General features: G+C 63.0%; 854 protein-coding genes, 9 tRNA genes, 1 other RNA gene, 7 pseudogenes and 4 riboswitches (2 of these 875 running past the window's edge). Of the genes and pseudogenes, 505 read left to right on the forward strand and 366 right to left on the reverse strand.

What is annotated here, in order from left to right; genetic code table 11:
• On the forward strand, window positions 1–345 hold the 3' end of the coding sequence (locus IM737_RS14555) for an ROK family transcriptional regulator (RefSeq protein WP_236894856.1). The gene continues 927 nt to the left of window position 1, outside the view; the window shows 345 of its 1272 coding nt (coding positions 928–1272); the start codon falls outside the window, past its left edge; it ends in the stop codon at window positions 343–345.
• Here the strand turns inward: IM737_RS14555 and IM737_RS14560 are convergent.
• From IM737_RS14560 to IM737_RS14575, 4 genes are all read right to left on the reverse strand, one after another.
• Complete coding sequence (locus tag IM737_RS14560) at window positions 342–1370, reverse strand: ABC transporter ATP-binding protein (protein ID WP_236894858.1); 1029 nt, start codon at window positions 1368–1370, stop codon at window positions 342–344. The genes IM737_RS14555 and IM737_RS14560 overlap by 4 nt on opposite strands.
• 31 nt (window positions 1371–1401) lie before the next feature.
• Window positions 1402–2214, reverse strand: a complete 813-nt coding sequence (locus IM737_RS14565; protein ID WP_236894860.1) for an ABC transporter permease — start codon at window positions 2212–2214, stop codon at window positions 1402–1404.
• The gene (locus IM737_RS14570) at window positions 2211–3047 is read right to left on the reverse strand and encodes an ABC transporter permease (RefSeq protein WP_236894862.1); all 837 of its coding nucleotides are present in this window, start codon (window positions 3045–3047) and stop codon (window positions 2211–2213) included. Before IM737_RS14570 ends, IM737_RS14565 begins: the two co-directional genes overlap by 4 nt.
• 82 nt (window positions 3048–3129) lie before the next feature.
• Window positions 3130–4281, reverse strand: a complete 1152-nt coding sequence (locus tag IM737_RS14575; RefSeq protein ID WP_236894864.1) for an extracellular solute-binding protein — start codon at window positions 4279–4281, stop codon at window positions 3130–3132.
• Window positions 4282–4578: 297 nt separating this feature from the next.
• On the opposite strand from IM737_RS14575, the gene IM737_RS14580 reads away from it, so the two are divergent.
• The gene (locus IM737_RS14580) at window positions 4579–7674 is read left to right on the forward strand and encodes an alpha-mannosidase (protein WP_236894866.1); all 3096 of its coding nucleotides are present in this window, start codon (window positions 4579–4581) and stop codon (window positions 7672–7674) included.
• Window positions 7675–7927: 253 nt separating this feature from the next.
• Here the strand turns inward: IM737_RS14580 and IM737_RS14585 are convergent, their stop codons facing one another.
• The 3 genes from IM737_RS14585 to IM737_RS14595 all read right to left on the reverse strand — a co-directional run bounded on the left by IM737_RS14585 (window position 7928) and on the right by IM737_RS14595 (window position 9531).
• Window positions 7928–8149 (reverse strand): hypothetical protein, encoded by a 222-nt coding sequence (locus IM737_RS14585; protein WP_236894868.1) that lies wholly within the window; start codon window positions 8147–8149, stop codon window positions 7928–7930.
• 71 nt (window positions 8150–8220) lie between these two features.
• Window positions 8221–8436, reverse strand: a complete 216-nt coding sequence (locus tag IM737_RS14590; protein ID WP_236894876.1) for a cold-shock protein — start codon at window positions 8434–8436, stop codon at window positions 8221–8223.
• Between the two features lie 183 nt (window positions 8437–8619).
• Complete coding sequence (locus IM737_RS14595; protein ID WP_236894878.1) at window positions 8620–9531, reverse strand: LysR substrate-binding domain-containing protein; 912 nt, start codon at window positions 9529–9531, stop codon at window positions 8620–8622.
• 118 nt (window positions 9532–9649) lie between these two features.
• On the opposite strand from IM737_RS14595, the gene IM737_RS20965 reads away from it, so the two are divergent.
• The 3 genes from IM737_RS20965 to cml all read left to right on the forward strand — a co-directional run bounded on the left by IM737_RS20965 (window position 9650) and on the right by cml (window position 11777).
• The gene (locus IM737_RS20965; protein WP_272906532.1) at window positions 9650–9781 is read left to right on the forward strand and encodes a hypothetical protein; all 132 of its coding nucleotides are present in this window, start codon (window positions 9650–9652) and stop codon (window positions 9779–9781) included.
• Window positions 9782–9860: 79 nt separating this feature from the next.
• Window positions 9861–10391 carry a hypothetical protein gene (locus IM737_RS14600; RefSeq protein ID WP_236894880.1) on the forward strand — a complete coding sequence of 177 codons (531 nt, stop codon included), beginning with the start codon at window positions 9861–9863 and terminating at the stop codon, window positions 10389–10391.
• 204 nt (window positions 10392–10595) lie between these two features.
• Window positions 10596–11777: a CmlA/FloR family chloramphenicol efflux MFS transporter gene (gene cml, locus IM737_RS14605; RefSeq protein ID WP_236894882.1), complete on the forward strand. Its 1182-nt coding sequence runs from the start codon at window positions 10596–10598 to the stop codon at window positions 11775–11777.
• A 34-nt stretch (window positions 11778–11811) separates the two neighbouring features.
• Here cml and IM737_RS14610 read toward each other — a convergent pair whose 3' ends face one another.
• Window positions 11812–12702 (reverse strand): extensin-like domain-containing protein, encoded by an 891-nt coding sequence (locus IM737_RS14610; protein WP_236894884.1) that lies wholly within the window; start codon window positions 12700–12702, stop codon window positions 11812–11814.
• 57 nt (window positions 12703–12759) lie between these two features.
• Between IM737_RS14610 and lepA the strand changes: the two genes are divergently transcribed.
• On the forward strand, window positions 12760–14616 hold the full coding sequence (gene lepA / locus IM737_RS14615; protein ID WP_442874134.1) for a translation elongation factor 4: 1857 nt from the start codon (window positions 12760–12762) through the stop codon (window positions 14614–14616).
• 36 nt (window positions 14617–14652) lie between these two features.
• On the opposite strand, the gene IM737_RS14620 is transcribed toward lepA, so the two are convergent.
• Window positions 14653–18174 (reverse strand): NACHT domain-containing protein, encoded by a 3522-nt coding sequence (locus IM737_RS14620; protein ID WP_236894894.1) that lies wholly within the window; start codon window positions 18172–18174, stop codon window positions 14653–14655.
• Between the two features lie 133 nt (window positions 18175–18307).
• On the opposite strand from IM737_RS14620, the gene IM737_RS14625 reads away from it, so the two are divergent.
• The 11 genes from IM737_RS14625 to IM737_RS14680 all read left to right on the forward strand — a co-directional run bounded on the left by IM737_RS14625 (window position 18308) and on the right by IM737_RS14680 (window position 25486).
• Window positions 18308–18925 carry a hypothetical protein gene (locus IM737_RS14625; RefSeq protein ID WP_236894896.1) on the forward strand — a complete coding sequence of 206 codons (618 nt, stop codon included), beginning with the start codon at window positions 18308–18310 and terminating at the stop codon, window positions 18923–18925.
• 581 nt (window positions 18926–19506) lie between these two features.
• The gene (locus IM737_RS14630) at window positions 19507–20157 is read left to right on the forward strand and encodes a hypothetical protein (RefSeq protein ID WP_236894898.1); all 651 of its coding nucleotides are present in this window, start codon (window positions 19507–19509) and stop codon (window positions 20155–20157) included.
• A gap of 33 nt (window positions 20158–20190) precedes the next feature.
• Window positions 20191–20655, forward strand: a complete 465-nt coding sequence (locus tag IM737_RS14635; protein ID WP_236894900.1) for a glutathione peroxidase — start codon at window positions 20191–20193, stop codon at window positions 20653–20655.
• Window positions 20656–20708: 53 nt separating this feature from the next.
• Window positions 20709–21170, forward strand: coding sequence for a Crp/Fnr family transcriptional regulator (locus IM737_RS14640; RefSeq protein WP_236894902.1), 462 nt, complete (start codon window positions 20709–20711; stop codon window positions 21168–21170).
• Complete coding sequence (locus tag IM737_RS14645) at window positions 21170–21475, forward strand: SelT/SelW/SelH family protein (RefSeq protein WP_442874207.1); 306 nt, start codon at window positions 21170–21172, stop codon at window positions 21473–21475. Before IM737_RS14640 ends, IM737_RS14645 begins: the two co-directional genes overlap by 1 nt.
• A 92-nt stretch (window positions 21476–21567) precedes the next feature.
• On the forward strand, window positions 21568–21936 hold the full coding sequence (locus IM737_RS21070) for a YegP family protein (RefSeq protein WP_442874135.1): 369 nt from the start codon (window positions 21568–21570) through the stop codon (window positions 21934–21936).
• A 71-nt stretch (window positions 21937–22007) separates the two neighbouring features.
• Window positions 22008–22808 carry a transporter substrate-binding domain-containing protein gene (locus IM737_RS14660; RefSeq protein WP_236894906.1) on the forward strand — a complete coding sequence of 267 codons (801 nt, stop codon included), beginning with the start codon at window positions 22008–22010 and terminating at the stop codon, window positions 22806–22808.
• A gap of 224 nt (window positions 22809–23032) precedes the next feature.
• Window positions 23033–23833, forward strand: a complete 801-nt coding sequence (locus tag IM737_RS14665; RefSeq protein ID WP_236894909.1) for an amino acid ABC transporter permease — start codon at window positions 23033–23035, stop codon at window positions 23831–23833.
• A 58-nt stretch (window positions 23834–23891) separates the two neighbouring features.
• The gene (locus IM737_RS14670) at window positions 23892–24389 is read left to right on the forward strand and encodes a CreA family protein (RefSeq protein WP_236894918.1); all 498 of its coding nucleotides are present in this window, start codon (window positions 23892–23894) and stop codon (window positions 24387–24389) included.
• A gap of 96 nt (window positions 24390–24485) precedes the next feature.
• Complete coding sequence (locus tag IM737_RS14675) at window positions 24486–24692, forward strand: hypothetical protein (protein WP_236894919.1); 207 nt, start codon at window positions 24486–24488, stop codon at window positions 24690–24692.
• A 158-nt stretch (window positions 24693–24850) separates the two neighbouring features.
• The gene (locus tag IM737_RS14680) at window positions 24851–25486 is read left to right on the forward strand and encodes a peroxiredoxin (protein WP_236894921.1); all 636 of its coding nucleotides are present in this window, start codon (window positions 24851–24853) and stop codon (window positions 25484–25486) included.
• 71 nt (window positions 25487–25557) lie between these two features.
• Here the strand turns inward: IM737_RS14680 and IM737_RS14685 are convergent, their stop codons facing one another.
• Entirely contained in the window at window positions 25558–26151 is a 594-nt protein-coding gene (locus IM737_RS14685; RefSeq protein ID WP_236894924.1) for a hypothetical protein, read from the reverse strand.
• A gap of 73 nt (window positions 26152–26224) precedes the next feature.
• Between IM737_RS14685 and IM737_RS14690 the strand changes: the two genes are divergently transcribed.
• Window positions 26225–26833, forward strand: coding sequence for a hypothetical protein (locus IM737_RS14690; RefSeq protein ID WP_236894925.1), 609 nt, complete (start codon window positions 26225–26227; stop codon window positions 26831–26833).
• Here the strand turns inward: IM737_RS14690 and IM737_RS14695 are convergent.
• The 8 genes from IM737_RS14695 to IM737_RS14730 form a co-directional block, all read right to left on the reverse strand.
• Window positions 26830–27303: a GNAT family N-acetyltransferase gene (locus IM737_RS14695; protein ID WP_236894927.1), complete on the reverse strand. Its 474-nt coding sequence runs from the start codon at window positions 27301–27303 to the stop codon at window positions 26830–26832. The two genes, IM737_RS14690 and IM737_RS14695, sit on opposite strands and share 4 nt — an antisense overlap.
• 9 nt (window positions 27304–27312) lie before the next feature.
• Complete coding sequence (locus tag IM737_RS14700) at window positions 27313–28323, reverse strand: ABC transporter ATP-binding protein (RefSeq protein ID WP_236894929.1); 1011 nt, start codon at window positions 28321–28323, stop codon at window positions 27313–27315.
• Window positions 28305–29276, reverse strand: coding sequence for an ABC transporter ATP-binding protein (locus tag IM737_RS14705; RefSeq protein WP_236894931.1), 972 nt, complete (start codon window positions 29274–29276; stop codon window positions 28305–28307). Before IM737_RS14705 ends, IM737_RS14700 begins: the two co-directional genes overlap by 19 nt.
• Window positions 29266–30300, reverse strand: coding sequence for an ABC transporter permease (locus tag IM737_RS14710; RefSeq protein WP_442874136.1), 1035 nt, complete (start codon window positions 30298–30300; stop codon window positions 29266–29268). The genes IM737_RS14705 and IM737_RS14710 overlap by 11 nt, the downstream gene beginning before the upstream one ends.
• Window positions 30301–30311: 11 nt before the next feature.
• On the reverse strand, window positions 30312–31283 hold the full coding sequence (locus IM737_RS14715) for an ABC transporter permease (protein ID WP_236894933.1): 972 nt from the start codon (window positions 31281–31283) through the stop codon (window positions 30312–30314).
• A gap of 158 nt (window positions 31284–31441) precedes the next feature.
• Entirely contained in the window at window positions 31442–33124 is a 1683-nt protein-coding gene (locus tag IM737_RS14720; protein ID WP_236894935.1) for an ABC transporter substrate-binding protein, read from the reverse strand.
• A 128-nt stretch (window positions 33125–33252) separates the two neighbouring features.
• Entirely contained in the window at window positions 33253–34302 is a 1050-nt protein-coding gene (locus tag IM737_RS14725; protein WP_236894936.1) for a LacI family DNA-binding transcriptional regulator, read from the reverse strand.
• A gap of 234 nt (window positions 34303–34536) precedes the next feature.
• The gene (locus tag IM737_RS14730) at window positions 34537–35961 is read right to left on the reverse strand and encodes an MFS transporter (RefSeq protein WP_236894938.1); all 1425 of its coding nucleotides are present in this window, start codon (window positions 35959–35961) and stop codon (window positions 34537–34539) included.
• A 150-nt stretch (window positions 35962–36111) separates the two neighbouring features.
• On the opposite strand from IM737_RS14730, the gene IM737_RS14735 reads away from it, so the two are divergent.
• Both IM737_RS14735 and IM737_RS14740 read left to right on the forward strand, forming a co-directional pair.
• Window positions 36112–36528 (forward strand): hypothetical protein, encoded by a 417-nt coding sequence (locus tag IM737_RS14735; protein ID WP_236894940.1) that lies wholly within the window; start codon window positions 36112–36114, stop codon window positions 36526–36528.
• Between the two features lie 72 nt (window positions 36529–36600).
• Window positions 36601–38391 carry a hypothetical protein gene (locus tag IM737_RS14740; RefSeq protein ID WP_236894942.1) on the forward strand — a complete coding sequence of 597 codons (1791 nt, stop codon included), beginning with the start codon at window positions 36601–36603 and terminating at the stop codon, window positions 38389–38391.
• A gap of 13 nt (window positions 38392–38404) precedes the next feature.
• Here IM737_RS14740 and IM737_RS14745 read toward each other — a convergent pair whose 3' ends face one another.
• The 3 genes from IM737_RS14745 to IM737_RS14755 are packed head-to-tail and all read right to left on the reverse strand — an operon-like array spanning window position 38405 to window position 39874.
• Entirely contained in the window at window positions 38405–38806 is a 402-nt protein-coding gene (locus tag IM737_RS14745) for an MmcQ/YjbR family DNA-binding protein (RefSeq protein ID WP_236894944.1), read from the reverse strand.
• A 32-nt stretch (window positions 38807–38838) separates the two neighbouring features.
• On the reverse strand, window positions 38839–39495 hold the full coding sequence (gene msrA / locus IM737_RS14750; protein WP_236894946.1) for a peptide-methionine (S)-S-oxide reductase MsrA: 657 nt from the start codon (window positions 39493–39495) through the stop codon (window positions 38839–38841).
• Window positions 39496–39550: 55 nt separating this feature from the next.
• Window positions 39551–39874 carry a hypothetical protein gene (locus IM737_RS14755; RefSeq protein ID WP_236894949.1) on the reverse strand — a complete coding sequence of 108 codons (324 nt, stop codon included), beginning with the start codon at window positions 39872–39874 and terminating at the stop codon, window positions 39551–39553.
• A gap of 237 nt (window positions 39875–40111) precedes the next feature.
• Between IM737_RS14755 and IM737_RS14760 the strand changes: the two genes are divergently transcribed.
• Window positions 40112–40201: transfer RNA gene (locus IM737_RS14760), tRNA-Ser, on the forward strand.
• Between the two features lie 166 nt (window positions 40202–40367).
• Here IM737_RS14760 and IM737_RS14765 read toward each other — a convergent pair.
• From IM737_RS14765 to IM737_RS14800, 8 genes are all read right to left on the reverse strand, one after another.
• Entirely contained in the window at window positions 40368–40550 is a 183-nt protein-coding gene (locus tag IM737_RS14765) for a hypothetical protein (protein WP_236894963.1), read from the reverse strand.
• Between the two features lie 8 nt (window positions 40551–40558).
• On the reverse strand, window positions 40559–41374 hold the full coding sequence (locus IM737_RS14770) for an ABC transporter ATP-binding protein (RefSeq protein WP_236894967.1): 816 nt from the start codon (window positions 41372–41374) through the stop codon (window positions 40559–40561).
• 2 nt (window positions 41375–41376) lie between these two features.
• Complete coding sequence (locus IM737_RS14775) at window positions 41377–42228, reverse strand: ABC transporter permease subunit (protein WP_236894971.1); 852 nt, start codon at window positions 42226–42228, stop codon at window positions 41377–41379.
• A gap of 57 nt (window positions 42229–42285) precedes the next feature.
• Complete coding sequence (locus IM737_RS14780) at window positions 42286–43251, reverse strand: aliphatic sulfonate ABC transporter substrate-binding protein (protein ID WP_236894985.1); 966 nt, start codon at window positions 43249–43251, stop codon at window positions 42286–42288.
• A 20-nt stretch (window positions 43252–43271) separates the two neighbouring features.
• Window positions 43272–43838 (reverse strand): FMN reductase, encoded by a 567-nt coding sequence (gene msuE / locus IM737_RS14785; protein ID WP_236894988.1) that lies wholly within the window; start codon window positions 43836–43838, stop codon window positions 43272–43274.
• Window positions 43838–45202 (reverse strand): LLM class flavin-dependent oxidoreductase, encoded by a 1365-nt coding sequence (locus tag IM737_RS14790; RefSeq protein ID WP_236894991.1) that lies wholly within the window; start codon window positions 45200–45202, stop codon window positions 43838–43840. The genes msuE and IM737_RS14790 overlap by 1 nt, the downstream gene beginning before the upstream one ends.
• Window positions 45203–45470: 268 nt before the next feature.
• Window positions 45471–46514, reverse strand: coding sequence for a Gfo/Idh/MocA family protein (locus IM737_RS14795; protein ID WP_236894994.1), 1044 nt, complete (start codon window positions 46512–46514; stop codon window positions 45471–45473).
• 52 nt (window positions 46515–46566) lie between these two features.
• On the reverse strand, window positions 46567–47598 hold the full coding sequence (locus IM737_RS14800) for a LacI family transcriptional regulator (protein ID WP_236894997.1): 1032 nt from the start codon (window positions 47596–47598) through the stop codon (window positions 46567–46569).
• Window positions 47599–47881: 283 nt separating this feature from the next.
• Between IM737_RS14800 and IM737_RS14805 the strand changes: the two genes are divergently transcribed.
• From IM737_RS14805 to IM737_RS14830, 6 genes are all read left to right on the forward strand, one after another.
• Entirely contained in the window at window positions 47882–49198 is a 1317-nt protein-coding gene (locus IM737_RS14805) for an extracellular solute-binding protein (protein WP_236895000.1), read from the forward strand.
• A gap of 200 nt (window positions 49199–49398) precedes the next feature.
• Window positions 49399–50289: a carbohydrate ABC transporter permease gene (locus IM737_RS14810; RefSeq protein WP_236895003.1), complete on the forward strand. Its 891-nt coding sequence runs from the start codon at window positions 49399–49401 to the stop codon at window positions 50287–50289.
• Window positions 50289–51104 (forward strand): carbohydrate ABC transporter permease, encoded by an 816-nt coding sequence (locus IM737_RS14815; protein ID WP_236895005.1) that lies wholly within the window; start codon window positions 50289–50291, stop codon window positions 51102–51104. Before IM737_RS14810 ends, IM737_RS14815 begins: the two co-directional genes overlap by 1 nt.
• The gene (locus IM737_RS14820) at window positions 51101–54298 is read left to right on the forward strand and encodes an alpha-mannosidase (RefSeq protein ID WP_236895007.1); all 3198 of its coding nucleotides are present in this window, start codon (window positions 51101–51103) and stop codon (window positions 54296–54298) included. Before IM737_RS14815 ends, IM737_RS14820 begins: the two co-directional genes overlap by 4 nt.
• 10 nt (window positions 54299–54308) lie before the next feature.
• Complete coding sequence (locus tag IM737_RS14825) at window positions 54309–55364, forward strand: ABC transporter ATP-binding protein (protein WP_272906533.1); 1056 nt, start codon at window positions 54309–54311, stop codon at window positions 55362–55364.
• A gap of 291 nt (window positions 55365–55655) precedes the next feature.
• Complete coding sequence (locus tag IM737_RS14830; protein WP_236895009.1) at window positions 55656–56870, forward strand: ROK family transcriptional regulator; 1215 nt, start codon at window positions 55656–55658, stop codon at window positions 56868–56870.
• On the opposite strand, the gene IM737_RS14835 is transcribed toward IM737_RS14830, so the two are convergent.
• Complete coding sequence (locus IM737_RS14835; protein WP_442874208.1) at window positions 56841–57158, reverse strand: HU family DNA-binding protein; 318 nt, start codon at window positions 57156–57158, stop codon at window positions 56841–56843. The two genes, IM737_RS14830 and IM737_RS14835, sit on opposite strands and share 30 nt — an antisense overlap.
• A gap of 240 nt (window positions 57159–57398) precedes the next feature.
• On the opposite strand from IM737_RS14835, the gene rirA reads away from it, so the two are divergent.
• From rirA to IM737_RS14850, 3 genes are all read left to right on the forward strand, one after another.
• Window positions 57399–57860 (forward strand): iron-responsive transcriptional regulator RirA, encoded by a 462-nt coding sequence (rirA, locus tag IM737_RS14840; protein WP_236895013.1) that lies wholly within the window; start codon window positions 57399–57401, stop codon window positions 57858–57860.
• 616 nt (window positions 57861–58476) lie between these two features.
• Complete coding sequence (locus tag IM737_RS14845; RefSeq protein WP_236895015.1) at window positions 58477–59058, forward strand: uridine kinase family protein; 582 nt, start codon at window positions 58477–58479, stop codon at window positions 59056–59058.
• A gap of 42 nt (window positions 59059–59100) precedes the next feature.
• On the forward strand, window positions 59101–60912 hold the full coding sequence (locus IM737_RS14850) for an ABC-F family ATP-binding cassette domain-containing protein (RefSeq protein ID WP_236895018.1): 1812 nt from the start codon (window positions 59101–59103) through the stop codon (window positions 60910–60912).
• A gap of 156 nt (window positions 60913–61068) precedes the next feature.
• Here the strand turns inward: IM737_RS14850 and IM737_RS14855 are convergent, their stop codons facing one another.
• Window positions 61069–62115 carry a LacI family transcriptional regulator gene (locus tag IM737_RS14855; RefSeq protein WP_236895021.1) on the reverse strand — a complete coding sequence of 349 codons (1047 nt, stop codon included), beginning with the start codon at window positions 62113–62115 and terminating at the stop codon, window positions 61069–61071.
• Between the two features lie 515 nt (window positions 62116–62630).
• On the opposite strand from IM737_RS14855, the gene IM737_RS14860 reads away from it, so the two are divergent.
• The gene (locus IM737_RS14860) at window positions 62631–62852 is read left to right on the forward strand and encodes a hypothetical protein (protein ID WP_236895023.1); all 222 of its coding nucleotides are present in this window, start codon (window positions 62631–62633) and stop codon (window positions 62850–62852) included.
• A 12-nt stretch (window positions 62853–62864) separates the two neighbouring features.
• Here the strand turns inward: IM737_RS14860 and IM737_RS14865 are convergent, their stop codons facing one another.
• The 6 genes from IM737_RS14865 to IM737_RS14890 form a co-directional block, all read right to left on the reverse strand.
• A complete protein-coding gene (locus tag IM737_RS14865; protein WP_236895026.1) occupies window positions 62865–63050 on the reverse strand; it encodes a hypothetical protein in 186 nt (61 codons plus the stop codon).
• A gap of 29 nt (window positions 63051–63079) precedes the next feature.
• Window positions 63080–63280 (reverse strand): hypothetical protein, encoded by a 201-nt coding sequence (locus tag IM737_RS14870; RefSeq protein ID WP_236895029.1) that lies wholly within the window; start codon window positions 63278–63280, stop codon window positions 63080–63082.
• Window positions 63267–63416, reverse strand: coding sequence for a hypothetical protein (locus IM737_RS14875; RefSeq protein ID WP_236895031.1), 150 nt, complete (start codon window positions 63414–63416; stop codon window positions 63267–63269). The genes IM737_RS14870 and IM737_RS14875 overlap by 14 nt, the downstream gene beginning before the upstream one ends.
• 63 nt (window positions 63417–63479) lie before the next feature.
• Window positions 63480–64046, reverse strand: coding sequence for a phosphonate metabolism protein/1,5-bisphosphokinase (PRPP-forming) PhnN (gene phnN, locus IM737_RS14880; protein ID WP_236895032.1), 567 nt, complete (start codon window positions 64044–64046; stop codon window positions 63480–63482).
• A 3-nt stretch (window positions 64047–64049) separates the two neighbouring features.
• Window positions 64050–65180, reverse strand: coding sequence for an alpha-D-ribose 1-methylphosphonate 5-triphosphate diphosphatase (locus IM737_RS14885; RefSeq protein ID WP_236895034.1), 1131 nt, complete (start codon window positions 65178–65180; stop codon window positions 64050–64052).
• Window positions 65177–65869, reverse strand: a complete 693-nt coding sequence (locus tag IM737_RS14890) for a DUF1045 domain-containing protein (protein ID WP_236895037.1) — start codon at window positions 65867–65869, stop codon at window positions 65177–65179. The genes IM737_RS14885 and IM737_RS14890 overlap by 4 nt, the downstream gene beginning before the upstream one ends.
• A gap of 112 nt (window positions 65870–65981) precedes the next feature.
• Here IM737_RS14890 and IM737_RS14895 point away from each other — a divergent pair, with 112 nt between their 5' ends.
• Both IM737_RS14895 and IM737_RS14900 read left to right on the forward strand, forming a co-directional pair.
• Entirely contained in the window at window positions 65982–67235 is a 1254-nt protein-coding gene (locus IM737_RS14895; RefSeq protein ID WP_236895040.1) for a glycerate kinase type-2 family protein, read from the forward strand.
• 254 nt (window positions 67236–67489) lie between these two features.
• On the forward strand, window positions 67490–68428 hold the full coding sequence (locus tag IM737_RS14900; protein WP_236895043.1) for a Gfo/Idh/MocA family protein: 939 nt from the start codon (window positions 67490–67492) through the stop codon (window positions 68426–68428).
• Window positions 68429–68572: 144 nt separating this feature from the next.
• Here IM737_RS14900 and IM737_RS14905 read toward each other — a convergent pair whose 3' ends face one another.
• The 3 genes from IM737_RS14905 to IM737_RS14915 are packed head-to-tail and all read right to left on the reverse strand — an operon-like array spanning window position 68573 to window position 70422.
• On the reverse strand, window positions 68573–69511 hold the full coding sequence (locus IM737_RS14905) for an aldo/keto reductase (protein ID WP_236895047.1): 939 nt from the start codon (window positions 69509–69511) through the stop codon (window positions 68573–68575).
• 27 nt (window positions 69512–69538) lie between these two features.
• Complete coding sequence (locus tag IM737_RS14910; protein WP_236895050.1) at window positions 69539–70057, reverse strand: hypothetical protein; 519 nt, start codon at window positions 70055–70057, stop codon at window positions 69539–69541.
• Window positions 70030–70422 (reverse strand): VOC family protein, encoded by a 393-nt coding sequence (locus tag IM737_RS14915; protein ID WP_236899936.1) that lies wholly within the window; start codon window positions 70420–70422, stop codon window positions 70030–70032. Before IM737_RS14915 ends, IM737_RS14910 begins: the two co-directional genes overlap by 28 nt.
• A gap of 225 nt (window positions 70423–70647) precedes the next feature.
• Between IM737_RS14915 and IM737_RS14920 the strand changes: the two genes are divergently transcribed.
• From IM737_RS14920 to IM737_RS14940, 5 genes are all read left to right on the forward strand, one after another.
• A complete protein-coding gene (locus IM737_RS14920; RefSeq protein WP_236895052.1) occupies window positions 70648–72243 on the forward strand; it encodes an ABC transporter substrate-binding protein in 1596 nt (531 codons plus the stop codon).
• Window positions 72244–72427: 184 nt separating this feature from the next.
• On the forward strand, window positions 72428–73435 hold the full coding sequence (locus IM737_RS14925; protein ID WP_236895054.1) for an ABC transporter permease subunit: 1008 nt from the start codon (window positions 72428–72430) through the stop codon (window positions 73433–73435).
• A gap of 1 nt (window position 73436) precedes the next feature.
• A complete protein-coding gene (locus IM737_RS14930; RefSeq protein ID WP_236895058.1) occupies window positions 73437–74336 on the forward strand; it encodes an ABC transporter permease subunit in 900 nt (299 codons plus the stop codon).
• A gap of 4 nt (window positions 74337–74340) precedes the next feature.
• Window positions 74341–75183, forward strand: coding sequence for an ABC transporter ATP-binding protein (locus IM737_RS14935; RefSeq protein ID WP_236895061.1), 843 nt, complete (start codon window positions 74341–74343; stop codon window positions 75181–75183).
• A gap of 2 nt (window positions 75184–75185) precedes the next feature.
• Window positions 75186–76016 (forward strand): ABC transporter ATP-binding protein, encoded by an 831-nt coding sequence (locus tag IM737_RS14940; RefSeq protein WP_236895075.1) that lies wholly within the window; start codon window positions 75186–75188, stop codon window positions 76014–76016.
• Window positions 76017–76157: 141 nt separating this feature from the next.
• Here the strand turns inward: IM737_RS14940 and IM737_RS14945 are convergent, their stop codons facing one another.
• The 4 genes from IM737_RS14945 to IM737_RS14960 all read right to left on the reverse strand — a co-directional run bounded on the left by IM737_RS14945 (window position 76158) and on the right by IM737_RS14960 (window position 81994).
• Entirely contained in the window at window positions 76158–77189 is a 1032-nt protein-coding gene (locus IM737_RS14945) for a Gfo/Idh/MocA family protein (RefSeq protein WP_236895079.1), read from the reverse strand.
• A gap of 53 nt (window positions 77190–77242) precedes the next feature.
• Window positions 77243–79885 (reverse strand): bifunctional diguanylate cyclase/phosphodiesterase, encoded by a 2643-nt coding sequence (locus IM737_RS14950; RefSeq protein ID WP_236899937.1) that lies wholly within the window; start codon window positions 79883–79885, stop codon window positions 77243–77245.
• 137 nt (window positions 79886–80022) lie between these two features.
• Window positions 80023–80577 carry a gamma carbonic anhydrase family protein gene (locus IM737_RS14955; protein WP_236895082.1) on the reverse strand — a complete coding sequence of 185 codons (555 nt, stop codon included), beginning with the start codon at window positions 80575–80577 and terminating at the stop codon, window positions 80023–80025.
• 10 nt (window positions 80578–80587) lie between these two features.
• Complete coding sequence (locus IM737_RS14960; protein WP_236895085.1) at window positions 80588–81994, reverse strand: protein adenylyltransferase SelO; 1407 nt, start codon at window positions 81992–81994, stop codon at window positions 80588–80590.
• 77 nt (window positions 81995–82071) lie between these two features.
• Here IM737_RS14960 and IM737_RS14965 point away from each other — a divergent pair, with 77 nt between their 5' ends.
• On the forward strand, window positions 82072–82758 hold the full coding sequence (locus IM737_RS14965; protein ID WP_236895088.1) for an HAD family hydrolase: 687 nt from the start codon (window positions 82072–82074) through the stop codon (window positions 82756–82758).
• A 372-nt stretch (window positions 82759–83130) separates the two neighbouring features.
• Entirely contained in the window at window positions 83131–84036 is a 906-nt protein-coding gene (locus IM737_RS14970) for a cell wall hydrolase (protein ID WP_236895093.1), read from the forward strand.
• 563 nt (window positions 84037–84599) lie between these two features.
• On the opposite strand, the gene pckA is transcribed toward IM737_RS14970, so the two are convergent.
• Window positions 84600–86192, reverse strand: a complete 1593-nt coding sequence (gene pckA / locus IM737_RS14975; RefSeq protein WP_442874138.1) for a phosphoenolpyruvate carboxykinase (ATP) — start codon at window positions 86190–86192, stop codon at window positions 84600–84602.
• A 391-nt stretch (window positions 86193–86583) separates the two neighbouring features.
• Here pckA and IM737_RS14980 point away from each other — a divergent pair, with 391 nt between their 5' ends.
• From IM737_RS14980 to IM737_RS15030, 11 genes and pseudogenes are all read left to right on the forward strand, one after another.
• On the forward strand, window positions 86584–87300 hold the full coding sequence (locus IM737_RS14980; protein WP_092179285.1) for a response regulator transcription factor: 717 nt from the start codon (window positions 86584–86586) through the stop codon (window positions 87298–87300).
• 9 nt (window positions 87301–87309) lie between these two features.
• Window positions 87310–89127, forward strand: coding sequence for a sensor histidine kinase (locus IM737_RS14985; RefSeq protein WP_236895096.1), 1818 nt, complete (start codon window positions 87310–87312; stop codon window positions 89125–89127).
• Window positions 89128–89136: 9 nt separating this feature from the next.
• Window positions 89137–89595, forward strand: a complete 459-nt coding sequence (locus tag IM737_RS14990; RefSeq protein ID WP_236895100.1) for an HPr kinase/phosphorylase — start codon at window positions 89137–89139, stop codon at window positions 89593–89595.
• A gap of 178 nt (window positions 89596–89773) precedes the next feature.
• Entirely contained in the window at window positions 89774–90175 is a 402-nt protein-coding gene (locus IM737_RS14995; protein ID WP_236895104.1) for a PTS sugar transporter subunit IIA, read from the forward strand.
• Between the two features lie 57 nt (window positions 90176–90232).
• Window positions 90233–90541 carry an HPr family phosphocarrier protein gene (locus tag IM737_RS15000; protein WP_236895107.1) on the forward strand — a complete coding sequence of 103 codons (309 nt, stop codon included), beginning with the start codon at window positions 90233–90235 and terminating at the stop codon, window positions 90539–90541.
• A 17-nt stretch (window positions 90542–90558) separates the two neighbouring features.
• Window positions 90559–91070, forward strand: a pseudogene (locus IM737_RS15005) (GrpB family protein).
• 101 nt (window positions 91071–91171) lie between these two features.
• On the forward strand, window positions 91172–91675 hold the full coding sequence (locus tag IM737_RS15010) for a DUF2937 family protein (RefSeq protein ID WP_236895110.1): 504 nt from the start codon (window positions 91172–91174) through the stop codon (window positions 91673–91675).
• A gap of 93 nt (window positions 91676–91768) precedes the next feature.
• Entirely contained in the window at window positions 91769–93172 is a 1404-nt protein-coding gene (gene ahcY / locus IM737_RS15015) for an adenosylhomocysteinase (RefSeq protein ID WP_236895113.1), read from the forward strand.
• A 502-nt stretch (window positions 93173–93674) separates the two neighbouring features.
• Complete coding sequence (locus IM737_RS15020; protein WP_236895116.1) at window positions 93675–96071, forward strand: sensor histidine kinase; 2397 nt, start codon at window positions 93675–93677, stop codon at window positions 96069–96071.
• A gap of 146 nt (window positions 96072–96217) precedes the next feature.
• The gene (tsaE, locus tag IM737_RS15025) at window positions 96218–96637 is read left to right on the forward strand and encodes a tRNA (adenosine(37)-N6)-threonylcarbamoyltransferase complex ATPase subunit type 1 TsaE (RefSeq protein ID WP_236895125.1); all 420 of its coding nucleotides are present in this window, start codon (window positions 96218–96220) and stop codon (window positions 96635–96637) included.
• Between the two features lie 645 nt (window positions 96638–97282).
• The gene (locus tag IM737_RS15030; protein WP_236895127.1) at window positions 97283–97585 is read left to right on the forward strand and encodes a GIY-YIG nuclease family protein; all 303 of its coding nucleotides are present in this window, start codon (window positions 97283–97285) and stop codon (window positions 97583–97585) included.
• 1146 nt (window positions 97586–98731) lie between these two features.
• On the opposite strand, the gene IM737_RS15035 is transcribed toward IM737_RS15030, so the two are convergent.
• Both IM737_RS15035 and IM737_RS15040 read right to left on the reverse strand, forming a co-directional pair.
• On the reverse strand, window positions 98732–100246 hold the full coding sequence (locus IM737_RS15035; RefSeq protein ID WP_236895130.1) for a caspase family protein: 1515 nt from the start codon (window positions 100244–100246) through the stop codon (window positions 98732–98734).
• 72 nt (window positions 100247–100318) lie between these two features.
• Window positions 100319–101113 carry an aminoglycoside phosphotransferase family protein gene (locus IM737_RS15040; protein ID WP_236895133.1) on the reverse strand — a complete coding sequence of 265 codons (795 nt, stop codon included), beginning with the start codon at window positions 101111–101113 and terminating at the stop codon, window positions 100319–100321.
• Between the two features lie 136 nt (window positions 101114–101249).
• Here IM737_RS15040 and IM737_RS15045 point away from each other — a divergent pair, with 136 nt between their 5' ends.
• Window positions 101250–101537, forward strand: coding sequence for a GIY-YIG nuclease family protein (locus IM737_RS15045; protein ID WP_236895135.1), 288 nt, complete (start codon window positions 101250–101252; stop codon window positions 101535–101537).
• A gap of 118 nt (window positions 101538–101655) precedes the next feature.
• Here IM737_RS15045 and polA read toward each other — a convergent pair whose 3' ends face one another.
• Window positions 101656–104571, reverse strand: coding sequence for a DNA polymerase I (polA, locus tag IM737_RS15050; RefSeq protein ID WP_236895138.1), 2916 nt, complete (start codon window positions 104569–104571; stop codon window positions 101656–101658).
• Window positions 104572–104721: 150 nt separating this feature from the next.
• Between polA and IM737_RS15055 the strand changes: the two genes are divergently transcribed.
• Complete coding sequence (locus IM737_RS15055; RefSeq protein WP_236895140.1) at window positions 104722–106254, forward strand: ATPase domain-containing protein; 1533 nt, start codon at window positions 104722–104724, stop codon at window positions 106252–106254.
• Window positions 106251–108614: a hybrid sensor histidine kinase/response regulator gene (locus IM737_RS15060; protein WP_236895142.1), complete on the forward strand. Its 2364-nt coding sequence runs from the start codon at window positions 106251–106253 to the stop codon at window positions 108612–108614. Before IM737_RS15055 ends, IM737_RS15060 begins: the two co-directional genes overlap by 4 nt.
• A gap of 203 nt (window positions 108615–108817) precedes the next feature.
• Here IM737_RS15060 and IM737_RS15065 read toward each other — a convergent pair whose 3' ends face one another.
• Window positions 108818–109381: a transglycosylase SLT domain-containing protein gene (locus IM737_RS15065; RefSeq protein ID WP_442874139.1), complete on the reverse strand. Its 564-nt coding sequence runs from the start codon at window positions 109379–109381 to the stop codon at window positions 108818–108820.
• 173 nt (window positions 109382–109554) lie between these two features.
• Here IM737_RS15065 and IM737_RS15070 point away from each other — a divergent pair, with 173 nt between their 5' ends.
• The gene (locus IM737_RS15070) at window positions 109555–111453 is read left to right on the forward strand and encodes a CASTOR/POLLUX-related putative ion channel (protein WP_236895145.1); all 1899 of its coding nucleotides are present in this window, start codon (window positions 109555–109557) and stop codon (window positions 111451–111453) included.
• On the opposite strand, the gene treY is transcribed toward IM737_RS15070, so the two are convergent.
• The 6 genes from treY to IM737_RS15100 form a co-directional block, all read right to left on the reverse strand.
• Window positions 111450–113870, reverse strand: coding sequence for a malto-oligosyltrehalose synthase (gene treY, locus IM737_RS15075; RefSeq protein WP_236895148.1), 2421 nt, complete (start codon window positions 113868–113870; stop codon window positions 111450–111452). The genes IM737_RS15070 and treY overlap by 4 nt on opposite strands.
• On the reverse strand, window positions 113867–115717 hold the full coding sequence (locus IM737_RS15080; RefSeq protein WP_236895150.1) for an alpha-amylase family glycosyl hydrolase: 1851 nt from the start codon (window positions 115715–115717) through the stop codon (window positions 113867–113869). The genes treY and IM737_RS15080 overlap by 4 nt, the downstream gene beginning before the upstream one ends.
• A 133-nt stretch (window positions 115718–115850) precedes the next feature.
• Window positions 115851–116153, reverse strand: coding sequence for a hypothetical protein (locus IM737_RS15085; protein ID WP_236895154.1), 303 nt, complete (start codon window positions 116151–116153; stop codon window positions 115851–115853).
• 116 nt (window positions 116154–116269) lie between these two features.
• Window positions 116270–116485, reverse strand: a complete 216-nt coding sequence (locus tag IM737_RS15090; protein ID WP_236895163.1) for a cold-shock protein — start codon at window positions 116483–116485, stop codon at window positions 116270–116272.
• 221 nt (window positions 116486–116706) lie between these two features.
• On the reverse strand, window positions 116707–117708 hold the full coding sequence (locus tag IM737_RS15095; RefSeq protein WP_236895167.1) for a Gfo/Idh/MocA family protein: 1002 nt from the start codon (window positions 117706–117708) through the stop codon (window positions 116707–116709).
• A gap of 91 nt (window positions 117709–117799) precedes the next feature.
• A complete protein-coding gene (locus tag IM737_RS15100; RefSeq protein ID WP_236895170.1) occupies window positions 117800–118879 on the reverse strand; it encodes an ABC transporter ATP-binding protein in 1080 nt (359 codons plus the stop codon).
• A 383-nt stretch (window positions 118880–119262) separates the two neighbouring features.
• Between IM737_RS15100 and IM737_RS15105 the strand changes: the two genes are divergently transcribed.
• The 3 genes from IM737_RS15105 to IM737_RS15115 all read left to right on the forward strand — a co-directional run bounded on the left by IM737_RS15105 (window position 119263) and on the right by IM737_RS15115 (window position 122371).
• Entirely contained in the window at window positions 119263–120516 is a 1254-nt protein-coding gene (locus IM737_RS15105; protein WP_236895173.1) for an ABC transporter substrate-binding protein, read from the forward strand.
• A 74-nt stretch (window positions 120517–120590) separates the two neighbouring features.
• Window positions 120591–121517 (forward strand): carbohydrate ABC transporter permease, encoded by a 927-nt coding sequence (locus tag IM737_RS15110; RefSeq protein ID WP_236895175.1) that lies wholly within the window; start codon window positions 120591–120593, stop codon window positions 121515–121517.
• On the forward strand, window positions 121517–122371 hold the full coding sequence (locus tag IM737_RS15115) for a carbohydrate ABC transporter permease (RefSeq protein WP_236895177.1): 855 nt from the start codon (window positions 121517–121519) through the stop codon (window positions 122369–122371). The genes IM737_RS15110 and IM737_RS15115 overlap by 1 nt, the downstream gene beginning before the upstream one ends.
• A gap of 139 nt (window positions 122372–122510) precedes the next feature.
• On the opposite strand, the gene IM737_RS15120 is transcribed toward IM737_RS15115, so the two are convergent.
• Complete coding sequence (locus IM737_RS15120) at window positions 122511–123557, reverse strand: cation diffusion facilitator family transporter (protein ID WP_236895179.1); 1047 nt, start codon at window positions 123555–123557, stop codon at window positions 122511–122513.
• Window positions 123558–123637: 80 nt separating this feature from the next.
• On the reverse strand, window positions 123638–123955 hold the full coding sequence (locus tag IM737_RS15125; protein WP_236895181.1) for an ArsR/SmtB family transcription factor: 318 nt from the start codon (window positions 123953–123955) through the stop codon (window positions 123638–123640).
• A gap of 116 nt (window positions 123956–124071) precedes the next feature.
• On the opposite strand from IM737_RS15125, the gene IM737_RS15130 reads away from it, so the two are divergent.
• Window positions 124072–125061, forward strand: a complete 990-nt coding sequence (locus IM737_RS15130; protein WP_236895183.1) for an MDR family oxidoreductase — start codon at window positions 124072–124074, stop codon at window positions 125059–125061.
• Here the strand turns inward: IM737_RS15130 and IM737_RS15135 are convergent.
• Entirely contained in the window at window positions 125058–126935 is a 1878-nt protein-coding gene (locus tag IM737_RS15135; RefSeq protein WP_236895186.1) for an ABC transporter ATP-binding protein, read from the reverse strand. The genes IM737_RS15130 and IM737_RS15135 overlap by 4 nt on opposite strands.
• Window positions 126936–127238: 303 nt before the next feature.
• Window positions 127239–128228 carry a potassium channel beta subunit family protein gene (locus IM737_RS15140; protein ID WP_236895188.1) on the reverse strand — a complete coding sequence of 330 codons (990 nt, stop codon included), beginning with the start codon at window positions 128226–128228 and terminating at the stop codon, window positions 127239–127241.
• 173 nt (window positions 128229–128401) lie between these two features.
• On the opposite strand from IM737_RS15140, the gene IM737_RS15145 reads away from it, so the two are divergent.
• Window positions 128402–128776 (forward strand): VOC family protein, encoded by a 375-nt coding sequence (locus IM737_RS15145; protein ID WP_236895190.1) that lies wholly within the window; start codon window positions 128402–128404, stop codon window positions 128774–128776.
• Between the two features lie 129 nt (window positions 128777–128905).
• On the opposite strand, the gene IM737_RS15150 is transcribed toward IM737_RS15145, so the two are convergent.
• From IM737_RS15150 to ilvA, 3 genes are all read right to left on the reverse strand, one after another.
• Window positions 128906–129610: a pyrimidine 5'-nucleotidase gene (locus IM737_RS15150; RefSeq protein ID WP_236895191.1), complete on the reverse strand. Its 705-nt coding sequence runs from the start codon at window positions 129608–129610 to the stop codon at window positions 128906–128908.
• An 80-nt stretch (window positions 129611–129690) separates the two neighbouring features.
• Window positions 129691–130941 carry a hypothetical protein gene (locus IM737_RS15155; RefSeq protein ID WP_236895193.1) on the reverse strand — a complete coding sequence of 417 codons (1251 nt, stop codon included), beginning with the start codon at window positions 130939–130941 and terminating at the stop codon, window positions 129691–129693.
• A gap of 187 nt (window positions 130942–131128) precedes the next feature.
• Complete coding sequence (gene ilvA, locus IM737_RS15160) at window positions 131129–132652, reverse strand: threonine ammonia-lyase, biosynthetic (RefSeq protein WP_236895195.1); 1524 nt, start codon at window positions 132650–132652, stop codon at window positions 131129–131131.
• A 140-nt stretch (window positions 132653–132792) separates the two neighbouring features.
• Here ilvA and IM737_RS15165 point away from each other — a divergent pair, with 140 nt between their 5' ends.
• The 3 genes from IM737_RS15165 (at window position 132793) to IM737_RS15175 (ending at window position 135432) form a co-directional block, all read left to right on the forward strand.
• Complete coding sequence (locus tag IM737_RS15165) at window positions 132793–133218, forward strand: nitroreductase family deazaflavin-dependent oxidoreductase (RefSeq protein WP_236895197.1); 426 nt, start codon at window positions 132793–132795, stop codon at window positions 133216–133218.
• Between the two features lie 103 nt (window positions 133219–133321).
• Window positions 133322–133924, forward strand: a complete 603-nt coding sequence (locus IM737_RS15170) for a TetR/AcrR family transcriptional regulator (RefSeq protein ID WP_236895199.1) — start codon at window positions 133322–133324, stop codon at window positions 133922–133924.
• 14 nt (window positions 133925–133938) lie between these two features.
• Complete coding sequence (locus IM737_RS15175; RefSeq protein WP_236895201.1) at window positions 133939–135432, forward strand: DHA2 family efflux MFS transporter permease subunit; 1494 nt, start codon at window positions 133939–133941, stop codon at window positions 135430–135432.
• A gap of 56 nt (window positions 135433–135488) precedes the next feature.
• On the opposite strand, the gene argB is transcribed toward IM737_RS15175, so the two are convergent.
• Window positions 135489–136388, reverse strand: coding sequence for an acetylglutamate kinase (gene argB, locus IM737_RS15180; protein WP_236895203.1), 900 nt, complete (start codon window positions 136386–136388; stop codon window positions 135489–135491).
• 194 nt (window positions 136389–136582) lie between these two features.
• Between argB and IM737_RS15185 the strand changes: the two genes are divergently transcribed.
• The 4 genes from IM737_RS15185 to msrB all read left to right on the forward strand — a co-directional run bounded on the left by IM737_RS15185 (window position 136583) and on the right by msrB (window position 139398).
• Window positions 136583–137137, forward strand: coding sequence for a sigma-70 family RNA polymerase sigma factor (locus IM737_RS15185; RefSeq protein ID WP_236895205.1), 555 nt, complete (start codon window positions 136583–136585; stop codon window positions 137135–137137).
• Window positions 137134–137862, forward strand: a complete 729-nt coding sequence (locus IM737_RS15190; protein WP_236895207.1) for an anti-sigma factor — start codon at window positions 137134–137136, stop codon at window positions 137860–137862. The genes IM737_RS15185 and IM737_RS15190 overlap by 4 nt, the downstream gene beginning before the upstream one ends.
• A gap of 260 nt (window positions 137863–138122) precedes the next feature.
• A complete protein-coding gene (locus tag IM737_RS15195) occupies window positions 138123–138689 on the forward strand; it encodes a fasciclin domain-containing protein (protein ID WP_442874140.1) in 567 nt (188 codons plus the stop codon).
• Between the two features lie 217 nt (window positions 138690–138906).
• Window positions 138907–139398, forward strand: a complete 492-nt coding sequence (gene msrB / locus IM737_RS15200) for a peptide-methionine (R)-S-oxide reductase MsrB (protein WP_236899940.1) — start codon at window positions 138907–138909, stop codon at window positions 139396–139398.
• Here msrB and IM737_RS15205 read toward each other — a convergent pair.
• On the reverse strand, window positions 139385–140173 hold the full coding sequence (locus tag IM737_RS15205) for a carbon-nitrogen hydrolase family protein (RefSeq protein ID WP_236895209.1): 789 nt from the start codon (window positions 140171–140173) through the stop codon (window positions 139385–139387). The genes msrB and IM737_RS15205 overlap by 14 nt on opposite strands.
• A 77-nt stretch (window positions 140174–140250) precedes the next feature.
• Here IM737_RS15205 and IM737_RS15210 point away from each other — a divergent pair, with 77 nt between their 5' ends.
• Together IM737_RS15210 and IM737_RS15215 are read left to right on the forward strand one after the other, a co-directional pair.
• Entirely contained in the window at window positions 140251–140958 is a 708-nt protein-coding gene (locus IM737_RS15210; protein WP_236895218.1) for a glutamine amidotransferase-related protein, read from the forward strand.
• Window position 140959: 1 nt separating this feature from the next.
• Window positions 140960–141355: a DUF1801 domain-containing protein gene (locus IM737_RS15215; RefSeq protein WP_236895219.1), complete on the forward strand. Its 396-nt coding sequence runs from the start codon at window positions 140960–140962 to the stop codon at window positions 141353–141355.
• Window positions 141356–141360: 5 nt separating this feature from the next.
• Here the strand turns inward: IM737_RS15215 and yihA are convergent, their stop codons facing one another.
• From yihA to rpmH, 4 genes are all read right to left on the reverse strand, one after another.
• Window positions 141361–142005: a ribosome biogenesis GTP-binding protein YihA/YsxC gene (gene yihA, locus IM737_RS15220; RefSeq protein WP_236895221.1), complete on the reverse strand. Its 645-nt coding sequence runs from the start codon at window positions 142003–142005 to the stop codon at window positions 141361–141363.
• 75 nt (window positions 142006–142080) lie between these two features.
• The gene (gene yidC, locus IM737_RS15225) at window positions 142081–143919 is read right to left on the reverse strand and encodes a membrane protein insertase YidC (protein ID WP_236895223.1); all 1839 of its coding nucleotides are present in this window, start codon (window positions 143917–143919) and stop codon (window positions 142081–142083) included.
• Entirely contained in the window at window positions 143919–144314 is a 396-nt protein-coding gene (gene rnpA / locus IM737_RS15230; protein WP_236895225.1) for a ribonuclease P protein component, read from the reverse strand. Before rnpA ends, yidC begins: the two co-directional genes overlap by 1 nt.
• A 23-nt stretch (window positions 144315–144337) precedes the next feature.
• Window positions 144338–144472 carry a 50S ribosomal protein L34 gene (rpmH, locus tag IM737_RS15235; protein WP_046136922.1) on the reverse strand — a complete coding sequence of 45 codons (135 nt, stop codon included), beginning with the start codon at window positions 144470–144472 and terminating at the stop codon, window positions 144338–144340.
• A gap of 218 nt (window positions 144473–144690) precedes the next feature.
• On the opposite strand from rpmH, the gene IM737_RS15240 reads away from it, so the two are divergent.
• The 3 genes from IM737_RS15240 to IM737_RS15250 all read left to right on the forward strand — a co-directional run bounded on the left by IM737_RS15240 (window position 144691) and on the right by IM737_RS15250 (window position 147803).
• Window positions 144691–146121, forward strand: a complete 1431-nt coding sequence (locus tag IM737_RS15240; RefSeq protein ID WP_236895227.1) for an FAD-dependent oxidoreductase — start codon at window positions 144691–144693, stop codon at window positions 146119–146121.
• 52 nt (window positions 146122–146173) lie between these two features.
• Window positions 146174–147604, forward strand: a complete 1431-nt coding sequence (locus IM737_RS15245; protein WP_236895229.1) for a sensor histidine kinase — start codon at window positions 146174–146176, stop codon at window positions 147602–147604.
• 122 nt (window positions 147605–147726) lie between these two features.
• Window positions 147727–147803 (forward strand) — tRNA-Arg (locus IM737_RS15250).
• Window positions 147804–147906: 103 nt separating this feature from the next.
• On the opposite strand, the gene IM737_RS15255 is transcribed toward IM737_RS15250, so the two are convergent.
• The gene (locus tag IM737_RS15255; protein WP_236895230.1) at window positions 147907–148803 is read right to left on the reverse strand and encodes a LysR family transcriptional regulator; all 897 of its coding nucleotides are present in this window, start codon (window positions 148801–148803) and stop codon (window positions 147907–147909) included.
• 111 nt (window positions 148804–148914) lie between these two features.
• Between IM737_RS15255 and IM737_RS15260 the strand changes: the two genes are divergently transcribed.
• The 3 genes from IM737_RS15260 to IM737_RS15270 all read left to right on the forward strand — a co-directional run bounded on the left by IM737_RS15260 (window position 148915) and on the right by IM737_RS15270 (window position 152076).
• On the forward strand, window positions 148915–149799 hold the full coding sequence (locus IM737_RS15260) for an aldo/keto reductase (RefSeq protein ID WP_236895232.1): 885 nt from the start codon (window positions 148915–148917) through the stop codon (window positions 149797–149799).
• Window positions 149800–149810: 11 nt separating this feature from the next.
• Entirely contained in the window at window positions 149811–150791 is a 981-nt protein-coding gene (locus IM737_RS15265; protein WP_236895234.1) for an aldo/keto reductase, read from the forward strand.
• Window positions 150792–150855: 64 nt separating this feature from the next.
• A complete protein-coding gene (locus IM737_RS15270) occupies window positions 150856–152076 on the forward strand; it encodes a multidrug effflux MFS transporter (RefSeq protein ID WP_236895236.1) in 1221 nt (406 codons plus the stop codon).
• On the opposite strand, the gene IM737_RS15275 is transcribed toward IM737_RS15270, so the two are convergent.
• On the reverse strand, window positions 152062–152487 hold the full coding sequence (locus tag IM737_RS15275; RefSeq protein WP_236895238.1) for a GlcG/HbpS family heme-binding protein: 426 nt from the start codon (window positions 152485–152487) through the stop codon (window positions 152062–152064). The genes IM737_RS15270 and IM737_RS15275 overlap by 15 nt on opposite strands.
• Before the next feature lie 178 nt (window positions 152488–152665).
• Window positions 152666–153370 (reverse strand): GntR family transcriptional regulator, encoded by a 705-nt coding sequence (locus IM737_RS15280; protein ID WP_236895240.1) that lies wholly within the window; start codon window positions 153368–153370, stop codon window positions 152666–152668.
• A gap of 76 nt (window positions 153371–153446) precedes the next feature.
• Here IM737_RS15280 and IM737_RS15285 point away from each other — a divergent pair, with 76 nt between their 5' ends.
• The 8 genes from IM737_RS15285 to IM737_RS15320 all read left to right on the forward strand — a co-directional run bounded on the left by IM737_RS15285 (window position 153447) and on the right by IM737_RS15320 (window position 163805).
• Complete coding sequence (locus IM737_RS15285) at window positions 153447–154469, forward strand: Ldh family oxidoreductase (RefSeq protein ID WP_236895242.1); 1023 nt, start codon at window positions 153447–153449, stop codon at window positions 154467–154469.
• A complete protein-coding gene (locus IM737_RS15290) occupies window positions 154466–155713 on the forward strand; it encodes an iron-containing alcohol dehydrogenase (protein WP_236895245.1) in 1248 nt (415 codons plus the stop codon). The genes IM737_RS15285 and IM737_RS15290 overlap by 4 nt, the downstream gene beginning before the upstream one ends.
• On the forward strand, window positions 155710–157185 hold the full coding sequence (locus tag IM737_RS15295) for an NAD-dependent succinate-semialdehyde dehydrogenase (RefSeq protein ID WP_236895247.1): 1476 nt from the start codon (window positions 155710–155712) through the stop codon (window positions 157183–157185). The genes IM737_RS15290 and IM737_RS15295 overlap by 4 nt, the downstream gene beginning before the upstream one ends.
• 29 nt (window positions 157186–157214) lie before the next feature.
• Window positions 157215–158327: a mandelate racemase/muconate lactonizing enzyme family protein gene (locus IM737_RS15300; protein WP_236895249.1), complete on the forward strand. Its 1113-nt coding sequence runs from the start codon at window positions 157215–157217 to the stop codon at window positions 158325–158327.
• A 25-nt stretch (window positions 158328–158352) separates the two neighbouring features.
• Complete coding sequence (locus IM737_RS15305) at window positions 158353–159960, forward strand: ABC transporter substrate-binding protein (RefSeq protein WP_236895250.1); 1608 nt, start codon at window positions 158353–158355, stop codon at window positions 159958–159960.
• 167 nt (window positions 159961–160127) lie between these two features.
• Window positions 160128–161063: an ABC transporter permease gene (locus tag IM737_RS15310; RefSeq protein WP_236895252.1), complete on the forward strand. Its 936-nt coding sequence runs from the start codon at window positions 160128–160130 to the stop codon at window positions 161061–161063.
• Window positions 161063–161947, forward strand: coding sequence for an ABC transporter permease (locus IM737_RS15315; RefSeq protein WP_236895253.1), 885 nt, complete (start codon window positions 161063–161065; stop codon window positions 161945–161947). The genes IM737_RS15310 and IM737_RS15315 overlap by 1 nt, the downstream gene beginning before the upstream one ends.
• A 19-nt stretch (window positions 161948–161966) precedes the next feature.
• On the forward strand, window positions 161967–163805 hold the full coding sequence (locus IM737_RS15320; RefSeq protein WP_236895255.1) for an ABC transporter ATP-binding protein: 1839 nt from the start codon (window positions 161967–161969) through the stop codon (window positions 163803–163805).
• 45 nt (window positions 163806–163850) lie between these two features.
• Here IM737_RS15320 and IM737_RS15325 read toward each other — a convergent pair whose 3' ends face one another.
• Window positions 163851–166052 carry a heavy metal translocating P-type ATPase gene (locus tag IM737_RS15325; protein ID WP_442874141.1) on the reverse strand — a complete coding sequence of 734 codons (2202 nt, stop codon included), beginning with the start codon at window positions 166050–166052 and terminating at the stop codon, window positions 163851–163853.
• A gap of 54 nt (window positions 166053–166106) precedes the next feature.
• On the opposite strand from IM737_RS15325, the gene IM737_RS15330 reads away from it, so the two are divergent.
• The 4 genes from IM737_RS15330 (at window position 166107) to IM737_RS15345 (ending at window position 172155) form a co-directional block, all read left to right on the forward strand.
• On the forward strand, window positions 166107–166523 hold the full coding sequence (locus IM737_RS15330; protein WP_236895257.1) for a MerR family transcriptional regulator: 417 nt from the start codon (window positions 166107–166109) through the stop codon (window positions 166521–166523).
• A gap of 298 nt (window positions 166524–166821) precedes the next feature.
• Window positions 166822–169905, forward strand: coding sequence for an alpha-mannosidase (locus IM737_RS15335; RefSeq protein ID WP_236895259.1), 3084 nt, complete (start codon window positions 166822–166824; stop codon window positions 169903–169905).
• 72 nt (window positions 169906–169977) lie between these two features.
• On the forward strand, window positions 169978–171087 hold the full coding sequence (locus IM737_RS15340; RefSeq protein WP_236895261.1) for a CehA/McbA family metallohydrolase: 1110 nt from the start codon (window positions 169978–169980) through the stop codon (window positions 171085–171087).
• Between the two features lie 18 nt (window positions 171088–171105).
• Window positions 171106–172155, forward strand: coding sequence for a LacI family DNA-binding transcriptional regulator (locus IM737_RS15345; protein ID WP_236895263.1), 1050 nt, complete (start codon window positions 171106–171108; stop codon window positions 172153–172155).
• Here the strand turns inward: IM737_RS15345 and IM737_RS15350 are convergent, their stop codons facing one another.
• Window positions 172156–173247, reverse strand: coding sequence for an ROK family protein (locus IM737_RS15350; RefSeq protein ID WP_236895265.1), 1092 nt, complete (start codon window positions 173245–173247; stop codon window positions 172156–172158).
• Window positions 173248–173646: 399 nt separating this feature from the next.
• Here IM737_RS15350 and IM737_RS15355 point away from each other — a divergent pair, with 399 nt between their 5' ends.
• The 6 genes from IM737_RS15355 to IM737_RS15380 all read left to right on the forward strand — a co-directional run bounded on the left by IM737_RS15355 (window position 173647) and on the right by IM737_RS15380 (window position 182450).
• Window positions 173647–175554, forward strand: a complete 1908-nt coding sequence (locus IM737_RS15355; RefSeq protein WP_236895267.1) for an ABC transporter substrate-binding protein — start codon at window positions 173647–173649, stop codon at window positions 175552–175554.
• A gap of 103 nt (window positions 175555–175657) precedes the next feature.
• Complete coding sequence (locus IM737_RS15360) at window positions 175658–176644, forward strand: ABC transporter permease (protein ID WP_236895269.1); 987 nt, start codon at window positions 175658–175660, stop codon at window positions 176642–176644.
• Between the two features lie 10 nt (window positions 176645–176654).
• Window positions 176655–177788, forward strand: coding sequence for an ABC transporter permease (locus tag IM737_RS15365; RefSeq protein WP_236895271.1), 1134 nt, complete (start codon window positions 176655–176657; stop codon window positions 177786–177788).
• Between the two features lie 3 nt (window positions 177789–177791).
• On the forward strand, window positions 177792–178832 hold the full coding sequence (locus IM737_RS15370) for an ABC transporter ATP-binding protein (RefSeq protein ID WP_236895273.1): 1041 nt from the start codon (window positions 177792–177794) through the stop codon (window positions 178830–178832).
• Window positions 178825–179877, forward strand: coding sequence for an ABC transporter ATP-binding protein (locus IM737_RS15375; RefSeq protein ID WP_236895275.1), 1053 nt, complete (start codon window positions 178825–178827; stop codon window positions 179875–179877). The genes IM737_RS15370 and IM737_RS15375 overlap by 8 nt, the downstream gene beginning before the upstream one ends.
• Window positions 179878–179987: 110 nt before the next feature.
• Window positions 179988–182450, forward strand: a complete 2463-nt coding sequence (locus IM737_RS15380) for a hypothetical protein (RefSeq protein WP_236895277.1) — start codon at window positions 179988–179990, stop codon at window positions 182448–182450.
• Here IM737_RS15380 and IM737_RS15385 read toward each other — a convergent pair whose 3' ends face one another.
• Window positions 182451–183059, reverse strand: a complete 609-nt coding sequence (locus IM737_RS15385) for an NADPH-dependent F420 reductase (protein ID WP_236895279.1) — start codon at window positions 183057–183059, stop codon at window positions 182451–182453.
• A 184-nt stretch (window positions 183060–183243) separates the two neighbouring features.
• On the opposite strand from IM737_RS15385, the gene IM737_RS15390 reads away from it, so the two are divergent.
• The 7 genes from IM737_RS15390 (at window position 183244) to IM737_RS15420 (ending at window position 192763) form a co-directional block, all read left to right on the forward strand.
• Window positions 183244–186105: a PAS domain-containing protein gene (locus IM737_RS15390; protein WP_236895281.1), complete on the forward strand. Its 2862-nt coding sequence runs from the start codon at window positions 183244–183246 to the stop codon at window positions 186103–186105.
• 51 nt (window positions 186106–186156) lie between these two features.
• A complete protein-coding gene (locus IM737_RS15395) occupies window positions 186157–187065 on the forward strand; it encodes a LysR substrate-binding domain-containing protein (RefSeq protein ID WP_236895283.1) in 909 nt (302 codons plus the stop codon).
• 164 nt (window positions 187066–187229) lie between these two features.
• The gene (locus tag IM737_RS15400) at window positions 187230–188387 is read left to right on the forward strand and encodes an ABC transporter substrate-binding protein (RefSeq protein ID WP_236895285.1); all 1158 of its coding nucleotides are present in this window, start codon (window positions 187230–187232) and stop codon (window positions 188385–188387) included.
• A 186-nt stretch (window positions 188388–188573) separates the two neighbouring features.
• A complete protein-coding gene (locus tag IM737_RS15405) occupies window positions 188574–189569 on the forward strand; it encodes an ABC transporter ATP-binding protein (RefSeq protein WP_236895287.1) in 996 nt (331 codons plus the stop codon).
• Window positions 189566–190516 (forward strand): ABC transporter permease, encoded by a 951-nt coding sequence (locus IM737_RS15410; RefSeq protein ID WP_236895289.1) that lies wholly within the window; start codon window positions 189566–189568, stop codon window positions 190514–190516. Before IM737_RS15405 ends, IM737_RS15410 begins: the two co-directional genes overlap by 4 nt.
• On the forward strand, window positions 190506–191318 hold the full coding sequence (locus IM737_RS15415) for an ABC transporter permease (RefSeq protein ID WP_236895291.1): 813 nt from the start codon (window positions 190506–190508) through the stop codon (window positions 191316–191318). The genes IM737_RS15410 and IM737_RS15415 overlap by 11 nt, the downstream gene beginning before the upstream one ends.
• Window positions 191319–191332: 14 nt before the next feature.
• On the forward strand, window positions 191333–192763 hold the full coding sequence (locus IM737_RS15420) for a gamma-aminobutyraldehyde dehydrogenase (RefSeq protein ID WP_236895293.1): 1431 nt from the start codon (window positions 191333–191335) through the stop codon (window positions 192761–192763).
• Between the two features lie 146 nt (window positions 192764–192909).
• Here IM737_RS15420 and IM737_RS15425 read toward each other — a convergent pair whose 3' ends face one another.
• From IM737_RS15425 to IM737_RS15435, 3 genes are all read right to left on the reverse strand, one after another.
• The gene (locus tag IM737_RS15425; protein ID WP_236895294.1) at window positions 192910–194343 is read right to left on the reverse strand and encodes a M81 family metallopeptidase; all 1434 of its coding nucleotides are present in this window, start codon (window positions 194341–194343) and stop codon (window positions 192910–192912) included.
• Window positions 194343–195530, reverse strand: a complete 1188-nt coding sequence (locus IM737_RS15430; protein ID WP_236895296.1) for an MFS transporter — start codon at window positions 195528–195530, stop codon at window positions 194343–194345. The genes IM737_RS15425 and IM737_RS15430 overlap by 1 nt, the downstream gene beginning before the upstream one ends.
• A gap of 151 nt (window positions 195531–195681) precedes the next feature.
• Window positions 195682–196161, reverse strand: a complete 480-nt coding sequence (locus tag IM737_RS15435; protein WP_236895298.1) for a hypothetical protein — start codon at window positions 196159–196161, stop codon at window positions 195682–195684.
• A 405-nt stretch (window positions 196162–196566) separates the two neighbouring features.
• On the opposite strand from IM737_RS15435, the gene IM737_RS15440 reads away from it, so the two are divergent.
• From IM737_RS15440 to IM737_RS15470, 7 genes are all read left to right on the forward strand, one after another.
• Window positions 196567–197721 (forward strand): Gfo/Idh/MocA family protein, encoded by a 1155-nt coding sequence (locus IM737_RS15440; protein ID WP_236895300.1) that lies wholly within the window; start codon window positions 196567–196569, stop codon window positions 197719–197721.
• 11 nt (window positions 197722–197732) lie between these two features.
• The gene (locus tag IM737_RS15445; RefSeq protein WP_236895302.1) at window positions 197733–198620 is read left to right on the forward strand and encodes a carbohydrate ABC transporter permease; all 888 of its coding nucleotides are present in this window, start codon (window positions 197733–197735) and stop codon (window positions 198618–198620) included.
• A gap of 92 nt (window positions 198621–198712) precedes the next feature.
• Window positions 198713–199555 (forward strand): carbohydrate ABC transporter permease, encoded by an 843-nt coding sequence (locus IM737_RS15450; protein WP_236899942.1) that lies wholly within the window; start codon window positions 198713–198715, stop codon window positions 199553–199555.
• Between the two features lie 97 nt (window positions 199556–199652).
• Window positions 199653–200864: an ABC transporter substrate-binding protein gene (locus tag IM737_RS15455; protein ID WP_442874209.1), complete on the forward strand. Its 1212-nt coding sequence runs from the start codon at window positions 199653–199655 to the stop codon at window positions 200862–200864.
• Between the two features lie 100 nt (window positions 200865–200964).
• Window positions 200965–202041: an ABC transporter ATP-binding protein gene (locus IM737_RS15460; protein ID WP_236895306.1), complete on the forward strand. Its 1077-nt coding sequence runs from the start codon at window positions 200965–200967 to the stop codon at window positions 202039–202041.
• 26 nt (window positions 202042–202067) lie between these two features.
• Complete coding sequence (locus IM737_RS15465; RefSeq protein WP_236895309.1) at window positions 202068–202934, forward strand: MurR/RpiR family transcriptional regulator; 867 nt, start codon at window positions 202068–202070, stop codon at window positions 202932–202934.
• A gap of 164 nt (window positions 202935–203098) precedes the next feature.
• Window positions 203099–205111, forward strand: coding sequence for a beta-N-acetylhexosaminidase (locus IM737_RS15470; RefSeq protein ID WP_236895310.1), 2013 nt, complete (start codon window positions 203099–203101; stop codon window positions 205109–205111).
• A gap of 53 nt (window positions 205112–205164) precedes the next feature.
• Here the strand turns inward: IM737_RS15470 and IM737_RS15475 are convergent, their stop codons facing one another.
• Complete coding sequence (locus IM737_RS15475) at window positions 205165–206622, reverse strand: M81 family metallopeptidase (protein ID WP_236895313.1); 1458 nt, start codon at window positions 206620–206622, stop codon at window positions 205165–205167.
• A gap of 196 nt (window positions 206623–206818) precedes the next feature.
• On the opposite strand from IM737_RS15475, the gene IM737_RS15480 reads away from it, so the two are divergent.
• From IM737_RS15480 to IM737_RS15490, 3 genes are read left to right on the forward strand one after another with little or no spacing between them, the layout of a single operon-like run.
• Window positions 206819–207202, forward strand: a complete 384-nt coding sequence (locus tag IM737_RS15480) for a RidA family protein (RefSeq protein ID WP_236895315.1) — start codon at window positions 206819–206821, stop codon at window positions 207200–207202.
• A 1-nt stretch (window position 207203) separates the two neighbouring features.
• Window positions 207204–207977 carry an SDR family NAD(P)-dependent oxidoreductase gene (locus IM737_RS15485; RefSeq protein WP_236895323.1) on the forward strand — a complete coding sequence of 258 codons (774 nt, stop codon included), beginning with the start codon at window positions 207204–207206 and terminating at the stop codon, window positions 207975–207977.
• The gene (locus tag IM737_RS15490) at window positions 207974–209035 is read left to right on the forward strand and encodes a D-TA family PLP-dependent enzyme (protein WP_236895325.1); all 1062 of its coding nucleotides are present in this window, start codon (window positions 207974–207976) and stop codon (window positions 209033–209035) included. Before IM737_RS15485 ends, IM737_RS15490 begins: the two co-directional genes overlap by 4 nt.
• A gap of 5 nt (window positions 209036–209040) precedes the next feature.
• On the opposite strand, the gene IM737_RS15495 is transcribed toward IM737_RS15490, so the two are convergent.
• Complete coding sequence (locus IM737_RS15495; RefSeq protein ID WP_236895327.1) at window positions 209041–209688, reverse strand: DUF2306 domain-containing protein; 648 nt, start codon at window positions 209686–209688, stop codon at window positions 209041–209043.
• A 104-nt stretch (window positions 209689–209792) separates the two neighbouring features.
• Between IM737_RS15495 and IM737_RS15500 the strand changes: the two genes are divergently transcribed.
• The 7 genes from IM737_RS15500 to IM737_RS15530 all read left to right on the forward strand — a co-directional run bounded on the left by IM737_RS15500 (window position 209793) and on the right by IM737_RS15530 (window position 217671).
• Entirely contained in the window at window positions 209793–210341 is a 549-nt protein-coding gene (locus IM737_RS15500) for a DNA-3-methyladenine glycosylase (protein WP_236895329.1), read from the forward strand.
• Window positions 210342–210601: 260 nt separating this feature from the next.
• Window positions 210602–210931: a hypothetical protein gene (locus tag IM737_RS15505; protein WP_236895331.1), complete on the forward strand. Its 330-nt coding sequence runs from the start codon at window positions 210602–210604 to the stop codon at window positions 210929–210931.
• Between the two features lie 120 nt (window positions 210932–211051).
• Window positions 211052–212860, forward strand: a complete 1809-nt coding sequence (gene recQ, locus IM737_RS15510) for a DNA helicase RecQ (protein ID WP_236895333.1) — start codon at window positions 211052–211054, stop codon at window positions 212858–212860.
• A 122-nt stretch (window positions 212861–212982) separates the two neighbouring features.
• Window positions 212983–214383, forward strand: a complete 1401-nt coding sequence (locus IM737_RS15515) for a GumC family protein (RefSeq protein ID WP_236895334.1) — start codon at window positions 212983–212985, stop codon at window positions 214381–214383.
• Entirely contained in the window at window positions 214380–215381 is a 1002-nt protein-coding gene (locus IM737_RS15520; RefSeq protein WP_236895336.1) for a cellulase family glycosylhydrolase, read from the forward strand. The genes IM737_RS15515 and IM737_RS15520 overlap by 4 nt, the downstream gene beginning before the upstream one ends.
• A complete protein-coding gene (locus tag IM737_RS15525) occupies window positions 215378–216661 on the forward strand; it encodes an O-antigen ligase family protein (protein WP_236895338.1) in 1284 nt (427 codons plus the stop codon). The genes IM737_RS15520 and IM737_RS15525 overlap by 4 nt, the downstream gene beginning before the upstream one ends.
• Window positions 216658–217671, forward strand: a complete 1014-nt coding sequence (locus IM737_RS15530) for a glycosyltransferase family 4 protein (protein WP_236895340.1) — start codon at window positions 216658–216660, stop codon at window positions 217669–217671. Before IM737_RS15525 ends, IM737_RS15530 begins: the two co-directional genes overlap by 4 nt.
• Here the strand turns inward: IM737_RS15530 and IM737_RS15535 are convergent.
• A complete protein-coding gene (locus IM737_RS15535; RefSeq protein ID WP_236895342.1) occupies window positions 217641–219041 on the reverse strand; it encodes a lipopolysaccharide biosynthesis protein in 1401 nt (466 codons plus the stop codon). The two genes, IM737_RS15530 and IM737_RS15535, sit on opposite strands and share 31 nt — an antisense overlap.
• A gap of 133 nt (window positions 219042–219174) precedes the next feature.
• Between IM737_RS15535 and IM737_RS15540 the strand changes: the two genes are divergently transcribed.
• The 14 genes from IM737_RS15540 (at window position 219175) to IM737_RS15605 (ending at window position 233892) form a co-directional block, all read left to right on the forward strand.
• Window positions 219175–220317, forward strand: a complete 1143-nt coding sequence (locus tag IM737_RS15540) for a glycosyltransferase (RefSeq protein WP_236895344.1) — start codon at window positions 219175–219177, stop codon at window positions 220315–220317.
• The gene (locus tag IM737_RS15545) at window positions 220314–221090 is read left to right on the forward strand and encodes a polysaccharide deacetylase family protein (RefSeq protein WP_236895346.1); all 777 of its coding nucleotides are present in this window, start codon (window positions 220314–220316) and stop codon (window positions 221088–221090) included. Before IM737_RS15540 ends, IM737_RS15545 begins: the two co-directional genes overlap by 4 nt.
• Window positions 221090–222190 (forward strand): GNAT family N-acetyltransferase, encoded by a 1101-nt coding sequence (locus IM737_RS15550; protein WP_236895347.1) that lies wholly within the window; start codon window positions 221090–221092, stop codon window positions 222188–222190. Before IM737_RS15545 ends, IM737_RS15550 begins: the two co-directional genes overlap by 1 nt.
• Window positions 222191–222222: 32 nt before the next feature.
• Window positions 222223–223209, forward strand: coding sequence for a heparan-alpha-glucosaminide N-acetyltransferase (locus IM737_RS15555; protein ID WP_236895349.1), 987 nt, complete (start codon window positions 222223–222225; stop codon window positions 223207–223209).
• A gap of 190 nt (window positions 223210–223399) precedes the next feature.
• Window positions 223400–225250: an ABC transporter ATP-binding protein gene (locus IM737_RS15560; RefSeq protein ID WP_236899943.1), complete on the forward strand. Its 1851-nt coding sequence runs from the start codon at window positions 223400–223402 to the stop codon at window positions 225248–225250.
• Window positions 225247–227145 carry an ABC transporter ATP-binding protein gene (locus IM737_RS15565; RefSeq protein ID WP_236895351.1) on the forward strand — a complete coding sequence of 633 codons (1899 nt, stop codon included), beginning with the start codon at window positions 225247–225249 and terminating at the stop codon, window positions 227143–227145. The genes IM737_RS15560 and IM737_RS15565 overlap by 4 nt, the downstream gene beginning before the upstream one ends.
• 207 nt (window positions 227146–227352) lie before the next feature.
• Entirely contained in the window at window positions 227353–228651 is a 1299-nt protein-coding gene (locus tag IM737_RS15570; RefSeq protein WP_236895353.1) for a hypothetical protein, read from the forward strand.
• Between the two features lie 52 nt (window positions 228652–228703).
• Window positions 228704–230005, forward strand: coding sequence for a hypothetical protein (locus tag IM737_RS15575; RefSeq protein ID WP_236895355.1), 1302 nt, complete (start codon window positions 228704–228706; stop codon window positions 230003–230005).
• A gap of 102 nt (window positions 230006–230107) precedes the next feature.
• Window positions 230108–230845, forward strand: coding sequence for a TSUP family transporter (locus IM737_RS15580; RefSeq protein ID WP_236895357.1), 738 nt, complete (start codon window positions 230108–230110; stop codon window positions 230843–230845).
• Window positions 230846–230878: 33 nt separating this feature from the next.
• Window positions 230879–231790: a LysR family transcriptional regulator gene (locus IM737_RS15585; RefSeq protein ID WP_236895359.1), complete on the forward strand. Its 912-nt coding sequence runs from the start codon at window positions 230879–230881 to the stop codon at window positions 231788–231790.
• A 59-nt stretch (window positions 231791–231849) separates the two neighbouring features.
• Window positions 231850–232233 (forward strand): hypothetical protein, encoded by a 384-nt coding sequence (locus tag IM737_RS15590; RefSeq protein ID WP_236895361.1) that lies wholly within the window; start codon window positions 231850–231852, stop codon window positions 232231–232233.
• Window positions 232234–232282: 49 nt separating this feature from the next.
• A complete protein-coding gene (locus tag IM737_RS15595; protein WP_236895363.1) occupies window positions 232283–232768 on the forward strand; it encodes a copper chaperone PCu(A)C in 486 nt (161 codons plus the stop codon).
• Window positions 232768–233358 carry an SCO family protein gene (locus IM737_RS15600; protein WP_272906534.1) on the forward strand — a complete coding sequence of 197 codons (591 nt, stop codon included), beginning with the start codon at window positions 232768–232770 and terminating at the stop codon, window positions 233356–233358. The genes IM737_RS15595 and IM737_RS15600 overlap by 1 nt, the downstream gene beginning before the upstream one ends.
• Before the next feature lie 135 nt (window positions 233359–233493).
• Window positions 233494–233892: a VOC family protein gene (locus IM737_RS15605; protein WP_236895365.1), complete on the forward strand. Its 399-nt coding sequence runs from the start codon at window positions 233494–233496 to the stop codon at window positions 233890–233892.
• A gap of 145 nt (window positions 233893–234037) precedes the next feature.
• Here IM737_RS15605 and IM737_RS15610 read toward each other — a convergent pair whose 3' ends face one another.
• Genes IM737_RS15610 through IM737_RS15620 form a run of 3 tightly spaced genes read right to left on the reverse strand, consistent with a single transcriptional unit; the run spans window position 234038 to window position 237778 of the window.
• Window positions 234038–235594 (reverse strand): hypothetical protein, encoded by a 1557-nt coding sequence (locus IM737_RS15610; RefSeq protein ID WP_236895367.1) that lies wholly within the window; start codon window positions 235592–235594, stop codon window positions 234038–234040.
• Between the two features lie 4 nt (window positions 235595–235598).
• The gene (locus IM737_RS15615; protein ID WP_236895375.1) at window positions 235599–236537 is read right to left on the reverse strand and encodes a DUF6384 family protein; all 939 of its coding nucleotides are present in this window, start codon (window positions 236535–236537) and stop codon (window positions 235599–235601) included.
• 14 nt (window positions 236538–236551) lie between these two features.
• Window positions 236552–237778: a cell surface protein gene (locus tag IM737_RS15620; protein ID WP_236895377.1), complete on the reverse strand. Its 1227-nt coding sequence runs from the start codon at window positions 237776–237778 to the stop codon at window positions 236552–236554.
• A 235-nt stretch (window positions 237779–238013) separates the two neighbouring features.
• Here IM737_RS15620 and IM737_RS15625 point away from each other — a divergent pair, with 235 nt between their 5' ends.
• The 10 genes from IM737_RS15625 (at window position 238014) to IM737_RS15665 (ending at window position 248491) form a co-directional block, all read left to right on the forward strand.
• The gene (locus IM737_RS15625; protein WP_236895379.1) at window positions 238014–238478 is read left to right on the forward strand and encodes a CoxG family protein; all 465 of its coding nucleotides are present in this window, start codon (window positions 238014–238016) and stop codon (window positions 238476–238478) included.
• 249 nt (window positions 238479–238727) lie between these two features.
• Entirely contained in the window at window positions 238728–238850 is a 123-nt protein-coding gene (locus IM737_RS20975) for a hypothetical protein (protein WP_272906535.1), read from the forward strand.
• Window positions 238851–239042: 192 nt separating this feature from the next.
• Window positions 239043–240047: a BMP family lipoprotein gene (locus IM737_RS15630; protein ID WP_236895380.1), complete on the forward strand. Its 1005-nt coding sequence runs from the start codon at window positions 239043–239045 to the stop codon at window positions 240045–240047.
• A 6-nt stretch (window positions 240048–240053) separates the two neighbouring features.
• Window positions 240054–241679 carry an ABC transporter ATP-binding protein gene (locus IM737_RS15635; protein WP_236895382.1) on the forward strand — a complete coding sequence of 542 codons (1626 nt, stop codon included), beginning with the start codon at window positions 240054–240056 and terminating at the stop codon, window positions 241677–241679.
• Entirely contained in the window at window positions 241676–242806 is a 1131-nt protein-coding gene (locus tag IM737_RS15640; protein WP_236895384.1) for an ABC transporter permease, read from the forward strand. Before IM737_RS15635 ends, IM737_RS15640 begins: the two co-directional genes overlap by 4 nt.
• 1 nt (window position 242807) lies before the next feature.
• Window positions 242808–243773, forward strand: a complete 966-nt coding sequence (locus tag IM737_RS15645) for an ABC transporter permease (protein ID WP_236895386.1) — start codon at window positions 242808–242810, stop codon at window positions 243771–243773.
• A gap of 27 nt (window positions 243774–243800) precedes the next feature.
• Entirely contained in the window at window positions 243801–244211 is a 411-nt protein-coding gene (locus IM737_RS15650; RefSeq protein ID WP_236895388.1) for a cytidine deaminase, read from the forward strand.
• Window positions 244208–245002: a purine-nucleoside phosphorylase gene (locus IM737_RS15655; RefSeq protein ID WP_236895390.1), complete on the forward strand. Its 795-nt coding sequence runs from the start codon at window positions 244208–244210 to the stop codon at window positions 245000–245002. Before IM737_RS15650 ends, IM737_RS15655 begins: the two co-directional genes overlap by 4 nt.
• A complete protein-coding gene (gene deoC, locus IM737_RS15660) occupies window positions 244999–245988 on the forward strand; it encodes a deoxyribose-phosphate aldolase (protein ID WP_236895393.1) in 990 nt (329 codons plus the stop codon). The genes IM737_RS15655 and deoC overlap by 4 nt, the downstream gene beginning before the upstream one ends.
• A 136-nt stretch (window positions 245989–246124) precedes the next feature.
• Window positions 246125–248491 (forward strand): aldehyde dehydrogenase family protein, encoded by a 2367-nt coding sequence (locus IM737_RS15665; protein ID WP_236895395.1) that lies wholly within the window; start codon window positions 246125–246127, stop codon window positions 248489–248491.
• Between the two features lie 42 nt (window positions 248492–248533).
• On the opposite strand, the gene IM737_RS15670 is transcribed toward IM737_RS15665, so the two are convergent.
• Window positions 248534–250129: a tannase/feruloyl esterase family alpha/beta hydrolase gene (locus IM737_RS15670; protein ID WP_236895398.1), complete on the reverse strand. Its 1596-nt coding sequence runs from the start codon at window positions 250127–250129 to the stop codon at window positions 248534–248536.
• A gap of 221 nt (window positions 250130–250350) precedes the next feature.
• Between IM737_RS15670 and deoA the strand changes: the two genes are divergently transcribed.
• From deoA to upp, 3 genes are all read left to right on the forward strand, one after another.
• Window positions 250351–251670 carry a thymidine phosphorylase gene (gene deoA / locus IM737_RS15675; protein ID WP_236895400.1) on the forward strand — a complete coding sequence of 440 codons (1320 nt, stop codon included), beginning with the start codon at window positions 250351–250353 and terminating at the stop codon, window positions 251668–251670.
• Window positions 251671–251793: 123 nt separating this feature from the next.
• Entirely contained in the window at window positions 251794–253011 is a 1218-nt protein-coding gene (locus IM737_RS15680; RefSeq protein WP_236895403.1) for a phosphopentomutase, read from the forward strand.
• Window positions 253012–253027: 16 nt separating this feature from the next.
• A complete protein-coding gene (gene upp, locus IM737_RS15685) occupies window positions 253028–253657 on the forward strand; it encodes a uracil phosphoribosyltransferase (RefSeq protein WP_236895405.1) in 630 nt (209 codons plus the stop codon).
• Between the two features lie 104 nt (window positions 253658–253761).
• On the opposite strand, the gene IM737_RS15690 is transcribed toward upp, so the two are convergent.
• The 4 genes from IM737_RS15690 to IM737_RS15705 form a co-directional block, all read right to left on the reverse strand.
• Window positions 253762–254382, reverse strand: a complete 621-nt coding sequence (locus IM737_RS15690; RefSeq protein WP_236895407.1) for an HAD family hydrolase — start codon at window positions 254380–254382, stop codon at window positions 253762–253764.
• A gap of 74 nt (window positions 254383–254456) precedes the next feature.
• Window positions 254457–255038 carry a TadE/TadG family type IV pilus assembly protein gene (locus IM737_RS15695; RefSeq protein WP_236895409.1) on the reverse strand — a complete coding sequence of 194 codons (582 nt, stop codon included), beginning with the start codon at window positions 255036–255038 and terminating at the stop codon, window positions 254457–254459.
• Window positions 255038–255613 (reverse strand): TadE/TadG family type IV pilus assembly protein, encoded by a 576-nt coding sequence (locus IM737_RS15700; RefSeq protein WP_236895411.1) that lies wholly within the window; start codon window positions 255611–255613, stop codon window positions 255038–255040. The genes IM737_RS15695 and IM737_RS15700 overlap by 1 nt, the downstream gene beginning before the upstream one ends.
• Before the next feature lie 122 nt (window positions 255614–255735).
• Complete coding sequence (locus IM737_RS15705) at window positions 255736–256191, reverse strand: pilus assembly protein N-terminal domain-containing protein (RefSeq protein ID WP_236895413.1); 456 nt, start codon at window positions 256189–256191, stop codon at window positions 255736–255738.
• A 391-nt stretch (window positions 256192–256582) separates the two neighbouring features.
• Here IM737_RS15705 and IM737_RS15710 point away from each other — a divergent pair, with 391 nt between their 5' ends.
• From IM737_RS15710 to IM737_RS15745, 8 genes are all read left to right on the forward strand, one after another.
• Window positions 256583–256768 carry a Flp family type IVb pilin gene (locus IM737_RS15710; RefSeq protein ID WP_236895415.1) on the forward strand — a complete coding sequence of 62 codons (186 nt, stop codon included), beginning with the start codon at window positions 256583–256585 and terminating at the stop codon, window positions 256766–256768.
• Window positions 256769–256890: 122 nt separating this feature from the next.
• Window positions 256891–257400 carry an A24 family peptidase gene (locus IM737_RS15715; RefSeq protein WP_236895417.1) on the forward strand — a complete coding sequence of 170 codons (510 nt, stop codon included), beginning with the start codon at window positions 256891–256893 and terminating at the stop codon, window positions 257398–257400.
• Between the two features lie 204 nt (window positions 257401–257604).
• Window positions 257605–258534, forward strand: a complete 930-nt coding sequence (cpaB, locus tag IM737_RS15720) for a Flp pilus assembly protein CpaB (protein WP_236895419.1) — start codon at window positions 257605–257607, stop codon at window positions 258532–258534.
• A 14-nt stretch (window positions 258535–258548) separates the two neighbouring features.
• Entirely contained in the window at window positions 258549–259958 is a 1410-nt protein-coding gene (locus tag IM737_RS15725; RefSeq protein ID WP_236895421.1) for a type II and III secretion system protein family protein, read from the forward strand.
• A gap of 39 nt (window positions 259959–259997) precedes the next feature.
• The gene (locus IM737_RS15730; RefSeq protein ID WP_236895423.1) at window positions 259998–261269 is read left to right on the forward strand and encodes an AAA family ATPase; all 1272 of its coding nucleotides are present in this window, start codon (window positions 259998–260000) and stop codon (window positions 261267–261269) included.
• 33 nt (window positions 261270–261302) lie between these two features.
• Window positions 261303–262787: a CpaF family protein gene (locus IM737_RS15735; RefSeq protein WP_236895425.1), complete on the forward strand. Its 1485-nt coding sequence runs from the start codon at window positions 261303–261305 to the stop codon at window positions 262785–262787.
• Entirely contained in the window at window positions 262787–263761 is a 975-nt protein-coding gene (locus IM737_RS15740) for a type II secretion system F family protein (RefSeq protein WP_236895427.1), read from the forward strand. The genes IM737_RS15735 and IM737_RS15740 overlap by 1 nt, the downstream gene beginning before the upstream one ends.
• 13 nt (window positions 263762–263774) lie before the next feature.
• On the forward strand, window positions 263775–264776 hold the full coding sequence (locus IM737_RS15745) for a type II secretion system F family protein (protein ID WP_236895429.1): 1002 nt from the start codon (window positions 263775–263777) through the stop codon (window positions 264774–264776).
• 18 nt (window positions 264777–264794) lie between these two features.
• On the opposite strand, the gene IM737_RS15750 is transcribed toward IM737_RS15745, so the two are convergent.
• The 3 genes from IM737_RS15750 to IM737_RS15760 all read right to left on the reverse strand — a co-directional run bounded on the left by IM737_RS15750 (window position 264795) and on the right by IM737_RS15760 (window position 267447).
• Window positions 264795–265409 carry a DUF2306 domain-containing protein gene (locus tag IM737_RS15750; RefSeq protein WP_236895431.1) on the reverse strand — a complete coding sequence of 205 codons (615 nt, stop codon included), beginning with the start codon at window positions 265407–265409 and terminating at the stop codon, window positions 264795–264797.
• Between the two features lie 527 nt (window positions 265410–265936).
• The gene (locus tag IM737_RS15755) at window positions 265937–266707 is read right to left on the reverse strand and encodes a tetratricopeptide repeat protein (protein ID WP_236895433.1); all 771 of its coding nucleotides are present in this window, start codon (window positions 266705–266707) and stop codon (window positions 265937–265939) included.
• Between the two features lie 449 nt (window positions 266708–267156).
• Window positions 267157–267447, reverse strand: coding sequence for a hypothetical protein (locus IM737_RS15760; RefSeq protein WP_236899987.1), 291 nt, complete (start codon window positions 267445–267447; stop codon window positions 267157–267159).
• On the opposite strand from IM737_RS15760, the pseudogene IM737_RS15765 reads away from it, so the two are divergent.
• Window positions 267379–268094: pseudogene (locus tag IM737_RS15765) on the forward strand (AAA family ATPase). The gene IM737_RS15760 and the pseudogene IM737_RS15765 overlap by 69 nt on opposite strands.
• Window positions 268095–268559: 465 nt before the next feature.
• On the opposite strand, the gene IM737_RS15770 reads toward IM737_RS15765, so the two are convergent.
• The 3 genes from IM737_RS15770 to IM737_RS15780 all read right to left on the reverse strand — a co-directional run bounded on the left by IM737_RS15770 (window position 268560) and on the right by IM737_RS15780 (window position 271676).
• Window positions 268560–270062: a tripartite tricarboxylate transporter permease gene (locus IM737_RS15770; RefSeq protein WP_236895435.1), complete on the reverse strand. Its 1503-nt coding sequence runs from the start codon at window positions 270060–270062 to the stop codon at window positions 268560–268562.
• A 13-nt stretch (window positions 270063–270075) separates the two neighbouring features.
• The gene (locus IM737_RS15775; protein WP_236895437.1) at window positions 270076–270507 is read right to left on the reverse strand and encodes a tripartite tricarboxylate transporter TctB family protein; all 432 of its coding nucleotides are present in this window, start codon (window positions 270505–270507) and stop codon (window positions 270076–270078) included.
• A gap of 62 nt (window positions 270508–270569) precedes the next feature.
• The gene (locus IM737_RS15780; protein ID WP_236895439.1) at window positions 270570–271676 is read right to left on the reverse strand and encodes a substrate-binding domain-containing protein; all 1107 of its coding nucleotides are present in this window, start codon (window positions 271674–271676) and stop codon (window positions 270570–270572) included.
• Window positions 271677–271835: 159 nt separating this feature from the next.
• On the opposite strand from IM737_RS15780, the gene IM737_RS15785 reads away from it, so the two are divergent.
• The 12 genes from IM737_RS15785 (at window position 271836) to IM737_RS15840 (ending at window position 284880) form a co-directional block, all read left to right on the forward strand.
• Window positions 271836–272801, forward strand: coding sequence for a Bug family tripartite tricarboxylate transporter substrate binding protein (locus tag IM737_RS15785; protein WP_236895441.1), 966 nt, complete (start codon window positions 271836–271838; stop codon window positions 272799–272801).
• A gap of 63 nt (window positions 272802–272864) precedes the next feature.
• The gene (locus IM737_RS15790) at window positions 272865–274184 is read left to right on the forward strand and encodes a lyase family protein (RefSeq protein WP_236895443.1); all 1320 of its coding nucleotides are present in this window, start codon (window positions 272865–272867) and stop codon (window positions 274182–274184) included.
• A gap of 131 nt (window positions 274185–274315) precedes the next feature.
• Complete coding sequence (locus tag IM737_RS15795) at window positions 274316–275464, forward strand: transporter substrate-binding domain-containing protein (protein ID WP_236895445.1); 1149 nt, start codon at window positions 274316–274318, stop codon at window positions 275462–275464.
• On the forward strand, window positions 275461–276087 hold the full coding sequence (locus IM737_RS15800) for an ANTAR domain-containing response regulator (RefSeq protein WP_236895447.1): 627 nt from the start codon (window positions 275461–275463) through the stop codon (window positions 276085–276087). The genes IM737_RS15795 and IM737_RS15800 overlap by 4 nt, the downstream gene beginning before the upstream one ends.
• Window positions 276088–276273: 186 nt before the next feature.
• Window positions 276274–277146, forward strand: a complete 873-nt coding sequence (locus IM737_RS15805) for a nitrilase family protein (RefSeq protein WP_236895449.1) — start codon at window positions 276274–276276, stop codon at window positions 277144–277146.
• A gap of 25 nt (window positions 277147–277171) precedes the next feature.
• Complete coding sequence (locus IM737_RS15810; protein WP_236895451.1) at window positions 277172–278323, forward strand: substrate-binding protein; 1152 nt, start codon at window positions 277172–277174, stop codon at window positions 278321–278323.
• A 57-nt stretch (window positions 278324–278380) separates the two neighbouring features.
• A complete protein-coding gene (locus IM737_RS15815; protein ID WP_236895453.1) occupies window positions 278381–279214 on the forward strand; it encodes a branched-chain amino acid ABC transporter permease in 834 nt (277 codons plus the stop codon).
• The gene (locus tag IM737_RS15820; protein WP_236895455.1) at window positions 279207–280952 is read left to right on the forward strand and encodes a branched-chain amino acid ABC transporter ATP-binding protein/permease; all 1746 of its coding nucleotides are present in this window, start codon (window positions 279207–279209) and stop codon (window positions 280950–280952) included. Before IM737_RS15815 ends, IM737_RS15820 begins: the two co-directional genes overlap by 8 nt.
• Window positions 280945–281664 carry an ABC transporter ATP-binding protein gene (locus tag IM737_RS15825; protein ID WP_236895457.1) on the forward strand — a complete coding sequence of 240 codons (720 nt, stop codon included), beginning with the start codon at window positions 280945–280947 and terminating at the stop codon, window positions 281662–281664. The genes IM737_RS15820 and IM737_RS15825 overlap by 8 nt, the downstream gene beginning before the upstream one ends.
• 98 nt (window positions 281665–281762) lie before the next feature.
• Window positions 281763–282845, forward strand: coding sequence for an amidase family protein (locus tag IM737_RS15830; protein ID WP_236895460.1), 1083 nt, complete (start codon window positions 281763–281765; stop codon window positions 282843–282845).
• Window positions 282842–283654 (forward strand): cache domain-containing protein, encoded by an 813-nt coding sequence (locus IM737_RS15835; RefSeq protein ID WP_236895462.1) that lies wholly within the window; start codon window positions 282842–282844, stop codon window positions 283652–283654. The genes IM737_RS15830 and IM737_RS15835 overlap by 4 nt, the downstream gene beginning before the upstream one ends.
• A gap of 20 nt (window positions 283655–283674) precedes the next feature.
• The gene (locus tag IM737_RS15840; protein ID WP_236895466.1) at window positions 283675–284880 is read left to right on the forward strand and encodes a methyl-accepting chemotaxis protein; all 1206 of its coding nucleotides are present in this window, start codon (window positions 283675–283677) and stop codon (window positions 284878–284880) included.
• Between the two features lie 781 nt (window positions 284881–285661).
• On the opposite strand, the gene IM737_RS15845 is transcribed toward IM737_RS15840, so the two are convergent.
• From IM737_RS15845 to IM737_RS15880, 8 genes and pseudogenes are all read right to left on the reverse strand, one after another.
• Complete coding sequence (locus tag IM737_RS15845; RefSeq protein ID WP_236895469.1) at window positions 285662–286270, reverse strand: HutD/Ves family protein; 609 nt, start codon at window positions 286268–286270, stop codon at window positions 285662–285664.
• 42 nt (window positions 286271–286312) lie between these two features.
• A pseudogene (locus IM737_RS15850) lies at window positions 286313–286696 on the reverse strand (urocanate hydratase); the annotation flags it as partial.
• Between the two features lie 29 nt (window positions 286697–286725).
• The gene (locus IM737_RS15855) at window positions 286726–287229 is read right to left on the reverse strand and encodes a hypothetical protein (RefSeq protein ID WP_236895471.1); all 504 of its coding nucleotides are present in this window, start codon (window positions 287227–287229) and stop codon (window positions 286726–286728) included.
• Window positions 287226–287843, reverse strand: coding sequence for a hypothetical protein (locus tag IM737_RS15860; RefSeq protein ID WP_236895473.1), 618 nt, complete (start codon window positions 287841–287843; stop codon window positions 287226–287228). The genes IM737_RS15855 and IM737_RS15860 overlap by 4 nt, the downstream gene beginning before the upstream one ends.
• Entirely contained in the window at window positions 287840–288454 is a 615-nt protein-coding gene (locus IM737_RS15865; RefSeq protein WP_236895475.1) for a hypothetical protein, read from the reverse strand. Before IM737_RS15865 ends, IM737_RS15860 begins: the two co-directional genes overlap by 4 nt.
• Window positions 288451–289209, reverse strand: coding sequence for an ABC transporter ATP-binding protein (locus tag IM737_RS15870; RefSeq protein ID WP_236895477.1), 759 nt, complete (start codon window positions 289207–289209; stop codon window positions 288451–288453). Before IM737_RS15870 ends, IM737_RS15865 begins: the two co-directional genes overlap by 4 nt.
• The gene (locus tag IM737_RS15875; RefSeq protein WP_236895479.1) at window positions 289206–290270 is read right to left on the reverse strand and encodes a FecCD family ABC transporter permease; all 1065 of its coding nucleotides are present in this window, start codon (window positions 290268–290270) and stop codon (window positions 289206–289208) included. Before IM737_RS15875 ends, IM737_RS15870 begins: the two co-directional genes overlap by 4 nt.
• A gap of 2 nt (window positions 290271–290272) precedes the next feature.
• The gene (locus IM737_RS15880; protein WP_236895481.1) at window positions 290273–291373 is read right to left on the reverse strand and encodes an ABC transporter substrate-binding protein; all 1101 of its coding nucleotides are present in this window, start codon (window positions 291371–291373) and stop codon (window positions 290273–290275) included.
• 807 nt (window positions 291374–292180) lie between these two features.
• On the opposite strand from IM737_RS15880, the gene IM737_RS15885 reads away from it, so the two are divergent.
• Window positions 292181–293530, forward strand: coding sequence for a leucyl aminopeptidase family protein (locus IM737_RS15885; RefSeq protein ID WP_236895483.1), 1350 nt, complete (start codon window positions 292181–292183; stop codon window positions 293528–293530).
• Between the two features lie 55 nt (window positions 293531–293585).
• On the forward strand, window positions 293586–294515 hold the full coding sequence (locus tag IM737_RS15890) for a bifunctional helix-turn-helix transcriptional regulator/GNAT family N-acetyltransferase (RefSeq protein ID WP_236895485.1): 930 nt from the start codon (window positions 293586–293588) through the stop codon (window positions 294513–294515).
• On the opposite strand, the gene IM737_RS15895 is transcribed toward IM737_RS15890, so the two are convergent.
• Both IM737_RS15895 and IM737_RS15900 read right to left on the reverse strand, forming a co-directional pair.
• The gene (locus IM737_RS15895) at window positions 294512–295450 is read right to left on the reverse strand and encodes a 2-hydroxyacid dehydrogenase (RefSeq protein WP_236895487.1); all 939 of its coding nucleotides are present in this window, start codon (window positions 295448–295450) and stop codon (window positions 294512–294514) included. The genes IM737_RS15890 and IM737_RS15895 overlap by 4 nt on opposite strands.
• A gap of 71 nt (window positions 295451–295521) precedes the next feature.
• A complete protein-coding gene (locus IM737_RS15900; RefSeq protein WP_236895488.1) occupies window positions 295522–296304 on the reverse strand; it encodes a c-type cytochrome in 783 nt (260 codons plus the stop codon).
• A gap of 397 nt (window positions 296305–296701) precedes the next feature.
• Between IM737_RS15900 and IM737_RS15905 the strand changes: the two genes are divergently transcribed.
• Window positions 296702–297529 (forward strand): prephenate dehydratase, encoded by an 828-nt coding sequence (locus tag IM737_RS15905; protein ID WP_236895490.1) that lies wholly within the window; start codon window positions 296702–296704, stop codon window positions 297527–297529.
• 29 nt (window positions 297530–297558) lie between these two features.
• Here the strand turns inward: IM737_RS15905 and IM737_RS15910 are convergent, their stop codons facing one another.
• Together IM737_RS15910 and IM737_RS15915 are read right to left on the reverse strand one after the other, a co-directional pair.
• Window positions 297559–297996, reverse strand: coding sequence for a VOC family protein (locus tag IM737_RS15910; RefSeq protein WP_236895492.1), 438 nt, complete (start codon window positions 297994–297996; stop codon window positions 297559–297561).
• A 64-nt stretch (window positions 297997–298060) separates the two neighbouring features.
• Window positions 298061–298297: a hypothetical protein gene (locus IM737_RS15915; RefSeq protein WP_236895494.1), complete on the reverse strand. Its 237-nt coding sequence runs from the start codon at window positions 298295–298297 to the stop codon at window positions 298061–298063.
• Between the two features lie 151 nt (window positions 298298–298448).
• On the opposite strand from IM737_RS15915, the gene dapD reads away from it, so the two are divergent.
• The 6 genes from dapD to IM737_RS15945 all read left to right on the forward strand — a co-directional run bounded on the left by dapD (window position 298449) and on the right by IM737_RS15945 (window position 302733).
• The gene (gene dapD, locus IM737_RS15920) at window positions 298449–299291 is read left to right on the forward strand and encodes a 2,3,4,5-tetrahydropyridine-2,6-dicarboxylate N-succinyltransferase (RefSeq protein WP_236895496.1); all 843 of its coding nucleotides are present in this window, start codon (window positions 298449–298451) and stop codon (window positions 299289–299291) included.
• Between the two features lie 123 nt (window positions 299292–299414).
• Complete coding sequence (locus tag IM737_RS15925) at window positions 299415–299786, forward strand: DUF805 domain-containing protein (RefSeq protein ID WP_236895498.1); 372 nt, start codon at window positions 299415–299417, stop codon at window positions 299784–299786.
• A 176-nt stretch (window positions 299787–299962) separates the two neighbouring features.
• Window positions 299963–300412: a DUF805 domain-containing protein gene (locus IM737_RS15930; RefSeq protein ID WP_236895500.1), complete on the forward strand. Its 450-nt coding sequence runs from the start codon at window positions 299963–299965 to the stop codon at window positions 300410–300412.
• Window positions 300413–300435: 23 nt separating this feature from the next.
• Window positions 300436–301599 (forward strand): succinyl-diaminopimelate desuccinylase, encoded by a 1164-nt coding sequence (dapE, locus tag IM737_RS15935; protein ID WP_236895502.1) that lies wholly within the window; start codon window positions 300436–300438, stop codon window positions 301597–301599.
• Window positions 301596–302132, forward strand: a complete 537-nt coding sequence (locus IM737_RS15940) for a hypothetical protein (RefSeq protein WP_236895504.1) — start codon at window positions 301596–301598, stop codon at window positions 302130–302132. Before dapE ends, IM737_RS15940 begins: the two co-directional genes overlap by 4 nt.
• Window positions 302133–302151: 19 nt before the next feature.
• Complete coding sequence (locus IM737_RS15945; protein ID WP_236895506.1) at window positions 302152–302733, forward strand: hypothetical protein; 582 nt, start codon at window positions 302152–302154, stop codon at window positions 302731–302733.
• On the opposite strand, the gene truA is transcribed toward IM737_RS15945, so the two are convergent.
• From truA to def, 3 genes are all read right to left on the reverse strand, one after another.
• Window positions 302730–303467 carry a tRNA pseudouridine(38-40) synthase TruA gene (gene truA / locus IM737_RS15950; RefSeq protein WP_236895508.1) on the reverse strand — a complete coding sequence of 246 codons (738 nt, stop codon included), beginning with the start codon at window positions 303465–303467 and terminating at the stop codon, window positions 302730–302732. The genes IM737_RS15945 and truA overlap by 4 nt on opposite strands.
• Window positions 303468–304388 (reverse strand): methionyl-tRNA formyltransferase, encoded by a 921-nt coding sequence (gene fmt / locus IM737_RS15955; RefSeq protein ID WP_236895510.1) that lies wholly within the window; start codon window positions 304386–304388, stop codon window positions 303468–303470.
• Window positions 304389–304569: 181 nt separating this feature from the next.
• Window positions 304570–305085 (reverse strand): peptide deformylase, encoded by a 516-nt coding sequence (gene def / locus IM737_RS15960; RefSeq protein ID WP_236895512.1) that lies wholly within the window; start codon window positions 305083–305085, stop codon window positions 304570–304572.
• A 125-nt stretch (window positions 305086–305210) separates the two neighbouring features.
• Between def and IM737_RS15965 the strand changes: the two genes are divergently transcribed.
• The 3 genes from IM737_RS15965 (at window position 305211) to IM737_RS15975 (ending at window position 308157) form a co-directional block, all read left to right on the forward strand.
• Window positions 305211–306629 (forward strand): DNA recombination protein RmuC, encoded by a 1419-nt coding sequence (locus tag IM737_RS15965; RefSeq protein WP_236895514.1) that lies wholly within the window; start codon window positions 305211–305213, stop codon window positions 306627–306629.
• A 65-nt stretch (window positions 306630–306694) separates the two neighbouring features.
• Window positions 306695–307183 carry a hypothetical protein gene (locus tag IM737_RS15970; protein WP_236895516.1) on the forward strand — a complete coding sequence of 163 codons (489 nt, stop codon included), beginning with the start codon at window positions 306695–306697 and terminating at the stop codon, window positions 307181–307183.
• 83 nt (window positions 307184–307266) lie between these two features.
• A complete protein-coding gene (locus IM737_RS15975; protein WP_236895518.1) occupies window positions 307267–308157 on the forward strand; it encodes a dienelactone hydrolase family protein in 891 nt (296 codons plus the stop codon).
• Here IM737_RS15975 and recR read toward each other — a convergent pair.
• The 4 genes from recR to ffs all read right to left on the reverse strand — a co-directional run bounded on the left by recR (window position 308154) and on the right by ffs (window position 311143).
• Window positions 308154–308750, reverse strand: coding sequence for a recombination mediator RecR (gene recR / locus IM737_RS15980; protein ID WP_236895520.1), 597 nt, complete (start codon window positions 308748–308750; stop codon window positions 308154–308156). The two genes, IM737_RS15975 and recR, sit on opposite strands and share 4 nt — an antisense overlap.
• A 134-nt stretch (window positions 308751–308884) precedes the next feature.
• Complete coding sequence (locus tag IM737_RS15985; RefSeq protein ID WP_236895522.1) at window positions 308885–309208, reverse strand: YbaB/EbfC family nucleoid-associated protein; 324 nt, start codon at window positions 309206–309208, stop codon at window positions 308885–308887.
• A complete protein-coding gene (locus IM737_RS15990) occupies window positions 309205–310983 on the reverse strand; it encodes a DNA polymerase III subunit gamma/tau (RefSeq protein WP_236895524.1) in 1779 nt (592 codons plus the stop codon). The genes IM737_RS15985 and IM737_RS15990 overlap by 4 nt, the downstream gene beginning before the upstream one ends.
• Window positions 310984–311047: 64 nt before the next feature.
• Window positions 311048–311143, reverse strand: an RNA gene (gene ffs / locus IM737_RS15995) — signal recognition particle sRNA small type.
• Window positions 311144–311271: 128 nt separating this feature from the next.
• Between ffs and IM737_RS16000 the strand changes: the two genes are divergently transcribed.
• The gene (locus IM737_RS16000) at window positions 311272–311448 is read left to right on the forward strand and encodes a hypothetical protein (RefSeq protein ID WP_236895526.1); all 177 of its coding nucleotides are present in this window, start codon (window positions 311272–311274) and stop codon (window positions 311446–311448) included.
• Here the strand turns inward: IM737_RS16000 and IM737_RS16005 are convergent.
• Window positions 311445–312302, reverse strand: coding sequence for a DUF817 domain-containing protein (locus tag IM737_RS16005; RefSeq protein ID WP_236895528.1), 858 nt, complete (start codon window positions 312300–312302; stop codon window positions 311445–311447). The two genes, IM737_RS16000 and IM737_RS16005, sit on opposite strands and share 4 nt — an antisense overlap.
• A 78-nt stretch (window positions 312303–312380) precedes the next feature.
• On the opposite strand from IM737_RS16005, the gene IM737_RS16010 reads away from it, so the two are divergent.
• From IM737_RS16010 to IM737_RS16020, 3 genes are all read left to right on the forward strand, one after another.
• A complete protein-coding gene (locus IM737_RS16010; RefSeq protein WP_442874210.1) occupies window positions 312381–313262 on the forward strand; it encodes an LOG family protein in 882 nt (293 codons plus the stop codon).
• 590 nt (window positions 313263–313852) lie between these two features.
• Window positions 313853–315268, forward strand: coding sequence for a Si-specific NAD(P)(+) transhydrogenase (gene sthA, locus IM737_RS16015; protein ID WP_236895532.1), 1416 nt, complete (start codon window positions 313853–313855; stop codon window positions 315266–315268).
• Between the two features lie 62 nt (window positions 315269–315330).
• Window positions 315331–316710: an FAD-containing oxidoreductase gene (locus IM737_RS16020; RefSeq protein ID WP_236895534.1), complete on the forward strand. Its 1380-nt coding sequence runs from the start codon at window positions 315331–315333 to the stop codon at window positions 316708–316710.
• Here the strand turns inward: IM737_RS16020 and IM737_RS16025 are convergent.
• The 4 genes from IM737_RS16025 to IM737_RS16040 all read right to left on the reverse strand — a co-directional run bounded on the left by IM737_RS16025 (window position 316707) and on the right by IM737_RS16040 (window position 321057).
• On the reverse strand, window positions 316707–318431 hold the full coding sequence (locus IM737_RS16025; RefSeq protein WP_236895545.1) for a diguanylate cyclase domain-containing protein: 1725 nt from the start codon (window positions 318429–318431) through the stop codon (window positions 316707–316709). The genes IM737_RS16020 and IM737_RS16025 overlap by 4 nt on opposite strands.
• 45 nt (window positions 318432–318476) lie before the next feature.
• Window positions 318477–319310: a sugar phosphate isomerase/epimerase family protein gene (locus IM737_RS16030; RefSeq protein ID WP_236895547.1), complete on the reverse strand. Its 834-nt coding sequence runs from the start codon at window positions 319308–319310 to the stop codon at window positions 318477–318479.
• A 153-nt stretch (window positions 319311–319463) separates the two neighbouring features.
• Window positions 319464–320288: an amidohydrolase family protein gene (locus IM737_RS16035; RefSeq protein ID WP_236895549.1), complete on the reverse strand. Its 825-nt coding sequence runs from the start codon at window positions 320286–320288 to the stop codon at window positions 319464–319466.
• 4 nt (window positions 320289–320292) lie between these two features.
• A complete protein-coding gene (locus tag IM737_RS16040) occupies window positions 320293–321057 on the reverse strand; it encodes an IclR family transcriptional regulator (RefSeq protein ID WP_236895551.1) in 765 nt (254 codons plus the stop codon).
• Window positions 321058–321230: 173 nt separating this feature from the next.
• On the opposite strand from IM737_RS16040, the gene IM737_RS16045 reads away from it, so the two are divergent.
• From IM737_RS16045 to IM737_RS16065, 5 genes are all read left to right on the forward strand, one after another.
• On the forward strand, window positions 321231–322757 hold the full coding sequence (locus IM737_RS16045) for a sugar ABC transporter ATP-binding protein (protein ID WP_236899945.1): 1527 nt from the start codon (window positions 321231–321233) through the stop codon (window positions 322755–322757).
• Entirely contained in the window at window positions 322754–323749 is a 996-nt protein-coding gene (locus IM737_RS16050; protein WP_236895553.1) for an ABC transporter permease, read from the forward strand. The genes IM737_RS16045 and IM737_RS16050 overlap by 4 nt, the downstream gene beginning before the upstream one ends.
• 115 nt (window positions 323750–323864) lie before the next feature.
• Window positions 323865–324812: an ABC transporter substrate-binding protein gene (locus tag IM737_RS16055; RefSeq protein ID WP_236895555.1), complete on the forward strand. Its 948-nt coding sequence runs from the start codon at window positions 323865–323867 to the stop codon at window positions 324810–324812.
• Window positions 324813–324866: 54 nt separating this feature from the next.
• Complete coding sequence (locus tag IM737_RS16060; protein WP_236895557.1) at window positions 324867–325598, forward strand: SDR family oxidoreductase; 732 nt, start codon at window positions 324867–324869, stop codon at window positions 325596–325598.
• Between the two features lie 145 nt (window positions 325599–325743).
• Window positions 325744–327018, forward strand: a complete 1275-nt coding sequence (locus IM737_RS16065; protein WP_236895559.1) for an L-fuconate dehydratase — start codon at window positions 325744–325746, stop codon at window positions 327016–327018.
• A 194-nt stretch (window positions 327019–327212) separates the two neighbouring features.
• On the opposite strand, the gene IM737_RS16070 is transcribed toward IM737_RS16065, so the two are convergent.
• From IM737_RS16070 to IM737_RS16080, 3 genes are all read right to left on the reverse strand, one after another.
• Complete coding sequence (locus tag IM737_RS16070; protein WP_236895561.1) at window positions 327213–327806, reverse strand: YdcF family protein; 594 nt, start codon at window positions 327804–327806, stop codon at window positions 327213–327215.
• A gap of 9 nt (window positions 327807–327815) precedes the next feature.
• Window positions 327816–328265, reverse strand: coding sequence for a hypothetical protein (locus IM737_RS16075; RefSeq protein WP_236895563.1), 450 nt, complete (start codon window positions 328263–328265; stop codon window positions 327816–327818).
• Between the two features lie 291 nt (window positions 328266–328556).
• A complete protein-coding gene (locus tag IM737_RS16080; protein ID WP_236895565.1) occupies window positions 328557–329789 on the reverse strand; it encodes an aminopeptidase in 1233 nt (410 codons plus the stop codon).
• Between the two features lie 159 nt (window positions 329790–329948).
• Here IM737_RS16080 and IM737_RS16085 point away from each other — a divergent pair, with 159 nt between their 5' ends.
• On the forward strand, window positions 329949–330086 hold the full coding sequence (locus IM737_RS16085; protein ID WP_236895567.1) for a hypothetical protein: 138 nt from the start codon (window positions 329949–329951) through the stop codon (window positions 330084–330086).
• 534 nt (window positions 330087–330620) lie between these two features.
• The gene (locus IM737_RS16090; protein WP_236895574.1) at window positions 330621–332429 is read left to right on the forward strand and encodes an ABC transporter ATP-binding protein; all 1809 of its coding nucleotides are present in this window, start codon (window positions 330621–330623) and stop codon (window positions 332427–332429) included.
• 54 nt (window positions 332430–332483) lie between these two features.
• Here IM737_RS16090 and IM737_RS16095 read toward each other — a convergent pair whose 3' ends face one another.
• The 4 genes from IM737_RS16095 to IM737_RS16110 form a co-directional block, all read right to left on the reverse strand.
• Window positions 332484–333686, reverse strand: coding sequence for a mandelate racemase/muconate lactonizing enzyme family protein (locus IM737_RS16095; RefSeq protein WP_236895576.1), 1203 nt, complete (start codon window positions 333684–333686; stop codon window positions 332484–332486).
• 10 nt (window positions 333687–333696) lie between these two features.
• Window positions 333697–334023, reverse strand: a complete 327-nt coding sequence (locus IM737_RS16100; RefSeq protein ID WP_236895579.1) for an NIPSNAP family protein — start codon at window positions 334021–334023, stop codon at window positions 333697–333699.
• A 119-nt stretch (window positions 334024–334142) separates the two neighbouring features.
• Entirely contained in the window at window positions 334143–335507 is a 1365-nt protein-coding gene (locus IM737_RS16105; RefSeq protein WP_236895582.1) for a mandelate racemase/muconate lactonizing enzyme family protein, read from the reverse strand.
• Window positions 335508–335657: 150 nt separating this feature from the next.
• Window positions 335658–336362, reverse strand: a complete 705-nt coding sequence (locus IM737_RS16110) for a GntR family transcriptional regulator (protein WP_236895583.1) — start codon at window positions 336360–336362, stop codon at window positions 335658–335660.
• 279 nt (window positions 336363–336641) lie between these two features.
• Here IM737_RS16110 and IM737_RS16115 point away from each other — a divergent pair, with 279 nt between their 5' ends.
• The 7 genes from IM737_RS16115 to IM737_RS16145 all read left to right on the forward strand — a co-directional run bounded on the left by IM737_RS16115 (window position 336642) and on the right by IM737_RS16145 (window position 343554).
• Window positions 336642–338141, forward strand: coding sequence for an extracellular solute-binding protein (locus IM737_RS16115; RefSeq protein WP_442874142.1), 1500 nt, complete (start codon window positions 336642–336644; stop codon window positions 338139–338141).
• A 244-nt stretch (window positions 338142–338385) separates the two neighbouring features.
• The gene (locus IM737_RS16120; protein ID WP_442874211.1) at window positions 338386–339273 is read left to right on the forward strand and encodes a carbohydrate ABC transporter permease; all 888 of its coding nucleotides are present in this window, start codon (window positions 338386–338388) and stop codon (window positions 339271–339273) included.
• Window positions 339270–340157: a carbohydrate ABC transporter permease gene (locus tag IM737_RS16125; protein WP_236895587.1), complete on the forward strand. Its 888-nt coding sequence runs from the start codon at window positions 339270–339272 to the stop codon at window positions 340155–340157. Before IM737_RS16120 ends, IM737_RS16125 begins: the two co-directional genes overlap by 4 nt.
• Before the next feature lie 12 nt (window positions 340158–340169).
• On the forward strand, window positions 340170–341255 hold the full coding sequence (locus IM737_RS16130) for an ABC transporter ATP-binding protein (RefSeq protein ID WP_236895589.1): 1086 nt from the start codon (window positions 340170–340172) through the stop codon (window positions 341253–341255).
• Between the two features lies 1 nt (window position 341256).
• Window positions 341257–342411, forward strand: a complete 1155-nt coding sequence (locus IM737_RS16135; protein WP_236895591.1) for a mandelate racemase/muconate lactonizing enzyme family protein — start codon at window positions 341257–341259, stop codon at window positions 342409–342411.
• A 10-nt stretch (window positions 342412–342421) separates the two neighbouring features.
• Window positions 342422–343168, forward strand: coding sequence for a ribonuclease activity regulator RraA (locus tag IM737_RS16140; RefSeq protein WP_236895593.1), 747 nt, complete (start codon window positions 342422–342424; stop codon window positions 343166–343168).
• A gap of 59 nt (window positions 343169–343227) precedes the next feature.
• A complete protein-coding gene (locus tag IM737_RS16145) occupies window positions 343228–343554 on the forward strand; it encodes a YARHG domain-containing protein (protein ID WP_236895596.1) in 327 nt (108 codons plus the stop codon).
• A 63-nt stretch (window positions 343555–343617) separates the two neighbouring features.
• Here the strand turns inward: IM737_RS16145 and otnI are convergent, their stop codons facing one another.
• The gene (gene otnI / locus IM737_RS16150; RefSeq protein WP_236895600.1) at window positions 343618–344400 is read right to left on the reverse strand and encodes a 2-oxo-tetronate isomerase; all 783 of its coding nucleotides are present in this window, start codon (window positions 344398–344400) and stop codon (window positions 343618–343620) included.
• 98 nt (window positions 344401–344498) lie between these two features.
• Entirely contained in the window at window positions 344499–345278 is a 780-nt protein-coding gene (locus IM737_RS16155; RefSeq protein ID WP_236895603.1) for an SDR family oxidoreductase, read from the reverse strand.
• Between the two features lie 184 nt (window positions 345279–345462).
• Here IM737_RS16155 and IM737_RS16160 point away from each other — a divergent pair, with 184 nt between their 5' ends.
• Genes IM737_RS16160 through IM737_RS16170 form a run of 3 tightly spaced genes read left to right on the forward strand, consistent with a single transcriptional unit; the run spans window position 345463 to window position 347987 of the window.
• Window positions 345463–346386 carry a VOC family protein gene (locus IM737_RS16160; protein ID WP_236895605.1) on the forward strand — a complete coding sequence of 308 codons (924 nt, stop codon included), beginning with the start codon at window positions 345463–345465 and terminating at the stop codon, window positions 346384–346386.
• A 45-nt stretch (window positions 346387–346431) separates the two neighbouring features.
• On the forward strand, window positions 346432–347433 hold the full coding sequence (locus tag IM737_RS16165) for a zinc-binding alcohol dehydrogenase family protein (RefSeq protein ID WP_236895607.1): 1002 nt from the start codon (window positions 346432–346434) through the stop codon (window positions 347431–347433).
• Between the two features lie 8 nt (window positions 347434–347441).
• Complete coding sequence (locus IM737_RS16170) at window positions 347442–347987, forward strand: DUF924 family protein (RefSeq protein ID WP_236895609.1); 546 nt, start codon at window positions 347442–347444, stop codon at window positions 347985–347987.
• A 14-nt stretch (window positions 347988–348001) separates the two neighbouring features.
• Here the strand turns inward: IM737_RS16170 and IM737_RS16175 are convergent, their stop codons facing one another.
• Window positions 348002–348952: a sugar kinase gene (locus tag IM737_RS16175; protein WP_442874212.1), complete on the reverse strand. Its 951-nt coding sequence runs from the start codon at window positions 348950–348952 to the stop codon at window positions 348002–348004.
• A gap of 162 nt (window positions 348953–349114) precedes the next feature.
• Here IM737_RS16175 and IM737_RS16180 point away from each other — a divergent pair, with 162 nt between their 5' ends.
• Window positions 349115–350584, forward strand: coding sequence for a mannitol dehydrogenase family protein (locus IM737_RS16180; protein ID WP_236895612.1), 1470 nt, complete (start codon window positions 349115–349117; stop codon window positions 350582–350584).
• 185 nt (window positions 350585–350769) lie between these two features.
• On the opposite strand, the gene IM737_RS16185 is transcribed toward IM737_RS16180, so the two are convergent.
• The 5 genes from IM737_RS16185 to IM737_RS16205 form a co-directional block, all read right to left on the reverse strand.
• Complete coding sequence (locus tag IM737_RS16185) at window positions 350770–351924, reverse strand: iron-containing alcohol dehydrogenase (RefSeq protein ID WP_236895616.1); 1155 nt, start codon at window positions 351922–351924, stop codon at window positions 350770–350772.
• 149 nt (window positions 351925–352073) lie between these two features.
• The gene (locus tag IM737_RS16190; protein ID WP_236895619.1) at window positions 352074–353456 is read right to left on the reverse strand and encodes an aldehyde dehydrogenase family protein; all 1383 of its coding nucleotides are present in this window, start codon (window positions 353454–353456) and stop codon (window positions 352074–352076) included.
• A gap of 137 nt (window positions 353457–353593) precedes the next feature.
• Window positions 353594–354955 (reverse strand): glutamine synthetase family protein, encoded by a 1362-nt coding sequence (locus IM737_RS16195; protein ID WP_236895622.1) that lies wholly within the window; start codon window positions 354953–354955, stop codon window positions 353594–353596.
• Window positions 354956–355016: 61 nt separating this feature from the next.
• Window positions 355017–356507 (reverse strand): amino acid permease, encoded by a 1491-nt coding sequence (locus tag IM737_RS16200; RefSeq protein WP_236895632.1) that lies wholly within the window; start codon window positions 356505–356507, stop codon window positions 355017–355019.
• A 33-nt stretch (window positions 356508–356540) separates the two neighbouring features.
• Window positions 356541–357311, reverse strand: a complete 771-nt coding sequence (locus IM737_RS16205) for an N-formylglutamate amidohydrolase (RefSeq protein ID WP_236895641.1) — start codon at window positions 357309–357311, stop codon at window positions 356541–356543.
• A gap of 91 nt (window positions 357312–357402) precedes the next feature.
• Here IM737_RS16205 and IM737_RS16210 point away from each other — a divergent pair, with 91 nt between their 5' ends.
• Complete coding sequence (locus IM737_RS16210; RefSeq protein ID WP_236895644.1) at window positions 357403–358239, forward strand: MurR/RpiR family transcriptional regulator; 837 nt, start codon at window positions 357403–357405, stop codon at window positions 358237–358239.
• A gap of 21 nt (window positions 358240–358260) precedes the next feature.
• On the opposite strand, the gene ppk2 is transcribed toward IM737_RS16210, so the two are convergent.
• A complete protein-coding gene (gene ppk2 / locus IM737_RS16215; RefSeq protein WP_236895646.1) occupies window positions 358261–359118 on the reverse strand; it encodes a polyphosphate kinase 2 in 858 nt (285 codons plus the stop codon).
• Window positions 359119–359205: 87 nt separating this feature from the next.
• Here ppk2 and IM737_RS16220 point away from each other — a divergent pair, with 87 nt between their 5' ends.
• Window positions 359206–360489, forward strand: coding sequence for an ATP-binding protein (locus IM737_RS16220; RefSeq protein ID WP_236895649.1), 1284 nt, complete (start codon window positions 359206–359208; stop codon window positions 360487–360489).
• Window positions 360490–361092: 603 nt separating this feature from the next.
• On the opposite strand, the gene IM737_RS16225 is transcribed toward IM737_RS16220, so the two are convergent.
• Entirely contained in the window at window positions 361093–361662 is a 570-nt protein-coding gene (locus IM737_RS16225; RefSeq protein ID WP_236899948.1) for a GcrA family cell cycle regulator, read from the reverse strand.
• Between the two features lie 369 nt (window positions 361663–362031).
• On the opposite strand from IM737_RS16225, the gene IM737_RS16230 reads away from it, so the two are divergent.
• From IM737_RS16230 to IM737_RS16265, 8 genes are all read left to right on the forward strand, one after another.
• Window positions 362032–363231: an aspartate aminotransferase family protein gene (locus IM737_RS16230; protein ID WP_236895653.1), complete on the forward strand. Its 1200-nt coding sequence runs from the start codon at window positions 362032–362034 to the stop codon at window positions 363229–363231.
• A gap of 121 nt (window positions 363232–363352) precedes the next feature.
• Window positions 363353–364285 carry an ornithine carbamoyltransferase gene (argF, locus tag IM737_RS16235; protein ID WP_236895656.1) on the forward strand — a complete coding sequence of 311 codons (933 nt, stop codon included), beginning with the start codon at window positions 363353–363355 and terminating at the stop codon, window positions 364283–364285.
• Between the two features lie 110 nt (window positions 364286–364395).
• Window positions 364396–365427: an Hsp33 family molecular chaperone gene (locus tag IM737_RS16240; RefSeq protein ID WP_442874143.1), complete on the forward strand. Its 1032-nt coding sequence runs from the start codon at window positions 364396–364398 to the stop codon at window positions 365425–365427.
• 545 nt (window positions 365428–365972) lie between these two features.
• Window positions 365973–367826: a glycosyltransferase family 2 protein gene (locus IM737_RS16245; RefSeq protein WP_236895665.1), complete on the forward strand. Its 1854-nt coding sequence runs from the start codon at window positions 365973–365975 to the stop codon at window positions 367824–367826.
• A 187-nt stretch (window positions 367827–368013) separates the two neighbouring features.
• A complete protein-coding gene (locus IM737_RS16250; protein WP_236895668.1) occupies window positions 368014–368901 on the forward strand; it encodes a siderophore-interacting protein in 888 nt (295 codons plus the stop codon).
• The gene (locus tag IM737_RS16255; RefSeq protein WP_236895671.1) at window positions 368902–369966 is read left to right on the forward strand and encodes an iron chelate uptake ABC transporter family permease subunit; all 1065 of its coding nucleotides are present in this window, start codon (window positions 368902–368904) and stop codon (window positions 369964–369966) included.
• The gene (locus IM737_RS16260) at window positions 369963–371033 is read left to right on the forward strand and encodes a FecCD family ABC transporter permease (RefSeq protein ID WP_236895674.1); all 1071 of its coding nucleotides are present in this window, start codon (window positions 369963–369965) and stop codon (window positions 371031–371033) included. Before IM737_RS16255 ends, IM737_RS16260 begins: the two co-directional genes overlap by 4 nt.
• A gap of 8 nt (window positions 371034–371041) precedes the next feature.
• Window positions 371042–371872, forward strand: a complete 831-nt coding sequence (locus IM737_RS16265; protein ID WP_236895677.1) for an ABC transporter ATP-binding protein — start codon at window positions 371042–371044, stop codon at window positions 371870–371872.
• Between the two features lie 16 nt (window positions 371873–371888).
• On the opposite strand, the gene IM737_RS16270 is transcribed toward IM737_RS16265, so the two are convergent.
• Both IM737_RS16270 and IM737_RS16275 read right to left on the reverse strand, forming a co-directional pair.
• On the reverse strand, window positions 371889–373781 hold the full coding sequence (locus tag IM737_RS16270; RefSeq protein ID WP_236895681.1) for a diguanylate cyclase: 1893 nt from the start codon (window positions 373779–373781) through the stop codon (window positions 371889–371891).
• Between the two features lie 314 nt (window positions 373782–374095).
• The gene (locus IM737_RS16275; RefSeq protein WP_236895685.1) at window positions 374096–375145 is read right to left on the reverse strand and encodes a LacI family DNA-binding transcriptional regulator; all 1050 of its coding nucleotides are present in this window, start codon (window positions 375143–375145) and stop codon (window positions 374096–374098) included.
• Window positions 375146–375333: 188 nt separating this feature from the next.
• On the opposite strand from IM737_RS16275, the gene IM737_RS16280 reads away from it, so the two are divergent.
• From IM737_RS16280 to IM737_RS16300, 5 genes are all read left to right on the forward strand, one after another.
• Entirely contained in the window at window positions 375334–376587 is a 1254-nt protein-coding gene (locus IM737_RS16280; RefSeq protein ID WP_236895688.1) for an ABC transporter substrate-binding protein, read from the forward strand.
• Between the two features lie 77 nt (window positions 376588–376664).
• Window positions 376665–377579 (forward strand): carbohydrate ABC transporter permease, encoded by a 915-nt coding sequence (locus IM737_RS16285; RefSeq protein WP_236895690.1) that lies wholly within the window; start codon window positions 376665–376667, stop codon window positions 377577–377579.
• Between the two features lie 3 nt (window positions 377580–377582).
• A complete protein-coding gene (locus IM737_RS16290; RefSeq protein WP_236895692.1) occupies window positions 377583–378428 on the forward strand; it encodes a carbohydrate ABC transporter permease in 846 nt (281 codons plus the stop codon).
• 4 nt (window positions 378429–378432) lie between these two features.
• A complete protein-coding gene (locus IM737_RS16295; RefSeq protein WP_236895694.1) occupies window positions 378433–379431 on the forward strand; it encodes an ABC transporter ATP-binding protein in 999 nt (332 codons plus the stop codon).
• On the forward strand, window positions 379409–381898 hold the full coding sequence (locus IM737_RS16300; RefSeq protein ID WP_236895696.1) for a glycoside hydrolase family 3 N-terminal domain-containing protein: 2490 nt from the start codon (window positions 379409–379411) through the stop codon (window positions 381896–381898). The genes IM737_RS16295 and IM737_RS16300 overlap by 23 nt, the downstream gene beginning before the upstream one ends.
• A 106-nt stretch (window positions 381899–382004) precedes the next feature.
• Here IM737_RS16300 and IM737_RS16305 read toward each other — a convergent pair whose 3' ends face one another.
• The gene (locus tag IM737_RS16305; protein ID WP_236895698.1) at window positions 382005–382925 is read right to left on the reverse strand and encodes a LysR family transcriptional regulator; all 921 of its coding nucleotides are present in this window, start codon (window positions 382923–382925) and stop codon (window positions 382005–382007) included.
• A 130-nt stretch (window positions 382926–383055) separates the two neighbouring features.
• Between IM737_RS16305 and IM737_RS16310 the strand changes: the two genes are divergently transcribed.
• From IM737_RS16310 to IM737_RS16345, 8 genes are read left to right on the forward strand one after another with little or no spacing between them, the layout of a single operon-like run.
• On the forward strand, window positions 383056–384129 hold the full coding sequence (locus IM737_RS16310; RefSeq protein ID WP_236895700.1) for a maleylacetate reductase: 1074 nt from the start codon (window positions 383056–383058) through the stop codon (window positions 384127–384129).
• A gap of 40 nt (window positions 384130–384169) precedes the next feature.
• Window positions 384170–385444: an ABC transporter substrate-binding protein gene (locus IM737_RS16315; protein WP_236895702.1), complete on the forward strand. Its 1275-nt coding sequence runs from the start codon at window positions 384170–384172 to the stop codon at window positions 385442–385444.
• A gap of 50 nt (window positions 385445–385494) precedes the next feature.
• Window positions 385495–386214, forward strand: a complete 720-nt coding sequence (locus IM737_RS16320; RefSeq protein ID WP_236895703.1) for an ABC transporter ATP-binding protein — start codon at window positions 385495–385497, stop codon at window positions 386212–386214.
• Window positions 386214–386921, forward strand: coding sequence for an ABC transporter ATP-binding protein (locus IM737_RS16325; RefSeq protein ID WP_236895705.1), 708 nt, complete (start codon window positions 386214–386216; stop codon window positions 386919–386921). The genes IM737_RS16320 and IM737_RS16325 overlap by 1 nt, the downstream gene beginning before the upstream one ends.
• Window positions 386918–387781: a branched-chain amino acid ABC transporter permease gene (locus IM737_RS16330; RefSeq protein WP_236895706.1), complete on the forward strand. Its 864-nt coding sequence runs from the start codon at window positions 386918–386920 to the stop codon at window positions 387779–387781. Before IM737_RS16325 ends, IM737_RS16330 begins: the two co-directional genes overlap by 4 nt.
• 8 nt (window positions 387782–387789) lie before the next feature.
• Window positions 387790–388881 (forward strand): branched-chain amino acid ABC transporter permease, encoded by a 1092-nt coding sequence (locus tag IM737_RS16335; RefSeq protein WP_236895708.1) that lies wholly within the window; start codon window positions 387790–387792, stop codon window positions 388879–388881.
• On the forward strand, window positions 388881–390647 hold the full coding sequence (locus IM737_RS16340) for an FAD-dependent oxidoreductase (RefSeq protein WP_236895710.1): 1767 nt from the start codon (window positions 388881–388883) through the stop codon (window positions 390645–390647). Before IM737_RS16335 ends, IM737_RS16340 begins: the two co-directional genes overlap by 1 nt.
• Window positions 390648–390666: 19 nt before the next feature.
• Complete coding sequence (locus IM737_RS16345; protein WP_236899949.1) at window positions 390667–391506, forward strand: dioxygenase family protein; 840 nt, start codon at window positions 390667–390669, stop codon at window positions 391504–391506.
• An 85-nt stretch (window positions 391507–391591) separates the two neighbouring features.
• On the opposite strand, the gene IM737_RS16350 is transcribed toward IM737_RS16345, so the two are convergent.
• From IM737_RS16350 to IM737_RS16365, 4 genes are all read right to left on the reverse strand, one after another.
• Window positions 391592–392224: a hypothetical protein gene (locus tag IM737_RS16350; protein ID WP_236895712.1), complete on the reverse strand. Its 633-nt coding sequence runs from the start codon at window positions 392222–392224 to the stop codon at window positions 391592–391594.
• Between the two features lie 29 nt (window positions 392225–392253).
• Window positions 392254–393234, reverse strand: coding sequence for a zinc-binding alcohol dehydrogenase family protein (locus IM737_RS16355; RefSeq protein WP_236895720.1), 981 nt, complete (start codon window positions 393232–393234; stop codon window positions 392254–392256).
• Between the two features lie 114 nt (window positions 393235–393348).
• Window positions 393349–394221 carry a glycine betaine ABC transporter substrate-binding protein OsmF gene (gene osmF / locus IM737_RS16360; RefSeq protein WP_442874213.1) on the reverse strand — a complete coding sequence of 291 codons (873 nt, stop codon included), beginning with the start codon at window positions 394219–394221 and terminating at the stop codon, window positions 393349–393351.
• Between the two features lie 57 nt (window positions 394222–394278).
• Entirely contained in the window at window positions 394279–394692 is a 414-nt protein-coding gene (locus tag IM737_RS16365; RefSeq protein ID WP_336886243.1) for a hypothetical protein, read from the reverse strand.
• 110 nt (window positions 394693–394802) lie between these two features.
• Here IM737_RS16365 and IM737_RS16370 point away from each other — a divergent pair, with 110 nt between their 5' ends.
• The gene (locus IM737_RS16370) at window positions 394803–395690 is read left to right on the forward strand and encodes a LysR family transcriptional regulator (RefSeq protein ID WP_236895725.1); all 888 of its coding nucleotides are present in this window, start codon (window positions 394803–394805) and stop codon (window positions 395688–395690) included.
• A gap of 31 nt (window positions 395691–395721) precedes the next feature.
• On the opposite strand, the gene IM737_RS16375 is transcribed toward IM737_RS16370, so the two are convergent.
• From IM737_RS16375 to IM737_RS16385, 3 genes are all read right to left on the reverse strand, one after another.
• Complete coding sequence (locus tag IM737_RS16375; RefSeq protein ID WP_236895727.1) at window positions 395722–397068, reverse strand: sensor histidine kinase; 1347 nt, start codon at window positions 397066–397068, stop codon at window positions 395722–395724.
• The gene (locus IM737_RS16380) at window positions 397065–397733 is read right to left on the reverse strand and encodes a response regulator transcription factor (protein WP_236895729.1); all 669 of its coding nucleotides are present in this window, start codon (window positions 397731–397733) and stop codon (window positions 397065–397067) included. Before IM737_RS16380 ends, IM737_RS16375 begins: the two co-directional genes overlap by 4 nt.
• Before the next feature lie 202 nt (window positions 397734–397935).
• Window positions 397936–398763, reverse strand: a complete 828-nt coding sequence (locus IM737_RS16385; protein WP_236895731.1) for a MipA/OmpV family protein — start codon at window positions 398761–398763, stop codon at window positions 397936–397938.
• A gap of 706 nt (window positions 398764–399469) precedes the next feature.
• On the opposite strand from IM737_RS16385, the gene IM737_RS16390 reads away from it, so the two are divergent.
• Both IM737_RS16390 and IM737_RS16395 read left to right on the forward strand, forming a co-directional pair.
• The gene (locus IM737_RS16390; protein WP_236895733.1) at window positions 399470–400648 is read left to right on the forward strand and encodes an efflux RND transporter periplasmic adaptor subunit; all 1179 of its coding nucleotides are present in this window, start codon (window positions 399470–399472) and stop codon (window positions 400646–400648) included.
• A gap of 3 nt (window positions 400649–400651) precedes the next feature.
• Entirely contained in the window at window positions 400652–403774 is a 3123-nt protein-coding gene (locus IM737_RS16395) for an efflux RND transporter permease subunit (protein ID WP_236895736.1), read from the forward strand.
• 257 nt (window positions 403775–404031) lie between these two features.
• On the opposite strand, the gene IM737_RS16400 is transcribed toward IM737_RS16395, so the two are convergent.
• The 8 genes from IM737_RS16400 to pcaH all read right to left on the reverse strand — a co-directional run bounded on the left by IM737_RS16400 (window position 404032) and on the right by pcaH (window position 412010).
• Window positions 404032–405453: an aldehyde dehydrogenase gene (locus IM737_RS16400; protein WP_236895738.1), complete on the reverse strand. Its 1422-nt coding sequence runs from the start codon at window positions 405451–405453 to the stop codon at window positions 404032–404034.
• Between the two features lie 29 nt (window positions 405454–405482).
• Entirely contained in the window at window positions 405483–406946 is a 1464-nt protein-coding gene (locus IM737_RS16405) for a carotenoid oxygenase family protein (protein WP_236895741.1), read from the reverse strand.
• A 66-nt stretch (window positions 406947–407012) separates the two neighbouring features.
• The gene (locus IM737_RS16410) at window positions 407013–408182 is read right to left on the reverse strand and encodes a mandelate racemase/muconate lactonizing enzyme family protein (protein WP_236895743.1); all 1170 of its coding nucleotides are present in this window, start codon (window positions 408180–408182) and stop codon (window positions 407013–407015) included.
• 228 nt (window positions 408183–408410) lie between these two features.
• Entirely contained in the window at window positions 408411–408947 is a 537-nt protein-coding gene (locus IM737_RS16415; protein WP_236895745.1) for a MarR family winged helix-turn-helix transcriptional regulator, read from the reverse strand.
• A 211-nt stretch (window positions 408948–409158) separates the two neighbouring features.
• The gene (locus IM737_RS16420; protein WP_236895747.1) at window positions 409159–409743 is read right to left on the reverse strand and encodes a YceI family protein; all 585 of its coding nucleotides are present in this window, start codon (window positions 409741–409743) and stop codon (window positions 409159–409161) included.
• A gap of 38 nt (window positions 409744–409781) precedes the next feature.
• On the reverse strand, window positions 409782–410630 hold the full coding sequence (locus IM737_RS16425; protein ID WP_236895748.1) for a hypothetical protein: 849 nt from the start codon (window positions 410628–410630) through the stop codon (window positions 409782–409784).
• A 46-nt stretch (window positions 410631–410676) separates the two neighbouring features.
• Entirely contained in the window at window positions 410677–411264 is a 588-nt protein-coding gene (gene pcaG, locus IM737_RS16430) for a protocatechuate 3,4-dioxygenase subunit alpha (protein ID WP_236895750.1), read from the reverse strand.
• The gene (gene pcaH / locus IM737_RS16435; RefSeq protein WP_236895752.1) at window positions 411264–412010 is read right to left on the reverse strand and encodes a protocatechuate 3,4-dioxygenase subunit beta; all 747 of its coding nucleotides are present in this window, start codon (window positions 412008–412010) and stop codon (window positions 411264–411266) included. Before pcaH ends, pcaG begins: the two co-directional genes overlap by 1 nt.
• 212 nt (window positions 412011–412222) lie before the next feature.
• Between pcaH and IM737_RS16440 the strand changes: the two genes are divergently transcribed.
• The 13 genes from IM737_RS16440 to IM737_RS16500 all read left to right on the forward strand — a co-directional run bounded on the left by IM737_RS16440 (window position 412223) and on the right by IM737_RS16500 (window position 422166).
• Window positions 412223–412693, forward strand: a complete 471-nt coding sequence (locus tag IM737_RS16440) for a DUF3237 family protein (protein WP_236895754.1) — start codon at window positions 412223–412225, stop codon at window positions 412691–412693.
• Window positions 412694–412779: 86 nt separating this feature from the next.
• A complete protein-coding gene (locus IM737_RS16445; RefSeq protein WP_236895756.1) occupies window positions 412780–413259 on the forward strand; it encodes a VOC family protein in 480 nt (159 codons plus the stop codon).
• 10 nt (window positions 413260–413269) lie between these two features.
• On the forward strand, window positions 413270–414109 hold the full coding sequence (locus IM737_RS16450) for an ABC transporter permease (RefSeq protein ID WP_236895758.1): 840 nt from the start codon (window positions 413270–413272) through the stop codon (window positions 414107–414109).
• On the forward strand, window positions 414106–414879 hold the full coding sequence (locus tag IM737_RS16455; RefSeq protein ID WP_236895759.1) for an ABC transporter permease: 774 nt from the start codon (window positions 414106–414108) through the stop codon (window positions 414877–414879). Before IM737_RS16450 ends, IM737_RS16455 begins: the two co-directional genes overlap by 4 nt.
• The gene (locus tag IM737_RS16460; RefSeq protein WP_236895761.1) at window positions 414879–415676 is read left to right on the forward strand and encodes an ABC transporter ATP-binding protein; all 798 of its coding nucleotides are present in this window, start codon (window positions 414879–414881) and stop codon (window positions 415674–415676) included. The genes IM737_RS16455 and IM737_RS16460 overlap by 1 nt, the downstream gene beginning before the upstream one ends.
• Before the next feature lie 121 nt (window positions 415677–415797).
• Window positions 415798–416769, forward strand: a complete 972-nt coding sequence (locus IM737_RS16465) for an ABC transporter substrate-binding protein (protein WP_236895763.1) — start codon at window positions 415798–415800, stop codon at window positions 416767–416769.
• A 109-nt stretch (window positions 416770–416878) separates the two neighbouring features.
• Window positions 416879–417610: a YciI family protein gene (locus IM737_RS16470; protein WP_236895765.1), complete on the forward strand. Its 732-nt coding sequence runs from the start codon at window positions 416879–416881 to the stop codon at window positions 417608–417610.
• Window positions 417611–417923: 313 nt separating this feature from the next.
• Complete coding sequence (locus IM737_RS16475) at window positions 417924–418823, forward strand: LysR family transcriptional regulator (protein ID WP_236895766.1); 900 nt, start codon at window positions 417924–417926, stop codon at window positions 418821–418823.
• Between the two features lie 105 nt (window positions 418824–418928).
• Window positions 418929–419516, forward strand: a complete 588-nt coding sequence (locus IM737_RS16480; protein ID WP_236895768.1) for an NADPH-dependent F420 reductase — start codon at window positions 418929–418931, stop codon at window positions 419514–419516.
• Window positions 419517–419571: 55 nt separating this feature from the next.
• On the forward strand, window positions 419572–420408 hold the full coding sequence (locus IM737_RS16485; protein ID WP_236895770.1) for a VOC family protein: 837 nt from the start codon (window positions 419572–419574) through the stop codon (window positions 420406–420408).
• Window positions 420398–421375 carry a glutathione S-transferase family protein gene (locus IM737_RS16490; RefSeq protein WP_236895772.1) on the forward strand — a complete coding sequence of 326 codons (978 nt, stop codon included), beginning with the start codon at window positions 420398–420400 and terminating at the stop codon, window positions 421373–421375. Before IM737_RS16485 ends, IM737_RS16490 begins: the two co-directional genes overlap by 11 nt.
• Window positions 421376–421425: 50 nt before the next feature.
• Window positions 421426–421968, forward strand: coding sequence for an alpha/beta hydrolase (locus tag IM737_RS16495; RefSeq protein ID WP_236895774.1), 543 nt, complete (start codon window positions 421426–421428; stop codon window positions 421966–421968).
• A 24-nt stretch (window positions 421969–421992) separates the two neighbouring features.
• Complete coding sequence (locus tag IM737_RS16500) at window positions 421993–422166, forward strand: hypothetical protein (protein WP_236895777.1); 174 nt, start codon at window positions 421993–421995, stop codon at window positions 422164–422166.
• Between the two features lie 173 nt (window positions 422167–422339).
• Here the strand turns inward: IM737_RS16500 and IM737_RS16505 are convergent, their stop codons facing one another.
• Genes IM737_RS16505 through IM737_RS16520 form a run of 4 tightly spaced genes read right to left on the reverse strand, consistent with a single transcriptional unit; the run spans window position 422340 to window position 425436 of the window.
• Window positions 422340–422924 (reverse strand): AAA family ATPase, encoded by a 585-nt coding sequence (locus IM737_RS16505; protein WP_236895779.1) that lies wholly within the window; start codon window positions 422922–422924, stop codon window positions 422340–422342.
• Window positions 422924–423676, reverse strand: coding sequence for a glutamine amidotransferase (locus tag IM737_RS16510; protein WP_236895781.1), 753 nt, complete (start codon window positions 423674–423676; stop codon window positions 422924–422926). Before IM737_RS16510 ends, IM737_RS16505 begins: the two co-directional genes overlap by 1 nt.
• Window positions 423673–424689, reverse strand: a complete 1017-nt coding sequence (locus tag IM737_RS16515) for a LacI family DNA-binding transcriptional regulator (RefSeq protein ID WP_236895783.1) — start codon at window positions 424687–424689, stop codon at window positions 423673–423675. Before IM737_RS16515 ends, IM737_RS16510 begins: the two co-directional genes overlap by 4 nt.
• A gap of 9 nt (window positions 424690–424698) precedes the next feature.
• A complete protein-coding gene (locus IM737_RS16520; RefSeq protein WP_236895785.1) occupies window positions 424699–425436 on the reverse strand; it encodes a creatininase family protein in 738 nt (245 codons plus the stop codon).
• Window positions 425437–425571: 135 nt separating this feature from the next.
• Between IM737_RS16520 and IM737_RS16525 the strand changes: the two genes are divergently transcribed.
• The 8 genes and pseudogenes from IM737_RS16525 to IM737_RS16560 all read left to right on the forward strand — a co-directional run.
• Window positions 425572–426915 carry an amidohydrolase family protein gene (locus IM737_RS16525; RefSeq protein ID WP_236895787.1) on the forward strand — a complete coding sequence of 448 codons (1344 nt, stop codon included), beginning with the start codon at window positions 425572–425574 and terminating at the stop codon, window positions 426913–426915.
• Window positions 426916–427022: 107 nt separating this feature from the next.
• Window positions 427023–428072, forward strand: coding sequence for a BMP family lipoprotein (locus IM737_RS16530; protein WP_236895788.1), 1050 nt, complete (start codon window positions 427023–427025; stop codon window positions 428070–428072).
• A gap of 58 nt (window positions 428073–428130) precedes the next feature.
• Entirely contained in the window at window positions 428131–429675 is a 1545-nt protein-coding gene (locus tag IM737_RS16535; RefSeq protein ID WP_236895790.1) for an ABC transporter ATP-binding protein, read from the forward strand.
• Window positions 429672–430796, forward strand: coding sequence for an ABC transporter permease (locus tag IM737_RS16540; RefSeq protein ID WP_236895791.1), 1125 nt, complete (start codon window positions 429672–429674; stop codon window positions 430794–430796). The genes IM737_RS16535 and IM737_RS16540 overlap by 4 nt, the downstream gene beginning before the upstream one ends.
• Window positions 430793–431731 (forward strand): ABC transporter permease, encoded by a 939-nt coding sequence (locus IM737_RS16545; protein ID WP_236895793.1) that lies wholly within the window; start codon window positions 430793–430795, stop codon window positions 431729–431731. The genes IM737_RS16540 and IM737_RS16545 overlap by 4 nt, the downstream gene beginning before the upstream one ends.
• Window positions 431732–431733: 2 nt before the next feature.
• Complete coding sequence (locus tag IM737_RS16550) at window positions 431734–433596, forward strand: adenine deaminase (protein ID WP_236895794.1); 1863 nt, start codon at window positions 431734–431736, stop codon at window positions 433594–433596.
• The gene (gene guaD / locus IM737_RS16555; protein ID WP_236895796.1) at window positions 433596–434951 is read left to right on the forward strand and encodes a guanine deaminase; all 1356 of its coding nucleotides are present in this window, start codon (window positions 433596–433598) and stop codon (window positions 434949–434951) included. Before IM737_RS16550 ends, guaD begins: the two co-directional genes overlap by 1 nt.
• A 162-nt stretch (window positions 434952–435113) precedes the next feature.
• A pseudogene (locus IM737_RS16560) lies at window positions 435114–435209 on the forward strand (IS481 family transposase); the annotation flags it as partial.
• Between the two features lie 291 nt (window positions 435210–435500).
• On the opposite strand, the pseudogene IM737_RS16565 reads toward IM737_RS16560, so the two are convergent.
• Together IM737_RS16565 and IM737_RS16570 are read right to left on the reverse strand one after the other, a co-directional pair.
• Window positions 435501–435689: pseudogene (locus tag IM737_RS16565) on the reverse strand (Arm DNA-binding domain-containing protein); the annotation flags it as partial.
• 175 nt (window positions 435690–435864) lie between these two features.
• A tRNA-Gly gene (locus tag IM737_RS16570) sits at window positions 435865–435938 on the reverse strand.
• A 249-nt stretch (window positions 435939–436187) separates the two neighbouring features.
• Here IM737_RS16570 and IM737_RS16575 point away from each other — a divergent pair.
• Window positions 436188–436264, forward strand: a tRNA-Arg gene (locus tag IM737_RS16575).
• 435 nt (window positions 436265–436699) lie between these two features.
• Here the strand turns inward: IM737_RS16575 and IM737_RS16580 are convergent.
• Genes IM737_RS16580 through IM737_RS16595 form a run of 4 tightly spaced genes read right to left on the reverse strand, consistent with a single transcriptional unit; the run spans window position 436700 to window position 440645 of the window.
• On the reverse strand, window positions 436700–436993 hold the full coding sequence (locus IM737_RS16580) for a hypothetical protein (protein WP_236895799.1): 294 nt from the start codon (window positions 436991–436993) through the stop codon (window positions 436700–436702).
• Between the two features lies 1 nt (window position 436994).
• Window positions 436995–437990, reverse strand: coding sequence for an FAD:protein FMN transferase (locus IM737_RS16585; RefSeq protein WP_236895801.1), 996 nt, complete (start codon window positions 437988–437990; stop codon window positions 436995–436997).
• Entirely contained in the window at window positions 437974–440166 is a 2193-nt protein-coding gene (locus IM737_RS16590) for a PepSY domain-containing protein (protein WP_236895803.1), read from the reverse strand. Before IM737_RS16590 ends, IM737_RS16585 begins: the two co-directional genes overlap by 17 nt.
• 11 nt (window positions 440167–440177) lie before the next feature.
• Window positions 440178–440645, reverse strand: coding sequence for a DUF2271 domain-containing protein (locus IM737_RS16595; RefSeq protein ID WP_236895805.1), 468 nt, complete (start codon window positions 440643–440645; stop codon window positions 440178–440180).
• Window positions 440646–440777: 132 nt separating this feature from the next.
• Between IM737_RS16595 and IM737_RS16600 the strand changes: the two genes are divergently transcribed.
• Genes IM737_RS16600 through IM737_RS16610 form a run of 3 tightly spaced genes read left to right on the forward strand, consistent with a single transcriptional unit; the run spans window position 440778 to window position 443577 of the window.
• A complete protein-coding gene (locus tag IM737_RS16600) occupies window positions 440778–441434 on the forward strand; it encodes a response regulator transcription factor (protein ID WP_236895807.1) in 657 nt (218 codons plus the stop codon).
• Complete coding sequence (locus IM737_RS16605) at window positions 441431–442873, forward strand: sensor histidine kinase (protein WP_236895809.1); 1443 nt, start codon at window positions 441431–441433, stop codon at window positions 442871–442873. Before IM737_RS16600 ends, IM737_RS16605 begins: the two co-directional genes overlap by 4 nt.
• On the forward strand, window positions 442870–443577 hold the full coding sequence (locus IM737_RS16610; RefSeq protein ID WP_236895811.1) for a VIT1/CCC1 transporter family protein: 708 nt from the start codon (window positions 442870–442872) through the stop codon (window positions 443575–443577). Before IM737_RS16605 ends, IM737_RS16610 begins: the two co-directional genes overlap by 4 nt.
• A 199-nt stretch (window positions 443578–443776) precedes the next feature.
• Here IM737_RS16610 and IM737_RS16615 read toward each other — a convergent pair.
• Window positions 443777–444274, reverse strand: a pseudogene (locus IM737_RS16615) (tyrosine-type recombinase/integrase); the annotation flags it as partial.
• A gap of 1106 nt (window positions 444275–445380) precedes the next feature.
• On the opposite strand from IM737_RS16615, the gene IM737_RS16620 reads away from it, so the two are divergent.
• Window positions 445381–446160 (forward strand): GNAT family N-acetyltransferase, encoded by a 780-nt coding sequence (locus IM737_RS16620; protein WP_236895813.1) that lies wholly within the window; start codon window positions 445381–445383, stop codon window positions 446158–446160.
• 396 nt (window positions 446161–446556) lie between these two features.
• On the opposite strand, the gene IM737_RS16625 is transcribed toward IM737_RS16620, so the two are convergent.
• The gene (locus IM737_RS16625) at window positions 446557–447534 is read right to left on the reverse strand and encodes an alpha/beta fold hydrolase (RefSeq protein WP_236895815.1); all 978 of its coding nucleotides are present in this window, start codon (window positions 447532–447534) and stop codon (window positions 446557–446559) included.
• Window positions 447535–447836: 302 nt separating this feature from the next.
• Between IM737_RS16625 and IM737_RS16630 the strand changes: the two genes are divergently transcribed.
• Together IM737_RS16630 and IM737_RS16635 are read left to right on the forward strand one after the other, a co-directional pair.
• Window positions 447837–448226: a hypothetical protein gene (locus IM737_RS16630; protein ID WP_236895816.1), complete on the forward strand. Its 390-nt coding sequence runs from the start codon at window positions 447837–447839 to the stop codon at window positions 448224–448226.
• The gene (locus IM737_RS16635) at window positions 448216–449142 is read left to right on the forward strand and encodes a hypothetical protein (RefSeq protein ID WP_236895818.1); all 927 of its coding nucleotides are present in this window, start codon (window positions 448216–448218) and stop codon (window positions 449140–449142) included. The genes IM737_RS16630 and IM737_RS16635 overlap by 11 nt, the downstream gene beginning before the upstream one ends.
• Window positions 449143–449566: 424 nt before the next feature.
• On the opposite strand, the gene IM737_RS16645 is transcribed toward IM737_RS16635, so the two are convergent.
• The 3 genes from IM737_RS16645 to IM737_RS16655 form a co-directional block, all read right to left on the reverse strand.
• Window positions 449567–450433 (reverse strand): type II CAAX endopeptidase family protein, encoded by an 867-nt coding sequence (locus IM737_RS16645; RefSeq protein ID WP_236895820.1) that lies wholly within the window; start codon window positions 450431–450433, stop codon window positions 449567–449569.
• Window positions 450434–450649: 216 nt separating this feature from the next.
• On the reverse strand, window positions 450650–451294 hold the full coding sequence (locus tag IM737_RS16650) for a DUF4389 domain-containing protein (RefSeq protein ID WP_236895822.1): 645 nt from the start codon (window positions 451292–451294) through the stop codon (window positions 450650–450652).
• A 110-nt stretch (window positions 451295–451404) separates the two neighbouring features.
• Entirely contained in the window at window positions 451405–452223 is an 819-nt protein-coding gene (locus IM737_RS16655) for a universal stress protein (protein WP_236895825.1), read from the reverse strand.
• 185 nt (window positions 452224–452408) lie between these two features.
• On the opposite strand from IM737_RS16655, the gene IM737_RS16660 reads away from it, so the two are divergent.
• The 5 genes from IM737_RS16660 to IM737_RS16675 all read left to right on the forward strand — a co-directional run bounded on the left by IM737_RS16660 (window position 452409) and on the right by IM737_RS16675 (window position 454659).
• Window positions 452409–452573 (forward strand): hypothetical protein, encoded by a 165-nt coding sequence (locus IM737_RS16660; RefSeq protein WP_236895827.1) that lies wholly within the window; start codon window positions 452409–452411, stop codon window positions 452571–452573.
• 29 nt (window positions 452574–452602) lie between these two features.
• Window positions 452603–453358, forward strand: coding sequence for an SDR family NAD(P)-dependent oxidoreductase (locus IM737_RS16665; RefSeq protein WP_236895829.1), 756 nt, complete (start codon window positions 452603–452605; stop codon window positions 453356–453358).
• A gap of 13 nt (window positions 453359–453371) precedes the next feature.
• Window positions 453372–453749: a hypothetical protein gene (locus IM737_RS16670; RefSeq protein ID WP_236895831.1), complete on the forward strand. Its 378-nt coding sequence runs from the start codon at window positions 453372–453374 to the stop codon at window positions 453747–453749.
• A gap of 307 nt (window positions 453750–454056) precedes the next feature.
• Window positions 454057–454191, forward strand: a complete 135-nt coding sequence (locus tag IM737_RS20980) for a hypothetical protein (protein WP_272906536.1) — start codon at window positions 454057–454059, stop codon at window positions 454189–454191.
• A 54-nt stretch (window positions 454192–454245) separates the two neighbouring features.
• The gene (locus IM737_RS16675) at window positions 454246–454659 is read left to right on the forward strand and encodes an OsmC family protein (protein WP_236899951.1); all 414 of its coding nucleotides are present in this window, start codon (window positions 454246–454248) and stop codon (window positions 454657–454659) included.
• 30 nt (window positions 454660–454689) lie between these two features.
• Here the strand turns inward: IM737_RS16675 and IM737_RS16680 are convergent, their stop codons facing one another.
• From IM737_RS16680 to IM737_RS16690, 3 genes are all read right to left on the reverse strand, one after another.
• Window positions 454690–456195: an acetyl-CoA hydrolase/transferase family protein gene (locus IM737_RS16680; RefSeq protein ID WP_236895833.1), complete on the reverse strand. Its 1506-nt coding sequence runs from the start codon at window positions 456193–456195 to the stop codon at window positions 454690–454692.
• A 164-nt stretch (window positions 456196–456359) separates the two neighbouring features.
• Window positions 456360–456617 (reverse strand): hypothetical protein, encoded by a 258-nt coding sequence (locus IM737_RS16685; protein WP_236895841.1) that lies wholly within the window; start codon window positions 456615–456617, stop codon window positions 456360–456362.
• 65 nt (window positions 456618–456682) lie between these two features.
• A complete protein-coding gene (locus IM737_RS16690) occupies window positions 456683–456904 on the reverse strand; it encodes an ArsR/SmtB family transcription factor (protein ID WP_236895843.1) in 222 nt (73 codons plus the stop codon).
• Window positions 456905–457127: 223 nt separating this feature from the next.
• On the opposite strand from IM737_RS16690, the gene IM737_RS16695 reads away from it, so the two are divergent.
• From IM737_RS16695 to IM737_RS16755, 13 genes are all read left to right on the forward strand, one after another.
• On the forward strand, window positions 457128–458423 hold the full coding sequence (locus IM737_RS16695; protein ID WP_236895845.1) for an NAD(P)/FAD-dependent oxidoreductase: 1296 nt from the start codon (window positions 457128–457130) through the stop codon (window positions 458421–458423).
• On the forward strand, window positions 458420–458839 hold the full coding sequence (gene trxC / locus IM737_RS16700) for a thioredoxin TrxC (RefSeq protein WP_236895847.1): 420 nt from the start codon (window positions 458420–458422) through the stop codon (window positions 458837–458839). The genes IM737_RS16695 and trxC overlap by 4 nt, the downstream gene beginning before the upstream one ends.
• A gap of 991 nt (window positions 458840–459830) precedes the next feature.
• On the forward strand, window positions 459831–460877 hold the full coding sequence (locus tag IM737_RS16705; RefSeq protein ID WP_236895849.1) for an HD domain-containing phosphohydrolase: 1047 nt from the start codon (window positions 459831–459833) through the stop codon (window positions 460875–460877).
• Window positions 460878–461379: 502 nt separating this feature from the next.
• Window positions 461380–461727: an STAS domain-containing protein gene (locus IM737_RS16710; protein ID WP_236895851.1), complete on the forward strand. Its 348-nt coding sequence runs from the start codon at window positions 461380–461382 to the stop codon at window positions 461725–461727.
• Window positions 461724–462092, forward strand: a complete 369-nt coding sequence (locus tag IM737_RS16715) for a response regulator (protein WP_236895853.1) — start codon at window positions 461724–461726, stop codon at window positions 462090–462092. The genes IM737_RS16710 and IM737_RS16715 overlap by 4 nt, the downstream gene beginning before the upstream one ends.
• A complete protein-coding gene (locus tag IM737_RS16720) occupies window positions 462089–464179 on the forward strand; it encodes a chemotaxis protein CheA (protein WP_236895855.1) in 2091 nt (696 codons plus the stop codon). Before IM737_RS16715 ends, IM737_RS16720 begins: the two co-directional genes overlap by 4 nt.
• Complete coding sequence (locus IM737_RS16725; protein WP_236895857.1) at window positions 464176–464676, forward strand: chemotaxis protein CheW; 501 nt, start codon at window positions 464176–464178, stop codon at window positions 464674–464676. Before IM737_RS16720 ends, IM737_RS16725 begins: the two co-directional genes overlap by 4 nt.
• Window positions 464673–466778 carry a HAMP domain-containing methyl-accepting chemotaxis protein gene (locus IM737_RS16730; RefSeq protein WP_236895859.1) on the forward strand — a complete coding sequence of 702 codons (2106 nt, stop codon included), beginning with the start codon at window positions 464673–464675 and terminating at the stop codon, window positions 466776–466778. The genes IM737_RS16725 and IM737_RS16730 overlap by 4 nt, the downstream gene beginning before the upstream one ends.
• 11 nt (window positions 466779–466789) lie before the next feature.
• Complete coding sequence (locus IM737_RS16735; protein WP_236895861.1) at window positions 466790–467251, forward strand: chemotaxis protein CheW; 462 nt, start codon at window positions 466790–466792, stop codon at window positions 467249–467251.
• Between the two features lie 53 nt (window positions 467252–467304).
• A complete protein-coding gene (locus IM737_RS16740) occupies window positions 467305–468186 on the forward strand; it encodes a CheR family methyltransferase (protein WP_236895863.1) in 882 nt (293 codons plus the stop codon).
• 10 nt (window positions 468187–468196) lie between these two features.
• The gene (locus tag IM737_RS16745) at window positions 468197–469321 is read left to right on the forward strand and encodes a protein-glutamate methylesterase/protein-glutamine glutaminase (RefSeq protein WP_236895865.1); all 1125 of its coding nucleotides are present in this window, start codon (window positions 468197–468199) and stop codon (window positions 469319–469321) included.
• Between the two features lie 2 nt (window positions 469322–469323).
• Window positions 469324–471057, forward strand: coding sequence for a hypothetical protein (locus tag IM737_RS16750; RefSeq protein WP_236895867.1), 1734 nt, complete (start codon window positions 469324–469326; stop codon window positions 471055–471057).
• Between the two features lie 97 nt (window positions 471058–471154).
• Window positions 471155–471625 (forward strand): hypothetical protein, encoded by a 471-nt coding sequence (locus tag IM737_RS16755; protein ID WP_236895869.1) that lies wholly within the window; start codon window positions 471155–471157, stop codon window positions 471623–471625.
• On the opposite strand, the gene IM737_RS16760 is transcribed toward IM737_RS16755, so the two are convergent.
• The gene (locus IM737_RS16760; protein ID WP_236895871.1) at window positions 471626–472738 is read right to left on the reverse strand and encodes a 2'-deoxycytidine 5'-triphosphate deaminase; all 1113 of its coding nucleotides are present in this window, start codon (window positions 472736–472738) and stop codon (window positions 471626–471628) included.
• A gap of 72 nt (window positions 472739–472810) precedes the next feature.
• Window positions 472811–472886, forward strand: a riboswitch (SAM riboswitch).
• A gap of 40 nt (window positions 472887–472926) precedes the next feature.
• Here IM737_RS16760 and metZ point away from each other — a divergent pair.
• The 3 genes from metZ to IM737_RS16775 all read left to right on the forward strand — a co-directional run bounded on the left by metZ (window position 472927) and on the right by IM737_RS16775 (window position 475505).
• The gene (gene metZ, locus IM737_RS16765) at window positions 472927–474135 is read left to right on the forward strand and encodes an O-succinylhomoserine sulfhydrylase (protein WP_236895873.1); all 1209 of its coding nucleotides are present in this window, start codon (window positions 472927–472929) and stop codon (window positions 474133–474135) included.
• Window positions 474136–474291: 156 nt separating this feature from the next.
• The gene (locus IM737_RS16770) at window positions 474292–475098 is read left to right on the forward strand and encodes a transporter substrate-binding domain-containing protein (RefSeq protein WP_236895874.1); all 807 of its coding nucleotides are present in this window, start codon (window positions 474292–474294) and stop codon (window positions 475096–475098) included.
• Window positions 475098–475505, forward strand: coding sequence for a hypothetical protein (locus IM737_RS16775; RefSeq protein WP_236895876.1), 408 nt, complete (start codon window positions 475098–475100; stop codon window positions 475503–475505). The genes IM737_RS16770 and IM737_RS16775 overlap by 1 nt, the downstream gene beginning before the upstream one ends.
• A 1-nt stretch (window position 475506) precedes the next feature.
• Here the strand turns inward: IM737_RS16775 and IM737_RS16780 are convergent, their stop codons facing one another.
• Window positions 475507–476166: a DUF2161 domain-containing phosphodiesterase gene (locus tag IM737_RS16780; RefSeq protein ID WP_236895878.1), complete on the reverse strand. Its 660-nt coding sequence runs from the start codon at window positions 476164–476166 to the stop codon at window positions 475507–475509.
• Window positions 476167–476234: 68 nt separating this feature from the next.
• Window positions 476235–476648, reverse strand: a complete 414-nt coding sequence (locus IM737_RS16785) for a tellurite resistance TerB family protein (RefSeq protein ID WP_236895880.1) — start codon at window positions 476646–476648, stop codon at window positions 476235–476237.
• A 160-nt stretch (window positions 476649–476808) separates the two neighbouring features.
• Here IM737_RS16785 and IM737_RS16790 point away from each other — a divergent pair, with 160 nt between their 5' ends.
• Window positions 476809–478446, forward strand: coding sequence for a lysine--tRNA ligase (locus tag IM737_RS16790; protein ID WP_236895882.1), 1638 nt, complete (start codon window positions 476809–476811; stop codon window positions 478444–478446).
• A gap of 7 nt (window positions 478447–478453) precedes the next feature.
• Here IM737_RS16790 and aac(6') read toward each other — a convergent pair whose 3' ends face one another.
• The gene (gene aac(6'), locus IM737_RS16795; protein ID WP_236895890.1) at window positions 478454–478909 is read right to left on the reverse strand and encodes an aminoglycoside 6'-N-acetyltransferase; all 456 of its coding nucleotides are present in this window, start codon (window positions 478907–478909) and stop codon (window positions 478454–478456) included.
• Window positions 478906–479544: a S24 family peptidase gene (locus IM737_RS16800; protein WP_236895893.1), complete on the reverse strand. Its 639-nt coding sequence runs from the start codon at window positions 479542–479544 to the stop codon at window positions 478906–478908. The genes aac(6') and IM737_RS16800 overlap by 4 nt, the downstream gene beginning before the upstream one ends.
• Before the next feature lie 240 nt (window positions 479545–479784).
• Between IM737_RS16800 and IM737_RS16805 the strand changes: the two genes are divergently transcribed.
• The 5 genes from IM737_RS16805 (at window position 479785) to IM737_RS16825 (ending at window position 484723) form a co-directional block, all read left to right on the forward strand.
• Window positions 479785–481707 carry a BTAD domain-containing putative transcriptional regulator gene (locus IM737_RS16805; protein WP_236895894.1) on the forward strand — a complete coding sequence of 641 codons (1923 nt, stop codon included), beginning with the start codon at window positions 479785–479787 and terminating at the stop codon, window positions 481705–481707.
• 307 nt (window positions 481708–482014) lie between these two features.
• Window positions 482015–483190 (forward strand): YcaO-like family protein, encoded by a 1176-nt coding sequence (locus IM737_RS16810; RefSeq protein WP_236899952.1) that lies wholly within the window; start codon window positions 482015–482017, stop codon window positions 483188–483190.
• On the forward strand, window positions 483166–483879 hold the full coding sequence (locus IM737_RS16815; RefSeq protein WP_236895896.1) for a TfuA-like protein: 714 nt from the start codon (window positions 483166–483168) through the stop codon (window positions 483877–483879). Before IM737_RS16810 ends, IM737_RS16815 begins: the two co-directional genes overlap by 25 nt.
• A gap of 78 nt (window positions 483880–483957) precedes the next feature.
• The gene (locus IM737_RS16820; protein WP_236895898.1) at window positions 483958–484236 is read left to right on the forward strand and encodes a LuxR C-terminal-related transcriptional regulator; all 279 of its coding nucleotides are present in this window, start codon (window positions 483958–483960) and stop codon (window positions 484234–484236) included.
• Between the two features lie 121 nt (window positions 484237–484357).
• On the forward strand, window positions 484358–484723 hold the full coding sequence (locus IM737_RS16825; protein ID WP_236895900.1) for a response regulator: 366 nt from the start codon (window positions 484358–484360) through the stop codon (window positions 484721–484723).
• Window positions 484724–484757: 34 nt separating this feature from the next.
• Here IM737_RS16825 and IM737_RS16830 read toward each other — a convergent pair whose 3' ends face one another.
• Window positions 484758–485684, reverse strand: coding sequence for a LysR family transcriptional regulator (locus IM737_RS16830; protein WP_236895901.1), 927 nt, complete (start codon window positions 485682–485684; stop codon window positions 484758–484760).
• A gap of 133 nt (window positions 485685–485817) precedes the next feature.
• On the opposite strand from IM737_RS16830, the gene IM737_RS16835 reads away from it, so the two are divergent.
• Both IM737_RS16835 and IM737_RS16840 read left to right on the forward strand, forming a co-directional pair.
• On the forward strand, window positions 485818–486531 hold the full coding sequence (locus IM737_RS16835; RefSeq protein WP_236895903.1) for a hydrolase: 714 nt from the start codon (window positions 485818–485820) through the stop codon (window positions 486529–486531).
• 71 nt (window positions 486532–486602) lie between these two features.
• Window positions 486603–486914 carry a c-type cytochrome gene (locus IM737_RS16840; RefSeq protein ID WP_236895905.1) on the forward strand — a complete coding sequence of 104 codons (312 nt, stop codon included), beginning with the start codon at window positions 486603–486605 and terminating at the stop codon, window positions 486912–486914.
• Between the two features lie 111 nt (window positions 486915–487025).
• On the opposite strand, the gene IM737_RS16845 is transcribed toward IM737_RS16840, so the two are convergent.
• Window positions 487026–487817 carry a creatininase family protein gene (locus IM737_RS16845; protein WP_236895907.1) on the reverse strand — a complete coding sequence of 264 codons (792 nt, stop codon included), beginning with the start codon at window positions 487815–487817 and terminating at the stop codon, window positions 487026–487028.
• Between the two features lie 9 nt (window positions 487818–487826).
• Window positions 487827–488216, reverse strand: coding sequence for a RidA family protein (locus IM737_RS16850; RefSeq protein WP_236895914.1), 390 nt, complete (start codon window positions 488214–488216; stop codon window positions 487827–487829).
• Window positions 488217–488427: 211 nt separating this feature from the next.
• On the opposite strand from IM737_RS16850, the gene IM737_RS16855 reads away from it, so the two are divergent.
• The 8 genes from IM737_RS16855 to IM737_RS16890 all read left to right on the forward strand — a co-directional run bounded on the left by IM737_RS16855 (window position 488428) and on the right by IM737_RS16890 (window position 496129).
• The gene (locus IM737_RS16855) at window positions 488428–489426 is read left to right on the forward strand and encodes an ABC transporter substrate-binding protein (protein ID WP_236895917.1); all 999 of its coding nucleotides are present in this window, start codon (window positions 488428–488430) and stop codon (window positions 489424–489426) included.
• 138 nt (window positions 489427–489564) lie between these two features.
• Entirely contained in the window at window positions 489565–490329 is a 765-nt protein-coding gene (locus IM737_RS16860; RefSeq protein WP_236899953.1) for an ABC transporter ATP-binding protein, read from the forward strand.
• Window positions 490326–491189, forward strand: coding sequence for an ABC transporter permease (locus IM737_RS16865; protein WP_236895919.1), 864 nt, complete (start codon window positions 490326–490328; stop codon window positions 491187–491189). The genes IM737_RS16860 and IM737_RS16865 overlap by 4 nt, the downstream gene beginning before the upstream one ends.
• 1 nt (window position 491190) lies before the next feature.
• Window positions 491191–492507 (forward strand): cytosine deaminase, encoded by a 1317-nt coding sequence (locus IM737_RS16870; RefSeq protein ID WP_236895920.1) that lies wholly within the window; start codon window positions 491191–491193, stop codon window positions 492505–492507.
• Window positions 492504–493904 carry an FAD-binding oxidoreductase gene (locus IM737_RS16875; protein ID WP_236895922.1) on the forward strand — a complete coding sequence of 467 codons (1401 nt, stop codon included), beginning with the start codon at window positions 492504–492506 and terminating at the stop codon, window positions 493902–493904. Before IM737_RS16870 ends, IM737_RS16875 begins: the two co-directional genes overlap by 4 nt.
• The gene (locus IM737_RS16880; RefSeq protein WP_236895924.1) at window positions 493904–494500 is read left to right on the forward strand and encodes an NAD(P)H-dependent oxidoreductase; all 597 of its coding nucleotides are present in this window, start codon (window positions 493904–493906) and stop codon (window positions 494498–494500) included. Before IM737_RS16875 ends, IM737_RS16880 begins: the two co-directional genes overlap by 1 nt.
• A 166-nt stretch (window positions 494501–494666) precedes the next feature.
• A complete protein-coding gene (locus IM737_RS16885; RefSeq protein ID WP_236895926.1) occupies window positions 494667–495023 on the forward strand; it encodes a DUF952 domain-containing protein in 357 nt (118 codons plus the stop codon).
• Entirely contained in the window at window positions 495020–496129 is a 1110-nt protein-coding gene (locus IM737_RS16890; protein WP_236895929.1) for a quinone-dependent dihydroorotate dehydrogenase, read from the forward strand. The genes IM737_RS16885 and IM737_RS16890 overlap by 4 nt, the downstream gene beginning before the upstream one ends.
• A 144-nt stretch (window positions 496130–496273) precedes the next feature.
• Here IM737_RS16890 and IM737_RS16895 read toward each other — a convergent pair whose 3' ends face one another.
• Window positions 496274–496945, reverse strand: coding sequence for a response regulator (locus tag IM737_RS16895; RefSeq protein ID WP_236895931.1), 672 nt, complete (start codon window positions 496943–496945; stop codon window positions 496274–496276).
• A 206-nt stretch (window positions 496946–497151) separates the two neighbouring features.
• On the opposite strand from IM737_RS16895, the gene IM737_RS16900 reads away from it, so the two are divergent.
• The 3 genes from IM737_RS16900 to IM737_RS16910 all read left to right on the forward strand — a co-directional run bounded on the left by IM737_RS16900 (window position 497152) and on the right by IM737_RS16910 (window position 502571).
• Window positions 497152–500733 (forward strand): peptidoglycan-binding protein, encoded by a 3582-nt coding sequence (locus tag IM737_RS16900; RefSeq protein WP_236895934.1) that lies wholly within the window; start codon window positions 497152–497154, stop codon window positions 500731–500733.
• Between the two features lie 150 nt (window positions 500734–500883).
• Window positions 500884–501813, forward strand: coding sequence for a sulfite exporter TauE/SafE family protein (locus tag IM737_RS16905; protein WP_236895936.1), 930 nt, complete (start codon window positions 500884–500886; stop codon window positions 501811–501813).
• Window positions 501810–502571, forward strand: coding sequence for a TIGR02186 family protein (locus tag IM737_RS16910; RefSeq protein WP_236895938.1), 762 nt, complete (start codon window positions 501810–501812; stop codon window positions 502569–502571). The genes IM737_RS16905 and IM737_RS16910 overlap by 4 nt, the downstream gene beginning before the upstream one ends.
• On the opposite strand, the gene pdeM is transcribed toward IM737_RS16910, so the two are convergent.
• The gene (gene pdeM / locus IM737_RS16915; RefSeq protein WP_236895940.1) at window positions 502568–503230 is read right to left on the reverse strand and encodes a ligase-associated DNA damage response endonuclease PdeM; all 663 of its coding nucleotides are present in this window, start codon (window positions 503228–503230) and stop codon (window positions 502568–502570) included. The genes IM737_RS16910 and pdeM overlap by 4 nt on opposite strands.
• 41 nt (window positions 503231–503271) lie before the next feature.
• A complete protein-coding gene (locus IM737_RS16920; RefSeq protein ID WP_236895941.1) occupies window positions 503272–505758 on the reverse strand; it encodes a ligase-associated DNA damage response DEXH box helicase in 2487 nt (828 codons plus the stop codon).
• A 224-nt stretch (window positions 505759–505982) separates the two neighbouring features.
• Between IM737_RS16920 and IM737_RS16925 the strand changes: the two genes are divergently transcribed.
• From IM737_RS16925 to IM737_RS16935, 3 genes are read left to right on the forward strand one after another with little or no spacing between them, the layout of a single operon-like run.
• Complete coding sequence (locus IM737_RS16925; RefSeq protein WP_236895943.1) at window positions 505983–506270, forward strand: DUF6460 domain-containing protein; 288 nt, start codon at window positions 505983–505985, stop codon at window positions 506268–506270.
• The gene (locus tag IM737_RS16930) at window positions 506270–506941 is read left to right on the forward strand and encodes a nucleoside/nucleotide kinase family protein (RefSeq protein ID WP_236895947.1); all 672 of its coding nucleotides are present in this window, start codon (window positions 506270–506272) and stop codon (window positions 506939–506941) included. Before IM737_RS16925 ends, IM737_RS16930 begins: the two co-directional genes overlap by 1 nt.
• Window positions 506942–506944: 3 nt before the next feature.
• Window positions 506945–507148, forward strand: coding sequence for a hypothetical protein (locus IM737_RS16935; protein WP_236895950.1), 204 nt, complete (start codon window positions 506945–506947; stop codon window positions 507146–507148).
• Here the strand turns inward: IM737_RS16935 and IM737_RS16940 are convergent.
• The 3 genes from IM737_RS16940 to IM737_RS16950 form a co-directional block, all read right to left on the reverse strand.
• Entirely contained in the window at window positions 507145–508368 is a 1224-nt protein-coding gene (locus IM737_RS16940; RefSeq protein WP_236895952.1) for an RNA polymerase sigma factor, read from the reverse strand. The two genes, IM737_RS16935 and IM737_RS16940, sit on opposite strands and share 4 nt — an antisense overlap.
• Window positions 508368–508730 carry a YciI family protein gene (locus tag IM737_RS16945; RefSeq protein ID WP_236895953.1) on the reverse strand — a complete coding sequence of 121 codons (363 nt, stop codon included), beginning with the start codon at window positions 508728–508730 and terminating at the stop codon, window positions 508368–508370. Before IM737_RS16945 ends, IM737_RS16940 begins: the two co-directional genes overlap by 1 nt.
• Window positions 508731–508814: 84 nt before the next feature.
• On the reverse strand, window positions 508815–510434 hold the full coding sequence (locus tag IM737_RS16950; RefSeq protein WP_236895956.1) for an ATP-binding response regulator: 1620 nt from the start codon (window positions 510432–510434) through the stop codon (window positions 508815–508817).
• 172 nt (window positions 510435–510606) lie between these two features.
• Here IM737_RS16950 and mscL point away from each other — a divergent pair, with 172 nt between their 5' ends.
• From mscL to IM737_RS16970, 4 genes are all read left to right on the forward strand, one after another.
• Window positions 510607–510990 carry a large-conductance mechanosensitive channel protein MscL gene (gene mscL, locus IM737_RS16955; RefSeq protein ID WP_236895959.1) on the forward strand — a complete coding sequence of 128 codons (384 nt, stop codon included), beginning with the start codon at window positions 510607–510609 and terminating at the stop codon, window positions 510988–510990.
• Window positions 510991–511265: 275 nt separating this feature from the next.
• Complete coding sequence (locus tag IM737_RS16960; protein ID WP_236895960.1) at window positions 511266–511901, forward strand: response regulator transcription factor; 636 nt, start codon at window positions 511266–511268, stop codon at window positions 511899–511901.
• Window positions 511902–511962: 61 nt separating this feature from the next.
• The gene (locus tag IM737_RS16965; RefSeq protein WP_236895962.1) at window positions 511963–512733 is read left to right on the forward strand and encodes a hypothetical protein; all 771 of its coding nucleotides are present in this window, start codon (window positions 511963–511965) and stop codon (window positions 512731–512733) included.
• Window positions 512734–512777: 44 nt separating this feature from the next.
• Window positions 512778–513509: a phosphotransferase gene (locus tag IM737_RS16970; protein WP_236895964.1), complete on the forward strand. Its 732-nt coding sequence runs from the start codon at window positions 512778–512780 to the stop codon at window positions 513507–513509.
• 3 nt (window positions 513510–513512) lie between these two features.
• Here the strand turns inward: IM737_RS16970 and IM737_RS16975 are convergent, their stop codons facing one another.
• Both IM737_RS16975 and hemA read right to left on the reverse strand, forming a co-directional pair.
• On the reverse strand, window positions 513513–513968 hold the full coding sequence (locus tag IM737_RS16975) for a GNAT family N-acetyltransferase (RefSeq protein WP_236895965.1): 456 nt from the start codon (window positions 513966–513968) through the stop codon (window positions 513513–513515).
• Window positions 513969–514008: 40 nt separating this feature from the next.
• Entirely contained in the window at window positions 514009–515289 is a 1281-nt protein-coding gene (gene hemA / locus IM737_RS16980) for a 5-aminolevulinate synthase (protein WP_236895968.1), read from the reverse strand.
• A 331-nt stretch (window positions 515290–515620) separates the two neighbouring features.
• On the opposite strand from hemA, the gene IM737_RS16985 reads away from it, so the two are divergent.
• From IM737_RS16985 to IM737_RS16995, 3 genes are all read left to right on the forward strand, one after another.
• Window positions 515621–516943: a hypothetical protein gene (locus tag IM737_RS16985; RefSeq protein ID WP_236895970.1), complete on the forward strand. Its 1323-nt coding sequence runs from the start codon at window positions 515621–515623 to the stop codon at window positions 516941–516943.
• 162 nt (window positions 516944–517105) lie between these two features.
• The gene (locus IM737_RS16990) at window positions 517106–517876 is read left to right on the forward strand and encodes an SDR family NAD(P)-dependent oxidoreductase (RefSeq protein ID WP_236895971.1); all 771 of its coding nucleotides are present in this window, start codon (window positions 517106–517108) and stop codon (window positions 517874–517876) included.
• Window positions 517877–517976: 100 nt separating this feature from the next.
• Complete coding sequence (locus IM737_RS16995) at window positions 517977–518645, forward strand: OmpA family protein (RefSeq protein WP_442874214.1); 669 nt, start codon at window positions 517977–517979, stop codon at window positions 518643–518645.
• A gap of 55 nt (window positions 518646–518700) precedes the next feature.
• Here IM737_RS16995 and IM737_RS17000 read toward each other — a convergent pair whose 3' ends face one another.
• Window positions 518701–519027, reverse strand: a complete 327-nt coding sequence (locus IM737_RS17000) for a hypothetical protein (protein WP_236895976.1) — start codon at window positions 519025–519027, stop codon at window positions 518701–518703.
• Window positions 519027–519284 (reverse strand): hypothetical protein, encoded by a 258-nt coding sequence (locus tag IM737_RS17005; protein ID WP_236895978.1) that lies wholly within the window; start codon window positions 519282–519284, stop codon window positions 519027–519029. Before IM737_RS17005 ends, IM737_RS17000 begins: the two co-directional genes overlap by 1 nt.
• Window positions 519285–519441: 157 nt before the next feature.
• On the opposite strand from IM737_RS17005, the gene IM737_RS17010 reads away from it, so the two are divergent.
• Entirely contained in the window at window positions 519442–519834 is a 393-nt protein-coding gene (locus IM737_RS17010; RefSeq protein WP_236895981.1) for a PRC-barrel domain-containing protein, read from the forward strand.
• A gap of 93 nt (window positions 519835–519927) precedes the next feature.
• Here the strand turns inward: IM737_RS17010 and IM737_RS17015 are convergent, their stop codons facing one another.
• From IM737_RS17015 to IM737_RS17050, 8 genes are all read right to left on the reverse strand, one after another.
• Window positions 519928–521835 (reverse strand): glycoside hydrolase family 127 protein, encoded by a 1908-nt coding sequence (locus tag IM737_RS17015; RefSeq protein ID WP_236895983.1) that lies wholly within the window; start codon window positions 521833–521835, stop codon window positions 519928–519930.
• 24 nt (window positions 521836–521859) lie between these two features.
• Window positions 521860–522903, reverse strand: a complete 1044-nt coding sequence (locus tag IM737_RS17020; protein ID WP_236895985.1) for a LacI family DNA-binding transcriptional regulator — start codon at window positions 522901–522903, stop codon at window positions 521860–521862.
• 211 nt (window positions 522904–523114) lie between these two features.
• The gene (locus tag IM737_RS17025) at window positions 523115–523888 is read right to left on the reverse strand and encodes an exodeoxyribonuclease III (RefSeq protein WP_236895988.1); all 774 of its coding nucleotides are present in this window, start codon (window positions 523886–523888) and stop codon (window positions 523115–523117) included.
• Entirely contained in the window at window positions 523885–524529 is a 645-nt protein-coding gene (locus tag IM737_RS17030; protein ID WP_236895990.1) for an alpha/beta hydrolase family protein, read from the reverse strand. The genes IM737_RS17025 and IM737_RS17030 overlap by 4 nt, the downstream gene beginning before the upstream one ends.
• Before the next feature lie 147 nt (window positions 524530–524676).
• Window positions 524677–525750: a tetratricopeptide repeat protein gene (locus tag IM737_RS17035; RefSeq protein WP_236895992.1), complete on the reverse strand. Its 1074-nt coding sequence runs from the start codon at window positions 525748–525750 to the stop codon at window positions 524677–524679.
• A gap of 6 nt (window positions 525751–525756) precedes the next feature.
• Window positions 525757–526662, reverse strand: a complete 906-nt coding sequence (ku, locus tag IM737_RS17040) for a non-homologous end joining protein Ku (RefSeq protein ID WP_236895994.1) — start codon at window positions 526660–526662, stop codon at window positions 525757–525759.
• A gap of 40 nt (window positions 526663–526702) precedes the next feature.
• Window positions 526703–529132 carry a DNA ligase D gene (ligD, locus tag IM737_RS17045; protein WP_236895997.1) on the reverse strand — a complete coding sequence of 810 codons (2430 nt, stop codon included), beginning with the start codon at window positions 529130–529132 and terminating at the stop codon, window positions 526703–526705.
• A 1-nt stretch (window position 529133) separates the two neighbouring features.
• Window positions 529134–530897, reverse strand: a complete 1764-nt coding sequence (locus IM737_RS17050) for an adenylate/guanylate cyclase domain-containing protein (protein ID WP_236895999.1) — start codon at window positions 530895–530897, stop codon at window positions 529134–529136.
• Between the two features lie 144 nt (window positions 530898–531041).
• Between IM737_RS17050 and glpK (IM737_RS17055) the strand changes: the two genes are divergently transcribed.
• Window positions 531042–532541, forward strand: a complete 1500-nt coding sequence (gene glpK / locus IM737_RS17055) for a glycerol kinase GlpK (protein ID WP_236899954.1) — start codon at window positions 531042–531044, stop codon at window positions 532539–532541.
• A gap of 2 nt (window positions 532542–532543) precedes the next feature.
• Here glpK (IM737_RS17055) and IM737_RS17060 read toward each other — a convergent pair whose 3' ends face one another.
• The 13 genes from IM737_RS17060 to IM737_RS17120 form a co-directional block, all read right to left on the reverse strand.
• Window positions 532544–533056 carry a hypothetical protein gene (locus tag IM737_RS17060; protein WP_236896001.1) on the reverse strand — a complete coding sequence of 171 codons (513 nt, stop codon included), beginning with the start codon at window positions 533054–533056 and terminating at the stop codon, window positions 532544–532546.
• Window positions 533053–533520 (reverse strand): hypothetical protein, encoded by a 468-nt coding sequence (locus tag IM737_RS17065; protein WP_236896004.1) that lies wholly within the window; start codon window positions 533518–533520, stop codon window positions 533053–533055. The genes IM737_RS17060 and IM737_RS17065 overlap by 4 nt, the downstream gene beginning before the upstream one ends.
• Before the next feature lie 78 nt (window positions 533521–533598).
• Window positions 533599–535209, reverse strand: a complete 1611-nt coding sequence (locus IM737_RS17070; protein WP_236896008.1) for a sulfatase-like hydrolase/transferase — start codon at window positions 535207–535209, stop codon at window positions 533599–533601.
• A 2-nt stretch (window positions 535210–535211) separates the two neighbouring features.
• Window positions 535212–536609 carry a class I SAM-dependent methyltransferase gene (locus tag IM737_RS17075; RefSeq protein ID WP_236896011.1) on the reverse strand — a complete coding sequence of 466 codons (1398 nt, stop codon included), beginning with the start codon at window positions 536607–536609 and terminating at the stop codon, window positions 535212–535214.
• Window positions 536606–536818, reverse strand: a complete 213-nt coding sequence (locus tag IM737_RS17080) for a hypothetical protein (protein ID WP_236896013.1) — start codon at window positions 536816–536818, stop codon at window positions 536606–536608. Before IM737_RS17080 ends, IM737_RS17075 begins: the two co-directional genes overlap by 4 nt.
• 200 nt (window positions 536819–537018) lie before the next feature.
• Window positions 537019–538335: a HupE/UreJ family protein gene (locus tag IM737_RS17085; RefSeq protein ID WP_236896015.1), complete on the reverse strand. Its 1317-nt coding sequence runs from the start codon at window positions 538333–538335 to the stop codon at window positions 537019–537021.
• Window positions 538336–538344: 9 nt separating this feature from the next.
• Window positions 538345–539754: a DUF3500 domain-containing protein gene (locus IM737_RS17090; RefSeq protein WP_236896018.1), complete on the reverse strand. Its 1410-nt coding sequence runs from the start codon at window positions 539752–539754 to the stop codon at window positions 538345–538347.
• Window positions 539755–540082: 328 nt separating this feature from the next.
• On the reverse strand, window positions 540083–542254 hold the full coding sequence (locus IM737_RS17095) for a hypothetical protein (protein WP_236896020.1): 2172 nt from the start codon (window positions 542252–542254) through the stop codon (window positions 540083–540085).
• Between the two features lie 77 nt (window positions 542255–542331).
• On the reverse strand, window positions 542332–542865 hold the full coding sequence (rnhA, locus tag IM737_RS17100) for a ribonuclease HI (protein ID WP_236896022.1): 534 nt from the start codon (window positions 542863–542865) through the stop codon (window positions 542332–542334).
• Window positions 542866–542999: 134 nt separating this feature from the next.
• Complete coding sequence (locus IM737_RS17105; RefSeq protein ID WP_236896025.1) at window positions 543000–544064, reverse strand: AAA family ATPase; 1065 nt, start codon at window positions 544062–544064, stop codon at window positions 543000–543002.
• Between the two features lies 1 nt (window position 544065).
• On the reverse strand, window positions 544066–544569 hold the full coding sequence (locus tag IM737_RS17110) for a hypothetical protein (protein ID WP_236896027.1): 504 nt from the start codon (window positions 544567–544569) through the stop codon (window positions 544066–544068).
• Window positions 544570–545455: 886 nt separating this feature from the next.
• Entirely contained in the window at window positions 545456–545983 is a 528-nt protein-coding gene (locus tag IM737_RS17115; protein WP_236896029.1) for a hypothetical protein, read from the reverse strand.
• 62 nt (window positions 545984–546045) lie between these two features.
• Window positions 546046–546723 (reverse strand): recombinase family protein, encoded by a 678-nt coding sequence (locus IM737_RS17120; RefSeq protein WP_236896032.1) that lies wholly within the window; start codon window positions 546721–546723, stop codon window positions 546046–546048.
• 501 nt (window positions 546724–547224) lie between these two features.
• On the opposite strand from IM737_RS17120, the gene IM737_RS17125 reads away from it, so the two are divergent.
• Window positions 547225–551187, forward strand: coding sequence for an NACHT domain-containing protein (locus IM737_RS17125; protein WP_236896035.1), 3963 nt, complete (start codon window positions 547225–547227; stop codon window positions 551185–551187).
• Window positions 551188–551637: 450 nt separating this feature from the next.
• Here IM737_RS17125 and IM737_RS17130 read toward each other — a convergent pair whose 3' ends face one another.
• Both IM737_RS17130 and IM737_RS21075 read right to left on the reverse strand, forming a co-directional pair.
• Window positions 551638–552879 carry a PAN domain-containing protein gene (locus IM737_RS17130; RefSeq protein WP_236896038.1) on the reverse strand — a complete coding sequence of 414 codons (1242 nt, stop codon included), beginning with the start codon at window positions 552877–552879 and terminating at the stop codon, window positions 551638–551640.
• 90 nt (window positions 552880–552969) lie between these two features.
• The gene (locus IM737_RS21075) at window positions 552970–553611 is read right to left on the reverse strand and encodes an SH3 domain-containing protein (protein ID WP_442874144.1); all 642 of its coding nucleotides are present in this window, start codon (window positions 553609–553611) and stop codon (window positions 552970–552972) included.
• Between the two features lie 583 nt (window positions 553612–554194).
• On the opposite strand from IM737_RS21075, the gene IM737_RS17135 reads away from it, so the two are divergent.
• Window positions 554195–554968, forward strand: a complete 774-nt coding sequence (locus tag IM737_RS17135; RefSeq protein WP_236896040.1) for an SOS response-associated peptidase — start codon at window positions 554195–554197, stop codon at window positions 554966–554968.
• Here IM737_RS17135 and IM737_RS17140 read toward each other — a convergent pair.
• Window positions 554937–555542: a hypothetical protein gene (locus IM737_RS17140; RefSeq protein WP_236896042.1), complete on the reverse strand. Its 606-nt coding sequence runs from the start codon at window positions 555540–555542 to the stop codon at window positions 554937–554939. The two genes, IM737_RS17135 and IM737_RS17140, sit on opposite strands and share 32 nt — an antisense overlap.
• A gap of 9 nt (window positions 555543–555551) precedes the next feature.
• The gene (locus tag IM737_RS17145) at window positions 555552–555746 is read right to left on the reverse strand and encodes a hypothetical protein (RefSeq protein WP_236896043.1); all 195 of its coding nucleotides are present in this window, start codon (window positions 555744–555746) and stop codon (window positions 555552–555554) included.
• Window positions 555747–555958: 212 nt separating this feature from the next.
• Here IM737_RS17145 and IM737_RS17150 point away from each other — a divergent pair, with 212 nt between their 5' ends.
• Window positions 555959–558409, forward strand: coding sequence for a hypothetical protein (locus tag IM737_RS17150; RefSeq protein ID WP_236896046.1), 2451 nt, complete (start codon window positions 555959–555961; stop codon window positions 558407–558409).
• Window positions 558410–558493: 84 nt separating this feature from the next.
• Here IM737_RS17150 and IM737_RS17155 read toward each other — a convergent pair whose 3' ends face one another.
• Entirely contained in the window at window positions 558494–560188 is a 1695-nt protein-coding gene (locus IM737_RS17155) for a DUF6538 domain-containing protein (protein WP_236896048.1), read from the reverse strand.
• Window positions 560189–560268: 80 nt separating this feature from the next.
• Window positions 560269–560343 (reverse strand) — tRNA-Thr (locus tag IM737_RS17160).
• 498 nt (window positions 560344–560841) lie between these two features.
• Here IM737_RS17160 and murA point away from each other — a divergent pair.
• From murA to IM737_RS17205, 8 genes are all read left to right on the forward strand, one after another.
• Window positions 560842–562134, forward strand: coding sequence for a UDP-N-acetylglucosamine 1-carboxyvinyltransferase (gene murA, locus IM737_RS17165; protein ID WP_236896051.1), 1293 nt, complete (start codon window positions 560842–560844; stop codon window positions 562132–562134).
• Between the two features lie 638 nt (window positions 562135–562772).
• A complete protein-coding gene (locus IM737_RS17170; RefSeq protein ID WP_236896053.1) occupies window positions 562773–563207 on the forward strand; it encodes a DUF2948 family protein in 435 nt (144 codons plus the stop codon).
• 9 nt (window positions 563208–563216) lie between these two features.
• Window positions 563217–564509: a histidinol dehydrogenase gene (hisD, locus tag IM737_RS17175; protein ID WP_236896056.1), complete on the forward strand. Its 1293-nt coding sequence runs from the start codon at window positions 563217–563219 to the stop codon at window positions 564507–564509.
• On the forward strand, window positions 564506–565477 hold the full coding sequence (locus IM737_RS21025) for a UPF0262 family protein (RefSeq protein WP_336886209.1): 972 nt from the start codon (window positions 564506–564508) through the stop codon (window positions 565475–565477). Before hisD ends, IM737_RS21025 begins: the two co-directional genes overlap by 4 nt.
• 75 nt (window positions 565478–565552) lie before the next feature.
• Window positions 565553–565771, forward strand: coding sequence for a translation initiation factor IF-1 (infA, locus tag IM737_RS17190; protein WP_046138947.1), 219 nt, complete (start codon window positions 565553–565555; stop codon window positions 565769–565771).
• A 14-nt stretch (window positions 565772–565785) separates the two neighbouring features.
• The gene (locus IM737_RS17195; RefSeq protein WP_236896058.1) at window positions 565786–566418 is read left to right on the forward strand and encodes a Maf family nucleotide pyrophosphatase; all 633 of its coding nucleotides are present in this window, start codon (window positions 565786–565788) and stop codon (window positions 566416–566418) included.
• Window positions 566418–566615 carry a DNA gyrase inhibitor YacG gene (gene yacG / locus IM737_RS17200; RefSeq protein ID WP_236896060.1) on the forward strand — a complete coding sequence of 66 codons (198 nt, stop codon included), beginning with the start codon at window positions 566418–566420 and terminating at the stop codon, window positions 566613–566615. Before IM737_RS17195 ends, yacG begins: the two co-directional genes overlap by 1 nt.
• Window positions 566616–566841: 226 nt before the next feature.
• Window positions 566842–566917, forward strand: a tRNA-Phe gene (locus tag IM737_RS17205).
• Window positions 566918–566964: 47 nt separating this feature from the next.
• Here IM737_RS17205 and IM737_RS17210 read toward each other — a convergent pair.
• The 3 genes from IM737_RS17210 to IM737_RS17220 are packed head-to-tail and all read right to left on the reverse strand — an operon-like array spanning window position 566965 to window position 571778.
• Window positions 566965–570111, reverse strand: coding sequence for an efflux RND transporter permease subunit (locus IM737_RS17210; RefSeq protein ID WP_236896063.1), 3147 nt, complete (start codon window positions 570109–570111; stop codon window positions 566965–566967).
• A 3-nt stretch (window positions 570112–570114) separates the two neighbouring features.
• Window positions 570115–571314, reverse strand: coding sequence for an efflux RND transporter periplasmic adaptor subunit (locus IM737_RS17215; protein WP_236896065.1), 1200 nt, complete (start codon window positions 571312–571314; stop codon window positions 570115–570117).
• Window positions 571311–571778: a GbsR/MarR family transcriptional regulator gene (locus tag IM737_RS17220; protein ID WP_236896067.1), complete on the reverse strand. Its 468-nt coding sequence runs from the start codon at window positions 571776–571778 to the stop codon at window positions 571311–571313. Before IM737_RS17220 ends, IM737_RS17215 begins: the two co-directional genes overlap by 4 nt.
• A 162-nt stretch (window positions 571779–571940) precedes the next feature.
• Here IM737_RS17220 and IM737_RS17225 point away from each other — a divergent pair, with 162 nt between their 5' ends.
• The 5 genes from IM737_RS17225 (at window position 571941) to IM737_RS17245 (ending at window position 577833) form a co-directional block, all read left to right on the forward strand.
• Window positions 571941–572687, forward strand: a complete 747-nt coding sequence (locus IM737_RS17225; RefSeq protein ID WP_236896070.1) for an SDR family NAD(P)-dependent oxidoreductase — start codon at window positions 571941–571943, stop codon at window positions 572685–572687.
• A gap of 139 nt (window positions 572688–572826) precedes the next feature.
• On the forward strand, window positions 572827–574677 hold the full coding sequence (locus IM737_RS17230) for a putative bifunctional diguanylate cyclase/phosphodiesterase (protein WP_236896073.1): 1851 nt from the start codon (window positions 572827–572829) through the stop codon (window positions 574675–574677).
• A gap of 165 nt (window positions 574678–574842) precedes the next feature.
• Entirely contained in the window at window positions 574843–575787 is a 945-nt protein-coding gene (locus IM737_RS17235) for a Bug family tripartite tricarboxylate transporter substrate binding protein (protein ID WP_236896074.1), read from the forward strand.
• Window positions 575784–576269, forward strand: coding sequence for a tripartite tricarboxylate transporter TctB family protein (locus IM737_RS17240; protein ID WP_236896076.1), 486 nt, complete (start codon window positions 575784–575786; stop codon window positions 576267–576269). Before IM737_RS17235 ends, IM737_RS17240 begins: the two co-directional genes overlap by 4 nt.
• Before the next feature lie 16 nt (window positions 576270–576285).
• The gene (locus IM737_RS17245) at window positions 576286–577833 is read left to right on the forward strand and encodes a tripartite tricarboxylate transporter permease (RefSeq protein WP_236896089.1); all 1548 of its coding nucleotides are present in this window, start codon (window positions 576286–576288) and stop codon (window positions 577831–577833) included.
• A 307-nt stretch (window positions 577834–578140) separates the two neighbouring features.
• On the opposite strand, the gene IM737_RS17250 is transcribed toward IM737_RS17245, so the two are convergent.
• From IM737_RS17250 to IM737_RS17265, 4 genes are all read right to left on the reverse strand, one after another.
• Window positions 578141–578311 carry a hypothetical protein gene (locus tag IM737_RS17250; RefSeq protein WP_236896091.1) on the reverse strand — a complete coding sequence of 57 codons (171 nt, stop codon included), beginning with the start codon at window positions 578309–578311 and terminating at the stop codon, window positions 578141–578143.
• 236 nt (window positions 578312–578547) lie between these two features.
• Window positions 578548–581013 (reverse strand): sensor histidine kinase, encoded by a 2466-nt coding sequence (locus IM737_RS17255; RefSeq protein ID WP_236896094.1) that lies wholly within the window; start codon window positions 581011–581013, stop codon window positions 578548–578550.
• Window positions 581003–581677 carry a response regulator transcription factor gene (locus IM737_RS17260; protein WP_236896095.1) on the reverse strand — a complete coding sequence of 225 codons (675 nt, stop codon included), beginning with the start codon at window positions 581675–581677 and terminating at the stop codon, window positions 581003–581005. The genes IM737_RS17255 and IM737_RS17260 overlap by 11 nt, the downstream gene beginning before the upstream one ends.
• 50 nt (window positions 581678–581727) lie before the next feature.
• Window positions 581728–581892: a hypothetical protein gene (locus tag IM737_RS17265; protein ID WP_236896097.1), complete on the reverse strand. Its 165-nt coding sequence runs from the start codon at window positions 581890–581892 to the stop codon at window positions 581728–581730.
• 215 nt (window positions 581893–582107) lie between these two features.
• Between IM737_RS17265 and uxaC the strand changes: the two genes are divergently transcribed.
• A complete protein-coding gene (gene uxaC, locus IM737_RS17270) occupies window positions 582108–583514 on the forward strand; it encodes a glucuronate isomerase (protein WP_236896099.1) in 1407 nt (468 codons plus the stop codon).
• 176 nt (window positions 583515–583690) lie between these two features.
• On the opposite strand, the gene IM737_RS17275 is transcribed toward uxaC, so the two are convergent.
• Window positions 583691–583867 (reverse strand): hypothetical protein, encoded by a 177-nt coding sequence (locus tag IM737_RS17275; RefSeq protein ID WP_236896101.1) that lies wholly within the window; start codon window positions 583865–583867, stop codon window positions 583691–583693.
• Between the two features lie 220 nt (window positions 583868–584087).
• Between IM737_RS17275 and IM737_RS17280 the strand changes: the two genes are divergently transcribed.
• Window positions 584088–584933, forward strand: coding sequence for an aminoglycoside phosphotransferase family protein (locus IM737_RS17280; RefSeq protein ID WP_236896104.1), 846 nt, complete (start codon window positions 584088–584090; stop codon window positions 584931–584933).
• A 13-nt stretch (window positions 584934–584946) separates the two neighbouring features.
• Window positions 584947–585447: a CAP domain-containing protein gene (locus IM737_RS17285; RefSeq protein ID WP_236896106.1), complete on the forward strand. Its 501-nt coding sequence runs from the start codon at window positions 584947–584949 to the stop codon at window positions 585445–585447.
• A gap of 145 nt (window positions 585448–585592) precedes the next feature.
• Here IM737_RS17285 and glpK (IM737_RS17290) read toward each other — a convergent pair whose 3' ends face one another.
• Entirely contained in the window at window positions 585593–587080 is a 1488-nt protein-coding gene (glpK, locus tag IM737_RS17290) for a glycerol kinase GlpK (RefSeq protein ID WP_236896108.1), read from the reverse strand.
• A gap of 30 nt (window positions 587081–587110) precedes the next feature.
• Window positions 587111–588610, reverse strand: a complete 1500-nt coding sequence (gene glpD / locus IM737_RS17295; protein ID WP_236896112.1) for a glycerol-3-phosphate dehydrogenase — start codon at window positions 588608–588610, stop codon at window positions 587111–587113.
• Window positions 588611–588784: 174 nt separating this feature from the next.
• Here glpD and IM737_RS17300 point away from each other — a divergent pair, with 174 nt between their 5' ends.
• Window positions 588785–589720: an AEC family transporter gene (locus IM737_RS17300; RefSeq protein ID WP_236896114.1), complete on the forward strand. Its 936-nt coding sequence runs from the start codon at window positions 588785–588787 to the stop codon at window positions 589718–589720.
• Here the strand turns inward: IM737_RS17300 and IM737_RS17305 are convergent.
• The 3 genes from IM737_RS17305 to IM737_RS17315 form a co-directional block, all read right to left on the reverse strand.
• The gene (locus tag IM737_RS17305; protein WP_236896116.1) at window positions 589717–591345 is read right to left on the reverse strand and encodes a tetratricopeptide repeat protein; all 1629 of its coding nucleotides are present in this window, start codon (window positions 591343–591345) and stop codon (window positions 589717–589719) included. The genes IM737_RS17300 and IM737_RS17305 overlap by 4 nt on opposite strands.
• 116 nt (window positions 591346–591461) lie before the next feature.
• Complete coding sequence (locus IM737_RS17310; RefSeq protein WP_236896118.1) at window positions 591462–591932, reverse strand: SRPBCC family protein; 471 nt, start codon at window positions 591930–591932, stop codon at window positions 591462–591464.
• On the reverse strand, window positions 591929–592267 hold the full coding sequence (locus IM737_RS17315) for an ArsR/SmtB family transcription factor (RefSeq protein ID WP_236896120.1): 339 nt from the start codon (window positions 592265–592267) through the stop codon (window positions 591929–591931). The genes IM737_RS17310 and IM737_RS17315 overlap by 4 nt, the downstream gene beginning before the upstream one ends.
• A gap of 55 nt (window positions 592268–592322) precedes the next feature.
• On the opposite strand from IM737_RS17315, the gene blaOXA reads away from it, so the two are divergent.
• Window positions 592323–593132, forward strand: a complete 810-nt coding sequence (gene blaOXA, locus IM737_RS17320) for a class D beta-lactamase (RefSeq protein WP_236896122.1) — start codon at window positions 592323–592325, stop codon at window positions 593130–593132.
• Window positions 593133–593154: 22 nt separating this feature from the next.
• On the opposite strand, the gene IM737_RS17325 is transcribed toward blaOXA, so the two are convergent.
• Together IM737_RS17325 and IM737_RS17330 are read right to left on the reverse strand one after the other, a co-directional pair.
• Complete coding sequence (locus IM737_RS17325) at window positions 593155–594123, reverse strand: alpha-E domain-containing protein (protein WP_236896124.1); 969 nt, start codon at window positions 594121–594123, stop codon at window positions 593155–593157.
• Window positions 594120–595541 (reverse strand): circularly permuted type 2 ATP-grasp protein, encoded by a 1422-nt coding sequence (locus IM737_RS17330; RefSeq protein ID WP_236896126.1) that lies wholly within the window; start codon window positions 595539–595541, stop codon window positions 594120–594122. The genes IM737_RS17325 and IM737_RS17330 overlap by 4 nt, the downstream gene beginning before the upstream one ends.
• A 152-nt stretch (window positions 595542–595693) precedes the next feature.
• Between IM737_RS17330 and IM737_RS17335 the strand changes: the two genes are divergently transcribed.
• Both IM737_RS17335 and IM737_RS17340 read left to right on the forward strand, forming a co-directional pair.
• Window positions 595694–596623, forward strand: coding sequence for a 2-hydroxyacid dehydrogenase (locus IM737_RS17335; RefSeq protein ID WP_236896128.1), 930 nt, complete (start codon window positions 595694–595696; stop codon window positions 596621–596623).
• Complete coding sequence (locus IM737_RS17340; protein ID WP_236896130.1) at window positions 596623–596934, forward strand: putative quinol monooxygenase; 312 nt, start codon at window positions 596623–596625, stop codon at window positions 596932–596934. The genes IM737_RS17335 and IM737_RS17340 overlap by 1 nt, the downstream gene beginning before the upstream one ends.
• Here the strand turns inward: IM737_RS17340 and IM737_RS17345 are convergent, their stop codons facing one another.
• Entirely contained in the window at window positions 596935–597273 is a 339-nt protein-coding gene (locus IM737_RS17345) for a cupin domain-containing protein (protein ID WP_236896132.1), read from the reverse strand. It lies immediately after the preceding gene.
• A gap of 141 nt (window positions 597274–597414) precedes the next feature.
• Here IM737_RS17345 and IM737_RS17350 point away from each other — a divergent pair, with 141 nt between their 5' ends.
• Entirely contained in the window at window positions 597415–599070 is a 1656-nt protein-coding gene (locus IM737_RS17350; RefSeq protein WP_236896134.1) for an alpha-glucosidase, read from the forward strand.
• 36 nt (window positions 599071–599106) lie between these two features.
• On the opposite strand, the gene IM737_RS17355 is transcribed toward IM737_RS17350, so the two are convergent.
• From IM737_RS17355 to IM737_RS17365, 3 genes are all read right to left on the reverse strand, one after another.
• A complete protein-coding gene (locus IM737_RS17355) occupies window positions 599107–599406 on the reverse strand; it encodes a hypothetical protein (protein ID WP_236896136.1) in 300 nt (99 codons plus the stop codon).
• A gap of 19 nt (window positions 599407–599425) precedes the next feature.
• Complete coding sequence (locus tag IM737_RS17360) at window positions 599426–600499, reverse strand: AbrB family transcriptional regulator (protein WP_236896137.1); 1074 nt, start codon at window positions 600497–600499, stop codon at window positions 599426–599428.
• 85 nt (window positions 600500–600584) lie between these two features.
• Entirely contained in the window at window positions 600585–601754 is a 1170-nt protein-coding gene (locus tag IM737_RS17365; RefSeq protein WP_236896139.1) for a M20 aminoacylase family protein, read from the reverse strand.
• Between the two features lie 367 nt (window positions 601755–602121).
• Between IM737_RS17365 and IM737_RS17370 the strand changes: the two genes are divergently transcribed.
• The 9 genes from IM737_RS17370 to IM737_RS17410 all read left to right on the forward strand — a co-directional run bounded on the left by IM737_RS17370 (window position 602122) and on the right by IM737_RS17410 (window position 611978).
• On the forward strand, window positions 602122–602880 hold the full coding sequence (locus tag IM737_RS17370) for an electron transfer flavoprotein subunit beta/FixA family protein (protein ID WP_236896140.1): 759 nt from the start codon (window positions 602122–602124) through the stop codon (window positions 602878–602880).
• Window positions 602880–603803: an electron transfer flavoprotein subunit alpha/FixB family protein gene (locus IM737_RS17375; protein WP_236896141.1), complete on the forward strand. Its 924-nt coding sequence runs from the start codon at window positions 602880–602882 to the stop codon at window positions 603801–603803. The genes IM737_RS17370 and IM737_RS17375 overlap by 1 nt, the downstream gene beginning before the upstream one ends.
• Window positions 603804–603875: 72 nt before the next feature.
• Window positions 603876–605060, forward strand: coding sequence for an amino acid aminotransferase (locus tag IM737_RS17380; RefSeq protein WP_236896143.1), 1185 nt, complete (start codon window positions 603876–603878; stop codon window positions 605058–605060).
• An 84-nt stretch (window positions 605061–605144) separates the two neighbouring features.
• On the forward strand, window positions 605145–605798 hold the full coding sequence (gene fsa / locus IM737_RS17385; RefSeq protein WP_236896145.1) for a fructose-6-phosphate aldolase: 654 nt from the start codon (window positions 605145–605147) through the stop codon (window positions 605796–605798).
• Between the two features lie 75 nt (window positions 605799–605873).
• Entirely contained in the window at window positions 605874–606953 is a 1080-nt protein-coding gene (locus IM737_RS17390) for an Mrp/NBP35 family ATP-binding protein (RefSeq protein WP_236896146.1), read from the forward strand.
• A gap of 239 nt (window positions 606954–607192) precedes the next feature.
• Window positions 607193–608503, forward strand: coding sequence for a GH1 family beta-glucosidase (locus IM737_RS17395; protein WP_236896148.1), 1311 nt, complete (start codon window positions 607193–607195; stop codon window positions 608501–608503).
• A gap of 66 nt (window positions 608504–608569) precedes the next feature.
• The gene (locus IM737_RS17400; protein WP_236896150.1) at window positions 608570–609238 is read left to right on the forward strand and encodes a UPF0149 family protein; all 669 of its coding nucleotides are present in this window, start codon (window positions 608570–608572) and stop codon (window positions 609236–609238) included.
• 24 nt (window positions 609239–609262) lie between these two features.
• The gene (bglA, locus tag IM737_RS17405; RefSeq protein ID WP_236896152.1) at window positions 609263–610936 is read left to right on the forward strand and encodes a beta-galactosidase BglA; all 1674 of its coding nucleotides are present in this window, start codon (window positions 609263–609265) and stop codon (window positions 610934–610936) included.
• Between the two features lie 73 nt (window positions 610937–611009).
• Entirely contained in the window at window positions 611010–611978 is a 969-nt protein-coding gene (locus tag IM737_RS17410) for a Bug family tripartite tricarboxylate transporter substrate binding protein (protein WP_236896154.1), read from the forward strand.
• 88 nt (window positions 611979–612066) lie between these two features.
• On the opposite strand, the gene IM737_RS17415 is transcribed toward IM737_RS17410, so the two are convergent.
• The 7 genes from IM737_RS17415 to IM737_RS17445 form a co-directional block, all read right to left on the reverse strand.
• The gene (locus tag IM737_RS17415) at window positions 612067–613653 is read right to left on the reverse strand and encodes a dipeptide ABC transporter ATP-binding protein (protein ID WP_236896156.1); all 1587 of its coding nucleotides are present in this window, start codon (window positions 613651–613653) and stop codon (window positions 612067–612069) included.
• The gene (locus IM737_RS17420) at window positions 613640–614479 is read right to left on the reverse strand and encodes an ABC transporter permease (RefSeq protein WP_236896158.1); all 840 of its coding nucleotides are present in this window, start codon (window positions 614477–614479) and stop codon (window positions 613640–613642) included. Before IM737_RS17420 ends, IM737_RS17415 begins: the two co-directional genes overlap by 14 nt.
• Window positions 614476–615429, reverse strand: a complete 954-nt coding sequence (locus IM737_RS17425; protein WP_236896160.1) for an ABC transporter permease — start codon at window positions 615427–615429, stop codon at window positions 614476–614478. Before IM737_RS17425 ends, IM737_RS17420 begins: the two co-directional genes overlap by 4 nt.
• 225 nt (window positions 615430–615654) lie before the next feature.
• Complete coding sequence (locus IM737_RS17430) at window positions 615655–617136, reverse strand: ABC transporter substrate-binding protein (RefSeq protein WP_236896162.1); 1482 nt, start codon at window positions 617134–617136, stop codon at window positions 615655–615657.
• 86 nt (window positions 617137–617222) lie between these two features.
• Window positions 617223–618878 (reverse strand): ABC transporter permease, encoded by a 1656-nt coding sequence (locus IM737_RS17435; RefSeq protein ID WP_236896164.1) that lies wholly within the window; start codon window positions 618876–618878, stop codon window positions 617223–617225.
• A gap of 9 nt (window positions 618879–618887) precedes the next feature.
• The gene (locus IM737_RS17440) at window positions 618888–619934 is read right to left on the reverse strand and encodes an extracellular solute-binding protein (RefSeq protein ID WP_236896166.1); all 1047 of its coding nucleotides are present in this window, start codon (window positions 619932–619934) and stop codon (window positions 618888–618890) included.
• Window positions 619935–620156: 222 nt separating this feature from the next.
• Window positions 620157–622970 (reverse strand): sensor histidine kinase, encoded by a 2814-nt coding sequence (locus IM737_RS17445; RefSeq protein WP_236896168.1) that lies wholly within the window; start codon window positions 622968–622970, stop codon window positions 620157–620159.
• A 319-nt stretch (window positions 622971–623289) separates the two neighbouring features.
• On the opposite strand from IM737_RS17445, the gene IM737_RS17450 reads away from it, so the two are divergent.
• A tRNA-His gene (locus tag IM737_RS17450) sits at window positions 623290–623366 on the forward strand.
• A 19-nt stretch (window positions 623367–623385) separates the two neighbouring features.
• Here the strand turns inward: IM737_RS17450 and IM737_RS17455 are convergent.
• The 3 genes from IM737_RS17455 to IM737_RS17465 all read right to left on the reverse strand — a co-directional run bounded on the left by IM737_RS17455 (window position 623386) and on the right by IM737_RS17465 (window position 626662).
• A complete protein-coding gene (locus IM737_RS17455; RefSeq protein ID WP_236896170.1) occupies window positions 623386–625419 on the reverse strand; it encodes a TadE/TadG family type IV pilus assembly protein in 2034 nt (677 codons plus the stop codon).
• Window positions 625420–625485: 66 nt separating this feature from the next.
• Window positions 625486–626037 carry a L,D-transpeptidase gene (locus IM737_RS17460; RefSeq protein WP_442874215.1) on the reverse strand — a complete coding sequence of 184 codons (552 nt, stop codon included), beginning with the start codon at window positions 626035–626037 and terminating at the stop codon, window positions 625486–625488.
• 199 nt (window positions 626038–626236) lie between these two features.
• On the reverse strand, window positions 626237–626662 hold the full coding sequence (locus tag IM737_RS17465) for a response regulator (RefSeq protein ID WP_236896174.1): 426 nt from the start codon (window positions 626660–626662) through the stop codon (window positions 626237–626239).
• A gap of 148 nt (window positions 626663–626810) precedes the next feature.
• Between IM737_RS17465 and IM737_RS17470 the strand changes: the two genes are divergently transcribed.
• From IM737_RS17470 to IM737_RS17510, 9 genes are all read left to right on the forward strand, one after another.
• Window positions 626811–627437, forward strand: a complete 627-nt coding sequence (locus IM737_RS17470; protein ID WP_236896176.1) for a DNA-3-methyladenine glycosylase I — start codon at window positions 626811–626813, stop codon at window positions 627435–627437.
• Window positions 627438–627780: 343 nt separating this feature from the next.
• Complete coding sequence (locus tag IM737_RS17475; RefSeq protein ID WP_236896178.1) at window positions 627781–628041, forward strand: hypothetical protein; 261 nt, start codon at window positions 627781–627783, stop codon at window positions 628039–628041.
• A 106-nt stretch (window positions 628042–628147) separates the two neighbouring features.
• Window positions 628148–628408: a hypothetical protein gene (locus IM737_RS17480; RefSeq protein WP_236896180.1), complete on the forward strand. Its 261-nt coding sequence runs from the start codon at window positions 628148–628150 to the stop codon at window positions 628406–628408.
• 493 nt (window positions 628409–628901) lie between these two features.
• A complete protein-coding gene (hisS, locus tag IM737_RS17485) occupies window positions 628902–630371 on the forward strand; it encodes a histidine--tRNA ligase (protein WP_236896182.1) in 1470 nt (489 codons plus the stop codon).
• 400 nt (window positions 630372–630771) lie between these two features.
• Window positions 630772–631836, forward strand: a complete 1065-nt coding sequence (locus IM737_RS17490) for an ATP phosphoribosyltransferase regulatory subunit (protein ID WP_236896184.1) — start codon at window positions 630772–630774, stop codon at window positions 631834–631836.
• A complete protein-coding gene (gene hisG, locus IM737_RS17495) occupies window positions 631833–632528 on the forward strand; it encodes an ATP phosphoribosyltransferase (protein ID WP_236896186.1) in 696 nt (231 codons plus the stop codon). The genes IM737_RS17490 and hisG overlap by 4 nt, the downstream gene beginning before the upstream one ends.
• A gap of 2 nt (window positions 632529–632530) precedes the next feature.
• A complete protein-coding gene (locus IM737_RS17500; RefSeq protein WP_236896188.1) occupies window positions 632531–632722 on the forward strand; it encodes a hypothetical protein in 192 nt (63 codons plus the stop codon).
• Between the two features lie 63 nt (window positions 632723–632785).
• Window positions 632786–633982 carry a glycosyltransferase family 2 protein gene (locus IM737_RS17505; protein WP_236896190.1) on the forward strand — a complete coding sequence of 399 codons (1197 nt, stop codon included), beginning with the start codon at window positions 632786–632788 and terminating at the stop codon, window positions 633980–633982.
• A gap of 1 nt (window position 633983) precedes the next feature.
• A complete protein-coding gene (locus IM737_RS17510; RefSeq protein ID WP_236896192.1) occupies window positions 633984–634733 on the forward strand; it encodes a TSUP family transporter in 750 nt (249 codons plus the stop codon).
• Between the two features lie 31 nt (window positions 634734–634764).
• Here the strand turns inward: IM737_RS17510 and IM737_RS17515 are convergent, their stop codons facing one another.
• The 5 genes from IM737_RS17515 to IM737_RS17535 form a co-directional block, all read right to left on the reverse strand.
• Window positions 634765–635490 carry an EF-hand domain-containing protein gene (locus tag IM737_RS17515; protein WP_236896194.1) on the reverse strand — a complete coding sequence of 242 codons (726 nt, stop codon included), beginning with the start codon at window positions 635488–635490 and terminating at the stop codon, window positions 634765–634767.
• Window positions 635491–635630: 140 nt separating this feature from the next.
• A complete protein-coding gene (locus tag IM737_RS17520; RefSeq protein ID WP_236896196.1) occupies window positions 635631–636500 on the reverse strand; it encodes an SEL1-like repeat protein in 870 nt (289 codons plus the stop codon).
• A 78-nt stretch (window positions 636501–636578) separates the two neighbouring features.
• Complete coding sequence (locus IM737_RS17525) at window positions 636579–636815, reverse strand: BrnA antitoxin family protein (protein WP_236896198.1); 237 nt, start codon at window positions 636813–636815, stop codon at window positions 636579–636581.
• A gap of 138 nt (window positions 636816–636953) precedes the next feature.
• Window positions 636954–638597 (reverse strand): chaperonin GroEL, encoded by a 1644-nt coding sequence (groL, locus tag IM737_RS17530; RefSeq protein ID WP_236896201.1) that lies wholly within the window; start codon window positions 638595–638597, stop codon window positions 636954–636956.
• Window positions 638598–638651: 54 nt separating this feature from the next.
• Entirely contained in the window at window positions 638652–638942 is a 291-nt protein-coding gene (locus IM737_RS17535) for a co-chaperone GroES (protein ID WP_236896203.1), read from the reverse strand.
• 182 nt (window positions 638943–639124) lie between these two features.
• On the opposite strand from IM737_RS17535, the gene IM737_RS17540 reads away from it, so the two are divergent.
• From IM737_RS17540 to IM737_RS17550, 3 genes are all read left to right on the forward strand, one after another.
• Window positions 639125–639487, forward strand: a complete 363-nt coding sequence (locus IM737_RS17540; protein WP_236896205.1) for a DUF427 domain-containing protein — start codon at window positions 639125–639127, stop codon at window positions 639485–639487.
• Between the two features lie 539 nt (window positions 639488–640026).
• A complete protein-coding gene (locus IM737_RS17545) occupies window positions 640027–640218 on the forward strand; it encodes a hypothetical protein (protein WP_236896207.1) in 192 nt (63 codons plus the stop codon).
• 59 nt (window positions 640219–640277) lie between these two features.
• Window positions 640278–641243, forward strand: a complete 966-nt coding sequence (locus IM737_RS17550) for a DMT family transporter (RefSeq protein ID WP_442874145.1) — start codon at window positions 640278–640280, stop codon at window positions 641241–641243.
• Between the two features lie 131 nt (window positions 641244–641374).
• Here the strand turns inward: IM737_RS17550 and IM737_RS17555 are convergent, their stop codons facing one another.
• Complete coding sequence (locus IM737_RS17555; protein WP_236896209.1) at window positions 641375–642802, reverse strand: sigma-54-dependent transcriptional regulator; 1428 nt, start codon at window positions 642800–642802, stop codon at window positions 641375–641377.
• A 173-nt stretch (window positions 642803–642975) separates the two neighbouring features.
• Between IM737_RS17555 and IM737_RS17560 the strand changes: the two genes are divergently transcribed.
• The 4 genes from IM737_RS17560 (at window position 642976) to IM737_RS17575 (ending at window position 647487) form a co-directional block, all read left to right on the forward strand.
• A complete protein-coding gene (locus IM737_RS17560; RefSeq protein ID WP_236896211.1) occupies window positions 642976–644184 on the forward strand; it encodes an ROK family transcriptional regulator in 1209 nt (402 codons plus the stop codon).
• 107 nt (window positions 644185–644291) lie between these two features.
• Window positions 644292–645533 (forward strand): EAL domain-containing protein, encoded by a 1242-nt coding sequence (locus tag IM737_RS17565; protein ID WP_236896213.1) that lies wholly within the window; start codon window positions 644292–644294, stop codon window positions 645531–645533.
• Between the two features lie 108 nt (window positions 645534–645641).
• Complete coding sequence (locus IM737_RS17570) at window positions 645642–646508, forward strand: TIGR01459 family HAD-type hydrolase (RefSeq protein WP_236896216.1); 867 nt, start codon at window positions 645642–645644, stop codon at window positions 646506–646508.
• Window positions 646509–646512: 4 nt separating this feature from the next.
• Window positions 646513–647487, forward strand: coding sequence for a bifunctional riboflavin kinase/FAD synthetase (locus IM737_RS17575; RefSeq protein WP_236896218.1), 975 nt, complete (start codon window positions 646513–646515; stop codon window positions 647485–647487).
• Here IM737_RS17575 and IM737_RS17580 read toward each other — a convergent pair.
• Window positions 647484–648581 carry a helix-turn-helix transcriptional regulator gene (locus IM737_RS17580; protein WP_236896220.1) on the reverse strand — a complete coding sequence of 366 codons (1098 nt, stop codon included), beginning with the start codon at window positions 648579–648581 and terminating at the stop codon, window positions 647484–647486. The genes IM737_RS17575 and IM737_RS17580 overlap by 4 nt on opposite strands.
• A gap of 167 nt (window positions 648582–648748) precedes the next feature.
• On the opposite strand from IM737_RS17580, the gene IM737_RS17585 reads away from it, so the two are divergent.
• The 7 genes from IM737_RS17585 (at window position 648749) to rsmD (ending at window position 657425) form a co-directional block, all read left to right on the forward strand.
• Window positions 648749–649081 carry a hypothetical protein gene (locus IM737_RS17585; RefSeq protein ID WP_236896221.1) on the forward strand — a complete coding sequence of 111 codons (333 nt, stop codon included), beginning with the start codon at window positions 648749–648751 and terminating at the stop codon, window positions 649079–649081.
• 6 nt (window positions 649082–649087) lie between these two features.
• On the forward strand, window positions 649088–650272 hold the full coding sequence (locus tag IM737_RS17590; RefSeq protein WP_236896223.1) for a hypothetical protein: 1185 nt from the start codon (window positions 649088–649090) through the stop codon (window positions 650270–650272).
• An 82-nt stretch (window positions 650273–650354) separates the two neighbouring features.
• Entirely contained in the window at window positions 650355–653309 is a 2955-nt protein-coding gene (gene ileS / locus IM737_RS17595) for an isoleucine--tRNA ligase (protein ID WP_236896225.1), read from the forward strand.
• A gap of 150 nt (window positions 653310–653459) precedes the next feature.
• Window positions 653460–654023: a signal peptidase II gene (lspA, locus tag IM737_RS17600; protein WP_236896227.1), complete on the forward strand. Its 564-nt coding sequence runs from the start codon at window positions 653460–653462 to the stop codon at window positions 654021–654023.
• Between the two features lie 148 nt (window positions 654024–654171).
• Complete coding sequence (locus IM737_RS17605) at window positions 654172–654825, forward strand: hypothetical protein (protein ID WP_236896229.1); 654 nt, start codon at window positions 654172–654174, stop codon at window positions 654823–654825.
• A gap of 104 nt (window positions 654826–654929) precedes the next feature.
• Window positions 654930–656858: a pseudouridine synthase gene (locus IM737_RS17610; RefSeq protein WP_236896231.1), complete on the forward strand. Its 1929-nt coding sequence runs from the start codon at window positions 654930–654932 to the stop codon at window positions 656856–656858.
• Between the two features lie 3 nt (window positions 656859–656861).
• Window positions 656862–657425 (forward strand): 16S rRNA (guanine(966)-N(2))-methyltransferase RsmD, encoded by a 564-nt coding sequence (gene rsmD, locus IM737_RS17615; protein WP_236896233.1) that lies wholly within the window; start codon window positions 656862–656864, stop codon window positions 657423–657425.
• A 126-nt stretch (window positions 657426–657551) separates the two neighbouring features.
• On the opposite strand, the gene IM737_RS17620 is transcribed toward rsmD, so the two are convergent.
• From IM737_RS17620 to IM737_RS17640, 5 genes are read right to left on the reverse strand one after another with little or no spacing between them, the layout of a single operon-like run.
• Window positions 657552–657986, reverse strand: a complete 435-nt coding sequence (locus IM737_RS17620; protein ID WP_236896235.1) for a Fur family transcriptional regulator — start codon at window positions 657984–657986, stop codon at window positions 657552–657554.
• A gap of 23 nt (window positions 657987–658009) precedes the next feature.
• On the reverse strand, window positions 658010–658927 hold the full coding sequence (locus tag IM737_RS17625) for a metal ABC transporter substrate-binding protein (protein ID WP_236896237.1): 918 nt from the start codon (window positions 658925–658927) through the stop codon (window positions 658010–658012).
• Between the two features lie 44 nt (window positions 658928–658971).
• On the reverse strand, window positions 658972–659826 hold the full coding sequence (gene aztB, locus IM737_RS17630) for a zinc ABC transporter permease AztB (protein WP_236899957.1): 855 nt from the start codon (window positions 659824–659826) through the stop codon (window positions 658972–658974).
• A gap of 14 nt (window positions 659827–659840) precedes the next feature.
• Window positions 659841–660623, reverse strand: coding sequence for a zinc ABC transporter ATP-binding protein AztA (aztA, locus tag IM737_RS17635; RefSeq protein ID WP_236896240.1), 783 nt, complete (start codon window positions 660621–660623; stop codon window positions 659841–659843).
• On the reverse strand, window positions 660620–660766 hold the full coding sequence (locus IM737_RS17640; protein ID WP_236896242.1) for a hypothetical protein: 147 nt from the start codon (window positions 660764–660766) through the stop codon (window positions 660620–660622). The genes aztA and IM737_RS17640 overlap by 4 nt, the downstream gene beginning before the upstream one ends.
• A 163-nt stretch (window positions 660767–660929) precedes the next feature.
• Here IM737_RS17640 and aztD point away from each other — a divergent pair, with 163 nt between their 5' ends.
• Window positions 660930–662117 carry a zinc metallochaperone AztD gene (gene aztD, locus IM737_RS17645; RefSeq protein WP_236896244.1) on the forward strand — a complete coding sequence of 396 codons (1188 nt, stop codon included), beginning with the start codon at window positions 660930–660932 and terminating at the stop codon, window positions 662115–662117.
• Between the two features lie 41 nt (window positions 662118–662158).
• On the opposite strand, the gene IM737_RS17650 is transcribed toward aztD, so the two are convergent.
• Together IM737_RS17650 and IM737_RS17655 are read right to left on the reverse strand one after the other, a co-directional pair.
• Window positions 662159–662455, reverse strand: coding sequence for a DMT family protein (locus IM737_RS17650; protein ID WP_236899958.1), 297 nt, complete (start codon window positions 662453–662455; stop codon window positions 662159–662161).
• Window positions 662456–662606: 151 nt separating this feature from the next.
• Window positions 662607–662861: a DUF2164 domain-containing protein gene (locus tag IM737_RS17655; RefSeq protein ID WP_236896246.1), complete on the reverse strand. Its 255-nt coding sequence runs from the start codon at window positions 662859–662861 to the stop codon at window positions 662607–662609.
• A 92-nt stretch (window positions 662862–662953) separates the two neighbouring features.
• Here IM737_RS17655 and IM737_RS17660 point away from each other — a divergent pair, with 92 nt between their 5' ends.
• The 8 genes from IM737_RS17660 to cobO all read left to right on the forward strand — a co-directional run bounded on the left by IM737_RS17660 (window position 662954) and on the right by cobO (window position 671386).
• Window positions 662954–663592, forward strand: a complete 639-nt coding sequence (locus tag IM737_RS17660) for a hypothetical protein (RefSeq protein ID WP_236896248.1) — start codon at window positions 662954–662956, stop codon at window positions 663590–663592.
• 37 nt (window positions 663593–663629) lie between these two features.
• A riboswitch (cobalamin riboswitch) is annotated at window positions 663630–663842 on the forward strand.
• Window positions 663843–663937: 95 nt separating this feature from the next.
• Window positions 663938–664123, forward strand: a complete 186-nt coding sequence (locus IM737_RS17665) for a CbtB domain-containing protein (protein ID WP_236896250.1) — start codon at window positions 663938–663940, stop codon at window positions 664121–664123.
• Between the two features lie 24 nt (window positions 664124–664147).
• Window positions 664148–664888, forward strand: a complete 741-nt coding sequence (locus IM737_RS17670) for a CbtA family protein (RefSeq protein ID WP_236896253.1) — start codon at window positions 664148–664150, stop codon at window positions 664886–664888.
• On the forward strand, window positions 664885–665943 hold the full coding sequence (gene cobW / locus IM737_RS17675; protein ID WP_236896256.1) for a cobalamin biosynthesis protein CobW: 1059 nt from the start codon (window positions 664885–664887) through the stop codon (window positions 665941–665943). Before IM737_RS17670 ends, cobW begins: the two co-directional genes overlap by 4 nt.
• A gap of 1 nt (window position 665944) precedes the next feature.
• Window positions 665945–666391, forward strand: a complete 447-nt coding sequence (locus tag IM737_RS17680) for a hypothetical protein (RefSeq protein WP_236896258.1) — start codon at window positions 665945–665947, stop codon at window positions 666389–666391.
• Complete coding sequence (locus tag IM737_RS17685) at window positions 666391–670185, forward strand: cobaltochelatase subunit CobN (RefSeq protein WP_236896260.1); 3795 nt, start codon at window positions 666391–666393, stop codon at window positions 670183–670185. The genes IM737_RS17680 and IM737_RS17685 overlap by 1 nt, the downstream gene beginning before the upstream one ends.
• Window positions 670182–670748 carry a hypothetical protein gene (locus IM737_RS17690; RefSeq protein WP_236896262.1) on the forward strand — a complete coding sequence of 189 codons (567 nt, stop codon included), beginning with the start codon at window positions 670182–670184 and terminating at the stop codon, window positions 670746–670748. Before IM737_RS17685 ends, IM737_RS17690 begins: the two co-directional genes overlap by 4 nt.
• The gene (gene cobO / locus IM737_RS17695; protein WP_236896264.1) at window positions 670745–671386 is read left to right on the forward strand and encodes a cob(I)yrinic acid a,c-diamide adenosyltransferase; all 642 of its coding nucleotides are present in this window, start codon (window positions 670745–670747) and stop codon (window positions 671384–671386) included. Before IM737_RS17690 ends, cobO begins: the two co-directional genes overlap by 4 nt.
• Here the strand turns inward: cobO and IM737_RS17700 are convergent.
• Together IM737_RS17700 and IM737_RS17705 are read right to left on the reverse strand one after the other, a co-directional pair.
• Window positions 671383–671859, reverse strand: coding sequence for a hypothetical protein (locus IM737_RS17700; RefSeq protein ID WP_236896266.1), 477 nt, complete (start codon window positions 671857–671859; stop codon window positions 671383–671385). The genes cobO and IM737_RS17700 overlap by 4 nt on opposite strands.
• Window positions 671860–672031: 172 nt before the next feature.
• A complete protein-coding gene (locus IM737_RS17705; protein WP_236899959.1) occupies window positions 672032–672874 on the reverse strand; it encodes a cation diffusion facilitator family transporter in 843 nt (280 codons plus the stop codon).
• Window positions 672875–673209: 335 nt separating this feature from the next.
• On the opposite strand from IM737_RS17705, the gene IM737_RS17710 reads away from it, so the two are divergent.
• Entirely contained in the window at window positions 673210–673629 is a 420-nt protein-coding gene (locus IM737_RS17710) for a cobalamin biosynthesis protein (protein WP_236896268.1), read from the forward strand.
• On the opposite strand, the gene IM737_RS17715 is transcribed toward IM737_RS17710, so the two are convergent.
• On the reverse strand, window positions 673563–674291 hold the full coding sequence (locus IM737_RS17715) for a cobalt-precorrin-6A reductase (protein WP_236896270.1): 729 nt from the start codon (window positions 674289–674291) through the stop codon (window positions 673563–673565). The genes IM737_RS17710 and IM737_RS17715 overlap by 67 nt on opposite strands.
• Window positions 674292–674358: 67 nt before the next feature.
• Between IM737_RS17715 and cobA the strand changes: the two genes are divergently transcribed.
• Genes cobA through cbiB form a run of 4 tightly spaced genes read left to right on the forward strand, consistent with a single transcriptional unit; the run spans window position 674359 to window position 678910 of the window.
• On the forward strand, window positions 674359–675195 hold the full coding sequence (gene cobA / locus IM737_RS17720; protein WP_442874146.1) for a uroporphyrinogen-III C-methyltransferase: 837 nt from the start codon (window positions 674359–674361) through the stop codon (window positions 675193–675195).
• The gene (locus IM737_RS17725) at window positions 675182–676477 is read left to right on the forward strand and encodes a cobyrinate a,c-diamide synthase (RefSeq protein ID WP_236896272.1); all 1296 of its coding nucleotides are present in this window, start codon (window positions 675182–675184) and stop codon (window positions 676475–676477) included. The genes cobA and IM737_RS17725 overlap by 14 nt, the downstream gene beginning before the upstream one ends.
• 7 nt (window positions 676478–676484) lie before the next feature.
• Entirely contained in the window at window positions 676485–677948 is a 1464-nt protein-coding gene (locus tag IM737_RS17730) for a cobyric acid synthase (protein ID WP_236896274.1), read from the forward strand.
• On the forward strand, window positions 677948–678910 hold the full coding sequence (cbiB, locus tag IM737_RS17735) for an adenosylcobinamide-phosphate synthase CbiB (RefSeq protein WP_236896276.1): 963 nt from the start codon (window positions 677948–677950) through the stop codon (window positions 678908–678910). Before IM737_RS17730 ends, cbiB begins: the two co-directional genes overlap by 1 nt.
• A gap of 146 nt (window positions 678911–679056) precedes the next feature.
• On the opposite strand, the gene cobU is transcribed toward cbiB, so the two are convergent.
• Complete coding sequence (gene cobU / locus IM737_RS17740; protein WP_236896279.1) at window positions 679057–679611, reverse strand: bifunctional adenosylcobinamide kinase/adenosylcobinamide-phosphate guanylyltransferase; 555 nt, start codon at window positions 679609–679611, stop codon at window positions 679057–679059.
• 213 nt (window positions 679612–679824) lie between these two features.
• Here cobU and IM737_RS17745 point away from each other — a divergent pair, with 213 nt between their 5' ends.
• The 4 genes from IM737_RS17745 to edd all read left to right on the forward strand — a co-directional run bounded on the left by IM737_RS17745 (window position 679825) and on the right by edd (window position 684975).
• The gene (locus IM737_RS17745) at window positions 679825–680760 is read left to right on the forward strand and encodes a BadF/BadG/BcrA/BcrD ATPase family protein (RefSeq protein WP_236896280.1); all 936 of its coding nucleotides are present in this window, start codon (window positions 679825–679827) and stop codon (window positions 680758–680760) included.
• Between the two features lie 160 nt (window positions 680761–680920).
• Window positions 680921–682402 carry a glucose-6-phosphate dehydrogenase gene (gene zwf / locus IM737_RS17750; RefSeq protein WP_236896282.1) on the forward strand — a complete coding sequence of 494 codons (1482 nt, stop codon included), beginning with the start codon at window positions 680921–680923 and terminating at the stop codon, window positions 682400–682402.
• Window positions 682402–683097: a 6-phosphogluconolactonase gene (gene pgl / locus IM737_RS17755; protein WP_236896284.1), complete on the forward strand. Its 696-nt coding sequence runs from the start codon at window positions 682402–682404 to the stop codon at window positions 683095–683097. The genes zwf and pgl overlap by 1 nt, the downstream gene beginning before the upstream one ends.
• Window positions 683098–683160: 63 nt before the next feature.
• Window positions 683161–684975, forward strand: a complete 1815-nt coding sequence (edd, locus tag IM737_RS17760; RefSeq protein ID WP_236896286.1) for a phosphogluconate dehydratase — start codon at window positions 683161–683163, stop codon at window positions 684973–684975.
• 3 nt (window positions 684976–684978) lie between these two features.
• Here edd and IM737_RS17765 read toward each other — a convergent pair whose 3' ends face one another.
• The 3 genes from IM737_RS17765 to mutL all read right to left on the reverse strand — a co-directional run bounded on the left by IM737_RS17765 (window position 684979) and on the right by mutL (window position 687517).
• The gene (locus IM737_RS17765; RefSeq protein ID WP_236896287.1) at window positions 684979–685284 is read right to left on the reverse strand and encodes a HigA family addiction module antitoxin; all 306 of its coding nucleotides are present in this window, start codon (window positions 685282–685284) and stop codon (window positions 684979–684981) included.
• A complete protein-coding gene (locus IM737_RS17770; RefSeq protein WP_236896288.1) occupies window positions 685284–685619 on the reverse strand; it encodes a hypothetical protein in 336 nt (111 codons plus the stop codon). Before IM737_RS17770 ends, IM737_RS17765 begins: the two co-directional genes overlap by 1 nt.
• Before the next feature lie 68 nt (window positions 685620–685687).
• Window positions 685688–687517: a DNA mismatch repair endonuclease MutL gene (gene mutL, locus IM737_RS17775; RefSeq protein WP_236896289.1), complete on the reverse strand. Its 1830-nt coding sequence runs from the start codon at window positions 687515–687517 to the stop codon at window positions 685688–685690.
• 132 nt (window positions 687518–687649) lie between these two features.
• Between mutL and fabV the strand changes: the two genes are divergently transcribed.
• Both fabV and IM737_RS17785 read left to right on the forward strand, forming a co-directional pair.
• Window positions 687650–688825: an enoyl-ACP reductase FabV gene (gene fabV / locus IM737_RS17780; protein WP_236896291.1), complete on the forward strand. Its 1176-nt coding sequence runs from the start codon at window positions 687650–687652 to the stop codon at window positions 688823–688825.
• Window positions 688826–688829: 4 nt separating this feature from the next.
• Window positions 688830–689276: a nucleoside deaminase gene (locus tag IM737_RS17785; protein WP_236896294.1), complete on the forward strand. Its 447-nt coding sequence runs from the start codon at window positions 688830–688832 to the stop codon at window positions 689274–689276.
• Here IM737_RS17785 and IM737_RS17790 read toward each other — a convergent pair.
• The 4 genes from IM737_RS17790 to IM737_RS17805 all read right to left on the reverse strand — a co-directional run bounded on the left by IM737_RS17790 (window position 689273) and on the right by IM737_RS17805 (window position 693951).
• Window positions 689273–690361, reverse strand: a complete 1089-nt coding sequence (locus IM737_RS17790) for a patatin-like phospholipase family protein (protein WP_236896296.1) — start codon at window positions 690359–690361, stop codon at window positions 689273–689275. The two genes, IM737_RS17785 and IM737_RS17790, sit on opposite strands and share 4 nt — an antisense overlap.
• Window positions 690294–691568, reverse strand: a complete 1275-nt coding sequence (purD, locus tag IM737_RS17795) for a phosphoribosylamine--glycine ligase (protein WP_236896298.1) — start codon at window positions 691566–691568, stop codon at window positions 690294–690296. Before purD ends, IM737_RS17790 begins: the two co-directional genes overlap by 68 nt.
• Before the next feature lie 198 nt (window positions 691569–691766).
• Window positions 691767–693137 (reverse strand): glutamate--cysteine ligase, encoded by a 1371-nt coding sequence (locus IM737_RS17800; RefSeq protein WP_236896300.1) that lies wholly within the window; start codon window positions 693135–693137, stop codon window positions 691767–691769.
• 73 nt (window positions 693138–693210) lie between these two features.
• A complete protein-coding gene (locus IM737_RS17805; RefSeq protein ID WP_236896302.1) occupies window positions 693211–693951 on the reverse strand; it encodes a 16S rRNA (uracil(1498)-N(3))-methyltransferase in 741 nt (246 codons plus the stop codon).
• Between the two features lie 148 nt (window positions 693952–694099).
• Here IM737_RS17805 and ubiA point away from each other — a divergent pair, with 148 nt between their 5' ends.
• Window positions 694100–695032 (forward strand): 4-hydroxybenzoate octaprenyltransferase, encoded by a 933-nt coding sequence (ubiA, locus tag IM737_RS17810; RefSeq protein WP_236896304.1) that lies wholly within the window; start codon window positions 694100–694102, stop codon window positions 695030–695032.
• Between the two features lies 1 nt (window position 695033).
• Here ubiA and IM737_RS17815 read toward each other — a convergent pair whose 3' ends face one another.
• Both IM737_RS17815 and IM737_RS17820 read right to left on the reverse strand, forming a co-directional pair.
• Window positions 695034–695240 carry a hypothetical protein gene (locus IM737_RS17815; RefSeq protein ID WP_236896306.1) on the reverse strand — a complete coding sequence of 69 codons (207 nt, stop codon included), beginning with the start codon at window positions 695238–695240 and terminating at the stop codon, window positions 695034–695036.
• A 167-nt stretch (window positions 695241–695407) separates the two neighbouring features.
• Entirely contained in the window at window positions 695408–695920 is a 513-nt protein-coding gene (locus IM737_RS17820) for a DUF6101 family protein (protein ID WP_236896308.1), read from the reverse strand.
• Window positions 695921–696334: 414 nt separating this feature from the next.
• Here IM737_RS17820 and IM737_RS17825 point away from each other — a divergent pair, with 414 nt between their 5' ends.
• Both IM737_RS17825 and IM737_RS17830 read left to right on the forward strand, forming a co-directional pair.
• Window positions 696335–697189, forward strand: a complete 855-nt coding sequence (locus IM737_RS17825; RefSeq protein ID WP_236896310.1) for a 3'(2'),5'-bisphosphate nucleotidase CysQ — start codon at window positions 696335–696337, stop codon at window positions 697187–697189.
• Window positions 697190–697192: 3 nt separating this feature from the next.
• Window positions 697193–697438 carry a DUF4170 domain-containing protein gene (locus IM737_RS17830; protein ID WP_236896312.1) on the forward strand — a complete coding sequence of 82 codons (246 nt, stop codon included), beginning with the start codon at window positions 697193–697195 and terminating at the stop codon, window positions 697436–697438.
• A gap of 132 nt (window positions 697439–697570) precedes the next feature.
• Here the strand turns inward: IM737_RS17830 and IM737_RS17835 are convergent, their stop codons facing one another.
• The 4 genes from IM737_RS17835 to IM737_RS17850 are packed head-to-tail and all read right to left on the reverse strand — an operon-like array spanning window position 697571 to window position 701540.
• Window positions 697571–698716 carry a hypothetical protein gene (locus tag IM737_RS17835; protein WP_236896314.1) on the reverse strand — a complete coding sequence of 382 codons (1146 nt, stop codon included), beginning with the start codon at window positions 698714–698716 and terminating at the stop codon, window positions 697571–697573.
• Window positions 698717–698718: 2 nt separating this feature from the next.
• Window positions 698719–698940, reverse strand: a complete 222-nt coding sequence (locus IM737_RS17840; protein WP_236896316.1) for a DUF2093 domain-containing protein — start codon at window positions 698938–698940, stop codon at window positions 698719–698721.
• A gap of 49 nt (window positions 698941–698989) precedes the next feature.
• The gene (xseA, locus tag IM737_RS17845) at window positions 698990–700603 is read right to left on the reverse strand and encodes an exodeoxyribonuclease VII large subunit (protein WP_236896318.1); all 1614 of its coding nucleotides are present in this window, start codon (window positions 700601–700603) and stop codon (window positions 698990–698992) included.
• Between the two features lie 46 nt (window positions 700604–700649).
• Window positions 700650–701540 carry a LysR family transcriptional regulator gene (locus IM737_RS17850; protein WP_236896320.1) on the reverse strand — a complete coding sequence of 297 codons (891 nt, stop codon included), beginning with the start codon at window positions 701538–701540 and terminating at the stop codon, window positions 700650–700652.
• Window positions 701541–701695: 155 nt separating this feature from the next.
• On the opposite strand from IM737_RS17850, the gene IM737_RS17855 reads away from it, so the two are divergent.
• Window positions 701696–701956 (forward strand): hypothetical protein, encoded by a 261-nt coding sequence (locus tag IM737_RS17855; RefSeq protein ID WP_236896322.1) that lies wholly within the window; start codon window positions 701696–701698, stop codon window positions 701954–701956.
• A gap of 326 nt (window positions 701957–702282) precedes the next feature.
• Here IM737_RS17855 and IM737_RS17860 read toward each other — a convergent pair whose 3' ends face one another.
• Complete coding sequence (locus IM737_RS17860; RefSeq protein WP_236896324.1) at window positions 702283–702528, reverse strand: PilZ domain-containing protein; 246 nt, start codon at window positions 702526–702528, stop codon at window positions 702283–702285.
• A gap of 15 nt (window positions 702529–702543) precedes the next feature.
• A complete protein-coding gene (locus tag IM737_RS17865; protein ID WP_236899961.1) occupies window positions 702544–703011 on the reverse strand; it encodes an invasion associated locus B family protein in 468 nt (155 codons plus the stop codon).
• A 397-nt stretch (window positions 703012–703408) separates the two neighbouring features.
• Between IM737_RS17865 and coxB the strand changes: the two genes are divergently transcribed.
• The 15 genes from coxB (at window position 703409) to IM737_RS17940 (ending at window position 718207) form a co-directional block, all read left to right on the forward strand.
• Window positions 703409–704311 carry a cytochrome c oxidase subunit II gene (gene coxB / locus IM737_RS17870; RefSeq protein ID WP_236896326.1) on the forward strand — a complete coding sequence of 301 codons (903 nt, stop codon included), beginning with the start codon at window positions 703409–703411 and terminating at the stop codon, window positions 704309–704311.
• 25 nt (window positions 704312–704336) lie between these two features.
• A complete protein-coding gene (ctaD, locus tag IM737_RS17875; RefSeq protein WP_236896328.1) occupies window positions 704337–706031 on the forward strand; it encodes a cytochrome c oxidase subunit I in 1695 nt (564 codons plus the stop codon).
• Window positions 706032–706120: 89 nt separating this feature from the next.
• Window positions 706121–707020 (forward strand): heme o synthase, encoded by a 900-nt coding sequence (locus IM737_RS17880; protein ID WP_236896330.1) that lies wholly within the window; start codon window positions 706121–706123, stop codon window positions 707018–707020.
• Entirely contained in the window at window positions 707017–707199 is a 183-nt protein-coding gene (locus IM737_RS17885) for a hypothetical protein (RefSeq protein WP_236896332.1), read from the forward strand. Before IM737_RS17880 ends, IM737_RS17885 begins: the two co-directional genes overlap by 4 nt.
• Window positions 707199–707765 carry a cytochrome c oxidase assembly protein gene (locus tag IM737_RS17890; RefSeq protein ID WP_236896334.1) on the forward strand — a complete coding sequence of 189 codons (567 nt, stop codon included), beginning with the start codon at window positions 707199–707201 and terminating at the stop codon, window positions 707763–707765. Before IM737_RS17885 ends, IM737_RS17890 begins: the two co-directional genes overlap by 1 nt.
• Before the next feature lie 2 nt (window positions 707766–707767).
• A complete protein-coding gene (locus IM737_RS17895) occupies window positions 707768–708607 on the forward strand; it encodes a cytochrome c oxidase subunit 3 (RefSeq protein WP_236896337.1) in 840 nt (279 codons plus the stop codon).
• A 66-nt stretch (window positions 708608–708673) separates the two neighbouring features.
• On the forward strand, window positions 708674–709027 hold the full coding sequence (locus IM737_RS17900; RefSeq protein ID WP_236896339.1) for a DUF983 domain-containing protein: 354 nt from the start codon (window positions 708674–708676) through the stop codon (window positions 709025–709027).
• Window positions 709024–709776 (forward strand): SURF1 family protein, encoded by a 753-nt coding sequence (locus IM737_RS17905; RefSeq protein WP_236896342.1) that lies wholly within the window; start codon window positions 709024–709026, stop codon window positions 709774–709776. Before IM737_RS17900 ends, IM737_RS17905 begins: the two co-directional genes overlap by 4 nt.
• Window positions 709777–710004: 228 nt before the next feature.
• Window positions 710005–711399: a threonine synthase gene (gene thrC, locus IM737_RS17910; RefSeq protein ID WP_236896344.1), complete on the forward strand. Its 1395-nt coding sequence runs from the start codon at window positions 710005–710007 to the stop codon at window positions 711397–711399.
• Window positions 711400–711453: 54 nt separating this feature from the next.
• A complete protein-coding gene (locus IM737_RS17915; protein ID WP_236896346.1) occupies window positions 711454–712716 on the forward strand; it encodes a M16 family metallopeptidase in 1263 nt (420 codons plus the stop codon).
• 1 nt (window position 712717) lies between these two features.
• Window positions 712718–713341: a GNAT family N-acetyltransferase gene (locus IM737_RS17920; RefSeq protein ID WP_236896348.1), complete on the forward strand. Its 624-nt coding sequence runs from the start codon at window positions 712718–712720 to the stop codon at window positions 713339–713341.
• A gap of 42 nt (window positions 713342–713383) precedes the next feature.
• Window positions 713384–714052, forward strand: a complete 669-nt coding sequence (locus IM737_RS17925) for a GntR family transcriptional regulator (protein ID WP_236896350.1) — start codon at window positions 713384–713386, stop codon at window positions 714050–714052.
• Window positions 714053–714145: 93 nt separating this feature from the next.
• Window positions 714146–714733, forward strand: coding sequence for a biotin transporter BioY (locus IM737_RS17930; protein WP_236896352.1), 588 nt, complete (start codon window positions 714146–714148; stop codon window positions 714731–714733).
• Window positions 714730–715155, forward strand: a complete 426-nt coding sequence (locus tag IM737_RS17935) for a DUF1284 domain-containing protein (protein ID WP_236896354.1) — start codon at window positions 714730–714732, stop codon at window positions 715153–715155. The genes IM737_RS17930 and IM737_RS17935 overlap by 4 nt, the downstream gene beginning before the upstream one ends.
• A 172-nt stretch (window positions 715156–715327) precedes the next feature.
• The gene (locus IM737_RS17940) at window positions 715328–718207 is read left to right on the forward strand and encodes an EAL domain-containing protein (RefSeq protein ID WP_236896357.1); all 2880 of its coding nucleotides are present in this window, start codon (window positions 715328–715330) and stop codon (window positions 718205–718207) included.
• Between the two features lie 132 nt (window positions 718208–718339).
• Here IM737_RS17940 and IM737_RS17945 read toward each other — a convergent pair whose 3' ends face one another.
• A complete protein-coding gene (locus IM737_RS17945) occupies window positions 718340–718915 on the reverse strand; it encodes a YqgE/AlgH family protein (protein WP_236896359.1) in 576 nt (191 codons plus the stop codon).
• Window positions 718916–719043: 128 nt separating this feature from the next.
• On the opposite strand from IM737_RS17945, the gene IM737_RS17950 reads away from it, so the two are divergent.
• From IM737_RS17950 to IM737_RS17960, 3 genes are all read left to right on the forward strand, one after another.
• Window positions 719044–719859, forward strand: a complete 816-nt coding sequence (locus tag IM737_RS17950; protein ID WP_236896361.1) for a protein-disulfide reductase DsbD domain-containing protein — start codon at window positions 719044–719046, stop codon at window positions 719857–719859.
• Between the two features lie 149 nt (window positions 719860–720008).
• Complete coding sequence (locus IM737_RS17955; RefSeq protein WP_236896363.1) at window positions 720009–720473, forward strand: peroxiredoxin family protein; 465 nt, start codon at window positions 720009–720011, stop codon at window positions 720471–720473.
• A 22-nt stretch (window positions 720474–720495) separates the two neighbouring features.
• Entirely contained in the window at window positions 720496–721086 is a 591-nt protein-coding gene (locus IM737_RS17960) for a hypothetical protein (RefSeq protein ID WP_236896365.1), read from the forward strand.
• A 52-nt stretch (window positions 721087–721138) separates the two neighbouring features.
• On the opposite strand, the gene gcvPB is transcribed toward IM737_RS17960, so the two are convergent.
• From gcvPB to IM737_RS18030, 14 genes are all read right to left on the reverse strand, one after another.
• Window positions 721139–722686, reverse strand: a complete 1548-nt coding sequence (gcvPB, locus tag IM737_RS17965; RefSeq protein WP_236896367.1) for an aminomethyl-transferring glycine dehydrogenase subunit GcvPB — start codon at window positions 722684–722686, stop codon at window positions 721139–721141.
• Window positions 722683–724026 carry an aminomethyl-transferring glycine dehydrogenase subunit GcvPA gene (gene gcvPA / locus IM737_RS17970; protein ID WP_236896369.1) on the reverse strand — a complete coding sequence of 448 codons (1344 nt, stop codon included), beginning with the start codon at window positions 724024–724026 and terminating at the stop codon, window positions 722683–722685. The genes gcvPB and gcvPA overlap by 4 nt, the downstream gene beginning before the upstream one ends.
• A gap of 9 nt (window positions 724027–724035) precedes the next feature.
• Window positions 724036–724401, reverse strand: coding sequence for a glycine cleavage system protein GcvH (gene gcvH, locus IM737_RS17975; RefSeq protein ID WP_236896370.1), 366 nt, complete (start codon window positions 724399–724401; stop codon window positions 724036–724038).
• 19 nt (window positions 724402–724420) lie between these two features.
• Complete coding sequence (gene gcvT / locus IM737_RS17980; protein ID WP_236896372.1) at window positions 724421–725581, reverse strand: glycine cleavage system aminomethyltransferase GcvT; 1161 nt, start codon at window positions 725579–725581, stop codon at window positions 724421–724423.
• Window positions 725582–725729: 148 nt separating this feature from the next.
• Window positions 725730–725817, reverse strand: a riboswitch (glycine riboswitch).
• Window positions 725818–725967: 150 nt separating this feature from the next.
• Window positions 725968–726453, reverse strand: a complete 486-nt coding sequence (locus tag IM737_RS17985) for a F0F1 ATP synthase subunit B family protein (RefSeq protein ID WP_236896374.1) — start codon at window positions 726451–726453, stop codon at window positions 725968–725970.
• Window positions 726454–726459: 6 nt separating this feature from the next.
• Window positions 726460–727089, reverse strand: a complete 630-nt coding sequence (locus IM737_RS17990; RefSeq protein ID WP_442874216.1) for a F0F1 ATP synthase subunit B — start codon at window positions 727087–727089, stop codon at window positions 726460–726462.
• Between the two features lie 95 nt (window positions 727090–727184).
• A complete protein-coding gene (locus IM737_RS17995; protein WP_236896378.1) occupies window positions 727185–727412 on the reverse strand; it encodes a F0F1 ATP synthase subunit C in 228 nt (75 codons plus the stop codon).
• Between the two features lie 62 nt (window positions 727413–727474).
• Window positions 727475–728251 carry a F0F1 ATP synthase subunit A gene (locus IM737_RS18000; protein WP_442874147.1) on the reverse strand — a complete coding sequence of 259 codons (777 nt, stop codon included), beginning with the start codon at window positions 728249–728251 and terminating at the stop codon, window positions 727475–727477.
• A gap of 21 nt (window positions 728252–728272) precedes the next feature.
• On the reverse strand, window positions 728273–728665 hold the full coding sequence (locus IM737_RS18005) for an AtpZ/AtpI family protein (RefSeq protein WP_236896380.1): 393 nt from the start codon (window positions 728663–728665) through the stop codon (window positions 728273–728275).
• Window positions 728666–729167: 502 nt separating this feature from the next.
• Entirely contained in the window at window positions 729168–729860 is a 693-nt protein-coding gene (locus IM737_RS18010) for an RES family NAD+ phosphorylase (RefSeq protein WP_236896382.1), read from the reverse strand.
• Window positions 729861–730289 (reverse strand): antitoxin Xre-like helix-turn-helix domain-containing protein, encoded by a 429-nt coding sequence (locus IM737_RS18015; RefSeq protein WP_236896383.1) that lies wholly within the window; start codon window positions 730287–730289, stop codon window positions 729861–729863.
• Between the two features lie 69 nt (window positions 730290–730358).
• Window positions 730359–733814 carry a chromosome segregation protein SMC gene (smc, locus tag IM737_RS18020; protein WP_236896385.1) on the reverse strand — a complete coding sequence of 1152 codons (3456 nt, stop codon included), beginning with the start codon at window positions 733812–733814 and terminating at the stop codon, window positions 730359–730361.
• A 36-nt stretch (window positions 733815–733850) separates the two neighbouring features.
• The gene (locus IM737_RS18025) at window positions 733851–734648 is read right to left on the reverse strand and encodes a thioredoxin domain-containing protein (protein WP_236896387.1); all 798 of its coding nucleotides are present in this window, start codon (window positions 734646–734648) and stop codon (window positions 733851–733853) included.
• Window positions 734649–734862: 214 nt separating this feature from the next.
• Entirely contained in the window at window positions 734863–735480 is a 618-nt protein-coding gene (locus IM737_RS18030; protein WP_236896389.1) for a DUF721 domain-containing protein, read from the reverse strand.
• Window positions 735481–735520: 40 nt separating this feature from the next.
• Here IM737_RS18030 and IM737_RS18035 point away from each other — a divergent pair, with 40 nt between their 5' ends.
• Both IM737_RS18035 and IM737_RS18040 read left to right on the forward strand, forming a co-directional pair.
• The gene (locus tag IM737_RS18035) at window positions 735521–736573 is read left to right on the forward strand and encodes an A/G-specific adenine glycosylase (protein WP_236896391.1); all 1053 of its coding nucleotides are present in this window, start codon (window positions 735521–735523) and stop codon (window positions 736571–736573) included.
• 194 nt (window positions 736574–736767) lie between these two features.
• Window positions 736768–738588, forward strand: a complete 1821-nt coding sequence (locus IM737_RS18040) for a methyl-accepting chemotaxis protein (RefSeq protein WP_236896393.1) — start codon at window positions 736768–736770, stop codon at window positions 738586–738588.
• Window positions 738589–738704: 116 nt separating this feature from the next.
• Here the strand turns inward: IM737_RS18040 and IM737_RS18045 are convergent, their stop codons facing one another.
• Entirely contained in the window at window positions 738705–739859 is a 1155-nt protein-coding gene (locus tag IM737_RS18045) for a GGDEF domain-containing protein (protein WP_236896395.1), read from the reverse strand.
• A gap of 203 nt (window positions 739860–740062) precedes the next feature.
• Between IM737_RS18045 and IM737_RS18050 the strand changes: the two genes are divergently transcribed.
• On the forward strand, window positions 740063–741040 hold the full coding sequence (locus tag IM737_RS18050) for an aldo/keto reductase (RefSeq protein ID WP_236896397.1): 978 nt from the start codon (window positions 740063–740065) through the stop codon (window positions 741038–741040).
• Window positions 741041–741046: 6 nt separating this feature from the next.
• A complete protein-coding gene (locus tag IM737_RS18055; protein ID WP_236896399.1) occupies window positions 741047–741880 on the forward strand; it encodes a DUF6602 domain-containing protein in 834 nt (277 codons plus the stop codon).
• A 75-nt stretch (window positions 741881–741955) separates the two neighbouring features.
• On the opposite strand, the gene IM737_RS18060 is transcribed toward IM737_RS18055, so the two are convergent.
• The 3 genes from IM737_RS18060 to IM737_RS18070 all read right to left on the reverse strand — a co-directional run bounded on the left by IM737_RS18060 (window position 741956) and on the right by IM737_RS18070 (window position 744391).
• Window positions 741956–743089: a site-specific DNA-methyltransferase gene (locus tag IM737_RS18060; RefSeq protein ID WP_236896401.1), complete on the reverse strand. Its 1134-nt coding sequence runs from the start codon at window positions 743087–743089 to the stop codon at window positions 741956–741958.
• A gap of 246 nt (window positions 743090–743335) precedes the next feature.
• Entirely contained in the window at window positions 743336–743992 is a 657-nt protein-coding gene (locus IM737_RS18065) for a ribonuclease HII (RefSeq protein WP_236896403.1), read from the reverse strand.
• 45 nt (window positions 743993–744037) lie between these two features.
• Entirely contained in the window at window positions 744038–744391 is a 354-nt protein-coding gene (locus tag IM737_RS18070) for a DUF4180 domain-containing protein (RefSeq protein WP_236896405.1), read from the reverse strand.
• Window positions 744392–744490: 99 nt separating this feature from the next.
• Here IM737_RS18070 and IM737_RS18075 point away from each other — a divergent pair, with 99 nt between their 5' ends.
• Window positions 744491–745078: a hypothetical protein gene (locus IM737_RS18075; protein ID WP_236896407.1), complete on the forward strand. Its 588-nt coding sequence runs from the start codon at window positions 744491–744493 to the stop codon at window positions 745076–745078.
• Window positions 745079–745090: 12 nt separating this feature from the next.
• Here the strand turns inward: IM737_RS18075 and IM737_RS18080 are convergent, their stop codons facing one another.
• A complete protein-coding gene (locus tag IM737_RS18080; RefSeq protein WP_236896409.1) occupies window positions 745091–745963 on the reverse strand; it encodes a phosphotransferase family protein in 873 nt (290 codons plus the stop codon).
• A gap of 93 nt (window positions 745964–746056) precedes the next feature.
• On the opposite strand from IM737_RS18080, the gene IM737_RS18085 reads away from it, so the two are divergent.
• Window positions 746057–746743: an HAD family hydrolase gene (locus tag IM737_RS18085; RefSeq protein WP_236896411.1), complete on the forward strand. Its 687-nt coding sequence runs from the start codon at window positions 746057–746059 to the stop codon at window positions 746741–746743.
• On the opposite strand, the gene IM737_RS18090 is transcribed toward IM737_RS18085, so the two are convergent.
• Together IM737_RS18090 and IM737_RS18095 are read right to left on the reverse strand one after the other, a co-directional pair.
• A complete protein-coding gene (locus IM737_RS18090) occupies window positions 746740–746922 on the reverse strand; it encodes a hypothetical protein (protein WP_236896413.1) in 183 nt (60 codons plus the stop codon). The genes IM737_RS18085 and IM737_RS18090 overlap by 4 nt on opposite strands.
• A gap of 44 nt (window positions 746923–746966) precedes the next feature.
• Window positions 746967–748115: a PA0069 family radical SAM protein gene (locus IM737_RS18095; RefSeq protein ID WP_236896415.1), complete on the reverse strand. Its 1149-nt coding sequence runs from the start codon at window positions 748113–748115 to the stop codon at window positions 746967–746969.
• 441 nt (window positions 748116–748556) lie between these two features.
• Here IM737_RS18095 and IM737_RS18100 point away from each other — a divergent pair, with 441 nt between their 5' ends.
• Entirely contained in the window at window positions 748557–750044 is a 1488-nt protein-coding gene (locus IM737_RS18100) for an MDR family MFS transporter (RefSeq protein WP_236896416.1), read from the forward strand.
• Between the two features lie 53 nt (window positions 750045–750097).
• On the opposite strand, the gene IM737_RS18105 is transcribed toward IM737_RS18100, so the two are convergent.
• From IM737_RS18105 to IM737_RS18125, 5 genes are all read right to left on the reverse strand, one after another.
• Window positions 750098–751090: an NAD(P)-dependent alcohol dehydrogenase gene (locus IM737_RS18105; RefSeq protein WP_236896418.1), complete on the reverse strand. Its 993-nt coding sequence runs from the start codon at window positions 751088–751090 to the stop codon at window positions 750098–750100.
• A gap of 85 nt (window positions 751091–751175) precedes the next feature.
• Window positions 751176–751400, reverse strand: a complete 225-nt coding sequence (locus tag IM737_RS18110; protein WP_442874148.1) for a helix-turn-helix transcriptional regulator — start codon at window positions 751398–751400, stop codon at window positions 751176–751178.
• Between the two features lies 1 nt (window position 751401).
• Window positions 751402–751866, reverse strand: coding sequence for a hypothetical protein (locus IM737_RS18115; protein ID WP_236896420.1), 465 nt, complete (start codon window positions 751864–751866; stop codon window positions 751402–751404).
• 225 nt (window positions 751867–752091) lie between these two features.
• A complete protein-coding gene (gene moaB / locus IM737_RS18120) occupies window positions 752092–752628 on the reverse strand; it encodes a molybdenum cofactor biosynthesis protein B (protein WP_236896422.1) in 537 nt (178 codons plus the stop codon).
• Entirely contained in the window at window positions 752606–753931 is a 1326-nt protein-coding gene (locus tag IM737_RS18125) for an MFS transporter (protein WP_236896424.1), read from the reverse strand. The genes moaB and IM737_RS18125 overlap by 23 nt, the downstream gene beginning before the upstream one ends.
• Window positions 753932–754127: 196 nt before the next feature.
• On the opposite strand from IM737_RS18125, the gene IM737_RS18130 reads away from it, so the two are divergent.
• Complete coding sequence (locus IM737_RS18130; RefSeq protein ID WP_236896426.1) at window positions 754128–754376, forward strand: hypothetical protein; 249 nt, start codon at window positions 754128–754130, stop codon at window positions 754374–754376.
• A gap of 7 nt (window positions 754377–754383) precedes the next feature.
• On the opposite strand, the gene IM737_RS18135 is transcribed toward IM737_RS18130, so the two are convergent.
• On the reverse strand, window positions 754384–755187 hold the full coding sequence (locus IM737_RS18135; RefSeq protein ID WP_236896428.1) for a uracil-DNA glycosylase: 804 nt from the start codon (window positions 755185–755187) through the stop codon (window positions 754384–754386).
• Window positions 755188–755362: 175 nt separating this feature from the next.
• Between IM737_RS18135 and IM737_RS18140 the strand changes: the two genes are divergently transcribed.
• Both IM737_RS18140 and IM737_RS18145 read left to right on the forward strand, forming a co-directional pair.
• Window positions 755363–757105: a tetratricopeptide repeat protein gene (locus IM737_RS18140; RefSeq protein WP_236896430.1), complete on the forward strand. Its 1743-nt coding sequence runs from the start codon at window positions 755363–755365 to the stop codon at window positions 757103–757105.
• Between the two features lie 6 nt (window positions 757106–757111).
• The gene (locus IM737_RS18145; protein ID WP_236896432.1) at window positions 757112–757990 is read left to right on the forward strand and encodes a 4-(cytidine 5'-diphospho)-2-C-methyl-D-erythritol kinase; all 879 of its coding nucleotides are present in this window, start codon (window positions 757112–757114) and stop codon (window positions 757988–757990) included.
• On the opposite strand, the gene IM737_RS18150 is transcribed toward IM737_RS18145, so the two are convergent.
• Entirely contained in the window at window positions 757984–758997 is a 1014-nt protein-coding gene (locus tag IM737_RS18150) for a polyprenyl synthetase family protein (protein WP_336886211.1), read from the reverse strand. The two genes, IM737_RS18145 and IM737_RS18150, sit on opposite strands and share 7 nt — an antisense overlap.
• A gap of 173 nt (window positions 758998–759170) precedes the next feature.
• Between IM737_RS18150 and IM737_RS18155 the strand changes: the two genes are divergently transcribed.
• Genes IM737_RS18155 through IM737_RS18165 form a run of 3 tightly spaced genes read left to right on the forward strand, consistent with a single transcriptional unit; the run spans window position 759171 to window position 761010 of the window.
• Complete coding sequence (locus IM737_RS18155; protein ID WP_236896434.1) at window positions 759171–759878, forward strand: tRNA1(Val) (adenine(37)-N6)-methyltransferase; 708 nt, start codon at window positions 759171–759173, stop codon at window positions 759876–759878.
• A 52-nt stretch (window positions 759879–759930) separates the two neighbouring features.
• Window positions 759931–760776 (forward strand): S49 family peptidase, encoded by an 846-nt coding sequence (locus IM737_RS18160; protein WP_236896436.1) that lies wholly within the window; start codon window positions 759931–759933, stop codon window positions 760774–760776.
• 3 nt (window positions 760777–760779) lie between these two features.
• Window positions 760780–761010: a hypothetical protein gene (locus IM737_RS18165; protein WP_236896438.1), complete on the forward strand. Its 231-nt coding sequence runs from the start codon at window positions 760780–760782 to the stop codon at window positions 761008–761010.
• Here IM737_RS18165 and IM737_RS18170 read toward each other — a convergent pair.
• A complete protein-coding gene (locus tag IM737_RS18170; RefSeq protein ID WP_236896440.1) occupies window positions 761007–762056 on the reverse strand; it encodes an acyltransferase family protein in 1050 nt (349 codons plus the stop codon). The two genes, IM737_RS18165 and IM737_RS18170, sit on opposite strands and share 4 nt — an antisense overlap.
• Before the next feature lie 97 nt (window positions 762057–762153).
• Entirely contained in the window at window positions 762154–763059 is a 906-nt protein-coding gene (locus tag IM737_RS18175) for a phosphotransferase family protein (protein ID WP_236896442.1), read from the reverse strand.
• Window positions 763060–763131: 72 nt separating this feature from the next.
• On the opposite strand from IM737_RS18175, the gene IM737_RS18180 reads away from it, so the two are divergent.
• The 5 genes from IM737_RS18180 to glyS all read left to right on the forward strand — a co-directional run bounded on the left by IM737_RS18180 (window position 763132) and on the right by glyS (window position 769131).
• Window positions 763132–764055, forward strand: coding sequence for a glycine--tRNA ligase subunit alpha (locus IM737_RS18180; RefSeq protein ID WP_236896443.1), 924 nt, complete (start codon window positions 763132–763134; stop codon window positions 764053–764055).
• A 116-nt stretch (window positions 764056–764171) separates the two neighbouring features.
• A complete protein-coding gene (locus tag IM737_RS18185) occupies window positions 764172–764396 on the forward strand; it encodes a hypothetical protein (protein WP_236896445.1) in 225 nt (74 codons plus the stop codon).
• Between the two features lie 135 nt (window positions 764397–764531).
• On the forward strand, window positions 764532–765092 hold the full coding sequence (locus IM737_RS18190; RefSeq protein WP_236896456.1) for a LemA family protein: 561 nt from the start codon (window positions 764532–764534) through the stop codon (window positions 765090–765092).
• A 5-nt stretch (window positions 765093–765097) separates the two neighbouring features.
• The gene (locus IM737_RS18195; RefSeq protein WP_236896458.1) at window positions 765098–767041 is read left to right on the forward strand and encodes a DUF2207 domain-containing protein; all 1944 of its coding nucleotides are present in this window, start codon (window positions 765098–765100) and stop codon (window positions 767039–767041) included.
• 65 nt (window positions 767042–767106) lie between these two features.
• Window positions 767107–769131, forward strand: coding sequence for a glycine--tRNA ligase subunit beta (gene glyS / locus IM737_RS18200; RefSeq protein WP_236896460.1), 2025 nt, complete (start codon window positions 767107–767109; stop codon window positions 769129–769131).
• A gap of 199 nt (window positions 769132–769330) precedes the next feature.
• On the opposite strand, the gene IM737_RS18205 is transcribed toward glyS, so the two are convergent.
• Complete coding sequence (locus IM737_RS18205; protein WP_236896462.1) at window positions 769331–769669, reverse strand: hypothetical protein; 339 nt, start codon at window positions 769667–769669, stop codon at window positions 769331–769333.
• A gap of 64 nt (window positions 769670–769733) precedes the next feature.
• Between IM737_RS18205 and IM737_RS18210 the strand changes: the two genes are divergently transcribed.
• Window positions 769734–770714, forward strand: coding sequence for a DUF808 domain-containing protein (locus IM737_RS18210; protein WP_236896464.1), 981 nt, complete (start codon window positions 769734–769736; stop codon window positions 770712–770714).
• 164 nt (window positions 770715–770878) lie between these two features.
• Here IM737_RS18210 and IM737_RS18215 read toward each other — a convergent pair whose 3' ends face one another.
• The gene (locus IM737_RS18215; protein ID WP_236896466.1) at window positions 770879–772210 is read right to left on the reverse strand and encodes a dihydroorotase; all 1332 of its coding nucleotides are present in this window, start codon (window positions 772208–772210) and stop codon (window positions 770879–770881) included.
• A gap of 69 nt (window positions 772211–772279) precedes the next feature.
• Here IM737_RS18215 and ygfZ point away from each other — a divergent pair, with 69 nt between their 5' ends.
• The 3 genes from ygfZ to IM737_RS18230 all read left to right on the forward strand — a co-directional run bounded on the left by ygfZ (window position 772280) and on the right by IM737_RS18230 (window position 774410).
• Complete coding sequence (gene ygfZ, locus IM737_RS18220) at window positions 772280–773101, forward strand: CAF17-like 4Fe-4S cluster assembly/insertion protein YgfZ (protein ID WP_236899965.1); 822 nt, start codon at window positions 772280–772282, stop codon at window positions 773099–773101.
• Between the two features lie 60 nt (window positions 773102–773161).
• The gene (locus tag IM737_RS18225; RefSeq protein WP_236896468.1) at window positions 773162–773764 is read left to right on the forward strand and encodes an HD family hydrolase; all 603 of its coding nucleotides are present in this window, start codon (window positions 773162–773164) and stop codon (window positions 773762–773764) included.
• Window positions 773765–773888: 124 nt separating this feature from the next.
• Window positions 773889–774410, forward strand: coding sequence for a hypothetical protein (locus IM737_RS18230; RefSeq protein ID WP_236896470.1), 522 nt, complete (start codon window positions 773889–773891; stop codon window positions 774408–774410).
• Here IM737_RS18230 and IM737_RS18235 read toward each other — a convergent pair.
• From IM737_RS18235 to IM737_RS18245, 3 genes are all read right to left on the reverse strand, one after another.
• Window positions 774407–775453 carry a cell wall hydrolase gene (locus IM737_RS18235; RefSeq protein ID WP_236896471.1) on the reverse strand — a complete coding sequence of 349 codons (1047 nt, stop codon included), beginning with the start codon at window positions 775451–775453 and terminating at the stop codon, window positions 774407–774409. The genes IM737_RS18230 and IM737_RS18235 overlap by 4 nt on opposite strands.
• A gap of 184 nt (window positions 775454–775637) precedes the next feature.
• Window positions 775638–776201 (reverse strand): hypothetical protein, encoded by a 564-nt coding sequence (locus tag IM737_RS18240; protein WP_236896473.1) that lies wholly within the window; start codon window positions 776199–776201, stop codon window positions 775638–775640.
• 66 nt (window positions 776202–776267) lie between these two features.
• Window positions 776268–778532: a putative PEP-binding protein gene (locus tag IM737_RS18245; protein ID WP_236896475.1), complete on the reverse strand. Its 2265-nt coding sequence runs from the start codon at window positions 778530–778532 to the stop codon at window positions 776268–776270.
• A 116-nt stretch (window positions 778533–778648) separates the two neighbouring features.
• On the opposite strand from IM737_RS18245, the gene ispH reads away from it, so the two are divergent.
• Window positions 778649–779620 (forward strand): 4-hydroxy-3-methylbut-2-enyl diphosphate reductase, encoded by a 972-nt coding sequence (gene ispH / locus IM737_RS18250; RefSeq protein ID WP_236899966.1) that lies wholly within the window; start codon window positions 778649–778651, stop codon window positions 779618–779620.
• 70 nt (window positions 779621–779690) lie between these two features.
• Complete coding sequence (gene rnhA, locus IM737_RS18255; RefSeq protein WP_236896477.1) at window positions 779691–780164, forward strand: ribonuclease HI; 474 nt, start codon at window positions 779691–779693, stop codon at window positions 780162–780164.
• Window positions 780165–780229: 65 nt separating this feature from the next.
• On the opposite strand, the gene IM737_RS18260 is transcribed toward rnhA (IM737_RS18255), so the two are convergent.
• The 4 genes from IM737_RS18260 to IM737_RS18275 form a co-directional block, all read right to left on the reverse strand.
• Window positions 780230–780781 (reverse strand): hypothetical protein, encoded by a 552-nt coding sequence (locus IM737_RS18260; protein WP_236896479.1) that lies wholly within the window; start codon window positions 780779–780781, stop codon window positions 780230–780232.
• Window positions 780782–780833: 52 nt separating this feature from the next.
• A complete protein-coding gene (locus IM737_RS18265) occupies window positions 780834–781094 on the reverse strand; it encodes a hypothetical protein (RefSeq protein ID WP_236896481.1) in 261 nt (86 codons plus the stop codon).
• 135 nt (window positions 781095–781229) lie between these two features.
• Window positions 781230–781610 (reverse strand): TIGR02301 family protein, encoded by a 381-nt coding sequence (locus tag IM737_RS18270; protein ID WP_236896483.1) that lies wholly within the window; start codon window positions 781608–781610, stop codon window positions 781230–781232.
• A gap of 1 nt (window position 781611) precedes the next feature.
• Window positions 781612–782013, reverse strand: a complete 402-nt coding sequence (locus IM737_RS18275) for an NUDIX hydrolase (protein WP_236896485.1) — start codon at window positions 782011–782013, stop codon at window positions 781612–781614.
• A 67-nt stretch (window positions 782014–782080) separates the two neighbouring features.
• Between IM737_RS18275 and IM737_RS18280 the strand changes: the two genes are divergently transcribed.
• Window positions 782081–782806, forward strand: coding sequence for an SOS response-associated peptidase (locus IM737_RS18280; RefSeq protein ID WP_236896487.1), 726 nt, complete (start codon window positions 782081–782083; stop codon window positions 782804–782806).
• Between the two features lie 142 nt (window positions 782807–782948).
• Here the strand turns inward: IM737_RS18280 and IM737_RS18285 are convergent, their stop codons facing one another.
• Entirely contained in the window at window positions 782949–783509 is a 561-nt protein-coding gene (locus IM737_RS18285) for a hemerythrin domain-containing protein (protein WP_236896489.1), read from the reverse strand.
• Window positions 783510–783581: 72 nt separating this feature from the next.
• Window positions 783582–784997, reverse strand: coding sequence for an FAD-binding oxidoreductase (locus IM737_RS18290; RefSeq protein WP_236896490.1), 1416 nt, complete (start codon window positions 784995–784997; stop codon window positions 783582–783584).
• A 201-nt stretch (window positions 784998–785198) separates the two neighbouring features.
• On the opposite strand from IM737_RS18290, the gene IM737_RS18295 reads away from it, so the two are divergent.
• Both IM737_RS18295 and aroC read left to right on the forward strand, forming a co-directional pair.
• On the forward strand, window positions 785199–785816 hold the full coding sequence (locus IM737_RS18295; protein WP_236896492.1) for a histidine phosphatase family protein: 618 nt from the start codon (window positions 785199–785201) through the stop codon (window positions 785814–785816).
• A gap of 52 nt (window positions 785817–785868) precedes the next feature.
• Entirely contained in the window at window positions 785869–786984 is a 1116-nt protein-coding gene (aroC, locus tag IM737_RS18300; protein WP_236896494.1) for a chorismate synthase, read from the forward strand.
• Between the two features lie 14 nt (window positions 786985–786998).
• On the opposite strand, the gene IM737_RS18305 is transcribed toward aroC, so the two are convergent.
• From IM737_RS18305 to IM737_RS18325, 5 genes are all read right to left on the reverse strand, one after another.
• Window positions 786999–787298, reverse strand: coding sequence for an alkylphosphonate utilization protein (locus tag IM737_RS18305; RefSeq protein ID WP_236896496.1), 300 nt, complete (start codon window positions 787296–787298; stop codon window positions 786999–787001).
• An 85-nt stretch (window positions 787299–787383) separates the two neighbouring features.
• A complete protein-coding gene (locus IM737_RS18310) occupies window positions 787384–788124 on the reverse strand; it encodes a TlyA family RNA methyltransferase (RefSeq protein WP_236896498.1) in 741 nt (246 codons plus the stop codon).
• Window positions 788121–788726 carry an SCO family protein gene (locus IM737_RS18315; RefSeq protein ID WP_236896500.1) on the reverse strand — a complete coding sequence of 202 codons (606 nt, stop codon included), beginning with the start codon at window positions 788724–788726 and terminating at the stop codon, window positions 788121–788123. Before IM737_RS18315 ends, IM737_RS18310 begins: the two co-directional genes overlap by 4 nt.
• Window positions 788727–788869: 143 nt before the next feature.
• Window positions 788870–789112 (reverse strand): exodeoxyribonuclease VII small subunit, encoded by a 243-nt coding sequence (locus IM737_RS18320; protein ID WP_236896502.1) that lies wholly within the window; start codon window positions 789110–789112, stop codon window positions 788870–788872.
• Between the two features lie 10 nt (window positions 789113–789122).
• Window positions 789123–790070 (reverse strand): histone deacetylase family protein, encoded by a 948-nt coding sequence (locus tag IM737_RS18325; protein ID WP_236896504.1) that lies wholly within the window; start codon window positions 790068–790070, stop codon window positions 789123–789125.
• A gap of 72 nt (window positions 790071–790142) precedes the next feature.
• Between IM737_RS18325 and IM737_RS18330 the strand changes: the two genes are divergently transcribed.
• On the forward strand, window positions 790143–791084 hold the full coding sequence (locus IM737_RS18330; RefSeq protein WP_236896505.1) for an L-threonylcarbamoyladenylate synthase: 942 nt from the start codon (window positions 790143–790145) through the stop codon (window positions 791082–791084).
• On the opposite strand, the gene IM737_RS18335 is transcribed toward IM737_RS18330, so the two are convergent.
• Window positions 791081–792031, reverse strand: coding sequence for a DnaJ C-terminal domain-containing protein (locus IM737_RS18335; protein WP_236896507.1), 951 nt, complete (start codon window positions 792029–792031; stop codon window positions 791081–791083). The genes IM737_RS18330 and IM737_RS18335 overlap by 4 nt on opposite strands.
• Before the next feature lie 107 nt (window positions 792032–792138).
• Between IM737_RS18335 and pdxH the strand changes: the two genes are divergently transcribed.
• The 4 genes from pdxH to IM737_RS18355 all read left to right on the forward strand — a co-directional run bounded on the left by pdxH (window position 792139) and on the right by IM737_RS18355 (window position 796178).
• Complete coding sequence (gene pdxH / locus IM737_RS18340; RefSeq protein ID WP_236896509.1) at window positions 792139–792768, forward strand: pyridoxamine 5'-phosphate oxidase; 630 nt, start codon at window positions 792139–792141, stop codon at window positions 792766–792768.
• Between the two features lie 73 nt (window positions 792769–792841).
• Window positions 792842–794056: a DUF898 domain-containing protein gene (locus IM737_RS18345; protein ID WP_236896511.1), complete on the forward strand. Its 1215-nt coding sequence runs from the start codon at window positions 792842–792844 to the stop codon at window positions 794054–794056.
• Window positions 794056–795243, forward strand: coding sequence for a M48 family metallopeptidase (locus IM737_RS18350; protein ID WP_236896514.1), 1188 nt, complete (start codon window positions 794056–794058; stop codon window positions 795241–795243). Before IM737_RS18345 ends, IM737_RS18350 begins: the two co-directional genes overlap by 1 nt.
• An 89-nt stretch (window positions 795244–795332) precedes the next feature.
• Window positions 795333–796178, forward strand: a complete 846-nt coding sequence (locus tag IM737_RS18355; RefSeq protein ID WP_236896516.1) for a DUF1499 domain-containing protein — start codon at window positions 795333–795335, stop codon at window positions 796176–796178.
• Between the two features lie 2 nt (window positions 796179–796180).
• Here IM737_RS18355 and IM737_RS18360 read toward each other — a convergent pair whose 3' ends face one another.
• Complete coding sequence (locus IM737_RS18360; RefSeq protein WP_236896518.1) at window positions 796181–797083, reverse strand: MBL fold metallo-hydrolase; 903 nt, start codon at window positions 797081–797083, stop codon at window positions 796181–796183.
• A 97-nt stretch (window positions 797084–797180) separates the two neighbouring features.
• On the opposite strand from IM737_RS18360, the gene IM737_RS18365 reads away from it, so the two are divergent.
• Together IM737_RS18365 and IM737_RS18370 are read left to right on the forward strand one after the other, a co-directional pair.
• The gene (locus IM737_RS18365; RefSeq protein ID WP_236896520.1) at window positions 797181–797795 is read left to right on the forward strand and encodes a biotin transporter BioY; all 615 of its coding nucleotides are present in this window, start codon (window positions 797181–797183) and stop codon (window positions 797793–797795) included.
• Window positions 797796–797859: 64 nt separating this feature from the next.
• Entirely contained in the window at window positions 797860–798555 is a 696-nt protein-coding gene (locus IM737_RS18370) for a spermidine synthase (RefSeq protein ID WP_236896522.1), read from the forward strand.
• Here the strand turns inward: IM737_RS18370 and IM737_RS18375 are convergent.
• Together IM737_RS18375 and IM737_RS18380 are read right to left on the reverse strand one after the other, a co-directional pair.
• The gene (locus IM737_RS18375; protein WP_236896525.1) at window positions 798552–798923 is read right to left on the reverse strand and encodes a cupin domain-containing protein; all 372 of its coding nucleotides are present in this window, start codon (window positions 798921–798923) and stop codon (window positions 798552–798554) included. The two genes, IM737_RS18370 and IM737_RS18375, sit on opposite strands and share 4 nt — an antisense overlap.
• Before the next feature lie 107 nt (window positions 798924–799030).
• A tRNA-Pro gene (locus IM737_RS18380) sits at window positions 799031–799107 on the reverse strand.
• A gap of 181 nt (window positions 799108–799288) precedes the next feature.
• On the opposite strand from IM737_RS18380, the gene IM737_RS18385 reads away from it, so the two are divergent.
• Window positions 799289–799363 (forward strand) — tRNA-Gln (locus IM737_RS18385).
• An 85-nt stretch (window positions 799364–799448) separates the two neighbouring features.
• On the opposite strand, the gene IM737_RS18390 is transcribed toward IM737_RS18385, so the two are convergent.
• Window positions 799449–801341 (reverse strand): bifunctional sugar phosphate isomerase/epimerase/4-hydroxyphenylpyruvate dioxygenase family protein, encoded by a 1893-nt coding sequence (locus tag IM737_RS18390; protein ID WP_236896527.1) that lies wholly within the window; start codon window positions 801339–801341, stop codon window positions 799449–799451.
• A gap of 79 nt (window positions 801342–801420) precedes the next feature.
• Window positions 801421–802107 (reverse strand): TetR/AcrR family transcriptional regulator, encoded by a 687-nt coding sequence (locus IM737_RS18395; protein WP_236896529.1) that lies wholly within the window; start codon window positions 802105–802107, stop codon window positions 801421–801423.
• A gap of 158 nt (window positions 802108–802265) precedes the next feature.
• Here IM737_RS18395 and IM737_RS18400 point away from each other — a divergent pair, with 158 nt between their 5' ends.
• The 5 genes from IM737_RS18400 (at window position 802266) to IM737_RS18420 (ending at window position 806628) form a co-directional block, all read left to right on the forward strand.
• Window positions 802266–803171: a shikimate dehydrogenase gene (locus tag IM737_RS18400; RefSeq protein ID WP_336886212.1), complete on the forward strand. Its 906-nt coding sequence runs from the start codon at window positions 802266–802268 to the stop codon at window positions 803169–803171.
• 149 nt (window positions 803172–803320) lie between these two features.
• The gene (dctP, locus tag IM737_RS18405) at window positions 803321–804301 is read left to right on the forward strand and encodes a TRAP transporter substrate-binding protein DctP (RefSeq protein WP_236896531.1); all 981 of its coding nucleotides are present in this window, start codon (window positions 803321–803323) and stop codon (window positions 804299–804301) included.
• A gap of 73 nt (window positions 804302–804374) precedes the next feature.
• Window positions 804375–804893: a TRAP transporter small permease gene (locus IM737_RS18410; RefSeq protein WP_236896533.1), complete on the forward strand. Its 519-nt coding sequence runs from the start codon at window positions 804375–804377 to the stop codon at window positions 804891–804893.
• A complete protein-coding gene (locus tag IM737_RS18415; protein WP_236896535.1) occupies window positions 804890–806197 on the forward strand; it encodes a TRAP transporter large permease in 1308 nt (435 codons plus the stop codon). Before IM737_RS18410 ends, IM737_RS18415 begins: the two co-directional genes overlap by 4 nt.
• Window positions 806194–806628 carry a type II 3-dehydroquinate dehydratase gene (locus IM737_RS18420; RefSeq protein ID WP_236896536.1) on the forward strand — a complete coding sequence of 145 codons (435 nt, stop codon included), beginning with the start codon at window positions 806194–806196 and terminating at the stop codon, window positions 806626–806628. Before IM737_RS18415 ends, IM737_RS18420 begins: the two co-directional genes overlap by 4 nt.
• Window positions 806629–806706: 78 nt before the next feature.
• Here the strand turns inward: IM737_RS18420 and IM737_RS18425 are convergent, their stop codons facing one another.
• The 8 genes from IM737_RS18425 to IM737_RS18460 all read right to left on the reverse strand — a co-directional run bounded on the left by IM737_RS18425 (window position 806707) and on the right by IM737_RS18460 (window position 819345).
• The gene (locus tag IM737_RS18425) at window positions 806707–809496 is read right to left on the reverse strand and encodes a bifunctional aconitate hydratase 2/2-methylisocitrate dehydratase (protein WP_236896538.1); all 2790 of its coding nucleotides are present in this window, start codon (window positions 809494–809496) and stop codon (window positions 806707–806709) included.
• Between the two features lie 369 nt (window positions 809497–809865).
• A complete protein-coding gene (gene atzF / locus IM737_RS18430; RefSeq protein ID WP_236896540.1) occupies window positions 809866–811674 on the reverse strand; it encodes an allophanate hydrolase in 1809 nt (602 codons plus the stop codon).
• Complete coding sequence (gene uca / locus IM737_RS18435; RefSeq protein ID WP_236896543.1) at window positions 811674–815213, reverse strand: urea carboxylase; 3540 nt, start codon at window positions 815211–815213, stop codon at window positions 811674–811676. Before uca ends, atzF begins: the two co-directional genes overlap by 1 nt.
• 4 nt (window positions 815214–815217) lie before the next feature.
• Complete coding sequence (locus IM737_RS18440; RefSeq protein WP_236896545.1) at window positions 815218–815808, reverse strand: urea amidolyase associated protein UAAP2; 591 nt, start codon at window positions 815806–815808, stop codon at window positions 815218–815220.
• A 12-nt stretch (window positions 815809–815820) separates the two neighbouring features.
• Window positions 815821–816621, reverse strand: coding sequence for an urea amidolyase associated protein UAAP1 (locus tag IM737_RS18445; protein WP_236896547.1), 801 nt, complete (start codon window positions 816619–816621; stop codon window positions 815821–815823).
• Entirely contained in the window at window positions 816618–817442 is an 825-nt protein-coding gene (locus IM737_RS18450; RefSeq protein ID WP_236896549.1) for an ABC transporter ATP-binding protein, read from the reverse strand. Before IM737_RS18450 ends, IM737_RS18445 begins: the two co-directional genes overlap by 4 nt.
• A complete protein-coding gene (locus IM737_RS18455; RefSeq protein WP_236896551.1) occupies window positions 817442–818257 on the reverse strand; it encodes an ABC transporter permease in 816 nt (271 codons plus the stop codon). Before IM737_RS18455 ends, IM737_RS18450 begins: the two co-directional genes overlap by 1 nt.
• A 50-nt stretch (window positions 818258–818307) precedes the next feature.
• Entirely contained in the window at window positions 818308–819345 is a 1038-nt protein-coding gene (locus IM737_RS18460; RefSeq protein WP_442874217.1) for a putative urea ABC transporter substrate-binding protein, read from the reverse strand.
• 109 nt (window positions 819346–819454) lie between these two features.
• Window positions 819455–819562, reverse strand: a riboswitch (guanidine-I (ykkC/yxkD leader).
• Between the two features lie 505 nt (window positions 819563–820067).
• On the opposite strand from IM737_RS18460, the gene IM737_RS18465 reads away from it, so the two are divergent.
• The 10 genes from IM737_RS18465 (at window position 820068) to IM737_RS18510 (ending at window position 829140) form a co-directional block, all read left to right on the forward strand.
• Window positions 820068–821171: a BMP family ABC transporter substrate-binding protein gene (locus tag IM737_RS18465; protein WP_236896555.1), complete on the forward strand. Its 1104-nt coding sequence runs from the start codon at window positions 820068–820070 to the stop codon at window positions 821169–821171.
• 145 nt (window positions 821172–821316) lie between these two features.
• Window positions 821317–822426, forward strand: coding sequence for an ABC transporter permease (locus tag IM737_RS18470; protein ID WP_236896557.1), 1110 nt, complete (start codon window positions 821317–821319; stop codon window positions 822424–822426).
• On the forward strand, window positions 822426–823343 hold the full coding sequence (locus tag IM737_RS18475; protein WP_236896559.1) for an ABC transporter permease: 918 nt from the start codon (window positions 822426–822428) through the stop codon (window positions 823341–823343). Before IM737_RS18470 ends, IM737_RS18475 begins: the two co-directional genes overlap by 1 nt.
• A gap of 10 nt (window positions 823344–823353) precedes the next feature.
• Window positions 823354–824370 (forward strand): formamidase, encoded by a 1017-nt coding sequence (locus IM737_RS18480; RefSeq protein WP_236896561.1) that lies wholly within the window; start codon window positions 823354–823356, stop codon window positions 824368–824370.
• Window positions 824367–825092 carry a biuret amidohydrolase gene (gene biuH / locus IM737_RS18485; RefSeq protein WP_442874149.1) on the forward strand — a complete coding sequence of 242 codons (726 nt, stop codon included), beginning with the start codon at window positions 824367–824369 and terminating at the stop codon, window positions 825090–825092. The genes IM737_RS18480 and biuH overlap by 4 nt, the downstream gene beginning before the upstream one ends.
• Window positions 825089–826627: an ABC transporter ATP-binding protein gene (locus tag IM737_RS18490; RefSeq protein WP_236896563.1), complete on the forward strand. Its 1539-nt coding sequence runs from the start codon at window positions 825089–825091 to the stop codon at window positions 826625–826627. The genes biuH and IM737_RS18490 overlap by 4 nt, the downstream gene beginning before the upstream one ends.
• Window positions 826627–827307 carry a cysteine hydrolase family protein gene (locus IM737_RS18495; RefSeq protein WP_236896564.1) on the forward strand — a complete coding sequence of 227 codons (681 nt, stop codon included), beginning with the start codon at window positions 826627–826629 and terminating at the stop codon, window positions 827305–827307. The genes IM737_RS18490 and IM737_RS18495 overlap by 1 nt, the downstream gene beginning before the upstream one ends.
• Window positions 827300–828070: a 5-formyltetrahydrofolate cyclo-ligase gene (locus IM737_RS18500; RefSeq protein ID WP_236896566.1), complete on the forward strand. Its 771-nt coding sequence runs from the start codon at window positions 827300–827302 to the stop codon at window positions 828068–828070. Before IM737_RS18495 ends, IM737_RS18500 begins: the two co-directional genes overlap by 8 nt.
• A complete protein-coding gene (gene hpxZ / locus IM737_RS18505; protein ID WP_236896569.1) occupies window positions 828067–828444 on the forward strand; it encodes an oxalurate catabolism protein HpxZ in 378 nt (125 codons plus the stop codon). The genes IM737_RS18500 and hpxZ overlap by 4 nt, the downstream gene beginning before the upstream one ends.
• 21 nt (window positions 828445–828465) lie before the next feature.
• Window positions 828466–829140, forward strand: coding sequence for a GntR family transcriptional regulator (locus tag IM737_RS18510; protein WP_236896571.1), 675 nt, complete (start codon window positions 828466–828468; stop codon window positions 829138–829140).
• Between the two features lie 18 nt (window positions 829141–829158).
• On the opposite strand, the gene IM737_RS18515 is transcribed toward IM737_RS18510, so the two are convergent.
• The 3 genes from IM737_RS18515 to IM737_RS18525 all read right to left on the reverse strand — a co-directional run bounded on the left by IM737_RS18515 (window position 829159) and on the right by IM737_RS18525 (window position 836811).
• Entirely contained in the window at window positions 829159–833598 is a 4440-nt protein-coding gene (locus IM737_RS18515; RefSeq protein WP_236896573.1) for a putative Ig domain-containing protein, read from the reverse strand.
• A 142-nt stretch (window positions 833599–833740) separates the two neighbouring features.
• Complete coding sequence (locus tag IM737_RS18520; RefSeq protein ID WP_236896575.1) at window positions 833741–835054, reverse strand: HlyD family type I secretion periplasmic adaptor subunit; 1314 nt, start codon at window positions 835052–835054, stop codon at window positions 833741–833743.
• Entirely contained in the window at window positions 835054–836811 is a 1758-nt protein-coding gene (locus IM737_RS18525; RefSeq protein ID WP_236896577.1) for a type I secretion system permease/ATPase, read from the reverse strand. The genes IM737_RS18520 and IM737_RS18525 overlap by 1 nt, the downstream gene beginning before the upstream one ends.
• 175 nt (window positions 836812–836986) lie before the next feature.
• Here IM737_RS18525 and IM737_RS18530 point away from each other — a divergent pair, with 175 nt between their 5' ends.
• The 3 genes from IM737_RS18530 to IM737_RS18540 all read left to right on the forward strand — a co-directional run bounded on the left by IM737_RS18530 (window position 836987) and on the right by IM737_RS18540 (window position 842774).
• The gene (locus tag IM737_RS18530; protein WP_236896578.1) at window positions 836987–838354 is read left to right on the forward strand and encodes a TolC family protein; all 1368 of its coding nucleotides are present in this window, start codon (window positions 836987–836989) and stop codon (window positions 838352–838354) included.
• A gap of 185 nt (window positions 838355–838539) precedes the next feature.
• On the forward strand, window positions 838540–839658 hold the full coding sequence (locus IM737_RS18535; protein ID WP_236896579.1) for an efflux RND transporter periplasmic adaptor subunit: 1119 nt from the start codon (window positions 838540–838542) through the stop codon (window positions 839656–839658).
• Window positions 839659–839660: 2 nt separating this feature from the next.
• On the forward strand, window positions 839661–842774 hold the full coding sequence (locus IM737_RS18540) for an efflux RND transporter permease subunit (protein WP_236896580.1): 3114 nt from the start codon (window positions 839661–839663) through the stop codon (window positions 842772–842774).
• Between the two features lie 50 nt (window positions 842775–842824).
• Here the strand turns inward: IM737_RS18540 and IM737_RS18545 are convergent, their stop codons facing one another.
• The 4 genes from IM737_RS18545 to IM737_RS18560 are packed head-to-tail and all read right to left on the reverse strand — an operon-like array spanning window position 842825 to window position 847100.
• Complete coding sequence (locus tag IM737_RS18545) at window positions 842825–843610, reverse strand: SDR family oxidoreductase (RefSeq protein WP_236896582.1); 786 nt, start codon at window positions 843608–843610, stop codon at window positions 842825–842827.
• Entirely contained in the window at window positions 843607–844539 is a 933-nt protein-coding gene (locus IM737_RS18550; protein WP_236896584.1) for a dihydrodipicolinate synthase family protein, read from the reverse strand. The genes IM737_RS18545 and IM737_RS18550 overlap by 4 nt, the downstream gene beginning before the upstream one ends.
• A 15-nt stretch (window positions 844540–844554) precedes the next feature.
• Complete coding sequence (locus IM737_RS18555; RefSeq protein WP_236896586.1) at window positions 844555–845409, reverse strand: amidohydrolase family protein; 855 nt, start codon at window positions 845407–845409, stop codon at window positions 844555–844557.
• Window positions 845406–847100, reverse strand: coding sequence for an IlvD/Edd family dehydratase (locus IM737_RS18560; protein ID WP_236896588.1), 1695 nt, complete (start codon window positions 847098–847100; stop codon window positions 845406–845408). The genes IM737_RS18555 and IM737_RS18560 overlap by 4 nt, the downstream gene beginning before the upstream one ends.
• Before the next feature lie 197 nt (window positions 847101–847297).
• Between IM737_RS18560 and IM737_RS18565 the strand changes: the two genes are divergently transcribed.
• Both IM737_RS18565 and IM737_RS18570 read left to right on the forward strand, forming a co-directional pair.
• Complete coding sequence (locus IM737_RS18565; protein ID WP_236896590.1) at window positions 847298–848311, forward strand: Gfo/Idh/MocA family protein; 1014 nt, start codon at window positions 847298–847300, stop codon at window positions 848309–848311.
• A 24-nt stretch (window positions 848312–848335) separates the two neighbouring features.
• Window positions 848336–848995: a GntR family transcriptional regulator gene (locus IM737_RS18570; RefSeq protein ID WP_442874218.1), complete on the forward strand. Its 660-nt coding sequence runs from the start codon at window positions 848336–848338 to the stop codon at window positions 848993–848995.
• A 70-nt stretch (window positions 848996–849065) separates the two neighbouring features.
• Here IM737_RS18570 and IM737_RS18575 read toward each other — a convergent pair whose 3' ends face one another.
• Window positions 849066–850139: a LacI family DNA-binding transcriptional regulator gene (locus IM737_RS18575; RefSeq protein ID WP_236896594.1), complete on the reverse strand. Its 1074-nt coding sequence runs from the start codon at window positions 850137–850139 to the stop codon at window positions 849066–849068.
• Window positions 850140–850355: 216 nt separating this feature from the next.
• On the opposite strand from IM737_RS18575, the gene IM737_RS18580 reads away from it, so the two are divergent.
• The 8 genes from IM737_RS18580 to IM737_RS18615 all read left to right on the forward strand — a co-directional run bounded on the left by IM737_RS18580 (window position 850356) and on the right by IM737_RS18615 (window position 857852).
• Entirely contained in the window at window positions 850356–851579 is a 1224-nt protein-coding gene (locus tag IM737_RS18580; protein WP_236896596.1) for an ABC transporter substrate-binding protein, read from the forward strand.
• A 93-nt stretch (window positions 851580–851672) separates the two neighbouring features.
• Window positions 851673–852569 (forward strand): carbohydrate ABC transporter permease, encoded by an 897-nt coding sequence (locus IM737_RS18585; protein ID WP_236896598.1) that lies wholly within the window; start codon window positions 851673–851675, stop codon window positions 852567–852569.
• The gene (locus tag IM737_RS18590) at window positions 852569–853456 is read left to right on the forward strand and encodes a carbohydrate ABC transporter permease (RefSeq protein WP_236896599.1); all 888 of its coding nucleotides are present in this window, start codon (window positions 852569–852571) and stop codon (window positions 853454–853456) included. Before IM737_RS18585 ends, IM737_RS18590 begins: the two co-directional genes overlap by 1 nt.
• A gap of 3 nt (window positions 853457–853459) precedes the next feature.
• Entirely contained in the window at window positions 853460–854572 is a 1113-nt protein-coding gene (locus IM737_RS18595; RefSeq protein ID WP_236896600.1) for an ABC transporter ATP-binding protein, read from the forward strand.
• 37 nt (window positions 854573–854609) lie between these two features.
• Entirely contained in the window at window positions 854610–855467 is an 858-nt protein-coding gene (locus IM737_RS18600) for a 3-keto-disaccharide hydrolase (RefSeq protein ID WP_236896601.1), read from the forward strand.
• Window position 855468: 1 nt separating this feature from the next.
• A complete protein-coding gene (locus tag IM737_RS18605; protein ID WP_236896602.1) occupies window positions 855469–856470 on the forward strand; it encodes a Gfo/Idh/MocA family protein in 1002 nt (333 codons plus the stop codon).
• 8 nt (window positions 856471–856478) lie between these two features.
• Window positions 856479–857375, forward strand: coding sequence for a biopolymer transporter Tol (locus tag IM737_RS18610; protein WP_236896603.1), 897 nt, complete (start codon window positions 856479–856481; stop codon window positions 857373–857375).
• Window positions 857376–857384: 9 nt separating this feature from the next.
• Window positions 857385–857852, forward strand: a complete 468-nt coding sequence (locus IM737_RS18615) for a heme-degrading domain-containing protein (protein ID WP_236896604.1) — start codon at window positions 857385–857387, stop codon at window positions 857850–857852.
• 375 nt (window positions 857853–858227) lie between these two features.
• Here the strand turns inward: IM737_RS18615 and IM737_RS18620 are convergent, their stop codons facing one another.
• Window positions 858228–859832, reverse strand: coding sequence for a GH39 family glycosyl hydrolase (locus tag IM737_RS18620; RefSeq protein ID WP_236896606.1), 1605 nt, complete (start codon window positions 859830–859832; stop codon window positions 858228–858230).
• A 392-nt stretch (window positions 859833–860224) separates the two neighbouring features.
• Between IM737_RS18620 and IM737_RS18625 the strand changes: the two genes are divergently transcribed.
• The 5 genes from IM737_RS18625 to IM737_RS18645 all read left to right on the forward strand — a co-directional run bounded on the left by IM737_RS18625 (window position 860225) and on the right by IM737_RS18645 (window position 865931).
• Window positions 860225–862123: an ABC transporter substrate-binding protein gene (locus IM737_RS18625; RefSeq protein ID WP_236896607.1), complete on the forward strand. Its 1899-nt coding sequence runs from the start codon at window positions 860225–860227 to the stop codon at window positions 862121–862123.
• 71 nt (window positions 862124–862194) lie between these two features.
• On the forward strand, window positions 862195–863199 hold the full coding sequence (locus IM737_RS18630) for an ABC transporter permease (protein ID WP_236896610.1): 1005 nt from the start codon (window positions 862195–862197) through the stop codon (window positions 863197–863199).
• 4 nt (window positions 863200–863203) lie between these two features.
• Window positions 863204–864061, forward strand: a complete 858-nt coding sequence (locus IM737_RS18635; RefSeq protein WP_236896612.1) for an ABC transporter permease — start codon at window positions 863204–863206, stop codon at window positions 864059–864061.
• Window positions 864062–864075: 14 nt separating this feature from the next.
• Entirely contained in the window at window positions 864076–865092 is a 1017-nt protein-coding gene (locus IM737_RS18640) for an ABC transporter ATP-binding protein (RefSeq protein ID WP_236896614.1), read from the forward strand.
• Window positions 865089–865931: an ABC transporter ATP-binding protein gene (locus IM737_RS18645; RefSeq protein WP_236896616.1), complete on the forward strand. Its 843-nt coding sequence runs from the start codon at window positions 865089–865091 to the stop codon at window positions 865929–865931. The genes IM737_RS18640 and IM737_RS18645 overlap by 4 nt, the downstream gene beginning before the upstream one ends.
• Here IM737_RS18645 and IM737_RS18650 read toward each other — a convergent pair.
• Window positions 865928–867340: a helix-turn-helix domain-containing protein gene (locus tag IM737_RS18650; protein WP_236896618.1), complete on the reverse strand. Its 1413-nt coding sequence runs from the start codon at window positions 867338–867340 to the stop codon at window positions 865928–865930. The two genes, IM737_RS18645 and IM737_RS18650, sit on opposite strands and share 4 nt — an antisense overlap.
• Before the next feature lie 118 nt (window positions 867341–867458).
• On the opposite strand from IM737_RS18650, the gene IM737_RS18655 reads away from it, so the two are divergent.
• From IM737_RS18655 to IM737_RS18690, 9 genes and pseudogenes are all read left to right on the forward strand, one after another.
• The gene (locus IM737_RS18655) at window positions 867459–868991 is read left to right on the forward strand and encodes an acyl-CoA carboxylase subunit beta (protein ID WP_236896620.1); all 1533 of its coding nucleotides are present in this window, start codon (window positions 867459–867461) and stop codon (window positions 868989–868991) included.
• Between the two features lie 10 nt (window positions 868992–869001).
• Window positions 869002–870370, forward strand: a pseudogene (locus IM737_RS18660) (acetyl-CoA carboxylase biotin carboxylase subunit); the annotation flags it as partial.
• A gap of 53 nt (window positions 870371–870423) precedes the next feature.
• On the forward strand, window positions 870424–870981 hold the full coding sequence (locus IM737_RS21080; protein ID WP_442874219.1) for a biotin/lipoyl-containing protein: 558 nt from the start codon (window positions 870424–870426) through the stop codon (window positions 870979–870981).
• Window positions 870981–871331, forward strand: coding sequence for a hypothetical protein (locus IM737_RS18665; RefSeq protein WP_236896624.1), 351 nt, complete (start codon window positions 870981–870983; stop codon window positions 871329–871331). The genes IM737_RS21080 and IM737_RS18665 overlap by 1 nt, the downstream gene beginning before the upstream one ends.
• On the forward strand, window positions 871328–873442 hold the full coding sequence (gene scpA, locus IM737_RS18670; protein ID WP_236896626.1) for a methylmalonyl-CoA mutase: 2115 nt from the start codon (window positions 871328–871330) through the stop codon (window positions 873440–873442). Before IM737_RS18665 ends, scpA begins: the two co-directional genes overlap by 4 nt.
• Window positions 873439–873849, forward strand: coding sequence for a methylmalonyl-CoA epimerase (mce, locus tag IM737_RS18675; RefSeq protein ID WP_236896628.1), 411 nt, complete (start codon window positions 873439–873441; stop codon window positions 873847–873849). Before scpA ends, mce begins: the two co-directional genes overlap by 4 nt.
• A 172-nt stretch (window positions 873850–874021) precedes the next feature.
• On the forward strand, window positions 874022–875305 hold the full coding sequence (locus IM737_RS18680; protein WP_236896630.1) for a hypothetical protein: 1284 nt from the start codon (window positions 874022–874024) through the stop codon (window positions 875303–875305).
• A 69-nt stretch (window positions 875306–875374) separates the two neighbouring features.
• Window positions 875375–875680 (forward strand): hypothetical protein, encoded by a 306-nt coding sequence (locus tag IM737_RS18685; RefSeq protein ID WP_236896632.1) that lies wholly within the window; start codon window positions 875375–875377, stop codon window positions 875678–875680.
• 30 nt (window positions 875681–875710) lie between these two features.
• Window positions 875711–877435, forward strand: a complete 1725-nt coding sequence (locus IM737_RS18690) for an ABC transporter ATP-binding protein (protein WP_236896635.1) — start codon at window positions 875711–875713, stop codon at window positions 877433–877435.
• Window positions 877436–877591: 156 nt separating this feature from the next.
• On the opposite strand, the gene IM737_RS18695 is transcribed toward IM737_RS18690, so the two are convergent.
• The 5 genes from IM737_RS18695 to IM737_RS18715 form a co-directional block, all read right to left on the reverse strand.
• The gene (locus tag IM737_RS18695; protein WP_236896637.1) at window positions 877592–878503 is read right to left on the reverse strand and encodes a TIM barrel protein; all 912 of its coding nucleotides are present in this window, start codon (window positions 878501–878503) and stop codon (window positions 877592–877594) included.
• A 14-nt stretch (window positions 878504–878517) separates the two neighbouring features.
• Window positions 878518–879630: an ABC transporter ATP-binding protein gene (locus IM737_RS18700; protein WP_236896639.1), complete on the reverse strand. Its 1113-nt coding sequence runs from the start codon at window positions 879628–879630 to the stop codon at window positions 878518–878520.
• An 8-nt stretch (window positions 879631–879638) separates the two neighbouring features.
• Window positions 879639–880556 carry an ABC transporter permease subunit gene (locus IM737_RS18705; RefSeq protein ID WP_236896641.1) on the reverse strand — a complete coding sequence of 306 codons (918 nt, stop codon included), beginning with the start codon at window positions 880554–880556 and terminating at the stop codon, window positions 879639–879641.
• 9 nt (window positions 880557–880565) lie between these two features.
• Window positions 880566–881450 (reverse strand): ABC transporter permease subunit, encoded by an 885-nt coding sequence (locus IM737_RS18710; RefSeq protein ID WP_236896643.1) that lies wholly within the window; start codon window positions 881448–881450, stop codon window positions 880566–880568.
• Between the two features lie 73 nt (window positions 881451–881523).
• Window positions 881524–882861: an extracellular solute-binding protein gene (locus IM737_RS18715; protein WP_236896645.1), complete on the reverse strand. Its 1338-nt coding sequence runs from the start codon at window positions 882859–882861 to the stop codon at window positions 881524–881526.
• A 202-nt stretch (window positions 882862–883063) separates the two neighbouring features.
• Here IM737_RS18715 and IM737_RS18720 point away from each other — a divergent pair, with 202 nt between their 5' ends.
• Together IM737_RS18720 and phnN (IM737_RS18725) are read left to right on the forward strand one after the other, a co-directional pair.
• Entirely contained in the window at window positions 883064–884212 is a 1149-nt protein-coding gene (locus tag IM737_RS18720; RefSeq protein WP_236896646.1) for an alpha-D-ribose 1-methylphosphonate 5-triphosphate diphosphatase, read from the forward strand.
• Window positions 884209–884772 (forward strand): phosphonate metabolism protein/1,5-bisphosphokinase (PRPP-forming) PhnN, encoded by a 564-nt coding sequence (gene phnN / locus IM737_RS18725; protein ID WP_236896648.1) that lies wholly within the window; start codon window positions 884209–884211, stop codon window positions 884770–884772. Before IM737_RS18720 ends, phnN (IM737_RS18725) begins: the two co-directional genes overlap by 4 nt.
• Window positions 884773–884774: 2 nt before the next feature.
• Here phnN (IM737_RS18725) and phnF read toward each other — a convergent pair whose 3' ends face one another.
• Window positions 884775–885500: a phosphonate metabolism transcriptional regulator PhnF gene (gene phnF / locus IM737_RS18730; RefSeq protein WP_236896650.1), complete on the reverse strand. Its 726-nt coding sequence runs from the start codon at window positions 885498–885500 to the stop codon at window positions 884775–884777.
• Window positions 885501–885576: 76 nt separating this feature from the next.
• On the opposite strand from phnF, the gene phnG reads away from it, so the two are divergent.
• From phnG to phnE (IM737_RS18785), 11 genes are all read left to right on the forward strand, one after another.
• Window positions 885577–886032 (forward strand): phosphonate C-P lyase system protein PhnG, encoded by a 456-nt coding sequence (gene phnG, locus IM737_RS18735; protein WP_236896652.1) that lies wholly within the window; start codon window positions 885577–885579, stop codon window positions 886030–886032.
• 1 nt (window position 886033) lies between these two features.
• Window positions 886034–886633, forward strand: coding sequence for a phosphonate C-P lyase system protein PhnH (gene phnH, locus IM737_RS18740; protein ID WP_236896654.1), 600 nt, complete (start codon window positions 886034–886036; stop codon window positions 886631–886633).
• Window position 886634: 1 nt separating this feature from the next.
• A complete protein-coding gene (locus IM737_RS18745; RefSeq protein ID WP_236896656.1) occupies window positions 886635–887726 on the forward strand; it encodes a carbon-phosphorus lyase complex subunit PhnI in 1092 nt (363 codons plus the stop codon).
• Entirely contained in the window at window positions 887723–888598 is an 876-nt protein-coding gene (locus tag IM737_RS18750) for an alpha-D-ribose 1-methylphosphonate 5-phosphate C-P-lyase PhnJ (protein ID WP_236896658.1), read from the forward strand. Before IM737_RS18745 ends, IM737_RS18750 begins: the two co-directional genes overlap by 4 nt.
• Window positions 888595–889371: a phosphonate C-P lyase system protein PhnK gene (gene phnK, locus IM737_RS18755; protein ID WP_236896660.1), complete on the forward strand. Its 777-nt coding sequence runs from the start codon at window positions 888595–888597 to the stop codon at window positions 889369–889371. The genes IM737_RS18750 and phnK overlap by 4 nt, the downstream gene beginning before the upstream one ends.
• Window positions 889372–889577: 206 nt before the next feature.
• Window positions 889578–890279 carry a phosphonate C-P lyase system protein PhnL gene (gene phnL, locus IM737_RS18760; protein ID WP_236896662.1) on the forward strand — a complete coding sequence of 234 codons (702 nt, stop codon included), beginning with the start codon at window positions 889578–889580 and terminating at the stop codon, window positions 890277–890279.
• On the forward strand, window positions 890276–890887 hold the full coding sequence (locus tag IM737_RS18765) for a DapH/DapD/GlmU-related protein (protein ID WP_236896665.1): 612 nt from the start codon (window positions 890276–890278) through the stop codon (window positions 890885–890887). Before phnL ends, IM737_RS18765 begins: the two co-directional genes overlap by 4 nt.
• A gap of 259 nt (window positions 890888–891146) precedes the next feature.
• Window positions 891147–891965, forward strand: coding sequence for a phosphonate ABC transporter ATP-binding protein (phnC, locus tag IM737_RS18770; protein ID WP_236896667.1), 819 nt, complete (start codon window positions 891147–891149; stop codon window positions 891963–891965).
• Between the two features lie 61 nt (window positions 891966–892026).
• Window positions 892027–892935, forward strand: coding sequence for a phosphonate ABC transporter substrate-binding protein (gene phnD / locus IM737_RS18775; RefSeq protein WP_236896668.1), 909 nt, complete (start codon window positions 892027–892029; stop codon window positions 892933–892935).
• A 307-nt stretch (window positions 892936–893242) separates the two neighbouring features.
• The gene (phnE, locus tag IM737_RS18780; RefSeq protein ID WP_442874220.1) at window positions 893243–894076 is read left to right on the forward strand and encodes a phosphonate ABC transporter, permease protein PhnE; all 834 of its coding nucleotides are present in this window, start codon (window positions 893243–893245) and stop codon (window positions 894074–894076) included.
• The gene (gene phnE, locus IM737_RS18785; protein ID WP_236896670.1) at window positions 894076–895413 is read left to right on the forward strand and encodes a phosphonate ABC transporter, permease protein PhnE; all 1338 of its coding nucleotides are present in this window, start codon (window positions 894076–894078) and stop codon (window positions 895411–895413) included. The genes phnE (IM737_RS18780) and phnE (IM737_RS18785) overlap by 1 nt, the downstream gene beginning before the upstream one ends.
• A gap of 362 nt (window positions 895414–895775) precedes the next feature.
• On the opposite strand, the gene dinB is transcribed toward phnE (IM737_RS18785), so the two are convergent.
• Window positions 895776–897020 carry a DNA polymerase IV gene (gene dinB, locus IM737_RS18790; protein ID WP_236896671.1) on the reverse strand — a complete coding sequence of 415 codons (1245 nt, stop codon included), beginning with the start codon at window positions 897018–897020 and terminating at the stop codon, window positions 895776–895778.
• Window positions 897021–897175: 155 nt separating this feature from the next.
• Between dinB and IM737_RS18795 the strand changes: the two genes are divergently transcribed.
• On the forward strand, window positions 897176–899614 hold the full coding sequence (locus IM737_RS18795; protein ID WP_236896672.1) for an EAL domain-containing protein: 2439 nt from the start codon (window positions 897176–897178) through the stop codon (window positions 899612–899614).
• Here the strand turns inward: IM737_RS18795 and IM737_RS18800 are convergent, their stop codons facing one another.
• Complete coding sequence (locus IM737_RS18800) at window positions 899615–900388, reverse strand: SDR family NAD(P)-dependent oxidoreductase (protein WP_236896673.1); 774 nt, start codon at window positions 900386–900388, stop codon at window positions 899615–899617. It lies immediately after the preceding gene.
• A gap of 227 nt (window positions 900389–900615) precedes the next feature.
• Here IM737_RS18800 and IM737_RS18805 point away from each other — a divergent pair, with 227 nt between their 5' ends.
• The 5 genes from IM737_RS18805 to IM737_RS18825 all read left to right on the forward strand — a co-directional run bounded on the left by IM737_RS18805 (window position 900616) and on the right by IM737_RS18825 (window position 905933).
• Complete coding sequence (locus tag IM737_RS18805) at window positions 900616–902220, forward strand: glucan biosynthesis protein (RefSeq protein ID WP_236896674.1); 1605 nt, start codon at window positions 900616–900618, stop codon at window positions 902218–902220.
• Window positions 902217–902357: a hypothetical protein gene (locus tag IM737_RS18810; protein ID WP_236896675.1), complete on the forward strand. Its 141-nt coding sequence runs from the start codon at window positions 902217–902219 to the stop codon at window positions 902355–902357. Before IM737_RS18805 ends, IM737_RS18810 begins: the two co-directional genes overlap by 4 nt.
• A 21-nt stretch (window positions 902358–902378) precedes the next feature.
• A complete protein-coding gene (gene mdoH / locus IM737_RS18815; protein WP_236896676.1) occupies window positions 902379–904151 on the forward strand; it encodes a glucans biosynthesis glucosyltransferase MdoH in 1773 nt (590 codons plus the stop codon).
• Window positions 904138–905364, forward strand: coding sequence for an OpgC family protein (locus IM737_RS18820; RefSeq protein ID WP_236896677.1), 1227 nt, complete (start codon window positions 904138–904140; stop codon window positions 905362–905364). The genes mdoH and IM737_RS18820 overlap by 14 nt, the downstream gene beginning before the upstream one ends.
• 74 nt (window positions 905365–905438) lie before the next feature.
• Window positions 905439–905933 carry a hypothetical protein gene (locus tag IM737_RS18825; protein WP_236896678.1) on the forward strand — a complete coding sequence of 165 codons (495 nt, stop codon included), beginning with the start codon at window positions 905439–905441 and terminating at the stop codon, window positions 905931–905933.
• Here the strand turns inward: IM737_RS18825 and cobM are convergent.
• From cobM to cobF, 7 genes are all read right to left on the reverse strand, one after another.
• Complete coding sequence (cobM, locus tag IM737_RS18830; protein ID WP_236896679.1) at window positions 905930–906688, reverse strand: precorrin-4 C(11)-methyltransferase; 759 nt, start codon at window positions 906686–906688, stop codon at window positions 905930–905932. The two genes, IM737_RS18825 and cobM, sit on opposite strands and share 4 nt — an antisense overlap.
• Window positions 906685–907893: a precorrin-6y C5,15-methyltransferase (decarboxylating) subunit CbiE gene (cbiE, locus tag IM737_RS18835; RefSeq protein ID WP_236896680.1), complete on the reverse strand. Its 1209-nt coding sequence runs from the start codon at window positions 907891–907893 to the stop codon at window positions 906685–906687. The genes cobM and cbiE overlap by 4 nt, the downstream gene beginning before the upstream one ends.
• On the reverse strand, window positions 907890–908651 hold the full coding sequence (locus tag IM737_RS18840; protein WP_236896681.1) for a precorrin-3B C(17)-methyltransferase: 762 nt from the start codon (window positions 908649–908651) through the stop codon (window positions 907890–907892). Before IM737_RS18840 ends, cbiE begins: the two co-directional genes overlap by 4 nt.
• Entirely contained in the window at window positions 908648–909370 is a 723-nt protein-coding gene (locus IM737_RS18845; protein ID WP_236896682.1) for a precorrin-2 C(20)-methyltransferase, read from the reverse strand. The genes IM737_RS18840 and IM737_RS18845 overlap by 4 nt, the downstream gene beginning before the upstream one ends.
• A complete protein-coding gene (locus IM737_RS18850; RefSeq protein ID WP_236896684.1) occupies window positions 909367–909999 on the reverse strand; it encodes a precorrin-8X methylmutase in 633 nt (210 codons plus the stop codon). Before IM737_RS18850 ends, IM737_RS18845 begins: the two co-directional genes overlap by 4 nt.
• 8 nt (window positions 910000–910007) lie before the next feature.
• Window positions 910008–911159, reverse strand: coding sequence for a precorrin-3B synthase (gene cobG / locus IM737_RS18855; RefSeq protein ID WP_236896686.1), 1152 nt, complete (start codon window positions 911157–911159; stop codon window positions 910008–910010).
• A gap of 234 nt (window positions 911160–911393) precedes the next feature.
• Window positions 911394–912122: a precorrin-6A synthase (deacetylating) gene (cobF, locus tag IM737_RS18860; RefSeq protein WP_236896687.1), complete on the reverse strand. Its 729-nt coding sequence runs from the start codon at window positions 912120–912122 to the stop codon at window positions 911394–911396.
• 92 nt (window positions 912123–912214) lie between these two features.
• Between cobF and IM737_RS18865 the strand changes: the two genes are divergently transcribed.
• Both IM737_RS18865 and IM737_RS18870 read left to right on the forward strand, forming a co-directional pair.
• A complete protein-coding gene (locus IM737_RS18865; RefSeq protein WP_236896689.1) occupies window positions 912215–912556 on the forward strand; it encodes an ArsR/SmtB family transcription factor in 342 nt (113 codons plus the stop codon).
• 11 nt (window positions 912557–912567) lie between these two features.
• On the forward strand, window positions 912568–913071 hold the full coding sequence (locus IM737_RS18870) for an SRPBCC domain-containing protein (protein WP_236896691.1): 504 nt from the start codon (window positions 912568–912570) through the stop codon (window positions 913069–913071).
• On the opposite strand, the gene IM737_RS18875 is transcribed toward IM737_RS18870, so the two are convergent.
• Window positions 913072–913422 carry an ArsR/SmtB family transcription factor gene (locus IM737_RS18875; protein ID WP_236896693.1) on the reverse strand — a complete coding sequence of 117 codons (351 nt, stop codon included), beginning with the start codon at window positions 913420–913422 and terminating at the stop codon, window positions 913072–913074.
• Between the two features lie 102 nt (window positions 913423–913524).
• On the opposite strand from IM737_RS18875, the gene copM reads away from it, so the two are divergent.
• The gene (gene copM / locus IM737_RS18880; protein WP_236896695.1) at window positions 913525–913875 is read left to right on the forward strand and encodes a CopM family metallochaperone; all 351 of its coding nucleotides are present in this window, start codon (window positions 913525–913527) and stop codon (window positions 913873–913875) included.
• Here the strand turns inward: copM and IM737_RS18885 are convergent.
• Window positions 913872–914897: a LacI family DNA-binding transcriptional regulator gene (locus IM737_RS18885; RefSeq protein WP_236896697.1), complete on the reverse strand. Its 1026-nt coding sequence runs from the start codon at window positions 914895–914897 to the stop codon at window positions 913872–913874. The two genes, copM and IM737_RS18885, sit on opposite strands and share 4 nt — an antisense overlap.
• A gap of 197 nt (window positions 914898–915094) precedes the next feature.
• Between IM737_RS18885 and IM737_RS18890 the strand changes: the two genes are divergently transcribed.
• Entirely contained in the window at window positions 915095–916636 is a 1542-nt protein-coding gene (locus IM737_RS18890) for a sugar ABC transporter ATP-binding protein (RefSeq protein ID WP_236896699.1), read from the forward strand.
• A protein-coding gene (locus tag IM737_RS18895; RefSeq protein WP_236896701.1) for an ABC transporter permease crosses the window boundary here: on the forward strand, window positions 916617–916968 show its beginning. The gene runs 653 nt beyond the window's last position; the window shows 352 of its 1005 coding nt (coding positions 1–352); it begins with the start codon at window positions 916617–916619; its stop codon lies beyond the right edge, outside the window. The genes IM737_RS18890 and IM737_RS18895 overlap by 20 nt, the downstream gene beginning before the upstream one ends.

Consider the following 916968-nt stretch of genomic DNA (forward strand, 5'->3'; position numbering starts at 1 on the left):
ATGGAATGGGTGGCGAGGGCGGCCAGCGCTTTGCGCGACGTGGTCGCCATCATCGAAGTGATGTTCGACCCCGAATTCATCGTCGCGGGTGGCTCGCTGCCGCGCCAATTGGTGGAATCGCTGGTCGAGCGCGCCTATCCCTTGCGCGCCACCCCGGCGGCGCGGCGCGATCGCCTTCGACCGCGCCTGGCGGCGGCTGAACTGGTAGAGGATGCTGCTGCCAGCGGCGGCGCCATGCTGCCCATCTTCGTCAATACCAGCCCCAATTTCCGCCATCTCTACGTGCGGCAGATCCCGCGCGACGAGCGCCCCTTCGATCTGGTGGCAAGCGACGCCGGTGGCTAGGATCGGTAGAGCACGTCCTCTCCGCGGAACAGGGCATGCCGGCGTATCTGCAGAGTCAAGCTGTCGCCCTCGCGCACCGGATGGGTCTTGTCGAGCAGCACGCGCACCTTGGTGCCGTCGGCGCCACTGGCCTCGGCGATGAGATAGGCGCCGGCATTGACCAGGCGATCGACGCTGAAGCGCGGCCCCTCGCTCGCCAGGGCAAAATCCTCGGGCCGTACCGCCAGCAGCGCCGCCCCGTCTTCAACCGGAGCGGCGACATCAAAGCCCCCGCCCAGGGCCCGGCCGCCGGCGATATTGGCCTCGATCAGGTTCATCGAACCGATGAAACCGGCGACGAACTTGGTCGCCGGATTGGCATAGATCTCGTCGGGATGTCCCACCTGCTCTATCCGCCCGGTTGACATCACCACGATACGATCAGCCAGCGCCAGGGCCTCGTCCTGGCCATGAGTTACGAACACGGTGGTGATCCTCAGTTTGCGTTGGATCTGCCGCACTTCTTCACGGAGCCGCTCGCGCAGATGCTGGTCGAGGCTGGCAAACGGCTCGTCCATCAGCAGGATCTTGGGCTCGATCACAAGGCAGCGGGCGATGGCGACACGCTGTTGCTGCCCGCCCGAAAGCTGGCGCGGCATGCGCCTTTCATAGCCCGCCAGGCCGACAAGTTCGAGCGTCGCCATGACCTTGTCGCGGATTTCCGTCTTCGGCCGTCCCCGCAGCTTCAACCCGAAGGCAACGTTCTCGAAGACATTCATGTGGCTCCACAGCGCATGACTCTGAAACACCATCGCGGTCGGCCGCTTCTCCGGGGGCACGTCAGCGACGTCAACGCCATCGATCATGATCTGGCCGCTGGAGGGCTCCTCAAAGCCCCCGATCATGCGCAGCAGCGTCGTCTTGCCTGATCCGGACGGGCCAAGCAGGCAGACCAGTTCACCATCGGGAATTTCCAGCGATAGTGGATCGACGGCCGACGTGGTGCCGAAGCGCTTGGAGATGTCGTGCAGAAAAAGGCCGGCCATAGGGTGTCCCGTGGTGAAGTTGAATGCGCGCTCAGCCGCCCATGCCGCGCGCAAAGGTTTCCGATCCCAGTACGCGCCGGGCGAGCAGCAGCGCGATGAGCGAAGGCACCCAAAGCATCACCGTCAGCACTGCGCCATACTGGACGACCAGCGCACTGCGGATCATCTGCACCATCAGCAGCGGTGTGGTCTGCACCCGTGGCGCACCCATCAACCAGGCCCCTTCGGTCTCGTAGAAGGTCCACACAAAGGTCATCAGGATTGCAGCGGCAATGGTGGGAAAGGCCTGTGGCAGCGTGATATACCAGAACACCTGCAGCGGGTTGGCGCCCATGTCGCGCGCCGCCTCTTCCATGTTTCGGCTCACCGACTTGAACGCCGCAGTCGGCAACCAGACCATGATCAGGATGGTCGTGACGAGCTGGATGGCCACGATGCCGGTCCAGGTGCCCACCAGATTGAGACTGAGGAACAGTACGGCGATGGTCACCACCAGCGCGAAGCGTGGGAAGGCATTGCCCATCAGGATGGACATGAACAGGGTCTGCTTGAACGGAAAGTCGAGCCGCGCGAAAGCATAGGCTGCCGGCAGGCAGATCGCTGCCGAGATTGCGGTGACGATGGACGTGAGCTGCAGCGAGGTCCAGAGCGCCGCCCAGACGTCGGGCCGCGCCAGCACCTGCCCCCAGTATTTGAAGCCCCAGCGCGTCGGCAGCAGGGAGGGGTAGAACCACTGCTCGGCAAAGGCCCAGAGCAGCACGGTCAGGATTGGCATGACCACGAAGAAGAACAGGAAGATGGCCAACAGCCAGCCGGTCAGGTCGAAACGGCGCAGCCATCTCATGATACCGCTCCTTCGTCGCGCTGCCGCCGGGCCATTGCCCGCACATAGACGTAGCCGGCCACCGAGCAGATGAGAAAGGTGACGGTGGCCTGGGTCGATGACGCGACCGGGTCGCGCACCGAAATGAAGGTCCGCAGCATATAGGGCCCCATCAGTTCCGGCGTTGCCGGGCCCAGCAGCAGCGGCTGCAGCACCGACGAGAACAGGTAGAAAAAGTCGAGCGCGCAGACCACCAGGATCGAGTTGGCCATCTGTGGCAGGATGATGCTCCAGAAGATGCGCAGCTTGCCCGCGCCCAGGTCCCGCGCTGCTTCGATCGAGGGTGTCGAGATACCGCCGGCCCCGGCCGCCAGCACCAGCAGCGTGAACGGCATGGCGTCCCAGACCAGCCCGATTACCGGTCCCCAGGGGGTCAGATAGGGCGTGCGATACCAGATGAAGCCGACCTGGTTGAGCATCGACTGCAGCAAGCCGTTCGGACCCATATACTGGATCAGCGCATAGCAGATGACGATGCCAGGCACGAACATCGGAAAGAGGGCAGTGAACTGGATGAACGTCGCCAGCGGTCCACGCGCGAAGCGCAGATAGAGAGCGATGGGCACGTTGACCAGCATCAGCAGGAACAGCGTGACGAAGGTCGTCCAGAACGTCTGTGCCAGGTTGGACAGGGTATAGGGGTCGCTGAAGAACGTCCCATAGTTCGCCAGCGACCATTGCGTGATGCCGTCTGCACCGGGCACCTGAAGCGTCCCGATGATGCTGCGCAGCGCCGGGATGAACAGCACGCCCACGATCAGCAGGATCGGAGAAGCGACCAGGAGAAGGCCCAATGGCAGCTTCCTCCTGGTGCTGGCGACGGGGTGCGGCAACGCTTGCTCACTCACGACGTCGGCCCTCCGCTGACGACTGCGTTCAACCCGCGCTAAGGCCGACGCCGACATTGCGATACCAGCCGTCAAACAGCGGCGGTTCCCAGGTGCCGCCGGGGAAGCTCGGAATCGAGGTCGGGGCAACATCCTTGAACTTGGCCTGCAGCTCGGGGTCCATGGCCTCCCAATTGATGCCGGGGAAGCCGCCCAATTCGCTGACCACCTTGTTCTGCACTTCAGGCGAGATGACATAGTCGGCCAGCTTGAGCGCCAAGTCCTTGTTGGCCGCGCTATTGGGCACCACCACGCCGGAGAAGCCGCCGACAAAGGCGAGGTCCTTGAGCTGGGCAACGGCGGCTGAAGGCGGCACCACTTCCTTGCGCATGGCCTCGAGCGCCATGTCCGACCAGGCGATCGTCATGTCGACGGCACCGCTGGCGAGCAGCTGGATCGAGGGCGTATTGCCCCCGGTATACTGCCCCTCGCCATAAAGGCTGGGCGCGATATCGTTGAGATAGGCCCACAGTTTGGCGAACATCGGCTCGGCATATTCGGGCGTGAAATTGTCATTGGTGAACAGCGACAGGTCCTTGCCCATCACCTCCTGCAGGGCGCGCTCGATGAAGCAGGCGCCCGAGTCACCCACATCGGGGCGGGCATAGGCAAAGCGGCCGGGATTGGCCTTGATCCAGGCGGTCAGCTCCTCGAACGTCGAGGGCGGCGTCGCGATCTTCTCGGAATTGTAGAACATCACGACCTGCGAGCCGCGATAGGGCAAAGCCCATTTGCTCTCCATCACCACGGGGTTCACAATGCCAAAATTGCTGAGGCCCGCAGTGGAGAAATCCACCCAGAGCCCGGCATCGATGGCGCCGGCAGGGTAGTAGGGCCCCATGGCCTCCATGAAGTCCACCTGGGGATCGGTAGCGGTCTGCAGGGCCGCCATCGCGCGATCGGCGATGGCATTCATCTGTGCGCCGCCGCCGCCCGAAACCAGGTTCAGGGTAACCCCCGGATTGGCTGCCTCAAATCCGGGCTTGACGTTCATGGTCCAGAAATCGACGACGTTGACGTCGCTGTTGAAGAATACGTCCAGCACGCCGGGGGCCGCAAAGGCGCGGCCGCCCATCAGACCCGTGGACAGGGCGACGGCGCCCGCGGCGGTGGACGTCATCAGGAATTCGCGGCGCTTCATCAGTATACCCTCCAAGTGGTTGCGTTCCCTGCCAAGGCGTGCGGATCGGCCCTACTCCTTCGGGCGCTCCATCTGGGCTAACCGGCCCATTTAAATACCTAACATGAACTTGATTGTGGAAGTCAAGCGTCCCTTGTTGCCCTGCTTTCGCCGCTAGATTGCCAAATCCCTTGCCCATGCTTGCCTTTGGTGATGCGGCTTTTTATCCTCACTGAAGATTAAATATCACCATTGTGCGAGCCGAGCGCTTCGTTTTAGGTGATGACGCCGTTCGACCGTGATTTTTGACGAGGGATGATGCGACTTTACCGTGATCGCCAGCGCAGCCTTGACCAGTTGCAGAGCCACCTTGAGGTCTGGGCCGGTGAACTGGCTGCCTGGGAAGTGCTACGGCGCCACCCAATCGCCCAATGGTCTGTTGCGGCCCCCGATGCGCCCGCCCGCCCGATCGGTCCGGGCGCGCCCTGGGACAACCGGTTTGGCATCCACTGCTTCCGCACGACGGCGCTCGTCGATCCGGCTCAGGCGGTGGGCGAGGTTGAGTTGCGGCTCGATTTCGGCGGCGAGGCCCTGGTGCGCCTCATCCGTGCCGATGGCAGCGAGATCACCAGCTTTGGCGCCAATCCGCGCCACCCGCGCTTTGCGCCGGTGCCAAGCGAGCCCTTCCACATCGAGGCCGAGGTCGCGGCCCGTTCGCTGTTCGGCATTCCACAGCGCGACCCGGTCTTTGTCCGGGCCGAACTGTTCGCCTTTCATCCCGAGGTCCGCGCCCTGCGGCGGCGCGTCGAGATCGTCCGCGACACGATCCTGACCGTCGAGGATCAGGAACTGGCGCGCGCGCTCTACGAAGGGGTCGAGCTTGCCCTTTCCGGCCTGCGACTACCCACCGCCACCGACGAAGTCGGCCCGCGGCTGGCCGGCCAGAAATGGGCGGTGGACATCTGGGAGCGCAGTTTCGAGCCCACCGACACGCCCGCACCCATCGGCGAGCCGGCATTGGCCTCGGTGCGCGGCGCCATCATCCAGCTCGATGCGGCCCTCACCCAATTGCGGGCGGCCTATCCCAAGATGGGCAAGGTGCTGGCCACCGGCCATGCCCATATCGATTATGCCTGGCTCTGGCCCCAGCCCGAGACGGTCCGCAAGATCGTTCGCACCTTTTCGAACGTCAACGCGCTGATGGCCGCGCATCCCGATTTCACGTTCCTGCAATCCTCGTCCTTGTTCTATCGCCATATCGAGGACGAAAACCCGGCGCTGCTCGAAGCCGTGCGTGGCTGGGTCGCCGAGGGCCGCTGGGAGCCGATCGGCGGCATGCTGATCGAATGCGACACCAACATGCCCTCTGCCGAAGCCTTCCTGCGCCAATTCCTGTTTGGCCAGCGCGATTTCGAACGCTATTTCGGCGCCATCAGCCGCACCGCCTGGTTGCCCGATACCTTCGGCTTTACCGGCGCCATGCCGCAGATCATGCGCCATGCCGGCATCGAGGCGCTGGTCACCATCAAGGTAAGCTGGAACGAGACCAACAAGCTCCCCGAGAACCTCTTCCGCTGGCGCGGCAATGATGGTTCGGAGGTGATGACCCATACGTTCGATGCCTATGACGCCGATGGCTACAACATGTGGATGACGCCCGGCGCCCTGGCCGAAGTCTGGGGCAAGCACAAGGGCAAGGACCTGACCGATACCGTGATCGCCACCTATGGCTGGGGTGATGGCGGTGGCGGCCCGGACCCCGACCAGATCGAGAGCATGGCGCTCATCAACCTGATGCCCGCCATCCCCACCGTCAGTCACGGCAATATCCAGGCCCATCTCGACAGGATCGCCGTCGATCTCGCCGGGGCCGCGCTCCCCACCTGGAGCGGCGAGATGTATCTCGAATATCACCGGGCGACCCTCACCACCCAGGGTCGTACCAAGCAGCTCAACCGCCGCGCCGAATTTGGCCTCGTGGCCGCTGAGGCCCTTGGTGTGATCGCTGCGCTCGAGGGCGCCGATACCGACCTGCCCGATCTCGCCGACGACTGGGTGCTGATGCTGCGCAATCAGTTCCACGATATCCTCCCGGGCTCGTCCATCCGCGAAGTCTATGAACAGACCGAGCCCGAACTGCGCGGCATCGTTGAGCGCACCGAAGCCATCGCTCGGGCCAAGCTCGCCGCGCTTGCCGCAGCCCGGCGCGGTTCGGGGCGCCTGCAGGGTCTGGCCGTCGCCAATCTCTCGGGCAGCGCCAAGACAAGTTGGCAGGTCGTCTCCGCACAACCCCTTCCGGCCAGCCTGGCGCCCCAGGCCATTGCCGGGGGCTATGCCGTCACCTCGAACCGCCCCCTCACGCCGCTTTCCATTGGCTTTGTCGCCCAGGCCAACGCTGGCGGCGTTACCGCCAGCCCCGATGGTCTCGAAAACGACCTGGTTCGCGTCCGGCTTGACGCTCATGGCCGTGTCGTCAGCCTGTTCGACAAGCGTTGCGGGCGCGACTTGGTGGATGGCGCCGCCAACCGCCTGATGGTCTATCGCAACGACCTGCCGCGCAATTTCGACGCCTGGGATATCGAACCCGGTTTCGCGCTGGGCGGCGAGGAACTGCTGGCGCTCGACAGCATGACGGTCACCGCCTCAGGGCCGCATCTGGCCGAAATCACGATCTTGCGCACACTGGGCTCCAGCCGGATCGAGCAGCGCCTGAGACTATGGGCCAATAGCCCGCGACTGGAATTCGTCACCAGCATCGACTGGCATGACCGGCGCACCTATCTGCGCGCTGAATTCCCGGTCACGGTGCTTGCCGGGGAGGCCCACTTCGACCAGGCCATCGGCACAACCGCACGCGCCACGCATGATAACACCACCTGGCAACAGGCACAGTTCGAGTCCTGCGGCCACCGCTTCGCCTCGCTCGCGGAGACCGATTGGGGCGCAGCTTTGCTCTCGTCGGACAAATATGGCTTCTCGGCCAAGGGGAACGTCCTCACCATCAGCCTCATCCGCGGCCCCATGTTTCCGGACATGCTGGCCGACGAGGGGCATCACGACTTCACCTACGCACTGCTCCCTCATGACGGCAGGCATTGGAGCCAGGCCGTGCAGGCCGAGGCCGATCTCGTCTGTGATCCGCTCCGCATCGTCCATGCCGAGGCCGACGAGGCCTACGACATCGCGCCCGTCGGCTGGCAGGGCCAGCAGATGCGCTTTCACGCCCTCAAACCGTCCGAAGATGGCCCCGATTATGTGTTGAGGCTCTCCGAATCCGCCGGCCGGCGCGGTCATTTCGGTCTCGCCATGCCGACTGACCGAACGGCGACCGTCGTCGACGGGCTCGAGCGGGAGGTCCGGGACGTACATGTGGACCGGCTGCGACCTTACCAACTGATCAGCGTAAAATTCTGAAGCAGATAGGCCTTTGGCCGTGCCGATCGGAAGGTCCAGGGTGGAGGTGGTCTGGCGACGCGCTCTGGGCCAATGCTAAGGCGGAAGCCGTAATGTTGATTGGGCCTAGCCCTCGCATTCGGGCGGCCCGATCGTGTTTGATGGACGGTATCGGAGATCTCGTCCTGTGCCCGTCGAAGCTCGAGGTCGAGCAAGGGGCGGCCTGTCTCCCACGAGCTTGTGGTTCGACAAGCTCGCCCTGCATTCGATTGATTTAGGCTGAGAAGAGTGCGGGAGCTTCGTCCCGGGGCGCCGTGAGGTCGCCTTCGCTGACGATGCGCTGATGGGTCTCGGTCGTTGCCTGTATCCGATACTGCAGCGCGTGGCCTTCGAACGGCAGCAGCGCCACGACGTTGCACGTGCCTGCCTTCCGGCTGCTCGCGCCGCGGTTGGGCAGCAGCTCAAGCGATTGGCCGACCTTGTACTTGTGTTTCATCATGGCCTCCTTGGCAAAAAAGGCCGTTGCTTGGGCAACGGCCTTTTCGATTTCAGCGGTTACGCTGCTGATTACTTGATCAGCGACAGGTTGACCGCAGATTCCTTGCCGTCACGACCGGCTTCGAGCTCGTAGCTCACCTTGTCGTTTTCATAGAGGCCCTGGATGCCGGCACGCTCGACAGCCGAGATATGGACGAATGCGTCCTTGCCGCCAGATTCCGGCGTGATGAAGCCGAAGCCCTTGGTGGCGTTGAAGAACTTTACGGTACCGTTGATGGTGGCCATTGTTGAATTTCCTTGGCTCGTACATAGCGAGCGAGCAGTTCCCGGCCGGCGACATGCAGGCTGGGTCTAGACGTTCGCAAATTGATCAGTGAGCCGAGGACCGGAAATGACCGGCAATAGGCAGCCGACTTGGGCTGTAAACGTATTTTTGATTGTGGCAGGCAATCGAGTTGAAAGCAAGTCTTACGCCCGGCTCTGATAGACATAGCCCCGCACACTGGCCGGGACCTCCTGCTTGAGCCAGGCGCGAAAGGCCCGCAGCTTGGTGCTTTCGCGCCGCCCCTTGGCCACCGCCAGCCAATAGCCGAGTGGGCCCTCCACCGCATGCTCGAACGGCCGCACCAGCCGTCCGTCGCTGACGGCATCGGCACTCATCATGTCGGCGGCCATCAGTACGCCCTGTTCTGATATCGCTGCATCGAAAGCCAGTGAGGCATCCGAATAGATCGGCCCCGTCAGGTCGATATCAGGACCGAGCCCCACTTCCTTGCGCCACGCCTCCCAGCTCAGCATCGTCGTTGCATCCTGGATCACAGGCACGTCCTTGAGATCGGCAGGATGCTTGAGCCGATTGGCGACATCAGGAGCACAGACCGGCTGGTAGCGCGTGCCGCCGATCAGTTCTGCCGTCACCCCCGGCCACTTGCCGTGCCCGTAGCGGATGCCGCAGTCGATATCGGGGCGCCCCAGATCCAACATGGTCGCCGTCACACTGAGCCTGATCTCGATGTCGCGATGCAGGCTGGTGAACTTGTTGATCCGCCAGATCAGCCAGCGCGAGGCAAATACGCTCCCCACCGTCAGGTTGAGGATGGCTTCGTCGCTGCCCTTCAGGCTCGCCAGGCCATCCTGCAGCGCCGTAAAGCCCGATGTCAGCTGCGGCAGCGCCGCCTTGAGCGCCGGCAGGGGCCGTAAGCCATTGGGCGTGCGCTCGAACAGCTCCATGCCCAGCCGCTCCTCGGCCCGCCGCAAATGCTGGCTCACCGCGCCGATAGTCACGCCCAGTTCATCTGCCGCAGGGGCTAATGCGCCGCGACGAGCCACGATTTCGATAGCGCGCAACGCGTTGAGCGGAATGGGAAAGGGGTTTGTCATATAGATTTTCTATATTTAACCGGCGACCTTGTCCATTGTTCACCCTGCGGCAGAGGCGCATAAAAGACCACGAGAAATGCACAACCACCACTACGAAGACCATATAGGAGGTCACAAAATGTCTAGGCTATCCACCATCGTGCGCCGCCTTGTCTCGTCCATCCTGACCACGCCGCGCGCTTCCACCGATCCTGACACCATGGCTCTGCGCGATTGGGCCGACCTGCCGGCGCATCACCCCCTGTCCTGAGGGCGAATTCGGGGCGGCGCCGCGCTCAGGCCACATTCGGGCCGTTGAAGGGGGCAACCTCGTTTCACGGAGTTTCCGGATGATCCGCCCCATTGCCGCGCTTGCCTTCATCGCCCTCGGTCTCGGTGCCGCCACCGCGCAGGACGCTCTCCCCGCCCAGCCGGCAACGCCCGAGGTCGTGGTCGATCCGACCGCCACCATCGACAACACCCCCAAGCAGGCCAATCTGCTGACCGGCCTCTACGCCACCAAGGCGGTGATCGAGATTTGTGCCGTCCCCGTCGAAGCCAACATCCTCGCCGGCATCGCCGCCGACCAGGCCCGCCTGGAGGCCAGTCTCGCCATGGACCCCGCCACGGCCGAAAAGGCGTATAGCCAGGTCAAGGCCGACGTTGAAAAAACCACCCCCGACTGCGCCGAAGGCAGCCCCGACCGCATCAGCGTCGACGCCGTGACAGCGATCTATTCAGCCCAGGCCGCCGCCAGCCCCAACGGCGGCGCCACCCCCGCCGCCCCGGCACCCACGGCAACTCCCGCAACCCCGGCCACGCCCGCCGATCCGGCAGCGCCTGCCGCTGTTCCCGCCGAACCGGCAACGTCGGCGCAATAGCAGCTAAATTGCGCTAAGCCACAGGTTTTGCTAGAACCCGGCCGCACCAGACGTTTGGGACGCACTAGACATGGATACCGCCAAGTCAGACCGCTAGGCCGCAACAACCTCCCTTTGTTGTTGCGGCGTTCTGTCGACCCAAATCCCAGCCCAGGCTGATGCGCAGACGCCGCCCGATGATCTCATTTGAGCGGATGCACTCTCATGCCTAAACCAAACCCTGTCTGGGCCTATTCCATTCCGGCAGCTTTGCTGCTGATGGCCCCTTTCGATATTCTCGCCTCGCTGGCCATGGATATCTACCTGCCAATCGTCCCGTCCATGCCGGCCATGTTGGGCACCAGTCCCGACCTCGTGCAGCTGACGCTTACCGTCTATATGATCACGCTCGGCGTCGGCCAGATCGTCTTCGGCCCGCTATCCGACCGCATTGGCCGTCGGTCCGTGCTGCTGGGTGGAGCTGCACTCTATGCAGCAGCGTCGTTCGCGCTGGCGATGATTTCGGCTCCATTTCCCTTCCTGCTCTGCCGCTTTCTGCAGGCGGCAGGCGCGGCAGCGGTTCTCGTTTCGACCTTCGCCACGGTCCGCGACGTCTATGCCGATCGTCCGGAAGGCTCGGTAATCTACAGCTTGCTCGGCGCCATGCTATCCTTTGTTCCCGCCTTGGGGCCGATCGCCGGTGCGCTCATTGCCGACAACCTCGGCTGGCGCACGATCTTCGTTGTGCTCGGCGGACTCGCAGTTGTCGCTGGATTCAACGCTGGCTGGCGCTGGCCCGAAACACGACCAGAGGGCACTGAACGGCGCCTCTCCTGGACGCCGATGCTTCGCAGCCCAGCGTTCTGGACCTATACACTCGGATTTAGCGCCGCGATGGGGACGTTCTTTGTCTTCTTCTCCACCGCGCCGCGTATCCTGATCGATGGCGCGGGCTTCTCCGAACTGGGGTTCAGTCTGGCCTTTTCCACCGCAGCGCTGGCCATGATCATCACCACCCGCTTCGCCAGGAGCTTCGTTGCCCGCTGGGGCATTCCCGGCAGCCTCCGGCGTGGCATGCTGACCCTGCTGGTCGGCGCAGTGCTGGCCGCGCTCGGCGATCGCTTCGATGTGCCGCCCTTCGTCGGTTTCATTATGCCGATGTGGGTTATGGCCATAGGCATCGTGTTTGCCAGTGCCGTCACCGCCAATGGCGCGCTGGCCGCCTTCGCTGATCGGGCAGGGACGGCGGTGGCCTTGTACTTCTGCGTGCAGAGCCTGTTCGTCGGCATTGTCGGCACCGCTATGGTCGTCCTGCTGCCCGGCGACACTGCCTGGCCGCTGGTGGCCTATGCCGCCGGCATGGCGATTGTCGTGTTGTTGGCGCTTTCCCTGCTTGATCGGCGTTGACCCTTAAGGTTGGGGCGGCATTGCCGCCCCGACATCACTCACATATCCGCGCCGTACAGCTCTGCCCGTGGCACCCCAGGTCCAGATGCAGGTGGTCCTCATGCTCGGCATTGGCTTCCGGCCCCAGCACCGTCATGAAATCCCCGCAGGCGGCGTCATGCGCCAGCCGCAGCAGGCGACCCTCGGGCGCCGCCGCCGGCAGCCAGTTCGCCTCGACGGCAATGCTCCGCCCGTCCGCCAGCGTGAAGCCGGTGACGTCAATCGCATTGGCAAAGCCATGCTCGGATGTGCGCCCGGCCTCGCCGCCAACCACGGGCCGGCACATATAGCTTGTGCCCGTATCGATCGACGCCAATTCGCTCTCCAGCATTGCCCCGGCATAGCCGTCCACCGTTTCGGCCCAGCCCGGCATGGCGCTCGCTATCTGGCAATTGGTGGTCACCGGGCTCGATAGCGGCACCATCCGCCCGCGCACCAGCACTGCCGTCACCACCAGCGGCGATTGCTCCCCGCACATCCCCTCGCTGAGCGGTGGCGCCATCTCCGCCTCCACCAGCCCCTGCATCACCGCCGGACACGCCACCTGATACACCCGCTCCGGCTCCGGCTCAGGCTCGGGCACAGCCACCGGCTCGGCCTCGACCTCAGCCTCAGGCTGAACCTCAACCTCCGGCTCAGGTTCCGCCTCAACAGCCGGAGCCTCCGGCGCCTGCACCACAGGCACATCCGGCAGGCTCGGCGGGCGTGGCCTTGGCACTGGCGGTGGATCGGCGACAGGCGCCACCGGCGGGGCTGGTCGCGTCGGCGCCTGTGCGGGCGGCGCGGTCAGTTCATCCACAAAATCCTGGATCGGCCCCAGAATATCCTGCGCCATAGCAGGCGTGGCGAGGAGCAGCGGCAGGGCGATGGTCAGTCGGGTGAGCATGTTCATCTCCCCCTAACGCACGAGCCATGCAAAAGGCACCGCATTCGCGCCGTTAACATGCCGGAAACCATCTTTGCGCCCCGTCCCCGTTCTGCTATCAGCGCCCTCATGACAACGCCGCTTTCCCACATCCGCAATTTTTCCATCGTCGCCCATATCGACCATGGCAAATCCACCCTGGCCGATCGCCTGATCCAGACCACGGGGGGCCTGGATTCCCGCGAGATGAAGGAGCAGGTGCTGGACTCGATGGATATCGAGCGCGAGCGCGGCATCACCATCAAGGCCCAGACCGTCCGGCTGACCTACAAGGCGCTCAACGGCGAGACCTATATCCTCAATCTCATCGACACGCCCGGCCACGTCGACTTCGCCTACGAAGTCTCCCGCTCCATGGCTGCCGTCGAAGGCTCCCTGCTGGTCGTCGATGCCTCCCAGGGTGTCGAGGCGCAGACGCTGGCCAATGTCTATCACGCCCTCGATGCCGGCCACGAAATCGTCCCCGTGCTCAACAAGGTCGATCTGCCCGCCGCCGACATTCCGCGCGTCAAGCAGCAGATCGAGGACGTCATCGGCATCGACGCCAGCGAAGCCCTCGAAATCTCGGCGAAATCAGGCTTCGGCATCGACACCGTGCTCGAAGCCATCGTCCACCGTCTGCCCGCCCCCAAGGGCGATATCGATGCCCCGCTCAAGGCGCTGCTGGTCGATAGCTGGTACGATACCTATCTGGGCGTCGTGGTGCTGGTGCGCATTGTCGATGGCGTGATGAAGAAGGGCCAGCGCATCCGCATGATGGCCTCGGGCGCCGTCTATGAGCTCGATCGGGTCGCGGTCAACACGCCCAAGCTGGTCGAGGTCAAGGAGCTGACCCCGGGCGAACTGGGCGTCTTCACCGCCTCGATCAAGGAAGTCGCCGAAACCAATGTCGGCGATACCATCACCGATGATCGCAAGCCCACCGCCCAGGCTTTGCCCGATTTCCGCCCGGCCCAGCCGGTGGTATTCTGCGGCCTCTTCCCCGTCGATGCGTCCGACTTCGACGAGCTGCGCGCCGCCATGGGCAAGCTGCGCCTCAACGATGCCAGCTTCAGCTTCGAGATGGAAACGTCAGCCGCCCTCGGCTTCGGCTTCCGCTGCGGCTTCCTGGGCCTCTTGCATCTCGAAATCATCCAGGAGCGCCTCTCCCGCGAGTTCGATCTCGATCTGATCGCGACGGCGCCATCGGTGGTCTACGAAGTCGTCATGCGCGACGGCACGACCATCATGCTGCACAATCCGGCCGATCTGCCCGATGTGATGCAGATCGAGGAAATCCGCGAGCCCTGGATCAAGGCGACCATCCTCACCCCCGACGAATATCTCGGCGCCATCCTCAAGCTCTGCCAGGATCGCCGCGGCATCCAGCGCAACCTGAGCTATGTCGGCAACCGCGCCATGGTGGAATACGATCTGCCGCTCAATGAAGTGGTGTTCGATTTCTACGATCGCCTGAAGAGCATTTCCAAGGGCTATGCCAGCTTCGACTATACCCTGGCCGATCACCGCACCGGCGACCTGGTCAAGCTGACAATCCTGGTCAATGCCGAACCCGTCGACGCCCTCTCCATGCTGGTGCATCGCACTGTCGCCGAAAGCCGCGGCCGCATCATGTGCGAAAAGCTCAAGGAGCTGATCCCGCCGCATCTGTTCGTCATCCCGATCCAGGCCGCCATCGGCGGCAAGATCATCGCCCGCGAAACCGTCCGCGCCATGCGCAAGGACGTGACCGCCAAGTGCTATGGCGGCGACGCGACGCGCAAGCGCAAGCTGCTCGACAAGCAGAAAAAGGGCAAAGCCAAGATGCGCCAGTATGGCAGCGTGAACATCCCGCAGGAGGCGTTCATCAAGGCGCTGAAGATGGGGGATGACTGAGCGATACGCCACGAACCATCGCTTCGGATATTCCGGTTAAAGTTGGGCGACTACAAGTATTCCGGCCTCTATCCTTACAGTCAGACCTCTGCGGGGCGAGACCTCATCTAGCCAAAACAGGATATCTCCCCGAAGAGAGCTATCTATACTGTTGTTGAATAGCGCTACAGCTTTCTCAAGGAAGGCACTGCCTTCAATTTGATCAAGAGTCGCTATCACACTGTGAGTTGGAAGGCCGTTTGACTTGTGCATGACCGACCATAATCGGTCTGTATTTCTGTATAATGGATTCTTCTCTATTAACCAGAGTACACTAGCAAACCAAGAATTCCATTCTTCTGTTTCGATAGCGGAAGTTTCTTGCAGGTATTCGTCGAAAAGACGAACGGCAGACTTTATGAACTTACTTGAGTTCATATCTGCTGCCATCGCAACTAGAGGTCGTAGCTTGTCTGGTGGAAGATTTGCGTTGTCCAAGATACTTTGAATCCAGCTGACAACCGATACGCACAGGGGATCGTCCGCATTTGTGGTAACAAATGGGCCGCTCAGCAAAAAATCTCTTTGGGGGTGCACCGCAACGTGTCCAGCTCGCCGAGCGAGATCTTCAACTATCTCTATCTGTTGCTGTATCGGTAAATCTCTCTCTCTAACTATTTCTACCCACAAAATCAAAAGACTATTAGAGACGGTTCCCGCCAGCCGCCAAATAATGCTGTCAACTAGCGATTTTCCGTCAACGACATTAAGTAGACCAGAGATGGCATCCGCCTTGTCCGCTTGCTTCGCCCCCATTAGAATTCCGCAGAACAGCAGCTTTCGTTCGGCAGATACGTCAGGGTCATTCGATGCGTTGGCAATCACCTCCAGCAGACGAATACCGGCAGTTGAGCCGGGGCGCGCCGTGGCAAGGAAGCACGACAATAGGCGTTCACTTTCGGAGTGTTCCCGGCATGCGGCGGCAAATTCTTCTTGCCACCAGGATGCGGCAAGCAAATCATTTGAGAAGTCGGTGCCAAAGCCGAATCTTGAGGCGCTCATCGCCTCTAGGATGATTTTGCGGCCGTTCTTCTCTTCCTGCTTTGACAAACAGATTACCGCCGCCGCGCGGACCGGCAGGGGATACCTTTCGTCACCTAATATCTCGTCCCAAGGCAAACTAGGCATGTCTTCTAGAGATCGAAGGAGCTTGGCTAGCACGCTTGCTTCTAGGGAGTTGTCCGACTCTGACAAGGCGCGGCTCAACAGCAAATCGGCCGCAGGCGAGCCAGCGTTGCGTATAGCCTCACTCCATCCTTCGTGCCACAATTCCCTTATGTCGGGTCCGCTAAGCAGCACGCTCAAACACTTGACCGTCAACTCCCCATCTGCAGCAATCCGCAATACTTCGGGTCGCTCTTCTAAGAACCCTCTAGGTTGGCACATCGCCTCTCGTATGGCGTCATTTGGCGGGCGAGCGAACCCGTCCGCAATGACTCGACCAATGGCTTGCCGCACCGAGTACGTTCCAGCGCCCCATGAGGCAGCGAGCTTGCACGCCACCTTTTCGCGCAGCTCAAAGTTCACTTGAGCGCCGTTCGCTATAACTCGACCAACTATCCTGAGTGTTGTTCGAAAATAATCATCCGGCTCATCGAGTTGCCTCTCCACCAAATCTTCAACAGAATCAATTCGTTCAAGGGCAAACTGTAGCGCCTGAGCCCAGGGCCGCCTTGCGGCCTTCCTAAACCATTCACCCGCACCATCAAGACTCTGCGATGCGAGCGCGCAACCTGCCAAATACTCAGCCACAGTGGCAATGTCGAAGTGAATGCGCGATCCTCTCCTCTTAACGAGGCCGCATCGCAGTAATTCGTCGATGCCGATATCTCCCTCGGCCCCCACAGCGCCAGCCGCGTTGCTTCGCACGACATTTTCGTCGATCGACAGCTCCGAGCGCCGAAGGGCCAGCATTGCCATCGACTCGGCCGCTCGCCTTAGAATGGTCACTGAAAGGCCGGGTGGCTTGGTCCTCTTGTGCCTTTGTGGCGCCAGTAGATTTCCAAGATATCGCTCGATTAGCTCCGACCGGCTCCTTGGAAGTACGCCAGACTTTGGGAGCGTACCAACCAGCATCGCGAGAAACAAAGGTATCCGACAGATACTCCGGAGATCGGGATTCTTGAAAATAGATGATTGAAGTTTGTCGCTGTTTTCAATGTTTCTCTTTTGCAGGTAATTCCGGAGACCTTCCTTGACTTTTTCGTCCGAGAAACGGAGAACAGAAAGACGCGTAAAGCCATGCGGTATCGCAATCAAAGAACTATTTCTAGCCGCCAATATTATGGGCAGCGACGCATGCCGGCCGGAAACTCGCGAAACTAAATCCATGACTCGGATACGGGCAACATCATCAACCTCATCCAACCCATCCAGAAACAGAACTGCCCGCTCGGAATTTATCACCGCCGCCCAGTCGATTGTGACTCCATACTGTTTGTTCACAGCGCCTAGACCGTATTCTTCTAGGGTTGGCCATGATTGCAATTCGTCGGCCGTAGTGAAAATAGGAACGTAAGGTGTTTCTGCGATTATCCGAGTGCACAGCGCGCGAAGAATGGTCGTTTTTCCAAAACCTGCGCCCGCTTCCAATATTATCCGTCCATTATTCAGCGCTGGAAAGCGGCTAATATCTGCCGCCTCGGAGCCTGCCGATATGTCGTAGTGCCGGAACCGGTGGTCTTCTTGTTCGAAATCACTCTCGTCCGACTTGAAGTTACTGACCTCAGGCCAAACAAAAAGATCAACTTCCGGCCCTTGCAGGTCTGCCCCCGGAACGGATAGCTCACGCACCTGCGTGGCAAGCGCGCCTAAGTAATGTTCCAGACCGTCGCTAGTTGAACCATAGATTCGTACGTCATATTTGCTTCGCAACACCTCAAGAAGTTGGAAGGCGGTAAATGTTGCGCGCCCTCGTGCGGCGAGGGCGCTCTCGTCACGTAGTAACGAAAGGAGTTGTAACTTTCCGACGGACGATTCGGGCACCCAGTCGCGAACTCCAATAGTTTCGATGTTGCGAGTAGTTTCGAACTCAATCGCGACGCTGTTTAGCGTCGGCCAGCATTCGGCGAGGTTGCAACCCAAGGCGTCCGAAACCTTGCCGATTATTGCAAGCTGGACCTGAGAGAGCGCCTCGACCCACTCCACCCCGTCATTCTTACCACGCGATCTAGCACAGGCCTCCCTAAGGGCATCCAACTCCGCGCTGTAGGTACCGACGATAATGCTACAACGAGCCGTTCGACTTGCTGCTCGTTGCTTCAGAACGGACTGCCACAATGATCTCCACACTTCGCCGGATGTGGCCAAGGCTTCCTTTGCTTGAATGTGGAGCCGAGTTCCGTCGGCGTACTCCACTACGATATCATCCACCGGGTCGGGAGCTTCGACACGAATAGAAGCAATCTTTGCTTCGCCCGGAATTGTCCTCAGGTCTAGCATGCGGCCCAGATACAATGCCGCCAGACTATTCTGATACCTAATTCCGGATTGAGTAGTTGGCCCACCTGCTTCCGGCATGAAACGCATTCTCCTTTGCCGGGCAGATCATCCTAATTGACTGCGACACTCAAGTCAGGATGTTAAGTAATCCCCGCCCCTCCACCCCGCCTTACCCTCTCCTCTCCGGCATCGTGCCAAGAGAGGAGTTTTCATGTCCCCACACACCACCCAGCCGTCCTTCGGGCCCGGCCCTCAGGACCAGCTTGCGCCGCAAGCTGCGCCCGATCCCAGCCCGGGCCACACCACGCTTGCCCTGGCCGAACGCCACGAGGCGCTCTGGCTGAGCCTGAGTGCCCTGCATAAAGACATCGTCGCCCTCGGCGCCAAAAAGCCCGGCGCCCCCGTTTCCGAGCCGGTGCGCATCGCGGCCGAAGGCCTGCTCAGCGATTGCGCCGCCTTCACCCGCAAGCGCAACGAGCGCCTGCCGGTCGCTGCCGCCGACCTCGGCGGGCTCGCCGTGCAACTGGGCCAGGCCCTGGCCGGGCTCGAGACCTGGGAGAGCCACCACACCAGCTGGGACGCGCGCTTCGACTGCCGCATTTGGTCGCTCCATCGCGGCTACCGGCCGATCCTGCGCCTCAACCCGCCCGCCGCAGCGCTCAAATTCCAGCCGAGCAATATGGACGAGCTGCGCAACAAGCTCGCCATCCGCATCAGCCAGAGAAATCGCGGCATCTATCGCGAGGGTTTCGCCGCCGGCCTCGCCGCCGCGCGGGCGGGTGGGGCCGAGGACGGCGGAGCGCCAATACTTGGTCTCCACCGATCCTGACCCTACCCCCGATGTCATTCCGGCGAAGGCCGGAATCCATGTCCGTGGTTTTCCGCCTACATCCAGCATACGGGTAGCTCGCCGCATGGATCCCGGCCTGCGCCGGGATGACATCGGGTTTGGGGGCCCACCCCCTCCCTTGATCCCTCCCCACAAGGGGGAGGGTGTCGACTGGGGGCTCAGTTATCCATCTTATCCCCACCCCCAAAACCTCGCGCATAATGGGCCCATCACCCCGTCGGGCGGCCTGCAGGCGAACAGTGGCGGGGTGAGCTGGGTGTGGTCTTCGTCTGACCCACAGGTTCGCGTTCCGGCCGTGGGTTGCTATGACTCCTCGCCGCTGGAAACGTTCCAAAAACCGGCGCCCCGAGGCGGATTTCGTCTCACTACAACATATCCAAGAGGCGAAACCCGCCTCGGGGCCCGCTCTCTCGCTGCCCTCTTGGGCATGCGACATGACAACCGCGTCCCAGGCGGCGCCTCCGCACGCCTTTACCTTTCGTTAAGCCATGCCCTTCCCGCCCCCGCCAATCTGCATTACGCATAGCGGCACACGATCCAAGCGGGATCAGGGGAACTCAATGCGTCGCGTCATCTCGTTTTTCGGCCTTGCCTGTGCGCTGGCCTTCGCCATTTTCGCTGCCGCCCAGCCGGCCATGGCCCAGTCGCCCATCGACAGCTACTGCGCGCAGATTTCCGACAATGACAAATTCGCTTCCGACGGCTACGCGCTATCAGATGCCGGCTCCATCCTCCGCCAGGACCGCGCCAATTTCCACCGCTTCGGCACCCCCGATGCCGAAGACTATGGCGACAGCACCTTCGACAGCAGCAGCGCCCGCGAAAAGATCCCGGCCATGCTCGATGCCGGCGAAATCGAGCCGGGCCTCGCCCGCGACATAGTGCGCGGCTACCCTTATGTCTGCGTCGACGTCTATCCGCGCTTCCTCACCGTCTACTACGGCCAGCCGAGCGAGCCCGAATATGACGATATCGGCTATCCCTTCATCGGCGACTGGGACTGCGAAGTGACCTATATGAGCTTCTCGTCCACCACCTACAACAATGGCAGCGAAGACATCCCGATCCTCGAAATCCAGGAAGGCAGCGACGGCTCCTATACGCTGCTGTTCGAAGGCGACTACTGGATCACCCTGTCACCCAATGGCCCCAATGGAATGGCCTGGTTTTCCGGCGAAAGCGGCGACAGTTTCAATTGCACTAGGCTTTAGCTTTTTATCCCCCTTATTGCGGACCATGCCATAATGACCACCTTGCGTGATTTCACCCTGCCCCGCCTGTCCGGGGAGAGCCAGTCGCTCGCCGATTACGAGGGTCAGCTGGTGCTGGTGGTCAATACCGCCAGCAAATGCGGCCTCACCCCGCAATATGAGGGGCTGGAGACGCTCTATAAGCAATATGGCGACGAGGGCTTCGTCATCCTGGGCTTCCCGTGCAACCAGTTTGCCGGACAGGAGCCGGGCGGCGCCGACGAGATCGCCGAGTTCTGCCAGATCAACTACGGCGTGACCTTCCCGCTCTTCGGCAAGCTCGACGTCAACGGCCCCGGCGAAAGCCCGCTCTACACCTGGCTGAAGGCGAAATTCCCGGGCGATGTCGAATGGAATTTCGGCAAGTTCCTCATCGCCCGCGACGGCAATGTCGTCCAGCGCTTCGCCCCCGATACGGTCCCCGAAGCGCTCGTACCAGCCATCCAAAAGCACCTCTAGCGCGCCCCGGTCATTGCGCGATATAGAAGGCCGTCACGGGCGGGAGACGCGCAATGGCCGACATTCTGGAATACTGCAAGGGGCTCAAGCAGGTCACCTTCAAGGCCGGAGCCGTCATGCTCCCCGAAGGCGAGCGGCTGGGCAAGCTCCTGGTGCTGATCGACGGCCAGGCCGAAGTGGTCCGCGAGCGCACCCAGGTCACCCACATCGACGAGCCCGGCTCCATCTTCGGCGAAATGGCCGTGCTGCTCGACATGCCCCATTCGGCCACGGTCAAGGCTTTGTCGGCCGTCACCGCCTACGAAATCCCCGATGCGCTGACCTTCCTCGATACCCGCCCGGAATTCTCGCTGCATATCGCCACCATGCTGGCGCGGCGGCTCTACTACACCACCTCCTACCTCGTCGACCTGCAGCAGCAGGCTGCCGGCAAGCGGCAGGATCTCGACCTGGTCGACCAGATCCTGGCCACGCTGGTCGATCCCTCCGACGTCAAGAAGCGCAAGAAGGCCTGATCGTGGATCAGGCCAAGCCGGCGCTGACCATCACCTATTGTACCCAGTGCAACTGGCTGCTGCGCTCAGCCTGGATGGCCCAGGAAGTGCTCTCCACCTTCAGCCTCGAAATGGGCGAAGTTGTCCTCCGTCCCGGTACCGGTGGTATCTTCGAGATCAGCCTCGATGGCGAGCTGATCTGGGAGCGCAAGCGCGACGGCGGCTTCCCTGATGTCAAGCAGCTCAAGCAGATGGTGCGCGATCGCATCGATCCGGATCGCGACCTGGGCCATATCGACGGCCACAAGGCCGCTGCCATCGACTAAACCATTGGGGCTTCCCTTCTTCAATCGTGCCGTTAATCTGGCTGGCGCAAGCGGCTGCGTCGCGGTCGCGCCTTGAGGAGGGCTTCTGCGTCATGCCGCATCGTTTCAAGATCACGGCTGCCAAGAATGGCGAGTTCATCGCCAAGTTCGTCTACAATGCCGAAACCATGGTCTGGTCAGAAAACTACAAGTCCAAGGCCAGCGCCACCAACTGCATCGAGTCCATCAAGAAGAACGCGCCCGGCGCCGCGGTGGTCGACCTGACCAAGGGCGAAGAGGGCAAGGGCTACCGCTTCGAGATTGCGGCCAGCAAGGATGGCCAGACCTTCGTGCGCTTCGTCGCCGCCAATGGCGAGCCCATGGTGCGGTCCGAGACCTACAAGTCCAAATCCAGCGCCAAGAACTGCATCAAGTCGATCAAGGAACGCTCGGGCAAGGCCGAGACGGTCGACGAGGCATAATGCCCATTCACAAGCGTTGACCGCTTGGTCTAGTCTCCCGGCCAAACACCTGACCGGGAGCTCACGACCTCATGCCATCGATCACCAAACTGCTCGCCGCCGCCACGGCCATCGCTACGCTCGGCCTCAGTGCTGCCCAGGCGCAGGATCTGCCCGATCTGGCCGGCCGCGAGATCATCGCTGTCACCGAAAATGCCTATGTGCCGCTGAACTTCGCCGATCCGGCGACCGGCGAGGGCATTGGGCTCGAATATGACCTGTTCAACGAGATCGCCAAGCGCCTCAACGCGTCAGTCAAGTGGGAGCTGTCGAGCTGGGACGTGATGATCCAGGCGGTGCGCGATGGCCAGTTCGAGGTCGGCATGGATGGCATCACCATCAATGACGAGCGCAAGGAACAGATCGATTTCTCCGACAGCTACCTCACCAGCCAGCAACTGATGCTGGTGCGCGCCGACGAAACCCGGTTCACCGACGCAGCGACGTTTGCTGCCGACGCCAACAACCTGGTGGGCGCCCAGGCTGGCACCACCAATTTCTACGTGGCCGTCTACAACGTGCTCGACGGCGACGAAGCCAATCCGCGCATCAAGCTGTTCGACACCTTCGGTGCTTCGGTCTCGGCCCTGCAGGCCGGCGACGTCGATACCGTGCTGATGGATCAGACCTCAGCCAATGGTTACATCGGCGCCAATCCGGGCGCTTTCAAAGTCATCGGCGAGCCGCTCGGCACCGAGGATTTCGGCTTCATCTTCGCCAAGGGCTCCGACCTCGTCGGCCCAGTCAACGCCGCCCTGGCCCAGATCAAGGCCGACGGCACCATGGATGCGATCCAGAAGAAGTGGTTCTACGAGTATAACGCTGCGCAGTAGGCCTCATATCTGGCCTTATCCACCGGGCCCACGCTCCCCCTTGAGGGGAGGGAGAGCGAGATAGGACTTAGCGTTTGCTAAGTCCGTACATCGAGCCGGGAGGGGGTATCTCTCCACGAGTCCGGTGTGCGTGGCTCACCCCCACCTTGATCCCTCCCCTCAAGGGGGAGGGTGTCGACTGAAGCGCTGGCGACCCAGCTTCGGCCGATGCACCTTGGAACTCCATGACCTACACCCCCCGTCCGCCCTCCATCCTGTCTCGCGTCCCGTGGTGGCTGCTCGCTGTCGCATTGCTGTTCGTGCTCGGCTTCTGGGGTATCGCCACCGACGCCGGCTATTCCCAGATATTCCGGGCGGTCTCTGGCGGTCTGGTCACCACGCTCTGGGTTACGGCCGTCGCCTTTGCCGCCGCCACCGTGATCGGTCTGCTGGTGGCGCTGGCCCGTACCTCAGGCAACCGCATCCTGTGCGAGATCGCCACGTTTTATGTCGAGATCATCCGCGGCATTCCAGTGCTGGTCTTTCTGTTCTACGTCGCCTTTGTCGCCGCGCCGGCCATGGTCGTCGCCATCAACTGGGCGCTGCAGCCCATCGGCGCCAGCATCACGATCCGGCAGTTCGATTTCGCCTGGCGGGCCATCGTGGCGCTCACGGTCTGCTACTCTGCCTTTATCGCCGAGATCTTCCGGGCGGGAATAGAATCCGTGCAGCGCGGCCAGCTCGAAGCGGCTCGTTCGCTCGGTCTCTCCAGGTGGAAATGCTTCCGTCTCGTCACCTTCCCGCAGGCGCTGCGCACCATCCTGCCGCCGCTGGCCAACGATTTCGTCTCGATGATCAAGGATTCCGCGCTGGTCTCGGCCCTGGGCGTCCAGGATATCACCCAGCTCGGCAAGGTCTATTCCTCGGGCACCTTTCTGTTCTTCGAGACCTACAACGTCGTGGCCCTGCTCTATCTCACGCTGACCATTTCCCTGTCGCTGCTGGTGCGCCTGCTAGAGCGCTACCTGCACGAAAATCAGCGCTGACCCTTGTGCGAGGGCAGGGGGCGGGCCATTTGTTGTCCGCAACCTGAAGGAACCGCCGATGAACCGCTTCGCTGCCCTTGCCGTGACTGCCGTTGTAGCCACCACGCTTGCCGCCTGCGGCGATAGCCGGGAAGTGGGCAATGTCGGCGTTGACTGGACCGGCAACGACATTTCTATCGATGCAGTGGCCGACCCAGAAGTCGATGGGGTCGTCTGCCATCTGGCCTATTTCAACCGCTCGTTTATCGATCGGCTGAGCCAGGGCAATTGGTTCGAGGACCCGTCCTATTCGGCGCTAGACTGCTCGGTCACCGGCCCTATCACCATCGGCGATATCCAGACTCGGGCCGGCGGCGAGGAGATATTCAAAGAAGGCCGTTCGTTGATCTGGAAGTCGCTGCGCGTCACCCGCGTCTATGACCAGGCCAACAATTCGCTGATCTACCTGGCCCATGCCCGCGAGATCCAGCAGGGTTCGGGCAAGATGAGCCTCTCGGTCATTCCGCTCAATGGCGAGCAGGTCACCTGGAGCAATGGCGCACCCGCCGCCCAGTAGGCCGGTAACAAACTTTAACAAAATGCCAATTCGTTCCGCTACGGAATGAAGAGGCCTGCGCCGCAGTCTTCCTCAGGGGCTTGAGGGAGACTGGACATGGTTGGACAGTTGATGGCGCTGGCTGCCGACAATGCCGTTGAGCTGCTGTTTGCCTTTGCCGCCTTCCTGATCGTTTATCTCATTGCACGCCTGCTCAACGCGACGCCACTGGTGTCTGTGTGCTTTGGCGTCCTGCCGCCGCTGGTGGCGTATCTCGGCCAGCATCCCCAGGGCCCCACGAGCCTGCTGGCACTGCTCAGATAGCGGCGTTCTCATGCGGGGCCGGACCGTGGAACGCCATGGCGTCGCAACCCGTCACAACATAAAAGGATTTCGCCGCACGCCGCTTCAATGCGCGTGCCCGATGACGATATTCTCATCTTAGCGAATACGGGCCGTTGCGGCCCACGAGGAACAAGACAATGTCCATTCTGATTGGCGATACCGCTCCCGATTTTACCCTCGATTCGACCGAAGGTCCGATCCACTTCCACGACTACATCGATGGCTCGTGGGCGGTTCTGTTCAGCCACCCCAAGAACTTCACCCCCATCTGCACAACCGAGCTGGGCTACACAGCCAAGCTGAAGCCCGAATTCGAGAAGCGCGGCGTCAAGGTGCTGGGTCTTTCGGTCGACAAGCTCGAGGATCACGGCGCCTGGGCCAAGGACATCGAGGAAACCCAGGGCGCGGCCCTCAATTTCCCGCTGCTCGCCGATACCAACCGTGAAGTGGCCAAGCTCTACGACATGATCCATCCCAATGCCGACAACACGCTGACCGTGCGTTCGGTTTTCGTCATCGGCCCGGACAAGAAGGTCAAGCTCAAGATCGAATATCCGGCCTCCACCGGCCGCAACTTCGACGAGGTCATCCGCGTCATCGACAGCCTGCAGCTGACGGCCAAGTATTCGGTCGCGACCCCGGTGAACTGGAAGAATGGCGAAGACGTCATCATCGCCTCGTCCGTCTCAGCCGAAGCCGCCAAGGAAAAGTTTCCCGGCGGCTGGAAGGAACCCAAGCCCTACCTGCGCATTGTTCCTCAGCCCCGCGGGTAGCACCTCCAGCCCGCATCCGTTTTCTCCCTGACAGACTTGGGCGGTGGTTGTTCCACCGCCCTTTTTCGTGCCTACTGCAGGGGCAGGGGATAGCTCAGGGTGATAGCCTGTAGCTCGGCCGCAACGGTAACCAGCAGCGGCTCGCTCGACGGCACCGCCTTTTCGCCACTGATCGCCTGCACATCGACGCCTTCATTGGCATATTCGGTTGGATAGAACGTGACCGAAACCAGGCACCCGCCAGGCAGCTGAGCCAGCCGTCCGCTGGTGAAGTCGGCATAGCCGCCATAGTCCCACCAGAAGCCGGCCAGCGTGAACGGCGCGCCATTGAGCGCCTCGACCTCCGCCACGCTCATGCCTTCTGCGAGTCCGGCGACGCTGGCGGCGTCGGGCAGCTCGACATAGCTGAGGTCGCTGTCCGCGCCCTCGTCCCACCAGACGAAGGTCATCATCTTGTGCACATCGTCAGGGAAGACCACGCTGGCGTTGATCGTCGAGCCTTCCGGCCCGTCTGTTGGACCGGTCACGACATTGTCCGCGCCATAGATCTCGGCCAGCCGCGCCGCTGAACTGTCGGCCGCGAAGGCGCCCTTGCATTTGAACTCCTCGGCAGCGACCGAAGATGTCGCCAGCACGGCGGCCAGAGCCAGAAAACGGAGAGACATGCTAGCGTTCCTTCTAGTGCGCCCGGCGACGGCAGATTAGGCTGCGCCCGGATGATCCGCGCCGAGTAGCACCATGCGTCTGAACATTGCCGCCCTTCTCCTGTTCATCGCCAGTCAAGCGCACGCGCAGGATACTCTCGATTTCGCCTGCGATGGCACCTTCGCAGCTGACGCCAGCGAAAGCCGGCTGGCCGAAACCTTCGGCGCCGACACTGTCAGCTTCGGCGAGATCTGGGGCGACGAGGGCACCATTCCGTCCGCCACCACGCTCTTCGCCGCCGATCCCGCCAAGCGCCTGAGCATTATCTGGCAGGATGACACCGACCGCTCCCAACCCCGCCTGATCCTCATCCCCGAGGGGTCAGCGTGGACGGTCGATGGCCTGCAAGTCGGGATGAGTGTGGACGACGTCGCGGCCATCAACGGCGCCACGTTCAACCTGGGCGGCTTTAACGACATGGATCGCGGCCGGGTCATGGACTGGGGCGATGGCAAGCTCGTCCTGTCCACGGCCACCTGCACTGTCGACGTGCAGTTCGGTTTTCCGCATCTGGGCGTGCCGCTCGATCTCTCCGATCCGCTGGAATCCGAAGGCCTCTACCCCTCGGACCACCCGACCTATCGCGCTCTCGGCGCCCGGGTCGTTGGCATCACCGTGATCTATCCCAGTGCGCCGGGCTAGTCGCCGCGCAGCATGCCGGCGTAGACGCCCGGCTCGGAGCCTGGAATCTCCAGCGTATCGAGCCGCTTGCTATAGAACGCCACCGGTCCCGGATCGCCGATGACAGCATAACCGTAACCGGCCTCGCGCATGCCCTTGAGCGTGGCGATCAGCAGTGCCTCGCCGATCCCCTGTCCACGCTCGCCTTCGTCCACACCGGTCGGCCCGAAAAATCCCTTGGCCGTCGTATCGTGACACGCAAAGCCCAACAACCTGCCGTCCCTAACCGCGATCCACACCGTGACCGGCGCCTGGGCCAGCCCCTTGGAGACTTCGCTCACCCAGTGGCGATTGAAATGCTTGTCGACCCAGTCAAGCACCACATGCCCTTCCGGCGCCATGGCACGGCGCAGCACGATGCCAGCCGCAGCCACTCGGGCCTCGGCTTCAAACACGGGCAGGTCGTAAAGTCTGACCAGCAGGTCGGTCACAGCGATCTCCTAGATGTGGTGGCAGCGCACGCTATGCGTCGGCCCGACCGCCACCGGCGCCGGCATGACCTCCTTGCACACCGCAGTCACCCGCGGACAGCGCGACACGAATGGGCAACCCCGGCTCTGTGCCGTCCAGAGCGGAATATCCACTGCGCGCCGCGTCTGCGTTGTCGCGATCTTGCGCGCCGGATTGGGCACGGCCTCGATCAGCAGCTGCGTGTAGGGATGGGTCGGCCGCTCGGTGATCTCCTCGCTCGGCCCCTGTTCCACCAGATGCCCGGCATAGAGCACCGCCGTATCCTCAGCGAAATAGCGCGCTGTGGCGATGTCATGGGTGATGTAGAGCGCCGCCAGTTGCCGCTGCACTTTCATGTCTTCGAGCAGGTTCAGAATGCCCAGCCGCACCGACACATCGAGCATGGATGTCGGCTCGTCCGCCAGCAGCACCACTGGCTGCACTGAAAGCGCTCGGGCAATCGCCACGCGCTGCCGCTGCCCGCCCGATAGCTCGTGTGGCCGGCGCTTGAGATAGTCGGCGGCTGGGCGAAGACCGACCCGGTCCAGCAGCGCCAGCATCTCTTCCCGCACCGCCTTGCCTGATAGCTCCGGGCGGTGCAGCCGCAGCGGCCGCTCCATGTGATAGCCGATGGTTTGCGTCGGGTTCAGCGAGCCGAACGGGTCCTGGAACACCATCTGCACATCGGCCCGATACTGCGCCAGCCGCTTTCCGGAAAACTTGGTGACGTCCTCGCCCTCGAAGGTGATGGTCCCACGTGTCGGCTGATACACCCGCGCCAGCATGCGGGCACAGGTGGATTTGCCCGACCCGGATTCCCCCACCAGCGCCAGCGCCCGGCCGCTGACCAGTTTCAGCGAAACCCCGGACAGCGCCCGCAACACGGTCCGGTTGAAAAAGGTGCCGCCCAGCACGAAGTCCTTGTCGACGGAATCCATCTCGACAACGGTCTGACCGCTCGTGGCGCCTGCGCCCGCGCGCTCTAGTTCAACAAGTGACATGCCGCCTCGCTCTCATGCTCGGGGTAAAACCGCAGCTCCGGCGCCGTCTCGGCGCACACCGCCATGGCATGTGGGCAGCGCGGCGAGAACCGACAGCCTTGCGGCAAGGCCCGCAGGTCCGGCGGCGATCCGGCAATGCCTTCGAGCCGTTGCCGTGGCCCGGTCAGGGGCGGGAAGCTGTTGCCCAGAGCCCTGGTATAGGGATGCTGCGGGTTGGTCAGGATCGACGTTGCTGGCGCCACCTCCACCAGCTCGCCCGAATACATCACCCCGATGCGGTCGCAGAATTCGATCATCAGCCCCAGGTCGTGGGTAATGAACAGCACCGAAAACCCCAGCCGCGATTTCAGCTCGACGATCTGCTCGATGATGTCGCGCTGCACCACCACGTCGAGCGCCGTTGTTGGCTCGTCCATGATGATCAGCCGCGGATTGAGAGCCAGCGCGATGGCGATGCAGATGCGCTGCCGCATGCCACCCGAAAACTGGTGCGGGAAATCGTCGAGCCGCTGTGGCGGGATGCCGACCAGCTCGAACATCTCCACCGCCCGCGCCCGCGCACCCTTCTCGCCCAGCTCCGGATTGTGCGTCTCGATCACATCCATGATCTGCTCTGAGACCGGGATCACTGGATTGAGCGCATTCATGGCGCTCTGAAACACGAAGCTGACCTCGTTCCAGCGGTAGGCCTTGAGCCGCGCCTTGGTGAAGCTCAACACCTCCTCGCCCTTGAAACGGACGGAGCCACCCGACACCAGGCCCGGCAACCGCGTCAGCCGCGCCAGCGCAAACGCCACGGTGGACTTGCCACAGCCGCTTTCCCCGGCCAGGCCAAAGGCCTCGCCCTCGCGGATATCGAAGTCGATACCGTTGACGGCGCGGGCGATAGAATTGTCACCCACATAATCGACGGTGAGATTGCGCACCTCCATCAGCACTCGATCAGAAGACATCGGCGCTCCTCCCGCGACGGCTGAGGAAGCGCTTGATCTTGCCGATCTTGCGCGACGCCCTGAGCTGCGGATTGGTGATTTCGTCAACCGCGAAGTTGATCATCACCAAAGCGGCGCCGGTCAGCATGATGGCCAGGCATGGTGGCCACACCTCCCACCAGGCATTGCTCTGCAAGGCCGAATTCTTCTGCGCCCAGAACAGCATGGTGCCCCAGGTCACCGAATTGGGGTCACCCAGCCCGATGAATTCCAGCGCCGCCTCCGCCAGGATCGCTGCGATCGTGCCCAGTACCAGCCCGCCCATGACGAAGCTCAGCATGTTGGGAAAGATCTCGACCAGGATGATGCGCCACTTTTTCTCGCCCATCAGCTCCGCGGCGAGCACGAATTCCCGCGCCCGCAGCGCCATGGTCTGGGTTCTGATTGTCCGCGCCGCCCAGCCCCAGCCGGTCAGGGCCAGCACCAGCCCGATCACCAGCGGCCCCGCCGTTTCTACCATCGTCGCGATCACAATGATCAGGGGTAACCCCGGTAACACCAGCACCACGTTGACGAAGAAGGTGATGATATCGTCGACCCGTCCGCCAAAATATCCCGCCGAAATGCCGAGCGCCAGGCCGATCATCGCCGCGGCCAGCCCCGCGCCGATGCCGACACTCAAGCTGACGCGGCCGCCATAGACCAGCTGCGTGAACACGTCCTTGCCCATGCGGGTTGTGCCCAAAACGTGCTCATAGCCGGGCTGCACATGCGGCTTGCCGGCGCGGCGGTTGGGGTTGTAGTCGGTGAGAAGGGGCGCGAACGCCGCGGTGAGGATCAGCACCAAGAGGATGATGACGCCGGTCATGCCCTTGCCATTGGTGACGAATGAGGCGAGCCCCGGTGGGAGCCGGCTGGTCCAGCCAGGCTTCGAGCGCAGTCCGAGCTCCGCCATCAGCGCATCCTGGCTTGGCGCCGGATTGTCGGTCGCCGTGGGGACGGGGTGGGATGCGCCCAGCGGCATGGATTCGGTGAGATCGGCCATGGGTGCTCTCCTCAGCTTCGCAGGCGTGGATCGAGGATGACGTTGGCAATATCGGACAGCAGGTTCGCCACCAGCACCGAGGCGGTGAGCAGCAGCAACTGCCCCTGGATAAACGAATAATCGCGCGAGCCGATGGCGGTGAAGGTGAACTTGCCCAGCCCCGGGTAATTGAACACCTGCTCGGTCACCAGCGCCCCGCCGAGGAGGAACCCGATCGACAGTGCCAGTGCGGTGATCTGCGGCAGGATGGCGTTGCGGGCCACATAGCGATAGCGCACGCGCCGGTCGCTCAATCCCTTGGCCTTGGCGAGGATGACGAAATCCTCGTTCAACAGGTTGATCATCACATTGCGCATCCCCAGATGCCAGCCGCCGAAGCTGACAAGGAAGATCGACAGCACCGGCAGGGTCGCGTGATAGAGTACGTTGCCGATGAATTCGAAGCTGAAGGACGGCACGATCGACGTGCTATGCGCCCGCCCCAGCGGGAACCACTGCAGTTGCAGCGAGAACGCATAGAACAGCAGCAGCGCCACGATGGCCGGCGTGAAGGCGTTGAGCATCACGTTGATGGGCGTGAAGAAGCTGTCGAAAAATCCCCCGCGATGCCAGGCGGCATGGATGCCCATCAGGCTGCCGATGGTGAAGGCGAAAAAGATCGCCAGCCCCACCAGCACCAGCGTCCAGGTTGCGCCATAGAACAGCAGCGACGCCGTCGGCTCGGGAAACTGCACCGTCGAAATGCCGAAATCGAGCCGCAGCACGCTGCCGAAATAGGTGATGTATTGCTCCCACAGCGAACCCGTCAGCCCATAGGACTTGCGGATCGCATCGACCTGCGCCTCATTCAGGCGCCCCTGGAACGAGGCGATGATGCGCGCCGAAGGATCGCCGGGCATCAGCCGCGGAATGAAGAAATTGAAGGTGACCGCCAGGAAGAAGGCACCGATGTAAAAGGCCAGTCGCCTCAGCAGGAAGATCATCTCAACTCGGTCCTCAACGAACGTCGTTTGGGTGCTCGTTAACAGCATTCTCAGTCGACACCCTCCCCCTCTGTGGGGAGGGTCAGGGAGGTGGGTGGCACTGATACCGGGGCTCTCGCCACCCCCTCCCAACCTCCCCCTCGAAGGGGAGGCGCCGACTACGGAGCGGCCACCGGCACCAGGCTCAGTGCGTGCAGTACGCGTTCGCGGGTGCCGTCATGCAGTTGCGGGCGATAGCGCGGGTCTTCCTCCGTCACCCAGCCGGTAAAGTGCTCGGTCGAGTATTCGTACCAGGTCGGATTGGCGAACAGAGAAATCACCGGCACGTTCTCGGCCACCAGCTTGTGCACCACCGCGATATCGGCGAGCTGCGCGTCGCGATCCGACGTGCTCTTGAACGCCGTCAGCGCTTCCTCGATTTCGGGGATCGGCATCTGGTGCATGGCCTGGAAGTCGATCTGGCCGGGCACCATCAGGCGCGGATTGAACATCGGGTGATACTGGCTGAACGGCGTCGCACCGCCATTGGTCCACATCACATAGACGTCGAAATTGCCCTGCGGCACGCCGTCGAACCAGGCGCCTTCATCCATGGTCTTGAGGCTGGCATTGATGCCGACATCCTGCAGGTTTTCCGCCACCGTCTGACCGGTATTGACCCAATCGGTCCAGCCCGAAGGCATGGAAATGCCGAAGGCGATGGGTGAGCCATCGAGATTATCGCGCCAGCCGTCGCCATCGGCATCGACGAACCCGGCCGCATCAAGCATCTCGATTGCTTTGTCCGGATCATACGCCATTAGCCAGGCATAGGGCTCAAGCGCCGCCTCGTCGTACCAGGTGTTGAACATCTCGCCGGTGCCGATCGGGAAGCGGGTATGCGTCGTCAGGCCGAAGGTCGAGATATCCACCAGCGTATCGCGGTCGATGGCGACCGACATAGCCTTGCGGAATTCGAGATTGTCGAACGGCGCCTTGGTCGTGTTGAGCTGCAGGTTCACGTCCGAGCCGGCGGGCAGCCAGTAATTGTTGAACTCGCTCTGCGGCAGGAAGGTGACGTCAGGGTCGGTCAACCCGTCGCCGAGCCAGTCGACATCGCCGGCCGACAAAGCTGCCACGGTCTGCTCGTTGCCGTTCATCTGCGGGAAGCTCAGGCAGTCGATCTTGTTGTCGGCATTGTAGTGGCTGAGCTCGTTGCGGCAGACCTCGTAGCCCGAACGCGAGAAGTTGCGCACTTCGGTCCAGGGACCCGTTGCCACCGGCTTGGTATTGGCGAAGTTCTTGGGGTCGTCGATGCTGCTCCAGATATGCTCGGGCAGCGGATAGATGCCACCCAGGCCATAGCGCGCCAGCGAGTCGGCCTCGTGCAGGTTGAACTTGACGGTCAGGTCGTCGATCTTCTCGACACTGACCACGTTGCCGGTGCCGGTCTCTTCGCTATAGACGTCGATGCCCATCGGATAGTCCGGATGCGCCTTGGCATAGTCAAAGCTGAACACCACATCGTCGGCGTTGAACGCCTCGCCGTCGCTCCATTTGGTGTCGGGGCGCAGCTTCCAGGTGACGCTCAGATTGTCCGCGGCCACCTCGTAGGACATGGCCAGCCCGGGCACGTCCTGGTCGGGATGCCACAGGTTCTCGATCCACAGCGGCTCATAGGTGAAATCGCGCGTCCGCTGTTGCGGGCCGGTGGGGTTGTTCGGGTTGAAATTCTCCACCATCGCATCGGTATGGTAGGGGATCAGGCGCAGGATCACTTCATCCTGGCCGAAGGCCGGCACGATCGCGCTTGTGGTCAGCATGACCCCCGTTAGCGCCGTCAACAAACAGATTTTCTGCAAGACATTATCCTCCTGAAAACATCGCTCACGTCACATTGTGAGATCGATCCCATATTGTCCCTGTCCCGGCGCCGGGTGGCCCATTGCCGATGCTCCTGTCCCGTGGCGCTATCGATCTGCTGCCGGATCTAGCCTGCCACGGCCGTCACGTTCCCCTCGCGCTCCTTTCGTCTTTGCTGCGCCGGTCCCACGCTGTCGCGCACGACAAGGCTGGTGCCGATCACCGTTTCCAGCATGGCCGATCCCGGCTCCGCCAGCAGCTTGAGCAGCAGGTTCGCCGCCGCCTCGCCGATCTCGTCGACCGGTTGCCGGATGGTGGTCAGCGGCGGCCACAGATGCTGCGCATGAAATGTGTCGTCGAAGCCGATCACCGACACATCGCCGGGCACCGCCCTGCCGGCATGGCGCAGGGCCAACAGCACGCCCGCCGCCATATCATCGTCGCCGGCAAAGATCGCGGTGAAGTCGTGGCCCTCTTCGATCAGGGCCAACGTCGCCGCATAGCCGAATTCCTGGCTGAACTCGCCGCTGACGATCCTGATGTCGCCCATGCCGAGCCCGCGCGCCGATAGCGCCGCCGCGATCCCCTTGAGGCGCGCTGCGGTATCGCCGAAATCGGCCTGGCCTGACAGGTGGACAATTCTGCGGTGCCCCTGGTCAAGCAGGAAATCCATCGCCGCGCGGGCCCCGCCGAAATTGTCGAGCTGCACCGAACCGCGCGCCACCTCGCAACCCTGCCGCCCGATCATCACCACCGGAATGCGCGCCGCCCGGATGATCTCCACCACATCCTGGCGCAGCGGCCGTTCGAGATAGAGCACGATCCCGTCACACGACCGGTCGACCAGTTCGATGATGGCGCGCGCTTCCTCATCCTGGTCGGCATAGCCCGACGATACCATCAGCGCCTTGCCGGCCCGACGCATGCTGCGTTGCAGGCCATAGACCATGTTGGCAAAATAGGGCGTGCCCACATCGACCACCACGGCGCCAATCATGTTGGAGCGGTTGGACCGCAGGGCCTGCGCCAGCGTATTGGGACGATAACCCAGCTCGGCAATAGCCTGCTGGATGGCGCGGCGTTTTTCTTCCGAGACATAGCCGTTGTCGGCCACGACCCGGGACACGGTGGAGCGGGAAACCCCCGCTCGTTTCGACACATCATCGATGGTCGCCATGCCGCCAATTCTCCCCGTCCGATCCTGCTATGGGACCGATCCCACATCGTGAAATCGAACGCGGGGACGAGTCAAGCAGACCACTGGGCGGTGGGCCAAATTTACTGCGGCGTGGAAATGTCGACGCGAAGGCGTACCTAAGCCATTAGCCAGGCACGCCTTTTACCCGCAGATTGGCAGTGCAAAATGTCCCGACGCGCGACAAGTGGTCCTAAAGTGGTATTAGTTTGTGGGTTAGCCCGCCGCGAAGCTCGAATTGGCGTCCTGCGGCCGCACCAGTTGCACCATGCGCCATGCCGATGCAAAAGCCAGCGCCGCCATGGCCGCGCCGAGCACATAGACCGGCACGATGGCAAACTTGATGTCAGCGCTCGAAACCGCTGTCGCCAAACCTGCCGAATTGGCCGCCACGCCCGCCAAAGCCGCCCCGATGGCATTGCCCGCCGATTGCGTCGTCGGCATCAGCGCCGAGGTCCGGTCGCGCTCGGCATCGCTCGCGGCCTCCATCATCGTGAGGTTGAGATAACCGTTGCAGGTGCCGAAGCCGCTCCCGATGATCAACTGCCCAGCCACCACGATGGCCACCTGGTCCAGTTGTAGCCCGATCAGCACCAGCATCAGGCCCGTTCCGATCATTGCCGGTCCGAGCCGGATCAGCGTCTTGCGCGTCTCCTTGCTGCGCACATTGGCCACCGCAATAGCCGACGCGCTCCACGCCACCGCCAACACTGCCGCGATCGCGCCCGCAGCCGTCGGGCCCATGCCCCACATCTGTTGCACCACCAGCACCAGATAGACCGCCGACCCGGCGCCGGCCACATTGATCAGCAGCACCATCCAAATCCCCGTCCCGACCACCGATACCGGCCGGAACGCATCTGAAGGCATCAGCCGGTCGCGGCTTCGCCCATCGAGCCAGACCGTGCCAACCAGCAATAGGCCAGCCGCCACCAACAGCCCCTTCGCCGATAGCGGCGCCGCCAGGCCCGCCAGCGCCACCAGCATGATGGCGACCCCGATCATCAGCAGCCGCAGTCCCGGAAAACGCACGTCCTGCCTGTCGCCGGGCGAGTGCGCCGGCACCTTGACCACAACCATGGCGGCAAAGATCAGCGCTATCGGCACGCTGACCAGAAACGCCGCGCGCCAGGATACCAGTTCCGTGAGAAGGCCAGCGGCTGCCGGTCCGCCAAACGCCGCAACGGCCCAGATCATCGCATTGAGCCCGAATACTTTGGGCACCAGTCGCGACGGAAACAGCTCCGGGATCAGTGCAAAACAGATCGCCGAAACCACGCCTTCGCCGAGCCCCTGCACAGCCCGCCCCACCAGCACCTGCTCCATCGAGCTCGCGCTGGCCGCGATCAGCGTACCGGCAATGAACACGCCTGCTGACAGCACCAGCGCCGTCCGTGCGCCCAGCCGCTGCTTCAGCAGGGCCGCGCCCGATCCGCCCACGATGGCAAACACCAGGAACAGCGTCAGCGCCCACGAAATCAGTGCCACACCGCCCATTTCCCGCACCGCCGTCGGCAGCGAGATCGTCGACAGAAACGCATTGAACGCCAGCAGCGCCACGCCCAGGCACACGATCAACGTCACGGTGGCATAGCGCGGCGTGAAAATCTCGGCCCAGCGGCCTTCCACAGTATCGGACATCGGACGACTCGCAATCAAATAAAACAAGAATATGCTTGGTATATTGTGCCCAATGTTTAGGCAACGAGATTCGCTCCTACCGCCGAAGTTTCAGGTCCGGTTCATCCACCTTGCGCCATTGCAGCCCCACAGACGGTTTGGGAGTACATCATGGCCGACGGCATTTCCGTGAGAAACAATTTCGGCCGTCGGCAACGTATGGGTCTCGTCACTCGCTTCGCCCTCTCCGGCTTTGGCTTGGCCTGCCTGGCGATAGGTCTGGTCGTGCTGATGAGCCTGTCCATGGCTGGATTCCCCGATGGCTATATCTCGCCCTATGATCGCTTGACCTCTCCCGCCGTCCAGGTCCTGTCGTGGCTCGCCGTCCTCTCGGCTTGCTATTTTCTCGTGCTGGCCTTTCGCGGCGCCCGCTTGCCCCTGGGCGCGGCATTGCTGCGAATGTTTGTGGCCGTGATCCTGATCTGGGCCCCGCTGGCGCTCATCGATAGTTGCCCGCGCTGGGATATGTGCGGCCAGGCATTCCAGGCCGTCACCGGCTCGTTCATCGACGACGGCCAGGGCGGTTAGTGGAGCCCACCTCCACCCCATCTTAACCCGCCTTGGTCCATCCTGCCGGCGCTCTTGCCGCAGGACCGTTCCGTGACCTCTCCCAGCCCAACCAGCAGCCGCGGACCCGATCTGCGCATCGTGGCAGCCGTTTTTGCCGTCGCCGCCATCATCCTGGTGGTTAGGGCTGTAGTGGGCCGTGCCGGCCTGCCCTTCTTTGCCGATACCGACGATGCCATGCGCATGGTCATGGTGCGCGAGTTCATCCAGGGTCAGGGCTGGTACGATCTCACCGCCCATCGCCTCAACACGCCCTTTGGCGCCGAGATTCACTGGTCGCGGCTGATCGATCTGCCGCTGGCTTTGCTGGTCATGGCCTTCACCCCGTTCCTGGGCGCCGACCTGGCTCTGGTTGCGGCCGGTTATGTCTGGCCGATGCTCCTGCTGCTGGTCCTGCTCTGGCTCAGCGCCCGGTTGGCCCTGCGCCTCGTCGGTCCGGAAGGCGTGCTGCCGGCGCTGATCCTGCCAGTGCTCAGCCCGGCTATCACGGCCGAATTTACACCCGGCCGCGTCGATCACCATGGTGTGGTGATCCTGCTCACGCTCGCTGTCGCCTGGGCCGGCGTCGAATCCATCCGCCGCCCGCGCTTCGCCGTTCTGGGCGGCCTCTTCGCCGCCACAGCTCTCGCCATCGCCACCGAATCCCTGCCCACTATTGGGGCGGCTATCCTCGTGGCCGGGCTCATCTGGGTATTCGATTCGACCCGGGCCGCCACCATGCGCCATTTCGGCCTCGCCTTTGCGCTGGGCAGCATGGCGCATCTGGCCATCTTCCGCCTGCCGTCGCGCTGGTTCGAACCCGCTTGCGACGTGCTCTCGCCGGTCTATGTCGGCGTGGCTCTTGCCGTCGCGGCAGCCTTCACCATCGCCAGTTTCATCCCCGCCCGTGCTGCCTGGCAGCGGCTACTGATCCTGGGCCTACTCGGCGCCGCCGGCATGGCTTTGGTTGCCGTCCTCTACCCGCAATGCCTCAAAGGGCCCTATGGCGAGCTCGATCCATGGCTGCAGGCCAACTGGATCGCCGGCATCATCGAGGCCAAGCCCTGGACATCGACCATATCGGAGCTGCCCGCCTATGCTGTCGCAGTGGGCGTGCCCGCTTTGCTCGGCACGCTGGTGGTGCTCTACCGGCTGTGGAAGGTCGAGACGGACCGTCCCGAATGGGCAGCCCTGCTGGTCTTCCTGGTCTTTGCCGCCGTCATCATGCTGGCCCAGGTGCGCGGCGCCCGCCTCGCCATCATGCCGGCCATGCCGGCCGCCGCCTGGCTGATCGTCGCGGCGCGCCAGCGCTACCTGGCCTCGCCGCGTCTCGCGGGTATTGCCGGCCTGATCCTCAGCTGGCTCGCCTTTTCCGGTATTGTCCTCGCTCTGGTGGTCGCCGCCACGGTCAATCTGTTCCCCGGTCGCGCCCAGCAGGTCGCCGAGGCCCGCGCCGACAAGGAGCCTTGCCTCGTCCCCTCTGCCTTTGCCGATCTTGCGGCCCTGCCCCCCGAGCGCATCATGTCGCCCATCGATCTGGGCGCCCATATCATGCTCTATACGCCGCACGAGGTCGTGGCGGCGCCCTATCATCGCAACCAGCAGGGCGTGCGAGATGCCTTCCGCTTCTTCAACGATCCGATTGCCGACGCCCGCGCCATTCTCACGGCCCGCGGCATCGGCCTCGTCGTCCTCTGCCCCGCCATGGCCGAACTCCGCGGCCTCCCCAGCCGCGCCGAAGACAGCTTGGCCAACCTCTACGCCAAGGGCGAAGTCCCGGCCTGGCTGCAGGATGTGAGCCTCCCCGACAGCCCGCTCAAGGTCTTCGCGGTGTTGCCGGACTAGGTGGCGCTACCGCCTATAGCCCCAGCTCTGCCCGCACCTTCCAGCTCAACTTGCCGGCCACCAGCCGATGCGCCTCGCGCAGATAGGCCTCGACCTCATCTTCGCTGAGCGGACTGGCCACCGAGATCGCCACCCAGCCCGCCCGGGCAAAATACGGTGCCGGCCGAATACCCGGCAGCTCGGTCAGCAGCTCGTACGCAATGTCGGAAACCTTGAGCCACACCTCGCCCGGATCGCGATCGAGCAACGCAAAGATCTTGCCGCCCACCTTGGCGACCGAATCGTCCCGCCATTGCCGGACCAGCGTCGCCTTCGGCAGCGCCAGCACGAAGCTTTCGAAGCCCGTTCGGGTCATCACAGCGGGATAGTCGACCATGTGTATCCGGGTGGTAACAAAAGAGTCGATCCGAGGCATCGGATCGACTCCTGTGTGACAGCCTCTATGCCCTATTCGGCGGCGACGCCGACCCCGATCGGGCAGCTCACGCCGGTCCCCTGCAACCCGCAATAACCGCGCGGATTCTTGGCCAGGTACTGCTGGTGATAAGTCTCGGCATAGTAGAACGCGGGCGCCGGGGATATCTCGGTCGTGATCGGACCGAGGCCACGGGCATTGAGCGCCGCCTGGTAGGCTGCGCGGCTCTTGTCCACCACCGCCGCCTGTTCGGGCGTGGTGGTATAGATGGCCGAGCGATACTGGGTGCCCACATCATTGCCCTGCCGCATGCCCTCGGTCGGATTGTGCTCCTCCCAGAAGGTCTTGAGCAGCATGTCGAGGCTGATCGTGCCGGGGTCATAGACCACCTTGACCGCCTCGGTATGACCGGTACGGCCCGAGCAGGTTTCCTCATAGGTCGGGTTGGGCGTCGAGCCACCCTGGTAGCCCACTGCGGTGACGATCACGCCCGGCAGTTGCCAGAACAGACGCTCGGCGCCCCAGAAGCAGCCCAGGCCGAAATAGATGGTCTCGGCGCCGGCGGGGTAGGGACCCTTGAGGGACTGCCCATTGACGAAATGCTCAGCCGCGACAGGCATTTCCATCGCGCGGCCCGGCAGGGCTTCGCTGGCAGAGGGAATGGTCGTCGGCTTGGATTTGAAGAACATGGTCTTTCCTTCCTTTCACCAGACTATACGTCGCGACGGCGCCAAAGGTTACCGCCTAGATCTGGTCCTGCCGCAGGAACCGCTCACGATGCGGCTTCCGTCCCAGCAGCGCCAGCACAATCCCCAGCACGCCGAATATGGCAAAGGCCGGGTATTGCAGCACCGTCGCCAGCGCTGCATCCAGCAGGTCGGCAAAAAACCGGCTGTCGAAAAAGCCTTTGACGGCCTCAAGGCTTGGCGGATGGATTTGCGTCCACAAATCCGCCAGGCTCGTAAACACCAGCGCGTTGGCACCCAGCGAGCGGGTGCCGTCGATTACAAGCAAAACCAGCGCCAGGCCAATCAGCCAGGTGCCGAGAACTCTCAAAACAAGCCGCATCCACAATCCCGGTGCCGACGGGGAAGGGTTGGCCTACCGTTCCACCCCGTGCATATCCGGTCTTTTGCCATGTCGGCGGGGCCTCTAACAAGGTGGCAAGCCCTCTATCGCAAAACAATCGTCATCGCGGTGTCGTGATCCCTTGCGCCGGGGGCGACGATAAGTATATTGCGCCTCGCTCGCGCCGGCTTCCAAGCTGGCCCCTCCGGCGGTTCCAGCCCGGGGATAAGGCGATGCGGAGAGATGGCCGAGTGGTCGAAGGCGCACGCCTGGAAAGTGTGTAGGCGGGGAACCGTCTCAAGGGTTCGAATCCCTTTCTCTCCGCCATTTCATCCTTGGCTTTAGCGCTCCGACATCCTTGCCTGTTTGCGGGGGCAAGCCGATGCGCCGGATGGCCTGGGCCCCCGGGGAACGCGGCTTTCATCGACGGTCCGGCAACGAGGCCTCAGCTTCATCGAGAGCCTGATTGTGTCCGGAGGTGCCATCCAAGCAGTCAGTTTCGAACTTTGCGCTCAGGCGGCTCAGGCTGCTTGCCGGCGAGGTAGAGCGCATCCTGCTCGGCCGGTACCGCTATGGGGACGACTGGCGCGCCAAAGAACGAGCGCTTGAATGGCGCCTCTTTGCTGGCGACCGGGCGGGTGTTGGCAGGCGACAGGATTCCGAACAGCGTGAACATCGCGGCTCCTATTTGAAGATGCCCTTGAGCAGGCGGCCTTCGATCTCGGCGAGATCGGCGGTGCCTCGCTGGCGGGGGCGGGGCTGGTCAATAGCGATGTCGAGGGCGATCCGACCCTCGTCGAGCACGATGACCCTATCGGCCAGCGCCACGGCCTCACCGACATCGTGGGTTACGAACAGGGCGGTGAAGCCTTGCTCCTGCCAGACCCGCTCGACCAAAGACTGCATGGTGATGCGCGTCAGCGCATCGAGTGCGCCCAGGGGTTCGTCCATGGCGAGGAATGCCGGCTGGCTCACCAGCGCCCGGGCGAGGGCCGCGCGCTGGCGCTGGCCGCCGGATAGGCGCGATGGCCATTCGCCGGCCTTTTCGCCCAGTTGCACTTCGGCCAGTGCTGCCTCGGCCAGCCTCCTTGCCTCGCGCTTGTTCACGCCCTCGCCGAGCCCGACGACGACATTGTCGATGACGCTGGCCCAGGGCAACAATCGCGGTTCCTGAAAGACGATGCGCGAGCTCGGCTCGCTCTCGCTGCCATCCAGGCCAGTGAAGCTGATGCGTCCCGACGTTGGCGTATCGAGCCCGACCAGCAGCCGCAGCAGCGTGCTCTTGCCGCAGCCGCTCTTGCCGACAATTGCCAGGAACTGGCCTGCGGGAACCTCGAGGTCGAGATCGTGCAACACCTTTGTCTCGCCAAAGCTCTTGGAAAGCCCCTCGATGCGGATGCCGACGCCGCGCTCGCAGTCGCGCTGGCGCGGCGTCCGCGCCTCGTATTCGGGTTCGATATCCTTGCCCCAGGCATTCTTGGTGCGGGTACTGGTGTTCATGGTCAGCTCCTTGACGGCTTCTGGTAGGCGGGGTTCCACGACAGGGTCAGCCGCTCGAGCGTGAGCGCGATGACGTCGGCCAGCTTGCCGAGCAGGGCGTAGATAACGAGAGCCAGGATCACCACGTCGGTCATCATGAACTCGCGGGCCGAATTGGCCATGTGTCCGATGCCCGACGATGCGGCCATGGTTTCGGCCACGATCAGCGTTAGCCACATGATGCCCAGCGAGAAGCGCAGGCCGACAAAGATCGACGGCAGCGCGCCGGGGAAGATGACCTTGCGGAACAGCGTCCAGCCATTCATCCCATAGACGCGGCCCATCTCGATGAGCTGCGGATCAACATTACGCACGCCATGCAGGGTGTTGAGATAGATCGGGAAGAACACACCCAGCGCCGTGAGGAAGAGCTTGGCCTCCTCGCCAATGCCGAACCACAGGATGACCAAGGGGATCAGCGCCAGGTTCGGAATGGTGCGCAGCATCTGCAGTGTCGTATCGGTCAGCGCGTGGCTGAGGCGCGACACCCCATTGGCGAGACCAAGCAGGAAGCCGATGGAGCCGCCGACCAGCAGACCGGAAATAGCGCGGACGGCGCTGGCCTGGATGTTGACCGCCAGTTCACCGCTGGTGAGCTTGTCCCAGAAGGCCCAGACGACCTGGATCGGCGCTGGCATCAGCCGGTTGGTGATCCAGCCAAAGGACGATGCGGCCTGCCACAGCAGAACGATGCCGACCGGGAGAAGGAAAGGCAGCAGGCTGGTCGGTGAAATTGCGAAGGAACGACGCGGCGCGCGGACGCGCGAGCCGGTGGGCACGGAGATGGGCTTACCGAGTTCAGCAGCGAGAGTCATGTCGACCTTCCGGTGAAAGCAGGGAAAGCGGGCCGGCGTTGTGCCGGCCCGTCAGGGTCAGAGCGCGGGCGGATACCAGACGATGTCGCTGATCTTCAGTTCGCGCGGAATGATCTTGAGGCCGAAGAATTCATCGGCCAGCGCCTGCTGGTAGGCGATGATCTCGTCATTGAGCGGGGTGATGGCGCCGAGATTGGCGCCCTTGCGACCCAGTGTGATGCGGGTGATCTCGACCGGCACCCCGGTCACTGCCGAAACGGCCGCTGCGGTCGTGTCGAGATCAGCCTGCGCGGCCTCGCCGACCTTGCGCAACTCATTGATAACCTCGGCGACGACTGTCGGGTTGTCCCTGGCAAAGGCGCCGTTGGCCTGGAGGAACCCCCAGGAGTCGACTATACCCTCGGTCGTCGCCAGCACGCGGGTATCGGGCTGTTGCGCCGCGATGGCATAATAGGGGTCCCAGATGACCCAGGCATCGATCTGATTGTTGGCAAAGGCCGGTGCGGCATCGGGCGGCCCGAGATCGAGTGGAGTGATGTCGTCGAGCGTCAGACCGGCGCTGCGCAGCGCCTTCACGATGAAGTTGTGGGCGCTGGAACCACGCTTGAACGCGACCTTCTTGCCCTTGAGATCGGCCAGCGTCTGGATAGGTGAGTCTTGCTTAACCAGGATGGCCGAGCCGTCAAGGCTTCCTTGCGTTGCCGCCACATAGACCAGGTCGCCACCGGCGGCCTGGGCAAACAGCGGCGGCACGTCGCCGGTGGAGCCGAAGTCCAGCGCATTGGCGCCCAGTGCCTCAAGCAGCGGCGGGCCAGAGGTGAACTCGGCCCAGGTGACGGTGATGCCGCGTGGCGCCAGGCGCGCTTCGATGGCGCCGCTATTCTTGGCCAGCGCAAACACGCCGCCTTTCTGCCAGCCGATGCGGAATTCGGTGGCTTTGTCCTGCGCCCGGCCGGCGGTCGGCAGCGCCAGTACGGCAGCGGCGCCGGCGAAAAGCTGGAAAGTCTGTCTGCGGGTAAACATGGAAGGCTCCGTTGAAAGGATCAGGCGCTCTGCGCCAGGAGTTCGGCATTGCGGGCGGCTGCCAGCCGCCAGGCGAGTTCATCCACGACCCGCTCGATGCGGGCCTTGAGGTTGGTGCTGGCGGGGAGGTAGTCGGCGAAATCGGGCTCGGTGGCGTAGATGCCCGTCGAGAGGATGTCGGCCGAGAAGAAGGCAAAGAGCGGTCGCAAACCGTGGTCGACCACCAGCGCATGGCGCTCGCTGCCGCCGGTGGCGGTCAGCACCACCGGCTTGTCCTTGAGCGCCTTGGGATCGATCAGGTCGAACAGGTGCTTGAACAGGCCCGTATAGGTTCCCTTGTAGACCGGCGACCCGACCACGAGAGCATCGGCATTGGTGATGGTGTCGATCAGCTCAACCAGATCGGGCGGCGCGTGGCGTGGGTCGAGCGTCGCGCCCAGCGAGGGATGGATGTCCACCAGGTCATAGACCGTGGTGCGGGCGCCGGTGCGATCAGCCGTGGTCGCGACGATGGTCTCGACAAGGCTGCGCGTCCGGGAGGGAACGGAGGAACTGCCGGCGAAGCCGACGATATGAAGCTGGCTCATCAGGCGCTCCGCTGCTGCTGGTTGGCGCGGGCGACGAAGCGGTTGATCGGGCGCTCCAGGCCCAGGTTCTCGCGCAGTGTCGTGCCCTCGTATTCGGTGCGGTAGAGGCCGCGTTTCTGCAGGATCGGCACCACCTGCTCGACAAAGTCGGTGAGACCAGTGGGCAGGATGGGCGGCATGATGTTGAAGCCGTCGGCCGCGCCGTTTTCAAACCAGTCCTGCAGCGCGTCGGCGACCTGCTCAGGCGTGCCGACATAGGTTCGGTGACCACGGGCCGTGGCCAGTGACAGGTAGAGCTGGCGCAGGGTGAGCCCTGTGCGGGCAAGGTCCGACACCAGTTTGAGACGGCTCTTGTTGAGCTCGGTATCGGTGGGCAGGGGCGGGGCGATGTCGTCGAGCGAGTAGCCCGAGAGATCGACGCCGACATAGTATTGCTTGAGAATGCCCCAGGCGATCGAAGGATGGACCAGCGACTGGATGAAGTCGTAATTCTCCTTGGCCTCCGCCTCGGTGCCACCCAGCACAGGGAACAGGCCCGGCATGATCAGCAGTTGTTCGGGGCGGCGACCATGCTTGGCGAGTCGCCCCTTGATGTCGGAATAGAATTCCTGCCCATCAGCCAGCGTCTGGTTGGCGGTGAAGATCACCTCGGCGGTACGGGCAGCCAGGCTACGCCCGGCTTCGGAAGCCCCTGCCTGTACCACCACCGGACGGCCCTGCGGCGAGCGGGCAACATTGAGCGGACCGGCGACATCGAAGAACTGGCCGTGGTGATCGACCTTGTGCACCTTGTTCGGATCAAGGAAGACACCGCTTTCCTTGTCGACGATCAGCGCGTCGTCCTCGTAGCTGTCCCAGAGGTCGAGCACGAGATCGACGACCTCCTCGGCGCGCTCGTAGCGGTTGGCATGGGCGGGGTGCCCGGCGATGGAGAAGTTCTTGGAGACGTCAGCGCCTGTGGTCACCACGTTCCATGCAGCCCGGCCCTTGCTGATGTGATCGAGCGAGGCAAATTTGCGGGCCAGCAGATAGGGGTCCTCGTATGTGGTCGAGGCGGTGGCTACGAAGCCGATATTGCTCGTCACCTGCGACAGGGCCGACCATAGTGTCACCGGCTCGAAATGGGCCGAATGGCTGACGCGGCTACGGATTTCCGGATCGCGGTCTCCGTCCCAGCCAGCCGGGCTGTCGGCCACGAAGACCAGGTCGAACAGGCCCTTCTCGGCCGTCTGCGCCAGGTCGCGATAGTGGTCGATGCTGTGGCCCGCATGGGCGTCGGCATCAGGGTGTCGCCAGGCGGCGATGTGGTGTCCCGTCGCCATGATGAAGGCGCCAAGGCGAATTCTGCGTGTTGTGTCACTCATCTCGACCTCACGATGTTCACTGCACCCTATTCGTGCAGCGGCATCATTTGGCACTATCTCTACCAAACTAGTCGAGTATCAGTTTTTGCGTTGTTTCCGGAGTTTCCAGTTTGGCTTTTCGCCGGAATCCCAATGCTGGGGAGACGGTTCCACAACGAGGAAGCGGGTCGTCAATGGCACGAGGAGGCACCCCCAGCTGGCTTGGCCAAAGTCGCCGCCGGTGCCGGAACCGAGATTCTCGACACCTGCGCACCTGTTATCCGGGGCCTTAAACCAGCGCGTCGCGTCCGCTGGCATTGGAGGCCATGGCGGCGTCGAGCACCTTCTGGATCTGGGCCGCGCGGCGGAAGGATGGCTCCTGCGTCTTGCCGGCCCGCACGGCGGCAACGAAGCGCTGATAGTTGGTTTCGACCGGATCGAACGGTACATCGTGCCACTTGGCCGCATGCACATCCTCGCCCGTGCAGGCGCGTAGCGTCGATGTGCCGGTGTCGTAGATCATCTCCACCGAGCCGGTCTCGCCATAGACCCGCAGGCGCAGCTGATCCATCTGCCCGGCCGCTGTGCGCGTTGCCTGGATGGTGCCGATGGCGCCGCTGGTGAAGTCGACATTCATCGTAAAACTGTCATTGGCGTCGAGCGTATATTCGCCGATACGGTTATCAGGCGCCTTGTCGAAGGTGCGCAGGCGCCCAAACACCTTTGCCACGTCGAGGCCCGAGCCATAGGAGGCAAAGTCGACGATGTGGATGCCGATGTCACCCAAGGCGCCATTGGAGCCGTGACCGGTCGACAGCCGCCACAGGAACTTGGTCTCGGTGTGCCAGTCGCCCCAATGGTTGCCGACCAGCCAGCTCTGCAGATGCGACGCCTCGACATGCCGCACCTTGCCGATGGCGCCTGATAGCACCAGTTCGCGGCCTTTCTGGACCGCCGGCGAGTTGCGATAGGTCAGGTTGACCATGCCCACCTTGCCCGAGGCCTCGATCGCCTCGGTCATTTCCATTGCCTTTATGGCATTGGTGGCCAGGGGCTTCTCGCAAAACACATGCTTGCCGGCGGCAATGGCCTGCATCGTGGTGGGGTGATGGATGCGGTCGGGCGTGACATTGGCCACCGCGTCGAATTCGCCCCAGGCCAGTGCGTCTTCGAGCGAGGCGAACTGCCGTTCGATGCCATGCGTGGCGCAGAATTCCGCCAGCCGCGCCGGATCGACATCGACGCCACCGACTAGGCTCACGCCATCGATCTTGGAAAAATTGTCGGCATGGGCATTGGCCATGCCGCCGGTGCCCAGAATGAGCAGGCGCATCGTGAAACCTCCCTAAAAGCGGCCCGCTCTTGCGGTTGCCGCCGTCAAATTGTCAGCTCCGCCAGTGCGGCACGGGCTCGGCCAGAGTCTGCAAATCTTCCGTCGGTGCCCCGTCGATGCGCTTGAGCAAAAGCCGGGTCAGCTCGCCGCCTGCCGCGAACACGTCCTCGCGGATGCTGTCGAGATCAGGAAACAGTGTCGGCAGGATGCCCGAGGTCTGCTTGTAGATCAGCTGCACATCCTGCCCGAGCTTGAGCCCGCCCTCGAGCAACCCGCCTACCAGGGCGATCGTGCGCATCTCGCTATCGCTGATGATTCCGTCCGGTCTCGGATCTTCGCTGGCGAGGTCGAGGCCCAGTTTGCGCAATTCGGCGGGGCTGCGGGCCTGTGAGCCATCCAGGATACGGGCCTCTATCCCCGCCCGGGCCGTCGCCTTGTGAAAGGCGGTGGTGATGTTGTGGTAGTTGGTGGTGCTGTCGTCGCCGATCATCAACATCACCCGCTTACAGCCCTTGCTGGCCAGCCGCTCGACAGCGGTCGAGGCAAACACCTCGGAGTGGAAGTCGTGATAGGGGTGCGGCGTATAGAACTCGGTGCGGCCATGGCTGACGAAGGGAAAATCCGCATCGATCATCATCTGCACGCGCCGGTCGCGCGGTCCGGTATGGGTGATGATGACGCCGTCGGCCGTCCGGTTGTCGAGCACGTAGCGAATGGTCTCGGCCGAGTTCTGCCGCTCGAATTCGGGGATGACCGTCAGGTGATAGCGCGTGCCCTTGATGGCGTGGCCAATGCCCTGGATCATCTGGCGGGCAAAATCCGGCGAGTCCTCCGATCCGTCCAGCACCAGCGCAATGACATTGGTCTTTCCGGTGCGCAAACGCACGCCGGCACGATCTGGGACATAACCGAGCGACTGGGCGGCCTCGGCCACCTTGTCGCGCGTTTCCTGCTTGAGCGTGGTGCCGCCGCGCAGCGATAGCGACACCGTCGACAGGCTCAATCCCGTGACCTCGGCTATGGTGCGCAGCGTGACGCGCGGATTGGCTTTGCCGCGACCGCTCGATGTCAATTTCTGGCTCATGCGTCTCGTATTCCCCACCCCGTTTTACACCGGTCGGCGCAGAAACCAAACCACACAAATTTTGCAACGATGCAGCGATTCAAGGTCGCCATCTGAAACGATTGCACAATTATAACTGACTGAAAAAGAAAGAGAAAATATACATATAGTCACTATTCCTGTCCAATTTCGATTCACAATTGCAACGTTGCATCGAATGTGTTTACCTCTCGACGCGCTTGGATGAGGGTTCTGGCGCAGGGCTGCCCACGAGAGGCGGCAGGAGCTTTACGAGGAGGAGTTGATGCTCAAGAAGGGTTTTCTGACCACGGTGGCGGCAATGTCGCTCATGGTCGCCGCTGCGCTTCCCGCGCAGGCCGAAGTCTCGATCATGTATCCGGAATGGATCGCATCGCTGGTCGAGCCGGGTATCGAGGCCTACAAGGCCGAGACCGGCGACACCGTGAACGCCATCAAGCTGCCGGGCCAGGGCTATGACCAGCGCATCGCGCTCGATCTCAGCGCCGGCACCGCCGCCGATGTGAACGTCATCGACAGCTTCATGGTCTCCGAACTGGCCGCTGCCGGCTATCTCGCCTCGCTCAACGACATGGCGGCCGCCTGGGACCAGTACCAGTATTATCTGCCGGGCCTGCTCGAAGTGGCGTCCTATCAGGGCAGTGTCTATGCCCTGCCGACCGATACCGACGTGCGGATGCTCTGGTACGATAAGTCCAATTTCGAAAAGGCCGGCATCGCTATGCCGTGGGAGCCCAAGAGCTGGGCCGACATTCTCGATGCCGCGCAGAAGCTCAAGGATGCGGGCGTCCAGTATCCGTTCCAGATTCCGGCCGGCACCAAGCAGGGCGAAGCCACCACGATGCAGGGCGTCTACATGGCCCTTCTCGGTGCTGATGTCCCCGAGGGCGATCGCAACCGCCTGCTCAACCGCGAAACCAACCAGTGGATCGGCGACAGCCCCGGCCTGCGCCGTGTCTTCGACCTGTACCACCAGGTCTTCGTCGAGCGTGAGCTGAACCCGGCCGACCTCAACTACGCCACCGATATCGGTGCTGCCGTCCGTGCTGCCCTCGCCGATGACAAGCTGGGCATCCTGGCTTCCGGCTCCTGGGAAGATGCCTGCCTGTGGGATTGCAACGCCCCTCCATCACGCGAAGAGCGCGATGCCCTGGTCGGCTGGACCCCATGGCCTGGTTCGGGTGAACCCGGCACCAAGGCAACCACCAATATTTCGGGTGGCTGGGCCATCGGCATCAACTCCAAGGCCGCCGATGCCGACGCTTCGTTCAAGCTGGTGACCTCGATCTTCGACGAAGGCAACTTCAAGGCCTGGACGCTGGCTAACCACCGCATGGCGGTCCGCACCGATATTTCGGAATCCCCGGACTATACCGCTGACCCGTTCCTGGCCGAGGCCACCGCGCTCGCCGCCGATACCACCGGCCGCGACACGATTCCCGGCTACCAGACGGTCTCGGCTCTGATCCAGCAGGCCACGTCCGACCTGCTCGATGGCGCCAGCGTCGACGAAGTCATCCAGACCTACCACGAGGCCCTGGTCGACGAGTTCGGCGAAGAGAACGTCATCACCTACGAATAAACCGAACACCTCCCGACGCGGCGGCACCCAATGTCCTCTGGGTGTCGCCGTGACGCTTCTGGCAGGGGACTGTCCACAACCACGATGTCACCCCGGCGAAGGCCGGGGTCCATCCTGAGATCGAAGATCCGGCGCCATCTCAAGATGGATTCCGGCCTTCGCCGGAATGACACCGCGCAAGTTATGGGCCTGTGTGAACTATGAAGAACCAAGCCAACCCCTGGCTCACCAGCAATCTTTGGATCCTCGGCCTGGGCATGTTGCCGGCGGCCCTGCTCATCGGCGCGCTGCTCTATTTCACCGCCTGGGCCTTCGCCTTCAGCTTCACCGATCTGGCTCTTGTGGGGCGGAAATCCGTCGAGTGGAGCTGGGTGGGCCTGCAGAATTTCGAACGCCTGTTCACGCGCCGCGGCTTCCTCGAGTCGCTCTGGACCACCGTCATCTTCGTCTTCTTCTCGGCTATCGTCGGCCAGTCGGTACTGGGCTTCCTGCTCGCGGCTTTGCTGCGCGGCAGCCAGTCGACCATTCGCAGCGTCGTCGAAGTCTGCATCATGCTGGGCTGGCTGCTGCCCGATATCGTGGCCGCATTCCTGTGGTCGGCGACGACCAGCCAGACCGGTCTCATCAACCAGCTCTTCGTCATTCCGTTTGGCCTCGAGCCGATCAATTTCATCAACCAATACGCGCTGCCTATCGTCACCATCGCCAATATCTGGAAGGGCACCGCCTGGTCTTACCTGCTGTTCTCGGCGGCTCTGGATTCGGTGTCGCGCGAGGTCGTCGAGGCCGCCAAGGTCGATGGCGCAACGCCGTTCCAGCGCATCTGGATGGTGCAGCTGCCGATCATCCGGCCGCATATCGCCACCAACATGCTGTTCATCACCATCTGGACCTTCACCTATTTCCCGCTGATCTTCGCCATGACCGGCGGCGGTCCGGGCACGGCCACCCAGACGCTGGCGGTGTTCCTCTACAATCAGAGTTTTTCGCGCGGCAATCTTGGCTTCGGCAGTGCCATTTCGGTGGCCATGCTGGTCATCGTGGGTCTGTTGTCCCTGGTCTATCTGCGTATGCTGCGGGAGCCCAAGTAATGGAATCGAGCGAAACAACCTCCCGCATCACCGCCATTGCGCTGGCCTTCATGGCTGTCATCTGGGTCAGCCCATTCTCTTGGCTGTTCCTCAACGCCTTCAACCCACTATCGACCGGGCAGCTCGAAATCCCCAAATCGGTCGGGCTCGACAATTTCGCCATGGCCATGAGCGGCAATGCCGGCAAGCAGTTCCTCAATTCCATGCTGATTGCCGCCGGCACCGCCACGCTCAGCGTTGTCGTCGGCATCTCCGCCGCCTATCCGTTGTCGCGCCTGCGTATCCCGGGCCGCAATGCCTTCCTCTGGACGCTGGTGCTGCTGCGCATGCTGCCATCGGCCGGCGTGCTGGTGCCGCTCTACTTTGCCGCCCAACGCGGCGGACTGCTCAACCAGTTCGGTGTCATCGTCGCGCTGACCATCCTCAACCTGCCGTTCACGCTACTGCTGCTGAAGAACTTCTTCGACACGGTGCCGATTGAGCTTGAAGAGGCGGCCTATGTCGAGGGCGCGACGCTGCTGCAGATCGTCACCAAGATCGTGCTGCCCATGTCGAAGGCCGGCATTGCGGTGGTCTGGTTCTATAGCTTCACCGGGGCCTGGAACGAGTTCCTGCTGCCCCTGATCTTTGCCCGCGTGCAGGATGCCTTCCCCATGTCGGTGGGCCTTTACGCGGCATTCGGCCAGCAGGGCGCCATCAACTACGGCTTCCTCACGGCCTTCTCGATTATCTACGCAGCGCCGGCGGTCGGCGTCTATTTCTTGTTGCGGCGAAACATGAACACAGGGTTCGCCGGTGTCGGAGTTAAAGGATGACCTATTCCAACCCCATGTCGACCAAGCTCGGTTTGCTGGACGACGATCTCAAGATGGAAGGCAAGCTCATCCGGCTTTGCAAGGATCTCGAAAAGAAGATCCTGACGCCGATTTCGGACGTCCCCTGGCAGTGGCACGTACAGCGCGCCGACGTGACCGCAGAGGCAGCGCTGAAGTCCGACTGGCGCAAATGGGAAGAGTTCGGCCCCCATTCCGTCTGGGCCAAGAAGCAGGGCCATACCTGGTTCGCCGCCGAAGTCACCGTGCCCGAGGCCGCCAAGGGCAAGACCTTCGTGCTCAAGTTCACCAGCCAGTGGCAGGACCGCCCCGGCTCGACCGATCCGCAATGTCTCGCCTATATCGACGGCAAGATCGCCCAGGCGCTTGACGGCAACCACACCGAACTGGTGATCGAGCGCAACGCCAAGCCGGGCAGCAAGCACACCCTGCTGGTCAACGCCTTCACCTTCTTCGATCGTCCGTTGGTCGGCTTCAAGGTCGAGTTCTACACGCGCAGCGAGCGCACCGAAAAGCTCTATTGGGACCTGCAGACGCCGCTCGACGTGGCTGTCCGCCTCTACCAGAACGACCCGCGCCGCCAGGCCATCCTCAACATCATCGACCGCGCCCTGCGTGCCCTCGATCGCCGCGATGGCTTCACGCCCGAATTCGAAGCCTCGCTTGGGGCTGCCGAAAAAATCGCCGGCGAAATCTACAAGCTGGTCGATACCGAGACGCAGCCGCAGATTACCGCCGTCGGCTCGACCCATCTCGACGTCGGCTGGCTGTGGCGCGTCATGCATACCCGCGACAAGACCGGCCGGTCTTTCGCCACGGTGCTCAACCTGATGGAAGAGTATCCCGAATTCATCTTCATGTATAACCAGTCGGTCCTCTTCGACTTCCTCAAGAAGGACTATCCCGAGCTGTGGGAACGCATGCTCAAGAAGGTGAAGTCCGGTCATTTCGAGATCGAAGGCGCGATGTGGGTGGAGCCCGACGTCAACATCGTCTCGGGTGAATCGCTGGTCCGCCAGATCATGCGCGGTCGCCGCTTCCATATCGAGGAGTTTGGCGTCGACCCCAAGACTGTCTGGCTGCCCGATACCTTCGGCTATTCCGCCAACCTGCCGCAGGTGATGGACAAGTCGGGGCTCAAATACTTCGTCACCAGTAAGCTCAGCTGGAACGATACCGATCGCCACCCCTATGACAGCTTCCACTGGAAGGGCATCGACGGCACCGTCACCAAGGCCCAGCTGATCACTGCGCAGAAATACGACAGCGAAGAGATCTTCACGACCTACAATGGCGACCTCTCGGTCTCCGAAACCATGGGCGCCTGGAAGCGCTACGAACCCAAGGCCGTCCACAACGAAGTGGTCATGTCCTATGGCTATGGCGATGGCGGCGGCGGCCCGACCCGCGGCATGATCGAGCGCGGCATCCGCCTTGAACGCGGCATTCCTGGCGCGCCTCGCGTCAAGCTTGAAGGCATCGTGCCCTTCCTCGAACGCCTCGGCGCCAAGATGGACGCCCCGGGCAACAAGTTCCCCACCTGGAACGGCGAGCTTTACCTGCAATACCACCGCGGCACCCTGACCTCGGTCGCCAAGAACAAGGCAAACAACCGCCGCGCCGAACGCATGCTGCGCGAGCTGGAATTCCTCGGCGCCATGGCCCTTGTCCAGGCAGGCGCCGCCTATCCTGCCGATACCCTGGCTGAGTTCTGGGAACTGGTGCTGATCAACCAGTTCCACGACATCCTGCCCGGCACCTCTATCCCCGAAGTCTATGTCGATAGCGACAACGAATACGGCCAGATATTCTCGACCCTCGGCTCGCAGAACGGACCGTGGCACGCTGCTGCCCAGGCCTTCGCCAAGCCGGGTGCCGACCAGCTGCGCCTATTCAACTTCACAGGCCAGACACGTTCGGGCCTGGTGTCGCTGGGCAGCGATGCAGCGGTGGCGGGCACATCGCTGGCGGTTGCCGGAACGGCGCATCCGGTACAGAAGCTGACCCGCGCCGATGGCACAGCCGAGTTCGCCGCTCCGGTCAGCGAGATCGTCCCGCTCGGCTGGACCGGCGCGCAACTCGTCGCAGGCGGCGCTGCCAATTCGACCTCGGCGGTTTCGGTGTCCGAAACCCATCTCGAAAACGAACTGCTTAAGGTCACCTTCGACAAGTCTGGTGAGATTACCTCGGTCTTCGACAAGACCCGCAACCGCGAGACGCTTGCCGCCGGCGCCAAGGCCAACCGCCTCATCGCCTATGAAGACAAGCCGATGGAGTGGGACGCCTGGGACATCGACCGCTACTTCGAAGAGCAGTTCTGGCCGCTGGCCGACAGCAAATCGAAGATTTCGGTGGTCGAAACCGGCCCGCATCGCGCCGCCATCCGCGTCGAGCGGCACTACCAGAAGTCGAAGATCGTCCAGGTCATCTCCCTCGCCGCTGGCGCACGCCAGATCGAGTTCGATACCTTCATCGACTGGCAGGAGCGGGCGCAGGTCATCAAAGCCCAGTTCCCGTTCGATCTCAACACCTCCGAAATCCGCTCGGAAATTCAGTTCGGCCACGTCAAGCGCCCGACCCATCGCAACACCACCTGGGACCGCGCCCGCTTCGAGGCGTCGATGCATCGCTGGGTTGATCTCAGCGAGGCCGATTTCGGCGTCGCTTTGCTCAACGACAGCAAATACGCCTATGACTGCCACGAGCAATCTGTCCGCCTGACTCTGGTCCGCGGCTCGACCTTCCCTCATCCGGAAGCCGACCTGGGCGAGCACCGCATCCGCTACGCGCTCTTCGTTCACGACGGCGTCGCCGACCTTGCCGACGTGCATCGCGCCGCTGAGCGCTTCAACAATCCCGTTGCGGTGATTGGCTCGCAGAAGACCTCCAGCATGCTGGCAGAAACCGGCAGCTTCAGCTTCGCCAGTGTCGACCAGTCCAACGTCACGCTGGAGACGGTCAAGAAGGCCGAAAAGAGCGATGCCGTGGTGTTGCGCATCTTCGAGCACGCCAATATCCGCGCCGACGCGACGGTGACCTTCGGTCTTCCAGTCAAATCGGTCCGGGTGGTCAACCTGATGGAGGAGGGCGCTGGCAAGCCCTTGGCAATCAAGGACAATGGCGTGACCTTGTCGCTGCGCCCGTTCGAGATCACCACACTTCTGATCGAGACCTGAGGAGGTTCTTATGGCCGATGTTTCGCTGCGCGGGATCCGGAAATCCTATGGCTCGATGGAGGTCGTCCATGGGGTCGACCTCGACATCAAATCCGGCGAGTTCGTTGTTTTCGTTGGACCTTCCGGCTGCGGCAAGTCCACATTGCTCCGCATGATCGCCGGCCTGGAGCCGATTTCGGGCGGCGAAATCTCCATCGGGGGGAGGGTCGTCAACGACGTTCCTTCCCCGCAGCGCGGCATCGCCATGGTGTTCCAGTCATATGCGCTTTATCCGCATATGACGGTTTACGACAACATGGCCTTCGGTCTGAAGCTCGCCAAGACGCCGAAAGCTGAGGTGGATCAGCGGGTTAGGGAAGCGGCGCGGATACTGCAGATCGAAGCCTACCTCGATCGCATGCCCAAAGCCTTGTCCGGTGGCCAGCGCCAGCGCGTCGCCATCGGCCGGGCCATCGTGCGGCAGCCAAAGGTGTTCCTGTTCGACGAACCGCTGTCCAATCTCGACGCCTCTTTGCGCGCCCAGACTCGTATCGAGATCGCCAAGCTGCACGATACGCTAGACGCGACAATGATTTACGTGACCCACGACCAGGTCGAAGCCATGACCCTGGCCGACCGCATCGTGGTGCTCAATGCCGGCGTGATCGAGCAGGTCGGCAGCCCGCTCGAGCTCTACCGCAACCCGGTCAACACCTTCGTTGCCGGCTTCATCGCCAGCCAGCGCATGAACTTCCTCACAGTGTCACCCCAGGTCACCGGCTTGGCCCTACCGGGTAAGGGGCTGTTAACATTGAGCCATCCACAATTGGCCAATGCGCGGTCAATCGGCGTTCGCCCCGAACACCTGCTTCTTGCCGATGCCGGTTCCGCCGATCTCTCCGGTTCGCTGTCGGTCATCGAACAGTTCGGCGAATATGCCCTGGCCTATGTCGAACTGCCCGATGGTGAGCTGGTCACCCTCAAACTCGACGGTGCCCCCGAACTTACCTTGCACCAGACGGTCCATATCGCTGTGCCACCCGATGTCGTGCATCTGTTCGACCAGGCGGGCAGGGCCCTGCGTTAGGCACGCGCATGGGACTTTAGGCTAACAGGACCGTGAGGCGGAATTGCGAGTCGCGGTCGGTCTCGCAAAGTCTCCCAATAGACAGACGAAGCGCTTTTACTGATCCGTAGTGATGGGGCTTGGCGCGGCGGGCTCTCTTTGCCATGATTGTCTGACAAAATACTGTCGAATCAAAGCCCCAGCGTGTTGCCACGCCGCCGGGGTGTATCTTTCCCTAGCGCCCGATGGATCAAACCTTGCGAATTCTCGCTGGGAACGATCCCTCCGGTGGCGTGATCGCAGGAAATCGTCATGTCGTCGACCATCGAGCCGCTCCGCGATATCTTCGACGCCGGAGGTCGCGGGCTACAGCATCAGGGCCTCCGTCGAGCCAACGAGCGCGCAGTGCTGACAGTGATCGGCTTCAATCCCGGCGTGTCCAATGCCGATATTTCCCGGCTGTCCGGGCTGGCGCCGCAGACGGTCTCGGCCATTTTGACCGATATCGACCGGGCAGGGCTGATCACCCGTGGCGAGGTCCTGCGCGGCCGGCGCGGCCAGCCGGCGACGCCGATCTTCCTCAACCCTGAGGGTGCCTTTTCGATTGGCGTCGAAATCGGCTGGCGGCATGTCGATGTGCTGCTGCTGAATCTGCATGCCGAGGTGATGGATCGGCGCCGGAAAGCTTATGACTTCCCCGATGCGGCGACCATTGCCGCCGACGTCGTAACCATGACGGCCAGCATCGTCGCGGCCTTATCACCGGAGAGGCGAAGCCGCCTTGTCGATATGGGCGTAGCGCTGCCCACCAACATTGCCGAGAATATCAATCTCGTCGCCGGCACGCAGGATCAGCAGGCACTCTGGCATAAACTCGATCTGGTCGCCGAACTGAGCGGGGCTACCGGACTCGAGGTTAGCCTGTTCAATGACGGCAATGCAGCCTGTTGGGCCGAACTCATTGCCTTTCCGAGACCCCGGCCGTGCAGCTTCATCTACTTCCTCATTTCCCGCTATATCGCAGCCGGAATTGTAGGTGAGGGTATGCTGTGGGAAGGTCCAACCGGCAATTCAGCCAATCTAGGCTCGATGCTGGTCGGCGACAGCAGCGGCCGTCAGCGTCCGGCCCATTTTACCGCCTCGATTGCGGCGCTGATTCAGCGACTGCATGCGGCGGGGATACAAGCCAATGCCTGCGCCATCGAAGATTGGGACTGGTCCAGTTTCGGCCCGGTGCTTGACCAATGGCTGGCCGACAGCGCCGAGGCCCTGGCGCTGGTGGTGTTCAACACCGCGACGGTGATCGAAAGCGGCCTGGTCGTGGTCGACGGCATTATGCCGCGCGATATTGTGGAGCGCCTAGTGAAGCAGCTCGAGGCTGCCTTGCGGCAGCTGCCGATCACCCCCTATCAGCCTCCGCAGGTGATGGTCGGGCATGTCGGCCCATCGGCGCCGTCAATCGGCGCAGCAGAGCTGACGCTCTATCGACGCTTCTTCTCACGCACCCAGGCGGATATCGCTGGTTAATTCGGCCGGGCGCGGCTTGGCAGCATAGCGGCCAAGCGCGTCGCGTAACTGCGCGCTGGGCGTGAACACCACCGTCCGCCGGGGCGAAATGCGATGCTCGGTGCCGGTGCGCGGATTGCGCCCCAGCCGCTCAGCGCGCTCGCGCACTTGCAATGAGCCAAAGGCCGTCAGCTTGACGTTTTCGCCCGCCATTAGCGCGTCGCTCATCAGCGCGAACATGGCCTCTCCGACAGCCGCAGCATCGGCCTTGCTCAAGCCGGTACGCCGTGCTGCCGCCTCGCTAAGCATGGCCCTGGTAACAGTATTATTCACGATTCCGTGTCCCCCGACTGTTAAGTTCATAGGAGGAATTTAAAACGTTGTCCAGAGTGTCAAATTCGGGAAAAAAATATGAACACGACGATCATGTTTAGTTGACTAATTTTAGAATGGTTATAAGCTACGGCTCGGTTTATGAAGAGATCAGAGTCGAAACGGGGAGCCGGGGCTGGGTGAAGATCAGTCCGGCCGGCCCATGAAAGGTCCAAAGTGCGCCTGACGCGTCAATCCAACTATGCGATCCGTACCCTGGTCTATTGCGCCGTCAACGAGCCCGGCCTGAGCCGCGTGGCCGATATTGCCAAGGCCTACAATATTTCCGAACTCTTCCTGTTCAAGCTGATCAAGCCGCTGGTCGAAAATGGCCTTCTGGCCACCGTGCGCGGCCGTCACGGCGGCATCAAGCTGGGCAAGAGTGCCGATGACATCACCCTGCTCGATACCATCCGGCTGACTGAGGAGAATTTTGCCCTGGCCGAGTGCTTTGAAGACGGCGCAGACTGCCCGCTGATCGGCGAATGCGACCTGAACAGCGCGCTGCGCGAGGCGCTGGGTGCCTTTTTCGAGGTGCTGGCCAGCTACACCATCGCCGATCTCGCCAGCAAGAAGCGCTCGATCCGCGATCGCCTGGGCCTGTCAACGCTGGAAGCGGTGATGGTGCCGGCGCACTAGTCTGACACTGTACTGCCGGTCGTCTCCCTCCCTCTTGTGGGGAGGGCTATCGCATGTGACGTCTGTAACTATCTCGCCATTGCACCGGACGGCACCTCCCCCTTGATGGCGGAGGATGGGAGTGGGTGAGAGAGCCCCGATATCGGGACCGCTCCCCTCCCTTGATCCCTCCCCACAGAGGGGGGAGGGTGTCGACTGCACCATCGCTGACCACCGAGCGCTAAGTCCTGATTGAGGGCCCTGCATAGGTGTAGAAATCCCTTCTTCGCATTATTATGAGTTTGACACTCATAATAACTTGTGGTTTTCTCACGTCATCATCAGGCGGGGATGTTCGAGGGGATCGACGTCGCCACCGGTGCTGAGACGACGGGGCTTGCTGCTACCGTCTCCCCGGACAGGTCAGGGTCCTCAACGCCCTGACCTGTCTTTTTTTTTCGCAAAGCTCCACAATATATTGCGTCATGCCACGCCCTCGTGGTTCGAGGCTCGCGAAGAGCTCGCACCTCACCATGAGGGCTACTCTTGATCCGGTGTCCCAGTAGCCCTCATGGTGAGGCGGGAGCGTAGCGACCCTCGAACCACGAGGGCGTGGCATGAGGGCGAGGCCTTAGACATGATGGATTTCGACGCCACATTGTCATTGCTGCGGGACCGCCCCCGCGCGCTGGTTGCTATCGATGGCCTGCCGGTTTCAGGCAAATCCACGCTGGCGGAGCGGCTGGAAACCGAGCTGGGCGCGGTGACCGTCTATCTCGACGATTTCGTTCGACCCGAACGAGAGTGGCGCGGGGTGGCGCAGCCCGCCTTTCCTTTCCCTTATTTCCGCTATGACGAATTCCTCAACACAGTGACGACGCTGGCGCGCGGCGAGACGGCGGGCTATCGGCGCTATGACTGGGCGGCGGGGAGGGTGGCCGACGACTGGCGCGAGGTGCGGCCCGAAGGGCTTGTGGTGATCGAAGGCGTATCGTCCCTCCATCCCGATCTGGTGCCACTTTACGACCTGCGCATCTGGGTCGAAAGCGATGCCGCCACGACGCTTGAAGCCTCGCTGGCGCGTGGCGTCGGCGACTGGGAGCGCGACTGGCGCGAGCTGTTCATGCCCAGCGTAGCGCTCTATCTGCAGACCGATCCACGCAGGCGGGCTGACCTTATTGTGGCTGGACGCAACGCAGCGGCGGTTGAGCAGGGCTGACCTGCCTTTTCTTTGTCGCCCGCCTATGCTCTATCCGCCCGCATGGCTCCAGCTCCCCTTCTTTCACTGCAGAATATCAGTCTCACCTTCGGCGGCACGCGGCTGCTCGAAAGCGCCGAGCTCATCGTTTCACCTGGCCAGCGCATCGCGCTGGTCGGCCGCAATGGCTCGGGCAAGTCGACCTTGCTCAAGATCGCTTCGGGCGATGTGACCCATGACGGCGGCGTCCGCTTCGTCGAACCCAGCGCGACTTTGCGCTACCTGCCGCAGGAGCCGGACCTCAGCGCCTATGCGACGACGCTCGAATATGTCGAGGCCGGCCTCGGGCCAGGCGACGACGAGTATCGCGCGCAATATCTGCTGAGTTCGCTGGGGCTGACCGGGGCGGAAGACCCGACCAAGCTGTCGGGTGGCGAAGGCCGTCGTGCCGCTCTGGCGCGGGTGCTGGCGCCTAAGCCAGATATCCTGCTGCTCGACGAACCCACCAACCATCTTGATCTGCCCGTCATTGAATGGCTGCAGGCGGAACTCGATAGCCTGCGCTCGGCCATGGTGCTGATCAGCCACGACAGGCGCTTCCTCAGCGATCTGACGCGCTCGACCGTCTGGCTCGACCGCGGCCTGACAAGGCGGCTCGACAAGGGCTTTGGCGCCTTCGAGGCCTGGCGCGACACCGTGCTGGAAGAAGAAGAACGCGACCGCCACAAGCTCGACCGCCAGATCGTGCGCGAGGAGCATTGGCTGCGCTATGGCGTGACAGCGCGGCGCAAGCGCAATGTGGGTCGGCTGGAGCGGCTGGGCAACCTGCGGCAGGATCGGCGCGAGCAGCGCAAGGTCACCGGATCGGTCAACATGCAGGTGGCCGAGGGCCGCACCTCTGGCGCGCTGGTGGTCGAAGCCGAGAACATCTCCAAATCCTATGGCGATCGGACCATTGTCGGCGACTTCTCGACCCGCGTGCTGCGCGGCGACCGCATCGGCATTGTAGGGCCGAACGGCGCCGGCAAGACGACACTGATCAAGATGCTGACCGGCTTGCTCAAGCCCGATAGCGGAACGATCAAGCTCGGCTCGGCGCTGGAACTGGCCATGCTCGACCAGGGCCGCGCCAAGCTCGATCCCGAGACGCGGCTGCGCGACGCGCTGACCGGTGGCGGCTCCGATACGCTGCAAATCAACGGGCAGCCCAAGCATGTCGTGGGCTATATGAAGGACTTCCTGTTCGGCCCCGAACAGGCCAATACGCCGATTGGCAAGCTCAGCGGCGGCGAGCGGGCCCGCGTGGCCCTGGCACGGGCGCTGTCGCTGCCGTCGAACTTCCTGGTGCTGGACGAACCGACCAACGATCTCGATCTCGAAACGCTCGATCTGCTCGAAGAGATGGTGAGCGACTATGCCGGAACGGTCATCGTCGTCAGCCACGATCGTGACTTCCTCGATCGCGTCGCCACCTCGGTGATCATCGCCGAGGGCGATGGCGGCTGGACCGAATATGCCGGCGGCTATTCCGACATGGTGATCCAGCGCGGCGAGGGCGTGCAGGCGCGCGCCTCAGTCAAGGCGCATCGCGCCGGCAAGACCGCGATGGTGCAGACGGCGGCGCCATTCGTCGCCAAGCGCAAGATGAGCTTCAAGGAAAAGCACGCGCTCGAGACGCTGCCCAAGGACATCGACAAGCTGGAGGCCGAGATCAAGGCGATCAACGCCGCGCTGACCGATGCCAATTTCTACGCCAAGGATCCGGCGGGGTTCGCGGCCAAATCCAAGGCGCTGATTGCGGCCGAGGCCAAGAAGGCGGCGGCGGAAGAGCAATGGATGGAACTGGAATTGCTGCGGGAAGAGCTGGAGGGGTAGGGAGCGGCGAAGGCGAGTCCTGTCGGGTACCCCCACCTAACCTCCCCTGGACAGGGGGAGGACTGCGCGGTGGACTTGGCGAGATAGCACCACAACCTGGATCTGTCCCTCCCCCTCTTTCAGGGGAGGTTAGGTGGGGGTATTTCTTGCTTAGCCTCAGTCCTTCCACTTGAATTCTGGCTGCGTCAGGAGCTGCAGGCCTTCCGTTTCGCCGCTGATGCGCCGCAGCAGCAGGGCGCCCAGGTTGCGCCCGGCGTCGACGAAGTCTTCGTTGACGGTTTCGGCGCCGGTCTGGAACTGGGCGAACATTTGCGAGGCCTGCTTGCTGACCACGTGGACCTGGCCGCCCACGGTCTTGCCGGCATCGGTCAGGGCGCCGATCACCGCCAGCGCCGAAACCTCCGAGGCACAGACCCAGCCATCGGGCCCATCGGGGCGCTTGGAGCGCTTGAGCACATAGTTGCGGATCGCGTCGGTCTGGCTGTGCAGCGTCACGTCGGTGGCGAATTCATGGGCGATGCCGGCCTCGTTGGCAGCGCGTGCCATGCCGGCCTTGAGGTGGTCGGTATAGGTCAGCGCGCTTTCCGGCAGCACGATCGAGACCTTCTTGCAGCCCTTCTGCACCAGCCGCTTCACCGCCCCATAGGAATAGGCCTCGTTGTCGAAGTCGACCGATGGGTGTGCCTCCGGCCAGCGGCTGCGGCCGTGGCTGATGAAGGGGAAGTCGTTGTCGATCAGGAAGCGGATGCGCTCGTCGAAGGCCTCGGCCTTGGAGAAGATGACGCCATCGGCCATGCGGTTGCGCACGATATGGCGGATCGGATCCATCGGCGACACACCCCGGAACAGCGGCGTGATGACCAGGTGATAGGCGGTGTTGCGCATCGCCTCGGTGAGCCCGGCGACGATGGATGTACCGAAACCATAGATCTGCTCGTCCGGTTCGAGCACCAGCGAGATGACATTGGTGCGACCGGTCTTGAGGCGGAGCGCGGCGCGATCGGGCAGGTAGCCGATCTCGGCGGCGATCTTCTGCACCCGGTCGCGCGTTTCCTGCGCCAGCTCGGGCGCATTGTTGAGGGCACGCGATATTGTGGTGACCGCAAAGCCGGTCATCTGCGCGATAGTCTTGAGCGTCGGCTTGCCGGATGGCTTGACGCCACGCTTGCCCTTGGTCGCGGCGGGCAGGTCGTCTTCGGACACGGTGGTATTCCCCTCGGCCCGCCGTTTGCGTGGCGGTGACGCTTGTCGTGAACGCGACATCACCAGATTGTACAGTCCAGTTCAAGCGTTCGGAACAATGAGGGGTGTATGTCAAATCATGACTACATCTATCACATTTCGTGCTGAGACGAAAGTCGAGCAGTCTTTTTCCAGAAATCTTCATTCTCTGGTTGTGGCAGCACTGGCAATCAGCCCCGAACGCGCCTATCTTGCGCTCATGCATCGCCAAGTGCCGATGCAGCTACGTCGTCAACCCGCAGGAAAGGAATGAAGATGACATCATCGAATACCTTCACCATCCATGCCGGTTCCACGCTCGTACGCACCCACCTGCAAGGCGTAAAACGCTGGCAAGGGACCTGTCGCTCGAAACGAATGTGATCCGCGTCACACCTTCGTCTCACAATTCCGATAGACCCCCAGCGTTGCCGGCCAGGATGGTGCACCAGCCCATCTGATGTGGCCGTAGCAATGCGCAAGTGGAGCATCCACCCATGCAGGAAAACAGTCTCGACCGGGCCAAGGCCCACAAGCCAATCGTCATAGAAGTCGGCGGAGAACCGCTGGGCGTCGTGGTGCCGCACGAAGCCGGCTATCGGTTTCTCGCCGTGAAGCTGCCAGCCTTCGCCATCGACGGGCAGCAGTTCGCGACGGTCGAGAAGGCGCATTTCGCCGTGTCCCAGGCTGTGCGCAAGGGCCGGGCCGACGCGGCCTGAGCCCGAGCGCGCCTATGCCAGATTGGCCGCATTCTGGACCCAGGTCACCAGGCCGTTCATAAGGGGCGGATTCTGCCACAGCACGAATCCGCCAATCACCAGTGCTGCCAGAAACAGCATGCCGATGACCTTCTTGAGCACCGAGAAAACCAGCCAGACCAAGACGATGGCGCCGACGCCAAGTCCGATGAGCGTCAATGTGTCGTCAGGAATTTGCCTGTCCTCGTTCAGTCGTCATTGGTAGCGTTGAGTTCGTCCGGGTGCTTGCCCTCATGGGCGGGCACTGGCGGCTCAAGGGCTGTGTCGATCGCGTCGGCCAAGGCGTCGATGTCGACGTCAGTCGGGCTGCTCTGAGCCTGTCGAGCGAGTTCGGCGGTGATTGCCGCAGCAATCGTGTCGCGACGTCCGCCGCCATCAGCCATTGCCATCGATCGACACTCCGTTGCCATCGACCCGGACTTCGATGCCGGGTTGCGCCTGTTGCTGCTGATAGCTGTAGATGCCGAAGCCAACGATGGCGATCAGCAGGACGGCGATGACGGCGTAAAGACCGTTGCGGCTCATGAGAATTCCTGACGCTTGTTCCGTCAGCACAACGCGCCGGAGGCCGACTGGTTCAACCATGCGTCATTCTTGCGCGGCGATGCTGCGTAGGGCCATGACAAAGGCGGTCACACCGATGGCCAGCATGCCCGAATTGTCGATCACGATCGGATCGACGCCCGATGGCACCGGCGCGCTTTCACGGGCCAGCCGCGCCGTAATCTGGTCGCCGCTCTCGCGCCCCCGTTTGGTCAGCCGTTCGGCCCGGCAGGAGATTTCGGCGGTGATCAGCACGACGGCGCAGGCCGGATATTTTGCGATCGCCTGAGCCACGACATGGCGCGACACGTTGGCGACCACAACCTTGCCCAGGGTCAGGTCAGTATCGACGCTGAGCGGCAGGGCGTAGCGCAGGTTGTGGGCATCCCAACAGAGAGCGAAACGCCCGGCCGCCTCCATGTCGTGGAATGTTTCGGCATCCATGCTGTCATGGTCCTCAACCTCCACCTCGGCCTTGCGGGTGACGACGCGACGCACAAAGACGAAGCGTTTGTCGTTGTCGAGCGCATGTCGCGCGCCCGAGATCAGCGTGTCCTTGCCGACCCCCGAGGGGCCAACGACCAGGACAAGTGAACCGAGCGGTCGCGTCATGTATCAGCTTACCCTTATGCCCTGTCGCCAGACGCCACGAACCACGGGCAGCCCGTCGATCAGCCTAATCCGCACCAGATCGGCGCGCTTGCCAATGGCGATTTCGCCGCGATCGTCCAGCCCGGCCGATCGTGCCGGGTTCCGCGTGACCGTCGCCAGCGCCGCAGGCAGACCCATGCCCTCCACCCGCTGCGGCAGCACGAAGGCGGCCTGCAGCAAGGCAAACGGCACATAGTCCGAACTCAGAATGTCCAATAAACCCGCCCGCACCAGATCGGTCGCCGAGATATTGCCTGAATGCGACTTGCCGCGCACCACATTTGGCGCGCCCATCAGGATTGCAAGCCCTGCATCATGCGCGGCGGCCGCGGCTTCGAGCGTGGTGGGAAATTCGGCGATGGCAACGCCGTCGCGGGCCGCTTCCTCGATATGGGCGATGGTGGCGTCGTCGTGGCTGGCGAGCGACAGCCCGAGCTCGCGGGCGCGGGCCACGATGTGGGCGCGGTGTGGCGCCGAGTAGCGGGCGTGATCGGCGAGGCGCGCCTCGATGTAGCGATCGAGTTCCTCCGGCGTCCGTCGCACGCCGTAAAAGCGCTTGTAGTCGTCCAGTGAGCGGAACTGCCTCTGGCCGGGCGTGTGGTCCATCATCGAGGCGAGGCGCACCTCGGCATGAGTAGCGTGGGCTTCGAACTGTTCCACCACGTCGTGGCTGGGCAATTCGCAGCGCAGATGGATCAGGTGGTCGGACCGCAGCCAGCCATCGGCCCGAGCGCGGGCGATCGCGCTGGTGAGGGCGGCGACATGCTTGCCCATTTCGGGCATTTCGCTGTCGGAACCGACGCGAACCGCGTCGAACACCGTGGTCACGCCGGAGCCAGCGATCTGCACATCATGGGCGTGCAGCGACGCCATCGCGTCCCAGAACACACCCGGTCGCGGCCGGTAATGCGTTTCCAGATGATCGGTATGCAGCTCGACCAGGCCGGGAATCAGGTAGTCGCCATCAAGGTCGTCGCCCGACTGCGCCGAGCCGGCGGCAAAGGCGCTGATCACCCCGTCGCGGGTCGACAGGCTGCCCTCGATGACCTCGTCGCCGAGGACGATGCGGGCATTGCGGAAGACGACGTCGCTCATGCCGCGCTGCCCAGCTTGAAATCGCCAACGCGGACGAACGGTTTGCCGGCCTCGGGTTCGCGGAACAGCGCGAGCCGATCGAGCAGGATTGGCTCGTCGAGCACCGGGGTAAACCAGGTCGTCGCTGCCTGCGCGATATCGGCGGCATCGGCTTCGCTCAGCCGGTCGCTCAACGTCATGTGGAAGCGGAATTCCTCGAACACATAGGGATAGCCGTAAGCGTCGAGCAGCTCGATCTGGCGTTCGGAAAGGCCACGGCTGGCCCGTGCAGCGCGGTCCTTGACCGACATGGAGGCGCGGAAGTCGTCAAAGGCTTCCACCACATGGGCGGCAAAATCCTGCAGCGCCTCGTTGTCGGCCACCAGCAGCGCCAGGAAGCCATCGAGCGAGGCCAGGCGCGGCTTGCCCAGGTCGACCGGCTGGTGCCGGCGGGCAAAGTCGGTGAGCGCGGCGCGCAGGTCGGCCTCCCTGGCACCATCGGCCAGGGCCATCGGCGCCTTCAGGGTCGCGTGGAAGCCGTAGCGATTGGCCGACTGGGTCAGGTTGAGCAGCCGGGCACGGTCAATGCCGGCGACCGGGCCATCGAAAAGATCGCCATCGGCAGCGTCGCGGCCGAGCCAGGTCGCCGCCCGCTCCCACAGATTGCTGGTTGCGGATGGGGCGTAGTAGATCGCGAATCGTTCTGTCATCGGAACTCCTTACCCTGCCGCTAGCCAGACTCTGTGTCGGGCGTTTGACAGTAGCTATGCTGAGCAAGCTGGCTATCCTTGCCCGCATCGAATCGCAAGCCGAGAGGCATGAATGGACCGCGTTCTGCTCGAGCAGTTGTTCCGAACGGCCGTTGCGCAGGCGCAACCGTCGCTGGGGGTTCGTCTCAACCTGCCCGCGCGACCGGTGGGAAAGACAATCGTCATCGGCGCCGGCAAGGCCTCGGCGCAGATGGCCAAGGCGTTCGAAGACGCTTGGGACGGCCCGCTAAGTGGGCTGGTGGTGACGCGCTATGGTTATGCCGAGGCGTGTAGCCGCATCGAAATCGTCGAGGCGGCCCATCCGGTGCCCGATGAGGCCGGCTTCCTCGCGGCGCGCCGGATCATGGAGACCGTCTCGGGGCTGGGGCCCAATGACCTGGTGGTCGCGCTGATCTCGGGCGGCGGTTCGTCGCTGCTGCCAGCGCCGGCACCGGGCCTGACGCTGGACGACGAACAGGCCATCAACCGCTCGCTGCTGGCCTCCGGCGCGCCGATTTCGGTGATGAACCTCATCCGCAACCAGTTCTCCATCATCAAGGGCGGGCGTCTGGCCGCGCGCTGCGCCCCGGCCCGCGTGGCGACGCTGGTCGTGTCGGATGTGCCGGGCGACGATTCGGCCGTGGTGGCCTCGGGACCAACCATCCCGCTGGCCGGAAGCCGCGAGCTGGCGCGCAAGTATGCCACGCTCTACCGCATCGGCCTGCCGCCGCATGCGCAGGCCTTGTTGGCCGGCGACGACAACCTGGCACCGGCACCGGGCGACCCGGCTTTCGCACGGAACACCGTGCGGACCATCGCCTCGGCCGCGCTGTCGCTGGAAGCGGCAGCCCAGCAGGCACGGGGTCAGGGCGTGACGGCGGCAATCCTGTCCGATTCCATCGAAGGCGAGGCGCGCGACGTGGCGCAGGTGCATGCCGCCATGGCCCGCGAGATCGCCCTGCGCAACCGGCCCTTTGCCAAGCCTGCTCTGCTGCTGTCGGGCGGCGAGACCACAGTGACAATACGGGGCAAGGGCCGGGGCGGACGCAATGGCGAGTTCCTCCTGGCACTGGCCATTGCCATTGACGGTGTGGAGGGCATCACCGCAGTGGCGGCCGATACCGATGGCATCGATGGCTCGGAAGACAATGCCGGCGCCTTTGCCGACGGCACCACGGCAACACGGCTGCGCAAGGCGGGGATCGATCCCTTGGCGGCTCTGGCGAACAATGACGCCTATTCGGCTTTCGAGGCGATCGGGGACTTGCTGGTGACGGGTCCGACCGGGACGAACGTCAATGATTTCCGGGCGATTTTGGTGAGGTAGCGGGCCATTGGGGGCGTGGCACCCCCACCCTCATTCCCTCCCCACAAGGGGGAGGGAAGCCCGCGCGGTGGTCGTTGACGGAATGTGCCCGCCGATGGTCCAGTCGTCTCCCTCCCCCCTGGTGGGGAGGGATCAAGGGTGGGGGTGGCCGCGCGCATCCCTGCTTGTGTGGTCTAAAATAATCATACAAATCCCCTTGGCAGACAGGGGGTGGCTCTGTTCTATACGCCCGACTTTTTGGGAGAGAATGGGCCATGGCCAAGCGCAAGATCGCCATTATCGGCGTGGGCAAGATCGCGGTGGATCAGCATCTGCCGGTTATCGACGCGTCCAGCGATTTCGAGCTGGCAGCGACGGTGTCGACGCGCGGTGTCGGGCACAATGGCAAGCCGGTGTTCAAGACGCCGGGCGCGCTTTATGCCGCCATGCCTGACGTCTCGCTGGTCTCGATCTGCACCCCGCCAGGCATCCGCCATCAATATGTCCGCGAGGCGCTCGACGCCGGCAAGGATGTGATGCTGGAAAAGCCACCCACCACCACGATATCAGAATTGGACGACCTAGTGGCGCACGGCAAGAAGACAGGGCGGGTACTCTACCAGACCTGGCACAGTCAGTTTAATCCGGCCGTCGATCGCACCAAGGACATCCTGGCAGCGGAAGGCGTCGCTTCGGCGCGCATCGATTGGCGCGAAAGCGTGCGCAAGTGGCATCCGGGCCAGGACTGGGTGTGGGAAGTCGGCGGCTTCGGCGTCTGCGATCCCGGCATCAATGCCCTGTCGATCTTCACCAAGGTCATGCCATTCCCCGTCTTCGTTGAGGCGAGCAAGCTGACTTTCCCGGCCAACCGACAGACGCCGGTGGATGTCGAAATCACCTTCAAGTCGGGCGAGGCGCACAAGCCGAAACTATCGGCAGGCTTCAATTGGCTCGAAGAGTCCGGCGAAATCTGGACCATCCGCTTCGAGACCGGCAAGGGCAATGTGATCCTGCTCGAAGGCGGCGGTCGCAGTCTGACGGTCAATGGCGAGCTGGTGATCAAGCACGGCGATGGCGAATATGCCGCGATGTATGAGCGGTTTGCGCGTTTGCTGGATCGGCACGAGAGCGACGTCGATGCCGCGCCGCTGCGGTTGATGAGCGACGTGTTCCTGATGGGTGCGCGGGTGAATGGGCCGGATTTTGAGTGGTAGGCGGTGAAGGCGAGTTTTAGCGGATACCCCCACCTCGCCTCCCCCTGATAGGGGGAGGAATCCGCCCTGGGGCTTAGGCAACATCAAGCCCTATACTCGATCAGTCCCTCCCCCTTTTCAGGGGAGGCTAGGTGGGGGTGTTTCTTACTTCCCCGCGTCCGTCAGCACCTGCAAGTCATCGTCCGACAGCTTGAGCCGCACACCCCGGGCCAGGCTTTTCACCTGATCCACCGATGTCGCCGAGGCGATTGGTGCCGTGACGCCGGGTTGCGCCACCAGCCAGGCCAGCGACACTTCGGCCGGTGTTGCATCATTGGCCGCAGCGACCGTGTCGAGCGCCGCCAGAATGCGCTCGCCCTTGGCGTCGAGATATTTCTCGACTCCGCCGCCGCGCGGCGACTTGCCGAAATCTGCCTTGGAGCGGTACTTGCCGGTCAGGAAGCCTGCCGCGAGGCTGAAATAGACGATGGTGCCGATCTCATCCTCGATCGCCACGTCGCGCAAAGCATCGAATTCGGCGCGATCATAGAGGTTGTAGCGCGGCTGCAGCACCTCGTAGCGCGGCAGCGACTTGATCACCGCCGTCTCGTTGGCCTCCTTGACCATCTGCGCAGTGTAGTTCGACGCACCGATGACGCGCACCTTGCCCGAGCGCACCAGCGGATCGTAGGCGCCCAGGGTTTCCTCGTGGCTGGTTTCGGCATCGGGCCAGTGGCTGAAATAGAGGTCGATATAGTCGGTCTGGAGGCGCTCGAGCGAGGCCTCGATGCCGGCGCGGATGGCATCCGCGCTGAGGCCGCCCGGCGTCTTGGCCGAGTTGACCTTGGTGATGATATGCAGCGACTGGCGATTGCCACGCGCCTTCATCCACTTGCCGATGATGGTTTCGCTCATGCCAGGCGGGTTGCCCGGCACCCAGTTGGGATAGCCCTCGGCCGTGTCGATAGCGGTGAAGCCGGCTTCGACATAGGCGTCGAGAATCTCGAAGCCTTTGGTCTCGTCGACCGTCCAGCCAAAGACGTTGCCGCCAAGCACCAGGGGTTCGATGACAAGTTCACTGCGTCCGAGCGGGCGGCGGTCCATTGGGCTTCTCCATTGATGTTGCAGTGCCTAAACGCCGGGCGCGGCTTTCGGTTCGACCGGGTCGGGTATGCGCGGCGCGCAAAAGGCCAGCGCCCGGTTGATCGCATAGAGCGAACCATCGAGTGGAATGTGGTTGGCCGGCATGGCCGAGCCATCCGCAGGCTCCAGATAGGCCACTGCGCCGTTGAGCAGATTGGTCGTCACCCAGGAATAGTCGCCGACCAGCTTGGCACCATAAGGCTTGCTCGCCTCGGCACTGAACATGCGGGTTTCCTTGTCGACCGTGATGGCCCAGTCGCCGACATTGCCCTGCGGGCGGCTGGTATAGATGTGGACGCCGATGTTGAAATCATCTTCGCAGCGGACGGCGAGGCAGGTGAAGCTGTCGCGCGTCGACTCGAGGGCGCAGCCCAGCGTGGCCCGGTCGCCCTCGCCTGGTAATGGCGAATAGTTCCAGCCGGTCTCCTGCGCCGCGGCGGGCGCCGCGAGTGCGAGCAGTGCGGCAATGAGCCGGGCTGTCAGCCCTTGGGTTCGATCAGATCCCATTTGTTTCCATAGAGGTCTTCGAACACGGCGACCGAGCCATAGGCCTCGTGGCGTGGTTCTTCGAGGAACTTGACCCCGCGTCCGACCAGGGCAGCGTGATCCTTGGCAAAGCTGGTGGTGTTGAGGAAGAACATCACCCGCCCACCACCCTGGTTGCCCATTGCGGCGCGCTGTGCCTCGCCATCGACTTTGGCCAGCAGCATCTGAGCGCCCGAGCGGCCCGGCGGGGCGACGACGACCCAGCGCTTGCCGCCGCCCATGTCATTGTCAGCGATGAGGTCGAACCCCACCGTGTCGCAGTAAAAGGCGATGGCGTCGTCATAATCGGCGACGAGCAGGGTAATGGTGGCAATGGATAAACTCATGCCACGCATGGATCACCTCTCCAGCGGTCCGGTCAAGCCAAGGATTGGCCCGCCGAACGGATCATTTCAAAACCGTCCAATCCTGTGGAACGCTGTTCTGCCTGTCATCAGATTGACCAAATGGTCAAACTCTCCCATTGCCATCCCTTGGATTCTACGCTTTGGTGGCGCCCAAGCCCCGGTTGGCAAGCCGGGAGCGTAAAAACTATTCGGGAGACAACAATCATGAAATTGATGAAAACGCTGCTCGCAGCGACCGCCATGCTGGCGCTCGCGGCTGGCGCGGCCCAGGCCAAGCAGCTGATTTATTGCTCGGAAGCTTCGCCCGCCCACTTCGATCCCGGTCCGCTGACCGGCGGCAACGACTTCGATGCGTCGTCGCACACGATCTATAACCGCCTCGTCGAGTTTGCTCCGGGCACCACCGAAGTCATTCCCGCGCTGGCCGAAAGCTGGGAAATCTCGGAAGACGGCAAGGAATACACCTTCAAGCTCCGCCCCGGCGTCAAGTTCCACACTCAGCCCTACTTCACCCCCACTCGCGACCTGACGGCAGATGACATCATCTTCTCGTTCGAGCGCCAGTGGAAGGAAGACAATGCCTGGCATGCCTATCTCGAAGGCATGACCTGGGACTACTTCCAGGGCATGGACATGCCCAAATACCTCGCTTCGATCGAAAAGGTCGACGACCTGACCGTCAAGTTCGTGCTCACCGAACCGAACGCGCCGATGCTGGCGAACCTGGCGATGGACTTTGCCTCGATCGTCTCCAAGGAATATGCCGACCAGCTCGAAGCTTCGGGCGACATGGCGGCCTTCTCGACCCAGCCGGTCGGCACGGGCCCGTTCCAGTTCACCGACTACCAGCTCGACACCGTCATCCGCTACACCGCGTTCGCCGACTACTGGGAAGGCAAGCAGCCGATCGACGACCTGATCTTCGCCATCACCACCGATGCCTCGGTGCGCGCCCAGCGCCTGATCGCCGGCGAATGCGATATCATGCCCTACCCGGCGCCGGCTGACATCGAGACCCTCAAGGCCGATGCCAACCTCAGCGTCATGGAGCAGGAAGGCCTGAATATCGGCTACATCTCCTACAACACGACGGAGCCGCCGTTCGACAATCCGGACGTGCGCAAGGCCCTGACCATGGCGATCGACAAGGCCGCCATCATCGAAGCTGTGTATCAGGGTGCTGGCCAGGACGCCAAGAACCTGATCCCGCCGACGATGTGGTCCTATGACGATGCGACGGCCGCCGACGTCTACGATCCGGAAGCCGCCAAGGCCGCTCTCGAAGCTGCTGGCGTGACGGGCCTGACCACCGACCTGTGGGCCATTCCCGTATCGCGCCCCTACAATCCGAACGGCCAGCGCGTTGCCGAACTCATCCAGGCCGACTGGGCCGCGATTGGCGTCACCGCCAACATCGTGACCTACGAATGGACCGAATATCGCGAGCGCGGCAAGCAGCCCGACCGCAAGGGCCCATTCATGATCGGCTGGACCGGCGACAATGGTGATCCGGACAACTTCTTCGCCACGCTGTTCTCGTGCTCGGCGATCGGTGTCTCGAACTACTCGGCCTGGTGCAACGAAGACTTCGAAGCGGCCATCCAGGCTGCCAAGACGACCGCCGACCAGGCAGAACGCGCTGCGCTCTACACCACGGCTCAGGAAATCTTCAAGGCCGAAGAGCCTGCGATCACCCTGGCTCATAGCCGCGTGTTCATGCCGATGAAGAAGACCGTGCTCAACTACGCCATGAGCCCACTCGGCAATCACAGCTTCAAGGGCGTGGACGTCGCCGAGTAAGGCGCCGGCATAGCCAGCAAACAGGAGCCTCGGTCCGGCAATACCGGAACGGGGCTCCGACATTTAGAAGAGCAGGGCCAGGAGATGCCGGTCAACGGCACCCCAAGCGAGCCCCGCCGCCTCAGGAAACGTCAGCGATCCGGCTCGGTTTCCAGCCCGGAACGCCAAGGGTAAAGACCCGCACATGCTCAACTACGTTCTGCGCAGAATTGCGCTTATCGTGCCAACGATCATCGGCATTTCCATCTGCGCCTTCGCCTTCGTGCGCGTGCTGCCGGGCGACCCGATCCTCGCCATGGCCGGCCAGCACGGCGTGACGCCCGAGCGCTACGAAATCCTGCGGGAACAGTTTGGCTATAACCTGCCTATCTGGCAGCAGTATTTCAATTATCTGGGCAGCGTGCTGCAGGGCGATTTCGGCATTTCGCTCGCCACCAAGCGCCCTGTCATCACCGAATTTCTGACGCTGTTCCCCGCCACGATCGAGCTCAGCCTCACCGCGATGTTCCTGGCCGTGCTCATCGGCATTCCCGCCGGCATCTTCGCCGCGGTCAAGCGCGGCTCCTGGTTCGACCAGGCCACGATGGGCGTGGCGCTGACCGGCTATTCGATGCCGATCTTCTGGTGGGGCCTGCTGCTGATCATCTTCTTTTCCGGCTATCTCGGCTGGACCCCGGTTTCGGGCCGCATCGCGCTGTCCTTCTTCCTCAAGCCGATCACCGGCTTCATGCTGATCGACACGCTGCTCTATGGCAACTGGCCGGCCTTCGTCTCCGCTTTGCGCCATCTCATCCTGCCGGCAATCGTTCTGGGCACCATCCCGCTCGCGGTGATCGCCCGGCAAACCCGTTCGGCCATGCTCGAAGTGCTGGGCGAGGACTATGTGCGCACAGCCCGTGCCAAGGGCCTTTCGCCCCGCCGCGTGGTCAACGTGCATGCCCTGCGCAATGCGCTGATCCCCGTCATCACCACGATTGGCCTGCAGGTCGGCCTGCTGTTGGGCGGCGCCATTCTCACCGAGACCATCTTCACCTGGCCGGGCATCGGCAAGTGGATGATCGATTCCATCTTCAAGCGCGATTACGTGGTGGTGCAGTCCGGCCTGTTGATCATCGCCCTCATCGTCATGGCGGTGAACCTGGCCGTCGATCTGCTCTACGCCTTCATCAATCCGCGCATTCGGGTACAATAATATGGCTCCCACCACAGAACCCGTTGCCGCAGCCAAGCCCGCCTCGGGCCTGCGCGAATTCTGGTACTATTTCTCGGTCAACCGCGGCGCGGTGATCGGGCTCACCGTCTTCGCGCTGCTGGTGCTGACGGCGATCTTTGCGCCGTTCATCGCGCCCTATTCGCCAGACATCCAGTATCGCGACGCCTTGCTCAAGCCGCCCATCTGGGACGCTGGCAGCGATCCGCGCTTCCTCCTGGGCACCGATCCAGTTGGCCGCGACATGCTGAGCCGCCTCATTCATGGCGCGCGCTATTCCCTGTTCATCGGCTTCTTCGTGGTGATTGGCGCCCTGTTCGTCGGCGTCATCCTGGGCGTGCTGGCGGGCTATTTCCGTGGCTGGGTCGACGTCGTGATCATGCGCGTCATGGACATCATCCTGGCCTTTCCGTCTCTGCTGCTGGCCTTGGTGCTGGTGGCGATCCTCGGGCCGGGCCTGTTCAATGCCATGATTGCCATCGCCATCGTGCTGCAGCCCCATTTCGCCCGGCTGGTGCGTGCTGCTGTCATGGCCGAGAAGAACCGGGAATATGTGACGGCAGCCAGGCTCTCCGGCGCCAGCCATATCCGGCTTATGCTCATCACCATCCTGCCCAATTGCCTGGGCCCCATCATCGTGCAGGCGACGCTGAGCTTCTCCAATGCCATCCTCGATGCGGCGGCGCTCGGTTTCCTGGGCATGGGCGCGCAGCCGCCGACCCCCGAATGGGGCACCATGCTGGCCACGGCGCGCGAGTTCATCCTCAAGGCGCCATGGGTGGTGACCTTTCCCGGTCTTGCCATTCTCATAACGGTGCTTGCCATCAACCTCATCGGCGACGGCCTGCGCGACGCCCTCGATCCCAAGCTCAAGAGGAGCTGAGACGATGCCCCTGCTTGATATCAAGAACCTGACCGTTTCATTCGACACCTCCATCGGCCTGTTCAAGGCCGTCGATGGCATCGACGTGTCCGTCGACAGCCGCGAAGTGCTGGCCATTGTCGGCGAAAGTGGCTCGGGCAAGTCCGTGGCCATGCTGGCAGTGATGGGGCTGTTGCCCGCCACGGCCACCGTGACCGCCGACAAGATGGAGTTCGAGGGCATCGACCTGCTCAAGATGAGCCCGCATGAGAAGCGGCAGATCATCGGCAAGGACATTGCCATGATCTTCCAGGAGCCGGTCGCCAGCCTCAATCCCTGTTTCACCGTCGGTTTCCAGCTCGAAGAAGTGCTGGGCAAGCATCTGGGTCTGCATGGCCGCGCGGCACGCGACCGGGCTGTGGAACTGCTCAATCTGGTCGGGATCAAGGATGGCGCCGAACGGCTCGGCGCCTTCCCGCATCAGATGAGTGGCGGGCAATGTCAGCGCGTGATGATCGCCATGGCGATCTCGTGCAATCCAAAGCTCCTGATTGCCGACGAGCCGACGACCGCGCTCGACGTGACCATCCAGCGGCAGATCCTCGATCTCCTGGTTCGTCTTCAGGCCGAACACGGCATGGGTCTGATCATGATCACCCATGACATGGGTGTCGTCGCCGAGACCGCCGATCGTGTGATCGTGCAGTACAAGGGGCACAAGATGGAGGAGGCCGACGTGCTGTCCCTCTTCGAAAGCCCCAAATCCAACTACACGCGGGCGCTGCTATCGGCTCTGCCGGAAAACGCGGTGGGCGATCGCCTGCCGACAGTGTCCGACTTCGTGTTCGAACCGGCGCCGGGAGTTTGACCATGGCCACTCCCGTCCTCGAAGTGCGCAACCTGACGCGCGACTACGTATCGTCAGGCGGTTTCCTGCGGCCCGCCAAGATGGTGCATGCCGTCAAGAGCGTGAACTTCACGCTTGAGAAGGGTAAGACCCTTGCCGTGGTTGGCGAAAGCGGATGCGGCAAGTCGACCCTGGCGCGCATGATCACGCTGATCGACCCGCAGACCTCGGGCGAAATCCTGATCGATGGCATCTCGGCCAGCGCCGCACACGTGACGCGCGAACTGCGCCAGAAGGTCCAGATCGTGTTCCAGAACCCCTATGGCTCGCTCAATCCGCGCCAGAAGATCGGCGACGTGCTGGCCGAGCCGCTGCTGCTCAATACATCCATGCCGGCCGCCGAGCGGCGCGACAAGGCCATGGCCATGCTGACCAAGGTCGGCTTGGGCCCCGAGCACTTCAATCGCTACCCGCACATGTTCTCGGGTGGCCAGCGCCAGCGCATCGCCATTGCGCGAGCCTTGATGCTCAATCCGAGTTTCCTCGTCCTCGACGAACCGGTCTCGGCGCTGGATCTCTCGGTGCAGGCGCAGATTCTCAACCTGCTCAAGGATCTGCAGGACGAGTTCGGGCTGACCTATGTGTTCATCAGCCACGACCTTTCGGTGGTGCGCTACATCGCCGATGAGGTGATGGTGATGTATTTCGGCGACGTGGTTGAGCACGGCACGCGCGAGGAGGTGTTCGGCAATCCGCAACACGCCTATACGCGGACATTGTTTGCCGCGACGCCCAAGTCGGATGTGGCGAGCATCAAGGCGCGGTTGGCGAAGAAGGCAGCGTTGGCGGGGTAATTCCGCCACGCCCTCGTGGTTCGAGGCTCGCGAAGGGATCGCACCTCACCATGAGGGCTACTGTTAGCTCGATGTACCAACAGCCCTCATGGTGAGGTGCGCTTCTTCAGCGCCTCGAACCACGAGGGCGTGGCACAATGGCTAGCCCACCACCACCCGCCGTCCCTCATTGGCCGACCGCATCATCGCATCGATCAGCCGATGCACCCGCAAAGCCGTATACCCGGTCGACACCGGCGCGCGCCCCTCACACACCGCATCTGCGAAATCGGCGATCTGTGCTGCGTGCCAGTCGAACGGAAACGCCATCGGATCGGCGCCGCCGCCGCCCTGGCTGGCTTCGCCTTCGGTGATGGTCTGGCCGTCCATGGTGCGGATGGTCAGGTTGCCTGCGGTCAGCGTCGCGCTGGCCCTGGCGAAGTTGAGCGTCAGGCTTTCCGGGCCACCAGGGAAGCTGGCAGTGGTCGCCATCACCGCGCCCACCGCGCCATTGGCGAATTCGAGACCAGCGCTGACGAAGTCCTCGGTCTCCATCTGGTGCAGCCGCGTGGTCTTGGCCATGGCGGTCACGGCGCTGACCTCGCCGCACAGGCTCAGCATCAGGTCGAGCGAGTGGATGGCCTGGGTGATGAGCACACCGCCACCATCCTGCTCGACGGTGCCGCGGCCGGGCTGGTCGTAATAGCCCGCCTGCGGGCGCCACCAGGGGACGACCAGGTGCACCGCTTCGAGTGGGCCGAAGCGTTCTTCGGCGACCATCTGCGCCAGGATTTTCGACGCACGGCGGAAGCGGTGCTGGAAGATGATGCCGAGCGTGACACCTGCAGTGTCGCACGTGGCGACGATGCGCTCGGCGGCGGCGAGGGTGCGCTCGACCGGCTTTTCCATCAGCACGTGCTTACCTGCCTTTGCGGCTGCCGCGACGATAGCCTCGCGGGCGTTGGGCGTGGTGAGCACAAGGACCGCTTCGACCCGCGGATCGGCGAGCAGGGCCTCGTAGCTCTCGGCGGTGGGAAAGCCGTAGGTGGCGCAGAACTGGTCGAGCTCGCTACGGTTGCGCCGATAGACGCCGACCACCTCGATGCTCTCCTTGAGTGATTGCAATGCCAGCGCATGCGGCTTGGCACCCATGCCGGCGCCGATCACGGCCAGCCCGAAAGGTTTGGTGGTCATGGTGATTCTCCCGCTATTGCGCGGTCCTCTTACCACTGATGCGGGTTTTGCGACTACGACGCCTGGCGCCAGGCCTGCTGGCCGAGGAACACTTCGAGATCGGCTTCGCTCAGCGGCCTTGCGAAGGCGTAGCCCTGCAGGATGTCGCAACCCAGGTCGCGCAGGATGGCGGCGTGTTCCATGGTCTCGACGCCTTCGGCAACCACCTCGATGCCCATCGACTTGCCGATATCGATGATCGAGGTCAGCAGCTGGCGCTGCGCCATGTCGACCAGGATCGGGTTGACCAGTTGCCGGTCGATCTTGAGGCGGGTCGGGCGCAGCTTCTGCAGGGAGACGATGGATGCGTAGCCAGTGCCGAAATCGTCGATCTCGACATCGATTCCCAGCTCCTTGAGCTGGTCGATGTTCCAGGCAACGACGCCGTCGCTCTCGTCGAGATAGATGGACTCCACCAGCTCGAACGAAATCCGTCCGGGGGCGATATCGAGCTGGCGCAGCCTGTTGATCAGGTCTTCGTCATGCAGGCGCTTGAGTGACACGTTGACCGACACACGCGGCACGTTGAGGCCCTTGGCATCCCAGCGCGCCAGCGCGGCCAGTGACTGATCGAGGATCAGCCGGTCGATCGTGGCCACCACGTTGAGCTCTTCGGCGATGGGCATGAAGCTGTCGGGCGCCTTGATGCCCTCTGTCGGATGGCGCCAGCGGGCGAGCGCTTCGACCCCGACGACGTCGAGCGTATGGGCATCGAACTGGGGTTGGTAGTAGGCCACGAACTCGTTGCGCTCGAGCCCGTTGAGGATTTCGTCCGCAATGCGCTTGGTGTTGACCACCTCGGCCTGCAGCGCCTCAGAGAAGAACTCGAAGCGATTGCGGCCGCGTGCCTTGGCCCGGTAGAGCGCGATATCGGCGTTGATCAGCAGGCGCTTGACGTCGATGGCGGGGCCGCGCTCGGCGGCAATGCCGATGCTCACGCCGAAGCGGCACTGGTGGCCCTCATAGGTCACCGGCAGGTGCATTTGCTTGACGATACGCTCGGCCAGCGTGCCCAGATAGATGTCGCCATCGCTGGCCGTGGTCAGCACCACGAATTCATCTCCGCCAACGCGTGCGACGAAATCGTCATGGCGGCAATTGGCGCGCAGTACCGCGCTGGCATGAATCAGCATGGCGTCGCCGGCCGCGTGCCCCAGCGTGTCGTTGATCTGCTTGAAGCGGTCGAGGTCGATATGGAGCAGGGCAATAGTGCCCGTTTCGCCATAGCCGGTGGCGGCATGGCGCTTCAGCATCTCGTCGAGATAGCGTCGGTTGGGCAGGCCGGTCAGGCTGTCATGCAGGGCATTGTGCTCGATGCGAACCTTGGCGGCTTCCAGTTCGTGGTTGCGTGCCTCGGTCAGGGCCCTGGCGCGCTCCAGTTCCTCGCTGCGGGCAATGTCCGCCGTGACGTCCCAATTTACCCCCAGTATCTTGGGGTTGCTGTCGGCGTCGACATAGACCGCGCCGATGGTTCGAATATGCAGGATCGTGCCGTCTGGGTGAAGCGTTCGAAAAGTTGATTGATACCGACCAGTACGCATGCCTTCGGCGAAATCCGCCTCGGCCTGGGCGAAATCGTCAGGGTGCAGCGCGCCGCGCCAATGGGTATAGGTTCGCACACCGCCATCGGCCGGCAGGCCGTAGAGCTCGTTCATGCGATCGTCCCAGACCAGCTCCTGGGTGACGACGTCCATTTCCCACACGCCCACCTGTGAGGTCGCCAGCGCCAGGCCCAGACGGCGCGAGACACGCGCCAGATCCGCTTCGCGGGCCTTGAGCTTGCGGAAATGCAGCTGTCGCTCGCCCACCATGCGCCCGGTGATGACGATGGGCACCAGGATCAAAAGGCCAGCCAGGAACATGACGATGCGCAGCGGCAACGCATTGCCGGAACCCCATCCCGTCTTGGGCACGGCGGCAATTTCCCAGGATCCCGAAGGCAGGATCACCTCGGCCGTGACCGGGTTGTCGCCGCTGAGGTCGCGGCCGAAAAACCGCGTGCCGTTGCCGCCGGTGGCGTCCTTGCCCGTGATTGAAATGTCGATATCCAGGTTCGGGTCGATAAGCCCGCTATCGGCGTAGAGCCTGCCCACATCGACGACGGCGGAGACAACACCCCAGAACTGCTTGGAGCCATCGGTGCTGTCTGTATATACCGGGAACCGGCCAACGAAGCCGCGCCCGCCCTGCACCAGATCGACCGGCCCGGCCAGCACCAGCTTGCCGGTATCCCGAGCCCGCAAGACAGCCGCGCGTTGCGCGTCGTTGGTGCGATAGTCGAGGCCAATGGCGCGCTGGTTGCCCTCGAGCGGATAGGTCATGGCAATGACCAGGTCCGGTGCTGCAGCGACTGAACGCAGCTGGCTCTGTTCTTCGAACAGGTTCGACACCAGTGCCGCGAACCGCTCCTGGCCCATGTCGGGCTCGGTGGAAATGGCCGAAACCAGGCCGCGCACCAGCTGGATATTGCCGTTGATATTGCCTTCGAGCTTGGCCCGGATCAGCGAAACCTCGGCCAGCACGCCCGCCCGCGTCCGTTCCTCGTCGAGGATGGCGCTCTGGCGATCGAGGAAGATGCTGCCAGCGACCAGCACAGCAAGCGCCACCAGGGCCGGAACCAGGATTGGTTTCAGCCAGTTCAGGCGATGATCGTGCATGTCTTTGCTGTCGGACGTCACGGCGGCACCCTTTGGCCCTGGGGGCCGTGGGGCGACAATGCGCGGAAGGGTTTAGCTTTGGCTTACGCCGCTGCCGCAAAGCGGCGGTCTGGTTAGCGAAGGGCTAATGCCAGCCATCAAGCCGGTTCGAAATCGCCGGGGCGGGCGGTGACGTCGACGAGGCCGGCAGCAAAGCGACGGGCATTGCGCACATAGCCGTCGGCGGAACGGCGCAGGCCGGCAATGGCGGCTTCGTCCAGTTCGCGGATTACCTTGCCCGGCGCGCCGACCACCAGCGAGCCATCGGGGATCACCTTGCCCTCGGTGATCAGGGCTCCGGCGCCGATCAGGCAGTCATTGCCGATCCTGGCGCCGTTGAGCACGGTGGCGCCCATGCCAACAAGCGTATTGTTGCCAATCGTGCAGCCATGCAGCATTGCCTTGTGCCCGATGGTGCATCCTTCCCCGATGCTGAGCGGAAAGCCCATATCGGTGTGCAGCACGGTGTTTTCCTGCACATTGGTGCGGGCGCCGATGGTGATCGGCTCGTTGTCGCCACGCGCCACCACGCCGAACCAGATGCCGACCTCGCTTTGCACGATGATCCTGCCGACCAGCACAGCTGTCGGCGCGATCCAGGCGACATCGGCGTCTATTTCGGGCGCGACGCCATCAAGGGCATAGAGGGTCATGCTGTCCTCCTCAGGGCGTGACACCATAGGCTTGCCGCATCTGGGCGATTTCGGCCAGTGTACTTTGGAACAGGGTCCAATCGTCGCTTTCGGCGATCGGGGCCCAGATGGCCTCCATCTCGTCGATCAGCATAGTGCGAGGGGTGCTGCGGGCGAAGTATGGATGGGTCAGGTTGACGTCTGCGGCCGGTTGGTAGGCCTCCAGTGCATCGGCGATTGGGCGGAAGGCGTCCGTCGCGTAGTGGGCGGCTGAGGGGCTGCGGGCCGCCCGCTCGGCGCTGAGATGGCCGCCGCGCCAATCGAAGAGGAACTGCTCGTAGGGCGTCTTGCTGGCGGATAGGAAGCCGAACAGCGCCGTGACGAAGGCGCCATCGCTCTCGGTGTCGCGTGGCACGAGGCCCAGGCGGCGCAGGATTTGCCGGGGCAGTTCGGCGCGGAATTCGGGCCAGACGGTGTTGAGCGCCGGCTCCAGCATTTCGATGCTGGACAGCGGCAACAGGCATTCGGCCAACCTTGTCAGGTTCCAGGCCAAGGTGTCGGGCTGGCGGCCGAAGCTGTAGAGGCCGGTTTCGTCGAAATAGGCGGCGGTGAAATCGGGATCGTAGATCGGGACAAAGCGCCAGGGTCCGTAGTCAAAGCTCTCGCCAGTGATGTTGATATTGTCGGTATTGAGCACGCCATGCACGAAACCGGCGGCGATCCACTGGGCGCCGAGCCGGGCGACATTTCTTGTCACGGCTTCCAGGAAAGCCGCCGGACGATCGGCGGCGTCGGACAGCTCGGGATAGTAGTTGGCAATGGCGTAGTCGAGCAGCGTGCGGAGGCCCTCGACATCTTCCAGATAGGCGAGCCGCTGGAAGGTGCCGATGCGGATATGGCTGTGGCTGAGCCGCGTCAGCACCGACGAACGGGTGGGCGAGGGCTCGTCGCCGCGATAGAGCGCTTCGCCGGTCTCGACTAGTGAGAAGCTCTTAGAGGTATAGACGCCGAGCGCCTCCAGCATCTCGGTGGCCAGCACCTCGCGAACGCCGCCCTTGAGCGTCAGCCGTCCATCGCCGCCACGCGACCACGGCGTCTTGCCCGATCCCTTGGTGCCGAAATCGAGCAGGCGACCATCATTGTCGACGCCCTGTGCAAACAGGAAGCCGCGGCCATCGCCCAGATCGGGATTGTAGCTGCGGAACTGGTGGCCGTGATAGCGCAGGGCCAGCGGCTGCGGCAGCGAACCGGGGAGCGGCTCGAAGCGACCGAAATGGGCGAGCCATTGTTTGTCGGTGAGGTCGGCCAGTCCCATGCGTGTGGCCCAGCGCTGGTCGCGATGGCGCAGGGTGGTCTGGGGGAAATCGGCCGGCGCGACGCGATCGAAGAAGGTGTCGCCGAGCGTCTCGTGCTGCCGTGAAGCTTTGAAATCAGACATGGAAACCCAACGCTATCACAACCCAGCCTTTCGCTGCGACGCCTAGCGCCGTGGAACAAATCGCCCTATATCGGCTGATGATGAAACCCCAAAGCGACATCCTGCGGCTAGCTCCATTCCAGGCCGTGATCTTCGATATGGACGGCACGCTGCTCGATACCGAAAGCGTCTTCAAGACCATCGTGTTCGAAGTGTGTACCGAGCTTGGTTTCGAGATGACCGATCTCATCCATGCCTCCATGGTGGGCGGCAGCCACGAAAACACCAATCGACTGCTCATCGAATCCTACGGCGTCGCCTTTCCCTATACCCTGTTCGACGAGCGCTGCCGTGTCATCATGCGCGAGCGCAGCCATGGCGGCGTACCGGTCAAGCCCGGTGCCCGCGAACTGGTGTCCGAGCTGCTGCAGCGCAAGATTCCGACGGCAGTGGCGACCTCCTCGCGCAATCCGCATGCGCATCACCATCTGTCGGCGGCAGGTTTGCTCGACATGTTCGAGACCATTGTCACCCGCGACGATGTGGTCAATCCCAAGCCGCATCCCGAGCCCTATCTGACGGCAGCGCGCCGGCTGGGCGTCGATCCGCTCAAGTGCCTGGCCTTGGAGGACAGCCATTCCGGCGTCCGCGCCGCCCATGCTGCCGGCATGCAAACGGTGATGGTGCCCGACCTCGTGCATCCTAGCGAAGAGATCCGCGCCCTGGGCATCGCCATAATGGAAAGCCTCGACCACGTGCGCCTGGCCGCGTTCGACAAGAACTAGGCGCAGCCTTCTAGCCTGCCCCCAGCATGTTTTTTTGGGCTGCATTGCTCGCTTCCGTCTCCGTCGCGCAACATCTCCACAACAAAGCGCTGATTTGCCGCTGGTAATGTTTAAAGCTTTACCGGTTGCGGAAAGCTGGCCTTCACTGCGTCCCAAGTGCTTCCATTATATGGCTTTTCAACTCTTCTCCCCTCCATTAACCGTACTTTAAGAAGCTAACGGCTATGGTTAACCAGCCGTAAATTTCGACTTCCCACCCAGACAAAGCTTGGCTAGTGTGCCGGCCGGGAAGTGACTGAAGGGTCCGCAACGACGGAACCACAGAAGGCCCGCCGGAAAAGACCGGACGGGCTCAGGGGTAAGGACGGGGCATTGACGCAATCCTGGCAGGCTATTGCTGTGCGTGCGGTATCGCATGCTCTCGCTCTGTGCGCCGTTGCGCTTGTGCTGTTCGTTACGCTTGTCCCTGCCCATGCCCAGACCATCCGCGTTGCCGACGTAACGCCGCTGCCGGTTCCGGCCGAACTCGTGGCGCTGCGCGCCCGCCCGGCAATCGGGCCGACCCAGATGCCCGTCGCCGCTGGCCAGCAGCCGCTCACCCCACAATTGCTCGCCAACTATGTCGACCGCCAGAAGGCGCTTCGCGCCGTCAATGTGCTGGATGAGACGCAGCCGGGTGAACTCAATACCGATGTGCTGCTCGGCTACATTGCCCGCGGTTCGCTGGGCGGCAACAGCGCCATCTCGGCCATTGCCAGCTTCACTAGCCCGGTTGCCGCTGCCAAGCCCGAGCCGGCACTCAATCCGGACGCACTGGCCGCCTATATCGAGAACGGCTACCAGCCGGTCGAAATGCGGCTGCAGCATGCCAATGCCGAGCGTGATTGCCTGGCCCAGGCCATCTATCACGAGGCCCGTGGCGAAAGCGAAGTGGGCCAGCTGGCCGTGGCCAATGTCATCGTCAACCGCGCTCGTTCGGGCAAGTTCCCCTCGACCCTGTGCGGCGTGATCTACCAGAACGCAGAAAAGGGCTATCATCGCTGCCAGTTCACCTTTGCCTGTGACGGCCGCAGCGATGTTCCAGGCGAACGCCGCGCCTGGGTGCGGTCCGCTGCGCTGGCGCAGGATGTTTATGCCGAATTTGCGCTGGGCGAAGATGTCGGCGCCATCCCGGGCTCGGCCCTCTACTACCACACGACCAATGTGCGTCCGAACTGGGCCAACACCTACAACGCCGTCTCCCACATCGGCTCGCATATCTTCTACTCGCCGAACTGAGGCGCTCCCCGACATCGTGACATGCTGAGCCGCCGCGCCGGATGATTCCGCGCGGTTGTGTTTGTGTCGCATGCCCAAGAGGGCAGCGAGGGCGGACCCCGAGACGGCTTTCGCCCCTGAGTTTTAGTTTAGTGAGACGAAGTCCGCCTCGGGGTGCCGGTTTTTGGAACGTTTCCGGCGGCGGGAGGTCATAGCCTCTCACGGCCGAAACGCGAACCTGTGGGAGAAGGCAAAATCCCCACCCGGCTCACCCCACCACTGTTCGCCTGCAGGCCGCCGTGTGGGGTGATGGGGAGGAGTGTACGGGAGGAATTGGGGGTGGGGATAAGAGGGATAAGCTGAAGGGCCCGGTGCGCGCTGTCCCACCACTTCCTACCTCCCGATCAGAGGGGGAGGTTTCTCTCCACTCATGAGACAGGATCGGATCACAAACAGAAGGCGGCGCCTCCTCCCCCATGATGGGGAGGATGGGAGGGTCGGGCAGCGCGCACCGCACGCGAGGTCCGCCCCAGCAGTAAGTGGCGCCCCGCAGGGCGCCACTTACTGTCTCGGGAGGAAACGACTTACTCCGCCGCCTGTGCCAGCCTCGGCCCCGGCGACGCATTCGCTGCGTCGCCAAATTTTTCGAAATTGGCGCGGAACAGGCCGGCTAGATGCATGGCCTGCCGGTCATAGGCTTCCGCATCGGCCCAGGTGCTGCGCGGGGTAAGCAGGCTGGCATAGATGCCTTCGACCGCGATCGGAACCTCGAAGCCAAAGAGCTCGTCCGTCCGCATCTCGGCCCGGTCCAGCTCGCCATTGAGCGCAGCTGTCAGCAGGCGCCGGGTCGAGGCAATGTCGATGCGCTTGCCGACGCCATAGCCGCCGCCGGTCCAGCCGGTATTGAGCAGCCAGGTCGAGGCCCCGGCGCTGCGCAGTTTCTCCGCCAGCATCTCGCCATAGACGGTCGGGTGCAGCGGCATGAAGGGCGCGCCGAAGCAGGCCGAGAAAGTCGCCTGCGGCTCGGTAACGCCGCGCTCCGTACCGGCCACCTTGGCGGTATAGCCGGAGAGGAAGTGGTAGACCGCCTGTTCGGGCGTCAGCCTGGCGATCGGCGGGAGAACGCCAAAGGCGTCGGCGGTGAGGAACACCACGGTCTTGGGCGTGCCGCCGACACTGCCCTTGGCCACGGCAGGTAACACATGGATCGGATAGGCGGCTCGGGTGTTTTCGGTGAGCGAGACATCGCTGAACACAGGGACGCGCGCGCTGTCGAGCACGACGTTCTCCAGCACCGTGCCAAACCGCTTGGTGGCGGCGAAGATCTCGGGCTCCGCCTTCGGATTGAGATTGATGGTCTTGGCGTAGCAGCCGCCTTCGAGGTTGAAGACGCCAGTCTCGCTCCAGCCGTGTTCGTCATCGCCAATCAACGGGCGATCGGGATCGTTGCTGAGCGTGGTCTTGCCGGTGCCCGAGAGGCCGAAGAACAAGGCCGCTTCGCCATCCTTGCCGAGGTTGGCCGAACAATGCATCGGCAGCACCCCCTGGCGCGGCGCGTGAAAGTTGAACAGCGAGAACACCGATTTCTTGATCTCGCCAGCATAGGATGTGCCGGCGATGACGACGATGTTACGGCTCATGTCGAGCGCGATGACGGTCTCGGTACGGCTGCCGTGGCGGGCCGGATCGGCTTTGAAATGCGGCGCATGGACGATGGTGACCGCTGTCGGCGCACTGCCGGCCTCGACCATTTCGCCGGGACGGATCAAGAGATTGCGGATGAACAGCGCGTGCCAGGCGCTGGGCGTCATGACCGTCACGGCATACTGGTGGCGCGGATCGGCACCAGCCAGCAGATCCTGCCGGAACATCGATAGACCGCCCATCGAGGCCACCGCATCGTCGAGCAGCAGGTCGAAATGGCTGGGGCTCATCGCGCCGCTATTATCCCACCAGACGCTGTTCTCGGTCAGACCGTCGCGGACGATGAACTTGTCCTTGGGCGAGCGGCCGGTAAAGGCGCCGGTGCGGACCGAAACCGCGCCATCAACCGTCAGTTCGCATTCCTCGCCCTGCAGCGAGCGCGCAACCAGGACGGGCGCAATGTCGTTGCTGGACACCGAACCGGCGCGGGCGGCGATCATGCTGCGGAGAGTCTCGTGATCGAAATGGCTCATATCGGGCTCCATCGCCGTGTGGCGTCGCGGTATGGGCCTGAAAATACGGGAGGAAGTCGTCGTACAACCATCCCGAAATCGGTCGTAAGACGGAAGTTGCATCAGGCCCTAAGGTCGCAGCCAATTGGCCCTGCTGGTTGTACTGCCCTTGGCCGCGCCTTATTTACCGCGTAATTATGGCTTGCAAGCATGCCCACGGCCTCGGCTGTGGCGATATTCGCGTGATGGCGGTCTGCAAACGCCAGCTTTCTGCGCTTCCGCTGCTCACGTACAAAACGTACGCTGCGCTGCGGTTCTCGAAAGCCGTCGTTTTCGACTCGCCCTGACGCGAAACTCACCACAGCCAAATGTCGCCGCGTGTTTGAAAGCGTCCGAACAAGAAAGGCAGCTCATGCCCAAGATCGCCCTCGTCGATGACGACCGCAATATCCTGACGTCCGTCTCGCTGACGCTGGAGGCCGAGGGATATCAGGTCGCCACCTATACCGATGGTGCCTCCGGGCTCGAAGGCCTGACGACCGACAAGCCTGACCTGGCTATCCTCGACATCAAGATGCCGCGCATGGACGGCATGGAACTGCTGCGCCGCCTGCGGCAGAAATCCGATGTGCCGGTGATCTTCCTGACGTCCAAGGACGAAGAGATCGACGAACTGTTCGGCCTCAAGATGGGAGCCGATGATTTCATCACCAAGCCGTTCAGCCAGCGCCTGCTGGTCGAGCGGGTCAAGGCGATCCTGCGCCGCTCGGCGCCGCGCGATCCCTCCGCTCCTGCCGGCGCTCCAGGCGAACCCGGCACCGGCAAGGCGCTGATCGAGCGCGGCTCGCTGGTGATGGACGAAGAGCGCCACACCTGCACCTGGAAGGGCCAGCGTGTCACCCTGACCGTCACCGAATTCCTGATCCTGCAGGCACTCGCTTTGCGGCCCGGCGTGGTCAAGTCGCGCAATGCCTTGATGGATGCGGCGTATGACGACCAAGTCTATGTCGACGATCGCACCATCGACAGCCACATCAAGCGGCTGCGCAAGAAGTTCAAGGCGACCGACGACGACTTCGAGATGATCGAGACGCTGTATGGCGTCGGCTATCGCTTCAAGGAGCAATAAGCACAACAAGTGGCCATTCTCGATCCGGAGCTAGAATCCAAGCCCGATGCGACGTCCGAATGGCGCGCACCGGATAAACCTGTGCCGGACGATGCCCAACCGGGTCGGACACGGCGGCGCAATCCATGGCGGCTGCTGATCGCGCCGTTCGGCAAGCTCGCCAGTGCCATCAGCCGCTTTCTCGACTTCACCATTTTTTCGAGCCTGACCCGCCGCATCATCGTGCTCAACATGGCGGGCCTGCTGGTGTTGGTGGTGGGGATACTCTACCTCAACCAGTGGCGCGCCGGCCTGATCGATGCCCGCGTGCAATCGCTGCGCGTGCAGGGCGAAATCATCGCCGCCGCGGTGGCCGCCTCGGCCACGGTCGATAGCGACGTGATCTCTGTGAACCCGGACCGCCTGCTCGAATTGCAGGGCGATGGTACGGTGTCCTCGCTGTCCTATTTCGATCCGTCGCTGGAATTCCCCATCAATCCGGAACGCGTGGCGCCGCTGCTGCGCAACCTGATCACGCCCACGCGTACTCGCGCCCGCATCTACGACCAGGGCGGGCTGATGATCCTTGATAGCGACAACATCTATGCCCGCGGCGAGGTGATGCGGCAGATCATCGCCACCAAGTCGGACGACGACTTCTTCCTCTGGGACTGGTGGAACGCGCTGCTGAGCTGGGTGCCGGGCGACAATTTCCCCAAGTACCAGGAATATGGCGTCGACGAAGGCAGCCGCTATCCCGAAGTGGCGTCGGCCCTGCAAGGCGCGCCGGCCGATTTCGTCCGTGTCGATGCGCAGAACCAGTTGGTCGTGTCGGTGGCGGTGCCGGTGCAGCGCGTGCGCGCCGTGGTGGGCGCCATCCTGCTGTCGACGGCGCCGGGCGATATCGATTCCATCGTGGCGCAGGAGCGCTGGGGCATTCTGCGCATCGCCATGATCGCGGCGGTGGTGCAGATCGCCCTGTCGCTGGCCCTGGCCGGCACCATTGCCGGACCAATGCGGCGGCTGTCGGCGGCGGCCGAACGGGTGCAGACAGCCGGCAATGCCCGCGCCGAAATCCCCGATTTCAGCGATCGGCCCGATGAGATCGGCCATTTGAGCGGCGCCTTCCGCCGCATGACCGATGGGCTCTATAACCGCATCGAGGCCATCGAGCGCTTTGCCGCCGACGTAGCGCATGAGCTCAAGAACCCGCTGACCTCGCTGCGCTCGGCCGTCGAAACCCTGCCACTGGCCAAGCGGCAAGAGGACAAGGACCGGCTCAACGCCATCATCCAGCACGACGTGAAGCGGCTCGATCGGCTGATTACCGACATTTCCAGTGCCAGCCGCCTCGACGCCGAACTGGCGCGTGAAAATTCGGAACGCGTTGACGTCGAGAAGCTCGCCGAGGCGATGGTGTCGATCCAGAAGGACATGGCGCTGGGACGGGGTGTCACCGTCGAACTGGTCAAGCGATCAGGCAAGGGCGCAGCCATCGTCAATGGCCATGAGAATCGCCTCGCGCAGGTCTTCGCCAACCTGATCGATAATGCCGTCAGCTTCTCGCCGGAAGGCGGCGTGGTGAAGGTGGCGGTGTCGACCGACGTGGACGACATCACCGTTGTCGTGACCGACGAAGGGCGCGGCATTGCGGGCGATTTCGGCAAGATCTTCCAGCGATTCTATACCGATCGCCCGGACACCGAGCAGTTTGGCGATCATTCCGGACTGGGCCTGTCGATCAGCAAGCAGATCGTCGATGCGCACAAGGGCACCATCCGGGCCCACAACCGCGAGGATCGTTCCGGAGCGGTATTTACGATTGTGTTGCCCCGTGCCCGCAAATAGATTGGCGGCATGAGCAAGCCAAAAAACGTGCATGGCACGGGTCTGTTATTGGGTTCGACCGGTGTGTTGTTGCGCGGCCCGTCCGGCGCCGGCAAGTCGGTGCTGGCGCTGTCGCTGCTCGATCGCTGGGAAAATCGCGGCCTTCCGGCCTTCCTGGTTTCCGATGACCGCGTCGACCTGGCCGTGACCGGGCGGCAGCTCAGCATGCAGGCGCCGGCCAAGCTGGCGGGCCTCATCGAATTGCGCGGCCGCGGCATAATCAGCCGGCCGCACAAGGACCTGGTGACCCTCGATCTGGTGATCGACCTTGTCCCTGATATGGTACGCATGCTCGAGGAAGAAGAGTTCACCACTGAACTGGCCGGCATGTCGGTGGCACGCGCGCCGGTGCCCTATGGCAGTGTCATCAGCCTGGGGCATCAGATCCTGCTGGTGGTCGAGGCTATTTCCGCCCTCCCCAAGCCGTGACAAAAAACCACTTGAATCGTGTCCATTTGGGGACAAGACTGTCCCATGCTCGTCCTTTTTGGCCGGGTTCAGCTTTGCGCAACGTTCCCGATGGATACTGCGCAGGCAGGGGGCATGAAAATCTGGAATGCCGTCGGCGCCCCGTCGCGGGCGCATCTCGGCAGGCTGGGGACGTTGCATGATTGGTCTGGTTCTGGTGACGCATGGCGCGCTTGCCAATGAGTTCAAGTCGGCGCTCGAACATGTTGTCGGCCCACAGGATCATTGCGAGACGATCGCCATCGGTCCCGATGACAACATGGAAAGCCGCCGCAACGACATTCTCGCCGCCATCGACAAGGCCGACGATGGCAGTGGCGTGATTATCCTCACCGATATGTTCGGCGGCACGCCGTCCAATCTCGCCATTTCGGTGATGCAGAACCGCGCCGTGGAAGTGATCGCCGGCGTCAACTTGCCCATGCTGGTCAAGTTGGGCCGCGTGCGCGGCGACATGAACATCCGCGATGCGGTGAACCTGGCCCAGGAGGCCGGGCGGAAATACATCACGGTGGCCAACTCGATCCTGGGTGCTGGTTAGCATGGCCCCGAAAGGTGCAACGCGGTTTTCGGACACGGCCATGCGGGGACGTCTGTGATGGACGGGGCAGGGGCCGGTCGGGCCGTTGCTCAACAACTGACCATCGTCAACCGCAAGGGCCTGCACGCCCGCGCCTCGGCCCGTTTCGTGCGCACCGCCGAATGCTTTGACGCCACCGTTAACGTCATCAAGGATGGCACGTCCGTCGCCGGCAACTCCATCATGGGCCTGATGATGCTTGGGGCCGGGCCGGGTTCGACGATTTTGGTGCAAGCGAGCGGCAAACAGGCGCGCGAGGCGCTGGAGGCCATCGTCGAGCTGGTGAATAACGGGTTTGACGAGGACGTCGAGGGGACGGCGGGGTGAAGGATGCCATCGTGCTTGTGGCATTCGACTCGGCTTGGGCCGAGACCTATGCGCAGGCTCGCGATGAACTGCTGAGCCTGCTGCCGGTGCCCCCGCTGCTTATCGAGCATTTCGGCTCGACGTCGGTGCCGGGCCTGTGGCAAAGCCGGTCATCGACATCCTTGTGCTGGTTGCTGAGATGGCGCCAATCCACGCTGCCCTCCCGGAACTTGAGCGGGCTGGCTACGAATTCCGCCCCGACGTCTCAAGCCCCGCGCGGCTGTTCATGCGCCGTCATGGCGACGACGGCGAGCGCACGCATCACCTTCATGTCCACACGGACCGGTACGACGTGCAGCGGCACCTGCTGTTTCGCGATCAGTTGCGCGCCGATTCCGGCATCCGGAAAGACTACGCCGCTCTCAAGCATGAATTGGCGCTCCGCCATGCCGGTGATCGCGAGGCCTATACAAAGGGCAAGGATGCGTTCATCGACGCCGTTGTGCAGGCGGCGGGCGGGCCTCAACGGCAGCCATTCTGGAACACCTGATTTTTGGGTGTCGCTGCCGGCAGCGCGTCACACGCACAATCCCGATTGCGGAACGTCCCGCCATCTCCCACATTGATCTCACAGGCGGAGAGACTCAAACCATGCGGCGTATGATTGCCGGTATCGGCGGGTTGGGACTGGCGGTGGTGCTCAGCCAGTTCCCCGAATATGCCCAGCAATATACCCAGCGCCTTGGTGGGGCGGTGGACGAGTTGCGTACAGTTACGCAGCGATTTGATCGTGAGGCAGAGGCGGCCGGCCTAACGCGTCAACAGGCTCTGGAGAGCTTTCGTACGGCAACCGATACTTTCGCCGCTGGCCAGGAGCTACGCGAAGCGGAGAATTTCCGCAGGTTGGAAGAATTGAACGCCGCCCTGACCCGCATCCAGGATGCCGGGCCCGTCGAGCGTCTCCAGTCGTTGCCGGACTATGTCGATACCGATATCGGCCAGCGGACCCTGGAGAACTACGTGTGGGCCGTGCCCTTCAGCGTCGAAGGCATCCTCTATGCTGGTGGTGGTTTCATCCTGGGCTACCTGATCCTGTCGGGTCTTTGGCGGTTTGCCGCCATGCCATTCAGGAAGCGCTATCCGGCCTATCGTTAGGGGATATAAACCTTTCTTTATATCCCAGTTGATTGCGGACGCGCCCTTGCGTATAGCAGAGGCACGCAACTGTTTTCGCTCCGGAGCCCCCAGATGAGCACCAAATCGACCGACTATGCGGTCAAGGACATTTCCCTCGCCGATTTCGGCCGCAAGGAAATCGAGATCGCCCAGATCGAAATGCCCGGCCTGATGGCCATCCGCGAGGAATATGCCGCGGCCCAGCCGCTCAAGGGCGCCCGCATCGCCGGCTCGCTGCACATGACCATCCAGACCGCCGTGCTGATCGAGACGCTGGTCGCGCTCGGTGCCGAAGTGCGCTGGGTCAGCTGCAATATCTTCTCGACCCAGGATCACGCCGCTGCCGCCATCGCCGCTGCCGGCATCCCGGTTTTCGCCCACAAGGGCGAGACGCTGGAAGAATACTGGGACTTCACTGACCGCATGATGGACTGGGGCAATGGCCTCACCCCCAACATGATCCTCGACGATGGCGGCGACGCGACTATGTACATCCTCAACGGCGCCAAGGCCGAAAAGGATGTTGCTGCCCTGGGTACGCCAGGCAACGAGGAAGAGGAAATCTTCCACGCGACCATCAAGCGCCGCCTGGCCAAGACGCCCGGTTTCTTCTCCGCCATCCGTGCCGCCATTCGCGGCGTGTCGGAAGAGACCACCACGGGCGTCATGCGCCTCTATCAGCTGCACGCCAAGGGCGAACTGCCGTTCCCGGCCATCAACGTCAATGACTCGGTGACCAAGTCCAAGTTCGACAACAAATACGGCACCCGTGAATCGCTGGTTGACGCGATCCGTCGCGGCACCGACGTGATGATGGCCGGCAAGGTTGCCGTGGTCTGCGGCTATGGCGACGTCGGCAAGGGCTCGGCCGAGTCCCTGCGCGGCGCCGGCGCCCGCGTGCTGGTGACCGAAGTCGACCCGATCTGCGCCCTGCAGGCCGCCATGGAAGGCTTCGAAGTCGTGACGCTGGAAGACGCCGCGCCACGCGCCGACATCGTCGTCACCGCCACCGGCAACAAGGATGTGCTGACGCTCGACGACATGCGCAACCTCAAGGATATGGCCATCGTCTGCAATATCGGCCACTTCGACAACGAGATCCAGGTCGCGGCGCTCCGCAACTTCAAGTGGACCAACGTCAAGCCGCAGGTCGACCTGGTCGAAAAGCCCGACGGCAAGCGCCTGATCCTGCTCTCCGAAGGGCGCTTGGTGAACCTGGGCAATGCCACCGGCCATCCGAGCTTTGTGATGTCGGCCTCGTTCTCCAACCAGACGCTGGCCCAGATCGAACTGTGGACCAATGGCGAAAAGCTCGAAAAGAAGGTGCACGTGCTGCCCAAGCATCTCGACGAAAAGGTCGCCGAACTGCACCTGGCCAAGTTGGGCGCCAAGCTGACCAAGCTCACCAAGGATCAGGCCGACTATATCGGCGTCACCCAGAACGGGCCGTTCAAGTCGGGCGAATACCGGTACTAGGCCTGGATTGAATTGACCTCCGGCGCCCGCTGCCTCTTGCTGCGGGCGCTGCTGTTTGTGGCGGGTGAAGGGGGTGCGCACGGCGCACAGCATTTAGGCTTCGTGCCATTCGGGCGTAGCCCTCACGGCCTTCTCAGCTGAAATCGCTCCGCGGGAGCGATTTCGCCGCCAAAGGCGGCCGCTTTGAAGTTGCTGCTTCGTTCCCGGTCAATCCCCGATATCGCGCCTTTGCCCATAATGCACAGCCATTAAGACTCTTTTAGGCGATTCCCCACGCCGGTATGGTCATGGTGATTCGGTTGCTGGGGGACACGCAACCGGTCGGAGGCGGCAAGATCCTGTGGGGTCGCGTAGGCCGGCTCCTCAAGTGCAGGCGTAACCGACGCTTTGGGGCGTCGGGCTGGCAACGACATCAATTTGACCTAGAGGGCCGCGCATGGCGCCGGATCGGTTCCGGAAGCATTGGGGATTCGCACTTGCTGGTGCAGCCCCTCTTACCCTGATGACGGCGGTCCCCGCCCTCGCCCAGGGCATCCAGACGACCAGCTTCGCCGGTGCGGCTCCTCTCGCCATCGCTGTTGGCGCGGGCTGCTTCGCGCTTCTCGCCATGGCCGTGGTCCGTACCATGCTGTCCGACGGCAAGGCCGCCCGGCGCAGGGCCTCCGAACAGATCGCCGGGCTGCGTGCCCTGGTCGATGAATACGAGGCGCTGCTTTCCGGGACGCGCGAAGTGACCGTGTTGTGGACCGAGAACGGCAATGGCGCGCCCAAGCTGCTCGGGCAGGCCGCCTCGGTGCTGCCGATCGGGCGACAGCCTGAAAGCGTGCTCAATTTTCAAAGCTGGCTGAAAGACGGCGACGCCGACCGGCTCGCCCGTCTGCTCGAAGATCTGCGCGTACATGGCCATGCCTTCGGCATCAGCCTCAATGCGCTCGACGGCCGGGTGATCCGGGCCAATGGCTGGGTGCTCGGTGGCGGCGCCGCGATGCGCCTGCGCCCCGCTTTCCTGCAGCCGAGTGCCGAACCCAACCTGGTGGCGGCTGCCGCCGATGGCGACATGACCAGCGTCCGCGCCGTGCTCGCCACGCTGACCAAGCCTGCCTTTGCCCGCGATGCCGAGAACCGGCTGATCTATGCCAACGGGCCCTACCTGCAATTGGCCCGCTCGATCGGCAAGACGGGCAGCGAAACCGCGCCCCCCGAACTGCTCGAGCCGGCCCAGCTCAAGCAGCATATGGCCGCCTGCGCCGCGGGGGATAAGCCGGCGACGCTGTCGGTCGCCTGGCGCGCCGCCGGGGCCTTCGAATTGGTGGAATTCCCCGTCGCGGGTGGCCGCGCCGGCCTTTTGCGTCCGGTGGAAGACCAGGCCGCGAGGCCCGTCGAGCCGGGCATCGCCCATATCAGCGGCATCATCGATACGCTGGCGACGCCCATCGCCATCTTCAATGCCAAGCGCGAGCTGGTGCAGTTCAACCAGGCCTATGCCAATCTCTGGCACCTCGACACCAAGTTCCTCACCCTGGGCCTCGACGAGCGCGCCATTCTCGACAAGCTGCGCACCGAGGGCATGTTGCCCAATCAGGTCGATTACCAGACCTGGCGCAGCGAGCATCTCAAGTCCTATGCCCGCAAGGATCCGCATGAGAACGACCCCTGGCACCTGCCCGATGGCCGCACCATCAAGGTGATCTCGGCGCCGGCCGGATCGAGCGGCGGGGTGATCTATGTCTTCGAGGACATCACCGAGCGGCTCAAGCTCGAGAGCACCAACAAGGCCTTCTCCAATGTGCAGCGCGAAACCATCAACGCGCTCTCCGAGGCCGTGGCCGTGTTTGGCACCAATGGCCGGCTGACCCTATCCAATCCGCGCCTCTCGGCGCTGTGGAAGCTGCCGATGAACGAGCTGGGGCAAAACCCCCATATCGACCAGATCGCCGAGGCCTCCGGCCGCGCCATTCCCGAGGACGGCGCCAGCATCTGGCGCGATCTGAAACGCGGCATCATCGATCTCAACCCCACCCGCTCCGACCAGACCGGCCGCATCAACCGCTCCGACAATCGCCTGCTCGATTATGCCATCACCCGTTTGCCCGATGGGCAGACCATGATGACCTTCCTCGATGTCACCGAGAGCGCCGGCTATTCCAAGGTGCTCAAGGAGCGCAACGACGCGCTGGTGGCGGCCGATGTGCTCAAGGACGCCTTCGTCGAAAACGTCTCCTACGAACTGCGCTCACCGCTGACCAACATCATCGGCTTTGCCGACCTGCTGGCCAATGAGGGCGGCGCGCTCAATGACCGGCAGGCCGCCTATATCGACTATATCCGCGCCTCCTCCGTCACGCTGGGCGTGCTGATCGACAACATCCTCGACCTGGCCTCGGTCGATGCCGGCATTGCCGAATTACGGCCCGAACTGCTCGACGTGCAGAACCTGGTCGACAAGGCCCGCGCCGGCCTTTCGGCCACCTTCCCCGAAATCTCGGGCGAGAAGCCGATCAATCTGGTGGTCGATATCGATGACCACCTGCCGCCCTTCATCGCCGATGGCACGCGCATCGTGCAGGTGCTGTATAACCTGCTGTCCAACGCCGCCCGCTTCTCGCCGCCCGGCGGGGAAATCCGGCTCTCGATCATGCACCGCGCCGATCGCATGCTGTTCGTCATCGAGGACGAGGGCCCCGGCCTCACCGACGAAATGAAATCGGCCATCCTGACCCGACTCGACAATCCCGGCGGCAGCGGCCGCCAGCGCGGGGCCGGCCTGGGGCTGGCCATCGTCAAGACCTTCGTCAACCTCCATGGTGGCACCATCTCGGCCGAAAAGCGCGAACCGCGCGGCAGCAAGATCATCGTCAACCTGCCGCGCGACAGCGCCATGGCCGGTGTGGCGGAGTAAGGTTTCCTTAGGTCTTCGCTGTCCACCACGTCATTCCCGCGAAGGCGGGAATCCACTCCTGCAAATGCCGTGGCGACGAATGGATTCTCGCTTCCGCGGGAATGACGCTGTGGTAGTTGGTGGGGCGACCAGATGGACGAACACTCTTGCAAACCCTCCTCCCCGACGATGCCGCCACCGCAGCCCTCGGCGCCAGTCTAGCCGCAGAACTGGCCCCCGGGGATATCGTGCTGCTCGAGGGCGATCTGGGGGCCGGGAAGACGGCTTTGGCCCGGGCGATCATCCGCAGCCTGGCCGGTGATCCCGCCTTGGAAGTGCCCTCGCCGACCTTTGCGCTGGTGCAGCCCTATGACACGCCTGTTGGACCGGTGCTGCATGCCGATCTCTACCGGCTGGGCGATCCGCGCGAGGTGGATGAGCTGGGGCTGCTCGACAATCCCGACGCCATCGTACTGGTCGAATGGGCGGCGCGCTCGCCCGAACTGGTGGCGGCGGCGACGCTGGTGGTTGAACTGGCCATCCCGCCCGGCGGCGAAGGACGGACGGTTACGCTGACGCGGCGCTGACCGGACGTGCCAAGGCGCCGCCTGGATTGCGGTTGTCACATTGGATGCATGCCCAAGCGGGCAGCGAGCGGACCCCGAGACGGCTTTCGCCTCTAGGTATTTTTAGTAGTGAGACGGAAGCCATCTCGGGGTGCCGGTTTTTGGAACGGCATGGGGGGTCGCGCACACGCTTCCGCCCGGGCCCGAACCTGTGGGAGAGGCAAAGCCCCCACCCGGCTCACCCCACCACTGTTCGCCTGCAGGCCGCCGAGTGGGGTGATGGGGGGATTATGCTGGAGGTTTGGGAGGCGAGGATAAGGGGGATAAGTCGGGGTTTTGAGCGCGTGGCCCCACCCCCACCTTCCTCCCCCATCAAGGGGGAGGTGTCCGCTCCACTCGTTTGGCGCGATCCAGTCCAACCCACAGGACGGCACCTCCCCCTTGATGGGGGAGGTTGGGAGGGGGTGTCGAGAGCCACGATGCCGGGGCCAGGTGGCTAAGCACGACCGCACCCATCCACGATGTCATTCCGGCGAAGGCCGGAATCCATGCGGTGACCGCCCCTCACGCTGGATGTCGCGGCGCGCCACGAACATGGATTCCGGCCTGCGCCGGAATGACCCGTTGGGGGTTGAGGGCGCGGTGCCACCATGCTTTCCTTGACCCATGGGGAAGGTCTTCATCGTCTACATCATGGCGAGCATGAAGGGCGGCACGGTCTATACCGGTGTCACCGGCAACCCGGCCGGCCGTATTTGGCAGCACAAGAACCACGTCGATCCCAAAAGCTTCACCGCCCGCCACAAGGTCACGCGGCTGGTCTGGTACGAGGTGCATGACCGCCCGTTGTCCGCCATCCAGCGCGAGAAGCGCATCAAGGAGTGGCACCGCGACTGGAAAGTCCGCCTGATCGAGGAGAAGAACCCGACCTGGCGGGATTTGTCGCATGAGATTGAGGACTGGTTCTAGACGCTGTCCCCACCCGCGATGTCATTCCGGCGCAGGCCGGAATCCATGCGGTGGGCTATCCATGCGCTGGATGTGGCGGCGCGCCACGGACCTGGATTCCGGCCTGCGCCGGAATGACCCGGTGGGGGTTGAGGGCGCAGTGCCACACGCGAGACGCGCATTGTGGACTGGCGGCGGGACTGGATCGAGGGAAAGAACCCGACCTGGCGGGATGTGTCGCACGAGCGGGGCTTTAGCCGCGTCCGTTCCGCCCACGATGTCACACCACCCACGATGTCATTCCGGCGCAGGCCGGAATCCATGCGGTGGGCTATCCATGCGCTGGATGTGGCGGCGCGCCACGGACCTGGATTCCGGCCTGCGCCGGAATGACCCGGTGGGGGTTGAGGGCGCAGTGCCAGGCGCGAGAAGAGCATTGGGGACTGGCGGTGGGACTGGGTCGAGGAAGAACCCGGCCTTGTGGGATGTGTGGCACGAGCGGGGCTCTAGCCGCGTCCGTTCCGGCCACCATGTCACACCCCCCGCGATGTCATTCCGGCGCAGGCCGGAATCCATGCGGTGGGCTATCCATGCGCTGGATGTGGCGGCGCGCCACGGACCTGGATTCCGGCCTGCGCCGGAATGACCCGGTGGGGGTTGAGGGCGCAGTGCCACACGCGAGACGCGCATTGTGGACTGGCGGCGGGACTGGATCGAGGGAAAGAACCCGACCTGGCGGGATGTGTCGCACGAGCGGGGCTTTAGCCGCGTCCGTTCCGCCCACGATGTCACACCACCCACGATGTCATTCCGGCGCAGGCCGGAATCCATGCGGTGGGCTATCCATGCGCTGGATGTGGCGGCGCGCCACGGACCTGGATTCCGGCCTGCGCCGGAATGACCCGGTGGGGGTGAGGGCGCAGTGCCAAGCGCGAGAAGCGCATTGTGGACCTGGCGGTGGGACTGGGTCGAGGGAAGAACCCGACCTGGCGGGATTTGTCGCATGAGGTGGGGCTTTAGCCGGGTCCGTTCCGGCCACCATGCCACACCACCCACGATGTCATTCCGGCGCAGGCCGGAATCCATGCGGTGGGTTGTCCATACGCTGGATGCCGCGGCGCGCCACGGACATGGATTCCGGCCTTCGCCGTGGGCATCCGCGCGACCTCATTTGCGAGGTCGCTGTGAGTGTTCACTTTTGGCGGCCTTGTCTGGGACTAAGGCTGCCTCTTCGTCGACATTGGGAAAGCGCTCGAGGAGCCCGCCTTCCACAAACGTAAGAAACTCGGACCACACGCTATCCAAGTGAAGCAAAACTGACTTTGCATCAGTCATCTCAAACTCCGCTGTCTGCCAGACAACCTTTCCCAGCCTCTGCACTTTTCCCCAGTCGACAATCTTGAAATGCGAGAAGCCGTAAAAGACTCTTATGGAAGTTAACGAGATCACCGGAACAACTAACAACTCTTCTGGCGCCAAATTTTTTACCGCCGGCGTAAGTCTGACCCGAACGTAAGTGAACGGCATGTCAGTAGTGTGCTCAAAATCACTTACAACTGTACGATATTTAGTTGTAAACTCGTAATCTTCGTCAGTCTTTTCCTTAAAAGGGTCGGTATAGTTTGTTAACAATCCGAAAGAACTTCGCTTTAGGACTCTTTCAGTGTAGCTTTCCTGCTTGGTTACTGCCTTTGCAAATAGGGCCTTGTCCGCGTTGTTCCGATTTATCCAGTCTCCAATTAGGTCCGCACTCGGGGGCTGCCGCTCTTCGGCAATCGCTTCGGCGGTGAATAGGCCCTCGACCTCTCCCGTCAACTTCAGCTCCGCAAGAGCCGAATGTACTGACTCCACAATAGCCATGGCTTCGGTCCTTTCCAGATACCGACTGGCGTCGAAACGGATTCTCTCAGCGAGACTCAGTTTGCTTTCGGCTTTAGGGGTGTCAAAAGGGGAGTTGGCTAGGTAAGGCTCCAGTCGCCGAATGATTTCGTCAGTAACTGGCATAAAGACTTCAGTGAGTTTGGCCTGTATGACGAATGCAGGTGTTTGCAGGCCAGATGACGAGAAATCGTCTGAAATGTAGTCAACTATATCTTTGTAACGAATTCCATTTGATTTTCGGCGAATTATTGAACTTAAGAAGCTATTTGTGAAATAGCTCATTCTATCGTCAGCAAACGACGATTCCGTCGACTGAGAAGAATACATGAAATAGACACTTTTGTATTCTTCGCTAGATTTCGACACATATTCCTTAAACTCGGCGCCTTCCTTAACGTAGGAAAATCCCGATTGGCATGCATCTACGACCTTAACGCACAAGTTTGGAGACAGACTTTTTAGGATCTGATCCAGCTCGTAGTTCTCAATAGAGGTCTGTCTGATCTGACGTTCAGCGTAGTCCGCTAGTAGATGAAAAAACTGACCGTCTTTTACTCGGCCATGACCGCTAAAGTAAAAGAAAAGAGTGCCGACGTCTTCTGTTTCGTAACGTTTTGCAAAATCTATCAATGCGTCTTTCGCCGCCGAAGATCCAAGATTTCCGTCAATTAATGTAACGTCGTCAAATTGATCTGACGCAAGGAGAAGTTCTTGGATTGCCTTAGCATCACGCTGGCAAGCGGGCAGCTTGCCAGCGTTCGTGTAGTCCGACGCGTATAGTACTATCGCGAGATCTCTCACTCTTCGCTCCCCCAAATTTGTGCCAAAGCATTCGAGACTTTTGTTTACCGGACAATGGCGCGGCGTCGCTCTCTAAACAAGCACCGCCTCCAACGCCCCCCTGTTACGTCCCATCCACGCCGCGCTCTTCGCCCGCCATGCCATCGCCCACAGCGCATCGACCGGGCCGGTGCTGTCGGGCGTGAGACCGGCCTGCGTCGCTTCGTTCGCTGCGTCGGCTATGGCCAGTTCGATCATGGTGGGCACCAGCCGGGCGCGGTCGGCGGCTGCGAGGCCGTAGCCGTCGACGATGTAGCGGAGTTTTTTGGCGCGGATGGGCAGGGGTGGCAGGCCGATGCGCAGTTGCAGGTCGTCGTCGAAGAGATGGGCGTTGAGCCAGCACAGTTGGGCCAGTTCGACCAGCGGATCGACCGGGCCGGCCTGTTCCCAATCGATGAAGCCGACGGGCTGGTGGTCGTGGGCGATGATGTTCCAGTCGCCCAGGTCGCCATGGCCGATGATGCGCGGTCCGACGCCGAGTTCGCGGCCGAACCAGGGGCGCCAGACGGCGTCATCCGGTGGCACGAAGCTGGCGCTGGCGCGGTGGAAGTCGGCGAGCATCTTGCCAAGATTGAACATCGCCTCGTCGGGCCAGGGGCCGGGATGGAGCGAGACGCCGTGGATGAAGCTGACTGTTTCGCGACCCTGGTCGTCGAAGCCGGTGCCGATGACGCGCGGGGCGCCGCTGAAGCCTTCGGCTTCGAGATGGCGGAGCAGGGCGTGGACGGAGGCGGCCCAGGGGCCGGTCTGGCGGTGGACGGTGTCGCCGATGCGGCTGACCGCCGTGCGGCCGCCGCCGGTGAGGGGGATTTCTTCGGTGGTGGTCATACCGGAGTTGAGCAAGTGTAGAGCCCTCGGGTCAAGCCCGAGGGTGACGTGCGGTGGGTGGGGTACCATCTCGCCAACACCACAGATCGTCACCCTCGGGCTTGACCCGAGGGCACTGTACTTTCGATGATGGGGCATGGGTGGATATATCTATATCCTTGCGGATATGCGGCGTGGGCGCACCTATGTTGGCGTCACGAGCAACCTTGTCGCCCGCGTCTACCAGCACCGGGAGGGGCTGGTGGAGGGCTATACCAAGACGAACAACATCAAGCGGCTGGTGTATTTCGAGGATTACGTCCGGATCGAGGATGCGATCCAGCGCGAGACGTCGCTCAAGCGGTGGTACAGGCAGTGGAAGGAAGCGCTGATCGAGGAGGGTAATCCGGAATGGCGCGATCTTTGGGATGAGATCGTGAAGTAGCCATCTCCACAGCGCGTCACCCGAGGAGACTGTACTTGCCCGCTGGGCGGCAAGTGCAGTGCCCTCGGGTCAAGCCCGAGGGTGACGCGCGGTGGGTGGGGCGAGTTGGGGGTACCCCTTAGTGCGCCTCATCCCAGTTCTTGGCCGCATGCGCATCCACCTGGATCGGCACCGTCAGCCGCACCGCTGGCTCTGCCGCGCCTTCCATGACGCGCTTGATGGCGGGCATGGCGATGTCCTCCGTGCCTTCCGGAACTTCGAAGATCAGTTCGTCATGCACCTGCAGCAGCATGTCGGCCTCGATGCCGGCGGCCTTGAGTTCGGGTTCCATGCGGATCATGGCGCGGCGGATGATGTCGGCGGCGGAGCCCTGGATGGGGGCGTTGATCGAGGCGCGTTCGACGAAGCTGCGTTCGGCGGCGTGGGAGGAATTGGCGTTGGGGAAATTGATCTTGCGGCCGAAGATGGTCATCACATAGCCATCGACTTTCACCCGGCGGCGCTGCTCGTCCATATAGTCTTTGATGCCGGGGAAGCGCTCGAAATAGGTCTTGATGTAGTCGCCGGCGACGCCGCGCTCGATGCCGAGCTGGTTGGCGAGGCCGAAGGCGGAAATGCCGTAGATGATGCCGAAATTGATCGCCTTGGCGCGGCGGCGCACGTCCGACGGCATGCCTTCGACCGGGACGTTGAACATTTCCGACGCCGTCATGGCGTGAATGTCGAGGCCTTCCTCGAAGGCGTCCTTGAGCGACTGGATATCGGCGATATGGGCGAGGACGCGCAGCTCGATCTGGCTGTAATCGGCCGAGATCAGCATCTTGCCGGGGGCGGCGACGAAGGCGGTGCGGATTTTGCGGCCATCTGATGTGCGGACCGGGATGTTCTGCAGGTTCGGATCGTTGGAGCTGAGGCGACCGGTGAGCACGGAGTGCTGCGAATACGTCGTGTGGACGCGGCCGGTGCGGGCGTTCATGTATTCGGGCAGGGCATTGGTATAGGTGCCCATCAGCTTGGTGAGCTGGCGCCAGTCGACAATGGTGCGGGCGAGCGGAATGCCCTTGAGGGCGAGGTCTTCGAGCACATCGGCGCCGGTGGACCAGGCGCCGGTCTTGGTCTTGGTGCCGCCTTCGAGGCCCATGCGATCGAACAGGATTTCGCCGAGCTGCTTGGGTGAGCCGAGGTTGAAATTGGAGCCGGCCAGCTCATAGGCCTCGGCCTCGAGCGCGGCGGCGCGCTGGGCGAAATCGCCCGAGAGCCGGGCGAGGATTTGCCGGTCGACGGAAATGCCACGGCCTTCCATGCGGGCGAGCACGGGGGCCAGGGGCCGCTCGATGGTTTCGTAGAGCGTGGTCATGCCCTCGGCGGCGAGGCGGGGTTTCAGGATGCGCCACAGGCGCAGGGTCATGTCGCTGTCTTCGGCGGCATAGCGGGCGGCCTTGTCGATCTCGACCTGGGCGAAGGTGATCTGGCCCTTGCCCGAACCGATCAGGTCCTTGATCGACTGGCCGGGCACGCCGAGCCAGTGGTCGGCCAGCTCGCTCATGGTGTTGAACTGCGGGCCGTCGAGCGAATAGCTGAGGAGCAGGGTGTCGTCATAGCTGTTCACCGCCACATCGTAGCGGGCGAGCAGGCCCAGGTCGTATTTGGCGTTGTGGAAGATCTTGAGGATGGATTTGTCGGCGAAAAGCGGACGGAGCATCGCCAGCGCCTCGCGGCTATCCATCTGGCCCTCGGCCTTGCCGCCGCCAAAGATGTCGTTCTCGCCGGTGGAGTGGCCGAGCGGCAGATAGGCGCCGTTGCCGGGCTGGGTGGCGAAGCTGAGGCCGACGAGGTCGGCGGTCTGGTTGTCGAGGCCGGTCGACTCGGCATCGGTGGCGACGAGGCCCTCGCGATAGGCCATGTCGATCCAGCGCTGCAGGTGGGCGGCGTCTCGGATGATTTCGTAGTTTTCCGGCGTCCACGGAATGGCCTTGGTGGCCTCATGCATGGCGGCGGCATGCAGCACCACGGGCGAGCCGGCGCGACCCTCGGCCTCCTGCCTGGCGGCACGGGCCTCGGCGCGGGCTTCGTTGTTGAATCCGACAGGGGCGACGGGCGCCACGGCCAGTTCCGGATCGGGCTCCCAGGCATCGGGATCGGCGCCGAGCAGGCCGGCCAGGCGCTTGGTGATGGTGGCGAACTCCATCGCCTTGAGGAAGGGAAAGAGCTTGCCCGGCTCGACCGGCTGGCGCGCCAGGGCATCCAGATCGAGCGCGACCGGCACGTCCTGCGCGAGGGTGACGAGGCGCTTGCTGAGGCGGGCGCTGTCGGCATTGGCGATCAGCTTTTCGCGGCGGGCATTCTGCTTGATCTCGCCGGCATGCTCGAGCAGGTTTTCCACCGACCCATACTGGTTGATCAGCTCGGCGGCCGTCTTGACGCCGATGCCGGGCACGCCGGGCACGTTGTCGACGCTGTCGCCGCAGAGCGCCTGCACGTCGATGACCTTGTCGGGGGTGACGCCGAATTTGTTGAACACCTCATCGACGCCGATCCAGCGGAGGGGAGGTTGTCCGGGACGGGGGATGGTGTCGAGCAGGCGGATCGAGCCATCGGCCTCGACCATCTGCATCAGGTCCTTGTCGGACGAGACGATGGTCGCCTTGCCGCCGGCCTTGCGGGCCATGGCGGCATAGGTGGCGATGATATCGTCGGCCTCCCAGCCCTCCATCTCGATGGATTCGATATTGTAGGCGCGGGTGGCGGCGCGGGTCAGCGGGAACTGCGGCACGAGCTCAGGCGGGGCCGGGGGCCGCTGCGCCTTGTATTCGGCGAAGAAATCGTCGCGGAAGGTCTTGCCCTTGGCGTCGAAGATGACGGCCATGTGGGTCGGCTCGTCCTCGCCCTTCAAGTCTTCCATCAGCTTCCACAGCATGTTGCAGAAACCCTGCACGCAGCCGACGGGTAGGCCATCAGACTTGCGATTGAGCGGCGGCAGGGCATGGAAGGCGCGGAAAATATAACCCGAGCCGTCGACGAGCAGCAGATGCATGAGGCGATTCCATTCAGGAGCGAGGCGCAACTTTAGGGGAGTTTTGCCGCGGCAAAAAGGCCTTGGGCAGCGGGAACCGGGGCACAACTCGACGCGTTGGCAAGGATTGGGGCGGAAAGGCCCAGTCAAAGAGAATCGGTAGAGAGCGTCATGTCCGACATCGCTGACAACAAAAAAGCCAGGCTCGGCGTCGCCGGCCTCGACAATATTCTTGTGGGCGGATTGGCCCGCGGGCACCTCTATCTGCTGGAGGGCAGCCCCGGTACCGGCAAGACGACCATTGCGCTGCAGTTTTTGCTCGAAGGCCATGCGCGCGGTGAAAAAGGGCTCTACGTCACCCTTTCGGAAACCGAGGCCGAACTCCGCCTCACGGCCAATTCCCACGATTGGGAGATCGACGACAAGTTCGAAATCTTCGAACTGGCGCCACCCGAAAGCCTGCTCGACAGCGAGCAACAGCAATCGCTGCTGTATTCGTCCGATCTGGAGCTGGGCGAGGCGACCAAGGCGATGTTCGAGGCGGTGGAACGCGTCAAGCCCGACCGTATCGTGCTCGACAGCCTCTCGGAAATCCGCCTGTTGGCGCAGAGCTCGCTTCGGTATCGCCGCCAGATACTGCTGCTGAAGCACTATTTTGCCCGCAATGGCGCGACGGTGCTGATGCTGGACGATCTGACCAGTGACGCCAACGACAAGACCGTGCATTCGGTCGCGCATGGCGTGATGCGGCTGGAGGAACTTGCGCCGACCTACGGCGCCGAGCGTCGGCGGCTGCGCGTCCTGAAATATCGCGGCCAAGCCTATCGTGGCGGCTATCACGATTTCACCATTCGACGCGGCGGCGTGGATGTATTCCCGCGGCTGGTTGCAAGCGAGCACCGCACCCGGTTTGATCGGTCGGCGTTGACCAGCAATATCCCAGAACTCGACGCCCTGTTGGGTGGCGGCCTCGAACGGGGGTCGAGCGCGCTCGTGCTGGGGCCTGCGGGCGCCGGAAAGTCGCTGCTGACATTGCATTTCGCACGGGCTGCGGTCGAGCGTGGGGAAAAGGCGGCTCTGTTCATTTTTGACGAGGAGCTGGGCCTGCTGTTCACGCGTGCCAAGGCCATGGGCATTGACTTGCAGGCCCTGCAGGACGGTGGAAACCTGCTCATCGAGCAGGTGGATGCTGCGGAATTGTCACCGGGTGAGTTCGCGCATCGCGTGCGTAGCCGGGTGGACAAGGCCCAGGTCAAAACCGTCGTTATCGACAGTCTGAACGGTTACCAGGCATCCATGCCCGAGGAACAGGCCCTGCTGTTGCACATGCACGAGCTGCTGCAATATCTCAATCGCCAGGGCGCGACGACATTCGTCACCGTGGCCCAGCATGGCCTGGTTGGGGACATGAAGTCGCCGGTCGATATTACCTACCTCGCCGACAGCGTCATCCTGCTACGCTATTTCGAGGCCATGGGCCGCGTGCGTCGCGCCATTTCGGTGATCAAGAAGCGCTCTGGCCAGCACGAGGACACGATCCGCGAATATCGCATTGGGCGCACCGGCATTTCCATCGGCGAGCCGTTGGAGGATTTCCAAGGTGTGCTGCGCGGGGTGCCCACCTATACTGGCACCCACAACCCACTGCTGGGATCAGAGGGCGATGGCCGTTTTGGTCCCGCCAACGGGGATAGCCGCGTGTGATCAATTCAGAACGAGCGCTTATCCTTGCGCCGCGTGGGCGCGACGGCGCAGTCGCAGAAACGTTGTTGGCCGATGCCGGGCGACAGGCCGAAGCGCGCAATACGATCGCCGAACTGGTTGCGGCAATGATCGAGGGCGCAGGGCTTGCCATCATAACCAGCGAAGCGCTGCAATATGCTGACGTGTCGGCGCTCAAGAACTGGACCGATGAACAGGCGCCATGGTCGGACTTTCCCTTCGTGATCCTCAGCCAGCGTGCCGGCGGTGCCGAGCAGACGGCATTGATGGCGCAATTGCAGGTGGCGCTCGGCAATGTGATCGTGCTGGAACGCCCATTTCACCCCTCGGCCTTGCTGAACGTCGTCGACAACGCGCTCCGCGGTCGGCGCCGGCAGTATCAGTCGCGACGCTATCTCGACGATGTGCGGGAGGGTGAACAGCGGCTGCAAACGGCTTTGTTGGCGGGTCGCATGGGCTCGTGGGAGCTTAGAATTGATGAACTGCTTCTGACCGGTTCGGACCAGTTCAGAGCCTGCTTCGGACGGCGACCGGACGAGCCGTTGCTGTTTGCCGATCTGATCGAGGCCGTCGTTCTCTCGGACCAGACCCGCGTGCAGCGCGCCTTCGACGACGCCACCCGCACCGGTGCTGACCTGGTGCTGGAATATCGGGTTCACTGGCCCGATGGCAGCGAGCATTGGGTCGATACAAGGGCGCGGGTGCTGCTGGATCGCTATGGCCAGCCGCACACCGTGGTGGGCGTGGCATCCGACATTTCAGCGCGCAAGGCAGCCGAAGCCGAGCGCGAGAAGCTGCTGGCCGCTGTTGCCGCCGAGCGTGAGCGGACGCAACAGGCGCTTCGCGGCGAGCGTGCTTTGTCCGGGCTGCTGCTGACCAGCGTGCCAGCCGGCATCGTGGCCTATGACACTGAGCTGCGGGTGACGATCTGGAACCCGGTGATGGAGCGCATCTTCGGCCTGCCGGCGCCGGCCGTGCTGGGGCGTCCGCTGGCCCGGGTCATTGGGGACGGTCAGACCGAAGCGATCGACCATCGCCTGCGCGATGCGCTGGTCGGCATTTCCGGCCCGATCGAAGAAATCGAAATGACGACGCTGACCAGCGGCAATGTCGTCCTCGAAAGCCAGCATGCGCCACTGCGCGGCGGCGATGGCGAAATCGTCGGTGGCGCCGCCTTCTTCCGCGAAATGACCGAGCGCCGCCGGGCCGAGGAGCAGTTGCGCCAGGCCCAGAAAATGGAAACCATCGGTCAGCTGACCGGCGGCGTGGCGCATGACTTCAACAACCTCCTGGCGGCCATCCAGGGCAATCTCGAACTGCTGCGCAAGCGCCTGCCCGACGATCCGCAAATCCAGCGTTTCATCGATGGCGCGCTGCAGGGCGCCCAGCGCGGCGCATCGCTAACCTCGCGCCTGCTCGCCTTTGCCCGCCGCCAGGATCTGAAGCCCGAACCGACCGATCTGGGCGGACTGCTCGAAGGCATGCGTGGCCTGATGGAGCGATCGATCGGCCCCCTGGTCGCCATCGAACTCGATATCGCGCCGGACCTGCCGCCGGCCAAGATCGACGCCAACCAGCTCGAACTGGCCATTCTCAACCTGGCGGTCAATGCGCGCGACGCCATGCCCGAAGGTGGCAGGCTGGCGCTGAGGCTGGTCGAGGAAGATGGCCAGAAGAGCGGGCTGGGGCTTAAGGGGCGATTCCTCAAGCTTTCGGTCAGCGATACCGGCATCGGCATGGACGAAACGACGCTGGCCAGCGCAATTGAGCCATTTTTCTCGACTAAGGAGCTGGGCAAGGGAACCGGTCTGGGCCTGTCTATGGTCCATGGCTTGGCCGTACAGCTCGGCGGGGCGCTGCAGCTCAAAAGCAAATTGGGAGAGGGCACGACAGCCGAACTTTGGCTGCCGGTGTCGGCAACACCCGTGATGGAGGTTCTGAAAATGGAACCCGAAGTAATTGTGACCCCGCAGGCCTCGGTGATCCTCGTCGTTGACGACGATGCGCTGATCAACATGAACACTGTCGACATGGTGCAGGACCTTGGCCACACCGTGCTCGAAGCCTATTCGGGCAAGGAAGCGCTGGCCATTCTGGACAGCGGCAAGCGGATCGACGCGCTGATCACCGACTATGCCATGCCGGGGATGACCGGCGTGGAGCTGGCCAACCGCGCCCGCGAACGCTTTCCGGACCTGCCGATATTGCTGGCGACGGGTTACGCGGATTTGCCCAGTGGCACGACGACGGACCTGCCACGCCTGGCCAAGCCTTATCAGCAGGCCGATTTGGCGACGCAGATTTCAAGGCTATTGGCTGGGCGCGTGGCGCCGGTTGCTTAGGGGCAAGATATCCGGGCTTCCGATACCCCCTTCCGAGCGACGCTAGGCGCTGCCGCGCCAAGCTTTGCTTGCCCTCCCTCAAGGGGGAAGGTGGACCCAGTGGGGTTTGCTGAGGTGGTGCCGTCGAGTGGAGACCACCCTCCCCCTTGAGGGGAGGGCTAGGGAGGGGTTGCTTCCGCATATTCGAACGATTGGTGATGCGCTCAGCGCAGCCCAGACTCTTCCAGCAAGCCAGCCCGCTTGGCGTCGTAGTAATAGCCGCGGGCATAGAACCGCACGGCCTGGTCGTAATTGCCACCGGCGACCACATAGGCGCCAGCCAGATAACGGACCGCATAGCGCAGGTTGGTTTCGGCATCGAGCAGGCCCGATGGCGAACCGCGATAGCCCATGCCGGACGCAGTGGCGTGGCTGATCTGCATCAGGCCGTAATACGGCCCGTTGCGCGCGGCCGGATTGTAGTTGCTCTCGCGCACGATGACGCGGCGCACCAGAGCCTCGGGCACGCTGTAATGCTGCGAATAATGCGAGATCAGGCCATCGAGTGAGCCGCCGGCATAGGCCATCGCCGCTGCTTGGGGCACCGCCGTCGCGTCGGGCACGTGCCCAGCCGGCGTCGCGGGTGCGGCAAAACTCGCCAGCGCCGCGCTGGCCGGACCGGCAGCCGGCTTGAACGAACTCATCGAGCAGCCTGCGACGACCAGCGCCAGCATCACTGCCGTGCCGGCCATGCCTGCGCCCTTGCCCAATGTGGTTCCGATGGTCATGCCGCTACCTTAACCTGATTTGTCATTTGGCGCGATAGAGCCAAATCGGGGCAGCTTGATGGCAAATTGACGGCATCCTCTGTGGGCGATGGCAAATCTGGTTTGCCTTGGCCGCGCTCTCCGTTAAAGGTTTTTTAACAACAAGGCCCAGGGGACGGGCCGGGGGACCATTGATGAGCCAGCGCATTTCTTGGGGCGCGCGCCTGCGCTATGAGTTCGACAAGTCGATGTCGGTCGGACCGATCGCCCTGATCGGCTGGCTGGCGGTGCTGTCACTCGTGGTCATCATCCTGGCCGGCGCGATCATTGCGCTTTTGCGCATCACGCCCGAAGGCGGCGAGGCGCTGGGCTTTGTCGAGGCCATGTGGGCCTCGCTGATGCGAACGCTCGATGCCGGCACGATGGGGGGCGATACCGGTTGGGTGTTCCGCATCGTCATGCTGGCCGTGACCATCGGCGGTATCTTCATCGTCTCGACGCTGATCGGCGTGCTGTCCTCAGGCATCGAGGGCAAGCTCGATGAATTGCGCAAGGGCCGCAGCCAGGTGCTGGAGGAAGATCACACCATCATCCTCAACTGGAGCCCGTCCATCTTCGACATCGTCGCCGAACTGGTGGTGGCCAACAAGAGCCGCAAGCGGCCGCGCATCGTCATCATGGCTGATCGCGACAAGGTCGAGATGGAAGACGAGATCGCGGCCAAGGTCGCCGATCTGGGCAATACCCGCGTCATCTGCCGCAGCGGCGACCCCACCGACCTCTATGACCTGACGCTCGTGTCGCCGCAGCAGTCCCGCTCCATAATCGTGCTGTCGCCCGGCGATGAAGATGCCGCCGAGGCCGATAGCCAGGTGGTCAAGACCGTTCTGGCTCTGGTGCATGACCCCAAGCGCCGCGAGGCGCCCTATCGCATCGCCGCCGAAATCCGCGACGCCAAGAACGCCGAAGTCGCCCGCGTCGTCGGGGGCAAGGAGGCGCAGCTGGTGCTGGCCGACGACCTCATCGCCCGTATCGTGGTGCATTCGAGCCGTCAGTCCGGGCTCTCGGCGGTCTATTCCGAGCTGCTCGATTTCGACGGCTGCGAGATCTACACCATCGAGCAGCCGGGCCTGACCGGCAACACCTTCGGCGATGCGCTGATGGCCTATGAAAGCTCGACGCTGATTGGCCTCGTCACGCCTGAAGGCCACGTGGCGCTTAATCCGCCACTCGAGACCATCATCGGCGAAGGCGCCCGGGCGGTGTTGATCGCCGAGGACGATGCGGCGATCAAGATCGTCACCGATGGCATCAGCGTCGATCCCGACGCCATCCGCGCGGCCCGTCCGCGTCCACCCGCTGCCGAGCGCGTGTTGGTGCTGGGCTGGAACCGTCGCGCGGCCATCATTGCCTATGAGCTGAGCCGCTACGTGGCGCCCGGCTCGCTGCTGACCATCGCGGCCGACACGCCTGATCTCGATGACGTGGTGAGCAATCTCTCCATTGCCAGTTCCAACCTTACCGTCGAATACGGCCATATCGACACCACCGATCGCACGGCGCTCGAGGGGCTCGATATTCCGGCCTATGACCACGTGCTGGTGCTGGGCTATTCCGACACGCTGGGCCCGCAGCCCACCGATACGCGGACGCTGGTGACGCTGCTGCATCTGCGCAAGATCGCAGACGCGGCGGGCATCCACATCAACGTGGTGTCCGAAATGGTCGACGTCCGCAATCGCGAGCTGGCCGAAGTGACGCGGGCCGACGATTTCGTGGTCAGCAACAAGCTGGTCAGCTTGATGCTGGCCCAGGCCTCGGAGAACGAGAACCTGGCGGCGATCTTCGACGACCTCCTCGACGAGGAAGGCTCGGAAATCTATATGCGGCCGATCGACGACTATGTGGCGCTCGACGTTCCGGTCAATTTCTACACCGTCACCGAAGCCGCCCGCAGTCGCGGCGAAGTCGCCATGGGCTACCACCGGCCCCGGCCGGGTGCCGCTGCCAATGGCATCTTGGTCAACCCGTCCAAAGGGACAGCGGTGCAGTATCAGGCGGGCGACCGGCTGATCGTGCTGGCGCGGGACTAGTCCGCCAGGACCCAGACCGGGCCGGTGGCTGAACCGTAAACGGCAGGCAAGGTGGTGATCGAGGGGAGGCCGCTCTCGTGCCCCGGCGACAGATCGGCCAGGACCACGAGCTCGTTGCCCTCGTGTCGGCGGCGGATGGCCAGCACCTGCGGGCCCATATCGATGGGCTCATAACTGCCCTCGGCGAAGAGGCGCGGCAGCCGGCGGCGCAGCTGCAACAGGCTTTGCGTCAGCACCAGCTTGTCGTCGCGACCCGATTGCGGAGCGGCCAGCCGCTGTGCCAGCGAGGCGAAATCGAGCGGGCGGCGATTGTCGGGATCGACGAAGCTCTGCTCCCAGTCCTCCGCGCCCCGGTAGATATCGGGCACGCCGGGAATGGTGAGCTTCAACGCGGCCTGGATCAGCGCCTTGCGGCGGCCGATGTCGCGCAAGGGCGTGCTCCAGGCGTGGAAACTGGCAAGGAACATGTCATCGCTCAGCGCCCTGTCGACGAAGTCGCTAACACGCTGCTCATAGGCGACGTCGTTGACGCCCCAGTCACTGCGCTGGCGCGCCTCACGCAGGGACTTTTGCATGGCGCCCTTGAGGCGGTCGGCCAGGTCCGAAACCTCGCCCGACATCGGCCAGCCACCCAGCAGCAGCTGGAAGAACAGGTAGAGGTCGTTGGGGTGGATGGGGTCGTGGTCGTCGATCGACAGGCGATCGCGCCATTCCCCGATGGCGGCTGTCCAGATTGCAGGCGCATCGGCGATGGCCCCGATAATGGCGCGGATGTCCTCGCCGCGCTTGGTGTCATGCGTCGAGGTGGCGATCATTGAGGCGGGATGAGTAGCCTGCCGGCGGCGATTGCTGTCGTGGAAGGCCTCGACGGACAGCGCGAACCGATCGGCATGGGCGCCGACTTCATTGAGGGCGACCAGCCTGTTGTCGCGATAGAGCGCGGTGTCTTCGAGGCCCTTGGCCATGACGGGGCCGGTATATTGCTGGAAACGGCCCAGCGTGTCGGCAGTCATATGCGGGTCATAGGCCGAGCCCAGGGAGCCACACAGCAGGGCCTCGACGAAATCGAAGACCATGGGCTGGACTTGCGGCTCGCGGCGGCGCGCGCGACCAGTGGCGCGGCGAAGTTCGCGCTGGTCGCGCGGCGTGACGCCCTGATTGTCGGCATAGGTCCGATAGACCGAAAGCTCGGCAATCGTCGCGCGCAAGGCGCGGCGCAGGCCGGCTTCGGTCAGGTCGGCGGTTGCCGTCACCGATTGGGCAATGGCCGCAAACCGCCGAGACAGGGCGACCAGCTCGGCCGTCAGCTCATTGTCCATGATGCGCAGCTTGCAGCAATGGACCTCCGCGTCGAAGGCGACCGTCTCGCCGATGAAATCGGTATAGGCGGCGGTCACCTCCGGCTCGCTGGTGGCCTGCATCAGCACGCGGGTGAGTTGGGTGCCGACTTCGTAGCCGGTGGTGCCATCAACGGGCCAACTGGCATCGAGCGCCTCGTGCGGCGCCAGGATTTTTTCGACGACGAGATAGATCGGTCGGGGCGACTTGGCCTGCAGGGTTTCGAGATAGCCCTTGGGATCGAGCAGGCCATCGACGTGATCGATGCGCAGTCCATCGACCAAGCCCTCCGCGATCAGCGAGAAGATCAGCGCATGCGCGTGCTCGAACACGTCAGGGCGATCGAGGCGAATGCCGGCCAGGTCGCTGTTGATGAAGAAGCGGCGATAGTTGATTTCATCTGCCGCAACCGAGAAATGGGCCAACCGCCAGTGCTGGTTAGCGATGAGGCTGTCGAGGGCGGCCCAACTGCCGGCATGACCGGCTTGCCCGGTATGGGCGGCGATGGCGGCCTCCGGGCTACCATGGCGCGCCAGCAAGGCGGCGGCATCCTCGGGCCGAAGCGGCAACTTCTCCTTGTCATAGGCCCAGACGGCAAAGCCATCGCCGTCGTCCCTGAGCTGCAAATGCCCCGCGGCGAGGCAGTTGGCGTAGCTGTCGCCAAGGAACGGCACCAGCAGCTTGCCATCCATGCCCGCATGCGGCGGGTGCCAGTCGATATCGAACCACGAGGCATAGCGGCTGGCTTCGCCATGGCGGAGCACGTCGAGCCAGAGCGCGTTGTCCGCGCCGCCGACACCCATATGGTTGGGCACGAAGTCGAGAATGACGCCCATGCTGCGCTGCCGTAGCGCCTGCGCAAGTGCGCGAAAATCGTCGAGCGAGCCGAGCTCGGGGTTGATCTGGGTGTGATCGACCGTGTCATAGCCATGCGTGCTGCCCGGTCGTGCCGTGAGAATGGGCGACAGGTAGGCGTGGCTGACGCCCAGGTGGTCGAGATAGGGCACCAAGGCGGTTGCGTCAGCGAAGGTGAAATCCTTGTTGAGCTGGAGCCGATAGGTGGCGCTAGGCGGTGTCATGGGCGGGGCTCGCTGCGGAACAGCAGCGCGCAATCGCCGGGGAGGATCCAGAATTGCTCCATATCGGCCGGGCGGCGGCCCGCGCCGTCATAGTCGGGATGCTCGCTCGACCAGGCCATGGTCCAGCGATGACCATCGCAGGGTGCCAGCAAGGGCTCGGCCAGTACCCCGATATGCAGATCGCGCCCCAGATTGACCAGAAGGAGCCGGTGGCCATCAGGATCGGGCGTGATGTAGCGGATCAGCAGCGCCGCATCGCCGATAACGGCACCATCGATCCGGCGCTCGCTGCCCTGCGAAAACGTGGGCTCGCCGTGCCGGAGCGCCAGCAGATCACGATGCAGGGCGACAATCCCGCTGTGACGCTTCCCCTCGGACCAGTCGAGCTTGCTGGTCCGGAACGTGGCGGGGTCTGCCGGATCGGCCAGCCTTGCCTGCATGGCCTTGTCGCCGACGCTGGGGAAGTGGCCGACCGATTGGCCGCGGCCCTCTGCGACCGATAGGGCCTCTTCGCCCTCGAGTCCAAGGAAGTAGAGGAAGGGGTTGGTCGCCCCGAACTCCTGGCCCTGGAACAGACACGGTGTCTGGGGGCCAAGCAGCAGTAGCGCGGTGATCGCCCTGAGACGCGCCGGGCTGGCCAGAGTCGAGAGCCGAAAGCCGCGGGCTGAATTGGCCACCTGGTCGTGATTCTCGAGGAAATGCACGAAGTGCTCCGGCGGCGTCGCCAGATTGTAGGTGCCATAGGCCTTGTCGCGCATGTCGGAGCGCTGGCCTTGATAGAGAAAGCCGTATTTGAGCGCCGAAACCAGTTCCTGCGGGGTACCGAGATAGTCGCGATAATAGTAGTCGTTGTGGCCGGTGACGGCCACGCGCACGGCATGCTGGAAGTCGTCGCTATACATGGCATCGACCCCATGGCCGCCCGCTTGCGGCGGCGCAATCATTCGCCATTCCTGCGGCTGGTTCTCGACCACCATATAGATCTGTCGTGACCCGCCGGCTTGCCGCACAGCTTTGGTGATCGTGGTGAGAATATGCTCGTCACTGGCGTCGAACATGGCCTGGACGGCATCGGTCCGCAGGCCATCAAGGTGAAAGTCCTCGATCCAATAGACCGCATTGCCCACGATGAACTCGCGGACGGCTGGCGATCCCTCGCCGTCATAGTTGAAGCTGGCGCCCCATTCGTTTTCGTAGCGGGTGGTGAAATAGTGCTCGCTATAGGCGTGGTAGCAATCGCCGATCCCGACATGGTTGTAGACCACGTCGAGGATGACGCCGATGCCAAGCGCATGGGCGCGGTCGACGAAGGTGCGCATATCGTTGGGCGAGCCATAGGGTGCGAAGGGCGCGTAGGGCAGGGTGGTGTCGTAGCCCCAGCCGAAGCGACCCTTGAACGTGCCGACCGGCATGACCTGCAGCACGGTTACGCCAAGATCGCGCAAGCCCTCCAGCATGCTGGCTGCCGCCAGCCACGTGCCGTCCTGGGTAAACGTGCCGATATGGAGTTCGTAGAGCACCTGATCACGGCGATCGACCCCAGCCCACTCACCGTCGGTCCAGGCAAAGTCGGCGCCCACCACCATGGAGGGGCCATCATTACCATCGGGCTGGCAGCGCGAGGCGAGGTCAGGGAGTCGTGGGCCGTTATCAAGTTGAAACCAGTAGCGGGCACCGGGGCCGATCGCCGGGACATGCGTGGCGAAATAGCCATCGCCCATCGGGTCAAGGGCAAAGCTGCCGATGCCCTCAATGTCGACGGAAGCAGACCTATGTCCAAGCGCCCAAAGCGAAAATTGAGTGCCATCGCCTGTTGGCGTGGCACCGATTGTGTCTGGACGGAGCATATGAGGCCGATCGGTTGGGGCGCTGGCAAAACGGAACCCGTGGCCTTTGGTTCCGATCGGCTGATGGCTTCGCCATAAAAGACCCTGAAGGCGGCCCCATAGTCATGCCGAGGTCAAGATCGACCTGCTGCGCTCAGCCGTGGCTGGCGACCTGCCGGGCGGCCGGCTGGACGCGCATCGGGCGATGCCGCTGCGTCTTCTTGCGCGCAAAGGGGTAGTCCGGGCTGCGATAGAGCCAGTTCATCTCGTCAGAGGTGTAGCGCTTGTTGCCCAGTGTCAGGCTGGCGCCCTTGAGGCTGACGGGAGCGGCTTCTTCGAGGGCAAAGCGCAGGGCCTGTGCGGCCGTGCGGAAGGTGCGGGGGCCCTGGGCCGCCGCAGTCTGCCAGTCGCTGCCGAGATAAAGCTCGGCGGGCGCCTGGAAATCAAAATGTGTCATTGGTGTCTCATCGGTCCTGCCTTTTGGCTTGGACCATTCTTTTCTGTGTCGGGCCTCGACCGCATGGCGCGGGAGGCGGAAGCCGGGGTGGCTCGGTGAGCGACCCCGGCCAAATACTAGAGCAGGGTCAGGTTGGTCGCCGAGATCTTGCCGTCACGGCCGGTCTCGAGTTCGTAAGTGACCTTGTCGCCTTCATACAGGCCCTGCAGGCCCGAACGCTCGACGGCAGAGATATGGACAAATGCGTCCTTGTCGCCGCCGGCATCTGGAGCGATGAAGCCGAAGCCCTTGGTTGCGTTGAAAAATTTCACGGTGCCATTGATCGAGGCCATGATGGTCGTCCTTATTTTGGAAACGCCGGCCGCGAAAAGCGGCAAGGCGTCGCTCCCAACCAGCACCATGCTGGTCGGGTAAAACACGCTCGCAAAAATCAGGAAGAGGCCAAAATCCGGCGAACCGGTCTTATGACAGCTGTCTTGAGCTGAAACGTATGAAGGCTATATAGGCGCCAATCGTGAAGATAACAAGGCGGCACGAAATTGCGCAGGCCGATTCAGCTTTGCGCGATGGCAACAGGCTCGCCGTCGCGCACGGATGACGCCTTGATGGCGTCCCACAGGCGGGCAAAGCGCAGGCCATTGGCGACGGTGGATGGATTGGCCATGCGGCCGTCGCGCACGGCCTGGAAGGTGTGCATGGGGGTATCGCGGACTTCGCCCTCTTCGCGCGGCTCGGCGACGCCATCGATCATGACTTCGCGCCACTTGCCCCAGGCATCGATGCGCACGATGGCTTTGGAATAAAAGAAGGTGATGGCCGAGGCGCAGCCCGGCGGGCCCTCGCCAGCGGCATTGAAGGTGACCAGCGCACCATTGCTGAGACGGGCGGCGACGGCGGTGACGAGATCGACCTTGAGACCGCGATTGTTGGCAAAGGCCGAGAGGCGCTCGAATTCGGCGTCGGCCAGCACACAGACCGTGTTCATCATGTGGGCGCCGGTATCGAACATGAAGCCGCCGCCGGAAATCTCGGGCTGTTGCTTCCACTGGCCGGCATAATTCTTGGCCCAGCCTTCCCAGATGGAGGCGTTGACGCTGACCAGGTCACCGAAATCGCCACGGCGGGCGCGATCCCTGGTGTCGTGCACAAGCGGGGACAGTCCGCCCTGGAAGGCGATGACGACAGTGCGACCGGTGCGCTTCTCGGCCTCGACCAGCGCCAGGGCCTCGGCGACCGTGGTCACCATCGGCTTTTCCAGCAGCAGGTCATAACCCGCCTCGATCACCGCCAGAGCATTGGCGCCGTGGAAGACATGCGGGGTGGAGACATAGACCGCGTCCATCTGGCCGGCCATGGCCTTGAGCATGGTATCGGCATCGGGATATTCGGCCGGGCGGGATGCGCCGGCAGCCTCGCAGGTATCGCCGAAGCGCTGGCGCGAGATGACGCTGACCTCGGCAGTGGCAACGATCCGGACATCGTCCATCGCGGCCCAGCCCCTGGCATAGTCGGCCGCCTTCAGCCCAGCCCCGATGACGCCCAAACGCAAAACCATGCCGCTATCCTCCGCTTTGCGGTCAGGTGTATCTGGGCTTCGGGGACGTCGCCAATGTGTAAATCATTGAAAACAACAGGTTCTGGCGTGCTTATAGCCTCAGGCCGGCCGCGTCGAAGGCGAGGCAAGCCGCCGGGTCGACGCCGATGCTGACCTCAGCGCCTGCCGGGATCGACGAGTGACCCTTCTGCTGGATGGTGATCTTGGCGCCATTGCTGCCGGTGGCATAGACATAGGAGACGCCGCCCAACTGCTCGACCACCTGTGCGGTCGCCGTCAGCGCGGTGCCGCCCGCATCGACGAAATGCTCGGGGCGAATGCCAAGGGTGACGCTTTCGCCAGCCTGGGCCGTGGTGCCGCGCGTGCGCACTGCAATTGCGCTGCCGGCGAAGTCGGTGGTCTGCACCATAGCCGTGTTGCCATCCACCGACACGACCTTTGCCGCCAGGAAGTTCATCCGCGGCGAGCCGATAAAGCCGGCGACGAAGAGATTGTCCGGATTGTCGTAGAGATCAATCGGACTGCCCTGCTGCTCGATGCGACCGGCGCGCAGCACCACGATCTTGTCGGCCAGGGTCATTGCCTCCACCTGGTCATGCGTCACATAGATCATGGTGGCGCCGAGCTCCTGGTGCAGCTTGGCGATCTCGATGCGCATCTGTACGCGCAGTTCGGCATCGAGATTGGAGAGTGGCTCGTCGAACAGGAAGGCTTTGGGCTGGCGCACGATGGCACGGCCGATGGCGACGCGCTGGCGCTGACCGCCCGAAAGCTGGCGCGGCTTGCGATCGAGCAGGGCATCCAGCTCGAGAATGCGTGCGGCCTCGGCAACCCGCACCGCGACCTGGTCGCGCGGCATGCCGCCCATCCTGAGGCCAAAGCCGAGATTCTGTTCCACGGTCATATGCGGATAGAGCGCGTAGCTCTGGAACACCATGGCGACGCCGCGCTCGGACGGATCGAAATCGGTGACATCCTCGCCACCGATCAAGACCTGCCCGGCCGTCGGTTCTTCAAGGCCCGATATGGTGCGCAACAGGGTGGATTTGCCGCAACCCGAGGGGCCCACGAACACCACAAAGGCGCCATCGGCAATGTCGAGGTCGATGCTGTGCAGCACCGGCACGACGCCAAAACTCTTGTTGATCCCGCGCAGCTTGAGCTCGGCCATTTATGCGTATCCTCCATTTATCACCTGCCGCTGCGGTCTTCGCCGCTTTGGACAGGCGCCAATCCTACTTTCGGACGGATCAGTCTTACCTATTTAATGAGTTATCAGAAATAAAACGCAAGGCGATTTTTGCTTTGTCTGACATCTCGGTCGTTACGGAATGACGTTAAAGCGCTGACATAGAGGAATTAAAAGTCGGTACAGCATGGGTCAGCTACTCTGACCAATCTGTGAGGCACGTACCTATTGTATATCTTTTACGGAATGCGTAAAAAGTAGGGAACAGGGGTCGTTGAGGAAGTGCGATCGCCTGCCGTAGCCCGGGAAGGCCACCCAACAGAGGTGCGTCACCAGGCTGCCCCGAGGACATGAGGAGGAAGCCCATGAAGAGATTTGCGCTTGCCGCAATGCTGAGCGTCGCCGCCATTCTGCCGGCCGCTGCCCAAGAGACCGTTGACTGGATGCATATTTCCTCGATCCCCGAGGAAGTGGCGTTGATGGAGGCTGCCGTCGCCGAATACGAGGCGGCCAATCCCGACGTCAAGATCAACATGCAGTTCCTGGAAAACGAGGCGTTCAAGGCCAAGTTGACTACCCTGCTGCAATCGGACGCCGCACCCGACATCTTCTATTCCTGGGGCGGTGGCGTGCTGACCGAACAGGCCGCAGCCGGCGTGCTGCGCCCGGTGGAAGACCTGGTCGACCCGGCGGTTGCCGAAGCCATCGGCTCGGGCGGCATGTCTGCCTTCACCCGTGACGGCCATGTCTATGGCCTGGCGCAGCAGGTGAGCGAAGTCGTGCTCTGGTACAACAAGGCCCTGTTCGAACAGGCCGGTGTCGATCCGGCAAGCCTGGAAACCTGGGATGGGTTCCTGGCGGCCGTGCAGACCTTCAAGGATGCCGGCATCACCCCGCTGGCTGTCGGCGCCAAGGACAAATGGCCGGCCCACTTCTGGTGGTCCAAGCTGGTCGTCCGCCTGGCCGGACAGGACGCGTTCGACGCTGCCCGCATGGGCGAGAATGGTGGCTTTGCCGCCGAGCCTTTCGTCAAGGCCGGCGAAATGTTCCTGCAGCTGGCCGAACTCGAGCCCTTCCAGGAAGGCTTCCTTGCAGCGTCCTATGGCGATGCTTCGGGCTATTTCGGCGACGGCAAGGCCGCAATGCACCTGATGGGCGACTGGGACTACGGCGCCATGAAGGATAACTCGGCCAACAAGCTCGGCATTCCCGATGACCAGCTCGGCTTCTTGCCCTTCCCCACCATTGAAGGCGGCGCCGGCGATCCGACCGACACGCTGGGCGGCATCAATGGCTGGCTGTTCCACAAGAACGCCCCCGACGCAGCCGTGGACTTCGTCGAGTGGTACACCTCGGCTGAAGTTGCCTCCCGCTTCGGCAATGCTGGCTTCTTCATCCCGATCGCCAAGGGCGCTGCCGATGGCATGACCAACCCGTTCAAGGTGCAGATCGCCCAGTCGATCAACGCTGCCCATTGGCACTCGATCTTCTTCGACCAGGAACTTGGTCCGCAGATCGGTGGCGTGGTGAACGACATCTCTGCTGAACTCGCGGGCAATGCGCTTTCGGCCGAGGAAGCTGCGGAGCTTGTCGAAGAGGCTGCCGCCGACCTTCGGTAAACGCCTGCTCGCGCACCCGGCGGACGCCCTCCCATGCGTCCGCCGGGACCTTCAGACGTTGAGGGACCTAGTCCATGACCACGATTGCCCCGTCCGTCGCCGTTCCGATGCCGCGTCGCGCCCGCCGCTATATGGATCGCAAGAGCCTGGTGCCGCTCCTGCTGTTCATCCCGCCCGCGCTGATTCTGTTCGTTGTGCTGGTCGTGCTGCCGATGATCGATGCGGCCAGCTTTTCGGTCTTCGACTGGACGGGCTATGGCCCCATGACCGACTTTGTCGGTCTCAAGAATTACGAGGATGTGCTGAGGCACCGCCACTTTGGTACGGCCGTCCGCAACAGCCTGCTTGTCATCGCCATATCGCTGCTGGTGCAGCTGCCGCTGGCCATGTGGGTCAGCCTGGCGCTGGTCGAGAAGCGGGTCAGCGTCAATATTATCCGTACGCTGTTTTTCCTGCCCTATATGCTGGCCGAGATCGCCGCCGGGCTGATCTGGAAATTCGTCTACGACGGCAATTACGGCATCCTGCCGACCATCGGCGATGCCCTGGGCACCGACATGCCCTTCGTGCTGGGCGACAAGTTCTGGGTGATGCCGGCCATCATGCTGGTGATCGTTTGGAAATATTTTGGCTTCCACATGATGATCTATATCGCGGGCCTGCAGTCGATCCCGACCGAGGTGATCGAGGCGGCGCGGCTCGATGGCGTCAAGAAGTGGCAGATCGTGCGGCATATCAAGCTGCCGATGATCTGGGGCTCGATCGTCATCTCGGTGTTCTTCTCCATCATCGGCGCGCTGCAGCTGTTTGATCTAGTGATCCCGCTCTCCAATGGCGGCCCGAACAATTCGAGCCACACCATCGTCAGCTTCCTCTACCAGTTCGGCATCCTGCGCATGAAGCTGGGCTTTGGCGGCGCGGTCAGCGTCATGCTGTTCATCGCCTGCGTGGTCATCACCGTGGTCTATCGCCGCTTGCTGTTTTCGAGGGAGGTCGACTGATGGCTGATGTGACAGTGGACCGCAAACGCCGCAGGCGCCCCGAAATCTCGGCTTTCCAATGGCTGACCCTGGCTCTGGTCGCCGCCTTCATCATCGTGCCGTTCTATACGACGGTGCTGGGCGGCTTTAAGTCCATCGGCGAGCTGCGGACCAATCCTTTCGGCCTGCCGGCCAGTTGGGACCCGGCCAACTTCACCGGCATCATCTTCGAAACAGGCCTGTTCCGCTCGCTGTGGAACTCGCTGTTCATCGCGCTGTCGACCGTGGTTCTGTCGGTGCTGATCGCCTCGATGGCGGCCTTTGCGCTGGCGCATATCCGCTTTTTCGGCAGCAAGTTTATCATGAGCTTCTTCATGCTCGGGCTGCTGTTCCCGGCTTCGACAGCCATCCTGCCGCTCTTTATCAAGCTGCGTGATCTGGGCCTGCTCGATACCCATCTGGGCATCATCATCGCTCAGGTGGCCTTCAGCCTGGCCTTCTCGATCGTGCTGTTTCACAGCTTCTTCAAACGCCTGCCAACCGAGCTGATCGACGCTGCCCGCATGGACAATTGCGGCTACCTCAAGATCTACTGGTACATCACGCTGCCGCTAAGCCTGCCCATCATCGCCACGGTCGGCGTCTTTGCCTTCGTCGGCAGCTGGAACAGCTTCCTGTTGCCGCTGATCGTGCTCAATACCGATACCAACTACACCTGGCCGCTCGGCATCATGCAGTTCCAGGGTCAGTACGGCTCGGACTGGCCCAAGATCCTGGCCTATCTGACGCTGACCATCCTGCCCGCGGTTGGATTTTTCCTGCTGGCACAGAGATATATTATTTCGGGGCTAACCGGTGGGGCGGTGAAGGGGTAGTTCGTGCCACGCCCCCGTGGTTCGAGGGTCGCAAGAGCTCCCACCTCACCATGAGGGCAGTTGATACACCGCGTTCAAAGTAGCCCTGATGGTGAGGTGCGCTAATTTAGCGCCTCGAACCACGAGGGCGTGCCAGGATTCACGCCACCGCTTCAGGCGCCAGCGCGCAGGCGGGGACGCCATCGCCCCAGACGATCTCGACGGTGGCATGGGTGATGCCATAGTCGGCTGCCAACGCTGCCTTGACAGCCCGAGTCACCGCCGCCGCATCGGCCCCCGTATCCAGCACAATCTCCAGCGTCGCCACCGGCTTGCCCGATGTAATCGACCAGACATGCACATGCCGCACGGCGGCGAGCCCCGGCACCTTGGCGACGAGCGCCTTGCTCAAATCCTCGATCACCACATTACCGGGCGTGCCCTCCATCAGGATATGCAGCGAATTGCGCAGCAGGGCCCAGCCGCTGCGCAGGATGAGGAGGCTCACCACGACGCTGAGGATGGGATCGATCGGCATCCAGCCGGTGAGCCAGATCACCACGGCAGCGCTGATCGCCGCGACCGAGCCGAGCAGATCGCCCAGCACATGCACCATGGCGCCACGAATGTTCACATGCCCCTTGTCGCCGCGCGACAGCACGATGAACACGACGATATTGACGAACAGCCCGAGAACCGCGACCACAAACATCGGGCCGGCCAGGACCTCATGCGGGGTCATGAAGCGCTGGATGGCCTCGTAGATGATCCAGCCGGTGAGCGCGAATAACAGCAGCGCATTGACGAGACCGGCCACCACTTCGAGCCGCATATAGCCAAAGGTCCGCTGACCATCAGATGCGCGGCGCCCGAAGCGGAAGGCGGCCCAGGCCAGCAGCAGGGCCGCTGCATCGGTGAACATATGGCCGGCATCGGCGATCAGCGCCAGCGAGCCCGAGAGGAAGCCGGCCACGATCTCGGCGACCATGAAGCCTGCAGTCAGCAGGAAGCCGATAAAGACGACACGCTCGTTGCTGGCACTGACGGTCGGCGCGTGGCTGTGTCCTGCGTGATCGTGACCGGAGTGATCGTGAGCATCATGGCTGTGGTCATCGTGGTGGGCATGATCAAGCCCGGCATGGTTATGCCCGCTGTGATCATGACCGGCATGATCATGCGCGTGGTTTGCCTTGCCGCCATCGGCCATAACAGCTCTCCTCAAAAATCTACCATATGAATACATGTTCATATGTGCAGATCAAGGGCGGATATACGACGCCCCTGCGGTCAGGTGTCGCTGTCGTCGTCGCCCTGGTCTTCCATGGCGTGCTCGATCATGTCGACCAGCATATGGGCGATATGCTCGTCGGCCGTCTCGTAGAACACCTGGCGATTGCGCCGTGTTCCCCGCACCAGCCGGGCCGCGCGCAGCAGCCGCAGGTGGTGGCTGACCAGCGATGGCGAGGCATTGACCGCCTTGGCAATATCGCCGACGGCGATCGGGGCGGCGAGACAGGCCAGCAGCACGCGCAGGCGTGTCGGATCGCCCAACAGGCGGTAGGTCTCGGCGATGACTGTGATCTGGGCGTCGCTGGGTGCGCTCACGGCGGGCTACTCTTGGGCTTGCTGCTGCAAGAGGTAAGACGCTTCGACGTGTTACGCCAGAGGGTGGCCCGGACCGAAACATCGTGCCAAGCTGGTAGCAGGATGGAGGAATCGACATGACTTTCCGCGCGCTGGTCACCGATCGGGATGCCGAGGGCAGGGTGAGCTCATCGGTCCAGACACTGAACGAGGCCCAGCTGCCTGAGGGCAATGTCACCGTCGATGTCGACTGGGCCGGCCTCAACTACAAGGACGGGCTTTGCCTCACTGGCGGCGGCGGCCTGGTGCGGACCTATCCGCATGTGGCCGGCATCGACTTTGCCGGGACGGTGCGCGAGAGCGGCGACGACCGCTACAAGGCCGGCGACAAGGTGCTGCTGACCGGGTGGCGTGTCGGCGAGACCCACTGGGGCGGCTATGCCGAGCGGACGCGGGTCAATGCCGACTGGCTGGTGCCACTGCCGCGCGGGCTGACCACGCGCGATGTGATGACGATAGGCACCGCCGGCCTGACCGCGATGTTGGCCATCGATCGGCTGGAAGCGGGTGGCCTGACGCCGGAGGCCGGTGAAGTGCTCATCACCGGCGCGGCGGGCGGCGTCGGCTCGATCGCGACGAGCCTGCTGGCGCGGTTGGGCTATCACGTGGCGGCTTTGTCCGGTCGACCACAGCATGCCGAGGCACTCAGGACGTTGGGGGCATCGGTGATTATCGATCGCAACGAGTTTCTGGGGCAGCCAGATAAGCCGCTTGAATCGGCGCGGTTCGCGGCGGCCATCGACAATGTGGGCGGCAAGGTGCTGGGCAAGCTGCTCAAGCAGATCAAGTATGGCGGCCAGGTCGCCAGCGTCGGCAATGCCGGCGGCATCGACCTTTCGACCAACGTGCTGCCGTTCATCCTGCGGGGGGTAACGCTCATGGGGATCGACAGCGTCATGCAGCCCTATGCCGCCCGGGTGAAGGCCTGGCGCCGTATCGCCCTGACCCTGGACCTCGCCGCCTATGCGGGGCTGGTGCGGCAGGTCGGGCTGGAGGGGTTGCCCTATGCGGCCACACAGATTTTGGCGGGCGAGGTGATTGGAAGGGTGCTGGTGCGGCCGCGCTAGCGATACCCAGCGGCCTGCAGCTCAAACAGCTCGGCATAGCGTCCGCGCAGGGCGACCAGCTCCTCGTGTGAGCCCGATTCCAGGATCGCGCCATTCTCCAGAACAAGGATACGGTCGGCCATGCGGACCGTCGAGAAGCGGTGCGAGATGATTACGGCAGTCTTGCCGACCGCCAGGCTCTTGAAGCGGGAGAACACCTCGGCCTCGGCCTTGGCGTCGAGCGCGGCGGTTGGTTCGTCGAGGATGATCAGGTCGGCGTCGCGCATATAGGCGCGGGCGATGGCGACCTTCTGCCATTCGCCGCCGCTGAGGTCGCGGCCCTTCTTGAACAGGCGACCCAGTTGCTGGTCATAACCCTCTGGGAGCTTGGCGATGACGGCGTCGGCCAGGCTCCGTTCGGCGGCATCGGCAATGACCGCCATGTCATGCTGCTGTTCGATGCGGCCGACGCCGATATTCTCGCGGGCCGAGAGGCTGTAGCGGATAAAGTCCTGGAAGATCACCCCGATATGGGCGTGGATATCGGCGACGGCAAAATCCTTGAGGTCGATGCCGTCGACGGTGATGCGACCTTCATTGGGATCGTAAAGCCGGGTCAGCAGCTTGACGATGGTCGTCTTGCCGGCGCCGTTCTCGCCCACCAGCGCCAGCGTTTCGCCGGCCCGAAGGGTGAAGCTCAGGTGGCGGATCGCCCAGCCTTCGGTGTCCGGATATCGGAAACCGACATTGTCGAAGACGATGCCATCGTTGATTGGTTGCGGGAATGGCTTCGGACTGGCCGGCGACAGAATGGTCGGTTCGATTTCGAAGAAGCTGAACAGGTCGTCCAGATACATCGACTGCCCGGCGATCTGGGTGAAGCCGAGCAGGATTTTCTGGAACAACCCGTTGAGCCTCAGGAACGAGCCGGACAGGAAGGCGAGATCGCCGATGGTGAAGTCGCCGGTAATGGTGCGCCAGACGATGAAGCCGTAGGCGCCATAGTAGGTCAGCGTCGAGATGGCCGAGAACAGGGCGCCCCAGGCGGCGCGCTGGGTCGAGAGCGTGCGGTTCTCGAGAAAGATGGTGTGGGCGAGCTGTTTGAAGCGCTCGATGAGGAAAGCGCCGAGGCCGAAGAGTTTGATCTCCTTGGCCGTCTCGGCGCTGGCCCCGACATGGCGGATATATTCGAGCTCGCGCCGCTCCGGCGTGCGCCAGCGGCTCATGAAATAGGCCAGCGTATTGAAGCGCGTCTCGCCCCAGATGGCCGGCACGAAACTCAGCGGCAGCAGCAGGATCAGCCACGGCGCATAGACGAAGAGACCGGCGCCGAGCGTAATGACGGTGATGATGTCCTGCGCCTGGCCGAACATCTGGCTCAGCAGCGCATTGCGCCCGGCCGCCTGGCGGCGGGCGCGTTCGAGGCGGTCCTGATATTCGGCCGATTCGAAATGCATCAGGTCGAGCTTGGCGGCATGGGCCATCAGCTCGACGCTGACCTGGTTGGAATGGAGTTCGGAGAGGACGGAATCCACCAGACCCGTCGCCCTGGCCAGGATGTCATTGGCCAGCACCAGGGTCAGTTCGAGCGCCAGCAGCGCCAGCATGGGATTGAGCGTGCCGCTGCTCCACCAATCCATGAAAGCCGGGCCTGGCGGCGTGATGCTGCTGAGGCGGACCACCTCGTCGACGATGAGTTTGGCGGCATAGAGCACGGCCACCGGTTGCAGCGAGGCGATGAGGCGCAGGGCAATGCTCGCCGCGGTCAATGGCCGGCTGGTGCGCCAGATCTGCGCCACGAGCCGGCCGAGATGGCCCAGGTTTTCGAGGCGTTCTTTGAAGGTGGGGGCTTTGTCGGGCGTGGGCGGCGGACGGCGCCCCGGGAGGTCGGTCATGGGGCGATGATAGCGGGGGCGGGTGAAGGGGGGAATACGTTTGAAAATTAAGGAGTCGTAATGATTTTGCCGGACCATCAGTCGACGCCCTCCCCCCTTGTGGGGAGGGATCAAGGGTGGGGTTCACACGCATGGAGCTTGCGGAACCATACCCCCTTCCTGCTCGATAACGGACTTAGCGAAGGGCTAAGTCCTATCTCGCTTCCCTCCCCACAAGGGGGAGGGTTGACGACTGATGGTTTCGCCATCCTGACAGTGGCCTCGGGTTAGGCCCGACGGCCGGTGGGTGGGGCGGGATGGCGATCAATACCGCTCGAACGCCTTGGGCTTGTTGCCCATGATGGCCTCGATCTTTTCGACCACGTCCGGCGTCAGCTTGGACTTGGACTTGAGTGAGGCCAGGTTGTCCTCGAGTTGCGACTTCTTGGACGCGCCCAGGATGACTGTCGAGACATGCGGGTTGGAAAGGCACCAGAGCAGGGCCAGGTGATGCACCGGCAGGCCGATTTCCTTGGCGAGCTTGGCCAGCTGCGCGATCTTGTCGAGCTTGGCCTTGCCCTCTTCGCTGGTCCATTCCTTCTTGAGCCATTCGTAGCCCGGCAGGTTCATGCGGCTGTCTGATGGAATGCCGTCATTGTATTTGCCGGTGAGGGCGCCCGAGGCCAGCGGCGACCAGATGGTGGTGCCCAGGCCCATCAGGTCATAGAGCGGCAGGTAGTCGTGCTCGACCTTTTCGCGGACGAAGAGGTTGTATTGCGGCTGCTCCATCTGCGGGCCGATGAGGTTGTGGGCCTTGGCCACGGCCCAGGCTTCGGTGAGCTGCTGGGCGGTCCATTCGGAGGTGCCCCAGTACAGCACCTTGCCCTGGGTGATGAGGTTGTGCATCGCCCAGACGGTTTCCTCGATCGGGGTATCGATGTCGGGGCGGTGGCAGAAATAGAGGTCGAGATAATCGACGCGTAGGCGCTTGAGCGCGGCATGGGCCGCTTCGGTGACATGCTTGCGGGAAAGGCCCTTCTGCGTCGGCTTGCTGCCGCCCCAGAACACCTTGGACGACACGGCATAGCTGTCTCGGCTCCAGCCCAGTTCCTGCAGGGCTGCGCCCATCAGCGCTTCGGATTCGCCGGCCTCATAGCCTTCGGCATTGTCGAAGAAATTGACGCCTTCGTCATAGGCCAGGCTCATCAGCGCCATGGCTTCTTTCTGGTCGACCTGTTTGGAAAAAGTGACCCAGCTTCCAAGCGACAGTTCGCTGACCTTGAGGCCAGATTTGCCCAAGCGACGATATTCCATGTGACTGTTCCTGCTGTTTGCGGCTCCGAGGCCGCTTCACTCCATCGGCATTCGGCGATGGATGTTTGCGTTCATACGACCTGTGGGATTGTCTGTAAAGTCGTCTCCCGCACGTCATTGAACCATCACGCCGACAAGGCGTTCCATGATCACGGCTGAAAGGATTATCGACAATGCTCAAGGACAAGGACTCTGCCGCCATCGTCGCGGTGTCGGATATCGCGCGGGCCAAGGGCTTTTATGCCGATACACTGGGCCTAGACCTGGTGCACGGCGATGACAACATGCTGATCTTCAAAACCGGCGCGACGCAGCTGGTGGTCTATGTTTCGGACTATGCCGGGACCAACCAGGCCAATGCGGTTGTATGGGGCTTGGGTGACGAGATCGAGGCGATCGCCGCAGTCTTGAGAGAGAAGGGCGTCAGGTTCGAGCACTATCCGCACATGGGCATGGACTATACCGGCGGCGTCCATTCCAGCGGCGACTTCAGGGCCGTATGGCTGAAGGATCCGGATGGGAATATCCTGCATCTGAACAATATGTAGCTGCCACGCCCTCGTGGTTCGAGGCTCGCGAAGAACTCGCACCTCACCATGAGGGCTACTGGTACCGCGCTAACAACAGCCCTCATGTGAGGTGCACTTCTTCAGCGCCTCGACCACGAGGACGTGGCACTACGGCCGCTCGCGCAGGAACCGGGCGAGATCATCCGTCACATGGTGGACATGCGGGCCGGCGGCGCGGCCCAGTTCCCAGGCCTCCACTTGCTCATGGGCATAGTCTTCGGCGGCGACCACCTGCACGGTTGTCATGCCCACTTCATGCGGCACGACGAGATTCTTTTCGAGGTCGTCGAACATGGCGGCACGGCTGGGGTCAATGCCGTGCAGGGCAAAGAAACCGTCATAGGCCGCCTTGTGCGGCTTGGGCACGTAGGTCATGGCGCGGATATCGTGGACATGCTCGAACAGGTCGTCGCCACCAAGCTGGCGCAGCACGGATCGGGCATGGCCGACATCGCCATTGGTCAGGATGAACTTGCGGCCGGGCAGGGCGCGGATGGTGTCAACCAGGTCAGGGTGGGCGATAACCGGCGAGTAGTCGATGGCATGGACGCTGGTGAGGAAATGATCGGGATCGATCTCATGGCGCGTCATCAGGCCGTTCAGCGTCGTGCCATAGTCGCGGTAGTAGGTTTTCTGCAGGCTACGGGCGGAATCGAAATCGAGCTGGGTCACGTCCATCACATAGTTGGTGATGCGCGTATCGATCTGGGCGAAGAGGTTGCAGGTGCGTGGATAGAGGGTGTTGTCGAGGTCAAACACCCAATCGGTCACGTGGCTGAGGCTTCTAGTGGCAGGCGGCGCAAGGTCGTTCATGCCGCCAATATAGGCCAAAATGCTGAAGGATTCACGTAACGGGTTTGGGAACGGCGCCTGTAGCGCCGTTCCCAAAGATATCACTCAGCAGCAGCCGTATTGGCTTCCACGGCAAAGCCGAGGGCCGAGATCAGCCCAGCCGGGTTGGCAGCGGCGGCCATCAGCACCAGCACCGAGGTCGGCGACGGCGGGGCAACCTTGACTTCAAGGCTCTTCGGATCGTCGAGGAATTCGGAAACCGGCGGCACGATGACGTCGTTGAGTTCCGGAATGCCGGTCTCGGCGATCACGCCAGGCAGCATGGCCTTGAGGCCTTCGACGAACGTGGCGCGATCGGCGCCCGAGGACGATGCGAAGAAGTCGAGCAGCTTGGGCGCCAGGCCGGCATCGTCATAGCGCACCGAAGCGCCAATGACCGACACGCCCTGCATGATGGCCATGCCCTGCATCATCTGGGCCTGCGACTGCTCTTCGGTCATCTCGCCGCCACCGCTCATGGAGGCCTGCATGGCGTAGATCTGGTCGAGCACGGCCGGGGTGAAGCCCGAAATGTCGGCAGTGATGTTAAGGGCGCCGACATCGGCAAAGTCGAACAGCATTTCGCCGACTGTCATGCGACCGTCAGCCATCGACCAGGTGAAGTCGCCGGTGATGTCGCCGGAGATGGAGGTGAGGCCCAGGGCTTCGATGATGGCGCCGGCGGAAGGGTCTTCCTCGCTGACGGTCGACAGGTCGGCGGTGATGCCGCTGATCGCCAAGGTCGAAGCCACGTCGGTCAGCTCGGTCGCGCCGTGCTGCGGATTGAAGGTGGAGCCGGCTTCGATAGAGTCGATCGAGATGACCTCTTCGCCATCGCGCGTCACCGACAGGGGGCCGGTCGAGAAAGTTTCATAAAGCTGCATCAGGCCGATCGCCGGCACCGGACTGCCAGCTGGCAGGTAGAAGCCGTCAACGCGGATGTCGGACAGGGTGACATGGCCGGTCGGCTCTTCGGCGAAGTCGGTGTCGATATCGGGAATGGTCAGGGATTCAGCCATGTAGCTGCCATCGGCATTCTCGGTCACGCCCGAGAAGGTCAGCTCGGTGTCGAAGGTCATGGTCTCCATCGGCGCCTCAGGCGTCGAGACGATGGTCACGCTGCCGCCGTCGATAGTGATGGTGTCGCCGTCGAGCGTTGCTTCGCCCAGCGTGACGTCGTAGCCGATGGTCTTGTAGACTTCGATGATGCGGTCGGCGAATGCCTGCGCTTCGAGCGCATTGGCCTGGCCCATCATGACGGCGGTCGCGACGCCGCCAAGCAGCATCGTGGTGGCAATTTTGGTGATCGTCATCGTCTTCTCCGGCTTTGTTTGTCTTGCTTTGGCGGGGCAGGCGGAATGAACAGTAGAGTGGAGCCCATCTCCCCCGCAGATGGCCCCTTGTCCCTTGAATTGCAATAGAATCTGGCCAGAACGCGGCCCTGATTTCTATTCGCGGTTTATTGCGACATAACGATGTACCGCAGATGAACGGCGCCGTTCAGCCGCGTTCATGGTCGAGGAACTGGCGGTAGGCCGGATTGTCGGTCTCGTCCCAATAAGGAAAGCCGACAGCATCGATATGGGCGATGAAGTCGGCGCGCGTCGATGGCGGGACCTGTACACCGACCAGCACGCGGCCATAGTCGGCGCCGTGATTGCGATAATGAAACAGCGAGATGTTCCATTCGTCGTTGAGGCCCTCGAGGAATTTCAGCAGGGCGCCGGGTCGCTCCGGAAACTGGAAGCGATAGACCGTCTCGTCGGCCAGGTCGTTGACCCGCCCGCCGACCATGTAGCGGACATGGAGCTTCGCCACCTCGTTGTCGGTCATGTCGATGACCCTGAGGCCGTGATTCTGCAGCAGGCTGATGATCTCGTGCTTTTCCGCGTCGCCGCGACTGAGTTTGACGCCGACGAAAATCTTGGCCGTGGCGCCATGGGCGAAGCGATAGTTGAACTCGGTGATCGAGCGTTGGCCGAGCAGCCGGATGAAGGCGCGATAGCTGCCCGGTTGTTCCGGGATTTCCACCGCCAGCAGCGCCTCGGCGCGCTCGCCGATTTCTGCGCGTTCAGCCACATAGCGCAGCCGGTCAAAATTGACATTGGCGCCGGAGTTTATGGCAATGAGGGCGCCACGCGGGGCCTCGCCAAGCTCAACTTGGCGGCGCAGACCGGCCAACGCCAGGGCGCCCGCCGGTTCGGCAATGGCGCGCATGTCATCGAAGATGTCCTTGATGGCAGCGCAGATCTCGTCGGCGGTGACGGTGACAATATCGTCGAGCAATTCGCGGCAGATGCGGAACGTCTCCGTGCCGACCTGGCGTACGGCCACGCCATCTGCAAATAGCCCCACCTGGTCGAGCGCCACCGGATGGCCCGCCGCGATCGCCGCCTTCATGCTGGCGGCTTCCTCTGGCTCGACGCCGATGACCCTGATCTCGGGCCGCAGGAACTTGACGAAGGCGGCGATACCGGCGGCGAGGCCACCACCACCTACGGGGATGTAGATGGCGCCGATTTCGCCCGGATGCTGGCGCAGCAGCTCCATGCCGATGGTGCCCTGGCCGGCAATGACATCAGGATCGTCGAAGGGGTGGACCACGACATAGCCGTGTTTTTCGGCCAGTTCGGCCGCATGCGCGCGGGCGGCGTCGAAGCCATCGCCGAACAGCACCACCTCGCCGCCCAGCCGGCGTACGGCGCCGATCTTGATGACAGGTGTGGTCGTCGGCATGACGATGACGGCGTGCATGCCCAGCCGGGTGGCGGACAGCGCCACACCCTGGGCATGATTGCCCGCCGAAGCGCAGATGACGCCGCGGGCACGTTCCTCTGCGGTCAGCTGGGCGATGCGATTATGCGCGCCGCGAATCTTGAACGAGAAGACCGGCTGCATATCCTCGCGCTTGAGCAGCACCTCGGCACCGAGGCGTGCCGAGAGCAAGTTCATCTTTTCGAGCGGGGTTTCCTCGGCCACTTCATAGACCGACGAGGTGAGGATGCGGCGGACATAATCCTGCATGGCGGCACTCCAGTGTTGGTCCGGGAGGGACGCCGCGGCGGCAGATTTGTCAACTGGCCGGGGGTCGACTGGTTGATTGACCCGCAACCATCGGCGTGGAATGATCGTTGATTAACGATATAGCAGTGCGAGGCAGCAGCATGAGCGATTTCAACGAAAAGGTCATCGCCGACTTCAAAACGAGTGGCGGCAAGCCGGGCGGCTACTTCAAGGACGCGCCCGTGCTGTTGCTCTATACAAAGGGTGCCAAATCCGGCGCCGAGCGCCTGTCACCCCTGATGTATCTGCAACAGGACGAAGACGGTCCGATCTACATCTTCGCATCCTATGGCGGGGCGCCAAACAATCCGGCCTGGTTCCATAACCTGGTGGCCCATCCTGACATCGAGATCGAGGTCGGCGACGGCACGACCATCGAACGGGTTCGGGTGCATGCGCGGGTAGTCGAGGGCGACGAGCGCGATACGATCTATGCCGAACAGGCCCGCCGCTTCCCGCAGTTCGCCGGCTACGAGGAGAAGACCACGCGAGAGATCATTCCAGTGGTGGAATTGACGCGGCACTAAGTCGGTGTGATCTGCGCCCAGAATGCATAGCTGCAATGTCTCAATCAAATGATTGATTGATGCGCAGATCAGGCGTATAGGCTCCTCGCAAACGAGGCGGCCCATGACCTTGGATCAATCCAACCCCAAGCGCGAAAGCGGTGATGACCGGCGGCTGGCCATTGCGGCGGCGGCGCGGGCGATCATCGTCGAGAAGGGGCTCGAAGGGCTTAGAACGCGCGATATCGCGCAGCGCGTCGGCATCAACATTGCGACGCTGCATTATCATGTGCCGTCCAAGGAAGCGCTGGTGGCGCTCGTCGCCGAATCCATCCGCCGTGATTTTCACGCCCAGGCGATGCAGCACCCGCGTGAGGGCAAGTCGGCGCTGGAACGGCTTCATCTCGAATTCGACGACTTCCGCGAGACCGTGCGGGATATGCCCGAGCTCATCATCGTACTGACAGAACTTGGCGAGCGGGCGCGTAGAGATAGCGCCATCGCAGCGATCGTCACGCCGCTGCACCAGTTCTGGCGCAACCAGTTCACCGACATCTATCGCTTCGGCATAGCCGATGGCTCGTTCCGGCCGGACCTCGATCCCGAGGCGGCCGCCCTGATCACCACTGGCGCCCTGTCCGACTGCTGGCGCCAGTCCAATCTCACGCGCAGTGACCGGCTCGAACAGATCCTGCTCGAACTCGACCGCGCTTTCCGCAAATTCTGATCCTGAGGCAATCCATGTCCGACACCCCCTCCCCCGGAGCGACAGCCGCGCCCGACCCGCGCCGCTGGTTGGCGCTGTTCATCCTGCTGATCGCCAATTTCATGAACCTGATTGACGTCACCATCGTCAATGTCGCTTTGCCGTCGATGCGCGATGGGCTGGGCGCTACCGACAGCCAGATCGAATGGGTCATTGCCGCCTATATTCTGGCTTTCGCGCTGGGCCTGCTGCCCTTTGGCCGCCTTGGCGATATCGTCGGGCGCACCACCCTGTTCCTCTGGGGCGTCGCCGGCTTCACCCTGGCCTCGGCGCTGTGCGGTCTTGCACCCAATATCGAATTCCTGATCGTCGCCCGCGTCATCCAGGGCCTGGCCGGCGCCATGATGACGCCGCAGGTGCTGGCCATCGCGACCGTCACCTTCCCACCACATGAACGCGGCCAGGCCTTCTCGCTGTTCGGCCTCTCGGCAGGCCTCGCCGCAGTCTGCGGGCCCATCTTGGGCGGCATCCTGATATCGGCGGACCTGTTCGGCATGTCCTGGCAGCCGATCTTCTTGGTCAATATCCCGATTGGCATTGCCGCCGTGATCGCTGGCTGGTTCCTCATCCCGCGCCTGCCCGGCCATTCCGGCCTCAGCAACGACTATGTCGGCATCGGCCTGTTCGGCCTCGGCATTCTTGCCATTGTGTTCCCCATCATCGAGGGCCGCGCCTATGGCTGGCCGCTCTGGACCTACGGCATGATCGCCGCCGGCATCGTGCTGCTGGTGCTTTTCGTGATCTGGACCAGCATCCGTGCGGCCTACAACAAGCCGCAGCTGCTCAATATGGATCTCATCGCCAACCGTCAGTTCATGTTCGGCGCGTTCGTCGTGACCGTCTTTGCCTCGGGCATCCCCGGCATGTTCATGGTGATCTCGCTGCTGCTGCAAGGCGGCTTCGGTTTCACGCCGCTGGAATCGGGCCTGACCAACACGCCATTCTCTGTGGGCGTGCTGATCGCCTCGGCCATTGCCGGGCGGTTTGGCTCCAGCTACCTGCGCGGTCGCCTGGCGCTGGCCGGTGGGCTGCTGTCCTTCGGCATCGGCTGGCTGCATTTCTACATTGCCGGCGTCACCGACAGCATCGACCACTGGCAGTTCCTGCCGCCGCTGCTGATCGCGGGCATTGGGCTGGGCCTGGGCTTCTCGTCGCTGTTCCAGCTCGTGCTGGCCAATGTGCCGCCGCGCGATGCCGGCGCCGGTTCGGGCGCGCTGCAGGCCTTCCAGCAGGTGGGTGGTGCGCTGGGCATCGCCATCATCGGGGAAATCTTCTTCAGCAATCTCGGCAACAGCTTTGCAAGCGGCGGGACTCCGCAGGCTGCCTTCTCCGGAGCGTCTGCCCTGGCGCTGTGGTACATGGTGGCGAGCTTTGCGCTGGTCCTGATCCTGGCGCCGTTCTTCAAGAAGCCGCCGACCCAGCCGCAACGTGGCGGGCCACCAGCACAACCGGTGCTGGTTGAGGTCTAGAAGCAAAGAGGGCCGCCCCAATGGGCGGTCCTTTTCATTTGGAAGGCAGTTCGGACCTACCGCACGATCAGCGTGCCAGCACCGAACTCGGTGAACAGTTCGACCAGTACCACATGCGGTGACTTGCCGTTGAGGATGACCACGCCTTCGACGCCGTTTTCCAGCGCTTCAAGGCAGGTCTCGACCTTGGGGATCATACCGCCGGAAATCGTGCCGTCGGCGATCAGTTCCTTGGCTTCGCGGACCGAAAGCTCGGGGATCAGCTTGCCGTTCTTGTCGAGCACGCCGGGCACGTCGGTCAGGAACAGCAGGCGCTTGGCGCCGAGCGAGCCGGCAATGGCGCCGGCAAAGGTATCGGCGTTGATATTGTAAGTATTGCCATCGCGACCCGGCGCGACCGGGGCGATCACCGGGATCATCTCGGAGCGGGCCAAAAGATCGAGCAGAGTGCGGTCGACTTCGACCGGTTCGCCGACAAAGCCCAGATCGAGCACCTTCTCGATATTGGAGGTCGGGTCCTTGACCATCTTCACGGCCTTCTTGGCGAAGACCATGTTGCCGTCCTTGCCGCACAGGCCGATGGCCCATTCGCCCTCGGCATTGATCAGCGCTACGATTTCCTTGTTGATCGAGCCGGCCAGGACCATCTCGACCACTTCCATGGTCCGCGCGTCGGTGACGCGCAGCCCGCCTTCGAACTTGGATTCGATTCCCAGCTTGGCCAGCATGGACGCGATCTGCGGCCCGCCTCCATGCACCACGATCGGATTGACCTTGCTCTGCTTGAGCAGGGCGATATCACGGGCAAAGGCCTGGCCGAGCTTGAGGTCGCCCATGGCGTGGCCGCCGTATTTCACCACGACGGTCTTGCCCTCATAGCGCTGCATATAGGGCAGGGCCTGGGCGAGAATGCCGGCATCGTGGCTGAACCGGTCGGTATTATCTTGATCTGACATGGACAAGCCCAATCCCAAGGCAAAGCGGCGCAAAAAAGACCGTCACGGGTCTAGAGCATGAATGTGCAAAGGAAAAGACTGATGTGATCGAATTGGCCATTGATCCGACTGGCGATTTGCTGCGTTCTACGCATGCCGGACATCGCCCGGGCAAGGGCGAGGGATAGGCACGGGTTGGGAGGCAGGCTAGAACGATGTCCACGATGCAGACTCCGTCACAGGACATTGCCGACCTCATCGCGCGTTGCGCGCTTCGGGACCGTGCGGCATTTCGTTCATTATACGAGCGGACCAGCGCGAAACTCTTCGGGGTGGTTCTGCGTATCTTAAAAGACCGCTCGGAAGCCGAAGAGGCCATCCAGGAAGTCTATGTGAAGGTCTGGCAACGCGCCGACCGCTATGTAGCCGGCAGTACCAGCCCGATAAGCTGGCTCGTCGCCGTCGCGCGAAACCATTCGCTCGACATCCTGAGGGCTCGCCGGCCGCAGGCGGACGATATCGATGTGGCGCTCGAAGTGCCTGACAGCGGCCCCAGCCCGGAACGGGCGGCCGAAGACAGCGACGAACGTGGCCGCATCGAGCACTGCCTGGGCACGCTCGAACCCGATCGTGCCGACGCCGTGCGCGGTGCCTACCTCGATGGCTATAGCTACGAGGAACTGGCCAGCCGCTACGCCGTGCCTTTGAATACGATGCGAACCTGGCTGCGACGCAGCCTGTTGAAATTGAAAGATTGTCTGACGGCATGAGCACGAGCGATGACAGCGGCGAGGATTTTGGCGGGCGCAATGCGCTGGTTGCCGAATATGTGCTTGGCCTGTTGTCGAGCGCCGAGCATGATCGTGTCGGCCGCCTTATCGAAGACAGCCAGACGCTGCGCGCCGAGCGTGACTTCTGGGTCTCTCGCTTCGCCGCTCTCAATGCCGAATTTGAGGAAACCCCTGTTCCCCCTCATCTCTATGCCTCCATCGAGGCACGGGCCTTTGGCGACGTGGTCAAGGCCGGTCGGCCTGCGGCTTCGTTCTGGGAGTCGCTCATGGTCTGGCGCGGCATCGCTGCCGGTGCGCTGGCTGTCGCTGCGGTGGCTGTCGGCTTCAACCTGATGACGCCGCGCTTCGACGCCGACCAGATGGCCGTGCAACTGGTTGCCGCGCTGCAGTCGCAGGAAGGCAGTGGCGTGGAATTCGTGGCATTCTACGACACGGCCCAGAGCCAGGTGCGCATCGTCTCGCTCGCCGGCACCGCCGTGCCGCAGAAGGACTATGAACTCTGGTATATCAATGCCGACCAGCCGGCCGTGTCGATGGGCGTTGTACCGGTCGATCAACGGCTTGAGATTCCGCTCGATGCAGAGACTCAGGCCAAGATCGGGCCCGGCACGGTGCTGGCGGTGACGCTGGAGCAGGCGGGTGGCTCGCCCACCGGTGTTGCACAGGGACCAATCGTCGCCTTGGGTAAGGCTATGGCTATCTGACGGCGAAGAGGCAATAACGCGTTGCCGCAAAATTTAGTTTCAGCTGTTCCAAGAAAAATTTCATAGCTACAAAGTATTTGTCATCGATCTGAAAAGATCGGTGGCAAATTCTTTGAAATATGATGCTTTTTTGGATTGCGGGGCGTGCGCCGAATTATTTTTAGATTTTTCGCACTATCCTGAAACTTCGCTGAACAAGGTCCCGTTCCTTCGCATGTCCCCGCCGATAAGGGGAACGAAACACAGGAAGGAACAATCAAATGAATTTCCGCGCTCTTACCCTTGCCGCCATGCTCTCGGTCTCCGCTCTCTCGGGCGCCGCCGTTTACGCTCAGGAAAACCCTGAAGTTGGCGGCGCTGCCATGTTCGCCGACAAGAACATCATCGAAAACGCCGTGAACTCGGCTGACCACACCACGTTGGTTGCCGCCGTTCAGGCTGCTGGCCTGGTCGAAACCCTGTCGGGCCCTGGTCCGTTCACCGTTCTGGCTCCTGTCAATGCTGCCTTCGACGCCCTGCCGGCTGGCACTGTCGAAACCCTGCTGAAGCCAGAGAACAAGGAAATGCTGTCGACGATCCTGGCTTGCCACGTGATCCCGGCCAAGGCCCTGTCGACCGACATCGTCGGTATGGTTGAAGCTGATGGCGGCGAGCATGTTGTCGACACCGTCGGCGGCTGCAAGCTGACCCTCAAGGCCGCTGATGGCAAGGTCACCGTGACCGACGAAAACGGCACCGTTGCCAACGTGACCATCGCCGACGTGATCCAGTCGAACGGCGTCATCCACGTGATCGACGCTGTCCTGACGCCCAAGTCGGCAATGTAACAAAGCTGGCCGTTCGGCCAGCGATGTAACCAAACGACGTGCCATGCGAATGGCACTTCGAGAGGACCCACATCCGAGCTCCGTGGGTCCTCACCAACACTTGACGCCTTTGGCCTTGCCTAAGCCAGGTCAAAGGTCGTCAAATCAGCCCCGCGTCACGTGCTGCGTCCCTCCCGCAGCCCGGGCGTGGGGTCTCTGCTGAAAGGGAAGACAAATGATCCTCGATCGTCGCAATGTCCTCTTGGGCGGTACCGCCCTGACTGCCCTGGCAGCGTTCGCCTATTTCCGGCCGATGGGCATCGCCCGCGCCGCAGAAGGTGATTTCCCTTACAAGCTGACCGACGAAGAGTGGAAGGCCAAGCTCTCGCCGGAGGCCTATGACGTGCTGCGCCACGAAGGCACCGAGCGGCCGTTCACCTCGCCGCTCAATGACGAGCATGGCAACGGCACCTTTGCCTGCGCGGGTTGTGATCAGAGGCTGTTTGCCTCTGAGACCAAGTTCGACAGCGGCACCGGCTGGCCAAGCTTTTATACCTTCATCGATGGCGCCATCGGCACCAGCGTGGACAGCGCTTTCGGCATGACCCGTACCGAAGTTCATTGCAGCAATTGCGGTGGTCACCAAGGCCATGTGTTCGAAGACGGCCCGGCACCGACCGGCCTGCGCTACTGCATCAACGGCGTATCGCTGCAGTTCATTCCGGCCTGATCGCATCACGATAGATGCGGCCCTCGCGCGCCACCCGGCGCCAGGGCCGCGCCTTGTTGAGCGCGATATCGAGCGTGGGATCGGCGCGATCGAGATCGGCCACGGCGATGTCGATACCCGCACCGCAACGCGCCAGCCATTGTCCATCCGGGCCGATGATACCGGAGGCGGGCGTATCGGCATTGGCGCAGGTGGCGGCAGCGATCCACAGGCAGGTGGTCGCCGCATGGCCGCGCAGGATGATGTCGCCCACCGGGCCCATGCCATAAATGGCGTGCAGGACGCAGTCGACGCCAAGCGCTTCATAGCCCGCGAATAATTCGGGAAACTGCATTTCGATGCAGAGCGTGAGGCCGAAGGAAAAACCGTGCTGGGCAAATGTCCGCGGTTCGAAACCCGGCGAGTACCAGTCCGAAACCTCTGAATAGGACAGCAACCGTTTGTCGTAGCGGATAGCGGTCGGCAACACATGCAGGCTGTTATGCGGTCGCCTGTTCTTCAGTGGTGTGGCCGACCCAACCACCGCGATTATCCCCAACCCGGCCGCGTAGCTCCGGATCAGCGCCTGCTCGGTCGCGAGCCTATCCCAGTCGATCTGGGCCCAGTCCTGCACCTGCGCCTTGGCATATCCCGATAGCGCGCCTTCTGGAAACAGCGCGACATCTGCGCCCTGGGCAGCCGCGCGGTCGAGCATGGCGCGGATATGTGCGCCGTTGCTGGCAATGTCCCGTTCAATCCGGCTCTGCACGACGGCTATGCGGGTAGTTTCGGCCATGCGAGCCTCAAGGCGATTGATTCTGTTGCGCGCATTGTCGATATCTCGTCCCGATAAAGTCCAGCCTGGGCAGTCCCATGAAACTCACCATCATCCAGACCGGCGACGTGCCCGTTGCGCTGCGCAGCCAGTTCGGGCCCTATCGGAAAATGTTCGAGACCATGTTCGACGGCACCGGGCAGGGCTTCTCCTACGACATGGTGGCCGTATCGGACGGCGAGCCCTTTCCCGATCCTGGTCAGCTCGAGGGTATCGTCATTACCGGCTCGGCGGCCGGCGTTTATGACGACCTGCCCTGGATGAACCCGCTGCGCGCCTTCATCCGCGATGCCTATGGCAAGCGTACGCCCATGCTGGGTGTCTGCTTTGGCCACCAGATCATGGGCGATGCGCTGGGTGGCGATGTGCGCAAGTCTGAGAAGGGCTGGGGCCTGGGCCGCCACACCTATGGCGTGAAGGGCCGGCCCGATTTCATGCGCAAAGCCCCGATCGAGCTGGCCGTCGCCTGTTCGCACCAGGATCAGGTCATCGTGCCGCCTGCCGAGGCCGACGTGATCCTGTCATCCGAATTCACGCCCAATGCGGGACTGGCCTATCGCAATGGCGCGGCGCTAAGCTTTCAGCCGCACCCAGAATTTGCCGACGACTATACGATTGCACTGGCCGAGTTAAGGCGTGGAAAAGCACCCGACGAAGTCGTGGACACTGCGCTGGCCTCGATTGCCAAGCCGTCGCATAGTGGCGACGTTGCTGGATATATCGGGCAGTTCTTCAGGGGGCGCTGACATGGCGGTGGCGGAAAAGCTCAGTGCGGTCGACGAATACCTCGACACGCTTCAGCACGCGCGCAAGTCTGATATCGAACGGTTGCGCCGCGTGATCCTCGACGCCGTTCCCGGTCTCGTCGAGCGCATCAAGTGGAACGCCCCGAGCTTCGGCCTGGGCGATGATGATCGCATCACCATGCGCATCCATCCCGGCGATCGGCTGCAGCTGATCCTGCATCGGGGCGCCAAGGCTGCGGCCGATGATTTCTTCCGCTTCGAGGATCCCGACAAGCTGCTGAGCTGGGCCGCACCCGATCGTGGGGTGGTGACGTTCAGGGATGCCGACGATCTCGACGCCAAGGCTGCGCCATTGTGTGATGTGCTGCGGCGCTGGGTGGCCTGTACGACGCGGTAAGGGGCTCAGCTCTCCAGCAGCATTGCGATTTCGGTGCGCAGCTCGCGCAGGCCTTCGCCCTTGAGCGATGAGGTCAGGATCACGTGCGGATGCGCAGCCGGACGCTTTGCGATCGCAGCCTTGGTGGCCGCGATGACCTTGGTCAGGTCTTCGGCCGACGGCTTGTCGGACTTGGTCAGGACGACCTGGTAGCTCACGGCGGACTTGTCGAGCTCGTTCATGACGGTGAGGTCATTGTCCTTGGGGCCGTGGCGGCCATCGACCAGCACATAGACGCGGCGCAGGGTGGCGCGGCCGGTGAGATACTGATGGATCAGCTTGGTCCACTGCCGCACCTTGTCCTCGGGCGCCTTGGCATAGCCATAGCCAGGCATATCGACGATGCGGAGTGGCTCGCTCTGGCTCTCGAAGATGTTGAGCTCCTGCGTCCGGCCAGGCGTGTTCGAGGTTCGGGCGAGGGCCGAAGTGCCGCAAAGCGCGTTGATCAGGCTCGATTTACCCACATTGGAACGACCGGCAAAGGAAATCTCAACGCGGTCCATCGGCGGCAGGTCCGCGATGCGCACGCAGCCTTTGACGAACAGGAACGGCCGCGCAAACATCAGGCGGCCGCGCTCGATCATGTCGGGGGCGTAATCGATCTCGCTCATGGTAGTGCTCGCTTCAAAAGATAAGCCCGCCGGTTGGTTCCGGCGGGCAGTAGCATTTCTCGCCGATGAAAGCGATTACGACTTGGTCGGCTCGGCCGCCTTGGGCTTGCGCTTGAAGCTGTCCATGATGTTGCCGAACAGGTTCACCTCGGCGCCATGGCGCTTCATGATGAAATACTGCTGGGTGACCGACAGCGTGTTGTTCCAGGCCCAGTAGATCACCAGACCCGCCGGGAAGGTGCCCAGCATGAAGGTAAAGATGATGGGCATCCAGTTGAAGATCATCGCCTGGGTCGGATCCGGCGGCGGCGGGTTGAGCTTCATCTGCACCCACATGGTGATGCCCATGATGACAGGCCACACGCCAAGGTGGAGGAAGCTGCCGATGACCGGCAGGGCGGTCGGCGTCCACGGGATCAGGCCGAACAGCGTGAAGATATTGGTCGGATCGGGCGCTGCCAGATCCTGGATCCAGCCGAAGAACGGCGCATGGCGCATATCGAGGCTGATGAAGATAACGGTATAGAGCGCAAAGAAGACCGGGATCTGGATCAGGATCGGCCAGCATCCGGAGAGCGGGTTGATCTTCTCTTTCTTGTAGAGCTCCATCATCGCCTGCTGCTGGGCAGGCCGATCGTCCTTGAGACGCTCCTGGATCGACTTCATTTCCGGCTGCACGCGGCGCATCGCAGCCATCGAGGCATAGGAACGGTTGGCCAGCGGGAAGAAGATCGCCTTGACGATGACGGTCACGGCCAAGACTGCGAGGCCGAAATTTCCGATGATGCCGTTGAGGAATGTCAGCAGGTAGTACATCGGCTTGGTGATGAAGCTCAGCCAGCCCCAATCAATCAGCAGCTCGATACGATCGAAGCCATACTGGTTCTGGTAGGCCGTGATGACGGCTTCTTCCTTGGCGCCGGCAAACAGATAGCTCTCGCGCTCGGCGGTGGCGCCGGCGGCGACAACGAGCGGCGCCGTTTCGACATAGGAGGTCTGGTAGTCGTCATAGCCTGCCGTATTGGCCCAGCTGAAGCGCGCATTGAGCGCGGTGCCGGCGGGCGGCATGACGGCCGTGGCCCAGTATTTGTCCGAGAAGCCGAGCCAGCCCGAAGTGTTCTCGTAGGTGGCCTGGCCTTCCTTCTGCAGGTCGGCATACTTCTTGGAGACGAGGTTATTCGACCCCAGCACGCCATGCGGGCCTTCATGCTGGATGAAGAAATTGGCGACATGGGGCGTGTTGTAGCGGATGACGCGCGCATAGGGATAAAGCGCGACATCGCCGCCGGTCTGGTTCTCGATCGTCTGCTTGATCGTGAACAGATAATGCTCGTCGACCGAAATGGTGCGGCGGAAAGTAAGGCCCGCGCCATTGTCCCAGACCAGGGTCACCGGCGTGGTCGCTGTCAGTGCGGCATTGCCGCCTTCTACTGCCCAGACCGTCTGCGCGGTCGGCACGGCGATCTGGTTGCCCGATACCGGTACCCAGCCTTCTTCGGCGAAGTAGGAGTTGGCGACGCCGGCCGGCGTCAGCAGCGTGATGATCGGCGATTCCGGATCGACCGTCTCGCGATACTGCTTGAGACGCAGATCGTCGATGCGGGCACCGGTCAGGTTGATCGAGCCCTCGAGGTCCTCGGTATTGATGGAGACGCGGCTCGTCGCGGCAATTGCTTCATCGCGTGTGGCAAAGGTCTGGCCAGTGGCGGCAGCTGGCGTCGCGGCAGCCTCGCCAGCGGTGGCGGGCGTCGTCGGTGTCGCCAGCGCCGCATCGGCGGCCGCCTGCTGCTCGGCAGCGATCTGGGCCTGCTGCTGGGCCCGTTCCATCTGCGGTCCCGCCACGAAGAACTGCCAGCCGAACAGCACGATCATGCTGAGCACGATGGCCAGGATGATGTTGCGATTGTTTTCCATTATCTCGTTTTCCGTGGGCCGCGGCCGGAAGCATTGCGCTGATCGGCTGATCGGGTTGCGTGCACCTTGGTGATCAACGCGCCTAGATCGGCAACCAGCTTGGTAAAGGGTTCTGTCAGCGCTTCGCGCCGTCCGACCAGCACATAGTCATGAGCGGGGACAAAGTCACGCGAACATGCTGTCACAGCCGCGCGAAGGCGACGCTTTATGCGGTTGCGCTCGGGGGAATTGCCCGTCTTCTTGGTGACGGTAAAGCCAATGCCCGCTTCCGGCGCATCAGCTGCGGCGATAGCCTGCAGCCCAAACGCAGAACGCCCGGCGCGATTGCCCCGGGCGGCCCGTTGAAACTGGCTCCGCTTGGTCAGCCGGCGCAGCGCGCCAGGCTTGCTCTCCATGGCCGTCATACGGCCAGGCGGCCTTAGGCCGTGAGCTTCTTGCGGCCGTCGCGGCGGCGCTTGTTGATGATCGCACGACCGTCCTTGGTGGCCATACGGGCACGGAAACCGTGACGGCGGGCACGCACGAGCTGGGACGGCTGGTAAGTACGCTTCATGACATCAAACCGCGCCGGGCACGGTTCCTCTTATTTGGCTCTGCATCAGCAGGAATTTCAGACACACATCAAGCGCCAGGCGCCCACGGTGCGGGTTGGTGGGGTCTATAGGGAAAACTCGTGGCCAAGTCAACGCGCCAGACCAGATGTATGACTGTTGTTTTCGCGCGCATATCGCCCCATAAGTCCTGACAGTTGCATTTCGTGCCGTGGCGGTAATGGCGGACATACTCAAACCCGATCTGTGCGTCATCGGCGGCGGCGAACTCGGCATCGGCCTTGCCATCAAGGCGCGCCAGCGTGGTCTGGACGTGGTGCTGGTGGAACGCCGAAGCGGCGAGGCCGGCGATCCCCGGCAGGGCAGCCTGCATCGTGCCGCCTTCATGGCCAGCGCCGAACGCGCTCAGGCAATCCGCACCGCTGGAACCGTTGGCCTCGACACCGTCGAGCCCAAGCCCAATTTCCGCGCAATTGCCGAACACGCGGCTGCCACGGCCGACGCGGCCACGCCGCGCGATTCTGCCGAGCGTTTAGCGGCGCTTGGCGTCAACATCTTGGCTGGCGCCGCCAGCTTCAGCGATCGGCGTACGCTCAAGGTGGGCGATGCGGTGATCCGCGCCGGCCAGTTCGTGCTAGCCACCGGCGCCGCCCCAATCGTGCCCCCGCTGCCCGGGCTCGATCAAGTGCCCTATTTCACGGTTGATACGATCCTCTCCAACGTCCGCAAGCTCAGCCACTTGGTGGTGATCGGTGGCGATGCGACGGCGCTCGAACTGGCCCAGGCCTACCGCCGTCTGGGATCCGGTGTCACCGTGGTGCCGCAGGGGCAATTGCTTGCCGGGTTCGATCCCGAGCCCGCCGCCATGCTGCTGCGGGCGCTGCGCGAGGAAGGCATCGACATCCGCGATGGGGCGGAAGTCACGGCCATCCTGCCGCGCAGCCAGGGTACGGGTGTCACCATCCGCACCGCTGATGGCGTCGAGGATGGGCTCGATGTCTCCCATATCCTAGTCGCACTCGGCCGCATGCCTGATCTCGACCCGGCTTTGCTCGACAAGGCTAAGCTCAAGCGTGTTCGTGTGCAGGCCGATCAGCTGCTGGTCGGGCCCAATTGCCAAACCTCCAATGGCCGCATCTGCGCCATAGGCGGTGCCGCAGGCGAAAGCCGTCCCCACCGCGCGGTGCGCCAGGCCGACATGCTGCTCGACCGCCTGACCATCAGTCCCGGCGCGCGCCTCGATCCGCTACGGGTGCCGCTGCAGGTGGCAACTGGGCCCGCTCTGGCGCAGATCGGCCTGGCCGAAACCGGCACGCCCCTGCGCCAGGGACAGATCGTGCTCCGCGCCGGCTTTGTCGAGAACGACGCTGCCCGCGCGCAGGGCGTGGCAACCGGCACCGCCAAGCTGATCGTCGCCCGCAATGGCACGATCCTGGGGTGCAGCGTGGTTGGGGCAGGGGCTGGCGAAGTGATCGCGCTCGTCGCCATGGCGATGGATCGTGGGCTGACGGCCGATGCACTGGCCGCACTGCCGCTGCCCGAGCCGAGCCTTTGCGCCATACTCGTCGACCTGGGGCGGCAGTTCCAGGCGCAGCGTCCGCCCTCCGCCTGGGCGAAGCGCCGCGCAGCCTTGCGCAAACTCCTGCCCTGATGCGACGGTCCGGGGCTTACGAACGGCCCGACTTTCCCTATAATGGCTTGAAATGACAGCCGAACGCAGCGTCTTGCCCAGCCGGTTCTCCGGCCTATCGATCAAGCTCATCGCCACCATCATCGCGGTGATCCTTCTGGTCGAGATCGTGATTTACCTGCCTTCGCTCGCCAATTTTCGCGCCAACTGGCTCGATGACCGCCTGCGGGTTGGTGTTGTCGCGGCGCGGGTACTTGATGCCGTGCCCGACGTCATGGCCTTGCCGCGCAACCTCACCGACCGCCTGCTGACCTCGGCCGGGGCCAATGCTATCGTCTATCGCCGCGAGGGGCAGAGCCAGTTGATTGAGCTGGCCAATCCGGTCACGCCTGACGTCGTCGTCACCGCCGACATGCGCCAGCGCGATTTGCCGACCTTGATCATGGGGGCGATGGATACGCTTTTCGCCGGACCTGGCCGCACCCTGCGTATCGTCGGCGAAGGCGATCTCGATGAGACGCTGGTCGAGCTCTTGATGCCCGAGCGACCGCTGCGGCAAGATATGCTGGACTATTCCCGCCAAGTGGTTGCCGTGTCGCTGGCCATTGCGGCGGTGACGGCCGTGGCGCTGTACTGGCTGGCCAGCTACCTGTTCATCCATCCAGTGCGGCGGATCACCCAGAACATGCTGGCCTTCCGCCAGGCGCCGGAAAACGGCAGCCTCATCATTGTCCCATCGGCTAGGCGCGACGAAATCGGCATTGCCGAGCGTGAGCTGGCCGCCATGGAGCAGGATATATTCTCTATGCTGCGGCAGCGCCGGCACCTTGCCGATCTGGGCCTGGCCGTGGCCAAGATCAACCACGACCTGCGCAACACGCTGACCTCTGCGCAACTGCTCTCCGACCAGGTGGCGACGCTCGACGATCCCAAGGTGCAGCGCCTGGCGCCCCGCCTCGTGACCACCCTGGACCGGGCCATCGGCTTTGCCCAATCGGTGCTCGACTATGGCCGCGAAACCGGCGTGCCGCCGGTATTGGTGCCAGCCGATATCAGGCCACTGGTCGAAGACGCCGCCTTCGATGCGCGCCTGGTGGGGCATCCCGTCATCGCCTTCAGCAACGGCGTGCCAGAAACCCTGGTGCTGGCGGTCGATGCCGGCCAGGTCGGCCGGCTGCTGCTCAACCTGCTCAAGAACGCCCGCGAGGCCCTTGAGGCCGCTGGTTCAGCTATTGCCGCGCCAGAGGTGACGGTAACGGTCACCCGAGCTGACGACGGCGTGACGTTTTCGGTAGCCGACAACGGGCTGGGCTTGCCGCCCCGGGCGCGGGAAAACCTCTTCGTCGCCTTCGAAGGCTCGGCCCGATCTGGCGGCACCGGCCTTGGCCTGGCCATCGCGCGCGAGATCGCCGAGGCGCATGGCGGCCGCCTGAGCTTTGTCGATCAGCCCATCGGCACGCGCTTTGATCTCTTCCTTCCGGCCACCCTGCGTGCATCGGCCTGAACCGACGAAAAACTGTCACCTGCGCGCTTGCCAAGCCCTGACCACCCATGTATGGGTTGCGCCGCTTCAGGCCGATGTGGCTCCGCCCACCGCCTGACAGTCGCCGTTCCAAACGGCCGTGCGCGCCCTTAGCTCAGCTGGATAGAGCACCAGACTACGAATCTGGGGGTCAGGAGTTCGAATCTCTTAGGGCGCGCCATTCCTGTATAAGACTACGAACACAGTTCAGTGAGAAGTTACCTGCCGCGCTCGGTTGAGTGGCGGGTATCCGCCTTCTGGAACGTCAGAGCGGCCCGCATGACTTATGACGGGCGGTAGCGCAATGCTTCGATCAGTCTTGAGAAGGCTGGCGAGGTCTGGCGCCGGCTGGGATAGTACAGGTGGTAGCCGTCGAAGGTGGGCATCCAGTCCTCCAGTACATGGATAAGCTGGCCCGCTTTGACATAAGGCGTGACGATGTCTTCCGGTACACAGGCGAGACCGGATCCAACCAGAGCCGCCGATAGAATGTGATTGCTGCTGCTGAACGAGAGTTGACCGTCTACCCGCACATTGAGGCGCCGACCGCCATGCTCGAACTCCCAGGCGTAATTGCCTCCGTAGGTGGGCAAACGCAGGTTTATGCAGACGTGTTCGGTCAGGTCTTGCGGGCTTGATGGCTGTTTCCGTCCCTCAAGGTAGCCGGGAGCGCCCACGATCGCCATGCGCCAATCCGGCCCGATCCGCACCGCGACCATGTCCTTTGCGAGCTGCTCGCCCAAGCGCACACCGGCGTCATATCGTTGGGCGACAATGTCGACGAAGCCGTTGTCGGCAATGATTTCAAGCCGGATGTCGGGGTAATCCTTGGCGAAATACTGCAGCCTTGGCCAGAGCACGGCATTGACGGCGTGCTCGCCGGCCGTCAGGCGGATGGTGCCGGCAGGCTTGTCCCTGAATTCGCTGACCCGCTCGAGCGCCGCGTCAACTTCCTGGAACCGCGGCTCCACCGTCGCGAGCAGGCGCTCCCCAGCATCGGTCGGCGACACGCTTCTGGTGCTCCGCGTGAGCAAGCGGACACCAAGGCGTCGTTCCAACCGGCTGAGGGCGTGGCTGAGGGCCGACTGGGACACACCAAGGCGCCCAGCCGCACGGGTAAAGCTGCGCTCCTGCGCAATGGTGATGAAGGCGATGAGATCGGCAACATTGTCGCGGTTCATTTCCGACACCTATCATGAATCTCATTCATAGCCCCAAGCAGAATGACCCAGCTAATCAGATGAGCTGAACGGGCTTACCTTATGCCTATGATCGACCAAAGAGGTTCGCGCATGACATCGGTACCAAATCTAGAGCTCAACAATGGCGTGCTGATTCCAGCCTTAGGCCTGGGCGTCTTCCAGACGCCACCGGCCGAGGCGACCGTAGCCGTCGCGGAGGCCCTGCGCGTCGGCTACCGGCACATCGATACCGCGGCCGCCTATGGCAACGAGCGCGAAGTGGGCGAAGGTATCCGGAGCTCGGGCGTGTCCCGCGACCAGGTTTTCATCGAAACCAAGATCTGGATCAACGACTACGGCTTTGACGAAACGCTGCACAGTTTTGAGAAGAGCACAAAGAAACTTGGCGTCGAGCAGCTCGATCTGCTGATCCTGCATCAGGCGCTGCCTTCGGCTTTTGACAAGACCCTCGGCGCCTATCGCGCCCTCGAACAGCTGCTGGCAGACGGTAAGGTGCGCGCCATTGGCGTCAGCAATTTCATGCCGGAGCATATCGAGCGCCTGCTGGCGGAAACAGAGGTCGTGCCCGCGGTCAATCAGATAGAGGTGCATCCCTATTTTCAGCAGGGCGCGTTGCAAAGGCTGCATCAGCAGCACGGCATCCTGACGCAGGCCTGGTCGCCGATCGGCGGGATCACCTTCTATCGCGGCAATGGCAAAAGCTCACTAGAAGACCCGGCGATCCAGGCCATCGCCCAGGCGCACGGCAAGTCCGCCGCGCAGGTCATGCTGCGCTGGGGACTCCAGCACGGTCGCTCGGTGATCCCAAAATCCGTCAAACCCGCCCGCATCGCCGAGAATTTCGATGTCTTCGACTTCGAACTGACCCCCGATGAAGTGGCAGCCATCGACGGACTGGAAACTGGTGTGCGCGGCGGACCGGAGCCCGATTTCATCACCCTCGACAATTTCAGTCGCCCAATTCCGGAAGCGTGAGGAGCGCCGACATGAAGAAGAGACAACTCGGCAGCACTGGGCTCGAAGTTTCCGCCATCGGCCTGGGCTGCATGGGCATCAGCCAGTCCTATGGCACCCCGCTGGAGACCCCGGTGGGGGTCAAACTCATCCGCGACGCTTTCGAGCGCGGCATCACCTTCTTCGACACCGCCGAAGTCTACGGCCCTTACAAGAACGAAGAAGTGGTCGGCGAAGCGCTCGAGCCCATCCGCAACCAGGTGGTGATCGCGACCAAATTCGGCTTTGACATCGATGGCGGCGGCGTCCCCGACAGCCGGCCTGAACGCATCCGCAAGGCCGTTGAAGGCTCGCTCAGGCGGCTGCGCACCGATCATATCGACCTGCTCTACCAGCACCGCGTCGACCGCAACACGCCCATGGAAGACGTCGCTGGCACCGTCAAGGAGCTGATTGCCGAGGGCAAGGTGAAGCATTTCGGCCTTTCCGAGGCCGGTGTCGCGAACATAAGGCGGGCGCACGCCGTGCAGCCGGTCACCGCGTTGCAGAGCGAGTACTCGCTAATGTGGCGCGAACCGGAGGACCAAATCCTGCCGGTACTCGAAGAGCTCGGCATTGGCTTTGTCCCGTTCAGCCCGCTCGGCAAGGGATTCTTGACCGGCACGATCGACACCAGCACGACGTTTTCGGAAAAGGACTTCCGCAATTCCGTGCCGCGGTTCGATGCGGAAAACCGCGCCGCCAACCAGGCGATCGTCGATACCCTCTCGCGCATCGCGGCGGACAAGCAGGTAACACCGGCGCAACTGGCTCTCGCCTGGGTTCTGGCGCAAAAGCCCTGGATCGCGCCCATACCTGGCACCACCAAGCTGCATAGGCTTGAGGAGAATATCGGTGCGGTCGAGGTTGAGCTTACTGACAGCGAGCTGTCCGAAATCGAGCACGCCGTGAGCGGAATCGAGATCATGGGTGACCGTTATTCCGCTCTCAACCAGGCACGAATCGACCGCTAGTGCTAGCTTTCACCCCGCACCCGCCGCCAAAGGGCCGTTGCAAGTCCAGTAGCCAGCCACTTCGATGACAATGACCGCAAACAATTCTGAGGCCTATCGAGGTGTCTGGCTGACCGTGCTGCTGAGCGCGCTGCTGGGCTTCGCCTCAATCTCCACCGATCTCTACCTGCCCGCCATGCCCAGCATGGGCGCAAGCCTTGGCGCGACGCAGGGCCAGCTCGAACTCACGGTGTCGGGCTATCTGCTCGGATTTGCCTTCGGGCAACTGTTCTGGGGCCCTGTCAGCGACAGGTTCGGACGCAAGCTGCCGCTCATGCTCGGCATTGCCATCTTTATTGCCGGCGCAGCCGGCTGCGCCCTGTCGGTGGACGCCGTCCAGTTGATCACCTGCCGCATCGTTCAGGCGCTTGGCGCCAGTGCCGGCGTGGTGCTGGGCCGGGCCATGGTGCGCGATCTGTTCCACAGGGACGAGGCGGCCCGAATGCTCTCAACACTGATGCTCATCATGAGCGTCGCGCCGATGTTGGGACCTTCGGTCGGTGCGCAGATCCTTGCCCTCTCGTCCTGGCACTACATTTTCTGGACCTTGGTCGCGATCGGAACGGTAACCTTGCTGGGTGTGGGGCGGACCGCTGAATCTCTCCCGAGTCCCGCTCGTTCCGGGGGAACGCTGGCCGAGGCCTTTGCGGCATACGGCCAGCACCTCCGGAACGCCAAGCTTATGGCTTATGCCGCCATCATGGCCTGCTTCGGCGCTGGCGTGTTCGCCTATGTCGCCGGCTCGTCCTTTGTCTTCATTGAGTATTACGGCCTGCCGCCCGCCAGCTATGGCTTGATATTTGCCTCGGGTATTGTCGGGATCATGTTGTCCAACACACTGAACCTGCGTTTCGTCGGTCGATTTGGTAGTGACCGCATGATGCTCATCGGGACGTCAGTCGCGGCTTTGGCGGCCCTCATTCTTCTTGTGGTGGTCGCCACGGGGTGGGGCGGATGGATCGGGCTGGCTGCGGCGCTGTTCGCGTATATCGGTATGAACGGACTGATCGGCGCCAACACCATTGCCGGCGGACTGTCCAGCGTCGATACGGGCACAGGTTCAGCGTCGGCCCTTCTTGGCTTCGCACAGTATGGCGGCGGGATGGTCGGCTCTGCGCTCGTGAGCACACTTGCGAACGGCACGCCCTGGCCCATGGCACTCATCATCTGTGTCAGCACATTGTGCGCGGGAACAATCACATGGGTGATGAATGGGCGACACTTTGCTCGGCTAGACAACCACTGAGAGGAACTGATCGATCCCCGCCTGGGCAACCTCGCGATCTTGTACAGGGGTGCCCGAGCTGACGCCAATGCCGCCAACCACCACCCCGTCAACTTCGACCGGCAGTCCGCCGCCGACCACCATGAGGCGTCCGCCGATCGCGCTGTTGATGCCATAGGCCGGACTGCCGGGTTGGCTTGCGATGCCATAGTCGTGCGTCGCGCGTCTTGCCCCAGCGGCCGTGAAGGCCTTGTCGATAGCGATGGTTATGCTTGTCGTCTTGCCGCCATCCATGCGTTCGAAGGCGATGAGATTGCCGCTCTCATCAGTGATGGCAATGCACATGGGCACGCCAATGGCGTCCGCCTTGCTACGTGCCCCCGCAAGCAGAATGCCTGCATCGGCGAGGTCCAGGCGTTTAAGCGTCAGCATTTGCGGTTTCCTCTTTGGATTTACCTGGCGGCGGCGGTGATGAAGGGTCGGCTCCGTAGGGCCATTGGGTTGCTCGGCGGCGTCAAACGCCAAGTCCAGCGTCGCTTCGCCGCGATACTCCGGTTGTATCGCGGCGCCATCGGGCGATAGTCGTGGTCTGGCCGGTTTCGATCGTCGCTTAGCGCTCAAATGCGCTGGCGAAGCGCCCCCGCGAGCGCTCGATGTGGTGGCGCATGGCTGCTTCTGCTGCACGCGAGTCGCGGGCAGCCAGCGCCTCGATAATCTGCTGGTGCTCCTGAATGGCGTCGGTGGTGACGCGGGCGTGATAAAAGAGCCTGAACAGGTGTACATGGGTGTGCAGGTTCGCCAGGGTCTCCTGCACAAGTTCATTGCCACTCGCATGGGCGATGAGGTCGTGAAAATCGCTGTCCAGTTGGGCAAAGCGGCCATAGGCCTCAACCTGCGGGCCCGCATCACCAGCCTGCATTTCAGCTGCCAGTTTGATGAGGGCGGTCAGCGCCTCTTCGGTCATGTTCAATGCGGCCCGACCGGCGGCGAACGGTTCGAGCAACAGTCGCAATTCATAGAGCTGATGGAGCCGAGCGTTGTCCATCTGGTTGGCGGCGCTGTAGCCGATGAGGTGAGCCTTGACCACCAGGCCCTGGGCCTCCAACCGCGACAATGCTTCGCGAATGGGGGTTTGCGAGACACCAAGTTCGCGCACCAGGCGATCGACCGAAATTCGGCCGCCGGGCGCAATCTGGCGCGACATCAACTGCTCATAGAGAGCGCTGTATACTTCATCGCCCAGCCGCGTGGGACGCTTGAGCTGGGTCGGTGCCACAGCTCGCTTATCGCTGATCACCAAAATCGTTGCTTCCATATCGGCTATTGACGCGCCCCACCGATAGCACCATAGTCCGCCCCGTTCAATCATATATCCGATCGGATTTGATATCTTGCCTGTTCTCGCCGCTCACCAGATTCGCCAGACTGCCGAGCGCGCCTTGGTCAATGCCGGCGTGCCTGTGCCCAGCGCAGCGGTCCAGGTCGACCTCTGGCTCGACGCCGAACTGCGCGGCGTGCCTTCGCACGGCTTGCTGCGACTCGAGCGCATTGTGCAGCGCATTGAGGCCGGATTGGCTGACCCGCACGCGACGGGCATTCATACCTGGCAGGGCACCGGCTATCTGACTGTCGATGGGCAGCAGGGGCTGGGCCCGATTGTTGCCAATTCCGCCCTGGCCCAGGTCCAGGACCGAGCTCGCCATTCGGGGATCGCCGTGGCTGCCATAACCAATTCGCAGCATATTGGGATGCTGGCCTGGTATGCCGAGCGGGTAGCCCGTGATGGTCAGGCCTCGATCGTGCTGTCGACCAGCGAGGCGCTGGTCCATCCCTGGGGCGGCCGCAAGGCGCTGGTCGGCACCAATCCCATAGCCATCGGCATACCCACCGGCGAGGCCGATCCATTCGTGATGGATACCGCCACCGGTGTCGTCTCGATGGGTGAAATCCATGATCGCGCCAATCGTGGACAGCCCATTCCCCTGGGGTGGGCGCTGGATGCAGACGGCAATGCCACGACCGATGCCGAGGCGGCCAAACGCGGTGCCATTGCGCCATTCGGTGAGGCCAAGGGCTATGCTCTGGGCCTGGCCTTCGAGCTGCTCGTGGCAAGCCTTTCGGGTGCAGCCCTGGGCACCGATGTCCATGGCACGCTCGATACCACGCGCGTCTGCAACAAGGGCGATGTGTTCATTGTCATCGACGGGCCGCGCGTAGCGGGGCTGTCAGCCTATCTCGACATCATCCGCTCCGCCGAGCCGGCCGCCGGGTTCGACGCGGTGCTGGTTCCGGGCGAGCGCGGCCGTGCCAATCGCGCCGCGCGGATGAGGGACGGTGTTGCCATCGCCGATACCGTCTGGGTGCGGCTTCAGCAGCTGGCCGATACTCCTCTCCAGCAGCAGGGCAGGTCATGACCGCTATTTTTGCCGCATCGCGCCTGCCGCGCAATCTGGTGTTCGGTGCCGGCCAGCGGGCCGCATTGGCCGGCTATGTGGCGCCACTGGGCAAGCGTGCGCTGTTGGTGACCGACGAACGAATGGCCGACAACGCCGAGTTCAGGGCCATGGTCGATCAACTGGGCCAGGCCGGCATCGCCGTGGATGTCTATGCGGGCACTCTTGCCGAACTGCCAGACTCCTGCATCCTCGAATGCCTTGATCACGGCATGCGCTTTGGCGCCGATGTTATCGTCGGCATTGGCGGAGGCAGCTGCCTGGACGCGGCCAAAGTGATCGCACTCTTGCTCAGCCATGGCGGAACGCCGTCCGACTATTATGGCGAGTTCAAGGTTCCAGGCCCAATTCTGCCGCTGGTGGCCGTGCCCACAACGGCCGGCACGGGATCGGAAGTCACACCCGTGGCCGTGATTTCCGATCCGGACCGGGCCGTCAAAGTCGGGATCGCCAGCCCTTACCTCATTCCGCATACCGCCATCTGTGATCCGGAACTGACCTATTCCTGTCCATCCGGACTGACCGCAGTGTCCGGTGCGGATGCGCTGACCCATGCGATCGAGGCCTTCACCACCTTGCGCCGGGCCGTCGATGCGAAAACCATCCATGAGCATGTCTTTGTCGGCAAGAACGCGCTTTCCGACCAGTTCGCGTTGCAGGCAATTCGGCTGATCTCGCGAAGCCTCAAGGCCGCCTACGACAATGGCGCAGACTATGCTGCCCGCGAGAGGCTGATGATGGGTGCGACCCTTGCCGGCCTGGCCTTCGGCACTGCCGGCACCGCAGCCGCCCATGCGGTGCAATATCCCGTCGGTGCGCTGACCCACACCCCGCATGGAGCGGGCGTCGCGGTGATGATGCCCTATGTCATGGAATTCAACCGCAACCATGCCGAGGCCGAGATGGCCGAGATCGCTGATGCCATGGGCGTGCCAAGTGCGGGCCTCGACCAGGCAGGCAAGGCCGGCGCAGCCATCGACGCTGTGGCCAGTCTGTTTGCGGCGGTAGGCATCCCCAGGACCTTGCGGGACCTCGGCCTGGGTGAAGACAATCTTGCCTGGACGGCGGAAGCGGCCCTGGGCGCCGTACGGCTCATCAAGAACAATCCGCGTCCGCTGGGGACTGCCACCATGGCGCAGCTCGTCAATGCCGCCTTTGTCGGCGATCGCGCCGCGTTGCGCGACACAGTCAGGGAACTATCATGAACAAGCACACATCCATTGCCGGGCTCAGCTTCGACCCGGCGAAGCTGCCATCGGATCTGTGGATCGATGGGCAATGGCGTCAAGGGTCTGCGAAAGGACGGATCGACGTGCTCGATCCTTCAACCGGCAAGACCATCATTTCGGTCGCCGATGCCAGCATCGAAGATGCCATGGACGCGGTTACAGCCGCCCACAAGGCTGGCCCCGGATGGGCAGCCACGGCACCGCGCCAGCGTGGCGAAATCCTGCGCCGCTGCTTCGAGCTGATGATCGCACGCCGCGATATGCTGGCCGAACTGATCAGCCTCGAAAATGGCAAATCGCTCAGCGACGCCAAAGGCGAAGTGACCTATGCCGCCGAGTTCTTCCGCTGGTTCTCCGAAGAGGCGGTTCGCCTCAATGGCGAGATCTATACGGCTCCCAGCGGGGCTAACAAGATCGTGGTGGAGCATCAGCCCATCGGCGTATCGGTGCTGATAACACCGTGGAATTTTCCGGCCGCCATGGCCACCCGCAAGATTGCCCCGGCACTGGCGGCCGGCTGCACGGTGGTGCTGAAGCCCGCTGCGGAAACGCCGCTCACGGCCTATGCACTGGCCGACATCTACCGTGAAGCTGGTGTTCCTGACGGCGTCGTCAACGTGCTTACCACATCGCGTTCAGGCGCCACGGTCAGCGCCATGCTGCATGACAGTCGCGTGCGCAAACTCTCCTTTACCGGCTCGACCGAGGTCGGGCGCAAGCTTCTGCACGAAGCCGCCGACACGGTCATTTCCTGCTCGATGGAGCTGGGGGGCAACGCGCCCTTTATCGTCTTCGATGACGCCGACCTGGAGGCGGCGCTCGATGGCGCCATGATTGCCAAGATGCGCAATGGCGGCGAAGCCTGTACAGCAGCCAATCGCTTCTACGTCCAGAACGGCATCCTCGAAGCCTTTTCTACCGGACTGGCCCGTCGTATGGCCGCGCTCCGGGTTGGTCCCGGCTATGATGTGCAGACCCAGTGCGGACCCCTGATCAACCAGGATGCGGTGGACCGTATCGGCGGACTGGTCGACGACGCGGTGGGGCAGGGCGCGACCGTGCTGACGGGCGGCAAGGCTTCTGGCGGCGACGGGTTCTATTTTCCCCCGACCGTCATCAGCAACGTGCCGGCCACGGCCACGATCAGCCGCGAGGAAATCTTTGGCCCTGTCGCTGCAATCACCAGCTTTGCCAGTGAGGACGACGCGGTGGCGGCTGCCAACGACACCGAATATGGGCTCATCGCCTATGTCTATACCCGCGACATCGGCCGCGGCATGCGCGTCTCCGAACGCCTCGAGAGCGGCATGATCGGTCTCAATCGCGGCCTGGTATCGGATCCGGCTGCCCCGTTCGGTGGTGTCAAACAGAGCGGGCTGGGCCGTGAGGGCGCCCATCACGGGATCATGGAATTCTGCGAGACGAAATACATCGCCGTGAGCTGGTAGCGCGCATCGCGGTACGGAGGAGACGTGTAGTGAAGATTGCCAAGGTCGAGACATTTCAGCTGACTTTTGACGAGGCCAAGCCGACCAACCGGTCCGCCTTCGTGCGGATCGAAACCGAGGATGGTCAGTTCGGCATGGGTGAGGCCTCCCCGATGCAGGGGGGCCGCGCCTCCCTCGTCATAGTGGCCGCCGACATGGCGCCATTCCTCATCGGCAAGGACATTTTCGACCACGCGGTGTTGCTGGATACGCTCTATCACAAATGCATCAAGCTTGGGCCGGAAGGGGCGACGACTGCCGCCCTCGCCGCACTCGACATTGCGCTCTGGGACCTCAAGGGCAAACTGCTTGGCCAGCCGATCCACAAGCTCCTGGGCGGCGCGTGGCGCACCAGCCTCACCTGCTACTCCTCCGTCGGCGGCAATGCCTGGCGCACCGTCGACCAAGTGGTGGAAGTGGTCGAGCGGCGCGTTGCCAAGGAGAAGCCGGCCGCCGTCAAGATCCGTTGGGATGGTGATCGCACCAAGCTCGACGTGGATATTCCCGGCGACATCGCCAAGGCCAAGGCGGTGCGCAAGGCGCTGGGCGACGACTTCGTGCTCGGGTTCGACGCCAATAATGGCTACTCGGTCGGCGGGGCAATCCGGGTTGGCCGGGCCCTGGAAGAGCTGGGCTATACCTGGTTCGAAGAGCCGGTGCAGCACTACCACGTCTCGGCCATGGGCGAAGTCGCCCAACGGCTCGACATCACGGTTTCTGCCGGTGAACAGACCTACACGCTGCAAGGCCTCAAGGATTTGATCAACGCCGGCGTCCGCATGGTTCAGCCCGATATCGTCAAGATGGGCGGCATTACCGGCATCATGCAGTGCGCGGCCATCGCCTACGCCCATGGCGTGGATCTGGTGCCGCACCAGACCCAGCCTTCGCTGGGGCATCTCGCAAATCTGCACGTGCTGTCCACCATCATGCATCTCAACAAGCCAGTCGAACTGGCGGACGGATGGGAACGGGCAGGCAGCGTATTCACCAACCCGTCCGAACCGGTGGACGGGCTGTTTCACCTACCGACCGCGCCTGGATTGGGCGCCCAATTCAATGCCGAAGAACTGAAGCGGAGAAGCATACCAATTTCCGCATAAGCCACACCAAGGGAGGAGAAACCTTATGGCTCTGTCGAGAAGACGTTTTCTGATCAATGCCGGGGCGGCCAGCGCGGCCGCAGGTATCGGACTGCATGTGCCGGCGGCCTTTGCCCAGGAGGACATGATCACCATCGCCCTGGCCGCGCGGGCGCCCACCGGCGTCAATCCCCAGCAAACCGGCCTGACAGGCGGTGACAACTGGGCGATTTACCAGGTGTTCAACACGCTCGTCCGCAACCCGGACGGGAAGTTCGCCAATCGACCCGAGGATTTCGAGCCAAGCCTGGCCGAGAGCTGGGAGCGTTCCGAAGACGCCAAGACCTGGACCTACAAGCTGCGCCAGGGCGTGCAGTTCCACAAAGGTTATGGTGAGATGACCTCCGAAGACGTGCTCTTCACCTTCGGTAGGCACCTTGATCCCGAGATCGTCACCGGCGGCAAGGTGAATTTCGGCAACATCGCCAGTGTCGATGCGCCCGACGCCTATACGGTCGTGTTCACGCTCAAGCGTCCTGATCCGCTGTTCAACGGCTCGGCCATATCGATCCTGACCGGATCGATCATCAGCAAGAAGGCCTTCGAGGAAAAGGGGGAGGGCTTCAACACCGATCCGGTCGGCACGGGCAGCTATGAAGTTGAAAGCTTCGATGAGACCCAAGGCATAACCCTGGTGGCCTTTGCCGAACATTTCGGCGAGCAGCCGGCGACGCCCAAGGTCCAGGTTTCGTTCATCGCCGATACCACGGCGCGTACGCTGGCCTTCGCTTCGGGGCAGGTGGACATGATCGAAGGCGTCCGGTCCCCGGGTTGGATTCCCACGATGCAACAGCGTTCGGCGGAAACGATCTTCGACGCCACCTCGCCAGGCAGCTTCAACACGCTGCATCTCAACCTGACCCGCGGCCCGCTTGACGATATTCGTGTGCGCCAGGCGATCCGCTACGCAATCGACAATGCGGCACTGGCCTCCGCCTACGGCCCTATGGCCAATCCTATGGTCGGCATCATCGCCTCCCAATTCGAGGGCTCGGTCACCAAGGAAGAACTGCCCCCCGAGCTGCAGTACAATTACGACCCAGAAAAGGCCAAGGCCCTACTCGCGGAGGCCGGCTATCCAAACGGCGTCGAGATCGCCTGCTACACCAGCCAGCGTGAAGACTATTCAGCCATCATGCTCATGGTTCAAGAGCAGTTGCGCACCGTGGGCATCACGCTGGCGCTCGACATCATCGATCATACCGCCTTCCATGCCGAGAACCGTGCCGACAAGAATGCCATGCCGCTCAATTCGTCGAGCTATGGCCCGGTGCCGCTCAATGTCTTTCTTCAGCAGGTATCGGCGGCGGCGGAGGTCAAAGCGGACGGCACCGGACAGGGCAATTTCAGCCACTATGGCGTTGCCATGCCCGGTATTGATGACCTGCTGACTCAGGCACAGGACGAACCTGACTTCGACAAGAGGACAGCGATCGTCAAGGAGATCGAAAAGAAGCTGCTGACGGATTTGCCGATCCTCGGGATCGTCACCCTGAGCTACGTGATCGCCCGCAATCCGCGGATCGACCTAGGCTTCCCGGTCGAAAGCGGCTTTGCCTACTGGCCGCTCAACAGGGCGCGTCGCACGGCCTGATCAGACGCGGCGCTCCCCCGGTGGGTGCGCCGCCGTCCCTAATGGCCGCCGTTGAGATGTAAGTCGGCCGGCGCCGTGCATCGGGTCATCCTTGTCGGAATGTGACAAAGCCGGATGCAACGGTCCACCCGGACACTGTGACCCAATACGGTTTGCTGGAGGCGAGAATGGCAAAATACCTACTGTTTCGGTTGGCAGACGCAGTGCCCACGATATTTCTGGTTCTGCTGCTGGTCTTCATCGCCATGCGCATCCTGCCAGGCGATCCGGCCGTCGCGGCCCTCGGTGAAATGGCCACCCCTGAGCAACTGCAGCTGTTTCGGGTCCGGATGGGGCTCAATGATCCCCTGTGGCTGCAGTTTCTCAACTTCCTCAAGGGAGTGTTTACACTAGACCTTGGCACATCGATGATGAGCAACAAGGATGTTGTGGGGCTGATCCTACTCAACTTGCCCTATACGATCGAGTTGACCATCGTCGCCATGCTCATGGGCCTGACGGTCGGTGTTCCCCTTGGCGTTCTTGCGGCCACCAACCGGAACAAACTGCCCGATAGCGGCGTCCGCGTTTTCTCGCTGATCGGCTATGCCATCCCTGATTTCTATCTCGGAGCGCTGCTGCTGATCACCTTTTCGCTCAACCTGGGCTGGTTTCCGATCAATGGCGGCGGCGATGGATTTGTCGACCGCATGTACCACGTCTTCCTGCCAGCACTGACGCTGGCCTTCGTGAAGGCAGCCTTCATCGGCCGGCTCACCCGGACCTCGTTGCTCGAGGTTCTCAGCAAGGACTATGTGCGCACCGCGCGGGCAAAGGGCGCCAAGGAAAACAGGGTGATCTACCGGCACGGCTTGCGCAACGCTCTGCTACCGCTGACCACCGGGCTGGGCCTGAGCATGCTGGCGACACTTTCAGGCTCGGTGGCCATCGAGATGGTCTTCAACCGTCCCGGCATCGGCAAGCTGCTGATCAGCGCGATCTCCGAGCGCGACTATGCAGTGATCCAGGGTGGCGTTGTCGTCTTTGCCATGTTCGTCGTGGTGATCAACCTGCTGATGGACCTACTCTACATCGTCGTCGATCCTCGAATCCGGATGAAATGATGACCACTCTCACCGAGACTTCGCCCCATCTGCTGGCTCCCGAGCCCAACATATTCCACACGATCAGGGACGTTCTGCTTGGTCGCCCCGGCACCATCGTGGCAGTGGTCATCATCGTTCTGCTCGCTTTGATCGCGATCTTCGCACCGATGCTGGCGCCCTACGATCCGCTGACCCAGTCCATGCTCAAGATCAATCGCCTGCCGAGCTGGGAAAACTGGCTGGGGACCGATCAATTCGGACGCGACGTGCTGTCACGCATGATCTACGGCTCGCGTAACTCCCTGATCTTCGGATTGATCTCGCCGTTCTCTGCGGCGGTGATCGGCACGACGCTCGGCGTCATTGCCGGCTATTTTGGCGGTGTCATCGACCGTGTGATCTCGCGGATCGTGGATCTGCTGCTGGCGTTCCCCGAGTTGCTCCTTGCTATCATGATCGCGGCAGTACTTGGCGGTGGCTTCTGGAACGTCATCGTCGTCATCACCATTGCCTTCGTGCCCGGATTTGCTCGCGTGGCCCGGGCACAGACCATGGCGGTCAAGCACGAGCCTTATGTGGAGGCCGCGATTTCCGTGGGCGTGCGGACGCCGATCATCATTTTCCGACACATCGTTCCCAACATTATGGCACCGGTCGTCGTCCTGATGATGCTGTGGGTGGCGTCGGCCATTCGCCTCGAGGCCTCGCTGAGCTTTCTGGGCATAGGCACTCAGGCACCCAATCCGAGCTGGGGCAACATCATCCGCGACGGTTTGAACAATATCTTTGGGTCGCCCTGGCCAATCATTGGTGCCGGCGCCGCCATCACACTGGTGGTGCTGGCGTTCAACCTGGTCGGCGACGCGGTGCGCGATGCACTTGACCCATCGACGTCCCAATAGCGATGCAAGGAGCGAATTCATGACGCAGCCAGTGCCAGCCGAGCCCGTGCTTGCGGTCAAGAATCTCAAGACGTCCTTTCAAACCAAGTCAGGCCGCATCCAGATCGTCAAAGGCATTTCGTTCGAGATCGGCGCCTGCGAAACGCTCTGCGTCGTCGGCGAGTCCGGCTCGGGCAAGAGTGTCACGGCGCTCTCGATCATGCGGCTGCTCGACCCGCAGTCGAGCATGATCGATGGCTCGGTCAAGCTGGGTGGGCGCGAGCTTCTCACGCTCCCGGAAGCCCAGATGCGTTCGGTGCGCGGTCGACAGATGGGCATGATCTTCCAGGAGGCCCTGACCAGCCTCAACCCGCTCGTCACCGTCGGCGAGCAAATTGCCGAGACGTTGATCATTCACGGGATGGATGGATCGGCCGCTCGTGCCGAAGCCGTGCGAATGCTGGAAAAGGTCCGTATTCCTGCGGCCAAGGACCGCGCCAACGAGCTTCCGCACAACCTGTCGGGTGGCATGCGCCAGCGGGTCATGATCGCCATGGCACTGGCATGCAAGCCGCAGCTGTTGATCGCGGACGAGCCGACCACCGCGCTCGACGTCACCATTCAGGCCCAGATTTTGCAGTTGATCAAGCAACTGCAGCAGGAAGAGGGGATGGGTGTCCTGTTCATCACCCATGACATGGGCGTTGTGGCGGAAATCGCTGACCGTACTGTGGTCATGTTGGGTGGCGAAGTGGTCGAGCAAGGCCCAACCGAAGGCATCTTCGATGCGGCTCAAAGCTCATACACCAAGACCCTGATTGCTGCCGTACCACGACTGGGCTCGATGAAGGGTAACGGCCAACCGGAACATTTTCCGGTCGTCGATCGAAAGACCGGCATCCTGCGGGTTTCGGAGCCGAGGCCGGACACAGTCGATCATGCAGGCCAACCATCCCTGTCAGTCAAGAACCTGGTGAAGCGCTTCGATCTTGGCCGCGGGTTCTTCGGAGGCGTCCATGGCCGCGTACATGCGGTCGAAAACGTCTCCTTCGACCTGCAACCCGGAGAGACGCTTTCCCTGGTCGGCGAGTCAGGATGCGGCAAGTCAACCACGGGTCGCGCCATCATGAGGCTGATCGAGCCTCAGAGCGGCCAGATCGCCATTGACGGCACGGACATCATGGCGCTGGACAAGGAGCGCATGCGCGACATGCGGCGCCATATCCAGATGATCTTCCAGGATCCGTTTGCAAGCCTCAACCCTCGCATACGTGTCGGAGATGCCGTTGCCGAGCCCTATCTCACCCATCGATTGGGGACCAAGAGCCAGGCGCGGTCGAAAGTGGCGGAGCTACTTGAACAGGTCGGGCTCGACCCGGACGTGGCCAACCGCTATCCGGCCCAGTTCTCGGGTGGTCAGCGCCAGCGCATCTGCATCGCCCGGGCGCTATCACTCAACCCCAAGGTGATCGTCGCCGACGAATCCGTTTCCGGGCTCGATGTCTCCATCAAAGCCCAAGTGGTGAACCTGTTGTTGGATCTGCAGCAGAAGTTCGGTCTCTCGTACCTCTTCATTTCTCACGACATGGCCGTGGTGGAGCGGATGAGTCACAAGGTGGCCGTGATGTATCTAGGGGAGATCGTCGAGATGGGGCCGGCGGCAGCAGTCTTCAAGGCGCCACAGCATCCCTACACCAAGCGGCTGATAGCTGCAGTACCCGTACCGGATCCCTCCCGCCGCAAGCAGGTGCGACAACTCTCCACCGAGGAGATCAAGAGCCCCATTCGCTCGGCGGACTTTGTCCCTCCGCAACGGACATACACAACTGTAAGCCCCGGCCACATCGTGCAGAACTGGGATGCGGACTGGAAAGTCTAGGACGCTTACCGGCGTAGCAATAGGCCAAGTGCTGATTGCCTGGCGCTATTTGCGGCCCGGCCGCCATGCCAGCAGTCGCATGGCGTTGAGTGTCACCAGCACGGTGGCCCCAGTATCGGCAAGGATTGCCGGCCACAGTCCGGTAACGCCGATAATGGTGGTAGCGAGGAAGATCGCCTTCAGTCCCAGCGATACGGCGATATTCTGCCAGATATTGCCCATGGTCGCCTTGGACAGCTCTATCATCTCGGCAATGTCGAGCACGCGGCCATGTAGTACTGCCGCATCGGCCGTTTCGAGCGCCACATCGGTGCCGCCACCCATCGCGATGCCGATGTCGGCTGCCGCCAGCGCAGGCGCATCATTGATGCCGTCGCCGACCTTGGCCACGACCTGGCCCTGAGCCTGCAACTCGCGAACGATACGCTGCTTGTCCTCCGGCAGAAGGCCGGCATGGACGTCGATGCCCAGCGTCGAGCCAATGGCCCTGGCCGTCCGCTCATTGTCGCCCGTCAGCATGACAATCCCGATCCCGGCAGCCTTGAGGGCCGTAATGCCGGCCAATGCATCTTCCCGAGGTTCGTCACGAATGGCGAAGATCCCCGCGATCTCGCCACCCACGACAAGCACCGAGACGGTCTTGCCGGCGTCGTTGAACCCATCGATCGTCGCCTGCAGCTCGGGCGTGATCGTCGCCCGCTCGGCCGCCGCGCCGGGCGAGGCGAGGAACACCTCCTCACCACCCACCTTGCCGGAAACCCCCTTGCCGGCGATTGCCTTGGCGCTTGCGGCAGGTGGCACAGCTGCTTTGTCGGTCTTGGCCCTGGCCAGGACGGCGACCGCCAGCGGATGGCTCGATCCGATTTCCAGCGCCGCTGCCAATGACAGCACTTTGCTCTCACTTCTGCCGATGCCGACGATATCGGTGACCTGCGGCTTGCCCTCGGTAAGCGTCCCGGTCTTGTCCAGAGCCACCATGGTGATCGCACGCAGGCCTTCGAGCACCGCCCCGCCCTTGAGCAACAGTCCGCGGCGGGCGCCTGCCGACAGGGCTGCAGCAATGGCGGCCGGCGTGGATATCACCAACGCGCACGGACAGCCGATGAGCAGGATGGCGAGCCCTTTATAGATCCATTCGTCCCATGACCCACTCAACAGCAACGGCGGCACTACCGCCACCAGGGCGCCGGCCACTAGCACGCCGGGCGTATAGTAGGTCGAAAACCTGTCGATGAACCGCGCCGTCGGCGCCTTGCTCTCCTGCGCCTCCTCCACCAGCCGCACCACGCGGGCGATTGTGTTGTCACTAGCGGTCGCGGTCACCCGGACCTTCAGAACAGTGTCGGTATTGATGGTTCCGGCGAACACCTGGTCCCCCACCCGCTTGGTCTTGGGCACGCTCTCGCCGGTCACGGGAGACTCATCGATGGCGCTCTGACCTTCCACGATATCTCCATCGGCCGGGATGCGATCTCCTGGGCGCACCATGATGATGGCGTTCAAGGCGAGGCCGGCCGCCGGCACTTCGCTTGTCTTATCGCCCTCGACCAGCAGCGCTGTCTTGGGCACGAGATCGGCCAGCCCCTTGATGCTTGCGCGGGCCCGGCTCGCGGCGACGCCTTCCAGAAGTTCGCCAACGAGGAACAGCAGCACCACTGTGGCAGCTTCTTCGGTGGCGCCGATAATGACGGCGCCGACCGAGGCGATAGTCATCAGGGTCTCGATCGAAAACGGCGTTCCCGACATCGTACCGGCCACCGCGCGCCGGGCGACTGGTACGAGGCCAACCAAAAGGGCCGCGAGAAACGCCCAATGCCCGATCTCGGGCAGCACGCGACCGATGAGATAGGCAGCAATCAGAGCCAGGCCACATGCCAGCGTCAGTACGGCCTTGCGCGTCTTCCACCATGGGCCGTCACCCAGCTGGAAATGGCTCTCCCCGCCCGCATGCTCATCTCCGTCACGATGATCATGAATTGCATGATCATGCCGGTCCGTCGCGGCGGGCGCCGCCGCACCATCCGGCGCCAGACTATAGCCCAGCGACTTGACCGCCCTTTGGATCGCGGCGAACGGCACTGCATCGTGAACCACGTTTAGCGTCCCGGCAGTGAAGCTCGCGCCGACCTCGGAGACGCCCGGGATGCGGCTAACGGCCGTTTCGATCTTTGCGGCGCAGGCTGCGCAGTCCATGCCGCCCACGCGGTATCTTGTCTTGACTGGCTCCGTCACGCTCGGTCCTTTCATTCGATTCCGTGCAATGTTAATTCCTCTAGCCACTAGAGAAGCAAGGGCCGTTGTATGGAATTTCCGATCGGCGAGCTGTCGCGCCGGACCGCGGTCAAGGTGCCGACGATCCGTTACTACGAGCAGATCGGTTTGCTTCCGGAGGCGCCTCGCACCGAAGGAAACCGCCGGCTCTACGGGAAATCCGAGGTTGACCGCCTCAACTTCATCCGCCATTCGCGCGAGCTTGGTTTCGAAATTGAAGACATCCGCGGACTGTTGGCTATGGCAGCGCAGCCGCAATCGTCCTGTCACCAGGTCGACAGCATCGCCAACAATCACCTCGCCGAGATCGATCGTCGCATCGCCAGCCTGACGGCACTCAAAGCCGAGCTCTCTCGGATGATTGACGAGTGTGGCCATGGGCGCGTTTGCGACTGCCGCATCATTGAGGCTCTGGCAGATCACGGCCAATGTCGATCGGAACATTGAGCAGAGATCGAAACTCACGGAATCTAGCTCAGCGGCCCATCGCTGGTCGAACCAGTTAAAAGGCGGCGATCTGCCTCACGATGCCGCCTTTGGAGCTGCATCTTGGCGCCTCCTGGCACGCCGAAGGAGCCGTTGGTGGGCATATCTGCTGAACCACTGACCAACGAGATCTTTGCTCGGTAGGTACAGAGGCGGACAGCTCGGCAATGAAGACAATCTTGCCGTTGGCGGTGCACTCTGTGATTGGACGCGTGGGCGTCCCTTGGTAAGCGTGGACCACAGGTCACGGGAATCACTCATGCCGCGCATCGCCAAGCTTGATCGACTGCTCGCCGTCCTGCGCGAGCGCGTATTTCTGCCGAGCGGAACGTTCGTGCCGCTGCGCTACCGGCCTGCCGGAAATGACGAACGGTCCAGCGTCGTACGGCAGGGCCAAGACGATTGGTCAGCTGTCGACGACAGCCTCGTCTGGGGCGAACCGGACGGCTATTATTGGTTCGGTGGCCAGGTCACCATACCCGAGAGCCTAGCCGGGCAATCGGTATTCTGCCGCGTCCACGCACAGTTCGGTTCGGTGATGGGTCGCAGCGACCCGCAGCTGCTGGTGCGGATCAATGGACGGATCGCACAGGGTGGCGACGGCAATCACCGCGAGTTCCGGCTGGCCGCGGCGGCGCAGCCCGGTCAGCAATACGATATCCTTGTCGAGGCTGGGACCATCGAAAACCGGCGCCAGCTTGGCTTTGCCATAGAGCTGGTGCAGCACGACCGACTGGCAGAGACGGTCTATTACGATCTCAAGGTGCCGCTCGACGTGGCGCGGCTGCTCAAGGCCGACGACGCCCGCCGCGCCCGCCTGCTGCGCCATATCGACGAGGCCATCGACCTGATCGATTTCCGGCCCGGCCATCCCGAGCGTTTTTCTGCCAGCCTGCGAGAAGCACAGGCGCGAGCCGACGCCCTCTATGCGGAGGCCGATGCCGACGCGATGCCCGAAATCGTCGCAACCGGTCACACCCATATCGACGTCGCCTGGCTCTGGCGTGTACGCGAAACGCGCCAGAAAATGGCACGCTCCATGGCCAATGCGCTGGCCTTGATGGACGAGTATGACGACTACCGCTTCATGTATAATCAGGGCGTGCTGCTCGACTATCTCGAGCAGGACTATCCCGAACTGTTCGAGCGGATCGGCGGCCAGGTCGAGGCCGGTCGCTTCGAGATTGAGGGCGCGCTGTGGCTCGAGCCTGATGTGGTCATCGCCTCCGGCGAGAGCCTGGTCCGTCACATCACCAAGGGCGTGCGCTACCATCAGTCCAAGTTCGGCGTGACGCCACACATCGTCTGGCTGCCCGATACCTTTGGCTACACGGCGGCCCTGCCGCAGCTGATGGCGCTGTCCGGGCTCGACATGTTCATCACCCACAAGATGAGCTGGAACGATACCAACCGGATGCCGCACGAAATCTTCTTCTGGCAGGGGCTGGATGGCACGCGGGTGCCGGCCTATTTCCTCACGACGCAGCGCTACGAATCTGACTCGATCAACACGACCTACTGTCCTGACCTGGTTCCCAGCCATGTGATGGGCACCTGGAAACGCTTCAGCCAGCAGGGCCTGCATGATGAGCTGTTTCTGGTCTATGGCCATGGCGACGGCGGCGGCGGACCGACACGCGGCATGCTGGAAAATGTGCGCCGGATGGAGCGCGGCATTCCCGGCTGCCCCAAGATCAAGCACGAGCCGATGGGACCCTATTTCCGGCGGCTGGCCGACCGCATGCAGCGCGAGCCAGAGGCTTTCCCGAGCTGGGTTGGCGAGCTCTATCTCGAATACCACCGGGGCACGCTGACCTCTGTCGCCAAGAACAAGCGCAACAATCGCCTCGCCGAGCAGACGCTGCACGAGCTCGAACTGCTCGCGGTCATGGCGCGCCAGCAGGGCCTCGCCTATCCCCGCGAGGAACTGGAGCGGCTGTGGGAAATCGTGCTGCTCAACCAGTTCCACGACATCCTCCCGGGCACCTCGATCGGCTTCGTCTACGAGGACAGCGACCGCGAGTATGCTGATTTCTTTGCGGCAGCCACGGCAATGACCGCACGACTGGGGGGCACGCTGGCGCCTACGGGCGGACATGCCGTCCTCAACGCCACGAGCCGCAAGCGCGATGATCTGTTGATCCTGCCAAACCACGTCACCGCCGCGACGTTTGGCGGAGAGGTCGTTGCGGCACAGGTCATCATCCTCGCAGATGGCACGACAGCATCGGCCCTGCCGGTCACCGATATCGGAGGGCTGACGGTCCTGCCGATTGTGCTTGGTGGCCAGTCGGCCACGCTGCCGCCGTCCGCGCTCACCGTGTCGCCGACCGGGCTTGAGAACACGGTTCTGCGCGCTGAGTTCAATGCGCTGGGGCAGTTGGTGTCGCTCTTCGACAAGCAGCGAAATCGCGAGGCCATCCTTCCCGGCAAGGTCGGAAATGCCCTGGTCGCTCACCAGGACATCCCGATCGACTATGACGCCTGGGACATTGACGACTATGTCGAGGACAAGAGCTGGCCAGTGGATCGGCTGGTCAGCGCTGAAGTCGTGGAAACCGGGCCCTATCGCGCCGCCATCCGCTTCGAATGGACCTATGAGCGTTCCCGTATCGTGCAGGTGGTATCGCTGATCGAGGGCGCGGCGCAGCTTGAGTTCGACACGCATGTCGATTGGCACGAGCAGCAGACGCTGCTCAAGGTTGGGTTCCCGCTCGCGATCCGCAGCGATGTCAGCCGCGCCGAAACCCAGTTCGGCCACCTCACGCGCCCCACTCATGCCAATACCAGCTGGGACAAGGCCCGCTTCGAGACCTCGATGCATCGCTGGGTCGATATCAGCGAGGCGGGCTTTGGCGTCGCCGCGCTCAATGACTGCAAGTATGGTTATGACGCCAAGGGCAGCACGCTGCGGCTGACGTTGGTCAAGTCGCCGGTTTTTCCGTGGCCGCAAGCCGATCAGGGCGAGCATCGCTTCCGCTATGCACTGCTGCTGCATGGCGGCGACTTGCAGGCTGTCCACAATGCCGCCACGGCCTTCAACGCCCCGCTGCGCCTGTTGGTGGGAACTGGCACTGGCTGGACCGCTGCACCAGTCGCCACGCTCGACAGCGACCAGGTGACCATCGAAACGGTCAAGGCGGCGGAGACGGGCGAGGGTGTGGTGCTGCGGCTTTGGGAGAACCAGGGCAGGGCGACGACCGTCGCGCTGACCCTGCCGAGCGCTGCACGGATCAGTGAGACGGACCTATTCGAAAGCGAATTGTCGTTGCTTGCCGACGGAGGCACCGAAGTTACGATCGCCTTCCGCCCGTTCCAGATCAGATCGCTGCTTGTCCGCTGAACCCAAGCTTGCGGCGCGCCGCGCGCTCTCCTACCGTCTTCCCACTACCGACGTCACTCCAGGATACGCCTGATGATTCCCGCTCTGCCCGACAGCCTGCCGCCGCCCGCCTCACGGACTGTGGGGCAGTGGCTCAAGGGCGACTGGCACATGCATTGCCGGCACAGCACCGATTCCACCAACAATCCGCAATCCCGGATAATCGGCTTTGCCGAGCGCATGGGGTTCGACTATCTCGTCATCACCGACCATGATGTGCATGTCCAAGGTTCGGTGGCGCAGCATACCTGGGCCGATCCGGAATACCGATCGGACTCGCTGCTGCTGTTCTATGGCGCAGAACTGACGGCGCCGCGTGGCCACGTCAACGTCCTCTCGCCTGAGCCCTACGATCACCAGCGCGTCTTCGATGCCCGCAATGCCCGCGACTGGGACCTGCTGCAACTCAAGCAGGAGCTCGGCATACACTGGTCCGCCAATCACCCCAACCACAAGAACCACTACGGCTTCTCGTGGGACCTCGCTGATTCCGTCGAGATATGGAACACCAGCATCTGGCCCAAGAACATCATCAGCGTCCGCATGTGGGACGATCAGCTGCTCTCGGGCCGCATGTTGGGCGCACGCGGTGGCAGCGATGCCCATCACGGCATCCCCGAAGATCCCGCTCTGATCGTGCCGCAGACCATCGAGGGCTCGGCCAACTATGTCGGCACGCCAACGACCTGGATTTTCGCCACGGCCCGGACCAAGGAAGCAATTCTGGTCGCGCTCGAAAGTGGTCGCGCCTCGGTCAGCTCCAATCCGTACAATCCCCGCGTCGAATTCTACGCCGATCCGGACGGCACCGGGCAGTTCGCCATGATGATGGGCGACAATGTGAAGCCCGATGGCACGCCGGTGACCTTTGAAGTGCGGCTGGTCGGAGGCGGCATTGCCGGAGCCGCCTACAAGGTCCGCGTCATCAAGAATCGTGAGGAATTCGCCACGCTCGTCACCGATGCCGCGAGCCGATCGGTGCGTTTCACCGATACGCCGCGATCCGACCAACGCAGCTACTATCGGGTCGAGGTGGAGGGTCCGCAGGCGCCCTATCCGGAGGTGCCCAATTCCATGGCGCGGAGTCAGAACATGGTGGCTTTGTCCAATCCGCTCTATTTCAACTACGATCCCAGCTTCTAGCCCGCCGGAGACATTGCCGTGGTGCGCGACCCGAGCCGCAAAGTAGGGATCAAGGACGTCGCCGGGGCAGCCGATGTCGCCGTGTCGACAGTGTCCCACGTTCTCAACGGCACCGCGCCAATCTCGGCCGAAGTGCGCGATCGGGTCCTCAACGCAGCCAATGCCCTGGGCTACCTAGCGCGGCGGCGGGAAAAGGCCAGCATCGCCGTGCTGCGCTCAGTGCTGCTGGCGGTGCCCAGCGATACCCTGCCGCACAATGAGCACAACCTCTTTTCCTGGACGCTGCTCAGTGCCCTGACACGGGAATGCGAGCGCCGGGCCATTCGTGTCGTCCCCCTTGAGATCGACAAGCCGGTCGTGAGTGGCGCCCGCGTGGTGGAGATGGCCCGGGCGGCGGATGTGGACGGGATTCTCCTGCTGAGTGAAGATCGGTCCGACCTGCTGCAGGAGATTGCCGCCTCGCGCATTCCGGCCGTGCTGATGAATGGCGAAGATCAGGAGATGCAGGTCGACAGCGTCACGCCGGGCAACCGCTTTGGCGCCCGCTATGCCACCAACTGGCTGATCGGCCAGGGCCACCGCAATATCATGCATCTGAGTTGGGAAGGCCGCTCCACGGTGCGCCGCCGCCGCGACGGTTTTCTTGATGCCTTCCGGGTCAACGGCCTGTCACTCGACACCGCACATGTCCATCTAGCCGAGGGCTACCTGCCCGAATTGGGTGGCCGCGCTATAGAGAGCTGGCTGGACCGCCATAATGGGTTGGGGGGCATCACGGCCATTTTTTGTGCTGCCGATAACCTGGCGCTGGGCGTGATGGCTGCCCTGGGCAGAGCCGGCATCAGGATGCCGCAGGACGTGTCCATCGTCGGCTTTGACGGCGTAGCGATCGGTGAGTTTACCTCCCCGGCCTTGACCACAGTCAGCGTGCCGCTCGAACATATGGGGCCTGCGGCTCTGCATCTGCTTGAGCAGCGCATCGTCAACGCGTCACTGAACCCTCCAGCGCATCGCCTCGAACTGGGATGCCGGCTCACCATCCGAAGCAGCGCCCGCATGATCGGCTGATCAGCGCGAGGGCAGCGCGCCGAACAGGTCATCGAGCAGCTGGCCGCGTGCCAGCTTCAGCGCGCCAAGCAGGCCAGCACGGCTCCCGCTGCGGCTGCGCACGATACTGACCGGCCTCAGCCAGGTGGAGGCGACCAGGCTTGAGACACGCTGGATGAATTCGGGCCGCGCCCCGATGCTGCCACCGAACACGACGAGATCAGGATCGAGCAATGCCAGGAGCGCCAGAACGGCACGCGCCACATGCTCCGCCGCCTGATCCAGGACCCACAATGCGCTCGCTGAGCCAGCCTCGGCGGCCGTGAAGATGTCGCGCACCGTATGAGTGGGGTCCCCGCCCGCAGCGACATAGGCGTGCCGGATGCCCGTCTCTCCCACTTGCTCTTCCAGCGATGGGATGCCCGGTGCATCGATCCGCCAGAGCGGCATATAACCAACTTCGCCTGCGCCGCCATGGGCGCCGCGCAGCAGCTGGCCGTTGATCATCAGCGCTCCCCCTATACCGGTCCCGAGGGCAATGAATGCCGCATTCTGCCGATCGGGAGCGCCGTCCTGCCCGACTTCTGCCAACAGAGCGAGATTGACGTCATTGTCGATCAGTATGTCGACGCGCAGGGCGTCTTGCAGGCCTGCCAGGAGGTTGCCGCCTTCCAGCCCTGGCAGATTGCCCGCCAGGCTCAGATCGGCTGTGAGGGGATGCACGGCGGCCGGGACGCCAACCGCCGCGGTGCGTAGCCGGAACCGGGGGATGCTGGCCGTCCGGCACAGCGCGTCCGCCATGCGGGCAAGCTGCGCGATCAAGTCCGTCGCGCCGGTTTGGGCGGTGGGCTCGGTCAGTTCGGCAAGCACCTCGCCGCGCAGGTCGGCAATGGCCCCGGCGACCTTGGTGCCGCCAATGTCGAACCCAAGTACCAGCGCAGCGTCCGCCTGTAGCGCGTAGGACAGCTGCGAGCGTCCCGGTGCCCCGCCGAGCTGCCCCTCGACCTTGACCATGCCGAGCTTCTCGAGACTTGCCAACAATTCGGACACCGCCAGTTTCGACAGGCCTACCCGCTGCGACAGTGCCGGACGTTGCAGGGGTTCGCCGGTCATCATCGTTTCGACCAGCAGCCGTAAGTAACCAGCTTGTGAATTTTTTCGCGCCGATAGCGGTGCCAACGCAGCCGGGCTGTTGGGGCCTCTACGTGCTTGATTCAGCTGCCAATCTTCCATTCAAGCTCCCCGCTGAACATCCCGGCATTCCCAAAAATTCGTGATCGTGCAAATTTTTTCTTATTGCGTGTTGGCAAAACTGCCTTGATACATGGACATGTAACAGCACAAATCTCGGCAAAGATACAAGCCAATTGTACGATCGGGTGTTGGAGCAAAGAGAGGATAGGGAGGCGATCATGCAAATAGTTTCATGCACGATAGGCTTTACCTTGAAAGGTTCATGATGCCCTAATTCACCCGCAGGTGAATTAGGCAGAAGCACAAGGGAAGAAATCAATGAGTGCCAACAAGTGGATCACGCGCCTGGCGCTTGCGGCCATGTCGGTGACGGCGCTGGCCGGCTCGGCCTGGGCATTCCAGGAAGCGCCGATGCTGACCGAAATGGTCGAGGCGGGCTCCCTGCCTGCTGTTGACGAGCGCTTGCCGACCAAGCCAACCGTCGTCAATGCGCTGACCGTCGGCGAATACGGCGGCACCTGGCGCCGTGCCTTCAACGGTCCGGGCGACCGCTGGGGTCCGACCAAGCTGATGGAAGAGCGCGTGCTCAAATGGGCCGCCGACGAGAATGGCGGCGCAGTGCTGGTGCCGGGCTATATCGAAAGCTATTCAGTCAACGAAGACTCCTCGGCATTCACCTTCACCCTTCTCGAAGGGCTCAAGTGGTCAGATGGCGTGCCGGTTACCACCGAGGACGTGCGCTTCTGGTACGAGGACATCTTCCTCAACGCCGACATCGTGCCCAATATCGACGCGACTTTCGCGCCGGGCGGCAAGCCAATGGAAATTGAGATCGCCGACGAACGCACCTTCACCGTGAAGTTCGGCCAGCCCTATGTCTACTTCCTGCAGATTCTGGCCAAGGACTCCACCGGCGAGCCCAGCCTGGACCGCCCGAGCTTCCTGTTTCCCAAGCACTATCTCAGCCAGTTCAACAACAAGTATGCCAGTGAGGAGGAGCTCGCCGCAGCTGCGGCTCAGTTCAACGTTGCGGGCTGGATCGACCTGTGGGGCTCCAAGGGCGCCGCGACGGCCTGGTGGCTCAACCCCGATCTGCCGGTGCTGACCGCCTGGAAGGTCGAGACCCCACCGCCCGCCGATACCGTGGTGATGGTCCGCAACCCCTACTATTACGCTGTCGACCAGGAAGGGAACCAGCTTCCCTATATCGATCGCATCGAGCACCGCCTGTTCCAGGATCCCGAAACGCTCAACCTGATGATCGCCCAGGGCGAACTGGACATGCAGGATCGCCACCTGAGCCTGGCAAACTACACCTTCTACAAGGAAAACGAGGAGCGTGGCGGCTACCAAATCGTCACCTGGAAAGACTCCAATATCTGGTCTCTCGTGCCCAACATGACGACCAAGGACGAGGTGCTGAAGGTCCTGTTCGAGAATGAAGCCGTTCGACAGGCCCTCTCGGTGGCGATCGACCGCGACTTGATCATCGAGCTGACCCAGTCTGGCCTGTCCAAGCCCATCCAGGCTGCGCCGGTTTCGGGGTCGCAATACTACGACGAGGCACTGTCCACCCACTGGACTGAATATGATCCGGACCTTGCCAACGAACTGCTCGATGGGGCCGGCCTGACCGAGCGTGACGATCAGGGTTTCCGCCTTCGTTCGGACGGCCAGCGCCTGAGCATCGTCGTCGAGGCCAATGATCCATCCCAGGCCAAGACGCTGGAATTGCTGACCGAGAACTATGCCGAGGTCGGTATCGAGATGCTGCCACGCGTCATCGATCGGACCCAGTGGGACAATAACCGCGCCAACAACGACTTCCAGATGCAGTGGATGCCCTATGACCGCATGACCTATGTCCCGGCCGATCCGCGGCGCCTGATGGGTTCGGACAGCTTCGGCAACGAATACTACAAGTGGTACTCCACCGGCGGGACCTCGGGCATCGAGCCCAGCGCTGACAATGCGCTGCGCGACATCTTCGATCTGTGGGATCAGGCTTCCCAGGCCGCCTCTGTGGACGTGGCCGATGGCCATGTGCAGGAAATGGCGGAGATCTTCGCCAATCAAGGCTGGGTAATCGGCGTCTACGGCGAAGGCCCGGTGGTCAACGTCGTGTCCAACCAGATGCAGAACGTGCAGCCCGATCTCGTGCAGGATGATATCTTCCGCGGCGTGGGTATGGCCCGCACCCAACAGTTCTGGCTCGACCAGAACTGATCGCAGACAACAGGCCCGGGGACAGTCCCGGGCCTCGATTACCGCGACCGGTGCCGGCTTGGAACTCGATCAGGCCGGCACCGGACGGGAGAGGACCGGCAGCATGATTGCCTTTATTCTGCGGCGCGCGCTTCTGGCGATACCGACGCTGATCTTCATTTCCTTCATTTCCTTCGTCATCATCCAATTGCCACCAGGCGACTACGTGTCCGCCTATGCAGCAGAGCTGCGCCGCACCGGAGACTACATCACCACCGCGCAGGAAGCCGTGATGCGTCTGCAGATGGGGCTGAACGATCCGCTGCTGGTGCAATACTGGCGCTGGATCACTGCCATCGTGCTGCGCGGCGACTTCGGCTATTCGCTGGACTGGAACGCCCCAGTCTCCTCGCTGATTTGGGACAAATTGGCCCTGACGCTGGCCATTTCCACGGTCAGCCTGGTTTTGACCTGGCTCATCGCCATTCCGGTCGGCGTCTATTCCGCCACAAGGCAATATTCCTTCTTCGACTACGTGTTCACCGTCTTCGGCTTTCTCGGTAAGGGCACCCCGGATTTCCTCCTGGCGCTTGTGCTGATGTGGCTCAGCTTCGTCTATCTGCAGATAGACGTGGGGGGACTGCTGTCACCGCAATACCAGAGCGCCCCTTGGAGCGTGGACAAGGTCATCAACCTGTTCCAGCACCTGTGGATACCCCTGGTGGTGCTGGCGACAGGTGGCGCGGCCGGCCTTATCCGCGTCATGCGCGCCAACATGCTCGACGAACTGGGCAAGCCCTATGTCGAAACCGCCTACGCGCAGGGCCTGAGCGAAGGCAAGGTCGTGTGGAATTATCCGGTCCGCGTCGCGCTGAACCCGTTCATCTCTACTGTCGGTTGGGCGCTGCCGGCGCTGTTCTCGGGCGACATCATCACCGCGGTCGTTCTCAATCTGCCCACCACCGGTCCGCTGCTGCTGCAGTCGCTCAAGATGCAGGACATGTATCTGGCCGGCAGCTTCATTCTCATCCTCAGCGTGTTCACCGTCATCGGAACGCTGATTTCCGACATTCTCCTGGCGTGGTTCGACCCGCGCATTCGCTACGCGTGAGGCCCGCCCCATGACCGAAGAGACCGTTGCGATCGCTTCGCCCAAGGCGAAGGACCACAAGGAAGACCTGTACACCGCCAAGCCATGGCAGCTGATCTGGCGCCGCTTCTCCAAGCACGTTCTCGCTGTTGTATCGCTCTGGTTTCTGGTGCTCCTGGCGCTCTGCGCCGTCTTTGCCGAGCCCGTGGCGCCCTATGATCCGTTCAAGGTGGAGCGCCTGCGCACACTGGCGCCGCCGACCCCCATTCAGTTCATTCACGAAGGACAACTGCGCGCCCCGTTCGTCTATGGGCTTTCGCGCGAGCGTGATCTCGACACAGCGCGTGTGCTCTACGAGACCGACACCGAAACGGTCCTGCCCATACAGCTATTCTATGCCGGCGACGACTACAGTTTCTTTGGCCTGTTCACCACCGATATCCACCTGTTCGGTGTCGAGGGCCGGCGCGAATACATCAACCTGTTGGGCACCGACGACCTCGGTCGCGACGTGTTTTCCCGACTGGTCCATGGTGCGCGCGTCACCCTGTCGGCGGGTCTGGTCGGCGTCGCCTTTGCCTTTGTCCTGGGCCTCACCCTGGGATCGATTTCGGGCTATTTCGGTGGCTGGATCGACAGCTCGATCCAGCGCTTGATGGAGTTCATCCGCTCCATTCCGACCATCCCCTTGTGGATGGGCCTAGCCGCTGCCCTGCCGATCGCGTGGGATCCGATCTGGGTCTATGTGCTGATCACGCTCATCCTGGCTTTGATCGGCTGGACCCATCTGGCGCGTGTGGTGCGTGGGCAGTTCTTCGCCATCCGCAACGAGGATTACGTGATGGCGGCGCGGCTGGCCGGGGCCAGCGAATACCGCATCATCACCAAGCATATGCTGCCCTCGATGACCTCCTACATCATCGCGGCGCTTACGCTGGCCGTGCCGGAAATGATCCTGGGCGAAACGGCCCTGAGTTTCCTCGGACTCGGCCTGCGCCCGCCGGTGGTGAGCTGGGGCGTGCTGCTGCAGGACGCACAGAACCTGCGGTCGATCTCGCTGGCCCCCTGGCTCCTGTCGCCGGGTATCGCGGTGGTGCTCACCGTACTGGCCTTCAATTTCCTGGGCGATGGCCTGCGCGATGCGGCCGACCCCTATGGACAATAGACCATGACCACACTTGCAATGCCTGCCGAGCGTCTGCTCGAACTCGACAATGTCCATGTCCACTTCCCGCTGCGCGAGGGGCTGGTCAAGGCCGTCAACGGCGTGTCCTATCACGTCAACAAAGGCGAGGTTCTCGGCATTGTCGGCGAGAGCGGCTCGGGCAAATCCATCACCGCGCGTGCCATCATGCGCCTGCTACCCAAGCGCGCCGTCGCACCGGAAGGCGCCATTCGCTTCCGTGCCCGTAGCGGGGAGGGCTATGACCTCGCAACGCTCGATCGCAACAGCCGCGCTATCCGCCAGGTGCGCGGCCAGCATATCGGCATGATCTTTCAGGAGCCGATGACGGCGCTCTCGCCGGTCCATTCCATCGGCACCCAGATCATGCGCACCGTCCAGCTGCACAAGGGCCTGAGCCGCGCGGCGGCGCGCGAACGCGCCATCGACCTGCTCGGCAAGGTACAGATGCCTCGCCCGGCCCAGATGGTCGACGCCTTTCCGCACCAGCTTTCGGGCGGCATGCGGCAGCGCGCCATGATCGCCCTGGCCATATCCTGCGACCCCAGCCTGCTCATCGCTGATGAGCCGACCACGGCGCTCGACGTGACCACCGAGGCGCAGATCCTCGAACTGCTCAAGCAGCTGCAATCCGAGCTGGGCATGGCCATCATCTTCATCACCCACAATTTCGGCGTCGTCGCCGACATCGCCGATCGCGTGTCCGTGATGTATCTGGGCCGCATGGTCGAGACCGCCTCGGTCGACGACATCTTCTACGCGCCCAAGCACCCCTATACGCAGGCACTGCTGCGCTCGATCCCGCGTCTCGGCGTCGATCAGGGCCGCCGTCTGCCCACCATTCCGGGCATGGTCCCCGACCCGTTCAGCGTGCCACCAGGCTGCGCCTTCAATCCGCGCTGCGGCCACGCCGTGGCTGGTCTATGCGACGTCATCGTGCCACCCGAAAAGCAGTTCGGCTCACAGATGTCGCGCTGCCATATCGCCGAACAATTCGTCACATCTGGGGAGCCAGCCCATGTCTGATCTGCCGGCTGGCGCGGGCCTGTCCCTGCCCGATGACGTGCTGTTCTCGGTGCGCAACCTCAAGAAGTATTTTCCCATCCATGCCGGCTGGCTGAAGCGTCACGTTGGCGACGTCAAGGCAATCGACGACGTCTCGCTCGACATCCGCAAGGGCGAAACTCTCGGCCTTGTGGGTGAAAGCGGCTCTGGCAAGTCCACCGTCGCCCGGCTGATGCTGCGCGCCTATGATTTGACTGAAGGGCAGATCCTGTTCCGCCGCGCCAGTGGCGAGGTGGTTGATCTGTCCGGTCTCAGTGATCGCGAAATGCGCCCGCTGCGCGCCGAAATGCAGATGATCTTTCAGGATCCCTATTCCTCGCTCAACCCGCGCATGACCCTGCTCGAACTGGTGGGCGAGCCGATGGTGATCCACGGCGCCGGCGGCCAGAGCGAAATCCGCGACCGGGTTGCCGAGCTCCTCAAGGTCGTTGGCCTCCGCCCGGAATTCGTCAACCGCTATCCCCACGCCTTCTCCGGTGGACAACGCCAGCGCATTGGCATTGCCCGCGCTTTGGCGCTTAATCCGAGCTTCATCGCCGCCGACGAAGCCGTCTCGGCGCTTGACGTGTCGGTGGCGGCGCAGAACATCAATCTGTTGCAGGATTTGCAGGAGCAGTTTGGTCTCACCTACCTGTTCATCACCCACGACCTGGGGATGGTCGAACACATCGCCGACCGGGTCGGGGTGATGTATCTGGGGCGGCTGATGGAGGTTGCGCCGACCGAGCTGCTGTTCTCCAAGCCGCTCCATCCCTATACCGAAGCCCTGATGGCCGCCGTGCCGCAACCCGATCCGCGCGGCAACCGCACTCGTAAGCGCGTGCCGCTCAAGGGCGAAATCGCCAATGCGGCAAACCCGCCGTCCGGATGCAGCTTCCATCCTCGTTGCCCCTATGCGCAGCCCCGGTGCAGCGCCGAGGTTCCGGCCCTGCGCAGCGTGGACAGCGGGCGGCAGGTGCGCTGCCACTTCGCCGAGGAGCTGTCGCTGATCGGGGCCGTCGCATGATTGTTTCCTCCCGGAGAACTACACCGGCGCTGCTGGACGAGCGGGCCTGCCTGCTGCGTATTAGAGCGCCGGTCTTTTCTCCGCCACGCCCGCCCTTGGATTGTTTGCCGATGCCTTCTCCCCTGATGACTTTAGCGCGTGGCGATAGCCTCAATGCCTGGGCTCTTTCGGCAATCGAGGCGCGCCATTTCCCGGGGATACCTGCGGTCGCGCACGATCCGCAGCACTATCGTTACGTGAACGGCTTCGTCGATGTGGGCGACCTGCCATGCCGCGTCGCGACCTGGCAGGACGTAGCAACACGTACTGTGGCACTGCAGACCGATTGGCCGGTGGAAAGCCTCTACTTGCCGGGCAACAACCGTGCGGTGGAATTCAGCCAGTTCCAGCATCGGCCGACGCGGCTGACGCGCTGGTGCCGGACGCGCGTCGCGAGCCCTGTTGATCGCTATTGTTCCTTCCGCCTGTCGACGCGCGGCGGCGTCCATATCTGGGTCGATGGCGAACTGGCGGGGCGCTTCGAGCCCTACACACGCAACAGCACCGAAGAGACGGTGGTTCACCTGCCGATCAAGGCCGCGGGCAGCGACATAGTGGTGCTCACCGAAGACATGGCCGAGCGCGATGTCATCTGGTTCTTCGAACTGACGCTGCTCGACGACGTCAAGCTGGACGTGTTCCTGCCCGACGCGAAACTGGGCAATCAGGTCGCGCCCCTCACCGCCCTGGCAAGCCAGGTGCGCGTCCGCGACGAGGTGGTAGGTGGCCGGGACGAGGTGGTGCTCGAATTCGACGACCCCGCACCAATGGATGTCGACATCCGGGTGCGCGTCGCCGCCACGTCCCACACCCATGCGGGCATGCTGGATAAGACGCTGACTTTGCCGGCCGGCGCCACCGCGTTGTCGGTTTGCGCCGCCAGCGAACTGCCCGTTGGCTACCATACGATGCCGCTTGTGTTCATCGCCGGGGATACGCGGGTAGACCGCACCATCGGCTTTGCTGTGCTGCACCAACCTCAGCCAGCGGCAGTGTCAGGTGATTTGGCGCAGCGAAAGCGCATCGCCCTCGACCATGCCGCCAGCCACGGCGAAATGCGCATGGGCACGGCAGTGGCGTTGCTGGAAACCGGACGGGGCGGCGACGATCCGCGCCTGCGGCCAATCATCGAGGAAACCCTCGCCGCCATCGAAGAGCGGCGCGACTGCGCCGATTTCGTCTCGGTGCCGCTGCTCTGGGCCTATATGCGCCACGCCGCGAAATTCCCCGACGACCTCAGGCAGCGCAGCGAACGGGCCCTGCTCGATTTCCGCTACTGGGTGGATGAGCCGGGCAATGACGTCATGTGGTTCTGGAGCGAGAACCACGCTTTGTGCTTCCACGTCTCCCAGCTTCTGGCCGGGCTGACCTGGCCCGAAGCTACCTTCACGGCCTCAGGCCGCACCGGGCGCGAGCAGTCCGCTTTGGCGACCGAACGGCTGGGTTTGTGGTTTGATGCCGTCGAGGAGGATGGTCTCGCCGAGTGGAATTCGGCGGCCTACTACCCCGTCGATTTTATCGGCTTGCTGGCCCTCGCCGAGCTGGCGCCCGAACCCATCTCCGCGCGCGCCCGGGCGCTATGCGACCGCATCTTCACCATGGTCGCGCTGCACACGCTCGAAGGTGTACCCGCCGGATCGATGGGTCGTGCCTATGACAAGGAATTGCGCGCCGGCCCGCTGACCGAGCTGGCGCCCTTTGCCGCGGTCGCCTTCGGCAAAGGCTGGCTCAACAGCGGCGTTGCTGCGCTGCCCATGTTTGCAGCCGGTCGGTATGAACCACCGCACGACCTGGCGCGTCTGGTCGAGCCGAAATCCAACGAAGCCATCGTGGCGCGCTACCGGCAAGGCTATGGTCCGGCGGCGATGCTGACGCTTTACAAGACAAGCCAGGTGCAGCTGTCCACCAACAGTGGCGCCAAGCCGGGCGGCTATGGCCACCAGCAGCATGTGCTGGACCTGCGCTTTGCCGCTCACCCTATGGCGCGCAGCTGGGTCAATCACCCCGGCGAGGACGATCCCTGGGGCCAGCGGCGGCCCTCCTACTGGGCCGGCAACGGCAATTTACCCCGCGTCGGTCAGCACCACCATATCGCTATGCTGCTTTACCAGCTCGACCCGCAGGCGCGTATCCCGTTCACCCATGTCTTCGCCTCGCGCAACGGCGTGGAGCATCACCTGCACGGCGACACCCTCATCCTGCGCGCTGGCGACGCCATGGTGGCCTATAAGGCGACCGGGCCGCTGGAGGCCATCGTCAAAGGCCCAGGCGCCGGCATCGAATATCGCAACCATGGCCGCCAGCAAGGCTGGGCGACGATCGTGGCGCAAACCACCGATCTCGCTCGCTTCGCCGCCGAAGTTGAACAATCCCGGCTCAGCCTTGATCCGGAAGCCGGCAAGCTGGTGCTGACGTTGCCAGGCCAAGCCGAGCATGTTCTCGACTGGTCGCTGGGCCTTCTCGTATCAGGCAAGCCGATCCTGCCCCCGACCCTGGAGAGCGATCCCACGATCGAATTCTTGCCGTTCGGCTGATCAGGTCGGCTGCTTGCGCAAAACTGCCAGGTTGAAACCCGGGCCGTCGAAGACCAGCTCGAGGCTCATCCACAGCGGGATCAACTGCTCCATCGCCCGGCAGGCCCGCAGATCGCCCAGATCGATGATGTCGCGCCAACCGAAGGCCTTGAGCAACGCGGTCACCTCGGCCTTGGCTTGTGCATGATTGCTGGCGATGAAGACGCTATGGACCACGCCGAGATCGGCTGGATCGACCATCAGATGGGCGCTGACGCTATTGAGCGTCTTGACGACCAGCGCTCCGGGGAACGTCCGCTGGATCAGCTCGCCCAACGGATCGACGATGGGCTGGTCGACCGCCGAATTGTAGTTGCTGATATCGATGACGATCTTGCCATCGATGGTGCAGCCCTTGAGCGTCTCGATGACGAACTCGCCCGGCAGCGCGTTGACCACGATCTGGGCACGCGCGCAGGCCTCGGCATGACTGCCGACCTTCGCGCCAGGCAAACCCGTCTTGCCATTGCCGGGGTTGCGCGAACCGAACATGACATCGTGACCAAGCGCCGCCAGTTTGCCCCCGACCGCGCTGCCCACCTGACCCGTACCCAGAACGCCAAACCGCATGATCATCCACCTCGTTATGCCGGCAGCATAGTCTGCAATCTGCAGTTGTGTCCTCCCGCGTGGACAATTTCGCGATCCAACCCTTGTCAGCTGCAACCGAAACCCATGATGTGCGTTCTGGCATCTGGCCAAAAAATGCCTGCGCCATAGCGCGTTGGCGGGCCATATGCGTTGAGGGGCAGAATTGACCGACGTTATCGCCGACGACCAGACCGGTGTTTTCGACTTTATGCCGGGTTTTGTGGCCATCCTTCGCGGCCCCGAACACGTCTTCGAATATACCAATGACGCCTATCGGGCCCTCGCCGGCATGCGGGAATTCGCTGGTCGGACGGTGCGCGAGGTCTTTCCCGAGCTGACCGGGCAGGGCTTCTACGAGCTGCTCGACGGCGTCTATACAACCGGCAAACCATTTACCGCCCGCAGCATTCCCGTCACCCTCGACCAAGATGAGGGCGATCGCGTCATCGACCTGCTCTATAATCCCATGCGCGACAGGCATGGTCGGATCGACGGCATTTTCGTCGGTGGCTACGACGTCACCGAGGCTTACCGAGCCCAGGAGCGCTGGCGGGTTCTCGCTGAACTCAGTGACCGGATGCGGGACATGACCAGTCCCGAAGACCTGGTCTATACCGCCTCGGAAATCCTGGGCCGCGCCCTTGGCGTAACCCGCGTCGGTTTCGGCACCATTGATGCCGACGATGTGCTGCATGTCGATCGCGACTGGAATGCGCCTGGTATCGCCTCGCTGGTCGGCGAGACCCGCATGCGCGACTATGGCTCGTTCATCGACAGCCTGCGGCGGGGCGAAACCGTTACCATCAATGATACGCGGGATGATCCACGAACGGCGTCGGCAGTCGACGCTATCCTGGCCAAGAGCGTGCGCTCCTTCGTCAACGTTCCGGTTGTCGAGCATGGCAAGCTGGTGGCCATGCTGCTGGTCAACCATATAGATCCGCGCCAGTGGCGCGAGGACGAGCTGACCCTGATCCGCGAGGTCGCCGACCGCGTGCGCACCGGCGTCCAGCGCCTGCGCCATGAAAATGAGCTGCGCCAGAGCGAGGAAGTCTATCGCAGCCTGTTCGACGCCATCGACGAGGGCTTCTGCATCATCGAGTTCTTCGACGGTCCGCATGGCCCGCTCAGCGACTATGTCCATATCCAGGCCAATGCCGCCTATGCGCGCCATGCCGGCATTCCCAATGTTGTCGGGCAGAAGCTGCGCGAAATGGTGGGCGATGAGGCCGATGAATGGGTGCGCCGCTATGGCGGCGTGCTGCGAACCGGCCAGCCGATCCGTTTCGAACAGGAGCTGATCGCCACCGGGCGCCATCTCGAACTGTCCGCCGTACGTATCGAGCCGCCCAGCCGCAAGCAGGTCGCTGTGCTGTTCCAGGATGTCACCGCGCGTCGCAAGGCCGAGGCGGCCTTGCGTCAGAGCGAGGAGCAGTTTCGTGTCTTTGCGCAGGCGGTGCCCAACCAGGTGTGGGCCAGTCGACCGGATGGCAACCTCTATTGGTTCAACGATCAGGTCTATGCCTATTCGGGTGAGGCGCCGGGCAGTCTGGATGGCATGGTCTGGGGGCGCATCGTCCATCCGGACGACCTGGAGGTGGCGGCGCGCAACTGGATCAACGCCCTCAGCGTGGGCGAGATCTACGAAACCGAGTTCCGCATCCGGCGTCACGACGGCACCTATCGCTGGTTCCTGGTGCGGGCCGAGCCCGTGCGCGCCAGCGATGGCAGCATATCGCACTGGATCGGCACCAATACCGACATAGAGAACACCAAGCGCCAGGCCGAAGAACTGGCCGACCTCAATGCGACGCTTGAGCAGCAGGTCGAAATGCGCACCGCCGAGCTGATGGCGGCCGAGGAAACACTGCGCCAGGCCCAGAAGATGGAAGCGGTCGGCCAACTCACCGGCGGGCTGGCGCATGACTTCAACAATATCCTGGCCGGCATTGGCGGCAGCCTGGAAATGATGTCGACGCGGCTGGCACAGGGCCGCATCGGCGATCTCGATCGCTACATTACCGGCGCATCTGGCGCCGCCAGGCGCGCCGCAGGCCTGACGCAACGACTGCTTGCCTTCTCGCGCCGGCAGACGCTCGACCCCAAGCCGACCAACCTCAATAGCCTGGTCAATGGCATGCTCGACCTCGTCACCCGCAGCGTCGGACCGGGCGTTGAGGTCGAGACGGCGGGCGGGGTGGGCCTCTGGACCACCTTCGTCGATGCCGGGCAGCTCGAAAACGCGCTGCTCAACCTCTGCATCAATGCCCGCGACGCCATGCCCGATGGCGGCAAGCTCACCATCGAGACCTCCAACCGCTGGATGGATGAGCGATCGGCGAGGGAACGGGGCCTGGCGCCGGGCCAGTATATCTCGCTCTGCGTCAGCGATACTGGCACCGGCATGTCAGCGGACGTCATTGCCAGGGCTTTCGACCCCTTCTTTACAACCAAGCCCATCGGGCAGGGCACCGGCCTTGGCCTATCGATGGTCTACGGCTTTGCCGGACAATCGGGCGGCGCGGTGCGCATCTATTCGGAGGCCGGCAAGGGCAGCATGGTCTGCATCTATCTGCCACGCTTTGCCGGCGAGGCGGAGGTCGATGATGCCGATCTCGGCCTTGCGCCTGACGCGCCCCGTTCGGAGGGGCACGAAACCATCCTGGTGGTGGACGACGAGCCCCTGGTTCGCATGATCGCCACCGAGCAACTCGAAGAACTGGGCTATACCGTGCTCGAAGCGGCAGATGGACCGACAGCACTCAAGATTCTCAATTCCAACCGGACGATCAATCTGTTGATCACCGATGTCGGCCTGCCCAGCGGCATGAACGGACGGCAGCTCGCCGATGCCGCGCGTGTCAGCCGCCCGAACCTCGAAGTGCTGTTCATCACCGGTTATGCCGAGAACGCGGTGCTCAATCACGGGCATCTCGATCCGGGCATGCATGTGATGACCAAACCGTTCCAGATGGACACTTTCGCCAGGCGGGTTAAGGATCTGATCGCCAAGGACGTGGGCTAGAACGACGCGCGCGAATGACGCAGAGTTGGATCGATGTCTCCGGAGACCACGATGGCCTTCACCCTGCGCCAGCTCCAGTATTTTGTCGCGGTCTGCGAGGCCGGCACGGTCTCGGGCGCTGCCCATACCATTTCCGTGTCACAGTCTGCTGTGACCGACGCGATCAAGGATCTCGAGCAAGATCTCGGCGTCACCTTGTTCGAGCGGCACCGACGCGGGCTGTTTATCACCAACCGAGGGCACCAGTTTTATCGTCATGCCGCCCGCATTCTGGGCGATGTCTCCGACGCCCGCCGCAGCTTCGGTGAGGAGGTCCAGCCGGGCGGCGGCACGCTGCAGCTGGGGGTCACCTCGCTGGTGGCCGGCTACATCCTCTCCGACCTCCTGGCCCGCTATCGCCGCGCGCAGCCTTCGGTGCAGGTGACGGCCATCGAGGACAACGGCGATTATCTCGAACACTTGCTGATCGGCGGCGAGCTCGACGTAGCGGTAATGGTCATTTCGAACATGCGCGACCGTGTCGCCTTGCAAGCGGAAATCTTCGAGACCTCGCCCTATCGGCTGTGGCTGCCGCTGGGTCACCGGCTCGCGGGGGCGGAGATCATCGAACTTTCCGATATTGCCAAGGAGCCCCTGATCATGCTGACGGTGGACGAGACCGAGGAGAATACAGGCAAGCTGCTATCGGCGCTGGGGGCACGGCCGCATGTGGCGTTCCGGACCCGTTCGGTGGAGGCTGTGCGTAGTCTGGTCGCGACCGGGGCAGGGCTGGCCATCCTGCCGGACCTGATCTATCGCCCCTGGTCGCTGGAAGGCGACCGCATTGAAAGCCGCGACGTGGCGGGGGCCCTGCCGGTGGTGCAGGTGGGCATGGTCTGGCGCAAGGGCTCGCAACTGCCTCGGGCGGCGCGGGACTTCATTGCCATGGCCCAGGCACAACATGCTCGTCATCGATCCTGATGTGGTATCGGTTTTTCCGATACGACCTTTCTAAACAATGCGTTTGCGAAAGTTAACGCCCGTCATAAGCTCTGCTTCCAAGGGAGCCTCGCGCTCCGCGCCCGCTCCCGAGCGCGACCAGCCTGAAAGGGCCGGTCGGAGACGTTCAGGAACAGGAGACTTCGATGAAATCGATACTGAGGACAGGTACCGCGCTCTCGATGGCGGTGCTGTTTTCCGGGCAGGTAACGGCCCAGGAAATGTTGCAAGCTCTCGGCGCGGCCGAAGGCCAGGTCAGCATCGTGGCCTGGGCTGGCTATATCGAACGCGGTGAAACCGATCCGGCCTTTGATTGGGTCACCGAATTCGAGGCCGCCAGCGGCTGTAAGGTCTCGGTCAAGACCGCCGCCACCTCCGACGAAATGGTCGCGCTGATGAATGAGGGCGGCTTCGATCTCGTCACCGCCTCCGGCGACGCTTCGCTCCGCCTGATCGCCGGCGATCGGGTGCAACCGATCAACACCGCGCTGATCCCCAGCTGGTCCACCATCGACGAACGCCTGCAGAATGCGCCGTGGCACACGGTCGATGACGTCCACTACGGTACGCCCTATGTGTGGGGCGCCAACGTGCTGATGTACAATACCGAAGTTTTCGGTGACACCCCGCCCACCAGCTGGAACGTGGTATTCGAGGAGATGACGCTCCCCGACGGCCAATCCAACAAGGGACGCGTGCAGGCCTATGACGGCCCCATTTATGTGGCTGACGCGGCGCTCTACCTGATGAAGCACCAGCCCGAACTTGGCATCACCGACCCCTATGAACTCAACGAAGACCAGTACAAGGCCGCCCTCGACCTGTTGCGCACCCAGCGCACCCTGGTCGGCCGCTACTGGCACGATGCCTTCATCCAGATGGACGACTTCACCAATGAAGGCGTGGTCGCGTCCAGCTCCTGGCCGTTCCAGGTGAACGTGCTCAAGGCCGGCGGCGCGCCAGTGGCCTCCACCTTCCCCGAGGAAGGCATTACGGGCTGGTCCGACACCACCATGCTGCATGCCGACAGCCCCAACCCCAACTGCGCCTATATGTGGATGGAGCATTCGCTCTCACCCAAGGTGCAGGGCGACGTGTCGGCCTGGTTCGGCACCGTGCCGTCGGTTCCCGCCGCCTGCACCGGCAATGCCCTGCTCGGCGACACCGGCTGCGCCACCAACGGCTACGAGAACTTCGACAAGATCAAGTTCTGGCGCACCCCAACTGCCCAGTGCTCGACGGGGGAATGTGTGCCGTACTATCGCTGGGTGTCTGATTATGTCGGGGTGATTGGGGGGCGGTGACCGCTAATCCTTCAGTCGACACCCTCCCCCTTGTGGGGAGGGATCAAGGGTGGGGGTGGATTGGCCACGATATCGGGGCTCCCATCACCCCCTCCCAACCTCCCCCATCAAGGGGGAGGTGCCGCGCGGTGCGTGTGGTACACCGGGGACCGAAGTGACAAGCATAAATTCGTGGCGGACGGAGCGATGACCACCGCCGTATCCCTTTCATCCATCACCCGCCGCTTCGGCGATGTCCTGGCGCTTGACGCCATCGATCTCGACATTACCGAGGGTGAGTTCTTCGCCATGCTGGGGCCGTCCGGCTCGGGCAAGACGACCTGCCTGCGCGTCATCGCCGGATTCGAGCAACCGAGCTCCGGCGAACTCTCCATCTTCGGCCAGCGCGCCGAAACCGTGCCGCCATACAAGCGCAACGTGAATACTGTGTTCCAGGACTATGCGCTGTTTCCCCATCTCAACGTCATCGACAACGTCGCCTATTCGCTGATGCTGCGGAAGGTCGAGCGGTCAGAGCGCTACCGCCAGGCCGAGGCGGCGCTGGAAATGGTCAAACTGTCAGGCTATGGCGCCCGCCGCCCCAGCCAGCTCTCCGGCGGCCAGCGGCAACGCGTGGCTCTGGCCCGGGCACTGGTCAATCAGCCCAAGGTGCTACTGCTCGACGAGCCGCTGGGTGCCCTCGACCTCAAGCTTCGTGAACAGATGCAGGAGGAGCTCAAGAGCCTGCAGAAGCGGCTGGGCATCACCTTTATCTTCGTCACCCACGACCAGGGCGAAGCCATGTCGATGGCCGACCGCATCGCGGTGTTCAACCTCGGCAAGATCATGCAGGTGGGTACGCCAGAGGAAATCTACCTCCGGCCTGCTTCCCGCTTTGTCGCCGACTTCGTCGGCTCCTCCAATGTGCTGCCGCCCGATTTTGTCGCCATGCTGACCGGCCATCCGAGCTGGGCCAGCCTGCGGCCGGAAGCGGTGACGGTAACGGCAGGGGCGGGCGCGAACCTGAGTGGCACAGTCGTCTCCCGTAACTATCTGGGCGCCACGACGCGGCTCACCGTTGATATGGCTGGCCAGCGCATCCACGCCGTCATGCCATCGGGCCCGACCATACCCGCCGAAGGCGATGCGGTGTCAGTCTCGTTCGACCCGACCGCCCTCCACCGCATGGCGGATACGCGATGAGCACGGCCGACGGCGCCTTCACCGAGCATAGACACGGCGCGCTGACGGCTATGTCAGACCTGTTCTGGCGCCGGCCCAACTTGCTGGTCTTCCTGCTGCTGGTGCCGCCGCTGCTCTGGCTGGGCGTGATCTATGTCGGGGCGCTGCTGGCGCTGCTGCTGCAGAGCTTCTACGCCATCGATGAATTCACCGGCCTCGTCGACTACGACGTGCTGACCCTCAAGACCTACCGCGAGCTGTTCAACCCAGCCAATCTCGACATCATCATCCGCACCGTGCTGATGGCGTCGGTCGTCACGCTGGCCTCGGCCGTCATCGCCTTTCCGATCGCCTACATGGCCGCCCGCTATGTCAGGGGCAAATGGAAGGCCATGTTCTATCTCGCGGTCATGTTGCCGCTGTGGTCGAGCTACCTGGTCAAGATCTATGCCTGGAAGCTGATCCTGGCCAAGGAAGGCATCCTCAACTGGCTCTTCGAACAGCTTCACCTGACCGGCCTCCTTGAAGCCTATCTGGCTTTGCCGGTGGTGGGCGGCGGCTCGCTGTCCATCAGCTATACCGGCACGTTCCTCGTCTTCGTCTATGTCTGGATGCCCTTCATGATCCTGCCGACCCAGGCAGCCCTGGAACGCGTCCCGGTCAACCTCACCGACGCCTCCGGCGATCTGGGCGCAACGCCTTGGCAGACCTTCAGGCATGTCATCTTCCCGCTGGCGCTGCCGGGCATCATCGCCGGCTCAATCTTCACCTTCTCGCTGACGCTGGGCGACTACATCATTCCCCAGATCATCGGCAGTTCTCGCCTGTTCATCGGCCAGGCCGTTTACGCCCATCAGGGCACGGCCGGGAACATCCCGTTGGCCGCCGCCTTCTCCGTCGTGCCGATCGTTATCATGGGCCTTTATCTGTGGATGGCACAGCGCAAGGGGGCCTTCGATGCGCTCTGACGCCCCCCGCGCCCCGCTGGGCCTCAAACTCGCCGCCGGGGCCGGTCTCGTGTTCATGATTGCGCCGCTGCTGCTCATCTTTGTCTATGCCTTTACTACTGAGGAGCGGACCTATCAGTGGCCGCCGCCGGGCTTCACGCTGCAATGGTTCGGGGTGACCTGGGGCCGGGCCGATGTGTGGGAGGCACTGACGCTGTCGGTGCAGGTAGCGACGGTGTCCACCGTCATCGCCCTCATCCTCGGTACGCTCTGTGCTGCTGCGGTGTCGGGCAGCAGGTTCTTCGGCCGCGAGGTGATTTCGCTGCTGGTCATCCTGCCCATAGCGCTGCCGGGAATAATCACCGGCCTCGCGCTGCGCTCGGCCTTTGGGATGACCGATATCCCGTTTTCGTTCTGGACCATCGTCGTCGGCCACGCCACCTTCTGCGTGGTGACGGTCTATAACAACGCCGTCGCCCGCTTTCGCCGCACCTCAGAATCGCTGATCGAAGCCTCGATGGATCTCGGCGCCGACCAGTTCCAAACCTTCCGCTACGTCATCCTGCCCAATATCGGCACGGCCTTGCTGGCCGGTGGCATGCTGGCTTTTGCGCTGTCTTTCGACGAGGTGATCGTAACCACCTTCACCGCCGGGCAGCAGCAGACCCTGCCGATCTGGATGCTGGAGGAACTGGTGCGCCCGCGCCAGCGGCCGGTGACCAATGTTGTGGCGCTGGTCGTCGTGCTGGTAACGACGATCCCCATTCTCTTGGCCCTTTACCTGACCCGCGACGGCGACCAGATCGCCGGCAGCGGCAAATAACCGAGGAGGAACTCTTGGATACCAAGATGCTGATCGGCTCGGCCTTCGAGGCCGGCACCGAAACCGAAGAGATTATCCTCAACCCCAAGACGGGTAGCGAAATTCTCAAGCTCCCCGAAGCGTCGCTGGACCAGATCGATCGGGCCGTCGGGGCGGCGAAGAAGGCCTTCACCGGCTGGTCGCGCACCACGCCCGGCCAGCGCTCGGGCTACCTGCTGCGCATTGCCGACGCGATCGAGCGCGACGCAGCCGCCTACGCGGCGCTCGAAGCGCTCAATTGCGGCAAGCCCATCAATGCCGTGATCAACGACGAAATCCCCGCCATCGTCGATTGCTATCGCTTCTTCGCGGGTGCCGTCCGCTCTATGACCGGCACCGTTTCGGGCGAATATCTGCCGGGCCATACCTCGATGATCCGCCGTGACCCGATCGGCGTCGTCGGCTCCATCGCGCCGTGGAACTACCCGTTGATGATGATGGCCTGGAAGCTGGCCCCGGCCATCGCCGGCGGCAATACGGTGGTGTTCAAGCCATCTGAACAGACGCCGCTGTCGGCGCTCAAGCTGGTCAGGGCGATGGCCGATATCCTGCCCGAAGGTGTGGTCAACCTCGTGCTCGGCCGTGGCGACACGGTGGGCAATGCACTGATCAATCACCGCGACGTCGACATGATCTCCATTACCGGCGACGTGGCCACCGGCAAGAAGGTGCTGCAGGCAGCGGCCAAATCGGTCAAGCGCACCCACCTTGAGTTGGGCGGCAAGGCGCCGGTCATCGTCTATGACGATGTCGATCTCGAATCGGTGGTGACGGGCCTGCGCGCCTTCGGCTTCTACAATGCCGGACAGGACTGCACCGCAGCCTGCCGCATCTATGCCGGCGACAAGATCTACGAAAAGCTGGTGGCCGATCTGAGTTCGGCTGTCTCCACCATCAAGCTCAACGACCCCGACGATACACTCAACGAAATCGGCCCATTGATCTCCCGCCGCCAGCGCGACCGAGTGGCGAGCTTTGTCGAGCGGGCCGCCGAGCTGCCGCACATTTCCGTCACTACCGGGGGCAAGCCGGCCAGCGAGCGCGGCTACTTCTTCCAGCCCACCGTGATCGCCGGGGCAACCCAGGAAGACGAGATTGTCCGCCGTGAGGTCTTCGGGCCAGTCGTCTCCATCACCAGGTTCAAAGATCCGGAAGATGCCATCACCTGGGCCAATGACAGCGACTATGGCCTCGCCTCATCGGTGTGGACGAAGGACGTCAGCAAGGCCATGCAGACGGCGGCCCGTCTGCGCTACGGATGCACCTGGATCAATACCCACTTCATGCTGGTCAACGAGATGCCGCATGGCGGGCTGAAACAGTCCGGCTATGGCAAGGACATGTCGTCCTACGCGCTCGAGGACTATACGGCAGTCCGGCATGTGATGATCAATCACGGGGGGTGATTAGGGCATCGTAATCCGGTGCCGCACCCTCGGATAGTCACTCTTGGGCTTGACCCGAGAGCGTTGCGCCCAAGACGCGCTCAGCAAGTGACGAACCCTCGGGTCAAGCCCGAGGGTGACGATCAGGTTGGAGAGGCCTAGGCCCGTCAATCCGCCAGCTTGCTCCACATGACCTCGGGGGACCAGGCGAAATCCTTGTCGAACGGATATTGCGGAATGGACTTGTGCTGGCGCTCCAGGCGCTCGACGAACTGATCCACCACGCCGGGCGACAGGGCCATCAGGCTCGGATTGGCGATGGGGCCGAGGTCAGGCGACAAGTAGCCCGATTTGACCACCACGATCTTGGCTGTCCTTGGGTCTAGCCCGAGCTTGGTGAAATCGGCGATGTTGTGGAACGGTCGACGGCGTGCCGCCAGCACCAGGTCGATACCGCCAATGCGAACCACGGCCTCGCGGAGGCGCGGGTCGGGCGTGTCGAGCAGGAAGACGACCTCGGCTTCGACATGAACCGGCTTGCTCGACAGGTCGAGGGTCGCGCCGATGCTTGATGTGATCGTTCGGCCAACGCCCGCCGCATAGGCGGCGTCGGTGGCAGCCTTGTCGGTGATGCCGGCAAAGATCACGCCTTGCGCATTGCGCGCGATCAGTTCAGCCAGAACCTCTGCCCTGTCTCCGACGCCGCCGCCGGTGGGATTGTCGCCCGACTCGGCCAGCACCACCGGCGCGGTGTCCGAGGTCACCGCCCAGGCGACACACTCCTCGATACTCCCGGTCTTGGTGCCAAACACGAAGCCCTCGCGAATGTCCCAATAGTTCTGCGCCAGGTGTCGCGCAGCCTCTGTCATCGCAGCCCGATCCGTACCGGTGATCACCGCGCAGGCGGTTGAGCGGGGCTCATCCGCCCAGACATAGCCGACCTGGAACGAGGCATCCCAGATGCCGGAAGGATCCTCGACGGCCTGGAGCTGGGTATAGAAGCTGCGCGCCGGCTCATCCTGGGTCGAGGTACGCTCGCCCGGCAGCAGTACCGGCACTGGCGCCCAGGCGACAACCGGACGCTGACCGGTTCGGAGCGCTCGGATCAGCATGGTCACCGCCCGGCGCATCGTGTCGGGCACGTCGATATGCGGCGCGGTGCGGTAGGTCGAGAAGATGTCGAGGCTGTCGACTATCTTCTGGCTGACATTGCCATGCAGGTCATAGCTGGCGGCGATGATCACATCCGGCCCGACAAGCTCACGCACGGCAGAGATGAAGTCGCCTTCGGCGTCGAACATGCCATCGACATGCATGGCGCCGTGCATGGCCAGATAGACGCCATCGAGCGGCAGGGCGGCCTTGATACCCTCCAGTATCTCGGCCTTCCAGCGGTGATAGATGCTGCTTTCAACCGGTCCACCGGCAATGGCGCGGGCATGCAGCACGGTGATGAATTCTGCCGGGAAGTGGGTCAGGAAGTTGAAATAGTCATCCCGCAGCATGGACGGCCCGCGCAGCACCTTGAACTCGGCTTCGCGGATCAGGACGGGATTGTAGGTGCTGCATTCGGTATGCAGCCCGGCAACAGCGATGCGCATCAGAGCACTCCGGGAATATTGGCTTCGGGATTGACGGTGGGTGGCTTCGGTTTGACGGCAAGCCGGCCACTGAGAAACAGGCTGACCAGCAGCACCGGCACGAGGCAGGCAATGCCCCACCGGATATCGGCATGTTCGGCGACGAAGCCGATGACCGGCGGGCCGACGAGAAAGCCGAGCAGCGCGACGAAACTCAGCGTCGCCACATTGGCAGAGGCGGGGCGGTCGGTCAGGCCCGCGGCAGCGGTCACCGCCAGTGGGAAGCCCACCGAAACGCCGAGGCCGATAATGCCGAAACCGACAAGTGCCAGCGGCGTATTGGGCGCGACATAGAGCATGGCGGCTCCGATGACCGCCAGCACGCCGCAGATGCGGGCCGTGTTGACGGCGCCAAAGTGCCTCTTGAGCGTGTCGCCGCCAAAGCGTCCGGCCGCCACCATCATGGCAAAGACCGCATAGCCAAGCCCGACCGTACCGGCGCCGGCTCCCAACGCATCGCGCAGGAAGATGGCTGACCAGTCCGCCATGGCGCCCTCGGTCATGGTGATGCCGAAGACGAAGCAGCAGATGCCCAGCAGCGTCCAGCTCGGCAGGGCCCATGCCGAACGCTGCCCTTCGATTTTGGCCGCTTCTACGGGATAGACTGGCAGGGCAGTGGCCACCAGCAGCGCCAGCGGCAGGACTACGATAGCCACCAGCGGTATGGCCCAGCGGGCTTCGAGGCCGAGCGAGGCCAGGCCAGAACCGAGCAGGCTGCCCACCATGATGCCAACGGACCAGCAGCCGTGTGACGTGGTCATGATCACGGCGCCGGTGTTCTTCTCCACCGCATCGGCCTGCACATTGAGACCGAGCTCGACGAACGACAGCGAGGAGCCCGCCAGCATCAGCGCGACGAAGAGCAGCGCAGGGCTGGGGGCTAAGGCCGGCAGGCTGGTGGCGAGCGAATAGAGCACCATGCCGACAATGATCGCCGTTCGCGGTCCGATTTTGCCGACTATAGGCCCGGCGAAGGGCAGGGTGATCAGTGTGCCGCAGGGCAGGCCCAGCAGTGCGAAGGCCAGACCCGCCGGGCCAAGACCGAGCGACTGTTGCACATCGGGAATACGCGGCAACCATGACCCAAAGGCAATCGGCTGCAGGAAGAAGATCAGCATGGTCAGGCGCTGGGGGGAGAGGGAAGACATGCTATTTGCCACGAGTGTTGTTCAAACCGACCGGGTCATTCCGGCGAAGGCCGGAATCCATGTCCGGAATTCTTCTTGAACGCCGGCGTCTGGGAACGCATTCGGACATGGATCCCGGCCTTCGCCGGGATGACGTCGTGGTCGCTCACGTCTACTTCCCCATTGGATACGGCAGATACCCCGCAAACCCGGTCAGCTTCCACACGCCCCCCATCTTCCGGCAGAAATACAGCGTCTGCCAGTTGAGCACGTCCTTGCCGCCATCGGTCAGCTTGATCTCGCCGTCGAACTTCTTGTGGGCGATTGCGATGTCGCCGTTGATCTCGATCTCGGTTAGCGACGTCGCGCGGTGGATGCCTGCGAGCACATCCTCGGCATAGTCGAGCTTCTGGCTCTCCCTGGCCTGGCGGATCCAGTCGTCGCGATAGGCCTCCAGCGTCGGGAAGCTGATGCGCCAGTCATCAGGATTGCCCGACTTGCCGCCGTTGATGCCGAGGAAGCCTTCCTTGATGAAGTCGCCATCGACCATGCTCCAGTCGGCCGCGACGAAGGCGGCGATGTCGCGCTCGACCAGCATGGTCCAGATCTGGCTGCGGTCGGGATCATCGGAAAATGGGTTGGTGCTGGTCATGCAGGGTCTCGTCTTTGACTTGGGCGTTCCGTGGGTATCAGGCGAGGTCCACAAAATGTGACCGGCGCTCTCTCATCGTCGCCATTTGTGTTCCAGATTTTCATTGGTGCAAAGAGCGCGCGATCAAACTGGTGCGCCCAAATGAATACCAATTGCGACATGGTGCGCTTTCCCATGTGGCTTGTCCACACCCGAAATCGCTCCGAACTCGATACAAACGCCCGAAATTTCAGCAAAATGCTGCCCCTTTGAGCAAAGTGACGGGGTGGCTTAAATTGGTATTGTCATTGTGACGGATTCGTGTTGACATTGCTTTCAGAACGATCCTAATCTTGAAAATCGTTTACATAAAGCTCGACCAATCCGAAAGAGATTGGCGGGGAAAACAGGGTGACGGGTACAAATATGCGGGTAGGCATCATCGGCCTCGGCTATCGTCTTGGCTATCTGGCGCGGGTCTTTTCCGCCGCCCGGGATGATTTTTCGATTGCCGGTTACGTCGATCCGGCGCCCGCCGGCCTGCCCTATGCCACCGAACACGGCGTCAACGTCGGCAAGCAGTTCGACAGCCTCGAAACGCTGCTCGACAGCGAGAAGCTTGACCTCCTGATGGTCGGTTCGCCCAATCATCTGCATCTGGGTCACATCCGCATCGGCCTCGAGCGCGGCATGAAGATCTTCACTGAAAAGCCGGTCGTCACATCGGTCGACGACACGATGGAGCTGGCCAAGCTCATCGCCCAATACGGCTCGGACAATCTGATGGTGGGCCTGGTGCTGCGCTATGCCCCGCTCTATGTCGACCTGCGCAAGGCCCAGGCTGATGGCGTGATCGGCGACATCACCTCGATCGAAGCGTCAGAGCACATTCCGCCCTACCACGGCGCCTTCTTTATGCGCGACTGGCGCCGCTATGAGCGCTATTCGGGCAGCTTCATGCTCGAGAAGTGCTGCCACGATCTCGATCTCTATAACGGCGTCATGGGTTGCCGACCGCAATATGTGTCGAGCTTCGGCGGCCGCCGCACCTTCATTCCGGCCAACGCGCCCGCCAGTGTCGGCATCAACGACATGGAAGTCTATCATCGCAAGCCGAGCGGCTGGCAAGGTAGCGACAAGGTCTTCGACAGCGACGGCGACATCATCGACTTCCAGACGGCCATGGTGCAGTATTCCAATGGTGCCGCGCTGACCTTCCACACCAATCTCAATGTCCCCGACGATTTCCGACGATTCGCCGTGATGGGCGCCAAGGGCATGGCCGAAGGCGACTTCATCCGTAATTTCATGCGCGTCACCGATAGCCGCACCGGCGATCGTCTGGTCGACACCACCTACAAGACATCAGAGCTCAGCCAGCATTACGGCGCCGACGAGCAGATGGCCGCCGATATCCTGACCCACATGGTCGATGGCGCGCCCTTGCCGGTATCGGTGACGGATGCCCTTGAGGCCGGCCTGTTGGCCCTCACTATGGACCAGGCGATGCGGACGCGATCGGTGATCGACATGACCCCGATCTGGCAGCGGTTCGACGCCGCCCTCGGGCGAGCGAGCTAAGGAGAAGGCCGATGACCAGCAACCGAAGCGCCGTCATTTTCGCTCTTGCCCTGCTGGCTCCGGCCCTCATCTACATTACCATCATCGTCGCCTATCCGCTGCTCGACACGATCATCCTGAGCTTCACCAATGCGGCCCTGCGACCTACCTATGATTTCGTCGGCTGGGCCAACTACCAGCGCATCTTCGGCGCCGGCGACTTCACCGAAGTCATCATCCGCACCCTGGTCTGGACCGCCTTCTCGGTGTCCATAAAGATGATCATCGGCATGTTCGGCGCGGTGCTGCTCAATGCTGCCGTGCCTGGCCAGACCCTGTTCCGCGTCCTCACCATGCCGCCCTGGATCGTTCCGATGGCGATCGGCATTTTCATGTGGAGCTGGATGTATAACGGCCAGTTCGGCATGATTTCCGGACTCTTGCAGAACTTTGGCATCTCCGATGGGCCGGTCGCCTGGCTCGCCTATGGCCATACCGCCTTCTGGGCCACCATCGTCACCGACGTGTGGATCGGCGTGCCGATGGTCACCATCTATTTCCTGGCCGCGATGCAGTCGATTTCCAAGGATCTCTATGAAGCCGCCTGGACCGATGGCGCAGGCCGCTTCTACCGCTGGCGCCGGATCACGCTGCCGCTGATGTTGCCGGCCATCATCACCATGAGCCTGCTTTCGCTCATCGCGACCTTCAACTCGTTCGACATCATCTACATCCTGACGCGCGGCGGCCCATCGGGGGCCACCACGACGATGATCATCGACACCTACAATACCGCCATGGGGTCCCGTAAATACGGCGAAGGCGCCGCCCGTGCCGTGGTCATCTGCATCTTCGTCTCGATTTTCTGCCTCGTGTATTTCCGCGCCGTTCGCCGGCTGTCGCAGGGAGAAGCCAAATGACCGATGTTCCCCACGCCCAGGAAGTGGCCGCCGCAGACAGCCCGGCCTTGGTCAAGCCGCAGCGCAAGGCCCGCGCCCGTTCCGCCAAGGCCATGATTGACCGCTACCGTTGGTACGAAGTGGCTGCCGTTTATGCCGGCATCGCGGTGTTCTTGTTCTTTGTCCTCGCGCCGTTCATCGAGGGGTTCCTGGTTTCGCTGAAGCCGCTGTCACAGCTGTTTTCGACGCCCTATAGCTTTATTCCGAAGAACGCGTCTTTCGAATCCTACGTCAATATGTGGCGTTCGGTGCCGCTCCTGGGCCTCCACATCTTCAATTCTTTCTTCATCTCCTCGGTGGTGACGCTAATCGTCATTGTGGTGGTGGTGCCTGCGTCCTACGCGTTCGCTCGCTTCAGCTTTGCCGGTTCTGGCGCCCTCCTCGGCGGGTTCCTCGCGGTCAACATGTTTTCGGGCGCAGTTCTGCTGATCCCGCTGTTTCGCCTGATGCGCTCCCTGGGCCTGCTCAACACCTATTGGGCGATGATCGTGCCGGGTGCCGCCTTCCTCATCCCGTCCTCCATCTGGCTGCTGCGCACCTACATGATGCGCATCCCGCGCGAGCTGGACGAAGCCGCGTGGGTCGATGGCGCATCGCGCCTCTATACCCTGCGCCGGGTCATCCTGCCGCTGGCCATGCCGGGTATCGTCGTCGTCGCGATCATGACCTTCATCGGCGCCTATGCGCAGCAGTTCATCTTCGCGCTGACCTTCAACTCCAAGACTGAATTCATGCCGCTGCCGATCGGGCTCTTCGCCTTCTTCGGCAATCAGGAAGTGCAGTGGAACGAGCTGATGGCTGCCTCTTTCGTCGGAATCCTGCCGGTCATGATCGTCATCGTGTTCCTGCAGCGCTACCTCGTCGCCGGTCTTACCGCTGGTGCCGTGAAGCAATAGGCCCCCGGGCCTGACAAGAACCAGGCTGGACCCGTTCTCGGATCCAGCCGAGGGAAAGCGCCTTCGGGCGTGCAACAAGGGAGACTAAAGCATGAAAATGACCAATAGGCTGCTCCTCGCCTCAATGGTAACGCTTGCCGGATCGACCGGCCTGGCCACCGCTCTGCAGGCCGAGGAAATCAGCTTCATCGTCTGTGGCGATGAGATCGATCCGCTCTATGTCGGCTATATCGAAGAGTGGGAAGCTGCAAATCCCGACTTTCCGATTGCAACGGAAGTCGTCGGCTGGGGCCAGTGCCAGGACAAGGTGACCACGCTTGCTGCCGCCGGCACCCCGGTTTCCCTGGCCTATGTCGGCTCGCGCACCCTCAAGCAGTTCGCCCTCAACGACCTCATCGTCCCTGTGCCGATGACCGAAGAGGAAAAGGGCGCGTATTATAACTACGTACCCGACACCGTGACCTTCGATGGCACGCAGTGGGGCGTCCCCGTCGCGTTCTCCACCAAGGCCCTTTATTGGAACAAGGACCTGTTCGAAGCCGCCGGCCTCGATCCGGAAGTTCCGCCCACGACCTGGGCAGAAAAGATCGCTTTCGCCCAGCAGATCACCGAGAAGACCGACGCTGCCGGTTACGGCCTGGTCGCCAAGACCTTCGACAACACCATGCACCAGTTCCTCCATTGGGTTTATACCAATGACGGCCTGATCATTGATGCCGAAGGCAACATTGTCATGGACAGCCCGCAGGTTCTGGCTGCCCTGACGGCGCTCAAGGACATCACTCCCTTCTCCGAAGAAGGCCCGACGGCCTACGAGCAGAACGAAGTTCGCGCCATCTGGCTCGATGGTGGCGTTGCCATGATCGAGGCTTCCCCGGGCGCCGCCAACCTTGCCACCGAAGCCGGCATGAACTGGGGTGTCGCTCCGCTGCCGCTCGGCCCGGATGCCAAGGGTCCCGGAACGCTGCTGATCACCGACTCGCTGGCCGTGTTTAAGGGCACGGGCGTTGAGGACAAGGCGATCGAATTCGCCAAGTTCATCACCTCGCCCGAAAAGCAGTGGGCCTATGAAATGGCTGCGGGCCTGACCCCGCTGCGTCCGGTTCACTCCGATGAGCTGGTTGCCGAGAAGCCCTACTGGAAGCCGTTCCTCGACGGCATCGAGTTCGGTGGTCCCGAGCCGCTGCTGACCGACTATGTCGGCCTGCAGAACGCCATGATCGAAATGGTGCAGTCCGTGGTGACCGACGCCGCCGAGCCTGCTGCTGCCCTCACCAAGGCTGCCGGCGAACTCGAGCAGTACAAGTAAGGTCGTCCTCCGACCAAGCCGTCGCCCCTGCACCGGGGCGGCGGCACCCCCTCCAGAATTTGCCTGCCCGCGGGAACCGCCCCGCCGACCGGAGTCGACCATGTCCCAGCTCAGCCTCAAGCGCCTCGAAAAGTCCTTCAACGACGCCCGCATCATCAAGGGCATCGATCTTGAAGTGTCCGAGGGCGAGTTCGTGGTGTTCGTCGGCCCCTCCGGCTGCGGCAAGTCGACCCTTTTGCGCATGATCGCTGGGCTCGAAGACGTGACCCAGGGCGAGATCGTCATCGGCGGCAAGGTCGTCAACGACCTGCCCCCCGTACAGCGCGGTATCGCAATGGTGTTCCAGAGCTATGCGCTCTACCCGCATATGACGGTGTTCGAAAACATCGCCTTCCCGCTGCGCGTCGAAAAGCTGCCCACTGACGAGGTTAATACCCGCGTCCACGCCGCCGCCAAGGTGCTGCAGCTCGAGCCGCGCCTGCAGCATCGTCCGGGCCAGCTCTCCGGCGGTCAGCGCCAGCGCGTTGCTATCGGCCGCGCCATCGTGCGCCAGCCCAAGATTTTCCTCTTTGACGAGCCGCTCTCCAACCTCGACGCTGCGCTCCGCTCCGAGATGCGCATCGAGCTGATGGAGCTGCACAAGCGCCTCGGCTCGACCATGGTCTATGTCACCCACGATCAGGTCGAAGCCATGACCATGGCCGACAAGATCGTTGTGCTCGATGCCGGTACGATCGCCCAGGTGGGCTCGCCGCTCGAGCTCTACCACAAGCCCGACAACCTCTTCGTCGCCGGCTTTATCGGCAGCCCCAAGATGAACTTCATCAACGGCACGGTGACCTCGGCCGATGGCGAGACGGCCGTGGTCGACCTTGGAGCCCTGGGCACCATCAGCCTGCCGCGCCAGTCGCGTGCCATTGCCGGCCAGACCGTGACCCTGGGCATCCGTCCCGAGCACCTCAACCTCGACGGTGGCGACTTCACCATTCCCGTCACCCCCAAGATCGTCGAACATCTCGGCATTCACACCGTCACCTACGCGACGCTGCCGGGCGGCGAGAACTTCGTTGCGCTCTACGAGGGCGACCCCGACGTGCCGGAAGGGCAGGCGCGCGACGTCAGCTTTGACCTGCGTCAGGTTCATCTCTTTGACCAGGCAGGCCTGGCAGTCTACTGACCTTGCAGACTGCACCGGGGGGAACCATGCTGGATATCGTCGGCCTGTTGCAGACCGAGAAGAACGAGTTCACCCGCTCCGAACGCGCGCTCACCGAGATCGTGCTGGCCGATGTCGACCGCGTGCTCAAGATGAGCATTGTCGATCTGGCGGCCCATGCCGACGTGTCCCCGCCCACCGTCACCCGCTTCTGCCGCCGCCTCGGTTGCGACAGCTATGCCGATTTCAAGGTGCGGCTGGCCCAGTCGCGCTTCGTCGGCCAGCGCTATTTCGCCCCGACCGCTGGCCCTTCCAGCGTCCACGAAATCGCCCAGGGCGTCGTCAACGGCATCCAGTCCATCATCTACGAAACCTTCGATCATCTCGATTTTGCCGCCGTCGAGCGTGCCGCCGAGAGCCTGGTCAAATCCTCGTTCGTACTGTCCTTCGGCTCGGGTGGCGCCTCTTCGATGATGGCGGGCGAGATCGAGACAAGGCTGTTCCGCCTTGGTCTTAAGGTCGCCTCGACCGACGACCACCAGCTGCAGATGATGCGCGCCGCTGCTGCGCCGCCGGGTACCGTCATCATCGCCTTCTCGCTCTCGGGCAACAATGCGCAACTGGCCAAGACGCTGACCGTGGCCGGTGAATATGGCCTGACGCGCATCGTCGTCACCCGTTCGGCATCCATGGTCTCGGCGCAGTCCGACATCCTGCTGCCGGTCAACTGGCACGAGAACACCGATATCCTGCGCCCCACCCCCGGCCGCTACGCCTTTCTCGCCACTGTCGACGTGCTGGCCCAGACCGTCGCCACCCGCCTTGGTCCCTCGGCCATCGCCAGCATGCGGCGCATCAAGCACCAGCTCGTCGTCAACCGCGACGGCGACGACGGCCAGCCGCTGGGGGATTGACGAACGTACCTGCACGCCCTCGTGGTTCGAGGGTCGCTACGCTCCCGCCTCACCATGAGGGCTACTTTGAGACCCAGCTACCAGTAGCCCTCATGGTGAGGTGCGAGTTCTCCACGAGCCTCGAACCACGAGGGCGTGCCACGAAATTTCATCACGAGTCCGCCATGACCATATCCTTCTCCCTCGTCACCACCTGGAGCCCGGCCGCTGATGGCGAGCCGCTCGGTTATGGCATCGAGCTGACTAATACCGGCGACGTCGCGGTCAGCGATTTCGAGCTTGGCTTTTCGGGCCCCGCACGCATCGATCCGCATGCGACGTTGGAAAACGGTAAGCTGCTCAAGCGCCTGTCCAACCACTCGCTGATCGCCCCGCCCGATGGCTACGTGCTGCACCCGGGCGAGACCTGGACCTCGGTCGCCCGCGGCCTTTCCTATGGCCTGCGCCACTGGAGCGATGGCGCCAATACCGGCTATGTGGTGCTGAGCGATGGTACCGTTGTGACGCTTGCCACGGCGCCCACCAAGGCCAAGGGCCACAATTCCCCGCTGCTCAAGGGCACGGTGAAATTTCCTGTCCCGGCCAAGGCGCCGGTCTCGGTCTCGATCATTCCCTGGCCAAAGTCCGTGGCGACATCAGGCGCCCGCATCGCCCCGCCCGGCCTCGATCTCAAGCCCGAGGGCACCGATGCCACCAGGGCCGCAGCGGCCTTTGCTGGCCTCGTGGCTGACCTGTTCCCGGTGGAAGCCATCGTCCGGCCACCCTCAGAAGCCGGCATGCCTGTCGCCATCCGCTACAAGGTGGACCTCGGTCCCGAAGCCTATGAACTGCACTTTGCCGACAATGGCGCAACAGTGGAAGCCACCACCCGCCAAGGCATGTTCTATGGCCTAGTGACCCTGGGCCACATCCTGCGCGGCGCCAAGCAATACTCGCAGACCTTCGTCTTTCCCACCGGCGGCACCATCACCGACGAGCCGGGCCTGCGCTATCGCGGTTGCCATCTCGACGTGGCGCGCCAATTCTATACCGGCGCCGAAGTCAGTCGACTGATCAAACTGCTCGCCTGGAACAAGCTCAACAAGTTCCACTGGCACCTCAGCGAAGACGAAGCCTGGCGCGTGGAGATCGATGCCTATCCCGAGCTGACCGAGGTCGCTGCCTGGCGCGGCCACGGCAAGGCCCTGCCGCCTTTGCTGGGCTCCGGCCCGCAACCGACTGGCGGCTATTACTCCAAGCCCGTCATCCGCCAGATCGTGGCCCTGGCCGACAGCCTCGCCATAACTGTCATCCCCGAAATAGATATGCCCGGACATTTCTACGCCGCGCTACAGGCGCTGCCACACCTGCGCGATCCCGACGAAACGGGCGAATACCAATCGGTGCAGGGCTTCCCCAATAACAGCCTCAACCCGGCCTATGAGCCGGTCTATGAATTCGTCGAAAAGGTCGTCGACGAAGTGCTGGAGCTGTTCCCGGCGGGCATCTTCCACCTGGGCGCCGACGAAGTGCCGCTGGCCGCCTGGTCGGGTTCGCCGCTGGCCCTCGACATGATCGAGCGGATGGCCGGTCCCGAGATGCGCAAGAAGCACGAAAAGCAGTTCAACCAGCTCGGCAATCATGGTGGCGCCGACGAGATCGAGGGCTCGCCAACCGCCGTCATCCAGGCTGAATTCATACGCCGCGTCCACAAATACATCGCTAGCAAGGGCGCCATAACGGGCGGCTGGGAGGAGGCGGCGCATGGCGATGCGGTCGACAAGGACAAGAGCTTCGTCATCGGCTGGCGCAATGTCGAGATCAACGCCGCCCTCGCCGAGCGTGGCTACGACATCGTCGTCTCGCCCGGCCAGCGCTACTATCTCGACATGGCCAATGGTGTCGCCTGGGCCGAACCCGGCGCCGGCTGGGCCGGCTGGTCGGGCCCGCAAGAAACCTATGAGTTCGAAAGCCGTCAGGGCATGTCCGAGAACGGGCTGAAGCACCTGCTCGGCGTCCAGGCCTGCATCTGGAGCGAGTCCATGACCGACCGCGCCATCTTCGACCGACTGGTATTCCCGCGCCTGTCGGCCATCGCCGAATCCGGCTGGACCACACCGGAGCGCAAGAGCTGGGAACGGTTCAAGGCGTTGGTTGGGACCATGCCGATCATGTACGGTCACTGGGCCGCAGATTGACCGCAGTACGGCGCGTCGATGCTAACAGCCTGCTAACCAATTGGGGCCCCGTGCTACGCCCACGGGTCCTCCACCATCGGCCAGATATTCCGCCGCGCCTTGCGATAATCGGTCTCCGCCGGTCGGTTCGGATAGGGCTTCCCGGCCGAGCAATAGACGATCTCCGAGGCGATCTTGGAGAAGCTATCATAGAAGTGGTTGGTCGACTTTATCAGCAAGATCTTGCGCGATTTCGGATCGATGCCGAGCGCTGAAAACAGTGACGGATCAAAGCTTTGCGCGCGGGTGGAGTTGAGGATCACGTCGATGCCATTGAAGCTTATCCACGCCGCGTCGCCGAACGGGGCATAGCTCTCGCCGAACCGCATCTGGGCGTCGCGGACCACTCGATTGACCGTCACATATTGGTCGATTGGGTGCCCAGTATGTGGCGCGGACTTCGCACCAAAACGCAGGGGGATGACCGCACCTTCCCCCGCCGCAAAACAAATCTGCACCGCGATGGGATCCCAGATGGTGCCGACCGCCACATCGGTCACACCGCGCGTGATCAGTTCGGCCAGGATGACCGTGGCATCGCCCGCCGTGCCGCCGCCCGGATTGTCCCAGACGTCAGCGATGACTACCGGTCCGGTGGGCGCGGCAAGCGCAGCGTCGACCGCGGTCTTCTCGTCGACCTGGCTGACCATGAAGGTGCCGCGCATCGAGAACAGTTCGCGACCCAGCGTCTCGGCAAAAGCGGCGCCCTTGGCGGGATTGTCGTCGGTGACGGCGATGACCTTGGTGCCCAGCTCTGGCACGTCGCCGGCCATGAAGCCGTGGATGACCGACAGCGACAATAGGCCCGGCTCGGACTTTTCGAGTGCGTAGAGCTTGTCGACGAAGCCACGCATCGGCTGCTTGGAGGTGGGGAAAACGTCGATCATGCGGCAGTCGAACACCGACATGACAGGCTTGATCTCGCCCTTGAGCGTCCGCACGGCGATCGACCACAGGTCGCGGGCCCGGTCGACGAAGTCGATATGCGGGAATTCCTTGAACACCACGAAGAAGTTGGCCGCGGCGACACGCTTGGCGGTGAGGTGGCTATGCGGATCGAGTTCGGCGCAGACCAGCACATCCGGCCCGACAATCTCGCGGACGCGGGTCAGCAGGTCGCCTTCGGGGTCGTCATAGCCCTGGGCGACCATGGCGCCATGCAAGCCCAACACCACGCCGTCGACCGGCAGTGCGGCGCGCAACTGGTCGAGGATTTCATCGCGAAGCTCTTCGTAGGTGGCGCGGGCGACGAGGCCCGCCGGATCGGCCCAGCTGGCGCTACCCTCGATCAGCGTCCAGCCTTCGCGCGCGCAGACCTCGCGACCGACGGTGATCGGCGCGGTGCAGAGCGTCGGCGTTGCCGGATGCTGGCCGGGCTTGGCATGGAGCGAGGCCTCGAATGCGCGCTTGTCGATCGCGATGGGCGAGAAGGTGTTGGTTTCGGTCGCCAGGGCAGCGGTAAAGACGCGCACGAGGATCTCGCTAGACTATGACAGATGGTACGGCCGGAATGCAGGCCCGCAATGAGCAGGCTAGCACAGGCCATAGGGTCGGATCACGTAAGAAATTTTCACTCGTGATCGGATTTTGCGAAGGATGGCGGCAATTTTACGCGCTATGGTGCTGTTCTAAGAAACTGGCTTTCAGAAATCGACAAGGAGTGTCTCGATGCCGATCAAGCGCTATGGCGCCGAAAAGTCTGGTGCCGGTGGCCAGAACTTGCCCTTCGCCCGCGCCGTGGAAGCGGGCGGTTGGCTCTATGTTTCGGGCCAGGTGGCGATGAAGGATGGCGAGATCGTCGGTACGGGGATCATCGAGCAGACCCATCTGACCATCAAGAATATCATCGCCATCCTCGAAGAGGCCGGCTACGGGCTCGAGCATGTGGTACGCTGTGGCGTGTGGCTCGACGATCCGCGCGATTTTTGGAGCTTCAACGCGGTCTACAAGAGCTATTTTGGTGAGAACCCACCGGCTCGCGCGGCGGTGCAGAGCCATATGATGGTGGACTGCAAGGTCGAGATCGAATGCGTGGCGTATAAGGGTCCCTGACATGACCTCCCCCTTCCGCCTTGATGGCAAAACTGTGCTCATTTCAGGCGCCGGCGGCGGCATTGGCCAGTCACTGGTCAAGGCGTTTCGCGATGCCGGTGCCAAGGTCGTGGGAGGTGACCGGGAAGCCAGCATGCTGGAGGGCTTGGACCTCGCGGGACAGGTGTTGTTCGACCTGGCTGACCCCAAGGCAACGCGGACATCGATCGAGCGCTATCTCGCCGCGCATGGCACACCCGATGCGGTGGTCTCCAACGCCGGCTTTACCCGGGCCGAGCATTTCGGTCAGGTGGATGACGACGTCTGGGCCTCCGAACTCGCCATCAATCTCAACGGCGCCTATGCCATGACCGACCCGATCGTCAATGCCATGGCAAAGCGCGGTTCGGGCAGCCTGGTCTTCATCTCCTCGGTCAATGCGCTGGCTCACTACGGCAACCCAGCCTACGCGGCGGCCAAGGCGGGGCTGGTCGCCTATGCCAAGGCCATCGCGGTCGAGCGCGGCGGGGAGGGCGTGCGGGCCAATGTCGTGGCGCCCGGTTCGGTACGCACGCCGGCATGGGACCATCGCCTGGCCGCCGACCCGACCCTGCTCGACAACGTGCTGCCGCACTATCCGCTTGGCCGCATGGTGCTGCCGGTGGAAGTCGCCAATGCGGCGGTGTTTTTCTGCTCGGATGCGGCGTCGGGCATCACCGGCACGGTGCTGCCTGTCGATGCCGGGTTGATGGCCGGCAATCTGCGGTTCGTCGATGAAGTCTTGAGGGGCAAATGACCACGATCTCCGAACTCGATACCCCCGCCGTGCTGGTCAACCTCGATCGCGTCGAGGCCAATCTGCAGCGGGCCCAGGCCTTTGCCGACAAGGCGGGGCTGAAACTGCGCCCCCATATCAAGACGCACAAGCTGCCGCGCTTTGCGCAGCGGGCGATCGACCTCGGCGCTGTCGGTATCACGGTGCAGAAGCTGGGCGAGGCCGAGGTGATGGCCGATGCCGGCATCACCGACATGCTGCTGACCTTCAACATCATCGGCGCGGCCAAGCTGGCTCGGCTCAAGGCGCTCAATGAGCGGGTGACCATCCGCGTCGTGGCCGACAGCAAGGAATGTGTCGCCGGCCTTTCCGCGACTTTCGCCGGCGGCAAGCCGCTGGGTGTTTTCGTCGAATGCGATACCGGCATGGGCCGTTGCGGCGTGCAGTCGCCCGAGGCGGCATTTGATCTGGCCCGAACGATCATCGCCGCGCCGGGGCTCGAATTCTTCGGCTTGATGACCTATCCCGCCGCCGGAAAATACCAGGCAGCGGCTGAGTGGCTGGCCACGGCCAAGGGCCTGTTCGAGGCCGCGGGGAGTGCGGTGCCCGTGATCACAACCGGAGGCACGCCCGATATCTGGCATGCCGATGAGGCCGGCGTGGCGACCGAATACCGGCCCGGCACCTATATCTATATGGATCGTTCGCAAGTCGCGGCGGGTGCCGCCAGCTATGACGACTGCGCGCTGACCGTGCTGGCGACGGTGGTGAGCCATCCGACGTCAGGTCGGGCGATCATCGATGCCGGGTCCAAGGCGCTGACCAGCGACCTGCTCGGGCTGGTCGGACATGGCTATGTCCCTGCCTACCCCGAGGCGAGGATCGTTGGCCTGAGCGAAGAACATGGCACGCTGGACGTGTCGGGCTGCGCGAATGGCGGGCCAAAGATCGGCGAGCAGATCGCCATCATTCCCAATCACTGCTGCCCGGTGACGAACCTGTTCGACCACGTGCATCTGGTGCGCAGTGGGGAACTGGTGGAAACGGTACCGGTGGCGGCGCGGGGTCGGATGGATTGATTGGCCTAAGCCGGTCGGGCCGCGGTCGACCTGCGCGGGCGCTGGCGACGGATCAGCCACTCTGCCGTGCCGAGATTCAGAATCCAGGCGGCGCTGATCGCGACAGTGCGGGTCAGGTCGTCCAGCTGACCGGCCAGCTGGAACGGCAGAAGGATAGTCGTTTGTGTGCCGACCACCATGCCGATAGCATAGGTGCGGCGCATCCACGCCTGGTGCCGCGGAATATTGCGCTGGCGCACCGCCAAGAAACCGGCAATCAGCGTCGCCAACATGGCAGGGCCGAACGCCAAGCGGAACACATGCATGATGGGACCGTCGGCGGGAACGAAATCATAGGTCAGGGCCATCCATGAGCCGGTGAGCGCTGCCAATGCGCCGCACACCACCAACACCCGACCAGCTCGGCGGTGCCAGTTGATGTTTCGGCGCCGGAAGCCCGGCGAGAACTGCATTGCGCCGAGTAGAGCAAAGATCATGGCCACCACGATGTGCAGCACAATCGGGGCGGGTGCGATAAAAAATCTTGCCGATTCCGGGGTGATGGGGCCGCCATCGGCAAGCGCCCCGAGCCGCAGGGCGCTATTGGCCAGGGGCACGAGCGCCAGCCCGATCAGGCCTGCCGGAATGAGCCAATCGGCATGATCACGCGTCATAATGTGGAACTCCGACCCAAGGCGAAATAGTTGCCATAGTGCGAAGGTCGCGGCGAAGCATGATCGGCAATATGCTCAACCAAAGCTTGCAGTCGAGCACCAGCATGATTCCGCCCTCCTTCTTCTCCCGCCCAGCCCCTGACGTCGCCCGCGATCTCATCGGCGCAACCCTGCTCGTGGACGGCGTCGGCGGTCCTTTGGTCGAGGTCGAAGCGTATGACCCGACCGATCCGGCCTCGCACAGCTTCAATGGTCCGACGCCGCGCAACGCGGCGATGTTCGGACCGCCCGGACATGCCTATGTCTATAAGATCTACGGCATCCACTGGTGCCTCAACTTCGTGTGCCTGCCCGGTAGTGCGGTGCTGATCCGGGCGCTGGAGCCGGCGCAGGGTGTGCACCTGATGCTTGAGCGCCGCGGTGGGGTCGCGGATCGTCAGCTCTGCTCCGGGCCTGGCAAGTTGTGCCAGGCGCTTGATGTGACAATTGCGCAGAATGGTCTGCCGCTCGATGCGCCGCCATTCGAGCTCATCGCCCGCGACACCGAGCATGATGTCGCGACGGGCCCGCGCATTGGCATCACCAAGGGCGTCGAGACGCCATGGCGCTTCGTGCGGCGTGGCTCGCCATATCTGAGCAAGCCCCTGCGATAGCCCTCATGCCCGCCTGGGAGAGGCAAGCGGAACCAAACCAGCATCCAACGATTGGCGCTGCCAGAGACCAGCGCGCGTCGACCGGACGTGGCGGCAGAGGGAATGGGTCGGTTTTTCCGGTCTCCCGTCCCGGCCAACGAAATGGCAGCCGAGCCCTTATCCCGCCCGCGCTGGTCTTATCCAATCGTGTGAACTTGCCGAGCCAGATTGACCTTCGCCCAGGCCAATGGCACCCCTAGCGCGCTTGGGGAGACATGAGCATGGGACAAGACATCAAGACGCGGCTTGGCGGCGTCGTCGCGCTGGCGCTGGGGGCGGCGATCTTCTGGTTCTTCATCTGGCAGCCGCTGCAGCAGGCGCAGGCGGGCGCGGCCGAGATCAGCTATTCGACCAAGGCGTTTATTCTCGTGCCGTTCTGCGCGGTGTTCGGCATTGCCTTCCTGCTGTTCGGCTCGCGCTTCGAGTATCGCAACGCCGATCACAAGAATTTCACCCTGGCCGGCTGGGTCGCCTTCATCATCGGCGTGGCGCTCGCGGGGGCCGGCTGGTGGTGGTACGAGCAGCAGTTCGCCGCGCTCGGCTACGTCTGAGCTTTCTGGGCAAGACCGGTCTATTGCGACTCCCGTGACTTGCGGCCCACCCCGGCACTGTGATTCAACGACGGGGTGAGCACGCTAGAGTCGGCATGGGATTTGTTCAGCAGCGGCGCGATGGCCATGCCACGCGATCCGCATGGCGTGCTGCGTGAGGTTTTCGGCCACCAGAGCTTCCGCGGCCAGCAGGCCGATGTCGTCGAGCATGTGGTCGAGGGCGGCGATGCGGTGGTGCTGTTCCCCACCGGGGCCGGCAAATCCATGTGCTACCAGATCCCGGCGATCTGCCGGCCGGGCGTCGGCATTGTGATCTCGCCGCTGATCGCCCTGATGCGCGATCAGGTGGAGGCGCTAAAGCAGGCCGGCGTCGAGGCGGCGGCGCTCAATTCGTCGCTCAGCGCCGAGGAATCGGCGGAGGTGCGGCGCAAGCTGCGCAATGGCCAGCTCGACCTGCTCTATGTGGCGCCCGAACGGGTGGCGACGCCGGGCTTCGCCAATATGCTCAGTGGTATCGACATTGCGCTGTTCGCCATCGACGAGGCCCATTGCGTGAGCCAGTGGGGGCACGATTTCCGGCCGGAATATCGCGAGCTCAGTAAGCTCACCGAACTGTTCCCCGGCGTGCCGCGCATCGCGCTGACGGCGACCGCTGATCCGACGACGCGCGAGGACATCATCGAGCGGCTGGGGCTCGAAGGGGCGCGGGTGTTCACCACCAGCTTCGACCGGCCCAACATCTCCTACTCCATCGTCGAGCGCGACAAAGCCCGCGACCAGTTGCTGGCATTCCTCGCCGCCCACAAGGGTAGCTCGGGCATTGTCTATTGCCTCTCCAGGGCCAAGGTCGAGGACACGGCCGACTGGCTCTCGGGCAAGGGCATTCCGGCTTTGCCCTACCATGCCGGGCTGCCGCCCGGGACGCGCAGCGCCAACCAGGATGCATTCCTCAAGGAGGAAAACATCTGCATGGTGGCGACGGTGGCCTTCGGCATGGGCATCGACAAGCCCGACGTGCGCTATGTCGCCCATATGGACCTGCCGGCCTCAATCGAGGCCTATTACCAGGAAACCGGCCGCGCCGGACGCGACGGCCAGCCGGCCGATGCCTGGATGAGCTATGGCATGGCCGACGTGGTGCAGCGCCGCCGCATGATCGACGAGGGCAATGCACCCGACGAGGTCAAGCGCGTCGAGCACGGCAAGCTCAATGCATTACTGGGCGTGTGTGAGACCGCCGAGTGCCGCCGCAAGGCCATTCTCAGCCACTTCGGCGAAATCTACGACGGCAAGTGCGGCAATTGCGATACCTGCCGGTCGCCAGTGGAAAGCTGGGACGGCACCGAGGCGGCGATCAAGGCGCTGGCGGCGATCTATCGCACCGGCATGCGCTTTGGCGCGGCGCATGTGATCGACGTACTGATGGGCAAGGCCACCGAGAAGGTCGAGCGCTTCGGCCATCAGAACCAGGCCGTGTTCGGGCAGGGCGCCGATCTCGATGCCAAGGTGTGGCAATCGGTGATCCGGCAGCTGACCGCGATGGGGCTGATCGTGGTCGACCACGCCAATCATGGGGCGCTGACGCTGGGCGAGGGCTCGCGCGCCGTGTTCAAGCATGAGCGCACCGTGACCCTGCGCAAGGACCGGCCGAAGAAGACCGTGGAAGTGCGCCGCCAGCTTGAGCGTGCCGCCAGTGTGCCGCCGCATGCTTTGCCGCTGTTCGAGGCCCTGCGCGAGGAGCGCACGCGACTGGCCAAGGCGCAGGGCGTGCCGCCCTATGTCATCTTCCACGATGCGACCCTGCGGGCCATGGCGCTGGCGGTGCCCAAGCATCCCCACGACATGCTGAACCTGCCGGGCGTTGGCCAGGCCAAGCTCGATCGCTATGGCGAAGCGTTCCTCGCCGTGGTGGCGCGGCAGGGTAAGTAGTTACCCGTATTGGGCGCAAAATTACTTACGGTATTCACCAGGAAACCGGCTTTCGCGCCGGATCATTTTCAATCCTGCTAACACTTGGTCATCAGTAACCAAGCGTTAAGCATGATCTAGTGATGTTCCACGCCGCCGATTCTAGCCGCATTACGCCGTCGCAGCCGATCCTCGCAATCCCCGGCCGATCGGTGGGCGAATGGTTGGGCGAGATTTGGGCCCTGCGGACAGAGGCTTTGCTCGGCGGGGTCAGCGGCATCGCGCTGGCGCTGCTGACCGCGCAACTGGTGACGCCGAGCTATCAGGCCAGCGCGCAGATCTATATCGATCCGCAGAACCTGCAATTGCTGGAGCGCGATCTGTCGCCGTCGACAGGTTCGGGCGATGCGGGCGTGGTGCTGATCGAGAGCCAGGCGCGGGTGATGGCGTCGGACTCGGTGTTGCGGGCGACGGCGATCCAGCTGGGGCTCGATACCGACCCCGAATTCGTCGGCAGCGGCAATCCGCTCAAGGCCTGGATCGAGCAGCTGAGTGCCTCCGATGCGCCCGCTGATCCGCTGGGCAAGGCAGTGACGCGGCTCGCCAAGGCGGTGCATGTGGTGCGGCTCGACCGGACCTATGTGGTCGATGTCTATGCGGAATCCGAAAGCGCCGTGAAGGCGGCCGACATCGCCAATGCGGTGGTGGGTAACTACCTGGCTCTGCGCGAGGCGCAGCGGGCCGAGCAGGCCGGGCGGGCCTCGACGACGCTGGAAGGGCGGCTGGCGCTGTTGCTGGGCGAGCTGGAGGCGGCCGAGAATGCGGTCGAGCGGTTCAAGACCGAGAACCACATCGTCGAGACCGGCGGGCAGTCGCTGCTTGAGGGGCAGGTCGGTCAGACCAACCAGGCGCTGCTGGCGGCCAACAATGCCGTCGAGGTGGCAAGCATCCAGCTTGAGCAGTTACGCGCGCTCGCTGCCGACCCGGCGCGGCTGTCGGCGGCGCCCGAGGCTGTCGGTTCTGAGGCGATGACGCAATTGCGCACCGAGCTGCAGGCCGCGGTGGCCGATGCAGCTGTGCTGGGCGCGACGCTCGGCGCACGGCATCCGCGCCTGCTGGTAGCGCAGGAGCGCGTCGCCACCGCCCGTGCTGCGGTGGGCGTGGAAATTCAACGTGTCTTGGCCTCGGCCGAGTTGGGCCTGCAGCGCGCACGGGAAAGTGCGGCCGCGCTGACGACCCAGCTGGCGTCCGCCGCGACTGACATGCAGGACACCGACTCCAAGCGGATACGCCTGCGTCAGCTCGAGCGCGAGGCCGAGGCCAGCAGGGCGGTGTATGAAGATGCACTGCTCCGCTCGCGGGAAACGGCCGAGCAGGCGAATGTGGACACGCTCAATGCCCAGGTCGTTTCCCGCGCCGCGCCGCCTGTGGAACGCAGCTTTCCGCCCAAGCTGACTACATTGTTGCCGCTGGGACTGATCGCTGGCGTGGCGCTGGGGGCCGGTTTGGGCTGGCTGCGCCGGCGGGCGCGGATTGCACGATGAAACGGCGGGCTTTGCTTGCCGGGCTTGCCACGCTGGGCGTCGCGCCGCCATTGCGCGCCGCCGGGTCAGGTCGCATCGAGATCGAGGGCAACAGGTTTGCTTGGAACGGGGCGCCGCTGCGGCTCAAGGGGATTGCCATGGGCGATCCGGTCTATATCCGCTATGGCCGCAGCCTCGACGACTATCGGGTCGTGGCCGAGTATTGGGCGGCCAATTGTGTGCGCATCAGCGTGCATCCCGGCCATTGGCGCTATGACGCGACGCTGATGGGCCAATTGCTCGATGCCGATATCGCCGCAGCGCGGGCGCAAGGCCTGTTCGTCATTGTCGACTGGCACGCCATCGGCTTTCCCGGTCGCTACGAGCCGGTGCCACCGCCTGAATGGGGGCTGATCGCGGACGCGTATCTCTCCAGCATCGACGATGCCAAGGCCTTCTGGCGTGGCATGGCCGAGCGGCATGGCGGCGATCCGGCTGTTATCTTCGAGCTGTGGAACGAGCCAGTCGGGGATGACCAGCACTGGGTGTCGGATGGCGCCTGGTGGTCGGAGTTCAAACCGGCCTGGGCGGCAATTACCGCCGAGATCCGTGCCATCAGCGACAATATCGTCCTCGCCTCGGGCGGGCGCTGGGCGCATGACCTGACCGGCGCGGCAGCCGATCCGCTGGACGATCCACGCACGGCCTATGCCTGGCACGTCTATCCCAATGAAGACCGGCATGAGCCGGACCGCTGGTTCCGCAGCCTGGGTGCCCTGGCTGTGCACAAACCCATCGTGGTGACGGAATGGGGCTTTTGCCCGGACTGCGATGGTGGCCTGCAAGGCGGTATCGACGATTTTGCGATCCCCTTCACCCGCGATGTGCTCGATGTACTGGGGCTGAGCCATACCGCCTGGTGCTACAGCCCTGGGGCCGCGCCGGCCCTGTTGTCGCCTGACGGGTCGCCATCGGACTATGGCCAGTTCGTGCGCGACTATCTGCGGAGACTGGCATGATCGCGGCCGTCGCGCGGCTCGATGTCAGGCCGTTGCTGGTTGGCGGCTTTGCGCTCTTTGCCATCCTCGTGCTGTGGACGCAGGCGCAGCCGTTTGCCAGCCTCTCCGACTATGGCGTGCTCGACGATCCGACCCAGTCCAATGCGCTGCGGCGCAATCTGACGCTGCTCATTCTGGCCTTGGCACTCTGGCTGGTCTGGCGCGGTGGGCAGAGCGGGCGGTTGTGGGAGACGATCAGTCCGGGGCTCGTGGCCATTTTCGCCTGGTTCGCGCTGACGGCGCTGGTGTCGCGCGCGCCAGGTCTGGCGCTCAACCGGTTGGCGCTGGCCGGCATCGTCATTGCCATTGCGGTCTGCCTGCCGCTGCTGTTCGCGCGACTGGGTGATTTTGTCGTTCTGCTGGGGGTGGCGGCAAGCACGGCTATCGTGCTGTCCTTCCTTGGCGCGCTGTTTATGCCCGACCTGGCCATCCATTCCATCCGCGACACCGTGGAGCAGGGGCTGGCCGGTGATTGGCGCGGCATGTTCAAGCACAAGAACGACCTGGCGCCGATGGCCATCCATTTCTGCCTTGTTGGCATCCTGCTCTGGCAGTTCGACCGCCGGCTGTGGGGCGCGATGGTGGTGGCCGGGGCGTTGGCGCTGCTCATGCTGTCGGGCGGCAAGTCGGCGGCCTTGCTGCTGATGCCAACCTTGGCGGGTGCGGCAGTCATTGTCCACGTACGGGCCGGCATAGCCATGCTGGTTGCGATCGCGCTGGTCGGCGGGCTCGCAATGCTGACTCTGGGATCGGTGGCGTTCCCCGCCATCGGTGCGATCGCGGCGCACCTGCCGGATCCGACCTTCACCGGGCGAGCCGATATCTGGCAGTTGGCACTGGCGGCGATCGAGCAAAGGCCGCTGACCGGCTATGGCTACAACATCTTCTGGGATACCGGCGCTGCCTATAGTGTTGCCGCCTCGGGCGATACGGCCGCGCAGGTATCGCATGCTCACAACGGCTATCTCGAAGTCGCCCTTTCGGCCGGCATTCCCGGGCTGGCGCTGGTGCTGGCCTGGGCCGGCCTGGCGCCGTTGCGCCAGATCGCGTCGATCAAACAACGGACGCTGGATCGGGCCGAGCAGGCGTTTCTGTTCTACCTCGTCGCCGCCTGGCTGTTCACGCTGCTGATTTCGAGCCTTGAAGCGGTGCTGTTCAACCGGGGCGATTCCATCTGGTTCACCGGGCTTCTGGCCATGGTCTGCCTGCGACTGTGGTCGCGCTCGGCGCTGATGCCATGAGCCGCGTGCTGCAACTGGTGACGCGCGACGAACCCGGCGGGGTGCGCGTGTTGACCCGCATGGTTGAAGCGGGATTGTCGGCGCGTGGGCATGACGTGACGACGCTGGCTTTACGTGGGGAAGGGGGCTCGGTCGCGAAGGTGATCGCCGCGATACGAAGCGGCGGCTATGATGCGATCCTGTCCTATCAGGTGGCCGCCAGCCTTGTCGGGCATGCGGCGGGTTGGATAGCGGGTGTCCGCGTACGTGCCACCCATCTCACGGCGATCCCCTCGGCCATGCGGCCAGCCTGGCGGTGGCTGGATCGACTATGGGGCAGCATTGGACTGCATACGGATGTGATCGCCAATTCGACGGCGACGCTGGCATCGGTGGCGGACTATCCGCTAGCCTATCGGCACAAGCTGCGACTGATCCGTCATGGTGTCGCGCCCCTGCCGGAGCAACTACGGCGAGACTGGCGCCATGCCCTGGGCATCGCCCCGCTGGCGCCGCTGCTGGCGGCGAGCGGGCGGCTGGTGTCGCAGAAGAACCATGCGGCAGCGGTGGCGGCACTGGCACTGCTGCCCGGCACGCATCTGATCATTGCCGGTGAGGGCGCGCTGTGCGCACCGCTGATGCGGCAGGCTGACGACCTCGGCGTGGCCGAGCGGCTGCATCTGGTTGGCAATCTCGATGCGGCACAACTGGCCGGTCTGCTCAGTGCTGGCGATGTCTATGTTTTCCCATCGACCTGGGAAAGCTTCGGGCTCGCAGTGGTCGAGGCCTCCATGCTCGGGCTGCCGGTGGTGGCCAGCGACCTGCCGGTGCTGCGTGAGGTGCTGGCTCCGGCGCTGGCCCGGTTCCACCCGCCCAACGATGCCGCCGCTTTGGCGGCTGGCATAGGCGACACCCTGGCCCACTATCCGTCAACCGCCGAGCGTGCGGCATCGGCGTCCGCGACGCAGCAGGCGCATGCGGTTGGGGGCATGATCGACGCTTATTGCCGCCTGCTCGACGGCGCCATCTGACCCAGCAGCGCCCTGATATCAAAAAGGTTCCAGCGTAGGGCGAGCCATATGGACGAGATGGCGAGAACCAGCAGGACCAGCCACCAACCGGCCAGCAGCAACGCCATCAGGCCGACTGCACCCGTCACTGCACTCCATGCTGTTGCCTCGGCTGCCTTGCGCCAGTCGATTGGCATGACCCGGGTGTGGCGGTCGGCAATGAGGAACACCGCTAGCGCCGCGACCTGTCCCAGCGCAAAGCTCAGTGCAGCGCCGCCAATGCCCCATGCCGGGATCAGGAGCAGCGCACCCGCTGCGGCGACGCCGAGCATCGCGAGGCTCGCCAGAACTTCGCGGCGGGCCGAGCCGGCGAAGTAAATGGCCTGGCCGAAATAGTAGGCGCGGAGCACGAGGCAGGCTGTGCCCAGCACCAAGGCAGGCAGCACGGCATGGACCTCGTCGACATAGCCGGGTGCCAGCAGCGCACCGAGCAGGGTCTCGCCCAGCAACAGCCAACCGAGCGTGCCGAAGAGGATGATGGTCCAGAGGGTGGTGAAGGCGCGGCGCAAAGCGACAGTGCGGGAGGGGTTGGTCGGTGACATGGCCTTGGCCTGCGACAGGTAGGCGGCGGCGATGGCCTCGCCCAGGACCACGAAGCCTTGCCGCACCACGTCCGACATGGCGCCGTAGTGTGCGACGGCCGCTGCGCCGGCAATGCGTTCCAGCACCAGCCGATCAGTATTGAGCGCCAGCGCCGTCACACCCAGCGCGATGATCAGCGGCCCGCCATAGCGCACGATGCTCTCCAGATCGGCTCGTGTCGGCCGGGCAAAGCCGCCCCGCCGAAGCGTGAGCAGCACGGGTAGCGCCGCAACGATCTGGGCGAGGCCGACAGCCGCCAGTAGGGCGGGAGCCGACTGTGTGATGAGCAGGGCCAGGGTGCCGAATACCAGCATCAGCACACCGCGCAGCAGGCCGGCGGCGGTGACCTCGTGCACCATCAGCCGCGCTCGCCCGACCTCGACGGCGCCGATCTGCACGACGAAGCCGGCAACCAGCACGGCGATGCCGATGGCCGCACCGACGTCGAGCCAGCTCAGGATCGTCGCAATCACCAGGAACGGGGCGACTGCCGCGCCCGCCACGCCCAGCAGCGCCGCCAGCGCTCCTGCCAGGCGCGCTGCCTGTTGCGGTTGGTAGACGCCGAAATGCGCATGCAGCAACCACTGGAAGGCGGTGCCAAACACAACGAAGCCGGTGGCGAAGCCGACGAGATAGCCGCCATAGACATCGGGCGTTGCCAGCCGGGTGAATACGGCCACCGACACAATATTCAGCACTGCGGCAGCCAGTCGAGAGACCAGATAAAGCGAAGCGTGGCGATCGTTCACTGTAGTAGTCGTGATAATACAGATTCGAACATACGTATTATTCCGTAATATTAACCCGTTAACCCGGATCGACGTGACTTTACTTCAATCAATACGGAAAACAGGTAAATCAATTTCTATTGTTGGTCGAGAGATGTTGCGAGCGATCCCTGGTCCCATAATCGTGCTGATCCGCGCCATGTCCGGTGGTGGGGCGCAGCGGGATGCCATTGAACTGGCCAATGGTCTGAGCGCGGCGGGGTGGCCCATCACCGTGGCCACGCTGGATGCTCAGGGGCCGCTGCGGATGCGGCTCGATCCGTCCGTGCCGCTGCTCGATCTGGGGCAGGGGCGCAGACTGCGCATGGCGCGGGCACTGCCGGTGTTGATGGCCATGATGGTGGGCCTGCGACCGCAGGCGGTTATGTCGTCCGAAGCTTCGGGCAATGTACTGCTGTCGTTGGCGGCGCTGCAGCTTGGCCGGGAGCGTCCGCGCATCATCCTGCGTGAAGTGGCGGCGCCGTTGGCGGCCCGCCGCAGCGATCCGCATTTGCAGAATCGGGTTGGCTATTGGCTGGCACCGTGGCTGTACCCGCAAGCCGAGCGGGTGCTCAGCTTCACCCAGGGCGTGCGGCGCGAGCTGATCGCGGATTTCCGGGTCGCGCCAACACGGGCGATCAATCTGGGCACCAATGCCGTGCTGACCGAGGCGCGTCTGGCCGATCTGGCGCAGCCGGTTGAGCGGGAGCCGAACCTCATTGTGGCCGTCGGGCGGCTGTCGCCGGAGAAGGGCTTTGCCGACCTCATCGCCGCCTTCGCCGCAGTGCGGGACGACCGGCCGGCGCGGCTGACCATTCTGGGCGAGGGGCCCGAGCGACCGCGGCTCGAACGGCTGGTAGCCGGGCTTGGACTCTCCGACTGCGTGGCCTTGCCCGGATTTGTGGCCGAGCCGACCGATCATGTGCGCCGCGCCGCATTGCTGGTGTCGAGTTCGCGTCATGAGGGCTTCGGCAATGCCATTGTCGAGGCGCTGGCCTGCGGCACGCCCGTTGTCGCCACCGACGCGCCGCATGGGCCGCGCGAAATCCTGGACCACGGCCGCTACGGCACGCTGGTGCCAGTGGGCAATCTCAGCGCGCTGGCGCATGCGATTCACGAAACGCTCAATCGGGCCCCGGATAGGGAAAGCCTGCGCGCCCGGGCGGCCTGCTACACCACCGAGGCAACAGTTGCCCGCATGGCCGAGGTGTTCGGCGAGCTCGGTCTCGTCCGCGACCCGGTTCTGGAGGGGGCATGATGCTCGCTTTACCCGAGCCCCTTGCCGGCATGTCGCGTCGCTTGGCGCGGGCTGTGCCGTTCCGGCCGTTTCGGCTGGACCTGCCACAGCCGGTTGTGTCGTTCAGCTTCGACGATTTCCCACTGTCGGCGGCTGAAAACGCGGCGCCCGTGCTCGAAGCCTATGGCGCAAGGGGGACGTTCTATTTCGCCGACCAACTGGCCGACCGGCACGAGAATGGTCAGTTGATCGCCGGCCGCGCCGTGACGGCAGACCTGGCCGAGCGCGGCCATGAGATCGGCGGCCATACCAGCAGCCACATCAACGTCCAGCGCGTTGCGCCGGACTGTCTCATCGCCGACGCATCTGCCAACACGTCGGCGATCGCGGCGCTGAGCGGGCAGGCGCCCTCCTCCTTCGCCTACCCGTTCGGCGTCGTGTCAATCAATGCCAAGCGGCTGCTGGCGCATCGCTATGCCGGCTTGCGTGGCATCCAGCCGGGTATCAACCGGGGCTGGATCGACCTGGCGCATCTGCATGCGCAGGAGCTCTACGATGTCAGTCTGCCTCTGCTGCGGGTGGAGCTGCTGCTCGACGATCTGCAGCGCCGCGGCGGCTGGATGATCTTCTACACCCATGATGTGCGCACGCAGCCCAGCAGCATCGGGTGCTCGCCGGCGCATTTCGCAGCGGTGGTGGAGCTGGTGACCCAGCGCGGCATCGCCATCGAGACGGTGGCCAATGTCCTTTATCGAGCCGGCGTCAGCATGCCCGGTTGGCGGAGGATCGGCTGATGGACAGACGCGCCCCGCAGAGCGGCACCACGCCGTTGCAGCTTCGTGACGCGGCGGAAGTGGCCGGCCTGTTCTATCGCGCCTTCCGCGATGGCCGTACCCCGCCGGACGAGTTTGTCGACTACTTCCGGGAGAGTTTTTTCGGCAGCCCGACCTATGACCAGGCCTTGGGTGGCCTCGTGCATCGAGGCGACGAAGGTGCCATCGATGGGGCCTTGCTGGTCATCCCCATGCGCGTGGTGGTCCACGGTCGGCTCATGACCGGACGGCTGATGAGCAACTACATGACCGATCCGGGCAAACGAACCAAGGGTGGCGCCGAAATGGTGCTCACCATAAGGGCCCGCAACCAGGATTTCTGCTTTTCCGACAGCGCCAATCCGGTCAGCGCCGATCACTGGAAAGCCGTGGGCGGGCATGTGTTGCCGATCCAGAGCCTCGATTTCCGTCGCGTGTTCCGACCGGTGGGCTGGATGGCCATGCGGCTGACCCAGCGACTGCCAAAGTCGATTGGGAGACTGTTGCAGGCTGCCACGTGTCCGTTGGACGCAGTGCTGCGCTGGATCGTGCCGCGGCTGGGCGCGGACGGTCCGATCGGATCGCGGATCGAGATAGCCGACTTCGTGACACTGGCGCCGGGTCTGGTTGAGCGCTTTGCCGTGCATCCGGCATGGCAGCCTGAAGAATTGGGCTGGCTGCTCGACATGGCTGCGCGCAATATCATCAACGGCCCGCTGCATTTGCGCGAGGTCCGCGATGGCAAGGGCCACCTTGCCGGGGCGCTGGTGTTCTATGCCCGGCCGGGCGGCACGGCGCGGGTGCTCAACATCCTCAGCCGCAGGGGGCGCGAGGAACTGGTGGTCGGCGCCTTGCTGGCCGAACTCGATGCCATGGGGTGCCTGGCCGTCGAGGGCATGGCGCAGCCTTTTCTGATGGAAGCATTGAGCCGGCAGGCCGGCATGGGTTTCGTGCCGCGCGGCGCCTATTGCATCTCGACCCGGCATGCCGAAATTGTCGACGCAGCCAAGCGGGGCGACGTCTATCTTGGTGGCCTGATGGGGGAGGACTGGAGCCGACTGGTGACTGACTTTCACCATTGAACCGCCACAAGCCGCACGCCATTGTGCGCGCCATGACCGATATCCCTGCCGCCGCCCGTCCCCGCTTCGCCGTCGTCGATATTGCCAGGGGCGTCGCGATCATCGCCATGATCGCCTATCACCTGTGCTGGGACCTGAGCTATTTCCGCTTCATCGGCGCCGATGTCGGCTACGACCCGCAATGGGTGGTGATAGCGCGCAGCATCCTGGCGGTGTTTCTGTTGCTGGTCGGCGTTGGGCTGGTGCTCGGGCATGGCAGGGGCATTCGCTGGCGGAGTTTCTGGCGGCGCTGGGCCTTCGTCGTGGCTGGCGCGCTGGCGATCAGCATCGCCACCTGGTTCGCCTTCCCTGACAGCTTCGTCTATTTCGGCGTGCTGCATGCCATTGCGCTGTTCAGCCTCTTGGCCCTGCCATTCCTCCTGGCGCCGCTCTGGCTGCCGGTCGTGGTCGCGGTGGTCGTCATTGGCCTGCACTTTGTCTATGCCGACGCGCTGTTCAACGAGAAGCTGTTCTCCTGGCTCGGCTTCTGGCAGGTGCCGCCGCCGGCCAACGATCTGGTGCCGGTGTTTCCCTGGTTCGGCGTCGTGCTGCTGGGCGTGATCGCCACGCGGCTGGTGCTGGCATCGTCGTTGGCGGCACGTCTGGCCGCGATCAATCCGGGCGGGCGCCTGGCGCGGGTGCTGGCGTTCATGGGGCGGTGGAGCCTGCTGATCTATCTGCTGCATCAGCCGATCCTGTTGGGGCTAGTCTATCCGGCAGCGGCAATCCTGCAGCCGCAGATCGCCATGCGGCAGGCCGATTTCCTCGGCTCGTGCCAGAGCACCTGCGAGGCCGGCGGCACGACCGCGCCGCTCTGCACCACCTATTGCCAATGCGGCCTCAAGACCGTCGAGGACAATGATCTCTGGGACGCCGTCTATTCCGGCATGCTGAGCGCGCAGGAGCAGACCATCCTCGATGCCAGCAACCGGCAATGCTCGGCTGTGATCTACCCGGAGCTGACGGCGCCGGTCGATTGAGCCCCGTTGCGCAAAAACCTCAAGCGACCAAAGGCGACGAATCCGAGGCCGGATTTGCGTTTTTTGCTCAGATTGCAGCTTGAATGGTAGGCCGAATGGGCATTTTATAGTCAGACAAGTTGATTTGTCCGCGCTGGCAATCTGGCCCAACGGACCCACCACATTTTGATGTATGGATACCGCCTTGACTATGGACAAGGTTGGCCGCGACCGTTCACGCGGCGATGCTCGAACTCATGTTGCGGCGGCGCATGCGGGTAAGGGCCAAAGCCCGCTCGTGCGCATCACGCTCTATTCCTTCCGGCACCCCTGGCAGGCGAGCCTCGCCATTGGCGGCACCATCATGGCGTCGGTGTTGCAGCTGATGATCCCGCGCGTGCTCGGCCATGCGGTGGATCAGGCCGGCGGTCTCGTCGCCGGCGGCAGCACGGGTGCTGAACAGGCGCTGTTCTGGAGCGCCATGACGCTGCTGGCGCTATCGGTGGCACGCGGCTTTTTCACTCTGGTGCAGAACTACTATTCGGAAAGCGTCGGCCATCGGGTCGGCTACGAATTGCGGCTGGCCTTCTACGACAAGGTGCAGCGGCTGTCCTATTCCTATCACGACAAGGTCCATTCGGGTGACCTGATCACCCTGGGCCTGCTCGATCTCGACGGCCTCCGGATGTTCTTCGCCACCGGCTTCGTCCGCACCATCCTGCTGACGGTGCTGATCGGTGTCGGCGCCTATATGCTGCTGACGACCGACGTGCTGCTTGGTCTGATCGCCCTGAGCTTCGTGCCTTTCGTGGCCTGGCGCTCGTCGGTGGCGCAACTGCTGCTGCGCAAGACCTGGCTGGTGCTGCAGGAGCGCCTGTCGGTACTGACCCGCGTCATGGAAGAAAACCTGGGCGGTATCCGTGTGGTGCGGGCCTTTTCGGGCCAGAAGTACGAGCTCGACAAGTTCGACCAGGCCTCCGAGGCGGCACTGGAACTGGCGCATGAGCGCGTCATGGTGCGCGTGCGCAATACCTCGATGATGACCTTTTCGTTCTTCGCCGCCATGGGCCTCGTACTCTGGTTCGGCGGCAACAAGGTGATTGCGGGCGAGATGAGCGTCGGCACGCTGGCCGCCTTCCTGACCTTCATGACCATCCTGCAGATGCCGGTGCGTCAGCTTGGCCTGATGGTCAATTCCTTCGCCCGAGCCTCGACCTGCGGCGACCGCTTCTATGCCTTCCTCGATGCTCCGGTTGATATCGAGGACAAGGCCGGCGCCAAGCCGCTTGAGGTCAGCGCGGGAACGATCGCCTTCAACGACGTGCACTTCACCTATCCGGGCGCGCTGCATCCGACGCTCAACGGCGTCACCTTCGAAGGCAAGATCGGCGAAACGATCGGCATTGTCGGAGCGCCGGGCAGCGGCAAGTCGACCCTCGCCCACCTGATGTCGCGCTTCTACGATGTTTCTGCGGGCAGCGTGACGATCGACGGGCAGGATGTGCGCGACGTGACGCTGGAAAGCCTGCGCCGGCAGGTCGCCGTGGTGCAGCAGGACAGCTTCCTCTTCACCACCACGATCGAAAACAACATCGCCTATGGCGACCCATGGTCCAAGGAGACCAAGATCGAAAGGGCTGCCGAAAGCGCCCAGCTGCACAATTACATCATGGGCCTGCCCGCCGGGTACGACACGGTGGTGGGCGAGCGCGGTGTGTCGCTGTCGGGCGGCCAGCGCCAGCGCCTGTCGATCGCGCGGAGCCTCGTGCTCAAGCCGGCGGTGATGGTGTTCGACGATTCCACCGCCGCCATCGATGCGGGCACCGAACACCGCATCCGCAGCGCCATGCGCCGCTACGCCAAGGACCGCGTGACCTTCATCATCGCCCACCGCCTGAGCTCGCTGATGCATGCCACCAGGATCCTGTTCATCGAAAATGGACGGATCATCGAACAGGGCAGCCACGAGCAATTGCTGGCGCTGGGTGGACGCTATCGCGCCCTGTTCGACCTGCAAACCCGCCCCGTTGATGAAACCGAAGTCGGGGAGGCCGCCCAATGAGCGTGATCGAGGACGACGAACGCGACAGCGCCACCTTTCCCGGCCAACGGCCACCGCGCGCCAGCGTGGGCAGCCACAAGATCGAGGAAGAGGTCTTCGGCAAGGCCTACGATCCCAAGACGATCAGGCGCATCTGGGCCTTCGTGCGGCCCTATCGCAGCAAGATTTACCTGTCGGTGGCCGCCGTGCTGGTCTTCACCACCACGCAGCTGGCCATTCCGCTGATCATCGGCTGGGCCATCGATGGCGGCATGGTGGAAGGCGGCAATGTCACCAACCTGCTCTGGGCCGTGCTGGGCTTTGCCATCTGCGTGCTGTTCAATTTCGCCGCGTCCTGGGTTCAGGAAACGCAGGTGGGGCAGGTGGCCGAGAATGTGCTGTTCGACATGCGCCGCGCCATGTTCGCGCAATTGCAGGCCGTGTCGCTGAGCTTCATGGACAAGACCGAAGTCGGCCGCCTGATGAGCCGTCTGCAGGGCGACGTCAATTCCATGCAGGAATTCCTCGAGACCTCGGTGATCTCGGTGGGCGATATCGTGCTGCTGTTCGGTATTGTTGCCGTGCTGCTGACGCTCGATCCCTGGCTGGGCGTGCTGACGCTGATCACCATGCCCATCCTGTTCATCGTGCGCATCTTCTGGCTGCCGCCGGCCAAGCGCGCCTTCTGGGCGGCGCATGAAACCAATTCGCTGACCAATGGCGCCATGGCCGAAGGCATCAATGGCGTGCGCACCGTGCAGAACCTCGATCGCCAGAAGGTCAATTTCGACCTCTATGACGACAAGGCGCATCATAACCTGCGTGCGCAGCTGACCGGGTCGAAATATGCCCAGGTCATGGTGCCTATCGTCGACAGCCTGACCGGCATTTCGATGGCCACGGTGGTGCTGGTGGGCGGTTCAATGGTGCTCAATGGCGGATTGCAGGTCGGCGTCATCGTGGCCTTCCTGTTCTACATCCAGCGTTTCTTCGATCCGATCCGCTCGCTCACCATGCAGTATTCCATCATGCAGCGCGCCATGACCTCGGGTCGCCGCATCACCGAGGTGCTCGACCTGCCGGTGACCATCAACGACAAGCCTGACGCGCTGACACTAACGCGCGACATGGATGGCTCGGTGGCCTTCAGCGACGTGGTGTTCGGCTACGATCCGGAGCGCCCGGTGCTCAAGCATGTCTCGTTCCGCGTCAATCCAGGCGAGACGGTCGCCCTGGTGGGGCCGACCGGCTCGGGCAAGACATCAGCCATGTCGCTGGTGCATCGCTTCTACGAGGTGCAGGACGGCGCCGTTCTGGTGGGTGGTCACGACGTGCGCAATATAACCCAGGAAAGCCTGGGCGAGCAGGTCGCCATGGTGCTGCAGGAGCCGTTTCTGTTCACGGGCTCGGTCTTTGACAATATCCGCTACAACAAGAAATCGGCGACGCGCGAAGGCGTCATCGCGGCGGCCAAGGCCGTCGGCGCGCATGATTTCATCGAGCGGCTGTCCGGCGGCTATGACAGTATTCTCGAACAACGCGGCTCCAACCTGTCGCTGGGGCAGCGGCAGCTGCTGAGCTTTGCCCGCGCTCTGGTAGCCGATGCCAAAATCCTGGTGCTGGACGAGGCCACGGCCAATATCGATAGCTATACCGAGCGCCAGATCCAGAAGGCGCTCGAAATCCTGCTCGAAGGGCGTACGGGCCTCGTGATCGCGCATCGCCTCGCCACCATTCGCGGGGCCGACCGGATTATCGTGCTGCAGAATGGCGAGAAGATCGAAGAGGGCAACCACGACCAGCTCATGGAACTGGGCGGGCTCTATTCCAGGCTCTACAACATGAACTATGCCAGCTTCGACGATATCCCGGACGAGCTGGTGGCGCAGGCCAATGCGCGGGCGGCGAGTACGTAGCGCTAGAAGCAAGGATACCCCCACCTAACCTCCCCCTGAAAAGGGGGAGGGACCGCCCTGTAATTCAGGCTGGATCGTGCGACACACGCGATCTGTCCCTCCCCCTTGAGGGGAGGCTAGGTGCGGGTGCTCCCATCCCTGATCACCCCTGTTCAGCCCCCATTCAGCCGTGCATGCTATGGCCTCCGGCATCATCGGAGCCTCGCCATGCGTCTCGCTTTCGCCGCCCTGCTGCTGTTGTCAGCTACCCCCGCCTTTGCCGATGCCGTGACCTACAAGGGCACGCTGGGCGATCGTGAGATCGTGGTTGAAATCATCGAGCCGGTGGGTGGGCGCTTTACCTATATCGACCAGGGTGGCGACATTCCGCTCGATCCGGCGGCCAGCCCCGATGGCATGTTTTACTTTGCCGAGGAGGGCCCGTGCGGCGAGACCGCATGCGTGCCCAATTCCGAGGGCGTGGCCGATATGCCGCCCCGCGCCGCGACCTGGGCGCTTGATATCACCGATGATGGTCGATCGCTGATGGGCACGCGCACCAGCGAGAGCAAGAAGGCTATCGTTGAAACCGTCGAACTCATCGAGGTCGGCCGCCGGGCGCTGACGACAGAAGAGCCGACGCCGTTCGGCCTGCATGATCGCAGCGCCATCCTCAGCTACGACATGACCCAGCCACTGACGCCGGACAATGCCGCTTATGAAAGCGTTCTGTTCAGCCTGCCCAAGGTGGAAGGCCGGCGCGAGACGTATACGCACGATACGACGGTTACCTACATGATCGATCCGCGCACCAAGTTCGAGTTTCCACGCATCACGTCGCTCGATGACGGCAGCGATCCCGCGGTGATGAATGCCAAGCTCGAAGAAATGCAGAACCGCCTGAGCCTGTCGGCGCTCGATTGCCTGGCCTTCGTTTATGCGGCCTGGGGCCAGACCAACGACTTCAACTATGCCGGCGGGCATCTGGCCGATATCGATTACGAAACCATCCAGGTCAGCAACCTGACGCCGAACCTGATCAGCTGGACGCAGTCCGGCAGCACTTATTGTGTCGGCGCGCATCCCTACAATCACTATGACGTCCACAACTACAACGTCCGCACCGGTGCGCCGCTGACCGAACGGGACATCTTCTCGGCCTGGGTGCCGCGTGAATATGGCAGCATGGATGTGGTGGCGCCCGAAGTGCTCGCTGCAGCCGGCCCGGACGACTATTTCAGCTGGGGCCCGAGCCAGGAGCTGATCGACTATGTGCAGGCCAATACCGACAAGGCCGCGCTCTATGGTGACGACGCTGAACTGCTCGAGGCCTGCGCCAGTGACGAAGCACTGGCCGACAACATGACGGTGCGCTACCTACCGGACGACCAGATCATGTTCGTGCTATCAGGCTTTCCGCATGTTATCGGCGTCTGCAACGGCGACCTGTTCGCCGTGCCGGCGCTCGACATCGCGCAGTTCATGCACGCTTCGGCCGAGAATTTCTTCCCGTCATTGGCCCACTGATCTCCGCTGTTCCCCGCCTCCGCTGCCGCCCTACGGCACGATTGGATAATCCATGCGCCTCGCCATTGCCGCCGCCTTGTTGCTTTCTACTGCTCCCAGCTTCGCCATCGATGCGGTGACCTATAAGGGCACGCTGGGTGGCCACGATATCGTGGTCGAGCTGGCCGATCCCGGTAATGGCGACCCAGTCGGTCGCTATAGCTACATGAGCCAGGGTGGCGACATTCCGCTTAATGCGCTCGAAGAGGTGGACGGCTATATCGGCCTGCTCGAAGAGGCGCCATGCACGGAAACGACCTGCGTCTCCGACGACAATGGCGTCATCACCAACAAGCCCATCGGTGCGGTCTGGATTCTGCAATATGCAGCGGACGGCTCGCTCGGCGGTAACTGGGGGGCCGAGGGCAAGCAGAGCAAGACGCTGGATGTGACACTGACCGAGATCGGCCGCCGCACGCTGCCCGAGGGTACCGAGATTACGCCCTATGGGCTCTACGATAGCACCCAGCAACTGACCTATTCGGGCGGCACCAGCTTCACGCCCGAGGCGGCGCCTTACGATTTCGCCAAGATGGATGTGGCGCTTGAGGAAGGGCCGGTGGAGGTGCTGGAGGGTTCCAGCTTCCGCTACGTCACCGATCCGCGCAGCAAGTTCGCTTTCCCGCGCATCGTCGCCTTCGCCGATGGCAGCTCGACCGACGCGGCCAATGCAGCACTGGCGGCCGAGCACGCCCAGATCAACTATTTCGCCTTCGACTGCCTGAGTTTGGTCTATGGCGGCTTCGGTGGCCGTGGCGACATGCTCGACATGGGCTACGGCACGCTGGGTGACTTCGATTATGAAAGCGTCACCATGGCCTATCTGTCGCCGACGCTGGTGGGCTGGACCGAAGGCGGCAGCACCTGGTGCGGCGGCGCCTATCCCAACAACCATTTCGACAGCTACATCATCGACGCCAAGACCGGCGCGCCCTTCGCGATGGGGCTTGTATTCAAGGACTGGACGGCGACGACCAACTATGACGACTACGACGCCGATGTGGATCAGGCCGCCGCTTTGGCCAATCCGGGCCGCTATGGCTGGCAGGCTGGCCAGCCATTGATCGACTATGTCATCGCCAACCGCGTGGTCAGCGATGATGAGACCTACGAAACCGAATGCGGCATCGACGAGCTGATCGCCAGCAACCTCGGCATGCGCTTCGCGCCTGATGACACGGTGGTGTTCTCGCTGGTCGGCCTGCCGCATGTGATCTTCGCCTGTGGCGACGATCTGGTGACGGTCAAGCTGGCGGATATTCCGCAGTTTCTGGCACCAACGGCGAAGGATTATTTTCCGGCTTTGGCTGATTGACCATCTTGCGTGGCGCCGGGCCCCAGCAAGACCCCTTGCCCAATCGGTTCTGGTCCGCCGCCCCGACGCGGCGCACAAGTCCAGTGACGTTGGGGAACGCACATGACGATCGCCATTGCTGCCGCGCTGCTCGTGGCGGTGTTTCTGACATCGACGCTATCGGGCATCTTCGGCATGGCGGGCGGGCTGGTGCTGTTGGCCGTCTTGCTCGCCATTCTGCCGGTCGGCACGGCCATTGCCGTTCAGGGCGCTATCCAGATCGTTGCCAACGGCTCGCGGGCCTACATGTCGCGCGCCTATATCGATTGGAAGATTCTGGGCCTCATCTGCCTGGGCCTGCTTGCCGCCGGGATCGTCCTGTTCATCCTGCGCTACACGCCCGATCTCGCAACGGTGTGCATCGCCATCGGGCTGCTGCCCATTCTGGTGTGGATCCCGCAACGCTGGCTGGCGCTCGATGCCTCCAAGCCGCTTCATGCCTTTGTCTGCGGCGTGCTGGGTGGCGGGCTCAACCTTGCAGTCGGCGTCTCCGGGCCAACGGTCGATATCTTCTTCATCCGCACGCCGATGGATCGTCGCAAGATCATTGCGACCAAGGCGGCAACCCAGGTCGTGTCCCATGCCGCCAAGGTGGTCTTCTACTGGAACGCCACGATGATCCTGACGCCCCTCGAATGGGGCTGGATCGCGGTGGCCGCTCCCTTCGCCATCCTGGGCACCAGTGCCGGGCACTGGGTGTTGCAGCGCCTGACCGATGCCAACTTCAAATCGTGGACCCGGCTGATCGTCACCGCCATCGGCATTTACTACCTGGCGCGTGGCATTTCCTTGCTGATCTGACGCCGATGAGTATGGTGCCGCTGGGGAGACAACATGGCACCTTTCGACAGCGTAACTGCACGCCTCATCCTGCTCTTGGCCGAGACCGGCTCGATCGGTCGTGCCGCCGAGCGCGAGGGCATTGCCTCGTCCGCCGTCAGTCGGCGCGTGTCCGATCTTGAGGGTAGGCTCGGCGTGGTGCTGTTCGATCGCTCGGCCCATGGCGTCAAGCTGACCACGGCCGGCGAAGCCTATGCCGAGGGCTGCCGCACCGTGCTACGCGCCATTGCCGATCTCGATGCCGTCATGGCCGATTTCGGCACCGGCCAGCGTGGCGCCTTGCGGCTGGCCTGCACCAGTTCGGCGCTGACCGGCCGCCTGCCGGAACTGCTGGCGCGCTACGCCACCAAGCACAGCGGCATCGATCTGCAATTGCAGGAAATGTCGGCGGCCAAGGCGCTGCTGGCGCTCGACGAGGGCAGGGCCGATATCGCCATCGTCTCGGACAATTACGACTTCACCCGCTTCGAGATCAAAGCCTTCGAAGACGACCGCGTCTGGGTTCTGGCGCCGCCCGAACATGCCCTGGCGGCGCGCATGGAACCGCGCAAGGACCTGCCTTTCGCCGCAGTGCTCGACCATGCCATCGTCGGCAGCGGCCAGGCCGGCTCGCTCAATCGCCTGCTCGACGATGCCGCCAAGGCGGCCGGCAAGCCGCTGGTCGAAAACCTGCGCGTCGAGAGTTTCCCGGCTCTGGTGCGCATGGTCGAGGCCGGCTTTGGCATCGGGTTCCTGCGGTCGACGAGCCTGCATCTGCTGGCGGGCACCGATCTCGCCTGCGCACCGCTGGCCGAACCCTGGGCCCTGCGCCAGTTGCTGGTGGCCCGCCGCAAGTCGACGCCGCTGTCGGCCGCGATGAAGAGTTTTATCGCACTGTGCAACGAGACTTATGTGCCGGCGGCCTAGAGCCGCTTGCGACAACTCGGCCATTGAGCACTGCGCCAAACCCGCCTAGGAATGCGGGTATGAGCAGCGCCCCTAGCAGAATGAGAGAAGTCGGAACGGCCCTGGCCGTGCTCGCCATCTATCTGCTGACGATCCTCACGCCGCTGCATCAGGCGCGCGCCAGCCAGCTCGCGTTTCAGGATCTCGGCTATTCGACCATCGAAAGCGGTTGGGTGCTCTGCTCGTCTACGGAGACGGGGCAGCAGGATCGCGATGTCAGCATCGCCAAATGCCCCGCCGCTGGCATCGGCAAGCCCGCTGCGCTTGCGCCGACGCTCGAAGTCGTGTCGCTCAACCTGGGCGCGATCTTCGTTGCCGCGCCGCTCACCGTGGCCTTGGCGACAGTCACGCCTTTCGCGATAGCGCCGCCAGCCGGGCCACGCGCACCGCCGATTTTGGTCTGATCGCCTGAGCCACCGGCTCGCCAGACCTCATTCAATCCGGAATTTCATCATGATCCGTACGCTTCGCGCTGCCCTTGCGGCCGCAATCCTCATCGTCACGCCCGCCTTCGCCCATAACGGCGTCACCCATCTGGGCGCCATCAACATCTCGCTGCCCTTTACCCGCGCCACCCTGCCCAATGCACCCGTCGGCGGCGGCTTTCTCACCATCGAGAACGAGGGCCCTGAAGCCGACCGGCTGATCTCGGCCAGTTCGCCCGCCTCCGATGTGGTGCAGATCCACGAAATGGCGATGGAGGGCGACGTGATGAAGATGCGTCAGCTCGCCGATGGCCTTGAGCTGCCGGCCGGCGAGACGGTGGTGCTGGCGCCCGGTGGTTATCACCTGATGTTCATGGGCCTCAAGCGGGCCTTTGTCGAAGGCGAGACCGTGCCGGTGACGCTGGTGTTCGAGAAGGCCGGCACCGTCGAACTGGCGCTGCCGGTGCTCGATGCTGCCGCCGATGAGGCACCTGCTGGCGAGCACGCGCACTGATGGCTGGCATCAGAAGCCTGCGCATCGGGCTTTGGATCGTTGTCGCCGTCGTCGCCCTGGCGGCGGGCGGCGGCGCGCTATTCCTGCGCCAGGGGCCGGCGGACGGCTTCGGCAAGGGCACTTATAGCCTGGTCGATCAGAACGGGAAGGCGGTAGACCAGGCGCTGTTTGCGGGCCACCCCTCGGCTCTGTTCTTTGGCTTCACCCACTGCCCCGAAGTCTGCCCGACCACCATGGCGGAAATGTCCGGCTGGTTCGAGGCCCTGGGCGAAGACGGCAAGGACCTCCGCGCCTACTTCGTCAGCATCGATCCGGAGCGCGACACGCCTGATATTCTCGGTGACTATGTGAGCTGGGTCAGCGATCGCATTACCGGCGTTACCGGCACGCCAGAGGAGATCGACAAGATCGCCAAGGCCTGGGGTGTCTACTACAAGCGCGTCCCGCTTGAGGGTGGCGACTACACCATGGACCACACCGCATCGGTGTTCCTGCTCGATGCCGCAGGCGAGTTCCAGGGCACCATCGCTTATCGCGAGGATCAGGCGACAGCGCTCGGCAAGCTGCGCAACCTGCTCGGCAAGTCGTGACGAACTGCCCGGTCCGTCAAAGTCGGGCCGGGCTTCAAAGAGGTGGGGTGACCCGCGCTGCAATGGGCGAGGTTGCAAGGGGGTGACGTCACTGCGCTTCGTGCTAGGCTATTGCAAAAGCACAGGAGCTGCGTCGTGAAGCCATCGATCTCCATCATCACCATCGGTGTCGACGACCTCGAGCGCGCCTTCGTGTTCTATCGCGCTCTGTTCGACATGGACGACGAGCAGATCGGCGCCGGCGAAGACCATGTCGCCTTCTTCTTCGACGACGATTTTTCCTTCGTGCTGTTCCCGCGCGATCAGATCGCCCAGACGGCTGGCAAGGATGTCGCGATATCAGGTTCCCCCGGCTTCGTGCTGAGCCATCAAGCCGGCAGTCCGGCCGAGGTCGATGACATCCTGCGCAAGGTGCTGGCCGGCGGCGGCGCCATCATCACCCAGGGCACCCAGACGGAATGGGGCTATTCGGCGTATTTTGAGGATACCGAAGGCAATGTGTGGGAGTTGATGGCCCAGCCGGCGGCGAACTGACGTACTGTGCCACGCCCTCGTAGTTCGAGGCGCTGAAGAAGCGCACCTCACCATGAGGGCTGTTGTTGGATCGAGTATCAGTAGCCCTCATGGTGAGGTGCGAGTTCTTCGCGAGCCTCGAACCACGAGGGCGTGGCGCTGAACCCTAAAACCCGCCGCCCGTCTTGAAGCCCGAATGCTTGCGTGTGCCGACCGAGCCGGTGCGCGGGCGCGAAAAGCCGCCGCCGCCGCTGTTGGAGCTGCCGCCGGTCCAACCGCCGCCGAAGCCGCCATTGTTGGGCTTGCTCTTTGTGCTGCCGCCGCCGCCAAAGCTGGAATCGGGCCAGTTGAAGGTGCTGCCGCCATTGTCGGGCCAGGGATTGTTCGACTGCCGGCCATTGTTGGGCAGACCGACGCCGCCGCCCCAGTCGGAGGTGCCGGCGCTCCAGTTCTGGCTGCGCTGCCACTGGTCCCAGTAGGATGCCGCCGAGATGCCGCCGCGCAGGAAATCGTTCAGCAGGTCGCCGACCAGCTTGTCCTCGCGGAAGGTCGAGCGCGGGTCGTCGAAGCGCTGCTTCTTGAATTCCCACTGGATGTCTTCGAGCTCGCGACGGCGGGCGGCCAGGGTCTTGAGCCGCTCCTTCTGGTCGGCCGTCTCGGCATCTTCTTCCTTGGCGCGGGCGCGGGCATCGTCGATCTGGGCGACGATGGTGTCGTCCTGCCCGGTGCGGGTCTTGCGCGCATCGGCCAGCAGCGTTCGGATATCCTCGCGGCCCAGGGCGACCGCCAGTTCCGACAGCGCTCCCGCGAAGGCCGGATTGTTGCCCTGCGACAGTGCGCTCAGCGTCTTGGTTGCTTCGTCGCGCTTGTCTTCGATAGCCACCATCTGCGCGTCGAGCGCGTCGATACGCTGCTGTGCCGCGCTCATGGCGTCGCGGATCGGCTTGCCGCCGGCGGCGTCAATGGCCTGCGCCTCGAGTGCATCCACCTCGGCCTCGGCCGCCTTGGCGATGGCGATCTGCCGTTCGGCATGTTCGCGCAGCCGCAGCGGAATTTCGTTGAGCATGGCGAAGTTGGGTCGCGCCTTGTGGAAGCCGACAATGCCGGCGACCAGGCCATCGAGATAGCGGATCAGGTTGTTGGCGCGATAGCTGGCCGTGCCGTAGCCAGCCTCCCACAGATAGAGGAATAGCGGATCGTCGCGATAGGGCTTGCCCTTGGCATCGCGGTCGGCCTCGGCCTGCTCGGTCTTGCGCATGGACTGCGCGGCGACATCGGCCAGTTCGGTCGCCTGGTTGCGCTTGGCGGCAAAGGCGGGGTCGCGCGCTATGGTCGCGCCGAGCTTGGCGGCCAGCGTCTTGAGTTCGGCTTGGTGGCCTTCGAACTGCTTGAGCGCTTCTGCGCGTTCTGCCGTCAGCCGACCCAAAGTCGCGTCGCTCTCGGCAACGTCCTTTTCGGCTTTGCTGAGGTCCTTGGCATGCGCCTTGAGCTGTTCGCGTGCCTTGGCTTCGGCGGCAGAGATGGCGCCGTCGAGTTCGCCCTGGACCGACGGGTCGAGACGCAGTTGCGCCAGCTGCCGGAACAGCTCGGCTTCGCTTTCCTTGATCTTGGCAACGCGCTCGGCCGACCGGGCGAGGCGGGTCGATAGATCGTCCTCCTCGCGGCGGATGTCGCGCATCGCCTCGTCGAGGCTGGCCAGGGCTTCGGGACCGCGGATGCTCATAGACCTACCACTGCGTCACCGCTCCGCCGGAAACCGGCACATTGTATTCCACATCGAGGAAGCCATCCGACTTCCGGCCGATTTCGTTATTCTGGATGATGCCGTCGTCGCGCTTGTCGGCGACCACCGAGTCGTAGACTGCCTCGGACACGCGCACGCCCCACTTGGACACGACTTCGGTTTCGCCATTCTCTTCGTTGAGAATGGGCAGGTCCAGCGTGTTGCCGTCGGTGTCGAGCGCCTCCACCACCAGATAATAGTTGGTGGCCTCGGTATTATTGTCGGGGATGACCCAGAAGCCGGACTGTTCGTCCGAGCGATTGACCACGCGCAGGGAATATTCCTGCCGCAGCAGGTCACGCAGGGCGGTGAGATCGGCGACAGCCGCCTCGGCGGCGGTACGGTTGCCCTCGGCGGCAAAGGTCTGGCCGCGCGTGCGGATCGCCTCGGCGCGAACCACGGCCTGTTGCACCTTGGTTTCTTCAAAGATCGTCTGGTAGAGCGCATCCATCTGCGCCGGCAGGCCCTCTGCCAGCTCGATCCGGGCCGCTTCGATCTGGCCATTCTGATAGGGCTGCCAGATGCCGAACCAGCCGATAGCGGCGACCAGCACCACTCCGGCCACTGCCAGCACCGGCCGGCCCCAGCTTTTGCGCCCGACATAGAGCCGGGCCAATGTGGTGCCGAAACCGGGCGGCGGCGCATCGTAGACGAAACGGCTTTCCTGCAAGGCCGCCACACCCTCCTTGAGGATATGGTCGGACACTTCGATGCCCTGGTCGTGGTAGATTTGGCGCAGCTTGTCGATCAGCTGCGCTTCCTTGGCATCGGTGCCGAGCTCACGCGTAGCCAGGTCCTGCCGGTGACGGAGCGTGTCGACCACGTCCATCGCCAGCATGACTTCGTCGAGAGGTGCAACAGGCTTGGCTGTTACGTCACTCACCGAGACGCGTCCCCTTACTTGCGGGTTTCGAGCAGCAGCGCATTGCCTTCAGCGGCAAGAGCCGCAAGGCGCCGCTTGCCGTCCTCCACCGCATCGCGGATTTCGGCCGAATTCTTGGTCGAGGCCACGCGCATCTCGTTGATGATGAGGCGGCTCTTCTCCTGGAAGTTGACCACCGAATCGACCAGCTTCTTGACCGCGTCGGCGCGGACTGTCGGGCCATAGCCGGCGCGCACGGCCTCTTCGGTCACCTTGTCGCCGATTTCGGATAGGGTCTCGAGGCTCTTGCTCATCCCTTCCTTCATGGCGTTGAGCGTCTCGGTCGACTCATGCAGGCCGAACATGCCGGTGAACGACGCCGAAAGCGCCGTCAGCACGGTCTCGTTGGTCGAGAAGAACGAGATCGACTGCTGATAGACGCGCTCCTTGGCATTGGTCGTCTGCATCAGCCGCGCCATCACCACTTCAGACGTATTGTAGGAGATGGTGAGGTTGTCCGAGAGATCCTTGGCGATCTGGTAGCGGCCTTCCTCGTTCTGCATCGCGCGCAGCTTCTCGTCGCGATCCATTTCGAGGCGGGCGCGATCGGCCGGCACGCTGCCGGCATAGGCAGAGACCGCAGTCGAGGCAGCGGTGAGGATGTTCTTCTTGTCTTCGAGGCGCTTCCCGGCGGTATCAAGCACTTCGAGCGCCATCACTTCCGCCTGCTTCAGCGCGCCGCGGAAATCGCGATAAGCTTCGAGAATCGTGTGCTCGCGGTCGATCTGGTCCTTGGTGTCGGCGGTGACGGCCAGGTAGGTGTCGCGGATCTTGTTGAAGCGCTGGGCGATATCGCCGCGGCTGACCTTCATCCACACGTTGGAAGCGCGCTCGAGCAGGTCGAGCTTGTTGTCGGCCAGTTGGTCGACCATGCCCTTGGCGTCGTCGCGGATGGAATCAAAACCCTTGGTGATCTCTTCGTAGCGCTCGCCGATCTTCATGGCGGCGATCTGCTCGCGCACCACTTCGTTGAAGGAGCTGGCCTGGCTGAGGGTCCGGCCAATGAGCACGACGCGGGTTTCGTCCAGTTCGGTGATCTGCTGCAACAGGCCCGTGATCGGCGCTTCGCCCTGCTGCTCGGGCCACACGCCGAGGTCACGGATGGCATTGACGGCCTTGTCGAGATACTGCAGCGGCTTCTCCGCAACCACGGCGACAGGCGCCACTTCGGTTGCCGGTGCGGTTGTCACTTCATTGGCCATTCTTGTCGCTCCCCGTTGACGCCGAACCGGCGGCTGCGCCCATTCGCGCACTACATTGCTGCTGGCCCGCCGCCTGACAATTGCAACCGTCCGGCAGGCCCACTATTTAGACCATATTGGTGCGAAAAAGCCGCACGTAAAGAGCGGAGTGACCAAGCGTGGCAATCCTTTGTTTCCGTGGGCATAGAGGCCACAATAGGGCCGTGGCGCAACACTTCGGCGACGGTGGCCGCTGATGGATTTCGGCGGCCGCTATAAGATAGCCGCATCGCGGGTCGCCGTATGGGCCGCGCTCAACGATGCCGGCGTGCTCAAGGCGGCGATTCCTGGCTGCCACAAGATCGACTGGGTGAGCGAAACCGCGCTTGATCTCGAGATCAAGGTCAACCTCGGCGTGGTCCATCCCGTATTCAAGGGCGACCTGTCGCTGTCGGGCATTGTGCCGGCGGAGCGCTACACGCTGTCAGGCAAGGGCAGGGGCGGCTTGCTCGGGCTGGCCGAGGGCTCGGCCGATATCATCCTGTCCGATGACGGCGAGGATACACTGCTGGTGTTCGAGGCCAAAGGCGGGGCCTCCGGCCAGATCATGCGGCTGGGCAAAGCCATCATCGGCAACTCGGCGCAGAAGGTGATCGACGGGTTTTTCGAGCGGTTCGGCGCGGCGATGGGGGCGGAGGTAACGCCGCTAGCGCCGGAGTGATACTGCCACGCCCTCGTGGTTCGAGGCGCTGAAGAACGCGCACCTCACCATGAGGGCTGTTGTTAGCCCGGAGTATCAGTAGTCCTCATGGTGAGGTGCGAGCTCTTCGCGAGCCTCGAACCACGAGGGCGTGGCACCAGCCTTAACCTCTCCTTAACCACGCCCCGATCTGCCCTCAAAGCATCACAATCGGGTGCCCGTTCCTGGCGTAGGAAGAGCTCGTCCTGCTTCCAATTTGAATCAAATGCCATGACAACCCGCACCCGCGATACGCTTGCTCTCTTCGCCATCGCCTCGCTGGCCATTCTCGCGGTGCTCTATGCCGATGCCGATCTGGGCCAGATATTCACCGACCTCGCCGCCCGTTTCTAGGCGTCCGCTCAGCACTTGTGCATTGTTGTGCACCCCGCCCGCGGCGGGGGCACAAATTTTGACCAACCGGAAAAATTTCCGCGATTCCCTCTTGCAGGCGTCTCGTTTGCACGATTGTATCCTTCGTTAGCGCACAGAGATTGTCCGTTGGCTCGCGCCGACGCTCATGTGCGAGACAGGGAGACTGACCTCATGAAATTTTCAACCTTCACCAAGGCTATCGCTGGCGGCGTCGCGCTGAGCGCTGTGCTGACCGGTGCCGCCCTCGCCGAACCCGCGCTGATCTACGATCTGGGCGGCAAGTTCGACAAGTCGTTCAACGAGGCCGCCTATAACGGCGCCGAGGAATGGAAGGCCGCTACCGGCGGCACCTATGTCGATGTCGAACTGCAGAATGACGCGCAGCGCGAACAGGTCCTGCGCCGCTTCGCCAGCCAGGGCGCCAACCCCATCGTCATGATGAGCTTCATGTGGAACGGCGTGCTCGACACCATCGCGCCCGACTTCCCGGACACCAACTTCGTCGTGATCGACACCGTTGTCGAAGGCCCGAACGTACAGTCGATCCTGTTCGACGAGCATACCGGTTCGTACCTGGTGGGCGCACTGGCGGCCATGAAGTCGGAAACCGGCTCGGTCGGCTTTGTCGGCGGCATGGACGTCCCGCTGATCCACAAGTTCTATTGCGGCTACGCCCAGGGCGCCAAGGCCGTCAATGCCGACATAAAGATCACCGAAGCCTATACCGGCACCACTCCGGCTGCCTGGAACGACCCGGTGACCGCCGGTGAACTGGCTCAGGCCTCGATGGATGCCGGCTCCGACATCGTGTTCGCCGCTGCTGGCGGCTCGGGCCTCGGCGTGCTGCAGGCCATGGCCGATGCCGGCAAGTACTCGATCGGCGTCGACAGCAACCAGAACTACCTGCATCCCGGCTCGGTCATGACCTCGATGCTCAAGCGCGTCGATACGGCCATCATCACCGCCTTCACCGAAGCCGGCGACGACGCTACCTTCAAGCCCGGCGTGACCATTCTGGGCCTCGCCGAAGACGGCGTTGGCTATGCCGTCGACGACAATAACAAGGACCTCGTCAGCGCCGAAGACATCGCCGCTCTCGATGCTCTCAAGGCCCAGATCGTGGCCGGCGAAGTCGTCGTGCACGATTACACCACCGACTCCACCTGCCCGCTCTAAGCTTATATGAGCGAGCACAACGAGCATCAGCAGCGGCCGGAGACGGCCGCTGCATCTTCACCGGCCTCGGGCTGGGCGATCGAGCTTGAGAAGATCAACAAGCGCTTCGGGCCCGTCCACGCCAACCGCGACATCGATCTCAAAGTGGCGCGCGGCACCATCCACGGCATCGTGGGCGAAAATGGCGCCGGCAAGTCGACACTGATGTCGATTCTCTACGGTTTCTACTCGGCCGATAGCGGCGTGATCCGCGTCAACGGCGCCGAACATGCCATCACTGACAGCCGCCATGCCCTGGCGCTCGGTATCGGCATGGTGCACCAGCACTTCATGCTGGTCGACAATTTCACCGTCCTCGAAAATGTCATCCTGGGCGCCGAGGATTCCGGCCTGCTCAAGCCCAGCCTCGATCGCGCCCGCAAGGAGCTCGACCGGCTGGAGCGTGAATACGACCTCGAGGTCGATCCCGATGCGCTTGTCGAGGATATTTCGGTCGGCTCGCAGCAGCGCGTCGAAATCCTCAAGGCGCTGTATCGTGGCGCCGATATCCTCATCCTCGACGAACCCACCGGCGTGTTGACGCCGTCCGAGGCCGACGATCTGTTCCGTGTGCTCGAAACCCTGCGCGAGCAGGGCAAGACGGTGATCCTGATCACCCACAAGCTGCGTGAAATCATGGCCATCACCGACAATGTCTCGGTGATGCGCCAGGGCCAGATCGTGGCGACGGTCAAGACATCGGAGACCAACCCTGAACAGCTCGCCGAGCTGATGGTCGGCCGCCGCGTGCTGTTGCGCGTCGAAAAGGGCGCGGCCAATCCTGGCAAGGAACTGCTCGCCGTCGAAAATCTCGTGGTCGCCGACGATCTCGGCGTGGTCCGCGTCAAGGGCGTGAGCTTCTCCATCCGTGCCGGCGAGATTGTCGGCATTGCCGGCGTGTCCGGCAATGGCCAGACTGAGCTGCTCGAAGCCGTGTCCGGCATGCGCGACCAGCGCTCTGGTCGCGTCATGCTCAAGGGCCAGCCGCTGGAATTGCGCGGCGACGACGGCGCGGCGCGGGCGCGTGCTGCCGGTCTCGCCCACGTGCCGGAAGATCGTCAGCGCATGGGGCTCGTCACCGCCTTCGAAGAATGGGAAAACTCCATCCTCGGTTACCAGGACAGTCCCGAATACGGCAAAGGCATGCTGCTCGATATCGGCGCGGCCAAGCGCCAGGCCGAAGAGCGCATCAAGCTGTTCGATGTGCGCCCGCCCAATAACCGGCTCAAGACCTCGCTGTTTTCAGGCGGCAACCAGCAGAAGATCGTGCTGGCCCGCGAGATGGAGCGCGATCCGGATGTGCTGATCATCGGGCAGCCGACGCGCGGTGTCGATATCGGCGCAATCGAGTTCATCCATAACGAAATCATCAAGATGCGCGACGAGGGCAAGGCCATCCTGCTGGTCTCGGTCGAGCTCGACGAAATTCGCTCGCTCGCCGACCGCATCGTCGTCATGTTCGACGGCCAGGTCGTCGGCGAGGCCGATCCCGCCACCGCCACCGAAGGCGAGCTGGGCCTGTTGATGGCCGGCATCGGCAATCAGAAAGCCCCACGCGGCCTGGGCATCGCCGAACAGGGACCCCTGCCATGAGCGCCGCCCGTCCGCTACCCAAATGGGCCGACATAGCCCTGCTGCCGCTGCTCAACCTGGCGCTGGCCTTCGTCGTCTCCGGCCTAGTCGTGCTGATGATCGGCCAGAACCCCATCGATGCCATGGCGGCCATCGTCACCGGCGCCTTCGGCAACGGTTTCAACTTCGGCTACACGCTTTATTACACGACGAACTTCATCTTCACCGGCCTTGCCGTGGCCTTCGCCGCCCATGCCGGTCTGTTCAATATCGGCGCCAACGGCCAGGCCTACATTGCCGGCCTCGGCGTGATCCTGGTGGCTTTGGCGCTGCAATATACGCATTGGACGCTGGTGATGCTCGCCGGCATCGGTGCTGCAGCGCTGTTCGGCGGCTTCTGGGCCTTCGTGCCCGGCTGGCTGCAGGCCAAGCGCGGCAGCCACGTGGTGATCACCACCATCATGTTTAACTTCATCGCTTCGGCGCTGATGGTCTACATGCTCAACCGCGTGCTGAAGCCGGCTTCGTCCATGGGCCCTCAGTCCGAGACGATCGCGCCATCCGGCCAGATGCCGCAGCTCGGCGATTTCTTCGCGCCGTTCAAGAGCACCCCGGTCAACCTGACCTTCTTCCTGGCGATCATTGCGCTGGTCGCGGTCTATGTCGTCATCTGGCGCACCAAGTTCGGTTTTGCCATGCGCACGCTGGGCCACAATCCGGTCGCCTCGCGCTATGCGGGCATATCCAATTCGCGCATGATCATGATCGTGATGACCATATCCGGCGCGCTGGCCGGCATGGTGGCGGTCAACGAAGTACTGGGCGTGCAGAACCGCCTGGCCCTCGACTTCGTCGCCGATGCCGGTTTCGTCGGTATCGCCGTGGCGCTGATGGGCCGCAATCACCCCATCGGCATCGCGCTGGCCGGCCTGTTGTTCGGCGCCCTCTACCAGGGCGGCAACGAGCTGCAATATGTGATCCCCGGTCTCGACCGCTACATGGTGGTGGTCATCCAGGCTCTGGTGATCCTGTTCACCGGCGCCATGGAGGGTCTGCTGCGCCCGTCGCTGGAACGCACCTTCATGCTGTTCTCGCCTGAGCAGAAGGCGGAAGCCGTCAAGCGCGAAACCGCGACGACGGAGAGCTGACATGGATTACCAAAGCATCCTCTCCCTGCTCGACGCCACCATTCGCCTTTCCACACCCTTGCTGCTGGCCTGCCTTGCCGGCATGTATTCTGAGCGCGCCGGCGTGTTCGATATCGGCCTTGAGGGCAAGATGCTCGCCGCCGCCTTCGCCGCAGCGTCCGTGGCGGCACTGACCGGATCGGCCTGGCTCGGTCTGGCTGCGGGCATGGGTGTGTCGCTGATGACGGCCCTGCTGCAGGGCGCTGCCGCGATCACGCTCAAGGGCAACCAGCTCATTGCCGGCGTTGCCATCAACATGCTGGCCGCCGGCCTCACCACTTTCCTCGGCCAGACCTGGTTCCAGCAGGGTGGGCGCACCCCGGCCTTGAGCGCTGGCGGGCGTTTCACCCCGATAACCTTGCCATTTGCCGAAGAGCTGCGCGGCGTGCCGGTCATCGGGCCGATCTATTACGATCTGATCTCGGGTCACTACCTGCTGGTCTATGTCGCCTTCCTCATGGTGGCCGTCACCGCCTATGTGCTGTTCCGCACTCGCTTTGGCCTGCGCCTGCGGGCGGTGGGCGAGAACCCCAAGGCTGTCGACACCGCTGGTATCTCGGTGGTGAAACTGCGCTATCAAGCGGTCATCATCACGGGTTTGCTCTGTGGACTTGCCGGGGCCTATTTCTCGATCGCGCAAGGCTCCGGCTTCGGCAACAACATGACGGCCGGCAAGGGCTTCATCGCCCTCGCGGCGCTGATCTTTGCCAAATGGAAGCCTGTCCCGGCCATGTTCACCTGCCTGCTGTTCGGCTTCCTCGATGCCCTGCAGATCCGCCTGCAGAATGCACGGCTGTTCGAGATCGAAATCCCGGTGCAGGCGATCCAGGCGCTGCCCTACGTGCTGACGGTCATTCTGCTAGCCGGCTTCATCGGCAAGGCCGTGGGCCCCAAGGCCGGCGGCGTGCCCTATACCAAGGAGCGCTAGCCCACGGGCAGCGCAGAGGACGTATCGATGGCGAAGACACCGACCGACCAGGCCCTGTTCAAGGCCGCCGAAGCCATTCGCGCCAAGGCTTACGCCCCCTATTCGCGGTTCCATGTCGGCGCGGCGATCCTGGCCGATGACGGCAATATCTATTCCGGCTGCAATATCGAGAATGCCGCCTATCCGCAGGGCAACTGCGCCGAAGCGTCGGCCATCGCGGCCATGATCGCTGGCGGCGGCAAGCGCATTACCCGCATCTATGTCACCGGTCCGGGCTCCGCCCCGGTCACCCCCTGTGGCGGGTGCCGGCAACGCATCCGCGAATTCGCCGAACTTGACGTGCAGGTGATTTCCCACGGCGTCGACGGCACCCCGCTCGTCTGCACCCTCGAACAACTGTTGCCGCACTCGTTCGGCCCCGAGTACCTACCCAAATGACCAAAGCCAGCAAGACCATCACCAAAATCGCGGGCAAGGAGCCCATTGCCGCCGCCATCGTGCTCGGCTCGGGCCTGTCGGCCATTGGCGATCTGCTGACCGACAAGGTCGCCATCCCCTATTCCGAGCTGAAGGGCTTTCCCGGCGGCGGCGTCTCCGGTCACGGCCGCGACCTGCTCATCGGCACCATGGGCGGCAAGCGCGTCGCCATTCTCTCCGGCCGCGAGCACTATTACGAACACGGCAACGCCGCCGCGATGCGCCCGGCGCTCGAAGCCATGGCCGATATCGGGGCCGAAACGCTGCTGCTGACCAATTCGGCCGGCTCGCTCGATGAGCGCTTCCGTGCCGGCGACCTGATGCTGATCTCCGATCACATCAACTATGCCGGCATGAACCCGCTGATCGGTGAGCCCACCGACCGCCGCTTTGTGAACATGGTCAACTGCTACGCCCCCGACCTGCGCGCCAAGGCGCAGGGCCTGGCCGAACGGCTCGACATCAAGCTCGGCGAGGGCATCTACCTCTGGTATTCCGGCCCCAGCTTCGAGACCGTGGCCGAAATCCAGATGGCGATCCGGCTGGGCGCCAATGCCGTCGGCATGTCGACGGCACCAGAAGTCATTCTCGGGCGTTTCCTGGGCATGAAGGTCTGGGCCTGCTCGTCCATCACCAATATGGGCGCGGGCCTGTCGACCGAAAACATCAGCCATGAGCACACCAAGACCATGGCAGTGCAGGGCGCGGAGAAGCTGAAAAGGCTCATACCCGCGCTGGTGGAGGAGCTATGAGCCTAAGGGTCGTCGACAACAAGCACACCGATACGCCGCATAAGCGCAATCCCGGGTATCCGCTCGATCTTGATTGGGTCGAACGCGTCCGCATGAACCGCTCGGCGCTGGAGCGCCGCGCCGGGTCAATCGGCGCGCGCCGCACGGTCAAGAAGGACTATCAGCTCGCCTGGTTGCTCAAGGCGATCACGCTGATCGACCTGACCACGCTCAATTCCGACGATACCGATGGCCGCGTCGAGCGCCTCTGCGCCAAGGCGCGCCATCCGCTGCGGACCGACATCGTCGAAAAGCTCGGCGTTGGCAATTTGCGCATCCTGCCCGGCGCCGTCTGCGTCTATCACCCCTTCGTCAAGACGGCGGTGAACGCCCTTGAAGGCACCGGCATTCCCGTGGCCGCCGTTTCCACCGCCTTCCCGCATGGGCTCGCGCCCATCGAGACCAAGCTCAAGGAAATCGAATACTCCGTCGCCGATGGCGCCAAGGAAATCGACATCGTCATCGAGCGCGGCATGGTTTTGCGCGGCGAGTGGCAGGCGCTCTACGATCAGGTGAAAGCCTTCCGCAAAGCGTGCGGCGACGCCCATATCAAGACCATCCTGGGCACCGGCGAACTGGCCACCCAGACCAATATCGCCAAGGCGAGCCTGGTCTGCATGCTGGCTGGCGCCGATTTTATCAAGACCTCGACCGGCAAGGAAAAGGTCAATGCCAACCTCGTGACCTCGCTGACCATGATCCGCATGATCCGCTGGTTCGCCGAGGAGACCGGTATCGAAATCGGCTACAAACCGGCCGGCGGCATCGCCCACACCAAGGACGCGCTCAACTACATGGCGCTGATGAAGGAAGAACTGGGTAGCAAGTGGCTGCAGCCGCATCTGTTCCGGTTTGGGGCGAGCTCGCTGCTGACCGATATCGAGCGGCAGCTGGAGCACGGTCTGACCGGGCACTATTCGGCGGATTATCGCCAGCCGATGGTTTGATACTGAACGTCTTGCTAACCCACGGTGTCATCCCCGCGAAAGCGGGGACCTCCGTTTCGGGATGGCTCGGCAAACAGAGGTTCCCGGCTTCGCGGGAATGACGCGGTGGTGAAAGTGCCTCACGGGAGGATCTGAAATGAACAAGATCGCGCAAATCTTCCAGTCGCTCGACTACGGCCCGGCCCCTGAGGGCCCCGAGCAGGCCATCGCCTGGCTCGATAGCCACGGCCGCAAGTTCGGCCATTTCATCGACGGCAAATGGACCAAGCCGGGCAAGACCTTCTCGTCCGACAATCCCGCCAATGGCGACAGCCTGGCGCAGATCACCGATGGCACGGCAGAAGACGTCAACGCCGCGGTCAAAGCCGCCCGGGCCGCCTTCAAGAGCTGGTCGTCCCTCTCCGGCTACGAGCGCGGCAAATATCTCTACGCCATCGCCCGCGCCATCCAGAAGCACAGCCGCCTCTTCGCCGTGCTCGAAACCATGGATAATGGCAAGCCGATCCGCGAAAGCCGCGATGTCGATATCCCGCTGGTCTCCCGCCACTTCTACCACCATGCCGGTTGGGCCCAGCATTTGAGCCGCGAATTCCCCGATGCCGTGCCCTACGGCGTCTGCGGCCAGATCATCCCGTGGAACTTCCCGCTGTTGATGCTGGCCTGGAAGATCGCTCCGGCGCTCGCCGCCGGCAACACGGTGGTGCTCAAGCCCGCTGAATTCACCTCGCTGACGGCGCTGCTCTTCGCCGAAATCTGCGAGCGCGTCGGCCTGCCCAAGGGCGTGGTCAATATCGTCACCGGCGAAGGCGACACCGGCGCGGCCATCGTCAACCACCCTGACATCGACAAGATCGCATTCACCGGCTCGACCGAAGTCGGCAAGATCATCCGCGCAGCGACCGCAGGCACCGGCAAGGGGCTGAGCCTCGAGCTGGGCGGCAAGTCGCCCTATATCGTCTTTGAAGACGCCGATATCGACAGCGCCATTGAGGGACTGGTCGATGCCATCTGGTTCAACCAGGGCCAGGTCTGCTGCGCCGGCTCGCGCCTTCTCGTGCAGGAGAGCATCGAGGAGCGCTTCATCGCCAAGCTCAAGACCCGCATGGCCTCGCTCCGTGTCGGCGATCCGCTCGACAAGTCGGTTGATATCGGCGCGCTGGTCGCGCCGGTGCAGGTCGAGCGCATCCGTGACTTGATGAAGCGCGGCGCCGCCGAAGGCGCGGTGATCTACGAGGCAGGCGGTCCAGTCCCGGCCAAGGGCTGCTTCCTCAAGCCGGCACTGGTCACCAATGTCTCGCCCGCCAATACGCTGGTGGCCGAGGAAATCTTCGGGCCGGTGCTGGTCGCCATGAGCTTCCGCACGCCGGAAGAGGCGGTGGCGCTTGCCAACAATACCAAGTACGGCCTCGCGGCGACGATCTGGAGCGAGAACATCAACCTGGCGCTCGATATCGCCCCCAAGATCAAGGCCGGCGTGGTCTGGATCAACGGCACCAACAACTTCGACGCTGCCGTCGGCTTCGGTGGCTACAAGGAGAGCGGTTTCGGTCGCGAAGGTGGTCGCGAAGGTATGTCGTCGTACCTAAAGCCTGCATGGGAGAAGGAGCTGAAACCCGCTCCATCAGCCAAGGCTGTTGCGGCCAAGGCTGCCAACCCGCTCGATGAAACCCATATCGACCAGACCGCCAAGATGTATATCGGCGGCAAGCAGGCGCGCCCGGACAGTGCCTATACCCGCGCCGTGCTCGACCCCGCAGGCAAGCTGATTGGCGAAGTCGGCGATGGCAACCGCAAGGATATCCGCAACGCTGTGGAAGCCGCCCGCGCCGCGCTGGGCTGGTCGACCACGGCTGCCCATTCCCGTGCGCAGATCCTCTACTTCCTCGCAGAAAACCTCGACTACCGCCGCGACGAATTCGCTGCGCGGATCAAGGCGCAGACTGGCGAGGACGGGGCAGGTGAAGTCGCGCTATCGGTCGAACGCCTGTTCGCCTTTGCCGGCTGGGCCGACAAGTATGATGGCGCCGTGCACAATCCGCCGCTGCGTGCGGTTGCTGCTGCCATGATCGAGCCGCTGGGCGTGATGGGGGTGGTCGCCCCGCCAAGCCGGCCGCTGCTGGGATCGATTGCGCTCATCGCCCCGGCTCTGGCCATGGGGAATACTGTGGTCCTGGTGCCATCCAGCCAGTCGCCGCTGAGCATGACCGATCTCTATCAGGTCATCGAAACCTCGGATGTGCCATCAGGCGTCATCAACATCGTCACCGGGGATAGCGTGGCTTTGGCCAAGACGCTGGCCGACCATGATGGCGTCGATGGCCTGTGGTTCGCCGGCAATGCCGAGGCTTCGGCTATGGTCGAGAAGGCCTCTGTGACCAACCTCAAGCAGACCTGGACCAGCCGGGGGCTGTACTACGATCTGGCGGATCGCCGGTTCGAGGGGGACTACTTCCTGGCCCGGGCGACCCAGGTCAAGAACGTGTGGATTCCGTACGGGGCGTGACGAGGCACCCGCCCGAAGGGCTGGTGCCTCGACCTTGTCGGTCTATTCGGTCTGGCAAGTGAAGTTTGCTGCCAGATCGGCGCCGTCTGCGCCCTCATTGTAGTGGGGATAGGCGGGGTATTCGCACATCGGGCGGCTTCGGCCGGCCGTGCCCTCGGCAACGTCGGTCGTGACCAATCCGTCCGGGGCGGCGCCTGTCTCCACCCAGTTTTCAAGCGCGGTAAGCGGATCCCAGCGCATCACGAACTGGCCCGAACCATGCCCGAAGCCGGGCACCAGATAGTAGCGCATGAACTGCTGCGCCTTCTCGCTGCCCATGGCCTCGACAACGCGCTCGTAATATTCGGTCGTGTTGTGCGGCGTGATGGCGAAGTCGGTGGTGCCATGCATCAGCAGCATCTTGCCACCAGCATCTGCAAACGGGGACAGGTCGGGTTCGTTGGCGTCGACCAGTTCCGAAACCTGCTTCACCCGATCGGCCCAGTCCGCCGGGTCGAATTCAAACGAGTTATAGGCCGGGTCGCGCGTGATGGCGAAACGGATCAGCGGGTCCGAGAGAACGGCGAGACCAAAATCGGCCACCGGCGCCGGCGGCACGCTGGCTTCGGGCCTTTGTCCCATGCCCCACAGACCATAGAGATCGCCACCCTCGAAGATCGGCCAGCGGGCAAAGCCGGTTGCGCCCCCCTGCAGTTCAACCGGCGACTCCCAGCGCGAGTTGATGACGTTCAGCGCCGTGATCTGCGCGCCGGTGAAGCAGGTATCCGCCGCAACATCGCCCTCGCAGCGCAGGCTTTCGATATCGAAGCCGGCATTGCAGGCGGCGACATTGGAGATAAGGCCATCCTCCAGTCCATCCAGCCCGTCACAGGCTGCCAGAACTGCGCCGTTCAGCAGTTCCACGCCGGTCGGGCTTACCCAGGCGCCCGGCTGGTACAGGGCCTTGCCCGCCATGTTGCCCGACATTTGCAGGGCCGAGAACGGATTGGCAGGGTGCGTCACCAGGGCGCCGTCGTAGTCGGCCGGCCAGCGCTGGATGGCCAGCAGCCCCTCGTGTCCGCCCTGCGAGTTTCCCTGGAAGTAGGTGTATTCTGGCGCAGCATCGTAGAATGCCTTGATGGCTGCGAGTGCCACATCATGCGTCTTCTTGAGCTGCAGCCCGCCGAAATTGGCTAGAGCCTCGTCGTTCAGCAGGAAAGTTCCATCGACGATGAATGCCGATTGATGACCGCTGTCGCTGCCGAATGTCGCATAACCGCGGGCAAGGGGAGTGGGCGCATCGTCGGCACCGAACGAGACCTGGCCGGTCGCTTCGATCAGCGCACCATTATAACCACCGCCGCCGAAATGCAGAGCCTTCTTGTTCCAGCCCAGCGGCAGGTTGACCTGGAAAATGATGTCGGGGGCGGCCGGGTCGACCGGATCAATGGCGCCATTGACCTTGCAATAGGCGCCGCCCGCCACCGCCGCATCTTCGACCAATTGAGCAGAATAGACGTCCGCGCCGCCCGATGGCGTTCCGATCTCGGCCGCTGCCACGCTCAATCCCCGCAAACCGCCGCAGCGCATGGCCTCCGGAGACGGTTGCTGCTGCGCGAGCGCGGGCGAGGTCGCCAGCAGCAGGCCCGTGAGGGTCAAAGGTATTGTCGTCCTCATAGTGTCTCCTCCATTTGATGCCGGTGCCCTCTGCGGGGTGTGTGGCGGGACGAGTATTCCGGGCACGCAGGCGCACGTCCAATGAGAAGGCCAGGATCGCGCATAAGCGCCAGGTTATTTCCGGGCAACCTTGCTTGCCTCGTGGAGCCACGAGTGATTGAGTGCGGCGATAGGTAGAAGACATCACCGGTACAACGCTCTCTATGGTTTTTCTCCCGCAGGAAGTCATCCTCAAAAAGCGCAACGGCGAGGCGCTCGCGCCCGCTGAAATTGCCCAGTTCATCGCTGGCTTCGCTGAAGGCACCGTGTCCCATGCGCAGGCCGCCGCCTTCGCGATGGCGGTGTATTTCCGCGATATGACCATGCCCGAGCGGGTGGCGCTCACCCTCGCCATGCGCGATAGCGGCGCGGTGCTCGATTGGTCCGATCTTGATGGCCCGGTGGCCGACAAGCATTCCACCGGCGGCGTCGGTGACAATGTCAGCCTGATGCTAGCCCCGATCCTGGCTGCCATCGGTATTTATGTGCCGATGATTTCCGGCCGTGGCCTCGGGCATACCGGCGGGACGCTCGATAAGTTCGATGCTATTCCCGGCTACACCACCAGCCCCGACAACGCCCTGTTCCGCAAGGTGGTCAAGTCTACCGGCTGCGCTATCATCGGCCAGACCGCCGATCTCGCCCCTGCCGACAAGACGCTTTATGCCATTCGCGACGTCACCGGCACGGTGGAATCCATTTCGCTGATCACTGCCTCGATCCTGAGCAAGAAGCTCGCGGCCGGACTCGGCGCGCTGATCCTCGACGTCAAGACCGGCTCGGGTGCCTTCATGCCGACGCTGGACAAGTCGCGCGATCTAGCCAGAAGCCTGGTTGAGGTCGCCAATGGCGCGGGCCTCAAGACATCAGCGCTGATAACCGACATGAACGAGCCGCTGGCATCAGCCGCGGGCAACGGGCTGGAAGTGCGCAACGCCGTCGATTTTCTCACTGGCAAGCATCAGGATGCCAGGTTGCGCGAGGTGACGCTGGCCCTCTGCGCCGAACTCGCTGCCATGACGGGCATCGCGCCTGATGTCCTTTCGGCCCGCAAGTTGGTGGAAGACGCGCTTGATAGCGGCCGCGCCACGGAGCGCTTTAGCCGCATGGTCACAGCGCTTGGCGGTCCGGCCGACTTCGTCGAACAGATGGATAGGCACCTCGCTGCGGCGCCCATCATACGCGACGTCTTCGCATCGGGGCCGGGCACCATTGCTGAGATCGATACGCGCGGCGTTGGTATGGCCGTGGTTGCTCTTGGCGGTGGCCGCACAATGCCAACGGACAAGATCGACCATACTGTCGGATTTGACCGTCTGCTCGGCCTTGGCGCCCGCGTCGATATGACGATCCCCATCGCTCGCATCCACGCTCGCGACGAGGCATCGGCCGCTGACGCTGAAGCGCGCCTCAAATCCGCCTACAGGCTCGGCGATAGCGCGCCCGTCTTCCCGCTGATTGCCGACCAAATTGCGCCGACCTAAGTTCCGTCGCCTCCCTCCCTCTTGAGGGGAGAGAATGAGGGAGGTGGCCGTTCGCTTATGGACACCACCCCCGCCCCTCCCCTCAAGGAGGACGGGAGCCAGACATCTAATCAGGAGCCTGCCATGCCCCGCGCGATACTCTGCATTCTCGACAGCGTCGGCATTGGCGGTGCGCCGGACGCCCACAAGTATGGCGATGTGGGCTCCAACACTTTTGGCCATATCGCCGAATGGGCCGCATCAGGCAAGGCCGATCGTGCCGGCCTGCGGGCGGGGCCGCTCAACGTGCCCAATCTCGATGCAATGGGCATCGGTGCGGCGATCAAGCTATCGACAGGCACCCTGCCGCCCAACCTCTCGGCGCAGGCCAAGGGTGGCCGCTTCGGCGTGGGCCGCGAAGTGTCAAAGGGTAAGGATACGCCCTCAGGCCATTGGGAAATTGCGGGCGTCCCCGTGCCTTTCGACTGGGGCTACTTCCCGCAATCCGAACCGACCTTTCCGCCCGAGCTCATCGCCGAATTCGTCAAACGCGCCAAGCTGCCCGGTATCCTCGGCGACAAGCATGCCTCCGGTACCGACATCATCGCTGCGCTCGGCGAGGAGCATATCCGGTCCGGCAAGCCGATCTGCTACACTTCGATCGACAGTGTCTTCCAGATTGCCGCCCATGAAGGCGCCTTCGGCCTCGAACGGCTCTACGAGATCTGCCAGATCGCCTTCGAGCTGACCGCGCCGCTGATGATTGGCCGCGTCATCGCCCGCCCCTTCGTCGGCGAGGATGCGACGAGCTTCAAGCGTACGGGCAACCGCCGCGACTTCGCCATCTCGCCGCCCGAGCCGACGCTGCTTGACCGCAACCAGGCCGCCGGCAACCAAGTCTATGCCATCGGCAAGATTTCCGACATCTATGCCGGTCATGGTGTGACCCACCAGATGAAAGGCACCGGCCTGCCGCAGCTTTTCGACAAGACGCTCGACGCCATGGAAATGGCCGCCGACAACGCCTTCATCATGACCAATTTCGTCGATTTCGACAGTGAATACGGCCACCGCCGCGACGTGCCGGGCTATGCCGCAGCGCTCGAATATTTCGATTCCCGCCTGCCAGAGCTCATCGCCAAGCTGCGTCAGGACGACTTGCTGGTCCTCACCGCCGATCACGGTAACGATCCGACCTGGTCGGGCACCGATCATACGCGCGAACAGGTGCCGATCCTGGTCTTTTCCCCAAGCCTGTCACAAGGCGAGATTGGCATTCGCCCCACCTTCGCTGATATAGGTGAGAGCATTGCCCACTGGCTCGGCCTCGCGCCCGGCCGCCACGGCAAATCTTTCCTCTAGGCCTCGGGGTGATCTCATGAGCAACGTAACCGTCATCGATCACCCGCTGATCCAGCACAAGCTGACCATCATGCGCAACAAGGAGACCTCCATCGCGGGGTTCCGCCGCCTGCTGCGCGAGATCGCGCATCTGATGTGCTATGAGGTGACGCGCGATCTCGAACTGGAAATGATCCCGATCGAGACGCCGATGGCGCAGATGGACAGCCCCGCCATCAAGGGCAAGAAGCTGGTCTTCGCCTCCATCCTGCGCGCCGGCAATGGCCTGCTCGATGGCATGCTTGACCTCGTGCCCGCCGCCCGCGTCGCCCATATCGGCATCTATCGCGATCACGAGACGCTGGAGCCGGTCGAATATTACTTCAAGGCGCCGTCCCACCTCGAAAATCGCCTGATCATCGTGGTTGATCCTATGCTGGCTACCGGCAATTCGGCGACAGCCGCGATCGAGAAGCTCAAGGAACGCGGCGCCAACAATATCCGCTTCCTGTGCCTGCTGGCGGCGCCCGAGGGCATCGCCAATTTCACCGCAGCGCATCCTGATGTGCCGGTGTTCACGGCGTCGATCGACAGCCATCTCAACGAGAAGGGCTATATTGTCCCCGGCCTGGGTGATGCGGGCGATCGGATGTACGGGACGAAGTAGGCAGCGCCGGGTGAGGGGGCCTTTGCTGGCTGGGTGCGTGGGGAAGGCCCCCTCACCCGACCGAAGACGGTCGACCTCTCCCCCAAAGGGAGAGGTAAGAAAGCCTACTTCGCCTTGAGCGGCAGGCCTAGGGCGATCAGTTCCTTGCGCGTCGTTGCCGGGTCCTTGAAGTGGATGCCATGCATGCCAAATTTGCGCGCCGCCACGATGTTCTGCTCGCTGTCGTCGATGAAGACGCAGTTGTCGGGCGCCAGGCTATAGCGCTCACAGAATACGCGGTAGAGCCGCGGATCGGGCTTTACCAGGCCTTCCAGACCCGAGACGATAACGCCGTCGAACTTCTCGAGGAACGGCCATTCGGGCAGGCAGCTGACCCACTTCTCCCACGAGAAGTTGGTGATGGCGAAGGTGGGGATTTCCTGCTCGACCAGCTCGTTGTGGATGTCGATTGTGCCATGGATGAACTCGCCCAGCGTTTCCTTCCAGCGCAGGTCATAGGCCTGGATTTCGCGCCAGTACTTCGGAAAGCGGGTGATGAGCTTGGCCACGCCTTCCGAATAGATTTCACCGGCGTCGAATTCGAGGTTCCAGGCCAAAGTGCAGATATTGTCCTGGAACCACTGCGCATCCTCCTCGGTGTCGAAGAGTTTGCGGAACAGGTACATCGGGTTCCAGTCGACGAACACGCCGCCAAGGTCGAACACGGGAACGAGCGTATCGGTCATATCAAGGGCTGCCGGAAAGGGGATGATGCCCGGCTTGTGGCACGGGGGTCCAGCAGGTGCAAGCCGTACCGCAGCTACTGCAGCGTGATGCTTCCACCGAAGCGCGGTAGATAGAAATTCTCCCGGTAGAGTTCGATCTCTTGGTCGAACACAATGCCATAGAGCGGCTTGTAGAACGCGCGGCTCTCGGCGACGATCACGTACTCTCCCCGAGCGATGTCGACAATTTCGTCGGGGAGCCCGGTGTAGTCGCTGTTTTGGGCATGGGCGCCGGTGCCTTGCGGCGCCTGGTGAACGTAGCGGCGTGACCAGACTACTGTCGGGGTCTCGTCGGTGTTGAGCGGCACAAAGATCTGCGAGATGATCTGTTCGAGGTTTTCGTCCGGGTAGGGGGTCATGATGCCACCGGCGACCTTGACGTAGTCATTGAGCTCCGCGACGGTGATTGACTCCTTCGAGCGGGCCACCAGATCGCCGACCGCACCCGATACCGACTGGACCTTTCGGTCCACCGAGATCAGGGCACTCGCCTCCACCATGCCGACATAGACGAACAGCATGATCGGCAGGATCAGTGCGAACTCCACCGCCGCCACACCGGCGTTGGCGGCGCGGAACTGCCTGGCCCATTGCATTAATTTTTCGAGTGTTGCCATCAGGTGAATGGCTCGTTGCGGAAGACGGTCGATGCGCTCATTAGGCGCTTGTTGCCTGGCAGGTTGCCCAGCGTCATATCCCCCAGGCTGATCATGATGGGCCACTTGTAGTAGACCTGCACCATCATGATGCTGCCGCCACCCCCGGACGAGTACTGCTCGTCGCGCGTCCATTGCGCGTCGCAGTTTTCTTCGCAGCTCCAATCAATGGGTGGGCTGATTGTCGCCGAGTCGAAATCGGTGATGGTCTGGACTTCGACATGCAGGTCCGTCTCGCAATTGGGGAACAACCCATAGACTCGCGCGCAGATGCGGCTCTTGAAGTCTTCAGGCGCCGACATCATGCCCTGCGCCTGGCCCGTGCGGATCAGTCGGCTGACATCCTGCGTGGCGCTTTCCAGAACCTGCCCGGAAAGAAACACAACGGAGGTTTCCAGGATAGCGCCCACGATGGAGAAGAACGGCAAGGCAAGGATGGCAAATTCGATCAGGGTCGCGCCGCGCTCGTCGCGCGCAAAGTCGCGCCGGCGCTGCCGCAGCCTCCGTCCGATCAGCGATCCAAGTCTGGTGGCCATCGGGCACGCCCTGTTGCTTTGCGCGAAGGCTAGCGGGGCATGACTAATCGATGGTTAGGAAGTCCGCGTTGGCGCGGGCCAACTGGCCGGGGGGTTAACGGGGCGTTACCGGCGGCGTTAGCTTATTGACCGATGCTCTGAACGATCTGCGAGGACGCCACCGCCGCACCGGAGAAGCCGGCATCGTCGCCCATCATGATGATGTTCTGGCAAACCGGCGCGCAAGCCAGGCTCGTGCGGGCTTGGCCCTGGTAGACCGTGGTGACGCCGGCCTGCATCTGCACCACTTCGATCATCGTATCGGCGATGGGGTTGCCGGCCTTGTCGAGGACGATCAGGTTGGTCTGGCCGTAGCTCTTGCCGGTCAGGATCAGTGTTTGCGGATCCTGGATAGTGACGTCGGCAATGCCCGGATTGCCAACGATCACGGTGGCGGCCGAGGCGTTGATGCGCAGGATGCGCGCCATGTTCACATTGACATTGATGGGCGCCCCATCGACCGCCATGGCCGGCGCCGACAGAAAGCCGGACCCGAGCGACAGGCAGAGGGCAAAGGCGGCGGCGAGGTTTGGGCGCATGGCTGATCCGACGGTACTGATACGCGATGAAGTGTATTTTCTGCTCGAATGGTGAATAATTGGCAAACGCGAATACCGGTGCTCTATCTGCGTCCAGGCAATTGTGAGGACGCCGAAGGGGAGTAACGCGTGGGCAGAATTGGAATTTTCTTTATAGGTCACAGTATCTAAGCACATCTATCAACTATACTGGCTCGGCTTGTCATAGGATAAAATGCAACATAATGCGTTAAGTCTATGATTAGAATAGGTTAAATGCTGCCCATTCAACGCTGATCCCGATCGCCGATTAACGCAATTTCAAGAAGTCACCACTAGCTTCAGGCTCATGTTCGATGTGTGACGTGTCGAACGATGGCGTCACTAGATGACGTAAAAATGGAGTCTGGGAATGAACCTCTTCGCACGTTTCGCGCAGGACGAGTCCGGCGCGACCGCTATTGAATACGGCCTTATCGCCGCTCTGATCTCTGTCGGTATCATCCTGGCCGCTACCGCTCTCGGTGGCAGCCTGGGTAACCTCTTCAACGGCATCTCCGGCAAGCTCGACAACTCGATGGGCAACCTCGACGGCTAATTGCCCTGTCGATCGCAACGGGAAGGGGTCGCTTCGGCGGCCCCTTCTTTTTTGCCGTTTGTTAACCGCTCGATAGCAGGATCGTAAGCGCGGCATTAGCCGTTCGCCGGAGAGTCATGGACATGCCGACCGTTGCATTCTTGCTGCCATTTCCAGTGGCCATGGCATGGGCCGCATCGTCGGATTTGCTGACCATGCGGATTTCCAACATGCTGGTGCTGTTCCTGGCGGCCAGCTTCTGCGTCGTCGCGCTGGTGGCCAACCTGAGCTTGCAGCAATTTGCCATGCATCTGACCTGCGGCATCATCGTGCTGGCAGTTGGCTTTGCCCTGTTTGCGCTGCGCTGGATCGGCGGTGGCGATGCCAAGCTGGCGGCCGTAACCGCGCTCTGGCTTGGCTTCGATCAGAACATCATCCTGCAATACCTGCTTTACTCGGCTGTGCTGGGCGGCGTGCTGACGCTGCTGATCCTGGCGTTTCGCGGCGTGCCGCTCTTTCCCCTGATCGCGCGTCATCGCTGGCTGGAACGGCTGCATGACCGCAAGGCGGGCGTGCCCTATGGCATCGCCCTGGCCATTGCCGGGTTGGTGGCCTATTCCAACTCCACGATTTTCGAGCGGCTGGTCGCGTAGCAAGCGTCGCCAAGTCATGACCAAGCAGGCTGGCAGTATTGCCGGCACCGCGCGCGCATTTTCATCGAAATTCTCAAAATGCTAAAATTTACATCTTGTTAACCGAACCTGCAAAGTTCCGGTTAACCAAACTTTGACCCTTTGGGTGCAGAGTTCTGCCGGTGGAACTGGGCCCTCGTGCCCTGAGTACAACCGGAGTGGGTCATGAAGCCGGCGCGTATCATCTTGTTGGTTGTTGCCCTTGTCGCCGGCGGCCTGGCCGCATTTCTGGTGACTCGCGGCGGCCGTCCCGCTCCCCAAACGCAAACCGTGACCGAAGTCGTCCAGGAGGAAAAGGCGCAGATACTTGTCGCCAAGACCCCCATCGGCATCGGTGAGCGCCTCGGTCCGACCACGCTCGAATGGGTGGATTGGCCGGTTGGCTCCCTGCGTGCCGACTATGTCACCATGGAAGCCATGCCTGAGGCGACGACCGACCTGACCGGCGCAGTTGCGCGCTATGAATTCTTCCCGGGCGAACCCATCCGCGAGGCCAAGCTGGTCCGTGCCGACCAGGGTTACCTGTCTGCGGTTCTGTCCGAAGGCATGCGCGGCGTTTCCGTCGGCGTCAGCGCCGTGTCGAGCGCCGGCGGTTTCGTGGTGCCGAACGACCATGTCGACGTCATCCTGACCACGCAAACGGCCGCCGGCGAGAGTTCGGAAGTCATCCTCGCCAATGTGCGCATCCTGGCGATTGGCAAGCGCATCGGCGAAGTGGGCACCAGTGGCGGGCAGAGCGAAGAAAACGTCGCTGCCGGCGCCGCGCCCCGGCCGATCACCTTCGATCGCTCGACCATCGCTACGCTCGAACTCGACCCGGTACAGGCCGAGACCCTGATCAACGCATCAACGCGCGGCCAGCTTACCCTGACGCTGCGCTCGGTGGTCGATTTCGGCAAGGACACCTCCATCGCCGAACGCCCAAGCAACCAGACGGTCCGCCTTATCCGCTTCGGCCAGGAGCAGGCCGTGATGGCCGGCACCGGTACCGGCCAGATGCTGGGCAACAACAACAACCCTGAATTCTTCTCAGACCCGAACGAAGGCGCCGCCGCCGAAGCCTCCGTGGTCAATAGCCATTCGACGCCGCAATAGGCGTGGAGATCAGCATGAACCCGTTCCTGACCAAGTTCTCCCACCGTGCCGGCCTGCTGCTGGCGCCTTTGGCGCTGGCCCTGATGGCTAGCAGCAGTTTCGTCCCGGCCGCTGCCGAGGAAACTCACATCGCCATTTCAGCGGCGGCCTATGGCGCGACGCGGTCGGTTGAAATCGAACTCAACAAGTCGATGATCATCGATTTGCCGGCCGGCGCGAGCGAAGTCGTCATTAGCCAGCCCGGCATTGCGGGCGCGGTCATGCGGACCCGCACACGAGCCATCCTTCAGGGTATGACGGGCGGCGATACCAACATCTTCTTCCTCGACGATGCCGGCAATACCATCCAGGTTCTCGATGTCCGGGTGATTGAAGAACCGTCTCAGGTCGGCAACGCCCTGCAACAGGCTCTGCGCCGCGTCATTCCCGGTTCCAATATCATCGTTGAATCCGTCACCCTGGGCGAAACCAACCGCATCGTCCTGACCGGCACAGTGCTTTCCGGAGACGACAGCGACCGGGCCACCCTGGTGGCGAGCCAATTTGCCGGCGGCGAGGGCAATGTGGCAAATATTCTCGACGTGTCCGGCGCCCAGCAGGTCATGCTCCAGGTCACCGTGTCGGAAGTGAAGCGTGATGTTGCCAAGCAGTTCGGCATCAATCTGGGTGCCGTCTTCAACGTAGGCCTCACCAACCTGCTCAGCTTCACCAACACCATGGTGGATGGCGAAATCCCGCATGGTGCCGACGGCGGCTTCTCCGTCAACGGCAACAATATCTCATCTGCTATCCGCGCCCTCGAAGAGCGCGGCGCCCTGCGTGTGCTCGCCCAGCCGACACTGACCGCCATTTCTGGTGAGGCCGCGACCTTCCTGGCCGGTGGCGAAATGCCCTACTACACCTATGACGAGCAGGATGACGGGGTCCTGCTGCGCACAGTTCTGTTCAAGCCCTACGGCGTCGAACTGGCCTTCACCCCGGTGGTCAAGTCCAACGGCACTATCGCACTCAAGGTCGAAACCTCGGTTTCCGAGCCGCAGGCCGACCAGTCCATGACCAAACGCGAGGCCAGCACCTCGGTGGAACTGCCCAGCGGCATGACGCTATCCATTGGCGGATTGCTGGAAGAACGGTCGAGCCAACAGGTCGATCAACTGCCCTTGCTTGGCAATATTCCGATCCTTGGTGCGCTGTTCCGGTCGCGTGACTACCTGACCGAGCAGACCGAACTGGTCATTTTGGTGACGCCCTATCTCGTCGGCCCAAGCCCCGCCGGTACCATTCCAGTGCCGACCGACGGGACGACAATGGCCAGCGATGCCGAAGCGATCTTCCTCGGGCGTCTCGAGAATATGTACGGCGTGGCCGGCAGCGGTGAGATCCGCGGTTCCATCTCGGGTTCGGTCGGTTTTGTTCTCGACTAGGGCGGCAAAAATTCGCCCAGGCGAAGGAGAGTAGGTTTCATGAGTTTCCTCACCCCAGAATCCAAGAAGGTGGAAGAGCCGGCGGCCGAGATCGCCTCGGGAGCGCGCCTCATTCCGCGCATCACCATCCAGGCCTTCTGCGAGCATTCCCAGACCGCCCAACTGGTGGAAAGCGCCATCCACGATCGCCGCATGTCCAAGGTGGCGCTGACCACCCACAATGGCGGCATCGACGGCGCCGTCGAGACCTACAAGTCCAACCCGACGCCCAACCTGATCATCGTCGAGACGACGCTGTCGCCCGACCAGATCCCTGGATCGCTCGAAAAGCTCGCCGAAGTCTGCGATGCCTCGACGCGTGTCGTGGTGCTGGGCCACGTCAACGACGTCCTGCTCTATCGCGAGCTGATCCGCTCGGGCATTTCCGAGTATATCGTGCTGCCGGCCACGGCGGCGCAGATCGTCTCTGCGATCACCGACCTCTTCGCCTCGGAAAACTCTGCACCGATCGGCCGCACGGTTGGCTTCGTCTCGGCCAAGGGCGGCGCCGGTGGTTCGACCGTCGCGCACAACGTTTCCTGGGCCATCGCCACCGCCCTGCGCCAGGATTGCCTGATCCTCGATATGGACCTGGCCTTCGGCACTGCCGGCCTCAACTTCAATCAGGACCCGCCGCACGGCCTCGCCGACGCGGTCAACGGCAACCAGAAGCTCGACCAGACCATGCTGGACCGCCTGATGAGCAAGGCGGCCAACCACATCAACCTACTCACCGCCCCGGTGACGCTGGATCGCACCTACGATTTCGAGGAACGCGAATTCGAGCAGATCCTGGAGCTCTGCCAGAACACCATGCCGGTCGTCGTCCTCGACATCCCGCATGCCTGGAATGCCTGGATCCGCCAGACACTGGCCACCATCGACGAGGTGGTGATCGTGGCCGAGCCGGACCTGGCCAATCTGCGCAATGCCAAGAACCTGGCCGATACCATCAAGGCCCTGCGCCCCACCGAAAGCGCACCGCTATTGGTCCTCAACAAGACCGGCGTGCCGCGCCGACCGGAGATCAATGCGGCCGAGTTCGCCAGCTCAGTGGAATGCGAATTGCTGGGTCAGATACCGTTCGAGGCGGCGCTGTTCGGCACCGCCGCCAACAACGGCCAGATGATCGCCGAGGTTTCGGCCAACCACAAAATCAACGAAGTCTACCGCGCCATCGGTATGCACGTCACCGGACGGCAGGCGGCGCATAGCGGGGGCAAGTCATCGAGCCTGATGAAGCTGCCCTCGTTCCTCAAGAAGCGGGCCTGACCGATCCCGGCAGCCTGAAACGGTAGGACGACTATGTTTGGCAAGCGCACAACTTTCGGCGGCAACACTCCTGGCGTCAGCGAAGTCGCGCGTCCCGTTGCGAGCCCGCCACCGGCCGCGCCGGTCCGCCGCGCCGCCGACAGCGACACCATGGCCTCGCGCATGCGTTCCGGCATGGAAGAGGTCGTGGACGTCCGCGCGCCGGCCGATGCGCAGCGCGACAAGGAATATTTCCACACCAAGTCGGCCATCTTCAACGCGCTGATCGACTCGATCGACCTCAGCCAGCTCGCGACCATGGACCAGGACGCGGCGCGCGAAGAAATCCGCGACATCGTCGCCGAAATCATCGCGCTCAAGTCCATCATCATGTCCATCTCCGAGCAGGAAGACCTGCTCGAGGACATCTGCAACGACGTGCTGGGCTATGGCCCGCTGGAACCACTGCTGGCCCGCGACGACATCGCCGACATCATGGTGAACGGCTCGCAGAAGTGCTACATCGAAGTCGCCGGCAAGGTGAAGCTGACCAATGTCCGCTTCCGCGACGACGCGCACCTGATGAACGTCTGCCAGCGTATCGTGTCCCAGGTCGGTCGCCGCGTCGATGAAAGCTCCCCGATCTGCGACGCCCGCCTCCCAGATGGTTCGCGCGTCAACGTCATCGCCCCGCCGCTGGCCATCGACGGCGCTGCGCTCACCATCCGTAAGTTCAAGAAGGACAAGCTGACACTCCAGCAGCTGGTCAAGTACAATTCCATCTCGCCCGAAGGCGCCGAGGTTTTGCGCATCCTGGGCCGTGTCCGCGCCAACGTATTGATCTCGGGTGGTACCGGTTCGGGCAAGACTACCCTGCTCAACTGCCTCACCGCTTTCATCGAAAAGGATGAACGCGTCATCACCTGCGAAGACTCGGCCGAACTGCAACTGCAGCAGCCGCATGTGGTGCGCCTTGAAACCCGCCCGCCGAACCTGGAAGGCGAAGGCGAGATCACCATGCGCGATCTCATCAAGAACTGCCTGCGTATGCGCCCCGAACGCATCATCGTCGGCGAAGTCCGCGGCCCGGAGTCCTTCGACCTGCTCCAGGCCATGAATACGGGCCATGACGGCTCGATGGGCACGCTCCACGCCAACAGCCCGCGCGAAGCCCTTTCGCGTCTTGAATCCATGATCACCATGGGTGGCTACAGCCTGCCCAGCCGCACCATCCGCGAAATGATCACCTCGTCGATCGACGTCGTGGTGCAGGCCGCCCGCCTGCGCGATGGTTCGCGCCGCATCACCCACATCACCGAGATCCTCGGGATGGAAGGCGACGTGATCGTGACGCAGGACATCTTCCTCTACGACATCATCGGCGAAGATTCGAACGGCATGCTGGTCGGCAGGCACCGTTCGACTGGTATCACGAAGCCGCAATTCGCCGAGCGCGCCCGCTACTTCAACGAAGAGGGCAACCTGGTCGAGGCGCTCGAAAAGTCCAATACCGAACAGCGCGAACTGCTGGATTCGTAATGACAGTCATCCTCCTCGCCATTCTGGCCATGGTCGCTGTGGGTGCCGCAGGCTTCGCCTTGGTGCCGTCGGCGCTTGGCGGTGGCCGTGCCGAACAGCGGCGCAAAGCGCTCCAGGTCAACACCCGCGTCAACCGGCTCGAAAACGATGCTGCCCGCAACCGCGACCAGCGCCGCAAGGAGTTGCAGCGCTCGCTCAAGCAGCAGTCAGATTCGCTCAATTCAAAAAAGCGCGTGACGCTGCCGCAACTGCTGTTCCAGGCAGGCATGACCATCAAGCCGGCGGCATTCATTCGCAACAGCATCATTTTCGGTGCCGTGGTGACGGTGGTCTTGATCGTCGTGCAGGTTCCTATCTACCTGGCGCCGGTCTTCGGCGTCGCCTCCGGCTACCTGCTACCGCGCATGTGGGTCGGCCGCAAGCGCAAGAAGTACCAGGACAAGTTCCTGGACGAGCTGCCCAACGCCGTCGAAGCCATCGTGCGTGGCGTCAAGACCGGCCTGCCGCTCAACGATTCCATCCGCGTCGTGGCCAAGGATGCCAAGGAGCCGGTTAGGTCCGAGTTCGGCCGCGTGCTCGATCAGCAGGCTTTCGGCATGACCATGACCGAGGCGGTGGGCGTTTTGCTCGACCGCGTGCCGCTGCCGGAAGTGAACTTCTTCGTCGTGGTCATCACCGTGCAGCAGCAGGCGGGCGGTAACCTCAGTGAAGCCCTGGGCAACCTGGCCAAGGTGCTGCGCAACCGCAAGAAGATGAAGCAGAAGATCAAGGCCATGTCGTCCGAAGCCAAGGCCTCCGCTGGCATTATCGGCTCGCTGCCTTTCGTCGTCGGCATCCTGGTGTCCATCACCTCGCCCACCTATCTGGCGCCCCTGTTTTTCACCACCCTGGGCAATATCTGGCTGGGGATCGGCGTCGTCATGCTCGCCGCCGGTGTCTTCGTCATGAGCCGCATGGTCAAGTTCGACTACTGAGAAGGAGGCGCGCATGGGCATTTTCGAACTACTCGGGCAACGCGAATTCCTGATCTCGGTTCTCGCTGCCATATCGGCCGCTGCCGTGGTCTTCACCTTCGGCTCGAGCTTCATCGTCAAGTCCGAGATGAAGGATCGCATCAAGCGTGTGGCGCTCGAGCGCGAAAAGATGCGCGCCGAGGAAATGTCCCGCCTGCGCGGCACCGCTACCCCCACCGACGCACGGTCCATTCGGCGCTCGGGCGAAACCAAGACCTATATGAAGAACGTCGTGGAGCGTTTCGACCTGCGCAAGGCGTTCATGGACGACGCCACAGTCGACAAGCTCGCCATGGCCGGCTTCCGTGGCCAGGGTCACCTGACGACCTTTCTGTTCATGCGCATGGCGACGCCGCTGGGCATCTTCGCCTTCGCAGCGCTCTACCTGGTGTTTCTCAATCCGGGCGAGCGCCCGCTTTATCTCAACCTGGTCTATGCCATCGGCGCCGGATTGCTTGGTTCCTTCCTGCCGGCCATCCTGCTCAAGAACAGCACGACCAAGCGGCAGTTCTCCATCAAGCGCGCCTGGCCCGATGCCCTCGATCTGATGCTGCTCTGCGTTGAAGCCGGCATGTCGATGGAACACGCCTTCAAGCGCGTCGCCAAAGAGATCGGCCAGCAAAGCGTCGAACTCGCCGAAGAGCTGACGCTGACCACGGCCGAACTGGCCTTCCTCGAAGATCGCGGCCGCGCCTATGACAATCTAGGTCGTCGCTCGGGTCTGGACGGCGTCAAATCGGTGATGACCGCCCTGATCCAGGCCGACCGCTACGGCACCTCGGTCGGCCAGGCCCTGCGCGTGATGGCCGAAGAAGGCCGCGAACAGCGCATGATGGATGCTGAAAAGAAGGCAGCCGCACTGCCCCCCAAGCTCACGGTGCCGCTGATCCTGTTCTTCCTGCCAGTGCTGTTCATCGTCATCATCGCGCCAGCCATAATCAAGGTGTTCGGACCAGGTGGTGTTGCCGGCGGCTGAGGGCGCGGCGCGCCTTGCTCAAATCCTGCGAACCAAGACTTCGGCAAAAACAACGCAGGCCGCCCAAGACCCCAAAAATGCGATGTCAGCGGCGAGGCCCGTCGGAGGCTCTCCCGTGATCACGTAGATTGGGAAGAACACCATCGACACGGCCGTGGCGCCGATGCCAATCGCATAGGCGCGGATCATCCAGTTGCGGTGGCGTGTAAAATCCCGCTTGTAGATGGCCTGCATCGCAATGGCCAAAGCCACGCCGAGTGCGATCCCGAACAGCAACCGCCCGCTGTTCATGGCCACCGAATAGGCGTCGGGAAAGTGCCAAAGCAAACTCAACGAACTCAGCGAGATTATCGCCCCCGCTGCTACAAACACGCGCCCCATAACGCGGTGCCAAAATCCATACTTGCGCGCCAGAACACGACCAAATTGGATTGGGCCAAGGATACCAAACGTGGCGCCGCCCAGCACATGCATGAAATGCCAGACGGGGGCGGCCGTCAGACGCTGGCTGTCCTCGGGCAGGGCACCCAGCGGGATTTGCACCGCTTGCACCGACGCCAAAACGATCGTGAGTAGCGTACCAACGAACAATGCAGCAGGCACGACAACGGGCTTCGTGAACCAACGATTCATTCTACAAGTCCTCATTTACGGCTCATCAGTTGCCGGATTTGTTCCGCTGGAAGACGTCTTCAATCTTCGACGCCGAACACTTCAGAATGCGGAAGTCGGCTTCAAGGAATTACTTGTTTTGCGGCATAACGCTCGTGGCTCCTGCAGCATTCACACATGCTCGTAAGGGCTTCCAACGTAACCTTAGTCTTACATTCGGTAAAATATCATAAACTCAAAGTCAAGGATATTTAACATAGATGGCGCGTGAGGAGCTGGACTTCGCCTGGCAGCTTGCGCTGCACGTGCGACCGCTCCGATTGTCTCGACAGAGCTGATCGGCTGCTGCCGGGAATCGAGGAGATATTGCCTGGTATGCGGCTCTACACCGCCGGTGGCGTTGCCGCTGTGGGTGCCACCGGGATTGCCGGTCTCTCCACCAACCGCAGCACGGCTTGAGGCTGGACCTCAGGTGTCGGCGCGGAATTCGTGGTGACGGAACAGGTCTCGATCAAGACCGAATACTGGTTAAAGACAGACGCTCGCCTCTACCCGTTCTCGATCATGTCCCAGCGGTTCTGCTGGGTCAGCAGGGCGCGGACATAGGCCATGTTGCTTTCCACCTGCTCGGGCGGCAGCTCGGCCGCATACATGGCGCGGCATTCGTCGAACCGGCCCTGCAACCCGACGATCAGCGCCAGATTCTGGCGAATTTGGCTGGTCGCACCGCGCATCTGCACGGCACGCCGCAGGTGCTGTTCGGCCGCGGGCAATTCATTGGTCATGGCGTAGCTGAGGCCCAGATTGGCCTCGATCGACGCCTCGCCCGGCGCGATGGTCAGCGCCTGGGTATAGAGCTGGCGGGCCTCGCCATTGCGCCCGAGTTGGTCGAGCGTCGCGCCCTTGACCAGCAGCGCATTCCAATCGGGCACGTCGGGGCGGATGACGTTGTCGAGCACGGTGAGCGACTGCTCGAACCGGCCGTCTGATGTCAGCGCCTTGGCATAGGCGACGGAAATGTCGACATCATCAGGATAGGCGGTGATGCCGTTTTCCAGCACCGCAACCGCCTGCGGGCTCTGGCCGACGGCGCGCAGGGCCGCTGCATAGTGGATGATCACGGCCTTGTCGCGCGGGTTGGACTTGTAGCGCGCTGCCAGTTCACCAAGGGTCTGCAAATTCTGTCCGGCCGCCATGCCCGAATAATCGGGCGACGGCATGCTGCCGCGGTTGGAGGCGCAAGCGCCCAGCGCAACCACCGCAACGCCGGCCAGCATAAGCGTGCGCAGGGCTTTGATACCATGGTTGAGGGACGTCACCGGCGGCTCTCCCTGCGGGACCAGGGGCGGGTTCAGATGCCGCAGGGCCGCGCGATAGACTCAAAATTCGGGCTGTGCGCCCATCCCCTCATGCAATAAATCATTAACCCTAACAGCCGGTTAAAGCGGCCGTTCCGGGCGTTGCCGCGCCGCCACCGCAGCGCTATGTCGGGGTCAATTAAGACCGACCGGATTGTCACTCAAGACAGCCTCGCCCTTCACTAAGAAGTTTCTTCAGGTCGTTGACCGCAAACAATAAATTCGGGGATTCCACCCTGCTCTTCGCAGTCGGCGGTTCTTTGGGCGCGCTTTCTTGATCAGCTCTGCTATTCGAGGCCGCTCATGATGAGGTCCCCTCCGGTGTCCTGAGCTTCCCGTCGACCGAGAACCTTCGTACCCCAGATCTGGTAGCCCATATTCGCCGGGCCCGTCCGGCGTCCGAGTGCTTGTCACGGCTGCGGCAGGTGGTTGGCGCGAAGCTGGAGAGGCCCAAGCCGGCGACGGTTCGGCTCGATGACCTCGCCGGTTATGGGGATACGAAAGCTTGGGGGCTGGAACTCCGTCAGGACATGACGCTGTGGCGCGAGGGAAAGCTCGACTGGGATGAAGTCGATCACCGGGCCGTTGTCCTGGCCGGCCCGCCCGGCACCGACAAGACCAGCTTCGCAGCCGTGCTTGCCGCAACGCTCGAGGTGCCCTTGGTCGCGTCGAACGTGGCCGAGTGGAACGGGCATAAGCATCTGTCGGGTACCCTCAATCGCATGAAGGAGGTCTTTGCTCGGCGACTGCCAACTCACCATGCGTTTTGCTCATCGACGAGATCGATGGCATTTCAAGCCGAACGCAGATTTCTGGCGACTATGTCGAGTACTGGACCCAGATCGTGAATCTGATGCTAGTCCTCGTGACCGAAGCGATGAACACCCCGGGCTTGGTGATCGTCGGCGCTACAAACCACGTTGAGCGGATCGATCCGGCTCTGGTGCGCGCCGGTAGGCTTGACCGGATCATTCGGATCGAGTTGTCGGATGCCGCTCCCATCGCGGCCATTCCGGCGCGCTACGCCGGTGCCGGCGCGTTCGGCAAAGACGTTGCCGCACTGGCCAACCGGCTCGTCGGACGGACTGGGGCCGACGTCGAAAGCCTGGTGCGAATGGCGAAAGCCGCCGCGCGGCGGGCGGGGCGGCCATTTTCCGTCCCCGACATCGAGGCGCAGGTCCCCGATCCTATCGACAAGTTGTTGCCTCGAATCCGCCGACGCGTCGCGGTTTACCGGAACGCACAACGGATTGTGGCGCAGGTGCTTGGGTTGGCTGAGATGGCGTCCAATGCCGGCGAGCTCGCTCGTCAGCTGGAAAGGACCCGACGGCGTTTGCCAGGGACATAGAGCTCAAAACTGGCTTTGGCGAATGTGGGGTGATCTACCTGGACGGTCCAGACCATCGCCCTGCCGTTTCGCCATCTGCCGCCGCCAGCATACGGCGACGAATTGAGGCGGCGTTAGCGCGGGCGTCGGCCGTCCTGCTTGAGAACGCCGACGAGCTGGAGCGCATTGATGGAGCAGGGGCCGCCACTGGTCCGAGCGCACCAATTACTAGGCTGCTGCACTAATGGCGACAGACACAGGCGGCGTTGTGCTTCCAGAGAAGTCTTACTGAACCCGAAGCAACAGCCGGTCTGCTTTGCGCCCTATTTCTGCCGTTCGGGCTGGCATTCGATTTCCCCAAAGCGGTCGTTCTGGTTAGGGTCTCGCCCGCGTCAGAAATGGGGTGGTTTGCGGACTGGCTGCTTTTGGCAGCGTTGGGGGAATAGCAGACGGGGTTGCTCGCACGTCGTAACCCTTGGTTGGCCGCTACTCATCTTGGAACACCTCGCGGCGCTTGCGCCGGAGAGTGGGAAGCAGCATGAGCACGATCAGCAGCACCGCCAGCGCCAGCATGCTGGCGCTAATTGGGCGCTGCACGAAGGTGAGCGGATCGCCTCGTGAAAAAAGCAGCGCGCGACGCAGAAACTCTTCCATCATCGGGCCAAGGATGAAGGCGAGCAGCATTGGGGTAGGTTCCGCATCGAGCTTGCGCACGACATAGCCGGCCACCCCGAACGCTGCCATGCCGAACACATCGAAGACCGTGTTGTTGACGCTGAATACCCCGATCACACAGAACACCATGATGATAGGAAACAGGTAGTGATAGGGAATTGCGATCATACGCACCCAGATGCCGATCAGCGGCAGATTGAGCACCAGCAGCATCAGATTGCCCAGCCACATCGAAACGATGAGCCCCCAGAACAGCGTCGGCTGCTGTGTCATGACAGATGGGCCGGGCTGAATACCCTGGATGATCATGGCGCCGATCATCATCGCCATCACCGAATTGGACGGCAGACCAAGCGTGAGCATGGGAATGAACGAGGTCTGCGCGCCGGCATTGTTGGCCGCCTCCGGGCCGGCAACGCCCTCGATGGCGCCGTGGCCAAATTGCTCAGGGTGGCGCGACAGCCGTTTTTCAAGCGAGTAGGAGCCGAACGAAGCCAGCGCGGCGCCGCCGCCGGGCAGGATGCCAAGCAGCGAGCCGAGTGCTGTGCCGCGCAGGATCGGCGCAATGATCTTGCCCCAATCCTCGCGCGTCGGCATTAGACCCTTAACAGTCTTGGTCGTGACCGCGCGGCCGGCTTCGTCCTCGAGATTGGCGATGATCTCGCCGATTCCGAACACGCCCATGGCGATGACGACGAAGTTGATGCCATCCGACAGCAACGGCATGCCGAATGTGTAGCGCGACACCGCCGAATTCACATCCGTGCCGACCATGCCCAGAAGCAAGCCGACAAGGATCATCCCTAAAGCATGCAGGACTGCGCCGGAGGCCATGATGATCGAGGCGATAAGACCTAGCACCATGAGCGCGAAATATTCCGTCGGGCCGAACCGCAGCGCTACACTGGCCAGCGCTGGGGCGAACAGCGCGATCAGCAGGGTCGCGATGGTGCCGGCGATGAACGAACCGATGGCCGCGGTGGCCAGCGCCTTGCCGGCCTGCCCCTGGCGCGCCAGTTGGTAGCCGTCGATGGCGGTTACGACCGATGAGGGCTCGCCCGGAAGGTTGACGAGGATGGCCGTGGTCGAGCCGCCATACTGGGCGCCGTAGTAGATGCCGGCCAGCATGATGAGGGCCGCCTCCGGCGGCAGGCCGAAGGTGATCGGCAGCAGGATGGCAATGGTGGCGACCGGGCCGAGGCCGGGCAGCACGCCGATGGCCGTGCCCAGGACGGTGCCGATGAGGCAATAGAAGATATTGGCCGGGTTCAGCGTGACCGACAGACCAAGCATCAGGTTCGACAGGATATCCATGATGGTTCTCGGTCTAGCGGGGAATGAAGCTGAGCCAGGTGCCTAGCAGCGGCATTGGCACGCCGAGCAGGCTGACAAAGACGATGCTGCACACGCCGGCCAGCAGGACGAGACCGGCCAGGGCGCGCCAGTCGAAGCGGAATTTCTCGCTGGCGGCTGCGGCGATCAGCGTTGAGATGACAATGGCCAGAGGCAGGCCGAGCGGGGCTAGCGTGACGCCGAAGGCGACGACCGATCCGGTGATCAGCGCCATGCCCTTGAGGTTCCAGCCGCTGACCCGCGGGCCATCGATGGCGACGCCGCGGATGACCGCCACCGCGCCAAACGCGATCAGCAGGCCACTGATGATGCTGGGGAAAAAACCGGGACCCATCTGGCGGGGGGTGCCGAACGCGTAATGCTGGGCGATGGCGAAGCCGCCAACGCCCAGAACGAGGTAGAGCATGCCAATTCCAAGATCTCGCTCGCCGCGAATTTTTGCCGCCATGCTTGCTCCTCCGATCGCTTTTAGCCGGCTGGATCGCCGGTTGTGATTTTGATGGAAGGCCCTGCCAGTTCCTCCACCGGCAGCAGGCCCAGTTCAAATGGCCGGTTGGGCCGCTCCCACCGGTCCAGCAGCCGGGCGAAGACCGCATCCGCCTGCTGTTCGGCGCGATAACCGATAGTGTGGAACAGGCCCGCAGATTCTTCGGCAATATCGGTGCGGCCAAGCAGCACCACCGAGACATCCTCCGGCACACGGGCGCCGGCGCGCTGCAGCAGCGTCTTGAAGCGCTGGCCGCTTTCAATGCCCCAGACGATGAGGCCGGTCCGCTGGGCGCCTTCCAGCATGCCTGCCTCGACCAACGCCGCCACGACCGCTTCCTCATAGGCCTGCGGCGGCAGGTGCGGGATGCGCAGCTCCTGGCTCAGCCGGTCGCCGATGCCCGGTCGCGAGCGCATTGATCGATATCGGTGCAGGCCCATTTCATTGGCTAGAAACGCATTGGCGGTGGTCGCCAGCACGATCCGCTCGTGGCCTGTCTCGGCCAGCAGTTGCACCGCGCGCTCCACCGGTTCGCCCCATTCGAAGCCGACGGCGTCAATATCGGTGCCGACCAGCCAGGCCCCATCGACGATCACGGTATCGGTTCGGCGGCGGATGGCGGCGATCATATCGATCGGCATGATGTCGAACGAGTTCTGAACGATGCAGGCGTCGAAACGCGGCAGGGTCTGCAACACCTGTCGCGCATGGTCCGGATCGGAATAGGCCACCTCCAGCGTCACGTCGCCATGGTTGCTCAGCGCCTGTTGCAGCCGATCGAGCACCAGCCGTCCGCGCTGGTTCTGCAACGGCCGACGCAACAGGATGACGCTGCGGCCTGTGCCCGAATTGCGGGAGCGCTCAAAGTCGCTAGCGGGTGCCTCTGCGCCGCCGGTGAAAAAGGTTCCGCGGCCCACCTGGGACACGATCAGGCCCTCGGCGCGCAACGCTTCGAACACCCGCTGCACGGCCGACTGCGACAGGGAAAAATCCTGCATCAGCTGCCGGAAGGTCGGCAGTTTTTCCCCTGCTGCAGCTCCCATGGAGAGCTTGCGCAAATAGGTCTGCAATCTGTTCGGATCACCCATGGGCGGCATTTCCTATACAATGACGATACATATTGCAAGTGCACTGATGTGCCAAAATACCGCTTGCAATAAGTGGTGTGTAGCGCATATCAAATCCAACCTGACACAATATAACTACAATATATATTGTATCTGTCAAGATCCATGGAGGAGTGGAAGATGAAGAATTTGAAACGCCTGTTCGTGCTCGGCGTTGCCGTCTCGGCCCTGGTCGCCCCGGCGCTCGGCCAGTCCGACGGAACGATTACGCTGCTGGTCGGCTATTCCGCGGGTGGCAGCGCCGATTTCGCGGCGCGCGTGGTTGCGCCGGAACTGGGCGAGCGCTTGGGCCGCACCGTGGTGGTGGAGAACGCCACCGGCGCCAGCGGCATGATCGCACTGCAGAACCTGCTCAACGGCGGCACTGACGGCTCGATCCTCTACTATGGCGGCTTCGACACCGTCGCGGTGCCGATGGTCAACAAGTCGGTGGGCATCGACTGGAAGGTCGAGACCATTCCCGTGGGCCGCACGGCGATCACCTCGATGTCCATCACGGTGCCGGCCGCCTCGCCATACACCTCGCTGGGCGATCTCGTTGCGGCGGCCAAGGCCGAACCCGACACGCTGACCTATGGCACGCCGGGCATCGGTTCGGCCCAGCATTTCGTCGGAGAGATGATCTCGACCGTCGGCGACATCACCCTGGTCCACGCGCCTTACCAAGGCGGTGCGCAGGTGGCGACGGACTTGCTGGCTGGTCTCCTTGACTCCGCAGTGTTGACCACGTCGACGGCGCTGCCCTTCATCAAGGATGGGCAGGTTCGGGCGCTTGCCGTCACCAGCAGTGACCGTTCGTCCGCCTTGCCAGACGTGCCGGCGCTGGGTGAAATCCCCGGCTTCGAGGGTGTGGCGCTGCCGCTGTTCCAGGGCGTTTTCGTCAAGGCCGGGACGTCCCCCGAGATCGTGGCCGAACTCAGTGCGGCCATTGCGGATCTGGCAGCTGATCCGGACGTCGTGGCGCGTCTGGCCGAGTCCGGTTTCGTCGCTGCACCGCTCGAAGCTCAGCCGTTTGCCGCCTTCATCGACGAACAGCAGGCTATCTATGCCTCGATCATTGACGGCGCCCAGATCAGCGTCGAGTAACGCAAGGCCGCCGCGCGGTGACAGGTCGCGCGGCGGCATCCAGTTCGTCCAGGAAGCAATTCGATGTTTCAATCCGTCATCACCCGTCACTGGTTCGCGCCGGAGGCCGTTGCCATCTGGACCGACGCCAGCACGGTGCAGGCCTGGCTCTACGTCGAGGCGGCCCTGGCTCAGGCGCAGGGGGAGCTGGGGCTCATCCCTGCCGCGGTCGTGCCGGCCATCGTCGCGGCCTGCCGGGCCGAGAAGATGGATTTCGGCCGACTGAGTGCCGACATTGCCCATGCGCAACACCCCTTCGTGCCTGTGCTCAAACAGGTGGAGCAACTGGCGGGTGAACCGGCGGCCGGCTACCTCCATTGGGGCGCCACCACGCAGAATATCTTCGACACCGCCACGGCCCTGCAGATGCGCAGGACGCACCGGTTGACGGTGACCGCACTGTCCGGCCTGGAGCAGAGCCTGGCCCTGCTCGCCCGCACGCATCGCGATACTTTGCAGGTGGGGCGGACCCACGGGCAGCACGCGCTGCCAATGACCTTCGGCTACAAAGTACTGGCGTGGCTGGATGAAATCCGCCGCGCTCGAACCCGGCTCGAGCAGCGGATCGATGGTTCCTTCCCGGTCAATCTGGGCGGCGCCATCGGGACATTCGCCGCCATGGGTGACAAAGGGCCGGCCGTCGCGGCTGCGGTGGCGTCGCGGCTGGGGCTAGAGGCCGCCGAACTGCCGCTGCGCTCGTCTTTTGACAGGCCGGCAGACTATCTAGCAGCGCTCGCCTTGCTGGCACAGGTCGCGGACAAGATCGCTCACGACGTGGTTTTCCTGCAGCGCACCGAAGTCGGCGAGGTCGCGGAGGCGTTCCACGACGGAAAGGTCGGTAGTTCGACCATGGCGCAGAAGCGCAATCCATCAACGGCCCTGTTGCTGATCAGCCTCTGCCGATTGCTGACGGCGCGCGTGCCTCTCGCCACTTGGTCGATGCCGCGGATGGATGAGGGCGATTCCTCGGCCACCAACGTCACCGACATCGTTGTGCCCGAGATCGCCATTCTGGGCGTCTCGATCGCAACCACACTGGCCGGCTTGTGCGACGGCCTGGTCGTGCATGCCGACCGGATGGCGGCCAATCTCGAGCTGACACGGGGACAGATATTGTCCGAGGCCATCATGATGCGCCTCTCCGATCAGATGGGCCGGCACCACGCCCATCACGCCCTCTACGAATCCACCCAGGTCGCAACGGCCGAAAACCGGACGCTGTCCGAGGTAATGGCAAAGGTGCATCCGCAAGCCGGCCATGTCGCTGCCGGCATAAGGGTCGACACCTATCTCGGCGCCATCGGCGCATTGACTGACAAGCTGGCCCCCGACACTGCCGATTGACTGTTCCTCCCAGGCAGGTTCGCACCCACCAAACTGGCCCGGCACCTGCCGGGCCTCATTTTTACACGCAGCCACCGTTTTTGACACCGAACGAGGATGCAACTAACCATGCGCCAAACAGGGCGCACCCAATGAACAGCAAAGAACCCGAACCGTGGCGTGTCGGCGTCCTATTCTCGCGCAGCGGCGTGACCAGCATCACCGAGAGCGAACATTTCTTCGGCACGGCATTGGCCATCGAGGAAATCAATGCGGACGGTGGCGTGCTCGGGCGCCAGATAGCGCCGGTGGCCTACGATCCAGGCGGCGACAATTCGGCCTATCGTGCACTGGCTCGCGAGCTACTGACCGAGGAAGAGCTTAGCGTCATTTTCGGCTGTTCCACTTCGGCCAGCCGCAAGGCGGTGCTGCCCATCGTCGAACGGCACAATGGGCTGCTGGTATACCCCTCCATGTATGAGGGTTTCGAGTATTCCGAGAACGTCATCTATACCGGCGCGACGCTGAACCAGAATACCTTTGCGCTGGCCGACTACCTGCTGCAGCGATACGGCCGGCGCGTCTACCTCGTCGGCGCGGACTACATCTATCCTCGCGAATCCAATCGAGTGATGCGCGACCTGATCGAATCCAAGGGCGGCGAGGTGGTGGCCGAGCGCTACATTCCCCTCGATGCCGGAACTGCCGAACTAACCGCGCTGGTGGACGAGATCGAGCGGCTCGCGCCTGACGCCGTATTCTCGACCGTCATCGGCACCTCGGCGCAGGAATTCTACTCCCTATACGACGCACGCGGCATCGACCGCAGCCAATGTCCAATCGCCAGTCTCACGATGGCCGAAAGCGAAATCCGCGCCATCGGCTGGGAAAAATGCACGGGCCACATCTTGGCCGCCTCGTACTTCCAGAGCATCGACAGCGACGCCAATCGGCGGTTCGTCATGGCCTACAAGTCCCGCTTCGGCGAGGGCACCAATACCAGCGTCTGGTCGCAGCCTGCCTATGCGCAGGTGCATATGTTCGCCCGGGCCCTCGAGCGCGTAGGATCGATGGATGGCAGCAAGCTTGCCGCTGCCATGCTGAAGGAAGAAATGGACGCGCCCGAGGGAAAGCTGTTTTTCGACGAAGATACCCGTCACATCTGGGTGACGCCGCGTATCGGCGTGCTGGGGGATGGCGGGCTGTTTGACATCGTCTGGGAAGCACCGGCGGCGGTGCGTCCCGACCCCTATCTCGTCACCTCGCGCTTTGACGAAACCTGGTTGAGCGGCGAAGCATGAAGGGCGAGGCGCGCAAGATCCTTGAAGACCTGCGACAAGCCCGCGTGCTGGTGGTGCACCCGCGCGATGAGGACGCCGCGACGCTGGTGGATCACCTCAAGCGCCTTGGATGCGAAGTGAAAGCCACATGGCCGATGCCGGCCGCCCTGCCGCGCGATATCGACACGGTATTCCTGCAGGTCGAGAACTTGTCGACCGACGGGGTGACCACTTTTCTCGCCGATCGCAACCCGGCAATCATCGCCATCGTGACTTATGAGAGCCCTATCGCCCTCAAGGCGATTATTGACCTCAACGCCCATGGCGTGATCAGCAAGCCGATCCGGCCGCTTGGCGTGCTGACGCAGTTTGCGCTGGCGCGTTATAGGTGGGGTTTCGAGGGCCGGTTGACGTCCAAGGTGGCCAAGCTCGAAGACACTCTCAAGAGCAGGCGCACGGTCGACAAGGCGGTCAAGATCCTCGCCGAGCTCAACCGCATCGACGATGAAGCGGCCTATCGCATGCTGCGGGATCAGGCGACAGCGCAGCGTCAGCAGATGGTCGCAGTGGCCGAAACGGTCATCGCCGCGCAGGAGGCGATGCGAAATTTTGGTTTGATCATAACACCTTCGCCGAAGAATTAGACCGCACGACCGACCGACCAAATAATGTCCAGATACCCGCTTGACGCGGGCAAGTCTTCATGACAGCTTTTTGACAACGGGCAAGATTGCCCCGCGGCAGGACTGCCGCATTCACATTCGGCTACAGCAGCCCCTGGTTTTCGGACACGCGTCCGGACCAGGGGCTTTTTGTTTTTGGGGTATGCCTTGCAGCATCTGACTTCGCCCGATTCGACCGTCGTCGCCAGCATCCAGTTCCAGCCCGAATTTGGAGCCGTGGCTGCCAATCTCGACGTAATGGAACGCTTGATCCGGCAGGCAGCGGAGCGTGGCGCTTCGGTGCATGTGCTTCCCGAGCTCGCCGACACGGGTTACGTTTTTGAGCGCCAGGAGGAACTGGAGGCAGTTGCCGGCGCGGTTCCTCAAGGCGAGAGCGCGCGCCGCCTTATCGCGCTGTCCGAGGAACTGTCGGTCTACATCGCCTGCGGCTTGGCGGAGCGAGATGGCGACGACTTCTTCAACGCAGCCATCCTGGCAGGGCCGAATGGTTTCATCGGCAAGTATCGCAAGCTGCACCTGTGGAACCGGGAAACCCTGTTCTTTCAGCCCGGCAATCTGGGGCTGCCGGTATTCGACACGCCCGTCGGGCTGATCGGGCTGGCGATCTGTTACGACGGCTGGTTCCCCGAGACATTCCGCGCCCTGGCCCTGGGCGGCGCGCAACTGGTCTGCGTGCCCACCAACTGGGTGCCAATGGCGGGGCAGGCAGAGGGCGAGGAATCCATCGCCAACACGCTGATCCGGGCGGCAGCGCATTCCAATGGCATCTACATCGCTGCCGCAGACCGCATCGGCGTCGAGCGCGGCCAGCCCTTTATCGGGCGCAGCCTGATCGTCGGTCCCGATGGGCTGGCCCTTGCCGGCCCGGCCAGCGCCGCCAATCAGGAAATAATTCTGGCTCGTGCCCAGCTGGGCTCGGTCGAATCGTCACGTAAGCTCAACCAGTTCAACAACGTGCTGGGTGATCGTCGGACGGATATCTACGGTACGGACCCGTCCTTGTCCGAAAATAACGAATAATCGGCATCAGGAAAAGGAAACACTCATGACCAAAGGCATCACTATCGCCCTGCTTGCGGCGCTCTTGTCCACCTCCGCCCTCGCCCAGGACACCGATCCGATTATCATCGGCGTACCAGTTGGCCTGTCCGGCGCCAACAGCGTGGTCGCCCCCTCGGTGGTGCAGTCAGCCGAACTGGCGGTCGAACAGATCAACGCAGCAGGCGGTGTGCTGGGACGCCAGCTCATGCTCGAAGTGGCCGACGACGCGTCGGGCGCCGCCGGCGCGCAGCGCGCCTTCGACTCGCTCGTCTACCAGAAGGAAGTCGACGTCATCATTTCGATGGAAACCAGCGCCGCCCGCAATGCCGGCCTGCCCATCATCACCGAAGGCGACGTGCCCTACATCTACACCTCGTTCTACGAGGGCCGTTCGTGCAATGCCAACCTCTATGTGAATGCCTGGGTGCCCGAGCAGCAGGTTCCACCAGTGGTGGACCACTTCATGCAGAGCGAAGGCGCGACCAAGTTCTTCCTGATCGGTAGCGACTATTCGTTTGGCCGTGGCATGCTGGAATTCGCGCGCAAGTACATCGAAGAGCATGGTGGCACGGTTGTCGGTGAGGAATACCTGCCGATGGATGGTAGCGACTGGACCGCAGTCGTCTCCAAGCTCAAGGATTCGGGCGCCCAGGCAGTCATTACGTCAACGGCGGGCGGCGCGCCCAACGTGACGCTTACGAAGCAGATGCGCGGTGCCGGCATAGTCCTGCCATACGGCAATCTCGCCATGGATGAAGGGACCGCTGTGACGATGGGTGCGGACGCCGCGGGGATTTACATCTCTTCGTCCTACGTGACCAGCATTCCGTCGCCGGAAAACACCGCATTCAAGGAGGCGCTTGCCGCCAAGTTCGGCGCAGACATGCGCACCCCCAACGACCTGTCGGTCCCGCAATACGACGCCATCTACCTCTACAAAGCCGCCGTCGAAGCGGCCGGCTCAACAGAAACTGCCGCAGTCGTCGCTGCGCTTGCGGAGGTGTCGTTCACCGGACCGCGCGGCCAGGTCACCATGAATGAGCAGCACCATGCGCCGCTGACCATGTATCTTAGTCAGGTGCAGGGCGATGGCTCCGTGTCGGTGGCGGCCCAGTTCGAAAATGTCAGCCCCGGAACGCAGTGCCCGGATCTCTAGGCTGACTCGGGAGAGCCGCCTCCCTCGGCTCTCCCACCTTCCTTCCGCGAGGCTGCCATGACGCTCGTTCTCGATATCATCACTACAGCATCGGTGCTCTTCATCGTTGCGTCGGGCCTCCTGGCCATCTTTGGCGTGCTCAAGATCATCAATTTCGCGCATGGCGCCTGGCTGACCCTGGGTGCCTACTGCGCTGTACTGACGGCCAGCCTGGGCTGGAATCCTTGGATGGCACTACCGGTCGCGTTTGTGGTCGGCGCGGCGCTGGGCGGGATCACTGAGCAATTGATCGTCAGGCCGCTCTATCGTCGCCCGCTCGATGCGATCCTCGCGACGTGGGGCCTGAGCATCGTTGTTGGTCAACTCATCACGCTATGGTTCGGGCGCGACGTGCAGTTCACCCCCAATCTGCTGCCTGGAACATTTGAGTTTTTCGGCTTCAGTTATTCGGCTTATCGCCTGTTCCTGATCCTCGCCGCGCTTGTCGTCGGTGGCGGATTCTCGCTGCTGCTCGAAGGGACACGCCTGGGCCTCGCTGCACGGGCAGTCATCATGAATGAGGCGCTGGCGCGAGCACTCGGCATCAATACGGGTCTCGTCCGCTTCGCCACGTTCGTCACCGGAACCGGCCTCGCTGCGCTGGCCGGCGTGCTCCTCACCCCACTGACCAGCGTCGACCCCACCATGGGTGTCGCCTGGCTGATTGGTGCATTCATGTTGGTGATGGTCTCAGGCTCGTCCTTCGGCGCCCTAGCCATAGCCTGTATTGTTTTCGGAGGGGTACAGGTGCTGGTCAGCACCTTCGTCAGTCCCGTCCTCGGCAGCATCACGGTCGCCGTGCTCTCGGCCATCGTCCTGCGCGTCCGGCCCAGAGGATTCTCCAATGCCTAAATCCGCGAGGCTTCTGCTTCCAATTGTCATCGTGACGGTGCTGCTCGTTCTGCTCGGGCCGCTAGTCCTCGACCGCTTCACGCTCAACGTCCTGACACGGTCAATGATCTACGCCATGCTGGCCATCACGGTGGACCTGCTCTGGGGCTTTACCGGAATTCTCACCTTCGGTCAGGCAGCCTTCTTTGGCGTCGGCGCCTACGCCGCGGCAATGGTGCTGACCCACCTGGGCGGGGCGCCGCAATTCTTTGCGCTGGCCCTGATCCTGGCTCTCGTACTGCCCGTCCTGCTCGGTCTCGCGGTTGGTTGGCTGTCCTTCTACTACAACTCCACCCCCCTCTATGCCTCGGTGATTTCGCTCGTCGTACCCATCGTTATCACCCAACTGGTGTTCGCTGGCGGTGCATGGACCGGGTCCAGCAGCGGCCTGGTGGGGTATCCGACCCTGCCACTGGGACTGCATGGCTACTTCCGGTTGATCGGCGCCTGCCTCATCGTGCTGGCGGCGGCGGCTTGGATATTCATTCGCTCCGATGCGGGCAAGATCCTTGTCGCCATTCGCGACAACGAAGCCCGCTGCGCCTATCTCGGCCTCAATACCCAAGCGATCAAGATCGGGCTCACCGCCATCCTGGCCGGCGTGGCCGGTCTGTCGGGGTTCTTGTTCGCCAACGCTTCCGGCGTAGTTGCGCCGGAGAATACCGGCTTCGTCTTCGGCACCGAACTGGTGGTGTGGACCGCACTTGGCGGTCGCGGCACGATCATCGGGCCGATCTTAGGTACCCTTGGTATCGACTATCTCAGCGCCAACCTCTCGGGCGAACTGCCGTTCGTCTGGCAATTGCTGGTCGGCGGATTTTTCGTGGTGATGATCATCGTATTGCCAAACGGCCTCGCGGCTTTGGCTACCCGCCTGCTGCCCGACCGTTTCCGGGCGTCGCGTCCGGTGACGCCCGTGGGGCTCGATGTCGCGCTTCCGCCGGACAATTCCGGGCAAGCGCTGCTAAGCGTCCAGGGGCTCGAAATGGCCTATGGTAGCCATGTCGTGCTCAAGGGCATCAACCTCGATGTCGCGCCCGGCGAACTGGTCAGCCTGGTTGGACCCAACGGTGCCGGCAAGACCACTCTGATGCGCGCCCTCAGCGACGGCACGCTCGGTGTCGCCGGGCGGATCGCCATAAACGGCACCGACATCCGGTCTCTGACCCCGGACCAGATCGTGGCGCTCGGCGTTGGCCGCAAGTTCCAGGTGGCCAGCGTGTTCGAAAGCCTAACGGTGGCCGATTGCCTGCGCATGGCGCGGGTTGCACGACACAAGCCGAGCGTCACCGAGGCGACCAACGATTTGCCCCTGCCTTCCGCCGCCAGAGACATTCTGGCACTGACCGGGCTCGACGCCATGCTATCGGCTCCGCTGACCCAGTTGTCCCATGGCCAGAAGCAGGCACTGGAGCTCGCCATGGTGGTGGCCTTGGAGCCGCGCCTCGTTCTGCTGGACGAGCCCACGGCAGGGCTGACCAAGGTAGAACGCACCACTATCGGGAACATCTTGATCAGGCTCACGCGGGAACTTGGCTTCGCCGTCGTGCTGGTGGAACACGACCTCGACTTTGTACGCGAGATATCGAGCCGCATCGTTGTGTTGCATCAAGGCAAGCTGGTGCTTGATGGCACGGTAGCCGAGGTCGTCAATTCCGAAACCGTCAAGACCATCTATTCGGGAGGCGTTCATGCTTGATATCGCCAGCGCCACGTCCAAGCTCACGGTCGATGCCGCCCGCAGCGGCTATGGTGCCATCGACGTAGTTAAGTCGCTTTCCCTCTCGGTCCGGAGCGGAGAAATCCTGGTGCTGCTGGGCAAGAACGGAATGGGGAAGACCACGCTGTTGAAGACCATTCTCGGTCTGCTGCCGCTACGCTCGGGCTCCGTCCACCTGGATGACCAGTCGACAAGCGGACTTTCGCCGAACAAATTGATCGGCGCTGGCGTCGGCTATGCCCCGCAGGAGCAGCCGCTATTCCAGGATCTCAGTATCAAGGACAATCTCCGCCTTGCGGTAGCGCGGCGGCAGGACTTTGCCCCCGCCTTGGAGCGGCTGGTGCAGTTCTTTCCGATCTTTGCCGAGCGCCTGACGCAGAAAGCCGGCACGCTATCGGGGGGCGAACAGAAGATGCTCGTGCTTGGCCGCGCGCTGATGCTGCGGCCGCGCCTGCTGCTTATCGACGAAATATCGGAAGGCCTGCAGCCCTCCGTTGTGGATCGCATCGCCGGAGTATTGCGCAACGACCGGCAGGCCAATGGCACGACCATGCTGATCGTCGAGCAGAACCTCGATTTCGCCCTCAAGGTCGCGGACCGCTGGGCAGTTCTCAAGCAAGGCGAGATCGACGACACCGGGAATATGTCGCCCCAGGCGCGCGACACAATTCTGGGGCATCTCAAGATATGAACGGGAGTGGCGGGTCGCTCAGGCATAACGACGCATTCCTGCCGTATCCAAACGTGCCTGTCGCTTCCTACGTCGGAGGGCCCCTTTCGGACTTGACCTTGGCGGTCAAGGACATCTTCGACGTAGCTGGATACCCTACCGCCGCCGGCAACGCGTTTGAACTGGCGGCATCGGGCATCAAGACTCAAACCGCAGCGACGGTTCAGTGCCTGCTCGATGCAGGCGCGCGGTTCGTGGGAAAGACTCATACCGATGAGCTGGCCTACTCGCTGCTCGGCCGCAACATACACTTTGGCTCTCCCGCCAGTGCGAGGTTTCCTGGCATCATAGCCGGCGGATCATCGACGGGCAGCGCCCTCGCTGTGGCGGAGGGATTTGCGGACATTGGTATGGGTACCGACACCTCTGGCTCGATCCGCCTTCCAGCTGCTCTCAACGGCTGCATCGGTTGGCGACCGACGCACGGACTACTTTCGCTGAGCGGTTGCCGGGCGGTGGCCCCGAGCTTCGACACTGTCGGTTTGATTGTTCGCAGACTCGATGTTCTCGATCGGGCAATGGCGGCGCTGGGCGTAACGAATAACGGAGTGGCTCTAGTCAGAATGGTCCTGCCGGAGGAACTGCTCGACGCCTGCGAAGGCGATGTGGGCAGGGACTTCGTCGCTGCCATCGGCCACCGGGCAACGCCCGTTCGCTTACTGGGCGGCCTGCGGCTGAGCGAGTTGTCCGAAGCATTCCAGACTATCCTCTGGCATGAGGCGGCAGCGTCGAACGCTCGCCTCCTTGAAAGCGGGCCTGGCAGTATCGACCCCCAGATAAGACTGCGGCTCGAACGCGGGCGACATGTCCCCGCCTCGCAACTGGCAGAGGCACGACAACTCAAGGCGTATCTGAGCGACAGACTTGCTTTGCGGCTCGGCACGCGGGATGTGGCGATCTTTCCGTCACTTCCGGTCCTACCGCCCCGAGTCGACGCCACCCCGGACGAGTTTGATCGCTTTCGGCAGCGCGCGATCGCACTCACCTGCCTGGCGGGGCTAGCTGGGCTGCCGCAGCTCGTCCTGCCTCACGATGATGTCGCGCCCACGAGCTCGATTTCCCTGCTTTCGACCAGCGGCACCGATCGACAGCTACTGGACTTCGCCAGGCGCCTTCCCACCTTTGTGCAGGAACCCACATGAAGCCGGTCAATACCTTCTTCGCCAACATCCGCATGACGACGGCCATTGCGGTGCTGATGGTGCTGTCAATCCTGTTGTCGATCGGAATAGTCTCCGCAGCCGTCTACGCCAACTTGCGTTCGCAGTCGGAGGCAGCGGCAGCCGAACAGCAGCGCGTCAATCTCGGGATTGCCGCAACGATCCTCGAACGTCGAATATCGGGGTCTGTCGTGGCGTGGCTCGCCGACGGCCGCATCGAGTCGTTCCACAGCTTTGCCATCCCCCCGTTCTTTGACACGGCGATTGTGGGCTCGATAACCCGAGTGACCGGTCAAGAGGCCGCGGTCTTCGTCCTCGACCCGGAAACCGGTGCCTTGCTGACCAAGACCACAAGCCTGGTGGATACTGCGGGTCAACGGCTGGCGGACAGTGAGCTTCTCGCGGCCGGAGCTCCGTACCGAACCATTGCTTCAGGCCAGGCCTTTGCCGGGGAAGTGGCGATAGGCGGGCGCCGCTTCCTCGGAGCCCTGCAGCCGATCGCTACAGCGGAGGGACAGGTTCTAGGCGCGATTTTCGTAGGCACGCCGCTGGAGGTCGTTGCTGCCTCGGCCAACGGCGCTCTGCAGCTGATCGCCACGGTGAGCAGCGTGGTGATGGTTGTACTGATCGCATGCGGCCTGATCTTCTCTCGGCTCATTGCGCGGCCGGTCCCTCGGTTGGCTTCGGTCATGGAAACCATTGCGGCGGGCGATTACGATGTCGAGGTTCCCTACGCGCAAAGGCGGAGCGAGGTTGGTGCAATGGCGAGGGCCGTGAAGTTTTCCGCCTGAACGGGCTTCGCATCAGCACCATGTCCGAAGCGGAAGCGGACCGGATCCTGGCGCACGAACAGGAGCGCCAGCAGATGATGAGCGAGCTGCGGTCCGCTTTTGGCGATGTGGTGGACGCGGCCGTGGCAGGCGACTTCACACGACAGGTGGCGGTGGAATTTCCCGATCCCGAGCTCAATGCTCTTGCCGGCAGCGTCAACAATCTGGTCTCGACATTCAATCGCGGGGTGATCGAGATTGGTGACGTGCTGGGAGCAATGGCCCACACCGACCTCACGCATCGCATGGAAGGCGACTACGAAGGTGCCTTCGCAACACTCAAGGACGATGTCAACGCGGTCGCCGACAAACTCACCGAAGTGGTTGGCCAGCTCCGCCGCACGTCCGGTTCGCTGAAGACGGCGACCGGCGAAATCCTGTCGGGCGCCAACGACCTTTCCGAGCGCACGACCCGGCAGGCCGCGACAATCGAAGAAACCTCGGCGGCGATGGAGCAACTGGCTGCGACAGTGGTGAAGAACGCCGAGCGGGCCAAAGATGCCAGTGCCAGCGCCACGCTTGTGACCCGTGCCGCTGAGGAAGGTGGCCAGGTGATGGATGCTGCGACGTCAGCGATGGGGCGCATCACGCAATCGTCTGCCAAGATCTCAAGTATCATCGGCATGATTGATGACATCGCCTTCCAGACCAACCTCCTGGCGCTCAACGCGTCAGTTGAGGCAGCGCGCGCTGGCGACGCCGGTAAGGGCTTTGCCGTTGTGGCTGTGGAAGTGCGGCGCCTTGCGCAATCGGCAGCGCAGGCCTCGAGCGAGGTCAAGGTGCTGATCGAGCAGTCTGCGGACGAGGTGAAATCGGGTTCGAAGCTCGTCGGTGAAGCTGCAGGCAAGCTCAAGACCATGCTGGATGCGGCGCGCGGCAATAATGGCCTGCTCGAATCCATCGCCAATGACAGTCGTGAGCAGGCTTCCGCCATTGAGGAAGTGACGACCGCGGTCCGCACGATGGACGAGATGACCCAGCACAATGCCGCGTTGGTCGAACAGACCAATGCCGCCATCGAGCAGACCGAGGCGCAGGCAAGCGAGCTCGATCGGATCGTTGAGATCTTTGTGCTCGATGAGAACCGCCTCCTGCCGGAGCCCAGCCAAGCCTCGGTGAAGCAGCAAGCCTCTGGACCATCTCGCCTTACTAGGCCCGCGACAAGCGGCTCCAATCCTCGCGGGTGAACAGAGCCGCCAAACCCGACTGGAGCGAGTTCTAGCCTCTAGTCGGCCACACTTACCACAGTGGGACGCTCAAGTACGGCGACCAGCTAAAGGCCATCGGTTCATGGAGCGTCCAGTGGTTGCCTCGTACACTGGAGCGGACATCATAAAGGTCTCGGGGAGAGCTGAGGCACTGAGAGCTTCTCGGGCCAGCGAGGCACTGCAGCATGTGCGCGACACGATTGCGCAACTCCGTGAGGACGCGCAATTCATAGGATTGGTTCAAGAAATGTCGCTCGATAGGTTGGGCGCGCCGATTGGTGCGAGCGAGGCTTACCTTGCTGCTCTTAAGCGCCTTGCAACGACCCTGCAGAAAATTGCGGCTTTGCTCCAACCCATCAGCGGCCTCGCCAGCGGTGATGCGGTCGTAGTGGAGGATCAACAGAACCCATGATGGGCGGAGTGGCCGATCCCCACCAACCGACGACTATGCTGGCGAACACCCTAAGGGTTGCGGTGCGCGCCAAGCGAGGAAGCCCCCAAATCCCTCAGGCTCAACGAAGCCGAAAAGCGCGCCTCTTCGATGTCCGCTTTTAGGTGATCTGACGACGGCGCTTAATGACCGAGATGGGGTCGTAAGCTGCCGACCAGCAACGCGCCCCAATTCGGACCTTCGAGGCCAATCAGCAAACTCCTGAAAGCGGACGTGCCTCGGCCGTCTCGACCTAGCACCGACAACGATGTTTTCGAGGCCCATTCTCGGCTACTTCACAACCTCTCAAGCATTGCCTCTCGAAACCGCTCAAACCCGATACCCGCATGTGGCGGTGTGATCGCTATGGGCCGGTGATGCCGATGAGATAAAGCTCGGCGGGCGAGGGGGGGGCGACAACGCGATCGGAACCTCGTTTTTCGAGACCACCAGTGCGTCCAGAATCTCCATCTGCTCTGCAACAGAGCCAACGGTAACCCTGCAGGCGCCGTTGAAGACGATGATCGTCAACGGTGCTAGAATAGGCAGGGAGGTTGGCCGGTCGATCAGCAGGCGTGTCATGGTGTGAGCAAACACGCCGCGCCGGGTCATGATGTTGAGGTCGGTGGTGGGTCCGGCAGTCACGGTGGCGCAAACCTCGGCTTCCCCGGCAAAGGAATAGGGCGCCGTTGCCCGATCGAGCGCGACGCGCTGGTCTTCGACCTGCATCGAAAAGCCATCGCCAGCCATGACGGCGATGGTGCGATCTATACCTAGGAAGTGCGAAAACGGCCCCGACTGGCTGACCGTGGCGATGCTCAGCCGCCAAAGAAAATCCTGGCCCTGTGCATCATCGTGGTAGCTCGAAACGTCGCGGGTCACGCCACCGCCGTTACGCCATGGTACGATCTTGTGGTCTTGGCTGCGGATGATCTGCATGGTGACCCCGGAGAAAACGGACCCGCCTTGCGCCGAGTTATGTCAGTCGAGTATGCCGGGGAGATCGAGGCCCTTTTCGCGGGCACAGTCCATGGCGATTTCGTAGCCGGCATCGGCGTGGCGCATGACGCCGCTGGCGGGGTCGTTCCACAGTACCCGCTCGATGCGGCGGGCGGCGTCGTCCGTGCCATCAGCGCAGATGACCATGCCGGCATGCTGGGAAAAGCCCATGCCGACGCCGCCCCCGTGATGCAGCGACACCCAGGTCGCGCCTGATGCGGTGTTGAGAAGGGCATTGAGCAGCGGCCAATCGGACACGGCGTCCGAGCCGCCCCTCATGGCCTCGGTTTCCCGATTGGGCGATGCCACCGATCCCGAATCGAGATGGTCCCGACCGATCACCACGGGCGCCTTGAGCTCGCCATTAGGAAAAGCCTGATATCCTCAGCTGGGCTCTACGTGACGTCATACACCTCTGCTGCGGCGGTCGCTAACAAACGCTGCGCCATCTCTTGCGTGAGGTAGGTCAGTCGCACCTCATCCTCGTGGGTGCGGTCCGCCTTGCGGCCGAGCGCGATGAATTCATCCCGGACAATACCGTCGCGCAGCTGCAGCCGGACTGTGGTCTCGCGATAGGACAGCACGAAGACATAGCGCGCGAGGGTCTCGCCGCGTTCGGGGCACTCCAGCGCAGCATCGACGACGTAACGGTCCTCGGTCAGCGAGCGAGTGACCATTTCAAAGGCATCGCGTGCGCCCGGGCCGCGGAACGCAGTGCGGATGGCGATTTCGCGGCGTTCCGGCGGAGCGCCATTGTCGAGCAGCGGCAGAGCTCTCTGCATGACCTTAAAGGCATGTGCGACACCGCCGGGAAAGCCGAAGCCGTGGAACAGCATCAGGTCGGCATAGCGATAGGCGAGTTCCTTACCGTCCTCGCGTACAGTGATCTGGTCGGTCATGCGGGGTCCTTGTCGAGCGTTTCGCGCATCCAGGGCAGGAAGCCATCCAGGAAGCGCGTGGTGGCAGGCATGAAATGGCTGCCGTGGTGGAAGAAGGGGTCGAGGCTGGTAATGACCATCCGGCCCTTGGTCGTCACTTCATCGATATAGAGAATAGGCTTGCCTTCGCCATTGACGGCCAGCACCTCGGCGCCATTAGGCACGTCGAACCAGCCATGCAGGTGCCAGGTGATGTCGCGCTGGGCCAGGCGTTCAAACAGCGAATGCTCCGATTTGGTGATCCGCACGCCCAGATCGGCGCCTGGCGTCAGCCACCACCAGAAATTGGTGGACTGGGGCGTGAAGCTTATGCCGGGGAGGAACAGCTGGCTCTCGCTCTCGCCAGTGGCGATGATGGTGCCACCATTGTCGAGATAGGCGCGAAGCTGCGGTTTGTGTTCTTCCATACGGTCGGCCGGGGTGCGGCAGGGGATGAGCACTACGGCGTGTTCCTCAAGCCGTTCCGCGGCGAGGTCTTCGGGACGGACCAGCCGATCAAAGTGGTCGGCATAGCGTGGCGCTTCGAGGCTTTCGATGTGGTAATATGCGCCCGGATGGATGGCCAGAATGCTCATGGGCAGATCTCCCCGGCGCACCAGGCAAGGATGCGTTCCACCGGCACGCCGCTGGTGCCGCGGGAGCCGCCTTGGCCCGTCATGCCGCCAACGTCGTTGCCGGCGTGCGAAAAGATGCGACCTCCCGATGGCAGGGCCCAGTCCCAGTCGATCGGCAACAGGTCCGGCCCGATGCCAGTGACCGGCTGGCCGCCCGGCGGTAGCGGGTTGTAGCCACGTCCGTAAAAGCCGGCGACGCCGTTGTTTTCCTCAAGGCTGGTCGGGTCGATGCCGGCGAAGATGGGGTGCTCGCTGAGCCGGGTGAGCGCGTAATCGGCGCGTTTGGGCTTGGAGAGGGGCCGATAGACATCGAGCCCGTCGACGAAGCGACGCAACATATGGCCATTGAAAAACCAGCGGCCACCCCGATCGAGCATGGACTGCAGCGCAGTGGAATGAGCGAGGAACCCGATCTGGTCGAGATGCTGGGTGGTGATCAGCCCGCTGGCGGCGATGAAGTCGGCGGCGGTGAGGTTGCGCTCGCGCACGCTCCTGGCGCGCCCTTCGGCGACCGCGGCGGCATAAGGGGCAGGGATGGGTCCGAAATGGGAGTGAATCAGCAGCAGGCTCATGCCGCGCGCCTTCCCGCAAAGGCCGGCAAGACGCAGCGGTGTATGGCACCGTCGGCAGCGCTGAGATCGACCATGCGCATGGCGACGCCGTAGAGGCGCTCAAGGTGATGCGGCAGAATGGTCTCCTCGACCGGCCCAAACAGGGCTTCGCCTTCGGGCATCATCAGCAGGGCATCATCCGCCGCCGCAAGGGCGTGGTTGGGATCGTGCGTGGTAAAGACAATGGCGCGGTCGCGTTGCTGGCGCAGATCGTCCAGCAGGGTCAGCAGCCGCTGCTGGTTGTGCAGGTCAAGCGCTGAGCCGGGTTCGTCGAGCACCAGGACATCCGAGCCGGTGGCCAGCGCCCGGGCTAGCAGCACGAGCTGACGCTCGCCGCCTGACAGCCGGTCGAACCGTTCGCCGGCAAAGCGGGTGGCGCCAACCTGGTCGAGCGCGGCATTGGCCGCCGCGATATCGGCGGGGGTCGGTTGTCCGAAGAGGCCAAGGCCGGCAGCGCGACCCATCACCACCACGTCAAGCACGCCATAGCTCTGGTTGCTCGACGCATATTGGGGAACATAGCCGACAATGGATGGGGCCGTACGGATGCCACTGTTCAGCGGTTGGAAACCCAGCATGGCGCGCAGGGCCGTGGTCTTGCCGCGGCCATTGGGGCCAAGAATGGCGAGGCTGCGACCCCGCGCGGCAGCAAAGGTCAAGCCATCAAGGATAGTGCGGGACCCGAAACGGACCGTGGCATTGGTGAGGCCGATCATCGTGCTTCCTTGTCGCGATAGTGCTGGCGCAGCAGCAGGGCAAAAACCGGGGCGCCGACAATGGCCGTCAGTACGCCCAAGGGGATCTCGGCAGCAGTGACCGTGCGCGCCAGCGTATCGATGGTGACCATGAAGGCGGCGCCGAGCAGGGCGGTGGCCGGCAGCAGCCGACGGTGGTCATGGCCCACGATCAGCCGCGCGGCATGGGGGATGACGAGGCCGACCCAACCGACAATGCCGGACACCGCGACCTGGCTGCCCACGATCAACGCGACCAGCGCAAAGACCAGCCAGCGCTCGAGGTCCGGCCGCGCGCCAAGGCTGCGGGCTTCGCTGTCATCGAGCGAGAGAATATTGAGGCGGAAGCGCAAGGCCCAGAGTAGGCCCATGCCGACCACGAGGCCCGGGGTCGAGACCAGAACGCGGTCCCAGGTAGCGGTCGCAAACGAGCCCATCAGCCAATAGACGATGGCGGGCAGGGAACTGTTGGGATCGGCGAGGAACTGCAGCAGCGAGACAAAGGCGGAAAAAAGCGAGCCGATGACCATGCCGGACAGAATGACGGTGATGATCTCGGTGCGGCCATCGATGCGAGCCAGGAGGCCCACCAGAATCAGAGCCGAGAAGCCGGCGATGAAGACGGCCAGCAGCAGCGGCACGCCCCAGATGCCCATGGTAATCGCCAGCGCCCCACCAAAGGCAGCGCCTTGGGAAATCCCCAGGACCTCGGGCGATACGAGGGGATTGCGGAACACGCCCTGGAGGGCCACGCCGGCAATGGCGAGGGCTGCCCCGGACATGGCGGCGATGATGACGCGGGGCGTCCGCACCAGCAGCACGATGCGCTCGTCCATGGACTCGACGACGCGGCCGGGCTGGGCCATCGCTCCGCCGAGGATTTCGAGGGCCCGCAGCGCCGAGACCGAGTATCGGCCGACGCAAAGGCTGATCACGATGCTGACGACGAGCGCCGCGAGAAAGAGAGCAAAGATCAGCGCTGTTCGCGTCCACCCCCGAGCGCGGGGGGCAATGTCCCCCGCTTCCTCAACAAGCGCGGTCATGGTCAGTTGGCCGCGAACTGGTCGTAGCCAAGACCGGTCCCCTGCTCGGCGGTCCAGATGATGCCGTCGATATCCCCGTCGGTCAGCTCGTAATTGTAGAGCGTTTGGTAGGCCGCAGTCATTTCGGCGCGAAGGTCATAGTCGAACAGGGCGGGGTGCAGCAACTCGGCCAGCCACATCCAGGTCAGTGGCGATTCCTGGCTGGGCGGATCCCAGCGGTAGCCGCCCAGCGGCATCTTGTAGACGCGGTGATTCTGCGCGGCCCTGGTGAGCGAGAGGATTGGATCGTCATAGACCCAGCTGACGTCCAGCTCCGGTTCGAAGCTGTTGAGCAGGATGACTTCGGGGTCCCACTGGGCGATCTGCTCGCGGTTGATCGACACGCTGCCGTCGAGTTCGGCGGCGGCGTTCTTGCCACCGGCCAGCTCGATATACCAGGAGCTGTACTGCCCCTGGTTCCCGGCTGCCGTGATGTCGGAGAGCGAGCGGCCGAGATAGAGCACGCTAGGGCGGTCTGCCTCACCAAGGTCGGCGGTCTTGGCGGCAATGTCCTGCTGCACGCGGTCACGCCATTCGACCAGTTCGCCGATGCGCTCGGGCTTGCCAATGGCCGTTGCCACCATGGTCATATACTGGCGGGTCAGCTCTTCGGTGCCGTATTTGATCAGCACGGTGCTGAGGCCGGCATTGATGATCGGATCGACAATTTCGGGACCGCGGCCCGCCCATTGAATGACCAAGTCCGGATTGACTGCGGCCAGAGCTTCGACGTTGGGGACGAAATCCGTGCCGGTGACGGCGTCGGAAACGTCGAGAGCCTCCGGAAAAATCTTGCCCAGAATACCTTCGCGAATGGCAGTCAGCGACAGCGGGTTGAGGCCCACCAGCCGATTGGAAGATCCATCGAGTGCGATGACGCCCGAGGCCATCGGCATGGGGATGGTCACCACCCGCGAGGCCGGCTCGGTTAGCACGACTTCGCGGCTTTCGTGGTCGGTGATGACGATATCTTCGGCAAGAGCTGGAAGGCCTGCGGAACTTGCGGCCATCAGGCAGGTCAGGGCGGCAGGAATGAAGGGATGGCAGGGCCGATTTGGGGTCATTCGTGGTTCTCCAAGTACCGCATGCGACAGCGACCAATAAACATGACTGGCGTTGTCACTTTAATGGATAGGCCTTGTCAAGCCAGATCGCTCCACCTTAGAATTCCTCTAAATCGTTGATGTTGTTTGGCTCTTATGCGCGCTGGAGGGGCTCTAGACGACGTTCGGTCCTAGCCAGTTGTTTGGCCGAAGCGAGGTTGCGAGAGCCAGCTGTAGATGACGAGGCAATGAGCCAGGGTCATGGCCCTGGGCCAATTTGTGGTAGAGCGACGTCAGCCAAAGCGCGCGTCCACAAGCAGACCGTCCGAAACCCACCCCATTTTTTTGCTCGCAGGCCTCTCAGCGGAACGACCGCCTTTGGGACACCGCCAGCGTGGCGCTAACGTCTGAAATGGGGCGAAGGTGCCGATTGCCCCCTTCTAGGTCAGTCCGGTTCGGGCAGCGGCCGCAGCACGGTAATGGCCGAAATGGGGCGCTTCGCCGACTGGACATATGACCGCCGGCGAAACGCTGAACACTAGATCTCGGTCGCCTCGGACAATGAGAGCGCGTCGTCGACGTCCACGCCCAGCCGAGCCCACACCCGTTACGCCTCGAGTCCGCATGACAGGAGCAAGCTATTGATCTATTTACATAATCTCAGCTCTGATGCTTCTTGCCTGACAAACGCCCTCGTCCGACCCCTCTTAAGCGACAATCAAAGGTCGACCTGAGCGATGGGAACTAGGAAAAGCAACGAGTTACGGCAGGTGACTTAAGTGACCCCGACACGCTACAAGCAGGGCTAACCATCCTGCAGGAGCCGCCATGTCCACGACCGCGACGATCCCGGTAATCTGCGTGGAGGAGGGTGGCCTCGCCGCCGCCGACATCACATCGGCGCAGCGCGGTTGGGCCGATGCCAACGGCTTTTCCGGTCAGCGCGGCCGGCTTCTCGCGCTGCCGGACGAGCAATCGGCGTTGGCGGGCTACCTCTTCGGCACCGGCCCGGCGCAGGGCCGACCCGCTTTGGTTGCCGGCTTCGCTGGCGCCGCCCTCACTGCCGGCAGCTATCGCCTCGAAGGCGCCCATGGCGACCCGACCCAGGCAGCTATCGGCTTCGCCCTCGGCGCCTATCGCTTCGACCGCTATCGCCAGTCCAAGGCAACGCCCGTTCTGTCGTTGCCTGCTGACGCCGATGCCGACGAAGTCGCCCGACTGGTCGAAGCCGCCCGCATCGCCCGCGACCTGATCAACACCCCCGCCAACGATCTCGGTCCGGACGCTTTTGAGCGCGAAATCCGCGACTTCGCGACTGCTCGCAATATGCAGATCAAGGTCATATCGGGTGACGACCTGCTCGATGCGGGCTTCCCGATGATTCATGCCGTCGGTCGCGCCGCCGCCGAACCGCCGCGCCTGATCGACCTGACCTGGGGCTATGACGGCGATCCCAAAGTGACGCTGGTCGGAAAGGGCGTAACCTTCGATACCGGCGGACTCGACATCAAGACCTCGGCCAGCATGCTCCTAATGAAGAAGGACATGGGCGGCGCCGCCAATGTGCTGGGCCTGGCCCATGCCATCGTCTCGGCGGGCCTCAAAGTCCGGCTGCGTGTGCTCATCCCGGTGGTCGAGAACGCCATTTCCGCCTCTGCCTTCCGTCCGGGCGACGTGCTGACTTCGCGCAAGGGCATCACCGTCGAGATCGGCAATACTGATGCCGAAGGCCGGCTGATCCTGGCCGACGCCTTGGCCCTGGCCGACGAGGAAAGCCCCGATCTGCTGCTCGATATGGCCACCCTGACTGGCGCGGCCCGCGTCGCCCTCGGCCCCGATCTGCCGCCACTCTATTCCACCGACGACGGCCTCGCCCGCGCGCTGATGGTCGCCGGCGCAGCCGCCGACGATCCGCTGTGGCAGATGCCGCTCTGGCATCCCTATGACTCGATGATGAGTTCCAAGATCGCCGACGTGAACAATGCCGGCAGTGGCGGCTTTGCCGGTTCCGTCACCGCCGCCCTGTTCCTGCGCCGGTTCGTCGCCAACGCCAAGGCCTGGGTGCATCTCGACATCTATGGCTGGGCCCCGGAAGCGCGTGTCGCCCGGCCGCAGGGCGGCACCGATCAGGGTATTCGTGCGGTCTATGGCGTGCTGAGGCAGCGTTACCCGGCGTAGTTGACTTTGACAACTATATGATTGACCATGTCAACAATTGACGTGGAGCATGAGTATGGCCGACCAGACGGGACCCATTGCCGAAATCAGGGCGTTCAACCGCTTCTATACAAAGGTCATGGGCCTGCTTGAAGACGGCATGCATGAAAGCCCATTCACCTTGGCCGAGGCGCGTGTCGTCTACGAGCTGGGCAAGCGCGGCGTGTCGACCGTAGCCAGCGAATTGGCGCGCGATTTGGCCATGGACCCGGGGCAACTGAGCCGACTGGTGCGGCGCCTCGACAGCTATGGCCTGCTGTCGATCACGCCGGTCCGCGGCGACAAGCGGGCCAACAACCTGACGCTGACACCACGGGGCGACGCGGTCTATCAGGGCTTCGACAGTGCAAGCAATGCCGCAGTCAGCGCCCTTATTGCCCCGCTGGACGATCGGCGCCGCCGCGACCTCATCGAGTCCATGGCTCGGATCCACACTCTGTTGGCGACGCCCCGGCCCTCGGGGCCAATAGTGCTGCGCTCCCATCGCATCGGCGAGCTGGGCTGGCTGATCCACCGTCAGGGGCTGCTCTACAATGAGCAGTTCGGCTGGAACATCGAGTTCGAGGCGCTGATCGCCGGCATCTATTCCCAGTTCCAGTTCGCGCCGGATGCGCCGGCCAAGGACCTGTGGGTCGCCGAGCAGGATGGCGGCATTGTCGGCTCGATCTTCGTCATGCCGTCAGAGGGATTGCCCGGCTCGGCCCAGCTGCGCATGCTCTATGTCGAGCCATCAGCGCGCGGCCAGGGTATCGGCGCCACGCTGGTGTCGCAGGCCGTCAGCTTCGCCCGCGGCAAGGGTTACGAGCGCATGCGGTTATGGACCCACACCAATCAGACCTCGGCGGGCAAACTCTATGCCGGCGCCGGCTTCCAGATCGTCGAGACCATGCCGGAGCACAATTTCGGCAAGGAACTGATGGGTGAGATTTGGGAAATGCGGTTCTAATATCCCCGCCCGCGATCCACCACATTGATCAGCGGCTCCCCCGCCTCATGCGCCTTGATGATGGCGCTGAAATAGGTGACGCCGCTCTTCTCGTTGCTGATCGCCGCGATATGGGGCGTGATGTAGCAGTTCTCGATATCCCAGAGCGGGCTGGATGCCGGCAGCGGCTCGGTCTCGAACACGTCGAGGCTGGCCGCGCCCAGCGTGCCGTCGGCCAGGGCGCGCACGATATCGGCCTCGCGCTGGTGTCCGCCGCGCGCCGCGTTGACGATGACCGGTCCGCCATCGAGCCGGTCGCGCCGCAGCTTGCTGAAGGTCTCGTAGTTGAGAATAGCAGTGGTTTCCGGCGTTAGCGGCAGCAGGTTGACCAGGATATCGGTTCCCCCGAGAAATGCGTCGAACGTCTCGGCCCCGGCAAAACCTTCAACGCCGTCGATGGCCTTGGGCGTCCGGCTCCAGCTGCGCAGATCAAAGCCCAGCGGCTTAAGTCGGCTGACCGCATCCTGTCCCAGTACGCCCATGCCCATGATGCCTACCGTAGTTTCTGAGGCAGCCGGTGGATAGAGCTGGCTCCAGCGGCGTGCCTTCTGGTCGGCGCGGAAGCGGGTATAGAGGCGGTGATGCATGGTGACATGAGCCACCACATAGTCGCTCATGCGCTGGCTCAGGTCTTCATCGACGAAGCGGACGATCGGCGCCTCGGGCAGGCGAGGATGCTTGAGCAGCGCATCGACACCAGCGCCCAGCGACAGGATGGCCTTGAGCCCGCCGAGGCCCTCGAATGCCTCGGGCTTGGGCTTCCACACGAAGATGTAGCGGATGTCGGCGGGGTCAAACGCGTCGCCGCGACGCACCACGGGGTAGGGCGCTAGTGCCGTACGCAGCTTATCGGCCCAGCTTGCCTCGTCGACATCGGACAGGTGCAGCAGCAGCATGGTTGTTCCCTTCGTGAAAAAGCCGCGCCAGTTGCCGGGCGCGGCTCGAAATCCTCATTGCTCGACAAACCCTATGGGGTCGTCGTGGCTGGCGCAGCGGGTGCGGCTGGTTCAGCCGGAGCCGGAGCCGGCGTCGTTGCCGGAGCTGCCTCTGTGCCGCTTGTCGTCGGCGTGCCTTCCACCGGCGTTTCGGCTGCCGGAGTCTCCGCAGCAGCAGCCGGCGCAGCGGCGTCAGCGGGAGCCTCGGCGCCTTCGGCCGGGATCGCGGCCTCACCCTCGGCGGGAGCGGCAGGTGCTGCCTCTTCCGCCGGCGGGAACGGCACGGGATTGGCCGACAGCGTCTGCAGGTAGGCCAGGATGTCGGCGCGTTCCTTGGCGGTGCGGATACCGGCAAAGTTCATCTTGGTGCCCGGCACATAGTCGGCCGGCTTAGTCAGGAAGTGGTTCAGGTTCTCGTAGGTCCAGGTATCGCCGGCGGCGTTGTGCGCCAGCATGCCGTCCGAATAGCTAAAGTCCGCTATGCTGCCTTCGGGGCGGCCGACCACGTCATAAAGGTGCGGGCCCTGCTTGTTGCCTTCGCCTTCACCGAAATTGTGGCAACCGGCGCATTTCTTGACGGCGGCCGCGCCCTTGGTCGCATCGGCGCTGGCCAGCAGCACGCCCAGAGGTACTTCCGGCTCGGCCGGCGTTGCCGGGCCACCAGCTTCGGCGACCTCAGGCTCGGGCAGGTTATAGCCTGGGCCGCGATCGGCCACGGGGGCGTAGATGGCCTCGGCGACAAAGCCGGCGCCCATGACGAACAACAGCGTGCCCAGCACGGCGCCCATGATCTTGTTAAGCTCGAACGAATCCATTTGGTCTTCCTGCCAGTCCATCCCCTGCGGACGATAGTCGAACCGGCCTCAACTTTCGATAGCCCATAGGGAAATCGCCTCAACGGAGGGGCCCGACGCGCGCGGAAGATAGTCGCAAAGCCCGTGCCCGCGCAACTACGCAAACCCAGGCTGCGACACTTCGAGCCGCCCCCCTGGGGAAAATCGCTCCGGTGGAGCGATTTTAGGCGAGAAGGCCATGAGAGCTATGCTCGAATGGCGCGGCCGCCCCCCAGGGGAAAATCGCTCCAGTGGAGCGATTTTAGGCGAGAAGGCCATGAGAGCTAAGCTCGAATGGCCCCACCCGCCGCATGCTCAGATTGACTTGCAAACGCTTGAGCGCCTAAAGCCTCTCCGCCTAGCAGAATTGGACCTCGAGATGACCAAGAAGATCGCTTTCCAGGGTGAACCCGGCGCTTTCAGCCATGCCGCCGCCAACAATGTGTTCCCCGGCGAAGATGCGATCGGCTGCGTCACCTTCGAGGAGACCATCAACGCCGTGCAATCAGGCAAGGCTGACTATGCCGTCGTGCCGGTCGAAAACTCGCTCTATGGCCGCATCACCGATATCCATCACCTGCTGCCCGAAAGCGGCCTGTTCATCATCGGCGAGACTTTTCTGCGCGTCGAGATGAACCTGCTTGGCGTACCCGGCGCCACGCTGTCCGATATCAAGTCGGTGCAGTCGCTGTCGGTGGCCCTCGGGCAATGCCGCAAGTTCATTGCCGACAATGGCTTCCGCACCATCAATGCCGTCGATACGGCTGGCTCGGCCCGCGAAATTTCGCAGAAGGGCGACAAGTCCGTCGCCGCCATCGCCTCGCGCTTTGCCGGCGAAATCTACGGCCTCGACGTGCTGGCCTCCAATATCGAAGATGCCGACCACAACACCACACGCTTCCTGGTGCTGTCGCCGAACGAACAGCGTGCCCCGCAGGGCGGCAAGCTCAAGACCACCTTCGTGTTCCGCGTGCGCAACGTGCCGGCCGCGCTCTACAAGGCCATGGGCGGCTTTGCCACCAATGGCGTCAACATGACCAAGCTCGAAAGCTACATGGTCGGCGGCGCATTCACCGCTACCCAATTCTATGCCGATATCGAGGGGCACCCGTCCGACCCGGGCGTGGTGCACGCCTTCGAAGAACTGGAGTTCTTCACCGACCACTTCCGGGTGCTGGGCGTCTATCCGGCGGCCGAGAGCAAGTAGGGCGCAGGACCGATCGGCCCTGTTGGCATTCAGCCCAGCTCCTGGGCAAGGCCGATCAGCAGCCCTTCGGGCCCGCGGATGTAGCAGAGCCGGTATACTTCTTTGTATTGGACGACTTCTCCCACGAGCTCCGCACCGCGATTGCGAAGCCGTTCCAACGTGTCGTCGATGTCGTCTACGGTGAACATGGCGCGCAGGTAACCCAGCGCATTCACGGGAGCGCTGCGGTGATCGGCGATAACCGCCGGTGCGAGGAAACGCGATAGCTCGAGCCTGCTGTGGCCGTCCGGCGTGCGCATCATCGCAATCTCGACATGCTGATCGCCCAGTCCGGTGACCCGTCCGGCCCATTCGCCCTCGATCGTGGCCCGCCCTTCGAGCTCAAGACCAAGTTCGACAAAGAAATCGATCGTCGCGCCGAGGTCCTCGACGACAATTCCAATATTGTCCATCCGCTTGACGGCCATGTGTCCAACCTCCGAAATAGGTCGTCGTTGATCCTATCAGGACCGCAGCAAAATGGTCTGCTGACTAGCCTTCCATCAGGCCGGGCGGCAACTTGCCCAGCCGTAGCAGCACGCGCGGCTCGTCATAGGTGTCGGTTTCGAGATCGACTTCCTGCGAGAAGGCGATCACACCCGCCCGGCTGGGCGCAAGCCGTTCGGCCGTGGCCATCGCCTTGTCGGCGCTCTTGGACTGCTGCACCGGATCGGCGACCAGCTTGCTGCCACTCTGCTTGAAGGCCTGCACGAGATACATGGTCGCCATGAGTCGCTCCTGGTGTGGAGCAGGGCCTATCACCTCGTACGGCCGATCCCTAGGCAATTGACGCAAGTTGGGCGCGCTCCCGCTCGCCCAGTGATTGACACCACGCCCCTCCCGGCTATGGTCCGCCCGCAATTCTATCGGGGAACCCGCCATGTCCTACGCCGATCTCGCCAAGACTATCGATGACGCTTTTGAGGCCCGTGCCGAGATTCGCTTCGATACCAAAGGTCCGGTGCGCGAGGCGGTGGAAGAAGCGCTGATGCTGCTCGACAGCGGCAAGGCACGCGTCGCCGAAAAGATCGATGGCGCCTGGCAGGTCAACCAGTGGCTCAAGAAGGCTGTGCTGCTGCAGTTCCGCCTCAACGACAACCGGCTGATCGAGGGTGCGCCCGGCGGCTCCAATTATTGGGACAAGGTCGCCACCAAGTTCGAGGGCTGGGGCGAAGCCGACTTCCGCTCGGCCGGCTTCCGCGCCGTCCCCGGCGCCGTGGTGCGCCGTCCGGCCTATATCGCCAAGTCGGTCGTGCTGATGCCCAGCTTCGTCAATGTCGGCGCCTATGTCGACGAGGGCACCATGGTCGACACCTGGGTCACCGTCGGCTCCTGCGCCCAGATCGGCAAGAACGTACACATTTCTGGCGGCGTCGGCATTGGCGGCGTGCTGGAGCCACTGCAGGCCGGCCCCGTCATCATCGAGGACAACTGCTTCATCGGCGCGCGCTCCGAAGTCGTCGAGGGCGTCGTCGTCGGCGAAGGTTCGGTCATCTCGATGGGCGTCTTCATCGGCGCCTCGACCAAGATCGTCGACCGCCAGACCGGCGAAATCCACATCGGCAAGGTGCCGCCCTACTCGGTCGTCGTGTCGGGCAGCCTGCCGGGTAAGGCAATGCCGGGCCACAACTGGGGCCCCTCGCTTTACTGCGCCGTCATCGTCAAGACCGTCGACGCCCAGACCCGTTCCAAGACCGGCATCAACGAACTGCTGCGGGACTGAACTACCTGCTCATCTGCCGTTCAGTTCCGGCTGCGTAGAAGGCGCGCAGCTCGGGAACACACTCCCAGCACTGAAAAGCTTGGCGGCCCTGATGGCTGCCTTCGTCACGATCTGGGGACACACATGATCAATCAAGACTGGAAATATCTGTTCACGAGCTTTAACGGCCGCATCACCCGCGAAACCTTTTGGGTTGGCCTTGCCGTCCTGATCGTCGTCAATATCGGCCTGTCGCTCATCGGCGCGTTTTTGGGCATGATCTTCGGGCCGCTCAGCTATCTCGCCGCTATCGCGTCGCTCGCGACGGTGTATCCGGCAGTGGCGTTGTACGCCAAGCGGTGGCACGACCTGTCCAAGTCCGGCTGGTGGACGCTGGTCGCGCTGATCCCGGTTCTCGGCGCGATCTACGTGATCTACATGCTGGCGATCAAGGAAGGCGAGCCTGCGAGCAACCAGTATGGCGCTGCAGCCTTCGACGGCCCAGTCGCTGCCTGATTTCGGATTTTGACCGTTACCGGTGCCTGCTCCTGATCGGGAGCGGGCACCGGCCTATTTGCAAGGCCATGTCGGGGCTGCGGGATTGAGGCGTCTGGCGGGATCTTCGCGAGTCACCTAGAATGTGACCATGCCGGAATGGGTCCCGGTGAGTCTGATTTCTGAGGGGAAATATCATGGACTTCCAACAACTGTATCTGACGAACAGTGGCCGCATCTCACGCAAGACCTGGTGGATCGGCACGCTGCTGCTGATCGTCGCCAGCTTTGTACTGTATTTCATTCTCGGCCTGGTCGGTTTGGGCGTCACCTCGACCTTCGGGCCGATCATCGTCTATCTGGCACTGATCTTCCCGGCACTCAATATAGGTCTCAAACGCCGGCAGGATCGCGACAATGACGGCACGGACTATAAGATATTCATGGGTCTTTCCGCTGTAGTCACGCTGCTGCAGGCCTTCAATATCGGCAATGCCCGTACGGCCTCGCCCGACATGTGGATGACCGGCGTGTCCCTGCTGCTTGGCATCTTTGCGATCTACATCGTGGTGCAGATAGGCTTCCTCAAGGGAACGACCGGCCCCAACAGCTACGGCCCCGATCCGCTCGGCTACGCCGCAGCCTGATCGAACAAGGACGGGATAGACTGGTGACTGATAGCGTTGCGGGCGATCCCGTCCGACTTCTGAAAGACCTCATTGCCTGCCCCTCGGTGACACCCGAAACGGCGGGCTCTCTTGATGTGCTCAATCGCGCCCTGAGCGCGATCGGCTTTGCTGTAACCCGCCTCACCTTCGACGGTGACGGCTCCTATCCCGTCGACAATCTCTTCGCCGTCAGGGGCAACAGCGGTCGCCGCCTGCTGTTCGCCGGCCATACCGACGTCGTCCCACCCGGCGACCGTGCCCTCTGGACCGACGACCCGTTCACGCCCCACGAAGCTGATGGCAAGCTCTATGGCCGCGGCGCCGCCGACATGAAGTCGGGCATAGCAGCCTTTGTGGCTGCCGCCGCTGCCATCCCGGCTGATGCTGGCACGATCATGCTCGCCATCACCAATGACGAGGAAGCCGACGCCATCAATGGCACCGACAAGCTGATGGCCTGGGCCGAGGCGCAGCAGCACCATTTCGATTTCGCCATTGTCGGCGAACCCAGCTCCGCCGCTCTGCTCGGTGACAGCATCAAGATCGGCCGCCGCGGCTCGTTCTCGGGTCTGGTCACCGTATCCGGCACCCAGGGCCACGTCGCCTATCCCGATCGCGCCAACAACCCGTTGCCGGTGCTGGCGCGCGTGGTCACGGCGCTGAGCGATACCACCATCGATACCGGCACGGCGCATTTCCCGGCCACCAATCTCGAAGTCACCTCCATCGATGTCGGCAATGCCGTGTCCAATGTCATCCCGGCCTCCGGCGCCATTCGCTTCAACATCCGCTACAACGATCTGTGGTCGCCCGAGACGCTGGCCGACTGGGTTCACGGCCGCATTGCGAGTGTTGATCATGCCGGTACATCGGTGACCTTCACCCTTTCCGGCGCCCCATCCCGATCCTTCCTGTCGCCGCTCAGCGATGATGTCGAGACGCTGTCATCGGCCATTGCGCATGTCACCGGTCGTCGCCCCGAATTCTCGACGGGTGGCGGCACCTCCGATGCCCGCTTCATCGCGCAGTATGGTCCCGTGGTGGAGTGTGGCCTGGTCGGACCCTCCATGCACAAGGCCGACGAACATATCGCCCTGAGCGATCTCGCCGGCTTAACCGAGATCTATCGCGCGTTCATGAACAGATTTTTCGGAGGCGCGGCATGAAGATCTGGTCTGTCATTACCGACGCCGTGACCGGCTGGACGATGATCCTGCGCGGCGAGGAGGGGTGGCGCGATCGCTTCCGCATCACCGCCGCCGGACTCTTCACCGCTTTGCTCATTTTCGCCTTTGTCGCCTTCCTGGCGGTGGCTATTGCTTCGACCAGCATTGGCATGCCGGGCCCCATCGGCGTGCTGATCGGCATGTTCGTACTGGCATTGCCAGTAACCGCGCTGGTGGTCTCGCTGCTGGGCACGCGCATCATGCTCAAGAGCGATGAGCCGGTGCTTCCGGTGCTGGTGCCCGGCATCTTTGCCCTCACCGCATTCCTCATCGCCGAGGGTCTGCTCGCCATGATCGGCGGGCCGGCGGTGATGCTGGCCTGGCTGGCGCAGGGCTACCTGCTCTATCGCCTGGCGCGCGTCGCCACGAGCTGGAACGTGGGTATTGCTGCCGCATTCGCAGTTTTAAGTGTCGTCCTGCTTGTGGCATTGCGGTTGGGGCTCTACATGCTCTCCAACGCCGCCGCCATCTGAACCACCGAGCGTCCCGCCCTTGGCCCAGCCAAATTCGACACTTTTTGATGAACTGAAGGCGGCAGCCCGTGGCTGCTTGGCCTTGCTGGTGGGCGACCGTCAGTCCTCAAGTTATTTCGACTTCAGCCTGCGCGGCCTTGTCGGCAGCTTCATCGCCTTCCTGCTGGTCACTCTGGCCACGGCCTTCCTGCTGCCGCTGCTGCTGGGTGGCGTCAATCCGCCCGGCGAAGCGACGCGCGGCATCATCAGCACGCTGCTGCTGCTGGCCGTCAAGGATGGTGCCGCCTGGCTGTTCCTGCGCCAGAACGGGCGGCTCGACGGCTTCGTGCCGCTATTGGTGGCCGACAACTGGGTCAACGTGTTTGGTGCCATCATCGGTGCCATCGTTGCGGCAGTGGCCGGTCCGAGCGATATCGTGCTGCTGGGCATGGGCCTGATGGTGATCATTATCGAGGTCAATATCGCCCGGCTGATCGTCACCCTCAGCGCCTGGCAGATCGCCATTTTCATCGTCATCCAGCTCGTCGCTTCGAGCGTTGGCGTCTTCCTTCTCTTCGCCTTCGGCATACTGGTCCTGCCCGAAGCGCCGCTGCCGGCCTAGTAGTCCACCTGCGTCAGATAGAGCCCCGACGACGGCGCCATGGCGCCGCAGCGCCGCCGATCCTTGGCATCGAGCGCAGCCCGGAAATCGGCCGGCGACCACTTGCCCTCGCCCACCAGCCGCAGCGACCCCACCATCGAGCGCACCTGATGATGCAGGAAACTGCGGGCGCTGACGCTGGCCACGATATGGTCCAGTTCTCTGCGGACCGAGAACCTGTCCAAAGTCCGCAAAGGCGATTTGGCCTGGCATTCCGAAGAGCGGAATGTGGTGAAGTCATGTAGGCCCACGATTAGACTGGCAGCATGGTCCATGGCTGCGGCATCCAGGCTCTTGGGAATGTGCCAGACATGATCGCGCTCGATCACGGGCGGCGCCCGGCGCGTCAGGATCCGATATTCGTAGTGACGCGTCTTGGCAGAAAACCGGGCCTCGAAATCCTCACCCACGGCCTCGACGTCGAGCACCGCCACCGGCGCCGGCCGCAGGTGGTAATTCAGCGCTTCGCGAATGCGGAACGGGTCCCATTCCCGGCTGAGGTCGACATGCGCCACCTGGCCCAGCGCATGCACACCGGCATCGGTTCGGCCCGCCGCTTGCGTGGTGACAACCTCGCCCGACATGGCAGCGATCGCCTCTTCCAGCGCCTGCTGCACACTGGGCCGCTCGCTCTGGCGCTGCCAGCCCGAGAAAGGCGTTCCGTCATATTCAATGGTGAGCTTGTAGCGCGGCATCTAGCGCACGGTTTGCGGCAGGCTGCCCGCACCGCGCAGGAACGTCGCAGCATCCATGGCGCCCTTGCCCTCGCGCTGCACCTGGGTCAGCCGCACGGCACCCTCGCCGCAGGCGATGGTCAGGTCGTCGAGCAGGGTCCCCGGCTCACCCGGTCCTTCGCCCATGGTCGAGCGCAAAGCCTTGACCCGCACCGGCTTGCCGGCGAGTTCGATTTCGAACCAGGCACCGGGGAAGGGCGACAGGCCGCGAATGTGGTTGTGCACGTCCTGCGCCGGTAGCGACCAGTCGATCCGCGCTTCGGCCTTCTCGATCTTCTTGGCGTAGATCGTGCCGTCTTCGGTCTGCGGCGTGAAATCGAGGCTGCCGCGCTGCAGTGCCGCCAGAGCCCGGCCCATCAGGTCGGCACCGAGCCGCATCATCACGTCATGCAGCTCGCCGGCCGTCATGTCTGGACCGATGGGGATGACCTCGCCGACTGCCACCGGTCCGGTATCCAGACCCTCTTCCATCTGCATCACCATCACGCCGGTTTGCCTGTCGCCGGCCATCACCGCGCGCTGGATCGGCGCCGCACCACGCCAGCGCGGCAGCAGCGAACCATGGAGGTTGAGACAACCATATTCCGGCGCATCAAGGATCGGTTTGGGCAACAGCAGCCCATAGGCGACCACGATGGCCAGTTCGGCGTCGTGGCTGGCAAAGACGATCTGCTCGGCCTCGCCCTTGAGCGACTTGGGGGTGAACACCGGAATGCCGAACCCTTCGGCCGCCAGATGCACCGGCGACTTACGCTCTTCCCGCCCACGACCGGCTGGCTTGGGCGCGCGCGTATAGACCGCTACGACCTCGTGCCCGGAGGAGACAATTTCGGTCAGCGTTGGAACGGAAAAGTCGGGCGTACCCATAAAGACGATGCGCATGGGTAAACTACTCCATCTACCCCTCTCCCCTTGCGGGAGAGGGTGCCCGAAGGGCGGGTGAGGGGTTTGGCCCCGGCCCTTGCCTAAAATCGCTCCACCGGAGCGATTTTTGCGGCGCGAAGCCCCTCATCCGGCGCTGCGCGCCACCTTCTCCCGCAACGGGAGAAGGAAAGGTCCGTGACTAACCAGCAGCCCGCTTGGCCTGCTTGTCGAACTTCTTGATCACCCGGTCGCGCTTGAGGCGGCTGAGATAGTCGATATAGAGCACGCCATCGAGGTGATCGAGTTCGTGCTGGATGCAGACGGCCAGCTTGCCCTCGGCTTCCTTGGTCACTTGCTCGCCATCGAGGTTGGTGTAAGTCACCGTGACCTCGTTGGGCCGCTCGACTTCGTAGTACAGCTCGGGGATGGACAGGCAACCTTCCTCGGTCACCTGCATCTGCTCGCCAAAATGGGTGATCTCGGGGTTGATCAGCACCATCGGTTCGGGCGTCTCGCCTTCCGGCGCCAGGTCCATCACCACAATGCGCTTCATCACCCCGATCTGCGGCGCAGCCAGGCCAATGCCGGGCGCGTCATACATGGTGTCGAGCATGTCCTTGGCCAGCGTCTTGATCTCGTCATCGACCTCGATGATCGGATCGGCGACGGCGCGCAGCCGTGCATCGGGAATGACGAGAATGGGGCGAACAGCCATGGCGAAAGGTCCGGCGGAAAGGGATTTGCCTCTCGATATGGTATTTCCGCGCCTGCGGTCAACTCTTGTGGATCGCCACAAAAGAGAACATTATGCGAACACCCGAATCGCATTAGTCTGGCCTGATGGAAAATGTGCTCTTTATCCTCGGCGACTATCCCGTAACGCAGCTGCAGGCCGCCATTGGCGGTGGCGTGCTGGTCGGGCTGCTGCTGGTCATCATCCTCATCGTATCCATGCGCGCCAATGCGCGGCGCGCCGCTGAGGCCGCTGCGCAGATGGCCGAACAGGTACGCACCAGTTTCACCGATCAGATTGCCGAGCGCGACCGCCGCATCGCCGAGCTCGACCATCAGGTTCGGGTCGAGCGCGATCGCGGTGCCGACCTGCTTGATGTGGAGCGCGAAAAGGGCGCGGAGTTGCTCGCCCAGCTATCGGCGCTGCGCGCCCGTTTTGACGAGCAGACAAAGCAGTCGGAAGAGAACCTGGCGCGCTTCCTCGGTGCCCGGCAGCAGATGACCGACGAGTTCAAGGCCATTGCCGGCGACGTGCTCAAGTCGCATAGCGAGACCTTTTCCAGGCAGAACCGCGAGCAGGTCGATACGCTGCTCAAGCCGCTGAACGACAAGATCGTCGAATTCCAGTCCGGCATGCTGACCGATCGTGCCACCATGGCCGAACAGATCCGCGCGCTTGCCGCGAGCAATCTGCAGATCACCACCGAAGCCAACAACCTGACTCGTGCGCTCAAGGGCAATTCGCAGACCCAGGGCGCCTGGGGCGAGATGATCCTCTCGACCATCCTTGAACGCTCGGGCCTGCGTGAGGGCGAGCAGTTCATTACCCAGCAGAGCCACACGGGCGACAACGGCTCGCGCGTTCGCACCGACGTCGAAGTGCTGATGCCCAACAACGATAGGCTGGTCATCGACTCCAAGGTCTCCCTCAACGCCTTCGAGGCCTATACCAGCAGCGACGAGGAAGACAGGACCCTGCATTTGCAGGCGCACATCAATTCCATCCGCACCCACATCAAGACGCTGGGCGACAAGTCCTATCACCGCCATTCCGGAAGCAAGATGGACTATGTGATGATGTTCGTGCCCATCGAATCCGCGCTGGCTACAGCCATCCAGGCTGATGCGGGCCTTGTCGAATTCGGCATGAGCCGCGGGGTCATGCTGACCACGCCGACGACGCTGATGACGGTGCTGCGCACTGTCAGAAACGTCTGGGACATCGAAAAGCGCCACCAGAATGCCGAGCAGATCGCCGAGCGCGCCGGCGCGCTTTACGAGAAGGTCGTTGGATTCCTCACCACCATGGACAAGGTCGGCACCAATCTCGACCGGGCACAGCAGACCTTCGCCGATGCCAAAAACCAGCTCGCCTCGGGAAAGGGCAGTGTCGTCCGCCAGGTCGAAATGCTGCGCGAACTGGGCGCCAAATCAAGCAAGCCGCTGCCATCGGGCTGGGACGGCAGTGCCGAGGAACGCCAACCGCAATTGCGGCTCGTCGGCGAGGAGCCGGGCGACCTGTCCTGATCACGTGCATCGAACCTCTCTGCCCGTGCCGCGTTGTGATGGAGCAACGAGCATGGGAGACGAGAATGGCTCAGCATCACGACCATCACGGCACCATGGTGCCGCAAGACACCAACTTCGATAATGCCGACCAGCCGGGCATCGCCCAGCCCTACACGCAGAGCGAGATCGAGGAGCTGCTGTACGGTGAAGATCGCCCCGCCAGCGAGCGGCTGGCGCGTCTGCGGGAACTGCGCGACGAAACCTCGATCCGCGAGAGCGGTGATTGGGGCGATCAGGACCCTGCCGCGATGCTGGACGAGCTGGATCGCGCCATCGACGAATTGAGCGCCACCATCGCCAATGGCGACGACAATGAGGACTATGCCGGCCTCGCGACCAACTTCGACAACGATCCCAGCGATCGGCTAGACGCGCTGTCCCCCGACGACGTCGATGCCCGACACGCCATCGAAAGCGATGATGAGTTGGATGAGGACGACGAGCTCGGTCCACTCGACGAAGCCGAATGGGACGAGGGTGATGATTTCCGGCCCGAAAGGGGCGTCCACTAGGTCAGTTTCAATTTGCCGTTACGGTCATGGGCGCGCCACCCGGCGCGTCCTATCGTGTGGCCTCAGCAATGGAGGAGACCGCGATGACCGAACAGTCCCGTGACGAACATCCTGTGATCACCCAGGACATGATCAACCTCTTCGACGACTACACGCACCTCTCGCTTGATCGCCGCAAGTTCATGGACAATCTGGCCAAACTGGCCGGCTCGGTCACCGCCGCAACCGCGGCCGCCTCCATGATGGCGTCCAACGCCCAAGCCCAGGGACTGACATCAGAGACCGACGCCAGCCTCACGATAGCCGACGTCAGCTATGCCGGTGCCAAGGGCGAGATGAAGGGCTATCTCGTGACACCCAAGGAAGGCGGGCCGTTTGGCACCGTCATCGTCATACATGAGAACCGCGGCCTCAACGCCCATATCAAGGACGTCGCCCGCCGGGTCGCACTCGAAGGCTTCATAGCGCTCGCTCCCGATTTCCTGTCCGACCAGGGCGGCACGCCAGCCGATGAAGAAGCAGCGCGCGCCATGTTCAGCACATTGCCGGCGCCTGATGTAGCCGCCAATGGCGTCGCCACCATCGCCTATCTCAAGTCGCTCCCCAATGTGACCGGCAAGGTCGGCGCCATGGGCTTCTGTTGGGGCGGTGGCACCGTCAACAATCTAGCCACCGTCGCACCGGACCTCGCTGCCGCCGTTGCCTATTATGGCGGCCAGCCCAATGCGGCCAACGTCCCCAATATCAAGGCGCGGGTGATGCTGCACTATGCCGGGCTCGACGACCGCATCAATGCCGGTATTGCCGCCTACGAGGAGGCATTGAAGGCCGCCGGGACGGACTACCAGCTGTTCCTATATGACGGCGTCAATCACGCCTTCAACAACGAGACCAGCGCTGCGCGTTACGACAAGACGGCCGCCGACCTGGCCTGGTCCCGCACGATCGGGCTGTTCAAGGAAGCACTGGCCTAAATCTCGGTCCGCGCACGGAGGGCCTGGCTCAGCGTGCCCTCGTCGAGATAATCAAGCTCCCCGCCCACCGGCACGCCGTGGGCGAGGCGCGTGACCTTCGTGCCCGAGCCGGCGAGGCGATCGGTGATGTAATGCGCCGTCGTCTGGCCTTCGACCGTGGCGTTGACGGCCAGCACGACTTCCTTGAAGGTCGGCGCGCGCTTGATCAGGTCGTCGATGGTGATGTCATCAGGCCCGACACCATCGAGCGGCGACAGCACGCCGCCGAGCACGTGATAGCGCACAGGTCCAACCCCAGCCCGCTCCAGCGCCCAGAGGTCAGCGACATCCTCGACCACGATCAGCATGCCGCTTTCGGCGCGGCGTGGATCGGCGCAGATCGAGCACGGGCTCATCGTATCGACATTGCCGCAGACCTCGCAGGTCTTGACCGCGATCACAGCCCGGTCCAGCGCCGCCGACAGCGGGATCATCAGCTGATCCTTCTTCTTGATCAGCTGCAAAACCGCCCGGCGCGCCGAACGCGGCCCGAGCCCCGGCAGGCGTGCCAGGAGCTGGATCAGCTGTTCAATCTCGGGTCCGCCGGATGCCATCGATCTTCACTTTCCCTTCTCCCCTCGTGGGAGAAGGTGGCGCGCAGCGCCGGATGAGGGGAACTTGGGGCGGGAGAGAACCCCCCATCCGCCCTTCGGGCACCTTCTCCCACGAGGGGAGAAGGGAAGAGAACCTAGAACGGGAACTTCATGCCCGGCGGGATCGGCAACCCAGCCGTGACTTCCGACATGCGGCGCTGCATTTCGGCTTCGCTCTTGGCCTTGGCGTCGGCATGCGCGGCGACGATCAGGTCCTCGAGCACTTCCACGTCGTCTTCCTTAAACAGCGACGGATCGATTTTGAGACCCTTCAGGTCGCCCTTGCCTGAGAGCGACACGGTGACCATGCCACCGCCGGAGCGGCCTTCGACCACGAGATTGGCGAGGTCGGCCTGCATGGCCTCCATCTTGCTTTTCATCTCGCTGGCGGCCTTCATCATGCCCATGATGTCTTTCATTCGTCGTCCTCTTCGATTGGCGGGGGTGGCACATCGGCCACCGGCAGATCGGCTTCGTCCTTGACCTTGACGTTGACCACCTTGGCGCCGGGGAAAGTGTTCAGGATCGCCTGCACCAGCGGGTCATCATGCGCCTGGGCATGAGCCAGCGCGGCGCGCTCTTCCTTTTCCTGGCGCAGCGTTGGGCCGTCGATCGGCTTGGTCGATACCATGATCAGCCAGCGCTGGCCGGTCCAGACCTGCAGCCGGGCCGAAAGCGTCGCGATGATACCGGGATCGGCGCCATCGGCCAGCGCGACCTCGATGCGGCCCTGCTCGAACGAGATCGGCCGCATCTGGCCTTCAAGCGCCAGCTTCACCAACACATCGCGCTTGGCGCCAGCCAACGCGATCAGTTCCTTGTAGGAGCCGACCGTGGACAAAGCCGGCTGCGCAACGGGCTGTGGTGCAATTGCCGGCTGGGCGCTGGCTTGCAACGCACTTGGCTGCGCGGCAACCGCCTCGGTCATAACAGGGCGTGGTGTCTCGACGCGCATGGCCGATGCGCCGCCGGACGATCCGGACGGACCGCGCGACATCGGCGCCATCTGTTGCATGGCCGGAGCGGGCGCCGGTTGGTTGCTCAGCCGGGCAATGAGATCATCCGGGCTGGGCAGGTCGGCGGCATAGGCCAGCCGGATCAGCGCCATTTCGGCGGCCTGCAGGCCATTGTTGGCCCGCGCCACCTCGTCATGGCCCTTGAACAATATCTGCCACGCCCGCGTCAGCGCCCGCATCGGCAGCTTGCCCGCGAGCTCCGCGCCGCGCTTCCGCTCGTCCGGCGTCAGCGACACATCGTCGGCGGCGGCCGGCACGACCTTGATGCGCGTCACCAGATGGGTGAAATCGGCGAGATCGGCGACGAGCGTCTGCGGATCGGCGCCCATGTCGTAGAGCGAGCGCATGGTCTCGATGGCCTCGCCGATGCGGCCGCCCATCAGCTCTTCGAACAGGTCGATGATCCGCGCCCGGTCACCCAGCCCCAGCATCGCCTTGACCGTCGCCGCCGTCACCGTGCCATTGCCATGTGCAATCGCCTGGTCGAGCAGGCTGAGATTATCGCGTGCCGAACCCTCGCCGGCGCGGACGATCATCGCCAGCGCCTCAGGTTCGAATGAAATGCCTTCCTGCCCCAGGATGGATTCGAGGTAGGCCGACATCACCTCAGGCGTGATGCGGCGCAGGTCGAAGCGCATGCAGCGGCTGAGGATCGTCACCGGCACCTTGCGGATTTCGGTGGTGGCGAAGATGAACTTGACGTACGGCGGCGGCTCTTCCAGTGTCTTCAGCAGCCCGTTGAAGGCGGCCGTTGAGAGCATATGGACTTCGTCGATGACATAGACTTTGTACGGCGCCGCAGCGGGCGCATATTTTACCGATTCGATGATTTCGCGGATATCGTTGATGCCGGTATTGCTGGCGGCGTCCATCTCGATGACGTCGACATGCCGCCCCTCGATAATGGCGCGGCAATGCTCGCCCTCGACGCTCAGGTCGAGCGTGGGGTGCGGCCCCGAGGCATCTTCGTAGTTGAAAGCACGCGCCAGGATACGGGCGGTCGTGGTCTTGCCCACGCCGCGCACGCCGGTGAGGATGAAGGCGTGGTGGATGCGGTTCTGCGCAAACGCGTTGCCCAGCGTCTGGACCATGGCGTCCTGGCCGACCAGCGTGGTGAAATCGCGCGGCCGGTATTTGCGGGCGAGAACGAGATAGGGCGAGGTCGGTGCGTCAGCCATCGAGCCCTTCTGTCGCTTGCATGGTGGGGAATCTGCCTTGGGTCATCGACCTATCATAAGGCTAAGTAGGAGGCTGGCAACGACCCGTGAAGGTCTCGTTGGGGCTGCTTCCTTCCGGACCTGACCCGGTTGGCGAGGAACACGTCCGCGCCAACCTCCCGGAGCGCTATATGCGAACAAAATCGGGCGATGGCAAGGCCCGGGCGGCGTAAACCATTTGTTAACGTCGTCGCGGACAAGGCCGCTCTCCTGCATTAAGGTTTCGTCAACCATGAGCAGGAGGCCTCAATGCGTGTTCCATCGATGGGCATGACCCTGGCAGACCGCCGCGAGCTGCGCGCGATCGTGGCCGAAGGCTATCGCATCGCCGAATACATGCTGCGCGACTACCGCGATCCGCCGACCATGGTGTCGGTCTTCCGCGACTGGTTCGCGCAGGTCCGCACGGTCGTATCGACGCGCTAGGTTTTTTCCGGCACATAGGTCTTGGGCGGATGCACCAGCGTCACCAACACCACCGAGATCAGCATCAGCAGATACCACGAGCCCAGCTTGCTCCAGCTGACCAGTGACCAGCCGTCGCGCTGATCGGGATAAATCCAGGCGCGCGACCAGGTCCCGATATTCTCGCCGATCCAGATGAACAGCGCGACCAGGAGAAACGCCAGCAGCATCGGCATGCGGTGGCGGAAGCGAAAGACGCGATAGTGCATGGAACTGCGGAAATAGAGCAGGGCCACCACCGCGAACAGCAGCCAGCGAAAATCGTAGATGAAGTGGTGGCTGAAGAAGTTGATGTAGATCGCGGCCGCCAGCAGCACTGTCATCCACACCGGCGGGTAGCGGGTGAAGGTAATGTCGAAAATGCGCAGGATGCGGGCCATGTAGGAGCCGACACAGGCATACATGAAGCCGGAAAACAGCGGCACGCCGCCGAGCCGGAAGAAGGCATCCTCGGGATAGATCCATGAGCCGGCAGCGGTCTTGAACAGCTCCATGCCGGTGCCGACCACGTGGAAGATCAGGATGACCTTGGCCTCGCTCAGCGTTTCCAGCCGAAACACCAGCATGCCGATCTGGATCGCCAGGGCCGCAAGGAAGAACACGTCATAGCGGTCGATGCCGCTGTCGGGCCACCAGATGGTGGTGACGATGATCATCCCGAGCATCAGTCCGCCGAACAGGCAGGCCCAGGCCTGTTTCAGCCCGAAGACCAGAAATTCGATCAGGCCATCGGCCACCCGCCCGCGCGGCAGCCGCGCCAGCACCGCATGCGCCGCAGCGTCGATGCGGGATTCCAAACTCGTGAACCGGCCCAAGTCCCTCGCCCTTGCTCCAACGCCCCGCGCTGGATATGCCCTGTCGATAGTTTCGGAATTGTGGCGGTGCTTCGCCATCTGTCTAGTGGAGACGCCGGCATGGCCAAACGCCGTCCAACACCGTTGCGCACCTCGGGTGAGGACGTCGCCGCCAGCAAACGTGCCCCCTCGACGCCGCAGACCGAGTCGTCGGCCTTTCGCCTGGCCTTTGCCGATGACGAATTCCTCACGTCCGAGGATACGCGCGGCATCCGCTTCCAGCTCGAATATCTCAAGCCCGAATTCCGCATGCGCGAGCGCGGCATCAATTCGACCGTCGTGCTGTTCGGCGGCGCCCGCATCCCCGAACCGGGCAAGCCGGCCTGGGCGGCCAAGAACGAGGTGCAGAAGGCCAATCTCGAAGCCGCATCGCGCTATTACGACGAGGCACGGCGCTTCGCGCAGCTGGCGTCGGCGACGTCGCGCGCCCTCGATTACAAGGACTATGTCGTGGTCACCGGTGGTGGACCGGGCGTGATGGAGGCGGGCAATCGCGGCGCTGCCGATGTCGGGGCGCCATCGATCGGGCTCAATATCGTCTTGCCGCATGAGCAGGCGCCCAATGCCTATGTGACGCCGGACCTGAGCTTCAACTTCCACTATTTCGCCACCCGCAAGATCCACTTCCTGCTGCGCGCCAAGGCGGTGGCGGTGTTCCCCGGTGGCTTCGGCACGCTCGACGAATTCTTCGAAACGCTGACGCTGATCCAGACCGGCCGCATGGCGCGCATTCCGCTGCTGCTGTTCGGCGCCGAGTTCTGGCGCAAGGTGATCAACTTCGAGGCCTTGGCAGAGGCCGGCACGATCGCCCCGACCGATCCGCAACTCTTCACTATCGTCGATACGGCGGAGGAAGGCTGGGATGTGATCCGGCAATTCTACAATCTGCCCGAGATCGACGAAGTTCTGCGCGGCGACTAGGCGAGCGAAAGCGCCGCCTGTGCTGCGGTTGTCGTGTGGTCCGGGTTCGCTCGTGAGTAGAGCGATGGTGACGAGGCGCTGGCCTCGAAAGGGTAGTTAGTTTTGAGGCCATTGCCTCGCCACCATGCCGGGATTTCCAACGGGTATGGTTCAGGCGGTACCAGTGTTGCAGGCCCGGCTGCCGTATTTCCCCCGCACGACAGGGCGACCCCTGTCCCCGGCTATCCCCACGACCATCACTCGTCATGACTGGGCTCTGACGTGGGCAACGGGGGGAGTATGCGCGCCGAACTGGGGGGTGGGGACAAGATGGATAAGTGGGGGTGCGGAGTGCGAGGCCTCACCCCCTCCCAACCTCCCCCATCAGAGGGGGAGGTGTCTCTCCACTCGTGGGCTAAGATCCGGTCCCAGCCACAAGACGGCACCTCCCCCTTGATGGGGGAGGGTGGGAGGGGGTGATTGGTGAGCACGGCGTTGCGCATCAGTCACCCGCGCAACCCAGCCTTTCCACTCTCCCGATTGCAACGTTTGCAATGGCAGTGTCACACTGTGCCGATAGGCGTTCGCAGCGGCGAATCGGGGGCTCGTTCTTGGAACATTTCAATGTCATCGTCATCGGCAGCGGCCCCGCGGGACGCCGGGCTGCCGTGCAATCGGCCAAGCTGGGCAAATCCGTGCTCGTGGTCGAAAACCGGCTGCGCCTCGGTGGCGTCTCTGTCCATACCGGAACTATCCCGTCCAAGACCCTGCGCGAGACGGTGCTGAACCTCTCAGGCTGGCGTGAGCGTGGCTTCTACGGCCTCTCCTATCGGGTCAAGAAAGACATCGAAGGCAAGGATCTCGGCGCCCGCCTGCGCATGACGCTCGACCACGAAATCCAGGTGCTCGAGCACCAGTTCAACCGCAATGGCGTCCGCACCTTTGGTGGTATGGCGCGCTTCGTCGATACCAATCATATCGCGGTCATGCCGCCCGATGGCGACGAAGTCACCTTCAGCTTCGACCATGCGGTGATTGCTGTCGGCACCACGCCCTATCGGCCAGCCAATATTCCGTTTAACGATCACTCCATCGTCGACAGCGACAGCCTTGTCTCCGAGCCGCGGGTGCCGCGCAGCCTGACCGTGGTGGGCGCCGGCGTCATCGGCATCGAATATGCCACCATCTTCTCGGCACTCGACGTGCCGGTGACCATTGTCGAGCCCAAGGAGACCATCCTCGATTTCATCGATCGGGAGATCATCGAGGAATTCACCCACGACTTGCGCAAGCGCGGCGTCACCATAAGGCTCGGAGCCAAAGTCGAAACGGTCGAGCTGGACGAGCAGGGCTGGGCGATCTCGGTCCTGGCCGATGGCCGCCGCCTGCGCAGCGACATGCTGCTCTATGCGGCGGGACGTTCCGGCGCCACAGCCAAGCTGGGGCTCGAGAATGCCGGGCTGACCCCGGTCGATCGCGGTCGCCTCAAGGTCGATCCGGTGACCTTCCAGACCTCCGTGCGCAATATCTACGCAGCGGGCGACGTGATCGGCTGGCCCTCACTGGCCTCGACGTCGATGGAACAGGGGCGCATCGCGGCCTTGCATGCCTGCGGCGTGCCGATGCCGCCGGCCCCCGAATTCTTCCCCTACGGCATCTATGCCGTGCCTGAGATATCGACGGTCGGCCTCACCGAGCAGCAAGTCAAGACACAGGGCATCCCTTACGAGGCCGGCATTGCCCGCTTCCGCGAGACTTCGCGTGGCCACATCATGGGGCTTCAGTCGGGCATGATGAAGCTGATCTTCTCGCTCGAAACGCGGAAGCTTCTGGGCGCCCATATCGTCGGCGAGGGCGCCACCGAGCTGATCCATATCGGCCAGGCGGTACTCAACCTGGGTGGCACGCTCGACTATTTCGTCGAGAACGCCTTCAACTATCCGACGCTCGCCGAAGCCTACAAGATCGCCGCGCTGGATGCCTGGAACCGCATGCCGCGCAACACGCCCATGGCGCCGGTGGAGTGATCGGCGACCACTGGCGCGAAACCCTTCGCGGTCATACACTTTTGCCCGACTAGGGGGCCACCATGTCAGAACAGTTCGATGCCATCATCATCGGTGCCGGGCAATCCGGGCCGTTTCTCGCCGCGCGACTGGCCGGCGCCAAAAAGAAGGTCGCGCTGATCGAGCGCGAGCATCTGGGCGGCACCTGCGTCAACGATGGCTGTACGCCCACCAAGACCCTGGTCGCCAGCGCCCGCGCGGCCTGGTCGGCCCGCCATGCCGCCGAATTCGGCGTCAGCGTAAAGGGTCCGGTGACGGTCGACATGAAGGCCGTCAAGGCCCGCAAGGACAAGGTGGTCGGCGCGTCGGTCACGAGCCTGACCGATTGGCTGGGGAGCCTCAAGACGCTCGAATACATCAAGGGCGAGGGGAGCTTCGTTTCACCCACCGAAGTCAAGGTTGGCCGACGGGTGCTGACGGCGCCGCAGATCTTCATCAATACCGGCGCCACCGCCAGCGTGCCGGACTGGCCGGGGCTGACCAGCGTGCCCTATCTGACCAATACCTCGATGATGAATCTCGATACCCTGCCGGGGCATCTGATCATCGCTGGGGCCAGCTATATCGGACTCGAATTCGCCCAGATGTATGCCCGCTTTGGCGCCAAGGTGACGGTGATCGAGCGCGGCCCAAGGCCTGCTTCCCGCGAGGACGAGGATATTTCCGCGTCCATCCGGGCCATCCTCGAAGCCGATGGCGTGAGCTTCCTGTTCAACACCACGGTCGAAGCGGTCGCGCGGGCCGGCCACGGCGTGCTGATGTCGCTCAAATCCGGCGATCGGCGCGCCTCAATGGAAGGCACGCATCTGTTGATTGCCCTGGGCCGCACGCCCAACACGGCTGAGCTCAACCTCGCCGCTGCCGGGCTGGAAACCAATGCGCGGGGTTTCGTCGAGACCGACGACCATCTGCGCACCAAGGTCAAGGGCATCTGGGCCATGGGCGACGTCAACGGTCGCGGCGCGTTTACGCATACCTCCTACAACGACTTCGAGATAGTCGCCGACAATGTCGTCGATGGCGGCAAACGGTCGGTGGCTGGGCGCATTCCCGTCTATGGCCTGTTCATCGACCCGCCGCTCGGCCGTATCGGCATGAGCGAAGCCGAGGTGCGCAAATCCGGCCGTAAGGCCCTGATGGGCGTCATGCCGATGGCAAAGGTGTCGCGCGCGAAGGAGAGGGGCGAGACTCAGGGGCTGATGAAGGTTCTGGTCGATGCCGAAACCAAACGGGTGCTCGGTGCGGCCATCCTGGGCATCGGCGGCGACGAGATTGTGCATTCGCTGCTGCAACTGATGGTTGCCGGAACGCCCTATACGACCATGATGCAGACCGTTCACATCCATCCGACGGTGACGGAACTCATCCCGACGCTGCTGGCAGATTTGAAGCAGCTGGCCTAGATGTCCTTGAACATCACCGCGCGGCCCCGGCCCCGGGCCTTGGCTGCGTAGCAGGCGGCGTCGGCTTCGCCCATGAAGCCAAGCGGCGAGGCGGGCTTGGCGTCAATCGTGGTCATGCCGACGCTGGCGCCGATGCGGTAATTGCGCCCAGCCCAGCCGAAAATGAGCGCCCCGATGGCCCGGACTATTTTGTCTGCGACCAACTTGCCGCTGTTGCCAGGACAATCCTGCAGTAGCACCGCGAACTCGTCACCACCAATGCGCGCCGCCAGGTCATGGCTGCGACATGAACCGCGAATGGTCTCGGCGATCTGGCACAAGAGAGCGTCACCGGCGGCATGGCCGGCCGTATCGTTCACGGATTTGAATCTGTCCAAGTCAATGTAGAGCAGACAGTGCGGGCGCTGATTGTCGCGAGCGGCAGCAATGGCCCCATTGAGTGCGCGATCAAAGGCTGCACGATTGGGTAAGCCCGTCAGTTCGTCGTGGGTGGCGGAATGTGCCAGCTGGCGCTGCATGGCGCGGCTTTGGCTCACGTCCTGAAACACCAGAACGGCGCCTGCGAGTTTGCCCCCCGGCATCTTGACGGGTGAGGCCGTGCAGCGGATGTCGCGCTCCACGCCGGTCTGGGCCACCAGGATCATGTCGTCGTCGAGATGGGCCCGTTCGTCGGTTGCCAGGCAGGTGGCGACCGGGCATTGCTGCTTCTCCCCGGTGACACCATCGCGCAGCGCGAAAATATCGCGGACTTCACGGCCGAGCACCTGCTGGCCGCTATAGCCGGTGAGAAATTCGGCGGCAGGGTTCATGAAGACCACGCGGCCGTTCTCGTCCGTCGAGATCATGCCATCGGCGATCGAATCCAGCGTGACGCGCAGGCGTTCCTTCTCGGCGGCCAGTTCCAGCTCGATTGTCTTGAGCCGGGTGATGTCGGTATCGGTGCCCAGCGTGCGCACCGGCTTGCCATCGGAGTCCCACTCGATCGGTTTGCCGCGGCTAAGGATCCAGACATAGCTGCCGTCGGGCTTGCGCTCGCGATACTCCAGGGCGTCGAAGTCCTCGTCACCGTTGTCCTGGCGATCAACATTGGCGAGCACGTGGTCCACATCGTCAGGGTGGAGGCGACTCAACCACTCCGCCTGATGCGCCGCCGGTACCGGAAGATCGGGCGCCAGGCCGCGCATGATGCGCCACATGCGCGAATAGAACATCGTATCGGTGCGGATGTCGTGGTCCCACACACCCTGGCGCGCGCTTTCGAGGGCGAAGTTCCAGCGGTTCTCGGAGTAGGCCAGTGCCTCTTCGGCCTTCTTCTGCAACTCGATATTGGTGACCTGCACGACCAGATACTGCGCGGTATGCGTCTGGTCAGAATGCAACACGGACGCCGCCACCATCACCCAGAGCGGATGGCCGTCGGCATGGCGGAGGCGGCACTCGCCCCGGTATTCGTCGGCCTCGCCCCGGATCAGGCGCTGCAGGCGCAAGGGCGCGGTCGCCTTGTCGGCATCATGCACCAGATCGAGGATGCCAATGTCTGGTTCGGCATCGGTGCCAAGGCCGAGCATGTCGCGGAGGGCCCTGTTAGAATAGACCAGCCGCCCCTCCATGTCGCTCACCAGCATGCCGACCGCAGCATTGTCGACGATGCGAGCCAGCATCGAGCCGATCCGCTCGAAGCGGACCAGTGAAGGAGCGGATTTTGTCGAGCGAGCGGACATAAGTCCACTCTGTGACAAAGGCGTTAATATCTGCCTTAGGGGAACCTATACATCCCGCGATGTGATGAAGTCGCGCTCGGTGCCCAGGCCATGCCATTCGCTGGGGATTTCGCTGTCGAAGATCAGTGTGTAGGGCCCGGTATAGCCGGCTTCCTCGGCCAGCTTCACGCATTCGCCATAGTCGGCTTCGTCCAGGTCGCCATCGATGAAGCTGGCCTTGGCATGGCAGAGTTCGGCGCGACTGAAGATGGATTTGAGATCGGCATATTTGTTGGCGCCGCCCCAATTGCCGAAATCACCCAAAAGGCCGATGCGGCCATCGAGCTTGTCCAGCAGAAAATGCACATGCGCCGGTTCGGACAACAGGTCGAACCAGTTCTCGGTGACGAGACGCACTGAAGAGCCGGCATTGCCATCGGCCAGCGCGGTGAGGGCCTTGACCGAGCGGTCGAGCGCATCGCGGGTCGGCTTCTGCTTGCCGGCAATGATGCGAGCATTTTCAGCACCCAGTTCGTTGGCAATCTCGATCCAACTGGCGATCCAGGCCTGGTCGCGCGCGCCATGTTCGGGGTGGCTGATGTCGCCGGCATCGATCAGCAGGGTCTGCAGCCGCACATTGGCGATGCGGAGTTGGTCGCGCAACTCGCCCAGATAGATTGGATCGCGGCTGCGCAGATGGAACGAGACGATCTCAAGGCGATGGTAGCCATGATTGGCCAGCACGCTGGGCAGGCCGAGCAGCGACTCGTCGCCCTCGCCGTACGTCTCCTGCATCGGCCCGATTTCCGTGGTCGTCAGGTCATGCGGATAAGTGGTGCCGAGCAGCCGGTGCAGCGACCAGGTGGAAACGGCGATGCGATCGGGGCTGATGGTGGCCATGGGCGGGCTCTCCTTGTTTGCGCGGAGAGTTTCACGCGAGGGCGACAGTTTCAAGGCTCGCCGTGATCACTCACTGGCGAGAACACAGCTCACCAATAAATACTTGTGAGGTAAATCGTTGGGGTTGCCCGACTTATCGCCGATCGCGACACGTCAGACCTTGTAGATGCGCTCGGCATTGCGGTGTAGCAGCTTGGCCTGTTCGTCGGGGGTGGCGCCCTTGATGATCTCGCGCGTCGCCGCGACCCAATCGGTCAGGGTGCCGCCGGTGACGGTGGCGACGGGGTGGTCGGAGCCCCAGACGACGCGGTCCCAGCTGAAGCTTTCGATCATGTGCTCGACATAGGGCCGGAGGGTCTGCGCGGTCCAGCCGGGGTTGCAGTGGTTGACCAGGCCCGAGACCTTGCCCACGACATTGGGGATATGGGCAATTTCGGCGAGCGCGGTGCGCCAGGGGTCGAGCCCGAGGCCGTTGATGTCGGGGTTGCCGCAATGGTCGAGGATGAAGGTCACGTCGGGCGCCCGCTGCGCCAGCGCCACACCCAGGTGAAGCTGATCAGCGCGCAGGCAGAGGTCGAAGCTCAGGTCATAGTCCGGCAGGTGGCGGATGTTCTCGATGAAGAGGTCCGATTGGCTGAGCTCGTCGGGTGATTCGTGCAGGATCCGTCGCACACCCTTGACGTGGGCATGCTCGGACAACTGCTCGATCTGGTCGACGAAGTTCATGTGTTCGGGCCGGCAGGCGGCGATGGCGCCGGCAATGCGCGGCAGACCGAGTACGAATTCGGTTTCGCCCATCATGTCGGCCTCGGCGACGTCGACCTCCATATGCAAAGCAGACTCGATGCCAAGCGCGAGCGCCTCGGCAAAATAGTCGCCATGGCTCCAAGGGCGATTGAGTGCCGCATTGCCCCCAAGCCAGGGATAGTTGAAGCGGTCCGGATAGATCAGGTGCAGATGGGTATCGAGGATGCGCATCGTTCTAGTCCTTGGTCCGCCTTGAGATTTCCTGACCTGCTGCACGCAAAAGATCGAGCGCCTGCTGCATGTTGGGCGCGTCGTATTTGTCCAGACGCTGGGTGTAGGGACAGGTCACGACGGCCAAGACAGTACCCAGCGGCCCGAAGATAGGCACCGACAGGTTGAACACCCCGAGCGTCTGGGCGCTGGGCATGCTTTCGTAGCCTTGCGCCTGCACGCCAGCCAACCGCGTTTCGAGACCGGGCGGTAGTTTTTCAGGTTTGCCCGGGTTCTGTGCCTCCAGCAGCAAAGCACGCTCTTCGGGCGTCGCGAAGGCGAGAAATACGTGGCCCGAACCGGTATTGATCAGCCCGATGCGAGAGCCGATGCGGATCGAGACGTTCCAGTAGCCCTGCCCATCGAACTGGGCCACCACGACCAGGATATTGCGGTCCTGCACCACCATGTGCACAGCCTGTTCGGCCTTGAGCGAGAAGCTGCGCAGCACTGGCGTGGCCTGGCTGATCATGCGGTGCATGGGCGGCCGGGCATGGCCGAGTTCGAACAGCTTGAGCGTGATTTCGTAGCGATCTTCCGGCGTGCGGCGGACATAGTCCCGCCGCACCAGCCGGTCGAGCATGCGGTAAATCTCGTTGGGGGTGCGATCGAGTGCCTTGGCGATCTCCGCCTGGCTGAGGCCATCGGCGGTGGCTGCCAGCAATTCCAGGATATCAAGCCCCTTGTCGAGCGCTGGCGCTCGATAGCGATCGTCGGCCTCGCTTGCCATTCGATTGATAGCCTCCCATTGTCCGGACATGTGCTCAATGGTTGGCATGTCGGACTAACATGTTAGACCTTGCAACGGTCTTTCATTTATGAATAGATTGTTTGTATGCGCATCGCAAGAATGCGTCGGGAGGATAGATGCAGGATAACAACGCCAATCTGGCGCCAGGCTCGATGAGGCCGGTTGTCGACATGGTCGGCATCGACAAGTCGTTTCCCGGCGTGCGGGCGCTGTCGCAGGCCCGCTTTGACCTCCGGCCGGGCGAAGTGCACGCGCTGATGGGCGAAAACGGCGCCGGCAAGTCGACGCTGATGAAAATCCTGTCCGGCGTCTATACCCGCGACGCCGGCGAAATTCGTCTCAATGGCCAGCCGGTCGAGGTGACCTCCCCGCGCCAAGCGCAGGGTATGGGCATCGGCATCATCCATCAGGAACTGGCGCTGATGCGCGACCTGACGGCAGCACAGAATATCTTCATCGGTCGCGAACCACGCCGCTTCGGCTTGCTGGACGAGGGCGCGCTCAACCGCGATGCCCAGGCCATTTTCGACTCGATGAACCTCAAGCTCGAGCCGACGGTGAAGGTCGAGACGCTGACCATCGCCCGCCAGCAGATGGTCGAGATCGCCAAGGCGCTGAGCTACAAGTCGCGCGTCTTGATCATGGACGAGCCGACGGCGGCACTGAACGACGCCGAGATCGCCGAACTGTTCGCCATCATCAATCGGCTCAAGGCCGAAGGCGTCGGCATCGTCTATATCAGCCACAAGATGGACGAGATCAAACGCATCTCGGACCGCGTCACGGTGATGCGGGACGGTGAATATGTCGGCACCGTGCCGGCCGTCGATACGCCGATCGAAACCATCATCTCGATGATGGTCGGGCGGACGCTGACCAACGAAGCGCTCAACATTCCCAACACCGCTGCCAATCCGGTGGCGCTCGAAGTGCGCAACCTTAACCGCGGCCGCGATATCCGCGATGTCAGCCTGTCGGTACGCAAGGGCGAAATCCTGGGCCTTGCCGGACTGATGGGTGCCGGCCGTACCGAGGTGGCCCGCGCCATCTTCGGCGCCGATCCGCGTGACAGCGGCGAAATCTGGGTCAATGGCAACAGGGTGGGCATCTCCTCACCCCAGGATGCTGTACGTGCCGGCATCGGCTACCTCTCAGAGGACCGCAAGCATTTTGGCCTCGCGACCGGACTGGACGTCCGCAACAACATTGCCCTGGCCAGTCTGGAACGCTTTACCAGCGCCGCTGGCGTCATCAAGGATGGCGAGATGCGCGATGTGGCCAACAAGTATATCCGCCAGCTCTCGATCAAGACGCCGAGCGACACGCAGGAAGCGCGACTGCTATCGGGTGGCAACCAGCAGAAGGTGGTCATCGCCAAGTGGCTGCTGCGCGATTGCGATATCCTGATTTTCGATGAACCGACGCGCGGCATCGACGTGGGCGCCAAGGCCGAAATCTACAAGCTACTGAACGCGCTGGCCGAGCAGGGCAGGGCAATCATCATGATTTCGTCCGAGCTGCCGGAAATCCTGCGGCTCAGCCACCGCATCGCGGTGATGTGCGAGGGACGCCTGACCGGCACGTTGCCGGGTGGGTCGTCGCAGGAAGAGATCATGCGGCTGGCGACGATGCGCCAGAGCAGCGTGGCTGAAACTACCAATGAACGGAGGTCTGCATGACCGATACAGCGGCCCCGGCGGCCAAATCCGGCGTCCGTATCTCCGGCGCCTTCCATCGGTTGCTGGCCTTTTCGGGCCTGATCGCGCTGGTCGTGGTGTTCAGCCTGGCCTCGCCCAACTTCATGCAGACCCAGAACGTGCTGGCCATCCTGCAGGCGACGTCAGTCAACGGCGTGCTTGCCGTGGCCGCGACATTGGTGATCATCACCGGCGGCATCGACCTGTCGGTCGGAACGCTGATGACCTTCTGCGCGGTGATTGCCGGCGTGGTGCTGACCTTTCTGGGCCTGCCGCTGCCACTGGGCATCGCCGCATCGATCCTGGCCGGCGTGTTCTGCGGGCTGGTTTCGGGCACCATCATCGCCAAGCTCAAGGTGCCGCCCTTCATTGCCACGCTGGGCATGATGCTGATCCTCAAGGGCCTGTCGCTGGTGATCTCGGGCACCAAGCCGATCTATTTCAACGACACGCCCGGCTTCAACCAGATCGCACTCGGCTCGGCCATCGGCTCGGTTTTCCCCGCCGTACCCGTGCCCAATGGTGTGCTGATCCTGTTCCTGGTGGCGGGCCTTGCCGCCTTCGTGCTGAGCAAGACCGCCCTGGGTCGTTACACCTTCGCCCTGGGTTCCAACGAAGAGGCCGTGCGCCTCTCCGGCGTCAATATCGATCGCTGGAAGATCGCGGTTTATGCGACCGCTGGCGGCATCTGCGGCGTTGCAGGCCTGTTGATCGCTTCCCGCCTCAACTCGGCGCAGCCGGCGCTCGGGCAGGGTTACGAGCTTGATGCCATCGCTGCAGTCGTTATCGGCGGCACCTCGCTTTCGGGCGGTCGCGGCACCGTGCTCGGCACGCTGATCGGCGCCCTCATCATCTCCGTGCTGGCCAATGGTCTGCGCATCCTTTCGGTACCCCAGGAATGGCAGACGGTCGTGACCGGCTCGATCATCATCCTGGCGGTGTATGCCGATATCCTGCGGCGCCGTACATCTTAGGCGCCGACGATCCCTGCGCACGAAGCACGATCCGAATGGATTGCGCTCGACGGCGCCAACAAGAGCCGAAAAGGCCACGCACGACGACTTCGTATCTCATGGGAGGACTCCTACAATGCTCAATAGACGTACCCTGATTGGCGCCCTCAGCGCCGTCGCCATGCTCTCGACGGCTGGCGTCCCTGCTTTCGCGCAGGAAAACTATGACATCGCCCTGATTTCCAAGGGCTTCCAGCACCAGTTCTGGCAGGCCGTGAAGGCCGGTGCCGACCAGGCCGGCGTCGATCTCGGCGTGACCGTGACCTTCGAAGGTCCGGAAACCGAAAGCCAGGTCGACCGCCAGATGGACATGCTGGCTGCCGCCCTGTCGCGTGGCCCCGACGCCATCGGCTTCGCGGCTCTCGACAGCCAGGCTGCAACCCCGCTGCTGCAGCAGGCCAAGGATGCCGGCATTCCAGTGATCGCCTTCGACTCCGGCGTCGATAGCGACATTCCGCTGACCACTGCCACCACCGACAACTATGCGGCGGCTGCCCTGGCAGCCGACGTGATGGCTGAGCTGATCGGCGGCGAAGGCAAGGTTGCCATCGTTGCGCACGACCAGACCAGCCGCACCGGCATCGATCGCGTCGAAGGCTTCTCCAACCGGATCAAGGAAGCTTATCCGAATATCGAAGTCGTCTCGGTGCAGTACGGCGGCGGCGACCAGCTGCAGTCGACGGAAATCACCAAGTCGATCCTGCTCGCCAACCCCGACCTCAAGGGCATTTTCGGCGCCAATGAAGGTTCGGTTCTGGGCGTTGCCAACGGCAAGGTCGAACTTAACTCCGACGTCGTCGTGATCGGCTACGACTCTGGCGCTGCCCAGAAAGCCCTGATCGAAAGCGGCGTCATCGCCGGCGCCATCACCCAGAACCCGGTCGGTATCGGCTACCAGACCGTTCAGGCTGCGGTGAGCGCGCTCAAGGGCGAAACCCTGCCTCCAATCATCGACACCGGCTTCTACTACTACAACAAGGACAACATGACCGATCCCAAGATCGCGGCTGTCCTGTACGACTAAGACCAACCGGCCGGGCGAGTTAACTCGCCCGGCCTTCCTATTCTGGAAAGACCAATGGCCGATCTCAACGGTAAAATCGTCCTCATCACCGCCGCCGCCCAGGGCATCGGCCGGGCTTCGGTGGAAGCCTTCGTCAAGGCCGGCGCCGAGGTGATCGCGACCGACATCAATGCAGCCAAGCTCGTCGAACTCGACGGTATGCCCAACGTGACGACGCGCGTTCTGGACGTGCTGTCGGCCGACGCGGTCAAGCAGGCGGTGGCCGAGATCGGTCGTATCGACGTGCTGTTCAACTGCGCCGGTGTGGTGCATTCCGGCACGGTGCTCGAGATGAGCGACAAGGACCTCGATTTCGCGCTCGACCTCAATGTGCGGGCGCAGATCCGCACCATCCAGGCCATCCTGCCGCAAATGCTGGAGCGCAAGGACGGCGCCATCGTCAACATGGCGACGGTGGCGAGTTCGGTGAAGGGCGTCCCCAACCGGGCGGCCTATTCCATTTCCAAGGCCGCCGTGATCGGCCTCACCAAATCGGTCGCATCCGACTACGTGACCCACAATATCCGCATCAATGCCATCTGCCCCGGGACCGTCGAGAGCCCCTCGCTGCACGAACGTTGGCACGCAACCGGCAATTTCGAGGCGGCCAAGAAGGCCTTCATCGCGCGCCAACCGATCGGACGCATCGCCCGACCGGACGAAGTGGCCGACCTGGCGGTGTATCTCGCAGGCGCGACATACACGACAGGACAGATCCACGTCATCGACGGGGGTTGGACGGGCTGAGGCCCCCTCATCCGGCGCTGCGCGCCACCTTCTCCCACGAGGGGAGAAGGGGACACCGAGCTTTACGACATGCGATGCCCCCCTCTCCCCTCGTGGGAGAGGGTGCCCGAAGGGCGGGTGAGGGGGCCTTCCGGAACACAACACCATGACCAAGATCACCTCCCTCTCCACGCATGACCTTCGCTTCCCCACATCCCAGTCGCTGGATGGCTCGGACGCCATGAATCCGGATCCGGATTATTCGGCGGCCTATGTCATCCTCGGCACCGATGGGGCGCATGCGGGGCATGGACTGACCTTCACCATCGGCCGCGGCAACGAGGTGGTCGTAGCAGCAATCAAGGCACTGGAAAGCCGGATCATCGGGCTCGAACTGAGCTGGATCGCCGAAAACCCAGGCCGCTTCTGGCGCCATGTGACCGGCGACAGCCAGCTGCGCTGGATCGGGCCGGACAAGGGCGCCATGCATCTGGCGACCGGGGCAGTGGTCAACGCCGTCTGGGATCTGCTCGGCAAGGATGCTGGCAAGCCGGTGTGGCAGCTGGTGGCCGACATGACGCCCGAGCAGCTCGTTTCGATCATCGATTTCCGCTACCTAACCGACGCGATCACGCCATCAGAGGCATTGGCGATTTTCCGCAAGGCCGAGGCCGGCAAGGCCGATCGTATCGCGACGCTGAAGGCCGAGGGCTACCAGTGCTACACCACGTCGGCCGGCTGGCTGGGCTATTCCAACGAGAAGCTGACGCGGCTGGCGACCGAGGCTGTGGCCGAGGGTTTCCAGCATATCAAGATGAAGGTCGGGCGCGATCTCGACGACGATATCCGTCGGCTGGAGATCGTGCGCTCGATCATGGGGCCTGATCGCTATCTGATGATCGATGCGAACCAAGTCTGGGAGGTCGATCAGGCGATCGACTGGGTCAAGGCTCTCAGCCGGTTCAACCCCTATTTCATCGAGGAGCCGACCAGCCCCGATGATGTTTCCGGCCACAAGGCGATCCGGCAGGCGATTGCGCCGATCAAGGTTGCGACTGGCGAGATGTGCCAGAACCGCATTCTGTTCAAGCAGTTCATCAAGGACGGGGCGATCGACATTGTGCAGATCGACGCCTGCCGCATTGGCGGGCTGAACGAAGTGCTCAGTGTGCTGCTGATGGCGGCCAAGTTCGGCAAGCCGGTCTGGCCACATGCCGGTGGCGTGGGGCTGTGCGAATATGTGCAGCATCTCAGCATGATAGACTATCTGGTGGTGTCAGGCACGAAAGAGGGCCGCGTGATCGAGTATGTCGATCACCTGCACGAGCATTTCATCGAGCCGTGCGAGATCAGAAATGCGGCCTATATGCCGCCGAAGCTGCCGGGATTTTCGATCGAGATGAAGCCGGAAAGTATCGTGGCGAACGAGTTTCGGGGGTAGGAAGAAGCTGCGCTAAGCCTGCGACTAAGCTTCGCTTGCCCTCCCCACAAGGGGGAGGGTGAACTCCACTCTGTCGCACCATCCTGCCAAACACCCGATGTCACCCTCCCCCTTGTGGGGAGGGCAAGCAGAGCTTGGCGCACTAGCGCCTAGCGGCGCTCGGGAGGGGGTTGCTTCCACAACCGCGATGCCGCCTACCGCCCCGTCACCAAATACTGCGCCATGAACCACACCTCCCGCGCGAGGAACGGCAGCGTTGTGCCCCAGCTCTGGTAGCGGCTGGTGGGCGTGGGTGAGGGCGCGGCTGCGATGCCCTCACGTTCTGCGATCAGCACGGCGCGGCGCATGTGGAGCGGGTCGGAGACGATGAGCACCGACTTGAGCCCACGCTCGGCCAGCACGATCCTCGCAAATTGCAGATTCTCGATCGTGGTACGCGACGCGTTCTCGAGCACGATGGCATCGGCGGGTACGCCCTGCGTGACCAGCCAGTTGCGGCTGGCTTCGGCTTCGGTCAGGTCATCTTCCGGGCTGCGGCCGCCGGTGACGACGATGCTGCGCACCTGACCGCCATCATAGAGCGCCTGCGCGTGACGTAGCCGCTCGACCAGCACCGGACTGGGCTCGTCGCCAATCACGGCGGCGCCGAGCACCAGGGCAGCGTCGGCCGGCGTGTCCGCGACCACGCCGCCATAGCGCCAGATGTCCACGGCAAGCCCGCCGGCCAGCAACAGGGCGAGGACGATGAGGGCGATGATGGCGCGGTAGGAGCGGCGGGCGAGGCCCATGCGCCTGCGCTACATATTTTCGACCTGGAAGGGGAATTCGCCGAGCACCCTGTCACCGGCCTTGATGGTGATCAGGTGGTCGCCCGTCGGGTCGCCCTCGGCAACGCACCAGCCATGGCCGATCCAGCCCTCATCGTCTGGCGTGAGGCTCATGGTTGTGGTCGAGGTGAGGTTGTCTTCCGAGATGGTGGTCGTGTCATTGACCGTACCCCAGCCTGATGGTTCGGAGGGCAGGGTGAAGATTTCGGTGACCGTCACATCGCCCTTGGTCTTGCCGAGCTTGAGCCACCAATTGTAGCAGGCACCCGGCAGCAACGGGATGAGTGTGGTGCTTTCGGTCACGTCTTCAGCGCCGTTCGCCCCTGGAATTGTGAGGACGAAATCGGTCTCCGTGACGGTCTGGGCAAGGGCTGGTTGCGCCAGTGCAAGCAGGGCTAGGGTGGGCAGCAGAAGCTTCATGGAAATCTCCCTCGGTAGCGGAACTGTAGCCGAGCGGAGGGCAAAGGCAATCTCTGCGCATGCGCCGCATGCGGCCTATTCGGCGTTCGGTGAAGTTCCAGTCGACACCCTCCCCCTTGTGGGGAGGGATCAAGGGTGGGGGTGGGCTGGCCACGATATCGGGGCTCCCGACCCCCACCCAGCTCGATTGACGGACTTAGCTGAAGCTAAGTCCTATCTCGCTTCCCTCCCGGCACGGGGGAGGGTGGGTCCGGTGGATGGACGTGGTTGTGCGTAAACCCGAGGTAGCCCTCAGTTCGCCCACTCACCCCCGCGCATCACCGGTTCCGTGCTGCCGTCGGCATGTACGCCGTCGATGTCGATCTTGTCGGACCCAATCATCCAGTCGATGTGGATGTTGGAGCTGTTGCCGCCCTGGGCGTTGATCTGGTCCTGGGTAAGGTCCTTGCCGCCGACGAAGCAGTCCGAATAGCACTGGCCCTGCGCGATGTGGCAGGAGGCGTTTTCGTCGTAGAGCGTGTTGAAAAACAGGATGCCCGAGGCCGAGATCGGCGAGGAATGGGGCACCAGCGCCACTTCGCCGAGGCGACGACCGCCTTCGTCGGTATCGAGCACCTTGTTGAACAGGTCACCATTCTTGGATGCCTTGAACTCGACGATGCGGCCACCTTCGAAGCGGGCCCACATATGCTCGATCAGCGCGCCATTGTGGCTCAACGGCTTGGTGCCCGAGACATGGCCTTCGACGCGCAGGCGATGGGGCGTGGTGAAGACTTCTTCGGTCGGGATATTGGGATTGCAGGTGATGCCGTTCTTGGCTTCCGAGGCGCCGCCCTTCCAGCGGTGGCCATCGGCGAGGCCGACAGTCAGGTCGGTGCCGGGGCCGGTATATTTGAGCGAGGCGAAGGACTTGCCGTTGAGCCAGCTCCAGCGGGCCTTGAGGTTGGCATTGTGCTCCCTCCAGGCGGCGATCGGATCGTCCTGGTCGACGCGCGACGCCTTGAAGATGGCGTCGGCCAGCTTGGTCACCGCGTCTTCTTCGCTGTCATTGGGGAAGACCAGCTTGGCCCAGGCGGCGCCGGGGTAGGAGACGATGTTCCAGTTGATATCAAAGCCGGTGATGAGCTGCATGGCGGGCTTGGCGGCCGCCGAGTTGGCGCGCATGGCGCGCGTCACCTTATCGGGGTCCTGGCCCGACAGCATCATCGGATTGTCGCCTGATATGGCGAGGCGGGCGGCGTTGCCCTTGTAGGCCTCGGCCATGCCGGAAAACAGCCAGCCGGCGGCCTTGTCGAAGCTGGCGTCGTTGGCGTGCTGGTAGCGGGCGAGGGTGCTCTCTTCGTCCGAATAAATAGTGGTCACGACGCCCGCACCGGCCTTGTAGGCGTGCTCGGTGATGCGGCGAACCAACGGCGCGGCGGTCATCGGCGCAGTCATCACCAGGTCCTGGCCTTCGGCCAGCTGCAGGCCAACCTTGATGGCGACCTGGGCGAGTTTGTCGAGTTTGACGGGATCGATGGGCATGGGGAGGCGCCTCTTGGTTTTGAGTCTGGGTTGGGCCGGGAGCCTAGCGCCGGGACCGGGGCGGCGCTACCCGGCGAAATCGGAAAAGATGTTGACGTGGATCAAGCGGGAGGCAGGACGAGGCGTGCAGGTGTAGGGCAGCTATCGATGGAGAGAAAAATGGCTGCTGGGTTGCCGCTGGTGCTTGTCGCCGTGCTGGGATTGTTCGGCGCGTTCATGGGGACGCTGGCCTACGGGCAGTGGATGACGCGGGATGTGGTGTTGGTCAAATCTACGGAACGGCATCCCCGGGCGTGACCTAAGGGCTCTGTACTTGCGACACTCATGAAGTGATGAGCCCTCGGGTCCAGCCCGGGGGCGACGGCCGATGGCTGGGTGCAATCCTGCCACGGCAACGGCCCCATACTCGCCAGCGGCTTGCATCCGCCGTCATGGCGACTGGGACCCTGATCTAGAACTGCCCATTGCGGCATGCACTTTTCAGCGCTTTCGGCCAGGGCCCGCCATTACGGTCACTGTGTCTTTCCTGCATCACCCGTTGCGACGTTGCAAAATACCCCGTTGGCAAGCCCGAACGGTTTGGCTACAAATCGTCTACCGCTTCAGATCCAATGAGGGAGACGTGCATGCCAGTGACATTCATCGAACTCCCCATGGGCAACCACCGACTCTAGGTCGTTGCTATCCGCGGCCCACCGAGGGCAGCTCGCGGTTTTCTTCATCACAGCCTGACTGATCTGACGGGACTCCTTTTTGCCTCCCGTTCCGGCTGTGCCTTCATCTCTCTGTTTTCGAGGGCCGGTTGCCGGATAACGGGACCGGGCTGCCATTATGACTCGCAAGAAACGTGCGTTTCCCGCCGACGCGTTCCGCAACGTGCTCGGCTTCACCTTCCGGCACTGGGCCAGGCAACCCTGGCGCGCGGCGTTTATCGGCCTGCTGGTGCTTGCCGCCACGCTGGCCGAAGCCTTCAGCCCGATCTTTGCCGGCCGCATGGTCGATGCGGTGGCGTCGGGCAGCGGGCAGGACGCGGCGTTCTGGGCGCCGGCGATCACTGCCTTCGTTGTCATGACCGCGCTCTACTTGGGCTCTGTCGTGCTGCGGCAGTTCGTGTTTTTCAACCTCATCGGCTTCACACTGCGGATGATGAACGACGTCATCGCCCATGCCTTCCATCGGGTGCAGCGCTTCTCGACCGACTGGCATGCCAACAGCTTTGCCGGCTCGACGGTTCGCAAGATCACGCGTGGGTCGGGCGCCATCGACCTGCTCAACGACGTGCTGCTAATCGCGCTGTTGCCGTCGCTGGTCATGCTCGTCGGTGCGACCGTAATCCTGGGGTTGGCCTGGCCAGTCATGGGTCTCGTCGTGGGCCTCGGCTCGATCATCTATGTCGGCATCACCACCTGGCTGTCGATGAGCTTCGTTGCGCCGGCTGGTGCCCTAGCCAATGCCTGGGATACGCGCATGGGCGGGGCACTGGCCGATGCGGTGAGCTGCAATTCGGTGGTCAAGGCCTTCGGGGCGGAGACACGCGAGGAGGCGATCCTGTCTGGCGTCGTCGGCAAGTGGCGAAAGCGCACCAAGCGCGTGTGGCAACGCGGAACGCTCAATGGCGGTGCGCAGGGCCTGATGATGGCCCTGATGCAGGCGGCGATTCTGGGCACGGCGCTACTGCTGTGGCGGCAAGGCGTGGCCACGCCGGGTGACATCACCTTCGTGCTGACCATGTTTTTCGTCCTGCAGGGTCACCTGCGCGACGTCGGCCAGCACATCCGCAACCTGCAGCGCTCGGTCAACGACATGGAAGAGTTGGTGGCACTCGATGCCCAGCCGTATGGCATTGCCGACCGACCGGGAGCCGAGGCCATCCAGATCGGCGCGGGCGCGATCGCCTTCGACAATGTGACGTTCCAGTATGGGTCGCATCCGACGCCGCTCTATCGTGATTTCACGGTCAAGATCGCGCCGGGCGAACGCGTCGGGCTGGTTGGGCATTCGGGATCGGGCAAGACGACCTTCGTCAAGATGATCCAGCGGCTCTACGACGTGAAGCACGGTGCCATCACTATCGACGGGCAGGACATTGCCGGGGTGAAGCAGTCAAGCCTGCGCGGCCAGATTGCCATCGTGCAGCAGGAGCCCATCCTGTTCCACCGCACACTGGCCGAGAACATCGCCTATGCCCGCCCCGGCGCCACGCGTTCCGAGATCGAGTTGGCAGCGAAACAGGCCAATGCGCATGACTTCATCGTCGATCTGCCCAAGGGCTATGAGACGATGGTGGGCGAGCGCGGCGTGAAGCTGTCGGGTGGCGAGCGTCAGCGTGTCGCCATCGCGCGCGCGTTCCTCGCCGATTGCCCGATCCTGATCCTGGACGAGGCCACTTCGAGCCTCGACAGCGAGAGCGAAGTGCAGATCCAGGAGGCGATGGAACGGCTGATGGAAGGCCGCACCACACTGGTGATTGCGCATCGGCTGTCGACGGTACGGGCGCTGGATCGGTTGCTGGTGTTCGACAAGGGGCGGATTGTCGAAGAAGGCGATCATGGCCAGCTGATCGGGCTCAAGGGCGGGATCTACCGCCGGCTGTTCGAGCGGCAGGCGCTGGAGCTGACCAAGGGACTGAAGATCGCGTGATACCGAAGCGCCGGGGTGAGAGCCCCGGCGCTTTATCCAATTCCAGCCGGCAGTTCACCGATCGAAGAAGCCCGCATCCTCTTCCAGCAAATACTTCCTGGCTCCCTCCGGATCGATATCGAGTCCTAGTCCCGGCGCCTCCAGCAGGTCGACCATCGAGTTCTTGACGATCTGCTTGGGCAGACCGATCACGATATCCTCCCACCAAGGGTCGGACGCGCTGGGATATTCGAAGGCGATGTAGTTGGGCGGCAGCGTGGCGCAGACATTGATCAGCGCGCCGAGTCCGAGCAGCCCGTTGGCCGTGCCGTGCGGCGCCATCATGATCGAGTGCATATAGGCGTGCTCGGTGACCCATTTGAGCTCAGCAATGCCGCCGATATCGGCCGGGTCCGGCCCGATGACCCGCACCGCCTGCGTCTCGATCAGTTCCTTGAAATTGTGCCTGAGATAAATCTGCTCGCCGGTATGGATCGGGGTCGTGGTCGAGAGCGTCAGCTCGCGATAGGCCTGCGGATTGACCCAGGGCACATAGTCGCCGGTCAGCATGTCCTCGAGCCACATCAGGTTGTGTTTTTCGACCGCATTGGCGAAGCGGATGGCATCGGGCAGGAACCATCCCGGTCCGCAGTCGAGTGCCAGCGAAACCTTGTCGCCCAGCACTTCCTTCATGGCGATGACGCAGTCCAGCATGTGGTTGAAGCCGTGCTCGGAGATCTGCCCCTGGTCCATAGCGCCATGATAGCCCGCCTTGGTCTGGCGCGGCCCATAGTGGAAGTCGTCGATCGAGTCCTTCATGTTGGAGTGGAAGCTGATGCCCTGCTTCACCATGAAGAAGTTCTGCGGCTGCTCCATCATCCACCGCACATCGTCGGCATAATCCTGCGGCCTGTCGCCGGTCCGCTTCTTGCGGATCGAGCCGTTATAGACGCGCACCTGATCGCGTACTTTGCCGCCGAGCAGCTTGTAGACCGGCACATTGGCGGCCTTGCCCGCAATGTCCCACAGCGCATGCTCGATGGCCGAGACCGCAGCGCCATAGGGTTTGAACGATCCGCGCTGCCGGATTTTGAGCATGCAGCGCTCGACATCGGTCGGGTCCTCACCAATCAGTGCCTCGCGAAAATGCAGCACCCATGGCTTGAGGTAGGCCTTGGTGAACTCGACCTCCCCCAGGCCGTAAATCCCTTCGTCGGTGACGATGCGGACGATGGGGTGGCGGCCTATCACCGCACAGCGCAGATCGGTAATCTTCATGGTCTGTCCCCTATTTCACCGACGAGAAGGCGGTGGGCGCCAGGAACTGGCTGCTGACATTGGCGATGATCTGGCCGTCCCGTTCGGAGTCGTCGCGCGCCTTGTGCCAGGCCGGATCGGCAATAAAGGCCCCCCATTTCGCCTCACGCTCGGCGAGCGATTCCCAGGCGATGAAATAGGTGAGGCGATTGCTGTTTTCGCCGACCACGGTGGTGAAGAATCCGGCCTGGCGGATGCCATGCCTGTCCCAGATGCCCAGCGTGTGATCGTTGAAGCGCTTGAGCAGCGCCGGCAGCCGGCCGGGCAGGCAGTCGTAGATGCGTAGTTCATAGATCATGGTCATCCTCAATTCTCGGCTGTTACAGACCCTGCGCAAGCGGACCCACCCACCCTCACTCCCTCCCCCTTTGTGGGCAGGGAGTGAGGGTGGGGACGTCTAGGCGTAGTTGAATGTCACTAGCTCCACGTCCGATCCCAGGAATATTCGTTGTCCCAGTGGTCGGTCGGCTGCCAGAAGCCGGTGACGCCGGGCTGCAGGTGCTGGCTGATCACCTCGTCGACCACATCGTCGATGCCCAGCCCAGGCTTGTCGGGCACCTCGATGAAGCCATTCTTGACCAATGGCTTGGGCAGGCCAGTGACGATGTCGTCCCACCAGTCGACCTCGACCGAGTGATATTCGAGTGCCATGAAATTCTCGGTGGCGATGGCCACATGCGCCGCCGCCATCGCCGCGATCGGGCTTTCCGCCATGTGAATGGCCATGGCAACGCCATGCTCCTGGGCGAGGTCGCCGATCTTCTTGGTTTCGAGAATCCCGCCCGAGGTCAGCAGGTCAGGATGGATCACCGAAATCCCACCGCTCTTGAGCAGTGGCTCAAATCCTTCGCGCAGATAGATGTCCTCGCCCGTGCAGATCGGCACGGTCGTCGCATCCTGCAACTGCCGATACTGCTCGGTATATTGCCAGGGGATCACGTCCTCGAGCCAGGCCGGAACATACTTCTCGATCCGCCGCGCCAGGCGAATGCCGTTCTGCAGCGAGATATGGCCGACATGGTCGATAGCCAGCGGCACCTCGTAGCCGATCACCTCGCGGACCTCGGCGATATACTGCTCCAGCAGGTCGATACCCTTGTCGGTGAAGTGCAGCCCGCTGAACGGATGCCGGACATTGTGCGTGTCATAAACCGCGTTGCGGGTGCGCCGGTCTTCCATCGATTTCACCGGCCCTCGCCCAGGATGGATGCGATAGCCTTCGAGCGAGCCCGCCGGCGCCACCACCGCGCCTGGCACGTCGGCGATCTGCATCAGGCCCAGGTCCATCTTGAGGAAGGTGAAGCCCATATCCATGCGCTCCTTGAGGCGCAGGCCCGTCGCAGTGCCGCTAGGCTTGTCGGCGTCGGTATCGCAATAGCAGCGCACCTTGTCGCGGAACTTGCCGCCCAGCATCTGGTAAACCGGTACGCCATAGGCCTTGCCTGCCAGGTCCCACAGCGCGATCTCGATCGCCGATACGCCGCCACCCTGCCGCCCATGCCCGCCAAACTGCTTGATGCGCCGGAACAGCCGGTCGATATCGAGCGGGTTCTCGCCCAGCAGTCGGCTCTTGAGCATCAGCGCATAGGTGGCGCTGGCGCCGTCGCGCACCTCGCCCAAGCCGACAATGCCCTGATTGGTGTAAATCTTCAGCAGCGCCGAGGTGAACGGGGCGCCGACAATCTCGGCCACCCGCAGGTCGGTAATGCGCAATTCGCTCGGCGCTGAAGACCGGCGGACGTTGCTCTCGATATGCTCTCCGGCACTCAATGCGTTCGTCATGAAAAATCCCCTCCTCAAATGCCGAGCGCCACCCCTCTCAACCACCCGCAGCGTCATTCCCGCGGAAGCGGGAACCCCTGTTTTCTTTGTTGGTCTGGTCAACAGAGGTTCCCGCTTTCGCGGGAATGACTCGGTGCAAAAGTTCAGTTCCTACCCAGCACTCCTCCGCGCGGCATTCCGGCGCGCCACCCCCATCTGCTCAATGATGTGACGGCCCGAGCCCTCGACATGTCGCGCCACCACGGCCGCAGCGCCGTCCGCATTCTGGGCGCGGATGCAGGCGATGAGCTCGCGATGTTCGCTCAGCACCGCCATGCGACGGCTCAGCGAAGTGGGAAAACGCCGACTGATGGCGCGCAGGATTTCGCGATGCTTCCACCACAGGTCGGCCGCGTGGCGGTTATAGTGGCGGTCATAGATCAGCTGGTGAAACCTGGTATCGAGTTCGCCATGCTGTTTGGGATCGGCAAAATTCAGTGCCTCGATCGCGGCCTGCGCCACCTCGAGATCGGCAATATCGGCGTCGGTGACGATCGAGACAAACCACCGCGTCAACGCCGGTTCGATCAAGACCTCGATCTCGATGATGTCGCGGACGAAGGCCTCGTCGATGGCAACGACGCGGGCCCCGCGATTGGCTTCCATCATCACAAAGCCTTCGCCCCGCAACTGCTGCAGCGCCTCGCGCACCGGATTGGTCGAAGTCCCGTAAGCCGTCGCCAGTTCCCCGACTTTGAGCCGTGCATTGGGCTCGAGCCTGCCGGAGATGATGTCTTCGCGGATCAATTCATAGATCGTGCCCGGCTGGTCGTTGGCCGTTTCTGCCGGACTGATGCTGACCCTAGTCTCGCTCATTATGCCTGTTTATGCGCGTTTTTTGGGCAAGCCAAGTCGATTTGCACGCAATAATACAAAAATAATGTACGATCTTGAGCAGCTTGACACACAAGTTTCAGTCTGCAACGTTCTTGTATGGGAGACATGGGCGTTAGACCCGGCCCCACCGCAAGGTGCGATCCGCCGAAACAGGCCATCGTCATTAGCCTTGCCACTAGGAGGCGCAGCGCCAGCTGCGAGGGAGGCCCGGTTGGACCGAGGGGGTCGAACGGCTTTCCAATGTGAGGAGGACTATCGATGACGAATTCGCATGACCGCGCGAAGCGGTCAGGCTCGCCTGCTCGTGGGCAGGTCGTTGCCCGCATGATCGCGACGGCGACTGCCGCGTCCCTGATGTCGACCACTGTCTATGCCCAGGCTGTCGATCTCAGCCAATGGTCGCCGGAATACATCCGCTCCATCGCCGGCACCGCGACCTACGATACTGCCGCCGATTGCGGCGCCGTCGTTCCCAACGACTATGCCGGCAAGGTGTCCTATTGGTACACCGGCCCGTTCGAAGCCGATCCGCAGATCGCGCATGATCAGGACAAGGCGTTCTGGGAAGCCTTCAAGGCTGCCTATCCCAATATCGAGACCGACGTACAGTCGATCACCTATAACGAGCTGCTGGACAAATTCCGCACCGCGCTGCTGGGCAATGCCGCCCCCATGGTGGTGCGCCTGCAAATTCTGGGCGGCGTGGAATTTGCCGCCAAGGGCTATCTCAATCCGCTTGCTCCGGAAGATGTCGGCTATGCCAGCGCCGATTTCTGGCCAGGCGCCCTGAAATCGGTGACTTGGGACGGCACCGGCTACGGCATCCCGACCAATAACGAAACCATGGCCTTCATCTGGAATGCCAAGATATTTGCCGATGCCGGCCTCGATCCGGAAAGGCCACCGGCAACCTGGGACGACGTGGTCGCGTATTCGGCGCAGATCCACGAAAAGCTCGGCATTGCCGGCTATGGCCTGGTCGCCAAGCAGAATGCCGGCAACACACCCTTCCGCTTCATGCCCACCCTCTGGGCCTATGGCGGCGGCGCGCTCGACGAAACCGCGGCAGAGCCGACCTATGACACGATCGAGCTCAACAACGAGGGTAGTATCGCGGCCCTCCAGGCCGCCTATGACATGTATGTCCGCGACCAGTCGGTCCCAACCTCGGCGCTGACCAATACCCAGGCCGAGAACCAGGGTCCGTTCATCGCCGGCCAGCTCGCCATGATGATCGCCCACCCGGCCGAATACGCCAAGATGGTCGATCTCGCCTCCAAGGCGACCGGCGCCGACAAGGAAGTCGCCGACGCCGTGGTCGAGAACATGCGCTATGGCCTGATCCCCGAAGGTCCGGCCCGTCGTGCCGTGGTGTTCGGCGGCTCAAATATCCACGTGGTGAAGCCGGAATATGTCGATGGCGGCGCCATCGACGAGCAGGCGGTCAAGGCGCTGATCTGCATGTGGACGAGCCCCGAATGGTCGACCAAGCTCGCCTGGGTCGGCTCCAATCCGGGCCACCTCGGCGGCTTCAAGACCGAATGGATGAAGGAACGCCTGGACACCATCAAGTTCCTCGACGTCACCACGTCCATGCTGCCCAACGGCATCCCGTTCCCGGTGCTGCCCGAGGCTCCCGAGATCATGAACATCATCGTGCCCGACATGCTGCAAAACGCATTGACCGGTACCATGACGGTGGAGGAAGCGGCGAACGACGCCGCCGCCAAGGTCGAGGAATTGCGCAGCGGGATGTAGTCTCCGACTGGATCTGCCTCCCTCCCCCTTGTGGGGAGGGTAGCGCAGCTGGGGTGGGGGAGTGCGAGCCTCGATATCCGGGCTCTCTCCCCCACCCTGACCCTCTCCGCAAGGGGGAGGGAAGTCGACTGAGAACTTAGTCGGCAACGCCCGAACCACCCGAACGGGGACGATCAGCATGAGCGGCGCCATCTTTACCGACCGCCCCGAAGCGCCCGCCAGGCGCCCCAGCATCCTCTCGCGCATGTGGAAGCAGCGCGCCGACTATCTGTATGTGCTGCCAGCCCTGGTGGTGATGCTGATCGTCATCGCCTACCCGATCTACTACACGATCGACCTCAGCTTCTTCAAAACGCCCGCGAGCCTGCAGCTCAAGGACAAGATCTTCGTCGGCTTCGACAATTACACGACCATTCTCTCCAGCGCCTCATTCTGGAAGGTCACGTGGCAGACGGTGATCTGGACCTTTTTCTCGACGCTCTTCGCCTTCCTCCTCGGCTTGGGCGCCGCACTTGCGCTGCACCGCGAATTCGTCGGTCGTGGCGTGTTGCGCGCTTTGCTGCTGATCCCGTGGGTGGTGAGCGCCGTGGCCGCCTCCTATGTGTGGAAGTGGCTCTACCACTCCGATTTCGGCGCCATCGGCGCGCTGATGGTGCAGCTTGGCGTTACCGATCAGCCGATCAACTTCGTCGACAATACCAGCTCCGTTCTGCCCTCATTGATCGTGGTCAATGTGTGGAAGGAATTCTCCTTCGCCATGATCATGCTGATGGCGGGGCTGCAGACCGTTCCGGAGCAACTCCTGCGCGCTGCCAAGGTCGATGGCGCCAATGCCTGGCAGCGCTTCTGGCACGTCACCTTTCCGCATCTGGCCGGCGTCTCCACCGTGACCGCCCTGTTGCTGATGGTGCAGAACTTCAACTCCTTCATCATCCCCTTTGTCATGACGGGCGGTGGACCAGCGGGCGCGTCGGACATCTGGATCACCCAGATCTACCAGCTCGCCTTCGGCCGCCAGCGCTGGGGCGCGGCGGCCGCCTATTCGGTGCTGCTCTTCATTATCATGATGACCCTGGGATATTTCTACGTCCGCGCACTGGCGGGCAATGACGACAAGAGGCAGGGCGCATGACCGACACATCCGCCCCCACCCGAATTCGCCCTGCCGTCACCAAACCGTTCGATGGTTGGCGCTGGTCTGGTCGCTTCTTTCTGGTTCTGCTGTTGATCTTCACCGTCATGCCCATGGCATGGATGCTGATCACCTCGCTCAAGACCGGCTTTGCCGCGATGCAATACCCGCCGCAATGGTGGCCTGCCGAGCCGACGCTGGAGAATTACACCCGCCTGCTCGATCCCCGCAACGCCATCGGCCAGGACTTCCTGGGCTACTTCTGGAACAGCATGTGGGTGTCCACAGCCACGACCGTGATGGCGGTCATCGTCGCCGTCCCCGCCGCCTATGCCTTCTCGCGCTTCCGCTTTCCCGGACGCACGTTCCTGTTCTTTGCGGTGCTGCTGCGCAACATGTTCCCGGCCATCGTGTTCCTCGTGCCGCTGTTCATCCTGATGCGCCTGCTGGGCCTTGTGAACACGCACGGCTCGCTGATCCTGACCTATCTCACTTTCGGCCTGCCGCTCGCCATCTGGCTGCTGAAGGGCTTCTACGACAACATCCCAATCCAGCTCGAACAGGCCGCGCGCATCGATGGGGCCACACGGTTTCAGGCCTTCTTCTTCATCGTCATGCCGCTGTCGACACCAGGCATCATCGCCACCGCGATCTATTCCTTCATCGGCGCCTGGAACGAATATATCTACGCCTACACCTTCCTCACCAAGCACGACCAGATGACGCTGCCGGTCGGCATCCAGCGCTTCTTTTCGGAGAATGCGACCGACTGGCCGGGCCTGATGGCGGCAACATTTATGATGAGCGTGCCGGTCGTCGTGCTCTTCCTCGTCCTCCAGAAATATTTCGTGCAGGCCCTCACCGAAGGCGCCGTCAAACACTAGGAGTTCCGTTCGATGGCAGAGGTCATTCTCGAGCACGTCATGAAGAGTTACGGCAGTCTCTATGCCGTCAACGATGTCAGCTTTACCGTCAACGATGGCGAATTCGTCGCCCTGGTCGGCCCGTCTGGCTGCGGCAAGACCACAACGCTGAATCTCATCGCCGGCCTGCTCCCAATGAGCGGTGGCGACATTTCCATCGGGGACCGCATCGTCAACGATCTTGATCCCAAGGATCGCGACATTGCCATGGTGTTTCAGAACTACGCGCTCTACCCCAACAAGTCCGTCTTCAAAAATCTCGCCTTCCCGCTGCAGATGCGCAAGCTTCCCAAGGGCCAGATCGAGAAGAACGTGCAGGACGCGGCCAAGCTGCTCGACATCACCCACCTGCTCGAACGCAAGCCGCGCGAACTGTCCGGCGGCCAACAGCAACGCGTCGCGCTCGGCCGGGCTTTAGTGCGTGATCCCGCAGTGTTCCTGATGGACGAGCCGCTTTCCAATCTCGATGCCAAGCTGCGTGTGCAGATGCGCAGCGAGATCAAGCGCTTCCATCACAACCTCAATGCCACCATTGTCTATGTCACGCATGACCAGCTCGAAGCCGTCACCATGGCCGACAAGATGGCGGTGATGAATGGCGGGCTGCTGCAGCAATACGACACGCCGTCAAACGTCTTCGCCAACCCGGTCAACACCTTCGTCGCCAGCTTCGTCGGCAGCCCGGCCATGAGCCTCATCCCGCTGCAGGCGACAGGCACCGGCCTCAGGAGCCCCGAAGGCTGGGAGCTGCCGCTCTCCGCCGAAAACCAGCGCAAGGCCGCCGGCTCGACCACCAAGGACGTCATTCTGGGCGCCCGCCACTCGACGCTGAAGCTCCATACCTCAGCCGTATCCGGCTCTGTGCCGGGAAAGGTCTATACAGTGGAGCCCACTGGCGACGTCACCTTCGCCCAAATCTTCATCAATGGCGCAGTGGTCAATATCAGTCTCGAACCGACGGTGAAGATCGCGCCGGACGACATGGTCTGGATCGAGTTCGACCAGAACCGCATGCATCTGTTCGATGCGGCGACCACCATGGCATTGCAGGCGGCCTGAGATGAAAATCACCGCCATCATTCCATACCCCACCTGGGTCGGCATCCGGAACCAGCTCATCGTCAAGGTCGAGACCGACGAGGGCATTTATGGCTGGGGCGAGAGCGGCCTGTCCGGCCGCGAAAAAGCCGTGGCCGGGGCGATTCTACACTATCGCGAATTCCTCATCGGCCGCGACCCGATGGCGATAGGCGCCCTGTGGCAGGAAATGTATCGCAGCCAGTATTTCGAGGGCGGCCGCGTGCTCACGGCAGCGATCTCGGCCATCGACATTGCCCTGCATGATATCAAGGGCAAGGCGCTGGGCGTGCCGGTTTACCAGTTGCTCGGCGGCAAGCAGCGCAATACGATCCCAACCTTCGCCACCACCAAGGGTCCCTGCGGCCCCGAGATGATCGAACAGGCGAAAGAGCTCATGGAAATGGGCTGGGACAGCATCCGGCTCTTCCCGCATGGCCACGGCAATCCAGAAATCTACGAGCCCCGCCAGTCGATCGGCGAAACCGCCAAGTGGTGCGTCAAGGCGCGCGAGGCGCTTGGCGACGATGTCGTGCTCGGCGTCGATTATCACCATCGACTGTCGGTCGCCGAGGCCGCCAGCTATTGCCAGAAGATGCCCTCCGGTACGCTGGATTTCCTCGAGGAGCCCATCCGCGACGAGACGCCCGAGGCCTATGAAGCGCTCCGGCGCATGACCGACGTGCCCTTCGCCATCGGCGAGGAATTTGCCTCCAAGTGGCAGTTCCTGCCCTATATCGAACGGGACATCCACCAGTTCAATCGCATCGACGTGTGCAATGTCGGCGGCCTCACCGAGGCCATGAAAGTCGCCGGTTGGAGCGAGGCGCATTACGTCGACATGATGCCGCACAATCCGCTCGGCCCGATCTGCACCGCCGCAACCATCCACTTCTCGGCCGCCGTCGCCAACTTCGCCTGGCTCGAAACGCGGGCCTCGCCGGGGGAGCTCTATCACGGCTTCGACAATGCCGAGATATTCACCATCCAGCCTCGCCTTAAGGGCGCGGTCTACGAGGTCGACGGCGCGCCGGGCCTGGGCGTCGATGTCGACGAGGAACTGGTGAAACGCCAAAGCTTCAAATTCTGGGAAGCCCCCCATCTGCGCCGCAACGATGGCTCCGTCACCAATTGGTAGAGAGACGACAATGACGCACACACCCGGAATTACCCGGCCCTCCAAGGATCTCGTCGCCGCTGTTTTAGCCGTCGGCGCCGCCTCAGCCTCAAGCACGCTGGCCCATATGGGCATTCGCAATTGCCACATTCAGGGGCCTGTGGCGCAGCAGTTCGGCAAGGCCATTGCCGGCCCGGCCCTGACACTGCAGTTCATGCCCAAGCGCGAGGACCTCTATAACGAGACCGAATATGCCGACCCGGAAAAGCAGTTGCACCGCCACGTGCTCTATCACGTGCAAGAGGGTGACATTGTCGTCGTTGATGCGCGCGGCGACATGACGGCCGGGGTCTTTGGCGACATGATGAGCACCTATTTCAAGGGCCGCGGCGGCGCCGGCATGGTGATCGATGGCGCCTTGCGCGACCGGCCCAATCTCAGCAAGCTCGAAATCCCGATGTGGATCAACGGCTGGACGCCCAATTTCCACACCCAGACCAATCTCATGCCCTTCGCCGTCAACGTGCCCATCGCCTGCGGCGGCGTGACCGTGATGCCCGGTGACATTATCATCGCCGATGATGATGGCGCGGTCTGCGTGCCGGCGGCCCTCGCCGCCACAGTGGTGGAGCGCTCATCCCAGCATCACGAATGGGAGGATTTCTCGCGCATGAAGCTCAAGCAAGGCGCGCCTTTGCAGCGCTACTACCCGCTGCATGAAGACGCCCGTCCCGAATACGAGGAATGGCGCAAGTCAAACCCGATCCAGCATGGCTGATGTGACTTCCCTGCGCCCGGCTTTCATGATGAGGTTGGACTTCTGCCAGGGAGAGGACAATGAAACTCAAAACGATACTTGTCGCCTTTGCCATGCTGGCCAGTACCGGCTCGGCCATGGCTAATTGCTATGAAATGATCGGCTGCGACGACAGCGACTATTTCCGTCGCGCCGACCTGCGCCAGCTCAGCTGCCAGTCGCTCTACGAAGTGCGCAACCTCATCTACAAGCAGAACGGCTTCTGCTTCTCCACCAACCGTGCCAAGCAAACCTTCGGCAACGATGGCTGCTGGATCACCAAGCAGAGCCAGGTGCGGCTGAATGCGGTGGAGCGGGACAATGTGGCGCTGATCGCACAGGTGGAGAGTGCCAAGGGTTGCAACTAACGCGGTTCTGATGATCGACATGGCAGGTCTTCGACGATCGCCTTGATGTCACGTGGCGCCGGCTTATGCCTGCAGGTAGGATTTCATCCATCCCAGTCCTTCGCTGGTCCCCGCCTTCGGCCTGTATTCGCAGCCCACCCAGCCGTCGTAGCCTCGCCGGTCGAGTTCGGGGAGTATGAAGGCGTAGTTGATTTCACCGCTGCCAGGCTCGTGGCGGCCGGGTGTGTCGGCGATCTGGATGTGGGCGATCTGGTCCTTGAGCCGGATGAAGGTGGGGATCAGGTCTCCCTGCATCACCTGCATGTGGTAGATGTCGTATTGCAGATACAGATTGCTGGAATTGACTGCGGCCATGATGTGCTGGGCATGGTCGGTGGTCGAGACGAAAAAGTCTGGCATGTCACGGCGGTTGATTGGCTCGAGCAGCAGCTTGATGCCGGCCTCGGCCATACATTGCGCTGCATATTTAAGGTTTTCCACCAGCGTCCAGTGTAGCGCCTGGCGATCGATGCCCGCTGGTGCCAGCCCGGCAAGGCAATTGATCCGGATGCAGCCCAGCGCCGTGCCATATCTGATGGCCGTGGCAACACCGGCGCGAAATTCGTCGACGCGATCGGGGTGGCAGCCGATGCCACGCTCGCCGGCCGCCCAGTTGCCCGCCGGCAGGTTGAACAGCGCCTGTACGAGGCCGTGCTGCTGCAGCAACTCGGCAATGAGCTCGGGCGGATGATCGTAGGGGCCAACATATTCCACCGCCTTGAACCCATCCCTTGCCGCCGCCTCGAAGCGGTCGAGGAAGGGCAGGTCGGGATAGAGGAAGCTGAGATTGGCGGAGAATTTCGGCATGGCGTCCTCGTGTTCGGCAGCAAGACCCCTAACATTGATCCACGTCTCAGCAAGAGGCCTTACCGTCAGCATGGCCTTGCCGTGAGGGTGCTACTCTCCTAACGCAACAGCGACTGTCCGCCGTCGATATAGACGGGGACGCCGGTGACATGGCGCGCCGCGTCCGACGCCAGGAAGGCGATGACGTCGGCGACGGCTTCGCTGCTGCCGGGTTTGCCGCCGGTAAGGGGGATGTCGCCATCAGGCCATTTGACCGCAATAGCCGCCGTTTCGACGTTGCGCTTGTCGGTATTGTCGTCGATCTCGGTATCGATGGCGCCAGGGCAGACGGCGTTGACGCGGATGCGGTCCTTGCCCAGTTCAAGTGCCAATTGCTGGGTCATGGCGACCTGCGCCGCCTTGGTAGCCGAGTAGGCGCTGGCGCCAGCGGTGGTGAAGGTGCGGTTGCCGTTAATCGAGCTGACAATAATGATCGAGCCACCGGCCTTACGCAGATGCGGCACCGCGAAATGCAGCGTCAGGTAGGTGCCGCTCAGGTTGACCGTCATGGTCTGGTCCCATTCCTTGGGCTTGAGCTCGTCGATCGGCGCCCACATGCCGTTGACACCCGCATTGGCGACCACGATATCGAGCCGGCCATAGGTCTTGATGATGCGGGCGACTGCGTCGCGCATATTGGCCTCGTGCGAAATATCGGCCGTGATGGCGATAGCGGCGCCGCCTGCGGATTTGATCTCGTTTTCAGTTTCCGTGATCTCGTCCGCCGTCCGGCTGAGCACGGCGACCTTGGCTCCGCCCAAAGCGAAGCGCAGGGCCGTAGCCTTGCCGATGCCCGAACCGGCTCCAGTGACAAAGGCGACTTTGCCTGCAAATTCCATCGTGGCTCTCCCTGCTATCGGAGAGGCAATTGCCGGCGCGCGCCCATGGTTCCGCGATTGGCGCTTTCACCCCACTCTATCGTCCGGACTGTTTGCTGAATCCGACCTGCTCAAGTGGGGTCGAAGGGTCTATCTGTTGGTCAACAGCCCGCATGACGGGCATTCGCCATTCAAGGAGACGATCATGATCGATACGTCCGTACAGACCAACGTGCGGTCCAGGCCGGTGCTGCCGCTCAGCACCACGCTCGGCCCGGTGCATATTGCCGTCACCGATCGCGCCAAGGCGCTCGCCATCTGGCAGGACGTGGTGGGACTCGATCTCATCTCCGAGGCAGGCAATGTGCTGACGCTGGGCGCCGGCGGCAAGCCGCTGATCGTGCTGGAAACCGGCGCGTTGCGCCCCGTCGTACCTCGCACCATCGGGCTCTATCACGTGGCCGTCCATGTGCCAAAGCGCGTCGACCTGGCGCAGATGGCGGTGCGGGCGCTGCAGCGCAATGTGCGCATTTCGCCCACCGACCACCTGGTCAGCGAGGCGATCTACCTGTGGGATCTCGACGGCAACGGCATCGAGATCACCTTCGAGACGCCCTGGCGCGGCACGCTGGGAGATCCGGAAAAGGGTCAGACCTACGCCATGACGTCAGAAGGAAAGCCGCATTCGGGCCGCGATCCAATCGATCTCGACGGGCTGCTGGCCGAACTCGGGCCATCGCCGGTCCTGGCAGCGCGCATGCCATCAGGGACGCGGATCGGCCATGTGCATGTGCATGTGAACGACCTGCACATGGCGATGGATTTCTATCGTGACGTCATCGGCTTTGCCGGATTCCTGCTGATCCACTCGTTCGGCATGGGCGATGTGGGGCTCGACTACATGCCCCATACCATCGCCTTCAATATCTGGTCCGGCCCCAATGCCGGCCTGCCCCAGGCGGGGGCGGCGGGTCTGCGCTGGTTCACCATCGTGGTGCCCGACGTGGCGACGCTCGATGGCGTGAAGACGCGCCTCGCGGCGGCCAAGGCACCGATTGCTGCAACTGAGGGCGGCATCGAAACGCAGGATCCGTTCGGCAATCGGATCAGGGTGCTGGTCACCGCCTAACTAACATGTTAGTCCTCCCGATCAGTGATCGAGAGGACTTTCAATATGCGTGCTATCTCCTGCGCGGCGCCAGGCGAGCTGGCTTTGGTCGAGATCGAGCGGCCGGAGCTGAAAGCGGGCTGGGTGCGCGTCGGCATCCGCCATATCGGCATCTGCGGTACCGATTATCACATCTATGAGGGCAAGCACCCGTTCCTGCAATATCCGCGCATCATGGGTCATGAGCTGAGCGGCGTAGTGCTCGATGCCAATGGCGCGACCACGCTTGATGATGGCGATGCGGTGGTGATCAACCCCTATCTGCCTTGCTACCAATGTCCGGCCTGCCGCGAGGGCAAGACCAATTGCTGTGAGACGCTGACCGTGCTGGGCGTACATGGCGACGGGGGCATGGCCGAGGAAATCGTTCTTCCCGAGGCCAACCTCTATCCCGCCCAGGGCCTGAGCCTGCGCGATGCGGCCATGGTGGAATTTCTCGCCATCGGCGCCCATGCGGTACGACGCACCGAACTGAAAGCCGGCTGGCGCGTGCTGGTGGTGGGCGGTGGGCCGATCGGGCTGGGCGCTGCTTTCTTTGCCCGCATCGCTGGCGCCGACGTGACCATTCTAGATGCGGCGGCCGACAAGCTGGAGTCGGCCCGCGGTTTCGGCTTCGGCACGGCCACGCTGGACGAGCGCGAGGGTGCGGCCTTCAAGAGCAAGATGGCGAGTGGGTTCGACGCGGTGTTCGACGCCACCGGGTCCATCCCGGCGATGAACCAGGCCGTCGCCTATTGCCGCAATGGCGGGGCGCTGACGCTGGTCGGCGTGGTCAAAGGCACGCTGGCTTGGGAAGATCCCGAGATTCACCGCCGCGAGCTGACCATTCGCACCTCGCGCAATGCGACGCGCGAGGACTTCGACCACGTCATCGCCTCGATCCAAAATGGCAACGTGCCGACCGACAGGCTTGCCACCCACAGCACCAGCTTCGATGATGTGCCGGTCAACCTGCCGAAATGGGCCCATGAACGCAAAGGGCTGATCAAGGCGATCATCACGGTTTAGGAGGTTCCATGCGCTCAGACGAAGACGTCATCCGCTTCTGGTTCGTCGAACACGGTATGGGCGACTGGTTCGGCGGCAAGCCGGAATTTGATGCGGTGCTGAAGGCGGGATTTGAGGAAACCCATCAGCACGTTGCCAAGGGGGAGGCCTGGAACTGGCGAGGCACACCCAAGGGACGCCTCGCCGAGATCATCGTGCTCGATCAGTTTTCCCGGCAACTGCATCGGGGGTCACCTCTCGCTTTCTCGCAAGACAAGATGGCGCTTGTCCTGGCGCAGGAGATGATTGCGCAGCGGCTCGATCTGTCGATGTCTCCCGATGAGCGGATGTTTATCCTGCTGCCTTTCATGCATTCGGAGTCCCCGGTCATCCAGGCCGAGTCAATGCGTCTGCATGAGGCACTGGGCGACGAGAAGGGCCTCGATTTCGCCACCAAACACCGCGATTGCATCGCTCGGTTCGGGCGTTATCCGTTCCGCAACAAGGCGTTGGGGCGCCAAAGTACCGACGAGGAACTGGCCTATATGGAAGAGGCCGGCAAACGAGGCTTTTAGGGAGAAGCTTTCGACTAAGAAAGCAGCTTCGGATCAACCAGCGCGCCCTTCTGGCCGATGACCACACCGGCAACACGGTGCGCCGCCTCGGCCGCCTCGCGAAGTGATTTCCCCGCCAGTCGCGCTGATAGGTACGCGCCATTGAAACTGTCGCCGGCCCCTGTGGCGTCAACAACCTTGGCGCCCGGCTTGGGTCCGACCTTCACGCGCTCCGATGCCGTGGCGATCAGCGCGTCCTTGCTGCCGTCCTTGACCACAACCTCCTCGACGCCCAGTTCGAGATAGCGCTCGGCCGTTTCCTCGACCGACTTGTCGCCAAACAGCGGCGCTTCGTCGGTATGGGTGGGCAGCACGATATCGCAGAGGCTGGCGGCGGCGGTGAGGACGCCAGCCATGACGCGGGGGCTGGTCCAGAGGGCGGGGCGCAGATTGGTGTCGAAGGCGATCTTCGCACCCGCATCGCGCGCCTTGACGATGGCGCCGAGCAGGCGACCACGGGCGCGGGGGGCGAGGATGGCCAGCGTAATGCCGGAGAAATAGACCATGCTGGCGCCCTCGACGGCGGTATGCAGCGCGCCCTTGTCGTCGGCCAGCAGCTTGGCGGCGGAGGTATCGCGCCAATAGGTGAAATGCCTGTCGCCCTTGTCCTGGTGGATCATGTAGAGGCCGGGGCGGCGGCCTGGAACAGTGCGGATATGGCTGGTGCCGATATTGTTGGAGTCGAGAAAGGCGCGGATATCGGCGGAGTACTTGTCTTCGCCCAGGCCAGTGAAATAGTCCACGGACCAGTCCTTGCCGAGCAGGGCACGCATGTACCAGGCGGTGTTGAGCGTATCGCCGGCATAGCCGAGGCGATATTGGCGATCCTCGCCGCCGCTCATCTCGATCATGCATTCCCCGATGCTGACGAAGCGATGTGTCACGGCGCGTCCTCCCAATCCCAATCCGCTTATCCACCACGCCATTGCCACGCAAGCGGGAATTCCCGCCCAAGGCTGCGCCGCAGCGGGCGATTCCCACTTTCGCGGGAACGACCCCGTGGTAGACGAAAGCTGGATAGCAATCAAACTTCCATACAAGTTCGGAAGGCACTATGGTGCCCTCGATTTTGATCGTCGGAGACCGACATGACGCGACTGAGCGCCAAGACGCTGACCCAGGTACCAGCCGGCGTTGCCGTGCCGAACTACGACCGCAGCCAGATCACGCCGGGCATCGTGCATCTGGGCATCGGTGCGTTTCACCGCGCACATATGGCTGTTTATGTCGATGACCTGCTGGCCGACAATCCGGATTGGGCCATCGTCGGCGCCAGCCTGCGCCGACCCGACACCAAGGAAGCGCTGGAGCCGCAGGACGGGCTTTATACCGTTGCCGTGCGCGACGCTGACGGTACCCATCCGCGGGTGATCGGCTCGATCCTTGACGTGCTCGATGCCAATACCCAGCGCGAGGAATTGCTGGCGCTGATGGCCAACCCGGCCATCCGCATCGTCTCGCTGACGGTGACCGAGAAGGGCTATTGCCACGATCCGGCAACGGGGGAGCTCGATCAGCGGCATCCCGATATCATCAATGACCTGGCCAATCCGGGCGAGCCGAAATCGGCTCCCGGCATGCTAGTGGAAGCGCTGGCGCGGAGACGGGCGGCGGGCATTGCGCCGTTTGCCGTGATGAGTTGCGACAACCTGCCGAGCAATGGCGCGACGGTGAAGCGGATCGTCACGAAATTCGCCAGCCTGCGCGACGCGGCGCTGGGTGAGTATGTGGCCAAGGTCGCTTTCCCCGGCACCATGGTCGACCGCATCGTGCCCTCGACCACCGATGCCGATCGCGAGACGGTGGCGGGTTTGATCGGCGCGGACGACGCCTGGCCGATCATGACCGAGCCTTTCACCCAATGGGTGATCGAGGATCATTTCCCTGAGGGCAGACCGCCGTTCGAGAAGGCGGGGGCGCAGATGGTCGACGATGTCGAGCCATTCGAGCGCATGAAGCTCAGGATGCTCAATGGCAGTCACTCGACCATGGCCTATCTCGGTTATCTGGCGGGCTACGAGTATATATCCGACGTGATGGGCGACGCCGATTTCGTCAAGCTGGTCCACGGGCTGATGACCGAGGAGGCCATGCCGACGCTTGATATGCCCGGCGTGGACCTTGGCGCCTACCGCGACCAGTTGCTGGACCGCTTCCGCAATCCGGCGCTGAAGCATCGTACCTGGCAGATTGCCATGGATGGGAGCCAGAAGCTGCCGCAGCGATTGCTCGGGACCATTCGCGAACGCATCAAGGCCGGGCAGCCGTTCGACCGGCTCGGGCTCGGGGTGGCGGCGTGGATGCGTTATGTCACCGGCATCGACGAGAAGGGCGAGAATATCGACGTGCGCGATCCGCTGGCCATGCGCATGATGGCGATTGCGGCTGATGCCGGCGATGACGCTGAAGCGCTGTATGAGGGGCTGGTGGGCCTGAGCGGTGTGTTCGGGACGGATTTGGCCGACAACCAGGCGTTTGGGGAAACGGTGGCGACGGCACTGGATGAACTGTTCGAGATGGGAGTGAAGGAGACGGTGGCTGGGGTGGTGGGCCGCTGAGTTTTCAGTCGACACCCTCCCCCTTGTGGGGAGGGATCAAGGGTGGGGGTGTTCCCGCGCACCAGACTGCGGAGAGATACCCCCACCCTGCTCGATTGACGGACTTAGCAAACGCTAAGTCCTATCTCGCTTCCCTCCCCACAAGGGGGAGGGTGCCCGACTGATGGTTTTGTTCGGAGCGGCAACTAGACCCGCCCCTCCATCGCCCGGTCGAAAATCTCCAGCGCGCGGTCCTTGGTCAGTTCGATCGGATTGCCGCCCGCGGTGGGGTCGACGATGGCCATGTCGCCGATGAGATCGCGCTTGGACCGGTCCACTTTGAAGTCCGCCAGGGTGTGCGGCACGTCCAAGCGCAGGCGCAGGCCGATCACCGCATGCTGGAAGGCCTCGAAGCTCGAAGCGAGGCCCAGATAGGCCGAAAGCCGCGCGATCCGGGCTTCAATGGCCTGACGGTTGACCGCCAGCACATAGGGCATGAACACCGCATTGGTCATGCCGTGATGGGTGTCATAAAGCGCGCCGACCGGATGGCTGAGGGCGTGAATGGCGCCGAGGCCCTTCTGGAAGGCGGTGGCGCCCATGGCGGCGGCACTCATCATATGGCCGCGGGCTTCCACGTCGTTGGGATCAGCGTGGACCTTGGGCAGGTTCTCCATGACGAGGCGGATGCCTTCGACGGCAATGCCGTCGGCCAGCGGGTGATAGCCGGGCGCGCAATAGGCTTCGAGGCAATGGGCCAGCGCATCCATGCCGGTGCCGACCGTAATGAACTTGGGCATGCCGACGGTCAGTTCGGGATCGGCGATGACCACCTTGGGCATCATCAAGGGGTGGAAGATGACCTTCTTAGTGTGGGTCGCCTCGTCGGTGATGACGCCGGCGCGCCCGACCTCCGAGCCGGTTCCGGCAGTGGTCGGCACGGCGACGATGGGGAATATGCCCTTGGGATCGGCGCGGGTCCACCAATCACCGACATCCTCGAAGTCCCACATCGGGCGGGTCTGGCCGGCCATGAAGGCGATGACCTTGCCGACATCGAGCCCGGAGCCGCCGCCAAAGGCGATGACGCCATCGTGCCCGCCCTCGCGGAGCACCTTGATGCCGGCTTCGACATTGGCCGAGATCGGATTGGGCTTCACATCCGCAAAGACACCGACCGGGATGCCGGCAGCCTTGAGCAGGGCGATGGTGTTCTGGGTGACGGGCAGGTTGACGAGGCCGGCATCGGTGACCAGCAGGGGCTTGGATATGCCCGCTGTATTGAGCGCCTCGGGGAGCTCGGCGATGCGGCCGGGGCCGAACTTGATTGCGGTAGGGTAGTTCCAGTTGGCTTTGGTCATGGCGCTGTGCCTTCACATTCGCGGTGTCATTCCGGCGGAGGCCGGAATCCATGCGGTGGTCGCGCCACACGCTGGAGGTTGCTGATAGCCACGGACATGGATTCCGGCCTTCGCCGGAATGACACCGTGGGTAGGATAGTTGGCGGGCACTACACTCGCTTCAAATGATAGCTCTTCGGCTGGGTCAGGTTCGCATAGCCGATTTCGCTCAGGCCACCGCCCTTGCCGGTATCTTTGACCCCGGTCCAGACCAGAGCCGGATCGAGATAGTCGCAGCGGTTGGCAAATACGGTGCCGGTCTCGATCTGACCGCCCAGTCGAGCAGCGGCATCGAGGTCGTCAGTCCAGATCGAGGCGGTGAGACCGTAGGGGCTGTCATTCATCAGGGTGATTGCTTCGGCATCGTCGGCCACCTTCATGATGCCGACGACCGGGCCGAACGACTCTTCGCGCATGACCGACATCTGGTGATTGACGTTGGTCAGCACTTCCGGCGCCAGATAGGGCGAGCCGGGTTTGTCGAGTTCGTGCTTTGAGTTGAGGTGGCGCTTAGCGCCGCCGCGCAGGGCTTCCTCGGTCTGTTGGCGCACGTGGTCGGCGAAATTGCCGCGGGCCATCGGGCCGACGATGGTATCGGCATCGAGCGGATTGCCCAGCGTCCAGCCCTTGGCGTTGTCGATGAAGCGCTCGACGAAATTGCCGTAGACGCTTTCATGCACATAGATGCGCTCGACGCCGCAGCAGCTCTGGCCGGAATTGAAGAAGGAGCCATCGACCAGGTTCTCGACCGCATTGTCGAGATTGGCATCTGCACGGACATAGGCAGGGTCCTTGCCGCCGAGTTCAAGGCCGAGCGTGGCGAAAGTGCCGGCGGCGGCCTTCTCGATGCGGCGGCCGCCTTCGACCGAGCCGGTGAAGTTGATATGGTCGATCTGGCCCGAGGCGATGAGCTTTTCGGTGTCGCTGTGGCCGAGCACCAGGTTCTGGAACAACCCGGCGGGCAGACCCGCACTTTCGGCGGCGGCGGCGAAGCGCTCGCCGGCCAGCAGCGTCTGGCTGGCATGCTTGAGGATGATCGAATTGCCGGCCATCAGGCCCGGAACGATGGAATTGACCGCCGTCAGGAACGGATAGTTCCACGGCGCAATGACCATGACGGTGCCAAGCGCCTCGCGGGTGATGTAGCGGGTGAAGCCTTCCTTCTCCGGCTTGACCGATGGCGCCAGGGCTTCAGCGGCCAGTTCGATCATGTAGCGGCTGCGCTCCTCGACGCCGCGCTTCTCGCCGCCGAAGCGGATGGGGCGGCCCATCTGCCAGGCGAGCTCCGGCACGATGTCGTCATTCATCAGCAGCAGGGCATCGACGAAGTGGCTGAGGATTTTCTGCCGTTCGGGGATGGTGGTCTCGCCCCATGCCTTGCGCGCAGCCTTGGCGTGAATGACGGCGCTTTCGATCTCGGCTGCGGACGCAACAGGGCGCTCGGCATAGACGCTGCCGTCGATGGGGGAGATGATCTTGACCGTTTCGGTCATGGGGTGGTCCTTCATTCCTGCGCGATGTCATTGCGGCGAGAACCGGAATGCATCTTGAGATATCGGATGGACCCCGGCCTTCGCCGAGGTGACATCGTAGTTGTGGTGGTCTTAGTGCCTGCCTAGTGCGGCGACAATCAGCTCCGCTCGAAGCCGCGCTTCAGTTCCCAATCGGTGACGCGGCGGTCGTATTCGAACTGTTCCCACTCGGCCGTATGCACATAGTGGCCAATGACGTTTTCGCCGAAGGCCTCCTTGAGCATCTTCGACTTGCGCAGCGTGTCGGTGGCCTCGCGCAGGGTCTTGGGGATTTCGCGCAGGCGCTTGGTGGAATAGGCGTCGCCAACGAAGACCGGTTCGAGCTCCAGCTTGTCCTCGATGCCCTTGATACCGGCAGCGAGCAGAGCCGCCAGCGCGAGATAGGGGTTAAGGTCGGCGCCACCCATGCGGCATTCGACGCGGATCGATTTGCTGTGCTCGCCGCAGAGGCGGAAGCCGGCGGTGCGGTTATCGGGCGACCAGATGGCCTTGGTCGGGGCGAAGGTGCCGGCCTGGAAGCGCTTGTAGCTATTGATATAGGGCGCGAGGAAATAGGTGATCTCGCGGGCATAGGCGAGCTGGCCGGCCATGAAATGCTTCATGACGGCGCTCATGCCGCGTTCGTCCTTGGCGTCGGCAAAGGCCGGTTTGCCGGACTTGTCGGCCAGCGACATATGGATGTGGCTGGAGGAGCCGGCGAGGCTGAAATCCCATTTGGCCATGAAGGTCACGGCCTTGCCTTGGGCCCAGGCGATTTCCTTGGTGGCGTTCTTGAGCACCACGTGGCGGTCGGCCATGGTCAGCGCGTCGGAATATTTGACGTTGATCTCTTCCTGGCCCGGGCCCCATTCGCCCTTGGAGGATTCCACCGGAATGCCCGAGGCCTGCAGATGCTTGCGCAGAGCGCGCATCACGCCTTCTTCCTTGGTGGTCTGGAAGATGTTGTAGTCCTGGATGTAGTCACCCGCCGTCTGGGCGGTGCGATAGCCCTTCTGCGCGACGGTGCGGTAATCGTCGTCGAACAGGTAGAATTCGAGCTCGGTCGCGGCGTTGGCGGTGTAGCCCATGGCGCCGAGGCGATCGATCTGGCGCTTGAGGATGGCACGCGGGCTGTGCGGGATCGGCTCGTGGTGGTGATGATCGCTGAGGTCGCAGAGCACGATGGCCGTGCCATCGAGCCAGGTGGCTTTCATAAGCGTGGCAAGATCGGGCTTCATGACGAAGTCGCCATAGCCCTTGCCCCAGTTGGCTGCCTCGTAGCCGGGCACCGGCTCCATGTCGATATCGTCGGCGAGCAGATAGTCGCAGCCATGCGTTTCGTCATTGGCCACTTCGAGGAAGTACTCGGCCTGGAAGCGCTTGCCAATCATGCGGCCCTGCATGTCGGGGAAAGCGACAAGCACGGTGTCGATGGCGCCGGCAGCGACATCCTTTTTCAGTTCTGCCAGTGAATAGGCCATGGCTAGTCTCCCTGCGTGTTCTTGACTGTGGGGCCGCGCCAAGGCGCGACCCCATTTGGCCTCAGGCCTTGTGCTCGAGCGCGAACTCTTCCTCGGGCGACATGATCAGCTTGTGGCGGCCGACCAGGGCGAAGTAGACGATGCCCACGGCGCACCAGACCACCACCCAGATGACGCCCTTGAAGAAGTTGGGATCCTGCATCTGGTAGAACAGCGTCACGGCCGCGATGATGATGGTCAGCACGGCGCCAGGAATACCGAGCGGCGACTTGAACGGGCGCTCGATATTGGGCTGGTTGCGGCGCAGGATGATGAAGCTCAGCGCCTGCATGATGTAGCTCAGCATTGCGCCGAAAACGGCCATGTTGAGCAGCACCGACCCGATGATGGCACCGCCATCGCCAGCGCCCAGCGAGAACCAGATGATCAGCATGACGGCGAGGCCCAAGAGGGCACCTGCAATCATGGCGACATGTGGAGTCTTGTACTTGGGATGGGTCACCGACAGCGCCGACGGGAAGTAGCCGGCACGGCTCAGCGAATAGACCTGACGGCCCTGAGCATAGAGGATGGTGTGGAACGAGGCGATGAGGCCGGTCAGGGCTACGATGCCCAGGACGGTCGCGCCCGCATCGCCATAGATGGCGCGGAAGCCGTCGAGCAGGGGCTCCAGCGAGGAACCGAGCGCGAAGGAACCGATGCCCATGACCGAAGGATTGAGCAGCACGATCATGAAGGCCGAGAGGACGAGCGTAGCGAAGCCAAGCAGGATGCCCCGTGGCAGATCACGCTTGGGATCGACGGATTCCTCGGCGGCCAGCGGCACCTGTTCGATGGCGAGGAACAGCCAGACGGCGAAGGGCAGCGTGGCGAGGACGCCCTGCCAGCCAAAGGGGAACCAGGAGCCGTTGCCCTCGGGCAGCTCGATGGCCTTGCCATCTTCGCCGACCCCGATATTGAGCGCCCAACGGCCGAAATCCATGTGGGTGATGGCCGAAATCCAGAACACTACCAGTACGGCCAGCGAGATCAGGGTGACGACAAGCGTCACCTTGTACGAGAGCGCCACGCCATAGATGTTGAGCGCCAGGAACAGCGCATAGAACACGATCCACAGGATCGGATAGAGCGAAGGGTCCATGCCGGTAATCGAGCCGAAATAGCCCGATATGAAGGTCACGATCACAGCTGGCGTCAGAACGTATTCGACGTTTTCGAACAGGCCGGTGATGAAACCGCCCCATGGGCCCATGGACGTTCGGGCGAACGAGTAGGCCGCGCCAGTATGTGGCAGAGCCGGGCTCATTTCGGCGATAGAGGAGACGAGGCCCGCATACATGACGGCGATGATAGCGCCTGCCACCAGCATGCCGCCCCAGCCGCCGGTCATGAAGCCGAAATTCCAGCCCGAGAAGTGGCCGGAGATCACCGCGCCGACGCCAAGCGCCCACAGCGACCAGATGCCCGCATAGCGCTCGAGCCCACGCTTTTCGAAATAGGTTTTGTCGCGTGTCGCGTAGGCGACACTGCCGACCTTCTTGGTTTCAGCCATAGTCCACGTCCCCTGGTTTAAGCCCCAATACGTCTAGACTGCCATTGCTCCATGGCGCGCGACCCGCGCCGTTTCGAGACAATGGGCCAGCCGGTCGGACCACAGGGCCACGCCGGCAGGTTCGAGAATTTCGTCGTTTCGGATTTCGATCATGGTAGCGTCGAGCCCGCGCCCGTCGCCATGCTTTTCCAGCGTCAGGGTGACGCCGTTCAGCGCGGCATAAGGCTCGTTCCAGCCAATATCGAGCCCCGGCTCAGCAGCGGCCAGGGCGTCGAAGGCCGCCTTGGTATAGCGCGTGTCGGCGCCGTGGATGAAACCAATGGGCCATGGCCGGGCGACCCCGTGATAGACTGGCGTGAAGGAATGAAGGCAGATCAGCACCGTCTCCTGGCCGGCATGGCGGCGCGCTTCGAGCAGTGTTTCGATCGACGCGTGATAGGGTCGATGGAAATGATCGATGCGGTACTGCCGTTCTGCATCGTCGAGATTTTCGTTGGCCGCAATGCGGGTGGCCTCCGACAGTTGCCAGATCAGGTCTGGCGCGTCGAGTTCGCGATTGCAGTCGATGATCAGGCGAGAGACTGTCGACTGCACCAGTGGAGCGTCGAGCTTGTCGGACAGCATCCTAGCCACCGCCAGTGCACCCGGATCCCAGGCAATGTGGCTCAACCGCTCGGTACTACTCAGTCCCAGATCGCCGTAGCGGGCGGGAAGGCGATTGCTGGCATGGTCGCAAACGATGACGAAGGGAGATGCCCCGCGCGCATTGGTCACCAGTACAGCTTTTTCGCCGCTAACGTCCATTTTGCCCCTGGCACGGCCGGTTAACTTCTGTATCAGTAGTTTCATATTCAGAAGAACTGTCAATCCTGAAATCATAAATTCAGAGGGGGCGATGGAGGGGAAATCGGTCGCGGGACGCATCCATGATGCGATCCATCGCCTTACGGCAGCTGAAAAGCGTGCTGCGCGCGGTCTGCTTGGAACATACCCGACGCTGGGACTGGCGCCCGTGGCTGAGTTCGCGCTGCAATCCGGCGCCAGTTCGGCCACCGTGCTGCGCTTCGTGTCGCAGCTTGGCTACAAGTCGTATCCGGATTTCCAGCGCGCCCTGCGCGACGAGCTAGAAGAACGCTCCAAGTCGCCGCTGCAGCGCAGCCAGGCCAGCGCGGGCCGGGCGGGAGACGACGACCACTTTCTGGATCGCTTCGTCACACAGGCGATCGACAATCTTCGGGGTTCGGCCGCGTTGATCCCGGCATCCGAGTTCGAGGCAGTGTGCGAGCGGCTGGCCGAGAACCGCGGCTCCTGCTGGCTGGCCGGTGGCCGCTTCACCGATTTTCTGGCCGGCTATCTGGAGGCGCACCTGCGGCTGTTGCGACCTGGCGTGCGTCGGCTGGATGGGCGGCCGGCGACGCGAGCAGACCAGTTGATCGATGTGAAGCCGGGCGATATCGCCATTATATTCGACGTTCGCCGCTACGATCCCGGTCTGGTCGAGCTGGCAGCGGAACTGGCGGCCAGGCGAGCGCAGATTGTACTGATCACCGACGAGTGGATGAGCCCGGTAAGCCGCTTCGCCCGGCAGGTGTTGCCCTGCCGTACGGAGATGGATCGCACCTGGGACGCCAATGGCGCATTGCTGACGCTGGTCGAGGCGCTGATCGCGCGGACCACCGAGCTGAGCTGGCCGACGGCGAGCAAGCGCATGGGCAGCATCGAGCGGGAGTAGGCGCGGCACCGGTACCGACGTCTACTCCGTTTTCTTCAGCTTCAGAAAATCCTCGGCCTGATAGGTGATCTTGGGATCGATCTCCCCGATCGCCTCTTTGTCTCTGCCCGGGAATTTCAGCTTGTCCAGCACCGTCTGGATCACGTTGATCCGGCCGCGCCGCTTGTCATTGGCGCGGATGACGGTCCAGGGCGCGTGGGCGCTGTCTGTGCGCTTGAGCATCTCTTCGCGGGCAGCGGTGTAAGCGTCCCACTTGTTGAGCGCTTCGATATCGATGGGCGACAGTTTCCAGACTTTCAGCGGGTCGTGGCGGCGGTCGTGGAAGCGCTTGAGCTGCATCTCCCGGCCGATCGACAGCCAGAACTTGAACAGGTGGATACCGTCCCTGGTGATCCGCTTCTCGAATTCGGGCGCCTCATCCAGGAAATGCTCGGTCTGCTCGGGCGTGCAGAAGCCCATGACCTTTTCCACGCCGGCGCGGTTGTACCAGGAGCGGTCGAACAGCACCGTTTCGCCGGCTGCCGGGAGCCAGTCGACATAGCGTTGGAAATACCACTGGGTCCGCTCGCGATCGTTCGGCTTGGGCAGAGCGGCGATCAGGTTGTAGCGCGGGTTGAGATTTTCCAGATAGGTCTTGATCGTCCCGCCCTTGCCGGCGGCATCGCGGCCCTCGAACACGATCATTACGCGCTCGCCGGACGCCGCCAGATGCGCCTGCAGCAGCACGAGCTGCTTTTGCAGCGCGTACATGTGTGTGTCATAAAGCTCGCCGTCGAGCTTATCCTCATAGGGGTAGCCGCCCGATTCCATCGCGTGCTTCTTGATGGCCTTGGGCAGTTCCGGATTTTCTATGTCGAAGCCGTCGAAAGGGTCGGTCACTGGTGTCGCTCCGTTGTCATGTCCACCGTGCTATAGAGGCGCCCCTCCGCGCAAGGGGCGTGGCAAACGGCTGATTCACAGAAGAAAATGGACGAACCCCACAGCGGCCAGCCCGGTTCCGTATTGATCACTGCGCTGTCGCGTGTTGTCGCGCAGGGCGGGTTGCTTGCCGGCATTGCCGGCGTGTTCGTCGGCTTGATCATCTTCGGCGACCTGCATGTCATCGGTGCCATGGTGGGTTTTGCCGCGGTTATCGCGGCCGTTGCCGTGCTGCCGGCAGGCGTCGTGACCGTGACCCAGACCGTCGAAGCGGCGCGCCCGCTTGTGGCGGTGCCGGACAATTCCGTCTTCGTGTTTGCCGACGCGCTGAACGATCCATGCTTCGTGCTGGACCGGCGCAGCGTCGTGCTGCATGCCAACCCGGCGGCGCGCCGGCAGTTCCCGACCGTCATCAGCGGCAACCCGGTCACCTTTGCCCTGCGCAATCCCGAACTGGTTCAGGCCATCGAAGCGGCGATGCGCACCGGCACGACCCGCAGCGTTGAGCTGCATGAGACCGTGCCTTCGGAAACCTGGGAGAAGGTCGTCGTCGCGCCGTTGCGCCGGCCCGGCCTCGACTGGTTCGTCGATGAAGACCGGCAGCTCGTCATCACCTTCCAGAGCCTGACCGAACTCAAGCGCGTCGACGCCCTGCGCAGCGACTTCATCGCCAATGCCAGCCACGAGCTGCGCACGCCGCTGGCCTCGCTGTTGGGCTTCATCGATACGCTGCTGGGGCCTGCGGCCAAGGACGCGGCAGCGCGCGAAAAATTCCTCGGCATCATGCGCGGCCAGGCCGAGCGCATGAGCAAGCTGATCGACGATCTGCTGAGCCTGTCGCGCATCGAGATGCACCAGCATGTGCGTCCCACCGGCAGCATCGACCTGGCCGGCTTGCTGCGTGAGGTCCGCGAGGGCCTGATGATGCAGGCCAAGGTGGCCGATGTGGAAATCCGGCTGAGCCTGTTCGACGGGCCGTCGACCACCACTGGCGATCGCAGCCAGCTCTACGAGGTGTTTGAGAACCTGCTCGACAACGCCATCAAGTATGGTTCCGGCGGCAAGTTCGTCGAAATGAGCCTGTCGCCCGCAGGTCGACCGGGTTTCCAGCATCTGGTGACGGTGATCGACCATGGTCCGGGTGTTGAGCCGGAGCATGTGCCGCGCCTCACCGAGCGGTTCTACCGCATCGATGCCGATGCCAGCCGCAAGAAGAAGGGCACCGGCCTGGGCCTGGCCATCGTCAAGCATATCGTCAACCGCCATCGCGGCCAGCTCAGCATCAAGAGCAAGCCCGGCGAGGGCATGCGGGTGGATGTGTTTCTGCCTTAGGGTCATGCCAAAGCGCCGCCTGTGATGCGGTTGTCGTGGATCGCATGCCAAGAGATGGCAGCGAGCGGACCCCGAGACGGCCTTCGCCTCTGGTAAAGTAAAAAATGAGACGGATGCCGCCTCGGGGTGCCGGTTTTTGGAACGTTTCCGGCGGCGGGAGGTCATAGCCTCTCACGGCCGAAACGCGAACCTGTGGGAGAAGGCGACGTCCCCACCCGGCTCACCCCACCACCGTTCGCCTGCAGGCCGCTGTGTGGAGTGATGGGTGTAGGATACGGGAGGTTTTGTGGGTGGGGATAAGAGGGATAAGTTGGGGCTTCGAGTGTGTGGCCCACCCCCACCTAGTTTCGCTACGGCCCTATGGGCCTAGCTGCACTACCTCCCCCATCCAGGGGGAGGTGTCCCTCCACTCGTTTGGCGCGATCCAGTTAAACCCACAGGACGGCACTTCCCCTTGATGGGCTTAGAGCGACCCGGAGGGACAAATCGCTCCAGTGGAGCGATTTAAGCCATCAAGGGTGGGAGGGGGTGGCTGAGCGGCAAGGCCCTGCGCCAACAAAAAGGGCACCTTGCGGCGCCCTTTCGTCATTCTCTGCTCTGCGACTAGCGCCGCTTCTTGTCGACCTGGTGATAGGCCCGGCGCGAGTGGAATTCGCAATAGGGGCCGGTCTCGAGACTATGCTGGCCGCAGAAGTAGAAATCCTTGGCAAGTGGGTCGCCGATCGGCCACTTGCAGGTTGCTTCGGTCAGTTGCAGCAGGCTCAGACGCTTGTCTTCCGGGATGAAGAGCTCAGCGACGGCAGGCGCCACATAGAGCTGCTGTTCCATCTGCGGGTCATGCGCCAGCGCGGTCGCGCCGATCGACTGCGGCCGCGAGATCATCTGCGGGCGCGGCTTGTTGGCGGCGCTGCTCATACCCGAGTGACTTGCCGACGGGCTCGCCACACGGCGCGGCGCCGGACGGGCTGCCGGACGGGCGCGCGGGGTGGAATTGGTCGGCTTGGCACGGGCCGAAAGCTTCAGCCGATGCACCTTGCCGATCACGGCATTTCGGGTAACCCCTTCGCCGAGCTCACCGGCAATCTGGCTGGCCGACAGGCCTTCCATCCAGAGCTTCTTCAAAGTCTCGACGCGCTCGTCAGTCCAGCCCGCCGATTGTGCTCCTGAAACCATCGTCAAAACAGAATCCTTCATTGCGCTGCCAAATGGTCGTGGCAACCATCAAACGCTAGGCGTCGTATGCTGAGTGGGTCCGCCACACGAGATATCGTGTTCCCAATGACAGTGAGTTTACGCCATCGGTGGAATCGGGATCAAGAGTCGGGGCGAAGTTTCCCCGTATATTCACCGGTTAAAATTGTCCTAACGATCTCTGAGTCAAATCAGGGACTTGGGGCGCGATCATTGACTTACCTGACAAAATTGGCCTAATTCAGACCTCGAAACGCGCTGCGTCATGAGCGCGTTTTTGGTTTTTGTGGCGGTATTGTCACGTTTCGCCACTAGCCTCCTTTTCAACCCGTCAATCGAAGGAATTTGTCCATGTCTGCGCTCTACGGCACCTATGCCCGGTCCGATCTCGCTTTCGAGCGGGGCGAGGGCATGCGCCTGTATGACCAGCATGGCCGAGACTATCTCGATTTCCATTCCGGCATCGCGGTGAACGCGCTTGGCCATGGCGACGCACACATTGTTTCGGCGCTGAAATCAGCCGCGGAAAAGGTCTGGCATACGTCCAACGTCTTCACCATTCCCGAGCAGGAGCGGCTGGGCCAGCGCCTGGTTGACGCCACCTTTGCGGATTCGGTGTTCTTCACCAATTCGGGTGCGGAAGCGCTCGAATGCGCCATCAAGACCGCGCGGCACTACTTCTGGGCCAAGGGCGAAGTGGACCGCTACGAGATCATCGCCTTTACCGGCTCCTTCCATGGCCGGACCATGGGCACGATCGCGGCCGGCGGCAATCCGAGCTATCTTGAAGGCTTCGGCCCACCGATGCAGGGCTTCAAGCATACTGCGCCGGGTGATCTCGAAGCCGTCAAGGCGCTGATCGGGCCTCAAACCTGTGCCATTCTTATAGAGACGGTGCAGGGCGAGGGCGGCGTCACAGCTATGACGCCCGAATTCATGCAGGGCCTGCGCACGCTGTGCGATGAGCATGGCATGCTGCTGATCCTTGATGAGGTCCAGTGCGGCTATGGCCGGACGGGACGCTTCTTTGCCTTCGAGTGGAGCGGCATCACGCCCGATATCGTTGCGGTGGCCAAGGCTATCGGTGGCGGCTTCCCGCTGGGTGCCTGCCTGGCCAAAGGCGAGGTCGCGGCGTCCATGGTGCCCGGCACGCATGGCTCGACCTATGGAGGCAATCCGCTGGCGACGGCAGTCGGCAACGCCGTGCTCGACCGTATCCTGGCGCCCGGCTTCATCGACCATGTCAACCAGATGGGCCAGAAGCTGGCCTGGCACCTGCAGCAACTGGCGCAGCGCTATCCGGACTATGTGCTGGAGCTGCGCGGCAAGGGGCTGTTGGCTGGCATCAAGATCACGCCGCCCGTGCGCGATTTCGTTGCCCGGCTGCGCGACGACCACCGCATGCTGGCCATCGGCGCCGGTGACAATGTGCTGCGGCTGATCCCGCCGCTGATTGTCACCGAAGCCGACATCGAGGAAGCCATGGCCAAGCTCGGCGCGGCCTTCGACGCCATCGAAGCCGAGACGGCATCGGTTCCGGCGGTCGGCTGATATGAAGCTGGCCGTTCGCTATTTTGGTCGGCGACGACGCGGTCTGTTTCCTCCTCCCTAAGGGGCGGAGAGAACTCGCGTATGCACTGAACAACCATAGCGTCACAAAGGAACCCGGCCCATGACATCGACCGGCACCCCACGGCATTTTCTTTCTATCGACGATTTCACCTATCCCGAACTGCGCGGCATGCTCGATGCGGCCGGTTCGCTCAAATCCCGCCTCAAGCAGGGCGATCGCCCCCAACCGCTCAAGGACAAGGTCCTTGCGATGATCTTCGACAAGCAATCGACCCGCACCCGCGTGTCGTTCGATGTCGGCATGCGCCAGCTCGGTGGCGAAACCATCATGCTGTCAGGCCAGGAAATGCAGCTCAGCCGCGAGGAAACCCTGGCCGATACGGCCAAGGTGATGAGCCGTTATGTCGATGCCATCATGATCCGCATCCTCAGCCATCTCGACCTGCTCGAATTGGCCGAAGGCGCGACCGTCCCCGTCATAAACGGCCTGACTCGCAGGGCGCATCCCTGCCAGATCATGGCAGACCTGATGACCTTCGAGGAGCATCGCGGCTCCATCAAGGGCGCCAAGGTCGCCTGGGTCGGCGACAGCAACAACGTGCTCCATTCCTGGGTCAACGCCGCCGAGCTGTTCGAATGCGAATTGACCGTGGCCGTGCCCGACGAATACAGCCCGGAAAAGGACCTGATGGAGGACATCCATCGCGCCGGCAAATATGTGAAGCTGATCGAGGATCCGCGCGAGGCCGTTGAAGGCGCCGACCTTGTCATCGCCGATACCTGGGTGTCGATGGGTGACGTGGATGCTGCCGAGCGCCGCCGGGTCTTGAAACCCTATCAGGTCAACACCAATTTGATGGCCTTGGCGGACAAGAACGCCCTTTTCATGCACTGCCTGCCCGCCCATCGCGGCGACGAGGTGACCGACGAGGTGATCGACGGTCCCCAGTCGGTGGTGTTCGACGAGGCCGAAAACCGCCTGCATGCCCAAAAAGCCATCCTGTGCTGGGCCTTCGGCGTCGAGACCAATTAATCGGCTCGACCGCAGTCGCCTATGATACCATTTGCTGCGTCGCTTCCGTCTGACGGGAGTGACGCAGTGGTTTTTCAGGGCGCCCGAAGGATCGGCCCACCGAAAGCCGCGTGACGTCAATGACCACGGATACGACTGCAATGACCGAGAACCTGATCAATGCCTTGGGGCTCGACCGGCCGGAAAGCGGCGACGACGCCGTCGTGCCGTTCACGCTCGACAAGCTCGACACCCGGGGCCGCAGCGTGCGGCTGGGCCACGCGCTCGACACCATCCTCAGCCGCCATAACTATCCGGCGCCCGTCGCGCGCCTGCTCGGCGAGGCCGTGGTGCTGGCCGCGCTGATCGGCTCCTCGCTCAAATTCGAGGGCAAGTTCATCATGCAGACCCAGACCGATGGTCCGGTGAACCTGCTGGTCGTCGATTTCGACGCGCCCGACGGGCTGCGCGGTTATGCGCGCTTCGACCACGACGCCTTGGTGAAAGCGGCCGAGCAGGGACGCACCAAGCCGGGCGAACTGCTGGGCAAGGGGCACCTCGCCATGACGATCGACCAGGGCGCGCATACCGAGCGCTACCAGGGCATCGTTGCACTCGATGGTCATTCCCTCGAGGAGGTCGCGCATACCTATTTCATGCAATCCGAGCAGATCCCGACCCAGGTGCGGCTGGCTGTTGCCGAGTTCACCAGGAAAGGCGATCATCGCCCGCATTGGCGCGCCGGAGGCGTTTTGATCCAGCATCTGCCCGAGCACGGCATCTCGCATATGCGCGACCTGCCGGGCGATGGCGATTTCGACAATCCGCAGACCTCGGACCCTGACTTCGTCGAGGCCGATGGCTGGAACGAGGCCAAGATTCACCTGGCCACGCTCGATGACCTCGAACTGGCCGATCCGGACCTGAGCTCCGAACGGCTGCTATTCCGCCTCTATCACGAGACCGGTGTGCGCGTGTTCGCGCCGCTCCCGGTGGTGGAGCGCTGCGGCTGTTCAGCCGATCGCATCGAGGCCATGCTGGCAACCAGCTTCACGGCGGAAGACCGCGAGGAGATGGCGGTAAACGGCGAGATCGAAGTGGTGTGCGAATTCTGCTCGACGGCCTATCACTTTAATCCGCATCAGTTCGACGCCAAGCACTGACCTGTCAGAACAAGTCGGCCACCCGCTGTGGCCGATTTGTTGTGGGCGCTGGCCGGGATAGCACCACCCCATTGTGATAAATACCAATATCGCGAGCCCCATCGGCCGTGCCTAACTGAACCCGTGATCTTGGGCGTCGGGGGGCAGAGCGGATGAAGGTTCACACTGCCGGCCCGCCGGCGGATCAGCCAGCTATTGAACTGGACAAAACTTACCGCACGAGACACGGCGCCAGCGTGGATTTGCGCATTTCGTCGCGTCGTAGATTGGGCTTGCTGCAGACACAAATGACGGGGCTTGCGCAGGAAGACCTGCCAGCCGCGCAATCGCATGGGGCCGATCAACCGCACTTTGCCGTGCGCGCCGATCGACGCGAGGGCCGGCGACAGGCACCGGTGTCTGCAGCTCTTTTTTTCAGGCTGATGCGGCGGGCCGCACTTGCGGTGCGCGTCCGGCTGAGGCGGGCGAGGCGATTGCGCCTGTTGCAGGCCGCGGCCGGAGTGTCGCCTCGCGACCAGTCCATATCCTAAACCGCCGAACGCCAGATGTCAGACACCCTGGATCTGATCAGGGCAGTCCTTGCCGAGGACTGCCCGGACGATGAACACGCGCGCCATGTGCTCGAGACAGCTCTCGAGCATGAGGTTGACCCGCTGCTGCATTGCGCAACGGTCTACGCCATTGACCAGACGCTGGTGATGGAGCGCGCCGCACACTGGGCCGACTACGCGTTTTACCCAAAAGTGCCGGAAGGACTGATGGGCCACGTTGAACCCACACGCCTCGAAGCGCTGGCCGATGTCCGCCTGTTCCGCATGCAACTCTTGGGGCGAGACGTCCTGTTCGCCAGCCCAGACTTTCTGGGGCTACTCAAGTTCAAGCAATTGCGCGAGACCAAAGCCGAGCTGCGGCAGTGCATTTGCCTGGTTCCGGCAGCAGCGTTGCGCGACTATCTCGCGCAGGCGGCAGCGGAGTCTCTGATCACGGGCGCACGGCAAAACCTGGCGCGGCGCTGGCCCTATGCAACGGCTCAGCTCGAGCTGACCAAGGAAGCCCGACACAGCTTCTGCGCGCAGGTCGCCATCCTGCTGGTCCTGATCATGCTCGCGCCGCACATGGCCGAGAGCTGGTTGCTGCCGCTTGTGCTCTTGCTCATCGTCGGGCCGGCACTCATCCGAGTGGCGGCGATTCTGACGCCTGCACGTCAGGATAGACCGCAGCGTCGTCCGCCTGACGAAGAGTTGCCGATCTACTCGGTTCTCATTCCCCTGCACAACGAAGCGGCAATGGTGCCGCAGTTGTTCGAGGCCATGTGGGCCCTGGACTATCCGCCAGCGCGTCTCGATATCAAATTCGTGGTCGAAGCGGCGTCTTCCGATACGGTGGCTGCCGTGCAGCGTCGGCTGGGCGACCCTCGTGTATGCCTGGTTTCTGTGCCGGACGCGCTGCCGCGCACCAAGCCCAAGGCCATCAATTTCGCGCTGCCTCTCTGCCGTGGCGACTTTGTCGTCGTCTACGATGCTGAGGATCGACCCGACCCGGACCAGTTGTGGAAAGCCGCCACGCGCTTTCGCGATGCGCCGGACCTGGTGTGCCTCCAGGCCCAGTTGACGATCGACAACGGCCATCGAGGCTGGTTGCCCGCCAGCTTTGCCGGCGAATATTCCGCACTCTTTACCGTGCTGCTGCCAGCGCTGGCACACTGGCGTCTGCCCATACCGCTGGGCGGCACATCAAACCATTTCCGCCTGTCCGCACTGCGCGACCTGGGCGGCTGGGACGCCTACAATGTCACCGAGGACGCCGACCTGGGCATGCGGCTGGCGCGGCGCAGGCTGCGGGTGGAGACCCTCGCCTCGGCAACGCGCGAGCACGCGCCGACCCGTATCCGCCCATGGCTCGGACAGCGAACACGCTGGATGAAAGGTTGGATGCAGACCTTCATCGTCCATAACAAGAACCCGGTCCGGCTGCTGTCCGAGATGGGGTTCTGGCCCATGCTCGCATTCGAAGTGCTGGTGCTCGGCATGATCGTGGCGCCTTTGCTCCATAGCGGGCTCGTGCTCAGCACCGTCGTGCAGTTGCTGCAAGGTCGGAAATTGTTCGAAGGATATGGCTGGGCGGGGCTTTACGCCGCCATCATGCTGCTGGGTTATGTGAGCACCTTGGCCATGACTTTCACGGGGCTCGTGCGGGCGCGACAGTACGGTCTGTTCGTCCATCAACTGCTTCTGCCATTCTACTGGATGCTGATGGCACTGGCGACGCTGCGGGCCCTGCGCGAATTGGCGCTACGCCCGTTCCATTGGTTCAAGTCACCCCATGCGCCCGTTGCGCGCGAAGGGCAGGACCAGCGGCGACAATCAAGCAGCGCGAGCAGCAAGGCGCCGTCGCATTGATCGCGGTCCCCTAACTGAATCAGAGGAATCGCCATTGGCGCCATTCGTAACTTGACTACAATAATCATAATATATAGCAAACCCGCATTGGACCTTACGGTCTGAAGCCTTGGCGTGCCACGCGTGGTTCACACGCTCAATCGTCGCTTCGCTGGGGCCATGGCGATCCTCGAATTGCGGATGCACAATGACCAAGATGTTCCACGAAGCCACCGTCCTCGATCGTCGGCAACTGACGCCCGGCATGGTTCGGTTAACCTTTGGCGGCAAAGGGCTCTCCGAATTCAGCTCCACCGGCATTGGCGACGAATATCTCCGCCTGTTCTTCCCCAATGCTGCCGATGGCAAGCTCTACCTGCCCGAAATCACCGAGGATGGTCGCTGGACCTATCCTGACGGGCAGGAAAAGATCCGCTGCTCGACCTATACGGTGCGGCGTTTCCGCCAGGATGCGGGCGAGGTCGATATCGACTTCGTGGTGCATGAAGGCGGCGTGGCCAGCGAATGGGCGCAGAAGGCCGAGCCCGGTACGCAGATCACCATCAACCGCCCGCGCGGGCTATACAGCCCACCGTCGGACATCGTGTGGCAGTTGCTGGTGGCCGATGCGACCGGGCTTCCGGCTCTGGCCCGCATTCTGGAGCAGACACCCAAGCACATCGCGTCACGCGTCTTTGTCGAAGTCGCCGAGGCCGAGCATGAGCAGGACTTGCCGGCGCATCCCGGCGCCACCGTCACCTGGCTGCACAAGAGCGGTAACGGCATTGCGCCCAGCCGCATGGGCGAGGTGGTGCGCGCCGTGCCGCTGCCGACGACGCCTGGCTATGTCTGGGTGGCGGGTGAGCAGAAGGTGGTGCGGGCCATCCGCAAATTCGTGCGGGGTGAACTCAAGCTGCCGGCCGAGCGCTACGAACTGGTCGGCTACTGGATTCATGAAGGCGAAGAATGGGAGGCCAAATGGGAGGCCCTGCCAGCCGACGTCAAGGCGGCCATCGACGCCGCCTGGGATTCTGACCGCGATCCCGAAGACGTGCGGGACGAATACGAAGCGACGCTTGAGAAATTCGGGCTCTAGATGGCCGAGATTGCCGTCACCAGCCAGAGCGTTGCAAACCAGGACGAGAAGCGTTCCGGCCTCGCGCAGACCAATGTCGTCCGACTAGGCTGGCTGCTTGCTGCCGTTGCAGTGCTGCTCGCGGTGCTGGTGGCCAGCATCGCCATAGGCTCCAAGGACATCGCCGTCCAGACGGTGTTCGACGCGCTGTTTGCCTATAACGACAGTGACGACCACGCCATCATCCAGGCGCTGCGCGTGCCGCGGACCATCTTGGGGTTGGCGGTGGGTGTGGCGCTGGGCATGTCGGGCGCGCTGATCCAGGCGTTGACGCGCAACCCGCTGGCCGATCCGGGCATTCTCGGCGTCAATGCCGGGGCGGCGTTCTTCGTTGTCTTGGCCGTTGGCTTTTTCGGCATCAGCTCTATCCAGGGCTATATCTGGTTCGCCTTTCTCGGCGCTGTCGTGACCACGGTCGTGGTCTATGGCATCGGCTCGGTTGGGCGCACTGGCACCACGCCGGTGCGGCTGACGCTGGCCGGCGTCGCGATCGGCGCGGTTCTGGGCGGCATTTCCTCGGGCATCCAGTTGCTCGATCCCGCAACCTTCGACCGGCTGCGCCAGTGGGGCGCCGGCTCGCTGGTTGCCCCAGGCTACGAGACGATCTGGGCTGTGCTGCCCTTCATCGCCATCGGTCTGGTCATCGCCCTGACCATGGCGCGGCCGCTCAACGCTGTGGCCCTGGGTGACGTTCTGGCTGCCGCCTTGGGCGCCAATACCGTGCGGACGCGTATCTGGGTCGTCATCTCGACGACCCTGCTGGCCGGCGCGGCCACGGCTGCGGCTGGACCGATCGGCTTTGTCGGGCTGATGGTGCCCCATGTGGCGCGCTGGATCGTCGGGCCTGACCAGCGCTGGATATTCGTGTTTACGCTGGTGTTGTCGCCAGTGCTGTTGCTGACCTCCGATATCGTCGGCCGCCTGGTCATGCGGCCGGGCGAACTGCAAGTGGGCATCGTCACCGCCTTCGTCGGTGCGCCGGTGCTGATCCTGTTGGCGCGCCGGCGCAGGGTGAGCGGGTTGTGACGATACTAGACCCTCAAGGCGGCATCGACTTTGGGAGCCCGATCCGCTCTGTGCGGCTGTTCGGCGACGCGATCTCGCATCGCATCGACCTGCGGACTGTTACTGTCTGCTTCATTCTACTGGCGGTCGCGCTGTCTATCGCGCTGGTGACCCTCGCCAGCGGTGAATATCAGGTGCCGTTGCCCGACGTGGTGCGGGCGCTGCTCGGCCAAGCCGAGGGGCGCATCCATATGGTGGTTGTCGAGTGGCGTTTGCCGCGTACGGCGCTGGCGCTGATCCTCGGCGCGGCGCTCGGCATCAGCGGCGCCATCTTCCAGTCGTTGACCCGCAATCCGCTGGGCAGCCCCGATGTCATCGGCTTTGACGCCGGCGCCTATACCGGGGCGCTGGTGGTGATCATCCTGCTGCAGGGTAGCTACTACATGATCGCCGGTGGAGCGCTGGTTGGTGGGCTGGTGACGGCGCTGCTGGTCTATTTCCTCGCCTATAGCAGGGGCGTGCAGGGCTTCCGCCTGATCATCGTCGGTATCGGCGTCTCGGCCATGCTGAGCTCGCTCAATACCTGGATGCTGCTGCGCGCCAAGCTGGAAGTCGCCATGGCGGCGGCCATATGGGGCGCCGGCTCGCTCAATGGGCTGGGGCTGGATCGACTGGGGCCGGCCGCCCTAGTGCTGCTCGTCCTGATCCCGCTGGCGCTAGTGATGGCGCGGCCCATGGCGCAGCTCGAACTGGGCGACGACGCGGCGCGAGCGCTGGGCGTGCGTGCCGAACCGACCCGGCTGGGCCTGCTGGTGCTGGGCGTCGCGCTGACGGCCACTGTCACCGCCACGGCCGGGCCGATCGGCTTCGTCGCTTTGGCGTCGCCGCAACTGGCGCGTCGCGTCACCGGCACGGCCGGCGTCGCCATGCTGCCCTCGGCCGCCATGGGCGCGCTGCTGCTGGCGGCGGCCGACTATGTCGCCCAGCGCGCCTTCGCCCCCACGCAATTGCCCGTCGGCATCGTCACAGTCAGCCTGGGCGGCGTTTATTTCGTCTGGCTGCTGCTGCACGAAGCGCGACGGCAATGAGGTCCACCATGAACCTGCACGATCCCCGTCTTGCCGCTGCCGAGCCCCGGCTCTTTGCCGAGGGCGCGACCATCGGCTACGATAACCGCGTCATCTCCGAGAACCTTTCGGTCTCAATTCCGGATCGGTCCTTCACCGTCATCGTTGGCGCCAATGCCTGCGGCAAGTCTACGCTGCTGCGGGCGTTGGCGCGGCTGATCAAGCCGAGCAAGGGCAGGGTGGTCCTGGACGGGCAGGCCATTTCCAACTTCCCGGCCAAGGAGGTGGCGCGCCGGCTGGGGCTGCTACCGCAGACCTCGATCGCCCCAGAGGGCATCACCGTTGCCGATCTGATCGCCCGTGGCCGCTATCCGCACCAGAAACTGCTGCGGCAGTGGTCGCGCGAGGACGAAGCGGCGGTGATCGCGGCCATGGAGGCCACCAAGGTCACGGCCCTGTCGCACCGGCTGGTGGACGAGTTGTCAGGCGGCCAACGCCAGCGCGTGTGGGTCGCCATGGTGCTGGCGCAGGAGACCCCGCTGCTGCTGCTCGACGAGCCCACGACCTTCCTCGATATCACCCACCAGATCGAGCTGCTCGACCTGATGGGCGATCTCAACCGCCGCAATGGCCAGACCATCGTCGCCGTGCTGCACGACCTCAACCATGCCTGCCGCTATGCCAGTCACATCATCGCCATGCGCGATGGCAAGGTGGTCGCCGAAGGGCCGCCGCGCGACATCATCACGGACGAACTGGTCGAACAGGTCTTCGGCCTCGCCTGCATCATCATCGACGATCCGATTTCCCACACGCCGCTGGTCATCCCCCGCGGGTCGCAGCACATGCTTGAGGACTGAACACGCCTCTCGGACTTTAGCCGGCGTATTTGCGGTCCTTGCTGGCGACGCGGGTGCCAAATACCCGGTCGCGACCGGCAGCCTTGGCGCTGTAGAGCGCGCTGTCTGCGGTCTGAATCAGCTCCAACGCGCTGCGATGAAAGTTGTCGGGCATGTAGGTGGCGACGCCGACGCTGGCGGTGACATAGCCACGCTCGCTTGCCGCATGCGGCAAGCGGCGCGCTGCGAGCGACTTGCGGAACAGCTCGGCGACGAGATAGGCGCCGTCTTCGTCAGTATCGGGCAGGATGGCGGCAAATTCCTCGCCGCCATAGCGCGCCGCGAGGTCCGCCGGTCGCTTGAGGCTGGATTTGAGCTGCTGGCTGACGATCCGCAGGCATTCGTCGCCGGCCGGGTGGCCATATTGGTCGTTATAGGACTTGAAACGGTCCACATCGATCAGCAGCAGGCTGAGCGCAGTACCGGAGCGGCCGCTGCGGCGGATTTCGGTTTCCATGGCGTCGTCGAAGGCGCGCCGGTTCAGCAGGTCCGTCAACCCATCGGTGCGCACCAGATGCTTGAGCTCGTCGGTGGCCGAATGCAGGGCTAGCTCGGCCTGCTTGAACCGCGTGACGTCGCTGACCACGACCATGGTGGCGCCGTTGCTTGTCGGTCTGGTGCGCACCTGCAGCCAGCGGCCGTCATAGAGGTTGACCTCTTCTTCGCTTTCGCGGTGCAGGTTGGCGACGATCTCGGCGATCCAGCGCTCGGATTCCTGCTTGGGCGCCGTAAGCTGTTCGCCGCTTTCGACAACGGCGCGCAGGATGTCGCGCAGATGCGCGCCTGGCTGTCGCAACTGCCCGGTAAACGGGAAGCAGGCGCGATACTGCTCGTTGCAGAACACCATTTTGCCGTCATGGTCGAACATGGCCAGGCCATCGGACATTTCGGCCAGGGCGTAGGACAGAGTATCGCGGCTCTGCAGCAGCTCGCGCTGCAGTAGCCGCTCTGCGGTGACGTCGCGCGTGACCCCGGCCAGGCCGATGACGTGTCCGGCCCGGTCATGCAGGGGGACCTTGGTCGTCGAGAACCAGCGCTCATTGCCTGTGTCGTCATCGAGCCGTTCCTCGAAATCGATCAGTGGCTCGCCACTCGCCAGCAAGTTCTGCTCGCGATCGAACAGGGCCTGGGCACGCTCCGGCGTATCAATGTCGAAGTCGGTCAGACCGATGAGCTGGTCAGGCGTCAGGCCGTGAAGCTGAGCCACAGCATTGTTGGTCGCCGCAAAGCGCCCGTTTTGATCCTTGATGTAGGCAAGGTCCGGGGCATTCGCCAGCGCTGCCGCCAATAGATCACGCTCCTCAGAGAACTGTCGTGCCTTGAGATAGACCAGCCCCACCAGAATGGTCGCGGCAACCGTCAGGATGGTGGTGGGCAACATAACGCCGTTCACAAGCTGTTGCGCTGTGGCTGCGGGCAGGGCGAAGATCCCCAGTTTGGTGACCACCGGCGTCGCCAGGCCCAGCACCAACATATGCCGGGCGCGATGGGGACGTCGCAGCAGCAGGCTCAACCCGAGACCCGTCGCGCTGGCCAGCACAATGCCGACGACGCCGGCCCAGGCTCCCGCACCGCCCATACTCAACCGAAACAGCGATGCAATGAGCGCCGCGATGACCGCCGCAGGCAAACCGCCGAAAAAGCCGGTGACCGCCAGCAGCGAAGAACGCAGATCGAAATAGATGCCCGGCTGAATCTCCACCGACATGCTCATCGAAGCAATGGCGCCAAGGCCCATTGTCACGGCAAACATGAGGATGCGGACGGGCCTCGGAATCGACCGCAGCCAATAGCGAACATGCGCCCAGCCGATAACGACCAGCGCCACTACGGCCAGGTTTCCGGCCAGCATTTGCCAAGAGGAAGTCAAGACATCCTATCCTTGCGCGCTGATCCGTCAGCAACAAATCCGGATCGAGCCATTGCTGGCCCAGTCTGCATTGGTACCATCCAAGAGTTTGCCAATTCTAAACCGAAACCGGCCTATTCGCGGAGTCCCGATGGCCATTCACTCACCATGCCAGGCGGCGCCCTGGTGAGCAGGCACGGTCTGTCCGGAGGTTGGACGTATATGCCAGCGCTAGTTCGCCTGTCGTTTGACCCGCACCAACATGGCGCTCTGGGTCTGAGGCCAGCGCATCGCGGCCCGGCGGCACGCGGCAGGTGCCTTGACCGAGGTTAGTCCTACGACCTCGCGACGGCAGCCACTGCGGTCTGCTTGCGCATCTGAAGCGCCATGGTCGATTCTCGGATAACCAAATCTGCGGGAAGAACAATTCTTGATGCCGGTGGGTCTATTCCGGAGATCATTGCCATCAGGGTATTAACCGCCGAACGTGCCATCTGTGCCAGCGGTTGCCGGATCGTGGTGAGCTGCGGATGCACGTGTTCTGCCACGGACACGTCGTCGAAGCCAACGATCGAGATATCGTTGGGCACGGTCTTGCCGGAGACGCGTATCGCCGACATCGCGCCTATGGCACTCATGTCATTGGCGGCGAATATGGCGGTTGGCGGAAACGGCAGTCGAAGAAGTTCCAGGGCGGCCTCGAAACCGCCCTGTTGCATGAAATTGCCATTGACGATGAGTGCCGGGTCCAAATCCAGGCCCAGTTGCGCCTGCATGTCGGTGAATGCCCTGGCTCGGTCGCGGGCAGACTCCAGCATGACGTTGCCGCCGATGAAGCCGATACGGCTGTGGCCCAATTGCGCAAGATGCTCCACCGCCAATCGAGCGCCCTGATAGTTGTCCGCGACAATTTTGGGGAATGGAAGGTCCTGCCCCTCGTCGATCGTCACGATTGGAAGATCTGCCGCCATCAACTGGGACAGGTAGTCCGACTGGAACGGCAAAATCACGATAACGCCATCAACGATCTGCCGGAGCAGGTCAATGATCGCACCGGGAGGGCGGCGTTCGGTGTCGGACAGGGAGTAGACCAGCATTTCGTAATCCACGGTGCGGGCGGCGCTGCCGATGCCGAGGACCAGGTCGCTGGTGTAGAGGCTATGCAACTGGGCGATCACGCCGATCACCTTTGACCGTCCGCCGGAAAGCCGTTGCGCAACCCGATTGGCGACATAACCCATGTCTTCCGCGATGCGAAGGATTTCGTCGCGTTTCTCCGCCGACACACCGGGCTGGTTGTTGACGGCTCTCGATGCAGTCATCAGGGACACACCGGCCACCTTGGCTATCTCGGCGAGCGTGGGATTTTTCTTCTTCGGATTCATCGCCCTGGGGGGCCCTCCAGCTGTCACCGCAGCCTTGTCCGCCTATCCTTCACCCCAACGATGCACCGGGTCAAGAGAGGCTTGACGATATGTAACGTTAGCGCTAACGTTGTACGTATCGTTCGCGATTGCATGAAGACCCTCGCAACGAAGCTGCATTCGGGCCAGTCGGCCTTGGGAGGAAATCGATGAAGAGATTTGCACTTGCTGTAAGTGCCGTGGCGCTATTTGCCCATGGCGCGCTGGCTCAGGACGTGACCATCGACTTGGTGCACGTTCAATCCAATGAAACCGAGCTGGCTTTGATGGACGAATTGGCGGCTGCCTATGAAGCCGACCATCCTGGCGTTGATATCAATATCCGCAAGTTTGGTGAGGACTATAAGCAGGCCCTCTCCACGATGCTTCAGACGAACGATGCGCCAGACGTCATCTATTCATGGGGTGGCGGTGTGCTGTCCGAGCAGATCGAGGCTGGTTTGCTTCGCACGATCGATGGGGTAATTCCTGATGAGACCAAGGCCGCAGTGGGTCCGGCCGGCGTCGATGCCTTCACTCGGGATGGCCAACTCTACGGGATTGCCCAGAACGTTTCCGAAGTCGTGTTCTGGTACAACAAGACCTTGTTCGAGCAAGCTGGCGTTGACGTCGCCACCATGTCGGACTGGGAAGGCTTCCTGGCCGGCGTCCAGAAGCTCAAGGATGCGGGCATCACACCGATCGCCATGGCGTCCAAGGACAAGTGGCCGACCGCGTTCTATTGGGACTATCTTGCCCTGCGCCTAGCCGGCCAGGCTGGCCTGGAAGCGGCTCGCCGTGGCGACGACGGTGGCTTCACTGCCCCCGAATTCGTGAAGGCCAGCGAAGAGTTCCTGCGCCTGTCGGCAATGCAGCCCTACCAGCCCGGCTTCGAGGGTGCGGGCTATGCTCCGTCCACGGGCATGTTCGGTGACGGCCAGGCGGCGATGATCCTGATGGGGGACTGGAACTACCAGGAATCCAAGACGAACTCGACGTCCAAGGAAGGCGTGCCGGACGATCAACTGGGCTTCTTCGCGTTCCCCACCCTTGAGGGTCAAAAGGGCAACGACAATGATACGCTCGGTGGCATCAACGGGTGGGTATTCGCCAAGGACGCTCCCGACGCTGCGGTCGACTTCATGGTATGGTACCAGCAGGCGGCCAATATCGCTCGCTTCGCCGAAGGCGGTTACTACATCCCGATCAATGCCGAGGCGGCCGCTGGCCTAGCGAACCCGTTCCAGCAACAGATCGCCAAGGATATCAACGCCGCGCCCTACCACGCGATCTTCTTTGACCAGAGCCTGGGCGTGAACGCCGGCGCAGCGGTCAATGATGTCGCCGCAGCGATCACCTCGAGCGCCATCTCGGCTGAAGATGCTGCTGCATGGGTCGAGGACGCAATGGCGGACGACCGCTAGACCCTCCGAGTAGTTCCTCCCGAACTGGGCCGGTTCTCATCCTGGGGCCGGCCCTTTTTCTCTAAAGGGCGCAAACGATGATCCAAAGTGTGGAACCAGTGCAGGGCCTTCGCCGATCACCGGGAGGGCGGCTGCCCATTCCCGTGGCGGTGACCATCCTGGTCCTGCCAGCAGGCCTGGTCTTCTTCGCATTTGTCATTCTGCCGATCCTGCAGGCCTTCCGTTTTTCGTTCTACGACTGGAACGGATTCGGCACGCCAACCGACTTCATCGGCCTCGAGAACTACTGGGATCTCGTCACGCACCGCTTCTTTGGAACGGCGCTTCGCAATACAGGCCTGATCATCGCCGTTTCGCTGTTGCTGCAGTTGCCGCTGGCGCTCTGGCTCTCATTGATACTGTACAGGAATACCTGGTTCACCAGCGTGGTGCGGACCCTGTTCTTCCTGCCGTACATGCTGGCGGAAATCGCTGCCGGCCTCATGTGGAGTTTCGTCTACGACGGGAATTACGGGTTGGCTGCACAACTGGCAACGCTCTTCGGCGTCCAGGCTCCATTCCTGCTTGCAAGCCCGACTACTGTCATGCCGGCCATCGCGGCCGTTCTGGTGTGGAAGTATTTCGGCTTCCACATGATGATCTACATCGCCGCCCTGCAGAGCATACCGGACGAGATGATTGAAGCGGCCAGGCTCGATGGCGCCAAGAAATGGGACATCGTGCGCTACGTGAAGCTGCCGATGATCGGGTCCGCGATCGCAGTCACGGCATTTTTTGCCATCACCGGTTCACTGCAGTTGTTCGATCTCATCGTTCCTCTGACCAATGGTGGCCCGAACAATTCGTCGCTGACCATTGTTGGTTTCCTCTACCAGTTTGGCGTCACCCGCATGCGCATTGGCTTCGGGGGAGCGATCAGCATCGCGCTGTTCCTCATCTGTGTCGTCGTGGCGATCGTTTATCAGCGCGCGATGCGCCGCACGGGGCGTTGAACCATGTCGCAATCTTCAAAGACGAATGTCGACTACGCGGTCTCTCCCTGGCAATGGATCGGGGTGGCCCTGGTGGCTGTATTCATCTGCATACCTCTCTATGTGACGATCGTTGGCGGCTTCAAGAGCATCGGGGAGCTTCGCACCCAGCCGTTCTCACTGCCCATGTCATGGGACCCGTCCAACTTCGCCACCGTTATCGGCGGCACCGAATTCGGCCAGATGATGTTGAATTCGCTGTTCATCGCCACTGTCACGGTGGTGCTGACAGTCCTCCTTGCATCGATGGCCGCCTTCGCGCTGGTGCATATCAAGTTCTTCGGCAGCAACTACCTTGGTGCATTCTTCACCATCGGACTGTTGTTCCCAGTTGCCACCGCAATCCTGCCGGTCTTCCTCCTGCTACGCGATGCCAACCTGCTCAATTCTGCCTGGGGCGTGATCCTGCCGCAGGTAGCCTTCGGCCTTGCCTTTGCAATCATGCTGTTCCGGAGCTTCTTTGCGGAACTGCCGCGCGAACTCATCGAGGCAGCTCGCATGGATCGATGCGGCTATCTTGGGATCTACTGGTATGTGGTGCTACCGCTTTCATTGCCCATCATCGCCACTGTCGGCGTGTTCACCTTCATGAGCAGCTGGAACAGCTATCTCTTGCCCCTGGTCACCATGAGCAGCGAGTCCCAGTTCACCTGGCCGCTGGGCATCCAGAAGTATCAGGGGACCTATTCCACCGACTGGCCGAAGTTGCTCGCCCTGCTCACGCTGACGCTTCTTCCCGCCATCGGGTTCTTCCTCCTCGCTCAACGCTACATCATCGCCGGCCTCACCGGCGGCGCGGTCAAAGGCTAGTTCCATGTCCAGTGTAATTCTCAAGCAGATCGGCAAGCAGTTCGGTGCTGCAACCGTTCTGCCCTCGGTGGACCTCACCATCCCTGATGGGTCCTTCACCGTCATCGTCGGCCCATCGGGATGTGGCAAGTCCACGCTGCTTCGGATCATTGCCGGTCTGGACAATCCGACCAGCGGCCACGTCCTGATTGACGACCGCGACGTCACCAATGTCGATCCCGCTGAGCGCGGCATCGCCATGGTGTTCCAGGCCTATGCGCTCTATCCGCATATGACGGTGGCCGAGAATATAGGCTTCCCGCTCAAGATGGCACGGTTGCCGCGCGCCGAGATCGAGCAGCGGGTCGCTGCCGCCGCCGAAACCCTGAAGTTGGGGCCGATGTTGTCGCGTCGTCCGAAGGCCCTGTCAGGCGGTCAGCGGCAACGTGTGGCGATCGGGCGGGCGATCGTGAGGGAACCGGATGTCTTCCTCTTCGACGAGCCGCTTTCCAATCTCGATGCGGCCCTGCGCACGCAGATGCGTGTGGAACTGGCCGAACTGCACCGCAAGCTCGGTTCGACGATGATCTACGTCACCCACGACCAGGTGGAAGCCATGACCATGGCCGACCAGATCGTGGTGATGAACGGCGGGCGGGTGGAACAGGTTGGTGCACCCATGGACTTGTACAACACGCCCCAGACGCCGTTCGTGGCCAGCTTTCTCGGGGCTCCGAAGATGAACTTCTTCGAGGGGGAAATCGCCAGGCAGTTTGATACCGATCTCCTGGGCGTGCGACCCGAGCACATCATTTTGGCTGAAGATGGTGGCTGGAAAACCAACGTGCGCCACTATGAGCGGCTCGGGGCGCAGACTGTCTACTACCTCGATCTGAAGGACGGTCAGGCCGCTATAGCTGTCAGCGACGCTGATGCGGTGTTCGGCATTGGCGCTGAGGTCGGGATCTCCTTCAAATCGGACAAGCTGCACCGCTTCCGCAATGGTCAGCGCCAAGCAAACTGACGGACACCAAAAACAAGGACGCTGGCGATCTTCGCCCGGCGAGGAACCGATGACGCTCCCCTACAAGAACCCCGACCTTGCCCCAGCGCGACGCGCCGCTGATCTTCTTGGTCGCATGAATCTGGACGAGAAGATTGCCCAGCTCCATGCCTTTTGGCTGTTGCTCTCGGCAGACGGCAACCACGAAGTTCGCGAGGACGAGTTCACCGGTGCAACCGATCCCACCAAGCTGAAGACAATGCTGTCCTTTGGCCTGGGGCAGATCACCCGTCCTCTGGGCAGCCGGCCCGTCGATCCCAGGGATGGCGTGCGAGCGCTCAACCGCCTGCAGAAGTTCATGTGCGAGGAAACGCGCCTGGGCATTCCCGTGATGGCCCATGAGGAATGCCTGTCCGGCCTGATGATACGGGGGGCCACGCTGTTTCCCTCCTCGCTCGCCTACGGGGCGACCTGGAATCCCGACCTGATCGAGGCCGTCGGCCGGGCCATTGGCGAAGAGGCTCGTTCGGTCGGGTGCCGCCAGGGGCTCGCGCCCGTGCTCGACGTCGCCCGCGACGCGCGCTGGGGGCGGACCGAGGAGACTTTTGGCGAGGACCCTTACCTGACAGGCGTTCTGGCGACCCGATACGTCCGCGGACTGCAAGGGGAGAAGCGGGATCTGCTCGCTACCCTCAAGCACTACGCCGGCCACTCCCTGTCAGAGGGCGGGCGCAACCATGCGCCGGTCAATCTGGGTTGGCGCGAGCTGAACGACACGTTTCTGTTGCCGTTCGAGATGGCGGTAAAGCTTGGAAATGCAGGCTCCGTCATGCCGGCCTACCACGACATTGATGGCGAGCCCTGCCACGCTTCCCACCATCTGCTGACCAAGGTGCTCAGGCAGGATTGGGGCTTCGACGGGCTAATTGTTGCCGACTATATCGGAATCAGTCTCCTCTATCAGCATCATCGCGTTGCCGCCGACGCTGGCGACGCAGCGGCCCTGGCCTTCAATGCAGGCCTGGACATCGAATTGCCGGGCGAGGACTGCGTCAGTCATCTGAAAGGCGCCCTCGAGCGGGGGCGGATCGATCTGGCAACGCTGGATGCAGCCGTGGAGCGCGTGCTGCTCGAGAAGTTCCGGATTGGGCTTTTTGAGAAGCCCTACGCGGACGAGGACGCGATTTCGCTCCAAAAGCCTGCGACCGTTGCCCTGGCGCGGGACGTCGCAGCACAGAGTATCGTGATCCTGGAGAACCAGGGCATTCTCCCGATCAAGGGCGAGCCCAGGATTGCCCTCATTGGTGCCACAGCTGATGATCCGCTGGCGTTGCTCGGGGATTACTCGTTCCCGGTTCACCTCATCGTCAAGGACGAGATTGAGGATACGCAGAACGTTGTGACACCCCGCGCAGCCTTCGAAGCCGCATTCGGGGCCGATCGGGTGCTGTTCGCTCAAGGCTGCTACATTCTCGAGGAGCGCCGCTTCGGTGCCCCGGTGTTTCCGGGAGACGTTGACGACAGCACCAGCCTCAAGGTGGCATCGCGCCTATCCACTCGCACTGACCTGATCGCAGCAGCCGTTTCCGCAGCCGAGAACTCCGACATAGCCATCGTCTGCGTCGGCGACCTGTCCGGCATCTTCCAAACGGGCACCGTGGGTGAAGGGTCCGACGTGGACAGCCTTGAACTCCCGGGCGTGCAGCAGCAACTGCTCAATGCCGTCTTTGCTACCGGCAAGCCGGTCATTGTGGTCCTCAGCTCCGGGCGCCCCTACAATCTGGGAGGGCTAGAAGGCAAGGTAGCTGCGCAGGTGATGACCTTCTTCGGCGGTCAGCAGGGTGGTCCCGCATTGGTCGATGTCCTTACCGGCAAGGCCGAGCCATCCGGCCGGCTGACCCTATCGGTGCCGCGCAGCGCCGCCGCCGCGCCCTACTTCTACAATCACAAGTTCAAGAGTTCCGGCACGCCCATCGCCCTGCACTTTGGCAGCCGGTATCCGTTCGGGCACGGGCTCACCTACACTTCATTCGAGTATAGTGACCTATCGCTGGCCTCAAACGAAGTGGACGCTGAAAGCGGATCCGTCCGAGCGACCTTCACGGTGCGGAATATCGGAACCAGAACAGGCATTGCCGTGCCGCAGCTTTACTTTCGCGACCAGCTGGCGTCGGTAGTCAGGCCCGTCAAGGAGCTCAAGGCGTTCACAAGGGTCGCCCTTGAACCGGGCTGCGCCAAGTCTGTGACTTTCGAGGTGCCCACCGACATGCTCGCCTTTACCGGTTACGATGGCGACCGCGTGCTGGAACCAGGAGCCTTCGACCTCTACATCGGGGCCTCCAGCGGCGACATCAGGCTCTCGAGCGTCGTCACGCTCACAGGACCTGCGGCCCGGCTGCCCAAGGCGTGGCGGATGGAAAGTTCCACCAGGGTCGTCGACCTCGACAAGGCAGTCGGCTCATCTCACTCCGCCCAGGCTCCTGGTTAGCATCGCCGAACGGACGTTCACGACCTCTGGTATCGGCGTCCGGCGACACCGGCAGGGCCGGTGGTGGGGCGTGTGCTGACCGCGCATGTGGCGGGGGGCAGTTGCTTCAGTCGCGCCAAACCGTGTTCTGCTCATGTTGTTGGATGAACTGCGACAGGTTGCGGAATTCGGTGTCGATGAAGCGGCGGAACCGGCGCACCGTGGGCCCGGCTGTTTCGGCGTCCCTGGTCAGAATGCCCAACATCCGTTCGGGATGTCCGATGCGGATGGAGAGGGCCGAGAGGGTGCGTTGCCGCCTTGCCATGAACACGACTGAATAGGGGAGCACCGTCAGTGCGTCCGAATTGGACAGGATTGCCGTCATCGAAGCGAGCGTGCCGCCGGAAAAGGAGATGCGCGTATCGCTGACTCCGATGTCCCTGAGGATGTGGCGCATGTCTTCGTAGAGCGGACTCGATGCCGGCGGCGCGACCCATGGATAGGGTGCGATGTCGGCAAGGCGGAGCGAGCCCTTGCGCAGCAGCGGGTGTTGGCTGCCGCAGGCGATGACGTTTCGACCCGGCAGCACGGGCACGAATTGAAAGCCTTCGCTCAGCGCCGCAGGGTTCAACGGACAGATCGCGACATCCAGCGTCCCTGCGCTGAGCTGGCCCAGAAGATCGGGCACATAGCCATACGACTGCTCTATCCGAACCTGCGGATGGTTCTGCTGGAACTGCGCGATCAGGGCAGAAATCACCCCATCCATGAACACTGGCGTGCCACCTATCCGCACCATGCCGCGGTGTCCGGTTCGGAACGTGGCGACGATAGCCGAAGCCGTATTTCCTGCGGCGAAGATGCGACGACCTTCACCAGCAAGGCTGAGGCACAATTCTGTTGGCACGAGCGGACGCTTGTTCTTCTCGAACAGCGGCGCGCCAATTCTCGCTTCCAGCATGGTGATAGTTCGAGACACGCTCGGCTGCGCCCGGCCAATGGCCTGTGCGCCCTCCGTCAGCCCACCACCATCAACGATAGCTGCCAATATTTCCAGATGTCGCGGATCCAGCTTCATAACATGGTGTTATGTTACATGACCGCATTTCGATCAAGACGGTATGTCAATTGTGCAATGTTGGCTCAACCAAGCAGCCTGAAGGGCGCAGGGAGGACCGATGTCGCATTTCACCGCGAGTTTTGCCGCACATTTCGCGTCCGTCCGCGTGCGCTTTGGCGTCGGCATTCGTCGACAGGTCAGCGAGGAAGTCGCGCGGCTTGGATGCAAGCGAGCGCTGGTACTGTCCACGCCCGCCCAAGCCGATGCCGCAATGGAGATGGCGCAGGACATCGGTGACCTGGCCGTGGGGGTGTTCACCCGCGCCACCATGCACACGCCGGTTGCCGTGACCCAAGAAGCGGTGGCACATGCTCTGTCGGTCAACGCTGATTGCCTTGTGGCTGTCGGTGGCGGCTCGACAACGGGCCTCGGCAAGGCTGTGGCGCTCCGCACCGACCTCCCCCAAATCGTGGTCCCGACCACCTATGCCGGCTCGGAAGCCACCAATATTCTCGGGCAGACCGAGAACGGCGAGAAGACCACGCTGACCGACGCGCGGGTGCAGCCCGAGGTGATCCTCTATGATCCCGAACTGGTGCGCAGCCTGCCGGCAGGTCTGACCGTGACCAGCGCCCTCAACGCCATGGCCCACGCTGCCGAAGGCCTCTATGCTCGTGATCGCAACCCCATATCTACCCTTCTTGCGATCGAGGGGCTGGAGGCTTTTGCCGAGTCGCTTGGGCAGGTGGTCGCCGATCCAACCAATCTGGAAGCCCGCGGCCGCACTCTGTACGGGGCCTGGCTGTGCGGCACGGTGCTCGGACAGGTCGGCATGGCCCTGCACCACAAGCTTTGCCACACCCTGGGCGGGTCGTTCGACCTGCCCCATGCCGAAACCCACGCCGTGATGCTGCCCCACACCATCGCCTTCAACGCCCGGGCCGCCGGCCAGGAGCTCGAACCCGTCTCCCGCATCTTTGGCATGGATAATCCTGGGCTTGCCTTGCACGACTTTGCCCAAAGGCTGGGGGCGCCGATGGCCCTTCGGGATCTAGGACTAAGCGAAAGCGATCTGGACAAGGCGGCGGAGACCGCCACGTCCAAGCCCTACTGGAATCCACAACCGGTCACCAAACAAGACGTTGCCAAGCTGCTGGCTGCCGCCTGGAGGGGCGACCAACCGGCATTCTGAACCCGCCGCAAGGCTCGTGATATTGGGAGGAGAACCAATCATGATTACCCGTCGCAATCTGCTCAAGGGCACCGCCGCCACCGGCCTCGTTGCCGCCACCGGCGCCTTTCCCATGCCCGCCATCGCCCAGGGTGCCAAGATACGTCTGGGCTATGTGAGCCCGCAGTCGGGGCCACTCGCGGCCTTTGGTGAGGCCGACAGCTTTGTGCTCGCCGACTTTGCGAGGAACGCTGCAGCGAGCAATTTCGAAATTTTCGTCAAGGACAGCCAGTCCAACCCGAACCGGGCCGCTGAGGTTGCCCAGGAGCTGATCGTCGATGACGGGGTCGACATGATCCTGGTTGCGTCGACCCCCGAGACCACCAATCCGGTGACCACCACAGCTGAGGCCGAGGGTGTGCCTGTGATCTCGACCGTCGCGCCCTGGCAACCCTGGTTCATCGGTCAGCAGGGCAACCCGACAGACCCCGGCAGCTGGCGCCCGTTCAACTACGCCTTCCACTTCTTCTGGGGGCTCGAAGACGTGATCTCGGCCTTCACCAACATGTGGGGCCAGCTCGATACCAACAAGATCGTCGGGGGCCTGTTCCCCAATGATGCGGATGGCAATGCTTGGGGTGACGCCAACAACGGCTTTCCGGCGCCACTGGCCGCCAAGGGCTATTCGATCATCGATCCCGGCCGGTACCAGAACCTGACCGACGATTTCTCGGCACAGATCAACGCCTTCAAACAGGGCAATGTCGAGATCGTGACCGGCGTGCCCATCCCGCCGGATTTCACCACCTTCTGGACCCAGGCGCGGCAGCAGGGATTTGCACCAAAGGCGGCCTCCATAGGCAAGGCGCTTCTCTTCCCGCAGGCGCTTGCGGCGCTTGGAGACTCGGGCAACAACCTGTCTTCAGAAGTGTGGTGGTCGCCAAGTCATCCCTTCAAGTCCTCGCTTACCGGCCTCAGCGCGGCCGAGGTGGCCGAAGCCTACTCCGCCGCCGAAGGCAAGCAGTGGACCCAGCCGATCGGCTTCGCCCATGCCCTGCTTGAAATGGCGGTCGACGTCATGGGGCGTGTCGAGGACGTGACCGATGCCGACGCCGTCGCCGCCGCAATTGCTGCGACCCAGCTCGACACCCTTGTTGGCCCCATCGCGTTCGATGGCAAGGGACTGCCACCCTTCGCGGCGACCAATGTCTGCAAGACCCCTCTGGTGGGCGGCCAATGGCGCCTGTCCGGCGAGGGCCGCTACGACCTCGTCATCGTGGACAATACCGATCACCCGAACATACCCACCGGTGGGACCATGGAAGCCATTTCCTGATTGCAACACCTGCCGGGCGCTTCGGCGCCCGGTCACAGGGACAAGAAACAATGGCCATCATCGCACTCGACAATGTCTGCAAGAGCTTTGGCGCTCTCAAGGTTGCCGACGCCATCTCCCTGGAGGTGAGCGAGGGCGAAGCACTGGGCATTATCGGTCCGAACGGCGCCGGCAAGTCGACGTTGTTCAATCTGATCACCGGCAATCTGGCTCCCGACAGCGGTTCGGTTCACTTCATGGGTAAGGACGTGACGCACACTTCGGCCATGCAACGGTGCCTCAGCGGCATTGGTCGCTCCTTCCAGATACCGCAGCCCTTCGGCAAGATGACGGTGTTTGAAAATCTCCTGGTCGCCGGTGCCTTTGGCCAGGGTAGAAGCGAGCGCAGTGTGCAGGACCAGTGCGCCGGAATCCTCGAACGCACCGGCCTCATCGCGCGCGCCAATACCGTTGCCGATAGCTTGTCGCTGCTGGAAAGAAAGCGTCTCGAACTGGCGCGCGCCCTGGCCACCGATCCGAAGTTGTTGCTGCTCGACGAAATTGCCGGGGGGCTCACCGAAGGCGAATGCCTGCAACTCGTCACCACAATCCAGGACATCCACGCCCGCGGAACAACCATCATCTGGATCGAGCACGTGCTGCATGCGCTGAACTCGGTGGTGGAACGGCTGCTGGTGCTCGATTTCGGCAAAGTCATTGGCATAGGCGAACCCGCAGCCATCATGGCCAGTCCGCAAGTGCGCGAAATCTATCTTGGGATCGAGGTCTGATGCCCCTCTTGTCCACCCACGGCCTCACCGCCCGCTACGGTCAGTTCCAGGCCCTTTTCGGCGTCGACATCACGCTCGATCAGGGCGAATGCGTGGCCATCATCGGTGCCAACGGCGCCGGCAAGACCACGTTGATGCGGGCATTGTCCGGTATCCTGAAAAGTGAGGCCGAAGCCATCCGCTTCAAAGACGAGGCTGTAGGCGACCGCCCCGCCGACGAGATCCTCAAGCGCGGCATCGCGATGGTGCCGGAAGGGCGCAAGCTCTTTCCCTCACTCAGTGTCGAAGAGAACCTGCTGATTGGCGCCCACGCCCGCAAGGCACCCGGTCCCTGGTCCCTCGAAGCCATCTACACGCTCTTTCCCATACTCAGGGAGCGCCGCAGCAGCCCCGGCACTGCTCTTTCGGGCGGCCAACAACAGATGGTCGCCATCGGCCGGGCCCTGATGAGCAACCCCGACGTGCTGCTATGCGACGAGATATCGCTCGGTCTCGCCCCGGTCGTCATCCGTGACATCTACAACGCACTTCCGCAGATCCGCTCCGGCGGCGCCGCCTTGATCATCGTCGAGCAGGACATTGGGCAGGCACTCAAGGTCGCCGACCGGGTCTATTGCATGATGGAGGGGCGCGTCACCCTGTCCGGACCGGCCAGGGACCTCAGCCGCCAGGCCATCCACAACGCATACTTTGGAGCGGCGGCATGATCTGGCTCGATACCATCGTCCAGGGCATTCTCCTTGGCGGACTTTACGCCCTCTTCGCCACCGGGCTGAGCCTCGTCTTTGGCATCATGCGTCTGGTCAATCTCGCCCATGGCGACCTCATCATCCTGGGCGCGTATCTGATCCTGCTCATCGTTTCCCTGCTCGGGCTTTCGCCCTTCCTCGCTGCAATCATCGCCCTGCCGCTGATGTTCGGGCTCGGCTACGTGCTGCAAAGGGTCGTGCTCAACCGTGTGCTCGGCGACGACATCCTGCCGCCACTGCTCGTCACTTTCGGTATCTCGGTGGTCCTGCAGAATGCCCTGCTACAGGGTGCATCTGCCGACACGCGCCGCCTTCCCACCGGCGATATGGGTGTTGCCTCGTTCAATGTCGGACCGGTCACCTTGGGCGTGCTTCCCGTCCTTACCTTCTTGTCGGCGGTGGCGGTCATCGTCCTTCTCAATCAGGTGTTCTATCGCACCGCACTCGGCCGGGCCTTTCGCGCCACATCCGATGATCCCACAACGGCCAGCCTGATGGGCATCAAGCCCAAGGCCGTCTTCGCCCAAGCCACGGGCATCGCAATGATGATCGTGACCATTGCCGCGCTCTATCTCGGGATGCGTGCCAACTTCGATCCCGCGATCGGGCCGGCGCGGCTGATCTATGCTTTCGAGGCGGTGATCATCGGTGGGCTAGGCTCGCTCTGGGGCACCCTGGCAGGTGGCGTCATCATCGGCATGGCGCAAACCATGGGTGCCGCCATCAATCCCGAATGGCAGATCCTGTCAGGCCACGTCGCCTTCCTCCTCGTCCTGCTGTTCAAGCCACGCGGGCTGTTCCCGCGCGCCTTCGATTGAGGCCGGCCATGACCGACAACCCGCTGACTCATACCTATCGCGTCGAGACACGCACCCGCACTTCGGTGGTTGCCGGCATTCTGGCCATCGCGCTTGTTGGCAGCTTGTTCGTGCTGCCCGCTTTCGCCTCGCGGAGCCTCGTCCAGGACCTATTCTTCATCCTCACCATGCTGACGCTGGCCCAGTTCTGGAACCTGCTGGCCGGCTATGGTGGGCTCGTCTCGGTTGGCCAGCAAGCCTTTGTTGGAATGGGAGCCTATGCCCTTTTCGCTGCCGTGATCCTGTGGGGCATCGATCCAGTGCCCGCCATCTTGTTGGGCGGGCTTGCGGCGCTGATCTTGGCAATACCGTTCGGCTTTTTTGCCTTTCGCCTCCAGGGCGCCTATTTCGCCATCGGCACCTGGGTGCTGGCCGAGGTGGTGCGGCTGGTCATCGCCCAATGGCGCGCCGTTGGCGGCGGAACCGGCACGTCATTGCCGCGGGACGCCACCGAAGATATCATGTTTACCGCCTCCATTGCCGAACTCTTCGGGGTCCGCGCCGCCGCTGCGCGCGATATCCTGGCCTATTGGCTCGCCCTCGCGCTGGCCATCCTTGCCATCGGTGGAATCTACTGGCTGTTGCGCTCCAAGCGCGGACTGGCGCTTGCGGCCGTGCGCGACAATCCCCAGGCGGCACGCTCGGTCGGCGTCGACGCCCAAAGGGTGAAGTGGAGTGTGTTTCTCGCCGCAGCGCTTGGAACCGGCCTCACCGGGGCGCTCATATATATGCAGAAGGCGCGCATCTCGCCTGACAGCGCATTCTCGCTCAATGACTGGACAGCCTATGTGATCTTCATCGTGGTCATCGGCGGCATCGGCACCATCGAGGGGCCCATCGTCGGCGTGCTGGTCTTCTTCATCCTGCAGAGTCTGCTGGCTCAATATGGCGCCTGGTACCTGATAGCCCTCGGCGTCATTGGCATCGGGGTCATGCTCCTTGCCCCACGCGGGCTCTGGGGCAGTTTCTCGGACCGCACCGGCATCCAGCTCTTTCCCATTCGGCGGCGCCTGGTCGGCGGTCCGCTCAAATCCAAACCGTCCTCAACGGAGCAAATATAATGGCGGACATCACCACCGACGTACTGGTCATCGGCACCGGACCAGCCGGCTCGGCTACAGCAGCGTTGCTCTCCACCTATGGCGTGGATAACATGGTCATCAACCGCTATCGCTGGCTCGCTACGACCCCGCGCGCGCACATCACCAATCAGCGGACTATGGAAGTCCTGCGCGACCTCGGAAGGGATGTTGAGCAGGAGGCGTATCTCTTTGCCACCGAACAGGAACTGATGGGAGAGAACATCTTCTGCGAAAGCCTTGCCGGGGAAGAGATCGGCCGCATGAAGAGCTGGGGCAACCACCCACTCTCCCGCGCCGAGCACATGCTGTCATCGCCCACCAAAATGAACGACCTGCCGCAGACCTATATGGAACCGCTGCTGTTCAAGACGGCCTGCGCGCGGGGGACCCAGTCGCGCATGTCGACCGAGTATCTTCACCATGAGCAGGATGGCGATGGCGTAACGACCACCTGTCTCGATCGGCTGACCGGCAAGGAAATCACCATCCGTTCCAAGTACCTGGTCGGTGCCGATGGCGGCAATTCCAAGGTCGCCGAGCATGCCGAATTGCCGTTCGAGGGGCAGATGGGCGTTGGCGGGTCGATGAATATCCTCTTCCGCGCCGATCTATCGCGCTATGTCGCCCATCGGCCTTCGGTGCTCTACTGGGTAATGCAGCCAGGGGCCGATGTCGGCGGGATCGGCATGGGCCTGGTGCGCATGGTGCGGCCGTGGAACGAATGGCTGATCGTCTGGGGCTACGATATCAATCAACCCGCCCCGGTCGTCGACGCAGACTTCGCTACCGGTGTGGCTCGCCAGTTGGTCGGCGACCCCGGCCTCGAGATCGAGCTCCTGTCGGCCAGTGTGTGGACCGTCAACAACATGTACGCCACCCGTATGCAGAAGGAGCGCGTCTTCATCATGGGCGATGCCGCCCATCGCCATCCGCCGTCCAACGGGCTGGGCTCGAACACCTCCATCCAGGACGCGTTCAATCTGGCCTGGAAGCTGGCAGCCGTGCTCAAGGGTGTTGCGGGACCGGGCCTGCTCGACACCTATTCGGTAGAGCGTGCCCCGATCGCCAAGCAGATCGTCACCCGAGCCAATCAGTCCATTGGCGAATTCGGCCCGATATTCGAAGCCCTGGGCATGACCGGGGGCTCGGACATCGACAAGATCAGGGCTTCGATGGATGCCCGCTGCGACGCCACGCCGGCTGCCGAGCGCCAGCGCGAGTCCTTGCGCCAGGCAATCGCGTTCAAGAAGTACGAGTTCGACGCCCATGGCGTGGAAATGAACCAGCGCTACAAGTCTGCCGGCATCGTCACCGATGGCCAGATGGAGCCCAGCTTTGAGCTTGATGCAGAACTGCATTATCAGCCCACCACCTGGCCGGGCGCCCGTGTGCCGCACGCCTGGTTGTTCGGCAGCAACGGCGCCAAGCATTCTACCCTCGACGTAACGGGCAAGGGGCGTTTCACTATTCTCACCGGCATTGCGGGCCAGGCCTGGGCCAGTGCCGCAGAAAAGGTCGCGCAGGCCCTTGGCGTTGACCTTGTCGCCCATGTTATCGGGCCGCGCCGCGCGCTGGCGGATATGGAAGGGTCATGGGCCCGGGCCCGCGAGGTCACCGATGCCGGTTGCGTCCTGGTACGGCCCGACCATCATGTCGCGTGGCGCGCTGAGGAAATGGCGGCCGATCCGGTCGCCGAGCTGACCCGCGCCCTGACGTCGATCCTCGACCGCAAGGTTGCCCACTAGGAGACGATTGATGGCTGACATGATCGACTACTTTGCCGAAGAGCGCAGCGAAGACGTGGTCAACGCGCGCATGGGCCCTGACGTCTCCCCACGGTTGGCCGAGGTGATGACCTCGCTGGTCAAGCACCTGCACGCGTTCGCCAAGGATGTGGAACTGACCCAGGATGAGTGGGGGCTCGCCATCGAGTTCCTGACCCGCACGGGACAGATGTGTGACGGCAATCGGCAGGAGTTCATTCTCCTCAGCGACGTGCTCGGCTTGTCCATGCTGGTGGATGCCATCAACCATCGCCGTCCCTCTGGCGCCACGGAAAATACGGTCCTGGGGCCGTTTCATGTCGCAGGCGCTCCCCAATATGCCATGGGCACCAACATTTCGCTCGATGGCAAAGGTGAGACCTGCCTCTTCGTTGGCCAGGTGCGCACCATCGAGGGCTTGCCGATCGCTGGTGCCCGCATCGACGTGTGGTGCGACAACGCCGATGGCTACTATGACGTCCAGCAACCCGACACCCAGCCGCAATGGAACAATCGCGGCGTCTTCGTCACAGAGGCTGATGGCACCTACAGCTTCCGGGGCATCCGCCCTGTTTCCTATCCCATTCCCGATGATGGACCGGTGGGCAAGATGCTTGCTGCCCTAGGGCGGCATCCCAACCGTCCTGCCCATATGCACTTCCTCGTCTCGTCCCCTGGCTACCAAACCATCGTCACCCACACCTTCGTTGAAGGCGATCAATGGCTGAGCTCTGACGCTGTCTTTGGCGTCAAGGCATCGCTGGTTGCCAGCATGGAACGTGGAGACGATACGGCCTGGCGTTCCAGTTTCGACTTCATAATGACTCCGTCCGGAGTCTAGGCCACCGGACGGCAACCCGCTCAAATTGGAGGGGTGCGATCCGTGATCGGCGCACCGAACCTCCTCCTTTTTGCGGATTGATCGCTTATCCCTCGATGATGTGCAGGTTCGAGAAATATGCTTCCGTGCCAATGTCGACCCATAGGCCGATGTCTCCGGAGGCCGCCTCGCTCTTTGCTTCGATCGATAGGATATCGATGCCATTGACCGACGCGTTGACCTGTCTGTCGCCGACAACGAGATTCAGTCGCAGCCACTCATCAGGACCGATATTGGCGCCCGCCTCGTAGCGCCCGTCAGGATAGGCGTCGCGAAGGCGGTCGAACTTCCAATCGGGATAGGCGAAGTATTGCAGGGCCCTCCGGTCCCTTGGCGCCGGCGGGTTCAGCTTCAACCCATTGAGCGGACGAACATAAACCGCCTCGAAGCGTTGGCAGTCGGCACTGATCCGGTAGGCGATGCCGGCAAAGGCCCTGGCATAATCGGGGGCATCGCTTCTGAGACGGCTCCGGATATCAACGGAAATCGACCCGTTGACGAAGTTTGCCGGAATGCGGAGGAAGGTGGGCATGTCGATATAGTCGATACCAGCAACACCCGCGGTGGCCTCAGCTGTCAAGCTCACCCGGGTGCACAAGCGGCCGTCGATCTCGGCGCTCTCTGCCGTCACGCTGCGGCGGCTTGAGTTTGCTGGCGGTCCAGAAAGGTCGTACTGCATTCGTCTGATTTCCCGTTGTTTGGGCCGTTCTATGTCGTAATGACGATCTTGCCGAGGGCACGGTTCTCTTCCATGCACCGGTGGGCCTCCACGACATCGTCGATATGGAATACCGGCCCGCTGGGCACGCGTAGCGTCCCGTTGGCAACGGCGGCGGCCATGTCGTCCAGCGGCATTTCCATGAATTCTGCGACGCCGCCGGAATAGATGGTGAGACTGACGAGGTGCGGAATGACGTCCATCGGCGCGAAGTCGCGTATCGACCATTGGTCGCCGACCATGCCCGCCATGCAGGCAACGCCGCCCGATGCAATTGCCTGCAATGAGTCGGGGAGTGTCGTAGTCCCCACGAGCTCCAGCACTTTATTGACCCCGCCTGGTACGAACTCACGCACCCTGCCTGCGATGCTGCCATCGTCAACGATCACCTCATGTGCGCCATGTTCCCTCAGCAAATCGGACCTGTCCGCTTTCCTGGTGGTAGCAAGAACCCGTGCGCCGGCCTGACGGGCGAGCCCAATAGCCGCCAAACCCACCGAGGTTGTGCCGCCACGCACGAGAAAGCTATCGCCAGCCTGCAGGCGAAGCGCCTTGAACGTCGCGCCCCATGCGGTTTGTAGCATTTCCGGCAATGCGCCGAGTACCGCCCAAGGCAACTCAGCGTGCAGTCGCCGTACCTGCCTGGCCGGAACAATCGTGAATTCAGCATATCCGCCATCGAACTGGCGGCCCATTCCGCCCATGACGGTGGCTACCCTGTCGCCTGCCGCAAACTCTCCGCCAGATGCGGCTTCCACCACGCCGACGGCCTCGATGCCGAGGATGCGCGGGAACTGCACGCCGGGGGAGTGTCCCTGACGGGTGAAAAGCTCGGATCGATTGATGCCGAAGGCCTTGACGCGAATGAGAACCTGGCCCGCCTGGGCCTTGGGCACGTGGCGCTCGACCAGATGGAGCACCTCCGGTCCGCCAGGTGTCTCGATGACAACGGCTTTCATCATCTCAGTCATCGTTGGTTTCCTGCTTCCGCATGTGCGCCAATATAACTATCGGCGACAGCGTCAGGGCGATTGCGGCGCATGGCAGGCACCTTGCGCACCAGTTCCAGTCTAACCGCCACGCGTTCATGGGAGCAGACCATTTGCTTGCAGCCAGTCGATGGCAACCGCCTGTGCCGGCTCACCGCCGACCTGGATGCGGCCGTTCAATTCCTGCAGGGTGGCAAGATCGAGTTTGCCGAAGACCGGCTCCAGCAAGTCCCTGATCTGCGGGTACTCATTAAGAACAGCCTCCCGGATGATCGGGGCGGGTTCGTAGACCGGCTGAACGCCCTTGTCATCCTCGAGCATGACCAGGCCCGAGGCCGAGATCCCGCCATCTGTGCCATAGACCATGGCGGCGTTTACACCACTTGTCTGCTGCGCGGCCGCCTGGATGGTGGCGGCGGTGTCGCCCGGCGTAATCGTCACGAGCTGGTCGGAGGACAGGACAAAACCATAGGTTTCCTGGAATGCGGGCAGGGCGCCCGGAGAATTGACGAAGTCGGGGGAGGCGATCAGCTTGACGTTGCCACCCGCAGACACCCACCTGCCAAAATCCGAGAAGGTCACGATGCCATTCGCGTCGGCGACCTCCTGCCGGATGGCCACAGCCCATGTGTTGTTGGCCGGCGCTGGTTGCAGCCAAACGATCTTGTTGGCTTCGTAGTCGAGCTTGGCGGCCTCAGCGTAAGCGGCTGCTGCGTCTTTCCATAGCGTGTCGCTCGCCCGCTCGAAGAAGAAGGCCGCGTTGCCGGTATATTCAGGATAGATGTCCACTTCGCCGGCCGCCATCGCGCTCCTGAGCACGACCGTATTGCCGAGCTGGATGCGTTCTTCGACCGGGACGCCATTGGCTTGCAGCACCTGGCTGATGACGTTGCCCAACAGGCCACCTTCGGTATCCATCTTGGAGGAGACGACGACCTGGGCCCATGCCGTGGTCGACCATAGGGTCATTGCAAGGGCGGCGAAGGCAATATGAATACGGCGAGTGGGATGCATCTGTGATTTCTTTCAGGGCAATGCGACGGGGGCGACGGGAGGTGCTGGTTCGAGGGGCGTTGACAAAAGCTGAAGTGCCATTTCGGCGAGCGCTTCGGCCGGCCCGTTCGGCTCAAGCTTGACGACTAATATTGTGCCTGCGGCCACGACCGGGTGCGTCATGGCCACGGTGCCGGCCCGCTGTGGAATGAGCAGCCGCCGACCCGATCTGTGCGGTAAGTCGGCGAGCACCGTCGCGATTGCATCCTGAGGGATACACAGGACGCAAAGGTCGGCGTAGCGGCTTGCGGTTCGGTAGTCAGTTGGAAGAAGTCCGCCAGGAAGCGCATTGGCGAAGTCGCGAATTTCCATGGGCCGCCGCGTCCCGAGCATAAGGCTGCAACGACCTGCCAGCATTCTGGCAGCGGCGCGCCCCAACACTCCCATGCCTAGAACGGCAATCTCCACGGCCAGCTCCTTCGTCCGAAAACCTATGCCGAACCTGGTTGCTGTGATATTCAGCGATTGGTTGGATCATCCCTGCATGAAAGTTTGGAATGGCGACACTAGTAGAGCTGGCGACATTCGTGCTGGTCGCTCGCACCGGGAGTTTTGCAGCTGCTGCCAGGCAGCAGGGCATCTCGGCGACGATGGTCGCGCGTCGGGTCAGTGGTCTTGAAGACGAATACCGCACCCGCTTGCTCGAACGAACAACGCGCACCCAACGACTGACTACGGTGGGGGAGATGTTTCTCGAGCGGGCACTGAAGCTGCTGGAAGACACCGAGGCGCTCGATGAACTCAAAGACAAGAACGAAGTCCGTTTGGCCGGTCGCATCCGCATGTCCGCGCCGACAACCATTGGGGTCACACAGGTTGCCGCCGTTATCGCGGACTTCACCCGCCAGCATCCCGAGGTCGAAATCGAAGCGTCGTTTGCCAATCGAAAGGTCGATCTTGTGGGCGAGGGCTACGATCTGGCCATCCGCACCGGGGACCCAGGCGGCGCGGGCCTGGTCGCCCGCAAAATTGGAGTGTACCGCCTGAGTTGCTGCGCCTCGCCCACACTGATTGAGCAGTTCGGCTTGCCCGAGCGCCCTTCGGACTTGGCGGCATGGCCATGCATCATCAACACGAACCTGGCTCAGCCGAACAGGTGGCAGTTTCGGGATATTGAGAGCCGTCCATCGACAGTTGCCGTGCAGGGCAAGGTGCGGATGGACAATGATGAAACACAGCGCGTGCTGGCACTTTCAGGCGTCGGCTGCGCCTACCTGCCAGTCGATCTGCTTCGGGCCGATCTTGAGACCAAACGCCTCGTCCAGCTGCTGCCGGGCTGGGAAACGGAGAGCATGCCGGTTTACGCCGTTTTTCCCTCGCGTCGATTTCAGCCCCGTCGACTGGAGGCATTGGTCGGTGCGATTGCTTCGGTCGTCAGCCACTAGCGCACTGCTGCCCGCAGTGACCTTGGCGTCGCTACGAAACCGTAGGCAGCGATATTTCGAACAGAGCTCCACCTTCTGGTGCGTCGTGAACCGAGACGCTTCCCTGATGGTGGCGCACAATGTCGGTTACGATGCTCAAGCCGAGGCCCGCGCCGCGTTGCCTCGGCGCGATGCGGTGGAATGGCTCGAAAATCTCTTCGCGATCGGATGGATCAATCCCGGGCCCGGAGTCGGCAACCTGCAGCCGCCCGTCTGCGCAAACCTCGACCCTGATCTGCGCGCCATCTCCACCATGCACAATGGCGTTTTGGATGAGGTTGGACAACGCGCGCGACAAGGCGTCGACATCACCCATGACATAGACCGTCTTTGACTCGGCCTGGAAGACAACCTCATCGCCCGCAGCGGTCGCCAGCGGCGCCACATCCGCAGTGACACTGGATGCGAGGTCCACCAGATTTATGCGCTGAAAGGTGGCCAACCCCAAACTCATGCGCTGCAAATCGAGCAACTGGTCGGCCATGCTGCCCAGTCTGGCGACATGCACAAGGAGCCGGCGCTTGTCCGCAGTTTCCGGCATCATTTCCAGATTGACCTGCAGAATGGCGATCGGCGTCCGCAGTTCGTGGGCGGCGTCCGCCATGAAGCGATGTTGACGATCGATGCCCTCGTCGAGCCGTTGGAAGGCAGCATTGATGGCGTGCATCAGCGGCTGCAGCTCGCTTGGTACATAGCTTGATGACAAGCGGGCGCCACGCTTCGTGACTTCGATCTTGTCGGCTTCGATCGATAGATCGTCCAAACCTTTGAGTTGTCGCTTGACGAATAGGGGAATGATCAGCAGTGACGCCGAGGTCAAAAGCAAGATAAACCCTACGAAAATTGGACTGGCAAACGCCTCTACCAGAATGCCGATCCCAACGGGCGGGCCTCCACCCGCGATAATCCACAGCTTGCCTGCCTCGCTCTCATGCTGCCGAATGATCGCTGCGGGCGTCTCCGTAGAGCCGATGTCCGACACGTTGGCCGAGTTTATGCGCGTCAGGTTCGTGGTCAGGGATTCGGTTTCTATCGGCACATTTCCATAGCTCAGCCCGCTGCCCTTGCCGTCGGTAGCAAAGAACCAGAAGCTTGAATACGCTGACTGGATATCCTCTAGCGCGGACGTGTCCGCCAGTCGCAGTTCACCGTTGGTGCCACGCTCAACTGCCGCGGCAATGGTTTCGATAACCTCTGGGTCCAGTCCTTGTTCGCCAGCGATAAAATTCGCGATCGGGATGGTTGCGGCAAGTGTGAAAGCAATGACCACAATCGTTTGCATTATGATCATATTGCGGGTTAACGCTGCCCGGAGCGAACGCCGTACCGGTTTGCTCATGGCGAGGCCTGGATAACGTAGCCAAGTCCCCTGATGGCGTGGATATTGACAGAAGCGCCGCTCAATTTTCCGCGCAGTCGGGAAATGTTGGCGTCCAGGGCATTGGAGGCGATTTCTTCGTCGAACCCGTAGACCGCCTCCTCCAGCGCGCTGCGCGGCACGATGCGGCCCGCGCGCCGTATCAGGATTTCCAACGCGAGCATTTCGCGCCGCGTCAGGTCAAGCACAGCTCCATCGACCTCGGCGCAGCGCTCACTCAAATTGAACCTAAGCTTGCCGACAGTGGCAAAAGTTTCGCCAAGGTCCGCAGGCCGGCGCAGTATCGCGCGGATCCGAGCCAGAAGCTCATCTGTGGAAAACGGCTTGGAGAGATAGTCATCGGCCCCGGTGTCGAGCCCCGCCACCCTGTGGTCGGAGGAACCGAGCGCTGAGAGGACAATGATCGGCAGGCCCTTCCGCACGCGGCGCAGAATCGGAATCAAAGAGAGACCGTCGCCGTCCGGAAGTTTGCGGTCGAGCAATACGGCGTCGTAGACGTCGCTGAGCGCCGCTTCTTCGGCAATGCCGAGCGTGGAAACATGATCCACCACGATGTCCTGCCGATTGAGGGCGGCCATAAGCGCGCGAGCCATGTCAGTCTCATCCTCAACGAGCAATATGCGCATGAAGTGTCCTCGGATGGATTCTCGCCTTAGTAGGCAAATTCGTCATCGCATTGTATCGCGGCAAAGACAGTCCGATTGGCGATAGTCGAACAGCTACAGTCGATTCTTTTCAGTGCGACCCGCCAAAGACACAGGCACGACGATGAGGTCGCGCCTGTGTGAGGTCTGAATTTTGCGGCGTCATACTCACCGGTGTCTGGCACTAGAACGAGAACCGACGTGCCAAGCCCAGACCAACCGTAAACTGTTGTTCGCTCCCGGATTTGACGATGGGCGACTCTCGGGCATCGCCAACAAACGCGGAGTAGGACGCATTGAAGGTTACGAAGGTGTCAGGGATGAACTCGTAACGCGCTTCCAGTTGCAGACCCACGGACTTGATGCCCCCAGTTGGATCGAATGCACCAAGACGCCCGCCTGTCGCGACGGCTTCCGCGCTGGTCACCCCAAAATATGTATCCATATACTCTTCCGAGGCAAAATTGACGACCGGGCCGCCGGTGATCTCGAGTTGCGGGGAGAGCCTTGCCGTAACGTCCATTCCGACTTCGCCTATCAGGCCCTGGGCTCCCCCGAAGGCATACCTGACAGCGCCGTAGATTTCGGCGCTGATCGCGTCATTGAAGACAAACTCGTACCCCACGCGGGCGCCGAGGGCGTAGCTGGCTTCAATGTTGTCCAATCCATTCAATGCGGAATAGTCCGCACTGATACGTTCGCCTTCAGCGCTGACGGATGGAGAAAAGCTGAAGCCGCCGCGATCGTCTTCTCCGCCCACGTCTATAAAGCCCCAACGGAACCGCTCGACATCGACAATTGGCTTGAAGGTCATTTTATACTCGGAGGCGCCTTCGTAAGCGGGGGCGGCACCAACACCCAGGCCCAGTATGAACACGAAGTCCGACACGGGCTGAATCGGAACAAATTCCGGGGGTGCTTGGCCATAGGTGTCAAAATCGTTGGCGCTTGCAGGTAGAGCAAGGGCGGTACCCAATGCCGCGGTGACCATCAGACGGCTGTGAAGACGCATAGAAAGCTCCAGTTGGTTCGGCGGCTGGGGCACGCCGGCATCCGCTGATGCCCCAGATACTGAAGCTTTGCGGGGCTGGACGTTACGTCAGCATTACGACTGGGTGATCGTCCTCGCACTCGGCTTCGCGCAGATTTCTGGCGCTTTTGGAACGCCATTTTGGCCGCGGCTCAAAACAGCTTGGTCCGGGCATGGGGAGGGTGCCGACGCTGGGCATGCAATGTTCGCGTAATGCGCGAGAGACAGCGTGCAATCCCCTACAACTGGCCTCAGGGCCGGAATTGCAACGCTGGAGACGTTTACAGTGCCTGGAACACAACCGATGGAAATCGTCCTCGAGACAATGGACTACCAGAATTTCTGGGTGCGATCGGTACCCGCAACACTCTCACAGAGCGTCTTGTCGACGGGTTGCCGCGTTCTGAAAGTGGAGCTCGATGAGAGTGACGAATGCTGCACTCCGGCCATCGCGGTTGAAGATTTTAGCCAACCTGGCCGCCGCGAACGCGCCGTTGTGCTTGACGGGTCCGTGAAAGCGCGATGAAGCGCGGCTGCGGGCGGCAACCTGACGGTCCCATTGCAATCAGGCTTAACCGCCAATCGTCGGAAACGAGGCCGCGGGGGCGCGTAATGTTTGTGTAATCCGGCGCTGTCAGTTGGTTTGGTGCGGGCTTGACCTGCTTTTACCTTCAGCCGCGGGGCACCTATGAAGCCGTATGATATCAGCAGCGAAGTGTCTTCACGGCGGACCCTCTCCGGCCGGATGCAGAAATGGTTCTGGCCAGTTGTGCTGCTGGTCTCGATCACGGGCCTCGCATGCGTTCTTTTGGTGAATCAGTCGCCAGCGGCGCCAACTGCGGCTTCGGTGTCTGCTGTCGCGGCTCCCCGCACGATGCGCCTTCATGCGCTGGACGTGCTCACCATCGAGCCGCAAGTGATCGAGGAGCTGGTAAAGGTAACCGGCACGATTAACCCGGCGCGGGAGGCAGCTATATCTGCCCAGGTTTCCGGGCTTGCCGAGGTTGTTGCAGTGAGGCCCGGTGACCAGGTGGCCCAAGGTGATGCCCTGATCGAGATCGGCACCTCGGACCTGCGGCTGCAACTTGACCAGCAGCGCGCGGCGATGGCGTCGAGCGTCGTGCAGTTGCGAGCGGCCGAAACGAGTCTTGCCCGGACGCGCTCACTTGCCGACAAGGGGCTGGCCGCGCAAACCGCGCTCGACGCCGCCCAATCGGAGGTGGACCACTTAACAGCCACTATTGAATCCCAGCAGAGTCAGGTCACGCTCGCTGAGGACAATCTGCAGCGTGCCACCGTCCAGGCGCCTTTTGCCGGCACGATCGCCACTCGCAGTATCGAGCCCGGCCAGATCGTTAGTCCTGGGGCGACCATTTTGTCATTGGTCGATCTATCGACCGTCCGCGTCGAGGCCATTGCCTCGCTCGACGATTCCGCGCGACTGGTGCCCGGCCAGGACGTCCGGCTTGCGGTACAGGGCATCCCTGGGAAAACCTTTACGGGTACTATCGACCGGATCAATCCGCTCGCCGACCCCGGCACGCGCTCGATCAGGGTTCACCTGACACTCGACAATCCCGACGGTGTCCTGCGCGGTGGCATGTTCGTGACCGGCAATATCGTGGTGCAGCGGGTCGAGCAGGTGATTGCCGTGCCCACCGGAGCGATCCAGGCCCGCGACGATGCGCGCTATGTGTTGGCTATCGCAGATGGCGTGCTGCAGGAGCGGCGAGTCCAGACCGGCACGCAATGGCAGGGTGCGGGTCTTGTGCAGACCATCGCCGGCCTCGCGGCAGGCGATATGATCGTGGCGCGGAGCCTGACCGGTCTTGCCGCCGGTTCCCCCGTCGTCATTGAGGGAAACTGAGCCATGTTCCTGACCGCGATCAGCGTCCGCCATCCCGTATTTGCCACCATGGTGATGGTCGCCATCATAGTGTTCGGCGTCTCCGCCTACAGCACACTGCCTATCGAACAGTATCCGGACGTTGATTTTCCGGTCGTGGCGGTGCTCACGCCCTATACCGGGGCATCGCCCGAGGCCGTGGAAACCAAGGTCACCCAGCCCATAGAGGAGGCCGTCAATACGCTCAGCGGCATCGACACGGTAACGTCGACCTCCAGCGCCGGCCATTCGACGGTCATCCTGCAATTCACGCTCGAAACCGACTCTGCGGTAGCGGCGCAGGACGTGCGTGACAAGCTTGCTGCCGTGGCGAGTCAACTGCCGGACAACGCCGATACACCCCAGGTGTTCCGCTTCAATCCAACATCCACGCCTATGATGTCGCTGGCGCTCAGCAGCCCAAGCCGGTCGGTTCTCGAACTGACCTCAATCGCCGAGAACATTGTCACGCCAGCGCTCACCAGCATCTCCGGTGTTGGCAGCGCAACCGTGGTGGGCGGGCTCAAAAATCAGGTCAACGTGTATGTTGATCTGGACCGCCTCAATGCCTTTGGCATCGGCGTCAGCGAGGTCGTTTCTGCCTTGCAGCAGGACAATCAGACTCTGCCGGCCGGTTCGATCATTGATGGCGTACTGGTGCAGACCGTCCAGCTCAATGTCGGCGTCGCCGTGATAGCCGGCTTCAACGATATTGTTGTGGCCAATCACGAGGGCGAAGAGATCACCATCGGAGATGTCGCGACCGTCGTTGAAGGTCCTGCGGACGCCGATGGCCTGGCGTTCCGCAACGGCGAGCAGGCGTTGGCGATTGACGTTGTCAAGGTTGATGGCGGCAACACGGTAGCGATCGCAGCAGGCGTCGAATCCGCTGTCGCCGCGCTCAATGCCAGCGGTAGTTTGCCTGAAGACGTTGTTGTCAGCGTCCTCCAGAATGCGGCAATCCCGGTCAAGGACAACTTCCATTCAGTGCAGGCCACGTTGATCGAGGGCGCTGCCTTGGCTGTCGTCATCGTGTTCGTGTTTCTCAATTCCTGGCGCTCGACCATCATCACTGGCCTGACGCTGCCCATCTCGATCATTGGCACTTTAGCTGTCGTGAGCCTGCTCGGCTTCACGCTCAACATTATGACCATGCTGGCGCTAACGCTGTCGGTGGGTATCCTCATAGATGACGCAATCGTGGTTCGCGAGAACATCACTCGGCACCTTCATATGGGCAAATCGCACGTCCAGGCGGCACTCGACGGCACTGACGAGATCGGACTCGCGGTGCTGGCGACCACGCTGTCGATTGTCGCGGTATTCCTGCCGTTGGCATTCATGGACGGCATTGTCGGAAAGTTCTTCCTGCAATTTGGCGTCACCGTTTCGGTGGCCGTGCTGATTTCGCTTTTCGTCAGCTTCACGCTCGATCCGATGATGTCGAGCGTTTGGTATGATCCCGCGTCTGAACCCAACGCCAAGCGCGGCCCGATTGGCCGTCTCATCGGCCTGTTCGATCGTGGCTTCGACAAATTGAGCCATGTTTATCGCGGGCTGCTGCGCTGGTCGCTTGGCCACCGTTTGGTCATCGTGCTTGTGGCACTCGTGTCGTTTGGCTCCAGCTTCCTGCTCTTTCCTATGATTGGCACAGAGTTTACGCCGGCCGCTGACGAGAGCCAGATATCGATCAGCATCAAGACGCCAGCCGGTTCATCGACGGATTATACCGCTGCCAAGGCCCATCAGGTTGAGGCGCTTCTCGAGGACATGCCGGAAGTGTCGGACTTCTATACGACAGTCAATGCCGGCGCTGCGGCCGGTGAGAATGCGGCTGGCATTGCTGTTGACCTAGTGGGGCCGTCCGAGCGGGCACTGTCCTCGGTGGAAATGACGACGCCGATTCGCGAGGCCCTGCGCGCAATCCCGGGAATTGACGTCGTCGTTGCTGCTGGCGGCGGTCTCGGCGGTAGTAGCCCGATCGAGGTCAAGCTACTGGGTGAAGATCTGGAGGGCCTATCATCGGCCGCTGCCGAGCTGGCCGAAAAGATGCGGGCCATCCCCGGTGCTGTCGATGTTCAGGTGAGCCTGCAGCAGGCCCAGCCGGTGTTCGATGTCGTGGTGAACCGGCAAGTGGCGAGTGACATGGGCATCGGCGTGCAGTCGGCCGGTTCGGCTCTGCGTGTCATGATCGCGGGCGAGACTGCCTCGGAATGGACGAACGAAAGTGGCGATCAGCTCGACGTCGTGGTCCGGCTGCCACCCGACATGCGGCAGAGCGCCAGCGATATCGCCGGCCTGCCGGTAGCGCAGAGTCGCACGGACACGCCGCTTGCCATCCGCCTCGACCAGATCGCCGAAATCGTCCAGACAGTGGGGCCCAGCGAGATCGACCGCGAAAATCTCACCCGTCAGGTGACCATCAGCGCCAATATCGAAGGACGCGTATTGGGTGACGTCAGCGCTGATGTCGATGCCGTGGTTGCTGCGCTCGACCTGCCTGCTGGGGTCAGCGTTGCCCAGGGCGGCGACGTCGAGATGTTGACAGATACCGTCGGCAGCATGGTGTCGGCCTTGTTGCTGGCGGTGATTTTCATCTATTTGGTTCTGGCCAGCCAGTTTGGAAGCTTCCTGCAGCCACTAGCCATCATGATGGCCCTGCCGCTCTCGCTTGTGGGTGTGTTGGTGGGCTTGCTGGTGGGTGGATCGACCCTCAACATGTATTCGATGATCGGGTTCGTCATGCTGATGGGATTGGTCGTAAAGAATGCGATTCTGCTGGTCGATAACGCAAATCAGCATCGGCGCGCGGGTCAGCCCTTGCTCGAGGCGCTGGTCGAGGCCGGTGGTACGCGGCTGCGCCCCATCGTCATGACGACCCTGGCCATGATCTTCGGCATGGTGCCGATGGCCATGCAGGGCGGAAGCAGCCAGAGCGCGCCGATGGCCCACGCCGTCATCGGCGGGCTGATCAGCTCAACGCTGCTGACCTTGTTGGTTGTTCCCGTGATGGTGACCTATATCGACGCACTATCACGCAAGATAGCGCGCTTCATGCCGCGGGCGCCCGATCATTTACCCCCACAAAGCGAGCCAGTCACACCGTAGCTGGAACGAGCATCGGCCTGGGATGCCTTACCGCGCTCCTCGCGGTGCCGATACGTGCCGCCACAAGGTTTTCAATTGCCCTCGTGGCGGCAGACAGGTCGCAGCGCCTGTTGCTGCAACGCTGGCGACAGCGCCGCTACGCTCGGTCGTGGGCAAATGGTGGTCCCCGTTGGCGGCAAGTTCGGCAGGACGTGGCGGTCGCAGCATCGGCTGAGAGACCTGTGCCGGGAACATGAGGTCAAACATCCAAACTGCGATCATATCGGATAGTGCCCAGGCTGGGTCTCGATGGTGATCCAGCGCAATTCGGTGAATGCATCGATCCCGGCCTTGCCACCAAAACGGCCATAGCCGGAATTCTTGACGCCACCAAAGGGCATCTGGGGTTCGTCGTGGACCGTCGGACCATTGATATGGCAAATGCCCGACCTGATCTGTTTGGCGACACGCAGCCCGCGGGTGATGTCGCGCGTGAACACGGCCGCCGAAAGGCCATACTCGGTGTCGTTGGCGAGCTCCACGGCGTGAGCCTCGTCACGCGCCCGGACCACCGCCACCACCGGACCGAAGCTCTCTTCACTGAACAGCCGCATCGTGGGCGTCACTTGATCGACGACATGCGCCGGCATCAGCACGCCTGTCGCCTGGCCGCCATTGATCAGCACCGCGCCCGATGCGATCGCCTCATCGACAAGCTGCGTGACATGCTCGACGGTCTTGAGGTCGATGACAGCTCCAAGCGGCGTGGCGCTGCCGCGTGGATCGCCCACTGCGAGCGTGGCAACCTTGGCCTGGAATTTTTCGACGAAAGTATCGGCGATGGCATCGGCCACGATGATGCGCTCGGTGGACATGCAGATCTGGCCCTGGTTCATGAAGGCACCAAAGGCTGCGGCCTTCACAGCCTCATCGAGGTCAGCGTCGTCCAGCACGATGAATGGCGCCTTGCCCCCGAGCTCCAGAAGTACGGGCTTGAGGTGTTCGGCAGCGCGTTTGGCAATGATCCGCCCCACCTTGGTAGAGCCGGTGAAATTCACGCGCCGGACCGCCGGGTGATCGATCAGCGCCCCGACCACCTCGGCAGCATCTTCCGGCGCGTTAGTGACGAGATTGACCACGCCGTCCCCGAGCCCTGCATCATTGAAACATGAGGCGATCAGGGCATGGGTGTGTGGGCACAGTTCGGAGGCCTTGAGCACCACGGTATTGCCGCAGGCCAGGGGCGTTGCGATAGCGCGTGTCCCCAGGATGATAGGCGCGTTCCACGGCGCGATGCCGAGGACCACGCCAGCAGGTTCGCGAACGGAGAGGGCGAGGCATCCCGGCTTGTCGGACGGGATCACTTCACCGCCGATTTGGGTGGTGAGCGCTGCGGCCTCACGCACGAGGCCCACCGCCAGCATCAGGTTGAAGCGCGCCCAGCCTTCGGTTGCGCCGGTCTCGCTCATCATCGTCTCGATGAAGGCGTCCGAGCGTGCGGCCATCAGGTCGGCCGCGGCGCTAAGCTTTGCTCGCCGCGCCGTCGGCCCCAATGCCGACCATGCCGGCAGGGCAAGAGCCGCGCGATCCGCCGCCGCGATTGCATCCAGGGTCGTGAAGGCGTCCACAATGGAGGCCACCTCTCCCGACAGTGGGTTGCGGCGCTCAAACCGGGTGGTCACGTTTGCTGCGATATTCATGACTTGTCTCCCATCAAGGCGGGCGGCTGCTATTTCAGTGGCAGGTTGTCCGGGGACGCCCATACGCCGTGCACCTGGTAGGCGTTGCGGAAGGGCAGGATGACTCGGGCGCATTCCTGCATCGTTGTCGCGTCGACAATGACCAGTTCACTCCGCATCTCCTTGAGATTGTGCGCGGTGCCGAGCAGGTAGCCATCGCCTTCTTCGGCTTCGGGCGAGCGGGGCACGAAGGTGGGCTCCTGCAGGACGTGGGTCGGGCCGACGAAATAGGATTGCAGCGTGCGGTCAACCAGGTCGAACCGGCCATAGCTGTTGACGGGGCGTTGCCGCGGATCGTCCGGCAGGTGGGCATCGAACGGTTTGTCGCTATCGACATATTGGACGAAGATGTAGCGGTTCGGCGTCGTCGAAAAGCGCTCGTCGATGCGGGTGAAGCTCGTCACCTCCTGCTTGAACAGGATTTCCTCGCGCGGCTGCTTGCCGTTGCCGCGCAGGTCGAAGGTCAGGCGTCGAATCGTGAAGCTGTTCATCGAGAACGGCGCGCCGTGGACATCCTCGAACCAGGGCCATGTGTTGCCCTCGGCGACCGGCGCATCCATGGTCACCACATCGTCGTCGTTCCAGGCATTTGCCGTGTGGACGATCGAGCGTTCGGGCCCCTCGAACCAGCGAATGTCAGCAGCGCTGCCGCCGCGCGGAATGATGGCGTAGTAGGAGGGGCGCTCGGAATCCCAGGCCCAGTGGGGACGCCCGCTTTCGAGACGCTCCTTGCTGGTCACCGTCCCACCGCCGGGGATGATCACATAGTCCTTGGACAGGGACATGTCGTGCATCATCGAGGAATAGGGCACCTGGAACCGGACCTCCCAGGTGATCTTGCCGGCCTCGTCGAAGGAATAGAGGTAGATGTCGGTGCTCGCGAGCCCGGTCGCCTCATAACCAAAGGCAAAGGTCTCGCCGGTCGCGGGATCGAGCTTGGGATGGGCGGTAAAGGTCTGGCTTTTCCACTCGCCACCGAAGTCGGTCTCGCCAACCGTCTCCAGCGTATTGGGGTCAATCTCATAGGGGAGGCCCTCCTCCTTGGTCGCATAGAGCTTTCCCGCCAAGATCACCGGCGTGGTATTGGCCGCGGTGCGGCGCCCAGGATTGTCGATGTCACGAACCTCGGCGTCGTCGGTGTGCGGGTTGCGATAATAACCGTAGAGCTGGCGGCGGGCGGCGATTTGGGTGTTGTAGCGGTCGGTGCGCACATAGCGGCCGCGATAGTCGACCGAGCCGTCGGCGAAGCGGAACATGCTGATATAGCCATCGGCGGAAAGGCTGGCCTCATCCTTGAATTTGGGTGCGTAAATCCAGTCGCCGTGCATACGGTAGAACGCGCCATTCAGGCTGCTCGGAATTTCGCCAACGACAATGCAGTCGATCACTTCGGCCTCAAACCGGGTCGGGGCGAAGAAGCCGGACAAGGGATGCGTCAGTGAAAAGTCTGCCATTTGATTACCTCCTCGATCATCTGAGGAGGGGCGCCGTTGTGTCGGCGCGCCCTCCGTGCGGCGCGGTCAGGCCGTGACAACGCGCGTCGAAAAGCCCTTGCTGATATGCGCGGCAATGAATTCCTCATTGAGCTCGACGCCCAGGCCCGGCCCTTCGGGTGCAAACATCTTGCCCCTGGCATAGCGCGGCCCGTTGAGAGCGATTTCGTCGCTCAGGGTGCCGTCTTCCAGCTCGAACACGTCGTGGATCGACAGCGGGCCGCAGTTCTCCTGCACGAATTGCGAGGCCCATTGATCGGCGACCAGCAAATGTGCGGTCGGGCTGGCCTCGAGGCCGGAGCCCGGCATGCAGCCGCACATCACCGACATGCCGGACAACCGCGCCAACGCCAGCCAGCGCTGCGACTTCAGGAGACCGCCGGCCTTCTGGGTCTTGAGGAAGAGGCCGTCGGCGGCCTTCATGTTAATGATCTGCTGGATGTGATGCAGGCCGCGCGCCGATTCATCGGCAAACACCGGCGTGCTGACCTTCTGGCGCAGTCGGGCCATGCCCTCGAGGTCCCAATAGGGTAGGGGCTGCTCGATCAGCTCGAGATTGGCTGGTTCCAGACGGCGCAGGGCGTGCAGCGCCTGCTCGTAGTTCCACATGCCGTTGACGTCCATCATGAGGCGCACGTCATCGCCGAGCGCCGCACGCATCTCCAGTCCACAGCGAATGGCGCTTTCTGGATCGGGGAGGGTCTTGAGCTTGATGAGTTTGAAGCCGGTGCTCAATGCCTTCTGCGCGTCCGCGACAAGCTGGTCTGCGGGGCCGGCCATCAGCACATATCCGAGGTCGACATGCTCAACAGTCTTGCCGCCCAGCAACTGGTAGACCGGCACACCCAGTGCCTTGCCCTTGATGTCGTGCAGCGCCGCGTCAACCATCGACTTGGCGTGGTTGTTGTCGCGAACAAGCAGATCCATGCGCCCAACGATCTTCTCGATCTTGAACGGGTCCTCGCCGATCAAGATGCGCGGAGCGATGTGTGTCGCGATGATGCCGCTGATCGAGTCCTGTGTCTCGCCGTGGTAGAAAGCTGACGTATCCCCGGAATCGGCGATGCCGACCAAGCCATCATCAGTGAATATTTTCAGCACGATCGACTCGACGCTGCGAATGTTGGTCGTGGCAATGATGATCGGTTTGATCAGCGGCGTCGTGACGGGGATGCACTCCACACGGGTTATGCGCATAGGCTTGGACTCCTTCCCAAATTGCGGGAAATCGCCTCGCCGGCTGGTTGAGCCATGCCGGCTTAGTCCTCCCCAAAGGGCCGAGCAGCCATTCTCCGACGGCCTCGGCTCGCTTCCTTCAAGCTGCATGATTTAATTATTAAAGTAAAGTACTTTGTCAAAGTAGATGCGGCTGACTTCTGCCAGGGGCAGGAATCGGGTGGCAGGTAGGGAGCTATGCGCCCGCGGTTATGTTGGAGAAATTTTCTGTCGACCGTCGAGCAGTTTGGAAAGAAGTCCGATCAGTTGCGTCTCTTCCTGCTCGGTCAGGATGCCCTCGACAAAGGCCTTGTCGATCTCGTTGATCATGGGTTCCAGCTTGGCCAGAAGCTTCTTGCCGGCGGGGGTGAGGTGCAACGTTCTTGACCGGCCGTCAGTGCTTGATACGCGACGCTCGGTCCAGCCCTTGAGCGAGAACTCGTTGATCAGGCTCGTCACCTGGGCAGCGTCAAGAAAGATAGCAGGTCCGAGTTGTGATGGCGTCAGGCCCGGATTGAGCCCGATTGCGAACAGGGCGCCGACATCGCGAGCCTGAACGCCAAGGTCCCCGACCGAGGCGCTGAAGTGCGTTCTGAAATTCTTCTGCAATCGTCTAAGATAGTAAGGAAAATGGCCCTTAAGGGGACCGAAGTCTATCTGGCTCGCGATTGCAGGCTCAGGCTGCTTCTCTTGGGTGCGCCGTCCCTGTGGGGCCTTCGTGGTACTCTTTGAAACGGATGCCTTCATAAATACGTCGGTCCCATCAACAATTGGCGGCAACATGGATCGTGATGCAGCGCCCCGTCAGAATCCTTTTATTATTGATCCTAAAATAGATTGGGTGTCCACCCTGAACCTGAACCGACAGCCGAACTGCCCGTACCCGAGAAGGAATGCGCGTTAAGTGCCTGCAACTTGGGATGGTGAGGTGCCGGCGCCATTGGGCGCCGGCATCGGGTCACTTCTTGAACGCTTCGATATTGATGGTCAGTTCGACGTCGGGCCCTAGCCCGAACGCGGTTACCTTGGCCATGCCGAAGTCTGCCGGGGTAATTGTTGCGGTCGCGGTAAAGCCGGACTTCAAGGCCGCAGCGTCCCAGGGCAGGGGGCTTTCGCCGTTCCAGGTGGCATCCAGCACGACGGGCTTGGTGACTCCGACAAGCGTCAGGTCGCCAGTGATCAGCGCGGTAGTATCGCCGGTCTTCTCGATGCCGGTGGAGACGAAGGTAATCTCGGGAAACTCCACCGCGTTAAAGAAGTCGGGGCTTTGCAGATCACGATCGCGGTCGGCAAATCCGGTGTCGATGCTCGATGAGGCAATTGTCACCGACACGGAACTGGCGGTGACATCCTCGCGATCAAAGGTGATGCTGCCGGAAATCGTATCAAAGCTTCCCGTAGCATTAGCCCAGCCCCCATGATTGAGCGAAAAGGCAACCCAGGCGTGTTGCGGATCAATTTCATAGCTATCGGCGGCATAGCCGGGGGCGGTTGCCCCAACGGCAAGCAGTAGCGCTGTGGTGAGATAGGCGAGGCGTTTCATTGTGGTCCCTCCTGTTGTCCGGCTTGAGCGAACGGTCGTCAATCGGCCAACAGAGCTACGCTGTTCCAATAAGCGACACCGACGGCCGCGGCAGCCGGAAGCGCCGCGACAATTCCGAAAACCACCGGCCTCAACAGGCCGGTCATCCCTTTGAGTGAAACGACCTGCACGGCCACCATTGGCAGCACCGCCAGATAGGCCGCCAACGGGCTGATTGACGGCGAGAAGCACGCTACGGTGAGGAAGATGGCCGAATGCGCCATTGCAAGAAGCCAGTTCGCGGAGCGGAAAGCACCAGGTGGCGGAAACCCGCGGCCCGCCAGGACTGCAACGAAGCTGACGATAAGCGTGCCCCCAAAGGCGGCGGCCAGAGCACCTTCGAGTTGGCCCGCGCCAACGAAACCGCCAAGCAGCGCAACAGCGGCGGCGGCAATGGCCGAGAACGTCACGCCTATCCGCAGCACGAAGTAGCCGTCACCTGTTGTATCGTCGCGCCCGCTACCAGCTGTCAGAACGCCGAGGACCAGGGGGAGCGGAAGCAGCCATATCGAGCTGGGCCAGGCCGTCGCCGACGTCAGCCGGTTGCCACCGATCCAAATCAGACCCACCCCTAAGGCAAGAATGCTCACGACGGCCAGCACACGGGTCCCGAGCGGCGCTGTGAATGGGGCAATGACTGCGAGCAGAGTGACGACAATGGCCAGCTTGTGTTTCGACGAAACCGGCGGCAGCGGCGGAATGCCTTCCAGCAATATGAAGATCGCCAGCACAAGCAGCGCGGCCAGCAGGCACTGGAGCATGGCGCGCGAGGTCAGGCGTTGTAGCAGTCCGATCAGGACACCTGCCCCCAAAGGGATGGCGACTGTGATGATGATCAGGCTGGACATGTCTGCAGAACCTTCAAGTGGGCCAAAGCCTGGCCGTTGTCGTTGCCTAGAAATCCAAGAAGACAGTCTCGTCCGGGCCCTGAAGGCGAATATCGAGGTGGTGGTGGCCAGCGCCCAAGAGTGTAGAAATGAGAGTCTTGCGGCGGCGTGGATCGAGCAGGCTGAGCAGGACGGGGTCGGACTCGTTCGCGGCCGCCTCATCCCCGAAATAGACGCGTGTGTGAAGGCCGGTATTGATGCCCCGCGCAGTGATCCAGAAGGTCAGGTGCGGTGCCATGAGTGTTCCGCCTGGCCCCGCAACTCGACCTGGTTTGATCGTGTCGAAGCGAAAGATCCCTTCCCCATCGGTTGCCTGACGGCCGAAGCCGGAGAAGTCCGGGGCGGTATACGACCCCCTCGCATCGGCCTGCCAGAGCTCGACGACGGCATCGGTCAGTGGCGCATCCGAGCCATCCAGCAGGCGTCCGGTAACAGCAATCCGCTCGCCAGTGGTCTCGGACGTGAGCATGCTGGCGCCGAGGTCAACGGGATAGACACCGCCAAGGTCGGCGGAATTGGGCATCAGACCGATATGGACGTAAGGCCCGCCCGTTTGCGATGGAGTTTCCCTTAGCGGGACAAGCTTGTTCGGCATCAATTGCCCTCCAGCTTGTTCTCGAACAGGGTCGAGCGCCGCCCCCGCAGGACGATGTCGAAGCGATACGCCAAAGCATCCATCGGAACGGTGTTGTGCCGGTCCAGACGAGCGATCAGCTGGTCGATTGCCGCCATGTCGGGAATGCCGCCCACGATGGGGCATTGCCAGACCATCGGGTCGCCCTCGAAATACATCTGGGTGATGAGCCGTTGCGCGAAGGCGTGACCGAATATGGAAAAGTGAATGTGGGCCGGGCGCCAGTCATTGCCGCCATTGGCCCAGGGATAGCCGCCCGGCTTGATCGTGCGGAATGAGTAGTATCCGTTCGCATCAGTGATTGTTCGTCCGCACCCCCCGAAATTGGGATCGAGTGGGGCGAGGTATCCCTCGCGCTTGTGACGGTACCGACCGCCGGCATTGGCTTGCCAGCATTCAACCAGCGTGCCGGCCACAGGCCGGGCATTTTCGTCCAGCACCTGACCATGGATAATCAGTCGCTGGCCAATCGCATCGATGCCTTCCCGGCTAAAGTTGCGGATGAGGTTGTTGTCCAGCTCTCCCAGAAGGGAGTGACCGAAGGCTGGTCCGGTCAGCTCCGAGGCCGTCTGGCCAAGAGAGAGAAGCGCATTTCGAGGTGAACGCAGGGTCGAGCTCTTGTAGGCTTGTGTGTACGCCGGCGGATGCCAGGCCCTGTCCCGGGAAATGAAACTTCCCTCGCTGCTGGCAGATAGCTCATCGACCATCACATTCCCTCGCTGTTGGCGGCTGCCAGCCGCTCTCTCATTCGTGTTCCTCCAGCGCCTGTGCTTTGCAGCGCGTGAGGCAATCTGCTCTTGAAATCGCCGATATAGTAAAATTTGTAAACTAAAATATATTTGATTGGCCATCTTGAGTGTTCTCCGGCAAGGGTTCAACCTTGACATCGTGTGAAAACGTCACGGGGGAGAGGGACATCATGGCGATCACGCCCACGCTTGAATTCGCATTTAGCGTCAGGCTCGATTTTCCTCCAGGACCGCGACTACGGCTCCCGCTGGCTGGTGGGGGTGTGCGCGGGTTTGTCTCGATTCTGAAGGGGGAGGTCACCGGGCCGAAGCTGGAAGGCGATGTTGTGCCCGGCAGTGGTGGCGATTGGCCGTTGTTCCGGGCCGACGGCGTAGCCGCTTTCGACGCGCGCTACATGATCAGAGCACGAGATGGCGGCGTGATCTATATGACCAACCGCGGATACGCTCATGCGGCGCCTAACGTTCAACGACTGATCGATCGCGGAGAGAAGGTGGATCCGTCCGCCTACTACTTCCGCCTCGCGCCCGCTTTCGAAACCGAGCCAGGAACGCACGACTGGCTTACCCGGTCTGTCATCGTGGGGACTGGCGAAAAGCAAGCCGATCATTCGATCTTCAACTACTTCGTCGTCCTGTAGCCACCCTACGAGGTTGGTGAGAGGCGGGCTTGCCAAAAGATAATTTACTTGTCATTGTAAAATAAAAAATGGCGAGGGAGGATGCCATGGTGATCGATAAGGTCATAGATCCGGTTCGTGCAGCGGAGACGGCTGCCCTGGGTGTTGGGGCGGAAGCGCCCGCAGCGCTACCGATCATCCGCTACCATCACGTGCGCCTACCCGTTGCCGATCTTGATCGGTCCGTCGACTTCTACCGCTCCGTTCTCGGCTATGAGCCGGACTTCCCGTTCCGTGTCGATGGCGTCATTCGCGGTTGGGCCCTGCACCATCCGTCCGGTGTCGATCTGACTCTGATGCTGGACCCGGAGCGCGCAAAGGCAGCCGCTGGATTTCAGGGTCTTTCCTTCCTGCTGCCGAATGAGGCGAGCTTGCGGGCCCTGGCCGTGACTTTGACCGAACGCGGATTACCGCATGGCGGAATCGTTGAGGGGCTTGCTGGATTCAAGCTGCCCGAGGTCTCCGACCCCGATGGCCATCTCCTCGGCTTCTACATGGCGGGCCAGCGCTCCCGCACGCCGGTATAGGCGAACGGCCATGTCCATGAACAGCGCAACCATTGTAGGGCCCAGATTGACCGGTCTACGAAAATTTGGACTGAACCCCAGTGTCCAGCTTGCCATCAAGCAGGCTTTGGTCGCGCTGGGTCTGATCCTGCTCTGGCAACTGGCGCTGGTTTTCAAATTGATGCCGCCGGCCGGAATGCCCTATCCACTGCCCACATTCCATCGGCTGGGAGCCTTGTTTCTTACGGGGTCCTACTGGACGGCCATCTTCAATACGATGCTGGGCTGGGTCATCGGCATGACGCTCTCGGCCATGGTGGCCATTCCCCTCGGCGTCATCATTGGCCTTAATGGCTTCCTGGTGCAAAGCACCCGGTTCACCATCGATTTCATGCGCACTGTTCCGCCCGTGGCGCTGCTGCCGGTGATGCTGCTGCTGCTGGGGCCAAGCCTCTCAATGAAGCTGGCGCTGATCATCTCCGGATCGGTCTGGCCCCTGCTGATCCAGTCCATCTATGCGGCCGGCCAGCTCGACAATGTCCAGCGCGATGCCGCTCGCTCATTCCGGTTCAGCCGCTGGGTCCGCATCCGCCATCTGATCGTGCCCTCGGTCACCCCTTTCATCTCGACCGGCATCCGCATTGCCGCGACGATCAGCCTGCTGCTCAGCGTCACCGCCGAATATATCGGCGGCGCGCCGGGCATCGGTTTCCAGTTGGGACAGGCCGAAATGAACGGCGTCCTGACCGACATGTATGCCTATATCCTGACGGCGGCAGCGCTCGGCGTCGCGCTCAATATCGGCTTCATCAAGCTGCAGAAAATCGTCCTGTGGTGGCACCCCTCGGTTCGCGCAGGGGGCAAGTCATGATCCGCTTCATCACTATCCTGATCGAACTCTGGCTGCCCGTTCTGCTGGTTGCCATCTGGTGGATTGGCAGTGGCAGCAATCCTTCCATCTACCTGCCGGCGCTGTCCGAAGTGCTGGAGGTTTTCGTCAAGCTGTGGATTTTCGATCATATCCGCATCGACCTTGTCCCCAGCCTCATCAACCTCGCCTTCGGCTATGGCTTGGCGCTCGCCATAGGCATTTCGCTGGGCACCGTGCTCGGCCTGTCGCCGCGCCTCAGTGCCACCATCTGGCCCAGCCTTGAATTCATTCGGGCCATTCCCGGCGTCGCCCTCCTGCCGATCTTCGTCATCATGCTGGGGGTCGGACCCTCCATGAAGATATCGCTTATCGCAGTCGGCGCGGTCTGGCCCATTCTGCTCAATACCGTCGACGGCGTTCGCAGCGTTTCGCCCGAATTGCGGGATGTGGCACGCAGTTTCCGCCTGCCGTTTCATGTTCGCCTGTTCCACATCATCCTGCCGTCGGCTGCGCCCCAGATATTTTCGGGTGCACGGATCAGCCTTTCCATCGGCGTCATCCTCATCGTGGTTTCCGAAATGGTCGGCGCCAATGGCGGCATCGGTTACTTCGTCCGCTCGGCCGAGCGCAGCTTTGCCATCCCCGAAATGTGGAGCGGCATCATCATGCTGGGCCTGGTCGGATACGCGCTCAATTCGCTGTTCCGAGTGGTCGAAGCCAAGGTTCTGTCGTGGCATTTCGCCCTCAACGCCAACGGAAGAAGAAGCTGATGTCCGTTCAACAAATTCAGACAAATCCCGGCCCGGTTTTCAAGGCTGAGGGACTGACGCATTCCTTCGGCAGCAAATGCGTGCTGGGTGACATCACGTTCTCGGTCGAGCAGGGCGAGTTCATGTGCATTGTCGGCCCGTCCGGCATCGGCAAGACGACCCTGCTGCGGTCTCTGTCTGGCCTACTGATCCCGAGTGGTGGCACGCTGATCTTCAACGGCACGCCTATAACCGAGCCACCGGCCGATCTGGCTGTGGTCTTCCAGGATTACAGCCGATCGCTGATGCCTTGGCTCAACATTCTCGACAATGTCACCCTGCCGCTGCGCGGTCAGCATTGCCTGAGCAAGAAGCAGCGCGACGAGCGAGGCATGGCGGCTCTCGAAGAGGTCAACATCGCCGGCTCTGCCACCAAGTATCCCTGGCAGCTCTCCGGCGGCATGCAGCAGCGCGCCGCCATTGCCCGGGCGTTGGCCTACCGCCCGGCGGCAATCCTGATGGACGAGCCGTTTGCCTCGGTCGATGCGCAGACCCGCGCTGACCTTGAGGATCTCGTGCTGTCGGTCCGCGATCACCTTGGGATCACGGTGCTGTTGGTAACACACGATATCGACGAGGCGGTCTACCTCTCCGATAAGGTCTGTGTGCTGTCGGGTTCACCCGCCAAGGTGGCGCGCGTCATTGATGTCGATCTCGGGCGCGAGCGCGACCAGATCACGACCAAGGCCACCAGCGCCTTTACTGAATTGCGTACCGAAGTCTTTCAGATGATCCGGCGTCCCGATGCCCTCACCTGAAGTCTAGTCCAAGAAGGCTCATCACTGACCAGAATCCGGTTCGTCCGTTGGACGATCCTGGAGCGCCCCTTGCTGCGCCGAATTCATAGCCTGATACGACAATCAATGGAGGAGAAGACCAATGCCTAAACTGTCAAACTATCTGCTGCGCACCGCGCTCGTGGTGGGCACATTCGTTATGCCGGCCATGACGATGCCAACGTCCGCGCAGGACCTGGTCAAGATCATCGTGGGCATCCCGCCCAACCTGTCCGGCCTGCCGGTTCATTACGCCGAAGCCAAGGGCTATTTTGACGAAGCCGGGCTCGATGTGGAGATCAGCCTGCTCAACGCCGGCTCTGCTGCCGTCCCCCAGTTGCTGGGCGGGCAGATGAACTTTGCCACCATTGATACGGTCGTCACCATCACCGGTCGCGGCAAGGATATTCCGCTGGTGATCACTGCTCCAAACACCACCGGTATTCCTAACCCCGACAGGGGCTACGGCAACCTGATCGCGTCGGCAACAAGTTCGGTCGCCTCGCTGGAGGACCTGGTCGGCAAGACCGTCGCGGTGAACCAGCTCAACGGCACCGTGTGGGCGGTCACCCGGGCGGCGCTGGATAATGCCGGGGTCGATTCCTCGAAGGTGGAATTCCTCGAAGTCCCACCCCCGCAGATGGTTGCCGCGCTGCAGCAGGGCCGTGTCGAAGTTGCCATTCTGGGTGAACCCGCCTCCTCGATGGCGATTGCCGAGGGCATGAAGGCCCTGGGCAATATCGAAGCCCGCTCGGTCCCCGGCCTGCCGACCTTCACCTTTGTCTCGGCCGAGGAGTGGGTGAACGCGAACCTCGAAACCGTTCAGAAGTTCAACGAAATCATCATCCGTGCGAACACCGAGATCAATGCAGATCGCGCCACGGCAATCGAGATCGCCAAGCAGACCACGACGATCCCGCCCGAAATTCTCGAAATGGTGTTCCTGCCCATCTTCGGGACCAAGGCGGTTGATGCCGAGGGCGTTCAGGGCATGACAAACCTGGCGGTGAAGTACGGATTGATTTCGGAGGCCGACGCCCCCGCGCCCGAAACCGTATTGGCTGGCGGAAACTAGCATCACAATCGAGCCGACGGGGGTCCCCGTCGGCCAATGACAAACCGAATGGTACTTATGGGAGGCGCCTATGTCGCCAGGAGTGAATTCACGACGCCGACGTTTTGTTTTGGCCGCCATTGGCCTAGCTGCTTTGCCGACGCTGGCAGCGTTTCATACTGTTCCGGCTGCCGCGCAGCCGGCCGAAAGTGGCTTGTTTGTGCTGCTCGTTGATGTAGTCGACCCCTCCAGGTTTGAGGAACTGCTACCTGCGCATAGCGCTTGGCTCCACGCCAAGTTCGAGCAGGGCATATTCATCACCTCTGGTGGCCTGGGCGATGCGCGCGCGCTGGCGATGTTCCACGCACCCAACCAGGCCGCGGCCGAGGCGTTGATGGCCGATGAGCCATTGTACAGCAATGGCGTTGCCAAACACGAGGTGCTGCAGTTTACGCCACGGTTCATCAACGCGGCTTTCGCGCCAGTTGCCGGTTTTGCCAGCGCTGCAGAAACCACGGTGTTCGAGTCGCCGCTGCCGGCCGAGGGCCTGTTCGCGCTACTCGTCGATTTCGCCGACCCGGTGAAATTCGAGGAGTTGCTCCCGGTTCATGTTCCTTGGCTGGAACAGAAGTACGAGCAGGGCGTCTTCGTCGCCTCTGGTAGTCTGGGCGACAAGCGCGCGCTCGCACTCTTCAAAGCCGCAAGCCTTGCTGATGCCGAGGCGCTGATGGCCGACGAGCCGTTGAATGCGGGCGGCGCGGTGGTGCATCAGGTGTTGCAGTTCAATCCAAGGTTCCACAGTCCGGCACTGGCGGCTGTTGTCACCGGTGGACAATCGACCGAGCTAGCGCCGCTGACCTAGCGCTCGGCTCAGTCGACGCTTCAGGCGAGGGCTGGTGCCGCGATGGCGACCAGTTCGGTATTCGTGGCGACCATGGCCGGTCGGCAACAGTCTGTCTCTCCAAATCTCAGTCGGCGGCAGGCGCCGCCGGCTGCCCTCCGTTTGGCCCGAAGACGCAAACGTGGGCTGGGACTGCAGCCAAACGCTCAGCTTTCAGCTAGGGTTCACTGCTCTGGTCCACGCCCTCCTATCAAAGCGTCCGGCGTCGCTACATCATCAATGGGGTGGTTGCGGCCGCCTCGCGGTTTCGGAGCTGAGCTAGGGAGCGCGAGGCATGGATAGACTGGCCTGCGATAGAATGTTCATCGCGGTTGTCGAGCGGCACAGCCTGACTGCTGCGGCTGTGAAACTGGGGGTGAGCTCGGGACAGGCCTCCAAGCTCGTTTCGCGGCTCGAAGAAGATCTGGGCGTACAATTGCTGCATCGTACGACGCGCTCTGTTTCAACGACCGAGGCGGGCCAAGCTTATTACGAGCGCATCAAAGGCCTGCTTGATGACATGGACGAGTTGGATGCCACGATCCGCAGTGCCTCCACTGCACCGCGCGGGCGCTTGGCCATGTCGGTGCCGATCACCTTTGGCACGCAGGTGCTCGCGCCGCTTCTGGCCGAGTTCGCCGAGGCGCATCCGCTGATCGAGCTGGATGTGTCCTTCTCGGATCGTGTGGTCAATCTGGTCGAGGAAGGCTTCGATCTCGCCCTTCGCATCGGCACCTTGCGCGACAGTTCGCTGATCGCCCGCAAGCTGTGCCCGATCCGGCTGGTGACCACGGCATCGCCGGGTTATCTCGCGCAGTTCGGGAACCCGGCCACTCCCGCGGATGTGGCGGGGCATGCCTGCATCATCGACACCAACTTCGCCGATCGCGCCACCTGGCGCTTTGCCCATGGGACGAGCGTGCCCATCCGGGGGCGCCTGCGCTTCTCCAATGCCGAGGCCTGTGCGGCGGCCGCCGCGATCGGCCTGGGCCTGGTGCAGGGACCAAGCTTCGTTGCCGGGAACCGGATCAGGGCCGGCCAGCTCGTCCCGGTCCTCGATAGCTTCGAGCCCGATCCGCTCGCTCTATGGGCCGTCTACACCACAGGTCGCCACCTCGCAGCAAAAGTCAGGGTGATGGTCGATTTCCTGATCGAACGCTTTGCCGATAATCCACCCTGGGACCAGGGTTGGTAGTTTCCATTTCGGAAGAAATCTTCTTCGATCTGACCCGATAGTACAGCAGAAGGAACAGGCCCATATTCCCGTCATCGCCGCAGGACAAACGACAGGAATTTAAAAATGACACTCGCAATCATCGGAACCGGCAACATGGCCAAAGGCCTTGCCACAGTTTTCGCCGGCAACGACATCGTCTTCGGCTCGCGCAATCCTTCCGACACAGCCTTGTCGATCGCCGACGCCGTTGCCAAGGCCGATATCGTCTTCCTCGCCGTCCCCTATGATGCTGCCGCCGACGTGGTCGCTGCAGCGAACGGCTTCGCCGGCAAGATCGTGGTCGACTTGACGAACCCGATGAAGGCCGACTTCTCCGGTCTCGCCATCGGCTTTAGCACCAGTGCCGCTGAAGAGATCGCGCGACTGGCGCCGCAGGCCAAGGTGGTCAAGGGCTTCAACACCCTGTTCGCCTCCGTGCTGCAGAATGGCGGCAAGGCTGCCGGCACCCCGGCCACCGTGCTCCTTGCCGGTGACGACGCCGATGCCGTTGCGGAGGTTGAAGCCCTCGTCAACGCTGCCGGCCTCAAGGCTATCGTTGCCGGTCCCTTGGCCGCCTCGCGCAATATCGAAGCCGTCGCCGCCCTCAATATTGGCCTCGGCTACGGCCAGGGCAAAGGCACCGACATTGCCCCCACCTGGGTCGGAATCTGAACCCTAAGTGCACGGGTTTCGGCCACGGCCGGAACCCCTAATACCGGAGACGGAAATGGCCAGCAGTGACGCCCCGATCGATGTCGGACATGTGGCGCTCGTCGTGCGCGATCTCGACAAGGTCGCCACCTTCTATCAGCAGGTGCTCGGTCTTGAACCCCTGACGTCTGACGGAGAGATACGACGCCTCGGCGCCAGGGGCACTACGCTATTGGAACTGCGGCAGGACAAAGCAGCCCGTGTCCGCGCCCCGCGCGAAGCCGGCCTGTTTCACACCGCGTTCCTTCTTCCGTCCCATCAGGAGCTGGCCAACTGGCTGGGCCATATCGCCCGCATCCGCGCGCCGATACAGGGCGCGTCTGACCACCTGGTCAGCGAAGCGATCTATCTGGTCGACCCGGAAGGCAATGGCATCGAAGTCTATGCTGATACGCCGCAAGACACCTGGCAGCACTCGGCCGCTGGCATCATCATGAGCACCGAGCATCTCGATCTCAACGCGTTGTTGAGCGACGCTGACGCCGACTGGCAGGGCATGCCTAGGGGCAGTGTCATCGGCCATGTTCACCTCCAGGTCGGTGCCATTCCCGAAGCCGAGGCGTTCTATACGGGTGTGTTGGGCATGAAGCTCAAGACCCGCTATCCTGGCGGCAGCTTCTACGCCTCCGGCGACTATCACCATCACCTGGCGACCAATATCTGGAACAGTCGTGGCGCCAAGCCTCTGGCCGGCGGCGAGACAGGCCTTGCCGAAGTCGTGCTGCGCGCGACGAAGTCCGAACATGATGCGCTCGCTGCGCGGGCCGGCCAGACAGGCGAAATCCTGACCCTGGTCGATCCCTGGAATATCCCCCTCACGATTACGACCAAGGACGAGACCCATGTTGGTTGATGGCAAGTGGACGGAAAACTGGCAGCCGGTGCAGGCCAGCGACGCCAAAGGTGGCTTCGTGCGGCAGATTTCAGGCTTTCGCCATTGGGTGACGCCTGATGGCAGTGCCGGGCCGACCGGCGATGCGGGCTTTGCTGCCGAGGCTGGCCGTTACCACCTCTATGTCGCCCTGATCTGCCCATGGGCGTCTCGCACCTTGATTGCGCGCAAGCTCAAGGGTTTGGAACACCTAATTTCCATCAGCGTCGTCAACCCGCGTCTTAGCGACCATGGTTGGGCTTTCGGCGGCTATCCCGGCGCCGATTTGGATGCGCTCAACGGCGCGTCTTTCATGCACCAGATCTATACCAAGGCCGATCCGCACTACACCGGCCGGGCTACTGTCCCAGTGCTGTGGGACAAGAAACTCGGCACCATCGTCAACAACGAGAGCGCCGATATCGTGCGCATGCTCAACTCTGGCTTCGGCGACTTGGCAAGCGGCCCCAACCTTTACCCCGAGGCCTTGCGCAGCCAGATCGACGCACTCAATGCCGATATCTATCCGCGCCTCAACAACGGCGTCTATCGCGCCGGCTTTGCCGTGACGCAGCTGGCCTACGAAGAAGCCTTCGACGACGTATTCTCGATGCTCGATAGCCTCGAGAAGCGCCTACAGGCCGGTGAGCCCTTCCTCTTCGGCAATGCCGTGACCGAGGCGGACATTCGCTTGTTCGTCACCCTGGTCCGCTTCGACGCTGCCTATCACGGCCTGTTCAAGTGCAATCTGCGACGGCTGGCGGACTATGCCGCGCTCAGCATCTATCTGGCCACCATGATGGCCGTGCCGGGCGTCGCCGAGACGGTCAGCATCGAGCACATCAAGGCCGGCTACTATTCTATCAAGGCACTCAACCCCAACGGCATCGTGCCTAAGGGACCAGACCTGCCGGGCCTAGCGCACGTTTCATTGAAAGCGAAAAATTGATGTGTGGACTTGTCATTCTTTTGCACGGCGTGGGTAGCAATGGCGCCAACATGGCCGCGCTCGGCCAAGCCATGGCACCGGACCTCCCTGGCGTGATCTTCGAAAGCCCCGATGCGCCGCATTCGAGCGGTCGCGGACGGGAATGGTTCAGCGTCGCCGGCGTAGCGGTGGACAACCGGGCCGAACGCGTGCTGGCTGCGCGTCCTTCGTTCGATACGGTCATCGACAGCCTGATCCAGAAGCATGGCATCGCGGGCGAGCTGGATCGCGTCGTGTTCGTTGGTTTTTCACAAGGCTCGATCATGGCACTGGACGCGCTGGCGAGCGGCCGTTGGCCCGTCGGCGCCATTGTCGCCTTCTCCGGGCGCCTAGCATCGCCGACACCGCTATCGCCATCGACAACGACGCCATTGCTGCTGGTGCATGGGGATGCCGATCCCGTCATGCCCTTTGCCGAAGCCCAAAAGGCGGTAGACCAGCTCAATCCATTCGGTGTCGCAGTGCAGATCGCCATCGAGCGGGGCCTTGGCCATCAAGTGTCTCCGCATGGTCTGGAACTGGCCGTCGCATTCATACGAGACGCGCTTTCCTAGGTGTGTGGCGTTGCCGACGCTGCTTTGCTGCAACAACAACCCGTGTTGTCGATATCCGGCATCCAGGTGCTGCCCGGGCACAGCAAGCTCGATACCACGGCGCTCTACACCAAGGTCTCGACCCGTACGTTCCACGCGGTCGCCGGGCCGCTCGACCGGTTGATGGCGCTGATGGAGGACAAGCCGCCGCCCAGTTGAGCCGGTGCGCGCCGCCGAAAAGGCTCACCCCCGGAATTTGTCTTTGTAAGTTGTTGGTCGCAAGTACGGTTTCGAACAGTCACGGTGCACCGCTCGGTCTCGGGATATCAGCCCGATCTATCCGGCCGGTGTGATCAAAGCGATCGTCGCCGGAGGCGATGTCGGATTGTTCGTCATGACAGCCTTCCATCAGCCAAAGCGGCCATGATCCAGTCGCGATAGCGCTGCTCCTTGTTCGGCATCTCCGGCACGACCCGGCTCGCCTCCTCCATGAAGAAACGATAGTCGCGGCCCATCTTCTGGCCGGACAATGTGTGCATGTCGCGCGCAAAGTCGGGGATGTCGGCCCGCAATTCGCCGAGTTGGGTGCCACGCATGGCCCAGTTGACCATGTCGTCGCTGGTGCGGTCCTTGTCCGAACCACACAGCATGCGGATAGCGTGCACTGCAAACAGGAAACGGTCACCCGAGGGGCGGTCGTAGCGCCTGTGCTGCTGGAACAGCGTCTCTATCAACACCGGCGCCTGCGGGTTGCCCATGCCGATATCCTCGACGGCGATGACGCATAGCCTTGCCCAGAGCTTGTCCTCCAGTTCCGGGCTTGTCGCATACATTTCCCAGCCCAGGAGCAAGGCATTGTCGATCATGCCGCGGCGGATGGATTTCTGCAGCGCCGAGATCACCTCGTCGGCAGCAAAGCCATGTTCAGTGGTTGTGCGTTGCCAGGGGTCGGCGGGTTGTTCAACGGCGATGCTCATCAGTTCTTTGCTCCAGCCCAGTCGGCAATCTGCGCCCACAAGCGTCCATATCCATCCCATTCCACAAAGGGAGGCGGCGCCCAGTGAGGTCCGCAATCGGAGGCAAAGGCGACACCGCGCCCCTTGCCGAAGCTGCCAGCGACCAGCAGCGGATCATCGCCGACCGTGGCGATGACGCTGGCACTGGGCTTGGCGGTCAGGCGGTTATAGCCCAGCAACGCCGGCCACATATTGGGCAGTCCCGCAACCATGGGATGGGTAGCGTCCACGACCTGCGGCACGACGCCCTGCGGCGCCTCGGCTCGGTCGTCTCCGCGCATCATCACGACCGGCAGCGCGTCCTCGACCGGCGAGCCGGCATATTGTCCCTTGGCGTCGATGCCCTGGAAGGTCAGGTAGCCGCCGACCATGACAAGACCCCCGCCATTGACCACGTATTCGCGGATCGCCGCCAGCCGGTTGGGCAGGACCTTCGACTTGGTGAACGTGTCGGGGTGCAGTAGCAGGGTGTTGGCGCCGATGTCCGACAGCAGCACACAGTCGTAGACGCTCAGGTCTTGCGCCGCGAAGGGAAAATCGCGGGCGGCGACATGGGCTGGCTGGTACGTCACGTCCCAGCCGCCCTGCTCGAGGGCGGTCTGGAGCCAGCGGACCCCTTCGGCATATTCGGTCGTGGTGAAGCTATCGAAGCCCTTCTGGTGGATGGAATGAACCGTCCACGATTCGCCGGCGATGAGGATACGCTTGGTCATGTCTGGGCCTTGGCGGGTGGTGGCGCCACCGATTGGCGCGCCACGAGGTGAACAGGGAGCCGGGTCTCCGGCGGCGGAGGAGGACCATCGCCGAGGAGCGACAGCAGATGCTGCACCGCCACTCGGCCCATTTCGGCGACCGGCTGACGGATGGTGGTAAGAGGGGGGGCGACCAGTTCGGCAAAGGCCATGTCGTCGAAGCCAATGAGGCTAAGGTCGTCGGGGATGACAAGCCCGCGCTCTCGCACCGCTTGCAGCACGCCGATGGCGATATAGTCCGAACAAGCCAGGATGGCCGTCGGCCGCTCCGGCGCGTCGAGCATTACGGCTGCGGCTGTCGCGCCGTAGTCGCGGCTGTATTCGCCGAGCATCACCCAACCCGGGGCCATGGGCAGCCCGGCTTCGCTCATGGCACGGGAAAAGCCGGCGAGGCGCTCGTTGACGCTCATCAGGCGGTATGGTCCACCAATCAGCGCTATATCGCGGTGGCCCGCCTCGATCAGGTGGCGCGTGGCAGCGTAGGCGCCCTCGGCATTTTCGACAAACACGCCTGGCAGGCTCACGCCCGCGATGTCTTCGTCGAGCAACACGACATTGTCGCGGCCCGCCAGCAGGCCGGCAAGAGTGCCATCGTCCACCCGGTTGGTCATCATGATGAGACCATCGACATGGCTGTCAGCCATGCGCTGGATGGCGTCCACCTCCCGCGCAAGGTCGCCGCTCGTCGATGATATATACACCGCGTATCCGCTCGCATGTGCTTCCCGTTCCACGGCGGCAGCCAATTCTGCAAAGAAGGGGTTGGCGATATCGGGGGTCACAAGGCTAATGGCCTCGGCCTTACCCGTCGACAACCGTCGCGCTAGTACGTTGGGCCGGTAATCCAGCTTGGCGATGGCGGCGTCGACCCGGTCCCGCGTAGCTTGTGGCAGGTCAAGGCGACGGTTCAGGTAGCGCGAGACCGCTGTGGGCGATACACCGGCTTCTGCCGCGACGTCGTTCAGCGTCGCCATGGACCGCACCTATATCGCATGACGGCGTCTCCATTCCGCGATGACGGCCAGGCTTGCGGATACGATGCCATCGACCAGAGCCTCACCCTTTGCCGCGGTGGCCGGGCGCGGGTCGCCGAACACACCAGACGGGTTGAAGTCTCGCACCTGCATGGGTTGTGATCCGAAGTCAGCCGGAAACTGGGGGTATGATGGCGCCGCGCGCTCCATCGCCACGGACGCCGGTGCTACGGCGAGCATGATGGACGTCTCCACCTCGTCGGCATGGTAGAAGCCTGGCGCGGCCGGCTCGCTTTCGCAAATTTCGGCGGCCAGAGCCTCCAGGCCGGGATAGTCGAGATGGCAGACCGGCAGGCCGACCCCGGCCAAGTACCGAGCCGCGAGCAGCATCGGTTCGCGATTGCCGAAGTGTCCATTGACCAGCACCAGCCCACGCACACCGCCGCGCTGCAGGTCGGACCCAATATCCTCGATCATCGCTTGCAAGGTTCGAGGCGAGATCGAAATCGTGCCTGGAAAGCTCCGTGCCGTCCAGGCATCGCCATAGGTTATGGGTGGGAGGAGCAGGGCCGACAGGGCATCCGCCAATCGTCGCGCGACGCCATGCGCCATATCGGTATCCGTGGTCAAAGGCAGATGTGCGCCATGCTGCTCGCAGGCCCCCAGCGCTAGAACGGCCAGCGCACCAGCAGCAATCCTGGCCTCAGCTTCCGGCCAGGCAATGCGCGAAAAATCGGCAGCGGTCATTCGTAAGATGCTGCAAATATGGGCAAAAATCGGCAAAGCCGATCAAGCAGGCAATCCGTCCGCAAATGCATTTGACAAGCTTCGAGAAAGTGGCGTTAGATCGGTATGTAAAGCGCTTTACTAACGTTAGGTCAAATGGCTTCTGTTCTGCTCCGCGATGCTAACGTTCTGACGGTAGACCGCCAGGACACGGTCCACATGGCGGGGTGGATTGCGCTAGCCGACGGCAGGATCACCGGCGTGGGGCCGGCCGCCAATTGCCCGGACGGGGCGGGGTTTGACGAGGTTCTCTCGTTGCCGGGTCACATCGTCATGCCGGGCCTCGTCAATGCGCATACGCATTCGGCAATGGTGCTGTTTCGCGGCCGGTCCGAGGGGCAAAGCCTGCTTACCATGGACGGTTGGTATAATTCGATCCGCGAACCTGAGCTGTCGCTCCAAGCCAACGACATAGGCCCGGCCGTTGCCCTGTCCTGCGCAGAGATGGCGCTGTCGGGCACCACTACGTTCTGCGACCAATACTTCTTTGCCGAGGAAATCGCTGATGCTGCCGCCGAGAGCGGCCTGCGGGCAGTCGTCGCCTATGGCATCGTGCAGCTGGGCGACGAGGCGCGCGGCAGCGAAGAACTATCCAGGGCCGCTGCCTTCATCGAGCGCCAACGCTCGTCTGACGGACGGGTAGTCCCCTGGTTTGGACCACACGCACCTTACGTCGACAACTCGGAGGAACTGCTGCGGGCGGAGGTTGCCATGGCGGTCAAATACGGCGTCGGCATGCATCTCCATATGGCGGCTGGTCCCGAGGACAATGAACAAACCATGGCGCGCTATGGGCTCACCGCAACGCAGGCATTGTCACGAGACGGTTTCTTTGCCGGTCGCGTCCACGCCGCCCACTGCCTCGACCTGACCGAAGACGACATCGCGATCTTCGCGGCCGCACCGGCCGCCTCGGTGTCCTACAATGCCACTGCCGGCCTGCGCTCGGGTCGTGAGGGTATCTGCCCGGCGGTGAAGTTGCGCGAAGCCGGCGTGGTGGTTGCTCTCGGTACCGACAATGTCGCGGCAAACAATTCCTACGACATGATTGCCGAGATGCGCGTAGCTGGTTTGGTCGCATCCCACCGCGAGGGTCGCGCCCAGCCGCTTTCCAGCCGTGACCTTGTGCGCATGGCCACCATCGATGGTGCGCGGGCACTGGGGCTCGATCACGAAACCGGTTCGCTCGAAGCCGGCAAGGCGGCCGACATCATAGCCATCGACATCTCGGGCGCCGGCTATTCGGAAACGCCGGACCTTGAAACCCTGCTGGTCTATTCCGGCAGCGGGCGTGACGTAACCCGTGTCTGGGTCGCGGGCGAGCAAGTGGTAGACAATCGCCGCCTGACCCGCCGACCGCTGTCGGAAATCAGGCAAGATTATTCCGTGACCTATCAAGACTTTTGGGCCCGCGTCGCCGCCGCCCGTATGGTGGCCTGAATGGCTTACCCGCTCCTTTCGATCCGGACACCGGGGCCCAACGGGCCTATCGCGTTTTATTCCGCCTGCAACCCAAACAAGCCTTGAACCCAACAGGAGTGCCGTCCATGTCGCTGAAACTACTCTCCCGCCGTGCCTTTGCCGGCCTGACCCTTGCCGCCGGCCTCATGTCCTCAACTGCGGCGATTGCCCAGGAGTATACTGCCGAGAACCCACTCAAGGTCGCGCTCGTCCTGCATGGCACGCTGGGTGACAAGAGCTTCTTCGACTCCGCGGCCGCCGGCATGGAAAAGGCCAGCGCCGAGCTGCCGGTGGACATAAAAATCATCGAACTGGGCTATGACCGCTCCAAGTGGCAGGCCGGCCTCGCCGACGCGACCGATTCCGGTTATGACGTCATCATCGCTGGTACCTTCGACATGACCGGCTACATCGTCGAGCTGGCGCCCGAATATCCGGACGTCAAGTTCATCGACTTCGACGACTCGCCGGACTTTACCGCTTGCGAATGCAGCAACGTTCTGGCCGTGCAATACGGCACCTCGACAGCTGGCTACCTCGCCGGCTATGCGGCCGCCAAAGTCTCGACCTCAGGCATACTGGGCACCATCATCGGCATGGAGTTCCCCACCGTTACCGACTTCAAGACCGGCTTCGACGAGGGTGCCAAGGATGCCAATCCAGATATTCAGATCCTGAATGCCGTCGCCGGCACCTTCTCGGATCCGGCAAAGGGCAAGGAGATTGGTCTGGCCCAGCTTAACCAGGGTGCCGACGTCATCTTCCCGATCGCCGGCGGTACCGGTCTCGGCGCCCTGCAGGCCGTCAAGGAAGCTGGTGGTGGCAAGCTTGCAGTGGGTGTGGACAGTGACCAAGCCACCATCTTCGCCGCCTCCGATCAGGCCCAGGCCGATGTGATCTTCACCTCCGTCGAAAAGAAGGTTGGAGAGTCGCTCTTCCTGGCTCTCCAGGGCACCATCGACGGCAGCCAGGAATATGGCCAGCGTATTCTGCTCGGTCTGGCCGATGGCGCCGTCGGCATCTCCAAGAACGCTCAGTATGAGGCGCTCGTCCCCGCCGATGTCCGCGCCGAGATCGATGTGCTGGAAGCCAAGATCATCTCGGGCGAAATCACCGTCGCCACCGACATGAAGTAATGTCTGCGGGCGCCGCCTTGGCGGCGCCCGTTCCTTGTGACGGAACTGGCGGTATAGCATGGCCCTTCTTCAGGCGATTGGCATTGGCAAGGTCTATCCCGGTGGCGTCGTCGCCAATGACGCGGTGAACCTTCGGGTCGAGGCCGGCGAGGTTCACGCCGTCGTGGGTGAGAACGGTGCCGGCAAATCCACCCTGATGAAGATCCTGTTCGGTATCGAGCAACCCAATGCGGGCGACATCCTGCTTGATGGCAAGCCGGTGCAGTTCGCCGGCCCGCGCCAGGCGATAGACGCCGGCATCGGCATGGTGTTCCAGCACTTCTCGCTGGTCCCTTCTTTCTCCGTCTATGAAAACGTCGTGCTCGGCTCCGAGCCGCGCGACGGTGTGAGGTTCGACCGCAAGAAGGCGATCGAGCAAGTGCACGCGCTCTCGGAAAAGTTCCGCCTTTCCGTTGATCCTCTGCCGCCTGTGGGCCAACTCCCTGTCGGCCAGCAGCAGCGGGTGGAAATTCTGAAGGCCCTTTATCGGGACGCGCGCATTCTCATCCTCGACGAACCCACTGCAGTGCTGGCGCCGCAGGAGGTGGAGGAGCTGTTTGTTGCCGTGCGTGCGCTGGTAGCGCAGGGTCGCACCGTAATCTTCATCGCGCATAAACTGCCCGAAGTGCTGGAAATTTCAGATCGCATCACCGTCATGCGCGCCGGCAAGACCGTGGGCGAGGTCGCGACCGCCGAGGTGACAGAAAGGTCCCTTGCCGCCATGATGGTAGGCAAGGAAGTGACGCTTCGCGTCGACCGCGCCAAGACCGAACAGACCCATCGCGTCGCGACGGTATCGGCGCTGCGCGTCGTCAATGCCCGCGGCACCGAAGTTGTGTCCGGTCTCGATCTCAGCGTGCGCGCGGGTGAAGTGGTCGGGCTGGTCGGCGTCGAGGGCAACGGCCAGGCCGAAACGCTGGAGGCCATTGCCGGCCTGCGCCACACAAGTGGCGGCGGCATCAGCATCGACGACCACGACATCACCGAAATGCCCGTGCTGGAGCGTCGCGGGCTAGGCCTTGCTTCAATTCCAGAAGACAGAATCGCGCGTGGCCTGGCCACTGGTGCCAGCGTAGCCGAGAACCTGGTGGCGACGCGGCTCGACGATCCGCGCTATGTTCGCAACGGCATTCTGGATCTCAAGGCGATCAAGGCCAATGCGCTCAAGCTGATCGAGCAGTTCTCCATCCGCGTCAGCGGACCGGGCGCGGCCGTTGGCACCCTGTCGGGGGGCAATATGCAGAAGGTCGTGGTGGCCCGCGAACTGGGCGAGCAGCCCAAGTTGCTGCTGGTCAACCAGCCGACGCGCGGCGTCGATCTCGGCGCGACGCAGTTCATCTGGCGCACCATCACCGACGCACGGGATGCCGGTACGGCGGTGTTACTGAGCTCGGCCGATCTCTCCGAGCTGCTGGCGCTCAGCGACCGGCTGGTTGTGCTGTATCGCGGCAAGGTGGTGGCAGCCTTCGTCAACACCCCCGACCTCACGCCAGAAACTTTGGGCACCTATATGCTCGGCCTCGCCACCCAGACTGCAGACGAAATGAAGGCGGCACTCCCATGAGCACCGTCTCGTCGCTCGCTCGCGCCTCCCGTTGGGTCACCTTGCGCCGCGAGGTCGGTCGCGCCCTGGGCGCATTGCTCATCGCGCTGCTGGTTACCTTTTTCATCGTGTTCCTGACTTCCAAGGCCCCGCTTGACGCCATAGGCCAGCTACTGACAGCGCCCGCGTCCCGGCCGCGCACCATCGGCCTTTGGCTCGACGACGTCGCGAAGCTGACCATCACGGGTCTGGCCTTCTCGCTGGTGTTCCAGGCACGGCAGTTTGCCATGGGTGTGCAGGGGCAGGTCTATGTCGGGGCAATAGCGGCTGCCTACGTATCGCTGTCGCCGCTCGGAGCGACCTGGGCGGCAATTCCGCTCGGCATGGCGGCTGCGATGCTGGCAGGCGCCTTCTACGGCTTCCTGCCGGGCATCGCCAAGGCCAAGCTGGGGGCCAACGAGATCGTGTCGTCCCTTATGCTCAACTACATCGCCATCGAGCTGTGCAACATCCTCGTCCGCACCAACCTGCCCAAGCCTCAGGCTGGCGTGCTGACCACCAATGCCTTTCCCGATACGGCAGTCTTCCCGCAACTCTTCGACAGCGATTTTCTGACCATCGCCCGTCTCGACCTCGGCCTGATCTTTGCCCTGGTGGCCGTTGTCGTGGTCTGGTTCGCGCTTTACCGCACCGCCTGGGGCCTCAAGCTCAGGCTGGTGGGGCACAACGCCAACTTTGCCGAATATGCCGGCATTCGCTCCACCTTCATCATGGTGTCCGCCATGACGGCATCGGGCGCGCTGGGCGGGTTGCTGGGCTCGATGTTCGTGCAGGGCCAGAGCTATGGCATGCTGACGGTGCTGTTCGAGGGCAACCTCGCCTTTGAGGGTATTCTGGTCGCCATCGTCGCGCGCAGCCGCCCACTCGCCGTGCCTGTGGTGGCACTGTTCTACGGCTACCTGCGCCAGGGCGCACAATTGATGAACATCCGCACCGACGTCCCTGCCGAGGTGATCGGCGTGGTGACCGCCATCATCATTCTGCTCGTCTCTTCGTCCTTTTCACTCAACTTCGTGACACGCCTGTTCCGACGCAATGCCGGATCGGTTAGCGCACCTGCCGCCGAGGCTGCCGCAAAATGATGGAACTCTTCGTCACTGTTTTCTCGGCAGCCTTCTTCGTCACCATCATCCGCACCACAACTCCGCTACTGCTGGCGACGATGGGCGGCCTCATCGCCGACCTGTCGGGCGCGCTGAACGTCGCACTCGAAGGCATGATGCTGATCGGCTGCCTGACCGCGGTGATCGTTTCGGTCTTCGCTCCGTGGTATGTCGCGGTCGTGGCGGGCCTGGGGGCTGGGGCGCTGCTGGGTCTGGTGATGGCGTTCTTCGCCTACCGGCTCAAGGCGGACATCATCCTTGTTGGTTTCGCCATCAACATCCTGGCGGCGGGCGGCACTGTCTTCGCGCTGACCATCGCCACCGGCGGCGACAAGGGCACCTCTATCAACCTGCCCTCCAAGGCCGTCCCGGCGCTCGACCTGAGCTTTCTCAGTAACGTCCCCTATATCGGCAACGGTCTGACGGCCGTGCTTTCAGGGCACTCCATCCTGAGCTGGCTTGCATTGCTCATCGTCATCGGCATCTGGTATTTTCTGTACCGCACGCCTTGGGGCTTGTGGCTGCGCGGGGTCGGCGAGTACCCAGCGGCGCCTGAGGCAGCCGGCATTCCTGTGAACCTGGTGCGCACGCTCAGCCTTATGGTTTCGGGTGGGCTGGCCGGCTTGGGCGGCGCGCAGCTTGCCATGTTCAACTATGTGGGCTTTACCCGCGACATGACGGCCGGCCGCGGCTTCATCGCCCTGGGTGCGGTGCTACTCGGTGCCCGACACCCACTGGGCGCCCTTGTCGCGGCGTTGCTGTTCGGCGCCTTCGAAGCGCTGGCTGTGATCATGCCCGGTCTTTTCCAGCAGATCCCGGCCGAGCTCATCCGGATGATCCCGTTCATCGTTACCATCCTGGCCCTGATCCTCTTCAGCTACCGCGCTCAGCGCGCCCGCCAGCTCAGGCTTTAGCCATGACAATTCCGGACGACCTCATCCTTGCCGCCGCCGACGAGGTGGCGATCCGCCAACATCTGCTCCTGGTGTCACTCGGCAAGCGCAAGGCCGACTTGGCGATCGAAGTCGGCCGGCTCTTTGCCAGCTATGCCGGTGAGTGGCTCGAGCAACAAGAAATCGTCATTTACGGTAGGCGCGTCGCCTATGTCGGGCCCGTCGGCTCCTATCGCGGCGAGGTTGATCGACGTGTCAGCTATCCCAGCCTCTCGGCGGTGCCTGGCTTCGGCGAGGTGCATAAGCATATCGAATCCACCCACCTGACACCTGACTTCGAAGCGCAGCTAGTGCTGCCCCGGGGCAATACCTGGACCTGCGAGGCGAGCCACGAATTCGCCAACGTGAATGGCCCGCGCAACACCGAATTTTGGGAGAAGGCGCGTCGTGCCGGTTCGCCGCTCAAGATCTTCATCCAACCTGGCTCCGCCGTGCCGCCCAGCGCGTGGGAGCAGTCGGGCGGCTATTATGGCTACGATGAGCAGAAACATTTCCTGGCGGAGCGATTGTCTGTCACCAGTCTTGACGAGGTGATGGACTGGCCCTCCGTTTGGGACTCGACCAATCCGGGGTATGCCCGCATGTGGGGCATGATCCGCGCCACGTTCGAAATGCGCGGTGTGGTCGAGGGGCACGGCTCGGGTCTCACCGATCCGCATGATATTTCAGCTTTTGCAGCGGCTGGGCTCTCCTCGGACCACGAAGTGTGGTCGCCGCAGGAGGCCTGGGACCGGCTGATGCGCGGCCTCTTCACCGAGTTGCGGCCGTTTTCCTATGATGTGCTGATCCCCGGCCTGATCGAACGCGGCCTCAAGGACTGGTCAAACGTCGCCTTCACCACCGATGACCGCAGCGCTTCGGATACACTCCGCGACGGCGCCGCTGACCACAATGTGCGCCACGCCATCCACTACGGCCTCAGCCCGGAGATCGCCATCCAGTGCGCGACCATCAACCCGGCCCGCCACATGCGGATTGAGCAATGGGTCGGCTCGATCACGCCCGGCCGCTACGCCGATATCGTGCTGCTGTCCGATGTGCCGAGCATCGACATCGCCCATGTCTACGCCGATGGCCAGCTTGTCTCTGAGGGCAAGAGCTATATCGGTCCGGACGTCCGCATCGATTGGCCGGACTGGGCGACGGGCACCGTCAAAATTGGTCGCACGCTGACGGGGGCGGACTTCGCGGTGCCGGCCGAGCCCGGCCGCCAGACCATGCGGGCCGCCGTGCTGCGGCCATTCCACTGGAACGAGGATTTCCTTGTCGAGGAACTGCCCGTCGCCGACGGGCAGGTTCAGCGCGATCCGAACAAGCTCATTACCAAGTGGTCGATGATCGACCGCTATCGCGGCGACGGAGCCGTGGCATCGATGTTCTGGGTCGGCGTCGGCCCAGCCGATCCTGACACGGCCCTCTGCTGCTCGGTCGCCCATGACAGTCACAATATCTGGTGCATCGGCTCCTCCGACGAGGCGATGGCGAAGGCCGTCAACCGCCTCGGCGAGATCGATGGTGGTTGGGTGCTCGTGCATCGCGGTGAGGTGGTTGCCGAAGTTCGCCTCGAAGTAGCGGGCCTCATGACTGCTCGGCCTGCCGAAGAGTTCGACACGGCCATGCAGGCCTTCCTCGCACGGGCAGCCGATATCGATTGGGTGTATGCACCCGCCGCCATGAACCGCTGGAAGCCCGGGTTCCCCGAATTCCTGATCTTTGCCACGCTGACCTGCGCGCCATGGCGCTGGGTTCTGGTGGCGCCATCAGAGCTCTGCCCGCAAGGCTTCGTCAACGTGCAGACCGGCGAAACCCATAAGGTGGTATGGTAGTGGACTTGCGGGGCGGTGGCATTGCCGGCAGTTTCTTTCACGCGCCGACGGCCGGTCAACTCGACGTTCTGGAAAATGTACTGATCCTGGTTGATCACATCGGGTCGATCAGCGCGGTCATCGGCCCGGACGACGCGAGCCGCACGGCGCAGGAGGCCGCTCTCGGCGAGAGGCTGATACGGTTGCCGGAAGGTCAGTTCGGCCTGCCGGGCATGGTCGACCTTCATGTCCATGCCCCGCAATATCCGCAGCTTGGGCTGGCGCTCGATGAGCCGCTCGAGGTCTGGCTGGGGAAGTACACCTTCCCCCTCGAAGCCCGCTATGCCGACCTCGGCTTTGCCCGTGAACGCTATGCTGTGCTGGTTGACGACCTTCTGAGCACCGGCACGACGACGGCCCTCTATTTCGCCACGCAAGATCGCGAGGCGAGCAAGCTACTCGCCGATATTTGCATCGACCGCGGACAACGGGCGCTGGTCGGCAAGGTGGCAATGGACGATCCTCTATCGTGCCCTCAATACTACCGAGACGAGAGCCCTGAGGAGGCTCTAGCCGACACCCGCGCTCTCATCGACCATATCCGCAACCACCCGAACAACCTGGAGGGGCTTGTGCTGCCGGTAATCACGCCGCGCTTCATTCCGGCCTGTACCGACGAGACACTGGCGGGTCTGGGTTCTCTTGCGACTGAATGCGATTGCCACGTACAGACACATTGCTCGGAGAGCGACTGGGCGCATGGCAATGTACTGGCGCGCTATGGCATGACCGATGCTGCGGCGCTCGATGGCTTCGGGCTGCTAACGCGAAAGACTGTGCTGGCGCACTCCAACTTCCTCACAGATGCGGATATGGATCGGCTCGTTGCCCGTGGCAGCGCCGTGGCGCATTGCGCATTGTCGAATATCTACTTCGCCAATTCCGTTTTTCCGCTCCGCCACGCACTGGAGAAGGGCGTGCATGTCGGCCTGGGCACGGACGTCTCCGGGGGACCATCCGCCTCGATGTTTGAGGCCTGCCGAACCACGGTGCAATCCTCCCGCATGCTTGAGGAAGGCGTCGATCCAGCTCTGCCGCCGAGTCGCCGGGGCCGGCCAGGCTCGGCTATTGGTCTGGCGACGGCGTTCCACTTGGCGACGGCGGGCGGCGGTATCGCGCTGGATCTGCCGATTGGCGTCCTGACGCCCGGTTATCGCTTCGACGCCATGGTCATAGACACAACGATACGCGACGGCGCCATCCGCTTGTTTGACACTCTCGAGCCCGCTGCGATCTTCGAAAAGATCATCTACGGGGCCACACGCGCCAACATCGCGTCTGTCTGGGTAAACGGCCTCACCGTCGTCAGCCGCTAGCCAGCTTCCGCGTACCAGTTGATGCGTCATCGATTGACCACTCAGCCGTGCAGCATACCGCCTCCGAATGTGGGCTTTCGGTTGCCACAACACGATCCGAACGACAGACATGGGGTTGGTTGGCATTGCCGGCCCCACGCTGCGGCAAGCTGCTGATCGCCCACCCCACGCACCATTGGCAAGGCCGAGTGCTTCATCCGGACATCGCTCAGAGAGTGGGCCTATGCCATACCATATGCCTCGTCGGCCGAGCGAACCAAGCCATCGTCCAATGGACCAACACCTACAACCGCACGCGCGGTAGCGATGGCGTATCAGGACGTCACCTGAGTGATCGGGAAAGGAGCCAGCTTTGGCCAGTGTTTCAAGCATCCACTGGTTCTTAGCGATGGTCGGCGTCGCTCGCTTATCCCGCTGCATCTTGCCGAGGAACTCTGCAACGATGAGACCGAACGTGTTGCCGGCAACTGCCTTTGCTTCGAGTTGGGCCCTCTTGCGTGCGAGAGAGGGGTCGATGCCATTACTGAGCTGGCGCTTCGCTGCATCCCGTCTACTGTGTGCAGCGGCAAGCTTGGTACCTGGATAGGCGCCAAAAGTCAGTGTTTTGCGCTTTTCGGCGAACCGATGATCCAATCTCCAGGACTTCGCTCCTGAAGTGCTCATATAGAGATAAAGCCCGTCAAAGTCCGGCAACTTATACGGCTTTGGAGCTGGGTTTGCGTTCTTGATCTGGGACATCGCTCAATCGCAATGACGGTATCGGTTTTCGCCCGCTCCTTCGATACCGTCGAAAATACTGTCAAATGTGCTGGCTGTCACTGGACGCTAGTCGACACACTCGCGCACGCACGAGGGCTGAAAGCCTGGTTTACTGGGCTTCCTAAACTTTGCCGGACTGAGTTGTGATGAGCGCTGGAGCGGGTGAAGGGAATCGAACCCTCGTCGTAAGCTTGGGAAGCTTCTGCTCTACCATTGAGCTACACCCGCGACGCGCCGATAGATGCGGGAATTGCAGCGGCACGTCAAGGCAGAGTGAAACAGGACGGTAGGACAATGTCTTCTGACAATGTTTCTGCACGAGAAAGCGGTGCCAAAGGCGCTCGCGCTGATGGCTTCCACAGCCATTACCGCCGACCCACCATAAGTGCATCCACCGGTGCAGTTCCTAGTTGCGCCTCAGGTCTAGCTTAGCTAGGTTGCCGCCGCGTCGGTGGTCGTTTTGGCCGCCGTAATGATGCACCCGTAGCTCAGCTGGATAGAGCGCTGCCCTCCGAAGGCAGAGGCCACACGTTCGAATCGTGTCGGGTGCGCCAAAAACCTTTTAAAATCAATATCTTGTGTAAATTGGGCGATGGAGGTCTCATCCCGATTTTGCACTGCTGCAACCACACGGCGACTTTTCAACGGCGGCTTTGCGCCCTCTCGGTCGTTGGCGGACCAAACTTCATCGTTCCGAAGGCCGCCCACAAGGCACGCCGTGCCGGCAGCAATGGGGTGGCTAGCCGCCTGTCCCCTTTCAGGTAGCCTTCGGGGGAAGCGGACGTTGTTGGTCTGGCAAAGTTGGGGCCGGCAGCGGTCTGTCTGCTTTTGGTCGCTGCATGACGTAAAGCAGCAATACGGCGCGCGATCTCGCCGATGGCTCATTTGAGGCTGTCGGCTTTCGGTGCTTGAGCACTGTATGCAGACTGTTCCTTTTAGCGCTGCAATAATCAATTGGGGGGAGGCTCGCCGCCGATACCCAGGCTTGTTCAGTCGTCGTCGTCTTCACGCTGGCCACCGCGATGGTCTTCGTCGTCATCCTCGCTCACCCCTGCATGCATGTTGGCGACGGCAAGATCGGCCTCTGTGCACATAACCGTGCCTGTCACGCGACCGCCAGGCAGCATGAAGGTGCCCTCGGTCTGGCTGCCGACACCGGCGGCCTGGCAGTGGCTGTAGATGAGATCGGGCGTGAGCTGCGCCCGGACGTCGCCGGCCAGAGCCGGCAATGCCGCGCCCAGGCTGCACAGCGCGACGGCAAATCGGATGCTTGATGCGTTCATCTTAGTTCTCCTTGGTGATTTTGGGTGTTGTGATCGGGTCTGAAGCCGCGACCAGGACCTGGTCGATGAACAGAGCCTCGATGCCGTGTCGGCTGGCGAGTGCGGCGCCGGTTCTTGGGCCAAGTACCAGCATGGCGGTTGCCCAGGCGTCGGCGGCCATGCAGGTCTCGGCCAAGACGGTAACGCCCGCCAGACCATCCGCCAGCGGAGCGCCGCGACGCGGGTCCATGGTATGGCCGTAGCGCATGCCGTCGCGCTCGACGAAGTGCCGGTAGTCGCCGGATGTGGCGACGGCGCCCGCCGTCAGCTCGAGCACGCCTTCTACCGCACGATGCGCCGTTTGAGGCTTTTCGACAGCAACGCGCCAGGGCGAGCCGTCCGGCTTTCCGCCTTCGGCGCGCAATTCGCCATCGATAGAAACGAGAAAATGCAGGATGCCATGCGCGGCAAGCACCCGCGCCAGTTCGTCAACGCCAAAGCCCTTGGCAATGCCGGACAGGTCGAGGTTGACCGCGGCGAGCTTACGGACCCGCTCTTGGGCGTAGTCGAGTTCGAGGCAAAGATGAGCTGGTTGCTTGGCGGATGAATTTGCGGGGACAGGCGCTTCGTCGCTGCGTGCAGCCTGGCTGCCAAAGCCCCAGGCCGCGACCAGGTCACCCACACCTATATCGAAGGCTCCATCCGACAGCAGGCCGATCTCCATCGCCGCCGCCAACACCGCGAACAATTCCCCTGGCACCTTGCACCAGACATGCGCCGGGGCGCGGTTGAGCTGCATCAGCGCCGACTCGGGCTTCCACGTCGACATCTGGGCGTCGACCGCATCGACCGTCGCCTGTAGGTCCCGGTGCAGCCCGCCCAGGTCCTCGACGTCAGGCGCGTAGAACACCGCGGCGTAACGCGTGCCCATCGTGGCGCCGCTGAGCACCTGACGCTGCAGCGGCACGATGGGTGGGGCTGGCTCGGACCGGTGAGCGGCTTCAATACGCGTCTTCAAGGTACAATCCCTTCTGCTTGAGACCATCGACGCTGAGGCCTAGCGGCGCGAGGCAGGTTTCGATCGCTGCGCGGACGTCATTGGCCATGTCGCGGCCGCCGCAGACCATGATCTGTGCGCCTTTGCTGACCAGGCCGCGCACGGCGTCTGCCTCGTCCATCACCAGGTCCTGCACATAACCGCCGCCCAACACGCGGGAGAACCGTGTGTTCAGCGATGTCAGAAGGCCCTCGTCCAGCGCGGTTTCGAGGTCGTCGCGATAGAGAAAATCCGACGCCGGATCGCGGCCGCCAAAGAACAGGTGTACCGGCCGGCGATGGCGGTTGTGGCGGGCGAACCCCACCAGTGGCGCCACCCCGGCGCCCGCGCCGATCAGGATTAGCGGCCGGCGCCCGGCCTTGGGCCGGAAGTCCGGATTGGGGCGGATGAAGCTGTCGATCGCCTCGCCGGGCACCAGCGCATGCAAAAATTCCGAGCATAGCCCGCCCGACTGCTTGCGCACGCAGATCTCCAGCATGCCGTCCGGTGAGGCTGAGGCCAGCGAATAGTAGCGCGGTGCGTCGGCGCCGGGCGGCACGATGCCGACCAGGTCACCGACCTCGAAACGCGGCAGCCGGGGGGCGAACCAGCCCCGACGGGACTGCGGCGCGGCAAACTTGAGCACAGCGACCGGCGCCTGAACTTCCATGCCATAGAGGGTGCGCTCCACCAGCACGAGTTTACTGGTGGCTGGCCGCGCCGCAACATGGTTCAGCAGCAACGGCAGGCCAAACCGCCCGCCGAGACTCTTTCCCCAGGCCGCGAAATGCCCGGCCGACTGCCGGTCGACACTGGCCAACGGCAGCAGGTGGATCAGACCCTTGGCCGCAAGCGCGGCGTCGACCTTGGCGGCAAAGCCGCAGAACTGGGCAAAACCCTGATCGCCGAAGCCGAGGACGGCAAAGGCAGGTGTCGCGGTGAAGTGCTCGAGCTTTGCCAGGAACTGGCGGGCCGAGGCCGGGGCTGCGCCGTCACCGTAGGTGGCTGCGAGCACCAGCAGCCGGGACGCGTTGGGATAGCTGCGACGCAGCTCGTTCATGGCGGCGACATGGACGCGTTGACCCTGCTGCCGCAGGGCGTCCTGCAGCGTGGCGGCGAAGCCCCAACTGCTGCCGCCTTCGCTGCCGACCAGGATGACGGTGTCGGCGTCGCGCCAGGAGACATTGCCGACAATTCGCGGCGTGTTGCGGCGACGCATCCACCAGATGATCGTGCCGGTCACGGCCAGCAGCGGCACGCTCAGGGCGCCCAGCCCCACCAGCAGCGCCACCATGGGCGCGCCTTGCCCGGTATGCAGCAGGTAGATGAATTCATAGGCCCGCTGCCAGCCGTCGTTTGGCGTGAAGGAGAGCATCGCGCCGGTGCCCTGGTCGACAAAGCCCTGGCCGGCCTGGGTGGTGACGGTGAAGACATCCGTGGCGTCGCCCGCTGCCGGAAAGGTCAGTTCGCGCAGGTCAGCCAGGGGAATGGCGGCGAGCGCCTCAAGCGAGGCAATGGGCGCCACGGTCTCGCCGGCGCTGGCCGGCGGAAAAGCGAACATCGCGCCAGCATTTTCCGGCAGCAGCGCAAAGTTGACCGCCGACATATAGGCGCCAGTCAGAGAGGTCAGCAGCAGCACGGCAACACCGATGCGGGCCAGATCGGTATGCAGCCGCTGCGAGCCAGTGCCGCGCGACGCGGTCAGCAGCTTGCGCCAGCCGCCCATCTTGCCAACCAGCAGCAGCATGCCGCTGATGGCGAGCGCCAGGATGAACAGCGCCGTGACCCCGGCCGCGCCATGCCCGACATTGCCCAGCATGAAGGAGCGATGCAGGTCGGTGATGAAGCTGAAAATGGCCGATGGCGCATAGGCGCCGGCTGCCGCGCCGGTCTGGGGATCGACAATCACGGCGCTGCGCACCCCGTTCTCTGCTGTATAGGCAACGAGCTGGCCCGATGCCGACCGCACCAGCCGTTCCACACCCGGCAGCTCCGCGGCCACGCGGTCAGCCAGCGCCGCCACGGTAACACCGCTGTCCGCAGCCATCGTCGTGGCCGTATCGGCGAGCGGCTGCAGCGACAGCACGAAGCCGGTGGTCGCCATGAAGATGACCAGCAGACCGCCAAACAGGCCGGCCAGGGAGTGGAAACTGCGCATGGACGTGCTCGCTAGAGACCGAGGGAGATGGAGTTGACGTAGCCCGTGCCGCTCGCCGTGGCGGGCGTGGACGTCAGGTCGATCACGGCGTCGTCGGCATATTGGCCGCCATTCTCGACCGCTGTATCGACGTGGATCCGGTAGCCGGCATCGAGCAGGGTATCGGCGAGATTGGCATGTACCGTCAGCGTTTCGCCGCTGCCGACGCTGGCGCCGGTAATGCCATCGAGATTGAGCGATCCGCCGCCCGATGCCGCCCGGGCCCAGCCGCGCAGGTCGCCGTAATATTTCGTCTTCTGGCCCGAAACCCAGAGCGTCGAATTATAGCTGCCGTCCGGATTGGTGAGATAGACCGCCAGATAGGCGGCATGACCGGAATATTGCACCAGGCTGGTCTGGATGCTGACATCCCGGGCCATGGCGATGCTGGGGGCGCAGAGCGCCGTAGCCAGCATCAATAGGGCTGCGAGTTTCTTCATGGTATAGGCTCCTGATCGGTATGTTGTGGGGAGCTTTGACCATGGCAAGCTGACAGCAGACTGAAGCAGCGCAGGTTTCTCGTTCAGCCCGGTGTAAGCTTGGCGCGCTAGGCCGTCCTGGGGAGCCCAAACATGCGCGTGCTGTTGATCGAAGACGACCATGTGCTGGGCGCAGCCATCCGCGACCACGTGCTCGCTGCCGGTCATGCGGTTGACTGGATGCAGCGGCTCGACGACGCCCGCCTGGCGCTGGCCAGCGTGCCCTATGAGCTGGTGCTGCTCGATCTCAACTTGCCCGACGGCCGTGGCCTCGATCTGCTCAAGCAGTTGCGTGCCGCCGGCAATGCCGTTCCCGTCATTATCACCACGGCGCAGGATCAGGTCGCCATCCGCATTGAGGGCCTCAATTCGGGCGCCGACGATTATCTGGTCAAACCATTCGACCTAGCCGAAATGGGCGCCCGCATCGCTGCGGTGGCCCGTCGCTATGGCGGCAATCCGACGCCCGAGATCACCACGGCAGGGGTAACCATCGATCTGGGCCGGCGCATTGCCAGCATCGACGGCGCCCATGCCAGTCTCACCGCCCGCGAATGGGCCGTGCTCGAACGCCTGCTGGCGCGCCGCGGCGGCATCGTCACCAAGTCCGAGATCGAGGATTCGCTCTATGCCTTCGGCGCCGAGGTGGAGAGCAATGCAGTCGAAGTCTATGTCAGCCGGCTGCGCAAGAAACTCGGGCGGGAGTTCGTTCAGACCATTCGCGGCCTTGGCTACCAGGTGAAGGCATGACGCGGCGCCCCTCCATTGCCTTGCGCCTGGCACTTGGCCTGACCACCGGCATGGCCCTGCTGTGGATCGGCGCCGCGGCCATTTCGGTCAGCGTCATGCAGCATGAGCTCAACGAAGCTTATGACGACAGTTTGGAGCAGAGCGCCCAGCGCCTGCTGCCGCTCGCTGTGCACGACCTGCGCGAGCGGGGCGATGGCGGGCGACTGGTCGGCGGCGCCTATAATGAGGGGGGCGACGACGATGATCGTCCGGACGCCGGCGACGGACCCGCCGGGTCCGTGCCGCACGATTCAAGCTTCACCTATGTTGTCTTCGATAGCCAGGGCGTCATCATGCTGCGCGATCAGCAGGCGGCCGACTTCGCGCTACCTGCGGATTTGCCGGAAGGTTTTGCCGACATAGATGGTCAGCGAACCTTTGGGCTGACGGATCGCAACGGCTTTTCCATCCTCATTGTGGAGACCAGCGACCGGCGCCTGAACGGCGTGATGGACGCCATTTCGGCCCTCGGCTTCCCCCTGCTCGCTCTCCTGCCGCTGATGGCCGGTGGTGTCTGGCTGGCCATGCGCTTGGCGCTCCGGCCGCTGGAGGCCCTGCGCCGCGATATTGCCAAGCGCGACAGCAAGAACCTGGAGCCCCTGCTGTCGGATGGCCATCCCGCCGAGCTGGCGCCGATCGCCGAAGCCGTCGGTGCCCTGATGTCCCGGCTAAAGTCGGCTCTCGATGCCGAGCGCTCCTTTGCGGCGCGCAGCGCCCATGAATTGCGCACCCCCATCGCCGGCGCGCTGGCACAGACCCAGCAACTGGCTGCCGAACTGGGCAACGGCCCGGGCGCGGCCCGGTTGGTCGAGATCGAGGCCGCGTTGAAGAAGCTCGCCAAGCTGTCGGAAAAGCTGCTGCAGCTCGCCCGCGTCGAGGCAGGCTTTGCCCGTTCAGATCGGGAGGCAGACCTCTTGCCGGTGCTCAACATGGTCGTGCACGATTTCAATGCCAGTACGCTCTGGCACGACCGCGTGCATGTCGACGCCGCCGGCGGCGGCGTGGTTGCGGCCATCGATCCCGATGCCTTTGCCATCGCATTGCGCAATCTGATTGAAAACGCCCTCAAGCATGGCGCAGCGGGCCAGCCGGTCCAAGTCATTGCCGCCGCGGCCGGCGCCGTGCGGATCGTCAACCAGGGTGGCCTTGTTGGGGCGGCCGATCTGGCGCGTTTGGGTCAGCCTTTCGCCCGCGGCGACACGGCGGCGGACGGCAACGGCCTGGGCCTATCCATTGCGCGCTCGATTCTCGAGCAGGCCGGCGGCTCGCTGTCCCTGCAGTCCCCCGCGTCGGGTGCCATGGATGGCTTTGAGGCCGTGATGGTGCTGCCCAGAGGCGATAATCGACAGACCAACCATGGCGCACCCGGAACGGGCGCCACCCCCAAGGTGAAGGCATGACCCTGCCGTATAAATCCGCCCACGAAGAAGTTCATTTCATCAACCGATCGGGATGGCTGCGGGCCGCCGTTTTGGGAGCCAATGACGGCATCGTCTCGGTGTCGTCGCTGATCGTGGGCGTCGCGGCCGCCGATCCCAGCCCTGGCGCCGTGCTGATCGCGGGCGTGGCAGGCCTGGCCGCAGGGGCCATGTCCATGGCGGCGGGCGAATATGTCTCGGTCAGTTCGCAATCCGATATCGAGCGCGCCGACATCACACGCGAAAAGCAGGCTCTGATCGACACCCCAGCAGAGGAAGAAGCCGAACTCGCCTCGATCTACGAGTCGCGCGGCCTGTCGCCGGCCACCGCAGCGCTGGTCGCAAGGGAGCTCACCGAGAAGGACGCCTTGGCTGCCCACGTGCGAGAGGAGCTGGGCCTGTCCGAAGTCCATAGCGCCAACCCGCTTCAGGCGGCTTTGGCCTCCGGCCTGACCTTTACAGTCGCCGCTGCCCTGCCTGTGATCGCGGCCGTGCTGGCGCCCATAGGCGCGACCATTCCAGTCGTGGTCGTCACCACCCTGATCTGTCTGGCGGGCCTTGGCGCGCTGGGCGCCCAGGCCGGTGGTGCCCCCAAAATGCGCCCCACCTTGCGCGTCCTGTTTTGGGGCGCAGCAGCCATGGCCGTTACCGCGCTGGTTGGTCGAATATTCGGTGTTAGCGTTTAGCGGGGGCTTGGCGCGAAAGAGGAAACCCGCGCCGATGCGTACGCGCAGCAAATGCGTCATGAGATCTCTTGCAGGCCGCTTCTCTAGGCAAAGCGCATTCGCCAGCGTCCGCTATTGGGTGTCCCACAAAGCAAGCCGAACGGCCGGAATGGGGCACTTCGCCGACGCCACCGGAATGATCGTCGGCGAAGTGCCCGAGGATTTCAGTGGCCTCGGACAACGAAAGAGCATCGTCAACGTCCACACCCAAATATCGAAGGTGTTCTCAATCTTGCTGCGGCCGAGCAATATCTGGATGGCTCGCGGGTTTCCTGTGGCCTTGTAGATGAGCGATGCTTTGGTTCTGCGTAGAGAGTGGGTGCCGTACTCCTCAGGCGTCAGGCCGATAACTTTCACCCATTCATCGACCAGCCTTGCATATTGGCGGGTGCTCAGATGACCATTCGGAGCAACCCTGCTCGGGAAGGCGAAGTCGTCTACGGTGCCACCGCGTCGTTCGAGCCAGACAAGTACGCTGGCCCCGGTGTCAGAGGTTATCTCGAACTGGACCGGTCTTCCTGTCTTTTTGCTGGATCATCATGGATCGAGTGCGGATGATTGGTCCAGCCACAAGCGTGCCGATCTTGATCTTCACCAGGTCGCAGCCTCGAAGCTTGCTGTCGATTGCGAGGTCGAAGAGCGCCCGGTCTCTCATCCGATCGATGTTCGACTGGTTCGTCACGGCAAAATCGGAGAATGACCGGTATCGCAAGCAGATCGATTCCTCGGCGGGTATCGCGGTGTTCTTTGCCGCGCGCAATGATGCAGAGCACTGGACCCGGTTGGGTGGGCCTTTCAGCGGTTTACCCTCAAGGCCACCGCACTCGGCCTCAAGACGGCGCACCTCAATCAGCCGGTCGAGATGTCCCAATTCCGTGCCGATCTGGCGGCCCTCGCCGGCAAGCCCGGTGGGCTTCCCTTTCTTGCCGTGCGTTTCGGCTTCGGGCCGACGCTGCCCTACTCGCGGCGGCGTCCGGTCTCAGTTGTCCTTGCATAGGCGGTCGAAGAAGGCGGAGCCGCTCCGCCATGAGAAGTCCGTACGCACCAAGAATTAGAACCCTGATCTGACCTGGATCAACGGGGACGAAATTCGAGCCTGTAAATAGCCGAACAACGGGGATCAACGTGATGAGCTTGCATCAACCACCGGACGACGGCATGACGATGCGCACCTTTGTCCGCGATGAGGCGATGCACAGCCTCGGTATCGGCACCAGGCATACAATGAAGTCGGTGGTGACCGGTGTGTTCCTGCCCTTGATACTCAGCCGGTCATACACGCTGGGCGAGAAGATCGACATATGGCGCGGCAAGTGGTCGGCCCCCTCCACCGACATGTGGAATCAAGTTCTAGCGACCGATCTCGCGGCAGAAGTTCCGGCCCTGGAGATACCCGTCTACTTCAATGAGCGGCATCTTCGATTACACCGTCTCGTATGGCTTGGCCAAAAGCTATCTGGAGACGCTAGAGGCCCCCATGAAGGGGTTCTTACACGTTCGAACACTCTGCTCACAGTCCGCTTTTTGAGGAGCCCGAATGGATGCGTGAGATACTGGAGCAGGATGTGCTTTCGGGACAGAACACCCTCTCGGACGCAAAATAAGGCGACGGCGACGGGGCGATCAAAGGCCGACCAGCCAATTGGGATTGCACCCTGTTCACTCGTTGACCTGGGTCAAGGCCCGCGCGTCCCATTCTGCCAGAGTGTCAACATCGATGCCTGCGCAGCCATGCGTCGGCGGCTTCAACAAACCGGAGTGCCAATGCCCTATGTAACGCTGACCCCAGAGTCTTTGCCGACATCGCATATCTGTTGCGCGATCTCCGACAAGAAGTGTGCGGACGGGTATGCCGCCAAGAAGCAGTGGCTCTCGGACCAGCATGCACACGGTTATCGCTTTCGGCGCCTGGACGAACGCGGCAAAGCATTCATCGAATACGGTCCTGCTGAAAGTGCCTGGATGCCGGTCAGCGCGCCTGGTTGGCTAGCGATGGGGTGCTTTTGGGTATCGGGCCAGTTCAAAGGTCATGGGCACGGCAGGGCGCTGCTCAACCATGCCCTGCAGGATGCGCGCGACCAAGGCCGGGCTGGCTTGGTCTCGCTCGCTGGCAAGAAGAAGATGCACTTTCAGAGTGACGGTCAGTGGCTGCTCAAACAGGGATTCAGAGAAGTCGACACCTTGCACTCCAGTTTCTCCTTGCTGGCCCTGCCGTTGGATGAAAGCGAGCCGGCGGAAATGCCTCAGTTCGCGCAAAGCGCGCGCGATGGCCTGGACGCCGATGCGAAAGGGGTGACGGTCTACTACTCGAATCGATGCCCGTTCACGGATTATCACATCGAAGTCTCGCTCCAGGAGACCTGTCACAAACGGGGCCTACCGTTGACGGTGCACAAGCTGGACACGCTATCGGCCGCGCAAGAAGCACCGACGCCTGCCACGATATTCAGCCTCTTTCTGGATTCGCATTTCGTCACCACCGACATAAGCGTGTGCATGGATAGCCGCTTCGACAAGGTGGTTGGAAAGGCCATGGCAGCCTGACGTGGGAATGGCGCTATGGCCTCGCCGCTTTCGCTGAAACCAGTGGTGGGATTGGTGCCGACAGCTATTCGCTTGCCGGCGTACGGAAGCCGACGCTCCGCGAGCGGCCCCGAGTAAGTCGTTACATCGCCCTGAAGGATATGCGGCCGGTTCTGGGCCGCCTTCTTGCTCAATGGACCGCTGCCATCCACATGATGGCTGCGCGCGCACCTGCTGCGAGTACGCCTGGCGGCCCCTCCGAACCTGCCGTAGTGAGCCGGGAGTAGTCGATCGCATGGGCCTCAGCTCAGCGCAACAGCATGGTCGTGTGGCTACTCGGCGGCCGAGAACCTCGACTGCTCCCGCGCGGATGCCCTAGATTGGGACGCGGACCGCCATATCGAGCAATTGCCGCAGTTATGCGTAACCGATCTCGGTGAGGAAGGCGTCGACCTGATCGAACAACTCGTGGTCGTGACCGAGCCAGATGTGACCTCCTGATGGAAAGACGGTTAGCTGAGCGTTGGGCACGGTGGCCGCAATGTGACGGGCGGCCTTGGCGGTGCCAAAGCGGTCGTCCTCAACCGAGATGGCGAATGTTGGCGCGGTGATCGATTCCAGGGCTGATGGCGCCGGGTGACCGGCGAGTTGCGCGTCATTGATGAGACCATCGGCGCGACGGCTGACCGGGAGGATGCCGCGAAGTATTTCTCGGGCGCGCGCTACCTCGGCAGCGTTCACGGTCTTGAGCAGCGCCGGGTCGGTGGCAAGGAGCGTTCCGACCATGAGATCGGAAGCGACGGCGGTGCCAATCCAGAACAAGAAGTCGGAACGGAGCAGCGCCATGGCCGCCGGAATGCCCTCGGGTGGATTGTCGGCGGTAATCGCCTCGCTATCCGGTGTGAAGCTGGCAGGCACGATCGGCACGAGAGCCGCACAGCGGTCGGGATGGCGGATAGCGAACTCGATAGCGGAAAGGGCACCCGCGGAGCCACCAGCGACCGCGATCCTGTCAATGTGAAGGTGGTCGAGCAATTCCACGAGGGCATCGGCTTGGTTCGCGCTCGAGGGATCCGGTGGAAGGCTGGAGCGAAGGTACCCAAAGCGAGATGGCGCAATGATGCGGTATCCCTTGGCGAGGAGCTCCCGCGTGAAAAACAGTCCCTGATCGAAGCCACCTCCGGTGCCGTGGACCATCAGCAGCGGTGTGCCGCTTCCGGCGTCGGCGTATTCTAGATCGCCGGACCGCGTTGGAATGATTGTGCTGAGGCTTGGGTCGCAGGCGACCCGCGCTTTGCTGATGGCCGAGGAATAGGCGAGCGCTGTTCCTCCTCCAGTCGCGGCCAACGCACCGCTGGCGATACCCAGGCCAATCAACGCTCTGCGAGATACCATGACGCACCTTCCAGTTCGCACGCCTATCGCAGGCGCTTGAGGGATCATAGCGGGAGTAGTGCAGGGGTCCTTGATCGCAATCAAAATCAGCGGCGGAAGCGGCAGGTGAGGAGGTGGGTCAATCCAGCGATCTACTTCGGCTTCAATCCTCCGAGGAATTGACGCCACGCGAACGCACTCGGCTTTGAGCGATATCAACGAGCCTGCGACTGATAGCGATTCACGAGGCTTTGATCCTAGTCAAGAAGGAAGCGGCGCACGGACGCTATGTTGAGCCGTCTTGGAGGATCGGGAGGCAGGCTGTGAACTGGATACGCGTCATCGGCTATGGGATTGCTCTGTGGGCAGTGCCCTTTGCCACTTCTTTCGTGCTGTTCGGCGTCCGGGAGGCCAATCGGGCCCTGTTCGAGAGCATCATTGTGGTTGTTGGCGTTACAGTCACTGTCGTCGCGGCGCTTGCCTACTTCAGGGACGTCAAAACCGTTGGTCCTCTCCATGGATTGGTGCTCGGTTCTGCGTGGGCAGCGATTTCAGTGATCATCGATCTGCCGATATTCCTCGTCGTCTTTCAGATGACGCTGCCCGACTATGCCGTCGACATAGCTCTTACATATCTGGCATTCCCCATAATCGTCGCCAGGATATCGCTCGCCCAAAGCCGTCGCCCCGCGTCTGTGGCAAATGGATATTGATAGGTCTGTACTGGATTGGCTGCTGAGTGGAGACATCTCCATCCAGTACCAGGTGCGGCGCGACCTGCTTGGCGAGGATGATCCCAGGCTTCTGGCTCGCATCGCCGAGGAGGGATGGGGTGCTGGGTTTCTCGCCCGTCGCAACGCCGACGGATCGTGGGGGCAGCGCTTCTATCAGCCGAAGTGGACCAGTTCTCACTACACCTTGCTCGACTTGAGAACCCTGGGGCTGCCGCCCGATAACGCGCTGGCGCGCGCGAGCGTCCACAAGATCGCTGTCGAGGAGAAGATCGGCGACGGTGGCATCGGGCCGACGCGGACGATCAAGCTCAGCGACGTCTGCGTCAACGGCATGTTCCTCAACTACGCCAGCTATTTCGGCGAACCGGAAGTGAGCCTCTGCTCGATTATCGACTACATCCTTGGCGAACGCATGGCCGACGGCGGCTTCAACTGCTGGCGCCTTCGGCCTGGCGCCGCTCACAGCTCCCTTCATTCGACACTCTCGGTGCTCGAAGGAATCCAGGAATACGCCGCGAACGGCTACCGGTACCGACTGGCTGAGTTGCAGAGTGCCGCACGGACGGGACGGGATTTCATCTTGGATCATCGGCTGTTCCGCTCCCGCCGCACCGGCGAGATCATCGGCCCAGACATGCTTCGCTTCGTCTTCCCGCCGCGCTGGAAATACAACGTTCTCAGGTCCCTCGACTACTTCAGGACAACACGAACTCCATGGGACGAGCGCATGTCGGACGCGCTGGACAAGGTGGTCTCCAAGAGACGGCCGGATGGACGTTGGGCGTTGGCCGCGGGTCATCCGGGGCAGGTGCACTTTGTTATGGAGAAGGCCGGACAGCCCAGCAGATGGAACACGCTGCTGGCACTGAGAGTGTTGCGAGCCTATTTGCACTAGCGAACGCCGTGCACAGGGTTCTGCTCCACGATGCCGAGTTCCAAAGCATAAGTGAGAATACCACCGAATAGACGATCGTTGGGCCGCCGTGCCGGCACCGCCGCGCACGATGGCACGCCCGTGTAGCTTGTCGGTCTTGCGGCACCAGAGGTCGCCCTTATAGCGTTTTGCGAGGAAGTCGCCGTCGAAATGGATGATTGGGGCGCTACTCCGCCAGGTTCGAGGGAACCGAACAGCTGGAGACGGCTAACCTCGGTGGCAATCAATTCCCGAGTTGCGTCGAGCCGATGACGGTGTTTTGCGCTCCGCTTCGTGCTTTATCATTGCCTAAGGCTATCCGTGGCCTCGTCGTGGGCACGAGTTTCACCGTGCTGGCGATAGCGGCAGAGAGCTCAAGACGTCGCGCGGCCAATGCCGGTGCCGTTCACGCCGATGAATTGGCAGGGGGTGCCGATTCCACAAGCGTGAAGTCGCTTCCACGCCACGTTACAAGGCCGACCGCGACGATCCAGAAACAGCCAGCGCCAATCGCGGCAGCAAGCACACCCCTGGCGCCGTCGGTGAAGCCTGAGGGCACGACCATCGCGGATGCCGTGATAGTGAAGTGATAGAGGACGATAAGGAGCAGGTTGCCTCCGGTCCGGTTCCAGAGCCACGACATGATGATGGCATGCGCGGTCAGGACAATGGGACCGTTGACCAGGAAGGCTGGGATGAACCAGTCGCCATAGGCCTTGAGCGCGATGTAGTCGGCCGGAAGGTGCCAGAGACCCCAGATCGCGCCGATCACAAGGGCTGCGGGAAGAACGCCGAGGCGCGGCTGCAGGCGCGGGAGCAGGAAACCGCGCCAGCCGATCTCTTCTCCGAGGCCGGCCATCAACGGCCAGATCAGGAGGATGGGGATGGGAACACCGATACCGGAAAAGCGGTTGCCGCCAATGACCATCGCCTGGATGGCGACGATGATGAGGGTGACGGCAGGAGCTGTCAGCAGAGCCACCGCGTACCAGCCGGGGTGGATGCGCCAGCGGACGAGCGGCGCCAGCAACTGGGCGATGCCGGCTCTGCCGGCCAGGGTCCATGCGACCGCGATGGCCACCAGCGAGGGAGCAAAGCCCCCGAGGATGGCTGAGACTAGAAAGATCGGCGACATCTCCAGGCCGCCGGGCGGCATGGCTGGAATCCAGTAGCCCCACAGGAGCCATGCCCAAAGGAAGGAGCCGGCCAGAAAGGCGGTGACCGGGGCACGCGCCGCCCACGAAGCAAGACGGGACTTCACTGTGTTGGCCATTCCGCAGCTCCGCTGATTGCGTATAGAATGCAGACTGACTTGATCTCCGTCAAAAGAAGCCGTGTAGGCGCGGGAGACCCGTGCGTTGCCTGCGCCTCGATGCGCCATCCTAGACTGGTGGACTGCGGCGCAGGGATCCGCGATACCGACACGGACAATGACGAATACTGCCAACCGGCGTCTGCCGGTCCCAAGAGACTCGCTGGCTGGTGGATGTCACTGAAGGCTGAATGGCGGATAGACGTCAGTTGCAAGCAAGAAGGCGTAGGCCCACACGCGCGTTGACCAGCGACCGACACCGACCACGAAGTCGAACAGCCCTCGTGGGTAAGTGCCGGTGAACAGAATGGCGAACCAGGCAAAGATGGTGACCAGCGCTACCGCGACACCGAGCACGAAGAGCACCACACAGTGAGGGAGTACGAGCAGCCATTTCACAAGCGGCAGCCACTGGTTGAGGCCGTGTTCGACGTCGGGATAGGCGACCTCAAGGTGCACAGACTGCGCCTCCGTGGTCGAGGGATAGCGGTCGGTGAGCAGAAGCAGATATGCCATGACGCGAGCACCAAAGCGGCCCAGTTCCAAGGCAAAATCGAACCACCAGCGGGGATAGTGCTGCCGGAAGAGGATCATCAGCACTGTCGCCACGAACAGGCCGGCGGTGATCCCTCCGGCACTGGACTCGACCACCTTTCCTGCCTCGGTGACGTAGCGGGTGCTGCCTGCGCCCGACAGCAACCCGAGGATCATCAGGATGGGGATGGCCCAGATCAGTCGGAAGAACGTCGACAGCCGATCCATCTGTCCTGGATAGTCGATTTCGAGACGAGCCGCGTATGAGGCGGAGGGAGCCGTAACCATTTGGAACCTCATGCACCAGGCAAGACCTGGGCGAACCTATCGGGATCGGAGCGCAGGCTATTGACGTGGATCAACTATCGAGGGGCAGGGTCCCCAAACCAGTCGTCCAGCTAGTTGGAGAACAGCCGGTTGATGCCTGGGGTAGCCAGCAACTCGCGGGTCATGCCCCCAAAGATCCATTCCCGCAGCCGGTTATGACCGTAGGCGCCGCTGACGATGAGGTCCGCGCCGGCACTCTGAGCCGCCTGGACTATGGTTTGGCTGACCCCGCCGATATCCGGAAGCACGTCGCCATGCGCCTTCACATCGTGAGACTGTAGCCACGCCACGACGTCGAGCATGCTCGCACGCTCGACAGCCAGATTGCCTTCGTCCACGACCACAACGGCTACATCGTCGGCGACCTTGAGGAAGGGCAATGCATCGACGACAGCCCGGCGTGCCTCCTTGGTGTCCTTCCACGCCACGAGGATCTTGGTTGCCTTGAGTTTGCGCGCGCCGTGGGCAGAAACGAGAACCGGGCGACCGGCTCCGAGCAGCACCGCACTGACGTCGATTGCCTGTCCGAGAGGTGCTTGCTGGTCAGAAGAGCCAACAACAATCAGGTCGACCGACCGCGCAAACCCGATGGTCGCGACTTCGGGTCGCTGTACCGCCTGCAGCCAGCGGTGCTTGATGCCAGGCGGCACCATCGCTGCAAAGCTTTGCTCCGACGCGGCGAGCGTAGCTTCGATCTCGGCGTGTTGCTCGGCATAGACTGACGCTGCGACGGCGCCGCCATCCATTCCCATGACAACGAGCGGCGGCTCGGCCGCTGCCATTCCCGTCAATGCTGCATGGTGACGCCTGGCAAGCTCACTTGCGAGAGCCACCAGATCCGGATCGACCGCGCCGGCGTTGACGATAACAGCGATATTCCTGATTTCCATTTTGCCGCACTCCATGTGTGCTGCTGACCGTAGGGGCTTGCCGTCATCGATCTTTGACGTGCGTCAATCCGGTCCTTCTTTCGCGACGCGCCGGACCATTTGCGCCAGATCAAAACCAAGGCTCGTGAACGGCCTACAAAAGGCGTCGGTCGACAAATGAGCCAATTCCGTCGGGAGAAGCAGAAATGGAACGCATCAAGATCACTCAGCACACCTCGCTAGGCGCCTTTTGGTTCGCCGGATGGCTGTTCAGCATTGGCTATCTGCATCTCAACTTCTGGATGGGTCTGCTGGGCTTGTTCGTCTGGCCCTACTTCATGGGTGCCCACTTTGCCGCGCCGCTGAGCTGATCAACCGCCCTCGCAGTGGAGAGATGAACATGGCTTATTCCTTCAAGGACAAGATTGCCCTCGTCACGGGCGCAGCCTCGGGTATCGGTGCTGCGGTTGCTCAACTTTTGGCGGCGTCGGGAGCCAAGGTGATGATCGCCGATCTCGACGCCGAAGGCGCGAGTTCGGTCGCCGAATCCATATTGGCCCAAGGGGGAGTGGCGAAAGCCATCGAGGTCGATGTGACCGATGCCGTAGAGGTCGAGGCGATGGTTGACGCGACGCGCAGGCAATATGGCGGGCTCCATCTGGCCGTCAACAATGCCGGAATTGCCGGTGCAAGCGCGCCGACGGGTGAATACCCGCTCGAAAGCTGGCGCAAGGTCATGGCCACCAATCTCGACAGCGTCTTCTATGGCATGCGCTACCAGATACCCGCGATCCAGGCATCGGGCGGGGGCGCCATCGTCAACATGGCATCCATACTCGGCTCGGTCGCCTTCGCCAATGCGCCGGCCTATGTCGCGGCCAAGCATGGCATGGTGGGCCTCACCAAGACCGCGGCAATCGAATATGCGCGGCACGGCATCCGCATCAATTCCATTGGCCCGGGGTTCATCGACACTCCGCTGTTGTCCAAAAATCTCGACGCCGCCACGCTGACAGCGATTGCCGGCATGCATCCCGTTGGCAGGCTCGGGACAGCGTCGGAAGTAGCGACGCTGACGGCGTTCCTGCTCTCGGACGACGCCTCCTTCATCACCGGCAGCTACCACCTGGTGGATGGCGGCTACACCGCTCAATGACCGGAGGACTCAGATGACCAAAGCGACGCTCTATCGCATCGAACTCGAACTGGCGCGCGAACCCGGCCACCCCGAGGGCGACCCGGGTCACACCTACCGGCTCTACCTGCCGTTGACGAACGACGGGTATATCGACCAGTCGGGTTATCGCGACATGCCGGAGTGGTGCCGTGTGGTGCGGAAGCGGCCCGGGGATGATCCCGCGCGCGGTCGTATCCTGCGCGGACCCGGTGGGCGCTGGCTCTTCGATTATTCCGATGCGAGCACACTCGATGACGAGGTGGGCTTCCGGCTTTCCGAGGAACGCTTCGTGCCGGGGGAGTATGTGTCGATCCGCGAGGATGACGGCAAGATGCATGTCTTTCGGATCGCTTCCGTGCAGCCCGATTAACAATCTGAGAAGTGACTCCTAAAGCTGAACACACAGGCCGATCATCGACGGGAGATGGCGATGGAACTCCGTGCTTTGCTGGCCGTCCCTCTTATCTGGGCCGTGCTTTTCGTGGTCCCGATACTGGTCTACGGAGCTCTGTCTGCCGCGACGGGGCTGCAGCCACCGGGTGGCAATCCGGCGCTGTTCCTGGCGGGCACCGCAGTCTCAAAGCTCGGTACCGCCATGGCGTTTGTCGCTCTGTTTTATCTCGGCCGGGACGTAATTCGGGACCCAGTGGCTGCTCTATGTCGGTGTCTGGTGGTTGATGTTTGCGCTTGGAGAGCTCGGCCAGGCCATTGCCCCCGGCTACTCCTGGCCGGAGGCGGCGGCCGGGCTCATCTCGGAGACGATCTACTTCCCGGTCTCCGGTCTCATTCTCGTGTGGCTGGTGAGAGCCTGAGACGGACAGCGTGTGACTTGACCACGCGGCAAATTATGCAGGGTCGACTTGGCGATGCTCGAATATGTGGTTGATGCGCAGCGAATGGATTCGGCGGGCAGCATGGCGCTGGTGAGGCAGGCGCGCCTTCCGCTTGACACGTCGCTGACAGGTCGAGCGGATGCGTTCAACTCGGCTAAAATGCTCCTGGCTTCGCTGGCCGCCTGCATCATCAAGAGCGCGGAGCGGGCCATTCCAATGCTGGGATTCGAGCTTCGCGCAATGAGCGTCAGGTTGCATGCTGTCCGCAGCGACTCTCCACCCCGGATCACCGCTATTGACTACCTAGTGACGGTCGACACCGACGAAAGCGATCGTCGCATCGCGCTCCTGCACACCAACATTCGGAAGTACGGCACGATCTCGAATACGCTGGCGGGAGCCGTTGCGCTGGATGGGAGCATCATGCGGAGCTCGCGGGATGCCTGATTGCGGACCCACAGAGGCAGCAGGCTGCGATTACACTGTGCCTGAACCGTCGAGCATGGTGCCCTTGTCTCTTGCTTTGACGTGCCAGGATAGCGCTTCTTCCAGCGCGTGCGGTGTATGCCCACCCTTGCTGGCGGCCCGCTCGAAATAGACGGTCAACTGCTTTCTGTAATGTGGATGCGCGCAGTTCTGGATGATCGCAGGTGCTCGCTCGCGTGGCGCCAACCCCCGCAAATCCGCCAATCCATTCTCCGTGACCAGGATATCGACGTCATGCTCGGTATGATCGACATGGGAGACCATCGGAACCACCGAAGAGATCGCACCGTCCTTGACCAGAGAACGGGCTACGAAGATGGACAGGTAGGCATTGCGCGCGAAGTCCCCGGAGCCGCCGATGCCGTTCATCATATGTGTGCCGTTGATGTGGGTCGAATTGACGTTTCCATAGATGTCGAATTCGAGTGCAGTATTGATGGCAACGATCCCAAGACGCCGGATGACCTCCGGGTGGTTGCTGATCTCCTGGGGACGCAGCACCAGCCGGTCCTTGTATAGTGCCACATTCTGGAACACCCGCGCGGCATAGTCCTCGCTCAAGGTGATGGACGAGCCCGAGGCAAACACGAGCCTGCCGGAATCCAGGAGTGCGAATGTGCTGTCCTGCAGCACCTCGCTATACATTTTCAGGTGATCGAACGGCCCGGAGGCCAGGCCTGCCAATACGGCGTTTGCGATGTTGCCTATGCCGGCCTGAAGCGGATTGATGCTCAGATCCAGCCGACCCTTGGCAACTTCACGGACGAAGAACGCTATGAGGTGCTGAGCGATCGCAGTGGATTCTACACCCTGCGCCTCCAATGCGGCAGCGCTGTCGGACTGGTCGGTGATCACGATCGCTGCGATTTTGGCGGGGTCGATCCGCATGTCGGGCAACCCGATCCGGCTGTCGCAGGACATGACAGGAATGGCTTCGCGCATCGGCCGCCTGGTCGGCAGATAGATGTCGTGCAAGCCCTCGAGGGCCAGAGGCTGACTGAGGTTGATCTCGATGATCAGATTGGTGGCCAAGGCGGCAAAGCTCGCCGAATTGCCCACAGATGTGGTTGGCACGATGCCACCATCCTCGGTAATCGCCGTCGCCTCGATGATCGCGTAGTCCATCTTGCCCATTTCGCCGGAGCGCAGGTGTTCGACGGTTTCGGAAAGGTGCTGGTCGATGAACATGACTTCGCCGCGGTTGATGGCCGCCCGCAGGGTTGGATCGGACTGGAAGGGCATCCTTCTCTCCAGGATATGGGCCTCCGTCAGCACACGATCCACGTCCTTCCCGAGCGAAGCACCAGTCACCAGGGTGATCTTGAATGGATCTGTCCTGGCGCGACGGGCCATGGCCAGCGGCAGTGCCTTGGCATCCCCGGCGCGGGTAAAGCCACTCATGCCGATCGTCATGCCGTCCTTGATAAGACCGGCCGCCTGATCGGCGGACATGATGCGCTCCATCAGTGGAAACAGGCGAATACGTTGGTCCAGCATGTGGTGCATCCAATCGGTTGATTGGCTCATCGTATGCGCGTCATCCGCCGACGAGTTGATCCCGCTCAAAAAGGGGGGCGGTGGGCATGGGTTAGAGTGCTCGTCAAGCCAAGCGAAAGCAGATCATAGGACGGAGACTGCGATGACCCACCGGACAGAAAAACTCACCACGCAGAGCGGCTTAACATTTCACGTGCGCCCGGCCCGGCCGGATGAGGAGACGGCCCGCGTTCTTCGAACATGTCACGCCTGAGGACCTGAGGTTCCGGTTCCTCACCAGCGTCAAGGAAGTCGGGCATAACCGGCTGGTTGCGATGACCGAAGTCGATCATCGCCGGAATGAGAGCTTCGTGGCTTTCGAGCGCGAGGGGGGCCCCATCATAGGTGCGGCCATGCTGCGTCACCTTGGTCTCGGTCGTCAAACGTCGTGCATGCCGCGTGTTCGCCCTTGTTCCGGCGCGTCGGGCGCGCGTCGGCAGGGCAGTTCTCAGTCGGCACAGTATATGCCGTAGAGCGTCGTCAGCACCTGTTTTACGGCATCAGAGGCCAAGCTGTAGTGAACCTGCTGGCCATCGCACCTGGTCTTGACGAAGTCCCAGGCGCAGAGCTTGGACAGGTGCTGTGACAGGGGAGATAGCCCCAGCCCGAACTTGTCGCCCAGCTCGGTCACATCCATCAGCGCTTGTGCGATCTCGGGGTTCGTCTGCACCTGTCTGAGGTGAAAGACGCCGTCATGGACCGGCTGGCCGACACACAGCTTTCCTCGCGCATCTCGGTGGTCAGATGCACCTCAGCCACCACCAGGCCATGCTGGCCATCGCCGAGCGCCGCCTGGCAAGGCCCGCGGGTGGCGGCCGCGAGCATCTCGGCGTGCTGATCTAGATCAAAACGCGCGACACCCGCCCGTGATAAGGTGTGGCATGGAGGAGAAAATGGCTCACGTCGTCGTTCTGGGTGCCGGTCTTGGCGGCACAATCATGGCCTACGAGCTGCGCGAAGCGCTCGGCGCCAATCACAGGGTTTCGGTGGTCAACAAAGGGACCAAGTTCAACTTCGTCCCGTCCAATCCATGGGTTGCCGTTGGCTGGCGCGACCGCGATGACATCGAGGTCGATCTGACCGACGTGTTTGAACGGCGGAACATCGAATTCTTCCCCCAGGGCGCCGAGCGCGTACATCCCGCAGAGAAGCGGGTCAGACTGTCCGACGGTAAGGACCTCGACTACGACTACCTCGTCATCGCCACGGGGCCCGAACTCGCCTTCGATGAAATCCCGGGCTTTGGCCCAGACGCGGCGACACAGTCGATCTGCCACGTCGATCACGCACTTGGAGCCAAGGATGAGTTCAAACGACTGGTCGCAAATCCCGGCCCCGTCATTGTCGGCGCCGTCCAGGGCGCCTCCTGCTACGGCCCGGCCTATGAGTTCGCCTTCATCCTCGACAAGGCCCTGCGCGACGCAAAGGTACGCGATAGGGTTCCGATGACCTTCGTGACCGCCGAGCCCTATATCGGGCATCTTGGCCTCGATGGCGTGGGTGACACCAAGGGCCTGCTTGAGAGCGAAATGCGGCAGCGCCATATCCGCTTTATCACCAATGCCAAGGTGGACAAGTTCGAGGAAAGCAAGGCATTCGTCAGCGAAATCGCCGACGATGGGTCGGTGCGGCGGTCCCATGAGATCGCGTTCGTCTACACGATGATGTTGCCGGCCTTTCGCGGCGTGCCCGCAGTGCACGGCATCGAGGGCCTGACCAATCCACGCGGTTTCATCCTGGCCGATCAGTATCAGCGCAATCCCACCTTCAAGGACGTGTTCTCCATCGGCGTCTGCGTCGCCATCCCGCCGGTGGGCAAGACACCAGTGCCGGTCGGTGTGCCCAAAACCGGCTTCATGATTGAATCGATGGTCACTGCAACGGCGCAGAACATCGCCAGCCTGATCGCCGGCAAGGAGCCGAAGGCTATTCCGACCTGGAACGCGGTGTGCCTTGCCGATTTCGGCGACGGAGGCGTGGCCTTCGTGGCACAGCCGCAGATCCCGCCCCGCAACGTCAACTGGTCGAGTTCAGGCAAGTGGGTCCATGCCGCCAAGGTCGGGTTCGAGAAGTATTTCCTGCACAAGATCCGCTCTGGCACTGCAGAGCCATTCTATGAAAAACTTGCCCTGCAGGTCCTCGGCATCGACAAGCTCAGGGCTGTCAAGCAGGACAAGACCGGGACATGACATACGTCGTCTGTTCGCATTGTGGGGCAACAAACCGGATTGCCGAAGGCCGCGACCTAGCATCCGGCAAATGCGGCAAGTGCGGACGTCCGCTGTTCGACGGGCAGCCCGCCAACGTTTCGGCGGCGGTCCTCGAAAAGCAGATCGCCAATTCTGACATACCCGTCCTCGTGGACGTCTGGGCGCCGTGGTGCGGACCTTGCAAGGTCATGGGACCGCAGTTCGAGGCAGCGGCAAAACAGGCTGAACCCAAGCTTCGCATGGTCAAGCTCAACTCCGACGAAAGTCCAGCGCTCTCCGCACGGCTTGGTATTCGGAGCATCCCCACCATGATCCTGTTCAAGGAAGGCAGGGAGGTCGCACGAACCTCTGGCGCAATGACGAGCAACGACATCCTAGCATGGGCCAGTAAGTAATACGCTGGCCAGCAATTTCATCGGCTACGCAGCGGCTTCCTGGATGGCCACTCCCAAGTCTTTGTTTTGCGCGGGAATTTCAAGGTGATCGCCTCCAGTTCCGTGACGTCTGGGGTAGTCCATGAGCCCTTCACCGACGACCCCGCCTTGGGCTTTCGCTGGAAGCGGTGATCACGTCGCCTCACGCGCCTTTGCCAAAATAGGCATGGAGTCGAACACGGCGCGGTTGGCGCTACGCCCTCGGTCCCAGGCGATGGCGACGTTGGACATGTCGTGCCTAAGAAGAGCTATCTCGGGGACAAACATCACCGGCCGACCGGACCCAAAGATCAGCGCCTCGGTCAGGGCCGCAAGCCTTGACCGTCACATCCTCACGCCCTTTGCCACGCTCCTGCCTCTGGGACGAAACTGGATTACTTGCGCAGAGGGTGCCTCGCCCCGCATCAGCGCGGCGATGTGGTCGCCAACGCGGTTCCTGTCCTGGTGCCATCCGACGGAAAGCTCTCTATGGCGCGTTGGTAAGCCTGGGCATCGGCGGTTTCGTCTCTGGGATTCTCCACGTTGCAACCATAGTGCAACCAAATGGGATCAAGCTCAAAGGCAAAACCGGATACGATCGGCGGCTCAAGCAGCACTATCATATTGGTTTATTAGAGATATCTAGAACATCAGCGCACCCTAGCGAAAGCAATATAGCGCCCTCCGAAGGCAGAGGCCACACGTTCGAATCGTGTCGGGTGCGCCTTACACCGGCAGATGTCGCGGACTGGCGGCTGTAGTTCCTCAAGCACATGCTCGCTGATGCGCCAAGTGGCAGACGGGGCTGCTGCGCACGACCCGCTTTTGGCTTGATGCGCAGGGCCTCGTTGCCTTGCAACTCGCGGGATCGATATTTGGTGGCGGTGCGCCTCGGACTGCGCTGCGGGTAGAACCCAATTAACAGTCGCATAATAGCTCTCGTCCTATGTTGGCAGCATTGCCGGGGGCGGACATGCGCGTGCTTATTGTCGACGACAGCCGATCGAGCCTTGCCATGATCGGCACGATCGTCGGCGCGGCCACCAATGCCCAGATCGACAGCTGCCTGGATCCGCGCGAAGCGTTGGAGCATAGCGAAAGCACGCAATACGATCTGGTGCTGGTCGATCACATCATGCCCGGTATGGATGGCGTGCAATTCACTGCCGCCCTGCGCGCCCGCGAAAACTACCGGACCGTGCCCATTATCATGGTCACGTCTGACATCGATCGAAACACGCGTATCGAGGCGATCCGCGCCGGCGCGACCGACTTCGTCAACAAGCCCTTCGACCCCACCGAGTTGCAGGCCCGCGTGGCCAACCTGCTGACGCTGCGCGCTGCCCAGGTCGAATTGGCAGACCGGGCAAGCTGGTTGGCGCGTGAGGTCGAGCTGGCAACGGCGCACCTGCTGGCACGCGAAGAAGAGATTATCTGGCGGCTGGCCCGTGCCATCGAATATCGCGACGGTGATACCGGCGAGCATGTGTCGCGCGTGGCCCAGATCAGCCAGTTGATCGCCAGCGGCATCGGGCTCAGCCCGGAGCGTTGCCGCATCATCTATCTGGCGGCACCGCTGCACGATATCGGCAAGATCGCCATCGCCGATGCCATCCTGGGCAAACCGGGCAAGCTGACGCTGGAAGAAGTCGCCATCATGCGCGAGCATGTCACCATCGGAGCACGCATTCTCGAGAGTGGCACGTCCGAGCTGATCAAGACGGCCGAACTGATCGCCCAGAGCCACCACGAACGCTGGGACGGCGCCGGATATCCCGATCGCCTGTCAGGCACCGATATTCCCGTTGAGGCGCGTGTGGTCGCCATTGCCGACGTTTTCGACGCACTATGTTCCGAGCGGCCCTACAAGAAGGCATGGCCGATCGAGAAAGCCTACGCCGAGATACTCGCCTGCAGCGGCACCCATTTCGACCCTGCCTGCGTTTCGGCCTTCTCCACCAAGTGGGCGGAGATCGAAGCCATCATGCGGGGCGATGCCACCCTGCGCGTCGCCAGCTAACCAACCATCCCGCTTCGTCGCGAGACGCTTGGCAAGAGTCAGCTTTGCTGACCTATTGTGCACCTCTATCCAAAGCAATCCGAGAGCGAATGTGTTTTCGGCGGCGCTGCTCGGCCTCATGGGCCAAAGTATAGAGATCGATTTACTCACGCGATGATTCTCGATTTCGAATCGAAGACTCGCATGCCTTGAATCGAGATTCGTCCAGGCACCATATCTGTTCGGTATGACTCCGAAATACATCCAAATATGTCTTGAATGATTCTGCACAAAGAAAACAGAGCGCAAATAGAACTGAGTAACTGTGGATTAACGCGCCTCGTATAACTTGGATAACGTGCTGGATGGGAATACGGCGCACCAAGAAGAGTTTCGTCCAAGCGTCCAGAAGGGGCCTTCGGCAGTTCGCCAGTAAAGCAGACATCTATCCGCTTCCCAGCGTATCCGCGGTGGAATTTTAGAACATGTACAGCGTTATTCGTTATGTGGCTCGGTCATCAGCATGACCCGAGACAGCGTCTTCCTGACTAATATTTCCGGCGATGCCGGTCTGCGCAACGCGCAGGACATTGCCGCTCAGCTCAAGGCTGCTCTGGTCAATCACAACGCGATAGCGGCCGCGACCGATGATATTGCCAGCGCCGATATCACCACCGTGCAACTGCTGCTGGCGGCGCGTCGGCAGGCGGTGGCCGCTGGCAAGTCCTTTACGCTGGCGGCGCCACCCCACGGCGCGCTGCGCGACCTCCTCATCCAGATCGGTATCCTCGACGCAGCGGGCACTGCCGCCACGTCGGATGCCGATTTCTGGCTCCACGAACCTCAGAAGACCAAGGGCAAGGCCGCATGAGCAAAACCATCCTGACCATTGATGATTCCGCGTCCATCCGGCAGATGGTGGCCATGACGCTGAGCGCTGCTGGCCTCGACGTGATCGAGGCCATCAACGGCGCCGATGGCTATACCAAGGCGACCACCAACACGGTCCACGCCGTCATCACCGACCTCAACATGCCGGTGATGAACGGCATCGAGTTCATCAAGAAGTATCGTCAGCACCCCCTGAGCAAGGGCGTGCCAATCATCCTGCTGACCACCGAGTCCGACGAAGAGCTCAAGCGCCAGGCCAAAGAGGCCGGGGCGACGGGCTGGATCGTCAAACCGTTCAAGCAGGAGCAGCTGCTGGCCGTGATCAAGAAGGTCACCGGCGCATGAGCTTTCCCGATCCCACCGAGACCTTCCGGCAGGAAGCAAGGGAGCTGCTGGAACAACTGGAAGAAGGACTGCTCGATCTCGAGCAGAACCCGGCCAATGGCGACCTGATCAACTCCACCTTCCGCGCGCTCCATACCATCAAGGGTTCGGGTGCCATGTTCGGCTTCACCGCCGTTGCCGCCTTCGTGCATGAATTCGAGACGGCCTTCGACCAGGTGCGCAAGGGTCAGACTCCAGCAACGCCCGAACTAATCGCCGTGGCGCTGGACGCCAAGGACCATATCCACAAGCTGATCGAACAGCCCGACTCCAAGCAGGCCGGCGGCGAAGCGATCCTGGAAGCGCTGCGCGTGGTCATCGCGGCGGCAAATGGCGCGCAGGCGATCGCCGTCGCGGTGCCCCAACCGGCCCCGGCTGCCCTCGCCAAGCCTCAGCCAGCCGCGGGAACGGCGCCGCGCTGGCGCATCCGGTTCCGCCTGCCCGGCGATGCGCTGGTTTATGGCACCAATCCGCTGCTATTGCTGGACGAAATCCGCGAAATCGGCCCTTGCACGATCACCGCGCTGACCGACACCATTCCGCCGCTCGACCTCATCGATCCGGAAGTTCCCTATCTCGGCTGGCAGGTCGATATCGAGGCCGAAGACCCGCGCGGTGCCATCGACGACGTGTTCATGTTCCTCAAGGACGGCATGGAGCTGTCAGTCGAGCCTCTGAACGACGCGCCAATTGCCACCGGTGGAGCGGGGCAGGGCGTCGAGATCGATCTGGCTTTGGAACTGGAAGCCGAGCCCGTGGTGGAGGCCGACCCGGAGCCTGTCGCGCCGACACCGACCGTGGCTGCGCCGAAGCCAGAAAAGGTCATGAAATCTGCAAGCAAAGCAGAAGAAAAGTCTCCACCGCCAGAGCGTGCTGCTTCTTCCTCCATGCGCGTCGATGCCGAGCGGCTTGATGAGTTGATGGACCGCGTCGGTGAACTGGTGATCGCACAGGCCCGCCTTACCCAGATTGCCGCCATGAGCAGTGACGGCAACCTCAAGACCATTGCCGAGGAACTGGAGCGCCTGTCTTCCGGGTTGCGCGACACCACGATGGGCATCCGCATGGTGCCGATCGGCACGCTGTTCAGCCGCTTCCGCCGCCTGGTCCACGACCTCTCGCGCGATCTGGGCAAGGATATCGAGTTCATCACAACGGGCGAGGATACCGAACTCGACAAGACCATGATCGAGCGTCTCGCCGACCCGCTGGTTCACCTGATCCGAAATTCGGTCGACCATGGCCTTGAAGACGCGGACCGTCGCCTCAAGGCCGGCAAGGTTGCCAAAGGCACGGTGCGCCTTTCTGCCGTCTATGCCGGCGCAGAAGTGGCCATCTCCGTGACCGACGACGGAGCCGGGCTCAATGCTGAACGTATCCGCGCCAAGGCGGAGGAGGCGGGCTTGCTCGCCCCCGATGCCAAGATCGCCGATGCCGACCTGTGGCAGATGATCTTTGCTCCCGGCTTCTCCACCGCCAAGGAGGTTACGTCCCTTTCGGGGCGTGGCGTCGGCATGGACGTGGTCAAGCGGACAATAGACGGGTTGCGCGGCAGCATTGATGTCGCGACGACGCCCGGCAGCGGTTCGACCATGACCCTGCGGCTGCCGCTCACCCTGGCCATCATTGATGGCATGCTGGTGCGGGTCGGCAACGGACGTTACACCATCCCGCTGGCTGCCGTGGAGGAATGCGTCGAGCTGCCCAAGGGCATCGAGGCCAATGCCAAAGGCCGCAACTTCCTCGATATCCGCGGCAGTCTCGTACCCTTCCTGCGTCTGCGCGAGGTCTTTGGTACCAAGGCCCCAATCGAGCCGCATCAGAAGGTGGTGATCGTATCGTCGGGCGAGGGCCGCGTCGGGCTCGTGGTCGATCAGATCATCGGCAACAACCAGACGGTCATCAAGCAACTGAGCAAGCTGCACTCGGGCATCAAGTCGTTCTCTGGGGCGACTATCCTGGGCGACGGCACAGTAGCCCTCATCCTCGACACCGCCCATCTCGTGGCCTTCGGCCAGAACTATGTCGATCACGGGAGGGCAGCATGACCGCTACTGCACCACAGGCCATGAAGGCGCTGACACTGCGCCTGCAGGATGAACTGTTTGCCGTCGAGGCGGGCAGTGTCCGCGAAATCCTCGATCTCGTGCCGATCACCGAAGTGCCTAACGCGCCCGAGTTCGTTGGCGGCCTGATCAACGTGCGGGGCCGTGTCGTGCCCCTGGCTGACTTGCGGGTGATGTTCGGCATGGATCGCCCTGAGCCCGATCAGGACACCCGCATCGTCGTGATGGAAATCGACATCGACGGCGAGCCCACGGTCGCCGGCATCCTCGCCGACAAGGTCCACGACGTTACCGACATCGAAGCCGCTTCCATCGAGGAAGCACCCAAGGTCGGCATGCGCTGGCGCCCCGAATTCATCAAGGGCATCGGCAAGCGCAATGGCGGCTTCATCATCATCCCCGATCTGGGGCGAATTTTCGAAACACAGGGCGGCAGAAGCGCGCCCCAGGCAGCATCAGAAGAAAGGTCTGCATCGTGAGACTAACCATAAAGACCAAGCTGGCGGCGGTGTTCACCGTCGTGGTCGCCCTCTCCGGCGTCAGCATGTTCCTGGCCATCCAGAGCCTGGGCAAGCTAAACGAATCGCTCGGTACCATCGTGGATGTCCGCGCGGCCAACACCATCACCATGGGCGAGATCCAGTCCTCGCTCGAAAGCGTCGGTTCCCGCCTTCGCGCCATGATCATCACCACCGATCCAGAGGTGATGGTGGATTATGTGGGCAAGGTGAATGAGGACCTCGGCGAGATCGCGACATCCTCCGAGCGCCTCGACGCCAACGTAGCCGATCCGCAGATCCGCGAGCTGTTTGCCCAGTTCCAGGTCGAAATCGGCCAATATAGCGCCATCATCCCCCAGGTGATGGACCTGACCCAGCAGAACAGCGACGCCACCGCCCTCGCCATCTCTCGGTCCGACGGCAGCGCCGCGCTCGGCGTGGTCGAAGAGACGATGACCGAACTCAAGACCGCCCTTGCCGCCCGCGCCATAGCCGGCGAACCCGGCGGCTTCATCGCCTACCAGGCCGCCACCGACGCCTTCATGACCATGACCGACATTTTCCGGCAGCAGCGCAACATCCTGCTGGCGTCTGGCGATCCGGAGCTGCAGGACAAGTGGTATGCCGACTACGTGTCCGGCATCGCTGCCATCACCGAGGGCATGCCGGCGCTGCAGCGCGCGGTTCCCGCGGCCGATACCGCCCTCTTTAACGCGGCCAAAGCTGCCTATGAAAACCTTGTCCTCGCTATGGACAAGGCCGTCAACGTCAGCATCACCAAGTCGGACTACAACGCCACCGTGATGGCGGATGCCGCCGCCGTCGAACGCCGCGAGGCCGAGGGCTTCCTGTTGCAGATGATCGAGCGCAACAAGGCGCTGCTCGAAGAAGCCGATACCGAAGCCGATACGCTCTACAACTCCTCGATGATGCTGCTGATCGGCCTGCTGGTGGGTTCCGCCTTGCTCGCTGCCATCGCCGCAACCTGGATCGTGTTGTCGATCTCCCGGGCTCTGTCGAGCGCCGTACGCCTCGCCAACGAAGTTGCCGATGGCAACCTCAGCGCCACGGCGTCCGTCAAGGGCGACGACGAAGTGGGCGACCTGATCAAGGCTCTCAATGCCATGACGCAGAGGCTGCGCGAAGTGGTGAGCGAAGTGACCACCGCTACTCGCAACGTCGCCGCCGGCAGCCAGGAAATGTCGGCTACCGCCGAACAGCTGAGCCAGGGCGCGACCGAACAGGCGTCCTCGACCGAAGAGGCTTCGGCGTCGATGGAGGAAATGGCTGCCACGATCAAGCAGTCTGCCGACAATGCGTCCCAGACCGAGAAGATTGCCCGTCAGTCGGCGGCGGACGCCATTGCCTCGGGCGAAGCGGTGACCAACGCCGTGACCGCCATGCAGACGATCGCCGAAAAGATCATGGTCGTGCAGGAAATCGCCCGCCAGACCGACCTGCTCGCCCTCAACGCTGCCGTGGAAGCGGCCCGTGCCGGCGAACATGGCCGTGGTTTCGCGGTCGTGGCTTCCGAAGTGCGCAAGCTCGCCGAGCGCAGCCAGGCTGCCGCCGCCGAAATCTCGACGCTGTCGGGGACGACGGTCAAGGCGGCCCAGTCGGCCGGAGAGATGCTCTCCAAGCTGGTGCCCGACATCCAGCGCACGGCTGAACTGGTGGAAGAAATCTCTGCCGGCAGCCGCGAGCAGAATGCCGGTGCGGCGCAGATCAACACTGCTATCCAGCAGCTTGACAAGGTGACCCAGCAGAACACCTCGGCGGCCGAGGAAATGTCGGCGACATCAGAGGAGCTAGCCAGCCAGGCCGAGCAGTTGCAGGCCGCCATCAGCTACTTCCGTATCGATGAGCGCGTTGCTGCACGCGACGAGCATGTGGCCGCCCCTGCCAAGTCCCGAACGTCCAACGCAGCAATGCGCGAGGCGATCCTGGCGCATGCCCCGCATATCGCGGCCAAGAAGTCGGCCGGCAAGCCCAGCAGGCCCAGCTCGGGTGGCTTCGACCTCGACCTTGATGACGGCCACGATGCGCTCGACGGCGAATTCAGCCGCCGCGGCGCGGCCTGATCGGAGCAGTCATGGCTGAAAGGGCCCAATACGTCACCCTGGGCGTCGCGGAGGAACTCTTCGCGGCACCCGTCGAGAAGGTGCAGGAAATCCTGGACATGCGGCCCATCGCGCGGCTGCCCCAGGCTCCGGCCAATCTGCTCGGCATGATCGACGTGCGCGGCCAGGGCATTCCGGTGGTCGATCTGCGCCTGACGCTCGGTCTGCCGGCGGCGCCAGATAACGAGAACACGCGCATCATCGTTCTGGCTCTCGCGGGCCAGGACGGCGATCTCCGGCTCGGCCTGCGCGCCGACCGGGTGTTCGAAGTGACCATCCTCGATGAGGCCGATCTCGACCCCCCGCCTGCCGTCAGCGGCAGTTGGTCGGGGCGTTGCATCGCCGGGATCGGTCGTCGCAACGGCCGCTTCGTCACCGTGCTCGATCTCGAACGCCTGCTCGGCGCGTTTGAAACGGTTACCGAGGCTGCCTGAACTTTCGGTACGCGACGGCGTCGCGTACCGCCCCTCTTCGGCGGAGACTTGCCTTGCCCTTTTCCAAACAGCTCGCCGCCCGCTACGACAGCGTCGAAGACGATCACCTGTCGCTGCGCGACTTCAAGCTGATCGCCAACCTGATCGGCGATGAAGTCGGCATCAAGCTGCCGCCCGCCAAGCGTCTGATGATCGAGGGTCGCCTGCGCAAGCGCGTCCGCGCGCTCGGCCTGCCGGGCCTGGATGCCTATGCCAGCTATCTCTTCCAGCGCGATGGCCTCGATGCCGAGCGTCCCCATCTCATCAACGCGGTGACCACCAACAAGACCGATTTCTTCCGTGAGCCCGAGCATTTCGACCTGCTCGAAAGCCGGCTGGTACCGGACCTGCTCGCCTTGCGCCGCGGCGAACGGCAGCCTTTGCTCAAGGTCTGGAGCGCCGCCAGCTCGACCGGCGCCGAGGCCTATACCTTGGCCATGGTGCTGGCCGATCTTGTCGCGCAGCGCCACGATTTCCGCTTCGCTATCCTCGGTACGGACATCTCCACCGCCGTTCTGGAGCAGGGCGTTCGCGGCGTCTATCCGACCGAGCTGGTGGCCCCGGTCCCTCCCGCCAAGCAGCAGCGCTATCTCATGTATGCCCGCAAGCCCGGCGCCCGGCCGGAAGTGCGCATCGTGCCCGAGCTGCGGCGCCTGGTGCGGTTCGATCGTCTTAATCTAATGGACCAGACCTATCCGTTCGACCGGGACGTCGACGTGATCTTCCTGCGCAATGTGCTGATCTATTTCGACAAGGCCGACCAGGAAAAGGTGATCCTGCGGCTGGTGAGCCATCTCCGCGTCGGCGGTTATCTCATTCTTGGTCATTCCGAATCCATGATCGGCACTGCGGTGACCATGCGTCAGGTCGCGCCCGCCGTATTCCAGAAGACCTGAGGCCGTCGCCATGTCCGAAACCCATCGCAAGATCCGTGTCCTCATCGTCGACGACAGCGCATCCGTGCGCATGACGCTGAGTGAGATCATCGGCAGCGATCCTGATCTCGAAGTGATGGCTACCGCGGCAGATCCCTATGTGGCCGTCGAGCGCATCCGCCAGGAAGTGCCCGATGTGATGTTCCTCGATATCGAGCTGCCGCGCATGGACGGCATCACTTTCCTGCGCAAGATCATGAGCCAGCGGCCTATCCCGACCGTCATCTGTTCGAGTGTAGCCGAAGCCGGCTCCGATACACTGATGCAGGCGCTGGAGGCCGGTGCAGTCGACGTGGTCGCCAAACCGCGTGTGGACACCACGCAGTTCCTGCAGGAATCACGCATGCGCATCTGCGACGCCGCCAAGGCGGCTGCCCATGCCAAGCTGCGCGGCGCGCAGAAGGCGCCGCCGCCGCCGATCAACGTCGAGGCCAAGCTCACCGCCGACGCGATCATTCCCCCGCATTCGGAGGCGCGCGCAGCATCTGTGCGGGCCAAGCAACCCGATACCGATCCGATCATCTGCATCGGTGCCTCGACGGGCGGTACCGAGGCTTTGCGCGAGGTGCTGGAGAAGCTCCCGGCCGACAGCCCGGCCATCATCATCGTTCAGCACATGCCGGAAAAGTTCACCAACGCCTTTGCCCGCCGCCTCAATGGTTTGTGCGCTATCGAGGTCAAGGAGGCCGAGGATGGCGACGTGGTGCAGGCGGGGCGGGCTCTGATCGCTCCGGGCAACCAGCATATGCTGCTGCAGCGCGCCGGGACGCGCTACACCGTGCAGATCGTTGACGGCCCGCATGTGTCCCGCCATCGGCCATCGGTGGATGTGATGTTCCGTTCAGCCTCGCAGGTCGCCGGTCGCAATGCCATGGGGGTGATCCTGACCGGCATGGGCGACGACGGTGCCCGCGGCCTGCTGGAAATGCGCCAGTCCGGTAGCCACACCGTCGCGCAGGACGAGGAAAGCTGCATCGTCTTCGGAATGCCCAAGGAAGCGATCCAGCGCGGCGCGGCTGCTAAGGTCATGCCGCTCAATCGGGTCGCGCACGAAATCGGCGTCTATGCGCGCAGCACCTATCGGCCAGGAGCCTGACAATGACTGCACTGGCCCGGCAATCCGCCATTTCCGATATCGACACATCGCGGCTCCGCGCCATTGCGCCGGCCTTGGCAGTGCCACGCGAGCAAATTGAATCCACCTTCGTCACCGTCGGCGCGCGCCTCGCCGAAGGTGCATCGACCCTCAACCGCATCTCCAAGGTGTTCGAGGCGCTCCCCGCTGAACTGCAAAGCCCCGAACTTGAAGAGGCATCCTCGCGCTTGGCCGAAGTAGGGCGTCGTGCCCAGGCCATTTCCGCCTCGTTCGCCACCGAACAGGCTGATTTGTCCCAATTGGTCGAGGTGGTCGCGGCCGCCGATCATCCGATTTCCAACCTGCGTCGCACCGTCAAGATGATGGGCATCGTCGCCATCAATGCCCGCGTGGTGGCGGCCAGTATCGTTGGCGACAGCGACGATTTCGATGTCTTTACCCACGACATTGCCAAACTCTCGGAAAGCGCCAGCACGACTATCCAGGATTTTACGACCGTCTATCGACAGCTGACGGACGAAGTCGGTCAGGCAGCTCGCCAGCGCGGCAGCTTTCAGCACGATCATGCCGATACGCTGAGCGATCTGGCGACGAGCATGGAAAACGCATTGTCCGAAGTCGCGCGGCAGCGTGCCACCTCGGTCCAAAGCAGTGCCGAGACCGGCCGCGTCTCGCGCCAGATCGTCGGCCGTATCGCCAGCGCGGTGATGGCATTGCAGGTCGGCGACGCGACACGCCAGCGCATCGAGCATGTCGAGGCCGGCATCGAAACGCTGTGTGACCTGCTCGAAGGCGGAACACTGTCCGATGACGATGCGACCGCAGCTCAGTCGGCAATCGGGGCCCTGCAGGCAGCGCAGCTGACAGCCGCGACCGATGCCTTCAAGGACGACGTCGCAGAGGCAAGCGCGGCGCTCATTGATCTTTCAGCCGATGCCAGTGTCATCATGGCGCATAGCCGCTCGATTTCCGGTGATGATGGCGGTTCGCCGCTCGCGGCGCTAAGTGCGGCCGTGCGTGATGCGGCGATCGTGCTCAGCGATTGCGAAACCGAGCGCGGCAAGCTCGAACGCGTGGCGACGGCGGTCTTGCGCACGGTCGGCACCCTTCTGACGCATGTCGAGGCCGTGCAGGAGATCGAGGCCAACATGCGCCTCGTCAGTCTCAACGCCGCAGTCAAATGCGCGCAGCTCGGGCCGCGCGGCGCGGCGCTCAATGTCATCGCCCGGCAGTTGCGTGAATTGACTGGGGAGACCGTGGCGGCGGCCGAGGCCGCAATGGCCGGCCTGCACGATGCGGCCCGACTGGCAAAGTCCTTCGGCGCAGCGGCCAATGGCGATGCCGCCGGCCGTGTGGGGCAGCTCGAACAGGAAGCCACGGTGGCTTTGCTGCTGCTGCAGGGCGTCGATCGTTCGTTGGCCGAAGCGCTGGGCACGCTCGAGCGCGATGGTCCAAACGTCATCGCGCTACTCGGCCATGCAGCGGAGACCTTCGCCGATCAGGCCGCAATATCGGAGACGATGCGCGATCTTGCCCTGCAGATCGTCGCGGAATGTCCGCCTGTTGCGCAGGACCTTCCGGTCGATTTGCACGAGGTGATATCGAGCCTGCGCAAGCGCTACACCATGGATGCCGAGCGCAAGATCCACGAGCAGTTGTTCGGCAAGGAGATGTTGGCCGAGCCAGCGCCCAAGGAAGAGGCCGAGGAGGTCGATCTCGACGATCTGTTCCTTTAGCCTCACCCCTGGATAGGGGTTGCTGCGGCCGGGGCGAAGCATATGGTTCAGGGCAGTGCTGCGTGTTGCCCACAACCATTTCGTCCGGAGTCTGGTCATGCACAATCCCCTGCCCACCGCCCTCGTCACCCTACTGCTGCTTGCCAGCCCCGCACTGGCACAGAACGACGTTTGCCTGGATGCCAATGGCAATGTGGATCAGGCGGCCACGGTCGGCTGGCAAAATTTCCAGGCCGGTGCCAGCGCAGACGCCATGCAACAGCTCGTCGGCACCTGGTACACCGAGATCCCGTCGCCGCAGACTGGCCAGATGGCCTATCGCTACCAAACACTCGAGCCGAACGGCCTCTTCACCATGCAGACGCGCGTCTGTGACAGCACGGGCGCCTGCAGCGACTACCCCGGCCACGGCTTCTGGGCGGCCCAAGGCGGGCAGGGCGGCGCTTTCACGACCATGACCATCACGTCAGAGACTCAGGTCACCAATTTCTGCGGGATCACGCAAGTCATGCTGCAAGGCAACATGATGCAGAGCGCACAGGGCCAAGTCTGGCAGCGGGTTCAGTAATCAGCCGACATAAGGCTTGAAGTGCTTGGACAGCTTGAGCGTCTGCGCCTGGTAGTTCGAGCCCAGAGCCGAGCCATAGAGCCGGTCGGGTAGCTCGGCCAGGCGCTCGTAGATCAGCCTTCCGATGGTCTGGCCATGTCCGAGCAGGAACGGCACCTCGCGGCTGCGCACTTCGAGCACCGCGCGGCTGCCGGTGCCGCCCGCCGACGAATGGCCGAAGCCGGGGTCGAAGAAGCCAGCATAGTGGACGCGGAATTCGCCCACCAGCGGGTCGAACGGCACCATTTCAGCCGCGTGTGTTGGCGGCACATGCACCGCCTCGTCGCTGACCAGGATGTAGAATTCGTCGGGATCGAGGATCAGCTCCTCGCGACCTCGGTTATGCAACGGCTCCCAGAAATCGAGCACATCGAGCGCACCCTTCTTGTCGACATCGACCACGGCAGAGTGCCGCTTCGAGCGGAAGCCGACCAGCCCGTTGCGGTCCTTGCCCTTGAGATCGATGGAGAGCGCCACGCCCTCGCCGACCGGGACATTGTTGTCGAAGACCAGTGTGTCGCTGGCATGCAGCGCCTGGTGTTCGGCAACGGTCAGGCGATTGTCGCCGCTGCGGAACCGCATCTGGCTGAGGCGCGAGCCGGTGCGCACCAGTATCGGGAATGTGCGGGGGCTGACTTCGAGATAGAGCGGGCCCTTGTATCCATTGGGCATCTGGTCGAAGCCACGCGCCCGGTCGCCGATGACGCGGGTGAACACGTCGAGGCGTCCGGTCGAGCTCTTGGGATTGGCCGAGGCGCTGACCATGTCGGGTAGGTCGAGGCTTTCCTGCAGCGGCACGAGATAGACGCAGCCGCGCTCCAGTACGGCGCCACGGGTCAGGTCGATCTCATGCAGCTTGAGCGCTTCGATGCGCTCGGCCACCGAATGGCTAGGGCCGGGCAGGAAACTGGAGCGCACGCGGAAGGCGACGTCGCCGAGCCGCAGGTCGAGACTGGCCGGTTGCACCTGGTCGGTGTCGAATGGTCGCGTCGCTATGATCGAGCCCTGCTTGTGCAGTGCCTCGATCAGCCGCGCCGTGAACACCCCCTGCGGCCAGGCCTGTTGCTTGTCCATGCTGTGCGGTTCCTTACCCCGTTGTTCCCTAGCAATCCGTGCAATTGACGCCAACAGGCTTTTGGCCTTAGATCACAGTCCAGTGGTGATTTGGCCGGTCGCTTGCAGCCACTTAAAACAAATTGCTAAAGACCGTTGGGAACCGGCCGCCTATGCGTGCCGGTTTTTTTGTTTTGAAAGCGTGTCGAATGTCCCGAGATAAGAACCCCCTCCATGATCCCAGCAAGCGCGGCGCTGCGACCCAGATGGTCCACGGCGGGGGCAAGCGTTCGCCGTTCAACGAGACCAGCGAAGCCATTTTCCTGAACTCCGGCTATTCCTATCCCAGTTCCGAACATGCCGAGCTGCTGTTTCAGAACAAGATACCGGGCGCGCACAACTATTCGCGCTTCGCCAACCCGACCGTCGACATGTTCCAGGAGCGCATGGCGCTGATCGAGGGGGCCGAAGCGGGCCGTGCCTTCGCTTCGGGCATGGCCGCCGTCACCAATGCAGTGATGAGCCAGGTGCGTGCGGGGGACCATATCGTGGCGGCGCAGGCGCTGTTCGGCGGCTGCCGCTATGTGGTGGAAGACTATGCGCCGCGTTTCGGCGTGGAATCGACGCTGGTCGATGGGCGCGACCCCGAGAATTTCGCCCGCGCCATGCGCCCCAATACGAAGGTGGTGTTCATCGAGACGCCAACCAATCCGACGCTGGAGCTGGTCGACATCAAGGCCGTTGCCGATATCGCTCATGCTCACGGCGCCAAGCTGATCGTCGACAATGTCTTCTCGACAGCGCTGTACCAGAAGCCGCTGCAGCTGGGCGCCGATCTCGTTACCTACTCGGCCACCAAGCATATCGACGGGCAGGGCAGGGTGCTGGGCGGCATCGTGCTGGGCTCGAAGGCGCTAATCGAAGGCGACGTACATACGTTCCTGCGCCAGACCGGGGCAACGCTCAGCGCGTTCAACGCCTGGGTGCTGCTCAAGGGCCTTGAGACCTACGAGCTGCGCATCCGCCAGATGACCGACAGCGCCGAAAAGGTCGCCGAGGCCCTAGCGTCCCACCCCAAGGTGGGGAGGGTGATCTATCCGCACCATCCGAGCCATCCGCAATACGAGCTGGCCAAACGGCAGATGCAGCGCGGTTCGACGCTGCTGGCGATCGAGGTCAAGGGCGGGCAGGCGGCGGCATTCACCTTCTGTGATAGCCTGGCTGTGGTGCTGATCTCCAACAATCTGGGCGACGCCAAGTCGCTGATCACCCATCCCCGCACGACGACGCATGCTCGACTGACCGAGGAGGTGCGGCTGGAAACCGGTGTGACGCCGGGTCTGCTGCGGCTATCGGTGGGGTTGGAAAGCCCCGATGATCTGATCGCCGATCTGATGTATGGGTTGGATCAGGTTTAGGTCTGCATTTTGGTTCGGCCCGTGGCATCGCATCACCCCCTCCCAGCCTCCCCCTTGAAGGGGGAGGTGCCGTTCAGCATTGGTGGCACGATCCGGTCAGACCCACAGGGCCGCACCTCCCCCTTGATGGGGGAGGTTGGGAGGGGGTGGGGCCGCTTGCGCCTAGCCCTCAGCCTCACGCTCACCCTCCTCGCCACCCCCGCTTTCGCCCAATCACTGCCCTATCACGCCGATCCCTCCGCCCGCGAAATCCTCCCCAGCGCGACGCCGATTCCGGCCATTCGCTTCCTCACCACCGCCGATTTTCCGCCCTTTAACTTCCGCGATGCGGGCGGCGAACTCATCGGCTTCAATATCGATCTCGCCAAGCGCATCTGCGCGGAGGTCAATGTCGCCTGCACCATCCAGGCCTGGCCTTGGGAACAGGCCGCCAATGCCCTGACCGACAATCAGGGCGACGCGCTGATCGCCGGTGTCGATCTCTCCGAGGAAAACGGCGTGCTGTTCGATTTTTCCTCGATCTACCTGGCGCTGCCAGGGCGCTTTGTCACCCGTGCCGGAGACGTTGCCGGATTCGATCCGGCCGCACTGGACAGCAAGACCGTCGCCGTACGGCGCGGCAGCACGCATGAAGCGTTCATGCAGCGCTATCTACCCGATGTGACGCTGTCGGAATTCGACAGCGAGATCGAGGCGCTGTCGGCCGTTGAGGACAGCAAGGCCGACGCGTTTTTCGGCGATGCCATGCGCGCCTCGTTCTGGCTCAACGAACACCTCAATTGCTGCGGCTTTGCCGGCGACGCCTATTTTCGCCCGAACATGTTCGGCGAGGGCCTAGCTATTGCGGTGCCTGCAGGCCATGACGCCGTGCGTCACGCCATCGACTGGGCTCTCGTCCGGCTCAAGGACAATGGTGCGCTGGACGAACTCTACCTGCGCTGGTTCCCGGTGGGCTTCTATTGATGACAGCGTTGCGGCAGGCCCTGATCGTGGTGCTCTGCTACGGCGTCGCCGTGCTCGCCACGCCATTCCTTTTGCTGCTGAGCCAGAACGCCATATCCCTGCTGCCCGGCGGACCATCATCCTCCAACCCGGATGGCCTGCTGAACTATGTCGTGATGGGCGCCATGATCACAGGCATCTATGCCGGTGCGCCGTTTCTGGGCGCCATCGCCTTGATGCGCTGGTGGCGCCGCCGCGATTGGCTGACGCATGCCGCCTTTGGTGTGCTCGTGGCCTATGTGGCGATGGTCCTGTTTGACAAGCCATTCTGGCCGAGCACCCAGCATGCTGCATTGCTGCTGGCCGGATTTGGGGCAGGACTGGTCTATTGGTTCTGCCGCCGTCCGTTCGGCTGGGTGTGGGCCTAGCTCATTCCGCCGGGTGAAGTTTCCGGTGCCGCGCCACCGTCTGCCGACCAACCTCGGTCAATTGATAGACGCCGGTGCTGACACGTTCGAACCAGCCATAGACATTGCCAAGCAGGATCTTGCCCGCATCCGGCGCCACCGGCTTGATGTCTCGCGGCCTGAGCGGGCCATCGAGCAGCGCCTCGGCGCAGACCAGCGCCTGCTGGCGATACGCCGTCATGATGGGCTGTCTTGTGCTGCCGCCCGATGTCGGGTCCCCACGCCGCCGCTGATGCTCGCGCACCAGCCGCGAGCGGCGCTTGGGATTGGTGCGCGGCATTGGCGCAATCGAGCTGACGATGACGCTGACATCGCCCAGCTCGGACACACCAAGCATGCCGATGCCGAGGCGACGGCAAAGATCGCGGTAGCGCTTGTCAGCCTCGCGGCCCTTGCCCTTGGAGATTCTGGCGGCGATCCAGACTTCATCGGCCATGTTGGCACGGTCAACCGCCTGCAGGATCAGTTCGAGGTTGAAGCTGACCTTGAGTTCGCAGACCACGACAACGGGCGGATCGGACGGGCTAAGTCCGACCAGATCGCAACTGCCGATCTCGCCCTTGACCTCATAGCCGGCCGTTTCGAGGAAGGCTTTGACCGGCGGATAGAGTGAGGTTTCCATGGTTGCGCCGCTGCTTTGGGATCATGCCCAAGCTATCGGCGATTCCATTCGAAAATCGTTACGGTCGATCAGGCTGGCATGCGGCGATGCCGCGCCCGTGCTGCCGTCTCGATGGCGGCAGTGACCAACCGGTCCAGGTCGAGCTTGTCGCGCAGCATTTCGAGAAAGCGCAGCTCTTCCTGCTCGAGATAGAGATCGACCGAGGTGATCTCGACGGCCACGGCATAGGCCGTATCCTGCAGCTTCGTGGGCAGGGCCGCAATGGCATCATCCATCACGAGATCAAGACCGCCTTCGCTGTTGAGTTTGTCGGCGCAGGCATTGGCCACGGCGGTCAACCGGTTCTTGTCGAAGCTCTCGAATACCGGCAACCGCCCGATCAGGGCCTGGATGCGGACCAGTTCCTTCTCGGTCATGGCGCTGTCGGACGAGGCGGCGACGATCATCAGGTGGATGAGGGCGTCATGGGCGGCGTTGGACATGGGTCATTCCCGGAACTGGCTTGGCAGCCGATAGCTAGGCGCGTCGCCTCCCCTTGGCAAGCGCCTGCGACATTGCGTGCCGCGCAGACGGGCGAAAACGTTGACGCGAGGGCACCAGAATGCAACACACCCGGACTTCCCTTCTGAAAGGCCCAGCCCCGTGTCTTCGTTGCCCGTACTCGACCCTGCGTTCTTCGACGCTGCCCAGACTGCCCGCGCCTGGCCGTTTGAGGAAGCCCGGAAACTGGTGGCGCGTATCGAGAAGTCGGGCAAGGGCGAAGCCGTGTTTGAAACCGGCTATGGCCCGTCCGGCCTGCCCCATATCGGCACCTTCGGCGAAGTGGCCCGCACCACCATGGTGCGCACGGCCTTTCGCCTGCTGACCCGCGACCAGATACCGACCCGGCTCATCTGCTTTTCCGATGATCTCGACGGCATGCGCAAGATTCCGGATAACGTACCCTCCAAGGAGGCGATGGAACCGCATCTGCAAAAGCCGCTGACCTCGGTGCCCGATCCCTGGACCAACGAGTTCGACAGCTTTGGCCACCACAACAACGCCATGCTGCGCCGTTTCCTCGACACTTTCGGCTTCGACTACGAATTTGCCAGCGCCACGGACTACTATCGTTCCGGCAAGTTCGACACCGTGCTGCGCCTCGCCGCCGAACGTTACGACGACATCATGAAGGTGATGCTGCCCACGCTGGGCGCCGAACGTCAGGCCACCTATTCGCCTTTCCTGCCGATCTCGCCGATATCAGGACGCGTGCTCTATGTGCCGATGAAGGAAGTCAACGCCAAGGACGGCACGGTGACCTTCACCGACGAGGACGGCCGCGACACCACGGTGCCGGTCACCGGCGGCCACGTGAAGATGCAGTGGAAGCCCGATTTCGGCATGCGCTGGGCGGCGCTTGGCGTCGATTTCGAGATGTTCGGCAAGGACCATCAGACCAACGCCCCGATCTACGACAAGATCTGCGAAATCCTCGGCGGCAAGGCGCCCGAGCATTATGTCTACGAGCTGTTCCTCGACGACCAGGGCCAGAAGATTTCCAAGTCCAAGGGCAATGGCCTGACCATTGACGAGTGGCTGACCTATGCTGGCAACGAGAGCCTGGGGCTCTATATGTTCCAGAAGCCGCGCACGGCCAAGCGCCTGCATTTCGACGTCATCCCGCGGGCTGTGGACGAATATTACAGCTTCATATCAGGCTATCAGCAGCAGGAAGTCGCCGCGCGCTTGGAGAACCCGGCGTTCCATGTCCACTTCGGCAATGTGCCCAAGATCGACATGCCGGTCACCTTCGGTCTCTTGCTGAACCTGGCGACTGCCTCGAACCCGGAAACCTCAGACGTCATGTGGGGTTACATCTCGGCCTACGCGCCAGGCGTGTCGGCAAAGACGCATCCGCATCTCGATGCGATGGTCGGCTATGCCATGCGCTACTTCCGTGACTTCGTGCAGAAGAGCTATCGTGCCCCCGACGATGTCGAACGCGCCGCACTCGAGGCCCTTTCTGCCGCCTTTGCCGAACTTCCGGCCGATGCCAGCAACGAAACCATCCAGAACGCAGCACTCGACGTTGCACGCACGATCGAGCGCTATCAGGATTTCACCAAGAAGAGCCCAACTGGCGGTCCAGGCGTCTCTGGCGAGTTCTTCCAGATGCTCTACCAGGTGCTGATCGGGCAGGAGCGCGGTCCCCGCTTTGGCTCGTTTGTAGCGCTCTACGGTATCGACAATACCCGCAAGCTGATTGCTGATGCTTTGGCGGGGAAGCTGCTGGCCTGAGGACACGCTAGCCCAGCAGCTTGCGGAAGTAGACGACGCGCTGGGTTTCGGTGAAGCCGAGCGCGCCATGCATCTGGTGGCTGGTCACGTTGGCGATGTCAGCGTCGGACGCAAATTCGCTGCAACCCCGCTGCCGGCCCCAGCGCTCGACGGCCTCAACCAGTTGCCGGGCGACGCCTGATCGGCGCGCCGCCGGATCGACATAAATGCCTTCGAGGAACGCTACCGGTGTGCTCTTCGTGCCGTTGACGTAGTCATGCCGCAGGCTTGCTTCGGCAAAGCCCAGCGCCTGTCCGGTGTCGCTACGCGCTATCAGGTTAGTGAGGTCGCGCGGATTGGCCAGCCACGCTTCAATATCAGCACGATGCGCGTCCAAGCCGCCGTTTGGCCACAGCGCCTGCCGCATCGCCGCCCAATCGTCGGCGTCCTCCGTCGTAGCGACGGTGACGGTGACGGTGATCATTGGCTCGCCCAGATGATCCGTGCGATCCACTCCACATCGGCAAGGTCGAAGACGCGCGGCTCATAGGCCGGGTTGAGCGAATGAAGCTCGATCTGCCGTCCGGTCTGGCGGGCCAGGATCTTCGCCATAACCTCGCCCTCGCGCGTCTTGACGACGACGCGATCACCGCGCCGCACCTGCTCGGTGGGCGAGACCACGATGCGGTCGCCCTCGCGATAGAGCGGCTCCATCGAGTCGCCCTGCACCTCGAGCGCGTAGATCCCCGCTTCGCCCGGGGAAGGCAGGGAGATTTCGTCCCAACCCTGACCAGCGGGAAATCCCGCACTGTCAAAGAAACCGCCCGAACCTGCCTGAGCCAACCCAAGCAGCGGTACGGTCGGGTTTGGCGCGGAATCGCCCATTTGCAGGAACGTGCTGCTCGACCAGAACGAGCCGAAGCTTTCCCCCGTGGCGTCGAGAATTTTCGACAGACTTTCTGTCGATGGCCAGCGTTCGCGGCCATCCTTGCTGATGCGCTTGGAGACATTGAACGCGGTGGCATCAAGCCCGGCAAGCTTGGCCAACGCCGAAACCGAATGGCCGTGGCGGCGCGCGAGCGCGTCAATACCGTCCCATATGGCCCTGTGAGTGAGCATGCCGGATTTCCCTGAGGCAGGAAATATATCTTATTTGGTGGAATTAAGTCCTATATATATCGCCCCGCGTTGGCGGTGTAAAGTGCTGGGTTGCGGCCATTTCCGCCAAACCTCACGGACGAGCGTATTGGGAATAATCCCCATGACAATTACGTGGGAAAATTCCCATGCACCGGTTAAGCTCATGACGAAGTTGATGCTCCAGAAGGAAGGTAACCGGTGCGCGGAAAGGCAGCCCCTTTGCTGAGGCTTCTGGGACTTCCGGGCATCGAGCCGGCTTCCGATGCGACACGCCTACCAGCCAAGGCCTTCGTCCTTTTCGCCGCCCTCGTCTTGGACTATCGACACGGCGTTTCGCGCGTCGATGCGGCCGCCCTGCTTTGGGGTGACGCAAGCCAGCCCAAGGCCTTCGCCAATCTGCGCCAGTTGCTCGCGGCCGTCGCCAAATGGGAGAGAGCCACCAGCACGCCGCTGCTCGTCCTCGATGGACGGATCATCCACCCCACGAGCGCCGTGCTCGCGTCCGATCTTGGGACTATCCTCAACGCCAATGTCCCCGCAACGGAAGCCGACATCATCCGGCTATCGGGCCTTGGCCTGTCGAACCTCCTGAGCGGCGTCGAGATTTCCGAATCTGAACTAGCGCGCTGGGTCCAGGCCAGGCGGGAACTGGTCCGCGGCCGCGTCGCCGATCTGCTGATTGCTGCGGGCGAACGGCAGTGCTCGATCGAGCTGGAATATGCCTTCGACAAGCTCAGCGAACTTTCACCCCTCGACGAGCGCATCCTGCGGGCCCGCATGACCAATCTGGTCGGGTTGGGCAATGATGCTGCGGCCTTGCGGATCTGCGGCGACTTTTCCATACGGCTGGAACAGGATCTGGGCGCCAAGCCCGAACTGGAGACACGCTCGCTGGCCGCCCGGATATCGGCGCGGGCGACGCCGCATGTCTCGGTTCCCGCGACCTATGCCGAGGCGCCAACGCAGCCCGGCCCCATATCGCGCTCGCTGCCCAAGATCATCCTGATTCCACCCGAGCACAGCGCCCTCGTTGCCCGCAGCGATCTCGCCCTGGCACAGTCGCTGATCACCGACATCACGCTTCAGCTCTGCCGCACCCGACAGTTTGCAATGTTCGCGCCCCATACCGCCCGCCAGCTGACGCAGTCCGATCCGCTGGCCGCGGCGGCGCCCTATGGCCTCGACTACCTGGTCAGCACCTCGATATTTCCCGGTCCCTCGGCGCCGCGGCTTGCCTTCAGCCTTGTCGCGACCGATACGCAGCAGATTCTGGTGGCCGACGAGATCACGCTACAGCAGGATCGGTTGCTGACCGCACAAGCGACCCTCTCCGGCATCATCTCCTCCGCCATCTCGGATGGCGTGGCATCCGCCGAGCTACATCGCTACCGCACAACAGGCGCCGCTTCGGCCTATGTGCGGTTTCTGCTGGGCACCAGCATGACACACAATTTCGATCTGAAAATCCTGCGCCGGTGCCGCAGCCACCTGGCACAAGCCTTGCGATTGACGCCCGACTATGTCCCAGCCCTGAGCGGGATGGCGCGTACCCTTTCGCTGGAATGGCTGCTGCTCGGACGGTCCGATCGTGATTTGCTGCACGAGGCCAAGCGTCTCGCCGGCCGCGCGGTCGAGCTCGATCCGCTCAATGCCGTCGGCCATCGCGAGTTGGGACATGCCAGCATGTATCTGGGCGATCTGGATGCGAGCGAAGAGCATTTCGAGGTGGCGCTGGATCGTGCGCCGCACCATGCCGACATCATGGCCGATCGCGCCGATATTCTGGTCCATGCCTCAAAGATGAGTGAGGCCAAGGCCCGGATCGACCACGCCATCGCGCTCAACCCACTTGCGCCCGACGACTATCTCGGCATCAGCGGTTCGGTGGAGTTCTTTCTCGAGAACTATTCCGTCGCGCTGGCGCAGTTGCGCGGCATGCAGGATCAATCAATCGTCGACCGGCTGATGGCCGCTGCGGCCGCCATGGCCGGCGACCTCGACACGGCGAAAATACACCGCGACCGATGGATGGCACGCTATCCCGATTTCAGGCTGAAGGACTTCGCCTCCGTCATGCCGCACCGCTCCAAAGCCAATGTCGATCACTTCGTGATGGCCCTGTCCAAGGCAGGCTTCTCCTGAGATTTACGGGGCGGTTGCGACTAGCAGGTCTACCAAGCCGAGTCCGCCGAGATTATTTCCCAAAAAGACGAAGAGAAAACAAAGCCTTAGATTGACCCTTGCTCACAAGGGAGGGTCAATTGCTGACACATTACATACAGGCTGCGGCTAAGTCGGGCTTCATGCAGGTGACTGACGCGCGGACCGGCGGCGTGCAACTCGTATTCGTTGGTGAAGCAGCCGCAGCCCAGCTGCAAGACGTCGGCGCCATCAGACCCCAGGCCGACGCGCCTTCGCAAAGGTGGATCAACGTTATCGCTGCTTGACCGTGTCGAGCGGCGACTACAGCGATCGCATTTGCCCGCCGGAACAGACCCTGTCCCGGCTTGCGCCGCACCTGGCGGCGTATGGCATCACGCGCATCGCCCGGCAGACCTCGCTCGATACGATCGGTATTCCGGTCTTTGCCAGCTTCCGCCCCAATGCGCTGACGCTTGCCACCAACCAAGGCAAGGGGCTGACCGACGAGGCGGCCAAGGCATCGGCTGCCATGGAGGCGATGGAATGCGCCATCGCCGAACAGCCGGAATGCGACATCGTGATTGCGACCGCCGCCGACCTGGTGGCGCAGGGAAGATCTGTCTACCGCTCCACCGGCACGCTGCCAGCGGGCGAGACTTTCCCGCGAGATCGGCCGATCAGCTGGGTGCAGGGCACCAACCTTTCCAATGGCGACGCATGCTTCATTCCGCTTGATGTCGTGCGGTTCTCGGGCCGCGCTGCCGACCTGCCCGGCATCTGCCAGCACACCAACGGGCTGGCATCAGGCAATTGCATCGAGGAAGCGTTTTTCCACGGTCTCTGCGAGCTGATCGAGCGCGATGCCGGCACGCTATGGGCGATCACGCCACCCGATCACCGGGCCGCACGCCAGATCGATCCTGCCACCCTTGACGATCCGCAGGTCGATCGCCTCGTCGACATGATCGCAATGGCCGGCTTTTCGCTGATGCTGTTCGACCAGACGACCGATCTTGGTATTCCCACGGTCATGGCCGAAATCTGGCCGGTGGGGCGGGCAAGGCCGGGCCTTTTTGAGGTCTCATCTGGGTCTGGCACGCATCCCGTTTCCGTCCGCGCCGCCCTGCGCGCGATCACCGAGGCCGCCCAGTCGCGCGTGACCACAATCGCGGGCGCCAGGGATGATATCGAGCCATCAGGCTATGGCAGCGACGCACCGCCCACGCGGATCAATCCAGCTCCTGTCGGCCGCCTGACAAGCGGACTTGCGCTGGGAACGCCACTTGAGCGGATGACCGAGCACATGCTGACCCAACTGGCGCGCCACGGCATTCATGACGTGCTGTGCGTTCCCCTGGGCGGCGACCGGGTTGGGATTTCGGTGGTCAAGGTTCTGGCTGAAGGTCTTGAGGATTGGGGCGTCAATCTCAACTGGACACCGGGCACGCGGGCTTTGGCATGTCTGGCAGCGCTACGATCGTGAGGGTCGTGTTCGCCGGACCGAGCATTTACGGCCTGGATCTCGACTTTACCGGCCTGCACCTGCTTCCGCCGGCATCGCGCGGTGACATCGCCAGCGTCGTCAGGCAGGGTGCTACTCATATTGGGCTGATCGACGGTTACTTTGGCTGGGTCGCATCGGTTTGGCACAAGGAAATCCTGTTCGCGCTCGAAAGCGGCGTCACAGTCATGGGTGCCGCATCGATGGGCGCCCTGCGCGCCGCCGACTGCGCCGGCTTCGGCATGGTGCCGGTCGGGCGCATCGCCAACTGGTATCTGGACGGAACCCTGGACGACGACGGCGACGTGGCCATCATCCACGCCCCACCCGAACTTGGATATGCACCGCTGACCGAGGCCCTCGTCGACGCGCGCGCGACCTTGGAACAACTGATGCAACTCGGGCTTCTTGGCGATGGGGAATACCATGCCCTGAGCAGGCGGGCCGAGGCGCTGAACTTTCGCGAGCGCACTCGCGAAGCCCTTGCAGCTGCGCTGCCCGAGGCGCGTCGGGTGGCGGTGCTGCAGGCCTACACGGCCCACCATAGGTCGCTCAAGCAGGAAGACGCCCGTTTGTTGGTCGATCGCCTGCGCTCTTCTGAAAATGCTCAAGCCACTGTGCCGCATTGGAAAATGGCTGAGTCCTTCACCTGGAAATCCTCAGGTTTGTAAATCCGGCGACCGATTCACGCTGGAATCACGCTGGTGCAGCTTCACTCCCTCGAGGTCTTTCGTTCGAAGGGGTCAAGCATGCCTGCCAAGTCATCCACCACGCGACCAGAACAGTTGCTGCCGATGCTGCTTGAGAGACTGACGCCGCGCGAGTGGGAAGTGCTGCGGCTCATTCTGGAGGCGCACACGTCCAAGGAAATTGCGCACATTCTCGATATTTCCCAGCGGACTGCCGAGCAGCATTGCGAAAACCTCAAGGCTAAGCTCCTGGCGCGCAGTACCATGGACGTGCTTCGTATCGTCGCTGCCGCCGAACGAATGGGGCTGGTGCAGCATCGGCAATTCGAGGTGGCGTAGGCTCTCGCTGGGGAGTTTCTGAACAGCTGTCGTAATTTGCGCTGATCACAAGCCGATTTGAAGGATCGTTAGTCCTGCATCCGCGTTGCGTCTGTCTGGTATCAACAATGGACAGTGCGGCATGTCGGACAAGATCGCCGTTTTAGTTGTCGAAGACGAGTTCCTCGTAAGATTGGACATTGTCGATCGCCTGACAGACGCGGGTTATCAGGTCTTCGAAGCATCCAACGCGGACGATGCCGTGGCCCTGCTTGAGGGCAATGCCGAGATACGGATACTCTTCACCGATATCGACATGCCTGGCAGCATGGACGGCCTGAAACTGGCGGCGGCCGTGCACGATCGATGGCCGCCCATCAAAATCGTGGTCACGTCAGGGCACCGTACCGTGGAGATCACCGACCTGCCTGACGGCAGCGTCTTCTTCAGCAAGCCCTATCACCACGCCGGCGTCACGCGCTCGTTCCGGGAACTCTTGGCTCTCTAGTGGCGGGGACGGCCTGAGCATCAATTCTAGAAGATTAAAAGTCTAGAAAGTCTAGGCCCCGGTCCCAGTAGGGCACGTTGCCTACTGCCCTCACCAGATGGTCGACAAACGCCCGAACCTTGCCAACGTCGATCCGGCCCGGAGGCATGACGGCATAGAAGGACGGCTCCAGCACTTTCCAATCGCATAGCAGCGGGATGAGTGCTCCCGATTTCAGATGGTCCGAGGCTATGAATGTCGGAGCAAGAGCCACGCCGACGCCGGCGACCGCCGCCTTGACCAGCGTCTCGCCATTGTTGCTACGAAGTCTGCCAGCCACTCGGACATTCTCGGTTTCACCGTTCCGGTCAAAACTCCAAGTGCCCCTTCGCGCCAAATAGTCGTACACGAGACACTGGTGCTGCTCGAGATCGGTTGGACTCTGGGGAGCACCGTTTGCATCGAGGTAAGCAGGAGACGCGCAGACGATCATGCGCGCCGGCCCCAGATGGCGCGCCAACAAGGTGGAATCTTCAAGGCGTCGGATCCGGATGGCGATGTCGTAGCCTTCCTCCACGACGTTGACCGTTCTGTCGTCCAGCGTGAGTTCAACGTCCACATCGGGATAGATGCAAAGAAACTCGCTCACAATATCGCTGAGATGAAGCACCCCGAACGACATTGGTGCGTTTATGCGCAACGTCCCTTTCGGCGACGCGGTCGCGCCCCTGATGTCCTGCTCGGCACCTTCAAGAAGACCGAACAGGGTCGATGCCGTCGAGGAGAGAGTACGGCCGGCCTCGGTGAGGCTGAGCCGCCGCGTCGTGCGGTTGAACAGTTTCGCGCCAAGCTCTTTTTCGAGATCAGCCACATGCTTGGTGGCGAGTGGTCTCGAAATCCCGAGCTTGTCCGCTGCCTTGGCGAAACTGCCCTGGGACGCGATGGTGACGAAGGTCCTCAGCGAGACAAGGTCGCGGATCATGGGTTGCTCTCGAGCTCATTACTATTCAGCCATATGAAATAGTATATTAGATTTCCTCTGAATTGTTATCAAACAGAAAGTGGCGGAATGTTGTCTCCTGCGATTTGAACATCGCTTTGCAAGGAGACCTAAAATGAATATATCTAATATCTTCAAAGCCCTAACACTGGTCCTTCCTCTGGGTCTGGTTGGTGCGAACGCCGAGGCCGCTCCAGCGGCCAGTAGCTTGCTGACGCCCGACAACCACGTCCTGCTGCTCATTGACCATCAGCCGCAAATGGCATTTGCCACCCGCTCGATCGACATCGCGGAACTGCGCAACAACGTCACCGGCCTGGCAAAGTCCGCCCAGGTCTTCGACGTTCCCACGATTCTGACGACCGTCGCTGCGGATTCGTTCAGCGGCAAGATCTTCCCCGAAATCCAGGCTGTCTTCCCTGACCAGGTGCCGATTGACCGTTCGACCATGAACACCTGGGAAGACCAGCGCGTCTCGGACGCCGTTGCCGAGACCGGTCGCAAGAAGATCGTTGTCTCCGCCCTCTGGACGGAAGTGTGCGGCGTGATGCCGGTGCTCTCCGCCCTCGAACAGGGCTACGAGGTCTACTTCGTGACTGATGCGTCCGGCGGTATCAGTGACGAGGCCAACGACAGGGCGATCGAGCGGATGGTTCAGGCTGGTGCCCGTCCGATCACTTGGGTTCAGTACCTTCTCGAACTTCAGCGTGACTGGGCGCGCGGTGAAACCTATGCCGCTGTCATGGACATCGCGAAGGAGCACGCAGGCGGCTACGGGCTGGGCATCTTCTACGCAGAGACGATGTTCCACGCCCAGGAAGGCCAGTAGTCCCAGCGGGCGGCCGGTTCCAACCGGCCGCCCTTACTCTTGGTAATCACTACATCGAAGGTCCGCTCATTATGAAGGCTTGGATACTCGCCATCGCCCTGCTCGCTGCCATCACTGGACCGGCGGCTTCCCAGGATCGCGCCGGTGACGAAATCTATCGCGACTACTGTTCTGCCTGCCACGCGCCTGCAAATGTGATGGTGAATTCTCCGAAGGCCGGCGTTGCGAGGGACTGGAACACCCGGCTAGCAAGAGGTCTGCCCGCCTTGCTGAAGTCGGCCATCGAAGGATTCGAAGCGATGCCGCCGAAGGGTTTGTGCGAAGACTGTTCGCCCGAGGAGCTGGAGGCGGCAATCCGGTTCATGACGGGTTTGAGCAACTGAGGTCTAGAGGCCGCCGCGGACGTTGTCTGCGCGGCCAACGGACCTGGCGTCGATTTCGGCTCCAACTTGGAGTCTGGCAGCTCAGGCCAGCGCATCGCAGGCCAATGTCCGCTAGCTGTGGCTCGGTAGAGGTGCGTCCTTTACCTCCGCCAAGACCTCCAGCATGCCTGCAACATTGGCCTCAGCGATGGTACGGCCCTTGTCGGCCGTGGCTTGGGTCGCGTCACCCACCGCGCCCGCTGGATTGATGTCCGAGGCGATCCAGGCATAGACGTGACCGAAGGCGCCGGTGGGGCGCAAATACTTGAACTGCTGTTCGTCACGCGCAGCGATCGAGACGAAATTCTGCGCCTTGGCCATGTCGACCAGATGTGGCTTGAAATGCAGGATCAGCGACGTCTCTGCATCCCCGCCATGAATGCCATGGCGACGCTCGAGATCGCTCAGCACATCGGGCGGCGTGAAGCGCCAGCCGCTCTTGACCGCCAACATGCCGGCCCGCACGCGCAGCTCGCGGGCCACGATGCCCATGACTTCCTCGTTGCCGCCATGCGAGTTGACGAAGACGATCTTCCTGATGCCTGCCCGCGCCACTTCGAGCCCAATCTGGGTCCATGCATCGATGAGATTGGTCGCTGTATGCGTGATCGTGCCCTTGGCCCAGATATGCTCGTTGGACTTGCCGATGGCCTGCACCGGCAGGATGCGGATGTCGAGATCGGCAGGGGCCCGCTCGGCCAGCAGCTCCATCATCGACTGGTTGATGATCGTATCCGTGCCGACCGGCAGGTGCGGACCGTGCTGCTCGACGGCAGCGATCGGCATGATCGCGATGGTCTTGTTGGGGTCGATGGCATCGAAGTCGGCGGCGGTGAAATCGGTCCACCAAATCTTGCGTGTCATGGAATGTCCTCAGGCGGGGCCGGCGGCGATCGCTTCGATCTCGACGACGAATTCGGGCCGGGCGAAGCCGGTCACCAGCATCAGCGTCGAGGCGGGGTAGGGCTCGGCGAACAGCGCGTTGCGCACCGCCATATAGGGCGCCAGATGCTCGCGGCCGGTCACGTAGGCATTGATGCGGACGACATTGGCGAGGCTCATGCCGGCTTCGCCCAGGATTGCCGCGATATTGTCGAAACAGATGCGCGCCTGCCCCTCGCAATCGGCGGGCACCGTCTTGTCGGCCGCAATACCCAGTTGTCCCGAGCAAAACACCAGCCGCTGCCCCGCCGGCACGACAATGCCGTGGCTATAGGGCGCAAAGGGCGGGTGAATTTGGGGGGGGTCGAGGGGGATGGTCATGGGCAGAGGTGTCCTAGAATTGCGAATGCTATCGGGGGGTAGGGCGCTTGCCTAGTCCCAACCTGCCCAATTTGCATGCATGGCAGGCATTATTCGATGTTGCCTATAATTTGACTTCACAAAGGCGCCTTGCGGGGGGAAGTATTGAGCAAGCGAGACAATCGCACAAAAATTGGCCTTGGCTGCTCCCAGCCCGGCCAGGGAGCGCGAAATGAACACCATCATCAAACTTGCAACATCTACCCTCGTCCTGGCCGCCTTCAGCGGTGTCGCCGTGGCCCAGGACAAGGTTACCTTTGCCACCAACTGGCTGGCCCAGGCGGAGCACGGCGGCTATTACCAGGCCGTCGCCGACGGTACCTATGCCGAGTACGGCCTTGACGTCACCATCATGCAGGGCGGGCCGCAGTCACCTGGCCGCCCGATGCTCGTTTCGGGTCAGGTCCAGTTCTACATGGGCGGCGCAACCGGCGCGATCAACGCCGTCAAGGAAGCCATTCCGACCATCACTCTGGCCGCGATCTTCCAGAAGGATCCGCAGATCCTGATGTCGCATCCTGGCAAGTTCGCCACCTTTCCCGAACTGGCCGGTGCCTCCAAGTACATTCTCAGCGCCGATGGCTTTTCCGGCTACTTCACCTGGATGAAGACCGAATGGCCCGAATTTGTCGAAGAGAAGTACGAGCCATACCAGTTCAATCCGGCTTCGTTCCTGGCCGATGATATGGCCATCCAACAGGGCTATCTGACCTCCGAGCCGCTCGCCATCGAGCGCGAGGCCGGATTTGCTCCCGACGTCTGGCTGCTGGCCGACCAGGGCTACCACCCCTATTCAACCACGATCGAAGCCATGAAGCCGTGGGTCGACGAGAACCCTGACATTGCCAAGCGTTTCGTCGAAGCGACCATCATCGGCTGGACCAACTATCTCTATGGCGACAACGCCGCCGCCAACGAGCTGATCAAGACCGACAATCCTGAAATGACCGATGACCAGATCGCCTATGGCATCGCGAAGATGAAGGAATATGGCATCGTCGTCTCCGGCGATGCCGAAACCAAGGGCATCGGCTGCATGACCGAAGCTGGCTGGACCAGCTTCTATGACAGCATGGTCGAAGTCGGCGTGTTCGAAGCCGGTATCGACGTCAGCCAGGCCTACACGACCAAGTATGTGTGCCAGGGCCTTGGCGTTGACCTGATGAAGTAGTCTGCTGCAGACCATCGGCGCGGGCCTTCCTGCCCGCGTCGTTCCGACCCTAAACTGGGCGAAATCATTTTGACTGACCTGACCCTTTCCGAACCGGCCCTGGCCGGCGATGCCTCGACTGCTCGCCTGGTCGTTTCCATGCGCCATGTGAGCAAGCTGTTTTCCAACGGCACGCTGGCCCTCAAGGACATGTCGCTCGACGTCCGGCGCGGCGAGTTCCTGAGCCTTTTGGGCCCATCAGGCTGCGGCAAGTCTACGGCCCTGCGTATTATCGCCGGCCTCGGCGCCGCCAGCTCGGGCCAGATCGATTGGCCCTCGTCCAAGATCAGCTCCAAGGGACTGCCCGAAGGCGATATTGGCTTCGTCTTCCAGGAGCCAACCCTCATGCCTTGGCAGACGGTGTGGGGCAATGTCTACCTGCCGCTGCGGCTGCAAGGGGTTTCCAAATCCGCCGCGAATGACCGCATCATGGAAACGCTGGCTTCGGTCGGGCTGGCCGATTTCACCAAGTCCTATCCGCGCGAACTGTCCGGCGGCATGAAGATGCGCGTGTCGATCGCTCGCGCGCTGGTGACCAAGCCCAAGCTGCTGTTGATGGATGAGCCCTTCGCCGCGCTCGACGAAATCACCCGGCAGAAACTCAATGACGACGTGCTGCGCCTGTGGCGCGAGACCGGCATCACCGTCATCTTCGTCACCCATTCGGTGTTCGAGAGCGCTTTCCTCAGCAATCGCATCGTGGTCATGCGTGCGCGTCCCGGACAGGTCTATGCCGACCTGCCGCTGGTAACCTCGGCTTTGCGCGACGAACACTACCGCACCTCGGAAGAATATCGTGCCACCACCGACATGGTGTCGCGCGCCTTGCAGGAAGCCATCATGCGCGGAGCCCAGGCGAAATGACCGAAGCCGCATCACTCCATTCCTCCGAGGCCGGTACCGACAGCGCCGTCGCCATCGTGATCCGCCGCACCAGCGCCACCGAGCGCATACTGTCCGTCGCCATCCCCGTTTTCATGGTGATCCTCGCGGTCGCCGCCTGGCAGGCGCACATCGTCATCAATCAGGTGCCGCGCTACATCATGCCGGCGCCGCTCGACGTGGTGACGGCCTTGTTCACCGACTGGGACACCCTGTCGCCCTCGCTGCTGGTGACGCTTCGCATCACCATACTGGCGCTGATCATCGCCCTGATCGGCGGCGTCGGGCTGGCGATCATCCTGATCCAGTCCAAATGGATCGAACTGGCGATCTTCCCCTTCGCAGTCATCCTGCAGGTGACGCCGATGATCGCCATCGCGCCGCTGCTGATCATCTATATTCGCGACACACCGACGGTGCTGCTGACCTGCGCCTTCATTGTCGCCTTCTTCCCGATCCTGTCCAACATGGTCTCGGGCCTCAAGAGCGTCGACCACAACCTGCTCAACCTGTTCGAACTTTACGGCGCCAGTCGCTGGCAGACGCTCATCCATCTCAAGCTGCCCAGCTCGCTGCCCTATTTCGCCGCCGGCCTGCGCATCGGTGGCGGCTTGTCGTTGATTGCCGCCGTGGTAGCCGAATTTGCCGCGGGGTCGGCCGGCAAAGGCTCCGGCCTTGCCTTCCGCCTACTCGAATCTGGTTACCGGCTCAATTATCCGCGCCTCTATGCGGCCCTGTTGCTCCTGATGGCGACTGGCGTAGCGATTTTCGCGCTGACCTCGCTGATCTCCTGGCTGCTGCTGCATCGCTGGCACGAGAGTGCCATCAAGCGGGAGAACTGAGATGGCGATCACAATTCCTGCCGACGGACACTATGTGCTGGCCAATGCCAGCGTGCCGGAATCGGTCATGGACAATGCCGCATCGGGTGCGCTGGCTCGGGTGGACATTACCGTCGCCGACGGCATCGTCACCGCGATATCGCCAGCCGGCACGGCACCGGCGTCCACCGCCATCGACCTCGATGGCGGCATCGTGCTTCCAGCATTCGTCGACCTCCATACCCATCTCGACAAGGGCCATATCTGGCCGCGCAAGCAGAACCCCGATGGCACCTGGCTGGGCGCCCTGATGGCTGTGCTCGACGATCGCAGTGCCAACTGGGCCGCCGCCGATGTCGAGCGGCGCATGGATTTCTCGCTCCGCTGTGCCTATGCCCATGGTACAGCCGCCATCCGCACCCACCTCGACATGGCGCCGCCGCAGCACGAGATCACCTGGGACGTGTTCGAGGCCATGCGCGAGCGCTGGGCCGGGCGTGTGGAACTGCAGGCCGCGGGGCTGATGGGGCCGGACACGATCCTCGATCCGGCGGCGCTGCGCGCTATCGCGACGCGCGCCAAGCCGGCCGGGGGCATCCTCGGCGGCTCGACCGCTGTGCATCCGGAAAACCGCACCATCATGCGCCGCTTGGTCGAAATGGCCGGCGAGCTCGGCCTCGATATCGACCTGCACACCGATGAATCGCCCGATCCGGCCGCCAATGCGCTCGAAAGCCTGGCCGAGGCGGTGATCGAGACCGGCTTCACTGGCAAGGTCACTGCGGGCCATTGCTGCTCGCTGGCAGTGCAGTCTGACGGTGTCGCCAAACGCGTGATCGACAAGGTGGCGCGGGCTGGCGTAGCCGTCGTCTCGCTGCCGATGTGCAACATGTACTTGCAGGACCGGGACAACACATCCGGTATCCGCACGCCGCGCTGGCGTGGAGTGACCCTGCTCAATGAACTTAAGGCCGCCGGCGTCCCCGTGGCGATCGCCTCCGACAATACGCGAGACCCCTTCTACGCCTATGGCGATCTCGACGGCTTCGAGGTTTTGCGCGAGGGTGCCCGCATCCTCCACTTCGATCACCCGCAGGCCGACGCTTTTGCCTGGGCCCGTGCGGTCGGCGCCGATCCCGCCGCGATTGCCGGCTTTGGCTACACCGCCACCATCACCGCTGGCGCACCCGCCGACCTGGTGCTGTTCGGTGCCCGCACTTGGACCGAACTCATGTCGCGCCCGCAATCCGACCGCATCGTGCTGCGCAGCGGCATGGCTATCGATACTACCTTGCCTGACTATCGCGAACTCGACGACTTGATGGGACAACGTCTATGAGCATTGCAGCTTTCCGCGCCGATCTCGGCGATATCCCGGTCGAAGACCATCCCCGCATTGTCCAGCAGCGCAGCCGCGATCACTATTGGTACTCGCCGGTTCTCAAAGCCAAGCTCGATCATGTCACCGCCGAGATCGTGGTCTCGCCGCGCAGCAATGACGAGGTCAAGACCACGCTGGCTGCCGCCTACAAGCACGGCGTCGCCATCACGCCGCGTGGGGCCGGCACCGGCAATTACGGCCAGGCCATGCCGCTGTCGGGCGGTGCCATGCTCAACCTGATGAGTATGGACAAGGTGCTCGACATCAAGAAGGACCGGGTGCGCGCCCAGGCCGGCGCCGTGCTCGAACAGATGGACCATCAGACCAAAGCCGCCGTCGGCGGCGAACTTCGCTTTCACCCATCGACCTACCGCATGGCGTCGATCGGCGGCTTTATCGCCGGTGGGTCCGGCGGCGTCGGTTCGGTGCGTTGGGGCGGGCTGCGCAATCTGGGCAGCATCCTGGGGATGAAGGTCATCACCTGCGAGGCCGAGCCGCGCGAACTCGATCTCGAGGGCGAAGACATCCTCAAGGTGGCCCATGCCTATGGCACCAATGGCATCATCGTCGAAGCGGAAATGCCGCTGGCGCCGGCGCATGACTGGGTCGACATGATCGTCGGCTTCGACAGCTTCATAGCCGCCGCCCGTTTTGCCGAGGCGGTGGCGCTCCAGGATGGGCTGCTGGTCAAGGAAGTCTCGTCCTATGCCGCACCGATCCCCGAGGCATATTTCAACCGCCACAAGCCCTACATCAAGGCCGGGCAATCGGTCGTGCTAATCATGGTGGCGCCGGTTTCGGCCGCGGCGATGACGCTGTTCACCAGCCACCACAAGGGCGAGATGCTGTATCGGTCCGACCGGGCCAGCGAGGAAGAACTCAAGCGCTTGCCGCCGGTCTATGAGCTCGCCTGGAACCACACGACGCTCCGTGCCCTCAAGGTCGATCCCACGATCACCTATCTCCAGACCCGCTACCCCACCATCGATCACGTGCAGAAGATCGTCGACCTGCTCGGCGACGAACTGCCCATGCATATCGAGATGACGCGGCAGGACGGCATCGTCACCTTCGCCGGCCTGCCTTTGGTGCGGTACACCACGGAAGAGCGGCTCGAAGAGATCATCCGCATCCACGAGGACAATGACTGCAACGTTTTCAATCCGCATCGCTATACGCTCGAAGAGGGCGGCATGAAGCGGACCGACCAGAAACAGCTCGATTTCAAGCGCGAGGCCGACCCCAGGGGCATCCTCAACCCCGGCAAGATGGTGGCCTGGGAGAATCCCGACTTCGACTTTGGGGCGGGCAAGGCCTGGCTGTTTGATGGTCTAAATCCAGTGCATGCAGCCTGATGCGCGTCCACGTCATCCACGCCCATCCGGTCGAAAGCAGCTACAACCGCGCGCTGTTCAATGCCGTCGTCGATGAGCTCACGGCCAAGGGCCACGAAGTCGATGCGCTCAACCTCTACGAGGCCGAGTTTGATGCCGTGCTTAGCCGCGAGGAGCGCCTCAACTATCACGACGTGCCCGGCAACCTGACGCCGGCGGTCAAACCCTTTGTCGATCGGCTGATGGCGGCCGAAGCCCTGGTCTTTGTGCATCCGGTCTGGAACTACGGTTACCCCGCCATCCTCAAAGGCTATTTCGATCGTACCTTTCTGCCTGGCGTCTCCTTCATCCTCGAAGGCGGCGGTGATCGCGGCCGGCTTATCCCCAATCTCAAGAACATCAAGAAGGTCGCCTTTGTTACCACCTATGGTGGCAATCGCTGGCGGACCATGGTCATGGGCGATCCGCCGCGGCGCCTCGCCCGTCGTTGGGCCTGGGTCACCTTCCGCACCCGCACGCCACCCAAATACCTGGCGCTCTACGACATGAACAATTGCACGCCGGACCAGCTGGCGGGGTTCATTGCAAAGGTGCGGCAGGCCATGTCGGCATTCTGATAATACAGCTGGGCTCTCAGCGGCGTGCATGCCTGGGTCAGCCTCGGTAGGGTCAGCGGGGTGACAGTTCGCTACGGTTGACGAATGAGACAAGCCCGCCGCCACTGTTTCGTATCCGCGTTCAGCACGCTTGCGGCTCCGAATGGACGCCATTAGGTTCGCGCGCATGAGCGCCCCCCAATTTGTCTACAAGATCGCTACAGAATTCGTGTTCGGCCCAGCCCGTGGCCAGCCGGCTTTTGCCGGCATGCCTATCGATGCCAAGGATGGCTACATCCATTTCTCCTCGGCCGAGCAACTGGGTGAAACCCTACGACTCCATTTCGCCGGGCAAAGCGGACTGGTCTTGCTGGCGGTACAAAGTGCAGAGCTTGGAGACAGCCTGGTTTGGGAGGCCTCGCGTGGCGGGGCGCTGTTCCCCCATCTCTATGGTGGGCCTCTGCCGACATCTGCCATCGCCTGGGAGGCGCCCATCAGCGTCGCCGCCGATGGCTCCTGCGATCTGCCGGAGGCAGTGCGATGATCCTGTCTGCGCTCTCGCCATTGCTGCGGATCCCGGCTTTGTCCGACATTACCCAGCAGACTCTGCTCAAGATGGATGCCGAAACGGCGCATGGCGCCACCATCACCGCATTACGCCTGGGGCTGGCACCGGAGCAGAGCCATCCTGACGGGGCAGAACTCCACACCACGCTGTGCGGGCTCGATCTCAAGAACCCGGTCGGCATGGCGGCCGGCTTCGACAAGAATGCCGAAGTGGCGCGGCCACTGGCGCTGATGGGCTTCGGCATGGTCGAAATCGGCACGGTGACCCCGCGGCCGCAGGTCGGCAATCCCAAGCCACGGCTGTTCCGTGTCCCCGCCGCCGATGGCGTCATCAATCGCATGGGTTTCAACAACGAGGGCCACGAGGCGGCCTTTGCGCGGCTCAAGGGCCAGCGCGTGCCGGCAGCGCTCGGGGTCAATATCGGCGCCAACAAGGACAGCGATGATTTCGTCGCCGACTATGTGCTGGGGGTGAAACGCTTCGCCGACCTGGCCGATTATCTCACCGCCAATATTTCCTCACCCAACACGCCCGGCCTGCGAAACCTGCAGGCCGACGAGGCCCTGCGCCGTCTTCTCGGCGAGATTCTCGCTGCGCGCGCCAAGGCAAAAACTCGTGTGCCGGTCTTCCTCAAGATCGCGCCCGATCTCGACGAGAAGGCGCTCGACGGCATCGCCAAAGTGGTGCTCGCCACCGACCTGGATGGACTGATCGTCTCCAACACGACGATTACCCGCGATGCTGTTGCGGGCATGGAAAACGCCACTGAAACTGGCGGCCTCTCCGGCAAGCCGCTGTTCGATCTTTCGACGCAAAAGCTGGCGCAGGTCCGTCAGCGAGTCGGCCATCTACCGATCATCGGTGTGGGCGGCATCCACTCGCCGCAATCGGCCGTAGCCAAGATCGAGGCCGGCGCCAATGCCATCCAGCTCTATTCGGCCATGGTGTTCGGGGGGCTTGACATGCTCGACCGCCTCAAGCGCGGACTCGCGGCAGCGGTACGGGCCGAGGGAAAAACCAACATTGCGCAATTGGTGGGGACGAAGACGGACGATTGGGCAAAGGGCAGGGCGACGGTCTAGTTAGGTCTTTGCCACGCCCTCGTGGTTCGAGGCGCTGAAGAAGCGCACCTCACCATGAGGGCTGTTCTTAACTCGGTAAATTAGTAGTCCTCATGGTGAGGTGCGAGCTCTTGCGAGCCTCGAACCACGAGGGCTTGGCACGGATCAAGCCTTCTCCGACCCAATCGAAAACAGTGCTTCGAACTGGCCATCCTCGATCCGAGCCGCAGCAATCACCGCCTGCGTTCGGCTGTCGACATCGAGTTTCTGCAGGATCGCCGAGACGTGCGCCTTCACGGTCGCTTCCGAGATGGTCAGCTCATAGGCGATCTGCTTGTTCATCAACCCATCGCTGAGCATCATCAGCACGCGCACCTGTTGCGGCGTCAGCGTCGACAGCCGGCGCATCAGCGCCGTATGCGCATCATCGCCGCCCAGCGTCGTCCCCTCAGGCACGAAGACTTCGCCTGACAAAACCGTCTCGATGGCACGGCGGATCTCGGTCGGCCCCACCGATTTGTGAAGATAGCCAGCGGCCCCCAGCTCGAAGGCGCGCCGCACCACTGTGCTATCCTCCACTGCCGAGATGATCATCACTGGAATATCAGGATACTGCGCGCGCAGCAGCAGCAGCCCGGAGAAGCCGCGCACGCCGGGCATGTTGAGGTCGAGCAGGACGAGATCGCAATCACGGTCGGCGTCGAGCGCTGCGCTCAGTCCCGCCAGGTCGCCGGCTTCTTCGACGGACACCGTGGCATCGCCGCCAGCCAGCGTCTGCCGCAGGGCCGCCCGGAACAGGGGATGGTCATCGACGATGATAATGCGGCGGCGGGTCATCGTTTGCAGTGGCTCCCCGTTACGTGCCCGTCGGTCAAGTCCCGACTCGGACACGCTAAAACCCCAGAAAATCAGCTCTCAGAGGCATTTGCTCTTGCATAATGCGGCAATGCTTAACGGGTTCTTTACCATGTTTTCCCAAGAGTAACCGTCATACCTTCGTGTTGAATCGCGAGGGGACCGTCTTTTGATGACAGGTACCGCTCATGGCCCGCGCCTACTCAATCCAGGATATGTCCGACCCGGCTAGCGAACCGCAGCCAGGCGAGTGGCAGGCCCTGCGTGGCGAACTCGTCGCCCTGCTCGACCAGGTCGAAGGGCGCTACGCCCGCGTCGAACAACCCGAGCCAGCTCTGTCCGGTCTCGCCCAGCGTGTCCGCAATCTGCGCGACCAGGTCGTCGGTCCGGAGCCGTCCGTCCGTCGCCGCGAGGCTTTGCGCACCGTCAAGCGTGCCGTCGATCGCTTCAGCGAGCGCGACGAGCTGGGCCATGCCGAAGAGCCCGATGCCCTGACCAGCGCCATCGCCGAAATCCGCGGCCGGCAGATGTCGGGCACATCAGCCGCAGCGCTTGGCCGTCGCGTCGGCGACATCCCCGAATTCCGCGAGCTCAATTCGCTGGTCGGCGGCCTGTCCGGTCGTCTCGAACGCCTCGAAGGCGAGCTCAAGGCGCAGCGCAACAACAATGGCAGCGTGCGCGAAGTCGCCAGCCAGGTCGAACAGTTGACCCACGTGGTCGAGCTTCTGGCCGGCGCAGTCGGCGAGACGGGCCAGGTCAAGCGCCTCGAATCCCAGATCGCCGCGCTTGGCGCGCTGATCGAGGAGGGCCCCAAGGTCGACCTCTCCGCAATCAATAAGCGCCTTGATGATGTCTCGGGCACAGTCGGCAAGCTTGCCGAACTTCAGGCCCAGCAGATGGAACGCGAGATCGCGCGCGAAGACCGCAAGGCGGCCGAGCCGAAGGTCGAGGGCGCCGGCACCCTGATGCCGGCCATGCATGCCATCGAAAAGAGCGTGCGCAACGTCTATGACCGCATCGACTCCATCGAAAAGAACGTTGCGCTCTCCTCTGGCGATTTCGAACGCCTGACCTCCGAAATGGCCTCTTTCACGCAGGCCATGAAAGACCGCGAGGCTGCCCCGAGCAAGCTGGTCGCCAAGGTCGACGCTTTGGCCGCCCGCATCGGCGATTTCGAGACATCCAATGGCGATGTCGTTGGCCTCAAGCAGGATATCTCCGGCTTGCGCGATGCCGTGCTGGCCGGCATGGAGCCCCGCTTCACCCGCATGGAAAGCCAGATCGAGGCCCTGTCCGAGCGCATGTCGGCCCCTGTGGCCGCCGCCGATACATCCGAAGTCGAAAATCAGCTCAAGCTGCTGATGCAGCGCATGGACGAGACCGGCGCCCAGCTCAATGGCCTGGCCAAGCTCTATTCTACTCCGAGCGACACCACCGACATGGAAGCCATGGCGACCCTGGTCGCTGAGCGCACCAGCGATGCCGTGACCCGCAAGGCACCGGCTCCAGTTGCCATGTTTGGCCCAGATAGCCTCAAGAGCATTGAGGACCGTCTCACCGGCCTGATCAAGACCGCCGGCAAGACGCCTGACTATGAGGCGCTTGCCGCCATGGTCGCCGAAAAGACCTCCGAGGCCGTCGCCAGGTCGACGCCATCAGTTGCCTCCAGCGGCATCAGCGAAGAAAGCCTCACTGCGCTCGAAGAGCGCATGAGTGCACTGCTCAATGTTTCGGGTAAGGACACGGCGGAACGCCTGGCCAGGCTCGAAGCGGCGCTGAGCGCCCGGTCCGAGCGTCCAGCTCAGGTCAGTGCGCCAATCAGTGCGCCCATGCAGCCAGCGCGCCAGGCGCCTCCGGCCGCTGCGCCCGAAGAAGCGCCTGTCGAAAGCCGCGGCGAGCGCCTCGAAGCCATGTTGGCCGCCCTCGGCAGCGGCCCGTCGCGCGAGGACGCCATGCCGGCCAATCCGGCCGATGACGCGCCGCTGCTCGATCCAGGCTTCAAGGATGCAGGTCCCGTGCGGACCGCCCTCGATGCCAAGGCCGCCTTGCGTCCGCCTGTCGCAGCCGAACCGGTCGTGGCTGCGCGGCCGCACTTCGATCCGGCCAGCGTCGAACGTCCGCCGCAGCCGCAATCGAGCTTTGCCAGGACCGATCTCGATCCCTTCGCGCCCGTGGTTCCTACTGCGGCGCCATCGGTCGACGCGCCCGTCGCCACCAACAGCACCAGCACCTTTGTGGCGGCTGCCCGCCGGGCCCAGCGCGCCCGCAGCGAAGCGCCCGCGCCGGCTGCGTCGAGCAACTCGGCGATCGGCCGCGCGCTATCGCGGTTTATGCCCGACAAGTCGGCCAAGCCAGCCGAAGCGGCTGCGGTCGAGCCCGTCGTCGCCCCGCCCAAGGCTGAAAAGCCGGCCAAGCCGGTCAAAGAGAAGAAGGTCAAGGCTGCTGCCGCCGAAGCACCGTCCATGGCAACCTCCGCGGCTGCCATCGACGCAGCCGCCGACAAGCCAAGCTTCCTGACACGCTATCGCCGCCCGTTGCTGCTGGCCGCGACGCTGGTCGCCGTTTCCATGCTGGCGCTCAACCTAGTGATGCAGCGCATGGCCCCGGCTCGTGCCCCGCAACCCGCTCCTGCCGTCGAAGCTCCGGCAGAGACACCATCTGCCGAGCCCACCGCATCGCAGGACGTCTCACTGGTCAAGCCGGAGCCGCGCATCATCGACATGGTCGACAATATTGCGACCGCCTCCATCCCGGCCACCGGCTTTGCGCGCAACGCAGTCGCCACGACGGCGATGCCGCCGTCGATCATGGCCAATTCGGGCAACGGTCCGCAGATCACGCCAGCCGATGTCGCCGACGATGCGCCGTTGGAGACAGCGAGCATTGCTTCCGCAGACGGGGCACAGCCGCAGACTTTCGAGCTGCCGGTTGAAGGCGTTGGCCCGATCGAGCTGCGCCAGGCGGCCGCCGATGGCGATGCCAGGGCCCAGTTCGAAATCGCTGCCATCTTCACCGAAGGCCGTGCCGTCGAGCAGAATTATCCGGAAGCCGCCATCTGGTACGAGCGTTCTGCCGCACAGGGCTTCGTGCCGGCGCAATACCGCCTTGGCAATCTCTACGAGACCGGCACCGGTGTCGAAAAGGACCTCGAGGTCGCCAAGCTCTGGTACCAGCGCGGTGCCGAAGCCGGCAACCGCATGGCCATGCACAACCTGGCTGCCCTCTATGCCGGTGGCCAGCTGGGCGAACAGCAGTTCGAGACGGCTGCCGAGTGGTTCACCAAGGCCGCCAATCTTGGCATGACCGACAGTCAGTTCAACCTCGGTATGCTCTATGCTCGCGGCCTCGGCGTCAGCCAGGATTTCGAGCAGTCCTACAAGTGGTTCTCGCTGGCTGCCCAGCGCGGCGATGCCGATGCCGGCAAGGCTCGCGACGATATCGCCAAGTCGCTCACTGCCGATGCGGTCAGCCGCGTCAACGAAGAGGTGACGACGTGGGTGGCACAGCCGATCGATCTGGCCTCCAACTTCGCGCCAATCGGCACCTGGTCGGCCAGTTTCCAACCAGGCGAGGCTATCACCACGTCTGACGTCGTCACCAAGGTGCAGCAGGCTCTGGCGCGACTGGGCTTCGATGTCGGCACGCCTGATGGCGTGGCGGGTCCCAAGACGGCCGAGGCCGTCAAGGCCTTCGAGCGCGGCACCGGCATGAACGAAATCGGTACAATCAACCCGCGGCTGCTTGCGGTATTGGGCAGCCAGCCCGTCTGACATCAAAGCTTGGTTTGACACCGGCGCGCGTCCGACCTAAAGCCCCATGAGTATTAAGGTTCCCACCTGAAAAGGTGGGACCTTTGACCTATTATTGACGCAAGATGCTGTAGGGTCTTCGCGTCGCTGCTTTTCAGACGGAACAGGGTCTTGCAGATCTATCTGCCGATCGCCGAGCTTTCCGTGAACCTCTTCTTTCTCGTGGGGATCGGAGGGGCGGTCGGCTTTCTGTCGGGCCTGTTCGGCGTCGGCGGCGGATTCCTGCTGACACCCCTGCTGATTTTCTCCGGCGTGCCTGCCCCGGTCGCCGTTGCCTCGGTCACCGGCCAGGTCGTCGCGGCCTCAACATCCGGCGCCCTGGCGCATTATCGACGCGGCGCGATTGACCTGCATCTGGCGCTCTATCTGGTGCTGTCAGGCGTATTAGGCGCTTTCGGCGGTGTGGCGACCTTCGCCCTGCTGCGCGATGCCGGTCAGCTCGACCTGGTGATTTCGCTCGGCTTCCTGGTGTTGCTCGGGTCGGTAGGCACACTGATGCTGGTCGAATCCACCCGCGCCATTCTCAAGTCGCGCAGAGGCATCGTCGTGCGCGAGCGCCTGCCCAACCAGCATAGCTGGATCCATGGCCTGCCCTGGCGGGTGCGTTTCAAGAAATCGCGCCTCTATATCAGCGTGCTCCCCGTGCTGATCATTGGCCTCTTCATCGGTTTCGTTGGCTCGCTGCTCGGCATCGGCGGCGGCTTCATCATGGTGCCGGCTTTGGTTTATCTGCTGCGCGTACCAGGCAGCGTCGTCATCGGCACCTCGCTGGCCCAGGTTGTAGCGATGATGGCAGCGACCACGATCCTGCATGCCGTACAAAGCCAGAGTGTCGATATCCTCCTCGCCTTCTGCCTGATGGTCGGCGGCACGGCCGGCGCCCAGTTCGGCGCTTCAGCCGGCAAATACCTGCGCGGCGAACAGCTGCGCGGATTGCTCGCGCTACTGGTGCTCGCCGTTGCCATCCGCTTTGGCCTGTCTTTAATCATCACGCCATCCGATGTCTTCAGCATGGCCGTTGTCGGGACAACCACGCAATGACCCGCCTCATCGCAGCATTGCTGATCGTCCTGTCGCTGGTGGCGCCGGCCGGGGCCGAACGTCTGGTCTCGCAGCTGTCAAATGACACGGTGGAGATTACCTCCAGCTTCGATGGCGAGCGCATGACCTTTTTCGGCACGATCGCCCCCGATGCCGGCTCCGATGAGAAGTTTGTCGAAGGCCCGTTCCACGTCGTCGTGGTGGTGCTGGGGCCGACGCAGGATCGCGTCGCGCGCCAGATGACCCACAATTTCGGCATCTGGCTCAATACCGACCAGGTCAAGTTCGACAACTTCCCGAGCTATTTCCACGTGTTGTCGAGCGGCCGGCTGACCGATATCACCGACGTCACCACGCTGACCACCAACTACATCCTGCCCGAGGCTCATACGCTGGTCGGCAATGGCGACGACTGGTGGAAAGCCGCTGTCTTCGGCCGCCAACTGGTGCGCCTGATGAGCGAGCAGGGGCTCTTCGGCATACAGGAAAACGGGGTCAATTTCCTGTCCGACAATTTCTACTCGGCCCGCCTGACCCTGCCGAGCAATGCGCCGCCGGGCCCATATCTTGCCCTGACCTACGTGTTCAAGGACGGCGCCATCATCGCGCGCAAATCCGAGGGCTTTGCCGTCCGCAAGATCGGCTTCGAGCGTTTCATTGCGCTTTCCGCCGTGCAGACGCCGCTGGCTTACGGCATCATCTGCGTGATCCTGGCGCTGTTCACCGGCTGGCTGGGCGGCGTGATCTTCAAGCGCTAACCCCGCACCAGTCGCTTCGGGCTCACAGGATAGGTCCTGTCGCGCCCCAGCATGGTCACCTCCAGCGCCTCCAGGTGGAACAGCCCGAAAAACGGGGTCGACAGGATGTTGATCGACCCCGTCGACGACCCGTAGGCCGGCAGGATCATCAGCCGGTTGTCGTGTACGAAACAGGGCCGGCGTGTCGACCGGCCTTCCATGTAGATATGCGCGGCCGGATGCAGATGCCCCGCCACCAGCCCGACCGTGCCCCGCCGCGGCTCATGCGTCAGCAGCAGTCCGTCCAGCTCCAGTTCCGGCAGGCATTGCCCGCCCAGCGCATGGGGCCGCGGATCGTGATTGCCAGACAGCCAAAGCCACTCGGCCATGTCGGTCATCGTATCCAGGCGGGCGCGGTCGACGTCGCTCAACGTCGTCGTGCCCTCGTCGCGGTGGAAGCTGTCGCCCAGCGCCACCAGCCTTTGCGCACCTGTCCGCCGCATGTCGGCCTCCAGCCGCGCCAGCGTCATGCCAGTGTCGTAAGGCGGCAGCATCTGTCCGCGCCTGGCGAAGCTGCTCATCTTTTCCAGATGCAGATCAGCCACCAGCAGCGTCCGCTGCGCGTGCCAGAACAGGGCACCCGAGGGCAGGGGTTCGAAATTATGGCCGGCAAAGCGCAAGATCGGCGTCTCCGTGATCTCGGCTCGAGATAGAGGCTGGTTCAACTTTGCCCAAGGGCCTCGCGCATCAATTCATCGGCTGCATCAGCCATAGCCGATTCGCGGCCTTCCCCGAAAATCGGCTCCTTGCCGATATCGAGCATAACAGGCACGGCGAGCGGAGAAATCTGCAGCAGCGGCTTGTGGACGATATGGCCTTTGATGCGCCGCAGCATGTCGCCCAGCCGCTCGATATCGAGCAGCCCGCGCGCCGCATCGCGCCGCGTCGCCTGGATGAGGATGTGATCGGGCTCGTGCTGGTAGAGCACGTCATAGATCAGGTCCGAGCTCATGGTGATCTGCCGGCCAGATTTTTCCTTGCCCGGATGCCGCCGCTCGATCAGCCCGGAGATGATCGCGCAATTGCGGAAGGTCCGCTTCATCAAGGCGGACTCGTCGAGCCAGGCCTCGAGGTCGTCGCCCAGCATGTCCTCGGAGAACAGATCATCGAGCGACAGCCTATCGGTGCGGATCAGCGCTGACAGATCGCCCAGCCCCCAGATGGCCAGGGCATATTCGGAGGCCACAAATCCCAGCGGTCTTGCCCGCGCCCGTTCCAGCCGCCGCGTCAGCAGCATGCCCAGCGTCTGATGCGCCAGTCGCCCTTCGAACGGGTAGCAGACCAGATAATTCTGCGTGCCGCGCGGGAAAGTCTCGACCAGCAGGTCCGTGCGCTTGGGCATGACTGAGAGATCGCGTTGTAGCCGCAGCCAGTCGCTGACCTGATCGGGCAGCACGCCCCAGCTTTCCGGCGTATCGAGCATCTTGCGCACCCGCTCGGCCAGATAGGTCGACAGCGGAAACTTGCCGCCCATATAGCTGGGTATCTTGGGATTGGCCGATTGCGCCCGGCTCACATAGGCCTCGTTGTCCTTCATCCCCTCGAAGGCCACGATCTCGCCCCCGAACATGAAGGTATCGCCCGGCAGCAGCGTGCCGAAGAAATACTCCTCCATGTCCCCGAGCACGCGTCCGCCAGCCCCGATAGGACTGTTGCTCTGGCCCTTCTTGAGCCCGCGCGGCCGCACCAGGCGCACCTTGACCATCGGCTCTTCGATGATAGTGCCGATATTGAGCCGGTATTGCTGCGCCACCTGCGGATTGGCCACCCGCCATTTGCCATCCTCGGTCGGCTTCAGCCGGGCATAGCGCTCATAGGCCTTGAGCGCATAGCCGCCGGTGGCGACGAATTCCAGCACCCGGTCAAACTGCCCGCGCTCGATATCGCGATAGGGCCAGGCGCGGCGGATTTCGTCGAACAGATCATTGGCTGCGAACGGCTCGGCGCAGGCCATGCCCAGGATATGCTGCGCCAGCACGTCATAGCCGCCCGAGACGGGATCCTCACTATCCTGGTGGTTCTCCGCCACCGCCTCTAGCGCCGCTTCGCATTCGAGCACTTCGAAGCGATTGGACGGCACCAGCATGGCCTTGGACGGTTCATCCAGCCGGTGATTGGCGCGGCCGATGCGCTGCAGCATACGCGACGACCCCTTGGGCGCGCCCACCTGTACCACGAGATCGACATCGCCCCAGTCGATGCCCAGGTCCAATGTCGACGTGCAAACGACGGCCTTCAGCGCGCCCGATACCATCGCGCTCTCGACCTTGCGCCGCTGCTCCACCGACAGCGAGCCGTGATGTAGCGCAATCGGCAGCAGGTCGTCATTGACCGCCCACAGACCCTGGAACAGCATTTCGGCCTGTGATCGCGTATTGACGAACAGCAGCGTCGTCTTGTGCAGCTTGATCACCTCGTAGAGGTCGCGATGGGCATAGTTGGCCGAATGCCCGGCCCAGGGCAGCCGCTGCTCGGTCTCGAGAATTTCGAGCACCGGCGGCGCTCCACCCGATGCTATCAGCAGATGCGTTTCCCGTCCCGGCGCCGGCTGGGCGATCCAGTCGCGCAGCAGATCCGGCCGTGCCACCGTGGCGCTGAGCGCGGTGATCTGCAGCTGCGGCGCCAATCTGGCGATCCGCGCCAGGGCCAGCGACAGCAATTCCCCGCGCTTGGACGTCACCAGCGCATGCAGCTCGTCCAGCACGATGCGCTTGACTGAGCCAAAGAACAGCTCGGCATGCGGATGGGCAATCAGCAGGCAGAGTTGTTCCGGCGTCGTCAGCAATATCTGCGGCGGGTTGCTGCGCTGCCGCGCCCGCTTGTGCCCCGGCGTATCGCCGGTCCGCGTTTCGGCCTTGATCTTGAGGCCCATCTCGAAAATGGGGGCGTTGAGATTGCGCTGCACGTCCACCGCCAGTGCCTTGAGCGGCGAGATGTAGAGCGTGTGCAGCCCCTCATGCTTGCCGTCGACAAGGTCGATCAGCGTCGGTAGGAACCCCGCCAGCGTCTTGCCAGCCCCGGTCGGCGCGATCAGCAGCGCCGAGGCGCCGGCGTTCCAGCTTGCCAGCACATCAAGTTGATGCTGCCGCGGCGCCCATCCCTTTTGCGCGAACCACTCGGTAATGACGGGAGGAAGGACTGTCGGCACCGTGCCCCTACCCCTCATCCGCCCTTCGGGCACCTTCTCCCGCAAGGGGAGAAGGTGACGGAGCCGCGACGTCTCAGTCGGGAACCCTTCTCCCCTTGCGGGAGAAGGTGGCGCGAAGCGCCGGATGAGGGGGTAGACACCGAACTTGGCAAGTCACACCTACTGCAAATCACAAAAGAGCCTATATGATCGTCCAGCACCACAACAGGGCAGCGGAGGAAGCCATGACCGATCAACGCACCGAACCGCGGCCCAGTGCCATCGAGCGCTTCTTCGGCGGCAGCCCGGGCGGCGTCATCGTCCGCCTCCTGCTGATCTCGCTGGTCGTCGGCTTCATGATGAGCGTCTTCGGCGTCGACGTGCAGTCTGTCGTTCGCGACGCGGTCACCCTCTTCCGCGAAACGCTGCGCGACGGCTTCGGCATCTTCCGCAATCTGGGCGGCTACATCCTCACCGGTGCGGCTCTTGTCGTGCCGATCTGGCTGCTCATCCGTCTGAGCAAGGGGCGCTAATGGCGCCCGAACGCTTGAAGCTGACGCCGCAGCAAGCCCTGTCGCGGCTGGTGCCGCATATTCTCGAGCTCGAAAGCCAGGCGCATCGCCGTATCGCCATCGGCTTTGCCGGTGGCCCTGGCACCGGCAAATCGACGCTGGCCGCCGAGCTGGTCACCATGCTCAACGCCGTGCACCCCGGCAGCGCCCAGCTTGTACCCATGGACGGCTTCCACATGAAGCATGCCAAGCTCGAAGCCATGGGGCAGGTCGACTACAAGGGCGCCCCGCACACCTTCGAAGGCGCGGACTTCGTCAATTTCCTGCACCACCTCAAGACCGCGACGTCAGAGGTCAGCGGCCCGGGTTATTCGCGAAAGATCGAGGATGTGGTCGAGAACGCCTTCACCGTCGGCGCCGATGTGCGCGTGCTGGTCGTCGAGGGCAACTACCTGCTGCTGACCGAAGGCCCCTGGGCCGGCGTCAAGCCGCTGCTCGACTACTCGATTTTCATCGACGTACCCCGCGACATCGTCAAAGCCAGGCTGCTCAAGCGCCATGGCGAGGAGGGGCTGTTCTCCGAGGAGCGTAACCGCGCCCATATCGAGCGCAACGACCTCCCGAATTACGACCTTGTATGCCTATCGCAGGATCGGGCCGACGTGATCATTTCGATGGATGTGGAGCGATAGCGCATGAAGACCGCATCCATTGTTCTGGCCATTCTTGTCGGTGCGGTCGGTGTCATGATCGCCGTGACGAACAAGCCGACAGGCTTTGATCGTTGTGTTTCGATCATTAGCGGCGAGATCGAGGACCGGGCTCTGGCGACTGCGGCTACGGTCGATCCGCGCGACGTGGAAATCGAGGCGGCAAGAATTTGCGCCGGCGCTGCCTAAGACGGCAGACCATTCAACCGTCGCTGCAGAAACCGCCGTTCGGCCTCCTGCTGGCTGAGTGCGATGGCTTCGGCATAGGCGGTGCGCGCCTCATGCGTTCGCCCCGCGCGCCGTAACAGGTCGGCGCGCGTGGCGTGTAGCAGGTGGAACTGCGACAGGCTGCCGTCCGCATCAATCCTGTCAACGATAGCCAATCCCACCTCCGGACCATGCGCCATCGCCACCGCGACAGCCCGATTGAGGTCGACGATGGGCGAGGGCTCAAGTCGCAGCAGCAAGTCATAGAGCGAAACGATCCGTTGCCAGTCAGTCGCTTCAGCCGTGGCACTCTGCCCGTGCTCGGCTGCAATCGCGGCTTGGATGGAATAGGCGCCCAGCCGCCGCTCTGCGAAAATCTGCGCAACCAGCGCCGCCCCTTCGTCGATTTGAGGCCGGTTCCAGCGGGCCCTGTCCTGCTCATCCAGCGGCACCAGCTCGCCCGCCACATCCAGCCGCGCGTCGCGTCGGGCATCGTTGAGCAGCATCAGCGCCAGCAGACCCTTGGCATCCGGTTCATCGATGAGATCGTTGACCAGCCGCATCAACCTGATCGCCTCGGACGACAGGTCGGTGCGCAAAGGCACCAACCCTGATGGAGCCGAATAGCCGGCGTTGAAGATCAGGTAGAGCACATGCAGCACGGTCTCCAGCCGGTCCGCTAGCTCCGCCGGCTCGGGCACCTCATAGGGTATCCGCGCATCCCGGATCTTCGCCTTGGCCCGCACGATACGCTGGGCGATCGTCGTGGGCTTGGTGAGGTACGCCGCCGCGATGTCCTCGGTCGTCAGCCCGGCTATCTCCCGCAGCGTCAACGCCACCTGCGCATCCGGCGCCAGGGCCGGATGGCAGCAGGTGAAGATCAGCCGCAACTGGTCGTCGACGATGGTCTGAGGCTCCACCTCGAATGGTTCGTCCGGCACGTCCATGCGCAGGATCAACTCGTCCTGCGATCGATCGAACCGCGCCTTGCGCCGCAGCTTGTCGATCGCCTTGAACCGCCCGGTCGATACCAGCCACGATCTCGGATTGCGCGGCACGCCCTCGCGCGGCCACTGATCGAGCGCGGCGAGCCAGGCATCGTGCAATGCCTCCTCGGCCAGATCAAACCCGCCGAGCAGCCGGATCAGCGTCGCCAGCACCGGCCGCGCTTCGGCCCGATAGATCGCTGCAAAATCGGCCACTAGCCCAGGCCCGACTTGAAGTCCATCACCGGGCGCACCTCGACGCTGCCGATCCGTGCCAGCGGAATACCACCAGCAATGCGGATGGCCTCGTTGAGGTCTGCCGCCTCGATCAAGATGAAGCCGGCCACCTGTTCCTTGGTTTCGGCGAATGGCCCGTCCGTGGCCGATAGCTTGCCATTGCGGACGCGGACCGTGGTCGCGGTCTCAATCGATTGCAGCGCCTCTGCATGCACCATGTGACCGCTGCGCAGCAGTTTCTCGTCATAGGCCGCAGAGTCCACCTGGCACTGCTTCCAGGTTTCGGCGTCGATGGTGTTGAGTTCATTGCCGTCAAAGCAGACGAGGCACAGATAGCGCATTTGAAGGTCCTTTCTCCGATCCGTTCGCCATTGGTCGAACGGCAGATAGGGGATTCGACACTCGGAAGAGCGACAAATCGGAGACTAGCTCGCGCGCTTGGCAGGGCTGCGGCTTTGATTGGCCAGCCCGCTGATAGCGGCGCGCAGGGCGGCCGGCTTGACTGGCTTGGTGACAACCGCGATGCCACGTTCCTCAGCCAAGGTCCGCACGGCCGGGCTGCGATCGGCAGTCACCAGGGCGGCAGGGAGGTGCCCACCCAGGTTGTGCCGCAGCCATTCGATCGCATCGAGGCCTGACGTCTGGTCGAGGTGATAATCCATCAAGACGAGATCGGGATACCATCCCTCCAGCAGTCGCTCGCGGTCGATCTGCTTGAGTGACAGGGCCGTCCGCACATCGCAGCCCCAATGGCTCAGCAGGCCCTCCATGGCCTCCAGGATCGCCCGCTCATTGTCGACGCAAAGCACCTTGAGCCCTAGCGTGCCAAAGCTGGTTTCGGTCGGCTGCGGCGCCTCGGGCGCGGCCTTGATGCTGCGCGTTGCCGGAAGGAACAGCGAAAAGCGCGATCCGCGACCTTCCTTGCTATCGAGTTCCAGCGTCAGCCCCAGGGCAGCCACCAGGCGCTGCACAATGGATAGCCCCAGGCCCAGCCCCTGCGCCATGCGGGCGCCGCGCTCCAGCCGCGAGAATTCGGCGAACAGCAGCCGGTGCTGATCCTTGTTGAAGCCGATGCCGGTATCGATGACGTCAAGCCGCATGCGGCTGCCGCGCCGCCGCAGCCCGACCAGCACCTTGCCGCCCGGATTGGTGTATTTGATCGCGTTGCTGACCAGGTTCTGCACGATGCGACCCACCAGCGTCCGGTCTACCAGCACACTGGCCCCGGTGGCGACGATGCGCAGCGAGATATTACGCTCGCGCGCCATGGGTCCAAACTCCACTTCGATCTTCTTCAGCAGGTCGCGCGCTGCCACTGGAGCCGGCGCCGGTTTGAGCGCGCCGCTATCAATCCGGGATATGTCGAGCAGTGCCCCCATGATCTCTTCCACCGCCGTCAGCGACGCTTCGATGGAATTGGCGAGATCGGCCAGGCCCGTGGATTTGGCCCGCTCGATCAGCGTCGAGGTATAGAGTCGCGCCGCATTGAGTGGCTGCAACAGGTCGTGGCTGGCCGCTGCGAGAAAACGTGTCTTGTCGTGGTTGGCCGCATCGGCCTTGGCGCGGGCACTCTCGAGCTCGGCATTGACCCGCGTCAGCGCTGCGGTGCGCTCCTCAACGCGCGCTTCGAGCGACTGGTTGACCCGTTCCAGCTCCCGCTCGGCGCGAACCCGCGCTGTCACGTCGGCGAAGCTGATGACCAGGCCACCATCGGGCAGTCGGCTCGAATGAAATTCCAGCGTTTGCCCGGCATTACCGAGGCGCTGTGTGACCGTCACCGGCGAGGCCGTCAGCAGGTTGATCCGCTCGATGGCTAGCCTCGCCGCATCGCCCACGCCGAAATCGCCGCGATCGCCCAGGAACAGCGCAATATCGAAAAGTGGCGTGCCGGTCCGCACCAGTTCTTCGGGCAGCGCCAGCAGCGAATTGTAGCGCGCATTCGACATGCTCAGCCGCAAGGCGGCATCGAACACGGCAATACCCTGCGGGATGTGGTCGATCGCCTGCCTGAGGCTGGTTGCCGTGTCGCCGGCGCGGGGCATCATGGGGCTTTTCTGCCTTCCTGGGAGTGTGCCGAACTATCTGCCCACGATCAAACCTGCGCAAGACCAACTCTCGACCCATTGCAATTGCGGCACAGCTAATCAATTGTTAATGCCCGCAGCGTCGCGCGGGACCGCCTGGGGAAGCGCGGTATTCAGTACAAGAGGGCCTGTAATGTTCAAGGAATTCAGAGATTTTGCCATCAAGGGCAATATGGTCGATCTGGCGATCGGCGTGATCATCGGCGCTGCCTTCGGCGGCATCGTTTCGTCTCTTGTCGATGACGTCTTCATGCCCATTATCGGCATTCTCATCGGCGGCATCGACTTTTCCGGCATCGCGCTGACCGTTGGCAGTGCTTCGATCAATGTGGGCCTTTTCATCAACGCCGTGGTCAAGTTTCTGATCATTGCCTTTGTGCTGTTCATGGTGGTCAAGGGCATCAATTCGCTGAAGCGCGAAGCGGCCAAGGAGCCCGTCGAAACGACGCCGGCCCCAAGCAAGGAAGAAGTCCTGCTCACCGAAATTCGCGATCTGCTGCGCGCCAACCCGCGCTGAACGAGGCGGGCCGACCTGTCAGGGTTGGCCCCTTTCTGCTTCTTGGCGATAGGATCAAAGTCATTGACAGCTGTATTGTAGGTATATATACCCAATATTGTAGGTAGTTGGTCATACGAAGATTTCACGTCGGACGGCATGAACCCTTAGTGCAAACTACCTCTGCGATTCTCCGGAGGTCAGGCCCGACGTCGGCGCTGCCATAGGCAGTGCCATGAATGGCGGAGCTTTGCCGGGATTTTGCGATTGCGAACCTTGCCAAGGGCAGAGGCAACATGAGCGAAGAAATCTACTATCATTCATTTTTGAACCGCGACCGCTTGATCCATATCGTGGATCCCGACTTGGCGACCTGCGAGGCGCTGAGCGTGCTCTTCCGCCTGGAGGGCTTCCAGACCACGTTTTCACTCGACGCCAATCAGTTCGTCATGACCTTGGATCGGCGAAGGCCCGATATCGTCGTACTCAATCTCCGCGTGGGCGAGGAAAGCGGACTGAACCTGCTGCGGCGGGTCAAAGCCATGCGGACCGGTACGCCCGTCTTCATGCTGGCCGACCACCCACAGGTCGAGGCGGCGGTGACGGCGATGAAGCTGGGCGCCTCCGACGTCATCAGCAAGCCGATCGACACCGAGCATTTCCTCACTGTCATCCGCGATGCGCTGCGCCGCGACGTCCATCTGGGCGCCATGCAGGGCGGACGCCGGCCGGTCGAGGTGCGCGGCTTCTCCCAGCTCACACCACGCGAACGCGAAGTGCTCCAGCTGATCACCAACGGTCAATCCAACAAGGAAGCCGGCCGTGAACTGGGCATTTCCCCACGCACCATCGAGGTCCACCGGGCCCGCGTCATGGAAAAGCTGGGCGCTCGCAACACGGCCGATCTGATGAGAATCGTGCTGACGAGCTGACGAGTTGACGCCACGCAAACTTCCCAATTGCCTGCTTCCCTCCCGGGCCGAGGAGAGAGCAATGGTGGATATTCCAACGGATGTGCGACAGGTGACGTCCGCCTTGATCGCACTGTTCGATACGCATCTGCCCGGGCAGCTTGAAGCGTTCTATCTGACGGGCTCGGTCGCCCAGGGCGACTATCGACACGGGCTGAGCGATATCGATTTTGTCGCCGTGCTCGGCGCCCCGGCCGAAGTCACGACACTTTCCGCCATCCACGCCCAGCTGGCGCAGCCTTATCGCCGTCCTGACTGTGACGGCATTTACCTCCTGCCCGGCGAGCTGTCCGCGCCGCCTGCAGGCGAGGGCATCAGCGTGCGCGGTGGTCTCGTGCGAGCCGCATCAGGTGACGAACGTCATCCGGTTGCCTGGCTCATGCTGACCGATCATGGCATCGCGCTACGCGGTCGGCAGCCCGATAGCCGGTGGCTCGCGGCTGATCGCGCTGCGGCCATCGCACATAGCCGGCAGCAGTCATATTGGCGCAACTGGCTCAAGACGCGGCGGCGGCTGGCCTCGGTGGCCGGTATGGCGTTGCTCTCCGATGATGCTGTGACCTGGGGCGCCCTGGGCGTCGCCCGCCTTCATGCGACAGTCCAGACCGGCCATGTGCCTTCAAAGAGCGGCGCCGCCGAGCATGCCCTATTGGCATTCCCGGCCCATGGCCGCATCATTACTGAAGCGCTGCGCCTGCGCATCGAACCCGGTGGCCGTTCCGGCTACAGGACACCGCTGGCGCGTCGCCGCGACCTCATCCTCTATATGGACACGGTGATCGGCTCGGTCTAGGCCGTGCCGGTCGCGAATTACTTTGTCGATTGGGATTGTCGCCGATGGGATGGGAAGCGCTCGGGCAGTGGGGCGGCGACGTCGTTCGCATCGAACGTCTGGCTGGCGGGGTTGCCAACGATGTCTGGAGCCTGCGCATCAATGGGCGCCTGGCGGTCGGTCGTCTCGGCACCCGGAGCGATGCCGATCTCGCCTGGGAAACCAATCTGCTGCAGTACCTCGACAGCCACGGCCTGACCGTGCCGGCGCCGATCCCGACAACCGACGGTCGGCTGTTCGTCGATGGCCTGGTGGTGATGAAGTACCTGGAGGGTGGTCCACCTGAGACCGAGGCTGACTGGCATCGCGTCGCCGATACGCTCCGTCGGCTGCATCAATTGACCCAGGGCTGGCCGCAGCGTCCGGGCTGGCGCTCGTCGACGGACCTTTTGCAGTGCGACACCGGCACGCGCATCAATCTCGCCGCCATGCCACCCGAAGCGGTAGTTCGGTGCCGGGCCGCGTGGGCCAGGCTCACTGGACGAGCGACATGCGCGGTTCATGGCGACCCCAATCCGGGCAACGTACTCATGTCGGCAAGTCAGGTCGCGCTGATCGACTGGGACGAGGCTCATGTCGATGTCCCCGATCTCGACCTTGTGCTGCCTCATAACGCAGGCGACCTCGAAGGCATCGCGCGTGACACCGCCGAACAGGCTTCAGCCGCCTGGGAAGCTGCCGTCTGCTGGGATGACGATCATTCCAAAAGGCAACTCGCTCTGGTTCGCGCGGTTTAGCCGCTACAGCATCTTGCACATGTAGAGTGTGTTGCCGCCCATGAACGGCTCGCTGCGCTCGACCACATAGCCCAGACCCTGGTAGAGCCGCACGTTGGACGCGAAGGCCTCGTTGGTCAGCAGGCGTACCGCCGAACGACTGGCCTCCGCCGCGACTTGCTCGGCATGTTCAAGCAATCGACGCCCATAACCGCGGCCCTGCGCGTCGGGCGAGACAGCTACGTTCTCGATCCAGAGTTGGTCGTCATGCAGGACGGTCTCGATTAGGCCGACGAGCCTGTGATCCGCGCGCAGCAGGTCGATCCGGTGTTCGCGGACGGCTTTGTCATAGTCCGCCAGCATCGGGCGCGGCTCTCGCCCGATCACGGGCACCCAGCGGGCATAGGCCGCGCGAACGAGATCGCGGATTGCGTTGGCATCAATAGTTGTTGCGGTTCTGAAGGACAGGTCGAAAGTCATGAATCGACCATGCGAGACCGACCGGGGCCGGTCAAGCCGCTCAGCCGCCGATCGTCGGCAGTGTCAAGTCGCCACTCGTCAGCTTGCTCGCCGTGATCTTCGCGTCCGCCGGCTCGCGCGGCAGTTCCAGGCTGGTCCAGACGCTGACCAGCGCATGGCGCAGGGCGAAGATCATCTCGTCAGTATGCAGCGGCGTCGGCGTGATGCGCAGCCGCTCGGTACCCTTGGGCACCGTCGGATAGTTGATGGGCTGGATATAGATATTGTGCTTGTCGAGCAGCATGTCGCTCGCGGCCTTGACAGCCCGCGCATCGCCCACGATCAGCGGCACGATATGTGTCGCCGTTTCCATCACCGGCAGGCCAGCATCAGCCAGGATTGCCTTGGTCAGCCGCGCCTGGCGCTGATGCAACATGCGCTCGTGACCGTTTCCCTTGAGGTGCTCGATCGACGCCCGCGCCGCCGCACAGAGTGCCGGGGGCAGGGCGGTGGTGAAGATGAATTCGGGCGCATAGGAGCGCACCGCGTCGACAATCGCCTTGTTGGCGGCGATATAGCCACCCATCGCGCCAAAGCCCTTGGCCAGCGTGCCCTCGACAATATCGATGCGGTCCATCACGCCGTCGCGTTCGGCAATGCCGCCACCGCGCGGGCCATACATGCCCACCGCATGGACTTCGTCGATATAGGTCAGCGCGCCGAACTCTTCGGCCAGGGCGCAGATTTCGGCGATGGGGGCGACATCGCCATCCATCGAATAGACCGACTCAAAGCAGATCAGCTTGGGCCGCTTGCGATCGGCCTGCGACAGCAACTCGCGCAGATGCGCCACATCGTTATGCCGGAAGATTTGCCGCTGCATTCCCGATTGGCGCACGCCCTGGATCATCGAGGCGTGGTTGAGCTGGTCCGAATAGATGATGCAGTCGGGCAGCAGCCGGGCGATCGTGGAGATCGAGGCCTCGTTGGAGACGAAGCCAGAGGTGAAAACCAGCGCCGCTTCTTTGCGATGCAGGTCGGCGAGCGATCGCTCCAGCTCAACCAGCGGACGGTTGGTGCCCGAGATATTGCGTGTGCCACCAGCGCCGACGCCGAGCCGGCCCGCAGTTTCCTGCATGGCCGCGATCACCTTGGGGTGCTGGCCCATGCCCAGATAGTCGTTGGAGCACCAGATGGTTATTTCACGCTGGTTGTCGGCGTCGTCGCGATAGATGGCCTTGGGAAACTGGCCAGCAATGCGCTCAAGGTCGGCGAACACGCGATAGCGCTTCTCGGCACGAAGCGTGTCGACCGCATCTTCGAATATGCTGCGGTAATCCATTCACATGCCCTTCGCCCGGAACCGGCTTCACCGCCGATATCACCAGTCTACCGAGTGCTCACCCCGGCGCCTTGACATAGGTCAAATCGCCACGCGTCGACCCGTTCTATTGCTGCCTAAGCGCCGCAACATCAGAGCCGTTCTAAACTGCAAAATGCTGGCTGCCAATGCGCCAGAAGTTCGCAGTTGCATGAACGGCCCGTTCATCTCCCATTCGTGATCGGCTCAGTATTCACGAATTAACTGAGGGTGCGCCAACAGGTTGCCGTACGGCCCCTCTGGTACTACCATCACAAAAAAGCCCGAATTGGGTTTGTCGAGGGGTGAGTAAGTGAAGAGCTTTTCGTCTTCTAGTTTCGCCGGTGAGAATAGCAATGCTCTAGAACTGGCGCGTGCTGCCGTCAGCCGCGATCCGCAGGCGCTGTTCACCGATTTTCAGTGGTTCTTGTACGAAGGGCGGGACACTGTCTTCTTCACAGCCTTCTCCAAGACCACCTATGACAAGGATGGCCTGGGCAATCTCGTCGCCGAAATGGTCACTCTAGCGCCGCAACTGACGCACGGCTTTGTCGGCGCCCGTCCGGGCGAACCCTTTCCCAAGCAGATGCTGGACGCCATCACGTCGGTCGAGGTGGTCGACGAGTTAGATGGCTATCCTGACAAGTGGCTGAGCAAGTCCAGCGACATCTTTGCCCATGATGACCTGCCGCTGTTCCGCGTCATGGCGGCGGTACGCCGTGGTGGTCCCGATGCCCAGGGGCGGGCATCCGTCATTCAGGTGCGCTCCAGCCATGCCCTGATGGAAGGCTCGGATTCTGCCCTGCTGACCCGCTCGGCTTCGGCCGGTCACGGCACCATGTCCGACAAGCAGAACAAGCTGCCATTGGGCACGCGCCTCAAGAGCGCCTTCCGCGGCGGCATGATGGCCTTCATCTACATCGTGCTCGCCAACATCCTGGCTCCGGCGGACAAGCCATGGGGCTTCAAGACGCTCGCTATCAAGCGGCACCGGCTTCGCCTGCTCGCCAATAAGCTCGGCGTGCGCCAGCGCTCGCTGATGTTTGCCCTCGTCACCCATGCTCTCAATGGCGAGGGCGAGGAAAAGCTGCTGAGCAAAAAGGTGATCGGCGCGGCTTACACTATGCTCGATACCACGCGGAACAGCACCGACGACGACTTCTTCCGCGTACGGGCACTGGAAGCCAAGTTCACCGTCAATGAAGACTTCGTCGAATATGTCCGCGCTGTCGACGACACCGTTGCCCAAATCGAGCAGAAGGACATCACCAAGTTCCAGGTGATGATCAATTCGATGTTCAGGGCGGTCCGTCGGGTCAATCGCCTCGCCAAATTCCTGCCGGGCACCCGCTTCTGGCGCTTCAATGGTGGCCTGCATATTGTGCTGACCCTGGTGCCGCCGCACCGCACCTATGGGCCAATGACCAATGGCATGGTCGAGCCGATCTACTGTGGCGCCTGGCATTCGGCCGCCAATATCTGCACCTTCTGCCCCGGCCGCGAATATGTGACGCTCAGTTTCTCGATGGAAACCCGTCACATCGCCAACGTCGAAAAGATCGAGCGATTGCTCGAAGAGGTCGAAGCCCGCGACGTTGCCCCGCACAAGATGATGCCGTCGGTCGAGGGCATGTAGGACGAGACGTCAGACTCGAGGACCACGACAACGTCGTGGTCCGTTGACGTTCGCCAGCGAGCCTTCAAGCCCAAATGAGGTACGTACATCAAAGTGCACTTGCGGGGACGGTGCCGGCACGGTATCTGAGTGGGACTGCCTGTATTCTCGGGATATCCCTCAATGACCAGCTTTGCCCAATATCCCAGCCTAAACGATTGCCCCGTCATCATATCCGGCGGCGCTTCGGGCATTGGAGCCTCGCTGGTGCGGAATTTCGCAGCGCAGGGCGCCAAGGTCGGGTTCGTCGACATCGCCGAAGAGCAGGGCAATGCGCTGGCCGCCGACCTGGTCGCCGCAGGACAACAGGCGAAATTCCAACGCTGCGACGTCACAGACACCGCGGCCTATCAGGCGGCCATCGGCCATTTCGCCCAGGCCCATGGCGATGCGCTGGTACTCGTCAACAATGCCGCGCATGACCAGCGCCACGATTGGGCCGATGTCACCCCCGCCTATTGGGACGATCGCATGGCGGTCAATCTCAAGCACGCCTTCTTTGCCATCCAGGCCGTCGCACCTGGGATGATCAAGGCCGGACGCGGCTCGATCATCAATACCGGTTCGATCAGTTGGATGATCATGTCGCCGCGCATTCCTGTCTACGAGACCGCCAAGGCCGCCACCCATGGGCTGACCCGCGCCATGGCCCGCGAACTGGGCAAGTCCGGCATCCGTGTCAATTCCCTGGTGCCCGGCTGGATCATGACCGAGCGACAGCTGACGCACTGGCTCGATGCGACCGGCGAAAGGCTGATCGAAGACAGCCAGGCCTTGGCCGGCCGCGTCTATCCCGATGACGTCTCGCGCATGGCCCTCTTCCTCGCGGCCGAAGACAGCGCGATGATCTCGGCGCAGCAATTCCTGGTCGATGGCGGCTGGGCGAACAGCTGAACCGCCGTTCATCCTGCGTTCAGCCCCTTTGCTTCACCACCGTCCTGCCTTATTCAGTGGTCACCTACGGGCCACTCACGAATCCTTCAGGGGGATACCAATAATGAAGTCGAAGTTTCTCGTCGCGATCGCGGCGACGCTGGCGCTGACCGCCTGCACCACCACCAATCCCTATACGGGCCAGTCGCAGATTTCCAATACGGCCGGCGGCACGCTGATAGGTGCTGGTGGCGGCGCGGTTGCGGGCGCCCTGGTCGGCGCCGCGGTCGGCGGTGATCCGCGCATCGGCGCGCTGATCGGTGCCGGCGTTGGCGGCCTCACCGGCGCGGCCATCGGCAACTACATGGACCAGCAGGAAGCTGAATTGCGCGCCCAGCTGCAGGGCACTGGCGTATCGGTCACCCGCGTTGGCCAGAACATCATCCTCAATATGCCGTCCAACATCACCTTCGCGACGGATTCGTCCAACGTGAACCCCGGCTTCAACCAGACACTGGTTTCGGTCGCGCTCGTTCTCAAGAAGTTCGACAAGTCGATCGTCGACGTCTATGGCCACACCGATAGCCAGGGCGACGATGCCTACAACCTGAGCCTGAGCCAGAAGCGCGCCGTTTCGGTCGCCACCATCCTGGCCAACCAGGGCATCGATCAGCGCCGCTTCTATATCGAAGGCAAAGGCGAATCCTCCCCCATCGCCTCGAACGCCACCGAGCAGGGCCGCGCCCAGAACCGTCGCGTCGAAATCCAGATCGCCCCGATCAACGGCTGATCGTTCGACCAGAATGCGAAAGGCGCGACCATTGGGTCGCGCCTTTTTTTGTTGACTATGGCGTGCTTGGGACTGCCACCGGGACACCCGGTTCGGCCGCCGGCGCCACGACACTCTCGGCGCTCGGTGTACCAGGCTGCACATCCGTTGCCGGCGCACCCTGGAACATCTGCATCAGGAACAGCACCGCGACCACGATGGCCAGGCCGACAATGCCGTAGAGCCACCAGTTGGTCGGGCTGGTCGCCGCGACGCTTTCCTCATGCTCACCCGCCACCTTGATCGGCGAACCGTCTGGCACGTCAATGCGCGAGCCATTCTCGTCGATCAGCGCGTCGACGCTGGCGACTGTGGGCGCGCCCTGATTGGGTACGGTGGCCATCAGAAATCCCCCTTGATGACGGTATCGGTACCAGCGCCGCTCTGTACCCCCTGCCGCACTTCGGCAATGGCAGCATCGATCTCCCCGGCATCGAAGCCGACATCATCGCCTTCCTGCTGCGCGCCGGTCACATTGGCCTTGAGCTGATGCAGCAGCTCAATCTTTTCCTTGGCCGTGAACAGGCTGTTGTGAGCGATCTGGTGGGGGTTGAGATTGTCATGACCACCCATGCGGTCGCGAAGACTGTCGAACACCATGGCACGTCTCCTTTTACATTGTGGAGACTCAATGCGCCGCTGCGCAGGCGGTTCCGGCTGAAGCCAATTGGTTGCGCCCAATCACGTTTTTTTGGTCCGGAACCCCATCGCCGGACGTGACGTTGACCCTGCACACGAACCGAAGAGGAGCTCGAAAATGGCTTACGAAGACATTCGCAACGGCGCCGATGCCAACGTCAAGGAAACCCACGATCTCATCGCTTCCGACAAGGTCGAAGGCACCAAGGTTTACGATCCGCGCGGCGAGCACATTGGCTCGATCGAGCGCATTCTCGTCGAAAAGCGCAGCGGCAAGGTTTCCTATGCCGTGCTGAGCTTCGGCGGCTTCCTTGGCATCGGTCACGACCACTATCCGCTGCCGTGGTCCAAGCTCAACTACGACGAGAGCCTGGGCGGCTACCGGGTCGATGTGACCAAGGATCAGCTCGAGGGCGCGCCGAAATACGACAACGACGACGACGGCTACTGGACCGCCGAGAACGGCCGTCGCGTCTACGACTATTACGGTGTGGCTCCATACTGGATCTGACACCGCCAAGGCATTTTAGTACCTAGTGATTGCCATGCCGGCGCCCTTCAAGGGGCGTCGGCATTTTTGTTTCGATCAGGTGGGGGACAGTCGCTACTGCACCTCCGGCACCCAAACCATCATCGATCCCTGCCCGCGATTGGCCCACAAGTAATAGGGCAGGGCCGTCAGCGTGGCCGTATCATCCGCAGGCGGTGTCGTGCGATAGAGCGTCTTCCAGTCGCCCTCCTTGATCGCCAGCGCCTTGGCCTTGAGCGTCACCACGCCGTCGAACAGGTCGGCGCGCGTTTCGGCCTGTAGTTCCGCGCTACGCGGCAGCTTGAGCCGCTGCACACGGCCCCCGGGATTGTCGACTTCCTCAATGCAATAGACCAGCGGGCCGCGCTTCAGCGCCACACGGCCGGCATCCATGATGACGCCTGGATGCGCGTAGAGCCGCACTGCCGGCATCGGCAGGTCGAGGCTCACCACATCGCCCTTCGCCCATGTCCGGTTGATAGTCAGGTAGCCGTTGACGGTTTTGGATATATCCACCGCCTGACCATTGACCGACACCTTGGCCCCCGAGGACCAGCCCGGAATACGGAGCTTCACGTCAAACGCAGCAGGCGATGCCGGGTCGACGTGAATCTTGATGTCCCCACTCCACGGATAGGTCGACACCTCGCGCAGCGCCACCTTGGTGCCGGCAATCTCGGCGTCGGTGGCAATGCCGCCATAAAGGTGGAACGCCACGCCATCATCAGCGGTCGAGACGAAATACCCGCCCACTGAAGCCACCAGCCGGCTCACATTCATCGTGCAACACGGGCAGGTGTGCCAGTCCCAACGCGTTGGCGTGCCGTCGCTTTCCAGCGGATTGGCATAGAAATAGTGCTCGCCGTCGCGGCTCAGCCCGCTCAGCGCGCCATTGAACATGGCGAGTTCGAGGATGTCGGCATACTTGCCGTCGAGGTCCAGGTGCAGCATGCGCTGGGCCCAGAAGATCAGGGCCACCGAGGCGCAGGTCTCGGCATAGGCGGTCTGGTTGGGCAGGTCGAAATCGTGGGTGAAGCCCTCGTTTTGTGCCGATGGCCCCAGGCCTGCCGTCACATACATCTTGGTTTCCATCACGTCGTCCCACAGCACCTGGCAAGCATGCTTGAGGTCTGGGTCGTCAATCTCGGCCGCCAGGTCCGCCATGGCGGTGTAGAGATACATGGCGCGCACGGCATGACCGACCACCTTGTCCTGCTCGCGAACCGGCTTGTGGCTCTGGCTGTATTCGTAGTTGCTGAACACGTAGGGCTGCTTGCCTTCGCCAGCTTCCCGCGCCTGCCGTTCGATATCGAAGTAGTGCGGCTGCCGGCCGCGCTCGTTGATCATGTAGGTGACGAAGTCGAGGTGCTTCTTGTCGCCGGTGAGATAGTAGAGCTTCATCACCGCCAGCTCGATTTCCTCATGCCCGTCATAGCCACGCCGCTTGCCTGGCTCGGTGCCGAACTGGCTGTAGATGTGGTCGAGATAGCGCTCCATGACCTCGAGGAAGCGCCGGCGGCCGGTTACCTGGAAATAGGCTACGGCGCCTTCCAGCAGGTGGCCGGCATTGTACATCTCGTGGTTGTCACGCAGGTTGGTCCAGCGTTTCTCGGGTTCGCGTCCGAGATACCAGCAGTTGAGATAGCCGTCGTCGGCCTGCGCCTTTTCGAGGTCATCGACGATGGCCTCGATCTTGGCCTCGATATCCTCATCGCGCCGGTGGGCGAGGGCATAGCTGGCAGCTTCTATCCATTTGCCGACATCGCTGTCCCAGAACACCTGCACCGTGAAGCCATTGGGGTGGCGTGGAAAGCGCAGCGGCGGCGGCGGGCTCGGCAGCTTGATCGAATCCAGAATGGTGTATTCGGCGAGCTTCTTGTGCTGGCTGGGAATGGTGCGGGTCAGCACGGTCTCCAGCCGCTCATGCCAGAACTTGCCCTCGAGTTTGACAGCGGGGAAGTTGACGGGGGCGTAGCGGCTCATGGGGTCTCCTCTCGAGTAGTCTTTTTAGGTCTGTGTAGGGTCGGACGATTGCCGCACGACCAATGAGCATGGCAGCCGCTCGACGCCCTTGAAGCGCTCCCCGGCAATCATGGCGATGAGGCGCTCGCCGGCAGCCCGGCCCAGCGCGCGCAGGTTCAAGTCGACGCTGGTCAACGGCGGCCGCGCCGCCAGTGCCATGACGTCCCAATTGTCGAAGCCGACCACGGCGACATCCTGTGGCACGCGCAGCCCGCGCTCGCGCAGCGCGTCTGTGGCGCCACGGGCGATCTGGTCATTGCCGCAGAATAGCGCATCGGGCACTTCGGACTTGCCATCAAACAGCGCGTCGACCGCGTCGCGCCCCGAGGCCTCCGACCATTTGCCGTAACGCACATAGCCTGCAATCTCCGGCAGCCCGGCCTTGCCCAGCGCAGCCCGATAGCCCCGATTGCGCAGCGTCACGGCCTCGAATGTGTCGGGTCCGGTGAGATGGGCGATGCGTTTGCGCCCGCTGGCGATGAGATGCTCCACGCCCAGCACCGCGCCGCCGAAATCGTCGGGCACCAGGCACAGCGCATCGGGATCGTCGGTCTGCGAAAACACGTAGATAACAGGCATCGATTTGCCCGGCACCGCGATGGCTGGGCGCATGTCAGAACGTCGTGCGGTGACCACCAGCCCATCGATGCGCTTGCCGAGCAACTGGTCCAGATGCTGCTTCTCCCGCGCCGGATCGTCGGTGGCGTTGCACATGAAGACGGCGATGCCATGCTCGGCCAGCCGTTCCTCCAGCGCTTCCACGATCGGGAACGAAAATCGACCGAAACTGTCGGTGGAGAGGATGCCGACAGTCATCGACTTGGACCGATGCAGGCTTTGCGCCATGGCGTTGGGGCGAAAGCCCAGCTCCTGCGCCGCCGCGATCACCTTGTCCCGCGTCTCGCGCTTCAGTCGTCCATTGTCGTTGAGCGCCTTTGACGCCGTGCCGATCGACACGCCAGCCCGCTCCGCCACATCTCGGATGGTGGCCCGCTCCGGATAGCGCAGGTCGGTCGGTTCAGTGGTCATGGCATCCTGTTGGCGCGCGGGCGCGACGAAATGGAGTGAGCGGCGGCAAGGGAGTGCCGCCGCCCTTGCTGCCTTGCGGCGGCAATCTCGCTCACGACGGAGCAGATACCCGTCGAACGAAATTGGGAAAAGGTTTTCTCAAGCGAATATTTGCCATAGCCGGCGCCGCTGCACAACTCCCAAATGCCGAAATTGCACGGGGAGGGGGGCGCTAGATGTCCAGCTTGATCCACACCGGCGCATGGTCGCTCGCGCCCTCGGCACCGCGCACCTCCCGGTCCACCCCGGCATCATCAAGCGCTGCGGCCAGGTCGCCACTCAGCAATAGATGGTCGAGCCTTAGCCCAGCATTCCGCGGCCAGCGCTCCCGCATATAGTCCCAGAACGTGTAGATGGTTTCGTCGGGGTAGACCGCCCGGATCGCGTCGGTCCAGCCCCGTTCCAGCAGTACCGCAAACAGCTTCCGGCTCGCCGGCTGGACGAGGGCGTTATCTTTGTAGGACTTGGTCTCGTAGATATCCCGCGGTTCGGGGACGATATTGTAGTCACCCGCCAGCACCACGGGGAATCCCGTCTCGAACAGCTCCGCCGCGTGGGCGACCAGCTTCTCGGTCCAGTCCAGCTTGTACGAGAATTTTGGCCCCGGCTGCGGATTGCCATTGGGCGCATAGAGCGACGCCACCAGCACACCATTGACGGCCGCCTCGATATAACGCGCCTGTTTGTCGCCCTCCATGCCGGGCAGGCCGGTGCGCGTCAGCACCGGCTCGGTGCCCTTGGCGAGGATGGCCACGCCATTCCACGAACTCTCGCCCAGCCACACCGCGCCATAACCGGCATCGGCGAAAGCGGTGGCCGGAAACTGCCGGTCGCTCGCCTTGAGTTCCTGCAGGCAGAGCACATCCGGCGCGGCGTCGCCCAGCCAGTCCATCAGGTTGGCCAGCCGCTTGTTGACGCCGTTGATATTGTAGGTGGCGATCTTCACTTGGCGACGCGCTGCACCCAGGCCTCGAGGCCGGTTGCGACGGTCTTGAGGTGATCGGCCGTCGAAAAGCCGGACAGTGCTTTGCGCGGTTTCAGATCATGGTCGCCGTCTTCGAGCCACAGCAACTCGATCTTGGGCGACAGCCCATAGGTCTCGACCTCGTCGCGCACGCCGAACTCGTCCCGTGTCCCCTGGCAGATCAGCGTCGGTGTCTTGAGATCGAGCAGATGCGCCGTGCGCAACTGGTCCGGCTTGCCCGGCGGATGAAACGGATAGCCCAGGCACACCAGCCCTGCGATCCGCCCCGCATCGAACAGCGCATCGGCGACCATGCTGGCGACGCGCCCACCCATGGATTTGCCGCCAATGAGCAGCGGCCCATTTGTCGGCCCCAGATCGTCCACAGCAGCGATGAATTCCGGCATCACCTTATCCGCCCGCGGCGGCGGCTTCTTGCCGGCATCGGTCCGCCGGCTCGCCATGTAGCCGAACTCGAAGCGGGCAATGCGGAAGCCGTGGGCGGCCAGGGCTTTGGTTGTGGCATTCATCGAGGCCGAGTCCATCGGAGCGCCGGCGCCGTGGGCGAGGAGGATCGTAACGCGCGCATCTTCCGGGCCGTCAAAGAGGAAATTGGTGGGCATGGCTCATCCTGTCTAGCTCCCATCGCGCCACGCCCTCGTGGTTCGAGGCTCGCAAGGGCTCGCACCTCACCATGAGGGCCACTCCTGCGGTGTTTCAGTAGCCTCATGGTGAGGTGCGCCGTTTGGCGCCTCGAACCACGAGGCGTGTCACCCCACCTTGTTCAACATACGGTTCGCCAGCCCAATCCCCGCCCGCGCCCGTCTCGCCCAGTCGCTGTCATCATCCAGCTCAAGATACTTCCGCCACCAGTCCCGCGCCGTCGCCAGATCCCCGGCGTCATATTCCAGTGCACCAAGATTATAGATCGCGTCGGCATAGCTGGGATCGAGGGCAGCGGCCTTGGCCAGATGCTGCCGCGCCGCGTCGACCTTGCCGACATCGCGCAGCACCCCGCCCAGATTGAACCAGGCCTCTATGAACAGCGGGTCGCGCTTGAGTGCCGTCACATAGGCGAGCGACGCGCCGTCAAAGTCGTCGATCTTGCGCAGGCAATTGCCCAGATTGAACGCCGAGGTCGCGTCGGTATTGTCGATGCCAGAGCAATGCCCGTAGAGCGTCGCCGCCTCGGCAAACAGCTCCGCTGCTTCGGCATTCTCGGCCAGCCCGAAATAGTCCTCGGCCTCGTCGACCGTCTCGGGCAAGGCCAGCAGCCGTTGCCCGTCGAGTTCGGCCAGCGAATGGCTGTCGCGCGCCAGGATCTTGTTCTCGCCAGTCTGCAGCGTCAGCGCCGTCAGCGAGCCCACCGGCCCGATCTGGTGGACCGACCGCGCAATGGCGCTCCAGCCAGCGCCTGACGCGACCAGCCCGGCATATTTCTTGGCGAGGATCACATCGCGAAACGAGTACGGCTCGGCGTGATGCTCGAACGCATCGAACAGCGTGAGCAGGTCCAGCACCTCGCCACCGAGCTTGGATTGGTCGAGCATCGATTGCCGGCTGATATTGGCGGGCGGGGTCTTGGCGAGGCTTCCGAGCACTCGCAAAAAGCCATTCTCGCTCAGCAGATGCGCCTGGCTCTCACGCGCCAGCTCCACCCGATGCTCGATCTCGGCTTCACCCTGCCGCGACAACAGTGTCCTGCCGAACACGACCGATGTGGTGCCACGCGTTATGCTGCGATGCAGGCGCCCGCCAAGCGAGGCGACCCTCTTGGCCGCAAGCCGCAGCGGGAAGGCCTTGAGCGCCCCGATGACGCCATAGCTTTCTCCGCTTGCCCGCATGCGTGGTTAGGCCTTCTTTCTGGGCGCCGCCTTTGCTGGAGTGGCGGCCTTGGATGCTTCGAGAGCAGCCTTGAGCGATGCCTTGGCAGCGGATTCCTTGGGCTCGGCCACCGGTTTGGCCTTGCTCTTGGCCGCCGGCTTCGCCTCGCCCAGGCTCGCCTTTAGCGCATCCATCAGGTTGATAACATTGCCGCGTTCGGGCGCCGCTGCAATGATTGGTTTGTGGCCCTTGAGCTTTTCCTTGATCATGGCCAGCAAGGCCACCTCGTAGCGATCCTCATAATCCTTGGGATCGAACTTGGTCACCTTCTGGTCGATCAGCTTCTGTGCCAGATCGAGCATTTCCGCATCGGGCTTGCCCACCGGGATATTGCCGAAATATTCGGTCGTGGCGCGCACCTCGTTGGGGTTGCGCAACGTGGTCACGAACATGCCGGTTTCGCGCGCACCGATGGTGATCACCCGCTCGCGGCTCGACAGCACGAGGCGCGCAATCGCTACCTTGCCGCTCTTGCGCAAGGCCTCGCGCAGCACGACAAAGGTCTCCTCCGCCATCGCCCCATCGGGCGCCAGGTAATAGGGCGCGTCCTGATAGATGACATCGACTTCGCTTTCGTCGACGAAAGCCTCGATATTCATCGTGTGGTTGGATTCGATCCTGACAGCATCGAGGTCTTCATCCTCGATGATGATGTATTGCTTGTCTTCGTACTCGTAGCCACGCACCAGATCGCTGCGTTCGACCAGACCCAGTTCAGGGTCAACCGGCTTCATGTTGATCCGGTTATGGGTGTCCTTGTGCAACTGGTTGAAGCCGATGCGCTCGGACGCGCTCGTGGCGGGAAACATCTTCACCGCACAGCTTACCAGGCTCAGCCGAATATGGCCCTTCCAACTCGCTCTTGGCGCCATTGCCGCCTCCTACGCAAAACTAAAGCAACTCGACAAATATTCATGCGGGCAGATCACGTGCTGACTCGTTAATGTCAGCCCACGGGTCCCCCGACGTGGTTAATAAACCCGGAAGAGAAGAGTAATTCAGGTCTGCTGGAGAGTCGATGGACTCCAGGTCCCGCCATTCGATTGGCGTCGAGGCCGGCAGATGCGCCCGCGCGCGCAGCGAATAGGCCGCAACCGCCGTCGCGCTGCGCGCATTGCGGTGATAATCGATGAAGATGCGGCCCTTGCGGTTCTGCTCGCCCATGGTGGTGACGAACGTGTCCTTGCCGGTGGCAGCCAGCTTGGTCGAAATGCTGGCACAGGCGGCGTGCGCCTTCTTCCACGTCAGCTTCTGCGTCGTCGGCACGACGATATGGATGCCCTTGCCGCCCGAGGTCTTGACGAAGGGCACCAGCCCCATGCCCTCGAGCTCGCCGCGCAGGTGCACCGCGGCATTGACGACATCACGCCACTGTACGCCTTCGCCCGGGTCGAGATCGAAGATCACCCGGTCCGGCTTGTCGATATGGCTGGCATGGGTGCCCCAGGCATGGAATTCCACCACCCCGAACTGCGCCAGGGCCAGATAGCCCTTGGCGTTCTCGACCGAGATATAGGTCTGCTTCTCGCCGTCCGAATTCTCGGTATCGAATTTGTCGATGCCACCGGGCATGCCGGTGAACGGATGGCGCTGGAAGAAGCAGTCCTTGCCCGTGGGGCAGCGATAAAGCGACACCGGTCGGTTGAACAGATGCGGCAGCATGTAGTCACCGACAGCGGCATAATAGACCGCAATCTCCAGCTTGGTCGGCCCCGACTTGCCGAACAGCCGCCGCGTCGGGTTGGTCACCCAGATGCCGGCGAGGTCGGCATCCGAGATAATCCGCTTGCGCGGCGCCGTCACGGCCGTCGTCAGCTCCGCCTCGCGCAGGCCCTTGAACACGGCGTGGCGCAGCATGCCGTCAGCGGTGATTGTGGCATATTGCACCCGCGCCTTCAGCGTCGGCCGCACCGGCAGGATTTCCTTGGGCGCGCCCTCGAGCGGTTCATCGATGCGCAAGGCTTCAAGCCGCTGGATCAGATCGCGCATGCTGTTCGCGTCGAACCCGGTGCCCACCTTGCCGCGATAGACCAGTTCGTCACCGACCCATTCGGCCATGGCCAGTGCGCCGATGCCGCCATTGGCCGCGCTTTCGCTATAGCCGCCGATCACATAGTCGCCCGTCTTGAGCGCCTTGATCTTGACCCAGCTGGATGACCGCCCATCGACATGCTTGCCATCGGCGCGTTTGGAGACGATCCCCTCCAGCCCCTGCTGTGAAGCGAGGTCATAAATGCCCTGGCCGTCGCCCTCCACATGGTCGCTATACTGGATCGCCGAACTGCCCGACGGCCCACCCAGCAATTGCGCCAACAGACCCTTGCGCTTGATCAGCGAAACATTGCGCAGGTCCCAGCCGTCCAGATGCAGCAGGTCGAAGGCGTAGAACACCAGCTTGTTGCCCGCACCCTCCGACAGCGCATCCTGCAGCTTGCCGAAGCGGCTGATGCCCTTCTCGTCCAGCACCACGATCTCGCCGTCGATCACTGCGTCCTTGCAGTTGAGCTCGGCAAAGGTATGCGGCAGGTCACCATAGCGCTTGGTCCAGTCCAGCCCACCCCGGGTGATGAGGCGGACGCCGCCATTCTCGACAAACGCCAAAGTGCGATAGCCATCGAACTTGATCTCGTGCAGCCAGGCCGTGCCATCGCTGTAGCGCGGCACCTTCTCGGCCGGGCTCGCCAGTTGCAATTCCATCGTCAGCGGCATCGGTGCCTTGACCGCGCCGGCCACCTTGCCCGGCTGCGGTTTGGTGCGCTTGACCGGGGCAGGGGGCGGGGCCACCAGCTCCTCGATCCGCCGCCCGGTCTTTACGCTTTCGGGCCGGTCGACGAGAATGTCGCCCTCGGTGCTCATGGCCGTGTCCCGTTCCTTGAACAGGATCCAGCCTTCCTTGCCCTTATCCTCCGGTTTGCCCTTCAGCCGCGCCAGCATCCAGCCGCCGCGCAGTTTTTCGCCGACCAGCCGGAACTTGAACGCGCCTTTCTTGAGGTCTTCGACCGGATCGCCCATCGGCGCCCAGGTGCCGGTGTCCCAGACGATCATTGGCCCGCCGCCATATTCGCCCGCCGGGATCACGCCCTCGAAGTCGATATACTCGACCGGATGGTCTTCGGTCGCCGCGGCAAAGCGCTTGTCCGCCGGATTGAGCGATGGACCCTTGGGCACCGCCCAGCTTTTGAGCACGCCGCCCAGTTCCAGCCGCAGGTCATAGTGGTCGGCCGTGGCATGGTGCTTGTGCACCACGAACCGGTTGCCCTCGTCAGCCTGGGCCCCCGCCGGTTCGGCGGTCTTGGAGAAATCGCGCTTGCCGCGATAGGCCTTGAGCTTATCGTCCGCCACGCTACTTGAGACCGGCCCGTTCCAGCCCGCTCACATAGCGATCGAGCAGATCGGGGTACATGAAGCGGAGGCTGTCGCGCACCGACGCGAGGGTAATGTCGCGCCGCCCGTCCATGAACTTCTGCAGTGCCGCCTGGGCCGCTATCAGGTCGCCCGCCGTGCCATAATAAGTCGCCAGATCACGATATGGCCAGGTCAGCCCCGGTCGCTCGGCCAATGCCTGCGTCGCGAACGCGATCGCCTGCTCTGTGCGCCCCGCCGCGAAATGCGCCAGGCCCATGCCCAGTGTCATGTTGAAGGCAAACGGATCGAGCGGGCTCAGCCGCTGCGACGCCTGGAACGCCTTGAGACCTTCCTCAGGCTGTCCCAGATAGACCTTGCCGAACCCCTTGCGCAGCCAGGCCCAGGCATGGTTGGGGTCGAGCGCCAGCGCGCGTTCTGCCAGCGCCGTAGCCTGCGCCACGTCACCGCCCGTCTGCATGATCGCCGAGGCCAGCGCGGTCATCGCCGTCGGATTGCCCGAGGCATTGCCCGACGCCATCTCGATCAGGTCGCTGGCGTTTCGGCGTTCCGCGGCGACATTGTCCGTCCAGTTATACGCCACCTGCTGTCCATGGGCCCACGCCGCCAGCGCCGCCGCCAGGCCATAGCCCGGCTCCAGTTCCAGCGCTTGCGACAGCAGGTCGATGGCCCGCCGGTTTTCATAGGGTTGATGCGCCCAAAGCTGCGGCATGGCCTGCATCACCAGGTCATAAGCCGCCAGCGTCTCGGTGCGCTTGGACATGGCCCGGTCGATTTCCGCCTGGCGGATCGACGGCTGGATGGCGCTGGCCACCAGCGCCGCCATATTGTCCTGCATGTCGAACAGCTCGTGCACCGTGCCGTTGACCTTGTCGGACCAGATGTGGTTGCCGGTATCGGTCTCGACCAGCTGCGCGGTGATGCGCACGCGCTCGCCCACCCGGCGCACGCTGCCCTCTACCACGTAGCGCACGCCAAGCTCTTTACCGACCTGCCGCACGTCCAGCGAGCGGCCCTTATAGGCAAAGGCCGAGTTGCGGGCGATGACGAAGAAGTCCTTGATCCGCGCCAGCGTCGCGGTGATCTCCTCCACCACCGCATCGGCGAAATAGGCCTGGTCGGCCTCGCCCGAGAGGTTGTCAAACGGCAGCACCACCAGCGACGGCCGTGTCGATGGCGGCACCAGAATCGGTTCTGCCGGTTTGGCCGCTGCGCCGAGCTGTCCGCTCGGATGCCAGACATAGATACGCACCGTCTTGGGGATGTTCTTGAGAATGGACGGACCGATATCGGTGAACACCAGGTCCGACTGACCTGCCATGTATTCGTACATCCACTTGGTGATCGCTATGCCGCCCGGCGGCGCCAGGCTCTGCACGCGCACGGCCAGGTTCACGCCATTGCCGAACAGGTCGTCGCCATGCACCAGCACATCGGCCAGCACGATACCGGCGCGGACCTGGAGGATTTCACCGCCCGGCGCGCGCAACTGGCGCGTATGCAATTCCTTCTGGATGCGCGCCACCCAATCAACCGCCGCAATGACGCTGTTGAACTCGGCCAACAGGCCATCGCCCATGGTCTTGAACACGGCGCCGCCGCGCTCGCCGATACGGTTGACGAAATGGGCATAGGCCCGGCGCACAAGACGAACCGTCTGCCGCTCGTTCGCTTGAACGAGACGCGTAAAGCCGACCACATCGATCGACACGATAGGGACCAGACGACGTTCAGATTTTGCCATGCACTATATAACCCGCCCCGGGTATGTCGGACCCATAGCAGCTTGGTTCGTGCAAGACGAGATCATGCCATTGCAATTATGTACGATTTCACGCTGAGTGTGGCCCGGCGGCCCATGGCTGCAGAGGAGCAGCAGGGCGTCGGCATGGGTCCCTATATTCTCGTTATCGACCAGGGCACGACGTCGAGCCGCGCGATCATTTTCGATGCCGACCAGGCCATTGTCGGCATGGGCCGAATGGATTTCACCCAGCATCACCCGGCAGCCGGATGGGTCGAGCATGTCCCCGAAGAAATCTGGGCGACGTGCCTCTGGGCCTGCAAGACCGCCATCCGCAAGGCCGGTATCAGCACCTTCGACCTGGCCGGCATCAGCATCACCAATCAGCGCGAAACCACTGTGGTGTGGGATCGGGCCACCGGTCGCTCCATTCACAATGCCATCGTCTGGTCAGACCGACGGACCTCGGAAACTTCCGCCAGGTTACGCGAGGCCGGCCATGAAGCGTCAGTACAGGCCAAAACCGGCCTGCTGCTCGATCCGTTCTTCTCGGCCACCAAGGTCAGCTGGATTCTCGACCATGTCGAGGGCGCCCGCCACCGTGCGGAACGGGGCGAACTGGCCTTCGGCACCATCGACAGCTTCCTGATCTGGCGGCTCACCGGCGGTCAGGTTCATGCCACCGACGCCAGCAATGCCAGCCGCACCTCGCTGTTCAATATCGAAACCGGGCAGTGGGATCCGTGGTTGCTCGATCTCTTCAACGTGCCTGCCAGCATCCTGCCCGAGGTCAAGGACAGCGCCGATAATTTCGGCCGCTCCGACCCGGCCGTGCTCGGCACCGATGTGCCGATCTACGGTGTCGTCGGCGACCAGCAGGCGGCACTGATCGGTCAGGCCTGCTTCCGCCCCGGCATGGCCAAATCCACTTATGGCACGGCCTGCTTCGCCCTGCTCAACACCGGCACCGATCTGGTCCTCTCTCGGAGCCGCCTGCTGAGCACAATCGCCTATCGCCTCGATGGCAAGACCACCTATGCCCTCGAAGGCGTCATCTTCACTGTCGGCGGCGCCCTGCAATGGCTGCGTGACGGCATGGGCATTATCGAGGATTGGAAGCAGGCCGACAGCATGGCCGCCGCCGCCGATCCGGACCTGCCGGTCTATATGGTGCCCGCCTTTTTCGGCCTCGGCGCGCCCTGGTGGGACAATGATGCGCGCGCCGCCGTCTATGGCCTGACGCGCGAAGTCCGCCGTCCCGAATTGGTCCGTGCCGCCCTCGAAGCGGTCGGCTACCAGTCCGGCGATCTGGTCGATGCCATGCGCAAGGATTGGCCCGGCGCACGCGACATCGTGCTGCGTGTCGATGGCGGCCTGGTCAATTCGGCCTGGACCATGCAGTTTCTCGCCGACATCCTCGATCGCCCCGTCGATGGTTCCCGCGTCGAAGAGACCGCCGCGCTCGGCGCCGCCTGGCTGGCGGGCTGGAAGGCTGGCGTCTGGCCCGACGCCGAGGGCTTTGCTGCCCGCCGCGAAGAGACTCGCGAATTCACCCCCCGCATGGCGCCGGCCCAGCGCGATCTCCGCCTGCGCGGCTGGCACGACGCCGTCCGCCGCACCCTGTCCAATCGGCCCCAGGCCTGAGCCTACTCGCCCGGACAGCCGTTCAGCATGAAGACGTCGAACGCAAAGAGATCGGGATTGGCCGTGCCGAACGTCTCGTTCATCAGCAGCGATCGACCGAACTCGGCGAAGAGCAGGATATTGGGCGCCGCCATGTCTGGCTCCTCGATCAGGGATGCCGTTTCATTGCCGATGGCATAGACCGGACCGCTCCACAACCAACAGGCATTGGGCCAATCGGCCGCCGCCTCCGGCGTGCAGGGCTGCGCGATCGAGCCATCCGGCCGGGCGTAGCGCCCCATGTTCCAGGCAATTTCTCCCTGATAGAGCGTCTCGATATTGGGCAGCCGCAGATCGAACAGCCCCATCACGGTAATGCCATCGGTCGACGTATCCTTGGGATAAAACTGGATGACGGCGCCGGACCGCTCCTCGGTATAGCTCGCGCGGTCGAGCGGGCATTCAACCGCATTGGCAAGGCCGCTGACCGTCAGCCACGCCAGCGCAACCAGCGATCGCCTGCTGAGCGCGCTCATCCCGCAAAGCATTCGATCATGCCCCTGGCATACACGACGACAGCTTCGCCGCCGTCCGCTGGCACTTCATAGCCCTCGATGTCGTAGGCGCCGCGATAGGTGCCTTCCTCATCGTCCTGGCCGCGTGTCGTCTTGATGACCAGCGTTGTCGACCCAAACGGGCCATCGCCCGCGCGTTCCTTATAGAACAGCACGTTGAGCGACACGTCATCGAGCCAGTACTGCACCTGATGCTCTGCCGCGAACCGCGTCGTCGCCAGATCGGTCCCGACACCAGGCAATTCGGCCACGATCTCGGCCTCGACCTGCAGCAGCGGCGCGCCATTGCCGTAGGGCACGATGCCATGCACGTCGACTGCCGCTGTGGCGTCGTCGGCCACGCAATCGAGCGTGCCGGTCGCGGCGGCGGGCAGGGCGCCGGCCAGGGTAATGAACAGAATGGGAAGGAGGGTGGTGACGCGCATTTTCGGCCCCGGATTTGAGTTGGCCGTCCCTACTGCGCCTGCGGTGAACTCCTGCCTACCGCATAATTCAGCCTGCGTTCAGCCGCTAATGCAGCTGGTGAGCGTCGAAGGCTGCGCTACGGCTTCGCTTTCACTCTCCAGCGCCGGCAGCACCGGGGAGAAGTCGTACAGCGCGCCGTCATTGTGGAAGACATAGGCCTGCCGCTCGAGCTTCGGCATCTCGACGCCGAAGACTTCGCTCAGCAAGATCCGGAACGTGTTGACCGGCGTAAAATCGCTCTCGATGATTTCGGGGTCGACGCCCGGCATGCGGATGGCGCTGAGTGTCGCCATTTTCTCGCGCAGTTCCTCCGGCGGCACGTCGCGCCACTCCACGCTGCTGATATCGGCGCCGAAATTCTGGATCTCCTCGCCCGCATACTGGGCCGGCCACGGCCCTTCATCGGATTGGAGGATAATGATCGCATCCCGGTCGCGCGCCAGGATCGTATCGACCATGCTGAGCGTGCTGCTATTGGCCAGGCACAGCTGGCCGATATAGTTCTCGGCCCTGGTACGCGCCGAAGCCTCCGCCACGCTGGTGCATTTGCCCTGGGCGTCGATGACGAAGGGTGGATGCGGCACCAGCATATGCGCAAATACAAATCGGGGCGCATCGGTCGTCTTCGCCTGCGACAGGGCGTCGAACTGATGGCGTATGCGCTCGCATTGGCGCTGGCGCGCGTCAAAGAACGGACTGCCAGTGCTCTCCAGCAACCTTGCCAGCAGCGCGTTTTCGCTGAAGCTGCGCAGGCTTTCGGGTACGGCGAAATACGAGTCGCTGCTATCGGCCAGCGACGAGTTGCGCGTCGGCTCCCACCAGGAACCCAATGTATCGACCTGATAGCCCAGAGCCTGCATGAAGTTGAACAGGCGGGGAGAACTCAGAGTCTCGTAGAGCGGGATCCAGTCATTGCTGCCCAGCCCGACGCCATCGGTGTCGACAAAGCCGAGATTGAGCGTCGAGGCGACCGAATGGGCGGTGCGCTGGTAAGCGGCGAAGGCATCGTCGGCGACCACGAAGCCGCGTTCACGCAAAGCCGTTAGGAACGCGGAATTGTCGTGACCATAGTGCCGGGCCATCATGTCGGCGCGTGCATAGCGATCGAAGATGACGAAGTAGATATCCGGCGTTGCGGCGGGCGCGACGCTGGGCTGTGCCAACGGCGGATAATTCGCGGCCAGTGCCGCACGTATGGCGCCGCGCTCCTGCCAGACGCCGTTCGTGGCGATGCTGCCAAGCAGCAGAACGCACAGCATGGTCAGGAAGATCGTCGTGAATTTCCCCGCCTCCGCCGCGACCTTGCCGCTGCGTAGGCACACGATGATGAGCCCGGCAAACACCGCCGCCCAGATCCAGACGCCGCCAGCAATCAGCTGCGTTCCAACGAGCCCGTCATACAGCAGGCCGATGGTTGCCAGCACCAGCACCAGGCCGCTCAGCGCTGGTCGGCGGAAGATGGCAATGGCCAGCAGTTGCAGCACCAGCAGCGCGCCAAACAGCATGGCAATGCCGAGCACCACGACATCGGGGCCGATCCGGTTGATGTTGACATACCAGATCAGCAGCGGACCAATGGCCGAAACCAGCGCCAACTGCAGGATCGACAGGGCCACGGATTGGGTGGTGGTGGAGCCTACGCGCGCCATGGTCAGCTGCGATCGAAACCATAGAGCATGCGGCCATCCGAGGAGATGGCCTCGCTGCTGACAATACGCGCCCGCTTGCGCAGGGCGGTCTCGAACTGCTCCTGGCCATAGTCGGGGAAAATGTCGCCGCGCAGCGCCAGCATGGTCTGGATCATCGGGTCGCTCTTGGGCACAAATTCCACAATGCCCTGCGGCGCGAAACCGGTGAGATAGTCCACCACTTCATCGAGCGGCACGTTGCGTCCGATGGCGAGGTGGTGCTCGACGGCCAAAGCCAGCACCGCATCAAAACGCGTCCGCTCGGCCATCGGCGCGCGCTCTTTGTTGCGCCAGCCGATGCCGGGGCTCGGATTGGCGGCATCCTGCCAAAGCGGCAGCAGGTTGAGCGTCTTGTCCCGGGCGCGCTGATGGGCTTTGTCGAGCGCCCCCTGGTCGAAGTCGAGGCCGACAGCCATGGCGGCGCCGGAGCCGAGCGCGAGCTGCGCATATTCGCCCGTATTGCAGCCGATATCGACGATACGCGCCGGTTTGACGCGCTTGCAGAACGCCGCGACTACACGGCGCTTGGCCTCATGCTCGGCGTCGGAGTAGCTGTTGTTGACGTCGTATTGCTGCCAGGTGGTGCTGTCGACGCCCTTGGGCTGCAGCGTCTCGATCCACTGCCGCAACTGCTGCAACAGGCCGAGATAACGCGCCTTGGGCAGCGTCACGTCGCGGGCCTGACTCAGGGCCACCGATCCTTGCTTTGCGGCGCGACCGGCCGAATAGGCCGGCGCCAGCACATGCGCCAGCACGCTGGGCGAAAACCGGCTGGACCATGGCAACATGGCCGCCAGGTCGCGGCTCTCGATGCCCTCGAGCGACCCACGGAACCAGTTCTGGTAGGCCACTCCGTTCAGCGCCTGCAGCAGCAGCGGATTGAGGAACTGCTGGCAGAACTGCCGGTGCCCGGCCCACACTTCGCCATCGCGATAGGGCCGGAACGACAGTGCATCAATGAAGACCGGCCTTGGCCCAATAAACTGCACATTATAGGCGCTGGCGTCACTGAGAACGAAGCCATGTTCCAGGCTCTCGATCTGCACGGACAGATGCAGCAGCGCCGCCGCCTTCAGCAGAGCAAACGGCCACTCATAGGGGTATGAGATAAACGGGATCGTCTCGTGCCGGACGATGAGACCGCCCGATTCATGGGCGATCGGCCAGTCGCTTTCGGCCACGATTTCGGTGCCGACCAGGCGCTGCGCGGCGATCAACTTGCCAAAAAGCGGACTATCGAGAAACTGGCGGAAACCCGGCGCGGCCGAGGGCGCTGCGGCGCGAAAAACCGCGTCTCCATGCGTGAAGACATACCCTGCCGGATCCCGGAAGGAACCCGCGACGCGTTGAACGTCACTCAATTCTTGTCGGAATTGACGTCGGTGACGTCACCCTTGGGTGCAAACATCGCCTTGATCTGCACCAGCTTGGAGCGGAAGGCAAAAAGCCCTGTCGCCATGGCTGCGATCAGGCCCTGAATGAGAATGCTGCCGGTGCCCGGATCGAGATAGGCCCATGCATCCACGGTCCAGAGCAATAGGTATGACCCGGCCAGGCAAGCGCGCTTCATGTGTAGATCCCCAAATACACCCTAGCTATAGCCGCTGGCCATTAATGAATTACGATCTCGCACGGCAAAACTGATGCTTTCCGCGCAAACCCAATTGCACTCGCATGCGGTCAGCGCTTTCGAAAACGGCTGGTTCCATATCGCTGGCGCGGTCAACGTCCGCTTCCGCCCATCAACTCAAACTGCGATCAGCGGCTGGTTCATAAATCGGGGCCAAGAGCTGGATCTCGTCGGCTGCGACACAGCGCGGATAGTCGAGAAATCTGCAGCGCCACCCCCAGAAGGGTGAGCCCGACGACCACGGGAAAAAACTGACCGTTGAGCCCCTCGACCAACGTGGTGACCGCGAGCGGCGCTCCCAATTGTCCCGCCAACCATCCCAAAGCTGCAAGCAACGCCACAACCGCTCCCAACACGCGCAGCAGGCCATAAAGGCGACTGCTGGCGATCAACAGCAGCGCTGGCATGGTCACCGCAACGATACCCAGTTGCATGGCTTCTATACCCAGATTGAAGCCCAAAAGGCTCATCATCATCTGGCTAGGTGACAGCTGCATAGCGGCCAGGGTGAACGAGAACGCCATGCCGTGAATAAGGCCAAATACGCCGGCCACCAGTGACTCTTGCCCCGCAAAGAGCGGTCGTAAAGCATGTATTGCGCTGATCAGAATTGTAGCGGCGATGGCGATTTCGACCGGCTGCTCCGGTAGTTCGAACGCCGCCAAGCTGGCAAGGACCAGGGTTAGGGAATGCCCAATGGTGAATGCGGTGACGATCCTGGCTATGGCCACCACGGTGCACCGTGCTCCGATATAGCCGCGCCAGCGGCCTGCGACAGCCAGCAATGGCGCCGGTAACAGCAGGACCAGCAGGAAAAGGACATGATCGGTGCCCTCCGCGATATGTGACATGCCCAGGCTGAACATGCTCGCGAACCCGGTCCAGTATGACCCGCTGGACAGGTCAATCGCCAATGGCTCAATCGCCCCATCGACCGGGTTCACGCGCAGGACGCCCAATTGCATGGGCGTCGCGTGCTCGCTTGCCAACAGGCCGTTCATCCAATCCTGTCGGACGACCACCAACGCCGAGTGCGTAACGACGCGATGCATGATGCCATCGTAGCGCAGCATGAAGCTGCTGGTCGCCATGCCCGGAGGGGGCGTGAGAACCAGATGGGCGGTGACTTCCGGAAAGGCGGCATCGGCCGTCGGCGACTGGTCCAGGGCGACGGAGCTCACTGCAACCGACCAGAGTGCCCCGTCGGTCGCCACGATTTGGGTATGCTCGGACAGATAGGCCGACAGTCGACTGGCCTCCGGAGGTATGGATGTCTCCGGATCAATCGCAAGATGAGTGCTAAGAGCAAGATCGAGTTCGATGAGCGGAATTGCAATTTCCGCCTTTACCACATCCTCCCCGATATCGAGGGTGATGATGGTGTTGGGCATCGGATGCGCCGAGGTCGCAGTGCAGGACAGCAACACAAGCAGCGCACCCGCCAGCAGGCCGATCATGCTCGGCGCCTAGAAGCTGTAGATTGCACCATAGTCCGTTTCATGATCACGCCAGATGGTGTGGTAGTGGATCTGGCTGGAATAGATCACGCCATCTTGGCAGACGAACTCGATCCAGACCCGCGGCCCGTCGATGCGGACATAGTCGGCATGATTGGCCAGCGTCGCATTGCCGGAGAAGGCGATGTAAGTCTCGTCGAGCTCGGCCTGATAGTCGGCCATGATCGCATCGGCGGTACTGGCCGCCGTATCACGCACCCATTCAGCGATGGCGGCGAGTACCAGTTGCCTTTGCGCATCGTCCAGCTCGGCCACGCGCAGCCCGACCTTGGTCGAAGGAAACTGTCCGTCAGCGCCAGGTCCGAGCACGACATCGGAGAATGCCGTGTCCAGCTTCGCCGCCGCCAGTTGATCTTCGCTGAGCCCTGCGAGCATTGCCACCATCGCGGCGCGGTCATCCTCCAGGGGGCCATAGATGCTGTCACCGCTGGTCCACACCTTTGGTTCCACACCGATGAAAGCAGGGGTGTCGCCCACTTCGACATTGCCACGATAGGTTTTCAGCAGCGCTAGGTGGTGTCCGCCAAACTGCAACTGCCAGGTCTCGCTCGCGCTTGGCTCGCCCAGGAAAGCGATGAAATAGGTTGTGCTCGAATAGCCGCCGCCCCCGCCAGCGGGTGGGGCGCCGGCCGCGCCAGCATCAGTTGGCGTGGCAGCGCCGTCTGGCGGCTGCTCACCTGGCGGCGTACCGCTACCTGGCCCTCCGGCACCGCTCGCTTGCGATGCGTTCAAAATATCATCGGCCATCGTGACCTGGGTCAACTCGTCATAGCCATCGTCGCCATAGTCGCTTGTTGCGGCCTTGATGACGGCCAGTGCCGCACTGACCTGCTCACCGCTCAAGTCGGATAGCTGCACGCCCACCCGACAGTTCGACCCACAGGGCAGGTTGGACCACGCAGTCGAATTCTCTTCGGTCATGGGCAGAACAACTGCAGACCGTTGCTCATCCGAAAGTGTGACGAGAAAGGCATTGGCCGTGCACAGGACGATTTCGACCTGACTGGGCTCGGCCTGACATTCTTCAGAAATTTGAACATCTTGGCCGGGCTGCGCAATACCCGTTGTGGCGACCGAGCCATCTTCGTTGAGAGTGGCGGTGGCATCCTGGCCCAAAACCAGGACCGGGTTGCTTGTCGTAAACGCAAGCCCGAGAGCGAAAACCATGGCGGCGCGTGCGATCATAACGTCTTGATCCCATTGTTGAAGCGGCACTTCAATTTGTAGCAGCCAAAGTCGGTGAAATCGACAGGCTCGGTGCGATGTGCACGGGAGTCCTCGGTAGCGCTCGACGCACGTTCGCTGGGTTGCGTGAAAGGACCAAGATCGCTGGCAGCGGCCTATGTGAGTCATGGCCATGTGGCGGCGGCCCAGCGACTGGAACGAGTTCCAGGCGTGCTCATCAATGTGACGGCAATCATCTTTCCGTCGGCCACATCGGCCAGCCGGGCGAGGAAGCCCAAGGCGGGCCTGGAAGGTCCAGCAATCAGATTGGCCGACACAATGACTTGAATGGTGCTGCCGGACAGGATTGAATTTCCTACGACGTCCGACTAAGCGTTGATTTTGTTAGCAAAATTCAGGCGCCAACTGCTGCGTGTGTACCAATGGTGTGTACCTTGAGCAAGACAAATTACACACGGGTCCGGAGACCCCCAGCCTGAGCTGAGGGCCTTCGGTATTTTGGCTACCAGTTGCCCGGCTGCCAAACGATTGGTCCGAGAATGCCAGCCCGTGGACGGACGATGTTGCCCAGGGTGTCCTGGTACAGGCCGTTGGCCGAGCGGGAATATCCCTTTGCCACAGCATCTGTGTCGATGTCGGCCTGACGACCGTGGTTGTAGGTGGTCCAGTCCGCTGCTGGGTTGTTAGCCTCGCTGGCAGCCGAGGCCGCAGCGTTGTTTGCCAGGGTGTTGGCACGCCACTGGGACCAGGACCGGAGGTCCTCAAGGCTCAACACCCGAGGCTTGCCGCCTTGGCTGCCGTTGGCTTCGCTCCAGTCCAGGGGAACGAACGAGAAGTCGTCCTTATTGACGATGAAGAAGTTTGACCCCCGCTGGATGACCGTCAGATCTTGAGGCGCCAGGCCCCGCTCCGACATCGTCACCGGGTTCTCGGCAGCGAAGCTGTTCAGGTAGGCATTGAGAGCATCCCTGACGTTTCCTGGGGCGTTCATCCCACCGAGGTCAAGGACTTGCCCCCGATACGGCATGAAGGTCTTCCGGGTCATCTCACCGGCCAACTGGACGGCTTTCGCTGGGCTCATGCCATTGGCTGCCACAAGCGCCTTTGCAACGCCTCCTATCCGCTGCTCAATGGCGTATGTGTTGCCCAACTCGTACCGCTGCTCGGGATCGTTCTCCCAGAGCCAATCCCAATCGGTAAAGTCATACGCTGCTACCTCCTTATCCAAGTCGGCCACGGCCTGCGGACTGAGCGACACGTTGCCCGAGTTGACCACCTGACCGGCGAACTGGATGGCCTCGCTGTCGTTCATCTGCAGGGTGCCGACGCCGATCTGGAAGGCCTCAATGAAGTCGCGGTCCTTGGCGTCCTTGACATGTGTCTGGAGGATCAGCGGGTTCTGCGCCGACACGGCCACAGCCGTCTTCAGCCGCTCGACCAACTGGGTCTCAGCCTCAGGGTCCATCTGGGTGCCTGGTGTGGCCTGCATGGCGATGCCATTGAGGGTTTCCGACAACCGCGGATTTAGCTGCCCCGCCTTACCGAGTTGCACCGTGTCATGGATGATCTGCTCCTGTGGGGTCTCGTTGTAGTTCCGTGCCCTCATGTCGGAGAGCTGCCCATAGTTGACCATAGCGGTTTCCCGCTGCTGGTCCGGGGTGATGGTTTGCTGAGCCCCGTTGATGTCCGTGTAGACGAATGGTCGGAGGTCGTTGAGGCTACCGCCGTTGAGCAGGGTCTGGAGGTTGTTGCCGTTTAGATCAGCCACCGCCAGGGCGTGTTCCTGGTTCCACGTCGCCCGCTGAATGTCGGCATTAATTAGATCCACCTTGGCCATGTACTGCGGGTTCTCCGCGAAGGACATCCCGCTGGGACCCTTAGCGTTGATGATGGCGGCGGCGTACTCAGGATTGGTTGAGGCGATGCGGGCGGCGTTGGTGAGGAGCTGGGCGTCTAGCGCCTTGTTGTCCACCCCAAGTGTCCCCTCGGTGCCCATGACTGGGTATGTACTGAAGAGGATGTCGGCTGTCTGCGCTGGGTCGCTGCCGTTGATCACGGCGTGTTTCAAGAAGCCCTCCATGCCGAGGTACGCGGCGTCTGTGCGCTGCTCGGTGGCCTGCTCGTTCATGCGGTTGATTCCGAACTGGGTGACCTGTTCACGGGCTGACCCAAAGGCCGCTGCGATCTGCTGGCCCATGATGGGATTGTCGCCGTACTTCTCCAGCTCAGCATTCAGCCACTTGGTGGCTTCCGCGTTGGGGTCACCAGTGTTCCAGTCGAACTCGGTCTGCATGTGCTGGGTGAACTCGGCAGCAGCGGCCTCGCCGTAACGCTGGCCTAGGAGCTTGCCTGCGGCGGTGTTCGCGAAGGGGTCGGCATAGGACGGGATGTTGCCCGCCCGCACCTGAGCCTTGATCTCGTCGTTGGTCATGCCATGGATGCGGCGTTCCTCGGCCCAGGTGTTGTTCTGCTGGACGAGAGGGGCGACCGAACTGGCAATGCTGCCGATCTGACCGACAGCCGAGGAGAAGAAGCTAAGTGCCGCTGCGGTGGCCTCGAAGCGACGATCTATGGATGCCTGTGCGGCTGCCGCGAAGGTGTCGCTGGGGAGTGGTGCAGGCTTGAGCTGGGCGGTGTTGCCGAACTCGGGGACCTGGATACGTGTCTGTGTCATGTCTGTTCCTTTGAAATGAGAAAGGCCCCCAGCGGGATTGCTGAGGGCCTGTGATGGTTGATGAGGGCGCTAGGGCTTCAGAATTGCTGGAGGCCTTCCCAAGCACGCGGAAGTGGTGGCGAGAGCTGGGGAGTGTTCGCCGCCGAATTGGCCAGTGCATCTGCCCGGATATTCACGGGGTCATCGGCGTGTCCGCGAACCCATTCCCAGGTGATGTCCAGGCCTTGGCAAGCGGCGACCAACTGTGTCCAGAGATCAACATTTTGAACCGGCTTTCCGTCACCCTTTCGCCACCCCCGCCGCTGCCATCCAGGTAGCCAATCGGTCATCCCCTGGATCAGGAGGCGGCTGTCGCTGCGGATCACTATTGGTGGCATCGGTCGGTCCAGCAGGTACTCAATGGACATCGCCCGGATCGCCTCCAGGGCTGCCGACATTTCCATCCTATTGTTGGTCGTGTTGGTCTGGCTCGTGCCGCACAGTTCGCGCTCATCGACAACCACGCCGTCTTTGAGCCACTGGATAACGGCACCCCAGCCGCCAGGGCCAGGGTTCCCGATGCAGGCGCCATCGGTGTAGATCAGCAACGTGGTTTGAGGTTTCTTAGTCATAGGTTTCCCTTCGCCCCGGTTCGCCGGGGTCTTGTGAGGTGATGAAGTTGCGTGTTGCGCCCCTATAGAGTGATGCAACACACAACGAGACTGGCGAAGGAGGGCAGAGCCCCCCTCCTGAGTGTTGGTGGAAGTTAGAAGTCGCTGTTGTCGTCAGGTCCGGTGTCGTCGAGATCAAGGCTGTGGCCAGCGGCTTGCCGGTCCCTCAGCCCACGGGCTTCTCCTAGGTAGCCCTTGAGGCCATCCTCGGTAGCCAGCCCCCGAGCGACGATGAGCTGTGCCCTGCGACTGACGGTGCCCTTGTTCACGCCCAGCGCATCCGCGACTTCCTGCTGGCTCACGAAGTTCAGCGACTGGAAAGCCTTGAGGGTCTGCACCAGGCTGTCCTCCTGGTCATCCTCAACCTTCCAACCGGTGTCCTCTAAGGACCACGTCTTGGGCGCAATGGTGCCGTCGCCCTTGGCACGGAACTTTGAGAACGCCGCAACAAAGGACGCCTTACCAGGTGTCGAGACGGCAGGCTTCTTCAGCCCCAGGATGACCTCGAACGTGGTGTTGAGGGCGGTCGACCCCCGTGGCTCCTGGCCGTCCTTCCTCGCATGATGAACAAGGATGGTGGTGATGCCCGCCGCCTTCATTCGCAGCAGGAAGGTCTGGACGGTCCGGAACGCGGTGGAGTCGTTCTCGTCGGCAAGACCATCAGCTACCGTCGAGAGGTTGTCGATGATGAGAACCTCCACTTTGTCCTTTCGGCAGCGCTCTAGGAGTGCCAATTGGTGATCCTGAAGGGTGATGTCGAAGAACTCGCTCTCCGGGTCCTGGGCCTGCCTAGCGATGACCTCCAAGTTGCGACCGGCAGCAGCGCGGTCCACCCGATCTACAGCCCCATTCCCCAACAGCATCCTCAGGCGATCCTGAAGGTCCATAAGGTTCATCTCGCCATCGACGATCAGGACCTTCCTGGGCTTCGGTGCGGTCCATTCCCACACCTTGCCCCCTCCGGCGATGGCAAGCGCCAGGGAGAGCGTGAGCATGGTCTTGCCCACACCTGACCCTGCCCAGATCAAGCAGCTCTCGCCGGTCCTGAACCACGGCTCTAGGACGTACTCGCGGGTTGGGAATTGGGTATCGAAGAGCTTGCCAAGGGAGACGCCCTTTAGGTCACCGCAGGCTGTCACTGGCGATGTCACAGCGGCCACCCTACTGCTCCCCCTCAGGCTTGAACGTAGGTGTCCCCAGAACCAGCGATAGGGCCTCGTCCTCCTGGTATCGGCGGCGCTGCTTATCCTCCAGCACCTTCTTGGCGATATGGGCCCCGTAGGTCGGCAGCCCGGTCTCCATCAGCACACCAGCAAGGGTCCTCATGGTCTTCGCTGAGGTGTCCCGGTAGTAGTTCTTCGGCTTGCCCTTCTGGTGATCCCAGCTCACCCCTACGCTCAGCGAGGGGGCATAGCTGCGGAACATCCTGGCCAGTTGAAACCCGAAGGCATCGACGGTGCCCTCGAAGCGGGACATGTCGAGTTCATGGAGGTAGCCCATGGCCATCACGGCAACGATGACCTCCCGACGGTCCTCCCGATTGCGCACCTTCAGGACCACCTCATAGGCTTCCCTTAGGTTGCGCTGAGCGGGGCGCCCGTTGGCGTAGTCCTGTAGGTATTGGTCGGCGTCCCTTACGAGACCCTCGAAGCGGCTCTCCAGCATGTCCCATACGGTTCGCTTAGAGCGGCTATCCAGCCACAGGCGCACTGCCTTGGCGTGGGGTTGGAGTTCGGTCTTGGTAACCGGCTTCTGTGAGGGGTGCCCGTGGCGGCGCTGGTGCTTCTGGTGGGTATTGCACAGCGCGGAGTATTGGGTGCGCGGTCGGCCGCACCCTAGGATTTGGCAGATGGTTTGGTCCTTTCGGTTCGGTTGGGAAATCGGGTTGTGTATGCCCTTGGGTCACCACAATGGTGTGTGGTGTCCATGGTTCACCTTAATTGGGATCGTGGCATCTATGGCGGCCCCTAATCGTCATCATCTCGGTGGAGACCGGGCGAGATGTGCGCGGGTATCCGTGGGAGGACGTAATTGGGGTCACCCCCTCCCACAGCAGGGCGGAGAGTGGAATCCCGTCATGCTACGGCCGACCCGGCCACGTTGCATTTCGAGGGCACCAATCCGTTTGCCCAATGGTGGCGTGTAGCAGCGGCAGTGGAAACCGAGGAGCGGGCTGGAGCGGAGTGCCGACGCTGTTGGTCAGCATTAGCAGGACCCTGGTGTCGCCCCGGATGGAACCGGCCAAGTCGCGGGGCGTAAGCAGCTCCAGCAAGGTTGGGGTGTACTTCCGGTAGTATTCAAGGACTGAAAGGTATGGCATTGCCCGCTCCTATAGAGCGCTATTGCTCTACTGGCGCGCATCAAAGCATTAACCCACGGCCCGTCAATCGACTTGGTTTTTTGATGACAGCATACGTTTGCACACTGTTGCAGTTGAGGGATGATAATCGCGGTGTGTCTGCCCAGTTTGTGTTGGCTGTTCAGAACAATTCATGCCTTTACTGCAACGGTATTTGACAGATTGTCGCACCTGCTGTGACTGCCGAGGCCGTCAGTTACCAACACGGTTACAGTCAGAGACTTTGTTGCTGGGTGGCCTCGTTTCCAGCGGAGCGGCGCCGATCTCGTGCGAAGTCAGACAGAGCTTCTCAACCTTCTCGGCCACCTCGTTGAGCGTTGCCGCCAGTCGGTTGACCTGAGAGTTGGTGCCTGCCAGTTCCGGCCCGTAACGGGTGATCAGGTATTCGCGTGTCTGATGAAGGCCACGCAGGTGGGCAGCGGTGCGCACACGAAGGCCTAACCCCATTTTGGTGGCGGCCTCAACCCGCAGAACGAGGTCATGCCTCATGCCCCTGACAACCGAAGGCCTGGCGCCGCCGCGCAGCAGTAGGGCGTTCAGGTAGAGTTCGAGTGCGTGGATAGCCGTTAGGCGGAATGGAGCCCAAGTTAGAGGCTTTCCCCGCTTGCCCTGCGCCACGAGTGCTAGGGCCGCAGTCCGGTACTCGTTGGCCAGTTCCAAGACCTGCTCAGGCGATGCGAGATCACCGGGGTAGTCCTTCCTGTCCGTGAGGGCATCCATGCTACCGGCCTCCTGCTTGGCCAGTGTAGTGCTGGGGCCGGACAGCACAACGACCACAGGCCTTACTGCTTAACGGCTTCCTTAGAACCTGCGTCCCAGGCCTCCAGGGCCGCGAGGGCCTTCCCGGGGTCCTCCTTGATGCGGAGTACGGTTTGCCTGGTTAGGCCTAAGAGGCGGGCGATCTCACTGGTGCCCGCCACTTCCATGGACAACAAGCGGATCACTGAGTCGTACTTCTCTCGGTCATAACTAGGCTTCCTGCCGAGGTACTCCGTCTTCTTCCTTTGAATGGCGGCGTTGGCCCTCGCTTCGTTGATACCGGCCCTCTGGCTCGCCTTAGTGGCCTCGTACTGGGCCTGCGCCGTCGCAGCCATGAAGCCAATTAGAGCGTCCCGCACGGCCATCTGTATGGGGTCCTCGGTAGCTCCATCGAAGGTCATGTTGTTGATCACCGTGCGGACCACGACGCCCCGCCGCATGAACTCCTTGATGGTGTCGGTTACGTCCGCGTAGTTGCGCCCGAGGCGATCCACCCAGCGCACCACCAAGGTGTCCCCATGTCGCAATAGGTCAAATAACCTCCGTCCTTCAGCTCGCTCACGGAGCGCGGTGGTGGCGCCGGAGACACCCTGATCAGCGACCACCTCGTCTATTGTGAACCCCGCCTGCTCGGCCTGGGTTCGTTGGTGGGAGAGGGTTTGATCGGCGGTGGAGACGCGGGCATAGAGGATCGTTGACATGGCAGCTCAGGGTGTCCGTAACGGTACTGTCCGTTAGGTTGCATGTCCGTTGATCTGCGTCAACCCTTACGGACACCCTTTCGTACGATCCAGGCGATGTCCGCTGAGGTATACCCTAGCGGCCGTAAACCTGAGCGAGAGAATCGCTAAAGGTATGACCAAGCTCGCACAACTCGCTGTTTAGGCCGGCTCTTCCGATTGCCTGCGGCAGCTTGTTGCAATTGGGTTGTGGCAGGGGTGCAACCCTTCCTTGCCGCAGTGGGCTGGGTGGGGTACGGGGGGGCCCCCCTCCTTTTGCTATTGGATACCCGCTCAGAATTTTGCTCCGAAAATTCCGGTCTGCCACCATGTCTAGGGCAACGGTTGTCCGGGTACCCGGTTTCGAGGCGCTAACGGTCTAGGCCTTCTTGTGGCAGCTTCTGGGGCGATTCTGAGCGGCTTTGCTGTCGATATTGGACGAATCGTGCTCCCTCATACTCATTGAGTTCGGGGGGCGCATTAATGACTTATGATTTCGGTCGAATGAATGGGGCTAGTTTCGAACGACTGGCCAGGGCGCTCGCCTTTAAGCACTTCGGTACATCTGGGGTAGTTTTCTCGTCCGGCGCCGATGGTGCCCGAGATTTCACTATCGAGGGAAAGATCCGTGGATATGAAAGCAAATCATGGGATGGTTATCTTGTGCTTCAATCCAAATATAAGGAGCACCAGGGTCAACGTGACGATGTCGATTGGCTAATAGGTCAGATTAATGCGGAATACCAAAAGTATGCGAATCCGGATAATGGACTACGGGCTCCAGAATACTATGTGGTGGTTACAAACGTTCGGCTGTCTGGCGCAGATGGTCTAGCCAACAAGAAAACCGGAAAGACGAGAACTGGCGGCTACACCAAAGTGTCCAATGTTCTAGACACTTGGAAAGAAATTGGAGTCAAGGGCTGGGACATCTGGCACGCGGACAAACTGGTAGATCTTCTGAATGACGCTAGCGAGGTCAGGCAGTCCTTTGCCGCTTGGGTAACCCCAGGCGACATTCTAGCCAAGATACTCCATGATACAAAAACCCTTCGCCCCGAGTTTAAGCAGACGATTGGCAGAGCAATTAGGGTGTCTCTTCATCGTGACCAGTTTGCGCGGCTCAAGGATGCAGGCAGCGTGAACGACGATCAAATCCGGACCAGTCAGGTCTTTATTGATCTCCCCTTACCTACCCCCCGAAATTCAGATCAGAGCATGGCGAAATTTGTCGTGTCGAGTCTGATAGATAGAGCAAAGGAAAAGCTCGACCCCGATAGTCTTGACAAGGATGCGTCTATACGGGGTTCGGGACAGTCGCAGGACCGCAATAAAATAGTACTAGTTGGCGGTCCCGGGCAGGGAAAGTCTACAGCCACCCTATTTTTAACCCAGATCTTTCGAGCGGCTCTGGTTGATAAAGATCCGGCTACGCGCCGCGACCATAACTTGAAGAAGCTGGTTCCTGAAGTCTTGTATAGGGCGGCTTCGGAGAGGATAAATGCGGACGTCCCACACCGGTACCCGCTGAGTATCTCCCTTCCGCGGTTCGCGGACGCAATCTCCCTGGCAAGGAAGGAGACGCGGGCGCTCCCTTCGCTGCTAACCTTCATTGCTCAGGAACTTGCAGTGGTTAGTGACGGGGATGTATCCAGAGCCGACATTCGAGAATGGCTAGGACTTCACCCGTGGCTATTGGTTCTTGATGGGCTTGACGAAGTACCATCAACAGGAGAAAGGCCGGCTTTAATTAAAGCAATTAACAGCTTCTTCTCCGAGGTGGCTGAGGCCAATGCTGATATACTGACAATTGTTACAACAAGACCGCAAGGCTACAATAAAGATTTAGATCCCGAAATATGGGAGCACTGGCGTCTAGCAGAGCTCTCTGTAAAGCAAGCGCTGGACTACGCCAAAGGGTTTGGAGAGGCCAGATACAGAGACGATAAGCATCGGAGATCCGAACTTCTCTCCCAGCTCTCGGCCGCTTCTAAGCAACCGGCAACCGCGAGATTGATGACCTCGCCGTTGCAGGTGACCATCTTGCATTTCATCGTTGACACCGGAGGCGGGGTGCCGGCTGCCAGGTGGACACTATTCAATGAGTATTTTGAGGTATTGAAGCGTCGAGAAAGAGCAAAGGGGGGAGAGACCCAACGGGTTTTAGAGCATCACTGGAACCAACTCGGCCCCCTGCACCATCGGATCGGTCTAATCCTTCAATCTGATAGTGAGCACGGAGGAGGAGCCGGCGGAAAGCTGTCCCACGATAGATTGAAGGGGATAGTTAGGTCTTACCTGCAGTCTGAAGGCTTCGCCGAAGATGACCTTAATGCAAGGGTTGACGAACTGATGAGTCTGGCTTTGCACCGCCTAGTCCTTCTTTCTACGCAGGAGGAGGGGCAGGTGCAATTTGATGTCCGATCGCTGCAGGAATTCATGGCCGCCGCCGCGCTGACATCTGGGGATCAAAACCTTATGGAGTCGCGGTTAGCGCACATTGCGGGCAAGACCCACTGGCAGCATGTTTTCCTTATTGCAGCTAGCCGTTGCTTTGCTGACGACGCCTTCCACTATCGGCGTACCGCTATCGTCAGCATCGCAAGGCAGCTCGATGCATCAGAGCCCGACATAGTTGTGAGAAACGGAGCCAGACTCGCTGTAGAACTGCTTGCAGATGGCATCGGCTCTGATCACCCGATTTCTCGTAGGCAACTACTTTTACATAGCCTCGACACACTCCAACTTGGAGAGGACATGATAGATGAAAAATTGTACTCTCTGTGGGATGAGGCGACACTAGATATATTGCACCGTAAGACCGAAGAGCTTCTGAAGCTTAACGGTCCAGGCGCTCGTGCTACGTGGTTATTGTTGATCAGCGTCGCCAAAGAACATCCAACGTGGACAATGGGGCTAATCAGGTCACACTGGCCCGAGAATCCTGTCGAGGCGCTGCAGATACTCGACAGCTCGACCCTGCCTTGGCATCCCGAGATTGATGCACTGGCGGTCGAAGCGCTGATGCGCGCTGGTCCTTCCGCTGTACGGCAGTTGCCGCAATTGCGCTCCCAAGCAAATCGATTTCGTGAAAAGGGCTCAGCCTTCGCAAGTCTTCTTTGGCGGTTGTTCGAAGAACGAAACGCCTTGAATGCCTCTGTATTCTTAGCAGATGGTGGCTTCCACATTAAAATATCAAGGATACATCAGGAAAAAAATGTACCCGAAATCGATAGTGATGGTGCGAAAGACTGGCGGGTAGTTCGCTTAGCCAGTGAATTCTCACAGAACCCTGGAAAGGATTTATTGTCTAGAATTCTCGTCGAGATCGCTGACGGGTATTTCGAGACGGCGAAGTTACTCATAAATCGACTGCCCTGGCCCTTGGCCTCTATCCTGCATGAGGCGGATACTGCCGAGGAACTGAAGGATTGGTCCGACCGGGTCGCTCTTGGTCACATAGGGGATGGCACAGACTGGTCGCGGGCTGAACGTCGGTGGCAGAAGGTGGGCATCGTCGAACAGGACTTGCTGGAATTGAGAAAAGGGGTGTGGTTTTCCCATGACGTTGCTCAGGTCGGTTGCCCGCCGTTCTGGACTTATTCGGTTAGCCCTAACTCCAACAACGTACATGTAGCGGACATGTTCTCGGCAATTTCACATGAAGTTAGCCGCACCAAAGATGCAGACATTTTGTTGGGCGCAGCGATGTTTGCCCTCCGCGGTTCCCTATCAGAAGATATACACGATGAGGATTTGGTCCGCCGTCTGTTCGACATTGCGGTGGGCAAGGGGCGTGGCAAGTACGGTAGCTTGTCAAGTTTAGTGCACATAGCAGCCCATGACTCCGCAAGATGCGGTAATTTGGCGTTGCTTCTGCCCGAAATACATATCGTCAATCTGCGAGAGGGGAGCTTTTCAGTTTGGAAAGACGTCCTTGATGGCAATCCCGGCTGTCGACCAATTTTGCGAGCCATAGCTGCAACTCTGGTAGAGTGTGACACGGAAGCCGAGCTAGAGGTGGCCCTTCGCCAACTCGATTCCTATGCTTTCATACACCAAGCCGGTGACGCCGATGGTGTAAGCGAGGCTGTTGCTGTTATCAGGCTTATGTCTGGCCTGAACGACAATATAGAAACCGACGTAGAAGCGATATTGTCGGCCCATCTAAAATTGGAGTGCGGTTCGCTGTTCATGGCCGCATTACAAAGTGACTACATTAATCCCTCATTGGCGGCGAAAGTTCTGATCAAATTTATCAAGGCCTTGGAGGATGCCAGCGAGGACGTACCTGCTCTTGTACTACAGCAGTTGCGGAAAGCGCTCGATAGTCGGCGGTCCGAGTTCACAGATCAGGCTACCTGGATTTCCTCATTCAGACTTCCTGAAGATGCCTATGAATTTCTACTCCCCCTCCCCTCCAACACTGATCTCAGAAGAATTTGACACTGCAGCGATAAAGCCAGACCCAATCGAACTGACACCTGAGGTGAGAAGGGGCGAGGAAGCGATTGGAAGTTCAGCGGCCAATGACCGCTTTCCCCATGCTGCGGCCTGAAAGCAAACGTTCGGAATCGGGTCCAAAGCGGCCTTAGCACCGACCGACTTACTTACCTCGTTAACCCATCATTTACTTCGCAAGCGCATGGTCTCGTTAATCACTTGGTAAGGAGACTGCTTTGCGGACGTTGGGAACGGCGCTGGCCGTTATTGTCGTCATGTCCTCTCCGGTCGTGGCAGAAGACAGCAATGTTGTATTGGCGAATACGCCTGGCAATCGGCAGGTAAATGCGTCCCCGAACTTATACCCGCTTGAGTGGCAGCGCCGCCTGCTGGCTGTACAGTTAGCCTTTGCGGCCACCCTCCCGAAGACCGATCCAATTGAAACCGGCTCGATTACTCCTCAAGCTCAATGACCTCGAGTGGATCAAATGAGGCGCCTCTTTTGATGCCGCTGGTAAGCTGGTTCGCATCGAAAGCGGTTCCCACGGATGACTTCAGGTAGCACTGCTTGAGCCTTGAGTCGTAGGTGAAGGCACGGCACGCAGTCTCGTCTACGCAGGCCATCCTACACTCGCCAGGCGAATCCACGCCCCTTTCTGGTGAACTTGCGAAGTCAGCCCCACTTAGGCCTTGGCGGGCAAGAACGTCTTGGGTCGGGTCAATTGCCCCAATTGTGTAGGTAGCGGCCACTTCATTACCGGGGGGAAGAAAGACCCCTGAGAGTGCGTCTGCGTAGCCCTCAAGCCGATTTACCCCGGACTTTAGGAAGCAGTTGGGTCCACGTGTGATGCTTGGGTTGGCGTTGAAGGTAAAGGCCAGGCATTGGTTGTCCTCCATACAGGCGGTGGCACACTGCACGGCGTCCTCTGAACGCTCCGAAGATATGTCATTCCCATAGAAATCCAGCCCGCCATACAGGGCGATCCTAGGACCAAACGACTGCGTTGGCACGGGGGCCGTGGGCGTCGTGGTTTGCGGTTGCGCCCTGGTGTCCGTCTTCGCAACCTTGGTGTGGATCGATGTCGTTGACGGGCTGGCTGGCGGTGAGACCAGCGCTAGGTTGGCCGTCGTCAATACGACTGGGCCCAGCCTGTTGATGTCGAGGGTGTCGATTTCGCTAGCGGAGAAGACGTACATCTCTTCGCTGGGTGTTCGGAACATCCTCGTCACCACCTCAGTGGGCGTGTCGAACTGTTCAAGGGCTTCAATGACATCGGAAACTGTCGATTGAACTCCAGAAGGGTCATCCACGCCAAACATCTGGTGAACGCCCAGCTCGCCTTCTGCCAACCGCTCCTTACCCGCAAAGAATATGTAAGCGCAGGAGGAGTAGCAGCCGAAGCCCTTTGGTACGGCCGTGCTGAGACCCCGGCTGTGTACGTCCCCGGCAACGATCAGCGCACTTGCGACGTACCCGCCAGGGCTACCCAGTACCAATACCTTAGCGTCGGGACGGGCCGCCGCCGCTCTGCGGAATTCGAGTGGCGTGTTGATGCCAATCTCGCCGTCCAGCAGGATAACGTCCTGCATGTCGTCGAAAATCAAGAACGCTCCGATGCGCTCATCGGCAGTCGCCAGGCTGGGGCCCGCAAACACAAGCCACAGCAAGGTCATGAACAGATTGACTACTCTCATCGGCGTCCCCCAAGTGAATGATGGCGCACAAGTTTTCATGAGTCGAATCCTAAGTTTGCCTGCGTAGTCACCTGCTGAACTGGCATCGGTTCAGTCCTGAAATGCCCTGATCATGGCCTCCGTTACGTCACCTTCGTAGCAAATTGGACTGGCACCGCCAGGTCTTGAATAGGCACTCCTCCCCCCGCATCGACGTCCTGCCCTATCGACGTTGTAGGGACATGGGCAGCTTCCGGAGTATGAGTTGACGCTACCCTCTATGATCAATCTCACGATCTCAGATCGAGGACGGCTGTCCTCAATTTGAGACGGCGCCACTTGCGCAGGTTTGGGGGCAACATGGGGTGTGACAGGTGGCGCGGTCGAAGTAAAATCGCCATGCACCCACCCCTGCTCCCCGCCACCTGCACTGACTCTTAGCCACTGGCCCCTGGACTCGAAGACTTGAAGGGCGGTCCCTGAAGGTAGCGTGGTTATCTTTGCGCCAGTCGTGTCCGGAGTTTGGCGCAGGTTTAGGCTTGAAGCAGTCACGTATCGGATGACGCTTGGTTGTGCTGGTGCCTCAGAAGGTGGGGCGTTTGGTGTCGTGTTGGCAGGCAGGGTCTGCGTTTGGCGCGGCGGGGCATTGGAATTGTGGTCACCCGATGTGAGTTTGCCGCACTGCGTCAGCCCCCAGACCAGAAGTCCAACGAGCACCCAGCCCCCAAACGCACTCCCTCTGCGGCCCGCCACATGCTCCCCCAAGGGAGAGATGATGGGACACGGCCATGTGAGAGTCGATTGGTAAGTCTTCGGGCACCGCAGCCGCCTTGCTAGGGGCGGCGCCTTCGGCCCCCACTCACCCCAATAGCGATCAGGTGCAGGCCGAGGCTGGTTAGAATGGCTATAACAGCACGGCCCACGTCAGCAGTTCCCAGGGCAACCGGCGCCAGCACAAGCGATGCCACCAAGGCTACCGCCAGGCCGTTGGCAAACTGAGCAATTGTTCGGCGTGCTTCGCGATCCAGTTTCATCATCTTCCTCCTAGCTTCCCCCAGCATAATTCCCACTGGCCGTTGGGGGGATAACGGGGATAGCTTTGATCGGAGGAGGCTAGGATGAAGAACGAAGGGTAGACGCAAATTGAGTCGAGTGCCGAACCACCCCCAAAGACCGAATTTCCTGGAGCTTACCCAGTTCGGGCTAACCTACGTCGTCGGCGAACCGGTGCGCTCGGAGGATGCGAGGCGGTTCCTGGAGGACTTTGATCGGCAACTCGCCAAGATGGACGAGGAAAAGGACACCAAGACCGCAATCGCCGGGGCCGATCCAAAGCGTGTGTAACCTCTACTCCGTCACCACCAACGTCGAGGCAATCCGGGCCTTCGTCCGCGACATGCGGATCGATGAGGCGACCGTGGGCAACTTCCCGCCGCAGACGGGCATCTTCCCCGATTACCTGGCCCCCATCGTCCGCAACTTCGGTGACAAGTGTGAGCTGGCCAGGGTCCGTTGGGGTATGCCCACGTCCTCGGTGGCGCAATTCGAGGCAACCAAGAAGCGGGCCCAGAAGCTGCAACAGAAGTGGGGCCGTGACCTTACGCCGGATGAGTTCAAGACCCTCCTGCAGAACGAGCCTGATAGCGGCGTGACCAATGTCCGCAACACCTCCAGCAAGCACTGGCAACGCTGGTTGGCGCCGGAGTTCCGCTGCGTCGTGCCCTTCACCTCCTTCAGCGAGTTCAACAGGGAGGAAGGAGGCGACATCTGGTTTGCCTTCGACGACAGCCGCCCGCTGGCCTTCTTCGCTGGCATCTGGGCAAGGCAGTGGACAAGCGTCCGCAAGGTCAAAGAGGGCATGATCACAACGGACCTGTTTGCCTTCCTGACTACCGAGCCAAATGAAGAGCTGCTGCCTATCCACCCAAAGGCCATGCCGGTAATCCTTACGACGGCTGCCGAGGTGGAGACCTGGATGACGGCGCCCTGGGAAGTCGCCAAGGCCCTGCAACGCCCGCTTCCGGACGGCCTACTCCGCATCGTCGCACGCGGCGCTAAGGAGGACCCACCGCCGTCCCCTACGCCTCCCGCTGGGCCTTCCCTGTTCTGATCTGCTCCTCCTCCTCGACCGTCAGAGCGCTCTTGCTGGCCAAGGGGTTGTAGGGTCGGAGATGCGCCGTCGACTCGGAGGACGGGAGCGGTGGGGCAGCGTCAGGGACGTGCCAGTCGATGTCGATATGAGGAGTCCCGCAGTACGGGCACTTGCAGCGGTGGGGCAGCCGGGCCAGAGGGAAATCGTCACCCAGCGCCGCGATGAGGGACAGGATGTTCAGCTCAACGGTCTCAGGGCAGGAATCGATCTTCTTCAGGGCGGCGAAGCGTCGATGGCAGGTCAGGAAGGCTCGCCAGCCACCCAGCCGGGCGTTCATGAGCTTGCCCCAGGTCCAGCCCGGCACCTCGTAGACCAGCACAGAACAGGTGACCGCGCCGTAGGTGGCCGCACGCACACAGCCCTTCACGGCTGCCGCTTGCCGAGCGCACTCGTGTAGCGTGGTTTCCCCACCAAATCGTCGGATCATGTCCGCTCGCTTGACGGTACCGTTGCGCCGACATGCCCGGCACTCAATGCCAAATTCGGGTGCCTCCAGTTGTTCCAACTTGGTCAGCCGGGGATCGATGGCCATAGGTCAGGTTCATTGCATGATCGTCAGGACGCCACGGTCTAGGTTTTGAGCAACCCTGTAGGGTGCTGATAGGCGGAAGCGCCTGCCTTCCTCGCCGTACTCGGCAAAGCGGAAACCGGCCGCCAGCAGGTCAGCGGCCTCCTCCTTCGTCAGTTCGAGCGTGCGAAGGTCACGCTTACCCAGGACGGTGCTGTACGTGAGCATGTTTTGACTCGTGATGTTCGTTCTTGTTATGTTCTAATTCTCATTGCTTCCAAGAGTCCAGCCCAGGGGGACATCAAATGTGGAAACCGCAGCAGTCAGTTGGTCAGCGTCCGAACAAGTAGCGCTATCAACTTCCTCGTCTGATCTGCATGCTTTCGCTAGAAGGCGTGACCGCCGTCAGTCTACCTTGGCTGAATGTTAGGAGCTTAGCGTTGGCAATTTCCGGTAGCGTGCGACTCAGGCCAATTAGGCTGGCCCTACTTGTTGAACCCTCTGACCTCGTCTCAATCCGCCGGTTCATGCGACTAAGCACCTGCATCTGGGGCGGGCGTCATAACCCTATTGTCACGATTGGTGGCGAGGACGGGGGCCTATCCCGCAATGGCTCGACCGCCAAGGATTTGATCGACCACTTCGAGCCAGATGTACTTGTGGAAGCGAAGGCTGGAATGGCGGAGTCGCTTGGCTGGAGTAGCGAGCGCAGCGGGTTTGGAACGCCACGTGTCTTGCCCTTGAATCAATTCTATCGTGTCGAGAACGAACGTTGGATTGAATTCCCGGCATCACTCGGAATCGAAGGGGCGATGCACACGTTGTATGAGAGGGAATTCAGATTCCAGCGACGGCATCCTCAGTCTTTCTTGGCCTTCGAGCCGTCCGAAGACGCCGGAGCATTTTTCGAGGCGGTGGTAGGTACTTTCCCGGCCGACAAAGAGCTTGGGCGCTTTTATGAGACCTACTGCGAGGTGTTCAGTGCCGAGAAGGTGCCGGCCGATGTCGATGCTTACAAGCGCTACCTTAGTGACCACTATCTCGGGCCGCATTGGGTAGCGTCAAACGACCTGGAACTACACGGCGGCGACGGCTGGCACCCGCAAATGTTCGTATTCGACCCCAACAATCCGGCAGACTTGGTAGGGTTTTGGAATTTCCGGCTGATGAACCGCGCAGTTCTGCCGATCAACTCGCATTGGATATCGGATGTTGCGGAGTCGCTGCGTCAGGACATTGTTGCCAACCATCGACCTCTCCCGGGAAATTCAAGCGGCATCATGATTTCTACCGATGTCAACCTTGCTGGGTCCCTCGGGCCGAAAGTGGAAGGTGAATTCGTGCGTGCGATGGAGGGCCTCGATCCGCAAGCCTATCGGCTGGTAAATCACGATCCGAATGGGCTTGGGGGGCGTGGTCGATTTGGCCGGGACAGGATCATCGCAGCAGCGGAGTCCGCTTCGTTCAACGAGGAAATTACGGAGGGGCGGTATGTCAAGATACCAACGCCGGCACCAGACACCAAGAAGGTGCCCTATCCCACCGGTCACTGGGCGAATGTCCTAAGGCTGGAGTCTCGTTGGCAAGACAGCTATGCGACCGCTTACCCCTACAACCTCTGGTCTCCCGGGTATCCCCGACTTCTGTCTGGCGACCCTGTAACGGTTACCAGCGAGGGCGTCGTTAGCCTGCATAGTGGGACGATCGGCTACACCCTACTTGAACCCCAATTCGGGCGTGACGCCGTGGTGGGATGGCTGAAGACACACAACATTGAGGCCATTCCTTCTGACGCCGGCAGAGTCGCTGCCGAGGTCATCGCCGCCGCTGGCGGGCTGCGGGGGAGCGGTATGTATGCAGACGCGGAAACACTCCGCCTTTTGAACAAAATGGCTTTGAGTGAGCGCGAAGGCGACGGCCCTCGTAAACAGAAGCCGGACAAAGCAATGCCCTTTGCGGCAATCGAGCAGCATTTCAAGGCCCGTGAGGCCCGGTCATTTGGTTACTGGAACAGACTTGATCACTTTCTAAAGCAGTCGGTCTTTCGTGCAGGATTGGGGGTGCAATGTCCGAATTGCGCTCACAATAATTGGTACGACCCAAAGTCGCTCGACGATAGGCTAACTTGCGCCCGGTGCTTGAAGACCTTTTCTTTTCCTCAGTCTCCTGACGGGCTTCGGCGGCTCAACTGGCTCTACAGAGTGGTTGGGCCCTTCGCAGTGCCAAACTTTGCCCAAGGTGGGTATAGCGTTGCGCTCGCATTGAGACGACTGTGGAACGATGGCGAGCAGGCATTCACATGGTGTACTGGCCTCAATTTGAAGCCGTTGAATCGCGAAATCGACTTCATAGCTTTCCTTGAACCCCGTGGCCTGGGGGCCTTCGAACCCTCGAAGCCGCCCTTTCTGGTCCTGGGAGAGGCTAAGAGCTTTGGACGAGAGGCAGTCACGCAGGCGGACATTGACGGACTAATGCTGGTAGCCGCCACGCTACCGCCAGCCGTGTTAGTTATGGCGACATTGAAGGAGATCGAGGATTACACAGAAGAAGAGCTGCGCATCCTCACCGAGTTCGCGAAGTGGGGTCGACGAGAGCGAATAAACGGCGTGCCTCGAAATCCGGTAATGGTCCTGACGGGCACTGAACTACTCACGGACCACGATCTGCGTTCGGTTTGGAAGCGCAAGGGCGGAAAAGCCGCAGAGCTTGCAGGGCCTGCCTACCGCATGTTTCGAAACCCCGTGGAACTTGCTGAACTGACACAGCAGCTTTATCTCGGACTGCCCGATTTCTGGGAAGATCTGCGTCCAGCTCCTGTGGCGCCGCCAGCAGCGCCCAAAGCAGAGGTTGTCGACGACCAAAAGCCGCCGGAAGATGGCCAGCGTGGTTAGAACTGTTGGACTGGATTGGTCTGGACGCGCACCGACCAAGAGGGCAAGTAAACGCCGCCATGAGAGATACGACCCCTAGTCACTTTAGCGCTTCATAGAAACGCTATTGGAAGCTGCGCCCACTGCAAGGGGGCGAACTTTCTCCATTGTTGGTCGCCAACCCGTGTCCTCAACGTCGAACCTAGGGAGCTTGTTGATTTCGGCATCTACCACAGACGGTGCCCAATCGCCGTAACCCTCGCGGGCGTCGGTCTGAGATCTACTACCCATCATGTAATCACGGGCCTCCTTGTCCATCTTGCAGATGCGAGTCAGGGAGGTGAACGTATGACGAAATGCGTGGTTCGGGCGGTTTTGTGGGGCTATAATTCCAACCTCCTCCGTAATCCAAGCTGCCACTCGATCCGCGCTGTCCTTTGATCGGTGGTTCGTCTGCGCGCGCAAATCGGTACCCTCGGGGTAGGGGGTATAGAATGCAGGACCGTCGCCGATTTCCCTGAACATCTCCACCAGCCCTAACTCAACTAGGTGTTTATGAATGCCGACAGTCCAGGCGTTTTTCCCCTTGGTGCTGCCATCTTCGGGCGTGACGAGCATGTAGGTGACGTCACCTTCAACACGAAGGCTGCGCCCTTGGAACTGCGTAACCTCGCTTACCCGCATACCGGTGTATGCGCATATCCATGGAACCCAAAAGATCGCTCGCTGGTAAGGAACCGCAATATCCTTGGATGTGCCCTGAAATGTGGCCTGGAGAATGGTACGGGCCTCATCGATAGTATAACCTTTTGGGCGATTGCTGCTCGGTGCGTCCCGTTCGTCGCGGATGCCACCCGCCACGCTAACGGCCAGGTCAAATTCTTTGACTCCATGATTGAGAGCGACCTTCAAACTGGTGAGGTACTGGTCATTGATGGTCTTCCTGGCCAAGCCGCGCTCAATTAGAGCGTCTCGCCATCCCCGCACATCGGTCTTCGTAATCTTCTTTGCGTCGTCGTGACCGGTGAACTTCACGAAGTCACGAAGGCAGCGGCGGTACTTGTCGAACGTGTCTGCACGCTGGGACTGGGTCTTCTGCTTGTGGTCGATGAGTGCGAACAGAGAAAGTTTGGAACTGCCACGGGAGGTTTGCTTAGCTACGCCAATGCTTGGATACTTGTCGCCCCTGGTGTCTGAGCTGAAGTTGCCAGTCGACCGCTTGAGCAACAATTCGGCCGCGTCTCGCAACGCCCGCTCAAACTGCTCCAGTAGCTTGCGCCTAGTGCTGTCCGTCACTCTCACCTTTTGGTGCATGAGGGTGGCATCAACAAACCCACCAAAGCGACTCTCCATCGCCTGGAGGTACCGCTGTTCTTCTGTGCCAATGAAAGGGTAGGGTGTCTCGCCGTTGAACGCCCTGAAGTTCTCTTCAATGACCCGTGACCAGATTTCCGGATCACCTGGATCATCCTCCAGCCTTTGGAAGGCTCGGAACGCCTCGCCAGCCAAGGCAACGATCTCTTTTAGCGTCAGGTCCTTCGGGGCGGCCTGAAGCATCGCCCACACGGCCTGGAACTGCCCGAGTGCTTCGGTGGCACGAATCCTAGCTTCTATTGGGCTTTTGGTGCCCAATGAGACCTTGATGAAATCGCCTAGCTTCAGCCGAGAATTGACCCCAGCAATCGTCACCTCCACAACTTGGCCCTTTGCGATAGGCAAAATCTTAGAAGGGACTCGCTGGCGCAGCCAGTAAACGCCGGTGCTAGGGTGCTTCGTCGGACTAGGCATAGAAAGACTCACGTGTACCACCTCTGTGTACCAACAGCGGCGGCAGAACCTTCAACAAAATCAATTATATGAACCCGATCAACGGGTTAAAATGGTGCTGCCGGACAGGATTGAACTGTCGGCCTCCCCCTTACCAAGGGGGTGCTCTACCACTGAGCTACGGCAGCATCTGGAGCGTTGTCAGAAAAAGTGGTGGCCACTTTTTCGGTTCGACAGCGCGACCACTATATTTGTTGCGCGGCAAAGGTGCCCGGCGCGACGGGGGCTCCTTTGCCATAGGGTCTGGCTCGACGCAAGGCCAAAAAACCACTATCACCCGCTCTGGGCCAACACACAAAATCCCCTCGCACCGATGAGCAAATCCGAACAAGCCGCCCAGCGCGACCAAAGATTGGCCGCAAAGCTCCGCGAGAACCTCAAGCGCCGGAAGGGACAGGCCAAGGCACGCGCCGAATCTGAAGCGCAAGCCCCCCATCCCCAGCCGGCCCCCGAAACGGTCACGGTCAAGAAACCGTAAACCATTTTCGGGCGACTATCCTCCCCGGTGTGCTAAGGCATACCAGCGCTGAGTGCGGCGAGTCTGGCTTACGTGGCAACTAGGACTTGGCCTACCTCCATTTCCAGGTAGAAGACCCCAACAGGGGTCGCCATATAGGACAAGACTGATGGACCGTATCCGTTTGATCGGTGGCAACGAACTCAATGGCGAGATCCCGATTTCGGGCGCCAAGAATGCCGCCCTCCCGCTCATGATCGCCTCGCTGCTGACCGATGAACCGCTGGTGCTGCAGAACGTGCCGCGCCTGGCCGACGTCAAGCTGCTCGAGCGTATCCTCGAGAACCATGGCGTCGACATCGCCGTGCATGGCCGTCGCCGCGGCGAGCAGGAAAGCGTGGGCCAGACCATGACCTTCCACGCCGCCGACATCGTCGACACCACGGCGCCCTACGACCTCGTCTCCAAGATGCGTGCCAGCTTCTGGGTCATTGGACCGCTGCTGGCTCGCTGCCACGAGGCTCGCGTCTCGCTTCCGGGCGGTTGCGCCATCGGCACGCGGCCGGTCGATTTCTTCATCTACGGTCTGGAGCAGCTTGGCGCCAGCATCGAGATCGATGAGGGCTATGTGGTGGCAAAGGCGCCCAAGGGCGGCCTGATCGGCGGCCTCGTGCATCTGCCGAAGGTGTCGGTGGGCGCGACCCACACCATCATGATGGCAGCCACCCTGGCGCGTGGCGTTACCACGATCGAGAACGCGGCCATGGAGCCCGAGATCGACAACGTCGCCAATTGCCTGATCGCCATGGGTGCCAAGATCTCCGGCGTCGGTACCCGCACGATCACCATCGAAGGCGTCGAAAAGCTGCACGGCGCTACCATTGACGTCATTCCCGACCGCATCGAGACCGGCACGTTCGCAATGGCCGTGGCGATGACCGGTGGCAATGTCCTGCTCAGCGGCGCACGTGCCGAGCACTTGCAGTCGGCGCTCGACATCCTCGGTCAGGTTGGGGCGACCATCACCAATGAGGTCAACGGCATCCGCGTCCAACGCAACGGCAACGGTCTGCAAGCGATCGATGCCGAGATCGACCCATTCCCCGGCTTCCCAACCGACCTTCAGGCGCAGTTCATGGCCCTGATGACCCGCGCCGATGGCGTTTCGCATATCCGCGAGACCATCTTCGAGAACCGCTACATGCATGTGGCCGAACTTGCTCGCTTCGGCGCCGATATCAAGGTCGATGGCCAGGTTGCCACGGTCACCGGCGTCCCCCAGCTCAAGGGTGCCCAGGTGATGGCCACCGATCTGCGCGCCTCGGTGTCGCTGGTCATCGCCGGCCTCGCCGCCAAGGGCGAAACCGTGGTCAACCGCATCTATCACCTCGATCGCGGCTTCGAACGCCTCGAAGACAAGCTCAGCCGCTGCGGCGCCGAGATCGAGCGCATCGCGGGTTAGTTATCGATGGCGTCTTGGTGACCCAGGACGACCGTAGATCGACGCCCCGCTTTCCGGGCCGACCCGCCACCCCCTCCCACCCTCCCCCTTGAAGGGGGAGGGGCCGTCCTGTGGGTTGAACTGGATCGCGCCAAACGAGTTGAGGGACACCTCCCCCTGGATGGGGGAGGTAGTGCAGCTAGGCCCATAGGGCCGTAGCGAAACTAGGTGGGGGTGGGGCCACACACTCGAAGCCCCAACTTATCCATCTTTTCCCCACCCCCAAAAACGCCCGTACACTCCCCGCATCACCCCACACGGCGGCCTGCAGGCGAACAGTGGTGGGGTGAGCCGGGTGGGGATTTTGCCTTCTCCCACAGGTTCGCGTTTCGACCGTGAGAGGCTATTGACCTCCCGCCGCCGGAAACGTTCCAAAAACCGGCACCCCGAGACGGCTTCCGTCTCACTATTTAACTTTACCAGAGGCGAAAGCCGTCTCGGGGTCCGCCCTCGCTGATGCGACTATCCGATAGCCGCGACCCAGGCGGCGTTTCCGCTCGCCATTTTTCCACCCCCGCATTGCCCCCATGCCGCCAAACTTGTAGATCGGAGGCGGGGTGACCAGATAGGGTCGTCCCCAATCCAAAGGCCGACCAGATATGACCGACCTGAAGCTTCTCGCGCTCGACACCGAAGACCTCGAAGTCATCTCCACCCATGTGCAGGACGCTGTCGTGCGCGTCGCCGACATGGGTTATGCGCGCGGCGACCGCCGCTTTGCGCTGCTGATGAACCGTTTCGACTGGGAATCGGGCAAGGGCCGCCGCGACAAGGGCATCCGCAAGCGGGCAGCCCTCCATTTCGACGCCGTGCAGTCCGTCGTCACCAATGGCTTCGATCCGACTTCCCCCGAAGGTGTGCTCGAACTGCTCGCCATCACTTTTGCCACTATCGATGGCCCGGCCGGCATTGTCGAACTGAGCTTTGCCGGCGGCGGCACCGTGCGTCTCGGGGTCGAATGCCTCGAAGCCCGCCTCTCCGATCTCGGCGCCACCTGGGCCGCCGCGGCCAAACCCGCCCACGCCCTCGACTAAGGACTTCTGATGCCCATTCGCCTCGATAGCGCCGATGCCGATTTCGAGCAGCAGTTCCAGAGCCTGCTGTCGGGCAAGCGCGAATCCAGCCAGGACGTCAACGACACCGTTGCAGCCATCATCGCCGATGTCCGCGCCCGCGGCGACGACGCCGTGGTCGAACTGACCAACAAGTTCGACAGGGCCGGCGTCAGCGCCGATACGCTGCAGATCACCGAGGCCGAAATTTCCGCCGCCGCAGACCGAGTCACCCCGGAGGTCCGCGCCGCTCTGCAATTCGCGCATGATCGCATTCGCGCCCATCACCAAAAGCAGAAGCCGGTCGATCAGGTCTATACCGATCATCTCGGCGTCACCCTCGGCTCACGCTGGACGCCGGTCGATGCCGCCGGCATCTATGTCCCCGGCGGCCTCGCCTCCTATCCGTCCTCAGTTCTGATGAACGCGGTGCCCGCCAAGGTGGCCGGCGTCGAGCGCATCGCCATGGTCGTGCCGACGCCCAATGGCCAGATCGCTGCCGCCATCCTGCTCGCGGCCCAGATTGCAGGCGTCACCGAGATTTACCGCATCGGCGGTGCTCAAGCTGTCGCGGCCCTGGCCTATGGCACCGCGACCATTCCCAGGGTCGACAAGGTCATCGGCCCCGGCAACGCCTATGTCGCAGCTGCCAAGCGCCAGGTCTTCGGCCAGGTCGGGATCGACATGATCGCCGGCCCATCTGAAGTCCTGGTCATCGCCGATGGCTCCGCCAACCCCGCCTGGATCGCCGCCGATCTCATCGCCCAGGCCGAGCATGGCGGCGGCGCCCAGTCGATACTCATCACCACCGAATACGGCGTGGCCGATGCCGTCGAGGCCGAGGTCGATCGCCAGCTCTCCCTGCTCCCCAAGGAGAACATCGCGCGCGACGGCTGGAACGAATTCGGCGCCGTCATCACCGTCGCCTCCCTGACCGAAGCGGCTACCCTGGCCAACCGCATCGCCTCCGAGCATGTCGAACTGGCGATCGACGATCCGCAGTCCCTGGTCTCCGCCATCCGCCATGCCGGCGCGATCTTTCTCGGTCACCACACGCCGGAGGCCATTGGCGATTATGTCGGCGGCTCCAACCACGTGCTGCCCACCGCCCGCACCGCCCGCTTCGCCTCGGGCCTGGGCGTGCTCGATTTCATGAAGCGCACCTCGATCCTGGGTTGCGATCCGTCCTCGCTGTCGGCCCTTGCCGAAGCGGCTGTCATCCTCTCGGAAGTCGAGGCCCTCGATGGCCACGGCCGTTCCATTTCCATAAGGCTCAATCGTTGAGCATCTCGATGGGGACAGAGGCCAAGGCGGCCAACACCGATCGACTGGTCACCGTTACGCTCGACCCCAATACCATCACCTCGATCAATCCTGACGAGGTGCATGAATGGCGCATCGCCATCTACGACCTGCTCGAGGACAACAGCTTCCGCCCGGCCCGCGTCAAGGCCACCGGGCCTTATGCGCTCCACATGTCCATCGTCGGCAATTCGATCGTGCTCGATGTGCGCAATCCCGAGACCTTCCAGCCCATCGCCGCGCACTACCTGTCGCTGACCCCATTCCGCCGCCTCATCCGCGACTATTTCCGCATCCGCGACGCCTATTACGAGGCCATCCGCTCGGCCCAGCCGTTCCAGATCGAAACCGTCGATATGGCCCGCCGCGGCATGCACAACGAGGCGGCCGAACTGCTGCGCACCCGGCTGGACAACAAGATCATCATCGATCTCAACACTGCCCGGCGCCTCTTCACGCTCATCTGCGCCGTGCAGCCCTATGCCTCACGTATCGACGAGGCGACCAGCGAACTGCCCTCCGTCCTCTTCGTCTGCTCGATGAATTCGGTTCGCTCGCCCATCGCCGCTGCCCTTGCCCGCCAGGCCTTTCCCGGCCGCATCATCGCCCGCTCGGTCGGGGTCAATGGAGGCAAGGCCGATCAGTTTGTGCATGCTGTGATGGAAGAGATCGGCATTGATATGAGCGTCCATACGCCCCATATCCTCGATGAACTCGTCGCCAACCGGTTCGATCTCGTCATCACCCTCTCCGATGACGCGCCCGAAGCGGTCAGCCGCAAGGGCCTCGAGGCCGGTGCGGTCGAGCATTGGAAGACTCCTGATCCGTCCCTGGTCGAAGGCAATCGCGAGCTCGTCTTGAGCGCCTATCGCGAGCTGCGCGACAGTCTCAGGAAGAAGGTTCGGGCCCGTCTGGAACCACTGGTTTCCGGTGGTTCACAAATCCATTGAATTGAAGTAGGTTCCGCGCAATTTCCGACCCCTGGCGCGCCAATCCGAGCTGCGCGGGGTCTTTCTGGAGACAGTATGGCTAAGGAAGAAGTGCTCGAATTCCCGGGCGTGGTCGTCGAATTGCTTCCCAACGCGACCTTTCGGGTCAAGCTGGAGAACGAACATGAGATCATCGCCCACACCGCCGGTCGCATGCGCAAGAATCGCATCCGTGTCCTGGCTGGCGACAAGGTCCTGTGCGAAATGACGCCCTACGACCTGACCAAGGGTCGCATCACCTACCGCTTCAAGTGAACTGAGAAGCCCGCATGGCAAGCCGTCCGGATCTGATCCTGGCCTCCGCCTCGCCGCGCCGGCTCGCTCTGCTCAACCAGATCGGCATCGAGCCCGAGCATCTGGTGCCCGCTCATGTCGACGAGACCCCGGAAAAGGGCGAGCTGCCGCGCAAGCTGGCAACGCGCCTGGCCGATCTCAAGGCTCTGACGGCCCAACACAAGGCACGCTCGGCCGGCTTCGGCCAGGGCGCCATCGTGCTGGCCGCCGATACCGTCGTGGCCGTCGGCCGCCGCATCCTGCCCAAGGCCGAAACCATGGAGGAGGCGACCGAATGCCTTTCCATGCTCTCCGGCCGCGCCCACCGGGTCTATACCGCGCTGACGGTCCTCACGGCCTCCGGCGCCAAGCGCCAGCGCCTGGTCGAGACCCGCATTCGCTTCAAGCGCCTCTCCACCCGCGAGATGGAAGCCTATCTGGCCAGCGCCGAATGGCGCGACAAAGCCGGTGGCTACGCCATCCAGGGCATTGCCGGCGCCTTCGTGGTCAAGCTCTCCGGCTCCTATTCCGCCGTTGTAGGCCTGCCGCTGATGGAAACTGCCCAGTTGCTGGCGGGTGAGGGCTACCCGGTCCACTTCAACTGGCTCAACCAGTCGTCCGGCGTCTGATGCCTGCTGCAAAAAAGTGCCCCATCTGCAGCAAGCCGACAGTCGAAGCCTACAAGCCCTTCTGCTCCAAGCGTTGCGCCGATGTCGACCTCAACCGCTGGCTGACCGGCAGCTACGTCATCCCGGCCCGCGATGATGAGCCATCGGCGGAGAACGACGATTCTATCCCCGACCACAACGAAGACGATAATATCTAAGCCTTCACCTCTCCCTCTGGGGGAGAGGTCGGCGCGCAGCGCCGGGTGAGCGGGCCTTGTTGGTAGTCGTGGATCTTGCCGAAACGGTCGCCGATAGAAGGAGATGGGGCACTTTGGTGCCCACGCGCCAAACTCCTTTTCCACAAGCCCTTTTCCCGCTTGCACCCTCAAAACCCATCCCCTATAAGGCCGATGGCTTCAAGCCGGGCGGACCTCCCGCCCCGTTGCCCGGGTAGCTCAGTTGGTAGAGCAGCGGATTGAAAATCCGCGTGTCACTGGTTCGATTCCGGTCCCGGGCACCACTACTTTCCAAATCGTTCGCCCCCTGCGCGCCATAGTGCACGCGCGCTTACTCCGCCGCGCCCCGCTCCTTTGCCGCGCCCGAATGCTCCGCGTCGTCAGGAGCCTTTGGCAGGAAGCGGCGGGTGAAGGCGCTGAAGCTGTCGATGTAGGTCAGCAGCACTGGCACCACGACCAGGGTCAATGCTGTCGAGCTGATCAGACCGCCGATCACCGCATGCGCCATGGGCGCATTCTCGCCGCTGCCGGCATGGAGGTTCAATGCCAGCGGCAGCATGCCGAAGATCATGGCCAGCGTGGTCATGATGATCGGGCGGAACCGCGTTGCGCCGGCCTCGACCAGCGCCTCGTAGAGGTTCTGGCCGTCCCTGACGTGCTGATTGGCATTGTCGACCAGGAGAATGGCGTTCTTCACCACCAGGCCCATCAGCATGATGAAGCCGATGGCCGAGAACATGTTGAGCGTCGAGCCGCCAACCAGAAGTCCCACCATTACGCCGATCAGCGCCAGTGGCAGCGAGCCCATGATGGCGACCGGCTGCAGGAAGCTGCCGAACTGGCTGGCGAGAACCAGGTAGATGAAGATCACTGCCAGCAGCAAAGCCGAGCCCACCGCGCCCATCGTATCGGCGATCTGCTCCACATCACCGCCGAAGGACGTGCGATAGCCGGTTGGCAGGTTGAGACTGTCGACCGCCTGCTGCAGCTGCGGCGAGACAGTGCCCAACTCGACCCCTTCGAGATAAGCCTCGATGGTGACGCCGCGCTGCAGATCCTGCCGGTTGATCGTCGCCGGTCCGGTGCTTTCCACCACCTCGGCCACCTGGCTGAGCGTGATCATCTGGCTCGATCCGGTGGCGCCTGATTGGGCAATCGGCAGGTTGCCGATCGCGTCGACGTCATTACGCAAGGTCTCGGGCAGTCGCACAACGACCGAGTAGACCTGACCATTCTGGGCGGTCCAGTTGGCGACATCCTCGCCGCTGATCAGCGGCCCGAGCGTTGCGACGATCTGAGCCATCGAGACGCCCAGATTGTCGGCCAGGTCACTGTTGATCCGGATGCCGACAACCGCCTGCGCCTCGTCGAGGCTCGACGTAATGTTGATCAGGCCAGGTATGGCATTCAGCTTCGCCACCAACTCGTCGGACAGCCGATCGAGGACACTGAAGCTTTCGCCATAAAGCGTCACCGAGACCGGTGCCGACGACCCGCCCAGACCTGATGCCGAGGAGACCTGGAACTCCGCGCCCGGAATGGCTTCCAGCGCGCGGCGGATGCCGGGCATGAACGCCTGCGGCGTCACGCTGCGCAACGTCTTGTCGATCATGGTAACCGTCAGGGTGCCGCTATTGGCGCCCGACGCGGCAAGCCCGCCGCCAATTGTCGAATAGGTGCGCTCCACCTCTGGATAGGCGCGGATGATGTTCTCCGCCTGCCGCAGCTTGGCGGCCGTTGCTTCCTTGGACGAGCCGGCCGGCGTTTCCACCGATACGGTGAAGATGCCGTTGTCAGTGACTGGAATGAATTCGACGCCCACTCGCGGAAAAAGCGCGATCGCTCCGACAAAGGAGAGCAGGGCGATCAACAGCACGGTCTTGCGGAACTTGAGGCTCCAGCGGATCAGCCCGCGATAGCCATTGGTGATCCACTCGAACAGGCGATCGAACTGCTGCACCGCCCTGCCGATCGGGCCGCGCTTGGCCTTGGGGTTGGCTGCCGGGTCGTACCAGACGCTCGATAGCATTGGGTCGAGCGTGAAGGCGACAAACAGCGAGATCAGCACCGCCACCGACACGGTGACGCCGAACTGCAGGAAGAATCGCCCCATGATCCCGTCCATGAAGGCCACCGGCAGGAACACGGCGACGATGGACAGCGTCGTCGCCATCACCGCCAGCCCGATTTCGTTGGTGCCGTCGAACGCAGCCTGCCGGTGCGACTTGCCCATATGCAGGTGTCGCGTGATGTTCTCGCGCACCACGATAGCGTCGTCGATCAGGATGCCCACGGCCAGCGACAGTGCCAGCAGCGTCATCATGTTGAGGGTGAAGCCGAGAAAGTTGAGCGCGATCATCGCCCCGATGATCGAGATGGGCAGCGTGAGCCCGGTGATGACCGTCGAACGCCAGGAATTCAGGAACAGGAACACGATGACGACGGCGAGGAGCGCGCCTTCGATCAGCATATTCTGCACGGCGTGGAATGAGTTCTCCACCGGCTCGGCATTGTCGACAACGACCTGAATGTCGACGCCGCCGGGCAGTTCTCCGGCCTGCAGCTCGGCAATCGCCTCGCGGATGTTTTCTGCCACCCCAACCGTATTGGCGCCCTGGGTCTTGAGTACGTCGATCGCCAAAGCCCGTTCGCCGTTGAGAATGGCCAGGCTGCTCGCTTCGCCGGTGCCGTCGACGATGGTCGCGACATCGCGCAGGGTGACGGGTTGCCCGCCCTGGTTGCCGACCGTTACGTCGTAGAAATCCTGTTCATCCTCCAGGCGGCCTAGCACCTGGATGGATTGCACGATGCTGTCGCGGGTAATCGAGCCGGCAGCGAGGTCGCGATTGGCGGCCTGGAGCGCATTGACCACGGCATCCGGGCTGATGTTGAAGGCGGCCAAACGGTCGGGATCGATCTCGATGTTGAGTTGGCGCGGCACGCCGCCGACGACCGAGGCGCTGCCGACGCCGTCGATATTGGAGATGCGCGTCGCTATGAGGTCCTCGGTCAGCGCGGTCAGGTCGCGCGGCGACAGGGTGCTCGAGCTGACCGCCAGGGACAGCAGAGGCAGGTCGCTGGGGTCGAAGCGCAGGATGCGCGGATCGCCGGCGGCGTCGGGCAACACCGCGCGGATCGGGTCAATCTTGTCGCGGACCTCCTGCAGCTTTTCCTGCGAGCTGGCCTCGAGGTTGAAGATCATCAGCACCATGGCCTGGCCGGACTGGGCCGTGGACTGGACGGTGTCGAGCCCGGCAATGGTGTTGACGGCGTTCTCGATGGGCTCGACGATGTCCGCCTCGACTGCCTCGGGCGAGGCCCCCGGATAGCTGACCACCACCGCGACGACGGGGAAGTCCACGTCGGGCAGCTGCTCGATCGGCAGGCGCTGATAGGAATAGACGCCGAAGACCATGATCGCGACCATGATCATGGTCGCAAACACCGGATGGTTGACGCTGATGCGGGTGAGAAACATCGGTTAGCCCTCCACCAGCGTATAGGCTTCGCCGGGTTGCAGCTCATCGAGCGGGGCCGATACGACGACATCCCCCGCTGCAAGGCCGGTGACCTCGATCATGCTGCCGCGTGCCCATTCGCGGACGGTCTCGACCGCTTGTCGAACAAACACATCGCCGTCGAGCTTGAGCACAAATTGACCCTCCGCGTCCTCGCGCAGCGCTGCTGCCGGGACAGCCAGGGCGTCGGTCTGTTCGCTGACCGTGATCTGCCCCGTCGCGAACATGCCGCCGCGCAGGTGGTTCTCGGCATTTTGAAGGTCGATATAGATCGGCACGGTCCGCGTTCCGGCGAGGGCCACCGGGTTGACGCGGCTCACCGTTCCGGCAAATTCCTGCCCATCGAGACCGGTGACGGTCACAACCGCACTCTGCCCGGCGATCACCCTGGCGCTGGAATTGACCGAAGCCGCAGCCTCGAACTCCATCTTCCCAAGATTGACCACGGTAAAGAGCGCCGTTCCGGCCTGGATGGTCTGTCCGGGCTCGACCGAGCGCGATGATATGATGCCGGCCAATGGCGACTTCACAGTGGCATTGGCCAGCGCCAGTTCCGCAGTCTCGACCGCGCTATCGAGCGCATCGACTTGGGCTTGAAGCGCCGCCGCTGCCGAGCGCGCCTGTTCCAGCGTCGAGGGGCTGGCATTGCCCTGGACCGCCAGCTGTTCGGTGCGTTCGAGCTGTTGCTGGGAGGATTGAAGCTGCGCCCGGGTGGCATTGGCGGTGGCGCGCTGCTGATTGAGCTGCAGTTCCAGCGTCGCCCGGTCGATCTGGGCGAGCACATCACCCTCCCGAACCGTATCGCCCGGGCGGACCATCACCGCCATCACGCGACCGGAAGCCTGTGACGACACATCGGAACGCTGGCTCGGTATGAGCGTACCCGTAACCTTGACGGTTTCCCGCAGGGTGGTTGGCGCGATCGTCAAAGTTTCTGACTGGCGGATTTGCCTGATAATGGCGGTTTCCGCCTCTGCCGGCTGCTCAGTTGGCGCTGCGCTCGGCCGCAGGAAGACGAACGCCACCACGCCTGCGATGACCAGTGCCAGGACGATCCAGGGGCCGATGCGACGCTTCGGCTTCAGACCCTGCGCCACCCGCTCTGCATTGCGCTTTTCGCGCCGGCTCTGCGCCCAGTCAGGCTTTTCGTGTGCAGTGCTCATTTGGCGTCCTTTCGCATCGTCCCGCCCGTGCGGAGGGAATTGGCCCAATCGTCCAGAATTTCGGCCGACTTTTCGAAGAATTCCTGCATGCCGGCGGCCCGCTCAGCGGCCTTGGCATCCTCATCCCGCATCTCCACGACACAGGATTGTATGGTCCTGGCATGTCGCTTGAAGCGCCCGGCGATTTCTCCGATCACATCGACATAAGAGAGGTTGGACAGCTGGTAATAGTCCTGTCGGTCTCCCGCATGCGCCGTGAGCCTGATCGCGCCGCGTCGCGCCAGCTGACGCGCATTGGTGCTGACGCTGGCCCGGCTGACACCCAGGCGCTCGCTGATCTGGCTGAGGCTCAGCTCATGTCCAGCCACGACAAGCAGGCCCATTATCCGCCCGGAAATGCGAGAATCGCCGCCTTCCTGGGAGATCAGTCCGAATTCCTCGACGAACCGCTTGGTTGCAGACATGCTGGTATCCTTCTGTTCATTCAATACATACTGAATGAACAAGACGAAGTAAACTCGTCGAGTCGCCCCCTGACATGGGCTGTTCAATGAGCCGCCATTGTCACACAATGACTTGCCGCTCGGCTTGTCCGTCTGCCCTTATTGCGCTGAAAGCCCTTTTCCATGAACCAGATCGATCTTCACGGCCAGACCGCTGTCATTACGGGTGGGGCCCAGGGCCTAGGATTTGCCATGGCCAAGCGCTTGATCGAGAGCGGCGCCAAGGTCAGCCTATGGGACACCAATGCCGATATGCTGGCGCATGCGACGGCCGCGCTTGGCGCAGCCGCGTCCAGCCAGGTGGTCGATATTACCGACTATCCCGGACTCGTTGGCGCACATGCCCAGGTCGAAAAGCACATCGGCCCGGTCTCCATCCTGGTCAATTCGGCAGGCATTGCTGGCACCAATGCAAGCCTGGAAGACTATGACCCGGACGAGTGGCGCCGTGTCGTCGAGGTCAATCTCAACGGCACCTTCTATGTCAACAAGGCCGTCATAACGGGCATGAAGGCCCGCAATTACGGGCGCATCGTCAACATCTCCTCGGTTGCCGGCAAGGAGGGCAATCCCAACCTCTCGGCCTATTCCGCCGCCAAGGCCGGTGTCATCGGGCTCACCAAGTCGCTGGGCAAGGAGCTGGCCAAGTTCGACATCGCGGTCAACGCCATTACCCCGGCCACCGCCAAGACGCGCATCCTCGATACACTCACGCCCGAGTTCATCGAATACATGCTGGTCCGCATCCCCCGCGGTCGCTTCCTCGAGGTCGACGAAGCCGCCGCAATGGTGGCCTGGCTGGTCAGCAAGGACAACAGCTTCACCACCGCCAGCGTGTTCGATCTCTCGGGCGGGCGGACGACCTACTAGCGCCGGCACCATGCCGGCCCGAGCTGCGGAGGGGCTGCTCAACGACTTCTTAGCGCAATCGGTAAAATCCACCCCATCTTCAGAACGCCGATTTCATTTGGCTCCCGTATTGTCGCTGCAGGGTTCGAGGGGGTCCGAGATGGTTCTGGCCGATAGCGCGCTGCTGCTGCGTCTACAGACCGAGGTACTCGAGGCAGTCGCGTGTGGCGAGCCGCTTCTGGCGATTGCCGATATGCTGTGCCGCCGCGCCGAGGAACTGGCGCCCGATGCGATCTGTTCCATTCTCTCGGTCGATGCCGAAGGCGTGTTGCACCCGCTGGCGGCGCCAAGCCTGCCGCTTGCCTATTCCAGCGCTATTGAAGGTCTTTCCATTGGACCCTGTAGCGGATCATGCGGCACCGCCGCCTTCCGCAACGAACCGGTCATTGTCACCGATATCGCCACCGATCCGCTGTGGGACGACTACCGCGGCCTCGCTGGCCCGCTGGGCCTGTCTGCTTGCTGGTCCAGCCCCATCCAGTCGCGCGATGGCCGCGTCGTGGCGACCTTCGCCTTCTATTTCCGCACGCCGCGCGCCCCCAACGACCTTGAGCGAAGCATCGTGGCAACCTGTCTGCATCTGTGCGCCATTGCCATCGAGCATGAGCAGGTGCGCGAGCGAAACTACCGGCTCGCCTATTTCGATGCGCTGACCGGCCTGCCCAATCGCGGCCATTTCAACGAGTTGCTGACCAGGCATGTGGGTATGGAAGAACCCTTCGGCCTTCTGCTGGTCGATATCGACCACCTCAAGGTGGTCAACGATACGGTTGGCCATGTCTTTGGCGATCTCCTGATCCGCACCGTCGCCGAGCGTATTGCGGCCGCCGATCCATCGCTCCTCGCCTGTCGTCTCGGCGGCGATGAATTCGCCGTGCTGGTGACTGACTGCGCCAATGAGCGCACGCTCAAGAATGCCGCGACGCGCATGCTGGCTTCCGTACGCGGCCTCATCCAGGCCGGCGAGCAGACGCTCGATCCGCATATCACCATTGGCGGCGCCCTGTTCGGCCCCGACGGCATCGATGGCGCCTCGCTCAGCCAGAATGCCGATTTCGCGCTGTACCACGCCAAGGAAATCCGGCGCGGCGGCTATATCCGCTTCAGCCCCGGCCTGCGCACCTCAATGCTTGAGCGCGCCAGCATGGTGCGTAGCGTCGATTCTGCCTTGTCCGAACATCGCATGCTGGCCCACTACCAGCCCATCGTCCGGCTCGAGACTGCCGAGATCGTTGGGCTCGAAGCACTTGCCCGCATGCAGATGCCTGATGGTCGCATTGCCTCGGCTGGCGAGTTCCACGCCGCCCTGGCAGATCCGCGCATCGCCTGGCAGCTCACTGGGCAGATGCTGGATCAGGTGGCGTCGGACATCCGCAACTGGCTCGACATGGGGATGGACTTCCAGCATGTCGGCATCAACGTCACCACCGGTGATTTCCAGCGTGGCGATCTTGAGCACCGCATCGTCGACACGTTCGAGCGCGCCGGCGTGCCGCTGAAGCACATCATCCTCGAAGTCAACGAAGCCGTCTTTATGGGCGGCAGCGATCAGATGGTGCCGAAGGCTGTTGGTGCCCTCCGCAAGAGGGGCCTGCTGGTTGCACTCGACGATTTCGGCACCGGTTTTGCTTCGCTCACCCACCTGCTAAGTTTTCCGGTCGATGTGATCAAGATCGACAAGTCCTTCGTCGATCGCATCGGCACCGGCCATGCCAGCGACGTCGTCGTCGGCGCCATCATCGACATCGCCCGCAAGCTCGATATGAAGATCGTCGCCGAGGGCATCGAGACGGCGGAGCAGGCCGAAGCGCTGAGCAAGCTGGGTTGCACGCTCGGGCAGGGCTACCTCTTCGCCCGCCCTGGCTCGGTCGAGGACACGACGCGGCTCCTGTCCATGTTCGCCCAGAAGCCCACCCAACGGCCCGAGCCATCCCAACGCCTTATCGCCTGAGCGGGCGTTGCAATTCCGTGCGGGCCGGCGCAATCTCGACTCGAAATATCTGACCCGACCAAAGTCGATGGGTGCAAGCCCGTGCTGACAGGACGGTGACAGGCAGCCGCTCTATGGTCCCTGTCACGAACGCAACGACGTTCCGGATATGACATGGGAGGTTCTATGAACAAGCTGCTCTTGGCCGCGCTGATTTCTGGCGCAATGGCCGTCCCCGCTTTCGCTGCCGACTACTCCATCATGGCCCCTGCTGCCCCCGGCGGCGGCTGGGACCAGACTGCCCGCTCCATGCAGGAAGCCCTCCAGGCCGATGGCATTTCGGGCAATGTGCAGGTCACCAACGTTCCCGGCGCCGGTGGCACCATCGGCCTGGCTCAATTCGTCAACGAATCGACTGGCAATCCTGATGCCCTGATCGTCGGCGGCTATGTGATGGTCGGCGCCATCCTGACCAACGCTTCGCCCGTCACCCTCGACATGGTCACCCCGATCGCCCGCCTTACCGGCGAAGCCATCGCCATCGTCGTTCCTGCCGCTTCCGACATCCAGACGCTCGACGACCTCGTCGCTAAGCTCAAGGCTGAGCCTGGTGCTGTCGCCTGGGCCGGTGGTTCGGCCGGTGGCGCCGATCACATCACGGCTGGCCTCATCGCCAAGGCCGTCGGTGCCGATCCGACCGCCGTCAACTACATCGCCTATTCGGGCGGTGGTGAAGCTCTGGCTGCCGTGCTCGGTGGCCAGGTGACCGTCGGCATTTCCGGCTACAGCGAATTCGCTTCGCAGATCGAAGCCGGTGAACTGCGCATTCTCGCCGTCTCCACCGACACCCGCGTCCCCGGCGTCGAAGCCCCGACCCTGATGGAAGCCGGCGTCGATGTTGCCGTGCAGAACTGGCGCATGGTCGCCGCTGCCCCCGGCATCACCGACGAGCAGAAGGCCGCCATCAACGCCGACATCGAAAAGATGGTCAACTCGGCCGCCTGGAAGACCACGCTTGAGACCAAGGGTTGGGTCAATACCTACCTGGCCGGCGATGCCTTCACCGCCCAGCTTGCCGCCGATACCGAGGCGACCGCCGCCATCCTGAAAGAAATCGGGCTGGTGCAGTGAGCGCAGGCGAACCCAATCTCTCGCGCCGCCCCGATGGGGCGGCGCTTGCCATAGCGGCCATTCTCGCCGCCATCGCTGCGGTCATCATCTGGCAGACCAGCCAGATGCGCGTGCCCCCCATCCAGGCCCGCGTCGGCCCTACCGTCTTTCCCTATATCATCGCAGGTGGCCTGCTTTGCCTGTCGGTCGGCACCGTTGTATCGGCCCTGCGCAACGGTTTCCCGGCGCGCGACAAAGACGATTTGAAGCCGATCTTTTGGATCATCGGCGGCCTCGTCGCTCAACTGCTGCTGTTGACCACCGCCGGCTTCGCAGTGGCCACCGGCATTCTCTTTGCCTGTACTGCCAAGGCCTTCGGCCGTGGTCCGCTCTGGCAGACCATCCCGCTCGGCATCGTCTTTGCCTTCATCGTCTGGCTGATCTTCGCCAAGGGCTTGCAGCTGTCGCTGCCGTCGGGCCCGCTCGAACGCCTCATTCCCTGATCGGAAGCCGTCACCCATGGATACTTTCGGACTTCTCGGCCAGGGCCTGATCGCCGCGCTCCAGTGGCAGAACCTCATCTATGCGCTGATTGGCGTGACCCTGGGCACTGCCGTCGGCGTGCTGCCCGGCATCGGCCCGGCGCTGACGGTGGCACTGTTGCTGCCCGTCACCTACAAGCTCGACCCGGCCGGCTCACTGATCATGTTCGCCGGCATCTACTATGGCGGCATGTATGGCGGCTCGACCACGTCCATCCTGCTCAATACGCCGGGTGAATCCGCCTCGATCGTCACCGCGCTCGAGGGCAACAAGATGGCTCGCAAGGGCAGAGGCGGTCCCGCCCTTGCAACGGCGGCCATCGGCTCTTTCGTCGCCGGCTTGATCGCCACGCTGGCCTTGGCCTTCGTCGCGCCCTGGGTGGTAAAGCTCGCACTGGCCTTCGGCCCTGCCGAGTATTTTGCGCTGATGGTGCTGGCCTTCATTACCGTCTCCGCTGCCTTCGGCGATAGCGCCCTGCGCGGCCTCACCGCGCTCTTCATCGGCCTGGGCCTCGGCATTATCGGCATCGACATGCAGACCGGCCAGTCGCGCATCACCTTCGGCATCCCCGATCTGCTCGATGGCATCGAAGTGACCACGCTCGCCGTGGCCCTTTTCGCCATCGGCGAAACCCTCAAGATCGCCGCCGACCGCAATGCGGTGAAAGAGGAAGTCCTGGCCGTTAAAGGCTCGGTCTGGATGAATAAAGAGGACTGGAAGCGCAGCTGGATTCCGTGGCTGCGCGGGACCGCTATCGGTTTTCCCATCGGCGCTATGCCTGCGGGCGGTGCAGATGTCGCCAGCTTCCTGAGCTACAGCGCCGAAAAGACCTTCGCCAAAAAGCCCGAGGAATTCGGCCACGGCGCCATCGAGGGCGTCGCTGGTCCAGAGGCCGCCAACAATGCCTCGGCCGCGGGCACGCTTGTGCCACTTCTCACCCTCGGCCTACCGACCACGGCCACCGCCGCCATCATGCTGGCCGGCTTCCAGCAGTTCGGTCTGCAGCCTGGCCCATTGCTGTTCACCAACAATGCCAGCCTGGTCTGGGCGCTGATCGCCAGCCTGCTCGTCGCCAATTTCATGCTGATCGTGCTCAACCTGCCGCTGATCGGCCTGTGGGTGAAGCTGCTGACCATTCCAAAGCCTTGGCTCTATGGTGGCATCCTGGTCTTCGCCACCCTGGGCACGCTGGGTGCCAATGGCGCCATGTCCGGCCGTCTCGGCCCGTTCAGCTATTCCTTCGAGCTGATCTTGCTGCTGACTTTCGGCATCCTGGGCTACCTGCTCCGCCGCTTCGGCTATCCCATCGCCCCGGTGGTGGTCGGCCTTATCCTCGGCCCCATGGCCGAGCAACAGCTCCGACGAGCGCTGGCCATCAGCCAGGGCGACTGGACGGTGCTGTTCCACTCGCCCATCGCCATCACGCTCTATATCGTGGCGGCAGCTGCCGTGCTGGTCCCGCTCTACTTCCGCCTCCGCGGCAAGGGCGCCATGCTGGCTTCAATGGCCAGCGACGAGGACTGATGCCACGACCTCGTGGTTCGACAAGCTCACCATGAGGTCTACTGCAAATGGGACACAACAGTAGACCTCATCCTGAGCCTGTCGAAGGACGAGGTCGTGCCCCAATGTAGACAAAACAAAGGCCCGGACGCCATCACTGGCGTCCGGGCCTTCTCACATTCAATCGACGACTCGGCGCTGCGTACAGGGAGGGAAACGCGTCGCCATTACGTCGGACCAAAAAGTTCTCACTTTTTGGACGACTCCGACAGCCAAGGAATTGAGCGCGGCTTCGGCAAAGCCGAAGCATCTAGCGCTCTCCAGACTACTAGAGCTTACCGATCGAACGGAAAGCGCCAGGATCGATACCGAGGGCCTTGAGGTGCTTGGCCTTTGGAGCACGCCCACCCTCGACCGCGTTGGAGACGGCAGCAGCACTGCCGAACACTTCCACGAAGGTACCAAGGGTCGCCAAGAAAGACTTGCGCGGGTTGCTCATTTGCCAGTTCCTCTAAAGACCAGACCGAATTGCCGGGTCGCTTTCATGACTAGACAAATGGGCTCGATAGGCTGGTTGTGCTAGGGGCAAAACCACACGCCAGCTATGCGATTAGTGCGCATGTCGGTGTCAAATTCCTAGAAAACGCCCGAATTTCCCCTGTAAGCTAAGACCTTTGTCCTATCCATGCGTCATGGGCATGGACGGATGCCCTTTGGAGAAGGATCTCTGCCACGTCACGGCTTGGGCGAAACGATCTCTCCCCACGTATCCAGAAACCGCTTCCGCCGCTGCTGATCGAGCGACACCAGCAATGCCGGCCCCAGCGGGATCGGCTGAATCACACCCTTGCCCCGGGCCGCAATCGCCTCGCTCGTCCACTCGCCCTCGGCGCCAGTGACCACCGAGCCAAGCGCCGTCTGCCCGGCCGCGACAGCCTGTCCCGCCGGCGACAGCGCAAAATCGACGAAAGCCTTGCCCAGGTCAGGGTAGGGCGCATCCCTGGGGATCAGCATCGATCGCGTCAGCACCAGCACGTAATCGTCCGGCACCACGATCTCGATATTGGCTCCCGCTGCCTTGCGCGCAAACGCATACGAACCCAGCACATTATAGCCCAGCGCCAGCGACCCATCGGCTACCCCGTTGAGAATGGCCGGGCTAGACCCCGAGAACTGCGCATTGACCCGCCCGAACGCCGCCGCCAGGCGCCAGAAGTTCGACGAGATCACCTGGTCTTGCGCCGCCAGCAGATAGCCCACACCCGAAACCGCAATGTCATAGGTCGCGATCAACCCGCGAAACCGCTCGGTCTGCGTCTCCAACATCTCCGCCAGCCGCAGATGCGTGCGCGGCACCTCGTCGGCACTGATCCGATCCGGATTGTAGATGATGACAGCCGGTTCGAACGTGAAGCCGAACACTTCGTTGCGCCAGTGCGCCCAGTCCGGCAGTCCGCCGAGATGGGGGCTATCATAGGCCAGCGCATAGCCATCATTGGCGAGCTTGATTTGCAGGTCCGACGCTGAGCTGATCAGCAGGTCCGGCTTCGGCTCCATGTCACCGGCCAGGTAGCGCTGATAGAGCGGCAGAGAGTCCGTCTCCTCGTAGACAACGGTCACGTCCGGCCGGATCGCCTGGAACCCGGCTATGAACTGGGCGAACAGCGGCGTGTCCGTCACCCCGACAATGGTCAGCACCGTATTGCTGCTGCCATCCAAGGCCGGGTAGCTGGTCGATACCGCCCGCGCATCGTCGGTCCCCGCCACCAGCAGGCACACGACCAGCGCCGCCAGCGAGCCCAAGGCCTTGCGCAACTGCTCCACCTTCGGATTGCGCCCCACCGTCGGCAGGTCGATCTCCACCACCAGCCCCCCACCGGTCCTATCCTGTAGCCGCAACGCACCGCGATGCGCTTCCACCACCCGCTTGACGATGGACAGACCCAGCCCCGATCCCACCGCCGAACCGCTTGCCGCGCCGCGCTTGAAGCGCTCCAGCACCAGCGGCTTCTCGCTGTCGGTAATGCCGGGCCCGCGATCGCTCACTGCCAGCCGCATCATCCCGCCCTCGACACTGCCGCCGATTTCCACCGGCCCATCCGAATAGACCAGCGCATTGTCCACCACATTGCGCATCATCTCGCGCAACGCCACGCGATCCCCACGCACTTGCGCTTCGGCCACAGCCTCGGGCAGGTTCACCACCAGCCGTCCCGCCTGGTCTGGGTCGAGCCGCTGCCGCACTTCGTCCACCACTAGGCCGAACGCGGTCGTGTCGCTCTCCTGGTTTTCCAGCCGATGCGAGATCGTCGCTTCCATCAGCAATTGGCTGACCAACTGACTGGCCTGCACCGCGCCCTGATGGATTCGCCCCACCCGCGCCCGCAGCGCCGCTGGATCCTGTTCGTCCATCGCCACTTCGGCTTGCGCCCGCAGCGAGGCCAGCGGCGTCCGCACCTCATGCGCCGCCTCGGCCACCAACCCTGTCACCCGCTCCATCGCGCTGCCCAGCCGCGCCATGAAGGCATTGAGCCCGCTCACCAGGTGGCTGACCTCCACCGGCACCGGCACGTCCACCGGCGACAGATCGTCCGGCGCCCGCCCGCGCAGCTCCTGCTCCAACTGGTAGAGCGGGGCAAACATGCGGCCGATGCCAAACCACACCAGCGCCACCGCCAGCAGCGTCAGGGCAATCACCGGCACGATGGCATTGGAGAGGATTTCCCCCGCCAGCGCCTCGCGCTCGGTCTGAGTCTCGGCCACATGGATGGTCACCCAGTCGGCGTCGCCGCCCGACGACGTCAACCGCCCGACGCTCGCCACCCGCACCAGCTCGCCGCGATACATCGTATCGGCAAAAACCGGCCCCGCCGATATCAGCTCCGGCAGTTCCGCCGACAGGTCCTCATATCCCGTCACCGCTCGGCCGCTTGGGTCTTCGACGGCGTAGAACACCCGATCGCGCCCGGAAAACATGCCGAATGAGGCAAATGGCAGTTCGACAATGACGGTATCGTCCTCCACCTGCACCGCCCCGGCAATCGTCAGTGCCGACGCTGCCAGCAATCGGTCAAACGCCCGGTCTGCGGCCCTTTCGGCATAGTCCCGGATGAACACGATCAGGATTACCGCCGCCGCCAGCAGCAGGGCGAGCGCGAGCGCGACGATGCGTCGGCGAATGGAGAAGGATCTAGCCGCCATGCGGCGCCCGCACCACATAGCCGACGCCACGCACGGTGCCGATCTCGATATCCGCGGCTTCCAACTTCTTGCGCAGGCGGGAGATGTGCAATTCCAAGGCGTTGACCGATACCGCTTCGTCGAAATTGAACAGCTGGTTCATCAACCGCTCCTTGGGCACCACCCTTCCGACATGGGTGACGAGGATTTCCAGCAGCCGGAACTCGCGCCGTCCCAGCTCCAGCGACTTGCCGCCGATACTGGCATTGAGCCCCGCCAGGTCCATTTCGAGGTTGCCGACAGCAAGCATGCTGGAGGTCTGGCCGCCCGTGCGTCGGATCAGCGCCCGCAATCGCGCTTCGAGCTCGCGCAGGTCGAACGGCTTGACCAGATAGTCGTCGGCTCCAAGGTCGAGAAGGCTCACCTTGTCGTCGATTTCCGAACGGGCCGTGATGACCAGAATGGGCGCCGAAAACTTGCGCCGCCGCAATTCGGCGATCAAGCCGATGCCGTCGCGATTGGGCAGCATCAGGTCGAGCGCCACCGCATCGAAATCGTCGCCTTCGGCCGCCGACACCACATCATTGCCGTCGCGCACCCATTCCACCGAATGGCCGGCGCTGCGCAGGCGTTTCTCGATCGCCTCGCCCAGGTCTTCATTGTCTTCGACGAGCAGGATTCGCATCGGCGCCGGTTTCTCCCCGGTGCCACACTAAGGATTTGGTCTGCCCCTGTCTAAAGGAGAGTGGTCATCATTGCCGCGGCAATGGCGACAATGCCGAAAGCCGCGATGGTCGCAGCCAGCGCCATGGACTGTGCCCGCTGCACATGTCCCGCCGTTCGCGCTCTGCGCTTGATGTCGCTGATATCGCGCTGGTCGTGTGTATCAAGGTTGGCCATAAAACAGTCCCCTCAGCCTGCCGATCTCTCGGATCGGACATTCCTGGGCAGCCGCGCTTGCGCTGTTTCTCACCCGCAGGACGAAGGGTAATCCCGCACCCGTCCGCCACGAATGCGATCCTCGAAATGCAGTTAATTTACATAAAATCCCACAGTTGCTCATCTTGTATGGAAGATGATTGATCTCCCCCGCGGATCATGGCAAAACCGGCTCCATGACCCATCTGCATCCAGACCGCCTGTTCCCCGCTTCTGAGCCCGCCCAGTCCATCGCGCGCGAGCTCTATCCCGAGGTCCGCGACCTGCCGCTGATCTGCCCGCATGGGCATACCGATCCGGCCTGGTTTGCGCAGAATGGCCGCTTTTCCGATCCGGCGGCGCTGTTTCTCACGCCCGACCACTACGTGCTCCGCATGCTGCGCAGCCGGGGCCTGAGCTACGACGATCTCGGCGTGCCGCGTAAGGATGGCAAGCCCGTCGCCAAGGGCAGGGATGCCTGGCGCCTGTTGGCCGCCAATTATCATCTCTTCGCCGGCACCCCGTCCAAGACCTGGATCGACCATTCGCTCGACTGGGCCTTCGGCATCAAGGACGAGCTGTCGCCCGAAACCGCTGACGCCATCTACGACACCATCGACGCCGCTATCGCGACGCCCGGCATGTTGCCGCGTGCTATCCTCGACAAGGCCAAGGTGGAGGTCATCACCACCACCGAATTCGCCCTCGATGACCTCAAGCATCACCAGTCGATGGAGGCCGACGGCTATCTCGGCCGGGTCCGCACCACCTATCGCCCCGACGATGTGACCAATCCGGAGCGTGTAGGCTGGATCGACCGGATCAAGCAGTTTGCCGACATCACCGGGGAAAACATCACCACCTGGAACGGCCTGCTCAACGCCCACCGTAAGCGCCGCGAGTATTTCCGCCGCTTCGGCGCCGTCGCCACCGACCATGGCATACCCACCGCCCAGACCGCCGACCTCGCCCCGATCGACAAGCAGACACTGCTCGATCGCCTGCTCACCGGCCAGTACAGCGCCGAAGATGCCGACCTGTTCCGCGCTCAGATGATGACCGAGATGGCGGGCCTGTCGGTCGAAGACGGGCTGGTGATGCAGGTCCATGCTGGCGCGCGCCGCAACATGGATCCGTCGCTGCTGGCCGAGCGCGGCACCGATCTCGGCGGCGATATTCCCAGCCGGGTGAACTATGTCGATGGCCTGCAGCCGCTGCTGGCCCGCTTCGGCAACGAGCCCAATTTCCGCATCATCGCCTTCACGCTGGACGAGACTAACTATGCTCGCGAACTGGCGCCGATGGCCGGCTTCTGGCCCTCGCTGATGGTCGGTCCGCCCTGGTGGTTCCACGATAGCCCGCAGGGCATTCGCCGCTACCTCGACCAGATGGTCGAAAGCGGCGGCTTCTACAATCTGGCCGGTTTCAACGACGACACCCGCGCGCTGCTCTCCATCCCCGCCCGCCACGACGTCTGGCGCCGTGAAGTCTGCGGCTTTTTGGGGCGCTGGGTGGGGGAGAACCGGATCAGCAAATCGACCGCGCGGGAAGTAGCCAAGCACCTGAGCTACCAGGCGGCGAAGGATGCGTACAAGCTGGGTTAGGGCCTGGAGTGGAGTTCACCCTCCCCTTGCGGGGAGGGTAGTGCAGCTAGGCCGGAGGCCTTAGCGGAACTAGGGTGGGGGTTCGAGAGCCCCGATATCCGGGCCAAACCACCCCCCACCCTTGATCCCTCCCCGCCAGGGGGAGGGTGTCGACTGAAACACTCAGCCGCAAAATCTCAAGGCGACTTCCACAGCACCATCAGCACGATCACCACGCCGGTCACCAGCAGCACCAGCAGTCCACTAAGCCCGTTCAGCACCTGCTTGCCCAGTGTCGGATGCGCCTCGTCGGCGGCGATGATGTCTGAGAGTCGCGCCGGTTCACGCCGGTCGTCATAAGGTTGATGCGTCATCGAAAGGCCTCCCTGTCAGGTCCTTGCTTGCCGTTCGATGATGCTGCGCCGTCAAATGTAACCAACCCTTTCCGCCCAAGGTCTTCTTGGCCATAGGGTTGCCATCCCCCCAACCGGCAGGCTTACCCACCCGTTACCGCCACCGTTTCATCAACATTTCGGGCAATGGCAGCTAGCGCTGTCGAAACGCAGCGCGCCTTCTGCTCTAATGAACGCCATGATGAATCAGTCGCCCGTTGAAACCGCGCTCAGCCGCGCCCTCATTCGCTGGTCCCTGACCAAGTCCACGCCGGTTGCGGAAACGCCGACCAGCTGGATTTTTCGCGTCGAGCAGAACGGTCGCAACTTCGCGGCGCTGAAGATACTGAAGGCCCATGAGACCGAGGAACGCCGTGGCTCCATGCTGCTCAACTGGTATGGCGGGGAGGGTGCCGCCACTGTCTTCGACATGCATGGCGACACCATTTTCATGGAATGGCTCGACGGGGGTACGCTGGGTGACCCCGTGCGGGCAGGCAAGGACGACGAGGGCACCATCGCTATCGCCACCGTCGTTGCCAGCCTCCATCGGCCGCGCGCCGATGTGCCCGAAGGTCTTCTACCGCTTCGCGAGCGCTTCCAGACGCTGTTCGATACCGATGTCCGCGTTTGGCCGCAGACGGCGCGCGACCTCTACGCTCGCGCCAGCGGCATCGCGTTCAAGCTGTTCGATCGCCCGAGCGCGCAGATTCCGCTGCATGGGGATATCCACCACGACAATATCCTGAGCTCCGACCGCGGTTGGTTGGCGATCGACCCCAAGGGCCTCATCGGCGATCCTGCCTATGATCTGGCCAATGTGTTCATCAATCCCAAGGGTGCGGCGCACCTCGCGGTCGATCCGCGCCGGATTGCCGCTCGCGCCGACATTCTGTCTGAACGCTTGCCTTATGGGCGCAAGCGCATACTGGGTTGGGCCGCAGCGCATGCGGCACTATCGGCCTGCTGGGAGCTCGCCGGTGGCAATCCCATCACCCACCAACTCGCCTGCCTGCCGCATCTTCTCAGCGCCTACGACCAGGCCTAGTCTCGGATCGATCATGCTCAAGACGACCCGCCGTTCCTTCCTGATCCTCGCCTCCGCCGCGATGCTCTCGGCCTGCGCCTCCACCATTCCCGTCCTGCCAAAGGGCGGCAGTTCGCCGGAAACGCTGACCGACGGCGAAATTCTCGCCGCCATCAATGCGGTGCGCAAGGCCAACGGCGCCCCGGCCTGGTCCTACAACCAGCGGCTCGAAGACGCTGCCCGTGCTCAGGCCCGCTTGATGGCGCAAAAGGATACGCTGAGCCACGATCTCGGCGTCACCCTGCGCCAGCGCGTCACGTCAGCCGGCTATCTCGGCGCCGTGGGCGAGAACGTCGCCAAGGGCTACACGAATTTGCAGGACGCCATCGAAGGCTGGATGAATTCGTCGGGGCACCGGTCGACGTTGCTGAATGGCAAGTTCGTAGAGTTCGGCCTGGCGGTAGCACGCAGTCCAAGCGGAAAACTGTACTGGGCGATGATTGCGGGTGGCAGTTTCCAGGCGTGGATTGGGTAGTCGGGAAGGTAGTCACCCCACCCACCGGCCGTCACCCTCGGGCTTGACCCGAGGGCACTATACTTGCTGAGAGTTCGACAAGTGCAGTGCCCTCGGGTCAAGCCCGAGGGTGACGATCGAGTGTGTTGGGAGATGCTGCGTAACCTCAAACCAGCAACGTCCGCCTTACCGCCAGATCCCAGCCCTTGATCTTCGCCTTGCGCTCCGCCCCATCCATCTTCGGCTCGAACCGCCGGTCCCGCGCCCAGCTTTCAGAAAATTCCTGCATCCCCGGCCACACGCCGGCTTTCGATCCCGCCAACCAGGCCGCACCCAGCGCCGTGGTTTCAAGGATCACCGGCCGGTCCACGGGCGCATCCAGCACATCGGCCAGAAACTGCATGGTCCAGTCCGACGCCACCATGCCGCCATCCACCCGCAGCACCGTGTCGCCGCCACCCTTCCAGTCCTTGCGCATGGCTTCGAGCAGGTCGCGCGTCTGGTAGCAGACCGCCTCCAGCGCCGCTTTGGCGATCTCCGCCGGCCCCGAATTGCGGGTCAGCCCATAGATGGCGCCACGCGCCTCGGCATCCCACCATGGCGCGCCCAGGCCGACAAAGGCCGGCACCATATAGACGTGCTGGCTCGGGTCCGCCGTGCGGGCAAGGGGGCCGGTTTCGCTGGCATGCTTGACGAGCTTCAGCCCATCACGAATCCACTGCACCGCCGCGCCGGCAATGAAGATCGAGCCTTCCAGCGCGTAACTCGTCTTGCCGTCGAGCCGATAGGCGATGGTGGTCAGCAGCCGGTTCTTGGATCGCACCATGTCGGCGCCGGTGTTGAGCAGGGCGAAACAACCCGTGCCATAGGTCGATTTCAGCATGCCTGGCTGGAAGCATGCCTGCCCGATGGTCGCCGCATGCTGGTCGCCCGCCACGCCCAGGATTGGAATAGAAGCGCAGAAATGGCTCTCCTCGGTCACCCCAAAATCGTCGGCGCAGTCCTTGACCTCGGGCAACAGCGCCGCCGGAATGTCGAACAGCTCCAGCAGGCCCTTGTCCCACTGGTTCTTGCCGATGTCGAACAGCAGCGTCCGCCCGGCATTGGTGGCGTCCGTGGCATGCACCTTGCCGCCGGTCAGCCGCCAGATCAGGAAACTGTCCACTGTACCAAAGGCCAGCTCGCCCTTCACCGCCCGCTTGCGCGCGCCCTTCACATTATCAAGCAGCCATTTGACCTTGGTGCCTGAGAAATAGGGGTCAAGCAGCAGCCCGGTTTTCTTGGTGACCGTCTTCTCATGCCCAGCCTTCTTGAGCTTGGCGCAATACGCCGCCGTGCGCCGGTCCTGCCACACAATGGCTTTGTGGATCGCTTTGCCGGTGGCCCGATCCCAGATCAGCGTCGTCTCGCGCTGGTTGGTGATGCCGATGGCCGCGATTTCCTTCGCATCGACCTTGGCCTCATTGAGGGCCTTCTTGATCGCCCAGACGACGGAGTCCCAGATTTCCTCCGGATCGTGCTCAACCCAGCCGTCCTGCGGAAAATGCTGAGTGAATTCCTTCTGCCCCGAACCGGCAATCGTCCGGTCCGCGGCGAACACGATGGCCCGGCTGGATGTGGTGCCTTGATCGATGGCCAGGATGTATTTGCTCATAGGTTTCCTCCCCGAGAGCTCTTCGGCTCTTCAGTGCCCCTTGCCCGCCAGATATCCTTCCAGCGCCGCGACCTCGTCCTTGCTGACCCGCAGGCCAATCTTGGTCCGCCGCCACAGCACATCTTGTGCCGTCCGCGCCCATTCGTTGGCAACCAGATAGTCTACCTCGGCGGCATAAAGGTCCCAGCCGAAATGCTGGCCCAGGTCGGCAACGGTCTTGGCCTCGCCCAGCAATGCCCGCGCCTTCGTCCCATAGAGCCGCGTCATGCGCCGCAGCATCGCTGCCGGCAGCCCGGCATAGTCCATCACCAGCCGCCGCACCTCGGCCTCGAAGGCCAGCGGTTCAAAGCCGCCGCCGGGCAGCTTGCTGACCTTGGTCCAGGCCGCGCCCTTCTTGCCGAGCACCTCTTCGACCTTCTCAAGCACCGATTCCGCCAGCCGCCGCGACGTCGTCAGCTTGCCGCCGAACACGTTGATCGCCGCGCCTGTGGCTGCGTCGCCATCGACTTTGAGCACATAGTCGCGCGTCGCCTCCTGCGCCGCGCTGGCACCATCGTCGAACAGCGGGCGCACGCCCGAATAGGTCCAGTGGATCTGATCCCGCGTGACCGGCTTGGCGAAATATTCGCTTGCAGCCGAAAGCAGGTAGTCGGTTTCGGCGTCCGAAATCTTCACATCCTTCGGGTTGCCCTCATAGTCCTGGTCGGTGGTGCCGATCAGGGTGAAGTCGTCCTCGTAGGGGATGGCGAAGATGATACGGCCGTCGGCGTTCTGGAAGATGTAGCAGCGATCGTGATCATAGAGCTTGCGCACCACGATGTGGCTGCCTTTGACCAGCCGCACATTATGCGCGCCGTTCTTGCCCATGGCGCCGGTGATCACGTGGTCGACCCACGGCCCTGCCGCATTGACGATCAGCTTCGCCCGCACCGTCTGCCGGCCGGCCTCCCCGTCGAGATCGACCCGCCAGCCACCGGCGTCGCGGCGGACGCTGGTCACCTTGGTGCGCACATGGATAGTGGCGCCCTTGTCGGCCGCGTCACGCGCGTTCAGCACGACGAACCGGGCGTCGTCCACCCAGCAGTCCGAATATTCAAAGCCCAGCCGATAGCCCGGCTTCAGCGGCTTGCCCGTTTCGTGCCGCGTCAGGTCCAGCGTCTTGGTCGGCGGCAGCAGGCGACGGCCGCCCATATAGTCGTACATGGCAAGACCCGCCCGCAGCACCACGGCCGGGCGCAGACCCTTGTGATGCGGCAGCACGAAGCGCAGCGATTTGATAATATGCGGCGCCGCAGCCCAAAGGACCTCGCGCTCCGACAAGGCTTCCTGCACCAGGCGGAATTCGTAATGCTCGAGATAGCGCAACCCGCCATGCACCAGCTTGGTCGCAGCCGACGAGGTACCCGAGGCCAGGTCGTTCATCTCCGCCAGCGCCACTGAAAAGCCGCGCCCGACCGCATCGCGTGCCACGCTCGCGCCATTGATGCCGCCGCCGATCACGAAGATATCGACGCTGGTCTCGCCCGTCATTTCACCATCCTCCACTGAGTTTCGTTTGTACGCGTTTGTATTTCGTTTGTGAAGGAACTTGTTTCGTTTAGTTGGGCAGAAGCACCATCCAAACTACCATACAAGATGGACATTGACCGAACCGCAGCAGGGGGCTAGGGCAGGGGAACCCTCCTGCTCCCGGAACCTCCGGCCATGCTCGCCATCATCAACGTCATCCTGCCGATTTTCGCGCTGATGGGGCTCGGCTATGGCGCCGTGCGCTTCCGCCTGTTCCCGGCCGATGGCATCAAGAGCCTGATCGCCTTCGTCAACAATTTCGCGACGCCCTGCCTGCTGTTCCACTCGCTGGTAACCAGCGATTTCCGCGCCGCCTTCAACCTTGCAATCATCGGCCCGTTCTATGTGGGCGCGATCATCTGCTTCGTGCTGGGTATCGTCATTGCCATGAAGGTCTTCGGCAATCGGCCCGGCGAAGCGGTCTCGGTTGGTTTTTCGGGCACCTTCACCAATACGGTGCTGGTGGGCCTGCCGATCATGACCCGCGCCTATGGCCAGGAGTCGCTGGCCACCACGCTCTCCATTATCGGCCTGCATGGCGCCATCCTGCTGACCTTGGGCATGGTCACCATGGAACTGATGCGCCGCGATGGCGCGCCGCTCGGCAAGACCCTGCTGACTGCCGTCAAGCGCGTCGGCTCCAACCCACTGATCTGGGGCATTGCCGCCGGCATGATCGGCTATTTCGCCGGCCTGCAACTGATCGAGCCTGCCGAAGCCTTCCTCACCATGATGGCATCCGCCGTGGTTCCGGCGGCCTTGTTCGGCATCGGTGGCGCGCTCAACGAATTCAAGTTATCCGACAACTGGAAGCAGGCGCTTGTCGCGTCGGTGATCAAGCTCATCGTTCACCCGGCGCTTTGCTATGTGCTGATGATCTGGGTGTTGCGCGTGCCCATGGACATTGCCCGCTACGGCATCCTGCTCTCGGCCATGCCGGCGGGCGTCAACGTCTATGTCTTCGCGACCTACTACAACCGCGGCGTCAGCGTTGCGACCAATACCATCCTCATAGCGACCGTCGCCTCCGCGGCGACGATCTCGGTGTGGCTGCTGATCCTGGGACACTAGTCCGGAGCGGCTTCCGCTTTCGCGGCCGCCGCCGCTTCTTCTTCGACCACCCGAATAAAGGCTTCGGCCATGAAGGCGTGCTCGCCTTGCGGCGCCATGGCCAAGTATTGCTGGTAGACGACCGTCGCTTCTGCGTAGCGCGCCAGGCCGGTCAGATTGTTGCCGCGTCGGTACACGATCTCCGGATTGTTGGGTGATAGCGCTTCCGCCAGGTCCAGTTGCGCCAGCGCGTCCTGGTAGCGTTCCAGCCTCGACAGGGCGGCAGCGCGTTCCAGCTGATACGCCAGGTTTTTCGCATCGATCAGCAGCGCCTGGTCGATGCGGGCCAGCGCCCCGGCAAAGTCGTGCTGTTCCATCAGGACACCGGCATGTTCGGCCTGCGCCGCAGCATTCTCCGGCTGGAACTCAGCCGCATCGCGATAGATACGGTTCAGGTTTTCGGTGTCGTTTCGGTCCCGGTAGTATTTGGCGAGGACGACGAGCGAGGTCTCGTTGCCAGGATTGACCTCCAGGGCTGCCCGCGCCATGTCGGCGGATTCGTCGAACCGGTTGGCGCCATAGAGCATGATCGCCACTTTGTTCTGGTAGCTTTCATTGAGGGGGTCGCGGCGGAACGCCTCGAGATAGAAGTCGCGCGCTGCGTCCATTTCACCGCGCTCCCAAGCCAGGTCGCCGCGTAATTCAGGTTCTTTGGGGCCCTCGCTATCAAGTTCCGTCACCCGATCGGCATAGGTCAGCGCCTCGTCATGCAGCGTCGGATCGCCCTTAAGGGTCGCCAATTCGCTGGTAACGCGCGCCAGGTTGGCCCAACCGATGATGAAGCGGTCGTCGATGGCAACGGCTGCCTTGTATTCCGCCGCTGCTCCCTCCCCATCACCCGCATTCCGCCGGATATTGCCCAGGATATTATGCGCCCATTCGGCGTCGGGATGGTTGGTCAGGATCAGCCGGCGCGCAATGGTGGCCGCATTGGTCGGATGCGCCGATGCCTCCGCCGCCAGTGCCGTGAAGGGATCGAGCACGGCCATGACTTCGGCGGCCGCCTTGCGCCAATATTGCGCCTCGGTGTCGCTGCGCATCGGCGGCAGTTCGATCACCTTGAGCTCGGCACCATAGATGCGCAGCCGCAGCGACACCCCGGCCGGCGTGCAGGCCGCATCGCTGCAGCGGAATTCACCGCTAACCACCGTCTCATGCAGATTGAAGAACTGTCGCGCATAAAACACCAGCGAATCCACCGAAATGCCGGCATCGGGAATGGCAAACGTCACCTTCTTGCCTTCGGGCAGCACGTTGACGCTGGATTTCTCCGAATTGGCCTCGACATCGATCTGCTGGATGCCATCCCACAGGCGGTTGGCCGCCACATCCGGTGTCAGCCCCGTCGCCTGCAGGCCACCCGGGATGCTGATCGACTGGATGAGGATCTGGTCGCGCGCAAACTGCGCCGCCACGAGCGGCAGCGCCATGGCCAACACGACCAGCAGCGCCAGGTTGATCACCACCGTGCGGAGCGAATTGGAATAGGTTTCGACGCCGGGAAGGCTGAGGCGCGTCCACCAGCGGGGCCTGGTCTGTTCGGCTGCAGCTTTCGTTGCAGGCACGGCCTTAGGCGCGCGCGCCATTAATGACGCCCCGTCATAGTGTTCGCCATGAAGAAGTCCCCTCGAAACAGCACTATAGATCGTCCGGCGCTGCGACGAAATCAATAGGCCATGCGGGAATATTGGGTCGTCTGGCGCTAGGATTGTTCAACCAGTTTCGCCAACTGCGCCGCGACAGTGCCCCAGCCATCATAAAAGCCGAGATCGTGATGTGTCTGCCGGTCTTCGGGGCTCTTGTGCATTACAACCGCCCGATAGGCCGTACCCAGATCGTGGTCGTCCAAAGTGATGATCGCGGTGATGAAGGGCTGCTCCGCCGGCCGCCATCCGCCGACCAGCGCATTGGTGAAAACGATGCGCCGCCCGTCGACCACGTCCAGGTAGCAGGCGCTCATATGCGGCCCGAAGGTCTCGCCCGGCCCTGCCGCGATCTCGGTTTGCATCGCGCCGCCCGGCCGCAGATCCATGGCGACGATCCGGCAGGTCTCCGGCTCGGGCACCCACCACTTGGCGAACTGCTCGGGCTTGGTCCAAGCGTCCCACACCGCCGACCGCGGTGCCTTGATGATGCGGGTGATTTCGAGATCGCGTTCGGGGTCGAGCGTCATTTCTTGTTGTCCTTGTCCTTGGTGACGAACTGTTCCAGCCGGTCCGTTCGGCCGTTCCAGATCGCCCGTTGTTCGCTCAGCCACCCATCCACCGCCGCCAGTCTTGGCCGGTCCAGCTCGCAATTGCGCACCCGCCCCACCTTCTGCGTATGGATCAACCCACTCTCTTCCAGCATGTGGATGTGCTTCATGAACGAGGGCAGCGCCATCTCGAATGGCTGCGCCAATTCGCCAACGCTGGCGGGGCCTTGCCCGAGCCGTCCGATCACCGCGCGGCGCGTCGGATCGGCCAATGCCTGAAATAGGCCATCGAGCTGTGTCTGATACTGTGCCATGAGGCTAAGTATCAGGACTCAATACTTAGCGCAATAGCTAACTATATGGATTGCTATGCGTCGCCTGCTGCTTGCCCTGAGCTTCTGCCTTGCCGCCGTCCCAACCCAAGCTGCCGAACTGTGTACGCTCGTCGCCGACGCCGCGACCGGTGAGGTGCTGCTGGAGCGCGGTGCGGATTGCGACACGCCGACCACGCCGGCCTCGACCTTCAAGGTGCCGCTGGCGGTCATGGCCTTCGATGCCGGACTGCTGATCGACGCTCGCAACCCGGCCGAGCCTTTCGTCGAAGGCTACGCCGATTGGGGCGGTGACGACTGGCGCCAGACCACCGATCCGCTGCGCTGGATGGACTATTCGGTCGTCTGGTATTCGCAGGTCACTACCCGCGCCCTCGGCGCGGACACCCTCACGCGATATGCCCGGGCCTTCGACTATGGCAATGCCGACTTCTCGGGTGATCCGGGCGCCGACAATGGCCTGGAACGCAGTTGGATCAGCTCGTCGCTCAAGCTCACGCCGCGTCAGCAACTGACCTTCATGACCCGCCTGGCCACGGGCCAGTTGCCGGTTTCAACGCATGCCATGCAAACCACGCTCGCCATCATGCAGCAGCGTCAGAGCGACAATGGCTGGCACATGGTCGGCAAGACCGGCTCGGCTTTTCCACGAAATGCGGACGGCAGCTTCAATCGCGCCCGTGGCTGGGGCTGGTACGTCGGCATGGCAACGAAGGGCGCCCGCACTCTGGTTTTCGTTCGCCTCAATCAGGATGAAAGCCGCCAATCGGTGAGCGGCGGATTGAGGGCTCGCGACGAGCTTCTGGCAGAGTGGCCAGAGCTGATGGCCGAAGTGCCAGCGCGCTGATTGCGCGCCGGCGCGGCCCAGATCAGGCTACCGCTGCGTCCTGATAGAAGTTGTAGCTCTCCGACAACGCGGTGGTCAGCGTGTTGTTGCGCTCGATGAACTCGGTCAGGAATTCGTGCAGGCCATGGGCGAAGATGGTCTCCATCGTCGTATTTTCGACCATGGCGCGCAGTTCGGCCGCGGCCACATCGCAGCTCTTGCTGCAGCCATAGAACGTGGCCAGGTTCTGCACCTGCGTCTGCACGAAGCGGGCACAGTAGAACAGTGAGCGCGGCATCTCCTGACGCAGGATCAGGAAATCGGCAATGTTCTCGGCCTTGTAGCGGTCGTGATAGACGTGCCGGTAGCTGCGATGGGCCGAGGCGGCGCGCAGGATCAGCGTCCATTGCTGGGTATCGAGATCGCCACCGACCATCTTGGCCTGCGGCAGCAGCACGTAATATTTCATGTCGAGAATACGGGCCGTATTGTCGGCCCGTTCGATCAGCCCGCCCGCTTGCAGGAACGCGAAGCCGTCATCGCGCAGCAGCGTGCCAAGGAACGCCCCGCGAAACTCGTGGCTGATCCGCTTGATCCATTCGAGCACTTCGAGCAGCTTGGCCCCGCGCACGTCGCGTGACTTGAGCTGGCTGAAGGTGAGCCAGGCGCCGTTGAGCGTCTCCCACATGTCGCTGGTAATGGCGGTGCGCACGGTGCGCGCATTGTTGCGCGCCATCATCAGGCAGGTTTGCACCGAGCTGGGATTGCTGGGGTCGAACAGCATGAAGTCGGTCACCGAAGCGACGTCGGCCACCCGGTCCTTCTTGGCCCACTCTTCATCGATTTCGGCCGCCTGCATCATCGAGATCAGGTGCTCGCTCTCGCCGCCCTCTCGGCGGCTGGTGAGGCTCATGCGATAGCCAACTTCGAGCAGGCGAGCCATATTCTCGGCCCGCTCCACATAGCGCGAGAGCCAGAACAGGTGCTGGGCGGTGCGTCCGAGCATGGTCATTCTTCCAGCACCCACGTATCCTTGGTCCCGCCACCCTGCGACGAGTTCACCACCAGCGACCCCTTCTTGAGCGCCACGCGCGTCAGCCCGCCGGGCGTGATGCGCACTTCGTCGCCGATCAGCACATAGGGCCGCAGATCGACGTGCCGCGGCGCGATGCCCGAATTGACGTAAGTGGGGCAGGTACTGAGCGCCAGCGTCGGCTGCACGATGTAATTGTCGGGCCGGGCCAGGATCTTCTGCTTGAATTCCTTGTGCATGGCCTTGGTCGAGGTCGGCCCCACCATCATGCCATAGCCGCCCGAGCCGTGAACTTCCTTGACCACCAGGTCCGCCAGGTTCTCCAGCACCCATTCGCGCTGGTCCTTATCGGTGCAGTTATAGGTCGGCACGTTCTGCAGCAGCGTCTTCTCGCCGAGGTAGAATTCGACGATTTCGGGCACGTAGGTATAGACCGCCTTGTCGTCGGCAATGCCCGTGCCCGGTGCGTTGACCAGTGTCACATTGCCTTGCGCATAAGCCTTGAACAGCCCCGGCACGCCCAGCATGGATTCGGGGCGGAACGTCTCGGGATCGAGATAGGCGTCGTCGATGCGGCGGTAGATCACGTCGACCCGCTCCGGGCCCATCGTGGTGCGCATGAACACCTTGCCATCCTCGACGAACAGGTCGGGGCCCTCGCACAGCGTCGCGCCCATCTGGTCGGCGAGGAACGAGTGCTCGAAATAAGCCGAGTTATAGATGCCCGGCGTCAGCACCACGATATTGGGCGTGCCGCTGGTACCTTCCGGCGCCACGCTTTCCAGCGTCGCACGCAGGTTTTCGGCATAGGTATCGACCGGTGCCACCTTGATGCGCTGGAACAGGTCCGGCGCCAGCATCATCATCGCCTCGCGGTCTTCCAGCATGTAGCTGACGCCGGACGGCGTGCGCAGATTGTCTTCCAGCACAAAGAAAGCGTCTGGCCCGGTGCGGACAATGTCGACGCCGATAATGTGCGCATAGACATTGCGCGCCGGATTGACCCCCATCATCTGCGGGCAGAACGCCGCATTGTTGAGGATCAGTTTTTCCGGGACGATCCCCGCTTTGAGAATGTTCTGATCGTGATAGATGTCATGCAGGAACGCGTTCAGCGCCTTGACGCGCTGCTCGATGCCCCGCGACAGCTCTTTCCATTCCTGCGCCGCGATGATGCGGGGGATCACGTCGAAGGGAATGACCTTCTCGGTGCCTTCCTCCGACCCATAGACGGCAAAGGTGATGCCCAGCTTACGGAAAATCGCCTCGGCATCGGCCTGCATCAGCGTCAGGGCCTTGCCCTTCTGCTCGTCCAGCCAAGCCGCCAGCGCCCGATAGGGTTCGCGGACGCTGCCATCCGCATTGTACATTTCGTCGAACGGCTTCGTGTCGGCCATTATGCTCCGAGTGGTAATACGGCTCGTCCCATCGCCTTCACATTGCTACACTTTTATTTCGTGCCGTCCAGCGGGTCGCTTCGGGTTTGTGAGGGCTTGTCTCCTCGCCCCCCGTCTTTATGGTGCCTGCCATACAAGCCAGCGAGTCCGCCATGCCCGTCGACATCCTCCAGACCCACAAGCTGCTCGATACCTGCGAGCAAGCCCTGGCCGAGCGCTACACCGTGCATAGGCTGCATGAGGCTGCCGACAAGGAGGCGCTGATTGCCGAACTGGCTCCCCGCATTCGTGGCATTGCCGGCGGCAATGTCAGCGCCGATCTCATCGGCAAGCTGCCCAAGCTCGAAATCGTCGCCAATTTCGGCGTCGGCTACGACACCATCGACACCAAGGCCGCCAAGGCGGCCAATGTGCGTGTCACCAATACGCCCAACGTCCTCAACGACGCCGTGGCGGAACTGACCATCGGCCTGATGATCGCCCTGGCCCGTCGCATTCCCCAGGCCGACCAGTTCGTCCGCCAGGGCAAGTGGCCCGGTGGAAATATGGGCCTGTTCACCGAACTGACCGGCAAGACCGTCGGCATTCTAGGCCTCGGCCGCATCGGCAAGGAGATCGCAACCCGCGCCCAGGCCATGAAGATGCGCGTCGTCTATCACGGCCGCAAACGCCAGCCCTCCGAGCCGCATATCTTCTACGACAACCTCACCGACATGGCGCGCGACAGCGACTGGCTCGTCCTCATCGCCCCCGGCGGCAAGGGCACAGAGCGCATCGTTTCGCGCGACGTCCTCACCGCACTCGGCCCCAAAGGCATGATCGTCAACGTCGCCCGCGGCACGCTGATCGACGAACCCGCCATGCTCGAACTGCTGCAGAATGGCGGCCTCGGCGGCGCAGCGCTCGACGTCTTCGAGAAGGAACCGGCGGTGCCGGAGGCCTTCTTCGCCCTCGACAATGTCGTGCTGTCGCCCCACCAGGGCAGCGCCACGCGCCAGACCCGCGACGCCATGGGCGCGCTGGTCGTCGCCAACCTCGACGCCCATTTTGCCGGCGAACCGCTGATCAGCGCGGTGGTGTGATGTCTGACGAGCGCATGGTCCGCATTGCCGAGATCGAGGTCGATCCCGCACGGCTCGACGCCTACAAGGCTTTGCTCGCGGAGGTCGGCAGGGCGTCGCTTGAGCTGGAGCCCGGCGTGCTGATGCTCCACTCCGTCTCGCTCAAGGATGCGCCGACGCATATCCGCGTCTTCGAGGTCTACGCCTCCCGCGCCGCCTACGAAGAGCATATCCAGACGCCGCATTTCCTCAGCTACAAGGCCGACACCGCCGACATGGTCACGGCGCTACACCTGATCGAGGTCGACCCGATCCTGCTGGCGGCAAAGTAGCTATTCCAGGTCGCCCTGCACGATCGTGCCGGCGGCATGCACGCAGAAGATCACCAGCCGGTCAGGACCCAGATTGGTGAACTTGTGCGGTACTCCTGATGGAACCACCGCGATATCGCCTGGCCCCACCTCGAACGTCTCGTCACCTGCCACGATCCGCGCTCGCCCGGCATGCACGAACCACGTTTCGGGATAGGGATGGATATGCAGCCCGGGTCCCTGGCCCGGCTCGTTGTCCACGGCAAAGAACGAAATATCCGTGCCATAGGCCGCGCCCTCGAACCGTACCGTCCGGCTCTTTCTCGCTGGCCGGTCCGCCGCCCGCAATACATGCACCATGATGATCTCCTCTTGCTCTATGCCCAGGCGACGAGCGTCGTTCAGCGATTTCGACAAGGATGCATTGCTTTATTGCGCAAGGCAGCGATTCCCTTCCGCGTCGCGACCCGCTAGCCTCACCACGTGAACAAGGAGACTGGCATGACCGAGTGGTGGCGCGGCGGAGTGATCTATCAGGTCTATCCGCGCTCGTTTCAGGACAGCAATGGCGACGGCATCGGCGATCTGCCCGGCATCATCCGCCGGCTCGATCATATCGCCAGCCTCGGCGTCGACTGCATCTGGCTCTCGCCCATCACCCAGTCGCCGCAGGCCGATATGGGCTACGATGTCAGTGACTATCGCGAGGTCGATCGAATCTTCGGTTCGCTGCACGATTTCGATAGCCTGATCGAGCAGGCCCATGCACGCGGCCTCAAGGTTATCATGGACCAGGTGGTGAGCCACACCTCGGACCTGCATCCCTGGTTCGAGGAATCGCGCCTCAACCGCACCAATGCCAAGGCCGACTGGTATATCTGGGCCAATCCGCTGCCCGACGGTTCCCCGCCCAACAACTGGCCCGCCGTATTCGGCGGTCGCGCCTGGGAATGGAACCCGACGCGCGGCCAGTATTACATGCACAATTTCCTGGCCAGCCAGCCCGACCTCAACTTCCACAATCCCGATGTCCAGCAGGCCGTGCTCGACGTTATGCGCTTCTGGCTCGAACGTGGCATCGATGGCTTCCGCCTCGATACCGTGAACTACTATTTCCACGACAAGAAGTTGCGCAACAACCCGCCCAACAAGGTCAAGAGCGAGCATCTGGCCTATGCGGTGAATCCCTACGACATGCAGGAGCACAAATTCTCCAAGTCGCAGCCGGAGAATGTCGATTTCCTGCGCCGCGTCCGCACCCTGCTCAACGAATTCCCCGGCGCTACCTCGGTCGGCGAAGTCGGCGACAGCCACAAGTCGGTCGACCTGATGGCCGAATACACCTCGGGCGGCGATACGCTGCACATGTGCTACGGCTTCGATTTTCTCGGGCCGCAATTCACCGCCGCCCACTTCCGCAAATGCATTGAGCAGTTCTTCAAGGCTGGTCCCGATGGCTGGCCATGCTGGAGCTTCTCCAACCACGACGTGCCCCGCCACATGACGCGTTGGGCCAAGCACAGCGCCAAGCCTGCCGATCTCGCCCGCCAATCCGCAGCGCTCGTCCTGAGCCTCAAGGGCTCGGTCTGTCTCTATCAGGGCGAAGAACTCGGCCTGCCTGAAACCGACCTGCTGTTTGAGGAACTGACCGATCCACGCGGCATCCGGTTCTGGCCCGAAGACAAGGGCCGCGATGGCTGCCGTACGCCCATCCCCTGGGACGAGGGCGATGCGCCCAATGGCTTCACCACGGGTATACCCTGGCTGCCGGTCAAATATGCGCAGTCTGCACTCAACGTCGCCAGCCAGAACGCCGACGCGAACTCCACTCTCGCCTTCTACCGGACCATCCTGGCCTGGCGCAAAGATCACCCGGAGCTGCTCGAAGGCGATATCAGCTTCTTCAAAACATCAGAGCCGATCCTCGCCTTCCGCCGCGTCAGCGGCGAAACCGCCATGCTCTGCGTCTTCAACCTGTCCGCGGAACCGCGCGAGGTGAGCGTTGGTGGCCTGACGAAGGACGCTGATGTCGAGACCGTCTCGTCCGGCGCGACACTCGCAGGCAAGACGCTGCAACTAGGCCCCAATGGCTACGCCTTTATTGCGCTGGATGCGACCAGCAAGGCAAAGGTGGCGTACAAGGCGCAAGTGCCATGAGGTGCTCTACCTCGCTCGGAGGGGCGAGGTAACTCCCTACTGCACCCGCTCATACGAATCGGGGTCGAAGAACTGCATCTCCTCGCCGCCTTCCGGCTTGAGCACAAACGCCCGGATGCAGCCGTTCCAGCGCTCCACCCGCGTGGCGTCCACGCCCAGCCGTTGCAGGGCCATCAGATCGAACTGGTTGCGCTCCTGCTCGGTATAAGGCTCGCCGATGCGCAGCCCGAACTCCACCACCATGCCGTTGTCGGTGGCATTGCAGAATAGGGCATGGGCGGGCAGCGTGGCCACCAGGGTCAGGGCAAGTGCGGCAAAGCCGGTGCGGACAAGCATGGCGAGAACTCCGTTCAACCTACTTCTGTGCTGCGATTGCGGCAGCTTCGCGCCGCCGGATCAGCACCACTACGGCGGGAATGGCAAAGCTCAGCATCAGCAGCCGGATCACATGATGGGCGGCGATGAACGCGGTGTCATAGCCGAGCGCTATCCCCAGCGCGCCCATGCCTTCCAGTGCGCCCGGCGCCAGCCCCAGCCAGATCTGGCCGTAGGGCATGTCGACGATCAGGCTGACGCCCCAGGCGATGATGGTGACGATGCCCACTGTCATGGCAGTCGCAATCACACCGCCCTTGGCAGCGGTAATGAACTCGCGCCGCCCAATGCCGGCAAAGCGCGATCCGATCAGCGCGCCGGTCAGGATGAACGTGATCAACACCAGCGGCGCCGGAATGGCCTCGGTGTAGAGCCCGCCCAGCTTGGCCGCTGTCGCAGCCGCCATTGCGCCCAGCACGAAGCCGGCCGGAATCTTGAGCCGCAGGAACACCAGTCCGACCACGGTGCAGACGGCCGCGAGGGCCAGAAGCTGCCAGATGCTGAGGAAATCGGTCGCCACTGGCGCCGGGAAATGATCGATCGGCAGGAAGATTGTGCCGATGGGCACGGCAATGGTCAGCATGAGGATGCGGATCACCTGGATGATCACAATCTGCCGCGCATCGCCGACACCTGACGAGGCAATCCCCATGACGAAGGACAGGTGCCCGGGAAACGAACTGAGATAAGCCGTCCCCGCATCGAGCTTGAACACCCGTGCCAGCATCCACCCCGTCGCCGCGATGATGATCACCAGCTCCAGCGCCAGCGCCGCAATACTGACCGGCCAGCTGGCAATCAGGCTCAGGCTGTCAGGCGCCACGCTGGCACCCATCGACATGCCAATCAGCAAGAACGCCACATCGCGCAACCGATCCGGCATGCCGATCGGCAGACCGAGCATGGCGCCTGCGGTCACCGCAATGACCCCACCCACCATCCAGCTCGCAGGGATGCCCAGGAGCGTGGCAATGCCACCGCCGGCGGCCGACAGGGCGATCGTGATGAGGGTCGGGAGGAGTTTGGAAAAGAGGGATGGAATGGAGGCTGTCATACGTATCTTGCCACGACCTCGTCCTTTGACAGGCTCATGAGGTCTACTCGGAATGCTGAGGTCGAACCACGAGGTCGTGGCACAATCACCCCACCGGCAACGCCCGTTCAGCCAGCCGGACCCAATAGCTCGTGCCCACCGGGATCACTTCGTCATTGAAATCATAGGTATCGGTATGCAGCTCGGAACTGTCGCCATTGCCGAGGAAAATATAGGCCCCCGGCCGCTCTTCCAGCATGAACGAAAAGTCCTCGCCGCCCATTGATGGGGCCACGTCGGCATCCACCCGCTCGGCGCCGGCAATCTCGTTGGCCACCGCAGCCGCGAAGTCGGTCTGCTCCGGCCAGTTGACCGTCACCGGATACCCGCGCGCATAGCGCATCGTGGCTTCAGCGCCGAAACTGCGCGCAAACTGCGGCACAAAATCGCCCAACCGCTGCTCGATCAGGTCCTGGATATCGCCATCCAGCGTCCGCACCGTGCCGGTAATCTTGGCCGTCCGCGAAATCACATTGTCGGCCTCACCCGCCTCCACCATCGTCACCGACAGAACCGCATTGGCCAGTGGGTCCACATTGCGCGACACGATCGATTGCAGGCCGACAATCATGTTGGCGGCCACGATGATGGGGTCGATGGTCGTCTGGGGCCGCGCCGCATGGCCGCCCTGGCCCGTAATGTCGATATAGAACCGGTCCGTCGCCGCCATGATGCCACCGGCGCGAATGCCGAAATGGCCCGTCGGCATGCCCGGCCAATTGTGCATACCGTAGAATTCGGCGATACCGAACTTGTCGACCAGCCCGTCGTCGAGCATGGCCTTGCCACCGGCGCCACCCTCCTCGGCCGGCTGGAAAACCAGCGCGATCCGTCCGTCGAAATTGCGCGTCTCGGCCAGGTACTTAGCCGCACCCAGCAGCATGGCCGTGTGCCCGTCATGCCCGCAGGCATGCATCTTGCCCGGCACGGTCGAGGCATAGTCCTTGCCCGTCTTCTCGGTCACGGGGAGCGCATCCATGTCGGCGCGCAACCCGATCGTCCGGCCACTGGTATTGCTGCGCCCGTTGATGATGCCGACCACACCCGTCCGGCCGATCCCGGTCACCACCTCGTCGACACCGAATTCGCGCAGCTTCTCCGCCACTATTCCCGCCGTCCGCTCGACTTCATAGAGAATTTCCGGATGCGCATGAAAGTCTCGCCGCCAAGCGGCGATTTCCTCGGAGAACTCGGCGATACGGTTGATGACAGGCATAGGAAAGTCCGAAACGGTCAATTCTGGGTCAGTGTCGCTGTCCCAATCGGTAAGGTCAACACTAGCATGGTTTTGTCGAGATGGTGCCACGCCCTCGTGGTTCGTGGTTCGTGGTTCGTGGTTCGTGGTTCGTGGTTCGAGGGTCGCAAGAGCTCCCGCCTCACCATGAGGGCCACTGTGAACTCGGTGTACCAGCAGCCCTCATGGTGAGGTGCGCTTCTTCAGCGCCTCGAACCACGAGGGCGTGGCAACGAACCCTCAGCACCCTTTTCCAACATTGGCCCCAGCCCTAGCCCAATATTCCCCCGGCGCGGCTTGCCCGTACCACCCGATTTTGCCATGACACCGGCAAGTTGCCGGAGAGCCCATGAAAATCCTGGTCGCCATCAAGCGCGTCGTCGATCACAACGTCCGCATCCGGGTCCGCCCTGACGGGACAGGGGTGGAGACGTCGGGCGTGCGCATGTCGATGAACCCGTTCTGCAAGCACGCTGTCGAGGCGGCCGTGCAGCTGGGCGAAGCCGGTCATGGCGACGAGATCGTGGTGGTGTCCATCGGTCCCAAGGCGGCCACAGATGTCATCCTCACCGCCCTCGCCATGGGCGCCCATCGCGGCATCCTTGTTGAGACCGATGCCGAACTCGAAACGCTCGCCATCGCCAAGCTGCTGGCCAAGGTCGTCGCCGAGGAGAACCCGGATATCGTCCTGCTGGGCAAGCAGGCTGTCGACGACGACAGCAATCACGTCGGCCAGATGCTCGCGGCGCTGACCGACCGCCCACAGGCCACCTTCGCCTCCGAGATCAGGGTCGTGGGGCAGGGGCTCGAGGTTGTCAGAGAGGTCGATAGCGGCCGCGAGACGATCGCCATCCCGCTTCCATCAATCGTCACCGCCGACCTGCGCCTCAACACCCCGCGCAATGCCGCCCTGCCCATGGTGATGAAGGCTCGTTCCAAGCCGCTGGCCGTGCGCCCCGTCGCCGAATTCGGCGTGGACCTGACGCCACGTCTTACCATCGAAAAAGTATCCCCGCCGCCGGAACGTATGGCAGGAATAACGGTGGGCTCGGTCGCCGAACTGGCCGCCTTCATCGCGGAAGATGTCTCCCAGATGGAGGCGCTGTGATGAGCGTCCTGCTGATTGCCGACCACGACCGCGGCGCGCTCTCGCCGGCCACGGCCCGCGTTGTCAGCGCGGCGAGCCAACTGGGTCCCATCGACCTGCTCGTCATCGGGCAAGATACCGACACGGTCGCTTCCGCCGCAGCAAAGCTTTCCGGTGTTGCAAAAGTCCTGGTGGCCGAGGGCGTTTCCGCGTCCGATGCAGACACGTCCGTGATCGAAAGGCTGGCTTCCGGGTACCAGTACGTTATCCAATCGGCCGGAAGTGTGGGGAAGGATCGAATGCCCCGCGTCGCCGCCCGGCTCGATCTGATGCCGGTCACCGATGTGGTCGAAATCCTCGGAGCAAACCGTTTCGTCCGCCCGATCTATGCCGGCAACGCGTTCCAGACCGTCACCGACAACCAGATCAGGCACGTGCTGACTATCAGAGCCTCCGCCTTCCGCGCCGCGGCCGGCGGCAACGACGCGCCGATCGAAGTCGTTGATTCGGCAGTCACTTCCGCCGTTCGACTGATCGCCGAGCACCGCACTGAGAGCGACACCCCCGACCTCGCCACCGCACAGATCGTTGTCGGCGGCGGTATCGCCGTCGGTTCGAACTTCCAACTCATTGAATCCCTTGCCAATAGTCTCGGCGCTGCGATCGGCGCCACCCGCGCCGCCGTCGATGCGGGCTATGCCCCCAACGACTGGCAGGTCGGTCAGACCGGCAAGATCATCGCCCCCGATCTCTACATCGCCATTGGCATATCCGGCGCCCTCCAGCACCTCGCCGGCATCCAGGGCGCCAAGAAGATCGTCGCCATAAATAGCGACCCAGATGCGCCGATCGTCAAGCTGGCCGATGTGGCGTTGATCGGCGATCTCTTTGAAATCATTCCGCAATTGATTGCCGAACTCGACAAAGCCGGCCTCAAACACTGACCTTTCGGCGCATTGCAAAAATTGCTGCGCCGCCTATAACAACCCCGCCTCCCCACCGGAACGACCCCAGACATGTTCGAGACCCTCTCCAAGGCCCCCGGCGACAAGATCCTGGCGCTGATGGGCGAATACGCGGCCGATGCCCGCCCCACCAAGATCGACCTCGGCGTCGGCGTCTATAAGGACGAAAAGGGCGTCACCGCCGTGATGACCGCCGTCCGCAAGGCCGAACAGCGCATTCTGGAAAACGAAAAGACCAAGACTTACCTTGGGATAGCCGGCAACAAGGGTTATGGCGCCGCCGTGCTCGACCTGGCTTTGGCCGATAGCGTCGACCGCTCCCGCGTTCGAATCGCCCAGGCCCCAGGCGGCACGGGCTCGCTCTGGGTGCTGATGCAGCTGGTCAACCGCGCCCGCCCAGGCGCCACGGTCTGGGTCTCCGACCCGACCTGGCCCAACCACAACCCGATCGCCGAAAATTCCGGTCTCGTGGTCAAGACCTACCCCTATTTCGACACCGAAACCCGCGGCGTCAAATTCGAGCAAATGCTGGCCACGCTGGATAGGCTCGGCAAGGACGACGTCGTCCTGCTGCATGGCTGCTGCCACAACCCAACTGGCGCAAATCTCACGCCCGGTCAATGGGATAATGTCGCTGCCAGCCTCGCCCGATCAGGCGCTTTGCCCTTCATCGACCTGGCCTATCTCGGCTTCGGCGATGGCCTACTCGAGGACGCTTATGGCACCCGCAAGGTCATCGCTTCGGTGCCCGAAGCGCTCATCGCCTTCTCGGGTTCCAAGAATTTCGGCCTCTACCGCGAACGCGTCGGCGCCGCCATTCTGATTGCCAAGGATGCCGCACAGGCCGATATCGCCCAGTCGCAACTGCTCAACATCATCCGCGGCGCTTATAGCCAGCCGCCCGATCATGGCGCCGAAATCATCCGCACCATCCTCGAGGATGCCGAACTGCGCGCTGAATGGGAAACCGAGCTCAACGCCATGCGCGGCCGCATGATCCGACTGCGCGAGAAGCTGAGTGAAGCCATCCGCCAGCGGTCAAATTCGAAAGATTTCGACTTCATCGCAACCCATCGCGGCATGTTTTCGCTTTTGGGCCAGGATAACGCCTTCGTCGAACATCTTAAGGCCAACAACGGCATCTATATGATTGGTGACAGTCGCATCAATGTCGCCGGCATACCGGAAGATCGCGTCGGCGAACTGGCCGACGCATTCCTTGCCGCCATCAAATAGCGCCAGCAATTGGCCTTGCGGCAAGTGATTGCCGTGCTACATCTTTTGCCTAAAGGGCAAGCCCAAAGGACCTAGGAGGGAACCATGAAGTTCTTCGTCGATACTGCGGAAATCAAGGACATCAAGGAGCTCTATGCGACCGGTCTCCTCGACGGCGTCACCACCAATCCATCGCTGATTGCCAAGTCGGGCCGCGACTTCAAGGAAGTCATCGCCGAGATCTGCGCGCTGGTCCCCGGCCCGGTTTCGGCCGAAGTCGCCTCGCTTGAATATGAGGGCATGGTTGCCGAAGGCGAGCACCTCGCCAAGATCGCATCCAACGTCGTCATCAAGCTGCCGCTGACGCTCAATGGCCTCAAGGCCACCAAGTACTTCCACGACAAGGGCATCAAGACCAACGTCACGCTGTGTTTCTCGGCCAACCAGGCGCTGCTGGCTGCCAAGGTCGGCGCGACCTATATCTCGCCGTTCCTGGGTCGTCTCGATGACATCAACCTCGATGGCGTCGAGCTGATCGAGAACATCCGCACCATCTATGACAACTACCAGTTCGAGACCCAGATCCTGTCGGCCTCGATCCGCTCGCCCAACCACGTGACCCAGGTCGCGCTGGCCGGTTCGGACGTTGCCACCATCCCGCCCGACGTAATCCGCAAGCTGGCCAACCACCCGCTGACCAATGCCGGCATTGAAGGCTTCCTGAAGGACTGGAAAGCCACGGGCCAGTCGATCCTTTAGGATCGCGTCGTCCGACATTGAACACCCGGAAGACCTCTCCCTCGGGTGAGGTCTTCTGCTTTTGTGGGGGCTCGCATGGCCGATACCGAACTTGCCGCTGCCATAAAGTCCGCGCTTGCCGCCGTCGAAATCCCCGGCGGCGGTGACCTTGCCGGCTATGCCGGCCTTTCCGACATCATCGTCACCTCAGGTGCCGTCGCCTTCGCTATTGCGGTCGCTCCGGGCATGGAAGCCGCCTTCGGCCCGGCCCGCGAGCAGGCCGCTGCCGTGACGCAAAAGATCGCTGGCACGCGCAAGGTGATGGTCTCGCTCACCGGCGGGAAAGCGCCACCAAAGGCCGGTCCGACCTTCTCGCATGGCAAGCCGGTACCTGCAGGCAAGACCCCGGTGACTGGAATCAAGCACATCATCGCCGTTGGTTCGGGTAAGGGCGGCGTCGGGAAATCCACCACCGCGGTCAATATCGCGCTGGCGCTCCAGGCCGAGGGCTTGCGCACTGGCATCCTCGATGCCGACCTTTATGGCCCCTCCATTCCAAAGCTACTCGGACTTGAAGGCCAGCCCGCCATTCGCGACGATGGCATATTCTCCCCGCATGAGGCCTTTGGCCTCAAGGCGATGTCCATCGGCTCCATGTTGGTCAAGGACCAGGCCGTTGTCTGGCGTGGCCCCATGGCGACTTCGGCGCTGCGCCAACTGCTGCGCGAAACCGATTGGGGCGAACTCGATATCCTCGTCATCGACCTGCCTCCCGGCACGGGCGATATCCATATTTCGCTGTTCCAGCAGGCCGAGGTCGACGGCGTCGTCATCGTCTCGACCCCGCAGGATCTGGCGTTGATCGATGCCAAGAAGGCCATCGACATGTTGCCGCGTTTCGGTGTGCCCATACTCGGCCTGGTCGAAAACATGAGCTACTTCATCGCTCCCGATACCGGCACACGCTACGACATCTTCGGCTCCGGCGGCGCCGAGCGCGCCGCTGCCGACATGAACATGCCTTTCCTTGGTGCAATCCCGCTCGTCATGTCGATCCGCGAAGGCTCCGACGCCGGCCGCCCGCCAGTGGCAGCCAATCCCAGTGGTCCCGAGGCAGATGCCTTCCGCGCCATTGCTCGGCAGATACTGGCAAACACTCCAGGGTTGAGATCATGATGAGGGCATTGATTTTGTGGGTTCAAGGGCTTCTCGGCTTTCGGTCGAAGCCTATCAGGCGCGATGATCCATTCGCGGTATTTGAGGAGTGGAGTACCGAGGCCGACAGGCGAGCTTACCGAGACCTTTAGAGGCCCGCGCAGGGAGCCGTCGACTTTCTGCAATCGATTGCGTAAATCGATTGCATCGGCTATCTGGCTTCTCCAAACACGGCGAAAGCGCCGGCCAGAGGAGCGTCCATGTTCTCGATCAACCGTAAGGATTTCGGTCCGGATTTCACCTTTGGTGTCGCCACCGCCGCCTACCAGATCGAGGGCGGCCAGCGCGATGGCCGCGGCACGTCGATCTGGGATACGTTCTCGTCCACGCCAGGCAATGTCCATAATGGCGATACCGGCATCAATGCCTGCAACCACTACGAACTCTGGCCGCAGGATCTGGACCTGATCCGCGATGGCGGCTTCGACGGCTATCGCTTTTCCTTCGCCTGGCCGCGGCTGATCCCCGAAGGCACAGGTCAGGTCAACCAAGCCGGCCTCGACTTCTATGACCGTCTCGTCGACGGCATGCTCGAACGCGGCCTAAAGCCCTATGCCACGCTCTACCATTGGGACCTGCCGTCGGCCCTGCAGGACAAGGGCGGCTGGATGAATCGTGATATTGCCAGCTGGTTCGGCGACTACGCCGCGCTCATCGCCCAAAAATTCGGCGATCGCCTGCATGCCACCGCCACCATCAACGAGCCGTGGTGCGTGGCTTTCCTCAGCCACTATCTGGGCATCCACGCGCCGGGCTATCGCGACATGCGCGCCGCAGCCCGTGCGATGCACCATGTGCTCTTCGCCCACGGCACGGCCATCGACGCCCTGCGTGCGAATGGCGCCAAGAACCTGGGCATCGTGCTCAACCTCGAAAAGTCCGAAGCCGCGTCCGACAAGCCAGAAGATCTGGCGGCCATGGATCTCGGCGATGCCTTGTTCAACCGCTGGTATCTTGGCGGCGTGCTCAAGGGACAGTATCCGGAGGTCGTCACCACCTGGCTGGGCGATAACCTGCCTGCCGGCTATCAGAACGACATGGAAGTGGTGTCCCGTCCGCTCGATTGGCTGGGCATCAATTACTACACCCGCGGACTCTACAAGGCCGGCACCGACGGCAGCCCGATCGAACAGGTCAAGGGTCCGCTGGAAAAGACCGATATCGGCTGGGAAATCTACCCCAAAGGCCTCAGCGACCTGCTGGTCCGCGTCTCCAACGACTATACCAAGATCCCGCTCTATGTGACCGAGAACGGCATGGCCGAAGTCGAGGGCAATGACGACCCGCGTCGCGTGCGCTACTACGAGGACCACCTGCAGGCCGTTTTGGCTGCGCGGGAGCAGGGCGCCGATGTGCGCGGCTATTTCGCCTGGTCGCTGCTCGACAACTACGAATGGGCCGAGGGCTACAACAAGCGCTTCGGAATCGTCCATGTCGACTACGAAACCCAACAGCGGACGCCGAAGTCGAGCTATCACGCCTTCCAGGGCATGCTGCACAATACGCGTTGACGCGGCTTGCTTTTGCGTCCGGGTTCGCGCGAGGGTGTTCGCGCGTAAACCTGGATGCTTCTTGCCTTGAGTGATTTCGAAGACCTCGACCCAGACCTGATGCGCCTTGACCGCATGCTGGATGCCTTGGGCGACGACGCCATGGTGCTGGGGCAACTCGACGGATACCTGTGCGGGATCATCGTGTCGCCACAGGAGATCGACGAAGCTGAATGGCTGCCGGGCGTATTCGGGGTCGAGGTGACCAATACGGGCGACGCCGCCATGCTCGGCGTCGATATGGCGGAGCTCTCCCAACTCATACTCGCCCGTCGCGATGCCATCACTGCTGAATTGGCCGCGGACCGCTACCAGCCGCTTTACGACGTCGACGGTGATGACGTTCTCTGGGAAATCTGGCTCGATGGCTTCGAGCAGGCCATGGGCCTGCGCCTCCGCAGCTGGGAAAAGCTGCTGCAGAGCCACAAGGAATCGCGCGCCCAGGAGGCGGCGTTCGGCATCACCGACCTGCTCGCCGTCAGCGATCCCCGGATGCCGGAGGCAGAGCGGAACGATCCCGCGATTGCCAACCTGATCCGGGAGGCTCCAGGCATCATCCCGCGTTTGGCCGGCGAACTTTATCGCGCCCATCGCCTGGCCGCGCCCCAGGCGCCCCTGCGCGTTGCTTCAACAGGGCGCAATGACCCGTGCCCCTGCGGCTCGGGCTTCAAATACAAGCGCTGCCATGGCGCCTGAACACCCGTTTTCCCGGAGACGACCATGTCTGCCATATCGATGATGACCGAGCCCAAGACTGTCGAGGATGCTGCTATCGACAGGGATTGGTGGCGCGGTGCGGTGATCTACCAGATCTACCCGCGCTCCTTTCAGGACCAGAATGGTGATGGCGTCGGCGATCTGGTCGGTATCACCAGCCGCCTGGACTACGTCGCCGATCTGGGCGTCGATGCCATCTGGTTGTCGCCGGTCTTCACCAGCCCGATGAAGGATTTCGGCTACGACGTTTCCGACTACCGGGGCATCGACCCCAGCTTCGGCACGCTGGAAGACTTCGATCGCCTTGTGCAGAAGGCCCATTCGCTCGGCCTCAAGGTTATCGTCGACCAAGTGATTTCGCACTCGTCCGACAAGCATCCCTGGTTCTCGGAAAGCCGTCAGAACCGCACCAATGCCCGCTCGGACTGGTATGTTTGGGCCGATCCCAATCCCGACGGCACGCCGCCCAATAACTGGCTCTCGATCTTTGGTGGCTCGGCCTGGCAGTGGGATTCCAGGCGCATGCAGTATTACATGCACAATTTCCTGGTCTCCCAGCCTGACCTCAACTTCCACAACCCCGAAGTGCAGGACGCGCTGCTCGGCGACATGCGCTTCTGGCTCGAGCGCGGCGTCGATGGCTTCCGCCTCGACACTGTGAACTTCTACTTCCACTCGACGGGTCTGGAATCCAACCCAGTCGTCAGGCCCGAGGATTTCAATGCCTCGACCGCTCCGGCAGTGAATCCCTACAATTTCCAGGAGCACCTGTTCGACAAGTCGCGCCCGGAAAACCTCGATTTCCTCAAGCGCCTGCGCGCCATGATGGACGAATATCCGGGCACAACCACCGTTGGTGAAATCGGCGACAGCCAGCACCAGCTTGAAATCATGGCGCAATACACGTCAGGCGAAGATCGCCTGCACATGGCCTATACATTCGATTATCTGGGCGGCGAGTTCTCCGCCAAGCACTTCCGCGATTCAATCGCTGCCACCGAAGCCGGCGCGCCGGATGGCTGGATCTGCCTCGCCTTCTCCAACCACGACGTGGTCCGCCATGTCAGCCGCTGGGCCACCCACGGGCAGGAGGCTGCCTTCACCCGTCTCGCTGCCACGCTGATCCTGGCCATGCGCGGCTCGGTCTGCCTCTATCAGGGCGAGGAACTGGGTCTCAAGGAGGCTGAACTGGCTTTCGAGGATCTGGTCGATCCCTATGGCATCGAATTCTGGCCGCAGTTCAAGGGCCGCGACGGCTGCCGCACGCCCATGGTCTGGCAGGCCCACGCCTCCAACGGCGCCTTCTCCACCGCCAACAAGACCTGGCTCCCTGTGCCCGCCGAACACCTTGTTCACGCCGTGGATACCCAGGACAAGGTCGACGGTTCGGTGCTCGAATTCTACCGCGCGCTGCTCCAGTTCCGGAAAGCTCACCCGGCACTGGCCAAGGGCACCATCGAACTGGTCGATGCCATCAATCCGGACGTACTGGCCTTCATCCGCGTGCATGAGAGCGAGCGCCTGCTCTGCGTGTTCAATATGAGCGAGGCAGCGGCAGAATTCGCCGTGCCGGCAGGGCTGGCTCCGGCCGCCGCCGGCTGCCCTGGCGTCCGGGCGGCCGTGATCGATGGTGAAATCGATCTGGAGCCATTCGGGGCCTATATCGGCGTGCTGTAAGAATAATGCGGGCCAGGTGGAACCAAATCCATCCGGCCTGCTTCCCTCCCTGTTATCGGGAGGAAACACAATCATGAAATCTCTGCTGACCACCCTGGCCGTCGCCGGGGCGCTCGCCATGTCTGCGCCCTCGTTTGCCCAGGACTTTCCCAACAAGCCCATCAACCTGGTCGTGCCCTTCGCTGCCGGCGGCTCGACTGACCTGGTGGGCCGTGTTGTCGCCGAGGCCATGAGCGCCCAGCTCGGCCAGCAGGTGCTTGTCGTCAACCAGGCCGGCGCCGGTGGGGTCCTTGGTGCGACTGCCGTGGCCGATGCGCCGCCAGATGGCTACACCATCCTCATGGGCACCATCGCCACCCACGCCCTCAGTGCCTCGCTCTACGCCACGCCGCCCTTCGATCCATCGGCCGATTTCGCGCCGATCTCGCTGCTGGTGACGGTGCCGAACGTGCTGCTGGTGAACCCCGACTTCCCGGCCAACACGGTGGAAGAGCTGATTGCCAAGCTCAAGTCCGAGCCGGAGACCCACGCCTATGCCTCATCGGGCAACGGCACGCCGCTGCATCTTTCGGGCGAGCTGTTCAAGTCCATGACGTCAACCGACATGGTGCATGTGCCCTATCAAGGCTCAGGTCCCGCACTTGTCGACGCGCTCTCCGGCGCCGTCCCGATCATCTTCGACAATCTGCCCTCGGCAACCGAGCACATGAAGGCCGGCACTCTGCGCCCGCTCGCCGTCACCACGCTCGAACGGGCCGCCAGCTTCCCTGATGTGCCGACCATGGATGAGGCCGGCGTCCCGGGCTACGAGACCAACACCTGGAACGCGCTGTTTGCTCCGACGGGCACCCCGCCCGAGGTGTTGGCCAAGCTGAATGAAGCCGCCGTGGCGGCGGTAAGCGATCCCGCGGTGAAGGAGCGCCTTGCTGGCGTTGGTGCCATCGTGGTGGGCTCCACGGCGGAAGAACTGGCGGCGCATGTCGCGTCCGAAGTCGCGCGCTGGAAGCCGGTGATCGAGGCGGCCGGGGTGACGATCCAGTAGGACATGCCCCACCCACCGGGCGTCACCCTCGGGCTTGACCCAAGGGTCCTGTACTTACTGGACGCTCCGCAAGTATAGAGCCCTCGGGTCAGGCCCGAGGGTGACGATCGAGTGTGGCTGACGCGATGGTGCCAATCTCCGGCAATCGCGCCCCGACCAGCTCCCGCGTCAGCCGGTGCTGCGGTCGGGCGAAGATTTCCGCCGGCTTGCCCGCTTCGACGATTTTACCCGCCTCCATCACCAGCACGCGATCCGCCATGGCGCGCACCATGTCGAGGTCGTGGCTGATGATGAGGTAGGTCAGCCCGAAATCGGCCTGCAATCGGGCCAGCAGCGCCAGCACCTCGCCGCGCACCGACACGTCCAGGGCCGATACCGGCTCGTCCAGCACCAGCAGTTTCGGCCGCGTCACCAGCGCCCGTGCAATGGCCAACCGCTGCCGCTGCCCGCCCGAAAATTCATGCGGGTAGCGCTCGAGCATATCGGCGTGGAGGCCCACGGCCTCGACGGCCTCCTCCAGCCGCGCCCGTACCGTGTCGAGCTGCAGACCCGGCTCCAGCCGCAGCGGCTCGGCCAAAGAATCCCCGATCGTCCGCCGCGGATTGAAGCTGCCGAACGGGTCCTGGAACACCAGCGACACGTCGCGCCGCAGCGCCTTGGGCAGGTCCGATCCGTGATAGGGCACGCCGTCGAGCCGCACCTCGCCAGAGGTCGCCTTGTCCAGCCCGACAATGATCTTGGCCAAAGTGGTCTTGCCACAGCCCGATGGCCCCACCAGCGCCAGGCATTCCGCTGCGGCCACCGAGAAGCTCACCTGGTTTACCGCCCGCAGAGGTTTCTGACCCCACCACAGGGCGCCACCCTGCCTGTAGTCCCGGGTGATCTTGTCCACTTCCAGCAGCGTCGTTCCGATCGGCGGCCGCGACAGCGGACGGATATCGAAGCGCGACGCCGCCACCAGTTTCTGGGTATAGACCTGCCGCGGCGCCGAGAAGACTGACGTCGCCAGTCCCGTTTCGACCAGCTTGCCGCGATGCATTACCGCCACCCGCGAACACAGCGCGCCGACCGCCTTGAGGTCGTGGCTGATGAATAGCAGGGCCATATGCCGGCGCTCGCAGATCTCCGCGATCAGGTCGAGCACCTTGCGCTGGGTGATTAGATCGAGCGCCGAGGTTGGCTCGTCGGCGATTAGCAGGTCCGGCTCGCTGGCCAGCGCCATGGCGATCATCACTCGCTGGCGCTGCCCGCCCGATAATTGGTGCGGAAAGCGCTCGCCATGGCGATGCTCGAGGCCCACTTCGGTCAGCAGCGCATCGACCTCAGTGCCGGCGTCATTGAGCCGGATCGCCTCTTCGATCTGATCGCCGACGCGCATCAGCGGATTTAGCGCCGTCATCGGCTCCTGGAACACCATGCCGATACGTTTGCCGCGCAGCCGCGCCATCTCGCGCTCCGACGAGGGCAGGGGGGTGCCATCGAAGGCGATGCTCCCACCCATCCTGGCGCCTTCGGGCAAAAGCCCCGTTACCGCCAGCGCCGTCAGCGTCTTGCCCGAGCCGCTTTCACCGATAATGCCGAAGCGCTCGCCCCGCTGCAGCGTAAGGCTCACATCGCTGACCGCTTCGGTCGCCCCGAAGCGCACGGAAAGTCCGGAAACCTTAAGCAAGGACATTGGTCTGTCCCTGCCGCAGGCGTGGATCGATGGCATCGCGCAGCCCATCGCCGGCAATGTTGAGCGCGATGACGATGAGCACGATGGCCAGACCAGGGATCAGCGTCAGAAGCGGATGGATCAGGAACAGGCCCTGCGCGTCACGCAGCATCAGGCCCAGGCTGGTGGCTGGCGGCTGGGTGCCCCACCCGAGATAGGAGAGCCCGGCTTCCGCCAGGATTCCCAGCGAGAGCTGAATTGTGCCCTGCACGATGAGGAGGCTCATGATGTTGGGCAGCAGGTGCCGCCAGGCGATCATGGCATTGCCCAACCCGGCGAGCCGCCCCGCCGCGACGAAGTCGAGCGTTGCCACGCTCAGCGCCCCACCGCGCGCCACGCGGGCGAAGACCGGAATGTTGAAGATGCCGATGGCGATGATGGCATTGATGGCACCAGCCCCGAACAAGGTGGTGATCAGGATGGCCACGATGATCGAGGGGAAGGCAAAGACGAAATCGCTGAACCGTAGCACCAGCCACTCGACCGGCCCACCCCAGGCCGCTGCGGCCAAGCCCAGCGGCACGCCGATGCCCGCGCCGATTGCCACGGCCAGTGCTGCCACGAGAAAGCTGGTGAAGGTGCCTGACATGACCAGCGAAGCCATGTCACGACCCAGGTTGTCTGTCCCCAGCCAATGCTCCGGCGTTGGCGGCAGGAAGCGACGCCCGATATCGATCTGCTCGATCGGAAAGGGCGTCCAGACCAGCGAGACAAGGCCCAGCAGCGCAAAGACCAATGTGCCCAACAGGCCGATGACAAGGCTCGGGTGGGCGAGCAGCCGTCTCATGGACTGCTCCTGTCGCGCAGGCGGGGATCGACCAAAGCATAGGCGATGTCGGTCAGGAGCATGGTGGCGGTCACCGCGATAACAAGAATGATCGTCGCGCTCCGCACCAGGATCAGGTCGCGCTCGGAAATCGCGGTCCGGATCAGTTGGCCGAGACCCGGCAGATAGAACACATTCTCGACGATGATCGTGCCGGCCACAAGGAACGCGAACTGTAGCCCGAGAATGGTCAGCACCGGCAGCAGCGCATTGCGCACGCCATGCCGCCACACCGCCTCGCCCATGGTCAGACCCTTGGCCCGCGCCGTGCGGATGAAATCCTGCCCGGTCACGTCGACCAGAGCGGTGCGCATTACGCGCGCCAGGATGGACGCTTGTGGGAGGGCCAGTGCCAGGCTGGGCAGGATCAGACCGCGAAAGGCGAGGCCGGGATTCTCGTCCCAGGGCGTAAAGCCGCCCGGCGGCAGCCAGCGCAGCACCACGGCGAACAGCAGGGTCAGCAGCATGCCGAACCAGAAATTGGGGATGGCAACGCCCATCTGCGCCAGCACCATCAGCCCGGTATCGAGCGCCTTGCCACGGCGTCGGGCCGCGAGGATTCCCAGCGGCAGGCCGACGGCAATCGAGATGATCATGGCAAACACCGCCAGCGGCAGGGTGACTCCCAGCCGCTCCCAGATCAACTGCGCCACGGGCGCACGCTGCGTATAGCTCTGGCCGAAATCGCCCTGCAGCATGCCCAGGACCCAGCTGAGGAACCGCTCATGCGCCGGCGCATCGAGGCCCATCCGCGTACGCAAGTTGGCAACGGCCTCCGGCGTCGCCGTGATGCCCAGGATGAACTGCGCCGGATCGCCCGGCAGCAGATCAAGCAGCCAGAAGATGACGAGGGCCGCGACGAAGAGGGTAACTGCAAAGCCGAGGAAGCGGCGGAGGACGAAGAGGATCACTGATGGGGCAGGGGCGAAGGGCCCCCCCTCCGAGCGTCGCTAGGCGCTGTGCGCCAAGCTTTGCTTGCCTCCCCCACAAGGGGGGAGGTGAATTCTGTGGTTGTAACGGGATCTTGCCCCATACTCCATGCCACCCTCCCCCTTGAGGGGAGGGCAAGCAAAGCTTGGCGCGTAGCGCCTAGCGGCGCTCGGGAGGGGGTTGCCTGGCTGACTGTGACTGCCTGACTACTCAGCCCACTTGATATCCCGCAACACCAGCCCCTCGATGGGCGAGTTCTGCCACATGCCCGTGAGCTTGGCGTTCCACACGCCGGTCTGCGGCAGTTCGAACAGGTAGCCGTTGACGGCGTCGTTCGCGAGGATCGTCTGCGCCTCAATGGCCAGTTCCTTGCGCTTGGCGTCGTCGGTCGTGCCATTGAGGGTCTCGATCAGCGCCTGGAACTGTGGATTGTCGTAGTTGAAGTAGTAATCGGGGTTGGCATAATTGCCAATGTCGAACGGTTCCACATGGCTCACGATGGTGAGGTCGTAGTCCTTGTTGGTGTAGACGTCCTCAAGCCACTGCGCCCATTCGACGTTGATCAGCTCCAGCTTGATCCCGACTTCAGCGAACTGGCTGGCAATGATCTGGCCCGACAGGCGGGCATAGGCCAGCGGCGGAATTTTCAGGGTGGCGCTGAACCCATCGGCAAGACCCGCTTCGGCCAGCAGCGCCTTGGCTGCGGCGACGTCATGCGGATAGGTCGCGGTCAGGTCGACATAATAGGGATTGTGCGGCGCGAAGTGGCTGCCGATCGGCACGCCATAGCCATAGGTGGCGCCATCGATGATGGCCTGGCGATCAAGGGCATGCGCCATAGCCTGGCGCACCTTGATATTATCGAAGGGCGGCTTCTTGTTGTTGGTCGAGAGGATCGTCTCGCCCTCGGTCGTGCCGACCAGGATCTGGAACTGCGGATTGCCCTCGAAAACGGCGAGGCCTTCCTGGCCGAAATTGTTGGTGCCGTCGAGGTCACCTGCCAACAGGGCGTTGGTCAGCGCGGCGGCGTCGCCGACGAACACATAGGTCGCCTTGGTCAGATGCGCCGGCTCGCCCCAATAAGGGCCGTAGGCTTCCAGAATCACCCGACTGCCCTTGTCCCACTGCACGAAGGCAAAGGGGCCAGTGCCGATGGGCGTGGTGGCATTGTTGTCGGCGCTTTCGGGCGCCACGATCACTGCGTCGCCGCGGCCGATATCGAACAGGAAGTTGCCGATGACACGGCTGAGCTTGAGCTCGACGGTAAGCGGATCGATCACCGTTACGCTCGCGATCGGCTCGTAGAACTCCTTATGCGCATTGACGCTGTTCTCGGCCAGGATGCGGTCGAAGGTGAACTTGACGTCTTCGGCGTCGAACGCCGTGCCGTCATGGAAGGTAACGCCGTCATGCAGCTTGAATGTATAGGACAGGTTGTCTTCGGAGATGGTCCAGGATTCGGCGAGGCCCGGCTGCACGGCACCAGTCTGGTCGATGCGGGTCAATCCCTCGAACACATTCTGATAGACCACGATGTCGATGGCTTCCGCCGCCCCGGCGGTCGGGTCGAGTGCCGGGGGCTCCAAAGCCACGCCAACCCGCAACTCGGTCGGCTGCGCCATGGCCATGCCGGCCGCAACAGTGGTGAGCGCCAGTGCCAGCCCGAAAGCCTTGACAGTCTTGTTCATCGTAATCCCCGCGCCTCGGCGCATTTTCGCGCCCGTTGGCCCCAACATATAGGGGAGCCTCACTAACATGGCAGCGCCCCAGCCTGTTATACTTTCCTACGATCGCCCAGTCGCGTAGCAAGAATAACCGGCACCAGCCCCGCCAGGACGATGAACAATGCCGGCAGCGCCGCCTGGGCAAAAAGTCCGACATTTGCGCGCGAGTAGACCAGCGTGGCGAGGGTTTCGATTCCGAGCGGCCGCAGCAGCAAGGTTGCCGGCAGCTCCTTGACGATTTCGACGAAAACCAGCGTCGCAGCACTCAGAATGGCTGGCATCAGGGTCGGCAGGTCGACCCGGAACAGCAGTCCCAGCCCGCGCTCACCCAGCACCCGCCCGGCATCCAGCATGGCATCGCCGCGCTTCCTCATCGCCGCGTCCAGCGTCGAGTGGCTGACCGCGAGGAAGCGGATGGCATACACATAGAGCAGGGCCACCATCGAGCCGCTGAGGATCAGTCCGGGCCGCCAATCCATCAGCGCCATGGTCATGCGGTTGAACCACAGGTCCGCTTGCCCCAGCGGCTGCAGCAGGCCGAGCGCCAGGACCGTACCCGGAATGGCATAGCCCAGGGTGGCGAGCCGGATCGCGCCCTTGCCCGCGGCGCCGGACCGATGCGCCAGCTTGGCCGCAAACAGCCCGGTGATGACTGTGATCAAGGCGCCCAGACCCGCCAGCGTAACCGTCGGCACCAGCGCCGCGATGGTCATGCTGACCGTCTCCGGCAGGACCAGCCGGAAGGCCAGGTACGTCAATTGCCCGACCGGAATGCCGAAGCCGCAGACCAGCAGCAGCAGGCAGAAGCCAAACGCCAGCCAGCGCCGCCCGCCCGCCAGCGTCTCGCGCGCCGGCGCGACACGACTGTCACGCCGTCCGAGATAGACCCGGTCCCGCCGCGCTCGCTGCTCGGCCGCAATCAGCAGCCCGATCACCAGCACCACCGTCACCGCCAACTGCGCAGCGCCGCCGAAATCGGAGCGGTTGATCCAGGTCGAATAGATGATCGCCGTGATGGCGTTGATGCCGAAATACTGCACGGCGCCAAGATCGTTGACGACCTCCATCATCGCCAGCGTCACGCCCACCACCAGCGCCGGCCGCGACAACGGCAGCGTCACGGTGAAGAAGGTCCGCATCCCACCTGCACCGAGCGTCCGCGCCGCGATGTTGAGCGAGGCCGACTGCATCAGGAAGAAGGCCCGGCAGGCGACATAGACATAGGGATAGAGCACGCTGGCCAGCACCAGCACGGCGCCCAACGGGCTCTTGATGTCGAAGAACCAGTATTCCGTGCGCAGGTTCGCTCCGTTGAGGGCGCGCAGTGCGCCTTGCAGCGGGCCGGTAAAATCAAGCACCTCGACATAGACATAGGCCGCCAGATAGGTCGGCACCGCCAATGGCAGCACCAGCGCCCAGTCGAACAGCCGCCGCAGCGGGAACTCGTAATGCGTCACCAGCCAGGCCGCGACCAGCCCTACGCCGCCGGTCAGCAGTCCCACCGAAACCATCAGCAGGCCCGTTTCGCGCAGGGCGGTGGGCAGCATGTTGGCGCCCAGCCCGTTGCTGCTTCCGATGGCCTGCAGCGCCGACCATCCCAGCCAGGCAATGGGTAGCCCCATCAGGCCCGCCAGCAAAAGCGGAACGACCGGCAGGGCGCGCGCCCTGCCGGTCAACACTGTCCGGACCTCCTGGTCGGTTGCCAAGCGGGCGGCCTAGTCCTGCGGGCCTTCGTTGAACTTGAGCTCGTCCACCAAAGCTGCGGCAGCGGCGCGATTGGCGGCCACTTCGGTCAGCGGCACGGCGGAGGCCTTCAACTCACCCCAGCTCAGCACCAGTTCGTTGATCGGCGCGCTGGCGACCACCGGGAATTCATAGTTGGTGTCGGCATAGATCGACTGTGCTTCGTCTGACAGCAGGAAGGCGATCAGCGCATTGGCATTGTCGATGTTGGGCGCATACTTGGCGATGAAGCCGCCGGCGACGTTGACCTGGGTGCCATCGGTTTCGGCGTTCGGGTAGATGATCCGGGCGGAGTTGGCCCAGTCCTTCTGCTCCGGCTCGGCTTCGTTGTTGAGCATGGCGCCCATGTAATAGGTGTTGACGATCGCCAGGTCGCAGGTACCGTCGAGGATCGCCTTGACCTGTGCGCGGTCATTGCCATCGGGGGCGAAAGCCAGGTTGTCGCGCACCTTGGTCAGCCATTCGCGGGCCTTGTCCTCGCCATTGACGGCGATGTAATGCGCGATAAGACCGATATTGTAGGCGTGATCGCCCGGACGGGTGCAGATGCGGCCATTCCACTCGTCGGAGGCCAGGTCTTCATAGGTCAGCGCGGTGGCGTCGACACGGTCCTTGGACACGTAGAAGACGCGGCTTCGCAGCGACAGGGCGGTCCAGTTGGCGTCGTCGTCGCGGAAGGCTTCGGGCACGCGCGCCACTAGGTCCGGCGTCGTGATCGGCTGGGTCAGGCCCTGCTCTTCGGCACCAACCAGATTGCCGATATCGACCGTCAGCACCACGTCGGCTGGCGACAGCTCGCCCTCGGCAGCGACGCGCTCCAACAGGCCATCACCGGCATAGAGCACATTGGCCTTGATACCGGTCTCTTCGCTGAACTTGTCCAGCAGCGGCTGCAGCAGGCTCTGCTCGCGATAGCTGTAGATGTTTACTTCGCCACTCTGGGCGAAAGCGGGCATGGACAGGCCCAGCAGGGTAACCGACCCCAGCAGGGCGGCGGTGAAGGATGTGGTCTTGGACATCGGACTCTCCCAGATGATGCGGATCTTGCGGCGCCGCTCAGATGTCAGCGTTCTTCACTCTTGTTTGCTGTGAGTCAAGATTACTAAGCGATATCAATGGGTTGAAGTCTAGAAGCATTCAAATGTGCGCGGTGGAACATCAGCAATATCAGCCAATTAGCTGACTTTTGAAATCGACTTTACCGGCCTGCGACAAAAGTGCCGCGTGCACGCAGACATCAGCTATTCCGCGATGCTGGCGGGTTTTTCGACGAGGTCGGCCGGGATGACCAGCGTGAACAACAGGCCCTGTTCGCCGGCCGGATCCACCGAGAGCGAGAAGGCATTCACCGCCAGCAGCGACCGCGTCAGCGCCAGCCCGACGCTGGAGCGCACCGGGGCCAGCATCTGCCCGTCCCTGCCGATGCCGTCGCGGAACACCACGAAGCGCTCGGCCATATCCACCGGATTGGTCGAACTGTCGCGCACATGGATGGCGATACCGCCATCGTCTTCGCGCTGGGCCGAGATGACCACCGCGCCCCCGGTCGGCGTCTGGTCTATGGCGCTGGCCAATAGGTTCAGCACTGCCTGCGCCAGCGACGCCCGGTCTGCTGTGACCCGGGGCAGGCTCTCGGAGATAGCGTTGCGCACGAAGACGCGGGCGCTGCTCGCCTGCTGGCGGATGCGCACGACGCAGCTTTCCAACAGCGCCGTCAACTCGATGCTGGCGCGTTGCGGCAGGTAGCGGCCATCGCGCAGCCTCGCGTAGTCTTCCAGCTCATCGACCAGCGCTGCGATTTCCTGCCCGGCCGTGCCGATATCGCGCGAATAGCTTTCGAGCTTTTCGGCATCCACGCTGCCCGACAGCAGCATCTCGGAAAAGCCCATGATCGTGTTGAGCGGTCGCCGCACGCCGCGGCTGATCCGACCCAGCAGCGCCGGATCGACATCGGCCTGGCTGGCAATCCGTGCCGGCGCCGTGTCGCGTCCGCGCACAAAGCCGAAATAGCCTGTGATCACCCCGGCCTGCCCCTGCGCAAAGATGGCGATTTCGGCGCGGCCCGATGACGAACGCAGCGTCAGGGCCGGCCGTGCCGTCTCCGCAAAGCGCGCCGGCCGGTCGAGGAATTCGCGCAGGGCCGGTACGTCACCAGTGGCGATCATCCCGCTCAGCGGCTTGCCTTCGAGCGGTCCATCCTGCCCCAGCAGGCTCGCCGCCTTGGGCGTGATGCTGCTGATCACGCCAGTGCGCGTTGCTTCAAAGAAGCCGTCGCCGCGGATGTCTGCAAGCGCCTGGGCAAAGGCGTTGACCGCCTGCTCATGCCCGGTTCGCACCTCGGTGGCGCTGGCCGACAGCATCAGGGCAGGGCGTCCCTGCCAGGAAATGGACTGCAGCCGCGCCGTCACCGGCACCAGCGTACCATCCTGCTGCACCAGGTGATTGACCGGCCCGGCATCCTGCCCATCGGGGCCGCCCGCCGGGAATACCGCGGCCAACCCGGCGGCGCGCAGCTTCTCGACAGATTCGTAGCCCACCATTTCGGTGACGGCGCGGTTGGCAAAAAGAACCTGCTGGTCGCGGAACACCAGGATGCCAAGCGGGAGCCGGTTGAGCACCAGCGTCTCGCCACCCAGATTGATCAGCGCCGCACTGCGTTGGGGTTCGCTGACCTTGGGCACGGTCTGGTTGGTCTCGCCAACCCGGTCGTTGAGGATGCGCGACAGCTCGTCGAAATTGTAGCGCGATACGCGCTCGACGGCTTCGGCATCTGGCACCGTTGGCGCGACCTCGGGAAGTACTTCCTCGATCAGGGTATCATCTACCGGAGGCTCGAAGCCGCGTGCCTCATCCGTCGGCGGCGTAGTTTCGTCGACCGGAGCATCCAACGCGGCAAGGTTCGTCAGGTCGGCCTCGGCGAGGGTTGCCTCGATGGGCTCGTCATCCGCCGCGCTGATCGGCTCAAGCGCAGGGGTCTCATCGGCTAGTGGCGTCGTCTGGAAAACCGGGGCATCCAGAGCGGCGAGGTCCGGCAAGTCTGCCTCGGCATCCGTCTGCTCTTCAGCATATACCTGGTCGGGCACGAAACCACGCCCCGTCACCTGAAACATCCCGCTGCTGCTAACGGCCGGCGGCAGCTCCAGGGCGATCGTGTCGTCTGCATCCGTCAGTGGCGCATAGAGCGCGTCATTGGTCGCGAGTCGGTCCACCAGTCGGCTGAGGCGGCTGGTGGAAGGTTCGGAGTCCGTAACCGGCGGTGTCTGCGCTTCTGTCTCGTCGATAGGCGTTGCTGGCTCGTCCTCGTCGGCGGCCACTAGCGACATGGTCGGCCTGGCTTCCACCGTATCGCCGTCGGCGGCGCGCCAGCTTTCCAGCTCCCGCGCATAGGCGCTTTCATCGGCGGCAATCAGCTCATCGACGCTGGTCGGCTCCGGCTCGGGAGGCTCCGGCAGATCGGGCGTCGCAAGGTCTTCCGCATCAGACCAGGCGGCGACATCCTCGGCCGTCGGAACAGTCGCGGCTTCATCGGCAGGCGCTTCCGTAGCCGGAGCGTCGTGCTCGACTGTTTCCACTTCGGCGAATTCTGCTGGCGTCTCGGCGCTGGGTGCAGCGTCCACCGCAACGACCTGCGGATTGTCGCCGCCCTCGACCGGAGCCTCATGGGTCACGTCATCGTCGGCGGCCTGCAGGATATCAGCCGCGATCGGGTCCACCCCGACGATCAGCAGCACCGGCTGCCCGTCCTGCCAGATCAGCGGCGTCGTGGCACAGGTGCTCGAGGCCGGCTTGTCGCCCGCCAGAAACTGGATTCGCGCCAGACTGGTCCGACCCGGCGATCCCAGCCTTATATTGCGCGAGACCTGCCCCTTGATCGGCACGGCGGGCTGCGCCAGCTTCAGGCCGTGCTTCTTGAGCTTGGCCAGGAACAACCCCGCGGCGGGATTCTGCCACAGCAGATGTTGACCATCCTGCGACCACAACCAGGCCGGCCGTGGGTCTGCGGCATGCTGCAGCACGCGGCGCGCGCTTGGCGATGTGACCCAGTCAGCGTCCATATACGGTCGTCGTCTCCGTTCCGGTGCGGCACCATATCGTGCCATTCCGGCACAATTGTCCCGGGAACCTTAAGGTTTCTTCAATATAGGGCGGGCGCCGCACGGTCCAGAGCGCGGCAAGCCATCCGGCCTTGCATCGGCGCGCATGGTTAAATGCCAATCCTTGGCAAAACGTCACGACGGCTGGTTTTCAACAGCTTCGGCTCGCTGGGGCGGCAGCGGCGAAACGCGCAAAATCGGTGCTTGTCATCCCGGAATTCTCGACCTATGTTCCGCCCGCTTTCGGGACGAGGCACTTGCCGTCCCCGATGAAGCATTTGCCGCCTTAGCTCAGTTGGTTAGAGCGCTAGATTGTGGATCTAGAGGTCCCCCGTTCAATCCGGGGAGGCGGTACCACCTCCCCCGGATTTATGGATCACTGCGCTAGACGCAGTGCGCTGAGGTCGTCAGCAATGTCCTCGAACACGGCCTTCAAATCACCCGGAGTCTGAGGAAAGAAGGCGCGGTCAGGCGTGCTGGCACAAGCAGTCAGCATAGCCTCCACCACGGCGCGGGTACTTTGCACCGCCTGGGATGTCGCCAAGCCGATGACATAGACGGTGATGCCCGCAGCCTTGGCATTCTCGCAGGTCTGGGCTGTCCGTGTGTTCATCTGCGTGACCAGCGTTGCGTTGTTCGAGCTGATACTGCCTTCGGCGCTACTGGTCGGGCCAAGGCGCTCGATATTCCCCCCACTGGTAGAGGTGGCCGTGGTGTTCCGCGAGTTGTACGGGAAGCCATAAGCGGAGTTGTAACAATTGCCGTTGAGATTGCGCTGTGCGGCACCGCAATGGGTGCTTAGGTTGTAGGCCGTGTTCTCGCCATCAGTCATGATAATCATGACCTTGGAGGTGGCGGTGTCGAACTCATCACCTTCGTCGAAGGGCAGGGTTGGCGACAGCACCCTGAAGCCCCAAGTGGTTCCTTCGTGTATGTTTGTGCCACCTTCTGCAATCATGCTTGAGATGGTGCCTTCGACGACATCCGGATCGTCGGACAGCGGCAGGATAGCGGTGCGGGTGCAATCTGCATTGGGGCCGGACGAGAAGTTGCTGCTGAAAGACTGGCGGTACTTGCAGATGCGCTCCTGCAACTCGCGATTAGAGAGACCATTCGGGATGTAGCTATTGCAGTAACCCTGACGGGTCTGGACGCTGGAATTGCCTGACCAACCGGTGGTGTAGGTTATGCCGCTTCGGCAGCGACAGCTTGGCGGACGGTCCCCGTAGTAGGCCCCACTATAGAGGGTGTTGCTGCTGAAGTTGGTGGGCCCCGACGGTGTGCCTGCAATTTGTGATGCGCTGCTCCAGCCACTCCAGGTGCTGGTGCGCTGTTCGGTAATCGTGCATCGAGTGTTGCCCTGTGCCGGTCGGTCGCAGATTGCCGGCGAGTCCGAGACATAGCTGTTAGTGCCCACCCCATCCACCATGTCGGGGGAGAACATCGGCACATAGAGGTTGTTTCCGCCGGAGGGCAGGCTGTCGTCGGTGTCCAGGTATTCAGTGGTGAGGGAGCCCGTCTTGATATGGGGGCGCGCCTCGACGCATCCTCGCCATGCTTCGCCCGTGGCGGTAAACATCGCGGCACGTGTGGGCACGGACGAAGGACCCGAAGTGGCGGGCAGGGTAGTTTCGTCGTCATCGGTATCGAAATTGTCGGTTGCCGTTACCGACGAATTGCTTTGGTCGATCCAGGAGGCGTTGGCATTGCCCGCACCCACATTCACGAACATCGTGAACGGCACGACCGCAACGCGTACGTCATCGACGAGTTCTGCACCGGCTGCCGGGATGCAGGTGTCGAGGTTGCTCGGATCGTCCTGAACAGCATCATAGAACAGGATATTGGTCGCACAGTTCGCTGCGTCCTTCAGGAACTGCATGCGCTGGCGCGTGCCACTGGCACCTGCGCCTGTGAAAGACATCGATCCCGAGTTATCGAGGACAAAGGCCACCTCGAGTTCAAGCTTCTTCCGGGTGGCTTCCGACTGGAGCGTAGCGCTGAGTTCATTCACGCCGACCAGAGATACGAAGATCGTCGGCATTGTGATGCGGGCCCGCAGAAACAGCGAGCCATCCTCGACATTGATCTCGGGCGGTTCGTCAATATCAGCTGTCCCGCCCCACTCGAGTTCGCCATTCGCCAATTCCAGGCGCTCGCGTAAAATATCCTCTGCAAGTCCCCGGAGGTCTTCGGCGGTGTATGTTGTCTCGAAGATCTCCGGCTGCAGCGCCAACGCCGCCGCATCCAGCGCTATCTGCGCGCGATTGCGCATCTGCTCGAGCGATACATAATCGACCACTGCGCCGCCCAGCGCGATGAGGACGATCGCCATCAGGCCGAACATCACCGCAAAGACGCCGCGCTCGTCGCGCCCGAAGTGCCCGATCAAACCGATGAAACGACGCATGACGCAGGCACCCATAGGCTGGCAGCCCCGGTTCGGAGCGAGCCTGAGTGTCGGTGAAAATCCTTATTAAAGGACAACTACCTTCGTATAAAGTTTGACGCGTTCGTAGAGGTCGATCACATCGGCGTTAGTCATGCGGATGCAGCCTGAAGAAACGTTCTGGCCAATACTCCAGGGCTCGGTCGTGCCGTGAATACGGTAGAGCGTCGAGCCAAGATAAAGCGCGCGGGCGCCCAGCGGATTGTTCGGACCACCTTCCATGAAGCGCGGCAATTCCGGCCGGCGGCGCAGCATTTCTGCTGGCGGCGTCCAGCTCGGCCACTCCGCCTTGCGGGTAATCTGGTGCGTGCCGCTCCATTCAAAGCCGTCCTTGGCCACGCCGATGCCGTAACGCAGCGCCCGACCGCCACCCAAGACGAAGTAGAGGAAGTGCGCCCCGGTATCGACCACGATCGTGCCGCTGCGCTCATTAGTCTGATACTGCACCACCTGGCGCAGATACACCGGGTGAACCTGCATATTGGCCTGCAGCGCCAGTGCATGCCGCGGATTGCCCTCAACCACGTTGACGCCGGGCGGGGGTGCAAAGCGCCAGCCGGGCTGCAGACCCTGGGCCATGCCAGGCACGATTGTCGAAACGGAAAGCACCAGCGCCAGCAGACCCCTGGCGGCCATCATCTTGCCCATCGTCACACATCCATTGCATGCCGGCACGCTGCCGGACCTTGCGATGGACTATGCGTGAAAATGGCCAATGCCCCGTCAACCGGCATGGTTAAGCCATTGATGCGGCTGATGGTTACCCAGGCGTAAAGACCTAGAGGAACACCGAATCGTCGCCCGACACCATCTGCGCCTGCCCGAGCACGCGGCCCAGTGCCGTCCCCAGTTGGTCAGTGGTGAACGGCTTGACCAGCACTTCGTTGACGCCCAGCTCGCGCGCCCGGGCGACATTGTCGCGGCTGGCATAGGCGGTCATCAGGATCACCGGCGTCGCCTGGGGCGCCCCAAATCGCGGATCGCGCAACACCGTCATCAGCCCGGCGCCGCTGACATCGGGCATGTACCAATCCATCAGCATCAGGTCGAATGGCCCGCTCATCAGCGCCAGGATGGCCTCGGCGCCGCCATCGGCCTCCACGATCTCGCCAACGCCCAGCTTTCTCAGGCTGGCGGCTGAAATAGCGCGGGCATAGGCATTGTCGTCCACGACCAGTGCGCGCAGGCGTCCCGGAATAATCAAGGCGTCCCGTCCTCGAAAATCGATGCCGCTTCAAGCCACGGCGGCTGTCGTCTCAACCACTGCTGACAATTATTGTCGCTGCCCGATGCAATTGGCTGAGCGAGGCAATAAGCATTCCCACGGATCGAATAGAGAAAGTCGCCCGCCAATGTCAAATGAGTCGGCACTCGATACACTGCCGCGTTGCCCGTGGCCGGGTGACGATCCGCTCTATCGTCATTATCACGACCGCGAATGGGGCCGTCCGGTCACATCGGACACCAGGTTGTTCGAGAAGATTTGCCTTGAAGGTTTCCAGTCCGGCCTCTCCTGGATCACCATCCTGCGCAAGCGCGAGCGCTTCCGCGAAGTGTTCCACGGCTTCGATATCGCCAAAGTCGCCGCCATGGACGAGACAGACATCGAGCGTCTGCTGCTCGATGCCGGCATCATCCGCCATCGCGGTAAGATCGCCGCCACCATCAACAATGCCAAGCGTACGCTGGAGCTGCAGGCCGAGTTCGGCTCGCTCGCCGCCTATGTCTGGCGCTTCGAGACCATGCCCGAGCATCGCCCCGACGACCTCAGCTGGGACAACCTGCGCAAGCTGGCCCAGACCGAAGCCTCGGTCCGCCTCAGCAAGGATCTGCGCAAGCGCGGCTTCAACTTCGTCGGCCCCACCACCTGCTACGCCTTCATGCAGGCCATGGGCCTGGTCAACGACCACATCCACGGCTGCTTCTGCCGCGACGAGGTTGAGGCCGAACGCAATGCACTGGTTCGGCCTGTCCGCTAACCTGTTGCCGATGCGCCACAAACGGCGGCACGTGCGACACGGCGCCACATCTGCGCTTGCGGATCACGGAATCGCGAGCTACACACCGATCGTCCAAAACCGCCAACCTGAGGGAGGCATCTACATGACAGTCATGTTCGAACTCCGCCAGGGGCCCACCGTACGACATTGCCGCCAGGCCTGAGGCCTCGCCTCTCTCGTCGCCACTGACACTTCGGTGTCACGGACATCCCTAGCTCCCCAACCGTGATGGTCTGACCCGGGTCGTTCTGCGTCCCGATTCCGCCATCCACCCCCAAACCAACAGAGGCCGGTCCGCGTCTTGTCGCGCCCGGGAACCGTCATGTCTTACAATATGCCTTCCGAGGGCAGCATCGTTCTGCGTCTCGAATTCTCCATCGCCGATGCCGTGCACCAGCGCGGTCTGTTGTCGGTGCTCGGTTCGGCCATCAGCGCCTGGTGGAACCGTCCGCGGCTGCCATCGAGCTTGCCTGCCTATCTGCGGGCAGACCTGGGCCTGCCGCCGGTCGCCGAATCTGCCCATTGGCTCGACGTGCCGAGCCATTCCGGCATTCCGGAGCCTCTGCGGAGGCCCGGCATGTAGTCCCCACGGGGGAGGCCGATTGCCATCGATCTCCCCCGTCGCCGGATGAGTCGCATCAAGCGCTCACCAAAATCAGAAGGCCGGTGCACAGTCGCCGGACAAAGCTATGTCGCTTTATGCACTCGACGAGGGCAATGCCTCGTTGCGCCTTGAATCTCACGTCACGAAGGCCGTCCATCACCACGGCGTCTGGCCTGTTCTGCGCGTCGTCATCCTTGCCTGGTGGAACCGTCCGCGGCTGCCGCCAGACCTGTCTCCACGGCTGCGCGCCGATATGGGCCTGCCGCCCGATACCAGGCCGACCTACTGGCCGGAACCTTCGGCCAATCCGCAAGTGCCGCCGCCCATGTGGCGGCCGGGCCTATAGCACCACAGGGGCCGGGAGAAATCCCTTCTGGGTGGGGGTCGGAGGGGGTGGCGTCAGCCACCAGTTTATCCCTCTTATCCCCGCCCTCCAATTTCCGCCTATCATTGCCGCATCGCCCCGCCAGAGCGCGATCATGACGAGTGATGAGCGGGAACGAATGCCGGGGAGTTTGGGTCGCCAGACTCCCGCATGGATGCTGACCACCAGCCGGACGGGCAGTGCAGGGTTTGCGGGGCTTGAGTGCCTTGCCTGCACCGTCGGTCTCAACCCCAGAATGATGGGTGGCTGCTCGATGCGTGTGCGAAAAATCCCGGCGCGATGGCGAGACTGCGGCCTCATCATTTCTATCGCCTACCCCCGAGACCGTGGTCTCGCCATTGCCGGTCTTTCAGGCCGCCCGGTTTCGCCGCGCGGGGCTTTGGCATGCCCGGCTTCTCGGGTTGTTTCCAACACCCCGATCCGCTAACAACACCGCGACTTGAAGGACTGCCAGATGACCGAAAAGACCAAGCTGATCGCCCCGCGTCTGCCACGCGGTTTCGAAGACCGCACGCCCGGCGAAATCGCCGCCGTCGGCGCCATGATCGACAAGATCAAGGCGGTCTATGAGCGCTATGGCTTCGACCCGGTCGAAACGCCCCTGCTGGAGCTCACCGAGACCCTCGGCAAGTTCCTACCCGATACCGATCGACCCAATGCCGGCGTCTTCTCGATTCAGGACGACGACGAGCAGTGGATGAGCCTGCGCTACGACCTCACGGCGCCGCTCGCCCGCTATTTCGCCGAGAATTTCGAGGCGCTGCCCAAGCCCTACCGCTCCTATCGCCAGGGCTACGTCTTCCGCAACGAAAAGCCCGGCCCGGGCCGCTTCCGCCAGTTCATGCAGTTCGACGCGGATACGGTCGGGGCAGGGGGACCGGAAGCCGACGCCGAGATGTGCATGATGATGGCTGACGTCATGGATGCGCTGGGGCTGGCGGGGAAGTATGTCGTCAAGGTCAACAACCGCAAGGTGTTAGACGGCGTGCTCGAAGCTGCCGGTGTCACCACCGATGAGCAGAAGCTCACTGTGTTGCGCGCGGTCGACAAGCTCGACAAGTTTGGCTCAGAGGGCGTCAAGTTGCTACTTGGAGCGGGCCGCAAGGATGAGAGCGGAGATTTCACCAAGGGCGCGGGTTTGGATGCGCCTTCCATCGATCGCATTTTGAAACTTACAGAAAGCGTAAATGGCAGCGATTCTGAGAAGCTCTTTATGTTGTACGGCGCCGTTGCCGGGTCCGAGCGGGGCACGAATGGGGTTGCTGATCTCGACGTGATGCGCGAGTTGTTTTCTGCCGCCGGCTACGGCCCCGACCGCATCCGCATCGACCCCTCCGTTGTCCGTGGCCTCGAATATTATACCGGCCCGGTCTTCGAGATCGAACTCACCTTCAAAGTCCAGAACGAGAAGGGCCAAGACGTGGTCTTCGGTGCCGTTGGTGGTGGCGGCCGCTATGACGGCCTCGTCTCCCGCTTCCGCCGCGAGCCGGTTCCCGCCACCGGCTTCTCCATCGGCGTTTCCCGCCTCGCCAATGCGCTCAAGCTCACCGGCAATCTCAATGCCACCGAGCCAACAGGTCCGGTCGTCGTCCTCGTCATGGACAAGGACCAGACGGCCTCCTACCAGGCCATGGTCTCCGAACTCCGCAAGGCCGGTATCCGCGCCGAAATGTTCCTGGGCAACACTAAGAACTTCGGCAAGCAGGTCGCCTATGCCGACAAACGCAACTCGCCCATCGTCATCATCGAAGGCAGCCAGGAACGCGAACAGGGCATCGTGCAGATCAAGGACCTGATCGCCGGCAAGCAGGCCGCCCAGGCCATCACCGACAATGCCGAATGGAAGGCCGCAAGGCCGGGCCAGTTCGAGGTGAAGCGCGACGAATTGGTGGCCGCTGTGCTGAAGCTGCTGAGCGAGCAATGATGCCCCGCACATTCCCCACCCACGATGTCATCCCGGCGAAGGCCGGGATCCATGTCCGGCAGACTGCCCCGACCGCGGCGTTGTGGATGGTCCCGCGCATGGATTCCGGCCTTCGCCGGAAGGACCCGGTGGGTGGGGTAGATATGTCGTGTGATTGGTCGCCGATATACCAGTCGACACCCTCCCCCTCTGTGGGGCTTCGAGCCGGCCGACAGGCAAAATCGCTCCGGCGGAGCGATTTTAGGCGAGAAGTCCATAAGAGCTTGCTCGAATGGCTGGATCAAGGGTGGGGGGTGGTCCCGATATCGGGGCTCCCGCACCCCCTCCCAGCTTCCCCCATCAAGGGGGAGGTGCCGTTCGGTGCCTGGGCACGATCTCGCCTCCTATCGGGTGCAACCCCATGACCGGCGCCGCCCTCCGCCGCGCCAATCTCGAAGCCCTCGTGGAAGCACAGGGCGCCAATCGCGCCACGCCGCCGCTACTGCTTTCGGCCGACCCCTATTTCGACCTGGCCGGCGAAGAGTTCGGCCGCCGGCTGCTGTTGACCACTGACAGCACCGGCGCCGAATACTGCCTGCGCCCCGATTTCACCCTGCCCATCGTCGAGGCCTATATCGCCGATGGCGTGGGCCGACCGGCTGCCTTTTCCTATCTCGGCACAATCTTCCGCCAGCGCGAAACCGGCGCCGCAGAGTTTGACCAGGCCGGTATCGAACTGCTGGCCCAGCCGGATGGCGATGTCGCCCTCGATCAGGTGCTGACCTTTGCTCGGGCCGCCTGCTCCATTTTCGGCGTCAGTCCAGATGTGCGCCTCGGTGGTGTTGGTCTCTTCGAGGCTCTGCTGGTCCAGGCCGATATGCCCGATGCCTGGCGCCCCCGTATTCGCAACCGCTTCGGCCACACCGAAGCGCTCGATCGGCTGCTGTCGCGCCTCGAAGCCGCGCCCGATGCCGAGCGCCGGAAGCAACCCGGCCGCAAGGCGCTGGTCGACGACGTGACCGAGCAGATGGTCGCCGCCGGTCTCAGCCTTTCCGAAGGCCGCACGCCCGACGAGATCGCCGATCGCTATCTCGAGCAGCAGGCGCTCGACGCCGCGCATGTGCCTGCCGCAACGCTCAAGCTGCTGCGCGATTACCTCGCCATCTCCGGCCCGGTGCTGCAGGCGCTGACCCAGGTCGAGGCCCTGGCCATCAGGCACAAGCTGATGCTTGGCGCGCCGATCCGCGCCATCCGCCGTCATCTCAATGGCCTGGGCGAAAGCCGCGTCAGCTTCGACGCCAGCTTCTCCCCCCGCCTCGACTATTACACCGGCATCGTCTTCGAAATGACCGGCCCCGGCGGCGAAATCCTCGCCTCGGGCGGCCAATACGACCGCCTGCTCGAACGCCTCGGCGCAACAGCGCCCATCGCAGCTTCCGGCTGCTCGGTCTGGGTCGATCGCCTCGAAGCGGAGGTCGCGCCATGACCGGCATCACACTTGCCGTCCCCTCCAAGGGCCGCCTCGAGGAACTTACGCGCGAATGGTTCGCCGCCAACGGCCTAGTGATCACCCGCCCCGGCGGCGCCCGCTCCTATCTCGGCGCCATCGAGGGCATGCCCGAGGTCACGGTGCGCTTCTTCCCGGCCTCCGAGATTGCCCGCGAACTGATCCGCGGCACCATCGACTTCGGCGTCACCGGACTCGACCTGATCCACGAGACCAGCGAAGCGGGCCCGGCTTCGGTCTCCATCGCCAAGCCGCTGGGTTTCGGTGCTGCCGATGTTGTCGTGGCCGTTCCCGATGCCTGGATCGACGTGACCCACATGCACGATCTGGCCGACGTCGCCTCCGACTTCCGCAGCCGCCATGGCCGCTGGATGCGCATTGCCACCAAGTACATCACCATCACCCGCCAGCACTTTGCCCTCGCCGGCATCGCCGAATACCGCACGGTCGAAAGCCTGGGCGCTACCGAGGCGGCGCCGGCGTCCGGCGTTGCCGATATCGTGGTCGATATCACTTCGACCGGCTCGACGCTGTCAGCCAACGGCTTGCGCGTGCTTGAGGATGGCGTAATGCTCAAGAGCGAAGCCTGTCTCATCGTCTCGCGCACCGCCGCGTTCTCGCCGAGACGCCGGAGCCAGCTGGATGCGGTGCTGGCCCGCCTGGGAGTGTGACAATGAACGGCGACGTTCTCGAAAGCCTGCTCATTATCGGCGCGGTGGCGGGTGTCATCATCATCTTGTGGAGCGCCCAACGCAAACGCCCCCGCCGCCGGCAATCCGGTAATGGCGATAGCTCTTCGTCGACGCCCGACAATGACGCCGGCGGCGATAGTGGTGGCGGAGACGGCGGCGGTGGCGGCGACTGAACCGCCATTGCCACTGATCCCCGATTCACGGCAGAAGGCTGTGATATGGCCTTGGGGGGCACATTGGCCGCACCGCTCGAACTGACCATCCTGATGCCCTGCCTCAACGAGGCGGAGACTTTGGCCGCCTGTATCGCCAAGGCGCGCAGCTATCTCGATCGTAGCGGCATATCAGGTGAAATCCTCATTGCCGACAACGGCTCCGATGATGGTTCTCAGGACATCGCCACCGCCAACGGTGCCCGCGTCGTCCCGATCAGCCAGCGCGGCTATGGTGCCGCCCTCGCCGGTGGTATTGCCGCCGCCCGCGGTCGCTACATCATTATGGGCGATGCCGACGACAGCTACGATTTCTCCAAGCTCGACGCCTTCGTGGCGGCCCTGCGCGAGGGCGCGGACCTGGTCATGGGCAACCGCTTTGCCGGCGGCGTCGCGCCCGGCGCCATGCCCTGGCTCCACCGCTATATCGGCAACCCCGTCCTGAGCTTTGTCGGTCGCCTGTTCTTCAAGACCCCCATTCGCGACTTCCATTGCGGGCTGCGCGGCTTCTCCACCGAAGCCATCCGCGCGCTCCAGCTGCGCACCACCGGCATGGAATTCGCCTCCGAAATGGTGGTCAAGGCAACACTGGCCCAGCTCGATGTGCGCGAGGTGTCCACCACACTCGACAAGGATGGCCGCTCCCGCCCGCCGCACCTGCGATCCTTCCGCGATGGCTGGCGCCACCTGCGCTTCCTGCTGCTGTTCTCGCCGCGCTGGCTGTTCCTCTATCCCGGCATTGCCCTGCTCTGGGTTGGCCTCGTCGTCGGCGCCATCCTGCTGCCTGGGCCGGTGCGCTATGGCCGAGTCAGCTTCGACGTCCACACCTTTCTCGTGGCGGCGCTCTGCATCATTGTCGGTCTGCAGTCGATTTCCTTTGCCGTCATCGGCCGCCGCTTCGCCTCACGCTACGGCTTCATTCCCCGCTCCGGCAGCTATGATCGATTGCTCGAAGCGCTGACCCTCGAACGCGTCCTGGCCGTTGCCATCCTCCTCATGCTGGCAGGCTTTGCCTCGCTCGTTTGGGGCCTAAGCGAGTGGGCCGAACGCGATTTCGGTCCGCTCAATCTCACCAGCACCATGCGTGCCGTCATCGTTGCCATGACCGCGATGGTCTGTGGCTTCCAACTGATGATGAGCGGCTTCATGTCGTCGATGATCAACATTCCCATCTACGAACGCCGCATCGCGGAACTGCCGCCAGCGGACGATCAGGACTGACATGCTCGATCCGATGATCCTTCTGGCGCTGGTCGGCGTCGGCATGCTGGCGGGCTTCGTCGATGCGGTGGCCGGCGGCGGCGGCATGATCGGCATTCCCGCGTTGCTTTTTGTCGGCCTGCCGCCCGTTTCGGCCCTGGCCACCAACAAGCTGCAAGGCGTCGTCGGCACCGCCATGGCCGCAGTCACATTCTGGCGGCGCGGCTTCGTCTCGCTGCGGGCACTGCTCCCGGCGATCGCCTTGACCTTCGCCGGCAGCCTGATCGGCGCCCTGGTGGTCAAACGCGTCGATGTCAGCTTGCTCGAAGTGGCCGTGCCGGTCGCGCTGATCGGCATTGCGCTTTACTTCCTGTTCGCGCCGAACCTGTCCGATTCAGATCGCACCGCCCGTCTGCCCTTCGCGCTCGCCGTGCCAGCCATCGGCTTCGCCCTAGGCTTCTACGACGGCATTTTTGGCCCAGGGACGGGTTCGTTTTTCACCATCTGCTTCGTGACACTGCTGGGCCTTGGCATCACTCGGGCCTCCGGCCACACCAAGGTGCTCAACTTCACCTCGAACCTGGCTGCGCTGGTGATCTTCATCCCGGCCGGCGACGTAGTCTGGCCTGCCGCCATTGCCATGGCCTGCGGGCAACTTGTCGGTGGTTATGCCGGCGCCCGCGCCGGTATCCGCTTCGGCGCCAAGCTCATCCGGCCGCTGGTGGTGGTGATTTCCATCAGCATAGCGGTCAAGCTGCTGTTTTTCCCGTGAGGAGGCGGGGGCGCGGACGCCCCCACCTGAATCAGGCCGCCGAGTCGAAGATCGACACGAGCTGCTCCAGCAAGCTCTGCTGCTGGGTCGTCTTGTAGGCAGTCTGCGCGGCAGAGAACAACGTGGTGGTCGTGCTGTCCTCGGTCTCATCCTCGGTCGCCGCAGCATCAGCCGGCGGCGGTCCGCCTGGTGGAGGGCCGCCTGGTGGTGGGCCACCCGGAGGCGGGCCACCGGCCGGCCGGTTTTCTTCCATCGCCGACTTGATCGTGTCCAGGAACTCCGAGCTCTCGGTCTCCGTGATCGAGCCGTCCCCGTCGGCATCGATCAGGTCGAAGAGCTTCTGCAGGGCCTCGCTGCCAACTTCGGAAGCGCTGTCCTCGCTGCCGAATTCTTCGATCGTCACCGCACCGTCCCCGTCGGTGTCGGTTTGTGCGAAGACATCGGCATTGGATGGGGTAGCCATCTGCTGCGTCATGAAGGCCATGGCCTGACGCTGGTCGGCCATGGCGGTATCGAACGTGTCCTTTTCCGTGCTGGTGACGCTGCCGTCCTGATCGGCATCCATCGCCTTGAACAGGGCTTCTGCCCGCTTGTCCGCATCGGCTGCTGACGTGCCCTTGGGCGCGTTGGCCTTGAGTTCATCCAGGGTCAGGCTGGAATCCGCGTTGGTATCCAGACTCTCGAAACTGGGGGGGCGGAAGGCGGGGCGCATCAACTGCGACGCCGATTGTCCTCCCGATATGCTGGAGATCGACATTGATTGGGGTCCTCATGCTGTCGTGACCGGATTATCCGGTCATCACAACAGAGTGTTCGGGTGGTTAACCCCGCCTTAACCAAGGTGTTCCGCCGCGTGATTTAATCTTGCGGTAATGCTCCTGTAATCTTTCGGAAAGGCTACTGGGCCGTGTTGAAGGCGGCCTCGAGGGCGCGCTGCGTCGCAGGGCCAAAGCTGCCGTCGATGGCACCCGTATAAAAGCCGTCGCGCTTGAGCATTTCCTGGATGGCGCGGCGATAGTTCGGCGAGGTGTCGGCGTTGCGGATATCGCCGAATTCGTCGAGGGCGACCTGCAGGCCATTGGTCAGTGCCAGGTAGGCGAGCTCGGCGGCGCGCTGTGTGTCCTTGCCGATCCCGTCGCCGTAGAGATAGCGCAGCGACAGCGACCAGTGGCCATTGGCGTCGCCGGCATCGGATGCCTTTTGGAACCAGGCAGTGGCTTCCTCGGCATCCTTGGCGACGCCGTTGCCGGCCAGGTACAGGTCACCAAGGGCATACATCGCATAGCCATAGCCATTGTCGGCGGCGAGGCGGAACCACTTCAGCGCCTCGGCATAGTTCTGCCGGACGCCGTCGCCGGCATTGTACATACTGCCGACATTGCTCTGGGCGGCGGGCAGACCGGTTTCGGCGGCCTTCAAGTACCAGTCAAAGGCTTCGCCAAAATCCTGGGCGACATGTTCACCACGGTCATACATCAGGCCCAGGCGGTTCATCGCATAGGGGTCGCTGACGCTGGCAGCCAGCGAGTACATCTCGAAGGCATACGCATAGTCCGGCCGATCGGCGAAATAGGCGTCGTCGCCCTCATCAAGGATCTGCTCGAGATCATCGGGATCGTTGGGATCGAGCGAATTGTCCTGCTGGGTGACAGGCGGAGTGGTCTCGCCCTTGGTCTTGGTCTTCTGGGCAAAGGCATCGCCGGTTCCGGCCAACAAAACAGCCAGTAAAGTCGCCGCCGTCAACAACCCACGCATAGACATCGTCATCCCCTCAATCCAAATGCCGCAGGAGAAAATGAAACGTCACGGCGTTGCTGTCAAATAGTCTGGTCTGACAGTTTGATGTCAGTCGGCGTCGAGGCCCGCCGCCTGGCGCAACGCCGCGTTGATCCGGTCCTGCCAGCCGGGGCCGTCGTCCTGGAAATGCTCCAGCACAGCGCGATCGAGCCGCAGCGACACGGTCTCCTTGCCTTCGGGGATAGCTTTGGCCTTGGGGGCGTCTTCGGCTGGCTTGGTCGTCACCGCCTTGAAGGCGGCTTCGGCCTTGTCCATTGCGCTGCCGGTACGTCTAGGTGGTCTCATTGGTTCCTCCGCTATGCCGGCAGAGTAATCGCATGCGATTGCGCCGGGGATAAGAAAAAGGCGCAGTGTTTCCACTGCGCCTTTCCACGAAGTTCGTGACTGGGAAGAGACGAACCTCGAAGCTCTGGGTCAGACTTCTTAGAAGTCCATACCGCCCATACCGCCCATGCCGCCGCCGCCACCGCCCATTGCGGGAGCAGCGTCCTTGGGAGCCTCGACGATGAGGGCTTCGGTGGTGATCAGCAGCGATGCAACCGAAGCAGCGTCCTGCAGGGCAGTGCGAACCACCTTGACCGGGTCGATGACACCCATGGCGATCAGATCGCCATATTCACCGGTTGCGGCATTGTAGCCGAAGGTGATCGAAGCGTTTTCGAGGATCTTGCCGACGACGACGGAGCCTTCGGCACCGGCATTGTTGGCGATCGTGCGCACTGGTTCCTGCAGGGCACGCTTGACGATGGCAATGCCAGCGTCCTGATCGGCATTGGCGCCCTTGACCTTCATGGCGTTCGAAGCGCGCAGCAGCGCGACGCCGCCGCCGGGGACGATGCCTTCTTCAACAGCAGCGCGGGTAGCGTTCAGCGCGTCGTCGACGCGATCCTTGCGCTCCTTGACTTCGACTTCCGTCGAGCCGCCGACCTTGATCACTGCAACGCCACCAGCCAGCTTGGCCAGACGTTCCTGCAGCTTTTCCTTGTCGTAGTCCGAAGTGGTCTCTTCGATCTGCGCCTTGATCTGGCCAACGCGGCCCTGGATGTCTTCGGACGTGCCGGCACCATCCACGATCGTGGTGTTTTCCTTGGTGATCTCGACGCGCTTGGCAGTGCCGAGCATGTCCAGGGTCACGTTCTCAAGCTTGATGCCGAGATCTTCGGAAATCACCGAACCACCGGTCAGGATGGCGATGTCTTCGAGCATGGCCTTGCGGCGATCGCCGAAGCCCGGAGCCTTGACGGCAGCAACCTTGAGGCCGCCACGCAGACGGTTGACGACGAGGGTCGCGAGAGCCTCGCCTTCAATGTCTTCGGCAATGATCAGCAGCGGGCGCTGCGACTGAACCACAGCTTCGAGGATCGGCAGGATAGCCTGCAGGTTCGAGAGCTTCTTTTCGTGCAGCAGGATCAGCGGATCATCGAGAACCGCAGTCATCTTTTCGGCATTGGTCACGAAGTATGGCGACAGGTAGCCGCGGTCGAACTGCATGCCCTCGACGACGTCGAGTTCGGTTTCAGCGGTCTTGGCTTCTTCGACGGTGATGACACCCTCGTTGCCGACCTTCTGCATGGCCTCGGCGATCATGTCGCCGATTTCCTTCTCGCCATTGGCGGAGATGGTGCCAACCTGAGCGACTTCGGACGAATTCTGGATCGGAGCCGAAGCGGCCTTCAGCGCTTCGACGACCTCGGCAACAGCCAGGTCGATACCGCGCTTGAGGTCCATCGGGTTGAAGCCGGCGGCAACAGCCTTGACGCCTTCGACAACGATGGCCTGGCCGAGAACGGTTGCGGTCGTGGTGCCGTCACCGGCGATGTCGTTGGTCTTGGAAGCGACCGAACGCAGCAGCTGGGCGCCCAGGTTCTCGAACTTGTCTTCGAGTTCGATTTCCTTGGCGACGGTCACGCCGTCCTTGGTGATGCGCGGGGCGCCGAAGGACTTTTCGATAACGACGTTACGACCCTTGGGGCCGAGGGTCACCTTGACCGCATTGGCCAGGATGTTGACGCCGCGCAGCATCTTGTCGCGTGCGTCTGTAGAGAACTTTACTTCTTTGGCAGCCATGTGAGGCGCTCCTTAAAGTGTGGAATGGAAAGGACGACGGGGCAGTGAAGTCGCTTAGACTTCGACGATGCCCATGATGTCGGATTCCTTCATGATCAGCAGGTCTTCGCCATTCAGCTTGACCTCGGTGCCGCTCCACTTGCCGAACAGCACGCGATCGCCAGCCTTGACGTCGAGGGCGTTGATCTTGCCAGCATCGTCACGAGCGCCAGGGCCGACCGAGACGATGACGCCTTCGCTTGGCTTTTCCTTGGCGGTGTCGGGGATGATGATCCCGCCTTTGGTCTTTTCTTCACCGTCGAGACGACGGACGACCACGCGGTCGTGCAGAGGACGGAAGCCCATGTTTTGCTCCTATGGCAACATTCTGGAATGCAATTTTGGCACTGTTAGCACTCGCGATTGTAGAGTGCTAACAGGGTGAGGGGGATATATGGCTGAGGCCTCTGGGTGTCAAGGCAAGTGAACCGAAGTTTTGTCTCGCGCGTTGAGCCGGATCGATCCCAACCGTCTGATGGCAGGTAATTATGACGCGTCAATGTCTCGACAAAGATATCAAGATCACCCCGGCCAAGGGCCGCGTGCATGTCATCTTCGACGATGCCGAGATCGGCAGCTCGCTGAACGCGTTGGAGCTCGACGAGCCGGGCGCGCCATTGCGGGTCTATTTTCCGCGCGAGGACATCCAGCCTGGAATTCTGGAAGCCACCGATACGCACACCACATGCCCGTATAAGGGCGAGGCCTCGTATTACACGATCAAGACGCTGACCGCCGATGGCCCGGACCAGGTCTGGTACTATCCCGATCCGTGCCCGCTGGTGGAGCCGATCCGGGATCATCTGGCGTTCTGGGGTGATCGCATCGAAATTCGCTACTCCGAAGTGTAGGCGTGCCAGAGCGCCGCCTGGGTTGCGGTTATCGTGTGGTCGCATGCCCAAGAGGGCAGCGAGCGGACCCCGAGACGGCTTTCGCCTCTGGTAAAGTAAAAAGTGAGACGGAAGCCGTCTCGGGGTGCCGGTTTTTGGAACGTTTCCGGCGGCGGGTTGTCATAGCAACCCACGGCCGAAACGCGAACCTGTGGGAGAAGGCAAAATCCCCACCCGGCCCACCCCACCACTGTTCGCCTGCAGGCCGCCGTGTGGGGTGATGGGGCGGAGTGTACCTGAAGCTTTGGGGGCGGGGAGAAGCGGGATAAGTCGGAAGAAGGAAGGGTACCCCCACCTAACCTCCCCCTGAAGAGGGGGAGGGACAGATCGAGTTTGGCCCCTCGATACAGCGACGAACCACTGGGCGGGTTCCTCCCCCTCTTCAGGGGGAGGCTAGGTGGGGGTTCCTTTGCTTTTGTTTTCGCTGAACTGCAGACGACCGGTTACCGACCGCAACTTTCCCCCTTTCCCCGCGCGCCAACCTGCGCCATAACGCGGCCATGACCCAAGATAGCACCCTACAGATCAAGCTGCGCCTCAAGGGCGGCAGCGGCCCGAATGCCAACTGGCATTGGGAAATCCATGACGCCACCGGCAAGGTGATCAAGACCGGTTCGGCCGTTGGCCCCGAACACAAGGCTTTCGCCACTGCGCGCATCGCCAAGGAAAAGCTGGAAGCCACCAAAGGCTGACGCACCGGCGGGGCGCTGCGGCGGCCCGCACTTCCTTTCGTCCCAGCGACGAGACTGCCGTGACCAGTTCCCCCAATGCTGCCTCGACCGGCCCTGCTCAGCGAGCAGGCGGGCCTTTGCGCGGCATTGTGCTCAAGGTCGTGTCCGTGGGCTTTTTCGTGGTCATGGCCACATTGCTCAAGGCGACCGAGACGATCCCAGCGGGGCAACTGGTGTTTTTCCGCTGCCTATTCGCGATCCCACCAGTGCTGATCTATCTCGCGTGGCGTCGCCAGTTGCGCACGGCCCTGCACACGCGGGATCCGAAGGGGCACATCGTGCGGGCCTTCATTGGCGTTGCTTCGATGGGGTTGGGCTTTTTCGCCCTGACGCGCCTGCCGCTGCCGGAAACCACCGCCATCCAGTATGCTGCGCCACTGCTGATCGTGGTGTTTAGTGCTCTGCTCCTCAAAGAGCGGGTGCATCTGTTTCGCTGGACCGCCGTCATGGTCGGGCTGGTTGGCGTCGTCATCATTCTCTGGCCGCGCCTGACAGTATTTTCGGCCGGCACGCCGATGGACGATGCGACGACGATCGGCGCTCTCGCTGCCCTGGCCTCGGCGGTGCTGTCAGCCTTTGCCATGATGCAGGTGCGCAAGCTGGTGCAGACCGAGCGTACCGAGGCGATCGTCATCTACTTCTTCATCAGTGCTTCGATCCTGTCGCTGCTGACCGCGCCGTTTGGCTGGGTGTGGCCGACGCCGCAGCAAGCCGCACTGCTCATTGGCGCCGGCGTCGCGGGCGGGGTGGGGCAGCTGCTGATGACGTCGTGCTACCGCTATGCAGACATGTCTGTCATCGCGCCGTTCGAATATGTCTCGTTGATCCTGACCATCATCCTGGGCTTCGTCGTCTTCGCCGAGGTGCCGACGCTGACCATGATCATCGGCGCCAGCATCATCGTGCTGTCAGGCATCGCGGTGATCCTGCGCGAGCACTATCTGGGGCTGGATCGGGTCAAGGCCCGGGAAGCGAATACGCCTTAGCGCCACGCCCTCGTGGTTCTGTTCTCGTGAAGGACTCGCACCTCACCATGAGGCTACTGGGATACCGAGTTAAAAGTAGTCCTCATGGTGAGGTGCGCCTCCTGGCGCCTCGAACCACGAGGGCGTGCCACTCAGCTCGCCTGAGCCATCTCAGCCCAGCCCTGACGCTTGCGGTAAATCGTCGACGGACTGATCTCCAACGCCGCAGCCGCGAGCGAGACATTGCCGCCGAAGCTGGTGATCGCATCTTCGATAATGCGCTGCTCCTGCTGCCACATCGGCAGGATGGCGGGGCGGCGCTCGGCGCGGGGCGTCTCGCTGACTGGTGCGAGGCCGCGCGATTCGATGTCGGCGGCACCGAGCATATGCGGGGTGATTTCGCCGCCATCGCACATCACGACCAGTCGGCGAACCAGGTTTTGCAACTGGCGCACATTGCCTGGCCACTCAGCTGATGTCAGCAGGCCAGCGACTTCGGACGAGAAGCCGGCAAAGCGCTTGTGCTCCTCGGCGGCATAGCGCTCAAGGAAGTGACGGGCCAGCACCATGATGTCGGTGGGCCGCTGCCGCAACGGCGGGAGATGGATGGGCAGGACATGCAGCCGGTAGAACAGATCCTCGCGGAATTTCTTCTCGGTGATGAGCTGCATCGGATTGCGGTTGGTAGCGCAGATGACGCGCACATCGACATGGCGCACGCCGGCCTCGCCGACCCGGCTCAGCGTGCCGGTCTGCAGAAAGCGCAGAAGTTTGGATTGAAGCGAGAGATCCATCTCGCCGATTTCGTCGAGAAACAGCGTGCCGCCATCGGCCAGTTCAGCCGCGCCCTTGCGGTCTTCGTGGGCCCCGGTGAAGGCGCCACGGGCAACGCCGAACAGCTCGCTTTCGAGCAAATCGCGCGGGATGGCGGCGCAGTTGATGGCGACCAGGCGCTTGCCCGCGCGATGACCCTTGGCATGCAGCGCTTCGGCACAGACATCCTTGCCGGTGCCACTTTCGCCGGTGATGAAGACGGGAGCCGACGACGCCGCGATACGGCCGATCTGCTCATAGACGAACTGCATGGCGCTCGATGAGCCGATGAAGCCGGCGAAATCGCTGAGGCCGGTGGCGCTGCGCGTGTCGATGCCCAGCGAGCGGCCCTTGCCGTGGCGTTCGGCCAGCTCGCCGATACGCGCCGCCATGGCTGGACCATTGATGGGCTTGGCGACATAATCATGCGCCCCGGCGCGCATGGCGCCCACGGCCGCCGAAACTGAGGCCCCGTCCGACAGGGCAACCAGCAGCGCGCCGCGCGATAGCCGGACCAGCCGCCCCACCGCGTCGTCGCTGCGCTCGGCCAGGTCGCCCAGGCTGGAGAGATCGGCGAGAACGATATCGAAATCGACGTCGCGCATGAGTTCGGCACCGGGCCTCCCGCCGGAAGCAACGGTAATGCGCGCGGCCTGGCCCAGGCATTGCGACAGGGTCTCTGTCACCATCTGGGCATGCGATTCGTCGCGGTCGATCAGCAGCAGCCGTCCGCCGGGCGCGCCATCGCTTCGAGTATGCATCGCCATGCGGCCCGGCCCTCGCGTTTGGATCAAGTGCAGTCCCCGGTGCGGCCGCCGCCGCTTTCCCGGTGTTGCAGGCGATTGTTGGGCAACAGGGTAAATAAACCGTTCCGCCCGTTGCAGATTGCGAACAGGAATGCCGCTTGATCGTGTTTGGCGCTGCCGGTAAGTCTCGCTGCATGCAAAAGGAATCTGCGACGGCTGGGTTTGGGCCTCTGGCACGCGGGGTCGCCCAGTCGGGCGTCCGCATTGCCAATGAGCGTGCGGTGCTGACGCTGATCGCGCAGAATCCGGGCGCGTCCAATGCCGATGTGGCGCGGATGACCGGTCTGGGACCACAGACCACCTCACGCATTGTCAGCGAGCTCGAATTGCGCGGGCTCATCACCCGCGGCGATGTGCTGCGCGGACGGCGCGGCCAGCCAGCAACGCCGCTATTTCTCGATCCGCATGGGGCCTACACAATCGGGGTCGAGATCGGCTGGCGGCATCTGGAAGTGCTGCTGTTCGAGATGAGTGGCAAAACGCTGGCCAGCGTCCGGCGCAGCCATGCCTGGCCCGATGCGAACACCATTTTTGCCGACGTCGCGGCTGAGATTGCTACGATCCAGTCCGGTATGTCCGATATGCAGCGGCAGCGGCTTGCCGGCGTCGGCGTTGCCAGCCCGTCCTACATCGAGCGCAATATTGGCCGGCTTGGCGCGCCCGATGAGCAGAAGGCGCTGTGGCAGGGCCTCGACATTGCCGGTCGCCTGGAGCGCGACACCGGGCTGCCGGTCCATTGGTTCAACGACGGCAGCGCCGCCTGCTGGAGCGAGTTGATCGCCCAGCCCACACCGCGACCGCTGGGATTTGCCTATATGCAGGTCGGCACCTTCGTGGGCGCCGGTATCGTGGTGAATGGCGACCTGTGGGAAGGGCCGTCGGGCAATGCCGCCAATCTGGGCGCCATCATGGTCTCCGATGCCGATGGCAAGCCGACCTACGTGCACCTGGTCGCTTCGTTGATCGCCCTGCAGCAGCAGCTCGAGAAGGTCGGCCAAAGCCTGCCGTCGGGCAGCCCACTCAACTGGGACTGGGACGCGATGGAGCCTGTGGTGACGCGCTGGCTCGACCGTGCGGGCCTGGCGCTGGCCAAGGCCGTGATCAGCACGCGGGCGGTGATCGAGCTCGACAAGGCCATCATCGATGGGGTCATGCCGCGGGTAATCGTCGAGCGCCTGCTCGAACGGGTGCGCTACCATATTGCCGAGCTGCCCTCTCTGGCGAGCGAACGGCCGCAGGTCGGCATGGGTCATCTGGGCGCCTCGGCTGCCGCAACGGGTGCGGCGCAACTGGTGCTGTTCCACCAGTTCTTCTCCCGGGCCTGGAACCTGTTCGCCACCTGAACCTGCAATTAGCCTTGGAAGAGCCGGAGCGCCGCTTTTGCCGCTCTCGCTGCGATGCTATGAGGGTGAGCCGAATCCCGGCAATCGAAGAGGCAAAAGGTCCGCCCGTGCAGGCACTGGTCTACACGTTCATCGCCCTTGCCGCGGCCGGCGTTGGTGCCGCCGCCTATTTCGGCCTGATCTTCACGCCTGCGGAAGCCATTCTCGCTGCCGTCGTCTTCGGCTGCGCTTGCGTCGTGCTGATGGAGCGGGCCCTGCGCCAGCGTGCGGAAAACCGGCTCGAAAAGGCCATCGAGGACCTCTCGCGCTTGCTGGCCACGGACGCCCAGGCGGGCGCGGTGCTCGGCCAGCGCATCAATGCCATGGCCGACGTCAATGCCGGAGCGCGGCTCGAAGGTGTCGAGGCCGATATCTCGGTGCTGGGCACAGTCATCCGCCAGGTGGCCGAGGCGGTCGCCGAAATGGAAGATCGCGCGGCCAAGCCTCAGCCCGTGGGTCGCGACCGCATGATTGCCGCCGCGCCGCCGCCACGCGCGACGTCCGCCCGCGAAATCGAGCCGGTCATCCCGCTCGAAATGCTGCGCCAGGCCGTCGGCGAGAACCGGCTGATCTACCACATCCAGCCGGTGGTGACCCTGCCGCAGCGCCGCCCGCAGGGCTATGACCTGGTGCCGCGCCTGATGCTCGAAGATGGCGATCTGGCCGATCGCGCCGACTTCATGCCGCGCCGTGGTGGCGAAGACGTGCTGCGCCATATCGAGGGCATTGGCCTGGTCGAAGCCATCACCATTTCCCGCCGCGCCCGGACCAGCGGCCAGCCCATCACGCTCTACCTCCCACTGTCGCGGGCCACGCTGGGCGATAGCGATGCTTCCGAGCAGCTGATCGCTTCGCTCGAGGCCAACCGCGCCATTGCACCGGGGCTGATCTTTGCCATCAACGAGACGGACTGGCAGAGCCTGACCACCGGCGAGCGGGCCATTGCCGATGCGGTTGCCAAGAAGGGCGCCGGCTTCTCGCTGGTCAACGTCAAGTCGCTGCGCGTCGACGTCGCCGAGCTGGCCGGGCAGGGTGTGCGCTCGCTGCGCATCGATGCCGCCCGCTTCATCGAGGAGCCGGAGGTCTATACCGACTTCCATGCCTCGGACATCGCCAATTACATCGCCCGTTTCGAGGTCACCCTGCTGGCCACCGGCATCACCACCGAGCGGCAGATCGTCGAATTGCTGGAAGACGGCATTACGCTGGTGCAGGGTCCCCATATCGCGGCGCCAGGACCAGTGCGTCCCGACTTGATGGTCGAAGCCGGCCGCCCCGCCGCCCCGCAACTGCGCCGAGCCGAGTTCTAGCACCACGCCCTTGCAAGGCAGTGATACCGGGCCGCATGTCCGTTTCCCCTTGATCCCGAGGGGCAAGCTGCCACATAGAACGGCCAACCTCTTCGCATCGGAATCGCGATGACCAATCCGCTGCCTACCATTTCCGGTCTTGCCGACCTCGCGGGCTGCTATGACGCCGTGTTGAGCGACGTCTGGGGCGTGGTGCATAATGGCGTTGCCGCCTTCCCCAGTGCAGTCGACGCGCTCACCCAGTTTCGCAAGGCGGGCGGCAAGGTGGTGTTCATCACCAATGCGCCGCGGCCATCGGCGCCGCTGATCGAGATGCTCGATCGCCTGGGTGTCGACAAGCCTGCCTACGACGCCATCGTGTCGTCGGGCGATGCGACGCGGGTGATGATCGCCAAGTATCGCGGCAAGGCCATCCATCATGTCGGTCCACCCACCGAGGACGACGCACTCTATGAGGGGCTCGACGTGCGCCGTACTGGCGCCGATGAGGCCGAAGTGGTTGTCGTGACCGATCTCGACACCGACGACGACACGCCCGAAATGTATCGCGAGCGCGCTAAGCTCTGGCTCAGCCGCAAATTGCCGATGATCTGCGCCAATCCCGACCGTGTGGTCGAGCATGGCGACAAGATCGTCTATTGCGGTGGTGCCTTGGGCGACCTCTATGCCGCAATGGGCGGCATGGTGCTGATGGCCGGCAAACCCTACCAACCGATCTATGAGGAAGCGTTCCGCCTCGCCGAGGTTGCAGCCGGTCGCTCGCTCGACAAGTCGCGCGTGCTCGCCATTGGCGACAGCGTGCGCACCGATGCGACGGGCGCCGCGCAATTCGGCATCGACCTGCTCTTCGTCACCGGTTCGATCCATGCCGCTGAGCTCGATGCCTTCGGCAAGCCCGATCCCAGCGCCATCGCCGATCTCGTGGCGCCCAGCCGCGCCCATCTGGCCGGCTTCCTGCCGCGTCTCGCCTGGTAAGAACATGTCTCAGTTTCAGCGCCTTGCCGATCTCGATGCTGTCCCCGCAAACCTGCGCGGTGCCTATGTCGCGATTGGTAGCTTTGACGGCTTTCACCGGGGCCATCAGACAGTCCTGGGCACGCTAAAGGCCCGCGCCGCCGAAGCCGGTGTGCCAGCCGTGGTGCTGACCTTCGAGCCCCATCCGCGGGACGTCTTCGCGCCCGCGCCCTTCATGTTCCGGCTGACGGAAGGCGACGAGAAGGCGCAACTGGCAGAAGCCCTCGGTCTGGACGCCATTGCCATCCTCAATTTCGATCGCGCCTTCTCGCAGATTGAAGCGGAGGACTTCGTTTCGCGGTTCCTCGTCGATGCACTTGCTGTGACCGGCGTTATCGTCGGTTCCGATTTCCATTTCGGGCGCCAGCGTCGCGGCACGCCGACCTTCCTCAAGGCTTCCGGCGACGCGCATGGCTTTGCCGTCGAAACGCTGGACCTGATGGACGAGGGCGACGAGGTCATTTCCTCGTCCCGCATCCGTGCGGCCCTATCGGAGGGGGCGGTCTCCGCCGCCAACCGGCTGCTCGGCTATCACTGGTTTTTCGATGGCTGCGTGGTCAAGGGCGATCAACGCGGCCGCGAGCTGGGCTATCCCACCGCCAATACGGTGACCCATGCCAATTTCCAGCTGGCGCAGGGCGTCTATGCCGTGCGGGCCAAGCTGGGCGACAGGCTGCTCGACGGTGTCGCCGCCTTCGGCAAGCCCATGTTCAACAACCAGCGTCCACCATTCGAGACGCATCTGTTCGATTTCGACGAGGACATCTATGGCCAGACCATTTCGGTGGCGCTGATCGGCCATATCCGCGGGCAGGAAGTGTTCAACGGGCTGGACCAACTCATCACTGCCATGGACCGCGACAGCCGCAAGGCGCGCGATATTCTTGCCGCTGCAGAACCGCTGAGCGAACTCGATCGCAAACTGGGCTTCTTCCGCTAGTCGGGTTCGTCCAGCGTATCGAGCAGCAGCCGCACCAGCTCGGCCTGGCGCCGCACGCCTGTCTTGTCAAAGATGCTCGACAGTTGCGTCCGCGCCGTCGACAGCGACACGCCCCGGCTTTCGGCTGCCTCTTGCCGCCCACCGGATTTGGCGATCTCCCAGGCGAGAGCGGCCTCGGCCGGCGTCAGGCCGAAGCGGGCGCGCAGCCGCTGGCTCCGCTGCTCCAGCCTTGTATCGCGGTCGGTGATGAAGATCAGCGCAACCTGCTGATCGAAGCCCGGCCACCAGGCCGTGGCTGGGAAGGGGATGCACATCAGCGACAGCGGGCTGCGTCCGGCGCTCCGCGTGATCGTTATAGTGGTGCCGCTGCTGTCTGCTGTCCCCCGCTCGCAACTGGCCAGCGCCCGTTCGAGGGTCTTGCTTTCGTCAGGGCGATCGCAAGTCAACTGACCACCCTTCAGGCGCAGTCCATCCCCGATGCCAAGTATGCGCTCGGCCATCGCATTTGCCGTCGAGGCCAGGCGACTGCGGTTGACCACCAGAACACCGCGATCGACATATTCGAGCGCCGCCATGGCGCCCACGCCAAGCGCGCGTGTCTGGTGGAGAATCTGGTTCAGCTCGAAAGCACGGCGCAGATGTGGCGCGACCCGCTCCAGCAGCTGATATCGCTCCTGATCATAGTCATTGCGGCCCGACACCATGACCGTCGCCCGCCATCCGCCGTCCGCTGCCAGATTGAGCGCGCCGCCGGCAAGGTAGCCCTGCGGCTTGCACCATTCGTTGAAAAAATCCGAACTCTCGAAGGCACCCTTGTTCATCACCATGTGGTCGAGCACGACCTTGCCAACCGGCTGACCGAACACCGCCATCTGCATGGGATTACGCGCATGGTAATACTCGGCATAGCTGCGCACGTAGTCCGGATCGGTGCGCGCCGAAATCAGCATGGGCACCTGAGCCGAGGTCTGGCCGCCCATGGTGGCGTCGATGCTGCCAGTAGCGTCGGCAAGTTGGGTCAGCGCCGCCTGCCAATGATCGGGCCGGCCAGCTGCCTCGTAAATGCTGTCGATCAGTCGGAGTACGTCGTCCACAAGCTACCACTGCCGTTCAAGGCAATGGACACCGATCTTGTTGGATTTGCAAGGGCTTGCCGGGAAGTGCTGCACGGCCTGCTTCGCATAAGCATCGAACGAGTGTTCGATGCGCTCGAGCTACACGAATCCTACCTTCGGGCATCGAAAGTATAGGAAATGGACTCATGCCCCTGTCAAAGGCCGCCGCGCGACGGCGCAAAGTGATCGCGCTCACCCTTTCGGTTTCGTTCGTCGCCGCACCGCAGGTCAACGCCTTCCAGGATGTGGTCGAGGGGACACGCTACTTCTTCGAATGCCTCGGGCTGATGGTGGGTGACCCCAATGAGCATGCAGTCGAATGCCTGCCCAACCGCGTCGTTAGCTCGGGACCTCTAGTCACCCAAAGTGGCGGTGCGGGCGGCCCCGATATCGTGGCTCCGCCGCCGCCGGTGGTCATCCCACCGCCGGCTCCGCCGCCGGTGCCCGTCGATCCGTGCGTCTGCGGCTGTCCAACCTAACAGCTGATGACCAAGCCTCGCGTCCTTCTCGCCTGGGAAGGTGGCGCCGGTCGCGGCCCTATCGTCACACTCAAGGTTGTCGCCGAGGCGCTCGGCGATGCCTGCATCTATGACGCTGCGCTTTGTCGCATGGATCACGCCGCCGAAATCGCGCCGCTCTGCGAACTGGCCTTTCCCGGCGCCGTGTTGTGGCACAATGAGACCAGGCGGCGCGAGGCCGGCAACCCCAAGGCTGCCACCTGGGGCGAATTTCTCGGCGATCTCAATTTTGGTGATCCGCAGTTCCTCATTACCCAGGTCGGCTGGTGGTTGACCACGATTAAGGCGCGACAGAGCAATCTGCTGGTCGGCGATTTCTCGCCGGTTGCGCTGCTGGCGGCGCGGCTTGCGGGCATCGCAGCGGTTGCAGTCGGTACAGGCTATTCGGTGCCCCCAGCGGATATGGACACGTTTCCCGTGCTCATTCCGGAATTTGCCACCCGGATCTACGACGAGGCCACGCTGGTCAAAACCGTCAATGCCGCGCTGGGACATTTCGGCGGCCTGCCCTTGTCGCGCCTGCCGGATATCTACGCGCAGGCGCTGTCGATGCCGCGGACTATTGCCGCGCTTGACCCCTATGTGGGCCTGAGATCGGAGATGCCCTTGCCCCCGCTCAATACGGCGCTGCCGCGCCTTGAGGGGGGCGGCGACGAGATATTCATCTACTTCTCGACCTCGGAGCGCGATGACGCGGAGCTTATGGCGGCTATCCTGTCGCTCGATGTTCCAGTGCGGATATACATGCCCGGCATTACCGTGGAACTGGCCAGTCAACTCGCTGCGGCCGGCCATGTTGTGGAGCGCGCTGCGGTAGCGGCCGAGGATATCGGTCGCCGTTCACGCCTGATGCTGCATGCTGGTCAGCATGGCAGTCTTTGCCTGGGTCTGGGCCTGGGGCTGGTGCAGATTGCATTTCCCCAGCATCTCGAACAACTGTGCCACGCCCGCGCCGCCGAGGCGCTGGGCACTGTCGATATCATCGAGAAAAACCGGCTCGACAGCGATGGCATTCGCGCGGCGATCCTTCGCGCCTATCACGATGCCGATCGGCAGCAGCTGGCCCGCGCGGTGTCGGACCGCCTCTATCCCAGCCTGTTCGGGGATATTCATGCCTTGGTGCGCGAGCGCATCCTGCCCTTGCTGGCATAGCGCTACACCCCAAATCAGGCTTTGCCCCCTGCGCCCTGCCTTGCTAAAAGGCGCACCAAATCTCCCAACCGATTGCCGTTCCATGACCGATACTGCTGCGGGCGCCGCCGAGACCGACTATTCGGCGACCCTTTTCCTGCCGGAAACCAACTTCCCCATGCGCGCCGGGCTGCCCGAGCGCGAGCCAGGCTGGCTCAAGCGCTGGGAAGAGATGGATATCTATGCGCTGCAGCGTGAGCAGGCCAAGGACCGTCCGATCTTCACGATCCATGACGGCCCTCCCTATGCCAATGGCAACATCCATATCGGCCACGCGCTCAACAAGACGCTGAAGGACCTTGTGTCCCGCTCGATGCAGATGATGGGCTACAACTCGGCCTATGTGCCGGGCTGGGACTGCCACGGCCTGCCGATCGAATGGAAGATCGAGGAACAGTACCGTGCCAAGGGCAAGGACAAGAACGAGGTTCCGGTCGTCGAATTCCGCCAGGAATGCCGCACCTTTGCCGAGCAATGGGTCGACGTGCAGCGCGAGGAATTCAAGCGCCTGGGCGTGCTTGGCGAGTGGGACAATCCCTACCTGACGATGAGCTTCGACGCCGAGGCGCAGATCGCGCGGGAGTTGATGAAGGTGGCCAGCACCGGCCAGCTCTATCGCGGGTCCAAGCCTGTGATGTGGTCGGTCGTCGAGCGCACGGCGCTTGCCGAGGCCGAGATCGAATATGCGGATTATGAGAGCGACACGATCTGGGTGAAGTTCCCGGTGAGCCGGTTTGGCGGGGTCGAGCCCGCTTCCGGAAGCGGTGTTGTAAGGCCTTATGTGGTGATCTGGACCACGACGCCCTGGACCATCCCCGCCAACAGGGCGATCTCGTTCTCCAGCAAGATCGCCTACAGCCTCTATCGCGTCACTGCTGCCCCTGAGGGCAACTGGGCGGCGGTTGGCGAGCAATATGTTCTTGCCGACAAGCTGGCAGCCGAAGTCATGCAGAAGGCCAAGGTCGAGGCCTATGAACGGGTCTTCGCAGTCAAGGCGGACATGCTCGCAGGGACTGTGACCGAGCATCCGCTCCGTGGTCTTGGCGGCGGCTACAACTTCGATGTTCCGCTCCTCGACGGCGAACACGTCACCGATGACGCCGGTACCGGCTTCGTCCACACTGCTCCGGGCCATGGCCTCGACGACTTTGGCATCTGGATGGATTCAGCTCGCCTCCTCGGCGAGAAGGGTATCGACACCGCCATTCCCTACATCGTCGGCGACGACGGTTTCTACACGTCCGAAGCTCCCGGCCTCGAAGGTGCGCGTGTTATCGATGACAACGGCAAGAAGGGCGACGCCAATAACCGCGTTATCGCGGCTTTGGCCGAGCGCAATGCCATGGTCGCCCGCGGCCGCGTCAAGCATCAGTATCCCCATTCCTGGCGTTCCAAGAAGCCGGTGATCTTCCGCAATACGCCGCAGTGGTTCGTCTATATGGATCGCGATATCGACGGCAAAGCGGGCGATACGCTGCGTCACCGCGCGCTCAACGCCATCGACGCCACCAAGTTCTACCCATCAGCCGGGCAGAACCGCCTGCGCGCCATGATCGCCGATCGCCCGGACTGGGTGTTGTCGCGTCAACGCGCCTGGGGCGTGCCGATCACCGTGTTCGTCAACAAGGCGACCAACGACATCCTCAAGGACGATCTGGTCAATCACCGTATCGCCCAGAGCTTCGAAGAAGAGGGCGCTGACGCTTGGTACAAGCCCGGCGCGGCCCAGCGCTATCTCGGCGACGGCTACAAGGCCGACGACTACGAGATGGTGACCGATGTGCTCGACGTGTGGTTCGACTCAGGGTCAACTCACTCCTTCGTGCTGCGCAACAAGCAAAAGTGGCCGCATCTGAAATTCCCGGCCTCGATGTATCTCGAAGGCTCCGACCAGCATCGCGGCTGGTTCCATTCGTCGCTGCTCGAAAGTTGCGCCACCAATGGCCACGCCCCCTATGAAAGCGTGCTGACGCACGGTTTCACCATGGATGGCGAAGGCCGCAAGATGAGCAAGTCGCTGGGCAATACTGTCGCCCCGCAGGACATCATCAAGCAGTATGGCGCCGATATCCTGCGCCTGTGGGTGGCGTCGTCCGACTATTCGGAAGACCTGCGCCTGGGCAAGGAGATCATCCAGACCACCGTCGACAGCTACCGCAAGCTGCGCAACACCCTGCGCTGGCTGCTCGGCAATATCGCGCACTACCAGCCGTCCGACGAAGTCCGCTTCGAGGATATGCCCGAGCTCGAAAAGCTCATGCTGCACCGGCTTGCGCAGCTCGATGCGCAGGTGCGCGGCGCCTACAAGGAATACGACTACCGCAAGATCGTCACGGTGCTGACGAACTTCATGAACATCGAGCTTTCGGCGTTCTACTTCGACATCCGCAAGGACACGCTTTATTGTGACCCGATCTCGTCAGTAAAGCGCAAGGCGTCGCTGACGGTACTCAATCACCTGCTCGATTGCCTCACCGCCTGGCTGGCGCCGATCCTGGTGTTCACCATGGAAGAGGTGTGGCTGGAACGGCATCCGGAAGCCGGCTCGTCGGTGCATTTGCGGTTGTTCCCGGAAGTGCCAAGCGAATGGCTCAATGACGAGCTGGCCGCCAAGTGGCAGCTCGTTCGTGCTGTCCGCCGCGTCGTGACCGGTGCGCTCGAAATCGAGCGCAGGGAAAAGCGCATTGGTTCGTCCCTCGAGGCCGCCCCGCGCGTGATCATCTCAGACGCCCGCCTTGCTGCTGCAATCGACGGGCTCGACATGGCGGAAATTTCCATCACGTCGGCCATCGTCATCGATACGACAGGTGGCGTGCCGGCCGATGCCTTTGTGCTTGATGACGTGCCGGGTGTCGCCGTGGTGGCTGCCCTTGCCGAAGGCACACGCTGCGCCCGCTCGTGGAAGGTTCTGCCCGAAGTCGGCAGCGATCCGCAGTTCCCCGATGTGTCGCTGCGCGATGCCCAGGCTTTGCGCGAACGCGCGGCAGTGGGGCTTTAGCGGCTTGCCCGTCGCGCAGTATCACCCCCTCCCAGCCTCCCCCATCAAGGGGGAGGTGCCGCTCGGTGGGTGGGGCACGAGTTGGTCAAGTACACTGAACTCCACCTCCCCCTTGATGGGGGAGGCCGGGAGGGGGTGTGGGGAGCCCCGATGAACCTGAAGTCCCTCACCAATCCCTCGATCTACTTCTCACTCACCATGGCGATCCTCGCCTTCGGCATTGATAGGGCGCACAAGGCGTTCCAGGTCTCGGCCGATTGCATCGCTATAGGCGCCGCGCCCTGCATCGAGGTCTTCACCAGCTACATCCCCTTCGCCATGACCGGCTGGCGTGGTGGCGAGGTTGTCCGCGTCACCGACTTCTTCGACTATGTGCTGGTCTGGAATACCGGCATCTCCTACGGGCTGCTCGACGGCCTGCCGGTCTGGGGGCTGGGCATCGTCATGCTGGTCGCCATTGTGGCACTGGCCATCTGGTGGGTACGGGCCGACTCGGCGTTGATCCGCATGGGGCTGGCGCTCTGTATCGGCGGCGCATTGTCCAATGCCCTTGATCGCCTGCTCTATGGTGCGGTGGCCGATTTCTTCCACCTGCACTGGGGCACGTGGTCGTTCTACATCTTCAACCTGGCCGATGTCGCCATCACGCTCGGCGTCATACTGTTGCTCGCAGACCTCATCGGCCTGGGCCGCGCGCGGAAAACGGCGACGTAACGGCCTTCGAACACGTTGCTGCCAGAATCTGGCCTTAGGCGGCAGAATGGGTTATAAGCGCCGCCGACATCTTGAAGGACGTTTCATGCGTATTGGTTTGACCGGGCAGCGGGCTGCTCTTGGGGCCTCCCGGGTTGGTTTGGCTTCGATGGCTCTCGTGATGGCTCTGGCTCTGGGCGCCTGCACCACGGTCGAAGGCACGAACGCGATGACCGACGTCGGCACGTTCGAACGCGAAGTGATGAACACGACGGCGGCCGGTCTCGGCCTCATTCCCGGCCAGGCGCCCAAGGAAGACCTGACCCAGGCGCGCGCGCCGCTGGTGCTGCCCGCATCAGGCCAGGCCCTGCCGCCACCGACCCAGGTGGCCGCCGCCGCTCAGTTGCCTGCCAATAGCGACACGGTACAGCTCGACACGAGCAGCCTGACCGAAGCCGATATCCAGCGCCTGCGCAATGCCAAGGTCGTCGATCTGCGCTCGCTTTCGGGCCGCCCGCTGACCGAAGCCGAGGCTCGCGCACTGACAGCCCGCATGCAGGCCGCCAATATGAGCGTCAGCGTCAATACCGACCGTCCTCTCTACCTGCCACCGGAAGAGTATTTCACCCGCGTCGGCGATGCTGAGCTGGTCTGCGCGGTGGGCAATGGCGAGGTGGTCTCGATCAACGATCCGAAGTGCCCCGAAGCGGTGCGACGGGCGTTGCGGGCACAGAATACCACCACGCCGACCAGCAGCGGACCGATCGGATCCGCCCCCAGCAGTATGGGCGTGGGTGGCAGCAACGGCATTCTCGGGAACTAGTTTCCCTGACCTCATCGACTTCCGGCGGCTGGGTGTTTCATCCGGCCGCCATCGTTTTCCGCGCCGCCCATCCGGGTCCCGCATGACATGAAAGACTATTCGCCATGAGCGATACTGCCCCCGCCAAGCCCGACACCGGCGACCGTCTCGCCAAGGTCATTGCCCGCTCGGGGCTGTGCTCCCGCCGCGATGCCGAGGTGTGGATCACCGAAGGCCGCGTGGTGGTCAATGGAAAGAAGGTGCTGACCCCCGCCTTCAACGTCACCGATCGCGACAAGATCATGGTCGACGATGCCCCGCTTGCGGCCCGCCAGGGTACGCGCGTCTGGCTCTATCACAAGCCGGCGGGCCTGGTTGTCACCGAGAAGGACCCAGAGGGTCGCGAGACGATCTTCCAGCATCTGGAAACTCACGGCCTGCCACGGGTGGTGACCGTCGGTCGCCTCGACATCAATACCGAGGGACTGCTGCTGCTGACCAATGATGGCGGCCTCAAGCGGGTGCTCGAACTGCCTGCCACCGGTTGGCTACGCCGCTATCGTGTGCGCGCTCATGGCAGCGTGACCCAGGCGGCGCTCGACAAGCTCAAGGATGGCATCGAGATCGATGGCATCAAGTACGGCTCGATCGAAGCGACGCTCGAGCGCGAGCAGGGCTCCAACGTCTGGCTGGTGCTGGCTCTGCGCGAAGGCAAGAACCGCGAAGTCAAGAATGTGCTGGGTGCGCTGGGCCTCGAGGTGAACCGGCTGATCCGCGTCAGCTATGGTCCGTTTCAGCTCGGCGATATCCCTGTTGGCGGCGTTGAAACCATCAAGGCCAAGATGCTGCGCGACCAGCTCGGCAAGAAGCTGGCTGAAGCCGCTGACGTGGACTTTGACAGCGAAATGCCGCCCGAAGCCAATGCGCTGGAAGGCAAGCCGACTCGCGATCGCCTGACCGGCCGCGGCACCAATACGGTCGAGATCGCCCGTCAGCGCTTCCGCTTTACCGATGGCGCTGAAAAGACCGAGGAAGAAATCCGCGAGGAACGCCCGCGCCAGGATCGTCCGGGCCGCTTCGACAGCCGCAAGCCGGCACCCAAGCGCGATGAGCGCCAGGACGACGAAGACATGGCACCGCCGCGCAAGGTGCATTTCGACGAAGACGGCCGTGCGCCGGAAGACTTTGTCGCCAAGCGCAACACCCGTATCGTCAAGCGCCCTGATCGTGATGACCAGTCGGCCAAGAGCTTCGGCAAGGCCGCCCCGCGTCCGGCCGGCGGCAAGAGCTTTGGCGACAAGAAGTCGTTCGGCGAGAAGAAGGCCTTTGGCGACAAGAAATCGTTCGGCGACAAGAAGCCCTACGAGAAGAAGAGCTTTGGCGACAAGCCGCGCGGTCCGCGTCGCGATGACGATCGCCGTCCCGCCGGCGCGCGTCCTGAGCGCGATTTCGGCGATCGTCCACGCGGCCCGCGCCCCGAAGGGGGCTCGCGTCCGCCGCAGGGCCGCGAATTCACCGGCACGCCACGCGGCCCGCGCCGCAGCGATGCTGGTGCAGCTGGCGAACGTCCGGCGTTCGCGCCGCGCGTCCGGCCCGACAGCGAGCGCGGTGAAGGCGCCGCCTTCAAGGGCGAGGCCAAGCGCCCCGGCCGCAACTTCTCGGACAAGCCCGCGCGGTTCCGGACCGATGCAACCCGCTCATCGCCCGCCGAGCGCCCGCAGCGTTCGGATCGCCCCGCGCCGCGTAGCGATCGCCCGACGCGCCCCGGTCGGGACGAGTTCGGCAGCGAGGCCAAGACCTATGGCAAGCCGCGCATGCGGGCCGACGGCAAGCCCATGCCCAAGCGCGATGGCGCCGCCCCGGCGCGCGGTCCGCGTCCCGGCGGCAAGCCCGGTGGCTTTGCTGGCAAGCCGGGTGGTCGCCCCAGCGGCGGCGCTGGCCGCCCCAGCGGCGGCGCTGGCCGCCCCACTGGTGGCGCAGGTCGTCCTTCGGGCGGTGGTCGCCCATCCGGTGGGGCAGGGCGCCCCAGTGGCCCGCGTCGTCCCAAGGCCTAGGCCATGCGCATCGTCGCCGGCAAGTTTCGCGGCAAGCAGCTGCTCTCACCGTCGGACGATTCCATTCGCCCGACGGCCGACCGCGTCCGCGAATCGATGTTCAACATTCTGGCGTCGCGGCTGGGGCCGGTGCTAGACGGCATCCGCGTACTCGACCTGTTCGCCGGCACCGGCGCGCTCGGTCTCGAGGCGCTGTCGCGCGGCGCCAGCCACGTTACCTTCGTCGATATCGGCGCCGAGGCGCGTGGCCTGATCCGCGATCACATCGAGGCCTTCGGGGCAGGGGGCATCACCAAGCTGCTGCGGCGCGACGCGACCGATCTCGGCGTCCCCGGCACATTCGGCAAGTTCGACCTGGTGTTCCTCGATCCGCCCTATGGCAAGGGCCTGGGCGAGCAGGCACTGGCCGGCATCGCCGCGGGTGGCTGGCTGGCGGATGGGGCAACTATCGTGTTCGAGGAAAGCGTCGAAGCGGCGGTCGAGATGCCGGACGGGTTCACGCTGGAGGATCGTCGGGAATATGGGGCTGCGGCGGTGCATTTTTTGAGGTTTGGGCAGGTTTCTTAGCCAGTACCCCCACCTAACCTCCCCCTGATAGGGGGAGGGACAGATCGAGTTTTTGGCGCGATCGAGGTCCACTCACCGGTCGGATTCCTCCCCCTTCAGGGGGAGGTTAGGTGGGGGTATTATTCCTTACCCCGCCGCGCAAACCCCACATTTCCCGCGGATTTCCATCGTCGTCCGCTCGACCTTGAAGCCCTTGGCCCCGGCCCACTCGCCCAGTCGATCTTCGATCACGGCGTCGGCGAATTCATCGACCTTGCCGCAGCCGTCGCAGATGGCGAAGGCGATCAGGCCCTTGCGATGGCAGTGCTCGTCGGCGCAGGCGACAAAGGCGTTGAGCGATTCCAGCCGGTGGGCCAGGCCGCGTTCGACCAGCTTGTCGAGCGCCCGATAGACCTGCAACGGCGCCCGCAAGCCGTCGCCGCGCAGCTTGTCGAGCAGTTCGTAGGCTGACAGCGGCACATCCGCATGCGCCAGCGCGCCCAGCACCAGTCCCTGATTCTTGGTCAGATCGGGGGCCCATACGTGGTCGTGGCCGCTATGGTCGTCGTGTGAATGTGCCATTGTCTGCCTGCTTTCGCGTCAGTCTACTTGCCGGCCATTGCCGGCACCAGCAATCCTACATTGTGCTTGAACATGTCGAGATAGGTTGCCGCGCCCTGGTCGGGTCCTGACAGGGCATCGGCGAAGAGCTCGCCACCCACGGTCGCGCCGGTCTCCCGCGCGATCTGCTCGATCAGCCTGCCGTCGCTCATATTCTCGACGAACAGCGCCTTGACCCCATCGGCCCGGATTTGCTCGATCAGCTTGCCGACATCGGCGGCTGACGCTTCGCTATCGGTCGATATGCCCTCCGGCGCCAGAAACTGCACGCCGTATTCCTCGCCGAAATAGCCGAAGGCGTCGTGCGTGGTGATCACCTTGCGCTGCGCCGCCGGCACCGTGTCGATATCGGCGATCACCTGCGCATCGAGCGCGGCGATTGCGGCGGAGTAGGCCTCGGCATTGCTTTCATAGATCGCGCAGCCATCCGGATCGACCTGGCATAGGCCGGCCGCAACGTTCTTCACGTAGAGCAGGCCATTCTTGAGGCTCTGCCAGGCATGTGGGTCGGTCTCGCCATGGTCGTGGCCATGGTGGTCTTCGCCTTCGGCATGGTCTTCCTCGGCCATGGCATGGGTCACGACGCCCTCACTGGCCACCACAACCGGACCGGCAAAGCCGGTTGCTTCTTCGAGCCGGTCGAGCCAGCCTTCAAAGCCCAGGCCGTTGACGAAGAAGATGTCGGCCTGGCTCAGAGCCTGCGCATCGGCGGGCTTGGGCTCATAGACATGCGTGTCGGCATTGGGGCCTACGATCGTGGTCAGCGCCACCCGGTCGCCCCCGACATGGGCGACGATATCGCCCAGGATCGAGAAACTGGCCACAGCCTTGATCTCGGCCGCCGATGCCGGCAGTGCCAGGCTCGATGCGAGCAGTCCGATTGCGAGACGCTTCAAAGACATAGTCGATCTTCCTTCAATAGTGAGCGGTTCTGCCGCTCGGAACGTCAGGCCACCCGATGCCGGGCCGGCCGCATGTTGCCCGCGATTACCCCGCGCCTGCCGAACAGCAGCGAGAGCAGGTAGATCGTCCCGGCGACCAGAATGATTGCCGGACCCGAGGCAACGCTCAGGTGGTAGGAAACCAAGAGGCCGAGATAGCTCGACAGCACCGCGATCAGCACGGCCAGCCCACAGGTGGCCTCGAGGCTGCGCACCCAGAACCGCGCGGCAGCGGCCGGCAGCATCATCAGCCCTACGGCCAGCAGCGTGCCCAGCGCCTGGAAGCCGCCGACCAAGTTCAGCACCACCAGAGCGAGAAAAATCAGGTGGACCGGATGCCCGGCCTTGCTGACGCTGCGCAGGAAGGTCGGATCGAGGCATTCCGCCACCAGCGGACGCCACACCAGCGCCAGAGCCACCAGGCTGACCGTCACGATGGCGCCGATCATGATCAGGGCATCGTTGTTGAGCGCCAGCACCGTGCCAAATAGCACATGCATCAGGTCCACGTTGGACCCCTTGAGGCTGACCAGCATCACGCCCAGCGCCAGTGAAATCAGATAGAAGGCCGCCAGCGAATTGTCTTCGCGCTGGATGGTGAAGCGCGACACGAGGCCCGCCAGCACGGCCACGATCAGGCCCGCCGCGAAGCCGCCCAGCGTCATCGGCAGGATGGCGAGGCCGGAGACGAGGAACCCCGCCGCTGCGCCTGGCAGGATGGCATGGGCCATGGCGTCGCCCGTCAGGCTCATGCGCCGCAGCATCAGGAACACGCCAACCGGCCCGGCGCTCAGCGACAGTATGATGGCGCCGGCCAGTGCTCGGTTCATGAAGCCGAATTGCACGAAGGGTGCGAGCATCAGGTCATAGAGGCTCAATGCGCTGCTCCATCATGATGGTGGTGGTGGGCATGTTTGGGGTCATGGGCATGTTCATGCCAGGGCGCATGCTCGTCCCAGGCTTCCACCATCTGCCGGGCCTTGCGCAGGTTATCCGCCGTCAGTGCTGCCGAGGTATCGCCCCAGGCGATCGGCTCGCGGGCCAGCAGCAGTGTCTGTGGAAACGCCTGGCGCACGAGATCGGCATCATGCAGCACGGCGATGACGGTGCGCTGTTCGCCATGCCAGTGCCGGATCAGCGCCGTCAGGTCCGTCACCGTACGCTCGTCAATGGCCGCGAACGGCTCGTCGAGCAGGATCACCGGCGCATCCTGCACCAGCACCCGCGCGAACAAGGCCCGCTGCAACTGCCCACCCGACAGCGTGTCGATGGGCCGCTGCTCGAAGCCCACCAGCCCCACCGCTGCCAAGGCTTCTTCCATGACCTTGCGATCCACGCCGCGAATGGCAGCGAACAGCCCGCGCCGCTTCCAGAAGCCCAGCGCCACCAGATCCGCCACCACAGCCGGAAAAGTGCGGTCGATCTCGGCGCTTTGCGGCAGGTAGGCGATATCGCGCCGATCGAACCCGTCGAGCACCACCCGGCCGCCCAGCGGCTTGATGGCGCCGGTCATGCCCTTGAGCAGCGTCGACTTGCCCGACCCATTCGGGCCCATGATGGCGGTCAGCGACCCCCGCGCAAAGGCTCCGTCCAGGTGATGCACAGCCGGATGCCCATCATAGCCCAGCGTCAGGTCGTCGATGCGGATCGCGCTCATGACTGCACCAGAAACCACAGCACCAGCCAGATCAGCCCGATGACCGGCAGCACGATGCCTATCCGCGCCAGAGCGCTCATCTGCGCCAGGCCGATACGGCGTGAGCGCGAAACCGCGCTGGAATGGGGGTGCTGATGGGTCATGGGGCTTCTACAAGCGAGCGCCGATATTCGGCAGGGAGGCGATGTAACGTAATAACATTTTGACTGTCAACGCACCAATACGCGGTCGTCACAGGAAGATGCAACTTGAGTAGGTAACGTAATAACATTACAAATCGCCGTCGTCAAACTTAACGGAGGTTCTATGCTCAACCGTCTCCTTTCCGCCCTGCTGGCCGCCTCGGCGCTGGCCAGCCCCGCCTTTGCCGAGGACGCCTCGGCCTGGCGCCTCTTCATCGCCGATCACGCCGCGCCAACGGTCACGGCAATCGACCTGGAGAGCGGCGACGCCATTGGCAGCTTTCAGTTGGCCAGCCCCGCCGCGCTCTATCGCACCCAGTCGGGCAAGGCGGTCTATGCCGTGCAGGGCGCGGGCAATCAGGTGTCTGCCATCTCCACAGGCATTACAGTCGACGATCATGGCGACCACGGCGACATCGAGATTACCGCCCCCGTGGCCATCGATGCTGTCGTGGCTGGCAAGAAGCCGGTGCATTTCGTCGAGCATGATGGTCGCATCGCGCTGTTCTTTGACGGCGAGGGCAAGACGCGGGTGGTCGACGAGACCGACTGGCTTGATGGCGATGAGGTCGCCAATGCGGAAGTCGACAGTGGAGCGCCCCATCATGGCGTAGCGGTTCCCTGGGGTGACTACACCGTCGTCTCCGAGCCAAATCCCGAGGATCCCACTGCGCTTCCCATCGGTGTCGTTGTGTTCGACAAGGCGGGCGGAGGTGTTGGCGACCTCCACGCCTGCCCAGACCTACATGGCGAAGCATCGTCGGGCGACCTCCTGGCCATCGCCTGCGCCCAGGGCATGCTTGTGGTCAGCGGCTCCGGCGAACCTCAGATCGATCTATTGCCCTATAGCGGCTTGCCGGAAGGCAAGGTCACCACACTGCTGGGGGGCGTCGGCCTCCAGTATTTTCTCGGCAACTACGGTCCGGACAAAGTCGTGCTCATCGACCCGTCCGCACCGGAGCCCTTCCGCCTGATCAATCTGCCGACTCGCCGCGTCGACTTCGCGGTTGATCCCATCCGGCCGAAGTTCGCCTATGTCTTCACCGAAGACGGTAAGCTGAACCAGCTCGACGTGGTCGCCGGCACGATCGTGCAGTCACTCGCGGTGACCGAACCCTATTCGATGGACGGCGAATGGAGCTTGCCACGACCGCGCATCGCCGTGGCCGACGATGTTGTCGCTGTGACAGATCCCAATGCCGGGCAGGTGCACCTGATCGACATTGCAACGTTCATAAAGATCCGCAACCTGCAGGTCGGTGGCGCGCCCTACAACATAGTCGCCGTCGGAGGCTCCGGTACCGTGCACTGACCTGTCACTTGGGAGGGGTCGCCGGGGCGACTCCTCCGCTGCTACTTCAGCGGCCCCTTGAAGATAAAGAAGGCGCCAAGGCCGATCAGTGCGAAGCCGACGCCGTGGTTCAGCGTCAGCTTTTCGCCGAAATAGAACACGGTGAAGATGGCAAAGACCGAAAGCGAAATCACTTCCTGGATGGTCTTGAGTTCGGAGGGTGAATAGACCGCCTCGCCGATGCGGTTGGCCGGCACGGCCAGCCAGTATTCGAAGAAGGCGATGCCCCAGCTGATCAGCACCGCGACCCACAAGGCCGAACTTGGCCACTTGAGATGCCCGTACCACGCGAATGTCATGAACACGTTCGAGGCGATCAGCAGGCCGATCGGGGCAAAGGTGGCGAAGTTGAAGCCCAAGGCTTCCTCCTGAGAAACCGGCAAATCCGGCGGCGCTATCTAGCCCAACCTGTCACACGGCGAAAGCGTGATTTATGCAGGTCTCCCGCGCTCAGCGCAGGTGTTTTGTGGGCTGCTCCAGCCCGAAAATGTCGTCGGTCAGACTGTCCATGCGCTCGCGGATCAGGCCCTGAGCGTCATAGAGGCCGCGGTTGTAGAAATAGGCGCCCATCTTGTCGACGAAGAACATCATCAGCATTTCCGCCGGGATGGCACCGATGCTCTGGTCCAGTTCCTCGCGGAAATAATCCTGAATCTCGCCGACAATGGCCTTGGTTTCCTCTTTGGTGAACTTGATGGGCTTCATCGGCGGTCTCCTTCAGGCCCTGTTCATACGCGAGTCGGCCATTGTGCAGGCACCACGCCCCAGACAAATTTCCGCCACCGAGGAGACCCTTCATGATCGCCCGCCTGTCCCTGCTCGCGCTGTGCACCGCACTCGCCGTCACGCCCGCTCTGGCCACGGACAAGTCGCCCAAGCCGCTCGCCGCCGAAACCGTCGCCTGTGAAGGCGTATTCGGGCAGCAAAGCTCTGAGGCACTGCTGATTGAAACCTTCGGTGCCGAGAACGTAGTCACCGGGATGGTGCCAGGAGCCGAAGGCTTCGAAAGTCTGGCCACCACCATCTTCCCTGATGATCCGGAAAAGATCATGCAGGTCGGCTGGTGGGACGAAGCGGACCGCGAGCGCCTGGCTTATGTCGAGCTTGCGCCATCGCAGGTGGGACCCCTCGGCGTCCATCTCGGCATGAGCGTTGCTGACATCGAGGCACTCAATGGCGCTCCCTTCTTCGTCGGTGGGTTCGGGTGGGACTATGGTGGCTACGCCAATATCGAAAGCGGCGCCCTCACCAACCTTCCGGGCGGCTGCTATCTATCGCTGCGTTTCGCGCCAACCGATGGATATTCCACCGATATCGACGCCACGGCGATCTTGGGCGATGTCCAGGTGCCCAGCCACGAGCCGCTGCTAGAACTGCTCGATGCCCGCGTCCGGGTCATCAGCCTCAGCTACCCCAGTCCCGAAGGCGCCGATTGATCGCAGACGGCGATTGACCGCAACCCCGGCCACGGCGTAATTGTGAAGCTGTGTTGGTTCCCGAAGGCCGTTGTGCCGGAGGGATCAAAAGGGAACACGGTGCGACGTACCCATCAGGGCGCAAAACCGTGGCTGCCCCCGCAACTGTAAGCGGTGCGCTCCCCTCTCATGCCACTGGCGCAAAGCCGGGAAGGCGAGGGGAGTGGCTATCACCGCGAGCCAGGAGACCTGCCAACGCCTTGGGAGTATTTCAGCAAAAGTGGTCCCCACTTTTGCGGTTCGAAATGCGACCCACGCTTCGCCGGGCCATCGGCCCAGACTATTCCGCGCACGGAGGGTGCTGCCATGAATACCGCTGCCAATACTTCGACTGGCCTCCAGTCGCTCTCGATTTCCCAACGCATCATTGCCGGTTCGCTGGCGCTCATGCTCGGTCTGACCCTGCTGGTCGGCACCGGCTTTGCTGGCGATTACCGCCTGCACAATGGCGCGCACGACACCCGCCACGCCATGGGCTTCCCCTGCCACTAGGCGGGCGACGAGAGAGCAATCGACATGTTTCGCAATCTGTTTCTTGCTGCGCTGGTCGCAGCCCTTTGTGCTGGCCTTGCTACATCCGCCTTCCAGGCCTGGCGCGTGACGCCACTGATATTCGCCGCTGAATCCTTTGAGGGAAGCGGGGAGGACGTCGCGCATACCCATGACGCGGGGACTGCCGAGCACAGCCACGAAGCCGTCGCCCACGTGCATGGCGACGATGAGTGGATGCCCCAGGACGGCCTCGAGCGCACGGCCTTCACAGTCTTCTCCAACATCCTCGCTGCTGCCGGCTACGCGTTGATCATTGGCGCCGTCTCGGTGTTTTTCAACCTGCCCATAAACGCGGCCAACGGCCTGCTCTGGGGGATTGGTGGCTACGCGGCCTTCACGCTGGCCCCAGCCCTTGGCCTGCCGCCAGGTATGCCCGGCATGCCGGTGGCCGATACGTTCGCCCGCCAACTCTGGTGGTTCGGCGCGGCCATTTCGACCGGTGCTGCCCTGGTCCTGGTCGCCAAGGTCCGCGCGCCCTGGGCCTTGGTGGTCGCTGTGGGGCTGGTGTTGCTGCCTCAGCTCATTGCCGCGCCTCAGGCACCAGACGATCCGACCGCCGTGCCGCCGCGCATGACGGCCGAATTTGTCTCGGCGGTCCTCTATAACGGCGCCATCTTCTGGGCCGTGCTCGGTCTGGCCTTCGGCCGCGCCGCCGACTACATCGCCACCCGTCCGGCAGCCCTCCCCAATGGAGCCAAGGCATGACCACCAAGATCCCCACCACCGTCATCACCGGCTTTCTCGGCGCCGGCAAGACCACCCTTGTGCGCCACCTGCTGGCGCATGCCCCTAAGGGCAAGCGTATCGCGCTGATCATCAATGAGTTCGGCGATCTCGGCGTCGACAAGGACATCCTAGCCGGCTGCGGCGACGAAACCTGCCGCGAAGAGGACATGGTGGAGCTGTCCAACGGCTGCATCTGCTGCACCGTCGCCGACGAGTTCATCCCTACCATGCAGGCTTTGCTGGCCCGCCCGGACAAGTTCGACCACATCGTCATAGAAACCTCGGGCCTGGCGCTGCCGCAACCGCTGATCCGCGCCTTCAACTGGCCCGAGATCAAGGCGCAGGTGACCATCGATGGCATCGTAACCGTCGCCGACGCGGCGGCGCTCGCCGAGGGCCGCTTTGCCAGCGACGAAGCCGCCGTCGATGCGCAACGCCGTCAGGACGAGATGCTCGATCATGAGACGCCGCTTGGCGAACTCTTCGAGGATCAGCTATCGTCGGCCGACCTTGTCATCATCAACAAGGCCGATCTGGTCGATGCGGCGACGCTGGCCAAGGTGGAACAGAATATCCGCGCCGAACTGCGGCCCGGCGTTGGCGTGATCCATGCCCGCAATGGCCATGTCGACATTTCGGCCCTTCTCGGCATGGGCATGGGCTCGGAGGACGATATTGCCAACCGTCCTAGCCATCATGAGCTCGAACATGGCGGCGAAACGCATGAGCACGACGATTTCGACAGCTTCTCGCTGCGCATCCCGTCCATATCGAGCAAAGACGAACTGATCGCGGTGATCGAGCAGACCATCCGCGACCACGATATCCTGCGCCTCAAGGGCTTCGCCGCCGTACCCGGCGCTGCGGCGCGTCTGGCCATCCAGGCCGTTGGGCCGCGCGTGACCGCCTATTTCGATCGTCCTTGGAAGGACGGCGAACTGCGTGAGACGGCGCTTGTCGTCATCGGCGAGAGCCCGCTCGATCGCGAAGCGATCACCGCCAGCCTGCAGCGCGCGATCAAGGTGGCGGCGTGACATGACCCGCCGCAATGTATGGTTGGCACTTGTTTCGGTGTTCATCGGGCCGCTGATCGGCAGCCTGACCTTCGTTGCGGCGGCACTTGCGTGGAACCTGCTGTTCTATGGCACCGACCCTTCCGCCAACTTCCTGCTGCGCAATTGGCCCATTGTGTTCACTTCTGGCTACGTTTTCGGGTTCGTCCCCGCGCTAGCTTTCGCCATCGCCATGGCCTTCCTGTCCCGCCAGTTGCCAAAACTGCATCAACGGCTAATCGCGGCGCCGATCGTCGGCGCCTTGCTCAGCATCGCCATCCTCAGCCTGGTACTTTTCGGCCAGTCCTTCGGCGGGTTCGACCTCGCCATGCTGCTGATCCTTGGTAGCACTGGTGCTGTAGCGGGGCTTGTTTGCCAGGCCATCATTGAGCCGTTCCATCCGCTGACCGCGCCGGTCCAGGGCCCCTGATGCATCTGCTTTCGGCTCAGGCCGGCGCCATCCAGCAGGAAGGCGAGGCCATCGATCTCAACCAGCGACCGGGCGCGCTGGTCTTTGCCAGCTCGGCCGACAGCGAACTGGCCATGCTGGCGGGCGCCGCCGACCGGGCAGGGGAGGTTGAACTCCGCCTCGCCAATACGCTGCGGCTGTCCAACAACCTGTCGGTCGACCTGTGGCTGGAGCAGACAGTCCGTCATGCCCGACTGGTCGTGCTGCGCCTCATCGGCGGTGCGGCCTATTTCCAATACGGCGTCGACGAGCTGACCGCGCTCTGCGCTAACAGCAAGATTCCGCTGGTCCTGCTGCCGGGCGACGCCAACCCCGATCCGATCCTGCAGTCGCGCTCGACCGTGTACTCCGACGACTGGAGCCGACTGCACAGCCTGTTCATTGCCGGCGGCCCGGAAAATTCGGACGCGATCCTGCAGGCGTTCCATGCGCTTGCCGATGCTTCGCCTGGTGCCGAGGTATTGTCCGACCTCGCGCCGCAGCCCTTTGCCCGCTTCGGCCTTTGGCATCCCGCCACCGGCATGACCGACGAGACTGGCCTGCGGGCGCAACATGCCAGCCCCACGCATGTGCCGATCCTGTTCTATCGCGCTGCCCTCGAGGGCGCAGGCACCGCTACCATCGAAGCGCTGATCGCCGAACTCGAAGCGCAAGGCCTCGCGCCGGTGCCGTTGCTGGTGTCGTCCCTCAAGGAGGGCCCGTGCATCCGCTTCGTGCAAAACGCCCTGGCGGCCTTCCCGCCCTCGGCCATCCTCAACCTGACCGGTTTCGCGCTCGGTATCGATGGCCTCGACGACAAGAGCAACCCGTTCTCCGGCAGCGATGCGCCGGTGATCCAACTCATCCAGTCGGGCCGGTCCGAGGCGCAATGGGCCGCCGACAGTCAGGGCCTCAGTTCCAAGGACATGGCGATGTTCCTCGTCATGCCCGAGGTCGATGGTCGCCTCGGCGGGCTTCTGGTCGGTCACAAGGCCGACGCCATCTGGCACGAACGCTGCCAGGTGCCGCTGACGGCCTACACGCCAGACGCCTCGGGCGTCACCCGCGCGGTGGCCCTGGCCGCCAGTTGGGCACGCCTGCGGGCGACGCCGCGCGCCGAGCGGCGTGTGGCCCTGGTCCTGGCCAACTACCCCATTCGCGACGGTCGATTGGCTAATGGCGTCGGCTATGACGCACCGGAATCGACGGTGCGGATGCTGCAGGCGCTGGAGGCTGCGGAGTATACCGTGACGGGCGCGCCCGCCGATGGTGCCGCCCTGATCGCCGCCCTTCAATCCGGCCCCACCAACGCCAAGCCGGAGCGTGGCATATCCCCGGCCAGGCTGACGTTGGCCCGCTATGCCGAACTTTTCGCTGGCCTCCCCGCGAGAATCCGCGACGACGTCACGGCCCGCTGGGGCGATCCGGCGTCCGATCCCTTTCGGCGCGGTGATAGCTTCCACCTTCCCGCGCTGATTTTTGGCAATGTCGCAATCCTGCTCCAGCCGGCCCGCGGCTACCAGCTCGACGAAACCCTGAGCTATCACGATCCGGCCCTCGTCCCACCGCATGCCTATCTGGCTGCCTACCTCTGGCTGCGCCATGAATTCGGAGCGCATGCGCTCATTCACAACGGCAAGCACGGCACCCTCGAATGGCTGCCCGGCAAGGCGACGGCGCTGGACGAAGCGAGCTATTCCGATGCGCTCTGGGGCCAGTTGCCGCACCTTTATCCCTTCATCGTCAACGACCCGGGCGAGGGCACGCAGGCCAAGCGGCGCACTGGCGCCGTCATCATCGACCACCTCGTACCGCCGCTGACCCGCGCGGAGACCTATGGCCCGTTGAAAGACCTCGAGGCACTGCTCGACGAATACTACGCCGCCTCCGGCATGGACCGCCGTCGCCTCGCCGACCTGCGCCGTCGCATCCTTGATTTTACCCGCGATGCGCGCCTCGACCGCGATATCGGCCTGCCCGAGGACGAAACGCAGGCGCTAATCAAGATCGACAATTTTCTGTGCGACCTCAAGGAAGCGCAAATTCGCGATGGCCTGCATGTGTTCGGCCAGTCGCCACAGGGCGCGCTGGAACGCGATCTGACGGTCGCCCTAGCCCGTGTACCGCGCGGAGAGGGACCAGGCGAAGGCTCGCTGATCCGGGCATTGGCGGACGACCTGAAGCTGGGCATCGACCCGCTCACGGCGAAGCTGGGCGCGCCGTGGACCGGGCCTACCCCCACCCTCACTCGCTCCCCACAAGGGGGAGGGAAGCCTGTTCCCGACTCGCTGAAACCTCAGTCGTCTCCCTCCCCTCGATGGGGAGGGATCAAGGGTGGGGTGGAGCCACGCACTCTGGGTGACGTGGTAGAACACCTGGAAAGCCTTGCCGCTTCGCTAGTCGAAGTCACCCTCGCGCCGGAAGGGAGCTGGACCGCCACCCGCTCTGTCCTCGACACTATCCAAACCCTCATCCGTCCCCGCCTCGCCGCCTCAGGCCCTGCCGAAATGGCCGCCCTGCTCGATGGCCTAGACGGCAAGTTCATCCGCCCCGGTCCGTCCGGCGCTCCCTCGCGTGGGCGACTGGATGTCCTCCCCACCGGCCGCAATTTCTATTCCGTCGACTCCCGCGCCGTCCCCACGCCCACCGCCTGGGAACTGGGCCGCAAATCCGCCGAAAGCCTCGTGCTCCGTCATCTGCAGGATCATGGCCATCATCTCCGCTCGGTCGCCCTCTCCGTCTGGGGCACCGCCAATATGCGCACCGGCGGCGATGACCTCGCCCAGGCCCTGGCGCTGATTGGCGCCCGGCCCACCTGGGACCCGGGTTCGCTGCGCGTCTCCGGCTATGAAATCATCCCGCTGGCCAAGCTCGGCCGGCCGCGGGTCGATGTGACCTTGCGCATTTCAGGCTTCTTCCGCGATGCCTTCCCGGCTCAGATCGCGCTGTTCGATCGCGCCATTCGCGCCGTCGGCGCGCTCGACGAGCCCACTGACGACAACCCCATCGCTGCCCGCATGCGCACCGATGCGCTTGGCCTGATGGCGCAGGGGCAATCCGAGCGCGAGGCGGCACTGGCTGCCGGGCATCGCATCTTCGGCAGCAAGCCGGGCACCTATGGCGCCGGCCTCAATGCCATGATCGATTCCGGCGTCTGGTCGACCAAGGCTGATCTCGGCAAGCAGGCAATCGATTGGGGGCAATATGCCTATGGTGCGCAGGCCGCAGGCACGCCGCAGCGTGATCGCTTCGCGGCCCGGCTGTCCGATATCGACGCCGTCATCCACAACCAGGACAATCGTGAACACGACCTGCTCGACAGCGATAACTACTACCAGTTCGCGGGTGGGCTCTCGGCCGCTGTCGAAACGCTGACCGGCGTCAAACCGGCAGCCTACCACAATGACCACTCCCGCCCCGAACGTCCGCTGATCCGCACGCTGGAGGAGGAAATCTCCCATGTGATGCGCTCGCGCGTGGTCAATCCCAAATGGATCGCGGGCATGCAGCGCCACGGTTATCGCGGCGCCTTCGAGATCATTGCCACGGTTGATTTCATGTTCGCCTTCGCCGCCACCACCGGCGCGGTCAAGACGCATCACTTCGACCTGGCCTTCGAGGCCTTTGTCGAGGACGAGGCGATCCGCGATTTCATCCAGGGCGCCAATCGCTACGGCTATGACGAGCTGATCGCCAAGTTCAACGACGCGCGCCAGCGCGGCCTGTGGGCGCCCCGGTCCAATTCGGCCTATGCTCTGCTGGCGGGGGAATCATGAAAAACACCATCGTCTACCTCATCGGCCATTACGGCGTCGGCAAGCTGACCATCGCCCGGGCCATCTGCGCGGCGACTGAGGCGAGGCTGTTCGACAATCATCTGGCCAACAACGTCATCTTCTCGCTGATCCGTGCCGACGGCAAAACGCCCTTGCCTGAGGGCGTCTGGGACAGGATCGAGGTCATCCGCGAGCAGGCGCTGTTGTCGATGGAAGAGTTGGCGCCGGCGGATGCCAGCTTCGTGCTGACCAACTGCCTGCTCGACAACGATCCGGGTGATTGGGCGGCCTATGATCGGGTTTTGGAGACGGCAAGGCGCCGGGATAGCACGTTCGTTCCCGTGCTGTTGGCCGCATCTGATGCCGCCCACGCTGCCCGCATGGCATCGCCCGATCGGGCCGAGCGGCTCAAGATGACCGATGCCATCGGCGCCGAACGGAAGCGCCACGCCAACGCACTGCTGCGCATCGACCACCCCAACCGCCTCGATCTCGACACCACCACCCTGCCGCCATCCGAGGCGGCGCGCCTCATCATCGAACACGCGGAGCGTCTCGCATGACCGACAAACCGGCCAAGAAAACCGACCTGATGAGCGAGGCCGAGCGCGACGCCTATCACGCCGAAAAGATGAAGAAGAAGAAGGAGGCGCGGAACAAGATCCTCGCCACCAAGACGCAGGAAAAGGGTCTGCTGATCGTCCATACCGGCAAGGGCAAGGGCAAGTCGACTGCCGCCTTCGGCATGGTGTTCCGCGCGCTCGGCCATGGCTTCAAGGTCGGCGTGGTGCAGTTCGTCAAGGGCGTCTGGGAAACCGGCGAGCGCGACGTGCTGCTGAAATTCCCCGATCTCGTCACTATCAACGCCATGGGCGAAGGCTTCACCTGGGACGTCGCCGACCGCCAGCGCGATCTGGCCGCCGCCCGCAAGGCCTGGGACCAGGCCAAGGCGCTGATCGCGGACCCCAGCTACAAGCTGGTCCTGCTCGACGAGCTCAACATCGTTTTGCGCTACGACTACCTGCCCATCGAGGAAGTCGTCGAATTCCTGCGCAACAAGCCCGAAGACACCCATGTCATCGTCACCGGCCGCAACGCCAAGGACGAGTTGATCGAAATCGCCGACCTCGTCACCGAAATGACCGAGATCAAGCATCACTTCCGGGCCGGGGTGAAGGCGCAGAAGGGGATCGAGTTCTAGCAGTCGCCCTTTAGCGATTGCACCAGGCGCTCCACGATTGCGTCCATTTCAATCCGGTCACGCTGGCCATACTCGGCCCTGAACGCGGCATAGCTGGCGCCGTCGCAGAGCAGGATCATGCGCTGGTAGACAACCTGCCCGCCCGACAGGCCCGACCAACTTGCCCATCTGGGTGTGGTGGCCTGGTAGGTGATATTCCAGCCCGCCTCAATGTCCTGCTCCATGCGCCAAGCGACGTCGCTTTCAAAGTCCGGCGTAACGATGCCCGAATGTCCGCCCCAAACACTAAGTGCGATAGCCTTTCCCGGCACCGCAAAGTGCTGCCCGTCGCCATTGGCCGGCTCCCCCTGACCAACAAACCCCTCAGGGATATCGATCGAAAAGCCGAAGCGGGGATTGGCGTAGCTGCCCCAATCCTGCGCGAGGGCTGGTGTGGTTAGCAGGGCGAACAGGGCGAGGAACAGGGTGCGCATGGCGTGGATTCTGCCTGTGTCATCAGTGATGGGCAAGAGGAAGAGTGCCCCCACCTAACCTCCCCCTGAAGGGGGAGGGACTGATCGCGTTTGGGGCACCATCTTGCGACAAGCTCCGGCCGGTCCCTCCCCCTTCAAGGGGAGGTTAGGTGGGGGCCTCTTCGCACGACGCTTAGACCACCACGATCCCCGAATGCTTCGCCTTCTGCTCGGGCTCGACATGGATGGTGATCTGCACGTCCCGCACGGCCTCGCGCAGCTTGGCTTCGATGGCGTCGCAAATCGTGTGCGCCGCATCCACCGTCATCGTACCCGGCACCACCAGGTGAAAATCGATGAAGGTCATCTTGCCGGCCTGGCGGGTGCGGATGTCATGGGCTTCGATAGCGCCGTCGGCATTGGTGGCGATGACCTCGCGGATGGTTTTCTGCGTGTCGGGTGGAACGGCGACGTCCATCAGGCCGCCGACGCTCTGGCGAATGACGCCCCAGCCCGACCACAGGATGTTGAGCGCGACGAGCGCCGCCAGCACCGCATCGAGCTGGGCCCAGCCGGTGGCGTAGACCAGCGCCAGACCGACCAGCACGCCGATGGTCGATACCACGTCGGTCAGCAGATGCTTGCCGTCGGCCTCCAGCGCCGGTGATCGGACCTTGCGTCCATGCCGCACCAGCACGAACGACCAGATGGCATTGATCGCCGTCGCGACGACACTGACGGCCAGTCCCTGCATCGGTGCATCGGGCAGTTCAGGCGCCATGAACCCAAGCACGGCCTCGCGCAGGATCAGGATTGCCGCCACGATGATCATCACGCCGACAATCACCGCCGAAAAGTATTCGGCCTTGTGATAGCCATAGGGCAGGGCGGCATCGGCCGGTTTCTGCGCCAGGCGGACAGCCACCAGCGCGACGATGGCCGTCACCACATTGACGATCGATTCCAGCGCATCGGAATAGAGCGCGATCGAGCCGGTGAGGGACCAGGCGAGGAACTTGAGCCCGAGCACGATCATCCCGACCAGCAGGCTCGCCGCGGCAATGGCCAGCGTTCGATTTGCGGTGATGCTCAAGGCGTGCCCTTCCTGCGTTGGAAAATGGCCATAACCCGTCACGGGAAGGGCGGCAAGTTATTGAATTTGCAAATCATTTTCAGAAGCATTCCGATGTGGCTACCATTCAAGGCAAGCCATTGATTGACCACGCGCTTCTGCCCGCCTAGAACGCAGGGAGCGCAGAGTTCCCCTGACGGAACTGAAACAGAATCCGGTGCGGTCGACCCAAGCGGGGACCAACTCCGGGGCTGCAACGGTCTTGAGCGAACCTGCCTCTTGGCTTTGAGAGGCGAGATATGACGGACGCATCGGCACGCATCGTCGCCGGCATCGGCTTCGCCACCGCAGCGAGCGCCGATGAGCTTATCGGTTTGATCGAACGCTGCCTTGAAGAAGCTGGCTTAGCACCCGAAGCCCTTGCGGCCATCGGCACCCACGCCCGCAAGCGCGGCTGGGCCGTGCCCATTGTCGTTGCCGGTCACTTCGGCGTGCCGCTGCGCCTGCTCGATGATGCGGAATTGGCGGGCGAAAGCGTCGCCGAAGCAGTTGCCGCCGCTGCCGGGCCACTCCGCCTCGGCAAGCGCAAATCGCGCTACGCCACCTGCGCTCTGGCCGACTGCCGCCCCGGCTTTAACGTTGCAAGCTTCGGTCAGCCGCCCAGCCCGAGGGCGGAGATGGCGTCGTCGATCGTGGCCACTTCGAGCGCCGGGCCATAGGCGGGGCGGGCGATCATGATCACCTTGACCCCCAGCCTCTGCGCCGCTTCGAGCTTGGCCGCCGTCTGCGCGCCGCCCGAATTCTTGGTGACCAGATGAGTGATGCCCTCGCGCTCCATCAGGCGCATTTCGCTTTCGACGTCGTAGGGCGGGCGCGTCTGCAACAGGCTCGCATGGCGCGGCATGTCGATTTCGGGCGTCTCAATGGTGCGGACGACGAACTGGCAATCGTCGCGCTCGAGGAATTGTTCGAGGCCGGTATGGCCTGTGGTCAGCAGCACATCAGCATTGGGCGGCAGCGCCGCCGCCGCCTCGGCCGCCGTTTCCACCGTAATCCAGTCGGCACCCATCCGTTGTTCCCAGGCCGGGCGCATGTAGCGCACCAGCGGAATGCCGGTCTGCTGCGCGGCGGCGACCGCATTGATCGAGATCAGCCCGGCATAGGGGTGCGTGGCGTCGACAATGCGCTCCATCCGCGCCGCACGCAGGTAGGCGGCGAGCCCGGGAATGCCGCCGAACTTGCCCATGCGAATATCGCCCTCGGGCAGGATCGGATCCTGCGTGCGGCCCGCCAGAGAGGTGGTCACGTCGTGGCCCATCGCCACCAGCCGGTTGGCCAGTTCGCGCGCTTCGGCGGTGCCGCCAAGAATCAAAATCTTCATCGGTCTGCGCCTCTTTCTGCCGCCAATGTGCCCATTCGCGTGACGGGCCTCAAGGGTGGTTGCGCCGATGTTTGACTGGATCAGGCGACCAAAGCGTCGCGGCCACTTTGCAGCACTCGATCACGCCGATTTTCCGGCAATGGCGCCGGGCTCGGTCTGGCTGGTCGGCGCCGGCCCCGGCGGCCCCGGCCTCGTGTCGCTATTGGCCTATCATGCGCTCGGACAAGCCGATGTGATCGTGCATGACGCGCTGGTTTCGGCCGAGCTGCTGGCGCTGGCGCCCGAGCGAACCGAACGGGTGTTTGCCGGCAAGCGCGGTGGACGTCCGTCGCCGAAGCAGGCCGATATCTCGCTGCAACTCATCGATCTGGCCATGTCAGGCAAGCGCGTGCTGCGGCTCAAGGGCGGCGACCCCTATATGTTTGGACGCGGCGGCGAGGAGGCCGGGGCACTGGCAAAGGCGGGCGTGCCGTTCCGCATCGTGCCCGGAATTTCATCCGGGTTGGGTGGCTTGGCGTATGCCGGCATTCCCGTGACCCATCGCGATACCAACCAGGCAGTGATCTTCCTCACGGGTCACGACGAGTCGGGCGCCGTGCCGCATGGCGTCGATTGGCCCGCCGTAGCCCACGCTGCGCCGGTCATCGTCATGTTCATGGCGGTCAAGCATCTGGGCGCCATCGCCGAACGCCTGCTGGCCGCCGGTCGCGACGGCAGCGATCGCGTCGCCATCGTCTCCAACGCGGCGACGGCCCGGCAGTCCGTGCTCGAAACCACGCTGGCCGAAGCCAAAGATCTGGTCGATGTGCCGACCCCGGCCATTGTCGTGCTCGGCCCGGTCAGCGCCTATCGTCCGTCGCTCGACTGGTATGTCGGCGAGGCCAGGAGGCATGTCTTTGGCTAAAGGCCTCGTCATCGCCGCGCCCCGGTCGGGCTCGGGCAAGACCGTGATCACCCTTGGCCTGCTGGCCGCCTTGCGGCGGCGCGGCGTGGTCGTGGCTCCGGCCAAGACCGGTCCCGACTATATCGACCCAACCTTCCTCGGCCGTGCCGCCCTGCGCGACGCGGTCAATCTCGACCCCTGGTCGATGCAACCCAAGCGGCTGAAGGCATTGGCCGAAATGCAGGCGACCGGCGCCGACCTGCTGCTGGTCGAGGGCGTCATGGGCCTGTTCGATGGCGCCGCCGATGGTTTTGGCTCGACGGCCGATCTGGCCACGCTGCTCGAACTCCCCGTTGTCCTGGTGATCGATGCCACAAGCCAGAGCCAGTCGGTGGCGCCATTGGTGGCCGGCTTCGCCAATTTCCGCGTCGGCCTCCGGCTGGGCGGCGTCATCTTCAACCGTGTCGCCTCGATGAAGCACGAGCGCATGCTGGTCGATGCGCTGGCCGTGACCGGCATTCCCTGTCTGGGTGCCATCCCGCGCAATCCGGCGCTGGCGCTACCCGAGCGCCACCTTGGGCTGGTCCTGCCCGGCGAAGTCGCAGCTTTCGACAGCTTCCTCGATGCTGCTGCCGAGACCATGGGCGATTTCGTCGACCTCACCAGATTGCAGGCGCTGGCCGCGCCTTTGCCCGCGACGGATGCTGATCCGGCCCCGCTGCCGCCACTGGGCCAACGCACCGCCATTGCCCGCGACGACGCCTTCGCCTTCCTCTATCCCCACCTACTCGACGGCTGGCGCGCCATGGGTGCCGAACTCAGTTTCTTCTCACCGCTGGCCGATGAGGGACCATCACCCGATTGTACGGCGGTATTCCTGCCCGGGGGATATCCTGAATTGCATGGCGAGCGCCTCGCCGCAGCGGGCCGGTTCAAGGCCGGCCTGACGGACGCCAAAAATCGCGATGCGCTCATCTATGGCGAGTGCGGTGGCTTCATGGTGCTGGGTGATGCCCTGGTCGACAAGACCGGGCAAAGCCACGCCATGACGGGCCTCCTGCCGGTCACCACTCGCATCGACCGGCCCAAGCGCATCCTGGGTTATCGCAAGTTGACCCAGTCCGGCGATCTGCCCTGGCCGGGGCATCTGAACGGCCACGAGTTCCACTACTCCTCCGCCAAACAATCCCGCCTGCCGCCGCTCTTTGCGGCTACTGATGCGCTGGGTGAGGCCATGCCGCCTATGGGCGCGGTGCTTGGTCGGGTCATGGGGTCTTACGCCCATGTCATCGATGCGGCATAAGGCTGGCATGGCTAAATCCTTGATGTTCATGGGCACCGGGTCCGATGTCGGCAAGTCGCTTGTCGTTGCCGGTCTCTGCCGTGCGCTGGCCAATCGCGGGCTGCGCGTGGCGCCGTTCAAGCCGCAGAACATGAGCAACAATGCTGCCGTGACGGCCGATGGCGGCGAGATCGGCCGGGCCCAGGCCTTGCAGGCGCGGGCGTCACGGCGCGAACCGGTGACGGCGATGAACCCGGTCCTGCTCAAGCCTGAACAGGAAACCGGTTCGCAAGTGGTCGTGCGCGGCCAGAGGCGGGCCTCGATGTCGGCGCGCGCCTATTGGCAGGAGCGTGGCAAGCTCATGCCGGAGGTGCTGGGTGCATTCCGCGAACTGGCCCAGGACGTTGACTACGTCATCGTCGAGGGCGCCGGCAGCGCCTCGGAGGTCAATCTCCGCGCCAACGACATCGCCAATTTCGGCTTCGCGCAGGCCGCCAAGGTGCCGGTTGTGCTGGTCGGCGATATCAACCGCGGTGGCGTTATCGCCTCCATTGTCGGCACGTTCGCGGTGATCGACCCGGCCGACGCAGCCTTGATTCGCGGCACCCTGATCAACAAATTCCAGGGCGATCCCAGCCTGTTTTCAGCGGGGATAGATTTTATCCGCAAGCGGACGGGGGTGCCCTGCCTGGGACCAATCCCATGGTTTGCCGATGCCGCGAAACTCCCCGCGGAGGATTCGATGTCTCTGCACACTCTGCCGCAAAATGCGGATGGAGTGATGGTCATAGCCGTCACACAATTGCCCCGGATCGCCAACTTCGACGATCTCGATCCGCTGCGGGCCGAACCAGGCGTCAGGGTGGTGATGGTGCAGCCGGGCGAAGCGATCCCTCGCGATGCCCACTGGATCGTGCTGCCCGGCTCGAAGGCCACGCGCAGCGATCTGGCTGCCTTGCGCAGCAACGGCTGGGACACCGATATCCTCGCCCATGTCCGCGCCGGGGGGCGGGTGATGGGGATTTGCGGCGGGTACCAGATGCTGGGCAGGAGTATAGCCGACCCTGCTGGCATCGAGGGTAACCCTGGCACCAGCGAAGGGCTGGGTCTGCTCGATGTCAATACCGTGCTGACGCCGGTCAAGCAATTGCGGGTCGAGCAGGCGGTTCATGTCGCGTCGGGCGCGGCGATCAGCGGTTATCACATGCATATGGGCGTGACCGAAGGTCCGGATCGGGGGCGGCCATTTGCCCGCATCGGCCATGACGATGAGGGCGCTATCAGCGCCAACGGCCGCATCGCGGGGACGTATCTCCACGGTCTGTTCGCCGCCGATGGCTTCCGCCGCGCCCTTCTCGGCAACGTCGCCAGTCCCGATCTCGACTATGAGGCCGGTATTGAGCGTGCCCTTGACGATCTGGCGGCGCATCTCGAAAAGCATCTCGATATTGATGCGCTGCTGGCGATGGCCGAACCGACAGGACTGGATTGATGCACGCCTTCGTTGCCCCCCTGGCTCTGCTCATCGAGCGCTGGCTCGGCTATTCGCCGCGCCTGGTCGCCGCCATCGGCCATCCGGTCATGTGGTTCGGCGCGTTGATCACGTATCTCGAAACGCGGCTCAACACCGACAAGCGCAGCGGCGAGCAGCGCCGCCTGGCCGGCCTCGTTGCGCTGACGGTGTTGCTTCTACTGGTTCTCGTCCTGTCAATCGCCGTGCAACAAGGCGTGCGGGCCATTCCTGGCGGCTTTGTCGTCGAAATCCTAATCGCGACACCGTTCCTCGCGCAAAAAGAGCTCCGCCGCGCCGTGCAGGCCGTTGCCGATGCACTGCGGACCTCGCTCGATGCGGGCCGCGAGGCGGTGAGCCATATCGTCGGCCGCGATCCGCAGGCGCTCGATGAGGCTGGGGTGTCCCGTGCGGCCATTGAAACGCTTGCCGAAAGCACCTGCGACGGTGTGGTCGCCCCCGGGTTCTGGCTGGTGCTGCTCGGACTGCCCGGCATTGTTCTCTACAAGGCCATCAACACCGCCGATTCCATGATCGGTCATCTCAACGAGCGCTATCGCGACTATGGCTGGGCTGCCGCCAAACTGGACGACATAGTGAACTGGCTCCCGGCGCGGCTGACGGCAGTCCTGATCACTGCTGCCTGCTTCGTCACCGACCATGCCAGTCCGGGGAAGGCTTGGGCTACGGCCCAACGCGATGCCCGCAAACATGCCTCACCCAATTCGGGCTGGCCCGAGGCGGCCTTCGCCGGAGCCCTGGGCTTCAGACTCGGCGGTCCCCGCAGCTATGCGGGTGAGGTGGTCGATTTGCCAAGCTTCGGTGATGGCAAGTCGGAGCTGGTCGACAGCGATATCTTGCGCGCGCTGGTGCTGTATCGCAGCACGCTCAATGTGCTGCTGGGGCTGAGCTTGGTGGTGGCGCTGCTGGTCTGGGCGGCTTAGCGGCGAGGTGAGTCTCTGGCGGGTACCCCCACCTAACCTCCCCCTGACAGGGGGAGGAATCTGGCTGGTGGATTTGGTCGGATGTGGCCACAAGCTCGATCGGTCCCTCCCCCTTTTCAGGGGGAGGCTAGGTGGGGGTACTCTTCCTAAGCCTCGTGTATCCGGCTCTCGGCCTGCCCCGGCGCCTCGCCTTTGAGCGTCATCGGCAATCCCGCCACCACGAAATACACATCGTCGCAAATCTCGGCCAAACGCTGATGGGCCGAGCCCGCCAGATCGCGAAAGGTCCGGGCCATGGCATTGTCGGGCACGATGCCCAGGCCCACCTCGTTGCTGACGAGGATGACCTTGGCAGCCTTGAGCTGCACCAGTGTCGCGCCGAGCTCACTGACATGCTGAGCCACATCCTCATTGGCAAGTAGTAGGTTGGTGATCCACAACGTCAGGCAATCGACCAGGATCACATCGTGGTCGATAGACGCCTTGAGCAGCGCATCCGACAGCGCGATCGGCTCCTCGATGGTGACGAATCGGTCGCCCCGGCCTGCCTTGTGGCTGGCCACACGGTCGCGCATTTCGCCGTCGAGTGCCTCGGCTGTCGCCAGATAGGCAGGCCGAACGCCGCTGCGCAGGGCAAGGCTTTCCGAAAAGGCTGTCTTGCCCGATCGGGCTCCGCCCAGCACCAGCACGTGTCGCGTCATATCGCCGTCTCCATACCGTCCGCCGCTGCGGCATTCTCAACAAAAGGCCCGAGGCCCGAACCGGTTGCGCATGGTCCGCAGGTAAGCCATGCAAAGGCCAAGCTTGGCAGGTGCTTTTTGTGCCTTATTCTACTTTCGTCTTAGCTGCTTTCGCATTATGGTCCGCGCCGAAACGAGACCTTAGAATCCCTCCAATCCACGGAGAATCCTAGCGTGACCAGATACTACCTTGGCGTCGATGGCGGCGGTACCAATTGCCGCGTCCGTCTGGCCGATGAGAATCTGAACACGCTGGCCGAGGTCAAGAACGGTCGCTCCAACCTACAGATCGATGCAGGCGACCCGGCCTTCAAGGCGATCAGCGACGGCACGCGCGACGTGTTCTCGGCGGCCGGCCTCGATTATGCGCAAACCGCCAATACCTATGCCTGCTTCGGCATGGCCGGTGGCCGTATGGATTCGGCCCGCGCCGAGTTTGCTGCCCGCGCCTGGCCGTTCGCGGGGGTCAAGGTCTATGACGACATCGACATCGCCCATGCCGGCGCCCTGGGTGGCGGCGAGGGTGGCGTGATCATCGTCGGCACCGGTTCGGCCGCCATGTCGATCGTCGGTGGCAAGCGCTACCAGGCCGGCGGTTGGGGCTTCCCCACCGGCGACCAGATGAGCGGCGCCATCCTCGGTCGCGAGTTGATGCGCTATTCGGTCGAAGCCGAAGATGGGCTCGTCGAAGGCTCGCCGCTTACCAAGGCCGTCATCGAGCGCCTCGGCGGCAACAACCAGGCGGTGATGGCCTGGGCCTTCGCCACCGGGCTCGATCTCACCATTCTCAGCAGCGATGGCTCCGAAGGCTGTGATGACGCGCTGATCGGGCGCGCGCCGGCCGAATTCGGCAAGCTGATGCCGCTCTTCATCGAGTACCTCGAAAAGGGCGATCCGGTGGCCCAGAAGATGCTCGATATCGAGCTGGGCTATATCGACACCTATGCCAACTGGTTCAAGCGCCACGGCGCCGAGGTGATGGCCATTGTCGGTGGCTTCGGCCAGCGCCTGTTCCCCATTCTCGAAGCGCGCTACGGCGCCTTTGTGGCCCTGCCGCAATACGAACCCCTTCACGGCGCGGTTATCCTCGCCAAGCAGAACTTCGCCTAGATGCGTCGATGTTCGGATGATGGAGGCCTGCGAATGACAGTTTTCTGCGCTTCCGGTACTCACGTACTGAAACGTACGCTCCGTTCCGGTTCTCGAAAACCGCCCTTCTCGGCTCTCCCTGATCCGAATCTCGACGCATCTACCCAAAAGGACTAGCCCATTGTCCAGCCGTATCATTCCCGTCCAGCCCTTCGACTATGTGGTGTTTGGCGCCACGGGCGACTTGACCAAGCGCAAGCTCATTCCTGCGCTGTATCACCGCTTCAAGGACGGCCAGTTCGACGAGCAGAGCCGCATCATCGGTGCGTCGCGTTCCAAGCTGAGCGACGCCGAGTTCCAGAAGGCGGCACGCGACGCCATCACCCAGTTCGTCGAGAAGGAATATCAGGACGAGGCGGTGATCGATCGCTTCATCAAGATTTTCTCCTATGTCTCGGTCGACGCCAGCAACCCTGAGGGTTCGGGCGACCTCGGCAAGAAGCTGCGCAGCGATCCCAAGATCATCCGCGCCTTCTACCTGGCGGTTGCGCCCGACCTGTTCGAACCGATTGCCGAATACCTGCAGGCCAAGAAACTCTATCGTCGCGACGCGCGCGTGGTGATCGAGAAGCCGCTGGGTCATGACCTGGCTTCGTCGATGGAAATCAACGACGGCGTGGCCAAGATATTCAAGGAAGATCAGGTCTACCGCATCGACCACTATCTCGGCAAAGAGACGGTGCAGAACCTGCTGGCTCTGCGCTTCGCCAACACGCTGTTCGAGCCCATCTGGAACTCGGCCCATATCGACCACGTGCAGCTGACCGTGGCTGAATCGGTCGGCGCCGGCACACGCGGCTATTACGACGAATCCGGCGCTTTGCGCGACATGATCCAGAACCACATGCTGCAGCTGCTCTGCCTCGTCGCCATGGAGCCGCCGGCTTCGGACGATGCCAATGCGCTGCGCGACGAAAAGCTCAAGGTGCTGCGGGCGCTCAAGCCGATCGTCAATGGCGACGTCAGCAAGAACACCGTGCGCGGCCAGTATAAGGGCGTAAAGTCCGAGACGACGTCTGTGGCGGGCTATCAGGACGAATTGCCCGACGCCAAGAAGGGCAGCCGCACCGAGACCTTCGTTGCCCTCAAGGCCGAGGTCGAAAACTGGCGCTGGGCTGGCGTGCCGTTCTACTTCCGCACTGGCAAGCGCATGGCCAGCCGCGCCTCGGAAATCTGCATCCAGTTCAAGCCGATCCCGCATTCCATCTTCGACCATGCCGAAGGCGCCGCCAAGGCCAACAAGCTCATCATCCGCCTGCAGCCCGACGAGGGCGTCAAGCTGATGATGATGATCAAGGATCCAGGCCCGGGCGGCATGCGCTTGCGCGAAGTGCCGCTGAACCTCTCGTTCGCCCAGACGTTCACCGAGCGGACGCCGGAGGCCTATGAGCGCCTGCTGCTCGACGTGATCCGTGGCAACCAGACCCTGTTCATGCGCCGCGACGAACTCGAAGCGGCCTGGAAGTGGGTCGACCCGATCCGCGAAGCCTGGGACCGCTCAAGCGAGCCGCCGCAGTCCTACGTGGCCGGCACCTGGGGTCCTTCGGGCTCGATCGCGCTCATCGAGCGCGACGGCCGCACCTGGTATGAGGACGATAACTAGTGACCATCGAACGCCGCACATTCGCCGATAAGCCGACCCTCGCCAAGGAACTGGCCGAGGCCGTGGCTGACCGTATCCGGACGGCCATCGAAGAGCGCGGCACGGCGGCGATCGCGGTCAGCGGCGGGTCGACACCGGCGCGGTTCTTCCAGTTTCTCGGCAAGACCAAGGATATCGACTGGTCCAAGGTCATCGTGACGCTGGTCGATGAACGCTGGGTCGATGACACCAACAACCGCTCCAACGCGCTTCTGGTCAACGAACGCATGCTGCAGGGTCCGGCGGCCGTGGCGCGCTTCTTCCCGCTCTATTCGGGCGGCGACGAACCCGACGCGGTCAGCGTCGCCAAGACCAATGCGCTGATGTCCAAGCTGCCCGAGCCCTTCGCGGCGGTGGTGCTCGGCATGGGCAGCGATGGCCACACCGCATCGTTCTTCCCGGGCGGCGATACCCTGGCCGACGCCCTGACCGGGGACGGCCCGACGATTGCCATCCGCGCGCCGGGTGCCGGCGAACCCCGCATCACCTTTACCCTTCCGCGTCTCCTCCGCACGGACGGGCTGTACCTGCATATCGAAGGGGAGGAAAAGGCCGAAGTGCTCGATAAGGCGCTGGGCGATGGTCCCACCGAGGACATGCCCATCCGCGCCGTGCTGCGCTCCGGCCATGCCGTCAACGTCTACTGGTGCCCATAGTCCCCTCAGCGGTCCCCAATCGACCGCTCTGGCCACGAAGGGCTCCAAGAACAGGAGCCGCCCATGTCTGTCCGTCAGGCCATCCAGGATGTCACCGATCGCATCGCGGCGCGTAGCCGTGACAGCCGCCGCGACTATCTTGATCGTCTTGATGCCGCGCGCGAAGCCGGCGTCAACCGCGCCGTACTCTCCTGTGGCAACCTCGCCCACGCCTTTGCCGCCTGTACGCCGTCGGAAAAGGCGGCGCTGGCCGGCAACAAGATGCTGAACCTGGGCATTGTCACCAGCTATAACGACATGCTCTCGGCCCATCAGCCGTATCAATTCTATCCCGATATCATCAAGGAAGCGGCGCGCTCGATCGGCGCCACGGCGCAGGTTGCGGGCGGCGTGCCTGCAATGTGCGACGGCGTCACCCAGGGTCAGCCGGGCATGGACCTTTCCCTGTTCAGCCGCGACGTCATCGCCATGTCGACGGCCATCGCGCTCAGTCACAACATGTTCGACGCGGCGGTGTATCTGGGCATTTGCGACAAGATCGTCCCCGGCCTGCTCATCGGCGCACTGACTTTCGGCCACCTGCCGGCTGTATTCGTGCCCGCCGGCCCGATGCCATCGGGCATTCCCAACGACGAGAAGAGCAAGGTCCGCCAGCTCTATGCCGAGGGCAAGGTGGGCCGCGCCGAGCTGCTCGAAGCCGAGAGCAAGAGCTACCACTCGGCCGGCACCTGCACCTTCTACGGCACCGCCAATTCCAACCAGATGCTGATGGAGATCATGGGCCTGCATCTGCCGGGCGCCAGCTTCGTCAATCCGGGCACGCCCTTGCGCGATGCGCTGACCAAGGAAGCGACGGTGCGCGCGCTGTCCCTTAGCGCGCTGGGCAACAATTATACGCCTGTCGGCCATGTGGTGGACGAGAAGTCCATCGTCAACGGCCTCGTCGGCCTGCACGCTACGGGCGGCTCGACCAATCACACCATGCACCTGATCGCCATTGCCGCTGCGGCTGGCCTCCAGGTGACTTGGGACGACATGAGCGAACTCTCCGACGCGACGCCGCTGCTGGCCCGCGTCTATCCCAACGGCGTCGCCGACGTGAACCACTTCCATGCTGCCGGCGGCATGGGCTTCCTGATCCAGGAACTGCTGGAATCCGGCCACCTGCATGAAGACGTCAAGACCGTCTGGGGCACGGGCCTCTCCGGCTACACGGTCGAGGCCAAGCTGGTCGAAGAGAAGCTGAGCTTCGAGGCCTCGCCCAAGGAATCGGCGCTGCCCAAGGTGCTGACGTCATCAAAGACGCCATTCCAGGAATCCGGTGGCCTCAAGCTGCTGGCGGGCAATCTGGGTCGCTCGGTGATCAAGGTCTCCGCCGTCAAGGAAGAGCACCGCGTTATCGAGGCGCCCGCCAAGGTGTTCCACAGCCAGGAAGGTTTGCAGGCTGCGTTCAAGGCCGGTGAGCTCAATGGCGACATGATCGCCGTGGTTCGCTTCGCCGGCCCCAAGGCCCTGGGCATGCCCGAACTGCACAACCTCACCCCGCCGCTCAGCGTGCTGCAGGGTCGCGGCTTCAAGGTGGCACTGGTCACTGACGGCCGCATGTCGGGGGCATCAGGCAAGGTGCCGGCAGCCATTCACATGACCCCGGAGGCCGTTGACGGCGGTCCCATCGCCAAGATCCGCGACGGCGACATGATCCGCCTCGACGCCAACGAGGGCACACTGACCTTCCTCGGCGACGAAAAGGAATTCCGCTCCCGCACGCCAGCCGTGCAGGACCTGCGCGACCAGCATTTCGGCATGGGCCGCGAACTGTTCGCGGGGTTCAGGAGCCTGGTGGGCGTGGCGGATAAGGGTGCGAGCGTGTTTCAGTAAGACTTACGCCGCAGGGAGGCTCATCGGTTCGATGGACTGAAGAGCCTCTTCCGCAGCAGTTTCCGCCAAGGTCAAATCGTACAAGCCCTGCATGTTGATCCAGAATTCTGGTGTCATCGAGAAGAACCGCCCGAGCCGCAGGGCGGTGTCTGGCGTCACGCCGGTTTCTTCGCGCACCAGCCGCTCGATGCGTGTCCGTGGAACACCAAGACGGGCGGCAAGCGCATAGGGCGTCAGGGCGAGCGGCTCCATCAATTCCTCCCGCAGGTATTCACCGGGATGAACCGGGGGCGTGATCCGGATTGCCATCAAGGAGACTCCATTTCGATTTTCCCATCGGCGATGAAGGGCGAAAGTTCTTCGACGATCTTGGCGGCGAGCTTCATCTCTTTCCAGCACAACACAGCGCAGTATAGGTGAGCGGCACTCATGCCGGCGACTAGGGCAGGTGGCATTATGCTTGTCCCAGCAGTCCTTTCTAGGTCCACTGTAATCGCCTCCAGAACGCGCTCCTTTTCTTCAAATGGCCGTTCTACAAAAGCGCGCTCGTCAGGAGCAAGCTCGATGAAATTGCGAAATCCCTGGTATGCACCAACACAAAAGTGCAGGCGCTCATCATCGCCGTAGTTGAGTGCATCGTCCATCACTCGGTCATAACGTCTAGCGATTTTCTCAAGCGCCCGGCGCCGCCGAATATACTGAATTATGCCCATTACCTAGTCCGTCCAAACAGCCGCTCAATATCCCGCTGCTTGAGCTCGACATAAGTGGGTCGCCCATGGATGCATTGCCCTGAATGCGGGGTGGCCTCCATGTCGCGCAGCAGCGCGTTCATCTCGTCCACCCGCAGCCGCCGCCCTGAGCGCACCGAGCCGTGGCAGGCCATGCGGGCGATGATGGCTTCCATGCGGTCGCTGACGGCGGCGATGGAGTCCCATTCGGCCAGGCCATCGGCGACGTCGCGGACGAGGCCGTCTATGTCGGAATTGCCCAGCAAAGCAGGCGTTTCGCGCACGGCGATGGCGCGGGGGCCGAAGCGTTCGAGGTAGAGCCCGAAGCGTTCCAGTTCCGGCGCGGCATCTTCCAGCCGGGCGCAGTCTTCCTCGGGCAGTTCGATCACCAGCGGGATCAGTTGCGCCTGGCTGGGCACTGGGCCGGACGCCAGCTGCGCCTTGAACCGCTCATAGACCAGTCGTTCATGCGCCGCATGCTGGTCCACCAGTAGCAAACCTTCGCCATTCTGCGCGATGATGAAATTGTCGAACATCTGCGCGCGCGCCGTGCCGAGCGGGTATTCGACGAAAGCGGGTGAGGGTTCGGCCTCGATGCGGGCGCTGGGCTCGCTCAGGCCATCCAGCCCGCCTTGCGCCGCGCCATAGCTGGGCGAATAGGGATTGCCGCTGCTCACCCCCGTCGGCCGGCCATAGCCCGCGAAGGGCAGGGGCTGGCGCACGAATCCACCGCCTGTATTAGCCGGTGTCGCAGCCTCATACGCAGGCGCCGTGAACGCCCCCAGCACATCCTCCGCCACCGTCGCCGAGGCCTTGAACCCCGCCGCTGTCAGCGCTTCGCCGATGGCCCGGATCACCGCGCTGCGCACCGCCCCGGCATCACGAAAGCGCAGCTCTGCCTTGGCTGGGTGGACGTTGACATCCACTTCGGCCGGGTCGACGGCGATGTAGAGCGCCACGACGGGAAAGCGGTCGCGGAAGGTGTAGTCGGCATAGGCGGCGCGGACGGCGCCGACCAGCACCTTGTCCTTCACCGAGCGGCCGTTGACGAAGTAGAACTGGCTGAGGGAATTGGCCCGCGTATAGGTCGGCAGGCCCGCGAGGCCCGCCACCACGACGCCATGCCGGCTGCTCGCCAGCGTCACAGCATTCTGCGCAAAATCGTCGCCGATCACCTGCGCCAGCCGCGCCTGTAGCGCACCGGTACCGGTCACAGCAGGCCAATTGCTCGGCGACCGATCGGTGCCACCGAGCACGAAATGCACCGCCGGATTGGCCATGGCCAGGCGCTTCAGCACATCGGTGATCGCCGCCGCCTCGGCCCGGTCGGTCTTGAGAAATTTGAGCCGCGCCGGGACATTGGCGAATAGATTGCGCACCTCGACAATGGTGCCCCGGTTCATTGCCTGCGGCACCGGCCCGGTCCGCACGCCACTGCGTACGTCGAGCCGCAGCCCGCTTTCCGCATCGGCTGTACGCGAGGCGATGCTCAGCTCTGCCACCGACCCGATCGAGGCCAGCGCCTCGCCACGAAAACCCAGCGTGCGGATATCGTCGAGTTCATCTTCGCTGAGCTTGGATGTGGCGTGTCGCTCGACCGACAGCAGCAGATCGGCCCGGTCCATGCCATGGCCGTCATCCTCGATGCGCATCAGGCTCTTGCCGCCTGCCGCAGTGGTGAGCACGATCCTGCTGGCGCCGGCATCGATGGCGTTTTCCAGCAGTTCCTTGACCACGCTGGCGGGCCGCTCCACCACCTCGCCGGCGGCGATGCGGTTGATCAGGTCTTCGGGCAGCTGGCGGATGGGCAAAGGCGATTCTCCTGAGCGCCGAATATAGGGCATGCCCGCCCGGTTTCCGACCCGCTTCGCGCCCTTGCCCCCTGTGACAGGCTGCCACCCATCTGCTATGTGCGGAGCAAATCTGTTTTTCGGAGCCCTGCCTTGATCATCGAACCCAAAATTCGCGGCTTCATCTGCACCACCGCCCACCCGGTCGGCTGCGCCACCAATGTCCAGCGCCAGATCGACCATGTCGTGGTCAAGGGCGCCATCCCGTCCAAGTTCAAGCGGGTGCTGGTTCTGGGTTGCTCGACGGGCTATGGCTTGGCTTCGCGCATCGTCAATACATTCGGCAGCGATGCCGACACCGTCGGCGTATCGTTCGAGCGCCCACCCGCCGAAGGCAAGACCGCCAGCGCCGGCTGGTACAATAACCGGGCTTTTGAATACCGCGCCCAGGCCGCCGGCCGGGTCGCCGTGACCATTGAAGGCGATGCCTTCTCCGACGCCATCAAGGCCGAAGCCATCGAGGCGATCCGCAGCAATCTCGGCCAGGTTGACCTGGTGGTCTATAGCCTTGCCTCCCCAGTCCGTACTGATCCCAAGGACGGCGTGACCTATCGTTCGGCCATCAAGCCCTATGGCACCTCGGTCACCTCAAAGACGCTCAATACCGGCACCGGCGAAGTCTCCGAAATCTCGGTCGAACCCGCCAGCGAGGAAGAGGCCGCCGCCACCGTCAAGGTCATGGGCGGCGAAGATTGGGAACTGTGGATTGCGGCTTTGTCCGAGGCCGGCGTACTGGCCGATGGCTTCCAGTCGCTCAATTACACCTATCTCGGCAGCGAACTCACCTGGCCGATCTACCACAAGGGCACGCTGGGCAAGGCCAAGGGCGATCTCGACCGTGCCGCAGCCGCCATTCGCGCTGGCCACGGCGAGCAGGCCGCGCATGTCGTCGCCCTCAAGGCCGTCGTCACCCAGGCCAGCTCGGCCATCCCCGTCGTGCCGCTCTACGGCACGCTGCTGATCAAGGTCGAGGACGAAATGGGCCTGGGCGAAGGCCCTATCCAGCAGATCGACCGCCTGTTCCGCGACAAACTGCAGGGTGCGCCGGTGCTCGATGACGCCGCCCGCGTCCGCGTCGACGACTGGGAGCTGTCCGAGACCATGCAGAAGGAACTGGCCCGCCGCTGGGCCATCCTCAACACTGAGAACCTGTCTGAACTCGCCGACCTGCCGAAGTACCGCCAGGAATTTCTCAAGCTGTTCGGTTTCGGCCTGGGCGGTGTCGATTACTCCGCCGACGTCGATCCGCAGGTCGTCCCTGCCAAGTAACCCCATGCCGGCCCCATCCCCCATGGACCTCGCCTTGACGCTGGCCGAAGAGGCCGCGTCACTGGGCGAGGCGCCGGTTGGCGCGGTGGTGATGGAGGGCGATGTCGTGCTCGCCGCCGAGCGCAACCGCATGAAGGCATTGGGCGACCCCACCGCCCATGCCGAAATGCTGGCCATCCGCACCGCGCTCGAAAATCGCGGCACCGGACGGCTCGATGGCTGCGATCTCTACGTCACCCTCGAACCCTGCGCCATGTGCGCCGGCGCCATCGCCCATGTGCGCCTGCGCCGGGTCTATTTCGCAGCAGAGGACACCAAGGCTGGGGCGGTCGAGAACGGTATCAGGCTGTTCGAACAGCCCACCTGTCACCACAAACCCGAAGTCATCGGTGGCATCGGGGCAGGGCGGTCAGAGGCGATGTTGCGCGCGTTTTTCAGGGCGCTTCGTTAGCCGCCCGGATTGCTGTCGATGACCGGTACGCGGTTGGCGATATAGTCTTCGATCTTCTGCGCCAGGATCCGCTTGAAGCGGTCTTTTTCCACCTCGGCATGGGCGACGATTTCGCGGACGCGCCAGAATTCGAGGGCGCCGAAATTGGCCACGTGCGGGCGGATGTAGATGTCGGGGGGATAGGCCGCCATCATATGCGCCGTCAGCGAATGCATCATGATCTGGGCTGAGCCGAACCAGATATCGAGCGCCTTGTGATCGGTCTTGGAAATGCCCTCAGACGGATCGCCGTTGACGTCGATGCCGATCAGGAAATCGGTGTCGATATCGGCCTGGTCAAGCGGCAGCGGATTGACCACGCCGCCGTCGACCAGGATGTGGTTGGAATGCACAACGGGCTTGAACAGGCTCGGAATGGCGATCGAGCCGGCAATGGCAGGCCGCAGCAGGCCCGAATTGAACACCACCTGATGCCAGGATTGAAAATCGGTGGCCACCACGAAAAGCGGCACCTTGAGTTCCTTGAACTCCAGCGGGAAGCCAGCTGGAATGAACGCATCGACGATATTGGTCGCGTCGAGCTGCATCGAGATGCCATTCTTGAGGATGCCGCCAATGCCGCGGATCTGCGTGGCCCACAGCTTGGTGGCGATGGCGCGCATCGTGCCCAGCACCTCGTAGGAATGCTCGCGCAATTCCTTGCCCGTCATGCCCGCCGCCCAGCCCGCCCCGATCAACGCGCCGATGGAGGTGCCCGAGATCACCGATGGCCGCAGGCCAAGCTCGTCCATCGCCTCGATATAGGGAATATGGGTCAGCCCGCGGGCGGAGCCGCCGCCCAAAGCCACACCAATTCTAGGACCAGAAAAACTCATTTTGCCCCGCTCCTTGCCTTCCGAGCGCAGCCGGTCAGCCAGCGCCTTGCCGCGAATTTGCAGCGGCGTCAGCGGACGTTGCGACGGCGTCTCGTCAAAGACGGTCTTGAGGAAGGGTAGGCCCGTGAGGTTGAGGAATGGTTCAGATGCCGGACCGGGCGATTTCGCGCCAGCCGATGTCCCGGCGGCAAAAGCCTTCTGGCCAATCAATCTTGTCCACGCCCGCGTAAGCACGCTGCTGCGCCTCCTGCACGGTGGCTCCGAGCGCCGTGACATTCAGCACCCGCCCACCGGCAGCAAGTAAACGTTCACCATCCCACCGCGTTCCGGCGTGGAAGACGTGAATCGTGTGGTCATTGATGGCATCGGCGCCCTTGATTTCACTGCCCTTGCCGTAATCGCCCGGATAGCCCTTGGTCGCCATGATGACGGTCAGCGCATACTGGTCTTTCCACTGCACGTCGTGACCGGTGAGCGTTCCGGTGGCGACAGCATGCAGCAGCGGCAGCAGGTCGCTCTCCATGCGCATGACCAGCACCTGGGTTTCGGGATCGCCGAAGCGGGCATTGTATTCGACGAGCTTTGGACCATCGGGGGTCAGCATCAACCCGGCATAGAGCACACCCTGATACGGCGTGCCGCGCGCCGCGAGGCCGCGCACCGTCGGCCAGATCACGCGCTCCAGCACGTCCTCATAGATCTCACGCGTCATCACCGGCGCTGGCGAATAGGCGCCCATGCCGCCGGTATTGGGGCCGATATCGCCGTCGAAGGCGCGTTTGTGGTCCTGGGCGGTGGTCAGCGGCAGAATGTCCTTGCCGTCGCAAAGCACGAAGAGGCTCACCTCCTCGCCCTCCATGAATTCCTCGATGACCACTTCCGCCCCCGAAGCGCCAAAGGCTCCGGCGAAGCAATCGATAATGGCCTCCTCGGCCTCCTCGACGCTCATGGCCACGGTCACGCCCTTGCCGGCGGCAAGGCCGTCGGCCTTGATCACGATCGGCGCGCCCTGGGTGTAGAGATAGGCCAGTGCAGCCGCCTCGGTGTCGAACCGGCCATAGGCGGCGGTGGGAATGTCCATCTCGTCGCACAGGGCCTTGGTAAAGCCCTTGGAGCCCTCGAGCTGGCCAGCAGCCTTGCTCGGGCAGAAGCAGGTGAAGCCTGCGGCGCGGACGTCATCGCCGAGGCCGGCCACCACCTGCGCGTCGGGCCCGACGACGACGAAGTCGATCTCGTGTTGCTGGCAAAGCGCGACTACCGCGGCATGGTCGGTGATATCGACCGGCAGGTTCTCGGCAACCGCATGCGTCCCGCCATTGCCGGGCGCGATGAACAACTTCGTCAACAGCGGCGATTGGGCGATCTTCCAAGCCAGAGCATGCTCGCGCCCACCCGAACCGATCACCAGAACCCGCATCTATGCCTCCATCGCTGTTGGAGGCGTGATGCCCGAGTGCGCCTGATGAGGCAAGGCCTACTTCACCTCTCCCTTTGGGGGAGAGGTCGGTGCGCAGCGCCGGGTGAGGGGGCCTTTACTGGGTGAGGTGTTGGGTAAGGCCCCCTCACCCGAGCCGAAGACGGGTCGACCTCTCCCCCAAATGGAGAGGTGAAGACCCTACATCTCGGCTTCGGCGAAAATTCGGGTCAGATCCCCGTTCCATTCGCCGCGGAGCTTGTCCAGCCAGCGCTCTGCCGGTGACTTGGCGAGGCGGATGGTTTCTTCCAGCGGCGCCAGATGGATCGACTCGTCCTTGCCCTGGGCGTTGCGGCGATCGCGGCGGACGAGCCCGGCTTCGGCAATGCCGACGGCCTGTGCCGCGACATCATAGAGGTTGGACCGGTCATGCGGGGTCATCAGGCCCAGCCGTGGCACTTCGCGGCGCAGATTCTCGCGCTCTTCGCGCGTCCAGGGCTCGATCAGTTCATAGGCGGCTTCGAGCGAAACCTGATCATAGAGCAGCCCGGTCCAGAACGCCGACAAAGCAGTCACCGACTTCTCGTCGCCCATATCGGCGCCGCGCATTTCGAGGAACTGCTTGAGACGTACTTCCGGGAAAATCGTGCCGAGGTGATAGTTCCAGTCCCGCTTGGTCGGCTTCTCGCCCGGCAGCTGCGGCAGCTTACCCTCGAGGAAATCGCGGAAGCTCTCGCCCGCCACGTTGATGTAATGGCCGTCGCGCAGCACGAAATACATTGGCACATCAAGCGCATAGTCGGCATATTGCTCGAAGCCGAAACCCTCGTCGAAGGCGAAGGGCAGCATGCCCGTGCGGGCGTCGTCGGTATTGAGCCAGATATGGCTGCGGAAGCTGAGATAGCCCGTGTCGCGGCCATCGGCGAAGGGCGAATTGGCGAACAGCGCCGTCGCGACCGGCTGCAAGGCCAGGCTGACGCGCAGCTTCTTGACCATGTCGGCTTCGCTGGAAAAGTCGAGATTGGTCTGTACCGTGGCCGAGCGGAACATCATCGATGTGCCGAGCGTGCCGACCTTGTCCATGTAGGGCGCCATAATGCCGTAGCGCGACTTGGGCATGCGCTCGATCTCGGCGACGCTCCACAGTGGCGTGACGCCGAGGCCGAGGAAATGGATATCGAGTGGCGCCGCGACTTCCTTGGCGACGCGCATATGCTCGGCCGTTTCGGCAGCGGCGGCGTGCAGGTCTGGCTGCGGGGCGCCCGACAGTTCGAACTGGCCACCGGGCTCAAGCGAAATGCCGCCATGGGCATGCTTGTCCCACAATCCAATCGGGTTTCCTTCGTCGAAGAAGGGTTCCCAGCCGGTCTTTTCGGCCACGCCATCGAGCAGCGCGCGGATTCCGTTCGGTCCCTCATAGGCCACAGGCCGGAGCGGATTGGTGTGGAACACATGCTTTTCGTGTTCGGTGCCGATCCGCCATTCGCTTTCGGGCTTGCACCCGCGCGACATCGCTTCGATCAGGTCGGCGCGGGATTCGATGGGAGGCGAAAAACTGTCGGCGCCGGCCATAAAGTTTCCTCTGGAAGTGAGGGTTCAATGTTGGCCGGAACATAGCGTTGCACAAGCCGAAAGCAATCGGCTTTTATCGCCAATCACCGATGATTGCCTGAATCACCGCTAGCGCCGCCACCGCCGCCGTGTCGGCGCGCAGGATGCGTGGCCCCAGGCTGATCGGCACGACATAGGGCAGGGCACGGAGCCTGGCGCGCTCCTCGTCGGAAAAGCCGCCCTCCGGCCCGATCAGGATGCCGACCTTCTGCCCCCGCAGCGCCGTCAGCGCCTCGACGGGCGACGACGACCCTTCCCCCTCATCGGCGAGAATCAGCCGGCGATCGTCAGGCCAGGAATCGAGCAGCCGCTCGAGTGTCATCTCCGGCTCGACGCTGGGAACGCTGAGCACCTCGCACTGCTCTGCCGCCTCGATGGCATTGGCGACGAGACGGTCATGCTTGAGCCTGGCGACCTGGGTGAAGCGGGTGATGACGGGCTGGATCGTCCCGGCGCCCATCTCGACGGCCTTTTGGATCACATAGTCCAGCCGCTCGGTCTTGAGCGGGGCAAAGCCGTACCAGAGGTCGGAGGGCGGCGTCTGTTCAGCGATTTTCTCGACCAGATCGAGCGTCACCGATTTCTTGGAATCGCTGGCCAGCCGGGACAGCCAGGCGCCGTCGCGACCATTGAACAGCACAACCTCGTCGCCGACCGTCTTGCGCAAAACGGCCGCGAGATAGAGCGACTGGTCCTTGCCAAGGGTGAGTTGCGTCCCGGCGGCGAGATCGGGGTCGACGTAAAGGCGGGGCAGGGCGGCGTGGGTACGGGGCATGGATGCTCATTTACACCACGACGTCATTCCCGCGAAGGCGGGAATCCATTCTTTGCGGCTGCGCGTATTCGCGCTTTCGCCGCCGTATCTCCCTGGTTTATTCAGGAAGCATGGATTCCCGCCTTCGCGGGAATGACGTGGTGATTGAATGAGCGACCCGAACCAACCCGGCACCGTCGCCGATGCCCAATCCGGCAATTGGGTGGATCGCTATGCCCCTGATTGGCTCAAGCCCTATGCCAGGCTGGCGCGCTGGGATCGGCCCATCGGCTTCTGGCTGCTGTTCTGGCCCTGCGTCTGGGGTCTGGCTCTGGCCGCCGTCGCCAATCCGCTGCTCGGCTTCGACTGGTGGGGCGCCGTTCTGATGTTTGTGGGTGCCGTCTTGATGCGCGGCGCCGGCTGCACCTTCAACGATATCGTCGATCGGGACATCGATTCTTCCGTGGCCCGCACCCGTTCCCGCCCGATTCCCTCCGGCGCCGTAACATCGCGCGACGCCCTGGCTTTCCTCATCGCGCAGGCGCTGCTGGGCTCGGTGATCCTCTTCCAGTTCAACCGCTTCACCGTCTGGGCCGGCGTTGCCTCGCTGGTGCTCGTGGCGATCTACCCGTTCATGAAGCGCGTGACCTGGTGGCCGCAGGCCTTTCTGGGGCTCGCCTTCTCCTACGGCGCGCTGGTCGGCTGGAGTTCACAGACCGGCAGCTTCGCCATGCCGGCCTTGCTCCTCTATATGGGCACCGTGCTCTGGGTGATCGGCTACGACACGATCTATGCCCTGCAGGATATCGAGGATGATGCGCTGATCGGCGTCAAATCCACCGCACGCCTGTTCGGCAGCAAGGCCCGCCCGATCGTCGCTGGCTTCTATGCGGGTGCTTATCTGCTGTGGCTGGCTGCGGCGACTATTGCGGGCGCTGGCATTGTCTTCGCCGTGCTGTCGCTGGTGGCGGCAGGCCTCCTGGCCTGGCAGGTGCAGACGGTCGATGCCGAAAAACCGGACAATCCGCGCGCGCGCTTCTACAGCAACCACTATGTCGGCATCGTGCTGTCGCTGGCGCTGCTGGCCGACTGGGTCTGGTAGTTCAGAGACAGGTCGGACCGCGTTCGAGTCGCTGTTCGGTCAGTGCCGTGGCGAAATGCTTGACGTTGCGGTCCGCCGCCAGACCATAGGCCAGGGCATAGGACGCCTTTTCGGCAATGGCGCGGTCATGTTTCTTCTGATCGCGCAGCGCGAAATAGACGACGCCACAGGCAATGTAGATGGCAACGGCCAGCGTGTAATAGTCCATGTGGTACCCCCTGCGAGCGCACACTAGCGCGCGGCCCTGCAAGGTCCAGCTTGGAGCCGTCTTTACCCTACCGGGTAGGATTAATACGGATGCTTTGATTCAAACGCCAAAAGGGCTGACCGCACCACCGGTCAACCCCTTGGACGTGCTTTGGAGGAGCAGTAAACTTATGCGTCGGGATGACCCGGCTGGCGGCGGTTGAGGAAGCGTGGGCGGCGGCTGGCTTCGGCGACCAACTTGCGGCGCGAAGCGGAGTTGCCGACCATGACGCCATCGACCTGCTGGCTATAGGGCATATACTGGCCATCGCCGGCCTTGATGAACAGCGGCAGGCGGAGCTTCTTGCCCCAGTTCTGCCACTCGGCGACGACGCTGTGATTGCCCTCTTCCTCAAACACGCGATAGTTGAGTTCGCTGTCGGAATGCACCAGTTCGATCGAGCTGGTCAGCATGCCTTCTTCGGAGATCGCGGTGGCAACGGCAACGCCGATGAACTCGGTGACCGGCACCTTGACCTTGATCGCCACGCCGCTCTGTTCGAGCTGGCGGCGGACCGTAACGGTCTTGACCGGATCTTTGGGGCCGTTGTCATTCGCAGCGACGAACCGGCGTTCCGCCAAAGCGGGCTTGCCGAAAGCCAGAATGACCGACGATCCTTCCATCATGACGCCGTGAAGCATTTGAATTCGCCTTCCTGTCAACTTCGAGAGCTGGTTTTTGGTGCTCTCTTTTGTAGGTCCAACATACCCCGGTCCCTTACCTGCCAGCTTAATCGGTTCGGTTAAGTTTATGTTGTTTTCCGAGAGGGTTAGCGGTGTCTTGCACCCAGTAGGGAGCGGTTAACCCCACCGGGTGCGGGGGTGTTAACCACGGGAATTCTGCTGCATTTGATATGAACGGCCAGTCGTCTCCCTCCCCCTTGTGGGGAGGGATCAAGGGTGGGGGTGTTCGTGCTCCGGACTTGCGGAAAGAACCCCCACCCGACCCCTTCGGGGCCACCCTCCCCACAAGGGGGAGGGATGTCGACTGCAACTCTGGTGGAGAGTCATAGCAACTCTTGCTCCGGCGTCGCACCAAGCCTAAAAGGCCCGTAAATGCCAGCGCCCGCCACCACTTACAGCGACGATCTCGAACTGCTCCGCACCTCGGCGGTGGCGGCGGGCATCATCGCCAGCGGATTTTTCCGCCGCGACGTCAAGAGCTGGACCAAGGAGAATTCCTCGCCGGTCAGCGAAGCCGACATCCTGGTCGATCGCTATCTCGCTGCGTCCCTGCTGCATGCCCGCCCCACCTATGGCTGGCTGAGCGAGGAGACCGCCGACAATCCTTCACGCCTCGATTGCGAACGTGTCTTCGTGGTCGACCCCATCGACGGCACGCGCGGCTTCCTGCGCGGCGAGGATAGCTGGACTGTATCGCTGGCTGTGGTCGAGAACGGCGTGCCGGTGGCCGGCGTGGTCTTCGCCCCGGCGCGCAACGAGATGTATCAGGCGGCCAAAGGTGAAGGCGCCTTCTTCAACGGCAAGCCCCTGCTGCGCAGCCGACGCCCGGGCAGCCCGCCGGTTATCCCGGCGGCCGGCGCCGTGCACCAGGAAATGCAGGCCGCCGGTCTCAATTATACCCGCGGTCCTTATTACCCCTCGCTGGCCTACCGGCTGGTACAGGTGGCGACGGGCAAGCTCGATGCGGTGGCCAGCCGTCGCGGCAGCCAGGATTGGGATATCGCGGCTGCGGCGCTGATTCTGAGCGAATGCGGCATGGACCTGGCCGATGTCTGTGCCGGCTACCCGCAATTCAACAGACGAGATGTGCGCCACGGGGCGCTTGCCGCGCTTGCCGACATGAGCCTAAAACCGCTGGTCCATGCGGCTCTGATCAAGGTCTATGGATGCCCGGGCCCCGACCAGGAACGCGTGGCCGCCGAACTCTCTTCTGACGAACGGATTTGACCGATGGCTGAAAAAGAAGATCCCACCAAGCAGTTGCTCCACCTGGTGATTGGTGGCGAGCTATCCAGCATCGAAGGGGTGACCTTCGCCGATCTCGACAAGGTCGATATCGTCGGTCTCTACCCCAACTATGCCAGCGCCCTCGTTGCCTGGAAGCAGAAGGCGCAACTGACCGTCGACAGCGCCCAGACGCGCTACTTCATCGTGCACCTGCACCGTTTGCTCGAGCCGGAAACGCACAAGGGTTGAGCCAGGCCCTCGTGGTTCGAGGCTCGCGAAGGGCTCGCACCTCACCATGAGGGCTGTTGTTAGCTCGGTATCAAAGTAGCCCTCATGGTGAGGTGCGCTTCTTCAGCGCCTCGAACCACGAGGGCGTGCCCCTCAGGCCACCAGCGCATCCAAAATCGCCAGCATCGCCCCCGGCCCGCCAATGCGCTGACGGCCGATATTGGCCAGGCGACGGCGTTCCTCGTCGTCGGCCAACAGCTTGCGCAGGGCTGACCCGATTGCCTTGCCCTCGGGCGGAACCACGGTGCGTGCCTCGCCGAACAGCATCTGCTCGTCGTCGAACCGTGAACGCCGGTCACGCGGATTGACGAAGGTGATGGCCGGCTTGCCCGAGCCAAGCGCTTGTATCGTGGCGGTCCCCGCCTGCGACAGCACCACATCCGAAACCGCCAGCAGATTGCCCATGGCGCCGCCCCTGGCCATGTGGATCGTCAGGTCGCCATCTGACAATTCGCCCATATCGTCCGATTCGGCGCTGAGCATCGCCGTCCGGCGCAATCCGGTCTGCTTGGCCAGCTCTTCGACATTGATGCCACCGGCAACGGCCACGAACACGTCCGGCCGCAAGTCGGGCGGCAGGGTTCGCAGGGCATCGATCTGCAGCGCAAAGCTCTCGGCCGTCAGCGCCCTGCTGCCCGGCAACAGAGTGACCCCCATGGCCTTATGACGCCGCGCCCGCGCGTCGTAATCGCCATGTGGGATGGTATCCATCATCACATTGCCGGCCGAGCGGGCATCGACCCCGATATGCTCGAGCGTCCGCGCTAGGTTATCAGAGCGGCAGAACACGGTCTTGCAGGCCCGCTTGATGGCAAAGCGCTCCGGGCCAGAATAGAGCCGCGCCGCGCCGGTCTTGTAGACATCGAGATAGACGAGGTCGCGGTGGCCGGTGGCGAAAGCGGCCAGCACGCCGGTCATATCGCCGACCACGATGATGCGATCATACTTACCGCGCATCTTGCGCAGAAAATTGAGCGCGGGCGGCACCGTCATCAAGCCACCGGTGGTGAGATCGCGCCGCAGCGAACCCTTGACGTTGCGCCATCCTTCCGAGGCCAGCGTGGCGCGCGGCCCGACCAGCGGACAGACGCCCATATAGGCATTGCCCGAGCCGATCATCGGATAGGCTTCCACATCGATGGTCTTGGGCAGACGCGCGACGATCGCCGCAGCGATCCAATCCTCGCCATGACCGTTGGAGATGAAGAGAAACCGGCGGCGGACTGACGCTTCCGCCACCATCAGGCTCCGCGGCCGAACCGCTCGAAGGCCGTATGGGCCGTCACCGCGTCGGCATAGGCCTCCTGCCGGTCGACATTCCAGTAGAACAGCTCGTCGAGCGGGATCGGCTTGCCCGATATGGCGCAGCGTACGAAGCTGCCGGGCTTGAGCACGACATAGTCGCCATCGAGATAGCGGATCACCGCTTCGGCGGGCGCAAAGCCCTTATCGAAGATGTTCATGCTGGCATTCCTTCAACCTTGCTCCCGATATAGCGAGCAATGGGGAACATCAAAAGAGGCTTTCCTGCGTGTCCCCGTCCGCCTGGGCGCGTGGTTTCTTCTTGATGACCGGCGCACCGGCAATGGTAGCGCCGACTTCGCCATCGGCAAATTCGATGGCAACGGGCGTGCCCGGCAGCAGACCCGCCCGCTCGTGGATCAACTGGCCATCCGCATCCTTGATGACGGCATAGCCGCGCGCCAGCACGCTGCGATAGCTCAGGGCGTCGAGCAACTTGCCGGCCTGGGCCAAAGCCGCCCCGCGCAGGCTCAGGCCCTGCAGCATGCTGGCATAAAGCCGGGTGGCGAGAGGGCCGAGCTGAGCCTGGCCATGCCGCAACTCCGCCCGCAAGGCGTTCGGCGACAATTTCGGCCCCACCGCCTCGAGCTGCGCGCGCTTGCGCTCCACCAGCCGCAGCGTCGCGCTGGCCAGCCGCGCGGCGCGTGGGTCATAGGTCAGGCGCGAGCGATCCACGGTCTTGCGCAAGCCGGCCTCCGCTCGCATCGACAGGTTGCGCAGCCGCTCGCCGGCTTCGACCTGGCGGCGGCTCAACATCTGTGGCGTCAGTCGCGGCTCGACCCGCGACAGGGCCAGACGCCGGTCCTGCACCGAATGCCGAAGGCCGCTGAGCAAGTTGGACGCGGCATGATCGAGGCGTTGGCGCTGCGTCGACACCAGATCTGCCGGACGTGGCAAGCCTGCCGTTGCAGCGCGCAACCGGTCGCGCGCACTGCCGGCAATCCGCCGCGTCGCCTGCCGCTGGCGCGAGCCGAGATCGTCGACATAGCCGATGAGTTCAGCCCGCACCGGCACAGCGGCTTCGGCAGCCGCCGTGGGTGTCGGCGCCCGCATGTCGGACGCGTAGTCGACCAGCGTCGTATCTGTCTCGTGGCCGACTGCCGAAATGACAGGAATACCACTGGCCGCGACTGCGCGGACCACCGCCTCTTCGTTGAAGCCCCAGAGGTCCTCGATCGAGCCGCCGCCACGGGCGACGATCAGCAGATCCGGCCGCGGGATCGGTCCATCCGGCAGCAGGGCATTGAAGCCCTCGATGGCGTTGACCACTTCGGGCGCGCAGGTCTCGCCCTGCACGCGCACTGGCCATACCAGCACATGGCTGGGAAAGCGGTCATTGAGGCGATGCAGAATATCGCGGATCACCGCGCCGGTGGGCGAGGTGACGACGCCGATGACGCGCGGCAGGTAGGGCAGGGGCCGCTTGCGTTCCTTGGCGAACAGGCCCTCTGCCTGCAACTTCCGCCGCCGCTCGTCCAGCAGCGCCATCAGCGCCCCGGCGCCGGCCGGCTCGATATTGTCGATGACGATCTGGTATTTCGAAGATTTCGGGAAGGTGGTCAGGCGCCCGGTAGCGATGACCTCCAACCCTTCCTGCGGCTTAAACGTCAGGCGGGCATAGCTGGTCTTCCAGATGACCGCGTCCATCGACGCATTCTCATCCTTGAGCGTAAAATAGGCATGTCCCGACGAATGCTGCCCACGAAACCCGGAAATCTCGCCGCGCACCCTCACATGCCCGAACTCGTCCTCGACCATGCGTTTCACCGCATGCGAGATCTCGCTGACGGTAAACTCGGCGGCATTGGTCAGGGCTTCGGCCATGCCCTCTGGTGAGACAAATGGTGAGTCAGGTCAAGGGTGCGGTGTCCTACTCCGCTGCATCCGACAGTTGCACCGGCACTTCCAGATTCCCCATCGACTGCACGATGTGGTTGGCCAGGGCGTCATAGATGCCGCCATAGGCGTGGCTACCGCGCATCAGGGCGATCTGCGCATCGCCCAGGCGGGGCAGGCCGTGCTCGTCATTGATCACGCGCATGCCGGGTTGCAGCGCGCTTTCCGGCAGGAAGCCCACGGCGAGGTCCGAAAGCACGGCGCTCGAAATGGCCGTGGCGTTGGATGAGGTATAGGCGATGCGATAGTCGAGGCCGCTGCGTTCGAGGGCCTCCTGTGCATCCCGGCGCCAGCCGCAGTTCGGCGTGCCGCAGGCGACTGCCAGTGGCTGCGTGGCGAGCGCCCGGCCGCCATGGCTGGCTACCCAGAACATCTTCTCGGTGCGAAACAGTTCGCCGTAATTCTGGTCCGTGCCCTGGGTAAAGACGATCAGGTCGTAACGGCCCGAGCGCATACCTTCCAGCAGGTGCTCCGATGACATGCAGGCGACGTCCACCGCGATCTTGGGATGGGTGCGCTGAAAGCTTGAGAGGATCACCGGCAGCAGCCGCACCGCATAATCGTCCGGCACGCCGAAGCGGATCGAACCGCTGAGGTCGCCATCCGAGAAATGGTCGAGAATTTCGGCGTTGGTGCGCAGCATCCGGCGGGCGCGAGAATAGAGGGCCTCACCATGCGGCGTGAGCGTCACGCCGCGTCCATCGCGCGCCAGCAGCGACTGGCCGAGCCGCTCTTCGAGGCGCTTGATCTGCATCGAGACGGCGGATTGGGTCTTGTTCACCCGCCGCGCCGCCTCGGTGAAGCTGCCGCAATCGGCAATGGCGCAGAAGCTCTGTAACTGGTCGAGATCAAGCGGAGCGGTCACGACAATCTCCCATCACTCAAATTGATGATGAGGATGAAATCTATTTGTTAGACGAATGAATGTCCAGAGCGCTATTACATAACCATCGGCCCAGAAGACACGGCGCTGAACCCCGCCGAACTCCCTTCGGCAAAACCAAATGACTGGAGATTATCATGGCTCTCTCGCTTCCCGGCGAGCGGTCACACGTGGCCGCCACGCCTGCCAATCCGTTTGCTGCATTTGCGCGCTGGATCGCCAAGGCTCAGGCTGCCCGTACCCGTCGGGTTGCGCTCGAAGCCTTGCTCGAGCTTGACCATTCCAGGTTGAGTGACTTGGGCATTTCCCGCGACGACATCGGCCAGGCGCTGGTCCGCAAGGACAGCCGTCCTGAACTGGTGCTCAACGCCGCCCGGGCCCGCAGCGCCCGCGCCTGATCGCGTCCGCCTATCAGCTTGCGCCGGCCTTGACCTCCAGCCGGCGCCGTCTCGTTGGTCCGGACACTTGTTACGAGCGCCCGTTCCATCTCCCGGGCCGGTTTTGCCACCGGCCTCGTTTCCTGATGACTTGCCGGACCAGTGCCAAGCACTCGTCCGGCTTTTTTGTTTTTGGGGTCAGGTGCTTCTGGGCACGCCCTCGTGGTTCTGTTCTCGCGAAGGGCTCGCACCTCACCATGAGGGCCACTGATACTCCGAGCTAGCAACGGCCTTCATGGTGAGGTGCGCTTCTTCAGCGCCTCGAACCACGAGGGCGTGGCAACACCCTAGTCGAACTTGATGCCGATTTCGCTTTCGGTCTTCCAGACGATCGAGCAGGCGAATTTACGCCCGTCATCCATTGCCAGTTGGAATGTGTCGGGGATGCCAATGATGCCGGCCACCTTCAACCGCGCACCAGTCTCGGACAGGTTGCGCACGGTGCATTTGAAGGTCGAGAATCCGTCGTTGATGACGATGAGGCCACCTTTGAGGGTGCGTTGTCGCGGCGCTGCGCGATGATCATCGCTCATGACGAACTCCGCCTGTTACGGAAGCTGGGCAAACCCGTCCTTGAAACCATCAAGCGACACCGGAATGCCGATACCTTCTTCCGGAGTCTTGAAGACCACGAAAATCGCATCCGTGCCGTTCGACAGCGTATCGATCAGGCTGTCGTCGAGCACGACTTCAGCCACGCAGCCATTGGGCAGGCAGCGCACGAAGGCGACGCGGCCCATATCCTTGCCGTCAACATTGAGGCCCAGGCCATTGGGCAGCAGCACGCCGAGCGGTGCCAGCACGCGCAGCAAGCGGGCTTCGCGGTCGGCCGTACGCAGCACGATGACGGACAGGCCCACATTGGGCTGATCCTCGGCCATCACATTCTGGATGATCGCGCATTGCTCGAAGCTGGCGCCGGGCGGCGTATCGCAGCTCATCTGCCAGTCGCCATACTGCGCGCGCACCACGCCCTGCCCAAGTACGGCGCTTCCCGCACCCACGACGGCCAGCATGGCCAGGCCGATACCGGCCAGATGACGCTTCAAAATCGGCTTCACTCTATCACTTCTCCCGACGAATCGCGCGTCCGCATGAGGCTGGGACTGTTTCCGACAGGCTGCCGTTCAAGTCAACCAAAGCCCCGAGATGCAAGGGATATGCCCGGCAAAGTGCGGCAAGGGTGAGGCGGTTTTGCGGGCGCCGTCGCACAATATGACGCAGTGGGGCATATGGTTGCCGCAATGGACTTGGCGTTTGCGATGTGATTTAGGTCGGAGAAGAGTTTTTCGCTCCGAGGTTGAGTCGGGGCGGCGTTTGCTATGCCGCTGTTTTCGCCCCTCAATCCCGGTGTGGATACACCAATTGAAGTCGACACGGGGGTTTATGGTGACCGGGCATTTCTTGAGAAAGATGGGGGCTCTTTCGGCAGCCGCAATGGCGCTGGCCCCGGCTCTGGCCACGGCGCAGGAAGAAGCCGGCATTGCCGCTGGTCATCCCCTCCCCGGGCAGTATCATCTGCAACGCTCCGTGACCCCGATCATGGACTCCATCACCACCTTCCACGACGGCATCCTGATGTGGACCATCAGCCTGATCGTCGTATTCGTGCTGGCGCTGCTGCTGTGGATTATCTTCCGCTTCAACGCCAAGCGGAACCCGGTCCCAGCCGCCTTCACCCACAACACGCTGGTCGAAATCGTCTGGACGGTGCTGCCCATCGTGGTGCTGATCATCATCGCCATCCCGTCCTTCGGCGTGCTGAGCGATCAACTGACGACGCCGGACGGCGAGCGCAAATACCTTGGTTCCAACATCTTCTCGTTCGGCGAAGTCGAAGTTCCGGCCCCCGAGCTGACGGTCAAGGCTACCGGCGTGCAGTGGTCGTGGAGCTACGAGTACGTCGATCAGCAGCAGTTCTTCGACTCGGTCATGATGACCGAAGAAGAGCGCACCGCTCAGAAGCCGGGCCAGCCGCGCCTGCTGGCTGTGGACAATGAATTGGTCGTGCCGGTGGATACCACGGTCCGCGTTCAGGTCACCGCCGATCCAACCGGTGTGATCCACGCCTTCGCGGTGCCGTCCTTCGGCATCAAGATCGACGCCGTGCCGGGCCGCCTCAACGAGACCTGGTTCAATGCGCGCGAAACCGGCATCTACTACGGCCAGTGCTCCGAGCTTTGCGGCAAGGACCATGCGTTCATGCCGATCGCGGTTCGCGTCGTCACCAAGGAAGAATTTGCAGCCTTCATCGGGGCGTTCACGGAGAGTGGCGACTATGCCACCGCCAACGCCACGCTTGCGGCAGTGCAGTAAGAACACGGGTCAGGGGACAATATAAATGGCTGACACCACCGCCCACCTCGAAGCCCACGCGACCGGCCACGACGCTTCGTCGCATGCCGAGCCCTACGGCTGGCGCCGCTGGGTCTATTCGACCAACCACAAAGACATCGGTGTGATGTACCTGGTGTTTGCCATTTTCACCGGCATCATCGGCGGTCTGCTTTCGGGCGTCATGCGCATGGAGCTGCAGGAACCGGGCATCCAGATTTTCCACGGCCTTGCCGCGATGGTCTATGGCGTCGATGGCGACGCCGCGCTCGATGCTGGCAAGCACATGTACAACGTCTTCACCACCGCGCATGCGCTGATCATGGTGTTCTTCGTGGTCATGCCTGCCACCATGGGTGGCTTTGCCAACTATTTCGCGCCGCTGATGATCGGCGCACCAGATACCGCCTTCCCGCGTATCAACAACATCGCCTTCTGGCTGCTGCCGCCCGCTTTCATCCTGCTGCTGATGAGCCTGTTCTTCGAGGGCACCGGCCCCGGCGCACTTGGCTTTGGCGGCGGCTGGACCATCTACCCGCCGCTGTCGACCACTGGTCACCCCGGCCCGGCCATGGATTTCGCCATCCTGTCACTGCACGTGGCGGGCGTGAGCTCGATCCTGGGCGCTATCAACCTGATCACGACCATCTTCAACATGCGCGCTCCGGGCATGACGCTGCACAAAATGCCGCTCTTCGCCTGGTCCGTGCTGGTCACGGCCTTCCTGCTGCTGTTGGCTCTGCCAGTGCTGGCCGGTGCCATCACCATGCTGCTGACCGACCGTAACTTCGGCACGGCCTTCTTCAAGCCCGCCGAGGGCGGTGACCCGGTGCTGTTCCAGCATCTGTTCTGGTTCTTCGGTCACCCCGAAGTGTACATCATGATCCTGCCGGGCTTCGGCATTGTCAGCCACATCGTCTCGACCTTCAGCCGCAAGCCGATCTTCGGCTACATGGCGATGGCCTATGCCATGGTCGCCATCGGCTTTGTCGGCTTCGTCGTGTGGGCGCACCACATGTACACCACCGGCCTCAGCCTCGACGTACAGCGCTACTTCGTGGCCGCCACCATGGTCATCGCGGTGCCGACGGGCGTCAAGATTTTCAGCTGGATCGCCACCATGTGGGGCGGCTCGATCACCTTCAAGTCGCCCATGCTCTGGGCTATCGGCTTCATCTTCCTGTTCACCGTTGGCGGTGTGACGGGCGTGGTGCTGGCCAATGCCGGTGCCGACCGCGCCCTGCACGACACCTACTACGTGGTCGCGCACTTCCACTACGTGCTGTCGCTGGGTGCCGTGTTCTCGATCTTTGCCGGCTGGTACTACTGGTACCCCAAGATGTTCGGCTACATGTACAACGAGACCCTGGCCGCGCTGCATTTCTGGACCATGTTCGTCGGCGTGAACCTGATCTTCTTCCCGCAGCACTTCCTCGGCCTGGCCGGTATGCCGCGCCGCTACATCGACTATCCGGACGCCTTCGGCTTCTTCAACCGCATCTCGTCGATCGGCTACTACATCACCTTCGTCGCCATGCTGATCTTCTTCTATGCGACCTGGGAAGCTGCCCGTAAGAAGCGCCCGGCCGGTGATAATCCGTGGGGCGATGGCGCGACGACGCTGGAATGGACCCTGTCCAGCCCGCCGCCGTTCCACCAGTTCACCACACTGCCCAAGATCGACAGCACCAACGCGCACTAAGAGCATCCGGGCCGCGTCCGCGCGGCCCGCCTCCACCAACCAAGGCTAGGTCATTGGCTTTTATCGACGACAGCAGGAACCTCTCCGGCATGACCGGCGAAGCAGGCGTGGGGGATTACCTCGCGCTGCTGAAGCCGACTGTCATGCAGCTGGTGGTGTTCACCGGTCTGGTCGGTCTGCTGGTTGCCCCGGGTAGCATCAATCCCTTCGTGGCCATCATTGCCGTTGCCTGCATCGCCATCGGGGCAGGTGGGTCCGCTGCGCTCAACATGTGGTACGATAGCGATATCGACGCCATCATGAGCCGCACCCAGAACCGGCCCATCCCCTCCGGCCGCATGAGCCGCGAAGAAGCCCTGGTCTTTGGCTCGGTCCTGTCGATCTTCTCGGTGGCGCTTCTGGGCCTCGCAACTAATTGGGTTGCAGCTGGCTGGCTGGCTTTCACCATCTTCTTCTACGTCGTCATCTACACGATGTGGCTCAAGCGCTCGACGCCGCAGAACATCGTCATCGGTGGCGCTGCCGGTGCGTTCCCGCCCATCGTCGGCTGGGCTGCCGTCACCGGTTCGGTGTCGATGGAGAGCGTCGTGCTCTTCCTCATCATCTTCCTGTGGACGCCACCGCATTTCTGGGCGCTGGCGCTCTACAAGCAGTCCGACTATGGCGCTGCCGGCATCCCGATGATGCCCAACGTCGTTGGCGACAAGTCCACCAAGCTGCAGATTTTCGTCTATTCGATCCTGCTTGCTGCCTCGGCGCTGCTGCCGACCTGGCTCGGCTTTGCCGGCTGGATTTACACCACCGTGGCGCTGATCACCGGCGCGTCCTTCCTGATCCTGGCCTGGCGCCTGCTGCGCACGCGCGAAGACGTGGCGATGCGCAAATCGGCGCGGGTGCTGTTCAACTATTCATTGAGCTATCTGTTCATCGTGTTCTTCGCCTTCCTCACCGACAATCTGCTGACCCGGTTTGGAGCCTTTGGCGCATGAGTGCTCCCGATGAAATTCGCGCCGTCGAAGCGGAGACACCCGAAATCGCCGCTGCGCGCGCCAAGGTGCGCCGCCGCCGTTCGATTGCTCTTGCCATCGCGCTGGGTCTGTTTGCCGTCGTGTTCTACACCCTGACCATCGTCAAGATGGGTCCCGCTCTGTTCGATCGGGCGCTCTGATGGCCGATCTCACCCATAGCCACATCGACCCCGAAATGGCCAAGCGCAACAAGCGCGTGGCCTTTGCCGGGCTGTTCCTGGCGGCCGGCATGGTGGGTCTGGCCTATGCGTCCGTCCCGCTCTACCAGCTGTTCTGTCAGATCACCGGCTTCGGCGGTACGACGCAGGTGTCCGGCGATGCGCCCAAGGGCGCCATTGCCCGTGAAATGACCGTGCGCTTCGACTCCAACGTCGCCAACGACCTGGCCTGGACCGTCACGCCCGCAGCCCCGATTGCCGACCGCATCGGCACGGTCGATACCGTCAATTTCGTCGCAACCAACAATTCGGACCGCGCGATCACCGGCATGGCCGTGTTCAACGTCTCGCCCGAGCGGGCCGGCGTCTATTTCAACAAGATCGAATGCTTCTGCTTCACCGAGCAGACGTTGCAGCCCGGCGAGACCGTCGATATGCCGATCGTGTTTTTCGTCGATCCAGACCTGGATGAAAATTCCGAACTCGACACCATCAAAGAGATCACGCTCTCTTATACCTTCTACGCTTCAGACAACGAGGGAAGCTGAACATGTCCGCCATTGAAAAGAACCATGATTACCACATGGTCGAGCCCAGCCCGTGGCCCTTCGTCATGTCGGCTGCCGTTCTGATCATGGCCATGGGCGCCATCTTCTGGATGCACGAATGGACCCCGTTCGTGTTCTTCATCGGCCTGGCCGGCGTGCTCTACACCATGTACGCGTGGTGGAGCGACGTGATCAAGGAATCCAACGAGGGCTACCATACCCCCGTCGTACAGATGCACCACCGCTACGGCATGATGCTGTTCATCGCCTCCGAAGTGATGGTGTTCTTTGGCTTCTTCTGGGCCTATTTCGACGGCTTCTTCCGCTGGGACGACGTCGAGCAATATGCCCGCCTCGCTGACACGGTCGCCTGGCCGCCTGTAGGCGTCGAACTGTTCGATCCGTTCCACCTGCCGCTGTTCAACACCCTGCTGCTGCTGACCTCGGGCACCACGGTGACCTGGGCGCACCACGCCTTGCTCGAGGGCGACCGCGAGGGCCTCAAGTGGGGCCTGGTGCTGACCGTGCTGCTGGGCGCCGTCTTCACCTGTGTTCAGGCCATCGAATACATGGAAGCCGGCTTCGTCTTCGGCGGCGAAGGCGCGACCATGTATGGCGCGACCTTCTTCATGGCTACGGGCCTGCATGGCTTCCACGTCCTGATCGGCACCATCTTCCTGCTGGTCTGCCTGCTGCGCGCCCTGCGCGGCGATTTCACCCCCGAGAAGCATCTCGGCTTCGAATTCGCTGCCTGGTACTGGCACTTCGTCGACGTGGTCTGGCTGTTCCTGTTTGCCTCCATCTATGTGTGGGGCAGCTGGGGCGTGGCGCTCCACCACTAGGGTCGGCCCGGACATCATTCGCGGGGCGCAGCCACAAGCTGCGCCCCGAATTTTTTGGAGACCGTGTTGGCCCAGCCATCGCCCATCGTTGCCGGACTGCTCTGCCGCTGCCCGCGCTGTGGCGATGGCAAGCTGTTCCGTGGCTATCTCAAGGTGGCGCCGGCCTGTACGGCTTGTGGCCTCGACTTCAAGTTTGCCGATAGCGGCGATGGCCCCGCCATCTTCGTCATCTTCCTGGTCGCGCCGTTGATCATTGTCCTCGCGCTTGTTGTCAGCGCCATCTTCAACCCGCCACCCTATGTCCACCTGATCCTGTGGATTCCGGCGACGCTGCTGCTGTCCCTGGCCCTGTTGCCGCCGTTCAAGGGTGTCCTGGTGGCGCTGCAATATCGCCACGACGCCCATGAGGGGCATCAATGACCACCAATCGCACCCTCGGCCCGGTGATGACCTGGACCTTCGTGGTCCTGATGCTGGCTTTGGCTGCCACCTGCGTCTGGCTGGGCTCCTGGCAGATGCATCGTCTGGCCGAAAAGGAAGCGCTGATAGCCGCCGTCGACCAGCGGCTTGGCGCCACCCCGGTTCCGGTGCCGCCGGCCAGCGAGTGGGCTACGCTTGACCTCGAAGCGCTCAACTTCCGGCCCGTGTCGTTGACCGGCGCCTTCCGCTACAATCAGACGGTTACAGTTTTCACCAGCCTGGCCAATGCCAACGGCCCCGCTTCCGGACCGGGCTACTGGGTCGTCACCCCCTTCATTCTCGCCGATGGCGGCACCGTCTTCGTCAATCGAGGCTTCGTTCCTGAAGATTTCCAGGAGGCCGCCGTGATGGATGGCGAGGGCGACGACGTGCAGGTCACGATATCGGGCCTGCTGCGTCCCGGTGAACAGGCCGGCTTCATGACGCCCAGCCCCGATACGTCCAACCGCATCGAATGGGTGCGCGACCCCGTTCGCCTCGCCGCCATGGTCGATCCGGCACTGGCGCCGATCGCGCCCTTCTATGTCGATCTGCCGGCGGGTGAACCCGGACAGCTGCCGCAGGGTGGCGAGACGGTCATCGAGTTTCCCAACAACCACCTTGGCTATGCCTATACCTGGTTCGGCTTTGCCATCGTGGCGGCGGTGATGCTCGGCTTCTGGTTTTGGCGGCAAAGAAGCGGCGAATGAACAAACATTGTGCCACGCCCTCGTGGTTCGAGGCTCGCGAAGGGCTCGCACCTCACCATGAGGGCTACTGGAATACTGCCCAAGAAGTAGCCCTCATGGTGAGGTGCGCTTCTTCAGCGCCTCGAACCACGAGGGCGTGGCACTGATCGAATGGCTGAGCCGCCAAACTTGCGGTTCATCCGCGGTTTCTCTAGGTTGCAGCAATTCTAAACGGGCGTTCTTTCCCCTATGCAGTTTGTCTCGACGCGCGGCCAGGCGCCGGTGCTTGGTTTCTCCGACGCAGTTCTCGCGGGTCTTGCGTCCGATGGTGGCCTCTACGTGCCCCAGACCTGGCCACAGGTCAGCGCCGCTGAAATCGCCAGCTTTGCCGGCAAACCCTATGCCGATGTCGCTTACGCCATCATCAGCCGCTTCGTCGGCGACGAGATCGCGCCGGCCAAGCTCAAACAGATCATCGATGATTCCTACGCGGTGTTCCGCCACCCGTCGGTAACGCCGCTGATCGAACTCGAGCCGGGCCATTTCGTGCTCGAGCTGTTCCATGGCCCGACGCTGGCGTTCAAGGACGTCGCCATGCAGTTCCTCAGCCGGGTGATGGACCACATCCTCGCCGAGCGTGGCCTGCGCGCTACCATCGTCGGCGCCACCTCGGGCGATACCGGATCGGCCGCCATCGAGGCGTTCCGCGGCCGCGATACGACCGACATCTTCATCCTGCACCCACTCGGCCGCACCTCTCCGGTGCAGCGCCTGCAGATGACGACAGTGCTCGACGCCAACGTGCACAATATCGCGCTCGAAGGCACGTTCGACGACTGCCAGAACATCGTCAAGGCGATGTTCAACAACCACCGCTTTCGCGACTCGGTGCGCCTCTCCGGTGTCAATTCGATCAACTGGGGCCGTATCGTCGCGCAGATCGTCTATTACTTCACGGCGGCGGTTTCGCTCGGCAGCCCGCAGCGCAAGGTGAGCTTCACCGTGCCGACGGGCAATTTCGGCGACATCTTTGCCGGCTATTGCGCCAAGGCGATGGGCCTGCCAATCGACAAGCTGATCATCGCCACCAATGCCAACGATATCCTGCGCCGCACCATGGACACCGGCCGCTACGAGATGGATGGCGTCGCTCCGACCATCAGCCCGTCCATGGATATCCAGATTTCGTCCAACTTCGAACGGCTGCTGTTCGAAGGCGCCGACCGCGATGCTGGTGCCGTTGTGCGCATGATGGACGGCCTCAAGCAGTCGGGCGGCTTTGCCTTGCCGGACAACGCGCTGTCAGTCATCCGCCGCGACTTCGCCGCCGGCACCACCGGCGAGGCCGAGACCAAGGCGACGATCTCCATGACCCACAAGGCGGCGGGCTATCTGCTGGATCCCCATACCGCCGTCGGCGTCAACGTGGCGCGGCACCAGCCGCATTCCGGTACGCCGATGATTACGTTGGGCACTGCCCATCCGGCCAAGTTCCCGGCCGCCGTCAAGGATGCCTCGGGTGTCGACCCGGCGCTGCCCAGCTGGCTGGCCGACCTCTATTCCCGTGAGGAGCGCCTCAGCGTCCTTGCCAACGACCAGCAAGCGGTCGAACACTTCATCGCGGCGCGTACGCGCGCTGTCTGACGGACGAGAGGGACTGGTGGTCGCTCGACCGCCGGGCCTGAGAAGGAGCCTCGCGTGAGCTTACAATCGACGACCCTTGATAATGGCATGGTGGTCCTCACCGACGACATGCCACACCTCGAAAGCGCCTCGCTGGGGGTTTGGGTCAAGGCCGGCGCCCGCTCCGAGCGCAAGGCCGAGCATGGCATTTCCCACCTGCTCGAACATATGGCCTTCAAGGGCACCACCTCGCGCAACGCGCTACAGATCGCCGAGGCCATCGAGAATGTCGGCGGCGACCTCAATGCCGCGACCTCCATCGAACACACCGGCTATTTCGCCCGCGTGCTCAAGGAAGACGTGGTGCTGGCCGCCGATATCCTCAGCGATATCCTGCAGAATTCGCTGTTCGAGGATGACGAACTGACCCGCGAGAAGCAGGTCATCGTCCAGGAGATCGGCGCTGCGCGCGACAACCCCGACGATCACGTCTTCGACCTGTTTCAGGCTGCCGCCTTCCCGACCCAGCCGATCGGCCGCACGATTTTGGGCACCGTGGATTCGGTCCGCGAATTCACCCCCGACACCATCCGCAAATATATGAGCCGCAACTATGTGGGCGACCACATGGTGATGGCCGCCGCCGGCAATGTGGACCACGATGGTCTTGTCGAGGTGGCCAAGGAACGCTTCGCCACCCTCAAGCCGAACGGCGCCCCGGCGCCGCAGCGCGCCGAGTACCAGGGCGGCGAAGAGCGTCTAATCTCGGATCACGAACAGGCCCATATTGTCGTCGGCTTCGAAGGCCGAGCCTACAATGCCGACGGTTTCTATGCCGCGCAGGTGCTGGCCTCGATCCTGGGCGGTGGCATGAGCTCGCGCCTGTTTCAGGAAGTCCGCGAAAAGCGCGGCCTGTGCTACTCGGTCTATTCCTTCCACTGGGCCTTTGCCGATAGCGGCGTCTTCGGCGTTGCTGCCGCGACGGGCGAAGAGGAAGTGGCCGATCTGGTGCCGGTCGTTCTCGATGAGCTCAAGCGCGCCACCGAAAGCATCACCGACGAGGAAGTCATCCGCGTCCGCAACCAGATCCGCGCCGGTCTCCTGATGTCGCTTGAAAGCCCGTCGGCCCGTGCCGGCCAGCTGGCGCGCCAGCAGATCCTCTGGGGTCGTCCCATCCCGATGCAGGAGACAGTGGATCGCATCAACGCCATCACTGCCAAGCGCGTGCAGGATATCGCCGAGCAGATATTCACCAAGGGGGCGCCAACGCTGGCTGGCATCGGCCCCATCGGTAATCTCGCCGATGTCGAGGCCATCGGCGAACACCTCAAGCGCTAGCATGAGCAAGGCGGTGCTGTGGCCCTGGTCGTCGCCGACATCGCTGATCACGCTGCGCGGCCAGCGGGTGCTGCTGCGTCTGCCGGTGCTGTCCGATTACGAGCCGTGGTATACCTTGCGGCACAGCAGCCGAGACTTCCTCAAGCCGTTCGAGCCGCGCTGGACCGAGGCCGATCTCGGCCGCAAGGTATTCGCCACCCGCGTCAAGCGCGCTCGAGAAGAGGCGGAGGAGGGGACGGACTATTCCTTCTTCATCTTCCTGCCTCAGGGTCAGCATGAGACGCTGGTCGGTGGCGTGACCCTGTCCAATGTGCGCCGCCGCGCCGCCCAGTTCGTCAATCTCGGCTACTGGATGGGCCGGCAATTTGCCGGCAAAGGCCTGATGACCGAGGCGGTCTCGACCTGCCTGCCGTTTGTCTTCGATACGCTCGACCTGCACCGCATCCATGCCGCTTTTCTGCCAGGCAATGCGGCCTCGCGAAAAGTGCTGGAAAAGAACGGCTTCATCGAAGAGGGCTTTGCGGAGAAATACCTGCAGATCAACGGTCGCTGGGAAGATCACGTGCTGTTCGGCCTGACCAAGGAACGCTACGAAATGGCGCGTTACGCCCGCCGGACCGTCTGACCGGCCTCGACAAATCGGCCAGCGGCCAATTATCTACAAATCATGGCAGAGCCCAAAGACGACACCATCGCCGTCCGCATCAGCAAGGTGCTCGCCGAGCGCATCATCGCCGGTTCGCTTGAGCCCGGCGCCAGATTGCGGCAGGACCATATCGCTGAGGAGTTCGGCGCCAGCCACGTCCCAGTGCGCGAAGCCTTTCGCCTGCTCGAAGCCCAGGGGCTGGCGATCAGCGAGCCCCGTCGCGGCGTCCGCGTGGCGGCTTTCGATCTGGCCGAGGTCAAGGAAGTCGCCGAAATGCGCGCGGCCCTCGAAGTGCTGGCGCTCCGCCACGCCGCCCCGCATCTGACCAGCGCCATCCTCGACCAGGCCGAGGCCGCCAATCGGGCCGGCGAAAAGTCGCGCGACGTTCGCTCCTGGGAAGAGGCCAACCGCGTCTTTCACCGCACCATCCTCACCCCCTGCGGCATGCCGCGGCTTCTCGCCGCCATCGACGACCTGCATGCCGCCAGCGCCCGCTTCCTGTTCGCAGCCTGGCGGACCGAATGGGAAGTTCGCACCGACCAGGACCATCTGGCCATCCTCGCCGCCCTGCGCAGCGGCCAGATCGACGCTGCGGTCGCTACGCTGGGCCGCCACGTCCAATGGATCGGCCAGAAGCCCGTTCGCACTGCCTCCGGCGCCACCCGCGAAGCCTTCGCCATCGTTGGCTAATGGTTCAAGGCTTGCACAAGTCACCGGACTGTGAACTTAATAGATCGAAGTCAGAAATTATCTATAATTCTGGATGCGATCCAAGGACACGTCATGAACACCACCGCTGCCTCAAGTCTCGATGCCTATAGCCCGCTGCGCCTGCAGAGCCGTTCCCTGACCTGGCAGGTTGCCGCCGTCCTCCTCGGTACGCTGTTCCTGGCCGCTATGTCCTATATCGAGGTGCCGATGCTGCCAGTGCCGATGAACATGCAGACCTTCGGTGTAGCCATGGTCGGCGCACTCTATGGCTGGCGCCTGGGCGGCATCACCGTCATCGCCTGGCTGATCGAAGCGGCGCTGGGCGCACCTGTCCTGTCAGGTGGCGCAGCTGGGGCCATCCACTTCGTCGGCCCGACTGCCGGTTACCTCTTTGCCTTCCCCATTGTGGCTGGCCTGGTCGGCTGGCTCGCCGAGCGCGGCTGGAACGGCAGCAAGCCGCTGCTCGCCTTCGTCGCCGCCCTGGCCGGCAATGCCCTCTGCCTCGCCATTGGCGGCGCCTGGCTGGCGACCTCCATCGGTGTCGACCAGGCCCTGATCTACGGCGTCGTGCCGTTCCTCTCGGGCGCCGCACTCAAGTCGGCGCTGGGCGCCGCCGTCCTCTTCGTGCTGCACCGCGCCACCACCAAGGGCGCGCATTGACCATCCAACTGCGGGCGCATCATCTGCTCTGCATGCTGACCTATATAGGCAGGGGCTATACCCCTGCCTTCGTCGCGAATTACGACGCCATCATTGTCAGGCTCGGCGGTGGTGAAACGATCGAGCTGGTCGACGGGCCCGATGATGTCTGCGTGCCCCTGCTCACCGAGGGCGAGCCCCACTGCCATCACGACAATGTTCTGGAACGCGATCGGCTGGCCCGCCTCGCCATCAGCGATCTGCTGCAAACCGACCTGACGCGACCCTTCAGCCTGGATGAGCAGGTGCTCTCCGGCCTGCGCGCCGCCTTTTCCACCGGCCAGATCCGCCCGGCCTGCGCCGGCTGTGAATGGGCTGAGCTGTGCGATAGCGTTGCGCAATCCGGCTATTCCGGCGTCCGGTTGAACGCTCGGCTCTGCTAGCCCAGGCCGCCGTTGCCATTTGGCAACACTTCGGTAACCTTGTCGCAAGCGTCAATCCCCGCTACCAAAGGGCGCTCCCGCCAAGAGGATGCCGTTTCGGCCGTGGATTGCTACCGCGATCCCGTCCAGGCGCTGCCACAATGAAGCCTACCGCAGGATATATTCGCCTCTGATGCGTCACCTCTATGCACTCGCGATGTGTTTTGCGTTCGCGCTGGCAATCCTCGCGCCCGCCACCGCTTTCGAAGTCATCTCGGTCCCCGAAGACGTCAATGCCGTCAATCTGAGCGACGTGATCGAGGTCACGCCGGGCACCGATGGCCGCGTGCAGCTCTCCACCGCACCGGGTGAGGATGGCATCATCCGCCGCATCGAGGTGCTGGCCAGCGAGCAGGGCACCAATCCGTCCTTCGCGCTCTTCGCCCTGCGCAACGAGAGCGACCAGCAGATCGACCGCCTCTTGGTGGCGCCCTTCTTCCGCCTGCCAGGCTCCGGCGTATTCCAGCCTGATCTCGGCAACGACCGCCTCAAGGCGCTGACGCCCAGCGCCGGCATCCGCCCGATCCGCCTGCCCGATAGCGAGGCCGACGCCTTCGAAGTCACCCTCGACCCCGGCGCCACTGTCACCTTCATCGCCGAACTGACCTCGGGCGAACTGCCCGAACTCTATCTCTGGCAGCCCAATGCCTATCGCGACTACGTCAACTCCTTCACCCTGTTCCGCGGCGTGGTGCTGGGCGTGGCTTCGCTGGCAGCGGTGTTCTTGACCATCATGTTCGTGGTCAAGGGTCGCGGCGTGTTCCCGGCCACGGCGGCCTTTGCCTGGGCGGTGCTGATCTATTTGCTGATTGATTTCGGCGTGCTGGGCCGCCTGCTGGGCCTGCCCGCCAGTGGCATGCAACCGCTCCGCGCTGCGGCGGAGGCGGGTATAGCCACGACGCTGGCCGGGTTCCTCTTCATCTATCTCAACCTCCACCGCTGGCATCTGCGCTTCATCCATCTCGCGCTGGGTCTGGCTGTGCTGTTCCTGGCGCTGTTCGCCTTCGCCTTCTTCCAGCCCGCCATCGCTGCCACCATCGCCCGCCTGGTGCTGGCGTTGCTGGGCCTTTCCGGCTTCTTCCTGATCTTGCTGTTGGCCTTGCGCGGCTACGACCGTGCCGTGCTGCTCGTGCCCACCTGGATCATCCTGATTTCCTGGCTATTCTATTCCTGGCTGGTCGTTTCGGGGCAGGTTTCCAACGACGTCGCGCAGCCCGCTGTCGGCGGTGGTCTCGTGCTCATCGTCATGCTGCTCGGCTTCACCGCCGTGCAACACGCCTTCTCCGAAGGCCAGGTGTCGATCGGCACCCTCAGCGAAGTCGAAAGGCGTGCTCTGGCGCTTACCGGCTCAGGCGACTTCGTCTTCGACTGGAACATCGAGCGCGACCGCGTCTCGGTCAGCGACGAACTCGCGACTCGCCTCGGCGAAAAGCGCGGCGCCCTGCGCGGCGCCATCAAGCGCTGGCTCGATCGCGTCCACCCCGACGATCGCGACCGTTTCCGTACCGCTTTCGACACGCTGGTAGAGCTGCGTCGCGGCAAGGTTTCGGCCGATATGCGCATTGCCGGTCACGATGGCAGCTATCGCAGCTTCCGCATGCGGGTGAAGCCGGTGCTGGGTGGCGACGGCCAGGTCAATCGCATCGTCGGCACCCTGCAGGACGTCACCGAAGACCGCGCCTCGCGCGAGCGTCTGCTGCATGACGCTGTCCATGACAGCCTCACCGGCCTGCCCAACCGCATGCTGTTCCTCGATCGGTTGGAGCGTGCCCTGGTGCGCGCCCGCACCCCAGGCGGCACCAAGCCGGCCGTCTTCCTGATCGATATCGACCGCTTCATGGAGCTCGAGGAGCGCATCGGCCACTCCGCCGCCGACTCAGTGCTGCTGGCCATCTCCCGCCGCATCTCCCGCGTCATGCGCCCGCTCGATACCGTGGCGCGCGTCACCGGCGACCAGTTCGCGGTGATCCTTGCTTCGGAGCAGGCCGCCGGCAAGATCGCCGAAACCGCCGAGCAGATCCGCAAGGCCCTCAAGGCGCCATTCAACTTCGGCGACCGCGATCTCACCCTGACGGCGTCCATCGGCGTCACTATCTATGACAGCAATCCGGCCACTGCGGCCGATGTGCTGCGCGACGCCGAGCTCGCCATGTACTATGCCAAGCGCCTGGGCGGCGACCGCATCGAGGCCTATCGCGCCTCGGCGCGCTCCATCGCCGCCTACAACCGCGCCAGCGAGGAAGATCTCGAACGCGGCATGAAGCAGGGTGAGCTGCATGTGCAGTTCCAGCCGGTCATGGATATCCAGACCGGCCAGATGGCCGGCGCCGAGGCCCTGATGCGCTGGGTCCATCCCACCCGCGGCACCGTGAACCCGGACGAATTCGTGCCGCTGGCTGAGCGCTCCGGCCAGATTGAAAAGCTCGGCCGCCTCGCCTTCGAACAGGCTGCGGCACAGGCCAAGGACTGGATGACCACCCTTGGTCTGCCCGAGGATTTCTTCATCTCGGTAAACCTCTCGCCGTCGCAACTGGCGACCGAAACGCTGCTCAACGACATGCGCAGCCTCGTCAGCGCCGACAAGGAGCTGGCGCGCCACCTCAAGCTCGAGATCACCGAGAGCCAGGTGATGACCAATCCCGAGCATTCCGCCTATATGCTCATGGCCCTGCGCAACCTGGGCCTTGGGCTGGCGCTCGACGATTTCGGCACCGGCCACTCATCGCTGAGCTACCTGCACCGCTTTCCGTTCGATACCATCAAGATACCGCAGCCCTTCGTGAAGATGGGCGAGGATAACGGCATGGCCCATACCCAGAGCCCGATCATCCGTGCGGTGGTGGCGCTGGCCAGCGATCTCGATCTAATGGTCATCGCCGAGGGCGTCGAAACGCTTGACGAAATCGAGCGCCTGCGCCAGCTCAACTGCCGCTATGCCCAGGGTTTCGCTTTCGGAGCCGCGATGACGGGCGCGGAGTTCGGCAAGAAGCTTGCAGCGCAACTGGCGCGGTAGAACCTTTACCTCGCCCCTCCGGGGAGAGGTCGGCGGCGAAGCCGCCGGGTGAGGGGCCTTTACTGGGTGAGGTGCGTGGGAAAGACCCCTCACCCGACCCTACGGGTCGACCTCTCCCAGAGGGGCGAAGCCCTAAGCATGCCCCGCATCCGGGCTCAGCGTCGCCCTTGTAATATGCAAACTCGCCAGCGCCGCCTCGTACCGCTCTTCTACCGGGGTCCGGAACACGATGTCCCCCGAGACCGGCACCGTCAGCCAGCCATTGTCGGCGATCTCGCCTTCGAGCTGGCCGGGGCTCCAGGCGCAGCAGCCCAGCACGAACAGCGAGGCTTTTGGCGCCGGGCCGAAGGCCATGACGCGCAGGATATCGAGCGTCGCGGTCAGGCTGATGCCTGATGTCACGGGATAGGTGTTGCCGCTCTTGTAGTCGGCCGAATGCAGCACGAAGCCGCGTCCCCGTTCGACCGGGCCGCCACGCATCACCGCACGCTGGCGGATCGTGTCGGGCAGGCGGATCACCGCATCCGGGTCGCCAAGGTCAAGCTCGTCGAGAATGTCGGCAAAACGCAGATTGGCCAACTCGTGATTGACCACGAGCCCCATGGCCCCCTCGCTGCCATGGCCGACGAGCAGGATGACGCTTTCCACGAAGCGCTCGTCCGCCATGTCGGGCATGGCAACGAGCATCTGGCCTTCGAGCGAGTTCATGTCCCAATTGTAGGCACGGGTGTCGTTGATGCCAAGTTACGATCCGGGCGGGGCAGCGATGCGCTCATCACGAAGGCATGATGCGCCGTCAGCTGTTTCTTCACCTCGTCCTGCGCTAATGCCATTCCATGCGCCGCGTTAGTCCCCTCTGCCTCCTCGCCGTCCTGCTTGCCTCACCCGTCACGGCGGGCGAGACCGCGTGGCAGGAAGTTGCGCCCGGCGTGAAGCTGCGCCTGATCAGCACCGGCCAGGTCAAGGCTAACGGCACGACGCTGCTCGGGCTCGAGATCGACATGCCCGAGACCACCAAGACCTATTGGCGCGTCCCCGGCGACACGGGCCTGCCGACCGAACTCGATTTCTCCGCTTCGACGGGCGTGCTGGCGCACCAGATCCTCTGGCCCTATCCTGTCAGGCACGAAGGCGCCGACTATCTCGACTACGCCTATTTTGGCCCGACCGTGCTGCCGATCGAGGTGACTGTGGCGCCGGACGCTACCGAGATCGCGTTGACCGCGGTGCTTGGCGTCTGCTCCGATATCTGCGTGCCGGCCCAGGCAAAGTTCTCGCTGCCGAAAGGCGATGCTGTCCCAGACCGCCCCAACGGGCTGCGCATTCGGCAGGCCCTGGCCACCTGGCCCATGCCCTGGGAGGGCGATCCGCAACCCCTCGGCAATGTTGAGTATGATGCCGCCGCAGGCCAGCTATTGGTCCATGTCGGCGATCCCGATCTCGATCCGGCCTCGCTCATTGCCAGCACTGATAGCGGCGAGCCGCTGTTCGGCACGCCGCAAAAAAGCCCGGAACCCAACCTAGTTCTCATTCCAATCTTGGCTCAGGGCGACGAAATCGACCTGGAAGGCCGGGATGTTCAGCTGACATTCATGACTGGCATGGGAGCATTCGAAGTCTCGCGGCCCGTCAAGGTGCTGCGGCCGGACTAGAAGCGCGTTGGGGAAGGGGCCGTAAGGTCTTGTCTGCGGGGGCAAAGCCGCATATCCCGAACGTAAGAATGACCGAGGGGGGCGCCATCCGGCGACCAAGTCATGGGGCTAATCGAAATATGATCGAACGCGGCAGTCCGATACCGTCCGTGCGGACCAAACTCGTCAACGCCGAAGGCGCCACCGATACTACCAGCGACGCTGCACTCGGCACCGGCCTTGTGGTTCTCTTCGCGGTCCCCGGCGCGTTCACCCCCACTTGCCACGTCAATCACCTGCCTGGATTTATCGCCAACGAGAGCAAGCTGCGCGCCAAGGGCGTCGATCGCATCGTCTGCGCGTCGGTCAACGATCATCACGTGATGAAGGCTTGGGCCGAGGGCTCGGGTGCCTTGGGCAAGATCGATTTCATGGCCGACGGCAATGCCGAGCTGGCTGAAGCCCTCGGGCTTGCCAGGGATTTTTCCGGTTCGGGCATGGGCAAGCGGTTTGCCCGCGCCGCCATGCTGATCCGCGATGGCATCGTCGATGCCGTCTTCATCGAGGATGGCCCAGGGGTCAATGCCAGTGGCGCCCCCGCTATCCTCATGGCGCTCGAAGTCGCCGCTAGCTAGTATTGCGTCAGGAGACCTGCCGATGACCACGTTCACGCCCCTGGCCCTGCGCCTGTCCGCCGCCTGCGCTGCCGCGATCCTGCTCGCCGGCTGCTCGATGGGCAGCATGTTTGGCGGCGGTGCCACCACCGCCCAGAACCAGAATTTGCAGAACGCCACCGCGACGCCCGCCGCAGTCGCCCAGGCCCAGACCAATGCACTACCCGCCATCGCCACCCAGTGTCCGCCGATCCGCGTGCGGCCCGGCAGCGAGGCCATGTTCTATTATGGCGGCGGTCAGGTGGGCGATGCGCGCTCCCTGCAGTATCAGGGCGTCATCGACGAGAGTTCGCGCAATTGCGTGGTGTCCAACGGCCTGATCACTGTCAACATGGGCGTCGTCGGCCGCGTGCTTCTGGGACCCAAGGGCAACCAGACGTCAGTCAACGCCCCGATCCGTTTCGCCGTCGAGCGCGATGGCCAGGCCATCTTCTCGGAAAAATACACCATCCCCGTGGCCATCACTGCGCCGGCTCGCTCCGCCGAGTTCGTCAAGGTCATCGAAAACGTCGCTATCCCCTATCTGGGCGGCGAGACCATCACCATCTGGGTCGGCTTCGACACCAGGGGCTGATCGTCACCTCTGAAATTCAATGGCCCGCGGATCGCTCCGCGGGCCATTTTGTTTACTCCGCCGCCTGCGGCAGCTCTTGCGGCCGTTCCCACTTGAGGATCGGCGAACGCGCCGCCCGCGTTTCGTCGAGACGGCGCCTCGGCGCCTTCAGCGGGGCCGAGGTGAAGCGTTCGCTGTTTCCGGCCTTGGCATCGGCCGCCAGTTCTTCCATCACCTCGCAGAACCGGTCGAGCGTCTGCTTGCTCTCGCTCTCGGTCGGCTCGATCAGCATCGCCCCATGCACCACCAGCGGGAAGTACATGGTCATCGGGTGGAAGCCCTCGTCGATCAGCGCCTTGGCGAAATCGAGCGTGGTGACGCCTGTACCGGCCAGGAAGCTGTCATCGAACAGGGCCTCATGCATGGTCGGATAGTCGCCGAAGGGCACCGAGAAGGCGTGGGCGAGTCGTGCCTTGATGTAGTTGGCGTTGAGCACCGCATCCTGCGCCGCTTGAGCCAGACCGTCGCCGCCATGGCTGAGCATATAGGTCAGCGCACGGACATACATGCCCATCTGGCCCTGAAACGCCGTGATGCGACCGAGGACTTCGCCCTCGGCATGCTCAACCAGTTCAAGACCTCCAGCATGCTTGCGCACGAAGGGTACCGGCGCGAACGGCGCCAGGGCTGCCGACAGCACCACCGGACCCGCACCCGGACCACCGCCGCCATGCGGCGTTGAGAAGGTCTTGTGCAGGTTGATATGCATGGCGTCGATGCCCAAGTCGCCCGGACGGACCACCCCCATGATGGCGTTGAAATTGGCGCCATCACAGTAGAAGAACGCCCCCGCCGCATGCACGGCCTCAGCGATTTCAATCACCTGCGGCTCGAAGAGGCCGCAGGTGTTGGGATTGGTCAGCATGATCGCCGCCACATCAGGCGACAGCGCGTCTTTGACCGCCTGCACATCCACGGTGCCGTCGGCACGCGCCGGGATCGGCCTGACCGAGTAGCCGAGGAAAGCAGCCGTCGCCGGATTGGTGCCATGGGCGCTTTCTGGGACCAGCACGATCTTGCGATGGTCCTGCCCGGCAGCAGCTTGCGCTGCCTTGATGGCCATCATGCCGAGCAATTCGCCATGCGCACCGGCCTTGGGCGTGAGCGCCACGGCTGCGGTATTGGTCAGCGTCATCAGCCAGTGGCTAAGCTCGTTCATGAGCTCCAGCGCCCCCTGCACGGTCGACACCGGCTGCAGCGGGTGGATGTCGGAGAAGCCCGGCAGGCGGGCCATTTTCTCGTTGAGGCGCGGATTGTGCTTCATCGTGCACGACCCCAACGGATACATGCCCGAGTCGATCGAGTGGTTGAGCCGGCTGAGGCGCACATAGTGGCGCATGGCCTCGGGTTCGGTGAGCCCAGCCAGATCGAGCGGCATCTTGCGCTCGAAGCCGCCGAGGCGGCCGGACGAGATGGTGACGTCCGGCAGGTCGACACCCGAATGCTCGGTATCGCCGGTCTCGAACAGCAGTGGTTCGTTTGGCAGCAGTGCCGAGCCGGAGGTGGAGGCGAAGCCCGAAGTGCCCGTGCCGGTGGGGCGGCCCTGATTGTTCATGCTCATGCGAGTTCCTCCGCAAGGGCGGCGCAGAGCGCTGCGATATCGGCATCGGTGGTGAGTTCGGTCGCCGCAAGGACGATCAGGTTCGCAACCGATGGATCGGTGGGCTCCAGTCGGCTAACCGGTACCCCAGCCAGGATGCCACGCTTGGCCAATCGCTCGACCAGGCTTGCCGCCGGCTGCGATGTGCGAATGGTCATCTCGTTGAAGAACGTCTTGTTCAGCACCGTGACACCGGCCACAGCCTCCAGCGCGTCTGCCAGCTTGCAGGCATTGGCGTGATTCAGGCGGGCCAGCCGGGTGAACCCGGCTTCACCCAGCAGAGCCATGTGGATGGAGAAGGCCAGGGCGCAGAGCCCCGAGTTCGTGCAGATATTGGACGTCGCCTTCTCGCGGCGGATATGCTGCTCGCGGGTCGACAGGGTCAAAACGAAGCCGCGCTGGCCCTCGGCATCGACGGTTTCGCCGCAGAGGCGACCCGGCATCTGCCGGATGAATTCCTTGCGGGTTGCCATCAGGCCGAGATACGGCCCGCCAAAGTTCAGCGCATTGCCGATCGACTGACCCTCGGCGACGACAATATCAGCGCCCAGCGCGCCGGGCGCTTCGAGCAGGCCCAGCGACACCACTTCGGTGATGACAACGATCAGCAGGGCGCCCTTGGCATGGGCGGCGTCGGCTGCCGTCTTGATGTTGCGCAGGTGGCCATAGAAGTCCGGCGTCTGCACCACGATGGCGGCGGTTGTTTCATCGATATGATCGAGAATGTCGCCCTGGCCTTCCGGCGAAGCCGAGAGGCATTCGAGATCGGCATCGTCCTTGAGATAGGCGCGAACGACGTCGCGATAATGCGGGTGCAGACCACCCGACAAGACGATCTTGTTGCGACGGGTCAGGCGTCGCGCCATCAGCACCGCTTCTGCCGTGCCAGTCGAACCGTCATAGAGCGACGCATTGGCCACATCCATGCCGGTGAGCTTGGCCACCTGGGTCTGGAACTCGAACAACATCTGCAGGGTACCCTGCGAGATTTCCGGCTGGTAGGGCGTATAGGCCGTCAGCCATTCCGAGCGCTGGATCAGGTGATCGACACTGGCAGGCACGTGGTGGCGATAGGCGCCGGCGCCGACGAAGAACGGGCCATCGGCGCCCGCACGGTTCTTGCCGGCCAGGGCCCGCATATGGGCTTCGACCAGGAATTCAGGGCTATGAGCGGGCAGGCCGAGATCGAAGTTCTTCAGTGCCTTGGCAGGCACCGCGCTGAACAGCGCATCGATATTGGCCGCGCCGATGACGCCCAGCATTTCGGCGCGTTCGGCTTGGGAGTGGGGGAGGTAGCGCATGTCTGTCCGTTACTTGGTCAAGTCGGCATAGGCCGCATCGTCGAGCAGGTCATCGAGCTCGGACGGATTGTTGATGGCGATCTTGTAGATCCAGCCGGTGGCGGTAGGGTCGGTGTTGATGAGACCCGGGTTGCCCGAGAGCTCCTCGTTGACCTCGGTCACGGTGCCGGCCACCGGGGCATAGATTTCCGATGCCGCCTTGACGGATTCGACGACGGCCGCTTCGTCGCCCTTGCGCAGCACTTTGCCGACGGCGGGCAGTTCGACGAAGACGATGTCGCCGAGCGCTTCCTGGGCATAGTTGGTGATGCCGACAATGCCGGTCGAACCCTCGACGCGGATGTATTCGTGGTCTGGGCTGAATTTGGTGGTCATGATTGGGTCCTCAACGAGATCAGGCTTTGGGCTTGCGGTGGTAGCGATGCGGCACGAATGGGGTGGCGGTGACTTCTGCCGGCTGCAGGCGGCCGCGCACCGAGACCTGCAGTTTGGTGCCGGGGGCGGCATAGGCAGGCGGCACGAAGCCCAAGGCGATGGCACGGGCCAGGCTCGGCGCGAAGCCGCCGCTGGTGACGCGGCCGACAACGGCGCCGCTCTCATCAAGAATGTCGGCACCTTCGCGGGCCGGAGCGCCCTCGACGAACAGACCGACCCGAATGCGGGCCAGGTCACCGGCAAATTCCTTGATGATGCGTGCCGCGCCGGGGAAGTCGGCCGCCTCACGACGACGCTTCGACACGGCGAAGTTGAGGCCCGCCTCCGTTGGTGACACGGTCTCGTCGAGATCGTGCCCATAGAGCGGAAGCCCGGCCTCGAGGCGGAGCGAGTCACGGGCACCGAGGCCGATCGGCTTGACACGTTCGTCGGCCAGCAGCGCATCCCACAGCTGCACGGCCTTTTCCACCGAGCACAGGATTTCGCAGCCGTCTTCGCCGGTATAGCCGGAGCGGGCAATGATCAACTTGCTGCCGTTCCAGTCGAAGGGCGCATAGGTCATGAAGCTGAGATCGGCGACGCCGGGCACGATGGTGTCGAGCACCGCCACCGCCTCGGGGCCCTGCAGAGCCAGCAGCGCACCGTCATCGGCGCGGGTCAGCTTGGCCTTGTCGCCGGCTGCCTTGGCGATGAGCGCAAAGTCATTGTCCTTGGTGCCGGCATTGACCACGATGTAGAGCGAACCGGGAAACAGTGGCGAGCGGCCGATCATCAGGTCGTCGATAGCGCCGCCGCTTTCGTTCAGCATCAGCGTATAGCGCACCTGGCCGGGCTTGAGCCCCTTGATGTCGCCGCAGACCAGCGGTTCGACCAGTTCGGCGACGGCGGCGTGACCGGCTTCTGCATCGCCGGTCGGATTGGTCAGGGTAAGGAAGCTCGGGCCCATATGCGAGACATCGAACAGCCCCGCATGCTCGCGGGTCCATTTGTGCTCGGCCATGATACCGCTGGGATATTGCACCGGCAGCGAATAGCCGCCGAACGGCACCATACGGCCGCCGAGCGCGACATGACCCGCATCGAGCGGTACAGTCTTGAGTTGTGTTTCAGGCTCTGACACGCAGATTCTCCGACAATAGGGCACGATAAGCGCCCAATGACGGACGCCGTCCATGCCCCCTCTGTCCCGCGAACCTGAGAGATTCCCGATCGCCTATGGATCGGTTGCTCCTTCGGTGAGGCGTTAGCGCCTGCTTTCCAGAGTTGTCGGCTGACACGCGGTCCTTTTGCCTGAGAGTTTCCGGGGCGGTTGCTCCTTCGGCGCTGGAGGGAACCAGTCTCTCCCGCAGTCGAGGGCACCATGGTGGAGATTTATCGAGGCGTCAATCGCGAGAAATGAGCGCGTACAGGAATTATGCGACGATCTGGCGGTAGGTCTGGAACGCCACGCTGCAAAGAAAAAGGGCGGGCACTCAGTGCCCGCCCTCGAAATCAATGCACCGAACCTCAGTTCAGGCGATTGCCCACATCTGCGATGGCCTTGTTGACGACGTCGCCGCCCTTCTTGGCCATTTCGTCGGTCAGCACTAGGCGCGCAGCCTCGATCGCAACGTCGGCCGAGCGGGCGCGGACTTCGGCGACGGCGGCGGCTTCAGCCTGCGCGATCTTGTCTTCCACAGCCTTGGTGCGGCGCGTGACCAGGTCGGCCAGCGACACCTGCGCCTCGGCGGTGAGGCGGGTGGCCTCTTCCTTGGCGGCGGCGATGATGCCTTCGGCTTCAGCTTCGGCAGCGACGCGCTTCTGCTCGTATTCGACGAGCAGAGCAGCGGCTTCCTCGCGCAGCTTTTTGGCTTCGGCCAGGTCGTCGGCGATCTTGGCGATCTGCTTGTCGAGCATCTTGCCGATAATGGCGGGGATGCCGAAATAGAGCGCGATCGCGATGAAGATGACCAGCGCGACGAAGGCGTAGAAGCTGTTATCCATCCATTCCATCGTCACTTACTCCTTGGCCTTGGCGACCGCAGCGCGGACGCTGTCAGCCGAGACGTCGCCCACCAACTGGGTCACGACGGTCTGCGCCGTTTCGGTGGCGATCTCGTCGACATGGGTGAGCGCTTCGGTCTTGGTCGCCGAGATGCGGGCCTCGGCAGCGGTCACCTTGGCGGTGAGGTCGGCCTCGACGGCGCTGCGCTTGGCAGCCAGGTCGGCCGTGATGGCCTCGCGGCTTTCATTGGCAATGCCTTGGGCCTTGGCCTTGGCAGCAGCAAGCGCAGCTTCATAAGCGGCGATGGCTGCGTCGGTCTTCTGGCGGGAGGCATCGGCTGCCGCAAGGTCAGCGTCGATGATGCTCTTGCGGTTTTCGAGGATGCCGCCGATGCGGGGCAGGGCGATCTTGCTCATCAGCAGGTAGAGCGCGCCGAACGTGATGGCGAGCCATAGCAGCTGCGATGGGAATGTTGCCGGATCGAAGGGCGGGAACACGCCTGAATCATGCCCGCCACCATGTGCTTCGGTGGTGGCATGGGTATCAGCGGTCGGATCGGCGTGGGTCGCGTCGGTGGCAGGCGCCTCGACGTGCTCTTCGGCCGGTGCAGCCGCTTCTTGGGCGTAGGCTTGCGTTACCATCAGGTGAGGTCCCGTTAAATCCGGTCAGCCGGCGTGAGCCGGAGAATGCACGCAGCCGAGACAAGCCCGGCTGCGGATATCAGTGATCGACGCCTGACTTAGGCGACGAACAGCAGGATCAGGGCAACCAGGAACGAGAAGATGCCCAGAGCTTCGGTCACGGCGAAGCCGAAGATCAGGTTCGAGAACTGGCTCGGAGCAGCCGACGGGTTGCGCAGGGCGCCCGACAGGAAGTTACCGAAGATGTTGGCCACGCCAATGGCGGCACCGGCCATACCGAAACAAGCAATACCGGCACCGATGTACTTTGCGGCTTCAGCTTCCATTTTTTAGTCCTTTCAAGCGACTTAGGCGGGTTGTGGCGGAACAGCCCGCCGTGACTGGTAGATTAGTGAGACGGGTGGATCGCGTCGTTGAGATACATGCAGGTCAGGACGGCGAAGACGTAGGCCTGAACGGCACCGACGAGAAATTCGAGGCCAGTCAGAGCGATGGCCATGATCAGCGGCAGCGCCGAACCAAGAATGCCGAGGAAACCCAGGCTGCTCATGGTGACGATGAAACCGGTGAAGACTTTGAGCGTGATGTGGCCGGCCAGGATATTGCCGAACAGACGCACAGAGAGCGAAATCGGGCGGCTCATGAACGAGATGAACTCGATCGGCGCCACGATGGGAAGGATGTAGCCGGGCACGCCCGACGGCACGAACAGCTTGAGGAATTTGGGGCCGTTCTTCATGAAGCCGTAGATCACCACGGTCAGGAACACCAGCATCGACAGCGCGAAGGTGACGATGATGTGGCTGGTGACGGTGAAGAAGTAGGGCACCATGCCAAGCATGTTTGCCGTGAAGATGAAGGTGAAGAGGCAGAACACCAGCGGGAAAAACTTCATGCCCGCCGTGCCGGCGGCACTTCTGACCATATTGGCCACGAATTCATACATCAGCTCGCTCAGGAGCTGGGCGCGGCCCGGGACAACGCTCTTCGAACCGGTCGACAGGATCAGATAGAGCGAGATGATCGCGACGGTGGCGACCATGAACAGCGACGAATTGGTAAAGGCGAAGGTGGTGCCGGACCCTTCGGTGCCGTCACCGCCAATGGTGAACAGCTTGAAGATGTCCTGGATGACGAATTGGTGGATCGGATCAGTACCGGCCAAGATGGAACCCTCTAAGCGTCATCATTTGTCTTCTTCGTCTTCCACGTCCGGACCCATATCGGATCCCGGTGGCGGGGGAGGCGAAGCGGCATTCATTTGCGCCACCACACGGGTGACATTGAGTATTCCAGCGGCGAAGCCCACCAACAGCATGATGAGCAAGCCCCAGGGGCTGGTCCCCAGGCCCAGATCGATGAGGTAGCCGAAACCGGCACCCACCAGGATCGCGGCGATGAATTCGGTACCGATGCGCATGCCGCGCGCCATACCGCTCATCTCCGGGGATGCACCTGCCGAGGCTCTGTTGTCCTCGATCGCGCGGTCCCGCTTGGCCGAGGCGATGCGCGATGCAAGATCGCCCGTCACCCCTCTGGCACTATCAGGCTGACCTTCGGTATCTTGCGGTTTTACCATCCGCTCGTTCCCCCTGGCCGGCCCTTTCCCGAAAGTTTCCGGGGCGCCTTATTAGTCGCGCGCAACATAGTTGTGGGGTCTGAGAGTGTCAAGATAACCTTACCGGCTCTAACCTGTTGTTTTTGATGGTGAAAACAGCTTGTCGCAGGGGTGCGGCATGCTGTCCACAGAAGATGATGGCGAAGTCGGGGCGGGGAGGCGGGGATTCTGGGCGTGACAGTGCGCTGCGCGGGTCTGTCCGGCAGTGGAAAGCTGCGGCGATGGCGAGACCTCCGTCTCGTATGCGCGTAGTCCGCGATTTTAGTGAAACCGAAGTCTCGCCATCGCATCGGGTGCGGCTCCTGCCCAGGGCTTTGCTCTGGCGTTGTGCCGCAGGCTGGAGCGACCTCCATCCGCCGATCTCCCCCCGCCGACCGTTCGTCGCGACCGCGCAGTAGTGCGGGAGTGATAGGGGGCAGTGTCGCACGGGATATAAGGACGGGGATAAGATGGATAAGCGGTCTTAAAGCGGTCCCTCGACATGGGGTTCGGGTTGGCCAGCCCAGGTCATGCGGAAGACCGCCCCTTGGCGCACGGACTGGACTGCCGCGGGGCGCAGGGCCACCAGGCATATACCGCCCCGGTGACGGACCGATGGATAGATGATGCCATTGAGCCCCTCTGCCCGTGCCCGTTCGGCCATGGTGTTGCCGATCGGATAGGCGCGACCCCGGTCGGGGTCGAGCGCGGGATGGTCCGCCCGCTGTCGCAGGTCGAGGAAATCGCCGGCTAGGCTGCAGAACATTTCCGCATACTCGACCACGGCATGAAAGTTGCCCGCGTCCGCAAGGGCATTCGTGAGGTGGAAGCCCACTTCGCGGAGGCAGGTTTCGACCGATAGCGCGGCATACCAGGCGCCCCGGTTGCCACCATTGAAGCGGTTCGGTTGCAGAGGCTTGGCATAGGCGAAGGACGCATTGATGAAGCTGGCATGGGGCACGTCATAGACCAACTCATTCGCGGCGAGCCCAGTGATGCCCCGCTCCTGCGCCATCTGCCGGGCACTCGTTGCGCCCTCGATTTCAGCAAGCAGCGCCAGTTCTTCGTCACTGTCGACAAGTGGCTTCAGCACTGCCGCTCGAAGGCGCGCCGTCGTCACCAGCCGAATGGTTTTGGAAAAGGCTGCCGTAACGACCGGGACGCCATCGACCTCCAATCAGAGGCCCCCGCGCACGGCGTCCACATAGCGGCGGACATCGAGCATCTGCGGAATACCGCCATTGATCATCGACTCGATCGGGCTCATGCGGGCGAATAGCGGAGCTTTGTTGGTAAGGCCTGGCCAGCGATCGGCCATGTCATCGACAAACAGCAAGTGCAAGCCCTTGTAGATGCCGACCATCGCGGAGATGCGCGTCATCTGGTCCTGGCTCAAAGCCTTGTCCTTGCCATCCTGCTTGAGCCGCTCCCAGGTGCTGGTCGATACATCGAGCAGTGCTGCCGCCTGCTGTCCGGTCAGACCCCATTGCTCGACCAGCCGACGAAACGCCTTGAGCGCAACTTTCGACAGGCGCGCACGGTCCGTCTCCTGGGCGAAATTCTGCCGCTCGATCGGTTCGGCAACGCCGGCAATCAAGGCTTGCATGGAATTTATCCTTCAAATGACGTACAATCTATACATCAAATGATGGCGCGCTGTCCAGTATTCAAGAGTTTAGCTGGCTTCGCGGAAGCTCTCGGCGGTAGTCAAATCGACCGAAACCAGCTGACTAACCCCACGCTCCGCCATGGTCACCCCAAACAGCCGGTCCACCCGGCTCATGGTGATGGGATTATGGGTGATGACCATGAAGCGCGTATTGGTACGCTGGCGCATGGAATCGAGCAGGTTGCAGAAGCGCTCGACATTGGCGTCGTCGAGCGGGGCATCGACTTCGTCGAGCACGCAGATCGGCGCCGGATTGGTCAGGAACACGGCAAAGATCAGGCTCATGGCGGTCAGTGCCTGCTCGCCGCCCGACAGCAGCGTCATGGTCTGCGGCTTCTTCCCAGGCGGGCGGGCGATGATTTCGAGGCCGGCTTCGAGCGGATCGTCGCTTTCGACGAAGCTCAGTTCAGCCGTGCCGCCGCCGAAGAGCGTGGTGAACAGTTCCTGGAAATGCGCATTGACCTTGCCGAAGGCCTCGTTGAGCCGGGCGCGGCCCTCGCGGTTGAGCGACTGGATGCCGTGGCGCAGCTTGGCGATGGCCTCGATCAGGTCGTTCTTGTCGGCGACCATTGTGTCGAGCTTCTCCTGGACCTCGACAGCTTCCTTTTCGGCCGACAGGTTGACCCCGCCCAGCCGTTCGCGCTCGGCCTTGAGCCGGTCAACCTTCTGCTCGGTCGCCGCTTCCGATGGCAGCGGGTCCGACGGGCGGATACCCGAAGCTTCGAGCGTCTTCGACGCTGGAATATCCAGCACCTCCTCGATCTGCCGCTCGATCTGCTGGCGCTGGGCGATGAAGCCGTGCACGCGCTCTTCGATGCGGGTCAGCTCGATACGGGCATTGGCCAGCAAGTCGCTGGCAGTCTTGAGCGCCTTGTCAGCCTCGCGATAGCCGGCCTGCGCGAGGTTGAGTGCATCGCCGGAGGCCTGATGCTCTACCTTGGCGCGTTCGATCTGCTCGTCGAGCTGGGCCCGTTTGGTTGCGAAACCATCGGGGGCCTCGTTCACGCTGGTCAGTTGCGCCGAAACTTCCATGCTGCGCTGGTCGAGCGTCGACAGTTGAGCCAGCGCACCATCGCGGCGGCGGTTCCAGCTCAGGCTGTCACGCTCCAGCTGGTCGATGCGGCTTTCGCGCATGCGCGCCGCCGTCTCGAAGCTGCCGAGCTTGAGTCGGGCCTGGTCGGCGCGATCACGGGCGGCGGTCAGCACCGACTGTTTTGCCTCGGCGATACGAGCGGCATCGTCTTCGGTGCCAGCTTCCAGCATGGCCTTTTCCGCATCGGCGCGGACGGCTTCGGCTTCGCTCAAGCTCGAGGCCAGGCGGATGCGCGCTTCCTCCAGAGCCGACTGCCGGGTCGTGAGGTCGCCAATGGCGCGCTGCGCCTTGTCGACTTCGGACTGGGCGGCGCCGATGGCATGCTGTGCGGCGCGCCAGGCTTCGCGCTTGGCGCGTTCGTCCTGCCTGACGGCGTCGAGCGTGGCCGACAGGGCCTCGACGTCGCGCTTCCAGCCATTGCGCTCGCCCTTGGCACGGGCGATCTCTTCATCGAGCTCGGCGAGGCGATTGCGCTGGGCGAGGCGCTGCGCGGCGGCGCTTGGCGCGTCGGCAGCGGAAACGAAGCCGTCCCAGCGCCACAGCGCACCATCGAGCGTAACCAGCCGCTGGCCCGGCTTGAGCGCATGCATCAGGCTGGGGCCGTCGGCGGCATCGATGAGGCCGATCTGGTCGAGCCGGCGCTTGAGCAGCGGCGAGCCGGTGACATAGCGACTGAGTGGTTCGGCGGCCTGGGGCAGGGCGGCATCATCGGTATGGTCGACAGGGACCGACCAATGCATCGGCGCGCCGGCATCCGAGCTGGCCTCAAGGTCGTCGCCAAGGGCAGCGCCAAGCGCCGTTTCGTAGCCTGGTGTCACCTTGAGCTGGTCGACAATGGCGGGCCAGAGGCTGGCGCCGACATTGAGCATCTTGCCGAGGGTCGCGGCCTCGGCTTCTAGGCGATTGAGCGCCGCCTCGATCTCGGCAAGGCGTGGACGGGCGGCGTCGAGTTTGGCTTGGGCGGCGGATGTCGTCTCTTCGGCCAGCGTGGCTGCGGCTTCCGCCTCGGCAGTGCGGGTCTGCGCGGCGGCGAGGGCGGCGCGCTTGATGGTCAGGGTTTCGTCGGCGTCGAGGCTCGCCGAAACGGTGCGCGACTCGTGTTCGACTTCGGCAACCTGCTGGGTCAGGCGCTGGATGCGGGCGGCGGCGTCGCCAGCACTGCGGATCGCCTGCGCGCGGCGAGCCCGCACCTGCGCCAAGGCATCGGCGGCGGCACGGGCTTCGGCTTCGGCGCCGGCTACGGCTGCCCGGGCTGTATCGGCCTCGCGTCGAGCGGTGTCGAAGTCACCCTGCGCAGCTTCGCCTTCGGTCTGGAGCTTGGCCAGTTCCTCGGCATAGAGCGCCAGCGTGGTGTCGCTTTCGGCGACCAGCTCGCGTTCGCGCACACCGTCGGCGGCCAACTGCTTGATGCGATCTTCGAGCTCCGCACGCCGCTGGCTGGCACGGCGCGATTCTTCGGCGAGCTGCTCGGAGAGGATCGTGTAGCGCTGCAGGACGGCGCCGGTCACGGCCTCGCGGTCGCGCAGGGGCTGCAGAGCGGCATCGGCGGCTTCGAGCTTCTTCTGCGCCTGCAGCTCGAGATGGGTGGCATCGGCGAGTTCGCGGATCAGGACCGCCTGCTGCGCCTCGGTTTCCTTCTCGGCATAGCGGGCTGCGACCCAGCGGATATGATAGAGCGTCGCCTCGGCGCGTCTGATATCGCCGCTGAGCGAGCGATAGCGGGTGGCCAGCCGCGCCTGGCGCTTGAGGGTTTCGAGCTGGGTCTCGACCTGGGCGATGATGTCATCGACGCGTTCGAGATTGGCCTCGGCGGCGCGCAGGCGCAGCTCGGCTTCGTGACGGCGCGAGTGCAGCCCCGAAATGCCGGCGGCTTCTTCGAGAAGGGCGCGGCGGGCGGTCGGCTTGGCGGCGATCAGCTCGCCGATCTGCCCTTGCCGCACCATGGCCGGCGAATGGGCGCCGGTGGAGGCATCGGCGAACAGCAGTTGCACGTCGCGCGCGCGCACTTCCTTGCCATTGACGCGATAGACCGACCCCGCCTCACGCTCGATGCGGCGGGTGACTTCCAGGATGTCGGCATTGTTGAGCGCTGCCGGAGCAGTGCGATCGGAATTGTCGAGGACGAGGGTGACTTCGGCGGAATTGCGGGCCGGGCGGTTGCCGGAACCCGAGAAGATCACGTCGTCCATGCCCGAGGCGCGCATGGCCTTGTACGAGCTCTCGCCCATGACCCAGCGCATGGCCTCGACGAGATTGGATTTGCCACAACCATTGGGCCCGACAATGCCAGTCAGTCCCGGCTCCATCACGAGCGTGGTTTCGTCCGAGAAGGACTTGAAGCCGTGCAGCTTGAGGCGGGAGAATTTCATGGCAGCGCTACCGGAGCAGCGCTGCCGAAGGCGAAATTACTGCGCAGGAGCGACCGGCGTGGCCGTTGGTTCGGCCGGAGCCATTGCGTCTGCGGCTGGAGCAGCTGGCGTGGTGGCGTCAGCAGCAGGGGCGGCGGGAGCCATCGCATCGGTCGCGGGAGCGGCCGGCGTGGTCGCGACGAAATCGGCAGGCACCAGCGGATCGATTTCAGCGGCGAGCTGTTCGAGTGTCTTGTCACCGCTGAGCGTCTTGCCATTGACATAGAATGTCGGCGTACCTGCGAGTCCGAATTCATTGAGCGCCTGTTCGCGCACAGCTTCCATCGCGGTGAACAGGGCCTGATTCGTCAATGCTGCGTCGAAAGTTTCCTGGGTAAAGCCAAGCTGCTTGGCGATTTCGAGGATGGCGTCGCGCGGCGTCTGCGATGCGGCCCAGGTGGTCTGGGTCTTGAAGTAGGTCGAGATTACATTGTGATAGTTGGTCGGGCCGGCGGCCTCAGCCAGCATGAACACCGCAGCATCGAGCACGTTGCGCACGAAGGGGCGGGTGATCAGCTTGACCTTGCCGGTGTTGACATAGGCCTCGATGAAGCCAGGCAGCACGTCATTGGAGAAGGCTGCACAATGCGGGCAGGTCGGCGAGGCATATTCGATCACGGTGACCGGCGCGGTGTCGCTGCCCTGCACGTGGTCGACCATGCCGCCTGCAGGCGCCATCAGCTTGGCGACGTCAATCATGTCGCCTTCGGCAGCGTTGGCGGTGGCGACCCCGCAGAGGCTCAAAGCCGATGCGGCAGCGGCCAGAATGAGGGTGTCACGGCGGTTGAATTTCACGGCTAACGCTCCTGTTTTGATGTGCGCGACACTACACGGGGCAAATGTGTGGGCAAGTGGGCACATTCATCAACCCGGCGTGAACAGTGTGGTTGCATTGTCAGTTAGGTGATGCCGGCCTGCAAAGCCCAATCTCCTGCGCTTCCGGTGCTCACGTACAAAATGTACGCTCCGCTCCGGTTCTCTAAGATCGGCCTTTTCGACTCGGCCTGACCTAACTGGGTCCGTTCCCCCGGGACCTGCTGGATAGCGCGTGACCAAGTGTCCGCAACGCCTCCCTCAGATCGTCATCTGCAACATCGGCCACCTGGGCCCCGACCTTTGCGATCACGCTCTGGTTCGGTTGGATGTTGTTTTCCACCTTTTGCCCTGAACCCGGTGTGAATGGCTCTGCCGACAATCTGACAGCCCCCACCAGCACGAAACCGAAATAGCGGTTGATGGCTGCCGCGATCTTTTCGCCCTCATGCTGGATGGCCAGCGCATGGCCCGGCACGCAACGCAAAACCAGCGTCGCCCCCTCGGCACTGCGCTCGCCGCGCGGCCAGGTCAGCTTGTCGGGCACGGCGACCGCGTCATAAGGCTTGGGCGCCATCACGTGCCAATGGGTGATGATGTCCCGGCTTGCAAAGCCGCGTTTCTTCAGCACCGGATCGAGCGCGCCACTAAGCACATCGGCGATATTCATCGTCCGATTGCGGCGTTTTGGTTCCGGTGCTTCATCCTTGGACATGGGATTGGCGTAGCGCCGAGCGTCGGCGCAAGCAAGCCCTCCCTCCGGCACGCGCTCTTGAAAGCCACGACGCGTTTGTTGATTGCAAGGCGAGCACAAGAACTTGCTCCCCACGCCCAGGCGACGCTATCTCCTTCGCATGCTCCTATCCGACACCACCCCCATCGACGCCCCAGCCGTGCTCGCCTGGTACGACCGGCATGCTCGTGATCTGCCCTGGCGAGTTTCACCCGCCGACCTGGCTAGAGGTATCCGCCCCGACCCCTACAAGGTCTGGCTGAGCGAGGTGATGCTGCAGCAAACCACCGTAGCCGCAGTGAAGGCCTATTTCCTGCGCTTCACCAGCCTTTGGCCCTCCGTCTTCGACCTCGCGGCAGCCCCGCTCGACAGCGTGCTCAAGGAATGGGCCGGCCTGGGCTACTATGCCCGCGCCCGCAATCTTCATGGCTGCGCCCAGGCGGTGGTGAACGAACACGGCGGGGTGTTTCCCCAAACATCCGAAGCTCTGCAAACCCTGCCCGGCGTCGGTGCCTATACCAGCGCCGCCATATCGGCGATCTGCTTTGACGAGCGCATCGCGGTACTCGATGGCAATCTGGACCGCGTGCTGGCGCGCTATTATGCGCTGCCCGTGCCGGTACGCGATGCCAAGGACGAGTTGCGTGCCGCGCTGCAAGCTTCAGTGCCGGCGCGGGCCGGCGACTTCGCCCAGGCGATGATGGACCTCGGCGCCACCATCTGTGCACCACGTACTGCCGTCTGCATGCTCTGCCCGATCCAGCCCGGTTGCACTGCGACCAGGTCGGGCGATCCGACGATCTATCCGGTCAAAGCCGCCAAGGCCGACCGACCTGTGCGCAAGGGCCATGCCTACGTGATGGTAGACGCGACCGGCGATGTCTATCTCCAGTCGCGGCCTTCCAAGGGACTGCTTGGCGGCATGACGGAAGTGCCGGGCTCGGCTTGGGGCGGCGACCTGCCTGAGGCCCAATACCCGGCCAAAGGCAGCTGGAAGCATCGCGGACAGGTCGTCCACATATTCACCCATTTCCGGTTGGAGCTGGAAGTCTGGTCGGCCGAGGTCGCCGCCGATGGACTGGACGTCGGCTGGTGGGCCGAACCATCAGCACTCAAGGGTGAGGCGCTGCCGACGCTGTTTCGCAAGGTGCTGGCGGTCGCAGGGCTGCAATGAGAAGCGCGGCTGCCCGCCTTGGCGCGTCCTCAGGAAGAGCGCGCTTTGTGAAGGGGGGAGGCATTGAAGAACGCATGTCCGGTCTGCAGAACCTTTGCCGGGAAATCCCGATCATGCGGTTTCCGTCAACGATAAATTCACATGCAGAAGATATCCGTGGTTAACCATAGCAATGACCAGCAGGAGTATCAAAGGTGGCGTTTGGTTTGTTCAACGGTGCCAAATTGGCTGCAAGCCAGTCGGATCACGCAACGCTGGACGCGATCTCAAGATCGCAGGCCATCATCGAGTTTAACCTCGAAGGCACTATCTTGACCGCAAACCCCAATTTCCTGTCCGTATTGGGATACGAGCTGACAGAAGTGGTCGGGCAGCACCACCGGATTTTTGTGGATGCGGCCTATGGCAACAGCGCGGAATACCGCAGCTTTTGGGATCGGCGCCGGCAGGGCGAGTTTGAGACCGCCGAATACAAGCGTATCGGTAAGGGCGGTAAGGACGTCTGGATCCAAGCGTCCTACAACCCAGTATTTGACGCCAAAGGCAAACCTTTCAAAGTCGTCAAGCTTGCCTTGGATGTGACCAGCCAAAAGCGCGCCGCAGCTGACGCACAGGGTCAACTCGCTGCCATTTCGAGGTCTCAGGCCGTCATCGAGTTCAATATGGCCGGCGAGGTTTTGGCCGCCAACCCAAAGTTCTGCCAAGTGCTGGGATACAGCCTCGACGAAATCAAGGGTCGGCACCACCGCATGTTCGTTGAGCAGGCCTATGCCAGCAGCAGCGAGTATCGCGACTTCTGGGAGCGCCTGGGGCGCGGCGAGCATCAGGCTGCCGAGTACCTGCGGCGTGGCAAGAGTGGCAAGGAAGTCTGGATCCAGGCATCGTACAATCCGATTTTCGATCTGAACGGAAAGCCCTTCAAGGTCGTCAAATACGCGACCGATATTACTGGTCGCAAGGCCGCCGTGAACATGCTCGGCGTGGGGCTCGCCAAGCTCGCGACCGGTGATCTGACATCAACGATCGACACCAAATTCGTGGGTGAACTCGAAGAAGTTCGCACTGCGTTCAACGAAACTATTGCCAAGTTCTCCCAGATCGTCGGTCCATTGCGCGGCACCTCGAGTGCCCACAAGGCTGTAACTGGCCAAATTTTGGCCGGTGCCAACGATGTTGGCGAGGGGAGCACCAAGCAGGCTGCAGCCATTGAGGAAGCCTCTGCTGCGATGGAGCAACTGGCCTCGACGGTAGCCGACAACGCCAAACGCGCAGAACAGGCCAATTCCAAGGCCCGGCAGGTGTCGCATACCGCCGAAGAGACCGGCGAGGTGATGAAGAAGTCCAATGATGCAATGGAACGCATCTCCAGCTCGTCGAACAGGATTTCCAACATCATCGGCATGATCGATGACATTGCCTTCCAGACCAATCTGTTGGCGCTCAACGCTTCGGTCGAGGCCGCACGGGCCGGTGATGCTGGCAAGGGTTTTGCCGTCGTTGCCGTGGAAGTTCGGCGCCTGGCTCAGTCAGCGGCCAGCGCGTCTTCTGACGTAAAGGTGCTGATCGAGCAATCGGCGACTGAGGTAACCAGCGGCAGCCGTCTGGTGGCCGAAGCGACCAGCAAACTTGTGGCGATGCTGGAGGGTGTCCGGGAAGGTGCTTCCTTGGTTGACGGCATCGCAAAGGCAACCCAGGAACAGTCGTGTGCGATCTCGGAAGTCACCTCGGCCATCCGACAGATGGATGAAATGATTCAGCGGGGTGCGGCGATGGTGGAAAAAACCAACGCCATCATCGAACTGTCCGAGAGCCAGGCCAGGGAACTGGACAAAATGGTCGAGGTCTTCGTGATAGACGGTAGAGCGCCTAATTTGACGCGAAGCCAGCCAGTGCAGCAGCCCAGTCCGAACCACGATGACATCAAGGCACTACAATCGCGGGTCAAGTCCGCAGCCCAGAGCTATCTCAGCAGCGGCAATGCCGCCATCAAGGCAGATGATTGGAATGAGTTCTGACGGCTGGCGCTAGCAGCACGACGGACGCTACGTCAGCGATAGCCGACACTAATGTAGCCAACGAGGATTAGGCGGCCGACCCTGTTCCGAGAAGTGCTGGCTGCGGCAGGCCTCGATTAGGCAGCGTGGCGCGAGGGCAGGGGCTTTTCGGACTCGCCTGCCCGCATCACCCTATTGCGCCCGGCATTCTTGGCCAGATAGAGCGCTGCGTCGGCATTGGAAAAACTCGATGCCGGGGTAGCGCCGACTGCGTATTCGGCCACGCCGAAACTGGCAGTGATGCGCTCGTCCACCGGCAATCCGGGATGGCTGCTGGCCTGGAGACGGGCGCGGACCATCTCGGCCAGGTCCAGCGCGTCCTGCATGGAGCGCTCGGGTAGCAGCAGCGCGAATTCTTCGCCGCCGATCCGCACGGCAGGATAGCCGGTACGGTTGAGAATATTGGCGAGGGTACAGATCACGTCGTCGCCAGCCTGATGGCCGAAGCGGTCGTTGACCAGCTTGAAGTGGTCGATATCGCAAAGGATGACGGTGCCCGCCTTGCGCGCCGGGATGTTGGCCAGCGCGTCAAGCGCCCGGCGATTGAGCAGGCCGGTCAGCCCATCCCGCTCGGACTGATGGCGGAACGTCGCGATGGTTTCCCCGATGATCGCGGCGATGACCAGGGTGATGATCGCCAGGGTGAGCAGGCTTTCAACGGCTAGCAGCGTCAATTCGACCGATGAGCCGTTGAAATCGGAGAACGCGGCTTCGGGTCCGAAATACCAGATCAGCAGCGGAATGCGGGCGACCCTGAGCAGGGCCAGGATGCCGACCGATGCCAACAGCGTCGTGTCCAGCAGCCGCCATTTCATGGTTCTGGCGATGCGCAGTGCCGCATCGATCATGGCCAAGGTGCAGGCGGCTTGAACAAACAGGGCCTGATAGAAGAACGGCGCGCCGAGCACGAACAGGGCTGTCGCCACGGCAGACAACCCCGCAAAGGCGGCCAGGAAGTGCCGGCGTCCGCCCGATTGCGGCATCAGCGCATGAATGGCGTTGTTGGCGAACAGGAAGCCCAACGGCGCCAAAGCCATGGCCGAGAAATATTCCAGCGGACTGCCTGCGGCAAAGGTCAGAATGAGGGTCTGCACCGTGCCGACCGTCAGGCCGCCGGCTAGCCAGGCAAGCGGCACGTTCCGGCGTAGGCTGAGGCTCGCAATGGCGCAAACCAGAGCCAGCACGCCAAGCGCGGCAGCGATAACGATGTTGAGCCCGACCATGGACGTCATGGCAGTGGTTCCTTGCACGAACGAGGCCATGTTGGTCGAATGCGGGTTAACACCGTGTGTGGGCAGGCGCCAAACAACGACAGACCTGCAGCATCGTAAAGAAATGCCATCGGCGGGGTGCCGGCCGGATTTCAGCTGTGCTGGGGCGCTTGAGGCGCTATGCATGACATGACGTGTGCACAGCGACGCGATGGGAGAAAACCATGGACCACAAACGACTTGGCAATAGCGGCCTCAAGGTCTCGCGCTTGTGCCTGGGCTGCATGACCTATGGCGCGCCCGACCAGGGCACCCACCCCTGGTCCCTGCGGGAAGACGAAAGCCGGCCCTTCATCCGCCAGGCACTCGACCTGGGCATCACCTTCTTCGACACAGCCAATGTCTATTCCGATGGCAGCTCCGAAGAGATTATCGGTCGCGCCTTCAAGGATTTCGTGCGGCGCGAGGACATCGTCCTGGCCACCAAGGTCAATGGCGCGACCCGCCGCACCGATGCCAATGCCACGGGCCTGTCCCGTCGCGCCATCCTGCGCGAGATCGATGCCTCGCTGCAGCGGCTGCAGACCGACTATGTCGACCTCTACCAGATCCATCGCTGGGACAATGACACGCCCATCGAGGAGACCATGGAGGTGCTTCACGATGTGGTGAAATCAGGCAAGGTCACCCATATCGGCGCCTCCTCGATGCATGCCTGGCAGTTCTCCAAGGCGCAATATGTCGCCAAGGCCAATGGCTGGACGCCCTTCATCTCGATGCAGAACCAGCTCAACCTGCTCTATCGCGAAGAAGAGCGCGAAATGCTGCCGCTCTGCGCCGATATGGGCGTCGGCGTCATCCCCTGGAGCCCGCAGGCGCGCGGCCTCCTCACCCGTCCCTGGGGCGGCCAGACTGAACGGCTCGGCACCGACCTCGTCATCAAGCGCATCTACCACGACACGGTCGACCAGGACCGGGCCATCGTCGATGCGGTCCAGGCTGTTGCCGGTCGTCACGGCGTCGGCATGGCGCAGGTCGCCCTGGCCTGGGTGCTGCAGAACCCGGTGGTGACGGCACCGATCATCGGCGCGTCAAAGCCGGGGCATCTGACCGACGCGGTGGCCGCGCTTGAGGTGAAGCTGACGGCGGAGGACGTGGCGGAGCTGGAAGCGGCCTATCGGCCGCGGCGGGTGGATTTTTAGGTCGACTTGCCTACCAACGCTACTACTGAGATTGATATTTACGAAACTCGTGTGCCAAATTCCGAGATGACCGTGACTTCAACCAACATCTTCAAAAGTGCATTCCTCGGCGAGGTGCGCAAGGCAGTTCACTCCTCCCAAAACATTGACGGCCTCGACCATCAAGGCATGAAAGGACGAATCCGAGAGATCGTGATGACTGACATGTACAGGCCGGTTCTTCCACCCGGCGTCACGGTGGGTACGGGCAAGCTTGTCAGCGCAACAGGTGAGATGTCGTCACAGATCGATGTCGTGTTGTACGCGCCAGGGATTCTACCCGCTTACTTCTACAGTGAGCAGGGCCTCTTTCCAGTCGAAGCTGCGCTTTACAATATTGAGGTGAAGTCGATTCTCACCGCAAGAGGTGTCAAAGAGGCGATAGCCAGCGCGCGCTCCGTGAGGGCTTTGCAGCCTCTGCCAAGCTTCCATTGGACCACCGACGTTCAGAACGGTCGACTAGTGCCGCTTATGACTAATACTCCGTGGCCCGTATCGGCAATGTTCGCCTTTGGATCCGACTTAGCGCCAAACGGACAGTCTGAAATAGAGCGCTATCGAACCTATGACGAGAAGGCCAACGAGGATCCTGCTGTGCAAGTAATTTGCGTTGTAGGACGAGGCTATTGGTACTTTGACCGACAGGGATGGCGGTTTCTTGAAGCATCAGAAGACCTCCGAGAGGTAATGATGCTTCTGGGTGGCACCGCAAACACGATTCCAGAGTTGGTTGCCGCAAAGGGAAGTCCAAAATTCGGGCAGTACCTCCAGTCTGAGGACGCACAATTCGAGGCGGTTTAGACAATCGCACAAACAAAAAGGCCACCGGGGCAAACCGGTGGCCAGTTCAAGAGCCTGAGTGATTGGAGGTCAGGATCAGGCAGAAAGCAAATCAAGTTTTGCACGGATGCCCGTGCGAAGTTCGTCGATCGGGCTGACGCGCCCGCTCTGTTCGTGGTGCCAGAAGGTCCACCCGTTGCATGCTTCGGCCCCTTGAACCAACGCGCCAACCTTGTGGATGGAGCCCTGGTGGGAACCGGAGACGAGCGAGCCGTCTGCACGAACCATGGCGAAGTAACGTTTCGTTAAGTCGAAGAGTTGCGTGCCAGGTTCGATTAATCCCTGCTCGATCAGCGAGCCGAAGGGAATGCGGGCTTCCTTGCGCTTGGGCGTCACCGATTGCAGCGCCTCGAATACGCCCGGACGGATGGCCGCGATGCGCTTCAGCGCCGCGTTGATGTAGCTCTGCTCGCGCTCGATACCAATGAAGTGCCGGCCCAGCTTGCGCGCGACGGCGCCCGTCGTGCCGGTGCCGAAGAACGGATCGAGCACCACATCGCCCGGCTTGGTCGTGGCATTGAGGATGCGGAAAAGCAGGGCTTCCGGCTTCTGGGTCGGATGCACCTTGTCGTCGGCATCGTCCTTGAGGCGCTCGGCGCCGGTGCAGATGGGGAACAGCCAGTCGCTGCGCATCTGCGTGTCGTCATTGGCCAGCTTCATGGCTTCATAGTTGAAGGTGACGCGGCTCTTCTGGCTGCGGGCGGCCCAGATCAGCGTTTCATGCGCATTGGTGAAGCGGGTGCCGCGGAAATTCGGCATCGGATTGGCTTTGCGCCAGATCACATCGTTGAGCATCCAGAAATCGAGATCCTGGAGCGCCGTGCCGACGCGGAAAATATTGTGGTAGCTGCCGATGACCCAGAGAGCCCCATCGGGCTTGAGCAGGCGCCGCGCCGCAGCGAGCCAGGCGCGGGTGAACGCGTCGTAATGAGCAAAGCTGTCGAACTTGTCCCAGTCGTCATCGACCGCATCAACCTTGCTCTGGTCGGGGCGGGTAAGGCCCTGATCGAGCTGCAGGTTATACGGTGGGTCCGCAAAAATGAGGTCAACCGAGCCGGCCGGCAGGGCATTCATGTGGTCGATGCAATCGCCCACAAGGATGGTATCGATGGGGAGCCGAACAGGCTCCTCCGCAGCGGCCAACGGGGCCGAACGCGCGGTACGCAACATACACTTAACCCTAACAAAGGACTAACGTGACGGTTATAGCGCGCTAGAGTTAATGGAGCGTTCGCAAGGGGTTAGCGGGAGGTTAAAGCGGACGAAAGGTAGGGAAGAGTACCCCCACCTAGCCTCCCCCTGAAGGGGGAGGGACCGCGCGGCGGTTGTGGCAACATTGCGCCAAGTACTCGATCTGTCCCTCCCCCTATCAGGGGGAGGCTAGGTGGGGGGTATCCGCCAGGACTCATCTTCGCCTTACGCCACCATCCCCCGCACCCGCTCCCAAGCCTCCGCCACTGGCGCAAACTCCTCGCGGTGATGCCGGCACGGCCCATGCTCCACCAGCGCCCGCATATGCTGCGGCGTCGAATAGCCCTTGTGGCCGGCAAAGCCGAAACTGGGCGCGTCGCAATCCATGATCTTGCACATGCGGTCGCGCGTCACCTTGGCCATGATCGAGGCCGCGGCGATGGAAACGCTGCGGCCGTCGCCGCCAATCAGCGCCAGCCCGTCGCAGGGCAGGTCCATCGGGACGTCGCGCCCGTCGATCAGCACGCGGTCGGGGCGAATGCCCAGGCTCGATGCCGCCTCGGCCATGGCCCATAGCGTCGCGCCGCGAATATTGCGGCTGAGAATGATCGAAGGCGGCGCCACCACCACCGAAATGGCCAGAGCCGTTGCCACGATCTGCTCGAACAGCAGCTCGCGCTGCTCTTCGGTCAGTTTCTTGGAATCGTTGAGCCCCGGCGGGATCAGCGCGGGATCGAGGATGACGGCGGAGACCACCACCGGCCCGGCCAGCGGGCCGCGCCCGGCTTCGTCGACGCCGGCGACGTAACGGGCGCCGCGCGCCTTGAGCGCCAGCTCGTGACTATAGTCGGGGTCGGTCTGGATGGTCGAATCGAACAGCATGGCGCCAGCATCGGCCGGCAGCGGCGCAAGTCAACCGGCCAGGCGTCACAAGCGCGCCAGCATGGTCTGGCGATTGGGCGCGAACAGGTGGTTTCCCACACGATTGGTTTCATAGACGAAATCGTGCAGCGATTTGCTGGCCGCGATGGCGTCGGCAATGTCGCCGAGCACGACCAGGCGCAACCGGTAATTCTGGAGCTTCTGAAAGAAAATGCCCGCAATACCGCTGCGCAGGTCGAGGAATTTTGGATCGAAGCGCGCGAGGGGCACGACGATGACATCGGCGTCAGTCCCGTAGGTGGACCCGATCAGGTCGGCGGCATCCTGGTCCGTGGCGAGCAATGGGCCCGCACTATCGAGTTCGAGCAGTGTCACGCCATTGTGCTTCGTAGTCTTCATGGCTCTTCTCCCGCGTTTTTGTTGCTGGATGCCTGTATTCCGGCTGGCGGCCTGTTATATGTGACGCGCTGGGGGGCACCAGCGAGAAAGTCAGCGTCAATGATCGCCAAATTCGGCACCGCACTGTTTCTTCTACTGGCGTCGGTGCTGCCATCGGCAGCCGCGCCGTTCCATCATCCCTTCGGCGAGTGGCGCGAGTATAACCGCGACTGGCTGGCGGCATGCCCCGACGCGATAGACGAGGATGCCACCGAATATTACGGCTTCTCCTGCTTTGCCAGCACCGGCAGCCAGGAACAGAATGCGTCGAACCTGCCGGCCTACAAGCTCACCGTCTTCCGCAATCGCCTGACCGGCGATCTGGACGTCGCCTTTGTGGTGGCCGGCGAGGATGGCGAGGCCGACACCACCCGTCCGCTAGTGCTGACCTTCGGCGGTGAGCCGCCAATGAGCTTCGATTTCACGACCGATCTTGAGACGCGCTACAATACGGTCAACCAGTTCTTCGTAGTCGACGCAGACCGCAAGCAGGCGCTGCTGGACAAGATGAAAGGGCGCAATTCGGTGGTCGTGACCGTGCCGGTCACCGGTGCCACAGGCACCAAAGAGGTGTGGCTATCGATGCGCGGTCTCACGGCCTCGATCGACTTCATGACCACCTATGCCCGCAAGGTCGCTCAGTACTAAGGCGGCGTTCGCTCAGCGATTGGCCCACGCCGCCACACTGGCCAGCATGCCCAGCACTTCGTCGGGCTTGTCGGCTTCTGCTGCCAGTTCCCAAAGGCGGTGTGCGCCGGTGAGCACCGCGACGCGTCGCCGGTCGATGTGTCGCCCCGTCAGGTGCTCATAGCTGCCGATGATGCGCTCGGTCAGTTCGGGCGAGATGAAGCTGGAATAGACGAATTCCCGATGCAGCGGACCGATGCCGGAATCGGCGAAATCATAGATGCCATTGAGTTTGCCCGCGGCGTGGTCGAAGGCCATGTTCCAGCCATGCCCGTCAAAGAATCCGTAGATGGTGCCCAGCGGATCGGGCGTCAGGTCGGCCCACTCGGCCAGAGTGGCGTCGGCGAACGGCTTGAGCGCTTCAGGCAGGACTGGCGCTATGCGGCGCTCGATGTCGTCGGCGTCCATCCACTCTTCAGCAGGCAAGATCCCGACCGCCTCGGCCGCCGCCGGTTCGATCTGGTGCAGTTCCGCGTAGAACCGGCCCAGGGCTTCGCCGAGGCGATGGCGGGCGATCGGGGGCAGGGCGTTGTATTGGGCGGTAACGAGATGCTCGCCGGCAATCTTGGCGTGGCGTGAAAAGATCTGCGGGCGGTCGAACAGCTCCAGGTTCGGCACCGGCAGCCGCACCGCCGCTCTGACCAATGCCAGAATGCCGGCCTCGCGCCGCAGGGCCGCTTCGCCACGCGCATGCCGTGGAAACTTGAAGATCCACCGGTCATCGACGTCCACCGCGACGCTGTCCCAGCCTTCCGACAGCAGGGTGAACTCAGCATCCGCGTGTTCGGAAAACCGGTCGACGATGATGTCGCGCAGGGCGTCGCGGCCAAAAGGAGATACCGGCATTGCATCCTCCACGATTGACCGGGCGGGACTTTTGGTGTCGGTTCCGCGCCGGCCATTCGGTCTAGCGTCTGCCCCTCCCCGTTGGAACCCCTCATGATCCCCAAGCCCGGCGCCGCCCTGCTGTTCGATATCGATGGCACGCTGGCCGATACCGATCCGCTGCACCTGAGGGCCTTCAACCAGACCTTCGAGCCCTATGGCCACCATTTCGACAAGCCGCGCTTTGCGCTGGAGTTGCAGGGCCTCGCCAACGAGGCCATCGCACGCCGCTTCGTGCCTCACCTGTCGCCGGAAGAAGGCATGGCGGTGATGCGCGGGAAGGAAGAGTTGTTCCGCGATCTGGCGCGGACCGAAATCCACGCCGTTCCCGGCCTGTTCGCGCTGCTTGATCTGGCCGATGCTGCCGGCCTGCCTATGGCGGCGGTGACCAACGCTCCGCGCGCCAACGCCGAGCTCATTCTAACTGGCCTCGGCATTACCCACCGTTTCCGTGCCGTCGTGATCGGCGAGGAACTGGCCCACGGCAAGCCGCATCCTCTGCCCTATCTCGAAGGCCTGCGCCTGCTTGGCGCCAGCGCGGAGCATTCGGTGGCCTTTGAGGATTCCCGTACTGGCATCACGTCAGCCACATCAGCGGGCATCGCGACGATCGGAATCCGCACCAGCTTGCGCGACGAGGATATGCTCGTCGCTGGCGCCACCATGTCGGCCGACGGCTACGACGATCCGGCTCTGCTGGCCTTCATCCAAGCCAAGGTATCCAAGAGCGCCGCTGCCTAGGTGAACGCGCCGATCACTCTGAATACCCCGCGCAGGAAAGCCCATGCGCCGGGCGGCAGGTTGAAGGCGAGCCAGATCAAGCCGATGGCCAGCGCCACCCACAGCGCAAACATCGCCCATCCGGCCGGCGAACGCCGCAATCGTGACGGTTGCGGCGGAATTCCGTGGTTGTCGCTCATGACTGCCCCCTTCAAGCCGGACGCAGCATAGCGCGAAGCGGCGGCTAGAACAGGCTCATCTGCCTCTCCTCGAGGCGGGGCGCGACGAACAGGTCGTTGCGCAGGCTGGGCAGCTTGGCATCGAGCTCGTAGCGCTCACGCGCCTTGTCGAAACGCTGCCGCAGCAGCGTTGCATAGGGGCCTTCGCCCGTCATGCGCACGCCCCAGCGCGAGTCATAATCCTTGCCGCCGCGCGTATCGCGTACCAGCGTCAGCACATGCCGCACCCGATCGGGAAAATGGCGCAACAGCCATTCGCGGAAAATATCGCGCACTTCGCCGGGCAGGCGCAGCAGGATCATCGATGCGCTGAGCGCGCCCTGCGCCTTGGCCGCATCGAGAATGCGCTCCAGTTCCATATCATTGATGGCGGGAATCATCGGCGAGGCGAATACCGCGGTTGGTACGCCGGCTTCGCTGAGCAGGCGAATGGCTTCGAGCCGCTTGGCCGGCGAGGAGGCGCGGGGCTCCATCTTGCGGCTGAGCTTGTGGTCCATCGAGGTCATCGAGATCGCCACCTTGACCAGTCCCAGCTTGGCCAGTTCGCTGAGGAGATCGAGATCGCGAATGATGAGGGCTGACTTGGTGGTGATCATCACCGGGTGGCGTGTCTCCAGCATGACTTCGAGGATGCCGCGCGTCAGCTTGTGCTTGCGCTCGGCCGGCTGGTACGGGTCGGTATTGGTGCCCATGGCGATGGGCTTGACCTTGTAGCTCTTGGCGCCGAGCTCTGCCCGCAGCGCCTCGACCGCGTTCACTTTCACATAGATATCGCGCTCGAACTCGACGCCTGCTGAGTGGCCAAGAAAAGCGTGGGTAGGCCGGGCGAAGCAATACGAGCAGCCGTGCTCGCAGCCGCGATAGGCGTTGATCGAGCGCTCGAAGCCGATATCCGGGCTGTCATTGGTGGTGATGATGGTCTTGGCGCGCTCGACATGCTCGACCGTCTCGAAGATCGAGAGCGGCTCCACATTGTCCCAGCCGTCATCGAAACGCTCGCGAGTCTGCTTTTCGAAACGCCCGCTGATGTTGGACTGTGCACCGCGACCGCGAATGCGGTCCGGATCGAGCAATTCGCGGCGCGCCAGATCGGCGTCGCGGCTGCGGCTGAGTTTCTCCAGGGCTTCGAAAGACGGGGCCTGATAGAGGGCCATGGTGTTCTCCTGCCGGCGCGTCGCAGTCGAATCGTGACTGCAGAACGTGATCAGGATGTAGCAGTTCTAGGAGAACAAAACAAGAACTAGTAGAACGGCAGGTCGGTCGGGCCTCCGACGCCTGGCACTCATATGGGCATGCCAGAGCGTGACTTGAAGGGCCAAAAACACGATTTCGCAAGGCAGAATTGCGTTTGTGCGGCTGGACGCAAACCACCGCTGGGCCTAAACAGGCGGGCCTTTCGCTGGGCGCGCTTGGCCAATAATGCTTAAGTCAATAATTTACTATTGACCCCGCGCCGATAGCTGACTTACTGAAGTTGTAGCTTAACCAACCTGCTGACACAGCCTGTCGCAGAATTTTTTCATAAGTGACGTCGAAGTTCGCCGACGCCGTTCGTCGTCTCGGCGACACACCAATTCAAGGTTGAGGGAAACACCATGAGTACCGACGCAACGACTTTTGACGCCGATCTGGTCGCCACTCCACCGATCAGCCAAAGCGATGCTGCCCGCAACAAGCTGGTTATCGCCCTGCTGCTTGTTTCCACCTTCGTGGTCTTCCTCAACGAGACCATCATGAGCGTGGCTATCCCGCACCTGATGAACGACTTGGGCGTGACTGCCAGTGCCGCGCAGTGGCTCACCACGGCGTTCCTCCTGACCATGGCCGTAGTCATCCCGATCACCGGATTTCTGCTGCAGCGCATGAATACCCGCCCGATCTTCATTCTTGCCATGTCGATCTTCTCGCTGGGTACGCTGCTCTGCGCCCTTTCGCCTGGCCTCGAGTTGCTGGTGTTTGGCCGCGTGATCCAGGCGGTGGGCACCGCCATCATGATGCCGCTGCTGATGACGACCGTCATGACGCTGGTTCCCGCCGAAGCTCGCGGCAAGACCATGGGCAATATCTCGATCGTTATGTCGGTGGCTCCCGCTATCGGCCCGACCATTGGTGGCTTCATCCTGGCCAATCTCGAATGGCGCTGGATGTTCATCCTGGTGCTGCCGATCGCTGTCGGTGCGCTGGTCCTGGGCTTCCGCAAGATCCAGAACGTGACCACCCCCCGCTATGCGCCGCTCGATTATCTGTCGGTCGTTCTCTCCGCGCTGGCCTTTGGCGGCTTGATCTACGGTCTCTCCAGCTTCGGCGAGAGCTTTGCTCATCCCGACACCCCCTCTGCCATTCCGCTCTGGGCGCCGATTGCCCTTGGCGTCGTCGCCATGGCCGCATTCGTCTGGCGTCAGCTCGGCCTGCAGAACGACAACAAGGCGCTGCTCGATCTGCGCGTCTTCCAGTCGCGCAACTATACCGTGTCGGTGAGCCTGATGCTCATCGCCATGATGGCCCTGTTCGGCACCGTCATCCTGCTGCCGATCTACACCCAGAACGTGGTGGGCCTCGATACGCTGCAGACAGGCCTGCTGCTGCTTCCGGGCGGTCTGATCATGGGCTTGATGGGTCCATTCGTCGGCCGCTGGTTCGATCGTGTCGGTCCCACCGTGCTGGCCGTACCGGGTACCATCCTGGTCTCGGCCGTGCTCTGGGCGCTGACCACAGTTGGTCAGGATACGTCGGTCTGGGCACTCATGACCGGCCATATTGTGCTGAGCATAGGCCTGGCGCTGATCTTCACGCCGGTCTTCACCTCGTCGATGGGTTCGGTCCGCATGGAGCTCTACTCCCATGCATCTGCCGTGCTCGGTTCGGTGCAGCAGCTGGCCGGTGCGGCAGGCATTGCCCTGTTCATCGCCCTGATGACCATCCGCACTGCAGCCCTGACCGCAGAGGGTATCGACCCGGTCGAGGCCCTGGCCGGCGGCATCCGTCTCGCCTTCCTTGTCGGCGCCATCATTTCGCTCTTCGCGATCGTGGCCGCCTTCTTCATCCGCAAGCCCGAAGGCGGCGGAATGAGCCACGGCCACTGACCTCCAGGTCGGCCAACTGCAACGGCGCCTTTAGGGGCGCCGTTTTTTTGGACTCAGGCTCTAAGCAGGGCCGTCTGCGCTTCTGCCATGATGACGACCACCGCCCCACGCTTGCGTCCGCTATCCACCCGGGCATGCGCCTTGACGATTTCGTCGAACGGGTAGCGGCTATCGATCGTCGGCCGCAACGTGCCGGCGGCGACGAGGTCGCGGACGCTCTCAAGATCGGCCTGCTTGTCCTCCGAAACTGCGGCGATCACCTTGCGGCTCCCGAACAGGCCGGTCCAGGCTGCACGCAGGAATGCCGTACCCCCGCCATCGACGGCCAGAAGTATGCCGCTTGCCGTGGTGGTCCGGCGGAACTGGCCCAGCGAGATATTGCCAATCGTGTCGACGATGACGTCGAATTGCTCTCCGGTCCGCGAAAAGTTGGTGCTCTTGTAGTCGATGACTGCGCTGGCACCGAGGCCGCGGACAAGTTCGGCATTGGCGGCGGTGCATACGCCCGTAACGAGTGCGCCATAGTGCCTGGCCAGTTGCACGGCAAAGCAGCCGACGGCACCCGACGCGCCGTTGACCAACACCTTCTGGCCTGGCTTGATATCGGCCTTGCGCAAGAAGAATTGCGCCGTCAGTGCCCCGAACGGGATGGCAGCGGCCTGCTCGAAGCTTACACCGTCAGGCATGGTCGCGATCGCCGCGTCGTCGGGCACGACCTTATATTCCGCATGGGCGCCGTAAATATGCAGGCCGAACACCCGGTCGCCCACGGCAAAGCGCGTCACGCTCTTGCCAATGGCCTCGACTGTCCCGGCAAACTCCACACCCAATACGGCCTTGCGCGGCTTGGTGATGCCCATGAACAATCGCGCAGGCAGCCAGAATGCGGCCGGAATGCGGAAGGCCCGCATGCGGGAATCGCCTGACGTGACCGTGGTGGCCATGACCTTGACCAGCACTTCATTGTCCCCAGCCACCGGCTTGGGCGTGTCGCGGATGACGACGACTTCGGGTTTTCCATAGGCGGTCTGTACTGCGGTTTTCATTTTCAGTTCCTTGTCCTGGGCATGAGTTTGCCCGCAGCCTGCGACGGGTCGGAGGCCGTATGATTGGTTCAGGTATGGGGTAAGGCTATTCTGCGGCGGCCTTCTTCCACTGGAAGACCTGGCCGATCTCGACGCCGAACACTTCGGCGATGCGGAACGCGGCCTCCAGTGAAGGCGAGTATTTGTTCTGCTCGATGGCTGCGACAGTCTGGCGTGTCATGCCGATGCGGTCGGCCAGGTCCTGCTGCGTCATCTCGTTATGGTCGAAGCGCAGACGGCGGATAGTGTTGCTTATCGGGGGCGGGGCCATGTCACGCCGTCATCCGGAACGAGGCAATATGCACGGCTTCCCGCACCAGTTCGGTGAAGACGAAGGCCATCAGGATGCCGTTGGCAAAGATCATTGCGACGCTGCCGCCCGGGTCGGTGGGGAAAGCGGTGCGGATCGTATCGGTGGCCACCAACCCGCCGATCAGTCCCAGAGGCACCAGTGCTTCCAGCAGCTTGAAACCGATGCGGTCGGCCCGCGCCTCGATCTGGCGTTCGAGCTCGTCCGGCGCCCGATCGATGTTCTTCTTCGTCATCACTCCGGCGACGACATTGAGGGCAATCATCACGACAAGCGTTAGGCCCATGCAGATGAGAAACCGCGTCAGTACCTGCCCGCCGTCAAGCTGGCGCGCCAGCACATCGCTCCAGAAGGCGCTGAAGTAATAGACCCAGATGGCCAGGGTGGTCAGCACCGCAATCCATGCCTGTCTTTCGCGAAACGACATTTCCACGCTCTCCTGCGCCTATGGTATGCGAGTTATATCTGCTATACTTGACGCGATGTAAAGGAATTTTAACATGGTGGTCGATATTTTTGGCTAGCAGGAATGCCTCAACCTAACCCCCCCGCTAGAAAGGGGCAGGAATCCAGTCGGTGATCAGGTCGGATCGCGCCACATCCTCGACCAGTCTCTCCCTATCAGGAGTGCTCGCTAAGGCTTGTCTTCGCTTTAGCGCTCCTCCAGCCGCGGCATCAGTTCGACGAAGTTGCACGGCTTGTGCCGGTAATCGAGCTGGTGGGTCAGGATTCCCTCCCATGCATCCCGGCAGGCGCCGCGCGATCCGGGCAGGCAGAATACGAATGTCGTGCCGATCAGGCCGGCCGTGGCGCGCGATTGCAGCGAACTCGTACCGACAGTGGTCGCCGAATACTGATGGAACAGCACGGAGAACCCCTCCATGCGCTTGTCGAACAGCGGCTCGACGGCCTCCGGCGTCACGTCGCGGCCCGAAAAGCCCGTGCCGCCGGTCGTGAGAACGACGTCTACGCCCGGATCGGCCACGAAACCTTGCACTGCCTGGCGGATGAGCTGGATGTCGTCGCGCACCACAACCCGCTCAGCGCAGCGATGACCATCGGCCTCCAGCAACGATTTGAGCAGCGCCCCGCCGGTATCAGTCTCGAGGGTGCGCGTATCGGAGACGGCGATGACGGCGATCGAAAGCGGCCTGAATTCCCGGTCTTCAAACCGTGCCGTCTTGAACATCGCGCTTCTCCTCGGGTGATGTTGCCAACTCGTCCGGGACCGGCTCTTCGGCGTGTCCCATCTCGGCGCTATCACTATCAGCCCGCGGATCGAGCACAATAGATTCTGGTGTCACCTGCTTGTCATTGCCCATGGGCTGGAAGGGCGCGCGCTCGGACGCGTCCTTGCCCTTGCGAATGCGCATGCGCAGGAACGCCGTGACCGCCAGCGCGCCGTGGAAGGCCGCTGTCACAATAAACAACCCGACCGGCGACCAGGCGCCCATGATCATGGACGCGACGGCCGGACCGATAGCCAGCCCCACTCCCAGGATCAGCAGCATGCCACCGGCAATCTTGGCGAAATCTCCATCCTTGGCGAAGTCGTTGGCATGCGCCACGGCCACCGCATAGATCGGGTTGGCGGCAAAGCCGTAGAGCGCAAACAGCACATACATCATCCACCCGGCGGTGGGATTGATGATGACAGTCAGCGCGCCGATCACCGCCGCGCCACCCGAAAGACCGATCAGTACCAGTCGGCGATCTATACGGTCGGACAGCCGCCCGAACGGGATTTGGGCGACGGCGCCCAGAATTGCAGCCACCGCGAACAGCAGCGCAATGCCGCTCGCATCGAGCCCCTGCTCATAGCCATAGACCGGCGCCAGCGTGCCGAACGACCCATTGGCCATGCCGACGGAAAACGCCGCGATCGCCGCCACGGGAGAGGTGCGGTAGAGCAGCCCAATATCGATCTTGGCCGAGGACAGCGGCCGCGGCTGCGGGCTCGAGGTCAGCGCCGTGGGCAACACCGCGCAGATGAAACTGATGGCGCCGAGCACGAAGGGCACGTAGCCCGCTGTGCCGGTGACCGACATGGCGAGCTGGCCGATGGTCGAGGCGGCCATGTTGATGGTGACATAGATCGAAAAGATGGTGCCGCGGCTCTTGTTGTCCGCCACCTCGTTGAGCCAGCTCTCGACGATCATCGCCGCCCCGGCAAAGCAGAAGCCGCTGAGTGCGCGCAGCACGATCCAGCTGATATCGTTGATCCACAAGAGGTTCAGCAGGATGGTGATCGTGCCGATAGCCGCCATCACCGAGAAGGCGCGGATATGGCCCACTTTGCGCACGATCGACGCTACGCCGATCGACCCGGCCACGAACCCCACCGACCAGCCGGTGCCGATAAGTCCCAGCGACAGCAGCGAGAACTCCTCCTCGGCGCCGCGCACCGACAGCAGCAACCCCTGCAATCCGCCGCCGAACATGAGCAGCGCAGACCCCAGGAACAGGGCATAAATCTTGATAACGGAACCCATGGTGCTTTCGGCTGTACTGGAGCGGAAGATCGTTGCAAATCACGCAACGGTGACCATAACGCGGCATTCGCCGATTGGCGCCGCGGAAATTGAGGGCATCGCGACGGTCAAGCGGGATTGCCCCCAACCCGATCTCATAGCAACATGCGTGCGTTGGGGGGCTTGCCGGTTTGCCGGCCAGCCATGGAGCAGTCCGATGCGTCGCATCATTGCCGTCACCCTTTTCCTTCTTTCCGTTTCGGCCGCCGCCAGCGCCTACGAGGTGCAGCGCTATACCGTCTATTGCGCCGATGACCGGATCGAAGTGTCTATGTGGGATCTGGAGCAGATGAAGGTGCGTCGCGGCTCCGATATCTGCCAGTTCGCCAGCTACACCAGCTACAGCAGCGCTCTGACCTTCGCCGACAGGAACTTCGGCGGCGAGGGTGAGCCGTGCTTCTGCTGAGGTAGGCTTAAATCCCCAGCTCCAGCATCTTCAGTTTGAGGCTCAGCATATCCATCCAGGCCTGCTGCTTGGCGGCAGGGTTGCGCAGCAGGTAGGCCGGGTGCAGCGTTGGCATGGCATTGGCCTGATGTTGGCCAATGCTGACCTCGGACCATTTACCGCGCATCTTGATGATGCCGCTGGTGGTCGAAAACACGGTCTGCATGGCTGGCCCGCCCAGCGTCATGACGATGCGGGGGGCGACCAGTTCCACCTGGCGATGCAGAAACGGCAGGCAAAGCGCCATTTCCTCGGGCGTCGGCGTGCGATTGCCCGGCGGACGCCATGGTACGGTGTTGGCGATGTAAACCTTGGTGCGATCAAGTCCAATCGCCGCCAGCATGCGGTCGAGCAACTGTCCTGATTTGCCTACGAACGGCTTACCCTGCCGATCTTCTTCGGCACCCGGCGCCTCGCCGATCAGCATGATCTTGGCCTCGGGATTGCCGTCGGCAAACACCAGTTGCGTGGCGCGATGCTTGAGGCCACAGCCGTCATAAAGACCCAGGATGGCCTGCAACTCGTCGAGCGTCTGCGCCGAACCGGCAAGGCTACGCGCCTCGGAAGGATCGCCGCCCAGCATCGGTGGCGCAGCCGCGGGGCGCTCCGGATCCGCTGGCACCGGCGCAGCTGGCGGCGCCGCGCGTGCCGGCGCGCGTTGCGCGAAGCGGTCGACCGGCTCCTCGCCCACGGCAATGTCAACGCCAGCGGCTCGATACCAATCGAGCACGGCGAGCATTTCGTCGTGATTTAGCGGTCGATCTTCAGACATGTTCGCTGTTATGTCACAGCCGGTTTGTCGCTGCCAGCGTATCGCCAAAGGTGACCAACCGAATCTAGCGCCTCGCCGGCGATCACGCTATGTGGCGTGGCCTTGCGGCGCAGTCCCAAAACGGACAATCTTCGCCGCCAGAACGGCCCCCAAGGCCAACGGAGAATTCAACCTCGTGACATCGCTTCTGAACCGTTTCGCGCGCCCGGCGCTGGTTGCCACCCTGATGGCGGGGGTGGCCGTGCCCGCCGCGCAATCGGCCCAGCCGCTGCAGACCGCCCAAACGGACCCCATGGCCGGCTTCGATCTGATGCCGATGTTCCAGCCGAGCGTTACCGGCGCCTACATGGCGGGCCAGCAGGCGCTGCACGATTTGCGGACCGATGAGGCCGCGCGCTATTTCGCCCAGGCTGCACAGGCCGATTGGGACAATGCCATTCTGGTCGAGCGCGCCTTCATCGCCTACGCCGCCGACGGACAGATCGGCCAGGCCGCCTCGACCGCCAAGCACCTGCTCGAACTCGACCCGACCAACGAGCTGGCCGAACTCGTCGTGGCTACCGAAGCGCTCAAGGAGCGCCGATACGACGCCGCCGAAAGCATGCTGGGCGCAATTGGACAGGATAGCTTCACCGGCATCACCGCCACTATTCTGCGCGCCTGGTCGCTGGTCGGCGACAACCGCAAGCCCGAGGCGGACGCCATACTCGATACGCTCGGTCAGTCGGGTCTGGAAGACTTCCTCGTGTTCCACCGCGCACTGATGGCCGAAGCCTCGGGCGACACCGACCAGGCGATCGAGTTCGCTGCCAAGGCGTTCGAGACCGAACCCTACGTGGCCCGCATCGTCGAGGTCTATGCCCGCCTGCTTGCCAATGCCGGCCGCTTCGACGAAGCAAAGGACGTCATCGGCGAGTTCGAGAAGCAAGGACTGACCCATCCGGTCGTCTCGCTGGTCAAAGAGCAGGTCGATGCGGGGCAGCGTCCCGGCATCTTCGCGTCCAATGTGCAGATTGGCGCCGCCGAAATGTTCCATGGCATCGGCGTTGCCCTGTCGCGCGATGGCAGCCTTGACCTGTCGCTGGTCTTCCTGCGCATGGGCCTTTATCTCGACCCCTCCGCCGACGTGATCTCGCTGGCTCTGGGCGAGTTACTCGACAGCGCCAGCCAGCACGATGCCGCCAACCGCATCTACGATGCCGTTCCCGCCACCTCGGCAATGAAGCCGACTGCGGTCGTTCGTATTGCGCAGAACCTCGACGCGCTCGGCGACCGAGACGAGGCGCTGCGCCGGCTCAACAATATCGCCGTGGCGCAACCCAACGATCTCGACGCCGTCTCGGTGCTGGGCGACATGCTGCGCTACGACGAGCAGTACCTGCCGGCCATCGACGCCTATTCCAAGGCATTGGCCCTGACCGGCGGCGACAGCCCATCTGATTGGCGCTTCTACTACGTCCGCGGCATTGCCTATGAGCGCGCCAAGGAATGGCCCAAGGCCGAGGCCGATTTCCTCAAGGCACTCGAACTCAATCCCGACCAGCCGGCCGTGCTGAACTATCTCGGCTATAGCTGGATCGACCAGGACATGAACCTGGAACCGGCACTCGAAATGATCGAGAAGGCGGTCGCCGCGCAGCCGCAGGATGGCTACATCGTCGATTCGCTCGGCTGGGCTTTCTACAAGCTGGGGCGCATTGAGGAGGCGGTGATAACGCTCGAACAGGCCGTGCTGCTGCGCCCCAACGATGCCGAGATCAACGACCATCTGGGTGATGCCTACTGGAAGGCCGGCCGCAAGCTCGAAGCCCGCTTCCAGTGGAACGTTGCCTCCTCGGTCGATCAAGTGGGCAATGTGAAGGAGCGCGTTGCGCCCAAGCTGGCGGACGGTCTCACGGACGCGAACGCGACCGAATAATTGTCCATGCCAGAGCCGACCGTTCAGATCGCGCCGGCCAAGATCAACCTGGCGCTGCATGTTACGCGGCGCCGGGAGGACGGCTATCACGACCTCGAAAGCCTCGTTGTCTTTGCCGACGTCGCCGACGAGATCGAAGCCGTCCCGGCCAAGGCGGATTCACTGATCATTGTCGGGCCATTCGCCAGGGGCCTCGGCTCGGGGGAAACCAACTTGGTGTCCCGCGCCGTCGCCGCGTTCCGCGCGCGCTGGCCGGAGGCGGTGCCCGACGGCATCGCCATGCGCCTCACCAAGAACCTGCCGGTGGCCGCTGGAATCGGCGGTGGCTCGGCGGACGCAGCCGCTGCCCTGCGCTTGATGGCGTCGCTGTCCAATCACACCATTCCCGTGTCAGACCTGTCCGACATGGCGGCCCAACTCGGTGCCGACGTTCCCGCCTGCCTGATCTCCTCGCCGCTCTTGGCGCATGGAGTCGGCGAACTGTTGACACCACTCCCGGAGTTTCCGGCGCTTCACATTGTGCTGGTCAATCCGATGATTCCGCTGCCAACAGCCGACGTGTTCCGTCGCCTGCGCGCACACGACAACTATCCGCTGCCCGAACTGCCATCACCCCTGACCCGACCGGCCCAGCTCGGCCTGTGGCTGGCCGAAACCCGCAATGACCTGCAGCCGCCAGCGGTTAAACTGGTCCCCATCATCGGCGACATCGTCGCCCATCTTGCGGAAACACAAGGCTGCATCCTGGCCCGTATGTCGGGCTCAGGCGCGACGGTGTTTGGCTTATTCGGATCGAGCGGCCAGGCGCATCAGGCCGCGCAGGTCATGCGGGCCGCCAATCCCGATCACTGGGTCGCAGCGGCACCGTTGATCGTGCCTCAGTAAGCCCGCAGTACGCTGAATTCGACCACATCGTTCAGCAGCGACCGCATCTCCGATGCCGGCAGCGCGTCCAGCGCCTGCTGGGCCGCGCGGGCATGGGCATGGGCCTGATCGAGTGTCCGCTCCAGCGTCTTGTGGCGCTCCATGATGGCAACCACGGCGGCAACCTGTTCGTCAGAAGCCTCGGCGTCGCCCAGCGCCGAACTGATGATCTCGCGCTCGTCCGCACTGCCTTCGGCGAGCGCCAGAATCACGGGCAGGGTCATCTTGCCTTCGCGCAGGTCGTCGCCAGTATTCTTGCCCAGCGTGCCGGACTGCCCGCCATAGTCGAGCGAGTCATCGACCAGCTGGAATGCATTGCCAAGTTCTAGCCCATAGCGCGCCAGCGCCAGCGCGCCGGCCTCGTCTGCTCCACCCGACATGGCACCCACCTTGCAAGCCGCCTCGAACAGCACGGCCGTCTTGGCCCGGATCACTTCGGCATAGTCTGCAGGCGTGGTGGTCAGGTCGCCGGTCTTGGCGAGTTGGAACACTTCGCCCTCGGCCATCACCGCTGACGCCGCAGACAGCACGCCGAGCGAAGCAATATCGCCGGTCTCGACCATCATCATGAAGGCCTGCCCGAGCAGGAAATCGCCGACCAGGATCGATGCCTTGTTGCCCCACACCATGCGTGCCGCCGGCTTGCCGCGCCGCATGTCGCTCTCGTCGACCACGTCGTCGTGCAGCAAAGTCGCATTGTGCATGAACTCGACGGCCGCCGCGAAATTGATCGCCGTGCCCGTACCCTTGCCGAACAGCTGCGCCGCAGCCACGGTCAGCATTGGCCGCAGCCGCTTGCCGCCGCTCTCGATCAGGTAGCGGGCCAGCTCGGGCACCATCTCGACATGGGAATCGGCGCGGCTGAGGATGAGGGCATTGACCTTGGCCATGTCCTCGCCCGTCGCCGTGAGCAACCGGTCGATCGGAGTGGCGACAGGCGCCTCTTTCATCTGCGTCAGAGCTGACACCGTCTATCCGTCCCGCTTGCCATCCGTGGCAAATCTGGTTGAGCCTGCCATGTCTGCGCATGTAAGGTCGCGCAAAACCGGCCTTTTCGGGTGCGATGTCCCTAGACCAGCCAACAGCCTTTGTAAAACACCAAACAGTAACGCGCGACGCCTTTTTGGGTGGTCGGCTCACTGTGTCGCAGCCGCGCCACGGCTTTCGGGCCGGGCTCGACAGCGTGCTGCTGGGCGCGGCTGTAGGGCAGGGCCGGCGCAACCTGCTGGATCTGGGCTGTGGCGTGGGCACCGCGGGGCTTGTCGCGCTGGCGCATGAGCCGGCTCTGACCGCCGTGCTTGCCGATCAAAACATCGAGATGCTGGCCCTCGCCACCAGCAATGCCGCCGAGAACGGCTTCGCCGAACGGGTGCGCATCATAGAAGCCGACGTGACGGCCAGGGGCAGCGATCGCCACACGGCCGGTCTTGCCGACAACGCCTTCGATGTCGTTATCGCCAACCCGCCATTTTTTGACGACCATGCCGGAACACTCGCTGCCGATGCCGGCCGGGCAGGGGCCCGCCACATGGACAGCGCTGCGCTCGACCTCTGGGTCAAGACCGCAGCGGGTTGCGCGTCCGGCGGTGGCGAGATCATTTTCGTCTATCCCGCCGAAAGCCTCTCGCCGCTACTGGCGTCGTTCACCCAGCGATTCGGCGCCATCACCATTCTCCCGCTCTCGCCACGCCCCGATGCGCCCGTTACCCGCGTGCTCATTCGGGGCGTCAAGGGCTCACGCGCGCCGCTGACACTGCTCGCCAGTCGTCCGCTGCACGGCCCCGATGGCCGCGCGTTTCAGCCAGACTTCGACGCAATCTTTCGTGGGTCGGCCCGGCTCGACTGGTAATCCCGCGCGCTACAACCTAAATCTGCCCGCGACCCGAGACGAGGACGATTTGATGGATGACCCCGCCGCGCCCAAGCGAAACTGGCTGCAGCGCCTGACCGGCCGCGGCAAGACCACGATCCCGGTGGTCCGCCTGCATGGCGTCATCGCCGCCGAACAGCGTCAGGGTCGGCTCAACATCGCCACCGTCGCGCCGCTGCTCGAGCGTGCCTTTGCCATCAAGTCTGCTCCAGCAGTGGCCATCGTCATCAACTCGCCCGGTGGCAGCCCAGTACAAAGCCGGCTGATCTCCAAACGCATTCGCGACCTGGCTAATGAGCACGGCAAGCCGGTCATCGTCTTCGTTGAGGACGCGGCGGCCTCTGGCGGTTATTTCATCGCCGTGGCTGGTGACGAGATCATCGTCGATCCCAGTTCCATCGTTGGCTCGATTGGCGTCATCATGGCGGGCTTCGGCTTTGTCGGCGCGCTGGAAAAGCTTGGTGTCGAGCGTCGTGTCCACACCGCCGGCAACAACAAGTCCACGCTTGATCCCTTCCTTCCCGAGAAGGCCAGCGACATCGAGCGCATCAAGCAGTTCGAGCTCGACATCCATCAGGTCTTCATCAATCACGTCAAAGCTGGCCGCAAAGGACGTCTCAAGGCCGCCGACGAAGTCCTGTTCACCGGAGAATGGTGGACCGGCATGCGCGGTGTCGAGCTGGGCTTGGTCGACGCCATCGGCGACCTGCACGAAACCCTGCGCAGCCGCTACGGCAAGGATGTCGATCTCAAGTTGATCGAACCCAAGCGCCTGTGGTTCGGCCTGCCGCGCATCGGCTTCTCGACCGAGGGCCTGTCCAGCGACATCGCCGCTACCATCGAAGACCGCGCCGTCTGGGCGCGGCTGGGGCTCTAGGCGATGACCGGTATCCTGCTGCGCGTCATCATCTTCGCCATCATCGGCATCGCCATCTATCTGGGCATCCGCAAGATCTGGCGCGATTGGACCGGCCAGTTCAAGGCGGACGACGAAGAGGCCCGCCGCCTGCGCCGCGAACGCGACCTGCGCGAGCGCGAGCAACCTGGAGTCATCGACCTCAGGCGCGACAAGGACGGCACGTTTCGGCCGGGTGACGAGGACAAACGCTAGGCGGGCATCGCCTCCGCCCTCGCCATGCGAGCCGGTCGCAACATGGCCAAGAGTGGCTTTTCGATGAGGACATGGGCGATGATCCCCGCCAGCGTCGCCGCCAGCGATATCGCGACCAGCATCACGCCAGCCGGAACCGCCTGGTTGAGCCCCAACCGCAGCACCACCACGCAGAGCGCCGCCAGCGCTGCGCTGTGGACGATATAGATCGCGTAGGACGCGTCCCCCAGAAACACCAGCCACGCCGGCGCCCTGAGATATCCCTTGCTTTCGAGGTTGGTGAGCCCCGTCACCAGTGCAGCTCCGCTGATGCCGAGCACGACAGTGCGTATCAGAAAGCTGGGCGTCCACATCCCGGTCACGTCAGCTATCGCGATTGCAGGGAAAGTCACCAGTCCTACGACCGCCAGCATGCCACCCAGTGCAGCCGGTAGCCGCCCGAACAGGTAGGCGCTGCCGATGCCGAACAGGAAGAGCAGGTTATAGGGCGATAGCAGAAAGCTGATGGGAAAGGGCACGTCGGGGACTGCCGCAGCAAAAATGATCGCCATAGCCCATGCGCTCAGGATCAGCGCACCGGCCACGCGGTTGAGCATCGTTGTGCTGAACAGCAGGTAGAACAGCATTTCGTGGCTGAGCGTCCAGGCGGCGACGACGATGAAGCCTTCTCCATTAGGGATCAGCAGCGCCGACGAAATCAGCATCAGCGGGTCGCGCGCATTTTCGGGCCCCATCGTCGGCATGACGAAATACGCTCCTATCAGCGCGAACAGCACGACCCAATAGAATGGGTAGATGCGGATGATGCGCTTCCACAGGAAGGGCGCCACTCTATCCGGCCTGTCCATGTCCCGTTGATGCACCAGCATCATGATGAAGCCGCTGAGCACGAAGAAATACTCGACGCCCGCATAACCGGCATTGATTGCCGGCGAGACACCTTGCCCTGCATAGAGCCGCTCTGGGATAAAGAACGAATTAGCGTGGAAGAATACCACCGCGATCGCGGCAATCGCTCTGCCGGCCTGCAAGGTAGTCAACGTCATCGCGACCTCCGCTGCTGCTGCGCCATCAAGCCCCCGTTAAGAATTTTGGGCAACGCCGGCAACTGACTGGCAGCAATACGCACCGTGCATGGATCGGTTAGGAACCGTCCAACAAGACCCGGCGGCACCAGACATCGAGGCTCGGATCGTCGGTCGCATGCGTCCACGACGCTGCCAGCCATCGGCGCGCCTTGGCATAATCATCAACCAGCCCACGCTCCGTCAGCCATTCCATCGCCAGGCGGCGGTCGGCATCGGTGGCTTGTGGGGAAATCTCTGCATCGAGATAGGCCACGGCGCTCCATGCCTCCATGTCCGGATCACCGATCACTGCACTAGGGCCGAAATCCAGCACAGCGGTGATGCCATCGCCCTCTGCCAGTACGTTGGGCGGGAAATAGTCGAGATGCACTATTGCCGGATTGCTCGGCTCGCGCCATGCGGTGCCCATCTCGCTTCGTAAGGCCGCGCGAAATTCGGCTGGGCAGCGGCGCAAGTTCCGCGCCAGCCTGGCGCGAGCGAACTCGGACCAACTGCCGACCCTCAGCGCACGATCGCCGATCAGCGGTCCGAAATAGGGACGCGTTACCTTGGCCTGACGGATCCGCGTGGCGGTATCGAGATAGTCCGCCAGCAGGCGGCGGCGCGCATCGCCGGTCAGGCGGCCCAACAGATCTGAGACGGGTTCGCCCGGCAGGCGCTCCTCGATTGTCACCACGCGCTCGCCGACCATGCTGACGCTCTGTACCGCCGGTGTCCGAAACGAGAGCGTTGCCGCCGAACCGGCAATTTCTCGCAGCAGCGCCGCGCGGGTTTCGGCATCGGCCACGCGTGCGCCGGAACGCATGATCCGGGCGACCCGATTGCCGGGTAGGGCGTAAACCTGGGCTTCGCCACCGGCGCCGATGCGCGACGCACCGGTAGCGCCAATTTCGCTGAGGACCTGTTCGTCCGATAAAGCGGGATTCGCCATGGCGGCAACTGACTGAGCGGCCAGCACCATGTCAACCGCCGCCGCTTGACCGGTCCAGCCTGCATCAATAGGTTCCGCGCGTTCTTGCCCGGATTGCCACAGATGACCACTCGCCCCGCCTACATGGACCCCAAGAATTCATTTCAGGGTCTCATTCTCACGCTCCAGCAATTCTGGGCGGAGCAGGGCTGTGTCATCCTCCAGCCTTACGACATGCCGATGGGGGCAGGGACGTCGCATGTCGGCACCGTGCTGCGCGCGCTCGGCCCCAAGCCTTGGAACGCGGCCTATGCGCAGCCGTCGCGCCGCCCCAAGGACGGGCGCTATGGCGAAAACCCCAACCGGCTGCAGCACTATTACCAGTTCCAGGTGATCCTGAAGCCGTCGCCGCCAAACCTGCAGGACCTCTACCTGCAGTCGCTCTATGCCATCGGCATCGATCCCAAGCTGCATGATCTGCGCTTTGTCGAGGACGACTGGGAAAACCCGACCCTGGGTGCCTGGGGGTTGGGCTGGGAAGTCTGGTGCGACGGCATGGAAGTCAGCCAGTTCACCTACTTCCAGCAAGTGGCCGGCTTTGAATGTAACCCGGTTTCGGGCGAGCTGACCTATGGGCTCGAGCGCCTCGCCTGCTACCTGCAGAACGTCGACTCCATCATGGAGCTCAACTTCAACGGCGGTGTCGGCGATGCCAAGATGACCTATGCCGACGTGTTCCTGCAGAACGAGCAGGAGCAATCGCGGTACAATTTCGAAGCCGCGGACACCGAAATGCTGTTCCGCCATTTCGCCGACGCGGAAAAGGAATGCCGCGCCATCCTGGCCAAGGGTGCCCAGGCCAATCGCCATACCATGGCAATCCCGGCTTACGAGCAGGTGCTGCGCGCCGCGCACAACTTCAATCTGCTCGACGCCCGTGGCGTCATCTCGGTCACCGAGCGCCAGAGCTACATCCTGCGCATCCGCGAACTGGCCAAGAGTTGCGGCGAGGCCTGGTTGCAGACCGAAGGCGGCGGTTCCGAATAAACGGCGTCTGTACTTCTGCAAATGTGATCATTGACGTCCTCACCACTAACAAAAGTTAGTTGTGGCTAGGGAAATCTACGGGTATCTCTATGCAACCTGGGGACGCAGGAACACGATTGACTATGCATTCGGTGAGCACGCAAGAAATCCGCGATGATGTCATGCGGCTTCTCGAAGAGAAGTACGGTCTCGACAATTTTGAGGCGCGCGAGATGCTTGGCATGATGTTCTGCCAGGCAGTTGTCGAAGATAGCCGGCTGGGTGAGATCGTCGAGCCCAATGTCTATATGCAGCGCTATAGCGACATCGTGCTGTCCAATATCTGGCTGCACCAGAACTGACGCTGCGCTCATCAGCCATATGTGCCCGCCAGTGCGTGCAAATATCCCCCTGAGCATCTCCAAAGCCAGATTGAAACGACTGCGCGGAGGTGCGAGTGTCCGCCGCATATAACTGCGCTTGAGGGAGCCTGTGTCATGATCGGTTGGATCATTCTTGGGGTGGTCGTACTGGCCGCCTTCTACGCCATCGCCATCTATAACGGCCTGGTGAAGAACCGGCAGATGGTGGAGGAGGGGTGGTCGGGCATCGATGTGCAGCTCAAGCGCCGCACCGATCTCATTCCGAACCTGCTCGAAACGGTAAAAGGCTACATGTCGCACGAGCGCGAGACGCTCGAAGCGGTGACCAATGCCCGCGCCGCCGCTACGGCCGCCTCCAACGGGACACCCGAGCAGCGCGCCGCTGCCGAGGGCCAGCTCTCGTCCGCCCTGGGCAAGCTTATCGCAGTCGCCGAGGCCTATCCCGACCTCAAGGCCAATACCACCTTCCTTGAATTCCAGGCGGCCCTGCAAACGGTCGAGGACGAAATCCAGATGTCGCGCCGCTACTACAACGGCGCCACGCGCAACCTCAACGTCATGGTCGAGTCCTTCCCGTCGAACCTTGTCGCCAACGGCTTCGGCTTCAAGAAGGCCGAATATTTCGAGCTGGAAAACGAAGCCGACCGCGCCGTCCCGACGGTCAAGTTCAACTAGCCGCGATGCGCGCACTATTCCAGCCGGTCGTCGCCCTGCTGATCGGGTTGCTCCTTGCGTTGCCTGTCATGGCGCGCGAGGAAATCCGTTCCTACGACAGCAACATTGTCATGGCGACCGATGGTTCGGTTTCAGTCACCGAAACCATCACGGTCAATGCCGAGGGCAATGAGATCCGGCGTGGCATCTATCGCGACATACCGGTGGTGATGACCGGCAGCGATGGCGGCAAGGTCCGGCCGGACTTCGAGGTCACCGGCGTCACCCGTGACGGGGACCAGGAGATGTTCCGTGTCGAGCGCATGGGCAATTTCCAGCGCATCTGGATCGGCAACCCCGATTACTTCCTCGACCGCGGTGCCCACACCTACATCATCCGCTACACCATGAGCCGCATGGCGCGGTCCTTCGAGGACCACGACGAGCTCTATTGGAACGCCACAGGCAACTACTGGATTTTCCCGATCCTGACCGCCCGCGCCACCGTCACACTGCCCGACGGCGCCGTGATCTCGCGACTGGCCGGCTATACCGGCCCGGTGGGCTCCACCGAGCAGGCCGTACAGACCAAGCGTACATCCGACACGACGGCCAGCTTCCGCGCCAGCCGCGCCCTCGGCGCCGGCGAGGGTCTCACCATCGCGGTTGCCTTCAACAAGGGCGTCATCGTCTATCCAACCGGCCTTGCCGCCCTGATGGAGCGCCTGCTCGACCTGCGCGAACTGGCCCTGCCGCTCCTCGCCGCCCTGATCGCCGTCGCCTACAATGCGGTGGCCTGGCTCCGCGTCGGCAAAGATCCAGACAAGGGTACGATCATCCCGCTGTTCAGCGCCCCCAAGGGCTTCTCGCCGCCGCTGGTGCACTACATCCACAAATGGGGCTTCAGCGATGTCGGTTGGAAGGCGCTGACCTCGGCCATCTTTGACCTGGGCGTCAAAGGCCTCGTCACCATCGACAACAGCTCCGGTTCCCTCAACATCAAGACGACCAACAAGCAGCCAGACGAGCCGCTGTCGACGGCCGAGAACGTCATCTTCGGCTACCTGCAATCCAAGCGCACCACCATTATCGGCAAGATCAACGGACCCGACCTGCAGAAGAAGCGCCAGGAATTCACCGACGCGATCGAGAAGGAAAACCGCTCGCTCTGGTTCAAGAACAATATCGGCTACTCGGTGATCGGCTTCCTGCTGGCCATCGCCTTGCTGGGCGGCATGGTGTTTTCGGGCGTCCTCGATATCGGCTGGCTGATCGGCTCGATCGTCATCGGCATCCTGCTGGCCATTTTCGTCGGCGCCCTGGCCAACGGCTTCAAGGGCAATATCTTCGGTAAGGTCATCGGCGCCATCTGGTTCACCGTCATCGCCTTCAACGTCTTCGGCTTCGCCCTCGAAAGCCTCACATCCCTGACCATCAACGTCGCCTCCATCGCGGCTATTTCCATCATCGGCATCACCATCGTCTTCGCCGTGCTGATGCGCGCCCCGACGCTGCAGGGCCGCAAGGTGATGGACCAGATCGATGGCCTCAAGCTCTATCTCGATACCGCCGAGAAGGACCGCATGAACATGGCCGGCGCCCCGGCCATGACCGTCAACCGCTTCGAGCGCCTCCTGCCGTATGCCATCGCCCTCGATGTCGAGAAGCCGTGGAGCGACCACTTCGAAGCCGAACTGGCCCGCGGAGCCGTCAGTGATCTGGCGGCCGGCAGCACCTATTCGCCAGGCTGGTACCACGGCAGCGGCGGCGGTATTGGCGGTGGCGCCGGCAACGCTGCCTCCAACATGAGCAACGCCGTCAGCGCCGCCGCAGCCAGCATGACGGCGGCCATGGTCGCGGCCCAGCCGGTCCAGGCCAGCTCGTCCGGCTTTTCAAGCGGCGGTGGCGGTGGTGGCGGCGGTGGATCGTCCGGCGGTGGTGGCGGTGGCGGCGGCGGCGGCGGCTGGTAATCGGCAATAGACATCGCCACCCACGCAAGCTAACAAACCGGCACTTGTAACGCCCGGTGTCACCCATGCCCGAACTGCTGCTCGAACTCTTTTCCGAGGAAATCCCGGCCCGCTTCCAGCGCCGCGCCGCCGACGACCTCAAGAAGGCGGTCACCAATGCGCTGGTCGATGCGGGTCTCGTCTATGAGGGCGCAAAGGCCTTCGTGACCCCGCGCCGCCTGGCGTTGACTGTGACCGGCCTGCCGGCCCGCTCGCCCGATACGCGCGAAGAGAAAAAGGGTCCCAAGGTTGGCGCGCCGCAGCCAGCCATTGACGGCTTCCTGCGCTCGGCCGGATTGACCTCGCTCGATCAGGCCAAGATCGAATCCGACCCCAAGAAGGGCGACTTCTACGTCGCCCACATCAACAAGCCGGGCGCCGATTCCGTCGCTTTGCTCTCGACCATCCTGCCGAAGATACTCACCGATTTTCCCTGGGCCAAGTCGATGCGCTGGGGCAGCGGCACTTTCAACTGGGTGCGTCCGCTGCGCGCCATCACCGCCACCTTCGGCGCCGAAAACGAAGAGCCGGTAGTGGTGCCCTTCGCCTCCAACGAACTGACCTCCGGCCAGACCACCTTCGGCCACCGCTTCCTCGCCCCCGACGCGATCAAGGTCCGCCGCTTCGACGACTATTCGGCCGCGCTGGAGCGCGCCAAGGTCGTGCTCGATATCGACCGCCGCAAGGACATCATCAAGACCGATGCCGAGCAGCTCGCCTTCGCCCAGGGCCTGACGGTAATAACGGACGAAGGCCTGCTCGAAGAGGTCGCCGGCCTCGTCGAATGGCCGGTGGTCATGATGGGTACGTTCGATCCCGCCTTCCTCAAGCTCCCCGAGGAAGTCATCATCGCCACCATCCGCGCCAACCAGAAATGCTTCTGCCTGCGCGACGCGACCGGCAAGCTGGCGCCGAACTTCATCATCACTGCCAACACCGAAGCCAGTGATGGCGGTGCCGTGATCACCGCGGGCAACGAACGCGTCATTCGTGCGCGTTTGAGCGACGCGATGTTCTTCTATCAGGGCGACCTGGCTCTGCCGCTCGAGCATGGCCTGCCCAAGCTCGAAGACACAGTGTTCCACGCCAAGCTGGGCAGCCAGTTCGCCCGCGTCGAACGGCTGGTCAAGCTCGCCGCCGAAATCGCCCCCCAGGTCGGCGCCGACCCGGAACGCGCCAAGCGCGCCGCCATGCTGGCCAAGGCAGATCTCACCACCGGCATGGTCGGCGAGTTCCCCGAACTGCAGGGCCTGATGGGCCGCTACTACGCTACGGCGCAGGGCGAACCATCCGACATCGCGACCGCAATGGAGATGCACTACAAGCCACTCGGCCCCACCGACAAGGTGCCGACCGAACCGGTGTCGATCGCCGTCGCTCTGGCCGACAAGCTCGATCTGCTGACCGGGTTCTGGGCCATCGACGAAAAGCCCACTGGCTCGCGCGATCCCTTCGCGCTGCGTCGCGCGGCGCTGGGTGTGATCCGGATTATCTCCGAGAATGGCCTGCGCTTCCCGCTTAAGGTCGAGCCCGATCTCCTCGCCTTCTTCCACGACCGCCTGAAAGTCTCGCTCCGCGACGCCGGCGCCCGCCACGATCTTGTCGATGCCGTCATCTCCGCTGACAGCGACGACATCCTGCAGATCACCCAGCGCGCCGAAGCCCTCTCGGCCCTGTTGTCATCCTCCGACGGCCAGAACCTGCTCGCCGGCTACAAGCGCGCCGCCAACATCCTCGCCGCCGAGGAAAAGAAAGACGGCAAGGCCTATGCCGGCGCCGTCTCGCAGGATGCGCTGGTATTGCCCGAGGAAACCGCGCTTGCCTTCGCCGTCGATGCCGTCCATGCCGCTGTGGGCAATCACGTCGCCAAGGACGACTACAAGGGCGCCATGGCCGAACTGGCCTCGCTCCGCGCCCCGGTCGACGCCTTTTTCACGGCGGTCCTTGTCAACGACGCCGACCCGGCTATCCGCACCAACCGCCTGAACCTGCTGGCCCGCCTGCGCGACACCATGCACTTGGTGGCGGATTTCTCGAAGGTTGCTGGCTGATCTCACAAGCCTCTCAGTGGTCCACCCTTCCCCTTGTGGGGAGGGAAGCGAGATAGGACTTAGCTACAGCTAAGTCCGTACATCGAGCAGGAAGGGGGTATCTCTCCGCGAGTCTGGTGCTCGTGACACCCCCACCCTGGATCCCTCCCCACAAGGGGAAGGGTGTCGACTGGGCGATCCTGACGTCAGGGCCGTCCCCTTAACCCGTCGGCAACCCGCACAGCAGACTCCCCAGCGTCGTCGAAAACGTGAACGTCGCCTCGCCCCGCTCATCAGTCGTAAAACTGCCGGTGAGATCGATGTCCGCCAGCGGCCCGCTCAGCGCATTGACACTGTTGCCCGACGAGGCGATCTGGCCACTGCCGCCGATGGTGGCATCCGAGCTGAACGCATAGTCGCCCGCCACCTGCAGGGTCAGCACGCCGAACGACGCCCCATTCATATCCACGCACAGATAGACGCCCGGCGGCGGGAACTGTGCGAAGGCGTGCACTGTTGCGGCGAGGACGATGGCTGCGGCGATGAGACTTTTCTGCATAGCCGCATGTTGCACTCTTGCGGTGCCGATGCCAAATCACGGCAACGCAATTGAAGGAACGCACATGAGCGTCGGTCTACTTGCTCTGCTCGATGACGTCGCCGGCCTCGTCAAGGTCGCGGCCGCCTCGCTGGACGACATCGCCGGCCAGGCTGCCAAGGCGGGCGTCAAGGCCGCCGGCGCCGTGATCGACGACGCCGCTGTCACCCCCAACTACGTTCACGGCTTTACCGCCGATCGCGAGCTGCCCATCGTCGGCAAGATCGCCTGGGGCTCGATCAAGAACAAGCTGATTTTCCTGCTACCAGCGGCGCTGATCCTGTCCATCTTCGCCCCCTGGCTGATCACGCCACTGCTGATGATCGGCGGCGCCTATCTTTGCTACGAGGGTGCCGAGAAGGTCTTCCATGCCTTGGCCCCGCACGAGGCCGAGCATCACGAGGCTAGTCTCGAACCCGTGGCCATCGACGCCGTGTCGCTTGAAGAACGGAAGATCGCCGGTGCCATCAAGACCGATTTCATCCTCTCCGCCGAGATCATGACCATCATTCTGGCCGCTATCGAAGTGCCCGATTTCTGGACCCGCGCCGCCATCCTCGCTGTGGCCGGCATCGGCATCACCATCGCCGTCTATGGCGCGGTGGCGCTGATCGTGAAGGCCGATGATTTCGGCCTCTGGACCGCCACCCACGCTCGTACCGGCGCCGCCCGTGCTTTCGGTCGCGGCATCGTCAAGTTCATGCCCGTCTTCATGCAGGTGCTGAGCCTGATCGGCACCGCCGCCATGACCTGGGTGGGCGGCAGCATCGTCGCGCACGGCCTCCACGAATTCGGCATCAACGGCCCCGAATACGTCATCGAGGCCGCCGCCCACTGGGCCGAACACACCTTCTCAGCCATCGGCGCCTTCGCCGGCTGGTTCGCCACAGCCCTGGTGGATTTCGTCATCGGCCTGGCCTTGGGCGCGCTGTTGATCCCGGTGGCCGGCTACGTGATCGCGCCGGCCTGGAAGGCAATCAAGGGCATGTTGCCGAAGCGGGCTTAGGTCAGGGCAAAGCGCCTGCGACACCCACCGTGTCATTCCGGGCGAAGGCCGGAATCCATCCTGAGATAGTTGGATCAGTGATGGACGCGGAAAGACCTCAGGATGGATCCCGGCCTTCGCCGGGATGACACCGTGGATGGGCAATGAAGCGCCGGTTAAGGGGCTCAGGCCCCAGCCACCAACGCCTCAAGAAACCGGATCGGCTGCCCCTGCGACGGTGTCACCAGCTCGCCCTGCCACATCACCGTCTTGCCGCGAACGATCGTGCCGACCGGCCAACCGGTCACCGTCACCCCGTCATAGGGCGTCCAGCCGACCCGCGACTTCACCCATTCATTGGTGATCGTCTCACGGCGCTTCAGGTCCACAATGGTGAAGTCGGCGTCATAGCCCACCGCGATCCGGCCCTTGCCGGCAATGCCGAACAGTCGGTTCGGGCCGTGACTGGTCATGTCGACGAACCGCGCGAGGCTCAGTTTTCCTGCATTCACGTGGTCGAGCATGGTGGGAACCAGCGTCTGCACGCCTGTCATGCCGGAATGGCTGGCAGGGTAGGGGTGGTCCTTCTCTTCGCGTGTATGCGGCGCATGGTCGGAGCCCAGAATATCGGCGACGCCATTGGCTACGCCCTTCCAGATGCCCTCGCGATGCGCCTTGTCGCGCACCGGCGGGTTCATCTGGACATAGGTGCCCAGGCGCGTATAGGCCGTCTCGTCCAGTGTCAGGTGGTGCGGCGTCACCTCGACGCTGGCCACGTCCTTGTGGTCGGCCAGGTAGATCATCTCGTCGGCCGTCGAAATATGCAGCACATGGATGCGCTTGCCAGTCTTGTGGGCTAGGCCCACCAACCGCTTGGTGCAATTGAGCGCCACTTCGGGCGAGCGCCACACCGGATGGCTCGACGGATCGCCCGCCACCCGCAGGTGCTTGCGCTCTTCGAGCATGTATTCGTCTTCCGAGTGGAACGCGGCTCGGCGCGAGATGGCGCGCAGGATGGCCTCGACGCCATCGTCATCGGCCACCAGCAGCGACCCGGTGGATGAGCCCATGAACACCTTGACGCCCGCGCATCCCGGAAGCTTTTCCAGCACGGGCAGTTCGGCGACATTCTCGTGCGTGCCGCCGATATAGAAGGCAAAGTCGCAATGCATGCGGTTGGTGGCGCGGGCGATCTTGTCCTCGAAGGTCTCGCGCGTCGTGGTCAGCGGATTGGTGTTGGGCATCTCGAACACGCCCGTGACGCCGCCCATGACCGCCGAGAGCGAACCTGATTCCAGATCTTCCTTATGCGTCAGTCCAGGCTCGCGGAAATGCACCTGCGTGTCGATCACGCCGGGCAGGATATGCAGGCCCTTGCAGTCTACGATCTCGTCGGCGCTGTCGCCGACGCTGCCGATCGCAAAGATCCGCCCGCCGCGCACCGCAATGTCCGCCAGCCCCTCGCCATCATGGTTGACCAGAGTGGCGTTCTTGAAAATCGTATCGTACTGCGCCATGTGTCTGGTCCTGCCCTGTCAAAGCCTTAGCCGGGTTTAGCGGAGGCAGCGTCCGAGAGGCAAGTGACCATGACCATCCATCTGCGCGCCGACCGTGCCGTGTTCCGCTTTTCCGGTCCCGACGCGCACAAACTACTCAACGATGTGGTGACCGGCCCGATCCCGGCAGAGAATAACAGTATGGCCGCCTGGTGGGCGCTGCTGTCCCCGCAAGGCAAAATCCTCGCCGAAGGCCTGGCGGGCTACGCCGAAGACGCGCTCTGGCTCGATGTCCATCAGACGGTGGCCGACGATTTCTTCAAGCGCATGAAAATGTACCGCCTGCGGGCACAGGTGGTCATCGACGACCTGCGCGAGACGCACCGCGTCGGCTTTGCAACAGAGCAGACGGCTGGTCTCGTCCACGCCGACCCGCGCGGTCTGAGTGGCTGGAGGGCCATCGCTCCAATCGACGAGGCCACCAGTTGGGACGCCAGCGACACGGTCTATCGCCAGTCCCGCACCGCTAATGGCATCTCAGAGCAGGGCGCCGATTTTCCCGCCAACGACACCTTCGCCCACGATATAGGCCTCGACATCCTCGACGGCATCGACTTCGCCAAGGGCTGCTATGTCGGTCAGGAGGTCGTCAGCCGCATGAAGCACCGCGGCACCGCTCGCCGTCGCCCGGTGATTGTTTCGGGCATCGACGCGCCTGCAGGTTCACCCGTCGTGGCCGGCAGTCGAGAAGCCGGGACGATTGGAACCGTCGTCGATGGCAAGGCCGTTGCCATTCTCCGTCTCGACCGCATCACCGATCCGTCCATCGTCACCATCGACGGCAAACCTGTTGTCGTCTCGCTCCCCGCATGGGCGACTTACGCGTTCGGCGACAGCGTTCCCGAGGACTGACCCGCGTCGGTCGAATCGGTTACGCTCACGGGTAACAGTCTGCTAGCATTTTGGGGCAATATGGCGCGTCTAAAGGACCGTGCGTGGCAACGCATGCTGTCGGGTCGACGGCTCGACATTCTCGATCCGTCGCCGCTCGATGTCGAGCTCTCCGACATCGCCCACGGGCTGGCGCGCGTTGCCCGCTGGAACGGCCAGACCATTGGTGATTATCCCTTTTCCGTCGCGCAGCACTCCGTGCTGGTGCTCGAACTCTTCCGCACTCACACGCCGGATTGTACGCCGATGGCCCAGCTCCAGGCCCTGCTGCACGACGCCCCCGAATACGTGATGGGCGACATCATCTCCCCCTTCAAAGCCGCCATGGGTGGCAACTACAAGGACGTTGAAAACCGATTATTGTCAGCGGTTTACCTGCGCTTCTCGCTGCCGGCCACCATGGCCGCACCAACAGCCAAACTGGTCAAAAAAGCCGACCGCGAAGCCGCTTTCTTCGAGGCAGTCCACCTTGCCGGCTTCGAAGATTCCGAGGCCCGGAAATTCTTCGGCGCACCCACCTTGCCGGCCTTCGACGTCGAGGCTTTCGACCGGCTGATCCGCCCCTGGCCGACCCGCGAGGCGCATGACCGGTTCGTCGCCGCCTTCGAGGCGATTTCCGTTTGATATCAGCCGCTTGGCTTGTGGAAATTAACCCTAACAACCGATGAACTTTGCGCCCGCGCGGCGCTCATGGTTACTGCTTCGTTAAGGCCGACACGACCAGTCGCACCATTTCGGGACAGGAGCCATGGACCTGCCAGATCGCCATATGTTGCTCGGGATGACCCTGGGCGCCCTCTGCGCAACCGTAATCGCCTTCACGGGGCCCGGCATGGTCGTCGAGACTTTCGCCGATGACCTGCTGGACCGCGTCGTGCCACAGGGCTTCGATCCGTCCAAGCTGGTGCGCTTCGAGGGCCGGAAGTATCTGGTCGAGAGCGAGGACTGGGTCTCGACCGAGCCGCTATCGACGGCGGTGGTCAAGAAGGTCGAGGCCGGCAAGGTGTCCTACGTCACCATCACCACGACCGAGACCGGGACCTACTCGACCGACGCGATGTTCTCCGACCACGTCCAGTACCCGGGCATCGCGGTCGATGAAGTGCCGCGCTACCCGCACAACCGCTTCTCCTACTGGAGCGGCGGCAATTGGTACGGCTTCACCACCGGCGGCGCCAACTCGTTCTTCCACTACCGCAGCGGCAACACGCGCGTCAGCACGTATGGCGACACCACCTGTGTGTCGGGCCGCAACTTCACCGTCTGCTAGCCAAACAGCCAGCCACTCTTGAACTTGTAGAAGACGTGCAGCCCGATCTGGGTAACCTTGGTCATACGGGGCGCCCAGGCCGGTCGGACATAGGTGGCGTGGTAGTGCGTCGCGTTGGCCACCTCGGTGAGGTAGAGTTCGCCAGCAGCGAAGCGCCGGGCAATGTCCTGCGCCTGGGCCCAGGACTTGCTGTCGTTGATGGTTTCCGGGATGCCGTCGCAGGCAAAGGAGAACTGGCAGGAATTGCGCCGGTTCTGGTTCTGGAACACCACGCCACAGATGGTGTCGGGATAGCGACGATCCTTGACGCGGTTCTGCACCACCTGGGCCACGGCCACCTGGCCACGATAGCTTTCGCCGCGCGCTTCGAAATAGATCGCCGTGGCGAGGCACCAGAGCTCCTTGTCGTCCGCGGCAATCACGGGACCGGGCGAGAAGCCGCCGGTGACTGGGGCCGTCGCCCGGGCGTAGGCGAGTTGTTCGGACGCCAGCACGGGCATGGGGGTGGTCGATTGGGGCGCGATGCCGGCGATTGCGTCGAGTGCTGCTGCGGTCGACGGACTGATCGAAGCAACCGACATACGCGGGCCGATTTCGACATCGCCCGTTGCGGGCGGATTGATGTCGGCCAGCCGCGACTGGCCCAGATCGGTTGGGTCTGCCGGGCCGGCACGCAAGGCCGCAAGCCGCACGCGGACTTCTTCGAAGCTGCGCGAAATGGCCAGTACGTCGACCTGCGGGCGAACGCGGTCGCCCTTTTCGGCGCGGTTCGGACCGGTAAAGCTGGCGGTGTCGAAGAGATGGTCGACCGATCCGGTAATCACAGGGTCAACGCCGGTATAGGACAGGCTTGCCGTGACGATGTCGACATTGGCGGGCAGGGCCGCTTCCAGGTCCGAGGCCGGGCCGTGGGCGCCGCCTGTGAGGCTCGTATATGTCAGGGCACAAAAAATCCCGACGACCAGAAACCTGGTGAAGGGATGTGTCCGTCGAACCGCTCTAGCCGGGTGCGATTGCACCACCGGCCGGTGGGAAGAGACCATATACGCTACTCAACACTACGCAACAAAACTACTGATCGGCAAAAGTGACGCTAAAATGCCGACATTCGTAATGATGTCTGATTAGGGTTAGCAGGCGGTAAATGGCTTTTGCGGCGCAGCAATGGGTTAACCATGGCCGCGGCCCGGCAGGAGTGTGACTGGCGGATTTGTGATCGGGCGCCGGCTAGTTCCCGCAGGCAGCGCGCACCGGCGCGACTTCGGCCATGAAAGCATCGACCCGGAAGCGCACCGAGAGCGAGCGCGAGTTAACCGGGGTTACGCGCACCGTGAGGTTGGTGGCGCCTTCCAGGCCCTGCAGAAACGCGGCCGCGCCGTCGGCTTCGCTCATGATAATCGCCGTGTTCTCTGCGTTTACCAGCAGCGTCCGGCTGCGCGCGGCCTGCAGGTCGTATTGCAACGTAATGCCGGCATCGCGGCCGAGGGCCGACATGGTGTTGCCGGCAAAGCCAAAGGCGATGGACAATCTGTCGTCCTCGCACATCACCGTCATCGTGGCCGGCGCCCGGCCACTCGGGCGTGCCGGGATCAACTGCTCGGATTCAAGCATAGCCACTGCAGGAAGGTCTGAAGACGCTGCCGGCCGGAACAGACCATCGTAGCAAGCCAGGCGTTGGTCATTTGCAGCAATGGCTGCACACTGAGCCCCATCCTGGGCAAAGGCGATCGGCGCAGGAGCAAAAAACATCGGCAACAGCGCTAGTACCGGCAGAAATTTCACGTCGGTCACGTCCCATCCCTTGTCGCCGACCCTGTCGGCTTCGCCCCCTTCATATGGGGATCGTCAGGCCACTATTTAAGCAGAAGCCTGCGCCAGCGTCAGCCGGGCTACCGGGACACGATAAGGCGAGCAGCTGACATAGTCGACGCCCAGGCCCGCAAAGAACTTCAGCGAGGCCGGATCACCGGCATGTTCACCGCAAATGCCGATCTTGAGGCGCGGATTTGCCGCACGCCCGCGCTCGATAGCAATGGCGATCAACTCGCCCACGCCCTTCTCGTCGATGGTGACGAAGGGGTCACGCTCATAGACGCCCTTGCGCTGATAGGCAGCCAGGAAGGTCGGTGCATCGTCGCGGGAAATGCCGAACGTGGTCTGGGTCAGGTCGTTGGTGCCGAACGAGAAGAAGTCGACCATCTGTGCGATATCGCCGGCCCGGAGACACGCGCGGGGCAGTTCGATCATCGTGCCGAATGAGAAGCGCGCGCGCTCGGTGCGCAACAGCCCGGAATTGGCGGCGATGGTGTTGACGCGCTCGCGCACGAAAGCCACTTCGCTGGCTGTCGAGACGAACGGCACCATCACTTCCACGGCAACCGGTTCGTTCTGCGTCTCGCTGGCCGCGCGCACGCCGGCCATGATGGCCTGCATCTGCATCGAGAGGATTTCCGGATAGGTTATGGCGAGGCGGACACCGCGATGACCCAGCATCGGGTTGACCTCGGCGATCCGCTCCAGCCGCAGACGCAAGGCGCGGACGGCCAAGCCAAGGGACTCGGCGGTCTCCTCGATATCCTCGTCCGTACGCGGCAGGAATTCGTGCAGTGGCGGATCGAACAGACGCACCGTGACCGGCAGGCCCTTCATTGCCGAGAACAGCGCTGAATAATCGCCGGTCTGGAAATCGACGAGGCCGTTGATGGCGCGGCTGCGATCCTCCTCATCCTCGCTGAGGATCATGCGGCGCAGGGCCACCATGCGCTCGGGCGAAAAGAACATGTGCTCGGAACGCGCCAGGCCGATGCCTTCGGCGCCGAAGCTGAGCGCTGTCATTGCCGATTCGACCGTCTCGACATTGGTGCGCACGGCGATGCTGCGGGTGGCGTCAGACCAACCGAGCAGGGTGCCGATCGCGCCGCCGATATGCGGCTGAGCCAGGGGCAGGGTACCGGCATAGACCGAGCCGTCACTGCCATCGATGGTCAGGCGATCCCCGGTGCGGAACTCGCGCTCGCCGATGCGGCAGACCATTTCGCCGGTATCGACCGACAGCGTGCGCACTCCGGCAACGCAGGGTTTACCGGTGATGCGGGCGATCACGCCGGCATGGCTGGACATGCCGCCACGGGCGGTCAGGATGCCGGTGGCGGCCCGCATGCCTTCGATATCGGCCGGGCCGGTTTCGTTGACGACGAGGATGCAGTGCTTGCCCCGCGCCCGCAGCCGGGCCGCATCTTCGGGATTGAACACGATCGCGCCGCTGGCGGCGCCAGGTGACACGCCAAGCCCGGTAGCGATTGGGGTCGCGACTTCGGTGGAGTTAAGACGGGGGTGCAGCAACTGGGCCAAACGCGTCGGATCGATGCGGCTGACGGCATTTTGCGCCGACCACACCTTGCGGTTGACGCGATCCACGGCGGCCTCGAGGTCGGCGGCCGCCGACACCTGCGAGGGACGTGCGGAGAGAAACACCACCTCGCCGCGCTTGATGGCAACGGTGCAGCACATGTGCCGGCCGGCCTTGGCATCGACCAGCGCCACCAGCGCATCCACCGACTCGGGCAGTTTTGGCAAAGGTGCGCCATCGACAGGCGCCGGGCCAATTGCTCCGGTCGTCGCATTGCGCGTCAGGAACTGCTCGACTTCGCCGGCGGCGGTAGCCTGCACCAGAACGATCTGCTTGCCGCGATCCTCGTCGGGCCGACCGGTCCAGCCCTGGCCAAAACCATAGCTGTCGAAAGCATTCTTGATCGCCTTGGCCAGTGGTCGCGTCGGATCGACTGAATCCTCGGCGTTGGCGGGGGCCGCGATGGCCAGCTTGGCCGGCATCAGCCCGCCATTGTGGCTTGCCGCCGATGTGCGCACGACCAGGATCGGCGGCTTGCCGTCCTTGTCGACCAGCTTGAACAGGCAGGCGACCCAATGGGTACGCAACCGCACGTCGCGCTTGGCGCGCTCAGCCTGCAGCGCCTCCCATGCGGAGCGCGTCAATGCGATAGTTGGAACGGTTGGAAAACCGGCCTCGGCAACGCGGAAAATCCAGCGTGCCTTGCCGCTCAGCAGCTTGAGCTGGCTGGCGGACAGGTTCGCCTTCCCCATGGCCGGGGCAATCGCGAACATTTCCTGCGCCAAACTCACTGCTAAGTCCTTGCCATATTGAGGGCTCATATTGCCTATGAGCCTATGCGACCGCAACAAGACTTGACTTGCCCGAGCGTCGAAAGCATCTGACTGTTATGGAAAAGCGGCCACATCTAGACATTCTGCTGTGCGCCCCCCGCGGATTTTGCGCCGGGGTCGATCGGGCGATCCAGATCGTCGAGCTTGCGCTCGAGAAATATGGCGCGCCCGTCTATGTGCGCCATGCCATTGTGCACAACAAATATGTGGTCGATGGCCTGCGCGACAAAGGCGCAGTGTTTGTCGAGGAACTGAGCGAAGTTCCGGAAACGGATGCGCCGGTGGTGTTCTCGGCCCATGGCGTGCCGAAGTCGGTTCCCGCGGACGCGCGTAGCCGCAACATGTTCTTCCTGGATGCGACCTGCCCGCTTGTGAGCAAGGTGCATGTCGAGGCGCAGCGCCATTTTGCCGAAGGTCACGAAATCGTGCTGATCGGCCACAAGGGCCATCCCGAAGTCGTGGGCACGATGGGGCAGTTGCCGGCTGGCGCCATTACGCTGGTCGAGACCGTGGCCGACGCCATGGTGTTCGAGCCGCGCGATCCGCAGACGCTGGCCTTCGTCACCCAGACCACCCTCTCGGTCGATGATACCCGTGAAATCGTCGCAGCGCTGAAGTCCCGTTTCCCTGCTATCAACGGCCCGCACAAGGAAGACATCTGCTACGCCACCACCAACCGGCAGGAGGCCATCAAGGCCGTCGCACCCGAGGTCGACGCGATGATCGTGGTGGGTTCGCCCAACTCGTCCAATTCCCTGCGGCTGGTTGAAGTCGCGGAGCGCGCCGGCTGCAAGGTTGCCATGCTGGTCGACCGGGCATCCGAGATTGATTGGGCCCGCTTCGAGGGCATTAAGTCGCTGGGCGTCTCGGCTGGCGCGTCGGCCCCAGAAAAACTGGTGGACGAGGTGATCGAAGCCTTCGCCCAGCGCTACGACATCAAGGTCGAGGCGCGGGTGACCGCCAGGGAAAACATCGCCTTCAATATCCCCCGCGAACTCCGCACCATCGAAGCCGCCGTTGGGAAATGAGCGACTTATCCACGGGCCTCAGCACCGCCGATAAGCTTGGCATCAACCAAACCTGCGCCAAGAGTCTGCCATGATCGATACCGTCACCATACACACCGATGGCGCCTGCTCGGGTAACCCCGGGCCCGGCGGCTGGGGGGCTATCCTCGAATACGGCGGGCACACCAAGGAGCTCAAGGGCGGCGAGGCGCTGACTACCAACAACAAGATGGAGCTGACGGCCGCCATCGAGGCACTCAATGCGCTCAAGCGGCCGTGCACGGTGGAAATCCATACTGACAGCCAATACGTCAAGAACGGCGTGCAGAGCTGGATGCATGGCTGGAAGAAGAATGGCTGGAAAACCGCCGACAAGAAGCCGGTGAAAAATCTCGAACTGTGGCAGGCACTGGACGAGGCGACAAAGCGCCATTCCATCGAGTGGAAATGGGTCAAGGGCCATGCCGGGCATGAGCTGAACGAGCGCGCTGATCAGCTGGCGAACGAAGGCATGGCGCCGTTCAAGCCGAAGCGGCGAGATGACCGGCTGATGCCGCCTGTTTAGTGCCACGCCCTCGTGGTTCGAGGGTCGCAAGAGCTCCCGCCTCACCATGAGGGCGTGGCACGACCTCAGTCCCCGGCGACAAACGCCTGCCACTCGCCGTCCTTGCCGATATAGACCCGCCAATAGTACCAGGCCTGCAACTCGACCAGCTCGGTGAGCTGATCAGCGGTCAGGATGCGATAGGCGTCGAGTTTTTGCGCGGATGTCAGGTTTGTCAGATCGGGTAGAACCGCCAGGTAGGGCCAGACATAGCTCGGACTATCGCTGGTCGTATCGAACACCGCATAAGGCGCGTTGAGCAGATCGAGCAGGATGGCGAGGTTCTCGATGCCCTGACCGTCGGCCGAGTAGGTCTTGAGGTAGTCCACCGCATCATCGGGTCCGCCATAGCTGACGGTCGGCGGATTGGCCTGTGCCTCGACGATCGGCCGCAAGGCCTCGATATCGCCGGTAAGCGCCGCATCGATCAGCTGCTGGCGCTTCTGCGCAACCGCCTTGGGCAGCAGGCTCAGGTCATTGCTGACGGTGAACTCGGGATAGATCATCTCTTCTGCATCCTGCGCGGCGACAGGCACGATCAGCAGCAGGGCGACGAGAGCAGTGGCAAGCAGGCGCATGGGTGATCCTCCTGATAGGAGCGATCATGCCGATTGGCCGGGCTCTGGCAAGCTATTGCAGGATGCGATCGAGATTGTATTCGCCCGAGCGGATGCGGTCAGGCAGCATCGCGATCAAGTCAGCTGTAGCCTCGTCGCCATGCATTTTGACGAAGGTCGCCAGCGCCGCAAATAGCGAAGCATGCGCAAGCGACGCGCTCTGCACGCCATCGTCTTCGGCATAATTCCAGGCCTCGGCAAGATACTCGAGCGCCAACTGCCGTTCGCCCTGCTCATGGTCGAAAGCGCCTGTGCCCGAGGCCGACGAAAACATGGATCTGCTCGATGTCATGGCGTTCGGGTTAGCATGCGAAACCCGGTAGGGCGCGCAGGAAGTAACCCGAAGGTTAACGGGACGTGCGCGATTGTACGCAGTGCTCTGATGTGTAGGGCACGCCTCGAAGGTCGCCTATTCGGCAAACCGCGTATGGATGTCGCGCGCGGTGCGTTCGGCCTCAACCAGAAGCCGTGTCAGCGCTTCCCGGGCCGCCGGCGTGCAGGCGCGATGGAAGCGCGAATAGGCGGTGTAGCCGCTATTGAAGGCGCCCGCGAGGCGCTGGCGACGATCCTCGTCCGGTTCGTCCAGGGCGATCAGATCGGCCATCTGCGCCCGCCAGTCCTCGGTGCCGGCGCTGCACAGCGGCTGCAGGAAATAGAGGCTGCCCATGATCTCGGCCAGCCGCTCCATCTGCCGCTGATAGGGCGGGTCGATGGCAAAGGCCGGGAACGTGCTCAGCACAAGAAAGAGGGCAATGGCAGGGAGACGAACGCGCTTCATGAGCTTTGCCATATCACTCTTGCGCCAGAACTGCGAAGGCCCTCGCCAGCACATCATCAAGCCTGCTGGTGGTCCGGAACGAAATCAGCGCCACCGGATCAACCCACTTGTGGTCTGCAATCTCGTCTGAGGGACGGATTTGCCCGGAGAAGTCGCGCGTCGCGAAAACGGCGAGGCGGAACGTACCGTCGCGACCCAGGGCCTGGACGAGCACGGGCTGCGGATTGCGGACGGCGAGGCCAAGCTCTTCCTGCACCTCGCGAATGGCGCATTGCTCGATGGTCTCATCGGGCTCCATACGGCCGCCGGGCAGGGTCCATAGATGCTGGTAGGGCGCGAAGGCGCGTTTGATCAGCAGCACCTTGCCATCGCGTACGATGGCGACGCTGGCAGCGTTGGGCAGGTCTTCGGTCACAGGGCGTCCAATTTGCGATTCGCAGCTCCAGAGACTACCTGTGTTTGACTGATTCCGGAGGCCGAACATGTGCGGACGCTATGCCTCGACATTGCCGCCCGAGATGATGGTCGAGCTGTTCAAGCTGATGAAGTCGCTCGACATCATCCCGCGCTACAATATCGCGCCAACGCAGCCGATTGCCGCCATTTGGGAAGCGCACGGCCGGCGCGAAGCGCATTTTGCGCGCTGGGGCCTGGTGCCCGGGTGGGTCAAGGATCCACGCGAGTTTCCGCTGCTAATCAACGCCCGGGTCGAGACCATGGCAGAGAAGCCGGCCTTTCGCGACGCGCTCAAGCATGGCCGCTGCATCATCCCGGCCAGTGGCTATTACGAGTGGCACACCAATCCCGACAAGACCAAGCAGCCCTATTACATTACCATGGAGGATGGGCGCCCCATGGCGCTGGCCGGACTCTATGCGACCTGGATGGGACCGAACGGGGAGGAGATCGACAGCGTCGCGACCATTACCGTCGCCGCCAATGCGCAGCTGTCGGAAGTACACGATCGCATGCCGGCCATCCTGCGCGGCAACGAGATCGACGATTGGCTCAATGTGCGCGACGTGCGGGCCCGTGAGGCCCACCAACTGGCGCTGCCGCTGGAAGATGGAGCGCTGAAATTCCACCCGGTCTCGACGCGGGTCAATTCGGCCCGCGACGACGATCCAGGGTTGATCGAGCCGGTGACGGTGGAAAGGCCCGAGCCCGTGCGCAAGAAGGCTGCAGGCGGGCAACTGGATTTGTTCTGAGGGGCATCGTGCCACGCCCTCGTGGTTCGAGGCGCTGAAGAAGCGCACCTCACCATGAGGGCTGATGAGATATCGAGCTTACAGTAGCCCTCATGGTGAGGTGCGAGCCCTTCGCGAGCCTCGAACCACGAGGGCGTGGCACTTAGCCCCCCAGCTCGAAATAGCCCAGCGCGTCACCCATCGCCTCTTCCTCCCAGCCGAGGTGGGAGAGCAGCACGCGTTCCAATGCGTGATAGACCGCCTTGGCATCCTCGAACCGCGCTTCGGTCGGCTCTGCCGCGAGTGCGTTGAGCGCATCGACGAGACGCTCGAGCAGCTCGTGGACCACCACATGCTCGGCCCCCAGTCGATCGGCGATCGCCTTGAAGCCCTCCCCCTGCAGCGCCAAGGCCGGGAAGATCGCATAGTCCTCGATGGAGTGGTGCGTGTTGACGATCTGGCAGTGCCGTCCGCAGAGATTGCCGAAGCGTCGATAGTTGGCGACCATCGCCAGGTTGTCGGTTTCAGCGGTAATTTCGGCGCGGCTGACGCCGCCTGCATTGGCGCGGTCGATCAGCTTGCCCAGCGTCACCATGTTGTGACGCAGGTGATCATGCACCATGCGCAGGTGCTGGCCTGGCTCGCGTTGAGCCTCGGTCAGGCCCTCGAGCTTCTGCAGCGGCGGACGTGTGGCGTCGTCAAGAAATGAAATGTTGAGCAGCATAGGCCGTAGATGGGCCAGCGGGCCGGGAGGCGCAAGACGGCACCAAAAGGTGGTCGAGGGGCTTCCCGAGAACTATCCCAGCATCTTGCCCGGGTTGAGGATCCCCTTCGGGTCTAGCGCCGTCTTGATGGCGCGCATCATGTCGAGCGCCACGGGGTCCTTCACCTGGCGCAGCAATTCGCGCTTGAGCTGGCCGATGCCGTGCTCTGCAGACACCGACCCGCCCAGTCGCAGCACGATCTCGTAGATAGCTTCATGCATCTGTTCGTCATGTGCAGCCATGAAGGCCTTGGCGTCGGCGCCAACCGGCTGGCTGAAGTTAAAGTGGATGTTGCCATCGCCCATATGGCCGAACGGCACCGCGCGGATCCCGGGAACGAGGCGTTCGGCAGCGACCGTCCCTTCGGCAATCAATTGCGGCACGGCGGCAATCGGAACCGATACGTCGTGTTTGATCGACGCGCCTTCCTTGGATTGCACTTCGCTCATCTGCTCGCGGAAGGCCCACATGCGGGTACGGTCGCCGAGCGACTCGGCAAACACGGCATTGTCGATCAGCCCCTCGGCAAAGGCCGCCTCGATGGCTGCCTGCAAGGAGCCGGGCACGCCGCCTTTCATGCGCGAAACTTCGATCAGCGCATACCATGGCGACGGGCCTGCGGTGGGGTCCCGGTCCAGCATGCCCTGGCGCAACTGCATCTCCAGGCCGAGGTGAGGGATGATCTCGAAGGCGTTGAGGCGGGACCCGGTTCGCTCGCGCAGCAGTTGGAACAGCGTCAGCGCTGCCTCAGGGCCGGCAATGTTGACGATTGTGGTCTCATAGTCTTCCGGCTTGGGGAAGATCTTGAGCGTGGCTGCGGTGATGATGCCCAGCGTGCCTTCGGCGCCGACCAGGAGGTCTTTCAGGTCGTAGCCGGTATTGTCCTTCTTCAGCGAATTGAGCCCGCGATAGAGCCTGCCATCCGCCATCACAGCCTCGACGCCCATGGTCAGCTCCCGGGCGTTGCCGAATGCCAGCACGTTTACGCCGCCAGCATTGGACGACAGCAGGCCGCCGATCCGCGCCGAGCCCTGCGAACCCAGCCACAACGGGAAGATCGTGCCCTCGGCCTCGGCCGCTTTGTGAGCGTTTTCGAGGATCACCCCGGCTTCGGCAGTCATGGTGCCGGCCGCGACGTCCACCGAGCGGATACGATCCAGCTTGGCGAGGCTGACGACGACCTCGTCACCACGCAGCGGCACCTGTGCCCCTACCAACCCGGTATTGCCGCCCTGCGGAATGATGCCGATGCCGGTGTCATTGGCCCAGCGCACGATCGACTGTACCTCTTCGACCGAGCCGGGCAAGGCGATTGCCGCTGCGCCCATATGGAAGCGCTTGCGCGGCTCGTTGAGGTAGTTGCCCATCTTTCCCGGCTCGCCGATGACGGCATTGGCCCCGATCAGGCTGCTGAGCTGGGCGACGACATCGGCGGCGGAAAGGGGCATGGAGAACCGGCATAGTTTGGTCGGCGAGCCAACAACAATGGCCACTCCGTCGCCGGCAGGCAAGCGCCTGTCTCCAACTATCTGCTAGGCAATCTCGCCAGTGGCGCAGGCAGGGGAATCTACTATGGTGCCCTCAGCTTCTTTGAAGCGGCTTGCCTTCTTTCGATAGGACGCGTCGGCTCAGCGACGCGGGAATGAATCATGACAGCCCTGGTTTGGCCGGAAATCTACTTCATCCGGCATGGTGAAACGCCCTGGAATGCCGAACGCCGCTATCAGGGGCGCAAGGACATTCCGCTCAACGATAAGGGCCGCGGCCAGGCCAACCAGAATGGCAAAACGCTCGCGGCGCTGTTCGAGGCGCGCGGGCTCGATCCCAATGCCTTCGAATGGCACGCATCGCCTCTTGGTCGTACGCGTGAAACCATGGAGCGCGTCCGTGCGGGCTTTTCGACGCACCTGCCGGAGGTTCAGTACGACGTGCGCCTGATGGAAATTTCCTTCGGCGTACTCGAAGGCGAGCTGTTCGAGCAATTGCCAGCCAACATGGCCATCGCCCCGGGTTCCCGCACCGAGGACTATTGGGACTATCGCCCCCAAGACGGCGAGAATTATCGCGATGTGGAAGCTCGGCTCGGCGAATTTTCGGCAGTGCTCAAGGGACCGTCAGTGGTGGTTGCGCATGGCGGTATCGCCCGCACTTTGCGTGTGCTGATCGAACATGCGCCGATCGTCGAAGTGATCAACTGGGCTCCGCCGCAAGACGCGGTCATGCACTTCACGCCTGGCAAAATGGAGCTGCTTCGCGCCGCGGTATGATTGACCTGCGTCACCGTGGCTCCTAGAAAGCCGCCAACCACGGGGCCGCGCCATGTCTTTCAATACGTTCGGGCATCTCTTCCGCTTCACCACCTGGGGTGAAAGCCACGGACCGGCGCTCGGCGTGGTGGTGGACGGCTGCCCGCCCGGTCTGATCCTGACGCCCGAAATCATTCAGCGCGACCTCGATCGCCGCAAGCCGGGCCAGTCGAAATACACCACGCAGCGGCGCGAAGAGGATGCGGTGAAAATCCTCTCCGGCGTGTTCGAGGATGAGCGCACCGACGGCCCGCGCACGACGGGTACCCCCATCTCGCTGCTGATCGAAAACACCGACCAGCGCTCCAAAGACTATGCTGAGATCCGCGACAAATACCGTCCGGGCCACGCCGACTATACCTATGACCAGAAATATGGCGTCCGCGACTATCGCGGCGGTGGCCGCACCTCGGCGCGCGAAACTGCGGCGCGCGTGGCGGCAGGCGCAGTGGCGCGGCAGGTCCTGGCCGGCATCACCATCCGCGCCAGCCTCGTGCAGGTCGGGCCGCACAAGATCGACTACGCCAATTTCGACTGGGACCAAGTCGACCAGAACCCGTTCTTCTGCGCCGACGCCAAGGCGGCCGAATTCTGGGCCGACTATCTCGACGGCATCCGCAAGGACGGCAATTCGGTCGGCGCCGTGATCGAAGTGGTTGCCGAGAACGTCCCGGCCGGCTGGGGCGCGCCGATCTACGGCAAGCTGAGCGCCGATCTCGCCTCGGCGATGATGAGCATCAACGCGGTGAAAGCGGTTGAAATTGGTGCCGGCTTTGAGGCCGCCAGTCTCACCGGCATCGACAATGCCGACCAGATGCGGGCAGGGGAGGGCAAGCCCTACTTCCTCTCCAACCACGCAGGCGGCATCCTGGGCGGCATCTCCAACGGCGACCCCATCGTCTGCCGCTTCGCGGTGAAGCCAACATCGTCGATCATCACCCCGCGCCAGACCGTCACCACGACCAATGAAGACACGGACATCATCACCAAGGGCCGCCACGACCCGTGTGTGGGGATCCGTGCCGTGCCGGTGGGCGAGGCGATGATGGCGCTGGTGCTGGCCGATCACGCGCTGCGTCATCGTGGGCAGACGGGTCGTGACGGTGCAGTGGGCTTCGAGCGGAACTAGGCGTCCGCCGCGGCTCAGCGCTTGCGGACGAACTCGGTCCGCAGCACGAGGCCCTTGATGGCGTCGTGCCGACAGTCGATCTCTTCGGGATTGTCGGTGAGGCGGATAGACTTGATCACCGTGCCTTGCTTGAGCGTCTGACCGGCGCCCTTCACCTTGAGATCCTTGATCAGCACAACCTGGTCGCCATCGGCGAGGACAGTGCCGGCGGCATCCACGACCACCAGCGCCGCTTCGGGCGTTGCAGCTACCAGCTCGGACGCCGGGCGCCATTCGCCCGTTGCCTCGTCGTAAATATAGACGTCGTCGGTCATGAGGGTCCGGGGGTTATGTCGTGTCGAGCGCGAAGCTCGTGTTAGTCTGTCTGCACCAGGAACACAAATGCGGGCCGCGGACTGGTCAAGGCGTGCGGCGGAACACCAGCACCGTCTCGACATTCCCGTCACCGCCCGAAATTGGCGACGTCACGGACTGCAGGTGCGCAAAGCCCTGGGCTGCCATGAAGGCTATGACCTCTGCCCGCGCCGTCTCGATTGCGTCCTCGTCGGTCACGATGCCCCCCTTGCCGACATTGCGGCGGCCCACTTCAAACTGCGGCTTGAACAGGATCACCGCATCGGCGTTAGGCGTGCACAGCGCCAGCGGCGCCTCGAGCACCTTGGTCACCGAGACGAAGCTCACATCGGACACCAGCAGATCGATCGGCTCGGGGATCATCTCGGCCGTCAGGTCGCGGGCATTGACGCCTTCCATGCTCACCACGCGGTCGCTGCCCTTCAGTCTTTGATGCAACTGGTCGTGGCCGACATCGACGGCATAGATGCGCCGCGCGCCGCGCTCCATCAGCGCCTGCGTGAAGCCACCCGTCGAGGCACCGACATCGATGCAGGTCTTGCCGTTGGGGTCGATATTGCCCGCCTCAAGGCCGGCGACCAGCTTGAGTGCGGCCCGCGAAACATAATTCGCCGCAGGGTCGTCGAGGGCGACCTTATCGTCCCGTCCCACCATCTGGTTCTGCTTTACGGCGGTGACGCCGTTGATTGTGACCGTGCCGCGCAGGATCGCATCGCGCGCTCGCGCCCGGCTGGGCGCCAACCCGCGCTGCTCCAGCGCCAGATCGAGGCGGATGCGTTCGCTCATCCTTCGACCAGGCGCTTGACCTTGGCGATGGCGGTTTCGGTGGCTTCCTCATAGGCAACAGTGCCTTCGAACGAGCCATCCGCGCCAATGAGGAAGGTCAGCGCGGTGTGATCGACCAGGTAGTATGGGTCATCGGCAGCAAAGCCCTCGGCGCGCTCGCCAAGCACGCCAAACGCCGCCTTGACGGCTGTCGTCTGGGCCTCGTCACCGACCAGCCCGATGATCGAGGGGTCAAAGCCTTCGACATAGCCCTTGACCGTCTCAAGCGTGTCGCGCGCCGGGTCGACAGTGACGAAAATGATACGGAGCTGTTCGGGCGTCAGCCCAAGCTGCTGCCGCCAGGCGGTCGTCTCGGCCAGCGTCGTCGGGCACACGTCGGGGCAAAAGGTATAGCCAAAGAAGATCAGGCTCGGCGTGCCCTTGAGACTATCCTGCGTGAAGCTGCCGCCCTGGGTGGAGGCCAGTTCGAAACTCTGCCCAGTGAGGCCGAGTGGCTTTTGAGGTGGGGCAAAATATAGCATCGCCGTTGCGCCAATAGCGACGACGGCGACCAGCAGCCAGAGCACGATACGAAAATTGCGGAGAGATTTGTTGGTGGTCATGTCGCCTCGGTGGCACGCCCTCGTGGTTCGAGGCTCGCGAAGTGCTCGCACCTCACCATGAGGGCTACTGATACATGGCGTTCCCAGCCCTCATGGTGAGGCGGGAGCGCAGCGACCCTCGAACCACGAGGGCGTGGCGAATGTCAGGCGTCCAGCGGTTCGGTGCCCGTCGCCTTGCCATCGCGATTGAGTGTGATCTTTTCGATGCGGGCCTCGGCCGTGCGCAGCAGCGTCTCGCAATGCGCTTTCAACGCCTCGCCGCGCTCATAAATCGCAATCGATTCTGCCAACGGAGCCCGACCCGATTCCAGCTTGCCGACAATCTCTTCGAGCTGTGCGAGGGCCGCCTCAAAGCTCAGTGTCTTGACGTCGTCATTGTCGGCCATGGGCGAATTCCTATGCGTCCAGGCGCCCGGTGGCGCCGTCCATCAGCATGGCGACATGGTGCGAAACACCGCCCGCCAGACCCTTGAGGTCATAACCACCTTCGAGCAGCGAGACAATGCGGTTGCCGCAGGTCCGCTCGGCCGCATCCATCAACTTTCCCGTGAGCCAGCCATAGTCGTCAGACTGCCAGTTGAGCTGCGCCAGCGGGTCGCGCTCATGCGCGTCAAACCCCGCCGAGATGAGGATCAGGTCCGGCGAAAAGTCGAGCAGAGCCGGGATGATCCGCGTCACATAGGCGTCGCGCATGCGCTCGCCATCGGTGTTGGGATCGAGCGGCGTATTGGCAATATTGCCGACGCCGGTCTCGGTCGCCTTGCCGGTGCCGGGATAGAGCGGCATCTGATGGCTTGAGGCGTAGAAGACGGTCGGATCGTCCTTGAAGATGTCCTGCGTGCCATTGCCGTGATGCACGTCGAAATCGACGATGGCGATGCGTTCGGCGCCATATTTTCGCTGTGCTTCGCGAGCCACGATCGCCACCGTGTTGATCAGGCAAAAGCCCATCGGCGTGGCGATTTCGGCATGGTGACCCGGTGGCCGGATAGCGCAGAAGGCATTGTCGACTTCGCCCAACAGGACCGCGTCGAGCGCCGAAAGCGCCCCACCCAGGCCGGTTGCGGCGGCCGACAGCGAATCGGCGGAGATGAAGGTGTCGCTATCGACCTGCCCGATGCCCTCTGCCGGCCGGGCATCACGAAGCCGCGCCAGATAGCGCGAGTCGTGGACCAACTCGGCCAGCGTGAGATCGCCCGTTGTTGCGCTGCGGCGCAGCAGTTTGTCGAAACGGGAGCGGCCGAGCGCGTCTTCCACGGCGCGGATACGGTCGGCCCGCTCGGGATGGCCCTGCGGCGTCACGTGATCGGCAAAATTCGGTTGGCTGACGAGCAGCGTGGTCACGCGGGGTCATGTCTCCGGGGCAATCGACCGCTTCGTCTTGACGCGCCGGGGTCCGGTTGTCAAACAACGGCCATGACAATGACAGTTCCCCAGCCGATTTCGGTGGAAGACGCCGCCGCGCTGCTCCGCGCCGGCAAGCTCTGCGCCTTTCCCACCGAAACGGTCTATGGGCTGGGCGCCGACGCGACCGACCCCGATGCGGTGCTGGCCATCTACGAGACCAAGGGCCGGCCCCGCTTCAATCCACTCATCAACCATTGCTCGGACCTGGCAATGGCCGAAGCCCTCGCGGAATTTTCACCCCTGGCCCGGCGCCTCGCCGCGCTGTGGCCGGCCGGGCTGACCCTCGTGCTGCCGGCTCTTCCGGGCAACGGGCTGGCCGATGTGGCGACAGCTGGCCTCGACACAGTCGCCATCCGCATTCCGGATCATCCGTTGGCGCTGCAGCTGATCGCTGCGGTCGGCAGGCCGCTCGCTGCACCATCGGCCAATCCGTCCGGACGGCTCTCGCCGACCACCGCCGAGCAGGTGCGGCGAGGTTTTGGTGGTCGCGTGCCGGTGCTCGATGGCGGGCCGTGCCGCGCCGGTGTGGAATCCACTATCATCCGCGTCGAAGGCGACCGGCTGGTACAACTGCGGGCGGGGGCCATCGCCCGGCGCGAGATAGCACGCGCCGTCGGTGTGCCGGTCGAACTGGCCGAGAAGGATGCCGCCATTTCCGCGCCGGGGATGCTGGTAAGCCATTACGCGCCCAATGCCCTGCTGCGGCTCAACGCCGAGCCACGTGACGGCGAAGCTTACCTGGCGTTCGGCCCTGCGCCGGCGTTTGATGGCGTCAGCCGGAACCTGTCGGCCAATGCCGACCTGCACGAAGCCGCACGGAACCTGTTCTCCATGCTGCACGAGCTGGACGCATTAGGGGTAGGGACGATCGCCGTGGCGCCGATCCCGGATACCGGGCTCGGCGAGGCCATCAACGATCGTCTTGAACGTGCGGCGGCGCCGAGGCCTTAATTGTCTCGGACCTTGTAGGGCTTCTGATCCCGCATGAATCGCGCCAGCGCTTCGAGATCGGGGTCGCCACCGGGCGGCAGCACGACCTTGAGATTGGCGTAGAGGTCGCCATCGCCATAGAGGCCCTTGCCCTTAAGGCGCAGCGCCTTGGCGGTGTCGATGCCGGGCGGCAGGTTGAGTTCCACCGAGCCGTCGAGCGTCGGCACCCGTACCTTGGCGCCAAGTACCGCCTCGTAGAGGGTAATCGGCACATCAGTGCGCAGGTCGGCGCCATCGCGGCGGAACTGCTTGGATTTCTCGAAGCGCACCGTGACCAATGCATCCCCAGGCTCGCCCAGGCCGGGCGACCCCTGGCCCTTGAGCCGGATCTGCTGGCCTTCCTCGACCTTTTCCGGGAGCTTGACCGACAGCACCTTGCCCGTCGGCATGCGCACCGAGATCGACGCAGACTTGTGGGCATCCTCCAGCGACACGGTGGCGTTGACCACGATGTCCTCGCCCTTCATCGATCGGCCCGCTCCGGGCCCCGGGCCACCAGCTGCTGCACCGGCAAACGGATCCCATTGCGGACCACGTGCGCCAGCGCCAGCTCCGCCGCGCGCCTGGCCGCCAAAGCCGTTCATGAACTCCTTGAGGATGTCCTCGGCTGAAAAACCGCCCTGCGCCGTGCGTCCACCGCGCTGCCCGCCACCCATGCCGCCCGGATTGAAGCCGGCAAATTTTGGATTGCCGTCGGCATCGATCTCACCGCGATCAAATTGCGCCCGCTTGCTCACGTCGTTCAGCAGGTCATAGGCATTGGTCGCCTCGGCAAACTTGCCGTGCGAGGAGGGATCATCCGGGTTCTGGTCGGGGTGATACTTCTTGGCCAGCTTGCGATAGGCGGACTTGATGTCCTTTTCGCTTGCCGATCGTGGCACCCCAAGCACGGTATAGGGATCGCGCATTTGGTCCATTCAATGAGTCGGGCGTTGATATGCCCCGGTTTCCTGTCCTATATGGCGACCACCCCCCGCATTGTCCAGTTATGCGCGACGAAGGGATAATATCCACGATGCTCCAGACCCTGACCGAGCGCCTGTTCGACGACAGCGATCGCACTGACCTCGACCCCTTTGCCGTGTTCGAAGAATGGTTCGCTCTGGCGCAAGAGGCCGAGCCGAACGATCCCCACGCCCTGGCCCTGGCCACGGTGGACGATCAAGGCATGCCAGACGTCCGCATGGTGCTGCTCAATGCCCGCGACGCCAGGGGCTTCTGCTTCTTCACCAATTTCGAGAGCGACAAGGGCACGCAGCTGCATACCCACCCCAAGGCCGGGATGCTGATGCATTGGAAGTCGCTGCGCCGGCAGGTGCGGGTACGTGGGGCGGTCGAGGTCGTATCGACTGAGGAAGCCGATGCCTATTTCGCCAGCCGGCCCCGTGGCAGTCAGATCGCGTCATCGGCCTCCGAACAGTCCCGCCCCCTGCTCAGCCGCGAGGCCCTGCTGACCCGCGTGGCGGACCTGACGGCCGAAACCGGTGACGCCCCTGTCGTGCGTCCCGCGCATTGGTCCGGCTTCCGTATCGTGCCATCGAGTATCGAGTTCTGGAAGGACGGCGAGTTCCGCTTGCACGACCGGGTGCGCTTCACGCGCGAGGCGCCCGATCAACCCTGGGCCAGCACCAGGCTCTATCCCTGAGAAATTGATTTTACTTCGCCTTCCCAATCCACGGTGCCTCGCATAAAACCTTGGTGGGGCTTGGGGATCGGGCATGGTCTTTGGTGCTGAGACGGAGCAGCCGGTTTCGGTGGTTTTCACTGGAACGCGGAAAGAGCTTGGTGGGATGCTGTTGCGCGGTTACGCGCTGCTGATCCCTACGATTGGTCTTTATCGATTTTGGCTTACGACCTGGAAGCGTCGCTTCTACTGGTCGCACACCGCCATCGATGGCGACTCCCTCGAATATACCGGCAATGCCGTGCAGCTGCTGATGGGCTTCCTGATGGCCCTGGCCATCTTCATTCCGCTCTATGGCCTGTTTTTCTATCTCTCGACCCAGTCGACTGACGCCGTGCTTGCCGGCTATGGCGGCGCCGCCGTCATGCTCTGGTTCCTGGTGGGTTACGCCATCTACCGCGCCCGCGATTTCCGGCTGTCGCGTACGTTGTGGCGGGGTATCCGCTTCGATCAGGCCGGCAGCGCCTGGGCCTATGCCTTGCGCCGGTTCGGCTGGACGGTGCTGATGGGCATCACGCTGGGGCTGGTCTACCCCTTCATGGCAGTCAATCTCTGGCGCTATCGTTACACCCATAGCTGGTTTGGCGATCGCCAGTTCAGCTTCACCGGCAGTTGGAAGAGCCTGGCGGCGCCGTATTACGTCTGCTGGTTGCTGAGCGCCGTCATTGGCGGTGTGACGCTGGGTATGGCCTCCTCGTCCGGCGGGATATCCGCCTCGGGACAAATCAACGAGATCGGCTACTTCGTCTTCGCCTGCGGGGCGTTGCCGATTGGACTGCTGGTCCTCTTCTACCAGTCGCGCGAGTGGACGCGCATGTGGTCTGCTGTTCGGCTCGGGCAGGCGGCCCTCACCATCAAGATCAGGTTCCGCGATCTGGTCGGTCAGTATGCGCTCTTCTCGTTGGCGCTGGGCGGGGTCTATCTGGCCCTAGCCATTGGCGGGTTTATTGTGCTGGGCTTGTCGGCCAGCGGCGCCTTCGCCGATGGTAGCTTCGATCCTGCGGTCTTCTTCCAGTATCTCCGCAGCAGCTTTGTCGTGCTGGTGCTGGTCGTGTTTGGCTACCTGCTGATCCTGGGCGCCTTCGCCATGATGAGCGAGCTGTTCCTGGGGCTCGGCTTCTGGAAGCTGGTGGCCAAGGGCGCTACCATTTCCGGTGCGACATCGCTGCGCACAGTGCATGCCCGCGGCGAGGATATCGCCCTTGGCGGTGAAGGTCTGGCCGATGCGCTCAATGTAGGGGCCTACTGATGTCAATTGCGGGCCGATACTACAATGGTGCCGTTGCCGAAGTCTGGCCCGTCGGGCTGGACTACGAAGCTCTCGACAATGTCGGCACGCTGGTGATCCGCAATGCGCAGACTCAGGTCGAGTTGGCCCGTTGGTCGGCGGCCGATCTCTTCGCCGTGCATGGTCGCGCCGACGAATTGCGCATCGGCGCAAGTTCGCAGCCATCAGGCGCGCGCGTCGTTGTCGCAGGCGCTGAGGAGATCGCTCGCATCCACGCCACCATCCCCGCTCTGGGCGAGAAGCATCGGCTCGATAGGTGGGTCCAGGTCCGCATTGCCGCCACCGCGACGGTCGCTCTCGCAGCGGTGATCGTGGCTTACCTTTTCGGTGTACCCATCATCGCCAATCGCGTTGTCGGCCTGCTGCCGCCGGCATGGGAAAAGAACCTCGGCGACACCGCCGCCGCACAAATGGAAGCCAGCCTCGCCGAAGGCACCGACTTCCGGGTCTGCGATACAAATCCCAACAGCCTCGCCAACAAGGCCATCGCCCGCTTTGGCGCGCAGGCGCTGGAGGGCTCCGGTTCGCCCTTCACGCTCGACATCAAGGTCGTCAAATCCGACATCCCGAACGCCTTCGCACTGCCAGGCGGCAAGGTCTATTTCTTCTCGGCCCTACTAGATCGAGCCGAGCGGCAGGACGAGTTTGCCGGCGTGCTGGCCCACGAAGTCGGTCACGTCGCCTATCATCACGGCATGGAGCAGCTGATCTCTACCGCCGGCACCGGCGCACTGATCGGCTTCATCCTGGGCGACATGACGGGTTTCTCCGTGGCAGCCAGCCTTGGCGCGACCATCATCGACACCAGCTTCTCGCGCGATGCCGAGCGCCAGGCCGATGATTTCGCAGCGCAAGTCGCACAGCGGCTCGGCTTCAAGCCGGCAGGTGTTGCCGACCTATTGCTGCGCGTGGGCGAAGACGATGACTTCTCGCGCGCACTGGCCTTGTTCAGCACGCATCCGCTGACCGAAGATCGTAAGCTTGCATTGGAGGCGCTGACGGTCGCCAACACGGCCGAGGTGGCACTGCCCTTCACCGATGCCGAGTGGCAGGCCATCAGGACCATGTGCGGTGGCAGCGAAGCGCCGCCGGAGGTCAATCCGGACGAGCCGGGTCCCCGCCAAGGCGGCAAGACCAAGAACAAATAGTTTTCCAATGGTCTCGAAGGCCGGAATGTTCAAATTCGCGCAACACCTTGGCGCTATACAGGTCACTCGGGTTCTTTGACGGCGGCACCTTGCGCATACTGATCCGGACATCGAAATGGTCCATCTGGGCGCGCCGGCTGGGCAGCGTCGCGGGTCCGCTCGTCATCATTTCCGTTGCCCTCCATCGCTTTCGCTTGATCACGAGCGACTTGTTCCTGGTCGCCGCCGCAGCAGCTTGCATCGTGGCGCTGGCGGCGCTGCTGGTGTCGCTGATCGCGCTGGCTCGCCTGTGGCAGACGGGCGATCAGGGTTGGTCGCGCGCTTTGACAGGTCTTGTCTTCGGCCTGCTCTGCCTTGCGCCCTTCGCCTGGTATGGCAACCTCGCCATGCGCTACCCCGCTGTCACGGACATCGCCACGATCGATCGCGGTCTGATGCCGCTCGTCTTCGAGCCGGGCACCGCCGCGATGCCGCCGCCCAAGCTGCTGACGACAGCTGAAATGGCTGCGGTGTTTCCTAATGTCGAAACCCGCACCTATCCACTCGGGCAGACGCAGACCTTTGCCCTGGTGCAGGCGCTGGTCGCCGACAATGGCTGGGATATTCGGCTATTGCGCGAACCGACCGATACTTTTGGTCCAGCCCAGATCAACGCCCAGATCATGACCATTCCCGGCTGGCGCGAAGAGGCGGTGGTGCGGGTGACCGGCACGGCCACGACCTCGACGGTCGATATGCGTTCCGCTTCGCTCAATGCCATCCACGATTTCGGCGCCAACGGCCTTCGCATCGAGGATTTCCTGTCGGCGCTGGACGACGCGGTGACCACGCTGCTGCGGGACAATCCCAACGCCAACCAACCCGTAGAGGTTGAACCGGAAGACGAGGCTGGTGAGGACGAGACAGCAGCCGACGGTGAAGCAGAGGCCACCTGAGCTCAGCGCGGCGCGATTCTCGTGCCGAACACGCCACGCGATACGCTCAGCCGCCCCAGCATCTCCAGATACTCGACATGCGCCATGATCGTCATGCGCGCCGCCAGCCGGACCGGCAGAGGCTGCGTCGGATAAATCCGGTCGACTATCTGCGGGACGTTGCGGGCTCCTTCCTGCACCGCCGCGATCACCTGTCCGTTCCGCATCTCGCGGTGCGCCCGCAGCGCCGCAGCATATCCCGGGCCGTCTGCGATTGGCCCGCCATGGGCAGGCACATAGCTGGCGTGGGGCAGGGCGATAACCTTGTCGAGTGACGCGAAATAGTCGGCCATTGAGCCATCGGGCACGGCGATCAGCGTCGAGTTCCAGCCCATCACGTGATCGCCGCTGAACAGGATATCGCCGAATCCAAAAGCAAGGTGGTTCGCGCAATGGCCGGGTGTCGCGTGCACGGATAATCTGACATCGCCCGCCTCAATGATCTCTCCATCGACCAGTGTCCGGTCTGGCACCAGATCCCAATCGCAGGAGCTGCGTATCGGATTGCGCTCGAATCGCCGCAACGGCCGCGACAGTCGGTGCGGCCCGCCAAACCATAGCGGGGCGCCAAGCTGCCTGGCCAACTGCGCGGCCGATGCGCTGTGATCGCGGTGGGTATGCGTCAGGATGATGGCATCCACCCTGCGCCCCGCAATGGCCCGCTCCAGTGCGGCCAGATGTGCGGGATCGTCCGGCCCCGGATCGACCACGACAAGCCGCTCGTGGCCCAGCAGAAAACTGTTGGTGCCGGTGAAGGTGTAGGCGCCTGCATTGGGTGCGGTGACGCGCAGTAATCCTGGCGCCACCGGCACCGCCATGCCCGTCTTTGGGTCGAATTGCGTATTGAAGACGAGGGGCGCGGCCATTGCACTCACGGGGACGGCGGAATAAGACGTTTGTGACGCGAACTGATGCGTGTCCCGGGAGGGGATGCCGGTTCGCCTTTAGCATGGAAGGTATGAAATGGCCGTCACTTTGACCACGCCCAACACGCTGCTGGGCCTCTACCAGCCCAAGGGCGACGCTGCCAAGCTGGCGTCCAATCTCGCAACGGTCGTGCTTGGCACGCTGCTCATCACCATCTGCGCCAAGATCAACGTGCCGGTCTGGCCGGTTCCGGTGACACTGCAGGGCTTTGCCATCGCTGCCCTGTCTGCTGCCTTCGGCATGCGCATCGGCGTTGCCACCGTGGCGCTCTATCTCGTTGAAGGCGCCTTCGGCCTTCCCGTGTTCGCCGGCGCTTCTGCAGGTATCCCCTATCTGATGGGCCCGACGGGCGGCTTTCTCTTCGGCTTCCTGGTGATGGCCGCCATCATCGGCTTCGCCGCCGATCGTGGTGCCTCCGGCAAGCCGCTGACCCTGTTCATCGCCATGGTCGTCGCCGACGCCGTGCTGCTCGTCCTGGGCTTTGCCTGGCTGATGGCTCTGGCTGGCAATGCCGGCTGGATCGACCAGAACGATGTTGTCGGCTCCGCTTTCCGCGGCGCCATCCAGCCCTTCGTGGTCTGGGACATCCTCAAGATGGCTTTGGCCGCGCTGACCGTTACCGGCGCCTGGAACCTCCTCTCCAAGCGCTGAGCCGCTTCAATCCTTCAAGAGGGCCGGCCCAGGTGGCCGGCCTTCGCTTTTTCCGCGAGACACTATGCCGGTAACCCCATGGACCCTGCTTGATACGGCCACCGTGCCAGGCGGGGAGGGCGACCTCCGCCTGATGCGCCGCGGCAGCGAATTCTCCATCATGGCTGGCTCGACCTCTCTGATGAACAGCCGGATGAGCGGTTCCGAGGAGGCCCTGGCCAACCTGTCCTGGGATCGGATCAAGGGCCGTGCCCGACCCCACATGCTGATCGGCGGCCTCGGCATGGGCTTTACGCTTCGCGCCGCCCTGGCGGTGCTGCCGCCAGATGCCCGGATCACGGTCGCCGAACTGGTGCCCGCCGTCGTCGCCTGGGCCCGCGGACCTATGGCCGAGGTGTTCGGCACTTGCCTCTCCGACCCGCGCGTCACCATTCGAGAGGGCGATGTCGGGGCGTTGCTCAATGGCGAAAAGCTCTATGACGCCATCCTGCTCGATGTCGACAATGGTCCCGAGGGCCTGACCCGCGACGCCAATGACAAGCTCTACACCGTCGCTGGTCTCCGCCGCACGTTGCGCGCCATGCGGGATAGAGGCGTGCTTGCAGTATGGTCGTCCCACACCAGCGCCCCCTTCACCAAGCGGTTGGTCAGCGCCGGCTTCGCTGTTGAGGAAGCTAAGGTCCGTGCCCGTGGCACCAGTGGCGGCGAACGCCATCACATCTGGCTGGCGACCCAGGCCAGACCCGCGTCCCGCGCCTAGATCAGCACGACGCTTTCCTGCTCGTTCGGGTCGGTCCGTGCGATGATGGCGCGGGCGATCCTGTCGGTCGGATTGAACGGCTGGTGCGGCACGCCTGCGGGAATGTAGACGTAGTCGCCCTCATGCACCTCGTCGGTGAATTCCAGATTTGGGCCGTGATGGAACGACGTCGATCCCTCGAGCTGGAAAATCGCCGTCTCATGCGCCTCGTGATAGTGCGGCTTGGCTTTCGCGCCGGGCGGAATGACCAGCAGGTGCATGCAGATGCCCGACGATCCGGCGGTTTCCGCCGACACGCCCGAGAAATAATTGAGCCCCTGCTTGCCATGAAACGCGGCTCCGCCACGGATCACCTTGCATTCCTTCATCTGCGCCTCCCCTGCAATGTCGTGACTATCGCAGATGTCGGGACGGCCCAAAAGCCGCAAGCACCTGGACAACAAAAACCCCAGCCTCTTGCGAGACCGGGGTTGATTGGTCGGAGTAGAGTGATTCGAACACTCGACCCCCTGCTCCCGAAGCAGGTGCGCTACCAGGCTGCGCTATACTCCGTCAGGTGCCGCGATACGGGATTTGATATGGATTAGACGACCCGTAAGGCCGTCGTCGCCAATCGCGATGGGGCGGGTTATAGCCGCGCTTGCTTGCGTGTTCAAGCGCTTCGGCGCGGGTTTTTCCGCGCGGTTTCACTGTGTTGCGAAGCGCAGGCAAACCGTGTAGGAACCGCCGCGATTGGGGTGTCGCCAAGTGGTAAGGCACCGGTTTTTGGTACCGGCATTCCTAGGTTCGAATCCTAGCACCCCAGCCAGCGTCTAGCACCATTGTCCTGCAGCGGGCGAAACAGGCGGGCGCCGCTCCGGTCAAGGGCAGCCCAGTCCAACTTTCGCGCTGCGTTACTGTCGCGGAATTATCGCCGGCGACAGAGACCGTTTCTGCGCGGCGATGCGGAAGGGGGCGTTGATCGCGCCATAGCCGAGATACCCTGCGGATCGCTGGACCACCTCGAAGAAGAAGCCCTCTCCGACATTGGTCGAATAAAGCTGGAAGAACGCGCCTTCCGCGTCACGGTCGAAGAGGATGTTGGCATCACGCATCCGCTTGAGCATTGCCGGGTCAAGACCCAGGCGCGCCTCCAGGTCGTCGTAGTAATTGGGCGAAATCTCGAGGGTCTTCATGCCGTTCCGGTGCAGTGCGTCGGCGGTCGCGAAGATGTCCTCGGAGGCAAAGGCCAGGTGCTGGATGCTTGAGCCGAAGGTTTCGGCTATGAAGCGGCCGGCCAGCGTACGATGGCTCTCAGCGCCGTTAAGCGTCAGTCTAAGCGTCCCCTCGGTATTCTCGATCACCTGGCTGCGGATGAGGCCGGAGGGGTCAACCACATCGACCATCGGGCTCTTCTCGGTCAGAAAGATCGACCGATAGAACAGGATCCAGGTCAGCATCTCCTCATAGTTCATGGTTTGCGCGACGTGATCGATATGCCGCAGGCCGGCATCGGTAGGCGCCTGCGGATCGTCCACGGCGTCGAACTCGATGTCCCAGACTTGGCCGAGCGGGCTCTTCATATCGAGGAAATAGATCACCCCACCGCCAATGCCGCGAATAGCCGGGATGCTGAGCTGACCGGAGCCCACACGCTGGCTGAACATTTGAGCGCCCAGCGCCAAGGCCCGCTTTGCCGTTGCTTCGGCGTCATCCACCATCAGCCCCAAAGCATATGCCGAGGTTCCATGCGTCAGATAGGCCGAGTGGGCGAGCCCCTCGCGGTCCGTGTTGACGACGATGTTGATGTCGCCCTGGCTGAAGCGCTCGACAGCCTTGTCGCGGTGTCGTCCGGTGAGGCGAAAACCCAACTGCCGCAGGTGGCCGGCCAATGCCGTGGCTTCGGTCTCGTCGGCGGCAAATTCGATGAAAGCGACGCCCTGCACATCCACGCGCGGCGGTAGCTCTGGTATCTGCATGGCAATGTCCGGTTCGCTCGTGCGCACCTGATCCATCAGGTAGATCAGCGACCGGTGTCCGTCGGCGGCTATCGTGCGCGGCGAACCGGAGCGGAACTGATCGTTGAAGATTTCGAGCGAAACCGGCCCGTCATAACCGGTTGCGGCAACGGCCCGCATGAAGTCGGTGACAGCAAGGTCGCCCTCGCCCGGCATGTTCCGGAAATGCCGGCTCCAGTACAGCAGATCCATGTCGATCTTGGGTGCATCGGCGAGCTGCACGATGAAGATCTTGTCGCCCGGTATGGCGCGGATCGAGTTCGGATCGATGCCGCGCGACAGCGTGTGGAAGCTGTCGAGGATAATGCCGATATGGGATTGGTCGGCCCGACGCACAATCTCCCAGGCATCGCGATGGTCGCTGACATGGCGGCCCCAGGCCAGCGCCTCATAACCAACGCGAAGCCCGCGCTTGGCGGCGCGTTCGCCCAATTCCCGCAAGTCCGATGCCGCCCGGTCGATACCGCCCAGTGCCAGCGGTGACACGCTGGAGCAGACCAGCATGAGATCGGTCCCGAGCTCACCCATCAGGTCGAACTTCCGCTCTGCCCGCTCAAAGGCCTGGCTTCGCTGAGGTTCAGGCAGTCCCTCGAAATCCCGGAACGGCTGAAACAGGGTGATGGTCAAGCCGAGGTCGGCCACCATGCGCACCACATCACGCGGCGAACGGTCATAGGCGAGAAAGTCATTCTCGAAAATCTCGACGCCATCGAAGCCGGCAGCCGCAATCGCCTCCAGCTTCTCCCGCAAATCGCCGCTGATCGACACCGTGGCTATCGAAGTCTTCAAGTCCGCTCCTCCACCTCGGGGATAGAGTACGAACTAGTTAGTACATTTGCAAGTCGAGCAACTGCGTGTGTTTGCCGGCCTAAAGTTCGCTCAGCCGATCAGCCCGCAACACAAACCGCACCACCATGTCCACCGTCTGCCGGCGCAGCGATTCCTGATAGGACGGGCTGCCCACATCCTTCCCGAAGATTTTGGAGAAAGTGGCCCGGTTGGACACGTTGAAGAAGCAGAGTGCGCTGACCTGCCAATGGATTTCCAGCGGATCAAGTCCGGCGCGGAACAGGCCCTCGGCGAGCCCCTTGGCATAGATCGACTCGATATTGCCGATCGCGGTGACGTTCAGGTCGCGGATCACGCTGGAGCGTTCGAGAAATTCGGCGTGGTGGATGTTTTCGATCATCACCATGCGGATGAATTCTTCATGCCGGTGGTGGTGATCGAAGGTGAATTCCACCAGCCGCTTGAGCGCGTCGAGTGGGGACAGGCCCTCGATATCGAGCTTGGCCTCGCCCTCTCGCACCTGCCGATAGGCGTTTTCGAGGGCGCTGACATAGAGGCCCTCCTTACTGCCGAAGTAGTAATAAATCATCCGCTTGGACGAGCGGGTCTTGGCGGCAATTTCGTCGATGCGGGCACCCGAGAGGCCATTGAGGGCAAACTCCTGCGCCGCCACCTCGATGATGTTCTGCCGCGTGCCTTCGGGATCCTGCGTCCGCGCGCCCACGTCCTTGGGTTTCAGGCTGGATGTTGAAACTGGAGCCCGCATGCAGTCGTCGCCTTCCTGACGGCAATTGACTAAACTAACCAGTTCGTACATTTTGCCACAAAATCGTCTTGCAGCATTTATCGGGTGTCGCAAGAGAAAGACAAGGCCGCCACCGCGTTTCACACCGGCAGGGGGTAGGGGGAGACTGGACTTTGCCCATGGCCAGCAATCAGCCGGCACCGCCGCTGCGCAGCCTGGTTTTGCAGGATCGGCTGCCGCTGGACGGCGCCATCACCATTGGTCTTGTCGGTCGCGGCATAGGCGCTTCGCTTTCGCCGCTGATGCATGAGCGCGAAGGCCAGCGGCAGGGTCTGGATTATCGCTACCACCTGATCGATTTTGACCGCCTGGGCCTCGACGATGCGCATCTGCCTCTCGTCTTGGACGACGCGCGGCAATTGGGCTTTTCAGGCCTCAACGTGACCTATCCATTCAAGCAGGCCATCCTGCCGCTGCTCGATAGCCTGGCGCCCGACGCAGCCGCCATTGGTGCCGTCAATACCGTCGTGCTGGGCGACCGTAACATCGGTCACAACACCGACTGCTGGGGCTTCGCCGAAAGCTTTCGTCAGGGCCTGCCCGGCGCGGCCCGCGACCTCGTGCTGCAACTGGGCTCAGGCGGTGCTGGCGCTGCCGTGGCGCAGGCGCTGCTGCAATGCGGCGTCGGCAAGTTGGCCATCTACGACACCGAGCTCGGCAAGGCGCGCGTCCTCGCAGAGCGCCTGCGCGACCAGCTCGGGGCCGACGCCGCCGCAGTCGACGATCCGGCGGCGGCCGCGGCGATGGCCGATGGCATCGTCAACACCACGCCCGTTGGCATGACCAAGATGCCTGGCCTGCCGGTTGATGGGGCGCTGATCGAGCAACGCCACTGGATCGCCGATGTGGTCTATTTCCCACTCGAGACCGAGCTCATTCGGGTGGCCCGGAGCCGCGGATGCCGCGTCCTGCCGGGTGGCGGCATGGCGGTCTACCAGGCAGTCCGTGCCTTTGAACTGTTTGCCAGCATCAAGCCCGATGCCGCCGCCATGGCCGAAGTGTTCCGCACGGCCGTCGCTGGCTAAATCCGGCCCACCCAATCGCGGTCGCCAGTGCCCATTGACTTGAACGAACTATTTCGTACATTGTGCCGCAAGGACGAAAAACAATGGCTTTAGCCGTGTCGTCCGATGAGGACAGGCCTGCTAGGCAGGCACCAATTGGGAGGATGACGATGACTTTTGCATTGACGCGCCGCGCGCTGCTGGTGGGTGGGCTGCTGCTCTCTGCCGCCTTGCCCGCCCTGGCGCAGGACAAGCCGGTGCTGCGCTTCTCGGCCGTGTTCTCGGAGCAAGACATCCGCGCCGAGATGGTCGGCCTGCTGTCGTCGCAGGTGGCCGAGATCGCTACCGTCGAGCCATACTATGGCGGCAACCTGTTCAAGCAGGGCACGGAGCTGGTCGCGCTGCAGCGCGGTAACCTCGAAATGGGCAACATTGCCCCGCAGGACATTTCCAACCAGATCCCGGCCTGGTCGGTGCTGACCTCGGCCTATCTGTTCCGTGACGCCGCCCACCTGCGCACCTTCTTTGACAGCGAAGTCGGCGCCGAGTTCAAGGCCATGGCCGAAGAACAACTCGGCATCCACATTCTGGGGCCGACCTATTTCGGTGCCCGCCAGGTTGGTCTGCGCGGGGACAAGGAAATCAAAGTTCCGGCCGATCTCGCCGGCGTCAAGCTGCGCATGCCCGGTGGCGACGCCTGGCAGTTCCTCGGCACGGCGCTGGGCGCCAACCCGACGCCGATGGCCTATGCCGAGGTCTATACGGGCCTGCAGACGGGCGCCATCGACGGTCAGGACAATCCGCTGCCCAATGTCGAAAACATGAAGTTCTACGAAGTGATGGACCAGATCGTCCTCACCTCGCATCTGGTTGGCTATGACCTCCTCGTCATCAGCAAGCCGGCCTGGGACGCCATGACGCCCGAGCAGCAGACGGCCTTCGAAGCTGCGGCAACCGTGGCCATCGACTTCAGCCAGGAAGCCCACCTCGCCCGCGAGGCCGAGCTGGTCGAGCGCTTCAAGAGCGTTGGCCTCAACATCTATGAGCCCGATGTGGATGCCTTCCGCACCCACGCTCAGCAGATGTACCTCGACTCCGACCTGGCCAAGGACTGGCCGGCAGGTGTGGTCGATCGCATCAACGCTCTGTAGCCTCTTCCCAATGGAAGGTGTCGCCGGTTCCCCGGCGCCGCCATCCATTGGACCTCCTTCTCGGAGACAGGTGATGAATTCCCGACTTGCCGGCTTCGGCGCGTGGCTCCATGCCCGCGCTGAAAATGTTCTCGCAGCCATGCTCGCCGTGATGTTCACGGTCTTCATCCTGCAGATTTTCTTCCGCTATGGCGTCAATCTGCCCATTGGCTGGACGCATGAGATCAGCGTCATCATGTGGCTGTGGATGGTGCTGTTTGGCACGGCATTCGTGGTGCGCGACAGCGAGGAAATCCGCTTTGACATCCTCTATGCCGCGGTCAGCGATCGCTGGAGGCGGGTGATGGTGGTCATCTCGGCCGTCGCGCTGATCCTGTTCTTCTCCATCTCTCTGCCGGCCGTAATCGACTACGTGATGTTCATGAAAGTCGAGAAGACCGCCTATCTCAAGATCCGGTTTGACTGGCTCTATTCCATCTATGCCATCTTCGCGGTGGCCACGATCGTCCGCCAGTTCTGGCTTGGCTATCAGGCCATCTGGGGCAAGGGCAGCGCGGACTTCGATCCGACCAAGGCGAGTTCCGGCGTATGATGCTTTCCACCGCTTTCACGCTGGCGCTGGGCCTGATCATCGTGCTGTCGGTGTTCGGCCTGCCCATGGGCCTGTCGATGATCTGTGCCTCGGTGCTGTACCTGTTGATGCGCGGTCAGGACATGGGCATCGTCGCCGAGCAATTCCTCAACGGCATGTACTCCAACTACATCATGCTGGCTGTGCCGCTCTTCATCCTTGCCGCCGAGATCATGAATTCGGGCACCCTGTCGGAGCGCCTGCTCAAGTGGTGCGACGCCGTAGTCGGTCGCTTCCGAGGTGGCCTCGCCCAGGTCAATATCCTGCAATCCATCGTTTTTGCCGGCATGAGCGGTTCGGCCGTCGCCGATGCGGCCGGCTCGGGCAAGATGATGCAGCACATGATGACGCAGGACAACAAATACACGCCCAGCTTCGCCGCTGCGCTGACTGCCGTCACCGCGGTCATCGGCCCGATCATTCCGCCCTCCATCCCGATGGTGCTCTATGCGCTGATCGCCGACACCTCGATTGGTTACCTGTTCCTCGGCGGCGTCATTCCCGGCCTGCTGATGGCCGGTGTCATGATGGTGCAGGTGGGCTTCATCGCCCGGGCACGCAATTTTCCGGTCGAGAAGCCGGTGCCACTGCGCGAATTGCCGAAGATGACCTGGCATGCGCTGCCGGTGCTCTTCATGCCTGTCGTGCTGATGTATGGCATCTATGGCGGCATCACCACGCCGACCGAAGCCGCCGCAGTCGCCGCCTTCTACGCGCTGGTCGTCTCTGTCGTCATCTATCGCAGCGTGCGCTGGCCCGACCTTTACGCGGCGCTTCTCACCAGCGCCAAGACCACGGCCTCCATTGGCATGCTGATCGCCGGGGCACTGGTGTTCAACTACGTGGTCACCATCGAGAACATCCCCAGCAGTCTCAGCGTCCTGTTGCTGTCCTGGGACCTCAACCCGATCACTTTCCTGATCGCCGTCAACATCCTGCTGCTGGTGCTCGGCTGCCTGCTCGAAGGCACGACTATCCTTCTGGTCATCGTCCCGGTGCTGATCCCTACAGCACAGGCGCTCGGTATCGATCCGGTACATTTCGGCGTGGTCGTGGTGGTCAACATCATGCTGGGCCTCGTCACCCCGCCCTATGGCATGCTGCTCTTCATCATGACCCGCATCTCCGGCGCGCCGATGAAGGCCATCGTCGGCGACGTGATGCCGTTCCTGTTCGGCCTGATCCTGGCCTTGATGATCTTCACCTTTGTGCCAGACACAGTGCTGTGGCTGCCGAAAATGTTTGGCTACGGAGCAGGGCTATGAAGCCGATCTACGTTCTGAACGGCCCCAACCTGAACCGCCTTGGCAAGCGCGAGCCGGCCATCTATGGCACGACAACGCTGGCCGAAGTCGAGCAGTTCTGCCGCGATTCGGCCGGCGATCGGCCGGTGGTATTCCACCAGACCAACAGCGAGGAAGCGCTCATCAATTGGGTGCATGAAGCGATCGACGAGGGTGCCGGGATCATCATCAATCCTGCCGCCTTCACCTTCACGTCGCTGGCGCTGCTGGATGCGCTCAAGATGTTCGAGGGCCCGGTGATCGAGTTCCACATTTCCAACATCCACAAGCGCGAGCCGATCTATCATCGCTCTTACGTGTCGATGCGGGCCGATGCGGTGATGGCCGGGCTCGGCGCCGGCGGCTATGCCACGGCCGTCCGAGCGATGCTCGATATGATCGCCGCCCGCTAGGCAACGGTCGGCGCCCAAACCTTGGGTCTGGTGGCGGCCTGAGTGACCACCACCAATTATCTTTCAGTCGGTCGAGTTCTAGAAATGCACCGACTTGGAATCGATCGAGGGCGTAACCGGCGGCGCGAACTTGGTCAGATCGATCCCCTGGACGGCGGCCTTGTATTCCTCAGCGCTGGGCGTCCGGCCAAGAATGGCCGACAGCACCACGACAGGGGTCGAAGCCAGAAGCGACTCGCCCTTCTTTTCGGCGGTGTCCTCAACGACGCGACCCTGAAACAGCCGGGTTGAGGTTGCGAGAACTGTGTCGCCCTTTTCCGCCTTCTCCTGATTGCCCATGCACAGGTTGCAGCCCGGACGCTCGAGATAGAGGATATTCTCGTATTCGGTGCGGTTGGCCGTCTTGGGCTTAAGGTCATCGAATTCGAAGCCCGAATAGCGCTGCAGGATTTCCCAATCCCCTTCGGCCTTCAGCTCGTCGATGATGTTGTACGTGGGAGCCGCAACAACCAAAGGCGCCTTGAACTCGACCTTGCCTTCGGCCTTCTCGATGTTCTTGAGCATCTGGGCGACGATCTTCATGTCGCCCTTATGCACCATGCAGGAGCCCACGAAGCCCAGATCAACCTTCTTGGTGCCGCCGTAATAGGAGACGGGACGGATGGTGTCGTGGGTGTAGCGACGCGAGACGTCCGAATTGTTCACATCGGGATCGGCGATCATCGGCTCGTCGATCACGTCCAGATCGACCACAACCTCGGCGAAGTATTTCGCATTGGCGTCGGGGGCCAGTGCCGGCTTCTCGCCAGAGCGAATCTCGGCGATGCGCTGATCTGCCTTGGCGATCAGGCCCTTGAGCGTCTGTGCGGGATTGTCCATGCCCTTGTCGATCATGATCTGGATGCGCGACTTGGCGATTTCCAGCGACTCGATCAGCGTCTCGTCCTGCGAGATGCAGATCGAGGCCTTGGCCTTCATCTCGGCGGTCCAGTCGGTGAAGGTGAAGGCCTGATCGGCCAGCAGCGTACCCAGATGCACTTCGATGATGCGGCCCTGGAACACGTTGTCACCATGCTGCTTGAGCATCTGGGCCTGCGTCGCATGCACCACGTCGCGGAAGTCCATATGCGATTGCATCTGGCCCTTGAACGTCACCTTGACCGATTGCGGGATTGGCATGGTTGCCTCGCCCGTCGCCAGAGCCAGCGCCACGGTGCCGGAGTCGGCGCCGAAGGCCACGCCCTTGGACATGCGGGTATGGCTGTCGCCACCGATAATGATGGCCCAATCATCCACGGTGATGTCGTTGAGCACCTTGTGGATCACGTCGGTCATCGCATGGTAGTTTCCAAGCGGATCGCGGGCCGTGATGACGCCGAAATTGTTCATGAAGGCCATGAGCTTGGGAATATTGGCCTGGGCCTTCTTGTCCCACACCGATGCGGTGTGGCAGCCCGATTGATAGGCGCCATCGACCAGCGGCGAGATGACGGTGGCCGCCATCGCCTCGAGCTCCTGCGCCGTCATCAGGCCGGTCGTATCCTGTGAACCGACGATGTTCACCGTGACGCGAACGTCCGAGCCGGCATGCAGCACCTTGCCCGGCGTCACGCCGACGGCATTGCGGTTGAAGATCTTCTCGACCGCCGTCAGGCCCTGGCCTTCGACAGTGATTTCCTTGTTCGGCGCGAAGACTGGAGTGGCTTCCACGCCCAGCGTCTGCGCCGCAAAAGTTTGCAGCTTCTTGCCGAAGACAATGGCATAGGAACTGCCCGCCTTCATGAATTCGGTCTTCTGCGGGGTGAACGCCGAAGCAATATCCACCAGATCCTTGCCATCAGCGTCGCGCAGCGTCTTGGTCTTGGCGTCGATCTTGAGCACGGTGCCGGTCTCGACAGAATATTTCTGCTCGAGGATCGGATTGCCTTCATTGTTGAGGATCGGCTTGCCGTCTTCGCCGAGCTTCTTGACCCAGTTCTTGAGGTTGAGGCCGATACCGCCGGTCACGTCGACCGTGGTCGCGAAAATCGGCGAGATGCCGTTGGTGCCCGCAACGATGGGAGCATAGTTGACGAAGGGCACATAGGGGCTGGCTGGCTTGCCGGTCCACAGCGCCACATTGTTGACGCCCGACATGCGCGACGAGCCCACGCCCATCGTGCCCTTTTCGGCGATCATCATCACCCGCTTGTCGGGATGCTGCTTTTGCAGTGCCTGGATTTCCTTCTGCGCTTCGGGCGTGATCATGCACTGGCCGTGCAGCTCGCGGTCCGAGCGCGAATGCGCCTGGTTGCCAGGCGACAGAAGGTCCGTCGAAATATCGCCTTCGGCGGCGACATAGGTCACGACCTTGATCTCGTCCTCGACATCGGGAAGCTTGGTGAAGAACTCGGCCTTGGCGTAGCTTTCGAGCACGCCCTTGGCGACGGAATTGCCGGCCTTGTAGGCATCGCGCAGCCGGAACATGTCAGCGTCATAGAGGAAGACCTGGGTCTTGAGCACCTCACCGGCCTGTTCGGCGATCGCAGCGTTATCGCCAAGCGCGACATCGAGCAGCACGACAATCGATGGACCGCCCTTCATATGCGACAGCAGTTCAAGCGCAAAACTTGGCGTGATTTCGGGGACGATCGCTTCGCCAAGGATGATTTCCTTGAGGAAAGCAGCCTTGACGCCCGCCGCGCTCGTGGTGCCGGGCAGCGTGTTGTAGATGAAGAATGTGAGAGCATCGGCGCGGTGCTCGCTGTCCGTATCCCTGATCAGCGCGATGATTTCACCAGTCAGGCCACCGGCATCGATCGGCTTGGGTGCGAGCCCCTGTGCTTTTCTGCTTTCGATTTCGGCCAGGTAATCGGAGTAGAGGGTCATCGCAATCTCAACTTGGTGTGGGCGTGGAGCCATGGCAGCGCCAGCGGATGGGCAGGTCGTAGGCTCGCGATCATGGGGATGCGGGCGCGTCGTTCCGGGGCAACGTAGCGCATTCCAAGAGAAAAAATACTTTCGATTCAGCAAGGGGCGGTCGAACAATAGCATGCCCAACCCCGTTTGACCGGAGCGGTGGCTGCCAAGGGTTCAAGCCCTCCGCCTACTGCCGGCGTTTGGCCCCTGTTGCGAGCTGACGGCGCGGCCTACCGGATCTGGTTGCCGCCCAGTCTGCCCACCGTTTCAAGGCGGGCCTGAAGTCCTTGAACGAGCAGTTGCACGTATGCCTTGAGCCATTCTTGCATGATGAAATTCTCAGGCGTTGCGGGAGCTGAGATAGGCACGCCAGCCGCCAAAGCCGGTAATGTCCTCGGCGCCGGCAAGTGCGTGGGATTCGCACAGAAAGCCTGAGACCGCCGTGCCGTCGTCCAGGGCCACCTTGCCGATACCCAGCGGCGATGGAATGCGGGCGACGAACTGCCCGAAGGCAGCCGGCGGCAGCTCCCAGACTTCGACGGCAATTCCGGGTCCGGCATAGCCCGGTTCGCGAATAAGGCCCGGCTTGGGCGGCGTCGTGTTGGGCAGGGCAAAGAGCCTGTAGTCATTGGCCGTGCTGCATGTCTTGAGCAGCCTCCCGCCCGGACCGGTCAGTTCCTTGTTCAGCGGCATGCCAGTAAGGTGCGCGCCGACCACGACAATCTGCACCATCTCGCTCGCGGCGGCGGGCACTGTACTTGCCGCCGGCAAGGCTGCTGCCTTGTCGCGACCCATACCGCGCGCCGCCTTGCGATGGAGCGCATCTGCCAATGGCGCCAGCGCATCATCGGTAAAGGCCGGGGCGACGAGTGTGACGCCAGCCGGCAGGTGATCCTGGCCGTCGAAGCCGCCGGGGATAGCGATGGCGGCGCAGTCGAGCAGGTTCGCAAAATTGGTGTAGCGGCCGAAATGCGAGTTGAGCCGGATAGGGTCGGCCTGCATGGCTTCCACGGTGTAGGTGGTGGGCGAGGTCGGCAGCAGCAGCACGTCGGCCTTGGCCCAGGTGGCTTCAGTCTTACGGCGCAGTTCTTCCAGCCGGTACCTGCCCTTAAAGGCCTCGACCGCCGTCTTGCCCTTGGCGCCCGCAATGATGGTACGCACCGTCGGATCGAAGTCGGCTTCGTTGCTGGCAAAGAAATCTTCCACGGCGGCCAGGCGTTCGGCGACCCAAGGGCCGTCGTAGAGCAGGGCTGCCGCTTCGCGGAACGGGGCATAGTCGAAGGGAACCACCGTTGCGCCAAGGGCGCGGATGTTGTCGATGGCGGCGTCATAGAGCCGTTCGACCTCGGCATTGCCGAAGAATTCGCGTTCGGCGCCATAGAGCACACCAACGCGCAGCCCCGATGTCGGCAACGACGCCCATTTGGCTTTGCGCGAGAACGGATCAGCCGCATCGAAGCCCTCCGCCACCCTACGGGCGGCCACGCCATCGCCCACCGTGGCGGCGAAAATGGTAACGCAATCAACGCTCTTGCAGGCCGGCACAACGCCAGTATTGGGCAGCAGTCCCGGCGTCGGCTTGATGCCGACCAGGTTGTTGAACATGGCGGGTACACGACCGGAGCCAGCGGTGTCAGTGCCGAGCGAGAAACTGGCGAAGCCGGCGGCGACGGAAACTGCAGAGCCGGAGCTAGAGCCGCCTGAGACATAGGCCGGATCGAACACCGAACGGGGCGCGCCATAGGGCGAGCGGGTGCCGTTGAGGCCGGTGGCAAACTGGTCGAGATTGGTCTTGCCGATGACGATACCGCCGGCTGCCTTGAGGCGCGCGACGACGGTCGCGTCGGCGGCCGGATCATAGGCGAAGGCAGGGCAGGCGGCGGTGGTGGGCAGTCCCGCCACGTCGATATTGTCCTTTACTGCGAACGGGATACCCCAGAGCGGCAGGCTGTTGGGCTCGGGGTGTTGCTCCATCAGCGCATCGGCGGTGGCGAGCAGGGCGGCGTCGCTGGTGGGGGTGATGAACACGGCCTTGTCCGGCCAGGCGGCGCGGCGTTCGATGACCGCTTCCATCACGTCGCGGGGGGTGACGCTGTGATCGGCATAGAGTGCCCGGAGCGTTGCGAGATCGAGGATGGTGGGCAGCATCAGATTTCCTCCAGCACGACGACAACATCGCCGGTCTTGACGTTTTTACCAGGTCCGGCAAGGACTTGACGGACCTTGCCAGCAGCTTGTGCGGTGATGGTGATTTCCATCTTCATGGATTCGATGATGGCGACGGCTTCGCCTTCGGCCACAGTGGCTCCATCCTCGACCAGAATCTTCCAGATGTTGCCGGGAACGCCGGTGGGTACGCCAAAGCATCCCACGGGGATATCGCCTTCGATGGCGCTGTTGCCGGCGTCGTCGGCGATGAAGCTGTCAAGGCCTTCGGCCTTCCAGCGATTGCGCTCGGCGTCGAACGCAGCCTGCTGGTTGGTCTTGAAGGCGGCGATACTTGGGGCATTGGCCGCCAACTCCCGGGCGTAGTCGGCGTAGGAGAATTGTGTCTCCTCAATGCGCAATGGGTAGGCGCCGTGCGGGAAGGCGGCACGGGCTTCGGTGAGCTCGTCATGACTGACAGGGAAGAACCGGATCTGGTCGAAGAAGTTCAGCAGCCACGGCTTGCCCGGCGTGAATTCCGGCGTGGACCGCCACGTATTCCAGACCTGGATGGTGCGGCCGAAAAGCTGATATCCGCCAGGGCCTTCCATGCCATAGACACACATATAGGCGCCCCCGATCCCCACCGCATTTTCCGGCGTCCAGGTGCGGGCCGGATTGTATTTGGTGGTCACCAGCCGATGGCGCGGATCGACCGGCGTCGCCACGGGCGCGCCGAGATAGACGTCGCCCAGGCCGAGCACCAGATAGCTCGCGTCGAAGATCGTCCGCTTCACATCTTCGATGCTGGAGAGGCCGTTGATGCGGCGGATGAACTCGATATTGTCGGGGCACCACGGCGCGTTGGGGCGCACCAGTTCCTGATATTTTCGCATGGCCAGCTGGATGTCAGGGTCGTTCCACGACAGTGGCAAATGCACGATGCGGCTGGGGACAACGACGTCCTCGGCGGCGGGGAGAGATTTTTCTATCTCCGCCAGCAGACCGAGCAGGCGGGTGCGCGACAGCGTGGTGCCATCGTAGTGGATCTGCAGCGAACGGATGCCGGGAGTCAGGTCGATCGGCGCAAGCATGCTGGAGGTCTTGGTCAGCGCCTCCATTAACAGGTGGACACGCAGCCGCAACGCGATGTCCAGCGACATGTCGCCATACTCGACGAGCAGGTTGTCGTCGCCTTGACGGCGATAAACGACAGGCACCGGACCATCGTCGGATCGCGCCAGGATCGCTGAGCCGGTTTCAAGATTCGGACGGTGGATGGCAGGTCCGGCGATGGGATCGTCGGGGCGGGCGACCGGATGGAAGCGGATGGTGTCGCCGGGTTTGAACTGGCCCATCTTCCAAAGCTCATCGCGGGCGATCACCGCCGGGCAGACGAAACCGCCCAAACTCGGGCCATCCGGGCCGAGGATGATCGGCATGTCGCCGGTGAAGTCGATGGCGCCGATGGCGTAGGCATTGTCGTGGAGGTTGGACGGGTGAAGCCCGGCTTCGCCGCCATCCGTGCGGGCCCATTGGGGGGCGGGGCCGATCAGGCGGACGCCGGTGCGGGCGCTGTTGAAATGGACTTCGTAGTCGGTGGCGAAGAGGGTCTCGATATCGCCATCCTGGAAGAAGTCTGGCGCCCCGTGGGGGCCGTAGAGCACGCCGACATCCCAGTGGCGGGTGAGGGGCGCGGGGTCGGTGGCGGGTTGGACGGTCTTCTGCGCCGAACGGGCGAGATGCAGCACTTGCCCAGCTTTGACCGTGCCGGTGGCATGGCCACCGAACTGGCCGAGGCCAAAGGTGGCGCGGGAGCCCAGGACAACCGGGGCGGCAAAGCCGCCGGAGACGGCGAGGTAGCTGCGCTGGCCGGGGCCGTCGACGGCGCCGATGGCAAGGGTCTGACCGGCAGTCACGCTGATAGGCGTGTTATGCGCGACCGGGGTGCCATCAAGCTTCATCGGCATCGCCGCGCCCGACAGGGCGATGGTCACCGGGGCGTGGAAGCGCAGGGTCGGACCGGCGACGGTCAGTTCCAGCGCAGCGGTGACGTCGGCATTGCCCACCAGCCGGTTGGCGTGGCGAAAGCTGTAGTCATCCATCGGCCCACTGGGCGGCACGCCGACATGCCAGAGGCCCAGGCGACCTGGGAGTTCCTGGATGCTCGATTGCGCCCCGGGGGCGATGACTTCCACCACATCGGGGATGAAGAGGAAGTCCTTCAGTGCCGTGGTGGCCACCTTACCGCTGGCGAGGAGGTCCGAGCCGGCGATGGCACGGAGATAGGCGAGGTTGGTCTCGATGCCCGCCACCGATGTCGCCTTCAGCGCAGCCCGCAGATTGGCGATGGCCGTCGGGCGGTCGATGCCGGCGACGATAATCTTGGCCAGCATCGGATCGTAATAGGACGTTACCTCGGTGCCAGTCTCAATCCAGCCATCGACGCGGACATGGTCCGGGAATTTGACTTCGGTCAGGAGGCCAGCGCTCGGTCTGAAGTTGGCATGCGGGATTTCGGCATAGAGCCGGACTTCGATGGCGGCGCCATGCGGGGTGAGCGGACCGGCCTTGGCGATTGGGTCTTCCCCGGCGGCCTGGCGGATCATCCACTCGACGAGATCGATGTTGAACACTGCCTCGGTGACGGGGTGCTCGACCTGCAGGCGGGTGTTTACCTCGAGGAAGTAGAAGTCCTCGCGGACGGGGTCGTAGATGAACTCCACGGTGCCGGCCGACGCGTATTTGACAGCCGAGCCGAGATCGGTGGCCGCCTTGTGCAGGCGGGTGCGGACCGCGTCGGAGAGGCCGGGTGCAGGGGTTTCCTCCACGACCTTCTGGTTGCGGCGCTGCAGCGAGCAGTCGCGTTCGCCAAGGGCGATAACCTTGCCTTTGCCGTCGCCGAAGATCTGCACTTCGACATGGCGGGCGTCGGAGACGAAGCGCTCGATATAGACGCGGGCATCGCCGAAACTTGATGTCGCCGTGCGCTGCACGCTGTCGAAGGCGGCCGATAGTGCCGCGGCGTCGGCGCAGAGCTGCATGCCGATGCCGCCGCCACCAGCCGTGCTCTTGAGCATGACGGGATACCCGACAGTCTCGGCAGCAGCGAGGGCTTCCTCGGCGCTATTGAGCAGGTTGGTGCCGGGCAGTAGCGGCACGCCGCTGGATTTGGCCAGTTCGCGGGCAGTGTGCTTGAGGCCGAAGGCTTCGATATTTGCGGGTGTCGGGCCGATGAAGGTGATGCCGGCTTCGGCAAGGCGCTGGGCGAAGCCGATATTCTCGCTGAGGAAGCCATAGCCGGGATGGACGGCCTGGGCGCCGGTCGCCTTGCAGGCGGCGATGACTGCGTCGACATTGAGGTAGGACTCGGTCGCCGGGGCAGGGCCGAGCCGCACGGCTTCGTCGGCCAGCGAGACTGCCTTGGTGAAGCGATCGGCGTCGGAATAGACGGCGACGCTGGCGATGCCCATGCGACGCAGGGTCTTGATGATACGCACGGCGATTTCGCCGCGATTGGCGATGAGGACTTTGCTGAACATCGGCTCAGTCCGAAATCACGACGCGGATCGGCGTCGGGTTGAAGCCGTTGCAGGGATTGTTGACCTGCGGGCAGTTGGAGATGACGCAGAGGACGTCCATTTCGGCGACCATTTCGACGTGGTCGCCGGGGGCGGAGAGGCCGTCGACGATGGTCATCTGACCGGAGGGTTCGATCGGCACATTCATGAAGAAGTTGATGTTGGGGACGATGTCGCGCTTGGACATGCCGTGCTTGGTGACTTCGAGCACGAAGTTGTCCCGGCAGGCGTGCAGGTACTTGGTGTCGTGGCCGAAACGGACCGTGTTGCTCTCGCACGAGCAGGCGCCGGCGGATGTGTCATGCCGGCCGCAGCTATCGGCGGTAACTGTCAGCATCACATTGCCTTCGTTGCTGACGATTTTGGTGCCGAGCCCGACATAGGCATTGCCGTTGACCCGCAACGTGTCCTGGCCGGAATAACGTTCGGAGTAGTCGTCGGCCTTGTAGAACAGCGTGTCGATGGCCTGCTGGCCCTCGCTGTCGATGATGCGGATGGTCTGGCCCTTGCGGACGATGCCGGACCAGGGCTTTTCGGCGGGGATGAAGTGTTCCATTTTCGTCTCCCCTCAAGCCAGCTGCATGGCGTTGTTCTCGAAACCGCGAACGGCTTCGGCTGTGGCGGTGCGGCACAGATCGTCGGCCGCGATAGACGTTCGGAAGCGGGTCACGGTGACGGGCTGCGGTGCGTAGGTGGGGCTCGGATCGAGCGGATGCGGGCAGTTGGAGAAGGCGACGATGAGGTCCATCTCGGCGCGCAGCTCGACATTGTCGCCGGCAACCCGGAGATCGTCGCGCCAGATGAAGTTGCCGTCGGCATCGACCCGGACGGGGGCGAAGAGGGTCAGCGCCGAGGGGATGTCGCGGCGGTCGAGGCCGAGCTTGGTGGCGACGAGGATGAAATTGTCGCGCGTATTCCTGAAGTCGCCGGAATATTTGGCGGCGTTCGACGCAACGGTGGAACCGCCGACCAGAGCATCATGCGCGGTGGATGCGGCTTCGGTGACCGAGAACAGCACGCGGCCCATATCGGTGAACAGTACCCGGCCCTTGGCGATGGCGGTGGTCCACTGCACTTTGACGGTATCGGGCAGGTTGAGGCGCTCGCTCGTATCGGTTGCAGACCAGGCGATCAGCGACACGGCGGATGGACCATCGTCCTGCGCGATGCGAATGGTGTCACCGGCCTTGAGGCTGGTCGACCAATACCAGCCACCGGGGATGGTCTCGACATGGACCGGATCAGCGATGTGCGCAGCGGGGACTGTACTCGGGCCGGGCAGGGCCTTGGGCGCATTCTGCAATCCCTTGCGCTGGTGTTCCTCGTAGCGCGCGCGATCGGCGGCGATCTGTTCGGGGGTACGGCTCATGGCAAAGAATCTCCTTGTGGCGCCGGGTCGTCCTGGCTGAGGCCCAAGGGAATGACCGGGTCGTCCCGGTCGGGGGCAAAAATGGAAGGCTCACCGGCAATGCGCGGCGGCCAGATATCGATGTCGCGGCTGAGCAGCGCTCCATAGCGCTCGCGCTCCTCCGGCCGGTCGCGCGGGCGCTCGAAGGCGATGACGCGGGTGCCGAGGGTAAAGGCTTCGCGCATGTCGTGGGTGACCATGACCACGGTCAGTTCGGTCTCGTGCCACAGGCGCTTCATCAGCACGTGGATTTCGGCGCGGATGCCCGGATCGAGCGCCCCGAACGGCTCGTCGAGCAGCAGCACCTTCGGCTTCATGATCAGCGCCTGGGCGAGGGCCAGACGCTGCTGCATGCCGCCGGAGAGCTGGGCGGGGTATTTGGTCTCGGACCCCGCGAGGCCGACCTCGGCGATGAGTTGCATGGCCTCATCGACCGCATTGCGGCGGGCGGCGCCGAATAGCCGCGCGGCGACGGGGCTCTTGAACTCCTTGCCGAGCAGCACATTGCCCAGGACGGTCAAATGCGGGAACACCGAATAGCGCTGGAACACCACGCCGCGATCAGGGCCCGGCTCGGCGATGAGCGGCACGCCATCCATGGTGATGGTGCCCTGCGTCGGCGCTTCTTCGCCCAGCAGCATCTTGAGGAAGGTGGTCTTGCCGCAGCCGGAGGGGCCGACCAGGGCCACGAAGGCACGTGAGGCAATGGTCAGGCTGATTTTCTCGAGGACGATCTGGTCGCCGTACTCTTTCCAGACCTTGTCGAAGACGATGGTGCTCATCAGCGCGCCCCCAGATTGGACCAGGGGAAGACCGAGATGCGCAGGCGATCGAGGGCGAAGTTCGTCAGCACGGCGAGCAGCGTGATCCAGGCCACATAGGGGAAGATCACGTCCATCGACAGGTAACGGCGGACGAGGAAGATGCGGTAGCCGAGGCCGCTATCGGCTGAAATGGCCTCGGCGGCGATGAGGAACAGCCACGCGGGGCCCAGTTGCAGCCGCAGGCAGGTGATGAGGCGCGGCAGGATTTGTGGCAGCACCACGCGCAAAGCAATCTGCCAGGAGGAGCCGCCCAGCGTTTCCGCCTTGGTGATCTGCTCCTTGGGCAGTTCGATGACGCGCAAAGCCAGGTCGCGGATCATCGCGGGGGCGACACCGATGACGATGAGGGTGATCTTGGCGGTCTCGCCGAGGCCGAGCACGATGAAGAGGATGGGCAGCAGCGCCAGCGGCGGCACCATGGAGATGGTGGCGATGAACGGCGCCAGCAGCGCGCGGACGTAGGGCAGCATGCCTACCACCATGCCGAAGACGAGGGCGATTAGGGTGGAAATGCCGAGCGCGGAGAACAGGCGGGCCGCGCTGGCGCCGGTGTCAGACCACAGGATGTATTCGCCGGTGCGCTGGTCGGGGATGAAGGCCATGCGGTTGACGGCATCGACCATGCTCTGCAGCGCCGGCAGCAGCTTGTCGCTGGGGTTTTCCGCCAGCCGCGCCGCCGAGCCGACGCCATAGGCGATGACCAGCAGCACGAACGGGGCGAGCATCAGGGCCGTGGTGACGGCCGGAGATGGTTTGGTGTTGATCCAGCGCATGGATGGAGCTCCGCGAACGGGGCCGGCGGCGAGCCGCCGGCCAGTGGGCGTTACAGAGCGCCGTCGGCGGCCAGCTGCATGTATTCCGCGGTAAACCGCAGCTTCACGTTGGCGCTGTCGCCCAGCACCGTGCCGTCGGGCAGTTCGATGCCGATGATATCGGCCGAAGGCGCGCCGGAACCGAGCAGGCCCTTGTCGAAGAGGAAGGTGCGGACCTTGTCCATGGTGGTGCTGAGGTCTGGCGAGGTGGTGAAGGCCACCGCTTCCGCCGGGGTCGGGAACAGCTTGGTAGCGGCGAGCTGGGCTTCGAAGCCGGCCTGGTCGGTGCCGGAGGCGACGCCCATGGCTTCGCGGGCCGCAGCGCCTTCTGGCGTATCGGATGTCATGACGGCCATCGTGTCATACCAGATGCCGGCCAGCGCCTTGCCGAAGTCCGGATTGGCTTCGAGCACTTCGGTATTGGCCACCATCATATCGATGATTTCGCCGGGGATCTGAGCGCTGTCGAAGGCCTTGGTGGCGTCGGGGAGAGCCAGGATTTCCGAGACCATCGGGTTCCAGGTGACCATGGCGGTGACGTCGGCGGTCTGGAACGCGCCGACCATATCGGGGTCGGAGGTGTTGATCACGTTGACGTCGCGCTCGGTCATGCCGACGCTTTCGAGCGCCCGTGCCAGCAGGTAGTGGCTGACGGAGAATTCGACGAGGTTGACGTTCTGCCCCTTGATCGAGGCCAGATCGCCCGCGCCCTTGAGGATCACGGCGTCATTGCCGGCCGAGAAATCGCCGATGATGACGGCGGTGGTGTCGACGCCACCGGCGGCGGGGATGGAGAGGCCATCCATGTTGGTCAGCGTCACCGCGTCATAGGCGCCGGCGGTGTATTGGTTCATCGACTCGACGTAGTCGTTGAACTGGGTGACCTCGATGGTGATGCCATACTGGTCGGCCCACTTCTTAACGATGCCAGCGTCGGCGGCATAGCCCCAGGGCATCCAGCCGACATAGATGGACCAGGCCACCTTGAAGTCGGTCTTGGCCTGCGCCAAAGCGAGACTTGAGGTGCCCGTGGCCAACGCCAGCGACATGGCGGTGAGTGCTGCGAATTTGGTCAGAAACGTCATCTCAATTCCCCTTTGCGTCATTCACAAAAAGGGATTGGGCAGAAACCATCGCGCCAATCCCTTGGCTATCGAGGTCTCCCGGGCTTTTGTCCCGCCGTGCGTCCGGCCGGATGTCTCCCGCCCGGTGGTAGCTCTCGGACCAGACGCGCCACGCGGCGCCGGAACCCTAGCCCCTTACTCGGCCTTTACAGAGCAAATCACGTGCCAATTGGGATCGCTTTTAAAATCAACGAGTTAGGTTGATATCGGCAAATTTGGCATGCGCAATTTGTGGGCGCGCTACTGAGTCACTGATGATTTTTTAGGCGAACCTGCGAATCTGCTTGCGTCGCTCGCTCCGGACAAAACCGCTGCAAACCGGCGTTTTAGGGCGAGTATTGACGTCCCTTGAGAGCGAATGACACTCGAAACAGTGGATTGAGGTGAGCTGGGAGCGACCGTCGACGATCGTTGTATGCAATCCATGACTGATTGCCTAACTAAAGTGCATATTGGCAATGGTGGTGCAGATTTTGAGCAAGCCTGCTCGGTTCATTTGAATCCAGCCCAACCCGGTCTGTTGTTAACAGTTTGTTATCAAAGGACATTTCCGCAGACCCTTCCGCCGCCTCACACTGGCATGTGCCTTGCATCGTATTTCCCGACGCCGCCAGGAAGGCGCGTTTCTCGGTGCAGGGAGCTCGTCAATGTCGCTTATCAATCTTTCCCGCCGCTCAGTGCTGAAGGCCGGCGCCGCCGGCCTGGCCGCTGCGGCGCTACCCATGGGCCTGGCCCGGGCGCAATCCCCCATCGTGCTGGGCGCCGTCTATGTCGGCCCGCGCGATGACTTCGGCTGGAACCAGGCACATGCCACAGCCATGGAAATTCTCAAGACCGTGCCCGGCGTGACCGTCATCGAGGAAGAGAACGTTCCAGAGACCGATGCCGTCAGCCAGTCGATGGAATCGATGATCAACCTCGATGGGGCCAACCTGATCCTGGCCACCTCCTTCGGTTACTACAGCCCGTTCGTCGTCGAACTGGCCAAGAAATATCCCGATGTGCAGTTCCGCCATGCGGCGCCGCTGTGGAAGGAAGGCGACCCGACCAATGCGGGCTCCTATTTCTGCTACCTCAACCAGGGTCACTATGTGGACGGCGTCGCCGCCGGTCTTTCGAGCCCGACCGGCAAGCTCGGCTTCGTTGCCGCCAAGCCGATCCCGTCGGTGCTGTCCAACATCAACTCGTTCCTGCTCGGCGCCAAGAAGACCAACCCGAACGCGACGGTCCAGGTGATCTTCACCGGCGAGTGGTCGATGCCAGTCCGCGAGGCCGAAGCCACCAATGCGCTGATCGATGCCGGTTGCGACGTCATCACTTGCCATGTCGATGGTCCCAAGGTGGTGGTGGAAACGGCCGAAGGTCGCGGCGTCAAGACTTGCGGGCATAATGCCAGCCAGGCGCCGCTCGCCCCGAACGGCTTCATCACTGGCGCCGAATACAAGTGGTCGACCATCTACGCCATGTATGCCGACCTCCTCGCCAAGGGTGAGCCGCTGCCGAACTTCGTGGCCGGCGGCTATCACAATGACATGCTGCAGAACACGCCCTATGGCGCGGGCGCCACGCCCGAAGCCATCACGGCGGCCGATGCGGCGATTGCCGACCTCAAGGCGGGCAAGCCGATCTATGTCGGCCCGCTCAAGGACAATGCCGGCAATGTCGTCATCGAAGGCGAGATGGACAACTATGATCCGGTGCTCGACGGCATGAACTACCTGCTCGAAGGCGTGGTCGGGTCCATTACCTGATCGAAGTCTGGCGCAAGCTGGCCCCCACCTAACCTCCCCCTGAAGGGGGAGGGACAGATCGGGGCCAGCCAGGAATCGCGCCACGTCAACCGAACGGTTCCTCCCCCTTCAGGGGGAGGCTAGGTGGGGGTTACGGAGCAAGCCCATGAGCGCAGAAACAGCCGGACCGATTCCAACCTCCCGCACGCCCAACGTGCGCACCCTCAAGCTGGCCGAGGCGGTGTTCGTGCCGGTCTTGGCGCTGGTCGCTTCCTTCCTGATCTTCTCGCTGTTTCTTCTCATCATCGGCAAATCGCCGATCGATTTCTTTTCGCTGGTCTGGACCGGCGGCTTCGGCTCAAGCTTCTCTCTCCAGCAGAGCATGCAGCGCGCCGCGCCGCTCATTCTCACGGCCCTGGCCTTTGCCATTCCCGCCCGTATCGGCCTGACCATGATTGGCGCCGAGGGGGCGCTGGTGCTGGGTGGCTTTGCGGCGGCGGCCGTCGCCATTCCGCTGGTGACTGGCGGATCGCCGGTCTGGATGGCGTGGCTGTTCATGGCCCTCGCGGCGATGGCGGTGGGTGGCGTCTGGATCGGCCTTGCCGGTTGGCTGCGCCACTATCGCGGCGTCAACGAGACCATCTCGTCGCTGCTGCTGAGCTATATCGCCATCGCCATCATGAACTTCTTCGTCGAGGGGGCGCTGCGCGACCCTGCCTCGGCCAACAAGCCATCGACGATGCCGATCGGCGATGCCTATCGCGTCGGCGCCATTCCGGGCACCGACGTGCATTGGGGCTTCGCTGCGGGCGTGGTGCTGGCCATCATCCTCTTCATCCTGATGTCGCGCACCACCTTTGGGTTTGCCGCGCGCATGACTGGCGGCAATGTCCGTGCTGCCAAGGCGCAGGGACTGCCGGTGGGTTTCCTGATGGTCAGCTGCTGCGCCATCGCCGGCTGCTGCGCCGGGCTCGCCGGCTTCTTCGAAGTGGCCGCCATCCACGGCCAGGCCAATGCGTCGCTGGTTGCCGGCTACGGTTTCACCGGCATCCTTGTCGCCTTCCTCTCCCGCCATAATCCGCTGACCATCGTGCCGGTCGCCATCATCTTCGGCGCCATCGCGGCGGCAGGTGGCTTGATCCAGCGCCGCATGGGTATGCCGGACGCTACGGTTCTGGTGCTGCAGGGCATCATCTTCGTGGTGCTGCTGGCCAGCGACACACTCTATGGCCGCATCAAGTTCTTCCAGCCCGAAGCTCGTGGAGACCGCACCTGATGGAAAGCGCCTTCCTCACCGTCCTCATCGCCATGCTGGGCGGCGCCATCCGCGTCTCGACCCCGTTTATGTTCGTCGCCTTGGGCGAATGCCTCACCGAGAAATCCGGCCGCATCAATCTGGGGCTCGAGGGCAATCTGGTGCTGGGCGCCATGGTCGCCTATGCCATCAGCTTCCACACCGGCAACCCCTGGATCGGCGTACTCGCTGCCGGTGGCTCCGGCCTGATCCTGGGCGCGCTGCACGGCTATATCTGCAAGCTGCCCAAGGTGAACGACATCGCCGTCGGCATCGCCATCATGAGCTTTGGCACCGGCGTCGCCTTCTTCTTCGGCAAGCCTTATATCCAGCCTTCGGCGCCACGGCTCGACGCCATTCACCTCGGCGACTGGACCGGCAATCCGGCGTTGGCGCAGGCGCTGCAGGTCAACCCGCTGTGGTTCGTCGGCATTATCCTCGCCTTCGCCATGAGCTGGGCCTTTGCTAATACCCGCTGGGGCCTGATCGTCCGCATGACTGGCGACAGCGCCGCCTCGGCCAAGGCCATGGGCGTTTCGGTCGACTGGGTCCGCTTCCTCGCCACCGCAGCAGGCGGCTTCCTCGCCGGTATCGGCGGAGCCTTCCTGTCGCTCTACTATCCCGGTTCGTGGAACCAGGGGCTGAGCTCGGGGCAGGGCCTAATGGCCGTGGCTCTGGTGATCTTCGCCCGCTGGGACCCGGTGCGCTGCATCTGGGCGGCCTTGCTGTTCGGCGCGGCCGGTGCCATCGGGCCATCGCTGCAGTCGGTGGGCATTTCGCAGGGCTACTACTTCTTCAATGCCGCCCCCTACATCCTCACGCTCTTCATCATGATCGCCTCGGCTCGGAGCAAAGGCGCAGCACGAGAAGTGCCGGGCGAACTCTCGATCACCAAATAGGAGCGCTGCCATGTCGGGCCTGGGCGGATTGAACAAATCGGACAATGGCGTGGTCATCGGCCTGGTGCAGCTCAAGCTGCCTGTGGTCAAGACGCAGATGGACCTGGCGCTGCAAACCGCGCGCATCGTCGAATTGGTCGGCAAGGCGCGGCGCAACCTGGGCACCATGGACCTGGTGGTCTTCCCCGAATACGCGCTGCATGGCCTGTCGATGGATACCAATCCGGCCATCATGTGCACCATGGACGGGCCGGAAGTCGCCGCCTTCAAGCGTGCCTGCAAGGACAACAATATCTGGGGCTGCTTCTCCATCATGGAGGCCAATCCCGGCGGCAATCCCTACAATGTCGGTATCATCATCGACAATTTCGGCCAGGTGCAGCTCTACTATCGCAAGCTCCATCCCTGGGTGCCGGTCGAGCCGTGGGAGCCCGGCGATCTTGGTATTCCGGTGATCTGGGGACCCAAGGGCTGCCGGCTCAGCCTCATCATCTGCCACGATGGCATGTTCCCCGAAATGGCGCGCGAGGCGGCCTATAAGGGCGCAGAGATTATGCTGCGCACCGCCGGCTATACCGCGCCGATCCGCGAAGCCTGGCGCTTCACCAACCAGTCCAATTCGTTCTGCAACCTCATGGTCACCGCCAATGTTTGCATGTGCGGATCGGATGGCACCTTCGACTCCATGGGCGAGGCCATGATCGTCAATTTCGACGGGTCCATCATCGCCGAGGGCGTCACCGGGCGCGCCGACGAGATCATCACCGCCGAGGTGCGGCCGGATCTGGTGCGCGAAGCGCGGGCCAATTGGGGTGTCGAGAACAATATCTACCAGCTCGGCCACCGCGGCTTCACCGCCGTCGATGGCGGCGCGCAGGACGCGCCCTATTCCTACATGCACGACCTGGTCAACGGCCGCTATCGTCTGCCGTGGGAAGACACGATCAGGGTCAAGGACGGCACCCCGTCCGGATTTGCCAAACCACAACGCCGCTTTGGCGAGAAGTTCTCGGAGGCCGCCGAATGACCCTGGTAGATGAACGCATCAACGACGCCATGGTGCCCGGCGGTTCGACCATTGCAAGCGCCGATCCCTATCCCTGGCCGTTCGACGGCAATTGGGGGCCGCACAATACCGCCCTCATCGTCATCGACATGCAGGTCGATTTCTGCGCGCCCGGCGGCTATGTCGACAGCATGGGCTATGACATTGGCCTGACCCGCGCACCGATCGGGCCGATCCAGGCGGTGCTGTCAGGCATGCGGGCCAAGGGCTACACCATCATCCACACCCGCGAGGGCCATAAGCCCGACCTTTCGGACCTTCCCGCCAACAAGCGGTGGCGCAGCCAACGCATCGGCGCCGGCATCGGCGACCAGGGGCCCTGCGGGCGCATCCTGGTGCGCGGCGAACCGGGCTGGGAAATTATCCCCGAACTGCAGCCTTTGGCTGGCGAGCAGATCATCGACAAGCCCGGCAAGGGCACCTTCATCGCGACCGATTTCGAACTGGTGCTGCGCATGAAGAATATCCGCAACCTGATCTTCACCGGCGTCACCACCGATGTCTGCGTCCACACCACCATGCGCGACGCCAATGACCGCGGCTATGAATGCCTGCTGCTGGAGGATTGCTGCGCCGCCACCAAGGTGGAGAACCACCTGGCCGCCATCGATATGATCAAGATGCAGGGCGGCGTGTTCGGGGCGGTGAGCAACTCTACGGACCTCTTGGCGGTGTTGCCATGAACGCGGCAGCACCCATCCTCTCGGCCGGCCGCGCGCCATCGCTCAAGGCCGTCGGCATGACCAAGATATTCGGGCCGCTGGTGGCGCTCGACGACGTCACCATCGACGTCCCGGCCGGTTCCTTCCATGCGCTGCTCGGCGAGAACGGCGCCGGCAAGTCGACGCTGGTCAAATCCATTATGGGCTTCTATTCGGCCGACAAGGGGCAGGTGCTGCTCGATGGCAAGGAAGTCGCCATCCGCTCGCCCAAGGACGCGCGCGCCAATGGCATCGGCATGGTCTATCAGCAATTCACCCTGGTGCCTTGCCTGACGGCGGCGGAAAACCTCGTGATCTCCCGCGCCGATGCGCCATCGGTCATCGATTGGCGCAAGGAGAAGAAGGCGCTTGCCGAGTTCATGGAGCAGATGCCCTTCAAGGTACCGCTCGATGCGCAGGTGTCGTCGCTCTCAGCGGGCGAGAAGCAGAAGCTGGAAATTCTCAAGCTGCTCTACCTCGACCAGCGCTTCATGATCCTGGATGAGCCCACCTCGGTGCTAACCCCCGGCGAAGCCGACGAGATGCTGGGCCTGCTCGGCGAAATGGCGGGCCGCAAAGAAATTACCGTGCTGATGATCAGCCACAAGTTCCGCGAGGTGAAAGCCTTCTGCGACGGCTTCACGGTGCTGCGGCGCGGAAGGTTCACCGGCTCGGGCGATGCCCAATCGGCGACCATTGCCGAGATGAGCCAGATGATGATCGGCGACACCGAGGTGCGCGAGCGCGCCACGCGGCGGGTCCACAACGAAAGCCGCGAAGTGCTCGAGCTGGCGGGCCTGTTTGCCGAAGACAGCGATGGCGGCAATGCCATCGAGGCGGTCAATCTCAAGGTGCATGCCGGCGAGATCGTCGGCATTGCCGGCGTGTCGGGCAATGGGCAATCGGCCCTGGTTGAAACCCTCGCCGGGCAGCGGCCTTTGAGCGACGGCGCGATCCGTATCCACGGCCAGAACTTCTTTCCCAAGCGCCATGCCTTCGACAAGTTCAAGGTCTTCGGCCTGCCCGAGGAACCGCTCAAGAATGCGACCGTGCCCAAGATGAGCGTAGCCGAGAACATCGCATTCCGCGCCTTCGACAAGCCGCCCGTCGCCTCGTTCGGCTGGTGGATGTCGCCCGGCCCGATGCGCAAGAAGGCCGAGGACCTGATCGCCCGCTACCGGGTCAAGACCACCTCACCCGACGCGCCGATCGAGACGCTGTCGGGCGGCAACGTGCAGCGTGCCGTGCTGGCGCGGGAGCTTAGTGGTGATGTCGACGTGCTGATCGTCGCCAATCCCTGCTTCGGGCTGGATTTCGCTTCGGTGTCGGAAATCCGCAGCCAGATCATGGAACAGCGCAATCGCGGCGCTGCGGTGCTGCTGGTGAGCGAGGACCTCGACGAGATCCTGGAGCTGGCCGACAGGGTTGCGGTGATGAGCGGCGGCACGATCACCTATGTCAGCAAGATCGAGGATACCGACCGGAACACGATCGGCCAGCATATGGCGGGGCATTGATGATCCCGGTCCCCGCTCGCCCCTATCCGTTCCAGCTCGACCCCGCCCATACCGCGCTTGTTGTCATCGACATGCAGCGCGATTTCATCGAGCCGGGTGGCTTCGGCGCCAGCCTCGGCAACAATGTCGCGCTGCTCGAAGCCATTGTCCCGACCACAGCGGCGCTCATCGCCTTGTTTCGCCGCCAGGGCTGGCTCGTCATCCATACGCGCGAAGCGCACAAGCCCGATCTTTCCGATTGTCCGCCCGCCAAGATCGCTCGCGGCAAGCCCGGCATGCGCATCGGCGAGACCGGCGCCATGGGTCGCATCCTGATCGCGGGTGAGCCCGGCAACCAGATCGTCGATGCGCTGGCGCCCGTCGATGGCGAGATCGTCATCGATAAGCCGGGCAAGGGCATGTTCTGGGCCACCGGCATCCATGAGCGACTGCACGGGCTCGGCATCACCCATCTGGTCTTTGCCGGCGTCACCACTGAGGTCTGCGTACAGACCTCCATGCGCGAAGCCAACGACCGCGGCTATGAGTGCCTTCTGGTGGAAGACGCCACCGAAAGTTATTTCCCGGCCTTCAAGGTCGCGACCATCGAGATGATCGCGGCGCAGGGTGGCATTGTCGGCTGGGTGACGCCGCTGGCCGAACTTGAAGGCGCCGTGCAACTGGAGGCCGCCCATGTCTGAACAGGGCCGCTGGGCCGGGCGCAATCCGGCCAAGGACATCATCCGCCACGAGATCTGGGCGGCCCTCGAGGATGCCGACGTCAGTGTCGGCCCGGCCTGGAGCATGATCCCCAATTTCGTTGGCGCCGACGTCGCCGCCTGGCACCTGACGCAGACCGACGCCTGGAAAACGGCCAGGACCGTCAAAACCAATCCCGACCATGCCCAGACGCCCATCCGCATCCGCGCGCTGTACGAGGGCAAGACGGTCTATACGCCGGTGCCTTACCTGACCAAAGATTTCCCCTATCTCCGGCTCGATCCCGAGGCGCTCAAGGCCAGGGAGATCTCGTTCGAACTCGCCGCCACGCCGCAAGGCTTCATGGAGCACGGCGAGCGGCTCGAATTCGAGGCAGTGGCGCCGCTCGATTTCTGCGTTGTCGGCTCTGTCGCGGTCAGCCGTGCAGGTGGCCGCACCGGCAAGGGCGCGGGCTTTGCTGATCTCGAAACCGCAATCTTCCGCGAGCTGGGCGTGGTCACGGCGACAACGCCGATGGCTACCACCATCCATTCGCTCCAGCTGGTAGATGACCACCACATCGTCATCGAAAGCCACGACAGCCCGCTCGATTTCGTCGCCACCGAGAGTGAGTTGATCACCACGGGCAACACCATGACCCGCCCCATGGGCGTCGATTGGAGCAAGGTCCGGGCCGACCAGTTCGAGACCATTCCGTTCCTCGGCCGCCTGCGCGAACGCATGCTGGCAAGGCGGTCGGCATGATCCTCAACGATCCCGCCGTCGTCGCCGAAGTCCGTGACGCGTTCGAACGCTATGAGCGCGCATTGCTGGCCAATGATGCGGCGGTGCTCGATGCTATGTTCGTGCAGCGCGCCGACACCGTGCGCTATGGCGTCGCCGAGCTGCAATACGGCATCGACGAGATCCGCGCCTTCCGGGCCATGCAGCGCCCATTCACGCGGACGCTCGACCGGCTCACCATCGTCACCTATGGCAGCGATGTTGCAACGGCCTCGACCCTGTTCTATCGGGAAGACTTTCCCGGCCAGGTCGGGCGGCAACAGCAGACCTGGCTGCGAACCGACGCCGGCTGGTGCGTGGCTGCTGCCCATGTCAGCATGATGCCCAGGCCCTGAATCGCAGAAAGACCAAAGAGCGTGCTCAAGCGCCCCCGTACATCGTCCGAGGATATCAGGCAGCAGCTGGCAGCCCGCATCATCAGCGGCGAACTGGCCCCGGCGACGCCGCTCGACGAGACCAGCCTCGCCACCGAATTTTCCGTGTCGCGGACGCCTATCCGCGAAGCGCTGCGCCTGCTGGCCGCGAGCGGCCTCATCGACCAGAAGCCGCATGCCCAGGCGCTGGTCGCCAAGCCCGACGACACAACCCTCGCCGGCATGTTCGAGGTCATGGGCCATCTCGAGGCGCTGTGTGCGGGGTTGAGTGCGGTCGCCATGACCGCGCCGGAGCGGGATGCGCTGGACCGGCACCATGCCGCGATGGCGGCGCTTGTCCGCGCCGGCAATGCGGAGGACTACAGCGTCGCCAATGATGTCTTCCACAGTGCGATCTACGACGGCGCCCACAATGGCTATCTTGCCGAACTGACCCGCTCCACCCGCCAGCGCTTGCAGCCGTTTCGCCGCGCCCAGTTCGGCGTCCTGCCCCGCCTTCGCCGCTCGCACGAGGAGCATGGCGAAATCGTAGAGTCCATCCTGCGCGGTGACCGCAACGGTGCCGAAGCAGCCATGCGCGCCCACATCGCCATCGTCGAAGGCGTATCCAGACGGCTTGTCCAGACCAGTCGAAACGCGCTCGATCAGTCCGCGTAAGCGGGGCAGGGCGCCCCGCTAGACCTGCCCAAGCCCCGAAATGTCGACTTCGCGATCGTCGAACACCAGTTTCTCGAAGCCGGTCAGAATGTCGAAGGCATTGTCTCCAGCGTTGTGCCAGACCACCACGCCCTTGCCGTCCGCCGTCTTGCCCCAGCCGTAGTCGGTGGAGAGCGCATCGATGATGAAGCGGTCGGCAGTGCCTTTGCCCGCCAGATATTGGGTGCTCTCGGGGTCGTCGATCATGTCGGAGCCACCCGTGCCCAGGATCGAGGCGACCGACACCGACTTGTTGGTGAAGCGCAACTCCTCGAAATTGAACAGCACGTCGAAACCCTTGCTGTCCCAAATAACGATGCCCTTGCCATCCTGCGTTGGCCCCCAGCTATAGGTGCTGGAATTGCCGCCCAGGACGAACACGTCCGTGCCATCGCCAGCATCGATATTCTGGTTGGCGGTGGTATTCTGATAGAGCGTTTCGGCACCCGGCTTGGCGCCGATCGTCAGCTTGAACTCGTCGCTGGCACTGAGGCCCGAGGGGTCATTCGCCGTGACCTTGATGGTGAGCGACCCCACCTGCGCATCGGCAGGGATGCCGCTGAACAGGCCCGTCGCGGCGTTGAATTTGAGCCAGGTGGGCAATGCCGTGCCGTCGGCCAGCGTCGCCGAGAGGGTCAGCGTCGAATTGTCGACATCGACGAAGGTCGCGGAGGGCAGGGCGAAACTGAACTCCGCACCCGACTGGCCGGTCTGGTCGACAATGGCCTGGCTCAGCCTGGGCGCATCGTTGACTGCGGTTATGGTCAGATCGAAACTGTCCGTCACCAGTCCGCCCTTGCCGTCGCTCGCCGTCACCTCAACAGCCAGCTTGCCGACATCGGCATCGTTTGGAGTGCCCGAGAACGTGCGGGTGGCTGCATCGAATTTGAGCCATGTCGGTAGCGCTGTGCCGGCCGCCGTCCTGGCGGCCAGCGTGATAGCGTCGCCATTGGCATCGGTGAAGGTATTGGCCGGCAGGGTGAAGGTGAACTGCGCCTCCTCGGCCGTAACTTTGTCGACGATGGGATTGGCCACGATCGGCGCGACATTGGGCCCGGTCACGTTGACGACGAACTCGTCGCTGGCGCTGCCGCCATTGCGGTCGTTGGCCGAAACCTTAAGCGTCAGCGGTGCGGCGCTGGCTGGCGCCGTGCCGCTGAGGGTACGACCATTGTCGCTGACGGTGATCCAGCTGGGCAGCGCCGAGCCGTCCGCCAGCGTGACGAAGAACAGCATCGGATCGTTATCCGCGTCGGTAAAGGTCTGGCTCAGCGAGATCGAGAAGGCCTGGCCCGGCGCAAAGGTCTGGTCCGCCACTGGATTGGTCACAACAGGCGGGTTGTTGGCCGCCATGGCGATGTCGAAGACGTCGGAGGCGGTGCCGCCCTTGCCGTCCGATGCCGTGACTTTCACCGAGACGGTGTTGAACTGGGGCGGCTGGCCACGGAACAAGCCATTGGCGGCATCGAATGTCAGCCAGCTCGGCAATGCGGTGCCATCTGCCTGCGTCGCGGTATAGGTCAGCGTATCGCCATTGGCGTCGGTAAACGTGCCGGCGGGGATGGCGTATGTGAACACCATGCCCGCCCCCGAGGCGGGAACCGAGTAGTCGGCAATGGGCTTGGCCAGCACAGGCGCCGCATTGGCCGGCGGCGTGCCGGTCAGGTAGACCGTCTTGTCGGTGAAGACGAGCTGATCGAAGGCGGTCAGCACGTCATAGGTGTCGTCAGTCGCCGAAACCGTCCAGATGACCAGGCTCTTGCCATCTGCCGTGTTGCCCCAGGCATAGTCGGTGGATGTGCCGTTGATGATGAAGCGGTCGGCAGTCGTCTTGCCGGTCAGGGTCTGGATCGTGTCGGCGATATCCAGATAGTCCGGACCTTCCGGCGCAGCCGCCTTGAGGTCGACCGTCTTGTCGGAGAAGCGCAGCTTCTCGAAGCCTGTTAGCACATCGTAGGTGTTGTCGGTGGCCGAGCGCGTCCACACCACGATGCTCTGGCCGTCCTCGGTCGCGCCCCACTGATAGAGGCTGGAAGAGCCGGCATAGCGGAACACATCATTGGTGGTGGCGCCGGTGAGGAACTGGTTCTGGCTGGCCACATCGTTGACCACCGTTTCGGCGGCGGTGTTGACTGTCAGCACGAAGTCGTCGCTGACTGCGGCGCCCTTGGGGTCGGTTGCCGTCACGCGGAACGTAAAGGTGCCGCTGACACCTGATGGCGGCGTGCCCGAGAACGTGCCAGTCTGGGCGTTGAACGCTACCCAGCTTGGGAGCCCCTGGCCGTTGGCCTGCGCCGCGACGAGGCTTAGCGCATCATTGTCGGCATCGGCGAAGGTGCCTGCCGGCAGCTTGTAGCTCCAGTTGACGCCCACCGTGGCCCCTTGATCTGCGGCAGGTGTAGCAACGATCGGCGCCTGATTGGTCGCCGTGCCGCCAATGGTCAGTCGGAACACGTCATTGACCGTCGCCCCATCCGGATCGACGGCAGTGACGCGGATATCGATCGGTCCGGTCTGTCCGGCAGGCGGTGTACCGGCGAAGGTGCGGGTGGCGGCGTTGAAGGTCAGCCAGCTCGGTAGGGCCTGACCGCTGGGCAGGCTTGCCGCCAGTTCCAGGCTGTCGCCATCCGGGTCGGAGAAGGCTGTGGCCGGGATCGTGATCGACAGCGCGGTGCCGACCGTGCCTGTCGTATCGGCAATCGCATTGGCCACGACGGGCGCGCGGTTCGGCACGGCGTTGGGATCGGTGATCTCGAGGCGGACGATCTTGTTGCCGGTAATGTCGGAATAATAGACGTAGCCGTCCGGGCCCTCGACAAAGCTCACGGCGTGATAGGTGCCGATATTGGTGACGTACTGCATCTTGGTGCGGTCGTTGACGTCGACCGTGAAGATGTCGCCATCGACGATGTCGGAGAAGAAATAGTCGCCCTTGAATATCTCGGGATACTTGTCGCCATCATAGACCGACGTGCCGCCCACGATGGCGGACATCTGGTAGCCCGGATCGCTGCCCGTATGCGAGAACGCGCGGAAAGCTGGCGTTACAACGATCGTGCCATTGGCCACATTGGTATAGAACAGGCTGGCGCCCGGCATGGTCTGGTAGCCCGGCGTCTTGTTGATCTCGCCATTGTCGGCGCCCTCGTAGTAGGGCCAGCCGTAATTGGCGCCCTTGCCACCCGAATTGATCTCTTCCCAGGAGTACCAGCCGGTCTCCGAGATCATAATGCGGCCATCGTCGGTGAAGGTCATCGCATAGGGATTACGCAGGCCCATCTGCCAGACCTTGGAGGCGTTGGCGTCGAGGTTGGCAGTGGCATAGGGATTGTCGGCAAATCCGTCGCCGGTGATCGGATCGATCCGCAGGATCTTGCCCGACAGGCTGTTGACGTTCTGCACCGAAGCCGTGCGTGGGTCGGCATAGTTGTAGGACGTACCGTCGCCGGTCGAGACATAGAGCGCCCCGTCGGGTCCGAAGGCGATGGCGCCACCGGCATGGGAGCGCGAGTCGACCTTGATATAGTCCTGCTTGTAGGTGCCGTCGGCATTGACGTCCGAAGCGCGCTTGTCGGAGTGAATGGGGTCGGTGTAGTCGAGCGCGCCGCCGCCCGAGATATCGTTGAGCGAGGTGCCCGCGCCACCCAGCATGACAGTCTCGCTGCCCGGCCTGATGGTGGGCACGGCACCCGACATGTCGAGCTCGTAGCGCACCAGGTGGGCATAGCGGTTGCCCAGGTTGTCGGCGCTTGCCGCGCCCGACGCTTTCACGTCGGCCGGATCGACCACGTAATAGGCGTAGAGATAGGGATTGTTCTCGAGATCGGGATGCAACGCGATGTCGAGCAGGCCGCGATCGGCATCGGAGTTGACCTTGCCGGTGATGTCGAGCAGCGTCGAGACCATCGTGCCGGTATCGAAATTGACGATCTTGATGCGGCCTTCCTTCTCGGAGACCAGCGCCAGGTTGGTGTCCTCGATCCACTCGATCTGCATAGGACCGTCAAGACCCGTAACCGCATCGACAGTCTTGACCGTGTACGGCGAGGTCTGCGGCGGATTGCTCGGCTCGACTACGGGATTTTCGTCGTCGAGGATCGACACCAGCGTGGTGCGTGGAAACAGCAGCGTACCGCTGTCGACGTTGATCAGCGACACGTTAAACTTCTCGGTGGTTTCACCCAGGCTATCATTGAGAATGGGGATACGGATCGTCGTGCTGGTCGCGCCGGCGGCGATCACCGCGCTGCCGCTCATGGCGGTATAATCCAGACCGGGGGTCGCACCATCCGGGTTGGTCGCGTAGGAGACCGCCACGGCGCCGGATGTGTCGCCATCACGCTTGATGGTGATCGTAACGAAGCCTTCGCGCTCGCCGACGCTGTATTCGTTGGCGCCTAGATAGATCGTGCCAGTCATCCCTGCCTCCGCTGCGATCTACAGGAAATCCCGTAGTACGAACATTTTAGTCAGGAGATTTACGCGCACTTCGTCGGAGACGCTAACGCATCCGCAAGTAATCAATTGGTAACCATAATAGACTTGGTTAATTGATGGTGCTTTATCGAAAAGCCTTCCCGAAACTGTCGGTCAACGGTGCGAGCAGATATTGCAGCAACGTGTGGTTCGGCTTGCGGAAGTAGGTCTCGACCGCCATGCCAGGCCCAGTCGGGGGCAGCCCCGCGAGCGCTTCGCGGCTGAGATCGAGGCGCACGGTGAAGTAGCGGGCTCCGGTCCGTTCATCGACATGGCTGTCCGGCGAGACGAACACGACCTCAGCTTCGAGCGGGGCGTCATCCTTGCGGCTGAGGCCGGAAAACACGATGTCCGCCATCTGACCAACAGCGATGTCATCGATCTCGATCGGTGCGACCTTGGCCTCGATCAGCACCGGCTGGTCGTCCGGCACGATCTCGGCGATGACGGCATAGGGTTCGACGGCACTACCGACCGTATTCACATGCAGCTTGTCGACGATACCGGGCTGATCGGCCCGCACCTCGACGCGATCCACCGCGACAGTGGCAGCTTCGAGCTGATCGGAGAGTTCCAGCCGCTCCGCCCCAAGCTTGGCCAGTTCCATGGCCACGTCCTGCGCAAAGGTCGCGTCGAGCGAGGCAAGCCGTGCATCCATCTCGGCAAGCTGCTCATCGACCGAATTGAGCTGCCCATCCAGCCGCGCTAGGCTGCCGGCAATCCGCGCATCCTCGCGCTCCAGCTCGCGCAACTGCGCGGCACGGCCATAACCATCTGCTGCGGCCGCCCGGCGTAGAGCCAGATCTTCGGCCAGGCTCGCCGACTGACTGAGCAGGGCATCGCGTTCGCCAACGAGCCCCGCGCGATCCTCGACCAATGCCTGTCGCTGTGCCGCGATGACCGACTGGTCGGCGGCGCGCCGCACTGCGCGCTGGGCGTGCTCGGCCTGCTGCCCTGCGATGACGCTGGTCACGAGGCCCGCATCATAGCCGGCAAACCGGGTCGTGAGATCGGCCGGGAAATCCTGCCCGTCGCGCTCGGCGGCCAGCCGGGCCAGCGTCACGTCCAGCACTGCCAGTCGTGCCGTGAGCTGCCCCAGTGCAGCCTTCTCGGCCTCGGGACTCATCACCGCAATCACGTCACCGGCCGCGACCCGGTCACCTTCGGCAACGTTGATGGCGGCAATCACCCCGCCACGGTCGTAGCGCAGCATCTGCGTGCGTCCATCTGTCACCACGATACCGGGTGCGATGACGGCGCCGGAGATCGGCGCGACAACAGTCCAGACGCCGAACACAGCCATAAAGGCGCCTATCACCAGGCCGCCAAGGCGGGTAGTGGCGGAGAAGTCGGTCACGCGGTGGCGCAGTGCGGTGTAGTCAGGGGCAAGCTCGACCATCAGACGTCTCCCGCCTGTGAGTGCTGTGCCGGCGTGTAGGTCCGGCGATGGTTGGCGGCATGCGCGGTGATGCGGGCGCCGTCCTGGCTGTTCATGGCCCTGGGGAAGACGTCGCGCGCCGGCCGGCAGGATTCGAGCCGCCCGTCGCGGACCAGCGCCACCCGGTCGGCAACGGCTAGGATCGAGTTGCGTTGCGAAACCACCACGATCGCCCGGCCACGCGCTTTTTCGGCCGCGAGCGCATCGATCAGCGCACGTTCGCCATCGCTGTCGAGATGCGCATTGGGTTCGTCCAGCACGAGCAGCTTCGGCTCGCCGAACAGCGCCCGTGCCAGGCCGATGCGTTGGGCCTGGCCGCCAGACAGGCGAATGCCGCCGGTACCGAGCCGCGTCATATAGCCATCGGGCAGCCGGGCGATGAATTCATGCGCATTGGCGCGTTGCGCCGCGGTGATGATGGCTAGGTCCGGCACTCCTTCGGCAAAGCGCGCGATGTTCTGCGCCACGGTACCATCGAGCAGCTCGCTTTCCTGCCCGAGATAGCCCATCGCCGCACCGCGCTGGTCGGTCGGCCATTGTGCCAGGTCAAAGCCATCGAGCCGCACATGGCCGCTGGTGGGCGCGGCAATGCCGGCGATCAGCCGCGCCAGCGTCGACTTGCCGGCGCCGCTCGGCCCCATGACCGCGGTGATTTCGCCGGGCTCGACCACCATGCTCACTTCGCTGAGCAAGGCCCGCTTGCCCAGCTTCTCCGGCACGTCGAAGCCAACCGCTTCCAGCGTCAATCGACCCGTGGGCTCCGGCAGCTCGATAGACGGCGTCTGCGCCTTTGCCTCCAGCGCGACCAGTACGGCGCTGACCTTCTCATGCGCCGCAATACCCTGCAGCAGCTGCCGCCAGCCGCCGATCATCTGCTCGATCGGCGCCAGCGCCTTCCCCGACAACAGCGACGCGGCAAAGATCAGCCCGGCCGACATCTGTCCGATCAGCACCAGATAGGCGCCGATGCCCAGCATCAGGATCTGCAGCACCTGCCGCACGAAACGGGTGAGACCCATGTAATACGCATTGACCGACCCTGCCTCGTCGGCCGCGGCCGATGCCGCGATGGCCTGCTGCTCCCAGCGGCCGATCATCTGCGGCGCCATGCCCATGGCCCTGACGTCTTCGCTGTGGTTGAGCGCCGCCGCCGCATAGCGACTTGCTTGCGACTGATGCGCCGAGCCACGCTGGCTGGTATCGCCCAGCGCCGTGTTGTTGAGCACGGCGATGCCGACCAGGATCGCGCCGCCGGCCAGCGCAACGGCGCCGAGCAGGGGATGAGCGAAAAACAGCACCAGGAAATACAACGGCGCGAAGGGCAGGTCGTAGAGCCCCAGAAACGTTCGGCTCGACAGGACTTGCCGAGCCACGCCGGCCTGGCGCACCGCGTCTGCGATGTCGGTGCCAGCATCGGCCGCCAGACCGCCCTCGAGCAACGCATGCGTTGCCGCTAGCTCGTACCGAGCACTCAGCTTTTGCGCGATGATCGAGCGGGCCGATTCCAGCAGGCCGTAGACGGCGAATGCAGCCGTCACCAGCAGCGTCAGGTATATGAGCGTCTCGAAGCCATGCCCCGGCAGTACGTGGCTATAGACCTGCGTCATGTAGATGGGCGAGGCCAGCATAAGGATGTTGACGGCGGTCGAAAACAACCAGAGCCAGCCGGTGGCATCCCGGAACAGGCTGTCGAGTGGTCCGCGCTTGAGTCCGAACATGAGGTGCCGCCGCTCCTGCCTTGAGCCATCAGGCTTAGGCCAAGGGCGGTGCGGGCGAAATCAAGTCCTCAACAAAAGGTAAACCACCAGGGTAAACGGCGGAGACTCACGGGTTTTTCGCGCCCGGTGCGACGGCATTATCGCGGCATTAACCATAATCATCGAAATGTGACGCATGCGCGCAAAGCGGTCCAGCCTGTGGTCGTCCGTTAGCCTCGCCATGGCGTGCCGCATCGGCGCGCTGGCGGGCCTCGCTCTGTGCAGCGCTCCCGCTCTGGCCGAACAGATCGGGCTCCGCCCATCGATGACGGCGACCAGCTATATCCACGTCATGCCATCAGAGGCTTTCTCCAGCAGCTTTGCCGAAATGATCCGCAATGCCGTGCAGAAATCGGACGCCGTGCAGGCCGCTGCCGCGCGCTGGCATGCCGAGCAATATGGCGTCGACGCCGCTGCCGGGGCGCAATTGCCCAGCGGCGCATTCTTCGGCGAGGCTGGCATTGCCGCCGGCTCCGACAACAACACGCCATACGCCTATGGCGTGCGCGTCTCCGTGCCCCTCTATGACGGCAATAGCGCCGGCTTTGCCACCGAAGCGCAGTCGGCCATGTCCGAAGCAGCACGCCTCGCGGCGGTGGACGAACTCGCGGCCACGCTGGTCGATCTGGTTGCCGCGGCGGCCTCGATCCGCCGCGCCGAAGAGACGCTCGATGCCCGTCGCGTGCAATATGCCGCCATGCAGGACCTGCTCGCCGCCATCGTCAGCGAGCGGGACACAGGCACCGCCAGCAAGGTCGATACCGACCAGGTCGAAGCGCAGCTCGCCCAGATCGAGATCGAGCTCAAGGCCGCCGAAGCTGCCCGCATCCAGGCGCGCGAAAGTTTCGCCCGCATAGCCGGCCAAGCCCCGAACTATGTCGGCAATGCCGGCTCAATCGCGCGCTTCCTGCCGTCAAACCAGGCGGCGGCTTCGGCCATCGCCATCCAGGAAAACCCGCAACTGGCCCAGCGCCTCGCCCTCGCAATTGCGGCCAACTTCACCACCAGCTCGGTGAAAGCCAGCTTCGGCCCAGACCTGTCGCTCGACCTGAGCGCCGGCGCGTCGGGCGATATGTTCAACACCGTCTCCGCCTCACCCGAGGCCAGCGCTTTGCTCCGCCTCGAAGTCCCTTTCGCCTTCGGCACCGAGGCTGCCGTGCAGCAACGCGCGCTCGAAGCGCAGGCCGCCGAATTCGAAGTCAGCGCCGCGCAGCTCGGCGTTACGGCAGGCATTGAGAGCGCCTATGCCCGTCTCCAGACCACGCGCGGCAGCCTGTCCCTGGCTTACGAAGCGCTGGAACGGTCTCGCACCGTACTGACAGGCATCAAGACCGAGCGCGATCTGGGTGAACGGTCGATCTTCGATCTGCTGACGGCCCAGAACGCCTTGGCCGAGGCCAGGATTCGCCTGTCGGGCCTACAGTATGAGCTGACCGTCGCAGAACATCTGCTCGCCGCGCAGATCGGCCGCATCGATGACATCTACGGCCTGGGCCTTAACTGAGGCCAACCCCGTAACATCGTTGCGACATTACGGGATTGTAATATGTGGAAAATCGTGGCGCTGCTAAGGTTTGCCGCATATTCGCCGATACACCGGCTCATCTCTTAATCTTCGAGGTCCAGCGCTTGATCCGGCAGCTTGTGGCATCCCTATGCGTTCTGGCTGCCGCGGCGGTGGCTTGGATAATGTTTGTTCCCGGTTCCACCGCGACCCTTGCCAGCTATGGCATTGTTCTACCCTTCGGCCCGCCCGCTGCGGAAGCGACGGCAAGTGGTCCTGGCGCTCGGCCGGCTGGTGGACCGATCGGTCGCCCGGGCGGTACCAATCGCCAGACCAATGTCGTCACCACATCAGTCACCATGGCGACCATAAACGATACGCTCAATGCTATCGGCGAAGGCACTGCAGCCAGCTCGGTGACGGTATCGTCCCCGTCGGGCGGCAACCTTGCCGAGGTGCTGGTGCGACCGGGTCAGGTGGTCGCAGCCGGCGACGTCATCGCCCGGCTTGATGCCGAGGCTGAACAGATCGCTCTCGATCGTGCCAAGCTCGCCGTAGAGGACGCCACGGCGACCCTGACCCGCACCGAGGGTCTCGCCAGCTCCAACGTCGTCGCCACCACGGCACTGACCGCCGCCCAGCTCGCCGCCGCCAATGCCGACCTCGAACTGCGTAACGCTGAGGTCGATCTGGCTCGCCGCACCATCACCAGCCCTATAGCTGGTACAGTCGGCCTCATCCGGGTCACTGCAGGCAATTATGTGCCTGCCCAGACGACAGTCACGACCATAGACGATACATCCGCCATCCTGGTCGATTTCTGGGTGCCCGAGCGCTACGCCGCTGCCATCGCCATCGATACGCCGGTCACCGTCACGGCGATCGCCTTGCCGGGGCGCAATTTCGAAGGCCAGGTCAGCGCCATCGATAATCGCATCGATCCGGCCAGCCGCACGCTTCAAGTGCAGGCCGAAATCCCCAATGACGACGCAGCCCTGCGCGCTGGCATGTCCTTCTCGGTCGCGCTGCGCTTCTCGGGCGAACAATACCCAACGGTCAATCCGCTGGCCATCCTGTGGTCGGCAGAGGGCTCCTATGTCTGGAAATACGATGCCGGCAAGGCCACCAGGGTCATGGCCGAAATCGTACAGCGCAATAGCGACGGCGTGCTGGTGCGGGGCGATCTCAGGCCCGGCGATGCCATCATCACCGAGGGCATTTTGCAGCTCAGCGAAGGCGCCGAGGTGACCTTGCTCGACGGCCCGGATGGCGCTCCATCCAGCACTGCAGCCTCGGAGCTCTAGCCATGTCGATTGCCCAGAAGAACGAACGTGGTGGCACTCTGGCAGCTCTGTTCGTTCGTCGCCCGGTGCTGGCGGTCGTCATCAACGCGCTGATCGTCGTTGCCGGCCTCGCCGCCTTGCTGGGCGCCGAGGTGCGCGAGCTTCCCAGCGTCGAGCAACCTGTGCTGTCCATCTCGACCAGCTTTCCCGGGGCCGCCGCCGAAACTGTGGATCGCGAGGTGACAGCCGTAGTCGAGGGCGCCGTCGCGCGTGTCCAGGGCGTCACTGCCATCTCGTCCAGCTCCTCGACCGGCAACAGCCGCGTCACTCTCGAGTTTGCCGACGGCACCAATCTCGACACCGCCACATCTGACGTCCGCGACGCCCTGAGCCGGGCCACCCGTGGCCTGCCTGATGGCGTCGAAGATCCCACCATCTTCAAGGCTGACAGCGACGCCCAGGCGGTCATCCAACTCGCCGTGACCTCCGACACACTTTCGGTCGGTCAACTCAGCGAACTGGTCGAGGGCGTCATCTCCGAACGCCTCGGCGCTGTGGATGGCGTTGCCGAAGTCCAGGTCTATGGCACGCGCAACACCGCCTTCGAGATCGATGTCGATCCGCTGAAGCTGGCGAGCCTCGGGCTGACCGTGGCCGATGTGCGCAACGCGCTGTCCACCATCGCCCTCGATACCCCCGCCGGCTCGATCAACGGCCCCAACCAGAACATCTCGGTCCGGGCCATTTCCGAAGTGACGACGCCGCAGGATTTCGAGCGCATCGTCATCAATGGCCGGACCCTGCTCGGCGATGTCGCCACAGTGGTTTTCGATGCCGCCGCCAGCACATCCTCGCTCCGTTCAGATGGACGGCCCGGCATTGGCCTTGGCATCGTGCGGCAGGCGCAGTCCAACACGATCGAGATTTCCGAAGGCATCCACGCCGCCGTCGATACTCTCAACGAGACGCTGCCCGAAGGCGTCAATATCAAGGTGTCGAGCGACGATGCCATCTTCATCGATGGTGCATTGCACGAGGTCGAGATCGCGCTTGTCGTGTCGCTCGTCGTGGTGGTGGCGGTCATCTTCCTCTTCCTGCTCGATTGGCGCGCCACCATCGTGCCGGCCCTTTCCATGCCCATTGCATTGCTTGGCGCCGTAGCCGGCATCTATCTCGCCGGCTTCTCGCTCAACATCATCACTTTGCTCGCTTTGGTCCTGGCCACCGGCCTCGTGGTCGACGACGCCATCGTGGTGCTGGAAAATATCGTGCGCCGCAAAGCACTGGGCGCCGGTCCCCGTGCCGCTGCGGTGCTCGGCACGCAGGAGGTGTTTTTCGCTGTCGTCGCCACCACGCTGACGCTGAGCGCGGTGTTCATCCCGCTATCGTTTCTCGACGGCCAGACCGGACGCTTGTTCCGCGAATTCGGCTTCACCCTGGCCATCGCGGTCCTGCTCAGTTCTGTCGTCGCCCTCTCCATGGGCCCGATGATCGCTTCGCGTTTCCTCAAGCCGCACGAAGAGTATCAGCATGGCGGTGTTGTGGGCGCCATCGGGCGCGGGTTCGCGGGCATCTATCGTGCCACGCTCAAGATCGCCTTGCGCAATCCCTTCGTGGTGGTGCTCATCGCCTTGCTGTTCGCCGGCTCCGCCTTCTTTGTTTATGGCAACCTGCGCCAGGAAATCACGCCGCCTGAGGATCGCTCGCAGATCCAGCTGCGCGTCCAGGCACCCAATACGGTCAGCCTCGACTATATCCGCACCCAGCTCTCGCGCGTGGAATCCATGCTGCAGCCTTTCGTCGACAGTGGCGAAGTGCAGTCGATCTTTGTGCTGTCAGGCTGGGGCAGCGGCGGCTCGCTGACCTTGACGCTGGCGCCATGGGGTGAGCGCGAACGCAGCCAGCAGCAGATCGCTGCCGACATTACCGCGCTCATGGCGCAGGTGCCCGGCGTGCGGGCTTCGGTGGGGCAGGGCAATAGCCTGGGCATTCGTGGCGGCGGTTCCGGCCTGCAGTTTGCCGTGGTCGGTTCGGACTATGCGGTGCTCGCCGAAACTGCGCAGACCATCGCCGATCGCCTTGAGGAAGACGGTCGTTTCGGGCGCGTGACCGTGAATTATGACACCACTCAACCACAGCTCACACTGACGGTCGATCGCGCCAATGCGGATGCCTTGGGCATCGATATCAATGGCCTGGCGACCACCATGCAGGCCATGATCGACGGCAGCGACGTCGGCAACGTGTTTATCAACGACACTAGCTACACCGTCCGCATGGTGTCGAGCAGCAATCCGGTCAACGATCCGCGCGATCTCGAAAGCCTGTTCGTCAAGACGGCTGATGGCCGCTACGTGCCGATGTCGACCATCGCCACCATCACCGAAGCGGCCGTGCCGCCGTCGCTGCGGCGCGAGGAACAGCGGCGGGCCGTCCCCGTTACGGCCAGCCTGGATGGTGGCCTGGCGCTTGGCGATGCCTATTACCAGGTGCTCGACATGGCACGCCCCATTCTGCCCGAGGGGGTCTCGATCATTCCCCTGGCCGAAGCCAAGACCATTGGCGATGCCACCAGCGGCCTCTTCATCACCTTCGGCTTTGCGCTGGTGATTATCCTGTTGGTGCTGGCCGCCCAGTTCGAAAGCCTGTGGAGCGCAATCATCGTCATGACCACCGTGCCTTTCGGCGTGGCGGCGGCGCTCTATGCGCTGCTGGTCACGGGGGGAAGTCTCAATATCTTCAGCCAGATCGGACTGGTGCTCGTGGTGGGCATCATGGCCAAAAACGGCATCCTGATCGTCGAATTCGCCAACCAGCTGCGCGACAAGGGTCTCTCGGTGGCCGAGGCCATCGAGCAGGCCTCCAACATCCGGCTGCGCCCTGTGATGATGACCATGATCGCCACCATTCTGGGTGGTTTGCCGCTGGTTCTGGCCAAGGGAGCCGGCGCTGAAGCCCGCTCAGCCCTGGGCTGGGTGATGGTTGGTGGACTGAGTTTTGCAGCGATCTCGACGCTCTATTTGACGCCCGTCGCCTACCTCCTGCTGGCGCGCTTCAGCAAGCCAAAGGCGGAGGAAGAAGCTCGGCTCGAGCGGGAGCTCGACGCTGCCAACGGCATCGCCGAGCCGGCGGAATAGCTGTCGGTCGCCGCAGCAGCAATCACACGGTGGTCATACGTTGCAGAAGCTTAGTTTGACTTGATCATCCCGCCGTCGACGCGAATGCGACTGCCTGTGACATAGCTGGCCCGCTCGCTGGCCAGGAACGTCACCACATCGGCCAGTTCCTCCGGCTTGCCATAGCGGCCGACGGGTATGGTCGCGATCGACGCCTTGCGGATAGCCTCGACCGTCGTGTCACCGCGTTTCGCTGCAGCTTCGTCGAGCTGGTCCACCCGATCGGTATGGATGCGACCCTGTACGATCACATTGACCGTCACGCCATTCCCCGCGACTTCGGTCGCCAGCGTCTTGCTCCAGCCGACCAGCGCCAGCCGCAGGCCGTTGGAGACGGCGAGGCGGGGGATGGGGGCATCGACGCCGGACGAGGTCAGCGTGATGATACGGCCCCAGTTTCGCTCGACCATTTTTGGCAGCAGTCGCTGGGTGAGGTCGATGACGCTAGCGATCATGCTGTCGAAGCCTGACTGCCAGGCGTCCAGCGGGGCCGAGCGGGCTTCGCCGGGGGCGGGGCCTCCGGAATTGTTGATGAGGATATCGACGCCGCCCTCGGCGATGAGCGCTTCGGCTAGAGCGGCGACGCTGCCGGATTTGGACAGGTCGAGTTCACGCGCTTCGATGCGACCGCCGTTGGTCTTGTCGACCTTTGCGTCGAGCGCGGTGATGTCATTGACACCCCGTGCCGCGCCGATAACGCGCACGCCCTCATTGGCCAGTGCCACCGCGATGGCGGCGCCGAGGCCCTTGCTGGCGCCGAGGACGAGCGCCGTTTTGCCTTGGAGACCGAGCTTCATGCGCCGATCTCCGCCAGGCGCTTGGCCTGGGCCGTCAGCAGGCGTTCGACATCGGCGACATCGAGCGCACTCATGGTTGGGCGCGGCTTGCGCAGCGCGCCGGACCTGATGACGCCGCGCTTGGCCAGCACGTATTTGCGGGCGGCAAGGCCGATGCCCTGCTGCTGCTCGTAGCGGGCAAGCGGCAGGTAGGCGGCGAAGATTTCGTGGGCGCGATCGACATTGCCTTGGGCGAAGGCGTTGACCACGCCGACCATCATTTCTGGGTAGCAGAAGCCGGTCATGGCGCCATCGGCGCCGCGCGCCATTTCCTCGGGCAGGAACAAGCCGCCATTACCACAGAGGATGGATATGCGGCGGGTCTCGCCCTTGTCGCTGGAGGCGCGCAGCGCGGTGATCTTGGAGAGGCCCGGCCAATCCTCATGCTTGAGCATGACGCAATTGGGGACGTCCCTGATGATCCGGTCGATGACCTTGGGGACGATGGTCACGTTGGTCGTTAGGGGATAGTCCTGCAACACGAACGGTATCGAGCCGAGCGCTTCGCCGACCGACTGGTAGAAGGCATAGGCCTGGTCGTCGGTCTTGGTGGTCCAGGGCGGGGCGACCATGACGCCCGCTGCGCCCTGATCCATCACGGTATTGGCCAGCTCGGTCATCGGTGCCAGACCGGGGGCGGAGACACCGACCACGACCGGCAGGCGGCCATTGAGGCGCTTGAGCACGCGGTCGACGACTTGCGCAGATTCCGCTGCGGTGAGTTTGGGGGCCTCGCCCAACTGGCCGAGCACAGTGATGCCAGTGACGCCAGCGCCTTCATAGAATTCGACCATGGAGTCGATGCTCTCGAGGTCCAGTGCGCCCGTATCGGTGAAAGGAGTCACCGCGATCACGTAGACGCCTTTGGCCTCTTCGTTGAGGACTGCCATGTTGAGCTCCAAGTCTTAGAAAAACAGCGATTGTGGATTGTCGACGAAGACCGTCTGGCGGACGGCGTCGGAATTGAACCAGCCGAAAGCGGCATCGATGAGGTCGGCATCGTCGGGCATGTCGGCCCAGAGCTCGGTATGGGGCCAGTCGGTGGCCCAGAGCAAGCGCGTTGGGTGCGATTGGACGAGGCGCGTGGCGATCTGGGCGAAGGCAGTGGGGTCGCCGAGCCTGTAGGGAGCACTGAGCTTGACGTAGGCGCGTCCCGTGTCGAGCAGGCGCTGGAGGTTGGTGACACGCGTCTCGGTGTCAGGTGCCCCCAGCGGAATGAAGCCGAGGTGGTCGAGGACGACAGGCGCGCCGAGGGTCGGCGCGAGATCGGTAATTGCGGGCAACTGTTCTGGGCGGACCTGGAATTGCAGAGTCCAGCCAAGGTCGGCCAGCGGCGCAGCGAAATCGGCGACCGCATCAAAGGGCAAACCACCTTTGTTGCGGGTGTTGATGCGGACGCCACGAACGCCGAGGCGGTCCAACTGGCGAAGCTCGCCGAGCGAGATTTCCTGCGGCAGGACCACAACGCCGCGCAGGTTGGCCGGGTCCGTGGCGAGGGCCTCGAGGAGCACGGAATTGTCGAAGCCATAAACGCTGGGCTGCACCAGAACGCCGCGCGCTATGCCAGTGGCGGAGGCGATTTGCCGCCAGTCCGTCAGCGTCAGAACTTGCGGGGTGTAGCTGCGCGGGGTGTTGAGTGGCGCGCCGTGCTTGAAGACGTGGAAGTGCGTGTCGACGGTGCCTGCTGGCAGAGGTACGGCCGGTTGCCGGGTCAGCGGCAGAGGCGGGAGGCAAAGCGGCGCTTCGGCGTCCGCGATCACAGCGGCGCCTGCAGGAAATCGAAGTCGGCGCCTTCGTCGGCCTGCATGACGTGTTCGTGGTAGAGCTGGGCGTATCCGCGGGTGGGGCCGGCGGCAACCGGGGGCAGGGCGGCCATGCGGCGGTCGAACTCGGCAGCGTCGATATTGAGATCGATGCGGCGGGCGGGGACATCGAGCGTGATGGTGTCGCCCGTGCGGACGATGGCGAGCGGGCCATTATCGGCGGCTTCGGGCGAGATGTGGAGGATGACGGTGCCGAAGGCGGTGCCGCTCATGCGGGCGTCGGAAATGCGCACCATGTCCTTGACGCCCTGGCGGGCCAGCTTGCGCGGAATGGGCAGGTAGCCGGCTTCCGGCATGCCGGGCGCACCCTTGGGGCCGGCATTGCGCAGGACCAAAACGTCATCGGCGGTGACGTCGAGGTCGTCGCTGTCGATGCGGTTGGTCATGTCCTCGACGCTGTCGAACACCACGGCGCGGCCGGTATGTTGCATCAGGGTTTTCGAGGCCGCCGACTGCTTGATGACGGCGCCGCGCGGGGTGAGGTTGCCCTTGAGCACAGCGAGGGTGCCGATCGGCTTGAGCGGCGCCGCGATGGTGCGGATGACCGTCTGGCCGGGTTCGTCGATGACCGCATCGACCACGTCGCCAATGCAGCCGCCATAGACGGTAGGAGCGGTGAGATCGAGTTCGGCGCGGACTTCCTTGAGCATGGCGGGGACGCCGCCGGCCTTGTGGAACTCGGCCATGTAATGCTGGCCCGAGGGCTGGAGGTCGACCAGCAGCGGCACCCTCTGGCCGATCGCATCGAGCTCGGCGAGATCGAGTTTGAAGCCGAGGCGGCCACAGATGGCGGCGAGGTGGACCACGGCATTGGTCGAGCCGCCCATGGCCTGCAGGGCGACCAGCGCATTGCGGATGACCGATGGCGTCAGCAACTCGCGCACGGTCTTGCCGCCCTCGGCCGCCAGCTTGGCAGCAGCGGCGCCAGTGGCCTCCGCGAGGCGAACGCGCTCGGAATCGGTGGCGGGGGCGGAGCCGGCTTTGGGCAGGCACAGGCCCATAGTCTCGGTGAGATTGGCCATGGTGCTGGCGGTGCCCATGACGGTACAGGTGCCGACGGACGCCACGAGCTTGTTGTTCACTTCGGCGATCTCGGATTCGTCGATCTCTCCGGCGCGGAAACGGCCCCACATGCGGCGGCAATCGGTGCAGGCGCCGAGTCGCTCGCCCTTGTGGTGACCGGTTTCCATCGGGCCGGTGGGCAGGAAGATGGCCGGAATTTCGCTCGAGGCGGCGGCCATGATCTGGGCGGGGAGGGTCTTGTCACAGCCGCCGATGAGGACGACGCTGTCCATCGGCTGAGCGCGGATCATTTCCTCGGTTTCCATGGCCATCAGGTTGCGCAGGAACATGGATGTGGGGGCGGCGAAGCTTTCGTGGATGGAAATGGTCGGAAAGACCATCGGCAACGCGCCATTGAGCATGACGCCGCGCTTCACGGCTTCGATCAGCTGGGGCACATTGCCGTGGCAGGGATTATAATCGGAATAGGTATTGGCGATGCCGACGATGGGGCGATCGAGCGCGTCGTCGGAATAGCCCATGGCCTTGATGAACGCCTTGCGCAGAAACAGGGAAAAGCCCTGATCCCCGTAACTGGTGAGCTTCCGGCGCAGTCCGTTCGACAAGGCATACCTCCCGGGACCGGCCCTATCACTGACCGTTCGCCTTGCCGACAAACTAAGGTGCTTGGGCATATTGTCAATAAAGAAGCGAAGGGTTCGTGTACAATTTCGCAGAAATTGCCCGATAACTTGCGGAGAGCGGGTTGCTATAGCTCAAGATTATTGACAAAAATGACGACAAAGTTTGAGGAGCGTTCGTGGTGAAACGCCGAAGAGTCGGGATTGTCGGGGCAGGGTGGGTGACGGCCTATCACCTGCCGGCCTGGCAAAAACAGGGGCACCGCATCGAGTTGGTCGCCATAGCCGACCCATCGGGCCAGGCGCGGCAGCAGCGGGCGAACGCCTTCGGCATTCCAAGAACCTATGCCGACGCAGCCGCTATGCTGGCGGCGGAAGAGCTCGACATTGTCGATATCGCGGCCCCGCGGGAATACCATGCCGAGCTGGTAAGTCTGGTCGCATCTGCTGGCATCGACATACTGTGCCAGAAGCCGTTGGCGACCACGTACGGGGCGGCCGAGGCGCTGGTGGCCGGATTGTCAGGCACGCCGCGGCTGATGGTGCATGAGAACTGGCGGTTCCGCGCCTGGTATCGGCGGATGAAGCAATGGTTGGATGAGGGGTTGGCCGGCGACATCAGGCAGGTCAGTCTCGATTTCATGTCTGGCGGCATGATCCTGGTTGATGGCGACCGGCCAGCGCTGGTGCGGCAGCCGTTCTTTCGGAAGCAGCAAAGGTTGCTGGTGATGGAGGTGCTGATCCATCAGCTCGATACGCTGCGCTATCTGCTGGGCGAGATGGACGTGGTGGCCGCTCGCCTGGAGCGGACCAACGATGACATCGTGGCCGAGGATGTCGCGGCGATCACGCTACGGCGGCGGAGTGACGGCGTGCTGGTGCATGTGCTCGGCAACCTGGCTGTGCATGGCCTGCCGCCAATCCCGCGCGACCGCGTGCGCATAATGGGCAGCAAGGGGACGCTTGAGCTGGATGGCAATCGACTGACGGCAGTTGGTGCCGAACAGCGCGACGAAACGTTTGACGCCGATGCGACCTATCAGGGTTCGTATGATGCAGCGATTGCACACTTTCTCGATAGCCTCGATAGAGACGAGGCGTTCGAAACTGCGCCGGCCGACAATCTGGCCACCCTCAAGCTGGTCGAGGATATCTACGCATTGTCGCAATTCGACCCGACGAAAAATCCGCTATAGACTGGAGCTACGCGTGCGGAGTCGATCTTGGAAACCACCGAAAAAGCCAATCTTGAGCATGATGACCTGAGTATCGCCCGCGCCCTGGAGGAAGACATCATCTTCGGGCGCCTGGCGCCGGGTACGCGCCTCACCGAAGACACACTGCTCGCCCGCTTTGCGGTCACGCGGCACTTTGCCCGTCAGGCGCTGGTGCAACTGGAAGCCATGGGTATCGTGGTGCGCGAGCGCAATCGCGGCGCCACGGTGCGGTCGCTGACCTCCAGGCAGGTGCAGGAAATCTACGATGTGCGCGAATTGTTGCAACGGCAGGCGGCGCTGTGGATCCCGTTGCCAGCGCCGCAGGGCCTGATCGACGAGCTCAACCTGATCCACGAGGAGCATGGACGGCATATCGAGGCGGGGTTCCTGCGCGGGGTGCATGAGACCAATGACCGCTTTCACCTGACGCTGTTCGGGGCGTGCGGGAACAGTCACCTGGTGCAGTCGATCGAGCTCTATATGCGGCTCAGCCTGCCGGTGCGGGCCAACTCAATGGGCAATACCGACTCGCTGCGCATTGCGCATGAGCATCACCGGCTGATGATCGAAATGCTCAAGGGGCGCGACAACTGGGTGCTGGCGCAGCTCTGCGTGGATCACCTGCAGCCGAGCAAGAAGCGGTATCTGGATCGGGTGGGGTAGGGGGGCCTCCGCCGGGGACCGTTGTTCTGCTTTCGACCCCAAATGAGACATGTGAACTAGATCGGCCGCTCTATTTGCCAGTTTCAGCACATTTCAAGCGATAGTTCGCTTCGCCATCGACCCAAGAGCGCCCACCTGGTCGTGCCGAGCTTTCTCTTATGACCAGTTCACCAGGCAGTAGGTTCAAGGTCGGTGGAGGCAGCTTGGTGTCTGATTCGATCAGTTGCATGAGCTGCTCGACTGCCGCCTTTGCGAGAGTGGCCCCATCGTTTCGCACGCTCGTCAGAGATGTATGTGAGAACTCCCCGAATTCTATGTTGTCGTAACCGACGATAGAGAGTTGCTCCGGCACATCCACGCCATTGACCTTGGCCCAATGCATTGCGCCCAATGCGTACATATCGCCAGTGGCGAAAAGTGCCGTCAGTCCGAGCTTTCGTTGATTCAACCGTTCCATTGCCTCATAGCCAGCGGCCATGCTGAAACCGATGGGCTCACAGATCTGATGGTCGTCGAGTGGAAGACCATGGACACGATGGGCATGCTTGTACCCCTCGATCTTGAGCGGCTTGTCCGCCAGGGGCCCGAGTGCGCCAATCTTGCTATGTCCCAAGGCGATTAGGTGTGTGGTAGCGTCGTAGGAGGCCTGGAACTCGTCCACTCCGACGGCATCGAGACCGGTGTCGCGCATGCCTACCAACATTACGATCGGGAAGTTGCGGTCTCGTAGCCGGCGGAGGTGATCTAAATTGGTATGGTCTACCGGATAGATGAGCAGACCATCGACGCCATTGCGGCGAAACATGTCGATAGCGGCGGTTTCCTGCTCCGGAGTGCTACTTGTCGCGAACAATACACCATATCCGCGCTCAGCCATCTCTCGTTCAAGTGCCGTAGCCACGGCCGTGGGCTGCGGGTTCGTCAGGTACTCGACCAGCATTCCGACGGTGTGGCTCTTTTTGGTGACCAGCGATTTGGCGGAATTGTTAGTTACATAGTCGAGGTCCCGCGCTGCCTTGGCAATGACGTCGCGCGCCTCTTGGGAGATGCGCGTGCTACCCCTCAGGGCCAGTGAGACGGTGTTTGTGCCATAACCAGTCTCTGCAGCGATGTCCGCCAGCGTCGTTTTCTTGTGCCGACTCATTACTTCTCCCGTCCGCGTTGAGCGAACCCGCTATCGATCAATAGACTGCAAGAACGCTATTGCAAAGTGGTTGTAGTAACGATACTACACTTAGGTGACGTAGCCTTACCATACCATCATGTGGTGATGCCTCAAAGAGGATTGGGACATCAGGCGGGGCGGGCGCCATTCACGGCCAGATGGGCCGGTGGTTCCATTCCTGAGGAGGAAAAGGGAATGCATATCTACGCAAAGTCCGCGTTGTGCGGCCTAACTGCTTTGCTCGTGTCAACGTCCGTCCGTGCGCAGGACGACCTAAGCGTCGAGGTTTATTCCAATTGGGTGTCAGGCGGTGAGTCTGCGGCTCTCAATGCGATTGCGTCTGCATTCGAGGCAAAAGGTGGCAAGTGGATCGACTTCGCCGTGCCGGGGGACTCTGTTGCTCCTGCGATCACACGGATTGTCGCTGGGGACCCGATGGGCGCCGCCAAGATGCAGTCCACGGATCTCGACGAACTCTATGCTGCCGGTCTGATGGCCGACATCGATCAGGTGGCCGCCGACAACAACTGGAAGGATCGTCTTGCCGACTTCGTGTGGAATTCGATCACGCGCGACGGTCACGTCTACGGCGCGCCGATCAACTCTCAGTCCGAAGTCTGGCTTTGGTACAACAAGAAGGTCTTCTCGGACCTTGGTATCGCCGAGCCGCAGTCTTATGACGATCTGTTCACGGGTATGGACAAGATCAAGGAAGCTGGCATCATTCCATTGGCCGTCGGTGGTCAGGACTGGCAGCTTGCTATCTTGTTCTACAAGGTCCTCGCCGGTGTCGCCCCGGATGTCTATCTGCAGATGCAGGGCGAAAATTACGAGGCCGCCATCAACTCAGACGGCTTCAAGCAGGCTGCTGAAATCTTCGGACGCTTGCGTGACTATGACGATGAAGGCAGCCCGGGCCGCCAGTGGAACGTAGCCGTCAACATGGTGGCGACCGGTCAGGCTGCGATGATGGTCATGGGCGACTGGGCAAAGGGTGAATTTACGGCGGCCGGTCAGACTGCCGACGTCGAATACGGCTGCATGCTCGGTCCGCAAAATGATGCAATCATTCTCACCGGCGACATGTTCTTGTTCCCCAAGGACGATGCTGAACGGGGCGGTCAGCTTTTGCTGGCACAAACCATGCTCGAACCCGAAACCCAGGTGGCATTCAACATCGCCAAGGGTTCCATGCCAGCAACCCTCGATACCGACGTCAGTCAAATGGACGCTTGCACGCAGAAGGCTATGGCGGTCCTGCAGGATCCGGCAAAGCGCCTGCCGGGCTTATCCTATGTCATGTCCCCAGACCGCCGAACCGGCCTGCAGGACGCGATCGGTCAGTTTTGGAGCGATGACTCTGCGGCGCCTGAAAGCCTGGTCTCCTCCGTCCTGAGCACCTTTCAATCAACGAACTAGCACCTCCATCTAGTTCGCATCGGCGGGTCCCCCCGGCCCGCCGACCTCCTGATCCTCGCCTGACCGCAAAGTCGTGGCTTGATGGAGTCTGTCATGGCCTTACCCATACGCTTACGCAAATTGCCAGCCGTCGTGGCGATGGCGCCGACCATCTTTTTCGTCGTCGTTGTCCTCTGCTTTGGTCTTGGCTGGACTATCTGGACGTCCTTCACCGGCTCGAAATTGCTGCCCTCCAACGACTTCGTTGGAATGGAACAATATGCGCGGTTATTCTCATCCAACCTCTGGCAGGCGGCAGTATTCAATGTCGCCGTATTCGGCCTGCTCTTCATCGGCGGCTGCTTAATGCTGGGATACCTACTAGCGGTATTGCTGGATCAGAACATCCGGTTCGAGGATGGTTTCCGCACCATCTTCCTGATGTCCGCATCTCTGAGCTTTGTCGTCACCGGCATTGTATGGCAATGGGTTCTCGATCCGACCTATGGCGTCCAGGCTGCAGTTCGCAGTTGGGGTGTTGCCGGCTTCCGGTTCGATTTCTTGACGCGTCAGGATACGGCGATCTATGCCTTAGTCGGCGCTGGCGTATGGCAGGCGACTGGCCTCGGCATGGTGATCATGCTGGCAGGGCTCCGCGGTATCGACCAGGACATCTGGAATGCGACCCGGATCGAAGGCGTGGCGCGCTGGAAGGTATATGTCCACGTCATCCCGGCCATGATCAAGCCCATGATCGCAACCGCGGCCGTCCTACTCTCACTGACCGCCATCAAAATCTATGACCTCGTGGTCGTCATGACCGGCGGCGGGCCCGGGACAGCCACCGAAGTTCCAGCCAAATACGTCATGGACATGCTGTTCCAGCGCTCGAACCTTGGCCAGGCCACTGCCGCTGCCACGGTCATGCTCCTCGCAATCTGCCTTTTGGTCGGTGTGCCTTTCGCCATCTTCCTATTCCGCCGCGCACGCACTGCAGGGGAGGCTCACTGATGACCACCGCAATCATTCCCGACGGTCGCAAACCTGGTCGTGTTTCGGCTTCACGGATCGCGCTCTACATCTTTCTGGTGCTGACAGCGTTGTTCTTCCTGCTGCCGGTCTACGTCATGATCGTGACGTCTCTAAAGCCGATGGCTGAAATCCGCACCGGCAATATCTTTGCCTGGCCGCAGGCGCTGACATTCGACGCTTGGATCAAGGCATGGTCGGGCGCTTGTACAGGGCGCATCTGCGAGGGTATGCGACCGGGTCTGTTGAACTCGTTCAAGATCGCCCTTCCGGGCACGCTGTTCCCGCTCGTGCTGGGTGCGATCAACGGCTACGCGCTTTCGTTCTGGCGCTTCAAGGGTGCCAATCTCGTCTTCACGCTTCTGCTGGTCAGCACGTTCGTGCCGATCCAGGTCTTTATCTTCCCGCTGGTGCGGATGATGACCGCCACCGGCCTGTTCGGCACCTTGCCCGGCATCATTCTGATCCACACAGGCTTTACGCTTCCCATCATGACCTTGCTGTTTCGCAACTTCTACGCGGCAGTGCCCGAGGAAATGTTCAGCGCCGCTCGTATCGACGGCGGCGGATTCTGGTCGATCTTCTTTTACGTCCTGCTGCCCATTTCGACCCCCATCGTGATCGTCGGCGTCATCCTGCAGTTCACCGGCGCCTGGAACGACTACCTGTTCGGCCTGATCTTCGCCGGCCGCGACAACCAGCCCATGACCGTCCTTCTCAGTTCCATCGTGACCAGCCAGTACGGCGAGAAGGAATACAACGTGAACATGGCGGCCACCATGCTGTCCGCCGCCATCCCACTCCTCGTCTATTTCGTCTCGGGACGCTGGTTCGTCCGCGGCATCTCAGACGGCGCATTGAAAGGTTGAACCATGTCGAACGTAACCAACGGTGGCCGCACCAAAGGCGTGTCGGTACGCAACCTCAACGTCTCCTATGGCGCCGTTCATGTCATACGCAACCTCAACATCGAGATCGCGCCTGGGGAGTTTGTCGTCCTGTTGGGTGCCTCGGGCTGTGGCAAGTCAACTTTGCTCAGCGTGATTGCAGGGCTCCGGGACGCCAGCGGCGGCCAGATTTGGATCGGCGACGAAAACGTCACGTGGCATGAGCCAAAAGATCGCGACATCGGCATGGTGTTCCAGTCCTACGCTCTTTATCCGCAGATGACCGTTCGTGGAAACCTGTCGTTTGGCCTGCGTATGACCGGTGGCGACAAGGCGACCATCGAAAGGCGCGTGGCCGAGGCCGCCGAAGTGCTGCAACTCACTCACTTGCTCGATCGCAAACCGCGGCAGTTATCCGGTGGCCAACGCCAGCGTGTTGCCATTGGGCGGGCCTTGGTGCGCCAGGCAAGTGTGTTCCTGTTCGACGAGCCGCTGTCCAATCTTGACGCCAAGCTCAGAACCGAACTGCGCTCTGAACTGAAGCGGCTGCATAGGCAGCTCGGCGCGACCATGATCTTCGTGACCCACGATCAGATCGAAGCCCTGACGCTGGCCGACCGTATCGCCGTCATGGAGGGCGGCAGGATCCGTCAATTCGGCACCCCCAAGGAAATCTACCGTCACCCACAGAACCGTTTCGTCGCTGGCTTCATCGGCTCGCCCGGCATGAATTTCTATGACGGCGAAGTGACGGTGAGCGGTGGCAAGGCGCGCTTCGCTGGCAAGGGGTTCGAACTTCCCCTGGAGGGCTATCAGTTTGCGACTGCGCCGTCCGCGACCACAAAGGCCGTTCTGGGTATTCGCCCGGAACATATTGGCACACGTCTGAGTGGCAAGCTGCCATTTCGCGCAACGACCCCAATCTCGTCGGTCGAGCCAATGGGCGCCGAAACCCTTCTTTGGGGCCGCTTGGGCGAAGCGCCGCTTTCCATTCGCGTCGACACCCTCCAGGGCCTGGATGAAGCGCCGACTGTCGAATTCGAGATCGACCCTGCGCTTGTCTCTCTGTTCGACGCTGGTTCAGGCGAACGGCTCTGACCTTCCGATTTCAACGACCACAACAGGATACTGACAAATGACTCATGCTGATGAGACTGGTTTCGTCTCGCTCTTTGATGGCAAGACCCTCGATGGCTGGTTTTCCACGCCGCGTACCTATGGCCAAATCTGGCCGGGCGGTCCAGCAATCCAAGAAGCATACCCTGGCGCCTTTCCAGCCGACTACAACGAGCAGGCCGCCGCGCATCCGGCCGTCTGGACCGTGGAGGATGGTGCGATCGTCGGTCGACAGGACACGCCCGGCAGTGGTTGGGGTGGCTATATCCTGACCGAAAGGAAGTACGGTGACTTCGAGCTCCGTTTCGACGCTAATCCCGATTGGCCGGCCGACACGGGGATTATGCTGCGCAAGAAGCCCGACACATTCCACGGTTTCCAGGTTCTCCTTGATCATCGCAAGTCCGGCTCTATCGGCGGCTTTTATGGTAACGGGATCAGCGGTTTCCACGCCGTGCCCTTCGCGCTCGACGTCAAGACGGATGAAAACCGCACGCCCGTCGGCCTGAAGGAAGATGACCCGGCGACTTCGATCGAGAAGTTCACTCAGGCTAAAAGGGACCTGCTGACCGAGCACTGCACCGTCGAGGAGTTCCTGGCCGTCTGGAAGTTTAACGACTGGAACGCCTTCCGCATTCTCTTCGTCGGCGCCAAGCCCAAGGCCTCGGTCTGGATCAACGACCTGCTGATCGCCTCGATCGATTTCGCGACGATGCAGTTCCCCAACTACAACGCCGATGACGTCGCCGAATTCCTCGGGCCCAAGGGTCACATAGCCTTCGAGGTCCACGACAATGACCACAACGGCCTTGGCGAGGGCCGGTGGGGAAAGACAGCGGCCTGCCGCTGGCGGAATATCCGCATCAAGGAACTCTGAGGTGGCAGGCACAACTGACATCCGCTGGGGTATCATCGGACCGGGCTGGATCGCCAGCCTGTTTGCCGAAGACCTTGCTCGCACGCCGGGTTCGAAGTGTGTTGCTGTGGCGTCGCGCGACCTCGGTCGCGCGCAGGCCTTCGCTGCAACGCATGGCATCGACAAGGCCTATGGTGACTATGCCGCCATAGCCGCCGACCCCAATGTGGACATCGTCTATATTGCGACGCCCCATAGTCATCATCACCAGCATGCCCGGCTTATGCTCGAGGGTAACAAGCCTCTGGTGGTGGAAAAGCCATTCGCGATGAATGCCGAGCAGGCAAAGGACATTATCGACCTGGCCAACCAGCGGGGTCTGTTCGTGATGGATGCCATGTGGACCCTCTGCAACCCGCTGTTCCGCACGCTTGCGGCGCGTGTCCAGGCCGGTGACATTGGCACACCCCGAGCCTTCGCCGGTTCGATTGGCCCGATGGGTGGGCCGAAGGACTCCCGTGTGTCCGACCCTGAACTCGGCGGCAGCTTCACGCTCGAATGCATGGTCTATCCCATGAACATCCTCGCGGGCCTGGCACCCAATTTGCTCAAGGACGTCAACATAACCGCATCGGGTCGCCTGACGGAGCGCGGCGTCGACAGTGCCTCTGCCATTCACATCAGCAATGCCGATGGCCATGCCGTTATGTCAGGCGGTTTCGTTCCGGGCGCGGAGGGTGCCGATATCTCAACCTTCCGTCTGATCGGTGACGAGGGCTGGCTGTCCGTGACCGACAACCTTTTCAATCCAGGCCGGGCTCTATTCAGTTCGCGCGGTCGGGAGGTCGAGGTATTGGTCGATACTGCAAGTGAGCACCGATACCGTTGGGAGATCGAGGAGGCCGCACGGTGTCTGCGCGATGGTCTCAAACAAAGCTCCCTCGTGCCGCATGATCTGACTATCGACGTAATGCACCTGCTCGACCGCAGTTTGGTACAGACACGGGGGCACATCCTGACATGAGTGTCCCAATGCGAGAACTGGCGGCCAACCAGCGGTGCCAAGTCTGGATCTACGATACGACGACCGGTCAGAACCAACTCCTGTTCGAGACCCGCGACATGCTGCTCGAAGCGCCGAACTGGAGTCTTGCAGGCGATACCTTGATCCTGAACGGCGAGGGTAAGTTGTGGCGCATGCCGGTTGGAAATCCGGGTTTGGAGGCCATTGCGTTGACTGGCCTTCCACGGATGAACAACGATCATGTTCTCGATCCTGACGGCGAGCATATTTTCGTGTCGACGTATGATGATTGGCAGCTTTATCGCGCACCGCTGGCCGGTGGCGCTGCGGTGAAAGTCTCCGGCGTGGAAGGCCCCGCCGGCATGCTGCACTTCCTGCATGGCGTTTCCCCGGACGGCCAGCAACTCGCGTTTGTCGGCGTCGCTGCTGAGATGTCCGGTGGCAAAATGAAGTTTCTGTCTGCCGAAATCTGCACGATAGGATCGGACGGTCGCGGCTTCCGCCAGATTACCTCTCGCGGCGCACCGGCCGATGGCCCTGAATACAGCCCCGATGGGCAATGGCTCCATTTCAATACCGAAGCCTTTTCTGGTCACGCCCAGATTGCCCGCATGCGGGCAGACGGCTCGGAAGCGGAGCACTTGGTCGAGAGCGAGACCGTAGACTGGTTTCCACACATCTCCCCAGATGGGAGCAGAGTTGTTTATCTCGCCTACCCAACTGGCACCCGCGGCCACCCGGCCGACCTCTGGGTTGAATTGAGATTGGTTAATGGCGAACGCTGGGCGGAAAGCAAAACCGTTGCTCGCCTCTTCGGCGGGCAGGGCACGATCAACGTGAACAGCTGGTCCCCCAACAGTGAGCGCTTTGCCTTTGTAGCCTATCCGATCGACGACAATTCATAGGTGAACTTCATGATGACCTATACCTTGGAAGGCCTGGCTGCAGAACAAGAAGAGCTGTTGCTCGACCGCTTCGACTATGAGTTTGTGTGGGCCCTTGGCCAGGCCATCCGGGAGCGCGCAAGCGCTGAGCGGGCGCCGGTCGCCATTCAGGTTAGGCATGGGTCATCGCCCATCTTTACCACCCTGCTGCCAGGCGCAACCATCGACAACCTCGACTGGACCGCGCGCAAATGTGCCGTCGCGCATCGCTTCCACAAGAGTTCCCTTGCCATTCGCCTTGAGGCTGAGGCGGGCCGATACGAGTTCAATGACCGGTTCCGCCTGCCGAAGGAAACCTATGTTGCCAGCGGTGGCGGCGTTCCGCTCATTCTGCGCAATGGCACGCTCGTCGGGACCGCCAGTGTCAGTGGGCTACCCGATGAAGACGACCACCGTCTGATCGTCGAGGCGCTGCAGGGCCTTTCGGCGGCCGCATAGCATTGTATTCAAGCGGCCGGATTGTCCTCCAGGCCGTTCGGGACGCGGCGTACTCCGGCCGCGTCCCACTCCGTACTCAACCCCTCCCGCATGGCTTACTATCCACTGTCATTCTCGCTAATGGCTGATTGCTGGCACCCCGAATTGCCCCCCGGCCGCACCAACCAGCAACTGAGACGTTCAATAGCCTTGTCAACTGAGAGCCATCCATACACGGTCCCAGGTTCGCCAATCGGCGTATATCTGCTTTTCCGACTGACTGTTCCACAAGCGGACCTTCCGCTACCCATTCCATCGTAGACTTGACAAAGGGCGCGGTGCTTAAAGGCATAACGAAGAGCGCGCCCGCTACTCCGGGCGCGCTCCGTGTCGGACCTACCAGTCGAGGCGCAGGAGGGAGACGCCCTGGCGGGGGAGGGTGGTCCGGAGGGTGATGGTGCCGTTGCTTACCGGAACGCTGGCGACGTCTTCGATCTGGGCGAGCTGGCCCGAGGCTTCGAGCTTGGCATAGTCGGCGCCGGTGGGGTTGGCTGGCTTGCCCATGGCCTTCCACACGCCGAACGAGTTCGAGTGGGTTTCGTCCATGCGATAGTGCTTGAGCGAGGCCTTGCCCTTGTCCCAACCGTCGACGGCAATGGTGACTTCGGCGTCGGGGCCGGCTTCGTCATCGTCGTGGTAGTGCCAGACGAGGATGCTGACGCCCTTGTCGTCGCGGGTGGCGACGACGTTGACGTCGGGCTCGCCGCGCACGCCGTGCTCCATGATCTCCTGAAGGTCGCGGCGGTGGCTGCTTTCGCTGGCCAGCCAGTTGCCGCCCAGCTTGCCCAGCATACGGAAGCCGTTGAGAACGGCCTTGTCGACGCCGTTGGTGGCGAGGTCGCGGAAGCCGTCATACCAGGCCTGGTCGTCGAACAGGAAGGCCCAGGTCACGGCGCCTTCGATGTGGATGTTCTTGAGCTTGGCCAGCTCATAGGTGCGCAGCATGGATTCGACGACGTAGACGCCATAGAGCGGGCCGTTGCGGTAGCCGTTCTGCGGATGGACGCGAGCTGAGCAGGCGGCGCAACCTTCCGGGTCGCTTTCGCCGATGACAACGGGCAGGTGGGTGAGCGAGGGGAATTCGTTGATGATGTCGAGATTGGTCTCGATGTCGCGCAGCTGCTTGTGAACACCCATGCGAACGTGATCCTGCCAGATTACCGGATTGCCCTTGGCGTGGAAGGCGATGAAATCGAGCGGCGACTTGTGGTCGAAGACATATTGCAGGAATTCGCGCAGGAATTTCTGCGCCTTGGGGTTGGAAAAGGCGCCGCAGGTGTGTGGACCGCCAACGCGCGCCTTGGGCAGCGCGCGCTTCACGGCCTTGGCGCTGACATCATACATCTCGCAGAACTGGGGGATGGTGCCATGCCAGTATAGTCCGTCCGGCTCGTTCCAGACTTCCCACGGCCAGGTCGAGACCTTGTCTTCGCCGTAGCGGTCGGCCATATGCCGCGCCCAGGCATAGACCAGATCGCCCCATTTCTTGAGATTGTTGGGTGGTACCGCCCAGCCGGTCATGATGGTGGCGTACTTGTCCGCGGGCTCCCAGTGATGGCGATACTCGCCCTCGAAGTCCGACAGCGCCTCGGGCATGAAGCCGATCTGCACCAGTGGAACGTTACCCGCCTCCACATAGGCATCGAAGATCTTGTCCATGATGGTCCAGTCATAGACCGGGTTGCCATTTCCATCTTCGGTATAGGCGTTGGTCGAGCCCCACTTCAAAGCGGGCACGCCGTCGCCTGACGTCAGCAGATTGTGGGTACGGATATGCGGCGGCGTGTTGCTGAGCGCCGTCAGCTCAGCCAGCAGCTTCTTGCCATGTTCGGAATAGGTGTAGTTCGGCTCGTCATAGCCGAACCAGTTCCACAGCGGATGATAGGCCTCGGTCGCCTTGTCGGCATGCACCTTGGTCGTGACGTTGATCGGGGCAGTCATTGCGCGGTCCTCTGCGGCTTTCTGATGGCTTTGCTGTGCCGCGCCTCCTCCAGAAGACCGGCCGTGATCATGCGGGTCGACGCCTGCTTCGATACAGGGCGCCCGATGTATCGCAAGCTAAGCCAAAATGCCTCTTTGTCAATAATATGAGAGAGCAACCGTTGACTGAGATGCACAGAAAAGGCCGCAAACCGCGCAAATCTGAGAAATTCTGAATCTAGCAGTTGCCCAGTCTGCCAAAATTGTCGATAAAGAGCGCACGAACCTGCTGCCTGCGGGGAGTCGAATGCGCCCGATGGCGCGCGGTGCAGGCGAGGACAGTTCGCCGGGCCGGCCCAGCTGGCTCATGAGGAGAGGGATCGCTCGCTCCGCGAGCACCGAGGAGGAAACGCATGAGGCTCTTTAGAAAGATCGCCCTGGCAGCGGTTGCGTCATTACTGGCGCTCCCGGCTTTCGCCCAGGATTTCATTGCCGGCATTCCACGTAACGAAGCCCTGATCATCCAGGGGCCGACGGCGCAGAACGCCGACTGGTTCAACCTGTGGGCGCCCGGCGGCGGCGCCAGCGTCAACGGCCAGCAGCAGCTGACCACCGATACGCTGTGGTGGATCAACCCGGAAGGCGGCGACGACGCCTGGACCAATGCGCTGGCCACCGAGCCGCCGATCTACAACGACGATTTCACCACCATGACCGTGAAGCTGCGCGAGGGCGTCTATTGGAGTGACGGCGTCGAGTTCACCGCCGACGACTTGACCTACACCGTGCAGACGCAGATCGATAACCCCGGCATGGGCTGGAGCGCCGCATTCACGCTCAACGTTGAGAGCATGGAGCGGCCGGACCGCAATACGGTGATCTTCCATCTCAAGGCGCCCAATTCCCGCTTCCACACCCTGTTCACGGTGCGCTGGAACGCCGCCTGGATCATGCCGAAGCATGTGTTCGAGAAGGTCGAAGATCCGCTGGCCTTCAACAACAACCCGCCCATTTCCCTGTCGGCCTACGTGCTCAACAGCTACGACAAGGCCGGTAACTGGGCGATCTGGAAGCTGCGTGACGACTGGCAGCGCACCACTATCGGCATGCTTCAGGAAGAAGCGCCCGATGTGAAATACGTGGTCTATGCCGCCTCGGGTAACCCTGAAGCCCGCGTTATCGCCCAGCGCAACCACAACCTGGACGTGATCAATGACATCGCCCCCGAGGGCATGTTCTCGCTGATGAAGGACAATGACAGCGTGGCCGCCTGGCTACCGACTTTCCCCTTCGCGCATCCCGATCCGACCTTGCCATCGGTCCTGTTCAACCTGCAGAAGCCCCCGTTCGACAATAAGGACGTGCGCTGGGCCCTGGCACTGCTGATCGACATCCGGGCTGTGGCGCTCGGTTCGTATCGTGGCGCCGCCAACCTCTCGGCTCTGGGCGTTCCTCCAACAGGATCGGCGCCGGAAGACTATTTCGTGCCGATGCAGGATTGGCTCACCAATTTCGAGCTGAATACCGGTACCCGCTCGATCAAGCCCTATAACCCCGACATTGCCAGCCAGCTGGCTGAAATGGTGCGGGGCCAGTGGCCCGACCAGATCCCGACCGACGAAGCCGAACTCAAGCGCGCTTTCGGTTATGGCTGGTGGAACCAGGACGTGCAGGCCGCAACCGAACTGTTGCAGAAAGCCGGCTTCACCAAGAATGGCAATCAGTGGCTGAAGCCGGATGGCACGCCATTTGAAATCCGCCTGATGGTCGAAGGCGACGCCATCCCGACACTGGCCCGTGCCGGTACCGCGATCGCCCAGCAATGGAGCCAGGCTGGCATCAAGGCGACGGTCGACGTGGCAGGCCCGACCAACGGGCAGCGTCTCGGCACCGGCGACTTCGAAGCGGCAATCTACTGGACTGTGGAAACCTGGGGTGGTCACCCCGATCTCAGCTTCTTCCTCGACAGCTACCACAGCGACTTCATCAAGCCGACCGGCGAAATCCAGCCCCCACGCAACCTCCAGCGCTGGGAGGACCCGCGTCTCGACGAACTGATCGAACGCAATCGCTCGCTGGCCTTCGACTCGCCCGAAGTAGTGGCGCTGGGCATCGACTATCTCAAGCTGGTGGTTGAGGAGATGCCGATGATCCCGCTGATGGCCTACAACAAGTTCGCGCCCTTCGACACGACCTACTGGACGGGCTACCCGTCGGCGGATAACCCCTATGCCGCATCGGGCCCGAACTGGAGCAACCTGCGCTACATGATCGTGGCGCTCAAGGCGAACCCAGACGCGCCGACCCCCTAAGCGCGCCTCGCAGGGTCCGACCGGCCAATCCGGCCGGACCCTCCCTTCGCACCTTAAACACCGGGATGCGTATGCACGGCTATCTCATCTATGTGGCCAAGCGCTTCGGCCAGTTCCTGTTCGTCGTCGTTACCGGGGTGACGCTGGCCTTCCTGATCGCGCATTTTTCGCCGGTCGATCCGGTGGAGCAGACGGTTTCGCTGGTGACCAATTTCGGCGCGACTGACCCGCGATCTGTAGAGATCCTGCGTCAGTCCCTGCGCGAGCTCTATGGCACTGACGGCTCGCTGATCTCGCAATATTTCACCTTCTGGGGTCGCGTTGTCAGAGGCGATTTCGGGCCGTCGCTGTCGGCCTTCCCAACACCTGTCATGACCATCATCGGCCGGGCGCTGCCCTGGACAATGGGGCTGCTGACGCTGGCGACAATCATCTCCTGGTGCCTGGGCAACCTGCTCGGCGCTATCGCGGGCTATTTCCGTGATTCCCGCAGCATCAAGGTCATCGGGCTGCTCGTCATGGCCCTGCAGCCGATCCCGACCTACATCACTGGCCTGACGCTGCTGATCATCTTTGGCTTTCTCTGGCCCATCCTGCCCATCAGTGGCGGGGCGCAGCTCAATCTCGAGCCAGCGGCGACCTGGACCTATTTCGTCTCGGTGATCCAGCACGGCACCCTGCCGGCGCTGACGCTGGTGCTGGTGGGCATGGGCGGCTGGTTCGTGTCCATGCGGTCGCTGGTCTCCAATATCGTGACCGACGACTATGTGGTCTATGCCGAGCTGGGCGGCGTGCCGTCGCGCACGGTGTTTTCGCAGTATGTGGCGCGCAACGCCATGCTGCCGCAGGTGACCGGCCTCGCACTGAGCCTGGGCAATGTGTTCGGCGGCGCCGTGATCGTCGAGTTCATCTTCAACTATCCGGGCATCGGCAAGCTGATGGTGGCGGGCATCTATGCCGGCGATTTCAGCCTGGTGCTGGGCGTGACCACCTTTTCGGTCATCGCTGTCGCCACCGCGGTCTTTCTGATCGACATCCTCTATCCGCTCATCGATCCACGCGTGAAACTTGGATAGCGCCATGTTCAAAGTGCTGCTCGACCTGCTCCGCTACAACCGCGAATTCCTCTTCGGCACGCTGCTGCTGCTTGTTATCGTCGCCATCGTGATCTCGTCGTTCTTCGCGCCCTATGACGAGATGATGACCTATGCCGTCATCCCCGACATGCCCCCGGGCGGCGAATACTGGCTGGGCACCAACAGCCGCGGCCAGGACATGTATTGGCAACTGGCCGCGTCGATGCGCAACACGCTGATGTTCGGCATCGTGGTGGCGGTCATCAGCCGCATCATCGCCATCGTGGTGGGACTGGTGTCCGGCTATGTCGGTGGCCGCACCGACCAGATCATCATGGCGTTCAACGATACGCTGGGCGCGCTGCCCAACATCCCGATCCTGCTGCTGCTGGTCTTCGTGCTGCGCGACCAGATGACCTGGGTGGTGCTGGCCTTCACAGCGGCCATGCTGGGCTGGACGCATGACAGCCGGCTGATCCGCTCGGTCGCCTTGTCGCTGCGAACGCGCGAATTCACCCGCCACGCGGCATTCTCGGGCATGCGGACGGGGCAGGTGCTGTTCCGCGAGCATCTGCCCTATGTGATGCCGATCGTGTTCTTCACCACCATGAACAACCTGATCTGGGCCATCGGCCTCGAGGTCACGCTGTCGATCCTGGGTTTCTCCGACATCAACCGGCCGACCATCGGCGGCATGATCTATTGGGCCAATGCCCACTCGGCCATGGTCGCTGGCATCTGGTGGTGGATCGCGGTGCCCATGGTGGCGGTGGTGATCCTGTTCCTCGGGCTGTTCCTGCTGGCCATGTCGGTCAACGAATACATCGATCCGCGCAGTCGCCTCGCGCGCATGGGGGCGTGAGGATGAGCCAGGTAATGACGAAGGACAAACCGGCCACGCAGGCGGCCGACGTGCTGACCATCAAGGACCTCAAGGCCTATTATATCAACGACCTGTTCGGCGTGCGTCGTGAGGTGCGGGCGGTGGATGGGATCAGCCTGACTGTGCGCCGCAACGAGGTCTATGGCATTGCCGGGGAATCGTCCTCGGGCAAGACGTCGCTGATCAAGACCCTGGCTGGCGCCATCCGGCCGCCGATGCGCGTGGTCGATGGCAGCGTCAAGTTCGACTTCGGCGGCAAGCAGATCGATGTCTATGGCGAGCCCGGCAAGATGAAGGCGGCGCGCTGGCAGAACCTGAGCTACATCATGCAGGGGTCGATGAGCGTGCTGAACCCGGTGCGCCGCATCAAACATGCCTTCGACAATTTTGCCTTCCGGCATATGGGTCTCGATCGCACCGCCTTTCGGGCGCGGGTGGAGAGCCATCTCAAGCGGCTTGGGCTCGATCCAGATGTGCTGGAGGCCTTTCCGCATCAGCTGTCGGGCGGCATGCGGCAGCGCGTGACCATTGCGCTGGCGACTGTGTGCGAACCGGAATTCATCATCGCCGATGAACCGACCACCGCCCTCGACGTGCTGGTGCAGCAGGATGTGCTCGGGTTGATCAAGGAAGTGCAGGAGCGGCTGGGGTCGTCGGTGGTGTTCGTGACCCATGATATGTCGGTCCATGCCGCTATTACTGATCGCCTCGCCATCATGTATGCCGGGCGGCTGGCGGAGGAGGGGCCGACGCAGGCCATGTTCGACAACCCACAGCACCCCTATACTGCGCATCTGATCGCCAGCCTGCCACGCATCGGCGACGTCTCAACGCGCAAGAGCCTGGCCGGCAAGCCGCCGAGCCTGGCCAACCCGCCGTCAGGCTGCCGCTTCCATCCGCGTTGCCCGATCGCCATCGATCGCTGTTCCAAGGAGGTGCCGGAAATGCTGCCCAGCGCCACCGGCGGCCGTGTCGCCTGTTTCCGCGCTGGGGAGGTGGCCGTCGCATGACCATGTTGCTCGAACTCGACCACGTCACCAAGCTCTACCCGGTCGGCGGCTTCTTCTCCCGCAAGACCATGAAGGCGGTAAACGATGTGAGCTTTTCGCTGACATCGGAAAAGCCGGAAATCTTCGCGATTGTCGGCGAAAGCGGCTCGGGCAAGTCGACCATGGCCAAGATGATCCTGGGCAATGAAGTGCCCAATTCAGGACGGCTGATCTTTGACGGCGTCGATATCGGTACCATCCGCAAGCGCGCTCAGCGCGAAGCCTTCATGACCAAGGTGCAGCCGGTCTTCCAGAACCCGTTCGAGGCCTTCAATCCGCTGACGCCGGTCGATGCCTATCTGTTCGCCACGGCCCACCGTTTTGCGGGGGCGGACGATCATGCGGCCAAGGAGCGGCTGACCGATGAGGCGCTGCAGCGGGTGGGCCTGTCGCTGGCCGAGATCAAGGGGCGCTTCTCGCACGAATTGTCGGGAGGGCAATTGCAGCGCGTGGCGGTGGCACGGGCGCTGATCCCGTCGCCCAAGCTGATCGTCGCCGACGAGCCGGTCTCGATGGTCGACGCCTCGCTGCGCATGAGCATCGTCAACCTGTTCCGCGCGCTGCGCGACGAGCTCAAGGTGTCGATCATCTACATCACCCATGACCTGGCGACGGCCTATTACATCTCCGATCGCGTGATCATCATGCGCAATGGAGTGGTGATCGAAGCGGGGAATGCGCGTGCCGTATTGGACAATCCGCAGGACCCCTATTCAATCGCACTCAAGAACGCGGTGCTGCCGCCTGATCCGAAAGCCGCGGCCGCGGCGATCCGGCTGCGGCGGTCGATGACGGCCTAGCCGATCTGGTAGGGCACGATGGCGCGTCGATCGGCATCGATGCTGATATTGGCGGCCAACGGCGGCACCGAGCGTTGCGGGCAGGTGCGCCGCTCGCAGATGCGGCAGGAGACGCCGATCGGATCGAATATGGCGCGCGGCAGGTCGATATCGCCGCCATAGATCAGGCGGTTGGCATGGCTGATCTCGCAGCCCAGTGCATAGGCATAGCGTCGGGTGATCCCATTGTAGCCGCCGCTGCGCTTTTCGCTCGACCAGGCGAGACAGAGGTAACGGTTGCCGTCGGGCGTTTCCGCCAGTTGCCTGGTGATCTGGCCATGCGCCTCGAAGGCACGATGCACGTTCCATAGCGGGCAGGCGCCGCCAAAGCGGGCGAATTGCAGCGCGGTGGCGGAATGGCGCTTGGTGATGGTGCCGGCGGCATCGACCCGGGCAAAGAAGAATGGCACGCCGCGTTCGCGTGGGCGCTGCATAGTTGAGAGCCGGTGGGCGATCTGTTCGAGGCTGGCGCCGAACAGATGGCCCAGTTCCTCGATATCGTAGCGATGTGCTTCGGCCGCCTTGAGGAAGGCGCCATAGGGCATTTGCAAGGCGCCCGCGAAGTAGTTGGTCAGACCCATGCGGGCGATGGAGCGGGCCTCCGACGTCTTGAAGTTGGCGGCGTCGAGCAGTTGCGCGAGGAGGGTGGTCTGTTCCATCCCGGCCAGATGCGCGGCGATCTGGAAGAACTGCGTTGCCGGTTCGAGCCGCGCGTTGATCGCCAGCGTGCGTGTCGAGCGGTCATAATCCTTGATCAGATCGGGGCGGCTGGGCGCGGTCAGGACCACGCGCAGGTCATGCGCTTCGCCGCAATAGGCGATGAGCCGGTTGAGGCGATCGGGGCCGAACTCGCCCAATTCGGTCGCCAAGGCCTCGGCGGCGCGGTCGAGCGGGTCGATGTAGTTATCGGCATAGTGGAAGAAGTCGCGGACCTCCTCATACGCCGTCTGCATGCCCGCTTGCGGGTCGCGCGTCAGCACGGCATCGACGCTGGCGAGGCGCTCGTTGGTCTTGCGATACGTCTCGTAGAGCTGAAGCATGGCCCGCGCCATGTCGGGTGCATTGGCGGCGACGGTCTTGAGTTCCTGCAGGTTTGGCACACCATCGCCGAATACCGGATCGGCCAGCGCCTCGCGCAGGTCGGCCACCATCCGGTCCGACGCATCGGTCATCAGGCTGGACAGGTCGAGATTGAAGCCATCGGCCAGCGCCAGCATCACCGATGCGGTCAGCGGGCGCTGATTGGATTCGAGCTGGTTGACGTAAGAGGCCGAGAGGTCTAGTCGCGCAGCAAGCTCGCCCTGGGTCAGCTTGTGTTGGCTGCGCAGCGCCCGCAAACGGGCACCGGCAAAGACCTTGCGTGCGGCCATCTTCACAACTCCACAAAATTACAGTTTGCTTCTTGTGCGATTGTAACAGTCACGCGCTTTGCTGTCTTGGGACTTGTACGACATCGCGCTAGTGTGGGCCCAAAGCCGGAGAGCCGCCATGCAGATCATTATCGATGAACTCGAAGACAAGCGCGCACAGGCGCGGCTTGGCGGTGGGCAACGGCGCATTGATACGCAACATGGCAAGGGCAAGCTGACGGCGCGGGAACGGCTCGACGTGTTGCTCGATCCGGGCAGCTTTGAAGAATACGACATGTTCGTCACTCACCGGGCGGTAGATTTCGGCATGGCCGAGACGATTATTCCCGGCGATGGCGTGGTGACGGGTTGGGGCACCATCGAGGGCCGACTGGTCTATGTGTTTAGCCAGGATTTCACGGTCTTTGGCGGCTCGCTGAGCGAGACTCATGCCAAGAAGATTTGCAAGATCATGGACTTGGCGCTGCAGAATGGCGCGCCAGTGATCGGGCTCAACGATAGCGGCGGCGCGCGCATCCAGGAGGGCGTCGCCTCGCTTGGTGGCTATGCCGACGTGTTCTGGCGCAATGTGCAGGCCTCGGGCGCGGTGCCGCAAATCTCGGTCATCATGGGGCCCTGTGCGGGCGGCGCGGTCTATTCGCCTGCGATGACCGACTTCATCTATATGGTGAAAGACACGAGCTACATGTTCGTGACCGGGCCGGATGTGGTGAAAACGGTCACCAACGAAACGGTGACGCAGGAAGAGCTGGGCGGCGCCTCGACCCATACCAAGATTTCCTCGGTGGCCGATGCGGCCTTCGACAATGATATCGAGACCCTGCTCGAGGTGCGGCGGCTGTTCGCCTACCTGCCGCTGGCTGCTGGCCAGAAGCCGCCGCGCCTGCCGACGCATGATCCGGTCGACCGGGCCGATATGAGCCTCGACACCGTCATTCCCGATAGCGCCAACAAGCCCTATGACATGCGCGAGGTGATCGAGAAGGTGGCCGACGAGGGCGACTTCCTCGAAGTCCAGAAGGATCATGCCGGCAATATCCTGTGCGGATTCATCCGGCTGGATGGCCATACGGTGGGCGTAGTAGCCAATCAGCCGCTGGTGCTGGCGGGGTGCCTCGACATCAACGCTTCCAAGAAGGCCGCGCGCTTTATCCGCTTCTGCGACAGCTTCGAAATCCCCATCCTGACCTTTGTCGACGTGCCCGGCTTTTTGCCCGGCGTGGCGCAGGAATATGGCGGCATCATCAAGCATGGCGCCAAGCTGCTGTTTGCCTATGCCGAAGCCAGCGTACCGCTGGTCACCGTCATCACGCGCAAGGCCTATGGCGGCGCCTATGACGTGATGGCGAGCAAGCACATCAAGGCGGATGTGAACTACGCCTGGCCCTCAGCCGAAATCGCCGTGATGGGCGCCAAGGGCGCGACGGAAATCCTCTATCGGTCCGAACTGGGCGACAAGGACAAGATCGCGCAGCGGACGGCGGACTACGAGGCGCGGTTCGCCAATCCGTTCGTCGCGGCGGAGCGGGGGTTCATCGACGATGTGATCCTGCCGCATGGGACGCGGCGACGGGTGATCCGGGCGTTCTCGACGCTGCGGCATAAGCAGCATGCCATGCCGAAGAAGAAGCACGATAATATTCCGTTGTGAGGAGAGAAAAATGATCACCAAACTCCTCATCGCCAATCGCGGCGAAATCGCCTGTCGCGTCATCAAGACCGCGCGCAAGATGGGTATCGCCACCGTCGCCGTCTATTCCGACGCCGACCGCGAGGCGCTGCATGTCCGTATGGCCGACGAGGCGGTGCATATCGGGCCGTCGCCAGCCAAGGACAGCTACCTCCAGATCGACAAGATCATCGCCGCCTGCAGGCAGACCAGCGCACAGGCCGTGCATCCGGGGTATGGCTTCCTCTCGGAAAACCCCAGATTTGCTCAGGCGCTGGAGGCAGCCGGCATCATCTTCGTCGGGCCGCCGGTGAAGGCGATCGAGGCGATGGGCGACAAGATCACGTCCAAGAAGCTGGCGGCGGCAGCGGGAGTTTCGACCGTTCCAGGGCACATGGGACTGATCGACGACGCGGAACACGCTGTCACCATCAGCAGGTCCATCGGCTATCCCGTCATGATCAAGGCTTCGGCCGGCGGCGGCGGCAAGGGCATGCGCATCGCCTGGAACGACGCGGAAGCACGCGAGGGCTTCGAGCGCTCTAAGTCGGAAGCTGCGTCGTCCTTTGGCGATGACCGCATTTTCATCGAGAAATTCGTCACCGAGCCGCGGCATATCGAGATCCAGCTGATCGGCGATAGCCACGGCAACGTGCTCTATCTCAACGAGCGCGAATGCTCGATCCAGCGGCGAAACCAGAAGGTCATCGAGGAGGCGCCGTCGCCGTTTCTCGATGACGCAACGCGTCGGGCCATGGGCGAGCAGTCGGTCGCACTGGCCAAGGCGGTGGGTTACACCAGCGCCGGGACGGTGGAGTTCATCGTCGATGCGGATCGCAAATTCTACTTTCTCGAAATGAATACCCGCCTGCAGGTGGAGCATCCGGTGACCGAGCTGATCACCGGGCTCGATCTGGTGGAGCTGATGATCCGTGCCGCCAATGGCGAGAAATTGCCACTGACGCAGAGCCAAGTGCAGCGCAACGGCTGGGCCATCGAGTCGAGGCTTTATGCCGAGGACCCGTATCGCAATTTCCTGCCGTCGACGGGACGGCTGGTGCGATACCGGCCGCCGGTTGAAAGCGCGTCGGACACACTGGCCGTGCGCAACGATACCGGCGTGTTCGAAGGCGGCGAGATCTCCACCTTCTACGATCCGATGATCGCCAAGCTTTGTACATGGGCGCCGACTCGGCTGGAGGCGATCGACGCAATGGCGGTGGCGCTCGATAGTTTCGAGGTCGAAGGGGTGGGCAACAACCTGCCGTTCCTGTCGACCGTGATGGACCAGGAGCGGTTCCGCGAGGGGCGGTTGACGACGGGCTATATTGCAGAGGAGTTCCCCGAGGGGTTCCATGGCGCCGTATTGGGCGAAGAAGCCAAGTTCGACGTGGTTGCTACCGCAGCCATCATGATGGCGCGGCGTGAGCAGCGCCGGAGTGGAGCGACCACCGTGTCGCATTGGCATGTGACCGCAGGCGAGGTCGCGACGACGGTCACGCTGCATCCGCATGGTCTAGAGACGGTCGTCGACGCCGCGTGGCACAGCGCAGCGGCGCGGCTGTCATGGCATCCCGGCGACCGGCTGGCGCGGCTCGATTGGTCTGACGGCCGGAGGGCGGTGCTGAAGGTTAGCCAGACGACCTCGGGCTTCCGCATCCGCTATCGCGGTTCCGACCTCAAGGTATTGGTCGTGCAGCCGCATGTCGCGGCGCTGCTGTCCCACATGCCGGTGAAAGTCCCGCCCGACATGAGCCGCTTCCTGCTTTGCCCGATGCCGGGGCAGGTGGTGCGGATCGATGTGGCCGAGGGCGATATCGTCGAGGATGGGCAGACGCTGGCCATTGTCGAGGCGATGAAGATGGAAAATGTGCTGAAGGCCGAGAAGCGCGCGCGGGTGAGCAAGGTGCATGCGGTAGCTGGCGCGGTGCTGGCAGTGGATCAGGTTATCCTTGAGTTTGAGGCGGTGTGATGACTGCGAATCGGTTCGGCCTCTACCTGATCTGCATCGTGATCACGCTTACGATACTACTCTTCGCGGCCATGCCGCTGATCCTGCATTTCTCCTCGCCAATCGGTGCCGAAGCAGCGGCTAGCATTGCACGAACGCGCATGGAGCAACGCTTTGTCAGCGCTAGTTCTGAGGAGCGTAGCACCGATTGTATTGTTGAGGATTATCCGGACGGCACCTTTCAAGACAACCAGGCCTTCGAGGTAACCTGCTCCGTGGTCCGTGGTTCAAAGTTGGTCGCTCGCACGACGTATACCTTTGGGCGAGACGGTTTGGCGGGCCATGAGGACTGGGACGTAACCAAAATATGAGCACCACCTTTGCCCACTGGGCCGCCCTCGCCCAAAGGGAACTGCGCGACACATCAGTTGCCTCGCTTGACCGCGACTATGGCGGGATATCAGTCAAGCCGGTGTACTTCGGCGAGAACGCCGAAATCCCCGGCGTCGAGCCGTTCACCCGTGGCGTGCGCGCCACCATGTATGCCAACCGCCCGTGGACGATCCGCCAATATGCCGGCTTCTCGACCGCGCGGGAGAGCAACGCCTTCTACCGACAGGCGCTGGAGAAGGGCCAGAAGGGCCTCTCGGTCGCCTTCGACCTCGCCACCCATCGTGGCTATGACAGCGACCATCCGCGCGTGGTCGGCGATGTCGGCAAGGCCGGCGTCGCCATCGACTCCGTCGAGGACATGAAGGTGCTGTTCGACGGCATCCCGCTCGATCAGATGTCGGTTTCGATGACCATGAACGGCGCGGTCATTCCGGTCCTCGCCATGTTCATCGTCGCCGCCGAGGAGCAGGGGGTGCCGCAGGTCAAGCTGGATGGCACCATCCAGAATGACATCCTCAAGGAGTTCATGGTCCGCAACACCTATATCTATCCGCCCGAGCCCAGCATGCGGATCGTCGGCGACATCATCGCCCATACGGCGCGGCATATGCCCAAGTTCAACTCGATCTCGATCTCGGGCTATCACATGCACGAAGCGGGGGCGACGGCGGTGCAGGAGCTGGCCTATACGCTGGCCGACGGCATGGAATATGTCCGGGCTGCGCAGGCCAACGGGCTTGATATCGATGCCTTTGCGGGGCGGCTGAGCTTCTTTTTCGGCATCGGCATGAACTTCTTCCTAGAAGTCGCCAAGCTCCGCGCCGCGCGGCAGCTGTGGAGCGAGATCATGACCGGCCTCGGGGCGAAAGACCCGCGATCCAAGATGCTGCGGACCCATTGCCAGACCTCGGGGGTGTCGCTGACCGAGCAGGACCCCCACAACAATATCGTCCGCACGACCATCGAAGCGCTGGCGGCGACGCTAGGCGGGACGCAGTCGCTGCATACCAACTCGTTCGACGAAGCCATCGCGCTGCCCACCGAATTTTCCAGCCGCATTGCCCGCAATACGCAGCTGATCCTGCAACACGAAAGCCGGATCACCGACGTGGTCGATCCGCTGGGTGGCTCCTACTATGTTGAGGCCTTGACGAGCCAGCTGGTCGAGGGCGCCAAGGCGCTGATCGGCGAGGCTGAGATGCTGGGGGGCATGACCAAGGCGGTACAGTCCGGGCAGCCCAAGCTCGAGATCGAGAAGGCGGCAGCGCAGCGGCAGGCACGTGTCGATCGCGGCGAGGATGTCATCGTCGGCGTCAATCGCTACCGGCTCGATGTGGAAGACGGTATCGAGGTGCGCGACATCGACAATGCCAAGGTGCGGGTGGAGCAAGTGGCTCAGCTGCAGCGAATCCGGGCAAGCCGCGACGAAGCGACATGCCAGTCGATGCTGTCCGCCTTGCGCGAATACGCCGCCAAGGACGAGGGCAATCTGCTGGAGGCGGCCATCGAGGCGGCGCGGGCGCGGGCGACGCTGGGGGAGATTTCCGCAGCGATGGAGGATGTATTCGGCCGCCACCATGCCATCACCCGCGTCATTTCCGGCGTCTATGCCGACGGCTATGGCGACGATCCGGAATTTGCCGCCATCACCGGCCGCATCGACGCCTTCAAGGCGGCGCGGGGCCGGGCGCCGTCCATCTTCATCGCCAAGATGGGGCAAGACGGGCATGATCGCGGCGCCAAGGTGATCGCGAGCGCGTTCGCGGACCTGGGCTTTGTCGTCCATATGGGCGACCTGTTCGAAACGGCCCCGGAAGTGGCCGCGCATGTCGATGAACTCAAGGTGGATGCCGTCGGCGTATCTTCCTTGGCCGCTGGCCACAAGACGTTGGTGCCGGAACTGATCGAGGCGCTGAAGGATAGGGAACTGGGCGAGGTGACGGTCATCGTTGGCGGCGTCATCCCCGAGCAGGACTATCAGTTCCTGTTCGATTGCGGCGTGGCCGGCATTTTCGGTCCCGGGACAAACGTACTGAGCGCCGCATTCTCGGTGCTGAGCCAGATCGAGGGAAGGTTGAGCAATCGATGATCGGCCGCCTCAATCACATCGCCATCGCCGTGCCCGACCTTGCTGCTGCCTCGGCCAAGTACCGCGATCTGCTTGGCGCCCGGATCGGGGCGCCGCAGGCGCTGCCCGAGCATGGGGTGACGGTGGTGTTTATCGACACCGGCAATAGCAAGGTGGAACTGCTGGAGCCGCTGGGAGAGGGGTCGCCGATCACGGCGTTTCTCGCCAAGAACCCGGCGGGCGGCATGCACCACATCTGCTTTGAGGTACCTGACATAGGTGCAGCGGCAGCCACGCTGATCCAAGGCGGGGCGCGCGTGCTGGGCGATGGCAAGCCAAAGCTTGGGGCGCATGGTCTGCCGGTGCTTTTTTTGCATCCCAAGGATTTCGACGGCACGCTGATCGAGCTCGAGGAAACGCAGCGTTAGCGCTGGATTCCGGTCATCCGTCTTGATTAACATGACTAGTACACTCATATATGTTGCACTCCTGCAACGGCGGATGCATGTTCGTCATATTAACATGAGAATGAGACTCCATTTATAAGTCGAATTGCCCCAGACGTGCGGAGCGTCTTCCTCCGACGTTTGGGGCAACATGATGAAACTACACACTCTTTTTCTATCCACTGCACTCCTGTCTACACCGGCCTATGCCGCCGATCTGGGCGTGCTCACCTCGCTCGACATCTGCGATGAACTCGGGCTGAGCGGTCTCACGCTCTCCTCGGATACGAACTGCCTGCAGGTGACTGGGAGCGTCTATTACGAATTCTACTGGGGCGATTACGGCGATACCGTCGACCTGGCCGGCGCCAATCCGCTGGCCTATAGCGGCGATTTCCTGGCGATTGACGACAATGGCGCAGGCGAGGACTGGGAAACCTATGTCGAGACCTACCTCAAGTTCGTCGGTACGGCAGCCAGCGATTTTGGTCCGGCCAAGGCCGTCGTCGAAATCTACGGCTACGAAGAGCTTGGCATTCTCAACGAGGCATTTGACTACGGCGGTGGCAGCGTCGAATTCGACTATGCCTATGTTTCGGTCGGCGACACGACGGTGGTTTCGGCGGGCCTGCAGGACTCGATCGCCAACCTCGACGATGACGAAGCCTTCGGCTGGATCCAGTCCTTCCTGTCCGACGACGTTGGCGATGGCGTAGCCTTCGACAACGCAGCGGGCGGCGTCTACGACACCGACGATCATTCGATCCAGATCGTGTCGGATCTCGGCAATGGCGTCAAAGTTGGCGGGGCGCTCGAAGCCCTGAACACCGGCGCCGATGCCGGCTCTGCTATCGGCGTGATCTCCTATGGCGGCGAGACCATCTCGGCACATTTCACTGCCGTTGCCGGTGAGATTCTCGATGGTAGCCTGGATGACTTCGCCATCCATACCGGCGTTACCGCGACGTTTGACAAGTTCAAAGCCCGCGCCGCCCTCGCTGCCAACGACACCGGCTGGTGGAACGGTATCATCTCAGGCGAAGCCAAGTTCGACATGTTCGCGCTGGCTGCTGCGGTCGACGCCAATGCGGAGCGTGAATGGAGCGCCGTCGGTTCGGCAACGATCGACATCACCGAAGAGATCGTGCTGAAGGGCGCGGTCCGCTACCTTGATAGCGACACCGCCATTGCCGATGACGAGGGCCTCGAAGTGCGCCTTCGCGCCGAATACAAGGCCACCGAGGCCCTGACCCTGGCGTTTGAGGGCGGCAATATCTGGGTCGGTGCAGGTGCGGTCAACGGCAGCCAGTCGATCTTCGACGGCCTCGTGGAAGCGACCTGGGCTCCGGGCGGTGGATTCGAAGCGACTTCGGCCGTCGCCGCCAATTCACTGGGTGCCTACAAGGTCTCCTTCACCGCCTCCAAAGACTTCGAATAATCACCATGCATGCGCGCTGGGGGGTGCCGTACGCGGCACCCTCCGTTTGCATTCTCAAGGGAGAGAGAAATGGCCGACCACCACGCCACCTTCGTGGCGATCCGCGCCGCCCTGCTGGCCTCCTATTCCGGAACACTGGCATCGACCCGCATGTCGCCCATCGAGGCACTCGAATGCATGGCCGCCGCCCTTGGATCGATCTATCGCGAAGTCGCTGACGCCCATCTCGATCCGCATGGCTGTCGATGCGGCTGGGTACCATCTGAAATGCTGGATATAGTTGCCCTGGAGCAGGCAATTGCGGCAAATGCTGCCACCGATGAGGTCGGTGACGCCTTCGACCTGCGCTCTTTGCTGCCGGTCGGCCACGGCTGACAGCTGCCCGAACATTAGTTAGTGCCCTTCATGATCAGACGCTTCTTTTCCTATTACGCCCCCTATAGGGGCCTTTTCATTCTCGACTTTGGCTGCGCCGTCATTGCCGGCCTGCTCGAACTCGTCTTTCCGCTGGCCGTCGCATATTTCATCGACTCGCTGCTGCCGCGTTCCGAATTCGGCTTCATCCTGATCGCCGGTGGCGTGCTGCTCGCTATCTACGCGGTCAACGCCGCGCTGCATGCCGTGGTCAACTATTTCGGCCATGTGCTGGGGGTCTCGATCGAGACCGACATGAGGCGGCAGGTGTTCGACCACCTGCAAAAGCTCAGCTTCCGCTTCTTCGATAACAACAAGACCGGCCAGTTGATCACCCATGTCACCAAGGATCTCGAAGATGTAGGCGAGGTGGCCCATCACGGCCCCGAGGACATCTTCATCGCCGTGATGACTTTCATCGGCGCCTTCATCCTGATGTTCGTGACCAACTGGAAGCTGGCGCTGATCACCACCATCGTGGTGCCAGTTGTGACCTGGCTGGTGAGCAAGTATGGCTCGCGCATGACGCTGAACTGGCAGGAGCTGTTCGGCCGGGTGGGCGAGTTCAATACCCGCATTGAGGACTCGATCGGCGGTATCCGCGTGGTCAAGGCCTTCGCCAATGAGGGCCACGAAGCCGCTCTGTTCGCCGGCAATAACCAGGCCTATCGCACGACCAAGCTCAAGGCCTATGGCATCATGACGGCGAGCATCACCATCACCTATCTCAGTACGCGCCTGGTGCAACTGCTGGTCATGCTGGCCGGCTCCTGGCTGGTGGTGCAGGGCGAGATGACCTATGGCGGCTTCGTCAGCTTCCTGCTGCTGGTGGAGGTGTTCCTGCGCCCCATCGACAAGATCACCGGTGTGCTGGAGAGCTATCCCAAGGGCATCGCCGGCTTCAAGCGGTTCACTAGGCTGATCGATACCGAACCCGATATTGCTGATCGCCCCGGGGCGAAGGTGGTCACCAGCCTCAGGGGCGACATCGCGTTCAAGGACGCGGCGTTTTCCTATGAGGCCGGCCGCAAGGTGCTTGAGGGATTGAACCTGTCGGTCAAAGCGGGCGAGACCTTGGCGATCGTCGGTCCGTCCGGTGCCGGCAAGACGACGCTATGCTCATTGCTGCCGCGTTTCTATGAGCTCGATAGCGGTTCGATCAGCATCGACGGCATCGACATCCGTGACATGACGCAGAACTCGCTGCGCGGCCAGATCGGTATTGTGCAGCAGGACGTGTTCCTGTTCGGCGGCACTATCCGCGAGAATATTGCCTATGGTCAGCTTGGCGCCAGCGACGAGGCGATCTGGGAAGCAGCCAAGCGGGCCCGGTTCGATACGGTGATCAAGCGATTGCCGGATGGGCTGGACACGATGGTGGGCGAGCGGGGCGTGAAGCTCAGCGGCGGGCAGAAGCAGCGCGTGGCGATTGCCCGGATATTCCTCAAGAACCCGCCGATCCTGATCCTCGACGAGGCGACCTCGGCGCTGGATACGGCAACCGAGGTGGCGATCCAGCGGTCACTGGCAGAGCTGTCGGAGGGCCGGACGACGCTGGTGATCGCGCATCGCCTGGCGACGATCCAGCACGCTGACCGGATTGTCGTGATCGACGAGACAGGGATCGTGGAGGAGGGCACGCACGAGGCGTTGCTGGCGCAGGATGGGGCTTATGCCGTGCTGCACAAAGCGCAGTTTGGGTACTTGGCCGGGTAGGGGAGCGGCGAAGGAGAGTCCTTGTTGGGATACCCCCACCTAGCCTCCCATGATAGGGGGAGGGACAGATCGCGTTTGGGGCACCATCAGCGACGAACACCAGCCGGATTCCTCCCCCTTTTCAGGTGGAGGTTAGATGGGAGTATTCTTGCTTGCCTACTGCGCCGCCACCGCTTCGGGCCGATCCAGCCCGGCCAACCGTCGTGCCATCGCCAGGCTTGCCGGTTGTTCGCTGCGATAGCGGCGACCGATTTCCATCATCAGGACGGTGTCGGGCAGGAAGGTTAGCTCGGCGAAGATGCTGTCCCAGTTGATATCGCCCCAGCCGAGCGGCATGTGCAGGTCGCCAACGCCCATTGCGGTATTTTCCTGCGGGAAGAACGGCTTGTAGAAGCCCTGCGGACGGCCGAAGCTGTCATGGACATGCAGGTGCCCGGTGACCGGAGCCATGGCGGCGATCTGCTCGCGGAAGTTGAGCCCGCGATAGGTCGACTCGATATAGGCGTGGCTGAAATCGATCAGCGCGACGACGTTGGGGTGGTTCACCGCCTTGACAGTTGCGGCGACCTCGGCCGGCGTCTGGCGATATTGACCGAGCTCGGTCGTGAAGATGTTTTCGAGCGCGATGCGGACGCCCTGCGGCCGGGCGAAGTCGGCCAGTTCGGTCAGCGCTTCGCGCTCGCGCTGATCAGCCCCGGCACGCTCGGCGATCTGGTCGGCGCGCAGGCAGCCGCCATGCTGGACCAGGATACCCGCGCCGATGCGGTTGCAGAACTCGACCAGAGCCTTGGCAGCGTCGATCTGGTAGCGCTGGGTGACGGCGTCCATGAAGTTGGACGAGACCAGGCCATGCACGGTGTAGCGGAAATCGAACTGGCTGGTCACGGCCAGTACGCGGTCCAACCGCTCGGAGATGATGCGGCCGCCCGAGATCAGGTCGAGGCTGGTGATGCCCAGTTCGACGGTATCCACACCCATTTCGGCCAAAGCGCGCATGTCTTCGTAGAGGCTGGCGACTTCGCCGTCTGTCGAGCCGACATTGAAGCCGGTGCCGATGATGTTGCTCATGTCAGGTGTCCTTCTCAAGCGGTTACGGTTGTGGGGGTCTGCGCAGGCTGGCTGGCCGTATCGATGCGGCGGCTGGTGTCGTGGCTGAACACGTGCACATCGCTTTCGGCGAAGCTGAGATGGATCGGCATGCCCGTGCCCAAGGCATCGCTGCCGGTATCGACGGCGATGATGCGGCTGCCGTCCATGTCGGCATAGACTAGGCGGCTGGCGCCGAGCTCCTCGGTATAGTCGACGACGGCGGGCAAGGCGCCCTTGGCGCCAGATGCGACGCGCCGGACGAGCTCGGGGCGAATGCCGATAGAGACTTCCTTGCTCACATGGTGCCGGGTCAGGTCCGGCAGGTGGATCATGCCGCCCTTGCCGTGGCGGAAATAGCCGTCCGCGCCGAAGAAGCCGCGCACCAGGTTCATGGCGGGCGAGCCGATGAAATCGGCAACGAACAGGCTGGCCGGGTGGTGATAGACCTCGCTCGGCTTGCCGACCTGTTCCACCACGCCCTGGTTCATGATGATCAGGCGATCGGCCAGTGTCATGGCTTCGGTCTGGTCGTGCGTCACGAAAACCGAGGTGACGCCCAGGCTACGATGCAGGCTGCGGACCTCGGCGCGCATAGCGACGCGCAGCTTGGCATCGAGATTGGAGAAAGGCTCGTCGAACAGGAAAACCTCGGGCTCGCGCACCATGGCGCGGGCCATGGCGACGCGCTGGCGCTGGCCGCCTGACAGCTCGCCCGGCTTGCGATCGAGATAGGGCTCGAGGCTGACGGCCTTGGCGACCTTGAGCACCTTCGCGTCCCGCTCGGCCCGCTTCATACCGGCGACCTTGAGCGCGTAGCCGATATTCTGGCGCACGCTCATATGGGGGTAGAGCGCGTAGTTCTGGAAAACCATGGCGCAGCCGCGTTCGCGCGGCTCGAGATCGTTGACGACCTTGCCGCCGATGGAGATTTCGCCTTCGGTGATCTCCTCCAAGCCCGCGATCATGCGGAGCAAGGTGGACTTGCCGCAGCCCGACGGGCCCAGGATGACGACGAACTCGCCCTGTTCGATCTCGACGTCGACGCCGTGAATGACGTCGGTCTTCTGATAGCGCTTCTTGACGCCGGAAATTGATATGGCGGACATGGGCGGTCTCACTTGTCTCGGGAAATTAGGCCGCGCACGAACCAGCGCTGCATGAAGGCAACCACCAGCAACGGCGGCAGCATGATGATGAGGGCGCCCGCCATGGTGACGTTCCAGTCGGGCAACCCGTTCTGATCGGGAATGAGGGCCTTGAGCTGCATCACCACCGTGCCAAAATTGGCGCGGTCGGTGGTGATGAGCAGCGGCCACAGATACTGGTTCCAGCTCGACACGAAGAGGATGGTGGCGAGCGCCAACATGTTGGTGCGGCTGAGCGGGATCAGCACGTCGAAGAAGAAGCGCATCGGCCCGGCGCCATCCATCTTGGAGGCTTCGACCAGCTCGTCGGGGATGGTCATGAAGAACTGGCGGTAGAGGAAGGTGCCGGTGGCGGTGGCGACCAGCGGCAGGATGAGGCCCGGATAGGAGTTGAGCAGGTTCCATTCGAGCGACAGTTGAATGCCCGACAGGCTCTGGATCAGCCAGGTGATGCCTAGATTGTCGAGAATGAACTGGAACGGCAGCAGGGCATTGGCGGCGATCGAGTAAGTCGGCACGATGCGCACTTCGAGTGGCAGCATCAGGGTGATGAAGATCATCCAGAAGCAGACCATGCGGGCGCGGTAGTTGAAGAACACGATGGAGAAGGCCGACAGCGCCGCCAGCGTGATCTTGCCCACCGTAACGCCGACCGCGACGATGAAGCTGTTGAGCATTTTCGGGCCGAGATCGGCACGGGTCCAGGCTTCCTGCAGGTTCTCAAACAGATGGGTCGATGGCCAGAGCACGATTGGCACCTGGCTAACTTCGGTCAGCGACTGCGACCCGGCCACGAAGGTGATCCAGAACGGCATGATGACGACGAAGAGGCCGAGGATCATCACTGCATAAGTGACGATATCGAAGATGGGGGAGCGTTCGATCATGACCGGTCCTCAGTTGTAGTGGACGCGCTTTTCGACCCATTTGAACTGGACGAAAGTGAGCGCAATGACGAGGATCATCAGGACGATCGACTGGGCCGCAGCACCCGAATAATCGAGCCCTTTGAAGCCGTCGAAATAGATCTTGTAAACCATCACCTCGGTGGAGCCGACCGGCCCGCCCTCGGTCATCGTGTCGATCAGCCCGAAGCTGTCGGTGAAGCTCGAGATCAGGTTGATGATGAACAGGAAGAAGAAGGTCGGCGCGATCAGCGGCAGTTGCAGGTCGAACAGGCGTTGCACCGGGCGGGCGCCGTCCATGGCACCGGCTTCCGAGATGGAACGCGGGATCATCTGCAGGGCGGCCAGGAAGAAGATGAAGTTGTAGCCGATGCCGAGCCAGGCATGGCAGATGATGATCATCGCCAAAGCATGCACGCCGTTGATTGCCGGGTTCCACACACCGGGCCAGATCTCGTTGATCGAGCCGACCAGCCCCGATTCCGGCGCGAAGATGAAGCGGAAGGCGACGCCAGCGGCCGGCGCGGCAATGGCATAGGGCCAGACGAAAACCGACTGGAAGAGCTTGGTGCCCTTGAGCGCGCGATCAACGAAAGCGGCCAAAGTGAGCGCTACGGCCATCGAAATGGCGGTCACCACGACGGCGTAGAAACCGCTGCGCAACACCGTCGACCAGTATTCACGGTCGCGGAAGATCGCGAGGAAATTGTCGAACCAGACCCAGCTATTGCCGCCGCCCCAGGGTTGTTCGAGCGTAAACGCCCAGAACAGGGCCTGCGTGGTCGGCCAGTAGAAGAACACGAGGACAAGTATCAGCTGCGGAGCGATCAACAGCCAGGGCAGGGTCTTGTTCTTGTAGTAGGCGCGTCGTTCCATGGCCGCCTCCGTGGATCGCTGAAGAAGGAAGGCACGGACGGCTGATTGCCGCCCGTGCCAGGAGAGTCAGGAACTACAGCAGCGAAGCGCCGGCATAGGTGGCTTCGAAGCGACGGAGGATGTCATTGCCCTTGGCGTCGAAGTCGGTCAGCGCCTGCTTGGGATCGGCGTTGTTGAACAGCACGTCCTGGATGGTCTTGACCATTTCCGCGCGGATCGAGGCGTAGTTGCCCAGGCGGATGCCGCGGGTGTTCTCGGTCGGCGGGGTGGCGGTCAGGCTCTCGATGGCCAGTTCACGACCGGCATACGGCGCTTCGTTGTAGAAGCCGTTGGCCTTCATGGCCTCGAAGCCCGAATTGGTGACCGGGATATAACCGGTAACGGTCGACCACCATTCGGCCTGCTTGGGGGTGGAGATGAAGGCGTAGAAGGCTGCGGCGCCCTTGTATTCTTCTTCGGTCTTGCCCTGGAGGGTCCACAGCGAAGCGCCACCGACGAGGCTGTTGGTGCGCTCGACGCCTTCACGCATCGGCAGCATGGCAACCTGCCAGTTGAGGCCTTCGATAGCCTTGGCAGTGACGGTGCCGTGGCCGGCAACCGAGCCCGAGAAAATCTGGCAATCACCGGCAGCGAAAGCGTCGAGGTCGTTCTGGCCGACATCCTTGGACTTATGGACGAACAGGCCCTCGTCATACATGGCCTTGATCCAGGTCAGCTGGTCGACGAACAGGCCCTGGCTGGCGGCCATTTCAGCGTCGAGGCCGCCGAAGCCGTTGCCCTTGGTAGCGATGGGCTGGTTGTGAATGGCCGAGAACTGCTCGTACCACTGCCAGACGCCGGCCGGATCGAAGGCGACCGGGCATTCATAGCCGGCGGCCTTCATCTTGCGGGCGACGTCCTCGACTTCAGTCCAGGTGGACGGAATGCCTTCGAAGCCGACCTTGGCCAGTGCGTCGGTGTTGTAATAGATCATCGCCGTCGAAGAGTTGAACGGCATCGACAGCAGTTCGCCGGTCGAGGTCGAATAGTATGACGCGATGCCGGCGAAATAGTCGCCGAAGTCCACGTCGAGGCCGGCGTCGGCCATCACGGTCTTGACCGGCACATAGGCCTTGGACAGCATCAGGTCGAGCGTGCCGGCGTCGAAGATCTGGGTGATGGTCGGCTGCTTGTTGGCGCGGTAGGCCGCGATGGTGTTCTGCAGGTTGGCGTCGTAGTTGTCCTGGCTGACACAGACGATTTCATAGTCGGCCTGCGACGCGTTGAAGTCCTTGCACATGTCCTGGATGCGATCGCTCAGATCGCCGGACAGGCCATACCAGAACTCGAACTTGGTCTGGGCCATGGCGGGAGTTGCCAGCGCGAGCACGGCGATGGTGGAGGCTGCGGTAAGCAGCGTGGTGCGGTTCATTTGGGCCTGTCTCCGATAGGGAATGCCTAGGGGCGGCCGGACTTCTAGTGGCGCTGTTTGACGTTTGCCTTGCAGAGCCGTGACCATTAACCGACAGTTGCGTGACGTCTGGATGACCACATTGCGGTCGCCAAACTGTCATCAACTTCGGTTAGCGCAGGCGTGCAGATAGATCAGAAGCAGCGCAGGAAATCGTCCGCTCATGAACACCATCGCCCTCGGTGAACTCGTCCTTACCAATGCCCGGATCGTGCTGGCCAACGAGGTGCTGGAGGGTTCAGTGCGCGTGGATGGCGGGGTGGTCACCGATATCGGCACGCCCAGCCGGACCGGTATCGATCTCGAGGGGGATTACTTGATTCCGGGCCTCGTCGAGCTGCACACCGACCACCTCGAAACTCACTACGCACCGCGGCCGCGGGTACGGTGGAACCCGGTGGCCGCGGTGCAGGCGCACGACGCGCAGATTGCCGCCTCGGGCATCACCACGGTGCTAGACGCCATCCGTGTCGGTCTCGATGAAGACACCGATATGGGCACGCCGGATATGCGCATCCTGGCCGACGCCATTGCGGCCGGCATGCGCGCCGGGCGGCTGCGGGCGGAGCATCACATTCATCTGCGCTGTGAAGTGTCCTCACCCGATTGCATGGAGGCCTTCGAATTCTTCAAGGACGATCCGGCGGTGCGACTGGCTTCGCTGATGGACCATGCGCCCGGCCAGCGACAATTCACCAGCATGGACGCCTGCCGCGCCTATTATCAGGGCAAGAAGAAGATGAGCGACGCGGATTTCGACGCCTTCGTGCGTCGCCGCAACGAGCAGTCGCAGGCCTATGCCGGCCCCACGCGCCGGGCCATTGCCGAGATGTGCAACGCCAAGGGCATCGTGCTGGCCAGCCACGATGACGCCACGCGCGAGCATGTCGAAGAGGGCGAGGCCTTGGGCATGCACATCGCCGAGTTCCCCACCACGCTCGAAGCCGCCAAGGCGTCGCGCCAGGCGGGCATGGCTATCCTGATGGGCGGACCGAACGTCGTTCGCGGCGGTTCGCATTCGGGCAATATCTCGGCGCGCAAGCTGGCCGAGCATGACCTGCTCGATATTCTATCTTCGGACTACATTCCCTTCTCGATGCTGCAGTCGGCATTCTGCCTGGCCGAGACTGTCGAAGGTGTTGGCCTGCCCAAGGCCGTTCAGATGGTGACCAAGCGACCGGCCGAAGCAGGTGGGTTCCATGACCGCGGCGAGATTGCCGTCGGCAAGCGGGCGGACTTCGTGCATCTGCGCGTCGAAGACGGCATTCCGATCGTGCTGACGGTCTGGCGCGAGGGGCAGCGGGTCATATGAGCGGAACCTTTGTCGCTGTCGTCGGACCCAGTGGCGTCGGCAAGGACAGTCTGATCGGCTTTGCCCGCGAGCGGCTGGAGGCCAGCGGTAGGGTGACCTTCGTCCGTCGCGTGGTGACACGGCAGGCCGATGGCGGCAGTGAGGACCATGACAGCATGGATGTGGCGAGCTTTGCCGCCGCCGAGCAGGACGGGGCCTTTGCGCTGAACTGGGACGCGCATGGCTTGCGCTACGGGTTGCCGATAGGGCTCGAGGACGACCTAAAAGCAGGCCGGGTGGTGGTGGCCAACCTGTCGCGCGCGGTGATCCCGGCGCTGGTCGAGCGCTATCCAGATGCGGTTGTCGTGCTCGTGACGGCGGAACGCGATGTGATTGAGCGGCGCCTGTCAAACCGCGGCCGTGAGACAGCGGAGTCGATCCAGGGCCGGCTGGACCGCCGGGTCGGCGACAAGCTGCCGGCGAGGACCGTGAAGATCGACAATTCGGGAGCGCTGGAGGCCGCAGGGACGCAGTTCGTGCGGCTGCTGGGAGATGCGGCGCGGATGGGCGTTCGGGCTTAGACCTAAACCACCAACTCCATCCGCTCCGCCGGAAAGCGGCTTAGCGCGTAAGATATTGGATTGCCTTCCGAATCCACGTCCACAGCCTCGGACACCAGCAGAATCGCACCCGGCGCCAGGCCCAGTAGTTTGGTTTCCTCTACGTCTGCATGGCGGGCCGAGATGCGGGTTGAGGCCCGGGAATAGTCGTCTATGCCGTAACTGGAAAACACCGCCGTCATGCGGTGCAACTGCTCGATCCGCTCGCCGATATCGGGAAAGCGACGATAGGGCAGCCAGGTGGTGGCGCGGGAGATCGGGCGACCATCGGCGGAGGATACGCCATCAATGCGGGTGACCTTCTCGCCGGGCCTGATGGCCAGTGCCTTGGCGATCGTCGCGGTGGCATTTTCGAGCCTGGCGCCAAGATGTTGGGTTCCGATGTGATGGGCCTGTCCGGCGAGCCCTTCAGTGAATCTGGTGCGTTTGCCAATGGGATAGCTGAGCCGTTTGGCGCTGCGCACGAAGGTGCCGCGACCCTGTTCGGCGCCAACTACGCCCTCCTCGGCCAGCACGGCCAGGGCTCGGCGCACGGTGTGGCGATTGGCGGAAAAGCGTTCCGCCAGAAGGGCTTCGGTGGGAAGGCGATCGCCGCTGGCCAGCTTGCCACCAATAATATCGAGGCGAATGGCATCGGCGATGCGGCGCCAGAGGGCGACGCCGCCAAGCTCGTCTTTCAAAACTGTCATTGCATTTTCACACGAGGAGAGTAGCACCGGACTCAGGACATTAGTTGTCTAGTTCATTAGACAAATCGAGGCAAGTATGCACGCAGCACTCTCGCAGAATGCACAAGCCAGGAAGGCGGCTCTCGACGTGCTCGCTGCCGCTCCTGCGCGAGCTCTGGCCGAGCTCTGGGATCGTTGGGCCGACAAGCCTGGGCACAGCAAGGTGCGGGGACCCGAGGTTGGCCTCGTCATGGTGCGCGGCCGGGCTGGCGGCGGCGGGGCGCCGTTCAACATGGGCGAGGCCAGCGTAAGCCGGGCCAGCGTGCGCATTGTAACGGGCGAAGTGGGGCACGGGTATTGCCTGGGCCGCGACACCGGCAAGGCCGAGGTGATCGCCGTGATCGATGCGCTCTGGCAGCGCGACCCTGATCGGGTGGAGGCCGAAATCATTGCGCCGCTGCAGGCACTTGCTGAGGCGGACGACCAGAAGCGCCGCGATGAGTCCGCCGCCACGCGGGTCGACTTCTTCACCATGGTGCGCGGGGATAACTGAAATGGACATGGTTCTTGACGGCGGTTTTGCCGACCCGGTCCTGCAGTCGCAGACCGTCTTTCGTGCCGTCATGGATGCGCTGGCCAACCCCGGGACGGTGCAAAATCTCGTCACACCTCAGTCGATTGGCGGTAGCATTCAGGCCGAATTGGCTAGCGTACTGCTAACATTGAGCGATCACGACACCAGCATTTGGTTGGACGATCGGTTGCGGTCTGACACCGCCGTTCTGGATTTCGTGAACTTTCACGCCGGCGCGCCCATCGTGCGTGAGCCGGGCAGAGCGGCGTTCGCCTTCGCCACCGGCGACACGCATCTGCCACGCCTCGATCAGTTCAACCTGGGCACGCAGGAATATCCCGATCGCTCGACCACGATCGTGCTGGCTGTCGAGGCGCTTGATGGCGGTGCCGCGCTGATCACGCGCGGACCTGGGATCAAGGGCCACGGACATATTAGCCCGGTTGGGTTGCCCGGGGATTTCGTCGCGCAGTGGGCTGATAACCGCGAACTGTTCCCGCGCGGCATCGACCTGCTGCTGGTAGCGGATGGTGCGGTGATGGGTCTGCCGCGCTCGACCCGGATCACGGAAGGACATTGAGATGTATGTAGCCGTAAAGGGTGGCGAAGCCGCCATTGCCAATGCCCATGCTTTGCTCGCCGATCGCCGTCGCGGCGACCGCTCGGTACCGGCTTTGCGCCTCGACCAGATCGTCGAGCAACTGGGGCTCGCCGTCGATCGTGCCATGGGCGAGGGCTCGCTTTACGACAAGGAACTGGCGGCCCTGGCACTGCTGCAGGCGCGGGGCGACCTGATCGAGGCGATCTTCCTCGTTCGCGCCTATCGCACGACGCTCCCGCGCTTCGGCTATTCCAAGCCGGTCGAGACCGGCGAGATGCTGATCGAACGCCGTATCTCGGCGACGTTCAAGGACCTCCCTGGCCGGCAGATGTTGGGGCCGACATTCGACTACACCCACCGCCTGCTCGATCCCTCGATCGTGCATGGCGATGTGCCACCGCCGGTACAGCGTGAGGCCGATGCCGAACAGGCGCCGCGCGTCACCGACCTGCTTGGGCGCCAGGGGCTGATGGAGCCCGATGGAGAAACCGACCCGGATCGCGACGTCGGCGATCTGACGCGCGAGCCGCTGGACTTCCCGCTCGATCGCGACCTGCGCCTGCAGGCGTTGGCGCGCGGCGACGAAGGGTTCCTGTTGGCCCTGGCTTATTCGACGCAGCGCGGTTACGGCCGCACGCACCCGTTTGTCGGTGAAATCCGCATCGGCGAAGTCGATGTCGAGTTCGATGTGCCGGAGCTGGGCTTTGCCGTGAATCTGGGACGTATCCGGGTCACGGAATGTCAGATGGTCAATCAGTTCAAGGGCTCGGCGAAGGTGCCGCCTCAGTTCACCCGCGGCTACGGGCTGGTATTCGGCCATGCCGAGCGCAAGGCCATGGCCATGTCGCTGGTCGACCGGGCACTGCGGGCGCGGGAGTTCGGCGAGGACATCGTCGCCCCGGCGCAGGACGAAGAATTCGTCATTAGCCATTCCGACAATGTGCAGGCAACGGGCTTCGTCGAGCACCTGAAACTGCCGCATTACGTGGACTTCCAGGCGGAGCTGGACCTGATCCGGCGCATGCGGGCCGAACATGAGGCGCGAGATGAGATGCAGGAGGCTGCGGAATGAACGCCGTCGCCCAATACAACTTCGCCTATCTCGATGAGCAGACCAAGCGGATGATCCGGAGGGCCATCCTCAAGGCCATCGCCATTCCCGGCTACCAGGTGCCGTTCTCATCACGCGAAATGCCCATGCCCTATGGCTGGGGCACTGGCGGCGTGCAGGTGACGGCGTCGATCATCGGGCCGGACGATGTGCTCAAGGTGATCGACCAGGGGGCGGACGACACCACCAATGCGGTGTCCATCCGCGCCTTCTTTGCCAAGGTGGCGCAGGTGGAAACCACCACGCATACGGCGGAAGCCTCTATCATCCAGACGCGCCACCGCATTCCCGAGAAGGCGCTCGGCAAGGGGCAGATCCTGGTCTATCAGGTGCCGATCCCCGAACCTTTGCGCTTCCTCGAGCCGCGCGAAACCGAGACGCGCAAGATGCATGCGCTCGAGGAATATGGCCTGATGCACGTCAAGCTCTACGAGGATATCGCGCGCCACGGCCGTATCGCCACGACCTATGCCTATCCGGTCAAGGTCGAGGGGCGCTACGTGATGGACCCGTCGCCGACGCCCAAGTTCGACAATCCCAAGATGCATATGAGCGAGGCGCTGCAACTGTTCGGCGCCGGGCGCGAGCATCGCATCTATGCCGTGCCGCCGCATACCGAAGTGGTGAGCCTCGATTTCGAAGACCACCCCTTCACCATCCAGCACTTTGCCGAGCCCTGCGCTCTGTGCGGTGCTGAGCAGGTGTACCTCGACGAGGTGATTTTAGATGACCGCGGCGGGCACATGTATGTCTGCTCGGACACCGACAATTGCGAAGAACGGCGGGCGGCCGGGCATGTGGGCACGCTGGGTGTGAAGGAGGCGGCGGAATGAGCGAGCAACCACTGCTTCGGGTCGAGAACCTGACCAAGTATTACGGCAGCCGGCTTGGCTGCGCCGATGTCAATTTCGAGCTCTGGCCAGGCGAAGTGCTGGCCATTGTGGGGGAATCCGGCTCGGGCAAGACCACGTTGCTGAACTCCCTGTCAGCGACGCTGGAGCCAAGCTCGGGCCGGACCCTCTACCGGATGCGCGATGGCGAATGGCGCAACATCTATGACCTCAGCGAGGCCGAACGGCGCTTTCTGGTGCGGACGGACTGGGGCTTTGTGCACCAGAACCCGGCGGATGGCTTGCGCATGACGGTGTCGGCCGGCGCCAATGTGGGCGAGCGGCTGATGGCGGTGGGTGACCGGCACTATGGCCGCATCCGCGAGACGGCGCTTGATTGGCTCGGGCGGGTAGAGATTGCAGCCGACCGTATTGACGACCAGCCGCGCAGCTTTTCGGGTGGTATGCGGCAGCGGTTGCAGATCGCGCGTAATCTGGTCACCGGGCCAAGGCTGGTGTTCATGGATGAGCCGACGGGCGGGCTCGACGTGTCGGTGCAGGCACGCCTGCTCGATCTGTTGCGGGGGCTGGTGGGTGAGCTGGGGCTGGCGGCAATCGTCGTGACCCACGATCTCGCCGTGGCGCGGCTTCTGAGCCATCGCATGATGGTGATGAAGGACGGCCGGGTGATCGAGGCCGGACTGACGGACCGCGTGCTCGACGATCCGCGCGAGCCTTATACGCAGCTGCTCGTGTCTTCGATTTTGCAGGTGTGAGGCACCATGCCAGCACCAACCGCCGGACGGCACCTCCCCCTTGATGGGGGAGGCTGGGAGGGGGTGGAGCCACTCGCACTGCGCGTGCGGCGAGATACCCCCTTCCTGCTCGATTCAACGGACTTAGCTGAAGCTAAGTCCTATCTCGCTTCCCTCCCCACAAGGGGGAGGGTGGGTGCAAGAGCCGAAACTTCGGAGCACGTGTCATGACCGCCCTGTCGGTAAAGAATCTCGCCAAGACCTTCACCATGCATCTGCGCGATGGGGTGATCCTCCCCGTCGTGGAGAACGTCAATTTCGAAGTCCAGCCAGGCGAATGCGTTGTGCTGGGCGGGCCATCGGGGGCGGGCAAGAGTTCGATCCTCAAGATGGTCTATGGCAATTACGGCATCGACGCCGGGTCCATCGTGATCCAGCATCACGGTGAGGCTGTCGATCTGGCGGCCTCCGATCCGCGCACGGTGCTGACCTTACGCCGGGACTCGATCGGCTATGTCAGCCAGTTCCTGCGCACCGTACCGCGCGTTTCGGCGCTGGATGTGGTGGCGGAGCCGCTGGTGATCCGCGGCGTCGACAAAGCAGAGGCGCAGGGCAGGGCCCGCGAACTGCTGGCACGGCTCAACCTGCCCGAGCGGCTGTGGAGCCTGCCGCCGGCGACGTTCTCGGGTGGCGAACAGCAGCGCGTCAACATTGCGCGGGGATTCATCACCGACCATCCGGTGCTGCTGCTCGACGAGCCGACCGCGTCGCTCGATGCGACCAATAGAGCCGTGGTTGTCGCAATGATCGCCGAGAAGAAGGCAACGGGCGTCGCGCTACTGGGGATTTTCCACGACGAGGATGTGCGGGTGCAGGTGGCGGACCGCGTTGTCGACGTGACGGCCTTTGCACCGAAGGTGGCGGCATGAAAAAGCTTGGACTTGAGCCCTCCATTCACCCCGCCGCGAAGGTGACCCAGTCCACGCTGGGCCGCTACACGGAAGTGGGCGCAGGCTGCAGCGTGAGCCATTCCAGCATGGGTGACTATTCCTACTGCGTGGGTGGTACGCAGATCGCCTATGCCGAAATCGGCAAGTTCGCCAATATCGCCGCTAATGTGCGCATCTATGCCAGCATGCACCCAATGCACCGCGCCTCACTGCACCACTTCACCTACCGCGCCGCGCAGTATTTCGAGGGCGAGGAGGATGAGGCGGAGTTCTTCGAATGGCGGGCGAGCAACGCCATCGCCATCGGCCACGACACCTGGATCGGGCATGGCGCAGTCGTCATGCCTGGCGTGACCATCGGCAATGGGGCGATCATTGGCTCCAATGCGGTGGTGACGAAAGATGTGGCGGATTTTGCCATCGCCGTGGGCGTGCCGGCGCGGACGATAAAGCAGCGGTTCAGCGACGATGTGGCGGGACGCTTGGATGCGATGAAGTGGTGGGACTGGAGCCACGAGCAATTGCACCGGGCGCTGCCGGATTTTCGCAAGCTCGGGATTGAGGCGTTTTTGGAGAAGTATGAGTAGGCAGGTTCCGCTCATACTCCGATCGTCACCCTTGGGCTTGACCCGAGGGCACTGAACTTCCCAGACGCGCAGCAAGTGTAGAGCCCTCGGGTCAAGCCCGAGGGTGACGGCTGGTGGGGGTTGGTAGGTCGTGCTCCCCACAGCATGTGACAACCCACCTCACCGCTCCGGTGCATAGTCACCGAACCGTCACCCAACCGTTATCCTAGCTTCATCGCCCCGCCCTAGGTCTGCCGCAGTTCAACGGCGAGGGCGGCTGATGCTCAAGATTTCCAATGTTTCGCGACGCTTCGGTGACAAGCTTGCCGTCAGCGACGTGAACCTTGAAATCCCGCAGGGCCAGATGGTCGGCATCATCGGGCGTTCCGGCGCTGGCAAGTCGACGCTGCTGCGCATGATCAACCGGCTGGCCGATGTGTCGTCGGGCTACATCGAATATGACGGCATGCGCACGTCCGAACTGCGCGGTCAGGAGCTGCGGAACTGGCAGCGTGACTGCGCCATGATCTTCCAGCAGTTCAACCTGGTGCCGCGCCTCGATGTCATCACCAATGTGATGCTCGGCCGGCTCAATGGTCGCAATCCAGTCCTCAACCTGCTGCAGATGTTCAGCGCCCAGGAACAGCTCGAAGCGCTCAAGGCGCTGGAGCGGCTCGATATCGCGGCGACGGCGACGCAGTGGGCTCAGACGCTGTCCGGTGGACAGCAACAGCGCGTCGCCATCGCCCGGGCGCTGATGCAGGCCCCCAAGATCATCCTGGCCGACGAGCCCATCGCCAGTCTCGATCCGCGCAATGCGCAGATCGTCATGGACAGCCTGCGCGACATCAATGCCGAGGGCATCACCGTCATCACCAACCTGCACACGCTCGATACCGCGCGCGCCTATTGCGAGCGCATCATCGGCATGGCGCAGGGCAAGGTGGTGTTTGACGGCACGCCCAACCAGCTGACCACCGATGTCGCCCGCACCATCTACGGCGCCGACGGCCTCAAGGAGGCCTTCTCGGAAGCGATGACGTCGACGTCAATCTCGCCGATCACCCTCAAGACATCAAGCGCTCAACCAGCGCCTTAGCCCCGTTCCGCGACCCATCAGGGTCCGCCGACAAACCCCGCGTCACCAAAGGAAGATATCCATGACCGCGCTCCGCAAGATCCTGCTAGCCTCCGTGGCCCTCACCATGTCATCAGCTGCCTTCGCTCAGGACGTCACCGTCCTGCGCATCGGCCTCGATGGCGGCGAAAACGAAGCCGACCAGCTGCGTCGTTCCGAATGCGTCGCCGAGCCGCTGAAGGCTGCAACGGGCGTGTCCGAAGTGCAGTTCTTCCCGTCGCCGGACTATAACGGCATCATCCAGGGTCTGCTCGGCGGCACTATCGACATCGCCATCATGGGCGCTTCGTCCTATGCCGCCATCTACCTGCAGGATCCGGAAGCCGTTGACCCGGTGCTGACCACCCAGCAGGAAGACGGCTCGACCGGCTACCACACGATCATGGTCGCCCGTCAGGATTCGGGCATCACCGACCTGGCCTCGACCAAGGGCAAGAAGCTCGGCTTCGCCGATCCGGATTCGACCTCGGGCTACCTGGTTCCCAACGTCGCCCTGCCTGCCGAACTCGGCGCCCCGATCGCCGAGTTCTACAGCGAAACCGGCTTTGGCGGCGGCCACGAAAACCTCGTCCTGGGCGTGCTCGACGGCACCTGGGATGTCGGCACCACCTTCGGCTCGGGCCAGGGCGATTTCGCCGAGGGCTACACCTCCGGCAACCTGCGCATCATGGTCGACAAGGGCCTGCTCGACATGGACGACCTGGTGGAAGTCTGGCAGTCGCCGATCATCCCGAACGGCCCTCTGATGGTCTCCAACAAGCTGCCCGCCGAGATGAAGGACAAGGTCACCGCCTTCTTCAAGGGCCTGCCGGAAGCCGACTTCGCGTGCTTCGACGCCTTCACCGCCGGCGGCTACACCAACTTCGTCGACGCCAATGTCGACATGTACCAGACCATCATCGACGCCCGTAAGTCGGTCATCGGCGGCTGATTATCTGGGGCTGCGGCGGCGCCTGTCGCCGTAGCCTCAACCGCCTGCAATGTCATCCCGGCGCAGGCCGGGATCCAGGTCCGTGGTCATCCGCGACATCCAGATTGCTCGGAGATGCGGACATGGATTCCGGCCTACGCCGGAATGACATCGGGTTTGTGGAGATACCACTGCAATGGCCGACATCGCCCAAGACCTCTCGCCCGCCAACCAAACCCTGCTGCAGCACTATCGCGGCCAGGTGATGATGCGGCGGGTCCATTCGATCCTGATCGTCCTGGGTGTGGTGGTCGCGCTGGTGCTGGCCATGGGCTATGCCAATGCTGCCAATTCGGGGAAGTTCATCGAACGCCTCCCCTATATGTTCGACTTCATCAAGACCTTCGTGCCGGAAGATCCGTTCGAGATCGTCCGGGCCATGTTCGATCTGGAGTCGCCCTATTACGACGGCAGCCAGAAGTTCGACTACACGTCAGAGCGGCTCTACCTGACCGACAGCTTCTACATTCCCAACTACATCTACCAGCTCGTCATCACCGTAAATATCGCCATCGTCTCGACCATTATCGGCGGTGGCCTGGCCTTCTGCCTGTGCTTCTTCGCGGCCACCAACCTGGTTGGCGCGGGTGCGGTGCGCTGGGTGGTGCGGCGCATCATGGAAGTGATGCGGGCCTTCCCCGAAATCGTCATCGCCGGCCTTTTGACCGCCGTTCTTTCTATCGGACCGATAGCGGCCATAGCGGCGGTGTCGCTGCACACGATCGGCGCGCTGGGCAAGCTGTTCTTCGAGGTTGTCGAGAATGCCGACATGAAGCCAGACGAGGGGCTGCGCTCGGTCGGCGCCACCTGGCTGGAGCGCGTGCGCTTCGCCATCGTGCCGCAGGTTATGCCCAACTTCGTCAGCTACGCCCTGTTGCGCATGGAGATCAATGTGCGCGCGTCGACCATTATCGGTGCGGTGGGTGGCGGCGGTATCGGCGAGGCGTTCCGCATGTCGATCGGCCGCGACCATGCGGCCAAGACCTACGCCATCATCATCCTGCTGCTGGTGACGATCATCGCGATCGACCAATTCTCGGGTTGGCTGCGCACACGCCTGGTCGGCAAGCAGAGCTTCGAACTGGGTCGGGGAGCCGCGTGATGAGTATTTCCATCGCCGAAACCAAGCGCCTGCACGACAAGTATCCCGAGGTGTTCAAGCAGAACGTCTTCAGGCGCTGGGGTCTGCCGCTGGGCCTGGGCGCAGCGGTTCTCTACCTGATTTTCTGCTGGTTCTTCTTCAATGTCGGGCCGGCCATCCAGAACGGCAAATGGGATCGCGCCTCGATCTATCTGCAGGACTGGTTCTCCTGGCGCGCCACGCCGCGCCTGCGTTTTGGCGAAGATGGAACCATCACCCCACAATGGTCGAGCCGGGGGCAATATCCCGAGGGTGCCGCCATCGACTGGCTCACGCCCAACGAAGACGGCAGCCTGACCGTCACCTTTGGGCGCGACGACTATCTCGACATCACCACCACGCAAGTCGATGCTATCGTCGACGGCCAGGTCTATCCGATTACGATCACGCCGGATGCGGCGCTGGCGCCATCTGAGGTGCCTCCTGCCATCGTGCAGGATGGTCAGAAGGTCCTGGTGGATTTCGGTTTTGCCGGGCAGGCGGAAATCCGCGACAACCAGGTCTATGTGCAGCGCCGCTTCTTCGGCTGGGCGAACTGGCTCTACGATCCGAAATCGCCACTCTGGGGCCATGACCTGTTCGGCAGCATCGGCCTGATGTTCAACGGCGAGCGCGTCAATCCGGATATGTCCAACGCGCAGTTCGTGCTCGACCAATGGCTCAACAACCAGGCCTGGCAGCATGCCGACATCCTGGCCAAGCTCATGCAGACGCTGGTTATGGCCTTTGTCGGCACATTGTTCGCAACGCTCCTGGCCTTTCCTCTGGCCTTCATTGCCGCCCGCAACATCACCGCCAACCGCCCAGCCAACTGGCTGATGAAGCGCTTCTTCGACTTCATTCGCTCGGTCGACATGCTGATCTGGGCGCTGTTCTTCACCCGCGGCTTCGGCCCCGGACCGATCCCCGGTATTGCGGCGATCTTCTTCACTGACACCGGTGCCTTGGGCAAGGTCTATGCCGAGGCGCTGGAGAATGTGGACGACAAGCAGCGCGAGGGTATGAAGTCGGTCGGCGCCAGCCCGGCTGCGCTCAACCGCTATGGCGTGGTGCCGCAGGTGCTGCCGGTCTTCGTGTCGCAATCGCTGTATTTCTGGGAGAGCAACACGCGCTCGGCCACGGTGATCGGTGCGGTCGGGGCGGGCGGCATCGGGCTCAAACTGCTGGAGTCGATGGGCACCAATTCGGACTGGGACAAGGTCGCATACATGGTGCTGCTGATCCTGCTGGTGGTGTTCTTGTTCGACAATATCTCCAACGCGATCCGGTCGAGGTTGATCGGGCCGGTGGGGCACTGAGTACTTTCCTATTGCGTGCGGAACCGTACCACCAGTCGACACCCTCCCCCTTGAGGGGAGGGATCAAGGGAGGGGGTGGGCCACGCGCGCATCGGACTCGCGGAGAGATACCCCCACCCTGCTCGATTCAACGGACTTAGCGAACGCCAAGTCCTATCTCGCTTCCCTCCCCCACAAGGGGGAGGGAGACCCGACTGAGAGATCGGTGCTCAGCCGAAGCCTTCTTCACCTCTCCCTTCGGGGGAGAGGTCGGCGCGCAGAGCCGGGTGAGGGGGCCTTTACTGGGTGATGTGCTTGGGGAAGGCCCCCTCACCAGACCCAAGAGGGTCGACCTCTCCCCCAAAGGGAGAGGTGAAGAGGGCTCAAAGCTGCTTCTCCGCCAGTTCCCGGAATGCGTCCGGCACCGATTTCGGCGCTTCCAGCACCACCGAGCCGTAGCCGATGGCGTCCCAGCCGAAGCGGGTGCGGACCTTGTCCATGGCGCCGTCGGCTTGGCGGCGGGCGGCGCCGGTGCGGGTGCCGGGGCGGCGGGCATCATCGGGGCCGCCGAGCGAGAATTCGAACTGCATGGCCTGGTCAGGGACCAGGTGCGACACCGAGATGGCGAGCAACGAGATGTCGCGCTCATGCGGGTGCTCGTCCCGCACGCCGCGCACCAGTTCCTCGGCGATTTCGGCTATGGTGGTGGTTGCCGAAACCGGCGCGCCCAGTGTCATGGCGCGGGTGACGGCGCGCATGTCGGCGAAGCGGACGCGGACGGTGATAGTGCGGCCGGACCAGGATTTGTCGCGCAGGCGCGACGCGATGCGATCGGCGAGGAGGCGCAGGGTCGGGCGGAACACCTGCTCGCGAAAGGGTTTGCGGCCCAGCGCCGACTGCGCGCCGGCCGAGCGCGCGCGGTGGTCGGTGACGATAGCGCGCGGGTCGCGGTTCCAGGCGAGGGCGAACAGTTTTTCGCCGGCGGCATGGCCGATGAGGCGTTCGAGCGAGCGGCCGGGTGTCTGCGCCAGTTGGCCGATGGTGATGATGCCCGATTCCGCCAGCTTGGCCTTGGTGACCGGGCCGACGCCCCACATCAGCTCCACCGGCAGGTCGTGCAGAAACGCCAGCTCATTGGCCGGATCGATCACCACCATGCCATCTGGCTTGGCCACCTGCGAGCCGATCTTGGCCAGATGCTTGGTGCGGGCCACGCCCACCGAGATGGGCAGGCCGAGTTCCTCGCGCACACGGCGGCGGATGGTCGCGGCGATGACTTCGGGTGGTCCGAACAGATGCGCCGTGCCGGCGACATCGGCAAAGGCCTCGTCGATGGAGATGCGCTCAACCAAGGGAGTGTAGTCGTCGAGAATGGCCATGGCGGCATCGCCGAGCCGCTGATACTCGCGGAAGTGGCCGCCGACAAAGATCAGGTGCGGACAGAGTTCGCGCGCCCTGCGGCCCGGCATGCCGCCATAGACACCGAAGGCCTTGGCTTCATAGGATGCGGCCAGCACCACGCCGCCGCCAACGGCAATGGGTTTGCCGAAGAGGGATGGGTCCAGCAATTGCTCGACCGACGCATAGAAGGCGTCGAGATCGGCATGAAGGATTGTCGCCGCGTCCACGGGGCACCTGCGCTTTTAATCAGAACATAAAGCGAACAAACTGACGGTTGAGTCAAGAGCAGTCAGAATCGATCACAAGTTTTTGGGCGCCCTGCTGCGTAAGACCAACTTAAGTGAATTCCCCTAGTGTGAAGCCCTAGACTGTGGGCCCTATCTTGTTCTCCATCCTCGATTTCTTCATTTCATCGCATGATCCGCGCTTCGTCATCCTGGCGGCGGTGGTGTGCCTTGTCTCGGCGTATGCCTGCGTCAGCCTGCTGCACCATGCGCAGCGGACCAACGGACGGCTGGGTACGATATGGATCGGCGTCGCCGCGCTCGCGGTGGGCTTCGGCATATGGGCGACCCATTTCGTAGCCATGCTCGCCTTCCGTCCGGGCTTTTCGCTGAACTACGATATCGTCCTGACCGCCGCATCGCTGATCATCGCCATTGGTGTCTGCGGTGCCGGCATTGCCATGGCTTCGCGGGGCAGCGGCCTGCGGGACCATTTCCTCGGCGGCGCGGTGGTCGGCGTGGCCATTTCCAGCATGCATTATACCGGCATTGCCGCACTGGTGATGGGCGGCAGCATCGGCTGGAATAGCGCCGGCGTGGCCATCTCCATCCTGGCGGGCATTCTGCTCTCGGGCTTGTCCTTCGTCGCGGCGTCAAGTGGTCGGCGCATTGGCGGAGCGATGCTGCTGACGCTGGCCATCTGCGCCATGCATTTCACCGCCATGGGGTCGGCCGGCTTCTCCGGATGTTTCCCGCTCAGCGCCGCCGGTGAGATCGACAGCGGCTGGCTGTCGATCGGCGTTGCACTGGTCTCGCTGCTGATCCTGGGTGTTACCTTTGCCAGCGCGGTGCTCGACGAGGCCGATCGGCGCCGCACCGACCGCGAGCTAAAGCGACAACAGGCAGACGCCAATCGCATCAGCGAGGTCACGGGCCTGCTCGAAATGGCGACCACCCATATGGCCCAGGGCCTGATGCTGTTCGACAGCGCCGGCTATCTGCGTTTCCACAACGATCGCCTGGCCGATATCGTCGGCGCCGGCACTGAGCGCCGCGACCTTGTGGGGCAGCATTTCAACGACCTGTCGGCGGGTCTGCGGCCCCGTGTGACCAACCTGTCGGACGCCGACCGGCTGCAATATGATGCACGGCTGGCCGAACTGCGGGACAAGCTGGCGCGGGGCGAGGGCAGCGACTACATGCGCACGCTGGACAACGGCCGTATCGTCCGTTTCATCCACAGCCCGATAGCGGATGGCGGTTGGGTCACCACGCTCGATGACGTGACAGCAGCGCAGCGTTCGCAGGCAGCCATCTCGCATCTGGCCTACCACGACTCGCTGACCAACATCCTCAACCGCGCTGCCTTCAACGAGACGCTCGACACCGCCCTCGAAGATGCCGAGACCAGTGACCTCAACATCGCTGTCATTGCCATCGATCTCGATCGCTTCAAGGAGATCAACGACAACTATGGCCATATCGTCGGCGACCAGGTGCTCAAGTCCCTGGCGACGCGGCTGAGCACCGGCCTCAAGGAGGGCGAGTCGGTGGCGCGGCTGGGCGGCGACGAGTTCGCCGCGATCAAGACGTTTATCTCGATGGATGCCTTGCGCGACTTCCTCGCACGGATCGAGACCGCCCTGTTCGCCCGTATCGAGACCGATATCGTGGCGGTGACCACGGGCGCCAGCATCGGCGTCGCCATCTATCCCGAGGACGGGGGCGACCGCTCGCGGCTGCTCAACAATGCCGACTTGGCCATGTATCGCGCCAAGGCCGAGTTCGACACGCGTGTCTGCTACTACGAACACGACATGGACGAGCATGCTCGCCAGCGTCGCGCCATGGCCAAGGACATCTGGTCGGCTCTGGAGCATGACGCGTTCTACCTGGTCTACCAGGTGCAGAAGTCGGTCGCGACCAACGAGATCACCGGCTACGAAGTTCTGCTGCGCTGGGACCGACCTGGCTTCGGCTTGGTCTCGCCGACCGATTTCATCCCGGTGGCCGAAGAGTGTGGCGCGATCGGCGCCATCGGCAACTGGGTGCTCAAGATGGCGTGCCTCGACGCTGCGTCCTGGCCGGAGCCCTACAAGATCGCGGTCAATATATCGGGCATCCAGCTCAGCCAGGTCGAGCTGATCGACACGGTGCGTGCGGCCCTGCTGCGCTCCGGTTTGGCGCCGGCGCGGCTGGAGCTGGAGGTGACGGAGACCTCGATCATCGCTGACAAGAGACGGGCGCTGCATATCCTGCGGCAGATCAAGGCGATGGGCGTCTCGATCGCCATCGACGACTTCGGCACCGGCTATTCGTCGCTCGATACGCTGCGCAGCTTCCCATTTGACAAGATCAAGCTCGATCGCTCGTTCATGACCGAGGTCGAGGTCAACGAACAGTCCAAGGCCATCGTCCGGGCCATCCTGGCACTGGGGCGGAGCCTGTCGGTCCCGGTACTGGCCGAGGGAGTTGAGACGTTGGCACAGCTCGACGTGCTGCGCTTGGAGGGCTGCAACGAGGCGCAGGGCTTCCTGCTCGGGCGTCCGGGCGCCATCGACTGGAGTGATGAGCTAGAGCCGCGAATGCTGGCCTAGCTACGGCATCAGTTGCCCGCCATTGACCTCGATGACCTGGCCAATGATGTAGCCCGAGAGGGTATCGGAGGCGAGGAAGAGGTAGGCGCCGACGCAGTCTTCCGCCGTGCCGGCGCGGCCTTGCGGTACGGTGGCGATATTGGCCTTCATCTGCGCCTCGGTGGAATAGCGCTCGTGAAACGGCGTATCGATGACGCCGGGAGCCACCGCATTGACGCGGATGTTGAAGCCGATCAGTTCCTTGGCCATGCCGCGGGTAATGTTGCTGACCAGGGCCTTGGATGAGCCGTAGAGTCCCGCGCCATTGCTGGCGCCGTTGCGGGCAGCGATCGAGGTCGTGTTGATGATGAACCCGCCCTGGCGCTTGAGGTGGGGAATGGCGGCGCGGCTGGCCGCGATCACCGAACGACCATTGAGGTCCATGACCTTATCGTAATAGTCGTCGTCCATATCGGCATAGGCCATGCGGCCCACCATGCCGCCGGCATTGTTGATGAGGCCATCGAGCCGGCCAAAGGCTTTGGCGGTCTCCTCGACGGCACGCGCGATCTCTGCGGATTTGCTCGCATCGGCGCGGATTAGCACGGCCTTGCCGCCCGCATCGGCGATCGCGCCGGCGACGGATTCCGCCGCCTGCTTGCTCGAATTGTAGTGCACGCCAACTGATGCGCCTTGGGCAGCAAAGGCCTTGGCCAAAGCCGCGCCGATGCCCGTGGACGCCCCGGTGACGAGCACGGCCTTGCCGGCGAGATCGGGAATTGTCAGCTGGGTCATGGTGATTTCCGGGGGTGCGCGGGGATGTCTGAGTGATATGCGGCTGGCGACGTCAATACAAGTTGATCGGGTGATCCAGGGGATGGGGTCGCTGTGCACATTCGGCAAAATGCGGCCAGAGTGAGCCATACGGCCAATGCATAACAACTATGCGACAACTTTTCGGGCTATCGGGCGTTCGGATTTTGCCGACAGAGCTATCAAGCGTCCTAATCCGGGTAAAATTGTTGAAGCGTCACACCCCATACCAGCCAAACCGCCGCGCCGTACTTCTGGGGACTGGCCTGGCCATTCTCCTCTTCTCCTCGACAGCGCTCACGCGCTCGGCCTTTGCCCAGGCCGAGGTGGAGGCGGAATTCGCGTTCGACTTCGAGAGCTTCAGCGCGCGAATGAAGGATCTGGCGGCGACGCCGTTCGTGCCGGTGACGTTTGAATTGCCGGAGAGCTTCAACGGCCTCGACTACGATGCCTATCGCCGTATCCAGTTCCGCCCCGACCACGGCGTCTGGGCTGCGCTGGGCCTTGGTTACCAGGTGCATGCATTCCATCCCGGCTGGCTGTTCAAGGAGCCAGTGAAGCTGTTCGAGCTCAAGGAAGGCCTGGCCAAGCCGGTCATCTTCGGAGCGACCGATTTCGACTATCATGATGCCGCGGTGGAAGAGGCGGTTGCCGGGGAAACCTTTCCGGGCGTGGCCGGCCTGCGCATCAATTACCCGCTCAATGCGCCCGACAAGATCGACGAACTGGTGACCTTCCTCGGCGCCAGCTATTTCCGCGCACTGGGCCGGAACAACGTCTACGGTCTCAGCGCCCGCGGCCTGCTGATGAACTCCTGGCTCGACGTGCCGGAAGAGTTCCCGCGCTTCTCCGAGTTTTATGTTGAGCGACCGGCCGCAGCCGGCGCGCCATTGACGGTGTTTGCCGCGCTTGAGAGCCCCAGCGTCACCGGCGCCTATCGCTTCGTCATCACTCCGGCCAGCGACGCGGCGCAGGAGACGGTGATGGAAGTCACGGCCCGCCTCAATTTCCGCAGCGACGTCAAGGAGCTCGGCATTGCCCCGCTGACCTCGATGTTCCTGTTTGCCGACGCCAACCGTAGCGACTTCGACGACTATCGGCCGCAGGTGCATGACAGCAACGGGCTGTTGATCGAGCGCGAGACCGGCGAAGTGATGTGGCGCGCGCTCAACAATTCGCCGGCGCTGGGCAATTCGTACCTGTGGGAGAACAATCCCAAGGCGTTTGGCCTCTATCAGCGCGGCCGCGATTTCGAGACCTATCAGGATGCCGGCGCCCACTACGAGCGCCGCCCGTCGCTGCGCGTCGAACCAACAGGCGACTGGGGCCAGGGCTCCATCCGGCTGATCGAAATTCCGGCCAAGCTCGAAGCCGACGACAATATCGGCGCCTTCTGGATTCCGTCCGAGCCTGTGGTCGCGGGCCAGTCGCGCGAGTTCGGTTACCGCCTGATCTGGGGCGATCTCAATCCAGATCCGGCCAGCACGCTGGCCTATGTTGCCGAGACCCGCTCTGGGCAGGGCGGCGTGTCCGGCGTCGAGAACGCCGTGAGCCTGCGCAAATTCGTGGTCGACTTCGTGGGCGGCGACTTGTCGCAGCTGACGAACGAAAATCCGCCCGATGTCGTTGCCACTGTATCAGGCGGCGTCGCGCAACATACTGCGTTGTCGCGCATTGATGCCAATGGCGCCTGGCGCCTGGTCTTCGACGTCGAGACTGATGGCACCGCACCGCTCGAGCTTCGCGCCTACCTGATCGGGTCCGGCCATCAGCTCACCGAAACCTGGCTCTACCAGTGGAGACCCGCTGCATGAAGTACGATGGTCAATTCCCCTATACCGGCGGCCTGCCGGACGCACCGCTCGCCATGCCCAAGCAGCAGCTCGAACTGCGCCGCCGCTCGCTCTTCCACGCCTTGCGCGATGTCTTCTCGGTCTTCGCCACCCGATAGGGTTATCGCACAATAGAACCAATGATCCGCCCGACACTGATCCGCATTCTCGCGCTGACAACAGCCACTTCGCTCAGCGTGTTTGGCGGATACCTGTTCCTGCGCTTTACCGGTGAGGGCGGGCTGACCGCGCTCGACCTGCTGCGGGGCGCCCTCGTGGTGATCAGCGCATTCTGGCTGGTCTGGGGCGGCTCGGCGGCGGTCATGGGCGTGTTTACCCCGTCAGCCAGGCGCAGCATCGAGGCCGATCGCAAGCCTGAAGGCATGACGGCCATTCTGGTGCCGATCTACAACGAAGACCCGGTGGCTACCTTCGCGCGCATCGCGGCGATGAACCGGAGTCTGGTGGATCTCGGCATTGCCGACCGGTTCCACATTGCCGTGCTCTCAGACACGCAGTCGCTGGACGTGGCGACGCAGGAGGCCGTGTGGTTCGAGCGCCTGCTGCACGAGCCGATGAGCGAAGGCCGGATTTTCTACCGGCGCCGCGAGCGCAATATCGGTCGCAAGGCCGGCAATGTCGAAGACTTCGTGGCGCGTTCGGGTGGCGCCTATGACTATGCGCTGATCCTGGATGCCGACAGCCTGATGAGCGGCGAGACCATCGGCGAGCTAGCGCGCCGCATGGATGCCGATCCCGAACTGGGGCTGCTGCAGACCGTGCCGCAGATCGTGCAGGCTCAGACGCTGTTCGGTCGCACGTTCCAGTTTTCCGCCGGCTACCTGTCGCCGGTTTACGCGCGTGGAGCGGCCCTGATGCAGGGCAATGAAGGCCCCTATTGGGGCCACAACGCCATCGTGCGGATGAAGGCGTTTGCCGCTAGTTGCGGTCTGCCGGTATTGAGCGGCAAGCCGCCCTTCGGGGGTCATATCCTCAGCCACGATTATGTCGAGGCGGCTTTGCTGTCGCGCGCGGGCTGGAAGGTCCATGTCGATCCGAGCCTGGGTGGCTCGTTCGAAGAGGGACCAGAGAACCTGATCGAATATGCCAAGCGTGATCGCCGCTGGTGCCAGGGCAACCTGCAGCATCGCCGCCTGGTGGGTGCGCCGGGGCTGAAGCTGTGGAGTCGCTTCACCTTCGTGCAGGGCATCATGGCGTATATGGCGTCACCGCTCTGGTTGCTGCTGCTGGCCGCGAGCATCGCGGCTGCGGCCTTTCCCGACCAAGTTCCGGTGCATCCTGGCTTCACCGACGCGCCGCTCGACATGTGGATGCTGGCGGCTGCGGTGGGCGTGGTGCTGGTGCTGCCCAAGCTGCTGATCCTGATCCGCGGCCTGTTCGACGGGCGCAATCGCCGCTTTGGCGGAACGCCGCGCGTGCTGGCATCGGTTATCGCCGAGATTGTATTTTCGACCGTTCTGGCGCCGGTAATGCTGCTGTTGCAGACCCGTGCGGTAGGGCAGGTGCTGCTCGGCCTTGATGGTGGCTGGCCAGCCACCAAGCGCGGCCAGAACTGGATCGGCTTTCGCGATGCGTTGCAGGCGAGCTGGTGGATCATGGCACTCGGGCTGCTGACGCTGGGCGGCACAGCGGTGCTGGCGCCCAAGATCGCACCCTGGGTGGTACCGGCCATGCTGCCAGCAGTGTTCGCACCCTGGCTGATCTCGCTGAGTTCGCTGCCGCCACGCCGCCCGCGCCTGCCGCAACTGTTCCGCACCGAAAATGAAATGGTACCGCCGCCAATTCTGGTGAGCTATCGTGCCATCGCGGCGGACTGGATGGGTCCAGCCGACGAAGCACAAGCCGAACATGCCGTTGCGACGGCCAGGACGCCAGCCTATGTCCCTGCCTGAAACCACGACGCAGCGGAATGCCGGCCTGCTCGGACCGACCTGGATGCGCGGTGTCCTTGACACGACGCCCGCTCGCGAGAGCGGTGGCGTGCCTGTTGGCCGCGACCAGTGCCTCGACATGTTCCGCGGTATCGCGCTGGTGATGATCTTCATCAACCACGTGCCCGGCACGGTCTATGAAAGCTTCACCAGCCGCAATTTCGGCTTCTCCGACGCGGCGGAAGCCTTCGTCTTCATGTCCGGCATGGCGGCGGGGCTGGCCTATTCCAACCGCTTCCGCACCGGCAACCTGTGGGCGGCCACTGCCAAGGTGTGGGCGCGGGCACGGCAGCTCTATTTCGTCCACATCGTCATCACCATGCTCTGCCTCGCCATCTTTGCCGGTGCGGCCAAGTGGTTCGACCTGACCGAGGTGTTGACCAAGAACAACTTGACGGCCTTGTTCCAGAAGCCGCTCAGCACGCTGGTCGGCATTCCGCTGCTGACCCATCAGCTGGGCTATCTCAACATCCTGCCGCTCTACATGACCTTGCTGCTGGCGACGCCGCTGGTGATCTATGCCGGACTGCGCAAGCCATGGCTCGTGTTCATCGCCGCGATCGCACTGTGGGTGGCTGCCGGGCAATTCCGCTTCAACCTGCCGGCCTTCCCTAATCCCGGCGGCTGGTTCTTCAACCCGTTCTCCTGGCAGATATTGTTCGTGACGGGCCTCTTGAGCGGCATGGCGATGAAGGTGGGCGGGCGCTTTATCCCCAAATCACCGGTGCTGTTTGTACTGGCCGCTGCTTTCCTGGTCTTCGTGCTATTCTGGATGAAGGTGCCGCCGACCGGCAAGATCATGAACGGTATGCTGGGCTGGCTGAGTTCGCTCGGCGTTCCGTTCTACATCACCGCCTTCGACAAGACCTTCCTGTCGCTGCCGCGCCTGCTGCATGCCTTCGCGCTGTTTTACGTGATGGGGCATCTGGCCGTGATGCGGACGGTGGCAAGCTCGGCCATTGCCGCGCCGTTCCGGCTGCTTGGGCGACAGGGGCTGGCCGTGTTTGCGGTGGGTACTGTGCTGAGCATGTTCCTGCAGACGGTCAAGACGGGCCGTGAACCCGATCCGCTGTTCGATGGGCTGATCCTTGGTGGTGGACTGCTCGCGCTGCTGGCGCTGGCCTGGGCGCTGACCAAGACGGCTGAACTCGGCCGGGCCAAGCCCGCCGTTTGAATGACCACCCCTGATGTCGGGGTGCGTTCAGAATGGGCCGGCTATAATCTCCATCGTTCAAATGGAGAACCGACATGCGCGTCAACGTGACAAGAGCTATCCTGACGGCGGTATCGATCCTGGGTGCAAGTGTACCGGCATTGGCAGCGCCCGCGGACTGCGAGGCCCTGGCCGAGGCATATGGTAAGTTGGGAACCGTTCCGGCCTTCCGCCAGCAGGTGGAGCAGGATGGCACCAAGCTGGAAACCATCGCCGTCGGTGACAACCTCTACATGAACATGGACGGCGAATGGACCGCGCTGCCGCTGTCCCCCGGTGGGCGCGCCGCCATGTTCGAGGGCACCTTCGATATACTGCTTATCAAGGAGTGCTCGGTTTCCGGTGAAGAAATGCTCAATGGCAAGGCAATGGTGGTCTATGACTACGTGCTGCCGCCGATCGAGGGGCTGAGCACCGAGCCGATGCCGCAGAAGGTCTGGGTGGGCAAGGATGACGGATTGCCATACCTGGTCACTAACCCGACCGGCCAGAGCATCGTCAGCTACGAAGGCGTCGAAGCGCCGCTTTAGTCCCGCGCCCTGAACCGCCGCTGATAGTCCGGATCGTAGAGCGAACTTTCGCGGAAGTCGGCGGCGCCAAGGCCGCGGCCGACGAAGATGATGGCCGTGCGCTCCACCGGATCGGCGGCAAAGCGGGCTGCGATATCGGCCAGCGTCCCGCGGATGATCTTTTCGTCTGGCCACGAGGCGTGGAACACGATGGCCACGGGGCAATCGGCGCCGTAATGCGGCGTCAGCTCGGTCACGACACGATCAAGGGCGTGGATAGCGAGGTGGATGGCCAGCGTCGCGCCCGTGGCGCCGAAGGCGGCCAGGGTTTCGCGCTCAGGCATGGGTGAAGCGCGGCCGGAGATGCGGGTGAGGATGAGGCTCTGGGCCTCGGCCGGGATAGTCAGCTCGCGACCCAGTGCGGCGGCGGCGGCGGCGAAGGCCGGCACGCCGGGGGTCAGCGTATAGGGTATGCTGAGGCGATCAAGCCGGCGCATCTGTTCGGCAACCGCGCTCCAGACGGAGAGGTCGCCGGAGTGAAGGCGGGCTACGTCTTCGCCGGCGGCGTGAGCGCGGACATATTCGGCTTCGATCTCGTCGAGCGACATCGGCGCGGTATCGATAAGGCGGGTGCCGGGGGCGCACCAGGCGAGCATGTCCGGTGGCACGATGGAACCGGCATAGAGGCAGACCGGGCAGGTCTGCAGCAGGTTCATGCCGCGCACGGTGATGAGATCGGCGGCACCGGGGCCGGCGCCGATGAAATGGACGGTCATGGCTTCACCCACACCCACTGCGTGATCGGCATGGCGGGGCGCCAGCCGGTCATGGTGCCGACGGCATCGGCGCGGGAGACGGCGATGCGGGTGAGGTTTCCGCCGAGTTCGGCATGTTTGGCGATGAGGATGGCCTCAAGTTCCAATGTCACGGCATTGGCGACGAAGCGTCCGCCGGGGCGTAGGGCCGCGATCGCAGCGTCGAGCACGCCAGGGTCGGAGCCACCGCCGCCGATAAAGATGGCATGCGGCGGAGGCTCAAGTCCGGCAAGGGCGGCGGGCGCCGTGCCGGTGACCAGCTGCAGGTCGGGCACGCCGAAGGCGGTGGCGTTACGCAATATCCGGGCGCCGCGTTCGGGGTCGGCTTCGATGGCGACGGCGCGCAGGCTTGGATCGGCCAGCATCCATTCGATGGCGATGGAACCGGAGCCGGCGCCGATATCCCAGAGCACTTCACCACGGCGCGGGGCCAGGGCGGACAGTGTCAGGGCGCGAACCTCGCGCTTGGTGATCTGGCCATCATGCTCGAAGAGGCCGTCGTCCAGCCCCGGCGTCAACGGCAGAATGCGGGCGCCGGGCAGGGCGACGACGCTAATGGCGCAGATGTTGAGCGGGTTGATGTCGGTCATCGTGAACTGCATGGCGACATGGCTGCGGACGCGCTCGTCGGGGCCGCCGAGTGCTTCGAGCACCGTGATGATGGAGATGCCGAAACCGGATTCGGTGAGCAACTTTGCCAGCGCGGCGGGGCCATGCTCGTCCGAGGTCAGCGCCAGGATGCGCGCGCCGGTATGTAGGTGCGGGCGGATGAGGTCCAGGGGGCGGCCGTGGAGGGACAGCGTCAGCACATCCTGCAGCGGCCACCCCAGTCGCGCCGCGGCGAGGCTGAAGGACGAGGGATGCGGGAAGACGACCATCTCGCTGGCGTCAATCCGCCGGCTGAGCGTGGCGCCGACGCCGTAGTGGAACGGATCGCCCGAGGCGAGCACGCAGACGGACTGGCCGCGCAGGGCAATGATGGCGTCGATCGAGGCCGCGAAAGGGGTGAGCCAGGGGCGGGGTTTGCCGGAGATGGCGGCAGCCGCCAGCTCAAGGTGCCGGTCGCCACCGAAGACGTAGTCCGCACTGGCGATGGCGGCCTTGGCGGCCTCGCCCAAGCCAGGCAGTCCATCTTCGCCGATGCCGACGATGGAGAGCCAGCTCATTGCGGGCCTCCGGTTGAACGGGGCGAATAGACCAGCGGCGACCGGCCCGGACGTTCGATAAGCCGGGTCTCCGGCGAGCCGATGATGACGCAGGTCGCCATATCGGCCTTGCCGGGGTCGGCCTCGGCCAGCGTCATGATGGTGATCGCTTCGTCCGGCCGACCGGCGGCGCGGCCGAAGATGACGGGCGTAGTCCAGGGCAGTACTTCGCGCAGGATGGCAAAGGCGGTGCCGAGCTGGTGCGGGCGGGCCTTTGAGATGGGATTGTAGAGCGCGATGACCAGCCCAGCGATGGCGACGGCACGCAGGCGGGACTCGATGACCGTCCAGGGCTTGAGATTGTCCGATAGCGAGATCGCGCAGAAATCGTGGCCGAGCGGTGCGCCTGCACGGGCGGCGACGGCCAGCATGGCCGTGACGCCGGGGATGATGGCAAGGTCGAGATCGCGCCAGGCGGGCGGGCCGGCTTCCATGGCTTCCAGCACAGCGGCGGCCATGGCGAAGACGCCCGGATCGCCGCCTGAGACGACACAGACCTGCTCGCCGGAGGCGGCAGTGTGCAGGGCATCCTTGGCGCGGCTCAGTTCTTCGCGGTTGTCGGAGGCGACGCGGCGCTGATCATCCCGCAGGGTCAGGCGATCGAGATAAGGGCCGTATCCGAAGAAGACATGGGCGGCCGCGATGGCAGCGAGCGCTTCGGGCGTGGTCTGGTTGGGGTTGCCGGGGCCGGTGCCGACAATGCTGAGGCGACCGGTCATGGGCGGGTGCTCCATCCGGGAACCAGCACGATGGCAAAATAGGGCGCCAGATCGTCGGGTTTGTCGGCAAGGCGCATGGCGTGGCCGTTGGCCATGGTGCCGCGCTCCACATAGACGGCGCTGTCGAGCCGGCCCGCCAGTTCGAGGGCGCGGCGGATCTTGGGCAGGTTGCGGCCGACCTTCATGATCACGGCGCCATCGGTATTGTCGAGGCGGCTGCGCAAATCGACTTCGTCGAGCGTGCCGGGCAGGACCGAGAGGATGTCATCGCCCTGCACCAGCGGCAGGCCGGCCTGTGACCAGCAGCCGGACATGGCGGTGATGCCGGGGATGACCTCGGTGTCGTAGTGCGGCGCGAGGCGGACATGGAGGTGCATGTAGCTGCCATAGAACAGCGGATCGCCTTCGCTCAGCACGGCGACATCGCGGCCGGCATCGAGATGCGCGGCGACGCGGGCGGCGGCCTCCTCGTAGAAGGCCGAGGTGGCGGCCTTGTAGGCATCGTGGCGGCGATCGATCTCGGTGGTGACGGGATACCCGAGCGCTTCTTCGATCTGGGTCGTCAGCCGGTCGGCGATGATGGCGCGCGCATTGCTCGAATTACCCTGCTTGGCGAAATAGGCAACGACATCGGCGCCCTCGATGGCCCTGACGGCCTTGAGCGTCAGGAGATCAGGATCGCCGGGACCGGTGCCGACGCCGAACAGCTTGCCTTTCATATGCCTGTCCTCGCCAGCGCATTGAGGGCGGCGGCGGTCATGGCGGAGCCGCCGAGGCGGCCACGAACGATGGCATAGGGCACCCCGTAGGAGTGCTCGGCCAGAGCAGCCTTGGACTCGGCGGCGCCGACGAAGCCGACTGGCATACCGATAATCGCCGCTGGCTTCGGGGCACCGTCGCGCAGCAGTTCGAGCAGGAAGAACAGTGCGGTCGGCGCGTTGCCGATGGCGACGACCGAGCCCGCAAGGCGCGGCAGCCACAGGCGCAAAGCGGCGGCAGAGCGGGTATTGCCGATCTCGGCGGCAAGGGACGGTGTCTGCGCGTCGCGCAGGGTGCAGATGACGTCATTATTGGCGGGCAGGCGGGCTGCGGTGACGCCGCGAGCGACCATTTCCGCATCGCAAAATATAGGGGCACCGCCTGCAAGCGCTGTGCGGGCGGCGTCGACAAAGCCTGGGCCAAACTCAAAATATTGCGCGGCATCGACCGAGCCGGCGGCGTGGATCATGCGGATGGCGAGTTCGGCCTCGTCGGGGCTGAAGCGGCTGAGGTCGGCTTCGGCCCGGATGATGGCGAAGGACTGCCGATAGATGGCGTCGCCGTCCTTGATGTAGTCGTATTGGGGCATCGTCATCCTTAGCGGGCGGCGGCCACGGCGGACTCGATCTGGTCCACGCGCAACACCGTGGCAGGCGTATCGCCCGCCCGGCCCGATCTGACAAGGCCATAGCCGTCCGGCCGGCCCACCAGCGTGATATCAGCGGGTCGCGGGTGGGCGCAGCCCTTGTCGCATCCGGCAACGTGCAGGTCGGTGGCGGGTGCAAGGCGCGATGCGAGCTGGGCGGCGATGGCGCGAGCCGGGATATGGCCGGAAGCACAGCCGTCGCTGCCAATGCAGGCGCTGATGCGAGTGCGCGGGTCATCTGGCGCGGTGATGAAACCGAGGGCGGCTGCCTCCGTCATGAAGGCCGGCGTTGCCCCCACGGCGAGCAGGGCATGATGCGGCGCCAGGCGGAACGCGGTGACGCCGTGCCGACGGGCCGCCGCGGCGAGGGCGGTGAGGGTCTTGTGGTCGCTGCTGCCGAAGGGCAGCGCGATGCCTGACGCTGTGGCGTCGCGCAGGGCGAACTGGCCGATCGGCGAAACATCCTTGCCAGGGCGGGGTGCAGCGGCTGTGCCGGGAAGATCGTCGGCGCGCGCGTGTTTGCCAAGATTGGCGATCTGGCGCAGATGCCCGAGTGTGATCATCAGTGCTTCGTTGCGCAGGATGACATCGCTTCGTCCGCCGACCGAGCAGGCCCATTGGTTCGAGCCGATGGCGGTGAGGCGAATGTCGGCCTTGAGCGAGGACAGGTTCAATCGACCATTGCCGTCGACGACAACCGTCACCTTGGGGCCGAGTCGAGCCGCCAGCAGTACGGATGCGGCGCGGATAGAAGCGGCCAGCGGGCGGGGATCGGCGATTTCGGTTGGATCATCGCCGGCCAGCGGCGGAGTCTCGACAACCAGGCCGCGCATGATCTTGAAGACGGTCTCCGCACCACGGGCGAACGGCGCGGCGGATGTGTTGGTGAGGCCACGCACCTGCAGGTTGCCCCTATCGGTGACTTCGATCAGGCCATTGCCGTGCTCGGCGGCCAGGGCACAGATGGCAGAGAGCTGGTCCGGCGTCATCCTGGCGCCTTCGATACGCAGGCGCGCCAACAGGCCATCGCCGGTCTGCATGGGCGCATCGAGCGTCGGGCAGGCGCCGCGGCGGTGGCTGGCGATGGGTAGGACGACGGACATGGGTGTGGTTTTAGCGGATTGGAGGGTTGGGGGGAACAGGTGCTTCAGTCGACACCCTCCCCCTTGAGGGGAGGGATCAAGGATGGGAGTGGCCACACGCACGGGACTCGCGGCGAAATACCCCCACCCTGCTCGATCACGAACTTAGCGAAGCGCTAAGTCCTATCTCGCTTCCCTCCCCACAAGGGGGGTGAGTCCGGTGGGTGGGGTGAGAGTTGTTCGATTCTGGAGCCGCTAGTCCCGCTTCCGCAGCAGATACGTATCCATGATCCAGCCATGCCGCGCCCGCGCCGCCTTGCGCGTTTCGACGATCTGGTCGCGCACATCGCCCAGCCGACCGGCGATGGTGATCTCGTCGGCCGTACCGAGATAGGCGCCCCAGAAGATGTCGAGGTCGGGATCGGCAGTCATAAACGCCGTCTGTCCGTCCAACATAACCACAGTGTCGTCAGTCACCTCGCCCAGCTTGCGCCCGGTGGTGATGTGGACCGCCTCGCCGATGCGGTTGAGGGCGATGCCGTGGGCGGCGGTGAGGGCCTGGATGGAGGTGATGCCGGGAATGATCTCGATGGCATGGTCGGCGCGCAGCCGGTCGACGATGCGGATGGTCGAGTCGTAGAGGCCCGGATCGCCCCAGACGAGGAAGGCGCCGGCACCGTCGTTGGGAACGTCGGTCAGCAGCTCGCGGAAGATGGCGGCCAGGGACGCGTGCCAGTCGTCGACGCCGGCGCCGTAGTCGGGGTTGGCTGCATCGCGCCTGGGCACCGCGTATTCGACCGAACGGCTCATCGGATTGGTGACATAGCGGGCGATGATGTCCCGGCGCAGGTCGGCCAGGTCGGCCTTGCCGGCCCCCTTGTCGGGGATGAACAGCACATCGGCGCGGTTGAGCGCGTTGATGGCCTGGACCGTCAGGTGCTCGGGATTTCCGGCGCCGATGCCCACGATGAGGATGGTTTTCATGGCCCAGCACATGCCACCACCAGAGCCAGTTGACAAGAATTCAACCAAACAGTATAACACCAATTGGTTGAATAAAGATTGGTTTGAACGAAATGACCGACCCGCTGAGCACCACGCTGGCTGCACTTGCTGACCCGACGAGGCGAGCAATCCTGGCCCGCCTCTCCTTGGGTGAGGCCAGCGTCAACGACCTGGCGGAACCCTTCGACATGACGCTGGCGGCCGTCAGCAAGCACATCAAGGTGCTCGAAACGGCCGGTCTCGTGTCCCGTGGCAAGCAGGCGCAGTACCGCCCCTGCAAGCTCGAGGCTGCGCCAATGCGCGACGTGGCCGCCTTGATCGAGTTCTACCGCAAGTTCTGGGAACAGAACCTCGATCAGCTCGACGCCTATCTCAAGAAACTGCAGACCCCCGAAACCGACACCAAGAACTGAGGAGACGACAGATGAACGCCCATGCAACGCAGAACCTGTTCAAAACCGAACTGCCGGCCGACGAGCCGCTGATCATCATGACGCGCACATTCGATGCGCCGCTTGACCTGCTATGGGCCGTGTGGACCCAGCCGGAGCACGTGGCCTATTGGTGGGGTCCGCGCGAGGATAACGAGATCGTCGAATATGACGTCCGGAAGGGCGGCAAGTGGCGGATCATCTCGTCGATGACGGACGGCGACAAGGTGACGTTCTTCGGCACCTATCTGGAGGTGACGCCCAAGACTCTGATCCGCAACACCTTCGTTGTGGAAGGCATGTTCGAGGAGGACGATCGGTTCTACGAGGAGCACCATTTCGAAGAGCGCGACGGCAAGGTGTTCTACCGCTCGGTATCCAAGCTGGAGAGCTTCGAACAGCGCCAGGGCGTCATCGACAGCGGCATGGAATGGGGCGCCAACGCCAGCATGGCCAAGGTCGATGTGATCCTGGAACGGCTGAAATCAGCGCAGTAGCTACGCCTTGGGCTGAGGCTCATCGGCCGTTTCGGCGAGGAAATCGCCGAGGCGGTCGAGCCGCTTGACCCACATGGTGCGGCGGTCGTTGAGCCATTGCTCGGCCAAACTCAGGGCCTCGGGCTGCATCTGCACGGTGCGGACCCGTCCGACCTTTTGCGACGACACGAGGCCGCTATTCTCGAGCGCCGCCAAGTGCTGGACCACGGCGGGCAGGGACATGTCGAAGGGCTTGGCCAGCTCACTGACCGAAGCCGGTCCACGACTGAGACGGTCGATCATGGCGCGACGTGTCGGGTCGGCCAGCGCCTGGAACATGAGATCGAGATTGGTCGGCTGTTGGTTAAGCATAGCGTTAAGTAACAAAGTCGATCCGCCCATGTCAATCGACTTGACCTTCCCATTGGGCAATCCGTCAGAACGGCAATCACCAATCAATGTAGGAGATTTGCGATGAAATCGCTGTTGCTCGCGTCCGCTGTCATTCTCGGACTGGCGGCACCCGCCGTCGGGCAGGATCATGCTGGTCACGGCATGGTTGGCACGGGAAGTGCCGCCACCGAGGCCTACAAGGCCGCCAATACCAAGATGCATACCGACATGGACATCGACTATAGCGGCGATGCCGATGTCGACTTCATCCGGGGCATGATCCCGCATCATCAGGGTGCGGTCGATATGGCGCGGATCGTGCTGGAGCACGGCGCCGACGCCGAGGTGAAGGCGTTTGCGGAGGGGATCATCGCGGCGCAGGAGGACGAGATTGCCTGGATGGAGGCGTGGCTCGCTAAGAAGGGGCTTTAGTCCCGTCCTACCCTGCTGACCGAGTTGCGCACGATCAGCTCACTGCGCAGCAGCACTTCCTTCTTGGCGGGAGGCTTGCCTGAGAGCAGCGCCAGCAACAGGTTCATGGCTTCCTCGCCGATGCGGAGGCGGGGTTGCTTCATGGTGGTCAGCGCGGGGGTGACGAAGCTGGCGAAGGAAATGTCGTCAAAACCCATCACCGAGAACTGGCGCGGCAGGTCATACTTGCGGGCATTGAGGGAAATGATGACGCCGAGCGCCGTGGCGTCGTTTACGCAGAGGAAGGCGGTGGGCAGCACGTCGCGGACGAACATCTGCTCGGTGGCAGCGCGCCCTGACTCCGTGGAGCCGTCGCCATCAAGGATCAGGCGCGGATCGACTGGGATGCCGGCACCGGCCAGGCCGGCACGATAGCCCTGCTCGCGCAGGATGTTGACTGCCTTGCTGGTCGAATGGCCGATAAAGGCGATGCGACGGTGGCCCTGCGAGATCAGGTGTTCGCACGCGATCCGGGCACCTTCGAAATTGTCGACGCCGACAAATGGCACCTCGTCGTCAGGCACGGGCTCGTTGACAGCAACCATGGGTGGCAGGCGCGACTCGCCGCCCTCATTGCCGAAGCCATAGGGCAGGTGGCCCGTGAACAGAATCAGCCCATCGGCCTGGTTGGAGCTGATGAAGCGGAGGTAATCGGTTTCGCGGGCCGGGTCGTTCTGCGTATTGCCGATCAGCACGCCATAGCCGCGCTTGCTGGCCTCGGTCTCGAGCCCGACCAGGATATTGGAAAAGTTCGGGTCGCCCACATCGGGCGCCAGAATCAGGATCATGTTGGATCGCCGCATGCGCAGCGAACGGGCCATGGCATTGGTGGTGTAGCCGGTACGCGCGACGGCCTCGGTGACGCGGCGGCGCGTTTCGTCGGCGACCTTGGACGGCTCGTTGATAGCGCGGCTGACCGTGGCGATGGATACGCCGGCGATCGCCGCGACGTCCTCGATTGTGGCCAGTTTCTGGTGCTGCAACCTAAGCCCCGTCCATCCCTGGCGCCCGCGTTTGCTGCCTGTAGCAGATGGCGCGGAGGACGCCAGACCCTCCTCTAACGGTGATCCCGTTTTCCATCTGTGTAAACCTTTACATGGATCATGAAAACCTTTACATGCTTGATGAAGGACGGAGAGACGGGCCCAAACCCGCCGCGTTCGAGGGAGGGGCTTCCACTATGACCAGTGCCGAAGGCACGCCTGGGCCTGCAATCCTGTCGGCGAACAGGGTCAGCAAGTCGTTTGGCGAAATTCCGGTGCTGTTCAGCATCGATTTCGACATTCGTCCCGGCGAAGTCCACGCCATCATCGGCGAAAACGGCGCGGGAAAATCCACCCTCATCAAGATTTTGTCGGGCATCGAGCAGCCGACTTCGGGTTCGATCAGCTATGACGGCCAGATGGTAACGCTGCCGCCCAACGGTGCGGCTGAGGCCATGGGTATCGTACTCATCCACCAGGAACTGAACCTGGCGGAAGACCTGACGGTAGCGGACTCGATATTTCTCGGTCAGGAACTCAAGAAATTTGGCTTCCTCGACGTGCGTGAGATGCGCAAGCGCGCCGCCGCCGTCATGGAAACGCTGCATGTGCATGTCGATCCCGACGCACGCATCAATACGCTGTCGGTGGCCGACAAGCAGATGGTGGAAATCGCCAAGGCCATCAGCCGCGACGCGCGCGTGCTGATCATGGACGAGCCGACGGCGGTGCTGTCGATGTCCGAGACGCAGACCCTGTTCGAGCAGATCCGGCGCCTCACGGCACGCGGCGTGGCGGTGATCTTCATCAGCCACAAGCTCGACGAGATCATGGAACTGGCCAATCGGGTGACCGTGCTGCGCGACGGGCAGTTGATCGCCACTGTCGGCATGGAAGCGCTGACGCCCGATTCCATCGCCCAGATGATGGTGGGCCGCGAACTGTCCAACCTCTATCCGCCCAAGCACGAGCCCGATGTCGATGTCCCCGCCGTTCTATCGGTGCGCAACCTGGTGGCGCGCGGCGTAAAGAACATCTCCTTTGACTTACGCCGGGGTGAAATCCTCGGCTTTGCGGGACTGATCGGCTCGGGCCGGACGGCAGTGGCGGAGGCGGTCGTTGGCCTGATTCACCGCAGCAGCGGCGAGATCGCGCTTGATGGCAAGCCTGTCAATTTCGTGCGGGTCGCCCAGTCGGTCGATGCGGGCATCGCCTACATGACCAAGGATCGCAAGGGCAAGGGCCTGCTGCTCAATATGGGCCTCCGGCCAAACCTGACGCTGCTGACGCTGAAGAAGCATCTGCGCGCCGGCTTCCTCGATACCGGCAGCGAGACGAGGGCGCTTGAGCGCGCGGTGCGCCGGTTCGATATCCGCGCCCGTGACGCCTCGGTGGCGGTTGGCCGCCTTTCGGGCGGCAACCAGCAGAAGCTGATGCTGGGCAAGACGATGGAAAGCGAGCCTGAGATCATCATCATGGATGAGCCGACGCGCGGCATCGATGTCGGCACCAAGCAGCAGATCTACCACATCATCGCGGCCCTGGCGGCCGAGGGTAAGTCGATCATCGTCATCTCATCGGAGATGCAGGAAGTGATCGGGCTGAGCCACCGCGTGGTGGTGATGCGCGAGGGGCGGCTCGCCGGCGTGCTCGAGGGCGCCGAAATCACCGAAGCAGAAATCATGCGGTACGCCGCCGGCATCAAACAGAGTGACCACAATGACCGCATCAGCGCCTGATACCGCGGCCAAGCCGACACGCGCCTTCCGCCTCGATCTCAAGACAGTGGGGCCACTACTGGCGCTGGCCCTGCTGATCCTGCTGGGTATCTCGCTCAACGAAAATTTCCTGACCTACAACAACCTCACCAACGTGCTGGCACGCTCGAGCTTCATCGGCATCATCGCGATCGGCGCGACGTTCGTCATCACATCGGGCGGGCTCGACCTGTCCGTCGGTTCGATGGCGGCGGTGATTGCCGGCGTCATGATCATGGTGATGAACTGGCTGATTCCCAGCATGGGCATCAGCTGGAGCGTCGTGCTGGCCGGCATGGCTGCCGGCATTCTGC

This window comes from Devosia sp. SL43, from assembly GCF_021729885.1.
Lineage (GTDB): Bacteria > Pseudomonadota > Alphaproteobacteria > Rhizobiales > Devosiaceae > Devosia.

Excerpts from the sequence above, each read along its gene's own strand:
- IM737_RS16370 (WP_236895725.1), top strand. The coding sequence starts at position 394,803 with ATGGCGACACTAGTAGAGCTGGCGACATTCGTGCTGGTCGCTCGCACC.
- IM737_RS15065 (WP_442874139.1), bottom strand. The coding sequence starts at position 109,381 with ATGACCATCGGAACCACATTGGGCAAGGGCGCAGGCATGGCCGGCACG.
- IM737_RS17585 (WP_236896221.1), top strand. The coding sequence starts at position 648,749 with ATGCCCCTGTCAAAGGCCGCCGCGCGACGGCGCAAAGTGATCGCGCTC.
- IM737_RS15810 (WP_236895451.1), top strand. The coding sequence starts at position 277,172 with ATGACCAAAGGCATCACTATCGCCCTGCTTGCGGCGCTCTTGTCCACC.
- IM737_RS18610 (WP_236896603.1), top strand. The coding sequence starts at position 856,479 with ATGCGAGAACTGGCGGCCAACCAGCGGTGCCAAGTCTGGATCTACGAT.
- IM737_RS15740 (WP_236895427.1), top strand. The coding sequence starts at position 262,787 with ATGACAGTCATCCTCCTCGCCATTCTGGCCATGGTCGCTGTGGGTGCC.
- glyS (WP_236896460.1), top strand. The coding sequence starts at position 767,107 with ATGCCCGAACTGCTGCTCGAACTCTTTTCCGAGGAAATCCCGGCCCGC.
- IM737_RS18475 (WP_236896559.1), top strand. The coding sequence starts at position 822,426 with ATGGAAAGCGCCTTCCTCACCGTCCTCATCGCCATGCTGGGCGGCGCC.
- IM737_RS18425 (WP_236896538.1), bottom strand. The coding sequence starts at position 809,496 with ATGACCCTCTACTCCGATTACCTGGCCGAAATCGAAAGCAGAAAAGCA.
- IM737_RS17280 (WP_236896104.1), top strand. The coding sequence starts at position 584,088 with ATGAATCAGTCGCCCGTTGAAACCGCGCTCAGCCGCGCCCTCATTCGC.
- IM737_RS18175 (WP_236896442.1), bottom strand. The coding sequence starts at position 763,059 with ATGGTGCTGGCCGCTCAGTCAGTTGCCGCCATGGCGAATCCCGCTTTA.
- IM737_RS15880 (WP_236895481.1), bottom strand. The coding sequence starts at position 291,373 with ATGACCCCAAATCGGCCCTGCCATCCCTTCATTCCTGCCGCCCTGACC.
- IM737_RS17690 (WP_236896262.1), top strand. The coding sequence starts at position 670,182 with ATGAAAAACACCATCGTCTACCTCATCGGCCATTACGGCGTCGGCAAG.
- IM737_RS15640 (WP_236895384.1), top strand. The coding sequence starts at position 241,676 with ATGAGCGCCGCCCGTCCGCTACCCAAATGGGCCGACATAGCCCTGCTG.
- IM737_RS14820 (WP_236895007.1), top strand. The coding sequence starts at position 51,101 with ATGACCTATTCCAACCCCATGTCGACCAAGCTCGGTTTGCTGGACGAC.
- IM737_RS16735 (WP_236895861.1), top strand. The coding sequence starts at position 466,790 with ATGGCTGAAAGGGCCCAATACGTCACCCTGGGCGTCGCGGAGGAACTC.
- phnE (WP_442874220.1), top strand. The coding sequence starts at position 893,243 with ATGGGCTATGCCAATGCTGCCAATTCGGGGAAGTTCATCGAACGCCTC.
- IM737_RS15600 (WP_272906534.1), top strand. The coding sequence starts at position 232,768 with ATGGCTGGCATCAGAAGCCTGCGCATCGGGCTTTGGATCGTTGTCGCC.
- IM737_RS15440 (WP_236895300.1), top strand. The coding sequence starts at position 196,567 with ATGCGGGTAGGCATCATCGGCCTCGGCTATCGTCTTGGCTATCTGGCG.
- IM737_RS16220 (WP_236895649.1), top strand. The coding sequence starts at position 359,206 with ATGGACGAACCCCACAGCGGCCAGCCCGGTTCCGTATTGATCACTGCG.
- IM737_RS16310 (WP_236895700.1), top strand. The coding sequence starts at position 383,056 with ATGTCGCATTTCACCGCGAGTTTTGCCGCACATTTCGCGTCCGTCCGC.
- IM737_RS18650 (WP_236896618.1), bottom strand. The coding sequence starts at position 867,340 with ATGGCCGCACGCAAGGTCTTTGCCGGTGCCCGTTTGCGGGCGCTGCGC.
- IM737_RS17660 (WP_236896248.1), top strand. The coding sequence starts at position 662,954 with ATGATCGCCCGCCTGTCCCTGCTCGCGCTGTGCACCGCACTCGCCGTC.
- IM737_RS17060 (WP_236896001.1), bottom strand. The coding sequence starts at position 533,056 with ATGAGCGCGCTCAGCAGGCGATCGCTGGTTGCGCTGGCGTGGCTGACG.
- IM737_RS15090 (WP_236895163.1), bottom strand. The coding sequence starts at position 116,485 with ATGGCCTCGATCAATGGCACCGTGAAATTTTTCAACGCAACCAAGGGC.
- IM737_RS16440 (WP_236895754.1), top strand. The coding sequence starts at position 412,223 with ATGGCGATCACGCCCACGCTTGAATTCGCATTTAGCGTCAGGCTCGAT.
- IM737_RS16895 (WP_236895931.1), bottom strand. The coding sequence starts at position 496,945 with ATGACCCGCCGCCGCATTATCATCGTCGATGACCATCCCCTGTTCCGG.
- IM737_RS16855 (WP_236895917.1), top strand. The coding sequence starts at position 488,428 with ATGAACACCATCATCAAACTTGCAACATCTACCCTCGTCCTGGCCGCC.
- IM737_RS16125 (WP_236895587.1), top strand. The coding sequence starts at position 339,270 with ATGACCGACACATCCGCCCCCACCCGAATTCGCCCTGCCGTCACCAAA.
- mce (WP_236896628.1), top strand. The coding sequence starts at position 873,439 with ATGATCGGCCGCCTCAATCACATCGCCATCGCCGTGCCCGACCTTGCT.
- IM737_RS16425 (WP_236895748.1), bottom strand. The coding sequence starts at position 410,630 with ATGTCCAGCCTGATCATCATCACAGTCGCCATCCCTTTGGGGGCAGGT.
- IM737_RS17015 (WP_236895983.1), bottom strand. The coding sequence starts at position 521,835 with ATGAGCCGCTACGCCCCCGTCAACTTCCCCGCTGTCAAACTCGAGGGC.
- IM737_RS17985 (WP_236896374.1), bottom strand. The coding sequence starts at position 726,453 with ATGGAATGGATGGATAACAGCTTCTACGCCTTCGTCGCGCTGGTCATC.
- IM737_RS18045 (WP_236896395.1), bottom strand. The coding sequence starts at position 739,859 with ATGACGTCCATGGTCGGGCTCAACATCGTTATCGCTGCCGCGCTTGGC.
- IM737_RS17715 (WP_236896270.1), bottom strand. The coding sequence starts at position 674,291 with ATGAAGATTTTGATTCTTGGCGGCACCGCCGAAGCGCGCGAACTGGCC.
- IM737_RS18090 (WP_236896413.1), bottom strand. The coding sequence starts at position 746,922 with ATGAGCGACAACCACGGAATTCCGCCGCAACCGTCACGATTGCGGCGT.
- IM737_RS15170 (WP_236895199.1), top strand. The coding sequence starts at position 133,322 with ATGACCTTGGATCAATCCAACCCCAAGCGCGAAAGCGGTGATGACCGG.
- IM737_RS14630 (WP_236894898.1), top strand. The coding sequence starts at position 19,507 with ATGCGTCGCGTCATCTCGTTTTTCGGCCTTGCCTGTGCGCTGGCCTTC.
- recQ (WP_236895333.1), top strand. The coding sequence starts at position 211,052 with ATGGCCATGCCACGCGATCCGCATGGCGTGCTGCGTGAGGTTTTCGGC.
- IM737_RS15710 (WP_236895415.1), top strand. The coding sequence starts at position 256,583 with ATGAACCTCTTCGCACGTTTCGCGCAGGACGAGTCCGGCGCGACCGCT.
- IM737_RS16525 (WP_236895787.1), top strand. The coding sequence starts at position 425,572 with ATGGCTTCTGTTCTGCTCCGCGATGCTAACGTTCTGACGGTAGACCGC.
- IM737_RS14845 (WP_236895015.1), top strand. The coding sequence starts at position 58,477 with ATGATGGATTTCGACGCCACATTGTCATTGCTGCGGGACCGCCCCCGC.
- IM737_RS16830 (WP_236895901.1), bottom strand. The coding sequence starts at position 485,684 with ATGATCCGCGACCTTGTCTCGCTGAGGACCTTCGTCACCATCGCGTCC.
- IM737_RS15110 (WP_236895175.1), top strand. The coding sequence starts at position 120,591 with ATGACCACGATTGCCCCGTCCGTCGCCGTTCCGATGCCGCGTCGCGCC.
- biuH (WP_442874149.1), top strand. The coding sequence starts at position 824,367 with ATGACCCTGGTAGATGAACGCATCAACGACGCCATGGTGCCCGGCGGT.
- ispH (WP_236899966.1), top strand. The coding sequence starts at position 778,649 with ATGGAAAAGCGGCCACATCTAGACATTCTGCTGTGCGCCCCCCGCGGA.
- pckA (WP_442874138.1), bottom strand. The coding sequence starts at position 86,192 with ATGAGCCATTTCGATCACGAGACTCTCCGCAGCATGATCGCCGCCCGC.
- IM737_RS18050 (WP_236896397.1), top strand. The coding sequence starts at position 740,063 with ATGGACCACAAACGACTTGGCAATAGCGGCCTCAAGGTCTCGCGCTTG.
- phnN (WP_236895032.1), bottom strand. The coding sequence starts at position 64,046 with ATGACGCGACCGCTCGGTTCACTTGTCCTGGTCGTTGGCCCCTCGGGG.
- IM737_RS15150 (WP_236895191.1), bottom strand. The coding sequence starts at position 129,610 with ATGAACGACCTTGCGCCGCCTGCCACTAGAAGCCTCAGCCACGTGACC.
- IM737_RS16145 (WP_236895596.1), top strand. The coding sequence starts at position 343,228 with ATGAAACTCAAAACGATACTTGTCGCCTTTGCCATGCTGGCCAGTACC.
- IM737_RS17680 (WP_236896258.1), top strand. The coding sequence starts at position 665,945 with ATGACCCGCCGCAATGTATGGTTGGCACTTGTTTCGGTGTTCATCGGG.
- IM737_RS15215 (WP_236895219.1), top strand. The coding sequence starts at position 140,960 with ATGGCGGTGGCGGAAAAGCTCAGTGCGGTCGACGAATACCTCGACACG.
- IM737_RS17255 (WP_236896094.1), bottom strand. The coding sequence starts at position 581,013 with ATGGCGGCTAGATCCTTCTCCATTCGCCGACGCATCGTCGCGCTCGCG.
- IM737_RS14930 (WP_236895058.1), top strand. The coding sequence starts at position 73,437 with ATGGCTCCCACCACAGAACCCGTTGCCGCAGCCAAGCCCGCCTCGGGC.
- IM737_RS15595 (WP_236895363.1), top strand. The coding sequence starts at position 232,283 with ATGATCCGTACGCTTCGCGCTGCCCTTGCGGCCGCAATCCTCATCGTC.
- IM737_RS16635 (WP_236895818.1), top strand. The coding sequence starts at position 448,216 with ATGGATATTGATAGGTCTGTACTGGATTGGCTGCTGAGTGGAGACATC.
- IM737_RS15800 (WP_236895447.1), top strand. The coding sequence starts at position 275,461 with ATGAAGGGCGAGGCGCGCAAGATCCTTGAAGACCTGCGACAAGCCCGC.
- IM737_RS16645 (WP_236895820.1), bottom strand. The coding sequence starts at position 450,433 with ATGGCCAACACAGTGAAGTCCCGTCTTGCTTCGTGGGCGGCGCGTGCC.
- IM737_RS18375 (WP_236896525.1), bottom strand. The coding sequence starts at position 798,923 with ATGAAGGAATGCAAGGTGATCCGTGGCGGAGCCGCGTTTCATGGCAAG.
- IM737_RS15295 (WP_236895247.1), top strand. The coding sequence starts at position 155,710 with ATGAACAAGCACACATCCATTGCCGGGCTCAGCTTCGACCCGGCGAAG.
- mscL (WP_236895959.1), top strand. The coding sequence starts at position 510,607 with ATGTTCAAGGAATTCAGAGATTTTGCCATCAAGGGCAATATGGTCGAT.
- ku (WP_236895994.1), bottom strand. The coding sequence starts at position 526,662 with ATGGCGCCAAGAGCGAGTTGGAAGGGCCATATTCGGCTGAGCCTGGTA.
- IM737_RS15930 (WP_236895500.1), top strand. The coding sequence starts at position 299,963 with ATGGACTTCCAACAACTGTATCTGACGAACAGTGGCCGCATCTCACGC.
- IM737_RS17210 (WP_236896063.1), bottom strand. The coding sequence starts at position 570,111 with ATGTTTCTCACCCGCATCAGCGTCAACCATCCGGTGTTTGCGACCATG.
- moaB (WP_236896422.1), bottom strand. The coding sequence starts at position 752,628 with ATGTTCAAGACGGCACGGTTTGAAGACCGGGAATTCAGGCCGCTTTCG.
- IM737_RS18170 (WP_236896440.1), bottom strand. The coding sequence starts at position 762,056 with ATGACGTTGACTACCTTGCAGGCCGGCAGAGCGATTGCCGCGATCGCG.
- IM737_RS17815 (WP_236896306.1), bottom strand. The coding sequence starts at position 695,240 with ATGGACTATTACACGCTGGCCGTTGCCATCTACATTGCCTGTGGCGTC.
- IM737_RS18810 (WP_236896675.1), top strand. The coding sequence starts at position 902,217 with ATGAAGTACGATGGTCAATTCCCCTATACCGGCGGCCTGCCGGACGCA.
- IM737_RS17685 (WP_236896260.1), top strand. The coding sequence starts at position 666,391 with ATGCATCTGCTTTCGGCTCAGGCCGGCGCCATCCAGCAGGAAGGCGAG.
- IM737_RS15435 (WP_236895298.1), bottom strand. The coding sequence starts at position 196,161 with ATGACCAGCACCAACCCATTTTCCGATGATCCCGACCGCAGCCAGATC.
- IM737_RS15785 (WP_236895441.1), top strand. The coding sequence starts at position 271,836 with ATGAAGAATTTGAAACGCCTGTTCGTGCTCGGCGTTGCCGTCTCGGCC.
- IM737_RS15315 (WP_236895253.1), top strand. The coding sequence starts at position 161,063 with ATGACCACTCTCACCGAGACTTCGCCCCATCTGCTGGCTCCCGAGCCC.
- IM737_RS16325 (WP_236895705.1), top strand. The coding sequence starts at position 386,214 with ATGCCCCTCTTGTCCACCCACGGCCTCACCGCCCGCTACGGTCAGTTC.
- IM737_RS18310 (WP_236896498.1), bottom strand. The coding sequence starts at position 788,124 with ATGAGCGAACGCATCCGCCTCGATCTGGCGCTGGAGCAGCGCGGGTTG.
- IM737_RS15500 (WP_236895329.1), top strand. The coding sequence starts at position 209,793 with ATGATTCCGCCCTCCTTCTTCTCCCGCCCAGCCCCTGACGTCGCCCGC.
- IM737_RS15770 (WP_236895435.1), bottom strand. The coding sequence starts at position 270,062 with ATGGATATCCTGTCGAACCTGATGCTTGGTCTGTCGGTCACGCTGAAC.
- aztB (WP_236899957.1), bottom strand. The coding sequence starts at position 659,826 with ATGCTCGCACCCTTCGTGCAATTCGGCTTCATGAACCGAGCACTGGCC.
- IM737_RS15130 (WP_236895183.1), top strand. The coding sequence starts at position 124,072 with ATGACTTTCCGCGCGCTGGTCACCGATCGGGATGCCGAGGGCAGGGTG.
- pcaH (WP_236895752.1), bottom strand. The coding sequence starts at position 412,010 with ATGGTCGATGAGCTATCTGCCAGCAGCGAGGGAAGTTTCATTTCCCGG.
- IM737_RS17020 (WP_236895985.1), bottom strand. The coding sequence starts at position 522,903 with ATGACCACTGAACCGACCGACCTGCGCTATCCGGAGCGGGCCACCATC.
- IM737_RS15900 (WP_236895488.1), bottom strand. The coding sequence starts at position 296,304 with ATGGATTCGTTCGAGCTTAACAAGATCATGGGCGCCGTGCTGGGCACG.
- IM737_RS15310 (WP_236895252.1), top strand. The coding sequence starts at position 160,128 with ATGGCAAAATACCTACTGTTTCGGTTGGCAGACGCAGTGCCCACGATA.
- IM737_RS15030 (WP_236895127.1), top strand. The coding sequence starts at position 97,283 with ATGGGGAAGGTCTTCATCGTCTACATCATGGCGAGCATGAAGGGCGGC.
- IM737_RS20965 (WP_272906532.1), top strand. The coding sequence starts at position 9,650 with ATGTCTAGGCTATCCACCATCGTGCGCCGCCTTGTCTCGTCCATCCTG.
- IM737_RS16130 (WP_236895589.1), top strand. The coding sequence starts at position 340,170 with ATGGCAGAGGTCATTCTCGAGCACGTCATGAAGAGTTACGGCAGTCTC.
- IM737_RS15790 (WP_236895443.1), top strand. The coding sequence starts at position 272,865 with ATGTTTCAATCCGTCATCACCCGTCACTGGTTCGCGCCGGAGGCCGTT.
- IM737_RS18315 (WP_236896500.1), bottom strand. The coding sequence starts at position 788,726 with ATGACCACCAACAAATCTCTCCGCAATTTTCGTATCGTGCTCTGGCTG.
- IM737_RS16195 (WP_236895622.1), bottom strand. The coding sequence starts at position 354,955 with ATGGCCTATTCACTGGCAGAACTGAAAAAGGATGTCGCTGCCGGCGCC.
- IM737_RS16710 (WP_236895851.1), top strand. The coding sequence starts at position 461,380 with ATGACCCGAGACAGCGTCTTCCTGACTAATATTTCCGGCGATGCCGGT.
- IM737_RS18645 (WP_236896616.1), top strand. The coding sequence starts at position 865,089 with ATGACCATGTTGCTCGAACTCGACCACGTCACCAAGCTCTACCCGGTC.
- ygfZ (WP_236899965.1), top strand. The coding sequence starts at position 772,280 with ATGACCATCCATCTGCGCGCCGACCGTGCCGTGTTCCGCTTTTCCGGT.
- IM737_RS16660 (WP_236895827.1), top strand. The coding sequence starts at position 452,409 with ATGGAACGCATCAAGATCACTCAGCACACCTCGCTAGGCGCCTTTTGG.
- IM737_RS14635 (WP_236894900.1), top strand. The coding sequence starts at position 20,191 with ATGACCACCTTGCGTGATTTCACCCTGCCCCGCCTGTCCGGGGAGAGC.
- IM737_RS15865 (WP_236895475.1), bottom strand. The coding sequence starts at position 288,454 with ATGAGCCTGCTGCTGATTCACTCCCATTTCGGACCCATCCCTGCCCCT.
- IM737_RS17475 (WP_236896178.1), top strand. The coding sequence starts at position 627,781 with ATGTCTTACAATATGCCTTCCGAGGGCAGCATCGTTCTGCGTCTCGAA.
- IM737_RS15340 (WP_236895261.1), top strand. The coding sequence starts at position 169,978 with ATGATTCCCGCTCTGCCCGACAGCCTGCCGCCGCCCGCCTCACGGACT.
- IM737_RS17110 (WP_236896027.1), bottom strand. The coding sequence starts at position 544,569 with ATGCTGGAGAGCCGCTTCGAGGGTCTCGTAAGGGACGCCGACCAATAC.
- ubiA (WP_236896304.1), top strand. The coding sequence starts at position 694,100 with ATGAGCGACCCGAACCAACCCGGCACCGTCGCCGATGCCCAATCCGGC.
- IM737_RS16975 (WP_236895965.1), bottom strand. The coding sequence starts at position 513,968 with ATGACTTTCGACCTGTCCTTCAGAACCGCAACAACTATTGATGCCAAC.
- IM737_RS18095 (WP_236896415.1), bottom strand. The coding sequence starts at position 748,115 with ATGGCCCTCTATCAGGCCCCGTCTTTCGAAGCCCTGGAGAAACTCAGC.
- IM737_RS17480 (WP_236896180.1), top strand. The coding sequence starts at position 628,148 with ATGTCGCTTTATGCACTCGACGAGGGCAATGCCTCGTTGCGCCTTGAA.
- IM737_RS15525 (WP_236895338.1), top strand. The coding sequence starts at position 215,378 with ATGATCGCGGCCGTCGCGCGGCTCGATGTCAGGCCGTTGCTGGTTGGC.
- IM737_RS16725 (WP_236895857.1), top strand. The coding sequence starts at position 464,176 with ATGACCGCTACTGCACCACAGGCCATGAAGGCGCTGACACTGCGCCTG.
- ileS (WP_236896225.1), top strand. The coding sequence starts at position 650,355 with ATGACCGATACTGCTGCGGGCGCCGCCGAGACCGACTATTCGGCGACC.
- IM737_RS15460 (WP_236895306.1), top strand. The coding sequence starts at position 200,965 with ATGTCCCAGCTCAGCCTCAAGCGCCTCGAAAAGTCCTTCAACGACGCC.
- IM737_RS15585 (WP_236895359.1), top strand. The coding sequence starts at position 230,879 with ATGGCACCTTTCGACAGCGTAACTGCACGCCTCATCCTGCTCTTGGCC.
- IM737_RS15470 (WP_236895310.1), top strand. The coding sequence starts at position 203,099 with ATGACCATATCCTTCTCCCTCGTCACCACCTGGAGCCCGGCCGCTGAT.
- infA (WP_046138947.1), top strand. The coding sequence starts at position 565,553 with ATGGCTAAGGAAGAAGTGCTCGAATTCCCGGGCGTGGTCGTCGAATTG.
- IM737_RS17430 (WP_236896162.1), bottom strand. The coding sequence starts at position 617,136 with ATGAACAAGACTGTCAAGGCTTTCGGGCTGGCACTGGCGCTCACCACT.
- IM737_RS17540 (WP_236896205.1), top strand. The coding sequence starts at position 639,125 with ATGACGCGTCAATGTCTCGACAAAGATATCAAGATCACCCCGGCCAAG.
- IM737_RS17960 (WP_236896365.1), top strand. The coding sequence starts at position 720,496 with ATGACCACGTTCACGCCCCTGGCCCTGCGCCTGTCCGCCGCCTGCGCT.
- IM737_RS14710 (WP_442874136.1), bottom strand. The coding sequence starts at position 30,300 with ATGGCCGATCTCACCGAATCCATGCCGCTGGGCGCATCCCACCCCGTC.
- IM737_RS16345 (WP_236899949.1), top strand. The coding sequence starts at position 390,667 with ATGATCGACTACTTTGCCGAAGAGCGCAGCGAAGACGTGGTCAACGCG.
- IM737_RS16340 (WP_236895710.1), top strand. The coding sequence starts at position 388,881 with ATGGCGGACATCACCACCGACGTACTGGTCATCGGCACCGGACCAGCC.
- IM737_RS18160 (WP_236896436.1), top strand. The coding sequence starts at position 759,931 with ATGGATGACCCCGCCGCGCCCAAGCGAAACTGGCTGCAGCGCCTGACC.
- IM737_RS16380 (WP_236895729.1), bottom strand. The coding sequence starts at position 397,733 with ATGCGCATATTGCTCGTTGAGGATGAGACTGACATGGCTCGCGCGCTT.
- IM737_RS18680 (WP_236896630.1), top strand. The coding sequence starts at position 874,022 with ATGAAACTACACACTCTTTTTCTATCCACTGCACTCCTGTCTACACCG.
- IM737_RS18875 (WP_236896693.1), bottom strand. The coding sequence starts at position 913,422 with ATGCTTAACCAACAGCCGACCAATCTCGATCTCATGTTCCAGGCGCTG.
- IM737_RS16865 (WP_236895919.1), top strand. The coding sequence starts at position 490,326 with ATGACCGAAGCCGCATCACTCCATTCCTCCGAGGCCGGTACCGACAGC.
- IM737_RS17335 (WP_236896128.1), top strand. The coding sequence starts at position 595,694 with ATGCCCGTCGACATCCTCCAGACCCACAAGCTGCTCGATACCTGCGAG.
- IM737_RS21070 (WP_442874135.1), top strand. The coding sequence starts at position 21,568 with ATGCCGCATCGTTTCAAGATCACGGCTGCCAAGAATGGCGAGTTCATC.
- phnH (WP_236896654.1), top strand. The coding sequence starts at position 886,034 with ATGGACATGGTTCTTGACGGCGGTTTTGCCGACCCGGTCCTGCAGTCG.
- IM737_RS14950 (WP_236899937.1), bottom strand. The coding sequence starts at position 79,885 with ATGCACGATCATCGCCTGAACTGGCTGAAACCAATCCTGGTTCCGGCC.
- deoA (WP_236895400.1), top strand. The coding sequence starts at position 250,351 with ATGGTTTTTCTCCCGCAGGAAGTCATCCTCAAAAAGCGCAACGGCGAG.
- IM737_RS18190 (WP_236896456.1), top strand. The coding sequence starts at position 764,532 with ATGATCGGTTGGATCATTCTTGGGGTGGTCGTACTGGCCGCCTTCTAC.
- IM737_RS17620 (WP_236896235.1), bottom strand. The coding sequence starts at position 657,986 with ATGGCACATTCACACGACGACCATAGCGGCCACGACCACGTATGGGCC.
- IM737_RS15360 (WP_236895269.1), top strand. The coding sequence starts at position 175,658 with ATGATTGCCTTTATTCTGCGGCGCGCGCTTCTGGCGATACCGACGCTG.
- yidC (WP_236895223.1), bottom strand. The coding sequence starts at position 143,919 with ATGGAAAACAATCGCAACATCATCCTGGCCATCGTGCTCAGCATGATC.
- IM737_RS18335 (WP_236896507.1), bottom strand. The coding sequence starts at position 792,031 with ATGCGCGATCCCTATACCGTGCTTGGGGTGCCACGATCGGCAAGCGAA.
- IM737_RS15855 (WP_236895471.1), bottom strand. The coding sequence starts at position 287,229 with ATGACCGACCAGATCACTGTACGCGAGGACGGTAAGGAACTCGCCTAT.
- gcvH (WP_236896370.1), bottom strand. The coding sequence starts at position 724,401 with ATGACCACCAAATTCAGCCCAGACCACGAATACATCCGCGTCGAGGGT.
- IM737_RS14860 (WP_236895023.1), top strand. The coding sequence starts at position 62,631 with ATGCAGGAAAACAGTCTCGACCGGGCCAAGGCCCACAAGCCAATCGTC.
- IM737_RS16965 (WP_236895962.1), top strand. The coding sequence starts at position 511,963 with ATGGTGGATATTCCAACGGATGTGCGACAGGTGACGTCCGCCTTGATC.
- hisG (WP_236896186.1), top strand. The coding sequence starts at position 631,833 with ATGACCGGCATCACACTTGCCGTCCCCTCCAAGGGCCGCCTCGAGGAA.
- IM737_RS17840 (WP_236896316.1), bottom strand. The coding sequence starts at position 698,940 with ATGAACATCTTCGATAAGGGCTTTGCGCCCGCCGAAGCGGTGATCCGC.
- IM737_RS14945 (WP_236895079.1), bottom strand. The coding sequence starts at position 77,189 with ATGACCACCAAACCTTTCGGGCTGGCCGTGATCGGCGCCGGCATGGGT.
- IM737_RS15940 (WP_236895504.1), top strand. The coding sequence starts at position 301,596 with ATGAAGATCTGGTCTGTCATTACCGACGCCGTGACCGGCTGGACGATG.
- IM737_RS14620 (WP_236894894.1), bottom strand. The coding sequence starts at position 18,174 with ATGCCGGAAGCAGGTGGGCCAACTACTCAATCCGGAATTAGGTATCAG.
- IM737_RS18635 (WP_236896612.1), top strand. The coding sequence starts at position 863,204 with ATGTTCAAAGTGCTGCTCGACCTGCTCCGCTACAACCGCGAATTCCTC.
- IM737_RS17940 (WP_236896357.1), top strand. The coding sequence starts at position 715,328 with ATGCGTCACCTCTATGCACTCGCGATGTGTTTTGCGTTCGCGCTGGCA.
- IM737_RS18640 (WP_236896614.1), top strand. The coding sequence starts at position 864,076 with ATGACGAAGGACAAACCGGCCACGCAGGCGGCCGACGTGCTGACCATC.
- IM737_RS17950 (WP_236896361.1), top strand. The coding sequence starts at position 719,044 with ATGCGCCGCGTTAGTCCCCTCTGCCTCCTCGCCGTCCTGCTTGCCTCA.
- IM737_RS16320 (WP_236895703.1), top strand. The coding sequence starts at position 385,495 with ATGGCCATCATCGCACTCGACAATGTCTGCAAGAGCTTTGGCGCTCTC.
- IM737_RS17640 (WP_236896242.1), bottom strand. The coding sequence starts at position 660,766 with ATGACCCATCAGCACCCCCATTCCAGCGCGGTTTCGCGCTCACGCCGT.
- IM737_RS17235 (WP_236896074.1), top strand. The coding sequence starts at position 574,843 with ATGAACAAGCTGCTCTTGGCCGCGCTGATTTCTGGCGCAATGGCCGTC.
- IM737_RS18305 (WP_236896496.1), bottom strand. The coding sequence starts at position 787,298 with ATGACCGACGACGTCTATATTTACGACGAGGCAACGGGCGAATGGCGC.
- cobF (WP_236896687.1), bottom strand. The coding sequence starts at position 912,122 with ATGAAAACCATCCTCATCGTGGGCATCGGCGCCGGAAATCCCGAGCAC.
- IM737_RS18800 (WP_236896673.1), bottom strand. The coding sequence starts at position 900,388 with ATGACCCAGCTGACAATTCCCGATCTCGCCGGCAAGGCCGTGCTCGTC.
- phnN (WP_236896648.1), top strand. The coding sequence starts at position 884,209 with ATGAGCGGAACCTTTGTCGCTGTCGTCGGACCCAGTGGCGTCGGCAAG.
- IM737_RS16065 (WP_236895559.1), top strand. The coding sequence starts at position 325,744 with ATGACCAAGATCACCTCCCTCTCCACGCATGACCTTCGCTTCCCCACA.
- IM737_RS17030 (WP_236895990.1), bottom strand. The coding sequence starts at position 524,529 with ATGCCCACCAATTTCCTCTTTGACGGCCCGGAAGATGCGCGCGTTACG.
- IM737_RS18085 (WP_236896411.1), top strand. The coding sequence starts at position 746,057 with ATGATCCCCAAGCCCGGCGCCGCCCTGCTGTTCGATATCGATGGCACG.
- ilvA (WP_236895195.1), bottom strand. The coding sequence starts at position 132,652 with ATGCAGGATTATGTCCGCCGCATCCTCACCTCGTCGGTCTATGAAGTG.
- IM737_RS15495 (WP_236895327.1), bottom strand. The coding sequence starts at position 209,688 with ATGACGCGTGATCATGCCGATTGGCTCATTCCGGCAGGCCTGATCGGG.
- recR (WP_236895520.1), bottom strand. The coding sequence starts at position 308,750 with ATGGCATCCGGCGGACCCGAGATTGAACAGCTGATCCAGCTCCTGGCA.
- IM737_RS17625 (WP_236896237.1), bottom strand. The coding sequence starts at position 658,927 with ATGTCTTTGAAGCGTCTCGCAATCGGACTGCTCGCATCGAGCCTGGCA.
- IM737_RS15890 (WP_236895485.1), top strand. The coding sequence starts at position 293,586 with ATGGCCGACCAGACGGGACCCATTGCCGAAATCAGGGCGTTCAACCGC.
- IM737_RS17925 (WP_236896350.1), top strand. The coding sequence starts at position 713,384 with ATGGCAGAGCCCAAAGACGACACCATCGCCGTCCGCATCAGCAAGGTG.
- IM737_RS17605 (WP_236896229.1), top strand. The coding sequence starts at position 654,172 with ATGGCTCTCGTGATGGCTCTGGCTCTGGGCGCCTGCACCACGGTCGAA.
- IM737_RS18870 (WP_236896691.1), top strand. The coding sequence starts at position 912,568 with ATGAACGCCCATGCAACGCAGAACCTGTTCAAAACCGAACTGCCGGCC.
- IM737_RS16875 (WP_236895922.1), top strand. The coding sequence starts at position 492,504 with ATGAGCATTGCAGCTTTCCGCGCCGATCTCGGCGATATCCCGGTCGAA.
- IM737_RS17000 (WP_236895976.1), bottom strand. The coding sequence starts at position 519,027 with ATGGCCACCGTACCCAATCAGGGCGCGCCCACAGTCGCCAGCGTCGAC.
- IM737_RS15355 (WP_236895267.1), top strand. The coding sequence starts at position 173,647 with ATGAGTGCCAACAAGTGGATCACGCGCCTGGCGCTTGCGGCCATGTCG.
- rnhA (WP_236896022.1), bottom strand. The coding sequence starts at position 542,865 with ATGACTAAGAAACCTCAAACCACGTTGCTGATCTACACCGATGGCGCC.
- IM737_RS16390 (WP_236895733.1), top strand. The coding sequence starts at position 399,470 with ATGAAGCCGTATGATATCAGCAGCGAAGTGTCTTCACGGCGGACCCTC.
- IM737_RS18265 (WP_236896481.1), bottom strand. The coding sequence starts at position 781,094 with ATGTTTTCGTCGGCCTCGGGCACAGGCGCTTTCGACCATGAGCAGGGC.
- IM737_RS16705 (WP_236895849.1), top strand. The coding sequence starts at position 459,831 with ATGCGCGTGCTTATTGTCGACGACAGCCGATCGAGCCTTGCCATGATC.
- IM737_RS15545 (WP_236895346.1), top strand. The coding sequence starts at position 220,314 with ATGATGCTCGCTTTACCCGAGCCCCTTGCCGGCATGTCGCGTCGCTTG.
- atzF (WP_236896540.1), bottom strand. The coding sequence starts at position 811,674 with ATGCTGCCCACCATCCTCGATCTCGCAACGCTCCGGGCACTCTATGCC.
- IM737_RS16295 (WP_236895694.1), top strand. The coding sequence starts at position 378,433 with ATGTCCAGTGTAATTCTCAAGCAGATCGGCAAGCAGTTCGGTGCTGCA.
- IM737_RS15845 (WP_236895469.1), bottom strand. The coding sequence starts at position 286,270 with ATGCAGATCATCCGCAGCCAAGACCACAAGATCGTACCATGGCGTAAC.
- IM737_RS16300 (WP_236895696.1), top strand. The coding sequence starts at position 379,409 with ATGGTCAGCGCCAAGCAAACTGACGGACACCAAAAACAAGGACGCTGG.
- phnG (WP_236896652.1), top strand. The coding sequence starts at position 885,577 with ATGCACGCAGCACTCTCGCAGAATGCACAAGCCAGGAAGGCGGCTCTC.
- IM737_RS17650 (WP_236899958.1), bottom strand. The coding sequence starts at position 662,455 with ATGACATTCGCGTGGTACGGGCATCTCAAGTGGCCAAGTTCGGCCTTG.
- glpD (WP_236896112.1), bottom strand. The coding sequence starts at position 588,610 with ATGACGGGCGAGACCAGCGTCGATATCTTCGTGATCGGCGGCGGCATC.
- IM737_RS18710 (WP_236896643.1), bottom strand. The coding sequence starts at position 881,450 with ATGGAACGACGCGCCTACTACAAGAACAAGACCCTGCCCTGGCTGTTG.
- IM737_RS18400 (WP_336886212.1), top strand. The coding sequence starts at position 802,266 with ATGGCCAGCAATCAGCCGGCACCGCCGCTGCGCAGCCTGGTTTTGCAG.
- IM737_RS14670 (WP_236894918.1), top strand. The coding sequence starts at position 23,892 with ATGAACCGCTTCGCTGCCCTTGCCGTGACTGCCGTTGTAGCCACCACG.
- blaOXA (WP_236896122.1), top strand. The coding sequence starts at position 592,323 with ATGCGTCGCCTGCTGCTTGCCCTGAGCTTCTGCCTTGCCGCCGTCCCA.
- IM737_RS16785 (WP_236895880.1), bottom strand. The coding sequence starts at position 476,648 with ATGTCCAACGCCGCCCATGACGCCCTCATCCACCTGATGATCGTCGCC.
- IM737_RS15555 (WP_236895349.1), top strand. The coding sequence starts at position 222,223 with ATGACCGATATCCCTGCCGCCGCCCGTCCCCGCTTCGCCGTCGTCGAT.
- cobW (WP_236896256.1), top strand. The coding sequence starts at position 664,885 with ATGACCACCAAGATCCCCACCACCGTCATCACCGGCTTTCTCGGCGCC.
- IM737_RS16400 (WP_236895738.1), bottom strand. The coding sequence starts at position 405,453 with ATGAATATCGCAGCAAACGTGACCACCCGGTTTGAGCGCCGCAACCCA.
- IM737_RS15775 (WP_236895437.1), bottom strand. The coding sequence starts at position 270,507 with ATGCTCTACCTCGTTCTGGGCGTTGGCGGCTTCGCCATCGCCCAGCAT.
- IM737_RS17570 (WP_236896216.1), top strand. The coding sequence starts at position 645,642 with ATGACCAATCCGCTGCCTACCATTTCCGGTCTTGCCGACCTCGCGGGC.
- IM737_RS17095 (WP_236896020.1), bottom strand. The coding sequence starts at position 542,254 with ATGACACAGACACGTATCCAGGTCCCCGAGTTCGGCAACACCGCCCAG.
- IM737_RS16775 (WP_236895876.1), top strand. The coding sequence starts at position 475,098 with ATGACAGCGTTGCGGCAGGCCCTGATCGTGGTGCTCTGCTACGGCGTC.
- glpK (WP_236899954.1), top strand. The coding sequence starts at position 531,042 with ATGGGTCCCTATATTCTCGTTATCGACCAGGGCACGACGTCGAGCCGC.
- IM737_RS17375 (WP_236896141.1), top strand. The coding sequence starts at position 602,880 with ATGAGCGTCCTGCTGATTGCCGACCACGACCGCGGCGCGCTCTCGCCG.
- IM737_RS17170 (WP_236896053.1), top strand. The coding sequence starts at position 562,773 with ATGACCGACCTGAAGCTTCTCGCGCTCGACACCGAAGACCTCGAAGTC.
- IM737_RS14915 (WP_236899936.1), bottom strand. The coding sequence starts at position 70,422 with ATGAGTTTATCCATTGCCACCATTACCCTGCTCGTCGCCGATTATGAC.
- IM737_RS15085 (WP_236895154.1), bottom strand. The coding sequence starts at position 116,153 with ATGACACATTTTGATTTCCAGGCGCCCGCCGAGCTTTATCTCGGCAGC.
- IM737_RS15290 (WP_236895245.1), top strand. The coding sequence starts at position 154,466 with ATGACCGCTATTTTTGCCGCATCGCGCCTGCCGCGCAATCTGGTGTTC.
- IM737_RS16185 (WP_236895616.1), bottom strand. The coding sequence starts at position 351,924 with ATGACCAAAGCCAACTGGAACTACCCTACCGCAATCAAGTTCGGCCCC.
- IM737_RS14610 (WP_236894884.1), bottom strand. The coding sequence starts at position 12,702 with ATGCTCACCCGACTGACCATCGCCCTGCCGCTGCTCCTCGCCACGCCT.
- IM737_RS16355 (WP_236895720.1), bottom strand. The coding sequence starts at position 393,234 with ATGACTGAGATGATGAAAGCCGTTGTCATCGAGACACCTGGCGGACCG.
- IM737_RS16135 (WP_236895591.1), top strand. The coding sequence starts at position 341,257 with ATGAAAATCACCGCCATCATTCCATACCCCACCTGGGTCGGCATCCGG.
- IM737_RS15630 (WP_236895380.1), top strand. The coding sequence starts at position 239,043 with ATGAAATTTTCAACCTTCACCAAGGCTATCGCTGGCGGCGTCGCGCTG.
- IM737_RS18515 (WP_236896573.1), bottom strand. The coding sequence starts at position 833,598 with ATGACTGGCACGATCTATCTAGGCGCCAACGAATACAGCGTCGGCGAG.
- IM737_RS18235 (WP_236896471.1), bottom strand. The coding sequence starts at position 775,453 with ATGGTCTCTTCCCACCGGCCGGTGGTGCAATCGCACCCGGCTAGAGCG.
- IM737_RS18850 (WP_236896684.1), bottom strand. The coding sequence starts at position 909,999 with ATGCCCCAATACGACTACATCAAGGACGGCGACGCCATCTATCGGCAG.
- IM737_RS16990 (WP_236895971.1), top strand. The coding sequence starts at position 517,106 with ATGACCAGCTTTGCCCAATATCCCAGCCTAAACGATTGCCCCGTCATC.
- IM737_RS16480 (WP_236895768.1), top strand. The coding sequence starts at position 418,929 with ATGACACTCGCAATCATCGGAACCGGCAACATGGCCAAAGGCCTTGCC.
- IM737_RS14745 (WP_236894944.1), bottom strand. The coding sequence starts at position 38,806 with ATGCCTCGGATCGACTCTTTTGTTACCACCCGGATACACATGGTCGAC.
- IM737_RS17445 (WP_236896168.1), bottom strand. The coding sequence starts at position 622,970 with ATGGACGCTGACTGGGTCACATCGCCAAGCGCGCGCCGCGTGCTGCAG.
- IM737_RS16290 (WP_236895692.1), top strand. The coding sequence starts at position 377,583 with ATGTCGCAATCTTCAAAGACGAATGTCGACTACGCGGTCTCTCCCTGG.
- IM737_RS18750 (WP_236896658.1), top strand. The coding sequence starts at position 887,723 with ATGAACGCCGTCGCCCAATACAACTTCGCCTATCTCGATGAGCAGACC.
- IM737_RS16155 (WP_236895603.1), bottom strand. The coding sequence starts at position 345,278 with ATGGAATTTGCAGGCAAAGTCGCCTTTGTCACTGGAGCCGGTTCGGGC.
- IM737_RS16120 (WP_442874211.1), top strand. The coding sequence starts at position 338,386 with ATGTGGAAGCAGCGCGCCGACTATCTGTATGTGCTGCCAGCCCTGGTG.
- IM737_RS15370 (WP_236895273.1), top strand. The coding sequence starts at position 177,792 with ATGACCACACTTGCAATGCCTGCCGAGCGTCTGCTCGAACTCGACAAT.
- IM737_RS15915 (WP_236895494.1), bottom strand. The coding sequence starts at position 298,297 with ATGGCGACCATGTATCTCGTGCAGGCCTTCAAGCAGAGTGGCAGCAAG.
- IM737_RS15575 (WP_236895355.1), top strand. The coding sequence starts at position 228,704 with ATGCGCCTCGCCATTGCCGCCGCCTTGTTGCTTTCTACTGCTCCCAGC.
- IM737_RS17410 (WP_236896154.1), top strand. The coding sequence starts at position 611,010 with ATGAAATCTCTGCTGACCACCCTGGCCGTCGCCGGGGCGCTCGCCATG.
- scpA (WP_236896626.1), top strand. The coding sequence starts at position 871,328 with ATGAGCACCACCTTTGCCCACTGGGCCGCCCTCGCCCAAAGGGAACTG.
- IM737_RS15965 (WP_236895514.1), top strand. The coding sequence starts at position 305,211 with ATGGAAAATGTGCTCTTTATCCTCGGCGACTATCCCGTAACGCAGCTG.
- IM737_RS15400 (WP_236895285.1), top strand. The coding sequence starts at position 187,230 with ATGAAATCGATACTGAGGACAGGTACCGCGCTCTCGATGGCGGTGCTG.
- IM737_RS15610 (WP_236895367.1), bottom strand. The coding sequence starts at position 235,594 with ATGAGCATCCGCGGTCCCGAAGCCCTGGCCAGCCTCGACGAGGCGATG.
- IM737_RS14585 (WP_236894868.1), bottom strand. The coding sequence starts at position 8,149 with ATGAAACACAAGTACAAGGTCGGCCAATCGCTTGAGCTGCTGCCCAAC.
- IM737_RS18285 (WP_236896489.1), bottom strand. The coding sequence starts at position 783,509 with ATGCTGCTCAACATTTCATTTCTTGACGACGCCACACGTCCGCCGCTG.
- IM737_RS15265 (WP_236895234.1), top strand. The coding sequence starts at position 149,811 with ATGAAGAAGAGACAACTCGGCAGCACTGGGCTCGAAGTTTCCGCCATC.
- IM737_RS15040 (WP_236895133.1), bottom strand. The coding sequence starts at position 101,113 with ATGACCACCACCGAAGAAATCCCCCTCACCGGCGGCGGCCGCACGGCG.
- IM737_RS18395 (WP_236896529.1), bottom strand. The coding sequence starts at position 802,107 with ATGCGGGCTCCAGTTTCAACATCCAGCCTGAAACCCAAGGACGTGGGC.
- IM737_RS16180 (WP_236895612.1), top strand. The coding sequence starts at position 349,115 with ATGACGCGACTGAGCGCCAAGACGCTGACCCAGGTACCAGCCGGCGTT.
- IM737_RS17785 (WP_236896294.1), top strand. The coding sequence starts at position 688,830 with ATGCCGGCCCCATCCCCCATGGACCTCGCCTTGACGCTGGCCGAAGAG.
- IM737_RS16460 (WP_236895761.1), top strand. The coding sequence starts at position 414,879 with ATGTCCGTTCAACAAATTCAGACAAATCCCGGCCCGGTTTTCAAGGCT.
- cml (WP_236894882.1), top strand. The coding sequence starts at position 10,596 with ATGCCTAAACCAAACCCTGTCTGGGCCTATTCCATTCCGGCAGCTTTG.
- IM737_RS16160 (WP_236895605.1), top strand. The coding sequence starts at position 345,463 with ATGATCGATACGTCCGTACAGACCAACGTGCGGTCCAGGCCGGTGCTG.
- IM737_RS17725 (WP_236896272.1), top strand. The coding sequence starts at position 675,182 with ATGTCTTTGGCTAAAGGCCTCGTCATCGCCGCGCCCCGGTCGGGCTCG.
- IM737_RS16095 (WP_236895576.1), bottom strand. The coding sequence starts at position 333,686 with ATGAAGATTACCGATCTGCGCTGTGCGGTGATAGGCCGCCACCCCATC.
- IM737_RS17820 (WP_236896308.1), bottom strand. The coding sequence starts at position 695,920 with ATGCTTCACGGCGTCATGATGGAAGGATCGTCGGTCATTCTGGCTTTC.
- IM737_RS15665 (WP_236895395.1), top strand. The coding sequence starts at position 246,125 with ATGAACAAGATCGCGCAAATCTTCCAGTCGCTCGACTACGGCCCGGCC.
- IM737_RS18865 (WP_236896689.1), top strand. The coding sequence starts at position 912,215 with ATGACCGACCCGCTGAGCACCACGCTGGCTGCACTTGCTGACCCGACG.
- IM737_RS18035 (WP_236896391.1), top strand. The coding sequence starts at position 735,521 with ATGCTCCTATCCGACACCACCCCCATCGACGCCCCAGCCGTGCTCGCC.
- IM737_RS17860 (WP_236896324.1), bottom strand. The coding sequence starts at position 702,528 with ATGAGCGATGATCATCGCGCAGCGCCGCGACAACGCACCCTCAAAGGT.
- IM737_RS17575 (WP_236896218.1), top strand. The coding sequence starts at position 646,513 with ATGTCTCAGTTTCAGCGCCTTGCCGATCTCGATGCTGTCCCCGCAAAC.
- phnL (WP_236896662.1), top strand. The coding sequence starts at position 889,578 with ATGACCGCCCTGTCGGTAAAGAATCTCGCCAAGACCTTCACCATGCAT.
- IM737_RS18495 (WP_236896564.1), top strand. The coding sequence starts at position 826,627 with ATGATCCCGGTCCCCGCTCGCCCCTATCCGTTCCAGCTCGACCCCGCC.
- rsmD (WP_236896233.1), top strand. The coding sequence starts at position 656,862 with ATGCGCATCGTCGCCGGCAAGTTTCGCGGCAAGCAGCTGCTCTCACCG.
- IM737_RS17520 (WP_236896196.1), bottom strand. The coding sequence starts at position 636,500 with ATGACGATGTCTATGCGTGGGTTGTTGACGGCGGCGACTTTACTGGCT.
- IM737_RS16695 (WP_236895845.1), top strand. The coding sequence starts at position 457,128 with ATGGCTCACGTCGTCGTTCTGGGTGCCGGTCTTGGCGGCACAATCATG.
- IM737_RS16820 (WP_236895898.1), top strand. The coding sequence starts at position 483,958 with ATGCCTGCCAAGTCATCCACCACGCGACCAGAACAGTTGCTGCCGATG.
- IM737_RS15305 (WP_236895250.1), top strand. The coding sequence starts at position 158,353 with ATGGCTCTGTCGAGAAGACGTTTTCTGATCAATGCCGGGGCGGCCAGC.
- IM737_RS17360 (WP_236896137.1), bottom strand. The coding sequence starts at position 600,499 with ATGACAGCCTCCATTCCATCCCTCTTTTCCAAACTCCTCCCGACCCTC.
- IM737_RS15415 (WP_236895291.1), top strand. The coding sequence starts at position 190,506 with ATGCGCTCTGACGCCCCCCGCGCCCCGCTGGGCCTCAAACTCGCCGCC.
- IM737_RS14690 (WP_236894925.1), top strand. The coding sequence starts at position 26,225 with ATGCGTCTGAACATTGCCGCCCTTCTCCTGTTCATCGCCAGTCAAGCG.
- IM737_RS15070 (WP_236895145.1), top strand. The coding sequence starts at position 109,555 with ATGAGCCAGCGCATTTCTTGGGGCGCGCGCCTGCGCTATGAGTTCGAC.
- IM737_RS16285 (WP_236895690.1), top strand. The coding sequence starts at position 376,665 with ATGATCCAAAGTGTGGAACCAGTGCAGGGCCTTCGCCGATCACCGGGA.
- IM737_RS17890 (WP_236896334.1), top strand. The coding sequence starts at position 707,199 with ATGGCCGATCTCACCCATAGCCACATCGACCCCGAAATGGCCAAGCGC.
- fsa (WP_236896145.1), top strand. The coding sequence starts at position 605,145 with ATGAAGTTCTTCGTCGATACTGCGGAAATCAAGGACATCAAGGAGCTC.
- IM737_RS16800 (WP_236895893.1), bottom strand. The coding sequence starts at position 479,544 with ATGCTCACTCACAGGGCCATATGGGACGGTATTGACGCGCTCGCGCGC.
- IM737_RS17395 (WP_236896148.1), top strand. The coding sequence starts at position 607,193 with ATGTTCTCGATCAACCGTAAGGATTTCGGTCCGGATTTCACCTTTGGT.
- IM737_RS18105 (WP_236896418.1), bottom strand. The coding sequence starts at position 751,090 with ATGAAAACCGCAGTACAGACCGCCTATGGAAAACCCGAAGTCGTCGTC.
- IM737_RS18060 (WP_236896401.1), bottom strand. The coding sequence starts at position 743,089 with ATGTTGCGTACCGCGCGTTCGGCCCCGTTGGCCGCTGCGGAGGAGCCT.
- IM737_RS17470 (WP_236896176.1), top strand. The coding sequence starts at position 626,811 with ATGTCAAATGAGTCGGCACTCGATACACTGCCGCGTTGCCCGTGGCCG.
- IM737_RS17880 (WP_236896330.1), top strand. The coding sequence starts at position 706,121 with ATGACCGGCGAAGCAGGCGTGGGGGATTACCTCGCGCTGCTGAAGCCG.
- IM737_RS15635 (WP_236895382.1), top strand. The coding sequence starts at position 240,054 with ATGAGCGAGCACAACGAGCATCAGCAGCGGCCGGAGACGGCCGCTGCA.
- IM737_RS17655 (WP_236896246.1), bottom strand. The coding sequence starts at position 662,861 with ATGAAGCCCATCAAGTTCACCAAAGAGGAAACCAAGGCCATTGTCGGC.
- IM737_RS17455 (WP_236896170.1), bottom strand. The coding sequence starts at position 625,419 with ATGCGTCGTTTCATCGGTTTGATCGGGCACTTCGGGCGCGACGAGCGC.
- phnC (WP_236896667.1), top strand. The coding sequence starts at position 891,147 with ATGCTCAAGATTTCCAATGTTTCGCGACGCTTCGGTGACAAGCTTGCC.
- IM737_RS17805 (WP_236896302.1), bottom strand. The coding sequence starts at position 693,951 with ATGCCCCGTACCCACGCCGCCCTGCCCCGCCTTTACGTCGACCCCGAT.
- IM737_RS18125 (WP_236896424.1), bottom strand. The coding sequence starts at position 753,931 with ATGGGTTCCGTTATCAAGATTTATGCCCTGTTCCTGGGGTCTGCGCTG.
- IM737_RS16385 (WP_236895731.1), bottom strand. The coding sequence starts at position 398,763 with ATGCGTCTTCACAGCCGTCTGATGGTCACCGCGGCATTGGGTACCGCC.
- copM (WP_236896695.1), top strand. The coding sequence starts at position 913,525 with ATGAAATCGCTGTTGCTCGCGTCCGCTGTCATTCTCGGACTGGCGGCA.
- IM737_RS17590 (WP_236896223.1), top strand. The coding sequence starts at position 649,088 with ATGACCAAGCCTCGCGTCCTTCTCGCCTGGGAAGGTGGCGCCGGTCGC.
- gcvPA (WP_236896369.1), bottom strand. The coding sequence starts at position 724,026 with ATGCGCTACCTCCCCCACTCCCAAGCCGAACGCGCCGAAATGCTGGGC.
- IM737_RS16600 (WP_236895807.1), top strand. The coding sequence starts at position 440,778 with ATGCGCGTGCTGTTGATCGAAGACGACCATGTGCTGGGCGCAGCCATC.
- IM737_RS15245 (WP_236895229.1), top strand. The coding sequence starts at position 146,174 with ATGACAGCCGAACGCAGCGTCTTGCCCAGCCGGTTCTCCGGCCTATCG.
- IM737_RS18545 (WP_236896582.1), bottom strand. The coding sequence starts at position 843,610 with ATGAAGCTCGGTCTCCAAGGCAAAACGGCGCTCGTCCTCGGCGCCAGC.
- aztD (WP_236896244.1), top strand. The coding sequence starts at position 660,930 with ATGCTCAACCGTCTCCTTTCCGCCCTGCTGGCCGCCTCGGCGCTGGCC.
- IM737_RS17350 (WP_236896134.1), top strand. The coding sequence starts at position 597,415 with ATGACCGAGTGGTGGCGCGGCGGAGTGATCTATCAGGTCTATCCGCGC.
- IM737_RS16105 (WP_236895582.1), bottom strand. The coding sequence starts at position 335,507 with ATGACGAACGCATTGAGTGCCGGAGAGCATATCGAGAGCAACGTCCGC.
- argF (WP_236895656.1), top strand. The coding sequence starts at position 363,353 with ATGACATCGACCGGCACCCCACGGCATTTTCTTTCTATCGACGATTTC.
- IM737_RS17005 (WP_236895978.1), bottom strand. The coding sequence starts at position 519,284 with ATGGTGTTCGACAGTCTTCGCGACCGCATGGGTGGTCATGACAATCTC.
- IM737_RS15365 (WP_236895271.1), top strand. The coding sequence starts at position 176,655 with ATGACCGAAGAGACCGTTGCGATCGCTTCGCCCAAGGCGAAGGACCAC.
- IM737_RS15680 (WP_236895403.1), top strand. The coding sequence starts at position 251,794 with ATGCCCCGCGCGATACTCTGCATTCTCGACAGCGTCGGCATTGGCGGT.
- IM737_RS16365 (WP_336886243.1), bottom strand. The coding sequence starts at position 394,692 with ATGGGAGTGTTGGGGCGCGCCGCTGCCAGAATGCTGGCAGGTCGTTGC.
- IM737_RS18165 (WP_236896438.1), top strand. The coding sequence starts at position 760,780 with ATGACCGGTATCCTGCTGCGCGTCATCATCTTCGCCATCATCGGCATC.
- IM737_RS16205 (WP_236895641.1), bottom strand. The coding sequence starts at position 357,311 with ATGGACGTTAGCGGCGAAAAAGCTGTACTGGTGACCAATGCGCGCGGG.
- IM737_RS16960 (WP_236895960.1), top strand. The coding sequence starts at position 511,266 with ATGAGCGAAGAAATCTACTATCATTCATTTTTGAACCGCGACCGCTTG.
- IM737_RS15520 (WP_236895336.1), top strand. The coding sequence starts at position 214,380 with ATGAAACGGCGGGCTTTGCTTGCCGGGCTTGCCACGCTGGGCGTCGCG.
- IM737_RS16175 (WP_442874212.1), bottom strand. The coding sequence starts at position 348,952 with ATGGCGTGGTGGATAAGCGGATTGGGATTGGGAGGACGCGCCGTGACA.
- IM737_RS17050 (WP_236895999.1), bottom strand. The coding sequence starts at position 530,897 with ATGGCAAAATCTGAACGTCGTCTGGTCCCTATCGTGTCGATCGATGTG.
- IM737_RS14905 (WP_236895047.1), bottom strand. The coding sequence starts at position 69,511 with ATGGACCGCCGCCCGCTCGGACGCAGTGAACTTGTCATCGAACCCCTG.
- IM737_RS17995 (WP_236896378.1), bottom strand. The coding sequence starts at position 727,412 with ATGGAAGCTGAAGCCGCAAAGTACATCGGTGCCGGTATTGCTTGTTTC.
- IM737_RS18260 (WP_236896479.1), bottom strand. The coding sequence starts at position 780,781 with ATGCGCCTGCTTGCCACTGCTCTCGTCGCCCTGCTGCTGATCGTGCCT.
- IM737_RS14810 (WP_236895003.1), top strand. The coding sequence starts at position 49,399 with ATGAAGAACCAAGCCAACCCCTGGCTCACCAGCAATCTTTGGATCCTC.
- IM737_RS14790 (WP_236894991.1), bottom strand. The coding sequence starts at position 45,202 with ATGAGTGACACAACACGCAGAATTCGCCTTGGCGCCTTCATCATGGCG.
- IM737_RS18065 (WP_236896403.1), bottom strand. The coding sequence starts at position 743,992 with ATGCTGTTCGATTCGACCATCCAGACCGACCCCGACTATAGTCACGAG.
- IM737_RS15465 (WP_236895309.1), top strand. The coding sequence starts at position 202,068 with ATGCTGGATATCGTCGGCCTGTTGCAGACCGAGAAGAACGAGTTCACC.
- bglA (WP_236896152.1), top strand. The coding sequence starts at position 609,263 with ATGTCTGCCATATCGATGATGACCGAGCCCAAGACTGTCGAGGATGCT.
- IM737_RS16510 (WP_236895781.1), bottom strand. The coding sequence starts at position 423,676 with ATGACCAAGCGTATCCTCATCGCCGGCGAATCGTGGACGGTTCATTCC.
- IM737_RS14965 (WP_236895088.1), top strand. The coding sequence starts at position 82,072 with ATGATGAAACCCCAAAGCGACATCCTGCGGCTAGCTCCATTCCAGGCC.
- IM737_RS16815 (WP_236895896.1), top strand. The coding sequence starts at position 483,166 with ATGTCTGGCAGCGCTACGATCGTGAGGGTCGTGTTCGCCGGACCGAGC.
- IM737_RS18480 (WP_236896561.1), top strand. The coding sequence starts at position 823,354 with ATGTCGGGCCTGGGCGGATTGAACAAATCGGACAATGGCGTGGTCATC.
- IM737_RS18840 (WP_236896681.1), bottom strand. The coding sequence starts at position 908,651 with ATGACCGGTCGCCTCAGCATTGTCGGCACCGGCCCCGGCAACCCCAAC.
- IM737_RS16060 (WP_236895557.1), top strand. The coding sequence starts at position 324,867 with ATGGCCGATCTCAACGGTAAAATCGTCCTCATCACCGCCGCCGCCCAG.
- IM737_RS16505 (WP_236895779.1), bottom strand. The coding sequence starts at position 422,924 with ATGAGCATCGCCGTTGAACAACCCGCCGACCCCTGGCAACGCACAACC.
- IM737_RS17355 (WP_236896136.1), bottom strand. The coding sequence starts at position 599,406 with ATGCTTGTCCGCACCGGCTTTGCCGCACTTGCCCTGACCCTGGTGGCC.
- groL (WP_236896201.1), bottom strand. The coding sequence starts at position 638,597 with ATGGCTGCCAAAGAAGTAAAGTTCTCTACAGACGCACGCGACAAGATG.
- IM737_RS16885 (WP_236895926.1), top strand. The coding sequence starts at position 494,667 with ATGAGCGCCCCCCAATTTGTCTACAAGATCGCTACAGAATTCGTGTTC.
- IM737_RS17665 (WP_236896250.1), top strand. The coding sequence starts at position 663,938 with ATGAATACCGCTGCCAATACTTCGACTGGCCTCCAGTCGCTCTCGATT.
- IM737_RS14770 (WP_236894967.1), bottom strand. The coding sequence starts at position 41,374 with ATGAACACCAGTACCCGCACCAAGAATGCCTGGGGCAAGGATATCGAA.
- IM737_RS18295 (WP_236896492.1), top strand. The coding sequence starts at position 785,199 with ATGACAGCCCTGGTTTGGCCGGAAATCTACTTCATCCGGCATGGTGAA.
- edd (WP_236896286.1), top strand. The coding sequence starts at position 683,161 with ATGTCTGTCCGTCAGGCCATCCAGGATGTCACCGATCGCATCGCGGCG.
- IM737_RS15185 (WP_236895205.1), top strand. The coding sequence starts at position 136,583 with ATGTCCACGATGCAGACTCCGTCACAGGACATTGCCGACCTCATCGCG.
- IM737_RS15620 (WP_236895377.1), bottom strand. The coding sequence starts at position 237,778 with ATGGCCAATGAAGTGACAACCGCACCGGCAACCGAAGTGGCGCCTGTC.
- IM737_RS18470 (WP_236896557.1), top strand. The coding sequence starts at position 821,317 with ATGAGCGCAGAAACAGCCGGACCGATTCCAACCTCCCGCACGCCCAAC.
- IM737_RS17390 (WP_236896146.1), top strand. The coding sequence starts at position 605,874 with ATGGCCGATACCGAACTTGCCGCTGCCATAAAGTCCGCGCTTGCCGCC.
- IM737_RS15480 (WP_236895315.1), top strand. The coding sequence starts at position 206,819 with ATGCCGATCAAGCGCTATGGCGCCGAAAAGTCTGGTGCCGGTGGCCAG.
- IM737_RS14885 (WP_236895034.1), bottom strand. The coding sequence starts at position 65,180 with ATGAGCGACGTCGTCTTCCGCAATGCCCGCATCGTCCTCGGCGACGAG.
- truA (WP_236895508.1), bottom strand. The coding sequence starts at position 303,467 with ATGCCGCGCTACAAGCTCACCATTGAATATGACGGAACGCCTTTCTCG.
- IM737_RS14595 (WP_236894878.1), bottom strand. The coding sequence starts at position 9,531 with ATGACAAACCCCTTTCCCATTCCGCTCAACGCGTTGCGCGCTATCGAA.
- IM737_RS16405 (WP_236895741.1), bottom strand. The coding sequence starts at position 406,946 with ATGGCAGACTTTTCACTGACGCATCCCTTGTCCGGCTTCTTCGCCCCG.
- IM737_RS15780 (WP_236895439.1), bottom strand. The coding sequence starts at position 271,676 with ATGGGTGATCCGAACAGATTGCAGACCTATTTGCGCAAGCTCTCCATG.
- IM737_RS21080 (WP_442874219.1), top strand. The coding sequence starts at position 870,424 with ATGGCGCGGCGTGAGCAGCGCCGGAGTGGAGCGACCACCGTGTCGCAT.
- IM737_RS17825 (WP_236896310.1), top strand. The coding sequence starts at position 696,335 with ATGCCAGCGCCCGCCACCACTTACAGCGACGATCTCGAACTGCTCCGC.
- IM737_RS18420 (WP_236896536.1), top strand. The coding sequence starts at position 806,194 with ATGAAGCCGATCTACGTTCTGAACGGCCCCAACCTGAACCGCCTTGGC.
- IM737_RS15240 (WP_236895227.1), top strand. The coding sequence starts at position 144,691 with ATGGCGGACATACTCAAACCCGATCTGTGCGTCATCGGCGGCGGCGAA.
- IM737_RS16055 (WP_236895555.1), top strand. The coding sequence starts at position 323,865 with ATGCTCAATAGACGTACCCTGATTGGCGCCCTCAGCGCCGTCGCCATG.
- IM737_RS18615 (WP_236896604.1), top strand. The coding sequence starts at position 857,385 with ATGATGACCTATACCTTGGAAGGCCTGGCTGCAGAACAAGAAGAGCTG.
- IM737_RS18135 (WP_236896428.1), bottom strand. The coding sequence starts at position 755,187 with ATGTCTGAAGATCGACCGCTAAATCACGACGAAATGCTCGCCGTGCTC.
- IM737_RS16075 (WP_236895563.1), bottom strand. The coding sequence starts at position 328,265 with ATGAAGCTTCTGCTGCCCACCCTAGCCCTGCTTGCACTGGCGCAACCA.
- IM737_RS14925 (WP_236895054.1), top strand. The coding sequence starts at position 72,428 with ATGCTCAACTACGTTCTGCGCAGAATTGCGCTTATCGTGCCAACGATC.
- IM737_RS17305 (WP_236896116.1), bottom strand. The coding sequence starts at position 591,345 with ATGGCGCGCGCGCCTAAGGCCGTGCCTGCAACGAAAGCTGCAGCCGAA.
- IM737_RS18075 (WP_236896407.1), top strand. The coding sequence starts at position 744,491 with ATGATCGCCAAATTCGGCACCGCACTGTTTCTTCTACTGGCGTCGGTG.
- phnF (WP_236896650.1), bottom strand. The coding sequence starts at position 885,500 with ATGACAGTTTTGAAAGACGAGCTTGGCGGCGTCGCCCTCTGGCGCCGC.
- IM737_RS18690 (WP_236896635.1), top strand. The coding sequence starts at position 875,711 with ATGATCAGACGCTTCTTTTCCTATTACGCCCCCTATAGGGGCCTTTTC.
- IM737_RS15870 (WP_236895477.1), bottom strand. The coding sequence starts at position 289,209 with ATGATCGGCCTCACCAATGCCACGGTCCGTTTCGGGTCCCGCACTATC.
- IM737_RS14995 (WP_236895104.1), top strand. The coding sequence starts at position 89,774 with ATGATTGGTCTGGTTCTGGTGACGCATGGCGCGCTTGCCAATGAGTTC.
- IM737_RS14910 (WP_236895050.1), bottom strand. The coding sequence starts at position 70,057 with ATGGGATCTGATCGAACCCAAGGGCTGACAGCCCGGCTCATTGCCGCA.
- IM737_RS16935 (WP_236895950.1), top strand. The coding sequence starts at position 506,945 with ATGAAGACCGCATCCATTGTTCTGGCCATTCTTGTCGGTGCGGTCGGT.
- IM737_RS15405 (WP_236895287.1), top strand. The coding sequence starts at position 188,574 with ATGACCACCGCCGTATCCCTTTCATCCATCACCCGCCGCTTCGGCGAT.
- IM737_RS18290 (WP_236896490.1), bottom strand. The coding sequence starts at position 784,997 with ATGCCCCTTTCCGCCGCCGATGTCGTCGCCCAGCTCAGCAGCCTGATC.
- IM737_RS15735 (WP_236895425.1), top strand. The coding sequence starts at position 261,303 with ATGTTTGGCAAGCGCACAACTTTCGGCGGCAACACTCCTGGCGTCAGC.
- lepA (WP_442874134.1), top strand. The coding sequence starts at position 12,760 with ATGCCGGAAACCATCTTTGCGCCCCGTCCCCGTTCTGCTATCAGCGCC.
- IM737_RS17090 (WP_236896018.1), bottom strand. The coding sequence starts at position 539,754 with ATGGCCATGACTCACATAGGCCGCTGCCAGCGATCTTGGTCCTTTCAC.
- IM737_RS15505 (WP_236895331.1), top strand. The coding sequence starts at position 210,602 with ATGGGACAAGACATCAAGACGCGGCTTGGCGGCGTCGTCGCGCTGGCG.
- IM737_RS15280 (WP_236895240.1), bottom strand. The coding sequence starts at position 153,370 with ATGGAAGCAACGATTTTGGTGATCAGCGATAAGCGAGCTGTGGCACCG.
- IM737_RS14705 (WP_236894931.1), bottom strand. The coding sequence starts at position 29,276 with ATGTCTTCTGATCGAGTGCTGATGGAGGTGCGCAATCTCACCGTCGAT.
- IM737_RS16840 (WP_236895905.1), top strand. The coding sequence starts at position 486,603 with ATGAAGGCTTGGATACTCGCCATCGCCCTGCTCGCTGCCATCACTGGA.
- IM737_RS16755 (WP_236895869.1), top strand. The coding sequence starts at position 471,155 with ATGCACAATCCCCTGCCCACCGCCCTCGTCACCCTACTGCTGCTTGCC.
- IM737_RS16910 (WP_236895938.1), top strand. The coding sequence starts at position 501,810 with ATGACCCGCCTCATCGCAGCATTGCTGATCGTCCTGTCGCTGGTGGCG.
- IM737_RS16590 (WP_236895803.1), bottom strand. The coding sequence starts at position 440,166 with ATGCGCAGTTTCCACTCCCTGGCCGGCCTGTTTGGCGGTCTGCTGGTC.
- IM737_RS15985 (WP_236895522.1), bottom strand. The coding sequence starts at position 309,208 with ATGAAAGACATCATGGGCATGATGAAGGCCGCCAGCGAGATGAAAAGC.
- IM737_RS16930 (WP_236895947.1), top strand. The coding sequence starts at position 506,270 with ATGGCGCCCGAACGCTTGAAGCTGACGCCGCAGCAAGCCCTGTCGCGG.
- IM737_RS14715 (WP_236894933.1), bottom strand. The coding sequence starts at position 31,283 with ATGATCTTCCTGCTGAGGCGACTGGCCTTTTACATCGGTGCCTTCTTC.
- IM737_RS15055 (WP_236895140.1), top strand. The coding sequence starts at position 104,722 with ATGTCCGACATCGCTGACAACAAAAAAGCCAGGCTCGGCGTCGCCGGC.
- IM737_RS16475 (WP_236895766.1), top strand. The coding sequence starts at position 417,924 with ATGGATAGACTGGCCTGCGATAGAATGTTCATCGCGGTTGTCGAGCGG.
- IM737_RS14830 (WP_236895009.1), top strand. The coding sequence starts at position 55,656 with ATGTCGTCGACCATCGAGCCGCTCCGCGATATCTTCGACGCCGGAGGT.
- IM737_RS17510 (WP_236896192.1), top strand. The coding sequence starts at position 633,984 with ATGCTCGATCCGATGATCCTTCTGGCGCTGGTCGGCGTCGGCATGCTG.
- IM737_RS18525 (WP_236896577.1), bottom strand. The coding sequence starts at position 836,811 with ATGTTCGGACTCAAGCGCGGACCACTCGACAGCCTGTTCCGGGATGCC.
- IM737_RS18110 (WP_442874148.1), bottom strand. The coding sequence starts at position 751,400 with ATGGCCCCGCCCCCGATAAGCAACACTATCCGCCGTCTGCGCTTCGAC.
- IM737_RS16675 (WP_236899951.1), top strand. The coding sequence starts at position 454,246 with ATGCTCGAATATGTGGTTGATGCGCAGCGAATGGATTCGGCGGGCAGC.
- IM737_RS17670 (WP_236896253.1), top strand. The coding sequence starts at position 664,148 with ATGTTTCGCAATCTGTTTCTTGCTGCGCTGGTCGCAGCCCTTTGTGCT.
- IM737_RS15650 (WP_236895388.1), top strand. The coding sequence starts at position 243,801 with ATGGCGAAGACACCGACCGACCAGGCCCTGTTCAAGGCCGCCGAAGCC.
- IM737_RS16050 (WP_236895553.1), top strand. The coding sequence starts at position 322,754 with ATGACCGATACAGCGGCCCCGGCGGCCAAATCCGGCGTCCGTATCTCC.
- IM737_RS16110 (WP_236895583.1), bottom strand. The coding sequence starts at position 336,362 with ATGAGCGAGACTAGGGTCAGCATCAGTCCGGCAGAAACGGCCAACGAC.
- IM737_RS17370 (WP_236896140.1), top strand. The coding sequence starts at position 602,122 with ATGAAAATCCTGGTCGCCATCAAGCGCGTCGTCGATCACAACGTCCGC.
- IM737_RS15190 (WP_236895207.1), top strand. The coding sequence starts at position 137,134 with ATGAGCACGAGCGATGACAGCGGCGAGGATTTTGGCGGGCGCAATGCG.
- IM737_RS15925 (WP_236895498.1), top strand. The coding sequence starts at position 299,415 with ATGATCAATCAAGACTGGAAATATCTGTTCACGAGCTTTAACGGCCGC.
- IM737_RS14875 (WP_236895031.1), bottom strand. The coding sequence starts at position 63,416 with ATGAGCCGCAACGGTCTTTACGCCGTCATCGCCGTCCTGCTGATCGCC.
- IM737_RS15165 (WP_236895197.1), top strand. The coding sequence starts at position 132,793 with ATGAGCGATTTCAACGAAAAGGTCATCGCCGACTTCAAAACGAGTGGC.
- IM737_RS16495 (WP_236895774.1), top strand. The coding sequence starts at position 421,426 with ATGGCCGCGCTCGGCCAAGCCATGGCACCGGACCTCCCTGGCGTGATC.
- osmF (WP_442874213.1), bottom strand. The coding sequence starts at position 394,221 with ATGACCCTATGGTCGACCACGGCATGGGCCCAGGTCGTCGTCTCCTCC.
- cobO (WP_236896264.1), top strand. The coding sequence starts at position 670,745 with ATGACCGACAAACCGGCCAAGAAAACCGACCTGATGAGCGAGGCCGAG.
- phnK (WP_236896660.1), top strand. The coding sequence starts at position 888,595 with ATGAGCGAGCAACCACTGCTTCGGGTCGAGAACCTGACCAAGTATTAC.
- IM737_RS18070 (WP_236896405.1), bottom strand. The coding sequence starts at position 744,391 with ATGAAGACTACGAAGCACAATGGCGTGACACTGCTCGAACTCGATAGT.
- IM737_RS16020 (WP_236895534.1), top strand. The coding sequence starts at position 315,331 with ATGTCAGAACAGTTCGATGCCATCATCATCGGTGCCGGGCAATCCGGG.
- IM737_RS17560 (WP_236896211.1), top strand. The coding sequence starts at position 642,976 with ATGCAAAAGGAATCTGCGACGGCTGGGTTTGGGCCTCTGGCACGCGGG.
- IM737_RS18630 (WP_236896610.1), top strand. The coding sequence starts at position 862,195 with ATGCACGGCTATCTCATCTATGTGGCCAAGCGCTTCGGCCAGTTCCTG.
- IM737_RS17535 (WP_236896203.1), bottom strand. The coding sequence starts at position 638,942 with ATGGGCTTCCGTCCTCTGCACGACCGCGTGGTCGTCCGTCGTCTCGAC.
- IM737_RS15100 (WP_236895170.1), bottom strand. The coding sequence starts at position 118,879 with ATGGCCGAGCTCAAGCTGCGCGGGATCAACAAGAGTTTTGGCGTCGTG.
- IM737_RS15115 (WP_236895177.1), top strand. The coding sequence starts at position 121,517 with ATGGCTGATGTGACAGTGGACCGCAAACGCCGCAGGCGCCCCGAAATC.
- IM737_RS16140 (WP_236895593.1), top strand. The coding sequence starts at position 342,422 with ATGACGCACACACCCGGAATTACCCGGCCCTCCAAGGATCTCGTCGCC.
- IM737_RS15715 (WP_236895417.1), top strand. The coding sequence starts at position 256,891 with ATGCCGACCGTTGCATTCTTGCTGCCATTTCCAGTGGCCATGGCATGG.
- IM737_RS14955 (WP_236895082.1), bottom strand. The coding sequence starts at position 80,577 with ATGACCCTCTATGCCCTTGATGGCGTCGCGCCCGAAATAGACGCCGAT.
- IM737_RS16890 (WP_236895929.1), top strand. The coding sequence starts at position 495,020 with ATGATCCTGTCTGCGCTCTCGCCATTGCTGCGGATCCCGGCTTTGTCC.
- coxB (WP_236896326.1), top strand. The coding sequence starts at position 703,409 with ATGGGGGCTCTTTCGGCAGCCGCAATGGCGCTGGCCCCGGCTCTGGCC.
- IM737_RS16465 (WP_236895763.1), top strand. The coding sequence starts at position 415,798 with ATGCCTAAACTGTCAAACTATCTGCTGCGCACCGCGCTCGTGGTGGGC.
- IM737_RS17325 (WP_236896124.1), bottom strand. The coding sequence starts at position 594,123 with ATGACCATGCTCGGACGCACCGCCCAGCACCTGTTCTGGCTCTCGCGC.
- IM737_RS16280 (WP_236895688.1), top strand. The coding sequence starts at position 375,334 with ATGAAGAGATTTGCACTTGCTGTAAGTGCCGTGGCGCTATTTGCCCAT.
- IM737_RS16000 (WP_236895526.1), top strand. The coding sequence starts at position 311,272 with ATGCGTGTTCCATCGATGGGCATGACCCTGGCAGACCGCCGCGAGCTG.
- IM737_RS14625 (WP_236894896.1), top strand. The coding sequence starts at position 18,308 with ATGTCCCCACACACCACCCAGCCGTCCTTCGGGCCCGGCCCTCAGGAC.
- IM737_RS16605 (WP_236895809.1), top strand. The coding sequence starts at position 441,431 with ATGACGCGGCGCCCCTCCATTGCCTTGCGCCTGGCACTTGGCCTGACC.
- IM737_RS20980 (WP_272906536.1), top strand. The coding sequence starts at position 454,057 with ATGTTTGCGCTTGGAGAGCTCGGCCAGGCCATTGCCCCCGGCTACTCC.
- IM737_RS15820 (WP_236895455.1), top strand. The coding sequence starts at position 279,207 with ATGCCTAAATCCGCGAGGCTTCTGCTTCCAATTGTCATCGTGACGGTG.
- IM737_RS14960 (WP_236895085.1), bottom strand. The coding sequence starts at position 81,994 with ATGTCTGATTTCAAAGCTTCACGGCAGCACGAGACGCTCGGCGACACC.
- IM737_RS15700 (WP_236895411.1), bottom strand. The coding sequence starts at position 255,613 with ATGGCCACCAGACTTGGATCGCTGATCGGACGGAGGCTGCGGCAGCGC.
- IM737_RS18765 (WP_236896665.1), top strand. The coding sequence starts at position 890,276 with ATGAAAAAGCTTGGACTTGAGCCCTCCATTCACCCCGCCGCGAAGGTG.
- IM737_RS14665 (WP_236894909.1), top strand. The coding sequence starts at position 23,033 with ATGACCTACACCCCCCGTCCGCCCTCCATCCTGTCTCGCGTCCCGTGG.
- IM737_RS15910 (WP_236895492.1), bottom strand. The coding sequence starts at position 297,996 with ATGGCCGTCAAGCGGATGGACAATATTGGAATTGTCGTCGAGGACCTC.
- IM737_RS15590 (WP_236895361.1), top strand. The coding sequence starts at position 231,850 with ATGAGCAGCGCCCCTAGCAGAATGAGAGAAGTCGGAACGGCCCTGGCC.
- IM737_RS17010 (WP_236895981.1), top strand. The coding sequence starts at position 519,442 with ATGGCTTACGAAGACATTCGCAACGGCGCCGATGCCAACGTCAAGGAA.
- uca (WP_236896543.1), bottom strand. The coding sequence starts at position 815,213 with ATGTTCAGCAAAGTCCTCATCGCCAATCGCGGCGAAATCGCCGTGCGT.
- IM737_RS14565 (WP_236894860.1), bottom strand. The coding sequence starts at position 2,214 with ATGAGATGGCTGCGCCGTTTCGACCTGACCGGCTGGCTGTTGGCCATC.
- IM737_RS15135 (WP_236895186.1), bottom strand. The coding sequence starts at position 126,935 with ATGACCGACCTCCCGGGGCGCCGTCCGCCGCCCACGCCCGACAAAGCC.
- IM737_RS16450 (WP_236895758.1), top strand. The coding sequence starts at position 413,270 with ATGTCCATGAACAGCGCAACCATTGTAGGGCCCAGATTGACCGGTCTA.
- IM737_RS15625 (WP_236895379.1), top strand. The coding sequence starts at position 238,014 with ATGGATTTCGGCGGCCGCTATAAGATAGCCGCATCGCGGGTCGCCGTA.
- IM737_RS18845 (WP_236896682.1), bottom strand. The coding sequence starts at position 909,370 with ATGAAAGGCAAGCTGTTCGGCGTCGGCACCGGTCCCGGCGATCCTGAT.
- IM737_RS16780 (WP_236895878.1), bottom strand. The coding sequence starts at position 476,166 with ATGGAAACCTCACTCTATCCGCCGGTCAAAGCCTTCCTCGAAACGGCC.
- phnE (WP_236896670.1), top strand. The coding sequence starts at position 894,076 with ATGAGTATTTCCATCGCCGAAACCAAGCGCCTGCACGACAAGTATCCC.
- IM737_RS18825 (WP_236896678.1), top strand. The coding sequence starts at position 905,439 with ATGCGCGTCAACGTGACAAGAGCTATCCTGACGGCGGTATCGATCCTG.
- IM737_RS17035 (WP_236895992.1), bottom strand. The coding sequence starts at position 525,750 with ATGCGGGCAAGCGGAGAAAGCTATGGCGTCATCGGGGCGCTCAAGGCC.
- IM737_RS15175 (WP_236895201.1), top strand. The coding sequence starts at position 133,939 with ATGTCCGACACCCCCTCCCCCGGAGCGACAGCCGCGCCCGACCCGCGC.
- IM737_RS18080 (WP_236896409.1), bottom strand. The coding sequence starts at position 745,963 with ATGCCGGTATCTCCTTTTGGCCGCGACGCCCTGCGCGACATCATCGTC.
- IM737_RS16520 (WP_236895785.1), bottom strand. The coding sequence starts at position 425,436 with ATGACCGCTGCCGATTTTTCGCGCATTGCCTGGCCGGAAGCTGAGGCC.
- IM737_RS17420 (WP_236896158.1), bottom strand. The coding sequence starts at position 614,479 with ATGAGACGGCTGCTCGCCCACCCGAGCCTTGTCATCGGCCTGTTGGGC.
- dapD (WP_236895496.1), top strand. The coding sequence starts at position 298,449 with ATGTCCTACGCCGATCTCGCCAAGACTATCGATGACGCTTTTGAGGCC.
- IM737_RS16115 (WP_442874142.1), top strand. The coding sequence starts at position 336,642 with ATGACGAATTCGCATGACCGCGCGAAGCGGTCAGGCTCGCCTGCTCGT.
- IM737_RS14730 (WP_236894938.1), bottom strand. The coding sequence starts at position 35,961 with ATGTCCGATACTGTGGAAGGCCGCTGGGCCGAGATTTTCACGCCGCGC.
- IM737_RS17365 (WP_236896139.1), bottom strand. The coding sequence starts at position 601,754 with ATGCCTGTCATCAACCGTATCGCCGAGTTCTCCGAGGAAATCGCCGCT.
- IM737_RS18705 (WP_236896641.1), bottom strand. The coding sequence starts at position 880,556 with ATGATCGAACGCTCCCCCATCTTCGATATCGTCACTTATGCAGTGATG.
- IM737_RS17380 (WP_236896143.1), top strand. The coding sequence starts at position 603,876 with ATGTTCGAGACCCTCTCCAAGGCCCCCGGCGACAAGATCCTGGCGCTG.
- IM737_RS18590 (WP_236896599.1), top strand. The coding sequence starts at position 852,569 with ATGACCACCGCAATCATTCCCGACGGTCGCAAACCTGGTCGTGTTTCG.
- IM737_RS16455 (WP_236895759.1), top strand. The coding sequence starts at position 414,106 with ATGATCCGCTTCATCACTATCCTGATCGAACTCTGGCTGCCCGTTCTG.
- yacG (WP_236896060.1), top strand. The coding sequence starts at position 566,418 with ATGCCTGCTGCAAAAAAGTGCCCCATCTGCAGCAAGCCGACAGTCGAA.
- IM737_RS17130 (WP_236896038.1), bottom strand. The coding sequence starts at position 552,879 with ATGAGAGTAGTCAATCTGTTCATGACCTTGCTGTGGCTTGTGTTTGCG.
- IM737_RS14835 (WP_442874208.1), bottom strand. The coding sequence starts at position 57,158 with ATGCTTAGCGAGGCGGCAGCACGGCGTACCGGCTTGAGCAAGGCCGAT.
- mdoH (WP_236896676.1), top strand. The coding sequence starts at position 902,379 with ATGATCCGCCCGACACTGATCCGCATTCTCGCGCTGACAACAGCCACT.
- IM737_RS15020 (WP_236895116.1), top strand. The coding sequence starts at position 93,675 with ATGACGGCGGTCCCCGCCCTCGCCCAGGGCATCCAGACGACCAGCTTC.
- IM737_RS16970 (WP_236895964.1), top strand. The coding sequence starts at position 512,778 with ATGGGATGGGAAGCGCTCGGGCAGTGGGGCGGCGACGTCGTTCGCATC.
- IM737_RS17115 (WP_236896029.1), bottom strand. The coding sequence starts at position 545,983 with ATGGATGCCCTCACGGACAGGAAGGACTACCCCGGTGATCTCGCATCG.
- IM737_RS14940 (WP_236895075.1), top strand. The coding sequence starts at position 75,186 with ATGGCCACTCCCGTCCTCGAAGTGCGCAACCTGACGCGCGACTACGTA.
- IM737_RS15745 (WP_236895429.1), top strand. The coding sequence starts at position 263,775 with ATGGGCATTTTCGAACTACTCGGGCAACGCGAATTCCTGATCTCGGTT.
- IM737_RS15515 (WP_236895334.1), top strand. The coding sequence starts at position 212,983 with ATGTTCCACGCCGCCGATTCTAGCCGCATTACGCCGTCGCAGCCGATC.
- IM737_RS18655 (WP_236896620.1), top strand. The coding sequence starts at position 867,459 with ATGCAGATCATTATCGATGAACTCGAAGACAAGCGCGCACAGGCGCGG.
- IM737_RS16715 (WP_236895853.1), top strand. The coding sequence starts at position 461,724 with ATGAGCAAAACCATCCTGACCATTGATGATTCCGCGTCCATCCGGCAG.
- fmt (WP_236895510.1), bottom strand. The coding sequence starts at position 304,388 with ATGCGCATCGTCTTTATGGGTACGCCCGACTTTTCCGTTCCAACGCTG.
- IM737_RS16750 (WP_236895867.1), top strand. The coding sequence starts at position 469,324 with ATGACTGCACTGGCCCGGCAATCCGCCATTTCCGATATCGACACATCG.
- IM737_RS17415 (WP_236896156.1), bottom strand. The coding sequence starts at position 613,653 with ATGTCCTTGCTTAAGGTTTCCGGACTTTCCGTGCGCTTCGGGGCGACC.
- lspA (WP_236896227.1), top strand. The coding sequence starts at position 653,460 with ATGAACCTGAAGTCCCTCACCAATCCCTCGATCTACTTCTCACTCACC.
- IM737_RS15895 (WP_236895487.1), bottom strand. The coding sequence starts at position 295,450 with ATGCTGCTGCTGCACCTGTCCGATGTCGACGAGGCAAGCTGGGCCGAT.
- IM737_RS18130 (WP_236896426.1), top strand. The coding sequence starts at position 754,128 with ATGCGTCGCATCATTGCCGTCACCCTTTTCCTTCTTTCCGTTTCGGCC.
- metZ (WP_236895873.1), top strand. The coding sequence starts at position 472,927 with ATGTCCCGAGATAAGAACCCCCTCCATGATCCCAGCAAGCGCGGCGCT.
- yihA (WP_236895221.1), bottom strand. The coding sequence starts at position 142,005 with ATGAGCGAGATCGATTACGCCCCCGACATGATCGAGCGCGGCCGCCTG.
- IM737_RS16835 (WP_236895903.1), top strand. The coding sequence starts at position 485,818 with ATGAATATATCTAATATCTTCAAAGCCCTAACACTGGTCCTTCCTCTG.
- IM737_RS18685 (WP_236896632.1), top strand. The coding sequence starts at position 875,375 with ATGGCCGACCACCACGCCACCTTCGTGGCGATCCGCGCCGCCCTGCTG.
- IM737_RS16375 (WP_236895727.1), bottom strand. The coding sequence starts at position 397,068 with ATGAGCAAACCGGTACGGCGTTCGCTCCGGGCAGCGTTAACCCGCAAT.
- IM737_RS14685 (WP_236894924.1), bottom strand. The coding sequence starts at position 26,151 with ATGTCTCTCCGTTTTCTGGCTCTGGCCGCCGTGCTGGCGACATCTTCG.
- IM737_RS17920 (WP_236896348.1), top strand. The coding sequence starts at position 712,718 with ATGAGCAAGGCGGTGCTGTGGCCCTGGTCGTCGCCGACATCGCTGATC.
- IM737_RS15000 (WP_236895107.1), top strand. The coding sequence starts at position 90,233 with ATGGACGGGGCAGGGGCCGGTCGGGCCGTTGCTCAACAACTGACCATC.
- IM737_RS16620 (WP_236895813.1), top strand. The coding sequence starts at position 445,381 with ATGCCCTATGTAACGCTGACCCCAGAGTCTTTGCCGACATCGCATATC.
- IM737_RS16845 (WP_236895907.1), bottom strand. The coding sequence starts at position 487,817 with ATGACACGCAAGATTTGGTGGACCGATTTCACCGCCGCCGACTTCGAT.
- IM737_RS18520 (WP_236896575.1), bottom strand. The coding sequence starts at position 835,054 with ATGGTCGAGCTTGCCCCTGACTACACCGCACTGCGCCACCGCGTGACC.
- cbiE (WP_236896680.1), bottom strand. The coding sequence starts at position 907,893 with ATGAGCTGGCTCTCCATCGTCGGCATCGGCGAAGATGGACTGCCTGGC.
- IM737_RS18540 (WP_236896580.1), top strand. The coding sequence starts at position 839,661 with ATGTCGATTGCCCAGAAGAACGAACGTGGTGGCACTCTGGCAGCTCTG.
- cbiB (WP_236896276.1), top strand. The coding sequence starts at position 677,948 with ATGCACGCCTTCGTTGCCCCCCTGGCTCTGCTCATCGAGCGCTGGCTC.
- IM737_RS15885 (WP_236895483.1), top strand. The coding sequence starts at position 292,181 with ATGTCCACGACCGCGACGATCCCGGTAATCTGCGTGGAGGAGGGTGGC.
- IM737_RS16395 (WP_236895736.1), top strand. The coding sequence starts at position 400,652 with ATGTTCCTGACCGCGATCAGCGTCCGCCATCCCGTATTTGCCACCATG.
- msuE (WP_236894988.1), bottom strand. The coding sequence starts at position 43,838 with ATGAGCCAGCTTCATATCGTCGGCTTCGCCGGCAGTTCCTCCGTTCCC.
- IM737_RS15450 (WP_236899942.1), top strand. The coding sequence starts at position 198,713 with ATGATTGACCGCTACCGTTGGTACGAAGTGGCTGCCGTTTATGCCGGC.
- IM737_RS18370 (WP_236896522.1), top strand. The coding sequence starts at position 797,860 with ATGCCGGTAACCCCATGGACCCTGCTTGATACGGCCACCGTGCCAGGC.
- IM737_RS15725 (WP_236895421.1), top strand. The coding sequence starts at position 258,549 with ATGAACCCGTTCCTGACCAAGTTCTCCCACCGTGCCGGCCTGCTGCTG.
- IM737_RS16880 (WP_236895924.1), top strand. The coding sequence starts at position 493,904 with ATGCGCGTCCACGTCATCCACGCCCATCCGGTCGAAAGCAGCTACAAC.
- msrA (WP_236894946.1), bottom strand. The coding sequence starts at position 39,495 with ATGTTCTTCAAATCCAAGCCGACGACCATTCCCTCTGCCAGCGAAGCC.
- IM737_RS16610 (WP_236895811.1), top strand. The coding sequence starts at position 442,870 with ATGACCCTGCCGTATAAATCCGCCCACGAAGAAGTTCATTTCATCAAC.
- IM737_RS18210 (WP_236896464.1), top strand. The coding sequence starts at position 769,734 with ATGAGCGTCGGTCTACTTGCTCTGCTCGATGACGTCGCCGGCCTCGTC.
- IM737_RS18180 (WP_236896443.1), top strand. The coding sequence starts at position 763,132 with ATGACCACTCGCCCCGCCTACATGGACCCCAAGAATTCATTTCAGGGT.
- IM737_RS17275 (WP_236896101.1), bottom strand. The coding sequence starts at position 583,867 with ATGACGCATCAACCTTATGACGACCGGCGTGAACCGGCGCGACTCTCA.
- IM737_RS18100 (WP_236896416.1), top strand. The coding sequence starts at position 748,557 with ATGAGTACCGACGCAACGACTTTTGACGCCGATCTGGTCGCCACTCCA.
- IM737_RS14780 (WP_236894985.1), bottom strand. The coding sequence starts at position 43,251 with ATGTTTACCCGCAGACAGACTTTCCAGCTTTTCGCCGGCGCCGCTGCC.
- IM737_RS15410 (WP_236895289.1), top strand. The coding sequence starts at position 189,566 with ATGAGCACGGCCGACGGCGCCTTCACCGAGCATAGACACGGCGCGCTG.
- IM737_RS18595 (WP_236896600.1), top strand. The coding sequence starts at position 853,460 with ATGTCGAACGTAACCAACGGTGGCCGCACCAAAGGCGTGTCGGTACGC.
- IM737_RS14935 (WP_236895061.1), top strand. The coding sequence starts at position 74,341 with ATGCCCCTGCTTGATATCAAGAACCTGACCGTTTCATTCGACACCTCC.
- IM737_RS15425 (WP_236895294.1), bottom strand. The coding sequence starts at position 194,343 with ATGCGCATCGCTGTTGCCGGGCTGCATACCGAATGCAGCACCTACAAT.
- IM737_RS14775 (WP_236894971.1), bottom strand. The coding sequence starts at position 42,228 with ATGACTCTCGCTGCTGAACTCGGTAAGCCCATCTCCGTGCCCACCGGC.
- IM737_RS18215 (WP_236896466.1), bottom strand. The coding sequence starts at position 772,210 with ATGGCGCAGTACGATACGATTTTCAAGAACGCCACTCTGGTCAACCAT.
- IM737_RS14755 (WP_236894949.1), bottom strand. The coding sequence starts at position 39,874 with ATGCGGCTTGTTTTGAGAGTTCTCGGCACCTGGCTGATTGGCCTGGCG.
- IM737_RS15325 (WP_442874141.1), bottom strand. The coding sequence starts at position 166,052 with ATGAAAGGACCGAGCGTGACGGAGCCAGTCAAGACAAGATACCGCGTG.
- polA (WP_236895138.1), bottom strand. The coding sequence starts at position 104,571 with ATGCATCTGCTGCTCGTCGACGGCTCGGGTTATATTTTCCGCGCCTTC.
- deoC (WP_236895393.1), top strand. The coding sequence starts at position 244,999 with ATGAGCCTAAGGGTCGTCGACAACAAGCACACCGATACGCCGCATAAG.
- IM737_RS16580 (WP_236895799.1), bottom strand. The coding sequence starts at position 436,993 with ATGAACGCATCAAGCATCCGATTTGCCGTCGCGCTGTGCAGCCTGGGC.
- IM737_RS16230 (WP_236895653.1), top strand. The coding sequence starts at position 362,032 with ATGTCTGCGCTCTACGGCACCTATGCCCGGTCCGATCTCGCTTTCGAG.
- IM737_RS15560 (WP_236899943.1), top strand. The coding sequence starts at position 223,400 with ATGGACAAGGTTGGCCGCGACCGTTCACGCGGCGATGCTCGAACTCAT.
- IM737_RS16080 (WP_236895565.1), bottom strand. The coding sequence starts at position 329,789 with ATGCCCATCGATCCCGTCAAACTCGACAAACTCGCCCAGGTCGCCATC.
- IM737_RS14580 (WP_236894866.1), top strand. The coding sequence starts at position 4,579 with ATGCGACTTTACCGTGATCGCCAGCGCAGCCTTGACCAGTTGCAGAGC.
- ctaD (WP_236896328.1), top strand. The coding sequence starts at position 704,337 with ATGGCTGACACCACCGCCCACCTCGAAGCCCACGCGACCGGCCACGAC.
- IM737_RS16265 (WP_236895677.1), top strand. The coding sequence starts at position 371,042 with ATGAACCTGCACGATCCCCGTCTTGCCGCTGCCGAGCCCCGGCTCTTT.
- IM737_RS16210 (WP_236895644.1), top strand. The coding sequence starts at position 357,403 with ATGGAGGGGAAATCGGTCGCGGGACGCATCCATGATGCGATCCATCGC.
- hpxZ (WP_236896569.1), top strand. The coding sequence starts at position 828,067 with ATGATCCTCAACGATCCCGCCGTCGTCGCCGAAGTCCGTGACGCGTTC.
- IM737_RS17515 (WP_236896194.1), bottom strand. The coding sequence starts at position 635,490 with ATGTCGATCTCCAGCATATCGGGAGGACAATCGGCGTCGCAGTTGATG.
- IM737_RS17500 (WP_236896188.1), top strand. The coding sequence starts at position 632,531 with ATGAACGGCGACGTTCTCGAAAGCCTGCTCATTATCGGCGCGGTGGCG.
- IM737_RS15095 (WP_236895167.1), bottom strand. The coding sequence starts at position 117,708 with ATGGTTTTGCGTTTGGGCGTCATCGGGGCTGGGCTGAAGGCGGCCGAC.
- IM737_RS16315 (WP_236895702.1), top strand. The coding sequence starts at position 384,170 with ATGATTACCCGTCGCAATCTGCTCAAGGGCACCGCCGCCACCGGCCTC.
- IM737_RS16330 (WP_236895706.1), top strand. The coding sequence starts at position 386,918 with ATGATCTGGCTCGATACCATCGTCCAGGGCATTCTCCTTGGCGGACTT.
- IM737_RS15210 (WP_236895218.1), top strand. The coding sequence starts at position 140,251 with ATGAAACTCACCATCATCCAGACCGGCGACGTGCCCGTTGCGCTGCGC.
- IM737_RS18620 (WP_236896606.1), bottom strand. The coding sequence starts at position 859,832 with ATGACTGCCCCGATCAACGTCACGACCAAGGTGCATGCCGACAAGGCG.
- cobG (WP_236896686.1), bottom strand. The coding sequence starts at position 911,159 with ATGTCCGTCGTCCTACCCATCGCCAGCCACCGCCGCGGCGCCTGCCCG.
- phnD (WP_236896668.1), top strand. The coding sequence starts at position 892,027 with ATGACCGCGCTCCGCAAGATCCTGCTAGCCTCCGTGGCCCTCACCATG.
- IM737_RS16085 (WP_236895567.1), top strand. The coding sequence starts at position 329,949 with ATGGCTGCTGGGTTGCCGCTGGTGCTTGTCGCCGTGCTGGGATTGTTC.
- IM737_RS14735 (WP_236894940.1), top strand. The coding sequence starts at position 36,112 with ATGGCCGACGGCATTTCCGTGAGAAACAATTTCGGCCGTCGGCAACGT.
- IM737_RS16760 (WP_236895871.1), bottom strand. The coding sequence starts at position 472,738 with ATGGACAAGCAACAGGCCTGGCCGCAGGGGGTGTTCACGGCGCGGCTG.
- IM737_RS16415 (WP_236895745.1), bottom strand. The coding sequence starts at position 408,947 with ATGAAGGCATCCGTTTCAAAGAGTACCACGAAGGCCCCACAGGGACGG.
- IM737_RS18535 (WP_236896579.1), top strand. The coding sequence starts at position 838,540 with ATGTTTGTTCCCGGTTCCACCGCGACCCTTGCCAGCTATGGCATTGTT.
- IM737_RS14765 (WP_236894963.1), bottom strand. The coding sequence starts at position 40,550 with ATGTTCACGCTGTTCGGAATCCTGTCGCCTGCCAACACCCGCCCGGTC.
- IM737_RS14660 (WP_236894906.1), top strand. The coding sequence starts at position 22,008 with ATGCCATCGATCACCAAACTGCTCGCCGCCGCCACGGCCATCGCTACG.
- IM737_RS16745 (WP_236895865.1), top strand. The coding sequence starts at position 468,197 with ATGTCCGAAACCCATCGCAAGATCCGTGTCCTCATCGTCGACGACAGC.
- IM737_RS14815 (WP_236895005.1), top strand. The coding sequence starts at position 50,289 with ATGGAATCGAGCGAAACAACCTCCCGCATCACCGCCATTGCGCTGGCC.
- IM737_RS15815 (WP_236895453.1), top strand. The coding sequence starts at position 278,381 with ATGACGCTCGTTCTCGATATCATCACTACAGCATCGGTGCTCTTCATC.
- IM737_RS16720 (WP_236895855.1), top strand. The coding sequence starts at position 462,089 with ATGAGCTTTCCCGATCCCACCGAGACCTTCCGGCAGGAAGCAAGGGAG.
- IM737_RS17800 (WP_236896300.1), bottom strand. The coding sequence starts at position 693,137 with ATGGCCGGCGCCGACAGTTTTTCGCCTCCCATCGAATCCCGCGCCGAC.
- IM737_RS17215 (WP_236896065.1), bottom strand. The coding sequence starts at position 571,314 with ATGAGCACTGCACACGAAAAGCCTGACTGGGCGCAGAGCCGGCGCGAA.
- IM737_RS15485 (WP_236895323.1), top strand. The coding sequence starts at position 207,204 with ATGACCTCCCCCTTCCGCCTTGATGGCAAAACTGTGCTCATTTCAGGC.
- murA (WP_236896051.1), top strand. The coding sequence starts at position 560,842 with ATGGACCGTATCCGTTTGATCGGTGGCAACGAACTCAATGGCGAGATC.
- IM737_RS14870 (WP_236895029.1), bottom strand. The coding sequence starts at position 63,280 with ATGGCAATGGCTGATGGCGGCGGACGTCGCGACACGATTGCTGCGGCA.
- IM737_RS15320 (WP_236895255.1), top strand. The coding sequence starts at position 161,967 with ATGACGCAGCCAGTGCCAGCCGAGCCCGTGCTTGCGGTCAAGAATCTC.
- IM737_RS16040 (WP_236895551.1), bottom strand. The coding sequence starts at position 321,057 with ATGGCAAGCGAGGCCGACGATCGCTATCGAGCGCCAGCGCTCGACAAG.
- IM737_RS16100 (WP_236895579.1), bottom strand. The coding sequence starts at position 334,023 with ATGATCTATGAACTACGCATCTACGACTGCCTGCCCGGCCGGCTGCCG.
- IM737_RS15550 (WP_236895347.1), top strand. The coding sequence starts at position 221,090 with ATGGACAGACGCGCCCCGCAGAGCGGCACCACGCCGTTGCAGCTTCGT.
- IM737_RS17830 (WP_236896312.1), top strand. The coding sequence starts at position 697,193 with ATGGCTGAAAAAGAAGATCCCACCAAGCAGTTGCTCCACCTGGTGATT.
- IM737_RS17765 (WP_236896287.1), bottom strand. The coding sequence starts at position 685,284 with ATGGCAATCCGGATCACGCCCCCGGTTCATCCCGGTGAATACCTGCGG.
- IM737_RS18115 (WP_236896420.1), bottom strand. The coding sequence starts at position 751,866 with ATGTCGTTTCGCGAAAGACAGGCATGGATTGCGGTGCTGACCACCCTG.
- IM737_RS16445 (WP_236895756.1), top strand. The coding sequence starts at position 412,780 with ATGGTGATCGATAAGGTCATAGATCCGGTTCGTGCAGCGGAGACGGCT.
- IM737_RS15120 (WP_236895179.1), bottom strand. The coding sequence starts at position 123,557 with ATGGCCGATGGCGGCAAGGCAAACCACGCGCATGATCATGCCGGTCAT.
- IM737_RS18665 (WP_236896624.1), top strand. The coding sequence starts at position 870,981 with ATGACTGCGAATCGGTTCGGCCTCTACCTGATCTGCATCGTGATCACG.
- IM737_RS15145 (WP_236895190.1), top strand. The coding sequence starts at position 128,402 with ATGCTCAAGGACAAGGACTCTGCCGCCATCGTCGCGGTGTCGGATATC.
- IM737_RS17140 (WP_236896042.1), bottom strand. The coding sequence starts at position 555,542 with ATGGCCATCGATCCCCGGCTGACCAAGTTGGAACAACTGGAGGCACCC.
- IM737_RS18270 (WP_236896483.1), bottom strand. The coding sequence starts at position 781,610 with ATGGCAAAGCTCATGAAGCGCGTTCGTCTCCCTGCCATTGCCCTCTTT.
- IM737_RS17525 (WP_236896198.1), bottom strand. The coding sequence starts at position 636,815 with ATGAGACCACCTAGACGTACCGGCAGCGCAATGGACAAGGCCGAAGCC.
- IM737_RS18415 (WP_236896535.1), top strand. The coding sequence starts at position 804,890 with ATGATGCTTTCCACCGCTTTCACGCTGGCGCTGGGCCTGATCATCGTG.
- IM737_RS14680 (WP_236894921.1), top strand. The coding sequence starts at position 24,851 with ATGTCCATTCTGATTGGCGATACCGCTCCCGATTTTACCCTCGATTCG.
- IM737_RS15645 (WP_236895386.1), top strand. The coding sequence starts at position 242,808 with ATGGATTACCAAAGCATCCTCTCCCTGCTCGACGCCACCATTCGCCTT.
- rnpA (WP_236895225.1), bottom strand. The coding sequence starts at position 144,314 with ATGGAGAGCAAGCCTGGCGCGCTGCGCCGGCTGACCAAGCGGAGCCAG.
- IM737_RS18440 (WP_236896545.1), bottom strand. The coding sequence starts at position 815,808 with ATGGAACACTTCATCCCCGCCGAAAAGCCCTGGTCCGGCATCGTCCGC.
- IM737_RS15080 (WP_236895150.1), bottom strand. The coding sequence starts at position 115,717 with ATGCTCCGTCCAGACACAATCGGTGCCACGCCAACAGGCGATGGCACT.
- IM737_RS14560 (WP_236894858.1), bottom strand. The coding sequence starts at position 1,370 with ATGGCCGGCCTTTTTCTGCACGACATCTCCAAGCGCTTCGGCACCACG.
- IM737_RS18550 (WP_236896584.1), bottom strand. The coding sequence starts at position 844,539 with ATGGCAGTCCTCAACGAAGAGGCCAAAGGCGTCTACGTGATCGCGGTG.
- IM737_RS18245 (WP_236896475.1), bottom strand. The coding sequence starts at position 778,532 with ATGTTCGCGATTGCCCCGGCCATGGGGAAGGCGAACCTGTCCGCCAGC.
- IM737_RS16245 (WP_236895665.1), top strand. The coding sequence starts at position 365,973 with ATGTCAGACACCCTGGATCTGATCAGGGCAGTCCTTGCCGAGGACTGC.
- IM737_RS16545 (WP_236895793.1), top strand. The coding sequence starts at position 430,793 with ATGATGGAACTCTTCGTCACTGTTTTCTCGGCAGCCTTCTTCGTCACC.
- IM737_RS17125 (WP_236896035.1), top strand. The coding sequence starts at position 547,225 with ATGACTTATGATTTCGGTCGAATGAATGGGGCTAGTTTCGAACGACTG.
- IM737_RS14600 (WP_236894880.1), top strand. The coding sequence starts at position 9,861 with ATGATCCGCCCCATTGCCGCGCTTGCCTTCATCGCCCTCGGTCTCGGT.
- IM737_RS17250 (WP_236896091.1), bottom strand. The coding sequence starts at position 578,311 with ATGAGCAACCCGCGCAAGTCTTTCTTGGCGACCCTTGGTACCTTCGTG.
- glpK (WP_236896108.1), bottom strand. The coding sequence starts at position 587,080 with ATGAGCAAATACATCCTGGCCATCGATCAAGGCACCACATCCAGCCGG.
- IM737_RS15565 (WP_236895351.1), top strand. The coding sequence starts at position 225,247 with ATGAGCGTGATCGAGGACGACGAACGCGACAGCGCCACCTTTCCCGGC.
- cobU (WP_236896279.1), bottom strand. The coding sequence starts at position 679,611 with ATGACGCGACACGTGCTGGTGCTGGGCGGAGCCCGATCGGGCAAGACA.
- hisD (WP_236896056.1), top strand. The coding sequence starts at position 563,217 with ATGCCCATTCGCCTCGATAGCGCCGATGCCGATTTCGAGCAGCAGTTC.
- uxaC (WP_236896099.1), top strand. The coding sequence starts at position 582,108 with ATGACCCATCTGCATCCAGACCGCCTGTTCCCCGCTTCTGAGCCCGCC.
- IM737_RS15705 (WP_236895413.1), bottom strand. The coding sequence starts at position 256,191 with ATGCGCCCAAACCTCGCCGCCGCCTTTGCCCTCTGCCTGTCGCTCGGG.
- IM737_RS16870 (WP_236895920.1), top strand. The coding sequence starts at position 491,191 with ATGGCGATCACAATTCCTGCCGACGGACACTATGTGCTGGCCAATGCC.
- IM737_RS16595 (WP_236895805.1), bottom strand. The coding sequence starts at position 440,645 with ATGAAGAAACTCGCAGCCCTATTGATGCTGGCTACGGCGCTCTGCGCC.
- IM737_RS17855 (WP_236896322.1), top strand. The coding sequence starts at position 701,696 with ATGGCTCTCTCGCTTCCCGGCGAGCGGTCACACGTGGCCGCCACGCCT.
- IM737_RS16925 (WP_236895943.1), top strand. The coding sequence starts at position 505,983 with ATGACCGATCAACGCACCGAACCGCGGCCCAGTGCCATCGAGCGCTTC.
- IM737_RS16515 (WP_236895783.1), bottom strand. The coding sequence starts at position 424,689 with ATGGCGACGCTGAACGACGTCGCGGCAGAAGCCGGTGTATCGCCCACA.
- IM737_RS20975 (WP_272906535.1), top strand. The coding sequence starts at position 238,728 with ATGACAACCCGCACCCGCGATACGCTTGCTCTCTTCGCCATCGCCTCG.
- IM737_RS16900 (WP_236895934.1), top strand. The coding sequence starts at position 497,152 with ATGGCCCGCGCCTACTCAATCCAGGATATGTCCGACCCGGCTAGCGAA.
- IM737_RS18360 (WP_236896518.1), bottom strand. The coding sequence starts at position 797,083 with ATGGCCGCGCCCCTCGTCTTCAATACGCAATTCGACCCAAAGACGGGC.
- rnhA (WP_236896477.1), top strand. The coding sequence starts at position 779,691 with ATGATCGATACCGTCACCATACACACCGATGGCGCCTGCTCGGGTAAC.
- IM737_RS17440 (WP_236896166.1), bottom strand. The coding sequence starts at position 619,934 with ATGTCCAAGACCACATCCTTCACCGCCGCCCTGCTGGGGTCGGTTACC.
- IM737_RS16860 (WP_236899953.1), top strand. The coding sequence starts at position 489,565 with ATGCGCCATGTGAGCAAGCTGTTTTCCAACGGCACGCTGGCCCTCAAG.
- IM737_RS14805 (WP_236895000.1), top strand. The coding sequence starts at position 47,882 with ATGCTCAAGAAGGGTTTTCTGACCACGGTGGCGGCAATGTCGCTCATG.
- IM737_RS18015 (WP_236896383.1), bottom strand. The coding sequence starts at position 730,289 with ATGCAAGCCTTGATTGCCGGCGTTGCCGAACCGATCGAGCGGCAGAAT.
- IM737_RS15990 (WP_236895524.1), bottom strand. The coding sequence starts at position 310,983 with ATGGCTGACGCACCGACCTCGCCCTATCTCGTTCTCGCCCGCAAATAC.
- thrC (WP_236896344.1), top strand. The coding sequence starts at position 710,005 with ATGCAGTTTGTCTCGACGCGCGGCCAGGCGCCGGTGCTTGGTTTCTCC.
- IM737_RS15540 (WP_236895344.1), top strand. The coding sequence starts at position 219,175 with ATGTTGCGAGCGATCCCTGGTCCCATAATCGTGCTGATCCGCGCCATG.
- IM737_RS16550 (WP_236895794.1), top strand. The coding sequence starts at position 431,734 with ATGACAATTCCGGACGACCTCATCCTTGCCGCCGCCGACGAGGTGGCG.
- IM737_RS17865 (WP_236899961.1), bottom strand. The coding sequence starts at position 703,011 with ATGCTGGCCGTCGTGGGTGCGGGAAGCGCCGTACTTGGGCAGGGCGTG.
- IM737_RS15875 (WP_236895479.1), bottom strand. The coding sequence starts at position 290,270 with ATGACCGCGCTTGTTGAGGAAGCGGGGGACATTGCCCCCCGCGCTCGG.
- IM737_RS18585 (WP_236896598.1), top strand. The coding sequence starts at position 851,673 with ATGGCCTTACCCATACGCTTACGCAAATTGCCAGCCGTCGTGGCGATG.
- IM737_RS14895 (WP_236895040.1), top strand. The coding sequence starts at position 65,982 with ATGGACCGCGTTCTGCTCGAGCAGTTGTTCCGAACGGCCGTTGCGCAG.
- IM737_RS17300 (WP_236896114.1), top strand. The coding sequence starts at position 588,785 with ATGCTCGCCATCATCAACGTCATCCTGCCGATTTTCGCGCTGATGGGG.
- IM737_RS15975 (WP_236895518.1), top strand. The coding sequence starts at position 307,267 with ATGACCGAACAGTCCCGTGACGAACATCCTGTGATCACCCAGGACATG.
- def (WP_236895512.1), bottom strand. The coding sequence starts at position 305,085 with ATGGCTGTTCGCCCCATTCTCGTCATTCCCGATGCACGGCTGCGCGCC.
- ahcY (WP_236895113.1), top strand. The coding sequence starts at position 91,769 with ATGAGCACCAAATCGACCGACTATGCGGTCAAGGACATTTCCCTCGCC.
- IM737_RS14725 (WP_236894936.1), bottom strand. The coding sequence starts at position 34,302 with ATGGCGACCATCGATGATGTGTCGAAACGAGCGGGGGTTTCCCGCTCC.
- IM737_RS15760 (WP_236899987.1), bottom strand. The coding sequence starts at position 267,447 with ATGCTTATGCCCGTTCCACTCGGCCACGTTCGACGCGACCAAGGGCAC.
- IM737_RS18600 (WP_236896601.1), top strand. The coding sequence starts at position 854,610 with ATGACTCATGCTGATGAGACTGGTTTCGTCTCGCTCTTTGATGGCAAG.
- IM737_RS18625 (WP_236896607.1), top strand. The coding sequence starts at position 860,225 with ATGAGGCTCTTTAGAAAGATCGCCCTGGCAGCGGTTGCGTCATTACTG.
- IM737_RS15490 (WP_236895325.1), top strand. The coding sequence starts at position 207,974 with ATGACCACGATCTCCGAACTCGATACCCCCGCCGTGCTGGTCAACCTC.
- IM737_RS14575 (WP_236894864.1), bottom strand. The coding sequence starts at position 4,281 with ATGAAGCGCCGCGAATTCCTGATGACGTCCACCGCCGCGGGCGCCGTC.
- IM737_RS17330 (WP_236896126.1), bottom strand. The coding sequence starts at position 595,541 with ATGGCCGACACGAAGCCGTTCGACGAAATGTACAATGCGGATGGCAGC.
- IM737_RS14920 (WP_236895052.1), top strand. The coding sequence starts at position 70,648 with ATGAAATTGATGAAAACGCTGCTCGCAGCGACCGCCATGCTGGCGCTC.
- IM737_RS17610 (WP_236896231.1), top strand. The coding sequence starts at position 654,930 with ATGAGCGATACTGCCCCCGCCAAGCCCGACACCGGCGACCGTCTCGCC.
- IM737_RS18410 (WP_236896533.1), top strand. The coding sequence starts at position 804,375 with ATGAATTCCCGACTTGCCGGCTTCGGCGCGTGGCTCCATGCCCGCGCT.
- IM737_RS15690 (WP_236895407.1), bottom strand. The coding sequence starts at position 254,382 with ATGACCGATACGCTCGTTCCCGTGTTCGACCTTGGCGGCGTGTTCGTC.
- IM737_RS17230 (WP_236896073.1), top strand. The coding sequence starts at position 572,827 with ATGGTTCTGGCCGATAGCGCGCTGCTGCTGCGTCTACAGACCGAGGTA.
- IM737_RS16540 (WP_236895791.1), top strand. The coding sequence starts at position 429,672 with ATGAGCACCGTCTCGTCGCTCGCTCGCGCCTCCCGTTGGGTCACCTTG.
- IM737_RS17710 (WP_236896268.1), top strand. The coding sequence starts at position 673,210 with ATGACGGACGCATCGGCACGCATCGTCGCCGGCATCGGCTTCGCCACC.
- IM737_RS17895 (WP_236896337.1), top strand. The coding sequence starts at position 707,768 with ATGTCCGCCATTGAAAAGAACCATGATTACCACATGGTCGAGCCCAGC.
- IM737_RS15795 (WP_236895445.1), top strand. The coding sequence starts at position 274,316 with ATGAACAGCAAAGAACCCGAACCGTGGCGTGTCGGCGTCCTATTCTCG.
- IM737_RS16670 (WP_236895831.1), top strand. The coding sequence starts at position 453,372 with ATGACCAAAGCGACGCTCTATCGCATCGAACTCGAACTGGCGCGCGAA.
- IM737_RS15275 (WP_236895238.1), bottom strand. The coding sequence starts at position 152,487 with ATGCTGACGCTTAAACGCCTGGACCTCGCCGATGCAGGCATTCTGCTT.
- IM737_RS17080 (WP_236896013.1), bottom strand. The coding sequence starts at position 536,818 with ATGAAGCGCGCTTGCCTGGCCGGGTCATACCTATTGCTCTGGACCGTG.
- IM737_RS17225 (WP_236896070.1), top strand. The coding sequence starts at position 571,941 with ATGAACCAGATCGATCTTCACGGCCAGACCGCTGTCATTACGGGTGGG.
- IM737_RS18345 (WP_236896511.1), top strand. The coding sequence starts at position 792,842 with ATGGTCTTTGGTGCTGAGACGGAGCAGCCGGTTTCGGTGGTTTTCACT.
- IM737_RS17340 (WP_236896130.1), top strand. The coding sequence starts at position 596,623 with ATGTCTGACGAGCGCATGGTCCGCATTGCCGAGATCGAGGTCGATCCC.
- IM737_RS15750 (WP_236895431.1), bottom strand. The coding sequence starts at position 265,409 with ATGAATCGTTGGTTCACGAAGCCCGTTGTCGTGCCTGCTGCATTGTTC.
- IM737_RS16200 (WP_236895632.1), bottom strand. The coding sequence starts at position 356,507 with ATGGCTGAAACCAAGAAGGTCGGCAGTGTCGCCTACGCGACACGCGAC.
- trxC (WP_236895847.1), top strand. The coding sequence starts at position 458,420 with ATGACATACGTCGTCTGTTCGCATTGTGGGGCAACAAACCGGATTGCC.
- IM737_RS18500 (WP_236896566.1), top strand. The coding sequence starts at position 827,300 with ATGTCTGAACAGGGCCGCTGGGCCGGGCGCAATCCGGCCAAGGACATC.
- IM737_RS17490 (WP_236896184.1), top strand. The coding sequence starts at position 630,772 with ATGACCGGCGCCGCCCTCCGCCGCGCCAATCTCGAAGCCCTCGTGGAA.
- IM737_RS18720 (WP_236896646.1), top strand. The coding sequence starts at position 883,064 with ATGAACACCATCGCCCTCGGTGAACTCGTCCTTACCAATGCCCGGATC.
- IM737_RS17770 (WP_236896288.1), bottom strand. The coding sequence starts at position 685,619 with ATGGACGATGCACTCAACTACGGCGATGATGAGCGCCTGCACTTTTGT.
- hemA (WP_236895968.1), bottom strand. The coding sequence starts at position 515,289 with ATGGATTACCGCAGCATATTCGAAGATGCGGTCGACACGCTTCGTGCC.
- IM737_RS16090 (WP_236895574.1), top strand. The coding sequence starts at position 330,621 with ATGACTCGCAAGAAACGTGCGTTTCCCGCCGACGCGTTCCGCAACGTG.
- IM737_RS15430 (WP_236895296.1), bottom strand. The coding sequence starts at position 195,530 with ATGTCTTCCCTCTCCCCCCAGCGCCTGACCATGCTGATCTTCTTCCTG.
- IM737_RS15140 (WP_236895188.1), bottom strand. The coding sequence starts at position 128,228 with ATGGAATATCGTCGCTTGGGCAAATCTGGCCTCAAGGTCAGCGAACTG.
- IM737_RS16035 (WP_236895549.1), bottom strand. The coding sequence starts at position 320,288 with ATGCGCATCCTCGATACCCATCTGCACCTGATCTATCCGGACCGCTTC.
- IM737_RS17310 (WP_236896118.1), bottom strand. The coding sequence starts at position 591,932 with ATGACGCTCGACCCCGAACGCGATCTCGAAATCACCCGCATCATCAAG.
- IM737_RS17315 (WP_236896120.1), bottom strand. The coding sequence starts at position 592,267 with ATGGCACAGTATCAGACACAGCTCGATGGCCTATTTCAGGCATTGGCC.
- IM737_RS16350 (WP_236895712.1), bottom strand. The coding sequence starts at position 392,224 with ATGCAGTACGACCTTTCTGGACCGCCAGCAAACTCAAGCCGCCGCAGC.
- IM737_RS17195 (WP_236896058.1), top strand. The coding sequence starts at position 565,786 with ATGGCAAGCCGTCCGGATCTGATCCTGGCCTCCGCCTCGCCGCGCCGG.
- xseA (WP_236896318.1), bottom strand. The coding sequence starts at position 700,603 with ATGGCCGAAGCCCTGACCAATGCCGCCGAGTTTACCGTCAGCGAGATC.
- IM737_RS17545 (WP_236896207.1), top strand. The coding sequence starts at position 640,027 with ATGACCCAAGATAGCACCCTACAGATCAAGCTGCGCCTCAAGGGCGGC.
- IM737_RS18450 (WP_236896549.1), bottom strand. The coding sequence starts at position 817,442 with ATGAGCACCATCGTCTTCGACAAGGTCTGGAAAGAGTACGGCGACCAG.
- argB (WP_236895203.1), bottom strand. The coding sequence starts at position 136,388 with ATGTCAGATCAAGATAATACCGACCGGTTCAGCCACGATGCCGGCATT.
- IM737_RS18145 (WP_236896432.1), top strand. The coding sequence starts at position 757,112 with ATGCCAGAGCCGACCGTTCAGATCGCGCCGGCCAAGATCAACCTGGCG.
- IM737_RS15335 (WP_236895259.1), top strand. The coding sequence starts at position 166,822 with ATGCCGCGCATCGCCAAGCTTGATCGACTGCTCGCCGTCCTGCGCGAG.
- IM737_RS16665 (WP_236895829.1), top strand. The coding sequence starts at position 452,603 with ATGGCTTATTCCTTCAAGGACAAGATTGCCCTCGTCACGGGCGCAGCC.
- IM737_RS15445 (WP_236895302.1), top strand. The coding sequence starts at position 197,733 with ATGACCAGCAACCGAAGCGCCGTCATTTTCGCTCTTGCCCTGCTGGCT.
- IM737_RS16335 (WP_236895708.1), top strand. The coding sequence starts at position 387,790 with ATGACCGACAACCCGCTGACTCATACCTATCGCGTCGAGACACGCACC.
- IM737_RS18575 (WP_236896594.1), bottom strand. The coding sequence starts at position 850,139 with ATGAGTCGGCACAAGAAAACGACGCTGGCGGACATCGCTGCAGAGACT.
- IM737_RS15195 (WP_442874140.1), top strand. The coding sequence starts at position 138,123 with ATGAATTTCCGCGCTCTTACCCTTGCCGCCATGCTCTCGGTCTCCGCT.
- IM737_RS14900 (WP_236895043.1), top strand. The coding sequence starts at position 67,490 with ATGGCCAAGCGCAAGATCGCCATTATCGGCGTGGGCAAGATCGCGGTG.
- aroC (WP_236896494.1), top strand. The coding sequence starts at position 785,869 with ATGTCTTTCAATACGTTCGGGCATCTCTTCCGCTTCACCACCTGGGGT.
- IM737_RS18005 (WP_236896380.1), bottom strand. The coding sequence starts at position 728,665 with ATGGTAAAACCGCAAGATACCGAAGGTCAGCCTGATAGTGCCAGAGGG.
- IM737_RS16490 (WP_236895772.1), top strand. The coding sequence starts at position 420,398 with ATGTTGGTTGATGGCAAGTGGACGGAAAACTGGCAGCCGGTGCAGGCC.
- IM737_RS18460 (WP_442874217.1), bottom strand. The coding sequence starts at position 819,345 with ATGTCGCTGGCGTTGGCCACGGGCACCTCAAGTCTCGCTTTGGCGCAG.
- IM737_RS16950 (WP_236895956.1), bottom strand. The coding sequence starts at position 510,434 with ATGATGCCCCGCGCCGGCGACACGGCAACCAGCCTCAGGCAGGCGATC.
- IM737_RS14640 (WP_236894902.1), top strand. The coding sequence starts at position 20,709 with ATGGCCGACATTCTGGAATACTGCAAGGGGCTCAAGCAGGTCACCTTC.
- dctP (WP_236896531.1), top strand. The coding sequence starts at position 803,321 with ATGACTTTTGCATTGACGCGCCGCGCGCTGCTGGTGGGTGGGCTGCTG.
- IM737_RS16850 (WP_236895914.1), bottom strand. The coding sequence starts at position 488,216 with ATGACCATCCCCCTCGACCCCCCCCAAATTCACCCGCCCTTTGCGCCC.
- IM737_RS17065 (WP_236896004.1), bottom strand. The coding sequence starts at position 533,520 with ATGCGCGTCACCACCCTCCTTCCCATTCTGTTCATTACCCTGGCCGGC.
- IM737_RS17885 (WP_236896332.1), top strand. The coding sequence starts at position 707,017 with ATGAGTGCTCCCGATGAAATTCGCGCCGTCGAAGCGGAGACACCCGAA.
- IM737_RS15840 (WP_236895466.1), top strand. The coding sequence starts at position 283,675 with ATGTCCGAAGCGGAAGCGGACCGGATCCTGGCGCACGAACAGGAGCGC.
- cobA (WP_442874146.1), top strand. The coding sequence starts at position 674,359 with ATGTTTGACTGGATCAGGCGACCAAAGCGTCGCGGCCACTTTGCAGCA.
- IM737_RS16825 (WP_236895900.1), top strand. The coding sequence starts at position 484,358 with ATGTCGGACAAGATCGCCGTTTTAGTTGTCGAAGACGAGTTCCTCGTA.
- IM737_RS18280 (WP_236896487.1), top strand. The coding sequence starts at position 782,081 with ATGTGCGGACGCTATGCCTCGACATTGCCGCCCGAGATGATGGTCGAG.
- IM737_RS15835 (WP_236895462.1), top strand. The coding sequence starts at position 282,842 with ATGAAGCCGGTCAATACCTTCTTCGCCAACATCCGCATGACGACGGCC.
- IM737_RS14590 (WP_236894876.1), bottom strand. The coding sequence starts at position 8,436 with ATGGCCACCATCAACGGTACCGTAAAGTTCTTCAACGCCACCAAGGGC.
- IM737_RS18530 (WP_236896578.1), top strand. The coding sequence starts at position 836,987 with ATGCGCGCAAAGCGGTCCAGCCTGTGGTCGTCCGTTAGCCTCGCCATG.
- IM737_RS18320 (WP_236896502.1), bottom strand. The coding sequence starts at position 789,112 with ATGGCCGACAATGACGACGTCAAGACACTGAGCTTTGAGGCGGCCCTC.
- cobM (WP_236896679.1), bottom strand. The coding sequence starts at position 906,688 with ATGACCGTCCATTTCATCGGCGCCGGCCCCGGTGCCGCCGATCTCATC.
- IM737_RS16045 (WP_236899945.1), top strand. The coding sequence starts at position 321,231 with ATGAGGCCGGTTGTCGACATGGTCGGCATCGACAAGTCGTTTCCCGGC.
- upp (WP_236895405.1), top strand. The coding sequence starts at position 253,028 with ATGAGCAACGTAACCGTCATCGATCACCCGCTGATCCAGCACAAGCTG.
- IM737_RS17460 (WP_442874215.1), bottom strand. The coding sequence starts at position 626,037 with ATGGCCCAGGGTCTGCAGCCCGGCTGGCGCTTTGCACCCCCGCCCGGC.
- IM737_RS17945 (WP_236896359.1), bottom strand. The coding sequence starts at position 718,915 with ATGAACTCGCTCGAAGGCCAGATGCTCGTTGCCATGCCCGACATGGCG.
- IM737_RS18745 (WP_236896656.1), top strand. The coding sequence starts at position 886,635 with ATGTATGTAGCCGTAAAGGGTGGCGAAGCCGCCATTGCCAATGCCCAT.
- IM737_RS14795 (WP_236894994.1), bottom strand. The coding sequence starts at position 46,514 with ATGCGCCTGCTCATTCTGGGCACCGGCGGCATGGCCAATGCCCATGCC.
- IM737_RS18230 (WP_236896470.1), top strand. The coding sequence starts at position 773,889 with ATGGACCTGCCAGATCGCCATATGTTGCTCGGGATGACCCTGGGCGCC.
- IM737_RS17145 (WP_236896043.1), bottom strand. The coding sequence starts at position 555,746 with ATGCTCACGTACAGCACCGTCCTGGGTAAGCGTGACCTTCGCACGCTC.
- IM737_RS14675 (WP_236894919.1), top strand. The coding sequence starts at position 24,486 with ATGGTTGGACAGTTGATGGCGCTGGCTGCCGACAATGCCGTTGAGCTG.
- IM737_RS17260 (WP_236896095.1), bottom strand. The coding sequence starts at position 581,677 with ATGCGAATCCTGCTCGTCGAAGACAATGAAGACCTGGGCGAGGCGATC.
- purD (WP_236896298.1), bottom strand. The coding sequence starts at position 691,568 with ATGCGGGTTCTGGTGATCGGTTCGGGTGGGCGCGAGCATGCTCTGGCT.
- IM737_RS15330 (WP_236895257.1), top strand. The coding sequence starts at position 166,107 with ATGGAATTTCCGATCGGCGAGCTGTCGCGCCGGACCGCGGTCAAGGTG.
- IM737_RS17700 (WP_236896266.1), bottom strand. The coding sequence starts at position 671,859 with ATGCGCACCCTGTTCCTCGCCCTGTTCGCCCTGCTAACCACACCAGCC.
- IM737_RS17930 (WP_236896352.1), top strand. The coding sequence starts at position 714,146 with ATGAACACCACCGCTGCCTCAAGTCTCGATGCCTATAGCCCGCTGCGC.
- IM737_RS16485 (WP_236895770.1), top strand. The coding sequence starts at position 419,572 with ATGGCCAGCAGTGACGCCCCGATCGATGTCGGACATGTGGCGCTCGTC.
- IM737_RS16530 (WP_236895788.1), top strand. The coding sequence starts at position 427,023 with ATGTCGCTGAAACTACTCTCCCGCCGTGCCTTTGCCGGCCTGACCCTT.
- IM737_RS18820 (WP_236896677.1), top strand. The coding sequence starts at position 904,138 with ATGTCCCTGCCTGAAACCACGACGCAGCGGAATGCCGGCCTGCTCGGA.
- IM737_RS15905 (WP_236895490.1), top strand. The coding sequence starts at position 296,702 with ATGACCAAGAAGATCGCTTTCCAGGGTGAACCCGGCGCTTTCAGCCAT.
- pcaG (WP_236895750.1), bottom strand. The coding sequence starts at position 411,264 with ATGCCGAACAAGCTTGTCCCGCTAAGGGAAACTCCATCGCAAACGGGC.
- IM737_RS18695 (WP_236896637.1), bottom strand. The coding sequence starts at position 878,503 with ATGAGCAACATCATCGGCACCGGCTTCAATGTCGGCTCGACAGACGGC.
- IM737_RS15385 (WP_236895279.1), bottom strand. The coding sequence starts at position 183,059 with ATGCGGTTTGGCGTTCTGGGTACGGGTCAGGTGGGCAGCGCGGTCGGG.
- IM737_RS18700 (WP_236896639.1), bottom strand. The coding sequence starts at position 879,630 with ATGTCCGCCATATCAATTTCCGGCGTCAAGAAGCGCTATCAGAAGACC.
- IM737_RS15045 (WP_236895135.1), top strand. The coding sequence starts at position 101,250 with ATGGGTGGATATATCTATATCCTTGCGGATATGCGGCGTGGGCGCACC.
- IM737_RS16680 (WP_236895833.1), bottom strand. The coding sequence starts at position 456,195 with ATGCTGGACCAACGTATTCGCCTGTTTCCACTGATGGAGCGCATCATG.
- aztA (WP_236896240.1), bottom strand. The coding sequence starts at position 660,623 with ATGAGCGCGATCCGCATCGACGACCTGACGCTGGGCTATGATGGGCAT.
- IM737_RS16625 (WP_236895815.1), bottom strand. The coding sequence starts at position 447,534 with ATGGTATCTCGCAGAGCGTTGATTGGCCTGGGTATCGCCAGCGGTGCG.
- IM737_RS18580 (WP_236896596.1), top strand. The coding sequence starts at position 850,356 with ATGCATATCTACGCAAAGTCCGCGTTGTGCGGCCTAACTGCTTTGCTC.
- IM737_RS16275 (WP_236895685.1), bottom strand. The coding sequence starts at position 375,145 with ATGAATCCGAAGAAGAAAAATCCCACGCTCGCCGAGATAGCCAAGGTG.
- IM737_RS15695 (WP_236895409.1), bottom strand. The coding sequence starts at position 255,038 with ATGGCAACACTCGAAAAATTAATGCAATGGGCCAGGCAGTTCCGCGCC.
- IM737_RS18490 (WP_236896563.1), top strand. The coding sequence starts at position 825,089 with ATGAACGCGGCAGCACCCATCCTCTCGGCCGGCCGCGCGCCATCGCTC.
- IM737_RS15350 (WP_236895265.1), bottom strand. The coding sequence starts at position 173,247 with ATGACCGGCGAACCCCTGCAACGTCCGGCACTGTCGCAGCGGGTAGGC.
- IM737_RS14700 (WP_236894929.1), bottom strand. The coding sequence starts at position 28,323 with ATGTCACTTGTTGAACTAGAGCGCGCGGGCGCAGGCGCCACGAGCGGT.
- IM737_RS16655 (WP_236895825.1), bottom strand. The coding sequence starts at position 452,223 with ATGGAAATCAGGAATATCGCTGTTATCGTCAACGCCGGCGCGGTCGAT.
- IM737_RS15270 (WP_236895236.1), top strand. The coding sequence starts at position 150,856 with ATGACAATGACCGCAAACAATTCTGAGGCCTATCGAGGTGTCTGGCTG.
- IM737_RS15655 (WP_236895390.1), top strand. The coding sequence starts at position 244,208 with ATGACCAAAGCCAGCAAGACCATCACCAAAATCGCGGGCAAGGAGCCC.
- IM737_RS18455 (WP_236896551.1), bottom strand. The coding sequence starts at position 818,257 with ATGCGCTGGATCAACACCAAACCATCTCCGGCCGTCACCACGGCCCTG.
- IM737_RS15155 (WP_236895193.1), bottom strand. The coding sequence starts at position 130,941 with ATGACGATCACCAAAATTGCCACCACGATGCTGCTTGGCGGCGTCGCG.
- IM737_RS15255 (WP_236895230.1), bottom strand. The coding sequence starts at position 148,803 with ATGAACCGCGACAATGTTGCCGATCTCATCGCCTTCATCACCATTGCG.
- IM737_RS17555 (WP_236896209.1), bottom strand. The coding sequence starts at position 642,802 with ATGGCGATGCATACTCGAAGCGATGGCGCGCCCGGCGGACGGCTGCTG.
- IM737_RS17345 (WP_236896132.1), bottom strand. The coding sequence starts at position 597,273 with ATGGTGCATGTATTGCGGGCGGCGGACCGGCCAGCGAGAAAGAGCCGG.
- IM737_RS15860 (WP_236895473.1), bottom strand. The coding sequence starts at position 287,843 with ATGAGCATTCTGGCCATCCATCCGGGCGCATATTACCACATCGAAAGC.
- IM737_RS16190 (WP_236895619.1), bottom strand. The coding sequence starts at position 353,456 with ATGACCGAAACGGTCAAGATCATCTCCCCCATCGACGGCAGCGTCTAT.
- IM737_RS16255 (WP_236895671.1), top strand. The coding sequence starts at position 368,902 with ATGGCCGAGATTGCCGTCACCAGCCAGAGCGTTGCAAACCAGGACGAG.
- IM737_RS15260 (WP_236895232.1), top strand. The coding sequence starts at position 148,915 with ATGACATCGGTACCAAATCTAGAGCTCAACAATGGCGTGCTGATTCCA.
- IM737_RS15530 (WP_236895340.1), top strand. The coding sequence starts at position 216,658 with ATGAGCCGCGTGCTGCAACTGGTGACGCGCGACGAACCCGGCGGGGTG.
- rpmH (WP_046136922.1), bottom strand. The coding sequence starts at position 144,472 with ATGAAGCGTACTTACCAGCCGTCCCAGCTCGTGCGTGCCCGCCGTCAC.
- IM737_RS17245 (WP_236896089.1), top strand. The coding sequence starts at position 576,286 with ATGGATACTTTCGGACTTCTCGGCCAGGGCCTGATCGCCGCGCTCCAG.
- otnI (WP_236895600.1), bottom strand. The coding sequence starts at position 344,400 with ATGCCGAAATTCTCCGCCAATCTCAGCTTCCTCTATCCCGACCTGCCC.
- IM737_RS15375 (WP_236895275.1), top strand. The coding sequence starts at position 178,825 with ATGTCTGATCTGCCGGCTGGCGCGGGCCTGTCCCTGCCCGATGACGTG.
- IM737_RS18225 (WP_236896468.1), top strand. The coding sequence starts at position 773,162 with ATGGCGCGTCTAAAGGACCGTGCGTGGCAACGCATGCTGTCGGGTCGA.
- IM737_RS17070 (WP_236896008.1), bottom strand. The coding sequence starts at position 535,209 with ATGGCGCGCGTAGGCTCCACCACCACCCAATCCGTGGCCCTGTCGATC.
- hisS (WP_236896182.1), top strand. The coding sequence starts at position 628,902 with ATGACCGAAAAGACCAAGCTGATCGCCCCGCGTCTGCCACGCGGTTTC.
- IM737_RS14890 (WP_236895037.1), bottom strand. The coding sequence starts at position 65,869 with ATGACAGAACGATTCGCGATCTACTACGCCCCATCCGCAACCAGCAAT.
- IM737_RS16535 (WP_236895790.1), top strand. The coding sequence starts at position 428,131 with ATGGCCCTTCTTCAGGCGATTGGCATTGGCAAGGTCTATCCCGGTGGC.
- IM737_RS16945 (WP_236895953.1), bottom strand. The coding sequence starts at position 508,730 with ATGCGCTATCTGTGCCTCGTCTGCTTTGACGGCAATGAACTCAACACC.
- IM737_RS18195 (WP_236896458.1), top strand. The coding sequence starts at position 765,098 with ATGCGCGCACTATTCCAGCCGGTCGTCGCCCTGCTGATCGGGTTGCTC.
- IM737_RS15825 (WP_236895457.1), top strand. The coding sequence starts at position 280,945 with ATGCTTGATATCGCCAGCGCCACGTCCAAGCTCACGGTCGATGCCGCC.
- IM737_RS17085 (WP_236896015.1), bottom strand. The coding sequence starts at position 538,335 with ATGATCGGCCTGCTGGCGGGTGCGCTGCTTGTGTTGCTGTCCTGCACT.
- IM737_RS16070 (WP_236895561.1), bottom strand. The coding sequence starts at position 327,806 with ATGGGCCTCGCCCGCCGCTCCTACCGCGCCATCATCGCCCTCATCGTC.
- IM737_RS14850 (WP_236895018.1), top strand. The coding sequence starts at position 59,101 with ATGGCTCCAGCTCCCCTTCTTTCACTGCAGAATATCAGTCTCACCTTC.
- pdxH (WP_236896509.1), top strand. The coding sequence starts at position 792,139 with ATGCTCCAGACCCTGACCGAGCGCCTGTTCGACGACAGCGATCGCACT.
- IM737_RS16030 (WP_236895547.1), bottom strand. The coding sequence starts at position 319,310 with ATGGCCACCATCAGCCCCGATCGCATCGCCGTTTCCACCTGGTCGCTG.
- IM737_RS15455 (WP_442874209.1), top strand. The coding sequence starts at position 199,653 with ATGACCAATAGGCTGCTCCTCGCCTCAATGGTAACGCTTGCCGGATCG.
- IM737_RS18350 (WP_236896514.1), top strand. The coding sequence starts at position 794,056 with ATGTCAATTGCGGGCCGATACTACAATGGTGCCGTTGCCGAAGTCTGG.
- IM737_RS17705 (WP_236899959.1), bottom strand. The coding sequence starts at position 672,874 with ATGATCGTGCTCGGGCTCAAGTTCCTCGCCTGGTCCCTCACCGGCTCG.
- IM737_RS15205 (WP_236895209.1), bottom strand. The coding sequence starts at position 140,173 with ATGGCCGAAACTACCCGCATAGCCGTCGTGCAGAGCCGGATTGAACGG.
- IM737_RS18330 (WP_236896505.1), top strand. The coding sequence starts at position 790,143 with ATGACAATGACAGTTCCCCAGCCGATTTCGGTGGAAGACGCCGCCGCG.
- IM737_RS15395 (WP_236895283.1), top strand. The coding sequence starts at position 186,157 with ATGGCCTTCACCCTGCGCCAGCTCCAGTATTTTGTCGCGGTCTGCGAG.
- IM737_RS17285 (WP_236896106.1), top strand. The coding sequence starts at position 584,947 with ATGCTCAAGACGACCCGCCGTTCCTTCCTGATCCTCGCCTCCGCCGCG.
- IM737_RS15380 (WP_236895277.1), top strand. The coding sequence starts at position 179,988 with ATGCCTTCTCCCCTGATGACTTTAGCGCGTGGCGATAGCCTCAATGCC.
- IM737_RS16170 (WP_236895609.1), top strand. The coding sequence starts at position 347,442 with ATGCGCTCAGACGAAGACGTCATCCGCTTCTGGTTCGTCGAACACGGT.
- IM737_RS18365 (WP_236896520.1), top strand. The coding sequence starts at position 797,181 with ATGGCCGTCACTTTGACCACGCCCAACACGCTGCTGGGCCTCTACCAG.
- IM737_RS17220 (WP_236896067.1), bottom strand. The coding sequence starts at position 571,778 with ATGTCTGCAACCAAGCGGTTCGTCGAGGAATTCGGACTGATCTCCCAG.
- IM737_RS14980 (WP_092179285.1), top strand. The coding sequence starts at position 86,584 with ATGCCCAAGATCGCCCTCGTCGATGACGACCGCAATATCCTGACGTCC.
- IM737_RS16250 (WP_236895668.1), top strand. The coding sequence starts at position 368,014 with ATGACCAAGATGTTCCACGAAGCCACCGTCCTCGATCGTCGGCAACTG.
- IM737_RS18715 (WP_236896645.1), bottom strand. The coding sequence starts at position 882,861 with ATGAACCGCACCACGCTGCTTACCGCAGCCTCCACCATCGCCGTGCTC.
- IM737_RS16165 (WP_236895607.1), top strand. The coding sequence starts at position 346,432 with ATGCGTGCTATCTCCTGCGCGGCGCCAGGCGAGCTGGCTTTGGTCGAG.
- IM737_RS17120 (WP_236896032.1), bottom strand. The coding sequence starts at position 546,723 with ATGTCAACGATCCTCTATGCCCGCGTCTCCACCGCCGATCAAACCCTC.
- IM737_RS15580 (WP_236895357.1), top strand. The coding sequence starts at position 230,108 with ATGACGATCGCCATTGCTGCCGCGCTGCTCGTGGCGGTGTTTCTGACA.
- IM737_RS14825 (WP_272906533.1), top strand. The coding sequence starts at position 54,309 with ATGGCCGATGTTTCGCTGCGCGGGATCCGGAAATCCTATGGCTCGATG.
- IM737_RS15970 (WP_236895516.1), top strand. The coding sequence starts at position 306,695 with ATGGCTCAGCATCACGACCATCACGGCACCATGGTGCCGCAAGACACC.
- IM737_RS18465 (WP_236896555.1), top strand. The coding sequence starts at position 820,068 with ATGTCGCTTATCAATCTTTCCCGCCGCTCAGTGCTGAAGGCCGGCGCC.
- IM737_RS15010 (WP_236895110.1), top strand. The coding sequence starts at position 91,172 with ATGCGGCGTATGATTGCCGGTATCGGCGGGTTGGGACTGGCGGTGGTG.
- IM737_RS16420 (WP_236895747.1), bottom strand. The coding sequence starts at position 409,743 with ATGAAACGCCTCGCCTATCTCACCACAGCGCTACTGCTTGCCGTTGGG.
- IM737_RS18205 (WP_236896462.1), bottom strand. The coding sequence starts at position 769,669 with ATGCAGAAAAGTCTCATCGCCGCAGCCATCGTCCTCGCCGCAACAGTG.
- IM737_RS16025 (WP_236895545.1), bottom strand. The coding sequence starts at position 318,431 with ATGTCCGCTCGCTCGACAAAATCCGCTCCTTCACTGGTCCGCTTCGAG.
- IM737_RS14990 (WP_236895100.1), top strand. The coding sequence starts at position 89,137 with ATGAGCAAGCCAAAAAACGTGCATGGCACGGGTCTGTTATTGGGTTCG.
- IM737_RS15570 (WP_236895353.1), top strand. The coding sequence starts at position 227,353 with ATGCGTCTCGCTTTCGCCGCCCTGCTGCTGTTGTCAGCTACCCCCGCC.
- IM737_RS18890 (WP_236896699.1), top strand. The coding sequence starts at position 915,095 with ATGACCAGTGCCGAAGGCACGCCTGGGCCTGCAATCCTGTCGGCGAAC.
- IM737_RS17730 (WP_236896274.1), top strand. The coding sequence starts at position 676,485 with ATGGCTAAATCCTTGATGTTCATGGGCACCGGGTCCGATGTCGGCAAG.
- treY (WP_236895148.1), bottom strand. The coding sequence starts at position 113,870 with ATGACACCGCCTAGCGCCACCTATCGGCTCCAGCTCAACAAGGATTTC.
- cpaB (WP_236895419.1), top strand. The coding sequence starts at position 257,605 with ATGAAGCCGGCGCGTATCATCTTGTTGGTTGTTGCCCTTGTCGCCGGC.
- IM737_RS16650 (WP_236895822.1), bottom strand. The coding sequence starts at position 451,294 with ATGGTTACGGCTCCCTCCGCCTCATACGCGGCTCGTCTCGAAATCGAC.
- IM737_RS15105 (WP_236895173.1), top strand. The coding sequence starts at position 119,263 with ATGAAGAGATTTGCGCTTGCCGCAATGCTGAGCGTCGCCGCCATTCTG.
- IM737_RS17905 (WP_236896342.1), top strand. The coding sequence starts at position 709,024 with ATGACCACCAATCGCACCCTCGGCCCGGTGATGACCTGGACCTTCGTG.
- IM737_RS15730 (WP_236895423.1), top strand. The coding sequence starts at position 259,998 with ATGAGTTTCCTCACCCCAGAATCCAAGAAGGTGGAAGAGCCGGCGGCC.
- IM737_RS16225 (WP_236899948.1), bottom strand. The coding sequence starts at position 361,662 with ATGGTTTCAGGAGCACAATCGGCGGGCTGGACTGACGAGCGCGTCGAG.
- smc (WP_236896385.1), bottom strand. The coding sequence starts at position 733,814 with ATGAAATTCTCCCGCCTCAAGCTGCACGGCTTCAAGTCCTTCTCGGAC.
- IM737_RS18445 (WP_236896547.1), bottom strand. The coding sequence starts at position 816,621 with ATGAGCCGTACCCCCGAACAGATCGCCGCCGATCGCGCGCGCTACGAG.
- IM737_RS17265 (WP_236896097.1), bottom strand. The coding sequence starts at position 581,892 with ATGGCCAACCTTGATACACACGACCAGCGCGATATCAGCGACATCAAG.
- IM737_RS16410 (WP_236895743.1), bottom strand. The coding sequence starts at position 408,182 with ATGCGCATAACCCGTGTGGAGTGCATCCCCGTCACGACGCCGCTGATC.
- gcvPB (WP_236896367.1), bottom strand. The coding sequence starts at position 722,686 with ATGAGCATGAACAATCAGGGCCGCCCCACCGGCACGGGCACTTCGGGC.
- IM737_RS14800 (WP_236894997.1), bottom strand. The coding sequence starts at position 47,598 with ATGAGCCAGAAATTGACATCGAGCGGTCGCGGCAAAGCCAATCCGCGC.